584 protein-coding genes, 12 tRNA genes and 1 riboswitch (1 of these 597 running past the window's edge) are annotated in these 702,646 nt (G+C 54.6%); of the genes, 289 read left to right on the top strand and 307 right to left on the bottom strand.

The window, feature by feature from the left end:
• The first annotated feature begins 228 nt into the window (after positions 1–228).
• From ABLQ08_RS16990 to ABLQ08_RS16980, 3 genes are all read left to right on the top strand, one after another.
• Positions 229–2,973, top strand: coding sequence for an EAL domain-containing protein (locus tag ABLQ08_RS16990; RefSeq protein ID WP_352944380.1), 2,745 nt, complete (start codon positions 229–231; stop codon positions 2,971–2,973).
• Positions 2,974–3,072: 99 nt separating this feature from the next.
• Positions 3,073–3,876 carry a DeoR/GlpR family DNA-binding transcription regulator gene (locus ABLQ08_RS16985; RefSeq protein WP_352944378.1) on the top strand — a complete coding sequence of 268 codons (804 nt, stop codon included), beginning with the start codon at positions 3,073–3,075 and terminating at the stop codon, positions 3,874–3,876.
• Complete coding sequence (locus ABLQ08_RS16980; protein WP_352944376.1) at positions 3,873–5,039, top strand: MFS transporter; 1,167 nt, start codon at positions 3,873–3,875, stop codon at positions 5,037–5,039. The genes ABLQ08_RS16985 and ABLQ08_RS16980 overlap by 4 nt, the downstream gene beginning before the upstream one ends.
• A 245-nt stretch (positions 5,040–5,284) precedes the next feature.
• On the opposite strand, the gene ABLQ08_RS16975 is transcribed toward ABLQ08_RS16980, so the two are convergent.
• The 5 genes from ABLQ08_RS16975 to ABLQ08_RS16955 all read right to left on the bottom strand — a co-directional run bounded on the left by ABLQ08_RS16975 (position 5,285) and on the right by ABLQ08_RS16955 (position 14,694).
• The gene (locus tag ABLQ08_RS16975; RefSeq protein ID WP_352944374.1) at positions 5,285–5,638 is read right to left on the bottom strand and encodes a helix-turn-helix domain-containing protein; all 354 of its coding nucleotides are present in this window, start codon (positions 5,636–5,638) and stop codon (positions 5,285–5,287) included.
• 230 nt (positions 5,639–5,868) lie between these two features.
• The gene (locus tag ABLQ08_RS16970; RefSeq protein WP_352944373.1) at positions 5,869–10,212 is read right to left on the bottom strand and encodes a translocation/assembly module TamB domain-containing protein; all 4,344 of its coding nucleotides are present in this window, start codon (positions 10,210–10,212) and stop codon (positions 5,869–5,871) included.
• Positions 10,213–10,217: 5 nt separating this feature from the next.
• Positions 10,218–12,068, bottom strand: a complete 1,851-nt coding sequence (locus ABLQ08_RS16965; RefSeq protein ID WP_352944371.1) for an autotransporter assembly complex protein TamA — start codon at positions 12,066–12,068, stop codon at positions 10,218–10,220.
• 387 nt (positions 12,069–12,455) lie between these two features.
• A complete protein-coding gene (folD, locus tag ABLQ08_RS16960) occupies positions 12,456–13,367 on the bottom strand; it encodes a bifunctional methylenetetrahydrofolate dehydrogenase/methenyltetrahydrofolate cyclohydrolase FolD (protein WP_352944369.1) in 912 nt (303 codons plus the stop codon).
• Positions 13,368–13,509: 142 nt separating this feature from the next.
• On the bottom strand, positions 13,510–14,694 hold the full coding sequence (locus ABLQ08_RS16955) for an AGE family epimerase/isomerase (RefSeq protein WP_352944367.1): 1,185 nt from the start codon (positions 14,692–14,694) through the stop codon (positions 13,510–13,512).
• A 237-nt stretch (positions 14,695–14,931) separates the two neighbouring features.
• Between ABLQ08_RS16955 and ABLQ08_RS16950 the strand changes: the two genes are divergently transcribed.
• The 5 genes from ABLQ08_RS16950 to ABLQ08_RS16930 all read left to right on the top strand — a co-directional run bounded on the left by ABLQ08_RS16950 (position 14,932) and on the right by ABLQ08_RS16930 (position 21,355).
• Positions 14,932–16,062: a polysaccharide biosynthesis/export family protein gene (locus ABLQ08_RS16950; RefSeq protein WP_352944366.1), complete on the top strand. Its 1,131-nt coding sequence runs from the start codon at positions 14,932–14,934 to the stop codon at positions 16,060–16,062.
• Positions 16,063–16,128: 66 nt separating this feature from the next.
• On the top strand, positions 16,129–17,478 hold the full coding sequence (locus tag ABLQ08_RS16945; protein WP_352944365.1) for a capsule biosynthesis protein: 1,350 nt from the start codon (positions 16,129–16,131) through the stop codon (positions 17,476–17,478).
• The gene (locus ABLQ08_RS16940) at positions 17,462–18,784 is read left to right on the top strand and encodes a capsule biosynthesis protein (protein WP_352944363.1); all 1,323 of its coding nucleotides are present in this window, start codon (positions 17,462–17,464) and stop codon (positions 18,782–18,784) included. Before ABLQ08_RS16945 ends, ABLQ08_RS16940 begins: the two co-directional genes overlap by 17 nt.
• Positions 18,781–20,526: a hypothetical protein gene (locus ABLQ08_RS16935; protein WP_352944361.1), complete on the top strand. Its 1,746-nt coding sequence runs from the start codon at positions 18,781–18,783 to the stop codon at positions 20,524–20,526. The genes ABLQ08_RS16940 and ABLQ08_RS16935 overlap by 4 nt, the downstream gene beginning before the upstream one ends.
• 19 nt (positions 20,527–20,545) lie before the next feature.
• The gene (locus ABLQ08_RS16930) at positions 20,546–21,355 is read left to right on the top strand and encodes an SDR family NAD(P)-dependent oxidoreductase (RefSeq protein ID WP_352944359.1); all 810 of its coding nucleotides are present in this window, start codon (positions 20,546–20,548) and stop codon (positions 21,353–21,355) included.
• A gap of 65 nt (positions 21,356–21,420) precedes the next feature.
• On the opposite strand, the gene ABLQ08_RS16925 is transcribed toward ABLQ08_RS16930, so the two are convergent.
• The 3 genes from ABLQ08_RS16925 to ABLQ08_RS16915 form a co-directional block, all read right to left on the bottom strand.
• Positions 21,421–22,779, bottom strand: a complete 1,359-nt coding sequence (locus ABLQ08_RS16925; protein WP_352944357.1) for an aminotransferase class I/II-fold pyridoxal phosphate-dependent enzyme — start codon at positions 22,777–22,779, stop codon at positions 21,421–21,423.
• Between the two features lie 24 nt (positions 22,780–22,803).
• A complete protein-coding gene (locus tag ABLQ08_RS16920) occupies positions 22,804–30,423 on the bottom strand; it encodes an SDR family NAD(P)-dependent oxidoreductase (protein ID WP_352944355.1) in 7,620 nt (2,539 codons plus the stop codon).
• A 353-nt stretch (positions 30,424–30,776) separates the two neighbouring features.
• Entirely contained in the window at positions 30,777–32,315 is a 1,539-nt protein-coding gene (locus tag ABLQ08_RS16915; RefSeq protein ID WP_352944354.1) for a trimethylamine methyltransferase family protein, read from the bottom strand.
• Between the two features lie 416 nt (positions 32,316–32,731).
• Here ABLQ08_RS16915 and ABLQ08_RS16910 point away from each other — a divergent pair, with 416 nt between their 5' ends.
• Both ABLQ08_RS16910 and bmt read left to right on the top strand, forming a co-directional pair.
• Positions 32,732–35,293 carry a GcvT family protein gene (locus tag ABLQ08_RS16910; protein ID WP_352944352.1) on the top strand — a complete coding sequence of 854 codons (2,562 nt, stop codon included), beginning with the start codon at positions 32,732–32,734 and terminating at the stop codon, positions 35,291–35,293.
• Positions 35,294–35,561: 268 nt separating this feature from the next.
• On the top strand, positions 35,562–36,590 hold the full coding sequence (bmt, locus tag ABLQ08_RS16905; RefSeq protein ID WP_352944350.1) for a betaine--homocysteine S-methyltransferase: 1,029 nt from the start codon (positions 35,562–35,564) through the stop codon (positions 36,588–36,590).
• Positions 36,591–36,656: 66 nt separating this feature from the next.
• On the opposite strand, the gene ABLQ08_RS16900 is transcribed toward bmt, so the two are convergent.
• Positions 36,657–37,064 carry a hypothetical protein gene (locus ABLQ08_RS16900; protein ID WP_352944348.1) on the bottom strand — a complete coding sequence of 136 codons (408 nt, stop codon included), beginning with the start codon at positions 37,062–37,064 and terminating at the stop codon, positions 36,657–36,659.
• 186 nt (positions 37,065–37,250) lie between these two features.
• A complete protein-coding gene (locus ABLQ08_RS16895) occupies positions 37,251–37,547 on the bottom strand; it encodes a putative quinol monooxygenase (protein WP_352944346.1) in 297 nt (98 codons plus the stop codon).
• Positions 37,548–37,727: 180 nt separating this feature from the next.
• On the opposite strand from ABLQ08_RS16895, the gene ABLQ08_RS16890 reads away from it, so the two are divergent.
• Together ABLQ08_RS16890 and ABLQ08_RS16885 are read left to right on the top strand one after the other, a co-directional pair.
• Positions 37,728–39,071 carry a ferredoxin reductase family protein gene (locus tag ABLQ08_RS16890; protein WP_352944344.1) on the top strand — a complete coding sequence of 448 codons (1,344 nt, stop codon included), beginning with the start codon at positions 37,728–37,730 and terminating at the stop codon, positions 39,069–39,071.
• 147 nt (positions 39,072–39,218) lie between these two features.
• Positions 39,219–39,644 carry a PaaI family thioesterase gene (locus ABLQ08_RS16885; protein ID WP_352944342.1) on the top strand — a complete coding sequence of 142 codons (426 nt, stop codon included), beginning with the start codon at positions 39,219–39,221 and terminating at the stop codon, positions 39,642–39,644.
• A gap of 9 nt (positions 39,645–39,653) precedes the next feature.
• On the opposite strand, the gene ABLQ08_RS16880 is transcribed toward ABLQ08_RS16885, so the two are convergent.
• A complete protein-coding gene (locus ABLQ08_RS16880) occupies positions 39,654–40,865 on the bottom strand; it encodes a GGDEF domain-containing protein (protein ID WP_352944340.1) in 1,212 nt (403 codons plus the stop codon).
• A gap of 326 nt (positions 40,866–41,191) precedes the next feature.
• On the opposite strand from ABLQ08_RS16880, the gene rplM reads away from it, so the two are divergent.
• From rplM to ABLQ08_RS16865, 3 genes are all read left to right on the top strand, one after another.
• Positions 41,192–41,659: a 50S ribosomal protein L13 gene (gene rplM, locus ABLQ08_RS16875; RefSeq protein ID WP_297586347.1), complete on the top strand. Its 468-nt coding sequence runs from the start codon at positions 41,192–41,194 to the stop codon at positions 41,657–41,659.
• A gap of 2 nt (positions 41,660–41,661) precedes the next feature.
• On the top strand, positions 41,662–42,138 hold the full coding sequence (gene rpsI, locus ABLQ08_RS16870) for a 30S ribosomal protein S9 (RefSeq protein ID WP_352944338.1): 477 nt from the start codon (positions 41,662–41,664) through the stop codon (positions 42,136–42,138).
• 231 nt (positions 42,139–42,369) lie between these two features.
• Positions 42,370–43,767 (top strand): MATE family efflux transporter, encoded by a 1,398-nt coding sequence (locus ABLQ08_RS16865; RefSeq protein ID WP_352944337.1) that lies wholly within the window; start codon positions 42,370–42,372, stop codon positions 43,765–43,767.
• Between the two features lie 10 nt (positions 43,768–43,777).
• Here the strand turns inward: ABLQ08_RS16865 and ABLQ08_RS16860 are convergent, their stop codons facing one another.
• Positions 43,778–44,206, bottom strand: coding sequence for a helix-turn-helix domain-containing protein (locus tag ABLQ08_RS16860; RefSeq protein ID WP_352944334.1), 429 nt, complete (start codon positions 44,204–44,206; stop codon positions 43,778–43,780).
• A gap of 68 nt (positions 44,207–44,274) precedes the next feature.
• Between ABLQ08_RS16860 and ABLQ08_RS16855 the strand changes: the two genes are divergently transcribed.
• Positions 44,275–45,495, top strand: a complete 1,221-nt coding sequence (locus tag ABLQ08_RS16855; protein WP_352944332.1) for an MFS transporter — start codon at positions 44,275–44,277, stop codon at positions 45,493–45,495.
• Between the two features lie 66 nt (positions 45,496–45,561).
• Here ABLQ08_RS16855 and ABLQ08_RS16850 read toward each other — a convergent pair whose 3' ends face one another.
• From ABLQ08_RS16850 to ABLQ08_RS16835, 4 genes are all read right to left on the bottom strand, one after another.
• Positions 45,562–46,791: an HlyD family secretion protein gene (locus ABLQ08_RS16850; RefSeq protein ID WP_352944331.1), complete on the bottom strand. Its 1,230-nt coding sequence runs from the start codon at positions 46,789–46,791 to the stop codon at positions 45,562–45,564.
• A complete protein-coding gene (locus ABLQ08_RS16845) occupies positions 46,784–47,149 on the bottom strand; it encodes a hypothetical protein (RefSeq protein WP_352944330.1) in 366 nt (121 codons plus the stop codon). Before ABLQ08_RS16845 ends, ABLQ08_RS16850 begins: the two co-directional genes overlap by 8 nt.
• Before the next feature lie 122 nt (positions 47,150–47,271).
• Positions 47,272–48,579: a guanine deaminase gene (gene guaD / locus ABLQ08_RS16840; RefSeq protein WP_352944328.1), complete on the bottom strand. Its 1,308-nt coding sequence runs from the start codon at positions 48,577–48,579 to the stop codon at positions 47,272–47,274.
• Positions 48,580–48,740: 161 nt separating this feature from the next.
• Positions 48,741–49,733: a cation diffusion facilitator family transporter gene (locus ABLQ08_RS16835; protein WP_352944327.1), complete on the bottom strand. Its 993-nt coding sequence runs from the start codon at positions 49,731–49,733 to the stop codon at positions 48,741–48,743.
• Positions 49,734–49,981: 248 nt separating this feature from the next.
• On the opposite strand from ABLQ08_RS16835, the gene speB reads away from it, so the two are divergent.
• Positions 49,982–50,944, top strand: coding sequence for an agmatinase (gene speB / locus ABLQ08_RS16830; RefSeq protein ID WP_352944326.1), 963 nt, complete (start codon positions 49,982–49,984; stop codon positions 50,942–50,944).
• Positions 50,945–51,001: 57 nt separating this feature from the next.
• Here the strand turns inward: speB and ABLQ08_RS16825 are convergent, their stop codons facing one another.
• On the bottom strand, positions 51,002–51,598 hold the full coding sequence (locus tag ABLQ08_RS16825; protein WP_352944324.1) for a DUF6653 family protein: 597 nt from the start codon (positions 51,596–51,598) through the stop codon (positions 51,002–51,004).
• Between the two features lie 323 nt (positions 51,599–51,921).
• Between ABLQ08_RS16825 and ABLQ08_RS16820 the strand changes: the two genes are divergently transcribed.
• On the top strand, positions 51,922–54,243 hold the full coding sequence (locus tag ABLQ08_RS16820) for a sensor domain-containing protein (RefSeq protein WP_352944322.1): 2,322 nt from the start codon (positions 51,922–51,924) through the stop codon (positions 54,241–54,243).
• 86 nt (positions 54,244–54,329) lie between these two features.
• Here the strand turns inward: ABLQ08_RS16820 and ABLQ08_RS16815 are convergent, their stop codons facing one another.
• Positions 54,330–56,135 (bottom strand): PHA/PHB synthase family protein, encoded by a 1,806-nt coding sequence (locus tag ABLQ08_RS16815; protein ID WP_352944320.1) that lies wholly within the window; start codon positions 56,133–56,135, stop codon positions 54,330–54,332.
• Positions 56,136–57,023: 888 nt separating this feature from the next.
• Between ABLQ08_RS16815 and ABLQ08_RS16810 the strand changes: the two genes are divergently transcribed.
• The 11 genes from ABLQ08_RS16810 (at position 57,024) to ABLQ08_RS16760 (ending at position 70,406) form a co-directional block, all read left to right on the top strand.
• The gene (locus ABLQ08_RS16810; protein ID WP_352944318.1) at positions 57,024–58,259 is read left to right on the top strand and encodes a GGDEF domain-containing protein; all 1,236 of its coding nucleotides are present in this window, start codon (positions 57,024–57,026) and stop codon (positions 58,257–58,259) included.
• A 94-nt stretch (positions 58,260–58,353) separates the two neighbouring features.
• Entirely contained in the window at positions 58,354–59,586 is a 1,233-nt protein-coding gene (locus ABLQ08_RS16805) for a GGDEF domain-containing protein (protein ID WP_352944317.1), read from the top strand.
• 196 nt (positions 59,587–59,782) lie between these two features.
• Positions 59,783–61,000, top strand: a complete 1,218-nt coding sequence (locus ABLQ08_RS16800; RefSeq protein ID WP_352944315.1) for an LL-diaminopimelate aminotransferase — start codon at positions 59,783–59,785, stop codon at positions 60,998–61,000.
• A gap of 22 nt (positions 61,001–61,022) precedes the next feature.
• A complete protein-coding gene (locus tag ABLQ08_RS16795) occupies positions 61,023–62,345 on the top strand; it encodes a homoserine dehydrogenase (RefSeq protein WP_352944313.1) in 1,323 nt (440 codons plus the stop codon).
• Between the two features lie 48 nt (positions 62,346–62,393).
• Positions 62,394–63,389: a class II fructose-bisphosphatase gene (glpX, locus tag ABLQ08_RS16790; RefSeq protein WP_352944311.1), complete on the top strand. Its 996-nt coding sequence runs from the start codon at positions 62,394–62,396 to the stop codon at positions 63,387–63,389.
• Positions 63,390–63,400: 11 nt separating this feature from the next.
• The gene (gene recJ, locus ABLQ08_RS16785) at positions 63,401–65,218 is read left to right on the top strand and encodes a single-stranded-DNA-specific exonuclease RecJ (RefSeq protein ID WP_352944309.1); all 1,818 of its coding nucleotides are present in this window, start codon (positions 63,401–63,403) and stop codon (positions 65,216–65,218) included.
• Between the two features lie 84 nt (positions 65,219–65,302).
• On the top strand, positions 65,303–65,494 hold the full coding sequence (locus tag ABLQ08_RS16780) for a hypothetical protein (protein ID WP_352944307.1): 192 nt from the start codon (positions 65,303–65,305) through the stop codon (positions 65,492–65,494).
• A gap of 84 nt (positions 65,495–65,578) precedes the next feature.
• Positions 65,579–66,469 carry a nitrilase-related carbon-nitrogen hydrolase gene (locus ABLQ08_RS16775; protein WP_352944305.1) on the top strand — a complete coding sequence of 297 codons (891 nt, stop codon included), beginning with the start codon at positions 65,579–65,581 and terminating at the stop codon, positions 66,467–66,469.
• 113 nt (positions 66,470–66,582) lie between these two features.
• Complete coding sequence (locus ABLQ08_RS16770) at positions 66,583–67,068, top strand: NUDIX hydrolase (protein ID WP_352944304.1); 486 nt, start codon at positions 66,583–66,585, stop codon at positions 67,066–67,068.
• Positions 67,069–67,214: 146 nt separating this feature from the next.
• Complete coding sequence (locus tag ABLQ08_RS16765) at positions 67,215–68,723, top strand: inorganic phosphate transporter (RefSeq protein ID WP_352944302.1); 1,509 nt, start codon at positions 67,215–67,217, stop codon at positions 68,721–68,723.
• A gap of 189 nt (positions 68,724–68,912) precedes the next feature.
• A complete protein-coding gene (locus tag ABLQ08_RS16760) occupies positions 68,913–70,406 on the top strand; it encodes an inorganic phosphate transporter (RefSeq protein WP_352944437.1) in 1,494 nt (497 codons plus the stop codon).
• 20 nt (positions 70,407–70,426) lie between these two features.
• On the opposite strand, the gene ABLQ08_RS16755 is transcribed toward ABLQ08_RS16760, so the two are convergent.
• Positions 70,427–71,143 carry an endonuclease/exonuclease/phosphatase family protein gene (locus ABLQ08_RS16755; RefSeq protein ID WP_352944300.1) on the bottom strand — a complete coding sequence of 239 codons (717 nt, stop codon included), beginning with the start codon at positions 71,141–71,143 and terminating at the stop codon, positions 70,427–70,429.
• 213 nt (positions 71,144–71,356) lie between these two features.
• Between ABLQ08_RS16755 and ABLQ08_RS16750 the strand changes: the two genes are divergently transcribed.
• On the top strand, positions 71,357–72,043 hold the full coding sequence (locus ABLQ08_RS16750; protein WP_352944298.1) for a DUF1194 domain-containing protein: 687 nt from the start codon (positions 71,357–71,359) through the stop codon (positions 72,041–72,043).
• Between the two features lie 122 nt (positions 72,044–72,165).
• Here ABLQ08_RS16750 and ABLQ08_RS16745 read toward each other — a convergent pair whose 3' ends face one another.
• From ABLQ08_RS16745 to ABLQ08_RS16730, 4 genes are read right to left on the bottom strand one after another with little or no spacing between them, the layout of a single operon-like run.
• A complete protein-coding gene (locus ABLQ08_RS16745; RefSeq protein WP_352944296.1) occupies positions 72,166–72,741 on the bottom strand; it encodes a sarcosine oxidase subunit gamma in 576 nt (191 codons plus the stop codon).
• The gene (locus tag ABLQ08_RS16740; protein WP_352944294.1) at positions 72,734–75,736 is read right to left on the bottom strand and encodes a sarcosine oxidase subunit alpha family protein; all 3,003 of its coding nucleotides are present in this window, start codon (positions 75,734–75,736) and stop codon (positions 72,734–72,736) included. Before ABLQ08_RS16740 ends, ABLQ08_RS16745 begins: the two co-directional genes overlap by 8 nt.
• Positions 75,733–76,038 carry a sarcosine oxidase subunit delta gene (locus tag ABLQ08_RS16735; protein ID WP_352944292.1) on the bottom strand — a complete coding sequence of 102 codons (306 nt, stop codon included), beginning with the start codon at positions 76,036–76,038 and terminating at the stop codon, positions 75,733–75,735. The genes ABLQ08_RS16740 and ABLQ08_RS16735 overlap by 4 nt, the downstream gene beginning before the upstream one ends.
• A 14-nt stretch (positions 76,039–76,052) precedes the next feature.
• A complete protein-coding gene (locus ABLQ08_RS16730; protein WP_352944290.1) occupies positions 76,053–77,306 on the bottom strand; it encodes a sarcosine oxidase subunit beta family protein in 1,254 nt (417 codons plus the stop codon).
• A 390-nt stretch (positions 77,307–77,696) separates the two neighbouring features.
• Between ABLQ08_RS16730 and ABLQ08_RS16725 the strand changes: the two genes are divergently transcribed.
• Positions 77,697–78,809: an S-(hydroxymethyl)glutathione dehydrogenase/class III alcohol dehydrogenase gene (locus ABLQ08_RS16725; protein WP_352944289.1), complete on the top strand. Its 1,113-nt coding sequence runs from the start codon at positions 77,697–77,699 to the stop codon at positions 78,807–78,809.
• Between the two features lie 160 nt (positions 78,810–78,969).
• On the top strand, positions 78,970–79,797 hold the full coding sequence (fghA, locus tag ABLQ08_RS16720) for an S-formylglutathione hydrolase (RefSeq protein WP_352944288.1): 828 nt from the start codon (positions 78,970–78,972) through the stop codon (positions 79,795–79,797).
• On the opposite strand, the gene ABLQ08_RS16715 is transcribed toward fghA, so the two are convergent.
• The 5 genes from ABLQ08_RS16715 to ABLQ08_RS16695 form a co-directional block, all read right to left on the bottom strand.
• Positions 79,794–80,885: a lysophospholipid acyltransferase family protein gene (locus ABLQ08_RS16715; protein WP_352944286.1), complete on the bottom strand. Its 1,092-nt coding sequence runs from the start codon at positions 80,883–80,885 to the stop codon at positions 79,794–79,796. The genes fghA and ABLQ08_RS16715 overlap by 4 nt on opposite strands.
• On the bottom strand, positions 80,882–82,210 hold the full coding sequence (locus ABLQ08_RS16710; RefSeq protein WP_352944285.1) for a cytochrome P450: 1,329 nt from the start codon (positions 82,208–82,210) through the stop codon (positions 80,882–80,884). Before ABLQ08_RS16710 ends, ABLQ08_RS16715 begins: the two co-directional genes overlap by 4 nt.
• 164 nt (positions 82,211–82,374) lie before the next feature.
• The gene (locus ABLQ08_RS16705; protein WP_352944283.1) at positions 82,375–82,773 is read right to left on the bottom strand and encodes a DUF423 domain-containing protein; all 399 of its coding nucleotides are present in this window, start codon (positions 82,771–82,773) and stop codon (positions 82,375–82,377) included.
• A 49-nt stretch (positions 82,774–82,822) separates the two neighbouring features.
• Complete coding sequence (locus tag ABLQ08_RS16700; protein ID WP_352944281.1) at positions 82,823–84,865, bottom strand: M3 family metallopeptidase; 2,043 nt, start codon at positions 84,863–84,865, stop codon at positions 82,823–82,825.
• 167 nt (positions 84,866–85,032) lie between these two features.
• Positions 85,033–85,641 carry a pyridoxamine 5'-phosphate oxidase family protein gene (locus ABLQ08_RS16695; protein ID WP_352944279.1) on the bottom strand — a complete coding sequence of 203 codons (609 nt, stop codon included), beginning with the start codon at positions 85,639–85,641 and terminating at the stop codon, positions 85,033–85,035.
• Positions 85,642–86,130: 489 nt separating this feature from the next.
• Here ABLQ08_RS16695 and ABLQ08_RS16690 point away from each other — a divergent pair, with 489 nt between their 5' ends.
• From ABLQ08_RS16690 to ABLQ08_RS16660, 7 genes are all read left to right on the top strand, one after another.
• Positions 86,131–87,477 (top strand): substrate-binding protein, encoded by a 1,347-nt coding sequence (locus ABLQ08_RS16690; RefSeq protein WP_352944277.1) that lies wholly within the window; start codon positions 86,131–86,133, stop codon positions 87,475–87,477.
• An 85-nt stretch (positions 87,478–87,562) separates the two neighbouring features.
• Entirely contained in the window at positions 87,563–88,591 is a 1,029-nt protein-coding gene (locus tag ABLQ08_RS16685) for a branched-chain amino acid ABC transporter permease (protein WP_352944275.1), read from the top strand.
• Between the two features lie 4 nt (positions 88,592–88,595).
• Positions 88,596–89,732 carry a branched-chain amino acid ABC transporter permease gene (locus tag ABLQ08_RS16680; RefSeq protein WP_417714922.1) on the top strand — a complete coding sequence of 379 codons (1,137 nt, stop codon included), beginning with the start codon at positions 88,596–88,598 and terminating at the stop codon, positions 89,730–89,732.
• A gap of 11 nt (positions 89,733–89,743) precedes the next feature.
• The gene (locus tag ABLQ08_RS16675) at positions 89,744–90,499 is read left to right on the top strand and encodes an ABC transporter ATP-binding protein (protein ID WP_352944273.1); all 756 of its coding nucleotides are present in this window, start codon (positions 89,744–89,746) and stop codon (positions 90,497–90,499) included.
• Positions 90,496–91,275: an ABC transporter ATP-binding protein gene (locus tag ABLQ08_RS16670; RefSeq protein WP_352944271.1), complete on the top strand. Its 780-nt coding sequence runs from the start codon at positions 90,496–90,498 to the stop codon at positions 91,273–91,275. Before ABLQ08_RS16675 ends, ABLQ08_RS16670 begins: the two co-directional genes overlap by 4 nt.
• 153 nt (positions 91,276–91,428) lie before the next feature.
• Entirely contained in the window at positions 91,429–92,529 is a 1,101-nt protein-coding gene (locus ABLQ08_RS16665) for a calcium:proton antiporter (protein ID WP_352944270.1), read from the top strand.
• A gap of 104 nt (positions 92,530–92,633) precedes the next feature.
• A complete protein-coding gene (locus tag ABLQ08_RS16660; protein WP_352944268.1) occupies positions 92,634–93,578 on the top strand; it encodes an ornithine cyclodeaminase family protein in 945 nt (314 codons plus the stop codon).
• A gap of 20 nt (positions 93,579–93,598) precedes the next feature.
• Here the strand turns inward: ABLQ08_RS16660 and ABLQ08_RS16655 are convergent, their stop codons facing one another.
• Positions 93,599–94,450, bottom strand: a complete 852-nt coding sequence (locus tag ABLQ08_RS16655) for a GNAT family N-acetyltransferase (protein ID WP_352944266.1) — start codon at positions 94,448–94,450, stop codon at positions 93,599–93,601.
• A 301-nt stretch (positions 94,451–94,751) separates the two neighbouring features.
• Here ABLQ08_RS16655 and ABLQ08_RS16650 point away from each other — a divergent pair, with 301 nt between their 5' ends.
• The 6 genes from ABLQ08_RS16650 to ABLQ08_RS16625 all read left to right on the top strand — a co-directional run bounded on the left by ABLQ08_RS16650 (position 94,752) and on the right by ABLQ08_RS16625 (position 104,315).
• On the top strand, positions 94,752–97,466 hold the full coding sequence (locus ABLQ08_RS16650) for a caspase family protein (RefSeq protein ID WP_352944264.1): 2,715 nt from the start codon (positions 94,752–94,754) through the stop codon (positions 97,464–97,466).
• Between the two features lie 19 nt (positions 97,467–97,485).
• Positions 97,486–97,779, top strand: coding sequence for a hypothetical protein (locus ABLQ08_RS16645; protein ID WP_352944262.1), 294 nt, complete (start codon positions 97,486–97,488; stop codon positions 97,777–97,779).
• A gap of 26 nt (positions 97,780–97,805) precedes the next feature.
• A complete protein-coding gene (locus tag ABLQ08_RS16640; protein WP_352944260.1) occupies positions 97,806–99,428 on the top strand; it encodes a caspase family protein in 1,623 nt (540 codons plus the stop codon).
• Positions 99,429–99,593: 165 nt separating this feature from the next.
• Entirely contained in the window at positions 99,594–100,274 is a 681-nt protein-coding gene (locus tag ABLQ08_RS16635; protein ID WP_352944258.1) for a hypothetical protein, read from the top strand.
• A complete protein-coding gene (locus tag ABLQ08_RS16630; RefSeq protein ID WP_352944256.1) occupies positions 100,271–102,205 on the top strand; it encodes an adenylate/guanylate cyclase domain-containing protein in 1,935 nt (644 codons plus the stop codon). The genes ABLQ08_RS16635 and ABLQ08_RS16630 overlap by 4 nt, the downstream gene beginning before the upstream one ends.
• A gap of 118 nt (positions 102,206–102,323) precedes the next feature.
• Positions 102,324–104,315, top strand: a complete 1,992-nt coding sequence (locus ABLQ08_RS16625; protein WP_352944255.1) for a M23 family metallopeptidase — start codon at positions 102,324–102,326, stop codon at positions 104,313–104,315.
• A gap of 133 nt (positions 104,316–104,448) precedes the next feature.
• On the opposite strand, the gene tssH is transcribed toward ABLQ08_RS16625, so the two are convergent.
• The 9 genes from tssH to ABLQ08_RS16580 form a co-directional block, all read right to left on the bottom strand.
• Positions 104,449–107,256 (bottom strand): type VI secretion system ATPase TssH, encoded by a 2,808-nt coding sequence (gene tssH / locus ABLQ08_RS16620; protein ID WP_352944253.1) that lies wholly within the window; start codon positions 107,254–107,256, stop codon positions 104,449–104,451.
• 25 nt (positions 107,257–107,281) lie between these two features.
• Positions 107,282–108,751 carry a type VI secretion system baseplate subunit TssG gene (gene tssG, locus ABLQ08_RS16615; RefSeq protein WP_352944251.1) on the bottom strand — a complete coding sequence of 490 codons (1,470 nt, stop codon included), beginning with the start codon at positions 108,749–108,751 and terminating at the stop codon, positions 107,282–107,284.
• Positions 108,748–110,745: a type VI secretion system baseplate subunit TssF gene (gene tssF, locus ABLQ08_RS16610; RefSeq protein ID WP_352944250.1), complete on the bottom strand. Its 1,998-nt coding sequence runs from the start codon at positions 110,743–110,745 to the stop codon at positions 108,748–108,750. Before tssF ends, tssG begins: the two co-directional genes overlap by 4 nt.
• Complete coding sequence (tssE, locus tag ABLQ08_RS16605; RefSeq protein WP_352944248.1) at positions 110,742–111,293, bottom strand: type VI secretion system baseplate subunit TssE; 552 nt, start codon at positions 111,291–111,293, stop codon at positions 110,742–110,744. Before tssE ends, tssF begins: the two co-directional genes overlap by 4 nt.
• A gap of 143 nt (positions 111,294–111,436) precedes the next feature.
• Positions 111,437–111,922 (bottom strand): Hcp family type VI secretion system effector, encoded by a 486-nt coding sequence (locus ABLQ08_RS16600; RefSeq protein WP_352944246.1) that lies wholly within the window; start codon positions 111,920–111,922, stop codon positions 111,437–111,439.
• Between the two features lie 203 nt (positions 111,923–112,125).
• Positions 112,126–113,649, bottom strand: a complete 1,524-nt coding sequence (gene tssC / locus ABLQ08_RS16595) for a type VI secretion system contractile sheath large subunit (RefSeq protein WP_352944244.1) — start codon at positions 113,647–113,649, stop codon at positions 112,126–112,128.
• Complete coding sequence (gene tssB / locus ABLQ08_RS16590; protein ID WP_352944242.1) at positions 113,650–114,204, bottom strand: type VI secretion system contractile sheath small subunit; 555 nt, start codon at positions 114,202–114,204, stop codon at positions 113,650–113,652.
• A gap of 277 nt (positions 114,205–114,481) precedes the next feature.
• Positions 114,482–115,765, bottom strand: coding sequence for an ImpA family type VI secretion system protein (locus ABLQ08_RS16585; protein WP_352944240.1), 1,284 nt, complete (start codon positions 115,763–115,765; stop codon positions 114,482–114,484).
• Between the two features lie 67 nt (positions 115,766–115,832).
• Entirely contained in the window at positions 115,833–116,516 is a 684-nt protein-coding gene (locus tag ABLQ08_RS16580; RefSeq protein WP_352944238.1) for an OmpA family protein, read from the bottom strand.
• Between the two features lie 390 nt (positions 116,517–116,906).
• On the opposite strand from ABLQ08_RS16580, the gene ABLQ08_RS16575 reads away from it, so the two are divergent.
• Genes ABLQ08_RS16575 through ABLQ08_RS16525 form a run of 11 tightly spaced genes read left to right on the top strand, consistent with a single transcriptional unit; the run spans position 116,907 to position 133,364 of the window.
• Positions 116,907–118,733 carry a type VI secretion system Vgr family protein gene (locus ABLQ08_RS16575; RefSeq protein WP_352944236.1) on the top strand — a complete coding sequence of 609 codons (1,827 nt, stop codon included), beginning with the start codon at positions 116,907–116,909 and terminating at the stop codon, positions 118,731–118,733.
• 40 nt (positions 118,734–118,773) lie between these two features.
• The gene (locus tag ABLQ08_RS16570; RefSeq protein ID WP_352944234.1) at positions 118,774–119,370 is read left to right on the top strand and encodes a DUF6931 family protein; all 597 of its coding nucleotides are present in this window, start codon (positions 118,774–118,776) and stop codon (positions 119,368–119,370) included.
• Positions 119,371–119,393: 23 nt separating this feature from the next.
• The gene (gene tagH / locus ABLQ08_RS16565; protein ID WP_352944232.1) at positions 119,394–121,100 is read left to right on the top strand and encodes a type VI secretion system-associated FHA domain protein TagH; all 1,707 of its coding nucleotides are present in this window, start codon (positions 119,394–119,396) and stop codon (positions 121,098–121,100) included.
• A gap of 56 nt (positions 121,101–121,156) precedes the next feature.
• Positions 121,157–122,491 (top strand): type VI secretion system baseplate subunit TssK, encoded by a 1,335-nt coding sequence (gene tssK, locus ABLQ08_RS16560; RefSeq protein ID WP_352944230.1) that lies wholly within the window; start codon positions 121,157–121,159, stop codon positions 122,489–122,491.
• Positions 122,491–124,074 (top strand): type IVB secretion system protein IcmH/DotU, encoded by a 1,584-nt coding sequence (gene icmH / locus ABLQ08_RS16555; RefSeq protein ID WP_352944228.1) that lies wholly within the window; start codon positions 122,491–122,493, stop codon positions 124,072–124,074. The genes tssK and icmH overlap by 1 nt, the downstream gene beginning before the upstream one ends.
• A 37-nt stretch (positions 124,075–124,111) precedes the next feature.
• A complete protein-coding gene (gene tssM / locus ABLQ08_RS16550; protein ID WP_352944226.1) occupies positions 124,112–127,765 on the top strand; it encodes a type VI secretion system membrane subunit TssM in 3,654 nt (1,217 codons plus the stop codon).
• Between the two features lies 1 nt (position 127,766).
• Complete coding sequence (gene tagF, locus ABLQ08_RS16545) at positions 127,767–128,444, top strand: type VI secretion system-associated protein TagF (protein ID WP_352944224.1); 678 nt, start codon at positions 127,767–127,769, stop codon at positions 128,442–128,444.
• Complete coding sequence (locus ABLQ08_RS16540; protein ID WP_352944222.1) at positions 128,441–129,208, top strand: PP2C family protein-serine/threonine phosphatase; 768 nt, start codon at positions 128,441–128,443, stop codon at positions 129,206–129,208. Before tagF ends, ABLQ08_RS16540 begins: the two co-directional genes overlap by 4 nt.
• Complete coding sequence (locus tag ABLQ08_RS16535) at positions 129,205–131,085, top strand: serine/threonine protein kinase (protein WP_352944220.1); 1,881 nt, start codon at positions 129,205–129,207, stop codon at positions 131,083–131,085. The genes ABLQ08_RS16540 and ABLQ08_RS16535 overlap by 4 nt, the downstream gene beginning before the upstream one ends.
• A 42-nt stretch (positions 131,086–131,127) precedes the next feature.
• Positions 131,128–131,550, top strand: a complete 423-nt coding sequence (locus tag ABLQ08_RS16530; protein WP_352944218.1) for an ExbD/TolR family protein — start codon at positions 131,128–131,130, stop codon at positions 131,548–131,550.
• Positions 131,547–133,364: a hypothetical protein gene (locus ABLQ08_RS16525; protein WP_352944216.1), complete on the top strand. Its 1,818-nt coding sequence runs from the start codon at positions 131,547–131,549 to the stop codon at positions 133,362–133,364. Before ABLQ08_RS16530 ends, ABLQ08_RS16525 begins: the two co-directional genes overlap by 4 nt.
• On the opposite strand, the gene ABLQ08_RS16520 is transcribed toward ABLQ08_RS16525, so the two are convergent.
• From ABLQ08_RS16520 to ABLQ08_RS16510, 3 genes are all read right to left on the bottom strand, one after another.
• Positions 133,356–134,027, bottom strand: a complete 672-nt coding sequence (locus ABLQ08_RS16520; protein WP_352944214.1) for a MotA/TolQ/ExbB proton channel family protein — start codon at positions 134,025–134,027, stop codon at positions 133,356–133,358. The two genes, ABLQ08_RS16525 and ABLQ08_RS16520, sit on opposite strands and share 9 nt — an antisense overlap.
• A gap of 36 nt (positions 134,028–134,063) precedes the next feature.
• Positions 134,064–134,441 carry a hypothetical protein gene (locus ABLQ08_RS16515; protein WP_352944212.1) on the bottom strand — a complete coding sequence of 126 codons (378 nt, stop codon included), beginning with the start codon at positions 134,439–134,441 and terminating at the stop codon, positions 134,064–134,066.
• A gap of 129 nt (positions 134,442–134,570) precedes the next feature.
• Complete coding sequence (locus ABLQ08_RS16510) at positions 134,571–135,029, bottom strand: DUF1036 domain-containing protein (RefSeq protein ID WP_352944211.1); 459 nt, start codon at positions 135,027–135,029, stop codon at positions 134,571–134,573.
• Positions 135,030–135,174: 145 nt separating this feature from the next.
• Here ABLQ08_RS16510 and ABLQ08_RS16505 point away from each other — a divergent pair, with 145 nt between their 5' ends.
• Positions 135,175–135,600 (top strand): ExbD/TolR family protein, encoded by a 426-nt coding sequence (locus ABLQ08_RS16505; protein WP_352944209.1) that lies wholly within the window; start codon positions 135,175–135,177, stop codon positions 135,598–135,600.
• A 75-nt stretch (positions 135,601–135,675) separates the two neighbouring features.
• Here ABLQ08_RS16505 and ABLQ08_RS16500 read toward each other — a convergent pair whose 3' ends face one another.
• Positions 135,676–137,274: a caspase family protein gene (locus ABLQ08_RS16500; protein WP_352944207.1), complete on the bottom strand. Its 1,599-nt coding sequence runs from the start codon at positions 137,272–137,274 to the stop codon at positions 135,676–135,678.
• Positions 137,275–137,775: 501 nt separating this feature from the next.
• On the opposite strand from ABLQ08_RS16500, the gene ABLQ08_RS16495 reads away from it, so the two are divergent.
• Positions 137,776–138,630, top strand: coding sequence for a hypothetical protein (locus ABLQ08_RS16495; protein WP_352944205.1), 855 nt, complete (start codon positions 137,776–137,778; stop codon positions 138,628–138,630).
• A 62-nt stretch (positions 138,631–138,692) separates the two neighbouring features.
• Here the strand turns inward: ABLQ08_RS16495 and ABLQ08_RS16490 are convergent.
• Positions 138,693–138,768 (bottom strand) — tRNA-Glu (locus ABLQ08_RS16490).
• 124 nt (positions 138,769–138,892) lie between these two features.
• A complete protein-coding gene (locus ABLQ08_RS16485) occupies positions 138,893–139,333 on the bottom strand; it encodes a VOC family protein (protein WP_352944203.1) in 441 nt (146 codons plus the stop codon).
• A 71-nt stretch (positions 139,334–139,404) separates the two neighbouring features.
• Between ABLQ08_RS16485 and ABLQ08_RS16480 the strand changes: the two genes are divergently transcribed.
• From ABLQ08_RS16480 to ABLQ08_RS16450, 7 genes are all read left to right on the top strand, one after another.
• A complete protein-coding gene (locus ABLQ08_RS16480; protein ID WP_417714928.1) occupies positions 139,405–140,166 on the top strand; it encodes an SIR2 family NAD-dependent protein deacylase in 762 nt (253 codons plus the stop codon).
• A gap of 137 nt (positions 140,167–140,303) precedes the next feature.
• The gene (locus ABLQ08_RS16475) at positions 140,304–140,885 is read left to right on the top strand and encodes a cold-shock protein (protein WP_352944199.1); all 582 of its coding nucleotides are present in this window, start codon (positions 140,304–140,306) and stop codon (positions 140,883–140,885) included.
• A 181-nt stretch (positions 140,886–141,066) separates the two neighbouring features.
• Positions 141,067–141,552, top strand: coding sequence for a DUF192 domain-containing protein (locus ABLQ08_RS16470; RefSeq protein WP_352944197.1), 486 nt, complete (start codon positions 141,067–141,069; stop codon positions 141,550–141,552).
• A 140-nt stretch (positions 141,553–141,692) separates the two neighbouring features.
• Positions 141,693–141,769 (top strand) — tRNA-Pro (locus tag ABLQ08_RS16465).
• Positions 141,770–142,093: 324 nt separating this feature from the next.
• Positions 142,094–142,843 (top strand): SDR family NAD(P)-dependent oxidoreductase, encoded by a 750-nt coding sequence (locus ABLQ08_RS16460; RefSeq protein WP_352944195.1) that lies wholly within the window; start codon positions 142,094–142,096, stop codon positions 142,841–142,843.
• A gap of 266 nt (positions 142,844–143,109) precedes the next feature.
• Positions 143,110–144,783, top strand: a complete 1,674-nt coding sequence (locus ABLQ08_RS16455; protein ID WP_352944193.1) for an acyl-CoA dehydrogenase family protein — start codon at positions 143,110–143,112, stop codon at positions 144,781–144,783.
• A 152-nt stretch (positions 144,784–144,935) separates the two neighbouring features.
• Positions 144,936–145,976, top strand: a complete 1,041-nt coding sequence (locus ABLQ08_RS16450) for a PLP-dependent cysteine synthase family protein (protein WP_352944191.1) — start codon at positions 144,936–144,938, stop codon at positions 145,974–145,976.
• Positions 145,977–146,291: 315 nt separating this feature from the next.
• On the opposite strand, the gene ABLQ08_RS16445 is transcribed toward ABLQ08_RS16450, so the two are convergent.
• Entirely contained in the window at positions 146,292–146,525 is a 234-nt protein-coding gene (locus tag ABLQ08_RS16445) for a hypothetical protein (RefSeq protein WP_352944189.1), read from the bottom strand.
• 359 nt (positions 146,526–146,884) lie between these two features.
• Here ABLQ08_RS16445 and ABLQ08_RS16440 point away from each other — a divergent pair, with 359 nt between their 5' ends.
• From ABLQ08_RS16440 to ABLQ08_RS16425, 4 genes are all read left to right on the top strand, one after another.
• On the top strand, positions 146,885–147,190 hold the full coding sequence (locus ABLQ08_RS16440) for an ETC complex I subunit (RefSeq protein WP_352944187.1): 306 nt from the start codon (positions 146,885–146,887) through the stop codon (positions 147,188–147,190).
• A 144-nt stretch (positions 147,191–147,334) separates the two neighbouring features.
• Positions 147,335–147,411 (top strand) — tRNA-Arg (locus ABLQ08_RS16435).
• Positions 147,412–148,097: 686 nt separating this feature from the next.
• Positions 148,098–148,724: a hypothetical protein gene (locus ABLQ08_RS16430; RefSeq protein WP_352944185.1), complete on the top strand. Its 627-nt coding sequence runs from the start codon at positions 148,098–148,100 to the stop codon at positions 148,722–148,724.
• Between the two features lie 19 nt (positions 148,725–148,743).
• Positions 148,744–149,547: a class I SAM-dependent methyltransferase gene (locus tag ABLQ08_RS16425; protein WP_352944183.1), complete on the top strand. Its 804-nt coding sequence runs from the start codon at positions 148,744–148,746 to the stop codon at positions 149,545–149,547.
• A gap of 815 nt (positions 149,548–150,362) precedes the next feature.
• On the opposite strand, the gene ABLQ08_RS16420 is transcribed toward ABLQ08_RS16425, so the two are convergent.
• Positions 150,363–150,620, bottom strand: coding sequence for a hypothetical protein (locus ABLQ08_RS16420; protein ID WP_352944181.1), 258 nt, complete (start codon positions 150,618–150,620; stop codon positions 150,363–150,365).
• A 225-nt stretch (positions 150,621–150,845) separates the two neighbouring features.
• Between ABLQ08_RS16420 and ABLQ08_RS16415 the strand changes: the two genes are divergently transcribed.
• Entirely contained in the window at positions 150,846–152,795 is a 1,950-nt protein-coding gene (locus ABLQ08_RS16415) for a BTAD domain-containing putative transcriptional regulator (protein WP_352944179.1), read from the top strand.
• On the opposite strand, the gene ABLQ08_RS16410 is transcribed toward ABLQ08_RS16415, so the two are convergent.
• Both ABLQ08_RS16410 and ABLQ08_RS16405 read right to left on the bottom strand, forming a co-directional pair.
• A complete protein-coding gene (locus tag ABLQ08_RS16410; protein ID WP_352944178.1) occupies positions 152,787–153,074 on the bottom strand; it encodes a hypothetical protein in 288 nt (95 codons plus the stop codon). The two genes, ABLQ08_RS16415 and ABLQ08_RS16410, sit on opposite strands and share 9 nt — an antisense overlap.
• 83 nt (positions 153,075–153,157) lie before the next feature.
• Positions 153,158–153,448, bottom strand: a complete 291-nt coding sequence (locus ABLQ08_RS16405) for a hypothetical protein (protein WP_352944176.1) — start codon at positions 153,446–153,448, stop codon at positions 153,158–153,160.
• Positions 153,449–153,695: 247 nt separating this feature from the next.
• Here ABLQ08_RS16405 and ABLQ08_RS16400 point away from each other — a divergent pair, with 247 nt between their 5' ends.
• Positions 153,696–155,105, top strand: coding sequence for a YcaO-like family protein (locus ABLQ08_RS16400; protein WP_352944174.1), 1,410 nt, complete (start codon positions 153,696–153,698; stop codon positions 155,103–155,105).
• A 171-nt stretch (positions 155,106–155,276) separates the two neighbouring features.
• On the opposite strand, the gene ABLQ08_RS16395 is transcribed toward ABLQ08_RS16400, so the two are convergent.
• Entirely contained in the window at positions 155,277–155,792 is a 516-nt protein-coding gene (locus ABLQ08_RS16395; protein WP_352944172.1) for a CAP domain-containing protein, read from the bottom strand.
• 32 nt (positions 155,793–155,824) lie between these two features.
• Positions 155,825–156,661, bottom strand: a complete 837-nt coding sequence (locus tag ABLQ08_RS16390) for a phosphodiesterase (RefSeq protein WP_352944171.1) — start codon at positions 156,659–156,661, stop codon at positions 155,825–155,827.
• 177 nt (positions 156,662–156,838) lie between these two features.
• On the opposite strand from ABLQ08_RS16390, the gene ABLQ08_RS16385 reads away from it, so the two are divergent.
• From ABLQ08_RS16385 to ABLQ08_RS16370, 4 genes are read left to right on the top strand one after another with little or no spacing between them, the layout of a single operon-like run.
• Positions 156,839–158,698, top strand: a complete 1,860-nt coding sequence (locus ABLQ08_RS16385) for an ArnT family glycosyltransferase (protein WP_352944169.1) — start codon at positions 156,839–156,841, stop codon at positions 158,696–158,698.
• Positions 158,682–159,593 (top strand): phosphatase PAP2 family protein, encoded by a 912-nt coding sequence (locus ABLQ08_RS16380; RefSeq protein ID WP_352944167.1) that lies wholly within the window; start codon positions 158,682–158,684, stop codon positions 159,591–159,593. The genes ABLQ08_RS16385 and ABLQ08_RS16380 overlap by 17 nt, the downstream gene beginning before the upstream one ends.
• Entirely contained in the window at positions 159,590–160,351 is a 762-nt protein-coding gene (locus ABLQ08_RS16375) for a glycosyltransferase family 2 protein (protein WP_352944165.1), read from the top strand. The genes ABLQ08_RS16380 and ABLQ08_RS16375 overlap by 4 nt, the downstream gene beginning before the upstream one ends.
• 58 nt (positions 160,352–160,409) lie before the next feature.
• A complete protein-coding gene (locus ABLQ08_RS16370; protein ID WP_352944163.1) occupies positions 160,410–160,724 on the top strand; it encodes a lipid-A-disaccharide synthase N-terminal domain-containing protein in 315 nt (104 codons plus the stop codon).
• A 178-nt stretch (positions 160,725–160,902) separates the two neighbouring features.
• On the opposite strand, the gene metC is transcribed toward ABLQ08_RS16370, so the two are convergent.
• Positions 160,903–162,081: a cystathionine beta-lyase gene (metC, locus tag ABLQ08_RS16365; RefSeq protein ID WP_352944161.1), complete on the bottom strand. Its 1,179-nt coding sequence runs from the start codon at positions 162,079–162,081 to the stop codon at positions 160,903–160,905.
• A 465-nt stretch (positions 162,082–162,546) separates the two neighbouring features.
• On the opposite strand from metC, the gene ABLQ08_RS16360 reads away from it, so the two are divergent.
• The 5 genes from ABLQ08_RS16360 to ABLQ08_RS16340 all read left to right on the top strand — a co-directional run bounded on the left by ABLQ08_RS16360 (position 162,547) and on the right by ABLQ08_RS16340 (position 167,777).
• Complete coding sequence (locus ABLQ08_RS16360) at positions 162,547–163,563, top strand: amino acid ABC transporter substrate-binding protein (protein ID WP_352944159.1); 1,017 nt, start codon at positions 162,547–162,549, stop codon at positions 163,561–163,563.
• 238 nt (positions 163,564–163,801) lie between these two features.
• Positions 163,802–165,010, top strand: a complete 1,209-nt coding sequence (locus ABLQ08_RS16355) for an amino acid ABC transporter permease (RefSeq protein ID WP_417714927.1) — start codon at positions 163,802–163,804, stop codon at positions 165,008–165,010.
• A 10-nt stretch (positions 165,011–165,020) separates the two neighbouring features.
• Positions 165,021–166,175 carry an amino acid ABC transporter permease gene (locus ABLQ08_RS16350; protein ID WP_417714921.1) on the top strand — a complete coding sequence of 385 codons (1,155 nt, stop codon included), beginning with the start codon at positions 165,021–165,023 and terminating at the stop codon, positions 166,173–166,175.
• A 72-nt stretch (positions 166,176–166,247) separates the two neighbouring features.
• Entirely contained in the window at positions 166,248–167,051 is an 804-nt protein-coding gene (locus ABLQ08_RS16345; protein WP_352944155.1) for an amino acid ABC transporter ATP-binding protein, read from the top strand.
• 21 nt (positions 167,052–167,072) lie between these two features.
• Entirely contained in the window at positions 167,073–167,777 is a 705-nt protein-coding gene (locus tag ABLQ08_RS16340) for a TIGR02117 family protein (RefSeq protein WP_352944153.1), read from the top strand.
• 1 nt (position 167,778) lies between these two features.
• Here the strand turns inward: ABLQ08_RS16340 and ABLQ08_RS16335 are convergent, their stop codons facing one another.
• Positions 167,779–168,402 (bottom strand): TetR/AcrR family transcriptional regulator, encoded by a 624-nt coding sequence (locus ABLQ08_RS16335; protein ID WP_352944151.1) that lies wholly within the window; start codon positions 168,400–168,402, stop codon positions 167,779–167,781.
• A gap of 89 nt (positions 168,403–168,491) precedes the next feature.
• Here ABLQ08_RS16335 and ABLQ08_RS16330 point away from each other — a divergent pair, with 89 nt between their 5' ends.
• Positions 168,492–169,283 carry an HD domain-containing protein gene (locus tag ABLQ08_RS16330; protein WP_352944149.1) on the top strand — a complete coding sequence of 264 codons (792 nt, stop codon included), beginning with the start codon at positions 168,492–168,494 and terminating at the stop codon, positions 169,281–169,283.
• Between the two features lie 75 nt (positions 169,284–169,358).
• Here the strand turns inward: ABLQ08_RS16330 and sseA are convergent, their stop codons facing one another.
• The 6 genes from sseA to ABLQ08_RS16300 form a co-directional block, all read right to left on the bottom strand.
• On the bottom strand, positions 169,359–170,198 hold the full coding sequence (gene sseA, locus ABLQ08_RS16325; RefSeq protein ID WP_352944147.1) for a 3-mercaptopyruvate sulfurtransferase: 840 nt from the start codon (positions 170,196–170,198) through the stop codon (positions 169,359–169,361).
• 9 nt (positions 170,199–170,207) lie between these two features.
• Entirely contained in the window at positions 170,208–170,681 is a 474-nt protein-coding gene (locus tag ABLQ08_RS16320) for a GFA family protein (protein ID WP_352944145.1), read from the bottom strand.
• A 39-nt stretch (positions 170,682–170,720) separates the two neighbouring features.
• Complete coding sequence (locus tag ABLQ08_RS16315) at positions 170,721–171,437, bottom strand: alanyl-tRNA editing protein (RefSeq protein ID WP_352944143.1); 717 nt, start codon at positions 171,435–171,437, stop codon at positions 170,721–170,723.
• Between the two features lie 124 nt (positions 171,438–171,561).
• A complete protein-coding gene (locus ABLQ08_RS16310; protein ID WP_352944141.1) occupies positions 171,562–172,458 on the bottom strand; it encodes an NAD(P)/FAD-dependent oxidoreductase in 897 nt (298 codons plus the stop codon).
• Between the two features lie 104 nt (positions 172,459–172,562).
• Complete coding sequence (gene cls / locus ABLQ08_RS16305) at positions 172,563–174,026, bottom strand: cardiolipin synthase (RefSeq protein ID WP_352944139.1); 1,464 nt, start codon at positions 174,024–174,026, stop codon at positions 172,563–172,565.
• A gap of 75 nt (positions 174,027–174,101) precedes the next feature.
• On the bottom strand, positions 174,102–175,136 hold the full coding sequence (locus tag ABLQ08_RS16300; protein ID WP_352944137.1) for a cysteine synthase A: 1,035 nt from the start codon (positions 175,134–175,136) through the stop codon (positions 174,102–174,104).
• Positions 175,137–175,451: 315 nt separating this feature from the next.
• Between ABLQ08_RS16300 and ABLQ08_RS16295 the strand changes: the two genes are divergently transcribed.
• Both ABLQ08_RS16295 and ABLQ08_RS16290 read left to right on the top strand, forming a co-directional pair.
• Positions 175,452–176,102: a ChrR family anti-sigma-E factor gene (locus tag ABLQ08_RS16295; RefSeq protein WP_352944135.1), complete on the top strand. Its 651-nt coding sequence runs from the start codon at positions 175,452–175,454 to the stop codon at positions 176,100–176,102.
• Between the two features lie 65 nt (positions 176,103–176,167).
• Positions 176,168–176,968: an SDR family NAD(P)-dependent oxidoreductase gene (locus ABLQ08_RS16290; RefSeq protein ID WP_352944133.1), complete on the top strand. Its 801-nt coding sequence runs from the start codon at positions 176,168–176,170 to the stop codon at positions 176,966–176,968.
• Between the two features lie 38 nt (positions 176,969–177,006).
• Here ABLQ08_RS16290 and ABLQ08_RS16285 read toward each other — a convergent pair whose 3' ends face one another.
• The 9 genes from ABLQ08_RS16285 to ABLQ08_RS16245 form a co-directional block, all read right to left on the bottom strand.
• Entirely contained in the window at positions 177,007–178,236 is a 1,230-nt protein-coding gene (locus ABLQ08_RS16285; protein WP_352944131.1) for a cyclopropane-fatty-acyl-phospholipid synthase family protein, read from the bottom strand.
• A gap of 19 nt (positions 178,237–178,255) precedes the next feature.
• On the bottom strand, positions 178,256–179,107 hold the full coding sequence (locus tag ABLQ08_RS16280; protein ID WP_352944129.1) for a DUF1365 domain-containing protein: 852 nt from the start codon (positions 179,105–179,107) through the stop codon (positions 178,256–178,258).
• Positions 179,104–180,402 (bottom strand): NAD(P)/FAD-dependent oxidoreductase, encoded by a 1,299-nt coding sequence (locus tag ABLQ08_RS16275; RefSeq protein ID WP_352944127.1) that lies wholly within the window; start codon positions 180,400–180,402, stop codon positions 179,104–179,106. The genes ABLQ08_RS16280 and ABLQ08_RS16275 overlap by 4 nt, the downstream gene beginning before the upstream one ends.
• Before the next feature lie 284 nt (positions 180,403–180,686).
• Entirely contained in the window at positions 180,687–181,283 is a 597-nt protein-coding gene (locus ABLQ08_RS16270; protein ID WP_352944125.1) for a hypothetical protein, read from the bottom strand.
• Positions 181,284–182,318: 1,035 nt separating this feature from the next.
• Positions 182,319–183,776 (bottom strand): M81 family metallopeptidase, encoded by a 1,458-nt coding sequence (locus ABLQ08_RS16265; protein ID WP_352944123.1) that lies wholly within the window; start codon positions 183,774–183,776, stop codon positions 182,319–182,321.
• Positions 183,777–183,797: 21 nt separating this feature from the next.
• Positions 183,798–185,708: a beta-N-acetylhexosaminidase gene (locus ABLQ08_RS16260; protein WP_352944121.1), complete on the bottom strand. Its 1,911-nt coding sequence runs from the start codon at positions 185,706–185,708 to the stop codon at positions 183,798–183,800.
• A gap of 3 nt (positions 185,709–185,711) precedes the next feature.
• Positions 185,712–186,512: an SDR family oxidoreductase gene (locus ABLQ08_RS16255; protein ID WP_352944119.1), complete on the bottom strand. Its 801-nt coding sequence runs from the start codon at positions 186,510–186,512 to the stop codon at positions 185,712–185,714.
• On the bottom strand, positions 186,505–187,371 hold the full coding sequence (locus ABLQ08_RS16250) for a MurR/RpiR family transcriptional regulator (RefSeq protein ID WP_352944117.1): 867 nt from the start codon (positions 187,369–187,371) through the stop codon (positions 186,505–186,507). Before ABLQ08_RS16250 ends, ABLQ08_RS16255 begins: the two co-directional genes overlap by 8 nt.
• Before the next feature lie 4 nt (positions 187,372–187,375).
• A complete protein-coding gene (locus tag ABLQ08_RS16245; protein WP_352944115.1) occupies positions 187,376–187,762 on the bottom strand; it encodes a RidA family protein in 387 nt (128 codons plus the stop codon).
• Between the two features lie 87 nt (positions 187,763–187,849).
• On the opposite strand from ABLQ08_RS16245, the gene ABLQ08_RS16240 reads away from it, so the two are divergent.
• The 3 genes from ABLQ08_RS16240 to ABLQ08_RS16230 are packed head-to-tail and all read left to right on the top strand — an operon-like array spanning position 187,850 to position 190,962.
• Positions 187,850–188,371, top strand: coding sequence for a hypothetical protein (locus ABLQ08_RS16240; protein ID WP_352944114.1), 522 nt, complete (start codon positions 187,850–187,852; stop codon positions 188,369–188,371).
• 11 nt (positions 188,372–188,382) lie between these two features.
• Positions 188,383–189,891 carry a M81 family metallopeptidase gene (locus ABLQ08_RS16235; protein ID WP_352944431.1) on the top strand — a complete coding sequence of 503 codons (1,509 nt, stop codon included), beginning with the start codon at positions 188,383–188,385 and terminating at the stop codon, positions 189,889–189,891.
• 3 nt (positions 189,892–189,894) lie between these two features.
• Positions 189,895–190,962 carry a D-TA family PLP-dependent enzyme gene (locus ABLQ08_RS16230; RefSeq protein WP_352944112.1) on the top strand — a complete coding sequence of 356 codons (1,068 nt, stop codon included), beginning with the start codon at positions 189,895–189,897 and terminating at the stop codon, positions 190,960–190,962.
• 88 nt (positions 190,963–191,050) lie between these two features.
• On the opposite strand, the gene ABLQ08_RS16225 is transcribed toward ABLQ08_RS16230, so the two are convergent.
• The 7 genes from ABLQ08_RS16225 to ABLQ08_RS16195 form a co-directional block, all read right to left on the bottom strand.
• Positions 191,051–192,178 carry an ABC transporter ATP-binding protein gene (locus ABLQ08_RS16225; protein ID WP_352944110.1) on the bottom strand — a complete coding sequence of 376 codons (1,128 nt, stop codon included), beginning with the start codon at positions 192,176–192,178 and terminating at the stop codon, positions 191,051–191,053.
• A 73-nt stretch (positions 192,179–192,251) separates the two neighbouring features.
• Complete coding sequence (locus ABLQ08_RS16220; protein ID WP_352944108.1) at positions 192,252–193,463, bottom strand: ABC transporter substrate-binding protein; 1,212 nt, start codon at positions 193,461–193,463, stop codon at positions 192,252–192,254.
• 34 nt (positions 193,464–193,497) lie between these two features.
• Positions 193,498–194,340, bottom strand: coding sequence for a carbohydrate ABC transporter permease (locus tag ABLQ08_RS16215; protein WP_352944106.1), 843 nt, complete (start codon positions 194,338–194,340; stop codon positions 193,498–193,500).
• Entirely contained in the window at positions 194,330–195,226 is an 897-nt protein-coding gene (locus ABLQ08_RS16210) for a carbohydrate ABC transporter permease (protein ID WP_352944104.1), read from the bottom strand. Before ABLQ08_RS16210 ends, ABLQ08_RS16215 begins: the two co-directional genes overlap by 11 nt.
• 9 nt (positions 195,227–195,235) lie before the next feature.
• Positions 195,236–196,402, bottom strand: coding sequence for a Gfo/Idh/MocA family protein (locus ABLQ08_RS16205; protein WP_352944102.1), 1,167 nt, complete (start codon positions 196,400–196,402; stop codon positions 195,236–195,238).
• On the bottom strand, positions 196,399–197,145 hold the full coding sequence (locus ABLQ08_RS16200) for a copper homeostasis protein CutC (protein ID WP_352944100.1): 747 nt from the start codon (positions 197,143–197,145) through the stop codon (positions 196,399–196,401). Before ABLQ08_RS16200 ends, ABLQ08_RS16205 begins: the two co-directional genes overlap by 4 nt.
• On the bottom strand, positions 197,142–198,053 hold the full coding sequence (locus tag ABLQ08_RS16195) for an ROK family protein (protein ID WP_352944098.1): 912 nt from the start codon (positions 198,051–198,053) through the stop codon (positions 197,142–197,144). The genes ABLQ08_RS16200 and ABLQ08_RS16195 overlap by 4 nt, the downstream gene beginning before the upstream one ends.
• Before the next feature lie 686 nt (positions 198,054–198,739).
• Between ABLQ08_RS16195 and ABLQ08_RS16190 the strand changes: the two genes are divergently transcribed.
• From ABLQ08_RS16190 to ABLQ08_RS16170, 5 genes are all read left to right on the top strand, one after another.
• The gene (locus tag ABLQ08_RS16190; RefSeq protein ID WP_352944096.1) at positions 198,740–199,501 is read left to right on the top strand and encodes a GntR family transcriptional regulator; all 762 of its coding nucleotides are present in this window, start codon (positions 198,740–198,742) and stop codon (positions 199,499–199,501) included.
• 4 nt (positions 199,502–199,505) lie between these two features.
• The gene (locus ABLQ08_RS16185; RefSeq protein WP_352944094.1) at positions 199,506–200,546 is read left to right on the top strand and encodes an SIS domain-containing protein; all 1,041 of its coding nucleotides are present in this window, start codon (positions 199,506–199,508) and stop codon (positions 200,544–200,546) included.
• On the top strand, positions 200,543–201,688 hold the full coding sequence (gene nagA, locus ABLQ08_RS16180; protein ID WP_352944092.1) for an N-acetylglucosamine-6-phosphate deacetylase: 1,146 nt from the start codon (positions 200,543–200,545) through the stop codon (positions 201,686–201,688). The genes ABLQ08_RS16185 and nagA overlap by 4 nt, the downstream gene beginning before the upstream one ends.
• Before the next feature lie 300 nt (positions 201,689–201,988).
• A tRNA-Asn gene (locus ABLQ08_RS16175) sits at positions 201,989–202,064 on the top strand.
• Between the two features lie 603 nt (positions 202,065–202,667).
• Complete coding sequence (locus ABLQ08_RS16170; protein ID WP_352944091.1) at positions 202,668–203,018, top strand: 4-fold beta flower protein; 351 nt, start codon at positions 202,668–202,670, stop codon at positions 203,016–203,018.
• A 159-nt stretch (positions 203,019–203,177) separates the two neighbouring features.
• On the opposite strand, the gene ABLQ08_RS16165 is transcribed toward ABLQ08_RS16170, so the two are convergent.
• Positions 203,178–204,047 carry an aminoglycoside phosphotransferase family protein gene (locus ABLQ08_RS16165; RefSeq protein WP_352944089.1) on the bottom strand — a complete coding sequence of 290 codons (870 nt, stop codon included), beginning with the start codon at positions 204,045–204,047 and terminating at the stop codon, positions 203,178–203,180.
• Positions 204,048–204,512: 465 nt separating this feature from the next.
• Here ABLQ08_RS16165 and ABLQ08_RS16160 point away from each other — a divergent pair, with 465 nt between their 5' ends.
• On the top strand, positions 204,513–205,346 hold the full coding sequence (locus tag ABLQ08_RS16160) for a hypothetical protein (RefSeq protein ID WP_352944087.1): 834 nt from the start codon (positions 204,513–204,515) through the stop codon (positions 205,344–205,346).
• 10 nt (positions 205,347–205,356) lie between these two features.
• Here the strand turns inward: ABLQ08_RS16160 and ABLQ08_RS16155 are convergent, their stop codons facing one another.
• Positions 205,357–206,046, bottom strand: coding sequence for an SOS response-associated peptidase (locus ABLQ08_RS16155; RefSeq protein WP_352944085.1), 690 nt, complete (start codon positions 206,044–206,046; stop codon positions 205,357–205,359).
• Positions 206,047–206,291: 245 nt separating this feature from the next.
• Between ABLQ08_RS16155 and ABLQ08_RS16150 the strand changes: the two genes are divergently transcribed.
• The 9 genes from ABLQ08_RS16150 (at position 206,292) to ABLQ08_RS16110 (ending at position 216,839) form a co-directional block, all read left to right on the top strand.
• Positions 206,292–207,635: an FAD-dependent oxidoreductase gene (locus tag ABLQ08_RS16150; RefSeq protein ID WP_352944083.1), complete on the top strand. Its 1,344-nt coding sequence runs from the start codon at positions 206,292–206,294 to the stop codon at positions 207,633–207,635.
• A gap of 51 nt (positions 207,636–207,686) precedes the next feature.
• Positions 207,687–207,899, top strand: a riboswitch (cobalamin riboswitch).
• Positions 207,900–207,932: 33 nt separating this feature from the next.
• The gene (gene cobU, locus ABLQ08_RS16145; RefSeq protein WP_352944081.1) at positions 207,933–208,484 is read left to right on the top strand and encodes a bifunctional adenosylcobinamide kinase/adenosylcobinamide-phosphate guanylyltransferase; all 552 of its coding nucleotides are present in this window, start codon (positions 207,933–207,935) and stop codon (positions 208,482–208,484) included.
• A complete protein-coding gene (gene cobW, locus ABLQ08_RS16140; protein ID WP_352944079.1) occupies positions 208,481–209,590 on the top strand; it encodes a cobalamin biosynthesis protein CobW in 1,110 nt (369 codons plus the stop codon). Before cobU ends, cobW begins: the two co-directional genes overlap by 4 nt.
• 83 nt (positions 209,591–209,673) lie before the next feature.
• Entirely contained in the window at positions 209,674–213,432 is a 3,759-nt protein-coding gene (cobN, locus tag ABLQ08_RS16135; RefSeq protein WP_352944077.1) for a cobaltochelatase subunit CobN, read from the top strand.
• Positions 213,429–214,067 carry a cob(I)yrinic acid a,c-diamide adenosyltransferase gene (gene cobO / locus ABLQ08_RS16130; RefSeq protein WP_352944075.1) on the top strand — a complete coding sequence of 213 codons (639 nt, stop codon included), beginning with the start codon at positions 213,429–213,431 and terminating at the stop codon, positions 214,065–214,067. Before cobN ends, cobO begins: the two co-directional genes overlap by 4 nt.
• Positions 214,068–214,078: 11 nt before the next feature.
• Positions 214,079–214,546 carry a GNAT family N-acetyltransferase gene (locus ABLQ08_RS16125; RefSeq protein WP_352944073.1) on the top strand — a complete coding sequence of 156 codons (468 nt, stop codon included), beginning with the start codon at positions 214,079–214,081 and terminating at the stop codon, positions 214,544–214,546.
• Positions 214,547–214,548: 2 nt separating this feature from the next.
• Positions 214,549–214,857 (top strand): YrhK family protein, encoded by a 309-nt coding sequence (locus tag ABLQ08_RS16120; protein ID WP_352944071.1) that lies wholly within the window; start codon positions 214,549–214,551, stop codon positions 214,855–214,857.
• Positions 214,854–216,332, top strand: coding sequence for a cobyric acid synthase (locus ABLQ08_RS16115; RefSeq protein WP_352944069.1), 1,479 nt, complete (start codon positions 214,854–214,856; stop codon positions 216,330–216,332). The genes ABLQ08_RS16120 and ABLQ08_RS16115 overlap by 4 nt, the downstream gene beginning before the upstream one ends.
• A 24-nt stretch (positions 216,333–216,356) precedes the next feature.
• On the top strand, positions 216,357–216,839 hold the full coding sequence (locus ABLQ08_RS16110) for a protein-tyrosine phosphatase family protein (RefSeq protein WP_352944067.1): 483 nt from the start codon (positions 216,357–216,359) through the stop codon (positions 216,837–216,839).
• A 61-nt stretch (positions 216,840–216,900) separates the two neighbouring features.
• On the opposite strand, the gene cbiB is transcribed toward ABLQ08_RS16110, so the two are convergent.
• Positions 216,901–217,878: an adenosylcobinamide-phosphate synthase CbiB gene (cbiB, locus tag ABLQ08_RS16105; protein ID WP_352944065.1), complete on the bottom strand. Its 978-nt coding sequence runs from the start codon at positions 217,876–217,878 to the stop codon at positions 216,901–216,903.
• 9 nt (positions 217,879–217,887) lie between these two features.
• Positions 217,888–218,889: a threonine-phosphate decarboxylase CobD gene (gene cobD / locus ABLQ08_RS16100; protein ID WP_352944063.1), complete on the bottom strand. Its 1,002-nt coding sequence runs from the start codon at positions 218,887–218,889 to the stop codon at positions 217,888–217,890.
• 214 nt (positions 218,890–219,103) lie between these two features.
• On the opposite strand from cobD, the gene ABLQ08_RS16095 reads away from it, so the two are divergent.
• On the top strand, positions 219,104–219,355 hold the full coding sequence (locus ABLQ08_RS16095; RefSeq protein WP_352944061.1) for a hypothetical protein: 252 nt from the start codon (positions 219,104–219,106) through the stop codon (positions 219,353–219,355).
• A 9-nt stretch (positions 219,356–219,364) separates the two neighbouring features.
• Here ABLQ08_RS16095 and ABLQ08_RS16090 read toward each other — a convergent pair whose 3' ends face one another.
• Positions 219,365–220,495, bottom strand: coding sequence for a carboxylate-amine ligase (locus ABLQ08_RS16090; protein WP_352944059.1), 1,131 nt, complete (start codon positions 220,493–220,495; stop codon positions 219,365–219,367).
• 225 nt (positions 220,496–220,720) lie between these two features.
• Here ABLQ08_RS16090 and ABLQ08_RS16085 point away from each other — a divergent pair.
• From ABLQ08_RS16085 to ABLQ08_RS16070, 4 genes are all read left to right on the top strand, one after another.
• Positions 220,721–220,794, top strand: a tRNA-Cys gene (locus ABLQ08_RS16085).
• Between the two features lie 211 nt (positions 220,795–221,005).
• Positions 221,006–221,668: a protein-L-isoaspartate O-methyltransferase family protein gene (locus tag ABLQ08_RS16080; RefSeq protein WP_352944057.1), complete on the top strand. Its 663-nt coding sequence runs from the start codon at positions 221,006–221,008 to the stop codon at positions 221,666–221,668.
• A 231-nt stretch (positions 221,669–221,899) separates the two neighbouring features.
• The gene (locus ABLQ08_RS16075) at positions 221,900–223,291 is read left to right on the top strand and encodes a TolC family outer membrane protein (protein ID WP_352944055.1); all 1,392 of its coding nucleotides are present in this window, start codon (positions 221,900–221,902) and stop codon (positions 223,289–223,291) included.
• A gap of 282 nt (positions 223,292–223,573) precedes the next feature.
• A complete protein-coding gene (locus tag ABLQ08_RS16070; protein WP_352944053.1) occupies positions 223,574–224,341 on the top strand; it encodes a PopZ family protein in 768 nt (255 codons plus the stop codon).
• A gap of 17 nt (positions 224,342–224,358) precedes the next feature.
• Here ABLQ08_RS16070 and ABLQ08_RS16065 read toward each other — a convergent pair whose 3' ends face one another.
• Entirely contained in the window at positions 224,359–224,790 is a 432-nt protein-coding gene (locus ABLQ08_RS16065) for a DUF1284 domain-containing protein (RefSeq protein ID WP_352944051.1), read from the bottom strand.
• A gap of 173 nt (positions 224,791–224,963) precedes the next feature.
• Here ABLQ08_RS16065 and ABLQ08_RS16060 point away from each other — a divergent pair, with 173 nt between their 5' ends.
• Together ABLQ08_RS16060 and ABLQ08_RS16055 are read left to right on the top strand one after the other, a co-directional pair.
• Positions 224,964–227,894 carry a valine--tRNA ligase gene (locus ABLQ08_RS16060; RefSeq protein ID WP_352944049.1) on the top strand — a complete coding sequence of 977 codons (2,931 nt, stop codon included), beginning with the start codon at positions 224,964–224,966 and terminating at the stop codon, positions 227,892–227,894.
• A 112-nt stretch (positions 227,895–228,006) separates the two neighbouring features.
• Positions 228,007–228,555 (top strand): DUF2155 domain-containing protein, encoded by a 549-nt coding sequence (locus ABLQ08_RS16055; RefSeq protein WP_417714920.1) that lies wholly within the window; start codon positions 228,007–228,009, stop codon positions 228,553–228,555.
• 12 nt (positions 228,556–228,567) lie between these two features.
• Here the strand turns inward: ABLQ08_RS16055 and ABLQ08_RS16050 are convergent, their stop codons facing one another.
• Both ABLQ08_RS16050 and ABLQ08_RS16045 read right to left on the bottom strand, forming a co-directional pair.
• On the bottom strand, positions 228,568–229,038 hold the full coding sequence (locus tag ABLQ08_RS16050) for a GNAT family N-acetyltransferase (RefSeq protein WP_352944048.1): 471 nt from the start codon (positions 229,036–229,038) through the stop codon (positions 228,568–228,570).
• 122 nt (positions 229,039–229,160) lie between these two features.
• Positions 229,161–229,829, bottom strand: a complete 669-nt coding sequence (locus ABLQ08_RS16045) for an alpha/beta hydrolase (RefSeq protein WP_352944047.1) — start codon at positions 229,827–229,829, stop codon at positions 229,161–229,163.
• Positions 229,830–230,125: 296 nt separating this feature from the next.
• On the opposite strand from ABLQ08_RS16045, the gene ABLQ08_RS16040 reads away from it, so the two are divergent.
• From ABLQ08_RS16040 to tenA, 8 genes are all read left to right on the top strand, one after another.
• Positions 230,126–231,295, top strand: coding sequence for a cysteine desulfurase family protein (locus tag ABLQ08_RS16040; protein ID WP_352944045.1), 1,170 nt, complete (start codon positions 230,126–230,128; stop codon positions 231,293–231,295).
• A gap of 101 nt (positions 231,296–231,396) precedes the next feature.
• Positions 231,397–232,869, top strand: coding sequence for a Fe-S cluster assembly protein SufB (gene sufB / locus ABLQ08_RS16035; protein WP_352944043.1), 1,473 nt, complete (start codon positions 231,397–231,399; stop codon positions 232,867–232,869).
• Between the two features lie 64 nt (positions 232,870–232,933).
• On the top strand, positions 232,934–233,689 hold the full coding sequence (gene sufC, locus ABLQ08_RS16030) for a Fe-S cluster assembly ATPase SufC (RefSeq protein WP_352944041.1): 756 nt from the start codon (positions 232,934–232,936) through the stop codon (positions 233,687–233,689).
• Between the two features lie 14 nt (positions 233,690–233,703).
• Positions 233,704–235,023: a Fe-S cluster assembly protein SufD gene (gene sufD, locus ABLQ08_RS16025; protein ID WP_352944038.1), complete on the top strand. Its 1,320-nt coding sequence runs from the start codon at positions 233,704–233,706 to the stop codon at positions 235,021–235,023.
• A 154-nt stretch (positions 235,024–235,177) separates the two neighbouring features.
• A complete protein-coding gene (locus tag ABLQ08_RS16020) occupies positions 235,178–236,434 on the top strand; it encodes a cysteine desulfurase (RefSeq protein WP_352944036.1) in 1,257 nt (418 codons plus the stop codon).
• Positions 236,435–236,446: 12 nt separating this feature from the next.
• On the top strand, positions 236,447–236,842 hold the full coding sequence (locus ABLQ08_RS16015; RefSeq protein ID WP_352944034.1) for an SUF system Fe-S cluster assembly protein: 396 nt from the start codon (positions 236,447–236,449) through the stop codon (positions 236,840–236,842).
• 73 nt (positions 236,843–236,915) lie between these two features.
• On the top strand, positions 236,916–237,293 hold the full coding sequence (gene sufA, locus ABLQ08_RS16010) for a Fe-S cluster assembly scaffold SufA (RefSeq protein WP_352944032.1): 378 nt from the start codon (positions 236,916–236,918) through the stop codon (positions 237,291–237,293).
• 39 nt (positions 237,294–237,332) lie between these two features.
• Entirely contained in the window at positions 237,333–237,995 is a 663-nt protein-coding gene (gene tenA / locus ABLQ08_RS16005; protein WP_352944030.1) for a thiaminase II, read from the top strand.
• Positions 237,996–238,060: 65 nt separating this feature from the next.
• Here tenA and ABLQ08_RS16000 read toward each other — a convergent pair whose 3' ends face one another.
• The 4 genes from ABLQ08_RS16000 to parE all read right to left on the bottom strand — a co-directional run bounded on the left by ABLQ08_RS16000 (position 238,061) and on the right by parE (position 243,855).
• Positions 238,061–239,122, bottom strand: coding sequence for a GGDEF domain-containing protein (locus tag ABLQ08_RS16000; RefSeq protein ID WP_352944028.1), 1,062 nt, complete (start codon positions 239,120–239,122; stop codon positions 238,061–238,063).
• A gap of 122 nt (positions 239,123–239,244) precedes the next feature.
• The gene (locus ABLQ08_RS15995; RefSeq protein WP_352944427.1) at positions 239,245–240,690 is read right to left on the bottom strand and encodes a DEAD/DEAH box helicase; all 1,446 of its coding nucleotides are present in this window, start codon (positions 240,688–240,690) and stop codon (positions 239,245–239,247) included.
• A 290-nt stretch (positions 240,691–240,980) separates the two neighbouring features.
• The gene (locus ABLQ08_RS15990; RefSeq protein WP_352944026.1) at positions 240,981–241,691 is read right to left on the bottom strand and encodes a sulfotransferase family 2 domain-containing protein; all 711 of its coding nucleotides are present in this window, start codon (positions 241,689–241,691) and stop codon (positions 240,981–240,983) included.
• Positions 241,692–241,809: 118 nt separating this feature from the next.
• The gene (gene parE, locus ABLQ08_RS15985) at positions 241,810–243,855 is read right to left on the bottom strand and encodes a DNA topoisomerase IV subunit B (protein WP_352944024.1); all 2,046 of its coding nucleotides are present in this window, start codon (positions 243,853–243,855) and stop codon (positions 241,810–241,812) included.
• A 615-nt stretch (positions 243,856–244,470) separates the two neighbouring features.
• Between parE and ABLQ08_RS15980 the strand changes: the two genes are divergently transcribed.
• Positions 244,471–245,310, top strand: a complete 840-nt coding sequence (locus tag ABLQ08_RS15980; RefSeq protein WP_352944022.1) for a tetratricopeptide repeat protein — start codon at positions 244,471–244,473, stop codon at positions 245,308–245,310.
• A gap of 589 nt (positions 245,311–245,899) precedes the next feature.
• On the opposite strand, the gene xth is transcribed toward ABLQ08_RS15980, so the two are convergent.
• Together xth and ABLQ08_RS15970 are read right to left on the bottom strand one after the other, a co-directional pair.
• Complete coding sequence (xth, locus tag ABLQ08_RS15975) at positions 245,900–246,682, bottom strand: exodeoxyribonuclease III (protein ID WP_352944425.1); 783 nt, start codon at positions 246,680–246,682, stop codon at positions 245,900–245,902.
• A gap of 68 nt (positions 246,683–246,750) precedes the next feature.
• Positions 246,751–247,092, bottom strand: coding sequence for a HesB/IscA family protein (locus ABLQ08_RS15970; RefSeq protein WP_352944020.1), 342 nt, complete (start codon positions 247,090–247,092; stop codon positions 246,751–246,753).
• Positions 247,093–247,246: 154 nt separating this feature from the next.
• Here ABLQ08_RS15970 and ABLQ08_RS15965 point away from each other — a divergent pair, with 154 nt between their 5' ends.
• The 3 genes from ABLQ08_RS15965 to ABLQ08_RS15955 all read left to right on the top strand — a co-directional run bounded on the left by ABLQ08_RS15965 (position 247,247) and on the right by ABLQ08_RS15955 (position 252,972).
• Positions 247,247–248,464 (top strand): deoxyguanosinetriphosphate triphosphohydrolase, encoded by a 1,218-nt coding sequence (locus tag ABLQ08_RS15965; protein WP_352944018.1) that lies wholly within the window; start codon positions 247,247–247,249, stop codon positions 248,462–248,464.
• A gap of 98 nt (positions 248,465–248,562) precedes the next feature.
• On the top strand, positions 248,563–250,332 hold the full coding sequence (gene argS / locus ABLQ08_RS15960) for an arginine--tRNA ligase (protein ID WP_352944016.1): 1,770 nt from the start codon (positions 248,563–248,565) through the stop codon (positions 250,330–250,332).
• 147 nt (positions 250,333–250,479) lie between these two features.
• A complete protein-coding gene (locus tag ABLQ08_RS15955; protein ID WP_352944014.1) occupies positions 250,480–252,972 on the top strand; it encodes an SPOR domain-containing protein in 2,493 nt (830 codons plus the stop codon).
• 55 nt (positions 252,973–253,027) lie between these two features.
• On the opposite strand, the gene ABLQ08_RS15950 is transcribed toward ABLQ08_RS15955, so the two are convergent.
• Positions 253,028–253,945, bottom strand: coding sequence for a LysR family transcriptional regulator (locus tag ABLQ08_RS15950; protein ID WP_352944012.1), 918 nt, complete (start codon positions 253,943–253,945; stop codon positions 253,028–253,030).
• A 134-nt stretch (positions 253,946–254,079) separates the two neighbouring features.
• Between ABLQ08_RS15950 and ABLQ08_RS15945 the strand changes: the two genes are divergently transcribed.
• The gene (locus ABLQ08_RS15945) at positions 254,080–255,003 is read left to right on the top strand and encodes a DMT family transporter (RefSeq protein ID WP_352944010.1); all 924 of its coding nucleotides are present in this window, start codon (positions 254,080–254,082) and stop codon (positions 255,001–255,003) included.
• 17 nt (positions 255,004–255,020) lie between these two features.
• On the opposite strand, the gene ABLQ08_RS15940 is transcribed toward ABLQ08_RS15945, so the two are convergent.
• Positions 255,021–256,037 carry an alpha/beta hydrolase gene (locus tag ABLQ08_RS15940; RefSeq protein WP_352944008.1) on the bottom strand — a complete coding sequence of 339 codons (1,017 nt, stop codon included), beginning with the start codon at positions 256,035–256,037 and terminating at the stop codon, positions 255,021–255,023.
• A 117-nt stretch (positions 256,038–256,154) separates the two neighbouring features.
• On the opposite strand from ABLQ08_RS15940, the gene nagZ reads away from it, so the two are divergent.
• The 11 genes from nagZ (at position 256,155) to ABLQ08_RS15885 (ending at position 266,168) form a co-directional block, all read left to right on the top strand.
• Positions 256,155–257,174 (top strand): beta-N-acetylhexosaminidase, encoded by a 1,020-nt coding sequence (gene nagZ / locus ABLQ08_RS15935; protein ID WP_352944006.1) that lies wholly within the window; start codon positions 256,155–256,157, stop codon positions 257,172–257,174.
• A gap of 11 nt (positions 257,175–257,185) precedes the next feature.
• Positions 257,186–258,025: a segregation and condensation protein A gene (locus tag ABLQ08_RS15930; protein WP_352944005.1), complete on the top strand. Its 840-nt coding sequence runs from the start codon at positions 257,186–257,188 to the stop codon at positions 258,023–258,025.
• 76 nt (positions 258,026–258,101) lie between these two features.
• The gene (gene scpB, locus ABLQ08_RS15925) at positions 258,102–258,722 is read left to right on the top strand and encodes an SMC-Scp complex subunit ScpB (protein WP_352944423.1); all 621 of its coding nucleotides are present in this window, start codon (positions 258,102–258,104) and stop codon (positions 258,720–258,722) included.
• Between the two features lie 11 nt (positions 258,723–258,733).
• Positions 258,734–259,873, top strand: coding sequence for an ABC transporter ATP-binding protein (locus ABLQ08_RS15920; RefSeq protein WP_352944003.1), 1,140 nt, complete (start codon positions 258,734–258,736; stop codon positions 259,871–259,873).
• A gap of 141 nt (positions 259,874–260,014) precedes the next feature.
• Positions 260,015–260,239 (top strand): twin-arginine translocase TatA/TatE family subunit, encoded by a 225-nt coding sequence (locus tag ABLQ08_RS15915; protein ID WP_352944001.1) that lies wholly within the window; start codon positions 260,015–260,017, stop codon positions 260,237–260,239.
• Between the two features lie 41 nt (positions 260,240–260,280).
• On the top strand, positions 260,281–260,724 hold the full coding sequence (gene tatB / locus ABLQ08_RS15910; protein ID WP_352943999.1) for a Sec-independent protein translocase protein TatB: 444 nt from the start codon (positions 260,281–260,283) through the stop codon (positions 260,722–260,724).
• Complete coding sequence (gene tatC / locus ABLQ08_RS15905; protein ID WP_352943997.1) at positions 260,721–261,521, top strand: twin-arginine translocase subunit TatC; 801 nt, start codon at positions 260,721–260,723, stop codon at positions 261,519–261,521. Before tatB ends, tatC begins: the two co-directional genes overlap by 4 nt.
• Positions 261,522–261,595: 74 nt before the next feature.
• Positions 261,596–262,876 carry a serine--tRNA ligase gene (serS, locus tag ABLQ08_RS15900; protein ID WP_352943996.1) on the top strand — a complete coding sequence of 427 codons (1,281 nt, stop codon included), beginning with the start codon at positions 261,596–261,598 and terminating at the stop codon, positions 262,874–262,876.
• A gap of 153 nt (positions 262,877–263,029) precedes the next feature.
• The gene (surE, locus tag ABLQ08_RS15895) at positions 263,030–263,788 is read left to right on the top strand and encodes a 5'/3'-nucleotidase SurE (protein ID WP_352943994.1); all 759 of its coding nucleotides are present in this window, start codon (positions 263,030–263,032) and stop codon (positions 263,786–263,788) included.
• Between the two features lie 21 nt (positions 263,789–263,809).
• Positions 263,810–264,502, top strand: a complete 693-nt coding sequence (locus ABLQ08_RS15890) for a protein-L-isoaspartate(D-aspartate) O-methyltransferase (protein ID WP_352943992.1) — start codon at positions 263,810–263,812, stop codon at positions 264,500–264,502.
• A 223-nt stretch (positions 264,503–264,725) separates the two neighbouring features.
• On the top strand, positions 264,726–266,168 hold the full coding sequence (locus ABLQ08_RS15885) for a peptidoglycan DD-metalloendopeptidase family protein (RefSeq protein ID WP_352943990.1): 1,443 nt from the start codon (positions 264,726–264,728) through the stop codon (positions 266,166–266,168).
• A gap of 60 nt (positions 266,169–266,228) precedes the next feature.
• Here ABLQ08_RS15885 and ABLQ08_RS15880 read toward each other — a convergent pair whose 3' ends face one another.
• Entirely contained in the window at positions 266,229–267,098 is an 870-nt protein-coding gene (locus ABLQ08_RS15880) for an ATP-binding protein (protein WP_352943988.1), read from the bottom strand.
• Positions 267,099–267,338: 240 nt separating this feature from the next.
• Between ABLQ08_RS15880 and yajC the strand changes: the two genes are divergently transcribed.
• The 5 genes from yajC to ABLQ08_RS15855 all read left to right on the top strand — a co-directional run bounded on the left by yajC (position 267,339) and on the right by ABLQ08_RS15855 (position 271,594).
• Positions 267,339–267,671, top strand: coding sequence for a preprotein translocase subunit YajC (gene yajC / locus ABLQ08_RS15875; RefSeq protein ID WP_352943986.1), 333 nt, complete (start codon positions 267,339–267,341; stop codon positions 267,669–267,671).
• 73 nt (positions 267,672–267,744) lie between these two features.
• Positions 267,745–269,355 (top strand): protein translocase subunit SecD, encoded by a 1,611-nt coding sequence (gene secD / locus ABLQ08_RS15870; protein WP_352943985.1) that lies wholly within the window; start codon positions 267,745–267,747, stop codon positions 269,353–269,355.
• Between the two features lie 16 nt (positions 269,356–269,371).
• The gene (secF, locus tag ABLQ08_RS15865) at positions 269,372–270,322 is read left to right on the top strand and encodes a protein translocase subunit SecF (RefSeq protein WP_352943983.1); all 951 of its coding nucleotides are present in this window, start codon (positions 269,372–269,374) and stop codon (positions 270,320–270,322) included.
• 11 nt (positions 270,323–270,333) lie between these two features.
• On the top strand, positions 270,334–270,711 hold the full coding sequence (locus ABLQ08_RS15860; RefSeq protein ID WP_352943981.1) for an Mth938-like domain-containing protein: 378 nt from the start codon (positions 270,334–270,336) through the stop codon (positions 270,709–270,711).
• A 28-nt stretch (positions 270,712–270,739) separates the two neighbouring features.
• Positions 270,740–271,594: a phytoene/squalene synthase family protein gene (locus tag ABLQ08_RS15855; protein ID WP_352943979.1), complete on the top strand. Its 855-nt coding sequence runs from the start codon at positions 270,740–270,742 to the stop codon at positions 271,592–271,594.
• Between the two features lie 54 nt (positions 271,595–271,648).
• On the opposite strand, the gene trmFO is transcribed toward ABLQ08_RS15855, so the two are convergent.
• Positions 271,649–273,070, bottom strand: coding sequence for a methylenetetrahydrofolate--tRNA-(uracil(54)-C(5))-methyltransferase (FADH(2)-oxidizing) TrmFO (trmFO, locus tag ABLQ08_RS15850; RefSeq protein ID WP_352944421.1), 1,422 nt, complete (start codon positions 273,068–273,070; stop codon positions 271,649–271,651).
• Positions 273,071–273,274: 204 nt separating this feature from the next.
• Complete coding sequence (locus ABLQ08_RS15845; protein WP_352943977.1) at positions 273,275–274,054, bottom strand: HalD/BesD family halogenase; 780 nt, start codon at positions 274,052–274,054, stop codon at positions 273,275–273,277.
• A gap of 104 nt (positions 274,055–274,158) precedes the next feature.
• On the opposite strand from ABLQ08_RS15845, the gene ABLQ08_RS15840 reads away from it, so the two are divergent.
• Positions 274,159–275,070: a LysR family transcriptional regulator gene (locus ABLQ08_RS15840; protein ID WP_352943975.1), complete on the top strand. Its 912-nt coding sequence runs from the start codon at positions 274,159–274,161 to the stop codon at positions 275,068–275,070.
• A 173-nt stretch (positions 275,071–275,243) separates the two neighbouring features.
• On the opposite strand, the gene ABLQ08_RS15835 is transcribed toward ABLQ08_RS15840, so the two are convergent.
• The gene (locus ABLQ08_RS15835; RefSeq protein ID WP_297591596.1) at positions 275,244–275,393 is read right to left on the bottom strand and encodes a DUF1127 domain-containing protein; all 150 of its coding nucleotides are present in this window, start codon (positions 275,391–275,393) and stop codon (positions 275,244–275,246) included.
• Between the two features lie 390 nt (positions 275,394–275,783).
• Here ABLQ08_RS15835 and ABLQ08_RS15830 point away from each other — a divergent pair, with 390 nt between their 5' ends.
• Positions 275,784–276,500 (top strand): enoyl-CoA hydratase/isomerase family protein, encoded by a 717-nt coding sequence (locus tag ABLQ08_RS15830; RefSeq protein ID WP_352943973.1) that lies wholly within the window; start codon positions 275,784–275,786, stop codon positions 276,498–276,500.
• 231 nt (positions 276,501–276,731) lie between these two features.
• Here the strand turns inward: ABLQ08_RS15830 and ABLQ08_RS15825 are convergent, their stop codons facing one another.
• A complete protein-coding gene (locus tag ABLQ08_RS15825) occupies positions 276,732–276,878 on the bottom strand; it encodes a DUF1127 domain-containing protein (protein WP_352943971.1) in 147 nt (48 codons plus the stop codon).
• 233 nt (positions 276,879–277,111) lie between these two features.
• Entirely contained in the window at positions 277,112–280,042 is a 2,931-nt protein-coding gene (uvrA, locus tag ABLQ08_RS15820; protein ID WP_352943969.1) for an excinuclease ABC subunit UvrA, read from the bottom strand.
• Between the two features lie 557 nt (positions 280,043–280,599).
• Between uvrA and ABLQ08_RS15815 the strand changes: the two genes are divergently transcribed.
• Complete coding sequence (locus tag ABLQ08_RS15815; RefSeq protein WP_352943968.1) at positions 280,600–281,157, top strand: single-stranded DNA-binding protein; 558 nt, start codon at positions 280,600–280,602, stop codon at positions 281,155–281,157.
• Between the two features lie 52 nt (positions 281,158–281,209).
• Here ABLQ08_RS15815 and ABLQ08_RS15810 read toward each other — a convergent pair whose 3' ends face one another.
• Positions 281,210–281,695: a hypothetical protein gene (locus tag ABLQ08_RS15810; RefSeq protein WP_352943966.1), complete on the bottom strand. Its 486-nt coding sequence runs from the start codon at positions 281,693–281,695 to the stop codon at positions 281,210–281,212.
• Between the two features lie 428 nt (positions 281,696–282,123).
• Between ABLQ08_RS15810 and ABLQ08_RS15805 the strand changes: the two genes are divergently transcribed.
• Positions 282,124–284,118, top strand: a complete 1,995-nt coding sequence (locus ABLQ08_RS15805; protein WP_352943964.1) for a L,D-transpeptidase family protein — start codon at positions 282,124–282,126, stop codon at positions 284,116–284,118.
• Positions 284,119–284,176: 58 nt separating this feature from the next.
• On the opposite strand, the gene ABLQ08_RS15800 is transcribed toward ABLQ08_RS15805, so the two are convergent.
• Positions 284,177–285,358 carry a zinc ABC transporter substrate-binding protein gene (locus ABLQ08_RS15800; protein ID WP_352943962.1) on the bottom strand — a complete coding sequence of 394 codons (1,182 nt, stop codon included), beginning with the start codon at positions 285,356–285,358 and terminating at the stop codon, positions 284,177–284,179.
• A gap of 169 nt (positions 285,359–285,527) precedes the next feature.
• Here ABLQ08_RS15800 and ABLQ08_RS15795 point away from each other — a divergent pair, with 169 nt between their 5' ends.
• The 7 genes from ABLQ08_RS15795 (at position 285,528) to paaZ (ending at position 292,405) form a co-directional block, all read left to right on the top strand.
• A complete protein-coding gene (locus ABLQ08_RS15795; protein WP_352943960.1) occupies positions 285,528–286,382 on the top strand; it encodes a PaaX family transcriptional regulator C-terminal domain-containing protein in 855 nt (284 codons plus the stop codon).
• A 139-nt stretch (positions 286,383–286,521) separates the two neighbouring features.
• Positions 286,522–287,514: a 1,2-phenylacetyl-CoA epoxidase subunit PaaA gene (gene paaA, locus ABLQ08_RS15790; protein ID WP_352943958.1), complete on the top strand. Its 993-nt coding sequence runs from the start codon at positions 286,522–286,524 to the stop codon at positions 287,512–287,514.
• Between the two features lie 94 nt (positions 287,515–287,608).
• The gene (paaB, locus tag ABLQ08_RS15785; protein ID WP_352943956.1) at positions 287,609–287,893 is read left to right on the top strand and encodes a 1,2-phenylacetyl-CoA epoxidase subunit PaaB; all 285 of its coding nucleotides are present in this window, start codon (positions 287,609–287,611) and stop codon (positions 287,891–287,893) included.
• Positions 287,893–288,669 (top strand): 1,2-phenylacetyl-CoA epoxidase subunit PaaC, encoded by a 777-nt coding sequence (gene paaC / locus ABLQ08_RS15780; RefSeq protein WP_352943954.1) that lies wholly within the window; start codon positions 287,893–287,895, stop codon positions 288,667–288,669. Before paaB ends, paaC begins: the two co-directional genes overlap by 1 nt.
• A 4-nt stretch (positions 288,670–288,673) precedes the next feature.
• Entirely contained in the window at positions 288,674–289,183 is a 510-nt protein-coding gene (gene paaD, locus ABLQ08_RS15775) for a 1,2-phenylacetyl-CoA epoxidase subunit PaaD (RefSeq protein WP_352943952.1), read from the top strand.
• A gap of 31 nt (positions 289,184–289,214) precedes the next feature.
• Complete coding sequence (locus ABLQ08_RS15770; RefSeq protein ID WP_352943950.1) at positions 289,215–290,288, top strand: 2Fe-2S iron-sulfur cluster-binding protein; 1,074 nt, start codon at positions 289,215–289,217, stop codon at positions 290,286–290,288.
• A gap of 68 nt (positions 290,289–290,356) precedes the next feature.
• The gene (paaZ, locus tag ABLQ08_RS15765) at positions 290,357–292,405 is read left to right on the top strand and encodes a phenylacetic acid degradation bifunctional protein PaaZ (protein WP_352943948.1); all 2,049 of its coding nucleotides are present in this window, start codon (positions 290,357–290,359) and stop codon (positions 292,403–292,405) included.
• 62 nt (positions 292,406–292,467) lie between these two features.
• On the opposite strand, the gene paaK is transcribed toward paaZ, so the two are convergent.
• The 4 genes from paaK to ABLQ08_RS15745 form a co-directional block, all read right to left on the bottom strand.
• On the bottom strand, positions 292,468–293,778 hold the full coding sequence (gene paaK / locus ABLQ08_RS15760; RefSeq protein ID WP_352943946.1) for a phenylacetate--CoA ligase PaaK: 1,311 nt from the start codon (positions 293,776–293,778) through the stop codon (positions 292,468–292,470).
• 37 nt (positions 293,779–293,815) lie between these two features.
• Positions 293,816–294,241 (bottom strand): hydroxyphenylacetyl-CoA thioesterase PaaI, encoded by a 426-nt coding sequence (gene paaI, locus ABLQ08_RS15755; RefSeq protein WP_352943944.1) that lies wholly within the window; start codon positions 294,239–294,241, stop codon positions 293,816–293,818.
• A 19-nt stretch (positions 294,242–294,260) separates the two neighbouring features.
• Complete coding sequence (paaG, locus tag ABLQ08_RS15750) at positions 294,261–295,055, bottom strand: 2-(1,2-epoxy-1,2-dihydrophenyl)acetyl-CoA isomerase PaaG (RefSeq protein ID WP_352943942.1); 795 nt, start codon at positions 295,053–295,055, stop codon at positions 294,261–294,263.
• Positions 295,056–295,175: 120 nt separating this feature from the next.
• Positions 295,176–296,660 carry a diguanylate cyclase domain-containing protein gene (locus tag ABLQ08_RS15745; protein WP_352943940.1) on the bottom strand — a complete coding sequence of 495 codons (1,485 nt, stop codon included), beginning with the start codon at positions 296,658–296,660 and terminating at the stop codon, positions 295,176–295,178.
• Between the two features lie 292 nt (positions 296,661–296,952).
• On the opposite strand from ABLQ08_RS15745, the gene ABLQ08_RS15740 reads away from it, so the two are divergent.
• Positions 296,953–298,272, top strand: a complete 1,320-nt coding sequence (locus ABLQ08_RS15740) for an HlyD family type I secretion periplasmic adaptor subunit (RefSeq protein WP_352943938.1) — start codon at positions 296,953–296,955, stop codon at positions 298,270–298,272.
• A gap of 94 nt (positions 298,273–298,366) precedes the next feature.
• Here the strand turns inward: ABLQ08_RS15740 and ABLQ08_RS15735 are convergent, their stop codons facing one another.
• Positions 298,367–305,011, bottom strand: a complete 6,645-nt coding sequence (locus ABLQ08_RS15735; RefSeq protein ID WP_352943936.1) for a cadherin domain-containing protein — start codon at positions 305,009–305,011, stop codon at positions 298,367–298,369.
• Between the two features lie 243 nt (positions 305,012–305,254).
• Between ABLQ08_RS15735 and ABLQ08_RS15730 the strand changes: the two genes are divergently transcribed.
• Entirely contained in the window at positions 305,255–306,931 is a 1,677-nt protein-coding gene (locus ABLQ08_RS15730) for a peptidase domain-containing ABC transporter (RefSeq protein WP_352943934.1), read from the top strand.
• Positions 306,928–309,144 (top strand): peptidase domain-containing ABC transporter, encoded by a 2,217-nt coding sequence (locus ABLQ08_RS15725; protein ID WP_352943933.1) that lies wholly within the window; start codon positions 306,928–306,930, stop codon positions 309,142–309,144. Before ABLQ08_RS15730 ends, ABLQ08_RS15725 begins: the two co-directional genes overlap by 4 nt.
• A 100-nt stretch (positions 309,145–309,244) precedes the next feature.
• Here the strand turns inward: ABLQ08_RS15725 and ABLQ08_RS15720 are convergent, their stop codons facing one another.
• The 10 genes from ABLQ08_RS15720 to ABLQ08_RS15675 all read right to left on the bottom strand — a co-directional run bounded on the left by ABLQ08_RS15720 (position 309,245) and on the right by ABLQ08_RS15675 (position 321,569).
• Positions 309,245–309,931 carry a phosphatase PAP2 family protein gene (locus ABLQ08_RS15720; protein WP_352943931.1) on the bottom strand — a complete coding sequence of 229 codons (687 nt, stop codon included), beginning with the start codon at positions 309,929–309,931 and terminating at the stop codon, positions 309,245–309,247.
• 322 nt (positions 309,932–310,253) lie between these two features.
• A complete protein-coding gene (locus ABLQ08_RS15715; protein ID WP_352943930.1) occupies positions 310,254–311,546 on the bottom strand; it encodes a hypothetical protein in 1,293 nt (430 codons plus the stop codon).
• Positions 311,543–313,072: a VWA domain-containing protein gene (locus tag ABLQ08_RS15710; protein ID WP_352943928.1), complete on the bottom strand. Its 1,530-nt coding sequence runs from the start codon at positions 313,070–313,072 to the stop codon at positions 311,543–311,545. The genes ABLQ08_RS15715 and ABLQ08_RS15710 overlap by 4 nt, the downstream gene beginning before the upstream one ends.
• Entirely contained in the window at positions 313,069–313,824 is a 756-nt protein-coding gene (locus ABLQ08_RS15705) for a VWA domain-containing protein (RefSeq protein ID WP_352943927.1), read from the bottom strand. The genes ABLQ08_RS15710 and ABLQ08_RS15705 overlap by 4 nt, the downstream gene beginning before the upstream one ends.
• Before the next feature lie 224 nt (positions 313,825–314,048).
• A complete protein-coding gene (locus ABLQ08_RS15700; RefSeq protein ID WP_352943925.1) occupies positions 314,049–314,519 on the bottom strand; it encodes a DUF4381 domain-containing protein in 471 nt (156 codons plus the stop codon).
• Positions 314,516–315,517 (bottom strand): DUF58 domain-containing protein, encoded by a 1,002-nt coding sequence (locus ABLQ08_RS15695; protein WP_352943923.1) that lies wholly within the window; start codon positions 315,515–315,517, stop codon positions 314,516–314,518. Before ABLQ08_RS15695 ends, ABLQ08_RS15700 begins: the two co-directional genes overlap by 4 nt.
• Before the next feature lie 10 nt (positions 315,518–315,527).
• The gene (locus ABLQ08_RS15690) at positions 315,528–316,538 is read right to left on the bottom strand and encodes an AAA family ATPase (protein WP_352943921.1); all 1,011 of its coding nucleotides are present in this window, start codon (positions 316,536–316,538) and stop codon (positions 315,528–315,530) included.
• 66 nt (positions 316,539–316,604) lie between these two features.
• Positions 316,605–317,582, bottom strand: a complete 978-nt coding sequence (locus ABLQ08_RS15685) for an HAD family hydrolase (RefSeq protein ID WP_352943919.1) — start codon at positions 317,580–317,582, stop codon at positions 316,605–316,607.
• Positions 317,583–317,675: 93 nt separating this feature from the next.
• Entirely contained in the window at positions 317,676–319,262 is a 1,587-nt protein-coding gene (locus ABLQ08_RS15680) for an arylsulfatase (protein ID WP_352943917.1), read from the bottom strand.
• 255 nt (positions 319,263–319,517) lie between these two features.
• On the bottom strand, positions 319,518–321,569 hold the full coding sequence (locus ABLQ08_RS15675) for an alkyl/aryl-sulfatase (protein WP_352943915.1): 2,052 nt from the start codon (positions 321,567–321,569) through the stop codon (positions 319,518–319,520).
• 447 nt (positions 321,570–322,016) lie between these two features.
• Here ABLQ08_RS15675 and ABLQ08_RS15670 point away from each other — a divergent pair, with 447 nt between their 5' ends.
• The 4 genes from ABLQ08_RS15670 to ABLQ08_RS15655 all read left to right on the top strand — a co-directional run bounded on the left by ABLQ08_RS15670 (position 322,017) and on the right by ABLQ08_RS15655 (position 325,609).
• Positions 322,017–323,591, top strand: coding sequence for a hypothetical protein (locus ABLQ08_RS15670; protein ID WP_352943913.1), 1,575 nt, complete (start codon positions 322,017–322,019; stop codon positions 323,589–323,591).
• A 118-nt stretch (positions 323,592–323,709) separates the two neighbouring features.
• A complete protein-coding gene (locus ABLQ08_RS15665; protein WP_352943911.1) occupies positions 323,710–324,063 on the top strand; it encodes a hypothetical protein in 354 nt (117 codons plus the stop codon).
• A gap of 424 nt (positions 324,064–324,487) precedes the next feature.
• Positions 324,488–324,952: a DUF411 domain-containing protein gene (locus tag ABLQ08_RS15660; RefSeq protein WP_352943909.1), complete on the top strand. Its 465-nt coding sequence runs from the start codon at positions 324,488–324,490 to the stop codon at positions 324,950–324,952.
• Between the two features lie 153 nt (positions 324,953–325,105).
• On the top strand, positions 325,106–325,609 hold the full coding sequence (locus tag ABLQ08_RS15655; RefSeq protein WP_352943908.1) for a cytochrome c: 504 nt from the start codon (positions 325,106–325,108) through the stop codon (positions 325,607–325,609).
• A gap of 96 nt (positions 325,610–325,705) precedes the next feature.
• On the opposite strand, the gene ABLQ08_RS15650 is transcribed toward ABLQ08_RS15655, so the two are convergent.
• Positions 325,706–325,779 (bottom strand) — tRNA-Gln (locus ABLQ08_RS15650).
• A 334-nt stretch (positions 325,780–326,113) separates the two neighbouring features.
• On the opposite strand from ABLQ08_RS15650, the gene ABLQ08_RS15645 reads away from it, so the two are divergent.
• From ABLQ08_RS15645 to ABLQ08_RS15625, 5 genes are all read left to right on the top strand, one after another.
• Positions 326,114–326,482 carry a hypothetical protein gene (locus ABLQ08_RS15645; protein WP_352943906.1) on the top strand — a complete coding sequence of 123 codons (369 nt, stop codon included), beginning with the start codon at positions 326,114–326,116 and terminating at the stop codon, positions 326,480–326,482.
• The gene (locus ABLQ08_RS15640) at positions 326,413–327,786 is read left to right on the top strand and encodes a Ppx/GppA phosphatase family protein (protein WP_417714919.1); all 1,374 of its coding nucleotides are present in this window, start codon (positions 326,413–326,415) and stop codon (positions 327,784–327,786) included. The genes ABLQ08_RS15645 and ABLQ08_RS15640 overlap by 70 nt, the downstream gene beginning before the upstream one ends.
• A complete protein-coding gene (locus tag ABLQ08_RS15635) occupies positions 327,783–328,499 on the top strand; it encodes an RlmE family RNA methyltransferase (RefSeq protein WP_352943904.1) in 717 nt (238 codons plus the stop codon). Before ABLQ08_RS15640 ends, ABLQ08_RS15635 begins: the two co-directional genes overlap by 4 nt.
• Positions 328,500–328,710: 211 nt before the next feature.
• The gene (gene guaB / locus ABLQ08_RS15630) at positions 328,711–330,213 is read left to right on the top strand and encodes an IMP dehydrogenase (protein WP_352943902.1); all 1,503 of its coding nucleotides are present in this window, start codon (positions 328,711–328,713) and stop codon (positions 330,211–330,213) included.
• A 48-nt stretch (positions 330,214–330,261) separates the two neighbouring features.
• Entirely contained in the window at positions 330,262–331,554 is a 1,293-nt protein-coding gene (locus ABLQ08_RS15625; RefSeq protein WP_352943900.1) for an RsmB/NOP family class I SAM-dependent RNA methyltransferase, read from the top strand.
• Between the two features lie 16 nt (positions 331,555–331,570).
• Here ABLQ08_RS15625 and ABLQ08_RS15620 read toward each other — a convergent pair whose 3' ends face one another.
• The gene (locus tag ABLQ08_RS15620) at positions 331,571–332,788 is read right to left on the bottom strand and encodes a tetratricopeptide repeat protein (protein WP_352943898.1); all 1,218 of its coding nucleotides are present in this window, start codon (positions 332,786–332,788) and stop codon (positions 331,571–331,573) included.
• 259 nt (positions 332,789–333,047) lie between these two features.
• Here ABLQ08_RS15620 and guaA point away from each other — a divergent pair, with 259 nt between their 5' ends.
• Positions 333,048–334,604 (top strand): glutamine-hydrolyzing GMP synthase, encoded by a 1,557-nt coding sequence (guaA, locus tag ABLQ08_RS15615; RefSeq protein WP_352943896.1) that lies wholly within the window; start codon positions 333,048–333,050, stop codon positions 334,602–334,604.
• 92 nt (positions 334,605–334,696) lie between these two features.
• Positions 334,697–335,212: a hypothetical protein gene (locus tag ABLQ08_RS15610; protein ID WP_352943895.1), complete on the top strand. Its 516-nt coding sequence runs from the start codon at positions 334,697–334,699 to the stop codon at positions 335,210–335,212.
• Positions 335,213–335,214: 2 nt separating this feature from the next.
• Here ABLQ08_RS15610 and ABLQ08_RS15605 read toward each other — a convergent pair whose 3' ends face one another.
• Positions 335,215–335,547 carry a TraR/DksA family transcriptional regulator gene (locus ABLQ08_RS15605; protein WP_352943893.1) on the bottom strand — a complete coding sequence of 111 codons (333 nt, stop codon included), beginning with the start codon at positions 335,545–335,547 and terminating at the stop codon, positions 335,215–335,217.
• Between the two features lie 93 nt (positions 335,548–335,640).
• Positions 335,641–336,603 carry a cation diffusion facilitator family transporter gene (locus ABLQ08_RS15600; RefSeq protein ID WP_352943891.1) on the bottom strand — a complete coding sequence of 321 codons (963 nt, stop codon included), beginning with the start codon at positions 336,601–336,603 and terminating at the stop codon, positions 335,641–335,643.
• A gap of 131 nt (positions 336,604–336,734) precedes the next feature.
• Between ABLQ08_RS15600 and ABLQ08_RS15595 the strand changes: the two genes are divergently transcribed.
• Positions 336,735–337,112, top strand: coding sequence for a hypothetical protein (locus ABLQ08_RS15595; RefSeq protein WP_352943889.1), 378 nt, complete (start codon positions 336,735–336,737; stop codon positions 337,110–337,112).
• Here the strand turns inward: ABLQ08_RS15595 and ABLQ08_RS15590 are convergent.
• The gene (locus ABLQ08_RS15590) at positions 337,109–337,744 is read right to left on the bottom strand and encodes a MarC family protein (protein ID WP_352943887.1); all 636 of its coding nucleotides are present in this window, start codon (positions 337,742–337,744) and stop codon (positions 337,109–337,111) included. The two genes, ABLQ08_RS15595 and ABLQ08_RS15590, sit on opposite strands and share 4 nt — an antisense overlap.
• A 302-nt stretch (positions 337,745–338,046) precedes the next feature.
• Here ABLQ08_RS15590 and gyrA point away from each other — a divergent pair, with 302 nt between their 5' ends.
• On the top strand, positions 338,047–340,779 hold the full coding sequence (gyrA, locus tag ABLQ08_RS15585; protein ID WP_417714926.1) for a DNA gyrase subunit A: 2,733 nt from the start codon (positions 338,047–338,049) through the stop codon (positions 340,777–340,779).
• Between the two features lie 105 nt (positions 340,780–340,884).
• Here the strand turns inward: gyrA and ABLQ08_RS15580 are convergent, their stop codons facing one another.
• The 3 genes from ABLQ08_RS15580 to ABLQ08_RS15570 form a co-directional block, all read right to left on the bottom strand.
• The gene (locus ABLQ08_RS15580; RefSeq protein WP_352943883.1) at positions 340,885–341,349 is read right to left on the bottom strand and encodes a hypothetical protein; all 465 of its coding nucleotides are present in this window, start codon (positions 341,347–341,349) and stop codon (positions 340,885–340,887) included.
• A 135-nt stretch (positions 341,350–341,484) separates the two neighbouring features.
• Positions 341,485–342,729: a cyclopropane-fatty-acyl-phospholipid synthase family protein gene (locus ABLQ08_RS15575; RefSeq protein WP_352943881.1), complete on the bottom strand. Its 1,245-nt coding sequence runs from the start codon at positions 342,727–342,729 to the stop codon at positions 341,485–341,487.
• A 200-nt stretch (positions 342,730–342,929) separates the two neighbouring features.
• Positions 342,930–343,346: a phosphopantetheine adenylyltransferase gene (locus ABLQ08_RS15570; protein ID WP_352943879.1), complete on the bottom strand. Its 417-nt coding sequence runs from the start codon at positions 343,344–343,346 to the stop codon at positions 342,930–342,932.
• Between the two features lie 163 nt (positions 343,347–343,509).
• On the opposite strand from ABLQ08_RS15570, the gene coaD reads away from it, so the two are divergent.
• The 5 genes from coaD (at position 343,510) to tgt (ending at position 347,548) form a co-directional block, all read left to right on the top strand.
• The gene (gene coaD, locus ABLQ08_RS15565; protein WP_352943877.1) at positions 343,510–344,016 is read left to right on the top strand and encodes a pantetheine-phosphate adenylyltransferase; all 507 of its coding nucleotides are present in this window, start codon (positions 343,510–343,512) and stop codon (positions 344,014–344,016) included.
• A 39-nt stretch (positions 344,017–344,055) separates the two neighbouring features.
• Positions 344,056–344,595 (top strand): peptidylprolyl isomerase, encoded by a 540-nt coding sequence (locus tag ABLQ08_RS15560; RefSeq protein ID WP_417714918.1) that lies wholly within the window; start codon positions 344,056–344,058, stop codon positions 344,593–344,595.
• Between the two features lie 41 nt (positions 344,596–344,636).
• Positions 344,637–345,110, top strand: a complete 474-nt coding sequence (locus tag ABLQ08_RS15555; RefSeq protein ID WP_352943875.1) for a peptidylprolyl isomerase — start codon at positions 344,637–344,639, stop codon at positions 345,108–345,110.
• Between the two features lie 203 nt (positions 345,111–345,313).
• Entirely contained in the window at positions 345,314–346,387 is a 1,074-nt protein-coding gene (gene queA / locus ABLQ08_RS15550; RefSeq protein WP_352943874.1) for a tRNA preQ1(34) S-adenosylmethionine ribosyltransferase-isomerase QueA, read from the top strand.
• A gap of 9 nt (positions 346,388–346,396) precedes the next feature.
• Positions 346,397–347,548 carry a tRNA guanosine(34) transglycosylase Tgt gene (gene tgt, locus ABLQ08_RS15545; RefSeq protein ID WP_352943872.1) on the top strand — a complete coding sequence of 384 codons (1,152 nt, stop codon included), beginning with the start codon at positions 346,397–346,399 and terminating at the stop codon, positions 347,546–347,548.
• Positions 347,549–347,575: 27 nt separating this feature from the next.
• Here the strand turns inward: tgt and ABLQ08_RS15540 are convergent, their stop codons facing one another.
• From ABLQ08_RS15540 to galU, 3 genes are all read right to left on the bottom strand, one after another.
• Positions 347,576–347,902: a DUF4864 domain-containing protein gene (locus tag ABLQ08_RS15540; protein ID WP_352943870.1), complete on the bottom strand. Its 327-nt coding sequence runs from the start codon at positions 347,900–347,902 to the stop codon at positions 347,576–347,578.
• Positions 347,903–348,159: 257 nt separating this feature from the next.
• Complete coding sequence (locus ABLQ08_RS15535) at positions 348,160–348,951, bottom strand: class I SAM-dependent methyltransferase (RefSeq protein ID WP_352943868.1); 792 nt, start codon at positions 348,949–348,951, stop codon at positions 348,160–348,162.
• Positions 348,952–349,251: 300 nt separating this feature from the next.
• A complete protein-coding gene (galU, locus tag ABLQ08_RS15530; protein ID WP_352943866.1) occupies positions 349,252–350,145 on the bottom strand; it encodes a UTP--glucose-1-phosphate uridylyltransferase GalU in 894 nt (297 codons plus the stop codon).
• A 352-nt stretch (positions 350,146–350,497) separates the two neighbouring features.
• On the opposite strand from galU, the gene kdsA reads away from it, so the two are divergent.
• On the top strand, positions 350,498–351,343 hold the full coding sequence (gene kdsA / locus ABLQ08_RS15525; RefSeq protein WP_352943864.1) for a 3-deoxy-8-phosphooctulonate synthase: 846 nt from the start codon (positions 350,498–350,500) through the stop codon (positions 351,341–351,343).
• Between the two features lie 139 nt (positions 351,344–351,482).
• Positions 351,483–352,757, top strand: a complete 1,275-nt coding sequence (gene eno, locus ABLQ08_RS15520; RefSeq protein WP_352943863.1) for a phosphopyruvate hydratase — start codon at positions 351,483–351,485, stop codon at positions 352,755–352,757.
• Between the two features lie 92 nt (positions 352,758–352,849).
• Here the strand turns inward: eno and ABLQ08_RS15515 are convergent, their stop codons facing one another.
• From ABLQ08_RS15515 to ABLQ08_RS15500, 4 genes are all read right to left on the bottom strand, one after another.
• Positions 352,850–353,524, bottom strand: coding sequence for a DsbA family oxidoreductase (locus ABLQ08_RS15515; RefSeq protein ID WP_352943861.1), 675 nt, complete (start codon positions 353,522–353,524; stop codon positions 352,850–352,852).
• Positions 353,525–353,619: 95 nt separating this feature from the next.
• Complete coding sequence (locus ABLQ08_RS15510) at positions 353,620–354,801, bottom strand: hypothetical protein (protein WP_352943859.1); 1,182 nt, start codon at positions 354,799–354,801, stop codon at positions 353,620–353,622.
• Positions 354,802–354,826: 25 nt separating this feature from the next.
• Positions 354,827–356,458, bottom strand: coding sequence for a class I adenylate-forming enzyme family protein (locus tag ABLQ08_RS15505; protein WP_352943857.1), 1,632 nt, complete (start codon positions 356,456–356,458; stop codon positions 354,827–354,829).
• A gap of 24 nt (positions 356,459–356,482) precedes the next feature.
• Entirely contained in the window at positions 356,483–358,354 is a 1,872-nt protein-coding gene (locus ABLQ08_RS15500; RefSeq protein WP_417714917.1) for an extracellular solute-binding protein, read from the bottom strand.
• Between the two features lie 265 nt (positions 358,355–358,619).
• Here ABLQ08_RS15500 and ABLQ08_RS15495 point away from each other — a divergent pair, with 265 nt between their 5' ends.
• A complete protein-coding gene (locus tag ABLQ08_RS15495) occupies positions 358,620–359,231 on the top strand; it encodes an invasion associated locus B family protein (protein WP_352943855.1) in 612 nt (203 codons plus the stop codon).
• Between the two features lie 90 nt (positions 359,232–359,321).
• On the opposite strand, the gene hspQ is transcribed toward ABLQ08_RS15495, so the two are convergent.
• From hspQ to ABLQ08_RS15480, 3 genes are all read right to left on the bottom strand, one after another.
• Positions 359,322–359,645: a heat shock protein HspQ gene (gene hspQ / locus ABLQ08_RS15490; protein WP_352943853.1), complete on the bottom strand. Its 324-nt coding sequence runs from the start codon at positions 359,643–359,645 to the stop codon at positions 359,322–359,324.
• 102 nt (positions 359,646–359,747) lie between these two features.
• Positions 359,748–360,788 carry an HpcH/HpaI aldolase/citrate lyase family protein gene (locus tag ABLQ08_RS15485; protein WP_352943851.1) on the bottom strand — a complete coding sequence of 347 codons (1,041 nt, stop codon included), beginning with the start codon at positions 360,786–360,788 and terminating at the stop codon, positions 359,748–359,750.
• Between the two features lie 84 nt (positions 360,789–360,872).
• The gene (locus ABLQ08_RS15480) at positions 360,873–361,850 is read right to left on the bottom strand and encodes a lysophospholipid acyltransferase family protein (RefSeq protein WP_352943849.1); all 978 of its coding nucleotides are present in this window, start codon (positions 361,848–361,850) and stop codon (positions 360,873–360,875) included.
• 226 nt (positions 361,851–362,076) lie between these two features.
• Here ABLQ08_RS15480 and ABLQ08_RS15475 point away from each other — a divergent pair, with 226 nt between their 5' ends.
• Positions 362,077–363,027, top strand: coding sequence for an AEC family transporter (locus tag ABLQ08_RS15475; RefSeq protein WP_352943847.1), 951 nt, complete (start codon positions 362,077–362,079; stop codon positions 363,025–363,027).
• Between the two features lie 69 nt (positions 363,028–363,096).
• Positions 363,097–363,513 carry a DUF1801 domain-containing protein gene (locus tag ABLQ08_RS15470; protein WP_352943845.1) on the top strand — a complete coding sequence of 139 codons (417 nt, stop codon included), beginning with the start codon at positions 363,097–363,099 and terminating at the stop codon, positions 363,511–363,513.
• 13 nt (positions 363,514–363,526) lie between these two features.
• Here ABLQ08_RS15470 and ABLQ08_RS15465 read toward each other — a convergent pair whose 3' ends face one another.
• Positions 363,527–364,729 carry a UbiH/UbiF family hydroxylase gene (locus ABLQ08_RS15465; protein WP_352943843.1) on the bottom strand — a complete coding sequence of 401 codons (1,203 nt, stop codon included), beginning with the start codon at positions 364,727–364,729 and terminating at the stop codon, positions 363,527–363,529.
• 208 nt (positions 364,730–364,937) lie between these two features.
• Between ABLQ08_RS15465 and ABLQ08_RS15460 the strand changes: the two genes are divergently transcribed.
• From ABLQ08_RS15460 to ABLQ08_RS15390, 15 genes are all read left to right on the top strand, one after another.
• Entirely contained in the window at positions 364,938–365,873 is a 936-nt protein-coding gene (locus ABLQ08_RS15460) for a DUF2182 domain-containing protein (protein WP_352943841.1), read from the top strand.
• A 174-nt stretch (positions 365,874–366,047) separates the two neighbouring features.
• Positions 366,048–366,764 (top strand): CDP-alcohol phosphatidyltransferase family protein, encoded by a 717-nt coding sequence (locus ABLQ08_RS15455; protein ID WP_352943839.1) that lies wholly within the window; start codon positions 366,048–366,050, stop codon positions 366,762–366,764.
• Positions 366,765–367,050: 286 nt separating this feature from the next.
• Positions 367,051–368,028 carry a quinone oxidoreductase family protein gene (locus tag ABLQ08_RS15450; RefSeq protein ID WP_352943837.1) on the top strand — a complete coding sequence of 326 codons (978 nt, stop codon included), beginning with the start codon at positions 367,051–367,053 and terminating at the stop codon, positions 368,026–368,028.
• A gap of 65 nt (positions 368,029–368,093) precedes the next feature.
• Positions 368,094–368,993 (top strand): LysR family transcriptional regulator, encoded by a 900-nt coding sequence (locus ABLQ08_RS15445; RefSeq protein WP_352943835.1) that lies wholly within the window; start codon positions 368,094–368,096, stop codon positions 368,991–368,993.
• A 100-nt stretch (positions 368,994–369,093) separates the two neighbouring features.
• Positions 369,094–369,444: a hydroxyisourate hydrolase gene (gene uraH, locus ABLQ08_RS15440; RefSeq protein WP_352943833.1), complete on the top strand. Its 351-nt coding sequence runs from the start codon at positions 369,094–369,096 to the stop codon at positions 369,442–369,444.
• A gap of 3 nt (positions 369,445–369,447) precedes the next feature.
• A complete protein-coding gene (gene xdhA, locus ABLQ08_RS15435; RefSeq protein ID WP_352943831.1) occupies positions 369,448–370,929 on the top strand; it encodes a xanthine dehydrogenase small subunit in 1,482 nt (493 codons plus the stop codon).
• Positions 370,913–373,252, top strand: coding sequence for a xanthine dehydrogenase molybdopterin binding subunit (xdhB, locus tag ABLQ08_RS15430; RefSeq protein WP_352943829.1), 2,340 nt, complete (start codon positions 370,913–370,915; stop codon positions 373,250–373,252). The genes xdhA and xdhB overlap by 17 nt, the downstream gene beginning before the upstream one ends.
• A complete protein-coding gene (gene xdhC, locus ABLQ08_RS15425; protein WP_352943828.1) occupies positions 373,249–374,259 on the top strand; it encodes a xanthine dehydrogenase accessory protein XdhC in 1,011 nt (336 codons plus the stop codon). Before xdhB ends, xdhC begins: the two co-directional genes overlap by 4 nt.
• Positions 374,260–374,319: 60 nt before the next feature.
• Positions 374,320–375,867, top strand: a complete 1,548-nt coding sequence (locus tag ABLQ08_RS15420) for an ABC transporter ATP-binding protein (RefSeq protein WP_352943826.1) — start codon at positions 374,320–374,322, stop codon at positions 375,865–375,867.
• Complete coding sequence (locus ABLQ08_RS15415) at positions 375,867–376,955, top strand: ABC transporter permease (RefSeq protein WP_352943824.1); 1,089 nt, start codon at positions 375,867–375,869, stop codon at positions 376,953–376,955. The genes ABLQ08_RS15420 and ABLQ08_RS15415 overlap by 1 nt, the downstream gene beginning before the upstream one ends.
• Complete coding sequence (locus ABLQ08_RS15410; protein ID WP_352943822.1) at positions 376,948–377,862, top strand: ABC transporter permease; 915 nt, start codon at positions 376,948–376,950, stop codon at positions 377,860–377,862. Before ABLQ08_RS15415 ends, ABLQ08_RS15410 begins: the two co-directional genes overlap by 8 nt.
• 102 nt (positions 377,863–377,964) lie before the next feature.
• Positions 377,965–379,029, top strand: coding sequence for a BMP family ABC transporter substrate-binding protein (locus ABLQ08_RS15405; protein WP_352943821.1), 1,065 nt, complete (start codon positions 377,965–377,967; stop codon positions 379,027–379,029).
• A gap of 306 nt (positions 379,030–379,335) precedes the next feature.
• Complete coding sequence (locus ABLQ08_RS15400; RefSeq protein WP_352943819.1) at positions 379,336–379,824, top strand: molybdopterin-dependent oxidoreductase; 489 nt, start codon at positions 379,336–379,338, stop codon at positions 379,822–379,824.
• A gap of 6 nt (positions 379,825–379,830) precedes the next feature.
• A complete protein-coding gene (locus ABLQ08_RS15395; RefSeq protein ID WP_352943817.1) occupies positions 379,831–381,804 on the top strand; it encodes a putative bifunctional diguanylate cyclase/phosphodiesterase in 1,974 nt (657 codons plus the stop codon).
• Between the two features lie 86 nt (positions 381,805–381,890).
• Positions 381,891–382,832, top strand: a complete 942-nt coding sequence (locus ABLQ08_RS15390) for a patatin-like phospholipase family protein (RefSeq protein ID WP_352943815.1) — start codon at positions 381,891–381,893, stop codon at positions 382,830–382,832.
• 14 nt (positions 382,833–382,846) lie between these two features.
• Here ABLQ08_RS15390 and ABLQ08_RS15385 read toward each other — a convergent pair whose 3' ends face one another.
• Positions 382,847–384,496, bottom strand: coding sequence for an alpha/beta hydrolase (locus ABLQ08_RS15385; protein ID WP_352943813.1), 1,650 nt, complete (start codon positions 384,494–384,496; stop codon positions 382,847–382,849).
• A 249-nt stretch (positions 384,497–384,745) separates the two neighbouring features.
• Here ABLQ08_RS15385 and ABLQ08_RS15380 point away from each other — a divergent pair, with 249 nt between their 5' ends.
• Positions 384,746–385,033: a DUF2312 domain-containing protein gene (locus tag ABLQ08_RS15380; RefSeq protein ID WP_352943811.1), complete on the top strand. Its 288-nt coding sequence runs from the start codon at positions 384,746–384,748 to the stop codon at positions 385,031–385,033.
• Positions 385,034–385,035: 2 nt separating this feature from the next.
• On the opposite strand, the gene ABLQ08_RS15375 is transcribed toward ABLQ08_RS15380, so the two are convergent.
• A complete protein-coding gene (locus tag ABLQ08_RS15375) occupies positions 385,036–385,674 on the bottom strand; it encodes a hypothetical protein (protein WP_352943810.1) in 639 nt (212 codons plus the stop codon).
• Between the two features lie 68 nt (positions 385,675–385,742).
• On the opposite strand from ABLQ08_RS15375, the gene ABLQ08_RS15370 reads away from it, so the two are divergent.
• Positions 385,743–386,081 carry a DUF4326 domain-containing protein gene (locus ABLQ08_RS15370; protein ID WP_352943808.1) on the top strand — a complete coding sequence of 113 codons (339 nt, stop codon included), beginning with the start codon at positions 385,743–385,745 and terminating at the stop codon, positions 386,079–386,081.
• A gap of 2 nt (positions 386,082–386,083) precedes the next feature.
• On the opposite strand, the gene ABLQ08_RS15365 is transcribed toward ABLQ08_RS15370, so the two are convergent.
• The 3 genes from ABLQ08_RS15365 to ABLQ08_RS15355 all read right to left on the bottom strand — a co-directional run bounded on the left by ABLQ08_RS15365 (position 386,084) and on the right by ABLQ08_RS15355 (position 388,871).
• On the bottom strand, positions 386,084–386,947 hold the full coding sequence (locus ABLQ08_RS15365) for a hypothetical protein (protein ID WP_352943807.1): 864 nt from the start codon (positions 386,945–386,947) through the stop codon (positions 386,084–386,086).
• 63 nt (positions 386,948–387,010) lie between these two features.
• Positions 387,011–388,135 carry a DUF6161 domain-containing protein gene (locus ABLQ08_RS15360; protein WP_352943806.1) on the bottom strand — a complete coding sequence of 375 codons (1,125 nt, stop codon included), beginning with the start codon at positions 388,133–388,135 and terminating at the stop codon, positions 387,011–387,013.
• A 646-nt stretch (positions 388,136–388,781) separates the two neighbouring features.
• Positions 388,782–388,871, bottom strand: a tRNA-Ser gene (locus ABLQ08_RS15355).
• Between the two features lie 740 nt (positions 388,872–389,611).
• Here ABLQ08_RS15355 and ABLQ08_RS15350 point away from each other — a divergent pair.
• The 8 genes from ABLQ08_RS15350 to ABLQ08_RS15315 all read left to right on the top strand — a co-directional run bounded on the left by ABLQ08_RS15350 (position 389,612) and on the right by ABLQ08_RS15315 (position 397,795).
• A complete protein-coding gene (locus ABLQ08_RS15350) occupies positions 389,612–390,763 on the top strand; it encodes a septal ring lytic transglycosylase RlpA family protein (RefSeq protein ID WP_352943804.1) in 1,152 nt (383 codons plus the stop codon).
• 72 nt (positions 390,764–390,835) lie between these two features.
• Entirely contained in the window at positions 390,836–392,035 is a 1,200-nt protein-coding gene (locus ABLQ08_RS15345; protein WP_352943802.1) for a D-alanyl-D-alanine carboxypeptidase family protein, read from the top strand.
• Between the two features lie 92 nt (positions 392,036–392,127).
• Complete coding sequence (gene tmk, locus ABLQ08_RS15340; RefSeq protein ID WP_352943800.1) at positions 392,128–392,799, top strand: dTMP kinase; 672 nt, start codon at positions 392,128–392,130, stop codon at positions 392,797–392,799.
• Complete coding sequence (locus ABLQ08_RS15335; protein WP_352943798.1) at positions 392,783–393,844, top strand: DNA polymerase III subunit delta'; 1,062 nt, start codon at positions 392,783–392,785, stop codon at positions 393,842–393,844. The genes tmk and ABLQ08_RS15335 overlap by 17 nt, the downstream gene beginning before the upstream one ends.
• Before the next feature lie 91 nt (positions 393,845–393,935).
• Entirely contained in the window at positions 393,936–394,742 is an 807-nt protein-coding gene (locus tag ABLQ08_RS15330; RefSeq protein ID WP_352943796.1) for a TatD family hydrolase, read from the top strand.
• Complete coding sequence (locus ABLQ08_RS15325; protein ID WP_352943794.1) at positions 394,739–395,581, top strand: MBL fold metallo-hydrolase; 843 nt, start codon at positions 394,739–394,741, stop codon at positions 395,579–395,581. Before ABLQ08_RS15330 ends, ABLQ08_RS15325 begins: the two co-directional genes overlap by 4 nt.
• 106 nt (positions 395,582–395,687) lie before the next feature.
• Positions 395,688–396,116: a regulatory protein RecX gene (locus ABLQ08_RS15320; protein WP_352943792.1), complete on the top strand. Its 429-nt coding sequence runs from the start codon at positions 395,688–395,690 to the stop codon at positions 396,114–396,116.
• Positions 396,117–396,415: 299 nt separating this feature from the next.
• Positions 396,416–397,795 carry an ISNCY family transposase gene (locus ABLQ08_RS15315; RefSeq protein ID WP_352943790.1) on the top strand — a complete coding sequence of 460 codons (1,380 nt, stop codon included), beginning with the start codon at positions 396,416–396,418 and terminating at the stop codon, positions 397,793–397,795.
• 777 nt (positions 397,796–398,572) lie between these two features.
• Here the strand turns inward: ABLQ08_RS15315 and ABLQ08_RS15310 are convergent.
• Both ABLQ08_RS15310 and ABLQ08_RS15305 read right to left on the bottom strand, forming a co-directional pair.
• Positions 398,573–398,974 carry a VOC family protein gene (locus ABLQ08_RS15310; protein ID WP_352943788.1) on the bottom strand — a complete coding sequence of 134 codons (402 nt, stop codon included), beginning with the start codon at positions 398,972–398,974 and terminating at the stop codon, positions 398,573–398,575.
• Entirely contained in the window at positions 398,974–399,282 is a 309-nt protein-coding gene (locus ABLQ08_RS15305; RefSeq protein WP_352943787.1) for an ArsR/SmtB family transcription factor, read from the bottom strand. The genes ABLQ08_RS15310 and ABLQ08_RS15305 overlap by 1 nt, the downstream gene beginning before the upstream one ends.
• 396 nt (positions 399,283–399,678) lie before the next feature.
• Here ABLQ08_RS15305 and ABLQ08_RS15300 point away from each other — a divergent pair, with 396 nt between their 5' ends.
• The 11 genes from ABLQ08_RS15300 (at position 399,679) to ABLQ08_RS15250 (ending at position 414,082) form a co-directional block, all read left to right on the top strand.
• Positions 399,679–400,137 carry a hypothetical protein gene (locus tag ABLQ08_RS15300; RefSeq protein WP_352943785.1) on the top strand — a complete coding sequence of 153 codons (459 nt, stop codon included), beginning with the start codon at positions 399,679–399,681 and terminating at the stop codon, positions 400,135–400,137.
• A complete protein-coding gene (locus tag ABLQ08_RS15295; RefSeq protein WP_352943784.1) occupies positions 400,134–400,667 on the top strand; it encodes a DUF5713 family protein in 534 nt (177 codons plus the stop codon). The genes ABLQ08_RS15300 and ABLQ08_RS15295 overlap by 4 nt, the downstream gene beginning before the upstream one ends.
• Before the next feature lie 108 nt (positions 400,668–400,775).
• Positions 400,776–401,495, top strand: a complete 720-nt coding sequence (locus ABLQ08_RS15290; protein ID WP_352943782.1) for an HAD family hydrolase — start codon at positions 400,776–400,778, stop codon at positions 401,493–401,495.
• Between the two features lie 210 nt (positions 401,496–401,705).
• Positions 401,706–402,497 (top strand): TerC family protein, encoded by a 792-nt coding sequence (locus tag ABLQ08_RS15285; RefSeq protein ID WP_352943781.1) that lies wholly within the window; start codon positions 401,706–401,708, stop codon positions 402,495–402,497.
• Between the two features lie 165 nt (positions 402,498–402,662).
• Positions 402,663–402,974 (top strand): hypothetical protein, encoded by a 312-nt coding sequence (locus ABLQ08_RS15280; RefSeq protein WP_352943779.1) that lies wholly within the window; start codon positions 402,663–402,665, stop codon positions 402,972–402,974.
• A 352-nt stretch (positions 402,975–403,326) separates the two neighbouring features.
• Positions 403,327–405,117: an FAD-dependent oxidoreductase gene (locus ABLQ08_RS15275; protein WP_352943777.1), complete on the top strand. Its 1,791-nt coding sequence runs from the start codon at positions 403,327–403,329 to the stop codon at positions 405,115–405,117.
• Positions 405,114–406,994: a 2-oxoacid:acceptor oxidoreductase subunit alpha gene (locus ABLQ08_RS15270; protein ID WP_352943775.1), complete on the top strand. Its 1,881-nt coding sequence runs from the start codon at positions 405,114–405,116 to the stop codon at positions 406,992–406,994. Before ABLQ08_RS15275 ends, ABLQ08_RS15270 begins: the two co-directional genes overlap by 4 nt.
• The gene (locus ABLQ08_RS15265; RefSeq protein WP_352943773.1) at positions 406,994–408,043 is read left to right on the top strand and encodes a 2-oxoacid:ferredoxin oxidoreductase subunit beta; all 1,050 of its coding nucleotides are present in this window, start codon (positions 406,994–406,996) and stop codon (positions 408,041–408,043) included. Before ABLQ08_RS15270 ends, ABLQ08_RS15265 begins: the two co-directional genes overlap by 1 nt.
• A gap of 529 nt (positions 408,044–408,572) precedes the next feature.
• Positions 408,573–409,481 carry a LysR family transcriptional regulator gene (locus ABLQ08_RS15260; protein ID WP_352943771.1) on the top strand — a complete coding sequence of 303 codons (909 nt, stop codon included), beginning with the start codon at positions 408,573–408,575 and terminating at the stop codon, positions 409,479–409,481.
• A gap of 528 nt (positions 409,482–410,009) precedes the next feature.
• Positions 410,010–410,147, top strand: a complete 138-nt coding sequence (locus ABLQ08_RS15255) for a hypothetical protein (protein ID WP_352943770.1) — start codon at positions 410,010–410,012, stop codon at positions 410,145–410,147.
• A 209-nt stretch (positions 410,148–410,356) separates the two neighbouring features.
• Positions 410,357–414,082 carry an autotransporter domain-containing protein gene (locus ABLQ08_RS15250; protein WP_352943768.1) on the top strand — a complete coding sequence of 1,242 codons (3,726 nt, stop codon included), beginning with the start codon at positions 410,357–410,359 and terminating at the stop codon, positions 414,080–414,082.
• 558 nt (positions 414,083–414,640) lie between these two features.
• On the opposite strand, the gene ABLQ08_RS15245 is transcribed toward ABLQ08_RS15250, so the two are convergent.
• A complete protein-coding gene (locus tag ABLQ08_RS15245) occupies positions 414,641–415,651 on the bottom strand; it encodes a Gfo/Idh/MocA family protein (protein WP_352943766.1) in 1,011 nt (336 codons plus the stop codon).
• 258 nt (positions 415,652–415,909) lie between these two features.
• Between ABLQ08_RS15245 and ABLQ08_RS15240 the strand changes: the two genes are divergently transcribed.
• From ABLQ08_RS15240 to ABLQ08_RS15215, 6 genes are all read left to right on the top strand, one after another.
• Positions 415,910–417,145 carry an ABC transporter substrate-binding protein gene (locus ABLQ08_RS15240; protein ID WP_417714925.1) on the top strand — a complete coding sequence of 412 codons (1,236 nt, stop codon included), beginning with the start codon at positions 415,910–415,912 and terminating at the stop codon, positions 417,143–417,145.
• Between the two features lie 102 nt (positions 417,146–417,247).
• Positions 417,248–418,138, top strand: a complete 891-nt coding sequence (locus ABLQ08_RS15235; protein ID WP_352943762.1) for a carbohydrate ABC transporter permease — start codon at positions 417,248–417,250, stop codon at positions 418,136–418,138.
• Between the two features lie 2 nt (positions 418,139–418,140).
• The gene (locus tag ABLQ08_RS15230) at positions 418,141–419,055 is read left to right on the top strand and encodes a carbohydrate ABC transporter permease (protein ID WP_352943761.1); all 915 of its coding nucleotides are present in this window, start codon (positions 418,141–418,143) and stop codon (positions 419,053–419,055) included.
• 21 nt (positions 419,056–419,076) lie between these two features.
• On the top strand, positions 419,077–420,156 hold the full coding sequence (locus tag ABLQ08_RS15225) for an ABC transporter ATP-binding protein (RefSeq protein ID WP_352943759.1): 1,080 nt from the start codon (positions 419,077–419,079) through the stop codon (positions 420,154–420,156).
• Between the two features lie 23 nt (positions 420,157–420,179).
• Positions 420,180–420,908 carry a ThuA domain-containing protein gene (locus ABLQ08_RS15220; protein ID WP_352943757.1) on the top strand — a complete coding sequence of 243 codons (729 nt, stop codon included), beginning with the start codon at positions 420,180–420,182 and terminating at the stop codon, positions 420,906–420,908.
• 102 nt (positions 420,909–421,010) lie between these two features.
• On the top strand, positions 421,011–422,000 hold the full coding sequence (locus tag ABLQ08_RS15215; RefSeq protein ID WP_352943756.1) for a LacI family DNA-binding transcriptional regulator: 990 nt from the start codon (positions 421,011–421,013) through the stop codon (positions 421,998–422,000).
• Between the two features lie 108 nt (positions 422,001–422,108).
• Here ABLQ08_RS15215 and ABLQ08_RS15210 read toward each other — a convergent pair whose 3' ends face one another.
• From ABLQ08_RS15210 to ABLQ08_RS15185, 6 genes are all read right to left on the bottom strand, one after another.
• Positions 422,109–425,132 (bottom strand): aminotransferase class III-fold pyridoxal phosphate-dependent enzyme, encoded by a 3,024-nt coding sequence (locus ABLQ08_RS15210; protein ID WP_352943754.1) that lies wholly within the window; start codon positions 425,130–425,132, stop codon positions 422,109–422,111.
• A gap of 15 nt (positions 425,133–425,147) precedes the next feature.
• On the bottom strand, positions 425,148–425,858 hold the full coding sequence (locus ABLQ08_RS15205) for an SDR family oxidoreductase (protein WP_352943752.1): 711 nt from the start codon (positions 425,856–425,858) through the stop codon (positions 425,148–425,150).
• Complete coding sequence (locus ABLQ08_RS15200; protein ID WP_352943750.1) at positions 425,859–427,259, bottom strand: GH1 family beta-glucosidase; 1,401 nt, start codon at positions 427,257–427,259, stop codon at positions 425,859–425,861. It lies immediately after the preceding gene.
• On the bottom strand, positions 427,240–428,889 hold the full coding sequence (locus tag ABLQ08_RS15195; RefSeq protein WP_352943748.1) for an amino acid ABC transporter permease: 1,650 nt from the start codon (positions 428,887–428,889) through the stop codon (positions 427,240–427,242). Before ABLQ08_RS15195 ends, ABLQ08_RS15200 begins: the two co-directional genes overlap by 20 nt.
• A gap of 93 nt (positions 428,890–428,982) precedes the next feature.
• Positions 428,983–429,729: a transporter substrate-binding domain-containing protein gene (locus ABLQ08_RS15190; RefSeq protein ID WP_352943746.1), complete on the bottom strand. Its 747-nt coding sequence runs from the start codon at positions 429,727–429,729 to the stop codon at positions 428,983–428,985.
• Between the two features lie 38 nt (positions 429,730–429,767).
• The gene (locus ABLQ08_RS15185) at positions 429,768–430,832 is read right to left on the bottom strand and encodes a LacI family transcriptional regulator (RefSeq protein ID WP_352943744.1); all 1,065 of its coding nucleotides are present in this window, start codon (positions 430,830–430,832) and stop codon (positions 429,768–429,770) included.
• Positions 430,833–431,192: 360 nt separating this feature from the next.
• Here ABLQ08_RS15185 and ABLQ08_RS15180 point away from each other — a divergent pair, with 360 nt between their 5' ends.
• The 4 genes from ABLQ08_RS15180 (at position 431,193) to ABLQ08_RS15165 (ending at position 437,012) form a co-directional block, all read left to right on the top strand.
• Entirely contained in the window at positions 431,193–432,164 is a 972-nt protein-coding gene (locus ABLQ08_RS15180) for a LysR family transcriptional regulator (protein WP_352943743.1), read from the top strand.
• Between the two features lie 147 nt (positions 432,165–432,311).
• A complete protein-coding gene (locus ABLQ08_RS15175) occupies positions 432,312–434,747 on the top strand; it encodes a GcvT family protein (RefSeq protein WP_352943742.1) in 2,436 nt (811 codons plus the stop codon).
• Between the two features lie 245 nt (positions 434,748–434,992).
• Positions 434,993–435,769, top strand: coding sequence for a polysaccharide deacetylase family protein (locus ABLQ08_RS15170; RefSeq protein ID WP_352943740.1), 777 nt, complete (start codon positions 434,993–434,995; stop codon positions 435,767–435,769).
• Between the two features lie 82 nt (positions 435,770–435,851).
• Positions 435,852–437,012 (top strand): GNAT family N-acetyltransferase, encoded by a 1,161-nt coding sequence (locus tag ABLQ08_RS15165; RefSeq protein ID WP_352943738.1) that lies wholly within the window; start codon positions 435,852–435,854, stop codon positions 437,010–437,012.
• Between the two features lies 1 nt (position 437,013).
• Here the strand turns inward: ABLQ08_RS15165 and arfB are convergent, their stop codons facing one another.
• Together arfB and ABLQ08_RS15155 are read right to left on the bottom strand one after the other, a co-directional pair.
• Complete coding sequence (arfB, locus tag ABLQ08_RS15160; protein WP_352943736.1) at positions 437,014–437,478, bottom strand: alternative ribosome rescue aminoacyl-tRNA hydrolase ArfB; 465 nt, start codon at positions 437,476–437,478, stop codon at positions 437,014–437,016.
• A gap of 4 nt (positions 437,479–437,482) precedes the next feature.
• Positions 437,483–438,154: a TetR family transcriptional regulator C-terminal domain-containing protein gene (locus ABLQ08_RS15155; protein ID WP_352943734.1), complete on the bottom strand. Its 672-nt coding sequence runs from the start codon at positions 438,152–438,154 to the stop codon at positions 437,483–437,485.
• A gap of 483 nt (positions 438,155–438,637) precedes the next feature.
• On the opposite strand from ABLQ08_RS15155, the gene ABLQ08_RS15150 reads away from it, so the two are divergent.
• The 10 genes from ABLQ08_RS15150 (at position 438,638) to ABLQ08_RS15105 (ending at position 448,455) form a co-directional block, all read left to right on the top strand.
• Positions 438,638–439,966 (top strand): aspartate aminotransferase family protein, encoded by a 1,329-nt coding sequence (locus tag ABLQ08_RS15150; RefSeq protein WP_352943732.1) that lies wholly within the window; start codon positions 438,638–438,640, stop codon positions 439,964–439,966.
• 64 nt (positions 439,967–440,030) lie between these two features.
• A complete protein-coding gene (locus ABLQ08_RS15145; protein WP_352943730.1) occupies positions 440,031–440,318 on the top strand; it encodes a cupin domain-containing protein in 288 nt (95 codons plus the stop codon).
• A 12-nt stretch (positions 440,319–440,330) separates the two neighbouring features.
• Entirely contained in the window at positions 440,331–441,587 is a 1,257-nt protein-coding gene (locus ABLQ08_RS15140) for a Zn-dependent hydrolase (protein WP_352943728.1), read from the top strand.
• Between the two features lie 104 nt (positions 441,588–441,691).
• Complete coding sequence (gene hydA, locus ABLQ08_RS15135) at positions 441,692–443,149, top strand: dihydropyrimidinase (RefSeq protein ID WP_352943726.1); 1,458 nt, start codon at positions 441,692–441,694, stop codon at positions 443,147–443,149.
• Positions 443,150–443,326: 177 nt separating this feature from the next.
• On the top strand, positions 443,327–444,133 hold the full coding sequence (locus ABLQ08_RS15130) for an ABC transporter ATP-binding protein (RefSeq protein ID WP_352944413.1): 807 nt from the start codon (positions 443,327–443,329) through the stop codon (positions 444,131–444,133).
• The gene (locus ABLQ08_RS15125; RefSeq protein WP_352943724.1) at positions 444,123–444,602 is read left to right on the top strand and encodes a GNAT family N-acetyltransferase; all 480 of its coding nucleotides are present in this window, start codon (positions 444,123–444,125) and stop codon (positions 444,600–444,602) included. Before ABLQ08_RS15130 ends, ABLQ08_RS15125 begins: the two co-directional genes overlap by 11 nt.
• A 50-nt stretch (positions 444,603–444,652) precedes the next feature.
• Positions 444,653–445,522, top strand: coding sequence for an ABC transporter permease (locus ABLQ08_RS15120; RefSeq protein ID WP_352944411.1), 870 nt, complete (start codon positions 444,653–444,655; stop codon positions 445,520–445,522).
• Positions 445,519–446,664 (top strand): ABC transporter permease, encoded by a 1,146-nt coding sequence (locus ABLQ08_RS15115; protein ID WP_352943722.1) that lies wholly within the window; start codon positions 445,519–445,521, stop codon positions 446,662–446,664. The genes ABLQ08_RS15120 and ABLQ08_RS15115 overlap by 4 nt, the downstream gene beginning before the upstream one ends.
• Positions 446,665–446,759: 95 nt before the next feature.
• Positions 446,760–447,587, top strand: a complete 828-nt coding sequence (mazG, locus tag ABLQ08_RS15110) for a nucleoside triphosphate pyrophosphohydrolase (RefSeq protein WP_352943720.1) — start codon at positions 446,760–446,762, stop codon at positions 447,585–447,587.
• Positions 447,588–447,699: 112 nt separating this feature from the next.
• Positions 447,700–448,455, top strand: coding sequence for a hypothetical protein (locus ABLQ08_RS15105; RefSeq protein WP_352943718.1), 756 nt, complete (start codon positions 447,700–447,702; stop codon positions 448,453–448,455).
• On the opposite strand, the gene hflX is transcribed toward ABLQ08_RS15105, so the two are convergent.
• The 6 genes from hflX to ABLQ08_RS15075 all read right to left on the bottom strand — a co-directional run bounded on the left by hflX (position 448,452) and on the right by ABLQ08_RS15075 (position 456,350).
• Positions 448,452–449,768 (bottom strand): GTPase HflX, encoded by a 1,317-nt coding sequence (gene hflX, locus ABLQ08_RS15100; RefSeq protein ID WP_352944409.1) that lies wholly within the window; start codon positions 449,766–449,768, stop codon positions 448,452–448,454. The two genes, ABLQ08_RS15105 and hflX, sit on opposite strands and share 4 nt — an antisense overlap.
• Positions 449,769–449,888: 120 nt before the next feature.
• Positions 449,889–450,146, bottom strand: a complete 258-nt coding sequence (hfq, locus tag ABLQ08_RS15095) for an RNA chaperone Hfq (protein ID WP_173006241.1) — start codon at positions 450,144–450,146, stop codon at positions 449,889–449,891.
• Between the two features lie 190 nt (positions 450,147–450,336).
• Positions 450,337–451,200 carry a D-amino-acid transaminase gene (locus tag ABLQ08_RS15090; protein ID WP_352943717.1) on the bottom strand — a complete coding sequence of 288 codons (864 nt, stop codon included), beginning with the start codon at positions 451,198–451,200 and terminating at the stop codon, positions 450,337–450,339.
• 102 nt (positions 451,201–451,302) lie between these two features.
• The gene (gene trkA / locus ABLQ08_RS15085) at positions 451,303–452,679 is read right to left on the bottom strand and encodes a Trk system potassium transporter TrkA (RefSeq protein WP_352943715.1); all 1,377 of its coding nucleotides are present in this window, start codon (positions 452,677–452,679) and stop codon (positions 451,303–451,305) included.
• A gap of 49 nt (positions 452,680–452,728) precedes the next feature.
• Positions 452,729–454,096: a sigma-54-dependent transcriptional regulator gene (locus ABLQ08_RS15080; protein WP_352943713.1), complete on the bottom strand. Its 1,368-nt coding sequence runs from the start codon at positions 454,094–454,096 to the stop codon at positions 452,729–452,731.
• On the bottom strand, positions 454,086–456,350 hold the full coding sequence (locus ABLQ08_RS15075; protein ID WP_352943711.1) for a sensor histidine kinase NtrY-like: 2,265 nt from the start codon (positions 456,348–456,350) through the stop codon (positions 454,086–454,088). The genes ABLQ08_RS15080 and ABLQ08_RS15075 overlap by 11 nt, the downstream gene beginning before the upstream one ends.
• 356 nt (positions 456,351–456,706) lie before the next feature.
• Here ABLQ08_RS15075 and ABLQ08_RS15070 point away from each other — a divergent pair, with 356 nt between their 5' ends.
• Positions 456,707–457,492 (top strand): ATP-grasp domain-containing protein, encoded by a 786-nt coding sequence (locus ABLQ08_RS15070; RefSeq protein WP_352943709.1) that lies wholly within the window; start codon positions 456,707–456,709, stop codon positions 457,490–457,492.
• 46 nt (positions 457,493–457,538) lie between these two features.
• On the opposite strand, the gene ntrC is transcribed toward ABLQ08_RS15070, so the two are convergent.
• From ntrC to dusB, 3 genes are read right to left on the bottom strand one after another with little or no spacing between them, the layout of a single operon-like run.
• The gene (gene ntrC / locus ABLQ08_RS15065; RefSeq protein WP_352943707.1) at positions 457,539–458,978 is read right to left on the bottom strand and encodes a nitrogen regulation protein NR(I); all 1,440 of its coding nucleotides are present in this window, start codon (positions 458,976–458,978) and stop codon (positions 457,539–457,541) included.
• Between the two features lie 2 nt (positions 458,979–458,980).
• Complete coding sequence (locus tag ABLQ08_RS15060) at positions 458,981–460,165, bottom strand: two-component system sensor histidine kinase NtrB (protein ID WP_352943706.1); 1,185 nt, start codon at positions 460,163–460,165, stop codon at positions 458,981–458,983.
• Positions 460,129–461,136, bottom strand: a complete 1,008-nt coding sequence (gene dusB, locus ABLQ08_RS15055) for a tRNA dihydrouridine synthase DusB (protein ID WP_417714924.1) — start codon at positions 461,134–461,136, stop codon at positions 460,129–460,131. Before dusB ends, ABLQ08_RS15060 begins: the two co-directional genes overlap by 37 nt.
• Positions 461,137–461,305: 169 nt before the next feature.
• Here dusB and ABLQ08_RS15050 point away from each other — a divergent pair, with 169 nt between their 5' ends.
• The 5 genes from ABLQ08_RS15050 to ABLQ08_RS15030 all read left to right on the top strand — a co-directional run bounded on the left by ABLQ08_RS15050 (position 461,306) and on the right by ABLQ08_RS15030 (position 464,823).
• Positions 461,306–462,559 (top strand): bifunctional 2-C-methyl-D-erythritol 4-phosphate cytidylyltransferase/2-C-methyl-D-erythritol 2,4-cyclodiphosphate synthase, encoded by a 1,254-nt coding sequence (locus ABLQ08_RS15050; RefSeq protein WP_352943703.1) that lies wholly within the window; start codon positions 461,306–461,308, stop codon positions 462,557–462,559.
• A gap of 8 nt (positions 462,560–462,567) precedes the next feature.
• Positions 462,568–463,092, top strand: a complete 525-nt coding sequence (locus ABLQ08_RS15045) for a CinA family protein (RefSeq protein WP_352943701.1) — start codon at positions 462,568–462,570, stop codon at positions 463,090–463,092.
• 426 nt (positions 463,093–463,518) lie between these two features.
• On the top strand, positions 463,519–463,647 hold the full coding sequence (locus tag ABLQ08_RS15040; protein ID WP_352943699.1) for a hypothetical protein: 129 nt from the start codon (positions 463,519–463,521) through the stop codon (positions 463,645–463,647).
• Positions 463,648–463,812: 165 nt separating this feature from the next.
• The gene (locus ABLQ08_RS15035) at positions 463,813–464,289 is read left to right on the top strand and encodes a hypothetical protein (RefSeq protein ID WP_352943697.1); all 477 of its coding nucleotides are present in this window, start codon (positions 463,813–463,815) and stop codon (positions 464,287–464,289) included.
• 99 nt (positions 464,290–464,388) lie between these two features.
• The gene (locus ABLQ08_RS15030; protein ID WP_352943695.1) at positions 464,389–464,823 is read left to right on the top strand and encodes a hypothetical protein; all 435 of its coding nucleotides are present in this window, start codon (positions 464,389–464,391) and stop codon (positions 464,821–464,823) included.
• 15 nt (positions 464,824–464,838) lie between these two features.
• On the opposite strand, the gene ABLQ08_RS15025 is transcribed toward ABLQ08_RS15030, so the two are convergent.
• The 10 genes from ABLQ08_RS15025 to ABLQ08_RS14980 all read right to left on the bottom strand — a co-directional run bounded on the left by ABLQ08_RS15025 (position 464,839) and on the right by ABLQ08_RS14980 (position 473,681).
• A complete protein-coding gene (locus ABLQ08_RS15025) occupies positions 464,839–465,291 on the bottom strand; it encodes a type II toxin-antitoxin system RatA family toxin (RefSeq protein ID WP_352943693.1) in 453 nt (150 codons plus the stop codon).
• Positions 465,292–465,331: 40 nt separating this feature from the next.
• Positions 465,332–466,306, bottom strand: coding sequence for a lipoyl synthase (gene lipA / locus ABLQ08_RS15020; RefSeq protein WP_352943691.1), 975 nt, complete (start codon positions 466,304–466,306; stop codon positions 465,332–465,334).
• Between the two features lie 57 nt (positions 466,307–466,363).
• Positions 466,364–466,801, bottom strand: a complete 438-nt coding sequence (locus ABLQ08_RS15015) for an acyl-CoA thioesterase (RefSeq protein ID WP_352943689.1) — start codon at positions 466,799–466,801, stop codon at positions 466,364–466,366.
• The gene (locus ABLQ08_RS15010) at positions 466,798–467,037 is read right to left on the bottom strand and encodes a GlsB/YeaQ/YmgE family stress response membrane protein (protein WP_352943687.1); all 240 of its coding nucleotides are present in this window, start codon (positions 467,035–467,037) and stop codon (positions 466,798–466,800) included. The genes ABLQ08_RS15015 and ABLQ08_RS15010 overlap by 4 nt, the downstream gene beginning before the upstream one ends.
• A 20-nt stretch (positions 467,038–467,057) precedes the next feature.
• Positions 467,058–467,306 carry a GlsB/YeaQ/YmgE family stress response membrane protein gene (locus ABLQ08_RS15005; protein WP_352943685.1) on the bottom strand — a complete coding sequence of 83 codons (249 nt, stop codon included), beginning with the start codon at positions 467,304–467,306 and terminating at the stop codon, positions 467,058–467,060.
• Positions 467,307–467,856: 550 nt separating this feature from the next.
• Positions 467,857–469,299: a dihydrolipoyl dehydrogenase gene (gene lpdA / locus ABLQ08_RS15000; RefSeq protein ID WP_352943684.1), complete on the bottom strand. Its 1,443-nt coding sequence runs from the start codon at positions 469,297–469,299 to the stop codon at positions 467,857–467,859.
• A gap of 71 nt (positions 469,300–469,370) precedes the next feature.
• Positions 469,371–470,699 carry a pyruvate dehydrogenase complex dihydrolipoamide acetyltransferase gene (locus tag ABLQ08_RS14995; protein ID WP_352943682.1) on the bottom strand — a complete coding sequence of 443 codons (1,329 nt, stop codon included), beginning with the start codon at positions 470,697–470,699 and terminating at the stop codon, positions 469,371–469,373.
• A gap of 16 nt (positions 470,700–470,715) precedes the next feature.
• A complete protein-coding gene (locus tag ABLQ08_RS14990; protein ID WP_352943680.1) occupies positions 470,716–472,101 on the bottom strand; it encodes a pyruvate dehydrogenase complex E1 component subunit beta in 1,386 nt (461 codons plus the stop codon).
• Positions 472,102–472,115: 14 nt separating this feature from the next.
• Positions 472,116–473,165: a pyruvate dehydrogenase (acetyl-transferring) E1 component subunit alpha gene (gene pdhA, locus ABLQ08_RS14985; RefSeq protein WP_352943678.1), complete on the bottom strand. Its 1,050-nt coding sequence runs from the start codon at positions 473,163–473,165 to the stop codon at positions 472,116–472,118.
• Positions 473,166–473,339: 174 nt separating this feature from the next.
• Complete coding sequence (locus ABLQ08_RS14980; protein WP_352943676.1) at positions 473,340–473,681, bottom strand: FtsB family cell division protein; 342 nt, start codon at positions 473,679–473,681, stop codon at positions 473,340–473,342.
• Between the two features lie 124 nt (positions 473,682–473,805).
• Here ABLQ08_RS14980 and ABLQ08_RS14975 point away from each other — a divergent pair, with 124 nt between their 5' ends.
• A complete protein-coding gene (locus tag ABLQ08_RS14975) occupies positions 473,806–474,462 on the top strand; it encodes a protein-L-isoaspartate(D-aspartate) O-methyltransferase (protein ID WP_352943675.1) in 657 nt (218 codons plus the stop codon).
• A 24-nt stretch (positions 474,463–474,486) separates the two neighbouring features.
• Here ABLQ08_RS14975 and mfd read toward each other — a convergent pair whose 3' ends face one another.
• Both mfd and ABLQ08_RS14965 read right to left on the bottom strand, forming a co-directional pair.
• Positions 474,487–477,972, bottom strand: a complete 3,486-nt coding sequence (gene mfd, locus ABLQ08_RS14970; protein WP_352943673.1) for a transcription-repair coupling factor — start codon at positions 477,970–477,972, stop codon at positions 474,487–474,489.
• A gap of 20 nt (positions 477,973–477,992) precedes the next feature.
• On the bottom strand, positions 477,993–478,310 hold the full coding sequence (locus tag ABLQ08_RS14965) for a succinate dehydrogenase assembly factor 2 (protein ID WP_352943672.1): 318 nt from the start codon (positions 478,308–478,310) through the stop codon (positions 477,993–477,995).
• A gap of 261 nt (positions 478,311–478,571) precedes the next feature.
• On the opposite strand from ABLQ08_RS14965, the gene recG reads away from it, so the two are divergent.
• Positions 478,572–480,674, top strand: coding sequence for an ATP-dependent DNA helicase RecG (recG, locus tag ABLQ08_RS14960; RefSeq protein WP_352943670.1), 2,103 nt, complete (start codon positions 478,572–478,574; stop codon positions 480,672–480,674).
• Here the strand turns inward: recG and ABLQ08_RS14955 are convergent, their stop codons facing one another.
• Complete coding sequence (locus ABLQ08_RS14955; protein WP_352943668.1) at positions 480,675–481,412, bottom strand: DUF502 domain-containing protein; 738 nt, start codon at positions 481,410–481,412, stop codon at positions 480,675–480,677.
• A gap of 143 nt (positions 481,413–481,555) precedes the next feature.
• On the opposite strand from ABLQ08_RS14955, the gene ABLQ08_RS14950 reads away from it, so the two are divergent.
• Positions 481,556–481,936: a YbaN family protein gene (locus ABLQ08_RS14950; protein WP_352943666.1), complete on the top strand. Its 381-nt coding sequence runs from the start codon at positions 481,556–481,558 to the stop codon at positions 481,934–481,936.
• 109 nt (positions 481,937–482,045) lie between these two features.
• On the opposite strand, the gene ABLQ08_RS14945 is transcribed toward ABLQ08_RS14950, so the two are convergent.
• The 3 genes from ABLQ08_RS14945 to glmU form a co-directional block, all read right to left on the bottom strand.
• The gene (locus ABLQ08_RS14945) at positions 482,046–482,483 is read right to left on the bottom strand and encodes a GNAT family acetyltransferase (protein ID WP_352943664.1); all 438 of its coding nucleotides are present in this window, start codon (positions 482,481–482,483) and stop codon (positions 482,046–482,048) included.
• A 575-nt stretch (positions 482,484–483,058) separates the two neighbouring features.
• Positions 483,059–484,885, bottom strand: a complete 1,827-nt coding sequence (gene glmS, locus ABLQ08_RS14940; RefSeq protein ID WP_352943662.1) for a glutamine--fructose-6-phosphate transaminase (isomerizing) — start codon at positions 484,883–484,885, stop codon at positions 483,059–483,061.
• Positions 484,886–485,002: 117 nt separating this feature from the next.
• Positions 485,003–486,358, bottom strand: a complete 1,356-nt coding sequence (gene glmU / locus ABLQ08_RS14935) for a bifunctional UDP-N-acetylglucosamine diphosphorylase/glucosamine-1-phosphate N-acetyltransferase GlmU (protein WP_352943660.1) — start codon at positions 486,356–486,358, stop codon at positions 485,003–485,005.
• 175 nt (positions 486,359–486,533) lie between these two features.
• Between glmU and ABLQ08_RS14930 the strand changes: the two genes are divergently transcribed.
• Positions 486,534–487,730 (top strand): hypothetical protein, encoded by a 1,197-nt coding sequence (locus tag ABLQ08_RS14930; RefSeq protein WP_352943658.1) that lies wholly within the window; start codon positions 486,534–486,536, stop codon positions 487,728–487,730.
• Between the two features lie 111 nt (positions 487,731–487,841).
• Here ABLQ08_RS14930 and ABLQ08_RS14925 read toward each other — a convergent pair whose 3' ends face one another.
• The 3 genes from ABLQ08_RS14925 to ABLQ08_RS14915 all read right to left on the bottom strand — a co-directional run bounded on the left by ABLQ08_RS14925 (position 487,842) and on the right by ABLQ08_RS14915 (position 490,304).
• A complete protein-coding gene (locus ABLQ08_RS14925) occupies positions 487,842–488,585 on the bottom strand; it encodes a cytochrome c biogenesis CcdA family protein (protein ID WP_352943656.1) in 744 nt (247 codons plus the stop codon).
• A gap of 134 nt (positions 488,586–488,719) precedes the next feature.
• Positions 488,720–489,709 carry a TAXI family TRAP transporter solute-binding subunit gene (locus ABLQ08_RS14920; protein ID WP_352943654.1) on the bottom strand — a complete coding sequence of 330 codons (990 nt, stop codon included), beginning with the start codon at positions 489,707–489,709 and terminating at the stop codon, positions 488,720–488,722.
• Positions 489,710–490,010: 301 nt separating this feature from the next.
• The gene (locus ABLQ08_RS14915) at positions 490,011–490,304 is read right to left on the bottom strand and encodes a hypothetical protein (RefSeq protein WP_352943652.1); all 294 of its coding nucleotides are present in this window, start codon (positions 490,302–490,304) and stop codon (positions 490,011–490,013) included.
• Positions 490,305–490,678: 374 nt separating this feature from the next.
• Here ABLQ08_RS14915 and ABLQ08_RS14910 point away from each other — a divergent pair.
• Positions 490,679–490,754: transfer RNA gene (locus ABLQ08_RS14910), tRNA-Lys, on the top strand.
• A 369-nt stretch (positions 490,755–491,123) separates the two neighbouring features.
• Here the strand turns inward: ABLQ08_RS14910 and ABLQ08_RS14905 are convergent.
• The 7 genes from ABLQ08_RS14905 to tpiA all read right to left on the bottom strand — a co-directional run bounded on the left by ABLQ08_RS14905 (position 491,124) and on the right by tpiA (position 500,405).
• Entirely contained in the window at positions 491,124–491,420 is a 297-nt protein-coding gene (locus tag ABLQ08_RS14905; RefSeq protein ID WP_352943651.1) for a hypothetical protein, read from the bottom strand.
• A gap of 616 nt (positions 491,421–492,036) precedes the next feature.
• Positions 492,037–495,186, bottom strand: coding sequence for an efflux RND transporter permease subunit (locus ABLQ08_RS14900; protein WP_352943649.1), 3,150 nt, complete (start codon positions 495,184–495,186; stop codon positions 492,037–492,039).
• Entirely contained in the window at positions 495,187–496,347 is a 1,161-nt protein-coding gene (locus tag ABLQ08_RS14895) for an efflux RND transporter periplasmic adaptor subunit (RefSeq protein WP_352943647.1), read from the bottom strand.
• 191 nt (positions 496,348–496,538) lie between these two features.
• The gene (locus tag ABLQ08_RS14890; protein ID WP_352943645.1) at positions 496,539–497,363 is read right to left on the bottom strand and encodes a VOC family protein; all 825 of its coding nucleotides are present in this window, start codon (positions 497,361–497,363) and stop codon (positions 496,539–496,541) included.
• 30 nt (positions 497,364–497,393) lie between these two features.
• Complete coding sequence (locus ABLQ08_RS14885; RefSeq protein WP_352943643.1) at positions 497,394–499,022, bottom strand: CTP synthase; 1,629 nt, start codon at positions 499,020–499,022, stop codon at positions 497,394–497,396.
• Positions 499,023–499,155: 133 nt separating this feature from the next.
• The gene (gene secG / locus ABLQ08_RS14880) at positions 499,156–499,536 is read right to left on the bottom strand and encodes a preprotein translocase subunit SecG (protein WP_352943641.1); all 381 of its coding nucleotides are present in this window, start codon (positions 499,534–499,536) and stop codon (positions 499,156–499,158) included.
• 110 nt (positions 499,537–499,646) lie between these two features.
• A complete protein-coding gene (tpiA, locus tag ABLQ08_RS14875; RefSeq protein ID WP_352943639.1) occupies positions 499,647–500,405 on the bottom strand; it encodes a triose-phosphate isomerase in 759 nt (252 codons plus the stop codon).
• A gap of 232 nt (positions 500,406–500,637) precedes the next feature.
• Between tpiA and ABLQ08_RS14870 the strand changes: the two genes are divergently transcribed.
• Genes ABLQ08_RS14870 through glp form a run of 5 tightly spaced genes read left to right on the top strand, consistent with a single transcriptional unit; the run spans position 500,638 to position 506,110 of the window.
• Positions 500,638–502,530, top strand: coding sequence for a SurA N-terminal domain-containing protein (locus tag ABLQ08_RS14870; RefSeq protein WP_352943637.1), 1,893 nt, complete (start codon positions 500,638–500,640; stop codon positions 502,528–502,530).
• Between the two features lie 24 nt (positions 502,531–502,554).
• A complete protein-coding gene (gene trpD / locus ABLQ08_RS14865; protein ID WP_352943635.1) occupies positions 502,555–503,568 on the top strand; it encodes an anthranilate phosphoribosyltransferase in 1,014 nt (337 codons plus the stop codon).
• Positions 503,569–503,572: 4 nt separating this feature from the next.
• Positions 503,573–504,385, top strand: coding sequence for an indole-3-glycerol phosphate synthase TrpC (gene trpC / locus ABLQ08_RS14860; RefSeq protein WP_352943633.1), 813 nt, complete (start codon positions 503,573–503,575; stop codon positions 504,383–504,385).
• Between the two features lie 7 nt (positions 504,386–504,392).
• Entirely contained in the window at positions 504,393–504,905 is a 513-nt protein-coding gene (gene moaC, locus ABLQ08_RS14855) for a cyclic pyranopterin monophosphate synthase MoaC (protein WP_352943631.1), read from the top strand.
• On the top strand, positions 504,905–506,110 hold the full coding sequence (gene glp, locus ABLQ08_RS14850) for a gephyrin-like molybdotransferase Glp (protein WP_352943629.1): 1,206 nt from the start codon (positions 504,905–504,907) through the stop codon (positions 506,108–506,110). The genes moaC and glp overlap by 1 nt, the downstream gene beginning before the upstream one ends.
• Positions 506,111–506,132: 22 nt before the next feature.
• Here the strand turns inward: glp and ABLQ08_RS14845 are convergent, their stop codons facing one another.
• The 14 genes from ABLQ08_RS14845 to ABLQ08_RS14780 all read right to left on the bottom strand — a co-directional run bounded on the left by ABLQ08_RS14845 (position 506,133) and on the right by ABLQ08_RS14780 (position 523,960).
• Positions 506,133–507,440 carry an HlyD family type I secretion periplasmic adaptor subunit gene (locus tag ABLQ08_RS14845; protein WP_352943628.1) on the bottom strand — a complete coding sequence of 436 codons (1,308 nt, stop codon included), beginning with the start codon at positions 507,438–507,440 and terminating at the stop codon, positions 506,133–506,135.
• A gap of 29 nt (positions 507,441–507,469) precedes the next feature.
• Positions 507,470–509,218, bottom strand: a complete 1,749-nt coding sequence (locus ABLQ08_RS14840; RefSeq protein ID WP_352943626.1) for a type I secretion system permease/ATPase — start codon at positions 509,216–509,218, stop codon at positions 507,470–507,472.
• Positions 509,219–509,506: 288 nt separating this feature from the next.
• Positions 509,507–510,307, bottom strand: a complete 801-nt coding sequence (locus tag ABLQ08_RS14835; protein ID WP_352943624.1) for an FAD binding domain-containing protein — start codon at positions 510,305–510,307, stop codon at positions 509,507–509,509.
• 34 nt (positions 510,308–510,341) lie between these two features.
• Positions 510,342–510,824 carry a hypothetical protein gene (locus tag ABLQ08_RS14830; RefSeq protein WP_352943622.1) on the bottom strand — a complete coding sequence of 161 codons (483 nt, stop codon included), beginning with the start codon at positions 510,822–510,824 and terminating at the stop codon, positions 510,342–510,344.
• Positions 510,825–513,185: a xanthine dehydrogenase family protein molybdopterin-binding subunit gene (locus ABLQ08_RS14825; protein ID WP_352944407.1), complete on the bottom strand. Its 2,361-nt coding sequence runs from the start codon at positions 513,183–513,185 to the stop codon at positions 510,825–510,827. It abuts the gene before it with no gap.
• 208 nt (positions 513,186–513,393) lie between these two features.
• Positions 513,394–513,885: a (2Fe-2S)-binding protein gene (locus tag ABLQ08_RS14820; protein WP_352943620.1), complete on the bottom strand. Its 492-nt coding sequence runs from the start codon at positions 513,883–513,885 to the stop codon at positions 513,394–513,396.
• Between the two features lie 133 nt (positions 513,886–514,018).
• Positions 514,019–514,723, bottom strand: coding sequence for an SRPBCC family protein (locus ABLQ08_RS14815; RefSeq protein WP_352943618.1), 705 nt, complete (start codon positions 514,721–514,723; stop codon positions 514,019–514,021).
• Positions 514,724–514,945: 222 nt separating this feature from the next.
• Positions 514,946–517,183, bottom strand: coding sequence for a bifunctional diguanylate cyclase/phosphodiesterase (locus tag ABLQ08_RS14810; protein WP_352943616.1), 2,238 nt, complete (start codon positions 517,181–517,183; stop codon positions 514,946–514,948).
• Positions 517,184–517,190: 7 nt separating this feature from the next.
• Positions 517,191–518,792: a sensor histidine kinase gene (locus ABLQ08_RS14805; RefSeq protein ID WP_352943614.1), complete on the bottom strand. Its 1,602-nt coding sequence runs from the start codon at positions 518,790–518,792 to the stop codon at positions 517,191–517,193.
• A gap of 425 nt (positions 518,793–519,217) precedes the next feature.
• The gene (locus tag ABLQ08_RS14800; RefSeq protein WP_352943613.1) at positions 519,218–520,021 is read right to left on the bottom strand and encodes a response regulator transcription factor; all 804 of its coding nucleotides are present in this window, start codon (positions 520,019–520,021) and stop codon (positions 519,218–519,220) included.
• A gap of 297 nt (positions 520,022–520,318) precedes the next feature.
• Positions 520,319–521,665, bottom strand: coding sequence for a FliI/YscN family ATPase (locus ABLQ08_RS14795; RefSeq protein WP_352943611.1), 1,347 nt, complete (start codon positions 521,663–521,665; stop codon positions 520,319–520,321).
• Positions 521,634–522,440 carry a hypothetical protein gene (locus ABLQ08_RS14790; protein WP_352943609.1) on the bottom strand — a complete coding sequence of 269 codons (807 nt, stop codon included), beginning with the start codon at positions 522,438–522,440 and terminating at the stop codon, positions 521,634–521,636. Before ABLQ08_RS14790 ends, ABLQ08_RS14795 begins: the two co-directional genes overlap by 32 nt.
• A complete protein-coding gene (gene flgF, locus ABLQ08_RS14785) occupies positions 522,437–523,168 on the bottom strand; it encodes a flagellar basal-body rod protein FlgF (RefSeq protein WP_352943607.1) in 732 nt (243 codons plus the stop codon). The genes ABLQ08_RS14790 and flgF overlap by 4 nt, the downstream gene beginning before the upstream one ends.
• A 3-nt stretch (positions 523,169–523,171) precedes the next feature.
• The gene (locus tag ABLQ08_RS14780) at positions 523,172–523,960 is read right to left on the bottom strand and encodes a DUF1217 domain-containing protein (RefSeq protein WP_352943605.1); all 789 of its coding nucleotides are present in this window, start codon (positions 523,958–523,960) and stop codon (positions 523,172–523,174) included.
• 175 nt (positions 523,961–524,135) lie between these two features.
• Between ABLQ08_RS14780 and motA the strand changes: the two genes are divergently transcribed.
• From motA to ABLQ08_RS14745, 7 genes are all read left to right on the top strand, one after another.
• Entirely contained in the window at positions 524,136–525,035 is a 900-nt protein-coding gene (gene motA, locus ABLQ08_RS14775) for a flagellar motor stator protein MotA (RefSeq protein WP_352943603.1), read from the top strand.
• 3 nt (positions 525,036–525,038) lie between these two features.
• Positions 525,039–525,998, top strand: coding sequence for a flagellar motor switch protein FliM (locus ABLQ08_RS14770; protein ID WP_352943601.1), 960 nt, complete (start codon positions 525,039–525,041; stop codon positions 525,996–525,998).
• Positions 525,979–526,545: a hypothetical protein gene (locus tag ABLQ08_RS14765; protein ID WP_352943599.1), complete on the top strand. Its 567-nt coding sequence runs from the start codon at positions 525,979–525,981 to the stop codon at positions 526,543–526,545. The genes ABLQ08_RS14770 and ABLQ08_RS14765 overlap by 20 nt, the downstream gene beginning before the upstream one ends.
• Before the next feature lie 116 nt (positions 526,546–526,661).
• A complete protein-coding gene (fliN, locus tag ABLQ08_RS14760; RefSeq protein WP_352944405.1) occupies positions 526,662–526,937 on the top strand; it encodes a flagellar motor switch protein FliN in 276 nt (91 codons plus the stop codon).
• Positions 526,938–526,991: 54 nt separating this feature from the next.
• Positions 526,992–528,056, top strand: coding sequence for a flagellar motor switch protein FliG (locus ABLQ08_RS14755; RefSeq protein WP_352943597.1), 1,065 nt, complete (start codon positions 526,992–526,994; stop codon positions 528,054–528,056).
• Between the two features lie 51 nt (positions 528,057–528,107).
• Positions 528,108–529,184: a flagellar biosynthesis protein FlhB gene (gene flhB, locus ABLQ08_RS14750; protein WP_352943595.1), complete on the top strand. Its 1,077-nt coding sequence runs from the start codon at positions 528,108–528,110 to the stop codon at positions 529,182–529,184.
• Between the two features lie 24 nt (positions 529,185–529,208).
• Entirely contained in the window at positions 529,209–529,655 is a 447-nt protein-coding gene (locus ABLQ08_RS14745; protein ID WP_352943593.1) for a hypothetical protein, read from the top strand.
• A 124-nt stretch (positions 529,656–529,779) separates the two neighbouring features.
• On the opposite strand, the gene ABLQ08_RS14740 is transcribed toward ABLQ08_RS14745, so the two are convergent.
• The 31 genes from ABLQ08_RS14740 to flgB form a co-directional block, all read right to left on the bottom strand.
• Entirely contained in the window at positions 529,780–530,748 is a 969-nt protein-coding gene (locus tag ABLQ08_RS14740) for an isopenicillin N synthase family dioxygenase (RefSeq protein WP_352943591.1), read from the bottom strand.
• A 317-nt stretch (positions 530,749–531,065) separates the two neighbouring features.
• Positions 531,066–531,524: a hypothetical protein gene (locus ABLQ08_RS14735; protein WP_352943589.1), complete on the bottom strand. Its 459-nt coding sequence runs from the start codon at positions 531,522–531,524 to the stop codon at positions 531,066–531,068.
• Positions 531,521–531,919 (bottom strand): hypothetical protein, encoded by a 399-nt coding sequence (locus ABLQ08_RS14730; protein ID WP_352943587.1) that lies wholly within the window; start codon positions 531,917–531,919, stop codon positions 531,521–531,523. Before ABLQ08_RS14730 ends, ABLQ08_RS14735 begins: the two co-directional genes overlap by 4 nt.
• Positions 531,919–532,344 (bottom strand): rod-binding protein, encoded by a 426-nt coding sequence (locus ABLQ08_RS14725; RefSeq protein ID WP_352943585.1) that lies wholly within the window; start codon positions 532,342–532,344, stop codon positions 531,919–531,921. The genes ABLQ08_RS14730 and ABLQ08_RS14725 overlap by 1 nt, the downstream gene beginning before the upstream one ends.
• 146 nt (positions 532,345–532,490) lie before the next feature.
• A complete protein-coding gene (locus tag ABLQ08_RS14720) occupies positions 532,491–532,871 on the bottom strand; it encodes a flagellar biosynthesis protein R (protein ID WP_352943583.1) in 381 nt (126 codons plus the stop codon).
• A 4-nt stretch (positions 532,872–532,875) separates the two neighbouring features.
• The gene (fliR, locus tag ABLQ08_RS14715) at positions 532,876–533,610 is read right to left on the bottom strand and encodes a flagellar biosynthesis protein FliR (protein ID WP_352944403.1); all 735 of its coding nucleotides are present in this window, start codon (positions 533,608–533,610) and stop codon (positions 532,876–532,878) included.
• A 38-nt stretch (positions 533,611–533,648) separates the two neighbouring features.
• The gene (gene flhA / locus ABLQ08_RS14710) at positions 533,649–535,739 is read right to left on the bottom strand and encodes a flagellar biosynthesis protein FlhA (protein ID WP_352943582.1); all 2,091 of its coding nucleotides are present in this window, start codon (positions 535,737–535,739) and stop codon (positions 533,649–533,651) included.
• A gap of 257 nt (positions 535,740–535,996) precedes the next feature.
• Positions 535,997–536,263 carry a flagellar biosynthesis protein FliQ gene (gene fliQ / locus ABLQ08_RS14705; RefSeq protein WP_352943580.1) on the bottom strand — a complete coding sequence of 89 codons (267 nt, stop codon included), beginning with the start codon at positions 536,261–536,263 and terminating at the stop codon, positions 535,997–535,999.
• A 31-nt stretch (positions 536,264–536,294) separates the two neighbouring features.
• Positions 536,295–536,696: a flagellar hook assembly protein FlgD gene (flgD, locus tag ABLQ08_RS14700; RefSeq protein WP_352943578.1), complete on the bottom strand. Its 402-nt coding sequence runs from the start codon at positions 536,694–536,696 to the stop codon at positions 536,295–536,297.
• A gap of 11 nt (positions 536,697–536,707) precedes the next feature.
• On the bottom strand, positions 536,708–537,178 hold the full coding sequence (gene flbT / locus ABLQ08_RS14695) for a flagellar biosynthesis repressor FlbT (protein WP_352943576.1): 471 nt from the start codon (positions 537,176–537,178) through the stop codon (positions 536,708–536,710).
• 4 nt (positions 537,179–537,182) lie between these two features.
• Positions 537,183–537,533, bottom strand: a complete 351-nt coding sequence (gene flaF, locus ABLQ08_RS14690) for a flagellar biosynthesis regulator FlaF (RefSeq protein WP_352943574.1) — start codon at positions 537,531–537,533, stop codon at positions 537,183–537,185.
• Between the two features lie 48 nt (positions 537,534–537,581).
• Positions 537,582–538,628 carry a flagellar hook-associated family protein gene (locus tag ABLQ08_RS14685; RefSeq protein ID WP_352943573.1) on the bottom strand — a complete coding sequence of 349 codons (1,047 nt, stop codon included), beginning with the start codon at positions 538,626–538,628 and terminating at the stop codon, positions 537,582–537,584.
• 5 nt (positions 538,629–538,633) lie between these two features.
• Positions 538,634–540,124 carry a flagellar hook-associated protein FlgK gene (gene flgK / locus ABLQ08_RS14680; protein ID WP_352943571.1) on the bottom strand — a complete coding sequence of 497 codons (1,491 nt, stop codon included), beginning with the start codon at positions 540,122–540,124 and terminating at the stop codon, positions 538,634–538,636.
• A 33-nt stretch (positions 540,125–540,157) separates the two neighbouring features.
• Positions 540,158–541,432 carry a flagellar hook protein FlgE gene (locus ABLQ08_RS14675; RefSeq protein ID WP_352943569.1) on the bottom strand — a complete coding sequence of 425 codons (1,275 nt, stop codon included), beginning with the start codon at positions 541,430–541,432 and terminating at the stop codon, positions 540,158–540,160.
• A gap of 160 nt (positions 541,433–541,592) precedes the next feature.
• The gene (locus ABLQ08_RS14670; RefSeq protein WP_352943567.1) at positions 541,593–542,180 is read right to left on the bottom strand and encodes a transglycosylase SLT domain-containing protein; all 588 of its coding nucleotides are present in this window, start codon (positions 542,178–542,180) and stop codon (positions 541,593–541,595) included.
• Positions 542,134–543,441, bottom strand: coding sequence for a flagellar hook-length control protein FliK (locus tag ABLQ08_RS14665; RefSeq protein ID WP_352943565.1), 1,308 nt, complete (start codon positions 543,439–543,441; stop codon positions 542,134–542,136). The genes ABLQ08_RS14670 and ABLQ08_RS14665 overlap by 47 nt, the downstream gene beginning before the upstream one ends.
• Positions 543,438–544,667: a chemotaxis protein gene (locus ABLQ08_RS14660; RefSeq protein WP_352944402.1), complete on the bottom strand. Its 1,230-nt coding sequence runs from the start codon at positions 544,665–544,667 to the stop codon at positions 543,438–543,440. Before ABLQ08_RS14660 ends, ABLQ08_RS14665 begins: the two co-directional genes overlap by 4 nt.
• Entirely contained in the window at positions 544,667–546,151 is a 1,485-nt protein-coding gene (locus tag ABLQ08_RS14655) for a MotB family protein (protein WP_352943563.1), read from the bottom strand. The genes ABLQ08_RS14660 and ABLQ08_RS14655 overlap by 1 nt, the downstream gene beginning before the upstream one ends.
• On the bottom strand, positions 546,151–546,789 hold the full coding sequence (locus ABLQ08_RS14650; protein WP_352943561.1) for a hypothetical protein: 639 nt from the start codon (positions 546,787–546,789) through the stop codon (positions 546,151–546,153). Before ABLQ08_RS14650 ends, ABLQ08_RS14655 begins: the two co-directional genes overlap by 1 nt.
• The gene (gene fliF / locus ABLQ08_RS14645) at positions 546,789–548,435 is read right to left on the bottom strand and encodes a flagellar basal-body MS-ring/collar protein FliF (RefSeq protein WP_352943560.1); all 1,647 of its coding nucleotides are present in this window, start codon (positions 548,433–548,435) and stop codon (positions 546,789–546,791) included. Before fliF ends, ABLQ08_RS14650 begins: the two co-directional genes overlap by 1 nt.
• Before the next feature lie 141 nt (positions 548,436–548,576).
• Positions 548,577–549,500 carry a flagellin gene (locus tag ABLQ08_RS14640; RefSeq protein WP_352943558.1) on the bottom strand — a complete coding sequence of 308 codons (924 nt, stop codon included), beginning with the start codon at positions 549,498–549,500 and terminating at the stop codon, positions 548,577–548,579.
• A gap of 295 nt (positions 549,501–549,795) precedes the next feature.
• Positions 549,796–550,539 carry a flagellar type III secretion system pore protein FliP gene (fliP, locus tag ABLQ08_RS14635; RefSeq protein ID WP_352943557.1) on the bottom strand — a complete coding sequence of 248 codons (744 nt, stop codon included), beginning with the start codon at positions 550,537–550,539 and terminating at the stop codon, positions 549,796–549,798.
• A complete protein-coding gene (locus tag ABLQ08_RS14630; RefSeq protein ID WP_352943556.1) occupies positions 550,536–551,036 on the bottom strand; it encodes a flagellar basal body-associated FliL family protein in 501 nt (166 codons plus the stop codon). The genes fliP and ABLQ08_RS14630 overlap by 4 nt, the downstream gene beginning before the upstream one ends.
• Before the next feature lie 30 nt (positions 551,037–551,066).
• Positions 551,067–551,771, bottom strand: coding sequence for a flagellar basal body L-ring protein FlgH (gene flgH / locus ABLQ08_RS14625; protein WP_352943554.1), 705 nt, complete (start codon positions 551,769–551,771; stop codon positions 551,067–551,069).
• Complete coding sequence (locus ABLQ08_RS14620; protein WP_352943553.1) at positions 551,771–552,307, bottom strand: MotE family protein; 537 nt, start codon at positions 552,305–552,307, stop codon at positions 551,771–551,773. The genes flgH and ABLQ08_RS14620 overlap by 1 nt, the downstream gene beginning before the upstream one ends.
• 133 nt (positions 552,308–552,440) lie before the next feature.
• Positions 552,441–553,544 (bottom strand): flagellar basal body P-ring protein FlgI, encoded by a 1,104-nt coding sequence (flgI, locus tag ABLQ08_RS14615; protein ID WP_352943551.1) that lies wholly within the window; start codon positions 553,542–553,544, stop codon positions 552,441–552,443.
• A gap of 3 nt (positions 553,545–553,547) precedes the next feature.
• Positions 553,548–554,006: a flagellar basal body P-ring formation chaperone FlgA gene (gene flgA, locus ABLQ08_RS14610; protein ID WP_352943549.1), complete on the bottom strand. Its 459-nt coding sequence runs from the start codon at positions 554,004–554,006 to the stop codon at positions 553,548–553,550.
• A 16-nt stretch (positions 554,007–554,022) separates the two neighbouring features.
• On the bottom strand, positions 554,023–554,811 hold the full coding sequence (flgG, locus tag ABLQ08_RS14605; protein ID WP_352943547.1) for a flagellar basal-body rod protein FlgG: 789 nt from the start codon (positions 554,809–554,811) through the stop codon (positions 554,023–554,025).
• Positions 554,812–554,864: 53 nt separating this feature from the next.
• The gene (locus ABLQ08_RS14600; RefSeq protein ID WP_352943545.1) at positions 554,865–555,197 is read right to left on the bottom strand and encodes a flagellar hook-basal body complex protein FliE; all 333 of its coding nucleotides are present in this window, start codon (positions 555,195–555,197) and stop codon (positions 554,865–554,867) included.
• A 2-nt stretch (positions 555,198–555,199) separates the two neighbouring features.
• Positions 555,200–555,616 carry a flagellar basal body rod protein FlgC gene (flgC, locus tag ABLQ08_RS14595; RefSeq protein ID WP_352943543.1) on the bottom strand — a complete coding sequence of 139 codons (417 nt, stop codon included), beginning with the start codon at positions 555,614–555,616 and terminating at the stop codon, positions 555,200–555,202.
• Positions 555,617–555,627: 11 nt separating this feature from the next.
• Positions 555,628–556,008: a flagellar basal body rod protein FlgB gene (gene flgB / locus ABLQ08_RS14590; RefSeq protein WP_352943541.1), complete on the bottom strand. Its 381-nt coding sequence runs from the start codon at positions 556,006–556,008 to the stop codon at positions 555,628–555,630.
• Between the two features lie 185 nt (positions 556,009–556,193).
• On the opposite strand from flgB, the gene ABLQ08_RS14585 reads away from it, so the two are divergent.
• From ABLQ08_RS14585 to ABLQ08_RS14570, 4 genes are all read left to right on the top strand, one after another.
• A complete protein-coding gene (locus ABLQ08_RS14585; protein WP_352943539.1) occupies positions 556,194–556,712 on the top strand; it encodes a hypothetical protein in 519 nt (172 codons plus the stop codon).
• Positions 556,713–556,721: 9 nt separating this feature from the next.
• Complete coding sequence (locus ABLQ08_RS14580; RefSeq protein WP_352943537.1) at positions 556,722–557,090, top strand: PilZ domain-containing protein; 369 nt, start codon at positions 556,722–556,724, stop codon at positions 557,088–557,090.
• Between the two features lie 155 nt (positions 557,091–557,245).
• On the top strand, positions 557,246–558,019 hold the full coding sequence (locus ABLQ08_RS14575; protein WP_352943535.1) for a FadR/GntR family transcriptional regulator: 774 nt from the start codon (positions 557,246–557,248) through the stop codon (positions 558,017–558,019).
• A gap of 346 nt (positions 558,020–558,365) precedes the next feature.
• Complete coding sequence (locus ABLQ08_RS14570; protein ID WP_352943533.1) at positions 558,366–559,514, top strand: fumarylacetoacetate hydrolase family protein; 1,149 nt, start codon at positions 558,366–558,368, stop codon at positions 559,512–559,514.
• A gap of 201 nt (positions 559,515–559,715) precedes the next feature.
• Here ABLQ08_RS14570 and ABLQ08_RS14565 read toward each other — a convergent pair whose 3' ends face one another.
• Positions 559,716–560,525 carry an alpha/beta hydrolase gene (locus tag ABLQ08_RS14565; RefSeq protein WP_352943532.1) on the bottom strand — a complete coding sequence of 270 codons (810 nt, stop codon included), beginning with the start codon at positions 560,523–560,525 and terminating at the stop codon, positions 559,716–559,718.
• A 157-nt stretch (positions 560,526–560,682) separates the two neighbouring features.
• On the opposite strand from ABLQ08_RS14565, the gene ABLQ08_RS14560 reads away from it, so the two are divergent.
• The 3 genes from ABLQ08_RS14560 to lexA all read left to right on the top strand — a co-directional run bounded on the left by ABLQ08_RS14560 (position 560,683) and on the right by lexA (position 563,998).
• On the top strand, positions 560,683–562,260 hold the full coding sequence (locus ABLQ08_RS14560; protein WP_352943530.1) for an acyl-CoA synthetase: 1,578 nt from the start codon (positions 560,683–560,685) through the stop codon (positions 562,258–562,260).
• Positions 562,257–563,138 carry a hypothetical protein gene (locus ABLQ08_RS14555; protein WP_352943529.1) on the top strand — a complete coding sequence of 294 codons (882 nt, stop codon included), beginning with the start codon at positions 562,257–562,259 and terminating at the stop codon, positions 563,136–563,138. Before ABLQ08_RS14560 ends, ABLQ08_RS14555 begins: the two co-directional genes overlap by 4 nt.
• Positions 563,139–563,287: 149 nt before the next feature.
• Complete coding sequence (gene lexA, locus ABLQ08_RS14550; RefSeq protein ID WP_352943527.1) at positions 563,288–563,998, top strand: transcriptional repressor LexA; 711 nt, start codon at positions 563,288–563,290, stop codon at positions 563,996–563,998.
• A gap of 82 nt (positions 563,999–564,080) precedes the next feature.
• Here lexA and ABLQ08_RS14545 read toward each other — a convergent pair whose 3' ends face one another.
• Entirely contained in the window at positions 564,081–566,300 is a 2,220-nt protein-coding gene (locus ABLQ08_RS14545; protein ID WP_352943526.1) for a ComEC/Rec2 family competence protein, read from the bottom strand.
• A gap of 306 nt (positions 566,301–566,606) precedes the next feature.
• Between ABLQ08_RS14545 and gltX the strand changes: the two genes are divergently transcribed.
• The 3 genes from gltX (at position 566,607) to ABLQ08_RS14530 (ending at position 572,413) form a co-directional block, all read left to right on the top strand.
• Positions 566,607–568,031: a glutamate--tRNA ligase gene (gene gltX / locus ABLQ08_RS14540; protein ID WP_352943525.1), complete on the top strand. Its 1,425-nt coding sequence runs from the start codon at positions 566,607–566,609 to the stop codon at positions 568,029–568,031.
• Positions 568,032–568,261: 230 nt separating this feature from the next.
• A complete protein-coding gene (gene gltA / locus ABLQ08_RS14535) occupies positions 568,262–569,554 on the top strand; it encodes a citrate synthase (RefSeq protein WP_352943523.1) in 1,293 nt (430 codons plus the stop codon).
• A 432-nt stretch (positions 569,555–569,986) separates the two neighbouring features.
• Positions 569,987–572,413: a methyl-accepting chemotaxis protein gene (locus tag ABLQ08_RS14530; protein ID WP_352943521.1), complete on the top strand. Its 2,427-nt coding sequence runs from the start codon at positions 569,987–569,989 to the stop codon at positions 572,411–572,413.
• 158 nt (positions 572,414–572,571) lie between these two features.
• Here the strand turns inward: ABLQ08_RS14530 and lpxB are convergent, their stop codons facing one another.
• The 14 genes from lpxB to rpsB form a co-directional block, all read right to left on the bottom strand.
• On the bottom strand, positions 572,572–573,759 hold the full coding sequence (gene lpxB / locus ABLQ08_RS14525) for a lipid-A-disaccharide synthase (protein WP_352943520.1): 1,188 nt from the start codon (positions 573,757–573,759) through the stop codon (positions 572,572–572,574).
• Positions 573,756–574,640 carry an LpxI family protein gene (locus ABLQ08_RS14520; protein WP_352943518.1) on the bottom strand — a complete coding sequence of 295 codons (885 nt, stop codon included), beginning with the start codon at positions 574,638–574,640 and terminating at the stop codon, positions 573,756–573,758. Before ABLQ08_RS14520 ends, lpxB begins: the two co-directional genes overlap by 4 nt.
• 4 nt (positions 574,641–574,644) lie before the next feature.
• The gene (gene lpxA / locus ABLQ08_RS14515; RefSeq protein WP_352943516.1) at positions 574,645–575,442 is read right to left on the bottom strand and encodes an acyl-ACP--UDP-N-acetylglucosamine O-acyltransferase; all 798 of its coding nucleotides are present in this window, start codon (positions 575,440–575,442) and stop codon (positions 574,645–574,647) included.
• A gap of 6 nt (positions 575,443–575,448) precedes the next feature.
• Positions 575,449–575,913 carry a 3-hydroxyacyl-ACP dehydratase FabZ gene (gene fabZ, locus ABLQ08_RS14510; RefSeq protein WP_352943514.1) on the bottom strand — a complete coding sequence of 155 codons (465 nt, stop codon included), beginning with the start codon at positions 575,911–575,913 and terminating at the stop codon, positions 575,449–575,451.
• A 50-nt stretch (positions 575,914–575,963) separates the two neighbouring features.
• Positions 575,964–577,001 (bottom strand): UDP-3-O-(3-hydroxymyristoyl)glucosamine N-acyltransferase, encoded by a 1,038-nt coding sequence (lpxD, locus tag ABLQ08_RS14505; RefSeq protein WP_352943512.1) that lies wholly within the window; start codon positions 576,999–577,001, stop codon positions 575,964–575,966.
• 79 nt (positions 577,002–577,080) lie between these two features.
• Positions 577,081–579,363: an outer membrane protein assembly factor BamA gene (bamA, locus tag ABLQ08_RS14500; RefSeq protein WP_417714916.1), complete on the bottom strand. Its 2,283-nt coding sequence runs from the start codon at positions 579,361–579,363 to the stop codon at positions 577,081–577,083.
• A gap of 262 nt (positions 579,364–579,625) precedes the next feature.
• Positions 579,626–580,768 (bottom strand): RIP metalloprotease RseP, encoded by a 1,143-nt coding sequence (gene rseP, locus ABLQ08_RS14495; protein WP_352943510.1) that lies wholly within the window; start codon positions 580,766–580,768, stop codon positions 579,626–579,628.
• Positions 580,769–580,877: 109 nt separating this feature from the next.
• Complete coding sequence (locus ABLQ08_RS14490; RefSeq protein WP_352943508.1) at positions 580,878–582,083, bottom strand: 1-deoxy-D-xylulose-5-phosphate reductoisomerase; 1,206 nt, start codon at positions 582,081–582,083, stop codon at positions 580,878–580,880.
• A gap of 15 nt (positions 582,084–582,098) precedes the next feature.
• Entirely contained in the window at positions 582,099–582,941 is an 843-nt protein-coding gene (locus tag ABLQ08_RS14485) for a phosphatidate cytidylyltransferase (protein ID WP_352943507.1), read from the bottom strand.
• A 15-nt stretch (positions 582,942–582,956) separates the two neighbouring features.
• Positions 582,957–583,724: an isoprenyl transferase gene (locus ABLQ08_RS14480; RefSeq protein WP_352943505.1), complete on the bottom strand. Its 768-nt coding sequence runs from the start codon at positions 583,722–583,724 to the stop codon at positions 582,957–582,959.
• Positions 583,725–583,755: 31 nt separating this feature from the next.
• Positions 583,756–584,319, bottom strand: a complete 564-nt coding sequence (frr, locus tag ABLQ08_RS14475; protein WP_352943503.1) for a ribosome recycling factor — start codon at positions 584,317–584,319, stop codon at positions 583,756–583,758.
• Between the two features lie 110 nt (positions 584,320–584,429).
• Entirely contained in the window at positions 584,430–585,149 is a 720-nt protein-coding gene (pyrH, locus tag ABLQ08_RS14470; RefSeq protein WP_352943501.1) for a UMP kinase, read from the bottom strand.
• 68 nt (positions 585,150–585,217) lie between these two features.
• Positions 585,218–586,135, bottom strand: coding sequence for a translation elongation factor Ts (gene tsf / locus ABLQ08_RS14465; RefSeq protein ID WP_352943499.1), 918 nt, complete (start codon positions 586,133–586,135; stop codon positions 585,218–585,220).
• Positions 586,136–586,280: 145 nt separating this feature from the next.
• Positions 586,281–587,093, bottom strand: coding sequence for a 30S ribosomal protein S2 (rpsB, locus tag ABLQ08_RS14460; protein ID WP_352943497.1), 813 nt, complete (start codon positions 587,091–587,093; stop codon positions 586,281–586,283).
• Positions 587,094–587,414: 321 nt separating this feature from the next.
• Here rpsB and ABLQ08_RS14455 point away from each other — a divergent pair, with 321 nt between their 5' ends.
• Positions 587,415–587,813, top strand: coding sequence for a VOC family protein (locus ABLQ08_RS14455; protein ID WP_352943495.1), 399 nt, complete (start codon positions 587,415–587,417; stop codon positions 587,811–587,813).
• Between the two features lie 18 nt (positions 587,814–587,831).
• Here ABLQ08_RS14455 and dnaE read toward each other — a convergent pair whose 3' ends face one another.
• The 35 genes from dnaE to ABLQ08_RS14280 all read right to left on the bottom strand — a co-directional run bounded on the left by dnaE (position 587,832) and on the right by ABLQ08_RS14280 (position 628,458).
• Complete coding sequence (gene dnaE / locus ABLQ08_RS14450) at positions 587,832–591,320, bottom strand: DNA polymerase III subunit alpha (RefSeq protein WP_352943493.1); 3,489 nt, start codon at positions 591,318–591,320, stop codon at positions 587,832–587,834.
• A gap of 473 nt (positions 591,321–591,793) precedes the next feature.
• Positions 591,794–592,510: an ABC transporter ATP-binding protein gene (locus ABLQ08_RS14445; RefSeq protein WP_352943492.1), complete on the bottom strand. Its 717-nt coding sequence runs from the start codon at positions 592,508–592,510 to the stop codon at positions 591,794–591,796.
• An 11-nt stretch (positions 592,511–592,521) separates the two neighbouring features.
• Positions 592,522–593,826 (bottom strand): lipoprotein-releasing ABC transporter permease subunit, encoded by a 1,305-nt coding sequence (locus tag ABLQ08_RS14440; protein WP_352943490.1) that lies wholly within the window; start codon positions 593,824–593,826, stop codon positions 592,522–592,524.
• Between the two features lie 78 nt (positions 593,827–593,904).
• Positions 593,905–595,236 (bottom strand): proline--tRNA ligase, encoded by a 1,332-nt coding sequence (proS, locus tag ABLQ08_RS14435; RefSeq protein WP_352943488.1) that lies wholly within the window; start codon positions 595,234–595,236, stop codon positions 593,905–593,907.
• 529 nt (positions 595,237–595,765) lie between these two features.
• Entirely contained in the window at positions 595,766–596,056 is a 291-nt protein-coding gene (locus tag ABLQ08_RS14430; RefSeq protein ID WP_352943487.1) for a DUF1467 family protein, read from the bottom strand.
• 6 nt (positions 596,057–596,062) lie between these two features.
• A complete protein-coding gene (mce, locus tag ABLQ08_RS14425) occupies positions 596,063–596,467 on the bottom strand; it encodes a methylmalonyl-CoA epimerase (protein ID WP_352943485.1) in 405 nt (134 codons plus the stop codon).
• A 44-nt stretch (positions 596,468–596,511) separates the two neighbouring features.
• Positions 596,512–598,191 (bottom strand): ribonuclease J, encoded by a 1,680-nt coding sequence (locus ABLQ08_RS14420; RefSeq protein WP_352943483.1) that lies wholly within the window; start codon positions 598,189–598,191, stop codon positions 596,512–596,514.
• A gap of 34 nt (positions 598,192–598,225) precedes the next feature.
• Complete coding sequence (locus ABLQ08_RS14415; RefSeq protein ID WP_352943481.1) at positions 598,226–599,005, bottom strand: biotin--[acetyl-CoA-carboxylase] ligase; 780 nt, start codon at positions 599,003–599,005, stop codon at positions 598,226–598,228.
• Between the two features lie 8 nt (positions 599,006–599,013).
• Entirely contained in the window at positions 599,014–600,453 is a 1,440-nt protein-coding gene (gene nuoN, locus ABLQ08_RS14410; RefSeq protein ID WP_417714915.1) for an NADH-quinone oxidoreductase subunit NuoN, read from the bottom strand.
• A 23-nt stretch (positions 600,454–600,476) separates the two neighbouring features.
• On the bottom strand, positions 600,477–602,003 hold the full coding sequence (locus tag ABLQ08_RS14405; protein WP_352943479.1) for an NADH-quinone oxidoreductase subunit M: 1,527 nt from the start codon (positions 602,001–602,003) through the stop codon (positions 600,477–600,479).
• Positions 602,003–604,012: an NADH-quinone oxidoreductase subunit L gene (nuoL, locus tag ABLQ08_RS14400; protein WP_352943477.1), complete on the bottom strand. Its 2,010-nt coding sequence runs from the start codon at positions 604,010–604,012 to the stop codon at positions 602,003–602,005. The genes ABLQ08_RS14405 and nuoL overlap by 1 nt, the downstream gene beginning before the upstream one ends.
• Before the next feature lie 6 nt (positions 604,013–604,018).
• Positions 604,019–604,327, bottom strand: coding sequence for an NADH-quinone oxidoreductase subunit NuoK (nuoK, locus tag ABLQ08_RS14395; protein WP_006934707.1), 309 nt, complete (start codon positions 604,325–604,327; stop codon positions 604,019–604,021).
• A gap of 100 nt (positions 604,328–604,427) precedes the next feature.
• Complete coding sequence (locus ABLQ08_RS14390) at positions 604,428–605,042, bottom strand: NADH-quinone oxidoreductase subunit J (protein WP_352943475.1); 615 nt, start codon at positions 605,040–605,042, stop codon at positions 604,428–604,430.
• A gap of 91 nt (positions 605,043–605,133) precedes the next feature.
• Entirely contained in the window at positions 605,134–605,622 is a 489-nt protein-coding gene (gene nuoI / locus ABLQ08_RS14385) for an NADH-quinone oxidoreductase subunit NuoI (RefSeq protein WP_006934709.1), read from the bottom strand.
• A gap of 20 nt (positions 605,623–605,642) precedes the next feature.
• Positions 605,643–605,879, bottom strand: coding sequence for a hypothetical protein (locus ABLQ08_RS14380; protein WP_352943473.1), 237 nt, complete (start codon positions 605,877–605,879; stop codon positions 605,643–605,645).
• The gene (gene nuoH / locus ABLQ08_RS14375; protein WP_352943471.1) at positions 605,876–606,937 is read right to left on the bottom strand and encodes an NADH-quinone oxidoreductase subunit NuoH; all 1,062 of its coding nucleotides are present in this window, start codon (positions 606,935–606,937) and stop codon (positions 605,876–605,878) included. The genes ABLQ08_RS14380 and nuoH overlap by 4 nt, the downstream gene beginning before the upstream one ends.
• A gap of 16 nt (positions 606,938–606,953) precedes the next feature.
• The gene (nuoG, locus tag ABLQ08_RS14370) at positions 606,954–609,017 is read right to left on the bottom strand and encodes an NADH-quinone oxidoreductase subunit NuoG (protein WP_352943468.1); all 2,064 of its coding nucleotides are present in this window, start codon (positions 609,015–609,017) and stop codon (positions 606,954–606,956) included.
• A 26-nt stretch (positions 609,018–609,043) separates the two neighbouring features.
• Complete coding sequence (gene nuoF, locus ABLQ08_RS14365) at positions 609,044–610,345, bottom strand: NADH-quinone oxidoreductase subunit NuoF (protein WP_352943465.1); 1,302 nt, start codon at positions 610,343–610,345, stop codon at positions 609,044–609,046.
• A 9-nt stretch (positions 610,346–610,354) separates the two neighbouring features.
• Positions 610,355–611,554 (bottom strand): NADH-quinone oxidoreductase subunit E, encoded by a 1,200-nt coding sequence (locus ABLQ08_RS14360; protein WP_352943463.1) that lies wholly within the window; start codon positions 611,552–611,554, stop codon positions 610,355–610,357.
• Between the two features lie 81 nt (positions 611,555–611,635).
• Entirely contained in the window at positions 611,636–612,820 is a 1,185-nt protein-coding gene (locus ABLQ08_RS14355) for an NADH-quinone oxidoreductase subunit D (RefSeq protein ID WP_352943460.1), read from the bottom strand.
• A gap of 11 nt (positions 612,821–612,831) precedes the next feature.
• Entirely contained in the window at positions 612,832–613,437 is a 606-nt protein-coding gene (locus ABLQ08_RS14350) for an NADH-quinone oxidoreductase subunit C (RefSeq protein ID WP_352943457.1), read from the bottom strand.
• Positions 613,438–613,527: 90 nt separating this feature from the next.
• Positions 613,528–614,106 (bottom strand): NuoB/complex I 20 kDa subunit family protein, encoded by a 579-nt coding sequence (locus tag ABLQ08_RS14345; protein ID WP_094070950.1) that lies wholly within the window; start codon positions 614,104–614,106, stop codon positions 613,528–613,530.
• Positions 614,097–614,462, bottom strand: coding sequence for an NADH-quinone oxidoreductase subunit A (locus ABLQ08_RS14340; RefSeq protein ID WP_352943454.1), 366 nt, complete (start codon positions 614,460–614,462; stop codon positions 614,097–614,099). The genes ABLQ08_RS14345 and ABLQ08_RS14340 overlap by 10 nt, the downstream gene beginning before the upstream one ends.
• Positions 614,463–614,976: 514 nt before the next feature.
• Positions 614,977–615,053: transfer RNA gene (locus ABLQ08_RS14335), tRNA-Asp, on the bottom strand.
• A 55-nt stretch (positions 615,054–615,108) separates the two neighbouring features.
• A tRNA-Asp gene (locus ABLQ08_RS14330) sits at positions 615,109–615,185 on the bottom strand.
• A 286-nt stretch (positions 615,186–615,471) separates the two neighbouring features.
• A complete protein-coding gene (locus tag ABLQ08_RS14325) occupies positions 615,472–617,130 on the bottom strand; it encodes a Na/Pi cotransporter family protein (RefSeq protein ID WP_352943451.1) in 1,659 nt (552 codons plus the stop codon).
• Positions 617,131–617,466: 336 nt separating this feature from the next.
• Positions 617,467–617,542 (bottom strand) — tRNA-Val (locus tag ABLQ08_RS14320).
• 889 nt (positions 617,543–618,431) lie between these two features.
• Positions 618,432–618,707, bottom strand: coding sequence for an HU family DNA-binding protein (locus tag ABLQ08_RS14315; protein ID WP_352943448.1), 276 nt, complete (start codon positions 618,705–618,707; stop codon positions 618,432–618,434).
• Positions 618,708–618,895: 188 nt separating this feature from the next.
• Entirely contained in the window at positions 618,896–621,325 is a 2,430-nt protein-coding gene (lon, locus tag ABLQ08_RS14310) for an endopeptidase La (RefSeq protein ID WP_352943445.1), read from the bottom strand.
• A gap of 333 nt (positions 621,326–621,658) precedes the next feature.
• Complete coding sequence (gene clpX, locus ABLQ08_RS14305; protein ID WP_352943442.1) at positions 621,659–622,924, bottom strand: ATP-dependent Clp protease ATP-binding subunit ClpX; 1,266 nt, start codon at positions 622,922–622,924, stop codon at positions 621,659–621,661.
• 240 nt (positions 622,925–623,164) lie between these two features.
• Positions 623,165–623,800, bottom strand: coding sequence for an ATP-dependent Clp protease proteolytic subunit (locus tag ABLQ08_RS14300; protein ID WP_352943439.1), 636 nt, complete (start codon positions 623,798–623,800; stop codon positions 623,165–623,167).
• Positions 623,801–624,001: 201 nt separating this feature from the next.
• Entirely contained in the window at positions 624,002–625,351 is a 1,350-nt protein-coding gene (tig, locus tag ABLQ08_RS14295) for a trigger factor (protein WP_352943436.1), read from the bottom strand.
• A 367-nt stretch (positions 625,352–625,718) separates the two neighbouring features.
• A complete protein-coding gene (locus ABLQ08_RS14290; RefSeq protein WP_352943433.1) occupies positions 625,719–626,369 on the bottom strand; it encodes a pyridoxamine 5'-phosphate oxidase family protein in 651 nt (216 codons plus the stop codon).
• A gap of 379 nt (positions 626,370–626,748) precedes the next feature.
• Positions 626,749–626,833 (bottom strand) — tRNA-Leu (locus ABLQ08_RS14285).
• Positions 626,834–626,916: 83 nt separating this feature from the next.
• Positions 626,917–628,458 carry an NAD(P)H-hydrate dehydratase gene (locus ABLQ08_RS14280; protein WP_352943430.1) on the bottom strand — a complete coding sequence of 514 codons (1,542 nt, stop codon included), beginning with the start codon at positions 628,456–628,458 and terminating at the stop codon, positions 626,917–626,919.
• A 368-nt stretch (positions 628,459–628,826) separates the two neighbouring features.
• On the opposite strand from ABLQ08_RS14280, the gene ABLQ08_RS14275 reads away from it, so the two are divergent.
• A complete protein-coding gene (locus tag ABLQ08_RS14275) occupies positions 628,827–629,165 on the top strand; it encodes a P-II family nitrogen regulator (RefSeq protein WP_094074571.1) in 339 nt (112 codons plus the stop codon).
• A 124-nt stretch (positions 629,166–629,289) separates the two neighbouring features.
• Positions 629,290–630,699 carry a type I glutamate--ammonia ligase gene (gene glnA, locus ABLQ08_RS14270; protein ID WP_352943427.1) on the top strand — a complete coding sequence of 470 codons (1,410 nt, stop codon included), beginning with the start codon at positions 629,290–629,292 and terminating at the stop codon, positions 630,697–630,699.
• A 102-nt stretch (positions 630,700–630,801) separates the two neighbouring features.
• Here the strand turns inward: glnA and ABLQ08_RS14265 are convergent, their stop codons facing one another.
• Both ABLQ08_RS14265 and ABLQ08_RS14260 read right to left on the bottom strand, forming a co-directional pair.
• Positions 630,802–631,848: a P1 family peptidase gene (locus ABLQ08_RS14265; protein WP_352944398.1), complete on the bottom strand. Its 1,047-nt coding sequence runs from the start codon at positions 631,846–631,848 to the stop codon at positions 630,802–630,804.
• A gap of 111 nt (positions 631,849–631,959) precedes the next feature.
• Entirely contained in the window at positions 631,960–632,229 is a 270-nt protein-coding gene (locus tag ABLQ08_RS14260) for a tyrosyl-tRNA synthetase (protein WP_352943424.1), read from the bottom strand.
• 169 nt (positions 632,230–632,398) lie between these two features.
• On the opposite strand from ABLQ08_RS14260, the gene ABLQ08_RS14255 reads away from it, so the two are divergent.
• The 3 genes from ABLQ08_RS14255 to tyrS all read left to right on the top strand — a co-directional run bounded on the left by ABLQ08_RS14255 (position 632,399) and on the right by tyrS (position 635,073).
• On the top strand, positions 632,399–632,614 hold the full coding sequence (locus ABLQ08_RS14255) for a hypothetical protein (protein ID WP_352943422.1): 216 nt from the start codon (positions 632,399–632,401) through the stop codon (positions 632,612–632,614).
• Between the two features lie 104 nt (positions 632,615–632,718).
• Positions 632,719–633,621, top strand: a complete 903-nt coding sequence (locus tag ABLQ08_RS14250; RefSeq protein ID WP_352943419.1) for a DUF4396 domain-containing protein — start codon at positions 632,719–632,721, stop codon at positions 633,619–633,621.
• Positions 633,622–633,819: 198 nt separating this feature from the next.
• On the top strand, positions 633,820–635,073 hold the full coding sequence (gene tyrS, locus ABLQ08_RS14245) for a tyrosine--tRNA ligase (protein ID WP_352943416.1): 1,254 nt from the start codon (positions 633,820–633,822) through the stop codon (positions 635,071–635,073).
• A 49-nt stretch (positions 635,074–635,122) separates the two neighbouring features.
• On the opposite strand, the gene ABLQ08_RS14240 is transcribed toward tyrS, so the two are convergent.
• Positions 635,123–638,416: an AsmA-like C-terminal domain-containing protein gene (locus tag ABLQ08_RS14240; RefSeq protein ID WP_352943413.1), complete on the bottom strand. Its 3,294-nt coding sequence runs from the start codon at positions 638,414–638,416 to the stop codon at positions 635,123–635,125.
• Positions 638,417–638,623: 207 nt separating this feature from the next.
• Here ABLQ08_RS14240 and bcp point away from each other — a divergent pair, with 207 nt between their 5' ends.
• From bcp to ABLQ08_RS14225, 3 genes are all read left to right on the top strand, one after another.
• Entirely contained in the window at positions 638,624–639,091 is a 468-nt protein-coding gene (bcp, locus tag ABLQ08_RS14235) for a thioredoxin-dependent thiol peroxidase (RefSeq protein WP_352943410.1), read from the top strand.
• 49 nt (positions 639,092–639,140) lie between these two features.
• On the top strand, positions 639,141–639,977 hold the full coding sequence (locus tag ABLQ08_RS14230; protein ID WP_352943407.1) for a ferritin-like domain-containing protein: 837 nt from the start codon (positions 639,141–639,143) through the stop codon (positions 639,975–639,977).
• A 90-nt stretch (positions 639,978–640,067) separates the two neighbouring features.
• Complete coding sequence (locus ABLQ08_RS14225; RefSeq protein WP_352943404.1) at positions 640,068–641,414, top strand: M23 family metallopeptidase; 1,347 nt, start codon at positions 640,068–640,070, stop codon at positions 641,412–641,414.
• Between the two features lie 52 nt (positions 641,415–641,466).
• On the opposite strand, the gene prfB is transcribed toward ABLQ08_RS14225, so the two are convergent.
• The 3 genes from prfB to ABLQ08_RS14210 all read right to left on the bottom strand — a co-directional run bounded on the left by prfB (position 641,467) and on the right by ABLQ08_RS14210 (position 646,691).
• Positions 641,467–642,598, bottom strand: a protein-coding gene (gene prfB, locus ABLQ08_RS14220; RefSeq protein WP_352943402.1) for a peptide chain release factor 2 whose coding sequence is annotated in 2 segments (ribosomal slippage) — positions 641,467–642,528 and positions 642,530–642,598 — 1,131 coding nt in all. Because the reading frame shifts where the segments join, the coding sequence is not laid out codon by codon here.
• 152 nt (positions 642,599–642,750) lie between these two features.
• The gene (locus ABLQ08_RS14215) at positions 642,751–645,204 is read right to left on the bottom strand and encodes a penicillin-binding protein 1A (RefSeq protein ID WP_352943399.1); all 2,454 of its coding nucleotides are present in this window, start codon (positions 645,202–645,204) and stop codon (positions 642,751–642,753) included.
• Between the two features lie 179 nt (positions 645,205–645,383).
• Entirely contained in the window at positions 645,384–646,691 is a 1,308-nt protein-coding gene (locus ABLQ08_RS14210; protein WP_352943396.1) for an N-acetylmuramoyl-L-alanine amidase, read from the bottom strand.
• Positions 646,692–647,348: 657 nt separating this feature from the next.
• Between ABLQ08_RS14210 and ABLQ08_RS14205 the strand changes: the two genes are divergently transcribed.
• Positions 647,349–650,267 carry an Rne/Rng family ribonuclease gene (locus ABLQ08_RS14205; RefSeq protein ID WP_352943393.1) on the top strand — a complete coding sequence of 973 codons (2,919 nt, stop codon included), beginning with the start codon at positions 647,349–647,351 and terminating at the stop codon, positions 650,265–650,267.
• 88 nt (positions 650,268–650,355) lie between these two features.
• On the opposite strand, the gene ABLQ08_RS14200 is transcribed toward ABLQ08_RS14205, so the two are convergent.
• Positions 650,356–651,519 (bottom strand): pyridoxal phosphate-dependent aminotransferase, encoded by a 1,164-nt coding sequence (locus ABLQ08_RS14200; RefSeq protein ID WP_352943390.1) that lies wholly within the window; start codon positions 651,517–651,519, stop codon positions 650,356–650,358.
• 229 nt (positions 651,520–651,748) lie between these two features.
• On the opposite strand from ABLQ08_RS14200, the gene ABLQ08_RS14195 reads away from it, so the two are divergent.
• The 6 genes from ABLQ08_RS14195 (at position 651,749) to ABLQ08_RS14170 (ending at position 658,121) form a co-directional block, all read left to right on the top strand.
• Positions 651,749–653,176 (top strand): M48 family metalloprotease, encoded by a 1,428-nt coding sequence (locus ABLQ08_RS14195; protein ID WP_352943387.1) that lies wholly within the window; start codon positions 651,749–651,751, stop codon positions 653,174–653,176.
• Between the two features lie 63 nt (positions 653,177–653,239).
• Positions 653,240–654,028: a DsbA family protein gene (locus ABLQ08_RS14190; protein ID WP_352943384.1), complete on the top strand. Its 789-nt coding sequence runs from the start codon at positions 653,240–653,242 to the stop codon at positions 654,026–654,028.
• A 296-nt stretch (positions 654,029–654,324) separates the two neighbouring features.
• Complete coding sequence (gene accB / locus ABLQ08_RS14185) at positions 654,325–654,804, top strand: acetyl-CoA carboxylase biotin carboxyl carrier protein (RefSeq protein WP_352944396.1); 480 nt, start codon at positions 654,325–654,327, stop codon at positions 654,802–654,804.
• 15 nt (positions 654,805–654,819) lie between these two features.
• Positions 654,820–656,166, top strand: coding sequence for an acetyl-CoA carboxylase biotin carboxylase subunit (accC, locus tag ABLQ08_RS14180; protein WP_352943381.1), 1,347 nt, complete (start codon positions 654,820–654,822; stop codon positions 656,164–656,166).
• A 51-nt stretch (positions 656,167–656,217) separates the two neighbouring features.
• A complete protein-coding gene (gene aat / locus ABLQ08_RS14175) occupies positions 656,218–656,898 on the top strand; it encodes a leucyl/phenylalanyl-tRNA--protein transferase (RefSeq protein ID WP_352943378.1) in 681 nt (226 codons plus the stop codon).
• 161 nt (positions 656,899–657,059) lie between these two features.
• On the top strand, positions 657,060–658,121 hold the full coding sequence (locus tag ABLQ08_RS14170; protein ID WP_352943375.1) for a hypothetical protein: 1,062 nt from the start codon (positions 657,060–657,062) through the stop codon (positions 658,119–658,121).
• Positions 658,122–658,208: 87 nt separating this feature from the next.
• On the opposite strand, the gene ABLQ08_RS14165 is transcribed toward ABLQ08_RS14170, so the two are convergent.
• Positions 658,209–658,595 carry an NADH:ubiquinone oxidoreductase subunit NDUFA12 gene (locus ABLQ08_RS14165; protein ID WP_352943372.1) on the bottom strand — a complete coding sequence of 129 codons (387 nt, stop codon included), beginning with the start codon at positions 658,593–658,595 and terminating at the stop codon, positions 658,209–658,211.
• Between the two features lie 308 nt (positions 658,596–658,903).
• Positions 658,904–659,608, bottom strand: a complete 705-nt coding sequence (locus tag ABLQ08_RS14160; RefSeq protein WP_352943370.1) for a response regulator — start codon at positions 659,606–659,608, stop codon at positions 658,904–658,906.
• A gap of 641 nt (positions 659,609–660,249) precedes the next feature.
• Between ABLQ08_RS14160 and ABLQ08_RS14155 the strand changes: the two genes are divergently transcribed.
• From ABLQ08_RS14155 to ABLQ08_RS14135, 5 genes are all read left to right on the top strand, one after another.
• On the top strand, positions 660,250–663,930 hold the full coding sequence (locus ABLQ08_RS14155) for a vitamin B12-dependent ribonucleotide reductase (protein ID WP_352943367.1): 3,681 nt from the start codon (positions 660,250–660,252) through the stop codon (positions 663,928–663,930).
• Between the two features lie 250 nt (positions 663,931–664,180).
• Positions 664,181–665,407, top strand: coding sequence for a nucleotidyltransferase domain-containing protein (locus tag ABLQ08_RS14150; protein WP_352943364.1), 1,227 nt, complete (start codon positions 664,181–664,183; stop codon positions 665,405–665,407).
• The gene (locus ABLQ08_RS14145) at positions 665,404–667,119 is read left to right on the top strand and encodes a ThiF family adenylyltransferase (protein ID WP_352943361.1); all 1,716 of its coding nucleotides are present in this window, start codon (positions 665,404–665,406) and stop codon (positions 667,117–667,119) included. The genes ABLQ08_RS14150 and ABLQ08_RS14145 overlap by 4 nt, the downstream gene beginning before the upstream one ends.
• Complete coding sequence (locus ABLQ08_RS14140) at positions 667,116–667,583, top strand: Mov34/MPN/PAD-1 family protein (protein WP_352943358.1); 468 nt, start codon at positions 667,116–667,118, stop codon at positions 667,581–667,583. The genes ABLQ08_RS14145 and ABLQ08_RS14140 overlap by 4 nt, the downstream gene beginning before the upstream one ends.
• Before the next feature lie 421 nt (positions 667,584–668,004).
• Positions 668,005–669,165, top strand: a complete 1,161-nt coding sequence (locus ABLQ08_RS14135) for an SAVED domain-containing protein (protein WP_352943356.1) — start codon at positions 668,005–668,007, stop codon at positions 669,163–669,165.
• A gap of 6 nt (positions 669,166–669,171) precedes the next feature.
• Here the strand turns inward: ABLQ08_RS14135 and ABLQ08_RS14130 are convergent, their stop codons facing one another.
• A complete protein-coding gene (locus tag ABLQ08_RS14130) occupies positions 669,172–670,596 on the bottom strand; it encodes a DUF2779 domain-containing protein (protein WP_352943354.1) in 1,425 nt (474 codons plus the stop codon).
• 121 nt (positions 670,597–670,717) lie between these two features.
• Here ABLQ08_RS14130 and ABLQ08_RS14125 point away from each other — a divergent pair, with 121 nt between their 5' ends.
• From ABLQ08_RS14125 to ABLQ08_RS14115, 3 genes are all read left to right on the top strand, one after another.
• Positions 670,718–671,878: a T6SS phospholipase effector Tle1-like catalytic domain-containing protein gene (locus tag ABLQ08_RS14125; RefSeq protein ID WP_352943351.1), complete on the top strand. Its 1,161-nt coding sequence runs from the start codon at positions 670,718–670,720 to the stop codon at positions 671,876–671,878.
• 306 nt (positions 671,879–672,184) lie between these two features.
• Entirely contained in the window at positions 672,185–673,042 is an 858-nt protein-coding gene (locus ABLQ08_RS14120; RefSeq protein WP_352943348.1) for a hypothetical protein, read from the top strand.
• Complete coding sequence (locus ABLQ08_RS14115) at positions 673,035–676,187, top strand: DEAD/DEAH box helicase (protein WP_352943345.1); 3,153 nt, start codon at positions 673,035–673,037, stop codon at positions 676,185–676,187. Before ABLQ08_RS14120 ends, ABLQ08_RS14115 begins: the two co-directional genes overlap by 8 nt.
• A 35-nt stretch (positions 676,188–676,222) precedes the next feature.
• Here ABLQ08_RS14115 and ABLQ08_RS14110 read toward each other — a convergent pair.
• The 16 genes from ABLQ08_RS14110 to ABLQ08_RS14035 all read right to left on the bottom strand — a co-directional run bounded on the left by ABLQ08_RS14110 (position 676,223) and on the right by ABLQ08_RS14035 (position 695,095).
• Positions 676,223–677,171, bottom strand: a protein-coding gene (locus ABLQ08_RS14110) for an IS630 family transposase (protein WP_352943342.1) whose coding sequence is annotated in 2 segments (ribosomal slippage) — positions 676,223–676,825 and positions 676,827–677,171 — 948 coding nt in all. Because the reading frame shifts where the segments join, the coding sequence is not laid out codon by codon here.
• A 333-nt stretch (positions 677,172–677,504) separates the two neighbouring features.
• Positions 677,505–678,419: a hypothetical protein gene (locus ABLQ08_RS14105; RefSeq protein ID WP_352943339.1), complete on the bottom strand. Its 915-nt coding sequence runs from the start codon at positions 678,417–678,419 to the stop codon at positions 677,505–677,507.
• 455 nt (positions 678,420–678,874) lie between these two features.
• Positions 678,875–680,119, bottom strand: a complete 1,245-nt coding sequence (locus tag ABLQ08_RS14100) for a His-Xaa-Ser system-associated MauG-like protein (protein WP_352943336.1) — start codon at positions 680,117–680,119, stop codon at positions 678,875–678,877.
• Positions 680,103–680,342: a TIGR03982 family His-Xaa-Ser system protein gene (locus tag ABLQ08_RS14095; protein ID WP_352943333.1), complete on the bottom strand. Its 240-nt coding sequence runs from the start codon at positions 680,340–680,342 to the stop codon at positions 680,103–680,105. The genes ABLQ08_RS14100 and ABLQ08_RS14095 overlap by 17 nt, the downstream gene beginning before the upstream one ends.
• Positions 680,343–680,466: 124 nt before the next feature.
• A complete protein-coding gene (gene hxsA / locus ABLQ08_RS14090) occupies positions 680,467–681,012 on the bottom strand; it encodes a His-Xaa-Ser repeat protein HxsA (RefSeq protein WP_352943330.1) in 546 nt (181 codons plus the stop codon).
• Positions 681,009–681,947, bottom strand: coding sequence for a His-Xaa-Ser system radical SAM maturase HxsC (hxsC, locus tag ABLQ08_RS14085; protein ID WP_352943327.1), 939 nt, complete (start codon positions 681,945–681,947; stop codon positions 681,009–681,011). The genes hxsA and hxsC overlap by 4 nt, the downstream gene beginning before the upstream one ends.
• Before the next feature lie 140 nt (positions 681,948–682,087).
• Positions 682,088–683,497, bottom strand: coding sequence for a His-Xaa-Ser system radical SAM maturase HxsB (hxsB, locus tag ABLQ08_RS14080; protein ID WP_352943324.1), 1,410 nt, complete (start codon positions 683,495–683,497; stop codon positions 682,088–682,090).
• Positions 683,494–683,775 (bottom strand): hypothetical protein, encoded by a 282-nt coding sequence (locus ABLQ08_RS14075; protein WP_352943322.1) that lies wholly within the window; start codon positions 683,773–683,775, stop codon positions 683,494–683,496. Before ABLQ08_RS14075 ends, hxsB begins: the two co-directional genes overlap by 4 nt.
• Positions 683,776–684,392: 617 nt before the next feature.
• Positions 684,393–687,011, bottom strand: coding sequence for an AAA family ATPase (locus ABLQ08_RS14070; protein ID WP_352943319.1), 2,619 nt, complete (start codon positions 687,009–687,011; stop codon positions 684,393–684,395).
• Positions 687,008–688,135 carry a metallophosphoesterase family protein gene (locus tag ABLQ08_RS14065; protein ID WP_352943317.1) on the bottom strand — a complete coding sequence of 376 codons (1,128 nt, stop codon included), beginning with the start codon at positions 688,133–688,135 and terminating at the stop codon, positions 687,008–687,010. Before ABLQ08_RS14065 ends, ABLQ08_RS14070 begins: the two co-directional genes overlap by 4 nt.
• 120 nt (positions 688,136–688,255) lie before the next feature.
• The gene (locus tag ABLQ08_RS14060; protein ID WP_352944394.1) at positions 688,256–688,468 is read right to left on the bottom strand and encodes a KTSC domain-containing protein; all 213 of its coding nucleotides are present in this window, start codon (positions 688,466–688,468) and stop codon (positions 688,256–688,258) included.
• Positions 688,468–690,249, bottom strand: coding sequence for an ATP-binding protein (locus ABLQ08_RS14055; RefSeq protein ID WP_352943315.1), 1,782 nt, complete (start codon positions 690,247–690,249; stop codon positions 688,468–688,470). Before ABLQ08_RS14055 ends, ABLQ08_RS14060 begins: the two co-directional genes overlap by 1 nt.
• Positions 690,246–691,478 (bottom strand): SIR2 family NAD-dependent protein deacylase, encoded by a 1,233-nt coding sequence (locus tag ABLQ08_RS14050; protein WP_352943312.1) that lies wholly within the window; start codon positions 691,476–691,478, stop codon positions 690,246–690,248. Before ABLQ08_RS14050 ends, ABLQ08_RS14055 begins: the two co-directional genes overlap by 4 nt.
• 286 nt (positions 691,479–691,764) lie before the next feature.
• Positions 691,765–692,673, bottom strand: a complete 909-nt coding sequence (locus tag ABLQ08_RS14045; protein WP_352943310.1) for a plasmid partitioning protein RepB C-terminal domain-containing protein — start codon at positions 692,671–692,673, stop codon at positions 691,765–691,767.
• Positions 692,670–693,557, bottom strand: a complete 888-nt coding sequence (locus tag ABLQ08_RS14040; RefSeq protein ID WP_352943307.1) for a ParB/RepB/Spo0J family partition protein — start codon at positions 693,555–693,557, stop codon at positions 692,670–692,672. The genes ABLQ08_RS14045 and ABLQ08_RS14040 overlap by 4 nt, the downstream gene beginning before the upstream one ends.
• A complete protein-coding gene (locus tag ABLQ08_RS14035) occupies positions 693,557–695,095 on the bottom strand; it encodes a recombinase family protein (protein ID WP_352943305.1) in 1,539 nt (512 codons plus the stop codon). The genes ABLQ08_RS14040 and ABLQ08_RS14035 overlap by 1 nt, the downstream gene beginning before the upstream one ends.
• 658 nt (positions 695,096–695,753) lie before the next feature.
• Between ABLQ08_RS14035 and ABLQ08_RS14030 the strand changes: the two genes are divergently transcribed.
• Positions 695,754–696,428: a thermonuclease family protein gene (locus ABLQ08_RS14030; RefSeq protein WP_352943302.1), complete on the top strand. Its 675-nt coding sequence runs from the start codon at positions 695,754–695,756 to the stop codon at positions 696,426–696,428.
• Positions 696,429–696,873: 445 nt separating this feature from the next.
• Here ABLQ08_RS14030 and ABLQ08_RS14025 read toward each other — a convergent pair whose 3' ends face one another.
• Positions 696,874–698,421 (bottom strand): Fic family protein, encoded by a 1,548-nt coding sequence (locus ABLQ08_RS14025; RefSeq protein ID WP_352943300.1) that lies wholly within the window; start codon positions 698,419–698,421, stop codon positions 696,874–696,876.
• A 988-nt stretch (positions 698,422–699,409) separates the two neighbouring features.
• On the opposite strand from ABLQ08_RS14025, the gene ABLQ08_RS14020 reads away from it, so the two are divergent.
• Positions 699,410–701,653: a hypothetical protein gene (locus tag ABLQ08_RS14020; protein ID WP_352944393.1), complete on the top strand. Its 2,244-nt coding sequence runs from the start codon at positions 699,410–699,412 to the stop codon at positions 701,651–701,653.
• Between the two features lie 734 nt (positions 701,654–702,387).
• Here ABLQ08_RS14020 and ABLQ08_RS14015 read toward each other — a convergent pair.
• Positions 702,388–702,646, bottom strand: the 3' portion of a protein-coding gene (locus tag ABLQ08_RS14015) for a hypothetical protein (protein WP_352943297.1). Its footprint extends 239 nt past the window's final position; the window shows 259 of its 498 coding nt (coding positions 240–498); its start codon lies beyond the right edge, outside the window — the gene reads right to left on this strand; the stop codon is at positions 702,388–702,390.

Below are 702,646 nucleotides of genomic sequence, written 5' to 3'. Positions count from 1 at the left end.
ATAGCAACGGAAACGGCAATTCCGGCAATAGCAACGGAAACGGCAATTCCGGCAATAGCAACGGAAACGGCAATTCCGGCAATAGCAACGGAAACGGCAATTCCGGCAATAACAACGGGAACGGCAAGAAATAGGTTAAATGCAGCTTGCGCACCTGGGGGCGCGCATTTTAACCGAGAATTCTTGAAGAGTTAATTGGGGTCTCCTATCTGGCAAGCTGTCAACAGAATGCGCCTTTTGAACGCATGTCTACTCGCAATGTTTTTGGTTGCGAGCGTGTTTATTATGCGGTCAGCCGGAATTGCCACTTCTCTTGATCGCTGGCTTTGGGAAGCAAGATTCGGGATCGATCATCGTCCTGTGTCCGGTGAGATTGTTCTCGTCGACATTGATGCTCGCAGTCTCGATAGCCTTGATGTGTGGCCGCTGCCTCGTCGCCTGTATGGTCAACTGACAGACGAGCTGGTGAGTTTCGGCGTTCAGGACATCGTATTCGATGTCGACTTTAGTGCGGCATCCACGCCCGAAGACGATCTCCTGTTCGCAGAGGCAATCGAAAGGGCCGGCAATGTAAGCCTAGCTGCGTTTGTTCAAAAATCCGGAGCAACAGGCAGTTCGGGCGAAGTTGTTAACCTGCCGATCGAGAGGTTTCTTCAGAACGCGTGGCCGGTGGTTGTCATGGTTCCCATGGAGGATGACAGCCGTATCTGGCGCAATCTGTATGGGTTTGAAATTTCAGGAACCTCTGAGCTTTCAGCAGCGGCTTTTCTAGGTAACTACAGCGGTGCAACATCCGGTGCATTTGGCCTTGATTACAGCATTGCGATTGATCAGCTGACACGCGTTTCTCTTGTCGATGTGCTGGAAGGTTCTGCCGATCCTTCTGTATTTGCGGGTAAAAAAGTAATCGTTGGTGCAAGCGCGCTGGAACTGCGTGATCTCTTTCCTGTGCCTGTTTTCGACATTCTTCCGGGAAGCATGATACAGGCGCTGGGAGCTGAAACACTCCTGCAAGACCGGGCAATGTCGGAGCGCGGCGAGTTGATTGCGCTCCTGTTCGCTTCCGCGATTGTTCTGTTGCTGTTGTTGACGAAGGTCGAAGGGTGGTCGATCAAGGTTGGTATTCTGCTTCTTGCAGCAATTTCCCTCGAAACTGTTGCCTTCGGTGTTCAGAATCTGACACCGGTATTGGTTCCGACTGCGAGCGCATACTTTTTGCTGTTTTTCGCGGCCGTCGGAGTGATTTTGCGTGAGCTCGGATTTCACAAGGTTTTGTCGCACATCGCCACGGTCAGACGACGCAATAGCGAACGGATCCTCGGTCAGGTTTTCGATGATAGTTTCGACGCGATTGTTGTTCTCGACAAAGACGGAAAAATTACTGCTGCAAATCAGACCGCAAGAAAGTTGTTTCGGGACGAAACGTTGACTGGAAAGTCTGCACGTTCTGTTTTGCCCGCAGCACTGGTTGAAGAGGCTGAGATCGCTCTTGGCTCTGATCTAAATCGTCAACCTGTGCCGCAAATTCTGACGCTGGCGGACGAAGGAACGAAACGCAAATTCGTCGAGTTTGTGGTAACCCGATCCGATAAAACCGAAGTCAGCACCAGACGCACTGGAGAACTTGAGACCAGAGCCGTCGCCTGTCTGACCTGCCGCGATGTAACGGATGAACGAGAGTCAGCAGAACGGCTGAAATATCTCGCGCAGTTCGATCCGGTAACCAACCTGGCCAACAGAAACGAGCTTGAGCGAGAATTGTCGCGGAAGATGAAATCGGCCAATGACAGTAGCCAGGATCTCTGCCTGGTGCAGTTTGCCGTTTCGAATTTCGATCAAATCGTCGCAACTCTCGGGTTTTCGTATGGAGACCGTGTCCGTCAGGCGATTGCATCTCGGCTGAAGAACCATCTTTCACAACAGATTACCTGGGCGGCCATGTCTGCTGATGTGTTCGCAGGAGTATACCTGTGCGAAGCCGCAGACGAACGGGACCTGTCACTGATTGACGGAATCCGGGAAGTAATTGGTGAAGATTATACAGTCGAAGGCGCGCGCATTTCTGTGCAGCTGAAATTCGGGTGTGCTTTTTCGGAAGGATCGATTGGACCAGAGGATATCCTGAAAAGGTCCGGAAATGCGCTGGCAAAAGTTCGAAGAGATGACCGTAAGCAGATCATTCGTTTTGAACCTGCAATGGACACGGCCCTTCAGCGGCGTAGAAAGCTGGAAACAGAATTGTTCAAGGCCATCGCCCGCGACGAACTGAGTTTGGCCTATCAGCCTTTGATAAACCTCGAAGACGGTTCGACCTTTGGTGCTGAGGCTCTTTTGCGATGGGAAAGCAGGGAATTTGGGACTGTCTCGCCGTTCGAGTTCATACCGCTTGCTGAAGAGAACGGATACATCGTTGAACTTGGTTCCTGGGCGCTTAACAGGGGGATGAAAGAGGCCCGGACATGGCAAAAACGACTGCGATTATCAGTCAATATCTCGCCAGTTCAGTTTTCGCGCGACAATCTTGTGGCCACGGTTCATGAAGCTCTCGAGCGCACGAATTTTCCTGCGGAACTGCTCGATCTTGAGGTCACTGAATCCTTGTTTATCGACGAGAGTGAGGATTTGAACTTCCACATGGAGCAACTGAAGTCACTCGGTTGCAGCTTCTCTCTCGATGATTTTGGCACCGGTTACTCATCTCTGGGATACATTGCCAACTACCCATTCGCGAAAATCAAACTTGATAAGTCGTTTGTTCGCCAATCGCTGGCCAGCAAGAAGGATGTTGCCATAGTCGAGGCGGTTCTGCACCTCGCCAAAGGGTTCGATATGTCTGTACTGGTGGAGGGAATTGAAACTCGGGAACAAGCGCAAAAGTTGAAGGAACTCGGATGCCCGATGGGGCAGGGGTATCTGTTCGGGAAACCAATGAGTTCTGCAGAATTTGACCTTTTGGTTGCCAAGGCCGCCTAGCAACGCAACAAGCAGTCGACCGCAGCAATGCCTATGTTTACACGTTTTTGTCGATTTCGGATCTTGTTTCTCAGGTGAGATGCATGATATTGCACGTTTATGTCCAGTGTTTCTTATTTGCCTGAACAGCGCAGAGCCGAGATCCTTGCGATCCTTTCCAGAGGAGAGCCGGTCTCGGCTGCGGAGCTCGCAAGCAGGTTTTCCGTGTCTGAAGATGCAATTCGACGCGACTTGCGAAAACTTGCGGCAGAAGGGTTATGTGAAAAAGTTTACGGAGGAGCGTTGCCGATTTCCCCCTCCGCTCAACCGTATTCCAGAAGGGCCGGCGAAGACCGGAGCCGGAAAGAGGCTCTGGTTGAAGTTGCCCTGACCTTGCTGAAGCCCAGGCAATGCTTGTTCCTGGATGTAGGCAGTACGAACGCACTGTTGGCGGAAAGGCTCCCGAGCAATCTCGAACTAACGGTCGTTACGAACTCGGTGCCCGCGATGGCCGCTTTGATGGACCGGCCGGGGATCAACCTGTTCGCCTTGGGTGGGCCTGTCAGAGGTCAGGTGGGCGGAATGACCGGTGCGCAGGCCGTGAGGGATCTCGAACGCTACCGGTTCGATCTGACTTTTCTGGGAACGTGCTCCTTATGCCCGGAAACGGGAGTTACCGCTTTTGATGGTGATGATGCCGAGGTCAAACGAACGGCTTCAAGAAACAGCGAGAAGGTTGTCGTTATGGTGACCACCGAAAAACTCGGGAAGCGACTGCCTCACAAGGTTCTTTCGATGGAGCAGATTGATTATCTGGTGTTGGAGGAAACAGCGTCGTCGCATTCTCCTGGCAGCTACCAGACCGATAAAAACCGGATCCTCACGACGAGCTCCTCCCAAATACACAAGGTGACGGAACGATGAACTCTGGCATCGGGGTGTTGCCGACGGATCGGCCGGCAACGCGTTTCGCTACACGGGTGGCGTTTTTTGTTGCTGGTTTCATGCTCGGATGCTGGTCACCTCTGATCCCGTTTGTAAAGCAGCGCCTTGGTCTGGATGAAGCCGGATTAGGACTGCTGCTGTTGTGTCTGGGCATCGGATCCGTCTTGACGATGCCCTTGGCGGGTATTGCATGCACGCGATTTGGCACCCGAAGGGTGATCTTGTGGGGCGGTTTCGGTCTGACTGCGATGTTTCCCGCCGTGGCCTTCGTCAGCTCAATCTGGGTCATGATCGCGGTTGTGTTATGGATCGGCGTCTTTCTCGGTTTTCTGGAAGTCGGCATGAATTCGCATGCCGCCGAAGTGGAAAGCGGTTCGAAGAAACCATTGATGTCGGGTTTTCACGCTCTGTTCAGCGTCGGTGGATTTGCGGGAGCAGGCGGGGCGACTGTGCTGCTATCAGTCGGCGTGACGCCTCTGGTCACCGCAGTTCTTGGAGCGGTCATTGGCTTTGCTGCTATTGGTGCCGCCTGGCCATGTCTGCTGAGAAGGGAAATTGATGCCGAGGCCGGTTCCTTTGCTTTGCCGAAGGGAATCGTCATGATCATTGCGCTCATGACCGCAACGACATTTTTGGTCGAAGGCGCGATTCTGGACTGGGGCGCGCTGCTTGTCAGCAGCCAGGGGCTCGTCGAAATTGCTGTCGGCGGATTTGGCTACATGCTTTTCTCGATTGCGATGACGATTGGGCGGCTGTTTGGCGACAGGTTTGTAGCTGCTGTCGGCAGCAGGCAGTCACTTGTCTGGGGCGGGGTGCTGACGATCATAGGTCTGATAATGGTCACCCTAGCTCCACATGTAACCGTGTCCGGCGTCGGCTTCGTAGCTATTGGCTTTGGCGCTTCAAACATAGTTCCGGTGCTGTTCAGCCTTGCCGGGGCACAACGTGACATGCCTTCCGGCCAGGCTATTGCTGCAGTCGCGACAGCCGGATATGGGGGCATCCTTCTCGGGCCTGCAGGCATAGGATTTGTAGCCGAAGTCTCCAGCCTTCAGGCGTCTTTCCTGTTGCTCGCTGTTTTGATGAGCCTCATTCCGTTGTTTGCTATCCCGGCAACGGCACGTGCTGCAAGGGCAGGGTGAAACCGGTCTGATAGAAAAACGCCGACCACTGCGTTTCGTTTAAAGCGATACATTCCGTGTCGCGGAAACGAGGCGAGTGGGGGTGAAGGAGGAGCAGGTCGGCGACAGAGCCGGTCTGCTCAATTTCTTTACCGGTCAGCCGGAATGACAATCCGGCAACCGATCAAGATGTCGCTCAAGGTCCCGGAGCCGGTGCAAAAAGGTTTTCCGGTCTCCGAGATTATCGCGCGTTTCAGAGGAGGGGCTCAGGAGCCGTTCAAACGTTCTTGCAGAACTGCAATTTCATCGGCCAAAGCCTGTGCGTGACGTTGAACGCGATCAAGCGCTACCCGCATGTTGTCGATGTCGGTTGTTGTCTGTTCATCCGCAACAGGAGGTGTACCCCGGCCAACAAGCAACCAGGTTGGGCTGACATTCAAAACGCCGGCGAGCAGGACCAGCTTGTTGGAGCGGGGTTCGGAGCGATCAGATTCCCAGCTGTGCAGCGTAGCTGTTTTGATGCCGAGCCGACGGGCCAGCTGAGCTGTCGACAGGCCTGCGATGTCACGAGCCTTGCAGATACGTTCTCCAAGCGTGTAGTCGCTGCTGCTTGTGGGCATGGCTGCGCTCCCATCATTGCCGGCTGTCTCTGCCACCAAACGAAGGCCTCCCTCCAGTTGGGACGGAGAATTTGTTTCATATGGATAGGTCATGGCGCGCACACTTGCATGTTCATGCTGTGCACTGCAACAGCTGAACACGGATTTGTCGCTTTGAGATTGCGCAGAGGCGGGTTTGTGTGGACTCACTGTTAAAAATTACGGTGCGTAATTTTAGTTCTCAGCTTGTTCTAATATTCTCGTTCGAAAAAGATACCGGCTTTTGAGGAGCCATCGGCGCCAACTTCTCCGCGTACTTTCAGACCTCGATCCAGATCGATATCGACCTTCACACGGCTGGACCCAGTACCCGTGCCCTGTTCCACGCCCAGATAGATATTGTCATTGATGTACTTTCCGACAGAAACGGACGTACCGCCTTCCTCATCGGTGTTGATGTCGATTGCATCGAGACCGAGCGATTTTCGGATTGTCGCCAGGGGTCCGTTATCGCTACCGCCGGTGAGTGTGGCGATTGCCGCAGCGAGACTGGCCACCTGCGTCGCCGACAGGTTGCCGACGCTCTTGCCGAACAAGAGCAAGGCAAGGACCTCGTCCTGAGGCAGTTCCGGTGAAGATGTAAAGGCAATTTTCGGATCGTCCGCTTCTCCGCTTACTGTCACCGTAATCGTCGTGTCGCTGACGGTTGTGGTTGCGGCGAAATCGATAAGCGGAGTGAGAGAGCCTTCAAACGTTGCGCTGCCGCGGGAAAACACAAGACGCCGCGTCAGGATATCAAGTTGACCTCGCTTGAGTGAAAAGGCGCCAATTGCTTGCGGGTCCGCCGTCGTGCCGACAATTTTCAGATTACCTTGTAGTTCTGCATCAAGGCCGCGACCTCGAATGAAGATCCGGCCAGGTGCGGAGAGCACAAGATCCAGACGTGGGGGAAAGGTTTTTTGCTCCGTTTGATTTTGTCTTTCCCCTCCACCCAATTCTTCAACCTGTCTTTGGATTGCCTTTGAAGCATTCACATGACGAACTTCGACGGGAGGAATGGCGCCTGGCAGATACTCCGGAATGGAAATATCGGCCTTGTTGATCGTGATTGTTCCACCAATTAGCGCGGAATTTGAAGTCGAAGCGAGTGGGCCTGAGATTTTCAGATCAGCATCAACCTCTGCTGTGACCAAACCCGGATCGACATATCTGCCTCTGTTGAGCTTGATGGCGAGATCAGCTTGAAATCCGTCTTTCATTCCGACCGTGCCTGCAGCCGACAAAGTGCCACCCGTGGCGAGCTCCCCGGCAATATTGTTCAAAGAGGCTTGATCCTGCGTGACAGCTGCAGTGCCGGAAATATTTTGGACCGTCAGACCTGTCGACAGGCTGGTGACCTTCAGCCCGGAAGGTGATGCCGTGATCTGATAAGCCGGGGAGGTTGCCGACCCGCTGACCTTGCCTGTCAACGAAACAGCGCCTTCTCCGCGCAAGCCGGCTTCCAGCATGGGACGCCTCAGCGCCGCAACCGGGACTGTTCCGTCCAATGTAATGGACAATGGATTGGGCTGTGCCAGCCCGATCGTCCCGGCAGCGGAAAGGTTCAACCCGTTGGGATCGCTAATCTTGGTTTTTTGCGAGATCTGATTGTCCTTCAACGTGCCGGAAGACTGCAGCCCCAGGACCGCGATGCCGTTGTTTTTCAATTCGGTTGCCGTCAAACCAGAACCTGATATCGTCCAGGTCGCTTCAGGGGAAGTCGAAGTGCCCTTTGCAGAAACGTTGCCTGAAAGGGTGCCCCCAAGGCCAAGCGATGGCACAAAAGCGTTGGCAAGGTTCAAGGGGACGGATTTCAACTCGGCAGACAGATCCAAAGTGGTGCCGGCGGTGCCGGACACGGCCAGAGAGCCGCTGCCCAGTTCCAGTTCGAGAGGTTGGATCCTGGCATCGCCGTTTGCATAAGAGATTGATGTCGGCTGTTTCAGCCGGCTCGCAATCCCCTGGTAGCGCAGGGCAAGTTCTGAGAGCGCAACAACATAGCTGTTGCTTTCCGGTTGCTTGATATGTGCCGCAAGGGTCAGGCCGTCGTTGGTTCCCTTGTCGATTTTCACATCCGCGGAGACGGCCGTACCGCCACCTTCCGGCTTGGCGAGGATCTTGGCCTCGTGAATGGGAGTAGCATCCGTCAAAAAGTCTGAGATTTCGATATCAGCCGTCAACGTTTCGGGGCTGAAGGGCGCGGCGACATTGGCGACCAGTTTCAGGTTGCCGAGGCTTACCGAAGGGACATCGATATCCGTGCCGGTAATGTCCAGGCCCACCGACTTCTTGTCGGGGTCGGCTTTGATTGTGCCTTGCAGGTTGCCGCTGATTTCGGTGAGCAAAAGCGGCGACAGCGAAGCGAGATCGGGGGCGTCGATCGTCAAATCGCCTTTCAGCGTTTCCACGGGTTTGCTCAGATCGCCGACTGACAGTGAGCCCGAAACGGTGTTCCCGGCCAACTTCAGCGAAAGCGGGTTGATGTCGGCACCGCCTTCAGAACTTGTCAGTTCCACATCAATGGCAATCGGTTGACCGTTCAGCGAGGCGGAACTTTTCACCACAGCCGTGGGGGCTTCAAGGTCTGCTGTGGCATCCGCGGAAAACTTCAGGTTGTCCAGCGGAGTTCCGGCGAGCATGATCTGCTTTGAAGAAGCGTCGGCTTTGATTTTGAGAGCATCAATCTTGCCGGAGGTTTCTGCGTTCAGATCAAGGCTTCCTGCAAGTTGAGGATCTGCCTTTGAAAGATCAGCCAGACTTGCGGCAAGGTTCGAAGTCAGGGATGCATCCTGATAATGCGCTTTGCCCGTTGCCTCGATCGCTTCGTTCTTGAGCGCGAAACTCTTCAACGTGACGTCTTGCTGGCCAGCCAAGACAACATTTGCATCAATCTGACTGCTGCCTTCGAGCAATGCATTGGCTTGGGGAACGCCGGTCTTCAGATCCTTCGTAACCAGAGCTGCTGTCACGGACCCGGCGACATTTGCTGGATCCAGATCAGTCGAGAAGGAAGCCGAAATGCTGCCTCCCAGCTCTCGGCCCGCCAAACCATCAAACTTTGCAAGATCTGCCAGCGATGCTCGGCCCTGACCTGACACCTTGTCGGCGGAAAGATCAAAGTCCGTGAGCGCAACAATTGCAGCAGGCGTGTTGAGCGACAGATCGTTGAGACGTATCGACTGCTTGCCACCGTCAGCCGTGCCGGTGCCTTTTAGCGAAAGGTTGCCGGACAGTGGTTCAGTCTGCGGCGTCAAGCCGTCAAGGTTCGCGATGGACAGGTCGATATCGAACGGCGAGACCAAGGCGCCCGGCGTCAGATCAGCTCCATTTCCTGAAGCCTTGAGCGTAATGTTGCCGGTACGCGCTTCAGTGGTCTGGAAAGAGCTCAGATCGATATTAGCCGACCAATCTGCCGCCTTTTGCTCTCCGGTTGCGGAGAACTGAAGTTTAAGAGGTCCAAAGGCGATGCGGCGTTCGCCTATATCCATGCCGACAAGCGCACCACCACCGGCATCCACGCTCAGGAGGCCTTTTGCGTCGATCAATCCGTCGGACAGCGCAGCATTTGCCTGTAGCGAAACGGTTTGTGTTGTCAGCGTCACGTCCGCCGACCGAGGGGCGAACGCGTTTGAGAAAGTGGCGGTTCCGGAGGCATCGGTCGTTCCCAGCAGGAAGACATGTGCAGCTGGAGGAGCCAGAGGTGCCAGGTCCCCATCCAGGTCGAACGTCAGAACCCTCTCTGAGGCTTTTTCCTCGATCTGAGCGGAGCCGGTTACAGTCGTGTGACCATCAAGAGCCAGATTGAGATTTGCAGCCCAGTTGGTCAAAGGCCCATCGCCCTTCAGGCTCAATTGTACGGCTGGAAGGTCTGGAACATCCAGAAGACGTGCCGCTAGACCGCCTCTCGGCTCCTTCACCGCAACGTCAAACGCAAGCGTCTCCGCTGCAGGTTCGAATTCGGCGGCAGCCTTGAGCGATGCGTCAACGCCGTCCACTCTTTCAATGTCCAGCTTGGCCGTGACGAGCGCCGGATCCAGGGCAAACGAACCGGCGCCGGAAGCGGCAAGCGATACGGGTGCGCCCAGCAAGGGTTCGCCAAGATTGACTTCGGTGAGCACAAGGCGTTGAAGGGAAACGCTTACGGGAAGCGAGAGACCGCCGGAACTTTCGCTTTCATCTGACGCTGAAGGTTCGCCTGCAGGCTTTACGGGCAGGCGGACGAGGTCTATCCGTTCGGTCGAGATGGATTTGATGTCGAGATCACCGGAAAAAAGTCTCAACGGGTTCCAATTCACGGCAATACCGTCAGCGGTCAACCAAGTGCCTTCCGGATCCGCGAGAGCGATCTCTTCAACTGCCGCGTCGAGAGTGAAGCTGACAAAAAGCCCCTTTACCTGAATGGTCTGGTTCTCGTTGGACACGAGGGAGCTGACAATGCCGGAGGCAAGGTTGCGGCCGGCAGGAAACTGCAACGCTCCGATGATCAGCACCGGCACGGCAACGGCAAGGACGATCAGGAATCCGAAGATCCTTAAAGTGAGATTCAAAAATCGCATCGGCGTTAAAAAGCCTGGCTCAAACCGACATAAAGGGCAAAATCCGGATCGTTCGGTCCCGGATCAAGCGGGACCGCCGCATCGATGCGAAGCGGTCCTATGGGGGTAAAATAACGCAAGCCGGCGCCGACGCCCACCTTCAGGCTTTCGGAAAAGTCGGGAATGCTATCTTCATAGGCATTGCCGGCATCAACAAAGCCAACAACTCCAATGGTTTCTGTCATTCTGATCCTGACTTCACCGGAAAGTTCCACGAGCGAGCGACCGCCCACAACTTCGCCGTCCACGCGCGGGCCGACGTTCCGGTAGGCGTAACCTCGGATGGAGCCACCGCCGCCTGCAATAAATCGTCTGCTCGCCGGAACCGCTTCAACGGATGGAGCCAATATGGAGCCAGCCGAAGCCTTGCCTGCGAGAATAAAGCGTTTTGCCTCGTCCAGCGCGTAGTAGCTCGAAACCGTTCCCTTCATGAACCCCATGGCGTTGGAATTCAACGTATCGTAAGCAGGTTCCGCAAACAGAGCGGCAAACACACCCTTGGACGGATTGAGCTTGTCATCCCTGTTGTCGAACGTCAGGTCCGCCGGCAGCCCGACAAGCAGATAGTCGTCATTGCCAAATGCGTCTTCTTCGTTGGCGTAAAAGACTTCTGCGCCTGCACGACCTTTCAACTGCTCTGAAAATTGCCGGTTCAGATAGGCATCAAATGTGATCGAGCGGCTCTTGTAGGCATCGGGGTTTTCCTGCCTGGCTCCAAGGCTGGTGGAGAAGCTCGTCAATGGCCCGAATACACCGGGTTTTTCAAACGCGATGCGAGCCGAGTATTCTTGGTTTTCCAGGCTCTCCGTTCCGATTCTGCCGATTGACCCCTCAACGGAAAGCAGCTCGCCACGGCCGAACAGGTTTCGTCTGCGCCAGTAGGCCTCAACGCCGAAGCCCTCGATACTGGACCAGGATGCTCCGGCTCCTATGACATGCCGTTTGCGCTCGCTCACCTCTATCATGATCGGCAATGTGCCGTCGGGACCCGCAATGTCACCTTCGACAAAGCGAATGGACGAGAATATGCCAAGTTCGTTCAAACGTCTGCGAGCTCGGGCTATATCCTCTGGAGAATAAATACCGCCTTGCGGCAGCATGGCCTGTTGAATGACAAAATTCGGGTCCGTCACTTCGGTTCCGCTGACGGAAACCGTTCCGAAGCGTGCCTGAGGTCCGGCATCCGCGACCAGAGCGACATCCAGTTTGTTTACACTGTGATCGGCGGTGATGCGGCGTTCGGCAATTTTCGCTTTCGGATAACCTCTGCCACGCAACACCGACACGATGCGATTTTCAGCAGTTAGTATTTTGCCTGATGCTGCAAGTTCTCCCGGTTCCAATCCCCAGAATGACGGGTCGGTCGACAGGTCTCCTCCATTGGAGGAAATAGTGACTTTCCCGAAGGTGAACTCGGGGCCAGGATTGACAAGGATGGAAACCTTCACCGGTCGCGTGTCGGGCAAGTCACTTTGCTCAAGCGCTGTTTCCAACGGAATGCCGGCGAGCGAAATGTCGACCGTTCCGCCGTAGCGGCCATCGGCATAAAGTTTGGCAACAAGGCGTTCCCTGTCAGACAGAGCTCGGGCAATCAGTCCGGCTTCTCCCGAAGGCGGTTTATCTTGCTGTTGGATCAGAAGCGACGCACTCTTGAGGTCTTTCGAAAGCTCCTCTCCACCGTTCGTGGTGGAGAGTTCAGCTTCATAAGGCGTAGGATCCGGTACGGCTTCGCCTTCTTCTTCCTCGTCGGAAGACCCGAAGGGAGACCAGCCAAAAATTTCGAATGAATGAGCCGGCAGTGTGGTGAACGACAGCAAGCAGCAAAACAGTCCGGTCGCCAAGAAACCTTTGGCAAAACCGATCGCGCCGGAGCTCCATCGAGCAGCCGACGTGTGAAATGCGCAACTATGCTGTTCCGAACCAATGCCGGAAACTGAAGACGGTAGACCCTTCACTTACTGCCGCCTGACGGATTGGCCTGTACGGATTGTTTCTGAAATTCAAACACCCGATCAGGTTGCTTTCAGCCCCTACGTAAACCAGCCTAGAGAGCCGTGGTTAAAGTTCACTAAATCACGATAGACCATGGCGCTGGTTTTTACGCAAGGGCTTAAGTTGTATGCCGGTTTTGTCTCGGCGGCAGCAGAAGTTAGATAAATTCAACTCTGGCAGAGACAGAAACCGGCAGGGTCTTTTCCGTTTGGTTAGAAAAGCGGTTCTTCTTCGGGCAGGCCCATCAATCGTCTTGCAGCGGTGAGGGTGTTCACCATCAGCATTGCGATCGTCATCGGACCAACGCCCCCGGGAACAGGGGTGATGGCGCCTGCGTGCTCGACCGCTTCGTCAAAAGCGACGTCACCGACAAGGCGCGATTTGCCTTCGCCGCGTTCCGGCGCAGGGATGCGATTGATACCGACATCAATGACTGTTGCACCTTCTTTGATCCAGTCACCTTTGATCATTTCAGGGCGGCCTACAGCTGCGACGACGATGTCTGCCGCCCGTACAACGTCAGGCAGATCCTTCGTGCGGCTGTGTGCGATTGTGACAGTGCAGCTTTCCTGAAGAAGCAGGCTTGCCATTGGCTTGCCAACGATGTTCGAACGGCCGACCACGACAGCGTTCTTGCCGGAAAGAGTGTCGCCGAGTGTCCGCTTCAAGAGAACCAGGCTGCCCGCGGGCGTGCAGGGAACCAGCGCACTGTCACGTTCGCCGGTTGTCAGAAGACCGACATTCACCGGGTGGAAGCCGTCAACGTCTTTTTCAGGGCGGATGAGGCGCAACACTTTGCTTTCGTCGATGTGACGGGGCAGGGGAAGCTGCACCAGAATGCCGTGCACGTCCGGATCGTTGTTGAGCTGCTCTACAAGCGCGAGGACATCCTGTTCGCTGGTCTCAGCGTCCAGGGTGTGCTTGACGGAGTGAAAACCACAAGCTTCTGCAGCACGGTCCTTGTTGCGAACATAGACCTGGCTTGCCGGATCTTCACCGACCAGAACAACGGCCAGTCCGGGACGCTTGCCCGTCGCTTCAAGCAATCTGGCAGCGCGGTGAGTAATCTCGTCGCGGACTGATTCTGCAATGGCCTTGCCATCAATGATTTGAGCCTGGGGCATCCCGCCTCCTCGTCAGTAATAGAGTCATCTCGTTTGATTTCGGCGACACGCTATAGAAACATGAACGAGCTTGAAAACACGGTTTGCGTCTTTTCTTGCTCCGGTTTCGCCATCTCAACGAAAGTTGTATCAGTTTCGCTCTTCACAGTGACTTGGCAAAAGCGCTCAATTCCGCAATGGCGCAGGCAATATGATAGAGCGAGCTGGCTGGCGCAGGCTCATCCGTAAATGTACCATCAGGCGCCAATTTGTCGCGCCACAATCCCGCCGGAACGTCTTTGAAGTAGATCTGCAGCGCACGTACCGCGTCAGGAATGTCGGCAAGGTAAGCGTCCCGTTCGACGCCCGTCGAGACTTCGGCAAGTGCGACAGCGGCTTTGATCCATTCTGTTTGTCCCCAGAGTCGAGCAATGGGATCGCGAACCGTGAAATCGTCATTGAGAGACATGAACGCGACACCGCGGCTTTCATCTATGCCGTATGTCCAGCCGATGTCGTAAAGACGGCGAGCGGCAATCAATGCCCCGGCGTCGCCGCGGTCGTGACCCCAGCGTGCCAGAAGCCAAGCCCATTCGAATTGATGGCCGGGTTCTACAACCTTGCCTTTGTCCCCCGGCATCGGAGACCAGTCTAGTGCAAAGAACTCGCGGAGACCGCCGTTCACCGGGTCAATAAATCTGGTTAGAGCCAGTTCGGCCAACTCATCCGCCAGGTCAGACCAAACAGGGTCGTCTGACGTTTCTTCCCAGGCAAGACACGCCTCGAACAGGTGCATGTGCGGGTTGGAGCAAAGTGGAACTTTGTCTGGATTGGCTTCTCGAAAACCGGCTTCCTGATGCCGGTAGTTGTCGAAAAGGTAGGTGCGCAGATTGTCCGCGGATCTGATTGCCTGTTCTCTGCGTTCAGGCAGAAACTTTGCAATTTGAGCGAAGCTGAAAAGCGCGAAAGCCTGATTGTAAAGGTCGAATGTGTCATCAACGACCTTGTTTTCCAGATCGACTGCGGCTGCCAGATAACCTTTAGGAGTCAGATAAGTCTTCAGATACCAGTCAAAAAGGGAAACCGCGATCTCTTTGCCGGGGCCGGTCCAGCCCAGCTTTTCACCTTCCAGGAAGGAATAGATCTGACGAGGAACGACACGTGCGCGCCTTGGGCTCGTTGTGGCTCGTTCTGCGCCAAGGTCAATGGCTTCAAAGCACTCACCCTTTGTAAGGTCCAGTCCATTCGCTTGCCAGGCCGGGAGAGCTCTTTGCGTCAGCCAGCCTGTTAATTCCACCGAAAGAGACTTGATCAGATCGTCTTTGACCTTCGACTGTTTGGTGGGCATTGAATTCCTCATGAAGTTTCGGCCTGGCGCATTGCATGGTGGGCAACATAAAGGTGGTTCTGCGGAAAACTTAAGACGATAAATCGGAAATTAATCAATTGACTAGGAAAAGCGAGTTTACTGTTACTGCAAAGTCACAGCATTGAGCTTTCTCCTGGGGAGAGACACTCTGTACCTTGGACATCAGGTCAAGAGGGTGCTACCTGACTTTCATAGTATGGGGTGGATTGATTTCTTATGCGAATTTTGTCGGTACTGGTAGCAGCAGGGGCCTTGTTCGGATGTGCTGCATTGCCCGGAGACGGACCTTCGGCGATCAATATCACCTCGAAGGATGTTGAAGAAAATGCCGAGACAGGTGACTACACCGTTGTTTCGCTGAACCCCGGCAATATCGAGCTCGTCAGGGCTTACAGGCCCCTGGCGTTTGCCAATCAGTTTCGCGGCGTAGGCGGTGGTGGCTCGCCGACATTGCTTGGCGTTGGCGATACGCTCGTCATCACCATTTGGGAAGCATCCCCTGACGGCTTGTTTTCAAGCGGCGACGATGGCTCAAGCCAGATACCTTCAGTTGTTGACGAAAACGGATATATCTTCGTTCCCTATGCAGGACGTGTGCGGGCCGCCGGACTGAGCGTCGAAGGCCTCCGCCAGTCGATCCAAAAGAAACTCGTCGGCAAGGCGGTGGAACCTCAGGTCCTCGTTTCGCTGAAGGACAAGCTCAGCACGACCGCCGTTGTCGTGGGCGATGTCATGAAACCTGGTGTCTATCCGCTGCCTATTCGCAACACCCGCTTGCTGGATCTGGTCGCACAGGCCGGCGGTTCGCGCGAAGCCACCTACGAAACGGTTGTTACTCTGAAGCGCGGTAATCGATCCGGGACGACCCGTCTGGAAGACTTGATTGACTTCCCGGAAAACAACGTCCTGATTTCTCCAAGCGACAACATCTTGCTTTCACACCGACCGCGAACGTTTTCCGCGTTCGGCGCAGTTAAGACGAACCAGCTGGTACCGTTCAAAACCAAAAGCGTTACATTGGCAGAAGCTTTGGCAACCGTCGGCGGGTTGCGAGATGAGCGCGCTGATGCCAACGGTGTTTTCCTTTTCCGCTATGAAGACGCTGCGCTCGTCCGTCAGCTGAAGCCGGTTGTTGCTGACAGATACGCGGGGCAAGTGTCCGTGCCGCTTGTTTACAAATTGAGCCTGCGCGACCCGAAGGGATTTTTCATGTCCCAGCATTTCGAGATGCGGGACAAGGACATTATCTTCGTTTCGAACCATCCGACAGCGGAACTGGGTAAATTCCTGCAAATCATTGCACCGTTGATCAGTAACTACTCGACGGTCTCCAGGATTACCGACTAAATTTTCCATTTCTACCGGTGCCTTCGGTTCTGTCGAGGGCATCGAGGTTCCGGATTGGTCTGTTCAATGAGTGAAACAAACTCCATGGTGGTCTTGTTCCTGCAAGGACCGCCTGGCGTGTTTGCTCGAACGATTGCTGACAGTCTCGAGGCGAAGGGGGTAAAGACCCTTCGAGTAAACCTTTCTGCAGGCGATTGGCTGGGATGGCATGATCGACGTTGCACATCCTATCGAGGCGGTCTGGAAAATTGGCCGGAGTGGTTGCGAACCTTCATCAAGTCCAACAATGTTACCCACATTGTGTATTACGCCGATCGCGTTCCCTACCATGTCGCTGCTGCTGAAATTGGGGCGGAACTGGGAGCAACCTGCCTAACCTTTGAAAACGGTTATCTGCGGCCTGATTGGATTACCCTCGAACACGATGGAATGTCGTCCCACTCCCGGTTTCCCGAGGATCCTGACCTGATACGCGAAACCGGTTTGCTCCTTCCGGAAATCGACCGCAGGCCGCTCTATAAATATCCCTTCGTCAATGAAGCCGTGAACGAAGTGTCCTACAACATGGCGAATGTAATATTTGCCTTGGCTTTTCCGGGCTACGTCAGAGACAAACTTTACCATCCGCTAATCGATTACCTCAGCAATATCCCGAGACTTGCGCTGGCCTCCAGTCGGAATCGCAGGGCGTATCATGTAATCGACGATATCATCGCGACCGGTTTGCCTTACTACGTGTTTCCGCTCCAGCTTCAGAGCGACTACCAACTTCGTTACAATTCACAATATGATCATATTGGTGATGCTGCGGAAGAGGTCGTCGTGTCTTTCAAGAAAAACGCGCCGTCGGCTGCACGCCTTGTTTTCAAGGTGCACCCCCTCGATAACGGGATAGAACCGTGGTCCCGTATTCTTGGTCAGATTGCCAAGAAACACGGTGTCAAAAACCGTGTCTTGCTCGTTGACGGCGGTAACTTGGAACAGTTGCTCAAGAACGCAGCCGGCGCCTTGACGATCAACAGCACGACCGGTTTGCATGCGCTTCGCGTCGGATGCCCAACGAAGGTTTTGGGCATAGCCTTGTACGATATTGCGGGATTGACCTGCCAGAAGTCCTTGGACGAATTCTGGCGCTCTGGAACCGCGCCGGATCCGGAGCTTCTTGATGCCCTTGAAAGATTGTTGGCAGCCACCATCCAGGTCAAGGGTTGTTTCTATACAAAGGAGGGGAGAGAGGCCGCTGCTAGTCTGATGGCTGAACGCATGATCGCCGACACTGTCAATTTGCCGGGTGCCTTATGCAAGTCTCCGCCCAGATTGGAAAAGGCTCGATCCAGAAACATTGCGACGACTTTTTCAGAACAGCTGAAGTCTCGTGGAAAAACAGAGCAATGGTCTCATGTCTGGCGCGGGTGATCCCACCTTGTCCGGAGAGAATTCCAAGTTGCCCGCACGGCGAATTCTGTTTCTGCAGGGACCGCTGTCGCCTCTCTTCAAGCTGATCGGAGAGTGTCTGAAGAGCCGGGGGCACGATGTCTTCCGGATCAATTTTTGTGCTGGAGACTGGTTGCACTGGCACGGTGAAAACTGCACCAGCTTCAAAGGGACCGTTGGCGAATGGCCAGAATTCCTCCGCGAGTATATTCGGCAAAACGAGATAACTGACTTGGTTCTGCATGGGGACCAACGGCTCTATCATCGTTCTGCCATACAAATAGCACTGCAGAACGATTTATATGTCTCGGTGACCGAGCTGGGCGCACTCCGCCCCGGATGGATGACGTTGGAGCGCAACGGCCTTTCCACTATGAGCCATTTTCCTTCCGATCCTGAATTGATCAAGAAAATAGCTGAACGGGCTGAAGAGATGGACATGTCTCCGAGGTATCCATCATTCTTCTGGCTCCAGACAGCTCCGGACGTTGCCTACAATCTGACAAATGTTTTCTTGAAACCGCTTTTTCCCCACTACGAACGCCACACAATCTACCCACCTCTAGTGGAATATGCGCGAGGTGCCGTTCGACTTCTCCAGGAGACGAAGAGGAATGCGATAGCCGAACGGAAATTGGCTGAGCTCACAAGCTCAGGGGCACGATATTTTGTATTGCCGTTGCAGCTTGAAGGGGACTTTCAATTGAGGCGTCACTCTCCTTACAACAGTTTTGCCGAAGTGCTGGAAACCGTATTCAGGTCACTTGCGCAGGACACCTCACCCGGTACACATCTGGTCCTGAAGAGCCATCCGCTTGATGTTGGGTTTGAGAACTGGCCGGATGTTTCGAAAAAGCTGTCTGAAAAATATGGCGTCGGTCATCAGGTACACTTTCTCGACGGAGGTGGGCTTGCAGGGCCCTTCGAAGCAGCAAGCGGTGTGGTGACGCTCAATTCGACATCCGGTCTGGAAGCTCTTCAAGCAAGGATCCCGGTAAAAACCCTGGTGCCGGCGCACTACGACATTGCTGGTTTGACGCATCAAGGAGACTTGTCCAGTTTCTGGTCAAATCCGAAGAAACCGGATCCGGAGTTGCTGAACTCTTACATTGTCGCGTTGGCTGCGACCACTCAGGTTCGCGGTTCGATACACAACAAGGATGGGGTTCGCGTCGCGGCAAAAAATATTGCAGACAGGATATCCGCACGGCAACTCAATCCGCTGGGAGCATTTGTCGATCCTCCCCCGAGGCTTGAAAGAGCGCGGGAACTCGGAGTGCCATTATGATTGGTTTGAAGAGTTTTGGACCAGGTGCGGTCAAGGTCCTTGACCCTTCACTGAAAGGCTATCGCAACCAGTTCATCAGAGCGGTTGACAGCGGTATCGCTCCAGGTCTGCGACACGACCAGCGGGCAATTTTTGTTCGACCAGACAAGGTTTTGGACGCGTCCGCAAAAACGATGCGTGCAGGCGCGACCATGGTTCTCGTTTTTGATGGTCCGACTTCCATCGCAGCCAAGCGGGTTCCGGCAAGCCTTGCTCTGATCCCGGTTCCGAAAAGTCACGAACGGCAGTGGGAAAATCCGAATGAACTCATTACCGAAGTCGTTCTGAAACTGATCGATCCTGATCGAGAGGAAAGTCAGGAGCGTGTCAGGCTTGATACTTTTCGTTCGCTCAATCTCTCAAGTGTTTCCGCAGGTGAGGGCGTATCCGAGAGCAGGGAATGCACTTTTCTGGAAGCGCTGTTGGGTGGAAAACCGATAAGTGTCGTGCCAGGTCTGTTCTGGCAAGTTGCGCTCAAGGTATGTGCAGGCGATTGTGAGAAATTAGACACGCTGCTTGATCGGTTACTGCGCGATCATGTTGTCTGGTTCTCTCCGTACACTGGTGAAGTGGTGAGCTTTCACGAAGCGGTTCGGATTTTTAAGACTGTACAGGAACACTGGCAGTCAAATGATTGCCCGTCGCATTGTTATGGTGCCCAATATTGGAACCATCCTTCGATCAACGCGACGTTTTCCGGAAAGAGTGGAGAGGTTACCTTTCACGAGACACAGGAAGAGACGGTTGCTGCAGCAGCACAAAGCAACGGAAAAATCCTGTCCTGGGCCGGAAGAACGGACCCATCGCTCGAGGCGGTATGCCGGAAAAGAGACATCGAGCTTGTTCGGATAGAAGATGGATTTCTACGCTCGGTTGGGCTTGGGGCTGGATTGGCTCGGGGGGCGATGCTCGCCGTTGACGATCTAGGTATCTACTATGACCCCTCCCGGCCAAGCCGTTTGGAAATGTTGCTGCGCGACTACGAACTTTCTTCCGACGAGCGTGCGAGAGGTGCGGGCTTGATCGAGTTAATCAGGACGGCTCGTGTCTCGAAGTACAATTTCGGACGATCGCGTTCTTTTGATTTCCCAACCGGTCGCAACAAGGTACTGGTTCCGGGGCAAGTCGCAGATGACGCAGCCATTCGAAAATCAAGATCTGCAACAATTGATTGCGCGAACACTCCTAACGTCAATCATGACCTTTTGAGGCTGGCCCGTGAGCGAAATCCGGATGCCTATCTGGTTTTCAAGCCGCACCCGGACGTTGAAACCGGATTGAGAAAAGGCAAAGTCACGCGAGAAGAAGCATTGCGCTACGCGGATCAGGTTGCTGTTGATGCAAACATCATCGACCTGATCGACGCTGTCGATGAGGTCGAGACGTTTTCCTCCTTATCCGGCTTCGAGACTCTTCTACGCGGTAAAAAAGTGGTCGTGCATGGTGCTCCGTTTTACGCCGGGTGGGGGTTGAGTGAGGACCTGACTGCACTCGATGGTCGGCAAAGAAAGCGATCGCTGGACGAACTCGTTTACCTGGCTCTTGTAAAATACGCTCGCACGATTGATCCGTTGACATTGTTGCCATGCACACCTGAGTTCCTTGTGACCAGGCTGATGCAGCAACGCAATGACCGCAGACATCTTGTCACGACGGCAATCAGAAGACATGCATCCTGGTTAGGCCGCAAGATCGGTCTATGATGGAGGAAAAGGGGAGTCGATGAAGGCGAGTGCCTCGAAAGTTATCGTTCTGACCGGTGCAAGCGGAGGTATTGGCCAGGCGTTGGCAAAGGAGTTCGCCAAGCCAGGCATATTCCTTGCTCTCATTGCACGTGACGAGAATCGGCTGCAGCCATTGCTGAATGACATCCGTGCATTGGGAGCAGAAGGTGAAATCGCGGCGATCGACATTCGGGAGCGAATTGGGCTGCACGCTTATCTTCAGGACCTCGATCAGCGTCATCCCATAGATATCATTGTTGCCAATGCGGGTGTCACTGCGGGCCTGGGGCCGAACCGCTCGCGTGAGAGCGATGAAGACAGCGATCGGCAGATCGACGTCAACTACCGCGGCGTGGTCAATTCGGTGACCGGAGTGACTGACGGAATGCAAAAGCGGCGGCAAGGTCAGGTCGTTCTCATTTCATCATTGGCCGGCATGCGATCCTTGCCCGATATGCCGTCATATAGTGCGACAAAGGCTGCGGTAATAGCCTACGGGCACTCTCTGAGAGGGTGGCTTAAACCTTTTGGAATCTCCGTGACGATTATCTGTCCGGGATTCGTAACCACTCCGATGTCTGCGCGACATCAAGGGGCAAAGCCATTTGAAATGCCCGCAGAAAGAGCCGCCAGGCTGATACGCAAGGCAATCGAAAGAAGGAAGGCCTTTTACGCTTTCCCGTTCCTGCTGGCATTGGGTATTCGTCTGCAAAACATGCTGCCGCCGGTCCTTGGAGATCTTTTCATGAGTGGCTTCGAAGCCGAGATTGAACAGGATCCGCGATACAAAGAACGAGCCGATTCTTGAGAGTTTGTGCAGTTCATGAAGCCGGTGGACCGGGCATTCACCCGGTCGAAGCATGCGAAAAGGATCTATCGCGCGGCTTTGATCAATCGGTCGACGGCAGTGCCATCCGCTCGCATGGCGTCAAGTTCCGCAGCTGTGGTTTCAACCGCACGTTTGATCTGCTCTTCCGTGTGTTCGCTCGTAACGAAAAAGCGAATCCGCGCCGACTTTTCCGGAACAGCTGGAAAAATGATCGGCAAAGCATTGATCCCCTTTGCAAGCAGTCGATTTGAGAGTGTCGCAGCGCCGGCGGAATCGCCGACAATAATCGGCACAACCGCATATCCGGCACTTGGCCCAGTGTTTAGACCGGCTTCCTTTGCCAGTTTCAAAAACAGCGCGCCGTTTTTCTGAAGGCGGCTGACACGCTCAGGTTCGGTTTCAAGCAACTCTGCAGAGGCAATGGCTGCTCCTGCTAAGGCCGCCGACAAACCGACCGAAAAAACAAAGCCAGGCGCGGAAACTTTAAGGTAGTCGCACAGAACCTTGGAACCTGCGATATATCCTCCACAGGATGAAAATGTCTTGCTGAGCGTCCCCATCCACATTTCGACTTCAGTCGGGTCAATGTTAAAATGTTCGGCAATGCCTTTGCCTGTCTTCCCGAGAACGCCAATGGAATGAGCTTCATCAACCATCAGCCAGGCATCATAGGCCTGTTTGAGTTTGATGATCTTCTTGAGGTCCGGGTAATCGCCATCCATCGAATAAAGGCCTTCGACAACGATCAGGACCTTTTCGAATTTGTGGCGATGATCAGCCAGCATTTTCTCAAGGGCGTCGAGATTGTCGTGCGGAAAATTCATCCGCGTAGCACCGGAAAGCCTCACGCCTTCGGCGATGGAATTGTGCACGTAGGAATCGGTAAGGACCAGATCGCCCTTTTGCATCAGATGACCGATAGTGGTTACGTTGGTCGCGTGTCCCGAAACCATCACAATCGCGGCCTCGACACCGTGAATTCGGGCAAGAGCTGTTTCCAGTTCGGCGTGAATTGGACGCTCACCGGCCACAATCCGGCTTGCCGATACACTTGTTCCAAATCGTTCCAATGCAGATTTTGCTGCAGAATTCACCGCCGGATGCCCGTTTAGACCAAGGTAATTGTAAGAAGCAAAATTGTCGTAGTCGCTGCCGTCGATCACGCTTGTTCCGGCTGCCAGCCCGTCATGCGGGCGGAAGAACGGGTTTTCGATACCCATCATGTCGGCTGCCGCACGATGCATTTGCAGCTGCTTGACCTGAGGCAGTTCCTTGAAGTCGTAGACTTTGCGTTTCGGGGCAGGGGCCTGCTGACGGACGTTCGCGCTGGAGTTTCGTCCACGCGCCGACCGGCGCGTGGCTTTGAGGCTGTCCATCAGCTTGGCGCGATCGTCAGCGCCCATTGCAATATTCCTTCATTCTGCCGGTTACAGGAAAGAACCCAATTCGCGGCTTTTGTTCTCAACTTCAGCGGCAACATCGGAAAGATCTTCCGTCTTGGGCCGCTCATCGTTCATATGCAAGCTGGCAAGTTGCTGCGTTTCATCGGAAACACCTGAAACATTTTCTTCGCCCAGTACACGATTGGCGACTCGGCTCGACAGGTCAATCAGGGTCGCTCCATTTGCCAACGACATCAGCGGAATGTCGATACCCAGTTGTCTTTCCGCACTCATGCGTAGCTCCAGTGCCATGAGTGAATCCATACCGATGTCAGACAGTGGCTTATGCGGATCGATTTCTTCCGGCGAGATTCTCAGGATCTTGCCAATTTCTGCGGCCAGAAGCTTCGCAACAGTTTGAGCCGCGGTGACCTGATCCATTCCCTCAAGCATGACGGCGAGGTCAATCATGCCATCCGCATTCGCCTCGTCATCGTCACCAAGTCCCAACAGGCTCACGAAAGGAGTTCCGACAAGAGCCAGTTCCTTTCTTGCTGCTTGCCAATCGATGCGAGCATATCCCAGAGCAGACTGATCTTGAGGCGCAGAATGAGATTGTGCCATCAGCGACATGAGACCATCGAGAGCTTCTTCGGCTGTCAGCGCATGCCTTCCAAGTTTGCGCGACAGCAACTCGTTGACGCCTTCGTTGCGTGCCAGATACCCGGCATCAGATATTGCACCCCAGGCGACCGAAAGACCTGGTCGTCCTTCGGCACGACGTTTGCGTGCAAGTCCTTCAAGATAGCCATTTGCAGCCACATAGTTGGCCTGCCCGGGGTTTCCGACAAGGGTCGTTGCGGAGGAATAAAGAACGAAATGTTCAAGGGGATCTTCGGATGTGTATCGATCAAGCAATTCTGCTCCGCGCACCTTGGGAGCGAGAACTTTTGTCAGTCCTTCGTGATCCATATTGGCAAGCAATACGTCGTTCAAAACCATCGCCGTGTGAAAAACGCCTTTGACCGGCTTGCCATTGGAACGAACGGCGTCCAGAGCTTGTTTGACTGCCTCTTCATCGGTGATGTCACAAGCATGGCCTTCGACCGTAACGTCTCGCTGAGACAGCTGCTTGATGACTGCCTGGGCGTCTTCGCTGGCATCACCGCGGCGACTGAAGACCGCTATGTTGCGCGCTCCGTGGTCGGCGAGGCGGTTCAATAGTGCCGCACCGAAACCACCAAAGCCACCTGCAACGAGATAAGTTGCCTCTGGATCGAACGCGATCGTTTGCGCGACGGGCATTTTTTCCGGAACTTCCGGCGGACGGATCACGATTTTGCCGATGTGTCCTGCCTGCTGCATCAGGCGGAACGCATCAACGACATCGCCTGCTTCGAATACGCGATGCGGCAAGGGGCGAAGAGTTCCTTCCTCGAAGAGCTCGACCAGTTTTACGAAAAGATCGACGGCCAGCTTTGGCTGGCGGGTCAACAACTGATCAGCGTCAATGCCGAAATAGGTCAGATTCTGGCGGAAAGGACGCAGTCCAATACGCGTGTTGCCATAATAGTCGCGCTTGCCCAGTTCCAGGAAGCGTCCGAAGGGCTTCAAGACTTCGATGCTGCGTTCCATCGCTTCACCGAAGAGCGAATTCAGAACCACGTCGACACCTTCTCCGCGTGTTTCTTCCATCACTGCATCGACAAACGCGAGGCTGCGGGAATCAAGCACAAGATCGGCACCGAGAAGCTTAAGCGTGTTGCGCTTGTCCTCCGAGCCAGCTGTCGCAATTATCTTGGCACCGCGCCATTTTGCAATTTGCAACGCCGCGAGACCGACGCCGCCTGCACCGCCGTGGATAAGGACTGTTTCATCTTCGGAAAGAGCAGCCAGATGTACCAGAGCATAATAGGCTGTCAGGAAAGTTACCGGGATCGTGGCTGCTTCTTCTGCGGAAACGGTGCTTGGCATCGGAGCGCAGCCACTTTCGTCAACTGTCACGTGAGATGCGAAACAGGCAGGTGCAAAGGTGATGACTTTGTCTCCCGGGGAGAAGCGGGTGACATCCGGTCCGCATGCGACTACGTGTCCGCAACATTCCATGCCGAGCGTCGGGCCGGCAAAACCGTCTTCAAGTGCTTCTTCCGGCAACAGTCCCAGTGCCCACATGACATCGCGGAAATTGAGGCCGCTTGCCTCCACCGAAATTTCAACGTCTTTGCCTTCAAGTGGCTTGCGTACAACTGCTTGCCAGGACAGCTGGTCCAGAGAACCTTGACGCAGAATATCGAGCCTCAACGCAGGTCTGCTTCCTTCCGGCAGGACATTACCTGAAAGAACTCCACCCTTAACCAGCCGGAGACCAGATCGTGTTTCACTGTCCAGGATTACTTCTCGCTCGCCATTCGAAACGAGGATCTCATCAAATAACCGCGCTGCGGCAATGCCTGGCTCCAGATCTGGCGACACGTCGATCAGTTTCAGATTGGCATCGGGATACTCGTTCATGACCACCCGTCCAAAGGCCCAGATGCCAGCCTGATCGGGCGATGGAGGCTTGCCTCCGGCGATGTCCTGTGCTCCGCCAGGTGCCACAAGAGTTATCTCTCCTGCCTCCAGTCCGAGCGCTCTTAGAAGAGCCATAAGACTGTAAGCGCGCGCGTCAATGGAAGTGAGCGAGTCTTCAGTGGTGGAATACGCACCCTGCAAATGCACAATCCGGCCATCATGATTTGCGACAAGTTGGCTTAATGTCTCATTAGGCGCATCATTGTGTCGGTCAGCATCAAGAACGGCACTCCAGGTACTTTCGCTCAGTTGCTCCGTTGCTTCTCCTGAAACAAGGAGCGTAGCCTTGTGGCCACTGCGCTCCAGGCAGGATTTCAAACCTTCTGCGAGACGCTGCCCCGGACCCTCGGCGTCTGCCAGTAACAGGTAGGATTTCAGCTCCTGTTCGTCTTCGTCTTGTGCAATGTCGTCGTCTTCTTGCGGCGCGTCCTGGGCGACTGCAATGCGAGCGCAAACCAGGTCAGCTTCGATCAGCGTGCTCTTTAGTGGCACAGACTCAACGTCCTTAAACCCAGCCGCTTCCAGGTACTTGGTCCAGTCTGCTTGCTGTTTGGTGACAGGGAATTCAGCTGTTGCGCTCTCATCCCACCAGTTCGCTACAATTCCGAGGATCAAGTCTGTAAGCGGATTTGGCAGTGCTTCTGCCGCGAGGAGAACTCCGCCGGGTACAATCGATCCGGCAAACCGTTTCAATGTGTCAGCATCAATTTCCGAGAGCGAGGTGTCAAACAGAACCAGGTCAAACTCCTGACCCTCTACAAAATCTGACTCGGTCGGTTCGACGAAATTGGTTGAAGAGCTTCCTTGCCACAGGCGCTCGGCGCGGCCAACAGCGGCTGACGTCGTGTCCGATACCGTCAACGCCATGTAGGCCGGGTCCAGGCAGGCGTCGATACTTGCCGAGAGACCACTGGTGGTGCCGATGAGAAGCACACGCAGTACCTGGTCCTTTGGCCATCCATTGATCAGGTCCAGAACGCAATTTTTGAGTGCGAAGGACAGTGCCAGTTTGGTCGGCGAAGAAGACTTGTAGGCTTCGAGCAAGCTGTTGGCATAGACCTTTCCGGGTGTCTCCTCCAGGCCTGACTCGAGCACTTGCGGGAGACCTGTCCAAAGGCGTGCCAACAGCGCAGCTTCGGCAATATGCTCACCGCCGCCATCTGTCAGGGCCTGCAGAAGTTCACGTGCGGACGGGTTGTCTGACGGATCAGTCAGGTGATAGCCATCTTCACTTTCTTCGCATAGGCCACTTTCGCTCAACCAAAGAAGAAGACTGGCAACAAGCGGGGCTGCCGTCTCGTCTATCTGGCCATCTGCGACAAGTGTTTCCAAATGCCTCTTGCGTGCCCCCCAAATATCGAAAAGGGCTCCGTGGGCGATCGTCCGGCCTAATGCTTCGATGAGCAAACGATTATCGTCAAGCTCTTGTTCTTCCGAACCGGCAAGTCCTAGTTCGCTTGCCAGTGCTTCCAGACCCTTGAATTGATCGGCCAAAGGAGAAACACGATTTTTCTCGGGAAGGACTGTCGCAATCTGTCGATAGACAAGGTCATCCGGCTTGGTGTCCTGACCGAGTGTTACCGCCTTAAAGCGAGCCTTGTTCAAACGTGCAATCGTCTGATCATCTGCGTCCAGGAACTCAAAACTGGCTTCGATGGATCTTGGCGAAGCTTTTGTGACCTCAATCCTGACCGATGCAGGGTTGGTTTCTGGAGCGAGCAGGCGCAATGTCCCAAGTCTTATGGGAAGGAAGGAGGTGTTCTTGGGAACGCCGTCAACACCGTCGAGCAAGGCGAAAAGGCCATGGAAGCCGGAATCGACCAGCGTCGGACAAAGCGCGAAGGGACAATCTTGCAGACTGTCATCCTGCGCAAGCAAAGTTACTGTCGCAGTGGTTTTACTGTGCCGGATTACTTCGTCAGCTCGTCGGAACGAAGGCCCATAGTTGAGACCAAACGTCCTCGTTATCTGGTAAAGGTCTTCATGGCCGAGAACGGACACGGCTTCCGTCGCGGATTGTAGCCAGGGTGTTCTGGAACTTGTCGATGGTGTGACGAACGTACCCCGAGCATTGAGCGACCAATCGTTATCGGACAAGCGTGGCCGGGTGAGAACTTCAATTACCTGGTCGTCAGGTGAAATGCGAACCTGCGTTTCCCATACCTCGTCGCCTTCAATCACCAGTGGACGAAGGATATCGAAATCTCTCAACTCGATCTGATCGCCCCTGGTCCATCTCAGTGCTGCTCTGAGGCACATTTCGATGTATCCGGCAGCCGGGAAAACCACGCTGTCTTCAACCTTGTGATCCGTCAGGAACGGCAGTGATCCACTGTCGACATGGTTGAACCATTCGGCAGTATCTTGACGTAGGCGATACCCCAACAGCGGCCAGGTTTGCCCGAACATGAAGTCAACACGTTCGGAGCTGCTTTCAGGACGGAACTCCGAGTTTTGCCAGGCATAGAGTGGAAGTGCAGCCAGATTTGCAGGCTTTGGACCAACAAATTTTTCAAGATCAGTTGTACCGCCATGGGTCAAAATGGAGGCAGCGATCCGCTTCAGCGGATTGTTGGATTTGTGTTTTGTCGTTTCTGCTTTTTGGGCCGGTTCCTTGAGTGTCTCCAAGACCTTGGCCTGCTTGCCCTTTGCGCGGAGGACATCATTGATATAGGTGCCAAGAACAGGCTTTGGACCAATCTCCACCAAAACGCTGAAATCGTCGGCTGCCATGTTTTCAATCGCGGCAGCAAAACGGACCGGTTGCCGAACGTTCTTCCACCAGTAGTCTGCCGGCACATTTACCTTTGGGTCTTCAGGAATGACCGTTGAGTAAAAAGGCAACTCGGCTTCCGTCGGCTCCAGACCTTCCAAGGCTGCAAGTAGCGGTTCTTCAATTGGGTCTACCAGCGCGCTGTGGAATGGGTAAGCCAGATTAAGCTTGCGCATCGCCCACTTTTTCTTGCGTGCGAATTTGGCAAACGCGTCGAGACTTTCACTGTCACCTGAAATGGTGACGCTTCGCGGGCTGTTGTCCGCTGCAAGTTCAAGTCGGGGTAGACCACTTTCCTTGATTCCTGCAATAGCCTGATCTGCCGGCTGAAGGAGAGCTGCCATGGAACCCAGGTCGCGTACCACTTCCTGTTCACTGGATCTTGCACGGATAACCCTGACCGCTTGCTTCAGATCAAGTGCTCCGGCACACCAGGCCGCAGCAACTTCTCCAACCGAGTGGCCTGCGGTTCCACTTGGGGTGATGCCGCGCTGATGCAACGACTCGACCAGGCCGACCTGGATTGCGAACAGCAACGGCTGTGCGATCTCCGACCGTTCAAGATCGGCTTCGAGGTCCTCGGCAAACATCGTTGTAACCAGAGACCATCCACTAAGCCCCATAAAAATCTTGTCGACCTTGTCAAAGGCGTCCCGAAACGCCTTATCGGCCTGGTAGGCCTCCTGGCCCATTCCAGCCCATTGGGAGCCGTTGCCGGAAAAGACGAAGCCGATCTTGGCATCTGGCTTGATGACACTGCCGGAAACGATGCCATCTTTTTCTTCGGCCTCTTCAACGTAGGCTCTCAGTGCCGTCAGCTTTTCGTCTTTCGACCTGCCAAGAACGACGATCCTTTCCGACAGCAAATCTCTGGCATGAGCAGCCGAGGTAACTACGTTGGCGAATTCGGCTTCATTTTCGTTTTCGAGCCTGTGGAGATAGCAGCTTGCGATTTCCTTCAGTGCTTCTTTCGAGCGTGCGCTGAGAACAAGAGGAGCTTCCATCGAAGACACCGTGTCTCCACCCGTAGTTGGGTCCGGGTCGCCGACAACAGCATGCGCATTCGTGCCGCCGAAGCCGAAGGAGTTGATTCCGGCAAGCCTTTGGCCAATGGCCTTTTCAAGTTCTATCGCTTCGCCGGCAACCTTGAGGTTCAACTCTTCGAAGGGAATGTCGGGATTGGGCGTATTGTAATGAAGCGAAGCAGGAAGAGTGTTCTCCTTCAATGCCATCACGGATTTCAGCAGTCCGATCAGGCCAGAAACGGGTTCCAAATGGCCCACATTGGTCTTTACTGAGCCAATTGGAAGAACTTCATCACGTTTTTGCCCGATGACTTTGCCAAGCGCATCAGCTTCAGCCGGATCTCCCACGCGCGTACCTGTCCCGTGCGCTTCGACGAAGGAAAGGCTGGATGGGTCGATTTCAAGCCCTTCGTAGATCTCGCGCAGGAGATCGGCTTGAGCGTAAGGCGAGGGCAGAGAGAGGCCAACCGTGCGCCCATCGGCGTTAATGCCCGTTGCAAGCAACTTGCCGTGACTTCTCGTACCTTCCGGCAGGCCTGCTCTCTTGGCGCGCAGGATCAGAACCGCGCCTCCTTCGGAGCGGACGTAACCGTCACCATTTGCATCGAATGCCTGACACAGACCTGTCGGAGACAACATCGTTGCGCGGGAAAAGCCAACGAAGGCGAACGGGCTTAGCAGAAGACTGACACCACAGACGATTGCTGTGTCGATCTGACCGCTTTCGATGGCTGACACTGCTTCATGCAGTGCAACGATAGAAGACGAGCACGCAGTATCAACGGTGAAACTGGGGCCGCGAAGATCGTAGATGTATGAGATGCGGTTCGAAACGATCGACAGCGTGTTGCCGGTCATAAACTGCATGTCCGCCATCGCCGGATCCACCAGGAAGCGGTGATGATAATCCAAGGAAGATGCGCCGACATATACGCCAGTGTTCGATCCGGCCAAATCACTGGGGCGGATGTTGGCGTGTTCTAGCGCTTCCCAAACCAATTGCAGCAAGAGACGCTGCTGCGGGTCCATTTGCACCGCCTCGCGTGGTGAAATTCCGAAAAAGGTTGGGTCAAATCCCCAAACGTCATCCAGCTGTCCTGCGGCCCAGGTGTAGGTTTTGCCAGAGGTGGATTGTTGTGGATGGCCAAATCGTGCCAATGGCCAACGTTCAGGTGAAACCGAAGTAACTGCGCATTGGCCGTCTCGAAGCAAAGACCAAAATTCGTCTGAGTTATTGGCCCCGGGAAGCCGGGTAGAATATCCAAGAATATCGATGTTTGATGTAAGCGACGCCACAGAACAACCTGAATCTTATGAGTAGAGGTTAGGTTAAATTATTGATTTTTATCATTAAAAAACGATCAGAAACTGTTCATATTCAATTTCCCCCAGCCTGGAAGTCTGCAGTGGCAGGCCTCTCTCGCAAAATCGGCGACCAAGCTTATCCCAAGCACTTTGCCGTTTCCACCTGCCAGAGGCATGTTCCCCTAAGCAAGCATTAGTTCAGGCACATAATTTGTGGAAGATATCGGGCGAAAATTTGCCGATCCCTTTCTTTGTTTCTACAACTAACAATATAAAGCTTTGGTGAAACACACGAAACGAAAAACGCCCGGCTCTCGCCGGGCGTTTTGGTTTCACTCCGAAGATCAAACGTTGCTATCTGGGAACGAAGCCTTGCGTTCCGCGATAAATGCTTGCAGCGCCTCGTCAATTCCTGGATCAAGCTGCGGCCCGGAGTAGGCTCTGAGCTGCTCTTTCCAGCGTGCGTTGGCGCGTTTGGCGGCGTCGAGTTCACCGTCAGCGACCCATTGTTCATAGGAATTGTTGTCCGCAATGGATGAGCGGTAAAAGGCACTTTCGAAGTTTCGCTGTGTATGAGCTGCGCCGAGGAAATGGCCACCCGGGCCGACTTCCTGCATGGCATCCATGGCGAGCATTTCGTCGTTGACGTCGATTCCCTTGGCCAGGACGTGCATCATGCCAAGCTGATCGGCATCCATGATGAACTTCTCGTAGGAGGAGCACAGGCCTCCTTCGAGCCACCCAGCCGAGTGCAGCGCGAAATTGACGCCAGACTGGACCGTCGCGAGGATGGTCTGCGCAGATTCCTGAGCTGACTGCGCGTCCGGCACTTTGGAGGCCGTGAACGAGCCGCCCGAACGGAAAGGGAGATTCAGGCGACGGGCAAGCTTTGCTGCCCCGTTGAGGAGAAGCGAGCCCTCCGGGCTGCCGAAGGTCGGTGCTCCGGACTGCATCGAAATCGAGCTTACGAACGCCCCGAACACAACCGGAGCGCCCGGCCGGATCAACTGCGTCAGTGCGCAACCTGCCATTGCTTCTGCAAGAACCTGCGAGAGTGTTCCCGCCACCGTGACCGGGCTCATCGCGCCGGCAAGAATGAACGGCGAAACAATACAGGCTTGGTTATGACGTGCATAAACCTTCAGGGCCCCGAGCATGGTTGCGTCGAAGACCAGTGGTGAATTGGCATTGATCAGCTGAATCATGACGCAGTTCTGATCGACGAACTCTTCGCCGAAGGCGATTTGCGCCATCTTCACCGAATCTTCCGCTCTCTCGGGAGCGGTTACCGATCCCATGAACGGCTTGTCGGAATACTTGATATGGGAATAGACCATATCGAAGTGCCGCTTGTTCACCGGCAGGTCGACCGGCTCGCACACGGTGCCCCCGGAATGATGCAGCCAGGGCGACATGTAAGCCAGTTTCACGAAATTGCGGAAATCTTCAATCGTGCCGTAGCGACGCCCCTGGTCGAGGTCAGTCACAAAGGGTGGACCGTAGACCGGGGCGAAAACGAGGTTTTTGCCGCCGATCTCCACATTGCGAGCCGGATTGCGGGCGTGCTGCGTAAACTGCGCGGGCGCTGTTTTCAGAATTTCCCGCAGCATTCCTTTCGGGAAGCGGACGCGCTCTCCATCGACTTCGGCACCGGCGGACTTCCAGATCTCAAGGACTTCCGGATCTTCTCTGAATTCCAGACCGATCTCGGCCAGAATTCGATCAGCATTTGCCTCGATTTTCTCGACACCTTCTTCGCTCAGGACGTCGTAGAGCGGGATGTTGCGCGAGATGTAGGGAACGGCCTGGCCTCCCGGGCCTGCTTGCCGCCGTTCACGGCGGGCGGATCTTCCTCGGCGGCCAGAAGTGGCTGCGTCTGACATAATTCAGCTCCCAAGATGGAATGGTTATAGTCGCAAGTCTTAGACGGCTTGGCCAACGGCCTTGGTACAGATGCGTCTTAACCTACTCTAATTCCGGCATGAAGGAACCAGAGTGTTTCGTCAACATCTCGTGCTTGGATCTCCTGACCACGATTTGCTGCAATTGCGAGCCGGCAAACTCGGATCTTGTAACAGCAATTTGGTCTTGAGTGTCGTCGTGATAATGCGCCGTGACGCAATTGAGCTACTTGAATTGATTATCTGTCGCGATACTGCCCGCCAATGAGTTGGTATCCGAAGCAGGCTTGAAAGCAGGAGAGGGGAAACCTGTATCCTGCAGGATGCCCGCGGGTGTACAAGGCCGAAGGAAGCGGAACGTGGCGCTTCGCTTCCGATCTATTGAAGAGGAATGAAACATGTCAGCATTTCCTGACAAGGCAAAGGTCGTCATCGTCGGTTTGGGTGGCATTGTCGGAGCGTCGGTGGCACACCACCTCATCGAACGCGGTTGGGACGATATCGTTGGCATCGACAAGTCCGGTGTTCCGACGGATATCGGTTCGACGGCGCACGCCTCCGACTTCTGTTACACGACAAGCCACGACTACCTGTCTTGCTGGACGACACAATATTCCATCGATTTCTTCGAGAAGATGGGACACTACGCCAGAGTTGGCGGCCTTGAAGTCGCACGTACGGGCGACGATGCCTGGATGGAAGAAATCAAGCGCAAGGTGACCTCCGGCAAGGCGTTCGGTACCCGCATTCATCTGGTCAATCCAGCCGAGATCAAGGAAAAGTTTCCGCTGATCGAGGAGGATATGGTTCAGGGCGGCATGTTCGACCCTGACGCAGGGCTGGTGGTGCCGCGTTCACAGACCGTTGCAGGAAAACTTGTCGATGCGGCTGAAAAGAGCGGAAAGCTGAAGGTCTTCGGCAATACGCCGGCCCAGTCGCTGCTTGTTGAAGATGGTCGGATCAAAGGCGTTGTAACCCATCGTGGCACGATCATGGCCGACCATGTCATCGTTTGTGCAGGTCTTTGGGGACGCTTGATTGCCAACATGGTCGGTGAGGATCTCCCGGTCATGCCTGTCGATCACCCGCTCACCTTTTTCGGTCCCTACAATGAGTTCGAAGGCACCGGCAAGGAGATCGGTTTCCCGCTACTGCGGGACCAGGGCAACTCGGCTTATATGCGCGACACCGGTGACCCGAAAACGACGGAAGGCGGCCAGATCGAGTGGGGTTACTACGAACCGACCACACCGCGTATGTGTCACCCGCGGGATATTCTGGAAAAGGAAGAAGCCCGCCTCTCGCCCTCACAGCGCGACCTTGAAATGGAGCAGGTTATCGAGCCGCTCGAACGCGCGATGGAGCTGACACCGATACTCGGAGAGCTCGGTTACAACGAAAGCCATTCGTTCAACGGTCTTCTGCAAGTGTCCGCCGCTGGCGGACCTTCCTGCGGCGAGAGCCAGAAAGTGCGCGGGCTGTGGTATTGCATTGCCATCTGGGTCAAGGACGGTCCGGGATTCGGCAAGCTTATCGCCGACTGGATCACGGACGGCCGGACTGAAATCGACCATGCCTCGATCGATTACTCCCGCTTTTATCAGCACCAGCTGACCGAAGAGTTCATCGAAGACCGTTGTGGTGAGGCTGCGGAGAAAATCTATTTCCCGGCAATTCACCCGCGTGAGCCCTATGCGACAAGCCGTAACATCAAGCGGTCTCCTTTCTATGAGCGCGAAGTCGAACTTGGCGGCTATTTCATGGAGCTGGGCGGTTGGGAGCGCGCCCACGGGTATGCGGCCAACGAGCACTTGTTGGAAAAGTATGGCGATAAGGTTCCGGCTCGTGAAAACGAATGGGACAGCCGTCATTTCTGGCGCGTCTCGAACGCAGAACATCTGGCATTGAGTGAAGACTGCGGCATCATCAACCTGTCGCACTTCTACATGTTCGATGTCGAAGGTCCCGATCATGTGGAACTGATGGAATGGCTGTGTGCCGCCAAGATCGGTGGTGACAAGAACATCGGCAAAGGGATCTACACCCACTTCCTCGACGACGAAGGCAACGTTCGGGCTGATTTGACCGTGATCCGAATGGCAGATCGTTGCCGCGTGATTGACGGTGCCGATGCCGGTCCGCGTGACTTCCACTATGTGAGGCGCGTTGCAGAGGACAAAGGCTTCGATGTCACCGTCACCGATGTGAACGAAGACTTTACGACAATCGGTATCTGGGGCCCGAACGCCAGGGAGAACCTGAAGAAGGTTGTTTCCGACCCTGCTGCACTGGATCCGGAAAACTTCCCGTTCGCTGCAATCCGGCAAATCGAAATTGCCGGCAAGGAAATTACAGCCCTTCGCCTTTCCTATGTCGGTGAACAGGGTTGGGAACTGCACATGAAGTACGAAGACGGGCTCGCCGTCTGGGATGCTCTTCGTGCAATCGGCGTGATGGCCGTGGGCGTTGAAACTTATGCCAACTCCCGCCGGATGGAAAAGAGCCTGCGATTGCAGAACGCCGATCTGCTCACACAGTACAATCTGTATGAAGCAGATCTCGCGCGGCCAAAAGTGAAGGAAGCCGAATTCCGGGGCAAGGCAAAGCACCTTGAATACAGGGCTCGAGAGCAGCAGCCCGCCATGCTTTGTACTCTGGTGATGACGGAAGATACCGATGCCACTGGCGTTCGGCGCTTTCCGGTCGGCACAATGCCTGTCATGGATCCGGAAACCGGTGAAACGCTGGTCGACAGCCTCGGCCGCATTTCATACACGACCTCGGTCGCTTATGGTCCGACGATCGGCAAGAACATTGCGCTTGCCTACCTGCCGAAAGAGTACTGCCAGGTTGGTCGCAAATTGAATGTCGAGTACTTTACGGAAACGTATCCGGCGGAAGTCGTCGGCGTTGGTTATCAGCCGCTCTACGATCCGGAAAACCTGAAGCCGAGAACGTAATCGGAGAATACTTGGCGGGATTTACCCGCCAAGGTTTTCCTGCAAGGAGAATGTTCTTCCGAGACGGAACCTCAACCAGAAGGCTCACAGCCGGGTCGGCAACCCCGTTCCTGATCGGAGTGAAATGCCAACCTTTTTATGACGTGGATACCGCGTTCCAACTCGTTGAAACGGATAAGACCCGCGTAGACATCTGCGCGGGGTCTGCTATTGCAGGCAAGACACCGGAATCGCGGTGCTGAAGCCTTAGGAAACGAAAGACTGCTGCATGTCCAAACTGGAAGATCTTCTTGCCCGCAAGGGAGCTCTCCTCGCAGATGGAGCAACGGGTACGAACCTGTTCGAAATGGGGCTCGTGTCCGGTGATGCGCCCGAACTGTGGAACACGGACGAGCCGGAAAAGATCAAGGCACTGCATCAGTCTTTTGTTGATGCGGGGTCCGACATCATTCTGACCAATACGTTCGGCTGTAATCGCCACCGTCTGAAGCTCCACAATGCGCAGGACCGGGTCAAGGAACTGAACATGGCCGGCGTAAAGCTTGCTCGTGAGGTCGCCCAGACAGTTGACAGGGAGGTCCTTGTCGCCGGATCTATCGGTCCGACCGGTGAGTTGTTTCAACCACTTGGAGCGTTGAGCTATGAAGATGGCGTTGCTGCCTTCAAGGAACAGATGGAAGGGCTTGTCGATGGCGGTGCCGACATTTTGTGGGTTGAGACCATGTCGGCGGTGGAAGAGATGAAAGCTGCTGCTGAGGCGGCTCAAACTTTTGACCTGCCGCTCGTGATCACCGCCAGCTTCGATACAGCCGGCAAGACCATGATGGGGCTTCCTCCCAAAGGACTTGGTGAGTTGCAATCACAGTTCGCGTGCACTCCGGTAGCCATTGGTTCGAATTGTGGCGTCGGTGCTTCCGATCTGCTTGCCGCAATCATGGACATCACAGAGGCGTTCCCGGACGCAATTGTTGTGGCCAAGGGCAATTGCGGCATACCCCAGATCCGGGGCGATGAAGTGGTCTATACTGGAACGCCGGAACTTATGGCCAAATACGCTCACATGGCGCTCGATGCCGGTGCACGGATCATCGGCGGATGTTGCGGCACGTCTCCGTCTCACCTTGTTGCCATGCGCGGCGCCCTCGATGATCACACTGCTGGGAAACGTCCAACGCTTGAGGAAGTGATTTCCGAAATCGGCCCGCTGGTTTCACCTCCCAACAAGGAGGCGGATGCAGCTCGGTCGGAAGGCGAGGGAAGCAGTTCTGGTCGCCGACGTGGACGCAGGCGCGGCTGATACTGAAGATCAATCAGAAAAGGCTCTCCGATAGCAGGGAGCCTTTTTGATTGGGTTGCGATCTCGTCAGTCAGACGCACACTTTCCAGGAGCCGCCTTGTCGAAAGGTTCTTTTGTTTCTTTCAATGTGGCGGAATTGATCCCCATCGGCTGATAGGGAGGGGCGGTCTGCATGCCGATATTGGTCATGTGGATTTGATAACACCCGACAAAAACCTTTGATGTTCCGTCCACTTGTTCTGCCGAGACAGCAACCGGCAGCGCCCAGTAGATTTGCCCGGCGCCTGGGTTAGGTTCCGTCGGTCCGAATCTGACCGTTACCGTTTTTGTATCCGAATAACCTTTCGCCCATTGCTCGAAGTCCTTTGGGGCGAACTCCTTGGAAAAGTAGCTATACGCCTGAACGTACAACCGATTGCTGATCGCGTAATAATAGCTTTGGAGGAGCTTTTGGGGTGTGGAGCGATCGTCCATGTAGTCCCAATCTCCCGCTATTCCGCTGGATTGCAGAGACAAAACACAGACCAAGACAGCAGTTGCGGTTGAGCGAGAGAACTTGCAGGAAAACATCTTTCGCAAATTCCATCTGCGTGCTCCTGGCACGATACGGTTCTCTTGCCTGCTTTCTTTTCCGATCCGAACTTGTGTTGATGGGGTCATCTAAAGTCCCTCGATCTTTTCCGGTGTAATGATTTGGACGTCTTTTTCCTTGATCAGAGGTCTGGTTGACGCGCGCCAGGTTGCCAGGTGCGGGGTGGCAAAGTGTCTTTCCAGGGCATCACGGTTCTGCCAGCGTTCGACGAAAACAAATGTCAGTGGATCGGTGATGCTTTGATGAAAGTCATAGGAAAGACATCCCGGCTCCTTGCGGGTTTCAGTAATGCAAAGTCGGGTTGCTTCAACAAGGGCGTCGCGATTTTCCTGAGTAGTCTTCATTGTGGCGATGATAAAGATCATAAGAACTTCCGGAGAACGTTTTTCAAGTTGAACGCTGCGAAGACTACACGTTCTACGGCGTGCAGCATCGGATAATTCTGCAAATCTATCGAAAGTTTATTGAATTTACGCACTTTGTTGATAGCCAGCATTGATCGCTCCTATACGGAGCGAAGCTGAGGGACAGTTTTGGAGAGAGCGTTGCGGATTGTCGGACTTGTATTGATCGCGGTTGCCTGCCTGGTACCTGTTTATTGGTTCACCCCTTTGGCTGCGACAAGAGACCCAATCGCAGTCTTTAGCCAGTATCTTGGTTCATCGGCGTTGATATTGATGGGCATCAACCAGTTTATCGCAACGCGCGCGCCGGGACTGGAGACCGTGTTCGGATCTCTGGATCGCATTTATGTGCTGCACAAATGGCTGGGTGTCCTGGCAATGGTTGCCATGGGTTTGCACGATATTGTCGATGCGGAAATGAACGGACTTCGGGGCGGCCCTCTTTCAGGGATCGCTGAAGATATTGGCGAGGTCAGCCTCTATGGCCTTCTCATTCTGGCTTTGGCATCCGTAATCACCTTCATTCCCTATCATTTGTGGAAATGGAGCCACCGGCTCATCGGGATCTTCTTTTTCCTTGGAGCGTTCCACTTCTTCTTTATCGAGAAGCCGTTCTCGAATACAGATCCATTGGGGATTTACATTTCAGCATTCTGTCTCCTCGGGATCGTCAGTTACCTCTGGATGTCGCTGCTGCGACCGATGGCGCCGCGCGGACATCGCTACATCGTTTCATCCGTCAAACACCTTGGTGGTCTGACTGAAGTCGAGTTGGCGCCAAAGGGGCGGGGCTTGAAACACAAGGCCGGTCAGTTTGCGTTTTTGTCTTTCAAGGGAAACGGTCTGACAGAAGAACATCCCTTCACGCTCAGCTGCGCACCGGTGCAAGACAGGACCTTACGGTTTTCCGTCAAGGACCTTGGCGATTATACGCGACGTTTGCGCCAGGGCGTGCAGGTGGGAGCCGAGGCGTTGGTTTCCGGTCCTCATGGGCATTTCTCGATGCCATCCGGGCGTGATCCGCAGGTCTGGGTTGGTGCAGGCGTTGGCATTACCCCTTTTCTAGCCTTTGCAGAGAGCCTTAAGGAGAAGGAAACCGGCCCGGTCAAGCTTTACTATTGCGTCCGCGAACGCGAAGACATTCCCTATGCGGTTGAATTGGAAACGATCGCTGAAGAGGTCGATTGTCTCGAACTGATCATTGTCAACTCTGCAGAAGGGATTCGTCTGACACCAGAGCGCATCGCAGCCGATCTTGGGGGACACCTTTCCCAAGCTCACTTGTTCTTCTGCGGGCCTGTCGCCATGCGCAAATCCTTGAAAAGCGGTCTCGTGCTGAAAGGACTTCGTGCAAGCCGTTTCCACTTTGAAGAATTTCAGATGCGAACCGGGATTGGTTTGGGAGCTCTGGCGGCCTGGCTGTGGGACAGAGGCGTTTACGCGGCTGAAAAGCGCCGGGCTGAGAAGCTGCAAGCTGCCGAGTAATTCCGGCCTGCATGGACTTCTGTTCACTTGTAACAACAAAAAGACGACACCTCGTCAGGAACCGGCTTGCCTTTCAGTGTTATTTGACGTTTACGTAAAAGCGAGCCGAATATGCGGCGCGATTTGAAAGCTATAGGGGGAGCGTTGATGCAGCCGCTAATGACTGGCCGGGAAATAATGGAGCTGCTGGACGAGGAGTTTCCGCAAATCCATGCCGGTGGACGCGTGTACTCCATTGACAGCGTTTCTTCGGGCGAAGCGGTCGTTCGGCTGAGCGCAAACGAGCTTCATCTGCGTCCCGGAGGAACGGTTTCCGGGCCTTCCATGATGGCGTTAGCTGACCTGGCTGCATATGTTGTCATCCTTGCCCATATCGGACCAGTGGCACTGGCGGTGACAACGAATCTAAACATCAATTTTCTTCGCAAGCCCGAGGCAGGTGATCTGTTGGGCACGTGTCGGCTGCTGAAACTCGGCAAGCGACTGGCGGTCGTTGAATGCGGGATTGCTGGAGAAGGGGACGAAGAACTGGTTGCACACGCGACAGCGACCTATTCAGTACCTCCGCGTTAAGAAGATAGCCTAGGCGGGAACCTTTGTTTTCTCCTGACTGAACAAGCCTTCCAGGTCCCTCGAATATTCCACGACCCGATTTCTTCCCTGCCTCTTGGCTGCGTAAACAGCGAGATCAGCACGGTGCAGTGCCGATTGCCGCGTGTCGCCATCAGACGTTACGTAAGCTCCGATGCTCAGGCTGAGAACATAATCCGTGCCTTCACGTTGGCACGGTTTGCTGGCTGCTTCCATGACGCGTCGATACAGTTGACGGATTTCCTGGAGTGTCGTGTTTTGAAACATGATCACGAACTCGTCCCCGCCGAAACGACCAACGACGTCGTCTTTGCTTCTGGTGCTTAGCCGTAGAATGTCGGCGACATGTTTCAGCAACCTGTCGCCGCAGGCATGTCCGAATTGGTCGTTGACTTGTTTGAAGTGGTCGACGTCGACAAAAAGAATGCCGAGATTTCCTCTATCCGTGCTGTCGGCGAATTGCTCGTCCAGAAATTTCGATACGCTGTCGCGGTTCAGAACGCCTGTCAGGTGATCGTAACGGGTCAGTTCAAGCAGTTGCTTGTCCTTTCGCATCAATTGACGGGTTCGTCGAACATAGGCAGAAGCGGGTAAAAGCAGGACGGCCATCGTGCCAATGATCAGGTAGCCGCTCATCCATTGAAACGACTCTTCCAGTGCTTCTTCGAAGTCGCTGACATCAACATATACTTCCAGGGCACCGATCCGCTCACCGGACGGGAGATCCGCGGGTAGGTAAACCTCGACATAGGTGTCGACAGAAACGGCCGACGCCTCTTCATCGTCGTGGTCGTGAAAGAATACCGCGGGCTGGCCGGTCTGAATGACCTCTTGTGCCTTGCCGTTGAAAAGCCTGGTTGGTTCAAGAACGCCGGAATCTGAAAGCAGGGTTTGCATTCCGTCCTTGTTGAACATGACGAAACGAATGACGCCGACCAATGCAAAAGAGTCTTTGAATCGGTTGATTTCCGAGGATGTCGCAACTCCCTTTTCAACCATGCGCCGTGCGGAAGGAGTTGTTTCGAGAAAATTTCTGGCCCAGGACTGCGCGCGAATTTCCGCGCTTTTGCGGAGAGCCATTTGAGCTTGCCAGTCTATCAATGCATCGAAAGCGACGGTGAACAGCAGCACAAGCGCCGCCGCTCCGGCCAGAGCGAGCAGGAGGGGATTCCTGTATTTGGGGCTGAGGCCCGTTAGACCCATGTTTCGCTCCATCGCACTGAAACCATTTGGGAAGCTATCGGTCAGGACTTAAATCTGAGTAAAACAACTTCCCCGGGTTGGTTTGGGTGTATGCAGCTTTGAGGGTGATGAGTTGCGTTCGAAACGCAGGGAAAATTTGTGGTAATATGATACCGTTTTTATAAGTAATTGAAAAATAACGAGAAAAAACATGAGCATTGAAAAATTACTTCTTGACCGGTTTTTTCGGTCGGCGTATAAGCTGCCTCGAACGAATTTGAGGTCCGTTCGCTGGCTTTATCAGCCGCGCGGGCCTTTTCTTTAACGTCCAGAAACGGATCAGTCTCATGAAGACCTTCTCTGCCAAGCCGGCTGAGGTCGAGAAAAAGTGGATCTTGATCGACGCAGAAGGCATGGTTGTCGGCCGTCTCGCCGCATACATTGCCAATCACCTGCGCGGCAAGCATCTGCCGACCTACACGCCTCACATTGACACCGGTGACAACGTCATCGTCATCAATGCTGACAAGGTTGTGCTCACCGGCCGTAAGTACGACAACAAGAAATACTACTGGCACACCGGTCACCCGGGCGGCATCAAGGAGCGTACTGCGCGTGCAATCCTGGAAGGCCGTTTCCCGGAGCGTGTCCTGGAGAAAGCCGTACAGCGTATGATGCCGGGCGGCCCGCTGTCCAACAAGCAGCTGAAGAACCTCAAGGTTTACGCTGGTCCGAACCACCCGCATGAAGCTCAGTCGCCGGAACTCGTCGACGTGAAGGGCCTCAATGCAAAGAATGACGGCAAGAGGGCTTAAGAATGGCTGAGCTGCAATCCCTGGAAGAACTGGGCGGCGCGGTTGAAACCGCAGCCCCTGAAGCTCCGGTCCATGTCCAGAAGCTGGACGCACAGGGCCGTGCATACGCTACGGGTAAACGTAAAGACGCGATCGCTCGCGTCTGGATCAAGCCGGGCACTGGCAAGATCATCGTCAACAAGAAGGACTTCACCGAGTATTTCGCTCGTCCGGTTCTTCAGATGATCCTTCAACAGCCGATCATGCTGACCGACCGTGCCGGCCAGTACGATGTTATCGCAACTGTTACCGGTGGTGGTCTGTCCGGTCAGGCTGGTGCTGTGCGCCACGGCCTGTCCAAGGCTCTGACCCACTACGAGCCGGAGCTGCGCGCCATCCTGAAGAAGAACGGCTTCCTGACCCGCGATAGCCGCGTTGTCGAACGTAAGAAGTTCGGTAAGCGCAAGGCTCGTCGGTCCTTCCAGTTCTCCAAGCGTTAATCGCCGGACCGACTGGAACTTCAAATTCGAAAAACCCGCTGGAGCAATCCGGCGGGTTTTTTGTTGGCGTTGTGTATTTTGCAGCGCAGTTCAAGGCTTCAGTATCGGCAGGAATTCCGCTAGTGGTGAGCGCTTGAGTTTTTGCTTTAGCGGGTCATCTCCAGGCAGGGCAGATTTCACCATCCCGTTGGTCTCGTCCGAGGCGGAACGGCCAAGATCAATCGGATATCAATGAGCCAGGCGAAGTTTCTCGAGGGCAACCTGTTCAAGCATGTCAGCGTGATGTCGCTGACGGCGTCTGTCGGCCTGATGGCGATCTTTGCGGTCGATTTCGTTGATATGATTTTCATATCGATGCTGGGCAAGGATGAGCTGGCAGCCGCAGTGGGCTATGCCGGCGCCATCCTGTTCTTCACCACCTCGTTCAACATCGGTGTCGCGATCGCGGCTGGAGCACTTGTTGCCCAGGCTCTGGGGGCAGGGGACCGATCCAAGGCTCGCAAGAGGGCGTCGAGTGCCCTTGCTGTCGGGATCCTGTTTTCTTCTGTATTTGCACTTTTCGTCTGGCTCGGGCTCGGGCAGCTGGTCACCCTGATCGGAGCACGTGGGGTCACCCATGGTCTAGCTGTCCACTATCTCGCGATCATCGTTCCGACACTGCCTTTGCTTTTGTTGGGAATGGCCGGTGGCGCCATCCTGAGAGCACACGGCGATGCCAGACGCGCCATGATTTCGACGATTGTCGGCGGTGTGGTCAACGCGGTCTTGGATCCGATCCTGATATTCGGCCTCGACCTCGAGCTCACCGGGGCTGCCCTTGCAAGTGCCGCCTCGCGTGTTGCCATCGCGGCCTACGCGCTTCTTCCGATTTTCCGTTACCATGGCGGGCTCAGCCTGCCGCGGCCGAAAGATCTGGCGATCGATCTGCCGCCGATTTCAGCCATTGCTTTTCCCGCCATCCTGACGCAGTTGGCGACACCTGTCGGGCAGGCCTGGGTCACAAGGTCTATGGCAGAATTCGGAGAGGATGCCGTCGCCGGGATGGCCATCGTCGCGCGTATGACACCGCTTGCCTTCGGGACGATCTTTGCGCTTTCCGGAGCGGTCGGGCCGATTATCGGCCAGAATTACGGAGCAGGGCTTTATGACCGGGTCCGGGGGACGCTCCGGGAGGCTTTGCTCTTCACGGCTTTGGTGGTCGGTTTTGCCGCGCTTGTTCTGTTTGTGCTTCGCGAGCCGATTGCACGCCTCTTTGAAGCCGATGGCATGGCCCTGACCTTGATTTACCTGTTCTGCGGGCCTCTGGCCTTGGCGTTCTTCTTCAATGGTATGCTCTTCGTTGCTAACGCCTGTTTCAATAATCTTGGCCGGCCATTTTATTCCACATGGATGAACTGGGGGCGTCACACGCTCGGAACAATCCCTTTTGTCTGGTTGGGCAGCTCGCTCTATGGAGCGCCGGGCGTCCTGATCGGGCAAGCAGCAGGCGGTGTGGTCTTCGGTGTGGCCGCCATTCTGCTGGTTCGGGTGGTGGTCAGGGATGTAGAGGTTCATCACGAGGTGCCGAAGCGTCCCGGACTTTTCCAGCGGCAGGCCCGTCAGGTGATCTTGTTCTTTTCCAGAAGGTGATCGGGTATTGCTACCCAATTGCCTTGCGACCCGATCCAGACTCGTTTCTTAGCCGCCCGCTTATTCGAAGCATCCTTCGAAATTTCGGGCATTCCATATGCGATGGAGCCGGACATTCGGCAACATGATGGATCAGGTCCCGCAGGTGCGAGAGTCGTTCAATCTGACGGTCGAGATCGTCAGCCTTGTCGAAAAGCACTTGTCGGGAGAGGGCGGGGCGGCCGTCTGGTCCGAACATGCCTTTCACTTCCTCAAGCGAAAATCCTGCTGTTCTTCCCAGGGTGATGAGTGCCAGCTGGTCCAGAATTTCCGGCCCGAACAGGCGCTTCAGCCCGCGTCGACCAACAGAGGCGATCAGGCCTTTTTCCTCATAATGTCGAATGGCTGATGCAGCGATACCTGTTTGCTGTGCCACTTCTGAAATATCCAATAATTTCATCTCTTGACCTCAAGTCGACTTGAATTAGTAGGCTGGCCTTCATGGTTCAAAAAGGCAAGGGAAATATCGTGTCAGATAGATCACAAAGACATCGCCCGATCTGGATGGACGTTGCGGCCATCGGTCTGCTCATGACGGCAACGTTGAAGATTATGGCGAATGCCACCATCAGTCCCGCTCTGCCGGCACTGGAAGAGAGTTTCGCCGGCGAACCGGGAGCAGCTTACCTCACGCGGTTTCTGGTTTCGGCTCCCTCCCTGACCGTGGTTCTGGTTGCACCGCTTGCTGGTGTTGCAGCCGACCGCTATGGCCGTGGTCCGCTGCTGATTGCCGGCATTCTCCTGTTCGTATTGGCCGGTACGGCCGGGGCGTATTTGCCCGATCTGATGTCGATACTTGTCAGCCGTCTGGTGCTCGGTGTTGCGGTGGCGCTGACGATGACAGCGCAGGTTGCTCTTGTGGGAGATCTGTTCAGTGGCTCCCGGCGGAGTGCCTTCATGGGATTGCAAACGACCGCAATCAATCTGTGCGGACTATTGTTTATCGGACTGGCCGGATATCTCGCCGGTCTGTCTCCAAGATTGCCATTCTTGGTTTACGCGTTGCCGGTCCTGGCGCTGCCGTTTCTATTGTCGATACATCGGCGGGAGGTTCATTCAGGTCAGCCAGAAGGCGGGAAAGACAATGCAGGTTTGCCGCTCGCCCCAAGCGCGCACTGGTTGTTGCCGGCTCTTCTGGTCGGAAGCCTGACAACGGTTACGGTCATGCTGTTCTTTCTCATGCCAAGCCAGTTGCCATTCTACCTGGATGCAAATGGGTTTGACAGTGCCAGTGCGACAGCGATTGGTCTTGGTACCTTGATGATATGCGGTGCCGGTGTGGCGATGACATTCAAGAGACTAAGCGAAAGTCTCGGACTGGCTTCCACTCTGGCCATCGGCTACGCAATGATGGCGGCGGGATTTGCTATTCTGGCGATCAAGCCAAGCTGGTCTTTCCTGTTGATTGGCGCAGGAGCAATTGGTGCAGGCTACGCGCTTGTTCAACCGGGTTTCCTGTCCCTTGCTCTTCAGGTGGCGCCTGTCGAACGGCGTGGGAGCGTGTCGGGAATCGTGACGACGAGCATGTTCCTTGGACAGGTCATCTCTCCATTTGTGCTGACACCGTTCATTCAGGAGTTCGGATTTGCCTATGTCTATTTCGGCACGTCGTTGTCTTTCGTCTTGTTGGCTCTGGCCGTATTACTGCTGATGCTACCTCGGGTTCTGTCGCAACGGGAGGTTCGTTAGGCGGATTTATCCGGACACTTGACGTATGACGAAGAGAGCAGAACAAGCTCTGCTCCGACCTTTCGTCTAGTTCGGAAACACAAGGAGCTTGACCGGAAGAAGCAGTGACTGCGCCCGGATAACGATGGCATTGGCAATCCCCATGCCATCGACGATCCGGGACAGGAACGCAGAAAATCCGGATATTTCGCCCGCCTTGATTGCCTTTTCGTGACTGGAATAGGCAACGCCGATACATCTGCTGCCGGGTGGCACATAGTCCGCATGTCCCGCGTAAAGGGGCTCGATGACGGTCAGGATCGTTCCCGGCCGGGCGCGGTCCTGAATGTCGATCAACTGGTCGGACGGGCGAAGCTGGCCGGATGCGATGACCGCCTGCACCTCGATGACCTTCATCGGAATGACGTTGAGCGGTTTTGAGGCGCAGGTAATTTCGACGATGGTCCCCGGTTGAAGCACCTGTGCCGATATTTGTCCGAAGCCCGCCTGAAAGCGGCCTCGGCCGGAACCTTCGGGTACGAGAATGCCGGCCGGGCGGAGGATGGGATTGACCAGGTCTCCCGGTTTCAGTTTGAACTGCCTGACGGTTCCATTGGTTCCAGCATAAACCGTTGATTTCTCGATCTCCGTTTGAGCCTGGGCGAGAGCGGCCTCGGCGCTGGCTCTTTGTGCCGGAAGGAGCGTGTCCAGCCTGCCTGCCAAGGCGTCCCTTTGCGCTTTGCTTGCCTGCAAGGTTCCCCGAAGCCCCTCGACGGCAAGACGCAGGCGTTCGATTTCCTGTTCGCTCACGACGTTCCGGTTGCGCTCCGAAAGGCTTTGCCTGCGATTGAGTTCATCCTCCGCCTGTCGCAACTGGCTTTCGGCAGCCGTGATGTTTCCTTCTGCTGCCAGCAACTCAGACCGGGCGACGGTAATCGAGGCATCGACCTCGGCAATGCGTCTGCCGGCCGTTTCGGCAGCGGCGCGCTGGCGCTGCGTGTCGAGACGAAAGATGGCGTCACCTGCTTGTACGAATTCGTTGTCGGAAACATACACCTCCTCAACCCGGCCCGGCCTGTCACTCAGGATCGAGACCGTTCTGAAAAGGGAGGTGACATTTGAAGTGGTTGGATGAAAATAGAAGATGACGGTGAGAAGCGAAATGGCCAGCACTGCGCAGGCCGTGATCCCCCAGCGCAGCTCATACCAGACGGTGAACAGATTGATCTCGTGGCCGAGCCTTTTGCCCTGCTTGTGCCAGCGGTAAAGATAATCCGGCAGGATGGTGACAAGGGCGCTGAAGAAAAGCTCAAGCATCGCTTTGCCCCGGTCGTGCCGGTTTTTTCAAACGCCTGCGAAAGCTCCGGATTTTTACCGGTACAACAATCTTGGAGAGCGGTATGGCTGCCAGCAGCAGTGCCGCGATCCAGAAGGCGTTGTTCATGAAGAACAGCGAGAGAAGCCCCAATATGCCGACAACCTGCAATTGGGTTTTGCCCAATCCGGAAGCCATACGATCCGGAAGAGCCTGAATTGTGAAATAGAGCGCACCAAACCCCAGAAGAATCGCGACCAGGACAATTGCGACGGCGATGAAAAGAAGGTCGGTCGCTCCTGGTCCCGTTACGAAAAAGGGTGCCGGGTCGGGCTGAATATCACTACTTAGCAATTCCATATCGCAGTGCCTCGATATGTTCGAGCATTGCGATAGTAGACAAGGTTGGGAAGTGCGAGACAATTCGCATTTTTTGCGAGCATCTCTTGAAGTTTGCTCGGTCTCGGTGTTTTGAGCGGAGTTTATGTGGTCTTGGAGGCCTTTCCTCCGACATAGGTTTCAACCACCGCCCGGTCGTCACCAAGTGTCTGCAACACGAAAAGTTCCTCGGAAAGCGAGCCGACCGTTTCCATGCGTAGAGCCATTGTCGGGGTTGCCCGGGAGTTCAGAACGACGACGTCGGCGTCGGTTCCGGCGTCGAGCGTACCGATCCGGTCGGAAAGCGAAAGCGCTTTCGCGTTTCCGAGCGTTGCCCAGTAAAAGGTGGTGAGCGGATGCAGTCGCTGACGTTGCATCTGCAGCACTTTGTACCCCTCGTCGAGCGTCCGCAGCATCGAGTAATTGGTACCGCCACCAACATCCGTTGCTATGGCCGTGCGAACGCCGGCACTTTCAAGGCGGGCTTTGTCGAACAGGCCGCTGCCGAGAAAAAGATTTGAGGTCGGGCAGAAAACCGCGACTGATCCCGTTTCCTCCATGATGCCAAGTTCACGCTCATTCATGTGAAGGCAGTGCCCCAGCAATGTCTTGTGGCCAAGCAGACCGAAGGTCTCGTAAACACCCAGATAGTCTGCTGCCTCCGGAAAGAGCTCCCTGGTGAAGGCGATCTCGTTGTGGTTTTCATTGATATGTGTTTGCAGGTGGCAGTCAGGATATTCCTTCAAAAGCGTTCCTGCGGCTTCCAGCTGAGCAGACGTCGACGTGATGGCAAAACGTGGTGTGACGACATAGTGCGCACGGCCTCTGCCTTGCCATTTTTCCAGAAGGGCTTTGCTTTCGTCGTAAGAGCTCTGTGCTGTATCGCACAGGCCTGCCGGTGCGTTCCGGTCCATCATTGTCTTGCCGCCCAGCATCAACATGCCGCGCAGTTCGGCTTCTTCGAAATAGCTGTCGACGGAATTCGGATGGCTGGAACAGTATGCACTTGCCGTTGTTGTGCCGTGGGCGAGCAGGGCATCGTAGAACTCCCCGGCGATCCGCTTGCCATGATCTTTGTCGGCAAACTTCATTTCTTCCGGGAATGTGTAGTCGTTCAACCAATCCAGGAGTTGATCCGCCCAGGAGGCGATGACTTGAGCCTGCGGAAAATGAATATGCGTGTCGATGAAGCCGGGTAAAAGCAGATGCGGCCGGTGATCGATGACGTCAGTACCTTCCGGCGCCGCCGCCGCGATGTCGGCAAAGGAACCTCTATTGGCGACCTGCCCATGCGAAAGCAGCAGCGCTCCGTCTTCCTCGTAAGTGTAGGCAGCCGTGTCTTCGGGACCTTCAGGAGCCGACGCGAAGGTGAGCAGCCTGCCTCGCAGGATTTTCGTGTTCCTGTCTGCCAAAGATCGAAGTCCTTATGTTGAATTCAGTGCGTGCCGTGAAGGCGGGTCACATTTGGCCCTTTGCTTCGGCAAACTCAAGCCCGGAGTCAGAATCGATCGCGGGCGAAAGCCCATCGGGAAACGCAATTGTGGGAGTGTTACCGATAGATGGGCATACTGCCTCAGCCGGTATCCGACACAGTGGAACTCGCATCAAGTGGAGTAGAAACCGGCTCGGAATGGGATGACAGTTCGATCGTCACATGCCCGATTCCATGGACCGCTTTCAAGCGTGTACGCATCTTTTGCACGACCACCGAAGAGTTGTCTTCAGCTGAAACCGCCGCGTGCATCGTTGCATTGACCTTTCCTTCCGCCAGAGACCACAGGTGAATGTGATAGACGTCCCGAAGTTCGGGAATTTCGGCCAGCAGATCTTTCCGTATCACTTCACGATCAATTTGCGCCGGCGCTCCTTCCAGTAGAATGTGGGCGGACTGACGCATCACGGTGACGGCTGAACGGACAATGAGAAGCGCGACAAATACCGAAAGGATCGGGTCAATCGGATACCATCCGGTGAAGTAAATTATCACCGCTGCCGCGATCGCGGCGACGGAACCGAGCAGATCTCCCAGAACATGCAGGATCGCCGACCTCATGTTAAGCGAGCCGTCACCTCCATGTTGCAGGATCAAGAAGGCGCCGATGTTCACAAGGAGACCCAGAACCGCGATGATGAACATCGGTCCGGCCAGAACGGTCTGCGGTTCCATAAGACGCCCGACTGCCTCCACGCAGATCCAGATGGTCACCACGAGCAGAAATATCGCATTTGCAAATGCAATCAGAACGGGGAGCCGGTCACGGCCATAGGTGAGGCGGGCATCTGCGGGTTTCTTGGATTGCTGAAAGGCCCACCAGGCAAGGCCGAGCGAGGCGGCATCGGTAACCATGTGAATGGCATCGGCCATAAGGGCCAGCGAGCCGGCCAGCCAGCCACCAATGAGCTCGGCAAACATGAACCCGGCAATCAACAGCCCTGCCCATGCAACCGCACGCGCGTTTTTGTCAGTCACTTCGAGCGAATGGTCGTGGCTATGTTCGCCTTCATGATCGTGCGGAGAATTGGAGCCGCTGGTTCCCGATGAAGAGTGATGTTCTGTATGGGACATTGATCAACTCGATTTCCTGAGCTTGGTGTGAGCGTGGGGCTCGTGATCCAGGCGGCTTTATGTGTTCAACAAAGAGCAATCGGCAAACAATGTGTCTCGCGACACGCTTAAGAACTGACAGCAGTTCACTTCCTCTGATAAGACCAACTCCGTTTTAACATTTGGTGTTTGACCTTGTGGTCGGAACCCGCTGCAACTCGGAGAGCTTGCAGTCGAAAGGCAGACCAAACGAAACCGGGGAACAGTTGATGTCAGCAGACTTACCGCGCCCGACCGACAACGCGTTTTTGGGGACATCCGTCAAAGGCGGTTCGCACGAACCGACATATGCGGGCGCACTATCCTTCATGCGCCGTAGATACAGCCGCGATCTTGAGGGGGTGGATCTTGCAGTCTGGGGTATTCCGTTTGATGCTTCCGTGTCCAACCGGCCCGGGGCCAGGTTCGGCCCGCAGGGGGTGAGGCGGGCATCCGCGATTTTTGATGGGGATCCGCAGTATCCCTTTCACATGGATCCGTTTGAGACCCTTGCCTGTGTGGACTATGGCGACTGCGTTTTCGACTACGGGCGAAATTCGGATATTCCCGGACATGTCGAAGCTCAGGCGGCGGACATTCTGGCTGCTGACACGCATCTGTTTTCAATCGGCGGCGACCATTTTGTCACCTATCCGTTGTTGAAGGCGCATGTTGCCAAACACGGGCCAGTGGCTCTCGTCCAATTCGATGCGCATCAGGATACCTGGTCCGACGAAGGAGACCGGATTGATCATGGTACCTTCACCGGACGGGCAGTTCGTGAGGGTTTGATCGATCCCGATAGATCCATTCAGGTCGGAATACGCACCCATGCACCGGAGACCTGCGGTCTGGAGATCATTTACGGTCATGAGATGGACAATCTCGGAATTGGGGGCGTAGTTGAACGCGTCAAACAGCGTGTCGGAACAGGACCCGCTTACATGACATTCGATATCGATTGTCTCGATCCCGCATTTGCACCCGGCACGGGTACGCCGGTTTCCGGAGGACTGTCGTCACGAGAGGCGCTCTCGATACTGCGGGATCTCGGAGACCTTGATTTTGTTGGCGGAGATGTCGTTGAAGTGGCTCCCGCCTATGATCACGCCGACATCACATCCATTGCCGGTGCAAGTGTGGCGCTGACCTATATCGGACTTCTGGCCGAACGGCGGCGGCAGGGACGGTAGTTTCACCGCGTTGCCGTGTGTGCAAATGATCTGCTCCGTCTGAATAGGGGCAGATCTTCACGCCTTCCTTGTGCGGACCGATTTGTTGTCGTTGACCGGTCTTACAGCCCAGAAACGATAGAGAGGGGTCTTTTCCTTCATCTCATTGTAGAGGCCAATGAGTTTTCCAAGACAGACGCCCTGCGCAGCATAGGCTACCAGCAGACCCGTCGCCGACAGCAGCAGCGACGATGATACGGCTCCCAGAATCGCAATAAGAGTACCTGTCCAGAACACGAGATACAGGATCGTGATCCTCTGATTCACATCCGCCGGAATCGGGATGAGTATCCTGTTCAGCCAGATCCGTTCTCCGAAGCTCGCCCTTTGAGCCCAGTTATCCTTCTGATTTCTGCCGGAAAATATGCTTGGCAGTTTGAAAAGAAACAGCAGGACGCTTGCAAGCAGGATCATCGAAAAGACGCCGCCAACGACAAGCTTGGCCCAGATCGCTGCCGACAACAGGGCTGGTGCGAAAATTTTCGCGTAAGTCGATACGGATCCGACCGGACCGGCTGCACGACTTTTCAACAGCAGCAAAGGCGTATTGACACCTGACGCGTCGTTTTGCGTGACATGAGCTTTGGGCAGGTGGTGTCGTTGTGTGATTTGCATGATCAGGTTTGCGCTAACGGGTATCGTTCGATCATACCCGTGCAGGGCAGACATTGGCAAATGTATACTGCTGATCTGGCCGGTAAGAAATATTTGAATCAACCTACGGGAAGTGTCGGAGGGATCAGTAATTAGATTGGCGTAATTCAGTACTTTTAGAACTTTGGCGGAGATTGACGGGGTCCAAAACTGAGTCGCCCTTGAATATAGAAAAATAAATGTGAACTCGACGTAATTTCGAGTTGTATTAAGGGTTGATTAGCTTGAGATTGGCCAAAATAGATTGTTTTTCGTTGATCGTTTGAAGAAAATCGAGTCGGGGCATGATCTCAAAATGGGGCGGGGCTGCTGGGGATGACCGCAAGGTTGAAAATGAATCGTCCCTGGCTGAAGAGCTTGCCCGCCTGAACAAGTCGAAAAACCTTCAAAAGGACGACGAACTTTCAATCAGCAGTGAGTGGCTGCAGACCTTGGTGAATCAGGTCTCGGACTTCATTTTCGTGAAAGACAGGCAGTTTCGCTTCGTGATGGCGAACCGGCAGGTTGCCCGGGAATTCGGAATTGAGGATCCGGCCGAACTTATCGGCAAAACCGATATCGATTTGCACCCGTTGAAGGCCGGAATGAGATTTCAGGCTGTCGAGGCGGAGATCATTGCCACGGGTGAACCAAAGATCGATTTTGAGGAGTTTTCCTTTCTGTCGAACGGAAAGCGAAGATGGGTGTCCTCCTCGAAATATCCGGTACTGGGGCAGCAAAACGAAGTTGTCGGGATTGTCGGCATTTCCCGTGACATTACGGAACGCAAGAAAGCCGAGCTTCTCCAGGAAGGACAGAACAAGGTCCTGCAGGAGATCGTTACGGGAAAATCATTAAACGACGTTCTGGAAACGCTTGTTCTAACGATTGAAAATCAGCTCGACGGAGTGATGGGGTCGGTCATGCTGGTCGATGAGGTCGGCGCCTGCTTGAGATCCGCGGTTGCTCCTAATTTGCCCAAGGACTTTTTCGAAGGGGCTGACGGGATACCCATCGGACCGAAAGTCGGATCTTGCGGTACAGCGGTCTTCAGACGTGAAAATGTCTTTGTTGACAATATTCTGGAAGACGAACTCTGGGAGGACTATCGGGAATTCGTTGCACAGTTTGACATGCGCTCTTGCTGGTCGGTTCCGTTTTTCGGCAAGGACGGGAAGGTTCTTGGGACCTTCGGGCTATACACAATGGAAGTTCGTGAGCCGACGGAGCATGAGCGAAATCTGGCAATGGAAGCCGCGCGCCTTGCTTCAATTGCCGTCGAACGGGACAGGGCAGAAAGCCGGATTAGATATCTCGCTCATCATGACGTGCTGACAGGTTTGCCGAACCGACAGGAATTTAAGTCCAAACTGGAGGAAAAGGTTGAGATCTGCAGGCAGACAGGTGATCCGGTCGCGGTGGTGTTTGTCGATCTGGACAATTTCAAGTTCGTCAATGACAGCTTCGGTCATGCAATCGGCGATCGGGTCCTGACCATCGTTGCAGAACGTCTCATGACTGTTCACGACGGCGACCATCTGGCAATTCGCTTCGGAGGAGACGAGTTTGTTCTGATCGTTGACGGCGAAGCCGCTTGCGAGGCGAATCTCGCGAAATTCATGACGCGCGTGCGTGAAGAAATCACCCAGACAATTCACATTGGTGATTTTTGCTTTCACGTCACGTGCAGCATCGGGGCCGCGCGTTTTCCCGAAGATGCAACAGACGCAGGTCAGCTTTTGAAGAATGCTGACAAGGCCATGTTTGAAGCCAAATCCTCGGGCAGGGACGGTTTCAAGGTTTTTGACCAGGCAAGGCCGGAAAGGTCCGTCAACAAACTGACCCTTCTGGAGGAAATGCGGTCGGGTATCGAAAATGGCGAGTTTTTCCTCGAGTACCAGCCGCAGTACAATCTTGTAAGTGGCCGCATTATTGGCGCCGAGGCGCTGGCACGCTGGAACCATCCTGTTCTTGGAAGAATGATGCCGGGAGAGTTCATCACGCTCGCGGAGGAAAGCGGCCTGATCGTACCACTCGGTCGTTGGGTTGTTCACGAAGCATGCCGGCAAAACAAGGAATGGCAGGATGCCGGACTTTCCCCCGTTACCATTGGCGTCAATGTTTCCGCCAGGCAGTTCAGGGACACGACGCTGGTCACGGATGTTCGCGGTGCGCTCCAGCAGACCGGTCTTCCTGCAAACTTTCTGGAGCTGGAGCTGACCGAAAGCCTGTTGATCCAAAATGCCGATCAGGCTGTTGAGCTGATGGATGAATTCCGCCGGATCGGTGTAAAGCTGGCCATAGATGATTTTGGAACAGGGTATTCCAGTCTGGCTGCCCTAAAGAATTTCCCTTTGACGCGCCTGAAGATTGATCAGAGCTTCATCCGCGATCTGGATTTTGGCGAAAGTGATCGATCAATCGCGCGCGCCATCATTTCGCTTGGCCGTGAGCTTGGCTTGAACGTGGTGGCTGAGGGAGTGGAGACTGCAAAGCAACAGGCGTTTCTGGCCAGTTGTCGGTGCGAGACGGTTCAGGGATTTCATTTCGGCCGTCCGATGAAGGCTGAAAAACTCGGAAAACTCCTGGGAATGACGCTCACGCCGCTGGCGGCTCATTTCGGGTAGCCGATACTGGCAGCACTTCTTGAAACTCGATGCTCACCGAACGGTCTTGGTCGACTGCCCGGTGAGTAGCACGGACGTCTGATTTCCTAGACTTTCTTCATCACATAGGAACCTGGAGCGTCTTCCAGAATTTTCACGCGATTGGCCCCGGGCTTGCGCGCCTTGGCCATCGAGCCATCCTGGGAGCGGATCCATTGATCCCAGTAGGGCCACCAGGAACCAGGATGCTCTTCAGCCTTCTTCAGCCAGTTCTCAAGTGAGCCTTTTGGCTCTCCGCCGGTCCAGAACTGATATTTGTTCCTCGCTGGCGGATTTACGACGCCTGCAATATGACCTGATCCGGCCAACACATATTCGACCAGTCCGCCAAAACATCCAGACCCGAGAAAGACCGACTTCGGCGGAGCAATATGGTCTTCACGCGTCGCCAGATTGAAAATGGGGATGGTGGATTCGGAAAGGTCGAGCGTCTCTCCGGCAATTTCCATTTCGCCTTTGGAGAGCTTGTTGTCGAGGTAGCAATTCCGCAAATAGAAAGAATGGTTTGCAGCCGGCATGCGGGTGGAATCGGAATTCCAGTAAAGCAGATCGAACGGGAAGGGGTCCTGGCCCTTGAGGTAATTGTTGACCACGTAAGACCAGATCAGATCGTTCGACCGTAGCATGTTGAACGCGGAGGACATCTTCGAGCCGTCCAGATATCCGTGCTCGGCCATGCGCTTTTCGAGAGTGGAAATCTGCTCTTCGTCGACGAAAACCTTCAGGTCGCCGGCGAAGGTGAAGTCGACCTGTGTGGTGAAAAACGTGGCCGACTTGATGCGATCGTCGCCCATACGGGCCATATAGGCGAGCGTAACCGCCAGAAGTGTGCCACCGACACAATAGCCGATGGCGTTGACCTCGCTCTGCCGGGTGGCGCGCTTGATCACATCGAGGGTGTTGAGAATGCCCTCTTTCATATAATGCTCGAAGCTCTTCTGGGCCTGCCTTTCATCCGGATTGACCCAGGAGATCACGAAGACCGTGTGCCCCTGGTCAACGCACCATTTGATGAAGGATTTCTCCGGATTGAGGTCCAGGATGTAGAATTTGTTGATCCAGGGCGGGACGATCAGGAGCGGCCTTTTGAGAACTTCGGTCGTGGTCGGCGTATATTGAATGACCTGACAGACATCATTCTGCGCAATCACCTTGCCGGGTGTGTTGCCAAGATTTTCACCGAGCTTGAATTTCGAGGGATCCGTTTGCCGGATCTTGAGTTCGCCCTTACCGGTTTTCAGGTCTTCGACAAGATGCTGCATGCCCTTGACGAGATTCTCGCCGTTGCTTTCCATTGTCAGGCGCAGCAGTTCAGGATTGGTCAGAACGAAATTGGACGGTGAAACGGCATTGGAAATCTGGGTGACGTAAAATTCGGCCTTGTGACGGGTATGTTCATCCAGCCCCTGAGCATCGTGGACCATATCTTCGGCCCATTTGCTGGTGATCAGGTAAAGTTGCTTGATGAAGTCGAAGAACTGATTGTCTTCCCAATCCGGGTCGGCGAAACGCTTGTCTCGTGGCGGTGTTTCGACCGCTGGCTCTGCATGCTCGCCCATCATGCGCTTCAGCGACGAGTTCCACAGGTCGATATATCCGCTCCACAATCTGGACTGAGCCTCGACGGCTCGCTGGGGATCGGAGGCCCAGTATTCGCCGACTTGCGCGAGTGTCTTTACCACACCGGTGAGTTCGTCGGTGGTGTCGTCCTTGATCTTGCCCTGTTCGCGCGGCTCGATATAGGCAGCCATCGCCTTGCCAGCTTGTTCCAGGGTTTTTGCCAGGTTCTGGGCAAAAGCCTCCGGATTGTTGATTATGTACTGCAACATCGGATGCTGGCGGTCATCAGCCATAGGCGGGCGTCCCTCCGGTTTCTAGCCCCTTCCGGCCCGAGCGAGGCCTGAAAGTGTCAGTCTTTCAACAGCGTTATCTTGTTCTATTTTCGCTGCTATTTTGAACTACCAGCTATTTATGACACAACGTTCAAGCTCCGTCGATTGGCATTTAGGCAAGGCTGATATGCACTGACGGAAGTTTCTTTGAGATCTGTTGAAACCTGATTGCAGGCTTCCGTTCCGATGCCAATTCCCACCAATTGATCGTTCGGCAAAAGGTCGGTCCAAACTTGAAGCAGTGTAACCTTGTGGTTGAAGATGGATGCAGTCGCAAGTCTCTGCCGTGCTGTCACGTTCGGCAAAGCAACGTTCAACATGCGTGAATGAACTTTTGAGACAAATCCCGATTAAACGTGTTGTACTGAAGAGCGGAAAAGGAATCAGTTTCGAGCAATCTTGATCAGATTGTCTGCCGGAGCGAAATGAACAAGCTGGGGAAGGGCTGTTTGAGCGTCATGGGCAAAGTAAAGGCAATATTGAGTGCCGTCGTTCTTGCATCAGGTTTGGCAGCATGTGCCGTTGGTCCCGGAACACCGCTTGTCGATGCCCTGAAGTCAGACCGCGGTCCAAACAGCGGGAACGTTCCGGCACCCAAGGGATATGGTGCTTATATTAACGCAGGGGAATCAAGTGGTTTGGTCAATCCAGACGAACGTGAGGCAACCGAAAAGTACCTGGAATCTTTGACGCAGCAGTAATTTCGGCGGCGAAATTTGAAAATGATTTCGACAGTATCATAGGGCGAACAATAGCTATCAACTGAAAATAGCAACCGTTGAAGTATAAGTATTCTTTTACGTCTCAACCCTTATCTTTGTATGGGTAAGGGGCTGGGTTCTATATTTTATGACACTTGATACTCCGACGTTGTTTACATGTCTGATGATCGCAGAGCTCGCTGGAAGCGCCGTGCTGCTGTTGTTCTTCCTGTTCTGGAAACCGCGTGGGGGAGCGTGCTCGCAAAGTTTGCTGCTATGGGCCTCCGGTCTGTTTTGCATTGGTTGTGGGACAGCCTTGCTGGCCATGCGCGGCGAGATCTCCGATACTCTCAGCATCATTGTGGCGAACGTCTTCGTAGTTGCTGGCGTGGGGCTTCGACGTAGCGGTTTGGCAACGTTCTTGAAGACGCCGAGTTATCCGTGGTTGATTGTCATTCCAGCAGCAGCCTGGACCGTTCTTTGTTTCTATTCTCCGTTTCGCGAAAGCCTGATCGCTCGGGTCAATTACCTTTATTTCTTCTTCTTGTTGAACGGTCTCTGGATTGTTTGGATGGCCTTTCGCGAGAATCGCGAAAAACTTCTGTCCGTGAAATTGCTCGGACTATCGATGTTGCTCGAATGCTGCGCCTTCGTCTGGTTTACGCTCAATCAGAACCTGCATGACTTCCCGACATTTCTTTCTGCCTTCCCGGAAAATTTCATGACCATCTATCTGGTCACACTTTTGTTTTCCAACATCATGACCATCGTTCTGCCGGCCTGCATGGTCATTGAACGGAATCTGCAGCGTTTCAAGGAGCAGGCTTTGCAGGACCCGCTGACCGGTTTGCCAAACCGGCGAGCGTTTCTGGATGATGCGGAAGCCTGGGTTTCCCGGAATAGTGCCGAGAAGAAAACTTACAGTATCATTGCTCTGGAGCTGGATGGCTTTGACACGGTCAGAGACACTTTCGGCAATGCGATGGGCGATGCGGTGTTGCAACTCTTCGGTCGCGTTCTCAAAGACAGCGTTGGTGAAACGGCCGTTCTGGGGCGAATTGTAGGTGAACAGTTTGTGGTGTTTTTGCCGAAGAGCGATAGGGAATTTGCCGCCCTGACAGCTCAACGGATTTGCAGGAAGTTTGGTGTTGCCTGTCAGGAAGCATCGGAAGGCAAGCTGCTGGTTACTGCCAGTGTGGGGCTCTTGACAACGCACACAGGCGTTGGACTGGACAGAGCCGTAGAAGTTGCAGACCGCGGTCTCTCGCAGGCAAAGCAACAAGGACGTGCGCAAGTCGTTGCTATGGATCTGTCGCCGGGAGGCGGGGCAGTCAAAAATCCGGGCAAGGCAGGATTTTCTTTCCTTAGAAAGAAAGTTGCCTAAGCTGATGCGCGCTTACTTGTTTGCGTGTGAGGCGGTATACAAAGTCATCTGAGAGTATTAGAGCAAAACGAAAGCTCTTTGAGGGGGAGGCAAATTGCTCGACGCAAAAACACTATTTGCGTGTTTGATGGTTGCCGAACTGGCGGGTGGCGCAATTCTCGCCTTTTTGTTCCTTTTCTGGAAGCACCCGAATGCCGGAACAAGATGGTCGACCGGTCTTTGGAGTATGGCTTACATAATCGGGGGGACAGGAACCTTCCTCCTGGGGCTTCGCGGAACTTTGCCTGACGAGGTCACGCTTGTACTCGCCAATTTTCTGATTTTGTTCGGAACCGGGCTTCGCCGTAGCGCAATTGCTTCTTTCTTTGACGCTCCAAGGCGGATTTGGATCGCGGTAGCCGTTGGCGGGCTCTGGCTTTTGCTGTGTCTGGTTCCGCAATTCAGGAACAGCCTCATCGCGCGTGTGAATTTCAATGAGGCGATGATGGTGCTGCTGGTTGCCTGGACCATATGGCTTTCCATCAGGCTGAATGGCGAAAAGCTATACACACCCGTTATTTACACGATCAGTTCAGCTTTCGAGTGCTGTGCATATGCTGGTATGGCGCTCTATTTCAGTGTTTCGTCTTATCCGGACTATCTGACTTCGTTTCGGTCTTTTGGCCTGCCGTATCTTCTGCTTGCGGTTCTCGTTTCGATGGTTCTTTCGATGATCAGTGTCGTTGCGATGATTATCGAGCGATCACTGCTAAAATATCAGCAACAGGCACTGGAAGACGCTTTAACCGGTTTGCCAAATAGACGAGCATTCCTTCAACAATCGGAAACAATGAAAGGCAAGTTGGCCAACGGGGCGCAGTTTGCGGTCATCGTCTTCGACCTTGAAGAGGTGAAGTCGATCAAGCAGACATTCGGCCGCGCCATGGGCGATGCGATTTTGAAACTCTTTGGCTCTGTTTGCCGTGAAGCAGCAACACCAAACAGGATCCCGGGCCGGTTAAGCGATGAAGAGTATGCCTTGTTCTGTTGCGGGGCCGAAGCTGAGGAAATGGAAACCCTGGCCAACCGCCTGATGCGCCGATTCTCCGTGAGCTGTCACGAGGCCGCGGGTGGAAAACTCAAACCCGAAGTCAGTACGGGCATTGTCTTGGCGAACTCAGAACATACCGTGGAAAGGGTTTTGGAGATCGCGGATCGGGCGGTACGCCATGCCAAGAACGATGCAAATACCAAGGTCAAAATTTTCAGGCTGGATGAAAATGACCGGGCGCAACCAACCGAGATCAGAGGGTATGCGCGTCTGACGCCTGGCCACGTCTCGGTATAAATCGATTGAATTGCGGGACCTTCAAGCCTCTCGGCTTTCCCCTGGAAACTTGTTCTAAAAAACTTCCCATTTTTAGGTGGCTAGTGACGTAAAGACGGGTGTGCATTTTTTTCGTTGCTGCTAAAAGGACCCCGCCGCGCTCGCTTCGCCTGGTGAGAATTGCGGCAGGTTTTGTCAATTCACAAGGATCCGCGCCATGGAGGAATTCCATAAGATCAAACGGCTGCCGCCGTATGTGTTTGAACAAGTGAACCGCCTGAAGGCGAAGGCGCGCGCGGCCGGGGCGGACATTATTGATCTGGGGATGGGCAATCCCGACCTTCCGACGCCAAAGCACATTGTCGATAAGCTGACGGAAGTGGTTCAGGATCCTCGTACGCACAGGTATTCGGCTTCAAAGGGAATTCAGGGCCTTCGCAAGGCGCAAGCCGCATACTACGGGCGCCGGTTCGGTGTGAAGCTTGACCCTGACACGCAGGTGATCGCCACCCTTGGTTCCAAGGAAGGCTTTGCCAACATGGCCCAGGCAATTTCAGCGCCTGGTGATGTCATCCTGAGCCCAAATCCGAGCTATCCGATCCACACCTTCGGTTTTCTGATGGCCGGTGCTTCGATCCGGAACATTCCGGCAGAGCCTGGGACTGCCTTCTTCGATGCGCTGGAAAGGGCGGTGATCCATTCCGTACCGAAACCGATTGCCATCATCTTGTGCTATCCGGCGAACCCTACCGCCTATTGCGCCGACCTTGATTTCTACAAGGACGTCGTCGCATTTGCGCGCAAGCACAACATCTTCATCCTTTCCGATCTTGCTTATTCCGAGATCTATTTTGGTGACACGCCGCCACCTTCCGTTCTGCAGGTTCCCGGTGCGATGGGCGTCACGGTTGAGTTCACGTCTTTGTCCAAGACGTTTTCAATGCCGGGGTGGCGCATGGGATTTGCGGTCGGCAACGAGCGACTTGTCTCGGCGCTTTCAAGGGTCAAGTCATATCTGGATTATGGAGCCTTCACGCCCATTCAGGTTGCCGCAACCGCTGCATTGAACGGACCGGAAGACTGCATTGCCGAAACCCGCGACGTTTACAAGAAACGTCGGGACGTCGTCGTGGACAGTTTTGGTCGGGCCGGTTGGGAGATTCCTGCTCCGGACGCCAGCATGTTCTGCTGGGCGCCTATTCCTGAAAAATTCCGGTCTCTGGGCAGCCTTGAATATTCAAAGTTGCTGCTTGAGCGGGCAGAAGTCGCGGTTGCACCCGGGATCGGGTTTGGTGAGCACGGCGACGAGTATGTGCGCATCGGGCTGGTGGAAAATGAACAAAGACTTCGGCAGGCAGCGAGAAATATCCGCCGCTTCCTTGAAACTGCAGATCAAAAGCTGCACAACGTCATCCCGCTCGAGAAATCTGGCTGAATAGAACTGGACCTTATTCCCAATGTCTGAAGCATTGAAAGTTGGCATCGCTGGACTGGGCACCGTTGGTGCATCGGTTGTGCAGCTTTTGGCGAAACACGGCGAGCAGATTGCTCGGAAATCCGGACGTGCTGTCACGGTGACAGCCGTCAGTGCGCGCGATCAATCCAGGGATCGTGGTTTCGACGTTGCAGCTTTTGATTGGTACACGGATCCGGTTGAACTGGCTGAAAAGGCTGATATCGACATCTTTGTCGAACTGATCGGTGGAGACAACGGTGCTGCTGAAGACAGCGTGAGAGCTGCACTGGCGCGCGGCGTACACGTTGTCACGGCGAACAAGGCCTTGTTGGCCAAACATGGTGTTGATCTGGCAGGGTTGGCGGAAGCAAACAACGCTTGCCTGAATTACGAAGCTGCGGTCGCGGGCGGAATTCCAATCGTCAAGACATTGCGGGAATCCATGGCTGGCAACGATATCAGCCGCGTCTATGGCATCCTCAATGGAACCTGCAATTATATCCTGACACGCATGGAAGCAGACGGCATCGGCTTCGAGGAGTGCCTTGCTGATGCACAGCGCCTCGGCTATGCCGAAGCCGATCCGACTTTCGATATCGAAGGAAACGATACAGCCCACAAACTTGCCATTTTGACGAGCCTTGCCTTCGGCACGAAGATCTCGAGCGACGATATCTATATGGAAGGCATTACTTCCATTACGACAGCCGACATTCAGGCAGCTGACGAACTCGGCTTCCGGCTCAAGCTGCTGGGCGTTGCGCAGCGCACTGAAACTGGCATCGAGCAGCGCGTGCATCCCACGATGGTCCCGAAAACCTCGGCGATTGCCCGGATAGACGGTGTGCTTAATGCCGTAGCGGTCGATGGCGACTATGTTGGCGAAGTGGTTCTGGTTGGCCCTGGAGCCGGAGGGGATGCAACGGCTTCCTCCGTCGTTGCCGATATTGCCGACATTGCACGAGGCGACGAAACCCCGGTTCTGGGAATGCCGGCGGCAGACCTCAAGGACTACCAGCGTGCCCGTATGCGGTTGCATGAAGGCGGCTATTACATTCGCCTTTCCGTTTACGACCGGCCGGGCGCCTTCGCGGAAATCGCACACTGCATGGGTGAAGCCGGAATTTCGTTGGAATCGATCGTTCAGAAACGGCATGCAGATGGTGAAGCCCCGACCCGGTATGACGAGGCCGTTCCCCAACCTGTCATCTTGATCACCTACGAAACCACCGAGGTTGCGATCAAGGAAGCACTTGAAGTGATCATGTCCAAAGGCGTTGTCTCCGAACAACCGCAAATGATCCGGATTGAAAAACTGAATTGACGAACAATTACCCGCCGAGGCCTCTTGCGGGAGAGACTGGAGATGTTGATGTCCGAAACTGAAAATCAGCCGGCAAGCGGCTTGGACCGCATTCTGACGCTCGAGCTGGCCCGTGTCGCCGAAAGAGCTGCGGTTTCTGCCGCACGGCTGCGCGGCCACGGTGATGAAATGGCGGCGGATCAGGCAGCTGTGGACGCAATGCGGCGCGAGTTGAACCGCTTGCCGATTGACGGAACGGTTGTGATCGGTGAAGGCGAGCGCGACGAGGCGCCGATGCTTTACATCGGCGAAAACGTCGGCACCAAGCAGGGACCGAAGGTCGACATTGCGCTCGATCCCCTTGAAGGCACTACCATCTGCGCCAAGAACCTGCCTAACTCGCTTGCGGTTATTGCCTTGGCGCCCGAAGGAGATCTTCTGAACGCACCCGACAGCTACATGGACAAGATCGCCATTGGTCCGGGTTATCCGGCAGGTTTGATCGATCTGGACGCGCCGATTGCCGATAACATTGCGGCCGTCGCCAAGGAAAAAGGCGTGAAGGTGCACGAAGTCACGGCTTGTGTGCTGGACCGTCCGCGTCACGCCCGTCTGATCGAAGACATCCGTGCAACGGGGGCTGCCATCCGTCTCATCGGCGACGGTGACGTTGCAGGTGTCATTCACACGACCGACCCGGACGAAACCGGAATCGATATTTATGCCGGTATCGGCGGCGCGCCTGAAGGCGTTCTTGCAGCTGCCGCACTGCGTTGCATCGGTGGACAGATGCAGTCTCGTCTCGTGATCACCCGCGATGAGCAGGTCGATCGAGCGCATCGCATGGGCATTGAGGACATCAAGAAGAAATACACACTTGAGGAAATGGCCGGACCGGACGTACTGTTTGCGGCAACCGGTGTTACCGATGGCAACTTCCTGCAAGGTGTCCGCTTCGGACGCAATCATATCACAACGCATACCGTGGTCATGCGTTCCTCCACCGGAACGGTCCGTTACATCAAGGCCCAGCACACGGATCTTGAAAAATTCCATCTCGACTAAGACGGGACTGAATGCTCGGGACCTCAGACGAAGAAGAGAGGCGGCTCGTACTGGGAGTCGCCCGTTCCGCAAACGACAATGCCTGGCGGGAACGCCTGAGTGCAGCCGACGCGCGCGCTGCATTGGCTATTTCCCAATCGCACGGCCTGCCCGACGTCCTTGCAAGGGTGATGGCCGCACGCGGTGTTGCGCCCGATCTGGCCCAGGAGTTCCTGGAGCCTTCCCTCAAGACCCTGATGCCGGATCCCTCCGGTCTGGTCGACATGGATGCAGCAGTCAGCCGTATTGCCGATGCTGTTCAAGCCGGCAGGAAGATTGCGATCTTCGGTGACTATGATGTCGACGGCGCGACGTCTTCAGCCGTATTGGCTAAATATCTTCAGTGGCTTGGCCTCGATCCTGTTATCCATATTCCTGATCGGATCATTGAAGGATATGGTCCCAACGGACCGGCGATAGAACATCTCCGGCATGGTGGGGCGGACCTTCTCGTCACGCTCGACTGCGGCAGCACATCGTTCGAAGCATTCGAAACAGCCAGGCGCCTCGACCTTGATGTGGTTGTCATAGATCACCACCAGGTTGGCGAAACGCTTCCCGAAGTATGTGCTCTGGTGAACCCCAATCGTCAGGACGACCTGTCCGGTCAGGGGCACCTGGCGGCGGTCGGTGTAACTTTCCTGTTTCTTGTCGGTTTGAACAGGGAGTTGCGGCGAAGGGGACACTTTCAGGCCGGAAAACAACCGGATCTGATGGCCTTACTCGATCTGGTGGCACTTGGGACCGTGTGCGACGTCGTCCCGTTGCAGGGGCTCAATCGTGCGTATGTCACGCGCGGTCTGGTTGTAATGCATCAGCGGCGAAACTACGGATTGACCGCCCTGGCGGATGTGGCAAGGGTGAGTGGAAAACCGGTTCCTTATCATCTGGGGTTTCTGATCGGACCGCGTATCAATGCCGGCGGTAGGATTGGGGACGCAGCTCTTGGCGCTCGACTACTGACAACCGAAGATCCGTTTGAAGCCCGGTCGATTGCGGAACGGCTCGACCAGCTGAATGCGGAACGTCAGGCAATGGAAGCGGCTATGCTGGAACAGGCGGGCGCGGAGGCTGTCATTGCTTTGGAAGTCCGGGACCCGGCGGTACTTCTTACAGGATCGGATGATTGGCACCCTGGCATTGTCGGTCTTATCGCCTCACGGCTGAAGGATGCCCATCGGCGCCCGGCGTTCGCGATTGCCTATGACCAGAACGGCAAGGGAACAGGTTCCGGCCGCTCGATTTCAGGTGTCGACCTAGGTAAAGCTGTGCGTCAGGCTGTCGAAAACGGTCTTCTTGAAAAAGGTGGTGGTCATGCCATGGCGGCAGGCCTAACCGTGCAGCGAGAGAAGGCGGCTGATCTGGAGGTCTTCTTCAACGAAACTCTCAAAGAAGACGTGGAAACGGCGACAGCTCATAGGGAATTGAAAATAGATGCTGCGTTGACGGCGACCGGTGCGACGCTTGATCTGCTTGAACGTCTGGAAAAGGCGGGGCCATATGGCGCCGGACATTCCGAGCCGGTATTTGCCTTTCCTGCGCACAGGGTCTCCTTTGCGGATGTGGTTGGAAAAGGCCATGTGCGCGCAACACTGGCATCCGGTGATGGCACGACCCTGAAAGCCATTTGTTTCAAGGGCGATGACAAGCCCCATGGGCAAATGCTTCTCGAGGGGCGGGGACGAAACTTGCATGTTGCCGGATCGCTCTCCATCGATACCTGGCAGGGAACACCCAAGGTTCAGTTGCGTATTCTGGATGTTGCCGACCCGCAAAAGACCAAGCTGTAGGTCCCGGCTGCCACACTCGATTAACCAAACTCTAATCGTCTTCATCTAGCCTTTGTCCGATCGAAGGAATCGTGAGGGATTGGAATGCGTGCTCAGAATGAGCTCTCGCCATATTTTGCGGAAATTGAACGCAGGACCGACAATGCGTTGAAGGGAATCCGTGAAGTTCGTCGTTCAGCAAAGATGACCGCACTACCCAAAGAACCGAAAACCGAAGCTGTCGGGACTGCCTTTTTGGTGGTTTTGGCTGCTTTTGTCGGACTGTTCATCGATTGATCTGACGGCTCCTTTCGGGCTTGATCTTTTCTGAAAATCTCATTTATGTCTTGCGCTTACCTTTGCTGAAACTGGCGTGGCGCAATGACGGATTATCAAATCGCTCTCTGGTCTTTCAATCTCGGACGCGCACCGGTTTCGGTGACCGCTCTTGCTGATCAGATTGAAGAGGGCATAAAAAGCGCTGCCAATCGCGGTGCAAGACTTCTGCAGCTTCCAGAATACCTGATTGAATGTTGTCTTGCCTTCAAACCGGAGGGTTTGCAACCTGATCAGGAAATGAGTTTTCTTGCCGACGTCGGTCGGGACCTGCTTGAACGACTGGCGCCCTTGCCGGAAAAATATGGTGTCTCTCTGCTCGCCGGTACGATGCCGGTCAGGACGGATATTGGCATTACCAATACAGCCGTCCTGCTGACGGCCGATGGGCGTGACATTCGCCAGGACAAACTCAGCCTGACCCCCTTTGAACAGAGCGCTGACACTTGGCGGCTGACACCGGGCGACAAGCTTCGTGTCTTTGAACTCGATGGCCTGAAGATGGCGATCCTGATCTGTCTTGACGTGGAGATGCCCGCGCTGAGCAGCTTATTGGCCAGGCAGGACGTCGACTTGCTGCTTGTACCTTCGATGACTGAAAAGCTCTCCGGATATCATCGCGTTTACGGATGCGCGAAAGCCAGAGCGGTCGAGTTGATGTGCGCGGTTGCAGTTTGTGGAACGGTTGGGACCTCGAAGGGAACAACACAGAACGATACCAACGTTTCCGGAGCCGCGCTTTATCTGCCGTGCGAAGAGGAGTTCGGGTTTACCGGAGTGGGAGCGGATCTTCTACCGACCGACGGATCAAATCGTGAGGAACCGTTTTTGTTTGCTTCTGTTCCGTTGCTGCAATTGAGGAAACTCAAGGAAGGAAATGCAGAAGTCTGGCCAGGTGCCTGGACGGCGGATCACGTCTCCATAGCCGTGGAATAAGAACATTGTGATGTCTTTAAATCATACATAAATGTGCACAAAGTGCACTTTTTACTGGACGGTGTTCCTAGAACCTCTTATATAGCCGCCTAACTAAAGTATTAGGTGTGGAGATGGGATTCGCTAGGTCGGTACACTTTCAGGATGTCTCGTGGTTGCGGGGACTGGGTGGCTTGTTTATCAAGCCGGCCAGACTGCAAATTGCGGCGTTGTGTTATCGGCCTGGTAAGAACGAGCCTGAGATACTTCTGGTGTCCACCCGTGATACGGGACGCTGGATTCTCCCCAAAGGATGGCCGGAAAAGGACAAGCCCGCATTCGAAACGGCGTCCATCGAGGCTTATGAAGAAGCAGGCGTTGTTGGCGAAACTGATCCCAAGGCAATCGGAAGCTTCCGATCTTTCAAGGGATTGTCCAATGGTTTGAAAATTCGAACCAAGGTGGTCGTCTTCAAGATCAGCTTTGAGAAGCAATTGAAGAAGTTTCCGGAAATGGGTCAGAGGAAATGTGCATGGCTGCCCTTGTCCGAAGCCGCAGAACTTGTGGATGAAAACACGTTGAGGCGCTTCCTGCATCGTCATCGCTCAAGTCTCGTATAAGCCAGCCTGACAAAGGTTGAACATGAATCGACACTGACGCGTCAGTGTCGTTCGCTTGTGCGATCCATTGTTAATAGTCATCAACCCAGGTTCTTCGATACTGCTGACGGGTGCAGCAAACCCGAGGAACGAAAGAGGCAAGCTGCGTGCTGACAAACAAGGACTTGAAATCCAAGGCCCTGGACAAGGATCTCGACAAAATCGGGTTCGTCAGCGATGCAGCCGAAGCCATGGGCCGCAGACTGAGCGGACCCGGGCTTGCGATCATTTTTCTTGTGCTTTGCGCGGCGGTGGCTGCGACCCAGGTAATGTCCTCGGGCATTTCCGATGCACTCCTGTTGATCGCGGCCGGTGTGATTGCAGGCTACATGGCCCTGAACATTGGTGCGAATGACGTCGCCAACAATGTCAGCCCGGCTGTTGGTGCACGGGTCGTCAGCCTGACCGGGGCGCTGATCATCGCCGCAATTTGCGAAAGTGCGGGCGCACTGCTTGCCGGCAGGGACGTCGTGACGACCATATCCGGCAATATTCTCAGTCCCAGCGACGTTCCTGACAATTTTTCCTTCATGCTGGCCATGATTACGGCAATGGCCGCCTCTGCGCTCTGGATCAATTTTGCGACGATCGTCGGGGCTCCGGTTTCAACCACGCATTCCATCATCGGTGGGGTTGTTGGCGCGGGTATAGCGGTGAGTGGTTTTTCGGCAATCAACTGGACGACAATCTCCACGATTGCGGCAACCTGGGTTGTCTCTCCCGTCCTGGGGGGATTGGTGGCAGCCATGGTGATGGCCTTCATCAATGCCAGACTGATCTACACAAAGAACAAGTTGGATGCCGCCCGGTTCTGGCTTCCCGTGCTCCTGGGAGTTTTGGCGGCGACCTTCACCGCTTACGTGCTGATCAAGACTAGTGACCTGTTCTGGGATCTTCCCGGTTGGGCGGCTTTGCTCGTGTCTCTGGCGACAGGTGTCTTGGTCTGGTGGATCTACGGAAACGTTGTGTCAGCTCAGACCGTTGTACTGGAGAACAATTCCAGATCGCTTCGGCAACTGTTTGCCATTCCGCTCATGGTGAGCGCGGCATTTCTGTCGTTTGCCCATGGTGCGAATGATGTCGCAAATGCAATCGGCCCCCTTGCGGCAATCGTGCTCAGCCAATCAAACGACATTACCGACCTCAGTTTCTGGTTCATGGGAAGTCTGAACCCGGAGGTGCCGATCTGGGTGAGTGCAGTGGGAGCATTTGGCATTTCGGCGGGATTGTTGTTGTTTGGGCGTCGTCTCGTGACCGTTGTCGGCAAACAGATCACAAAACTGAGCCCGGTCCGCGCGTTTTGTATCACCCTTGCAACAGCTGCAACGGTGTTGACGGCATCCGGGTTCGGATTGCCGGTTTCTTCCACTCACATCGCAGTCGGGGCTGTCTTTGGTGTCGGATTTTACCGGGAATGGCACCGCAACCGCTTTGTCTCCGAAGGTGGGCAGCTCAAACCACGAAAGATGCTCAGAAATCGTGAAGAACGCAGACGGCGTTTGCTCGTGCGGCGTGCGAACTTTGTGACCATTATTGCCGCATGGGTCGTCACCGTTCCGGCGAGCGCACTCTTTGCGGCACTCATTTACAACATCCTCAGTATCGTTCTTTCCTGAGGTGAGCAAAGAGTGCAACGGTTCGATTGTTAGATTTGCCGAGGCTGGAAACATAGCCGGAAAATATTTTTGGCTATTTTGACCAGCGCGGTTGACCTTTCAGGTCGATGATATATGGCAGGCGCCGTCAAGTACCTGCCATTCCTTGCAGCCAGGTCTGCAAGTCGAATGCTGACCAGCGAAACAGCAATGCAAAATCTCAAGAAACCTACCCTCGACAAGGACCTCATCAAGTTCAGTTCGATGGAAGAGGCCGCAGGCTCGATAAGCCGTGGCTTAATCGCTCCGGGTATCGCTCTCATATTTATAGTGATCTGCGCAGTGGCAGCCGGCGCTTCCATGTCGGGCACGCCGGGCGGTGTCCTGATCGTCGCCGCAGCTGCAATCGGCGCCTATATGGCGCTGAACATCGGTGCCAACGATGTCGCCAATAATGTTGGACCCGCAGTCGGATCGCGGGCCATGACCCTGGTGACAGCTCTTATCATCGCCGCAGTGTTCGAGAGTGCAGGAGCGTTGATCGCCGGTGGTGATGTCGTTGGAACGATCTCCAAAGGTATTATCGACCCGGCGGCGGTTTCCAATGCCAATGTGTTCATGTCCGCGATGATGGCGGCGCTTGTCGCTTCGGCTCTCTGGATCAATCTTGCAACGTGGATCGGCGCTCCGGTTTCAACGACCCATTCGATCGTGGGCGGCGTCATGGGTGCGGGCATCGCTGCTGCAGGATTTAATGCCGTCAGCTGGACGACGATGGGCAGCATTGCGGCAAGCTGGGTCATTTCCCCATTTCTCGGCGGGATCATAGCGGCAGTCTTTCTTGCCTTCATCAAGGTCTTCATCATCTACCAGGACGACAAGATCGCAGCGGCCCGCCGGTGGGTTCCGGTTCTTATCGGGGTCATGGCGGGAGCTTTTTCCAGCTATCTTGCCCTCAAGGGGCTGAAAAAGATCATGAAAATCGACATGCCACTCTCGTTGCTGATTGGCGCGGCAGTGGGGTTTGTTGTCTGGTTTCTTGTTCGCCCCGTCATCCGGCGCCAGTCGGAAGGTCTGGAGAACCGAAACCAGTCCCTGCGTATCCTGTTTTCGGTTCCGCTTGTTTGTTCGGCTGCCTTGCTCTCATTTGCTCACGGAGCGAACGATGTCGCCAATGCCGTTGGGCCTCTGGCGGCAATCGTGCATACTGCCGAGCTCGGAGATGTTGCAGCAAAGGTCAGCATCCCGCTTTGGGTCATGGCGGTCGGTGCCTTTGGTATCTCATTCGGCCTCCTGCTCTTTGGCCCCAAGCTTATCAACATGGTCGGTCAGCAGATCACGAAACTCAATCCGATGCGTGCATACTGTGTATCACTGTCAGCGGCGATTACCGTTATCATTGCGTCTGGACTGGGACTACCGGTCAGCTCAACGCATATTGCGGTTGGAGCCGTGTTCGGCGTCGGGTTTTTCCGTGAGTGGTATACCGAGCATTCGTCCCGCCGGCTGGATTACGTGAACAAGCGCCAGGCGAGCGGCCAAACGAAGCTCCGTCCGGTGAAAAACAGGGAAGAGCAGGCACGCCGTCACCTCGTACGCAGAGCCCACTTCATGACAATCATCGCGGCCTGGATCATCACTGTTCCGGCTGCAGCGGTGCTCTCGGCTGCCCTTTTCTTCGTGATTTCGAAAATGATCTTCTGATCTGATACAAGCAAGGACGCTCAGCCCGGAAGGTGACCGGACGGGTCGAGCGTCAAATGCGCCCAGACAGGCAGGTGGTCGGACGCCACCCGGGCTGTCTTGGATTTATGGACACCGGCCTGCCGAACGGTGAATTCAGGGCTTGTGATGATCCTGTCCAGACTGCCGACGGGCAGGGGGCTTGGAAAGCTGCGGCCTGGCGTGGTCACCTCATAGCGTTCCTCGAACAGCTTCAGGCTGTCAGCAGAATTTCGCCACTCGTTAAGGTCTCCGATCAGAACCGTTGGCAGATAATCAAGATGTTCATGCAGTTGATGCATGAGGGATGAAATCTGCTTTTTGCGGAAATGACCGACAAGGCTGAGATGCATCGCTGCAACGCGTATCTTTTCGCCTGCAATTGAAAGATCCACTGCAACGGCCCCGCGTGGCTCGAGGGTTGGCAGGTCAATCCGTCGATGACTGAGGATCTCGATGTCACTGCGAACCAGGATTGCGTTGCCATGCCAGCCCAGGCTTCTCTCGCGCGTGGCGAACGGAACCGGCCTATAGTCGGTCTGAGACAAGATGCTTTCGCGGTTCAAGGAGCTTTCCCGAGGACCGAATCTTCTGTCCGCCTCTTGCAGTGCCAGCACATCGCAATTGAGCTCCTGGATCACTTTCAAGGTCCGGTCGGGGCGGCGGCGTGCGTCAACGCCAATTGCCTTCTGAATGTTGTAAGAACCGATTTTTAGCATAATCAGGAAATTGTCGTGGTTTGGCGTGGTTTTGCAAGAGCGAGAGCAGCGCGCGCAAAAAATTGATCTATCGCCAGCCTCAATCGCGCAAAGAAACGCAGATGCAGGATGACTTGCACTGCTTAGCGTAACTGCCATAATTCCATAAGCGAAAGAGGAAGCAATCCAATGGTAATCGCTTGCTCAATGCAGATCCTGGGCAAGTGCCGGTCCATGATGCCGGCAATGATACAGTTTGTGCTCGCGGTTGCTGCTGTTGCCTTGACTATGCAGTCACCCGCTAGAGCCTGCTCTCTCGCGCTCGTGCTTGCTGTAGATGTCTCGGCCAGCATCAGCGAGGACGAATACGATTTGCAGCAACGCGGCATCGCGACGGCGCTGCAAGATGAAGATGTTGTACAAGCAATTGAGACTGTTGGCGGTATTTGGCTTCACAGTTTTGAATGGAGCGGCAGATATCAGCAGAACACTTTGCTGAATTGGCGCTTTCTCTCGGACGAGAAAAGCATCAGAGCAGCGGCAGATGAAATTTCAGGAAATACTCGCGACAGCAGGGAATTTCTGACTGCGCTGGGTCACGCGCTTGCCCACGCCTCCAAGGTGCTCGATGGTGCTCCGGCGGTATGCGACAGGCAGGTTATCGATGTTTCGGCAGACGGTATTAACAACGAAGGCTATGACCCTCACGCTGCATACTTTGCCAATGATTTTGCGGATGTGACCGTGAACGCACTGGTCATCCGCAAAGAAGAGCGGACCTATACTTACTTTGAAAACAAGGTCATCAGGGGGCCTGGCGCTTTCATCCAGGCGATGAACAGCTACGAGGACTACACCGAGGCGATGATCCGCAAACTCCTGCGGGAAATTCTTGGGCTACGATATGCTGAGCACCGGTAGTGACCACGTCCGAACCAGGTTTGAAATCCCGATGAAAGGTGATCGGTAGCGGAATGACTTTGCAGGGTGTTGTCTCCCTGCAAAGTCGTGAGCGTGTCCGAAGCGGATTGGCCAGAGCGACCTCAGGCAGCTTCCAGTTCTCGAGCCGATTGCACCAGCAGACCTGCAACATAATCCATGAAGGAAACCCAGGCCTCGACCACAAAAGTGTCAGGTCCTGTACGCCAGATCATGACCGGAGACTTGTGAAACACCGTACGCGTAACATTTCCGACCGGAAATGCCTCGACGGAGAGGTCGATGAAGATACCGGTGTTGAGCAGCCAGACAGCCTTTTCCCCGCTGACGATGATCGCTTCCGAGCGCTCCGAAACGTCAACAAGTGCGTGCGGGGTCTCGGAAAGTTTGTTTTCGATGCCGTCAAAGACGGATTTGAGCTCGTCCTCGGGGGCCAACAGTGTCCACTCATCAGGCCCCATCCACAGAGCGGCGCGCTTGTCGGCAGTCTCTGATGCCAGCGGTATTACCGGAAGAGCAGCGCCAAATGCGGCGCCCGCATCCTTGAGCGCAACTTCGCGCGCTCTGAAGGACAAGCGAGTAATTGGTGTTGCCTTCAGGATCGAGACGTTGCTGAGGTTCAGGAGGGGGTTCTCGCCCGCATCCGGAGTAATCAGGTCGCTTGCCAGAAGATCAGACATTGATCCGCGCTCCTTCCTTGTCATAGAACACCGTACCGGTCACTTCGACCGGAATGCTGCCATCTGGCATGGGGACGTAAAGTGTCTTGCCTTCCAGCGCGTGGCCGTTCTTCACCATTGCCAGCGCTATGGTCCGGTCCAGCGCGGGGCTGTAATAAGACGACGTCACATGCCCTTCTGCAGGCGTACCTGTTGCCGGGTTTTGAGCAGTCGTGATCTGTGCGCCTTCCTCAAGTTTGACTTTCGGATCCTTGGTCAGCAGACCGACGAACTGCGGACGGTTGTCTGCTTTCAGGTCGGACCGTTCCAGACCGCGTTTGCCGACGAAGTCGAGCTTCTTCTTGCCGATCGCCCATGTCATGCCTGCGTCCTGAGGTGTCACGGTACCATCGGTGTCTTGGCCGACGATGATGTAACCCTTCTCGGCACGCAGCACGTGCATGGACTCGGTGCCGTAGGTGGTGCCGTTGTGTTTCTCGATTTCCTTTGCCAGCGTCTCCCACATCATCTTGCCGTGGCGACGGGGGACGTTGATTTCGAAACCGAGTTCCCCGGTAAAGGAGATCCGGAACAAGCGGCATGGAACACCGCAGAAGGTGCCTTCCTTGACGCTCATGTGCGGGAAGGCATCAGCGGAAAGGTCGATACCCTCGATGAACGGAGCGATTACTTCCCGCGCCTTGGGTCCTTGTACGGCAGCAACAGCATACTGTTCGGTGGTGGAGGTGATCCACACATCAAGATCCGGCCATTCCGTCTGCAGGTAGTCTTCCATTGTGGAGAAGACACTCGGCGCGCCACCTGTTGTTGTTGTCACGTGGAAGCGGTCTTCCGCAAGGCGGCCGATGACCCCATCATCGGTGATGTAGCCGGCATCATTGAGCAGCAAGCCGTAGCGGCAGCGACCCGGCGCCAGTTTCTTCCAGGGGTTGGTGTACATCCGCTCCAGAAACTCGGCTGCATCCGGTCCGACAACCTCGATTTTGCCGAGAGTGGAGGCGTCGAAGAGACCGACACTTTCGCGTACCACTTTGCACTCGCGTGCGACCGCAGCATGCATGTCTTCACCGTCCTTGGGGAAGTACCATGTGCGTTTCCACTGGCCGACATCTTCAAAAACGCCGCCCTGTTCAACGACCCAGTCATGCGAAGGTGTCTTGCGGACGGGGTCGAAAAAGTCACCACGCGAAATGCCCGCAAAGAGGCCGAACGTTGTCGGGGTATAGGGCAGGCGGAAGGTGGTCAGACCAACATCGACCATCGGCCGTTCAAGCGCGCCAGATGCAATCTGCAACGCGTTCATGTTCGACAGGCGGCCCTGATCGGTTGCCATGCCTGTTGTCGTGTAGCGCTTGATGTGTTCGATAGACTGCATGCCTTCGCGAACCGCCAGCTTGACGTCTTTCGCGGTGACATCGTTCTGATAGTCAACCCAGGCTCTGACCTTGGATGCGTTGCGGTCGTGAGGGATCGCTCCGAGCGTTCCGCCATTTCCGGCCTCGCCGCCAGTTGCCTGCGCGTATGTGACCTTTGCGGACTTTCCTGTCGCCGCTTTTGCAGCTTCTTCGCCAGCTGCATAGCCGTTCTCCAGGCTTGCCTGAAGACCGTAAAGGCCCTTCGCCGCACCGACAGACCGTTCGTTCTGAACGGACTTGCCAGGTACATAGGCACCTTTTTCTGCGTCCCAGACCACTTTGCCGCGAGACTGCGAATAGAGACTGACGGTTGGGGTCCAACCACCTGACATCAGCAGTGCATCACAGGCGATCTGGCCGGCCGAGGCGACCTGTCCGGAGGTCATCATACGGCCGAGAAGGGCTGCCTTGACGCGCTTGCGTCCCAAGGTGCCGGTGACAACACAACCGGTTTCCACCCGGATACCGCGAGCCTTGGCGATCGAGATCAGGCTTTCAGGCGGATTCTCGCGCATATCTGCGATAGCAGCGACTTCAACACCATGATCGGCGAGGTCGAAGGCGACTTGCCAGGCGGTATCGCAGGCCGTCGCCACAAGAACCTTGTGACCCACCTTGACGCCATATCGATTGAGGTAGGTGCGCCCCGCTTCGGCAAGCATGATGCCAGGGCGATCGTTTTCAGGGAACACCATCGGGCGTTCGATCGCGCCGGTCGCAATCACCACTTCCTTGGCGCGTACCTGCCAAAGACGTTCACGCGGCAGCTTCGGATCAGGATTGGAGACGTGTTCCGTAACCCGTTCGGCGAGCGCGATAAAGTTGTGCGCGAAGTAACCGAATGCTGTCGTGCGGTTCAGCAGGGTGACATTGTCCATCGCACGGAGCTTGGCGATGCCTTCCGCCGCCCAGTCTGCTGGATCCTTGCCGTCGATGCTGGCGCTTGTTTCGCTCAGCAGCGAGCCGCCGAACTCGGCTTGCTCGTCACACAAGATGACCTTCGCACCTGTTTCGGCCGCGGCAAGAGCGGCAGCCAGGCCGGACGGACCGGAACCGGCAACCAGAACATCACACAACGTGTAGATGTTGCCGTAGTGGTCATGGTCCGGGTTCTTTGGAGGCTTGCCAAGACCTGCAGCTGCACGGATGACCGGTTCGTAAACCTTGTCCCAGAAGGATTTCGGCCACATGAAGGTCTTGTAATAGAACCCAGCCGGGAAAAACGGCGAGAGCCAGTCATTGACTGCACCTACATCGAAGCCAAGCGATGGAAACCGGTTCTGCGAGATGGACTGCAGTCCCTGGTACAGTTCGACCTGGGTCGCGCGAAGGTTCGGGGTCTGGTCACCGTTTCGATAGATTCCGACGAGTGCGTTCGGCTCTTCGGAACCCGCGGTGACAATGCCGCGCGGACGGTGATACTTGAACGAGCGTCCAACGAGATGCACGCCGTTGGCAAGAAGCGCAGAGGCGAGGGTATCGCCCTTGTGGCCCTGCATTTGCTCCCCGTCGAAGGTGAAGGAAAGCTGTTGACCGCGGTCGATCCGGCCGCCTTTTTCAGTACGGAATGGCTGGCTCATTTGCCGGCCTCCTTAGCAATCGCTTCAAGATCCGGCATAGGTTCTCCGGCCTTGTAGAATTTCAGGAATTTGTCGCTCACGGTATCGCGCACTGCATTGAAGAAACGTCCACAGCCGTTGTTGTGGCGCCAGCGTTCCGCCGTGAGGCCTTTCGGATTGTTGCGCATGTAGAGGAATTCCACCCAATCCTCGTCGCTGGCCTTGCTTGGGTCGGCCGGGCGCGCGATGTGGGCTTCGCCTCCGCAGTGAAATTCGGTTTCTGCCCGCTCAACCTGGCAGTAAGGGCAATAAATCAGCAGCATGTCGATGATCTCCCTTAGTGCGCCACGGCGGCAGCTGCCGCTTCGTCGATGAGACGTCCGGTGCGGAAACGGTCGATGGTGAAAGGTGCGTTGATTGGATGAGGTTCGTCTTTTGCGATCGTGTGTGCAAATACGTGTCCGGATCCCGGCGTCGCCTTGAAGCCGCCCGTTCCCCAGCCACAGTTGACGTAAAGTCCCTGCACCGGTGTCTTGGAGAGGATCGGCGAGCGATCCGGTGTGGTGTCCACGATGCCACCCCAGTTTCTCAGCATCCGCATGCGGCGGAAATGCGGGAAAAGTTCGCAGATTGCATCGATCGTGTGATTGGTGATGTGGATGCCACCGGCCTGAGAATAGGAAACGAACTGATCCGTTCCCGCGCCGATAACGAGTTCGCCCTTGTCGGATTGCGAGATATAGGCGTGGATCGTGTTGGACATCACCACGCATGGGAAAGCCGGCTTGACCGGCTCGGAAACGAGCGCTTGAAGCGGGAAGGATTCCAGCGGCAGGCGCACACCAGCCATGTCCATGACGACAGAGGTATGTCCTGCAGCAACGACGCCAACCTTCTTCGCCTTGATGAAGCCCTTGGCTGTCTCGACGCCCTCGACAGCACCATTCTGACTCCGGCGGATACCGGTAACGGCACAGTTCTGAATGATGTCGACACCAAGGTTGTCCGCACCACGTGCGTAACCCCAGGCCACAGCATCGTGCCGGGCCGTTCCGCCAACGCGTTGAAGCGCGGCACCCATGACCGGATAGCGGATATTCTTTTCGATGTTGAGCGGCGGGCAATATTCCTTCGCCTGCTCGGGCGTCAGCCATTCGTTCTGCACACCGGCGAGGCGGTTTGCGTGAATGTGCCGTTGAGCCACCTGAACGTCATGAACCGTATGGGCCAGCATCATAACACCGCGGGCCGAATACATGACGTTGTAGTTCAGCTCCTGCGACAAACCTTGCCACAGACCGATCGCGTGATTGTAGAGGCCCGCACTCTCTTCCCAGAGGTAGTTTGACCGCACGATCGTCGTATTCCGGCCCGTGTTTCCGCCACCGAGCCAGCCTTTTTCAAGCACGGCTACGTTGCGGATGCCGTGCTCTTTGGCAAGGTAATAGGCTGTTGCCAGGCCATGACCACCGGCACCGACGATGACCACGTCGTACTCGGCCTTGGGCTCGGGAGCACGCCATTGGCGACCCCAGTTCTGGTGCGCGGAAAAGGCGTTTTTCGCCAATTCCAGGAAGGAATAACGCTTCATAAATCAGCGGCTCCGCACGTTTCAGGCTTCTCCATCACAATGATCGAGAATGATCCTGATTTGTTGAATAGTTCAGGGCGGGACCTTAGCGAATTAAATCAGCGCCCGTCCATTTCCGGCATAATCCCGATTGCGCGCTAGCTTGCGTATAAGGTTTCAGTCGCTTGTTTGTCAGAATACGACATAGGTGTCGGACAGGGAGTGTCCAGACACATTACTGAGCCATTAAGAGCGGGAAATCACAAGGTTCTTTCCATTGGCGCCGGCAACCTTTTGGGTGGATTTTTTCGTTCGATTGCGCAAACCCGACACCAGATGCCGTTTCGGTTCTTGCAATTGGCGCGGGGCGCGGTAACTCTCCATCAAACACTAGAATTGGGAGATCCATCCATGGAAGTTCGTGCAGCTGTGGCCGTTGGTGCCGGAAAACCGCTCGAAGTCACCACCGTGAACCTGGAAGGTCCGCGTGCGTTCGAAGTATTGGTGGAAATCAAAGCCACCGGCATTTGCCATACGGATGAATTCACCCTGTCGGGAGCGGATCCCGAGGGACTGTTTCCTGCAATTCTCGGGCATGAAGGGGCAGGTGTCGTGGTGGAAGTCGGGCCGGGCGTGACGACATTGAAGCCCGGCGATCACGTCATTCCGCTTTACACTCCCGAGTGCCGCAATTGCGAGTACTGCCTGAATCCCAAGACCAATCTCTGTCAGGCGATTCGATCAACCCAGGGCCAGGGCTTGATGCCCGATGGCTCCTCGCGCTTCACCACACTCGATGGCGATCCGATTCTGCACTACATGGGCACTTCAACCTTTGCCAATTACACCGTGGTTCCTGAAATCGCGTTGGCCAAAATTCGCCCGGATGCTCCATTCGACAAGGTCTGCTACATCGGTTGTGGTGTCACGACCGGTATCGGGGCAGTAATCAACACGGCCAAGGTCGAAGAAGGTTCACGGGCAATCGTGTTCGGGTTGGGCGGAATCGGCCTCAACGTGATTCAGGGCCTGCGTCTTGCCGGTGCCGACCAGATTGTCGGTGTGGACCTCAATCCGGCGAAAGTCGAAATGGCAACCCGTTTCGGCATGACCGATTTCGTCAATCCGAGCGAAGTCGATGGCGACCTGGTGCCATATCTTGTGAACCTCACCAAGGGGGGCGCCGACTACACTTTCGATGCGACCGGAAACGTGAATGTCATGCGGACCGCGCTGGAATCGGCTCACAAGGGCTGGGGTGAGAGCATTATCATCGGTGTTGCCCCTGCAGGCGCGGAAATCGCGACCCGTCCGTTCCAACTGGTGACCGGACGTGTCTGGAAGGGCACTGCATTTGGCGGCGCAAGAGGCCGGACAGACGTTCCGAAGATCGTTGACTGGTATATGGACGGCAAGATCGAAATCGATCCGATGATCACCCATACGATGCCGCTTGAAGACATCAACAAGGGTTTCGATTTGATGCATGCAGGTGAGTCGATCCGCTCGGTCGTCGTCTACTAAGTCCTGAGAAGGCGATCGATAGTCTTATCCTTGATGGTGCGGCCGCAGGCCTCTTCCGCCCCGACTTCGCTCAAATGAAGAAGGGCAGCTGAGGCCTCGGCCAATTACGTTCCAGGTGAGCGGCATCTGGGGCAAGGGAAACTCAAAAGGGCTTATGCCGATGAAAATTATTTCAGAAAACAAGGCGTTCGGCGGAGTGCAAGGTGTTTACAGCCATGCATCGGAAGCCTGCGCTTGCGAGATGACATTTGCGGTCTACATGCCGCCGCAGGCCGAAAACGGGCCAGTGCCGGTTCTTTGGTATCTTTCCGGGCTGACATGCACCCACGAAAACGCGATGACAAAAGCAGGTTTGCAGGCTCACGCTGCTGAGTTTGGCATTGCAATCGTTCTGCCCGACACCAGCCCACGGGGAGAAAGTGTTGCAAATGACGATGCTTACGATCTGGGGCAGGGAGCCGGGTTCTATGTGAACGCGACACAGGCGCCCTGGAGCCCAAATTTTCAGATGGAAACATATGTCGCAAGCGAATTGCGTGATCTTGTAACTGAAAAATTCGCGGTATCCGTTCATCATGGTATTACCGGTCATTCCATGGGCGGCCATGGTGCCATGACCTTGGCAATGAAGTATCCCGGGCACTATCAATCACTGAGCGCCTTTGCACCGATTGCGAACCCGACACAATCCGATTGGGGCAGAAAGCAGTTGGGCGCTTATCTTGGATCTGCCGAGGAAAGTTGGTCGGCGAACGACGCGTCACTGTTGTTAAAGGAAAGAGGCTGGAGCGGAGACATTCTGATCGATCAGGGTGCCGATGATCAGTTTTACGACCTTCTGAAGCCGGAATCTCTGGTGACTGCGCTGGTAGAGACCAAAACTGCGCACAGCTACCGACTGCAGAAGGGGTACGACCACTCCTACTACTTCGTGTCCACTTTTGCGCGTGATCATGTTGCCTGGCATGCAGAGCGGTTGAAAGGTTAGGGGGTACTGGCTTCTTTTAGCCGCCTTTCGGTATTCTTCGCAGCAAGGGATTTTGCATAAGTCCCTTGCTCGAAGTTTTTGGGCAAGCGCAGCTCTCCCAGCATGTACCATTCGTCTATATGGTTCAGCACGATTGGCTCAAAGACGTCATTCAGTGCCATTACCGTTTTGCTGACATCGTAACTCGCAGTCGCGTCCTGGCCTTGAATGGGGGGAAGGACGACCATCTTGAAACGCGCCGGTCCGGTGCGCTTCAAATATGTCGGCACAAGAACACCATCGCAGGCATTGGCAATTTTTGTTGCAACAACTGCATTGCCTCTGTCTGGCGCTTTTCTGCCGAAAAGAGGCAGGTGCACCTGCTTGTTTCGAACCTCGTCGATGAAGATGGTCATGGAATAGCGGCCAGTCTTCATCAGCCTGTGAAGCCGGTAGGCCGAGCGTTGCCCGGGAGGGAACAAATACTGTTCGCGCTTTCTCCGGATGGCGTGAACGATGCGGTTCTTGAAACGGTTCGGTTCTGGTTGAAAAGGCCCGATGCTCGGTCTCGCGAGACCGTCGTGAATTGCTACGAACAGAGCTTCCCAGGTGCCAAGATGCATCGACGTAAATATTAGCGGCCTTCCGGACCGTCGGGCAGATTCAATATTTTCAATTCCCTCAACTGAAATACGAGATTTTCTCCATAAATCATTGACGACGCAGAATTCTGATATGGTTCGACCGATGTTTTGCCACCACCGGTTCAATCCGTGTTGCTCCTGAATTCTGTGTTGCCAGGAGCCTTGAGTAAGAGCGGCAAAATTTCGCTCGATCCGCGAGGGAAAAATCTTGTTTCGATAAGACCAGCGGGCGAGGGGAACGAGCGCGCGCCCGAATTCGGATACAAACCAGTCGGGGCAATATCTGAGGCCAGTGTGAAAGATGGTATTGAGAACCCCGTCTATCGTGTGCCGAAACCAATGGATGTAAGCTGTTTTGCGAGACGAGGGGTCGCGCGCGAGAATATCACGAATTGGCGGAAGTTCAGGTTCTTCCGCCAAGGTTTCCTCAAACGGAATATCTTCTAGCTTGAAGGGTTTGTTCATGAAGCTCGGGAGTGCAGGGTCATCGGCAGACTGTCGCCAGGGCGCAGCGTAAGACGGGCAACAGGCTGGACGTCAGTGCCTTCCTTGAGTCTCAGGTCGAATTTCTGAGCAAGTATCGCAAGGCTCAGGATAGATTCGGTCATTCCGAACTGTAACCCTGCACAGATACGCGGTCCAATGCTGAAAGGAACGTACCCGTATTTGTTTGGTTTCTTGGCTTTCGGATTGGTGAACCGCTCGGGCAAAAACGCATCAGGCTTCGACCAGAGCGCCGGGTTGCGGTGCATGAGCCACGGTACAACCATCACCAGCGAGCCCTTTGGAATGGACTTGCCGCCGATTGTCGTGTCCGACATTGCCTCACGCGCCAGGATTGGGACAGGCGGATAAAGACGCAGGGTTTCTTCTATGATTGCCTTTGTGTAGGGCAACTTGGCGACATCTTCGAAGCCCGGTGTACGGCCGGCAAGAACAGTGTCCAGCTCCTTTTGAAGCTTTTTGCGGCACCGTTTGCTTTGCGACAACAGGAACCATGCCCATGCGAGCGTATTCGCGGTGGTTTCATGGCCTGCCATGAATATGACGGCAGCTTCGCTTCGGATCGCTTCCCTACTGAGTGGATTGCCTTCATCGTCACGCGCTTCCAGAAGACCTCCGATAACCGATGCTTCGCCCTTCTGTTTTTGGGATTCATAGCTGTCGATGATCTCATCAAGGACGCTCATGATGCGGTTGACCGGTTTCTTGATGGCTCGCCCGCGGAAGCGGGGCAGCCATTCTGGAAGCCCGAGAAGTGACAGTATGTCGATTTGGTCGATATGACGCTGGTAGTCGGAAAAACCTTGCACGACTTCAGAGGCGTAGTCTTTGCCCAGTTCGCGTCCGAATATGGTCCTGCAGATAATTTCGGCCGTAAGGTGCGCCATTTCGGCCAGGGTGTCGATCTCGGCGCCGTTGCCTAATGCGGACCATTCATCGCGCTTTTCTTCGATCGTATCGGTCATGATCGGCGCGAATCCCCTGACGCGCGATCCATGGATGATCGGAGCGACGATTTTGCGCCGCTTTACCCAGGTTTCAGTGTCGCTAATAAACAGTCCATCCCCAAGCAGGGGCTCCAATGCGTGACGCATTTGCGGGCTCTTGCGCTGGAGCACTTCGTGATTGGTCTGAAACGCTTCGCGGACAACATCAGGTCGATTGCAGATGACCAGTTCTCGGGTGAAAACCTTTTTGCTTCTCAGTCTGCTTTGAAAATCGTCCAACCCCCAGATTGACAGAAAATTCCGTTTCGCCATGCCGATCAGAGACCAGACTGGCGGCATCTTTTCGTACCGGAAAGGGTAGGGAGGAACGAAATCCTCCGGCGGAGACGATTGGGACTGCCCGGAGTTTCGTAATTCCGTAGGCCGTTGAAGGGAAGCGGTCACAAAATCAATCCAAATTCACGAGGTTTACAACTCGGAATAACCCAGTGAGTGACTATTAGTCACTTGGGCTTAACACGTAAAGCGCTCAGAGCCAGTCCGACCCAACTCACAATTATCAGCATCCCGCCTATCGGGGCCGACATGGGAAACAATCGCTGACCGGTCAGGATCCTGCTGAAAAGGTCGCCGCAAAAAAGAAGAAGCCCGAGTCCTAGAAAAATCGCAACGAAGGGAAGAAGGGGAACTTGCCGTATCTGGGCAAGAACACCAATCCCCAAAAAGAGCGGCGCGTGAAACAACAGCATTTGAGCAGCTGTGCCCAATCGGGGCGGCGCCGACGAATGCGCAGACAATGCAAGGCTGATAACGCCAAGAGCGCCTGTCAGGCCGGCAAGCACAAGGCCAATCCGCAGAAGCTGTACCGTCTGTTTGACTGGCGGAGACATCGGTTTGATCATGACTTCCTCAGGCAATGAGAGCAGCCGGCTTTAACCGGCCGCATGATCTTCAGGCTGCAAACCCGCGTTTTTCAAGAAGCGCATCAATCTTTGGAGCACGTCCGCGAAAAGAAACATATGTCTCTTCCGGGTCCGGCCGGCCTCCTGCCGAGTAGATGAACTTCAGAAGTTTCTCCGCTGTCTCAGGGTCGAAAACATCGCCTGCCTCCTTGAAAGCCTCAAAAGCATCAGCGTCCATCACTTCCGACCACATGTAGCTGTAGTATCCGGCCGAATAGCCGTCTCCGGAAAAGACGTGCTGAAAATGAGGAACGCGATGCCGCATTGTGATGGCGTGCGGCATTCCGATCTTGTCCAGCTCACGCTTTTCGAAATCGGCGATATCGATGTCTTTCGGATCATCAAGAAGATGCAGCTCCAGGTCGACCAGTGCCGACGCAGTGTATTCGACCGTCGCAAATCCTTGGTTGAAGTTTGCCGCGGCAAGCAACTTTTTCAGAAGTGCTTGAGGCATCGGCTCTCCGGTCTTGTAATGGACTGCAAATTTGGACAGCACTTCCGGTTCGGACAGCCAGTGTTCATAAAGCTGGGAGGGGAGCTCGACAAAATCGCGCGCGACACTTGTGCCGGAAATCATCGGGTAGGTCACGTTGGACAAGAGTCCATGCAACGCGTGACCGAACTCGTGAAACAGCGTCCTGGCGTCGTCGAAGGTCAATAGTGACGCTTCTCCTGGAGCTCCTTTTGAGAAGTTCATGACGTTGACGATGATTGGTGTCACGTCTCCATCTGTTTTGTGCTGGGAACGGAAACCGCTCATCCAGGCGCCCGAACGTTTTGAAGACCTCGCGAAGTAGTCGCCCAGGAACAACCCGACATGGTTGCCATGCCGGTCATTGACCTCAAAAACACGGACGTCGGGATGATAGACCGGCAGGCCCTCAAGTTCCTTGAAGGAAAGACCGAACAGCCGGCTGGCTGTATCGAAAGCCGCTTGAATGATGTTGTCGAGTTGCAGGTAGGGCTTTAGCTCGGCTTCATCGAGATCGTGTTCCGCCTTACGGACCCTTTCCGAATAGAAACGCCAGTCCCATGCCTCGATTACGTGATTGTCGCCATCTGATTGCGCCATCTCCGCCAGCTTGGCTTCCTCGTCGCGCGCCTGCGTGACCGCCGGTTGCCAGACTTTCGTCAGCAGCTCGCGCACGTTCTCCGGAGCTTTCGCCATTGTGTCATCCAGCTTGAAGGACGCAAAATCGGCAAACCCCAGCATCTTCGCCTTTTCGGAGCGCAGCAGCAGCGTTTCTTTGATTATATCCTGATTGTCGGTGTCCCCACCGTTTTCGCCTCGGGCGGACCAGGCCTTGAACGCTTCTTCACGCAGTCTGCGGTTGGTGGAGAATTGCAGAAACGGCTCAATGGAAGAGCGGGAAAGCGTAATGACGTGCTTGCCGTCCAGATCTCGTTCCTTCGCAGCTTCTGCGGCGGCGGTCAGTAGAAAGTCCGGCAATCCGGCCCGGTCTTTGTCACTCTCGAGAACCAGTTGATAGGTGGCTTCATCTTTCAGGACGTTCTGCGAAAAACTGGTTCCGAGGGTCGCCAGGCGCTGTGAGAGCTCTGCCATGCGGGTCTTTCCGCTTTCGTCCAGGCCGGCGCCTGCTCGCTGAAACATCTTGTAATAGCGTTCCAGTACCTTTTCTTCCTCTTCACCGAGGTCAAGCGCTTCACGTTGATCCCAAAGGGCTGAAATTCTGGCAAACAGTTTTGCGTTCAGCAGCATGTCGGAGGAATGCTTGGCGAGCTTGGGGGCAATGTCCCTTTCAATTTTCTGGATCGCTTCGTTGGTGTCCGCTCCTGTCAGATTGAAAAACGTACGGGCAACCCTTGTCAGTTGCTTTCCGGATTTTTCCAGTGCCGCGATTGTGTTTTCAAAAGTCGGCGTAGCCTCTTGATCCGCGATCGCATCGCTCTCCTGCCGCGCTTCTTTCATACTGATATCGAACGCTTCCTCGAAATGCGCAGGTTCGATCGCATCGAATGGTGGCAATTCAAACGGGGTGGTCCAGTCGGCAAGCAGCGGATTGGCGGTCATGAGTGTCCTCGGTTGAGAAATTCTGTGTTCGTCAGATATGGCGTCGAAGTTTGGCGGTTCAAAGAAAAATGCGTTGAATGCGTCAATTGAAATCAGTCATTCGTAGTCGGTTTGTGATCTTTGAACGGTTTGAGCTGGGGACTGCGTCCGAGTTACCGCTGTTCAGGTCACCACATGCTCTTGGCTGCACGCTGTGGCCATTCCCGATCATAGGTCTCCCCATCAAAGCACTCCTTTATTTCCTGCATGATCATTCCAGGAGACGGCAATTCGCCTTGCGAGACTTGCTTTTCGGGATTCCAGACATCCGCACGAATGATCGCGCGGGCGCACTGAAAATAAACGGAATCGATTTGAACAACGATAACAGACCTCGGTTGCTTGCCTTCCTTTTCAAATGACAGAAGGAGATCAGGGTCGATTGACAGCAGTGCTCTTCCGTTGATTCTCAAGACATTGTTCCACCCCGGAACCATGAACATCAGAGAAACGCGAGGGTCGCGAATGATGTTGCGTAGGGAATCAAGCCTGTTGTTTCCTCGTCTGTCAGGCATCAGCAAGGTTCTGTCATCCTGGATGCGGACGACAGGCTCATCATCTCCGCGCGGTGAACAATCTGTTCCCTCGGGACCGCAAGTAGACAAGGCGCAAAATTTCGAAGCTTCGACGATCTTTCTGTAGGCCGGACAAAGATAGTCGATTTCTTTGATCAACGAAGCCTCGCCTGCGGTGCCGTAATGGGCGTGAAGTTCGTCCAATGACGCCAAAATGGTCATGAATCAGTTTCCTGGTGTTCTGATTGGGCAGGGTGTCGAAGGCAAATGGACCATATATTTCGTGGCGGGGAGCCGTCAAACTCGCTTTGGCGGTATTGAGGGCGGACTCTGTATGCAACTTTCGTATAAGTGTTTGATAATTGTATCGTTTTCTGACCATTACGTTCACGGAACTTTGCGGCGCAGAAATGATAAATATTAATCGGTTGGATTTGCAGAAGATTTTTGATGGTGCGATGCGAGATAATATTCAGTTATATGTAGAAAATTAGCCATGAATACTTCGAAAGTATAATAAGCGTTCTCAAGTGGGCGCGCCGATAGTCGTATTGCTGTTTTGTAATTGCTCTTTTTACAGTCGATGTAGCTTGCAGTTTTGGCAATGAGGAACCGGGTATCCGGTCGGGGAACAGGTCAGTGCTGCTTGCGGCTGTACAGCTACTGCAGGCGTGTCCGAGGTGGACCGCCATGCCTTTCTGGGAGGAAAGTATGAGCTTAATTCGTAAACCCCTTAACCGCCGTTCGATTCTTCGCGCCGGTGCGATGGGCGGGGCAGCTCTTGCCACGCCGACGATCTTTACCAGCAAAGCCTGGTCCGCAGGTTATCTGAACGAGCCGACAGGGGCTGAAGTCATTCTGGGCTTCAATGTTCCGCAAACAGGCGCATATGCCGATGAAGGCGCCGACGAACTGCGCGCCTATCAGCTTGCGGTCAAGCACCTCAACGGTGAAGGTGACGGCGGCATGCTGAACACGTTTTCGTCCAAGGCCCTTGAGGGCAACGGCGTGAACGGCAAGAAAGTCGCGTATGTGACCGGTGACACCCAGACCAAATCCGATGCTGCGCGCGCGTCTGCGAAGCGTATGATCGAAAAAGACGGTGCAGTGATGATCACCGGCGGTTCGTCGTCAGGTGTGGCCATTGCGGTTCAGTCTCTTTGTCAGGAAGCCGGCGTTATCTTCATGGCCGGTCTGACACACTCCAACGACACGACCGGCAAGGATAAGCGCAAGAACGGTTTCCGCCATTTCTTCAACACCGAAATGTCCGGCGCTGCATTGGCTCCGGTTCTCAAGAATGCGTTTGGTACCGACCGGACCGCTTATCACCTGACCGCAGACTACACCTGGGGCTGGTCGCAGGAAGGTTCGATCAAGAAATACACCGAAGGCTTGGGCTGGAACACAGCAGCTGCCGTTCGCACGCCCCTGGGTGCGGGTGACTTCTCGCAGTACATCACACCGGTTCTGAACTCCGGGGCTGACGTGTTGGTCCTGAACCACTACGGCAAGGACATGGTGAACTCCCTGACACAGGCGGTTCAGTTCGGGCTTCGTGATAAACAGGTCAACGGTAAGGACTTCGCGATTGTCGTGCCGCTGTACTCCCGCTTGATGGCGCAAGGTGCAGGTGAAAACGTCAAGGGCATTTTTGGTTCCACAAACTGGCATTGGTCGCTGCAGGACGAAGGCTCCAAGGCGTTCGTTAAGTCTTTCGGTCAGGAATACGGTTTCCCGCCGAGCCAGGCTGCGCACACCTGCTACGTTCAGGCCCTGCTTTATGCTGATGCAGCTCAGCGTGCCGGAACGTTCGAGCCTTGCGCCATTGCAGCTGCGCTCGAAGGCTTCGAGTTCGACGGCATGGGCAACGGTCCGACCCTCTACCGTGCGGAAGACCACCAGTGCTTCAAGGACGTTCTCGTTGTGAAGGGTAAGGAAAACCCAAGCTCGCAGTTCGACGTTCTGGAAGTTGTGGAAGTGACCCCGCGTTCGCAGGTTGAATATCCTGCAGACATGCTCGGCGGCGAGCTGGGTGCTTGTAACAACGGCGCTTAAAGTCTTGTGAAAAGCAGCCGCCGGAGGCCCGGCCACCGGCGGCTGTCGTTTTTTGGGGGAAGGCTCAGCAGCTGGCGGCAAAACCATGGATGTGATTCTACTTCAATTGCTCAATGGGTTGGACAAGGGCGGCGCCTATGCGTTGATCGCTCTCGGACTGACCCTGATTTTCGGGACCCTTGGGGTCGTCAACTTCGCCCATGGGGCGCTTTTCATGCTCGGCGCCTTTTGTGCGGTGTCTTTCAACGCATTGCTCAGTCTCGAATTGGTCACGGTTGATCCGACGCAGACAACTGCCTGGGGCACGCCTCTTGAAGTCCGCACCCCGTATGTCGAAGCGTATCTGGGTGATTTCGGAGCCTGGGTCCTCAACTACTCGGTACCAGTTTCCATTCTCATCGCCATTCCCGTGATGTTGCTTGTCGGTTTCATCATGGAACGCGGACTGATCAAGCATTTCTACAACCGGCCACATGCCGATCAGATCCTTGTGACGTTCGGGCTGGCGATTGTTCTGCAGGAAATCATCAAATCGATCTTCGGTGCGAACCCCATTCCCCAGGCCGCTCCAGGTGCCGTGCGAGGCGCCGCCGATATTGGCGCGGCATTGGGCTTCGACCCCGGTGTGATCGTCTATCCCTATTGGCGAATGGTCTATCTCGGCTTTGCCGCGGCCGTGATTGCCGCCGTCTTCGCGTTCCTTCAATTCACGACATTCGGCATGGTGGTAAGAGCCGGGATGGCGGATCGCGACACGGTCGGTCTTCTGGGCATCAACATTCAACGACGTTTCACCATCGTTTTCGCGATTGCAGCCGTGGTCGCAGGTCTTGCCGGCGTCATGTACACGCCGATCCTGCCACCGGACTATCATATGGGCATGGACTTCCTCGTCCTCAGCTTCGTTGTGGTCGTCGTCGGTGGAATGGGATCTTTGCCCGGCGCTGTCGCTGCAGGTTTCCTGCTTGGCATTCTCCAGTCGTTCGCCTCCATGAACGAAGTGAAAGCGATTTTCCCGGGTATCGACCAAATCATCATTTATCTCGTAGCAGTGGTTATCCTGCTCGTGCGGCCGCGCGGGTTGATGGGCCGCAAAGGCGTCATGGAGAGCTAAGAACATGACAATGACTTCTTCTCCTGCGCGTGACGCTATCTATTTCGTGATTTTCGCAGCCGCGGTTCTGACGATGCCGATCTGGCTGGCGCCGATCGGCGCCGGGTATCCGGACTTGTTGCAGAAGTTTGCCATCTTTGGTCTTTTTGCAACCGGGTTCAATCTGCTCTTCGGTCTGACGGGATATCTGTCCTTCGGGCATGCGGCATTCCTGGGCGTCGGTTCCTACACCGCGGTCTGGTCGTTCAAGCTGCTTGGCATGAACCCGATCCCGGCGGCTGTTCTTGCTGTCGTCACCTCCGGTGTTTTCGCGCTGGCAATCGGCTATGTGTCCCTGCGTCGTTCAGGGATCTATTTCTCGATCCTCACGCTAGCTTTTGCGCAGATGTCTTACAATCTGGCTTATTCGGTTCTGACGCCGATTACCAACGGCGAGACCGGACTTCGCGTTCTGGAAAGCGATCCACGTATCTTTGATGGTTCTTCGGCAACAGACGGACCGCTGATTTCGTCACTGTTCGGGATCGAGATGACGGGGTATGCGGGTTTCTACTTCTGTGCGGTCGTGCTTCTGATTGGCTTCTTCGTTGCACAAAGGATCTTCAGGTCTCCCTTCGGCATCATGTTGCGCGCTGTGAAGACCAACCAGAACCGGATGAACTACACGGGACTTAACCCACGTCCTTACACGCTCGCAGCCTTTGTGATTTCGGGCATGTATGCAGGTCTCGCCGGTGCGCTGATGTGTATCACGGACCCCCTGGCCGGAGCTGAACGCATGCAATGGACTGCATCCGGCGAGGTGGTTCTCATGACCATTCTGGGCGGAGCCGGTACGTTGCTCGGACCGATCCTCGGTGCCGCGCTGATCAAGTATTTCGAGAACATTTTCTCGGCATTCAACGAACAGACCTTGCATCAGATCTTTGGTTTCCTGCCCGATTTCCTGGAATACCCGGTCGTTGCCGTTACCGGTCTGTTTGTTGGTGAAGGCTGGCATTTGACGCTCGGTGTGCTCTTCATGCTGATCGTGATCTTCCTGCCGGGAGGGCTCATGGAAGGCATCTCCAGGATTACGCGTCTGTTCAGTCGTTCTTCACGCAAATCCGCGCCAACGGGCGCAACCGCCCCAGCTGAGTAAGGATGTACGAAATGGAAATCTTACGCGTAGAGGGCGTGAACAAGTCGTTCGGTGGATTGAGAGCCCTCAACAATGTGAATTTCTCTGTAGAGGAAGGGACGGTTCACGCCATCATCGGTCCGAACGGGGCTGGAAAATCGACCTTTCTAAACTGCATGATCGGCCGTCTTGCTCCAGATACCGGTACCGTGATGTTCGGTGACATTTCGCTCACCGGCATGAAGCCCTATGAAATCAACCAGGCAGGTGTTTCCCGCGTGTTTCAGACGCCGGAAATCTTCGCCGAGTTGACTTTGCTGGAAAATGTCATGATCCCGACAATGGCGAAGCGTGACGGTGAGTTCGCTCTGCATGCTTTCAAGCGCCTGGATCGTGATGCGGAAATCCGGGACAAGGCACTTCACATGCTGGAAGATGTCGGGCTTGCGGAGAAAAGAGAGATTGTTGCCGGATCTCTGTCGCGTGGCGACAAGCGACGACTTGAGCTTGCCATGTGCCTGTCTCAGGATCCCAAACTTCTGCTCTTGGACGAGCCGACTGCGGGCATGTCCCGCGCGGACACCAACAACACAATCGATCTGCTGAAGAGGATCAGCGATCGCGGCATAACAAAAGTCGTGATCGAACACGACATGCACGTGGTGTTTTCGCTGGCGGAGAAAGTGACGGTCCTGGCTCAGGGAGCGATCATTGCGGAAGGCAGGCCGGAAGATATCAAGGGCGATCCTCGTGTGCAGGAAGCCTATCTTGGAGGAGCGCACCTGTGACCATTCTTGAAGATCAGTTTGCCGGCAAGACCGCGCCGTCCATCAAGCCGCAAAAGGCGCGCGGTACTGCGCCGGCTTTTTTCTCCGCATGGGATATCCATTCCTACTACGGTGAGAGTTACATCGTTCAAGGTGTCAGCTTCGATGTCCGTGAAGGGGAAATTCTCGCGCTTCTGGGTCGCAATGGTGCTGGCAAAACATCGACTTTGCGGACAATCGCCCGCATGGATGATCCCAATCTCACGCGTGGTGAGATCTGGCTGGATCACAAGCCTCTGCATGAGATGAAAAGCTATCAGGCAGCGCGCGTTGGCGTGGGTCTGGTTCCCGAAGATCGCCGCATTATTCCCGGTCTGACGGTCCAGGAAAACCTGGAACTTTCACAGATCGCGGAACCCAAGGGGTGGTCGATCGAGCGAATCTATGATCACTTCCCGCGCCTGGCTGAGCGCAGGTCTCAGGAAGCCGTGACCATGTCCGGCGGTGAGCAGCAAATGCTGGCGGTTGCCCGAATCCTGGCTCGGGACATCAAACTGCTGCTGCTAGACGAACCATATGAAGGCCTTGCACCTGTCATCGTTCAGGAAATCGAACGCATTCTGGAAGGTGTCAAGGATCTGGGGATCACAACGATCATCGTTGAGCAGAACGCAATTGCAGCTCTTCACCTTGCTGACCGTGCCGTCATCCTCGATATGGGCGAAGTGGTCTTCGACGGCGTTGCGCAGGAAGTGCTCGACAACGCGGAATTGCGTCAGGAATATCTGGCCATCTAGGTTCCCTCTGCCACCGCAGTGAGAACAGCCGGTGCTCTGCGCCGGCTTTTTTCATGTGCAACCTGAAGTGAATCTTCGTGTTGCGGGAGCCCTTTGCAGCAGCCTATAGTTTCGACGCAATATCGTTCTCTTCTTTTGCTTCAGTGGTGTCTTGTGTCCGTTATAAGATCTGAATTGCCCAGCCTTGTCGGCTTTCTTGTATTCGCGGTTTTCACCGTCGCCGGAGATGCTCTGAAGCCGGAAACCATGGGCGTCGGCGTGTCTTTAGGGTTGCTGGCAGTCATCTTTCTGACTGTAATGTGGTGCGCGTTTGCTGTCGTAAGGCACGCCGAATGCCTGGCGACAATTCTGGGAGAACCATTCGGAACACTTATTCTCACCCTGGCTGTCATAGGCATAGAAGTCGCACTGATCGTCGCGATCATGCTTTCTGGAGAAGCGGCACCTGCCATGGCTCGCGACACGATGTTTTCCGTCGTCATGATCGTATTGAACGGTTTGGTCGGGCTATGCCTGCTGGCAGGAGGACTACGTCACCGGAACCAGACCTACAACCTGCAAGGCGCCAACGCTTTCATGTCGATTCTTGTTCCCCTCGCTGTTTTTGCACTTGTTTTGCCCAGAGTGACGCACTCTGCGCCGGGAGGGGAACTGTCACCTCTGCAGGCCACGTTTGAAGTCATAATGTCGATACTGCTCTACGGCGTATTTCTGGCGATCCAGACCGTCACGCACAGTGACATTTTCCGGCAACCGGACGGCGCCGACGATGATCACGATCATCACAATGTGGTGGTCAGATCAATACCGTTTCATGTGGTCGGACTGTTCATGGCGTTGCTGCCGATCATCCTTCTTTCCAAGAAGCTGGCGCTTTATGTTGAATTCGGCATCGCCGGTCTCGGAGCCCCACTGGCGCTGAGCGGCTTCATTGTGGCAGCTCTCGTGCTGATGCCCGAAGGGTTGAGCGCACTTCAGGCTGCGCGGGAAAACAAACTCCAACGTGCCGTGAATATCTGCCTGGGTTCGGCCGTTGCGACCATTGGTCTGACAGTACCCGCGGTCCTTCTTGTTGGTTGGGTAACAGGACATACGATCGAGCTCGGGCTGAAATTCGCGGATATCATCATGCTCGTCCTGACGCTTTTCGTCAGTCTCATTACATTCGGCTCAAGAACGACCAGTTACCTTCAGGGAGCTGTTCACCTGGCGCTGTTCGCGGCCTATGTCATGATGATTTTCGATTTGTCCTGAAGAATCCAAAAAGTATCTCGTACTCGGGCTCTCAATCACTTGGTACGCCAAGACGAATGTGCTTTGGTCCGTTTCACAAAATTCCCAATCAAAAAAGGTGGCAAATGCTGCTCCTGTCTGAAGAACAAACTCGTGACGCACTGCCGTTTTCCGATCTGATCGACTCGCTGGCAGATATGTTCCGTTCCGGCTGCGTGATGCCAACGCGCCATCATCACGATGTGGAAATTCCAGGAGAGGCGGATGGAACCATGTTGCTGATGCCGGCTTGGTTGCCTGGGGAGTACTCGGGAGTAAAGGTTGCCAACGTCGTGCCGGGAAACTCCGGTCGAGGTCTGCCAGCGGTCTCGGCCCAGTATCTCTTGTCGAACGCAGGCACCGGGGAAATGCTGGCAATGATCGACGGCGGTGAACTCACCGCACGCCGGACCGCGGCAGCTTCCGCACTGGCCGCAAGGTATCTGTCGCGGGCCGATGCCAGAAATCTTCTGATCGTTGGTACGGGTCGTCTGGCGCCCAGCCTGGTAGCCGCCCACATGGCCGTCCGTCCGATTGAAAAGGTTACCGTTTGGGGGCGGTCCAAGGAGAAGGCTGGAGCATTGGCCGATGAGCTGGTGGCGGAGTTTTCAGCCGAGATTGAAGTTGCGGAAGAGCTTTCCAGTGCACTTGGCAATGCCGATATAGTCAGCGCGGCGACCTTGTCCACGGAACCTCTGGTATTGGGACGCTACTTGAAGCCCGGTACACATGTGGATCTGGTTGGCGCTTTCAAGCCGAACATGCGGGAAAGCGATGATGATGTGATCAGACGAGCCGACGTTTTTGTCGATACGCGCGATGGCTGTCTTTCCGAAGGCGGCGACATTGTACAGCCGCTTCAGTCAGGGTTGATTACGGCACAGGATATCAAGGCAGATCTGTATGAGCTTTGCAGGGGAGACCATCCCGGTCGCGAGTCCGATGATGCCATTACGATGTTCAAGTCGGTCGGTGCGGCGTTGGAGGACCTCGCCGGGGCGATACTTGCCTATCGCAATGCTGAACAATAGCGATTGACCGGCAACGCCGGTCAACCCAGTTCAAATGTGGTGATGCCGTACATCTGGTCCAATGGAAGGTCGGGCACCGATCCCCGGTACATCCGGAATGTTTCAAACTCCGGGGACAATTCGTATTTCTCCGCCAGAAGCAACGCGGCCGCATTGGGTTCGGGCGTATCAAGCATGATGTACTGGCCTCTGACCGGTCCGGCGAGCGCACGGAAGAGGGTGTCGGCAATCTCCGGGGTATCGGCGAACAAAGGACCGATCTTGTAGCCTTCGTAGCACTGCCGGATGACGCCATAGCCTTTCACTTCACCGTCTTCGACAAAGACAAATCCTCGACGTGTTTCCAGCATCGGCGCTGTCCAGAGTTGCAGGAACTCCGTGCGGGCTGCAGGAAAGAAGCGTCTGTCATAGTCTCTCACGGATGGGAAGATGCCCTGACCGAGCGGTGCAACACGGGAATCCATCGGAGTATCGCAGATAGAGACACCGTATTGGCGGATGTTGCGATAGATCTTTTTGAAACCGTGCTCACCGTAGCTCGCGGTTTGCTCGTTCACGGCGTCAAGACCGCACACCCGGGAACCAAGATATTTCATGGCGTGATCCCAGATCTGGTGACCAAAGCCCCTTGTCCGGTATTCCCGCTTGCAGATGTACAGGCCAATGAAACCGAATTCGTCTCCATACCGGACCGCGGATATCACATTGATGAGCTGTCCGTCGATTTCCCCTGCGAAATAGCCGTTCGGATCAGCTGCGTGAAAGGGCGGGCCATCGTCCACACCGGGATTCCAGCCTTCCTGCATCGCCATTTCCAAGGGAATGTGCATTTCGACATCCTGAAGGCGGCGGATTTTTAAAATTTCCGACATCTGATTTCCAGCTGCTGCAATCCTGTCATAACATTCTGCAGCCTAAAATGACTCGTTGGAAATAGAAATCCGACCGTCCAATTTTTAAGTTCCAGCGTCAGGTTCGAAAAAAACACAAACCGGTTTTGTCGAAGCGCGGCTTGCGTCTAGTCGACAAGTATGCATCACTTTACTTAACGTTATTTTTAGATATTGAACGCTGCGCCGGTTCCATTCGAAGCAGCTATCATGTGTGTTTCGTCACAGACACAAGATTGTTCCAGAGCAAGACTGCAGTGCGAGCTAAGGCGCTGAGGACGCTATGAAGAAACGGAATTATTTATCAACTGTCTTGCGCTCGGCAAGGCATACTGTTTCCGCACCGGCATCAGGTTTTTGTCGGGCAGTTCATGTCGGCCTTGTCAGCCTGCCGCTGAGCTTCATCCTGACGCCTTCGGACGTGTTGGGTTCGACGCCTGACGAGACGGGACGGCGTGTTGCGCTGGTCATCGGCAACCAGGATTATCAATATGTAGAGCCGCTCGAAAATCCCCTGAACGATACCAAGGAAATTTCGAGAGTATTGCGGGAAGCGGATTTCGAAGTCACCATCGGCACCAACCTGAGCAAGAAGGAACTTGAAAAGGTTGTTCGCAGGTTTCTTCGCGAACTCAGCGATGGCGATACTGCGCTGTTCTATTATTCGGGGCACGCATTGCAGGTCGGCGAATCCAATTTCATTCTGCCGGTCGATGCTCAGCTTTCATCGCAATATGACCTCGAATTCGAGAGTCTGAAGGTTTCACATCTGCTGGACTACATGAAGGCTGCCTCGAGCCTGCAAATCGTGATGCTGGACGCCTGCCGCGACAACCCCTTTGAGATTGGCAGCCTGTTTTGGGGCGAGCAGGAATACGCGCTTGGCAAGACCCGCGGACTGCGGCGGATACCGAACAAGCTTGGGTCCTTCATTTCGTATGCGACGCGTCCCGGCCAGGTGGCCTATGACGGACAGGGGCCGATGAGCCCTTTCACGACGTCGGTCGTCAACAATGCCCTGGATCCTGCGCTGGAGATCAAGGATCTGATGACCAAGGTCCGCGACGAAGTGGTTCGTCAGACCGGCGGCCAGCAGATCCCTTATGAAGATTCCACCCTGGTAACCAGTTTCTACTTCGTTCCTCCGAAACCGGAGCCAATCGTGATGGCGCATCATCGCGTCAGCGTTCCGGCGGGCCAGGATGTTTTTGCGCTCGCTATTCCCGAGCCGGTACAGCCGGAGGGGGGAAGCCTGAGAGCAACACTGACCTTGTCTCCCGAGAAAGGAAAGCTGCGAACCTCAAACGGCAAGGAAGTTTTCGAGGGCGACGTGCTAAGCGCCGCGGAGCTCGCTTCCCTGGAGTTTGTTCCGGGAGAAGCAGATGCTGGCGATGTCGAACTGATCGGTTATCAGGTTGAGGATGAATGGGGCGGAACCGCCTCCGCGATCGCGTCCATTACGTTGGTACAGGCAGATACCCCTGTTGCCGACAAGGCTTCGGAAGCAGACAAACAGGAAAAGCTAACGACGCTGCTGGCCTGGTTGATCGACTTGTCGACAAAGGGAGCGGTCGAAGCAGATATCGGTGTCGGACCCGTGTCGATCTATCCGGAGGCCCCCGTGTCGGGTCTGCCCGCGACCAGCGATTGGCTCAAGGTTGTCTCGGTTGATCCGGACCTGCAACTGTCGTCAGAAGGACGTTTGTTGCAAACCGGTGATCGACTCCCAGTCTCTTCTTTGGCCTCTCTCACTGTGCGGCCGCAGATCGGCAGCGAGACTGAAGCACGTCGTTTCCAACTCGAGCTGCCGGCTCAGTCGGGTCAGACACCGGAGACCATCACGCAGATTGTGCAACCTCGGGTCAATCAATGCGATCAGCTGGCAACGCAGCCATTCGATTTGCAGGCAGTGACAGAAGGACGGCTGGCGAACGAGCTTGATCCGCAAACCGTCGACAAGGCGTGTGCTGAAGCCATGGCTGCACACCCGGAAATAGGTCGGTTTGTGTTCCAGCGCGGTCGCGGAGCGTTTGCAGGTGGAGACCTCGATAGCGCCATTTCTTATTTCGAGCGGGCTTACCAGATGGGGCATGTGAGAGCCGGGCAGGTTCTGGGCCGCATGTATTACCTGGGAGCAGGTGTTGACCGCGATCGGAAGAAAGCCGTCGAGCTTTATCGCAAAGGGGCTGAAAGGGGAGATGCCTATGCGCTTCATTCTCTGGGCATGGCGGAAATAAAGGGTGAAGGTACAAACCAGGACGAAAAAGCGGGATTGGAGAAACTGCTGCAATCCGTAGAGGCGGGGCATACCTTTTCCTACAATGCCATCGGCGGTTTTTATCTGAGCGGGCAGCATGTCTCGGAGAACGTTGATCGAGCGGTCTACTATTACAATCGGTCTGCTGCTCGAGAAGACATCTATGGCTTCCTCAACATGGGGACGCTTTACCGCGACGGCAGAGGCATCCCGGTCGATTACGATGCTGCGCTGGGCTGGTTCAAGAAGGCGCACGAAGGCGGCCACCCTGCGGCAGGGACTGCAATAGGCTTGCTCTACTTCAACGGTCAGGGCGTGGAAAAAAGTCCTGATGAAGCCACAAGGTGGTTCCGTGAAAGCGCCGAGCGAGGAGATCCCTGGGGAGCTTACAACACCGCTTTCATGCTCGGAAAACAATCAGGTGAGAATGCCCAGCGCGATCGAATCCGCATGTTGGCCATGTCTGTCGCAGTGGATCCGTCTTCTCCCGCAGCCGAGAAAGGTAAGGAGGGATTGGCAAAAGCATCTTCCTTGCTCAAGGCAAAGGTGCTGCAACAGGCTTTGACCGATCTCGGATTTGAACCGGGGCCCGTAGATGGACAGCCCGGACGCAAAACACGTGAAGCCCTGACAAGATTTTTTAATTCGTCGGACCGTGCCCCGGAAAAGGGGGACGAGGCTTTGATAGCCCTGGTAAAATTTCAATGGGAACAGAGCCGGCCCCGTTACGATTTATTCTAGGATTTTAAGGAGAAGTAAGATGAAACCAGATTTGAAGATGCTGCCGGTGGCAGGTGCCTTGGCGTTGTTGATTGCAGGTTGCCAGGCGCAATACAAACCCGGCGTGACGCAGGCGCCGCTGGCAAGCACTCCTCCGGCACCTGCGGTTTCGTCTCCTCAGGTTGCCTCAGCCTCTCAAGCCGCACCAGCCGTTATTGACCCGATCAATGATCCGAGCCTTCGCGACAACAACAATGACAGTGGTGGCGGAGGAGGCGGCGGTGGCGGCGGCAATGATAGCCCCGGGGGCGGTGGCGGTGGCTCCTGGAACTAGGCGCTAGCGCGCTGCCGAGGCTCCTGATGAGTTTTCATAAAGAGTTTGTCTCTCTGCGATTCTTCGCTCGAGGTTTGACCATCGCTCTTGGCCTGCACTTGCTCACAGCAAATGCTACAGCAGGGGAATGGCGCGCGCTGGTTATCGGGATTGACGCCTATCAGAATGTTTCCAGATTGAATGGCGCGGTAAACGACGCACGGGACATTGCCGGCACACTTAAAGCAGCCGGCGTCCAGGACCTGACGACCCTTTATGATCAACATGCCACTCGAAAGGGAATACTGGATGCGTGGCAGGCTCTTGTAGCCAGGTCGAATGCTGACGATGTTCTTGTTTTGTCCTATGCGGGTCACGGGGCGCAGGAAGAGGAATGGATCAAGGGTTCGGAAGAAGACGGATACGACGAAGTCTTTCTGCTGGCGGGGTTTGACACGTCCGCTCCGGGGAATGCAGAGCGACTTCGAGACGACGATGTCGCGGCTATGTTGCATGCCGCGGGGGAGAGGAACGTGCTGGTACTGGCAGACAGCTGTCATTCCGGGACCATGACGCGATCAATTGATCCTCGCGTCAAGAAGCTGGGAACGCGTCTGGTGGGGCTCCCGCCATTGGAAAACGACGTCTTGCGCAATCAGTCGAAGCACCCGGTTCTTGCCGGTACTGGCATTACGCAACCGGGTGAAGAGCAGCTTCCAAACGTCATCTATGTCGGAGCAACGGTCGATGGGCAGGTGATTCCGGAACTCATCATCGCCGGAGAGCCTCGCGGTGCATTGAGTTGGTCCTTTGCGCGCGGTGTGGAAGGGCGCGCAGACCTGAACAGGGACGGCGGGATCTCCATGGAGGAGCTGACATTGTTCCTCCAGGAAACCGTTCGAGTTGCAACAGAAGGAAGGCAAACACCGAGTCTGCGTATCGGTGGCAGTTCAAGATCTGCAGTTTTGCCGCGCGTGAACGACAACATTCTCAGCCAGACGAATACAGGCTTGACCATTTCAGCAAGCACGGAAACTGCAACTCCTTTGCTCAATATCCTTTCGGAGCAGCATCAGGGACGCCTGAAAATCGTCGAGCAGGAAAGCGCTGATCTCTACTGGGACGTGGAAAACGGTGATGTTCTGACCAAGTTTGGCGATGTCGTACTTCGCAAGAATGCTGCGAACGCGGACAGCTTTGCAGACGTGGTGACCAAATGGATGTTTCTTGCCGATCTCTATGCGCTTTCAAGAGACCGTCAGCCAATCGAAGGAACGTTGCACCCTGCCGTTGGACATATTCCTGAGGGCTCTGCCTTCAAAGTAGGGCTCAAGTCCGATCAGAGTGGCTACATGGCCGTATTTGCGTTGGAAGCTGACGGGACTTTGCGCTTGCTCGCCCCCGACAAGACTTCCGACCCTCTGGGTCAGGATACCTCCCTGAATGCCAACGATCCCTATGTTCTAAACCTGCGGGCAGCGCTTCCCTTCGGAGCCGATCACATTGTCATGGTACGGGGCAGGGAACCCATGCCGCAGCTTGTGGGTGTCCTCTCTGCGTTGGACGGACAACAACCCGGGGCCAAGCTTGCCGCTAAACTGGTGGAGCTGATCGCCAAATCCGGTGATGCTATTGGTGTTACCGGTGTCTATACGGAACCGGCCGGATAGTTTTTTCTCCGGGGTGAGTGCCAGGTATCCTGTTGCGGTATAAAGCTCTTTTATGTGACCATAGCCACATTCAAATCGACTTCGTTCGATAATAATCATGTTTGAACAGGAGCGCTGGGCTCGTTGGAGTACGTGGCGCAATGACCAAAGAATTGGGAGATCGTCATGTCTTTTTTGTTTAATCGTGCCTGCGTCTACCGATGTATGCAGAAAACCGGTACCGCAGCGGTTTTCGCACTCGGCCTCTCGACCGGGGCTGCCATAGCAGAGCCGATCGCACTGGTGCTCGACAAATCGGAGGGGGTGGACGTTCCCGCTTTCTCGGAACTGATGCCAGGTGATGTGGTAGAGCTTGGCTCTTCCGGGCATATTGATCTGCTTGACTATGCTGCTTGTCAGGAGGTGCGGATCAAGGCCGGCACCGTTGCGGTGTCGTCAAATGGTTTCAGCCTCGAAGGTGGCCAGGAAAAAGTTCTGCGGGCGGGAAATTGCCTGCAGGCAGATAGTGGAACCGGGGCTGAGAAAGCTGATAAGGGACTGACGGTCACTTTGCGCGGTCTGACACTGGAGAACAAGAAAGCGGCATCGCTTATGCTTCGGTTTGATGATGCTGTCCGTGACCAATACGGATCGGTGTTTGTATCCTTTGGCGGTGGAGAGCCAAAGCGTTTCGATTTGCTGGATCATGTTGTGACGGATATGCCGGACCGGGAAACAGACGGAGAAGCTGTTGAAGTTGAACTGTTCTTGCAAGGAAAAGCTCCGGATTTCGGCGTTGAAATGAGAAAGATAGTCATTGATCCATCCAAGGTCGGCCGGAAAACAGCAGTTGTCGTTGTGAAATGAACTCAGGCGGCCGGATTGCGGAAACAGCGCTGGGCCGGAAGAAGCTGATTGCACTCATCGCAATCGTTGCCGTTTGCGCCGGAATTGCCGCGGGCTACTCCGCGAAAAAGGCGATATGGGAAGGGTGGGTCACTGACCGGCTGTTCCAGCTCCGGGCCAGTTTTGGACCTGCGCTACCGCAGGAAAGGTCTCCCGTTGCGGTAATCGGGCTCGACCAGACGGCTCTGGATTCTGATAAGCTGTCTCCAATTCCTCGTGTGTTGATGACACCGGTACTTGCCGAGGCCGGACAAGGGTTGATTGATGCCGGTGCTCTCGCACTCGGTTATGATTTTGTATTCGCCTATAGTGCCGATGCCTTCGTCGACCCGATTACCGGTGAGGCCAGACTTCGCGGATTCGATGCGCCATTTCAGAAGTTTATGTTCAGGAACCGGGAAAGGGTTTTCATTTCCCACACAGAAATAGGTGTCCCGCACAGAAAGTTCTCTGCCGCAGCCGGAACAGGCGGTGTTCGCTCTGTCGTGATATCAACCGATAACGATGGTGTTGTGCGGCAACACAAGCCAAATTTGCCGCTTTCGGAATCGCCTTATCTTATCGATGCGCTGCTGAGCGTGGCCAGCGCAGATATCTCCGAACAGTATACCGCTCTTCCCGTTTCAAGGCTTGCAAGCTCCATCCCTTATTTGTCTCTCATTGATGTCTTGAGAATGCTGGAAAGCGAGAGCGGCAGACATGAATTGAGGAAATTCGCGGATGGTCGGATCATTCTTTTCGGCGGTTTGCTGCCATATGAGGACGAGCATCTTTATTCCGACCGTTTCCTGCCGGTCATGTCTTCAGACGAGGCGGAAACCGGAGAGAGCGGGCGTCCTCGCGTTCAGCAGCAGACTGCCGGTGTTCTGATCCTGGCCGACCTGATCGGTTCTGTAATGTCGGGCCGGATTGCCGTTTCACCTCCGCCAGGTTTCTTGCCCGGTGTGACGGTCCTTTTTGCTGTTGCGGGCGCGCTGGCAGGACTTTTTCTGCCCATGATGCTGTTGCCCCTCGTAGCGATAAGCGGCGTTGTGTTGGGACTTGTCCTCAGTCTGATCGGGCTTGAATTCGGATTAATAGTGGCGCCTGGTATGGCGCCCGTCGCTTGTGTCAGCGCTATTGTGGTTTCGGCGGTCGGTAAGATCGGTATTCTTCAAAGAAGGCAACGGTCGCTTGTGAGATTGTTTGGACATTATCTTGCTCCGGATGTGATCAAGCAAATGGCACAATCCGAGCAGTTGCCAGAACTGGGCGGTGAAACCCGGCATGTGGTCGTTGCATTCATAGACATTGTCGGGTTCACCAAGATGTCTGAGAAGCTTGCTGACAGGGATGTGGTTCGTGTCGTCAATTCCTGCTTCGACGCCATAGGTCAGGTCATCACCGCGCATCAGGGATACATCGACAAGTATATAGGTGACGCGATCATGGCCGTCTGGAACGCCCCGAATACCGTCGACTATCCGGAAAAAGCAGCCGTGGATGCTGCTGAAAAGATTATCGGTCTTCTCGACAAGATGCGTAGCTTGACCGGTCAGCCGGCTCTGGATCTTCGGATCGCCCTGAATGCAGGGCCGGTCCTCGTGGGGGACATTGGCGGGGAACATCGTCGCTCCTTCACTGTCATGGGAACGACAGTCAACACCGCCAGCCGGATCGAGTCCGTTGCCAAGGACAAGAAAGTCCGTCTGGCGATCAGTCAGTCGGTAGGCGATAACCTGCCGCGCTCCTACCCGGTCAAGGAAATCTGGAAAGGTCAGCTTCGCGGGCTCAGTACCGATATGACCGTCTACACGCTGGATGTACCGCAGATGTACATGGAAAACGTGGTTGCCGTTCCTCACGACAAGCGGAAGCGCGGCATTACCAATCTGCTGAAGTTTCCGCGTTGAACGGGCAGGACCACCTTTCCTCCAAGCGATTTTGCAACTTTCGGATCACTCCGGCATGATCAGAGAAAGCATGCCACGGAGAACTTTGTAACAGCGGGTGCACCAGCAAGGTGTCAGAATGAACAGCGGGTCTGACAGGGATAAATCAGGAGCGCGTCAGCCGGAATTTGACCGGACTGTCATACGCGCCAGTGGTCCCGCTGCAGACAGCTCCGCTCAGGCTCAGGGAAACAGTCCAGTACGTGTCAAAGAGGAGGGGGAGCGGAACCCTGCGCGCTTTCCTGTCCTGGCCTATGCGTCGCTCGCACTCGGGTTCCTTGTTGTTGGAGGCGGAATAGGCGGACTGGTGCACCTCATCAATTCCGGAGCGATTTCCTTTTCCGCGCCAAGCCCTGCAGATGGTGAAGCGGGTAGAACCGGCACGGCTGAAACGATTGATTCAGAGGCGCCGTCGCATGATCTTGACAGGCAAAGCCCAACTCAATCGACTGCGGATTTCCAATCAGTCGATAACGCGGAAAATGATCCGATCGGTGACGATGAAATCGATGTGCCTGCCGACCCGTTTTACGACATGGCGGTATCGCCGGTCATTCCGCTGGCGGGAGACCCGGTCTTGCTGAGTAGCGCAGCAGCGGGAAACCGAATCGACCTCAGCGAACGTTCGATCCCGGAAAAAAACGTCTCTGGCGATGTCACAAGTATACCTGGATCGACCGCGTTCGTTCTGGACAGCGAAATGCTGAACCTGGACGGTGAACTAGTGATCCGGGCGCCCGGTAGCGAGGCCGATTTTCAGTTCGGCAATTTTGGCGGCGGCGAAGATGAGGAACGCCTGGATGTCGAGGAGGAACAACCTACATCCGGCAGTTCAAAATCGAAGTTGCCGACCTTTCTGAAACCTCCAACGGATACTCTGAACCTGTTCCTGACGGAGCGGCCCATTGGGCAGGGGCCCAACCGGTTGGAAATTAGAACTGAGTTGTCCAGCGCAGTCTCCATTGAGCAGTTTCTGAAGGAAAGCGGATTTGACGAAGATGCATCCAGACCGTTTTTGAAGTTTGTAAAAGAAGAGCTTGAGAAGAGCGATTTTGTCGCTGGCGACAAGATCGCAATAAGAGGGGTTAGGTTACCGAACAAATTGGGTCGGGTTGGAGATTATTATCGCCCCGTCCAGGCATCTTTCTATTCGGAAGAGGGGTATGTCGGAACTGCCGCGTTTGCCCCGCAATCGGGTGAAGAAAACTACGTGCAAGGCGCAGATCCATGGTTTGGTATTTCGATCGGGCAGGATAAGATCGCAAACGATAAATCCGGAGATGGTGAGAAGAAACACCGGTTGATTGATGGTCTCTACGCGACCGCGATCAGGAACGCCGTGCCAGCTTCAATAGTCGGGGAAGCGATTGCCTATCTGGCGCCGACGACCGATCTGAAACGTGCTGTCGAACCTGGTGAGCGTTTCACACTGATCTTCACAGACAAGTCTCGAGATGAAAAACGCGGCGCCGGTAAAGTGTTGTTTGCAGGCGTGCGCAAGGGAGACGATTGGTCGGTCCGGTGTTATGTCTTGAAGGCGCCCGGAAATCGTGGATTTGCATGTGTCAGCGAAGGTGGGAAAGTCAGCCTTTCCGGCGCGATGCTTGTGCCGGTGAAAGGCGTTCTGACTTCCAAGTTCGGTATGCGATTTCATCCAATCAAGAAGACCGAACGTCTTCATGCCGGCGTCGATTGGGCGGCACCTACAGGCTCCCCGATCAGGGCGGCATTTTCCGGGAAAGTCAGCTATCGGGATGTTCGCGGCGGGTATGGCAATTTCATCGAACTGACGCACAAGGGCGGAATTACAAGCCGCTACGCACACATGCATGAGTATGCGGACGGCATTGAAGTTGGCTCTGTCGTCCAGGCCGGGGATTTGATTGGCTATGTCGGAACGACCGGTCTTTCCACCGGACCGCATCTTCATTTCGAAATCCGGCAGCGGGGCGAGCCGACGGACCCTCTGGCGTTTGAAATGGAAACGGGCACCGACGCACCAAAGTCAGTCGCCGGCAAGGACTTGCAAGATTATCGTGGCACTATCAGCGAAATCCTCACTGTTCATTAGTGCCTGGGATCTCTTCAAGAAAAGCATCGCATGCGATTTTGGGGCGTTCTCAAAAGCGATGAACATCCAGGTGAGGTTTCGCAGGCGGTGCTGCGAAACCTTATGTTTCATTCAACCAACGGGCCGGGGCCTGCTACTTCGCAGAGATCTCAAGTCCTTCGTCCGTTGTCACGATCGACGCTGTATCGATTTCCTCTGCGTTCATTTGTGCTGTCAGGAACACGCGAGAGAGTTTGGGCAACAGATCGTTTGTCAGGATATTGTCGATCATGCGGCCACCGCTATCTGGGTCTCTGCACAGGGAAACGATGTGCGCAACCACGTCGTCACCGAACGCAAGGTCTGCGTTCTTGTTCTGCTTCACACGTTTCACGATCCTGTTGAGCTGCAGTCGAACAATGAAGCCAAGCATGGATGGTGAAAGCGGGTAGTAGGGAATGGTGACGATCCGGCCGAGCAGAGCGGGCGGAAATACATCCAGCAGGGACGGTCGAAGGGCTTCAGCAAGTTTTTCCGGATCGGGCGCGTTCGGATCGGTTGCCGCTAGATTGGCATCGCTGGAAACAGGCGTATCCAGCATTTTACTGGCGGCGTTCATAATGATTTCGGTGCCGACATTGGAGGTCAGTAGAATCAGCGTGTTTCGAAAGTCGATTTTTCGACCCATTCCATCTTCCATCCAGCCCTTGTCAAACACCTGGAAAAAAATTTCGTGCACATCCGGATGAGCCTTTTCCACTTCATCCAGCAGAACGACTGAATAGGGCTTGCGGCGAACCGCTTCGGTCAGGCGTCCACCTTCGCCATAACCGACATAACCGGGTGGCGCGCCTTTCAGACCGGAAACCGAATGGGCTTCCTGAAACTCCGACATGTTGATGGTGATGAGGCTTTCTTCGCCTCCGTAGAGCGTTTCTGCGAGCGCCAGTGCGGTTTCGGTTTTGCCGACGCCGGACGGGCCGCAAAGCATGAAAACCCCGATCGGTTTGTCGGGATTGCCGAGTTGAGCGCGGCTGGTCTCGATCCGCTTTGCAATCATTGCCAATCCGTGAGCCTGACCGATGACGCGCGCATTGAGGTTGTCGGTCAGATTGAGAATGGTCTCCATTTCATCCTGCACCATGCGGCCGACCGGAATGCCGGTCCAGTCCGAGATGATGCTGGCCACCGCTTCATCGTCCACATAGGCATAGACCATGCGTTCATCTTCGGGAATTTGGGACAGCTCGGCGCGCATATCGTGCAAGGCCGCGTGGACTGCCGCCTCGTCCTTGAGGTCGATTTCAAGGTCCAGGTCCATGTCGTCGATAGGGGCAAGAGCAGTTGCGTCGGCGCCCGCGTCATCGATGTTTCCGGTGTCTGGATGAGGGGCGGGCGTGCCGCCTTTCAGCTCGGCAAGCGCCGCATTCAATCGCCTGATACCTGCAACGAGTTTGCGCTCATTTTCCCACTCCTCACGAGTTCTCTCGATCTCTTTCTCGGCGTCATCGATGGCCTTGTCGAGAACATCCAGCTGCTCCTTGTTCTCCATGCCAAGATCGCTGTCATTCGTCAGGGCCTGCCGTTCCGTTTCAAGAAAGCTCTTTCTGGCAACCAGATCCGAAAGTCTTGCCGGCTGTGCCGCCTGAGAAATGTTTACCCGCGCGGAAGCGGTATCGAGAATGCTGACGGCCTTGTCCGGCAGCTGGCGTGCAGGAATGTAGCGATGTGAAAGCGACACGGCTGAGGTGACGGCACTGTCCAGAATGCGAACCTGATGGTGATCCTCCATTGGCTCAAGCAGGCCTCTGACCATGGCAAAGCATTTTTCCTCGTCCGGTTCGTCAACCTGGACAGGTTGGAAGCGGCGCGTCAGGGCAGGGTCTTTTTCGAAGTGCTGTCGATACTCAGACCAGGTTGTCGCTGCCACGGTCCGCAGCGTTCCTCTCGCGAGTGCGGGCTTTAAAAGGTTGGCGGCATCGCCAGTTCCTGCCGCGCCGCCTGCTCCTATGAGCGTGTGGGCTTCATCGATGAACAGGATGGTGGGAACGATGGATGCGTGAACAGCGTCGATCACCGCGCGCAGCCGTTTTTCAAACTCGCCCTTCATCGAGGCGCCAGCCTGCAAGAGTCCGAGATCGAGAGCGCACAAACGCGTGCCTAGCAGCGCGGGCGGAACGTCACCGGCCACTATTTTTTGAGCAAAACCCTCGACAATGGCGGTTTTCCCGACGCCGGCTTCGCCGGTCAGTATCGGGTTGTTCTGCCGTCGGCGCATCAGAACGTCGATGACCTGCCGGATCTCTTCATCCCGGCCAACGATGGGGTCGAACTCCTCAGCGCGTGCTCTTGCCGTGAAATCAACGGTGAATTGAGACAGGGCATCTTCGCCAACACCGCTTCCAGGTTGGGTGCCTTGTGCTTCGCCGGCCGCAGCGCCGGGAGCGGATTTCGAACCCGAGCCGTCAATCGGCCGCGCGCCAGTCTCTGCGGAGGTGCCGGCAATTCCATCCAGGTCTCGTACAAGCACATCCCGGTTCAGTTTGCTCAAGGCGGACGAGTAACCGAGGAACTGGCGCCAGGTCGTTCTGTCGCCCATGGCGGCGATCAAGACGTAGGCCGAGCGGATCTTGTAGTCGCCGTATCTGAGGGTGCCTTCAAACCAGGCACGTTCCAGTGCTTCCTGGAACGGGGCTGCCATGGAAGGCAATTCAGTCTGATTGATCTTCAGCGCGGCGATTGCCTGTTGAAGGTCTTCGTGGACCGTTCCGACGTCAACGCCGAAATGACGCAGAATATGAACGAAATCCGTGCTGTCATCACGGGCCAGATAATAGAGCCAGTGCAGGATCTCCAGGTTCCGATGTCCGGAGCTTTTGGTCAGTCGCATGGCCTTTTCGAGGCAGTCATAGCTCACTGTGGTCAGCTTATTGGCAACTGTTTCAACGAGGATGTCACTCATGGGTTCGGCCTTTCAAACTGGAGACCTATTGGTAAACGGTTGTATGACGGCGCAGCGGCCGGAAACGCGTGTCCGTCAGCATCTCTTCGTCTTCGGTTTCAGCGTCTTGCTGAGAAGCATCGGTGGCGGGTTTCAGCCAACCGATGTGGCCAAGGGTGGCTGAGTTGCTTGAGTTCAAATTGATTGCCGAAGCACATCTCTTTGGAAGAGCAAGTTCGATTTCATATTCAATCTCCAGACCCAGATAGAACTCGATCAGGTCGAACAGCCTTTCGGTCCGGGGATTTGGTTTGGTCCGGGTCGGTGGCAGGAACTTACGGTATTCCTCCAGCGAGCGCGTAAAGATCCTAATTCGGATCTTGTCGCTTACGCTGTAGACCTTTGCTCCGACGATGGTGTCCAGGCCGAGTTGGCCTGCACCACCCGGGCCAAGACTTCCAAGACTCAACTGGTCGTCCGGTTCGAGATGCAGCCATGTGCCGATGCATTGATCGATTTCGACCTTTACTTCAAACACGCCTGTGATGAGTGCCTTGAGCCGGGATGCGCTTTTGGCCTTCGCAGATATCAATCCTGCGTAGAGAAGCTTCAATCTGTCATCGATCAGATCGAGATCTCGATAAATCGGGCTTCCGGTACCGATGGACGAACCGACATAATCCATGAACCTGTCGTCATCCGGTCTGTCGTGCTGGACTATCGGGCGAGCGTCTGCCCAGGCCCGGTAAAAAAGTTGAACGAAGCGATTGTTGAAGACATCAAGAAATCTTGGAAAGCTGTCATCGCCGCGCAATCCGCGCATGATCGCTTCGTCGGTCATCGCGGCGGGCAAGGCTCCTTGTGGTCCCAAAAGTCCTAGAAAACGCTCGAGCAGAACAAGCCCGTCTTTCTTGTCGCGCATCGCGCGTTCAACCGTCGATGTGGCGAACTCGCTTGAGGGGTCCTGGCCGAAGCGAACGATATCCTCGATCAGTCTGCGACTTTTTCCGATGCGTGGTGGAGTTTGCTTGTCCGTTTCACCGTCCGGTCCATGACTTGCGATTGGTGCCGTTTGCCCTTCCAGCATACGCAGGACCGCCAGCAAATCGTGACCGCCTGGATGGTCCTGAATGCGTTTGCTCAGTTCCGTGAACAGCGGGACGTATTGTTGCTGAACCGGGACTTCAATCCGGGCCTCCTGAGTTTTGGTATCTTCTTTTTCGGTCTCGGTTGGCGGCGTGCCTTCAGGCCATGACTCCTGGTGCTCCTGGAGAGACTGCGATTTGATCCCGGACGATGTTATCGCGACATCTGCTGGGCCCTTGGTCTCGTTGTCGACGATATGACCCTCGGTCTCCAACTCGTTTGTCTGACCCATGGGCTCAATTGTCGGGGTTGTTGAAGACCAGGGAGTTGGGGGCGGAGCCGCGACACGCACAATTGTCTTGTCACCCGCATTGGAAGTATCCCGTGCGACTTTCCTGGGGGCGACCTTGTTGTCCTCCGTCTCGCTCATAGGATTCCTTTTGCACCGATCCTCGGCGGCCATTTCATGATTGCTCCGCGTTCGGTGGTCGCAATTACACATTGGGTAAAATGGTTGATCGAGGCATATTCGGCCAGGAAACGGTCGAGAACCGCCCCCATCAGAAATGCACTCGCTCCCTCAAAAGCCTTGTCGTCGAGTGTGATGGTAACTTCCAGCCCGCGCGCCACTCCGGTTCCGGACTTCTGCTGAAGTCTGCGCACGACGGGGCGTGTCGAAACAGAGCGCACGGACTGTGCCTGACGGTCGGCGGCATTATCCGACAAGGGCGCGAATACACTCAATATGTCTCGGAACGAGCGCCCATCCTCGCCAGCGGCGTCATGGATTAGTCCGGTATGGTTGAGTGCAAGGATGTTAATCAGCCGCCACGCGATGGCCCCGGTATGTCCTTCCTCGCCAAGGCGCTCGTTGTAGGACAGAAGCGGGGGTCTTGGCGATGTCGGCCCTGCTACGCAATCGACCTTCAATCCAACATCCTCTAGGAGCCGAAAGTCTCCAACAGTGGTCTGGTCCTGATTGGAGCCGACAGGCAGGTCGGCAGCCAGGGCTCTGTTGGACGCCATGACTTTCAACGAGAGTTCGGAAAGTTTCTTGTCTCCGCTTTGAAGAAGGGCCGCGGCTTGCGCTCCGCTGGAAACTGTAATGAAGGTTTCTGTGCCGATGTAGGGACTTGGCTGCATGCGCCGAAGTTCGGATGAAGACTGGCGGCGGGGTAGGCGCCGCACTGTGTAAAACCACTCGTGACCGGCTTTTTCCGTATCCGGTGCGACGCTATAGAGAGGTTCGACGGCACGTTTTTCGCCACCGGAAAAATGTGCGTTCACTTCAGTAACCGAGTGGACTTCATAATCCAGAGGCCGCGTTCTGTCGGTGATCACCGGGAACTCGTGCTGTCCCTTTTTAATGGGAACCCTGTCCGTCTGGCGCTCGAACAGGTTGACGGCGGGCGCACAATGCAGGGCAAAGATTTTTTGGTCGACATGTGCGGGCAGGCGCGTGTCTGTTTCGTCGAACACAAAAACCAGTTCACAGGATTTGGTGTTTACGCGATCCAGATACCGTCTGAGACCTGTCAGTCGAAAACCGAGGAAACTACGTGGGAAATTGAAATAGTCCCGCAGGTAATCAAAGCCGATGAACAGTCTGCGGTCGTTTCGCAAAAGCGCGTCATCCTCCTCGAAACCGAGCTGCTCGACAGCGCTGACCGGCAGCTGCTGTAAGGAAACCTGACCGAATGCGTCTTCGGTTCTGAGATAGAGCGAAATCGTGTGGCCGAATATCTGTTCATAGATCTTGGCGGCAAGGTCCAGCGGACCGATCAATCGGACCGGCAGGTCATCGACCTTGCATCCGGCGATCTGGAGTTCCGGTTTCTTCAGGACTTCTTCCGCTGATGCCTCGTTTTCCGGGTCTTCCGCCATCCGGTGCGTGAGCTTGATGGCGAGGCCGGCTCTTGTCCTTCGGTCTTCAGCCATTTCGGCTCCAAGTCCGGAGACTTGAGCGGCGGAGCTCAAATAGCGGGCTTCGGTCAGTTCGAGCGGCGTCAACGTAATGGGGGCCGTCAACGTGAAACGGCACCTGACTTCTCCTCTTCGCTCTCGAAACACCGCTTCAAGGGGCGCGTGTCGGTTGATCCTGATGCCTGCGCGAAGGTTTGCATCGCCATATTTGGGAGAAATGCGCGCCAGTACCATGGAAGGAATTGGAGCCAGAGCTGTCGGATAGAGTTGTTCAAGCAGGCTGGACGTGAACTCAGAGAATTCGTGCTTCATCTTGAGTTGAACGCGTGCGGCCAGAAAAGCTGTCCCTTCCAGGAGGCCCGATAACATCGGGTCCGACCTATCTTCCAAAAGTCCGCCCAGGCGTTCGGCAACCGCGGGATAGGCTTCTGCGAACGCAGCGCCTTGCTCACGCAGGTAGATAAGTTCCTGATTGTACAGATCCAGAAATTCTCGGTTCATGCGGATGCCCCGATTATCTTTATTCGGCCGAAGGAAGGATCGACGTCAGCAATGAACTCACTGCCGACCCTGACCGGGTCACAGCGAATTTCAGCCTTGATCAGAAAGCGGACCTTGAAGGTTTCATCGCTTGTGCTTTCATCGCGCGCGACCTGAAGGGTTCGAGGGTCCATTCTAGGTTCGAAGCGTATGAGAGCCTGCCGGATATCCTCAGCAAGCTGGTCGATGCGAATGGTATCGACGACATGGACGGACAGGTCTGGCAATCCGTAATTCAGAATGGAGTTTTCTACATCCGGGTAGTCGGAAAGCGACTGCGTGGAGTTGAAGTTCACGGTGTTCAGAAGAGCTTGCAGGTCCCGGCGAACTTCAGCGATCAAGGTATGTTCTGAAATCCCGTGCGCGCGCGACAATCTACGACCCGATTTGAGCTTCTCTCCATCTGCTGTTTCGTTTTGGCGGGACTGAGCGGCCTTGTAGTCCGGGTCATCCAGCGCCCGGAATGCCCACATCAGCGGAGATTGCATTTTGACTTTTGATCTGGCCATCGGCTAAGCCCCACCTGGTGCAGAGTAGTCCGGAAACGAGGGGGACGCAGTCAGGTTGCGATTGCGCTCTTGCAGCGCGCCTCGGGCATCCGGAGAAGGAGTTGCCGCCGCGCTGAGCGCGGCGGCCGGAACCAGGGGTGTTCCTACTTCTTCTCGTTTGCCGCGATGTCCCAGGCAAACTCGGGCGCTGCGCCTTTGGAGCCATCCGGTTTCTGTTCCGTATAGATATATTTGTACTCACCGAAGTTCAGCGTCAGGTTTTCGGTGATACGGTCTTCGGAGCCTGCACCGCCACTCGAGATGCTTGTGACAATGATGTCCTTCATCTCGATCTTGATGTACTCAAGCGGGCTGTCGCCAGCCGCCTTGCGAACGAAAAGCGTGCATTTGTTGATGTGCTTCCCGGTGGACAGATGTTGCAGAAGAGCCGGCGTCGACTTGTCGACGTATTTTGTGAGGCTCAAGTCCTGAAAATGTGCCTTGCCGGAGCCGGAGCCGCTGCCCATGTGCGTTGTGCCGGACTGCGATGCTCCCCAGGACCAGGCCAGAACGTCGATCTCGTCCTTGTGGGTTTTGTCCTGAGCTTCACCCGGAATGCCTTCAATTTTCAGAAAATAATCTACAGCCATTGTAATAGATCCTTATGGTTGCGTCTGGCCAAGGATGCACTCTTGGCGGTCTTCAGTTGTGTTTTGACAACTAACTCGGACCCTTCGGTCCAACCCTTTGGACGTATTTGCGTCTCGTTAGAACCTCCACCCGGAGAACCCGGGTTGCATCTCGACAGATGCCTGCCGGTGGGCGAGGACCGCCCGACCGGCAATTCTCACACTCAGTTACCGTCTTGCGGGATTCTGGAGGCCAGGCTCATGCCAATATCCATGCCTTCCAGCTGGTAATGGGGGCGAAGGAAAAACTGGGCTCTGTAGTAACCGGGGTTTTCCTCGTCCTCGACAATCGTAACCTTTGCTTCCCGCAACGGTTTGCGCGCCTTGGTTTCCTCGGTGGAGTTGTCCGGATCACCGTCGACGTAGTCCATGATCCAGTCGTTGAGCCACCTTTGCAGCTGAGCAGTTTCCTTGGTCGAACCGATCTTGTTGCGGACCATGACTTTCAGGTAGTGCGCGAAACGCGTGGTAGCGAACATGTACGGAAGGCGCGCGGACAGGTTGTCTGAAGCTGTTGCGTCTTTTCCGTCCGGTCCCGAGAACTGCCGCGGTTTGAAAACCGATTGCGCTCCGAGGAAAGCCGCCTGATCCGTGTTCTTGCGATGAATGAGCGGGATCAGTCCGAGACGGGATATTTCATGTTCCCGACGATCGGAGATCGCAATTTCGGCCGGGCACTTCTGGTCTACGCCACCGTCATCGGTCTCAAAGACATGCGTCGGCAAATCTTCGACCAGGCCACCGCTTTCAACACCACGGATTCGAACGGTCCAGCCATATTCCTTGTATGCCCGGTTAATGTTTGCGGCCATGGCATAGGCGGAGTTCATCCAGGAATAATTGTCGTGATTGTCCTCACTGAATTCTTCTTCAAAGGAAAACTCCTCGACCGGGTCGGATTTCGCGCCGTACGGTTGGCGGGCCAGGACGCGCGGCAACGACAGGCCTAGGTACCGGGCGTCTTCGGATTCCCGCAAGGTGCGCCACTGAGCATGGATCTCAGTGTCGAAGATCTTGGACAAGTCGCGCTTGGCGGGTAGTTCTGTCCAGCTCTCCATCTGCATCAGTTGCGGGTTTGCCGCCGCCAGGAACGGAGCGTGTGCAGCCGCGGCGATTTTCGCCATGCCGCGCAAGACGGTGATGTCCTGAGGCTCATAGGAAAACTCATAGTCGCCAACAAGACAGCCGTAGGGTTGGCCGCCGAGCTGGCCGAACTCCGCCTCGTAGATCTGCTTGAACAGGGGGCTTTGGTCCCACTTTGCGCCTCGGTAGCTCTTGAACACGCCGGCCAGTTCGGACTTTGAAATGTTCAGAAACTGAAGTTTCAAGGTTGCGTCCGTTTCAGACTGGTGAACCAGGTAGTCCAGCCCGCGCCAGGCGCTTTCCAGTTTCTGAAAGGCCGGTGCGTGAATGATTTCATTCACCTGGGAAGTCAGTTTTTCATCAAGCTTGGCGATCATCTCGTCGATGGTGTCGTAAACATCGTCCTTGATCAGCGCCTGATCGGACAAAGCTTCTTCCAGGAAGGTCGACATGGCATTGTCGACAAGCTGGTTAGCCGTCTCATTTTCGCTCTTGATCCTGAAATTCTGCTTCAGGATGGATGCGAATTCCTCGGGACTTTTTTCCGTTGCTTCCGCGCCGGCTGCTTCACTGCTTTTTTGGGCGTTGGTGTCTGTGTTGCTCATTTACGCCTCCTGCGTGTCGCCATCAGCCTCGGCGCCATCACCGGACTGCGCTTTGTCAGTATCCATTTTCTGCGCAAGCGCCTGCATCAGGGCCGGATCTCTTGTCAGCTCTTCAAGCTGGCTGATCGCCTGAACGCGGCCGTCCATCATGGTGCGAAGGGCTGCAAGGCTTTTGCGAGCGTCCAGGAGTTTCTTCAGGGCAGGTACCTGTTCAGCGACTTTGCCCGGGGTGAAGTCATCCATGCTCTTGAAGCGGAGCTGGACACTCAGCTTGGTATTGTCTTCGCCGGACAGAGTGTCCTTGACGGTGAAGGATGTACCGGGTTCGATGGCCTCCATCCGCTTGGTGAAGTTGTCCATATCGATATCCAGTAGCTTGCGCTCGTCGATATCTGATTTTTCAACGCCGGGATTGTCACCGGACAAGTCCGCCATAATGCCCATGACAAAAGGCAGCTCGACCTTCTGTTCCGCATCAAACGGATCTTCATAGAAAATGTGGACCCTGGGTGGTCTATTGCGCTTGATGAAGCTTTGCCCGCTATTCGATGCCATTGTACTTGCCTTTCGTGTTTTTGACCTTGGAATAAACACGGTCAAACTCAGTCAAATACTCGCGCAAGTCGCTATGCTTGTTGTTTATATTTTGAATCTGCGCTTTGTTTTGTTGTTAAATATGTACTTCTAAAATTCGTGATGAGAAGTGATCGCAGTCACACGATCGTTGGTTTGAAAAAATCTTTAATTATTGAGGACCTGTTGAGCGATTATGTCAAGGAGGAAGCAGGGAACTCTAGGTTAGGTTTTTCTTTTTGTTGTTCCAGTATTTACGCTAATCCTCCTCAGCTCTCAAAAAGAGGTTCAGGAGGCCGGTAAACGATCCGGAGCTCATGTTTTGAGCTTCATCCAGTAAAAGTGGGATCGGGCTCGTTGGCTCGTTTGAGGAAAAATAGCCTTTCACGGAAGCTATGCCCTTCATTGCATCGGATCGGCTCTCGATCACCATGACCGAAAAGTCATCGATGTCGCCCAGATCGCTGCCGGCGCTGTCATTCAGGTCTACGAGGCGGTCGTTGGATAGCTGCAGGCCGCTTGTGCCCAGCAGAAGCGCGACCTCGTCGAAACGTCTCGGCATCAGGATCTTCAGCGCGTCCAGATAGGATTTGCCGACAAGGCCGCGTGCCTCTCTCACCAGAAACAGGGCAGGGTGAGAGGGTTCCCGCGATGCGAAGTAGTCTTCAACAGCCTCGAGGATGAGTTTTGCCTGTGCGGCATTGCGAATGTCGGCCGGTGTTGCAGTTTCAGGTTCCGTGTCTTGACCTGCGCTATCGCCTGGCGCGTCTGCGCCATCTTCAGCACTTTCACCGGTTTGGCGGCCCAGCCGTGTCTTCAATTCACCGCCCATCTCCTGAACGAGAATTCGGATCTTCTCGTAATCCGGTGCAGTTGCCTTCGCATCTGCTTCCTTGAGCTTCAGGGCGCAAATGTCGGAAATGGTGTTGAGCTCCGCCTCAAGGTCCGCGAGGTCGGTCAGTACTTCGTCGATGATGTCCTGTTCCAGTTCTCCGGAGGTGAGGGCAGCTTCAATCGCTCCGAGCGAAATAGTGGTTTCGTCGTCGCGCGGAGTGATGGCGCCTGTGGCAATCTGCAGGTTTCTGTAGCTTATGGGCCCACTTCGCCGCGTCTTGAGGAGCGGCGCGGCTTCCAGGGGAAGGACCACCGTTGGCCTGTTGTTCAAGGCTTCCAATGCTCCCATCCTCTCCATATGCCCGAAATCGGCATCAACCGGATGGACGTCGTCCCAGTGGTTTTCCAGCAGTTGACGGATAATTCTGACTGCGTCTGCGAACAGGTGAAGTTGACCGCTCAGAATGCCGAACTGCGCGAGCATGACGAGCAGGCGCAAATCCCTGGATTGCTGCAAAAAGCCATCCATTTGCTGAAAAATGTCGGTGAAATCGATTTCGGATCGATCGAACTCGCTGAAACGTTCCGGGAGTGTTTCCTCACATGAGTCGAGCAGAGCGGCAAATGCAGGTTCCGTGTCATACAGATCGGGTCCGCAACCGCCGCCCGGAGAGATTTCGGTGCCGAATTTTTCAGGATCGAATTTCATTCCTGCCCCCAACCAGCAATATGTTTCAACCAGCTCAGTTCAGCCGTGTTGTGCCCGATCCTGTCTCCTATTCAAGAACCAGCTTGCTTTCGACGCGACGGTTCGACGGATCGTTGATGTCGGCGACTTTGGGGCGTGTTTTGCCATAGCCCACGGTCTTCAGCCGGTTTCTTTCAACACCCAGGCCGACAAGGAACTCGGTAACCGCTTGCGCGCGGTCTTCGGAAAGACGCTGGTTATAGGAAAGGGAGCCGATGCCGTCGGTATGGCCTTCGATGACGAACGTGGCGTTGTTCAGATCCGGATCGGCGATACCCTTGGCGAATTCCCGGAGATTGGCTTTCGCAACAGGGCTGAGGCGTGCGGATGCATAGTCGAATGAAACCAAGAGATTGAAGCCTTCATCAATCGCTTTGGTTTCCGGGTCGACAACCAGTGTTTCGGATCCGGGCTGTGTCGGTGTTACGGCCACTTGGCCGCCGGAATTCCCGGCTTCCTTGGCGTTGCATTCGTCACGTGTTCCGATGCAAAGGGCGCGGGTTGTGCCGGCCGGTTTCAAGGACCGGGTCTTGAGTTGCTTGAAGTGCTTGCTGACTTCATCCGCGGAGTAGGTCGCATCCTGGGCAATGGCCGTATTCAGCCCGGTCGGAAAGGCAACAAGGGCGAGCGAAAGCGCGGTTGTCACAGTTCCCGTCCAGAGCGCAGACCGGCGCGAACAGGTCTTTTCGGATCGGTGAAAAATTCGGGTCACGATTCAGTTCCTCCTGTCTGGAGTTGCGAAAATGGTTTCGCATCAAGCTTCAAAAATCATCGTGCCATATCTAGAAAATATTTATGTGGCGAAAGTCACTAAAGTGCGTTTTGATATCAGTATGGCTTGTTCAATGGAATTGGCAAGTGAATATGGATTTTATGACTATAATAAGCAGGTTAAATAGTTAAGGTTGAAGATATAAATTAACTATACAATTGCGGAAAGGTGATTTCTACGCTTGGTTAAGAGTGTGGGTGGTGTTTAAAGTATTTGCAACAATTGTGTTGTTGAGCACATTATTTTTTGCGGAGACGCCTTAGGAACTGTCTTGAGAACGCAGTTTTATCGTTCCCGGACAGAAACCGCCGTACTTCCGAGGAGAGCTTCGTGGCCCTAGGACAACTCAGACAAGCAAACCGGATGGCCGAACTGAACTCGGTCTTTGGCAAGGATGAGCTTTCGCTGGTCACGGTGGAGTGCGACGAAGGTCTGAGCGATGATTTTGAAGTCCGTCTGGAAGTCGTCAGCCAGCAGGAGGATCTGGATTTTGATCGTGCGATTGCGACGCACATGACTGTAAAGGTGGCGACCAACAAAGGGGACATCCGCTACTTCGATGGTCTATTGACCGACGCTAGGTGGATGGGGCACCGGGGGGCATACTACGTATACAAGCTGACCTTGCGTCCCTGGTTCTGGTTGTTGACGAAAAACGCCAATTGCCGGATTTTCAAAGACAAGTCTGCTCCCGATATTATCTCGGAAGTTTTAGGCGCACACGACTTTGCCGATCATCGCAAAAAACTCACGGAAAGCTACGATCCGATCCACTATTGTGTGCAGTACAGGGAGTCGGACTACGACTTTTGCCGGCGCTTGATGGAGGAATTCGGGATCTCGTATTTCTTCGAGCACAAGGATGGCAAGCACACGATGATCCTTGCCGATGCCAAATCATCCTACAGCGCGATTGAAGGCGATCCGTCAATTCCGTTCATCCCGATCGGCGGTGACAGTCAGAGGGATGAGGAGCATCTCTACCACTGGATCCCGAGCCGCAAATTTCGTACCGGCAAGTTTGCCGTCAATGACTATGACTTTGAAAAGCCGAGCGCGTCCCTGGAAGCCGACAAGGATGCCGGTTCAGCCTACAGGGCCGGATCGCTGGAGCATTATGACTATCCCGGCCGGTACACGGAAAAAGACAAAGGCTCGAAATACAGCAACATCCGACTGGAAGCGGAACAGGCAGCTGACAGGCGCGTCGAATCGGCCGGCGAAGTTCCAAGACTATATGCCGGTGGGTTGTTCACGCTGAAAGACCATCCCCATGGTCCGCAAAACAAGGAACATCTTGTCGTGCGGGCAAGCCACCAGATTATTGCCGAACAATACAGGACCGGAAGCGGTGGTGCCCAGGGTGAAGCTTATACCGGGACATATGACGTTCTTTCAGTCGATATTCCGTTCAGGACCCCGGCGACGACGAGGAAACCGTATATTCCCGGTCCGCAAACGGCAAAAGTCGTTGGTCAGGGGGAGATCGACGTCGACGAATTCGGTCAGATCATGGTCGAATTCCACTGGGACCGAGACAAGACGCAATCCCGCCGTGTACGCGTTGCACAGGTTTGGTCGGGTAAGAACTGGGGTGGCATCTACATTCCACGTGTCGGTCAGGAGGTGATCGTCCAGTTCCTGGAAGGTGACCCGGACCAGCCGATTGTGATCGGTACGGTCTATAATGCGGAAAACATGCCGCCTTACTCCCTTCCGGGAGAGAAGAACAAGGCTGGAATAAAGTCAGACTCAACGGTCGGCGGCGGTGGATACAACGAGTTGGTTCTTGATGACTCAAAAGGTCAGGAACAGATCGGCATTCATGCTCAAAAGGACATGGATACGGTTATCGAAAACAACGAAACGCTGCACGTCAAGAATTGTCGCGATACGAAGATCGATGTGGATCGAACCGAAAAGGTCGGCAAGAACACCACCGAGAAAATCGGCATGAACTGGAAAGTGACAGCCGGAACAAAGATCGAGTTCATTTGTGGCGCCAGCAAGATCGTCATGACACCTTACTCGATCAAGATCTCTTCTCCGATGATTGATGTCGCTGCCTCGGGTAAACTGACGGCCAAAGGCACAATGACCGATGTGAAAGGCAGTGCGCTTTTGAAACTGAATGGTGGAATAGTTCTGATCAACTAACGCGTTGGCTGTGCTCAAGTGAAGGCGAGGGAATGATCTGATGGGATCTCGTATCCGCTTTACCAAGGCAAAACAGGTTTTCGAAGCCTATCCGGACCTGAACGAAACGGTGCTTGAACCGTCTGAACTCGCGGGGCCGGAAGATTATGTCGTTGAGTTGCAACAGAGCGATGCCCCGTTAACGGCGCTTGCCTATTTCGCCCATGCTCTGCCAAAGCGCGAAGCCGTCTGGTGGGGAATGAAATGTGTTTCCGGACTTGATCGGAACCAGAGTGAAAACGACAGGAAACTCCTGGCCCTTGCAGAAAACTGGGTTCGGGAAGGAGACGAGGAAGCCCGGGCCAAGGTGCATGCGGCCGCGGAGGCAACCAAGGCAGACAGCGCTTCGGTCTGGATCGGCCGGGCAGCCGGCTGGTCGGGCGGTTCCCTGTCACCCCTTCCGGACCAAAGGGTTGAAATGCCAGAAGGCCTGACGGCAAAGGCCGTGAATGCCGCAGTGTTGATTGCTCTTGGTGAGCTCATGCCCGAAGAGCGCGACAAAGCGTTCGGAAATTGTCTTTCAGCGGGTCTGTCCTTCGCTGGTGGCGGGAACATGCCGTCTGTCAGTGTTTCTGGACAGCCTTCGGCTCAGTCCTAGATATTTGGGGGGGAACTGCGGGAATGCGCATCACACTCCAGATAGAAAACGTGGACCGGTTGGAGACCGGTGGTCAGGTGTCCTACAGCTGCACCGACCGAGGTTTCGATATTGGCCGGCATGAGCATCTCGACTGGAGCTTGCCCGATCCTCAAAGAATAATCTCGGGCAAGCACTGCGAAGTCCGTTTCGAAGACGGCCAGTTTGTCCTCTATGACATCTCAACAAACGGTACTTTCCTGAACGGCAGCCCGAACCGTCTGGACAGAGCTCATGTGTTACGCCCGGGCGACCGGCTCATGATTGGCGACTATGTCATCGCGGTCTCCCTGGAAAATGAGGAAAGTGCAGGCGCTGGTTCCATCGCCGGTCATGCAGCATTGCATCAACCTCAGTCACAGCCCTGGGACACTCCGTCCGGTGCAGCCCCGGCGCCATCAATGGAACCATCGTGGCCCGAACCGTCGTCATCACCACCGCCGGGTGAAGGAAACCCTTGGGGTGCACCTACCGTCGGTATGGAGGGGCGTCATGCGCCCCCTTCGTCCGCTCCAGGTATCGGCACTCCTGCTGATGACGTGTGGGGCTCTCAGGGACATGGTTGGGGCCATTCCGATCCGTCGCTTTATGACCGGCAGTCTCCGCCTGCCTCTGACGGTGGACCGCGACCTGCACAGGCAGATCCTCTCGATCACCTCGCGCAGCAACCACTTTTGCATGAACCTGCCGTCGTTACACATAGTCCATTGCCTCAGCACGGAAATGCGGCATCAGCAGCTCATCCATCTCCCGAAGCTCAAGACGGAGAAGCCAAAGCACCGGAACCACTGTTCAAGATGCCGGACCTGGCTGACGATACTCCTGCGACCAAGGAAGCTTTGGCTGATGTCGAGAGTGCCGGGTCTCCAGAGCGAGAGGCCGCATCACCGTTTCCGGAAGCTCCTGGCTGGTCACGACCGGAGAGTGCGGAACTTTCTTCCGTCGAAGAAAACCATGCTGCATCTGCTGGAACAGGGCGTGCGCCGCAAAATGCTTCCTTGAAGCCGGAGATCTCCATACCGCCCGCGGAGGTTCCGCAACCGATAACCGAAGACGAAACACCACCCGCGCGTGTATCGGCGGGCGATATCGACATCTTGAAGGCATTTGCGGATGGAGCTGGAATACCGGTCGGCGTTCTGGAAGGGCGGGAGCCTGAGGAATTCGCTCGTGAGCTTGGCGGCATACTTCAAGAGGTGACCTCGGATCTGATGGGGCTCTTGCAGGCGCGCAGTCAGGTCAAGGCAATGACACGAAATGCCAACCGCACGCTGATCAGTCGAAGTGGCAACAATGCCTTGAAGTTCTCGCCAACGCCTCAGATGGCGCTCCAGACAATGCTCGGCCAGAACGCAGAAGAAAACGGTTACCTGCCATTGGCCAAAGCAATGACGCTGGCCTTCAAGGACATAAAGAAGCATCACGTATGGACCTACGCGGCCATGCAGAAGGCCGCCGCCCGTTTTGATGCGACTTTGTCCCCAAGCGCGGTCGAAGGCGAAGGGCAGGTTTCAAAAAGTGCATTCGGCAACCAGAAAGCCAAGCTCTGGGATCGGATGCAGGAGCGTTGGACCTCTCTGTCGGGGGCTTATGACGACGGGGTCGTCGGCGTGTTCACGCAGTACTTTACGGAAAGCTATGAGGAATTGAGCAGCGACGGTTCGGAACAGGCCGGCGGCGAAATTGATTAAAGACGTTTGAACTGAAACCGCGCGAATGCGCGGCATGAATAAGGAGCAGTGCCTTTATGTCGTGGTATAGCAAGGTTGCATGGACCGAAGGCCTGTTTTTACGGCCGCATCATCTTCAGCAGAGTGACCGCTATGTGGAACACCTGCTGGATGAGAGGGTTCGGTTTGCTTCTCCTTATCCCTGGGGATTTTCCGATATCGAAATTGATCAGGACGTCGGGCAGCAATGCCGGTTCGCTCTTCGCCATGGCCGAGGGGTCTTTGCGGATGGGACGGTGTTCAATTTCCCGGCGGACGGCACGCCGCCCCCTGCAATCGATGTTCCCGAAGATGCCGCCGGGCAGATCGTCTGGCTTGGCATTCCCGAGACGACGGTCAATGCGGTTGAAGTTGCCAACGGTCGAGATGATGCAGCAACCCGATATGTTCAGGGGAGGGAAACGATCATCGATTCCACGTCTGCGATCAGGCAGGAAGAGGAAATCGATGTTGCCCATCCGCGGCTGACCTATTCCATTCGTTCAACACCGCATCCCGGCCAGGTGTGCCTTCCGGTTGCCCGGATCACTGAAATCAAGGACCGCATCGTCATAACAGACGGAACCTTTGCGCCTCCGGTTCTGGCGTGTCACGTCCATCCCGTCGTAACCGGATGGATTGATTCCGTGATCGGTTGGGTCGAACGGAAACTGAGCGAACTTGCGCGATACGCAGCCGACACATCAGCAGGTGGCGGACTGCAGAATTTTGACTATCTGACATTGCAGATGCTGAACCGGATACATCCTCAACTGATGCATTTGCGAAAGTCGGGATATGTGCATCCGGAGAAGCTCTATTCGGAGTTTCTCCAGCTGGCCGGTGAGCTCGCCACATTCGCGACGGAAGAGCGCCGGGCCAGAAACTATCCCATCTACGACCACGACAAGCTGCACGAGGTTTTCAAACCGGTCCTGGCCGACATTCAGGCATTCCTTTCAGCCGGTTATGATCGCAGGGCAATACGCCTGCCGCTGGAACAGCTCGCACCGAATGCTTTCAAGTCGACGATCGTGGATCGCAACCTGTTCTCACAGGCAAGCTTCGTTCTGGAAGTCGCGGCCCGGCGTCCGCTCACGGAAATTCAGAACGAATTTCCACGGTTGTTCAAGGTCGGACCATTCGGTCAGATGCGCCAGATCGTTTATTCGAACCTGCCCGGAATTCCATTGATCCATATGCCGGTTCCTCCTGCGCAAATTCGCGCGTTGACCGACCGAGTCTATTTCAGGCTCGACAAGACGACGCCGCTCTGGCGCGAGTTCAGTCAGGATTCTGCAGTCGGCTTGCAGTTCTCCGGCAACTGGCCGGACCTGCAGCTCGAGTTTTATGCCATTCGGGAGGGGCGCTGATGTCGGACAACGACGACCCCTTTGGTGTTTCGAAGCGAAAGGGCAAGACAATCGTCCGACCCAATCCCGGTGGGCGGTGGAGCGAGACGCAGCCCTCAGATGCGCCTCAGCAACCGCAGCAATCTCCCGTCCCGCCAGGTCAGACTGCTCCTGGACCTGCAGCGCCGGGACAACCACCACCTCAGGGCTCAACGCCTGATCCTTGGCAGGGCGGCGGCAATGCCGGGCAGGACCCGTATGCTCCGACCCCGACCGGTTATGAGTACGGGCAGCAAAAAGCACCGGACTTGAGAACGCCGCCGGAAAGCGGACAGCAGCAACCACCACCAGCCGCATCCGGGAACGCCGGTCAACTGGCGCAAACTCCCGATATCAACCAGATCCGCGTAGCAAACAGGAACCCGGTCTCCCGCGCAGCTGCACCGCTTCTCCTTCTGCTTGGCAGATTGCACCTGACCATGACGGATGCGCAGTTCGATGCTCTGATGCGCGACGTCTACAACGCCATCAAGACGTTCGAAAAGGAACTGCGCAGTGCCGGGATCACTGATGACCAGATCCGGTCAGCCGCCTACGCCCTTTGTGCGACCTCAGACGATATTGTTCAGAACCTGCCGTCGGCCGGGCGACATCAATGGACGCAGTATTCGATGCTGACGCAGTTTTTCGGTCAGGCGACTGGAGGCGTCGAGTTTTTTCAATTGCTGGATAAGGCAAAGCAGGATCCGGGTAGAAATTACGGCGTACTGGAAGTCATGCATGCCTGCCTGTCTCTGGGCTTCTATGGCAAGTACAGGGCCATTCAGGGAGGACAGCAGGGACTGGAGAGAGAGCGCAGGGATCTTCATGAAATTCTGCGACGCGTACGTCCCCGGCCAGGCGATGATCTGTCCCCACACTGGCGCGGACTTGAGCTGCTGCAAAAGCGGACTGGGTTTTCCGTTCCAATCTGGTCGGTGGCTGCGATTGCGGCGGCGCTGCTGCTTGGCGGTTACGTGACCTTGATGCTCTTGCTGGCCAGCGGCAGCGAGGTTGTTGCCAGCCGGGCCGCCGCGCTCTATCCCACCGGCCCGGTCGAACTGGCGCGCGAAGGCTATCAGCCAAAGCCACCTCCGCCTCTGCCGCCAGCAGACGAGGCGCCGATAGATACGCTTTCCGCACAGCTCGCGGGGCTGGAAGGACTGGAGATCGCGCAGGCGGGGCCGGCGATCATGTTGCGCATGCGTGCGCAGTTTGATGTCGCTGCGGCAACGCTGCGTCCCGAATTCCAGTTGCTGGTCGAGCAAGTCGGCAAAACCCTCGATGACGTCGATGGTGAAATACTCATCGTTGGTCATACGGACAGTGACCCGATCCGCAACAATCCTCGGTTTCCTTCTAACTGGCATCTTTCTGTTGAACGAGCGAAGTCGGTCGCTGCCGTGATGCAGTCCATTCTGCAGACACCTGAGCGCGTTCAGGTCGAGGGCCGGGGGGCTGATGAACCGATCGCTCCCAATACAAACCGGGAAGGCAAAGCGCTCAATCGCCGTGTTGAAGTTTTTTTGAAACCGCCGCCCAAGGGGCTGGTGATCGATAACTGAAGCAAGTCCGGGGCAACCGAGGAATAAGGCAATATCCATGAAATTCTGGCTCGGAAATACGGCGGTTTTGATCGGCATTCTTGCCCTGGTTGCATTGGTGTGGTTCGGAGGACCATTCCTTGCGATCGCCGGCGTGCGCCCGTTTGAACCTTTGTGGGTGCGTCTGCTTCTGATCTTTCTCCTTGTAGCGACAATCGGCGGGTGGACTGCCTATCGCATCTACAAACGAGTTGCCGCCAATCGCGCACTGGAGCGTGAAATTCTTGAACCTAAGGCAAGCGAGGAAGACCTTCAGATCCTTTCTGAACGAATGAAGGACGCTCTGAAGACGCTCAAGACCGCAAGCGGCAATTCAAGAACGTACCTCTACGATCTGCCCTGGTATCTGATGATCGGACCACCAGGGGCGGGCAAAACAACAGCACTGATGCATTCCGGTCTTAAGTTTGCGAACGCCAGAGGCAAGGGTGAAGCCCAGAAACTGGAAGGTCTCGGCGGTACGCGCTTTTGCGATTGGTGGTTTGCGGAAAATGCGGTTCTGATCGATACGGCCGGACGCTACACCACTCAGGATTCCGACGAAGAACATGATCGCGAAGCCTGGCTTGGTTTTCTCAACATTCTTCGAAAAGCCCGCCCGCGCCAGCCGGTCAATGGCGTGATGGTTTCAATCAGTCTGGAAGACCTGATGACGCTGTCGGATGCTGAGTTGAAGCAGCACACCGACGCCATTCGGTCACGTCTGATTGAGCTCTACAAGACGTTGAAAATCGATTTCCCGGTTTATGTCATCTTCACAAAGGCGGACACGGTCGCCGGGTTTATGGAGTTCTTCGGATCTTATCCCGAAAGCCGCCGGAATCTCGTCTGGGGAGCAACGTTCCAGACGCGTGAAAAGACAAAGAACATGGTCGCCGATACGCCGGCAGAATTTGATCTTCTTGTCGAACGATTGAATGAGGAAATGGCGGACAGGCTTCAAGAGGAACCCGATCCGCGAGCACGTCTGATGCTGTTCGGTTTTCCGACCCAGATCGCCGCATTGAAGGACCGCGTCTCGGGTTTTCTGAATGCGGTTTTCGAGCCAAGCAGGTACTATCCCAACGCCGTTCTTCGAGGATTTTACTTTACTTCGGGCACGCAGACGGGAACCGCAATCGACCGGGTTATTGGCTCGATGAGCCAGGCATTTGGGACTGCCTACCAGGCGGCAGCCTTGTCAGGGCAGGGCAAGAGCTATTTCCTTCGTGACCTGCTGAACAAGGTGATCATCGGTGAAGCAGGTTGGGTAACACACAACCGTCAGGCGGTACGAATGGCGACGGCAGCGCGAATTGCGGCATATGCGGCGATTGTGCTGGTAACCGTCGGTCTCGGCAGCCTCTGGGGGATCAGTTATCTCAACAACCGGGCTTTGATCGATGAAACCGCGAAGGCGGTGGCTGCGGTCAGTGCGGAGGGGGAAGGTGTTCTGGATCAGAGGGTCGTGCGCGATGACAGCCTGCGCGATACAGCCTACATCCTGTCTCTCCTGCGCAGCCTGCCTGCCGGTTACGATAGTCGTAACGATCCGATACCCTTGACGGAACAGTTTGGTCTCAGCCAAAGAGAACGGTTGGAAGCTGCAGGCGTCACCTCCTACCGAAGCGGATTGGAGCGGCTGCTGCGCCCACGCTTGCTGCTCAGGATCGAAGAGCAGATGACTGAAGTGCTCGACAATCGGACCGGCCCGGGCGGTCAGGATATCGACACCCTCTACAACCTTGCCAAGCTTTACAGAATGGTCGCTGGTGACGCTCCTGAGATTGACAAGGATCAGATCAGGAATTCGTTCCGCGCCGATTTTCTGCAAAGTTTCCCGAGCGCACAGGGGGAGGTGCTGCGGAATGAACTCAACACCCATGTCTCGGCGATGCTGGACATGGACTTTGGCGGAAATGTTCTGACCGATCAGCTGGACGGGGTGCTCGTTGCTGAAGTCCAGCGGGAACTTGCCCGGGTCAGTCTGTCCGAGAGAGGTTATGCGTTGCTGAAATCCCGGGCGAAAGGGCTCGCCAGCGAGGATTGGATTGCCGAGCAACGCGGCGGGCCGGACATGGAGACCGTGTTTGAAACCGAAAATGGCGACACGCTCGATACCGTCGTGGTCGACAAGTTTTTTACCTATCCCGGTTTCCACTTGTCTGTTCTTCCCAACCTTGCAGGTATTCGAGAAGAGCTGGAACGTGACCAATGGGTCTTCGGCGACATAGGTCAGGCAGATGCCTTTGCCGACCAGTATCAGTCGCTGCCTGCAGAGATATTGACGCTCTATACGAGAGACTTCATTGCCGCATGGGAGCAGGCACTTGGAAACCTGAAATTCAAGTCGATGCGCAATGACAAACCACTTTACACAACGTTACAGGCGGTTTCGGCGCCGACATCTCCTGTCGTCCAGCTTCTTGAAAGCATTCGAGGAGAAACGCTCCTGACCCAGGATATGTCTGCCGAAGGGCTTGCCGGATCTCTGTCAGGAAACAGTGCCAAGGAAGCCGGCACCGAGGCAGCCCAGAAGGTCTTTCAAAGATATGTTCTGGATACTTCCGGTGGCCTGAAGCGGATTGGCCTGGAAGCGGGGTTGAAGGCCTTGGCGCCGGACGGGGTTTCAGGTGCGTTGGGAGCCGCAACCGGTACCGGCGGTCCGGGCATCATTCCCGGCAAATCGATCGAAGATCACTTCCGGCCCTATCACGTGCTGGTCGAGGGAGAGAACAGCCGCAAGATCGATGCTCTGCTGCTCAACTTCAAGAATATCCTGGACAACCTTCTGATCGTTGCCAACAACCCGCTGCAGAGCGAAACTGCAAACTCGAACGTGCAGATCCAGGCATCGCTGCTGAGAAGCAATGCGACACGTTTCCCGCAGCCGTTCGACAAGCTCCTGCTTCGAGCATCCAAAGAATTCGATGAGGAGTACAAGGAAACGTCGATTACCCAGCTGAACGAAAAACTGAAGTCGCAGGTTGTTGACGCCTGTCGAAGCATTGTTGGCCGGAATTATCCGTTCACCAACGGCCGGTCCGAAGTCGCGATGACGGAGTTCGCCAAGCTGTTTTCGCCAGCAGGAATCATGCAACAGTTCTTCGACCAGAACTTGAAGGGATTGGTTGATACGTCGACCCGGCCATGGAGCTGGAAACCTGAAGTAACCCAGGCGGATCGACTTTCAAACGCAACATTGAGACAATTTGAAAGAGCCGACCTGATCAAACAGGCGTTCTTTCCAACGGGGAACGCATTTCCCTCTATTGGACTGCAAGTCGTACCTCGGGCGTTGTCCCAACAGGCGGATGCGGCCAGTCTCGAGGTGAACGGCAATCTGGTGCTCGTAACGCGCGGTCCGGGTTTCAATGCGGAAATCGAACCGTTGCCTGCAAGTTTCGATTGGCCGAGCAACACGGCAACGCCACGCGTCGTTCTGGTGATACAGCCGGAAGTGCCGGGTTATCGTTCCCGGCAGGAAATTCACGGAGACTGGGCGTTTTATCGGTTTGTTCGTGCCAACAGGGTCAGTTCCGGCCAGAACAAGTTTGTCGTTCGAAAGACGCTGGGTGGGCGGCAGGTCGCATTCACCGTGACGCTCCGCACGAAACCCAATCCGTTCTTCTTGTCCGCGGTTGGCGATTTCAGCTGTCCAACGAGTTTCTGAGATGACTGTTGGGTACTTTGGCAAATTACCGGCGCGTGCTGATTTTGTGACCAATAGGTGTCCAAATGGGTTTTTAAAAGTATGGGAACCGTTCCTGAACGAGGGAATCGCGCGCTCAAGGCTTGATCTGAAAGAAGCCTGGCAGGAGGCATATATGACCATGCCGGTCTGGAGGTTCTGGCTCTCGTCTTGCGTGAGCGGTGGCTCCTTTGAAGGAATGGTGACCGGTGCCGTTATGCCGAGCGTGGACAAGGTCGGCCGCGAATTTCCCCTTACGATCGTTGTGCGGATGGCGGAAGATAAAACCCAAATGGTCGCATCGGAAGACTGGTATTGCGATGTTGAGGCCATTCTTCTCCAAACCCTGGAAGACGGCGCTGAACTTTCCGACTTTCAAAGTGCGGTTGCGCGGCTTGTTGCTCCGGATATCGCTGCAAGACCTTTGATTGCGAAACATTCAACGAAGCTTGCTCCCAGGCTAGACGAGGAGCACAATTTGCAATGCGTATTTTGGTGCGCAGCTGCCGGTTCTCAGGTCGTGTTCGAGTGCGCAGGTCTGCCTCATGCTGAGGAACTCCGATGGTTGTTGTTACCCGAAGATCATCCAGAAACCAGAATGCAATCAGGGAAAGCAGGGAATAACCACGGGCGATTTCAGTCGGAGGACCAGCGGACATGAACCAGGCGGCGAGTGAACTGCTTCGTGGATACGCCGTGGGGCTCACCCATGTCGGGCGGGTGCGCGAGGAGAACCAGGACGCATATTTCATCGATGAGAGCAAAGGTGTCTTCGCGGTCATGGATGGGGCAGGAGGGCTGCAGGACGGTGCAATCGCTTCCGGTCTGGTGAAAAATGCGCTCAATACGATCCATGTCCCCAGAAGCGCGGAAGATCTTCTTGAGCAGTTCGAAGGTCGGGTGATCCTGGCCAAGGAGCAGATAGAGCACGCGTCGCAAAGGGCAAACGGTGCTGCCATGGGAACAACAATTGCCGCGCTTTTGACGTTTGGTGGCAATTTTGCCTGTCTGTGGGCAGGGGACAGCCGCGTTTACCGTCTGCGCAACGGCCAGCTTGAACAGCTGACGACCGATCACACCGAAGCACAGGAGCTTGTGGACCAGAACGTTCTGACGATCGAAGAAGCAAGAACTTATGCGCGTCGTCACATCATAACGCGGGCGATCGGGTCAGGAATCGATCTGGAGCTGGAGCTGGTCTCAGGCAACCTGCGTCCGGGCGATCGTTTTCTATTGTGCTCTGATGGTCTGACGGGACACCTGGATGATACGACGATAGGAACATTTCTCATGAATGCTGCGCCGAATTCGAGCGCAAGAGACCTGTTGAATGGCGCCCTGGAGTGCGGCGGGTCGGATAACGTAACCGTGGTCATTGTCGATATCGATGGCGTTGCTGCAGGAGAAGGAGCCACTCGTAGATGAATGCTTCTGACAATCTCCTTCCACCCGGTACCCGCCTGAACAATCTGTACGAAATCGTCGAGCACATCGCCGACGGCGGCATCGGGACGGTGTACAGGGCCAGAGACATCGAAAGCGGAGATCCGGTTGCGATCAAGGTTCTTCTTGCCACCTTCGCGAAGGATACGATGATCCTGGATCTGTTCAAGCGCGAAGCCAAGATCTTGCGCAAGCTGAAGCATGATGCACTGACGCAGTATTTTGTTTTCGCAAAAGAACCTGATCTGGGAATTTATTATCTGGCGATGGAGTTTGTTGAAGGTCCGTCGCTCAGTACGCGGCTTGAATCCGGCCCTCTGGAACCGGAGGCGGTTTATCGGCTCCTCAAGCGTCTTGGGTCCGCGTTGCAGGCGGTCCACGACCGGGAAGTGATCCACCGGGATCTGTCTCCTGACAACATCATTTTGCAGAATGGCGATGTCGGTCAGGCGAAGATAATTGATTTTGGCATTTCTCGCGCGAATACGGGCGGTCCGACGATTATCGGTGATGGATTTGCCGGCAAGGTCAATTACGTTTCTCCGGAACAGGTCGGCATATTCGACGGAAAGGTCACACCGCGAAGCGACATCTATTCGCTTGGTTTGGTCATTGCCGAAGCCCTGACGGGCAAGCAGATCGACATGGGTGGAACACAGGCGCAGATCGTTGAAAAGCGACGCATGGTTCCCCCTTTGGAAGGCATAGACAATCGCTTCCGGCCACTCTTGGAAGCGATGCTGCAACCGGACCCTGCCAACCGCCCCGCATCGATGTCCGCAATCGCGGAATGGACTCTTGGCGCCCCCATGAACAGTGGCATCACGGACCGGACGATCGTAAAGGCCCCTGTACCCGCGGAAGAGAAGACGGCGACGGATCAGGTGGAGCCTCCGGTCAGATGGGGGCGCCGAGTTCTCGTCGCAATGTCATTGATGGGGTTTGCGGGGCTCGGTGCGGGAGGGGTCTATTTCCTGGCAGGGCAGACCATTCCGGAACAAGACACCAAGCCCGTTCTTGTGGCGGAACCGCGCAAAAACGCGCCATCTATGCCGAAAGTACCTGCGAATGAAAAACAGGTGCAGGGCGCCGGGGGCACAACAGAGCCCGTGGTCACGCCGTCTGAACCTTCCACCACCGATCAATCCGGTGGAAACACACAGCTCGCTGCGAAAAGCGAGCAAGACGAATCGGCCCCCCCGGCGATCACTCCGAATGAAATCAAAGTGGAAGAACCGCTTTCTTCAGAAGATCGAATTCGAAAATTTATCAGCAGTTACCAAGCGGGAGATTGCATGTATCTGCAGCCGATCCAGATTGCCAGTCGCTCGGCCGAAATCGAGGGCTTTGCCTCTCGAACACCTCCCTTTATCGCGTTCGATAGTGATTTTACTCAGTCGCAGGGCTTTGAAGCCAAGATACAGGTCAATCTGGTGACAGACGCACAGTGCCCGGCCATCGCCTTTTTACGGGCGACGCCGCAGGGAAGCGGCAAGACGAAGCTGCTTTTGGATATGCAACGCACCGTTGTTCCAAATGGCAGCAATATGGCCGGTCGAATTTCGGGTTTCAAACCGGAAGCAGGGGAGTTGGGCCTGCTGTTTGTCGGCAGCAAGGGGGAGGTCGTAAACCTGTCACCTTTCCTGCAGACGGATAATGGCGGGGCAGGGTTCGTCGTACCCTTGAACCTCACGACGCCGGTAGAAGAAACTGGTCTTGTCGTTGCGCTGGTTGGCCCGGATGTTGCCTCGCAGATCGCCAGAAGGAAGGACAAACAGGCAAAAGCCTTCTTCACCGACTTGATGCAGGGCGCTACGGTCTTGCGGGCAACTGCAACGACAGTCAAAGTAACCCCTTGATCAACTTGAATTGCGAAGTCGGCTTGAAACGACGAACAAGGCATGAAGCGCTACACGAAACCGATACACCTGCCGAAACCGCTGGTCCATCGACCTGCCGACAGTTCGCTGGCGTTGATAAACGTGGTGTTTCTGCTGCTCCTGTTCCTGCTGGTCGCCGGAACGTTGCGGCCGCCATTGCCGGAGGATTTCGAGTGGGCGGAAACAACGGTCGAAGAAGGCAGTGGCGACATTCAGCGCGCCCTGGTTCTGACAAAGGACGGTGAACTTTGGTTCGAGGGCGAGCCCCTGGATCGCCAGGGCGTCGCGGATTTTCTCAAGAACCTGGGGAACAATGCGGGCCACCTTTCGATCCAGGTCGACAAACGCGCGAAAATGGCGGAAATCGCAAGCCTTGCCGATCTTTTTCAGGCAAACGGTGTCAGGCGACTAACGCTCGTGACCGTCGAAAAGGAACAGCCGTGACTGCGGCAATCTACAACCAAGGCAGTAGTTGGGCGATTCCGACTTACATCTGGCCGGCGGTTCTGGGAGTTTCTGTCGGTGTTCACCTGGCTTTGCTGTTGTATGGACTGCCGGACCTGTCAACGTCAGTCGATGAGCGACAAGATCAGCCAGAGACTGAAGTTGTCATAGAGAGTGGTGGTCTTGAGTTTGACCAGATTACGGTTGTTGAAAGCGTTGCGACCGAAGAACTGAAACCGGAGGTCGCTTCCGTCGTTCCGCAGGCGAGCACCAGTTTGCCGGCACAATCTCAAACAACTGCAGCTCCCGTCAGTCCCGGAAGCATACAAACGGTCCAGCCCGAAAAACCGCAATCTGAACTCTCGAACGTCGTTCAACCTTCCACTGTCGACAGCGTTTCGTCCGCCGAAATTGCCCCTGTACCGGCAGAAAACGTCACGACGCAGAAAGCTGTCGCAGCACCGCAAAGCGTTGTGAGTGTCACGGTGTCACAGTCGGTTGAAGCAACGACGCAAACCGTGTTGCCGTCAACATCAACGCAAGCGGTTTCAGTCATTGAGGCCGTTCCGGTCGAAGTTGACGGGCGCGAAGTGGCAGACGTTTCCGAAACTGAAGTCGTGACTGCCATCACCTCAGTCGGCGAGAGCCTGCAGTCACAGCAGCTACGGCCTGCTTCCAATTCCGAGCAGGTTGTTGGCGTCCCCGTCGCAAGCGCGATCGATCAAGCACAACCTGATGAAACACAGCCTGTGTTGACGACAGCTGTCCCGACAAGCTCGAGCAATACAGCGCCGATCCAATCCATAAACACAAACGTTGCGCCAATGGCTGTTGCACCGATTGCCCCGACCATTCAATCAACAAGTGTTCCGCAGCCGATTTCCGCGCCCTCGGCACAGGTGGTACAGAGTGTGCCGGGCGTATCGGCTTCGATCTCAAGTCCAGATGCCGACGGGGTTTCTGTTCAGTCGGGAGCCGATGCCGTAGAAGCGATACAGCCTCTGCAGCAACAACTAGCCGCCGTAGCACCGTCCGATATCGAAGCCTCGTCATTGGCGCCATCGGAGCCTGAAACGTCAAACGTGCCCTCCGCGCCCATAGCAGGTGAACCAACACTAAATGTCGGACCGGTCGAAGTTGCCAGCATTGATCCGCTTGCCAAGGTGACTGCCTATGTAGCCGGCTACAATGCTGGCGAGTGCTCGCATTTGACGGTTATGGCGGCAGGACCGGACAGTGCGGCGGTGACTGCATTTGGTACCTCGATCCCGGCGTTCATGCAGTTCGACAGGAGATTTGCTGCCGATCAGGGATATGAGGCCGATATCGAAGTAAGGCTGGTGACGCGCCAGCAATGTGCATTGCTTGATGCACCTGGTTTGCTTGCCGGTGTTGAAGCTCCAGGGCTGGTGAACCTTGATGCAACGGTCGTGACAAGCGGGACTCGTGTTTCAGGTGTCATCCAACGGGATCTTCCACTTGGCAGAATCGCGAATGCTGAGCAAGTCGGACTTGAGCTGAATGGCAAAGGACCACCTGAGCTTTATGTGATTGACGACGCGGGTCAAATTCATGATGGACGCAGATATATTCTACCGGAATCCAACGCCGTAACAGCTGGCGGTTGGCGTTTCTCCGTTCCCGTAACGCTGATTTCGTCCGAGCGGCAGGAAACTGCGCTGGTTTTGGCAATATGGAACCGGCCGCATGAAAATCAGCCTCCGCGCTTCGGATCGCTGCCTTCCGGCCACATTTCCGATGTTCTTCAGAAGCCTGGTGTCTATTCGCTGACGGCGTTCAAGGTGTCACGATAGCGCCTGTTGCGGGGCGGCATCCGCCGTGAAAACACCCGTCAAGAGAACTTCAAGTGCTGCGCGTTCCTTTTCCAGCCTGGTTTCGAACCAGGTAACGGCAACGGAGACCGGAATAGCCACGGCAAGCCCGCTTGCAGTAGTCAAAAGAGCAACCCAGATGCCGCCGGCCAGTGTGCTCGGATTTGCGGTAGCACCCGATTCCTGCAAGGCCTGAAAAGTTTCGATCATACCGAGCACCGTGCCGAAAAGACCAAGCAACGGAGCGATCTGTGTTACGAGATCCAACGCTTTCAGCCAGCTGGCCAATGCGAAAAGCCGGTCTGCAGCCCTCGCGGAAATTTCTTCGCGCAAGCGTTCCTCCCGGATGTCGCGGTCCTGAATGGCAAGGGGCTGTTGGTCGAGCCGCTGAATGGCGTCCATGGCGCTACGCACCAGGGCGCCGCAGAGAGACCGGTCTTTCAGCAAGACCTGGGTGGCCTTGGCACGATCACCTGTTCTCCAAAGGGTGACTGCCTGCCTGACCAGGCCATGTCGCCCAACGCGCGCGCTGGAAAACTGGAAAGTCTTGGCGAGTATGACGGCTAACGCTGCGATGGAAATACCCAGGAGGACCAGGACGACCGGCCCGCCCAACTGAAGCAGGGAAGAAGACGACTCAACCATTCAGGTTCTGTTCCTTCATGCTTATTAGGACAATCTTCAGTCGCCAAATTGAATTGAAGTGCGGTTCTTGATCTCAAGCAGGTCCGGGCAGTAGACATCCGTGATGCTTGGTGGCACGCAGTTCAGAACATCGTTTATGTGAAGCCTCGATATGCTGTCGCAGGCCTTCCCAGCCAGGTCGAATTGCAGAACCTTCGTTTTTCCGGCAGAGATCCTGGAGAAGTCCAGCCTAAGGAACTGATCGACCAGTCCCTCGGAATTGAAGGCAACCATTTCGAGGCCAAGCTGGTTCATCGGACGTTCCAGCCCATTCGTTGCAATGACTGAAAGGCGGCAGCCGCCGTCCTGTGTTGGCTGAACGTGATTGAGTTCCAGCCCGATTTTTCCCGAAATTTCCTGCGCTTGAACAGACACTGTCGACGCGGCGAATAAGCAACCAATGACTAAATTACGAACCGAAAAACGCATTAAACTCCCCCAATATGACGTCAGTTGCTTGGGCAGAACGGGGTGGCAGACTGTTGCGCCACAAAGCGCTTCAACTCAGTCATAAGACAGCAATACGGTCCAGTCTTCTGCTCCGTCTGTCTCAATCTGAAAAAAATCCGCTTCTATCAATCCTCGTTGCCAGCACTGATCTCCATCATACAAAACGAATTTTTCTTCGCGAATGCAAAGGGTAATGTCACCGGCGAGGCGGCTTTCGCCAAATCCGTCAGCGACATGAAGGTAGTAACGGGTATTTTTGAGCGGCTCCTGAAGGATCTGGCTGCACGCATTTGACGTGATCGTCCACCATCCTTCTGTGCGCAATCCATCTTCGGTTTCGTAGCCGATCGCAATATTCACCAGATCAACGGAACCGTTGCACACCCTCAAGCCTGCATGTGCAAGAGTTGGACTTATCAAACTGAATGCGAACACCATGAAACCGGCGATTGAAGTCCAGTGTGTTTGCCTTTTGGGTTTGACCTTTGCGTTGAGAAGGCGCGCTTGCTCCATCAATCGGCTTTCTTTCAGACATTGCCGGAGATCACGCTAAGGAAATGTTGGCTGGCGGTCAATTTGCCATACAGGATTGAGGTTTAGCCAATTCTGGGTGACATTGAACGGCGACGATGCGTTCTGGCAAGTGAAGACACGACGAATGATCCTAATTCAAAACCCGATCGGAAAACGCCGGCGAATACCGCTGATGCCCCTGATCGATGTTATCTTCATTCTAGTCATGTTTTTTCTGCTTTCTTCCACCTTCGGTGTCTGGCGGCCACTCGAGGTCTCACTCGGCGAAGACGGAAGTTCAAGCCGCAAGACAGACCTGTCGAATGCAAGTGTGCCTTCAATCCTGATCGCCTTCCGGCCGGCATCTGAACATTCGCAGGAAATGCTGACCGTGAATGGCCTAAATCTATCCCTGCAGGAGTTGACCATAGAATTGGATCGCCTGGCGTCCCTTGGCGCAGAGAGCGCGATCCTTGTTCCAGCCGACGGGACAGAATTTCAACAGGTGATCAACATTCTCGATGAGGCAAGGTCTTCGAGGCTCAAGAAAGTGAGTTTGAAGCTCGAGTAGTATGTCAGGATGGTTTACGAATGCAAAAAAGGCCCGGCGAATGCCGGGCCTTTTGTCATTGGTTTTCGCTTCCGATCAGCGTCCGATTGCACCACCCAGAATGCCACCGACAACGCCACCGATGAAGGCTGCGCCTGCGGGATTGATGCCGCCGCCGGTGTTGTTGTTAGCGGGCGCACGCTGCGGTGCTGTGCCAGCTGCGGCCGGTTGCCTGGAGGCTGTGGTGCTGCGAGAGGCCTGCTGGCGGCGCTTGGCAGCAGCTGCTGCAGCCTGCTTACGCTTCACTTCCGCTTCGTATGCCGTGTACTGAACCGCTGTTTGGGTCGTGAGGAGGGCATATTGTGCAGCGGTGAAATATCCCGTCGGAACGATACCGTTTGCCGTCTGCCAGGCTGAAATACCTGCTCTGGTTTTCGGACCGAATGCCCCGTCAGCGCGGCCGACATTCTGACCGGAGAGGTTCAGGCGGGTCTGGACCTGTTTACGAGCGGTGCGGTTCCATCCAAGTGCGGCTTCAGTTTCAGGTGTACCCGGAATTGCTTTTTGCGGGTCCGGCAGCGTGGCAACTACGCCGGTCGAAGAACCAGTCTGAGCGCCTGTCTGTGAAGATGAGGGCGGCGTGACGGTGGGGTCTACCGAAGCCACCTGGCTATTTGCTTCCAGGCGTTTGATGGAGTTGCGCGCGAAATCCGCAAAGGTGCCGGTCGGATATGCGTTCAGGTAAGCCTGGTAGTCGGCAACCGTGTTGCTTGACTTCGCCGTTTCCCAGATCAGCTTTTCCCGTTCCCAGGCGATGTTGGACTGGGTTGTCGTATTAATTGCAGCAGTGCTTGCAGCCGGTTGCTGCGGAACAGATGTGGCGGCGTTGCCAAGAGCGGCAACTTCCGTACCTGTTTCGGTTGCACGCTTGTTGAGGAACACCTCACCGATCAGCGAAGCGTTGACCCAGGGACGCTGACGTTTTTCAGTTGCGTCATAGACGTCACCGGTTACACGGGTCATCACTGTCTGGATCGACGCGTTCGGCGTGTCGATATGACGGATGAGAGCGGAGGTGAACGGTGAGTTGCTGCCATCGCCGTCAAGCGCGACGTCGCCGGGGCTGGTCGCGAATGCAATGACGGAACCCTCACCACCGGTTTCTTCGATCTTGATTTCGGCAAGGCCGGAACCGAGGCTGCCCGAACGGCTTGGGCCCATGCGGCGAGCAAGCGTGCGCGCCAGCGGATTATCGCGGCAAGCATCGAGAAACACCATCTGCACTTTCACGTCCTTGGACATCTGGCGCATGATGAAATCGACAGAGATGGTTTCGAAATCGAGAGAAGTTTCATCCTCGATTTTCGCGTCGATCGGAACGAGAAGGTTCTGTCCGCCCACCTGCATGCCATGTCCTGCATAGAACAATAGGGCAATCTCGGCGCCATAGGCCTTTTTGGCGAACTCCATGACCGAGCGCCGCATGTCATTATAGCTCTGGTCCTGTCCCGCGACGACATCGAAGCCGAGGCTGCGAAGCTTGGCAGCCATGAGAGTTGCGTCATTCGCCGGATTGGGAAGTGGCACTGTATGTTCGTAAGAACCATTTCCAATCACCAGCGCAACCCGCTTGGCCAATGCCGGGACTGTCCCGGCGATAAGAATTGCCAGCACGGCGATCATTCGTTTGAACATTCTCTGTCCTCTCGTCGATCATTTTTGCCTGTCGGTTGGCCCGATCTTGGTTCGAGGTCCAACTCCTCTTGTCAAAAGGAGTACCTCGAACGGCCGTATGCATCTGTAATACGCGTCACAGGAAGGATAATTCGGTGAAATCAGCCCCATGACCACCGGAGCCGGTCGTGGAACGGACCGGCATACGCACCCCTAGAATCTGCCCAGCACTATAGCCAAACGTGTTCTGGAACACCATGAAAAGTCGCGAGAATCCGCACTTAAATTGAAACGATGGTTTAGAGGAGATTGATACTGGATAGAACTGACCTGGAACTTCGAAACGCCCAACGCCGATCCTGAGGATCTCGTCGGGCTCCCCTGGTTCCGGCGTGCAGCTGTGATGATAATCACGCGCGCTCCGTGGGGCTTCTGTTAGCATAGAAGTGTCGCGTGTTAGCATAGAAGTGTCGCGGGTCGGATGAAGGCAGACCATCAAAGTTGCCTTCCGGGAGATCTTTCATGGCTGGAAAAGCAGACATACTGAAACATATGCGCCCCGAGCATCTTGGCGTTTTTCAGTCCGCGGCAAGACTTTACAACGTCGCCATTTTGGTTAGGCGAACAAACACGGCGTCGCTCCAACACATTGGTGAAAGTTATGCGTCGCCGAAGCGGTTGGATTGCAAGGCAAAGACCGCAGACTTCGATGTGACGCCCCGAGGATGCCGTCTCGCACCGGCCAAAAGAGGATGCATCGCAGGGCTTGTCGTTGATCCTGCGATGGTAGGAGAACAGGCCTATAGCTACGGAAAATATCCAAAGGCAGTCAAGGCATGGGCCGACTTTTCCGGACAATTGCGGCCCGAAATGTCGTCGCATGAACAGCAGAAACGGTACACCTACATTCCCAACGGAAGTCTTTACTTCGTCGAACGTGACCCCGAAAATCCTTATTTCGGCTGCGTGAAGTTTTCATCGAGTTCGCTGATTACGGCGGGAAAATGCGTTCACGGTGATTTCGACCTTTACGGGATTGTCGACATGGAATCGCCGAGCGAAGTTGTCCGGGTGAAGGAAGAGCGCCTGGGCCAAACGCATGTACGGTCACCAAAATTCTTCGATGTGCAGAACTTCGTGAACAGCAGGATTGGCGTCCCGATGATCCTGCATGGGTCGCAGGAGACATATGCCTCAAGGCACGAAGACGATGATCTGGATGTGTTTTTCCCGGACGGCAGAGTTGAATTTGCAGGTCCGAGCGCGGCGAAGATCGTGGAATTTTACGAGCGAAATTTTCCGGGAAGAACACTGTTCAAGAAGGATGATCCGGCTCAAAGGATCAAGGGGCGGTACGTATCGTCAAATTCCAATTGACCGGCACAGGCACTAAAGCGCTGCCTTGGTGATCAAAAAATCGAAAAAGTGCCAAGGAAAAATGGCACGCCCAACGGGACTCGAACCCGTGTTTCCGCCGTGAAAGGGCGGCGTCCTAGACCGCTAGACGATGGGCGCGCGGTCGACGCGGCTGCGTCGTGGGAGGCTTATAGGCGGGAATGGACTTGCCCGCAAGAGCCTTTGCGACAATTTTTTGCAAGCCCGGTTTTCCGGGCCTGCGCTTGTTGAAAACTTGCCTGTCCTACCACTCGCCGACATTCGGCATGGAAGCCCAAGGTTCTTTGATTTCAAGAGCTTCACCCTTTTGCAGAAACTCAAAGGAAATGTTGTCCGGCGAACGAACAAATGCCATTCTGCCATCGCGAGGCGGGCGATTGATCGTCACGCCTTTCTTCTGAAGGTTCTCGCATAACTCGTAGATGTCATCGACTTCATAGGCCAGATGACCGAAGTTACGGCCACCGGAATATTCCTCCGGATCCCAGTTGTAGGTGAGCTCGAGCAGGGGAGCCATGTTTTCCTTGCCAGCTTCCAGATCGTGGGCGCCGGCCAGGAATATCAGCGTGAACCGGCCTTTCTCGCTCTCGTGACGGCGGATTTCCGTCATGCCCATCTTGTTGCAATAGAAATCCAGAGAGTCTTCAATGCTGGTTACGCGAACCATCGTGTGCAAATAACGCATTTCTTGTCCTTTTCCTCGATCGAGGGATATTCCGGAAGGCGCCCGATCGGACCATGACTATTATCACCTGCTTGTCCGAAGCACGAGACTTTGTCCAACAATTCAACAAAGAGTCGGAGCTACGGATCGTAGCGCTGACCGGGGCGGGAATTTCGACTGATTCCGGGATACCGGATTTCCGGTCTCCGGGAGGGATATGGACGAAACGGCAACCGATTCAATACCAGGACTTCGTATCCGTGGAAGAAAGTCGTCTTGAGGACTGGGACAGACGGTTTGAGATGCTGGAGTTCTTCGCAAAGGCAAAGCCAAATGCCGCTCATCTGGCGCTGACGTCGTTAGCACGTTCCGGACAATTGGACATGCTTGTGACCCAGAATGTCGACGGCCTGCATCAGCTTGCCGGCTTTCCCGAAGATCGCTTGATCGAAATCCACGGCAACTCGACATTTGCAAGTTGCCTGTCCTGCGGTGAGCGAGCCGAACTTGAGGATCAGCGTGCGTATGTCGAAGCCGGTCGCAGTCCTGTTTGTCTCAATTGCGGAGGATTGTTGAAGGCGGCAGTGGTCAGTTTTGGACAGCAAATGAATGAAGCGGACCTGATCAGGGCAGCCGAGTCTGCTCGGGACTGCGGTCTCTTTCTCGTTCTCGGGTCGTCGCTTGTGGTTCACCCGGCTGCTCAGTTGCCGGCCATCGCTGTGCAAGGTGGAGCCGAGTTGGTGATTCTGAACGGCGAAGAAACACCGCTGGATTCGATTGCATCCACAGTTATCAGAACGCCATTGGCGCAAACTTTTTCAGGATTTCTGCAAGATATCGCACAAAATCCCTAAATGGTCTGTGGTTAGTTAAAGAATTTCGCTTCTCGCTTTAGTGCGCAATGTTATCCTTTTGTTAGGAATCGGTTGAAAGGTGAGTCGCAAACTTCCTTCAGCCGGGTGATGCGGACCAGAGACGGGACAAAAAGGCTATGGGGGTTAAGACCGCACGGGAGCCCCGCGCGCTCGACACATTGACTGACGACGTTGCCGTTGATGTTTTCGAGGTTGCCGGAACGATAAAGTGGTTCGATGTCGGCAAGGGCTACGGCTTCATAGTGCCGGACAACGGCGAAGACGACATCCTGCTTCATGTGACCTGCCTCAGGCGGGACGGCTACCAGACAGCTTATGAAGGCGCGCGCGTCGTATGCGAGGTGCTGGACCGGCCACGTGGCTTGCAGGCGTTCCGTATTCTTTCGATGGACGAGTCCACCGCGACCCATCCTTCCCAGTTACCACCCTCCAGAACACATGTTCAGGTCGTGCCGGAAAGCGGATTTGAAAAAGCCACAGTCAAGTGGTTCAACCGCGTGAAAGGCTTTGGTTTTCTGACACAGGGCGAGGGAACGGAAGATATCTTTATTCACATGGAAACGCTGCGCCGGTTCGGTATAACCGAACTGCGTCCGGGCCAGGATGTGATGGTTCGCTTCGGTCAGGGACCCAAGGGGCGGATGGCAGCGGAGATCCGGCCGGTCGGGTCGGGAACGCACATTCCCGCATCTCACTGATCGCAAATCATATCTTTTTGATGAAGTTGGAAATGGCCGGACTTGCTCCGGCCATTTTGTTTGTTATGGAATTGACCAACGAAATTTGCCGGGGACACAGAATAGCTGGTGTATCCAGATGTTTCTGCAAAACTTGATGTTTTACCCTTGAGGCCAAAAGTTTGCATTTAGGTTTGTCACAATGATTTCACGCTTGGTTCCCGGTACATTTTTTGGTGTCACGCTTGCGTTTTCCCTATTGATGACAGCTGTTTTTGCGTTCGCAGCCAACGGTCAGGAGCCGCTTCCTCAAGAAACCCTTCTGATCAGGAGCGGTGAAGCCGAGCATCGTTTTTTGGTTGAAGTTGCGGCGACCGACATCGAACGGGCCCGCGGTCTCATGTTCCGGGAAGAAATGGCGGCTGATCACGGCATGCTTTTCATCTTTGAAGGTGAGGGAGAGCGTTTCTTCTGGATGAAGAACACACCGCTTCCGCTGGATATCATCTATATCGACAATGCAGGGCATATCGTCAGCATTGCGGCAGACACGACCCCGTTTTCCGAAACAGTCATACCGTCCGGAAAACCGGCCCGATTTGTTCTTGAGGTGAACGCCGGGATCGCGGAAAAACTTGAAATCAAGGTCGGTGACCAGATTTCGAGCCCATCCATGCATGCTGAATAGGCAAGCCGGATTGATTGCAGTTGACGATCGCAGTCCTTTTTGCCCGATGAAGCCGGTTTCCACAAAAAGCGAAAGAAACACATTTCGATCGCTCTTGACGCACGTCTCGAACGCGGATAAACCGCAACCCATCAACGGCTCGGGGTATAGCGCAGCCTGGTAGCGCATCTGGTTTGGGACCAGAGGGTCGCAAGTTCGAATCTTGCTGCCCCGACCACTTTCTCTCTTCATAGCTTCTAAGATTGGCACTGCAGTCAGCATCCGTTGCAGGTTGATTTTTGCGTCGGGAAGTCTGCGCACCAGCCTTAATTCCGATCCGCATTGCACGCTCGCTGGCAAAACCTGGCGACGAATTGGGAGAAGTAGTGCCTGTTTTCTTTCCGGTTTTAAGATACGTCGCTATCGCATGAAGGTCAGGCAAACTCGGATGTCTGGCCCTGTTCAACATTTTTTGTCGTGAATTCCGAGAAACTTGTTTTCTGGTGAACCCAAGCGATGACACCATAGAATAACAGGAACCGTATTTCTTCAGGAGGCCGCGATGGATGAAAGATGTCTGATTATTACCGGAGCATCTTCTGGTATCGGGGCAGCCTTGGCAAAACGATTTGCAGGCGAAGTGGCAGGTCTAGTGATTCATGCCAGGCAGTCGAAGGCGCAACTGGAGGGAGTTGCAGAATTCATAGAGCGTAATGGCACCAAGACCGAGCTGGTTTTGGGAGATCTTGCGATTGAGGGAACTGCGAGCGAACTGGTGAAGGCAGCCGAAAAGCGTTTTGGCAGGCTGGACGGTATTGCTGCCAATGCCGGGTTCCCGGTCTTGAAATCATTGTCTGAAGGGTCCCCAGAGGACATTGAATATGCATTCAAAGGCAACCTTTTCAGTTTCTTTGAGCTGGCAAAATCCGCCGTGCCACTTTTGAAGAAGGTGCCGGATCCCCGGATAGTAGCGGTTGGCAGTTTTACCTCACACGTTTTCAGAACTGACATCAGGCAATTTCCGATCTCGGCTGCGTCCAAGGGCGGGCTGGAAACGGCCGTGCGCAGCCTTGCTGCCTCTCTGAGCAGTGATGGCATCACGGTCAACTGTGTCGTTCCCGGTTTTGTCCGCAAGGATGAAGGAACACGCGACGGCGTTCCGCAAAAGGAACTCGTTGAGATGATGCGCCAGATACCGCTTGGGCGTGTTGGTGAACCCAGCGAGGTTGCGGCTGCAATTCGGTTCCTCATGTCAGCGGAAGCCGCTTACATCACTGGGCAGTGCCTGCATGTGAATGGCGGGCTGATCTGAAACGCTTGAACCAGAACTGTCAAATCAGGATCTGATGTCTGGTCTTGCGCTCGATATTCGAACGTGGAGGCTAATTTCTGTGTGAATTGACGGTCATCAGTGGGGCGACTGAGGACAGGAATTACAGCGCTGTGTGCACAGATCGGCAAATTCTGAAATTTTCCGGCCGACCGTAGTGCCGAATGGTTCTTTAGGGCTTCAACAATCTGCGCACTTTCCCTTAAGGTAAAGGCAGGTCAGGGGCGAGTAGTGGATTGGAACCCGGGATGCAGCCAAGACAACCGATCAGTGAACTGGCGACGCACCAGGTCACGAACATGCCGCCTTACATCGGAGATCAAGATCTCTGGCTGGACGACAGTGCGCTGCGCGATTGGGTGTGCCTGTTCGGTGGTGCCTGGGCCAGGGAACAGCTGGCACGCGCCGGGGCCGATGCCGGGGCTGCTCTGACATTCGAGAAAGCCGATGCGGCAAATCGGTACCCGCCAGAACTAAAAGCCTTTGACCGATACGGGATGCGTATCAACCAGGTGGAATTTCATCCGGCCTATCATGACCTGATGAAGCTCGCCATCCGCTATGAAGTTCCGAACTTTGCCTGGAACCATAAAGGCCCCGGTGCGCAGGTGGCGCATATGGCACTGACCTACATGTTCTCGCAGCCCGAGGGCGGTGTCATGTGCCCAATGGCTATGACTTATGCGATCGTTCCGGTGCTTGAGGCCAACAAGGGACCAGGGAATGCCTGGGTAACAAAGCTTCTTTCCACCAACTACGACAATCGAGATATCCCGGTAGATGAAAAAGCCGGTGCAACAGTCGGCATGTTCATGACTGAAAAACAGGGAGGATCAGACGTACGGTCCAATTCCACACGGGCCCAACCGCTGGGAAAAGAGAGCGGGCCAAACTCGGCCTACCTTCTGAGCGGTCACAAATTCTTCTGTTCCGCTCCGATGTCCGATGCATTCCTGACACTCGCTTACACCGATATCGGCCTTTCGTGCTTTCTTGTGCCACGCTGGAAACCTGACGGTGAGCGCAACAACCTGGCAATACAACGGTTGAAGGACAAGCTCGGCAACCGGTCAAACGCTTCATCGGAAATGGAGTTTCAGGACACCTGGAGCATCATGATTGGTGAGGAAGGGCGGGGCATTCCGACAATCATCGAAATGGTGAAAGGAACACGGATCTACTGTGCCGCGAGTTCAGCGGCAATGATGCGGCAGGGACTTGTGCAGGCACTTCATCACACAGGTCACCGCTCAGCGTTTCAGAAGCGCCTGATACAACAACCGTTGATGCGAAATGTTCTCGCCGACCTGGCAATTGAAGCCGAAGCAGCCGTTGCTCTGGTAATGCGCGTTGCGCATGCGCTGGACCAATCGGAAGAGAATGAAGATGAAGCAGTCTTTGCGCGCATTGGAACCGCGATTGCGAAATACTGGATCTGCAAACGAGCGCCGGCTCACCTGTTCGAGGCAATGGAATGTCACGGCGGTGCCGGTTACATCGAAGAATCGATATTGCCGAGGCTTTATCGCGAAGCGCCGGTCAACAGCATCTGGGAGGGATCGGGAAACGTGATTTGCCTGGATGTCTTACGCGCGATGCACCGTGAACCGACAGCGATTCCAGTTATTTTGAGGGAGCTGGAAGCTGCAAAGGGCAAAAACTTTCTGTTTGATCAGGCGGTAGGAGACCTGAAAGATGAATTGTCAAACACGGACGATCTGGAACTTCGCGCAAGAAGTCTGACCGAACGTCTGGCTGTTCTCCTGCAGGCATGCCTGTTGCTGAAACACGGTGCTGCGGCAACGGCTGAAGCTTTCTGCTGCACACGGCTCGGGTCCAGATGGACGGGCAGCTACGGTGTTCTGCCGGCGACAGCTGATATCGACGCAATTCTCGAAAGGGCAATTCCGACAGCCTCATAACCTGAACGCTGTATCGCGGGTTGAACCGACGCTGGTTTGCCAGTCCTGGTGTGATACGATCAAAGCTCGGGAGATTGAAATCACGAGTTGATCGTTTCTGTTCGTCTCGTGATCCTGTGAAATGTGCCGTGACCGCAGGTTAGGGGGAGAACATGGACACTTGGGTAGCTCAGGCTGTCAGCAAAATCAGCGCAGATTCCCATCGTTCGGCGGACACGCATCTTTTCAAACTGACGGTCCCGCGACTTGATGGTGTCGACATTTACCTGAAGGACGAAAGTACGCATCCAACTGGAAGCCTGAAACATCGCCTGGCACGCTCGCTTTTTCTTTATGCGCTTTGCAACGGCAAGATCAAAGAAGGCACGACAATCGTTGAAGCGTCCTCCGGCAGCACTGCGGTCTCCGAAGCTTACTTCGCCAGAATGATTGGTGTTCCCTTCATAGCCGTCATTCCAAAAAGCACAGCGCAAAGCAAGATCGAGCAAATCGAGCTTTATGGCGGACAGACCCATTTCGTCGACAGTGCGCCGCAGATGCACACAGCCTCGGTTGAGCTGGCAAACTCCATCGGCGGATACTTCATGGACCAGTTCACCTATGCTGAAAGAGCAACGGACTGGCGCGGCAACAACAACATTGCCGAGAGCATCTTCAGGCAGATGGAATACGAGCCTCACCCGATCCCGAAAATGCTTGTGATGAGTGCCGGAACGGGTGGAACATCCGCGACGCTCGGAAGGTACATCCGGTACAAGGGACACAACACGTCCTTGACGGTCGTTGACCCGGAGAACTCCGTTTTCTACGACAGTTTTGTTTCCGGAGACACTTCGCTGACGTCGGATAAGTCCAGCCGGATTGAAGGAATCGGCAGGCCCGAGGTGGAGCACTCTTTCCAGCCGGACGTCATCGATCAAATGATCAAGGTTCCTGACGCGGCAAGTATCGCGACGATACTGTGGTTGGAAGGACTGATTGGACGAAAGGCGGGCGCTTCTACAGGTACCAATCTCTGGGGCACTTTGAGCATCGCCAGAAGTATGATGGAAAACGGAGAGCGGGGTTCAATCGTCACCTTGATGTGTGACAGCGGACAGAGGTACCTGGATACCTATTACCGGCCTGACTGGGTGAGCGAACATATCGGCGACATCAGCGCGTATGAGGCCGAGCTGATCGAATGGCTTTAGTGATTGTTCGTATGTGTTTACGCGTTCAAAGACGGTAGGTCAGCTCCGCTATCTGAGATTTTTCGGTAAGGGGTAGGTTTTACAAAAAGTCCTGCGGACTGGTTCGGCCTGTCTAGCAAAGCCGGCGATCTTGCCTGTCCAGTTCAGCTAGTGGTGGCTCCCTGGAGGTCTGTCAAACCCGGCTTTTCTGGCAACCAAAGCCTTTGAAACTGGTTCAATAATCAAAAGAAGGTCGAGCGCGATGACTGCATGCGAAAAGGTCATGGGAATATCGCCAATGGCGTTGCAAAGAAGTTCTGCGTTTCCGAATCCGGCTTATCTGTCGATTGCCTTCAGCAGCAGGGACATGACATTCAGGAATTCATCCTGCTTTTCGGGCGACAGGCTTTCCACATCGGATGTTCCATAGTCCAGGTTTAGAATCATGTCCCAGATCTGGGTCAGGTTTGCTGCGTCAATCGCCGATTTGAGACTGGATGGATCCGGGGAAGACGGTTGCACATGTTCCGGTAGATATTCACCCATACCCTTGTGAATGTTGTGGTACATGCGTTGTGCCTTGTTGTTCTATCAAGAGATAGCGGGGCTTAACCCGGCATCCCTGTGCAACTGACTTTTCCAATTTCCGCACATCCAAGAGCGGTTACCGATCAGCTGTGGTTGTCCAAATCACTTTCGTCCCGAATTAGTAGCATAGGACACGGAGATCTGTCAGGTCACCAATTTGTAATGCAAGACTTGTTGGAAAACACTGTTAATGCCGCCTGAGCGCGGACTTTAAAGGCTTTGGGAATTGTGTAACGGTAGAAACATATTCAAGAACGGTGTTGACTTCGCAGGAAAAGACGGGAAAAAGCTCCTTTGATCGCGAAGCGAAACTTTGCAGTTTGATTTAGAGGCACTTTCATATGGTTGCGCGCATTTACCGTCCGGCAAAGACCGCCATGCAATCGGGAAAAGCCAAGACCCAGCGTTGGGTTCTGGACTATGAGCCGGAAGTCGCGAAATCTGTTGAGCCGCTGATGGGTTACACCTCGTCTTCCGACATGAAGCAGCAGGTTCGTCTGTACTTCGAAACGCAGGAAGAAGCCGTTGCCTACGCAAGGCGTCATGGCATCGCGCACAGGGTTGAAAAAGCGCACGAAAGAAAGGTGCGTGGTTCAGCCTATGCGGATAACTTCAGGTTCAACCGCGTCGCTCCTTGGACCCACTGACCTGTAAGATTAGCTACTCGCGAACAGAGCGTGTGAATTTAGCTGGATTGCTTGTTGAAACCCGGAATTGCGGATCGACACAGTGGGTGATTTCAGCGCATTTATGACGAGCGGGCATAATGAACGGCCCGCTACCAAACAAACGGCCCCGTAGCTCAGCTGGATAGAGCACTCGCCTTCTAAGCGAATGGTCGCAGGTTCGAATCCTGCCGGGGTCGCCAACTTCCATTTTTGTTGAAAAAACATTTCAAAACAATAAGTTATAGAGGTTTGGGTGCTGGGGAAATTTTGGGGTGCGGGGAAATTGGCGTAAAAAAGCTTAACTAATTCAATTATTTGATTAACCCAGAGTGGATTCGAACTCAACTACAACCGGGCTTGTTGGCTCATTCGTCACCGGTTAAAGTTCCGTAGTTTGCCGGTAAAGTACCGTAGTTTGGATGATCCAAATGCAATTGATCCTTGGACCACGACTGTACTTTCTACTTCAGATCGAGAGATAATCTTACGGCTGGAGGGCAATGGTGTGACTTCGTTTGAGATTTTTGATCCGATTTCTGGGCAGCGCCGAGTCGGCTACCAGCGGGATGACGGCTCCATCGTTTCACATAAGATTGAGAAGAATGATATGTTGGCAACGAATTGCAAGGCTCTGAACCAGACCGCTTTTTGAAGTTTGGATTATTGCGCTTGAAGCTCCCCCTAGGATCACAAGGGTATTGAATCTCTCAAAACAAAACTGTGACTCAAAGGAGCTGAGACGGTGATTGAATTGGAGAGTGTCAACGTCGTCTACGACCTAAGAGGCACGCAATTTACTCGCCTGCTACTGTTGGCCAACAGAAAGTTCTAGATTGGTTACAAGACGTGGAAACATGTGCACTTGGAGCCTGATAGATACTCATTCGTGTTTTTGGGTGAGAATGCGTTGAAAAATTTAGTGGAATTTATGATCGATGCCGAGTTGACGTTAAGTATTGCACCTCATCATGCGGAGAAAGTTCGCCTAAGGCCGATTGTCGAACTTGTCCAGGCAACCTTGGCTCCAGAGGGGCAATCTGCGGTCGCAAGAAAAACATTTGAAATTACTTCATCCGTTCATTTTTTATCCGCATTGTTTGAAGTTGTTAGCGAATTTGAGAACGAACCTGCTTCAAGTCGTAAGGCGATTACCGCATGCTTGTTCGCCTATCATCTCAGAGAATGGATTTGGAAAGAGCACAGGTCCTTAATCGAGAAAGCTCTTGGGTTAAAAGACCAAGAGGCCTTCTACAAATACGTGAATAACTGCTTCCCAGATTTTCCGCTCATTCGCGAAGTTTGTCTTGGCACAAAACACTTTGAAACCAACCATAATCAGGTTTTGAATACTGGTCTTTCAGGGGGAGATTTCTCACCCGACGATTTTAGTTCTGCGGACTTTTATGTCGGTGACCTTATAGTCGAAACAGGCATAGGAAACAAAAATGCGCTGGAGATGTTGAAAAGCGTACTCCGGTTCTATGAAAAACTATTCTCAGTTTTGGGTATTTGACTCATAAGGAGCCGCTGTTTTGGAAAATAGCAAAAAAGATAACCCGTCATACGGCGAGGTCTGGGATCTCTATCTGACCAATAGATATGAGCAGATCAGACAAAAAAGAAATCGGTTGCCCGAGAACCGGAACTCGAAGATCAACTTCCCAGGTGATGAGTGGGGAGGCGTTTCTAAAGTTAATACCATTCTTGATGAAACTTTTCCTGACCTGTCGCAAGTAGATGAATTAAATTTTGTTGAAATCGGTTCAGGTGGAGGTCGATATACAGTTCAAATCATTGATCGTTACCCGAAGGCCACAGTGCATGCATTCGATGTTTCATCAAGATATTTGGACGTCCTGGGGCGACGCCTGATTGAAAATTCTATGGACGATCGCGTGCGACTAACGCAACTGAACGAGAATCCGGATTTCATTATTGATTGTTTGGATAATCTGGGACTGAAGCGCCAAATTGATGTTTTCTACTCATTTGATGCAATGGTGCATGTCGACCTTCAGACACTTACTACATATTTTATGACCGCTGCTTTGACCTTGTCCAAAGGTGGCGCAATCGTGATGAACGTTGCAGATGCAACAAGTGACAAGGGCCTTGAAAAACTATTTGTTTCTTCTCGTCGAGTATTTGCCGAGCAGGGACGGTGTTCTGCCAAATTTCTTTGGTACTCACCTGACATTGTTTCTTCAATTCTGGAACATCTGGGTTTTTGTGTAGTGTTCTTAAACGAGGGCAGCAGAGATTGTTACTTCAAAGCGACACTGGTCGATCCCCAAAAAGCTGAAGTCATCGCTGGTAGAGCAGGGTTTAAAACTTGATTTTGAAGGAGGGAGTTCACAGGACCGTTTGGATATAGAGATTCTGAAGGATTGGAGGCAGTCGTCGATTTTCTATATTTTGCGTGACTCTTAGGGGGCGGCTAAACCTCGCTGCGTTTCTTTAAACCCGGAAACTCTCGGCGTTCACTGCGATAAGGTATTGTGGCCGGGTTTCGACGTTGGTTCCGTTGCAGCGCTTGCACCTGAACGGACGTCTCTTCGGCAAATCCATCACGAATTCGTCGTCGCTAAGTTGTTCAAATCCGATTTCGGTCATGTTGCAGCAACGCAGACAATGGGCCTCAATGCACACGCAATTGGCTTTTGCAAAGGCGATCGTTGTTGGGTTGATGGGGCGTTTCATCAGGTGCTGGCCAGTGAAAAACTTAACGTATGTTCTAAGTTTGTTCACATAAGATCAGAACGCGAACGCGGCAAGCAGGTTCTTGATGTTGAAGGCGCAAATAGGGTGCGGGGAACACAGGAATTTGTTTTGATGTTTCAATGCCCCTAAAGCGGCTTTGTTGCCGGGTGGGGGGAAAGTCAACAAAAACGAGGCGCTAATTTACCCTGCCGGGGTCGCCAATTCCAAAAAAACTGATTGCTGCGCTCTCCGTCACCTATTGGCTGGTATTTTGGAGCAGGGACCTAGACTGCGTGGTCCTCGTGCTTCGGGCTATGATCCCTCATGAACGACGTCTGCGCCTACGAAAGAATTGGCGGCGGCGGATTGCTCCACCACCACCATCGTGTCTCGCAGTTTTGCCCTGCTTCATTTCAGAAGCAGAAATCTTCTGTGCAAAAAGGTGTTTTTGTCAGACAGTCTCAGCCTTGGCGGCTTCGGCAACCGGCTGACCGACCATGAGCGGTGTGATTTTCGTTCTCAGAATCATGTCGAGATCTTCTGAGCCGTCTTCCAGAGACTGCAGTGCCATGTCGAGGCAGTACGAGCAGAACGTGCGACCGTCCTTGTCGGCTTCCTTCTTTGTGTAGCGGATCATGCGCTTGATCGCTTCGACCGCAGGCTCTTGCTCGACTACCTTGCGATCAGGTTTGCTAACTGTCTTAGACATATTACTACCCACCAGTATTCTAATTGCCGTTTGCAGCTGCGCTGCCGTAACCATCCACAACAAGCATGCTGTTGCAGCGTGAAATGAGCGTGATAAGGTGTTGTTGTGTTACAGGTTGTATGGCATTCGCGGTTGCGAAAACCCACGCCTGAATATGTGTGTTTCGATTACGGGGAATTGATGGCAAACGCTTCCTGCTTTGCGTGTTTGGGGAGGCCCTTGCTCTTGAGTAAATCTCAAGAACCTGTGGCGGTAAAGACCCGAAAGGCGTTGGCCATCATGGGGTATTTGAGCCGCATGGGGGGCATGAATGCTCCAAGGGAAACGCTGGCTGACCTGCTGTGGAGCAGCAAGGACAGAACAAAGGCCATGCAGTCCCTGCGTCAGGCATTGCGTCAGTTGAAGACGGCCGAGCAAGAGGCCGGTTTCGACGTTGTTTTGTCGTCCAGTGGACATGTGCAACTCGACCAGAATGTTTTTGCCTCGGATTACATGCAAATCATGGCCTTGCTTGAAAAAGGGCGGGCGGATGATTTCCGGGAGGCGGAAGAACTCTGGCGGGGAGACTTTCTGACCGGATACGAAGATGTTGATTCGGAGTTTTCGGACTGGCTCAGGGTAGAACGCGAGCGCGTCCGCTCGGAAGTAACTGGCGCGGCGCTGCGTCATCTGAATCAGGTTTCGATTGAAGACGGAGGAGTTCGGGCGGAAGCTGGCGGCCGGTTCCTGCTCAAAGTGGACCCTGCGCTTGAAGCAGCCCACCGGGTCTTGATTCGGCTCTACTTGAATTTGGGGCAAAAGGAACGCGCGGAGCAGCAGCTCAAGGCGTGCGAGCGCGAGATGCGTCTGCTTCTGGACGCCGTGCCGGACCAGGAAACCAGAAACCTTCTCAGACAGGATGAGCCGGCTTCACAACCCGAAAACGTCTTTCGAAGCCCGGGAGAATCGAGCGTATCGTCTAATCTTCTTCCCAACAGCGAAGATGTCGTTCTGCTCCCTGAAATCTCGATCATCTCATCGTCCCTATTGAAAAAGGGCCTCAACGATGCAGTTCACCTTCGGGAAGAAATCGTTTCTGGTCTGTCATCCTTTCGATCCTTCGATCTGTACGAATCCGAGTATTTTGGTGACGCTGACATGCCAAAGCCAATGCGCGTCGAGGGGCATGAGCTGGGAAGTTATCTGCTGCGGTTTCGTCATGACGAGCGATCCGGCAAGATCGTTGTTCAGTTTGAAGATCGGGCGATAGGGCAGATTGTCTTCAACGAAATTGTCGATCTGAGGCTCTGGGACGGCCTTACGCCCGCAGCAAGTCAGATCGTAAGTCGCGTTTATGGCCACGTGATTGGCAAGTTGAGGAACCCTGCGAACAATAATATTTTTGCGCGCTGGTGCCAGGCCGACGCACTTATGTGGGATTTCACGCCACAGTCTGATGATAAGGCCCTGCGTCTTCTGGACGAGATCGAGCGGACAAATCGCTCATTCTCTAAGATCTATTCCGCTCGAGCCTCCATCATTATGAAGAGGGAACTGCATTTTCCTCTTCATGAGACGAATTCGGCGGACGGCATGAGCAACCTTTTGAGTCTTGCTGAAAAGTCCATCATGCTTGACCCTTGGCAGGCAATGAACCAACGCATCTATGGCTGGGCATTGATTCTTTCGAACTTGCCGGAAGACGCGCGCCGCGCTTTTCAGAACGCAGGTAGGCTAAGTTCCTCGGACCCGGCAAATCTCATGTCGGTGGCTGAAGGGCTCGCGTTTTCGGGAGACGTTTCCGAAGCGCTCGCGACTGCAGAAAGAGCTTTTTCTCTCTTTGCTTTCGTGCCACGTGTTTTTTACGAGTATCTCGCAAACATCTACTTCGCTGCCGAGGATTACGAAGCCGCGATCTCACAGATCGAACGGGGAGCCGGAGTGGGTGTCAGCGGCTTGACTACTCGCGTGGCGGCCTTGCTTTGTGCTGGACGCGAAACAGAGGCGTTGCAAACGCTTCAACGGTTCAGCGAGCAAATGCCAAACGGCCTGAGCGATGCTCCCGAAGTGGGGGACAATCCTGAAAAATGGCGAAAAAAGATAAACTTCTTTCAAGATGAGAAAGTTCGGCAACAGTTCGACAAGGGGGCCGCGATGGTTCAACGTTTCCTCTTTGAAGGATTGGGCTCAATTTAATCCAAAAGACTGCGATAGTTCGCGTAGATATGCCCTGTCGCCGGACCTAAGCTTTCTTGTGTTCAGGCGATACGGCAGAGCCTTCGCATTCGGGTGCTGTTTTTGATCGATAACATTGAATGTCATCAGTTTTGTGGTTTGAGCGGGAAGACCGATCTGTTCCAGGCACGAGGCAGGGTCGTTCTGCAACGAGGCCATGATCTTTTCATCGAGGGATGCTTTGGCCAGGAGGCGGCCAAGTTCCCTTATGTTGCTCTTGTGAAAGGGAAATCTTGCCATTGTTCAGGTTTCCTGGAAATTCGCCCGAATTCGTGGCCGTTGCTTGGGTGAATTCGGGCGCATAGACTATCGGTTGCGTTCGATTATTCCGGCAGGTCTTCGTAGTAGCAATTGCCAAGCGCAGCACGGCCTAGCTCTTCGAAATAGGCATCATCACTTGCTGCTACACGATCAGCGTCGACATTGGCCGGAACGATCAGATGCACAAGATCTGCCGTGTCCGCGAAAATCGTCACCTCGGAATTGACGCCGATGCCGCTCAGAACTTCGGTTGGATTTTCGATCAATTGGGAGCGAGATTTGGTGTCCTGGATGATCGCACCAAGTTTTGCGCCGATTTCCAATTCAGTTTTTGAAGTTGTGCTGGCGTGCATAATGAGCCTCCAGAAGTTAAAGTTGCGAGAAAATTTAGCTGGTGGTGGGATGGTCACGCGGCTAAACTGAAATAAGTCAAACTTTAGTAAAAGTATTTCTATAAATGAGAATTACTATTGTTTGACTGCTTTCGAAGAAGAGCATAGGTCGATCAATCGACTATTCTCAATAGTAGTTGTGAAAATCTACGTTGGTTGCAATTGTTGGGTGTGTCTAAGTATTTTGAGGATACTTGGGTGGGGATTCATGAGTGGTGACAATGAATTGGGTCCGGTGACGGCCGGAAATGAGCGGGCTGTGCTGCCCGAACAGATTGTTTGTGACTTGCAGCGCGTCGGGCTTTTGAACCGCGCCGAAAACGGGGGCGAATCCGGTTTGAGAATGGTCGAAGCCGACCTTTCTCTATTCTTGCCGCTATTTCATTCGTTCGACATCAGGCTCGTGCCAATGACACGTGATGCCTGTCCCTTGTATTTTTGTACCGGCATTTTGACGTTTGAAACCTCTCTCGTGCGGCATGAGAAGGGTGAGCAGGCGTCTGTCCCGGGCGGTGGGCAGGCAACGACAGCAGCGCGTGCAGCTCTTGGTTGTCTGGGGGAACTTGCAGAACGTATAAGTCTTTGGACACTAGCCGAGCAGGATACGCGTGTGTTCTTGAAACAGGATATACTACCGGAGGTAGAGTTGGGGCGTGTGCTTGGTCTTAGTTCCACGCAGGAGCTGTCCGTGGCAAAGCGACTCGATTTAACCCCCGAACCTTCGATGGAAGATCGCCCCAATTGGAACGTTGTTACAAATAGACGTTTGAAAGTGCGGTCTTTGACGGACGACAAATTTTTTCAACTGCCGAGTATCGGAGTCCTGTTTCACGAGTTGGAGCGAGAGGCGGGGTATAGTCTGTCGTTCGCGTCCAGTACGGGCTGCGCGGTTTGGAAGGAACTGGCCGGGGCGAGAGAGAGGGCATTGCAGGAGCTCGCAGAGCGAGACGCAGTGGCGCAATGCTGGTACAACCGCCTGGGGATAACTGAAGTTGAAAAGGGTTTCGTTCGGGAAATTTTGCCCGAAAATCTGATGAGGTTTCTCGACGATCGGAAGCGGCGATGGGGGATCTATTCCGTGGATACGGATCTGGACGTTCATGTTGTGATGGCTGTTTCCTTCGAAGACGGAGGACGCAGGGCTGCGTTCGGGTCTTCAGCAGGCTGGAACATCGTCTCTGCATGCGACAGTGCACTTCAGGAGTTACTACAGGCAGAGAACTCCCTGGAACTGATGGAAAGGGCGCACCCGACTGACAAGTCAGGCAATCCTGTTGCCGGGATGGAGCCCAGACAACTTGCCTATTCCCGTCACAGGTCGATTCTCGAGGACCTTCCGCTTCAGTCCGCGCCTTTGGTAAATGAAGCGGAGTTGAAGAAGGAGTTCGATTTCACGGGGCTCTTGACGAGCTGCATTGATCGGCAGATTGAAATCTTGGAATTCAACGCAACGCGGCCGGACCTCGGAATTCCCTGCATTAAGTTGCTTTCTCCGGATCTGTGCAGTTGGGAGCCACGCTTCGGAAAGAAAAGACTTTACCAGGGCGTGGTAGAGCGTGGGCTTCGCGATAGACCGGCTACGGAGGCTGAATTCAAGGCGCGTCCGTTTCCTTTTTAGGTTTTGATATCAATTGAGAATTTGACAGGCCGGGTATGTCACGATAGAAAAATATGACTCTTGCATTCAGGTTTATTGAGTGTCGGGTGTCCGGATGATGACTGGGTCATCCGATCTCTGGAAGAAACTTGGGGCGGGGCAAGACCCCGCCCATTTTTCATCTTTCGTGGATCACTGAATGACCGGGCGTCCGTCTGCATGCGGGCGCGAAAGAGTCATGACCCAGAAATTGCGCCATTTGCCGGTGTTTCGATTTGTCCGAGCGATGCCGACACGGGTCACATACGGATTGAGAAGGTTCTTATTGTGGCCTGAAGAGCCTTGCCATCCACGAAATGCCGCAGGCAGATCGGCATATCCGGCGCCGAGGTTTTCAGCTCCGGCATAATTTGTGTAACCGGCCTTGTCCAGGCGTTGAGAAAGACCGAACGCACTGTGTGCCCAGGTATCCATGCTGTCGCGCTCGGCGATGTGCCTCGCCATCTTTTGAGAAACTGCATCAAGCTCCGGATCGTGTTTTAGCGCCGGCAGGCCGTTTTGCTTGCGGTATGCGTTGATCATTGACAGCATCTGGTTCTTGTCGACGTTCTGATCGGTCAGGACAGTGGCCTCTTCAAGGTCGCTGCCGCCCGGCAACGCTCCACAAGCCGTCAAAACCCAGGCAATCAAGGCGAATACCAAAGCCATTCGCAGCTTTCCCGGATTGGCGACACATTTCATCAGGCTTCATCTCCTGGCCAGACAACGCCTTCATCGGCGAAAAAATGGTGCGGCCCGGGAAAATTCTCAACATAGGCCATGTGTGTAACCACTCCTGTCTTTTCCGAATGGTAGTGGAGGAAGTACGCGGCGGGTTCGAAGTTGAACATGGCCGGACCGTTTTCAGTAAGGTCCAGGACCACCTGATGCCCGGTGCTTGGAGCCAAAGTCATGACCTTGCCGGCAAAACTTGCAATGATCGGCCGGTGCAGATGGCCGCAGATCAGACGTTCAACATGCTCATATGGCGCAACAACCTCCGCCAACGCGTCAGCGTCGAGAAGCCCCATATTGTCCATGTGGACGATTCCTGACAGGGCAGGCGGGTGATGAAGCGCAATCAGGGTGGGGCGGGTGTTTTTGTCCAGCGCGTCCTGCAGCCATTGCAGTTGTTGGTCTCCAACTTCACCTTGAGGGCGTCCCGGGAGGTGGGTATCGAGCGCAAGCAGCTGCACTCCTCCGATATCGGCTGCGTAATGGATCTTTCCGTTTGTAGTCTCCCTTATGCCCGGAAAATCGTACATTTCACGACGCATGCCTTCGCTGCTGTCATGATTTCCCGGCACCAGAAAAACAGGCATGTCCATCTGAGAAAGGAGTTCTCTTGCAACCGCATATTCGCGTGGGTCGCTGCGGTCCGTAAGGTCGCCGGTTATGACGATTGCGTCGGGCTTCGGTTTCTGGGAGCTTACCGCGCGCACGGCGCGTTCCGCGAACATGTTTGTATCGGAAACCCGATAACATGCGAGACCTCTTGGTCTCAGGTGCAAATCTGTGATTTGAGCAATTAAGGTCATTGGATTTCCTGAATGGAACGTCAGTTTCAACGCGGGTTTCAGAAGACAGGACGATAACCGAGCGCCAGAAGAGGGCAAGCACTTGTTTCCCTTTTTGAAAAGCTCATGTAGAGAAACCATCCAGGTTTACAGGATCGCCAGGGGCAACCCTGCAGCAGGCACCGGATACGAGAGTTGATGTCAGAGAGAAGCAACGATCAGACTGTTCACGCCTCGCCAGAGGCAGCGCAATCGGCAGAGACTTCCGCCGAAACAAAAGCTGGTCAGGTTGGTGATAATCTCAATGAGACGCCGGAAAAAGCCGCCACGAAATCTGCAATGCGCAGGCCGATCTGGCTGAAGGTTTTCGGACACGACTTGACTGCACCCCTGTTGCTTCTGCTGCTTTCTCTGGTGCTGTTCGTACCCGGACAATGGACTGTTCCGCCACTAGACAGGGACGAGCCCAGGTTCACACAGGCCACCAAGCAGATGCTTGAAACGGATGACTATATCGATATCCGTTTTCAGGACCAGGCGCGGCATAAAAAACCGGTCGGGATCTACTGGTTACAGGCAGCAGCCGCGAAGCTGACGGGCGACGGTGCCGATGCGCCACTTTGGGTCTACCGGCTGCCGTCTGTCATCGGTTCCATTGTTGGCGTCCTGGCGACTTTCTGGATGGCAAGGGCCTTTATGGGCCCTGCTGGAGCGCTGCTGGTAAGTGGATTTGTTGCATTGGCAATTATCGTTGGGGTTGAAGCCCGATTGGCCAAAACGGATGCGGTACTCTTTGCAACAATCGTTATCGCGCAGGGGGCACTGGCGCGCATCTGGCTCAAGAACCAGGGCGAACGAATGTGGGGCATGGGGCTGCTCTTCTGGACGGCCTTGGCAGGCAGTGTCCTTATAAAGGGACCCGTCGGTCCAATGGTCGTTGGATTGACCGTTGTAGGTCTGATGCTATTGAGAAAAAGGGTTGCGTGGTTCAAGGCTGCATCCCCAATTCTCGGATTTGTCTGGTTCTTGCTGTTGGTGTCACCCTGGTTTGTTGCGATCTGGATCGCAACCGATGGAACCTTTTTCACCGAGGCGATTGGCAGGGACCTTCTCGGTAAGGTCGGGCAGGGCCAAGAAGGACATGGCGCCCCGCCTTTGACCCATCTTGGGGCGATGTTCGGAGTGTTCTGGCCTTTGCCTGCTTTCTTCTTGATTGCGCTGCCCTTGATCTGGCGCGAACGGAAAAGTCCACTCGTCGTATTCGCGATTGCCTGGTTCGTTCCCAGTTGGATCGTGTTCGAACTGGTAACGACGAAGCTGCCGCACTACACAATGCCACTGCTGCCGGCACTTGCGCTTCCGGTCGCCGCCGCGCTGATGGAAGGGGCCGGGACAAGTACCAGGAACTGGGTTCGCTGGGTCGCCGCCATATTACTTGCCGTACCGGCAATCGGCGTTGCAGCTGCCGCCTTTGCGGGACCTTTTGTCCTTGGTGTTTGGCCATCCCCACCCGGAGCTGTCCTGGTTGCTCTCGGCGCCGTTTTTGCCGTTGCTGCCGCAGCCAGGCTTTTGCGCGGCCCGGCGCTTTATGCCTTGCCGGCAGCCACCATGACTGCGATCTGCGTAGCGATAGGATTCTGGGGCTTTGTCGGACCGGCGCTCTCGCCGATCTGGATCAGTCCGAGGCTTGTTGAGGCACTGGACGAAATTCCCGGTTGCGACGATCGTTCGACACGCAAGGTGGTCACTTCGGGATTTCATGAACCCAGTTTCATTTTCCTGGAAGGTACGCAAACACGGATCATCTCGCCGAAGGGAGCTGCTGAGTTTTTGGCGCAGGATGACAGCTCCGATCCCGGAGTTTGCCGGGTTGCAGCGATAGAAAGCCGGGAAGAACAGCCATTTTTGGCCGCAGCAAAAGAGATTGGTCTTGTGCCAGAGGCTCGAAAGAGGGTAGACGGCCTCAATATCAATGGCGGTGACGATGTCGACATCGCGCTTTATCAGAACGCCAAATCAGTCACAGGTTCAGAAAACAGCAATGACGAACAGCAATAAAAAGGTCTGGCGGGTCCTTGCGCGAATGCGCGGGAATGTTCGGCGGGCCGCGATGCTGTATGCCGGTCGAAAGGAGAGGACCACACACAACGTGGATCCACTTCCTCCAGGGCAACGGCCGCAAGACATTCTTGCTATATTGCTGTTGACCGTGGGCATCGCCGTTGTCGCATTCGATGTGCCCACCTATCCCTGGCTGAGGTCTCTTCCTGGCGAATACCGCTCCGCCTTCAGGGCATTCACGGATTTTGGCAAGGCGGACTGGATACTGCTTTCGACAGGTGTCACCTGTCTTGCTTTACTTGCGCTTGATGCAGGTCGATATGCTTTCCGGCTGCGAATGGCGATCGGTGCTGTCTTTACCTACGCGGCCTTTATTTTCTATTCGGTTGCAGCAACAGGACTTTTGGCCATCGCGTTCAAATGGACGCTTGGTCGGGCAAGGCCTAAGCTTTATGAAGAAGTCGGTCCGGTGCGGTTCGACTTTTTCGCTTTCGATGGCACCTATACGAGTTTTCCGTCCGGTCATTCCACCACGGTGGCTGCTTTGGCGACGGCGCTCGCATTCATTTTTCCAACATACCGATGGCTGATCATCGTTGCGGCGTTCTGGTTGGCTTTCAGTCGGGTGATGGTCGGCGCTCACTATCCGAGCGATGTTATTGCCGGAACTTTACTTGGAATGGCTTTCACATTTTTTACGGTCAGATCCATGGCACACCGGCGCATTGGCTTTCATATTTCTTCTTCCGGAAAAATCGAACCGAATATGAACGTGCGATCGGCAAAAGCGTGCGTGCGTGCGGTTTGGCAGGTTCTGCGCGGGCAACGTGGTGCTGACCTTGTGCGTCAGGAGAGCCGGGCGACGGAAGAAACGGAACGGACGGGTTCATGACACAAAGTTATCTGGAAGGCTTGGTGGCCAGCAAAGGAACACTGGCTGTAACCGTTGTGGTTCCGGCAAAGGACGAGGCGCAAAATCTTCCGATTTTGCTGGACGAGATTGAGGCCGCCCTGGAAGGACGCAGTTTCGAAGTCATCGTGATCGACGATGGATCTTCGGACGGTACCGACATCGTGCTCCAGGACTATGCGGCGACACACGACTGGCTGCGACCCGTGCGTCACGAAAAATCCTGTGGTCAGAGCTGTGCGGTTCGTACCGGCGTACAGCATGCCCGGGGAGATGTCGTGGCAACCATCGATGGGGATGGTGAAAACAACCCGGCTTACATCCCCAAGCTCCTTGACGCGCTCGAAACTGCCGGACCGTCGGCGGCACTTGCCGCCGGTCAGAGGCTCGGCCGGAAAGCCAGTGTTGCGAAACGTTATGCCTCGAAATTTGCCAACAAACTTCGAGGTGCGATCCTGAAGGACAACACCAGAGACAGCGGTTGCGGGCTCAAGGCCTTGCGGCGCGAGGTGTTTCTCCAATTGCCGTACTTCGACAGCTGGCACCGTTTTCTACCTGCGTTGGTGATCCGCGAAGGATATGGCGTTGTCCACATCGACGTTCAGGATCGCCAGCGGCGTCACGGCACGTCAAAATACGGTATCTTCGACCGGGCACTGGTCGGCGTTCTCGATCTCTTCGGGGTTTGGTGGCTGCGCCGGCGCCGCAAGAAAATTCCGACAGTAAGGCCGCTGACCTGAAAATTGCCTGAGTTGAATAAGGGGCGCCGAGCCCGCAGTAAGCAATTGGACACGCGCGATGCAAGCTCTCTATAATTGGCTATATACCGTCTTCATTGAACAATTCGATTTCTGGATCATTCTGGGTTTCTTCGCCCAGGGCATGTTCATGATGCGGTTCGTGATTCAGTGGATTGCTTCCGAACGGGTCGGTCGTTCCATCGTGCCGGTCGCCTTCTGGTTTTTTTCCATCGCCGGCGGCTCGCTGTTGCTGATTTATGCCATTCAGCGGCAGGATCCCGTATTTATTGCGGGGCAGGGGCTGGGGTTGCTGATCTATTTCCGGAACCTGTGGCTGATTCATAAGGAAAAACGGCAAGATCCGACAATTTGAGGCTGTTTGAAACGTTGGCTGATGGTCCAGCGATTTCTCCGTGAAACAGATAGGACAAACACTTGTTTTTACGAGGGGGCGAGAGCTGAAGGTACGGGCCACAAGAGTATTCAAGCCCTGCTACAGCTCCGTCGGTGTGAATGGTTTGCAGCCGGACTAACCGGCTGCATCTTTTCTTCTAACCAAATGTTTTCTTGAGCGCCTGGTCCAGATCCTTGATCAGGTCTTCCGGGTCTTCAAGGCCGATGTGTAGCCGGACCGTCTGGAGATTTTCGTCAACCGGCAATGCGCTACGCATACCCTTGAGCTTTACAGGAATTGCAAGGCTTTCGAAGCCGCCCCAAGAATATCCAAGTCCAAACAGGTTTAGTGCATCGAGAAATGCAAAGGACTGTTGTTTGGTCGTCCCGTCGACAAAATCAAAACCGAACAGACCGCAACTTCCCGAGAAGTCCCGTTTCCAGATCTGATAACCCGGATCGGTTTCAAGCGCCGGATACCGAAGGTTTCCGATCTGTGGCTGATCCTTCAACCAGTCAAGCACAGCAAAAGTGTTCCGCTGATGTCTTTCAAGGCGGACGGAAAGAGTGCGTAGTCCTCTCAGGCCCAGATACACATCGTCAGGTGCAACGTGACTGCCCATGGCGCCACAAATCGCATCAAGCTTCTCCCAGGCATTTTCGCTCGCCGCTATCGTGCCAAGCATCGCATCAGAGTGACCGACGAGGTATTTGGTGCCGGCCTGAATGGACAGGTCGACACCCATGGCGATCGGTTGACAGTAAAGTGGGCTTGCCCAGGTGTTGTCCATCAGCACCGTTGCGCCGATCTCGTGTGCAGCCGTTGCGATTGCCGGAACATCCTGCATTTCAAAAGTCAGCGACCCGGGAGCTTCGGTGAACACGGCAGTCGTTTCCGGCCTGAACAGTTTTTTGATTTCGGCGCCCAGGCTCGGATCGTAATACTCAACCGAAACACCGTAATTCGGCAGCACAGTGTCGGCAAAGTATCTGGTCGGCCCATACGCTGTATCCACGATCAGAATGTGATCGCCGGACTTGACGCAGGACAAAATCGCCAGTGCGATCGCATTCAGACCGGAATTGGCAAGTTTCGCGCCGGCGGCTCCCTCCATCTCACAGATTGCCGCTTCCAGGGAATCGGTCGTGGGATTGCCGCGCCGGGCATATGAATACGTCTGGCCTCCTTTTACCATCGTTTCGATATCGGGATAGAGAACCGTCGAGGCGTGAACAACAGGCGGGTTGACGAAACCATGAAAAGCACGCGAATCCCGCCCCGCGTGGGCAAGTTTTGTATCTGGCTTAAGCGGCAGATTTTTATCTGAACTGGACATTGAAGCTCATTGCTGTGGGTATGAGGAACGTTCCGGGGCAGTGGACCCGAAATTTGGCACACTTTAGCTGATCGCTATTTGCCTGCAACAAGGATCTGAACGGGTCTGTTCAGGTTCAATTTCTCGAGAAAAATTAGTTTATCGTTAACGCTGTTTCTTGCGGGACTAAATGGATTGAAGCCTTTTAAGGCATTGAATGATTTCGATTTGGGCATGTTTGCGGATTGCACCTCAAAATTGGTAGTAACCGGCCGCGAACTAGAGAATTTTGACAAGATAACGGCAGCAAGTACTTGACCCGAACGGTTAAATGCAATCGTATGGGGTCGTTGGGTGGGACTGAAGTTATCTGGAGGAAGCAGCCGCCAAGGCTGGCAATCGTCCGATACGTGAGACGAAGAAGATTTCTTCCGGTCTATCCCGACATAAAAATAAAGTATGGGTAACAAAAAAGGCTGCATATCCATGTCCAATAAATTCCTTCCGCTCGTACTCGGCGCTGCTATGGGAGTCGCCGCGACGGCTGCCGGTGCAACGACGCTGGAAGACGTCAAAGCAAAGGGCTTCATCCAATGTGGCGTGAGTCAGGGTCTCCCGGGCTTCTCCAATCCGGATGCTCAGGGGAACTGGACCGGTCTCGACGTTGATCTCTGCCGTGCAATGGCAGCAGCAGTGTTCGGCGATGCGTCCGCTGTAAAATTCACTCCGCTGTCCGCAAAAGAGCGTTTCACCGCTCTGCAGTCCGGCGAAGTTGACGTTCTGTCTCGTAACACCACGTGGACGATGTCCCGTGACACTCAGCTGGGTCTGAACTTTGCTGGCGTGAACTACTACGACGGTCAGGGCTTCATGGTTCGCAAGGACCTCGGTGTCACTTCTGCTCTGGAACTGTCCGGCGCATCTGTTTGCACCAACACCGGTACAACCACCGAGCTGAACGTTGCTGACTACTTCCGTGCCAACAACATGCCGTACGAAATCGTTGCTTTCGAAAAAGCTGACGAAGTTGTTGCTGCATACGACGCTGGCCGTTGTGACGTTTACACCACTGACGCCTCCGGCCTGTACGCTCAGCGCCTGAAGCTGACCAACCCGGGCGACCACATGGTTCTGCCGGAAATCATTTCCAAGGAGCCGCTTGGCCCGGTTGTCCGTCAGGGTGATGATGAGTGGTTCAACATCGCTCGTTGGACGCTGAACGCCATGATCAACGCTGAAGAACTCGGCGTTACCTCCGAAAACGTTGACGAGATGAAGTCTTCCGACAATCCGTCCGTCAAGCGTCTTCTGGGTGTTGAAGGTGCATTTGGTGAAGCCATCGGCGTCTCCAATGACTGGGCTTACAACATCATCAAGAGCGTTGGTAACTACGAAGAAACCTTCAATGCCAACGTTGGTCCGGACACTCCGCTCGGCATCTCCCGCGGCGTGAACGCACTGTGGAACAAAGGCGGCTTCCTGTACGCTCCGCCGGTTCGCTAATCCTCGTTTAGCTTGAGGATTTAAGGGGTTCCGGCGGCTTGCACTGCCGGAACCCTCAATAAATTCCACGCATGAAAAATCGGAAAATACCGATATAGGCGTGGGGGGAACAACTGCTTCAATTGCCGATAGGGGAGCGCGCGCAAGCGTGCAGCAGAAGCAGTTAAAGACGCGAAAGAGGAGAGGCTTCGGGCCGGGCTCTTTCCGTAAAAAACCTGGGCGAGGTTCTATGTCAGTAATGGAGCAGGATTCGGCGGGGGCGCCGGCGCGTGCTTCGCTGGTGAATGATCCCAAAGTGCGCGGGCTGTTCTATCAGCTCGTCTTGATCGGGGCGCTGGTCTCCTTTGGGTATTTTATCGTTACGAACACGATCGACAACCTGGAACGGCAAAACATTGCGTCCGGTTGGTCCTTTCTAGATAACACTGCCGGCTTCGGCATTATTCAGTCGCTTGCGCCATATTCGGAAACTTCGAGCTATGGCCAAGCGATTTTTGTCGGCTTTCTGAACACCGTCCTGGTGGCAGTTGTCGGCATCTTCCTGGCAACCATCATTGGGTTCGTTGTCGGTATCGCGCGGCTATCCAATAACTGGGTGATCAGCAGACTGGCCTATTGCTATGTTGAACTGATCCGCAACGTGCCGCTGCTTCTGCAGATTTTCTTCTGGTATTTCGCGGTGCTCCGCGCTGTTCCGGGGAAACGGGATAAGTGGTCGTTCTTCTTCGACAATTTCCATCTCAACATCGCAGGATTGCGTGGTCCTAAACCAATCTGGGAACCGGGCGCCGAGTTCATCGGTTTTGCCTTGATCCTTGGTATTGTTCTGACTTATCTGGTCAGCCGATGGGCGCACAAGCGTCAGGACGCAACCGGTCAGCAGTTCCCGATGTTCTGGACGGCTCTTGGTCTTATCATCGGACTCCCGGTGATCACGTATTTCGTGACCGGCATGCCGATGTATCTGGAACACCCGAACTTTGTTGAAACCGGCCCGATTCTGCGGCGCGGGTTTGAGCTGAATGTCGGTTTCAATCTGATTCCGGAATTCCTGGCTCTGACATTGGCGTTGTCGATTTACACGGCCGCGTTCATTGCCGAAATTGTGCGAGCCGGTATTCAGGCCGTCAGCCACGGCCAGACCGAGGCCGCGCATGCCCTGGGGCTGCGTCAGGGGCCGACCTTGCGTCTGGTGATCATTCCGCAGGCAATGCGCGTGATCATTCCGCCGCTCACCAGTCAGTATTTGAATCTGACCAAAAACTCGTCGCTTGCTGTTGCGATTGCCTTCCCGGATCTCGTGTCCGTTGGCGGGACCGTTCTCAACCAGACCGGTCAGGCCATCGAAATTATCGCAATCTGGATGGCAGTCTATCTGTCGCTCAGTTTGATCACTTCGGCATTCATGAACTGGTACAACCAGCGCATGGCGCTCGTGGAACGGTAAGGAGCGCAACATGTCGACGAATAACAATACGTTTCAAATAAGAACCGAGGAGGCACCGCTTCTGCCGGCGCCGGTCTCGACCACCGGTGTCATTGGCTGGATGCGGAAGAACCTTTTCTCATCCATCTCCAACGCCGTTCTTACCTTCATCGGTATCCTGATCGCCTATTCGATCATAGCTCCTTTCATCCAGTTCGCATTTGTTGATGCGGTCTGGACGGGTGATAATCGTGAGGCGTGCCTGCCGCAGGACGGTGGTCACAGCGGTGCTTGCTGGGCCTATGTGGAGGCATATTTCCCGCAGTTCATTTACGGACGCTACCCGACCGATGAGATCTGGCGGGTAAACATCGTCTATGCGCTGTTTGCACTTCTACTGGTGCCGCTTGCCATGCCGAGCGCTCCTTACAAAAGAACAAACGCAATTTTGTTCCTGATCGTTTTCCCGATCGTTGCCTACTTCCTGCTGACCGGCCTGGTCATCGGCGGTGCGGTAATTCTTCCGATCGTTGAAACGGCTGTTTGGGGTGGTCTGCTGGTCACGTTGGTCATTGCCGTAACCGGTATTGTTGCCTCGCTGCCGCTCGGTGTTGCCCTGGCACTTGGACGCCGTTCGCAAATGCCGATCATCAAGCTGGTTTCGATTATCTTCATCGAATTCTGGCGGGGTGTTCCGCTGATCACGGTTCTGTTCATGTCTTCCGTGATGCTGCCGCTCTTCCTTCCCGAAGGCGTTACCTTCGACAAGCTTCTGCGCGTCCTTATCGGAGTGACGCTGTTCTCCGCCGCGTATATGGCGGAAGTGGTGCGCGGTGGCCTGCAGGCAATTCCCAAGGGGCAATATGAAGGTGCAATGGCTCTGGGCCTGCGGTTCTGGCCGATGATGTATCTCATCATCCTGCCCCAGGCGCTCAAGCTCGTGATCCCGGGTATCGTCAACACCTTTATTGGTCTTTTCAAGGACACGACACTGGTCCTGATCGTCGGCATGTTCGACCTTCTCGGTCAGATTCAGTCCTCGTTCACCGACCCGACCTGGTCGACGCCAAGCCAAGGACACACAGGCTATCTGTTTGCCGCCATCGTGTTCTTCGTCTTCTGCTTCGGCATGTCACGGTACTCCATCTTCATGGAGAAACGGCTGCATACGGGACACAAACGCTAGGGACATACCCCCGGGGCGCGCGGGTATTAACGCAGCGCCCCGGACAACAGAATTTCTGGAGTAAATAAACTCATGACTGAGAATGCTGTAAACGCGGAAGAGCTTGCCGCCGATCGTTCGAAGATGAAGATCTCCGACACTGACGTCGCGATTGAAATCAAGACCATGAACAAGTGGTACGGCGATTTCCATGTGCTTCGCGACATCAATCTGAAAGTTATGCGCGGCGAGCGTATCGTTATTTGCGGGCCTTCCGGTTCGGGCAAATCCACCATGATCCGTTGCATCAATCGCCTGGAGGAACACCAGGCAGGCCAGATTATGGTTGACGGGATTGAGCTGACAAACGACCTGAAAAAGATCGATGAAATCCGCCGTGAAGTCGGCATGTGCTTCCAGCACTTCAACCTGTTTCCGCATCTGACAATCCTGGAAAACTGCACGCTGGCTCCGATCTGGGTTCGCAAGATGCCGAAAAAGGAAGCCGAAGAGATTGCGATGCACTACCTGGAGCGCGTCAAGATTCCTGAGCAGGCACTAAAGTATCCCGGTCAGCTTTCCGGTGGACAGCAGCAGCGTGTGGCGATTGCCCGGTCGCTGTGCATGAACCCGAAGATCATGCTGTTCGATGAGCCGACTTCGGCGCTCGATCCGGAAATGATCAAGGAAGTTCTCGACGTTATGGTCGGTCTCGCTGAAGAAGGCATGACCATGCTCTGCGTGACCCACGAAATGGGTTTTGCGCGCAAGGTTGCAAACCGCGTTATCTTCATGGATGCCGGACAGATTGTTGAACAGAACGAGCCGGAGCCGTTCTTCACCAATCCGCAGCATGAGCGTACGAAGCTGTTCCTCAGCCAGATCCTGCATCACTGATCCAGGGTGAAGGACAAATTCGTGATCAAGTTGACCCGTAAGGTTTTTCTCGGAGTTTTCTTGATTGCGATGGTCGTTGTAGTTGGCATGGGCCTCGGCACATTGGTGCCGAGGCCCATTGCATTTTCTGCAAAGGCAGACGACCAGGATCGGCCGTCAAGTGAGAAACGGCGGATATTGGTGCTTTCAAATCCCATCCACACCGACATCGCCTTGCCCGCTGATCCCGACGTCTTGAAGGCAATGAACTTTGTTTCGGACGCCGGGTTGGAGCTGGATTACCCCGGCGTTTTCTGGATTGTCTTTGGGTGGGGAAGCCGGTCCTTTTACGTCGAAACTCCGACCTGGGCAGACTTGAAGGTAAAACCGGTACTTGATGCGTTTACGTGGGACCGATCGGTCATGCATGTCCGCAGGGCAGGTGCCATTTCATCCGATATGCCGGACGTTCGCGCAGTTGAACTGACCGAAGAGGATTTTTCGATACTGCTTCAGGAGATCCGAGGCAGTTTTCAGTCTGAAGACGGCTTGCCTCCTCAAGAGATACCAGGCGCAGCCTATGATGCGCATGACATGTTTTTCCCGGCCGTTGGTGGCTTCAATGCGTTGATGGGCTGTAACACCTGGACAGCGCGAATGTTGCGCCTGGCGGGCCTCAAGACAGGCTTCTGGACACCCTTGCCTCTAACGCTTGACCTGTCCTTGGATCTGCACAATTCCCTATAGGTCAGTTGCCGGTCGAAGCCGGGACGATCTTGTCGACTGCGCTTTCCGCCAGAGCCTTCAAAACGCCTGGAGCTTCGCCGGCGCGGGCGCGGATGGACAGACCGTGCAGGATCAGAGCCAGGTGTTGCGCCGCCTCCTTTATGTCCGTTTCGGCCATGGAACCCTGGGTTTCGTGGCGGATAAGGCTTGCAATGCCTTTGTCCATGCGCGTAATAACTGCGTCAAGCGCTTCGCGGAACTCGGCATCCTGTACGGCCTCCGTCTGCAAGGTTGAGATTGCGAGACAGCCGTAAGGAGCGCCATTCAGTTCGGTTTGCCCGGTATAGAGATCTATTGCAGCTGCAAGAATGGCCTTGAGGCGTGGCCTCACGCCAGTGGCTTTTCCTCCTGCCTCTCTCAGGTAGATATGCATCCGGTCGGCAAATCGGTCGACGATTGTCAGGTACATGTCTTTCTTGCTGCCAAAGGCCGAATAGAGACTGGGTCTGTTTAGTCCGGTCACTTCAGCAATCTGATCCAGACTTGTCGCCGCGTACCCGTTTTTCCAGAACACCTGCATGATCTGATCAAGGGTTTCATCTTCATCAAATTTGCGAGGCCTGCCTCGCTTCGTTCCCGTTTTCATTTTTTACCAACTCGCACAAAAAGATCGACCTGTCTATTTTTATGCGATACGGTACAAAAATGGAGATAATTATGGAGGCTTTTTGTGTGATGTCTGAAAATGATGCGCCCTTGGGGACGGTGAAGTGGGGACGGCGCACCGGGTCTTTCAGCAAGGGGCGGTTGACGCGTTCAGAAAAGGTCAAGGTGTTGATGAACCTCGCTCGGATCTCTTCGCTTGAAGCGAGGGACGTTATCCTCGATCGTCTTGGGTTGATAAAAGCCTATGGAACCGATCTGGAAGGATTGCAGCCGCCTGACACAACGCTTGTGCGTGACGCATTCGACTTTGCCGACGATGTCCAGGGAATTGAGCTCATGCGCCACAGTTGGCGGACCTATTACTGGGCAATGCTGTTGGCGGGTTATCGGAAACTCGATGTAGACCGGGAATTGCTCTTCGCCGCTGCGATTCTTCATGATGTGGGGCTGGCTCGAGGAAGAGCCTCAGAACCGAAGGATTGTTGTTTTGTCGTCTATGGAGCCGAACGCTGCAAGCATCATCTTGTGGGGCAGGGACATGACAGGCAGAAAGTTGGAAAAATTGCAGATGCAATCGGGCTGCATTTGAACGGATACGTCTCAAGCCGGGTTTATGGTGCAGAAGCACACCTTCTGTCCCGTGGTGCCATGTGCGACGTGTTTGGAATGGGCCGGCGCCGGATCGACAAGTCTTTGCGACGCCGGGTACTGGAAGAACATCCCAAGGGGGACTTGCGGCAGGAACTTGAAATATGGCCCGGCCACCATCTTGCCGGATCCAGAGGAGATTTTCTTATCCGCCTTGGGGATAGAAGCAAGCCGTCGACCGATGTGGCAGGTGTGCCGCAGACGGGTGACTAGCCTTTGCCGGTATTGTGTGAAAGGCCGGTCCGAACTTGCTGAACGGACCGGCCGCCTCATTTGGCGAGTCGCGGTCTAGCCTATGACCACTTCAGTGTCCTCCCTGGCACCCCACTCAGACCATGAACCATCGTAAAGGGCGAGATCTCGTGCGCCCAAAACGGTCAGTCCAAGTGTCAGAATTGCCGCGGTTACCCCTGAGCCGCATGTCGTGGTGACTGGTTTTTCCAGGTCCACACCGGCTTCCTTGTAGATTGCCAGCAACTCATCCTTGGAGCGGAAAGTTCCGTTTTCGGTGATCAGTTGAGTGAATGGCAGGTTCAGTGCAGTTGGCATGTGTCCCGCGCGAAGTCCTGCGCGGGGCTCTGGTGCATCTCCTGAGAAACGGTCTGCGGATCTGGCGTCAAGGATCTGTCTGGAGCCTGATGCAATCACATTCCGAACATGATTTATGTCTGCCACAGCGCCATGGTTGAGCCGGGAGGTGAAGTGGCTTTGCACGCGGCGTGGCGCTTGATCCTCGACCTCTCGATTTTCCGCACGCCATTTGGGGAATCCGCCATCAAGAACGAACACACGTTCTGCTCCCATGCTACGTAAGGTCCACCAGACGCGCGGTGCGGAATAGAATCCGAAGTCATCATAGACGACGAGCGTCTGACCGTCCCCGATCCCGAGCTTTCGCATCGCTGATGAAAATACGTGCGGTGCCGGAAGCATGTGCGGGAGGTCGGTGTCTTTCTCGCAGATTTCGTTTACGTCGAAAAACACGGCGCCAGGAATATGGGCATGGGGATAAACCGGTGGAGCATCAGGGTGCGTGACCGGCGGCATCCAGGCATTGATGACGACCAGGTCCGGAGACGAAAGGTGTTCGGCCAGCCATTGGGTGGATACGAGTGGATGATCGGACATTACCTCTCCTTAGTCTTCATAAAGGCCCTTGGACTTGTGCCAATCTTCAATGGACAAGTCCGGGTATTTCGAAAAATGAATGTGACCGGGACCCTCGGGCACATCGATCCAATCCGGTTTGTAGTCAAGCATGATATGGACGGTCTCGGGTGGCTTTGGCAATACGGTATCGATTGCGCCGGCATGAGGATGGATCAACCCCGGCCAACGTGGGTCCCAGACCCAAACGTGCGAGCCGCAGAACTTGCAGAAATGCCGCTCCGCCTGACTGACCTTGCCGTCTATGACCGCATTGTAGGTTTCTTTTGCTTCTGCACCTTGAATCTTGAGACTGCCGGCATCCGCCATCAGGTTTATGGCATACCCTCCGCTGCCACCGATCTTTCGGCAGATGGAGCAGTAACATCGCATATAGGGGTAGGGGGTTTTGCTTTCCATCTCGAATTCAATGGCACGGCAATGACAACTTCCTGATAGTTTCATTTCCCCCTCCCGGCATCAAGCGCCTGTTGGTATGGCTTGTCAGTCCGTCAACCTTATGCGCACACGTCTGTTCTGTTTGCCTTTCTTCTCGGTTTTTCCGAGAGAAAGAGGCCCGATCTCGGATGTCTGTGAAACATGCGTTCCGCCACAAGGTTGCAAGTCGACGTCGGTGCCGATTCGAACCAGCCTGACTCGACCGGAGCCACGCGGCGGTTTTACCGACATGGTCTTGACCAGGCCCGGATTGGCGTCGAGTTCTTCATCAGTGATCCATTCCGACCTGACTTCATGATCTCCTGCAGCAAGTGCATTCAGCTTTTCAAGCAGCGCTTCCTTGTCGACCGTTTCATCGCCCATGTCGAAATCCAACCGACCCTCAGTTTCCCCGATCTGGCCACCGGTAACTGGAAACGGAAGAGCAACGGACAGAAGATGCAATGCGGTGTGAACCCGCATCAAACGGTAGCGGCGGGCCCAGTCGATATGGGCTGTCAGATTTGTTCCCGGTGCGGGAAGTGTCTGACCTTCAGCCGGAACATGAACGATTGTGGTTTTGTCGTCATCGTAGACCGTCGTTGCTATCTCGATCCTGTTCCCGTCTTCAAACTCAAGGTAGCCGCTATCTCCCGGCTGACCGCCACCCATTGCATAAAATACGGTCCTGTCGAGTATGATGCCGCCCCGATCGTTCACGCCCAACATTTCAGCTTCGCAAGTTCGGAGATAGGTGTCGTCGCGAAACAATGGGGTGGTCATTAGTGTCTCCTTCCAAAATAGAAAGTTATGAAGAGCAGATCAGCCCACATCCCGCAATCGCACAAACACCCGAAGGAGTACTCTCGCTGAAAGAAGGGACAGCTCCTGAAGAACGCATTTGAAGCTAGGACCGGAAACAGGCGTCCATGACGATGGTTGCTGCTGCCATGTTACCCATGTGAATGGCCGTCGGTGTGTTTTGATGTCCGCCATAGGTCATGTCACCGGCAGCATAGATCCCTGGAACTGTTGTCCTGAAACCTTCGTCAATCGCAATGTAACCCGTTTCGGTGAGTGAAACATCGAGCCTTGAAACAAGATCGACCTGTTTCTGATGAGGGAAAATCAGCATGCACTCCAGATCGAACCGGTTTCCGTCGGGCAACTCGACACCGGACAACGTCTCGTTTTCGATCAAAACCTTGGTCGGCAAGTCGGATACGAGCGTCATGCCCATGCCGGAAAGTTGCTGACGGCGTTCCTCATGCACCGAAATCGATGGATCAAGAAAGTAGGTAATGTCGGACGTCCAGTTTCGATAGATTTCCGCAGCATCAATGACTTCAGGGCGATGGGCATAAATGCCCCACTTCTGGTCCTTCCACTCATAGCCGTGGCAGAAAGGGCAATTGATGATGCTTCGCCCCCAACACTCTTCAAGACCAACCAGAGAAGGAAGGGTATCTTGCATGCCCGTCGCCAGCAAAACGACCTGAGCCGTCAATTGACTGCCGTCGCCGAGCCGAACAATGAAGTCGCCGCCTCGTTGCTGAACATCTATGACATCTTCATCGAGAAAACGGGCAAAGGGGTAGGAAAGTATATCCCGGCGCATTTCGGCGCGTACTTCCGCGGGCACTCTGTGGTCCAGAGCAGGCAGTGCGGCGACAATGGGAGAAGCTGCGTTTCTTGGAGGTTTGACTGTGTTCAACACAGTCGTTTTGAACATGGAGCGGGAAAGTGTCAAAGCCGCCGCTAGCCCCGAAGGGCCGCCACCAATGATAGCAACCTGTGTGTCCATTGACTTACCTCCACTCTCGCACGGCACTTCGTTCGACGACAGAAAGGAGCGCCAGTTCAAACAGCAAACCCCGGAATGCTTAACTGGTCAAAGAAAACTGCAATTTAGAGTATCGGAGACAGCAGTCTTGCACCCTGAGCAAGCACTCGAAACAGATAGCTTTGCGACTGAAACGCATCCGGCCAGGTGAGTTTCGTATTCTGAAAATCGGTTTCCAGCATTTTTTCAACGTTGCGGATCATGCGTTCATGCGTGAACCAGAGCGTAAGCTCGAAATTGATTTGAAAGGATCTGTTGTCGAAGTTGACTGTGCCGATCGAGACAAGGTCATCATCAAGTAGCGTGACTTTCTGGTGCAGGAAGCCATCCGTGTAGCGATAGACCTTCACGCCTCTTTGAACGAGAGTGTCCTCGTAGGCGTGACTGGCGAGCCAGACCGTCCAATGATCACGTTTTTCCGGCAACATGATACGAACATCCACGCCGCGCATCGCCGCAGAACAGAGTGCAGTCTGAACATCCAGCGAGGGCACCAGGTAAGGGGTGGTGATCCAGAAACGTCTCTTCGCCTGCGCAGCAGCCTCAACGAACGCGATCGCGCATTCCTCCAGCTTGTCCGCAGGACCCGTCGGCATCACCAGAACAGCCTCGTCGCCCGGCATCGGAATTTCGTTGACCTGTGGAAGCTCGATCCGCTCCCCGCTTGCCCATAGCCAGTCCTCGACAAAGGAAAGGGCGCAGGCAACAGCCGCAGGTCCTTCGACCCTCACATGCGTGTCCCGCCAGCGGCCAAACCATTTGTCACGTCCGACATATTGGTCGGCTACGTTGTGGCCCCCGACAAATGCTTCACGGTAGTCTGTAACCACAAGTTTGCGATGGTTGCGGTAATTCAACCGCATGGGACCAAGCAGACGCAGAAATTTGTGGTTCTCGTTGAAACCGCAGACTTCGACACCCGCTCGTTTCAACCTGTCGAGAAACGCGTGAGGCAGTGAATGACTTCCCACATCATCGTAGAGGAGACAGACACGCACGCCGTCTTTCGCGCGAGCGATAAGTGCGTCTGCCATTTCCCGTCCGAGCTTGTCGTCGTGAATGGTGAAGAACTGGAAGAAAATGACGTGGCGCGCACGTGCGATTGCTTCCTTGATTGCGGTGAATGTGGCATCTCCGTCAATGAACAGATCAGCCTTGTTGCCGGCAAGAAACGGTACGCCCGCAACTCGCGACAGGACCGGCCATTCCCGGGTTTCCTCGTGATCCGTCAACCCGAGTTCATCCGCTCTTCTTGCTCTTTCGGTACGACCCAGGGTGGCCTGGATCTTTGCGTAGTCCGAAAACGAGCGCCACCCGAAGACAAAATAGAGCGGGACTGTCAGATAGGGCAGGAAGAACAACGAGAGAAGCCAGGCGACCGAACCTTGCGACGTGCGCGAGTTCATTACCTCTCTGACCGCACAGATCCCCGCCGTGATGTACATGGCCGCGACAAAGGCCGCGACCAGTCCGAGATTGTTGGCCATGATGTCCAGTATGCCGACATCGGCCACAGCGTCCTGGATCACCGCTTTCGCTGCGGCGTCGTCTTTGGCTAGCGTTGGATCACCGGGCTCCATATGGCAATGGTCTGTTCAGCCTGATCAGGCGAAGGGTGGTTCGATGGTTACGGGCCGCTCCAGCCACTCCGGAATCGGGAGATTTTTGGAACGCAGGAATTCCGGATTATAGAGCTTCGACTGCGAGCGCGTACCGTGATCGCACAAGATCGTGACAATGGTCTTGCCGGGACCCACTTCTTTTGCGAGACGCAAGGCACCGGCAAGATTGATCGCGGTTGATCCTCCAAGCAGGAGGCCTTCGTTCTGCGCAACGTCGAAAACGAGCGGCAGAGCTTCTTCGTCGGAAATTGTCCAGGCGTGGTCGACTTTTACATCGTGCACGATCGGAGTGCTGCGGCCTAGGCCGATACCTTCAGAGATCGATCCGCCTTCAGACGCCTTGGCTTCTCCGGTTGTGAAGAGCGACTGCATTGCCGCACCACGTGGGTCGGCGCAACCGATAACGATGCCGGGTTTCTTTTCCTGAAGGTAAGTGGAAACGCCGGCGAGCGTGCCGCCGGAACCAACGGCACAGATAAAGCCGTCTACCTTGCCGCCGGTCTGTTCGAATATTTCAGGTCCGGTTGTGAGATAGTGAGCCTTCCGGTTGTCCAGATTGTTCCACTGGTCAGCAAAAATGGCGCCATTCGGTTCTGTCTTGGCTATTTCCTCAGCGAGGCGGCGGGCGACGTGCTGATAGTTGTTCGGGTCCTTGAATGGCTTTGCGGGAACCTCGATCAATTCGGCGCCGCACAGGCGCAGCATATCTTTCTTTTCCTGGGTCTGGGTCTCAGGAATGACAATCACCGTCCTGTAGCCACGTGCGCTTGCGACAAGAGCAAGCCCGATACCGGTGTTTCCGGCGGTACCTTCCACGATGACTCCCCCAGGTCTGAGGTCGCCTCTTGCCTCGGCTTCGAGGATCATTTGCCGGGCAGGGCGATCCTTGACGGATTGTCCGGGATTCATGAATTCGGCTTTGCCAAGAATCTCGCAGCCCGTTTCTTCTGACAGGGCTTTCAATCGGATCAGGGGCGTGTTGCCGATCGCGTCGACAACGGAAGCGGACACAGACATGTAATCATTCCTGGCTGATCCGGTCTGTTTCTACGGCAGACCGGATAAAATCTGATGAGGACTGGACGCTAATGGTCCAGTCCAAAGGGATCAAGCTTGCAATGTAAGGCATCACCGCCGGAATACCAGCGTCTGAGACCCAGGAGCGTTTGTTTTCCCGTACGTTGATTGAAAGTTGTCGCTGAGTTGTTCTGCAGGAGACCTAGATCAAAATTCAAAAACCAATATTTATGGTGTAAGAGTTGATCTACAGGCTGCTGTGTAACGTATCGGCGTTAGAGCAACCTGGACACCCGGAGATTGATGAGAGCGGTAATGGAAAAGAATGTGACTGGCATGGATGAGTTACTGGCCGGATACGCGGCTGGAACATTGTCCTTTCCGGCACAAGCGCTTGTCGGAGCACATCTGGAACTGAGCGATCAGAACCGAGGCTACGTATCTTCCCTGGAAGCAATGGCCGGTGCCGGCCTGGACGAAGTCGAACCGGTCGCTCTGTCGGACCGCGATGCAACGCTTTCAGCTATCTTCAATTCCAATGCTCCAATCCTCAACGAAATCGTGACGGCGAATGAGACCGCGGGACAAGGAGAAGTTCCTGAGTCCTTGCATTCCATTGTTGGTTCTTCATTGGCAGAATTGCCCTGGAAAACACTTCTTCCAGGTGTCAAGGAATGCAAATTCGGTGAAATAGACGGCTGTTCGAGCAGCTTGTTGTGGGTGAGGGCTGGCCGTGCAATGCCGTCGCATACCCACCACGGGACCGAATTGACGCTTGTCCTCAAAGGCGGGTTCCGTGACGAGGATGGCCACTTTGTCGTGGGCGATGTTGCTTATGCCGACGGTGAGGTGGACCACAAGCCCATTGCGGACGATGGCGAAGACTGCATCTGTTTCGCAGTTACGGCCGGGCGCTTGCAATTGACCGGGCCTGTCGGCCGCTGGTTTGCACCTTTTATCAGATAAGCACAAATCCGGCTCACGGCCTTGATGCGTAAACAACGCATCGGGTTAAGGAGACTGGTTTGCATATGAACACGTTTGCGGCACAGCCAGAAGACGGCAGCGCCTGGGTGACAGGGGCAAGTTCCGGAATTGGAAGAGCTCTTGCGCTTGATCTGGCGAGGTTCGGATGGGTCGTTGCGGTCACTGCGAGATCTGCTGATGCGCTTTTTGCTCTCCAGCACGAGGCACGGGATCTTCCGGGGGCAATCGAACCTTTTCCGGGAGACGTATCCGACACTGAAGCCATGGCCGGCTGTGCCGGGATGATTCATGAAAGGCTCGGCCAAATTGCGCTTCTTGTCGCCAATGCAGGCGTGTACTTGCCTCAAGACGGTCTGAATGCAGATGCCGATGCATTCCGCACGAGTTTCGAAGTCAATCTGATGGGAACGGTCAACGTTCTGTTGCCGGCGATTGCTTCGATGAAGAAAGCGGGCAAAGGACAGATTGCGATCGTTTCATCGGTCGCAGGATATACAGGATTGCCGACTTCCTCGGCGTATGGAGCAACCAAGGCAGGCTTGATCAATCTGGCCGAATCTTTGAAGTTTGACCTGGATAGAAGCGGAATTCGCCTTCAGGTTATCAACCCGGGCTTCGTCGACACGCCGGCCACGAGCAGCAATCCGTTTCCCATGCCTCAATTGCTCTCCGTGGAAGACGCGGTTCGGGAGATCCGCAAAGGGTTGGAACGGCAAAGGAAGTTCGAAATTGCCTTCCCGCGCGCATTTGTCTGGAAATTGAAGCTGCTTAAACTGCTTCCGTACGAACTCTATTTTCCCTTGATCGCGAAGGTGACGGGGTGGAACAAAAAACAGGCCGATTAACGGCCTGTCCATTGCGTGCCCGAAATGCTGGTCAAGACTCAAGGCTCTTTCACATAGACCATTTGACGGACGTCGATGTTTCCTGAGCGAAAACCAGCTTCGCAATAGTGCAGGTAAAATTCCCACAGTCTCTTGAACCGATCGTCAAACCCAAGTGGGCTGATTTGCGGCCAGGCTTGTCTGAACCGTTGACGCCATTCTGCCAGTGTACGCGCGTAGTCCTGACCGAAAATCTTCTGATCAGTGAGGTTCAAGCCGAGGGATTTGCCGATTTCCCGCAGACGGCCTGGCGGCGGCAGCATCCCTCCGGGAAAAATGTAGCGCTGAATAAAGTCGGTACCGCGGCGATAGTCGTCAAACATCCGGTCCTGAATGGTGATGATCTGAAGCCCCGCTTTTCCACCGGGTTTAAGGCACCTTGAAAGCTGCTTGAAATAGGTTGGCCAGTATTTTTCGCCTACGGCTTCAAACATCTCGATGGAAGCTATCCGGTCGAAGACGCCTTTTTCATCGCGGTAGTCTTGAAAAACCACGTCGACTTTTTCCGTCAACCCGGCCTTGAAAATGCGTTCGCGGGCATAGTCAAACTGCTCTTTGGAAATGGTCAGGGCGCGGACATGGGCGCCGACTGTTTTGGCAACATGTTCCGCAAAGCCCCCCCAACCGCATCCGATTTCCAAAACAGTGTGGTTTTCCTCAATGCCGGTCTGACGAACAAGAGATGCATATTTTTCTGCCTGAGCCTGTTCAAGGTTGCTTGCTTCACCGCTGTAAATCGCCGAAGAGTAGGTCATCGACGGATCAAGCCATTCCTTATAGAACTCATTGCCGAGGTCGTAATGCGCTGAAATGTTGCGCTTGGAACCGCGTTTGGTGTTTGAATTGAGCCAGTGGCGAAGCGACATCAGAAGGCGCGTGAAGGGGCGTCCTTGAAGAGCTTCAAGCGTTGATTCCTGGTTGATGCAGAACAGCTCCAGAAAGGTGGTTACATCAGGAGACGACCAGTATCCGGCCATGAACGCTTCGCCGACACCGACATCGCCAGCCTGAACGACCATGCGAAAAAACCGCCAGTCATGAATCTTGAGGACGCCGCTGGGGCCGTTTTCTCGGCCGTGAATGAGGAACGTCCGTCCGTTGGGGAAAGTTATCTGCAGTGATCCGTAACGGATCTTTAGCGCAAGGTTCGCCGCCATTCGTGCAAGCCGGGGGAACCCTTTCATTTCATGGCCGAAATTGTCACTTGTCAGAACAATAGGCTCATTCATCGCAGAACCTCTTGAAATGTCATCTGTTTGACGCCAGCGATATCCAGCGGTTTCTCTTTTCCGGTCCCTTGTTCGTTGCATCTATTGCGGGCCGGGAATGAAATGGTACACGCTTCCGCCAGATTTTAAAGGCTTCCCAATGAATTGCGGCAATAACCTTGAAAGTAAGAAGAGGAACGCGCAGACACTCTTTTAGAATATTTGCCGTCGTTGCTTGCCTGCGTTCTCCGGAAAAAGTCGCTGAAAGCAGTGGTCCGTCGGGGTCCTTTTCCAGGATTCTTACCCTGACAGACTGCCCCGGAGGCAGCATGCGGAAATAGTAGTGCTGCTTCATGCCGATAAAGGGAGAGACGTAAAACGACTTGATGTGATCCTGACGTACACCTGCGTCACTTACCTGATGGGGCTCGAGGGGAACAGTGTAAGTGTGAATGCCCCCGAACGTATTTCGGACCTCGTAAACGATGGCCGAAAGAGCATTACCCGCATCGAATGCGTAGTAGACGCTCAGCGGATTAAAGCCGTATCCAAGAATTCTTGGATATGCCAGCAGCAGGATGCGGGTCGGTGCGGACAGGCCCTTTTGCGTCAGTTGCTCTTCGACATGGCGACGGATGTCGGAGCCGTCTCGTTTGCCGTGGTCTTGCTCATGAAATGACAGCAGATTGAATTTGTTGATCGAAAACAAACCACTGACCTTGTCTGCTTCTCCCAGCCGGTCCAGATCCAGAAGCACCGAGAAGACCGAATAGCTGAAGCGATGTTGTTTCGGCTTCATGCGGTGATGCATCACCGACCCGGTGTAAATCGTGACCGGTGTATCCGGCGCCGGACCATTGTCGCGAACACGGTTGGCGAATGTCCTGCTCATTCTGCGGCTTCCAGAAACTGATGTTGCAATTGTGAAGTTTCCCAGGGCAGGTGCGCGCCCAGGGCCTTCGCGACCTTCAGGCCTGACACCAAGCCGTCCTCGTGAAAACCATGCCCGCCCCAGGCACCGCAGAACCAGGTCCTGTTGACACCCTGAATTTCCTGAAGTCGGTTTTTGCCGGCAAGGGAAGGGGCATCGAATTGCGGATGGTCATAGACATATCTTGCGAAAGTTTTCTCTGCGCAAGGAGCTTGATATGGGTTCAAAGTTACGAAAACCGGTTTGCTGTGATCAAGGTTCTGCAGCCGGTTCATCCAGTAGCTCACGGTGACATCCCGTGTTTCACCGGCGTCCCGATCGGACATGTAGTTCCACGATGCCCAGACACGTTTGCGTTTGGGCATCAGGTTTTCGTCCCGATGAAGATAGACTTCATTGGGCCGGTATCGGATGGACCCGAGGATCTCACGTTCCTGCGCACTTGGGTCTCCCAGCATCGCCAGACTTTGATCCGTGTGGCTGGCGAGGATCACCTGATCGAACACATCCGTGTTGCCGGTAACGTCTTTTACCTGGACACTGCTGTCGTGGCGAAGGATCTCGACCACCCCAGATCCGAGGCGGATTTGGCCTGAGAGAGGCTCCAGCAGCTTTGAAACGTAGTTCTTGCTGCCGCCGGAAATCGTGCGCCACAATGGGCGGTCAAAACCGAGCAATCGATGGTTATCGAAAAAAGCGACGAAACTCTCTGCAGGATAGTCCCGCATTTCGTTTATCGGCGTCGACCAGATAGCTGCTCCCATTGCCAGGAGATAGTCATTTACAAAGCCCGTTGAATAGCCTTCTCGGTCAAGGTAGCCGCCGAGCGTTTCTCCGGCTAACAATCCGGCCTGGAGATCCTTCACCGCTTGTTTGTTGAACCGGAAAATATCGCGCAGCATGAATAGAAATCGGGGCGAGACAAGGTTCTTTCGTTGCGCAAACAGTGCATTCAATGTGTGTCCGGACCATTCGAGCAGACCGTTGTCGGCGGAAAGCGCGAAACTCATGTCGCTGACTTCGCTGGCAACGCCAAGATGGTCCAAAAGAGCAGTAAAGTTCGGATAGTTCATTTCATTATAGACAATGAACCCAGTGTCGACCGACATGGGCGTGCCGTCATAATCGATGTCCGCGGTTGCGCTGTGACCACCAGGTCGTGCTCTCTTTTCATACAGAACCACATCGTGGCTTTTGCTGAGCGCCCAGGCAGCGCTGTTGCCAGAAATGCCGGAACCGATGACAGCAATCCGCATTTTCAATCCTTCAAATTGATCTCATCGACTCCAAGGGGACGGAGACGCGACAAGTGGGGACAGGTTATGTTCTGGATTGCTTACGGTGATCGGAATGGGGTGGATCACGCAGGTTTATGAAATCAAAAAATAAATTGGCCGAGAGGCTCATTTCATCCGCTTCTGAGGGGAGGAACGGCCAGATGTTCATCTGGGCAATCTAACGTAATGGCTTCGACTTTGAACCGAGTCACACAAAAGGCGGCCCGCATGCAGCGGGCCACGTTCTGCAACATCTTTGGTTCTTATGCCTGGATGGTATCCACCAGCCAATTCCAAGCGACTTCCACACGCGTCCTTGCAGCGTCGAAAAAGGCAACAATCTTATCCCAAACCAATTGCCCGAAATCAGCGACTTGGAGCATGGTTCCACGCTTGACCGGTTCCTCTCCGGTCTCAATGAGTTCGACAGTTGTCGCTTCGGAACCCTCATTGACCACCCGACGCGTGACCATCAGGGCACCTTCACTCACAAGTCTGGATTCATCCTTGCCGGCGACGACGGTGTCCGTGTCCATGGAACGCACAACAACAGCGCGTCCATCTGGAAGCAAATGCGTTTCGTTGGTGCTTACTTCGGAATCATAAATGACTTCACCGTATGAATCGATCAACTCGACCCAAACGGTCTTGCGTCCTTCAATCTCGATTTCACCGACCCAAATTGTCAGTTCGCTCTCAAGCGGATCCTTCTGGTCGAGGGATGCTGACGCGACGGTTACTGCAAGCCTGTCCTCAGGCAAGGTAATTGTTTCCTGTGGCAATGGGGATGCTGCAGCGCTGCCCGCCAAGGCGAGGATGAGGCCAAGCGCAAAAGTTCCTACTCTGGTATTCCGTTGCATGTACGCCTCCCAAGGCTAATACAACTAACTTTACCGCGTTGGGGCTTTTTCGCTTTTGGTCCTTTTGGACTCTGGTTCACCGTTCTCGTTTGTCTTTTTCAGCGCCCCTTAGCGCAGTCACGATTTTGCCATTATTGCACCATGATCTCCCGATCGGGTGTAATAAAAATCACAAAATGAAGTGATTTTGGTTACTTTTCGATAATAAGTGTGGTCGATGGTCGAAGAATCAAGGTTAATCACCCCGACGTGAACGTTTTTTCATTGTTAAAAGTGCTTAAAGTTGATGTTAATCATTGGATCGATAGTCAAATTGACTATGTGATGAATTGAGTTCGGGTGACATTTCGTTTGGTTTCAATTTGTGGTGTTTGTTTGTGGTTTTTGAGTGCTTTGTAGCTTACCGAAAGGAAGGGTAGGATTATTTGAGTTTCCTTTTCGCGCACTCAGTTCAAGAAAACTGGCAATTCAACAGACAAAAAATAGCGCTCCGCCGATAGAACAAGGACGGAGCGCGGACTTGAAAACCAAGTAGTCGATGGGGCAGGTGACTGGAATTCTTGAGAAATTTCCTCATCATCTGGTCAGGGAACTTGCGCCGGGCTTTAGAACAACGCAGCGTATCTGACACAATTTCTGTGGGCAGAAAAACAAGACTGGCAGTTGTTTTCAGAAATTCGCGTCAAATTCTTTTGCAAGTTGCCTACAAGCCAACTGAAAACGACGCGAAAGCGTTACTCAACCCTGACAAAAATGACAATTCTGTTTGAAATGTGGCAATTTGGCGATTGGTACGCGTCAGTAACGTGCAGAAAAGAAAAGGCAATTTCTGCACGTTCATCGAGACCTGCCTAATTTTGATTACTTAAATAAATAAGGCCAAATATTGAGCTGCCACCGCATTCATCGATGTGTTGGAGAAGTGGCTTGTACTCACCGGAGAGTTTTGTTCAAAACGCACGGTTAGCGGGAGAAAGCATTCGACCCGAAATTACGTTTGTTAGGCGGAGAAGTGTTGTGCGTTCCCTCCTGCAGCTACTCGGCTGGTTTGGAGGGAAACATGTAAGCCCGTCGGGAAACCCGCGCCACGGGCGTCCAGTCGAAATCATCATGAAACGGAAAGCAGGGAACGGCACGATAAACGTTTTTCAGCGAGGGAATATTCTGATTAACCGCCCCGTCGGTAAGCGCCATTCTGGCAGGATTTGCCAGTGGGGCGAGTTCTGGAGACAGATAGCCTGATTTGACCACGAGATACCGGGCTTCAGCGGGCTCAATTCCAAATCGTCTAAAATCATTCAGATTGTGAAACGGACGGCGGCGTTCTGTCAGTATCACCAGGTTCCCGGATATATGAACAAGAACCTCTCGGTTCCTATCACTCGCACTGCCTGCTTTGCTGCCGACAACCGCCCCGGCGACTACAGGCGGGCAGGTGCTGCCGAACCCACCCCCAATCGAAAGGTCGACTGTTTCTCCTACCGGGGTGTCCCAGGCCTTTTGCGCAGATTTCGGATCTGCGATGCCGGCGAAGATCCCTCCTTCCAAACCACGTTCGAGCCAGGCATGGAGAACGTCGCTTCGATCGCCGACACCGCCGCCGGTTGGATTGTCGCCGCTATCAGCCAGAATTACGGGAAATGAGGCTGTGTTCGACACGTCTTCCAGACATGCCGCCAGAGATTTTGTCTCTACTCCGAAATCAAATGCGGTTCGTGCTGCCCAATAAGTACCTGCGATCTCTTTTGCTGTTGAAACTGCGTCATCGATGTCCGTTCCGGTTACCACAGCGGCGGCGGTGGCTCTTTCAGTATCTGCCCATACGTAACCGACCATCAGGTTCGCATCGGAGATGCCTGACCTTTGATTGTAGTTTGGAAGGGAAAGATAGAGAGACCTTGCTGGTTCATCTTCCGTGCTGGTCTTTTCTCCAGGTAATAGAACCGGAATTGGAGCCCAGGCAACAAATCGCCTGGGGCCACCGCAAAGTTGATCGATCAGGATTTCTGCGGCCCGTTGATGGGTTTCCAGGACGTCTATGTGTGGCGCGGTCCGGTAGGCGCAAAAGACATCGATTTGATCGACGATCTTTTGGGTGACGTTACCGTGCAAATCATAGCTGACAGCAATTGGCACCTCAGACCCAACGACCTCTCGAACAGCAGCGATCCAATCGCCTTCGGCGTCATTCAGCCCTTCAACGTGCATCGCTCCGTGCATGATAAGCAGTACGCCGTCGACAGGTAGGTTATCTTGAAGTGCTGTCAGAAACTGAGATTTGAACTCCTGATAGCAGGAGGTGGAAACAGGTCCACCTGGCACAGATCGGGCGTGAAACAGGGGCTGGAACACGGCGTTCGTGAACCGGGTGTCGGTGAGACCGGTCTGTTTCAACAGATCTGAACCGCGGGTGACGGTGAAATCATCAGTGGTTTGCAGCAACGGTGAATAAGTGCTGCATTCAGTGTGGATGCCGCCAACCGCGATTTTCATGCGTCAATCTCCCAAAGTTTCTCAAAGCGTTGGAAAAAGTGGGGCTCGATAGGAAAAACGTTGCCAGTCCTTGTTTCCTGGTGGTGTCCAGCCGGTTTCGGCGACGGCATAAAGCCTCGGGAAGACCATATGGTTGAAAATCTCGTTGTTGGTCATGTGCTCGCACCAGATGCAAGCCTGAACGCCGCGCAGAAGTTTCAGGCTGTTTTCCGCAAGACCTTCTGAGGGTTCGTATTGATAGCTTGCCTCCGGTGTCGCAATGCCGGCCCAGCTTGCTCCCGGCTCCAGCCAGCAAGAACCTTGAACCATGTCCATGTAGAACTTCTGACCTGGCGTGCAGATGACTTCATAACCCTCGTCAATGAGTTCTCTGGTCACCTCCTGTTTTTGCCACGCCATAAGCAATACGCCGTCCGGATCGATGCCGCCGCCGTGCGAGACTTCGTCCCAGCCGGCAAGCTTCTTCCCGAGTGTCTTCAGCATTCCCCGGATGCGGGACATGAAGTAGGCCTGCACCTCCATTGTGTCTTTGAGGTTTTCAGTTTCCATCAGACGCTGGGTTTTGGGTGAGGCCAACCAGGATCTGGTGTCCACTTCATCTCCCCCGATATGAATGTAATCGAACGGAAACAGCTCCGCGACTTCGGTGAAGACCTTCTTCAGGAAGTCATATGTTCCCTCCAGCGCGGGATTGAGTGCGTTGTTCGGATAACCCTGGATCGAATGATAGCTTTCCGGCGGTTCGGCCTGGTCTGCCATGTGCGGGTAAGTTTTCAGGACCGCTGTGCAATGGCCCGGAATGTCGATTTCAGGCAGGATGTCTATGTTCAGACTGGCTGCGTGCGCTACGATTTCTCGTACCTCTTCCTGGGTATAAAACCCTTCATGCACTTCCGAGGCAAAGCCGAGCTGAGGAACCTGCCGACATCCCGGTCCCCGTCTTGCTCCGTTTTGGATCAATTCCGGGAAGGCCTTGATTTCCAGTCGCCAACCCTCATCGTCAGTCAGGTGCCATTGAAAGATATTCATCCGGGCCCAGGCAAGGATATCGAGCAAGCGCAGAATATCGCTGACGCCCCTGAAATGTCGGGACACATCCAGATGTGTTCCACGCCAGGAGAAACGGGGAGCATCGCTAATGACACCAGCTGAAGGAAATTTGTAGCTTTCCGGAGCGCTGTAGACGCCATATGCAATTTGCGCCAGTGCCGTCAGCCCATAGTCGCGCCCGGTCGCGCTGCCATAGCGAAGCGTTACACCATCCAGCGACCAACTAAGTTGATAGCCTTCCCTGGCCATGCCGCCGCTCTTTTCAAATCGCAACTGTTGCAGATCTGGTGATTGTGAGAACTGAAACGGGTAGGGGGCTTTGGGGAATAGGCGATTGGAAAGCGCATTGATCTTGGCTGCGGCGCTCTGGTCTTCCTGCTCGGCATTTGTCAGCACGAACGCGTGGGTGTCTTCACTGTATCCAGTGATCTGCACAGACTGCGGCCAAGGGCTCAAATAAAGTGGTTCCCGCAGCTCTCCTTCCGGAACGGTTTTTCGCTCGCCGGTGGTCAGGTCGTCAGGAGCTCGAAGGTCGGTACATTGAACGTCGAGAACTTTGCCCTCCGTCGAAACATAACCGGACTTTGGGCCATCAAGTCTATGCTTTGCGGAATTGACCAGTCCTTTGATCGCGAAATTCCAGGTCTCTCCAGGCCGCAGTTCCGCATTGTCCAGCGGTTTTATTTCGTGGAAATTCGCTATTCGGGTGAAGCTTTCCGCGTTCTCCAAAACCGCATCGGAGCTGGCACGCGTTACGGATGTGAAGGCAATGATGAAGTTCTTGAGGGGTTTTGTGCCGAGATTGGTAAGTGCGAGTTCGAGACGAGAATCTTCAGGTTTTTCAGACGGTAAGTAGTAGCTGTCGAGAACAAAACTGGTCATGATTCATGTTCCGTCAAAGTCGGATGATTGAGTGAAGGTTCGGGGAAGCGCCGTTGATCCGGCTGTAAGTCCACTGTCGACAGGAATGCAAATTCCGGTAATGCAGCGGGCTGCCTGACTGGTCAGAAATGCAACGGTTGCGGCAATATCCTCAGGTTCCGGCAAAAGCTTGTAGGGATACCAGGCCAGAGCTTCGTCAAAGACGCCAGGGTTATCGGCTTCACGGGCCTTCCAGGCTTGCGTTTTGACTGTTCCGGGAGCAACCGCATTGGCTCTGACACCATATTTGCCATATTCGACGGCAATCGCTTTTGTAGCATGTATCAACCCGGCCTTTGCGGCGCTGTAAGCCGGGTGACCGAATGTACCGAGACCATTGACCGACGCGATGTTGACCACATTTCCAGAGCGGCTCTCGATCAAGGCATCTTCCAGAGCCTTGAAGCAGTTCAGCGCCGCAGCCAGGTTCAGGGAAAGATCATGAGAGAGGTTTTCCGCGGTCATGGAGTGCAGTGAAAGCGCGCTGGCTGCACCTGCATTGTTAATCAGAACATTGACAGGCCCTGGACGCATTGCGGTTTCAGCCATGTGCGCAAGATCTTCCGGATTTGTCAGATCACACTGAATGGCCAATGCCTTTGCGCCACTTTGCTGAAGGCGTTTGACAGTTGCTGCCGCCGCGTCGCCGTCAATATCAACGGCAGCAATTTGGTGGGTAGCCGCAAGCCGCGATGCAATCGCGAACCCGATGTCGCCCGCCGCGCCCGTGACCACGGCAACCGGTTCTAGGATTTTTTCAGTCACCGAGTGCTTCCTTGTCGTCTTCATCGCGTGAATTGCTGAGCTGGTGTTTGACGCGCCTCAGACTTTCCCTGGATTCCTCGCCGCGCTTCATGGCGACGAATGTTGCAAGGAGATCTGTCACGTAAAGATAGGCGTACCGGCTGGTGCTCGGGCGGAGGATGTTTTCGCCTTCCGGGAGATCGATGGCGATGGTGATGTCAGCCATGGAAGAAACAGGTCGGTCGGGACGGGTGAGGGCGATAACCGTGGCGCCATAGGTCTTGCCTGCCTCGAGAGCGCGTACCAATTGCTGGTTCAGACCGGACACCGAAGAGGCAACGATGACATCACCGTGGCTGAGCGTGGCTGCCTGCATCAGCTGCATGGCGTGGTCTGTAACACTGATGGAACGCAGCCCGAGACGGAACAACCGGTTCTGCATTTCATCAGCGATCATTGACGACGTTCCACCAGCCCCGAATGCTGCCACGAGCCCTGCATTGCTGATGACATCCGCTGCGCGCGAGGCAGCATCAATGTCCAGGGTCTCCCGCGTCTTGGTCGCAGCTTCCTGCAACTGGATCAGTAAACTGTCGGCGACATCCCGTGGGGCTACGGAAGTCGCATTTGCCTGCAGGTAGCGGGTTCCGGCGAAGGCGACCTGTGCGACCTGAACCTTGAAGGAGGTAAAGCTATCGCAGCCCAGTCGTCGGCAAAACCGTGTCACAGTGGGAGGGGAAACTCCAGCTCGTTCGGCGACATCGGTAATGCCTGCATTGACGATGAAATCTGCTTCTCCGCGCAAAAGCGTCGCCAGAATTCGTTCCGACTTTGAAAGGTCAGGCTCAACGTCCTGCAAAACCGACAGGATGTCTCGCATTTGCTTAATCCGGCTTCTTGTAAGCGATGCAGTCGATTTCAACTTTGCAATCGACCATCATCGACGCCTGGACGCAGGCGCGGGCTGGCGGATGTTCACCGAAATAGCTCTTATAAACGCCGTTGAACGACCAGAAGTCGCGCGGGTCATCAAGCCACACACCAACGCGAACCACGTGCTCCAGTCCGTATCCCGCCTCTTCAAGAATCGCGATGACATTCTTGATGGTCAGATGTGTCTGCTCGACAATGCCCCCACTGATTATTTCGCCGTCCTTCATGGCGACCTGACCGGAAACATGCAGCCAGCCGTCAGCTTCCACCGCACGGGCAAAAGGCAGGTTCTGTCCGCCAGCTCCAGACTTATCTGCACCATAACGCTTAATGGTCATTCTGATCTCCAATTTGAAAATGATTTACATAGTGGTTTGACATTGGTTTTATTTCACTCCTATATTTTTGAAAAAGCAACCATCAAAATGAAAATGGTTTCCGCAATGCGAAATGAAGTCGATAGTCAACTCAATCCCTTTACAGGCAAGGATGCTGATCGTGCCGAGATCTGGGACATGCTGGTTCAGCGTGATATCGACGCGTTTGTGACAAGAGACTGGTCGATGGTGGCTAACGACTTCGACGAAAGTGCTTTTTTCGGGATCGACGCCTGCAAGATCCCTAATCCTGATGACTGGCAGCTCGGTTTTCCTGATCTGGAAACGTACAGGAAAGAATGGCTTCGCCAGGCAGGAGAATTTGCTGAAACCGAATTTGCCGAGGACGCCAGGTCAGCCATCTTCAATGCGACGCGTTTGACCGAGATCGAGATCAATGGCGATCGCGCAATCGCTCGGAAGAAATTCGACGGCGAGATCAGAAAATCCGATGGAGGTGTAGATCGCCTTCTTTGGCAAACACTCTATTATTGTGTTCGCAAGGAAGGCCGTTGGCTGATTTGCAGTTTCACAGGATATTTGCCCAATCCTCTTGGCGTCGGGAACTGATCATGGCCCGAGTGCGCGCATTTACGGCGGTCCTTGCAACGGAAACCAACACGTTCTCTCCAATCCGGATTGATCTGAACGCGTTCAAGGCATCTCTCCTGGCGCGTCCGGGCGAGCATCCCGACACGCCGACCTTGTGCTCAGCTGTGATAACCGAGGGCAGGCGGTTTGCGCACCAGAACGATTGGGAGCTGGTGGAAGGAACTGCTGCCTGGGCAGACCCTGCAGGTCTCGTTGCAAGGTCCACCTATGAAAGTTTGCGCGATGAGATCCTTTCTCAGCTAGAGGCTGGCAAGCCCTTTGACGTGATCATGCTCGGATTGCATGGCGCGATGGTGGCAGACGGGTATGACGACCCGGAAGGCGACCTTCTGGCACGAGTTCGCCGGATCGTTGGTCCGGAAACGCCAATCATCGCAACAATAGACCCCCACAGCCATCTGACACGCAAGAGACTGGAAGCAGCGAATGTCCTGATCGCCTTCAAGGAATTTCCACACTCTGATTTTGTCGAGCGTGCCACCGACGCCTGGAGGATTGCCGGTCAAACCGTCTCCGGTGAGGTGAAGCCGGTCATGAGTGTCTACGATCCCAAAATGATAGAGGTCTTTCCTACCTCCACCGAACCGATGCGCAGCTTTGTGGATGATATGATCAAACGGGAGAAGAACACGCCCGGTGTCTTGTCGCTTTCGATCATTCACGGGTTCATGGCAGGCGATGTTCCTGAAATGGGAACCAAGGTTCTTGCCGTCACCGACAATGATGAAAATCTCGGCTCGACCGTTTCACAGGATCTCGGTGAAGCGCTCTATACGTTGCGCGGCCGGGTCAGAAGCACTGAACTAAGTCCATCGGAAGCTTATGACCGAGCGCTTGCGTTCCAGGAAACGCCAGTAACCATTGCGGATATGTGGGACAATCCCGGTGGTGGCACTGCTGGTGATGCAACCGTTATGCTGCAGGAGGCTATCGAACGTGGATTGTCCGACATCGCGTTCGGCACCATCTGGGACCCGATTGCGGTTCAGCTTTGTCACGCTGCAGGTGAGAGGGCACGGATGCAACTGCGCTTCGGGGCAAAGTCGGCGCCTGAGACAGGGATGCCGATCGACGCTGAAATTGAAGTGATCCGCAACATCAGAAATGCCGAACAGTGGTTCGGTGAAAGTCGAGTGCCTATTGGAGATGCGAGCCTGATCAAGGTGGGGGATATCGAGGTGATCCTCAATTCGACGAGGGCGCAGTGTTTCGACACGAGCCTGTTTTCCAATTTCGGGATCGAGCCGAAGGACCGTAGAATACTGGTGGTCAAGTCCACAAACCACTTTCACCAGTCCTTCTCCCGGGTAAGCCCGTTGATCCTTTATTGTGCTGCAGGTCGACCATATCCGAATGATCCGAAGACAACGCCCTACCGGAAAGCGCCACGAGATATCTGGCCGATCTGCGAAGAGGCACCAGACTTGGCGCAGATACCGGACGCTGAAGTGAAAATTGCTGTTAGGCAGGGAGGCTGAGCAATGACCATTGGACTTTCCATTCATGACCTGCTCACGCCGGTGGCCGTAATCGATGAAAAGATTATGGAAACAAACATTTCGGTCGCGCAGGAATACTTCGACCGGATCGGCAGGAATTTTCGACCGCATATCAAAACGCACAAGATACCTGCCTTGGCCGCTCAACAGATCGCCTCAGGAGCCAAAGGCATAAACTGCCAGAAGGTGAGTGAAGCAGAAGTGTTCGCTGATGCTGGATTTACCGACATCCTTATCACGTTCAACATGCTCGGAAATGCGCGATTGGAGCGGCTCAAGGCGCTTCAAGCCCGTGTAAATCTGCAAGTTGTTGCCGACAATGAGGTTGTCGTTGAGGCTCTCGCACAGGCTTTCGGCGATGATCTTCCCTTGAAAGTACTTGTGGAATGCGACACCGGTGCTGGGAGAAACGGGGTGCAATCGCCTGCGGCAGCACTGGACCTTGCGAAGAAGATTGCCGGATCTCCGGGGTTGGAGTTTCATGGCCTTTTGACCTATCCGAAACCGTCTTCCGAGGCTGCGGTCGAAACATTCTTCTCCGAGGCCATCGGCCTGTTGAAGCAGGCCGGACTTGAATGCGCCGTGGTTTCCCACGCAGGTTCGCCGAGCCTTTACGATTCTGACCTGGTACCAAGCGCGACGGAACACCGTGCCGGCACTTATATCTTCAATGACAGGTCCATGGTGCGGGCTGGAATGTGCGACTTTGACGATTGCGCGATGCATATCATCGCGACGGTCGTATCGCGTCCGACGGAAACACGTGCCGTTCTCGATGCGGGATCGAAAGCACTTACTTCGGATCTTTTGGGTTTCAGCGATCACGGACTGATCGTTGAATATCCGGATGCATCGATTGCCGCCCTGAGCGAAGAACATGCCGTTGTCGATCTGAGCAAATCCGGAGCAAAGCCGGAAATCGGCGAGCGGATCAGAGTTATCCCGAACCACACCTGCGTGGTGTCGAACTTGTTCGACAGACTGGTGTTTCACAGGGACGGCGTGGTGACACGAATTGAAAACGTCGCCGCCCGTGGGCAAGTCGTCTAGTCCTCCAGAGGGCTTGCCCGCCTATTTGCAGTCCAACTGAAACGGCCGCTCTCAAAGCGGCCGTATTTTTTTGAAGATGTGTCTGATCTCAAAGATGCATTTCAGCCGGATCGAGCGCAGAGACTGACAGCAGCCGGTCGTATGCCATTCCCTGTTCATCGAACAGATGGCATTCCGTACCGTTGAGCCCCATGGATATCGGGGTGCCAACCTTCGCGGGCGCAGATCCTGGCAGCAAGGCGCAGAAAATGTTGCTTGCTCCGTCAACCGAGCTGTAGGTCACTGTATGGATGCCAAGGTGTTCCACAACGTTTGGGATGATTTCTATGGCCGCATCGGACGGTTTCAGTGTCAGGTCCTCCGGCCGGATCCCCAGGGTGAGAGTGCGGCCGGCGACGTCACTCGTTGCAGCAACTTTTACCTTCAGGTCTTGTCCGGAAGGCAGCGTGACCACGACACCTCCTTCATCAGAGTGCTTGCCGAGGACGCGCAGGAAATTCATCTTCGGATTACCTATGAAGCCTGCGACAAAGAGGTTCTGAGGCTTGTGATAGAGCTCCAGCGGTGTCCCTACCTGAGAAATGACGCCATGATCCAGCACAACGATCCGATCGGCCATAGTCATGGCCTCGACCTGATCGTGCGTGACATAAATCATCGTCGCATCCAGATCGTTATGCAGCTTTGCCAGTTCGACGCGCATTTCCGCGCGCAGTGCCGCATCAAGATTGGAAAGTGGTTCGTCGAACAAGAAGACCGATGGTTCGCGGACGATCGCACGACCGATGGCAACGCGCTGCCGCTGTCCTCCGGATAGCTCCCCTGGCTTATGTTGCAAACGTTCGGTTAGCTGAAGGATGCCAGCTGCGTTTTGAACCTTTTCCTCCACCTTGTCATTGGAGAGGCGTTCCACGCGAAGTGGAAAGGCGATGTTCTCATACACCGACATATGCGGATAGAGCGCATAGGACTGAAACACCATGGCGATGCCGCGTTTGACCGGTGGTAGGTCGTTCACGACCTTTGTGTCGATCGTTATGTCACCGCCTGTAATTTCCTCCAGCCCGGCAATCATGCGCAACAATGTTGATTTGCCACATCCCGATGGGCCGACAAAGACAATGAACTCGCCATGTTCGACTTCAAGGTCAACGCCTTTGATGACTTCCATCAGGCCATAGCTTTTGCGTACGTCGCGCAGCAGCAACTCACCCATGGTCATTCCTTCTGATAAGAGTTGGCCGGGCCCCCGGCGTGGGATGCCGAGGGTCCGGTCAGTGCCCAAGGTCTTACTTGAATTCCTCAAGTTGCTCGGCGGCGATTTCAACGGCTTCAGCCGCTTCTACTTCACCCAGAACGACACCTTGAACAGCCTCGTTGATCGTGTCCTGAAGACCGACATAATCGGTTACGAACGGTTCCGGACCACCGGTCGGGATCGCATCGAGGAAGGCTTTCCAGGTCGGATCTTCCTTCACGATTTCCTGCACCTGCGGCATGTCGCGCAGCGGCGTGTAACCTTCGGCAATCTCAAACGCCATCTGGTTTTCCGGGTTGGTCAGGAGTTTTGCCAGAGAAAGAGCCTGCTCTTCCACTCCGGAGCCTTTGAATACGGCGAGGGAGTCGGTGATCAGCAGGGTTCCGGCACCACCGTTCGGACCATGCGGGAGAGGGGCTACGCCCCAGTTGACGTCCTTGACGCGAACACGCTCCCAGGGACCGGAAATAAACATGCCGATCTTGCCTTCGGAGAACAAAGGACGAAGTTTCGCTCGGTCGTAGGCAACCGGGCCTGGCTGCGAGACTTCGGCCATTTTTCCGTAGAAGGCGAGAGCTTCGACGTTGTTTGGCGAGTTGAAGACGATCTCACCGTCTGCATTGATGACTTCACCACCGTTCGTGTACACGTAGTTCATGAACTGGTGCATCGTGTTGTCGAAGGACGCGGCCGCAAGTCCGAAACCATCGGCATCGGTTTTGTCCTTGACTGCCTTGGCTGCGTTGTACATCTCGTCCCAGGTCTTGGGCGGTGCTTCAGGATCGAGACCGGCTTCCTTGAATAGGTCTTTGTTCCAGTAAAGCGCCTTGGTCGAGAATGCGCGCGGCAGGCCCCATTGCTGGCCATTCGCCGTGATCGTGCCGAGGATCGGCGCGGCGTAAGTGGCTTTTTCTTCCTCGGTCATGTCGACTGGGATGATGAGATCGTTGGCTGCAAGCTGTTTTAGCGTCCGGGAACCCATGTAGGCGACGGCGGGCGGGTTGCCTGCGCTGGCGAGGGTCGTGGATTTCTCCTGGCATTGTCCCCAGGGCACAAATTCGACTTCAACCTTGTAACCGGGATTTGAGGCTTCCCAGTCCTTGATCAGTTTTTCTTGGATCGGAATTCCGGCACCGGTGTTGTCGCCGCAATTGATCATGTGAATCGTCTTGTCTTCCGCCTGAACGGCAGTGACGAAGGTCATGGCGAATGCGCCACCCAAGAGCATTGATTTCAATGTCATCTGTTTCCCTTTCTGGTTGGATTTTTCATTATTGTTATTCTTTGACAGCGCCAGCGGTGAGCCCGGCGACGATGTAGCGTTGCAAGAACACATAGACGAACAGAACGGGGAGGATCCCCACAAGGCTGGCGGCCATGAGTTCGTTCCAGACGACCGATTGCCGTCCGAAGAATTGGAACAAGCCCACCGGAAGCGGATTGAGCTCGTTCACGGAGTTGAAGGTCAGTGCATAGATAAATTGTTGTGCGTAGGCCGTGATGAACGCGGTGATGGTGACGACGACGATCCCCGGCAGAGCCACGGGAATGATCACGCGAACGAGCGTGTAGATCTTTCCCGCACCATCAACCCAGGCAGCTTCTTCCAGCTCCTTCGGTATGCGGACCAGATAAGAACGCAGCAGCCAGATGCCGGTCGGAATGACAAATGCAGTGCCGGGCGCAATCATTGCAAAATATGTGTTCAACAATCCGTATTGCTGCATCAGCTTGAACAAGGGAATGATCAGAACGGCGCCGGAAAACATGTTCACCGCGATGAAAATCCCGAGCAGGGAGTTTCGGGCAGGAAATTCAAACCGGGCAAACGCATAGGCCGCCGGAATGATGCACAGCAAACCAAGTGCGGTCACAACCGTCGCAATGAAGAAGGAGTTGAGCATGTATCGCCAGAGCAGCGGCACGTTCTTCCACATGGAGAAGTAGGCATCGAAACTCATCTCGTCCGTAATGAACTTGTACGGGATGGAAAAGAGGCCGCTCAGTGGGCGAAGCGAAACGACAAAGGCTTCCACGAAGGGGGCAAGCACGAAGGTCAGGAAAACCGCAACCCCGCAATAGATCAGGACATATTCGTACCAGCGATACTTATGCAGCATTGTTCGGGCTCCTTTTGGCAAGGCGCGAGAGCAGCACGAAATAGATGAATGTGAAGGAGCCGAGGAACAACACGATCATGACGGTTCGCGCAGCGCCTTCGCCGTATTTGAACCGGCTGATGGCCGTCTTGTAGGTATCGATGATCATTGTTGTCGTGGCGCCGCGCGGGCCGCCTTCGGTCAGGATCCAGATGATGTCGAACGAATTGAAGGTCGCGATTGCCGATAGCAGGGCCATCGTCGCAATTGACGGGAAAATCAGCGGCAAAGTGATCCTGCGGAAGCGATAGAAGCGGGACGCGCCGTCAACCCAGGCTGCCTCATAGAGGTCCTTGGAAATGGACTGCATGGCTGCCAGGAGATAGAGCGTGACCATCGGAACACCGATCCAGACGTCGGTAACGATGGTCGCCATGAAGGCCGAGTTCTTGTAGGCCAGAAACTCGAACGGACCGCTCAAAATGCCCAGGCGTTGAGCCATCCCAGAGAGCATGCCGAACTGGCCATTGTACATCCAACCCCAAATGAACACACCGATCGCGATCGGAATGACCCAGGGCGGCATCACGAGGATCCGGAACAGAGCTCTTCCGGGAACCATTGCGTTCAAGAGAACGGCGCCAAGCGTGCCGATCAGCATTTTCAGGGCGACCGAAAGACCCATCCAATAAAAGGTGCGGGCGATCACTTCCGGAAAACGGCGGGACATGATTTTTTCGTAGTTCGCCAGCCCGACATACTCGAATTTCGGGCTCATGCTGGTGTTGGTAAAGGACAGCCGGAAGGTCTCAAACAGCGGATACGCAACGATTGAAACCATCACGACCGTCGCCGGCACCAGCAACAGATATGGGAAATAGTCTTTTTGTTTCGCCGTATGCGCCATGGTCCCCCCTTAAGCCACGCCGTAGCTGTCAAATTGCTGCCATGTGTCCGCGAGGTCGAGCACGGTTCGTGCGCGTCGGGCCTCATCGAGCTTGATCGCAGTCAGCCCAGCTTCGAGAGCGTCCATGACGCCTACCGGCAGTCTTCCACCGTGTGTGAAGTAATGATTGACGTCTCTGGCCATGGCATCGTCGGCGCCGTAGTGTCCGTCCCGCTCGCCGGGAAGCGCCTTGATGTCAACAAGGCAGTTTGAGGTCAGAGCGTCGTGGACCTTGAAGAAGTTGCGAATAAAATCGCCTTCCGCCATGCCTCTGGTACCCATGACGGCGAACCGGCGGAACTCGTCCGGCACATACATGTTTGTATGAAAACAAAGATTTGCACCGTCTTCGTATTCGATCAGCGCAGTTTGGTAGTCGATCAGGTCGCCATCTGAATCAAAGTCCGCATTTGCACCACCCCATCTGGGTGTGAAGGGATCGACACGGTCCGGATAGTGCGGTTTGGGAAAGCTGTGATCCTGATCCGGCCTGTTTTCCGGCACAAAGCTCTTTCGTCCGCCAAAACTGGAAACGTATCTCGGACGCGAGCCGACAACACCTTGGTAAAGGTCGAGATCGTGGCAACATTTTTCCAGCATGAAACCGCCGGAATTCTTCTCATAGCGGCGCCAGTCTCGCATGAAGAACGAACCGTGATACGGCGCGATATGTTCGGCCGCTTCAATAGAGACAACCTTGCCAATCTGACCGGCGGCAAGGCTCTTTTGCAGCTCGACATATAGTGGGGAGTAACGCAGTACCAGGCCGACAATCACGCGTTCAGCACCATTGTGCTGTTTCATCAATTCCAGCAGCTCAAATGTTTCCGCTTCGCTGGTGACGATCGGTTTTTCGCAGAAGATGTACCGGACATCTGACTGCAGCGCGGTTCGCAGATGCTCCATATGCATGAAGTTCGGAGATCCGATCATGAGCAGATCGAGTTTTTCCGCGTCCAGCATGCCTTGAAGGTCATCATAGGCAGTCAGCTTGTTGCCGCTCTTCGTTTCAACGTGCTTCAGGCCCGCGGGGGTCGGGTCGACATATGCGCTCGGATCGACTGCGGTCGATACGTTCTGTAAACAGCTGCTGACATTGGCAATGCGTGCACCCAGGCCGACATAACCTGTCTTCATTCTGCGGTCTCCAAATACTGATCTATTGCCATTTTAAGGGCCTGAACCCTGCTTGCGTCGGTGAGCCTTGCGCCTTGGGAGGGTGTGAAGCCCAGCTGAACTTCCGGTGTTGTTGCGGGAAGGGGTTCATATGAACTGGAACAGGAGGCGTGCAGTTCGTTGACTGCGGAAAACCGGAGGATCCGAGCGGCGTTTGTCTCGGTCACACCGGACCCGGCCATGATCGAAATTCTTCCGGCAGCGCGTGAGACGACTGCTTCAAGCACGTCGAGGCCTTGTTCCGCCCTTTGGGCCTGACCCGAAGTGAGAATGCGTTCGAAACCGAGAGAAATAGCTTCTTCGACCCCTTCCGAGGGATCCTGAAGGGTGTCAAAGGCCCGGTGTAGCGTTGCCGGAAGATTTGTGCCTTCAAGCGCTGTTGACAGGAAGTTGCCGTCAAGCTTTCGTTGTTCTGTGGTTGCTCCGATGACAAGGCCTGCAAGTCCGGCTTGTTCCGCCGTTTGAATGTCGCGCAACATCAATGCTTTTTCGGCGTCGGAATATTGAAAGTCACCGGAACGCGGCCGGATCATTGCAAAAACTGGGATCGGAAGCCTGGAGGCTGCGGTCATGAAGCCGGCTGACGGCGTGAGACCGCCTTCGGAAAGAGCAGCGCAGAGTTCTATCCGGTTCGCGCCGTTTTCAGCAGCAATCCATGCTCCTTCTATCGTATCGACACATACTTCCAGACGGACAGCGGTCATGCCTTCTCCCTCCGGAATTTGGTTCGGGCGACGATACCGGCACCGTGAAGCCCCCCGTTCTCAGCGAATTGTCCTTTCACGACCAGCGGGGAGGCGTAGTCTGCCAGGACCAGCGCTCGTGTTTTCCGATCGATCAGATCAAGCAGGATCGCATCATTTGACAAGCCACCGCTTACAGGAATGACGTCTGGTCCGAGCGTGTTCACGAGTACAGAAAGCGCTCTGGCCAAGAGCGTGGTAAAGGCCTCGATCGTTTCGGCGGCCTGTGTTTCGCCGTCGTGCCAGGTGGCGGTAATATCTCTGCTTGCGAGCTGGGCACCATGCAAGGAAGCGTGAATGCGTTCCATGCCCCGGGCGGAACATGTCGCATCGATGCACCCGACCTGACCGCAGCCGCAAGGATAATGCTCCAATCCGGTGATCTGCCCGCCAGCGGTCGGATCCATGACCGGGCCGTGCCCCCATTCACCCGCCATTCCACCCACGCCAGTGACGAGAGAACCGTTCACGACCAGTCCACCGCCAACACCGGAACCCAGAATGATGCCGAACACGACGGGTTTCCCGCGCCCCGTTCCATCGATAGCCTCAGCCAGCGCAAAGGCATTTGCGTCATTGGTGATAACGACCGGACGACCAAGAGCTGCTTCGAGGTCCATTTGAACGTGACGCTTGTGCAGGCAGGGGATGTTGGCCACATCCGCAATTCCGCTGCGCTCGTCATAGGCGCCCGCGAGAGAAATTGAGATGGGTTCCTGGCTTTTCTTGGAGCATTTGTCGATTGCCTGGACGAAGGCATGCCAGTCAGCACCGGGCGTTGCAACACGGCCGGTTTCGGAAACCGTGCCGTCTTGGCGGAGTTCACCATGGCGGATAAAAGATCCGCCAATGTCGAAACAGGAGATCATCGCCTGTTTAATGCCTCTGGTTCTAATTATTCAATTTTTCTTGTAATACCAAAATGCAACCAATGAGGCTGTTAGTAAACCAAAAAATTAATTGGCATGGCTTTTTTAACGAACTGGGCGCCTGTTGCTGGCGCCACAAACAGCTGGAAAGCTGGAGGAAAACGGTTCCCTCTCCAGAGGAGGAATTGAGGGAAGTTTTTTCAGTGAAGTGGGACGAAGAGTGAAATCGACTGGAATTCAATTTCGCGATCGATTGGTTGAATGCGATTGTGATCGGGACAAGACGAAAGCCATTTGATGCCATTTGATCGCTAGTCCAATCTTGTCGCTCCGTCAGCGCTGCAACTTGGTACAATCCCGCAATAGCGCCAAAAGCCCTCGTTCAGCGATTGGAATAGGGTTCAAGTATTTATGTGAGGTGTGAGCGGTGAGGAGGCCGGATTAGTGACATTTTCGTATCACCATTCGCCGGTTGTCATGACCGATAGATCACACTGTATTTTGATTGGTCGCGAAGGGGGGCATCTATTGCCGATGTGCGGAAAAGGCTACCAATTCAGATTTTTCAGGCCATACGGAGCGTCGAAATGAAAAAGCTGGTGGTTTTTACCACTTGATTTTCGTAATTGGGCGCGTTTAAATTGGTATCTGAAAGGTATTATATTCACCCTGAGGCGCCATACCCTATGACAGACTTCATTTCCATGCTGGAAAACGGTGACTGGCTCGCAGGCTCCAGCGGACCTCGATACCTGCAATTGCGGCGGTGCATTCAGCAGGCGATTGACGAAGGGGTGTTGAAAGAAAACGAGTCTCTGCCGTCTGAGAGAGAAATTGCAGCGATCACCGATCTTTCCAGGGTGACTGTCCGTAAAGCTGTCGCCGGGCTGGTGGAGGACCAGATTGTCGTTCAAAAGCGCGGCAGCGGTTCATTCGTCGCTCCCAAGGTACAGAAGGTTGAGCAGCGCCTGTCGAGCCTGACCTCATTCAGTGAGGACATGACGCGGCGGGGGCTTGTGGCAAGCAGCGAGTGGTTGCGACGCGGTCTGTTTCCCGCTTCTCCGGAAGAGATATTTGCCCTCGGCTTGAGCGCCGGGCAGAAAGTTGCCCGCGTTGACCGTCTGCGCAAGGCAGACGATGTTCCAATGGCGATCGAAAGAGCCTCGCTTTCTGAAACGGTGTTGCCGAACCCGGAACGAGTGTCGTCTTCACTCTATGCCGTCTTGCGATCCACCGGAATGCAGCCTGTACGCGCGATCCAGCGAATTTCGTCGCGTATCCTTGAAGCTGTCGATGCTGAGCTTCTGAACGTTCCGGTCGGGTCCGCCGGGTTGAAAATTGAACGGGTATCCTATCACGCGTCCGGAAACGTCGTTGAGTTTACCCGATCCGTTTATCGCGGCGATGCATATGATTTCGTCGCCGAACTCCAAATCTCGAAAGATTAACTGGATGACCGATACTACGGGAGCTGTCGCTCCGACACACATGCGGCGGGAAATCGAAGAGATACCCGACGCAGCCAGAAGGTTGCTTGCAGAGGCAAAGCCGCTGATCAACGATATAGCAGGCAAAGCCGGCACACCGGTGTTTCTGGCAAGCGTTGCCAGAGGGTCCTCCGACCACGCGGCAACTTTTCTGAAATATGCATCGGAGATCTATCTCGGACTGGCAATGGCTTCACTTGGTCCATCGGTGTCCTCCGTTTACGGAGGCAAGGTGAAGCTTGACCGTGCACTTGTAATCGCGATCTCTCAATCCGGCGCGAGTCCTGATATCCTGTCCGTGGTCGAAAACGCAGTTGAGCAAGGGGCATTTGCCGTCGGGCTGACCAACACTGCCGATAGCCCGCTTGCGAAATTGTCGAAAGCAACGATCAATATCTGCGCGGGACCGGAGCTCAGTGTTGCCGCGACGAAAACCTTTGTAAATTCGGTACTGGCCGGTCTGCTTCTATTGGCACAGGTCGCGGACGACGATGATCTTGATCGTGCTTTGCAAGAGTTGCCGGATCACTTCGAAAACGCGATCGGTAAAGATTGGGGTGTACTCGCCGAGCCGATTGAGAAGCGTGGCTCACTTTATGTGATCGGACGAGGACCGGGCCTCGCTATCGCGAATGAAGCCGCGCTGAAGTTCAAGGAAACCTGTCAGGTACATGCGGAGGCATATTCTTCTGCGGAGGTAATGCACGGTCCTGTTTCAATCGTCGAAAATGGCTATCCGATCCTGGCGCTTGGTGTCCGGGATGCCGCCGAAGAAGGGTTGGCACAGGCTGCGGACCGGATGGCGGACCAGGGAGGCAGCGTCTTTGCGACAACAAACATGGTAAAACGGGCTGACAATTTGCCGTTTGAAGATACTGGACATCCCTTGACCGATGCCCTTGTCCAGATCGTGTCGTTCTATGCATTTATCGAGTGGTTCGCGCGCAAGCGTGGCTTCAATCCGGATGTGCCGAAACATCTTAAGAAAGTAACGCAGACCGTATGACTGACAGAACCGCCTACATCTGCCACAGGATTTTCGACGGCGAACAGATCCACTCCAACGCGGCGTTACTCGTTGAAGACGGACGTGTTTCAAGAGTGGTATCGCCATTGGATATCCCGGAGGAGTTCATCCAGGTCTCTTTGGATGAAGGCTTCCTCTCTCCGGGATTGGTCGACCTGCAGGTAAACGGAGGCGGCGGCTTGATGTTGGGGGACGCTGAGAGCGTCGCCGACGTTGAGCGGATTTGCAGCGCGCATGTTCGCCTGGGGACAACAGCACTTACACCGACCTTGATCACCGACACTCCGGAAGTGACCCGCAAGGTGGTGGAGTTGGGGATAGCGGCCTGGAATGAACGTGTCCCGGGATTTCATGGCCTGCACCTGGAAGGACCACATCTCTTTGCCGGTCGCAAGGGGGCGCATGACGCCGATCTGATCAGACCCATGACGGATGAGGATATCGAGCTTTACCTTAAAGCTGCAGATCAGCTGCCGAGCCTGATCATCACGCTTGCGGCCGAAACGGTAAGTGCGGACCAGATATCGACACTCTCAAAGGCAGGCGTTCGCGTAAGCCTGGGCCACAGCGGGGCTTCCTACGAGGAATGCCGATCAGCAGTTGACGCCGGAGCATCCTGCGTCACTCATTTGTATAACGCCATGAGCCCGTTGCAACATCGCGAACCGGGAATGGTCGGCGCGGCGCTGGATCTGGGGGGCTTGAGCGCAGGGCTTATAGCAGACGGTGTCCACGTGGATCCGGTTGCGATCAAGATCGCACTGAAGTCCAAATCCGGACCCGGAAGGATCTTTCTGGTCACTGACGCGATGTCACAAACCGGCACGGACGTGACAACCTTCTTTCTGGGGGGGAGGGAAATTTTCCGCAGCGGCGGAATGCTGAAACTGGCAGACGGTACACTCGCAGGTGCCGACATCGATTTGCCGTCCTCCCTGAAATATCTGACCGGCGTCGTTGGACTGAAGCTTGAAACGGCACTTGCAATGGCAACCGCTTATCCAGCGGATTACCTGGGGCGCCCAATGGGGCGGTTTGTGGAAGGTCGACCTGCCGATTTTGTTCATCTCGGTGACGACTTCGCGGTAAAGTCTGTCTGGATGAATGGCAGCGCAGTCTGATTTTACGCCGACCAACGCCGCTTTCCGGGTTCTGACATCTCTGCCTCGTTCAGTGCAAACGCGCCAATAAAGGGCTTGGAAGTTTGCGAAATTGCTGGAAAAGGCCAGCATTTCTGCGTTGTTTTCCAATTCAATGCGCACCTCTAGCTGTATGAAAAATAAAGAGTTTTCCACATGGTCGACAAAAAAATGACGACTGAAGGAAAAAAACGCAGCTAGGGGCTTGGCAAACGGATCATGCCTTTGTTATACGCATCTTCATCGACGGGGGCGGTGACGCACCGACCTCCAACGTGGTGATCCCCAGTAGCTCAGTTGGTAGAGCAAGCGACTGTTAATCGCTGGGTCGCTGGTTCGAGTCCGGCCTGGGGAGCCATCACCACCCTTTCTTTTCAGTGAAAATTTGTTGCCTCTGTTGCATCCTCGGTGTTCGTGGTGCGTGTTGACCCCGTACTCGATTTCATCTGTGGGCAGGTTATGCTCTAACGATTGATGGGGCTCGCTGGTTACGGTCTTTCGGCAAAGAATCACATTCGTCATGGATTTCACCAAGGGGTGCGATCTGAAGTCTGTTCTCGGACGGTTCGGAAATCCCTGACCTCGTGCAACCCGCCTTAAATGTTTGCAACTACCAAATCATCGAGACCTGCGCGCAAATGTGAGCTTTAACCGGCCCCCGAGAGATAACTCGACGGCGCGCGCGGACGGCAAGTTGCAATTCAAACTTTCGCCATTGAGAATCCGCAACCGGCAATCGGAGCTAAGATGAGGTGTTGAGGAGAGACGGATCGAGTCTACTGCAGCTCAATCGGGTACGGCACTCGGTCGAAAACTTGAAGAAAAATCCGGGAGCCTGAATGCACGTCTGGCATTGTTCACGAGCTGAAAGCTGCTTTTCCTCGGCAAGAGCAGAGGCGTATGCTCTTCTAGGCGTCGTTGAGAACTTCACGCAACTTCAATTGCTGACACGGGGGAGGCGATGGACGTTTACGACAGGGAGGGGAAAGCTGTCGGCTACATCCTCGATGGTTATCTACTGAACTGGAACGGTAGTCCGGCTGCCTACATTCAGAATGGTGCGATCTACGACCTCAAGAAGCGCCACGTCGGCCACGTGGGAGATGGCTGGATCAGAGATCGGAAAGGGCATGCCGTTGCTTTCTTCGGTGAACCTTCCGGCGGGCCGATGCCCCCGATGAAAATACGTCCCCCGCTGAAACCGGTCGCCCCCAGGCCTTCGTTGCCACCTCTGCTGCCAATCCCACCGCTGGCACCCATCCCTACATCCCGGTGGTCACCCTTTTCTTTGACGGATTTTTTGAACTCGTAGAAGCCTGGCTCGGTATCTGGACGCCGTGTGGGTATTGATCGCCTCAACGACCACCAGTGTCGGGTTGGTGATCGATTCAAGAAGAAATTGGAAATGTCATGCTTGGAAGCTTGCTTCCAGTTTCTGGCTTTTAATCAGTGAAATCGGCTTTGGCGCCGGCTAGGCTTCTTCATCACAGATTTGCTGGAGAGCTCGGGCTTGCACACCGTCGACGTCGGGGCTCGAAAGACCCGACAAACAGACGAGTGCTTTCCACAAAGCCCAGCCACGTGCTCTTTGCCAAGTATCTTCATCAACGGCGCAAGCCGATCGAAAGACATTACGGCTTTCGACGTCAAAAAATGTCCAAGCCATGGTGCAATCGCATGCAGGGTCGCCGATCCCGCATATCCCGAAATCGATCAGTGCTTTCACGGCGTCGTTCTCAACGATGATGTTGCCAGCTGCAACATCGCCATGAAACCAAACTGGTTTGTCTCTCCACGCCGAGGTTATGCTGCGTTGCCAAATGTCGAGGCAAAGAGCGCTATCTATTTTTCCTTCAAGAATTTCCAGGCTCTTTTGCACTTCATCGCCGTAGACGCTCAGATGGCAGCCTCGATAAAAGGAGTGTTTTCCGGCAATGGGGGCGCCGTTGGTTGGGATGGTTCTCATATCAGAGAGAATTTTGCCGAGCGAACTTGCAAACTCGTCCTGATTTACTTCTGAGGAATGCTCCAAGGTGTCGCCCTCAATCCAGTGTCGTATGGACCACGGCAATGGAAATTCGACATCCGGTTCACCAATCGCGACCACATCAGGCACCTCAACAGACAAGTGATTGCCGAGCGCCGCCAGTACATTTGCTTCTTTCATCACTGCGTCAGCGTATGACGCATTGCTCGGCAGGCGAACGGATAGAGCATCGCCAAGCCTGAAGGTTCTGTTGTCCCAGCCTTGCTTCCTGACCGGAGCAACCGGTAAGTGATTTAGGTTCGGAAATTGTCGCTCGATGAGATGTGCCACCAGGTCTTCATCGATGTGCCTCATGCTACAATCTCCGGTAGATATTTTCACTTCGGATGAAACCTAGTCCGTTCTGCGTTGTTTGTCATTTTCGCGTTCATCTGGCAGCCAAGCACCATTCACGCTCTATTGTCGAATAGCACCAAGCCTGGCCTGGTCCTCGAGCCTGCAATTCAGCTTCAGCAGCTCTACCGCCGTGCTCAACCAGACTGGAAAATGAAGTATCTGCTTTTCTGGCCCTCTTGTGATTTTCTAGCTGATTTGCAGAGCCTGAGAGTTCCTGCCCTTAGTTTGTGGCTGGAATCGATGCGACTGTGACAACAGTCACAGTAGTAACGGCGGTCCACTGTCAATATTTTCAAATGATTCATTCAAATAACTGTCTTCAATTATATTGTTGGGGGTAGGATGTATATTAGTGAGTGAAAGTAATTATCGAGAAAATGAAACCGAAGAATAGGTTAATCAAGTTACTCAAAGGGCGAAACCATGCAACAGTTTTGGACGCATCCGGCACTGTCCTATTTGCAATCTACCTATTTCCAGCATAGCCCGAACATGTATCCAGCGGACTATGGCCGCCACTACAACTCGCTTCCTGTGCCGACAGAAAGTGGCGTTGTGCATGTGACCGTAGATGGGTATCGCTCCAATTACACCGCTGAGCGCAGAAAGGAATGCAATGCATTTCTCAGAACAGCGCGGAAATTCTGCGACCAGCCAGGAAGCCGTTACCAGCAGGCAGGCGAGTGGACCCGAACCTGTCAGTCACGTGTTGTCTCTTGTTTCGCAGGGCAAGGGATGCCGGAGGAGATTTCGTTGATCTGTTGTCTGGCGGTTGAGAGCAAATACAAGACGATCGCCGAGTTGCCCCAGTGGGCCTGGGTCAATTTCGGCATGGACTGTGTGGGCTTCGTCAGCACCTATCTCATAGCTCTCGGTCAATTTAAGAAGATGTTGAAATACATACCGAAATATAAGGTCGTTGCCGATGTTGCGACGTCGATTGATGACATCTATTACGACAACGCGATCTTGTGGGCGAATGTCGATGGCGGCAATGCAAAGGTTCGGCCCAATCCAGGCAACAAGTCTCACATCGCAATCATAGAATGCTGGGAGCAGTACGGATCGTCGTTCTATGTGGCCCAGTCGGCCGGGTCCAAAAAGGGTGTCGACTATGATCGCGTCTACGAGATCGTCCAGGAGCCGAAATCGACCAAGCGGGACAGAGCTTATTGGAAAATACGCCAAAAAGGCACCTACACGACAAGCAAGGTCGTGATTACCAAGAGCGTTCCTCTTTTTGCAGCGGGTGATTGAGCGGGTTGCTTCAATCTGATCCTGGCTGCTTTGTCAAAGGTTCAATCAGACTCGGATCGTTTACGGTCTTTGAAGAATTCACCGCGCGCCCAACTCTATGGAAAGAAAACTCAGGTCCAAGATTGTGGCTGAGCAGGGCCTTGGCATCGATGACTGGCGTCTCTGGATCCAGCCAGGCGTCATATTCGGAATGCTCAAGCGCGATGGGCATGCGGTTGTGGATCCGGTTGATCGGTGCGACCGCGGCGGCGGTCAGGATCGCACAGGACGTGACTTCGAGCGTGCTGTTGTAGGCCCACAGCCCGGCAAAGGAGAATGGTGCCAAATCGGAAAGGTGGACAAACCAGGGATCCCGACCACCGTCTTCACCTTTCGTCCACTCGTACCAGCCATCGGCAGGTAAAAGGCAGCGCCCTGATTTGTAGGCATCTCGGAACGACGGCTTTTTCTCTGCGTCTTCAGAACGTGCATTGAACATCGGGTACTTGGATTGCACTTCCTTGGCCCAATGCGGAACCAGCCACCAGCGTCCGCCCGACACGGTCTGATTGCCGTCCCTGTCGAGGTTGATGAACAGCACTTCCTGTGTCGGAGCGATATTGTAGCGTGCGGCTGTATTTCGTTCCTTGAACTTGTCCGTCAGCCTGTACAATCTGACGATCTCCCGCCAGGGTCTGATCTGTGTGTAACGGCCGCACATGCTCGTCGTGCTCCCTGCTGCCAAACCAGATTAAAGGACAAACCGGGTTTCAATGAAAGTCTGTCTCAACCGGGTTTTGCGCGGAAGATCGAAGCTCGCTGAAGGGCAGTTAGGGGCGCACAGATTTCTCTCGGCCTTTGAACTGCTTCGGATTTTTCCGTTCCGTGGGCAGATCATCCTTGCGAGGTGGTCCGTGGCTTGACTGGTGCGGAAATGATAAGCTCCACCCAGAGTAGGAGGTCACGATGTCTTTGCAGCATGATGTTGTCATTGCCGGAAGCGGCCCTCTTGGAATTGCCACTGCACGCAGATTGGCCGAAAGAGGGGCAAAGGTTCTTGTACTTGAACAGGGAGAACCGATTTCGGAGCCGCCGGGATCGCATTACCGCAACTCGGAACGGTTCATCAGGCAACCGGACAGCTACCTCCCGGCTGCTACGCAATACCTGGAGTTTTTCGACGACAGCGTACCCCGCGACGCACTTCCCGGGGCCGCGGTCACGCGCACCGTCGGTGGCCAGGGAGTGATTTGGACGAACCTGTGCCCGCGCGGGGACGCGCTATGGCCCTTGATGAGCGAAGAGGTGTGGTCAGAGCGCTACCTGCTGGCGGAGAAGTATCTCGGTGTACAGGCCGACACTCTCGATCGTTCAGTCCGTCAGCAACGCATCGCGGCGGCGCTCAAACCTCGCGCCGAAGCCTCGGGTCGTGTTGTCTCAGCACTTCCTGTAGCCGGGCACTATCGGGATGACGGAAAGCTGCGATACACCGGATCAATCGACATTCTGGATGCAGATGCAGCGGCTGGTAAGAATGTGTCGATACGACGGGACCGGGTGGTTCGTGTTGTGCATGAGGGTCACAGGGTCAAGTGGCTGGAGACGGCATCCGGACGCATCGAGGCGGCGAGTTACGTGATTGCAGGTGGCGCAATCGCCACGCCCCAATTGTTGTTCCTGTCGGGCATTCGGCCAAAAGCACTGGGTCGGTATCTTTCCTATCATCCCTTGGCTGTGTGTCAGGTTGTTCTTGATCCCGAGTTCTGCCGTGCAGACGGTCAGACGGATATCGATCCGCGCATACAGGTTCGGCCAAGCGAAACCGCGCCCTGGTACACGCTGATCCTGCATGATGTTTCGCCATTCACCCCCGCCGGTGACGATGTCGAGATCGGATCAAACCGTCTGGTTGAGATCCAGTCAATCTGCCCGGTCGACAATGAAGAACACAAGCGGGCGATCTTCCACGAGGATGGACGCGTGACCTTCGATGTTCCGTTGTCGGCCGCTGATCTTGCCAGAATGACCGACGCGGAAAAGGAGGCTGAAGAACTAACGGATCTGATCGGACGCACCCGGGACGGGTGTTCGCTGACCTGGATGCCTTTTGGTTTTGCACACATGACGGGAACGACCCGCATGTCGAAAGATGACAACGGCACCGGTGTCAGCGATTACCAGGGTCGTGTGTGGGGCTATGACAACTTGTACCTTGCCACCAACGGACTGATACCGACGAGAATGGCCGTCAATCCGACACTGACAGGTGTCAGCCTCGCTATCCATGTCGCAGACCGGATCCAGGTTTAGTTTCCTTATAGATGAGCTGCTTCTGCCTTCTTGTTTCATCGCCACAATCCGGTTAGGAAGGGATTTGACGGTTCTGGAGACGGCTTTGCCGAATCCGGATGAAACGGGAATCCGGTAAGGGCATCGAGACCCTGATCCGGAGCTGCCCCCGCAACTGTGAGCGGTGAGCGCCTGCATAAGAGCCACTGGCCCTGTCCGGCCGGGAAGGAGTGCAGAACGCGATGAGCCGCGAGCCAGGAGACCGGCCGTCGCTGAAGCAACCTCAAGCGCTGTCGGGTGGACGGTCGGGAGAACAAGGTGACGGATAAGAACAGCCCGCGAGCAACGCTCGTTTTTGGCGGAGCCCGCTCCGGAAAAAGCCGTTTTGCAGAAACCCTTGCAGTTCGATCGGGCCTTGAAAAGGTCTATGTGGCAACCGGGGCCGCATTCGATGCTGAAATGGCTGAGCGGATCACGGCCCACAGGCAACAACGAGGCCCTGGCTGGGTAACCGTCGAAGAACAAATGGATCTCACTGCGGCGTTGGAGCGTGAATGTGCCCCTCAGCGGGTCGTTCTTGTGGATTGCCTGACGCTCTGGCTCTCGAACCTGACCTTCTCCGGAGGAGACATCGGCTTGGAAACGGACCGGCTCTGCGAAGCAATCCGGAACTTGCCAGGATCTTGTATCTTCGTTTCGAACGAGGTCGGGATGGGCATCGTGCCGGAGAACCGACTTTCCAGGTCGTTTCGCGATGCGCAGGGCCGACTTAATCAGGATATTGCGGAGGTTTGCAGTCAGGTGGTGTTTGTCGCCGCCGGGCAACCGCTGCTTTTGAAACCCAATACTCAACCGGAAATCAGATTATGACCACTTCTACCTTGCAGCCGGGCCAGAAAATTCCGGCAACGATCGTCACCGGGTTTCTGGGAGCAGGCAAGACGACACTCATTCGGAACCTTCTCCAGAACGCAAACGGCAAGCGTATTGCTCTGATCGTCAATGAGTTCGGTGACATGGGGTTCGACGGATCGCTTGTGAACGGCTGCGCGGATCCGGATTGCTCGGCTGAAGAAGTGGTGGAGCTGACCAATGGCTGCATCTGCTGCACGGTGGCTGACGATTTTCTGCCGACCATGGAAATGCTGCTCGCTCGCGATACGCCACCTGAGCATATTGTCATCGAGACTTCCGGTCTCGCATTGCCGCAACCGCTGGTTCGGGCGTTTTCCTGGCCGAGTGTAAAGCCGAAGGTCACCGTGGATGGGGTGGTGACTGTTCTGGACGCTGCTGCACTTGCCGAAGGCCGGATTGCACTGGACGAGGAGGCTCTCGAGGCGCAACGCGCTGCAGATGAAGCGCTGGATCACGAAAGTCCCGTAGAAGAACTGTTCCACGACCAGCTTCGCTGTGCCGATCTTGTTGTGTTGAACAAGGCCGACCTGGTGTCTTCAGATGCCTTGAGCGCCGTTCAGAGGAAAGTTTCGGAAGACGTCAGGCCAACAGTACATATCGTCTCGTCGGAAAAGGGAACGTTGCCGATTGAAGTTCTGCTTGGTCGGGAGGCCGCCGCAGAGGATGACATGGCGTCTCGCCATGAGCATCACCATCATCATCATGATGATGACCACGAGCACGAACATGAAGATGGCAATCATCACGAACATCACCACGACCATCATCATCACGACGATTTTGAAAGTCACGTCCTGGAAATTCCGGCTTTCGAAAGCATGAAAGCGGTTGAGCAAAAGGTTCTCCAAGCCATGGGCCTGAAGGGAGTTTTGCGCATCAAGGGCGCGGTGAACATTGATGGGAAGGCAGCGCCGGCGATGGTACAGGCAGTCGGACCGCGCGTGGAATCATGGTTTGCTGTAGGGGCGGAAAGCGCGGGACGGCTCGTGGTCATCGGCCTCAAGGGAATGGACCTGGCTACCGTGCGCTCCGCTCTCGGCTGTGTAAAAGCCGCAGCCTGATACATACTTGATCTTTCCAGATTAAATTCGCTTTCCGGGATTTACACGCCCGGAAAGCCCGTAGATTCAAAGCGATACGCTAAATGCACATTCTTGCCAGTCAAACGCGCCGGATCGATGATGGCGGTGATGCGGTGGATCTGGGGCAGTCACCTGCCGACATCCTCTTTCTGTCTGCAGCCGACACGGAACTCGGCAGCTTTGCTGCGGCGCATGCAGGCTTGGACTTCAATCGGAAAAGCCTGCGGCTGGCCAATCTGATGGCATTGTCACATCCTTATTCGGTCGACCTCTATGCCGAGCAAACCGTAAGCGGTTCCAAGCTGGTGATCCTTCGCATCCTGGGCGGCGTGGAATACTGGCGCTATGGCTTGGAACGCTTTGAAGAGGAAGTTCGCGCTTCAGGCGTTGATCTGATTGTAATTCCGGGAGACGACAAATGGGACGACGACCTGACCGGACGTTCAACCAGGTCGAAAGAAGAGGTGCACAGGTTCTGGCGCTATTGCGTTGAAGGTGGAGCGGAAAATTATGCCAATGCTCTGCGTTATGCGTCTTTCCTGATCGGAAGCGAGGAAGAACCGGCGCACCCGGTGCCGCTTCCACGGGCAGGGATCCATCTGAAAGGGCACTCCGCTCCGGATCTGACCACCTTGAAACAGACCTGGACAGATCCTTTGCGACCGGTCGCCGCGATCACCTTCTATCGGGCACTGGTTCAGGGTGCACAGACCGCACCCGTCGATGCCCTCATAGATGCACTCGATCAGGCTGGTGTGAACGCGTTGCCGATCTTTGTCTCCAGCCTGAAGGAAACCGAGTCCGTAGCCGTGCTGGAAAGCCTCTTTCAGAACGCAAAGCCGGATGTCGTGCTGAACGGAACTGCATTCGCGGTTTCAAAGGCAGGTGTGGCGCATCAATCGACCCCGCTGGATCGCCCGGGCAGGCCTGTGCTCCAGGTGGTCTTTTCCTCATCTTCCCGTGAAGGATGGGAGGAAAGCGATCAGGGTCTTTCGATTCGGGATCTGGCCATGCACGTTGTATTGCCGGAGATTGATGGCCGTATCCTCACGCGGGCCGTGTCCTTCAAGGAAGAGGGAACGTTTGATGAGGCGACGCAATCGACACCAGTGCGCTTCACGCCTCTTGCGGACCGCATCCGGTTGGTCGCAGAACTTGCCGCCAACTGGGCAATGCTTGGCCATATAAGGCCTGAAGACAAGAAAACAGCGCTGATCCTGGCAAATTATCCGAACAAGGACGGTCGCCTGGCGAACGGCGTCGGGTTGGACACGCCAGCATCCTGCATCACGCTCCTGGCAGCAATGAAGGCGGCGGGCTACGAAACAGGAGGCGCACCGACAACGTCTGCCGGATTGATGGAAATCCTGACGTCAGGTGTGACGAACGCACTGGATGGCCGGGAAGAAAGAAATGGTTTTGAGACGCTTACGCTAGAAACCTACCTGCGTTCGTTCGAAAGACTCCCGGAGGCAGTAAAAAATGCAGTCTGCGAGCGTTGGGGAAAGCCTGAAGACGATCCCCACATTGCTGATGGTTGCTTCAGATTGGCTTTGCATCGGTTTGGCAATCAGGTCGTTGGAATACAGCCTGCGCGCGGATACAATATCGATCCGAAAGAGACCTACCACGACCCGGATCTCGTTCCGCCGCATCACTATTTTGCGTTTTACCTCTGGCTTCGAGAGAAATTCGGGGCGGATGCCGTAATCCATCTGGGCAAGCACGGAAATCTGGAATGGCTGCCTGGCAAGGCGCTTGCCCTGTCAAAGGAGTGTATTCCTGAAGCGGTGCTCGGTTCCCTGCCGAACATTTATCCTTTTATCGTCAATGATCCGGGGGAGGGAGCTCAGGCAAAGCGCAGAACCTCGGCCGTGATCGTGGACCACCTGACGCCTCCCTTGACGCGCGCAGAAAGCCATGGCGTGGCCGAAGAGTTGGAAACGCTTCTGGACGAGTACTATCTTGCCGCCGGTGTTGATCCACGCCGCCTGAAAGCGCTTACCCGTGATATTCTGGACGCCGCTGCGCGACATGGGCTCGACAAGGATATCGGCATTTCGGAAGACATTGACGAGGAAACGCGTCTGGCGCGTCTCGATGCCCATCTGTGTGACCTGAAAGAACTGCAGATCAGGGATGGTCTCCATGTCCTGGGGGAGAGCCCGACAGGGGATCAGCTTACCGACCTTCTGGTTGCGCTGGCGCGTGTCCCGCGCGGAAACCTGCCGGAACAGGAAAGCCTGCAGCGGGCAATTTCCCAAGATCTTGGTTTGGAAAATTTCGATCCGCTCGACTGCGACTTTTCACTGCCCTGGACAATTGATCAGCCAGAAGCTCTGCTGAGCGTTTCCGACGATACGTGGCGATCCAATGGAGACACGGTCGAACGGATCGAATGTTTGGCGCGCGGTCTTGTCGCGCGCGACAAGGTTGCTGACGAGAGATGGTCATCGGTGCGCGCGGTCTTGGGTGAAATCGAAGATCGTTTACGACCTGCGGTCACAACCTCCGGAGTTGCGGAAACACAGGCAGTGTTAACAGCGCTCAATGGTGGTTTTGTTGTGCCTGGTCCTTCAGGGGCACCGTCCCGTGGACGTCCGGATGTCCTGCCAACGGGCAAGAACTTCTATTCCGTCGACGTTCGCGCGGTACCAACGGAAACCGCATGGCGCCTTGGTTGGCAGTCTGCGGGACTGGTCGCTGAACGTTACTTCCAGGAAGAAGGTGAGTGGCCCAAGTCTCTGGTTCTCACCTGTTGGGGAACGGCCAATATGCGGACCGGTGGAGACGATATCGCGCAAGCAATGGCTCTGATTGGTGCAAGGCCGGTTTGGGAGCAAGGATCAGGCCGTGTGACCGGGTTTGAAGTCCTGAAACTCTCCGAACTCGGACGGCCGCGTATCGACGTTACACTGCGTGTCTCCGGCTTTTTTCGGGATGCATTTCCTCATCAGATGGACCTTTTCGACAGTGCCGTCCGGGCTGTGGGAGCGCTGGAGGAACCGGAAGCCGCCAATCCTGTTGCGGCGCGAATGAAAGCCGAAACTGCAAAGTTGCAAGCTGAAGGGATTGGCGCTGCAGACGCCTCTCGCAGGGCGGGGTACAGGGTATTTGGCTCAAAACCGGGTGCCTACGGCGCGGGGCTCCAGGCCCTGATCGACGAGGGAATCTGGGAAGAGCGCGGTGATTTCGCCGAAGCTTTCCTCACTTGGGGCGGTTATGCATATGGAGGCGGAACGTCGGGAGAAGGAGCACAAGGTGAGCTGAAAACACGCCTGAGCTCGGTTAATGCGGTGTTGCACAATCAGGACAACCGCGAACATGATTTGCTAGACAGCGATGACTATTACCAGTTTGAAGGTGGATTGGCTGCTACTGTCGAAGCTCTCAAAGGCGATGCACCGAAGGTCTATCACAACGACCATTCGCGTCCCGAGCGCCCGGTGGTACGATCGTTGTCGGAAGAGATCGGTCGGGTCGTGCGTGGCCGGGCTGCGAATCCCAAATGGATCAACGGGGTCATGCGGCATGGTTATAAGGGTGCCTTTGAGATGGTCGCGACCCTGGACTATCTCTTTGCGTTTGCCGCAACCACACGTGCGGTGGGAGATCACCATTTCGATCAGCTCTACGATGCCTATCTGGGTAACGATGACGTGCGTGAGTTTCTTCAACAGGCAAATCCGGCCGGGCTGAACGAAATGCTCGCGCGGTTTATGGAGGCAATTGACAGAGGCCTCTGGACGCCGAGGCGTAATTCGACCCATTCTGCACTTAACGAACTTAAATTGACACTCGAGGGGAGTGAGAGACCGTGACCGCCGAAAGCGAAAAGCCGGAACTGTCCGAAGAAGAATTGAATGAGCGCCATGCTGAGAAAATGCGCAAGAAAAAGGCCGCGCGCGACAAGATCATGGCGACCAAGACCATCGAAAAGGGGTTGTTGATCGTTCACACCGGAAAAGGCAAGGGCAAATCCACGGCTGGATTCGGCATGGTGTTCCGGTCGCTTGGACATGGCCACAAGGTAGGTGTGGTTCAATTCGTCAAAGGGCGAATCGAAACCGGCGAGCGTATGGCACTCGATCGCTTCTCCGATCTGGTGACCATCAAGCGCATGGGAGAAGGCTTCACCTGGGAAACGCAGGACCGTCAGCGCGACATCGAAGCGGCGCGTGAGGCCTGGGATGCCGCCAAGGAGATGATTACCTCCGGCGAATACCAGCTTATCCTGTGCGATGAGCTGAATATCGTTCTACGCTATGACTATCTCGACATTGCGGAAGTGGTCGACTTCCTCAAGAACGAAAAACCGGAAGATGTGCACGTCATCATTACCGGTCGCAATGCCAAGGATGATCTCATTGAAATCGCCGATCTGGTGACGGACATGACCCAGGTGAAACACCCGTTCCGCTCAGGTGTGAAGCCACAGGAAGGCATTGAGTTCTAAGCCGGATCCGAATGCCTTTTACGATCGTTCCCGCAAATTGCACTGATGCAGAAGAGATCGCAGTTCTTTTGCGTAGATCGATCATTGAACTGTGTCAGAACGATCACGGCAACTCTCCTGAGAGATATGAACCCTGGCTGAAGAACAAAACGGCTGAAAACGTCGAGCGCTGGATTCGTGGGCCGGGTCGCGTTTTCAGCGCAGTCGATCAGAACAGACGAGTTGTCGGCATCAGTATGGGAACACCGGACGGTGAAGTGGTGCTGAACTATGTTCTTCCCGAAGCACGCTATTGCGGTGTCAGCAAAATGCTGATGAACGCAATTGAAGACTATTTTCGCGATCGGGGGCTGTCATCATCGATATTGAACAGCACTTGCACGGCCGAGAATTTCTACCGTTCCATCGGATATTCGGAGACGGGACGGGTTGAACTGCACCGTGAAATGATGTGTCGGCAATTTAGAAAGGCGTTGTAATCATGAGCAAGCTCTTTGATCACAGCATTCGAACGGCGTCACCAGCACATGCTGAAATGGTTCGGAAATACGAGTTGTATCGCACGATGGTTGAATTTATGGCCGCGGCGCTGTTCGTCGTCGGTAGCATCTTTTTCTTTTATCCCAACCTTGTTTTCGCGGGCACCTGGCTGTTCTTGATCGGTTCAATCCTCTTTGCCGTTCGACCGAGCATTCGGCTGTTGCTCGAACTCCGCCTTGCAAATCTTCCGGTGCCACAAGAGTTTCGCCCGTACGGCGCTGCGCCGTTGAAACAAGAAATGCCTTCATGACAAAAGGTTTTGAGCGCAAATCCACTCCAGCATTAATGATCCAGGGAACGGGGTCGAATGTCGGAAAAAGTCTGATCGTTGCCGGGTTGTGCCGGCTGTTCACCAATCGTGGTTTGTCGGTTCGACCCTTCAAACCGCAGAACATGTCGAACAACGCTGCCGTAACCGCTGACGGAGGCGAAATCGGCCGCGCCCAGGCATTGCAGGCGATGGGCTGCAAGGTGCCGCTTTCCGTTCACATGAATCCGGTGCTCCTGAAACCGGAAACGGATACCGGTGCGCAAGTCATCGTCCAGGGAAAACGTTTTGGGACTATGCGTGCGCGCGAGTATGGAAAGCAAAAAGCAGAATTGCTTCCGAAGGTAATGGAAAGTTTTTCAAAAATTGCTTCAGAAGCGGATCTTGTTATCGTGGAAGGTGCCGGCAGTCCGGCGGAAATCAATCTGCGCGCGGGAGACATTGCCAATATGGGCTTTGCGGAAGCGGCGGGTCTCCCTGTTGTTCTTTGTGCCGATATCGACCGGGGTGGTGTTATCGCATCCGTCGTCGGCACTCATGCAGTGCTGGAGCCTCATGAGCAGCAGCGGATCAAGGGCTTTTTCATCAACCGATTTCGAGGAGATCCGAGCCTTTTCGACGAAGGTGTGCGTGAAATTTCCAATCGTACGGGCTGGCATGGGTTTGGAGTTGTGCCCTGGCTTGGCGATGCGGCAAAACTGCCTGCAGAAGATGCCCTGGGATTGGCGGATGGTTTCGGGAGCGGCGGATTGAAAGTCGTTGTACCGGTGATTTCGAGAATCGCCAATTTCGATGATCTGGATCCGTTGCGTCTGGAGCAAGGGGTCACCCTTGAACTTGTTCAACCTGGGCATCCTTTACCCGGTGATGCCGATGTCGTTCTCTTGCCAGGATCAAAATCCACCGTCGGTGATCTTGCCTTCTTTCGGGCGCAAGGGTGGGACATTGATCTCAAAGCTCACCATCGGCGTGGCGGGCATGTCCTCGGCGTTTGTGGTGGCTATCAGATGCTGGGCAGAACAATTTCAGATCCGGAAGGCATCGAGGGAGCGCCAGGAACCGTTGAGGGACTGGGTTTTCTGGATGTTGATACGGTGCTCACCTCGGAAAAGTCGACTGTTCCGGCGGAAGGAGTTCACGTTGCCAGCGGCGCAGTTATTTCAGGGTACGAAATTCATATTGGCCACACGACCGGCACTGATTGCGATAATCCCATGATGCGATTGTCCGGCAACCGACCTGACGGCGCGGTATCGACTGACGGGCGTGTTTATGGAACCTATGTTCACGGACTGTTTTCAAAGGATGCCTTTCGTTCTGCATATCTTGGGAGTTTCGGCGTAAATTCCGAATTGGCATATGACCGGAGCATCGACAAGATCCTGGACGACCTGGCCGTGCATCTGGAAGACACAATGGATGTCTCAGCGTTGTTTGAGATCGCCCGCAATCGTTGAAACAAACAGCGTGAGGCTCTCAACATGACGCCGTCGCTGTACATCGTTCCAACCAGAACTGACGGCAACTTGTTCATCATGCCGAAGCCGTCCGGAGAGTGGTTGCGAAACGACTTGCAAAAGTTAAAGCAGCTGGATGTTGATCATATCGTGTCAATGCTGGAACCTGACGAAGCTGCGAGCCTCGGGCTGACGGAAGAGGCAAGACTATGCCGCGAGTTTGATATTAGGTTCACGAGCGTTCCCGTTCGTGACAGAGGTTTGCCCGGTGTTGAAACTGCCTCAATTATTGTTCAAACCATCCACCAAAACTTGAATGCAGCCAAGAACGTTGCAGTACATTGCCGCGCAGGAATTGGACGTTCCGGTCTTATCGTTTGTTGCGCCCTGATCGCAGACGGAGAAACACCGGGTGCAGCAATCGAAAAGGTGTCGCAGGCGCGTGGCGTAGCGGTGCCTGACACGATCGAGCAAAAGGAGTTCATTCACGCCTTTCGGATTTGTTGATTGCCGATTTCTGTTGTGGTTGTGCTGATGTACCCAGCTGGGTCAGCTCAAGCGCGTCGGATCAGAATAGTGTTGCGATTGCAGTGACAGCAATCAGTGCGCCCTGGATCGCGGACGCAGTGACCATCACAGCCAAGGCACGGGCAATGTCACGCGCGGATGCATCTTTCCTACCTGAAGCGTTCATGTAAGGATCTTCCACGGTATATCCCGGATAGACCCGCGGTCCTGCGAGAGCGAGGTTCAAGGCACCGGCCATTGCCGCTTCCGGCCATCCGGCATTGGGTGAGCGATGTTGAGCTGAATCCTTCAAGATGCAGGAAAAGCTATTTTTGATCGAGCCGCCGGCCATTGGGGCACTCAATGCGATGAACAGCCCGGAAAGTCTTGACGCCGGCAGGTTGATCAAGTCGTCAAATCGAGCTGCAGCCCAGCCGAAATCGGAATATCTCTCATTCTTGTGCCCGATCATGCTGTCGGCCGTGTTCACGGCCTTATAGGCGAGAAGTCCCGGCAGCCCTAGTACCGCGAACCAGAAAACCGGCGCGACGACACCGTCGGAAAAGTTTTCGGAGCAAGATTCGATTGCAGCGCGCGAAATACCAGCTTCGTCAAGCCGGTCCGGGTCACGGCCGACAATCATCGAGACAGCCTTTCGCCCCCCTTCGAGGCCTCCCGAGTTCAACCCATCGCGAACTGCAGCCACATGCTGATAGAGACTTTTCTGGGCAATGAATACAGCTGCAATGATCACGACAACTATGTCGCCATGGGGAATGCGCCCGGAAATGGCATGCAATCCAGCGCCTGCAAGCAATCCACCGATCACCAGAAACATCAAGGTCAGAAAGCCGCCGAGCTTCCGTTGCTGTGACGACAAGGCGGACTTGTTCAGGTGCGTGTCAAACCATGAGATCGTCCGACCGATCCAGACAACAGGATGCGGCAGGCGGCGCCACAGCCAATCCGGATCTCCGACGATCGCGTCAAGCAACAGGGCTGCCAGGAGCAGCCACAAGGCATGGTCGTAAATCAGCATTCGAGCTCGTTAGAGCTCTTTCTTTGCATCCGCAAGTGCATCAGAAAGGCGTTCTAGGTTTTCCGGGCTTCCGGGAAGTCCGAAACGTATCCATGTGGGAGCATAATCGAAGATGCGCGTCCAGATGTGTCGACGGGCAAGAGCTTCGTGCAGGCCCTTGGCGTTGCGCAACCCTGCCAGCGCGTAAAGGGGAGTGCCGCCGAAAACGCTCAACTCACGTTGAGACAAAAGAACCGTGAGATCTGCCATTTCCTCGATCAGTTGACGGGTCATCTGGTCCTGCCAGTTTTTGTCACGCAGAGCCCTGGTGCCGATTTCCAGTGCCAGGCCGCTTAGACACCAGCATTCCAACAGATCGGAAACACGCCTGGTAATGGCGTGGGGACCTGCAAGGAACCCGAGGCGAAGACCGGCAAGGCCGAAATACTTGCCGAATGATCTGAGCACCAGGACGTTTTCGTTGCTGATATGCGACAACAAGCTTGCGCCGGGAATGACGTCTGCGAAGGCTTCGTCGACGACCAGATACCCTCCGCGCTCGGTCAGTGTCCGTGCAATTTCCAGAAGACTTTTGACATCAATGAGCTGACCGTCCGGATTGTTCGGATTGACGAGCAAAACCACCTTGGCATCGGCGGGAAGCGCATAGATGCTTGAAAGCTCCACTGGCGCACGGCCTTCGCGTGTCCAGGCAGCCTTATGGCTGCTGTAGGTTGGTGAGGTGAGGGCGACGGGCCCTTCAGGCAGTATCAGCGGCAGAAGTGACAGGAGAAGTTGGGTGCCGGGCGCAGCCACGAGACCCAGATTGTCCGGGACGCGGTAGACGTGGCGCGCTGCAGAGATAAGTCTTTCCTCCGCTCCCTTCGTGGGGAGTGCTGTCCAGGACTTCAGGGAGATGTCCTGTGGGATCGGATAACTGTGCGGGTTGATCCCGGTTGAGAGGTCCAGCCAGCTGTCCTGCATGCCACCGAAGCGCTCGATCGCAAGTGTGAGGTCTCCACCGTGTTCCACGAAATGCTCCTTTTCGCAGTTGGACAAGCTGAAATATGCCATTCAATTCAATGGCAGGTTACGGATTTTAGCCAGAACTATCTCATTTGGCCGAAGAGATCATTGCCGGAAGCGACACCTCATTGTCAGAAACGCAAATTGACAGAGAATCTTTCAATCAGATAACGGAACAAAATAAGAACATTCAAGTTTGCGATTGAAGAGGGATCAAGAAATGGGAGCCAGCCGACGTAGCCGGGAATTGAAGGATATCGAACGGCAGGAGGTCTTGCTCGCATTGTCTGTAGCTCGGGCGGCACTGATCGAAGCCAGGCGAAACATGAGACCCAGATCAGGGCTCTCCCGCTCGGCGGAAGCCGTAATTTCGGAGATTGACGATTTTGTCTATGTTCTGACCGGGACCACGGATCACTTTCACCTGAAGGCCCACGGAACACCGGCCAGAATCGGCCGGAAGTCGGACTGACACCATTTGTCAGAGACCGGCTTGGGTCTCGCCAATCAGGTGGTCGACGATTTCGTTGAGTGTGTCTTGAGGTAACAAACCTTCTGGAGCAGCTGTTTTTGCGATTGTCAGCTGCTGCTCCGCAGAAGTCCCGCGCTGCGCAATGACACGGACATGTTCAAGATCAGCCTCGCAGCCAAAGAAGCTAGCGTCGGGTCTGACCAGTTCAATCATCTCCTCGACCAGATCCATAAACGCTACGGGTTCGTTGCGGCCGAAATCTATCAGTTTGGCTTCCGTTCCGTGCCTTTGTGCCTGCCATCTGTTTTCCGCCAGCAGGAAGCGTGAATACCGGCGCCAGCTTTGATTTGCGCAGCGCAGCCGGAAGAGCATGCGGCAAAGGCACCGGTAAAGGGCGGCGATGGCTATTGCGTCATCAAGCCGGGTGCAGACGTCAGTAACTCGCATCTCCAATGTGGGAAAGCGGTCCGAGGGGCGCAGATCCCACCAGATCTTGGTGGCATCCTCGATCACTCCCGCTCGTGTCAGTATGTCGACAGTGTTCTGATATTCATAATGACTCTCGAACCTTGGAGGCAGTCCTGTCCGCGGCAATTCGTTAAAAACCGACAGGCGATAGGATTTCAGCCCGGTTCGCCGACCTCGCCAGAATGGGGACGAGGTGCTCAGCGCAAGCAAATGCGGGAGAAAATAAGCCATCTGATTGAAGAGCTCGATCCGCAATTCTTCATCTTCAATACCAACGTGAACATGCATGCCGCAGATGACCATGCGCTTGACCACCACCTGCATGCTGCGGGCGATTTCATTGTAGCGCTGCTTGTCGGTATGCGGCTGGTCCGTCCATTCCGCAAACGGGTGCGTTGAAGACGCGATCGGCGCAAGATTGTAGGCTGCAGCTTCCCGGGCGATGGTCTTTCTGAAGTAGCCGAGTTCCGCGCGGACTTCCGACAGCGTCATGCATACAGGTGTGCCAACCTCAATCTGGCAACGAAGAAACTCGGGACTGACCCTTCCTTCCAGTGCGCTTTCGCAAGTTGAGAACAGCTCCTGAGGCGGGGAGCTCGCCAATTTCCTGGTTGTCTTGTCGACAAGAAGATACTCTTCTTCAACGCCGATACTGAAACTGGGCTCTTTCATCGCAACAGCATCGGCAATTTTTTTACCCGAGGTCAAGAAAAAGGTGATGTTTCACTTCGGTTGAGATCTGCAAATGTGGTGAAGTCATTAGCGATTGTCCGGTCAAAAATTCCACAGGTAGAAACCCGTGAGTTCCGGACTGTCTTTGGAAAATCAGCTTTCAAATGAAATCGGCTCTTGACCTTCCCTCATAACTGATTGATAAGGCGCGGCACACCATCGAGGGGCCCTGTGGCGGAGTGGTGACGCAGCGGATTGCAAATCCGTGTACACCGGTTCGATTCCGGTCGGGGCCTCCACTTTCCAGACATTCAGTTACAGCTATTTCTTCGCTGCGAAAGCAGGCCTTGAATTGTTTTGCCTGCATCAATACAACGCGGCCAGTTTCCCCCAATTGCCATCGGTTTTGCGAGAAACTGTTGTGCCGACAGCTTGTCAGGCCGACTTTGCCTCGTTAATGAACGGTCTCAAGAGGCGCCGGGTAACCGGCATGTCAAAGTGAGGGCCGATATGACGGACTTTAGCCAGTCCCGCCGCAAGATGGTGGATAACCAGTTGCGAACCAACGATGTGACCGACCACCGGATTCTCGACGCGATGGAACTGGTGCCGCGGGAGCGTTTCGTGCCTGCTTCAAAAAAGGCTATTGCTTACATCGACGAAGATCTTCCGATTGGTCCGGCTGAATCCGGACGGGTGCTGATGAAGCCCCATATTTTCGGCAAGCTTGTCCAGCTTGCTGAAATTAAAGAAGACGACGTGGTTCTGATCGTCGGCGCCGGTACCGGTTACAGCTCTGCAGTCGTTTCAAAACTGGCGGCCTCCGTCGTTGCATTGGAGGAAAACGAGGATCTCGCAAAAGCCGCCACCGAAGTCCTTGTTGATCTGGGTATTGAAAATGCAGTTGTCGTCGAAGGTCCGCTTCTGAAGGGGTACGCCGCTGAGGGGCCATACGATGTAATCCTTGTCGATGGTGCGGTCGAAGTCCTTCCCGATACCTTTACCGAGCAATTGAAAGATGACGGTCGGCTTGCTGTCATTGAGGGACGTGGAGGCGCAGGTGCAGCGCGGCTCTACCAAAAGTCCGGTGACGTTGCGAGCAGTCGATTCGGATTTAACGCCTCTGTGGCAATTCTTCCCGGATTTGCGAAGGAAGCCGAGTTCGAGTTCTAAGCCTGAAGCGCTTTGTTGAGTTGGTGAACGCCCGCCGGTCCCGGTGGGCGTTTCTTGTTAAAATTGGCAGGAAATCAGCGAATTGGTTAACGGATTTGTTGCCATTTGGCCGCACTTTCTGAAAATCCGACAATCTTGTGATCAACGAGCTCGCAAACGGTTGAACAATGAGAGCTGTCAGTTTACTCAACATGTTCAAGTAGGTTGACGTTGACCCGGAAGGAGTGTGGGGTGTCTGGCCGTTCAACACCAAAAGCATTGGTTGTAACGTTGGGGCTCATGGGTGGGGTAGCCGCCAGCGTTTTGACAGGTGCATCCTTTTCCGCTGCCAAAGCGGAAACGATCTGGGAATCTCTGGCGCTTGCGTATGCCAATAATCCCACTTTGAATGCGGCGCGTGCACAATTGCGCGGCGTCGATGAAAATGTTCCGCAGGCTCTCGCCGGATGGCGGCCGACGGTAACGGCAGGCGCGTCTGCCGGTCGAATCCGTCAGGGAATCGATGACTTTGTTGACTATCGCAACAATGCGTCGATCTCGATGACGATCAGCCAAACCATTTTCCGCGGTTTCCGTACGATCAACTCCACACGTCAGGCAGAGGCAGTTGTTCGGGCTCAGCGCGAAAGCCTGAACTCGACCGAGCAGGACACTCTTCTGGACGCAGCCACGTCCTATGTGGACGTGATTCGGGATACGGCGCTTGTTTCCCTGCAGCGCAGTGACCTTGCCTTCCTTCAGGAGCAGGTGAGGGCAGCGCGTGACCGGTTTGACGTCGGTGAAGGTACGCGGACTGATGTCAGTCAGGCAGAGGCCCGTGCAGCTGAAGCAAGGGCGAGCCTGAACACAGCTCTCGCCAACTTGAATACGAGCCGAGCCATTTACCGGCAGGTCGTTGGCGTTGAAGCGAAAAATCTTTCGGCGGATACGAGAATCAGCCGTTACGTTCCAAAGTCGGTCAACGAAGCTCTTCAGCTCAGCGAGACCAATCAACCTCTGATACGCCAGGCAGAGCATCAGGTGGATGCAGCCATCTTCAATATCAAGGCTATCGAAGGTGAGCTTCTGCCGACCGTAACCTTGGATGGCAGCATCTCCCGCAGTTGGGGGTCTTCTGCCAGCGTCGATATCACGGACAATGCCCAGATATTCGGTAATGTCAGCATCCCCCTTTATCAGGGTGGTGGCGTTTCATCGCGCGTCCGGCAGGCGAAGGAGTCTCTGGGTCAAACGCGCTTGCAGCTCGATGTGGCACGGGATCAGGTCCGGGCAAACGTTATCTCCGCCTGGGGGAATTATCAGGCTGCTGAAGCATCGATCATCGCTGCACAGGCTGCCGTGGAAGCGCAGAAACTGGCACTGGAAGGTGTTATCGAGGAGCAGCGTGTCGGACAAAGGACGACGTTGGATGTTCTCGATGCACAACGGGAGCTGGTCACGCAGCAATCCAATTTGGTAACCGCGCAGCGTAATCGTATCGTTGGTGGCTATCAGCTGGTTGCTTCTGTTGGACAGCTCGATGCAGGATCACTCGGCCTGAACGTGGCACGATATGAGCCGAAACAGCATTACCAGGCTGTTCGCGATCAGTGGTTCGGTCTGCGGACACCTGACGGCCGGTAACTCGGCAAATTTCAGAAATTTACAAAAAGCGGCTGAAACGAGATGCGTTTCAGCCGCTTTTTTGTTTGATGCAACGTGTGTTGTGCGAGTTTGCGGTTTGCAGCCTTGCGTAGTCGGTTCCTGTTGCAGGTCGTAGCAATTGAAGACTTAAAAGGGGAAAAGGCATTGTTAACGAATGTGCTCGCTTTGCGGGCTTGGCATTGAACCGCATAATTTCGGTTAACGAATCATTCAGGTGCGACAGGGTGTTGCGTAGAGTGGCCGCGAAGTACGGGGGAAGTCATGGCAGAGGCGAAGAAGGCTGAAGAGCCGTCGATGGAGGAAATCCTCGCATCGATACGCCGGATCATCTCCGATGAGGACGCCCAGGGAGCGGAGACTGAAGAGGCCAAAGCAAGCGAAGAAACCGAAACTCCAGCAGAAGAGGCGGCAGACGATATGGACGGTGCCTCCGAAATGTCTCAGGACGATCTGGACAAGCTGTTCGATATGGACACTGATTCCGGTGACGATCCTGTTGAGGACGATTCTGACGACGCGGACGATATGGCTGCGGCCATGGAAGCGGATGCCGCTGAAGATGAAGCAGAAGACGACGTTCTCGAACTGACCGAAGAACTGGCTGTATCAGAAGACGACACCATGGAAATGGTCGAGGGTCTGGCAGAGGACTTTGACAGTCCGGAAGGAGACCTGTCCTTTGCAGAGCCTCCTGCGCCGGAACCTGAAACAGAGCCGGCATTTGAAGCCGAGCCGGAATTTGATCCAGCGCCCGAGCCTGTGTCGACAATGGCGACCATGCCGGTTCCTGAAGAATTGCCGAACGTAGCTGACGATGCACCGCTCACCTCCAACAACACCGGTGAAGCTGTGCATGCGGCATTTGACAATCTTGCAAACATGTTTGTCGGCTCCCAGGCACAGACCGTGGAGGAGTTGGTCAAGGAAATGCTGCGCCCGATGCTGAAAGCCTGGTTGGATCAGAACCTGCCCGGAATGGTGGAGCAAATGGTTCAAAAGGAAATTCAGCGAGTTACGCGGCGCCGGTAAGTAAGCCGAACGTGGAATTATTGCAGGGGCAGTCGGAGACGACAGCCCTTGAAGTCATTTTGGGCAATCTCGCTGCACAGCTCGTACCACTCACAGCCATTGCAAGCGCCTCGCAACGAACCGCGGGAAAATTTATTCCTGAGCTGTTCCAGTTCTTTTGGTGTGAGAAGAAAAACCTCTCCGGGTTTTAAACACCTGCCCAGATTTTGCCCGATATCTGCCAATGCTTGATCGTCCCGATCTCGAATGCTTTGGTTGAAACAATGGCATTCCGGTTCCTCGAGCATTGGCTTGCAGATTTCGTCCGGGCCGTTGACCAGTGCAATATTTTCACCAGCGTTCAGACGATTGACAACGCGATTGTAGTTGTCGACGAAGGCAGGCGTGTATCCCTTGCCGAGATAGGTCAGCATACAAAGCAGATGATGAGCGCGGATTGAAACGGTCATGCCGCGTTTATGGCAGGAATCGGCGGGCAACCCAAGTCCACTCGCTGACCGCTAGGGTATTCTCAAATCAAAAGCATGAATTTGGGTGCCTTAGGCTGTTGACTTGAGCGGACGCTTCCGATTTACACGGGAACTCACGATTTTCTGGAAACTTTCCCCTTTGAGTGACCCAAATGCTGGATAAGACCTACGATGCGGCCAGCGTTGAGCCGCGGATTTACGAAACCTGGGAAAAAGCGGAGGCCTTCAAGGCCGGTGCCGGCGCCAAGGATGGCGCGCCTTCCTTTTCCATCGTAATTCCGCCTCCGAACGTGACAGGCTCACTGCATATGGGCCATGCGTTGAACAACACGCTGCAGGACGTTTTGATCCGCTGGAAGCGCATGCAGGGTTTTGACGTTCTCTGGCAACCTGGGACCGATCACGCTGGTATTGCCACCCAAATGGTCGTCGAGCGCGAGCTGATGGAATCTCAGCAACCGGGACGCCGCGAAATGGGGCGCGAAGCTTTTGTCGAGCGCGTCTGGGAGCAAAAGCGCAAATCCGAAGGCACTATTCTCGGTCAGCTGAAAAGGCTTGGCGCATCGTGTGACTGGAGCCGGACCGAGTTCACCATGTCGCCCAATCTCTCTGCGGCCGTTCTGAAGGTCTTTGTCGATCTTTACAACGAGGGGCTGATCTACAAGTCCAAGCGCCTTGTGAACTGGGACCCGAAATTCGAAACCGCAATTTCGGATCTTGAAGTTGAGAACATCGAATCTGACGGCCACATGTGGCACTTCAAGTACCCATTGGCCGGCGGCGAAACATATGAGTATGTCGAGAAGGACGAAGAGGGGAACATCACCCTCCGTGAGACCCGCGACTATATCTCCATCGCCACCACGCGTCCGGAAACGATGCTCGGCGACGGCGCGGTTGCCGTTCATCCCGATGACGAGCGCTACAAGCCTATTGTCGGCAAGCTTTGCGAAATTCCCGTTGGCCCGAAGGAACGTCGTCGCCTGATTCCGATCATCACCGACGAGTATCCCGACCCGGATTTCGGTTCCGGAGCGGTCAAAATTACCGGTGCGCATGACTTCAACGACTATGGCGTCGCGCAACGAAACAAGATCCCGATGTATCGTCTGATGGATACCAAGGGAGCCATGCGTTCCGATGGTGCCCCATATGCGGAAGAGGCGGCAAAGGCACAGGCTATCATTGACGGCGCCGAGATGACGATCAACGAGATCGATCTCATCAACATCGTTCCTGATGACCTGCGCGGTCTCGATCGCTTCGAAGCGCGTAAGCGCGTCATCGATCAGATAACAGCGGAAGGCCTTGCAGTCACGGTCCCTGCCGACCATCCCGAGGTTGCCTGGATGAAGGGGCAGGCGCCTGAGTGGCACCCACTTGGACGTGCAATCATCCGCCCGCTTGAAGAAGATGCCGATGCTCCAGCCGAACTTCCGCTGGTCGAGGCAAAGAAGATTATGCAGCCGTATGGCGACCGGTCGAAAGTTGTCATTGAACCTATGCTGACCGACCAGTGGTTCGTTGACGCCAAGAAACTGACCGAACCTGCCTTGCAGGCGGTCAAGGACGGCTCGACAAAACTGATCCCTGGAAACGCCGACAAGATCTATTTCAACTGGCTCGATGACATTCAACCCTGGTGTATCTCGCGCCAGCTGTGGTGGGGACATCAGATCCCGGTCTGGTACGACGAAGAAGGCAACGAATACTGCGCCGAGACAGAAGAACAGGCCGTTGAAATGTCAGGCGGCAAAGCTCTGACAAGGGACGAAGATGTCCTTGATACGTGGTTCTCTTCAGCCCTTTGGCCGTTTTCGACTTTGGGCTGGCCGAATGAAACACCCGAACTCGAACGCTACTACAAAACCGATGTCTTGATTACGGGCCTCGATATCATTTTCTTCTGGGTTGCCAGGATGATGATGCAAGGCATCCATTTCATGGGTGAAGTTCCGTTCCACACGGTCTATTTCAATTCGATCGTTGTCGATGGCAAGGGCAAGAAGATGTCCAAGTCGACCGGTAATGTCATCGACCCACTCGACCTGATCGACCGCTTCGGCGCGGATGCGACCCGCTTTGCCCTTGCAAGCCAGGAGGTGCAAGCACGTAGAATGCTGCGCATGTCCGACCAGGCGGCCGAAGGCGGTCAGCGGTTTGCAACCAAGCTTTGGAATGCGTCGCGATTTGCGGAGATGAACGGTTGCGCACGTGTTGTCGGGTTTGACCCAGCAGCAACGCGGCACACGCTGAACCGCTGGATTGCAACAGAGATGGGGCGCTGCATCACCGAAGTTACCGCCGCGCTTGAAGATTACCGGTTCAATGACGCTGCGGGTGCAGTCTACCGCTTCACCTGGAACACATTCTGTGATTGGTACCTGGAACTGGCAAAGCCGATCTTCAACGGAGATGATGAAGCGGCCAAGGCCGAAACCCGAGCAACAACGGCGTGGGCAATCGACGAGATTCTGAAGGTTCTGCATCCGTTCATGCCGTTCCTCACAGAAGAGCTTTGGGAACGTCTTGGCGACGAAGGCGTGAAGGCAGAAGATCTGCTGATGCTGACCGCCTGGCCGGAAGCTCGTGTATCCGATGAGGCAGCAGCTGCTGAGATCAACTGGCTGGTTTCGCTGATATCCGAAATTCGCTCGGTTCGCGCAGAAATGAATGTTCCGGCCGGGGCGAAGGTCGCGGTTGTCATCACCGGAGCCAACGACGAGACAAAAGCGCGCCTGAAGACTCATGAATCCGCGATCTTGCGTCTGGCACGTGCAGAAACAGTAAGTCTTGCAGACACCGCACCGTCAGGTTCCGCGCAGATAATCGTCGGCGAAGCCACCATTTGCTTGCCTCTGGCCGGTGTCATCGATCTGAACGCTGAAAAGGCCCGGCTTGCGAAAGAGGTTGGCAAGCTCGAGGGAGAGATCTCCAAGGTCGAGAAAAAACTCGCAAATCCGAAATTCGTCGAGAAGGCACCGGACGAGGTGGTTCAAGGCGAACGTGAGAAAGTCGCCGAATCGAAAGAGAAACTCGAAAAGGTTCAGGTCGCGCTCAACCGTCTGGCTGAGATCGGCTAACTGTCCGTGCAGGCCCGGAAATGGTGATTGTCTTTTCCGGGCCGCAATTAGGTGCTAGCGCGTCGGCAAAGAACTTAAGTATGCTTGGTACCAGAGAATCTTTCGAGAATTCATGGCTGATTTGTCTGACACTATGAAAACAGCGAAACGAATTTGGGCAGGAACAGCGATTGCTGTCTCCATGGCTCTCGGACTTACAGGTCCTGCTTCGGCTGAAAAGATCGAGAATCCGGTCGCTGTCTTCTCCGGTCTCGACAAGATTACCGGCCGTATCATTTCTTTCGATGTCTACATTGGAGAAACGGTTCAATTCGGAGCGCTGCAGGTTACGCCGAGGGTCTGCCACACACGCCCGCAAACAGAATCACCGCTGACGACAGGGTTCGTCCAAGTCGACGAAATTACGCTAAATAATGAAGTCCGCAGGATTTTCTCAGGCTGGATGTATGCGGCTAGTCCCGGCCTTCATGCCGTTGAGCATGCGGTTTATGACATCTGGCTGACCAACTGCAAACTGGCGTCGACTGTACCGCCGCCGGAAGACTATGCCGGACCGCCAATACAGGGTGTTGTCGCCGAAGGGGAAGATCCTCTTGCCGGTCCGGACGATGGTGTCAACGGTGGCCCGGGCGTGCCTCGAAAGAAACCATTCCAGGGATAGCGGCCACGCAACTCATTCTGGCTTGCGGCTCGGATACTCGGATCGTCTTAGTTCAAACCCGGTCTTGCTTCTCTGAAAGCCTGCGCACTCATAAAACGCGTGGGCTTTTGCATTTTGCGCACCAGACATCAACATGATCTTGTAACAACCTGCCTGCCAGGCGAGCTCTTGAGCAGCTTCAATCAGTTTTGCTCCAATGCCCAGGCCCCGAAATTCCGTTCGGGTTACGACATTTTCGATCAGTGAATAAGGCGCACAGCCTCGGGTCAGGTTGGGAATCACGACCAGGGTTAGAGTTGCTACGAGTTTTCCATTCTGCACGCCCACCAGGATCGTCAACCCCGGATGCGCGAGTATTCGCTCAAATGTGCATTTCCGATGCTCTGGATCGGCAGCGTGGTCATCGGAGCTGAGATGGTGGTAAAGCTCCAGGAGTTCATCAAAATCCTCGAGCCTGGCTGGGCGGATCTCTGGATTGTCCATTGGCCGGTTCGTATGAAGTTCACGGGGAAGTAAGTTGGCGTGGCTCAGCCGCGCGGATCAGATCGGCGAAAAGCAGAACAAAGAAAAACCCGCCAATTGGCGGGTTTTCCTGAACGCTGATGTTAATCGACGTCGATGTAATCCTCTGGCGTTAGCCCGAGCCGACCGTCGACATAATTTCCACAACGCCCCAGGAGATCATCCATATCGTTCTCGAAGAAGTGATTGGCACCCGGAATGATCTCGTGGTCGATCACAATGCCTTTTTGGGTCTTCAGCTTGTCGACAAGCGTCTGGACGTCTTTTTGCGGCACGACCTTGTCGTTGTCGCCATGAACGATCAGACCTGAAGAAGGGCAAGGTGCCAGGAATGAGAAATCGTGCAGGTTTGCCGGCGGGGCAACGGAAATGAAGCCTTCAACTTCAGGACGGCGCATCAACAGCTGCATCCCGATCCATGCGCCGAAAGAGAAGCCGGCAATCCAGCAGGCTCTTGCATCAGGATGTACCGTCTGAACCCAGTCGAGCGCTGCCGCCGCATCGGACAACTCTCCCTGGCCATGATCGAAAGTGCCTTGTGAGCGCCCGACACCGCGGAAATTGAACCGGAGCACAGCAAAGCCGCGCCGCGCGAACATGTAGTACATCTGATAAACAATCTGATTGTTCATTGTTCCGCCGAATTGCGGGTGCAGATGCAATACGAGTGCGATGGGGGCGTTGCGTTTTTTTGCGGGGTGGAACCGGCCCTCAAGCCGGCCCGCGGGACCGTTAAAGATCACCTCAGGCATGAAGCGCTATGTCCTTGTCATTTTGTCGCGCCGGGAAGTGGGGCGCGGGAAATCGGGTTCAGGATACGTGGTTTCCCGTAAGTCTAAACTTGACTCTTAGCCTCCAAGTTTCTAGAACCCTGTTTAGAATTATTCGAAAGTTCGCATCATCCCCCGAAGGCAGACGACACTCGGTTCGACCGGTTGGGGGTGTTATCGTCATCACAGCGGAAAATTTCAAGTTTTTCGAACATGTGTTTGGCATTTCAGCAAATTTTCGACCTGAACTCAATGTCGATCTAAGGTTTCGAGGTGTCATGCCGCGTCGTTTCGCTCCGATCTATCTTGACCACAACGCTGGCGCTCCTTTGCGCGACAGTGTCCGGGAGACCATGATCGAAGTTCTGAATGACACCGGAAATGCTTCTTCTGTGCATTCTCACGGCCGCAGGGCGAGGGGACGTTTGGAAGCCGCAAGGGAGAATGTTGGACTTCTTTGCGGCGCAAAAAGCCGCGCTGTAACCTTCGTCTCCGGAGGCACCGAGGCCAACATGACGGCTCTGACGCCGGCATGGCGGGATCAGGGGGCACCGGTTTACCTGGACAAATTGTATCGCAGTGCAGTTGAACATCCCTCGGTGGTGACCGGAGGCCGCTTTCCCGCTGCCGATCAGGTTGTTGTTCCCGTGAACAGCGACGGAATCGTCCAGGTGGACACGTTGAATGAACTCGTCAGGGGAATGGAGCCGGGTCTTGTTTCCGTCATGGCAGCCAACAATGAGACCGGCGTGGTTCAACCTTTGAAGGAAATAGGCGCCGTCGCCAAAGAAAACGGCCATTTCTTCCATGTGGATGCCGTTCAGGCCGCAGGCAGAATGAAGATTGATCTGGACGATTGGCAAGCAGACGTCATCACCCTATCTGCCCACAAGTTCGGTGGCCCCCAGGGAATTGGCGCTGTTGTCGCCAGAAGTACTGCGCGCGTTCCAGCGCCCTTGATGATTGGCGGCGGACAAGAAAACTGGCATCGCGGAGGAACGGAAAACGTCGCTGCGATCAGCGGGTTCGGCACTGCTGCACAGGCTGCTCTTGAAGAAGCGTCCGACACAAGCCATTTGGCAGATATGAAGGCCAAACTGGAAGATGGTCTGCGTGCTGTTTGCCCCTCGACAGTCATCTTTGGAGAAACAGCGGAACGACTGGCAAATACCAGCTGTTTCGCTGTCCCTGGAATTCCGGCTGAAACGGCATTGATCGCTTTTGACCTGGAACGCGTATCGGTGTCATCCGGTTCGGCTTGTTCCTCCGGCAAAGTGTCGGTGTCGCACGTGTTGACGGCAATGAATGTTGATGAAGAGCTCGCACGTTGTGCATTGCGGATCAGCATGGGGTGGGATACGTCGGCGTCGGACATCGACCGATTTTTGGAGATCTGGCCGCAGATCGTTGATCGCCTCAATCCGGATGCACGGCACAAGGCTGCATAGGTAAGGGTTCGGCGAAAACTCGCCATTGAATGAGCAGGTTGGAAAATCCACTTGCGGAAATAGAAGGAGCGGACGCGGGGTCCGCTGAATGGAGGCAAAACATGCCAGCTGTACAGGAAACCATCGATCAGGTGAAAGCCATCGATGTTGACCAGTATAAATACGGCTTTGTAACGGATATCGAGTCGGAGAAAGGTGCCAAGGGCCTATCCGAGGAGACCGTGCGGTTTCTTTCTGCCAAGAAGAACGAACCGGAATGGATGACGGAATGGCGCCTGGACGCCTTGCGCCGGTTCAAGCAGATGGAAGAGCCCACATGGGCGCGCGTCTCATATCCGAAGATCGATTTTGACGACCTCTACTATTGGGCGGCTCCCAAGTCGGTCGAAGGCCCGAAAAGTCTGGATGAAGTCGATCCCGAATTGTTGGCGACCTATGAAAAACTCGGCATTCCGCTCGCTGAGCAGGAAATTCTTGCAGGTGTTGAGCCGAAGAACCGGGTCGCGGTCGATGCGGTTTTCGATTCCGTTTCCGTGGTCACTACTTTCAAGGACGAACTGAAAAAGGCCGGTGTCATTTTCTGTTCTATCTCCGAGGCAGTGCGCGAATACCCGGATCTGGTAAAGAAGTATCTGGGATCGGTTGTTCCGGTAACGGATAACTTCTACGCGACTTTGAACTCTGCGGTCTTCTCCGACGGCTCCTTTGTCTACATCCCCGAGGGCGTACGCTGCCCGATGGAGCTGTCGACGTATTTCCGCATCAATGAGCAGAACACCGGGCAGTTCGAACGCACTCTGATCATTGCCGACAAAGGCTCCTATGTGTCCTATCTTGAAGGGTGCACGGCGCCTCAGCGCGATGAAAACCAGCTGCACGCTGCAGTGGTTGAGCTCGTCGCGCTCGATGATGCTGAAATCAAGTATTCCACGGTGCAGAATTGGTTCCCGGGCGACAAGGACGGCAAGGGCGGAATCTACAATTTCGTCACCAAGCGTGGCGACTGCCGGGGCAGAAATTCCAAGATTTCCTGGACCCAGGTTGAAACGGGATCCGCGATCACCTGGAAATATCCGTCTTGCATCTTGCGCGGGGAGAATTCGCGTGGCGAGTTCTATTCGATTGCAGTGTCCAACGGTCATCAGCAGATCGACAGCGGCACCAAGATGATCCACCTGGGTAAGAACACATCCAGCCGTGTGATTTCCAAGGGCATATCGGCAGGCAAATCGGAAAACACTTATCGTGGTTTGATTTCCGCCCACCGCAAGGCTTCAAACGCGCGCAACTTCACCCAGTGTGACTCGCTGTTGATTGGTCAGGAATGTGGGGCCCATACGGTGCCTTACATTGAGAGCAAGAACGCTTCTGCGCAATTCGAGCACGAGGCGACCACCTCGAAGATCTCGGACGACCAGATGTTCTACTGCCTGCAGCGCGGTCTGTCGGAAGAAGAAGCCGTTGCCCTTATTGTCAACGGCTTCGTCAAGGACGTGATTCAGCAACTGCCGATGGAATTTGCCGTCGAGGCTCAGAAGTTGATCTCGATCAGTCTGGAAGGATCCGTGGGCTAAAGCCTGCTTTCAAATTTTGTGATTGGGGCTGAGCACGCCCGAAGATTTACAAGGAAAAATCTCAATGCTTGAGATCAAAAACCTGCATGCGCGCATTGCGGAAGACGAAACTGAAATTCTGCGCGGCATCGACCTGACCGTCAATCCTGGTGAGACCCATGCGATCATGGGCCCCAATGGCTCCGGCAAGTCGACCTTGTCCTACATTCTGGCGGGCAAGGACGATTACGAAGTCACCGAAGGCGAGATCCTCTTCAACGGCGAAAACATGTTGGAGATGGAGCCGGACGAGCGCGCGGCTGCTGGTATGTTCCTGGCGTTTCAGTACCCGATCGAAATTCCGGGTGTGGCAACCATGGAATTCCTGAAGACAGCCATGAATGCGCAGCGCAAGGCACGTGGCGAAGATCCGCTTTCCATTCCCGATTTCATGAAACGCGTCAAGGCTGCTGCGGCTCATCTGAATGTGTCGATGGAAATGCTGAAACGCCCGTTGAACGTCGGATTTTCAGGCGGTGAAAAGAAACGCGCCGAAATCCTGCAAATGTCGCTGCTGGAGCCCAAGCTTTGCGTGCTCGATGAAACTGATTCCGGTCTCGACATCGACGCGCTACGGATCGTCTCTGAAGGTGTCAACAAGCTGCGGTCACCGGAGCGGGCCATGGTTGTGATCACGCACTATCAGCGTCTGCTCGATCACATTGTGCCGGACGTTGTGCACGTTCTGTCCAAGGGCAGAATCGTCAAGACGGGCGACAAGGACCTGGCACTTGAGCTGGAGAAAAATGGTTACGCCGATTACGTCGATACGGCTGCCTGAGGGAGCAACGGGACATGAACGTTAGCATACCCATCAATCATACGAAGGCTGAAAGCGATCTTCTCGATCGCTTTGACGATGTGAAGGAGGCGTTGCCCGGATCGGTTGCCGTGGCTGCGTTGCGCGAAGCTGCAATTGATCAGATTCGGGAAAAGGGTCTGCCGCATCGACGTGTCGAGGAGTACAAGTATTCCGACTTGCGTGCCTTTCTGAAATCGGCGGCGCCAATGGCGGCAGCTTCCGAGATGAACGCTGTAACAGCGCTCATGAATGCGGAAGACAGCTACGGTGATTTGGACCGGTATCGGGTCGTGATCGCAAACGGCCGGTTCATTGCCGAACTCTCGGATGTGGACGCGTTGGCCGCCGAAGGTGCGTCCCTCGCGAACATTGCTGAAGCCTTGTCCGGAGAAAATGGCGCTCAGTTGATCGCGCCACCGAAATCGGGACCCAATGATGGCATCATTGCGCTCAACACTGCATTTTTGCAGGGTGGTGTCATAATCTCCGTCAACGACGGCGTGGAGCTTTCAAAACCCGTTGAGCTCGTCCAGGTCGCCACAGGTGCTGGAGGCCAGGCGACGAGAAACAGGATTTCTGTTGGAAATGGAGCAAAGCTTCGTCTGCTGGAAACATTCCTTGGTGATACCGGGGCAGGTGAGCTCAACACGGTGTTCGACTATGACGTTGCCGACACAGCCTTTCTGGCAACGACGCGTTTGATCACCGGCAAGACAGAAGCCGCGCGTCTCTTCACTTCGGTCGCTACGATCGGTGCGGAAGCTGAATTCAAGTCGCTTGGTTTCATTGCCGGTCCGAAATTCGCGCGGAATCAGCAGTTCGTAAACTTCACCGGCGAGAATTCCGAAGCGAAGATCTACGGTGTTTCCATGGCAGGTGGTGATGATCTCGCGGATCAGACGCTGATCGTCGATCATGCAGTACCTCACTGCAACAGCCGCGAATTCTTCAAGACCGTGCTCGACGGCCGCTCGAAGGGGGTCTACCAGGGCCGCATTAACGTGGCACCACACGCTCAAAAGACCGACGGCGAAATGATGACCCAGGCTCTGCTTCTTTCCGAAGAAGCAGAGATGGCCAACAAGCCTGAACTTGAGATTTTCGCGGATGACGTCATTTGTGCCCACGGTGCGACAAGTGGTCAGATCGATGAAGATCTGCTGTTCTATCTACGTGCCCGCGGTATTCCCGAGGATGAAGCCAAAACGTTGCTGGTTCTGGCATTCCTTTCCGAGGCGATTGAGGAATACGGTGAAGAGGACGTGACAGACAGGCTGGAAGAGCGCGTACGCGACTGGCTTGCAGGACACTGACAGGCGACTTGCGCCAGGTCATTGCCGAAGGAGATTCGGCTTTGCATATATCAGCCGTTTCCGGACTTCGGTTCGGAACGGCAGGAATTGGTCAAGTGCCACCGGAGAACCGTGGCACGGCTTCAAGGTTAGATTTACGAAGGAGTAGCGCCGGATGACCGTCGCGACTGCAGAACAGGCAACACAGGTAAGCGGCTACGACGTTGAAGCCATCCGCAAGGACTTTCCGATCCTTTCGCGAGAGGTTTATGGCAAGCCGCTTGTTTATCTGGACAATGGCGCATCTGCACAAAAACCGCAGGCGGTCATTGATGCAGTGACGAAGGCGTATTCGCACGAGTATGCCAACGTTCATCGAGGCCTTCATTACCTTTCCAATACAGCAACCGATAACTACGAAGCTGCCCGGGAAAAAGTACGCCGCTTCTTGAATGCGAAATCCGTTGACGAGATAGTTTTCACGAAATCGACCACGGAAGCGATCAACCTGGTCTCCTACGGCTTGGGCCCTGACTACTTCCAGGAAGGTGACGAGATCGTTCTGTCGATCATGGAGCATCATTCCAACATTGTGCCGTGGCATTTCCACCGCGAACGCAATGGCGCGAAGCTGAAGTGGGTTTATGTAAAAGAAGACGGGTCATTCGACCTGGATGCTTTCCAGGATTCATTGAGCGACAGAACCAAGCTCGTTGCGATGACCCAGATGTCGAATGTCCTGGGGACGGTGGTTCCGATCAAGGAAGTCTGCAGGATTGCGCATGAGCGTGGTGTTCCGGTCCTGGTGGACGGAAGTCAGGCTGCAGTCCACCTGCCTGTGGATGTACAGGACCTGGACTGTGACTACTATGTATTTACAGGACACAAGGTCTATGGCCCTTCCGGCATCGGTGTCCTTTGGGGCAAGCCTGAAAGGTTGAATGCACTTCGTCCTTTCAACGGCGGTGGTGAAATGATTTTGGACGTGACCGAGGACGTCGTCACCTACAACGATCCACCCCACCGGTTTGAAGCCGGCACGCCCCCGATCGTTCAGGCGATTGGTCTGGGTGCCGCGCTTGACTATATGGATGCCCTCGGACGTGACAATATTGCTCGTCATGAGGCTGACCTCAGAGCATATGCTCACCAGAAGCTCAAAGAGATCAATTCGCTCCGCATTTTTGGGGATGCTCCGGACAAGGGCGCAATTGTTTCCTTCGAAATCCAGGGCGCACATGCACATGACGTCGCGACGATCATCGACCGTGCAGGAGTTGCTGTCAGGGCAGGGACACATTGTGCGCAGCCACTCTTGGCAAGATACGGTGTAACCTCTACATGTCGGGCAAGTTTCGGGCTCTACAACACGCGAGATGAAGTCGATGCGTTGTATGAGGCCCTTTTGAAAGCTCAGAGCTTTTTCGGGTAAGGACGAACCCCTATGGAAAATGCTACCACCATTGACACGAATGCGAATGGCGAAGAGTTGCAGGCTGAAGTCTCTGCCAAAAGCGCAATTCCCGCAGACGAACTGGACAGGCTGACAACCGATATCATCGGCGCTCTGAAGTCTGTTTACGATCCGGAAATTCCTTGCGATATCTACGAGTTGGGTTTGATCTACAAGGTTGATATCGATGACGACCGGTCCATCAATATTGATATGACACTTACCGCGCCCGGTTGTCCTGTTGCAGGAGAAATGCCTGGTTGGGTGGAAAACGCCGTGTCGGCGGTCGCCGGTGTGGGACCTGTGAATGTCGACATGGTCTTTGATCCGCCTTGGACACCGGACCGCATGTCCGATGAAGCCAAGGTCGCGCTCAACTGGTATTGAGTAGTCGACCTTTATTCCGATAAGCTGAAACCCTATATCAGGTTTTGGAGCGCACGGACCAAACGAGGAAAGCATGGCTGCTGCCGGAAAATTTCAGGTCATGACATTGACCGACACTGCTGCTGAACGCGTATGCGAGCTTGTCGAAAATTCGGACAAGAGCGTTGTTGGATTGCGCGTCGGTATCAAGAAAGGTGGCTGTGCGGGCATGGAATACACCATGGACATGGTCGAAGAGGCCAAGCCGGGTGATGATGTGGTCGAAGACAAAGGCGCAAGGCTTTTCATAGACCCGTCCGCAGTCCTGTTCCTCCTCGGAACGGAAATGGACTACGAAGTCACAAAGTTTCGCTCCGGATTTGTATTCAAGAATCCGAACGAAGTTTCTGCCTGCGGTTGCGGGGAATCCGTCTCACTCCAGGCTGCGGACTTAAGCGCTTTCGCGCGCTGATACGCCCGTAACCTGGCTGTTTCTTTCCAGAGGAACCTTATGAAACTCTTCGAACGGCTGAAAGCCGACGCGGCGCCGCAATGGGTGAACTACACTCAGCATGAGTTCGTCCGACAGCTCGGTGAAGGTTCGTTGCCTCTGGAATGTTTCAAGCACTATCTGGTTCAGGATTACCTGTTTCTGATCCAGTTTGCCCGGGCATATGCTCTGGGTGTTTACAAGAGTCCGTCCGTTTCCGATATGCGGCAGTCTCTTGAAGGAGTGAAAGCGATTCTCGATATCGAGCTGGACCTCCATATCGAGCTCTGTGGTAAATGGGGAATGTCGCGAGAGGAGATCGAGAATGCTCCGGAAGACACTCCCACAATGGCGTATACCCGCTTTGTCCTCGATGCCGGCATGTCTGGTGACCTGTTGGACCTGCAGGCAGCGCTGGCGCCGTGCATTATCGGATATGCAGAGATCGGTTCCAGATTGACCGGCCAAGGGGCTGACCGGGAAGGCAATGCATACCGACGCTGGATCCAGGAATATGCAGGCGAAGGATACCAGGACCTCGCGAGAGGATTTGCCAGCTGGTTTGACGAAACCGCTGAACAGGTACTCACAGAAAGCCGCTATCCGAGGGTGTTGTCACTGTTCGAAAAGGCTTCTCGGCTCGAAAGTGATTTCTGGCAAATGGGATTGAACGCTCAGCGCTAGGCAAAGGCTCGCCCGGCTTAGATCCAAGGTCTGGAACTGCAAAGTTGCCGGGCAACCTCCTGTTTTTAAGCGACGTTTTCTCGACTTGATGATGGATCCAGGTCTTGTTCCGTCCTGACCAGATTGCGGCCGGCATTCTTGGCTGAATAGAGTGCCTCGTCCGCGCGCGACAGAATGGAATGCGGGGTATCCATATTTTGATAGCAGGCGATCCCCACAGAGATGGTGACACGACCGAGGTTTTCACCTGTTGAGCGCTTCACCAGTTCCTTCGACATTACGGCGGTGCGGATACTTTCGCCGATCTTCTTCGCTTCCTCCAGGTCGGTATGTGGAAGAATTATCGCGAATTCTTCTCCGCCATACCTGCATGCGACATCCTGAGTCTTGATGTTTTGCTTCACGGCCAGTGCGACAAGTCGAAGAACCTGATCACCAGTCTGATGACCGTAAGTGTCATTAAACTTCTTGAAGTGATCGATGTCGGTCATCAGCAATGCAAAGCCGCGACCGCTCTCGTTCGATTGATCGGTGATCTTTTCAATCGAATTTTCAAAGTGCTTGCGATTATTGAGGGTTGTCAATTCGTCAGTGAGTGACTCATATCGAATTGCTTCAAGCGCGGATTGCAGGCTTTCAATATGCTTTTTCGACTCCAGAAGCTGACTTTCCAGTTTCCGATTGGAAGACACCGCATTCTGCGTCGACTTCACGAGATGCGTTACATAAATCTGAAGCTTTTCAGGGTCGGCAACGCTTTTGATTTTTTCGCCCGCCTGCTCAAGAGCAGCACCATAATCGGATGTGGCGTCGGTACATAATTTGATCGAATCGACGAGCTCCTCGACTTCCCGGGAAACTTTGGTTCCAACCTCATCCAGACGATCTCCCAAGCGAGTAGGGGACAAAAAGCGTCCGTAAAGTGTCAGCATCTCGTCGGTGCTGATCCGGCCGTTTTGTTTGACCGTGTCGTTGATCGCGCGGTTCAGGCCCTGATTGAAGCCAGCAGCGTAGGTGTACCAGAGTTCATAAGAACGCGGATATGCTGGCAGCGTATTCTTCTTGATATAACTAATAGCGGACTCACCGTACTTGATGGTCCGCTTATGGTCGTCTTCGTCCGCCATAAAAATCTCTCACTTAAGCTCCGCGAATCCGCCCCACACGGTCGCAAAGTCTAAGTTTAAAATGCTGATGTAACGCTTAAGGAGCCGTTAAGCTTAAGGCGGAACCTTGATAAAAATTGCAGTTATGAAGCCTTTTTCGGCCGAGGCTCACGTAGAAGGAATGCAGGAATATGGACGCCGGGACTGAATGCCGGTTCCATTTTTTCATTTCTTGATTTTTTGCCGGAAGACTTTTGCGGAAGGCTGGAAACTGGGGCCGGGGTCAAGGCGTCCTTTTGCTCCTCAATGACGTTCTTGGAAGTGTCGCGTGATTTCGATTGCGAACGGCGACGCCCTGCGGGTTTCGCCTGTTCTGCGTCGTTGTCGTTGCTGGTGGTGTTGCTTTTCGCCGATTTGCCGGCTTTCCGTCTGGCTTTCCGCTCCTTGGCAGCAGCTTCGAAGTCGATCGCATCGCCTTGCCAGTCGATAGACTTCTTGATGAGCGCTTCGATTGCTTCCAAATACTTCTGGTCTTCGCCTGTCACCAGCGTGAATGCAGATCCGGTTCTTCCCGCGCGACCCGTTCGGCCGATTCTATGAACATAGTCCTCGGCATTGCTGGGAACGTCAAAGTTGAATACGTGACTGACTTCCGGAATGTCCAAACCACGGGCGGCAACGTCACTGGCAACGAGAAGTTTGATATTTCCCTTTCGGAAATTGTCCAGCATCATCATGCGAGTGCGTTGATCCATGTCACCATGCAGCGCACCGACATTGTATTCATGTCGCTCCAGAGATCTGAAGAGCGTCGAGACGTCTCGTTTTCGATTGCAGAAAACGATCGCGTTCTTGAGATCTTCGGCACCTTCCAGGAGCTCTCGCAAAGCAGCCCGCTTTTCATAGTCTTTCGAAGGTGAGGCTTTGAGCCTTTGGGTCACGTTGTCAGAAGTAGACGACGTCGGCGCGACTTCGATTCGCGCAGGGTTCTGCAGAAACGTTTCCGTAAGACGCTGAATTTCTGGCGGCATGGTCGCCGAGAAAAACAGGGTTTGGCGGGTGAAGGGGATCAGTTTGCAGATTCGCTCGATATCGGGGATGAAGCCCATGTCCAACATGCGATCTGCTTCATCAATCACCAGGATTTCGACACCCTGTAGGAGGAGCTTGCCACGCTCGAAATGGTCGAGAAGGCGGCCGGGCGTGGCAATCAGAACATCTGTACCACGGTCAAGCTTTTTGTCCTGTTCGGCAAATGAGACACCACCGATCAGCAATGCCACATTCAGCTTGTGATTGGTGCCATACTTTTCGAAGTTTTCTTCCACCTGAGCCGCGAGTTCTCGTGTCGGTTCGAGAATGAGCGTTCTCGGCATTCTTGCCCGCGCCCGGCCTTTTTCCAGCAGGGTCAACATCGGCAACGTAAAACTTGCGGTCTTGCCGGTTCCGGTCTGTGCGATGCCGAGTATATCACGGCGCTCCAGCACCTGCGGGATCGCCCCGGCCTGAATTGCGGTGGGTTCTTTATAACCTGCTGCTTCGACTGCAGCGAGGACCTTCTCGCTAAGACCGAGAGTATCAAATGCCATGGAGCGCTTTGCCCAGATGTTGTGATTGTAATCTGTAAGCACCTTGGAAACCGTCGGCGCCAACGTGCGCACACCCTACATTCATGTGCACAGGTGTCAATGCGCCGTTGAGGTAAAATATCAAGAAAATCGAGTATTTCTGTTCTGAATTTGCCAACTCAGTTAATAGAGCAACTTGGTTGCATTATGAAATCCGTACGGAACATTACTAAATGAGGGATGAAAGACGAGCACGATCCGACGGGTTAGCTTGGTCTGCAAAGCATCATCCGGTGAAATTTGAGTTCTTGTCAGGCCGACAGCGCCGGTTGGGAGTAGAACAGGTTGTAGTCCTGCTTGTAGCGCCTATGAAGCATTTTTCCCAAGGCTTCATCTGCGAAAGAACTCAAGGTATCCGCAGAAACATAGTCCGATATTCGATAGCTAGTTGATGAGGTCGGGCGTTGTTCAAGTAAGCTTACAGACAAAAACCGTTCGAGTGAATCCTCAAACTGTTCAAGCTTCAAAACAATATCGGCTGTCAAAGCACCTTTGTAAGTCAGCGTCGCCTTTTGACTACGAAACAGGTTATCTGCATCCAGATCCGAGATACCGGAGACATGCGTCACGAAGTCCACCGGTGACATCGTTTTATCGAAATAGCGCTCGTTGTAATAAGAGGGCAAGGCCTCCTCGGTGAGGATAATTTTCTCGTAACAATACGCAAGTCGATGAAGCGGGTCCTGCACCCAGGCGACAATTTTCATTTCCGGGTAGCGGCGTTTCAGTTCTCGTGCCGTTAGCAACTCGACATTTCCGTGAAACACCAGACGCTCAAGCTTACACCGCTCCAGTGAGACGTCGCTCCCTGGCGTTGTTACGTTGTAATTTCCGGCGAGACAATTCAGGACAGGAGCCAGGACTTGAAACGCTGGTTCGGTTGCACGGGCATAAGCAATGTCATGATCCGGAAAGGCCAGATAAACATGGTTTCTAAGCGGTCGCCGCCGCTTGTCAAACATCGCATAAACCCTGTTCAACATAGTACAGGCCCGGTGGCTAAAATGAGAAGCGGCCCCGATTGAAAACGACCGCTTCCATCTGAAAATCAAATTTCAAACAAATTACGCTTGGTCGCTATTAGATATCAAGGTCCTCAGCGAATTCTGCGTTCTCCTGTATAAAGCGGAACCGCGCTTCAGGCTTGTTGCCCATGAGTCTTTCAACCGTATCGTTGGTGACTGCAATAGCCTCCTCGTCCACGTCGACTTTCAGCATCGATCGCTTCGCAGGATCCATGGTGGTTTCTTTCAGCTGCGCAGGCAACATCTCGCCGAGGCCTTTGAAACGGCCGATTTCTACCTTGGATTTTCCTTTGAAGACCGTCCCCAGCAATTCGTCCTTGTGTGCATCATCACGGGCATAGAGCGTCTTCCCACCCTGGCTCAGGCGGTAGAGTGGGGGAACCGCGAGATAAAGGTGTCCGCCGCGAATGAGCTCCGGCATTTCCCGGTAAAAGAAGGTAATCAGAAGTGATGCAATATGGGCGCCGTCAACGTCCGCATCCGTCATGATGACGATCTTCTCGTATCGCAGATCAGTTTCCCGGTACTGTGAACGCGTGCCGCACCCGAGAGCCTGAATAAGGTCTGCAAGCTGCTGGTTTGCAACAAGTTTGTCGCGTCCTGCATTCGCAACGTTCAGGATCTTGCCGCGCAAGGGGAGCACTGCCTGATTGGACCGGTTTCTTGCCTGCTTTGCAGATCCGCCCGCCGAGTCGCCCTCCACAATGAAGAGCTCGGTTCCGTCAGATTGATTGGCGGAGCAATCAGCAAGTTTGCCGGGTAGGCGGAGTTTTCGCACCGCCGTTTTGCGGGCAACGTCTTTTTCCTGACGGCGTCGGAGGCGCTCTTCGGCCCGATCGATCACCCATTCCAGAAGTTTGTTGGCCTGGTTCGGCGATGCGGTCAGCCAGTGATCGAACGCATCGCGGACTGCTGCTTCGGTAATCCTCGTGGCTTCATTCGTCGCAAGCTTGTCCTTGGTCTGACCGACGAATTCGGGCTCGCGAATAAAGACCGACAACATGCCGCCGGCTGACGTCATCACGTCATCACCGGTAATGATGCTGGCTTTCTTGTTATTCGTAAGCTCGCCATACGCCTTCAATCCACGCAGCAGAGCGTAGCGGAAACCAGCTTCGTGGGTTCCTCCTTCCGGCGTCGGGACGGTGTTACAGTAGGAATTGACAAAACCGTCACCTGCGAACCAGTTGACTGCCCATTCCACGGATCCGTGTTTTCCGGTTTTGTCGGTCCGGCCTGCAAAGACCTCGTCAACGACACGGCGTTCCTTTGTCAGACGTTCTTCCAGGAAATCCTTCAAACCGCCAGGAAAGTGAAAAACGGCCTCCGTGGGCGTTTCGTCTTTTTCCGAAACAAGGTCCGGCGAACAACGCCAGCGAATCTCGACGCCGCCAAAGAGATAGGCTTTGGAACGTGCCATCTTGAGCAGACGTGCTGGTAGGAAGCGGGCTCCCTTGCCGAAAATCTGCTCATCAGGTTTGAAGCGAACCTGCGTTCCCCGGCGGTTCTGGGTGTCACCGACCAGCTCGAGCGCACCTTGAGGATGACCGCGCCTGAAAGTCTGCCGATAGAGCTTGCGGCTTCGGGCGACCTCGACGACAAGTTCTTCTGAAAGGGCATTTACGACGGAAACGCCGACGCCGTGCAGACCGCCGGAGGTCTCGTACACCTTGCTGTCGAACTTGCCGCCTGCATGGAGCGTCGTCATGATGACCTCAAGGGCGGACTTGTCCTTGAACTTCGGATGCGGATCCACCGGTATGCCGCGGCCGTTATCGGTAATCGTCAGATAGCCATCAGATGACAAATTGACATCGATCCAGGTTGCATGACCGGCAACAGCTTCGTCCATCGAGTTGTCGATGACTTCCGCGAACAGGTGATGCAGCGCCTTTTCATCAGTGCCGCCGATATACATGCCCGGCCGGCGCCGGACCGGTTCAAGGCCTTCCAGGACCTCAATGTCCGCTGCTGAATACTCATCCGGGACCGGAACGGCTGTCACTGGACGCGATTTCTGCGGCGCAGGAGCAGTTACCTCCTGCGTCATAGGGGCCGAGACCGCTGCATTGCCAGCAAATAGATCGTCTTTTGCGCTCATTCCAAATCGCCTGATGGGGTTTGTAATTCTGGTTCCCGAAGTTTCAGCGCCGATACCTACACCGAATCACACTCAAGTTTGAAGGACAAACATAGAACGAGAAAGGAATTTGGCCAAAACCCCTCGTTTTCAACAACGAACTTGTCAAAATCGTCCTGGAAACCGATCGTCAACCTGATTGTGTTTGGATGAAGCAAATGCCGCAAGTAGGGCCAGGGGCTAAAGTTGTGCTAATTCGGCAACACCTGAAAACAGAGTCGTGCTGGAGCAGTCCGAAACAGCGGGCTGCCCATGTTCGGCCATGTTTGACCATCACCCGTTGCGTTATGATCTGATCCACCGGCCACGTTTCAAATGTGGCGATGACTGAAATGGATCGGGCCAAGGAAACAGTAAATGGTCTCATTTGGGCCCAGAATGGCCCAACTTAGGCCGAATTGATTGGCCATTTTAGGCCTTGTGATCAAGTGGTTCGCTTACGAGCAGCTATTTGTACCAACGAGATGACAAATGCGCTTGGCGCGGACAAAGAACAAGATCGTAAAGATCGTCCGTCGCACCGAAGATATTCGGCCGATGGTGAATAATGTAACAGGGATGCAAAAGAAGAGTTCAATGCTTCAACGCCTCGGAAAATCTGGAGCTTTGCTTAGCGCGTTGATCGTTGTTGGTCTCGCAGGCCCTGCGTTGGCATTTGATGGGCAGCCTGCGATTGACAGCTCGATTGGTCCAGGAGACTTGTCTCCAACCGAAGCGCTCCGCGCTGGTGTGCGGCAGTACAATGAAGGCCGGAAAACCGAAGCATTGACCACTTTGCGCTATGCTGCTGAAAACGGGCAGCCCAGCGCGGCTTGGAAACTCGGCGAGATGTATGCGACCGGCGACGGCGTCCAGGAAGACGATCTCAAGGCTTTTCAGTACTATAGCCAGATTGTTCGCGAGCACGGTGAGGATCGTCCGGACGCCCCGGATGCCCCCTTTGTCTCAAGTGCCTTTGTTGCCCTCGGTTCCTATTATCTGAATGGTATCGACGGCGCCGTGCCGAAAAACGAAGCGCGCGCGCGCCATATTTTCACGCATGCAGCATCCTATTTTGGCGATGCCGAAGCTCAATATGAACTTGGGCGCATGTACCAGGACAGCAACAGCCGTATGGCGGTTCGCTGGTATAATCTTGCCGCCTTGAAGGGGCATGTGGGCGCCCAGGCCCGGCTCGGTGAAACCCTTTATACGCTCGGTTCTTCGGAAAAGAAAAAGGCCAGAGGACTGATGTGGATGACCGTCGCGCGTGAACAGGCAACAGGTTCCGAAGCGGGATGGATTCACGATATGCATGAACAGTATTTCGCGGTGTCCCCCGAACCCGTTCGTGAAAAGGCCCGTTCGCTCGCTGATGGTTGGATCGAGCAAAATCGACCGGATATGCTGACCGCACAGCAACTTACCACTCAGTAAGACGTGCCCAAGCAATTTCTTCTATGAGTTTTCAGCAGCTGCTAATTCAGGCAGATGGTTTAGCCTGCCTTCATACTGTCCGGTGTCTCCGGGGCAGTGCGGAGGGGAATGGCATCTTTTGTGCCCTTAAGGGGCGTGTCCCTGAGATCAGTGACCGGGCATGGAGCGTTGCTTATTTGCCACGAGGTGTTGTTCAAAACCATCTCGCAAGTCGCCATCTTTAGACCGTTCGAACTCTTCAGGCAGATCGACTCGCCGAGACCATAGTCCTCACCCTGGTATCTGCACGTGCAGGAAACGTTCTGAGCATGCGCCATCGGGGAGAAGAAGAATGTTGCAGCGGCAAAAGCTAATTTGCACCATGCTGTGACACCGACCAAGTTGCTCCGTCCGGCCCGCTGAAGTGCTGCCGGGGGTACAGTTTTTCCGCATGCTGCAGGTGCGGATTTGGAGTGGTCGTGCGTTATCCCATGATCCGGAAAGAGTACCATGGTGACCGGTCACTGCAAGTCCACACCGCAAATGCTGGCTTTTCCGCTTACAATTTCACGAGTGAGAGCGTGGCAATGTCTGCAGAGCAGGAATCGGATTATTCGGCTAGCGTGACCCAGACTGGAACGTGATCCGAAGGCTTCTCCCAACCTCGAACATGTTTGTCGATACCGCAACCCGTCATGCGATCGGTTGCCTGCGGAGACATCAGGATGTGGTCGATTCTGATGCCGTTGTTTTTCTGCCAGGCGCCAGCCTGATAGTCCCAAAAAGTGAAAGTTTCGGCAGCTTCAGTGCAGGACCGTACCGCTTCTGTCAGTCCGAGGTTGGTCAGCGTTCGAAACCGCTGGCGGCTTTCGGGTTGGAAGAGAGCATCGTCGAGCCAGTTTTTCGGGTTTTTTGCGTCGATCGGGTCTGGAATGACATTATAGTCGCCCAGTAACAGAAACGCGGTTTCGTCCTTGAGCCTCGCTTCGGCGTGAGCAATCAGTCGATCCATCCATTCCAGCTTGTAGGGAAACTTTTCGGTTCCAAGCGGGTTGCCATTGGGAAGGTACAAACACCCAAACCGGATGGCGCCTTGTTCGGTTGAAACGCTGGCTTCGATATAGCGCGCCTGTTCGTCTTCATCGTTTCCCGGAAGACGGCGTTGGACATCCTCCAGTGGTACCTTCGAGAGGAGAGCCACACCGTTGAAGCCTTTCTGGCCGTGCGTTTCAACGTTGTAGCCGAGATCTTCGAAGGGTTGCCGAGGAAAGTTCTCATCAACCGACTTGATCTCCTGAAGACAGGCGATGTCGGGTGAAGTTTCTTTCAGCCACTCCAGAACAGTGTCGATCCGTGCCTTGACGCCATTGATATTCCAGGTCGCGATTTTCATAAGCAAGGTAGCCTCGAGTTTCAGCGAGCCGGGGCTACCGGCCTTGTCGGGTGAGCGTGCAATATGTGTCAGATGGTGAAACTCGTTCCACAGCCGCACCCAGCGACTGCGTTCGGATTGTTGATCTGAAACGACTGGCCGATCAGATCATCGACGAAGTCGATTTCCGAGCCACCCATATATTGCAGGGAAATGGCATCGATCAGGACGGTCGCATCAGTTGTTTCTATGACAAAATCGTCATCTTCACTGTTGGTGACAACGTCATATTTGTACTGCAGCCCAGAACATCCACCGCCTTCGACGCTGACACGCAGCATGCTGCCGGAAGGTTCTTTGGACAAAATTGCTGCAATCCGCTTGGCAGCCCGGTCGCTGACTGTTACTCGATTTTCAAGTGTTTCGGTCATCTTCTACCGACTCGCTAAGCTCCTTCATAACGAAAGAGCGGTAAATCTGATTTACGCAGATAAGTAAGTTTTGGGATCGCCCACGTCAATGTACTGAGTTTGGCTGTGATAGTTTAAAACACGGGGAATGGCTGTGAACGATGGCTGGAAACAAATGAAAACGGACATTGGATTTGGTGCGCAATCCCGTGCGATTTATGCGGAAAATCCATTTGAAAGCCGTGGGCGTCTTTATCCGGAACCTGAAAGTCCCACAAGAACACCGTTTCAACGCGACCGCGACCGGATCATTCATTCGTCTGCATTCCGACGCCTGAAACACAAGACCCAGGTTTTCGTCTATCACGAAGGCGATCACTTCCGAACCAGGCTGACTCATACGATCGAAGTCTCGCAAATCGCCAGATCGCTGGCGAGGGCATTGCGACTGGATGAGGATCTTGCTGAATGCTTGGCGCTTTCTCATGATCTCGGCCACACGCCCTTCGGGCATGAGGGAGAAGACGTGATGCATGAGTGCATGGCGCCCTTCGGAGGATTTGATCACAATGCCCAGTCCCTGCGCGTCGTGACCCATCTTGAACAGCGTTATGCGGAGTTCGATGGGCTGAACCTTGCCTGGGAGACACTGGAAGGTTTGGTCAAGCACAACGGACCCCTGGTGGATGAAAGCGGTGCGCCGCTCGGGAAGTTCAAAGATGGCGAGCTGCCATTCGCCATTCGTGACTATGCCGAAAAACAGGACCTTCTTTTGCACACTTGGCCAGGAGCCGAAGCCCAGGCGGCGGCAATCGCCGATGACATTGCATATGACGCCCACGATCTTGACGACGGGCTGAGAGCTGGCCTTTTTGCCATCGAGGACATGCGTGAGGTTCCCTATCTTGCGCAGATCTTGTCGGAGGTCGATCGGAAGTATCCTCGACTGGAGGAAAGCCGAAGGATCCATGAAATCGTCCGGCGTTCGATCACAAAAATGGTGGAAGACGTCATCGGGGAAGGGATGCGGAACATTTCAGCGCTCGATCCGCAAAGCGCACAAGACATCCGGTTGGCTGGCCGCTGCCTCGTCAAATTTTCCGACGAAATGGCAGCTGCGGAAAAGGAGGTGAAGCGGTTTCTGTTTGCGCGGGTCTATCGTCATGAGGATGTTCTTGCAGTGCGAAAACTGGTTGCTCGGGTCGTGAGAGACTTGTTCGAGAAGTTCCAAACCGATCCAGATCAGATGCCGGAACCCTGGAACATTGGCCTGTCCAGCCTGAGCGAAAACGAAGTCGCGCGGAGGGTCTGCGATTACATAGCCGGAATGACGGACAGGTATGCAATTGAAGAACATCGCAGATTGTTTGACGACACCCCGGATTTAGGGTAGGCGCTTGAGCGAAATGACCTCCCCGTAACGCCGCAGACTGCGTGTTCTGCTGCGCACGGGGAATTTGTGTTTGTAATACCAAAGCCGATCGGTGCTCTATGAATATCTTCGCGGACTTCACTCAACGTGTTAAAAAGTCTCTTCAAGAACTTGATTTGAAAGACTCTGGCGGAAACACGCCGGACCTGTCACGTGTTGTGGTTGAAGCTCCTCGCGATCCCGCTCATGGGGATTTTGCCACCAATGCGGCCATGGTGCTTGCCAAGCCGATAGGCATGAAGCCGCGAGATCTTGCAGAAAAGCTCGTCGAAAAACTGAACGAAGACCCAGACGTGACCGAGGCGACCGTGGCTGGGCCTGGATTTATCAACCTCCGTGTCGCACCGGTGGTATGGCAGCGAGTTCTTGGAAGCATTCTGGATCTAGGGCAGCAGTTCGGTTCCGTTGAAAAGCTATCTGCTCCGAAAGTGAATGTCGAATATGTTTCGGCCAACCCGACAGGGCCGATGCATGTCGGCCATATCCGGGGCGCGGTCGTCGGTGACGCATTGGCCAATCTCCTGTCCTTTGCAGGAGCCGATGTGGTCAAGGAGTACTATATCAACGACGCCGGCTCCCAGATTGATACGCTGGCTCGCAGCGCCTTCCTGCGATACCGCGAGGCACTAGGTGAGGATATTGGTGAGATTCCGTCAGGACTTTACCCGGGAGACTATCTGATCCCCGTTGGGGATAAGCTCAAGCAGGAATTTGGCGATACACTCGTAAAAAAAGAAGAAGCCGAATGGCTGCCCCTCGTGAAAGAGAGGGCAATGGCTGCAATGCTGGATCTGATCCGTGAAGACCTTTCCGCGCTCGGCGTAGAGCATGAGATCTTTTTCTCCGAAAAGTCCCTTCACGCACGCGAAAACGGCAATGGTTCGAAGATCGACCACATGTTGGACGGCCTGCGCCAGAAAGGGCTGGTTTACGAAGGAACGCTCCCGCCGCCGAAAGGACAGGTGCCGGAAGACTGGGAAGACAGGGAACAAACGCTCTTCCGAGCCAGCGACTTTGGTGACGATACGGACAGAGCGCTCAAGAAGTCGGACGGTTCCTATACGTATTTTGCAGCTGATGTTGCTTACTTCCAGGACAAGTTTGAACGTGATTTCCAGGAAGCCATCTACATTCTCGGTGCTGACCACGGCGGCTATGCAAAACGCTTGCAAGCAGTTGGCAAGGCCGTTTCGGATGGCAAGACCGACGTAATCGTTCGTTTCTGTCAGCTTGTGAAGCTGATGCGCGACGGTGAGCCGGTCAAAATGTCGAAGCGTTCCGGTGATTTCATCACTCTGCGGGAAGTGGTGGACGAAGTCGGCCCCGATCCGGTCCGGTTCATGATGCTGTTCCGCAAGAATGACGCGCCGCTCGATTTCGATTTCAAGAAAGTCACCGAGCAGTCGAAAGACAATCCGGTTTTCTACGTTCAGTACGGATACGCTCGATGCCGCTCTGTCATGAGGCAGGCTGCAGAGGAGCTTCCAGGTGCGGACTTGAGTGAGGTAAATCTGTCGGCGGCTGACTTTACTCTGCTGGAAGATAGCGGTGAACTTGAACTGATCTCGAAGATGGCAGAATGGCCCAAAGTGGTCGGAGCTGCAGCAGAAACACACGAGCCGCACAGAATCGCTTTTTATCTGCATGAACTGGCAAGTTCTTTGCATGGACACTGGAATCGTGGCAAGGAAATGCCGCATTTACGATTTATTGACGCCGGTAACTCGAAATTAACCCTGGCACGTCTTGCATTGGTTCGTGCAATATCTCTGGTGCTTGCTTCAGGTCTTGCGATTCTCGGCGTTAATGCTCCTGAAGAAATGCGCTAGATTTAAACATAGTCTTGCGTGCCCAGGAACCAAAGGCACAATGACTGAACTGGACCGGTTTTCGTAAAGCCTATGTCGGAAGACAACGAAACTAAGCGACCTGACTTGCATGCACCCGAAAACAAACCGGGTGGAGATCGACCGGTTGTGGAAGATCCGCTGGTGGAACTGGCTCGGATTGTCCATAAAAACAAGCAATCGGGGGCTGATGTGAACAGTGGCCGCGTAGGCAACACGGATTACTTTGCAGATCTGGATGATTTTGCAGGTGACGACGATAACGCATCTGGCGGCACTACTGCACGCGTAGAACCGACATTCACGAAGGCGGCTGATCAGCCAGATGTGGATGATCAAAGTGTCGTAAGCGCATCGGAGCCGACAGCTGAAGCCGTTCTCCCGGAAACCGAAGAAACCGCGCAGATTCAGCCTTTTCTTCGGTCCGAAACGCCCCCTGCAACCATACCTGAGCCAATAGAAGTTGAGCCGGAAACCACAAATGTTTCGCCGCTATGGCCGAAAGCGCCTGAACCGCAAAACCTGAGTGGTGCAGTTTCGTCTGCTGCGCAGGTGAACATCCAGCCAGACTTCGGCTCATCGGCACATGCTTATCAGGTTAATACAGAGCAGCCGGATGCGGCTGCCTCGACTCAGGGGACCGATCTCGCTCCGGACGTTTCGCTGGATCTTGAACAAAGCCTGACTGCAGAGCTCGAGGATGAACTTGTTGGTGCTTTCCGTCAGACAACCGATGACGAAACAGCTGATGACGAGCAAAACTGGACTCCGCATATTCCGCAGACCGGCGATACAGTCGAAAGTTACCCGGTCGCCGCTTCCGAGTTGAAGGGGCAACTTCCGGAGTTTGCTCAACAGTCATCACTACGGTCGACTGTTGAGATTTCTGAAGAAGAAGAAATCAACCTGAATGCAGTGACCACTGATGCGTTTCCTCAATCGGTGGTTCCACCGGTGCAGCACGATGTGCCTGGAGGGGAAGAGGCAGCGCCGTCAACTGACATTCCAGTCATCAACTTGAACCCTCAGAATTTTGGCACCTCAGCGCCAATCGAAGAGCCAAAACGACCAACCATCGACGAGAATGATCTGTTTGCCGCATTGAACCCGGCGCCGGTTCAATTTGAGGCGGACGAGCAGGTAACGTCCGCAACAGCTGAAGTGGAATCGCAAAAAACCACAGGTATAGACGCACTTTTCGCTGACCTTGAGTTTCCCGATCCGGCAGACAGAAAAACTGCTCCAACTGAAACTCATGAACCTGAAGCTGTTTCCGAAGCATCGGCTGCGGAAATAGACGACATGACGTGGCCCGCCGCAGTGGAAGCTGTGCCGCAGACAGAAGATGATGAAACGCCGCCGCCGCCCGAAGGGTATGATTTGGATGCCGTTGCACGTGCCATGCAGGAGAGCGATCCAAGCCTGACGGGGGCAGGGGTGTTGCCTCCGCATCCGAGCGCTGAAGAGGCCGTCGTGCCGCAGGCCAAGGAAAAGTCACGGCGAGGCATGTTTGTGGCTGCCGGTGTCTTGGGCGTCGCTGCTCTCGGTGGTGCTGGATTTTTCCTTTATGATGGCGGTTCCGTCCAGGTGCCAAGCGGACCTCCGCCGATCATCAGTGGTTTGCAAGAACCATTGAAAGTCTATCCTGAGAAATCCCAGGCTCAGGCGACCGATGGTGCATCCAAGCTTATTTACGATCGAGTTGATGGTACGAGTGAAGTTATTCCGGACGAGCTGATACTGGCGGAATCTCCTCAGCCCGCTGAACTGCCGCCTGCACCGGCAGGAAGCAATGGAAGTGCCGACCTTGTACCAGGGGCGCCGAAGCGGGTGACGACCTACAAGGTTCTGCCGGACGGAACGATTGTTTCGGAAAGTGAAGCGGCAGCACCTGCTACCGTGACACCGACAATAACTCCAACCCCAACCCCGGTGACAGCCACGCCAACTACCGAAGCGGGAACGCCGAGAGTGGTTGCGACGACACCATTGGTTGCAGGACCTGCCGCGCAGGAGCCTGAAGTTTCCAGTCCAGAACCAGTCGTCTCATCACCTGCTGAGCCTGTTGTTTCAGGAGCACAAGCCGAGCCCGCACCAACCTTGCCCGTAACTACGGAAACGCCTGCTATTGTTGCGGATGAAACACCGGTTGAACCTGTTGTGACCGAACCGGCTGCTCCAGTGCCGTCTGTTTTACCGCGCAAGAAACCCGCAGCGCCGGTTCAGGTGGCGAGTGCACCTGTGGCGCAGACCTCTCCGGCTCAAACTGTTCAGAATGATGGGCCGCTCAATTTGTCGCAATCGGCAAGTGCGCCGGCTCCGGTGCCAGCTGCTACGAACAGCGCGGTGTCATCTTCGGCAAGCATTCCGTCTGGAACCTACATCGTTCAGGTTACGTCGCAACGTTCAGCCGCCGCAGCAACTGATGCATATGCAGGCCTGCAACGTCGGTACCCCTCGATTCTGGGAAGCCGAAACGCGGTCATTGTGCCGGCGGATCTCGGTGACCGGGGCGTCTTTTACCGGGCACGTATTCCAACTGGGTCGCGCGACGAAGCCAATTCCCTTTGCCAAAGCCTCCAGGGAGCCGGTGGGGATTGCTTTGTTCGCCGCCAACCGTAACGGGTCTTCATCCGATTTCTTGAACCGTTGAGTGGTCGAGACATGTTTCGAGCGCTTACTCGGCTGCGATCGGTGTCGATTTGCTGAGACGCCCTGTAAGAGCCGGGCTCAGATCCTTGTAGATATGTGCGATCGCGTCGATCGACTTGCGAACTGCCGGTTCCCGGCGCACATCCCTGTGAACGATGATGTGTTCTGCGTAGGTGAGTTCGGCAAGTGGACCGGTCAGGGCAACGAGCTCCGGTTGTGCATCCGCCATGAAGACGGGTAGCAGCGAAAGACCGGCTCCGGACACGGTCATGTTCATCAAGGTGGTCATCGTGTTGGTGCGAAGATGCGGACGAGAAACTCCGTGAGCTTCCATCCAGCGTACGTGCGACGGATACCAGAGATCATCAGGTGTAAATCCGAGCCAATTGCACTCCAGATACCTTGCTTCAGTTCTGGCGGCAGGGTGGCGGTTCACGAATGTTTCTGAGCCGTAAACACCATAGGCCAGTTCACCTAGCTTTCGGGCGATCAGCGTATCCGTTTCAGGCAGGCAATTGCGGATCTGAAGCTCGATACCCCTTGTCTGGTGGTCCGCATGAAGGTGGCTTGAAATGATCTCCAGTTCCACACCGTCAAGCATCCGGGTCAGGTCTTGAAATCGGTCGGTGAGAACTCTGGCGCGCACTTCATCGACCGCCACTCGAACGACCTTGAGAGCGGCGCCTGAAAGATCCGGAAGAACCCTGCAAGCCGCGTCTGCTTTCTGACGCATTTCTGCGGCCAACGGGATAAGCCGCAAACCGGCCTCCGTTGGTTTCAGACCCGTTGGTGTCCTGTCAAAGAGCCGGGCACCCACCCGTTCCTCGAAACTTTTCAATCGGCGGCTCAACTGTGGCTGGCTCAGTTCCAGGGCTTTCGCCGCGCCGGAAAGTGAGCGCATCCGAGCTGCCGCATCTACGAGTTTTAGGTCATCCCAATTCATGATCGACTTATACCGATATGCAGAGATAGGTGCAATGAGATGCGAAAATGCATACCCGGCATAGCAATCTGACCTCTAATTCAAATGAGACCTTCCTGCTAGAAAAAGGAATTCGTTTGGAGGTCATCTATTTCATGCAGCCGCATCTCGCATATTTCCGTCCGGAGAACACCATCGCAGCGATCGGTCTTGCCATCGCAGGCGTGGCTGCATTTACGCCGATTTTTGCCGTGGGAAAAATCTCGGATGGCGTGTTGCCCGTCGTTGTGCTGGTGTGGCTTCGTTTTCTTGGCGGCGCGATTACGATCGGAACAATTGCCGTTGTGAAAAAGGTTCCATTGCACAATAGATTGAGCGACTTGTGGAAACTCCATTTGATGCGTGCCGTATGCGCAGTCAGTGGCCTGGGGTGCTCGATATATGCTTCAAGCGTCCTGCCGCTCGCTGACGCGACGGCGATAAGTCTTACCAAGGGCGTTGTCGCGATTGCTCTTGCGGGACTGATACTCAAGGAGGTGATATCGCGCAGGCATTGGATTGCCGGCGCAATATGCATCATCGGGGCGTTGATGGTTGTGCGGTCAACGGAAACGGTTGGTGAGTTTTCCGAGCTTGCTCTTTCGGGCGTGATCTCCGCGCTCATGGCAGCGGTATTCATGGCCTGTGAGTCATTGATCATCCGCTATATCGCCCAGCGTGAGGATACTGTGACAATTTTGGCTTATGTCAACGTCTTTGCCGCTATTTTGTTGGCTGGGCCGGTTCTTTGGCTGATCGTCACTTACGAGATTTCCTGGCATGCCTTGTTCACGTTCGCCTGGATCGGGCCGCTCGCAATTTTCGGTCAAGCCATGAACATATCAGCCTACCGGCGTGCAGGCGCAGCGACCCTTGCCCCCGTCTATTACAGCTCCGTGGTTATGTCTGCCGTGGTCGGGTACATCTTCTGGACAGAAATTCCGACATTTCTCGCTGCGCTTGGCGCATTGCTGATTATTGTCGGTGGACTGGTTCTGATGCTGCCTGTTTCTTCGCAAAAAACTGCGCAGACCCTGTAGCCAGGGCCTGTCAGAGGCTACTCACCAAGCAGCTTTTTTGCCAGGAACGGCAGGCTTTCATCAAGACGATAGTCGATCGATGAATGATTGTCGGGAAACTCCTGATAGACATGTTCAACACCAGCGGCTTCCAGTTTGTTGTGGAGACGGCGGGCACCATAAACCAGATTGTACTGATCGACATCGCCACACTCGATCCAGAGACCTTTCAGTGACTTGAGCGCGTCGATATGTTCTTCGACAATGTGAACCGGGTCCCATTGGAGCCACGCATCCCATCGATCTTCGATGATTTCGCACGTTTCAAGGTCGACCGGCAGACGAACGCCGCAGAAAACGTCCGGATCCGGGTCGGGGTCATACGTCGCGGCCATTGCAAAAGTCATCAGGTCATGAAGGGAGTTGCCCGGAAACTTCGGCCCCTTTTCGAAGTCCTTGACAAAGGCTTCGATTGAGCCGGCTTTGGCGATTGCACGAAGGGCGCTCGGCATTTCCGGCAGATAGCAAAGTTCGAATGCCATGTCCCCGGAATGACAAGCCGCGGCGGACCAGACGTCTGCGTATTTCATTGCATGAATGATGGATCCATAGCCGCCGGATGATTTTCCGAAAATGCCACGCTTTCCCGTACCGCCGCATTTGAAACGTCCTTCGACTTCCTCCAGCATTTCTGTGGTCAGCCAGGTCGCCCACGGTCCCATGGCATCACTGTCGATGTACTGATTGCCGCCGAGACGGGTAAAACAATCTGGAAAGGCAACGACCACTGGTGGCAGTTCACCGTCGTGAATGAGGCGGTCGAGGCGTTCTGGAACATTTTCACCGAAGTTTTTCCAGTTGACGTGGGCCGGACCGCCAGCGGTGAAGCCGACTATATCCACCAAAAGCGGCAATCCGCTGCCGTCATGTCCATGCGGCGTATAAACGACAATTTCTCGTGTTGCCGTATCTCCGAGCCGGTTGCTGCCAAGGATTTCCGACCTGTGGGAAATTCGGTGAAGGGTACCAGCCGGGATATTTAGACGCGCGCGCATGGAAGGCTCCGATCGTGGCATTGATAGAATGCATCTAGATTGCAAGTTCGATCATGTCGCGCAAGAGGCAGATCAGCCTTTGTTGACGAGGGCAGGAGGGGCGTTTAATCCGAAGTCATGACCAAAGCCTTTGTTTCCGGCTGTGCCGGTTTGAACCTAACCGCGGATGAAGTCGCATTCTTCAGGGAAGAAAATCCGTGGGGTTTGATCCTGTTCGCGCGTAATATCGAGACGCCAGAGCAGGTAAGGAACCTGACGGAGAGTTTTCGAACAGCTGTGGGTCGCGCGGATGCCCCTGTCCTTGTGGATCAGGAAGGTGGCCGGGTACAGAGGTTGAAGCCGCCGAATTGGCGGAAGTACCCAGCCCCAAAGCTTTACGGCGATCTCTATGAAACAAACGCAGAAAAAGCGCTTCGAACAGCGTGGCTTGGTGCACGCTTGATTGCTGCGGATCTTTTCAATGTTGGTATCAGTATCGATTGCCTGCCATGTCTTGATGTTCGGTTTCCAGACACCGTTGATGCAATAGGCGACAGGGCGTTTTCATCGGATCCAGAGGTGGTTTCGCAGTTGGGCAGCGCAATGGTTGATGGTGCGATTGCCGGCGGTGTCTTGCCTGTGATCAAGCATATTCCCGGACATGGTCGCGCGCGTGTCGACAGTCATTTGCAGCTCCCTAAGGTCGAAGCCGATCATTCCTCCTTAAAAAACGTGGATTTCCGGCCTTTTCAGGCACTTTCCCACGTGTCATTGGGCATGACTGCCCATATTGTATACGCAGGGATCGATGCGGATTCGGCTGGTACGCAAAGTGCAAGGATTGTGCAGGACGTTATCAGAGGCGAGATCGGATTCGATGGCTGTCTCATGAGCGATGACATCTCCATGCACGCTCTTGGCGGCGACTTCGACGACCGGTCGCGCAAGATTATCGACGCCGGCTGTGACATTGTTCTGCATTGTAACGGCGACATGGAGGAGATGCGCGCAGTTGCCTCGGTCGTGCCGGAACTGACTGGCGATGCGAAACGGCGATGCGAAACGGCGCTCATGGGTTTGAAATCGCCCGATCCAGGTTTTCAGGTGTCCGAAGCCTGGGAAGAATTTCAGGAACTCACTGGCTGGCAAGGGGATTGACCGGAGCGGAAATGACAGAATTGGAGAACAACAGACAGATTGCAGAAGATGGGTCCTACGATCTTCTGAGTACTGTCAATTCTGTCGAGAGCCGGGCGACATCGGATCCCCAGCTTGTGGTTGATGTCGATGGTTTCGAGGGGCCGCTTGATCTGTTGCTTGGTCTCGCACGCACTCAGAAGGTTGATCTGGCACGAATTTCAATTCTGGGACTTGTCGAGCAGTACCTGGAGTTTGTGGCTGAAGCCCGCAGAATGCGTTTGGAACTGGCCGCAGACTACCTTGTCATGGCCGCTTGGTTGGCGTTTTTGAAATCAAAGCTGCTTTTGCCGGAGCAAAAGGACGAGGATGAACCCACCGGTGAGGAACTGGCAGCTGCGCTCGCCTTCAGGCTTCGCCGGCTGGAAGCCATGCGAGATGTCTCTGAAAGGCTGATGGTCCGGAGCCGGCAGGGCAAAGAAGTCTTCCACCGCGGCGCTCCGGAAACAATGTCGGTTGAGCACAAGAGTATCTGGGACGCGTCGATATATGACTTGTTGTCAGCCTATGCGACCCAACGACAGCGACAATCGGTGACGTCGGTGCGGGTTTTGAAACGGACTGTATGGTCACTGCAGGAAGCCCGGGAGCTCCTCACCAAACTGGTTGGCCGTGTAAGCGAATGGGCACCATTGAACGCCTATCTTCGCGAATACCTCTACGACAACAAGGATTGGGCAACAATTGTTGCAAGCACATTTTCCGCGAGCCTTGAAATGGTTCGCGAAGGCCAGGTGGAGATCAGGCAGGGAGAACCGTTTTCGCCAGTCTACATCCGCTCCATCGTGAAGGAGCAGGATCATGGCGTCTGATCCAGAGTTCCCGGAACTGGAAGACAACGGCAATCAAATTCGGACCGACGCCGGTGACGACCTCTCGGGTCAGCGAATGGCGGAGGCATTGCTGTTTGCGTCCTCGGAGCCCCTGTCCCTTGAAGAACTGACGCTCAGATTGCCTGATGGCGTCGATGTTTTGGGAGTGCTGGAGACGCTGCAGAAGATTTACGCCACTCGTGGCGTCAATCTTGTCAGGCTCGCGGGTAAATGGTGCTTTCGCACGGCCGATGATCTTGCCTACCTGATGCACAGGAATGTTGAGGAGCAGAGGAAACTCTCGCGAGCTGCGCTGGAGACATTGGCAATCATCGCCTATCACCAACCGGTAACCCGTGCAGAAATTGAAGAGATTCGCGGTGTTTCGACATCCAAGGGCACATTGGACGTTCTACTGGAAACGACATGGATCCGCATGCGCGGGCGTCGCAGAACCCCGGGCCGTCCTGTGACATATGGCACCACGGACCAGTTTCTGATCTACTTCGGGCTTGAAAGCGTTAAAGATCTGCCTGGTCTGGAAGAGCTAAAGGGAGCGGGGCTTCTGGACAGCGCGGTTCCTGCTTCTTTCCTCGTGCCAACGCCAAATGATGAAGACGCTTTGACCGAAGATGAAGATCCATTAGAAGACGGTTCGCTATTTGATGAACCCGCGGACGAGCCCGCGAGAAATTAGGTCACGGCTTCATGTCCAAGAAAGACAAGTCGTCATTTTCCAACGGGAATGGCCAACAGTTGAGCTGGGGTGCACCGGGCACCGCCGGGGCTACGATTGCTGCTGGCCTCGTTTTTGAAAATGTGTCGCACGATTACGATGGTGTTTCGTCCGTCAAGGAAATGAACCTCGCAATCGCACCGGGCGAAATCCTTTGCCTTCTGGGACATTCTGGATGCGGCAAGACAACGTTGATGAGAATTGCGGCCGGTGTCGAGCGTCAAAATCGGGGAAAGGTGCTGATCAACGGACGCGTTGTGGCAGACGAAGAGGTCTTTCTCCCGCCGGAGAAGCGCGGCGTCGGGCTCATGTTTCAGGACTATGCTCTTTTTCCGCATATGAGCATTTTGAGCAACGTCATGTTCGGATTGACGAATCTGCCGAAGAAGGAAGCACAGACCGCGGCCATGGGGGCACTCGGCCGGGTAGGGTTGACGGATTACGCAGACGACTATCCACATGCTTTGTCAGGCGGCGAACAGCAGCGCGTCGCTCTGGCTCGTGCCCTTGTCCCGCGACCCGGCATACTTTTGATGGACGAGCCGTTTTCCGGCCTCGATAAACGTTTGCGAGACAGTGTTCGAGACGAAACTCTGGCTGTTATCCGTGAAACACGGGCAACCTGTATCATCGTGACTCATGATCCGGAAGAAGCCATGCGCATGGGTGACAAGATTGCGTTGATGCGGCGTGGCCGCCTGGTGCAGCATGGAACGGCAGCAGATCTCTACAAGTGCCCTGCGGACCTGTTTGCCGCGCGATTCTTCTCTGAACTCAACCAGTTGGAAGGGCAGGTGACCTCTGCTGGTGTAGAGACGCCTGTCGGTGTGCTGGCGGCAAGCGGTCTGACGGCAGGCGAAACCGTCGATGTCTGCGTTCGTCCGCAAGGCGTACTGGTCAATGAGGCTGGTCTTTGTGGTGTTCGCGGACGAGTTCGGGACAAGAGATTCGTCGGTGAGGTGGATCTTTTGACCATTGTCATTGAAGGAACGGACCAATCGTTGCAAGCAAGGGTCCGAGCAGGCAGTCCCTGGGAAACCGGAATGGATGTCGCGGTAACAACAGATCCCAAGGATGTGCTTGTTTTTCCACGCCACCAGTCCCAAATCTAGGGCATGAGCTGAATCAGTGCGATCCCGGCTAGTTATTCCGTATAAGAGCAGAAATTGTTCTTAAGGTGTATATTGCAGGGGCGCGGCCGTTTTTGTACAAGGGCCTAAGGGCTTTCAAGCCAATTATCAGGAGTTTGGCGTATGGGCATTAGTATCTGGCAGATCTTGATCATCGCAGTGGTGGTGGTTCTGCTGTTCGGACGTGGCAAGATTTCCGAGCTTATGGGCGATGTTGCCAAGGGAATCAAAAGCTTCAAGAAGGGCATGGCCGAAGACGACGTAGCCGACTCTCCGAAGACTATCGATCACCAGTCCAGCGAAGCAGCACCGACTGCAAAAGCTGAAGATCAGACCAAAGCGAGCTGATCTTAATCTGCATCGCGTCTCCTTAAGGGACGAGTATTCTCATGTTCGATATCGGGTGGACCGAGCTCTTGGTGATCGCCTGCGTGGCGATCATCGTTGTGGGGCCAAAAGACCTGCCGCGCATGTTGCGCACACTTGGGCAAACGATCGGAAAAATGCGAAAGCTTTCGCGCGAATTCCAGTCGACGTTCAACGATGCGCTGCGTGAAGCTGAGCAGCAGGCCGATATTGCCGATATGAAAAAGCAGGTCGAAGAGGTCGCGAACTTCAATCCGTTGGGCGACATCAAGAAGTCCATTGAAGAAGATGCGGCCAAGAAGGCAGCAAAGCCGAAGGCCGCATCGGTTGAGACGCCAAGTTCGGATTCAGAACCGGATCCAGTAGCTCCGGAGAAGCCCGCTGTTTCCCAGACCGAACCTGCAACACCGGTTGAAGCAGCTGCAAAATCGGTGGAAAAACCGGTCACGGAAGATGTGAAGGCATGAGCCAGGAAGATATCGACGCCTCAAAGGCGCCTCTTATCGAACACCTGATTGAATTGCGCCAACGATTGATGTGGTCAATCGGTGCGATCCTGGTGATGTTTGTGGTCTGCTTCTATTTTGCGACCGATATTTACAACATTCTGACCGTGCCTTATCTGCGCGCCGCAGGAGAGGGGCAGCCGGTGGAGATGATCTTCACCGCACCGCAGGAATGGTTCTTCACGCAGCTGAAACTGGCGCTCTTTGGTGCTCTGTTTCTGGCATTCCCCGTCGTTGCCAGCCAGATCTACATGTTTGTTGCTCCGGGCCTCTACAAACATGAACGCGGTGCATTTGTGCCGTTTCTGATTGCAACGCCGATACTTTTCCTGATCGGTGCGTGTCTTGTCTATTTTCTCGTGATGCCGATGGCGATGGGTTTCTTCCTTTCGCAGGAACAGGCAGCGAGTGCAGGCACGGTGGCGATTCAGCACCTTGCCAAGGTCAGTGAATATCTAGGGCTGATCATGGTCCTGATTTTTGCGTTCGGTCTGGTGTTCCAGTTGCCGGTCGTACTTACCTTGCTCGGACGTGCAGGTCTGGTCAGCTCCGATACTCTGAAATCAAAGCGCAAATATGCCATTGTCGGAGCCTTCGCAGCTGCTGCAATTTTGACACCACCAGACCCTATCTCGCAGATCGGTCTTGCGCTGCCCACTTTGCTTCTCTACGAAGTCTCCATTCTGTCTGTCAGAATGGTGGAGCGCCAACGTGCGGAACGTGAAGCCAAGCGCGAAGCAGAGGACGCAGCAGCTTAACATCAAGCTGGTTCGAGCTTTCCTTCTTGACGGACGGAACATGAGTAGAAACGACCGTCGTTCGGGAAGCGAAGATGTTTGATATTAAGTGGATTCGGGAAAACGCAGACGCCTTTGATCAGGCACTGGCAAAAAGGGGCTATGAAGCTTCCTCCGCCAAACTGATTGCGCTGGACGACTCCCGTCGCTCCCATATCACCAAGCTTCAGGAAGCCCAGGAACGGCGCAATGCCGCTTCAAAGGAAATCGGCAAAGCCAAAGGGTCGGGCGATGAGGCCCGGGCGCAGGAGCTGATTGACGAAGTGGCGCAGATCAAGACGTTCATTCAGTCCGGCGAGGAAGAAGAACGCAAACTGGTTGCCGGCCTGGAAGAGGCTATGGCCGTTATTCCGAACCTGCCGCACGGCGATGTGCCGGTCGGTGAGGATGAAAACGACAATGTGCTGCTGAAGACGCATGGTGAGAAACCGGTATTTACCTTCAACGAAGCACCGAAGGAACACTATGAGCTCGGTGAAGAGCTGGGCGACATGGATTTCGCCACAGCGGCCAAGTTGTCCGGTTCCAGGTTCGTCGTGTTGAAAGGACAGATCGCGAGACTGGAGCGTGCGCTTGGTCAGTTCATGATTGATCTGCATACGTCGGAGCACGGCTACACGGAAGTGTCTCCGCCTCTGCTTGTCACCAGCGAACCGCTCTTCGGTACCAGCCAGTTGCCCAAGTTCGAAGAGGATCAGTTCAAGACCACGACAGGTCACTATCTTATTCCGACAGCGGAAGTTCCATTGACCAATCTGGTCGCCGGCGAAATTCTGGCGGAAGATCAACTGCCGTTGCGCGTGACTGCGTTGACCTATTGCTTCCGTTCGGAAGCAGGTTCCGCCGGGCGAGACACGCGTGGGATGCTTCGACAGCACCAGTTCCAGAAATGCGAACTCGTTTCGGTAACCAAGCCGGAAGAGTCGCTCAACGAATTGGAACGCATGCTTGGCTGTGCCGAGAAGATCCTGCAGAAGCTGGGACTGCACTATCGAGTCATGACACTGTGTACCGGAGATATGGGTTTCGGTGCACGCAAGACCTATGACATTGAGGTCTGGTTGCCGGGGCAGGACACCTATCGGGAAATCTCGTCCTGTTCCGTCTGCGGTGACTTCCAGGCCCGGCGCATGAACGCGCGGTTCCGTCCGGCTGAGTCCAAGCAGCTAGGACATGTTCACACATTGAACGGTTCCGGTATCGCCGTTGGACGTGCGCTGATCGCGGTGATGGAGAACTATCAGAACGCTGATGGTTCGGTCACGGTCCCGGACGTTCTGCGTCCTTACATGGGCGGGTTGGAAAAAATCGGGTAGGGCTGGCCGCTCTTTCCGTGAGGTGCCGCCCAATAGACGGTGCCTTTGATCTTTTTGCCTGGCGGCAGAGTTCTCTGCCGTCAGGAGATTTTCGTTTTGCCGCTCTATCGAGTGACAGCCATTCCCTTGATTTCGGACAGGAGCAGTCAGTTCATGCGAATCCTGATTACCAATGATGACGGAATTCAGTCACCGGGACTGAAGAGCCTTGAGAAAATTGCGCGGACGCTATCCGATGATGTTTGGGTCATTGCTCCGGAAACCGATCAAAGCGGTGTTTCGCATTCATTGACACTGAGTGATCCGCTCCGGCTCAGGCAGATTGACGAACGCCATTACGCATTGAAGGGAACTCCGACCGATTGCGTCATCATGGGTGTTCGCAAAGTGCTTCCGGCAATGCCTGATCTTGTGCTGTCCGGCATCAACAGAGGTCAGAACCTCGCGGAGGATGTTACTTATTCGGGCACTGTTGCCGGTGCCATGGAAGGTGCGATCCTGGGAATTCGGTCGATCGCTGTTTCCCAGGCTTATAGCTGGGACAATGATGTCGGTCCCGATTATTCAATCGCGGAAGCCCATGCACCGGAACTGTTTCGCAAACTGATTGGCTATGACCTGCCGCCCTACACACTTTTGAACGTCAACTTTCCCGCTTGCCCGGCCGATGCCGTAAAGGGGGTGAAAGTGACCGTTCAAGGGCATCATGAGCAAAGCGGTTTGTCGATCGACGAGCGCAGGGACGGGAGAGGAGATCCCTATTACTGGCTTCGTTTTCAGGATCGCGGTAAATCCGTTCTTGATAATTCCGATCTTCAGGCAATTGCGGATGGATATGTTTCCATTTCGCCGTTACGGATAGACCTGACAGCCCATGATTTGGTGAGTCACCTGGCAGGGGCTCTTCAGTAGACCCGCATTTGGGAGTTTTCAATGGCCGGCCACACGCCCGGCAAACAGCAGGCAACCAGCTCAACCGCGCTTCCCGATGAAGCGGAGGCCCGGGCAGCGCTTGTTTTGGCGTTGCGCCAGCGCGGTGTGGGAGCTCGAGACGTACTTGCGGCGATCGAGCGCGTGCCCCGGCGCCTGTTTCTTTCCGCAAGGCATCACGGTCTCGCTTATGAAGACGCAGTCTTGCCGATCGAATGCGGACAAACTGTTTCCGCGCCTTCCATTGTTGCCTTCACAGTACAGGCGCTCAACCTCGAGGCTGGCCACGCTGTTCTGGAGATCGGGACCGGGTCCGGCTACCAGGCAGCGGTTCTGGCTCATGTTGCAGAGCGTGTGGAAACGCTTGATCGCTTCGCAACGTTAACGGACCTGGCGACCCGTCGCTTTGCCGCCCTCAAGCTTGAAAACGTGAAGGCCTGGCAAACAGATGGATTTGAAGGGCTCAAGCAAAAAGGGCTCTATGACAGAATCGTTGTAAACGCTGCAGTAGATGCGATTCCCGATGTCTGGGTGCAGCAGCTGAAGCCAGGTGGATACTTGATTGCACCTGTCGGAAAAGCAAATGAAGTGCAGTCGCTGATTCGATTCCAGAAAACGGAAAACGTGATGACGGCAGAAACCCTGCTGACTGTCCGCACTGTCATGCTGAGACCCGGTATTGCGCTGAAACTCTAGGCGTAGAGTACTTTCACGGGCGTTGGAACAGCCGGCAAACGGTCATCGCTCCGTTTACTATGAACTTTGGTCTCCTCTCATTTCCAATCGGTATTGTTGCCCGGAAAACCGGGACTTTCTTCAAATCACTGGCCTGTCTTTAGTCTTTATAAACCTTACTGGCTTCTAATCTTAACCATAACAGTCATTGTTAGCGGTTTGAGTTGAGGCAATGAAGAAGCGGATGCGTACCCTCCGCAGGGATCTGATGGGCAAGGTTGCAACTATTTCCATGGTTGCAGTGTTTCTTGCGGGATGTTCCAGCGCTGTTGAGCGATTTGGCGAACCTCCCTATTACACAGGCAACACCCAGAACCAGCGGGAAATACTGAACGGCGCTCCCAAGCAGCCGACATATCAGGATATTGTCAACGGGCCCGGGGGGACTGCAGCTGGATTGCCGCCGGCGTCGTCGCAACCCGTTACGACCGGATCCATTCCGCAAAAGGCTCCGGAGATAAAATCCGCACCATTACCGGCTCCGGTGCAGACCGCTTCTTCGAGGGCACCGGCACCAGTCAGTGTAACTCCGGTTTCAACGCTGCCGGCGCCGGAAGTCGCCCGCGCAAGCAATGTCTCTGCTGCCAATGCCAAAAGCTGGAAGGGCTGGACATCTGCCGGAGGAACGAGGGTACAAGTTCGACAGGGAGATGATCTCAACTCCATGGCCCGCAGATACGGCGTTCCCATTCAAGCCTTGGTCGCCGTCAACGGCATAGAGGACCCGAAGAAGGTTCGTCCTGGGCAGAGCATCGTCATTCCAACATATGTTTATTCCGACCGGAATGGTCTGGCGAGCGCAACTGAGGGTGAAACGGGGCCGGTCAAGCTTCCCAAGGCCAGCAGGGAAGACCGGATTGTTACGGCATCGGTGCCGGTGTCAAACGGTTCCTTGCCTCGTCCGGAGCGCAAACCGTACAGCCAACCCAGCTTCAAGCAGATCAGCGGAAGCGCGACTGTTGTTGAAGACGTTGAGGTCATTCGCGAAAGCACTTTACCCAAACGCAAGCCGGCAGGCGTTAGCCGTCCGATCACGACCGCTTCCATTTCCAACGGAACACCTGCGGTCAGCGCGCCGGCGCCGCGCAGGCAGAGCCCTTCCGCTCAACCTGTCGCCGCCGCACCATCTGGAAGCGTGGAAAAGTCTGCATTGCCTCAACCAGCCGTGGTCAAAGAGGGGCGCCCGACCAAGCCTATCGAAACGCCAGTTGTTGTCGCCAGTGTTCAAGAGGAAGCGGATGTCACCTCTGCACAATTCCGCTGGCCGGTACGTGGCCGGATTATCTCCGATTTCGGCGCGAAGCCGGGTGGCGGCAAGAATGAAGGTGTGAACCTTGCAGTACCCGAGGGAACACCGGTCAAGGCTGCAGACGACGGTACCGTGATTTACTCCGGAAACGAATTGAAGGGCTATGGCAATCTGGTGCTCTTGCGGCACAGCGATGGCTGGGTCTCTGCATACGCCCATAACAGCGAGTTGAAGGTGAAACGCGGCGACACGATCAGGCGCGGTGATACCGTCGGACTAGCCGGTGCTACCGGGTCGGTCAGTCAGCCGCAGGTTCATTTCGAACTGCGCAAAGGCAACAAGCCCGTTGATCCGCTAAAACATCTGCCACAGCGGTGACACGACCAATGATCAGAAAAAGGGCCCGGCATTTGCCGGGCCTTTTGCTTTACTGACTTGCTAGAGCGTGTTCCCGAGACGTCCTGCGAGATCCTGTATGAACTGAAATGCGACACGGCCAGAGCGGCTGCCCCTTGTGGTGGACCATTCAAGGGCCTGCGAGCGCAAATCATCATCGCCTATCTTCAGCTCGAAATGCACGGCGTAGCCACGCACCATATCGAGATAATCGTCCTGGCTGCATTTGTGGAAACCGAGCCAGAGCCCGAACCTGTCTGACAATGAAACCTTTTCTTCGACGGCTTCAGCCGGATTGATCGCGGTCGAGCGTTCGTTTTCGATCATGTCGCGCGGCAGCAGGTGACGGCGGTTTGAGGTTGCGTAGAAAATGACGTTCTCCGGCCGACCCTCGATACCTCCTTCCAGTACCGCTTTCAGAGACTTATAGGAGGTGTCGTCATTGTCGAAGCTGAGGTCATCGCAAAAGACAATGAAGCGATGACCGGCGGAGCCGATCTGTGACATAAGCCTGGGGAGGGACTCTATGTCCTCACGGTGAATTTCGATCAACTTGAGATCGGAGGATCCGTTTTCCAGATTGATTGCGGCATGCGCAGCTTTGACCAGCGACGATTTGCCCATTCCCCGGGCGCCCCAAAGCAGGGCGTTGTTTGCCGGAAGTCCCCTGGAAAAGCGTCTTGTATTGTCGAGAAGCAAGTCGCGCACGTGAGAGACAGCGCAAAGAAGTTCAATATCTACACGGTTTACCTTTGATACCGGGTGAAGTTCACCCGGTTCCGGTGCCCAGATAAAGGCGTCTGCCGCAGACCAGTCTGGAGCGACAGGTGATGCGGGCACCGCACGACTGATCAAGTCGATAAGAGAATCGAGTTTTGCGTTCAGTGCGGCAAGATCGTTTTGCGGACTCATTATTCTTGCAACCCTTGTCAAAAAGGCCCATTTGAGGCCCTGAAGTAAGTTGCTGGTGGAGTAACATGGACAAACCAGACGGAAAACGCCAGTTATTCCCATACCGGTACGCCGGAAGTGCTTGCAAAGCTTGAAATGACACGCGCCGCCGTTATAGTCCGCGCCACCAGAATTAGAGCGTTTTTTGTTCTCAAGGCTCCATGCCTCAAGGGCAACAAGAGCGCCCCTTAGGAGAGTTGAATGTTGATCACCCCAGCCTATGCGCAATCTGCCGGTGCGGCAGGTCCGGACTTCCTCATGTCCTTGCTGCCTTTCGTCGCCATTTTTGCGATCATGTACTTCCTGATCATCCGCCCGCAGCGTCAGCGCATGAAGAAGCATCAGGAACTGGTTTCCAACCTGCGCCGTGGTGACATCATTGTGACCACCGGCGGCCTTATCGGCAAGGTTGCCAAAGTGGTAGACGACGGTGAGCTCCAGGTGGAACTTTCTGAAGGCGTCAAGGTTCGCGTCGTTCGTTCCATGGTACAGGAAGTACGTTCCAAGACCGAGCCTGCAAAAGACAACGCGTAAGCATTTGTTGCGCCGTTTGGATGAATACGCCGGGCCGGTTCTTGATCGGCCTGGCAGCTTTTAAGGCTTTACCATGCTTCATTTCGCCCGCTGGAAAATCGCGCTGATCGTGCTTGTGGTTGCTGCCGGCATCCTCATGACTTTGCCGAATTTCTTTTCCACCAAACAGCTCGAAAGCTGGCCCGACTTTTTGCCGAAAAACCAGATGGTACTCGGCCTTGACCTTCAAGGCGGCGCGTATCTTCTCTATGAAGTCGACAAAGAGGACTACATTGAAAAACGCATGCAGGGGCTGGTCAGCGATATCCGCACCACACTGCGTGAAGATCCTCGCATCGGCTATACCGGTCTAGGCGTCCAAGGCGATTCTGCTCAGGTTCGCATTCGTGACCTGACGAGGCTGGATGAGGCTGAGGAGCGTTTGCAGCCTTTGGTCAATCCGCTGGTTTCCAATCTTTTCGGCGGTCAGCCGGTCAATGAATTCGACCTGACCGTCAATGACGATGGGCTCATTCGGTTCACCTATTCCGAAGAAGGGTTGGACAACAGGCTTACCTACATTGTTCAGCAGGCTATCGAAGTTATCCGAAACCGTCTCGATGAACTTGGCACTACGGAGCCGAATATTCAGCGGCAGGGCACCGACCGGATCCTCGTGGAAGCACCTGGTGAAGGTGATCCGGAACGTCTGAAGGACATCATCGGCGAAACGGCACAGTTGACGTTCCACATGGTCGATCAGTCCATGTCCGGCGAGCAGGCACTGCAGTCCCGGCCTCCGGTCGGAACGGTCGTGAAAATGTCGGTGGACGATCCTCCGTTCCCATATCTGCTTGAGGAAGCCCCGTTGCTTTCCGGCGAAGATCTCGTAGATGCACAGGTCAGCTTTGACCAGCGGAACAACGAACCGGTCGTCAATTTCCGGTTCAATCAGTCCGGTGCCCGCAAGTTCGCTTTGATCACCCAGCAGAACGTGAACCGTCCGTTTGCGATCGTTCTTGATGATGAAGTGATTTCCGCGCCGGTGATCCGCGAACCCATTACAGGTGGTTCAGGGCAGATTTCGGGGAACTTCACCGTTGAAGGCGCCAACGATCTTGCAATCCTTCTGCGTGCGGGTGCGCTTCCCGCAAAACTGACAGTACTTGAAGAGCGATCCATTGGACCGGGGCTTGGAGCTGACTCGATCGAGGCGGGCAAGCTTGCATCCATCATCGCCGGCACGGCCGTGATCGTGTTCATGATCCTGGCATATGGCCGATTTGGCATCATCGCCGACCTTGCCTTGCTCTCGAACATCTTCCTGATCTTCGGTGCACTCACGGTCCTGCAGGCGACCCTGACCTTGCCGGGTATTGCCGGTATTGTCCTGACCATTGGTATGGCGGTCGATGCGAACGTTCTTATCTTTGAGCGTATCCGGGAAGAATCGCGAGCTGGCCGATCGGTCATCTCTGCGATCGATGCCGGGTACAGCCGCGCGCTCGGCACCATTCTTGACGCCAACATCACCACGCTGATCGCGGCCGTCATCCTGTTCCAGCTTGGCTCCGGACCTGTTCGAGGCTTCGCCGTGACGCTGGCGATCGGTATCTTCACGACCGTTTTCTCAGCATTCACGTTCAGCCGGTTGCTGGTGGCTCTTTGGATCCGCCGCCGTCGTCCGTCCAAGTTGCCGATTTGATCCGGGAGAAAAACAAATGTTGCTGAGACTTGTTCCGGACAACACACACATCAAGTTCATGTGGCTGCGGAAGGTAAGCTTTCCGCTGTCCATTGTCCTCGTCATTGCGTCATTGGCCGGTTTCTTCACAATCGGCATGAACTACGGCATTGACTTCAAGGGCGGCACGATCATTGAAATCAAAACAGATGGTCCTGCTGATATCGGCGCAATACGTTCCGAACTGGGAGCACTCAATCTTGGAGATGTACAGGTTCAGGAATTCGGTGGCTCCGATGACATCCTGATCCGTGTCGAAGAACAGCCGGGCGGTGAACTTGCCCAGCAATCCGTGGTGTCACGAATCCGGACCATCTTTGAAGATGACAATGTCGACTTCCGCCGGGTTGAGGTTGTTGGACCGCGTGTGTCGGGCGAGCTGGCCCAAGCCGGAGCCATCGCCGTTGGTGCGTCGCTCCTCGCGATCCTGTTCTACATCTGGTTCCGCTTTGAGTGGCAATTCGCAGTTGGGGCCATCCTGACGACCGCAAACGATGTGATCATCACGATCGGTCTCTTCGTTTTGCTTCAGCTGGACTTTTCGCTTTCCAGCATCGCTGCGGTTCTTACCATCATCGGTTACTCGCTGAACGATACCGTGGTTGTTTACGACCGCATCAGGGAAAACCTGAGGAAGTACAAGAAGAAGTCGTTGACGGAGCTGCTGGACCAGTCGATCAACGAAACCCTGTCCAGAACGACCATGACGTCCGTGACGACGTTGTTGGCCCTGATCGCACTTTATGTCTTCGGTGGTGAGGTCATCCAGTCGTTCACGCTGGCCATGATCTTCGGTATTGTGATCGGTACCTATTCTTCGATCTTCCTTGCTGCGCCGTTCCTGATCCTTCTCAATCTGCGCGCCGATGCGCTGTCATCAAAGGATGATGACGAAGAGAAGGGCCCGAACGCCAAGGCGACGGTCTGAGGATCCGATTGATGGAAATCCGGGATGCGCATTTTCCGGGCCGGGCGCCGCTGGATGCTTATGGCAACGGTGGCTTCCGGTTTGCCGATATGTCGCATCGAGGGTCGCTGCTTTGCATACCGAGCGGGATTTACGGCTGGAACCTGAAAGATCCAACCGAATTCTCCAAGGAAGCATTTCAGCGGGTCCTGGATGAACAGGACGGCATAGAAGTGCTTCTCGTCGGAACCGGTTTGGATCTTCGGCCATTGCCCGGCGAGTTGAAGGAATTGTTCCGCGAAGCGAACATCCTGGCCGATCCGATGTCGACCGGCGCGGCAGTGCGCACCTACAACGTTCTGCTATCGGAAAACCGAGCGGTGGCTGCGGCACTGTTGGCCGTAGACTGAAGCACGTATTCGGTCCATACGGGCACACATGACCACTGACTTCGACCATGCCGCTGATGTTGCGCGTCAATTCGACAGAGATCGCTATCTAAGCGCGCTTCTTGCTCCGGAGCCGCATCGTGACGGATTGATGGCGCTTTACGCCTTTAGTGCCGAAATCGGCCGCATTCGGGAAATTGTTTCCGAACCGTTGCCCGGTGAAGTCAGGCTGCAGTGGTGGCGGGATTTGCTGGAAGGCACTGAGCACGGTGCGGTTGCCTCAAATCCGGTTGCGAACGCACTTCTTCAAACGATTGAGCGATACAAGCTTCCGCGGCAAGGGCTTGTCGCCATGACCGAAGCCCGTGTTTTCGACCTCTATAACGACCCGATGCCGACGTTGAACGACTTGGAGGGCTACGCTGGAGAGACGGTTTCCGGTCTCATTCAGTTGGCCTGCCTGATCCTGAACGATGGCGAAGACCCCGGCACAGCAACAGTTTCGGGACATGCGGGTGTCGCCTATGGCATGACCGGGCTGATGCGAGCCTTGCCCTGGCACGCTGCGCGTCATCAGATGTATGTGCCGAAAGATGTCCTGGATCGGCATAACGTCGATACGGCAACGGTATTCAGAGGTGAGACAACCCCTGAACTGAGAGCGGCGCTGAAGGAAATGCAGGAGCATGTGCACCATCATCTGGGGCGTGTCCGGCAGGCGGCTGACGATGTGCCTGCAAGATGTCTCCCTGCGTTTCTCCCTGTATTCCTGATCAAGTCCTTTCTGGAAAAACTTGGAGATGAAGGCTTCGATCCTTTGAAACAGGTTGCGGAGATTTCACAGTTAAGACGCCAATGGATACTCTGGCGTGCATCCGGCAAGACCTTGGACAAGATCAAATAAAAATCGCGATGCTTTCGCACCGCGGCTGTTGCGGCTGAAACTGTCGGAAAAAGGCTATTCAGCTGCAGCTTTTGGCAACTCGAATTTTGCCTGCCATTCCTTGAAATCCGATTTGGCGCGGTTGGTCATCGCAAGTTTCTTCGCCTTGGCTTTTTCCTTGCCTTTCAGGCGCTTGCCTTCCTCGTCTTTCGTGGGAGTTTCGACGGGCGGAAACAGACCAAAATTGACGTTCATGGGCTGGAAGGAACCCGGTTTGCCGGCACCTTCTTCCCGGAAAATATGCCCGCCTGTAATATGGCCGAGAAGGGCACCCATTGCAGTCGTTTCCGGCGGAGCGGAGAAGGTCTGGCCACGAGCTTCCATAACCGAAAACAGGCCGGCCATGCAGCCGACACTTGCGGACTCCACATATCCTTCGCAGCCGGTGATCTGACCTGCAAAACGAAGGCGCGGATCCGACTTCAGCCGCAGGGAACTGTCGAGAACTTTCGGAGAGTTGAGGAACGTGTTGCGATGCAGGCCGCCCAATCGCGCGAACTGGGCATTCTCAAGTCCCGGGATCATCCTGAAGATGTCCGCCTGAGCGCCATATTTCAGTTTCGTCTGGAAACCGACCATGTTGTAGAGCGTACCGAGCGCATTGTCCTGCCGAAGCTGGACGACCGCGTAAGCCTTGACATCCGGGTTGTGAGCGTTCGTCAGACCCATCGGTTTCATCGGACCGTGACGCAGCGTTTCGCGTCCACGTGCTGCCATGACCTCGATCGGCAGACAGCCATCAAAATAGGGGGTGTTGGCTTCCCATTCCTTGAAGTCGGCAGATTCGCCAGCAAGAAGTGCATCGATAAAGGCTTCATACTGCTCCCTGTCGAGCGGGCAGTTGAGATAATCCTTGCCGGTGCCACCCGGACCCACCTTGTCGTAACGCGACTGGAACCAGGCTTTGGAAAGATCAACGGAATCGAAGTGCACGATCGGAGCAATGGCATCGAAGAACGCCAATGCGTCTTCGCCGCTCTTCTCCAACACAGCCTGAGAAAGAGCAGGAGAGGTCAGGGGACCCGTCGCAACGATAACATTTTTCCAATCCTCAGGAGGGAGTCCGGAGACTTCCTCGCGCTCGATCCTGATATTAGGATGATTTTCAAGAGCTTGTGTAACCGCGTCGGAGAATCCCTCACGATCGACGGCAAGTGCGCTTCCGGCCGGCACCTGATGCGCATCTGCGGCCGACATGATCAGCGAACCGAGCTGACGCAGTTCATGGTGAATCAGGCCAACGGCATTGTGTTCGGAATCGTCGGAGCGAAAGGAATTCGAACATACGAGCTCTGCCAAACCGTCGGTCTGATGAGCATCGGTTTTGCGAACTGGACGCATCTCGTGCAGAACAACGTCCAATCCGGCTTGTGCGATCTGCCAAGCGGCCTCAGATCCGGCAAGACCGCCGCCGATAACGTGAATAGGGGGCATGATGTTTCCCTGAGGTATGGGCCGGTCGCTTGATGCATCTGATTTGCCGCGAACATCGGCCAAATTCATGTTTGCCCCGTAATACTGCCTTCACCTCACTGCTGCAATGCCTGTTCCCGGTTCACGAAGGCCCGGTTATTGAAGCTTGTCATTGTTGCTTTCAGAAGAAGGACTTCCGGATCCGGTTTGGTACATGGTTCCCGGGCTTCAGGCCGTCCGTCCGTAAAAGGTCAATTGTGCCTCTTTGGAAAGTGCGATTCCAGGCTCGGTATTGTAGGCCAGAACCGCAAGTATCCGAGTCCGATCGCCAAGGTTGGGAGCGACACGGTGAATGGAATTTCTCCCGCGGAAAAACACAAGGGTACCGGCTTCTACGGAGAGTTCGCTGACCTTTGTTTGTCCATCCAGAACATCCGCAACTCCCTCGTAGTTCATGTCGCCGGAATCCGCGTCGCGCAGCCGTGTCACGTATTCGAACTGTCCGCCAGCTTCCGGGGGTTGAACCATCAGCGTGATCGAGAAGGAAGAGTTGTCGAAGTGCCAACCCAGTTCCTGTCCCTTTTCGGCAAAATGCAGGTTGAGTGATGAAAGAGGGTCCGCATATTCGTAAAGCGCCTGTTCGCCAAGCACTTCGCACAAGAAATCCCGGAAGAGCTCTGAATCATAAAGAGCGCGTAGAGCCGAATTTTCCGGCATCAGATCGTCCGTAATACATCCCTTGGATGAAGTGACCATCCGATTACGTGGGTGGTCGTCATCGAAGCCAGGATCCTTTGCACTGAGATAAACCGTGTGCTGCTCGGTCTTTGCGTAAACCTTGTCTCGGTTGGCAAGGCCTTCGTCACGAATTCCCTCGATTGTCGAAGCGGGCACAAATCCGGGTAGAACAAGCACGCCGGTCCTTTCAAACTCCAACCGGCACTTCGTTCGAAAATTTATGTTTGCAATCGGATAGGCGTTTAGGTCGATGACGTTTTCCATTTCCATCTTTCCCCTCCATGACAAGTCGGGGAAAGGCTAACGGCATTTTTGAAATTGAAAAAACTGTTTTATCATTGCATTAAGAAAAGAAAAACTTATGCAGTGGCAGCATGAACCGCATAACAATCAGACAATGTGAGTATTTTCAAACGGTTGCCAGAAGCGGCGGGATTACCATCGCGGCAAAGTCCATCGGTGTTTCCCAGCCGGCAATTGCTCAGGCAATCACCAAGTTGGAAGAAACGACAGGCCTCGTCTTGTTCAAACGACATCATGCCCGCGGAATGGAACTGACACCTCATGGGGTGGAGTTTTTGAAGTATGCGGACGAGCTTGTGGCATGCGCAACACGGGCAGGCGACGTTGCCGAGGAGATTGCTTCGAATCGTTGCGGCAAGATCAAACTGGGTTGTTTCCAATCCATCGCTCCCTTCTTTCTCGCACAGCTTGTTTGTGGCTATAGGGAAGAAGAACCGGGAGTGAAGCTGGAAGTATCGGAAATGCTTCACAGTGAACTCGAAACCGCGATCCTGAAGAAGGAAGTCGATCTTGCAGTGATGTACGATCTTGGTCTGGATCCAGCGACGACTGCCTGGCAGGAACTGGCTTCGGCTAAACCCTATCTGGTGGTTCCTCAAAATCATCGGCTTGCCGGAAATAGGTCGGCTTCAATCCAGGAGATCGCATCTGAGGATTACATCCTGTTCGACGCGCCAGGAAGCAGTGAGTATTTTTTCAGAATTTTCGCCCGCTACGGCATTGGACCGAAAATCGCCTTTCGGTCGACTTCGATTGAATCGGTCAGATGCAGCGTCGCCAATGGGCTTGGTGTTTCGATCCTGGCCATGCGTCCAGCTTCCAACCAGACGTATGGAGGCAATGAAGTGGTGCCAATTGAGCTTTTGGAGGATTTGCCGAACACGCCCATTGTCATGGCTCATCGCCGGGACAGAGACCTTGATGAATTGAGTGAGAAATTCATTTCGTTTTGCAAGGGTGTCTTTGCACAGGGCGCAGACTGACGATTGCAAGCCGGGATCTGCATGTATTCGGAACTGCAGTTTGCCTAGCCAAAAATAAAAACGCCTGCCGGTGGGAGGAGGATCCGGCAAGCGTTTCTAATATGCTCCACGCTAGAAGCGTGGAGATTTGCAGCCCGAAGTTTGGGAGGAGGAGTACTCCAGGCCGCGAATTTTTACTTTGCAGACATACGAGCGTAACGAGCGATGTCGGAGCGGGCAATGCCCAGGTCGTTCAGCTCACGATTGCTCAGGTTGGACAGTTCGTCGTAGGTCTGACGGAAGCGTTTCCAGTTGTTGAATTTGCGAACAACGGTGTCGATCATGGTTTAGGCCTTTCGCTATCTCAGTGGCCATGGCACCGCGGATCGGCGTCTGGCCCGTTCATCTCTTACAATTTGGAAGATAGAGAATTTGTGCGTTGCGAGGTAGTAGCAAAATCGCGAAGCAGATATGCAAAAAGTGCAAGTCACCAAAGGGTTAACGATCAGTAGTTGTCATCCTTGGTTGCTGGAATTACTTCCTGTTGTAGGACCACTTCGCACCTGCGATGCCTGGTTGCCGACGATCCACAAAACTGCCTCGCAGCATCTCGGTAAGTGCCGGTATTCCATTTCCGCGAGGTTTCCATCTACATATGCAACAAGCTTCGCAGAATTCGGGAGCTTGGTTAGACTGCCGTCGAGAACAGACACCGATACAACGGGGAAAAGAGCATGATCGTGACCGCTCAGGAACGTTTCATGGTTTGGGAGTTCGATCGTCCCGGTGCGGATAACGGCGTGGACGAGGCCACGATGTCGGCAATGGAAGTGGCCCTTGAGCAGCTGGAGACGCGACCTGATGATCTGGGCTGTCTCGTAATTCGAGGAAGCAAGAGGGTATTTTCTACGGGATTGGACGCAGCAATGCTCGAAGTCTGTTTCAAGGACAGAGCAAAGTTCTCCGGCGCCATTTATCGCATGAGCGAAATCCTGGAAAGGATAGCCGCGCTCCCTCAAATCTCGATTGCCTGTGTGGATGGTGACTGCCGGCTTGGAGGTGTTGAGTTAGCGCTTGCCTGTGACTTGATCCTGGCAAGCGACAGTGCCCGATTTACGGATGGTCACCTGTCCTTTGACGCCATGCCAGGTGGCGGAGCAACCAAACGACTTCCGTCACGGCTTGGTTACGGCAGAACATTGCTGTTTCTGCTCGAGTCGCCGGTGCTCAGCGCCAGTGAAGCTTTCACGGCGGGATTGATTGATGAAGTGGTGGAAGCCGGATTTGCTTTTGAAAGAGGGGCGGCATTGGCCCGTACGATCACCAGGCGGGACATCGCCTTGGTGCAGGATATCAAGGCAAGCGTTCGTTCCGCGGCACCGGCGCCTTCTGACAAATCGTTTTTGAGAGCGTTTCAACGATCCGTAATAGATCGGCTCGTGGCTGATTGAAGTCACGGCTCCAAAAGACACCGCACATGATAGGTAATTGGGAAAGAGGGCTGACCCTGGCGATCTTGTGCAGAAAACCGGATACCAGACAAACGAACGCCCGCCAGTGGGAGGAGGTACTGGCGGGCGTCGTTTCGACGTGGCAGGGCTGGGAGGAGGATGCCCCGCGTGTCACACGCCCGTCGGCTGGGAGGAGGGTGCCTAGGGACGCGATTTCTAGTTTTTTGTCAGCTAAATTCCGCGGCGGGCAACAAATTTGATATCGCCACGGCAAATGCCGAGATCTTGCAGTTCACGGGTGGACAGGCGGGACAATTCGTCAACCGCACGGCGGTAGTTTACCCAGTTGCTGTACTTCTGACGCACAGTGTCAAACATCTTCTTATTCCTTAATCAGCGGATCGTCCTTGCGTTCCGCGTCGTCGTTGAACAAGGATATAATTCACCAGCTGAATTAAAAGAAGCGCGATCTGCGCATGTCAGACATGCATTTGGTGCAATGCAAAAAAGCTGTTGAATGACTGAGATTTTTTGGTGGAAAAAGTTAACAAAAACAGATCGATACGAATCTGTGTGCGGTGCACACAGATTCTCTGCGGTTGCGGAAGCGACTATTCCGCTGCGTCAGGTGTGCGTTGAGGCCTTCGTTGCAGAAGTTCCTGCAGAAATTGCCCGGTATAGCTTTCCCTTACGTCAGCAACTTCTTCCGGACGTCCCGTGGCGACAATCGTGCCTCCGCCATCACCACCTTCCGGTCCGAGGTCGATAATCCAGTCGGCCGTTTTGATGACTTCGAGATTGTGTTCGATCACCAGCACAGTGTTGCCCTGATCGACCAGCTCGTGAAGCACGTCGAGCAGTTTGGCGACATCATGAAAGTGCAGTCCCGTGGTCGGCTCGTCCAGAATGTAGAGCGTGCGTCCGGTAGAGCGTTTGGATAACTCCTTCGCCAGCTTTACCCTCTGCGCCTCGCCGCCCGACAGCGTTGTGGCCTGCTGTCCTACCTTTATGTAGCCAAGACCGACACGTGCAAGAGTGTCCATCTTGTCGCGGACCGCGGGAACGGCTGAAAAGAATTCGGCAGCTTCTTCGACGGTCATGTCGAGCACGTCGGCGATGGACTTGCCCTTGAATTCGACTTCCAGAGTTTCCCGGTTGTATCGCTTTCCCTTGCAAACGTCGCAGGTGACATAGACATCCGGAAGAAAGTGCATCTCGATCTTGATGACGCCGTCACCCTGGCAGGCTTCACACCGTCCGCCTTTGACGTTGAAGGAGAAACGCCCCGGTTGATAGCCACGCGCTTTTGCCTCTGGCATTCCGGCAAACCATTCGCGGATCGGCGTAAAGGCTCCAGTGTAGGTTGCCGGGTTCGAGCGGGGTGTTCGTCCGATCGGGGACTGGTCGATATCGATGACCTTGTCGAGGACTTCAAGCCCTTCGATCCGGTCATGAGGAGCCGGATTGTCCCTGGCACCGTTGAGCCTGCGTGCCGCGGCTTTGTAAAGCGTGTCGATCAGGAAAGTGGATTTTCCGCCGCCTGAAACGCCCGTGACACAGGTGAAGGTGCTGAGTGGAACGTCAACATCAACGTCTTTCAGATTGTTGCCGCGCGCGCCACGTACGGAAATCTGGCGTTTCTTGGTGATCTTGCGGCGCTCGTCGGTGCGCGCAATCATCTTGGTGCCGGACAGGTATTCGCCCGTCAGGGAGGCCGGATTGGCCATGATCTCTGAAGGCGTGCCCTTAGCGACGACCTGGCCGCCGTGGACACCGGCACCGGGCCCCACATCGACTACATAGTCGGCTGTCAACACGGCATCTTCATCATGTTCCACGACGATAACCGTGTTTCCGAGGTCACGCAGATGCTTGAGCGTTTCAAGGAGGCGCGCATTGTCCCGCTGATGAAGTCCGATTGACGGTTCGTCAAGGACGTAAAGGACACCCGTCAGACCTGAACCAATTTGGGAAGCCAGTCGAATTCGCTGGCTTTCACCTCCGGAAAGCGTTCCAGAGGACCGCGACAGCGTCAGATATTCAAGGCCGACATCGTTCAGGAACTTCAGGCGCTCGCGAATTTCCTTCAGGATACGACCGGCAATTTCCGTCTGTTTGTCATTGAGCTTCGCCGGCAGAGCCTCGAACCAGTCACTTGCCTGCCTTATAGAGCATTCGGTGATCTGACCAATGTGTCTGTCAGCGATCTTGACCGCGAGCGCCTCCGGCTTCAGGCGGAACCCACTGCAGGCGGGACAGGCGTGATCCGACTGGAACCGGGCCAGTTCCTCGCGAACCCATGAGGACTCGGTTTCACGCCACCGGCGTTCGATATTGCCGATAACACCTTCGAATGTCTTTTCCGTCCGATAGCTGCGTACCCCGTCGTCATATACGAACTCGACGGCAGTTTTGCCGGTGCCGTGAAGAATGGCGTCTTGTACCTCAACCGGAAGATCCTTCCAGGGGGTCGCCATTGACACCTTGAAGTGGCTGCACAGTGCTTCCAGTGTTTGTGCATAGTAAGGAGACGTCGACCCGGTTTTGGCCCAAGGCAATACGGCCCCTTCGCGCAACGATAGGGAATGGTCGGGCACAACCAGATCTTCTTCGAACGCTAGGGTCGTCCCCAGGCCGTCACAGGTCGGACATGCGCCAAACGGATTGTTGAATGAAAACAGACGTGGCTCAATCTCCGGAATGGTGAAACCGGAAACGGGACAGGCGAACTTTTCCGAGAAAATCAGACGTTTCGGATCGCCGTTCTCTTCGGTCTTGTCCGCAAATTCCGCAATCGCAATTCCGTCGGCCAGCTTCAGAGCTGTTTCAAGGGAGTCTGCCAGCCTTCCCGCGATATCATCGCGCACGACCAGCCGGTCCACGACAACATCGATATCGTGCTTGTATTTCTTGTCCAGGGCAGGGGCGTCGGCAATTTCGTAGAAGGTTCCGTCGATCTTGACCCTCTGGAACCCCTTTTTCATGAGTTCCGCCAATTCCTTGCGGTACTCTCCCTTGCGGCCGCGAACCATCGGTGCGAGCAGGTAGAGGCGTGATCCTTCTTCCAGGTCCAGAACGCGGTCGACCATCTGGCTCACGGTCTGGCTTTCGATCGGTAATCCGGTGGCCGGAGAATAAGGAATGCCGACGCGGGCAAACAGCAACCGCATGTAGTCGTATATTTCGGTCACCGTTCCAACGGTGGAGCGCGGATTGCGTGACGTTGTCTTCTGCTCGATCGAGATTGCCGGTGACAGACCGTCAATCTGGTCTACATCCGGCTTCTGCATCATTTCCAGGAACTGGCGGGCATATGCGGACAAGCTTTCGACATACCTGCGCTGGCCTTCCGCGTAGATCGTGTCGAAGGCGAGAGAAGATTTGCCCGAGCCGGAAAGGCCTGTCATCACGATCAGTCTGTCGCGAGGCAGATCGAGGTCCACACCCTTCAGATTATGTTCCCTGGCCCCTTTGACACTGATGACCTTGGTTGGATCACTTTTCCAGCTTTCATCCGCCTTGAGGCTCTTGGATGTTGTCATTCTCTCTCTTCCTGACCTCGCGCGCCGGTTACATTCAGCGCTCGTGCACGTGTGGATATATTCGAAGGGGCTCGTTTCCCGCTTTGTCTTTGTCCCGATATAGCAGTTTAACGCGGCGCTTCCAGTGGGGGGTTCACTGCGGCAGGAGGAGAATTTCAGGATACGAAGTCCGATTGAATCGTTTTTACAGAAGTGATAAGAACAAAACAAGTACATTGAAGCGTGGGGCGTCAGGAAGTTTCAATTGTTCTGGTCGGCTCACCAGCGGTGGGCTTGAAATTCATCCTGACAGGAAACAGGAACCACAAAGGAACAAAACGGGATAGATTGCAGCGGCCGTCAATCCCGCGGGTTCTCAGGGGGGGATAGTCGGAAAGTCTTGTTTTCCGCAAAAGGTGGGCTTGCCTTGTGGAAAATGCTGGCCGTGAAGCAAAAAAGAAGACAGAGCGGTTGGCGGATCGTTAGGGTTCTGGTTTCTAGCGGCGATGGTTGCGGCGCGGTCTGCTGATAGAAGCAAATAATTCAGAGCGGATCGCGCAAACAAACAGGAGTTCACAATGGCGGGCAGCGTCAATAAAGTAATTTTGGTCGGCAATCTGGGAGCCGATCCGGAAATCCGCCGGACGCAGGATGGCCGTCCTATCGCCAATTTGCGTATTGCAACCTCGGAAACCTGGCGGGACCGCAATTCCGGTGAGCGTCGCGAGAAGACCGAATGGCACCGTGTCGTGATTTTCAATGAAGGACTTTGCAAGGTCGCTGAAAATTACCTGCGCAAAGGCTCGAAGGTCTATCTCGAAGGGCAGTTGCAGACACGGAAGTGGCAGGATCAATCCGGGCAGGATCGGTATTCTACCGAAATTGTTCTGCAGGGCTTCAATTCCAATCTGACGATGCTTGATGGGCGCGGTGAAGGTGGCGGTCAGTCGGGTGGCCTGCCTGACTACGGCAACGATCCTCAGGGCGGTGGCGGCTTCGGCGGTGGCTCTGGCGGCTCAGGAGGGAACTTCGGCGGTAGCGGCGGCGGTGGTTACGGCGGCGGTTCCAGTGGCGGTGGCTTTGGAGGTCCTTCCGGCGGTGGTGCGGGCCCGATGGACGACGAAATTCCGTTTTAAGTCATGTTGTTTGCGGGGGTGATCCGATCGGGTTGCTCCCGTTTTCTTTGGATTACCCGCCTACATTCGGGTCGTATGGCGTTCGTGGGTCGTCCACGCCGTCATAATATTCTTTCGCGGTCCCAAGACCGCAATGATAGACAGCTTCTTCCGCACGGGTGTCTCCTCCTGTGATAGGAGCGCCGTTATGATGTGCAAGCTCATGGATAAGCGTTGCCAGTACCATCCACCTTCCCATGTTGAATGCGCGATCGCCGACGGCAATTTCTCCCGTCGGAGTATGAATTTCCCCGTGCAGGGGAGAAATTGTCGGACCGTAATTTACCCAGATGCTGCTGTCGCCGATCATGTTGGTCAACGTTCTTCGGCCCGGAAGGGACCTGAAATAGGCATCGCAGCCGGGATTGTTCTTGACCATCCTGAAGAGCTTGTTTCGAGCCCATTTCAGTTTGCTGTATTGAGACGAATTGAAACTGGTGTATTTCGATATCGGCGACGCATGGTCTCCTATGTTGAACTGGAATGGCATCGCTCTCATCGATCTCCGTCGGTTGGGTCTTCCTGCCAAGAATAGTGAAAACCGACATTGATTACCGTGACGGAGGTCACGAAGCGTCGCCTTGAGGCATTCCCTTCAGTGCATCGTGCAATAGGTGTTGGGGTGGTGCGCGATAAATTCGTCACAGTGATGTGAATTCACAATCTGTGTATGGGGGAAACTCTTAACCATATCAACAGGCCTGATATAGTATCAGTCTGTTCACCATGCGTGTCATTCGCCGGAATTGAGCGAGAATCGCCATTTTGAAACGGCAGAATGCGCGCTGAACATAATCGCTCGGGTATGTCTGCAATCCCGGCGGTCTCTTCCTAGGCAGGGGAATTAAACGTCCGGTTCGAAAAAGGGCGCGGTGCCGGAAACGACACTAGTTAATAAATTTTCGGGTTTAGATGATGCGAGCAAACATGACGGAACGCGAAATGCCGAAGAGCGGCGACGAGGGAGCATTGATGAAACGCTCCAGGGCAGTACTGGGAAATTCAATCAAGGCCGGCCTTATGGTCACGGTGCTTGCATCCGGTTTTTCCGCGATGACATACGAACCGGCATCAGCCCAAGGTCTGTTCCAACGGCTTTTCAATCCGGAGAACCATCGCAAGCAGCGAGAGCGGGAACGTCAGGATCAGCTTCGTGAGCAGGCGGCCAAGGTCAAGGTGTCCGCGCCGCGGTATCTGAATTATTCGCCTGATACCTTGAAGAAAGTGTCGCTCACGCCGCTCTCCGAAGTGAAGCCGGCTGAGATTGAGCCTGCGGACGCGGAAGCTACAAATCGGCAACAGGAAGCTGAGACCGTTGTCGTGGACAGTGAGACGACCAGCCAGGAGCCTGTCGTCTTGAGCGAATTCGACAAAGCTCGGCCTGCGCTGAAGGGCATGTCGGTGATGGCATTGCCTGAAATCGGCGACGCTCTCATAGCCTATTACGGGGAACATTCGCAGTTTGTCTGGATTGAAGATGGCAAGGTAAGCTCCAAGGCAAAAAGCATGCGCAATGCGCTTGCTCGGGCAGACAAGTTCGCGTTGAATCCGCAAGATTACTTCGTTTCATTGCCGGAGACAGACGGGCTCGATGAAGCGGCTCGCAATGAAGCCCTGATGCGCTTCGAAATGAAATTGAGCGCGGCGGCGCTTTCCTATGTACTTGATGCAACGCGCGGCCGCGTCGATCCGAACCGAATCTCCCAGTACCACGACTTGCCCCGCCACAAGGTCGATCTTGCGGCCGCTTTGGCTGAGTTCACGTCTAGCTCGGATATGGGCGGGAAACTTGAAGCCCACCAGCCACAGAACGAGCACTTCAAGAAGCTGACTGGGGAACTGGCTCGCTTGAAAGCGGAAGACGAGGAAGCGGACCAGATCGTTATCGCACCGGGAACCTTCCTGAAGGCGGGAAAATCCAGTCCCGAAATGAAAAACATTGTGGCTGCGGTGCAGAAGAACGGTTCCGATGAATTAAGGGCCGCACATGCGGAAACGCTCGCTGCCTATGATGGCGCAGAGCTTTATTCTCCGGAGCTCGTCGATCTGGTCAAAACCTTTCAGAAGGAAGCCAAGCTGACACCGGATGGAATTGTCGGCAAGAACACCATCAAGGCTATGGTCGGTGAAACCAATGCGGCCAAGATCGCCAAAGTCGAACTTGCGATGGAGCGGAGCCGCTGGATCCCTGAGGAGCTTGGTGACCGGAAGGTGTTCATCAACCAGGCGGCCTTTACAGCGACCTATACCTCTCCGGGTGAAGTGCCGCTGTCCATGCGGGTTGTCGTCGGCAAGAAGTCCAATCAGACAAATTTCTTCTACGACAAGATCGAAATCGTCGAATACAACCCATATTGGGGGGTGCCGTATTCGATCATCGTCAATGAGATGCTTCCCAAGCTGGCGCAAGACCCGAGCTATCTCGATCGCGCAGGCTATGAGGTCACCACACCAGGAGGGCGTCAGATCTCCTCCACGGCAGTCGACTGGTACGCAGTGGCTTCCAAGCAGCAGTCGATCAATGTCCGTCAGTATCCAGGCAGGTCGAATGCGTTGGGCGAAGTGAAGATACTGTTCCCCAACAAGCATCACATCTACATGCATGACACGCCAGCCAAGAGCCTCTTCAAAAAGGACATGCGTGCCTACAGTCACGGCTGCATCCGGCTGCATGATCCGAAGGCAATGGCGGCTGCCGTGCTTGGGAAGTCCAAGGATTATGTCACGTCCAGAATTTCGGAAGGCCGGAACGAGCAGGAGAAGGTGGCCGGAGACATCCCGGTTTACGTGTCCTATTTCACGGCCTGGCCGGAGATGGACGGCAGCATTGCCTATTATTCCGATGTGTATGACCGGGACCGCTATCTCCTGAAAGCGCTCGAAAAGACGGAGGCTGCACGCGCAAAGGCCAGAGCCTCTTGAGTGGAAAGCTGGTTCAAAAGAACGCCGGGAATAGTTTCCCGGCGTTCTTTTTGTGTTGTCAGGATTGCCCGGAAAGGCATTCGACGAGCGAGTCTGCAAGTCCCTCAATCAGTTGCGGATAGAGATCGGCTCCATTGGCAAGTTCGGTGCCGAGCGGATCCAGAGTGCCCTTGCGCGCGTCGCTCCCTTCAAGAACAACATTGACCAGTTTTGCGTCGAATTGCGGTTCCTGGAAAACGCAGGTCACGTTCAGTTCCTTGATCTGGTTCTGAACTTCGGCAACACGGTCTGCGCTGGAAAGCGCTTCCGGCGACAGCGTTATGGCGCCACTGGCCTCAAAATCGAAATGGTGCTCAAAGTGATGGTAGGCGTCGTGGAACACGACAAATTTCTTGCCCGCCACAGGCTCTAGCTTTGAAGAGATCGATTGTTCAAGCTTCTCGATCCGGGTTTCAAAGTTCGCGGCGTTTTTCTGGTAGGTTTCCGCATTGTCCGGATCAAGCTGGGACAACGTGTCGGCCATTACATGCGCAATTGCAATTCCATTGTCCGGATTGAGCCAGAAATGAGCGTCATTTGCGCCTTCATGAGCATGTTCATCTGAGTGATCGCCATCCGCGTGTTCCGCGTGATCGCCTTTTTCGTCTCCATGGTCGTGGTCATCATGATCAGCATGCTCATGTTCTTCATGGTCCCCATGCTTTTCAGTATGTTCGTCATGTTCGTGATCATGGTCGTCGTGCTTCTCGGCGTGCTCGTCATGATCATCGTGACCGTTGTGATCATCGGCGGAAACATGATCTTCGTGATCACCATGATCGTGAGCGTCGAAATTCGCACCTTCTCGAATTGCAAGATGCTGAATACCTGCTGCGTCCATCAGCTCAACGGTCGTGGCGTCTCCGGCCATGGACCCGATCGGCTTTTCAAGTGACGGTGCGAGTTCGGGGCCGATCCAGAAAACTGCATCAGCGCCCTGTAGCAAAAAGGCTTGAGAAGGTTTGAGAGCAAATCCGTGGGGGGAGGACGCTCCGTCAATGAGGATATGCGGTGTTCCGACGCCCTCCATGACAGCGGATGCAATGGAATGCAGAGGTTTGATCGTCGTTACCACTGAAGGTGAGGCGGCAATGGCCGGTGTCACTGCAAGGGAAAGGACAAAGGTGCCGGTCAGCGCAGTAGAGAAGGCAAGGCCATGAGCTCGACGAGTGAAGGAACTGGAACGGGAGGGAACTGTCATTCGAGATATTTCCGCACTGATGTAATGTTGTAACGCGTTACTCTATAACGTTTGTCTAAATGGTGCGCAAGGAAGGAATGGAGAGTTTGTCCTGACCAATGCCACCTGAGAGCTTGGTTTGCTGATGTGCCGAGGCTAAGCTCACCAAAAAAGACGGATCAATTGCTTCATGTCCTTTCGCGCAGATGCGACCGTAAACCGGTTGCTGGAACCATACCCACCCAAGGCAGCCCAGCTGATCGTGACAATCTACGGCGATATCGTGGAACCTCGGGGCGGGGTCCTTTGGATGGGGGATCTCATTGGACTTTGTGCCGGATTTGGCGTGAACGAGTCCCTGGTCCGGACAGCGGTCTCCCGTCTTGTCTCAAAAGGGCAGCTTGAAGGGCAAAGGGAAGGGCGACGCAGCTTTTACGCCCTGACCACGCCTGCGCGTGAGGAATATCATCTTGCCGCTGATCTGTTCTTCGGTGCTCCTGACGAGGATTGTGACTGGATTTTTTCCTATTGCCCGCGTGTGGCCGACCAGTCGGAATTGAAAAAGCAGGGCTTTGTCTCGCTTGGCGGTCATGTGTTTGCGGGTGCCGAGCGGCCTGGGCGTACGTATCCCGGCGTCGCTTTCAGGTCTCGGGCAGTAACGCCGGAAAGTGACGAGCTCAAACAGCTGGTTAACAGCTCTTTTGAGCTTGCTCCTCTGGCTGCCGAGTATCGCGGATTTCTACAGAAGTTTGAGCCACTTGCGGAAGAGATTCAGTTGGTGAATGCGGGGCAATCCGCTTTGCTGTTTCGTATCGCGCTTGTTCATGCTTACCGCCACATCCGGCTGCGAGACCCGCGATTGCCGAAGTCCGTCCTGCCCCAGGATTGGCCCGGTTTCGCGGCGAGGCATCTGTTTGCGGAACTCTACATCGCCTTGTCGAAACTGGCAGATACTCACATTGGCCAAAGCTTCCTGAACCAGGCGGGGCCCTTGCCTGCACGTCCGCAATCCGTTGTCGAACGATTGAGTTCACTGGCCGCATAAAGTCATTTGGGCTGCTTCAATTGCACGGAAATCCGGGATGCAATTTCAAGCATCACAAGAATGTATAAAAATACACTTTTTCTGTGATGCTTTGTGCGTTATCTTCCCATTGAGTTCAACATGACGGGGAGGAGGCGTCATGTATGCCCAGATGGTGAAAACCGATTCCAAGAAAGTGCGCGACATTTCCGAAATGTCCGACGAGGAGCGCGCATTTCAGGAGCGTATTGATTGCGGCGAAAAGATAGAACCGACCGACTGGATGCCTGAAGGCTACAGAAAGACCCTGATCCGGCAGATCGGTCAGCACGCCCACTCGGAAATCGTTGGGCAGCTGCCGGAGGGGAACTGGATTACCAGGGCACCGACTTTGGAGCGCAAGGCAATCCTTCTGGCCAAGGTTCAGGACGAGGCCGGACACGGTCTCTACCTCTACTGCGCCGCCGAAACACTGGGTGTTAGCCGTGACGAGCTTATCGAGCTGCTTCACGCCGGCAAGATGAAATATTCTTCCATCTTCAACTATCCGACGCTTACCTGGGCAGACATCGGGGCGGTCGGGTGGTTGGTGGACGGTGCCGCCATCATGAATCAGGTGCCGCTGCAAAGAACGTCCTTCGGACCTTATTCCCGCGCGATGATCCGCATCTGCAAGGAAGAAAGCTTTCATCAGCGGCAGGGCTACGACATCATGATGAAGATGGCGAACGGTACGCCCGCTCAACGCCACATGGCTCAAGATGCGCTCAATCGCTTCTGGTATCCCTCTTTGATGATGTTCGGGCCTTCGGACAAGGACTCCGTTCACTCCGCCCAGTCGATGGCTTGGAAGATCAAGATCAACACCAATGATGAGTTGCGGCAGAAATTTGTCGACCAGACTGTGCCGCAGGCGGAATATCTTGGTCTGAAAGTGCCCGACGAAAACCTTAAGTGGAATGAGAAAAAGGGTGGCTACGATTTCTCGGAGCCTGACTGGACCGAGTTCTTCGAAGTGCTGAAAGGCAATGGTCCATGTAATCGGGAGCGCATGGAAGCGCGCGTGAAAGCGTGGGACGACGGTGCCTGGGTCAGGGACGCGCTGATGGCGCATGCAGACAAAAGGGAAGCTGCCAGATCGGCAGCAGAATAGCACTGTCGGAAATATGTTTTGCGAACAACCGAATTGAAACGAACTTGGGCGGTGTGCGCTCAATGACGTGTCTGACTTTTACGCGGAGGATGAAATGAAAAAAGAGTGGCCTTTGTGGGAGGTATTTATCCGCGGGCAACATGGCCTGAACCACAGACACGTCGGGTCGCTTCATGCTCCAGATGCTGAAATGGCGATCAAGAACGCCCGCGATGTTTATACCCGCCGCCGTGAAGGCGTTTCCATTTGGGTGGTTCCATCGGCACAGATCACAGCATCGGATCCAGGCTCGAAGGATGCGTTGTTCGAGCCGTCGGCGGACAAGATCTATCGGCACCCGAGCTTCTACGACATTCCCGATGAAGTTGGGAAAATGTGATGACCGGCAAAAACGATATTGTCGCAAGCGATTTATTGTTCGAGTGGCTCCTGAGAAGAGGAGACACCGCTCTCATTCTCGGTCACCGCGTGTCCGAGTGGTGCGGTCATTCTCCTGTTCTTGAGGAGGATATCGCACTCGCTAATGTCGCTCTCGACTTAATCGGGCAGGCGCGACTGTGGCTTTCGTACGCGGGTGAAGTGGAAGGAAAAGGTCGCGGCGAGAACGAATTGGCGTTTTTGCGCGATGCCTGGGACTTCCGCAACTATCTTCTTGCCGAGCAACCGAATGGTGACTTCGGAAAAACCCTGATGCGTCAATTTCTTATTGATGCACACCAGGTATTGCTTCTGGAGGCCCTGGAGCGTTCTGCAGACGAGCGTGTCGCGGAAATCGCCGCGAAAGCCGGTAAAGAAGTTGCCTATCATCTGGATCGTTCGGCCGACCTTGTCATTCGCCTCGGAGATGGCACACCGGAGAGCCGGAAACGAATGCAGGCGTCTCTCGATACGCTTTGGCCCTATGCCGGTGAGATGTTTGTCGGCGATCGGGTCGATGAAGCACTCTCTGATGTCGGAATAGCCCCGGCACCTGAGAGCTTGCGGTCGCAGTGGCAGGAAGCGGTAGAGAACGTGATGGCTCAGGCGACGCTGGACTTGCCGCAGACAGAATTCGCGCATTCCGGTGGTACGGCCGGTCGCCACAGCGAGCATCTTGGGCATTTGCTGGCCGAAATGCAGTTCTTGCAGCGGGCCTATCCTGGGGCAACCTGGTAAGCACATGCAGGTTTCAACGGACACTGTTTGGAAATGGTTGGCTGAAGTGCCGGACCCTGAAATCCCGGTGCTGTCATTGATCGACCTGGGCGTAATCCGGGGGGTTGAATGGCAGGGGGACACGCTGGTCGTCACCGTAACCCCGACTTATACCGGTTGCCCGGCCACCGGGATCATAAATCTCGACATAGAAACCAAGCTGCGGTCCTGCGGAATTGAGAACCTGCGTTTGGAGCAAAAGCTTAGTCCGCCTTGGACGACCGACTGGTTAAGCCAGGCGGGTCGGGAAAAACTGCGCCAATACGGAATTGCACCACCGGTTCGCGATACGGAAACAGAAAGCGTTTCAGGGCGGCTAGCCCGTCTGGGCAAGGGGAGCGGCCTCGTTGTCGCTTGCCCACGTTGTAGCTCTGAAAACACGGAAAAGGTCAGTCAATTCGGTTCCACACCCTGCAAGGCTGCCTATCGGTGCAAGGCGTGTCTGGAGCCGTTCGATTACTTCAAATGTCACTGACGGGCATTTGGAAGGGAAAAGGGAGGAGTAGATGTCAAGGTTCCATGCCCTGACTGTCACGGAGGTCGCACCCGACACCAGGGACTCTGTTGTCGTGACATTGAAACCGCAGCCGGAAGAAACGGAGCTGTTCCGCTTCACGCAAGGACAATATCTCACGTTCCGTCGCGATTTCGATGGGCATGAGGTTCGGCGGTGCTATTCCATTTGTGCCGGGACCGAGGATGGAGATCTCAAGGTCGGCATCAAGCGCGTTGATGGTGGCGCTTTCTCCTGTTGGGCCAATGAAAACCTGAAGCCGGGGGACACGGTCGAGGCGATGCCTCCGGTCGGCAGCTTCAATGCGCCGATAGAACCTGAAAGTGCCCGATTTTATGTCGGGTTTGCGGGCGGGTCGGGCATCACGCCTATTCTTTCCATCTTGAAAACCGTATTGGCGCGCGAGCCTCAGTCCAGCTTCACTTTGGTCTATGCCAACCGGCAGGTTTCCTCGATCATGTTCCGGGAAGAACTTGAGGATCTGAAAAACCGGTTTATCGGCCGGCTGCAGATCATTCACATCCTGAAGAGCGATGCGCAGGATACGGAATTGTTTTCCGGTCGCGTGGACGCTGAAAAGCTTGATGAGCTTCTGGAGACACTGATTGACCCGGAGGATATCGACCTGGCTTTCCTGTGTGGTCCTCACGGTATGATGGAAACTGTTCAAGATAGCCTGGCAAGGCACAATGTTGAGCCGGGTAAGATCAAACATGAACTCTTCAAGTCGGATCAGCCGGGAAGATTGCCTGCGAAGGATCGGCCGCGAGTGGCCGGTGACAAGGACAAGGAGGCAGACCTCAAACTGACGATTGATGGTACGACACGCGATATTCATATGGAAGCAGGCGAGACCATACTGGAGGCCGCGCATCGGCACAGCATAGATGCGCCGTATTCCTGTTGCGCCGGGGTCTGCTCGACTTGCCGAGGCAAACTGCTCGAGGGTGAAGTTGAAATGGCAGCGAACCACGCGCTCGAAGATGATGAAATCCGGGACGGCTACATATTGACCTGCCAATCCAGGCCAATTTCCAAGCGACTCGTGCTGACCTACGACGCCTGAAATCGTCAACCACACTCCATTGAGGCCTGAGTACAATCAGGCCAAATCGAAAATCTGGAATCAATTCAATGACCGTAGTTCCGCAAAAGTTCCGCGTTCTGGAGAGCTATCTTGCCGGCAGTTGGCGAAAAGGGCACGGTGAAGGTGCGGACCTTCTGGATGCAGCCACAGGCTCGCCGGTTGCGCGGATTGACGCCACCGGCCTGGATCTTGGTGAGGCGCTCGCCTATGGACGTGACAAGGGCGGCGATGCATTACGCAAGATGACCTATCACGAACGCGCACTTATGCTGAAAACGCTCGCGCAGTCGCTGATGGAGAATAAAGAAATCTTCTATCAGGAGAGTTTTGCGACAGGAGCCACCCGCAAGGACAGTTGGATAGATATTGAGGGCGGCATCGGAACGCTGTTCGCCTTTTCCTCAAAAGCACGGCGGGAAATGCCCAACACCCGGGTGTTTGTCGAAGGGGCGGTTGAGCCTCTATCCAGGGATAACACCTTCTCGGGCCAGCATATTCTGTCACCACTCCAGGGAACTGCAGTTCATATTAATGCGTTCAACTTTCCCTGTTGGGGCATGTTGGAAAAGATCGCACCGGCGTTGATCGCTGGTATGCCTTGCCTGGTCAAACCGGCCAGTCAAACGGCCTATCTGACAGAACTGGTGGTCCGGCATATTCTGGAAACCGGCATATTGCCTGAAGGTTCGCTGCAACTTCTTTGCGGGTCTGCCGGTGACCTGATCGACCACGTCGGTGGTCAGGATGTGGTGACTTTCACAGGTTCGGCAGCAACTGGACAAATGCTCCGTGGACATCCGGCGGTTGTGCAGAACTCGGTCCGCTTCTCAATGGAGGCCGACAGCCTGAATGCAGCCGTTCTGGGGCCTGATGCATCTCCGGGTGAGCCGGAATTCGATCTGTTCATCCGGGAAGTCGCACGAGAAATGACCGCCAAGGCCGGGCAGAAGTGTACCGCGATCCGCCGGGTAATTGTTCCAAAAAATCAGGTGGATGCAGTCGCAGACGCTCTCGGTAAACGATTGTCCCGTCAGGTGGTTGGAGATCCAAGGCAGGAAGATGTCACCATGGGGCCATTGGCTTCGCTGGGACAGCGTGACGAGGTGCACGCAAGGATCGCGGAACTCAAAGAGGACGCTGAAATCATTTCTGCATCTTCAGACAAGGTCTTGGAAAATGGCGCATTTGAAGCACCCGTCCTTCTGCATTGCGCCGCGCCGTTGACGTCAGAAAAAGTACACTCGGTCGAAGCATTTGGCCCGGTCGCCACGGTCATGCCATATGATGACATTGGTGAAGCGGTCGAACTGACGCACAAGGGAAAGGGATCCCTCGTCGCATCAGTCTTCACGAACGATCCCGTTGTTGCCGAAGAGATGGTTTTGGGAATGGCGCCGTTCCATGGGCGTTTGATGATCGGCAACCGGCAAAGTGCCAAAACGTCCACCGGGCATGGATCTCCATTGCCGATGCTCGTTCACGGCGGTCCGGGGCGGGCAGGAGGCGGCGAGGAGTTGGGTGGTCTGCGTTCCATCAAGCATTACATGCAACGAACCGCTGTGCAGGGCACACCGCAAATGCTTGGAGCCGTTACGGGACGCTGGGTGGCCGATGCCGAAGGAAAAGCCGGTGAACGTCATCCGTTCCGCAAATCATTGGCAGATCTCAGGATTGGTGATCAGCTGACGACGAAATCCAGGACAGTGTCGCTAGAAGACATTGAGCATTTTGCCGAGTTCACCGGTGACACGTTCTACGCTCATATGGATGAGGCCGCGGCAAAAAGAAATCCGTTCTTCGAAGGGCGAGTGGCACACGGATATCTGATCGTGTCATTTGCTGCGGGGCTGTTTGTCGACCCGGACGAGGGGCCGGTGCTCGCCAATTACGGCGTAGACAACCTACGCTTCATGACCCCGGTCAATGCCGGTGACAGCTTGAAGGTTCAGCTCACTGCCAAGGAAGTTTCTCCAAGGATTACGGCAGATTATGGAGAAGTTCGCTGGGATTGCCTGGTCACCAACCAGAATGATGAACCGGTCGCTCAGTATGATGTACTGACCCTCGTCGCCAAGGAATGGCCTCAACACGGTTGAGGCTTCGGTCCGAAAGTCAGGTCTTCCCCAGTGATCCGGGGAGGACCTGAAAAGCGTGTGCCTTAGTCTTTCATGCGATTGTCGACGACCCGCTTGGCCTTGCCGGCCGATCGTTCAACATGACCTGGTTCGGTCACATCGATGACCGCTGAAATTCCGACGACACTTTTGATGTGATGTGCAAGTTCCTTTGCAGATGCCTTGCGCGCGTCGATCGTCGATGATCCTGGCAGAGCCTCGACGTGAACGGTCATGACATCCAACCGGTTGGATTTTGACAGTTCGATCTGGAAGTGAGGCGAGAGGCCATCGCATTTCAGGATCTGTTCTTCCACTTGCGTCGGGAACACGTTGACGCCTCGCAGGATGATCATGTCGTCGGAGCGGCCGGTGATTTTTTCCATGCGTCGCATGGATCGGGCAGTACCGGGCAGCAGCCGGGTCAGGTCTCGCGTCCGATAACGGATCATGGGCAACCCTTCCTTGGTCAGGGTCGTGAAGACCAGCTCACCGATTTCGCCGTCGGGAAGGACTTCTCCCGTCTCCGGGTCGATGATTTCCGGGTAGAAGTGATCTTCCCAGATATGCAGGCCATCCTTTGTTTCTACGCATTCATTGGCAACGCCCGGGCCAAGAATTTCCGAAAGCCCGTAAATATCTACCGCGTGCATGTCGAACGCTTCCTCGATCTCCAGCCGCATGGAGTTGGTCCACGGTTCCGCGCCGAAAATGCCTGTTGCGAGACTGGTTTCGCGCGGGTCGATGCCCTGACGGCGGAATTCATCGAGAATGGAAAGAAGATAAGAGGGCGTCACCATGATGATGCGCGGTTTGAAGTCCTGAATGAGCGTGACCTGGCGCTCGGTCATTCCCCCGGAAACGGGCACAACGGTGCAACCCATTTTCTCTGCGCCGTAATGGGCACCAAGGCCTCCGGTGAAAAGTCCATACCCATAGGCAATGTGGATGATATCGCCCGGACGGCCACCCGATGCCCGGATCGACCGGGCAACAAGATGCGCCCACATGTCGATGTCCCTGGCCGTATATCCGACCACGGTCGGCTTTCCGGTCGTGCCCGATGAAGCATGAACCCGGACGATCTTGTCTCGCGGAACCGCGAACAGACCGAATGGGTAGTGATCTCTCAAGTCGCTCTTGGTTGTGAACGGGAATTTCGATAGATCCGCCAGAGACTTGAGATCGCCCGGATGAACGCCTTTTTCGTCAAACTTGGCTCTGAAAAAAGGAACGTTTTCATAAGCGTGATTGAGCGACCATTTCAGGCGCTCAAGTTGCAGGGATGAAATTTCGTCGCGCGACGCGGTTTCAATCGGTTCCAGGTCACCTGGATGCGGTGCCAGATCTTCCATTGTGTCCTCCCAGGAAACGCTCTGCCGAACGTTTCACTCACTCTGGCAGAATTGTGCCTTTGGTTGTTCTCGAATTGCCGCGAAACTCGGCGATTACTTTTCCGTCCTGATTTTTGACTGTTACGTCGTAAAGCCCCGATCGTCCCTGACGAGACCGCTCCTGGGCTGTGGCCGTCAGCATGTCTCCCAGTTGTGCCGGCGCCAGAAACGTCACGGAGCAATGCTGGGCAACCGTGACTTGATTGTATGTATTGCAGGCGAATGCGAAGGCGCTGTCCGCGAGTGTGAAAATGTATCCGCCGTGACAGATGCCGTGTCCGTTGGTCATGGTATCAACCACGGCCATGGTGATGATGGAGCGGCCGGATTCCACGAGATCCAGTCGCATTCCAAGTTTCTGCGACGCGGTATCCTGCGACCACATACGCTGCGCGCAAGCGTTGGCGAGTTCGTTCGGTGTCATGAAGTACCCCGTGCTGCCGTCAGGAACCGGTAAATCGGGCAAGGCGTTTTTCCAGAAAAGCGGTAACGCCTTCCCGGTAGTCATCTGTTTTTCCGGCTTGCCGCTGTGCATCGCGCTCGGCATCCAGATGCTCATCAAGTGACTGATCAGAGGCTTTCTGAATGAGCTGTTTCGTCAGAGCCAGACCGGTTGTCGGTCCGCCGGCCATCTTCATCGCCAGAGACATCGCTTCATTTTGCAACTCGTCATCCGGAACAGATTTCCATATCAGTCCCCAATCAGAGGCGGTGTTGGCATCAAGAGGTTCGGCAGTCATTGCAAGTGCCTTGGCACGCGCTTCTCCGATGAGCCGCGGAAGAAACCACGTGCCGCCGGAATCCGGAATGAGACCGATTCTGGAAAAAGCCTGAATGAACTTTGCCGACTGGGCTGCAAGCACTATGTCGCAGGCGAGTGCGATATTCGCGCCTGCACCGGCGGCGACACCGTTCACCGCGCAAACCACAGGCATCTGAAGCGACCTGATCTGGCGAACCAGCGGATTGTAGAGAGTCTCCAGGGTGTTTCCGAGATCAGGAGCCTTTCCTCCCGAGCGCATATCCCTGTCTGACAGGTCCTGACCGGCGCAAAAGGCACGGCCTGCACCCGTCAGTAGAACAGCGCGAATCTCCAGATTGTTTTCTGCTTCCGAAAGTCGCTCGCGAAGCACATGGTGCATTGCCTCATTGAAGGCATTCAATTTGTCCGGCCGATTTAGCGTCAAACAAAGAACTCCGTCTCTGATTTCCGCCTTAACCGGAATTGTATCAGCCATGCATCCTCCCAAAGCATCACGTGATTTGGCTAATCGTCCAAATATCTGTGACATTAATGCACGTCACAACAGACGGGTCAAAGCCAGTTTGTCAAAAAAATTGGGTGGAAAAACGTTGGATCAGCCCGAGTGGCCTGGGCTGGGATTCTGAGCCGGTATCGCAGAAAGAAACAGTTCCCGGTGCGCCGGCTGATAGATTTCGACACCGCCCCTGCCACGCCTCTTGACCGAGTAGAGGGCAAAATCCGCAAATTTCAACAGGTCTTCCGGTGTGTTTGCGTTCTCTGGCAAGACTGCAATTCCGATGGAACAGTCGACAGGAATGGAGTTGCCGCAAGCCTGGATCGGTAGACTGAATTTGGCTTGAAAGTCTTCGGCAACTGAGACGAGTGCGATCCGGTCTCCGTTATAGGGAGTCAGGACGGCAAACTCATCGCCGCCGAGGCGCGCGCAGAATGCCTCGGAGTTGAAATGCTCTGCAATACGTACGCCTGCTGCTCGCACGACTTCATCTCCGGCCAGATGGCCAAAAGTGTCGTTGATGTATTTGAAGTAGTCGACGTCGATCAGCAGCAATGCGAGGCCGGATCCGGTGCCGAGGGCCTTTCCCGTCTGCTCCTTCAGTTCCGCATTGAAGTACTTTCGGTTTGCCAACCCCGACAAGCTGTCGAAATGCGCGGCAGTCCAAAGCTCACTTTCAATTTCATACTGCTCGGTAATGTCCTGTGCGATTCCCAGAAGTTCCTGGGTGCCATCTGCCGCCTTCTGAGCCTCACCCATGATCCTGAGGCGTCTTACAACACCGTCCTGCCGGGTCAAAAATACATCGAGCGATTGCCGAATCTGGGTTTCAACGAGGAGGTCCATATACTCAACGAGCTTCGCTCGCTCTTCTTCCGGATAGCTGTCCAATAGCACCGAAAGGCACGGTTCCTCGTCAATTGGTGCCCCGTACATTCGGTAAATCTGGTCTGACCATTCCAGTTTCTGAGTGTGAAGATTGGACTTCCAGGCACCTATTTGTGCGATGTCCTCCATTTGCTCCAGGAGCTTTTGCCGGGTTTCGGCCGCACGTTGCAATTCGCGGGCTTCCACGGCCGCTTCTGCAGCCAGGTGTACCGTCCTGTAATTTTGAACAAGTGCTACAACGGCTTCCGCCAGTCGCTCGAGCTGTTTGATCTGATCTTCAGTAAGACAACGAGCCACGACGTCAAGAACACAAAGGCTCCCGAGAGCAAGGTCTCCATCCAGTACCAGCGGGCAGCCGGCATAGAACCTGATCTTGGGAGCATTAACGACGAGGGCGCTACGACTAAACCTCGGGTCGGCAAGAGCGTCTTCTATGACAAGGGTCTGCTGATCCACAATAGTTTGTGCACAAAAGGCATCTTGTCGATGGACGGTTCCTAGTTCTGCGCCGGAGGAAGATTTTAGCCATTGCTCGTGCTCTTCCATGAAGGTGATTGCGGCAAATGGCGTGCCGCAGATCGTCCGCGCCAGGTCTGCGAGAGCGTCAAACCCCGGTTCTCTTTCCGTGTCGAGAATGCGCAGGTCCCTTAGAAACTGGAGCCTTCTTTTTTCATTCTCTGGGACAGGTAGACTCATACTTGCGCATTCATGGCTGTTTTGAAGCAGACCTTGAATTTTATCCCGATCGGTTTTTCGCAGGACAAAAAATGCAAGTTATGCTCAGTTTGTTTTATGACGGTTCTCCTGCGGTAGCGACTCAACAGAATCGAACCATTCAGCAGGAAAATACGCAGCGCCATAAAATCCAACCACCAACCAAAACGCTCTCCTTCCGGTTTTTCGACCTTTGGTTAAGTGTACGATTCAGCAGATGTTTACTTTAATTCCCCATAGGTAGTTGAGTAGTATTCGCCAGCGTCAGGGCATCATGTTTTCTCGCAAGTCTCCTTCCGACGACCAATCACTTGACATGCCTTTGGAGCTCGAAGAGGGGCCGCCGCCGGTCGCCTATCGCAGGGTTCTTCAAGTATTGTCCCTTGGCGCTGCAGCATTTCTTGGCTGGGCGGCGATCGGGCAGGTTCGCGAAGTCGCGAAAGCTGCTGGTGAAATTGCTCCTGCCGGCAAAGTTCAGACCGTTGGCCACCTTGAAGGTGGCATCGTTGCTGAAGTTTTGGTCCAGGAAGGTCAATTGGTTGAAGAGGGGACGCCGCTCGTCCGTCTACAGGAAACAGCAACGTCAAGTGATCTGGAACGGGTGAGGACACGCCTGCAATTCCTTGCACGGGAGGAGCAGAGACTGGCAGTTGATCCCAACAACGTTGACCCGAAAAACCTGCGTCTGGGCTCTGATCTGAAGTTCAGCGAGGCTCAATTGGCCGCGCATGAGGCGCAGCGGAAAGCCTTGGCTCAGGAGCAGCAGGCCCTGAAGGCGCGGATCAGCGAAAAGGAAGCTGAACTGGCAAGCATCGTGGAACGGATTGGGCTGCAGGAAACGCAAATTGAAATCGAGCAGGAAAAGTTTTCCATACAACAGACGCTGTTCGATCAAGGATACACATCCAGAAGACGCTTTCTGGATGCCAAGTCTTCCCTTCAGATAGCTCAAAGCGGACTGAGTGAACTTGTCGGTCAAAAGGGGCGCGCCGAGGCTCAGCTGACCGAAGCAAAAGCGAGCCTGGAACGGTCAATTGCAGTTGCTGAGGAAGAAATTGCCGAAGAGCGCAGCCGGGTTGTTCAGGAGCGTAGTGAACTGGCTTTTGAGGCCGAAAAACAACGTGATCGATTTGATCGTCTGTTCGTCCGGGCACCCGCAAGCGGACACATCAAAGCTCTCTATCTCAAGGGTCCTGGAAGTGTGCTTGCACCCGGCGATGTTGTTGCAGAAATAGTTCCCAGCGACAGCGATCTTGTCGCTGACGTTCGCATCTCGCCGCGCGATATCGGCCATGTCGAAATTGGTGACCAGGCCGAAATCGCAATCACCACATTCGACCCGAACATTCAGGGTACTCTGAAGGGGGAGGTCTCGGTCATCTCGGCATCCAGCTTCCGGGACGAATATGGAAACTACTTTTTCAAGGCGACCATACCCCTGACCTCAAATCAGATAGGCCGTGGAAGCCAGGCAGAAACGATCTCTCCCGGAATGGTGGTAGATGCAAAAATCGTGACCGGATCGAAATCTGTTCTGCAATACATGCTGAAACCCGTCACCCGGGCGATCGGAGATCCGTTGAGCGAGCGCTAATTTTCCGGAAATACCAGCAGCAACGAGAAGACATGCAAAGGCCCCGCCGTCGCCGGAGGGGCCTTTTTCAGTTTCCGCTGTCCGGTGACATCAGCTACCAGCGAATTTCCTCGATCTGGGCGAAATCAATCTTGCTTCCGTCCGCAAATTCGATGGTCCCATAGGCATCATCCGTCAGCTCAAGACGACCATTTTCGCTATCGGTGTTGGTGATAGATCCTTCGGTAATAGTTACGGTCCAGTCAGTGCCGTAGTCACCAGCTGCTGTGACACCCGGTCCTCCGCCAAGGTCGATGACGTCTGTCCACGCAGAACCGGTGCCGCCGGTTATGCTGTCGTTGCCATCGCCCAGCCCGTACATGAACAGGTCGGAACCATCACCGCCGACAAGGTTGTCAGCGTCGGCGCCACCTACAATGACATCATCTCCGGCACCGCCGACGATCACATCCTGACCACCTTCACCGAACAGAAGGTCTCGGCCACCATTGCCGGAAATCACATCAGAGCCGGCAATCGAACCACCTTCGATGCGGTCACTAAAATCACCGGTCGAGATGTTGTCGCTGCCGCCGACGCCATCCACCGAGTAGGACTGACCCGAACCGCTGAATGTTCCGCTCCCGGTGCCACCGGTGAACTGATAGTCGTAGTCGCCGGTGACATCGATGTTGAAGGTTTCCGATGATTCGGAACCGTCAGCGGATTTTGCTGTTACTGTCAGGTCGATTGAGTTTTCGACCTGGCTATCGAAGAAGGCGTGATCCGCAACGGTGACCACGCCATCCGCATCGATCTCGAACCGGTCATCACTCAACTGATAAGTGACCACATCTCCGTCCGGATCACTTGCGGAGGCTGTGATGCCGACCTGAGTCCCAGCTCCATCCGTTTCATGAATGGTGTTCGCAGACGAATTGCTGTCAGAGACAGGGCCAACAGCAGCCGCAGCCTCTATCAACTCATCCGCGGCCTTGTCACCATCCGCAAAGCTGAAGGTTTCAACGTTTGAAACCGTATCACTGCCATCCGGGCTGTCGGTACGCGTGTCGGTTATAGTGTAGCTGCCATCATCGTTTTCGGTGATGTCGTAGTCTGCCCAGTTGCCGGAATACAGCGCTATATCGGAGCCCGAACCGCCGTCAAGCGTGTCATTGCCGGTGCCGCCGAACAGATTGTCGTTTCCTTCGCCTCCCTTCAGCGTGTCATCGCCGTCACCGGTCCAGATGACATCGTTCCCGGTTCCGCCATCCACCGTCATGTCTGTGGTGTAGGTGTGGGTGTCGCTGGTCATGTCCAACAGATCGTTCCCAGCTCCCAGCTCGACAGTCTCTATGCTGTCGAGACGAGGTCCTGAAGCGTCCGTATGCCGGCTGGTGAAACTGTCATCCAGGAAAATTGCGTCTGCCTGATCGGTTCCTACCAGCGTGTCGTTTCCTTCACCGCCTTGGAAAACGTCCGAATTGCGGGTTTTTCCGCTTAAGGAAACGAGGTCACCGGTTTCGGTGTTCCGCGCTGCGTAACCACTCCAGGTCGTTTCTCCCGACATTTTGAGAGTGTCGTTGCCAGCTCCTCCCTGCAACAGGTCAGCACCTCCGGAGCCGGCAATCGTGTCATCGCCGTCACCACCTACGAGATGATCCGAACCGGCCCCCCCGTCGAGGCTGCTGCCATCATCATGACCGGTGATCGTGTCATTGCCGGAGCCGCCAGTGATGGATAACTCCGCCGTCCCGATATCCGTGAAACTGATCCCACCATCCGAGAGTTGAAGATCTTCTGCAACGTCGGAAACTGCAATCGAGAAGGTCTGACTTGAAGTGGAGCCATCCGTCGATGTGGCGGTGATCGTCAGGTCAACCGTGCTTTCAGTCTCGAAATCGAAGCTGGCACCAGGGGCAACGGTAACGACACCATCAGCATCGACACTGAACCGGTCGTCGGACAGGGCGTAGGAAACAGAATCGGAGGCATTTCCATCTTCTGCGAAGGCTGTGATGCCAACCGATGAGCCCTCGGCGACGTTCTCTGCGATTGTATTTGCCGACCCGTCGGTGTCGGTTACGTCACCCACGTCTTGTGGAAACAAGTCGTCCACGCTCAGATCGCCATCCGAAAACCTAAGAGATTCTACATCATAGACCTTGTCGGTTCCATCCGGCGACCCAGCTCGAGTATCGGCAATCGTCAGCGAACCGTCGGCGTTTTGCGTTATGTCGTAATCGGCAAAGTTTCCGGAAAAGACGGCAGTATCGGCTCCGGAACCACCGTGCAGAGCGTCACTTCCGGAACCGCCTTCCAGCGTGTCATCGCCGTCACCGCCGTAAAGCGTGTCGTTGCCGGTGCCGCCGCGGATCGTGTCGTCCTGGTCCGTGCCGGTGATGGTGTCGTTGCCACCTTCGCCGTCGATTGCATCGATATCGGTGAGGGTGGTGCCGGAGAAGTCGAGGGTGTTGTTCTGCCAGTTGCCGTGGACCTCGACATTGTCGTGACCATTGCCGCTGATCTCTTCGACAGCGCCTGCTGCGAAGTTGTCGGCGAGGCCGATTTCGACATCGTCTTCGGTCGCGATTATGCGGTCCGTTCCGGCTCCGCCGTCAAAGGTGTCGTCGCCGTGGTCCTTGCCGACCTCGAACGTGTCGTCGCCATCGGCTCCATGGAGCGTGTCGTTGCCGGTGCCGCCGCGGATCGTGTCGTCCTGATCGGTGCCGATGATGGTGTCGTTGCCACCTTCGCCGTCGATTGCATTGATATCGGTGAGGGTGGTGCCGGAGAAGTCGAGGGTGTTGTTCTGCCAGTTGCCATGGACCTCGACATTGCCGTGACCGTTGCCGCTGATTTCCTCGACAGCGCCTGTGGTGAAGTTACCGGCCAGGCCAATCTCGACATCATCTTCGGTCGCGATTATGCGGTCGGTTCCGGCGCCGCCATCATAGGTGTCGTCACCGTGATCCTTACCGACCTCGAACGTGTCGTCACCGTCAGCACCATAGAGTGTATCGTTGCCGGTGCCGCCGCGGATCGTGTCGTCCTGGTCCGTGCCAATGATGGTGTCGTTGCCACCTTCGCCGTCGATTGCATCGATATCGGTGAGGGTGGTTCCCGAGAAGTCGAGGGTGTTGTTCTGCCAGTTGCCATGGACCTCGACATTGTCATGTCCGTTGCCGCTGATCTCTTCGACAGCGCCTGCGGTGAAGTTACCGGCCAGGCCAATCTCGACATCATCTTCGGTCGCGATTATGCGGTCGGTTCCGGCTCCGCCATCAAAAGTATCGTCGCCGTGGCCCTTGCCGACCTCAAACGTGTCGTCACCGTCAGCACCATAGAGTATATCGTTGCCGGTGCCGCCGCGGATCGTGTCGTCCTGATCCGTACCGATGATGGTGTCGTTGCCACCTTCGCCGTCGATTGCATCGATATCGGTGAGGGTGGTGCCGGAGAAGTCGAGGGTGTTGTTCTGCCAGTTGCCATGGACCTCGGCATTGTCATGTCCGTTGCCGCTGATTTCCTCGACAGCGCCTGCTGCGAAGTTGCCGGCGAGGCCGATTTCGACATCATCTTCGGTCGCGATTATGCGGTCGGTTCCGGCGCCGCCATCATAGGTGTCGTCGCCATGGCCCTTGCCGACCTTGAACGTGTCGTCTCCGCCACCGCCCTGGATATTGTCGTTTCCAGCGCCTCCGGTAATGATATCGATTCCGTCGCCACCATAAATCGTGTCGTTGCCGGAACCACCGTCGATCATGCTGCCGTCGTCATGTGCCGTTATCGTGTCTGAAGTGTAATTGCCAGTGATGGACGTCTCTGCAACGCCTTCATCTACGAATGTCGTCGTGCCGGATGGCAGGCGATATACTTCTGACACGTCGGCAACGTCGATCTCAAAGCTCTCGCTTGATTGCGAGCCATCGGAGGATGACGCGGTAACAGTCAGCGATATCGACGGTTCACTTTCAAAGTCAAACTTTGCGCCAGAAGCTACGGTGATGCGGCCGTCTGCTTCCACCTGGAAGCGTGGATCTGAAACCGAGTAGGTAACCGTATCGGATGCATTGCCGTCTTCCGCATGCACCGTAATGCCGACAGCTGTACCTTCGGTCGCGTCTTCTGCGATCGAGTTAGCCGCATTGTCCGTATCGGAGACGTCGCTGACCTCTTTTTCGGAAAAGTCAGCTACCGAGATGACAAATTCTTCGGAGTAACTATGACCACCTTCATCTGTCGTCGTGATTGTTACTTCGATGTCGCCGGCATTTTCCTCATCCAGACTTACCGAGTCCTTCAACTTCAAAACCGCGTTGCCGTCACCATCGGTCACAATCTCGAAGCGTGGATCCGAAACCATATAGGTGTGACTGTCAGTTGCATCGGCATCGGTGGTGGTTACGGTTCCGACCACCGCGCCCGGGACACCTTCACTGATGGTCAGCGGAACTTCTGTCAGCGACACGTTGTCCAGCAGGGCGCCGTAACTGTCGTTGTCTTCGCTCGTTTCGCGTATTTCCAGTACATCGCTGCCACCTGTGCCAACAACCTGGAAATCAAACGTCGACCAGTCACCGGTTTCTGGATCGAAAGTAGATACAAGTTCGCCGTTCCAATACACCTCTACAGTGCTCGTGGCTGAACTGGTGCGCGCTTTTGCGTCCATGGAAAGGTCGTAAACACGCCCGACGGTCGTTTCCACCGTCTGCGAGATTGAGTTTACGCCATGATCGGAATCGAGCTCGATATGTTGGTCACCTTCAGTGGCATTCACACCACCGTAACTGTCCCAGACTTCGACAGGGCCTTCAGAAGACCAGGCGCCGGAAGGATCCGATCCTGCATGCGTCCAAGAGCCATGAGCAACGTCAAAAGCTTCAAAACTTCCGTTTTGAATGAGGTTGCCGGTCTGGCCGTGGATTTGAATATCAGTCGGAGCATTGTCGCTGACATCTGACACCTGAATGGTAAAGGTCTCTTCAGAGGTAGAACCATCAATGGATGTTGCCGAGATCGTCAGGTCGATGCTGTTTTCGGTTTCCGCATCAAAGCTCGCACCTGCTGCAACCGTTACTGTCCCATCATCGGCAATTTCAAAGCGGTCGTCAGATACGGAGTAGGTGACGCTGTCGGATATATCAGGGTCCGTCGCATGCGCGGTTATGCCGACCTGCGTTCCTGCGGACGCGTTTTCTGCAATCGTGTTGGCCGACCCATCCGTATCTGTGACAGCGGAGACATCATATTCATCAATGTCTGACACGGAGATTGTAAAAGTCGTCTCTGACGTCGAGCCATCGGTGGATGTAGCAGTAACGGTCAGGTCGATGCTGTTTTCGGTTTCCGCATCAAAGCTCGCACCCGATGCAACCGTTACGGTCCCGTCATCTGCAATTGTGAAACGATCATCGGAAACAGAGTAGGAGACGGTGTCTGAAACATCTGCGTCGGACGCATGTGCCGTGATGCCGATTTGAGCACCGGCGGCGGCGTTCTCTTCAATTGAGTTTGCTGCGCTATTCGTATCAATGACTTCAGACGTGGCATCTTCGTTCACATCTGAAATCTTGAGATCAAATTGCTGGGTCGTTTCAGACCCATCTGACGATGTCGCAGTAACAGTAAGCGAGACGCTGCCTTCCGTCTCAGCGTCAAAAATTGCGTCTTCCGCAATCGTCACGACACCGTTGGCATCTATATCAAAACGGGGATCGTCAATGGAATATGTAACTGTATCAGACACATCGCGATCTTCTGCCAATACAGAAATACCGGTTGAGGATCCTCCGGGAACGTTTTCCGGGATCTGACCGCCACTTGTATCAGTGGTCGCAACCAGAGAAACATCGTACTCATCAACATCACGGATCTTGATGGTGAAACTTTCGGTTTCTGTTGCACCGTCGGACGCCGTCGCAAGTACAACTATCTCGTGGCTGCCCGCTGTCTCCGCGTCCAGCTCGCCTGCAACGGTTACAATGCCGGTGTCCGGGTCGATCGCAAACAGTCCGCCGGCATCATTGACCAAGCTGTATTGAACCGACGATCCGGCAGCCACGTCTGCTGATGCCTGGATGCCGGTGACCGTTCCGGTTTCCGCGTTTTCCGAAACTGCGTTTTCTTGTGTATCGACATCAGTGACGCCGGAGAGGTTCGACGCGGTGGCTTCGACTTCAGTTTCAGGCAATGTTGCGTCGGTCTCTGGGCCGGACTGCGCATCGTTGCCGGACTGAGAGGTGTCTGATTGCAGGCCGGTTCCTTGACGGGACCCTTCAGTGGTGCCTGTAGTGTCTATCTGGTCCCTGAACCCAGTGATTGTCTGAGCGTGACTGGAACCGCCGCCAAAGACGGCTTCGTTCGTCGGATGGGCGCTTGTCTGAGGTTCGGAGGAAAGAGGTGAGGAGGGGGGGGCGGTAGAAAGATCGGTCGACACACTCGGTTCCAGCGCCGCCATCTCAATCGCCGGATCTGATTCCGCGCTTTGTTGCTCGGCCTCATAGTGCTGCGTTTCAGGCGGGCTGTCCGGGGTGTTCTGCTCATGGCGTAAATGCAAATTGGCATTCACCTGCTCGGCAGAATCGCCCATATCCTGATCAAGGTGATAATCATGCGCCTTGTCGAGGTGCCGGTCGCGAGCATCCAGGATACCTGACTGAAGATAGCTATCTGAGGTCAGCGTGGTTCTGCTTTCAGAACTTTCGCTGCCAGTCTGGGATTTGTTTTGCTGGTCCCGATTTTCTGTATCGTTTGCCATCCGGTCGCAAGTCCGCACAATTTCCGTTCATTGCACTCAACCCGTCCCGGCTTAATAAAGCGGAAAAACCGACAAAGATTCTGATGCTTAGGGTCGGGATATTTTTGAAATCGCCTCTTAAGGTAAACGGTTTTTAAACCCGAACCGTCGAGTTTGAATGAGCAAATTCACGACTCTGGCGCAAACATGTTGAAATCGGCGTTTTCATCATTCTTTTTACCCCGTTTGAGGGTGAGGCATTCCGTGACCGGAGGTTGGATCGCATCGCCTCGTCTGCCCCGGGATGTCGTTGTCGCCTCTGTCTTTGCCAATGTATTGGGTTTGGCAATGCCGCTTGCGATCCTGCAGGTCTATGACCGGGTGCTTCCGAATTCGTCTACCGACACATTGCTGGTCCTGATGGGCGGGGTGATCTGCGTTCTCGTTGCCGACGCCGCAATCAAGATTGCGCGTACAGCCGTGGTCGGACGGCTGGGTGCAGGCTTCAATCATCAGGCGCACAAGGAGCTGTTTCGGCGCGTTCTCGTTGCCAAGCCCGCACGGTTTGCCAAGACACCCGTATCCGTGCAGGTACATCAGCTAAGAGCCTTGCAGTCCGTGTCCGATCACTATGGCGATCAGGGTAGATTGCTGGCGATTGACCTGCCGGCCGGCGGGATTTACCTGGCCGTCCTGATCTTCATTGCCGGACCTCTCGCAATCGTGCCTGTGTGTTTGCTTGGGCTGTTTCTTCTGTTTGCAGTGAACCGCAACCGTTCTCTTCAGAAGGTGGTTGCGGATCGTGCGGATCAGGACGATCGCAAATCTGATTTCATCCTCGAGGTTTTGTCCGGCGCTAAAACCGTCAAGTCTCAGGCTATGGAAGCCTTGATCATGCGTCGCTTTGAAAGACTGCAGCGGGTGACGGCCAAACTCAGCGCGAAATATATGCGATTGTCTGGCCAAGCCCGGGACGCCTCTTCAATGTTCGGAACACTGACGACGGTTTTCGTCGTTTTGTTCGGGGCGCTGATGGTCATCAACGGCAATTTCAGCATTGGTGGTGTCGCAGCCAGCACGTTGCTGTCGGGGCAGTTCGTCCAGCCGTTTCTGCGTGCGATCAATCAGTTGACCGATATGCAGCGGTTGAAACACGACTACAGCCAGGTGCAAAACCTGTTTGAACTGCCCGAAATCGAAAAACGGGAAGACATGAACCTCGACGTCGACGGATCCATCGAGCTTGTTGATGTTTCCGCCGAAGTAGCGGAAGGCAAGCGACAGGTATTCTCCAACGTCAATTTCAAAATTGAACCGGGGCAGTTTATCGGATTTCAGGGTGTGGACGGGAGTGGCAAGTCCATCTTGATGAAACTGCTGACGGGAGAAATGTCGCCGAAATCCGGAAAGGTTTTGATTGGAGGTCAGATCTTTGACGGGCCGGCGAAGTACGCGCTCATGCGATCGATTGCCTATGTTGATGCTCAATCGGCGATCTTCAACGGCACGATACTAGAAAACATTACCATGTTCGGCGCGGTCTCCGACATCGCGCATGCCAGAATGGCCTCGAAACTGATCGGCCTTGAAAAAGAGATCCATCTGCTGCCGAAGGGATATGAGACCCAGATGGGCGCTGATCTTGGCGGCAAGGTTCCTGCCTCGACGCTGCAAAGGATCGGTATCGCCAGAGCTCTGGCGGGTGAGCCGAAGATCCTGATTCTGGATGAGGCAAACGCACAACTTGACCAGCAGGCGGACAGGGGGCTCATGGAGGCCTTGAAGCGTCTAAAAGGGCATTTGACGGTGGTCATTGTGAGTCACCGCCCGTCGATGCTGGCGCTTTCCGATCGGCAGTTTGAAATTCGTGACGGTCAGGTTCGTGGGACGGGGGGGCGAGGTCAGTGTGACCTGCCTCAGAAAATGGGAATACCGGCGTGAGCAAAGCCCTCTTTGACCTAGAAGATCTTCATTCCGTGGACAATCCGGTACATCGGCAATGGAACGACATCTCGGAAGGGTTGAACGCCGACACCCCTCAGGATTCGGCCTTCAAGAAACTCAAACTGGATGCGACCCCGGCAGAGAAATGTCTCATCCCGCTTCTTCGCGAAATGCGGTGGCAAGGGAATGATCGGCTCTTGTTCGAGGCTTTACCGCATTTCGATCGCATCGAAACGTTTCAGGAGTTGCGAACGGTCCTCAATCGGCTGCACGTTAAGACCACTTCGTTCCGCGGAAGCGCTGCCGAGTTTACGGAAGCGCAAATGCCGTGCCTTCGGGTGTCTGCCGGCGATGTTCAAGTATTGGTCAGCAGGACGGAATCAGGAGAATTCAGGGCATATTCCGGTCACGACGGCGAAGCCGTAATATTGTCCGCGAAGGAAGTCGCAAGGTCTGAAATCTATCTGGTCTTTGAGGAAAAAGAGGAAGAAAGCCAGGTTCGGAACAACCGGAGCTGGTCATCCGCTGCTTCCAAACAATTCCGTAGCAGCATTCTGTCAATTTTGGCGCTCGGCTTTGTTCTGAACGTTTTTGCTCTCGGCCCGCCATTGTTCATCATGGCCATCTACGACAAGGCAATGGGAGCGAAATCCATTGACGTATTGCTCACCATGGCGGTTGGAATTGCGATCATTCTGGTCTGCGAACTGGCACTGAGAAAGGCAAAGAACCGACTTCAATCTTATCTTGGCGGGCGTATTGACGCGATCGTCGGCAACAAGACCTTCGAACGTATTTTGCATTTGCCCTATTCAATGCTGTCGGAAGCTCCGATCGGTACCCAGGTCATGCGACTTCGATATTTCGACAGTGTGCGCGACATTTTTCAAAGCTCGCTGTTCAACGCGATCATAGACATTCCGTTTTCGCTGATCTTCATCACCGCGATTTTCCTGATCGGAGGACCCGTTGCGTTGCCTCCGCTGGCACTTCTTGTCGTCTATTCCCTGATTGCCGTCTATGTTCTGCCAAAGGTTCAGCGGGAAGTGGCCGCCGTCGGCGAGCAAAAATCCAAGCTCAACAGCTTCATGATCGAGACATTCCGCAATCAGCGAGCCTTGAGAAACCTCTCGGTCGAAGATATCTGGCTGGACCGGTTCTCAGCGCTCTCTGTTAACTTCAACAAGATGAACGTACACGCACGTCACCTGACACATGTTCTTCAGACGGTCTCGCAGACCTTGATGACAATATGCGGCGTGCTCGTCCTCGGCATTGGTGCCATGCAGGTCATGGGCGGAGAGATGAGCCTTGGCGCGCTGATCGCGACCATGGCACTGTCCTGGCGTGTTCTCAATCCGATGAATCAGGCATTCCTGAGCATTACGCAACTTGCTCAAAGCAGGACCGTCATCGATCAGATCAATAACCTGATGAAGGTTCCGCTTGAAAGAGAGCCTGGTCACCTGCCGCGCATTACCCGTGATATCCAGGGAGACTTGAAAATTTCCTCGCTGGTACTCCGCTATCCCGGATCGACCGAAGCTTCCCTGAAAGGTATCGAGTTAAGCGTCAAGGAAGGCGAAATGATTGCCATAACCGGACCGAGCGGTTCCGGAAAAACAGCCCTTTTTCAGGCAATGACAGGACTATTTCAGCCGCAGGTTGGTTCCATCTTGTTTGATGGCCTCGATGTTCGTCAATTGGATGCCGGCGAATGGAGATCGAAGATCGGTTACGCTCCGGACGATCTTGATTTCTTTTACGGTACGGTAAAGCAGAACCTTCTGTTGTCCGACCCGGGTGCCAGCGATGAACGTCTTTTTGAGACGACCACCCAACTTGGGCTTCTACCTTATCTTGAGGAAAACTTCGAAGGACTTGAGACCAGGTTGAATGGTGAGGTTCTCAAGCAAATCCCCGACGACATGAAGCAGCGCATTGTTCTTGCCCGGGCGTTTATCAAGACGGTGCCTCTCTATCTGTTCGATAACCCTGGAACGCACCTCGACTTCGAAGGCGACAAGAAATTCATGGAAATGGTTCGCGCATTGCGCGGTAAGGCGACTATTCTCATCAACACGCAAAGACCAAGTCACATGAAGATGGCGGACCGTGTTGTCGTGCTGAACTCGGGGCAGATCGCCATGATGGGCCCGCCGGAAAAAGTGGTTCCGGCGTTGATGGGACAGGCAGCCAAGGCGAGCTGATACCTCACATTCCTACCGTGCGTGTCTTTTTTGTTCGTCGGCGAAAATCCAAAAAACTTTTTGGTGCACTGATCACGGAACCAGTGCACCAGGTTAACCATCAGGACCGGTCAGCCTTCCGGATATCGGCTATGGCTTCCTGAAAAGCCGGATTTGCCAAAATTGCCTCTGCATAGGCATGGCCAAGAACCTGACCGGATGAGACATCCATCGGATAATGGACACCGGCGATGACCCGGCCGTGGCCGATCCGGTTCGCAAGATCCATCAATTCGTCATTCTTTTCCGGAAAGACTTCCGCCAATAAACGGGCATAGACGATGGCACGAATTGAGTGTCCGCTTGGATAAGAGGCCACGGCACGCGCGTCTCCAACGGCTTCTACCGCGGCACTGATTTCAAACGGCCGGGGATAGTCGTAGATTGCCTTGACGGCATCATAATCGTTACGAACTTCATCAATGGCATTGTCTAGCAAAGCCCTCAGGGCAGGACCATCAACTTTGAAGATCTCATCGCCAACGATTGGGGCGAAGCGGTCAAGGTTGAGAGGCGTTTCCACGAAAAGAACCTGCTTGGGTGTCCGGGTTTCCTGAAGCCAGAGAACAGTGGACATTTCTTCGTGGAACTTTGGCGTTCCCAACGAGGGAGGTGGAGAAATCTTGTTTTGCGCTTCGATGCTTTCAGGTGGCAACAGCGGTGCCGATGGCGTCGATGCCAGTGAAGTTGCTGTCGAAGCTGCAAATATGATTGCCACGGCGGCAAGTGAGCCTGTCATTCTTCTCATTTCAATTTTCCTCCGCTTAGTCTAGTTCAAGTGCAGGTCAGATGTTTTACCTGTACTTAGAAGTGATGGTGCGGAGTTGTGGTTCAAATTAAGGATTGGTAACGCAGCGAAAAGAATAGGATTGAGCAATTTTGAGGATATTCTATCTTCCTGAAGGGTAAAGAGAATTTTAGTTGCAAACGAAGAATATATAAATGAAGATTATTCAATAGTATTAGTCTATTGGGTGCTGTAGAAAGAAATTCAATCGAGTAGCTTCCTGGGAAGATATACTAGGATTTTCAGAATATTTTTCTCTGATTGCTATAAGTCCAGTGCCCATTCATGACGGATTGAGTGTTGGCAAACTGTTTTGTCGCTGCTGACGCGACCTGTTTAAGCGGGTCTTTCTAAGATTGCGGATTGCCGTCACCAGTTTCTTCCAGCCGGTATTCGAGCTCGCTTGATCATCGGGAGCTATTTTTCTGTAGCGTTTTTTTCCCAACTCAATCAGTGCGGCTTCATAGTCCGTCCAATCCAACGCAGCATCCAGCTTGCTCAGCCGTGTGCGCCATTCATTTCCACTTTTATAGACTTCATGAAGATTGCGCCGACGAACTTGGCGTTTTAGTTCCTGATAGGCGTAGGCTTCTGAACCTTTGAAAGTCCTCCAGCGTTGTCTTGCTACGCCAGCCAGTTTGGGGCCTAGCCAACGGACGAGAAAAAACAGAATACCGATGACAATCAAGGCAGTGCTGGCGGTCGTGAGCAGTGATCGCAGGTTCAGATCCCTTGTCTCTGGTGCAGCTGCATCGGCACTTCCGATTACGGTCAGGTGTATGGACGAGACCTGGGCCGTTTCGATCTCCCCGGTCTTGAGGTTGTACCAGGACAGAGAATACGCGGGAGTTTCGTATTTTCCGGCGCTTTCAGCGACAATCGTGAACGCTTGCTCACGAGTTCCGGACAGCAGACCACGATCTTCCTTTTCCTCGATCACCGGTTCGTTCGGATAAAACGAAACTCCATCGTACTCTGCTGAGTTCGCGAGTGATGGAAGGACCATCGGCGGTGCGCCTGAGATTGTGGCTTTGGTGGTAACTTTCAACGAGGCACCGGGTTGAAGTGTGGTCGGGTCACCTTCAACCTGTCTGTCCAGCGTTATCTTGTTCGCGGCAAGAAACGGCACCAGGTCTTCTGCGCCGACCGGCAGAGTTCCGATAATCTCGAAGGGCTCGATAGCAACTTCGGTCTCGATCGGTTGGCGGGTTTCCGGATCCGCAAACACGACTTTGATCGTACCTCCCGGTATCTGAAAGCGCCCCGGAACAAGCGGGTAAAGCCTGTAAGAGCGTGTCACCCCGGACCATGTTTCTCCATCAATGGTTTCGCTCGTTGGCCCCGAGGCCCGTGAGGGCAGCCTGACCATGACGTTTGGAACTTCGATGTTCGGAAAGATCGGTGGCGTCGGCATCCAGGTAGGAACGAGCAGGGATATCCGATAGATCAGCGGCTGTCCCGGAATGGCCGCGTTCTCTTCAAGAGCCGTTTTCAATTTCGGTGTGACGGTTGCTTGAGCTTCTACCGGCTGCACAGCCGTAATTGACAACATCAGAGCAAATACGAGGCGGATCATTGTGATTGCTCCACAGCTTCCAGTGCAAACCTGATCCTGAGAAAATCACCGGTTCTTGTATCGACTGTCCGCATCCATTGTTCCGCGGATTCAGGTAACGTTTCGCCGGATTGTTGCTGCATGCTTTCTGTTCCGCGGGCGGATTCATTGTCGAAAACAACGTCGTCTGCGCCGATGCCTCGTTCTTCTCCGGTATCGGACTGTTCTCGTGTTGTTTCGAGATACTCAAGAATATAGCGCGTGAGTTCGAGATTGTTTCTGGCCGCCTTGTTGTCCGGGTCTCGTTCGACGGCCTTTTCGAAAGCGGCAATCGCCTGCCGGTAGGACCGCGACCTTATGAGCGCCATACCTTCACCCATGGCAGCTTCGAAACTTTCCTGAAAGGAATAGAGTTCCGCAGCTTCCTCGTAGTTGCCAAGGCGGTAGAGCGAGTAGGCCTTCCACATCGGATCTTCAAATAGATCGACGGAGCTTTGGTAGTCCCCGGCCTCAAATGCCAGGCGTCCCTGCTGGTCCGGTGTCAGGAACCAGTCCCGCCAACCCTCGGCACGCACCTGCGGCGTGGACAGGAGGCAACTTGAGGCAAACACAAGAACGACCCAGTTCATTGTCCAACCTCTGCGAAACCAGAAAAGCAATATCAGTGCTGCAGGCCAGGCGAAAACATAACCCTGATCACGCCATTTCAGTCGTTCGTCGCGGGTGAGCGCCGACTGATAGGCGGAAACGATGCTTCGCGACACCTGGACGACATCGCTTGAGTCAACCGTTACGCCAACAACAAGGGTCTGCGGCAAAGTCTCAATCGATGTGAGGTTGGTTTGATCCCTGCTGAACGTCCAGAAAATCAGGGAGGTACCCGTATCTTCGATGAATTTTTGAAACGCAGGGACATCTGCATCCGACAACCGGTCAAGCAGAAATATGATGGTGCCGGGTTCGCTTTGCGATTCAAGTATTTCTTGGGCCATTTGCAGCGCGTCTCGACCGGTTTCGCCGTCTTTGGGCATCACGTCCGGTTCCAACCCCTCAAGAAAGGGTTTCAGTACTTCCGGGTCTTCCGTCAACGGCACAACCTGATGAGGCGTGCCTGCATAGGCGACAAGTGCTGTCTTGGCGCCACTTCTTTCTTCGATAAGATCCAGGACCTTGTGTTTCGCACGCTCAAGGCGGCTCGGTGGGATATCCGTCTGCATCATCGACTTGGATACTTTGAGAACCACGACCAGTGGTGACGCATTGGCAAGAAGAGGGTTGGGAACACGGGACCACGTTGGGCCCGCAGCCCCTAGGGCCATGAGGACAAGTAAGATGCATACCCAATCAATGGGACGTAAGCGGTAGGCTTCATTTTTTCCCACCGTAAGGGCCTTGGCCAGGTGTGGAGCGATAACATTGGGAAGTTCGGCTTTCCTGGACAAGGTTCTGCGGATCAGCAGCCAAATGAGGAAGATGGCGGGAAGGGCGCTTAACCACCAGGGGCGGATGAAATGAAAGACAGATAGATCCGGAATATCCCAATTCATGCTGGCCTCCGCCGCTCACGAAAGATCAGAAGAACAAACAGCGTCGACCAGCCAAGGGCGACAGCCAGACCCAGGAAGTAATGGCTCAGTTGATCACGCGGGCGATAACTGGTTGTTTCAACTTCCCGCGGTTTCAACGCGTTAATCCGCGCATAGATGTCAGACAGCGACGCTTCATCAGCAGCAAAAAAATACTGGCCGTCGGCTGCAGCTGCGATGTCTTTGAGAGCCTGTTCGTCCAGCCGTTGTTCTCCCGAGCCGTCGGGGTCGCCGACACCGACCGTAATGATCTCAATACCCTCGCCAGCAGCGATGCCGGCGGCATTGACGGGGGACATACGGCTGCCCGTGTCTCCTCCATCGCTCAACAGAATTAGAAGTCGTTCTTCAGTCTGGCTTGCCTGAAATGTCTTGATCGAAAGCCCGATTGCGTCGCCGATGACTGTATGGGGGCCGGCCATGCCCACCTGCGTCTGCTCAAGGAGGGAACGAACAGAAACGAGATCTTCGGTGAACGGGGCCTGCACGAATGCCTTGGCGCCGAAAATTATTAGAGCAACACGGTCACCGTCGCGGGCACTGATGAAGTCGCCCACGACTTTCTTGACTGCATCAAGTCGTTGAACACGCCCGCCGTCGGATGACGCGAAATCGATTTGGTCCATCGAACCGGAAATATCGATTGCGAGCATGACATCTCGTGCCGCATTTTCCGTTACGATCGGTTCACCGATGCGTTCCGGTTGGGCCAAGGCTGTGACCAAAAGGCACCAAACCAATGCAGCCACAAGCTCCTGGGTTAGGGACCGTCTTGAAACGACCGAACCAGGTGCGGGATCTTTGCTCGCCGCTTCTGCCAATCTGCGAAAAAAAGGAAATCGCAAGGCAGACACCTGTTGCTTGTGAGCAGGAACAAGAAAATAGACCAATAATGGTAGTGGCAGCAGCAGAAATGCCAGTGGCTGACTGAACTCGATCACTTGAGGTCTCTCCGATGTGATTTGATCCAGTCCTTGACCAACGGCTTCAGGCCTTGAGAACCAGAACTTTCCCGGTAAGGCGCAGATGCCAACGCCTGACCAGCGCCGTTGGTGAATTCCTTGCCGCCGTAAGTCTTGTCCAAAAATTCCAGCCAGTCGCTGCCGTGAAGGGATGCCACCGAAGAACGCGGATAGGCCGTCAGAGCCGTGCGTCTGATCAGGTTGGAAAGAACAGACGGATCATCGGGGCTTCGTGTAAGTTCGCTCAGCGCTTGTTTGCGATATGCGTTGCTTTTCCTGTGTTTAACAAGTTGATTGCCAAGGGTGACGGTGAGGGCGATAAGGACCAGCAGGAGCCAGATCCAACCGGCGGTCTGCGGAAACATTGAGACTGGTTCGGGTTCAGGAACCGGTTCCAGCAAATCCAGCAGATCCACGAGATTGAGACCCTTCCATTCGTCTTTCATCGTGGCCCTCCACCGGGCTTCCGGCGCCCCGTCAATCTGCTCAACTGCAAAACCGTGTCTTCGCCTGCGTTCAACGGAAAGATGGGCACGCCAAACTTGCGGCTCCAGGACAGGACTTCCGTCAGTCGACCTTTTGTGAACTCTTCAAGGCGCCGATAGGTTTCCCCGGCAGTGGTATCAACTTCCACCTGCAGTTCGCCGTCGGAAACAACAAGTGTCGTGCCTTCCGGGACTTCGTCTGAAATCGGATCTGTGACCGGACACAGTATTAGATCGTTGTGCCGTGCCAGGTTGGCCACCAGCTTTTCAGTTGTTTCATCAAGCCCGTCGAAATCACTGATGACGACAACCAGATGGTCACGTTTTGCCAGGCGGGCGACAGCAGCAAGAGGAAGGTTTAAAAGCATAGGAGCCTCGACGACAGGTGCATCCGCCCTCAGAAGGTTGTTCGCGCGCGTCAGTGCCGTCAGAAAACGCTCCATGGCGACTTTGCTGCGTTTGGGCCTAATCTCGCAGAGAATTTCGTCTCCGAAGACGATGCCACCAAGCCGGTCTCCATGGTCCAGAATTCGATAGGCCGCAAGTGCTGCTGCTTCTGCAGCAGTTACGGATTTCATGTTGTGTCTGGTTCCAAAGAACATGGACATCCGCTGGTCAACAACCAGCAGGGCTGGCTTGTCCCGTTCTTCGCTGTAGACCCGCACATGAGGTTCACCGGTTCGTGCGGTGACTTTCCAATCGATTGTTCTTGGGTCATCGCCGGCAAGATATCCGCGGAGCTCTTCAAAATTCAGCCCGCGCCCTCGCAATCGAGAAGCATGGCGTCCGTTGAGGACACTGTTCGCAGGTTGTCGTGGCAGAAACGTCAAGCTTCTGACCCGGTTTTCCATTGACCTCAAATGGTTGAGGTCAACTTGTATCCGGACATCCTGTTGTCCTTCATCCAACTGATAACTTGGGTGAAGGCCTGCTCTGAGACGTGCGTTGCGGTCGCGCATTCTTTTCTCCTCACGGCAAAGCGACCTGAGTGACGATTTCATCGACCACCTTATCCGGTGAAATTCCGTCTCCATCTGCTTCAAAGCTTAAGGTGAGGCGATGACGAAAAACGTCATTGGCGATTGCCTGAACATCCATCGGGTCGACATAGTCGCGGCCGGCCAGCCAGGCGTGCGTGCGGCTGCATTTGTCGAGAGCTATCGATGCGCGCGGGCTTGCGCCCACTTCTATCCAGCGCCTCAGATCTTCTGAGTACAGTTCCGGCGTTCTTGTGGCATAGACAAGGTCCGCCATGTATCGCTCGATCGGTTCTGAGACATGAATGTCGGCTATTTCACACCTTGCCGAGAAGACCGTTTCCTGAGTAACTCGCGCCGAATTGTTGTTCTCTTCACCCTCGTTCAAGTCGCTTTTTTGTTCAGCCGGACGAAGCGCGGAACCCTCTTCTCCACGCACAAGGCGAATGACCTGAACTTCGTCCTCCACCGGGGGATAACTGATAAGCACATGCATCAGAAATCGATCCATCTGTGCTTCCGGCAGCGGGTAGGTTCCTTCCTGTTCCACAGGGTTCTGGGTCGCCATGACCATGAACAGAGGTTCCATCTTGTGCGTCGTGCCAGACACCGTCACCTGGCGTTCTTCCATGGCCTCGAGCAGGGCCGCCTGTACCTTCGCCGGTGCCCGATTGATCTCGTCCGCCAGTACGATATTGGCAAATATGGGGCCTGGTTCGAAACGGAAGGTCCCGCTACCACCTGACTGGTGGTAGACGTCCGTTCCCGTAACGTCTGAAGGCAGCAGGTCAGGGGTGAATTGGATACGGCTGAAGTCAGCCTGAAGGTTATTTGCCAGCGCCTTGATCGCACGTGTTTTGGCTAACCCGGGCAAACCCTCAACCAGAAGATTGCCGTTTGCCAGAAGCCCTATGATCAATCGATCTATGACGTCTTCCTGACCGATGATTGATTGCTGCATGCGCAGCTTGAGATCCTTTATCCTTGGAAGCACATCTGACATTGAAAACAAATCCCACGAAAGCAATAGAAACGCGTCAGGCCGCCAATCGGCCTGAGTATCGGTCGGTTAGTTTGTCGATCCGGACCAGATCCGGCCCCAGTCCCTGGCCATGTCGATGAGTATCCATCCTCGGCCGGGACCTTCGTCCAGTCCTCGCTGCAGCTTGCCGACATGGCTGTCGCGATCATAGGCCCATTCACGTTGCTCGTCGGTGTGGTGAATTAGGACTCCCAGGCGAGGACCATCGCCAGATGTCGCCCATTCAAGCATCTGAAAGTCGCCGTCTGAATTGCCGCCAACGAAGATAGGCAATCGTCCGACCCTGCTGTCAATCGCCACCGGTTTGCCAGCCTTGTCGTCAATGAAGGCGATACCCGGATCCTTCAAGATTGTCGGTTCGCCATTCAGGACTTCATATCTTGTATTGCCGGTGCTGCCGATGACCTGTTCCGGGGGAATGCCATAGGCTTCTTCAGCAAACGCCCGCATGAAGTGAAGCCCGCCGCCTGACACGATGTAAGTAGTGAAACCGTTGTCCCGAAGATGACGCAACAATTCGAGCATCGGCTGGTAGGTCATGTCCGTATATGCCATCTGCTTTGTGGGGTGCCTGGCCGTTCCCAACCAATCGGCAACGTCTTTCTGAAATTCGTCAACCGAAAGCCCGGAGTGCGAGACCATGACGATTTCGAGCAAGCCTTCTTCACCGCTCTCGGCGACTTTCTCAAGGTCTCCGGCCGCCGCGGCCTTGAGGACATCGCTCGTCAGGATCGAGGGGTCTGCTGCTGCTTTTTCCTTAAGACGGTCCAGGGCGTAAAGCAACTGAAAATAAACGGGTTTTTCGGCCCAGAGCGTCCCGTCATTGTCAAATACTGCGATCCTTTCAGCCGGGGTCACATAATCTTCGGATTTCGGGTCGGTAACCGCGTCGACAAATGCAAGTATCCGAGCTTTTGCCTCACCTGCGTTCCATGAGGGCAGGGAGTCGGAGAACGCGGCACCGGTTGATAGCACCAGAACAACAATCAAAGAAATTAAACGCATTTGCTCCTCCCGCAGTCGTCTGCGCTGAACAGCTTGCCAAATGACAATAGCGGCGGACCGTAGCCCGCCGCAGCTAACAGGAATGTCTGTTTCTTATTGTGCGCCGCCTGGGTCGGATAGTTTCTCCATCACTTGATCAAGCGAGAAACTTGCCGCCTTTTGGCGAGGCGGAAACTCCTGGAAGGTTTCAAGGAAGTTTCCGACATATTGCTGCGCAGGCACCAGGAGATATGCCCTGTCCAGCAGCCAGTCGTAATAGGTGTTGGAGGTTCTATAGGACCGTTCGTAGGGGTCACGGCGCAAATTGAAGACAAGCGGAATACGCAAAGGAGTGAATGGCTCAATCCAGGCACGCAGCGTCTGGTAAGCTTTCTGCTCAAGGAACACCAGTTTCCAGTCGTTCCAACGCAATGCGGTCAAGTCGCCATCATCGGAGAAATAGAAGATTTCCGCCCGTGGGCCTTTTTCCTCTTCACCGAGCAGGAACGGCAGAAAGTTATAGCCATCCAGGTGAACCTTGTACTCGCGGCCAATTGCCTGAACGCCGCCATCCTTCAATTGATCCTTGATGTCGGGGACACCAGCCGCAGCCAGATAAGTAGGCAGCCAGTCCATGTGATGCATGATGTCATTGGACACGGCACCAGCTTCGATCTTGCCGGGCCAGCGAACCATCGACGGTACACGCCATCCGCCTTCCCAGTTGGTGTTTTTCTCGCCGAAGAAGGGTGTCGAAGCTGCGTCGGGCCAGGTGTTGTAGTGCGGACCGTTATCGGTCGAGTAATGCACAATCGTGTTGTCGGCGATGCCGAGTTCATCGAGGACATTCAGCAACTGTCCGACATGCATGTCATGTTCAACCATACCGTCCGAATATTCATCCTGACCGGAAATGCCGTCCAGTTCGTCCTTCACATGGGTCCGGAAATGCATCCGCGTTCCGTTCCACCAGACATAAAATGGTTTGCCCTGATCGTGAGCCCGTTTGATGAAGTCGATTGCGGCGACAACTGTCTCGTCGTCAACTGTTTCCATCCGCTTCTTTGTCAGTGGGCCTGTATCCTCAATGGTTCCATCAGCTGCAGATTTGATGACACCACGCGGGCCGTACGCTTCACGGAACGTTCTACCGTCGGCCAGCACCATATCGCCGGGGTAGTCTTCGTTTTCAGGCTCTTCTTCGGCATTCAAGTGATAGAGATTGCCGAAAAATTCATCGAAACCATGGTTTGTCGGGAGATGTTCGTCCTTGTCGCCCAGGTGATTTTTACCGAATTGTCCGGTCACATAACCTTGCGCCTTGAGGAGGCCTGCAATCGTTGGATCTTCTTCCTGCATGCCGAGCTCAGCTCCCGGCAATCCGACTTTTGAGAGGCCCGTGCGATATACGCTCTGTCCCATGATGTAGGAGGATCGCCCTGCCGTGCACGACTGCTCACCGTAATAGTCGGTGAACATCATGCCTTCCTTGGCAACCCGATCAATATTGGGTGTTTTGTAGCCCATGAGGCCAAACGTGTAGGCAGAAATATTGGACTGGCCAATATCGTCTCCCCAGATGACCAGTATGTTCGGCTTGTCAGCATCTTGCGCCAGAACCGGCGCAACCTCCGAAAGGGCAAACACCCCAACGGCGCAAATGGCCAGTTTCGTGGCCAACAAATTTATTCGAAATTGCATGGCTCAATCCTTCCCATGTGCATTGGTGTCGAATTGGAAAAAATGAAATGCACCAATGCCTTGGTTGTCGGCAAATCAATCAGAGGCTGAAACTGCCGTAACGTCAATATTGAAGATCAAATTTAATCTTTTCCCATTACCTCTATCCAGGGTTTTGCTTGGTGGCGGATACGTGTTTCATGGTGGAAACGCCCCTTCGCGACACATTGCGAAGGAGCGTTGCATCAGGCGAGATTGCGGAGACTGCCGATAAGCTCACCCGCCGTTCGAGTTCGCGAGCGCGGGCTGCGCAAAATTGTTTGCCGGTTTTGTCAGGTCTTGAGCGCCCGTTCCAGGCATCAGTTCAAATCCCAGATCGAATTGATCGAGAGTTGAGGCCAGTTGACCGATCACTTTAGTGTCCCCTTCGGACTTCACAGTGCCTTCCGCGATGAGATCAACGAGCTTCTGCTCGCCCGTCATGACAGATTCCAGGTCAGCCCTGTTTATGGCAAGGCTCAAATCAGCCTCGTCAGCTTTGTGACCGACGATGTGTGTCAGTGTTGCGTTGCTCATTTCGATTACGATTTTCTCGTCACGATCAGCAATATCGAGATTGATCGTGAACTCCATGCCAGCCGCTTTTGCGCTATTCACGCGGATTCCCAGAAAATCCAACCACATAGAAACCGGCATGGCCTTGATGGTGTCCGGGCCGGTCGTCTCGATCGTCGCACCTTCCGGAATACCATTGCGTAGTTCATAGGCTGCGCCGAGGAACGAATTGCGCACCGACGGGCTTTCCTTCTGATATCCGATTTGCTCGAAGGCATCTGCGAGCAGGTCCTTTGCATCCTGGTTCTGCGGTTCGGCGTAGACCAGCTTGTTCAGGATCTCGGTGGCGGCGAAATACTCGCCGTTTCCGATGAGTTCCTGACCTTTTGCAAGAATGGGTTGGGCTCCACCCATCATTTCGACATAGAGCGGAGCACTGTCTTCCGGTGAAAGAGGCGTCAGTGTTGTCGGATTGGCGTCCCAGTAGCCCAGATAGCGGTTGATGACGGCACGACTGTTATGTTCAACCGAACCATGGTAGCTGCGCGCCGCCCACTGGTTTTGCAGGCTTTCCGGTACGTCATAGACGTTATGAACCTGATTGATGGTCACCCCTTTGTTGGCAAGGTTCAGAACACCGTTGTTCAGGTTGGCATAAGTGTCACGCTGAGCACGCATGACCTCCTGAATGCGGTCATTGCCGAACCGAGGCCAGGAATGTGACGCGAACATCAGTTCCGCATCCTGGCCGAACTCATAAAGAGCATCGTTTATGTGTTTCGACCAACTCAATGCGTCCCGAACAAGAGCGCCGCGCAACGTATAGATGTTGTGGATCGTGCCAGTGATGTTTTCAGCCGCCCAGAAGGCCTTGAGGTCCGGGAAATAGGTGTTCATTTCAGCAGGTGCCTCAGTCCCCGGCGTGTTCTGGAAGATCATTCGCACACCGTCGATTGTGATCTCCTCGTAGTCTTCAGACACGTATTTCGTCGGTTCGATCAAACCGGTCGTGCCGGCGGAGATATTCTTGCCGATGGATTGATCCACGTGCCCATAGGGACTGCGCGGCAGCAGCACGCCATACTGGAAGAACAGACGGCGGTTCATGACATTGCCGGCATAGACGTTTTCTGAAACGGCGTGTTCCATGAAGCCTTCCGGAGCGATGACCTCAACACCATTGGCAACGTCTTCGTCTGTAATGACACCCCTGACGCCGCCATAGTGGTCGGCGTGCGAATGCGAATAGACAACGGCCTTGACCGGCAATTCGCCAACCGTATCGTTCAGCAACTTCAGCGCGGCAGCTGCCGTTTCCTTGGACGCAAGGGGATCAAAGATGATCCATCCGCTATCGCCCCGAATGAAGGAAATGTTGGACAGGTCAAACCCGCGCACCTGGTAGATCTTGCCTTCAAGAATTTCGTAGAGGCCATAGTTCATGTTCAGGATGGCCTGGCGCTGCAGCGAAGGATGGATTGAATCGAAATCCTTGCCCTCAAGGAGATACTCATAGCTGCCGATGTCCCACGCAACCGTGCCGTTCTCGGTCTTGATCTGCTTGTAATCCGGGGTTGCGATGAGACCCTTCCGGCTTTCCTCGAAGTCCCTTTCATCTTCGAAGGGGAGGGCGTTGCGCATTTCTCCCTGAAATTCGACAGTGAATTCAGATGGCAACTTTCCTTTGGCGTCAAAATGTTCCTGTGCGGCCCCTGTACCCGCAGTCAGAGTTAAAAGTGCAGTTGTAAGAACAAGGGCATTGCGGCGTACCATGTTGGAACGACTCCTATAAATTTGAATAACAACAAGCGCCAAGGTGTGCGGTCGAACCAGCAAAGTGGTTGGGTCCGCAACGCGACTGAGTTGGAAAAATCAAAGAAGGATGGCCTCCTCGAAACCTCGGCGCTCGCCTGAAAGCTGAGATGCGTGGTCATCGTATGCACCACTCGAGGAACGTGAAGTACGAACATGTTGCTACATGGGCGAGTGAACGTGTTACAAAGGGATGTTTTTTGAAAAAAATTCTGATTTGTTAGGAATTTATCCGTGCCAGCTGAAACCGGACCGACAACGTCGGAGCACTCGATACGTATGCAATTGCAGCGTATGCTGAATCACCCGGAGTTCCCAGCGACACCTCAGCGCAAAGCGTTCTTGACCTATGTTGTTGAGGAAACGCTGGCAGGACGGGCCGACCAGATCAAGGGTGTGGCGATTGCCATGTCGGTCTTTGGTCGAGACGACACTTTCGACCAGCAAACCGATCCGATTGTTCGACTCGAAGCGCGCAGACTTCGCAGAGATATCGATAGCTACTATGCCGGACCGGGTCGCGATGAACCGATCCGGATTTCAATCCCCAAAGGAACCTATGTTCCCCGCTTTGAAGAGATTACCGATGGCTCTGAAGCCGAGCCTGAAAAACCTGCTGAGAAACGGTCAGGATTACCGAGTTCAGTTCGGCGGTGGCAATTGGCGCTGAGTGTGGCTGCAGTTGCGGTCTGTGCGGTGTTAATCGGCGTTTTCGCCCTGTTGCCGGAGTACGAGCTTATCGGATCAGATAACGAGGACTTACCCAAAGGGCCGGTTATTGCCGTGTTGCCATTTACACCTTTGGGGGAGGGGCCCGATTATGTTGCAGATGGCATAACACAGCAATTGACCACGGAACTGGTGCGCTTTCGAGACCTATGGGTGTTACCGTTGGGGAGTGTCGCACGCTTTCGGCATGGCAAATCCGATCTCAGTGAATTGAGATCTGAATTCGGTGCCGATTATGTTCTAGAGGGAAGCGTCTCAGCCGCAGTCGGTACCTTGAATATAACTGCCCGTCTGGTGGACCTGGAAACAGACCGATACATTTGGGTTCATAGTTACGACACCGTCAGCAGTCCGAAGGAAATATATGAAGCCCAGAACCTGATCACCCGGGAAGTAATCGGTAATCTGGCGGGAAAATACGGCATCCTTGCCAAGGAAGCTATGAATGAAGCCGCGCGCCGCCCGCCCGAAACCCGAAGTGCTTATGATTGCGTACTGGAATACTACAGTTATCAAATCACGATAAACCTTGAACGTCATGGCGAGGTAAAGACCTGCGTTGAAAGAGCTATCGCGCTGGAACCAGACTATGCGGAAGCCTGGGCCGTGCTGTCGAACCTCCATTTGCAGCAGATCCGTTTTGCACTGGGAGGCAACAGGCAGGAGCTCTTCGCGCATGCGGAAGAGGCAGCTCGCCGTGCTGTTGAACTGGATCCGCATTCTGCCTCCGCGCATCTCATGCAGGCAAATGTGCGGTTTGTGGCCGGTGACCTAGAAGGCTTTCGAAAATCAGGTGGTAAAGCCACATCCTTGAACCCTAACGACAATGCAATTCTCGCGCATTTTGCCCTGAGACTTGCACTCAGCGGATCCTGGCAAGAGGGGCTTGCGATCATGGACAGGGCTATTGCGCTCAATCCCGTCCATCCGCACTGGTATCATTTTCCATGGGTTTTCTACCACTACGAACGACAGGAGTATCGCGAGGCGCTTTCCACGCTCGACAAGATCAAGATGCCTGACTTTTTCTGGACGCATCTTTGGCGGACTGTGCTGAACGCGGAGTTGGGAAATGACGCTTCCGCTCAAGAAGCGTTAGCGGAACTGATTGCGCAACAGCCGGAATTGGAAACTGATATTCACGACATGCTTTCTGTCTGGCTGTTGAATGAGAATTTCAAGGAAAGACTGGTCTTGAGTTTGGAGAAAGCGGGGCTGAAGAACAAAGAGATATCCGAAGAAAGTAGTCTATAGCATTGGATTGAAGACTGAAAAATAGAACTTCTATCGCGGCGATGGATCTTTGTTGTTGAGTTCAACTGCGCCAATCTGGCCCATGTAAATCCATTCAAGAACAATCTATATGATGCCTATGCGTAGCTTGCTGATTGCATTTCTGATCACAATTTTTGCTGGGGTCCACACGGCCGCTGCTTTGAGTGCCGGGCAAGCAGACGTTTCAGGAATCACTTCCCAACAACAACTCGACACTATGGTGATTGACACCGTCGAGATGGGAATGGCGCACCACACCCAATGTTGTAGCGATGCAGACACCTCGGGCGGCGCGGGCTCCTTAGCAAGCTGCAGTGTTGACTGTGGTACCTTCTATCTTGTCGATTTTTCGTCCGAGTTTGTATCAGAAGCAACTGTCGAGATCGTTCCGCTCGCCAGCTTCCTGTCTGTAATATTGCGTCAGCCGGACCATCCTCCCAAACAGCGTTGACCTGCCGCTGTGGGCGCAAATGTCCGCCCATCGATATCCTTCTTGGAAACACAGGTGAACACTATCCTTTTGTGACTCATCAGCTTCTGATGATTGGTGTTCGCCAGACAAACAGGTAAACGCAAATGGAAAACGAGACGATTGACGCTCGTAGTCTGTCTACGGATGCGAAGACAAAATCGACATCAAACTCAAGATCGGAAAATCTGAAACTGCTCTCCGGACACAATCTGTTCATGGCTGCCTGTTGTGCCGCCATGATTGCGGGGACCGGCATTTACGTTGCATTCGCACCGGCTGACCAGTCATTCGCCCAGAAAATGCTGCTTGCAGCTCCCCTGCTGGGGTGCGTTGGTATGCACTTTGTTCTGCATCGCCTCATGGGCAAACCTTGCCACAGTTCCTCAAACGCAGGAGGTTCAAAATGACCAGACGTATCACCGCATGTTTCGCGCTTGCAGGATTGGTGACACTGGTGACACCAACGTTGGCCGATGAAGAAAAAACCATGACCGTGTACAAGTCGCCATGGTGTGGATGTTGTGAGATCTGGACGGAAGCAGTTGAAGCTGCGGGCTACAAGGTTGTTGTTGAAGACATGGAGGATCTGTCCTCCATCAAGCAACAAGCCGGCATTCCAGACGACATGCAAGCCTGTCATACCGCAGTGATCGGCATGAACCGGAAATACATCATCGAAGGACATGTTCCGTTGGAAGCAATCGACAAGATGATGAGCGAACGTCCGGATATCCGTGGCATTGCCGTTCCTGGCATGCCTCAGGGATCTTTGGGCATGGGATATGATCCGAGTGCCGAATACACCGTTTATTCCCTCGGTGAGACCCGTTCTCAGACGCCAGAACCTTTCTTGACGACGGGTCGATGATCGTTCTTGGGACAGGGTTCAAAACCTGAATAACAAAGAAAAAGAGGGCGGTTCGTGCCGGTTTCGCCCTCGTTCTTGTCAACGGCATGCCGAAAGGGTTGGCATGCGTTATTCTCTTCTCTCGTTGACCAAAAACTTGGTTCTAATGGAACAATGAAAAGAGCGCTGATTCTCTGGTCTTTCTTAGTAAGTTTCTTGATTTTCGTTGCGATCCTGACGGGCTATCTGGCCAACCAAAGTGACGATGGTGCAGGTTTAGTGAACAACGCGACCCTTGTTCTGCAGCCGGACAATCCGGTTCTCGTGCGCCAAGGAGCGGAAATCTATGAAAATTACTGCTCCACTTGTCACGGTTCCGACCGTCGGGGCGAACCAGACTGGCAGGCGCCCAATCCGGACGGTTCTTTGCGGGCGCCACCGCATGACGAAACCGGACACACCTGGCATCACGCTGACGAATTGCTGTTCAATATCACGAAATTCGGCACGGCCCAGGTTCTGGAAATAGAAGATCTGAACTCCCCAATGCAGGGCTTCGCAGAAACGTTGTCGGATGAGGAAATAGTCGCCGTTCTTTCGTGGATCAAATCCACCTGGCCGGAAAATATCAAGGAGCAACACGACACGCTGAATAGACGCGTTCAAGAAGCTCAATAGCGAAACCAACAGCCTGGAATGACAATCGGGTCGTTTAGCTTCTCACGCGCGAGCCAGATCGCTGCCTTCAAAACACAACAATTTTCAGAAAAGAGTTGGCTGGGGAACCTGGATTCGAACCAGGACTAACGGAGTCAGAGTCCGCGGGTCTACCGTTAACCTATTCCCCAACAATGCTCGGGATTCCGAGGCAACGACCAAGTATGTTGCCACTCAATTGAGGGCCGCTTAGTCGGTGAAGGGCATATACATCTATCATAATCCGGAATGCAAGAGCCGATTTTGACTTTTTTGTGAAATCTGCCCCCACGCAGGTGATGCGAAACACGCATGTGTTTTGTGTCAACGAGTGCTTTCCCGGCAGCGGTCAACCTGATAGAGTTTTCGCAACGACAGATATGGCCCTGGCTACGCCGCATAAAATGGCAGGCGCACCGGGCCTGAAAGGCAATAGCGTGACTGAATCAGGTCAGGAACCGCCCGATCACGGGCGTCGTACCGCTGATGTGTCCGGAGACAGCAGAACTCGATCCGAGTTCAAGGGCCAGAACAGACGGCGCAGAAAGCGTCGTTCGGGGAAAAGCCCGAAAGGCAATGTTGCTGGGCAGGAGACTGTCACTGCAACTGATGGACCTGAAGGATCAGGGCAAGCTCCGATCCCTGCTGGTACCGGATCCGTCGATAATGCGACGCTTGCGCAAGATTTCCGTGCGCAAGACGGGAAAGGTGCATCTGCACCGGATAGAAAACGGAAAAAACGCCGACGTGGAAGTTCAAAACAATCCACTGCGCAGCAAACCGGCGTGGTGGAAACAGGAGCTTCCGAAACCTCGCCAAACGGTCAGCAAGCCGGCGAAGCCGCTACGAGCCTGAAAGGGAAGAAGGCCGCGCGCAGGCGTGGGCGTCGACGGTGGCAGGCGTCGAAAAAGGCGACAAACGGTCAACCGGGCAAAGCCGAGGCCGGCGGAACGCAAGTCGAGCAAGAATCGTCCGCGCGCGGACCTTCCCAGCCAAGCCAGCGTAAGCCGGCTGAACGCCAGAAGCGGGATGCCGATATTCGTCTCCCGAAAAACCGCGGGGACGCGGCTCGACCCCGGCGACCAGGTCAGCACAAGGATCGGCCAAGGAACGTAAGGAACAACTCTCCGCTTTACGCCGCCCTTGATCTTGGAACGAACAATTGCCGACTGCTGATCGCGCGTCCCGAGGAGCGCGGTTTCAGGGTCGTTGATGCCTATTCCAGGATCGTCAGACTTGGCGAAGGTGTCGGTTCCAACCGGCGCTTGAGCAATGCCGCCATGGACCGGGCGATTGAAGCTCTGGCCAATTGTCATCGCAAACTCGCCGACCGTGGCGTCGCCCGCTCGCGGTTGATTGCTACAGAAGCCTGCCGCGCTGCGGAAAATGGCGACGAGTTCATCGAACGGGTGAAAACGGAGACCGGTCTGGCGCTCGAGGTGGTGAATCGGGAAACAGAGGCGCGCCTGGCGGTGGCAGGCTGTGCGTCCCTGGTCGATCATGAAGCCGACGGTGTCATTCTGTTCGACATCGGTGGCGGTTCCTCAGAAATTGTCTGGCTTGACCTAAGAAACCGCTGCGGGGCCAGAGGATATGCTCTGACCCGGTTCATTCGATCCTGGATTTCGCTCCCGGTAGGTGTGGTTAATCTTGCAGAGCGTCATGGCGGTGTGCATGTCACACCCGACGTGTTTGAAGCGATGGTGGAAGACGCCGCCGAGCATCTTTCGGCATTCAGCCTGTCCGATACACTTTCCGAAGCAATTGCTTCCGGGCGGGTACATATGCTCGGCACTTCCGGCACCGTGACAACGCTTGCCGGCGTTCACCTAGGCTTGAAACGCTACGATCGCAGGCGCGTCGACGGCACCTGGCTCGATGACCATGATGTTTCAAGAATGATTGATCAGCTGCGAGACATGCCGTATGAGGCGCGCGTGGAAAATCCGTGCATCGGGGCTGATCGCGCGGACCTTGTCCTTGCCGGATGTGCCATTTTGGAGGCGATCAGAAGGCGGTGGACTTGTTCGCGTCTGCGGGTCGCAGACCGCGGACTTCGTGAAGGTATCTTAACTGAATTGATGGCAGCCGATGGCGTTTGGTCTCGCAGGAACTCCGGCCAACGTTACGACCGCAGGCGCCAAAGGAACAGAACATGAGCCGTTCAAAAAAAGGATCGGGTGATCGCGGCCTGCACGTAAAGGTCAAAACGGCGGCAGGCCGTCGGGAATCATCAACACGTTGGCTGCAGCGGCAGTTGAACGATCCTTACGTTCGCCGTGCGAAGATGGACGGGTATCGTTCCAGAGCGGCTTACAAGCTGATTGAGATTGACGACAAGCATAAGCTGCTGAAACCGGGCTACAGGGTCGTGGACCTCGGGTGTGCTCCCGGCGGCTGGTGCCAGGTGGCAGTCGAAAGAGTTCAGTCAAGCGTCGAAACTCCGAAAGTGGTCGGGATCGACTACCTGGAAATGGATCACGTACGTGGTGCGACTTTCCTGCAAAAGGATTTTTTGGATGACGATGCGCCGGCGGCACTGATGACGGCGCTCGGCGGTCACAGACCCGATGTGGTCTTGTCGGACATGGCTGCCCCGACAACAGGGCACAAGCAGACCGATCACCTGCGGACCACGCATCTTTTCGAAATCGCCATTGACTTCGCGCGCCGCAATCTCGTTCCTGGCGGGTCGTTTCTGGCGAAAGTGTTCAGAGGCGGTACTGAAAATTCTCTGCTGCAGGACCTCAAGCGCGAGTTCAAGACGGTTGCGCATTTGAAACCACCGGCAAGCCGAAAGGAAAGTCCGGAGCTTTATGTAATCGCAAAGGGCTTTCGCGGAAGCGATCTGGAGCCTGATCAGCCTGCATAATCTTCTTTGCGTCAGTATGCGATCAGGTGCTTCGATTGACCTGTTGAGTTTTCTTGTAAACGGGCAAGTGAAATTCCAAGGCTCTTTTCTTTCTGTCACCCGCGTGTTATTGACCCGCGCCAACTTCTCCGGCACAGCCGAAGCGACTCGAAAGATGCAGGCGATGGAAATCGAGCCTGCGTCTCAGCTATTCTATTAAGGGGAATTGGCCATGGCGTCTTTCTTTGTCCCATCAACCGGGCAGCAAGCTCTGACCTTTGATGATGTACTGCTAATTCCCGGTCACTCGGAAGTAATGCCGGGCGATGTGGATCTGAGCACGAAGGTAACCAGGGATCTGGAGCTCAATATTCCGATCCTTTCTTCCGCGATGGACACGGTCACGGAAGGCCGTCTTGCCATCGCGATGGCCCAGGCAGGTGGTATTGGCGTTGTTCACAGAAACCTGTCGTTAGACCAGCAGGCTGAAGAAGTCCGAATGGTCAAAAAGTTTGAGTCCGGAATGGTGGTCAATCCATTGGTTATCGGCCCGGATGCGACGCTTAAGGAAGCACTCGACCTCATGAAACAGTTCGGCATCTCCGGGGTGCCCGTTGTTCAAAATGGCGGTGCAGGTGGACAGGTTACAGGAAAGCTTGTTGGCATACTGACCAACCGAGACGTACGATTTGCTTCCAATCCTGATCAGAAAATTCACGAACTGATGACCAGCGAAAATCTGGTGACGGTGAACGACAACGTCAGCCAGGAAGACGCAAAACGTCTTCTGCACCAGAATCGCATCGAAAAGCTTCTGGTTGTTGATGAAGGCCAGAACTGCATCGGCCTCATCACGGTCAAGGACATGGAGAAGGCGCAGCTCAACCCGAACGCCTCAAAGGATAGTCAGGGTCGCCTGCGCGTTGCTGCTGCGACCAGTGTCGGTGAGGAAGGCTTTTCCCGAGCTGAACGGCTGATCGATGCAGGTGTCGACCTATTGGTTGTCGATACCGCCCATGGCCATTCTCAGAAGGTGCTGGATATGGTGGGAAGGGTGAAAAAGCTCTCCAATTCTGTCCAGGTTCTTGCCGGCAACGTAGCAACTTCAGAGGCAACAAAGGCGTTGATTGACGCAGGTGCGGATGCCGTAAAGGTAGGCATCGGTCCTGGGTCGATCTGCACGACCCGTATCGTTGCGGGTGTCGGGGTTCCGCAGCTCACGGCAATCATGGAATCGGTCAACGAAGCCAACAAGCAAGGTGTGCCTGTCGTCGCGGACGGCGGCATCAAGTATTCGGGTGACCTGGCCAAGGCCATTGCTGCCGGAGCTGCCTCGGTGATGGTTGGTTCCCTGCTGGCAGGCACCGAAGAAAGCCCGGGAGAGGTCTATCTGCACCAGGGGCGGTCCTATAAATCCTATCGCGGGATGGGATCCGTTGGTGCAATGGCACGCGGCTCTGCTGATCGTTATTTCCAGGCAGAAGTTCGCGACAGCCTGAAACTCGTGCCGGAAGGTATCGAAGGCCAGGTTCCCTATAAGGGAGCTCTTGGAAGTGTGCTTCACCAATTGGCTGGCGGATTGCGGGCTGCAATGGGATACGTCGGCGGCAAAAACATCCAGGACTTCCAGGAAAAAGCACGCTTTGTCCGGATTTCCGGCGCCGGACTTAGGGAAAGTCACGCTCATGACGTGACGATTACCCGGGAAAGTCCGAATTATCCTTCCAACGTTTAAGTAGTTTGAGGGAGCGGGCAGCTACTTGACCCGCTCCAGAGGATTGACATGAAAGATGGCGGACGCCTTGCGGCGGCAATAGAAGTCCTGACAGATATCGAGAACCGCCATCGTCCGGTTCAAGTCGCACTCCGAGACTGGGGGGCGGCACACAGATTTGCAGGTTCGGGCGATCGAACCGTCATCGGCAACCTCGTTTTTGATGCGCTGAGAAACAAGGTGTCGTTAGCAGCGCGCATGAAAAGTGCCACACCGCGCGCGCTCGTGTTGGGTACCTATGCGCTCACCTGGGAAAAAGGCCTCGAAGCGCTTTCTGGTGCGCTGTCGCAAGACAGGCATGCGCCTGAGTCGTTGACCGATGAAGAGGTTTCTATTCTTGGCGATGATATGCAGCCCGAGATGAAAGACTTCGAAGCTGCCGATGTTCCAAGTTGGATCTGGCCGGAACTTCAGTCGATTTTTGGCGATAGTGCAGTAGACGAAGGACAGGCTCTGGCGAAACGGGCGCCGGTCGATCTTCGTACCAACACACTGAAATCTGACCGTGACAAGGTCCTCAAGCGTCTTGCACATACTGGCGCGATTCGGTCACAAATCTCACCACTTGGCGTTCGCATTGAAGCCAAGCCGGGTCTCGGACGGATGCCTCATGTTCAGGCTGAGGAGGGGTACCGCAAGGGCTGGTTCGAGCTGCAAGATGAAGCCAGTCAGCTGGCTGCCCACCTTGCACAGGCAAAGCCCGGCGAACAGGTGCTGGACTATTGTGCAGGTGGCGGTGGCAAAACCCTTGCGCTGGCCGCATCCATGCAAAACAAGGGGCAGCTCTACGCTTATGACGCGGACCGGTTGCGTCTTGCTCCCATCCACGAACGTTTGCAGCGGGCCGGTGTTCGCAACATTCAGGTCAGAGATCCCGCAAGTTCCTCACTTGAGGATCTGCAGCGGCAAATGGACCTGGTTTTCATCGACGCACCTTGCACAGGCACAGGCGTATGGAGACGCAGGCCGGATTCAAAATGGCGTCTTTCTGAAAAAGCGCTTGAAGATCGGATTGAAGATCAGCGCCATGTTCTGGATCACGCAAGTCAGTATGTGAAGCCGGGTGGACGCCTTGTTTATGCTACGTGCTCGGTATTGCCTCAGGAAAACCAGGATCAGGCTGCTCGTTTCTTGAACAGGAACCCCGATTTCAGTTCAAAATCTGCGCTTGATATCTGGAGGCAAACCCTTTCAGGCCTGCCTGAACCCAAATATGTCAACGAACGCGGAGAACTCCTTCTGACACCCGCATCCACTGGAACAGACGGATTTTTCATCGCAATTTTTGAGCGCAGGTCCTAAGTCCGGTTTTGCGGAACTAAGTCCGGTCCCGCCGCTGAAGCCCCAGTACATTGGGTAGGGGATCATCATCTGCGAGCTGGACACCGAGCGGCTTGTCTGCTGCCGGCGTTTGAGTGATTTCCTGGACTTTTGCACGGCCGACATTCGGTTCCGGTCGGTCTGACCCCGGTGTTTGCACTTCGACATTGACTGTAGCCTCAGTCGCAGCAATTTCTTCAACACGATTCTTCGTTTCGCCAACGGGATCCGATATCCTGCTCGGATTGGAGGCGATCAGGTCTTCAGCGAGCTTTCGTATGTCCGTATCGAGACCGCGACCTGATGTCAGTCCGGTGAGGACAGCGCGGGCTTGCGGGGCAAACTTGAGTGCAGCCAGTGCGGCACCAAGCGCGTTCAGAGGTTCGGACGCGGATTCGGTCAGGTCGTGCGCTTTCAACGCGTATTCGAGAGCCGTATCGTGCTTGCCGAGTTTCCGAGAAAGTACACTCAGCCGTACCAGGTTGGTTTGTGAACGCCCGTTGAGCTTCAGCGCAGCGTCTGCCGCCTCGAACGCGTCTTCCAGTTCGCCTTTTCCCGATAAAGCATCAGCCAGGATTTCCAATGTCAGCGGATCGGTCGGCGTTAGCTGGTTGGCTCGAATTGTAAGTTCTATGACTTCGTCAAATCTTTTCCTGAGCAGAAGGAGATTGGCCAGTCCAAGAAGAGCAGGGGGGAAATCCGGGTGGATTTTGAGTGCCTTGCGATAGGCAGCGACAGCGGCAGAAATCTGGGTTCCATTGGCGTGTGTATCCGCAAACAATGTGAGAACTTCAGGAGACTCCGGCAATAACTCCAGAAGGCGCTTGGCCGGCACCGCAGCTTTCGAGGGTTCTCCCATCTTCATATTTACGCTGGCAAGCCCGTAAAGCGCGTTGAGATTGTCTGGCGTCGCGGCGAGGACTTCGTCGAAGTTCTGCTTTGCATTCTCGAAATCGTTCATCAATAACTGGCAGTTACCCAGGCTTGCCCTCGCTTTCAGATTTTCAGGTTCCGCGAATACGACCCGACGCAATTGAGATTGCGCTTCGTCCAGATAACCGGCCTGAAGCAGCGCGGTTGCCGTCCGATAAGCAATTTCGGTGTCCTGTGGAGCAAGTTCCAACGCCTTGAGAAAATAAACGAGTGCGTTGTCGAGATCTCCGGAGCCTTCCAGGGAAATGGCTTCTTCATACGCTTTGCGGGCAGCGGCGGTCATCTGATTTCCGGTATCTTCAAGACCTTCTCGTTTCGTCGGCCTTCGATTTCATGAACAAGGAACCCCATAAAGGTAAATGACCACGAGACCGGCGGTCAAAACGAAATTGCGCCTGAGGCAGCTTGTCCGCTGATAATTTGGCCCATGTGGTAACCGCTTCTTCTCTGGGGAGGGAATTCGGCAATAAAATCCTGTGAGACGAAGTTATTCGTGCGAAAATCGGGTTCAATTTGCGCAAAAGACCGGGTAGAAGCTGGCCATGACCCAGCACGACCGCTTACTAATCATTGACTTCGGCTCTCAGGTGACCCAGCTCATCGCCCGGCGCCTGCGTGAGTTGAACGTATACTGCGAAATTCACCCGTTTCAGAATGTCACCGACGCTTTTCTGGCCGAGTTTAAGCCGAAAGCCGTGATTTTCTCCGGAGGCCCGTCGTCGGTATTTGCTGACGGGGCACCAATGCCGCCCAAGACCGTGTTTGATCTAGGAGTTCCGATCCTGGGGATCTGCTATGGTCAGCAGGTCATGATGCATTGTCTCGGTGGCAAGGTAGAACGTGGGCACGGTACGGCCGAATTTGGCCGGGCTTACGTCACGCCTGGAGAGCACAAGCTTTCCCTCCTGGATGGGTGGTTTGAGGACGCTCGTGAGCAGGTCTGGATGAGCCACGGCGATCATGTGAGTGAAATTGCGCCTGGCTTTGAAGTTTACGGAACATCTCCGAATGCTCCGTTTGCCATCACGGCAGATACTTCCCGTCAGTTCTACGCCGTTCAGTTCCATCCTGAAGTCCATCACACACCGAATGGAAAGAAGCTTTACGAGAACTTCGTGCGTCTTGCAGGGTTCACCGGTGACTGGACCATGGGCGCTTACAGGGACGATGCGATCGCCAAGATCCGGGAACAGGTTGGCGACAAGAAAGTAATCTGCGGCCTGTCCGGTGGCGTGGACAGTTCCGTTGCCGCGGTTCTGATACACGAAGCAATCGGTGACCAGCTGACCTGTGTCTTCGTCGACCACGGTTTATTGCGACTCAATGAGGCGGATGAAGTCGTCTCCATGTTCCGGGACCACTACAACATTCCGCTAATCCATGCAGACGAGTCGGACTTGTTCCTCGGCGCCCTGGAAGGTGTGTCCGACCCGGAAACAAAGCGTAAGACCATTGGCAAGCTGTTCATTGACGTGTTCCAGAAATACGCCAATGAGATCGAGGGGGCGGAGTTCCTGGCTCAAGGTACGCTCTATCCGGATGTCATCGAGAGCGTCAGCTTTTCCGGTGGACCTTCGGTAACGATCAAGTCGCACCACAATGTCGGCGGCCTGCCGGAAAAGATGGGCTTGAAGCTGGTTGAGCCGCTGCGCGAGTTGTTCAAGGACGAGGTGAGGGCACTCGGCCGGGAACTCGGTCTGCCGAACAGCTTCATCGGCCGTCACCCGTTCCCCGGACCGGGCCTTGCGATCCGTTGCCCAGGCGAAATCACACGGGACAAGTTGGAAATTCTCCGCAAGGCGGATGCCGTCTATATCGACCAGATCAGAAAACACGGTCTTTACGACGATATCTGGCAGGCGTTTGTTGCCATATTGCCGGTGCGTACGGTCGGTGTCATGGGGGACTATCGAACATACGACTACGCCTGCGCCCTGAGGGCCGTGACTTCGGTCGATGGCATGACTGCCGACTATTATCCGTTCAGTCATGAGTTTCTTGGTGAAACGGCAACTCGCATCATCAATGAGGTGCAGGGCATCAACAGGGTAACTTACGACATTACCTCAAAGCCACCGGGTACTATCGAGTGGGAATAATAACGAAGGGCCGCGGGGTGCGAGAAACTGCAACCTGCGGCCATTTTGTTTGAAGCGATACCTTTCGCGCCAGGATCCTTGAAGCGAGAACTATGGATAGCTCAATCGATTTGACACCGGATTGTTCCGCATGCGCGGCGTTATGTTGTGTCGTGTTTGCGTTCGACAAATCAGAGTCCTTTGCCATAGACAAAGCTGCTGGCGAAGTCTGTCCGAATCTCAATGACCACATGGAATGCCGTGTCTTTAAGGACAGGGAAAGGTTGGGGTTTAGAGGCTGCATCACCTACAACTGCTACGGTGCAGGCCAGCGTGTCACTCAGGATATTTTCAAAGGCAAGACCTGGCGTCAGAATCCTGCAATCAAAAATCGGATGGGCGAGGCATTGTCGGTCTTGCGCCGGATACACGAACAACTGTCACTGCTGTCGATGGCCAGCAAGATGCCTTTGAAAGCGAATGAACGCAGTACCCTGCAGACGTTGGAGAAGAACCTGATGCCAGTACCCAACTGGACAGAGGATGAGTTGGCGAACTATCCGATTGATCGAATGACAAAAGACGTCTCGGCATTTCTGCTAGGTCTTCGTCGCCTGGTGGTACGCTGATATCAACTGGCGCAATTGATGCAGAATGCCGCGGCCGGATCCACTTCAAGCCGTTTGTCGGCAATCTCATCACCGCATTCAACGCAATATCCGTATTCTCCATCATCAAGGCGCTGCAAGGCGGCCGAGATTTTTTGAATATCCGCGCGCCGTTGCCGCTCTGCTGCTTGTGCCATGGCCTGCCCCTGTAGAGCGTCCATGCGCGATAGCCTGCCAACCGATTGCTGGTCCAAGGTAACTGTTGCCCTGGCATCCTCTGAAATCTCGCTGAGTTCCTCCAGCTCCTGCTTCAGATCCAACAGTGTTTTCCTGATCGCGTCATTGCTTTGCGGCATCGTCAACCTCCGGTTACGAGAATGACGAAGCCGGAACCGTTCCGCAAGTCACCCCAAAAGCGAGGCAGCGTTTCGGCCAGACCTAATCGAGGTTTAGTTGTCTGGGGGGCTTAGCGCAGCCTTTTCTTGCGCCAGCATTTCCTCGTGATGTTTTTGGGCCTGCACTTCGATAAACAGGCGGGTGATTTCGGGAATTTGCATCTTGATCGTGCGTTCCAGGGAATAGATTGTTTCTTCAACAGTTCCCGCCACAACTTCATCGATGAAGTCGACAGACAATGCGAGCAAGACGTCCCTGGGACCACGGTGCAATGTCCGGATCTCGTTGAGATTATCGATTGCCGGCGTCGCATCGATGATCGCCTCGATCTTCGCCAGAACTTCCGGTGAAGCGCCTTCGCCGATCAACAAGCCCTTGGTTTCAAACGCAAGCAGAGCTGCAGTACCCGCAAGAATAACGCCGATCAGGATCGAAGCAGCGCCATCAAGCCAGGCAAGTCCAAGGTATTGGACACCTAATAGTCCGAAAAATGCGACTATGAGACCAAGCATGGCTGCGCTGTCCTCAAAGAGAACAGTGAACACAGTAGGGTCCTTGCTGTCGCGCACAGCTGAAAAAATCGTCTTTTTGCCGCGCAATTGATTGAATTCCTTGTAGGCAATCCACCACGCAACCGATTCGAAAATCATCGCAAGGCCGAGAACGACATACGCGACGTAAGGGTTTGAGACAGGGTGCGGATGCAGGACTTTCTGGATTCCCTCGTAGAGTGACACGCCTGCACCTACGGCAAATATCAAAATCGCCACCACAAAGGACCAGAAGTAGAGCTCCGCGCCGTAGCCGAACGGATGACGCTGATCGGCCGGTTGCTTGGACTTTTTCAGTCCGTAGAGCAGTAGGCCCTGGTTGCCGGTATCCACGAGTGAATGGATGCCTTCAGACAACATGGCCGACGAACCGGTGTAGACGGCGGCGGCAAACTTTGTAATTGCGATTAACGAGTTTCCGGCAAGCGCTGCAAATATGACCCTTTTGGACCCATGTCCTGCCATATCACCTCCCTCGAAAGTCTAAAGAATGCGAATTGTTGTCTTGCGCCGGAGCCTATGACGTATTCGTGACTTTTATCAACTTTCACGCTCCTGCATGGTTGCGCGAAAGATTCTATATTGAGGCAGTTGCAATGAAGATTTCGTCAAAAATCTCCTTATTGACAACATTGACCTGGATGACGCTCTGGCCGGTTCCCGGACAAGCAAACGACGTTGAAATTGTCGATGCGACCGCCAGGAAGTCCGGCGGCAGCTGGACGTTTTCCGTAACGTTGCGGCATGAAGATACCGGATGGGACCACTATGCCGATCTCTGGCAGGTTTATACTCCTGAGGGTGAACTGTTGGGAGAACGCGTGCTGCTTCATCCTCACGTGGATGAGCAGCCATTCACAAGATCGCTATCCGGAGTGGAAATCCCGGATGATGTCTCCGAGGTCGTCATCAAGTCACGTGACAGCGTTCACGGAATGTCTCCGCAGGAATTCAGGTTGTCGCTTCCACGCTAGGAGTTAATGAAAGCCAGAACACCGTCCGCGACGAACTGAACAGACAGAGCAGCAAGCAGAACGCCAAGAAGGCGTGTAATCACGAGCTGAGCCGTGTCTCCAAGCAGCCGTTCCAATTTGTCTGCCAGCAGGAATGCTCCCATGCAACTGAGCAGAATCACCGCGATGACTCCACCCAACCCCGCGTAGTGGATCGTGTCGGGAGCCTGACTGGACAGAAGTATGATGGCGGAGATCGTTGCTGGCCCCGAAATTAGGGGAATGGCGAGCGGGAAGATTGCGAGTTCGTTGACCGTGCCGTGATGTGCCTCGGATTCAATCGCCTTTTCGGCAGTTTCAGCTTTTCGTTCCTGCCTTTTTCCGAAAATCATTTCAATCGCGATCAGAAACAACAAGATACCGCCGGCTACCCTGAAGGCTGAAACGGAAATGCCGAGAACATTCAGAACTGTCTGCCCTGAAGCATAAAAGATCAGAAGAATTCCCGCCGCGGTGAGCGTTGCCCGCACAGCCACCTGGCGCCTGTCTGCCTGACTCATGCCCGCAGTCACGGCAAGAAACATCGGTGCCAATCCAACAGGGTCGATCGTGACGAAAAGCGTCGCAAAGGCATTGATAAAATAGTCCAGCATTTCTCATTCCCGAAGCGGTTTTTCCGGTGCGAAAGCGGTCTTACTATAGGGGTTTGGGCGATACAGCGACCCGGTTTGCGTAAATCATTTTATCGCCCTGTGTATACTCTCTGTAGGTCATTGAAACTAAAGTGTTATTCGTTAGGCGGAAAACAGCCTGCGATTTGGTGCGGTGACTTGAATCGGATATAAAAGAGCCAGCAATAACAATCAAATGAGTGTCTTCCTTGGCTGACCAGGACAACAGCACGCCTTCCGACGGATTGCCGTCGGATATCAAACCGGTCTCCATTGTCGATGAAATGAAGCGCAGCTATCTCGATTACGCCATGAGTGTGATCGTATCGCGCGCATTGCCCGACGTGAGAGACGGACTGAAGCCGGTTCATCGCCGCATCCTCTATTCGATGCACGAAAACGGTTATGAGTGGAACAAGCCCTATCGTAAGTCGGCCCGTGTGGTCGGTGACGTCATGGGTAAGTACCACCCGCACGGCGATAGTGCCATTTACGATGCGCTCGTGCGCATGGCGCAGAATTTCTCGCTGCGACTGCCGCTGATCGACGGACAGGGGAACTTCGGCTCCATCGACGGCGACCCCGCCGCGGCGATGCGTTACACCGAGTGCCGTCTGGAAAAGGTTGCACACAAACTCCTGGATGACATCGACAAGGAAACCGTCGATTTCCAGGAGAACTACGACAACTCCGAAAGCGAACCGGTTGTCCTGCCGGCGAAGTTTCCAAATCTGCTGGTCAACGGCGCCGGCGGCATTGCCGTGGGTATGGCGACCAACATACCGCCGCATAACCTCGGCGAAGTGATCGACGCGGCTATTGCCATCATGGAAAACCCGGCAATGCCGCTGGAAGAACTGATGCAGATCGTGCCGGGGCCGGATTTCCCGACAGGTGGCATGATCCTCGGTAGAGCCGGAATCCGCAACGCATATGAGAGCGGTCGTGGCTCCGTTGTCATGCGGGCCAAGGTTGATGTCGAAGAAGTTCGCAAGGATCGCAATGCGCTGATCGTTACGGAGATCCCGTATCAGGTCAACAAGTCGACCATGATCGAAAAGATCGCGGAACTCGTACGCGACAAACGTATCGAAGGTATCTCCGATATCCGCGATGAGAGTGACCGGTCCGGAATGCGGGTGGTCATCGAGCTCAAGCGTGACGCGGTTCCGGACGTCGTGCTCAATCAGCTTTACCGTTTCAGTCAGCTTCAGACGTCCTTCGGCGCCAATATGGTTGCGTTGAATGGCGGCAAACCGGAGCAGATGAACCTTTCAGACATGCTGAGAGCGTTTGTTGCATTCCGCGAAGAGGTCGTTCAAAGGCGAACCCGGTACCTTCTCAAGAAGGCGCGTGACAGAGCTCACATCCTGGTTGGTCTCGGCATTGCGGTTGCCAATATCGATGAAGTCATTCACCTGATCCGAACGGCTCCGGACCCGGCGACCGCACGCGCCCAATTGATGGAGCGTGACTGGCCCGCGCATGACGTGGAGCCTTTGATCCGCCTGATCGATGACCCACGTCATCAGGTTCAGGAGGACGGCACATACAAGCTGTCTGAAGAACAGGCGCGTGCCATTCTGGATCTGCGTCTGCAGCGCCTCACGGCCCTGGGTCGCGATGAGATTGACGACGAACTGAAAAAGATCGGCGCCGAAATTTCGGACTATCTCGATATTCTTCGCTCAAGAGCACGAATACAGGAAATCGTGCGCAACGAGATGCTGGAAATCAAGGAAGAGTTTGCAACACCGAGACGGACCGAAATTGTCGAAGGTGGTGCGGACTTTGACGAAGAGGACCTGATCCAGCGTGAAGACATGGTCGTGACCGTATCCCATACCGGCTACATCAAACGTGTTCCGCTCGCCACGTATCGCGCACAGCGCAGAGGTGGCAAGGGACGATCGGGCATGTCGACCAAGGACGAGGATTTCGTCACGCGCCTGTTTGTCGCCAATACGCACACTCCGGTCTTGTTCTTCTCGTCCCGGGGTATCTGCTACAAGATGAAAGTATGGAGGCTGCCACTTGGCGGTCCCACCTCGCGTGGCAAGGCCCTGGTCAACATGCTGCCCCTGGAACAGGGCGAACAGATCACCTCCATCCTTCCGCTGCCGGAAGACGAAGACAGCTGGGCAAATCTCGACGTGATGTTCGCAACCGTTCGCGGAACGGTACGCCGGAACAAGCTTTCCGATTTCGTGAATATCAACCGAAACGGCAAGATTGCCATGAAGCTTGAGGATGGCGACGGCATTGTCGGAGTAGATACCTGCTCCGAACATGCTGATGTCATGCTGACTACGAATTTCGGTCAGTGCATCCGCTTCCCGGTCACAGATGTCCGTGTCTTTGCGGGACGTAACTCCGTCGGTGTGCGCGGCATCAGATTGGCCGATGATGACCGTGTCATCTCAATGCAAATCCTCCACCACATCGACGTCGATGCGGAAGAAAGAGCTGCGTATCTGAAGCTATCCCGCGCAATGCGCGGCGAAGCTGAAGAAAACGGCAATGGAGGCGATGAAGAAGGCGTTGTGGCAGGTGATCTTCCTCAGGAACGATACGCTCAAATGAGTGCTGCTGAACAGATCATTTTGACCATTTCCGAGAACGGTTACGGTAAACGGACGTCTTCCTTTGAATATCGTGTCACCGGCCGCGGCGGTAAGGGCATCACAGCCATGGCGGTCAATGATCGTAACGGTGGACTGATTTCTTCGTTCCCGGTTGAGGACAGTCATCAGATCATGCTTGTCACTGATGGTGGACAACTCATTCGTTGTCCTGTCGACGGCATCCGTATTGCCGGACGGGCGACGCAGGGCGTCATTGTCTTCAAAACGGCCAAGGACGAGAAGGTTGTCGCGGTGGAAGGCATCTCTGAAGTCGATGACGAGGACGTTGATGACGAAACAACGGGCGACGCAGACGCATCAGGCGAACAGGGGGGTGCTCCAACAAATGGAAATGAACCTGGCGAACCGGAAGGTGACAGCTCTGCCGAGTAGTGGTTCCACGCAACCGCAAGCTCTGAACAATCGAGCATTCGCATGAAGTAGACAAGAGGCGGTCAATTGGACCGCCTTTTTTTATGCCCTTCGGATTGAAAGCAATTAATCCGAGTGGCCGTCTGGAAGAACATGAATCGCGATGAAGGTCAGAAGTTGAAAACCTGCTTGAACCATATGATTTTGCTCGAGACTGAATTTCATCACGATCTGGTCGGCAATAAAAAACGCCAGCCATAGCCCCAGCGAGACGATGTAAGCAGTGTTTACCCGCGACATCCAGCGCTCTCGCGGAGTTGTGGGAGTGAATGCCGCCGCGACAAAGAATATTGTCGATAGAAAAGACCAGCAGATTATCCCGGCAAACAGGAACGGGGGCAGGGACGCCGGCGGGTGATAAATGGCAAGTGACTTGACGAGATATGGATAGTTTGAATGTGGAAGCCAACCTCCGTCAACCAGTCCAAGTTGAACCATAGCCCCGGCAAAGTCGGTCAAGAAGGCAATCAACCACCAAAGCATCCAGAAATAGATCAGGATCTTCTTGAAAGATAAAGGCGAGATCGTCATAGACCGCTCCTGGCAATGTGTCAGCCGGTATTTCCTTCAATGAACTTCAAAAGATCTTGGCCGGAATTTAATACACCTCAGTGTGTCACCGGTTTCTCGCAATCGAATTTGCTGGCTCGGCACACTATTGTCGGATCATTCGGCCGCGTCCGAGAGCAGACGACCTTCGATCGACCTGAGACGACTTTCTTCATGAACCATGTAATCACGCGTAAGGGGGAGAGCCTCCTGATCCTTGACGAATTGAATCTGGAAATTGTTCATTCCGCCAAAACGGAAAGCGCATTCCGAAGCTGCCAGATAGAACTCCCACATTCGACAAAATCGCTCATCATAGATTGCTTTTGCCTCATCTCGATTAGCGTTGAAAAGAGAGGCCCAGTGTTTAAGGGTCTCCGCATAGTGCAGTCTCAGAATTTCAACGTCTGTAACACAAAGCCCCAATTGCTCCAGATGGGGAACGACTTCCGAAAGAGCCGGAATGTACCCTCCTGGAAAAATATACTTCTTGATCCAGGCATTGGTTGCTCCTGGGCCATCAGAACGATTGATTGAGTGAAGAAGGGCCACGCCCTGTTCATCAAGCAACATGCTTACCTTTTGAAAAAACTCCCGGTAATGACCAACACCGACATGCTCAAACATTCCGACTGAAACGATCCTGTCGAAATTGCTGTTCAGCGTTCTGTAGTCCCGCAGCAGTAGCGATACCTTGTTGGACAATCCGCGTTCTTCAACTCGCTTGCGAGAAAGCGCGAGCTGTTCTTCAGAGAGGGTAACGCCGACTACATCGGCACCGCATACCTCGGCGAGGTAGATTGCCAATCCGCCCCAACCCGAACCGATGTCCAGAACCCGCATGCCCGGCTGAATCATCAGTTTTGATGCAATGTGTCTTTTCTTTGCCAGTTGTGCCCGTTCCAGAGAGCCGTCATCTCCTTCGAAATAGGCGCAGGAATATTGACGGTCAGAATCGAGAAAGAGATCGTAGAGACTTCTCGATAGATCATAATGATGTGAGACATTCGCCTTGGACCGACTGACCGGATTGTATTGATCCAATCGTCTGATAGCACGTCGAATACCATGCATCATCTTGGATGAAGCCGTTGTGCTGGAGTTGCCGGTGTTCTGCAAGAACACTGACAGCACGTCATAAATGGTTCCCTCGGTCATCACGAGGTCACCATTGACATAGCACTCGCCGAAATAAAGGTCTGGATCCGCAACGATTTTGACCGCTGCCGTCGCGTTTATTTTTATTCCGACAGAAACTCCGGACCCATCGCCATAACGATGAACCACGCCTGCCGGATCGGTTACGTTCAGATCACCCCTTTTAACAATCGACGAGACCGCAGAATCGAAAATCCGATACATTTGGTCTACCTAAGTAATTTCTACATGTTTCACGAAAGAACAAATTTCATCATGCACCGACGAGAATTTCAAGTTGCAGTTTCCTCAGGTGCACGTTCACGCCTGTTGTTCCGTTTACAGACAATAACTTAGGACAAACAAAAACAGCGACCAGGGGAAGCCGGGCCGCCGTTTCAAAGATGAATTTCGGAACTGCTAGATCAGTTTGAAGTCGGGTATCTTGCCAAAATTGTTTCGTTTACGCTCGGCGATGCCCTTTGGACGGTGACAAAAGAAACGTTCCGAACCTTGCGCGCACCTGTCAGAGCGGCTGCACAATCATCGCTCCAGGCCCCCCAAGCTTGCGAATTACACGTTTCACTGGAAGGGACCTTGGTTGCGCGATCCGACTTGGTTGCGGTCAAACCTTGAGTTGCCAGGTTGTTTAAATCCTGTGCCTGAGAAGCTTTGCTGGGATGCATCGTCATCACGCCTGCTGCGATCATGGTCAACAGGGCCAGGACGAAAATGGCTGCCATTTTGAAATGCATTGCCGGATCCGTTGCCTTGGCCTGAATCGCAAAGGGCTTTGCCGCTTTGCTGCTGGCGGTCCGGGTGGTTTCGTTGTAGCTCCTCATTGCACTGGCTCCTGCTCACGCCATCCAAATTTGATGAAGCCACTTTGCCTCAACCCGGAAAAGACTTATGTGATTGCCATCACAAAATGTCAGTTGATGACAAAGTCCTTTCAAATCAGCTGTTTTCCTTGTGACCAGACAATAGTCAGAGTATTGAAGAGCCATGAAACGCATTGCACTTTATCCAGGGTCATTCGATCCGGTTACCAACGGCCATATGGATATTCTGCGTCAATCTCTGGCTCTGGCAGACAGAGTCGTGGTTGCAATCGGAATTCATCCCGGCAAGTCACCGCTGTTCTCATTTGAAGAGCGTGTAGACCTCATTCATGCTTCGGCGCGTGCTGAGTTCAGCCCGGAAGAAGCAAATCGCATCGACGTCATTGCTTTTTCCAACCTCGTCATCGATACCGCCAAGGAACAGGAAGCTGCCTATCTCGTGCGTGGATTGCGGGATGGAACAGATCTGGATTACGAAATGCAGATGGCAGGCATGAACGGCACGCTGGCCCCTGAAATCCGGACTGTTTTTCTGCCCGCGTCTCCAAACGTGCGTCACATCACGGCTACCTTGGTAAGGCAAATCGCCAAAATGGGCGGGGAAATCGCGGCGTTTGTACCCGAACCGGTTGCGCAACCACTACGTCTGCGGGCAAGACCAGACGCATGATTCAACAACATTCTTTGACCTGAACGTTAGGAGTTCCCAGTGTCAAAATTATTCGCAGTTTTCGCTGTTCTGGCATCACTGATTGCCATTCCTGCGACCGCTTTCGCTCAGGACAATGACCCTGAGAACACGCTCTATCTGGATTTGAAGGACGGGCGTGTCGTTATTCAACTGCGTCCAGACCTTGCGCCTCAGCACGTCGAACGCATCAAGAAACTGACCCGCGAGGGTTTTTACGACGGAATTGTCTTTCACCGTGTGATCGATGGTTTTATGGCACAGACCGGGGATCCGACAGGTACAGGCATGGGGGGATCTGAAGAATCCGACTTGGCCGCAGAATTTACTGACACACCATTTGTTCGAGGTACCCTTGGAATGGCGCGCACGAACGATCCGAACAGCGCGAATTCCCAATTTTTCATCACTTTCGGTAAAGCCGACTGGCTGGATGGCAAATACACGGTCTTCGGCCAGGTTGTTGAAGGAATGGAGCACGTCGACAAGATCACGCGCGGCGAACCTCCTGCGAACCCGGACAAGATCATCAAGATGCAGATCGCGGCTGACGCCAGCTGAGGCAGAACTGCAAAGAACGGAATAAACTCAAGGAGATAAAAATGGCTGAGATAAAAGACGCCGAAAACACGTTGGTCATGGAAACGAGCCAGGGACCGGTGTTTATCGAAATGAAACCCGACCTTGCACCAACGCATGTTGCGCGCATCAAGGAACTTGTTCGCGATGGTTTTTATGACGGGATCGTCTTTCACCGTGTAATCGACGGTTTCATGGCGCAGACCGGCTGCCCGCAGGGAACTGGCACTGGCGGTTCGGGACAAAAACTGAAGGCAGAGTTCAGCAAGGAAAAACACGTACGCGGAACTTGTTCCATGGCACGTGCCATGGATCCGAACTCCGGCGACAGCCAGTTCTTCATCTGTTTCACCGACGCACCGTGGCTCGATGGCCAATACACCGTTTGGGGTGAGGTCATCGAAGGCATGGACAATGTCGACAAGATCAAGCGCGGCGAACCGGTAGTTGATCCGGACAACATAGTGTCACTGAAGGTCGCCGCTGACGCTGCCTGATTGGTTCTATTACGGTAGAGTTCAACAGCGTGGGCCTCTGTCCGCGCTGTTTTTTTGACTTCGGAATAATTGCGGTGTCGAGAGTTGACCTCGCATTGCTCGCCAGCTAAGAGCCGCTGACTGAGCAGCCGATTTTGGACCAAAAATCTAGAAAAGTATCCAACCGGCAAGCCCCACTTTGAAACGGACCAGACTGCTACCCCATGCGAGTGGATCAATTTGACTTCGAGCTTCCGAATGAACGAATTGCGCTGAGGCCCGCAAGGCCGCGAGACTCTGCGCGTATGCTTGTCGTGCGTCCGGATCACGACGAAGTCCTAGGCGATAGGGGCGTAAGGGACCTGGCTGAAATTCTGGATCCGGGAGACGCATTGGTCTTTAACGACACCAAAGTCATTCCGGCGCAGCTGGAAGGAAAGCGTAGTCGAGGCGACGCTGTTGCCGGTGTCAGTGCAACATTGCACTTGCGTTCCGCGCCGGACCAATGGCACGCCTTCGTAAGGCCTGCCAAAAAACTCCAACTGGATGATGTCGTTGTCTTTTCGAACGACGACGCGACGCTAACTGCAAAAGTCATCAAAAAATCCGAGGGTGGGGAGGTTCTGCTGGCGTTTGAGAAGTCCGGTCCCGAGCTCGACATTGCAATCGCGTCAGTGGGGCACATTCCATTGCCTCCATATATTGCTCAAAAGCGCGGAGAGGACGAGCAGGACCGCAAGGACTATCAGACCATCTTTGCCGAGAGAGATGGAGCAGTAGCCGCGCCTACAGCGGGACTGCACTTCACGGATGATCTTCTCAAAAGTCTGACGGACAGGGGGATTGAGCAACATCGTGTGACACTGCACGTCGGAGCCGGAACGTTCCTGCCGGTCAAGGCGGACGACACGGATGACCACAAGATGCATGCTGAATGGGGCGAAGTTTCGGAAGAGACCGCACGTGCGTTGCTGAAGGTGCGGGCGAGGGGAAACAGGGTCGTCAGCGTGGGAACCACGTCTCTCCGCATCCTTGAAAGTTCTGCGCAGAAAACAGGCACGATTGCTCCTTTTGCTGACAAGACATCGATTTTCATTACGCCGGGATACAGGTTCAAGGCGATCGATGCTCTGATGACTAATTTCCATTTGCCACGTTCAACGTTGTTTATGCTGGTTTCTGCGTTTTCGGGGCTGGAAACCATGCAGAATGCGTACAAGCACGCCATTTCCAGCGAATACCGTTTCTACAGCTATGGAGACGCTTCGCTTCTGTTTCCGCAAAGAAATGCGATCTGAGGAAAGTCCATGTCGGAGAACAAAAAGAAATTCGGTTTCAAACTGATCGCCACCGACGGCATGGCCCGGCGCGGGGAAATAACCACGCCGCACGGCGTCGTTCGTACGCCGGCCTTCATGCCGGTGGGCACGCAAGCAACCGTGAAAGCGATGTATCCTGAACAGGTTCGACAGACTGGTGCGGATGTGGTGCTCGGGAACACCTACCACCTGATGTTGCGTCCAACAGCTGAACGTGTCGACCGACTTGGTGGATTGCACAAATTCATGAACTGGCCGCACACGATCCTTACCGACAGCGGCGGCTTTCAGGTCATGTCTTTGGCACAGCTCAGAAAACTGGATGAAGAAGGTGTCCGGTTTCAAAGTCATATCGATGGGAGCAAATACCATCTGACGCCGGAACGGTCGATCGAAATTCAGGGATTGCTCGGTTCAGATATCCAGATGCAGCTGGATGAATGCATCAAGTTGCCCAGTCCGAAAGAGGAAGTCCAACGGGCAATGGAGCTGTCGTTGCGGTGGGCCGAGCGCTCCAGGACACAGTTCGAGGAAATGGGTGGCCCCGAAAAGGGGCAGGGGCTTTACGGGATCGTTCAGGGGGGGGATCAGCCTGACCTGCGCATAAGATCAGCTGAAGAACTCGGAAAACTGCCATTCGAGGGATACTCTGTCGGTGGCCTCGCAGTCGGCGAACCTCAGGACGTGATGTTGAAAATGCTCGATATCACCACGCCCGTGATGCCGGCGGACAAACCCCGGTACCTGATGGGTGTCGGTACCCCTGATGATCTTCTTGAAAGCGTGAAACGCGGCATTGATCAGTTCGACTGCGTTATGCCGACCCGCGCCGGACGGCACGGTCTTGCGTACACCCGGTTTGGAAAAGTGAACCTCAAAAATGCCCGGCATCAGGACGATCCCCGTCCACTGGACGAAGGAAGCGTATGCCCGGCATCGAGTACTTACAGCCGCGCATACCTGCATCACTTGGTCAGGGCAGGTGAGGGACTGGCTGGAATGCTGCTCACCTGGAACAACATTGCCTACTATCAGGAGCTCATGCAGGGCATGCGAGATGCCATCGAAGAAGGCAGGTTTGAGGACTTCTACGCCAGGACAAAGGAAGACTGGGCGCGCGGCGATATACCGGAACTTTGAAAGAACTCGGCGGTTTACGCGTTCTCGTTATGCTGAAATGTCATCGAGTTTTCTCAAGTAACAACCAGATATCCGCCAACTTCCGTCTGCTTGTTGTTCAAAACTGTAAAGGGCGAGCCAGTTTTCGCCCTTGGGCCCCGTGACAAAAACTTCCTGCGTCGGGCCGTAGCGGGTCATTTTGGACTTACCGAAGGCGACGCTTCTGGGCCGATAGACCGGTTTGTATCCCTGGCGGACCATTTGCATGAAGAACTCCGGGGTCTGGAAGCGTTGCTGAAGGCTCCTGGTCGCAAATGAGAATGCTTTCTCTGCATTGCCGGACGCAAAAGCATTCATCTGATTTTTGATGATCATTTGAAATGCATCACCATCCAGATTGTTTTCAGCTTTTCCAGCACCCACACTGAGGAACCAAGCCAAACTGGCCACGAGCAAAAATTTGCCGAAACGAGCCCTCGACATAATCGGTACCTCCTCTTTCGATCCCGATCATAATACGCCATCCGGGCTGTTTCGGATCATTTCAAAACAGATTGGAACGGTCGCGATTCAAGAGGCTTGGCGGACCAAACAACTCGAGCAGACATTGCGAGGGTGGCCGAGGAGATCCCTCAAGCGCTGTTGGAACTTGGCTTGCGTGCATGGGTGGCGAAAAAGCAGAAGCTCATCAGCCAGACGTTTGGATTATCGAGAAGCGCACCTACTTCCTCTCGGTCTGCATTGGACAGGTATCCCTGCTTGACCAGATCGGGCAGCACGATATCAAACGTCATTCGATACACGGCGTGGGCGGGATCGCCAGTGTTCCGGCTATTGAACAGAGCCGTTTCACCGCGGACTGAAATCACATCCAATCCGATTTCGGCGAGCTTCTGCGGCACTCTCCTTCCAGTGAAGTAGTCGATATCGCGGCGTGCGCCCCATTGAAAAAGCGCCTGCCAGAGGCGTTTCCAGACCGGGTGATCATCACTGAAGGCGGGATGTATGTCGGGTTCGATATACAGAATATGTCCACCCGGACGCACCATCTTGGCCAGATTGCGGGCAGCCGAATCGTGATCGGCCAGGTGTTGATGCACCGTTCTGACCACTGCGAGATCGAAACACTCGCTGTAGGTCGGTGAAAGCGTGATGTCCAGTTTCTCGGTTCGAATTTTCGGATGGTCGATCTCGTCGATAAATTTCGTCTGCAGATCGGTGCACAGGATGTTGCCCGCTTCTTCCAGTTGATCGGCAATCCATTTCGAAACGGAGCCAATGCCGGCTCCGATCTCCAGACACTGCCAATCAGGTCGAATACCTACCTGTTCAAGGATGTGGAATGTGTAAGGGTCAAGCAGGGCTGCCAAAGCCTCAAGACGGTGATACTCAGACTCATCATAGTCTGTAATGACATATCGCATTGTGCCCTCCAGCAGTTTGCTGGCAATCGACCAGGAAACGTGTGTTCTACAGAAACTGTGTGTAAGCCAATTCTGCAACCGAAAGAGGTGGCTAGGCAATCCATCACATATCTGTTTGTGACGAGAGCGGCACGCAACAACCGGAACCAAACCAATTTTCTCGCATTCGTTCAAAACGAGTGCTCTCGTTTTTTCGCTAACATGCTTATGCGGTTGCAAAAAAGCCGGACGCTCCATGCCTCCGGCCTGATTGAGAAAGTTGTTTGGCGTTCACTTGGCTGACGGGCCTGTCCGTAGTTCCTATTCGGCGGCTACAGGCTTCTGGATCATCTCTTGCATGAAGGGGACCAGGTCCTGGGCAAGCTTGGGATCGTCCATACCGAATGCGATATTTGCGCTCAGGAAACCTGACTTGCTGCCGCAGTCATAGCTGCGTCCCTCGAACTTGATCGACGAAAACGGCTGCTCTTTCATCAGCGTCAACATGCTATCAGTCAGCTGAATCTCGCCGCCGGCTCCTTGTTTCTGGTTAGACAGAAGATCAAAGATTTCAGCCTGAAGAATATAGCGGCCGGTGATCATCAGATTGGAAGGGGCTGTGCCAGGAGCCGGCTTCTCAACCATATTGGAAATGCGGCTGGCGTTGGCGTTGATGCCCTCGGCCAATTCGACAATGCCGTAATTATGTGTCTGGTCTTCAGGCACTTCTTCCACCGCGATGATGTTGCCACCTGTCTGGTCGTAAAGGTCGACCATCTGTTTCAGGCAGCTGACTTTCGACTTGATAATCACGTCGGGCAGGAGGATGGCAAACGGTTCATCACCGATGATGTCGCGGGCACACCAGATAGCATGCCCGAGCCCCAATGGTGCCTGTTGACGGGTAAAGCTAGTCGAACCCGGTTGCGGACGATGTTTTTCCAACAGCTCCAGGGCTGCAGCCTTGTTTCTTGCCTTCAGGGTATCTTCAAGCTCGTACGCCATATCGAAATGGTCTTCGATAACCTGCTTGTTCCGGCCGGTCACAAAGACAATATGCTCAATACCCGCAGCTCGCGCTTCATCGACAACGTATTGAATGATTGGCCGATCAACGATCGTCAGCATTTCCTTGGGCACAGCCTTTGTAGCCGGCAGAAAGCGTGTACCAAGCCCTGCGACGGGCAACACGGCTTTTCGAATGGGTTTATTCATAAGAAAACTTCCATTTAACGTCTTTTGTGAACCCTATTAGCATCTGTCACCGGTTACTCAAACAACCATCGAAGATCCAATCATGCTAGCCGCAAGACCTCCCAAATGTATTACCAGAAAGAAAAAAAGACCCGCAATGGATCGAATGAACTCATTTTCTGACCAGCCTGGAAGGGCTTGCTCTTCGGCGAGAAGATTGTGCTGATATTCGGCAAAATCGAGGCATGGCACTACTAAATCGATTTAAGGTTCTCAAATTCTCACAATCGCCGATATTGCGGTGCGATCAAAAGGGCGCTATGGAACACGCAAATTTCTGTCGGTAACGACGACCTACTGAAAATGGTGAGTGATGACGCAGGCTAACCGCGAAGTAGCTGTTGGAAATGTAACGTTTAGCAATAGTGCAGCTTTCAGCCTGATGGCAGGGCCATGTGCTCTTGAAAGCCGCGACCACGCACTTGAATGTGCTGCTGCCATCAAGGAAATCACAGACAAGCTCGGGATTGCGACCGTCTATAAGTCGTCTTTCGACAAAGCGAACAGAACGTCGTTGTCTGGAGGACGCGGTGTAGGCTTGAAAGACGCCTTGCCGATTTTTGCCGAGATCAAAGAAAAATTCGGCATGCCTGTTGTTACGGACGTTCACGCTGCGGACCAATGTGCACCGGTTGGCGAGATCGTGGATATCCTGCAGATCCCGGCCTTTTTGTGCCGCCAGACAGACCTGCTTGTTGCGGCAGCACAGACCGGTAAAACGGTTAATGTGAAAAAAGGACAGTTCCTTGCTCCCTGGGACATGAAGAATGTCCTCGGCAAGGTCACCGGTTCGGGCAATCCGAACGTTCTTTTGACCGAGCGCGGCGCGAGTTTTGGTTACAACACGCTGGTTAGCGACATGCGTGCGCTGCCAATCATGGCACAGACCGGCGCACCGGTAGTGTTTGACGCCACGCACTCGGTTCAGCAGCCGGGGGGGCAGGGTGCGTCTACTGGCGGTGACCGTACGATGGTTCCGGTACTCGCGCGTGCTGCTGTTGCCGTCGGTGTCGCTGGCCTCTTCATCGAAACACATCCTGATCCGGACAATGCACCGTCTGATGGACCAAACATGGTTCCCATGAAAGACCTTGAATCGCTGCTGCGCCAGTTGAAGGCGCTTGATGAAGTCGTCAAATCACCCGGTGGTGCCGTCTAGTTGTGAAGCCGCATGTTTGATGCGGCTTTTTCTTGCTGAGCTTTGCTCGCGAAATCAGGCCGTTGAAACGGCTGTCGAAGTAGCCGGACCTTCCACCGGCTAAACGTATGTTCTGGACCATGTGACAAGGAGTCCTTCCATGACCGCTATTATCGATGTTGTCGGCCGTCAAATTTTTGACAGTCGCGGAAACCCGACCGTTGAAGTTGACGTATTCCTGGAAGATGGCTCCTTCGGGCGCGCGGCTGTTCCCTCCGGTGCATCGACAGGTGCACATGAGGCGGTCGAACTGCGCGACGGCGGTGACCGCTTTATGGGCAAGGGCGTGCAGCAAGCCGTGGATGCGGTAAACGGTGAAATTTTCGAGACGATTGGTGGCCTCGAGGCAGAAGACCAACTGCAAATTGACCAGGCAATGATCGACCTGGACGGCACCGGCAACAAGGCCCGACTTGGCGCAAATGCCATTCTTGGTGTTTCTCTTGCAGTTGCACGTGCTGCCGCACAAGCTTCAGGCCTTCCGCTTTACCGGTATGTAGGGGGGACGTCCGCACGCACGCTTCCGGTTCCGATGATGAACATCATCAACGGTGGGGCGCATGCCGACAATCCGATTGATTTCCAGGAATTCATGATCATGCCGGTCGGCGCGGACTCGCTGAGCGACGCAGTCCGCATGGGTTCTGAAATCTTCCACACACTGAAGAAAGCGTTGAACGCTGCGGGTCACAACACCAATGTAGGTGACGAAGGTGGATTCGCGCCGAACCTGGAATCAACGGACGCTGCAATCGGTTTCGTCATGAAAGCGATCGAAACCGCCGGTTACAAACCGGGCGACGATGTCTTCCTGGCACTAGATGCAGCATCCACTGAGTTCTTCAAGGACGGCAAGTATGTCCTGGAAGGTGAAGGAAAGTCCCTGGCTCCGGAAGAAATGGCGAAATACCTGGCCGACCTGGTATCCCGCTATCCGATTATCTCTATCGAAGACGGCCTCGCCGAAGATGATTGGGACGGTTGGAAAGCCACGACCGACTTGATCGGCAACAAGTGTCAGCTCGTTGGTGACGATCTGTTCGTGACCAACTCGGAACGCCTGCGCAAAGGCATCGACATGGGTGTCGCCAACTCCATCCTTATCAAGGTAAACCAGATCGGAACGCTGTCTGAGACCCTTGATGCGGTCGAAACTGCACATAAGGCGGCTTACACTGCTGTCATGTCGCACCGTTCCGGTGAAACCGAAGATTCGACCATTGCCGACCTGGCTGTAGCAACCAACTGCGGTCAGATCAAAACCGGCTCTCTTGCACGTTCCGACCGGTTGGCAAAATACAATCAGCTGATCCGTATCGAAGAAGAACTCGGACCGCAGGCCATCTACGCCGGACGCTCAATCCTTCGTGGCTGATCAATCATTGCCCGGTTGATTCAATCAATGACATTCAAAACAAAGGCCCCGCCGAACGGCGGGGCTTTTTTGTGAGCAAAGACAGTTGAAATTTACCCCGAGAACTCCGCTTCGGGGTTCGTACGGGTTTCTTCGGCGTGCAATAGCGCCGCCGCGATAGTTTCAGCCTTTTCCGCACCCGCCAGGACAAACCGGCCATCTATGATGAAACAGGGTACTCCGGAAACCCCGGACTCCTGAGCCTTAGCGATTTGAGCCTGAACCTTGTCGAGATCGGTTTCGGTTTCAAGCAACTGCTCAACGAGATCCGACTGCATTCCCGCCTCGGCTGATATACGGACCAGGGTTTCTGGTCTGGTCAAGTCTTCTCCCTGCAGGAAATAGGCGCGGAAGAGAAGTTCCACGACTTCATCCTGCAGATTGTCGGACCGTGACCACAGGATCAATCGATGACAATCCAGCGTGTTGGGAGACAGCTTGATCGCATCGAAAGCAAAATCGATTTGCTCGTCCTGTCCCGCCGCTTCGATTTGGCTGTAGAAGGCCTTGGCGCGCTCAAGGCCACCGAACTTGTCACTGAGGTACTGTTGCCGGTCTTTGCCGGTTTTTGGAAGTGTTGAATCGAGTTGAAACGGATGCCACCGGACCAGGACCGGCAATTGAGGCAAAGATCGCAGAGCGGCTTCCAACCGTCTTTTGCCGATGAAGCACCAGGGGCACATGACATCCGAAACGACATCGACGGTAATGGGAGAAGCTTCGCTCATTGAGGTTCCATATGTTGAACTGGCAAATTAAGAGCCTACTGAATTCTTGAGATATTCCAATCTCATATTCAGGGCACAATTAGGGCTAATTGCCGCTAAAGCTGTGTATGGCTCAAAATGGAGTTGATCCGTTTTTGCAGACGGCTGGTTCCGGCTTCGTTTTTCAAGACGGCGACCGGTCCAAGTCCACGCACAAGGCATACGAGGTCTTCATCTCGACTGGTCGCATCGGCGATGGAAATCAACGTGTTGTAGATCTCTTCCAGATCATCGGGCGTCCTGATTTCCAAACCGAAATTTTCAGGTTGCAAACGCATTTCCCAAAGGTCCAACCCCTTGACCGCCAGTGCGTTGCTGCAGGTTTCCAGGTAGTTTGTATAGTGTTCTACGTCCAGCCCGCCATGATTGATCTGCTGACGCAGCCAGACATGACTCTCGGCTAGAATGCGATCTGCCAAGCGTCGTCTCTTTCCGAAACGTATCGCTGAAACGAGCCTCGCCGTCAGGGTTTCCCGCCGATTTTCACCGACCAGAACATCAGATGCACCGTTTCGAAACAGCAGGATTGAATCTTCTTCGTGTTCACAAACGGCCAAAACGGGGAGACCGGCAAATCGAGCGTCTCTGCGTATTTGCTGCATATAGTCAATAGCGTCATCGAAAGGAGCGTCGACCACAACGGCATCAAAGGCTCGTTGAGACATGAATTCGACGGCCATGTTGCCGTCGAAAGCACCTACCACTTCGACCTTTTGCTCGCTCGCATCCTGCCATTCCAGATAACGACCGCTCAGGCCGACAACCAACAGGCTGCTTGAGCCTGAATGATGCGGCGCAGAACCAAAACCGGGAATCCGGCCGAACACCCGTCGTCGCAGTTGAGCTTCTTCGGATCGCAAGAGCGCTCGCTGGTGAATACAAATCAGCATGAGCAAGACATCGTCGGGCACGACCTTGTCGATGATCGCTGTTGCCTGAACGCCCTCCGGCAACTCGTCTTTGCTACCTGTCAGGACATAAAAGGGAACATCACAAGGCAGATCCTTGACCTGAGGAGCAAGCCAGTCAAAAAAGTCACCAAGCTGAGATAGATTGATTGCGGTCACGTCAACAACAACAGCAGCCGGCAACGCCCTCGGTAGAACGCTTCCGCGTTCAAACATTTTTACCAGAGAAATATCCAGATCTTCCGGTGCATCGACATTGCCGCTGCGTCTGGGACGTCTTCCGGCATACCAATAAGGCCCTCGCCAGGAGAGCGATGTTTCAACATCCATGCTCTTTTCCCGTTTGGGTCACGATTTACGCCACTGCCGCTGGCAGTCGCTGTGTGCGCATCGTCAATCGCTCTCGGCAAATTGTTCCGTCAGCGTTCCTCGGCAGCGACTGCAAAATCAGCACCCTGTGCGGTATCTTGGCCAGATCAACGCCCTCGGCATCCAGATAGGCAAAAAACGAACCCGCATCCGGAACGTTTCCTGCATCGGGAACGAGCGCGGCATACATTCTGGCTCCCAGGATCGGATCCTCTACAACAAACGCGGCTGCTTCCCGAATGCCCGGGTAGCCGGCGTAGATCACGTCGACTGTTTCAAGGTTGCCCGTTCCAAGGGCATACAAACCGGGAATGCCGAAGCCGGAAATTCCGTCTTCCACCAATTCAACCTTGATATTGGTGTTCAGAAAGCCCGTTCCTTCCCAGCGCACCCGGCGCTGATCACCATTGATCGTCCGCCAACCGATATCGGGTACCATTGGACCTTTGACCAACAAAGTAGGAGTTTGCTCCTCTACTTCATCCGTCACTGCAATTTCCAGAAGGGCTGGCCCGCTCTCGCACCCGTTCGGCCCGCTATGCTTTCCCAGGGCAGTTGCCTTCATTTTTGCAGAAGGTCCTCTCGCCTTTGCCAGAAGTGCGAATTCGTCTGCCACGTGCACATCCACCAACCGACGTCTTGCCACGAAAGTGGACGGATGCGGCGCCGAGATGTTCCAGGCTGCAAGTATCGTTGTGTTGGAACTCTCTAACTTTCTGTCGAGCGTCTGCGCCAGAGGCCCTGGCGTGATGACAACGTCAGCATTTACCTCGTTTGCATGCGCTGCAAGATTTGCAAGCGAGGTCGGATGATGGAGATGGAGTGTGCTTCCTGTGAGAAGACAAGGCACGAGACCCGCGCCCAAACCGGTCAATCCGCTGAGGGAGTAGGGAGCAACGATGGCACTGCCATCTTTGATATGTGCTTCCTGTACCACCATTTGGGCAGCTGAAATCCAATGGTTGTGACATCGGCTGACCGGAACGTTTTCTTCGCCGCTTCTGCTCCAGCAGATGGTAGCGGTGTGGTCCGCTGGCTCGGGTCGTTCGGTCGGTGAAAACTGGAGATCGTCCCCCATTTCCTCAAGCATCGGAGCGAGTTCAATCAGTCCGTCCGGTATGTCCTTGCCAAGACCGAATACGAAGCGCAGGGAAAAGAGGTCTGCGGCGACATCTCGCGCGGCGGAGCCGACGTCTCTCGTCTCGACACGATCTGCGGCAATAAAGCCTTTGGCCCCAATCGAGTTCAACGCCTCAAGTACGTTTTTCTGGCGCCAATGCAGGGGCAGGGGAGAAATGATCAGGTCGGCACGCAGGGCCGCAAGCAAAGCAATTACGGTATCGACCGTATTCGGCGCCTGTATGCCGATCACATGATCAGCTGACAATCCAACGGTGCTGAAGAATGCCGCCAGACGGTCAATTTCCCGGTCAGCTTCGGCATAGGTAAGGCTTCGGGGCGTTCCCCCGGTCCACGTGACGCGGTCGGACGCATCCACCAGAGCCAATCGATCCGGGTGATCGGCAGCCGTCTGGCGGAACAACTCATCAAGCGGTACATCGGACCAAACTCCGCTTTCATGATACTCCTTGGTCAGGCTCTCAAGCGTGGCTTTCATATTATCTTTCGTCCATTGGTCCGATTATTGGGCGTCTGCCGACCACCAGGTGTCAAATTCGTGCCCGTAAAGAGAATGATGTTGTGGTGGCACCACCTGCTTCCAATGCGCGACCCAATCTGCTGAGACGTGATAAAGGGGAACGGCGTAGGCGCCGGAAATGAGCACACGATCAAATGCACGCACCGCGTCGACGAAATTCTCTCGGCTACGAGCTCCAACCAGTTCGTCAATCAGTGCGTCGATTGCTGGCTCTCTTGCTCCAACGAAGTTGAATGATCCTTCGGTCTCCGCAGCTTTCGACGACCAGCGGCCGTATTGCTCTGCCCCTGGGGAAAGGGATGCGTACCAGGTGTTGAACACCATGTCGAAGTCCCGTTTGGTTCTTCTGTCCTCAAACTGCGACGGATCTACACTGCGCACTGAGGCGTTTATCCCGAGCAGCTCGAGCGTGCGGATATAGGCGAGCGCCAGCTTCTCTTCGTCTTCGTTCTTTGCGAGGATTTCGAAGGACAGCTGATTGCCGGTCTTTTCATCTACAAGCTTCCGATCCTTGAGGCTGTATCCCGCCTTTGCAAACTCTGCCAGAGCTGCCCGAAGAACCTTTCTGTCACGGCCCGATCCATCGGCGTCTGCCGGCCGCCATGTTCCTTCCATAACCTCCGGATCGACAGCGTCGGGAAACGGCGCCAGAAGCTCGCGTTCCCGATCACTCGCAGGTCTCCCGATCGATGACAGTTCGGAATTGTCCCAATATCCGGCAGTTCTTTTGTAGAGGCCGTAATAAAGGTTGCGATTTACCCACTCGAAGTCAAAGAGCATTCTGAGTGCTTTGCGAACTGTACGATCGGAAAATTGTTCTCGGCGAGTGTTGATCGCTATGCCCTGCATGGGAGCAGGCACACCACGAGGAATTTCGAGCTGTATGACGTCGCCGTTTTTGGCTGCTGGGAAATCAAAACCCGTCGCCCAACGGGCAGGGTCTCTGAACTGCAGAGCCTGCACCAACCCTTTCTTGAAGGCTTCCTGCAACGTTGTCTCGTCCCGGAAGTACTCGACGCGAATTTCGTCGAAATTGTCAAACCCGGCCTTTACCGCTAGGTCCTTCGCCCAGTAGTCGGGATTTTTCTCATAAACGACCAGACGTCCGGGTTCGATTGTCTTGAATTTGTAGGGACCGGAACCGACAGGTGGGTTCAGCGACGATTTGTCGAAATTTTCAGCATCCGTGTTCTTTTTGGAAAAGATCGGAGCGAGCGCGATCAAAAGTGGAAGCTCCCGGTTGTCTCCGTTCTCAAAAACCAGTTTGAGGCGGTTTGGAGCGGTAACTTCCTTTTCCTTGATCGCGGCATACCAGTTCCGGTAAGGCGGGCGACCTTTGTCTCTTATGATCTCAAGTGAAAAGATAATGTCATCGACGGTAACGGGGCTGCCGTCGGAAAACTTCGCATCTGGATTGAGTTCAAACTCGATCCATTCCCGGCTGTCGGGCATCCGAACGCGCTGTGCGATGAGCCCATAGAGCGAGAATGGCTCTGCGTAGGAGCGGACGAGCAGGCTTTCCAGAATGTTGTTGCCGAACTGGCGTTCACGCATACCGCGCGCGGAAGTCCAGCCTCCCTGAACGATAAAGGAATTCAGGCTGTCGAAAGTCCCCTGAACGCCCAATGTAATCGTTCCACCCTTCGGAGCCTCCGGATTGGCATAGGGAAAAGGTTCGTCTGGACCTAGCGCAGGCGAACCGTGCATGGAAATGGCATGCGTCCAGGGAACGGACTCGTCGTCGGCCAAGAGCGTAGCCGAGCTTCCGGCTGCAACGAGAAATGTCAGTGCGGCAGCAAGTCGCCCGACATTTTTGCATTCAAAAGAAAAGTCGATATCTTTCAAGAAACGCATAACCACCGCCTGAGATTCCGTTGATTCTCAACTCTGAGAATATCACATGGTTAATTGAGGTGCGCCTCGTACAAGTCATAAAGACCAAGATATACAGATTTGAATCTTTTGAAGGGTCTGCGTTGCAAATCGGTCACCCTATCGCCCAAATTAGGTGCCTTACCATGTTTTCACGGTTCGAATGTTCTGACAGGCCTTGCGGTTGTATCCGGAATGCCTCAGAACAACGCGAAAGTTTCGCACACGCACGATTGAGGACGTTTCGATGAAGAGTGTTTTGAAAAGAGGATTATTCGGATGCGCAACGGCTGCATTCGTGGCCTTGTCTTCTTTTGCAGGTGCTCCAGCAATTGCCCAGGAAGAAAAAAGCCCTTGGACGAAGGCATGCAACACCAATCCGAATACGAAGAAGGAAATCTGCTTCATTTCGATTGAGCTACGCACCAATACCGGCCAGTTCTTGAGCAACATCGCCATTCAGGAAACTGAAGGCGAAGCTCGCAAGAAGTTGCTTGTGGCCGTTCCGACCGGTGTTCTGATCCAGCCGGGTCTGCGTATTCAGATCGACGACAGCAAACCTGTTCAGGCCAAGTACAGCATTTGTGCGCCAAACGCCTGTTATGCCGAGCTGGCAATTGATGACACCTTCATCAATGCCATGAAGCAAGGCGGTGAAATGCGGGTTGCTCCGTACAACCAGCAAGCCAAGGAAATCGTCTTCAAGATGACGTTGATCGGCTTCACAAAGGTTTATGACGGCGAACCGATGAACCTGGCAGAGCTGCAGAAGCGTCAGGAAGAACTGCAGAGCGAATTGCAGAAACGTGCTGACGAAGCTCGCCAGAAGCTCATCGACGCGCAACAGGAAAGCCAGTAGGTTTCGGCGCAAGCAAAAATCAAAAGGCCGGCGCAAAATTGCGCCGGCCTTTTTTTGTTCTATTCGATTTTAAATCGAGGAACGCGCGTTCTAGTGCATTTCGACACTGCGTGGCACGTAAGAGCCGTCGTTCTGTTCCTCGAAAATCTCTTCTACTTGCGGATGCCGGACCGGTTCACCGGTCAAATCCGGTTCCAGGTTCTGCTCACTGACATAGGCAACGTACTCCGTCTCCTCGTTTTCAGCGAGAAGGTGATAGAAAGGCTGGTCACGGCGGGGGCGAACATCTTCCGGTATCGCGTTCCACCATTCTTCCGTGTTGCTGAATGTCGGGTCGACATCGAAGATTACGCCCCGAAAGGGGTAAATCCGGTGCCGGACGACCTGACCTATTCTAAATTTTGCCGTTCGCATGGTTACTCGTCCGCCTACTGCATGCAATGCCGGGATACCGTGTCGGCAACCTGCTTGCAAGCGTTGTAATATTAAACATTACGCGACGAGGCTTGCGATTTCCTAAAGACCATAAACCTCAGCCAGTTCAGAATCTTTCGTGGCAACCAGTTTTGCCAGGTCCACGATCACCTTGGCCTGCTTCCAGGTCGCGTCGTCCTGCATCTTGCCATCAATCATCACCGCACCGGTTCCGTCGGGCATTGCCTCGAGAATTTTTCGTGCGAATGCGACTTCACCCGGATCCGGCGAGAAGACCTTCTTTGCAATGTCGATTTGTGTCGGGTGAAGGGACCATGCGCCGAGACATCCCATCAGAAATGCATTGCGGAACTGGCTTTCGCAGGCTTGCGGATCAGAAAAATCACCGAATGGTCCATAATAGGGCTTCAGACCGTATGAAAGACACGCATCAACCATCTTGCCGACTGTGTAGTGCCAAAGATCCTGCTGATAGGCCGTTCTCTGAGCGCCATCAGCGGTATCGGAAAGCACAGCATAGTCCGGATGACCACCACCAACACGCGTGGTTTTCATACCCCTTGAGGCCGCCAGGTCAGCTGGACCAAGGCTCATGCCATGCATCCGGGGGCTGGCCGCAGCAATCTGTTCCACGTTCTTGACGCCTTCCGCGGTCTCCAGAATCGCGTGGATCATGATCGGTTGGGAAAGGCCTGCTCTGGCTTCAAGTTGTGCCAGAAGCTGATCGAGATAATGAATGTCCCACGCACCTTCGACCTTCGGCAGCATGATGACGTCGAGCTTTTCTCCGACAGTGGGCACGATCTCCAGCAAATCATCGAGAAACCATGGGCTGTTCAGGCAGTTAACCCGGGTCCACAAGCCGGTTGCCCCGAAGTCGTTTTCCTGCGCCATCTGGATGAAACCGCGCCTGGCGTCGGTTTTCGCATCGGCAGGGATCGCGTCTTCAAGATTGCCAAGCACCACATCCACTTTACGAATCAGATCCGGCACCTTGGCCCGCATTTTTTCAATATGCGGTGGCACAAAATGGATCATGCGCTCCAGAGAAACTGGCCGGTCGCGAAAAGGGGGCGGGGCTCCGATGGCGAGCGGCTTGTAAAATGCGCTTGGGGTCTTCATGAAACAGCTATCCTCCTCCTGACTGTCACAATAGCTATAGCGCCTATGTTGCGCTGCAACCATCCCCCGAAAGGAGAAGTCAAGTCACGGGCTGTCCACTTTGGGGGCATTGACTTTGGCGGCAGCACGTCTGGCATGTTTGTCCGCCGCATTCTTACCGGGGGGCGCCCATTTCTTATGGATCCACATCCACTGCTCGGGATGTTCGCGGATCCATGCTTCGAAGACCGCATGGATTTCAGCGGTCGCTCTTTCAATATCGTCCTGGCGATCATTGGTTTCAGGAACTGAAATTGCACGACCTTCTATGTGAAAGTGCACGCCTTTCTTTCGAACAACGCGCCCAAGCACAATTGGCACATTGCAGGACCGGGCGAGGGAAGCAGGAACAGGATTTGCGTAGGCCGGGTGACCAAAGAAGGGAACCTGAACGCCCCTTGCTTCGCGGAGGTCGCCCATCATTGCGACAACACCGCCACTCTTGAGTGTGCTGAGGATCTTTCGTGCCGTCTGGTGTCCCTTTGACAAAAGTCCGCCTTTGTAAAGATCCTGGCGGAGCGACCTCAGCGCCTTGTCGGCTTTTGGATTTCGAAGCGCTTGGTAAACACCGGTTATTTCAACACCTTGGCGAACGGCAGGTTGAACGCAAAGCTCCCAATTTGCGCTGTGAAACGAAACGAACAGGCAACCTGTTTCACCGTTAAGCACCGACTGGGTCATTTCATCAGCATCGATATCAAAGCGAAAGTCCTGCTTAAGAAGGCGATCGATATGAAACGTTTCTGCGGCAACCCTTCCAAGGTTGTCCCACATGCCTCGAACAATCTGTTCGCGTTCCTTTTTGCTCATCTCCGGGAACGCCATCTCAAGATGGTGAAGTGCGCGCTTGTGGCGCGAGTTGAGAGGAGCCAGTCGCCGCCAGAACGATCCCATCACGTAAGACGCAATATCCACCGGAATAAGTCTGAACAGCCGTATTGCAGCTTTGAGAGCTATCCCTTCCACACGGTTCTGAAAGACCGTGAGTTTGGGATGGTTACGCTGTCTTAGTTTTCGCGACATAAACGTGGTGTGCTCTCAGTTTTCAACGCCTTCCCTCAGGAAAAGCAATCTCCGACCGGGTCTTGATGAAAGGGCCCTTGCGATGTGGCTTCAGAACTGCTTGGAATGCAGTTCAACATGCTGACCTCAGTGTCACGCGTCCTTAGCCAAGCAAGGCGCAAGATGCAAGCGCCTTGAGCACATCGCACCGTTCACGCTTGTCGTCACTATAAATATCGGGAATCGAATGCAGGACGTCATTACTCTGGCACTACCGTTTTTCGGCCTGATCCTTCTGGGATTCGGGGCCGGAAAACTGAAAAATCTGCCGGAGGCAGGCCTGAGTTGGATGAACTTCTTCGTTATCTACCTGGCATTGCCTGCATTGTTTTTCCGACTTCTTTCAGAAACGCCCTTTGAGCAACTTGCGAATGTCTCTTTTGTAGCGGCCACAACATTCACAACATACATTGTGTTCGCGATTTCGTTCTGCATCGGTGTGGTGGCAACGAAGGGTAGCATTGGCGAATCCACGATACTGGGCATCGCCGGAGCGTATTCGAACGTCGGATACATGGGGCCCGGACTCACCCTTGCAGTTCTGGGAGAGCAGGCCACCGTTCCAACAGCACTTATTCTGGCCTTTGACAACGCTCTCATGTTCATTCTTGCTCCGCTGTTAATGGCGTTAGCGGGAACCGAGAACGACACAATTGCCGGCACGCTGAAACAGATCGGCTTTCGAATATTTACGCACCCCTTCATTCTGGCGACAATCGCCGGTGTCCTTGCGGCTGCTTTGGAGTTTCGCCCACCTCAAGCAATCGACACTCTGTTGCTCTACCTCAGCAATGCCGCTGCACCATGTGCCCTGTTCGCGATGGGAGTTAGTATCGCGTTGCGGCCTATTGGTCGCTTTTCCGCGGAATTGCCGCTTGTTTTGATGGTGAAGCTTGTCGTTCACCCACTGCTTATTTTTTCGCTTTTGATGTGGCTTGGCGGCTTTGATCCAAGTTGGGTGGCAACAGCGGTTCTCATGTCGTGTTTGCCGCCGGCAACAAACGTGTTTGTCATTGCTCAACAATACGGAACTTATGTCCAAAGAGCTTCGAGTTTCGTTCTTGTTGGAACTGCTGTCTCAATCGTGACTGTCACAGCATTCATCTGGGCACTGACCACAGGGTACCTGCCGACTTGACAGGTCGGGCGCTGAAACTGCCCGTTCGCGGTCGGAATATGGTACTCAACAGCTGGAGGGCAAAAAGCGATGAAAGGAAATCCGGCGGTTCTCGCCCTGCTGGACAGCTATCCTGAGGCACTGAGAAGCGCCCTGGCGACTTTACGGCAGATCATCCTTGAAACGGCGGAGGAAAACGCCGAAGTCGGTGAGCTTGAAGAGACCTTGAAATGGGGGCAACCAAGCTACCTGACGGTTCGACCAAAATCCGGAACGACAGTTCGCATAGACAGGGACAAGTCGGCCCTAGGAGATTACGCGCTCTATGTGAACTGTCAGTCTTCCCTGGTGTCGGACTGGAGGACACTATTCCCCGAACTGGCCTTTGGAGGTGACAGAAGTGTCCACTTCAAATTGGAAGAACCGTTTCCCGAGCAAGCGGTTCGGCACATGATCGCCATGGCGCTGACCTACCACTCCAGAAAACGCAAACCTCAATCAAAATAGGCCTGTTGGGGTTCTATTTGTGCAGCTGAAAGCCGCTTCCGGGCGCCATGCCTTCGCGCATCAGCAATCTGCGGAACGGTCCGACCTTTCCGGCCAGATACATGCCGGTGCTGCGCACCATCTGGACCGGCAGGAAACCGGTCAGCAACGATCTGTTCAAGGCATCGACAGCATTTGTTCGGGATCGAATGTCTTTGTAACGTTTGGTTTCATAGGGTGCCAATGCCGCTTGGCTACCAATATCGAGCTGCTTCGCTTTTGCCTTCGCCACAAGGTTTACAAGATCGGATATGTCTCTCAACGACAGATTGAGGCCTTGTGCGCCGATGGGTGGAAACACATGCGCCGTTTCCCCGACAAGTGCCAAACGTGGTGCCACCAGATTCTTGGCTGTCATGCCCGAAAGTGGAAAACTCTGGACCTTAGATGCGATCTTGAAGGGCCCCAGGATCGAGTGGGCCCGGCGCTCCAGTTCACTTTCCAATTCCTTGGTTGCCATTGCGAGGAGACCTTGCGCGCCGTCCTTGGTTTCAACGCACACAAGTGAAGACTGTCGGCCTGGCAGGGGAACAAGCGTGAACGGTCCGGTCGGTGTATGAAATTCCGTTGAAACATTCTGGTGAGGCAGCCGGTGATCAAGATTGAGCACAACCGCTACCTGAGGGTACGTCCAGGTATTGACGTCTATCTCCGCACTTTCTCGAACAAGAGAATTGCGCCCGTCAGCGGCGACAACCAGTCGCGAGTTAACACTTTTTCCTTCGCTGGTTTCAAGCACGGCTTGCTCAGATCCGAAGTTCACTGCACTTACGCTTTGCTCGACCACTTCGAGGTTTGGCTGTGAACTGCATTTTTCTTCAAGAACAACATTAAGTTCACTGTTCAAGATATTGAAACCAAACTCCTCAAGTCCAAGTTCTGCACTGTCAAAAACAACCTCGGGGGCACGGATCAGACGACCGGTGTCGTCAATCATGCGCATTTTTCGCAAAGGTGCCGCGTTACCCTTAATGTCCTGCCAGACACCGAGATCCTCTAGCTGAGAAAGTGACTGTTGCCACAAGGCCGTGGTCCTGCCGTCAATTCTTGAAGCAGCGGGGGCCAGAAGAACCGTCCTCAGTCCTTGCTGGGCAAATGAAAGTGCCGCTATACGACCAGAAGGACCGCCTCCAACAACGGCGACATCAAATAATTCGGTCTTTTTCGATTTAGGCATGTGACTGACCTGGATGGATTTCTCTCTAATAGAGAAATTGTTCGAATGATCTCGGAATTCAACGGGACGAAACCACGCAGCTGCTTCCTGCTCACCTTTCATATATATTTGATCGCAAACCAAAACATGCGGGAAATCAAACTCTCCAACGACAAGTTCGATTAGGTTGTCGTAGTAGATGACCCAGACGGTTTAACATTCTTTGGACATGACAACGGTAACAAACACAAATCCATCAGCAGGCTCCTCGAAAACCGAAGCGGCACGCACGAGCGGCTGGCCGCTGGTCCTCGTGACAATTGCACTCCTGAGCCTTGCCGGATGGGCATATCTGGCCGCGATGGTTGCGGACATGATACCGGCAATGGATATGACCGAAGCCGGCCCGGGAATGGGAATATTCAATCAGTTCAATATCTTCAAAGGGCTCTCTGCTGAAGCCAGGGCTGCATTGGCAGCGTTGTGCCTCCCTGCGGGGTCCACATTTGGCATGCCCGGCCCGGAAATGACCATTCCGGATCTCCCGAAGATTTTTCTGATGTGGGCGATGATGGCATTGGCAATGATGCTTCCGAGCGCATCACCGATGCTGCGTGCATACACTTTGCAAATCAGTGCGCCTGAGCGCTCCCGAATGGAAATGGCCCTGCCGGCAATCATGGTGGCCTTCGGTTATCTTCTTGTCTGGCTTGGCTATGCTCTGGTTGCAACGCTGTTTCAATGGTTGCTTTCCAGGATAGGCGGGTTGAACGACATGATGGCACCGGTCAGCCTGGCACTGACGACCTCTGTCCTTTTTGCCGCAGGTCTTTACCAGTTTACTCCTGCCAAACGTGCCTGTTTGCAGCGATGCTGGTACCCTCGGTGGTCTTTTTCCGTCGATACCGGTTCCAATCGCATGACAAACGGGCTGCGCGAAGGTCTGGTGCAGGGATGGGCGTGCCTGGGCTGCTGTTGGGCAGTTATGACCGTCATGTTCGCTGTCGGACTGATGAACATCGTCTGGATTGCGCTGCTGGGTGCTGTGATGGCCCTTGAAAAGACATTTCCCAGCAGAATCTTTCCCGTAGCCATAGGTGTTTTTCTGATTTCATGGGCAGCATTTCTGACAACAGTCATCCTGTTCAATGGCGCTGCTTTGTGAGAAACTTACAGAATCGCGACAAGGACTGTTTTTTCGGTTCACACTGTCATACGATTGCAATAATAGTCAGCGCCATCGCCGAAGAGGTCTTTGGCAAGGGATGGGTAGATTTTCACCCATGCGATAACGCGGCATTACTATCGCGCCCCGATCTATCAGTTGTGAGGAAATCCCGTGACGGACATAACGCCAGGCAAAGAGGCGCCGGAACCCGCTCTATTCCTGATCCATGTGTTGACTGCGTTCGGAGCACCGATCGCATTGGTCGCGCTTTTGGCAGGTGCGCAGGGGAACTGGGCCGAGATGTTCGCCTGGCTGGGCCTGGCTTTCTTCGTCGACGGTATTGATGGGCCACTTGCACGCCGTTTCAATGTAGCCGAACGCCTGCCTCGATGGTCAGGTGCCTCGCTTGATTTCGTCATCGACTACGCAACTTACGTGTTCCTGCCAGCATTTGCGCTTTCCTGGAGCCTGATGCTGTCTCAACCGTGGAACTGGATCTGCGGTGGTCTCGTTGTATTCACTGGCGCACTCTACTTTGCTGATAACGGCATGAAGACGCCTGATGGTTCCTTCAAGGGATTCCCCGCCGGGTGGAACATGGTTGTCTTCGGATTGATGGTCCTGTCACCGTCTGAACTCTTCACGATCATCACGGTGCTACTGTGCTGCGCGCTGACTTTTGCACCAATCAGGTTCGTTCACCCGGTAAGGGTTCGTCGGTGGCGTGCAATCACGTTGCCCATTACGCTTTTGTGGATGGGGATGGCCGCCTATGCCATTTTGGACGAAATGTCATTGAACGGTCTTTCCGCGATCGTGTTCACGGGAGCAAGTCTCTACCTGTTCTCCGTGTCTGCCGTGCAGCAGCTTCTGGACCGGGTCGACTGACTGGAGCAGCGTTTTCTCAACGTCGCTTCGACTTCGCTGCACCACACAGTATTGTTCTTCTGTTTCGAACTTGCCTGAAGCGTCCGGTTTCGACGGCTTCAGGTGCGACAACCGCTGCCTCATCTGACCTACAGCATCGATATCAGACTTGAGACGAACGTCTCCGGTTCGGATTTCTATTTCGCTGTGGTCTTTTCGGCAGGCGTTGAAATCATTACTGTTCTTGCCAGGGCCGACCGCCACAACGCAGATTCGACAAACATTCAATCACCTCGGGGAGGAAATAATGGTTCAGGCAATTCGTGTGCACGAGACCGGTGGACCGGAGGTGATGCGCTGGGAACATGTCGAAGTCGGCGAGCCCGGACCGGGAGAAGCTCGGATCCGGCACACGGCTATCGGCCTGAACTTCATCGATACCTATTTCAGATCCGGACTTTATCCGGCCCCGGATGGACTGCCGTTTTCCCCGGGAAATGAAGGTGCCGGGATTGTTCAGACTGTCGGAGAAGGTGTGACGCATGTCAGCCCCGGCGACCGTGTTGCTTATGTGGGGCCGCTCGGCGCTTACGCGCAGGAAAGAATTGTTCCAGCCGACAAACTGGTCGTGATACCTGAAGGGGTTGATGACAAGACGGCCGCAGCCATGATGCTGAAGGGCATGACCGCGCAATACCTGCTGCGCCAGACCTTCAGGGTCGGACCGGAAACAACGCTGCTCTTCCATGCTGCTGCTGGCGGTGTCGGCCTGATTGCCGGCCAGTGGGCAGCCCACTTGGGTGCAACGGTGATCGGCACTGCCGGTTCGGATGAAAAGATCGAACTTGCAAAGGCTCACGGTTATCAGCACGTGATCAACTACAGGACCGAAAACTTTGCCGAAAAGGTGAAGGAGATTACCGACGGCAAGGGCTGCGATGTCGTTTACGATTCCGTCGGACAGGATACTTATCCCGGCTCGCTGGATTGCTTGAAACCACTCGGCATGTGGGTCAGCTTCGGACAGTCATCCGGCCCGATCACCGATTTCAACTTGGGTCTTTTGGCTCAAAAGGGATCGCTGTTTGCCACACGGCCAACGCTCTTCACCTATGTCGCCACCCGGGAAGCGCTGGAAAAGACCGCCGGAGATCTGTTCGACGTTGTCCGCAGCGGAGCCGTCAAGATCGAGATCAATCAGGAATATCGGCTCGCCGATGCAGTTCAGGCTCATCAGGACTTGGAAGGTAGAAAGACCACCGGCGCAACCATTCTGATCCCGTAGGGTGTCGCTAGAAGATGCTTTCAAGCCGGGTACAGGAACTGTCTCGAAATCTTTACAGCCCAGCCATGCGCTATTTTTTGGCTGCGGCTGAAGCTGGATCCATTCGGGCGGCTTCGCGTGAGCTGAATGTTGCCTCATCTGCCGTCAATCGCCAGATCCTTTGGCTGGAAGAAGCACTGGGTATGCAGCTCTTCGACCGGGTGGGCAGACGCATTCGGCTGTCGCAAGCAGGAGAATTGCTGCTTGCTCATATCCGACGGACTTATTCGGATTTCGAGGGCACAGTTGCCGAGCTGGATGCGCTTAAAGGCTTGCGCAGAGGTACCGTTTCCATCGCCTCGGTGGAAAGCGTAGCCGAAAAGCTTCTGCCTGCTGTCATCAGCAGTTTTCGCCGCAGTTATCCCGGCATTCATGTGAACGTTTCGATTTCCTCCTCACAGGAAGCAGCCAGAAAAGTCGAGGCAGCCGAAGCGGACGTCGGCTTCACCTTCGACCCGCCTGAAACGTCGGCGCTGACAATCGCATTCCACCATGATCTGGTTATCGGTGCCCTCATGACGCCAGATCACCCGCTTGCCGGGGAGAGGAAACTGAGCCTCCAGGACTGTTTGAAGTTCCCGGTTGCTCTGCCTGCCGAAGGCCTGTCTCTGCGTACGAGGATCGACTTGGTGCGAGCACATATTCCCGGAGCCTCCAGAACTTATGTCGAAGCGAACTCGCTGCGCCTGATGCGAGCACTGGCAAGGGAGGAGAAGGTTATCGGTTTTCAAACGTTGATCGGCTGCGAAGAGGATCTGGCTTCAGGCGCGCTGGTCTTCAAACCACTTTCGGATGCACCACTTCAGGCTGACAGATTATGTGTGGTAACCTCTTCCTTGCGCGCTCTTGCACTTGCTCCTGGAATGTTTTTCGACCATGCAGTGCTCGCCCTGAAGGATCATCTTCCTTCACTTGATGCCAAATAGGCATCATTGAGTTCTCAAATGAGCGCTTTGGATCCAGACTTTTTTAAGGCACATTTTTCGTAACGGTTTGCGGCACTTTGCCGCGCGAGGGAGAAAACAGATGGGGCGTTTAACAACGCACGTACTCGACACCGCTCTTGGCAAGCCTGCTGAAGGCTTGAAAATCGAACTTTGGTCTCAGGGCAAAAACCCCGAGCACATTTCCTCGCACGAAACCAATGATGACGGTCGGGTCGAGGCACCGATCCTTGCCGGTCCGGACTTTCGAACTGGAACCTACGAATTGAGGTTCCACGCGGGCGACTACCTGAAGGGCACCGGTCAAGAACTCCCCGAACCGCTTTTTCTGGACGTTATTCCGATCCGCTTTGGAATGGCAGAGCCTGACGGTCATTATCACGTACCGTTGCTCCTTTCGCCCTTTGGGTATTCGACCTACAGGGGGAGCTGAGCAATGCGGGACACAATTCGATTTCTCAAAAACGGTGAAGTTGTCGAGCTGGAAAACGTCGGCCCGACCGAAACGGTTCTCGATTACCTGAGGCTTCGCCGTCGGGAAGTTGGCACCAAGGAAGGCTGCGGTGAGGGGGATTGCGGAGCCTGCACTGTTGCCATCGGACGGCTGGTAGACGGCAAGCTTACTTATCAGCCTATCAACAGCTGTATTCAATTGCTTGGGATGATCGATGGTGCCGAACTCGTAACCGTCGAAGACCTGACGCAAGATGAAAAGCTTCATCCGGTGCAAAATGCCCTTGTCGAGTTTCACGGATCTCAGTGTGGCTTCTGCACGCCGGGTTTCGTGATGACGTTGTTCACGCTCTACCATGCAGACTCGAAAGAGAAATCTCGCAAGACCGTGATTGAGTGGCTCGCTGGAAACCTTTGTCGCTGTACAGGCTACAGACCAATCGTGGAAGCTGCTTTGGACGCCTGTTTCGAGACCGTGGACGATGTGTTTTCATGGCGCGCGAACCAGACCCGGGAAAGGTTGCAAGAGCTCGCTGATAGCCGAGACATTTTCATCGGCGACAGCAGCATGTTCTTTTCTGCACCGGCGACACTGGATGGATTGGCTGCCTTTTACGGCCAGCACCCCGACGCAACGCTTGTTGCAGGGGCTACAGACGTCGGACTTTGGATCACCAAGCACTTGCGTGAACTTCCAAAGATGATCTGGCTGGGCCGCATTCAGGGGCTGGATCGCGTAGAAGAAAGTCCGAGTGGCGTTCTTATCGGCGCAACGGCGACCTTCGAGGCTACGGAAGCTGCCATGACAAGGTTGTCTCCCGATCTCGGCGAATTGTGGAAGCGCATCGGATCGAAGCAGGTTCGTGCTTCCGGAACGGTAGGAGGCAACATTGCCAATGGCTCTCCGATCGGAGATTCACCCCCGGCGCTGATAGCGCTCGGCGCGACACTCGAATTGCAGTCAGCCGAAGGCTCGCGAGCGCTTCCCCTGGAAGATTTTTTCATCGACTACGGCAAACAGGACCGGGGAGAGGACGAATTCGTAACCGGCCTTTTCGTACCCCGCCTTACCGGCAGTCAGGTGTTTCGCTGCTACAAGATTTCGAAGAGATTCGATCAGGATATTTCGTCGGTGATGGGAGCGTTCCGTTTCACGGTCGATGACAACATCATTACCGATGCCCGCATCGTATATGGCGGAATGGCAGGCACTCCGAAAAGGGCGAATGGGTCCGAGGCTGCGTTGAAAGGGGCCTCGTTGGAGGACCCGGCAACGTGGGGAGCCGCAATGCAGTCGCTCCTTACGGATTTCACTCCAATGACCGATATGCGTGCCAGCGCGGAGTACCGCATGGAAACGGCTCGCGCCCTTCTTGCCAAGGCGCTCATGGAGGTCAGCGGGACACCGGCAGAAGACCTGCGGGTGCTTGCAAAGCGGGAGGCTGACCATGACCGCGCCGCTTGATCAGAAAAACATGGACATGTCTCTGAAACATGTCCGCAAGCCCTTGGCCCATGACAGTGCCGAAAAACACGTCCGCGGTACGGCCACCTATATCGACGACATCGTCGAGCCGATGGGAACTCTTCATGTCGTGCCGGGATGGTCCAGGCAGGCTGTTCGTGGGCGAATTCAGTCAGTGAATCTTGAAGACGTCGAAAAGGCACCTGGCGTCGTCGCAGTACTGACTGCAGATGATATCAAAGGAATCAACGACTGTTCGTCGGCATTCGGCGGAGATCCGGTTCTTGCTGAGGAAGAAATCCTGTTTTTCGGCCAGGTTGTCTTTGCGATTGTCGGAGAAACACGGGAAGCTGCCCGAAAGGCCGCACTCAAGGCAAAAATTGACGTCACGCCGATCACGCCCATCCTGACACCTGAAGACGCGGTTGACGCTGACACCACGGTTTTGCCTGACTACCAGTTTCGCAGAGGGTCGCCTGAAACCGGTATGCAGGCTTCGGAGGAAGTACTTTCCGGGTCGATGTTCATTGGCGGCCAGGAGCACTTCTACCTCGAAGGGCAAATCGCAATGGCGTTGCCTCAGGAAGACGGCGGCATGCTGGTTCATACATCCACGCAGCACCCGACCGAGGTTCAACATACGGTAGCCAAGGTTCTTGGCGTTCCGGACGCAACGATCACAGCGGAAATCCGCCGCATGGGCGGTGGTTTCGGCGGCAAGGAATCGCAAGCAAACCAATGGGCAAGCCTGGCAGCGCTTGCGGCGCAGAAGACCGGCAGAACCTGCAAGCTTCGCCTGGACCGCGATGACGACATGATCATGACCGGCAAGCGGCATGACTTTAAAGTCGACTGGAAAGTCGGTTACGACACATCCGGCAAGATCAGAGCCGTCGACATGGAGTTCCTTGCGCGTTGCGGTTATTCGGCTGACCTTTCCCTAGGTGTCAATGACAGGACGTTGTTTCACTCCGATTCCAGCTATTTCTACCCGGACGCTCTGATCCGCTCGCGCAGGTTGCGCACGGACACTTGCTCAAACACGGCATTCAGGGGGTTTGGCGGCCCTCAGGGTATGCTCGCGGCCGAACGATTGATCGATGCCATCGCGATCAAACTCGGCAAAGACCCGCTCGAGGTGCGCAAACTCAATTTCTACGACGGCGAGCGGAACCTGACACCGTATGGAATGCCGGTCGAAGAATGGGAGGTGATGCACGACCTCATTTCGCAACTGGAAGAAAGTTCAGGCTATTGGCGACGGCGTGAGGAGATCAGAGAGTTCAATGAAAACAACGCCGTTTTGAAAAAGGGACTGGCTTTGACCCCGGTTAAGTTCGGGATTTCGTTTACTCTCAAACATCTGAACCAGGCCGGTGCGCTGGTGCATCTGTACACCGATGGTTCTGTTCACCTGAACCACGGTGGCACGGAAATGGGGCAGGGCCTTTATCAGAAGGTTGCACAGGTTGTGGCCGAAGAATTCGGAGTGTCCCTGGACAAGGTTGTGATCACAGCGACCAACACGTCGAAGGTACCGAACACCGGTCCGACCGCAGCCTCCTCCGGAACCGATCTGAACGCAATGGCTGCCAAAAACGCTGCGCAAGTCATCAAGGGCAGGTTGATCGAGTTCCTTTGCGAACAGCATCAATGTGGTCCCGAGGCGGTGCATTTCGGCGACAACAAGGTCATTGTCGGCGATCAGAGCTTTGCCTTGTCCGAAATTGCCAAGCACGCCCATATGGCACGCATTCAGATGTCCCATGCAGGTTTTTACGCGACGCCTGGCATTACATGGGATCGGGAAAGTGTCACCGGACGACCGTTTTATTACTTCGCCTTCGGCGGAGCCTGTGCGGAAGTAACCATCGACACCATGACCGGCGAGATGACTGTCGACCGCGTGGACATACTTCATGACGTCGGTCATTCGCTGAACCCTGCAATCGATATGGGTCAAATCGAGGGGGGCTTTGTACAGGGTATGGGCTGGCTGACGACCGAGGAACTGGTATGGGACGAACAGGGGCGGCTGCGCACACATGCTCCGTCAACATACAAGATACCGACGGCGTCCGATCTGCCGGAAGACTTCAGCGTCAAGCTCTATGAAAGTTCCGGTAACCCGAAGGAAACGGTCTACCGGTCAAAGGCAGTCGGGGAACCGCCGGTCATGCTGGCCAATGCGGTCTTCTGCGCGATCACAGATGCGGTTGCTTCGTTGAACCCGGGTGAAGTGCCGGACCTTCACGCGCCTGCAACACCCGAATCCATTATGCGCGCCGTTCAGGACCTGCGCAGGAGAAAGGCCGGGTCATGAGGGTCTGGGGGCACATAGTTGACTGTCTGAAGAGCAGCGGCGCCTGTGCCCTCGTAACTGTGGCTCGCGCCGAAGGGTCCACCCCCAGAGAACTCGGTGCTCGCATGGTTGTCGACGGGGATATGCGTTTCCACGGAACCATCGGAGGCGGTACTCTGGAACTTGAGGCCATACGACAGGCCGCTGCTGCGGCAAATGCAGCCGAACCGACTTTTTTCCTTCGTTCTGTCTCTCTCGGGCCGGATCTCGGCCAGTGCTGCGGCGGACGGGTGGAGTTGGCAATCGAGGTCTTAACTCAAGAAGCATTGAATGAAGCTTGCCGACTTTCTGAACTGGAAGCGTCAGGTACTCCCTTCTCGACAGTGTCTGAACTCAGCGATGGGAAGATCGGCAAACGCCGAATCCATACGAAGCTGCCGTCGCAACGATTTGCCATCGAAAGGAACAGCGACACGAATTCCACGCTCGTGATCGAGCAATTTGGTGCCGCTCACCGCCCTCTTTACGTGTTCGGAGCCGGACATGTTGGCAAAGCGCTGATTCTCGCGCTTGCTCCATTGCCTTTCAAGGTGACCTGGATTGACAGCAGGGCGGACCAGTTTCCCGGACCGGTGCCGGGCAACGTCACAAAAATATGTGTCGAAGAGCCGACGGTTGTCCTGGCTGATGCTCCGGAAGGTGCCTTCGTTCTGGCCATGACCCACTCACACGCGCTCGATGAAGAAATAATGGCACGAGCCTTGCTTCTGCAAAGGTTCGCCTATTGCGGGGTCATCGGCTCCAAGACCAAACGAACCCGGTTCCAGAAACGACTGAAATCAAGGGGACTAAGCGACAGTCTAATTTCAACAATGGCCTGTCCTGTCGGGATCTCGCAGATACGATCGAAGCAACCGGCCGCAATTGCAGCTGGAATCGCGGTCGATCTGTTGCAGAGAGACGAGGCCAATCATCAACAGACCGCTGCAGGCGAGGGGCTTGCACAAATTGTACCACATGGTCAATAAAGCGGCATTCGCTCGGGGGACGGCGTGGCAGAAACAATCCATTCAGAGGTGGAAAGCAATATGGTTCAGCAAGATAGATCCGGAAAGGACACACTGCTGGACGCAAGAGGACTGACCAAACGGTTCGGTGACATTCTTGCCAATGACAAGGTCGACCTGATCATCAACAAAGGCGAAATCCATGCGCTTTTGGGGGAGAACGGTGCGGGAAAATCCACCTTGGTCAAAATGTTCTACGGCTCGCTCGAACCGGATGGCGGGGAAATCGTCTGGGACGGTGCGAAGGTAGACATCGGAAACCCGGCGGCTGCCCGAGAACTCGGCATCGGCATGGTTTTTCAGCATTTCTCGCTTTTCGAAGCCTTGAATGTGGTCGAAAACATTGCGCTTGCGCTGCCAAATCCCGGGAAAATGACAGACCTTGCAAGCCGGATTGAAACGGTGTCGCGGGACTACGGTCTGCCGCTTAACCCGACCGACATTGTCGCCGATCTTCCGGTCGGTATCCGACAGCGGATCGAGATCGTTCGTTGTCTTCTTCAGGAACCGCAACTGATCATCATGGACGAACCGACCTCCGTCCTGACCCCTCAGGAGGCCGATCAGTTGTTCCTGACGCTGCAACGGCTCGCAGAAGAAGGCTGTGCGGTGCTCTACATCAGTCACCGTCTGGAAGAGGTAAAGCGGATCTGCCATCACGCAACGATCCTTAGACATGGCCAGGTGGTGCGCGAATGCGACCCGACGAAGGAAACACCCGCTTCACTGGCGAGCATGATGGTGGGTGCAGATGTCGCTTCAGTCAGCGCGAGCGAACAAAAACCGCAAATCGGCGAAGTTCGGCTGGGACTGCAGGAATTGTCAGCCCCTGCTTCCACCCCCTTTGCCACGGCGCTCAACAACATTTCCCTGGACCTTCGGGCCGGCGAGGTTGTCGCCATAGCGGGGGTTGCCGGCAATGGACAGGGAGAACTGTTCGATGCGATTTCCGGCGAGATGCCGGTTACGCCTCAGATGGTTCAGATTGACGGAACGCCGTGTGGGTCCAGAAACATCACTTGGCGTCGTAAGCGGAACGCAGCATTCGTACCGGAGGAACGTCTCGGACACGGTGCAGTGCCGGGCATGAAACTGTCGCAGAACATAGTACTGACGCGCCATAGCACTGGAGACAAGCTCGTCGGTGGCGGATTTGTTTCAAATGCCCGGGCCGGCACCATGGAGCAACGCATCAAGCAGACATATGACGTGCGCATGTCGCACGACGACCCGGAGGCGAGGTCGCTTTCAGGCGGCAATCTGCAGAAATTCGTCGTCGGACGCGAGCTCGACCGAAAGCCGGGTGTATTGGTCGTCAACCAACCGACATGGGGCGTTGATGCGGGAGCTGCAGCTCTTATTCGCCAGGCCTTGATTGACCTTGCCCGCTCCGGCTCCGCGGTTCTTGTCATCAGTCAGGATCTGGACGAGATCTTCGAGATCGCTGACAGGATCGCGGTTATCTCCAGGGGTTATCTGTCAGCTGCGGAACCCGCAGCTGAAATGACCCGAGAGCGGGTTGGCCTCCTGATGGCAGGTGGCGCGGAAACGCAAGAGGAGGTGGCCTGATGCGCATTGAACTGGTCAAAAGAAAAGAACACAGTCAGACCATGGCGCTGTTGTCACCGCTGATCGCGGTTGGATTGACTGCCCTGACGGCCGGAATTATTTTCTCAATAACTGGCCATAACCCTCTGATTGGATTGTATAAATTCTTCATTGAACCACTTACTCAACAGTGGTCTCTCGAGGCGACGATCGACAAGGCAACACCGTTGATCCTGATCGGGTGCGGTCTGGCGGTTTGCTATCTTTCAAACAACTGGAACATTGGGGCGGAAGGTCAGTTTGTAATCGGAGCCCTGTTCGGCTCTGTGCTGCCTGTTCTGTTCCCGGAGTTTGAAAACGGGGCAACGTTACCGCTCATGTTGGTATTCGGTGCCATTGGCGGTGCTCTTTGGGCACTGATCCCGGCGCTCCTGAAAACCCGGTTCAACACAAACGAGATCCTGACAAGCCTGATGCTGGTCTATGTCGCCGCCCTGATTCTCGACTACCTGGTACGTGGTCCCTGGCGCGATCCGGGCGGGTACAATTTCCCGGAATCAAGAATTTTCTCGGACGCGGCGACCTTGCCGGAGATTTTTGACGGTACGATGAGCATGTCCGCACCGATCACGGTTGTCATCGCGATCATACTGGCAGTCGTGCTTGCAAAAACCCTCAAGGGTTTCGAGATCCGCGTCATGGGTGAGAGCCCGCGTGCCGGAAGTTTTGCAGGTTTTTCTGCAAAGCGCCTCACACTGTTTTCGTTCGCCCTGGCAGGTGCTCTCGCCGGTCTCGCCGGAACCATGGAAGTTTCCGGTGCGCTTAATCAGCTTCTTCCATCGATATCTCCCGGCTACGGCTTTACCGCCATCATCGTCGCATTTCTTGGCCGACTGAATCCGATCGGCATCATCATCGCCGGTTTCGTTCTGGCCCTGTCCTATATCGGCGGCGAGGGCGTGCAGTCTTCGATGGGCGTTTCCAACGAAATCGCCAGCGTAATCCAGGGGATGCTCCTCTTTTTCGTCCTGGCCTGTGACACATTGATCTTGTACCGAATTCGCATGGTCTCCCGCCGTGCACCTGCCGGGGAGGCGTCTCATGTTTGAAGCTGTTCTGCTTACGGTCATCACCGCGGCAACACCTCTATTGATCGCCGCTATCGGTGAATTGGTGGTCGAACGGTCCGGCGTCCTGAACCTCGGGGTCGAAGGAATGATGATCATGGGCGCGGTGATAGGATTTGCCGTGGCCAATCAGACAGGATCCGGAACGCTCGGCGTCATCGCGGCGATCATCGCTGGAATGGCCATGTCATCCCTGTTCGCGTTCCTCGTCCTGGTGCTGGTGACCAACCAGGTCGCAACGGGACTGGCGCTCACCATCCTGGGGATCGGTCTGTCCGGAATGATCGGCGAGGCATATATCGGCGTGCCGGGTCTGGACCTTCCCGAACTCTACATTCCAGGACTGTCCGAGATTCCGTTCATCGGTCCCGTCTTCTTCCAGCAGGACGCCATCGTCTACCTGAGTTTCATTCTTGTGGCTGTGGTCGCCTATGGCCTGTTTCGCACGAGACTGGGCCTGGTCCTGCGTGCCGTTGGAGACAATCACGGCTCGGCCCATGCGCTCGGTTACTCGGTGATCAGAATCCGCTTTGCGGCCGTAATGTTCGGTGGAGCATGCGCAGGGCTGGCAGGGGCATACATGTCTCTGGCCTATACGCCGCAATGGGTTGAAAACATGACTGCCGGGCGTGGCTGGATTGCGCTGGCTCTGGTGGTGTTTTCGTCCTGGTTGCCTTTGCGCGTTGTGGTCGGTGCGTATCTTTTTGGTGCCGTCAGCGTCCTGAACCTTCACGCTCAGGCGGTTGAACTGGACATACCGTCCCAGCTGCTGTCCAGTTTGCCCTACCTTGCGACTATTTTGGTGCTTGTGCTCATCTCCGCAAACCGCAGACTGACGCTCGTCAATACGCCCGCCTGCCTGGGCAAACCTTTCGTACCCGACCGGTAACGCCTGCGCCAACCGGTCTTGTCCGCTCCCGACAGCGATCACGGGACGGATCTATCAATAACGATCGCAACAGAGAGATCGAACCAGAGGGGAATGGAACACATGAAATCTCTTTTGAAAGCCACGGTTGCCGCCGCTGCTTTTGCCGCTGCCGGATCTGCGGCAAATGCCGCCGATGTCAAGGCATGCTTCGTCTATGTCGGTCCGGTTGGCGACTTCGGTTGGTCCTACCAGCATGACCAGGGGCGCCTGGCCGTTGAGGAAAAGTTCGGCGACAAGGTCGAAACCGCATACCTTGAAAGCGTGCCGGAAGGTCCGGATGCGGAGCGCGCGATTGAACGTTTCGCCCGTGAAGGCTGCAACATCATCTTCACCACGTCCTTTGGCTACATGAACCCGACCATCAAGGTGGCCAAGAAGTTCCCGGATGTGAAGTTCGAGCACGCAACTGGCTACAAGACGGCTGACAACGTTTCGACCTACAACTCCAAATTCCATGAAGGCCGCTACATCATCGGTCAGATCGCGGCGAAGCAGTCGAAATCCGGCGTTGCCGGTTACATCGCGTCCTTCCCGATCCCGGAAGTTGTTGCAGGTATCAATGCGTTCCTGCTTGGCGCGCAGTCCGTCAATCCGGATTTCAAGCTGAAGGTCGTCTGGGTCAACAGCTGGTTCGACCCGGGTAAGGAAGCTGATGCTGCAAAAGCCCTGATCGACCAGGGTGCCGACATCATCACCCAGCACACCGATTCCACTGCACCTCTGCAGGTTGCTCAGGAACGCGGCGCGCATGGTTTCGGCCAGGCCTCCGACATGATCAACTTCGCCAAGGACGCCCAGTACACAGCCATCATTGATGAATGGGCGCCTTACTATATCGAACGCGTCCAGGCTGTCATGGATGGCAACTGGCATGCGGAAAGCACCTGGGACGGATTGGCGGAAGGCCACGTCGTGATGGCGCCGTACACCAACCTGCCGGACGATGTTGTTGAAATGGCGAAAGCCACGGAAGCGAAGATCAAGGACGGTTGGGAGCCGTTCACCGGACCGATCACCAAGCAGGACGGATCTGTTGGCGCGGAAGATGGCGTCCAGCTCGATGACGGTGCGATCCTCGGCATGAACTGGTATGTCCAGGGCGTCGACGACAAGCTGCCGCAGTAACAAGACCAAGCTGGTCCGGAGCCACCTCCGGACCAGTACCCGCCGGACCTGCTGATCAGTTTCCCCTGGAATGTTTCAACGTGGCTGACAATCCGATTACGACGACCGGCGCTGTTGTCCGAATGTTCATCATGCTTGTTGCGAGTAGTGACGAACGTATTTCTTCCTTTCGACAAGTAGAAATTGAACTGTCTGAATTTGGCACAAAAACTTTTTGATAAAGTTCGGTTCGCCAAAGGAACCGAAATCGAATCCTTGGCCCCTTTCCGAAATGGAATTAAAGCCTTCATATAGGAGGGCAGGGCCATGATCCGCAAAATTGCCAAGTTACTCTTCGTCATACCTTTTGTGTTCATCAACACGACTGTGTTTGCGCAGGATCTCGAAAAACAGGTCTTGACGGTATCCGGCGGAACAGCCGCCGGCGATCCGGTCCAGTTGTCCATTCAGGACCTCGAGGCGTTGCCGCAGATCGAATACGTAACCGCGACGCCATGGCACGACGGCAGGGTCACGTTCAAGGGAACTCTGCTCAGCGACCTGATGGATCACCTGGGCGCAAAGGGAGAAAACGCGGAAATCATCGCGCTGAACGACTACCGGGCCGTATTGCCTGTCTCCGATTTTGCGGAACATGCGCCGATACTGGCCTATCAGCTCAACGGCAAATACATGAGAATTCGGGACAAGGGGCCTTTGTTTGTCATCTACCCGTTTGACGACAAGCCGGAACTCAAGACGGAAGTTCACTATTCCCGCTCGGTCTGGCAGGTCCGTAGCATCGTTGTCGAATAGTTCGTCATGAAGACACGCATAAATCCGTGGCACGTCAGCATTCTGTGCGGCTTCCTGATCACGATCTTCCTGTTCTGGACCTATTTCTACGTTTCCTACAACCTGAAGCAGGAACAGGTTCTTTCGCTGGAATACGATACGGTCTGGTCCGCAACGAACGGACGCATTGAATTTTACAAGTATTCTTCGAGTGTCTCGCGCTATCTCAATACCGGCAACCCGGCCGACCTTGAAGACGCTCAGGTGCGTTATGAGATTCTCCTCGGCCGAATGGAAACCTGGAATTCCGGAAACTTCAGCACGTTCCTCAAATCCGCCGCAGGCCTGACGTCGGACTACAAACAACTTTCAGAAAAACTGGAAGCTCTATCGCCTCTGATGCAAGGACTTCAGCGCAGCGATGCGGATGACCTTCAGCGCGCTTTGGAAGATATCGCGCCGATCATCGAACTGATTTCGAGCAAGTCCTACCAATCAAGCATCAAGCGGTTTTCCGGCGAGAGGCTGGAGTTTCGGCAGCGGCTTCTAACCGAAAGAAGAATTGTCATCGGCTTGCTTGTGCTGGCAACGCTGTTGATGGCTTTTGTCATGCGTCAGAACTGGACGTTGACGCAGGCAAACTCGAAGATAGCCGGCGATGCCGACAAGTTGGCCTATATGGCCAAACATGACGGACTGACGAAACTGCCGAACCGCACATTGCTGGATGAGCACCTGACCAGGGCCAGGACGCGTCTCAAGGCCGGGGAGGCGGTGCACGCCATTGCATTGGATCTGGATGGCTTCAAGGCTGTAAACGACACTCTAGGACATGGCGGCGGGGATGCCCTGCTTGCAGCAGTGGCCAGGCGCTTGAACAGTTTCGTGAGCGGTCTGCCCGGTGACGGCCTGGCGGCGCGGATAGGCGGTGATGAGTTTCTTGTCTTCCTGTGGTGCCGGTCTGATGAAATCGACATCGAGGCATCGGTTCAATCCCTGGTCACAGCTTTCACCACTCCACTGGAAACATCGATAGGCAGCCTGCTTGTCGGAACGTCAATCGGCTACGCTGTCGCCTCTGAAACGGATGAAGTCGACTATGTCGTTCTGAACGCCGACCTGGCGCTCACGGAAGCCAAAGCAGCCGGGAGAGGGACAGCCACTCGTTTTGCACCGTCGATGCGTGCACAGCTTGAACGCCGGCTTCAGATCGAGCGTGAGCTGCCGAACGCCCTGAAAAACCAGCTGATCACACCGCACTATCAACTTCAGTTCAATCTGTTCACCAGCGAACCTGTCGGTATGGAAGCGCTCGCGCGATGGAACCACGGTGACATCGGATTTGTCTCCCCCGCCGAATTCATTCCGATCGCGGAAGCTACTGGAGACATCGTTACTCTCGGAAGCATGATGCTGCGGGCCGCATGCGAAGACGTCCAAAGACTGCCGGAGACAATCAAGGTATCGGTCAATCTGTCCATGATCCAGTTGTTGAACGATGATCTCCTCGGTCTGGTTGCGGCCACATTGCGCGAAACGGGATTGTCACCTGCAAGACTGAAGCTGGAAGTTACCGAAAGCGTCGTCATGCACAACGTCGATGCGGTCGCAAAGCTGCTTGGCGAACTGCAGGAGCTTGGTGTCACGATTTCTCTCGACGACTTTGGAACCGGATACTCGGCTCTCAGTTATCTCAACAATTTCAGGTGGGATGAACTGAAGATCGACAGATCCTTCGTAACGGCCTGCGAAACGTCACCAAAGGCGTTGAACACCGTCAATGTCATCAAGTCCCTGGCGGACAAGATGAACGCCGACCTGCTGATCGAGGGGCTCGAAACCCAGGCGCAGGTCGAAACCTTCCAAAGCCTCGGATGTGTGTACGGTCAGGGCTTTTTCTACAACAGGCCAGCTCCGATCGAGCAGGTTCTGAAGTATTTTGACAGGCACGGCTATCAACGGGAGCCGGAGACGGCGGTGAACGCGGGCGCCCACATTTAGGCTTGCTTTACCGCAGGTTGATGAACACATAATCGGTACCCTTGCAACACTTGGGACCTGTTCATCATTTCCGGCGGAAAAGCAAAATGATCAAGCGGCGCGAACTCCTCATCGGTGCGGCATCAGCAAGCGCCGCGGCCTTTCCTGTCCTGCCAAATGCAACTGCCCAGGCGTCTGCCTCTGAAACTGCGCCAAAAACAGGTGCAAGAGACGGGTTTGCGATCGCATTGGGTGGTGGGGCTGCCAAGGCCTTCGCCCACATTCCGATCCTGGAAGCAATGGATGAAATGGGTGTTCAACCGGCGGAAATTGCCGGCACATCCATGGGAGCCATTCTCGGCGGGCTCTATGCCAGCGGCATGTCCGGCAAGGACATTCGCGAATATGCCGTCGAGCTCCTGACCCAGAAGACCGAGCTCTTTCAGAAACTTTTCCTGTCCGACGGCAAGACATGGTCGTCACTTCTCAACCTCGTCCGCCCCGCAATCATCGAGCCGGTGGTGCTGTTTGAAACCGTCTTTCCGCCAACGCTGGCAGAGACTTTTTCGGACCTGCGCATTCCGATGAAGATCATCGCGACCGATTTCTACAATCAGTCACAGGTCACGTTGACCGAAGGGCCGCTCCTTCCGGCAATCGCAGCGTCTTCGGCCTTGCCCATGCTGCTGACACCGGTGGAAATCGACGGCACCGTTCTGATCGACGGTGGCTTCGTCAATCCGACGCCATTCGACGTCTTTGAAGGCAGCAGCTACTACACGGTCGGTGTCGATGTGACCGGGACCGACTACACGGACCAGCAGGGGCTGCCGGGCGGACTGGAAACCTGGATCGGCTCCTTCTCGATCACCTTGCATTCTCTCGTGTCGGCAAAACTTGCGGTTTCGCAGCCCGATCTCCTGATCGAGCCCCCCATCGGCAGTTTCAACACGATGGACTTCTTCAAGATCGAGGACATCCTGGAAGCGGCCGAACCGGCACGCGAGGAGTTCAAACGCGGTCTAGATCTGTTGCTGGAAGCCCGGTAATCCGAGTATCCCGATCAGAGCGGAGGTCCGCGCCGTTCGAAGATCTCCTTGAGGTCATCGGCTCTTGCCTTTGACCACCCTTCGGGCGCGACGACGGCTGCCCAGCCGTCGATGTAATCCGGCGCGATGTAGTAGTGGCCGAACCGGGGAACGTCGAGCGCGAACATGGAATCCAGCGCAAGCTGCAGCATGGTCACCACCGGAAACCACGAGAGTTTGTCGGATACGTCCGGCGCACGCGGCTCGTTCAGCCAGGCAGGAGGGCGAATACCGCTGTCGAAGGTGAAATTGACGATCGGGTCGCTGCCGTAATTCAGGAAGACCGCCCGGATCGGTCCCCATGGCCGGAATTTGCCTTCAAGGCCTCCATACTGGTCCATCACCCGGATCAGCGACCCGTTGCCGTATTTCGGCCGCCAGGCCGGGCTGTCCGGGTTGCGGTTGTCCCTGACCTCGGACCAGTATCTGGAAAAGAAGGGCGACCCAGCCCAGAGCGCCCCCTGAATGGGATCGCCCAGCATATCCAGGAGCGGCAAGCTGGACTGCGAATTGAAGGCGCCCTGGCTCAGTCCGAAGACATAAAGCTTCGGCCGGTCGTCATGGGGCAGGGTTGTCCAGTGGTCATAAACCTCATTGAACAGCTCACGGGCCTGTTCAACGCCATACGCGGGATTGGAAGCAAGGGAAAGAATGCTGGTCAGGTAGGAATATTGCACGGCGACCGTGGCAACATCCCCGCCAAGCATGAAATCGAGCGTGTCATGCGCTCCCGGATCCATCCAGCCCGTTCCGGGAGGAACCACGACAACCAGCGCCGAGCGTTCGAACCCACCGACCCGGATCAGCTCGTCAAGCGCCAGTTCGGCCCGTTCCCTGGAGGTCTCGGCGGATCTGCGGCCGACATAGACCCGAACCGGATCCATCACGTTGCCATCATGGAACTCGGCGATTTCATCCCTGGTCGGAGCCGTGGCGACAAATTCACGTCCTCTGCGGCCCATCTCCTCCCAAACGACGAGGGACTCCGGGCTGCCGGTTTTCATCGGATCCTTCGGTTGGGTGATATCCGGCTCGATCAGCAGATCGGCAGCCAGAAAGGACGCATCGGCCGTCCGGAAGGCCGTGCGGATCAACGCACCATCAACCAGCGCCCAGAACAGCCACCCGACCAGGGCGACCGAAAGCACCACACCAACGCGGCGCGGAACCACCCGGTCCAGCTGCCTGGCGACAATGCGCCTGACGATGCCGACGATCCTCAGAACCAGCCACAGAACAAAGGCGATGACTGCCCCGACCAGGAAGATGAAGATCGGTGCATCGGTTTCAAGCGGGGGCAGGTCGACAGCGGCGCGCGTCGCGTTTTGCCAGCTTGCGGATTTTGAAAGCGAATAGATCAGAATGCCGAGGCTGATGACCAGGGCGCTCACCCCCCAGAATTTCAGCAGCCGCCCCCTGGGTTCCGGCAGTTCCATATACCGCCACAACGCCCGCACGAGCAGCGTCATTTCATAGCCTGCAATCGCCGCCACACCGGAAAGGGCCGCTTGGACCAGCGGGTCACGCGGCATCAGAGACGGCGTCAGCGCAGCGCCGAAAAAACTGACCGCGGTTATCAGCGCCGTCGGCGACAGGCCACTTCTGAATGCACTCAAAATCCTCATGATTTCATCATGCTAAAGCAGGACTGGATTTCAAGGCGGATAACACGCGGAGATAGAAAAACTGAGGAGGGATTGGGTTGGGTAGGTGGACACCTCGAACCAATCAAGCGTTCTAAACTCGCTGTGGGACCGGTATCAAACGGATGTGTTCCAGAAATTCTATTGTGGCAAACCGGCCTTGAAGCCCCGCGGCTACTGCATGGACTGTGCAGGGTTGATCTACGCGTAGGCGCAGGCGGAGGAAGACGAATGACCGACCCGGGTGAGATTGCGGCTGTTCAGTTGAGGGCGTTTGTCGAGCGTATAGAGCGTGTGAACGAGCAGGTCGCCGAGTGGAAAGACGAAAAGAAGCTGATCTACGCCGAGGCCAAGTGTGGCGGTTTTGATCCGAAGTTCCTCAAGAAGGTGATCGCCTGGCGGAAGAAAGATCCGCATGTGCACGAAGAGGAAGAGGCTGTTTTCGATCTCTACCTGCACGCGCTTGGGATGCTTGGCCCGGACGCCGATCCGGGCGCGGGGCCGGGAAGTGAGGCGTGATATCAGCTCAACTCATTTCCAAGCTCAGCATGTGTTTGTGTTCTCGGGATAATGACGTTGGTGTGCAAGTTGCCGCAAGCATTCATAAGCGCTGCATAAACATCCATAAGGGCGAGCTGATCGGCTGGAGTCAGATGCTGTTGTGCTACCTGTTCTTGCTCCTCATAGGAGTTGAATCTAGGCGTTTCACAAATAGCAAGAGCCGCAACCCAAGCCTTAGCGATCTCCCTGTAAACGTCATAGTTCATAGGCTCCAAGATGTTCTTTTCGGATGGGACTATTTTCCAAAGCTCGCCTTGTGGTGGCGCCATTTCAACGGAGTCGTCTGGCTTTGCGAGAGCTCGAAATTGTTGCGCACAAACGACAAGGTCCTCTGCAACCAAGTGAGCAAGTGTCAGTTCACCGCACAGCTTCTCAACTTTGGGACCGACAATCGCATCGCGTTGAATCTTGTTCGCTTGGTGCATGTAAATGATAGCAGTAGCAGCCGCCAATGTGGCGGCCCATCCGCTCGCGGCGCCGAACCACTCCCGCACATTGCCGTAACCGCCAATCCAGGCTCCAACGACAATTCCGATCAAAAGCATACCGAGAAGCATGGCTCCGTATGCGAACTGGTTGGCTGTCAGTGTCTTGATCATCTAGTTGTCCTTCATGCTGAGCGCAACTTTACGAGATTCCGGCCTGCTCACAAGAGGAGGTTCGTCGCATGAGTCCTGCGCGGATTCAGATGACGCGGAAGCGGCCTTGGCGGGCGGAAAACCCGGATGCTGTGAAGGTGGATTGGTCAACCAAGTGGGGCAATCCGTTCCGGATCGGTGACGAAATGCCGGGAATGCTGGGCCAGCCGATGGACGCGGAAGACGCCTGCCAGTGCTTCGAGCTGTTCGCCATTCCGAACCTGCCGGTGCATGAGCTGAAGGGCAAGGACCTAGCGTGCTGGTGCCCGCTGGACGCGCCCTGTCATGCCGATGTGCTGCTCAAATACGCCAACCGCTGCGTGCCGACGGACCAAGGTCAGGGGCAGCCTGGGCAGGGGGAGAGGTGATGTTAATTCAATTGAGGTTCGGCCCGGTATTTGGAGAGCTTGTAAAGGGTCTCCACAAGAAGGCGGTCAAGCGCCTGACTGAGGTTAATGTCTGCATCAGAGAGTTTTCCTCGTTGCTCGATTCCACCGAACTTGCATTCGTCAAATTGCTTTTCAAGCATAAGTTTAAAATGCCGGCCTTCAGTTACCAAAACCCGTTCCCAGCTTTCGGCTTTGTGACTAGACAAAAAACGGCTGACAGTGACGCCGGCCAAAGGGCCGGTTTGCTCGTCAAGAACTGCGGCCAAATTCCGTATGGCGAAAAGACATTCATCGTTCAGCGGGGTCGCGGCGAGTGTGCGAACTTCAGTCGCAAGTTCTGCGTACTTGCACCTCGTCTGTTCATGAAAATCTTCATATCGCTGTGCAAGCCCAATGGGCAGGGGGCTGCGGTCGATTTCAGAGATCTTTCTGAAATTGTAATTCCCTTCAAATTGATTGATCTCGCCAAAAATCTGCACCAATTCATTCCGCGCGCGCAGGGCGGCGTTTTGGGTGCGGACAACACCGCTGAAAAGGTTGACAAGGTGATCTCTGCTGATCGCCTTCATCTGCGCAAGGTGCTGCGTTTCGCTTGCGTTGATCTGTTTTTGGATAGCTCGGACAGTGAGCCATGCGCCGCCGAGCGCAATGATTGCAGCTATCACAGTTTGCCAAGTGTGAATGTGGCACCAGAAGCCTGGAGCGCTGTGTTGATCGAAGGTTTTGCATGTCTCTGTGTTGACAAACGGGACCCCATTGGTCGCAACCCAGCCAGCAACAAACACCGCAACAAGCGCGACGATCAGAGACAGATAGGCAATCCGATCGTTTTCCTTAAGCTTCATCTAGTTGTCCCCCAATCCCGGTACAACTTGGACGGATTCCCCCCGTTCAGCAAGGGGAGGGAACTAGGGCTTGGCTTTGAGAAAATCCGTCAGGTTCGGTGGTTGGATGTCGGGTTCGGAGGACCCGGGGAGAGGGCGGAACAAGGCGCTGAGCATGATGGTTCGGTCGTGTTTTTCGTCGACTTGTCCCTGTCCAACAAGGCGAATGAATGTGCGGGCCATTACGCTCCTTTGCATAGCGTCATCAGCCAGCGCCATGTTTTGAAGTGTGAACCTACTGATCAGGCGCAGCACCCATGCATAACCAAGAACTGGGACCGTGACCGCAACAAGATTTCCGAGCGCGAAAGACTGGCCGTTGGGCGTCAGTGTTTTGATGGCACTGGTTATCGACCCCCAGTTCCAAAGCACGCAAAAAACGGGCACCAAGACCGCACCTGTGAAGACCCCCGCGCCAATGCGGAAGTATTTGGTGTGCTGTTCTGCTTTCGATTCCCAAAGCTGCATTGCGTCTTCGTTGATGATGGTCTCGACAAGCTCATTCTTCTTATTTTCGAGCATATCAGTGCCCGCGGTTTCAAGCCTGTCCAAAGCGCCCTTCATCCTGGAATCGATTTCATCCAACGCAATGCTTTTTTGTGCTTCCACATGGCCAGTAAGGTTCTTGGTGAGCGATGCATTCTGCTGCACAGCCATTGCATCGAGCTTCGAAAAAAATCTCTCAGCACCAGCGGCGAGATCAGGTTCGTACTGCAAAGATGCTGCATCGAGATTGAGGCGTATGACCGGATAATACGACCCATATTTGATCAGCTCGCTGCTGAATTCGATGGTCTGCGAACTGAGGTTTATGTCTCTAGGAAAGTCGGTGATCCCCATTGTCTCAAAGACAATAGCCGCGAGGTCAAACCAATTGGATTCGAGATTGCTCGCAGCAAATTCTTGTTTCGCACGCGAAGCCAAGTCTTTGGGGTAAACCGAGATCTTTTCGAAACCTGGAAACCTCTTCTGCCCGAAAAGTGCCTGCAATTCTTTAGCCGGTACTTCGCCGAAGAACTCGCGAATGAGGAGTGTCGCCGCAGTTGCTCCAATATTTTGGCCCTCAGAACTCAGTGGCTCATGTCTTGTGTTGTCATTGCGAATTCGGAGGAAAAAGTCGCGCCAAAAGACGGCATGTTCGACGATCATTGCGGTGTACCAAGTAGTGAAAATCTGAGTTGCGAGAATTTTACTCGCAACTTGACGAGATTCACGAATTAGCGCAAGGTAGCAGGTTCCACGCGAAAACGGTGTGGATCGGGGGTGAGAGCCCGACTGTCCAAAGACGCTCAGCGCGCCACGCTCCATAGCGGGCGCGTTTTCTATTGCGCGTCCGTGTATAATGGGCGTGCGCATCTATGGTCGGGCGCAACAGGGAGCCGAGAGGCTCGCCGATACCATTGGGCCGGTCTTCCAACCAGTTGTTGCCAGGTCGCCTTTTTGGAAGGGGGCGGACGGGTTCATTCGAACCAAAGGAATCCGGCCATGTCCAAGACAGGCAACGGGAGACGTGCATCCGCGCGCACCCGCGATACCCCCGAAACATCTGAAATTCCATTCGATATCGTTCTACAGCTTCAGTGTGAGCACTACCACATGGAAAGCTTGCTGCGGGCGCTTTCCTGCATCGTCACTGAACTGGTCGTAAGCCCCGTTATCAACCAACACTCCTGCAGTGCCTGCAAGTTAGCGCGAGTGGGGGCGGTACCTTGGGAATGAATGCGAAAAAGAGTGCGCTGAAACGCAAGAGTTTCAGAAGAATTTCAGGTGATTTGAAAAGAGCGGAAAGGGGAAATGGCGGTGAGGGTGGGATTCGAACCCACGGTACGCTCTCACGCACGGCGGTTTTCAAGACCGCTGCCTTAAACCACTCGGCCACCTCACCAAAGCAGCGAAAAGCGCGTGCGCCTTGCTGCTGTTCCCTCCCTTTCCTTCGTCTGGCACAGAAAGTCAAGAGCGGGAATTCAACTGACTGTAGAAACTTTGAAAATGGTGTGGAAGGAGGCCTGGAGGAGAACCTTTGCCATGTTCCGGCTCACCGAGCGCTAAGGGGTAGGGGCAGGACGTGCACAGCAACGCCGGAACATGGTCAAAGATAGGGGGCCGCCGGTCCGGTGTCGTGGGCAGGGTTTTGAACCGACGGCCAAAGCTGGAGGTGGGGTCCAGCATTGCTGTGACAGGGCGGTCATCAGCAATGGGTTCACTCTAGGCAGATCCGGCAGGTACAGATGTGACCTACATCACAACCGGATCGTTTGACGATTTTTACCCGACTGTGCCCCACCGGCAACAGAAGGGTAAAGACTGCTGACCATCGCTTTTATCGCGAAAAAACAACCGCTTACCCGGCATGCAAGAGAAGCCCTGGCAGGGTGGAAGAAGAAAACTGTGCAACTGTTGAAAACAGGTATCATTGCCATCTCGACACCCGGTTTACCTTCGAGTAAGAAAATTTCGTTTAAACAGGCAGGTAAGTGCGTGGGACGCTTTGCGGGGGCGATGTGTCTTCACCAAAGGTGACCGATTGGGTCAGCTGAATGCCTGAAAACCGGCGGGTTGAAAAACGCCGGAATTGTCGCGTGAGCTGCGGGGCCGCCAAACGCGTAAGTGAGTAGGACGGCAGAAATGCAAGGGATAGGCGGGCAATCTTGCCTGATGGCAGGCAATGAGCCGGAAACGTCTTTTGGGGATCAGGCAGGACAGGGCGAAACCGTTCTGAAATCCGGTCGCAGTGTCTGGAGCCAGGTTCGCACCGGGCTCATCACCGTTGCTGCTGTGGCCGCGGTCGCTGCCTGCAGCTCTGCCCCCCAGGAAAAAGCCAAGTTCAGCCCGAAGAAATACGGTGTCAAAGGCAGCCCGCGCGTCGTCGCAGCAGGCAAGCCTGTGCCGAAAGGCGGTGGGCGCTACGTTGTCGGCAAGAAATACAAGATTGCCGGCAAATGGTACTATCCGAAACATGAGCCGAACTACAAGAAGACGGGCCTTGCCTCCTGGTATGGTCCGACCTTCCATGGCCGCAAGACCGCCAATGGCGAGATTTTCGACCGCAACGCTCTGACGGCCGCCCATACCACCATGCCGCTTCCCTCTTACGCCCGTGTGACCAACGTTGCCAACGGCCGCTCCATGATCGTTCGTGTCAATGACCGCGGTCCGTTCCACGGCAATCGCGTAATCGACCTGTCGGAACGTGTTGCCGGCATGCTTGGAACCAAGTCGGCCGGTGTCGGCAAGGTGAAGGTCGAATATATCGGCCGGGCACCTCTTCATGGTCAGGACGAAGGCTATCTGATGGCCTCCTACCGTGGTCCGGGTGCGGTCGAGCCGGGTGCGACCCGCCCTGGCACACTCATCGCCCGCGCCGAGCAGCCCGCACCGCAGATCGTGTTCGGCAAGGTGCCGGCGCCTGGTCCGCGTCCGTATCTGACAGCAAGCTCCACAGTTGCCGCTTATCAGCCTGCGCCAGGCAATGTCGCAGTTGCATTCGATCCGGCAATTGCGTTTGAAGCCGGCAATCCGACCATCAAGGTCGCCTCCAACAACAGCTTCCAGACAGCACCGGCTGCCTATTCATCCGACCTGGCACCGGCGGAAGGAACTCTCGGCACCTTGGGCGTTCCGGCGCCGGGCACACCGTCCAAGCTTGCCAGCGGCAGTGCGGTTTCCTCCTATTCCGCCAACAGGCGGATTTCGGACGCTCACGCCGTTCTGTCCACAGTCTCCGCAAGCGGACTTTCCATGCGACAGCTGACTGCTAATATCCAGGCGGGCAGTTAACCGGAAGACCTGAACACAGTTCGGAGCGAAGCTGCCTGATCGGACGACAACTGTTTCGGGGCGAGCGGACGAATGTGTGTAACGAGTATCCAGGGCCGGGCCAAACGGTTTGCCAGAATTGGTTTGAGCGGATTGGCAATAGCAGTTGCAAGCGCTCTTGGAACCGTAGGCAACGCAATCGCTGCCGAGACCATCGTTACAAAGGCGCCAATGGCCTTTTTGTACGAACCTTCTTCCGGCACGATTCTCTTTTCAAAGGCTCCCGACCAGACCTTTGCACCGGGCTCGCTGACCAAGGTCATGACCGCCGCGACCGTTTTCCGGTTGCTCGACGAAGGTGAGCTCCGGCTCGATCAGACCTGCAAGGTGAGCGAACATGCCTGGCGCACAGGAGGCGCACCGTCGCGCCGCTCGACGATGTTCGCCGCCATCAAGTCCGAGATCGCGGTGGAAGATCTGCTGAAGGGGCTTTTGGTGCACAACGCCAATGACGCAGCGATCGTGCTTGCCGAGTGTGTCGATGGATCGGAGGAAGCCTTTGCCGAACGCATGACGGCACTCGCCCGGGAAATCGGCATGGAAAACAGCCGTTTCGCCAATCCCACCGGGTTCGAGGAGAAGCCGAGCGTCACCACGGTGCAGGATCAGGCAAGGCTGGCAGAATACATTCTGGAAAATCACCAGGATTACTACGGGCTGTTTTCCCTGCCCGAATTCACCTGGAACAAGATCTTTCAACGCAACAAGAACCCGCTTCTGGGTGAAATCCGGAACCTGGACGGCCTGGGAGGCGGCAATGATCCGAATGACGGGTATTCCGGTCTTGGATCGGTCGACCGGAACGGCCGTCGCGTCATCGCGGTTGTGGCAGGTCTGACGTCGGACAAGCACCGTCTGCAAACGCTGAAAGAGGTGTTCACGGGTGCCTGGGAGTTCTATTCCATCCAGACGATTTTCGCCGCGGGTCACACCGTGGCCGACGGACGGGTCTTCGGCGGAACGCAGAGCACGGTTCCACTCGTGTCCAAATCGGATGTCGATGTCCTTCTGGCACGTGGCGGCAATCTCGATTACCGCATTCGCGTTGTTTACAAGGGTCCGTTGAAGGCGCCGGTCAAGAAGGGCATGCCAGCGGGCGAAATCCAGGTGATCGGCAAGGAGGGAACCGTCTATCGGGCACCGCTCGTGACCGGTGCAGCCGTCGCGCAAGGCACCATGATTGGCCGCGCGCTTGACGGATTGCAGGAATTGCTGTTCGGCTGGATCGGATAGCGCGATCAAATCATCTACATTCCGGTCAAGACCTGATAAAAGCCTTTCCAACAACCTCAGGAATAGATTCTGTAAGCGGAGCCACGAACCGGTTGCCTGGACATTTTATAACCTTTGAAGGCGGAGAGGGTGCCGGAAAGTCCACCCAGATCGCCCATCTGAAAACCTATCTGGAAAGCCTGGGAAAGTCGGTCATTGTCACTCGGGAACCGGGCGGCTCTCCCGGGGCTGAAAAGATACGTTCCATGCTCCTGTCCGGCGAGGCAAGAGATCTCGGCCCGAGGGGCGAAGCCATGCTGTTCGCCGCCGCACGCGCCGACCATGTCGATTCCACAATCAAACCGGCACTCGAGCGAGGCGACTGGGTGCTGTGTGACCGGTACGCCGATTCAACGCGGGTCTATCAGGGCGAGGCTGGCGTCGACCTCGATTACCTCAAGCTGCTTGAAACAGCGGCTGTGGCCGGTGTCCGCCCGGAACTGACGATCCTGATCGATGTTCCGCCCAAAGTCGGCTTGAGCCGGGTTGCACAACGGTCTCAAGTCGATAACAGCGGTGGACCCGACCGGTTCGAGGGAGAGGCGCTAAACGTTCATGAGCGCCGACGCCAGATGTTTCTAAATCTCGCGCAGGAGGAAGCCTATCGCTTTACGGTCATAGATGGCAGTCAGGACCAGGAACGCGTCACAAGAGCCGTCCGGGACGCCGTCAGCCAGACCTTTGCCGACGATTTGAAGGAAAAAGCTGATGGCGCGCAGGGCTGAACCGGTTGAAATTCCAGAAGTGGATGCCTTGCCCGGCTACCCCTTGCCGCACGAACGCAATCGGTTGATCGGGCATGCCAACACGGAGCAATCCCTGCTTGAAGCCTACCGTTCCGAACGCCTGCACCACGCCTGGATCCTTGGTGGTCCGAAGGGTATCGGCAAGGCGACACTTGCCTTTCGTTTCGCCCGGTTTGTAATCGCCAATCCGGATCGCTTCGGGCCCGCGGTTGCGGCTGCCGGAAATCTTGATTTGCCGGACGAACACCCTGTCACCAGGCAGCTGAAGGCCGGCGGGCATCCCAACATCTTGCACTTGCGCCGCCCGTGGGACGAAAAGTCGAAGCGGTTCAAGGCAGATCTGCCGGTAGATGAGGTCCGTCGAACCGTTTCCTTTTTCGGAACAACGGCGTCCACGAAGGCGTGGCGTATCTGCATTGTCGATGCAGCGGACGACATGAATATCAGCTCCGCCAATGCGCTTTTGAAGATTCTCGAGGAACCGCCGGAACAATGTCTGTTTCTGGTGCTGAGTCACGCTCCCGGCCGCCTGTTGCCGACCATAAGATCCCGTTGCCGCCGACTGGACCTAGAGCCGCTTGGTGCGAACCTGATCAGCCAGGGCTTGAAAGAACTTGCACCCGAGGCCGCATCGTCGGACGAAGATCTGCTTGAAATCTCTCAAACGGCCGATGGCAGCCTGCGCTCCGCCATTACGTTGTTGTCCGGAGACGGTCTTGCCATTTCACGGGGGGTGAGACAACTCGCGAACTCAGCAGACCGGCTTGATCTGGCCGCAGTTCATGCCTTGGCGGACCTTGTGTCCGCGCGCGGTCAGACCGACAATTGGGAAAGCTTTCAGCACATCCTGCAGATCTGGCTCCACGAACGCATGCGCCAGGATCTTCAAGGCGGCGTACGCAATGCCTACTCTTATGTTGAACTATGGGAAAAGACCAATCAGGCCATCAGGGATGCAGAAGCGCTCAACCTGGACCGCAAACAGGTCGTTCTGGACTTCTTTTTCGCCCTACGGGCACTTTGAACAGCCTTGGGCTTTTTTCGATTTCCCTGTATCAAGGCGCGCTGAAGCGGCTTCGCGCCACCAACACTGATCTTCACTCATTGGACCATTCATGCTCGTTGACAGCCACTGCCACCTCGACTTTCCCGATTTCGACGGCGAACGCACCGAACTGATTGAGCGCGCCAGAGACGCGGGCGTGGAACTGATGGTGACGATCTGCACGCATATCCGCAAGTTCGACCAGGTCCGCGCCATCGCCGAACAGCATCCCGAAGTCTATTGCTCCGTCGGCACACACCCGCACAACGCCGGCACCGAGCGCGGTATCCCGGCTGAAGAAATCATACGTCTTGCCGATCATCCCAAGGTCGTTGCCATCGGCGAAGCCGGTCTCGACTATTTTTACGACAAGGCACCCCGCGAAGCGCAGGCCGAAGGATTGCGTATCCACATTGAAGCCGCCCGGCAAACAGGCCTTCCGCTGGTTATCCATTCTCGTGACGCCGACGAAGACATGGCGTCGATCTTGCGCGAAGAAATGGGGAAGGGGGCCTTTCCGGCCCTCCTGCACTGCTTCTCCTCCGGCCGAGAGCTTGCTCTCACCGGCATTGAACTGGGTCTGTATGTTTCCTTCTCCGGAATTCTCACTTTCAAACGATCAGAGGAACTGCGAGAAATTGCGCGGGAATTGCCTGCAGATCGCCTTCTTGTCGAAACAGATGCACCATATCTGGCACCTCAGGCGCGCCGCGGCAAACGCAACGAACCTGCCTACACAGCGATGACCGCGGCGGTTCTGGCAGAAACACGTGGCGTTTCGGAAAAGGAAATCGCGCGGCAGACGACTGAAAACTTCTTCCGACTGTTTACGAAAGTTCCACGGCCGAAAACTGTCTCAGGAGCGATCACGCAATGACCGTTACGCTCACTCTTCTTGGAACCGGATCTTCCGGTGGTGTTCCGCGCGTTGGAAACGATTGGGGACTATGTGATCCAAATGAGCCGAGGAACAAGCGCTCCCGCTGTGCGTTACTTGTGGAAAAGTCCGGGGAAAACGGGTGCACAACCGTGTTGATTGACACCGGCCCTGATATTCGGGAACAGCTGAATTCCGCCAATGTGACCCATGTCGACGCTGTCTTGTTCACGCACGCTCATGCAGACCATCTTCATGGCATCGATGACCTGCGTGGTTTCTGGGTGCAAACGCATAAGAAAGTGCCTGTTTTCATGGACGCGCCAACGTTTGAGCGCGCCGACGCCGCCTTTGGATATTGCTTCGCGACACCGGAGGGGTCCAATTACCCACCGATCCTGGAGCATCACCTGATTGAACCCGGTACAAATATTGGAATCGATGGCGCCGGTGGAAAGATCTGCTTCGACGCGTTTGAAGTCGTTCACGGTGAAATCAACGCGCTTGGCTTCAAGACCGAAGGTGCCGCCTATATTCCGGACGTTTCTGATATTCCCGACAAGAGTTTGAAATACCTGAAAAATCTCGACCTTTTGATCCTGGACTGTCTGCGCCGCAGACCACATCCAAGCCATATCTGCCTCGACGAAGCACTGGACTGGACGAAAACACTTTCTCCCGAAAGAGCTATTTTCACCAATCTTTTCAGTGATTTGGACTACAAAACGCTTCGAAATGAACTGCCTGACGGCATTGAACCGGCCTATGACGGCATGCAGGTAGACCTTGCTGAAAAGTCGGCGAAACCTGCGCTGTCCGCATATGCCGAACAAGCCTAAATACAAGCTTCCTACAGAAGAACGACTAAAGAGGTCTGCGGTCCATTATCTGGAGCGATATGCATCTTCCTCTGCCAATCTGCGGCGGGTTCTGGAGAGAAAAGTCTTGAAGGCTTGCCAGAGCCACGACCGTGATCCGGCCGAGTATGCCGGAATGATCGACGAGGTCATCAAAAAATGTGTCGATACAGGCCTTGTGAACGATCAGACTTATGCGGAAACCAAAACGGCGAGCCTGCGCCGCCGCGGAGCTTCCAGGCGCAAGATAGAGGCACAGCTTGCGGCAAAGGGTGTTGATCGGAAAACCATCGACGGCGTCGTCCAGGATGATCCCGAGGCCGAACTCATTGCGGCTTTCAAGTACGCGCGTCGCCGGCGTCTTGGACCATTTCGAAGCACGCTTGGTTCCAGGCACGATCCTCAGGTTCTGCGAGACAGAGATCTGGCGGCCTTGTGCCGCGCCGGATTTTCCTTCGAGCTTGCACGCCGCGTTGTCGAAGCCGACGAGGACAACGACGCAGAACATTTGGTGTAACCGAGGCCATCCAGTTTGGTCCCGTTAATATGAGGTCGTTCAGTGACAGCCGCTTTCAACCTGGCAGAAACTTTTCGACCGTACTTTGCGTGCCAAACTGCTGAAATCACGCAGAAACTCGCTCATCTACAAATGTTCCATAATATTGATTATGCGTATTAGGTGTATAGCAGCCATTTAGTAATGCGACACTTGGGCCAGTTAGAGATGCGACACCTCCCGTCCGTCTGACACTGGTCGATGTCAACGTTGGAAGGAAGACTGGCTTTTCGACACGCCTGAGCGCTGACGGAGCCGCAATGTCTTTGATCACCATGTCGCAGAAAGAATTGAACCGGCTGGAAGCCATCCAGAATATTAGAGATCAACGCTTGAGCGTTGTGCAGGCTGCCGAGCTCTTGGGTCTCAGCCGCAGTCAGGTCCACCGCCTTTTACAGGCGTACGATCGCGAAGGTCCTGCGGGTCTCGTTTCAAAGAAGCGTGGCCAGCCCAGCAACCGGCGTCACAGTGATGAGTTCCGCAACATCGTTCTGGACCTGGTACGTGAACATTATCACGACTTTGGTCCGACCTTGGCACGAGAGAAGCTGATTGAGCTTCACCAGATTTCTGTCGGCAAAGAGACCTTACGGCAATGGATGACAGATGCCGGTCTCTGGACATCGCGCCGCGAACGCAGGCAGCGGATTTATCAGCCACGAGGCCGACGAGATTGTTTCGGTGAACTCGTCCAGATCGATGGTTCCCATCACTGGTGGTTCGAGAACCGGGGTCCCAAATGCGCCTTGCTCGTTTACATCGACGACGCGACCGGCAAGCTGCTTCATCTACGGTTTGCGATGTCAGAGAACACGTTCGACTACCTGCAAGCCACCAAGGATTATCTAGCGCAATGGGGCAAGCCGATCGCATTTTACAGCGACAAACATGGTGTGTTTCGCACAAGTCATGCCTCAAGTAAGGACCGAACCAGCGGCCTGACCCAATTCGGTCGCGCGCTATATGAAGTCAACATCGATATTATCTGTGCCAACACGCCTCAGGCCAAAGGCCGTGTCGAGCGCGCCAACCGCACGCTTCAGGACCGTTTGGTGAAGGCTCTGAGGCTCAAAAACATCAGCACGATCGAAGACGCGAACGTCTTCCTGCCGGAGTTCATGGAGTATTACAACGCGCAGTTTTCCAAGGTTCCGGCACGGTCTGACAACCTTCACCGGGCGCTGAATGTGGAACCGGACCGGCTCCAGGAGATCCTGTGCTGGAAGGAAAAACGTTATGTGACGGCACAACTTGCGGTTTCCTATGAGCGCAAGCGGCTGATCCTGGACGAGAGTGAGGTGACACGCGCCCTGCCCGGCAAATATGTCGAGACCCGGGAGTTTGCCAACGGCCGCCTTGAAGTGCTTTGGAATGGTGTTCCTCTGCCGTTCCGCATCTTCGACAAGGATAAGCGCGTGTCGCATACGGCGGTCACCGAGAACAAGCGTCTGTGCGATGTTCTGGCCTGGGTGAAGGAACAGCAGGAGGCCAATCTGCCGGTACCGAAGATCAAATCAAACAGCGAGAAAGGCGGATACAAGCGGCGCGGTCGCACGCCGGGACGAAGAAGCTTCCTTGACGATCCGGATTATATTGCTAGAAAGCAGAAAGAATATCTGCAGTTGGAAGAGTCGAAATAACAGTGCAAAAAATAGATCCTAGAATTCGAATACTAGCGGCAATAATGCTATTTTTAATGTTATCTTTTTTCTTTCTGATCATCTACAACGAAGAAATATTTTTCCGGAAAGAGATTAGTTTCAAAGTTGAAGAAAATTCAGTCGCACATTCCTGTGTTAGTACCTATGCGCGTGGAATTAGTAGACTGTTTGCGCACGATCGTCACAGGAAACCGGTCCCTCAGGGACAAGGGAGTTTCTTACACTGGTGCGGTGCAGTATTAACCAATAAAGGAAGCTATATTCTTCCAGAAACAAGCGCTATCAATCTCCTGTCCGCCCCCCGGGCCTCTTTAGTGGCAGAACTAAAAGAAGGCTGCACTGTAGAGGCAACGATCACTAGCACTTCTGGAATGCCGCAAATGAACGAAAGATCGAGAGCACCAACACGGCGGAAAATTCTAAAAGTTCATCGTGTCTTTGATTGCGGCGGTGCGAGCTGAATCCAGCTGTAAAATACCCCAACCCGCAAGGCTTCCCTGCCCTTCGATATGTGGGGTCTTCCGGCGCTCAGCCTTGCTCTATCCTGCCCATTCCGCGACCATTCTCTCTAGTGACGACAACGCATGGCAACCATTTAGTAGTGCGACACTTACCGTCCGTCTGAAGCCCGTCAATGTCAACGTTGCCAGGAAGACTGTTTTCGACACGCCTGAGCGCAGTCGGAGCCGCTGTGTCTTTGATCACCATGTTGCTGAGAATACCGAACCGGCCGAAAGTCCTCCGAACGACTTGAGATCAATCTTCAGGCACCGTCCTCTTTTGCACAAGTTGAATGAGGTTTCCGCACGTGTCGTTTAGGATTGCCATCCTGACGTTACCCATGTCCGTGACGCCTTGTGCAAACTCGACGCCTGCACTTGCCAGGCGTCTGTGTTCCGCATCCAGATTATCGACGAGAAACGATGCCAACGGTATCCCGTCAGCCATCAACGCGTCACGGTAAGGGCCCACAGCCGGATGCGCGCTCGGTTCAAGCAGGAGTTCGGTTTCGCCTTCAGCGCCGGTTTGGGAAACCGTGAGCCAGCGAAAGTCCCCCATTGGAATGTCGTCTTTGATCTTGAAACCAAGGATGTCGCAATAGAACTTTTCTGCTTTCGCCTGGTCATCTACAAAGACGCTGGTGATGTAGATCTTCATTATTTTGGTTTTCCTTTGTCTTGATAGGCTGAGAGCCAAGCTGTTGCTTTCATATGACGTTGTTCGATGTTCAAGGAATGAGCCTTGGTCCGGCCCTTCCGTGATGTTTTGATCAGTCCCGCCGCTTCCAGCACTTCAAGATGTTGAGAGACAGTCTGTCGCGCGAGCGCCCTGCCGTCTTCAGCCACCGCAGCGCTGCAAACCTCAAACAGTGATTGGTCCTGACGTTTGCTGAGATAGTGAATAATGCGCCGTCGGGTCCGATCGGAAAGTGCTTTGAAAATCAGATCAAGTTCTTCATCGTCCATAACCCGATATGCAGTAATTTTACTGCATATTCAAGTGCGCCACAACTTGATTGGCGCGACAGCGCGGATTTTGGAATATTGCCAGCCTTGTTCCGCACCGCTGACAAATTGAATTTCTCCCTGCCCCATAACCACCATCGTTACACCCAGCCCGGTCGGCTGGATCGTGTGCTGGTTGGTTCATTGAGTGGCGCTGTCAGACTTTGGCATTTCCACGCAGACTCAAATGCCACCTGATTGCCAGCGACCCATCGTGCGGCAAGATCGCAAAGACCGAATAGACCCAGATATTCCGTTGCGCTTCAAATCCTACGCACAACAGCAAATTGACAAATATGCCACGCGAGAACAAAGCAAGAACCAACCAAACCAAACGTGAGCGGAGCAACTGGAAAGATGACCGATCTCAGCCAGTACAGGGCAAAATCTGGTTCATTGAAACCTGTCTGGACGATCGAGGTCCAAACCTTGCCAGACGATACGGACCGCATTCTTGATGAGGTCATGAAAGTTCATTCGCTCGGCTATGGACGCTATCAACGTAATGCGAGCATTTCTGCAGTCGGGTTGGAAACTTCTCGACCGGAGCAGAATTCGACGACCACAACTCATGTTGAAGGGTTCGAAGCAGGTGGAACCGAAACCTATCCGATGGTCGAGCTAAAGATCTCCATAGATCGAGATCCTGGAATCCTCGAGAAGGTCATGGATGCAATTATCCATGCGCATCACTACGAGGAACCAGTAATTTTCTTGCGGGAAGATTGGGTAAGCAGGGCTGCCTACAATCCTAAAAGTGACAATCCAAACCGATGGTGGAACAATGGGCGCGGACTGCCTGACCGTGTTGAATGAACAGGCATCTGGCCTACCAGTACTTGCAACCTCCCTACCCGACATCTAACTTCCTTTTGAAAATACGCCAGTCCTCAACACCCAGCCTCCTTGCCCTTATGACCACCTTTTCAAAATCCGTAATTGTTGCCGCCATCATGATGGTTACAACTTCAAGCTTTGCAGGGAGTTCAAAACTCGCAGAAAGAATTGAGGCTCTGAATAACAGTCAATTGAAGACCTATTCATTTCTAGAAGTCATGTATGACGACGGCTATTTCCCGAAACCCCTGGTAGAACAGAGTGAGGAAATCCTCGTCACATTGTGCGAGCAGATTGAAACGCACAAGCCGAAAGACCTGCAACAACTCTATGAGCTGACCCGCGCGGCGACCGCCAGGTTCAACGACCTCCAGGTAGATTTTTTGGCGATGGGAAGCGAAATCGAGACTGTTGCGCGAGAGAACATCGCAATGGACTTCGAGGCCATATCCAGGTTTTACGGGTTTCAGGCAGACTCAGAAGAACTGATCGGAAACCGTGAGTGGTGAGAGATTGTCGTTGCTCCGGCTGGATGGAACCGACCGTCAGATACCGTCCGAGTTCTCAAAATATGCCGTAACTGAATTGTGCTCCGTCGCGTCTCAAGGCAAAAGGCAATGACATTGACAACAAGATCAGACAAGACGGCGGTAATTTTCGATATGGACGGTCTGTTGCTGGACACGGAAAAGATCTGCCTGGACTGCTTCGTCGAGACCAGAAGAAGTTTCGGCCTGTCCGACAGTCCCGATGTCTTTCTTCAGTGTATCGGGCTGCGGGGAAAAAAGGCAAAGTCGATCATTTTCGAAAGCCTGGACAATGGCGTCACAATTGAAGAATTCAGCCGGGTCTGGAATATAACTCTGACAAATCGACTCGATGGAGACATTCCGATCAAGAATGGAGTTGAACCGTTGATAAAGGCACTTCGCGCGAAAAACATCCCTATCGCGGTAGCAACCTCAACCGACTTCAGACACGCTCAAGATCAACTAAGGCGCACCGGGTTACTGCCCCATTTTCAGTGTGTCATTGGTGGCGATATGGTTCAGAACCACAAGCCTGACCCTGAAATCTATTTGCGGACCGCCAAAGAGCTGAATTGTGAAATTCGTGATTGTTTCGCGTTCGAAGACAGCGACGCCGGCACACGCGCTGCATTCACCTCCGGAGCGACGACAATTCAGGTTCCGGATCTGACCACGCCGTCAGATGAAGTGAGAAACCTGGGCCATCTGATAGCACCGGATGTCTTGTCCGGAGCGATTAAGGCAGGTTTGATCTCCAGGCTGGACTTATCTGAATCACAATTGAAAATTGATTCACACTCTACATGAAGACATTTCTATAATATACTGTTTTTACTTTTTTTAATAACCTGAAACACAAATCAAATTGCAAGTTAACACAGCTACTGAACATACGTCGAGACGCGTTGGGGTATTGCGCGATACGAAGCGTCTCCCCACATACCCCATCGTTCAAGTCCGTGGTGCCAGACATCAATCGCACCGGACGACTGATTGCGCCTGGATGCGCAGAAAGCAATGGAAGAACTCACCTCGATATTTCAAGATCCAGTGTCCTGGGCTGCCCTCGCGACACTGGTCGCCATGGAAGTTGTCCTCGGTATAGACAACCTCGTCTTCATCGCCATTCTGACCAATAAATTGCCGCTTGAGCTCCGCTCACAAGCGCGTCGGATAGGTATTGCGCTTGCCCTGGTCTTCAGGCTGGCGCTCTTGAGCGTCGTCGCTGCGATAATGCGGTTGACACAGACTGTCTTTGAAGTCGGAGGCATGGCTCTTTCCTGGCGAGATCTCATCATGATTTCAGGTGGCCTGTTTCTTGTCTGGAAGGCGACCCGGGAGATCCATCATCTTGTGGACCCTGCGCCAGATAACGTTGCCACGACCGGATCAACTGCTGGTCTCAGTTTCGCAGTCGCGATCGTGCAGATCGTCTCGCTCGATGTCGTCTTTTCAGTCGACAGCATCATCACGGCGGTCGGAATGACGCCACACCTGCCAATTGTCATGATTGCAGTCGTCATTGCGGTGATGGCCATGTTCGTTGCAGCGGACCCGTTGTCGAATTTCGTGCAGCGCAACCCCACACTGGTCATGCTCGCGCTCGGCTTTCTGCTTCTGATCGGCACTGCTCTAATCGCCGACGGTTTTGGTGTGCACATTCCACGCGGATATGTCTATGCCGCTATGGGATTTTCCGCTCTCGTTGAAGCTCTCAACCTCGCAGCACGGAGAGCGCGGCAAAAACGTGCAACCGCCTGCAGAAGGCAACGACTGATTTCTCCTTCAAGGTCCCGGAAATTGACCTAACCGGAGTAACACCCGAGCTCTGATTGAGCGATGAGCACCCTTGATGGGGAAACGAGGAGGCGAATGAAGCCGCCTCCCGCTCCCCACTTGTCAGGTTGTCCTTTGTGAGCAAGACTAGGATTGCGTGTCTTGTCCCATTGCCATTTCGATCGGTTAGGAAAACTCATGAGACTTGTCTTACCCGCACTCGCAGCAACTCTTGCCTTTGGCATCGCAGGAACCGGTTTCGCTCAATCGGATCCGGCAGAACAACCGATCAACTGTTCGACAGCCGAGGGGGACATTCGGGCTCTAAATTCCGAGAAGGAATATGCCCGCGAACAGCAGGTGCGCGATGTCACCGCGATCATCCCCGCAGGCGCGCTGCTTGGGATCGTTACAGGAACAGAGCGCAAGAAGCTGCAGATGTTATCTGGCGAATATGTTCGGCAAATCGACAAACGTATTGCAGAGATAAAACGTCAATGCGGAGTTTAGAGACGCCGGCCCGCCGGCGAATCTGGAGCATCCGCTCCCCCGCTCTGCCGTCTTGTCCGAAGGCTTAATCGCAGAGAAAACTCCATGCGCAGGTAACTTCAAGCAAGGTCGAGCTTCGTCAAGACCTTGCCAGGAAGCATTGTTTCGGCATGTCCTTCGCGCAGCAGCAGCCCGAATTGCCTGCATGACGTGCCTTCGTTCTTGTTGCTCGTTCAAAATCGGGTGAAGGCTCTTGCCGCAAGCATCTTGCAAAAATTAACATTTTTCCAATTCAAGGCTTTACAAGAGACCACTTCTTAAAATTCAATGTATGCAGTCGTACACTGTTCTACCGGCTTGAGAGGAGGCTGGTTTGAAACCGACAAATACCAGCGACCCGGAATATTTTCACCGGGTGGTCGACTGCCAATTTGCATGCCCGGCGCACACGCCTGTTCCGGAGTATATCCGTCTGATTGCACAACAGCGCTACACGGACGCCTACATGATCAACTGGGAAAGCAATGTCTTTCCCGGCGTGCTCGGGCGGACATGCGACCGGCCCTGTGAGCCGGCCTGCAGGCGGGGAAGGGTTGAGGAGGAACCTGTCGCAATTTGCCGCCTCAAACGTGTCGCTGCCGACCACAAGGACGACATCAGTGAACGGTTGCCTGCCGCAGGAAAACCAAACGGAAAAAAGGTCGCCCTCATAGGAGGCGGCCCCGCTTCGCTGACCGTGGCGCGTGACCTTGCTCCGCTTGGATACGAACTGCATCTCTTCGATGCCCAGGCAAAGGGCGGCGGTTTCATGCGCTCGGAAATACCATCCTTCCGCCTGCCGGAAACCGTTCTGGACGAGGAAGTGGGTTACGTCCTTGATCTCGGCATCAAGGCGACTTTCGACACTTTCGTCGACAGCCTGCAGAGCATTCTCGACCAAAACTATGACGCCGTCTTTGTCGGCACAGGCGCCCCACGCGGTCGGGACTTGCCTGACCTGCCTGGCCGAGCAGAAGCAGATGCCAATATCCATATCGGCATCGACTGGCTTGCGAATGTCGCATTCGAACATGTCAAAAAGATCGGCAATCGCGTGATCGTGCTGGGTGGCGGCAACACCGCGATGGATTGCTGCCGTACCTCACGCCGTCTTGGCGGAAGTGACGTCAAGGTCATTGTTCGCTCCCCCTTCGCAGACATGAAAGCATCGGACTGGGAAAAGGAAGACGCCATTCACGAAGGCATACCGATTCTGGACAATCATGTGCCAAAGGAATTTGTCGTCGAGAACGGCAAGCTGGCGGGAATGCTGTTTGAGAAGGTCACTGCGGTCTACCATGAAGATGGTCGGCGTGAACTTGTGCCAACCGGAGAGGAACCGGAACTCGTCCCCTGTGACGATGTACTGATCGCCATCGGACAGGAAAACGCTTTTCCCTGGATCGAGGCCTCCACCGGTGTTCACTTCACCAGCCGCGGATTGCCGGTCCTTGACCCCATTACGTTCCAGTCGACCCGCCCGGACGTTTTCTTTGGAGGTGATGCGGCCTTTGGCCCTGAAAACATTATCACCGCTGTTGCGCACGGGCATCAGGCGGCAATCTCGATAGACCTGTTCTGCCACGGCAAGGACCTGAAGGAGCGCCCGTCACCGCACGTGAACCTGGTCAGTCAGAAAATGGGCATTCACGAGTGGAGTTACGACAGCGAGCCGGTTGATGACAAGCGGGAGGCCGTACCGCTCGTCGAACTGGACAAAGCGCTGAAGAACCGGGCTCTTGAGGTCGAATTGGGCTTCGATCTGGAAACGGCATTCCACCAGGCCGAAAGATGCCTGAACTGTGATGCCCAGACTGTCTTCACACCGGGCAATTGCATAGAATGCGACGCCTGCACGGATATCTGCCCGACAACCTGCATCAGTTTCGTTGAGAATGCGCCGGAGCCTGAGCTGCGAAACAAACTGCTCGTCCCGGCGACAAACGAAGAGCAGCCGATTTACGTATCCGAAACGCTGCCGACCGGAAAGGTTCTCGTGAAGGACGAAGACGTTTGCCTTCATTGCGGACTATGCGCCGAGCGTTGCCCGACTGCAGCCTGGGATATGCAGATGTTCTTCTACAACACGGCCAAGGCGGCCCCCGATCTTGGAGGCGCGAGATGAAGCGGATCAAGGGCGTCAACGATTTCGTCGTCAAGTTCGCCAATGTCAACGGCACCGGATCTGCATCGGCCAACCATCTGTTTGCCAAAGCCATCTTCAGGATGGGCATACCTGTCAGTCCGAGGAACATTTTTCCGTCAAACATTCAGGGGCTGCCGACCTGGTATGAAGTAAGGGTCAGTGCACGCGGCTATCTGGGGCGTCGCGGCGGCGTGGACCTGATGGTCTGCGTCAATCCCCAAAGCATGGAAAAAGACATCCAGAGCATCGAACCCGGCGGATACTTTGTTTATGACAACACCAAGCCGCTGGCGCCTCATCTCAAGCGAGACGACATTCACTATTTCGGCGTTCCCTTCACCGAAATGTGCCGGAAAGAGTTCTCTCCGCCACGATTGCAACAGCTATTGAAGAATGTCGTCTATGTCGGAACGCTCTCGGCTTTGCTCGACATGGATTTCGCTGTCTTGAAAGGGCTGGTGCATGACCAGTTCAAGGGCAAGGAAAAGCTTGTATCATCCAACATTCACGCGTTGGAAATGGGCTACCAATACGCAATGGACCATTTCGAGTGTCCATTGCCGATCCGGCTGAAGAAGAACGGCAACATCGCCGAGCACATTCTTGCGGCTCCGCACATCCTCATGAACGGCAACACGGCGACCGCGCTCGGTGCCATTTATGGCGGCGCAACGGTGGCCGCCTGGTATCCCATCACCCCCTCGACTTCCGTTGTGGACGCGTTTTCCAAATACGCCAAGCGCATGCGGATCGATCCCGGCAGTGGCAAGAAGAATTATGCAATCGTGCAGGCCGAGGATGAATTGGCAGCCATGGGAGTTGTCGTCGGCGCCGGCTGGAACGGTGCTCGCGCCTTCACGGCGACTTCCGGTCCCGGCCTGTCACTGATGAGTGAATTTCTCGGCCTCGCCTATTTCGCGGAGATTCCGGTCGTTCTGATAGACGTGCAGCGCTCGGGCCCATCCACCGGCATGCCGACAAGAAGTCAGCAATCCGATATTCTGGCGGCAGCTTATGCAAGCCATGGCGACACCAAGCAGATCCTGCTTTTTCCTGCCACGCCACGCGAATGTTTCGACATGACTGTTGAAGCCTTTGATCTTGCAGAGCGGTTTCAGACCCCTGTCATCATGATGTCCGATCTGGATCTCGGCATGAATGACTGGATGTCACCTCCCCTGGAGTGGGACGACAATTACCAGATGGACAGAGGCAAGGTCCTGGATGCCGAAGCTCTCGACAAGATTGAGGACTGGGGCCGCTACAAGGATATTGACGGCGACGGCATTTGCTACCGGACATTGCCCGGCACCCATCCTGACAAGGGAGCATTTTTCACGCGTGGTTCCTCGAAAAACGAATCTGCCATCTATTCCGAAAGCGGCGAGGATTACGTAAGGAACGTGGACCGTCTCCTGCGGAAATTCGAAACCGCCAAGGAATGGGTCCCACGACCGAAAACGCATCCGCCGATCGAAGTCAAGAATCCGAAAACAAAGCTCAAGCTGGGCGCGCTGTTTTTCGGTACCAGCGCTTCACCGAGTTACGAAGCTGTAGAGATGCTGGCCGATGAAGGCTACCTCATCAACACGATGCGAATTCGGGCATTTCCCTTCCATGAAAGCCTCGATCAATTCATCGAAGACCACGATCTCCTGTTTGTTATCGAGCAGAACCGCGATGGGCAGATGCGTCAGCTCATCATGAACGAATGCGAGGTAGCCGGAAGCAAGCTGATTTCGGTTTTGAACTACTCCGGCACGCCAATCACGGCCCGGACCATTGCTGACCAGATTCGACAGACACTGAACACCAAGAGCGCCGATGTGGTGCAACTGCATCCGGAGACTGCCTGATGTCATATATCAAGCCGAATTTCCGCCACCCACGGCTTCCTGAAAATGCGCTTGGATACACGGTTGCCGACTATGAAGGCGCAATTTCAACCCTTTGCGCTGGTTGTGGACATGACAGTATCTCGGCTGCGATACTGAACGCCTGCTTCCTGTCCTCTATCCCCCCTCACCGCATTGCCAAGATTTCCGGCATCGGCTGTTCGTCGAAAATGCCGACCTATTTTCTGGGTAAGTCGCACGGATTCAACTCGGTGCACGGACGCATGCCCTCCGTTGCAACCGGAGCCAGCCTGGCCAATCGCAGTCTGACCTATATCGGTGTTTCTGGAGACGGCGACACAGCATCCATTGGCATGGGGCAGTTCGTTCATCTCGTCCGGCGTAACGTCAACATGACCTATATCGTTGCAAACAATGGTTGCTATGGCCTCACAAAAGGACAGGACAGCGCGACGGCCGATCTCGGATCGATCAGCAAATATGGCGACGTCAACCCGTTTGACGGTATCGACCTTGCCAGTCTGGCCTTGCTGCAGGGAGCAAGTTTTGTTGCGCGTAGTTTTTCAGGCGACAAGGAGCAGTTGATCCCGCTTGTTCGGGCAGCCATGGCTCACAATGGATTTGCGTTCATTGATGTCGTTTCGCCCTGCGTAACGTTCAACAACCATACCGGCTCAACCAAAAGCTACGAAGCAACGCGCGATCATCTGGACATGATGCCATTGGACTTTGTTCCCATGCGCGAGGAGATTCGCACCCAATATTCTGAAGGAACCAGCAAGAGCGTGACCCTGCACGATGGATCCGTCATCTACTTGCACAAGGCTGACGCCGACTTTGCCACGGACAGCCGAATAGAGTCGCTAAACGCGATCCACAAGGCAAAGGATGAAGGCAGGATATTGACAGGACTGTTGTTCCTCGACCCGGACACGAGGGACCTGAACAACAATCTTGATATTGCGTCCCGCCCGTTGAATGAATTGGGCAAAAACGAACTTTGCCCGGGAAGCAAAGTCCTCGACAGTATCAATGAGGGGCTTCGATGACGCATGTGCCCTCGCTGGTATTCAGCCTCGAAACCAGGCACCGCCAACGGGTCGAAGCACAAGAAACACGAACGAAAGCGGTGGTGCACGCTTCTTGGCGTCACCACGCGAAGTGACCGGTCTGTCCAACTTTTGGGAACATATAGTGATCACGCTGCAAGGATGGACGTTTCCTGTCGCAGCGGCCTTAGATCGACTCCATCCGTAGGTGTCCAGATGTAATCGCCGGTGAGACTGATGTGCTGCCAAGTTTATGTGACAATTCCCACAATCTTCCAGACTGGTAACTCATTGATTTCAAACTGAAATCACACTTGAGAATATTGCACACCCTCTTACATACAATGTTGTCACTGGCGAAAATAGTCACGATTTGAGCCAGACAGAAAGTTCACAAACAGAGGCGACAGAGCAAGGCGGCCAGCGCCCGTCAGGCCGGCTGAACCAAAGGTTGCAAGTGTCCTGAACAATTTGACAATCCCCTGCCGGTGATATTGCGCTAGGTGAAATCATAACGTAAGCAATTCAAATGCGTAGTATTACTTTGTTGCGTCTGGAAGTCTTCCGAGCAGTCTTTGAAACCGAAAGCATTACCGATGCTGCCCGCCGGCTTGGCGTGTCGCAACCAACCGTCAGTCGGCAGTTGAAAGATTTTCAGGCGGCCACTGAATGCGAGTTCTTCCAATATGTTGGGGGGCGAATGCAACCCACATTGGCGGGAAGAGAGCTTTATGAGGAAAGCCGCTTAGCCCGTGATGGAATTACCAAGGTTGCAGCTGCACTTGAGGCATTGAAATCTGGTGGTCAGCGTTCAATCAATATTCGAAGTGTTTCCGCCCTTTGTGAGACAATTCTGCCTTCTGTTGTTTGTCAGCGGCTCAAGAAAAACCCTCAAGAAAGTTTTGACATCGAGATTGCATCTGTCTCAGAACAGATGAGTGCTATCCGGGAAGGTTCGGCCCACATCGGGTTTCAGTTGGGAGATTTTCGCTGCAATGACTTGATAAAGTCATTAATGGGGCACGGTCAGGTTGTTCTTATGACACCCAAAGACCATGCTTTGGCACAAAAGCCTGAAATCACGTGGGAGGATGTGTCCTTGCTTGGTTCCAACACGATTGCCGTGCCACCAGCGTGCCCCATATTCCAGCCAATATTGCAGGCCATGCCTGAGTTCCGGAGCATTGGAGAGCGGCGAGCAATGCTGCGTAGTGTTCAGCTTGCATCGGGTTTTGCAGCCGAAATGGGCATCTGTTACTTACAAGATAGCTTCACCGCAAGCAGGCAATGCCCAGCTGACTTTAAAGCTCTTCCGGTTTTCCCTGAGGTATCTCTCCCGGTTTATGCGATCTTCGACCCCCTCGAGATAAACAACGCGAAAATAAAGTCAATTCTTAAGGATGTATCTCACGCGATTGGAAAGATTTCGCGCCAGTAAGTTATGATGCGAGCCCTCAGGGATCGTTGGAAGTTCGGTTCCAAATCGATTTTGCGCGCCGCGGTGCTTGCAGTTTCACTGGATATTCCGATCTCGCTGTCTTGACTGTCCGTTCGTAATCCTCCGCTGAGAACCACTGCACCACGTGTCAGCCGGGCAAAATCGTCCAGCCGGCTGAACCCGAAATCTTCCCCTTGTCCACATTATGGCCCATGCCGTTCGGGTAAACCAGTTTGCAAGTGCGGCACTATAGAGTTTTGCTATCACATTCTAAAATATCTTCTGTTCAATATTATTGCCACCTCAATTAGGAACCACTCCTACAGGCTCTGTTGCAAATACTGTTCTGCTTTGCACTGAGATCGGGTTCCCTAGAGGTTGGGTGATTTTATGAGCGTGTTCAAGGATCGGCATTTCAACGTCGAGGTCGTATCGTTTGGATTGCGTTGGTATTGCAGAAGCTACCGGTCAAAATCGAAGTCTATCCAAAGCAGTTTTTGCAACAGAGCCATAAATTAGAAGATGATTTTGAATACGCGATTTTCCGGCCTTCGCATCGCGTTGCTGACCTCTTCCGCATTGATATCCTCCGCTCATGCCGACCCCGGTGACGGTGGTCTTGGCGGCTATCGCGGTCAACTGATGTGGTCGGCGCTGCATCTCTAACAGGCGCTGATGGACCGGGCCACACGCCCAGCCATCCACTATCCGGCGCCGGTGGCGGTGGTGCAGGTGTCACAGGTTGTGCCGGCGGAAACGGCGGGTCTGTGGAGATGGGATTTCCATTGCCGGCGAACTGAGGACACCACATTGACACATCAAGCATTTCGAAACCCAATTCACCTGGCCGGATCCAACGGTTGCGAGGCAAGATCATGAACAAGAGGTCCGGCGCGGCACCGCATTGCACAGCCCATCTTGCAGCAATGCTAATTTCCACGGTGCCTATGATCGTGTCCGGAACGACTGCAGCCATCGGGCAGGAGTGGACAGGGAGTGCTTCAACCGATTGGTTTGACGGCAACAATTGGAATGGCAGCGCAGTCCCAGATGGGTCAGTTGATGCCATCATCGACACGACCACGCCCAATTCGACCAGCGTAACGGATCAATCCGCCAACGGCACCGCAAATGCTTCGGATCTTTTTGTTGGCAACGTTGGCAATGGCACGCTGACAGTATCAAATGGCGGAGCGGTAAGTAACACTTACGGTTACATCGGCCGTAACAGCGGTTCCGTCGGCACTGCCGAGGTGAGCGGAGCAGGGTCCACCTGGATCAATTCAGGTGATCTTTTTGTCGGCACTGATGGCCACGGCACACTGACAGTGGCAGATGGCGGGGCAGTCAGTAACGCTTACGGTACCATCGGCTTTAGCAGCAGTTCCGTTGGCACTGCGAATGTGAGGGGAGCAGGGTCAACCTGGACCAACTCAATTAATCTTTATGTCGGCTATAGTGGCAATGGCGCTCTGACCGTGGCAGCTGGCGGCGCAGTCAGTAACTTAAGAGGTTTTATCGGCCGTTTGAGCAGTTCCGTCGGCACTGTCGAGGTGAGTGGTGTAGGGTCCACCTGGACCAATTCAGATTCTCTTACCGTCGGTCATGATGGCGACGGCACGCTGACGATATCCGATGGCGGCGCGGTTAGTAACACCACCGGTTACATCGGCCGTAACAGCGGCTCTGTCGGTGCTGCGGAAGTGAGCGGGGCAGGATCCACCTGGATCAATTCAGGTGATCTTTTTGTCGGCACTGATGGCCACGGCACACTGACAGTGGCAGATGGCGGGGCAGTCAGTAACGCTTACGGTACCATCGGCTTTAGCAGCAGTTCCGTTGGCACTGCGAATGTGAGGGGAGCAGGGTCAACCTGGACCAATTCAGCCTTTCTTACTGTCGGTGAAGATGGCGACGGCACGCTGAAAGTATCAAATGGCGGGGCGGTCAGTAACACTCATGGTTCCATAGGCGATAACATCGGTTCCGTCGGCACTGCGGAAGTGAGCGGATCAGGGTCCACTTGGACCAACTCATACGATCTTTATGTCGGCAATGGTGGCCAGGGCACACTGACGGTGGCAGATGGTGGGGCGGTAAATGTAGCCGGAATTACCTATCTAGCTAGAAATTCAAACGCCAAAGGCCGAGTGAATATCGGTGCGGCCACGGGGGAGACAGCCAGGGCCGCAGGCACTCTCAACACGTCAAGGATTGAGTTCGGTGACGGTGAGGCGACGCTGGTCTTCAACCATACGGGCCAGACAGGTAGCTATCAGTTCAATGCCGATCTCGTCAGCTCCGGCACCGGCACCCACGCAATCGTGCACGAAGCCGGCTGGACAAGCCTTACCGGCGATAACTCAGGTTACACCGGCACAACGGATATTAACGGCGGCACCCTGTCTGTCGATGGAAACCTGGGCGGTACGGTGAATGTCAAGACAGGCGGAACCCTCGCCGGGTCAGGAACGCTTTCGGGACAGATGGCCGTCAATGCGGGGGCCACGCTCGCCCCTGGCAATTCCATCGGTACGATCGCGACGGGCAATCTGACCCTGGCCGGAACATATGAGGTCGAGTTCGACAATGACGGCAACGCGGACCTGATCGATGTGACCGGAACCGTGGACATCACCGGTTCGACACTGAAGCTTGTTGCACTCGGCGACACGGGCGCTCTTCCGATCCACACCAGCCACACGATTATCAGGAATGATGGCACAGATGCGGTGACGGGTACCTTCGCCTCCGGCACTGGCCTCAACACAACAGGCGATCTGTTCTCTGCCGCCAACACGGCAGGCGGCGACGGCAACGATGTCGACATCGATATCTATCGTACATCCATCACTTTGGCGGACGGTGCCACCAACACCGAGACCGTTGCTTTCCCGGGCAGTTTTCCGGACTTTACCTTCAATGTGGCGAGCAGTGACAGTGCCACTTTTTCCGGGTCGCTTTCGGAAGGTTCCTCCTCCGTCAATGTGACCAAGTCAGGAGGTGGCACACTGACAATGACCGGGAACAACAGTGTCTCCGGCACGATGACCATCGGAGGCGGCGCGCTGGTCAACAACGGCACGCTTGCAGGCGGAGTGGTTGTTGAGAACGGCGCGGTTTACGGTGGCACCGGCACATCCAGAACGCTGACTGTCAAAGCGGGGGGCACGCTCGCCCCCGGCAACTCCATCGGTACGATCAGGGCAACTGACACCGTTACCTTCAATACCGGGTCAACCTACGAGGTGGAGATCGACACGGCTGGCAACAGCGATCGGATCGCGACAACCGGCACAGCCACCATCAATGGCGGCACGGTGACTGTTTCCGGCGTTTCCGGCACCAACACGACGTATGCGATCCTGACGGCGGACGGTGGTGTGACGGGAAAGTTCGATGCCCTCACCGGCCTGACCGACACGCTGTTCGTAACCAACACACTCTCCTATGACACCAACGCTGTCTATCTGCACGCGTCGCAGGCAGCCTTTTGCGATTTTGCCGGTACGGGCAACCAGTCGGCAGTCGCCTGTGGTGGCTTGGACAGTCTGGCCTCATCCAGCGATCTGGCGCAGGCAGTCATGGCACTGGCCACGGCAGACGAGGTGCGGGCGGCCTATGACGCTCTCTCCGGCCAGGTCCATTCTTCGCTCAAGGGCGTTCTCACAGAGAACAGCCAGCACAATGTCACAGCCGTTAACAACCGCCTCCACACAATCTTAGCCAATACCGATGGACAAGCCTCAACGGCAACACATGGCAATGTCTCGTCCCTTGCCGCCGACCCCAACGGCTTCTGGACGACAGGGTACGGGTCGTGGAGCAACGGCGGGGCGACAGGCAACACGGCAAAGATCGAAAGCAGTCTTGGCGGTTGGGTGATCGGCTTCGACCGGCAGGTGGGCGACATCTGGCTTCTCGGCACTCTCGGCGGCTACAGCCACACGGAAGCAAAGCAAAAGACTTTGTCATCTTCCGGATCGGCCGATACCTGGTCGCTGGGTCTATATGGCGGGCTCGAAACCGGGGCATCGACTGTGAGTTTTGGTGGACTCCATAACTGGCATTCGATCGAGACGACGCGCACGGCGAGCTTCACCGGGTTTTCGGAAAATCTTGCTGCCAGTTATGATGCCCGGAGCTGGCAACTCTTTGCCGAGGCAGGTCACAAGGTACAGATTGACAGTCTGATGCTAAAGCCGTTTGCAGGCGTCTCTCACATTAATCTTCAGACCGATGGTTATAGCGAGACCGGTGGCTCGGCGGCTCTGTCAGCGTCTTCCGATACCCAACACACCACCTTCACGACACTGGGCGTACGCTCCGCATATCAACTGTTGAACAGGTTCCAGGCGCAAGGCATGGTTGGCTGGCGCCATGCCTTCGGCGATACCGATCCGACATCTGTGTTGGCATTTTCCGGCAGCGATCCGTTCACGGTCACCGGCGCTCCCATCGCCGATGACGCTTTTGTTGGAAAGCTGGGCCTGGAGGGCAGTTTGTCCGACACCGCCTTCATCAACGCTTCCTACAATGGGCAGTACGGCGACAACACAACCGAACATGGATTCAATCTGAACTTCACCGTGAAGTTCTGATCACGGAAGCGGACCTGGCCGAGTCGCAAAAACAGAATTGACAAAAAGCTCTGTGAACTTGCCGCTCATTCAAGCGGCTTTGACGAGTATGAGGGCATAGCGTTATTTGGCGGGAAACAAACGCTATGCGCTGGTTACGAACTGACACTTTCGTCGGATGTGAGCACAGAATTCTCATCCCTCAAATGTCTTTCTGAAATCTGTTCAAGGCAAAGATTTTAAGTATCAACCAGAAGATCACGTACTCCTAAAGGGGTGACGCAAAGATTACGATCCAGAACAGGGTCTCGTTCAATGGTTTCTCTCTCCGAACAATCCAGCAGAAAAAGCACGGCATGATTCTGACACCCTGCTGGCACCATCTCCATGTTCAGCATGAGTTCTCAAAGGCCGGACAAACTCACCACTTTCGTGTTGCGCGGCCCTCTTGAGATGCTCGGCGTTCTTTTCAGGTGTGTGGCTTGAAACTCTCGGGCTCAATCAGGCCCCTTCCCTGTCCACCAGTCCGCTTCCGGCTACCAAACACCAGCCAACACGCCGTTTTCCGGTGTTGAAAATTTATTCTGAACCGGAAATTGATACCGGAATACCATCCTGAGCTGCAGATGCCTTGATCGCGTCCCACAGCTTGGCAAGCCGCATCCCATTATCAACCGGCGAATGGTTCTGCATTTTCCCTTCTCGAATGGCAAGGAACATCAGAAGTGGATTGTCGACGATCTCCTCCTCTTCCCGGTCGACGGCCCCGTCCGGCCTCACGATTTCCCGCCACTGGCCCCAAGCGTCAACCCGTACCGTCGCCTCGGTAAAGTAAAGCGTGATATGGGACTCACATCTGGAGGGAGTATCACCAACCGCATTCAACGTAACGAGCGCCCCATTCCTGAGCCGAGCAGCAACGGCCGTGACGATATCGACGGCCTTGCCCCGATTGTTCATGAAGGCCGATACCCTGGCAAAGTCGCTGTTGGCCAGCGTGCAGACGGTATTCATCATGTGGGCACCGGTGTCGAACATGAACCCGCCACCTGAAATTTCAGGTCGCTGCTTCCACTGTCCACTATATTGCTTGCTCCAGTTCTCCCAGATGTTACCGGATATGCTGATAAGTTCGCCAAACTCGCCCCTGGCAACCTTGGAACCAAGGTCACAGACCAGCGGTGACAACCCACCCTGATAGGCAACGACAACGGTCACATTGGTCTTGCTGCAGGCGTTGATCAGAGAATGTGCCTCTTCCTGTGTCGTTACCATCGGTTTTTCGAGCAGGAGATCCAATCCGGTCTCGACGACCGCAAGCGCACCTTCTGCGTGAAACGCGTGAGGTGTGGACAGATAGACTGCGTCGATCCTGTCACGGCAATCGGCCAAAAGCGAATGCACGTCTTCAAACAGGTCCGGTAAAGTTTCGCCTGCGTCTCGGCACAGATTTGCGAAACGGTCCCTCGCCTCGACGCTGGTATCGGCAACCGCAACGATCGAGATGCCAGGCATACGAAGCCAGCTTTGCGCGTATTCAACAGCCTTCAGGCCAGCTCCAACGATCGCCAATCGCACACACGCAGACATGACATCTCCTTTCTGCTTGACATTGTACACGTTTACAATTCTGCAAATGCAACAAAAAACTGGAGAGTACAACTAATTTCTCGAGTTGATTGTTCACTCAGTTTTTCACATTTGCCAATTTTGTGTAAACGTGTACACTGCGTATCGCAAACAGATTGCAACGTCAAATTTCCGAAACGAGCTCTTAGGGAGGAGACCATGTTTCAGAGACTGAATTTGGCCGGCACTTGCCTCGCAGGCCTTTTGGCTTTCACGGCAATGGCATCGGCAGAAACGATTAGAATCGCCGAGCACCGACAGGCGCGGATCGACGCATTAATGGAAAGCGTCCCGGCAATTGAGGACAAATACGGCGTCACAATTGAAGTCGTGGAATACCCCGCCCCCGAAAAGGATTACCTGACGAAAATTCTGACCGAGCTTCGCGCGGGAAATGCACCTGATCTCTTCACGGCACCTCGTGGTCAGGATGTCGCCGATATGGTGGCGGCCGGATACCTCGCACCTGTCGGCGATGAATTGAAGGCATGGGATGGCTATGCCGACCTTTTCGATGTCGCCAAGGCTCTGGTGACGACGCAGGACGGCAACATCTATGTTCTGCCGGCAATGCTGAACGTACAGCAGATTTACTTCCGCCGGGATCTTCTCGAAAAGGCCGGCATCTCCACAGACCAGCCGAAAAACTGGGCTGAATTGCTGGATCGCGCCAAGGAGATCAAGGAAAAGACCGGTGCATACGGTCTGATGTTCCCGGCCGGCGTGACGTGGGGAGGCGGCGCATTCGGCGAAGGTTTCACATATTTGATCATGGGCAGTTCAACGCCGCAAATCGCCAATGACGACGGCACGCTCAATCTGACCGGTGAAGGCATCAAGGACGTATTCGGATTTTACGCCGACCTGATCAACAACGACCTCATGCCGGTCGATCCTCTACTGGGGCCTGAACCCTGGATCATTCCCAAATATGAGATGTTCCCGGCCGGTGACCTTGCCACGACCACATGCGGTACCTGGTGCTACATCTACGACTGGGGGCCGGAGTCCCGCAATCCGATCCCGGATGTCACAAGCGCAGTCGGCACCTGGGCGGTCCCGGGACAAAATGAAGGCCAATACGTGCTTGTGGATGTCGACAGCCCCTGGGCGGTCAATGCCAAGGCAGCAAACCCGGACCTTGCCAAGAAGGTACTGCTTGAACTTGGCGCGGTGGACGCAACTGTCGCTTATGCGGAAAGGATTGGAAACATTCCCGGACGCAAAGGGGCTGCGGAAAACGCAGACTTCCAGAAACTCAAGGCACTCGTCCCCATTCACGGAAACGTGGACAATGGGGTCTTCCTGAAGACGGCGACCGGCTTCTCTGTCGTGTCTGAAGGTGTTGCTCGAGCAACCGAAGCCCTGCTTCGCAAGGAAACCGACGCCGCCGGTGCGCAGGAAATCCTTGTCGAATACAGCCGCAACCTTCTTGGCGACGAAGCGATCAAATAGGTGAGTTCAGGGATGTCCTCCCCCTGAACCATCTCAACGGCGAAGCCGCATTCGTGCGGCTTCGCGCGCAGCATCGCACTCGACCACCTGCGGAATTCAAAAATGACCACGCTCGCAAGTTACGAGAAACACGCAGCTTGGCGTCTCAAGCTGCTGCTGGTGCCGTCCGTGCTTCTTCTTGGCGCACTGGTAATATACCCGGCCTTCTATTCGATCTATCTCAGCCTTACCAACGAGGCCCTGTCAGGGCCTGGAGCGCTCAATCCGCGTTTCGTAGGCGCCCGCAACTATATTCGCCTGTTTTCCGACAGTGGCTTTTGGAATTCCTTGTTCGTGACGTTCTGGTTCGTCCTTGGCTCAGCCATAATCGGCCAATTCGTACTCGGACTGATTTCGGCCGTTTTGTTACGCCGACCGTTCCGGCTTCGTACGCTGGTCAATGCAATCATCCTGATGCCAAACGCCGTTCCGGAAGTTGTTGCCGGTTTCATGTGGGTTGGCATGCTTGCCGGCGGAGAAAACGCCACACTCAACCAGATTGTTTCCTGGTTCGGAGTGCCTCCGCAAAACTGGCTCTCGACGTTTCCCCTGACCATGATCATCGTTGTGAACACCTGGCGCGGCATCGCCTTCGCGATGATCCTGCTCACCTCCGGCATCAGCTCCATATCGAGCGAGCTTTACGAAGCTGCCCGCATGGATGGAGCAACGCCCCGCCAGATCTTCTTTCGGCTGACGCTACCGCTGCTGATGCCGACGATCTTCCTCTACATGCTGGTGTCGACGGTTACGACGATCTCGATTTTCGGCCTTGTCTACGCCCTGACAAGAGGGGGGCCGGGCGGTGCCACTGAAATCATCGGCATCTACATATTCAATCAGTCCTTCACGGCATTCCAACTCGGCTTCGGCTCTGCCGTCGCCGTGGTGATGCTGGTGATCTCCGTCATCATCGGGATTGCATATGTCCGCGTGCTGAAAGTGCAGGTGTAATCATGGCAATTGCCGAAACCCAGAACACAAAACCCATCAAGCCTGCAGACGTTGCGTCCTACGGCGTCCTCACCCTCATCAGTCTCTACTGTGCCATACCTTTTCTATGGGTTTTCGTGGCATCACTGGACCCTGAACCCGGGCAATTTCTTGCCTGGCCGAAGGAATGGACCTTCGCCAACTACATCAACATTTTCAGCCAGCATGACGGGTTCAGGTGGATCGGCAATTCGCTGGCAATCGTTGGCAGTGCGACCCTGATTGTCATCGTTCTTGGAGGCTTGGGCGGTTATGCGCTTTCCAGAAGCCGGGGCTGGTGGCGCCAGCCGTTTCTGTACACGATCATTCTCATTCGCGTTGTACCTCCAACAGCCTTGATTGTTCCACTCTACAAGGTCCTTCTGACAGCGAACGATGCCGTCGGAGCGGTTGTCCGGGCGATCGTGCCCTCTGACTGGGTTCGCCCGACCATGCACATCGTCGGTTTCGTCGACGGCTACCTCGGCATCACTCTTGTCCTGGCCGCAACACAGTTGCCGCTTGCGCTTTGGATCATGAAGACCTTCTTCGACACCATTCCTAGAGACTACGAGGAAGCCGCCCTCATGGATGGTGCAACACAAATGCAACGCATCAGGCGGGTGCTCATTCCCCTCGCCCTGCCCGGACTGGGAGCCGCCGGTTTGTTTGCGTTTATCACGGCCTGGGGAGATTTCCTGATGCCCCTGATCTTCCTCTCTTCCAACGAATTGCAAACGCTGCCGCTCGGGTTGTTCCGCGCCTACATGCGCGTCAATCAGCTCGATTACGGTTTCATGACCGCGCTTGCCGTTATCTACACCCTGCCCGCCGTAATCGCCTTCGGTTTCGCAAGAAGGTTTCTCGTCCAGACGTTCAGTGGCGGCGTCAAGGGATAATCGACAGGAAAGGAACGTCTTGTGGCGACAATTGAACTTAAGAACATCAGAAAGTCGTTTGGCCCTGTCGACGTAATCAAGGGCGTCGACATTCACATCGATGACGGCGAGTTTGCTGTCTTCGTAGGCCCCAGCGGTTGTGGCAAGTCAACTTTGCTTCGGTTAATCGCCGGACTTGAATCCATCAATTCCGGCGAGTTCCTTCTCGACGGCAAGACCATGAACGAAATCGCCCCCGACAAACGCGGGATCGCGATGGTTTTCCAGTCTTACGCTCTCTATCCGCACATGACGGTTGCTCAGAATATCGGCTTTTCCCTCGAGCTGAAAAAGGTCCCCAAGGAAACGATACGCCGTGAAGTGGAAGAAGTGGCGGAGAAACTGCAACTATCCGACCTGCTTGACCGCCGCCCCGCGGCCTTGTCGGGTGGTCAGCGCCAGCGGGTCGCGATCGGTCGGGCAATCATCAAGAAACCGTCGGTCATTTTGTTTGACGAGCCCCTCAGCAACCTTGACGCCTCGCTCCGCGTCCAGATGCGGGCCGAGCTGCAACGCCTCCATCAGGAGCTGTCGGCAACGGTGATCTACGTGACACACGATCAGGTGGAGGCGATGACGATGGCAGACAGAATTGTCGTCTTGAAAGACGGAGAAGTCGCCCAGTGCGCGCCACCGATCGAACTCTACAAGAAACCCGCCAACACCTTTGTCGGGACCTTTATCGGCTCTCCACGCATGAACCTGCTGCCGGCAACTATCAATCGCTCCAGCGGGTCTGCGGTTGAAGCAAGGGTCGATAACGGCTGGGTGTTCAAACTTCCGGAAAACCTGACAGCGGCCGACGGCGACAGGGTCCAGGTGGGCGTCAGACCGGAACATCTTCGGCTCAGTGATCAGCCTGGAGCCATCACGACGGATGTCTCGGTTGTCGAGCGTCTTGGTGTCGAAACCTACCTGACACTCGGCAGCTCAGAAGAACCGATCATCGCCCGAGTCGATGGAGATGTTACAGCGCGTATCGGAGACCAGGTTCACCTGAGCGTCGACGAAAGGGCCTGTCACCTCTTCGACGCCACAGGCAAATCCATCAACTACAACTAACCGTCAAACACAGGGAACTGCCAATGACAATTCGCGTTTCGATATGGAACGAAGGGCGCCACGAAAAAGAACATCCCGAAGTTGCAGCAATCTATCCGGAGGGCATCGATGGAGCGATTGTCGCCGGACTGGAGGGTGAGGATTTTGAAATTCGCACCGGACGTCTGGACGATCCGGATCAGGGACTGTCGGAAGAAATGCTCAATTCAACAGATGTCCTGTTGTGGTGGGGGCACATGGCTCATGAAGAAGTGAGTGATGAGCTTGTCGATAGAATTCAGCAACGCGTCCTTGCCGGAATGGGCCTGGTGGTTCTGCACTCAGGACACCATTCCAAACTCTTCAGGCGGCTGATGGGGACGAACTGCAATCTGGCTTGGCGCGAACGTCCTGAGGGCGACCTGGAACGGGTCTGGGTCGTAGCGCCCTCTCATCCGATCGCCGAAGGTCTGCCCCCTTACTTCGAAGTTCCCCAATCCGAAATGTATGGTGAACCGTTTGACATCCCGGAGCCTGATGAACTCCTGTTCCTGTCATGGTTCAGCGGCGGCGAAGTGTTTCGCAGCGGTTGCACCTTCCGTCGCGGGAGGGGCAGGATCTTCTATTTCGGACCGGGTCACGAAACATTTCCCATCTACCACAACAAATTCGTCCATCGTGTCATAGCCAATGGAATTCACTGGGTGAAACAAAGGCATACGGACGGCCGCATTCTTGAGAATTGGCACCGTCCGGAACCGCTTCACACCTGAGGAAATGCTGCTTCAGGGCGCAAAAGACGTTTGGAACTCCGACGGTTAACAGGATAGTCTTCTGCCGCCCTGAAGCCAGCTATTGGACAGAACAACAAGTCAATGAACAAAAAACGGATCACCTCCAAGGAACTCGCCAAACTCGCGGGTGTTTCCTCTGCCACCGTGTCCCGCGCCTTCTCACCGACAGCGCGTATCAACAAGGCAACCCGGGAGATGATCCTGTCCATCGCTCGTGAACATAACTACCAGCCAAGCGCCATTGCCAGAACGCTTCATGGACAAGGCTCGCGGCTGGTCGCCGTTGTAGTCAACACGATTGCCAATCCTTGCGAGTCGGAGGAGCTGGACACACTCGTCCATCGTCTCCAGGACTGCCAGCTCATGCCGATAATCCTGTGCTGTGCCGCGATCGAAGACAGGTTGCCCCTGATGCGGCTTGCCTCGACCTATCAGGTTGACCATGTCGTCGTCTTCTCCGACATGTTTTCAGCTGATGACGCGTTGGAAATCTTTGCGGGGATCCGACCGATCATGGTGACGCTCGAGCCGCATCATCATCCGGATGTTTCGACCATCGAGATCGATGGTTCTGCTGCTGCCGAAGAGATCATCAACAAGGTGGTTGATGATGGCCGCAAACACTTTGCCTATCTCGCAGGGCGGGAATCCAGCTGGATCGACCAAAAGAGAAAAGGTTGGTTTGAGAACGCGCTCAACGCCCGCGGGCTTTCCTTTGAGGCCTTTGGTCGAGGCGACTACACCTATGATGCAGGCTTCAAGGAAGCCATCATGCTTTTGCGCCGAAATAAGATCGACGCCCTGATCTGCGGCAACGACGTCATGGCAATCGGTGCGTGCGACGCCGCCCGCAGAGTGCTCAATCGTAACGTTCCCGAGGACCTCGCCGTCATCGGGCAGGACGGCATCGCCATGGCGGCATGGGAGTGTCACGACCTGACCACACTGGCACAAGACCACGTCAAATTCATTGACACCGTTATCGACCTGATCCAGCAGGCATCCGACAATCAGGAACCTGCCCAGAGAGTCAAACTGACCTGTTCGGCTCGCTGGGGAACAACGGCTTGATCAATTAATTTTACGATTTAACTAACTAATTCAACATACTGTTTTCGAATTATTTTAATGGATTATACTTGAAGTCGAAAAGGCGCCTCCAACGGCGCCCTTGCATATTCAGTTTGACAGAACTTCATCTAGTGAGGCGAGGAAATAGTCACAGTCCTCGAAGCTGAACTGAGCGGGAGGCTTGATCTTCAGCACATTGTGGTGCGGACCTTCACTGGAAAGAAGAATTCCATGCCGGGTCTTCATTTTCCGAATGATCTCATCCAGCTCATCAGCCGCCGGTTCAAGCGTTTCCCGGTCGCGTACCAATTCGATGCCGATAAACAGTCCATGGCCGCGAACGTCACCGATGACAGTGTGCTTTTCCGCCAGAGCCCTCGCTCCCGCCATCATGCGTTCACCGGTCACCTGGCAATGATGCTTCAGTCGCTCGTCACGAATGACATCGAGAACCGCAAGGCCAATCGAGGCCGAAACCGGATTGCCACCGAACGTGTTGAAATACTCCATCCCGTTGGCAAAGGCTGCGGCAACCTTCTCGCTTGTGATTACTGCCGCCATCGGATGCCCATTTCCAATCGGCTTTCCGAGCGTGACAATATCGGGCACCACCCCCTGGGTTTCAAATGCCCACATATGAGAACCCACACGTCCGAACCCGACCTGTACTTCGTCGGCAAGACACAATCCACCAGCTTCGCGCACGTGCTCATAAGCATGCTGCAAGTATCCTTTCGGCAGAACAAGCTGGCCACCGGTGCCTAGAATGCCTTCGCTGAAGAAGAGTGCCGGGCTCTTTCCTTCTTTTTTCAGATCCTCGATCTTGCGCCGGACATCTTCTGCATAGTTCCTGCCTGCGTCCTCATCGCCATACCGCCATTGCCCTCTGTACAGATCCGGCATCTGAACGACGCGGACATGCGACGGGCGCCCCTCGCCTCCTTTTCCGGCAAACTTGTAGGGACTTACTTCGATCAGGCTTGAAAGATGCCCATGATAGGCGTGATCGACCGTTAGCAGATCCCGGTTGCCGGTGTATGTGCGCGCCAGCCTGATAGCCAGATCGTTTGCCTCGCTGCCTGAATTCACAAAGAAGCAGACATTGAGCGGATCCGGAAAGAGGTCAGTCAGGCGATGGGAATACTCAACCAGGGTGTCGTGCAAATAGCGCGAATTGGTGTTCAGTTGCCCCATTTGGGTTTTGGCGGCCTCGACCACACGAGGATGGCAATGCCCGACGTGGCAAACGTTATTGACCATGTCGAGCCAGCGCTTGCCGCTCTCGTCAACCAGATAGCAACCGTCCCCCCCGACAATCTTCAAGGGAGCATCGGAATAAGCGATGCTGAGAGATCTGCCGATCCGCAAGGACCGCTCTTGTACAAGGGCCGTCTTGTCCTGGGCGACGATGGCAGAAGCTGAAACGGGTAGCCCCAGGATCACGCTCGGATCGGGACTGATCTCGCGCCAGACCGGCCATTGCTGACGTACACCGACACCGTGCATCCTGGCTTCAAGTCCGAGGTGATCCGTCACGATCTGGAAGTGAAGGTGTGGCGGCCATTCGCCATTTTCTTCTCTGGGACCGAATTCGGCAAAGGCTTCCCCCTTCTCGATCTTCTGTCCGATTTTCAGATTTTCACAGCCGCGCCGGGAAAGGTGCCCGTACAAGGTCCAGAACTTGTCACCTTCACTGGCTTCGTGTTCCAGCAGAACGGTTGGTCCGAATCCGTTGTATACGGCGTCGTCATGATAGAACGCCACCGTACCGGCCATAGGCGCATGCACGGGCTCAAAATCCGGTGCAAAGATATCAATGCCAAGATGAACGGAACGGCGAACTTCAGGGCTCCCCATTTCAAAGGCGTCGCTCTTGTATACCGTTCTGTCTTCGCCATAAATTCCAATGCCGTAGTCGGCACCAGCTTCACGGATCTGGTCTTCGCAGAAGGCATCGAATTCAGCCCCGCTGAACCCCGCCAGTTGCGCCGCATATGTTGCCGTGTGAGTGAAATCGAACACTATGGTTTTGGGCGTCGCGAGTTCCGGTCTGATGACCGGAGAAAACGCGTGAGCATTCATCTCAAGCCAGCGAATGACGCGCTTTGCGTGCGGTACTGGTGCAAAACCGCAGGCGGAACGTATCCGCATGTTTGCAAGTCTTGCGTTTTCCGCGTTAAGCCGCTGCATCTCACGCCAGACATCCTCCTGACTGACCAAGAGATACTGGTTTTCGGGATTTTCCCTTATCTGCTTCGCAGCCATGCACATGGAAACCGCATAACGGGTTTTGACCAGACCGAAGATCAGGTCGGCTTCCTGCTCAGTGATCTGATTTTTGAGGTGGTAGGCTCCGGCGATGGTCGCCGCGACCCCGACCGGATCGCTCGCACCGATCAAGGCATAAGCTGCGGCAACCGCAATCTCGACCACTCGACAACTCTCGACCATGTCGCCAAAATCAAGCAAACCGCTGACCTGACCATTTTCGTCCAGAAGCACGTTGTAGTCATTGGCATCGTTGTGGATGACCTGACGGGAGCAGTCTTGCAGCCGAGGCAGCAGGTCGTCGGCAAACTGCTGGAGGATTTCGCCTACTGCTTGCCGCTTGGTTTCGTCCTCGATGTAATGAAGGTTCTCAAGATGACGGACCGCACGCGCAATGTCCCAGTTGTAGATGCGTTTCGTCCCTTGATGTTCGAAAGTCGCGAGAGATCGATCGAGCTCAGCAAGCAGATATCCGAGTGACTGTGCCGCGGGTTCTCCTCTGCGTTCCGCTTTTGCCCAGACATTGCCGTCAAGCCAGGTCAGGAGACGGGCCTTGCGCGGTCCCAGATATGTGACATCCGTCAAGGTGGCGCCGTAACGGTCAGGAACCGCCTTGGATACCGGCAATTGAGGTGCATGAGCTGCCAAATGCTCCAGAACTGAAACTTGCATATCAAGTTCAGCGTCATTTCCCGGAGCGTGCAGCTTCAGGAGAAAGTTGCGTTCGTCACTGGTGCGGACATGAAAGTTCAGGTCGTGTTCACCGGGAAGCTTTTTGACAGTCCCCTCAAGACCATAGATCTCTGCCAGAATATTGTGAACTCCGGCCAGGGAGTTTGCATCCATTGCTGAGTTGCTCGTCATGTGCCCGATTTTTCCTCACCACGCGACTGTTGAACCGTCATAGGCCTTGAAGCTTCCTGTTTCCGATAACTCGATATCATCAAGTATCTTCATCAATCCGGTTGCGCTCTCGAACGCCGGAACCTCGGCGTGAATCCCTCCCATATCGGTCTTGATCCAACCCGGGTGCAGGGAAATTACCGTGATTCCGTTTGCCTTTAGATCATGCGCCAGCTTGCACGTCACCATGTTTAATGCTGCTTTTGAACATCGATAGGCATAGTCGCCATCATCATCGTCGATTGTTCCTTCAACCATCGATCCCGAGCGGCTGCTGATGTTTGCAACCACCTTCCTGCGTCCCGACCGGAGAGCAGGAAGCAATGCCCTTGTCACCAGCAAGGCGCTCAGAGCATTGACCCGCATCACTTCGAGAAACTCCTCACCGTCAAGCGTGTCCAATCCGCCATCGTCTCCACGAACGGCTGCATTGTTGACGACAACATCGATGGCAACTCCTTCGAAAACGCGGTTGAGATTTTCTATGGAATTGCCATCTGTGACGTCCAACTTGAAATAGTCGACACCTTCCAGTCTGTCGCCGAGATTGGTGTCCCGCACACCGGCCAGAACATGTGCACCTCTTGCGGCGTACCGGCCAGCCAGCTCACGCCCGAGCCCCCGAGAGGCTCCGGTGATCAGAACTCTTTCCTGTTCGCTTCCGAGTTGCACTGGCCAATCGGTCATTTAGTCGCTTCCAGACTGCGTCTTTGAAAGGCGGGCCATTGATCCGTAAAGTTCGCCGCTGAACTTTATCGTTCGTTTCTGGGTCTCGAAATCTACATGCGTGATACCAAACGGCGTCGTGTACCCGTATGCCCATTCGAAATTGTCGGTCAGGGTCCAGGCAAAATACCCTTTTACAGGCACGCCCTCAGACGCTGCTTTGACGACAAAATCGAGGTGATCGACATAGTATTTCGCTCTTAAATCATCCCAGACACGTCCGTCTTCCGAAACGGTTTCGGGCTTTGTCGCTACTCCATTTTCCGTGATGTAAATTTCCTTTGGACCATAGTTCTCATGAACGTAGCTCAAAATGTCATAGATGCATCGCGGCCAGATTTCATACTCAACCTCTGAATAGATACCCTCAGGCTGTACCCTGGCGAAGTTCAGCGGTGCCCATTCCTCGCCGTCTTCAATGACCGAACGCCGATAAATATTCACACCGAGATAATCGATCGGAGCTGCGATGATCTTGTTGTCTTTTTGTTTGATCTCGGGCAACAAATCGGCGAGCAATTCGAGCATGTCTTGCGGGTATTTTCCTTTGAACACTGCATCCAGGAACCAGCGGTTTTGTGCGCCCTCGAAATGGCTGGCTGCCCTTTTGTCAGCAGGAGAATCCGATGCAGGTTCGACCACGTTCAGATCGAACACAATACCGACAGAAGCATCTGGAACCGCTTCGCGAATTCTGGGAACCGCAAGGCCGTGGGCCAGCAAAGCATGATGGGCGGCTGTCGCGCCCCCCTTTGCACCGTCCTTGAAACCTGGGGCATCTTCACCGCTGGCATGACCTGACCAACAAAAGGTCCAGGGTTCATTGAGTGTAGTCCAGGATTTCACCCGATCACCAAACGCTGCTGCGGCAACCTCCGCATAGTGGGCAAAATGTTGTGCCGTCTCACGATTGTACCACCCGCCCCTGTCCTGAAGTGCTTGCGGCAAATCCCAATGATAGAGCGTTGCGAAGGGTGTTATTCCCGCTTCCAGCAGCCCGTCGATCAATCGGTCATAAAAGGCTATGCCTTTCTGGTTTACTGACCCGTGTCCTTCCGGCAACAGGCGGGTCCAGGCAATCGAAAAACGATAGGCATCCAGTCCCATATCCCGCATCAGGGCGATGTCTTGCTGCCACAAATGGTAGTGGTCACAGGCGACGTCACCGGTGGTCTTGTCAATGATCGCACCTGGCTGGCGACAAAACCTGTCCCAGATGCTTTCACCTTTGCCATCCTCGTTGTGAGCACCCTCGAACTGATAGGCCGAGGTTGCAGCACCAAATACAAAGCCTTTCGGAAAGACAATCGACTCCGCGCGGGCGCGCACCTGCGCTCTCTCTCTATCGATGCTTGATGTCATATTTTCTTTCAATCGTGTTGATGAGGCTCGCCGCTGCAAGCGTCAGGAAAATGTAGAAGATGGCCGCTGAGTTGTAGGGAGCAAAAGGCAGGAAGCTCGCTGCCTGAAACTCACGCATACGCTGGGTGATGTCACGTATCGACAGAATGGACAGCAATGAAGTGTCCTTGAGGATCGCGATCAGTTCGTTGCCGAGCGGCGGGATGATGATCCGGAAAGCCTGAGGCAAAATGACAAGACGTGCTGTCTGCCAGCGATTGAGACCAATGCTGTAGGCCGCCTCTATCTGGCCTTTCGGGATGGCGTTGATACCTGAGCGGAAGATCTCGGCTAGATAGGCCGAATAAGCCAGTCCCATCGCAAAAATGCCGCGCACCAGATTTGGTGGATCGAGCACACCCTGTGTCGCGTCCTTGAGTGCGCCGCTGAGCGGCAGCCCCACATAGAGGACGATCACCAGCATTGGTATCCCTCGGATCGTGTCGACGACAAATTCCGAACCGATGGCCAATGGGTGCCGTTTGTGCAAGAAGCCACCAAAAGTCAGCAGTCCAAGGACTATGCTCAGGACAACAAGTGTTACGCCGGCTGACCGGTCCCGATCGTTGAGCGCCTCAGTGCTCCAGATAATTGGCCATCCTTCCGGAACGTCGGCTTGCGGTATCATCGCCGCACTTACTCCGGGCCCCTTCTCAATCGCGGCGAGCGCAAGATTGGCATCTCGGTAGGTGCGAAGCGAAACCTCCTTTTCAGGAGCCCCGGGAAACTCGCCGTACCTCACGGCTCCAATCACGGAGGATGGGGTGCCTGCGATGACTGCGACACGTCCGTCGAGCGTACCTGTTAGAACATAGGTGTCTTTGGGCTGTGTCAGGAACCACGTGGATACCGCGATCAATAGAACGGTTGCGGCTGAAAAGATCGCCGTTGTCCGCCTTGTGTAATGAAGTTGCAGAAGCCCTACCCAGACCAACCCCAGAATGGCAGCCAGCATATAGGCGATAATCGCAGCGCGGATCGTTGTCGCAACGCCCGCTGCAAATGCGATGTGGGCATAAAAGAACAGAAACGAGAAACCGAACCCGTTGATCAACAACAGGAGCCAGAAACCGCTCTTCCTTAGCCGGACGTTTTGTAAAACAAACCGCCCCGGCAACATCAGGCCCAACCCAATAACCGTTGCGACGAGATAGATGCCGTTAAGGGTCCTTTCGACGTTACCAACCATCCCTTCTGCGGCTTCGGTCAATTGTCTGGGAGTAACGCCCCGCACGACAAGGTCCGAGGTGAAGGGATCGACACCGTTTGCCACCACCGAAGTTGCAAAGGGATGAACGATATCGCCGAGCAGGATCACGACCGCAGCCCCGAAATTCACGATCGCGGAAACGATCGCCAACTGAGGCCACCTGGCGGTGTCGCGCGAAAAAATCAGCACCGCCAATCCGCTGATAAACGCAAGTGTGAGCAAAAGAAAGCCGGGCACAAAAGTCCCCGAACCATCTTCAATCCCCACAATGGCTCTCAAGGAACGCTGGTAATTTGCCGATGAGGCGAAAAGGTAGATGATGAAAGGCAATGCGGCGAGAATGATAAGGTTGCTCGGCCGCACCCGTTTCAGGAATGACATTCATGCCTCCGGCATGTCTGGTTTCGACAGGGCACTCATGCTTTTCCGGCGCGACAAAACCTGTCTGCAGCGCCGGAAGTGCAAGTCTAATGATCAATTGATGCCGAAATACTTGTCGACCAACTGATCCAGAGTTCCGTCTTCCTTGATTGCTGCGAGCCCCTCATTGAAGGCGTCTACTGTTGGGTCACCCTTGCGGAACACAAGACCGAGCGGATCGGATTCCAGTTCCTGAATGCCCACAACCAGCTCACCGGCAAATTCTCTTTCATAGGCTGCGGAGTTGGCACCGTTGATGACCACGCCATCAACATCCTTGTTTCTGAGTGCAATGACAGAGGCACTGAATGTGTCATAGGCAATTACATTGTCTTTGCCGACAGCGTCCGCGGCGACCATTGCATCTGTCGTGTTGGCCTGTGCCGAAAGCTTTTTCCCCTGCGCCTTGAAATCCTCAATCGTCATTCCCTGATCCTCGACCCGCATCAGGACTGCCTGCCCTGTCACGATGTAAGGACTGGTGAAGTCCATGGACTTCTTGCGTTCATCGGTGATCGAAACACCGGATGCGACCAGATCGAACTCTCCCTGCTGCAATGCCGCAAAGATGCCGTCCCATCCGGTGGTGACGAACTCGGCTGTACAATTGATCTTGCCGCAAATCGCGTTTACCACATCAACATCGAAACCCACGATCTTTCCGGTTGCCGGATCAACACTTTCCATCGGCGGGCTCGTCGTGTCGGAACCGACTTTCAAATGAGCACCTCCGAGATCGGCGGCAACGGCCGTGCCGGACGCAAGAACAGTCACTGCGACAGCTGTGAGAAAACGCTTCATGTTATTCCTCCTCTGCAAGTTGGGTTGGCCCCGTTTGTTCAGACCCTCTTCTTCCCGAGATCATCCGGTTGGCGTGCAACCAGTTTTGGCCTGAAAACCTGCTTCAGCGTGTCCGGCTCCTCTCCGGCCATTCGCTTCAGCAGAAATTGTCCGAGGGTGCGTCCAAGCACCTCGATCGGCTGATAAAATGTCGTGATTGGCGGTGTGAAATAAGCGCTGACGTTTATGTCGTCATAGGCAATGACATCAACATCCGTTCCGATTGTCATTCCCGCGTCGCGCAATCCGGACAAAACGCCGAGCGTGGTCGACTCGTTGACGCAAACAAAAGCTGTGGGCGGATCACTCCGCTTGCTTAGTTCAATTGCACTTTCTCGACCAAAGCGGGTGGACAGATCTCCCCCCACAATCAAATCGGTGGAAGCGATCATCCTTGCTTCGTCGAAGGCACGAGTGAAACCATCGATACGATCCGCGGCATAGCAAAGTTCGGCCCTTGGATTGATCAGCGCAATTCTGCGATGACCGCCGGAAATCAGCCTTTGCGTCGCGGCATGAGAAGCCCACTCGTTATCAACGTCCACATGCGCGTAATCCAGCTCTCTTCTGCAACGCCCGAGAGACACAAAAGGAAAGCCGGCGTCCACGAGAAAATTGATCCTCGGGTCGTCCTGAAGAATTCCGGAAAAAATCAGTCCATCGGCCAACCCAAGGTCAACAACTCTGCGTGCCGCTTCCAAACCGTCATCTGCATCCCGGATTGTTAGAACGGACATCCGGTATTCACTGCCTTCAAGCGCCTGACTGAGACCACTCAGGATCTGGGTATATTCGACACCGTCCCATTCGTAGTCGGATACCGCGGTGACAGGCATCAAAACTGCGGCCTGGTAGGTTTTGCCCGTACGCAGCGCCATGCCCCTCGCATTGGCCTGGTACCCCACTTCCTCAGCGATCTTCAGAATAGTTTCCTTGGTGGCCGGAGCCACAACGGGCGATCCCCGCAGGGCCTTGGAAATGGTCCCGATGGAATAGCCACTAAGATCCGCCAGCGTCTTGATCGTTGGTGGAGTGCGACGGCTGTGTCGTGATCGGTCAGACATATATCCCCCGGCTGGAAAGAAACTACTAGATCGTTAACATCAAATAAAAACGTTTTCAAACAAAATAAAAACGTTTTTATTGACGATTTTGGTTGATCAACAATCTCATGTGTATTTGTCGATTGAACTGAAACGGAGGGACGCAAGCTACTTTCTGGAGGGCAGAACCTCCAACTCCACCTGCTCTCTTCGGCATATCTTCCGATCGGCTCCGGATCAAATTCCTTGGACATTCAGGAACAGCCGGCTCTAACTTTCTCGAAGCACAGGCAATGACCGTAGGACCATCTCTTCATCGATGCTTGAATGGCAAACGGTTTCAAACAGACTTGCTGAAGCGGCACGAGAACAGGAGTTTTGATGACCAAGGCCGAGCGCAAGGATCTCAGCCTGAAAGGGCTCGAGCTATTTCAAGCCGTAGCGCGTAACGGATCTCTACTTGAGGCAGCAGAAGAAACAGGGTTATCGACCAGCACCATCTCTCACCACTTGCGTGCACTCGAGGCAAGCCTGGGAATCGAGCTTTTCAACCACAAACGCCGTCCAATGGTGCTGACGCCCAAGGGACAGGCATTTCTCAGAAACATCGACAATGCCCTTCATTCAATTCGAAAGGCAAAAGCCGAAGCCGCAGCGGGCGACATAACCGACGCAAGTTATCTCAGGCTCGGTACAATCGAGGATCTGGACAGCGACATCATTCCAGACCTTGCAGTCCACTTGTCATCAAGCATGCCGCGTTGCGACTTTCTTTACATCACAGATTTCAGCCACACGGTCCTTGAGATGTTGCACAACCGGCAGCTCGACCTGGGCATCACAAGCACACCGGCAGACCGTCCGCACGAACTGGTTGACCGACCCTTTTTGCGAGATCCCTTCGTGATGGTCGCACCTAATTCCACCGAACATCATACCTCTGACATTCTGGCAGGAAAAACCGACCTTCCCTTCCTTCGATTTTCCAAGAACCTGATGGTTGCGAGGCAAATTGAATCACAGCTCAACCGACTCGGCCTTTCGCTGCCTAATCGCTTCGAATGTGGAAATAACCAGACCCTCATGGCTATGGTAGCTTCCGGTGCCGGATGGACAATCACGACTCCGCTCATGTTTTCTCGAGCTAAGCGATTTCAAGACCAGCTAAAACTCAGCAAGTTTCCCGGCAAGAGCTTCTCCCGCACTTTGTCAATCGTCACCACACCGGATTGCGCGCATTCCATTGTTGATCTTGTCGACTACAAATTACGTGAATTGGTTTCGAGACACGCAATCTCTCCGCTTCATAGAGCCACATCCTGGTTGAGCGACAGTTTTAAGCTGATCTCGTAATCGCGCCCTGGGCAGACAAGTATGTAAGCCGCAATTTTGGAATATTTCGCAGCATAATTTCGATTTTTTCGAACAGGTCACTCTTTCGATTGCCAACATTCACCAGTTGGGCTTCATCAAAGGCATCCATGATCGGAGGTCCTGCGCATGAAGTCGCGAACCAAAGTTGTTGTAGTCGGTGGCGGGATTGCCGGCTGCTCGACCCTTTATCACCTCACCCGCGAAGGTTGGACTGATGTTGTCCTGCTTGAACGGAACGAACTGACCAGCGGAACGACCTGGCATTCCGCAGCACAGGTTACAAATTTCGGCGTCAACCAAACGATGGTCGGTCTCAAGTCGCACTCGATCAAGCTTTACAAGGAACTGGCAGAAGACCCGGATTACCCGATCAACTACCATTATGGTGATGGCGGCATACGCCTTGCCAACGCCGAAGAACAGATGAAGGGTTACCGGCATTTCACCTCGATGGCACGTGGAGTGGACGTGCATTTTGAAGTAATCGACGCCGAGGAATGCGCACGCCGTCATCCCTTGATTTCTACCGACAACCTGATTGGCGGCTTATGGGATCCTCTGGATGGAGACATCGATCCCGCACAATTGTGCCAGGCCCTCGCACGCCGTGCACGGAAAGCTGGTGCCGTTATTTACCGCAACACGCCGGTCATCGGGTTAAAACAACATGAGGACGGCACCTGGACCGTCGAGACTGATCACGGTGACATTGACTGTGACATCATCGTCAACGCTGGCGGTTACAGGGTCAACGAAATCGGTGCCATGATGGGTGTGCACCACCCGGTCGCATCGATGGAACATCAATACTTCCTGACGGAGGAAATCCCTTTGATCCGAGAAGCAGATCACCGAATGCCTCTGATCCGCTGCCCGATCAGCGACTATTACTGCCGTCAGGAAAAGAATGGTTTGCTTGTCGGCTTCTACGAGCAGGAGTGCAAGCTGTGGGGAATGGACGGCATTTCCCCACACTTCGTCAACGCCCTTTGTCCCGACGATCTTGACCGAGTTACCGATGTCCTTGAAGGCGCTTTCGCACGCATGCCTTCATTGATGGAAGTTGGAATTCATTCGATTGTAAATGGTCCAATCACATATACCATTGATGGTGCTCCGCTCGTCGGCCCAATACCAGGCAAACGCAATGCATTCTGTATCATCGGATTGCGGGCAGGATTAGGCGAAGGCGGTGGGTTGGGATGGTTGCTCGCACAGCAGATCGTTCACGGCGAGTCATGCTACGACACCTGGTGTATCGACCCGCGCCGGTTCACGGGCCATGCCAATGCCGAACTGACCTCCTTGAAGGCCATAGAGGACTATCAGAACGAATTCCGTTTTCACTTTCCCCATGAGCACCGCCCCGCCGGCCGGCCTGCGAAAACGACACCACTTACTGCTGCGCTGGCCGCCGAAGGGGCCGAGTTCACGGTCGTCAATGGATGGGAACGGGCAGACTACTTCAAGCCGTCTGTGGACTTCAAACCAAGCTTGACTTTCGATTTCGATGAAGCGTTCGAAGTGATTGCTGCCGAAGTCAGGAATGTACAGGACAATGTCGGGCTTTGCGAGGTGAACGGCTTCAATCGCCTGGAGATCACGGGAGCGGATCGTCTCACGTTTCTGGATCGATTGGTCTGCGGCAACGTCACAAGACGAACCGGTCGAGTCGGACTTGCTTATCTCTTAAACCATCAGGGCATGATCAAATCAGAAGCAACACTCGCACACTTGCCAGCAACCGACCGTGGACCGGAACGCATCTGGTATGGCTCTGCCGCTGTGAGCGAATTCCACGATATGGACTGGCTTCAACAACACCTGCGCCCTGGTGAAGATGTTCATATCCGGTCCCTTACCAACGACCAGACCATCCTGGTGCTCGCCGGACCCAGGGCTCGAGACGTTCTTGGTGCCTGCGCTCGTGGAAACTGGTCGCCAGAAGTTTTTCCCTGGCTCTCCGTCCGTGAAACTTTCATTGGTTTTGCTCCGGCTACTGTGATGAGCGTCAGTTATTGCGGCGAACTGGCCTACGAAATCCACGTCCCAAATGCATCGCTCTACGCTGCCTATCTGACGTTACGTGAGGCTGGCAAGGCTCACGATCTTTCGATGTTTGGGGCACGCGCCGTGGAATCCATGCGTATGGAAAAAGGCTTCCTACACTGGAAGGCGGACCTCATCACCGAGTTTGATCCCTATGAGACTTCGTTGGCCCGATTTGTGAAACTCGATAAGGGAGAATTTGTCGGCAAAGCCGCCCTACTAAAACGCAAGGAGAATGGCGCGCGCAGAAAACTGGTCACCCTGCATGTCGCAAGCTCGAAAACCCCAGCTCACAAGGGAAGCTCCCTGATGGACGGTGAGCAGGTCGTTGGAACCGTCACGTCCGGAGACTGGGGACACCGGGTCGAAAAAAACCTGGCCTATGCATTTGTCGATCCGGCTTTTGCTGAGAACGGAACGTTGCTGCAACTGGATCTTTGCGGATATTCGACAAGTACAAAAGTCATTCCGTTTTCACCCTACGATCCGACCTTCATGCGCGTTCGCGGATAGGTCAAAATACCGGAAGGAGAATGCGTTCGCACGTTGCTTTCTATGGATGGTTTTATGTTCCAATTTCCGCACATTCCCTTATTTCAAGCTTTGTTTTGCTTTGATTTTCCAGCCACGACGCTCCGCATGGCAAGACTTCCTCGACAAATCGAGCGGGATTAAATCGGCGTTTATCTGTACGTATTATTTCTGATTTAAGAATTTGGCGTTCTAATGAGCGAAATAGATCTTGCAGAAATGGTATTATGAGCGAACGCCCTCCACTATTGGATCGTATTGGCAATCGGCTTACTCGACATTTTCCTGCGGAACGAGTCAAAATTGCCGAAGACAAAAGCGTGGTTACCTTCACATTCGATGATGTGCCAGCATCCGCGCAAGAAGATGGTGCGCGCATCCTTTCCTCTCATGGTGTCAAAGGTACATTTTACATTGCCGGAGGATTGACCGGCACATCCGATGAAGAGCAGACTTTCATTTCGAAAGACGGACAACGCAGTCTTGTGTCAGATGGCCACGAAATCGGTTGCCATACTTACACCCATGCTAATGTCCGCACGCTGAACGTTCAGTCTCTCAGGTCCGAGATTGTACGCAATGACGGTCATCAGCTTGAAATTCAGCCAGGACTTAGAACCGAGAACTTCGCTTATCCATACACCAACGCGACTCCCCGTGCCCGCAAGGAATTGCTGAGGCGCTTCAAGACATGTCGGGGTGGGCAACTTGGAATAAACAGAGGTCTTATAGATCCTGGTTATTTGCATACCGTTGAGATCAGACCCGACTATTCCGAAGAATGGTTGTTGAGCTGGATTGACGATGTTCGAAAACAGCCAGGCTGGCTTATTTTCTTTACGCATGACGTTGCTGAGGCTCCAAGCCAGTACGGTTGTTACACACACGTTCTGAAAAACCTTGTCGAGCACGCCTTGGAGTTGGAATTGGATGTGCTCCCAGTGAGGGACGCGCTGCAAAAGCTGAACCTTTCCGAGCAGATCGACAACAGATTTACACGCTGAATAAACCGATTTGTGCTACCCGGAGGTCGAACGATCCTCCTGCAAGACACGCCAGATACTCATTAGGAAAGCACGGAAAAGAATGGCCATAGCCGAGCAAACAAGAGAGACGGGGTTTCAGGTCAAATCGCATTCTTCATTGCCCGGAAACTGGCCGAGCGGAAAAGATGAGACTGATGTCCATTGCCATATCTTCCAGACCCGGGAGTTCGTTCAATCCTGGGAAGAAAGTTATGGCAAAACCGGCAAACATAAGGCCATGTTCGTTGAAGTGCTCGGCGAGGATGGCAGCCTATGGCTTCAGATCCCGTTTTGCATTGAGACCCGCGGCAGGTTGCGCGTCCTGACATTTCTTGACCAGGGTCACGCCGACTACAACTGCCCGATTTTTTACCCGACCGCACCCGTTTGGACGAATGACAGCGCAGCTGAGTTGTGGTTGCAAATTATGGAAATCCTTCCTGGTTTCGACATTGCTCATCTGGAAAAAATCGCACCTGGCTACAAGGAATTCGAAAACCCGCTTTTCCTGATTTCAGATGTCAACTCTGCTGAATTCTGTCACGGAAACGACCTGAAGAAATCCTGGCAGGAGATCGAAGCCACTCAGTTCAATCTGAAAACGCTGAAACGATACGGACGACGCCTGCAGGAACTTGGCGAAACGCGTTTGGAAATTGCAAGGACCCAACCGGAAGGCCAGGAGATGCTCGAGCGTCTCATCATTCAGAAGCAGCGCCGGTTTGAGGAGACCCTCGTCCCGACGTTCAAGGAAAACCCTACAGCGTTGGTATTCCTTGACCAGGCGACCCGTAACTTCGGCAATTCCGGAAACCTCTTTCTGGTGTCACTTTTTGTGGGAGACACCCAGGCTGCTTCAACCTGGTCGTTGAGCCACCGCGGCTGCCTCTACTCACTCATTATGGGCTTTGAAGATGGCGTCTACAGAAAGTACTCGAGTGGCAGAATTCTAAATCTCAAGCTGTTGCAGTGGCTTAAAGACAATGGGTATGAGTACCTTGATCATGGTTTTGGTGACGAAGACTACAAGGTCAAAAGTTGCGATACAACCATCCAGTTGAAAGAAGCGCTTATTCCGATCACCAACTCCGGAAAGCTGTTCTTGTTCAAGAAAAACGTAATGGCGCGGCTCCGGTCTACCGGGATCTGGCAGAAATTCCGTCCTTACAAATGGAAGGTCATAAACAAATTGCGCGAAATCTCCTCCAAACGCGCAAACTGATTCAATCGCTGAACCCGCCCGAACGCGACCGCAATTTTTTGATTTGCCCACGTTGTTTCTTGGCATCAAGACGTCGACGTTTGGAACCAAGTGTCGGTTTTGTCGCCTTGCGGGGTTTGGGTTTTTCGGTTGCTTTGCGCAAAAGCCCCAACAACCGCTCCAGGGCATCTTCCCGATTGCGCTCTCTGGTTCTGAACCTGTCCGCCTGAAAGATAATCTGACCGTTCTGCGTAAGACGGCTTCCGGCCAGCCTGGCTGCGCGTGCTTTGACTTCCTGGGGAAGCGTCTCATTGCCGGTCAGGTTAAATCGCAATTGGACCGCTGTCGAAACCTTGTTGACGTTCTGACCGCCGGGACCGGACGCTCTGATAAAATCCTCAGAAAGATCGTCCTTAAGGATAAAAAGTTTCCCGATCACCTGTATCCGTGAGGAAGCCGGATAACCTTCCAGCGGATCTTCGGACATCTGGTCACCCACCTTCCGGAGGCCAGGTCAATCCCACGCCATTCAGAATAAGCGCTGTAACCGACGTTTCGGTTTCCTGCAGGAAATCCGGATCGCTCAAGTCACGCCCGGTCAAGGCTTTGATCTGAACCGAGAAATCCGCGTAATGCTGCGTCGTGGCCCAGATCGTAAAGATCAAATGCACTGGATCTACCCTGCGCATTTTCCCCGCCTCGATCCAGGTTTCGATCACAAGACTCTTTTCCGCAACAAGGCGCTTGAGGTCAGTCTGGAGAATGGGAAGAATTTGCGGCGCGCCCTGCATCACCTCGTTGGCGAACAGGCGGGATGCTTCAGGAAAATTGGCCGACATTTCCATTTTCTGGCAGATGTAAGCTGCCAGTTCCTGTGCCGGGTCGCCATCTTGGTTCAACGTTTTTAGTGGTGCCAACCAGACTTCAAGAATATGTGCCAGCGTCGCGTTGTAGATCGCCTCTTTTGAAGAGAAATAGTAAAGCAGGTTGGACTTCGACATTCCTGCTTCGGCTGCGATCCGCTCTACCGTTGCCCCCGAAAAACCCTTTCTTGAAAATTCGCTCAAAGCCGCATCCAGGATGAGATTGCGATTTTTTTCCTGGATTCGGCTCAACCCGCCCGGTCTTGAATTTTCTGGTGTTTGCCCACTCAAGCTCGTCATCAAATAAATCCGCTCCCGGCCGCCATAACCGACCTTCCCTGTGCGCTACCAACGCAGCCGTATCCCTCCGATTCCGGCCTGCATTGACCAATCTCAGCACATCCACCGATTGAATGACCGGAAATTAGTCTTATCGGGCGGATTTGCATCTTGACCATTTGGTCAAATCACTCCTAGGGTAAATTGACCAGATGGTCAGAAGGCTAGTCGATCAGGTTCGGCCCTGCAATGGGAATAGCTTGAAGCGTCTCTTTGATGTGACCATCATAACCAGAACCGGACAAACCGGACCCGGCCAAAAGGCCACCAGAGATATAAGGCATGATTGGAAGAGGCAAAACAGCCCGCCGGTTATGCCTGGAACAGCGTGGGGAGAGGACCAGAGCTGACGGCGCTGCCTGGAACGGCAGACAATGTGCCGTGCGTCCCTTTCCTCCACTAACCAGCAGTCGACCTTATTGATGAAGGTCGCAAGGAGGACGTATGTCAGCACCTAACCAGTCTGCCACAAACAATCTTGAAGCATTCTGGATGCCGTTTACGGCGAACCGTCAATTCAAGCAGACGCCCCGCATGTTCGTTTCGGCAAAGGACATGCACTACACCACCTCAGACGGTCGTCAGGTGCTGGACGGAACCGCAGGACTGTGGTGCTGCAACGCCGGCCATTCCCGCCCTAAGGTGGTTGAAGCCGTGCAAAACCAGATCGCTGAACTGGATTATGCTCCGGCATTCCAAATGGGGCACCCCAAGGCGTTTGAACTCGCAGCTCGCCTTGCTGCAATGATGCCCTCCCCGCTGGATCATGTCTTCTTCACAAACTCCGGTTCCGAAAGCGTCGACACAGCTCTCAAAATCGCGCTGGCCTATCAACGCGCAATTGGCCAAGGAACACGAACACGTCTGATCGGCCGGGAGCGTGGCTATCACGGCGTTGGTTTCGGCGGCATTTCCGTTGGCGGAATTGTTGCCAACCGCAAGACATTCGGCACGCTGCTGACAGGCGTCGACCATATGCGCCACACGCATGATCCGGAACGCAACGCTTTTTCCCGTGGCATTCCCGAAAGCGGTGCTGAATACGCCGAAGACCTGATCCGCATCATCCAACTTCACGACCCATCCACGATTGCTGCGGTGATCGTTGAACCGGTTGCCGGTTCCACGGGTGTTCTCATCCCGCCGAAGGGGTATCTGGAGCGTATTCGGGAAATCTGCACACAAAACGGAATTCTCCTGATTTTCGATGAGGTCATCACAGGCTTCGGTAGATTGGGCTCTCCTTTTGCAACCGACTTCTTCGGCGTGACGCCCGACCTCGTTACGACCGCGAAAGGCCTGACATCGGGTGTGATCCCCATGGGCGCGGTATTCTGCAGCTCCGACATCTACAACACCTTCATGACTGGGCCGGAACACATGATCGAGTTGTTCCACGGTTACACCTACTCGGCCCACCCGGTCGCCTGCGCGGCGGCTCTGGCAACGCTCGACACCTATGAGGATGAAGGTCTGCTAACCCGGGCTGCAGATCTTGCCCAGCACTGGGAAGACGGTCTGCATTCGCTCAAGGATTGTCCGAATGTCATCGACATCCGAAATCTCGGCCTGATCGGAGCAATTGAGCTGGAGCCGATCGCTGGAGAACCGACCAAACGTGCTTTCTCGGCATTCTTGAAGGCCTATGACGACGGACTTCTGATCCGGACAACCGGTGACATCATCGCCCTTTCTCCGCCTCTCATCATAACGAAGGAACAGATTGATGAGTTGTTCGGAAAACTCCGGGCGGTTTTGATGACCATCGATTGATGTTGCACACGGCGGTGGCCCCTGGCTGCCGCCGAATTTGCATTTCCCGGGGGATTGGCAAGCGATGACAAGACAACAGGCAAGTGCCAGCCAGCTTATTGACGACGATAAAGTCAGAGTGACCAGGTTCGATTTTGCACCGGGCGCGGAAACCGGCTGGCATCGTCATGAGATGGACTACGTCATTACGGCGTTGACCGATTGCCAGATGCTTCTTGAGGAGCCGAATGGCGAGACCCGTGAGGTGTTGATACCGGCCGGAACCGTCTATCGTCGTGACCAAGGCGTGGAACACAATGTGATCAACGGCGGAGACAAGCCCATGTCCTTCGTCGAAACCGAATTGAAGTAGGAGGGTTAGCGTATGGCAGCTCCGGGCGAAAATCTTAGGATCAACGCGGACCGTCTCTGGGACAGCCTGATGGAAATGGCCAAGATCGGCCCAGGCGTTGCCGGCGGCAACAACCGTCAGACGGTAACCGACGAAGACGCGGAAGGCCGCAAACTGTTCCAGAAGTGGTGTGAAGAAGCTGGCATGACCATGGCCGTCGATACGATGGGCAACATGTTCATGACCAGGCCCGGCACCGACCCTGACGCCCCGCCCGTTTATGTTGGCTCTCACCTCGATACCCAGCCGACAGGCGGCAAATATGATGGTGTCCTGGGTGTTCTTGGCGGCCTGGAAGTCGTCCGGACGATGAACGACCTCGGTATCAAGACCAAACATCCGATCGTGGTGACCAACTGGACAAATGAAGAAGGCACCCGATTTGCGCCTGCCATGCTGGCATCCGGTGTTTTCGCAGGCATGCACACACAGGACTGGGCATATGACCGGGAAGACGCTGAAGGCAAGAAATTCGGCGACGAGTTGAAACGCATCGACTGGGTCGGCGATGAGGAAGTCGGCGCGCGCAAGGACAAGATGCACGCCATGTTCGAGCTGCACATCGAACAGGGACCAATTCTGGAAGCTGAAGACAAGGATATCGGTGTTGTCACTCACGGCCAGGGTCTATCCTGGACGCAGGTGACCGTGACAGGCAAGGACAGCCATACCGGTTCCACACCGATGCCGATGCGCAAGAACGCCGGTCTCGCCATGGCGCGCATTCTGGAACTGGTGGATGAAATCGCCTGGTCGCATGCCCCGCATGCGGTCGGTGCGGCAGGCCACATCGACGTTTATCCTAATTCACGCAACGTAATCCCCGGCAAAGCCGTATTCACCGTTGATTTCCGCTCGCCTGACCTTGCCGTCATCAAGGACATGGAAGACCGGCTAAAGATCGGCGGGAAAAAGATCTGCGACGAGATGGGACTTGAAGTGGAGTTCGAGAAAGTCGGCGGCTTCGACCCGGTCGAATTCGACAAGACATGTGTCGAAGCAGTCCGGAACGCCGCCGAGCGTCTGGGCTACACGCACCAAAACATCATTTCCGGCGCTGGGCACGACGCCTGCTGGATCAACCGCGTTGCCCCGACGGCGATGATCATGTGCCCTTGCGTCGACGGTCTTTCACACAACGAGGCAGAAGAGATCTCCAAGGATTGGGCGAAAGCGGGAACAGACGTTCTGTTCCACGCGGTGGTCGAGACAGCGGAAATTGTGGAGTAACGAAAAAGGATCTCTGTTTCGGGGGCACCCACCGGAGACAGACTTCGGAATCTACACCGGCCCGGTACCGATCCGGGTCCGGTGACAAAAGAAGGGGAACAACAATGGCTAGCAAAGTGATCAAGGGAGGCACGATCGTAACCGCCGACCTTTCCTACGAGGCGGACGTGAAGATCGAAGACGGCAAGATCGTCGAAATCGGTCCGAACCTTTCCGGTGACGAAACGCTCGACGCCACAGGTTGCTACATCATGCCAGGCGGTATTGACCCGCATACGCACCTGGAAATGCCCTTCATGGGCACGTTCTCATCCGACAACTTCGACAGCGGCACACGTGCGGCCCTTGCAGGCGGCACCACCATGGTCGTCGACTTTGCCCTGCCCTCACCGGGCCAGTCGTTGCTCGAGGCGCTGCAGATGTGGGACAACAAGTCCACGATGGCGCATTGCGACTACTCCTTCCACATGGCAATCACCTGGTGGGGCGAGCAGGTCTTCAACGACATGCAGACCGTGGTGCAGGAAAAGGGCATCAACACCTTCAAGCACTTCATGGCCTATAAAGGCGCGCTGATGGTGAATGACGACGAGATGTTCGCGTCTTTCCAGAGGTGTGCAGAGCTGGGCGCGCTGCCACTGGTTCACGCGGAGAACGGTGACGTCGTCGCAACCCTGCAACAGAAACTGCTAGCAGAAGGCAACAACGGGCCGGAAGCCCATGCCTATTCACGCCCACCGGAAGTCGAAGGCGAAGCCACCAACCGGGCCATCATGATCGCCGACATGGCCGGTGTTCCGATCTATATCGTGCACACCTCGTCCGAACAGGCTCATGAAGCGATCCGCCGGGCCCGTCAGAACGGCATTCGTGCCTATGGCGAACCACTGATCCAGCACCTGACGCTCGATGACAGCGAGTACCATCACCAGGACTGGGATCATGCGGCCCGCCGGGTGATGTCGCCGCCATTCCGAGACAAGAAACACCAGGATTCTCTGTGGCACGGGCTTGCATCCGGGTCCCTGCAGGTGGTTGCAACCGATCACTGCGCATTCACCACCGAGCAAAAACGGACAGGTATCAACGACTTCACCCAGATCCCGAACGGCACAGGTGGTCTTGAAGACCGGATGCCGATGCTCTGGACATATGGTGTCAACACGGGCCGGCTGACGCCAAACGAATTCGTTGCCGTGACTTCGACCAATATCGCAAAGATCCTGAATATCTACCCGAAAAAAGGTGCAGTTCTGGTTGGAGCCGATGCTGATCTTGTGGTCTGGGATCCGGAAAAGGAAAAGACCATTTCCGCCTCGAACCAGCAATCCGCAATCGACTACAACGTCTTTGAAGGCAAGAAGATAAAGGGCCTGCCGCGTTACACGCTCACCCGTGGCCGCGTCGCGGTGGAGGACGGTACAGTCAACCACAAGCAGGGTCATGGCGAGTTCGTGAAACGTGAACCTTATCACGCGGTCAACAAGGCCCTTTCCACCTGGAAAGAACTGACTGCACCGAGAAAGGTTGAACGGACCGGCATTCCGGCCAGCGGCGTTTAAGACCAACGGAGTTCCCCTCCGTTTCCGGAGCGGGAACCTCCCGGCGCGAAATCAATCGGCAGAGGTCTTTACGTACAAAAGACCTCTCCCGTGACTGTTTCCGGCACTGTTTTACAGCAGCCGACTCGTGTAGCGAGGAACTTCATGACTGCTCTTGCCAGCGCAAAGGACACCGAAATGGTGGAAAATACAATTGGCGCCAGCCAGAACCGCGTGATCGATATCGAGAACCTCTCCCTGACCTTCGAAACCAACGACGGTCCGGTGCATGCTCTTTCCGACATCGATCTGAAAATCGAGGAAGGCGACTTCGTTTCCTTTATCGGTCCTTCCGGCTGCGGCAAGACAACTTTGCTTCGGGTCATCGCTGATCTGGAAAAACCAACGGCCGGCGCGATCACCGTCAATGGTGTTTCTCCGGAAGAGGCAAGACTGAAACGCGCCTATGGCTATGTATTCCAGGCGGCAGCTCTCTATCCCTGGCGCACCATTGCCAAGAACATTGCTCTCCCCCTTGAAATCATGGGTCTGTCGGGTGCGGAACAACAGCAACGCATCGCCAAGAATCTCGAACTTGTGAACCTTACCGGTTTCGAAAAGAAATATCCGTGGCAGCTTTCCGGAGGCATGCAGCAACGTGCATCCATTGCGCGTGCGCTTGCCGTTGAACCCGACCTGCTCTTGATGGACGAACCTTTCGGTGCTTTGGACGAAATCGTCCGAGATCATTTGAACGAGCAGTTGCTTCAGCTTTGGGCAAAGACCAACAAGACGGTCGTTTTCGTGACGCACTCCATTCCTGAAGCCGTTTTTCTCTCCAGCAAGATCGTTGTGCTTTGCCCACGTCCTGGTCGGATCTACGACGTCATCGAGAGCGATCTCCCTCGCGACAGAAATCTTGATATTCGGGAAACGCCCGAGTTCCTCAAGATCGCCCACCGAGTACGCGACGGCCTGAGGGCGGGGCATTCCTATGAGGACTGATCCCGGTCATAACCACCATTTGCGCGTTGCACAGGCAGAAGATATGCCAGCCTGTGCAACGATCTTGAACGACTGGATAGACGAAACACCGTGGATGCCGCGTGTTCATCCCCATGAAGACGTTATTCGACATCATCGCGGTTTCGTATTTGAGAATAGAACCGTTTTGGTTTCAGAGAATAGCACGCGCAACATCACAGGCTTCCTCGCCTGCAGCGACGATCAATTCATCACTGGTTTCTATCTGTCACCGCAAGCTCGCGGGATGGGAGTGGGTGCTGCAATGCTGAAACACTCCAAAGCCCGAAATCCGAAGGGGCTGAAACTCTGGACATTTGTCGCCAATAGCGGCGCACAGAAATTCTACCTTCGGGAAGGATTCCGAGAAATTCGCCGTACAGATGGAGACAATGAGGAAGGCCTGCCTGATATCCTTTATTCCTGGAAGCCGGAAGGAGTGGCCTCATGACAGACGCAACCCTTTCAAACAACCGCAGCCTAAGCCCATTTGCCGGTCTGATGTCCGGCACAGTCGGCCCGGTGATTGTCGTTGTCCTCGCGATCATCAGTCTCTGGTACATTGCGGCAGTTCTGCTCAATGCACCATTCCAGCAGGAGCTTTATGAGCGCGCCAAGCGGACGGAAGTGCCGGTCACACTGTTCATCACCGACACCCTGGCGCAGGAGCGACCGGTTTTGCCGGCACCCCATCAGGTGATCATCGAAATCTGGGAAACGACCGTTGAAAAGAAAATCACTTCCAAACGGTCTCTGATCTTTCACACAGGCATCACGCTTTCATCCACCCTTCTCGGCTTCCTGATCGGTACGACGCTCGGCATCCTCCTGGCAATCGGCATCGTTCATTCACGGGTCCTCGACAAATCACTGATGCCATGGGTTATTTCCTCCCAGACGATCCCCATTCTGGCAATCGCGCCGATGATCATCGTGGTCCTCAATGCGATCGGTGTCTCCGGACTTTTGCCGAAGGCGATGATCTCGACTTATCTCTCGTTTTTCCCGGTAACCGTCGGCATGGTGAAGGGGCTGCGCTCGCCGGAAGTCATCCATATGGATCTGATGCACACCTATTCGGCCACCAGACTTCAGGCCTTCTGGAAGCTCCGCCTTCCTTATGCCGTTCCGTATCTCTTCACATCCATGAAGATCGGTATGGCAGCATCGTTGGTGGGAGCAATCGTCGGTGAATTGCCGACGGGAGCAGTGGCCGGATTGGGTGCCCGTCTCTTGGCAGGTTCCTACTACGGTCAAACCGTGCAAATCTGGTCTGCGCTTCTCATGGCAGCATTTCTTGCTGGCTCTCTCGTGGCCTTGATCGGCGTACTGGAAAAAATCACGCTGAAACGCATGGGGATGGCACGATGACAACCACTACCGTTTCCAAACGTCGCCTGGACATGCCGGCCATGCTTGCCTGGTTTGTTGTTGCCATGGTCGTTGTCGGCCTGTTCAGCCCAATTTTCAGCCCCGACATCGGCGTGATGGATGTTCCCCGGCTCTCCATCTGTCTTGTCATCCTGGCAATCGCCGGCGTGCGTTACGAACTCGGCTTCATGCGCAACTGGATCGGGGACCTTATCCTCGGATTGGTGACAGCAATAGCCGCCTGGCTTCTCGTGAGTACCGTATCGAACCATGTCGGTCAGGCCACGCTCGGATTCTGGGCACTAGTCGCGGCCACCTGGGCCGCGTCCTGGCTCTTCGTGGAACGACTCGCAATCTGGAAGAGCAAGTCGCTGCTTGCCATGCGGATCATTAACCTGGTCATCCCGGCCCTCTTCGGTGTAACGCTCCTCGTACTGTGGCAGATCGTCGTGACCGGCGCCGGCGTTCCCAAGGTTCTGTTACCGGCACCATCCGAGATCTGGATACGCCTTACCACGTCCGTGCCGACTCTATGGGCCGACTTTCAGCAAACGTTTATGAAGGCGGTCCTTGCCGGTTACGTCATTGGGTGCGGCTCGGCCTTCCTCACGGCGATCCTTGTCGACAGGATACCTTTCCTGCGTAGAGGGTTGCTGCCTATCGGTAATCTGGTCTCTGCGCTGCCAATCATCGGTGTCGCCCCGATCATGGTCATGTGGTTCGGTTTCGATTGGCCATCCAAGGCTGCCGTCGTCATCATCATGACTTTCTTTCCGATGCTGGTGAACACGGTTTCAGGTCTTGCCGCTTCCGATTCCATGCAGCGGGATCTGATGCGAACATACGCTTCCAGTTACTGGCAAACCCTCTTCAAACTGCGTCTGCCAATGGCAATGCCCTTCATCTTCAACGCCTTGAAAATCAACTCCACCCTTGCACTGATCGGAGCAATCGTAGCGGAGTTCTTTGGCACCCCGATTGTCGGAATGGGTTTCCGGATCTCCACTGAGGTCGGTCGTATGAATGTGGACATGGTCTGGGCGGAAATCGCCATTGCTGCCCTGGCCGGTTCCTTGTTCTATGGGGCAATTGCCTTGCTGGAGCGTGCAGTTACCTTCTGGCACCCTTCTGTCAGAGGCTGACCACAGGGCGTAATTACGACCTTGTGACAAGCTCATGATCATGCAATTTAGAGGCATCCCGATGGGGTGCCTCTTTCCATTTGACAGGACGTTCCATGAAACCTAGCCGCGATATTTCCCGCCTAATCGAGATCATGGCGGCCTTGAGAACGCCGGTAACGGGCTGTCCCTGGGACCTGGAACAGAACTTCGAGACAATCGCGCCCTATACGCTGGAAGAAGCCTACGAAGTTGCCGATGCAATTGCTCAGAAGGACCTCGTGAACCTCCGAGAGGAACTCGGCGATCTGTTGCTGCAGGTGGTGTATCACGCACGAATGGCCGAGGAAGAAGCGGCCTTCGACTTTGGCGATATCGTTGAAGGCATCACCAAAAAAATGATCCGTCGGCATCCGCATGTCTTCGGCGATGAGAACGGCGAAAAGGCGGAACACGTCAAAGGCATCTGGGAACGGATCAAGGCGGAGGAAAAAGCTGAAAGGAAGGCGGAGAGAGATGCACTCGGCATCGCGGAACGCAAAAAGGGCTATCTGGATGAAGTCCCGTTCGCCTTCCCTGCCCTGCAGGAAGCCGACAAGTTGCAACGTCGGGCTTCCAAAGTCGGCTTTGACTGGAACGATGCCCGGCTGGTGCTGGACAAGATACGCGAAGAAACGCACGAGCTTGACGAAGAACTGTCGAAAAGCAGCCCTGACAAGGGCAGGATCTCGGATGAACTCGGCGACACTCTTTTCGCCCTCGCCAACCTTGCCCGCCATCTCGACATCGATCCGGAGGAAGCCTTGCGTCGTACCAATCGCAAGTTTCGTCGTCGTTTTTCAGCAATCGAGGAACATGCGGAGCGGACGGAAACCACACTGGAAGCAATGAACCTGGATGAAATGGAAAACGCCTGGCAAGCCGCAAAATCCACCAAAGGTTGAAAAGGCGATTGAATACATAAGGTACTGTATTCTTATCTCTTTTCAAAATTTGCAATAAGCTGAAACTTCAATCACCATGGAGTAAGTTGTATTCCCGTGAAAGGGAGCATGAATGGTGTTGTTTCGAACATTTGCAAGCCTGATCACGTTGACCGGCGTCTCGCTTTTGCCAGCAAATGCCGAAACTTGGCGAATTGCAGCGCCGGAATGGCCACCCTACGCAAGCTCGACTTTGACTGGGAACGGCAAAGCAATCTCTGCACTGAAAAATGTACTTGCTCCAGCAGGCATTGACCTGAAGGTGGAGTTCATGCCGTGGACGCGAGCACAAGCCGTTGCAGCTTCAGCTGACTTTACGGGCTATTTTCCGGCCTGGCCGGAAGAGGTGTTGGATGGCTTTGCCCCGTCCGATCCAGTCGCCTGGTCGATGGTCGGAGTAGCGCAGCGGTCTAACATCAAATTGGAATGGTCGACGCTTGAAGACTTGTTTCTCAACTACCGCGTCGGCTTCGTCAGAACATATGTGTACCCAACTGAACTGCAGCGCCAGATCTACAGGTATTATGACCCTGACCACGGCTCAGAAAATGAAAAGGATCTTGCTCGTGTTCTCGCGGCAGGGCGTGTCGATATTGCACTGACAGATCCGATCGTCATGTTGCATACCGCGCGGGAACTGTCTTTGGACGGCATAGATGAGACGGTGACTATCCTGCAGAAAAATCCACTCGTTCTGGCATTCGCGAAACACGAAGGCTACGCAGGCAAACTTCGCCTTTTGAATGACCTGCTTGCAGATCGCTCGAGCATCGAAACCGGCTGTTGTCAGCTCGATCAGCCGAGGTCAGAAACCCGCCCATCAGATTAGTCAGGCACATCCTCAGTATTTGCTTCGTCAGACAGGATGAAGTCTGAAAACACCTTCCTGAACGGGCCACGCTGCTTATCCGATACGCGCACTTCAGCAGTTACAAAGTCTTCGGCATCAACCCGCTCCAGAACTTCAGACAGCTGGTAGAGCTTCGCGAGCAATGCTCCCTCGTGAACGGGCACGCGCACGCTCAAAATATCGTCGTGTTGAGCAATAAACGCATCGATCCTGGAGGACAATTGCTCAATACCAGCCCCAGTCAGCGCAGACAGGGCGATCGGCCCCTCTCCGTCTGCTTCAGCAAGTAATTTGTCCCGATAGGCTGGATCAAGACAATCGATCTTGTTCCACACTTCGATGACCGGTGCACCTGTCTGTGCATCAACACCGAGATCATCCAGTGTCTTCTTGACATCTTCGGCCTGCGCATCCGAATCCGGGTGCGAGATATCGCGAACGTGCAGGATGAGGTCCGCTTCCAGAACTTCTTCGAGCGTTGCTCGGAAAGCAGCAACAAGATGCGTTGGCAGGTCGGAAATGAAACCCACCGTGTCGGACAGAATTACTTCTTTGCCGTGAGGCAGCGTTACCTTCCGCAGGGTCGGGTCCAGCGTTGCGAACAGAAGATCCTTCGCAAAGACGTCGGACTCTGTCAACCGATTGAAAAGAGTAGACTTTCCGGCATTGGTATAACCAACAAGAGCAACGACTGGCTGCGGAATTTTCTTGCGTTTCTTCCGATGCAGGTCGCGCGTACGCCGCACGCTTTCCAATTGCTTTTGAAGCGCAATGATACGGTCCTGGATCTGACGGCGGTCTGCCTCGATCTGGGTTTCGCCGGGGCCTCCCATGAAGCCCGCACCACCACGTTGCCTCTCAAGGTGCGTCCACGAACGCACCAACCGGCTCTTCTGCCAGGTAAGGTGCGCGAGATCGACCTGCAGTCGACCTTCCTTGGTTCTGGCCCTATCACCGAAAATCTCGAGAATGAGACCGGTTCGGTCGATCACCTTGGTCTTTAGGCGCCGTTCCAGGTTTCTTTGCTGAACAGGGGTTAGTGGATGATCGATCACCACCAGGTCGAGGTCTTCGCTGGCGACAATGCCAGCAATCTCGGAAACCTTGCCATCTCCAAACAACGTCGCGGGTTTGGGATTGTTTACCCGCACAACGCCTGAGTTGACAATATTCAGGTTAATGGCTGCGCTGAGACCGATGGCTTCTTCCAGGCGCGCCTCAGGACTTCGGTTGCCGCGCAGATCCTGCTGGCCACCTTCTCCACGAAGCTGGAGCACCGGCTCTAATATCATCGAACGGAAGCGCTGAGGCTGACGGTCGACCCCAGTGTCCTTTATTCGAAGCGTTTTCTGACCTGGCTCTTCAGCACCGTTTGATTTTGAAAAGTCGTCCGCGCGAGACTTCGGTTTCAATCAGCTAGCCTTTTCCGCGTTTTCCTCAGCCTGATCGAACAGTTGAACAGGTCCGTTTGGCATAATTGTGGAAATCGCATGCTTGTAAACGAGCTGGGAATGACCGTCGCGCCGCAGCAGGACACAAAAATTGTCAAACCAGGTCACGACACCCTGCAATTTCACACCGTTGATGAGGAAAATCGTCAGGGGGGTTTTTTGTTTGCGAACGTGATTAAGGAAAGTGTCTTGGAGATTTTGTGCGCGCTCAGCCATCAGTTTTTTTATCCTATTTGTTCCGGATGCGGCCGAGCATCCGGCGTTTCAGCAGTCTACCGTCAAAAGCCGTTCTATTTCAAACGCTAAGCATTGACGTTCTGCTCGCTCTTTATATTGCCCACCAAAAAAGAGCTGTCTGCCCCAGCTCCACATATTGTCTCATTATTCTGGCCAGACAAGGCCAATCGAATCATACCGCACGCAAATCAGTAGCAGTATGGAACAATTCACGCAATCGGGTAGCAACCGAACCCGGATGCCCGTTACCGATTGTCTTACCGTCAACACGTGTCACCGGCATCACAAGCGTCGAAGCTGCCGTTACGAATGCCTCCTTGGCGTCGAAGGCCTCTTCCAGACTAAACGGCCTTTCTTCAAAGGTCAGCCCTTCCTTTTGGACCAGATCGAGTACAGCTGCACGCGTGATGCCGCGCAAGATGCCGCTTTCGGCCGGACGCGTCACCAGAACGCCGTCTTTTGTAACGATCCAGGCATTGGTAGAGCCGCCCTCAGTGACGTTTCCATCCCCATCCAGATACCATGCTTCCTTGCCGCCCTGCTCCTTGGCATTTTGCTTGGCAAGAACATTCGGAAGCAGCGCGATCGTCTTGATATCAACCCGCGGCCAGCGGTTTTCCGGATAGCTGACAACGGCGATGCCTTTGCCTGCCTGTGCCTCAGCGGCTTTGGGACTGGTTGAACGGGCCGTCACAACAATTGACGGCGCGACGTCTTCCGGGGGAAAGAAATGATCCCTTCGCGAAACGCCCCGTGTAACCTGAACGTAAACCAGACCATCCCGGACCCTGTTTCGCCGGATCACTTCACGCAACACGAATTCAACGGCGGACCTTGTCATCGGCCAGTCAATTCGCAGTTCATTGAGAGACCGGTCAAGACGGTCAAGGTGCCGAGGCATGTCAACGATCTTGTTCTGCCAGACCTCGCAGACCTCATAGACACCGTCAGCAAACTGATAACCCCGGTCCTCGATATGCACCGCAGCTTCCGCATGACGTACGTACTGGCCGTTTACATATGCAATCCGGCTCATGGCCCCTCCAGAACAAGCAAGACAGAATTAAACCGATTGGTTCGCGGGCAGTTTTGACCTTTCGGTCTGGCAATTGCAAGGCCTGAAAATGCTCCAGCAGCCTCAAAAGAAGTCGAGACTGACCCGGAACATCTGTTCTACCTGGCGCACCCTGTTTGCCACCGCAAAAATGACAATCCGGTCCTGCGCCTGGATCTGCAAGTCACCATTTGGCGTCAGGACTTCACCGTTCCGGAAGACGGCGCCAACACGGATACCCGACGGCAAATCGATCACGCGAAGCGGCTTTCCGACCAGCGGTGAAGTATCAAGAGCCTCTGCTTCCACGATTTCAGCCGCGCCGTTCTGAAGCGAATGTACGCCGCGTATGCGGCCTCGGCGCACATGTTGCAGGATCCTTGAAATCGTCACGGCCCGTGGATTGATGAATGCATCGATCCCGAGAGCGTTTGCAAAAGCCGGATAGCTTGGATTGTTAAGCAGAGACAGTGAGCGTCTGCAGCCGAGTTTCTTGGCCATGACGGAAGACAGGATGTTCACCTCGTCTTCGTTGGTAAGTGCCACCATCGTGTCGGCATCACCCGCATCGGCCTCGTTCAGAATGATCTGGTCAAGCGCGCTACCATGCAGAATGACCGATCTTTTCAAATCGTCTGCAACGGCCATGGCCCGCTCCCGCGAGGCTTCGATCAGCTTGATCTTGGTGCCGGCCTGCCGTTTTTCCAGTGCTTTTGCAACGTAAAGGCCAATGTTCCCACCTCCGGCAATCACCACCTTGGCGGCTTCCGGTTCTTCATGTCCGAAGATACCCAGCGTCCTGCGCACCTGGTCGCGACGTGCAACGACATAGGCGAGATCACCCGTCAGGATCGTGTCACTGCTTTTGGGAACGAAAAGCGTGTTGTTCCGGTAAAGACCGACAACAACTGCGCCGAGGTCCGGAAACAGTTCCGTCAACTGACGCAGCGGGGTGTCGACAACAGGGCAGTCTTCCTCGCACATGATACCGACAACAACCACATGATCATCGGCGAAACGAACCGTTTCGACGGCGCCCGGCAAGGCCAAACGACGCAACACCATTTCCCCGACCTCAATTTCCGGAGAAATGATCACGTCAATCGGCATGTTTTCGCGTGAGAACAGATTGCGCCAATGCCCCTGAAGGTAGGACTGCGCGCGAATACGGGCAACCTTTGTCGGGACATTGAACAGCGAGTGCGCGACCTGACACGCCACCATGTTCACCTCGTCATAGAGGGTCACGGCTACGATCATATCCGCTTCTTCCGCCCCAGCCTGCGCAAGAACATCCGGATGGGCTCCATGCCCGACGAACCCTCGAACGTCCAGCTGATCACCAATGGCGTTGATCAGCTGTGGAGAGGAATCGATTACGGAAACATCGTTCTGTTCCGCGGCGAGGCGTTCGGCGATACCGTATCCCACCTGACCGGCGCCACAAATGACGATTTTCATGGAAAGGCCCCTTTACCGCTTCCCTTTTAAGTCCCTGCCCGCATCAACCTCAGGTCATTCCCAGTGTTTTTAGTTTGCGGTGCAGCGCAGACCTTTCCATACCGACAAATTCGGCGGTTCGCGAGATGTTGCCATCAAATCTTTTGATCTGAGCCTGAAGATATTCACGCTCAAAAATCTCCCTTGCCTCACGCAATGGCACCGACATTAAATGTTCTCCGGTCCCGGAAGTCGGCAGGTTTGGCAGGGTTTCACCAATTTCAGCAGGCAGCAAATCCGCGGTAATGGTGCTTTCCGGATCACCCCGACTGAGGATCAGAAGTCTTTCCACGTTGTTCCTCAACTGCCGCACATTGCCGGGCCAGTCGTGTGTCTGCAGGACCGCCATGGCATCATCTCCGATGGGACGCAACGGAATTCCGGAAGCTGCCGAAATCTGCTCCATGAAATGGTGTACCAGAACCGGTATGTCTTCGCGTCGCTCGGCAAGGCCCGGAACCCTAAGCGGAACGACACTCAGCCGATGATAGAGATCTTGCCTGAACAGACCGGAGGCAATGTGCTCCTCAAGATTTTTCGAGGTTGAAGACAAGATACGGATATCCACCTGGACCTTTTGCGTGCCACCGACGCGGGAGAAACTCTGTTCCACCAGCACCCGCAGGATCTTGCCCTGTGTCTCCGCCGGCATATCGGCGACTTCATCGAGATAGAGCGTGCCACCATGGGCTTCCTCAAGAGCACCGATCTTCCGCAGATTGCCATTCTCATCTTCGATGCCGAAGAGTTCCTCTTCCATGCGTGACGGTGTAATCGTCGCCGCGTTCAGGACAACAAACGGGCTCTTCGCACGCGGAGACATATCGTGGATCATCCTGGCGGCGCGTTCCTTGCCCGCACCGGACGGACCCGCAATAAGTATCCGACTGTTCGTACCCGAAATCTTCTGGATTGTTTGCCGCAGATTATGGGCCGCAGACGACCCTCCGATGATGTCGCTGGTTTCACCACTGCGTTGCTTGAGATCCCGGATCTCCCGCTTGAGACTTGAAGCTTCCAGTGCCCGCTCAACAATCAGGATCAGTCGGTCCGCCTTGAACGGCTTTTCGATGTAGTCATAGGCGCCGCGCTTGATGGCAGAGACCGCTGTTTCAATGTTGCCGTGACCGGAGATGATCACAACCGGCAAGTCCGGATCTGTTTCCTTGAGAACATCCAGAAGCGCGAGGCCGTCAAGTCGACTGCCCTGGAGCCAGATATCAAGAACGACAAGAGACGGCTTGCGTTCTTTCACAGCGGCGAGTGCGCTGTCGGAATCATGAGCTGTTCTGGTTCCGTAACCATCGTCATCCAGAATACCAGCGATCATCTCGCGAATATCGGTTTCGTCATCTACGACAAGAATGTCATGCGCCATGGCCAGTCACTGCTTGGTCTTGCTGATCGGTATCCTCTTCGGCATCGGCATGGGCAGCCAATGTCAATCGAACCAGGGTTCCCGTATCATCAGGGTTTGATTTAGGGGCGTCGAGCAATTCAATGCCGCCCCCGTGGTCTTCCAGGATTTTGCGAACAATTGCGAGACCGAGGCCTGTCCCCTTCTCTCGCGTCGTCATGTAAGGTTCCAGCAATCGGCTGCGATTTTCCTCCGGTAGACCGATGCCGTTATCAATCACATCAATCACGACAAGTCCTGTGCCGTCTTCAATTTCGTTGTGCAGATGCACTGTGACCTTGCCCTTCGGCAGATCGTCTCCGGTTCTTGCCGTCACGGCCTCGGTTGCGTTCTTGACCACATTGGTCAATGCTTGACCAACCAACCGGGCGTCAAACACCGCCTTGACCGCCGCTTCAGGCACGTCCGCCGTAACGCTGATTTCAGGATTGGCGACCGACTGCATGAAGGCGGCATCGCGGACCGCTTCACGCAAATCGCCAAGAGACTTCGTCGGCTTTCTCATACGCGCGAAGGAGGAGAATTCATCCACCATCTGACCGATATCGCCAACCTGGCGGACAATAGTGTCGATACATTGGTCAAACACCTCTCGGTCTTCCTGGATCCGCTTTCCATATCTGCGGCGGATACGTTCTGCAGAAAGCTGAATTGGTGTCAGCGGGTTCTTGATCTCATGTGCAATTCTGCGTGCGACATCAGCCCAGGCCGAGTTACGTTGAGCCGATACAAGGTCGGTAATGTCATCGAGCGTCACCACGAACCCATGTTCCCGGCGGGTCGACTGCTCGCTCGTAATGCGAACATTGATTGTACGCAACCGGCCACCGCGAGTGATTTCGATTTGAGATTCCGGCAGCCGCTCGGTGTCGTTCTTGAGTGCGTCCGCAATACATTCTTCCAGCTCCGGGACGACTTCTACCAAAGGTTTGTTCAGGATCTGGACTTCATCGAGCTGCAGCAATTCGAGCGCCGACAGGTTGATCAGCATGATCGACGCTTCGTCGTCCACACCAATCACACCGGTGGAAACCCCTGACAAGACGGCTTCATTGAAACGTCGACGCCGATCGATCTGCTCGTTGGCCGCAAGCAAGGCGTCCCGCTGACCAAGCAACTGACCTGTCATCTTGTTGAAGGTAATTCCCAGATTGGCGAGATCGCCTCCAGACTTTTCGGTTCTAACCTTCACCGCAAGATTGCCCTTTGCAACTTCGTCAGCTGCGGAAATCAGGGTCCGGATTGGAGACACCAGCCGGTTCGCAAAACCGAAGCCGATCCAGATGGCCGACAAAAGCAGGACAAGCGCAACCCCGAGATAAACGAGCGCAAATGCCACCTGCACGCCGAAACGGCTGTTTTCCATCTGCTGGTACTGTGAGGCCCCGGTTTCCGCCAAACGCAGATATTCGACCACTCTCGGATCAATGGCTCGCACGGCATAGAGATAGAAATCATCATATGCCGACAGTTTCATGACACCGCCGACAATGTTCGAGCTACCCGGTGCAATCAGGATCGGGTCGCCGGACTTGGCTTTGAAAAAACTGTCTGCCGGCGGAAGCGGTATTTCCGCGTTCGGGTCCAATATGACGCGGGTTACCACGTCTCCATTGCCATTGAGAATGAACGCCCCGAGGATACCGCGCAGCGAGACCTGTGTCGCGAAAAACTGGTCAAACCTCGAAGGTTCGAATTCATAGACAGCTTTGGCACGATCGATATCGTTTGTCATCGCGATCAAATCGCCACGCAAAACCCTCGCATGCTCCTGTAGATAGGCCTGAGCCACGGTCAATGCATTGTCGATAATCTGTCTCGTGCGGTCTTCGAACCACCGGTCCAGTCCGCGATCGAGCGTCACGGCGGCCAGGACAGCCATCAATACGGCCGGCACTGCTGCAACCAGACTGAACAGGGCGACAACACGTACATGAAGACGTGCAGCAGCGCGTCCTCTCCGTCTCGCCTGCCAAAGCTTATAGATCTCGAGTGAAATGACGCCGAGAAGGACAGCTGCAAGAGCGCCGTTGATCGTCATCGCGGTCATGATGACCTCGCGTGTCGGATCAATGGATGTCAAACCCATAAGGATGGCAAAAGTCACTGCAATCGAGACCAGCGCGACGACCATGATCGCCAGCCCCACCCTGCGCCATAGCCGACCGGAGGAACTCGATTGCGCAGCGGATTGCTGTACAGTTTCCAGTATCATTCAACCTCAAAATGCCAGCGGCTCATTATTCGTGCTGGCCTATCACAAAGCTTGAGGCAGACTTATCACACAATGTTGCGAAATTGCGACAGACTTCAGATCAAACAGAAATTTGTGGTGGAAGAGCAGAAAGAGTCAACTAAGTCCACGTATTTCCTAAAGAAACCGCTTTTGCGGTCAGGGTGGAATAATCGCACATACGGAACCGTTTTGACCATAGCGCGCGAATCGATCAAAAACACTCTTATTGCGCGCGTACGAGCCGGAGGTTAGTCCAGTTGCTTGACGCAAGACGCATCAAACGGCGCAGGCTGCTATTCGCTCAAAATTTGATATCGAACCAGACTCACTAGAAAATGCAATGGATTCTGCAGGAATTTGAAGACACTGCCAAACTAGCCAATGTGCTTGAACAGCTCGAGATCTCTTTTACCTTTCACAAGGTTGTTCCCTTTGTGGGAGACCTTGTGCCCGCGCCCGACGTAGCGGGCTCCAACTCAGTTGTATTGTTCGGCGCTTATACTCTTTGGAGATACGCAGCAGAAAAGAAGCTTCACCCGGGCGTTTTCAAAATTTCTCCATTCATCAATGAAAAGGTCTGGCACCCTTACCTTCTTAACGGCCCAGGGGCGCTCATTGTTTCGCTGCGCGATATCCCTTCAACGCTCGAAAACAATGCAAAGGAATGGTTTCTCCGTCCGGTGGACGACAGCAAGGAAGAACCCGGCAATGTCAAAACGGCAAGTGACATCGTCAGGATGGCAGAGCGTGTCGTTGCTCTTGAGGAGGAGGACCTTCCCAGAGGATCGCTTCGTCACGACACGCTGCTGATGTTGACCGAACCAGTGCATATTTTGAAAGAATGGCGGACCTGGGTTGTCGACCGGAAAGTCGTTACCTATTCCCTGTACAAGGAAAATGGTCGCGTTATCTACCGAGCGGAAATCGATAAGGACGCGCTCGAATTCGCGCAACAGATGGTCCGTCTGAACCCTGGCTATTCACCGGCATATGTAATGGACATTTGCAGAACTGCCGACGGTTTGAAACTGCTGGAGACCAACTGCATCAACGCCGCGGGGTTTTATGCCGCCGACCTGACGAGGCTTGTGACGGCCATCGAGGCTCTGGGAGCAGACTAGCCTGTCGTCGTCACACCCAATAGAAACCGCTTTGCGATAAGGGACCCTATCTGGCCGAACGCATCACCTGGATATCCAGGTCCCTTATCTTCTTGCGCAGTGTATTACGATTTACGCCCAGAAGTTCCGCAGCCTTGATCTGGTTTCCACGCGTTGCCGCCAAGGCAGCGCTGATCAGCGGATATTCCACTTCCCGCAAAATACGATGATAGAGCCCGGGCGGCGGCAGAGCTTCGCCAAAGGTATCGAAATATCCGGAGAGATAACGCTCCACTGATCCACCAAGATTTATGTTTTCGGCAGCCTCTTCCTCTATCTGTGCAACAGTCGGCTGACTGAGCTCGTTTTCAAGAAGGAGTTCTGTAATGACATCCTGCGGATAAAGCGCGGCAAGACGGCGAACAAGGTTCTCAAGTTCCCTGACATTCCCGGGCCAGCGGTATCGCCGCAACAGGTTCAGGGCCCCTTGGTCGATCTGCTTGGCCGGCAACCCTTCCTTCTCGACCATCGAAAAGAAGTGTCGCACGAGGTCAGGGATGTCCTCTACGCGCTCGCGCAGTGGCGGCAAGCGGATCGGCACCACATTCAGGCGAAAATACAGGTCCTCGCGAAAAAGTCCCTGGTTGATCAGGTGGCGCAGATCCTTGTTGGTTGCAGCAATGATGCGCACATCCGTCTTGATCGGTGTGCGTCCGCCGACGGTCGTGTATTCTCCCTGCTGAAGGACACGAAGCAAACGCGTCTGAGCTTCCATCGGCATGTCGCCGATTTCATCCAGGAAAAGCGTTCCTCCATCAGCCTGCTCGAAGCGGCCGGAACTTCTGTTCTGCGCACCTGTAAAGGCGCCTTTCTCATGGCCAAATAACTCCGCTTCGATCAGATCACGGGGGATCGCCGCCATGTTGATAGCGACAAACGGTCCGTTCCGCCGTTTTCCGTAATCGTGAAGCGCTCGCGCGACCAATTCCTTACCCGTGCCAGACTCACCATTGATCATGACCGTGAGGTCTGTCTGCATCAACCTGGCAAGAACGCGATAGATTTCCTGCATGGCGGGCGAGCGCCCTACCAGAGGCATCCCCTCACCAGCATCATCAAGATCGAGCGCTGGGCGTTTCTTCGGCTCCTCCAGCGCACGCTGCACAATGCTCGTCAACTCCTTCAAGTCGAACGGTTTCGGCAGATACTCATAAGCCCCCTTCTCCGAAGCCTTGATTGCCGTCATGAACGTGTTCTGCGCGCTCATGACAAGGACTGGAAGATCCGGCCGCATCTTTTTCATGCGCGGTAACACGTCGAAAATGTTTTCGTCCGGCATCACCACGTCGGTGATCACCAGATCGCCGTCCCCAGACGACACCCAACGCCAAAGAGTGGAAGCATTCGATGTTAAGCGGACTGTATATCCAGCCCTTGAAAGTGCCTGGTTGAGAACGGTACGGATCGCTGCATCATCGTCCGCTACGAGAATTGTACCTGTCGGCATAGTCAATCGGTTCCCTTTCTCGTCACGTCGAATTGCGCATCGTCACCACCTGTAAAAGCGGGCATCAAGATGCGGAAAACAGTCTTCTGACGCTGACTGTCACATTCGATGACGCCGCCATGATCGCCAATGATTTTTGCTACAAGCGCCAATCCCAGTCCTGAGCCGTTGGTCTTGGTTGTGATGAAAGGCTCAAACAAGTGCGGCATGAGATCGTCATGCACACCCGGGCCGTTGTCTTCCACGCAGAATTCAAGTGGCAGGCTGACCCGCTCATCCGTCCCCGGCACGGACAATCTCACACCAGGCCTGAATGCCGTCGAAATGCGGATCTCGCCATCCGGGTCGCCTCCGATTGCCTCACTGGCATTCTTGACCAGGTTCAGGAACACCTGAATAAGCTGATCCTTGTTGGCAAAGACCGGAGGCAATGATGGATCGTAGACCTCGACAATGCGTTTGCCTCGGGCAAAGCCGGTGTCGGACAAACGCTTCACGTGATCCAGAACAATGTGAATGTTCACGGGTTCACGTTCGATCGGCCGTTCATCGGAGAACACTTCCATACGGTCGACCAGTTTCACGATCCGGTCGGTTTCGTCCATGATCAGACGGGTCAAGGCCCGGTCTTCGCTCGGCACGGATTGTTCCAGCAGTTGCCCCGCACCTCGAATACCCGAGAGAGGATTCTTGATTTCGTGAGCCAGCATGGCAGCAAGCCCGGTAACCGTGCGCGCCGCCCCCCTGGAAGTCAGTTGGCGATCGATCTTCTCCGCCATCGTGCGTTCCTGGAACATCAGCACGACGGCACCCGGCCTGTCTGAGACCGGGGCGGCATTGATATCAACCACCCGAGGCGCACCTATCCTTGGAGAACCGATGTCCACCTTGTATTCGTTTACCGGCGCAGCCCGTTCGCGCACTTGTTCGATCAAGGTAAGAAGCGGACTGCCAAATGGCACAAAATCGCTGATCGGATGACGACGAAGAACAGACACGCTGGAGCGCATGAAGATCTCGGCGGCCATGTTCGCAGATTCGATCACGCCGTCGTGGGCAACAAGAAGCACGGGGTGCGGGAGTGCATCCAGTATCGCCGGGCCGTCACTGGCAAGCGCGGCCGTACGGCCTGTTGCGGAATCCTGGTCCGTCACGCAGCTGTCCGTTCGTTTGAAGAAGAAAACCATTCCGTCGCCAGACGAAGAACCTCCGACGGATTTTTTGATGTCATGAGCGTCTTTTTGATCGCCCCGGAAAACTCGGGCTCAACACCTGCACCGGCCTCGTCCATATACCAGCCCAGGTGTTTGCGCGCGATCCGTACTCCTGCAATCTCACCATAGTGGCTGAGAATGGCTTCATAATGCTCGGCAACGAGCTCGGCCAGCTCTCCACCATAAGGCGCTTTTAGAATCTCCCCGGTGGCCAGAAAATGTCCAACATGACCAGGCAGCCAGGGCCTTCCATATGCCCCTCTCCCGATCATCACACCATCAGCGCCAGACGCTTCCAGCATCCCCTGAGCGTCCTTAACACCCTTGCAATCACCGTTGGCGATCAATGGCAACGATATGACTTCTTTGACACGGGAAATCGCTGACCAATCAGCCGTTCCCTTGTAGAACTGGCAACGGGTGCGGCCATGCACCGTGATCAACTGCACGCCGGCATCTTCCGCCCTGCTGGCCAGTTCCGGTGCATTCAGGGAATTGTCATCCCAACCAAGACGCATTTTCAAGGTCACCGGCACATCAACAGCGGCAACGGTTGCTTCGATCAGGGTGAGCGCATGATCGAGGTCCCGCATCAGGGCTGACCCTGAGTAGCCAGACGTGACCTTCTTTGCCGGGCAACCCATGTTGATATCGATGATGTCCGCCCCGAGACCGGCAATCACCTTTGCCGCCTCGCCCATCCATCGCGCTTCACGTCCCGCGAGTTGCACAACGTGTAGCCCATCGTCCTGAGCTTCGGCACGCATCTGGGTTTCAGCGTCTCCTTTGACGAAGGATTCGCTGGCAACCATCTCGCTGACGACCATTCCCGCGCCATAACGCGCGGCGAGCCGTCGAAATGGCAGGTCGGTGACGCCGGACATCGGCGCCAGGACCGCCGGATTGCTCAGGGCATGCCGCCCGATTGAAATTTTGTTTTTCAGCTGAGACACAAGACTCTCTTGTCTGCTCAATGGATGTGCATTTTCTAATATGCCTATATTGTAGACATATTCCGCAATGCAACAAGTCTAAATTTGCGGTCTGGACAACTTCTTCGCTAAAGACCAACAGCAAAGTAAACTGACGCGGAAATCTAGGAGAACAATGTTCATGGCGAAAACAGCGGCAGCCCTGGTTGTTGCAGCGGGTCGCGGCACGCGCCTGGCGGCTCCTGACAACAACCAACCCAAGCAATACCGCTTGCTTGCCGGGCTACCGGTGTTGACACATACACTGAATGCCCTTGCGAAGCATCCAAGGATTTCCCGCATTGTTACCGTGATTCATCCAGACGACGAGGGTCTCTATCACGAGGCGGTTGCCGGTCTTCCTCGTGACCGCTCGAAGAAGCTGCTCACCGAAGTCTTCGGCGGAGATACGCGCCAGAAATCGGTCGTTGAAGGATTACGTGCACTGTCCGGTGAAAACTGCGATTACGTGCTCATTCACGATGCAGCACGTCCTTTCGTCACCACCGACATCGTCGACAGATTGTTGTCTTCGCTTGAATCCGGCGCCGACGGAGCCCTTGCGGCATCTCAGGTAGCCGACACACTGAAAAAGTCACTGGGTGACGGCAAACCACTGACAACGATCGACAGAACCGGCCTTTGGGCTGCGCAAACTCCTCAAGCATTTCCGTTTGATCGCATACTCGATGCACACGAAAGAGCCGCAAGCCAGCAAAGGCACGACTTCACGGATGATACGAGCCTCGCCGAATGGGACAACATGACCATTCGGCTGTGCGAAGGGGATCCGGGAAACTTCAAAATCACCACAATGGCCGACCTGAAACGGGCAGAACAACAGGCTAAGATACAAGGCATGTCCGATCACACTTCTGTTAAAACGCGCCTGTCTGAACTCCAAGACATCAGAAACGGCATCGGTTACGACGTTCATGCCTTCGATGAAGGTGAAGCGGTCATCCTGGGCGGCGCCGAGATCCCACACACCAGAAAGCTGAAAGGACACTCGGACGCCGACGTTGTCCTTCACGCCATTACAGATGCAACTCTCGGCGCGATCGGCGACGGGGACATAGGCCAGCACTTCCCCCCCAGCGACCAGCAATGGAAAGGCGCCTCGTCTGACCGGTTCCAACATGACGCAATACGTAGAGTGTCGGACCTGGGCGGACGTATCGCTCATATCGACGTTACCATCGTGTGCGAGGAGCCCAAGATTGGTCCGCACCGCGACCGAATTCGAAAATCAATATCTCGAATTTGCGATATTCCGGCCTCCAGGGTTTCCGTTAAAGCAACAACGTCGGAAAAACTTGGTTTCACCGGCCGCAAGGAAGGAATTGCCACCCTTGCCAGTGTAACTGTGCGCCTGCCGCTTCCAGAAGACGAATGAGCCGATCCATGAACGACAAGCCCCCACAAAGTTTCGACGATTTTACGCCCTTGGCAGCACTCGTTGTCGAAAACCTTAAGTCCAAGGGAATGATGGTTGCCACGGCTGAATCCTGCACAGGGGGCCTGATCTGCGGCGCGTTGACTGAGATCGCCGGATCCTCAGCAGTGGTTGACCGTGGCTTTGTCACTTATTCCAACGAAGCCAAGTCGGAGCTTCTTGGTGTGTCGCCGGAATTGATACGAAGCGTCGGCGCGGTCAGCGGAGAGGTTGCGATCGCAATGGCGGAAGGAGCGCTTTCGCATTCCAACGCTGACATTGCAATATCCGTCACCGGAATTGCCGGTCCTGGTGGAGGAAGTGTTGAAAAACCGGTGGGCACTGTTCATTTGGCTGTCGCCTGTGCGGACCGGGAAACCGAACACATTCATTGCAGTTTCGGTGACCGAAGTCGGCAAGCCATCCGATTGGAAACCGTCCAGACTGCGTTCACCTCAATTCTAAATGCACTTTCAAAAGTAAGTGGTCGTTAACGCTCCCCCGACTTCTAACTGGGTTTCACGTTTGGTCGACAGTATAGAGGAGATACATTGACCTAAACGGAATGCCAGTACCTACACATGAAGACATTCTCGGCACTTCTGACCGCCCTGATACTAACGAGCGGGCCAGCAAATGCGGGCGCGATTCCTCAGCCCGGAGATTTTTATCTTATTTCCCGCGACAATACCGGCGTCTTTGTCGGTAGCCACAAATTGTTCGTGGACCAAGCCAGCGGGCTGACAAAAGTCGCTTATTGTGATCGCATCTACTTCGTTCGACCCCAATCAGTTGCATGGACGCAGTTGGAAAGCGAACGCGGCAACACCGTACGCATTGAGTACAATTTCGGTCGTGGCTGGCGTCCGATTTGCCTGGAACCAGAAGTCCAAGTCACGTTAATGGATCTGGGAATTTCAATGAGCGCTGAAGACGTTCTGTCCGGGGTTGAGGAAGAGGATGCACCCAAGAGCCGTTTGTCGGCAATCGGAGCAGTTTTTCAGGCTCGAGGCAGCAATAACGGCAACAGCAGTTTCCATACTCGATGATGGAGAAAAGGGTTGGAACAGTTGCTAATCTTGCATCGAATTTCAAAAGCGTAAGTTTTTACTAAAACACCGGCGCCAGCAAAAACACATTCTACAAGATCATGCGATAAGACTTCAGCTGGCCAGATAAAACCGTGAAATGACTTCACGGCCGGGAACCAGGATATGTCAGTCCAAAACTTGCTCGTTATTGCGAGCACTATCTCTCTTGCATCTACAAGCGCCTTGGCGGGAAGTGAGCTCCCGCAAGCAGGCGACACCTACATCATCTCACGAGATGACAACCGGATGTTCAGAGGGTCACACAAGATCTACAACCGGAGATCCGAGGGTCTCGTGGAAGTACAGTATTGCGGACGGTCCTATTGGGTTCGATATGCGACGGTCGCCTGGACGCAGCTTGAAGTCGAACAGGATTACGCAGTCCGGGTTGAATACAATTGGGGCAAAGGTTGGCGACCAATCTGCAACCACCCTGAGGAACAGGTCACGTTGAAAGACCTTGGTGTAGCGGAAGACCCAAGGGTTGTCGTCCAGAACGACGGCGCTTCGGTTCAAAGGGTCAACCGATTTGCGGCAATTCGCGATTCCTTCCGACCCAACAGCGGAGATGATGCTGCCAAGTCCTTCCATTCAAAGTGATAATAATAGCTTAAGTCGCGGTAAGGCTTGGGTAAGCAAGGCAATGTAACTTCAAACAGAGGCTGGGTAGCTAGAACGCAAAGCAAAAGGAATACGGACATGAAACGCTCTTTGTCGTGCCTCGCGGCATCAGCGATCGGCGTCTTTGCTCTGCCAGGCGCGTCCTTCGCCCAGGGTGACTTCTACATCCGCTCCCAGTACTCAAACGGCAGCTTTACCGGCTTCCACGAAATCCTGACTTCTCCCAAGGAAGGCTATTACGAAGCCCGCTATTGTGATCGGACATTCTTTGTTTCTTCAACCACAGTCGTCTGGACTGAAGAACAGAATGCCGCCGGTCGAACACTGATATTGGAAGAGAACAAGGGCGCGAGCCGCAAGGTGGTGTGTGCGGACAACACCGCGTTTGCCACTCTTGATGATCTGGGCTTGCAGCCGAAGGAAGTTGAAAAAATCAGGCGCCGTAATGAGCCGCTCGACATGAAGTCCAGTCGCATCCGAACCATTCGCGACGCATTCAAGCAGTTCAAGTAAAGAGATAATTGGCGTTCAGGTGCCGTAGACCTGATCGGCCCGTGCTTCAAACGCGCTTGAAAACTTCCGGAACGCTTTGTCGAACATGACGCCCATCAGGGACCCGAGTGTGCGGCTGCGGAACTCGTAGGAAATGTAAAACCCGACCGAACAGGAGCTCTCGTTCACCTCTTCAAATGTCCACTTGTTTTCAAGATGTTTGAACGGTCCGTCGAGATATTCAACCAGTATGGTTCGCTCGTCAGGCCGCAATTCGACCCTGCTGGTGAACGTTTCCTTGAAAAGTTTGTAGGCGACAGTCATATCGGCAACGAGAACCGTTCGCCCGTCTTCCAGCTCCTTGCAGCCGCGCACATGAAGGTCCTGGCAAAGCGGTACGAACTTTGGATACTGCTCGACGTCGGCAACAAGGCGGAACATGTCGTCCGCATTGTGCTTGACTTCATGGACAGAGGAAAAACTGGGCATGCAGTTAATCTGGTCCTGTTCCCGTTAGATATTGTTCTCGTCAGTGACCAAGTCTGGCTTTCCTGGCCGCCTTCAGATCCGCAAAATCCTCACCCGCATGGTGAGACGAGCGTGTCAACGGGCTCGCTGAGACTTTCAGAAACCCTTTGGCATAGGCAATGCGCTCATATCCCTTGAACTCTTCCGGCGTGACAAACGACATGACCGGATGGTGCTTCTTGGACGGTTGCAAATATTGGCCGACTGTCAGGAAATCGACATCCGCGGCCCTCAGGTCATCCATCAGCTGAAGCACTTCGTTGCGCACTTCGCCCAAGCCAACCATGATACCGGATTTTGTGAACATTTCCGGATCAAGCTCTTTCACCTTCTGCAGAAGGCGAATCGAGTGGAAGTAACGAGCCCCCGGTCGAACGGTCAGATACTTGGACGGCACCGTTTCCAGGTTGTGGTTGAAGACGTCGGGTCTGGCATCGACCACGATTTCCAATGCACCATCCTTGCGAAGAAAATCCGGTGTCAGAACTTCGATGGTAGTCGTCGGCGACGTTGCTCTGATTGCGCTGATGACATCGGCAAAGTGACGGGCACCGCCATCGTCAAGATCGTCGCGATCGACGGACGTGATAACCACGTGCTCAAGCCCCATGGCAGCGACGGCATCCGCCACCCCCTGAGCTTCCTTGGGATCGATTGGACCCGGCATGCCGGTACGCACATTGCAGAAGGCACAGGCGCGCGTGCAAGTGTCTCCGAGAATCATGAAGCTGGCATGCTTCTTGGACCAGCATTCCCCGATATTCGGACAACCGGCTTCTTCGCAAACGGTCACCAGGTTCTTGTCGCGCACCAGTTCCTTGGTTTCGCGATAAACCGGCGACGTCGGAGCCTTGACGCGAATCCATTTCGGCTTGCGCTGGATCGGATTATCGGGACGATGAGCCTTTTCCGGATGGCGCGGGCGCGCGTCGGATTCTTGCTGCGGGCGATTTAACGTGTCGACGATCGTAACCATGGGCCCTTAACTGTCGTTATTCCCTTTAAAGGTCAAGCCATAAAGCGCAAGGTGCAGCTATGTGTCCAGCGCAGGCCTGACCAGCTCGGAAAGCCGGTTTCTTGCTTTTTCACTCAACGGTTGTGATTTTCTGGTCTCTTCGTTCATCTGAACAATGACCGTGACGGCTTTCGCAACAACAACGCGATCTTGATAAACCTTCTGAACGAGCTTGAATGAACTTCTGCCGACTTCAAGAACTGCCGTACCGATTTCCACATTTCCCGGCCAATTCACTTCAGACAGAAAATCAAGCTCCAGCCGCGCGATGACGAATGCTGCCCCGTGCTCGGCCAACTCTTCCTGATAAAGAATTTCGACGCGTCCGGATTCCAGAAAAGTTGCGAATACTGCGTTGTTGACGTGCCCCTGCCGGTCAGTATCGGCATAGCGCAGTTTGTCCGAGGTTTTCAACGGAAAGGCTTCGATACCTTGATCTGTGTCCGCTCCGCTCAATTCCGGATCTTCCGCCACAAGAACAAAAACAAGATTGCACCAACAGTGGCCAGAACAAGTTGATCCAGGATTCCGCCGGTAACCTGGAGCCGGAACATTTCGGCTAATTTGCCGCCGATCAATGCCCCAATCAGGCCAACAACCAGATTGCCTAAAAACCCACCCCGGCTGTTAAGCACCCGGTGGGCAACTGCGCCCGCGATAAGACCGATAATTATGGAAATGATCAAACCCACCGCGGGCTCCCTTCGATTTTTCAGGCCAGCACTCTGGCAATCAACACGACAACAACAGCACCAATGGCTGCGACAACAATTTCGTTCACATAGGCATTGCCGAGATTGAGTTCGATCCCTGCCAGCTTGAAAATGAAACCGCCGACAAAGGCACCAAGCAATCCGGTAAGCAGATAGCGGATCAGGCCGCCGCCGCCGGTAATGACACTTGCCAGCCAACCGGCGATGATGCCGATGGCAATCCAAATCAGTATTGATTTTGCATCCATGAAATTTTCCCCCTTTGAAATCAACCCTCCCCGCCAGGACCGTATTCGGCGTTTTCGGGATCCTCAGTGTAACCAATGGTAGAATCTGCACAACTCACCAAGGCCACATCCTTGGTTGCATTGTTGCAAAAACGTTCGGCTTGGGAATTTCACCCCGACAACAGCCCCTCTTGCCAGAGGGGTTTCGGGGCCAGTTTTCGGTCTTAGATATTCAGCCAAACGTCGGTGAATTGGGCACCCCAGAGGGGAACCTTCCGCGGAAATACCGGGATAGGTCCATGCGTTATTAACGAAAACAGGAAATGCGGCCGCAGGACATGCTCTTCATGAAACCAGGTTGATCGAACTGAATTTTTGCGAGGTCCGCCATATCAGCCAACAAACAGTCCGATGCTGCCTCAAGTGTCATTGCGTCGTGCGGCTTGAGCAACCAGTTTCCCTCGAAGCTAAAATTCCGGTTCATCGAAGAGGGTTGGAAAGCACACTTTCATCTCCGGTCAGAACCGAAACCGCCCCGGCGAAGCTATTGCCGGGGCGGAAAACTGTCGGATTACATGTTCAAGGCGCGGCCATAGGCGTCCAGAACCGACTCTTTCATCATTTCGGAAAGCGTCGGATGCGGGAAGACCGTATGCATCAGGTCTTCCTCTGTTGTCTCCAGATTCATGGCCACCACGTAGCCCTGGATGAGTTCCGTCACTTCAGCACCGACCATATGCGCACCAAGCAATTGTCCGGTCTTGGCGTCGAAGATCGTCTTGATCATGCCATCAGGCTCACCAAGCGCGATGGCCTTGCCATTGCCGATGAACGGGAAGCGGCCGACTTTGACGTCATATCCGGCTTCCTTTGCCTTCGGTTCGGTAAGACCGACCGAAGCGACTTGCGGATTACAATAGGTACATCCCGGGATCATGGACTTGTCCATTGGATGGACCTCCTTGCCCGCGATTTTTTCAACGCAGATCACACCCTCATGCTCAGCCTTGTGCGCCAGCATTGGAGGACCGGCAACATCGCCGATGGCGTAGATGCCCGGAACATTGGTCCTACCGTAACCGTCGATCACAACGCACCCGCGGTCGGTTTTTACGCCGAGCGCTTCGAGGCCGAGACTTTCGATGTTGCCGACGACACCAACGGCCGAAATCAGCTTTTCTGCCGTCAGATCCTGTTTCTTGCCGTCCTTGGTTTCAACCGTTGCGGTAACACCGCCTGGACCTTTCTTGACTTGGGAGACCTTGGCATCAAGCAGGAATTTCATTCCCTGCTTTTCCATCATCTTCTTGGCCATACCGGAAATCTCCGGATCTTCGACCGGCATGATGTTCGGCATCATTTCAATGACAGTCACGTCGGCGCCCATCGTCTTGTAGAAAGACGCGAACTCGATGCCGATTGCGCCCGACCCCATCACGATCAGGGATTTCGGCATGGTTGGAGGGACCATGGCTTCGAAATATGTCCAGATGTCCTTGCCATCCGGCTCGATGCCCGGGATGACGCGCGGACGCGCACCGGTCGCCAGAATGATGTGCTTGGCCTTGTAGACGCCCTCGCCCTTGGTTCCCTTCGGAACCGGATGCTGAGGCTCCATGGCCTTTTTGGCAGTCTTCGAGACGGTGACTTCACCCACTTTGGTGACCTTGCCTTCACCCCAGATGACGTCGACCTTGTTCTTTTTCATCAGGAAGCCGATACCGGCATTCAACTGACCGGAAACGCCCCGAGAACGCTTGACCACGGCAGCGGGATCGAATGAGATTTTCTCCGCTGACAGACCATAGTCTTTGGCGTGCTGCATGTAGTGGTAGATCTCGGCGGAACGCAAAAGCGCCTTTGTCGGAATACAGCCCCAGTTGAGGCAAATACCGCCCATATGTTCGCGCTCGACAATAGCCGTTTTCAGGCCAAGCTGTGCGGCGCGGATTGCGGTAACGTAACCACCCGGCCCCGAGCCGATAATGATTACGTCGTAATTGGTGTCAGCCATGGTTTTTCCCCGGCGAAAGAAGTCATCAGTCGAAAACGGCGCGGCGTTGCCACCGCGCCGGAGAGCCTGCCTTAAACAAGCATGCTCATCGGGTTTTCGATGTAGCCCTTGAAGGCAGCGAGCAGTTCCGCGCCAAGCGCACCGTCCACACAGCGGTGGTCGGTGGAAAGCGTCACGGTCATGACCGTAGCAACCGCCAGTTCGCCATCCTTGACGACAGGCCGCTTTTCGCCTGCACCAACCGCCAGAATGGTCGCGTGCGGCGGGTTCACGACGGCAGAGAAACTCTTCACGCCCATCATGCCCATGTTGGAGACCGCGGTGGTTCCGCCCTGATACTCTTCAGGCTTCAGCTTGCGCTCTTTCGCGCGCTTGCCGTAATCCTTCATTTCGTTGGAGATGACAGAGAGAGACTTTTCCTCAGCACGGCGAATGATCGGCGTGATCAGACCACCGGGGATCGACACGGCGACACCAACATCGGCATGCTTGTGCATGACCATGTTCTCGTCCGTCCAGGATACGTTTGCATCCGGAACATCACGCAGTGCCAGAGCCAGTGCCTTGATCGTCATGTCATTGACCGACAGTTTGTAAGCCGGCTTGCCGTCCTTGTCCGTGGCAGCCGCCCCATTCAGCTGAGCACGCAACGCCAGAAGCGCGTCGAGTTCGCAATCCACGGAAACGTAGAAATGCGGGATGGTCTGCTTGGACTCGGTCAGACGCTTGGCGATGGTCTTGCGCATTCCGTCATGCGGCACGAGCTCGTAGCTGTCTTCGTCGAAGAGCTTGAGAACCTGATCCGAAGCAGGTCCCGTTGCCGGCGCAGCGGCAGCTTTCGGAGCTTCGGCCGCAGCCGGAGCTGCTTTTCCTGTTCCCGCAGCAAGCGCGCTCTCAATGTCACGCTTGACGATACGGCCGTGTGGTCCGGTGCCGGTAAGGGCTTTCAAGTCCAGACCATTCAACTGAGCCAGGCGACGCGCCAGCGGCGACGCGAATATGCGCGCCCCGTCAGCGGAAACCGGAGCCGGACCGGCAGGAGCCGGGGCTGCCGGTGCAGGTACCGAAGCGACTGCCTCAGCAGCAGGTGCCGCGGCTGCAGGTGCTGCGGCTGCAGGAGCAGCACCGGCACTGGTGTCGATCGCGCTCGCGTCTTCACCGTCTTCCAGAAGTACAGCAATCAGCTCGTTGACCTTGACACCTTCGGTGCCGGCAGGAACGACAATCTTGCCGACCTTACCTTCGTCAACTGCTTCAACTTCCATCGTTGCCTTGTCGGTTTCAATCTCGGCAATCACATCGCCAGCTGAAACCTGATCGCCTTCCTTGACCAGCCATTTGGCAAGGTTGCCCTCTTCCATGGTCGGGGAAAGGGCCGGCATGGTGATATTGATTGGCATGTCCGTCTCCCTCGCCTCAGGCTGTGTAGGTCACTGCTTTGACAGCTTCGATGACCTCCGGAACGCTCGGCAGAGCGAGTTTCTCCAGATTTGCAGCGTATGGCATCGGAACGTCCTTGCCCGTTACGCGCAGGATCGGGGCATCGAGATAATCAAAGGCCTGTTCCTGTACCTGGAAGGCAATCTCGGACGAGACCGAACACGTCGGGAAAGCTTCCTCAACCGTAACAACACGACCGGTCTTGCGTACGGACGCCAGAATCGTCTCGATGTCGAGCGGACGGATCGTGCGCAGATTGATGACCTCAGCAGAAATGCCCATCGCGGCCAGTTCTTCGGCAGCTTTCATCGTATAGGTCATGCCAATGCCCCAGGACACCAGAGTGACGTCAGTTCCGCCGCGCTCCACTTTCGCCTTGCCGATCGGCAGAACGAAATCGTCCATGTCCGGAATTTCGAACGAGTGCCCATAGAGGATCTCGTTTTCCAGGAAGATGACCGGGTTCGGGTCACGAATTGCAGCCTTCAGAAGACCTTTTGCGTCCGCAGCAGAATAAGGCTGGATCACCTTCAGACCCGGCACATGCGCAAACCAGGAGGCATAATCCTGCGAATGCTGAGCCGCCACGCGAGCCGCAGCACCGTTCGGACCGCGGAACACGATCGGAGCGCCCATCTGACCGCCGGACATGTAAAGCGTCTTGGCGGCGGAGTTGATGATATGATCCATCGCCTGCATGGCGAAGTTGAAGGTCATGAATTCAACGATCGGCTTGAGACCGGCCATTGCGGCACCAACACCGAGACCGGCAAAACCGTGTTCGGTGATCGGCGTATCGATGACGCGCTTGGCGCTGAATTCATCCAGAAGACCCTGGGTGATCTTGTAGGCACCCTGGTACTCGGCAACTTCCTCGCCCATGACGAAGACGTCGGCGTCACGGCGCATTTCTTCAGCCATGGCGTCGCGAAGTGCTTCGCGCACCGTCGAAGACTTCATGGCAGTGCCTGCCGGCACTTCAGGGTCCTCGACCGGTTCGGCAACGACAGGTGCAGCCGGTGCGGCAGGTGCCACCGGAGCGCTTGGCGCTTCGGCAACGGCCGGAGCCGGAGCAACAGCAGGCGCAGAGGCAGCTGCATTGATTGCGCTGGCATCTTCTCCATCGGCCAGAAGAACGGCAATCTTCTCGTTGACCTTGACGTTGTCGGTGCCTTCGGGAACCAGGATCTTGCCGAGCGTGCCCTCGTCGACAGCTTCGACTTCCATGGTTGCCTTGTCAGTTTCAATTTCGGCGATCACATCGCCAGCGGAAACGGTATCGCCTTCGGCTTTCACCCATTTAGAAAGCTTACCTTCTTCCATTGTCGGCGAGAGCGCCGGCATCAAAATGTCGATCGGCATGATATCCCCCGGCGTTAAAGCAAAATATCGGTGTAGAGTTCAGACGCATCCGGTTCCGGATCGGTCTGAGCAAATTCCGCCGCTTCCGCGACTTTGGCGCGAACGTCCTTGTCGATGGCCTTCAGGTCATCTTCAGACGCCCAGCCGTTGTCCAATAGACGCTTGCGGACCTGCTCGATCGGATCGTGCTCGGTGCGCATCTTCTGAACTTCGTCCTTGGAGCGGTATTTTGCCGGGTCGGACATGGAGTGACCGCGATAGCGGTAGGTGATCATTTCAAGGATGTAAGGGCCCTTGCCGTCACGGCACCATTTCAGCGCCTTTTCGGAAGCAGCCTTGACGGCGCGCACATCCATGCCGTCAACCTGCTCGCCCGGGATGCCGAACGAAGCACCGCGCTGGGAAAGATCAGTGGTCGCGGATGCGCGGGCGATGCTGGTGCCCATGCCGTATTTGTTGTTTTCGATCACGTATACGACCGGAAGCTTCCACAGCTCGGCCATGTTGAAGCTCTCGTAAACCTGGCCCTGGTTGGAAGCACCATCACCGAAGAAGGCCATCGCGACGTTTCCGTTCTCGCGGTACTTGTTGGCAAAACCCAGGCCGGTTCCGAGAGAAACCTGAGCACCCACGATACCGTGGCCACCATAGAAATGTTTCTCCTTGGAGAACATATGCATGGAACCGCCCTTACCTTTCGACAGGCCGCCGCGGCGCCCGGTGAGCTCCGCCATCACGCCCTTGGGGTCGAGATCCATAGCCAGCATATGGCCGTGATCGCGGTAGCCGGTGATCATCTGATCGCCGTCCTTCTTCGCCATCTGCATACCGACAACGACAGCTTCCTGCCCGATATACAAATGACAGAACCCGCCGATGAAGCCCATGCCGTACAATTGTCCGGCTTTTTCCTCAAATCGGCGGATCAGAAGCATTTCGCGGTATGCGTGAAATTCTTGGTCCTTGTTGAACTTGGCGATCGCAGGCCCGGCCTTCTTGGCGGAGCTGCGGGTCCGGCTGGTGCTCTTCGAGCTAGCGGAAGTGGTCTTTCTTGCTGCGGCCATAACCCTCTTCTCAGCGTGACGTTTCCCCTAAGACAGGTAGGAGCAACTTATCCTGTCGCCCCTGTCAATCCAATCCATGTATTTCGCATAGCAGAACTGCAATAAGCTCATAAACCTACAGGTAAATTTAGTTTTTAACTTAAATATTGTTAATTTGACGAAATGAACTGAAAATCAGTTCACGTCATAACGGTGCCCAGGGCGAAGCACCACCAGTTCATTGGAGTGAACCAGATTGAGATTGAGCCTTGCGCGCTCATCAAGCATGTCAGGGTCGAGGCTTTCGGGACGCAACAAACTGACACGGCCAACCAGCTCCTGACGTTCAGCCACCAGTTGTTCCAGCTCTGTTTCGAGCTCGGAAACCTGCCGCTCAATCATGGCGCGCCCCACCAAGCCGAGCTCACCGCTCATGGCATGAAACCCGAAGTAACCAAGCGCGGCAATGGCAATTGCCGGCGTGATCAGACGACGGAGAAAGGATTGCTTTCGCTGACGGGTAGCTGCTCGTGGCACTTTAGGACCTTAACACTGAACTCTTGGCCTCTTTATCGCAATACTATGAGGCCTTAGGTTTAATAGAGTCTTGAGAATGTCTCTCAAATGCGCGCAAATAGTGTCAACAACCGGAGTTCCACAGATGGACCGGTATGCTGCCGAGCGCGAGGAAATGGTCCAGCGGCAACTGCAAAGCCGCGGGATAAAAGACGGTCGTGTGCTCGACGCGATGCGCAAGGTTCCAAGGCATCTATTCGTTTCCAGAAACCAGGAGATCCGATCCTATTGGGATTGCCCGCTTGGCATTGGGTTGGGTCAAACGATTTCCCAGCCCTACATTGTCGCTCTGATGTGTGAAGCGCTGGAGCTGTCCGAAAACAGCGAGTGTCTGGAGATCGGCAGCGGCTCCGGCTACGCGGCGGCCGTGATGTCGGAGCTCTGCCGCCATGTCATCACCATTGAACGAATACCGGAACTGGCGGAACTTGCGAAAGCCAATCTGAAAAACGCAGGCTACTCGAATGTCGAAGTTCATTGCTCGGACGGCAGCCTCGGCCATTCACGCAAGGCACCCTATGACGCCATCGCTGTGGCAGCCGGAGCCCCTGCAATGCCGAAATCCCTCAAAGCTCAACTCAGGACAGGCGGCAGGTTGATCGTTCCTGTCGGCCGCAGTCATAACTATCAGGACCTGCTCCGAATCCGGCGATTATCAGACGATGATTTCCTGACCGAAAACCTCGGTGGTGTCGCCTTTGTTCCGCTAGTCGGCGAGGAAGGTTGGGTTGACCCAACTTGAGATGACACAAGAGGCAAACTCACTTCAAGCCGCAGCAAGCCGCGCCAATTTTGTCAGGATCGTCGCCGTTCCCTTCAGTCGCGAATCCGTCCTCTCCCAGTCACGCGTCAACACGACCCGCTGATCAGGGCGAATCTTGGCGAGCACGCCCTGTTCCGCAATGTAGGAAACCAGTCCCGCCGGATTAGAAAACTCGCTGTTGCGGAAACTGACGACCATGCCTTTCGGACCTGCATCCACCTTCTCAACGTTCGCCTTGCGGCAAAGTCCCTTGATGTAGACGATCTTGAGAAGGTGCTGGACTTCCTCCGGCAATGGTCCGAAACGGTCGATCAACTCCGCACCGAATGCATCGATTTCCTCTGCCTCGGTGACATCTCCCAAACGGCGGTAAAGCTGCAGTCGCAACTGAAGATCCGCGACGTAGTCTTCGGGGATCAGAACCGGTGTGCCGATGTTGATTTGCGGCGACCACTGTTCTTCGCCGAAATCGGCACCGCCATCCTTCAATTGCGCAACGGCTTCTTCCAGCATCTGCTGGTAGAGCTCGAACCCGACTTCCTTGATGTGACCGGATTGCTCCTCACCAAGCAGGTTCCCTGCCCCGCGAATATCAAGATCGTGGCTGGCCAGTTGGAAACCGGCACCAAGCGTCTCCAGGGATTGAAGCACCTTCAACCGCCGCTCCGCAGTTTGCGTCAACGTCTTGTTGGCCGGCACCGTGAACAACGCATAGGCGCGGGTTTTCGACCGGCCGACACGACCGCGGAGCTGATAGAGCTGTGCCAGGCCGAACATGTCCGCCCGGTGCACAATCAGGGTGTTCGCTGTGGGAATATCAAGGCCCGATTCGACGATCGTGGTTGAAAGCAAAACGTTGTATTTGCCTTCATAGAAAGCGTTCATCACGTCTTCCAGCTCGCTTGGAGGCATTTGCCCGTGAGCAACGGCAACTTTCAGTTCCGGGACGCTCTCTTCGAGGAATTCCTTTCGTTCCGCCAGATCCGAAAGACGCGGACAGACATAAAAACTCTGACCACCGCGATAGTGCTCGCGAAGCAGTGCTTCGCGCACGACCAGCGGATCAAATGGCGAAACGAAAGTACGCACCGCCAAACGGTCCACCGGAGGCGTTGCAATCAATGACAGTTCACGAACACCGGTCAACGCCAGCTGCAAAGTCCGCGGGATCGGCGTCGCCGACAGCGTGAGCACATGTACATCCGACTTAAGCTCCTTCAGACGCTCCTTGTGCTTGACGCCGAAATGCTGCTCCTCATCGATGATAAGCAGACCAAGGTCTCTGAACTGGATCGATTTGCCGAGCAGAGCGTGTGTTCCCACGACAATATCCACCGAGCCGTCCGCAACGCCCTTCTTTGTCTGGGTCAGCTCGCGCGTGGGCACGAGCCTGGAAGCATGCGCCACATTGATGGGCAGCCCGTGAAAACGCTCGGAAAAAGTCTTGAAATGCTGACGCGCCAGCAACGTTGTCGGAACGACAACAGCCACCTGGCGACCTGACATGGCAGCAATAAACGCTGCCCGCAATGCCACTTCGGTTTTGCCGAAACCGACGTCGCCACACACCAGACGATCCATCGGACGTCCCGAGGACAGATCTTCAAAGACGGAATCGATCGCGGTCAGCTGATCATCCGTTTCTTCATAAGGGAAACGTGTGGCGAACTCGTCATAGACCCCGTCCGGCGTATCCACGACTGGAGCAGTCTTGAGCGCTCGTTCCGCGGCTGTCTTGATCAGGCCGTCGGCAATCTCCAGAATGCGCTTCTTGAGCTTTGCCTTCCTTGCCTGCCATGCGCCACCGCCAAGTTTGTCGAGCTGCGCTTCCTGATCCTCAGATCCGTAGCGTGACAGCAGCTCGATGTTTTCCACCGGTAGATAGAGCTTGTCACCGCCAGCGTATTGCAGCTCAAGACAATCATGCGGAGCCCCAACGGCTTCGATGGTCTTCAGGCCGATGAAACGCCCGATCCCGTGTTCGACATGAACGACCAGGTCTCCCTCGGAAAGCCCCGTCGCCTCGGTGATGACATTGGCGCCTTTGGCCTTTCGCCGGGATTTGCGAACCAGACGATCGCCGAGAATGTCCTGTTCGCCAATAAAAGCGAGATCTCCGACCTCAAACCCGTGTTCTATGCCCAGCACGCAAAGCGCAGATGTCTTGGCCGGCAGGGTTTCGACATCCTTCAAGGTGTTGACTTCCTGGGTCGCCCCAAGCCCGTGATCGCTGATAATTTGTCCCAGACGGTCACGCGAACCGTCGGACCAGCATGCGATCACCGTCCGCTTTCCGTCTTTTTGAAGCTCGCGCACATGTGTCGTCAGCGCATCAAAGATATTGACGTCACCCGCCGCACGTTCTGCTGCAAAGCTTCGGCCTTGCTTTCCTGCCAGCTCAATAACCGTTTTGCCGGATCCCGGCGGCGGCGTGAAGGCATCCAGAGATGCACTCGCCCTGTCGGCTATTGCTGCGGTCCATTCATTTTCGGAGAAATAGAGCTTTTCCGGCTCTACGGGCATGTAGGGGACTGTGCCAGCGGTTGTTCCCATTTCCCGCGCATCCTGGCGGGCCTTGTAATGTTCGTTGACCTGGTCGATCCGCTCACGCACAGCATCCGCCGCACTGGTATCCAGTACCAGAGGCGTCTCGCCGATATAGTCGAAGAGCGTCTCGAGCCGCTCGTGAAACAATGGCAGCCAATGTTCCATTCCGGCATAGCGCCGGCCGTCACTGATCGACTGATAGAGCACATCTTCCCTGCTGGCGGCTCCAAAGGTTGCAAGATAGGACCTGCGGAAACGGGAAATTGCCTCTTCGGACAGAACGACTTCGCTCATGGGCACGAGATCAAGCCGTTTCAACTGCTTGGAAGTCCGCTGCGTTTCAGCATTGAAAGAACGGATCGATTCCAGGGTGTCACCGAAAAAATCCAGTCTCACCGGCTCGTCGGCCCCTGGGGCATAAAGGTCGACGATCCCGCCCCTGACCGCATATTCTCCGGTTTCCCGAACGGTTGGAGTGCGGGAAAAACCATTCATTTCCAGCCAGTTGGAAATAGCGGCCATATCCACCTGATTACCCGGTGCCATGGAAAAGGTCTGCTCGGCCATGAATGACCGTTCCGGAACGCGTTGAACCGCTGCATTCAAAGTGGTCAGCAGAACTGTTTTCCTGCCTTCCTGGATGCCGCGCGCAAGCTGGCCGAGCGCAAGCAAACGACGCGCGCTTATCGCAGAATTTGGAGACACACGGTCATATGGAAGACAGTCCCAGGCGGGCAGCTGCAGGATTTCGATGTCCGGATCAAAAAACGCAAGCGCTTCGCTGACCATGGCCATGCGCGTCGCGTCTCTGGCAACAAACACCAGCGCAAGACCCGGCGCATCACTTTCATCCAGTATCTTGGCAAGAGCATAGCTCTCGGCACCGTCAGGTACTCCGGCCAGCGTAACATTGGCCCGGTCATTCAGCAGGCTGTCAAACACAGCGACCCGTCCTTATAGAATTATTTGGCAAATCCGGCCGGGCCGGACGCTTCGTGATAGGCGATAATCTTTCGGTAAAGCGGTCCGTCCCACTCTTCAGGCAACGGCTTCCGACCGGTCATCCAGGCATACAAGTCCTGATCATGGGCAGTCAGAAGATGCTCAAGTTCCAAAAGCTCTTCTTCCGAAAGGCGGTCGATTTGCGCATTCGCAAAGCCGCCTAAAAGAAGATCCATCTCCTTCATGCCACGGTGCCAGCACCGGAACAGGATCTTCTTCAACCGGGGATCTCTGTGGTCTTCTGACAAGTCGGGATTGGTCTCGGAACTTTCTGACATGGAAGGCCTATACGCATGCGTTTTAGCCGACTGTGCACGGGAGACGTTTTTATCTCGACAGGCAAGTCGGCTCTTGATGATTTCGGAAATCTATATAACGCCCCGTTGCTTTCTTGTCAGCGCCTCTCGGCACATTCATGTCAATTCAAACAGAAATTTGTTCACTAATTGTTCCCCATGTTGCGTATACGCTGAAATTCATGGCAAAACTGTTTTGTTCTTCGTTCTCTATCCGGCAAAAATAGGTTTCATAAAGCAGATATGCGCCCCCCGGTCCTTGATCCCCTGTTTGCTCCCGTTTCCACTCTGCCCGGGATTGGACCGAAAATAGCTAAACTGGTCGCAGGATTGGTCGGTGGCCAGCCCAACAGGGAGGCAACCGTTGCCGATCTGTTGTTTCATATTCCACATAGCCTCATAGACCGTCGGCACAAGCCCGGCATCGCCTATTCGGAAAATGGCGACATCGTTACACTGGATGTCATCATTGGACGGCATATGGCGCCTCCCCGGCACTCAAAGGCGCCCTATAAAATTATGGCGCACGACGATACCGGTCAGATCACATTCGTGTTTTTCCACGCCCGCCGCGACTGGCTTGAAAAAACGTTTCCGGAAGGCGAACGGCGCATCGTCTCAGGCAAGGTGGAGTGGTTCAACGACCGCCCGCAGATGGTCCATCCGGACTATTCCCTGAAGCCGGAAGAAGCAGCTCAGATGCCGGCCATCGAGCCTGTATACCCGTTGACCGCCGGGCTCGCCTCCAAAACCTTGCAAAAGGCGATGAAGGCAGCGCTGGAAAAACTGCCGGTGTTTCCCGAATGGCTGAATGAAGCGTACTTACAGAAAACCGGATGGCCGGACTTTTCCGAAGCGCTACGAACTCTGCACGCACCCAGGGAAAGAGAGGACCTCGAGCCTCAATCGCCCTACATGCAACGCCTCGCCTATGACGAACTGCTTGCCAGCCAGCTAGCCCTTGCCATGGTACGTGCAAACATGCGCACTCTGGGCGGTATCTCCCGAACCCCAAGCGGCACCTTGCAGAAGGCTGTGATCAACGCCCTCCCCTTTGAATTGACCGCCAGTCAGGCAACTGCGATCAAGGAAATCAACGAGGATCTCGCGGAACCCACTCGCATGCTACGTCTTTTGCAGGGCGATGTTGGCGCGGGCAAAACTGTTGTCGCCCTCGCGACACTCGCACAGGTCATTGAAACGGGTGCTCAGGGAGCTCTGATGGCACCGACTGAAATTCTTGCTCGCCAGCACTATGCTTCCATACTTCCGCTTTGCGAAAAGGCCGGCATTCGCCTCGCGCTTATGACAGGCAAAGATACCCAAAAGGAAAGGCGTGCTCGCCAGGAACAACTGGATGCCGGAGAGATCGATCTTGTGGTCGGTACACACGCCCTCTTTCAAGGATCCGTGACGTTCAAGAACCTCGGCATGGTCGTGGTCGATGAACAACACAGGTTCGGGGTTCACCAGCGTCTGGCTTTGTCGGGCAAGGGACAGGGCGTCGACGTACTTGTCATGACGGCAACCCCCATTCCACGAACACTGGTGCTGACCTGCTTTGGAGACATGGACGTGTCACGCCTGACAGATAAGCCCGCTGGCAGGAAACCGATCAAGACCGTTTCTGTTTCACTCGACCGACTGGACGAAATCATTGGCCGGGTCGGCTCTGCAATTGCTAATGGGCAGAAGGTCTATTGGGTTTGTCCGCTGGTGGAAGAATCTGAAAAAATAGATCTGGCTGCGGTCGAGGACCGGCATCGGGTTCTCGAACACGCGCTTCGTCAACGTGTTTCCCTCGTTCACGGACGCATGAGCGCAGAGGAAAAAGACGCGGCCATGTCGGATTTCAAGTCGGGACTGACGAAAGTGCTTGTCGCCACCACGGTCATCGAAGTTGGTGTCGACGTGCCCGACGCAACGATCATCGTGATCGAGCATGCCGAGCGTTTCGGACTGGCGCAACTCCATCAGCTCAGAGGCCGTGTCGGGCGTGGCGACAAACCCTCTTCTTGCGTTCTGCTCTACAAGGGACCTTTGGGAGAGACCGCAGGTGCGCGGCTCAACATCATGCGTGAAACCAATGACGGCTTCCTGATCGCCGAAGAAGACCTGAAACTGCGCGGTGGCGGCGAAATTCTCGGAACCCGTCAGTCCGGTACACCCGGTTTCCGGATCGCTCGCGCAGATGAACACGCCGATCTGATGGAAGTGGCCCGAGATGACGCCCGCTTGATTCTGGAAACGGACCCCGAACTCAAATCCAAACGCGGCGAAGCCCTGCGCTGTCTGCTGTATCTGTTCGGCAGAGACGCCGCGATCCGGTTGCTGCGTGCCGGTTGATCAGGCCTGTTCCCGCTTCCGGATACGCTCCAGCTTCTCCGGTTCGGCAATCACGTCTTCCAGAATGTCCGGAAGATCCGGACTGACGAGTCCGGCCGAAATGACAAGCTTCGCTGCCTCTTCAACGGTCATTGAGAGTTCGACAATATCTTCTTTCGGCACGAAAAGCAGGAATCCCGAGGTCGGATTAGGAGTCGTGGGCAGAAAGACGGAGACCGTCTGAGCCGTATCTTTCAAACGCTTTGCAACCTCGCCTTTGGTTTCCGTCGAAATAAAAACGATCGCCCAAAGACCGCGGCGCGGGTATTCAACAAGGGCAGCTTTGGTGAAACTGTTTCCTCGTTCATCAAGCACTGTCTCAAATATTTGCTTCAAGCCACTGTAAATATTACGAACAAGCGGCATTCGACCAACAATATTTTCTCCCACCGAAATCAGACTGCGGCCAAGAAAGTTCGCAGCCAGAAAACCGACGATCGTCAAAACGAAGATAGCGACAATCAACCCGAAACCAGGAATCGGAAACGGCAGATACGTGTCCGGGTTGTACACTTTGGGAACAAACGGCTTCACCCACCCATCGACCCACTTGATAAAAGTCCAGGTCAGCCAAAGAGTGATACCGATCGGCCCGGTAATCACCAGGCCGGTCAAAAAGTAGTTTCGCAAACGCGTTGCCGCACCAGGCCTATGGCCTATGATGTGCGTGTCTTCTGATTTATGTTTATGCCGGCTCATGGGCGAAATCTGCTCGAAGTCCCTATGTGTGCTTGTCTTTCACGTAACCCGTACTTAGATAGTCATCTTTATCGCAGCACGGTATCCTTCGTGTGAACTATTTTCAGCGGTATACCCGAAAAATGCCGGATTCGGAGGCAGTTTTGCGGCGGACCACATTCAAAATTCTGGGAACCGGCTGTGTTGGAGTTGGAATAGTCGGCGCTTTCCTGCCGCTTCTCCCCAGTACTATTTTCTTCATTATGGCAGCAGCTTGCTTTGCCAGGTCGTCACCGGCTCTCGAAGCCAGAATTCTGAGCCACCCTGTTTTCGGACCGCCGGTGATTGCCTGGCGTGAACACGGCGCCATCTCGCCTAGGTCCAAGATGATCGCACTTGCGGGCATGGCACTTGGCTACGGCCTGTTCCTCTATTCCGCTGATCCGGACTTATGGCTGGCGATTGTCGTTGCCGCCGTCATGATGGGATGCGCAACCTACGTTGTGACCCGACCATCAGGAGCTGCCAAAAATCTGGCTGAATGATAGCAATTAGTCTCGATGACCAACGTGCATCGAACGCAGCAACGGGTTCTCGAACGACTTTTTTGGGGACCGGAAGGCGAAGCTGTTCCTGGGAGTCTCGGAGTTCTCTTCAAGTATCAGGGATCAGTCTCTTGCCCAGTGGCACTGCCGCTTCGGGAGAAAATCCGAGCTGCTGGTAAAACTCCATCACGGCTTCATTACCCTGCCGGACGAACAGGTTGATCTTGGGGCAGCCTAGTTCAAGAAGAAACTCTTCACAATGTTTCATCAGGAACTTGCCCAGACCCTTGCCTTGGCAATTCGGATCGATACTCAGGTAATAAATCGAGCCGCGATGCCCATCATAGCTCACCATGACCGAACCAATGACGGTTTCGTTTTCCAGCAAAACGAAAAACCCACCATTCCTGTCGGTCAGTTTTCGATCGATATCCTTGTCAGGATCGTTCCAGGGTCTCGTCATACCGCACCTTTCCCAGAGCGAAATGACACCGTTCCGGTGGGTTTCTTCGAACTCACTGATCGTTGGGTTTTCTATGCCGGTCAAACTTGCTCTACCTGTTTCCAAATTCCGCCTCGCTCTCAAGCTGCGGTGAACCGATACCTTCCACTACATTTCACTGAGAATATGGCTTCTTCGTTTCGCTGGTTTACCGCAGATAGTCCGTTTTCAACAATGCTTCTTGCATGGATTGGATCAGAACCGAAAACCCAGTCAACCCATCCACCACATCTGCGGGATCAAACGAAGCTACGGGTTGGGTGTACCTGATCTTGCGAAAACAACCATGCAACACACCTATACTGGCAGTCGTGACCGTATGTGCGGTTTCTTTTGAAGTTACGAAATACACTGCGCTGTCGGCGAAACCGGAACTGTCGTAATACGCGCGAGGAACCAGATTGGCGTCATCGAAATGAAGCGGATCGCCGGCCTTTCATCGCGAAGGTTCAAAGGACTTGAAGTCCGGAATCTTACATTCGGCAATTGCGGGCACAGCAGAGACCATCACCAGCAAAGCCAGCACACACGCGCTCAATGAGATTCTCAAAGCGGCCTCCTCTGCAGTCAATCCTTCCACCAGCGGTGAAAGAACAGACCATGTTGCGAGAAGAAAGACCTTATTCCACCGTTACGGACTTCGCCAGATTGCGCGGCTGATCAACATCCGTCCCCATGAACACTGCCGTGTGATACGCAATCATCTGCACCGGAAGTGCATAGATGATCGGGGCAACCATGTCGGACATTTCCGGCAGAATAACCGTGTTCTGCGCAGCACCACCGCTTTCAGCAGCGCCTCGTTCATCGGTGATGAGAACAATTCTTCCGCCGCGTGCCGCAACTTCCTGCATGTTCGAGACGGTTTTTTCGTAGATTGCATCGAAAGGTGCAATCACGAACACCGGCATGTTTTCATCCACAAGAGCAATCGGGCCGTGCTTCAGTTCACCAGCCGCATAGCCTTCGGCGTGGATGTATGAGAGTTCCTTGAGTTTCAAGGCTCCTTCCAAAGCGAGCGGAAAACTTGTCGACCGCCCGAGATAAAGCGCGTTGTTTGCCTTTGAAAGAGGCTGGGAAAGCTTTTCGATTTCGCTTTCAGCGGCAAGCGCTTTGAGAGCAAGACTGGGCACCTCAGTCAACTCGGAAACCAGCTGCTGTTCGCGTTCGGCGCTCAACACACCTCTTTCACGGCCGGCCTGAAGAGCAAGCGCTGCCAGTACCGCCAATTGGCACGTAAAGGCCTTCGTGGACGCCACGCCGATTTCCGGACCGGCAATCGTCGGAAAGATTATGTCGGCTTCACGCGCAATCGTGCTTTCCGGCACGTTGACTATTGCTCCGATAGCGGCGCCGTGTTCCTTGCAGTAGCGCAAGGAAGCGAGCGTATCCGCCGTTTCTCCGGACTGGGAAATGAAGAGCGCTGCATCGCGGTCGCTGACCGGTGTTTCCCGATAGCGAAATTCGCTTGCAATATCGATTTCAACCGGCAACCGCGCATATTTTTCGAACCAGTACTTGGACACCAGACCGGCTAGATAGGCAGTTCCACATGCCGTGATGATCAGCCTCGACAAGTCCTTGAATTTCAGCTGCTCGGAACCAGCCACTTTGGCCTGGTTGCTGCCGTAATCGAAATATCTTGAAAGTGTATGGCCAAGGACTTCTGGCTGTTCGTGAATTTCCTTTGCCATGAAGTGCTTGTAATTGCCCTTGTCCATCAGACTTGAGGTCACCGAAGACTTGGCCTCCGGACGGGTCACCGGTTCATTGTCGAGATCATAGACCTGGACGCTCGAACGGGTCAGAACGGCCCAGTCCCCCTCTTCCAGGTAGGTGATCCGGTCGGTAAACGGTGACAGTGCAATGGCGTCCGAGCCAAAGAACATCTCCCCTTCACCATGACCGATCGCCAGGGGCGACCCTTTTCTGGCACCTATAAGGAGGTCCTCTTCCCCTTCAAAAAGAAGCGCCAGGGCAAAAGCCCCCTTCAGTCGCGGAAGCACTTCAGAAACAGCATCTCGAGGTGAGCGGCCATTGGACAGCGCCAGGTTCACCAGATGAGCAACCACCTCGGTATCGGTTTCCGTATCCAGAACCGCGCCCGTTGAAACAATCTCGTCTCGCAGCTCGAGGTAATTTTCAATGATGCCGTTGTGAACAACAGCTACGGAACCGGCAACATGGGGATGAGCATTGGCAACCGTTGGAGCTCCATGGGTCGCCCATCTCGTATGTCCGATACCGCTCGTGCCAGCCAGTGGAGACTTCTCCAGCGCAGCTTCAAGATTTCGAAGTTTACCCTCGGCTCTACGCCTGAGGAGCGAACCGTTGGAAAGCGTCGCTACGCCAGCGGAATCGTAGCCGCGATATTCAAGCCGCTTGAGAGAATCCACGATACGTGGTGCAGCCTGTACTCGCCCCAAGACCCCAACAATTCCGCACATAGAAAATGCCCTTTAGAGAATAACCCATTAGACGCCCTGCTTTAGACGACAGTGGCCTATCAACTGAAATCAATCCCTGTTTCAGAAAATAACAAGGGACAGAAGACCTAGCTGGTCTCAGGATTTGGCATCCTTGGCCGCCTGCAGTTTTTCTCGCAACTGCTTGGCTTTGCCATTTTTCACAACCTGCCTGCTTCGCCCGAACGCCATCGAATCTCGTTGCACATCGTCGGTGATTGTGCTGCCCGCAGCCACAAAAGCACCATTACCGAGCTTGACCGGTGCAACGAGCGTAGAGTTCGACCCGACGAAACTGCCCGCACCGATTTCCGTGCGATGTTTCAGATAACCATCATAGTTGCAGGTAATGGTCCCGGCACCGATGTTGGACTTTGACCCGACGCTGGCATCACCGATGTAACTCAGGTGATTGGCCTTGGCTCCTGCCCCGAATGTCGCATTTTTCACTTCGACAAAATTGCCGACACGCGTGTCCGCGCCTAGAACAGCTCCGGGGCGAAGTCTGGCATAAGGTCCTACGACGCTTCCAACGCCGACAGTCGCACCTTCGAGATGGCTGAACGCTCGAATTTTTGCCCGTTGAGAAACCTTCACTCCAAGCCCGAACACGACATTCTGCTCAACAACGACATCTGACTCGAGCTCAGTGTCATGGGAGAAGAAAACCGTTTGGGGAGCCAACAGAGAACAACCTTTTTCCAGGGCTGTAATCCGCATACGATTTTGAAAATCGGCTTCACAGGATGCGAGTTGAGCCCGCGTGTTGACGCCTTGTGTCTCAACCTCGCTACCCGCCACCGCAATAACTTTCAGACCGCGTTCATTCGCGATTTCCACGGCATCTGTGAGGTAGTATTCTCCCTTGGCATTGTCGTTCCCAATTGCCTCGAACAGCGAAAGAGCGTGCTTGCCGGAAAATCCCATGATGCCTGAGTTGCAAAGTCTTATCTTCCGTTCTTCATCGGAAGCATCCCGCTCTTCGCGGATCGCGACGAGACGCCCATTTTCAATGAGCAATCGGCCATAACCGAACGGCTTCTCGGTTTCGAACCCGAGCACGACCAGATCTGCACCGTTTTGCAGGCCTTGTCGCACCTTGCTGATGGTCTGAGGTGTCACCAACGGAGTATCGCCAAACAGCACGAGAACATCGTCAGCTTCGAACTCAAGCGCTGGTTTGGCAGCCAAGGCTGCATGCGCGGTGCCCAATCGATCATGTTGAACATAACAGCGAGCATGCGAAGCAAGTTTGTAGACCAAAGCTTCAAGCTCCGGCATTTCGGGACCTGTCACGACAGAAACCCGCTCGGAGCCGGCCTCCCGCAGTGCCTTCAACACGTGCCCTACCAAAGGAAGTCCTCCGACTTCATGCATAACCTTCGGCAAGTCCGATTTCATTCGGGTACCAAGACCTGCGGCGAGTATGATGGATAGGCAAGAACGCGATGTCATGAAGTGTCCGTTTAGTCCGGGAAAGCGTGCGTGAACGCCCTCTATATGCCCCGATCCACAGAACATTGAAAGATCTGACTGCTGGAGCCCTCAAGTTTCTGTTTCGTTAACCATAATTGGCAATTCATAGGCTATCGTTTTGAAGATTCGCCCACTGGATCCGGAAACTGAACTCTTGTTTGAGCCACAGGCCCCAAAGAAAGACCTTCGGGAAACCGTCCGCGACACGTTTACACCGTCGCGCGTCGGCCTGTTGTCCTGGGCTTTTGCGGCTGTCATCATGGGCACAGTCGGATTGGCATCCTACCAGTTCGGAACGCAGCCTCTCACTCAGAATTCGGCAAGATTGATTCCTTCCGGCCTTCCGCTGCCGCCTGCCGGCGACATCGAAACGACGGCTTCCATAGGTCGGGAAACGCCTGTGGAGATCTATCAGATTCAGGACAACGAAATCCGATACCCGTCTAAGGATCTTGAGCAGAGCCAGATTGAAGTGTTGCAGCGGGAGATAGCTGGACTTCGCCGTCGCTTGATCGCTCTTTCCGAGCAGAACATCAGTTACTCCCGCCGGATTTCGGAACTCGAGAAGCAGGTTTCCATCACTGGGCCAGCTCAAACTGAGAGCCTCACCGAAAGTGTCGATCCGACGATTGAGCCGGTTCCCGGAGTGATCAAAACCGAAATTCAACCACCGTCCCGGCCACAAAGCGAATTGGTGATTGACCCCGCCCCGAGCGGTTCACCTACCGCAGAGAACGCGAAAAAGGTTTCAGACACGATCGCCGAAATGTCGGAACCGGACTTGCAAACCAGGTCACACCCTCCTCGTGTGGTCGCGCTGGATCAGAAAGCTGAAGTTTCCACGCCAACCGAACCACCTTTCCAGGCGTCGCGCGAACCGGTTCGTATCGTGACACTGCCGCAAGGGACGGATGAGCCGGTAACGACAGGGTCTATTCCAGCTCCAACTCAAGCCCCCACTTTGGAAGGCTTTGACCAGGCTCCGACCCAAACCGTTCTAGCTCCAACGGTTGTAACGCCTTCCGAACCATCCGGCCGGGTAAACGGTCAAATCAAGCGAAGCGATTTCGGTGCGGTCATAGGTCACTTCAGCACGACCGCGGGAGCTGCAAAAGCATGGGCGGATTTCAAAAGCCAAAACGAGGAGCGCATGCGTGACCTTCGTCCGCTGTTGCTTGAAAGACAGGTCGCCGAGGGCGGGGTTTCGCTCCTGATTGGACCGTTCGGCAATGCGGCAGATGCCGCGATTGCCTGTTTTCAACTGTTGGAGACAACAGAGCTTTGCCACCCGGCCGTCTATGCAGGGGATTCGCTGGTAACAGCAGCCGAATTCAGGGACACCGCATTGTAAGCGAATTGTTTGAGAGCACAGAAAAAATTGCTCCGCACCGATAAATGAAAGCCCCGATGCAACGACGCACCGGGGCTGTTTTGTTTTCAGTTTCTTAGGCTTCTAATTGCCTCAGCCGATCACCTGAAGCGCCGGGAATGTTTCCAGAAGCCAATATGAGAATACCGCCATCTGGCCGGTTAGAAACATCACTCCGGTCAAGACGAGAACGCCGCCCATGGTCTTTTCGACAGCGCCCATATGTTTACGAAACCGTTTCATGAAATTCAGGAATGGTCCCGCAAACAGCGCGGCCAACAGGAACGGTATCCCCAAGCCGATGGCGTAAGCACTCAGAAGCAACGCCCCCTGCCCCACGGTATCTTCCGTCCCGGCAACAAAGAGAATGGCTGCAAGGATCGGGCCGACGCAGGGTGTCCAGCCAAAGCCGAACGCCAGACCGATCAGGTAGGCGCCAAGCGGCCCCGCAGGCTTCTTGTCGACATGCACTCTGGCTTCTCTGTACAGCAAACCAATTCTGAACACGCCCAGGAAATGAAGCCCCATGACGATGACGACCGCACCGGCGATATAGCCAAGATAGTCAAGATATGACCTGATGAACTGCCCTAGAAAACTTGCCGTTGCCCCAAGGAGTACGAAAACGGTCGAGAACCCCAGCACAAATACCAAAGCGCTGAAAAAGACGCTTCTGGTAGCCGATTGCTTGTCATCGTCTCGTTCTCCGGTGAGCTGTTCAAGCGACACCCCGGCGAGAAAGCCAAGATACGGCGGAACGAGTGGAAGGACACAAGGGGATACGAAGGACAAGACCCCGGCCAAAACGGCGCCAATAATCGTCACATCCTGAATCATCTGAATTTCCGGTCTATTAAAAGGTACCTCCGGTCGAAGCCGGTCCGATTAGAGGTACACTGATTTAGTCCCGTGAAGCTTTGACACAAATACAAAAGCCACTCACCTTTTGGAGAGCAATGCGTATTTTGGGTCTAGTCCGTCTTCTCGGAGCCACTTTCCGGCAATAGGCCCTGTTCCTGGTAAAACTTCAATGCGCCACGATGTAGCGGCACCGAATTTCCATTCGCAACCAAATCACCCGGTTCCAACTGCGAAAGTGCCGGGTGCAGCTTCTTTAGGTCGTCAAAATTGTTGTAGATCGTTTCGACCACTGTGCGGACGATCTCATCCGGCATCATTGCAGACGTCACAAGCGAAGCGGCACCTCCGAATGAGGAAACGGCCTCTCTTTGGCCGTAGAGGCCGGCCGGAATTTTCGCCTCCAGGTAATATGGGACATCCTTGGTGAGAAGCTGCACTGTCTCGTGATCAAATCCGATTAGCCGGATGTCGCATTGAAAATTCGTCTCTTCAATCAATGCAGCCGGATGACCGATGAGCGCGAAATAAGCGTCAATCTCCCCTGCGCACAAAGCGTCGGCCAGTTCGGAGGACCCCAGATGAGTCAGATTTTCCTTGTCAGCTTCCGTCCAACCGATCGTATCGACCAGTACGTTCCAGGACGCCTCGGACCCTGAACCCTTGCCGCCAATGTTTACCTTGGCAGATTTCAGGTCATCGAGCGTCTGAAACTCTTCATCAGCTCTAACTACAAGCGTGGCAACTTCGGGATGCAGATAGAAAACCGAACGCAGTTCCTCAAACGGCCCATCCTCTTCAAATCTTGCGGTCCCGTAAAATGCATGATGCAGCCAATCGGACTGGACATATCCGAAATCAATATCGGCCGATCGAAGTTTCCTGATATTGGAGATCGAGCCCAGGGTTGATTCTGCGGAGCAACGCGCACCGTGCTCTTGCCGGCTCAGGTTAAGGAGCTTGCAGGTGGCTCCACCGGCCGGATAGTAGACACCGGTCACGCCACCGGTCCCGATTGTAACGAAATGTTGGTCAGAGGCGTGGGCGTGCATGAAAGCCGACGCCAGAGAAAAGGCCAAACCGCTCACCACCACACCAGACATTCGCAAGATCCAGGATCTCAAATGCTGGAGTTTGCATGCACTGAATATGTTGGAAACCATCGAAATTCGCATAAGTTCTCACAGCCCGTATTCGTGCCGACAACCAGCACTCCACCGTGGCGCAGCAATAGCAAACCAGCCTTTGTCTGGCCAGTTCAGGTTGAGCGAACCACATTCCTCGTGACGGGACCCCGTGTCATTTTGCGTACCGGCAACAAAAAAGGCGCCAACGCGCCTCACAAATAATCGGATTTCGAAAATGCTCCGGCCCCACCCCTTGGCCGGTCATTTCTTTGCAACGCTATTTTGTCCGACCACCATGGATGACTTCGAAGAGTTTTCCTTTTAACGCCTCTTCCGTCTCCCCTTCCTGCAGGCCCTGACGCCATTGATCAAGAATGAGCCTTAGCCCGAATGTCTCACGGCTGTGTGGAAGATCACCAAGGAAAGAAGCGAAAAACGAATCCAGATGATGACGGTCGATCAGGCCCTGATCAATAAGACCGTGAATCAGGGTCATCGTCGCCGCAATGTGACCTTTCACAAAATCGAACTCCACGGAGCTCGTGTGATTGTCTAAGGGTGTTGTTTGCATGTAACCTCTCATGTGCCCGATGACGTTACCGTACAAAACTATATTGCGCCACCTGACAGTTTTCGCAAGAGAACGGTCATTATTAAACTAATTCCGAATATAGTTAACTATTAACAATTTCCGCCAGCAGACTTAATTTTCATTTTTCTACCGATCAGTTTGAATAAATTAAAGTTTTACTCCAAACGACACATTGTGCATACAAATCTTGTCATTTTTTGCGATCCAAAATTTTAAATCACAGAGTTTTCCGCATGCCTGTTGAAAAAATCAAAATTGCCTCTTGCAATGTCCTCTATGTCGGCATAAACACACGCCACCAACGCGGTGGAGCAACGAACCAACGACGCACCAACCGCCCCGGAAATTGGTGAGAGCCGATAGCTCAGCTGGTAGAGCAACTGACTTTTAATCAGTAGGTCCAGGGTTCGAACCCCTGTCGGCTCACCAAATTTCCCAACGAAATCAATCCCCTAAGTTGCAGATTTTACCGAAGCGCTGGCGAAACGGTCAGGTCATGTTCCACATGATTTTCACCTGTACCCCCGAAATCAAATGTCCGTAGACTGCCCCCTTAGGCCTGCCCTTTTCCGGCATGAGTATGCAAGCAGCATCCCCTCGCTCTTCGTTCGCGCATCGACGCAATATCAAAAGCGTGACCGGTTCTGGTGCGCTCTCCGGCTAATCGCAAACGAATACCAATTGGCAATGTTCGGCGATCACTTTCAAGGGCGCACGAGAACGCGCTGACATTGATCGGGAATAACTCGTTGCTCACCCCAGGTAGTTCCGATTGATGAAGGTGAACCGGCTTACAGATCAATCGTCCAGAATTTCGGTCAGCATCTTGTTGATGAGATCTCTGATCGACTTTTCCTGAAGATCGTTCGGCTGCAATTCTTTCTTGCTCAATCCTTCAGCGTCTTTGGCAGTCATCTCACGAAGAAGTTTCTTGGCTGCATCCGGGTCATCCTGTTTCTCCAGATGCTCCTTGGCGAGATACTTCAACAGCGACATGGTCACATGCTGCCTCACCAGTGCATCGGCAAGCCCATTGCTGAGCGCACCGATGGAGTTGCTCACCTGTTGCCGTTCAAGTTCACTCATTCCAGCCATTTTTCAATCTCCTAAATGCAGTTATGGGTTTGACGGGCAATCGACCGCTTCGAAGGCGTATCCACACGTTCCGCGTCAAAACCTGCGAAAGACTCACCATCTCCAGATGCCGACAAAGTGCAATGCGAGTTGCCGACCTTTCCCCAGATACACTGTCGAGAGACACGTACATGATCTGAAGCATCCAAACAGCAAGGTCGCATCTTTTGCCTGTTGCTGATGCGCGAAACTTAAGAGACGAACCACATGGATCTGCCGGTGGATTGGAAGCTGTTTCACATTCATCGAGCTCTCATCAACTGTCTCTTCTGGAAATCCTTTTCTTTCGTTCGAAACAGACAACAACTACGCCAAGCAAGCGATGGAATTTGCGCAATGGAACCGTGCTGAACTCGAAAAAACGTTCAATTCATTCCCGAAAGCCAACCAGTCAATCCAGAACGACCAAACCGTGCTCTCCGACAATCATTGTCTTTAACGTTGCAGCTTCGTCTGAACTCAGTCCAGCCGCCAAAAAGAAAGCGGACGAGGAGGTCTGCTCCGCGCCCGCTGTACACATTTTGCAATTGATCGTGCCCCATCCACATCTGCGGAATGGGACTTATCGCTACCTGCCTCAGGAAGCTGGCGCGCTGCGGCTTGTATGTCCCTCCCCGCCAAACATCTTCTTGACCCGTTCGCGCATGCCCTGAAGGCTGACATAGAGGATCGGGATCAACAGAACCCCAATCGACGTTGCGAAGAGCATTCCGCCAAAGACGGCAAACCCGATGGCCTTCTGACTGGCGGCACCAGCACTTGAAGCCGTCATCAGGGGTACGACACCCAGCAAGAACGACAATGCGGTCATCATCACCGCCCTGAAGCGCAGATGTGCCGCCTCGACTGCCGCATCACGGATCGATTTGCCGCTGTCACGCTGTTCCATTGCAAATTCGACAATCAGAATCGCGTTCTTCGCCCCCATGCCCACAAGCATGATCATGCCAATCTGCGTATAGAGATTGACGTCCCCGCCTGTCACGAACACAGCGGTCAGGGCACCGAAAATTGCAAAGGAGACCGACATCAGGATCGCCACCGGCATCGTCCAGCTCTCATACTGTGCCACCAGGAACAGATAGGTGAACAGAATGGAGAGAAGCAGGATGAAGATCACGATATTGCCGGATTCGAGCTGCTGTTGCGCTGTGCCTGTCCACTCATAGGTATAACCTGGCGGCAGGGCCTCTTGCGCAGCCTTTTCGACCTCGTTGATCACAACGCCTGTGGATGCTCCCGGCGCCGGGTCGGCCATGACGGCAGCGGCACGGAAGAGATTGTACCGTGTCAAAATTTGCGGCCCGAGCACATTCTCGGTCGTCAGCAGCGTGCGCAAGGGCACCATGGTGCCGTCATTGGAACGGACATAGAGCCGGCCAATGTCTTCAATCTTGTCGCGATACTGTCCTTCCGCCTGGATCATGACTTTGTAGACCCTGCCGAAGATGTTGAAGTCGTTGATATAATACGACCCGAGATAGGCCTGCAACGTCGTGAACACATTTGACACGTCGATGCCGAGCGTTTTGGCCTTCTGCCGGTCCAGATCGACAAAAACCTGAGGAACGTTCGACCTGAACGTTGAATAAGCGCGGGCAATGTCAGGGCTCTGATTTGCGGAATAAACCATCGAACCGACCGCGGAGGCGAGATCCTGAGGTGTCCCGCCGGCGGTTTGCTGAAGCATCATCTGAACACCACCGGTCGTCCCGAGCCCTGGAATCGGCGGCGGGTTGAAAGCAATGATATTCGCGCCGGGTATGGTCGAGAACTCCGCCCAGAACTTTCCGAGAATCGCGTTGATCCGCAGATCAGGTTCCTGACGGTCTTCCCAATTACTCATGGTGGCAATCACGAGCGCAGCATTCGAGGACGTCGCGCCGTTCAGGATTGAGAACCCGTTCACGATCACCACATTTTCGACACCAGCCGTGTTTCTGGCGAGTTCGACAACCCGTTCGGTTACAACTTCCGTACGCCCGAGCGCCGCCCCGTCCGGAAGTTGCACGTCGACCATCAGATAACCCTGATCTTCCGAAGGCAGGAAGCCCTGAGGCAAGGTGCCCCCGAGCGTGACGATCAGCGCCACGACCCCGACGACGATAACGACACCGATGAATGCCACGCGAACGAGCCGGCGTACGATTGCCGTATATCCGTTGCGGACATTCGTGATGCCTCGGTCAAACAAACCCATGATACCGCGCGGCGGTCCCGAACGGGCTTTCAGGATCAATCCGCACAGTGCAGGCGACAACGTCAAGGCGTTGATGGACGAGATGACCACCGAAACGGAAATCGTCACCGCAAACTGCGAATACAGCCGCCCGGTGATCCCCGGCATGAAGATTGTCGGCACGAACACCGCGAGCAGCACAAGCGTAGTCGCAATAACCGGGCTTGTGATCTGCTCCATCGCCTTGGCGGTTGCCTCCTGAGGCGCCAGCCCCTCTTCGGCAATGATGCGCTCCACGTTTTCGACAACCACGATGGCGTCATCGACAACAATTCCGATCGCCAGAACAAGTGCGAACAGGGAAACCGTATTGAGCGACATGCCAAGAACAAGCAGCGCCGCAAAAGTACCGATCAGCGAGACCGGGATCGCGACGGTCGGAATGATGGTTGCGCGCCAGTTGCCAAGGAAGATGAACACGACCGAGACCACAAGCAGGAAGGTCAGGAACAACGTGGCAATCACGTCATTCAGCGAGGCCTCCACAAAGTCGGTGGTGTTGAACGGAACGGCATATTCCATATCATCCGGGAATGCGCGCGACAGAGTTTCCAATCGCGCAAGAACCGATTCCGCCACCTGCAAGGCGTTCGCTCCGGGCGCCTGGTAAATTGCAAGAACGGTGGAAGGTTGACCGTTGAATTCCCCCGACGCGTTGTAGAACTGGGCCCCAAGCTCAACACGGGCAACGTCGCCAATCGTAACGATCGCACCGTCCTCCCCGGTTCTCAGAACGATTTGCTCGAACTCTTCCGCCGTCGACAGCCGGCCCTTTGCCTTGATCGTGTACTGGAATTGCTGGCCATCGGGGACCGGCGGCGCACCGATCTGGCCGGCGGCAACCTGAATATTCTGGTCCTGGACCGCCGAAATGAAATCGCTCGGCGTCATGCCGAGACTGGTCAGTTTGTCCGGGTCGAGCCAGATGCGCATGCCGTATGCAAAATCGGTCATGACGTCGGCGCGGCCGACGCCCTGTACGCGGGCCAATGCATCTTTCAGGTTGATCGAGGCGTAGTTGGAAAGAAACACCTCGTCATAGGTGCCATTCGGCGAATACAGCGTGACAACCAGCAGCATGTTGGTGCTGGACTTTTGCACCGTCACGCCGTTTGCAGTCACTTCACTGGGCAACTGGCTCGTTGCCTGGCTGACCCTGTTTTGCGTATTGACTGTCGCAATATCAGGGTCCGTTCCAACCGCGAACGTCACATTAAGCGAATAGTTGCCACTGTCGTTGCTCGTCGACTGCATGTAAATCATGTCGTCGACACCGTTCACTTGCGCCTCGATGGGCGCGGCAACCGTTTCTTCAAGCACCTCGGCGTTGGCACCTGTGTAGGTCGCCGAGACGTTTACGACCGGTGGTGTGATATCGGGAAATTGCTCAACCGGCAGTGCCAGATATCCCAGGATACCGGCAATCGTAATAACAATTGAAATGACCAGCGCGAATTTCGGCCGGTAGATAAAAAAGCGTGAAAACATTTAGCTTTGCTCCACCGGCTTGGCTTCAAGAACAGGGTCGACCTCGACACCGGGGCGCACTTTCTGCAAGCCTTCGGTGATGACTTCGTCGCCGTCCTTCAGCCCTTTGGTGACGACAAAGTTGGTTTCCACCTGCTGACCGAGTTCCACGTATCGCTGCTCAACCTTTTTGTCCGGTGTAATCACAAGAGCAAAAGGTCCTTGCTGGTCCCGCTGGATGGCGGCCTGGGGCACGACCAGTTCGGTCTCTGCTTTCGGGGCTTCCAGAACAACTGTTACGTAGGTCCCGGCCAGAAGACGGATATCCTTGTTCTTGAACTGCCCGCGTAGGGAAATCGTGCCGGTGGTGGGGTCGACCTGATTGTCGATATAAACAATTTTTCCTGTTTCGTCGTAGGATTCGCCATTTGGCAAAACCAGGCTGATCGTCGGCGCAACGTCCGGAGAAAGATCCGACGGATTGATGTTGTGGGTGTGAACGGCATTCATGTATTCCGCTTCACTGACCGAAAAGTTCACGTAAACAGGCGCAAGCCGGATCAACCTGGCAAGCGATTCCGTATTCGGTCCGACCACTTCTCCGACGCTGTAGGTGGTTTTGCCGATCTGCCCCGGGAACGGTGCGGAAATATCGGTGTAGCTCAAATTGAGTTCAGCCTGTTCCAAGGCAGATTGGGCTGCTTCAACGGAAGCATCCGCCTGTTGCAATTGCGCCAGCGTCGCATCATACGCAGCTTCGGAAACATGTCCCTTCTGAAACAGGTCCTTGTCTCGCTTTTCATCGGCGGACTTCAGCGCGGCATCCGCCTTCGCACTGGCCAAATCCGCCTTGGCCTTGGTCAGGGCTGCTTCGTACTCCGCCTTCTCAATGGTGAAGAGGTGCTCGTTTTCCTTGACGAAAGCCCCATCCGGGACCGATTTCTTTTCAAGAAACCCGCTTACACGCGCAACCAGGTCGACCTGGTCAACGGCCGCAATCTGGCCGACGAATTTCTGGCTTTCCCGGACATCCTGTGTGGTGACCTTAGCCACCGTCACCGAGGGAGGTGGCGCTGCAGGAGCCGCCTGCTGGGAATTGTCGGTACAGGCCACAAGCAGCGCCGAAGCCGTTGCAGCAAGTACGAGAGGGCGGGAAAAAGTGGTAAAACGCAGAAAGGTCATTCGTGAAGCTCCGCTGTCTGGCCGGTCTGGCCAAGCGCATAATCGAAGTTCACTATAAAAGGACTGGTTGATTCAACAAGCGAATTTTGTCGGAAGGATTACCCCTCAACTGCAAAAGTTACGCCGCGTTTTCAATTCCTATAGCACTGCTGGAATAGAATTTGGTCGCAACCGTAAGATGCCTGTGGTTGTCAGCTTGCGGGTGACAGGATCAACGTCAAACCAGACAGCTCGTTTGCAGGAACCGTTTTGGGTTCGGTGACAGAAGAGCATGAAATTTCGAGTGCAGCGATCGACGGAGTATTGCCAGGAACATGGCTTGCAGCCGTTTCTCCGACAAGGAAGCGATAGGCTGCCGGGTTCAGGACCGAAATGCGTCCGCGTGGCGTTTCCAGTTCCAGTCCGAGGCTGGTCGCACGCATCTCCCGCTGACCTGTAAATCCGCCAAGAAACTCGTGATGATCCGACGGGTCGCCGGCAACGAGGTAAGCGGCCTTGACTCTCTGCGCACCGTTTGCGTGGCTCTGAAACGCAGGTTTCCAGAAATTTTCGGGATACCTGTTGTGACAGGTGAAATAGCCGATTTCGGGACTTAGCGGATCGCGCAGGAAAGTAAGGTCGAACGCGACCTTTGCCGTCGTCCCATCCGCCAGGTGAGCAATCCGTTCAAATGAGAAAGGATCGAAAACGTCAAGTCCGACCCTCTCGAAGTCACTTCGATCTTTATCCGGGTCCTTGCTTTCAAGCACCAGCATGCTGGCGCCTTCCCGGCACTTGAGAAAGTCGCGATTGAAGGCACCGAAGGAAAACGCGCTTCCTTCCGACTCCGGAATAAGATCTGGTTCCGCGATTGTCAGAAGTTCGATGAAGAAGCCATCCAGTTGCACCAGTCGATTTGCCGTCCCCCATGGGTGCCGGTTTTCCGGCGTCACGGTAAACCCGAGTTTCTCGTAGGCTTGGCCCACAGCCTCGAGATCCTTCACCGCAACAACGAGATGATCTAGACCACGCACCATGACTTCTTCCTCAAACGTAACTTTGAACGATCAGACCAGACGGCTTTGCTGAATCGCAGCTCCGATAAAGGAGGCAAACAACGGATGCGGTTCGAACGGACGTGACTTCAGTTCCGGATGGTATTGCACGCCGATGAACCAGGGGTGGTCATCGATTTCGACAGTCTCGGGAAGAACGCCATCCGGAGAGGTGCCGGCAAAATTCAGCCCACACTTTTCCAGTTGATCCCGGTATCCGATATTCACCTCATAGCGATGCCGGTGACGCTCCGAAACACTTGTGGACCCGTAAATATCGGCGATCTTGGACCCGGGTTTCAGCGCTGCCGGATAGGCTCCGAGACGCATGGTGCCTCCAAGGTCGCCATCGACATTGCGCAGTTCTTTCTCATTACCCTTGGTCCATTCGGTCATCAGGCCAACTACGGGTTCCTTGCACGGACCGAATTCGGTGGAATTGGCATTGCTGATTCCGGCGAGGTTTCGCGCGGCTTCCAGAACTGCCATCTGCATACCGAAGCAGATGCCGAAATACGGAATTTTTCGTGTGCGGGCGAAATGAGCCGCGGCAATCTTTCCTTCAGCGCCGCGCTCTCCGAAGCCGCCAGGAACGAGAATGCCATGGACACCCTCTAGATAGGGGCTCGGATCTTCCTTTTCGAACGTTTCCGATTCGATCCATTCCAGATTGACCTTGACCCTGTTGGCGATGCCCCCGTGAACGAGTGCTTCGATCAGGGACTTATACGCGTCCTTCAGGACCGTGTACTTCCCGACGATCGCGATTTTCACCTCGCCTTCGGGGTTCGCAACCGCGTTTGAAATTCCTTCCCAGCGATCAAGCACGGGAGCCGGAGCCCCTTTGATGCCAAAGGCAGCAAGAACTTCGTCATCCAGCCCTTCTGCATGGTAAGCGATCGGCACGTCATAGATCGATTTGACATCGTATGCCGGAATGACCGCGCTTTCGCGAACGTTACAGAACAACGAGAGTTTGCGCTTTTCGTTCTCGGGGATGAGGCGATCGCAGCGGATCATCAGAATATCCGGCTGAATACCGATGGAGCGCAGTTCTTTGACCGAGTGCTGTGTCGGTTTCGTCTTCATCTCACCGGCGCTCGGAATATAGGGCATGAGCGTCAGGTGAACATAAACGGCGTCGCCGCGTGGCAGGTCGTTGCCAAGCTGGCGGATTGCCTCGAAGAAAGGCAACCCCTCTATGTCACCGACCGTTCCGCCGATTTCGACCAGAACAAAGTCATAGTCTTCGTTGCCGGTTACGACGAAGTTTTTGATCGCATCCGTGACGTGGGGAATGACCTGGACTGTACCGCCCAGATAATCGCCACGCCGTTCCTTTGCGATGATATCCTGGTAAATGCGGCCCGTCGTGATGTTGTCCTGTTGGTTGGCTGGACGACCCGTAAATCGTTCGTAGTGACCAAGATCGAGATCGGTCTCTGCCCCGTCATCAGTCACGAAACATTCGCCGTGCTGATAAGGGCTCATGGTGCCCGGGTCCACGTTCAGGTAGGGATCAAGCTTGCGCAAACGCACCTTGTAGCCGCGCGCCTGAAGCAACGCGCCCAGTGCTGCGGAAGCAAGACCTTTTCCAAGCGAGGAGACCACGCCGCCAGTGATGAAAATGTATCGCGCCATGGACCAATACCATATCCTTGCCGAGGGCCGTTTGGCCACTCGGGAGTTGCGTTCTTAACACATAAAAATGCCCCGCGAATTCAGCCGCAGGGCATATGCCAGGCGAAAAGGCCGGACGGCCGCCGCGGCCGCGTTACTGCGCGGCCGGGACCTGCGGTCCGGAAGGTTCGCTTTGCTGCTTGAGCGAATCAAGGATGCCGCCGGAACCACCTTCTGCTCCGCCGTCCGTCGTTGCGGGTGCACCATCGGTCGCAGCAGGAGTTGCATCGAGAATGGAAGCCGGTCTTTCCTGATTCTGAGCAATCAAGCTAAGCGTCAGCGAAGTGGCAAAAAAGGCCACTGCCAGGATCGCGGTTGCCCGGGTCAGGATGTTTGCCGTGCCTCGGCTGGACATCAGTCCGCCACCGCCGCCGCCTCCAATGCCGAGCGCACCGCCTTCGGAACGCTGCAGGAGGACAACAAGCACCAGGGCCAAGACGACCATCAAGTGGATTACGATGACTACGGTTTCCATCGAATGCCATTCTGTATTGAATTCAAGATTGGCGGCCTTCTACACCAGACGCCGCCAGCTTTCCACCCTTCAATTGCGCCTTGATCACAGAAGCTTCAAGAGCTTGCGGATCACGAATACGCAGAAAGGATACCTAAAAAGTCGTCAGCTTTGAGGCTCGCCCCTCCGACAAGTGCGCCGTTCACGTTGGCAACAGCCATCAGTTCTCCTGCATTTCCCGGCTTCACCGAGCCGCCGTAAAGCAAGCGCATTGCAGCACCTTCTTCGCCAAGCCGGTCTTTCAGGTTGTTGCGAACAGCCTTGTGAATTTCTTCAACATCTGTGGCTGTCGGGGTCAATCCGGTGCCGATTGCCCAAACGGGCTCATAGGCAACAACAGTGTTTTCGGCAGTAGCGCCATCGGGAATGGACCCGTTCAGCTGACGTTCGACAACCTCAACCGCCTGCCCGGCCTTCCGTTCAGTTTCGGTTTCTCCAACGCAAACAATCGCGACCAAACCGGCGCGCCAGGCTGCCTCAGCCTTGGCATTGACGTCTGAATCGCTCTCGCCATGATCCGTCCGGCGCTCGGAATGCCCGACAATTACGGCTGTCGCTCCAGCGTCCCGCAACATTTCTGCGGAGACATCACCTGTATGAGCACCGGATTTCTCGGCATGACAGTCCTGACCGCCAACGGCGATGGCGGAGCCATCGGCTTTGACCGCAAGCAAAGAAATCAACGTGGCCGGGGCGCAAATCATGGAATCAACCGTTTCAGCCAGATCATCGGAAATTCCGGCAATCATCTTGTAGAATTCTGCCTGACTGGACTTCAGGCCATTCATTTTCCAGTTTCCGGCCACAAGTGGTTTGATTTTTGCGCTCATAATCGTGTCATCTCCCGCAGAGAGGGCGTTCTTTTGCCGCCTATAGAGCAGAAGCGATGGTCTGTTGCAATGATCTTGGGGACAGTAATTTGTTTTCCTTTCCGAAGTTTATCCAAGGCTGCCTTGCAGCGGCGGCAACAGCTCATTATGATCCGCCCGCTCCGGCCTGGACCGGTCCACCATCCGGGCAGAAAATCCGGCCGTTTGAAAAACAAGAATTACGGGAGTCGTCATGCTTGACGCGCTGCGCAAGGGCGCTGGCACCTGGGTTGCCAAACTGTTTATCGCCCTGCTTATCTTCAGTTTCGCCGTTTGGGGCGTAACGGATTTTCTACAGGGCTTTGGCCTGAACACGGCAGCGAAAGTTGGCGATACGGAAGTCTCCCTTCTCGATTTTGATCGTACTTACCGCCAGGATCTTAACCGGCTCGGTCAGCAACTCGGCCGTCCGCTGACGCCATCTGAAGGAGCTGCACTTGGTATACCGCAGCAATCTCTCGGAAAACTGATCGCCGAAGCAGCGATGAACAACGCCGCCCAGAACCTGAAACTGGGCGTTTCCGATGAACGGCTGGCAACCATCATTCAATCCGACCCCGCATTTCGGGGACTCAATGGAAGATATGACCGCACCCGCCTGCAACAGGTTCTGCAAGCGAATGGCTACCGAGAGGACGAATATGTCGTTCAAAGGCGGCATGTTGCGGAAAGAGGACAGCTGGCGGAAGGCATCGCCGGTGGCCTGAAGGCACCGGTCAGCTATCTGGAAGCACTTGACGCTTACCAACATGAAACCCGCAATGCGGAATACCTCCTGATCACGGCTGAAGCTATCGGTGAGATTGAAGAACCGTCGGCAGAAGCTCTGGGCACTTTCTTTGAAGAAAAGAAAGCCGACTTCCGCGCACCGGAATACCGCGAAATCAAGTATGTCGCACTTACACCCGATACTCTCGCCCGTCCGGACGACGTGAACGAAGAAGACGCCCGAGCCGAGTATGATCGCCGGTCTGCAGACTTTTTCCAGCCCGAACGGCGTAAAGTGCGGCAAATGTCGTTCCCATCCAAGGAAGCGGCGGAAGAAGCTGCGGCTGAACTCCACGATGGCAAGACTTTTGAGCAACTCATGAGCGAACGCAATCTGGGCGACAACGACGTTGCTTTGGGCGTGATGTCCAAGAGCGATTTTCTCGACGAAACTCTCGGAGAGGCCGCCTTCTCGCTGAATGAGGGCGAATCCAGTGATGCTGTCGAGGGACGTTTCTCAACCGTAATCTTGAATGTCGAGGAAGTTCTGCCGGAAAGCACCCAACCGTTTGAAGAGGTCAAAGCCGGTATTGTGGAAGAACTGGCAAAAGAGCAGGCTGAGCGCGAAATCCTGGATCTTCTTGACGAGATCGAAGATGCCCGTGCCGGCGGAGCTCTTCTTGACGAGGTCGGCGAACGTTTTTCGTTGCCGGTCGAAGCACCACAAGCTTTTGACGCCTCCGGCAAGTCCATGGCTGGTTCCGATGTTGACCTCCCGGCTGCGGAGGGAATCGTCGCCGGTACCTTCGATAGTGATGTTGGAATTGAAAACGACGTCCTTCAACTTGGGGACCAGGGCTTTGTCTGGTACGACGTCGCAAAGGTAATCCCCTCGCGTGACCGCGAACTCTCCGAAGTCAAGGAAGCAGTTGTTGAAGCATGGAAAGCCGACCAGCTGTCCAATCGTCTCAATGACACCGCAGAAGAACTGCTTGCCAAGGCACAGAGCGGAACACCGTTCATAGCGCTTGCAGCGGAAAAGGGCCTGGAAGTTCAAAACGTGGAAGGGCTTAGAAGAAACACACCTTCCGGAGACTTTGGCAACGCGGCCGTTTCTGCAGCATTCACCGGGCCGGTCGGAACCAGTGCCACGACCGAGGCAGCCGACAGCAGCAATCGCATCGTCTTCAAGGTTACCTCAGGTTCAACCCCGGAGTTCGACCTATCCGCCCCGGAAGTCTCTGCGCTCGGCGATCAGCTGTCGCAACAGATTCAGGATTCGCTGCTTGGTCAGTTCATTACGGATCGCGAAGCCAAGGCCGGAGTTGAAATCAATCAGGCCGGAATCGCTCAGGTCATTGGTTTGAACCAGAATTGATACGAAAGCGGATGGAAGACTGAAATGACCACGTTCAAGGACATCATCGCCAAAGTGGCCGATGGTCACGCGCTGAGCCCGGCGGAAGCACGAGAAGCCTTTGACGTGATCCTCTCAGGGTCTGCAACACCGTCGCAGCTGGGAGGCTTTCTGATGGCCCTGCGCGTCCGTGGTGAAAGCATTGCTGAAGTCACGGGTGCCGTTGCCACCATGCGATCCAAAATGCTTCCGGTCGATGCTCCTGCAGACGCAATCGATATTGTCGGAACGGGGGGTGACAACTCCGGCAGCTACAACATCTCGACTTGCACCGCGCTTGTGGTCGCTGGATGTGGAGTTCCGGTTGCAAAACACGGCAACAGGTCGCTGTCATCAAAATCCGGTGCGGCCGAAGCTCTTGCCCAGCTTGGCGTCGACATCGACATAGCTCCTGAAAAAATCTCCAACTGCATTACCAGTGCCGGTATCGGTTTCATGTTCGCACCGCTTCACCACGCGGCGATGAAACATGTCGGACCGACACGGATGGAGCTGGGCACGCGGACCATCTTCAATCTGCTTGGGCCACTGTCGAACCCCGCCGGTGTCAAACGTCAGATGGTCGGCGTTTTCGCGCGCAGATGGGTTGAACCCGTTGCCCATTCGCTCAAGGAACTTGGATCTGAAAAAGCATGGGTTGCCCATGGTTCGGACGGCATGGACGAAATCACGACAACCGGTTCGACATACATCAGCGAACTGAAAGACGGCAAGGTACGATCATTTGAGATCTCACCGGCCGACGTAGGTCTTCCTATTGCAAAAGCTGAAGATCTCAAGGGTGGACAGCCTTCGGAAAACGCAAAGGCGCTTCGGGAAGTTCTCGCTGGCGCCCAAAACGCCTATCGCGATATCGTGCTGTTCAACTCCGCTGCTTCCCTGCTGGTCGCAGACAAGGTGTCCAACCTGAAGGACGGCGTTGAAATGGCAGCTGATTCGATTGACAACGGATCCGCGGCCGACACTCTCGAAAAGCTGGTTGCGGCATCAAACGGATAGTCACATGGCCGATATCTTACAGAAAATCGAAGCCTACAAGCGCGAAGAAATCGCTGCGGCAAAATCGAAAGTTTCGCTGGAGGAACTGAAGGCGCAGATCGCCGACGTATCAGAGCCTCGCGGTTTCCTGAAAGCCATCGAGGCAAAGCACTCGACTGGTGATTACGCTCTGATCGCGGAGATCAAGAAAGCCAGCCCGTCAAAAGGCCTTATTCGGGAAGATTTCAATCCACCTTTGCTTGCGAAATCATACGAAGAGGGTGGAGCCGCATGTTTGTCTGTTTTGACGGATGCCCCGTCTTTTCAAGGCAAGCCGGAGTTTCTGACAGCCGCGCGTGGTGAAGTTTCGCTGCCTGCTTTGCGCAAGGACTTCCTCTATGACACCTACCAGGTCTATGAAGCCAGAGCCTGGGGCGGCGACTGCATTTTGATAATTCTCGCTGCAGTCGACGACGATACCGCCAGGGCCCTTGAGGACACCGCCTTTGAACTCGGCATGGACGTTCTGCTTGAAGTGCATGACGATGCAGAACTCGAGCGTGCACTGAAACTGTCTTCTCGGCTGATGGGTATCAACAACCGAAATCTGAAAACCTTCGAGACGAAACTCGAAACCAGCGAGGAACTGGCACCCAAGGTACCTGCTGACCGAATTGTCGTTGGCGAGTCCGGCTTGTTCACACCAGATGATCTTGCGCGCATGAACAAGGTTGGAATTTCGACGTTCCTGATCGGTGAGAGCCTCATGCGTCAGGATGACGTGGCGGCTGCCACCAAAGCCTTGCTCGCTCGCCCTTCTCTTTCGAAAGCTGTTTAGGCGGTCAATGTCCGACCAAGATACAAAACTCACTCACCTGGATGAGGCCGGCGCGGCCAATATGGTGGATGTCTCGAACAAAGATGCCACCCACCGTATTGCAGTGGCCCGCGGCACCATCACGATGCGACAGGAAACGTTGGACCTGATTCGTTCGGGAAATGCCAAAAAAGGCGATGTTATCGGCACGGCGCGCATCGCCGGTATTCTTGCCGCCAAAAAGACCCATGAACTTATTCCACTTTGTCATCCCCTGATGCTTTCAAAGGTGACGATCGACATTGACGTTGATGAAAGCCTGCCGGGTCTTGCTGTTACCGCGACCACCAAAGTTAGCGGTCAAACCGGTGTCGAGATGGAAGCCCTCACGGCATGCTCCCTCACCTGCCTGACAATTTACGACATGGCCAAGGCCGTTGATCGCGGCATGGTGATCGGAGACATTCGCCTGGTGGAAAAAGCCGGCGGTAAATCAGGACACTGGTCCTTGGAAAAAGACGGCAGCGAAGGCGGAACCTGATGAGCCTGATGCCGGTCGCAGAAGCGCTTGAAAAACTCCTTTCAGGCGTTTCCCCACTTGAGAGCGAAACCGTTTCGCTGGACCTGGCCAATGGCCGCTATTTGGCAGAACCGTTGGCCTCCACGCGTACGCAGCCACCGTTCGCGGCGTCTGCAATGGACGGATACGCAATCCGCCATGAAGACCTGGCGCAAGGAAACACAACACTTACCGTCATTGGCGAAGCACCGGCGGGGCACAGCTATTCCGGTGAAGTAAAAGCCGGCGAGACCGTTCGGATTTTCACAGGTGCTCCGGTACCGGCAGGTGCGGACACGATCCTCATTCAGGAAAACGCAGAGCGAACCGGAGACGAGATAAGTGTTCTGCATGCACCCGAGCAAGGTGCGTTCGTGCGTCCCGCCGGCCTCGATTTCTCAAGGGGCGAAGAACTTCTTTCACCACCGCTGAAGCTGACATACCGGCACCTGGCGCTTGCGGCCGCGATGAACCACCCGACCTTGCCTGTCATCCGGCAACCCAAGGTAGCCATACTGGCAACGGGAGACGAACTCGTTCGACCTGGTGTCGAACCCGGCCCGGATCAGATCATCGCGTCAAATCACGCCGGTATTGCAGCACTTGTTGAAGATTGTGGCGGCATACCGCTGGATCTGGGTATCTCAAGAGACGACCCCGTGGAACTTGCCAATCACGTCCAACAGGCGATTTCGGCAAAGGCAGATGTCCTAGTGACATTAGGCGGCGCATCGGTAGGAGATCACGATCTGGTTCAGGATGTCCTGGGCCAGGAGGGAATGGATCTCGCCTTCTGGCGAATTGCGATGCGACCGGGCAAGCCACTCATGGCCGGACGTCTCGGCAAGACAAAAGTCCTGGGACTGCCGGGAAATCCGGTTTCAAGCCTTGTCTGCGGATTGCTTTTCCTGAAACCACTGTTGAAGGCGATGCTTGGACAAAAGACCGGCGACACCGAGTCAAAGTCTGCCATTCTCGGTGCAGGCATTCCGGAAAACGACCGTCGACAGGATTATGTCCGGGCCACACTGGCTGAAGACACTGACGGCCGTCTGATCGCGACGCCGTTTTCCAAGCAGGACAGCTCCATGCTCGGTCTATTGGCAAAGTCCGGTGCGCTGATCGTTCGGCCGCCACATGCTCCGGCTCAGGAAGCCGGGACAAATGTTCCCGTCATGGTGCTCTAGCACAGCCTGAACAACGTCAGCGTCAGCGCTCTCGCAGCGCGTGAGCGATCTGATCCGTGATCGGCTTGACCAGGTAGCTCAAGACGGTACGGTCACCCGTCGTCAGAAAGGTCTCAACCGGCATCCCCGGGACAAGGGTTTGTGTCCCGAGTTTGTCCAGTTCATCTTCATCTATCACCAACCGGGCGACGTAATAGCTTGTGCCAGTGCGTTCATCCTGAGTCAGGTCAGCCGACACTGTCAGCAGTTCCGCACTCAATTCCGGTGTTGTTCTCTGATCGAAGCTTGGGAACCGAACCCTGGCCTGCTGCCCTGGGGCCATCTGATCAATGTCAATTGGACGAACCTGCGCTTCGACAATGAGCTGGTCTTCACGCGGTACGATCTGCATAACTGTTTCGCCAGGGGCGACCACACCACCGATTGTGTGAACCGACAGCTGGTGAATGTATCCATTCTGCGGCGCAAGAATTTCTACCCGTGTCAGTTCGTCCTCAGCCGCAATTTTCTGTTCTTCGAGCTGCGCTATGCGTGACCGTACTTCCTGCAGCTGCTCAAGAACTTCTGCACGATAGGATTCTTCGATCTGCAGTATCTGGATCCGCCGTTCGCTGATCGCTTCCCTGGTTCTGGCGATTTGCGCAATCAGGTCGCCATGCTCACCTTCCAAACGGGCCTTTTCGCGCCGCAGAGACGTGACCCGGCTCTTTGAAACAAGCTGCTTGTTCAGTAGGCCATCAAGATCTGAGAGCTCCTCGTCGATCAACTCGATTTCGGAGACTTTAGCTGTTACCTGAGCTTCCAGTCCCAAGGTCTGCTTGTTGAACTGACGTATCTGTTCTTCCAGCTGATTCTTGCGTCCATCCTTGGAATTCTGGCGTGCCTCCAGAAGCAATTGCTGCCCCCGTTCAATGTCGGTCAGTTCCCGTTGGTCAGAACCAGGCCACTCAATCGAGCGAATATCATCCCGTTCCGCCTCAAGACGGCGTTCCTGAGCAGTCATTTCAGTAAGTTGTTTGGTGATGACTGCCAGATTGGCTCGCGTAACCGTGTCGTCCAGACTGATCAGCAGTTCCCCTGCTTCCACGACATCACCATTCTTGACCCTGATATCACGAACAATGCCACCTTCACGATGTTGAACCTGCTTGATGTTGGTTTCAACAACCACGGTTCCGGATGAGACAACGGCCCCGGAAATTTCGGTAAACGTTGCCCAGCCTCCTATGCCTGCAACGACAAATATCGCAATAAAGAGTGCAAACAGGAGATGGTTGCGCACAGTCTTGCGCAGCATGTCATCCGCGTTTCCAGACGTTTGATTGGTCATTTCTCTGGCACTATTCCCTGTTCAAGCCCTTACCGCCCAGGCCCTGCTCCAGCGCGCACACGCTGGACCGGCTGAACGACCTGTTTCAAGACTTCTTCCTTCGGACCGAACCCGGCCATCTTGCCTTCCTTGAGGCAAAGGATCTTGTCCACCGTCGCAATCGCGCTCGGACGGTGGGCAATCACGACAACGATCGATCCCTTCTCCCGCATTGCCTTGATTGCGCCGGTCAAGGCACTTTCGCCTTCCGCATCCAGATTTGAGTTTGGTTCATCAAGCACAACCAGGAACGGATTGCCGTAAAGAGCCCGTGCAAGCGCGACACGCTGCCGCTGTCCGGCAGACAAAAGCCTGCCGGTGCGACCGATGACCGTATTGTACCCCTCAGGTAGCGAAACAATCATATCATGAACATCAGCAAGTTTGGCCGCTTCGATGACCTTGTCCGGTGACGCATCTTCGTTGAAGCGGGCAATGTTCTCCGCAATCGTTCCATCGAAAAGCTGCAGGTCCTGCGGCAAGTAACCGATAAACTGACCGCGCTTAGTGCTTGGCCATTGGCCAAGTTCAGCTCCGTCATAGCGAATGACGCCCTTGAGAGCAGGTGTCGCGCCAACCAAAGCCCGGGCAAATGTCGATTTCCCGGATCCCGAAGGCCCGATCACGCCCAGACCATCTCCGGATTGGAGCTGAAGCGTTACATTTTGAACATAGGGCATGGCCTCGCCGAACGGTCCGCAGAAGACCTGTTCGACACTGATCTTGTTGGCCGGCAGAGGCAGGTCCATTTTTTCCGGTTCATCATCTGCGACAACCAGCACTTCCCGCAAACGCTTCAGCGCCTGCCGGCTGGCGACAAAACCTCTCCATTGCGCGACCGCTTGCTCGATCGGCGCAAGTGCCCTGGAGGTCATGATCGAAGCTGCAATCATGACACCCGGCGTAATTTCCTGCTGAATTGCAAGCCAGGCGCCGACACCGAGAATGGCAGACTGAAGCACAAACCGGATCGTCTTGATGGCTGTGCCGAAAATTCCGGTGCGGTCGGACGCCCGACGTTGCGTGGCAAGATATTCGCCGTTTTGCGCATCCCACCTTGTGGCAAGCGCGCTCTGCATACCCATCGCCGTTACGACTTCGGAGTTCCGCTGTCCGCTTTCAACGACGGAGGCACGGCGCCCAGCCTGCCCTGCCGCTTCTTCAGACGGGCTACGCGACATCGCTTCGTTGACGCCGATCAGAATCGTAATGACGACGGCTCCAGCCAGCCCCACGATCCCAAGAAGTGGATGAAACAGAAACACGATGCCGAGATAGAGCGGCAACCAGGGAATATCGAATATGGCGGCCGGTCCCGGACCGGACAGAAACTGACGGATCGTGTCAAGGTCCTGCACCGGGCGCAGCTTGGCCGCCTGCCGCCCGAGACGGACCGGCAAACTGTTGGAAACCTTGTAAACTATGCCCGAAAGACGGGCATCTACCCGTTGGCCCAAACGGGACAGGATACGGCCACGAACGCCCTCCAGAATTCCGTAGAATATGTAAAGCACCATGGCCAGAATGCCGATCACGACAAGTGTCGGCACAGAGCCGCTGGCAAGCACCCTGTCATAAACCTGCAACATGAACACAGGGCCAGTCAGCATCAGAATATTGATTACAAAACTGACGACGGCAACGCCCCAGAACGCACTCCGGATTGGACGGAACGCCTTGGCAACAGGATTGTCTCGTCCGGTATGTGGTTTTGCGGCTCTTTGCCTTGCTCCAACCATGAAGTCCTCTGAATCTTGCTTTCAGTTTTGTCGCTTCCGAACAACCTGGTCTGCGGAACCGATCAAAGTAGCTGTAACGTGTTCAAACTCGTTTCCGATCGAACCGCTCACAGTCCAAGTCATACGTAATTTGCAGGCGACCGGTTCAAACACAAACTTGCAATCCGAACAAGACACAGCTTCGCTTGCAGTCAGTAAACCTTGACGACGCGTGCAGCTAAAACACCTAAAATTTGTCAAAAACCCGGCCGCATCGGACCGGGTTCTTCATTCGGGTAAAATTTTGCACTAGCTTGCAGCTGAAACTGCGCGCTTGGCCATCACGGTAACGAGATTTGCCCGATAGGCCGATGATCCGTGGAGATCGTGAAGCATGCTGCCGGCATCGACCTTGATGCCAGCCACTGCATCCGGCGACCAATTTGAGGCCAGAGCGGCTTCCATACCACTTACACGGAAGACACCGTAATGCCCTGCCCCGGTGACTGCGACGCGTACGCTTCCGTCCCCGTGCCGTGCCACAAACACACCGGCCATTGCGTAACGGGAAGCCGGGTTCGGGTACTTGGCATAGGCTCCTTTTTCCACAACCGGGAACGACACCGAGACAACAATCTCGTCTTCATCAAGGGCGGTGTCGAACATTCCGATGAAGAAATCTTCCGCCGACAATTCACGCTTGCTGGTGACAACAGTCGCTCCAAGGGCCACCAACGCAGCCGGGTAGTCCGCTGCAGGATCGTTGTTCGCAATCGATCCGCCGAGAGTGCCCATGTGCCGTACCGCCGGATCACCGATCCCGTTGGCGAGCCCTGCAAGGCTCGGCAATTTCTGCTTGACGAGTTCGGATGAAGCCACTTCGGCGTGCGTCGTTGCCGCACCGATCGAGATACTGCCACTTCCTTCCGAAATTCCGTTCAAATCGGCTATTTTCGTCACATCGACCAGATCGCTCGGTGCCGCCAACCTTTGCTTCATTGTCGGAAGAAGAGTCTGACCTCCTCCCAGGATCTTTCCATCATCCGACTTCGAGACCAGATCTGCCGCTTCAGAAACAGAACCGGCCCTGTGATAATTTGTTTCGTACATTTCGCGTCTCCCCAAAAGATGGGTTCAAGTGTCATCAAATTGCGTTGGCATCGCAGACGGGCACAAAAGGTATGGCCCTCAGGTCTCCCTGGAAGATCTCCCGATCCTCGACGCCTTGAATTTCGGCACCAAGGTTTCCGGCACGCTCCCACATATCAAGCGCCTTGCCGTGGTCCCCGCTCAGAAGCAGGGCGCGAGCCATGAGCTCATAGGCATAGGCATGATCGAAATCTTGCAATTCAGCGGAATGGCGTTCGGTCAGGTCGAAAGTTCGCTCGGCGTGCCGCAGGGCCGCTTCCGCGATCCCCAGCACGACATAGACCCTGCCGATCAACCATTCGCCTCTTTGCTGCTGAACGGGACCGCCTACCTGCAACCAATGCCATAAACTGGCATGCGCGACGTGAACCATCTCTTCGCATTCCTCAGCCGTCCGGTCCTTCTTTTCGAGAAGGAACCAGATCCGCTGGTTCAGCGAGATCGCCAAGGCTTTATGGTCCACGTCAGCCAACGTCATTTACTCGGCTGCCTGTTTTGCGGTTGATTGGCAAAGTGCCCAGACCTTTTCCGGTGCCGCCGGCATCGTCAGGTCGTTGCTTCCGATCGCATCCGTAATCGCGTTGATTACAGCAGGTGGCGAGCCAATTGCCCCAGCTTCACCGCACCCTTTCATGCCAAGCGGGTTGCCCGGGCACAGCGTTTCATGCGTGGAGAGGTTGAACGAGGGAACATCGTCCGCTCGTGGCATGGTGTAGTCCATGTAGGATGCGGTCAGCAGCTGACCGTTTTCATCATACGCGGCGTTTTCCAGTAGCGCCTGGCCAATGCCCTGCACCAGACCGCCATGAACCTGACCTTCGACGATCATCGGGTTGATGACCTTGCCGAAGTCATCCGCGGCAACGAAGTTGACGATGTCGGTCTTGCCTGTCTCCGGGTCAACTTCCACCTCACACACATATGTCCCTGCGGGGAATGTGAAGTTTGTCGGATCGTAGAACGCCCCTTCCTTCAGGCCTGGCTCCATGCCCTCTGGCAGATTGTGCCCCGTGTAGGCAGCCAGAGCGACTTCGGTGAAGGTCAGTTTCTTGTCGGTGCCGGCGACTTTCAGTTCGCCGCCTTCAATCTGGATGTCTCCTTCCGAAGCTTCCATCAGGTGAGCCGCGATTTTCTTCGCCTTTGCCTCGACCTTGTCGAGGGCCTTGACGATCGCCGACATACCAACCGCACCGGAACGGGACCCGTAAGTCCCCATTCCGAACTGGACCTTGTCCGTATCGCCATGAACAATCGAAACGGAATCGGTGTCCAGGCCGAAACGCTCGCTCACCAATTGTGCGAAGGTTGTTTCGTGTCCCTGACCGTGACTATGCGATCCGGTCAATACTTCCACCGTTCCGATGGGATTCACGCGAACTTCGGCAGATTCCCAGAGCCCGACGCCTGCACCGAGCGAACCGACGGCTGCAGACGGAGCAATACCGCAGGCTTCGATGTAGCAGGAGAGCCCCATTCCGCGAAGCTTGCCGCGAGTGGCTGCTTCTGCCTTTCGTGCTGCAAAACCGTCATAATCCGCAGCTTTCAAAGCTGCATCCAGTGTCGTGTCATAGTTGCCTGCGTCGTAACACATGATGACAGGTGTCTGGTGCGGGAAACTTCTGATGAAGTTCTTTCGGCGGAAGTCAGCCGGCGACAAACCAACTTCCCGGGCAGCCGTTTCAACAATCCTTTCAAGGAGGTAAGTTGCTTCCGGGCGTCCTGCCCCACGGTACGCGTCCACCGGAGTGGTATTGGTGTAGACCGCTTTCACATTGGCGTGGATTGCCGGAATGTTATACTGACCCGAAAGCAAAGTCGCGTAGAGATACGTTGGAACCGAAGAAGAGAACAAAGACATGTAGGCGCCGAGATTGGCGATGGTCTTCACCCTCAAGCCAATGATCTTGTTGTCCGCATCGAGAGCGAGTTCTGCCTCGGAGGCGTGGTCTCGTCCGTGCGCATCCGTCAGAAAGGCTTCTGTTCGATCGGATACCCATTTCACCGGCCGACCAATGCGCTTTGACGCCCAAAGACAAGCGATCTCTTCCGGATAAATGAAGATCTTTGACCCGAAGCCGCCCCCAACATCAGGCGCGATCACGCGCAGTTTGTGTTCAGGAGCAACGTTGTAGAAAGCAGACAGGACAAGCCGAGCCACATGCGGGTTCTGAGAGGTTGTATAAAGCGTATGATGCTCTTCAGCTTCGTTGTAACTCGCAAGCGCCGCGCGTGGTTCCATCGGATTGGGAACAAGTCTGTTGTTCCTGATTTCCATTCTTGTGACGTGAGCTGCTTTTTCAAAGGCGGCGTTGACAGCAGCTTCATCCCCGATTTCCCAATCGTAAATCAGGTTGCCTGCTGCTTCCGGATGAATTTGCTGCGCTGACTCATGAATTGCGGCAACCGGATCGACGACCGCGGGAAGCTCCTCGTAGTCAACAACCACAGCATCCGCAGCATCCCGAGCTTGTGCCTGCGTATCCGCAACAACCACGGCAACAGCCTGACCGACGTGCCGGACAATTTCCGGTTCCAGAGCGCGCCAGCCACCCATATTCATCGGTGAACCATCCTTGGAATGGATCATCCAGCCGCAAATCAGGTTTCCAATCCCGTCTCCGACAAGTTGCTCACCTGTAAGAACCGCATCGACACCAGGCATCAAAAGAGCCTCGCTGGCGTCAATTCCCTTGACCTTCGCATGCGCATGTGGCGAGCGCACGAATGCTGCAAAGCCCATGCGCGGCAAAACCATATCATCTGTATATTGGCCCTTGCCGGTGAGGAACCTCTTGTCCTCCTTGCGCAATGCGCGGGCACCAATCCCCTCAACTGCCATCATCTCTCTCCCAAAAACAGTTCAATCCGGTTCCGCCATCGCCGGGAAATTTTCATTGCCGGCCTTGCCGGCAGTCACCCGCTTATCGCGTTTTCCTCCAAAATCAGGCGGACAACCCAACGTGCCTTTTCCTCCCGGCAGTCGATTGAGTTGATTGATTCTGGGGTGTGAAGCTCAGTTCACTCGCGCATTCAACAGGTGCTGGGTATCACTCCGCAGCGTGAGCCATGCCGGCCATCTGATCGGAAGCGGCTTTGATAGACTTGACGATGTTGTGGTAGCCGGTACAACGGCAGATGTTGCCTTCCAGCTCATGTCGGATGGTGGCTTCATCGAGGTTGCCCGCGCCATAGCGATTGATCATGTCGATTGCACTCATGATCATTCCCGGCGTACAGAAGCCACATTGCAGTCCATGGTTTTCCTTGAAAGCGGCCTGCACCGGATGCAACTCACCGTTTGAAGCAAGACCTTCTACAGTTACAACTTCAGCGCCATCCGCCTGCGCAGCCAACATGGTACAGGACTTGACCGATTTCCCGTCGACGTGAACAACGCAGGCACCGCATTGCGACGTATCGCATCCCACATGTGTACCGGTTAGCCCACGCACCTCCCGGATGAACGATACGAGCAGCGTCCGGTCTTCGACATCCGCCGAAACCGTCTTGCCGTTCAATACCATCGATACTTTCGACATCAATTTCTCTCCCTCATGAAATTCTTTGAGCAATTGCTCGAAAACAGCCCGGCTTTTCACCGTGTTATTTTCCAAGGTCCCGGCGAGCAATTTTTCGTCAGGACCAAATCTTGTCCAACTCGGCAGCGCCCAATCAACTTGCTATTGCAAGAACGACGATCAGCGCCGCCAGCAGGATCAAACCCCAAACCATCGGTCCACCAAACGCGTTCCTTCCGGCAGCTGCTTCAAGGTTTTCTTCCGCCTTGTGGAAGGTTTCTTCGACCACGTGTTCCGCTTCTTCTATGGCATGCATGACTTCGCCAGGCGCTTCTTCGATTGCGATGCGCTTGGCTTCCTCCGCAACCCCGGCATCAAGCTCGTCTGTGACCGGTTCAGCAGCCGCCGCTGGTTCAATTTCCCCGCCGACCATTTCCGTAAACTTTGTAAAAAAGTCTTCAGCCATCTTCTTGGCAGTGGAATCGATCAACCGGCTGCCCAACTGAGCGAGTTTGCCACCGACCTGGGCCTTGGCTTCATATGTCAGAACCGTTTCATTGCCGTCTTCGGTCAACTTGACATCTGCCGAACCTTTGGCAAACCCGGCTACTCCGCCCTTGCCTTCCCCACTGATAGTATAGCTCTCTGGCGGATTGATGTTCTCCAGGGTAACGGACCCCTTAAACTTCGCCTTGACGGGTCCGATCTTGGACGTGACCGCCGCAGTCATTTCTGTTTCGGAAGTCTTGTCGAGGCTTTCGCAGCCAGGAATACAGGCTTGCAGAATTTCCGGATTGTTCAGCGCGTCCCAAACAGTTTCCCTCTTGGCCGGTATCCGGTGGGAGCCGTTCATGTCCATTTGTTTTCTCCCCAAGTCATCCTTCACCACAATCCGGCGAATTGTCAGACGACGCTCTCCTCTAAAGCGCGCGCATACAAATCACGTTCCCGCTATGAGAGCGTGGTTCGTACAAAATTTCAATCGCTTAAATTGCTTCGACCTAAGAATAGAGCTTCGCATCGCCACTTGCTGTGTCAAGCGCCGAGCGTTCGCTTAGTGGGAAACATGCGGTCAGCAGACTCAGCCGGGGCGTTCACCCGACTTGTTGGCAATTTGGATAAAGCCCTGTATCTCAGCACTGCTGAGTGGCTTGGCATAGTGGTATCCCTGCAGGTAATCACACTGAAGTTCCCGCATGATGTTTTTCTGGGCTTCAGTTTCCACACCTTCAGCCGTGATGCTGAGGTCCAATGCTTGTGCCACCGCGATGATTGACTTCACGACCGCGAGCGCATCACTGTCCTGATCCATATTCATGATGAAGCTGCGATCAATCTTGATTCCGTCGACCGGCAATTTCCGCAGATAGCTGAAAGAAGAATATCCGGTACCGAAGTCGTCGATAACCACTTTAGCACCCTTGCTGCGAAGCCAGCTCAACAATGATACTGTAATCTGATCATTGCTGATGAAAAGCCCTTCCGTGACTTCAAAGACCAGGCGGCTCAACGGCAGATTTGCGGTAGAGACCGCCTCTTCGATATCCTTGTAAATTCGGTTGGACTGAACCTGTCTGGGTGAAAGATTGACGTTCAGACGGGCGTTTTCCGCAAGTCCTTGCATTTGTACAAATTCGGAAAAGGCGGACTTGAACATCCAGGCCCCAATCTCCGAGATCAATCCACTTGCTTCCGCAGCCTCGATCATGCGTGCAGTATTCAGATAGCTACCGCCCGGGGTTCTAAACCGCATAAGAGCTTCAAAAGAGGCGATACTCTCGTCCCGGGCCTTCATGATAGGCTGGTAGTGAACGGAAAATTCGGTTTGATTGGTCGTGCCAGTGAGCAGAGACGCCAGACGCAACCGCTCGAACGCTGCTTCCTGCATCAGGGGATGGAAGACCGCGTGATTGGTCAAACCTTTCTGTCTGACATCGTTCAAAGCGATGGACGCAAACCTGATGGTCTCTTCAGCCCCCTGCTTGTCGTTCTCTCGCGTGGAGAAACCGAGCCTCAGCCGCAAAGTGATCTGATTGTCGTCAATCGTAATCGGGTCGTGAAACGCTTCCTCGACCCGCGTAACGACATCCTGAATATTGTTTTCTTCACCGCCCTTCAGAAGAATGAGGAACTCGTCCTTTTCTTTTCTCGCAATGGTCAGCGCATCGGGAAATGTCTGCGACAGGCGGTGCCCCGTCTTGCGAAGGACGGCACCAGCTTTTTCGTCTCCGATGCCATCAACGATAACCCTGAAGCGTTGAATTTCCGAATGAACGACCAGAAGCGACGTGTGCTGGGAAGAATTGCGCTGAAAGGACTCGATGAAGCCGGAAAAGGTTGAAAGGCCGGTTACACGATCAACATAAGCCAGATTGCGAATGTGCTCGAGCAGACCTGTTTTTTCATACCCCAGCGCAACGTTTGAAACGAATAACTGCACCACCTCGGATCCGATGAGTTCTTCAAGTGTCTTTTCCGGAATCCCGAGATATAGGGCGCCAGCCATTCCATTCCGCGTGATAAGCGGCAAGGCAACACCGTGAGTTGTCGAACAGGTCTCATGACTTTCGATGCATTCATTGATCGATTTGCGAATGACATCATCACCCACGAGATCGATCGGAAGATCTATCTTGTCCTCAAAATTTCCGGTTGCGGCCAGCACTCTTATCTTGGACCTGTCGATACTTCCGTATTCCGGCAGGGATTCAAGTCCACACAACAGGCAGTCGACCGGATGGCCAACAAGATCATCAAAATGCTTCAGTACGGTCGAAGCAAATTCGCTCAAGGCATTTTTTTCAACAATCGCTGCAAAATGTGTGTTCAGTTGCTGCAGTTTCCGACGGTTTGTCTCCAAGGACATGACCAGCTTGTATCCGCGCAACGCAGTCACGATGGCTGTGATCAGTTTCGTTCGCGATAATTCGGCTTTCTCAGTGTAGCCGTCGATGTCAAACTTCATGATGACATCGGTCTGGGGCGCGTAACCGGGTTGCCCGGTCCTCAAGATCAGACGCGTGAAATGATTGCCCAGTTCCGATCTGATCCATCTCACCAGCCCTAGCCCGGCAGTGTCACTCTCCATGACCACGTCGACCAGAGCAACTGCAATGTCATCAGTTTCGCTCAGAATCTGCCGCGCTTCTTGTGCAGAAAGAGCATGGACAAGTTCGAACGCGCGATCTTCGAACTGGCAGCCGGCAACAGCTATCTTGGTGACGTCGTGAACGTCCGGATCATCATCAACGACGAGAATTTTCCAGGGAGCTTTCGTGCTCTTTTTCACCTCGGCATGAGAGGGGGCAAGAAAGTCCATTACCATCTCAATGCGCCTTCTTTCTGATCGCAGCTTCGGCCTTTACCGGAGTTTCCATGGGAATCTCGATCGTAAACTCGGTTCCGGAGCCAACCTTGGATGTGACGGAGATCGAGCCGTTCAGGGCCTCTGTGACCAATTGGTAGCAAATTGCCATCCCCAGACCCGATCCACCTTTTCCAAACTTCGTTGTGAAGAAAGGTTCAAAGACCTTCTTCAAATTCTTTTCCGGAATTCCAACCCCGTAGTCTCTGCAGCTGAATACGATTTTGGTATTCGCTGCTCCAGACGGGTCTCGCTCTGCTGATTCCACCACGCGCGACGAGAGCCGTATCTTGCCTTCACTTCGCCCTTCGTAACCATGCTTCATTGCATTTTCCACGAAATTCGAAACCAATTGGCTTAAGGCGCCCGGATAGCTGTCCACAACCTCGTCGGCGTTCAGGTCCAACTCCACATCAAACGAAGTTTTCTTCAAGGTTGGCTGCAAGGTGGCCAGCGTTTCGCGGATAATATGATCGAAATTGAACGAGCGCTTTTTTTCGCTCTGACGGTCAACCGCAACCTGACGGAAGTTTCCGACAAGATCCCTTGCCCTTCCGAGCGTCTTCTCGATGATATTCGCAGTGTCCGTAATGCGTTGAACTTCATTCTCCAGAGCTTCTTTGCTCAGGCTCTGCTGTTCCAGTTCGGTTTGCAGATATTCCGTAGAATCCTTGATGGTCGTCGCAGCCATCAACGCGTTCCCGAGCGGCGTGTTCAATTCGTGTGAAACGCCCGCAACAAGCGCCCCGAGAGCTGCAAGATTATCTGCCTGAATAAGTTCCTCCTGAACCAGTTTCAGCTGCTCGGTGCGATGCGCAACCAGATCCTCCAGGTTCGTCTGGTATTCCTGGATCTTCTGCAAATCCAGATGCCGTCGCTGAACCATCGACTGCAAGCTCGCAGACAGAATTCCGATTTCGTCTACACGCCCCGGCATAAGCTCTGCCTTTGGAGGATCTTCGATAAGCCTGGGCGTGGACAGGTAATTCACAATCGTCGAAAGAGGACGGCCTATCAGCCGCTTGAACACGGCTCTGATAACAATCGCCAGCAAGAGCAAATAGATGATGATTGCAGTGACGATGAACCCGACAGTCGAAGCGATCTCATACGAAATGGTGTTCCGGTCGATCAAGATATAGACCTGACCGATAGCATCCTTATGCAGAACAGCACTCGGAGAATTCAGTGAGTAGGTAAGCGCTTCTGATTGACGCGGACCTGTAATCGGCTCACCGAAGTTTCCGGTATCAGGCGTTTCAACCCAGACGCGCTCCACGACCTCCAGACTCTCCAGCCCTCGAATAAGTTGCAGAGTGGCATCCGCATTCACGGTCCAGATCGCTCTTTCAAAGGGACGTTTGGTCGCCTGAAAAAATGCTTCTGTTACTCGGATCGCACGGGCATGCGAGGCGTCCCAGGTTATCTTTGTAAGAATCCCAATAAAGATCAGCCCAAGAAGAGCAAACAAACCAAGCGTATAGAGAATGAAGGTTCGTGACAGGCTGGCCCGGCCCATCTCTTTCGGAGTATATGGCAACGACGCACTGCCGCTTAGACTCAAGATACCCACCTCTACCTACGAGAACGATCCCGTTTCCGGTAATAATGCAAATCCGCAGAATCTTCGCCTGCTCACCTTAAGGCAAATATCCGCGGTCAACCACAACCTGTGCCCTGAACAATCAGTTCAAGGACGTTTGAAGGTCCTTGGCATGCGCGGTTTACAGCTCGTGATATTCAGCCGAATCCCGCCCCAAGGATCAGGAGCGGATTGTGAGGGAGTTTTCTAAATATTTCATAAAAATCAATTGTAAATTGAGCCGGTCGAAAAGCAGTTGCATTAGCAACTTCAGTTGAATTGTTCCTGGTGATGACGGGCGGCTTTGCCTCATGCAAATATCCCTGGTGATAATCCATTCCAGTCCGCTCCGCCGAACCTTCAAAAGGTACTTAACCGGCACAAACATTCATTTCTCGAAGTAACACTCAGGCACCGACGACCGAAAGATAAGGCTTCTTGTTGTCAACACAGCCTGTTCCGAGTTCGATCGGCTGCTGCTTAGCCTGTGATGCCTGTACGGGTCGACGAGTGTCGGTTGACTTCTGTTTTGGCATCGAACCGTCTTTCAGCATGTAACCGATGTACCTGGTCGACTCGATCACATCGAAACCCAATCTGTTTCGCAGTTTCTTGCGCAGCTTTGAAATATGACTCTCGACAACACATTCATCGACGCCATCGTTCATCACGCCATACACTGCGTTGAAAATCTGCGTCTTGGTCACCCGGCGTCCTTTATTCTTGACAAGATATTCGAGAATCCGGCGTTCGCGGCGAGGCAACTCCATAACATCTCCGCCGATCATCGGATCACGCCCATCAAAGAACACTTCAATCTCTCCGGTTCCGGCCGAAGTGTTCCTCGCCGAGATCCGACGTCTGAATGCGCCTACTCTCGCGATAATTTCACGAACATGGATCGGCTTCTTCAAAACATCATCCACGCCGGCGGAAAACAGACCGAGCGTGCTATCCAGGCTGGAGTTGTCTTCCAAAGCTACAATCTGCGCTTCCGGACAACGGCTTCGTATGGGAGCAACAAAACCAATGCGCTCCTCGCATTCGCCGAGCAGGATCGCATCAACCGATCCCAAATCCTGCGCGCAGGTTATTTCCAGCCAATCCTTGAGTTCGGACGGGTGAAGTTCAAGTGAAGCATATCCTTCACGCTCAAATGCCGAGGCATAGCCCGCGGTCACTATTTCCCTTGTGTCTACGATGATAAACATATTAGCCCCTTGGATTTATCAATGATCAATCCGTAGAATTGCTGGAGCTTTAGGTCAATATTTCTTCCCTGATCTGAAATCTATTTTGAGATTTAAAGTATCGATAATTCATATATCCACACTTCAATCTAAATAAAAAAACAATGTTATTGAGAATAAACTGAGAGAAAAATTTATTAAAATTTCGAATTCGGCTGATTTCTGCTAATTCCGAGATATTGAAAACGAGGTATATACGAAAAACATCGCTTGAAAAAGCGATATTTGTACACTTTTACTAAGAAATCTTTGAATGGTTTACGAAGAATAGGAAAGCGCTTGCGCCAATTCCGCAAAAGGATCAGCTGGTTGAACCTGATCAGCACGCTGGCGCATGGCTTCATAAATTCTGGGAACCAAAAGACAGGCTTTTTCCAGTTGCTCGTCCCCAGAAGTCTGAAAGCCCCCCATCATCCTGAGGTCCTTGGTATCTTCAAACTGGGAAATCAAACCTTTGATCCTGTGTATCAACTCCTGCTGCTCTGCAGTCCAGGCACGGTTCGCAAGTCGAGACGTTGACCTCAGAACATTTACGGGTGGATAGCGTCCCGCTTCGGCAATCTGCCGGTCCAGCACGACATGGCCATCAAGAAGCCCTCTGATTGTGTCTGAGACGGGATCGTTGTGATCGTCTCCGTCGACAAGAACGGAAAAGATGCCGGTGATCGAACCTTCACCGGCACATCCTGGCCCAGCTCGTTCAATCAGCCGTGCAAGATCCGCGAAAACACTCGGCGGATACCCACGGGCAACAGGAGGCTCCCCTGCCGCAAGAGCAACGTCACGGGCGGCATGAGCAAAGCGGGTCGCGGAATCCAGTATCAGCAATACGCTATGCCCATGAGCGCGAAAATACTCGGCAACACTCATCGCGGTTTTCGGAGCCAAACGCCGCTGCATGGCGCTTTCGTCCCCGGTCGAAGCAACGACGACGGAGTTCGACAAGGTTTCTCCAAGAATATCGTCAATGAATTCACGAACTTCGCGTCCGCGTTCTCCAACCAGGCCCACAACGACCGTGTCAAAGTCCCCAAACCCCGCCAGCATACCGAGCAATGTAGACTTGCCCACGCCGGAACCCGCAAAAACTCCAACGCGTTGACCGACGCAAAGGGGTGTAAACAGATCAATGACCTTCACCCCGGTCCTTACACCTTCTGAAATCTTCTCACGGTTCATTGCAGGAGGCGGCGCTCGATCGAGCAGAAAGGCTTCTACGCCATGATTGAGCGGCCCCAGCTCATCAATCGGCTCGCCCAACGCATTGACGATCCTGCCGCGCCAACTCATGTCGGGATGAATAGCAAGACCGCCCGTTACTGACGCGATGCTTCCTATTCCAATATCCGTGACACGTTCGAGCGGTTTAATGACCACATCTTTCTGATCCAGGCGGATAATTTCACCTTGCCGGATCCCCGCCTTGCCCTCGAACTCGACCAGATCGCCAAGGCAGACAACACGAGACAATCCGGAAACTCTGATCGACTCGGCCGAAACCTGAGTCACGCGTCCACTGAGTTTTACCGGACCAGTTTCCGTTTCCAGCGCTGTTAGCGCCGCCGAAATTTGATCAAGTGCGTTTAGATGCGGTACGTTCGGCATGGCGTTCCTGCAAAGCCTTCAAGACATCCAGAGGAAGGTGATTTGATTTGTGACCGGCAAGACGGCTGAGATCTTCATCGTCCGGAATTGACATCGCAGAAGCTTCGCTCTGCAAAGTTTCGTCAACATACGAAATCGACGAGGACCTTTGCCGAGCATCTTCTGAAATACTGCTTACTCGCGAAGGCGGACCTTCCCTATCTTGGGAACCTGTCCCCGTCAGAATCTCATGAAGAACAAGAGGTGCGCTTCTGGTACCTGCTGAAGCAATTGTTTCGCCCAGAACCGTTGTCGTTCCGACCGACTTTTCAGACATACTTTCGTCACGAGTTTCAAACCCATGGGTTCCCGGTTTGGGTTCCGGGACAGGTATCTTTCCAGCCCCGTCGGAGGCTGAAGGCCCTTCGGACGCCGCCAATACTGTTTCTGATTGCGTCTTGTCACCGGAGGAACCGTAGTAATGGTCGCCGAGCGCGTTGTAGGCCATCATTGCACCGAGCCCTATCGGTCCGCCGAGCGCAAATCCATAAATTGCGTTCCCTGATTTTCGAATCTGATCCGATATCTGATCGTTCGTAATCGACCGGTATACTTCTGCAACACCAGGGATGTGCTGAAGTGGATTGATCAGATCTATGAAATCACCGAGCTCAAAGCCCGAGTTCCCCCGTCCCGAAGGTGCACTGATGGCTGCATTCTCCCTCGAGGAAACTTCAGAAGTCGGCAGATGAGAACCCGGTGGTGCCGACACACCGGTCGCCTCAACCGGGGTCATGAGGTGGCTCCGAGTTCGCGAATGGCCTTTTCCTGGCTTTCATTGCTGGTGTCGATCATCTTTGTCGCGCTTTCGAAAGCGCGCGAAATCATGATCATTTTGGTCATTTCCCGGACAGGGTTGATGTTCGCTCCCTCGACATATCCCTGCCGAACGCCGTTCTTGTCGAACACCTGAACCGGAATTGCGGGCAAATCAGAAACGACTGCCGAATTTTCTTTTCTTGTGAGTTTGGCTTCGTTCGGGATCAAGAACAGACCGATCTGCCCGACAACCCCATTTTCACCCTGAATGATGTCACCGGATTGCGAAATCAATGGAGAGCCGGCTTCAGGATCAAGTGCGATCGGCTGTCCGCCCGTACCGAGAATTTGCTGTCCGGTCAGAGTTTGAAGGGCTCCCTCTTCGGAGATCTTCAGTCTGCCGTCTCTGGTGTAGGAAAGATTTCCGTTTGCGTCACGGATGGCGAACCAGGCCTCACCCTCAATTGCCAGATCAAGCGGATTGTCGGTCTTGTTCAGGCTCCCTCCCTGACGCGAGATGTACATCTCGCCGCCAGTCGCAAAACTCACCTGATCCTGCCCGGCTTTCGAGATCAGTTCAGCAAACTTGACCTCGTCGGCCCTGTAGCCGGCTGTATTCATGTTCGCAACGTTGCGCGCGACAGTTTCAAGTCGGTTTGAAAGTGCCACCTGGGCAGACAACGCGACATATAAAGCGGATTGCATGGTTCAAAAGCCTCCGAGGCGAAAATTCTGGATGCTGGAAAGAAGACCTTCGCCCATCTGGACAATGCCGTTGCCATTGCCGAAGACGGCAAGCGTCGGGGAGGTTCCCGCCTGCGGACCTTGAGAAAGGTCGTAGAGCGCTGAAAACCTGTTCAAGAATTCGGACAGGTATTCAGCATCACCGAACTTGTCGAACTCAAGATGCTCCTCCAGATAGGTGGCCTGCTTGTCGATATCCGACATGGCAAATGCCTGCGGCAATCCGAGAGCCGTATAGACTGTTTCAGCAAGCGCTCTGTCTGCAAGAACGTCATAGGCATTGGTGATATCGGGCGCTCTTCTTTCAAAATAGAGCGCAAGTCGCACACCCTGGTTCTGTTCACCCTCACGCACTTCCAGCGTCTGCCGGTGAAACTTCTGGACAATCTCTTCCTGGGTTCTCGAGAACGACGTTGTTGTTGAGCCGTATCTTTCGAAATTGAAGACCTCGGCAAAATTCCTGTATTTCGTATCCGCAAGCTGATTGGCAAACGAGGTGTTTTCGGAAACACCTTCCTCCAGCACTTTGCGCATGAAGGCCTTGGCATAGATCATGTCTTCCAGGCCCATCGCCGTCATCGCGTAATTGTAGATCCGATCGTCTGCCAGAAAGTCGTCTGTCGACTTGATATTGCGAATGTTATCTCTGTAATACTCTGTCTGGCGCTCAATCATCGGATCGGCTTCGACGGTCTTCAAAGACCGTTCCATATTGGTCCTGACAAGCTGTACCTGGGTCAATGTGTTGATCATGTCCTGAGCCCCGTTCGGGTGAATCCGTTTCAGGAACTTTCAGGCTTAAAGCTTACGTCAGGCTGACCCGCAGAACGGCTTCCGCCGATGCGCTTCCGGGTCAGCTTCAGACAAGTCTCGCGCTCTAGCGTTTTCCCAATCGCAGTTGAATTCATCACCAGTCGGGAGCTGTTAGGTGACTATTCTTATTGGCCTGATAATCGCGGGCGCATCCCTCATCGGCGGCTTCGCCGCACTTGGAGGCAAGGTCTCCGTACTTTGGCAACCCTGGGAACTTCTTATCATTCTTGGTGTTGCAATCGGCGCATTCGTCGTCGCCAATCCGATGAAAACAATCAAGGGAACCGTCATTGCCGTCTCAGATGCTCTGCGCAATGCGGTACCGAACAAACGGGAATACCTGGACGTTCTGGCGCTTCTTTATGGTTTGATGCGTGAGCTGAGGGCGAAGGGTCGCAACCAGGTTGAACCGCATATCGAAGATCCCAATACCTCGCCGATTTTTCAGAAGTATCCGTCGGTGCTTCGCAACGCCAGCCTGACGACTTTCATCTGCGACTACTTCCGCCTGATCATCGTCGGCAATGCCCGTGCACATGAAATCGAAGCCCTGGTGGATGAAGAGCTTCACACGATACACCGGGACCAGATGAAACCGTATCATGCGATGAGCAGCGTCGCAGACGCCTTGCCGGCAATCGGCATCATTGCCGCCGTCCTCGGCGTGATCAAGGCAATGGGAGCGATCGACCAGTCACCTCAACTGCTCGGCAGTTTGATCGGTGCAGCTCTCGTGGGCACTTTTGTCGGGATCTTTTTCTCGTACTCTCTGTTTGGACCGATCGCCGCAAAGATCAAGAGTGTCCGCGAGACCCGGCTGCGGACCTACATCGTCGTCAAGCAAACCCTGCTGGCCTTCATGAACGGTGCCGATCCCCAAATCGCACTGGAACATGGCCGGAAAACAATTTCCGACTACGACCGGCCGACCATCGATGAAGTCGAGAACGAAACCATGAGTGTCGGAGCCGGCGCAAGTGCGGACAACGTTCAAGACCTGCAGGGAGCCGCCTAAGTCATGATCGAAGCAGCAACTGCCAGCTCCAACGCATCAAACTCCGAACGGGCGATGATCGCCGACCGGCTGCTCGATGCGGCAGGGATTTCAGTCGACCGTCTACCGATGCTTCCGGTGGTGTTCGACCGCATGGCGCGCCTGATGGCGGACGCGATGCGTCAGAAGTCTCCTTCGCCTTCCTACATCTCTGTCAGTTATGTGGAGAACAACCGGATAGGCGACGTACTCGACGAGTTTGAATCCAACGCCCTCGTTGCCGTTCTCTATTCTCCAGAGTGGGACGCCCGCGTACTCGTCGGTTTCGACCGAGACTTCATTTTCACTCTTGTCGATGTGCTTTTCGGAGCGGACGGCACCGAACCGCCAATCGATGAAGAACGTCCGTTCTCCAATATCGAAACGCGCATCGCGCGAACGATGTTCGAACTTGCAGCGAAGTCACTGGCCGAATCCTTCGCCCCCATTGCGGAAACCACTTTGAAGATCGAACGGATCGAAAGCCGCATGGATTTCGCGGTTGTGGGTCGTCGGAACAATCCTGCGGTTGTTGCCAGGTTGCTGCAGCAGGCCATAGGACGTGGCGGTGAAGTTTTCGTAGTAATGCCGCATTCGACTCTCAATCCTCTCAGGCAACGCCTGTCCCAAGTTCTGTCGGGCGAAATGTCTGGCCGTGACAAACAATGGACCCAACACTTCCACAATGAGATCCAGCGAACCGAAGTAAAGCTGGAAGCCATTTTGGAAGAACGAGAGATGTCGCTCGGAGATCTTTCGGACTTGCAGGTTGGCCAGATCATTGAGCTGCAAGCAACAGCCCGTTCGCCAGTCACCCTCGCCTGCAACGAACAGCCCGTATTCACCTGTCAGCTCGGACAGCTCGACGGTTCCTACACGTTACAGATCGACGAACTCATCCACGAAGAAGAAAAGGATCTATTCGATGATCTCCGCAATCGTTGATGGTGTCCTGCTGGTTGCCCTCGTTGCTACCACGGTCCGAATGGTCTCCATGCACCGCGAGTTGCGGCGGCTCGGAACCTATCACGAAGACTACCAACGCATATTCGACCAGACCGCCCTGGCGCTCGATGGCATCGAGGTTTCCATTCAGGAGATCAATGTCAAGGGCGCCCAGATCCTCAATGCTCTTGGCAGCCGCATGGACGATGCCAGGGACCTGATCGCCGAAATAGATGGTCTGACAAGGGAAGCCAAGCGACAACAATCTGTGCTTCGCGCCGAACTGAAGGAGCTGTCGAAAGCGACTGCGCTTCTTGAGAGTTCAAAACGCTTCACGCCTATACGCGACGATTTCGAGATCTTTGCGGAAGATACACAGTCAGACAGCCCGAAGCCAGCTCTGGTCCGGTCGAAAACAAAGACTGACACGACGGTCATCCACCACGGTCAGCAAGCAGAACCAACCCCTACTCGCATCCACCGCATCGAAGATTCACTTGCAAGCCCGTTTCGTACGGTCTCCATGAACCAGAAGGATAGCATGTAATGTCGGACACAATTATCGATCACGTTGCAGCTGAAACCGGGCCAAAGGCCAAGCCAGCTGATGCCACCAACTTTGCCAAGGTTGAGGCACCAGACAAAGACCAGTCCGACGGAACAATGGGGGATGACAAGAACCTCGACACCATCCTCGGGATTCCGGTCAATATTCAGGTTGTACTCGGCTCGGCCACAATGCTGGTTTCCAATCTTCTCAAATTGGGGCGTGGAGCAGTCATTCCGCTCAACCACAGAGTTGGTGAGCCTATCGACATTGTTGTCAATGGACGTGTGATTGCCCGTGGCGAGGTCGTTGTCGTTGAAGACGACAATTCACGATTTGGCGTCTCTCTCACCGAGATCATCAGTGCCCAGCCAGGTGCCGTTGAAGCCTGACTTCAACCGCATCCCAATCCATCGATACTCCGGCATTCTTAGGACCGCGCGACAATGACGAGTTCAGCCGCTGCAACAGTTGCACCCGCAGCCAATTTGCCTCAACCACCGGCGCCCCCTGCCCGCCGTTTGAACGGCGTTCAAAGAGTGGCTGCGCTTCTGCTTTCTCTTGGAAAGACCAGTTCACAGCGCCTGTTGCAACATTTCGACCAGGAAGAAATACGTCTGATCACTGTTTCCGCTGCACAATTGGGCACAGTGGCATCGGAAGAGCTGGATCTTCTGGCTGAAGAGTTCATACACCAGTTTTCAACTGGCACAACGCTCTACGGTTCTGCCAACGAAGTTGAAAAAATGCTGGAAGGCGTCCTGCCGGACGACCAGCTTGCCGACATCATGTCCGATGTTCTGGGCAATTCAAACCGATCCATCTGGGATCGATTGACCACGGTCTCCGAAACGGTCTTTGCCAACTACCTTCTCAAGGAACATCCGCAAACGGCTGCCTTGATCCTTACAAAGATCAAACCGAGTGCAGCGGCAAAGGTTCTGGGTCAGATCAATGCCAAGACACGCAATCAACTGGTCAGGCGAATGTTATCGATAAAGGCAGTCGTTCCGGAAATCATGCGGGATGTTGAAAAGACAATGCATGAAGACTTCATGCTGAATCTTTCCGGCACCTTGGAGGCGGACTCCCATGCTCGTATGGCGGACATCCTCAACAAGATGGACCGCGAGCACATGGAAGATGCCCTGGAGAACCTGAACGAGGTCAAGCCGAAAACAGCCGAACTTCTGAAAGGCCTTCTGTTTACGTTTGACGACATCATCAATCTCAATGCACGCACACGGATGGCGATTTTCGATCAGATCCCGACTGATCGGATTGTTCTTGCTCTGAAAGGGACCAATGCACAGTTCCGTGAAGTCATCCTGTCCTCACTAACCTCTCGCGCACGACGAATTGCCGAACATGAGCTGGCCGCAGGTGAGCCGGCGGCTCAAAGAGATGTACTTGATGCTCGAAGTGCGATCACCAACCTTGCGCTGGAAATGGCGGGCCGCGGCGAAATCGAACTGAATCCAAAGCAGGATGAAGGAGCATTTTTTGCCTGATCGATGTCGCTTTGATCCGGCGGTTTATTAAGCCACATCTCGGGTGAGCCGATGGCAGAAGAAACAGACAAGGACTCAAAAACAGAAGAACCCACCGAAAAGAAAATTCGGGATGCGATCGAGAAAGGCAATACACCGGTTTCGCGAGAAGCACCGGTACTTGCAACCTTCATCGCATCACTTCTCATAAGTGGTTTTGTTTTAACTTCAGGAGTGCGTCAGCTGGTAGGCACGCTGACCCATCTTCTCGACATCTCGGGTGGAGTAGATCTTGGAACAAACGCTGACGCCTTGCTCCTTTCACATGCGGTTTCGTTGGAAATCGCCAGGTTTATGGCTCCCGTCGTCGCCCTTCTCTCGGTCGCCGGACTTGTGTCCGCGTTTCTTCAGAACACACCAAGTATTGTTCTACACCGGATCAAACCAGACTTTTCAAAACTGTCTCTCGCCAAGGGCTGGAACAGGATTTTCGGCGCCCAGGGGCTGGTGGAATTTCTCAAGGCGGTATTCAAGTTCGGTACGGTCAGTGCGATCGTCTATGGCCAGTTCCGGGCGAACGAGGCGGAAGTGATCAACGCCATGTTTACTGACCCGAGTGCACTTCCCGAAGCCATTCTTCAAATCTCCATGAGACTGATAGCGGGTGTCTGCATCGTCACGATCCTGCTGGTCACAGTTGACGTGCTCTGGTCCAGATCTCACTGGCGCAGAAATCTGCGAATGAGCAAGCAGGAGATCAAGGACGAGCACAAGCAGATGGAAGGTGACCCGATCGTCAAGGCGCGTCAAAAGTCACTTGCCCGCGATCGAGCTCGCAACCGCATGATTTCGGCGGTGCCGCAGGCAACCCTGGTTGTCGCCAACCCGACACACTTTGCCGTTGCGCTGCGCTATGACGGTGACAACAGTCCTGCTCCGGTTGTAGTGGCGAAAGGACAGGACCTGATTGCGCTCAAGATCAGGGAAGTAGCGGAAAACAATGGAATTCCAGTCATCGAGGACCGGCAGTTGGCACGTTCCCTTTACGCGGCAACCGAGTTGGAGCGAATGATACCACCAGAATTTTACAGGGCGGTTGCAGAAATCATTTGCTACGTGTACTCACGCCAAGCCAAAACTACTGCATAATTTAATGCATTGGAGGTCCGAGGAGTGCACGATTTGCCTGAAGAACGTGGAAACAGACCATCCTCGATAGACAGTGACCGGCAGCGCCAGCACGCGATTGCTGCTGCGTTAACAGATTTTATTGAAGATCTGAAACTGGTGGATGTAGTCGATTTCGTCGCCTACATTCGCACTGATCAACACGGAAACATCGAAGAACTGATCAAGACCTCGGCCGAACTTTTCTTCAAGGAAGGCAGCCTGAGATACTCCATGGCGGCTAGTGCCGAGCTGGAATGGGACACAACACCAAAGGTGTCACTGGACCTGGAATTCTTCAACAAGGGTGCCTGGATCTATTTCACTCTCGTCCTGGCCTGGCCGGACAACGCGGTCAACGTTTCCTATGTCGAAGTCCCGGACGCCGATGGCGACAAGGAAAAGGAAACCGAACTGTTGCTCGCTGCACTGAAGGACGCACGCCTGAAATAGGTTGTCGGCAATTCACCTTCGTGCCCCCGCGATCCACGAATCTTCTGTTTCCGTGCCATACACTTAGTCAGATATGGCAACTTTCCCGGAACATTACCGGTCTGGCGGAAACCGGGATCTGGTTTCAACCAGTTTTCGCCCGTGGTTTTGCGTAGCTCGCGTCAAGTCTGGATTTCAAATAGTCTGCCCCGGAAACAGGCGGGTACTTGGGAGAGCCTCCCCCAGCCAAACAGCCGCGCAGACAGGAAACGATGGCATCCGGGTTGGGATCCAGGAAAAAGGCAATCGAATACCGCTCCAGGCCGCTGGAATTGATTACGCGGTGGGGCGTAGATACGTAAACGTCGTTCGACCAACGCATCAGACAATCGCCGATGTTGCAGACGAATGTGCCGTCGATCTTGGGTGCCTTCAGCCAAACGCCATCTCTGCGGCGAACTTCCAACCCTCCGACCGAATCCGATAGCAGGATCGTGATGTTTCCATAATCTGTATGCTCGCCGGCGCCAATCTGCCCTGACTTGGCATTTTCGGGTTGAGGCGGATAGTGCAGCAGTCTGAGCGTTGCCAATGGCGCATCGAGTTTGTCTTCAAAAAAGTCCGGCGCTTCGCCCAAGTCAACGGCGATTGCCTTGTGCATCTTGCACCCGAGATCCCAGGCCGAGTCAAAATACTCAAGCACACCTTCCCGCCAGCCATGCAATGCAGGCCATTGATTGACTGCGCGGAACGATTCCCCATTCAAGATCCGCGGATCGTCTGCAGCCAAGTCGAGACCTATGTTAAAGGCTTCCTTCAGGTCTGACGGTTTGGTCGGATCCAGATTCTCTCCTTCCATTGGTACGTAACCGCGATTGGTTTCGAAGAAGCCCTTCGTCAGGTCCATCTTGAAGTCGTCAGATTGCGAAAAGAGGTCACGCGCGGCAGCGAAGGTTCTCTTGATCAGTTCGTCATCGATGCCATGGTTCTTCACATAGAAAAACCCGATCTCTCTGGCCGCATGTCCGATGTCCTCCGCAACCGCTTCAAGACCTCCGGGGGCATTCGAGATAAGCGGATCCAGATCAATTACAGGGATTCCCTTGCCAGACATGTTCCTTTTTCCTGATACTTAAGTTATTCACCAGAATTTGTTGATTAAATCGAAACAAAGAATAGAATATCAGTCAAATGTATTCGAGTTAATGTTTCTCCTGCCTGATTATGTTCTTGATTGGAAAATATTAATCCGCTCGCCTACACAATATCAAGCTTTCCGAATTACTGATTGTTATTTGATACACTTGAAATTCTGCAAGTCGGATTTGGTTCGAAGCTTTATTCAACAATCTCTCGAGAAACAAAAAAAGGGCGCTTGCGGGAGCAAGCGCCAGGGCCTGGGAGGCAGAGGGATATTTCCAGGGACTCTGACTAATGCGTAATCACATCGTCCTTGTCGAAATAGTTGAACTCCTCAACAAGTACATCGTGCACGACAATCTGTCCGATGCGCGCATTTGTTCGATCCTTCAGGTGCTTGGTAAACGCATCCAGGTCGTAGCGCTCCAGATTGGTGAAATCGAGAGTGTCATCGGAATAGAGCCGCCTGAAGGCTTCATCGACGAGGAACGGATGGGGAGGAACCGGAAGACGGCGCAGGACATCGCTGTCGGCAGTAAACACCAGTTTGGCGACGACATACCCTTGCAATGTCCCTTCAAACAACATTGGCACATTCACTGGTTTGACGGTCTCATAGTCCAGCCCGACAAACGCTGGTTCGTTCGCGTCTCCAACCCGCTTTTGCGCAGCGATATACTGGGTTGTTCCATAACCCGAAGCCAGCATGGTTGCTGACATCCAGATGCCGGCTACCAGGATCTTCATCATCGTGACGGCTCCGGAAACGGCGCCTGATAGGTTCCGTCACTGTCGAAGTCGATCATTGTCCGGGACAGCATCTCGACCACCTCTGAAACCGCATTCATGTGGAGACTCAAGAGGTCGATGTTTTCCTGAAGTACGCCCTTGAATTCCGCCAGGTCTTCTTTGAGCTGCTCCGGCATCAAACCCGACGGAACCATCGCCCGGGCTCGGGTCAGGTCGAGCAGCGCCCGGCTCTTTCCATATTCAAAAACCTTCAGATCCGCTGTCGGATTTGCACGCAGCGCCTGCGTCTCTTCCCGTATCGCATCGGTGGCGCGCCGAACGGCAAGCGTCAGCGGAGCGGAGACTTGCGGATCAGGCTTGTTCACTACCAGTTCAAGGTCGTTTCGCGTTTCCATTACGCTTTCGCTCGCTCGTTCAGTGTTCCGGAAATCAGTTCTGCAATGCCGACGCCACCACTTGCCGCAAGTTGTCCGGCAACCTGTTCTGCCATCATGGACTTCCAGATTTCTCCGGTTGCCCCTTCCCCGAATACCGCTTCTGCATCGTCAGGCAGCATGGTTTCGACAAACTGGCTCAGGATCATCGCCTCGAATTTTTCGGCTGGCGACTTTTTGATTTCAACGTCGCTCGTTGCCGTTTCCCTGAAGCTGTCAAAGGCCTTGTCGGCCTGGCCTGAGGCCCCGGCATATGCAAGATCAAAGCGCTCTCCCGTTGCTGTGCCGGCAATTGACCGCAAGCGGCTGGTCGCCTGCTGAAGACTCGCCGGATCGGCAGCCTTGGCCACATCCAGGATCAGATCGGAAGGAGGCGCAATTGCCATGACTCAGTTCCTTGGTTGAAAGTTGTGTGCAAACAAGGCCCGACAGACGACAGGGCAAGGCAAGCAGGGAAGCTTTTGCCGGACCTTGTTTGCAGTACTGGTTCTAACCGCCTCAGCTTGCGGGAGGCTTGCGAGATCGATCGCTTTTAGCCGTATCGCCGTTCAAGAAGGTCCAGAAGGTCGCGTTCCTCTTCGGCACGCTGTTCCTCACCTCGCATTTTGGAAAGACGCTCCGCCATCAGTTTCAGCATCATTCGCTGTCTGTCGTGTTCTGAGTTCACTCTGGCGCGCGCCTCGCTGAGGCGCGCCATTTCTTCGATGATCCGCCTCAGTCTCTCGGCTGCATTCGCAATGAACCGGTCATGCTGAGCCAGATCTCCGCTCGACAAGGCGAGCAGAATACGCCGCTCTTTCTCGTTGAGCTGGTAAACCTGAGCATCGAGCTTTTGCAGAAGCCACGATGAAAACAGAAAAATCTGCTTCTGCATCCGAAACAGACGTTCGATTTCCTGACTGTTGCGTGCCATCGAACTAACCTACCTGAAGCCAAGTGAAATACCCGTCCAGGAAGATCATGATCGCTTCCGCAATGACGAGGTAAAGGAAGTAGAGACCGCCTGCGATCACAAACGGCAACGAGATGAAATAGACAGGAATCTGAGGTGTCAGCTTGTTGACAAGCCCCACGGCCAAATTGATGACAATCGTGTAGACGACGAAGGGGCTGCACACCCGCAGTGCCAGAACGAACGTCTGCGCCATCTGGCTCGCAAACTGCTCAAGACTGCTGACTGCGGCCAGTGGGTGACCCGCCGGTATCGCTTCATACGAGGCAACAAGACCACGCAGGATTTCCCAATGCTGATTGGTAATGAACACCATCGCTGTCGCTGTCACCGTAAACAGGTTCGCCACCGGCGGTAGCGAGTCCGTGCCGTCTATGGGCATGCCGGGCATGTTCGACATACCGATTGCCATGGAAACAAGCGTGGTCAATGTTTCCAGCGCGGCAAGAAAGGCGCGGCCAAGAAAACCAATGAAAGCTCCCGTCAGAAGTTCGGCACCGATAAACCGGAAAACGGTCGCAAGCTGCTCATCGGGCAATGACCGCTGAACCTCGCTCGCCAACAACGGAGATAGGGCGAGAGATACTGCCAAAGCTATGAACAATCGGACCCGGACCGGAACCCTGTTACTTCCGAAACCCGGAATTATCATCAGGCAGGCGCCGATCCTGCAGAAAAGAAGAAATACGGCCAGAAGCACCGACGCGCTGTACGTGCTGAAAAACAACCCGCCTGTAATCACGAGACACTTCCCAGGGCTGCAACATCCACGCCTCTGGCTATTTCAAGATGCGACAGGACCGGCAGTGTCGGGAACATGCGTTCCACGATCATTCGAACGTAAGGTCGAGCATCGGGAGCAGCCACCATCGCAAACCGGCTTCCCTCCTTCATGTGTTTTTTCACCGCTTCGGACATCTGTGTGCCGAAATCCTCGACCAGTTGCGGCTCGATATCGAACTCGATCACCTCGCCCTTTGCATCCCGTTTCAATGCATTATGGAAGGCCAGGTCCCAGCGATTGCCCAGACGCAAAACCTTGAGGGGACCTCCCTCTGCCAGATCGCCACAAATCTGCTGCGCGATACGCATACGCACATGTTCGACCACCTGTTCGGACCGGCGAACATGGGGGACGATCTCCGCAACGGCTTCCAGAATAAGGTTCAGATTACGGATGGAGACCCTTTCCGCCAGCAACAGCTTGAGCACAGCCTGCAACCCCGAGAATGACGTATGTGCCGGGCAGATATCGTCGAGAAGCTTCTGGTACTCGTTGTCCAGCCGATTGAAGAGGATCCGCATGTCCTTGTAAGACAGCAGTTGCGGCAGGTTGTTCCGGATCACTTCGCTGAGATGCGTCAGGATCACCGTGATGTTCTCCGCCGGAGACAAACCACGCCGCTTCAGCTCATCCTTGTACGCAGGTGCGACCCAGAAAGCTGGCATGCCGAAGGCTGGTTCCCTGGTTTCGTCTGCGGGCACCGGCAACGCATCGTCTGTTGTCGGAATGACCAGCAGCTCACCGACTTTCAATTGCTGGGCAGCTACAATGGTTCCATGGATCTTGATCTGGTAACTTTTTGGGTCGAGCGTCAAACTATCGGTCACGCGTATATCGGGCACGACGAATCCGAACTGTTCAGCGAACTTCCTGCGCATCTTTGCAACCCTGCGGGAGAGCTCGCCATGTTTGGTCAACAATTCGGCGGAGAGTTGCTTGCCAAGAACCAACTCCACTTCGGAAGACTTCAATGTCTCCTTGACTGAATCCTTCTCTTCCAGCTTGGCCTGGTCTTCCGCTTCCTTGCGCTTTTCTTCCTCGGCCTTCTTTTGTGCAGCAAGCCGTCTGGGAATGGTGTAACCGATAAACCCCATCAGGCCGGCAAGAAGCATGAAGGGCAGCATCGGAAGACCAGGCATCAGCGCGAACACTGCCATGAGAATAGCCGCGACAAACAGCGCACGCGGGTAACCACCCAGTTGCCCAAGAACAGCCTTGTCAGCAGATCCCCTCGTTCCGCCTTTGGAAACCAGCAAGCCTGCTGCGAGTGAAACGATGAGCGCAGGAATCTGCGAAACCAGGCCGTCGCCTACGGAGAGCTTGGTGAATACATCGGCAGCATCGGCAACACTCATATCGTATCGTGTTACACCAATGATGATACCACCTAGAATATTGACGGCGGTGATGATCAGACCCGCGACTGCATCTCCGCGCACGAATTTCGAAGCACCATCCATGGCGCCGAAGAAGGAACTTTCCTCTTCCAGCTCCTTGCGTCGGCTTTGGGCTTGCTTCTCATCAATCAAGCCTGCCGAGAGATCGGCATCGATTGCCATCTGTTTGCCCGGTATGGCGTCAAGCGTGAAGCGCGCGCCGACTTCAGCAATACGTGTCGCACCCTTCGTGATCACCATGAAGTTCACGGTTATCAGGATCGCGAACACGATCAGACCGATAACGAAGTCACCGCTCATCACGAATTGCGAGAAACCGTTGATGACATAACCGGCTGCGTTCAGGCCTTCATAACCGTTGGCCAGAATGACACGCGTCGTCGCGATGTTGAGCGACAACCGCAACATGGTCGCAATCAGCAGAACCGTCGGAAAGGAGGAAAAATCCAAGGGACGCTGAATCCACAGCGCGACCATCAGGATCAAGACCGACAGGGCGATCGACATGGCGAGGCCGATATCGATCAGGAAGGTCGGAATTGGCAGGAACAAGACTGCCAGGATGACAACGATACCAAGTGCAAAACCGACATCGCGGCGGCTTTCGGGCGTTCCGGTAGCGATCGGTGAAATGGAGGTGTCTGACATGCCTTCCCTCTGCGGCGTGATCGATGTTCGGCAAGTTCGCTGTTCAAGCTTGCGCGAAGCTTTTTGCGACTGACCGAACGACATCTTCAGCTCGGAAAATGAGGCGTTCCGTTCTGCAGTTGCAAAAAACCAGGTCGAGAGCAGCAGAAAGACACAGTTTCGCGAATGCACTCACGTAGGCGAAAACTCAGGAGGGCGGGTTTTCAATTCAATGAAAAACCCCGCCCGAACAGCACTTGTCTGTTTCTGGAATGGAACTAGAAACCCGTCTCGATCCGATTGTAGATCAAGGAGGTAAGAGTGTAGATCTGGCCGCCGATAAAGGGACCGGCGATAACGATCATCACCAGGATTGCAACGATTTTCGGAATGAAAGTCAGCGTGATTTCCTGGACCTGCGTCAGAGCCTGTAGCAGGGCAATTCCTATACCGACAACCATCGCCGGCACGATTGCCGGAGCCGAACCGACCAGGATTGTCCAGATTGCAGACCTGACAAGGTCCAGGGCATCAACTTCATTCATGGAATGCTTGTCCGCATTAGTCCGGTTGGCTCTATGAAATCTTCACGCCAGGGCCGAGCAGAATTCCCTTGCCGTTATCCAGACCCAGGATCGTGCCGTCCGAATAGATCTCGACATGCTCAACCTTACCGGTTGTGCCGTTCATGTCGGTCACCGTTCTTCCGATGAGATCGTCAACCTGGCTGAAGGACATGTTGGTCAACATTGTCTCCAGTTTCGCGTTGGTCTGAATAGCCTGCTCAACTTGGCTGAAGCTTGCGAGCTGAGACAGCTGCTCCGAGGCATCCATCGGATTGGTGGGGTCCTGATTTTGCATCTGCGCCATCATGAGCTGCAGGAACGTATCGTAATCAACGGTCAGCTGCTGCTGTGCGCTGGAAGCATTTCCAGCTCCCTGAGATTGCGCGGCGCCGACACCTTCAACACTCGTCATCGGTTTACTCCTTATACGACGGCCAATTGCGGGCGTTGAGAAAATTCATCACCTGCAGGGAATGCGGATACTGCTGGACTGGCAGTGTTTTCCTCGTTCTGCTGAGCGTCCATCACGACAGCTTCGACCGGGTAGAGTCCCCGGACGACCTTCATTGCTTCAAACCATCGCTGGGTCTTGGCGAGTTCTTCCACATCATCCAGCCGCTTGAGGATTTCTTCGTTTGAGAATGCGGCCTTGATCGATCCCAGAACGAGATGAAACATGTCCTGCGCGGCCCTGGCTGAAACTGGATCAATGATCATTGTCTGCAGAATGAAATAAAGTTGACGCAGGGGAGTCGTTGCCTCTTCGGGCTGAAGAACGTGCGCCTCCAGCAGAAACACCGCATCGTTCAAAAGTTCGATGTTTGTCTTGCGTTCGGCTCGGATTACCGCACCGTTGATGAACAGGCGCTCGCCTGCTTTCAAACCGATTTTCATATGTTTAACCGTCCAGGCTGTCGCGGATGATTGCATTGATCTGAATGATGTCTGAGAAGTCTTGCTGCTCCCACTGACGCAAGGCCTCGACTTCCTTCAGAACCCATATGCCGACCGAGATCAGGTTTGCTCTTGTTTCAATCGGCAACTCGTTGGCATCGTCGGCAAGGTGTTCGAGGAAATAGCTCCACAGTCGACGGGTGTAGAACAACGCGTCCACGGCTTCAGGCGATTTGACCCCCGTCTCTTTCGCCACTGTCAGTTTGTCGAGAACAATCGACATCGCCTCATGCTCATTGAGCCGCTGATCGCTGCAAAGATCGTCCATAACCTCTGCGTATGACAGGTTGTACATGGGCCCTCCAGGGTTCGTTTTACGTGGAAAATCTGACGCTTATGGTCTTCAGATGTAGTTGAGAATGCTGAGCCCCTGCATACGGGCGGTCACCGCATACGTAGTCTCCAGCTGGGTCAAAGCGGTGTTCAGACGAACCGAGGTTTCTTCGAGATTGACGCTCTCAAGGTCATTGACCCGCTGGTTGAGAATGTCGGTCTGCACCTTCAGCCGGTCGCTCGCCAGTTTGACCTGTTCCTGAACATTGCCGAGCTTGCCCATTTCGCTGGTGATACCGGCGATGCCGGTTCCCAGCTTTTCGATCGCCTTGTCGATAACGACTTTGTATGTGCCCGGATCGAGATTTTCGTTTCCAAGATCGGACATCAGCGTGTAGGCCTGCGCCAGGTCTCGGAAGGCCTGTTCGTTGGCACTCACGGAACTCGTCACCGTCTCACTTGCCGAAATCCGGCTAACCATGGCGTTGTCTGAGGCTGATGACCAGTTCGTCCCCCAGGCAGGGTCCGCGAACATGGCATCGAAAGCACCGTTCAGATAAGTGTCCATGGCGGCCGGCGTGATCGTGGAAACGGCCGGATTGGTTTGCGTCATGCCAAATTCGGCCAGAAATGCGGCGTCCGCGGCAACCTTGTTGGGAGATGCGGGGTCCGAATAGTCGGCCATCGGTTCCTGGTCGGAGTTGATCCCGGCGAAAACGAAGCTCCCGTTCAGCTGGGTGTTCAAGCGCGACGTTAGCAATTCCATATTGCCGATCGCATCGGCTTTCACGATGTCCGAGCTGGTATCGTTCTCCCGAAGAGCGACAAGCGTTTTCAAAAAATCCTGCGCGTCAGCAAGAACATCACCCATCGCTGCCTGACTGACATCCAGCCGGGAGGTTGTCAGGGCATTGGTGTCGATAATGCCGTTCAGGAAATGAAACTCCGCACGCAGAGAAACGCTTTCGCCGGTCTTGGTCCCGAGGTCCAACCCGATGTCGTATTTGCGGCCGGAAGCCAGTTCGACACTGAGTTTGTTAACCTGGCTGGCCTGGCTCATGATTTGTCGACGGGATGCGTCCGCAAGTGAGATCGTTGAGATGTAGGTGGTTTTCATGCCGGTTACCTCGCTGCGGCCAGTAGGTCTTCAAGCATTGAATCGACAGCAGTAATCAGACGCGTCGCGGCTGAATAGGAGCGTTCGATTTCAAGAAGAAGCGTCATTTCTTCGTCGATATTGACGCCGGTTTTGTTATTGAGATTTTCCGCCGTCCTGCCGATCAGAACCGACTGGACTTCAACATTGCTGGTCATGGTCTTTCGACCGCTCTCCAGCCAGCTGACGGATGATGAAGCAAAGCCACTCAGTGAATCCGACGGATCAAGCTCGACACCGGCGTCGAAGACGGTGTCTGCATCAAAGGCCGAGACAAGCTCCTGCAAGCGATCGGAAAAGCCTGCTGCCCCCGAAGGGTTGTAATCATAGTTTGGGTTCAGGGGATCCGAGATACCACCGTCACGTATGAGGTCAAGGTTGCCTCCCTGGTCGGGATCAGCATTGGCATTGACCACAATCTCCGAGGCAAGACCCGGAACGAGTGTACCTGCTGCCGGAACCGCCGGCGCTCCGGACCAGGTAAACAGACCTGCCTGATCCGGGCCACCGCCACCCAGCTGATCACTTTCGGCGAAGGCTTCAATCAGACCGCGCGCGATCTCGTCCAACTGGTTCTGATAAGTCACCGACACTTCGTCACGCAACTGGGCCAGACCATGCAGACGTCCGGATTTGACCGGCATGACCGCTCCCGGCCCCGCGACAGGCACACCATCGACAAGAACATTGTTGCCGACGGTTGTTGCGTCGTAGACCACTGTCGGCTCAAAAGTCACCGCTCGGGCCTTGGTTTCAAACAGGGTTACACCGCTGTCTGTATAGACCACAATGTCCCCATCGCTGCGATTGAGCGTGGTGATGCCGATTTCCTCAGAGAGTTTCAGCAGAACCTGATCACGCGAGTCCAGCGCATCGGTGACATCCGCACCCGATTGCGTGCCCTTCACGACCAACGCATTCAGATCTTCCAGCTGTCCGAGGAGATTGTTGATCTCTCGCACCGACGTCGCCATGTCGGTGTCGGCATTCGCACGAACTTCCTGAACAAGATCGGAGCTCGATTGCAGAGTTTGCGCCATATCCTTGGCGGACTGCAGAACATCCTGTGCCTGGATGGCATTGTTCGGATCCGATGCCAGGTTCTGAATCGAGAGCTTCAGCTCACCCAGTTTCGCGGCGGGAGACATCATGAGTTCGGTGTCTCCGGTTGTCTCCGAAAGCCGGGTCAGCCCTGCAAGCACAGCTTCCTGGGAAGTTCCCGCGGACGTTGTTTGCAGGAGCGAGGCATAAAGCGCGCTGTCTGTAACGCGGGCAATACCGTCAACACGGAGCCCACCTGCCTGTCCTGAGTCTGTATAGGACTGGGACAAGAGAACCGACTTACGTGAATATCCAGGATCCTGCGCACCCGAGATGTTTCGGGCAACGACAGAAGATTCTGTTTGCCGGGCGGCCAGCGCGGACTGCGCGACCTGCAACGCTACAGACAAACTCATGACGACTACTTTCAGGTTTGAGAGATTTCCGCGTTAACGAACCAGATTCACCAGCTGCTCAAGCAGGTCGGAACCGGCCTTGAAAACTTGCGAATTTGCGGTGTAGGTGCGTTGGGACTCGATCATGGAAGTCAGCTCGTTACCGAGATCCACGTTGGAGTCCTCAAGCCCGCCAACCTTGATGTTGCCCATGCCGCCTTCTCCGGCGAAACCGACACGGACATCGCCTGAATCAACCGATGGGCTGTAGACGTTGCCGGATTTCGGATCCAGCTTGTCGGGACTTGGAACGTTGGCTAGCGGGATCTGATAGATGGCTCTGCGATCACCGTTGGTGTAAATCGCGTAAAGTGTTCCATCGGTGTCAAACTCGACATTCTTCACGGAGCTCGGCGCGTTGCCGTCAGCATCGACGTTTGTGACCGTAAAATCAGCGTTCAGGTAAGTCGATTGCGCAAGATCGATGTCGAATGTGCTGCCGTTCGGGACGGTAATGTTGATATCCGTCGGGCTGGCACCGGTGAGATTCCCGTTGGTTACGTCAAATGTCAGCGTTTGTGTGTTTAACGCCGGCGAGGAATAGGGAAAGCCACCACCTGGTGCGGCATCCGCCGCGTTGTAAACTGCAACTTCCCAGTCAGAATCTGCTGCTGTCTCCGTGACCTTGGAATAATAGACGTCCAGTTTCACTTCGTTGCCGAGATTGTCGTAAACGATCATCGAGGTCTTGTGTGAGAAGCTTGACGTTGCGACGTTTGCAGACGGTAGATCCGCCGCCGGCACAATTGCCGCGTCTTCGCTCACATTGACCCTGAGAAACGCATTGCTCGTTGGTGTAGCTTCAAGCTGGTTCTGCGTTGTGTTGATCCGCTCCAGGCCCCCAAGGCCATTTGCCACGGTCGTTGGTGCCGTACCATCGGTCACAGGATATCCTTGAAGGTAGTAACCTGCGGTGTTGACCAGATAACCGTCGCCATCTGGTACGAAATGGCCCGCCCGGGTCAGGTAGTTTTCACCAGCCTCGTTCGCCACGACAAAGAAGCCATTGCCATCAACCGCAAGGTCGGTCTTGGAAGTGGTGAAACTGATATTGCCCTGCTTGGTCACCTGATATTGTGTATGAGCCTCAACACCGCCGGAATTGAACGTTCCGGAGCCCTGCGAAACCACGAGTGAGGAAAATGCAGACTCAGCTCTCTTGTAGCCGGTCGTGCTCGAGTTCATGATGTTCTCAGCAACTGTTCCAAGTTTGCTGGATTGTGCGTTCATGCCTGAAACGCCGCTGCGCATCACTCCGAAAAGGCCCATGACAGGTCTCCTGTGTCCAAATCAACTGATCACAGTCAAACCGACCTAACTTGCGTGAAGCTGTTCCTTCGAAAGAATTTATTGTTTATATTCAGATACTTAATTATCTAAAATTTTATCCATCAGGTAAAAGGAAACAAGTTTTAAGTTAGTTCCATGATTACGCTTTGCCGGAAGAACAGAACTTCTTGGAGTTCTTTGTCCATTTACCAAATCCGGCAGAGACCATGTTCCGGATCACGGTGCAAACATACCGTTTCTGTGCCGGGTTGTTATTGGGGCCGGCATGATATCTGGCCACCGCCATAGTCCACGACCCTTGTCGAGTGCGGAGCTCTTTTAAGAACCTGGCTGCGTACTGAACGTTTGCACGTGGTTCGAGCATATGATCGACAGACCGGAACTGGTCACCGTGATAGTGGTGGTTGATCTGCATGCACCCGATATCGATAAGCTTCTTGCCGTGCTTGCGCGCATTGGTCACGTCGCGTTTGGCGGCCTGTCTGCTTGGCGGAAAAACAGATTTCCCTTCAATATTCAGTGCGTAGGGATAAAGAGAGTTTCTCCGTCCGGTTTCCGTCAGTCCAACGGCATAAAGAACACCCAATGGAACGCCATACTTCTGCGCGGCTGCAACCATTTCCCGCTCACAGATATTTTGCACTTCAGCGTGAGCCGGAACCGCGCAGAGCGCGATGAGACTAAAGATAGATGCCTTCCGAGAGATCGGGCCCAGGACGTTCTTCATCGCTCGTTCCTTTCAGGTTCTCATCTGAATAGACAGGGTCTTCACCGTGACGGTCTGCCCGCTCATTCCGGTGGTCCGAATTGCCATCATTGAAGTTTTGCGCCTGACCGTTTCCATTCGTGTCCCCGTTTGCGCCAGGTTGACCTGACGTGGAGCTGCCGGTCGAAGTGTTCCCGGCCTGAACCGAGAGGCGGTCGTCTGCCGCCTGGACGGCAATCGTCTCGGCCTTGAAACCGGTCGCCCTCAACATCTGATCGAGGAGTTGTCGATCCTGCTTGAGAAGCTCCGCCGTTTGCGCTTTGCTTGTCAGGAGGGTCACCTCGACATCGTCACCGACCATCCTGAGGGACACTTTCACGGTGCCCAGCTCATGAGGCGTCAATTGAATGTCCAGCGTTTTCAAGACAGGTCCCTCAGCCTTGGCGTTAAGACCGGGATGAAGACGTCCGCTGTCCCTCGGAATGTCTTCCAGAAGGTTGGCGATTTGATCTCCCACCTGTTGAGCAGGAGACAAGCGCATGTTGGGAGCAAAATGGGTTTCCTGCCGCAGAACCTTCACTGTGCCCGAAGCTTCTTCCGGCAGAACGCCTTTCCCTGTTAGAGATTCCGGGGCTTTCTCTGGTTCTACGCCAAACTGGGCAAACAGCGAAGACGTGCCGGTCTTTGCGGTCTCTGTCGCATCCGTCCTACCTGTTGGGCGCGCATTGTCACCGGGCTTTCCCGCTGCATCACCAATGGGGCGGCTCAACGCATTGAGATCGATAATTGACGCCCGTTCGCCCTTTCCAGCGGCGATGAGTGCGCCAACCCCAAGCCCAGTCGAAGCGACGGCCCCGTCTGAAGTCTCTTTCGGTCCGGGGAGATCAGTTGCGGGAGTCTCTGGTTCCAGAGAGCGTTGTTCAGTGTCTTTTTGTGAAAGAACGTTCTGGGAGGCCTGACGCAAGGCGTCAGCAAGATTGCTGGTTGAAAACGAAACACGTTCACCAGGTATTCCTGCCTTGTCCTGCTTGCCATCCGATGCCACTGGGGATGTGCCCTCGACTGTCCCCCCATCGGATGCGCCTGAACGCTCGCCGGGGAAACCGGACATGTCCCTTGCGTTTGACCCGCGCTGCCCCCTGTCCTTCATGCCCTCTATGACGGATTGAAATCCGGCGACCGTTTCACCTGAAGACTTTTGCCCTCGCTCTGCCATTTTTCCGTCCGCCGACTTGGCTTGAGAAGGAGGAGCCTGGATCATTGCAGGAGTGTTCACACTCATTGTTTTTCTCCAAGTAGTGCAAGTGAACGACCTGTTCGACGAAGAAGTTTTTCGGCGATTTCCATATCCGCGGTGAGCCAGGACCTTTCGTCCGGCGCGCTGATTCCACTGGCCACGTTGAATTCTCCGATGACATTTTCGGGCGGTTCGGGAAAATGCCGAACGGAATTCAAGACCGTATAAACACCATCCAGAAGTTCCAGATCTTCCTTTGCAAGCATCGCCTTGTTGATTGACCAAAGGAGGTCCCGGTTTGCGGACATGTCTTCCGGATCAAGTCTGGTGGCCGACAGGTAGACCTTCAAGATCTCCTTTTCCTTGGTTCCATCAACCGCAAGAAAAAGAGCTTCGTCTGTCGATTTGCGCGCTACATTCAAATGTCCGGCCAATAGGGCTGACCGTGCTAGCCGCAAATAGAGCCCTCTCCTGGAATCAGCGTCGAACTCACGGAGTACGTCATCGAGCAAGGCAAACTTGTCTTCACTTTGAACGAAACCAAGAGTGTCGAGGGCAAGCGCAAACCGGCGGCGAAAATCGCCTGCGTAAACAGATGATCTGAAACGACGCAAATAGCGAATACTTAGAACCCGGAACCTCGCGACATCACCCATCATTCCTGCAACAAAAACTTCTCTTCGAAGAGCGGCCTCTTCGACCAGTGTTCCCGGCATCAGCAGGCTGGCGACCTGAAGCAATTCCATCGCCTTGGCCGGTTCTGAGCGTATGAATGGGGCCGCCTTGACCAGAGCAACGTGCCCGCCCAGGGAAGAAGGCAAGTCTAACGGATCAATTTCGCTGAGCAGCTCCTGCATGTCCTCTTCACGGCCTTCCACATAGGCAAGCGAAGCTTCCATCAGTCTTCTGTCTATTGCCGGCAACGGATCGATGGACAGCAGATGCTTCATGACCCCCGGGTGCCCGCCACTGAGCAAGTGGATAACGGCCGCTCTAGCGTTTCGAGGATCCTGCCAGACTTCAACAGCAACCTTGAGATACGCCTCGTCCATTTTTGCCAGCAACGTTCGTTGGGCTTGCAGGGCATGGGTGTTTCCCTGAGCAATCTGCTCCTGAAGTCCCTGCAGCGATCTGGTCATCTTGAAAGGGGCGGCGTCATTCGGCTCATCTCGCAGACCTTCTGCCCGGCTGCCATTCGCAACGCACACCGCGATGCCAATAGTCGCGATCACACCAAGAAATCCGCTAATCTTCATCGAAAGGACACGCATCACTCAGCGCCCTCCAGAAGATAGATCTCAATTCTCCTGTTGCTTGCGGCAAACGGATCTTTCGAATTGTTCAAGTGCCGGTCTGCGTATCCTTCGACGCGATCGAACCGGTTCTTGTCCACGCCACCTCGCACGAGCATATAAAGCGCCATGTGAGCCCTTGCTGACGACAGGCGCCAATTGTCGTAGGTCTTACTGCGGAACGGTCGGGCATCCGTATGCCCTTTGATGACAATCTGGCCGGGCGTTTCTGCAACGACCTTGCCGATACGCTTGAGCAGTTTCACCAATTCCGGCCTAGGTTCAGCAGACCCTATGGCAAACATACCGAAGTTCTGATCATCGGTCAGGCTTATGAGGGTCCCTTCGCTCTCGCGCGTCACGGTGATCTTTTCTGCGGTTTCTTCCAAGACAGTCCCCCGGGTGTCACCAAGGACACCCGTAAGTCTCGCAACCAAAACCTCCGCGGTTCCCTGCCCCTCCGGCACGGTTGGACGAACCTGTTCGCTCTCCGTACCGTCCACAAGCATCGAATCGACAACACGGTCTTTCGCAACACCGTTGCGGCCAGTCACATGTGCTACCACCGGGTCCAGTTTTCCTGCATTGACTTTGCGTGCTGGCACCAGGTCCTGGCCCTCGACAATTGTCGCGACCGAAGCAAGCGTTTCGCTCTGTCTGTCTGTGCCTGAGAACTCCTGAAGATCCTGCACCAGCTTGCTGCCACTGACGGTTTGTTGGTCGACTTCAACCGAATGTGCTGCATCGGCAACATCCAGCATACCGATTCCAGGCCCGGCGCCTCCGAGATCCCCAGCAGTTTGCGCCTGCACCGGCGTTTCCACCCCCTCGACACCTCGGCCAGGCCGGAATTGCCAGTACATCGGATCGAACGGATCACGGTAAGCCTGACCTCCCTGGGAGCCTTCTCGCTTCTGCAAACCCGAACCAATGCCTTTCGGATTGGCTTCAAGAGTTTCCTCTACACGTATCTTTTCCGAAAGCGTGTCCAACACTGCATAAGGATCGGAAAACAGGATCGATTCTGAATGAATTTGCGTAAATTGACCTGAGGCGGGCGCCCCACCCTGCTCCGGCTTTTCTTCCGTCTCTTCAATCCGGTGACCAGACTCAAGGCCTTGACCGAAATTTTCGTCCTGATCGACCGGTTCCTCGGATCCGCCAAGTTTGCCCATGAACAGTTTCGCACCGTTCTCGTTGGTGTCTCCATTGATTTGCGGGTCGTTCAGTCCCTTTCGGTTGGGTGCAGTCGAAGCAAGTTTGACTGGATTGAAATACTGGGCGACGCCGCGACGCACGCTGTCATCGGTGACATTGATCAGCCACATCACCAGGAAGAACGCCATCAACGCAGTCATGAAATCCGCGTAGGCGATCTTCCAGACGCCATGGGGCAGGTCTTCGTCTTCCCAACTGTTCTTGCGCCGGACAATGACGATTTCGTTTCCAACACCATCCAGCATCAGTCGGCCTCCCGAAGCAGATTTTCCAATTGACCTACCCATTGGCCCAATCGGGTTTCGATCATGGTTTCGTCAAGCAAGGCGACGAGTTCCAACTCATCCGCAATCTGGACCTCGATCCGGTCCTGAAGGGCTGGAAGTTGTGCAGCGACCTGTTCGACAAGACTTTTCGGACCTCGCAATCGGATCAGCTTGTCGCTGCTGTCCTGGGTCAGCTGACGAAGATTTTCAGCAAAGGCCGACACAAGCTGTGTGGTGACCTGTTCCTTCAGGAAAGACTGCAGCAGTCTGGAGAGCGAATAGGAAATGCGTTGCTCCATGACATCCAGAAAACGCTCGATGGCCGCACTGACATTCGCCGCTTCGCGCATATCGAATTTGATCTGCTCTTCTTCCAAAGATTTTTCATGCGCCTCGCGGGCACTTTCCAGAAGCGTTTCATAGTGCGCGCGAGTTCGCTCTTCCCCTTCACAGCGTCCACGCTCGAATTCTGCTTGCAGCCTGTCTTCTTCGCTCGGCTGAGAGACAGGACCTTCGTCCGGCTCAAGCACGTCCACCAACGCCGGATCGTACGCTCCGAGGGCCTTGAACTTCGGTATGGAAAGTACCGGTATGTGAGAAGCAGCAGAGGTCGACATTAGACACGCTCCGATTCATAGAGCCATTGACGCAGGATCGCTGCAGATTGCTCTTCGTTGAATTCCAGCAACGATTCCAGTTTTTTCAGAGCGGATTGGTTGCGCTTGCTGTTCAGGTCCTGAAGCAGATCGGAATGATCAGGCGGCACCAGGTAGGTCTGTTCGCCTTCCATCGCCTCGGTGTCGACTTCGACGCCTTCAGGCAGCATGCCGAGTTCAGCAATTTCCGCTTGAGGCTTGGCGACCTGAGGCACCAGGGCAGCAACAGCCGGGCGCAAACCGAACCAGATCACCAGCATGGAAACCGTCAGTATGGCCAGAGCATTGATGATGTTGCCGGACTGGCGCAGCAGATACTCCGAAATGCTGATCGGCGGGATCGGCTCCATCGCACGGCCGCCGTCAACAAAATCAACGACCGCCACTTTGACGTGGTCCCCACGTGCTTCCTCAATGCCGGCCGAAGAGGCCACAAGCGCTTCAATTTCCGTCAGCTGCTCATCGAGCTGCGCCTGGGTCGGATCGCCACCAAGAGACTGAGCAAGCCGGGTCTGGTCGACGAGAACTGCGATCGAAAGTTTTGCAACCCGATAGCCGTCTTGTGACGTTTCGATCCGTTTCGAGGAGATTTCGTAGTTGACCGTTTCCTCGCGGCGTTCGTTCTCTTCGGTCGACCTTTCACCGTTTTCTGCCGCCACGTCTTCTTCGGGCAAGTTCTGTTCCACGGTTGTCGGAGCAGACGTACTGGAATTCTGCGCGTTTTCATTTTCCCGGATCGTTCGAACCGACCGCTCAATCCGGGAATCCGGGTCGTAGATCGTTTCCGCGATCATTTTCCGGTCTGTATTGAGCTCCGCGGCAACGCTAACCTGAAAATTGTCCAGTCCGAGATACGGCGTCAGTGTCTTCCGGATATTCTCCTGGATCCGGTTACTGACCGCGGTTTCAAGGCTTGCCATTTGACCGGCTGAAGCCTTGGTTGGGTCTTTGCCCGCGGCAAGAATTCCGCCGGATGTATCAAGAACCGTAACCTTGTTCGCCTCCATTCCAGGAACGCCGGCAGCGACCAGGTGCCGAATGGCGTCGGCGGTCCGAACATCGTCAGGGACATCGGATCTGATCACGACCGAGGCAGACGGGGGCTGCTGATCGCGCCGGAAAGATCCTTTTTCCGGCAGCACGATGTGAACACGCGCTGCGCGGATGCCTTTCATCAACTGGATGGTCCGGGCAAGCTCGCCTTCAAGCGCCCGGACACGCGTGACTTCCTGCATGAAGGATGTCAGCCCCAGAGATCCCAGCTCATCAAACAACTCGTATCCGGAGTTTGCTCCACGCGGCAGTCCTTTTTCGGCGAGCAACATGCGCGCCTTGGCAGTTTGGGCGTGACTCACCATGACCGCGCTTCCGTCCGAACTGATGTCGAACGGGATACCTGCGTCCCGCAAGGCCGCGCCTATGCGGGTTACATCTTCTCCATCAAGACCGGTATAGAGAGCTGCCTGTTCGGGACGGCTCAGATAGTAGGCGCCGGCACCAACGGTTGCGATTGTAGCGAGACCGATCAAAGCGAGCGCGACCAGTCTACGCACTCCCAGCTCCATCAGGTTTGCCCAAAGTTTTTCGGCGTGTTCACGGCCCGGCATGCATCACCCTTTCATGCACGTATGTTCTGGTTTCCGCCACTATGGGAAATGGACCTTGCGCGAGCCTGTCATCTACCTGGCGAAACAAAAAAAGACCGCGCCCCGAAAGGCGCGGTCCTCTTTTCCGAATAACCGCTTGGATTAACGGAACAGGGACAGAATGTTCTGAGAGCCCTGGTTTGCGATCGACAGAGCCTGGATACCAAGCTGCTGCTGTGTCTGCAGAGCCTGAAGACGTGTCGATTCCTTGTTCATGTCAGCATCAACCAGCTGTCCGACACCACGGTCGATGGCATCACGCAGCGCAGACACGAAGTCTGTCTGAAGGTCTACGCGGCTCTTCACTGAACCAAGGGTGGTTGCAGCGTCAGTGATGTCGCCGAGGGCGGCATCAATGCCGGCGATCACAGTATCCAGACCAGCAAGGTCAGCGTCGGTCACAGCGGAGATATCAAGATCCGCAATACCGTCACCGGTGATGTTGGTCAGGGCTGCGAAGCCACGGTCCTGATCGAGGATGCCGGATTGGTCGGCAGCATCGTAAAGTTCAGTTCCGGTGGTGTCGACGGTGACGGTCTGAATGGTGATTGCACCACCAGCACGTGAGAAGGATGCCACGATATCCTTGTTGGCAGCATAGCCTGCTGCACCGGAGTCGACAGACAACCAGTTTTCACCGTTGAAGACAGCCGAGTCAGCCGTATTTTTCAGCTGGTTCTGCAGCTCGTTGATGTCAGACTGGATCTTGCCGCGGTCAACACCCGGAGTACGAGCAGCAACGACTTTGGCTTTGATTTCGTTCATGACATCAACGGTGCTGTCCATGGCAGTGTACATAACGTCGACGGTCGCAGCACCCAGACCCAGAGAGTCTTCAACGGCGCCAAGAGCCATGTTATCGGAACGCATGGTTGTTGCGATGGACCAGTAAGCTGCGTTGTCTTCCGCGCCGGAAACACGATAACCCGTGGAGATGCGGTTCTGCGTCTCGGCCAGGTTTGCGTTCGTGCTCCGCAGGGTCTGCAGAGCGGTCATTGCGGAAGCGTTCGTCATCAAGCTAGACATGATATGTCCCTTTCAATGTTTCAGTAGGTACTGGAATTGGCATGGGACATGCCGGGTTCTCACCGGCACAACAGGAGCAGCTTCATGCTTTTGAACCGAGAGCAATACGGTTCAACCTGCTGTGAAAATGACACTAGCGGTCCAATCTTGCGCGAACCTTACGCAGATCACTTGAATTCGATCTTTTTGAACTTCAATCCCATTAATCGACAAAGTCGCTGAAATTTAAATCGTGAGCGATAAAAAAGCGGGGCCGCAGGGCCCCGCTCATTTCATATTCGTTTTCATAGACTTTTTAGAAGAAGGAACGAACCAGGCTGCCCACTAATAGGTTCCAACCATCGATCAGAACAAAGAACAGGGCTTTGAACGGTAGAGAAATGACCGTGGGCGGCAGCATCATCATGCCCATGGACATCGTAATCGTGGCCACAATCATGTCGATCACGAGAAAGGGCAGCGCGATCAAAAAGCCGATTTCAAATCCTCGGCGAAGTTCAGAGATCATGAATGCCGGAATGAGAACTCGCAGCTCAACGTCTTCAGCACTTGCCGCTTCCGTTTCCGTCACTCGGCCGGCTGCAAGATCGTCAAAAAGAACGAGGTCCTCCTCCCTCACCTGGCTCAACATGAATTCCCTGAACGGAGTTGAAATCCGAACATAAGCTTCCTGCTCCGAAATCTCGTTGTTCATGAGCGGCTGCACGCCTTCTTCCCATGCTTTGTCGAAGGTCGGGCCCATAACATAGAAAGTCATGAAAAGAGCGAGCGATATGAGGATCAGATTTCCCGGTGTCGTCTGCAATCCGATGCCGGACCGCAAAAAGGAGAACGCGATGACAAACCGGGTAAAGCTGGTCACCATGATCAAAATGCCGGGCGCCAGTGAAAGCACCGTCAGAAGTGCGATGACCTGAATGATCCGGCCACTTGCACTCCCTTCGCCTTCCGGCAGCAGAGACGACAAATCGGGAACCTGTGCGAGAGCGCCGTTCGTCAGGAACAGAACAAGGACACCTGAAAGGAGCAGCCGGATCATTGAACAACCACCGACTCCAGAATGACTTCGCTGACCTGCCCTTTGGTACGTGTTTTCGCCCTCTCAGTCAGATCTTCGCGCAAATGCTGCAGGCCAACCCCGCCTTCCAGATGGCTCAATGTGAGCGTGCGCATGTAACTGAGGAAGTCGTCCTCAACCTTCTTCCGCAAGACACCGACATCCCGGTCTTCTTCATCTACCAACAGGATAGAAGCCTTCACTCGGATCCAGGCTTCCTGGGGGGACGCCAGGTTGGTCACCAGCGGATCCAGTTTCTGAAGCCGTGTCGAAGCGGCAAAGGGAAGAGTGTCTGCGAAGGATTGCTGCTGGCGGAGCCGCCCATGGACCTCCTGCTCCGTATAACTGGAAACGTAAGCAGCCAGCCCAGCGCCCGCGCCGCCCCCAATCAACGTCAACAAGATCAAAGCAGCGACGAAACCGCCATTGCGTGCAGGTTGAGACGCTCCATCCAGCGGAGCTTCAAGTAAGTTGGACATATACGTTTCCCGTTGGTTCCGGTCTGCGGATTAGAAAGGCGTGATGATGTCGTAGATCTGCTGCCCCCAGGCGGGTTGCTGCACCTCGGTTATGCGACCACGCCCACCATAGGAAACCCGAGCTTCCGCAATCTTGTCGTAGGGAATGGTGTTGTTGCTCTGGATATCCCGCGGTCTGACAATTCCCGCGATCTGCAGAATGCGCATTTCATAGTTCACCCGCACTTCCTGCGATCCGGAAATGACAAGATTTCCGTTCGGCAAACGGTCCGTTACAACCGCTGCGACAGACAGCTGAATCTCTTCAGAGCGATCGATGGATCCTGAGCCTGCAGAACCGGAACCTGAATCAATATCCAGATTGGCCTCACCGTTGCTTGTATTGCCATCCCACGTCGCACCTACAGAACCACCGATCCCGATATCGGATGTCCGACGCCGATCGGAACTGTTGTCCAGATTTGCCTTGTCGTTGATATGGATGGTCACCGTGAGAACATCGCCGACCTTCTTTGCTCGCGGATCCGAGAAGAAGTTGTCACGCCCATTCATCCAGAGAGAGTTGTAATCCTTGATACCGCCTGGCCCGAAGGTGCTGAGTGGATAGACCGCCGTCGATTGCGTTGCCAGCCCGTATCCGACAGGCGACATCTCCGGCGCCTTGCCGATATCTTCCAATTGACCGGCACACCCGGAAAGCAGCATCGCTCCAAGGGAAATGAAAATCGCTCGCATCAGAAACTCCGTTGTGCTTCCGGGTAGGTCAGACCCATCATCGATTGGGTCAGTTGTGCGGCCCTGGAGGGCTCCATTTCATCGAGAATGCTGCTGGCGACGCGGGCCTTCAGTTTCAAGAGAACACCAACAGCCGCCTCTTCATCCGTCGTCGACAGTTGTGCCGCAGCAGCTTCCGGGCGCATGCGTCCAATGATCGTGACGACCTGATCTTCCACTTCGTTGAGCAGATCTTCCCGTCGTTTGACCCAGGTTTCGAACTCGCGCTCTTTACGCTGCAGCTCCGCGATCCTGTCACGCAGGCGGGCTTCCAGACTGATCAGTTTCCAGGTCTGCCACCTGATGCGAGCCTCCGAAGCAGCTTCTGCAATGTTTTGACAATAAAGCTCACTATCTCCCGGAGGGACGATCGTCTCTGCCTTTGGCTTTCCGCGTGGCGACTGCGCGTTCGCCGCTATCGGCCCCACCAAAGCAATCGAAAATGCCAGAGCTGCCAGAAGGCCTGTCCTTCGGCAGGTGTCCAAATTGAAAGGCATAGAGCGCCGTCCTTCATACTGAACCCATTGGCAAGCACATTCGGCGATCGAGCTTGTGCGAGGCTGGCTCTCAAAACAAAAAACGCCGCGTTGACAGCGGCGTTTCAAGGATCACGTTAAGATGTCTCGATGGCTATTGAACGACAAGCTCTGCCTGGAGGGCTCCAGCAGTCTTGATTGCCTGCAGGATCGCAATAATTCCTGTCGGTCGAAGTCCGATCCGGTTGAGACCCCGCACAAGTGTCGGCAAATCAGTTCCACCGACCACAGCCAACTGTCCACCACTCTCCTGCGCATCCACGTAAGTCCTTGGCACAACAACTGTCTGACCATTCTGGGAAAACGGCGACGGCTGAGAAACTTCAGGGGCCTCGGAAATACGGACTGTGAGATTGCCGTGGGTAATCGCTACAGTGGAAATCTGAACATCTTTGCCAATAACAACTGTCCCGGTCCGCTCGTCGATCACCACCTTCGCGGTCTGGTCAGGGCGTACACGAATGGCTTCGATTTCCGAAATGAACCTGGTGATACTCACATGCTTGGGCGGGGCCAGGTGGATGGAACGGTAGTCGCGTTCCTTTGCTACGCGAACACCATATCGCTCCTTGGTGTAGCGATTGATAGCGTCGGTAATACGGACAGCCGTTCTGAAATCGGGATTGCTGAGTTCCAGCACCAGAGCCGGTATTTGTGAAAATTTAGCCGGCAAATCCCGTTCGATCAGACCTCCATTCGGAACTCGCCCAACTGTCGGAATACCCTGGGTCAGACTTTCCGCCTGCCCCAACTCGGCAAAACCCGAAACAGCAACGGGGCCTTGCGCGACCGCGTAGATGTGTCCATCCGCCCCCAACAGCGGTGTAGCCACCAATGTTCCACCTGCGAGCGAAGTCGCATCGCCAAGGGACGAGACGCTGACGTCGATTGTCGAACCCTTTCCAATGAAGGACGGCATTTCCGCTGTGACGACAACGGCTGCAACGTTGCGCGTTCTGAGCCGGGCATCCCGGACGTTCACACCGAGACTGTCAAGCATCGACTGGAGTGACTGCTCGGTGAATGGGGAGTTTCGAAGGCTGTCTCCGGATCCCTTCAGGCCGATCACCAGTCCATACCCGACAAGCTGATTATCCCTAACGCCCTGCAGGCTGGCAATGTCCTTGATCCGCACCATGGCCGAAACCGGAGCAACCGCCATGACCATGGCCAGAAGACCACACACAAACCTGAGCATCGATCAATTCTCCACCCGGATAGTTCCGTCTTCCTGAACCCGGCCAGACACAACCAATCCACTATCAATATTGCGCACCCGCACAAAACTTCCCGCGCCACCATTTTGCAGGGCTTCCACCTGCATGATGATCATGAGCCCATGTTCCCTGAATACGAGCCGGGCGGGTTCTCCACGGTGGACAAGCACCTGCTTTTCAATCGCGTTGAGCGGCACCGGCTGCCCCGGAAGCAACGTTCGGCGCGCGATCATACCAACGAGCTGGCCGCGATGCGTCGACACTGCAAACTGCTGGGCTGTCCGGCTCGGAAACTTTCGCTCAATCAAGTCCTGATGAGAGATCTCGTCTCCGGGATGAATTGTCTGACGCGGAACGGGGAGCTCCACTCCGGCCGCACTAGCAATCTGGCCGAAAGCCGATATGAAAACTGAGAAAAGCAGCAGCCTGACTATCGTGACCATTACACCTGCCCCCTTATCAGCGGATACCATTGGTCACTGTTCCGGCCATCTCGTCCGCAGCCTTCATGACCTTCGAGTTCATCTCGTAACCACGCTGCGCATTGATCAACGCCGTGATTTCCTTCACGGGATCAACATTGGAGCTTTCCAGGTATCCTTGACGGATAACACCAAAACCCGGATCTCCCGGCACACCTGCAACTGGTGTTCCCGAGGCTTCTGTTTCCCTGAAGAGATTTCCGCCTACCGGCTCAAGACCCACATCATTGGCGAAATTGGCAAGTGTTAACTGGCCAAGTTCACGCGGCGCGAGCTCACCATCTACCTTGGCAAACACCTGCCCGGACTCGTTGATCGCAACCTCGATGGTTTCCTCTGGCACGATAATGGCCGGTTCAACCGGGTAACCGTCGATGGTGACAAGTCTGCCATCCGCATTCTTGTTGAAGGAACCCGCACGGGTGTAGAGGGTTTCGTCATCCGGTCCGGTAATCTCGAACCACCCACGCCCGTCCAGAGCAACATCAAACTGGTTCCCGGTGTTCGTCAACGACCCTTGAGCATGAAGCTTGCGAATTCCGGCTGTCTTTACACCAAGGCCGAGTTGCGCACCTTCAGGAACCGGATCTTCACCACCTCTGTTCGGAACTCCCTGAAGTCTTTCCGCCTGATAAAGAAGGTCGGAAAACTCTGCCTGAGAACGCTTGAACGACGTTGTGTTCATATTCGCAATATTGTTGGCAACGACTTCAACGTTCAGCTGCTGAGCGCTCATGCCGGTCGCGGCGATAGCTAGGGCTTTCATCAGGTACTCTCCTAAAACTGAGCCGGATTATCCGGCAGATCCGGAATCACGGATCAGATCGACATGCGGCTGACTTCCTGGTAGGCGGACACCACCTTGTCGCGAATGGCGATAGCTGTCTGCAGGGTCGATTCAGCGGCCATCACCGCTTCAACCACCTGCTGAACCGACGCCTGACCATCAACACCTGATATGGCGGTGGCCTCGCCTTGCTTGATCTTGTCGATTGCGCCTTGCGATACCTGCGCTATCGCATCGCTGAAGCTGCTTTCAGCTACATTTTCCGTTCCGCCAAGGTTCGGGGTGCCAACGGAATATCTTGTCGTGGACGATGTTTTCAGAACACCGTCTGTCGATGATGTAAGAGCGGCAATTTCATTGATCATGATCAGTTCCTCAGCAGGTCGATGTGGCGCATAACCATCTCACGGGCCTGCGTCATGACTTTCAGGTTGGCTTCATAGGAGCGATTGGTCTCGCGCATATCCGCGAGTTCCAGCAGCGTGTTGACGTTCGGCATCTTTACGTAGCCATTCTCGTCCGCGGCCGGGTGTCCTGGATCATATTCAACAGTGAAGGGTGCCTTGTCGGCGCCAACCCCTTTCACGGACACGAGGTTGGCCTGCGTAGCCCTGTTGAATTCACTTTCGAAGGTAATCGTTTTCCGGCGGTAAGGGTCATCGCCCGAGGTTTCGCCGGTCGACCGTGCATTGGCCAGGTTCTCCGAAACGACCCGAAGCCGTTCGGATTGTGCCCTCAAACCCGAACCGGATATCTGAAGCGTTGCTGCAAGCGGATCTGACATGAGAATTTTCCTTATGGCTTCACGGCGGCGAGGTACATGCGATGAAAGGACTTCGCGATACTGGCGTTCAAGGCATGATCGCGCGCGACCTCACCTGCTTTGACCATTTCCTGTTCAAGGCTGACCGAGTTGCCTGAATGGTTCACTGTCCAGCTGTCCGCCTTTTCGACATCGGAAGTTCGTGAGACTTCCATCAGTTGTCCGAGATGACTGTCATGCGTTGCGGTCATCGCAAGTTGCGTTTTGCTGACGACGGACGTGAACGGCTCGAGGTCCTTTGCGCGAAACCCGGGAGTGTTCGCGTTGGCAATGTTTTCGGCAATCGTTGCCTGGCGCACGGACAGCCAGTCATTGTTATGAGAAACAAGTTTGGTCAGGAACACCGGCTCCATCGAGAACCTCCTATCAGTTCAGGTCATCCACTTGGTAAGCAGGCAACCTTGCCCGAGGCTGTTCCGCGCGTGCCCCCCCCTGAACGCCAACACCACAAGCTTCACGCAACCTTCACTGTGCATGCATTGTTGACACGGGATCACCCCGTTCTGGACCGAAACTGCTTGTGAAGAAGAGGAACCGGATGGATTGGCTGACGCATGGCCGTTTTCAAATCCCGGCAAAGTCAAAACTCTGTTCCGGAAAGACCCATCGATCAGCTGCAAGGCTGGTTTTCGTGTCACTGTCGGCGATCTCGACAATTTCATCCGCCTCTTCAGGTGGGCTCCCCATAGACTGTGAGAGTTATGCCCGCGCCTACGCGGACGCCCATACCACCGGCGACCCTTCCGATCTGACGATTGTCGATGGCGCAATGCGCGGCGCTGTCATAGGCGGCGGCTGGAGAGGTCCAGGCGGAGCCCGTCGGGGAGCACTGGCGGGCGGAGCTCTTTCAGTGCTGGATTCGATCGGAAACTATCCAGGAGGATGGCAGGGTATGTATGACCTTGCATACAGGATGTGCCGAAACGGCCAGTCCGGCGTAACCCACAAGCCGATGACTCTCGGTGATCCGTCGTATCGTCCGCGCCCTTCCAGCCCCCAAGAACTTGTCCCTCCACTGCCGCCCCAAAGGCAGTTGCCGCCGATACAAAGTCGCTGAGGAACCACCATGCTCAATTTCCTGAACGCAAAAAAAGAGTCCCTGACGAAAGCCATTCAAAGACGCCTTCATCCCCGTCAGCGAACGAGATTGCGTCCGGCCAAACTCGCCAGCCTCGACAACGAATTCATCTGTGATTGTACAATACGGGACATGTCCGAGGGCGGCGTCAGGCTGGTGTTGAACGAAGACACCGATCTCCCGGAGGAATTCTATGTCTTCGACGCCGTTCCAAGAACAGTAGCGGAAGTCCAGCTACGTTGGCGAAACGGGTTGGCAGCAGGCGTTGTCTACATGGTACCGCCAGCCAGCATCAAACACTTCAGCAACACCGGTGTACGCAAACTCGCACAAAGGCTCTACGCGCTGGAAGGCTAATGCCAGCAACCCAGGCAGCCACAATCTCGGGCGATCGGCGGGTCTTCTCAATTCTAGTTTTCACAATGAATACACTGTAAAACGGGAAAGGAGATTCCCCTGGGGGCATGCGTTCAGATATAGGGCGATTGTTCCCAATCACCTGAGCACGCGGAATGAGCAAAGCACACCCATTTTCCTTCGAGCTACCGGACAAGGTCCTGACGTCTCTGCCAACGGGTGCCGTGAAGGACACAGTGGAGCATCTGGGACAGCGCATTGCCCGCGGTTATTACAAGATGGGCGCAATCCTGCCCAAGGAAGATGAGCTGGTTGACGCGCTTGGTGTATCGCGCACGGTCGTCCGTGAAGCTATCAAGGTCCTATGCGGAAAGGGACTTGTCCGAACCGCCCGGCGATATGGTTCACGAGTTTGCCATTTCGACGACTGGAACCTCCTCGACCCGGATGTCATCCGCTGGCACGATCCTGACAGTCCCCTGACTGCAAGGATCTACTCCGAGGCGACGCACCTGCGTTTCATCTTTGAGCCTGAAGCAGCTGCCCTTGCAGCCCAGAACGCCACTGAAGAGCAGCGAGAAACGATTTTAGCCGCTGCAAAAAGCATTCATCCGGACAACAGCGAGCCCGAAATGATCGGTGCTGACTACGCCTTTCACTCTACGATCCTTCAGGCCAGTGGCAATCTCATGCTCTCCCAGTTGCAAAACCTTATTTATGCGGTGCTGATCTTTTCCTATTCAGCGGATCGGAAAAGAGTTCCGGATGAACAGGTTTCACGCCAATGCCACCTGGAAGTCGCCGAAGCGATCTTATCCGGCGATGCCGAACTTGCCCGCCGGTGCATGCGAGATATGCTGATGCAAAACAAGCTTGTCGCAGAAAAGATTGCCACTTCAACTTCGACAGGACGAGCAACAGATTTCTGAAGTGTTAGCGTTACGCGACTTATCTCTTCACCCAATCAGGTCAAGCCGGACGACAGAACCTGTCCAGGACCTCTAAACCCAAAAAAGGGGTGCGTTGGCCGGCAGATACGTGTCACTCCTGTCTCGCGCATTTCAATCGCCGGAACACCTAGCTGGTGCTTTTCAACACAATCAAACAAGACACTGGTTCAGGACCCGGATTTCATCATTGATCTGCTGAATGCTGCCTTGCGATCAATGGCAACCGTCAAATCAGCCGCGCCGACTACATAGAAGCATTTGTCCAGTTGTAGGACAAATTAGAATACGTTAAGTCAGGGGAAGCTAATATCACCGGGACGAAATCATGAGCTTCATCAATTCCAGCGATCTCGAAGGTACTTTTCTTGGCCGTGTTTGGAGGCCGGAAATGTCAGGACCGTCTGTTGTCACAATACGGGAAGGAAATGTCATCGACATTACTTCCAAGGCAGCGCCGACGGTGCGGGACATTTGTGAAATGGACGACCCGGCCGCTTATGTCGGCTCGGTTGATGGAGAAATTCTCGGCTCTCTCGCTGAGATCGCTGAAGTATCCCCCGGAAACCCGTCAAAGGTCCATTTCCTGGCTCCTTGCGACCTCCAATCGGTAAAAGCCTGCGGCGTGACATTTGCAAGCTCCATGGTTGAAAGGGTGATTGAGGAACAAGCAGCCGGCGACCCGCAAAAGGCAGACGACATCAGATCCCGGGTCGGCGCAGCCATCGGAAAGAGCCTCCGCAATGTCAAGGCAGGTTCGGATGAAGCGGCGAAGGTGAAGGACGCGCTCATCGCTGAAGGCTTGTGGAGCCAGTATCTTGAAGTCGGAATAGGCCCCGATGCCGAGGTCTTCTCCAAGGCGCAGGTTCTGTCCTCGGTCGGTCCCGGAGCAGAAGTTGGCCTGCATCCGATTTCGAACTGGAACAATCCCGAACCCGAAGTTGTTCTGGCTGTTTCGTCGAAGGGAACAATCGTGGGTGCAACCCTTGGCAACGACGTCAATCTGCGTGACGTCGAAGGCAGGTCGGCGCTACTGCTTTCAAAGGCAAAGGACAACAACGCTTCCTGCTCCATCGGTCCGATGATACGCCTGTTCGACGCGACATTCTCGCTCGATGACGCCCGCTCGGCGGAATTGGACCTCGAAGTTCAGGGCCTTGATGGATTTGTGCTGAAAGGCCATTCCTCGATGAAGGAGATTAGCCGGGATCCGGAAGATCTTGTCCGGCAGACAATCGGGCGGCACCACCAGTATCCCGATGGTCTCGTTCTGTTTCTGGGGACCCTTTTTGCACCGACACAGGACCGGGAGGTTCAAGGTGAAGGTTTCACCCATAAAATTGGAGACATCGTCACGATATCTGCACCCGGTTTCGGGTATCTGCGAAACACGGTGAAGCTATCGACAGAATGCCGGGAGTGGACCTTCGGCGTCAGTCATTTAATGCGCAATCTCGCCCAGCGCGACCTGATCTGACTTTTGTTGAGCGGCCACGTTTCGCTGCGACTTCTCCATTTGCAAAGCCATTTGCTGCACCAAAAGCCGGTTGAAGGGAAAAACCAGGAAGGGAGCGCTGCCTATGCGCTCCCTGACGCATATCACCCACCTCTTTGTGGTCACTATTACACTCAGAGTTTCACATGCGACAAAGTTCTGCGCGGGCAATTTTTCCCTGGCTCAGTTTTGCAACAAGGTGGAACAAAGAGCGCTCTTTTGATCCTTCAGGCCGTCAATGACGTCGAAGTGGTGCAGCCCCGCATCTTCATGGTAGGACGCGTTTTGCCAGACTTCCGATAACAATCTGGACTGTCGCAGAAATTCAGGACGTTCCTGACCACCGACCCAGGCAACCACCGGGCATTCGCCGACAGGGTCCATCAACGCTGCGCTTTCGGATGCTGCGTCTTCTTCACTCATCTTGAAAGCGTCGTTCATCTGGGTCTTGCACAGCGGGCGAAGGTCATGCAGTCCACTGATGGAAACAACCTTTACGACCCTCTGCAATGTGTCTGCATTCAGCGGGCTGTCGTCGCTTACCATTCGCGTAACGAGATGGCCTCCGGCTGAGTGGCCGCTCAATCTCACAGGCCCCTCGACACGGCTCGCCGCCAGGTTGATGGCTGAGCCGATCTGTTGAGTAATGTCGGCAATTCGAACATGAGGCGCCAAATCATAACTTGGCAAACAAACCGCCCAACCGTCAGTCAGAGCTCCCTGTGCGAAGTGAGACCAATAGGACTTGTCGAAACGAAGCCAATACCCCCCGTGAACGAAAACGACCAACCCTTTTGCTGTCCCTTCAGGACGAAAGATGTCCAGCTTCTCGCGCTCACCAACTCCATAGGCAATATCGAGTTCTTTCGCACCCCACGCGTTTCTGAATGCTCTGGCATCCTCCTCCCAACGTGAAGCGTAGTCTCCAGCGCCTGGAATATAGGCAGCGTTTGCGTATGCATCATCCCAATCGGTAATTGTATTCTCTGTCATCAATATTTTCCCACCCAAGAAACGTCGAGCAGCCAGGTGCATTTTGCACGCGGCCAGCATCAAATATGGAGTGAACGTGCTCCACACCCTGCTTGTCAAATCAGCCGGGTCCGTCCTAACGTCCCATCAACTAAAAATTTAGGGAGGACCCGGGCGAATGATGGAGCGCTGTTCCAACCGTGTCGCCAATCTGGCACATTTCTTGACGAAAAACGCAACGCGTTGGCCGTCGAGACCGGCAATTATCTGGGAAAACAACACCTGGAGCTGGGCTGATCTCGATGCGCGTGTCAGTGCACTTGCTTCCGCTCTTCAATCAGACTTTGGAGTATCCAAGGGCGACTCACTGCTAGTTCAAGCTCAGAATTCCAACCAGATGGCCGAGATCATGCTCGCCTCATTTCGGTTGGGAGCCATATGGGTTCCCTGTAATTTCCGCCAGGCTCCAGGCGAAACCGCCTATGCAGCTCAAAAAGCCAGGGCGAAAGTGTTCCTGTGCGACGCAGAATTCGAGCTGCAAGCAGAAGCAGTTCAGGAAGCGCAGCCGGATCTGAAGGGTATCATCACTGTAGGAGATAGCTCCTATGGAACGTCCTATGAACACCTGATTTCAAGGTTTGCGGGCTCAAACTTTGCCAACACCCCGGTCAATTACAACGATCCGTGCTGGCTGTTCTTCACATCGGGTTCCACTGGACGACCCAAGGCTGTCGTCCTTACCCATGGTCAGATCGGCTTTGTCACCGTGAATTATATGGCCGATCTTCTTCCCGGCACGACAGAGCAAGATGCTTCCCTTGTCATAGCTCCGCTCTCCCACGGCGCCGGCTTGCAACTCATTGCGCAACTTTCCAGCGGCACCGCTCATGTTTTGATGCCGCAAGGCGGATTTGACCCAAAGGCTGCCTTCGAACTGATCGAAAGGCACAAGGTCAGCAACTTGTTCACCGTGCCGACAATCGTCAAACGGCTTGTCGAGGATACCTCTATCGACCACTTCGACCATTCCAGCCTGCGGCATGTCATTTATGCAGGTGCACCTATGTATCGCGAGGATCAGAAACGCGCGCTGGAGAAGCTTGGACAGGTGCTGGTTCAATACTATGGATTGGGTGAAGTGACCGGCAACATCACGGTGCTGCGAACACAGGATCATTCGCTTGAAGACACTGAAACCCGAGTTGGAACCTGTGGCACAGAACGAACGGGCATTGAGATCAGCATCCAGGACGAGGCCGGAAACATCCTTGGACCGCACGAAACCGGAGAAGTCTGCGTAGTGGGCCCCGCGGTTTGCGCCGGTTACCTTGAAGATGATGGTGCCAATGTAAAATCCTTCCGCAATGGCTGGTTCCGTACGGGAGATATCGGCCACATGGACGAACAGCGATATCTCTACCTCACCGGGCGCGCATCCGACATGTACATATCCGGAGGCTCCAACGTGTACCCGAAGGAAATCGAGGAGGTTCTTCTGACCCATCCCGACATTTCCGAAGTCGCGATCATTGGAATTCCGGATCGCAAATGGGGTGAAGTCGGTCTCGCCGTGTGCGTCGCAGAGACGGGAACAGCACCGGAAGACGCCCATCTTGCTGACTTCCTCTCCGGAAAGGTCGCCAAGTACAAGATGCCTGCCCGCTATCTCTTCATCGAGCAAATGCCGACCAGCGCGTATGGCAAGATCACGAAGAAAATTGTGAGGGAACACTTGGAAGAGAAAGGCCTCCTGTGAGACGACCGGCTCCACGAAACCGCTCGGACATCCGGCATCCCGGCCCCCTGGCTGAAGACCGCCGCCCCCATGCCACCTGCCACGCCGACCCCATAAGTCTCGAGTTATCGGATGGGCAGTGGTTGCTTGCGGCTTTGGGCAACTGGGCAGATCGGGAAGGTTATGGCTCGGCTGTTCTTGATCTCAGTGGTCTGAACTTGCGCTCCTTCGATTATGTCATGCCGGACAGGGCAATCGATGATCGCCACGCCGCCTGGTACAGCGATACTCATTCATCAGGTGGAGCGACCCTAGAGGAAGCTGTTGCTATTCTGGGATGGCGGGACGGAACCTGGTTTGCCCATATCCACGCTTATTGGCATGAGGACGGAAAGGCGAGGCTTGGGCATCTGTTGCCCGAGACACTCGTCTTGAACGGATTGGCACAGTCGAAGGGATTTGGACTGACTGGAGCGCGTTTCGTGTCGGAACCTGATCCGGAAACCGAGTTCACACTTTTCCGCGTGAAACAGGATCAACCCAACCCATCAAACCAAAACCACAACGCGGTCATCGCCACGCTAGCCCCTTTTGAAGACTTCCACCAGGGCGTAGCGGCTCTGGCAGATCGATTTTCCGGGCCGACCTACGAGGTTCATGGTCTTGGCAGCTTCGCCGGAGCGGAATTTACCGATGGCCGGATGATGCCGGGTCTGATTTCAGAAATCCTCATTAGGTCCGGGGCCGGTCGGAGACAAGACCAGAAACTGATGTTACCCGTACGATGCGTTGACCTGACCGGACAGCTGTATGAAGGCATGGTCAAACCCGGGGGCGCTCCAACTTTGGTGACATGCGAACTGTTGCTGACTTCTCAAACTACCGTGTCTTCACGCTAGCATTCGACGCTCGCAATCAGGTAGCGGAGCCGCTGATTTCCACGCCCAAAGGAACAGTAAGAGAACATTTACCCTTGCAGAACACAATAGGAACAGGTAGTGTGTTCTTGATTTGTACCACTTGATTCTCGCGGTCAGGGGAAGCCGATATGCTCACGCGCAAGCAGTATGAACTGCTCATGTTCATTCATGAAAGACTGAAGGAAACAGGTGTCCCACCTTCATTCGACGAAATGAAAGATGCCTTGGACCTTCGATCCAAGTCCGGCATTCATCGCCTGATTACGGCACTCGAGGAACGAGGCTTCATCCGTCGCCTTCCGAACCGCGCACGCGCAATGGAAGTTGTCCGCCTGCCCGACTCGATCGCTCCCGGCCTCAGCTCCCCGCGTCCACGAGGCAGCTTCTCACCTGAAGTGATCGAAGGCTCACTGGGCAAGCAGGAGGCGCCTCCTCCGGCACCGGTTGTTGAAACAGCCGGTGCGGAAATTCCGGTCATGGGGCGAATTGCGGCAGGTGTGCCGATCGAGGCTATCCAGACCCACAGCCACTCCATCACCGTTCCGCAGGAGCTACTCGGCAAAGGTGAACATTACGCCTTGGAAGTGCGGGGCGACTCCATGATCGAGGCCGGCATTCTGGACGGTGACACGGTGCTGATCCGCCGGACAGACAGCGCCGATAGCGGTGACATTGTCGTTGCGCTCGTGGATGATGAGGAAGCAACTTTGAAGCGCTTGCGCAAGAAAGGTGCCTCCATAGCTCTCGAAGCAGCGAACCCAGCTTACGAAACCAGGATCTTTGGACCAGGCCGCGTTCGCGTGCAGGGCCGGCTGGTCGCCTTGTTCCGGCAATACTGATCAGGACTGAGCCTGCCAGGCATCATGCACGGCAGGCTTCCGGAGACGCGGGGCGATCACGCCTTGCAGCAACACTTGTGTGCTAGTTTTCTCTTTGAACCTGCTTGAGTTTTTCGCGGGTAAAGGTACCGGGCATGTGCCAAGGTCGCGGATTGGCAGAAACTGCGAATTTGATCTTTGATATTTTCACGCCTGATTGACTGTCGACTTCAGGTTGGTCCGTCTGCGTTGCGTAAGCCATTTTCTCCCTCGACAACCAAATGGATACAGCACCGCGCTCTTCGCGGACCGCTCCGCCTATTGAGGTCGCAGTTCGGCAAGTTTCAGGAATGATTAGGTCGGACACGACAATGTCTGCATGTTCGCAATCCAGACGAAATGCATCTGCAGTTCTTGGAAGCGCAACTTTCAAGGGTGTGTTCAGGGCCGTGTTTAAATCGCCCTCGGAACTTGCGGGATAAGCCAGTACGACGCAGCCACTCGCATCACACCTTACTTGAGGCGATTTCATCTTGCGCGATTTTATCGCTGAACTGACAACACCTTCGCTTGCGAACCAGATATCGGTGGCAAATGACTGCCGTCTTCCGGTCCATCTAAGGAACCCCTGTTCATCTCGTGCAGCCACTCTAACTCCGGAGGATGCAATTTGAATATCTGGCGGTCGCTGCGAGATTAAAAGCAGCGCACCGGCAACCATCGGCATGATCGCCCAAATACGTTGACGACCAGGCAAGAGCAGAACGGCAAAAAAGGAGGAGGTAAACAGCAGAGCCGCCGGTGCGCTCAACTTTCCAACCGCGCCGGCACCGGCATCCAGCTGCGCGGTAAATTCGGCGATTTTCAACAGCCAGGAGATGCCCATCGACATGACCGTCAACGGGAACGATGCGAGACCAAGCGGCATCAGCACCAGCGCCAACACCCCAAGCGGCATGATCACGAGAGAAAACACCGGCATTCCAAGTAGGTTTCCTACGACACCAAACGGCGCAACCTGACCGAAATGATGCGCCCCGATGATACCGGTTGCCAGACCTGCAACACTCGCTGTCACGACAAGTCCTGCACTCCAGCGAAAAGCATTTCGCAACAACAGAGAAATTGGACCGGCTTCTGCCGGCACTCCTCTACCGATCGAAAGCTCTCGGTTTCGCCAAATCTCATAAACTGCGATCAAACAGATGACAGCAGCAAAAGACATCTGAAAACCAGGAAAAAACAGGCGCTCGGGTGCCAGAAGCAACAAAGCCAGTCCGGCGATTGCAACACTGCGCAGCGTTAATCCCCTCCTGCCGACAAGAACACCAAGAAACACCAGCCCGATCATGAGAAAAGACCGTTGCGTCGCAACGGAGGCACCGGAAAGAAGCAAATACACAAACGCTGCGACCAACGCAGCGACGGCAGCCCATTTGTGTGTCGGCCAGCGGAGTGGCAGCGCCGGGATGACTGCGAGTATCAACAGGACAATCGCGTACGCCCCACCAGCAAACAGCGCCATATGCAAACCGGATATCGCCAGGATATGAGCAAGTCCTGCCGCTCTGAGATCCTCCTCCTGTTCTTTGGCAATACCACTGCGATCACCGACAAGAAGCGCGACAGCGAGACTTGCTTCCGGTGTATCTCTAAGTGCCGCCTTTATCTTCGCCCCAATGGTGTCCCGAAAACCCTGCAAAACCGAGCGCAATTGTACATCCAGAGGCGTCTCGTCGTAAGGCACCACCACCGGCGGACCAAAGCTAAATCCAGTTGCACCTATCTGGGAAAAGAAAGCCCGAAAGGAAAAATCATAGTCTCCTGGAGCAACCGGTCCAGCAGGTGGAAACAATCTGGCCCGCACTTCGATCTTGTCGCCGACATTGACGAGAGGCTCAGCAGGAACACGCAGACGAACAAGTTTCGGAAAACCGAGCGCCTCTCGAGATCGGCCTTCCACATTCAATACCTTCACCAGAAGACGGGTACCAGACGCATTGCTCCTCCGTTCAAGCGCATAACCAGAGAGGTTCACGTTCATCTCTTCGCCCAACTTCGGAGCGTCGACAAATGCAGTTCTCATCGAGCCGATCACCACGCCCCCCAGGCAAGCCAACGCCAGTAGAACGAACTTTCCGCGCGCTCCTGAAACTCCAAAGCGGACTGCCACCCCACACGCCAAAGCGAAAAGCATCGCCAACAACAGCCAGTGGGGCTCACCGGGAAGGATCAGATAGCAGGCGATACCGGCGGCGAATGCGAAACCGATCCAAAGAAGACCTTGTTCCTCCCAGAAAAGGCCACCTCTTGCCTTGCGCAACCTGCTCTTCTGGTTTTGAGAAAAAAACGGCTCAAATCGACCACCGTTTTGGGTTCTGGTCCAGCTTTCAGAACTACGATCAGAGAAAAGCATTTTCTGATCTGTACGCCGCGTCGACTCCGCGTCGCGTCGGCTTTTATCTTTGGAAGGTATTTGAGCCCCGTACACCACCTGTCGCTTGCTGGCCTCCTTGATGGAAGAAACCGTGAAGGCCCTATTTTGCCGGAACAAAGCCTGTGCTAATACCGGCGCCACCTAAAAGCGCAATCAGCGCAGATATTCTGACAGAGACTTTCAGAAAGTACCATGGCACAAAAAATCGTCACGCGCTTCGCGCCATCTCCGACCGGTTTCCTGCATATTGGCGGCGCCCGTACAGCCCTCTTCAACTGGCTCTTTGCCAAGCACCATGACGGGAAAATGCTGCTGCGTATTGAAGACACCGATCGCGCGCGCTCAACCCAGGAAGCCGTGGATGCCCTGCTGGACGGTTTGACATGGCTTGGCCTCGATTGGGAAGGTGATCCTATTTCCCAGTTCTCACGCGTCGATCGGCACAAAGAAGCCGTTGAGCAAATGCTTGCGGATGGCTCGGCTTATCGGTGCTACTGTTCGCCGGAAGAAGTCGACGCCATGCGCGAAAAAGCGCGGGCTGAAGGCCGTCCGCCGCGTTACGACGGCACCTGGAGGGACCGTGATCCGTCCGAAGCGCCGGAAGGTGTTTCTCCGGTCATCCGACTGAAGGCTCCCAATGAAGGTGAAACCGTTGTCGATGACATGGTTCAGGGGCGCGTTGTCATTCCGAACAAGGACCTGGACGACTTTGTTCTGATGCGCTCCGACGGCACACCAACTTACATGCTGGCCGTGGTTGTTGACGACCATGACATGGGCATCACTCACATCATTCGCGGTGTCGACCACCTGACCAATGCAGCCCGGCAGACGCTTATTTTCCAGTCCCTCGACTGGGAAGTGCCTGCGATGGCGCATATTCCTCTTATTCACGGTCCGGACGGCGCGAAGCTTTCAAAGCGTCACGGAGCCACCGGTGCTGAAGCCTATCGTGAAATGGGCTACCTGCCGCAAGCGATGCGCAACTACCTGGCGCGTCTCGGTTGGAGCCATGGCGACGAGGAAATCATGTCGCTTGAGGACATGATCAAATGGTTCGGCATGGATGCCGTCGGTCAGTCAGCTGCCAGATTCGACTTCAAGAAGCTGGAAAACCTGAACGGCCATTACATGCGCGCAACGGACGATGCGGAACTTTTAAAACACTGGAAAGTCTATCTCAGCCATGTGGAAAACGGCGAAGAGGTTCTGGCGTGGCTATCAGACGCAGGCAACGAGCAGACAGCGCTCATGGCTTTGCCGGGGCTGAAAGAGCGCGCCAAAACTCTCGTCGAACTGACCGAAAGCGCCTCCTATCTCTGGCGCCAACGCCCCCTTGATACAGATGAGAAGGCTCAAAAGATTCTTACGGATGAGGCAAGGTCCATTTTGAAGGATCTTCATATTGTCTTGTCCAATACCTCTGACTGGGCCGCAGAACCGCTGGAAACAGCCGTAAAAGCCTACGCAGAACAAAAAGAACTCAAGCTTGGCAAAGTGGCTCAGCCTCTTCGCGCTGCCCTTACCGGTCGTGGCACCTCTCCGGGGATTTACGACGTGTTGATCGCCTTGGACCGTGAAGAATCACTTGCAAGGATCAAAGACCAGGAAGCCTGAGAACAACAATGAAAGCGCCCGTTTGATCCTGACGACAATCGGGTGGCTTTGACCAATGGTCATACGGGCCTTTGACCAAAGCGTTATACCGGCCAGCTTGCGGCACTGCAGTAAATGGGCTAGGCAAGAGCCGAAAATTTATCCAGTGCCGTCTGTTGCCTTTGTTGAGATCCTCTCATTCGGGCAGGTCATCAGACTGGCGCGCCAGGTTAACGCAAAGGGGTTTCTGTATGGCCGACAACAACGCCAAGCTCAACGTCGGTGGCACCGACCACGACTTCGACGTACTTGACGGGTCCATCGGACCGTCAGTTGTGAACATTTCGTCCCTGTACAAGGACTCCGGGATGTTCACGTATGACCCGGGCTTTACCTCAACCGCATCCTGCGAATCCAAAATCACCTACATCGATGGTGACGAAGGAACACTGCTTTACCGCGGCTACCCGATCGAACAGCTTGCCGACCACGGTGACTTCCTCGAATCCTGCTATCTGCTTCTTTACGGTGAACTTCCGACCAAGCCGCAAAAGGACGACTTCGTTCAGCGTGTGACGTACCACACGATGATCCATGAGCAGATGAACCGCTTCTATTCCGGTTTCCGCCGTGATGCTCACCCGATGGCGATCATGGTTGGTACCGTTGGTGCTCTGTCGGCGTTCTATCACGACTCCACGGACATTACTGATCCGCATCAACGGATGGTCGCTTCTCTGCGCATGATCGCAAAAATGCCGACAATGGCCGCAATGGCATATAAGTACCATGTTGGCCAGCCATTTGTTTATCCACGCAATGACCTTGGATATGCAGCCAACTTCCTGCACATGTGTTTTGCGGTACCGTGCGAAGAGTACAAGGTGAACCCTGTTCTTGCTCGCGCGATGGATCGCATCTTCATCCTGCATGCCGATCACGAGCAGAACGCTTCAACTTCGACAGTTCGCCTGGCAGGGTCTTCCGGCGCCAATCCGTTCGCGTGTATTGCGGCAGGTATTGCCTGTCTGTGGGGCCCCGCTCACGGCGGTGCAAACGAAGCTGCGCTGAACATGTTGTCCGAAATCGGCTCGGTCGATCGCATTCCGGAGTTTGTTGCACGCGCGAAAGACAAGAACGATCCTTTCCGCCTGATGGGCTTTGGTCACCGGGTCTACAAGAACTACGACCCGCGTGCACGGATCATGCAGAAAACGACGCATGAAGTGCTGGGTGAACTCGGCATCAAGGACGATCCGCTTCTGGATGTCGCGATGGAGCTGGAAAAAATCGCCCTCAATGATGACTATTTCATTGAGAAGAAGCTGTATCCGAACATCGACTTCTATTCCGGCATCACCCTGCGCGCACTTGGTTTCCCGACCACCATGTTCACGGTACTGTTCGCACTTGCGCGTACCGTTGGCTGGATTGCTCAGTGGAAAGAAATGGTGGAAGATCCGTCTCAGCGCATCGGTCGTCCGCGCCAGCTCTACACCGGTGCGACACAACGCGACTATGTGCCGATTGATCAACGCCGATAAGCCAGATGGTGCTGGACCCATTGAAAGGTCCTTCAACTTCAGCTTGGTGAAAATTGAGATGCCGTCAGACTTCTGGCGGCATCTTTTTTTTTGCTGCTCCCTAGGGGAAACCTTGGATTGAACAGAAACAAAATTTCTACCCGCATACATCTGGCGGAACAAAGACTGCAAGTCGAGGTTTTAACTGAAAATCTTCTGACTTCTTTACTCGCACAAAGAAGCAATAGAATCAAAAGGAAGCACATAAACAAATAATATTTCCAGTTTTGTATTTAAAAAAGGCAGGAACATTCATGTATTCATTCTGGTCAAAATGGAATTTTTCCTAACCTGTCAAATTTCTCCAACTCTTTTACAAATAATAAGGAATCACTGCTTACCCTGATTGAAAATAAGCTGCGTAATACACGCTGGGGCTTTCGAGGGGTTGATATGAAGTTCCTGAAATTCGCATCTGATCTGAAGTTTGGTGTAAAAGTTGGCGGTAGCTTTGCTGCGGTTGTAGCGCTCACCGGAATTGTAGGTGGTGTCGGTGCCTACAGCGTGATGACGCTTTCTGAAAGAATGGAAGTCGCAAAGCAATCAACCTCCACGATCGCACAGCTTCAAAACCTTGCCAGCAAGCGTGAAGACTTTCTGTCTTCTCAGGACCTGCAGGCTGCGGAGGCTGCTCTTGTCGACATTGACGGCCTCACAAACGAACTGAAGGTTCTCGAGGACCAGCTGAAAGGCGAACCACAGGCACAGATTCCGGTAGCAGAAGCCGCCTCCGCGGTATCTCAGTTCCATTCCGCCTTTGAAAACGTCGTGGATTTGACTCAAGCCCAATCGGAAAAGCGTCTTGAGCTTGAAAGCGCCGTCCAGGAACTGGAAACTGTTGCTTCCGATATCCTCGGCAAAGCCTTTCTCGCAAGAGACGGCATCGGAGCTGAAGACACAAACGCCCGGAAGACGCTTGTGCTCGCCAACAAGGTGGGACAGGCAGCTGCAAAGTTTCAGGAAGAGGCGCTAACTCTTCAAAATCTATTCAGTGCGGCGGCCAACAATGCCAAGCAGATCGCCGACATCAGACAGCGGATCGACGCCCTAGCGCCTTCGGCGAAAAAAATGGCGGCCAACACATTTGAAGGTATCGATCCTGCAACAGTCCGGAAACTGGCAGCAAAAACAGATGAAATTGCGCAGACGCTGGAAAAACTTTCCACCACAAAGGACTATATACAGATCTTTGACTTGACGGACTCGGCGAAAGCCGGATTTGAAGAGTTGGTTGCGAGCTCGAAAAAAATCAGCTCCGATGCAACTACGGCAATCGACAACGTCTACAAACAGGCGGACGAAATCAAACAACGTTTCTACGCGGCTGATAACGTCTCCGGAACGGTTATGCAGCTGGAAGCAGATGCAATGGCCGTAAAGGCCGCTGCGTTCTATTTCATGGTTGCTCCTTCAGAGACAAACCAGCAAGCCGTTCTGGAAGGGTTGTCCGGACTGACCAAGCTTGCAGGTCGCCTGGAAAAGAGTGCCAAAGACTTCCCCGCGATCCTGGAAAAGGTGCCGGAAGTTGTCGCTTCGCTCGGAAGCTTCGGCTCAACCTTCGATGAACTCGCCGCAAACCAGTTCCAGCTCGAAGGCCAGATCGCCAACATGAAAGATCTGTCTCAAACAGTTCAGGCTCAGATCTCGACAATTTCCTCCGATCAAAGTGCAGCTGCGCAGGCATCCAGCACGAACGCCCTCAGCGTCATCAGCCTCGCGCTTCTCGCTGCAGTTCTGGCAGGTGTCGGCATGGCTATTGCGTTGAACTTTGCTGTCACGCGTCCCTTGCGCCGTACGACTGAAACCATGTCTCAGCTGGCCGACGGAAACACCAATGTCGACATTGATGGCGTTGAACGGGGTGATGAAATCGGCGACATGAGCCGCACCATTCAGGTCTTCAAGGACAATGCGGTCGAACGTATTCGCCTGCAATCGGAAACCGAACAGGAGCAACATCTGCGGGCCGAGCGTCAGGCTCGTATCGAAGAGATGATTACGGGCTTCCGTGAAAAGGCGTCCGAAGTCCTGAGTTCTGTCGGCGAAACGGCACACACGCTGGATGGTACCGCACAGGACCTGAGCGACATCGCAGGTCAGAATTCCAGTCTGGCGGACAGCACCTTCTCGGTTACCGACGAAGCGACACAGAACGTTCAGACAGTAGCCAGTGCTGCGGAAGAACTTGCGGCTTCGATTGCCGAGATTTCCAGGCAGGTCAATCAGACGACCCAGGTTGTTGATCGGGCGACTGAAGGAACTCGCGTTACGAACGAAAAGGTCATGAGCCTGTCCACCGCTGCCACAAAAATCGGTGAAGTGGTCAGCTTGATCCAGGCAATCGCGGAGCAGACAAACCTGCTCGCACTCAACGCCACAATTGAGGCAGCCCGCGCCGGTGAAGCCGGAAAGGGTTTTGCAGTCGTCGCGGCCGAGGTGAAGGAGCTCGCAACGCAGACGTCCAAGGCGACAGAAGAAATCGGCTCGCAGATTACCGAAATCCAGGACGCCACCAAGGATGCGGTTTCCGCTATTCAGGAAATCACTGAAACCATGGAAGAGGTCAACGAATACACCTCAACCATCGCGGCGGCCGTTGAGCAGCAGGGTTCTGCAACGAACGAGATCTCTGTAAACGTTCAGCGCGCAGCGGAAGGCACCGGTTCGGTTAAGAACAACATGTCCGACCTGTCGCAAGCTGTTGCGCAAACCAGTCAATCCGCGAACCTCGTGCTTGGCGCCTCCGGTGAATTGTCGCAAAAGACGGACATGCTGAGCCATGAAGTCAGCCAGTTCCTGGACAATGTTGCGAACGCTTAGTCGACCTGAAAAATCCAATTCCGGGAAACCGGATTGAAATCCCATAATCCCGGGGCTGCTGCAGCGCCGGGATTTTTCCCTTGTCGGATTTGACCAAAAACCAAGTACGAAGAAGGTTCTAACAACGAAACCGAACCGTCGGCAGGTTGCACCTCGAGCTACGAGAGACGAGCTTTCAAGCTTTTCAGCACCACGTCTGCTGCAGCACTGCTTTGACTGTAACCTTCGGGCAAACGCATAACACTCTCAAGACGCGTAAATTCGTCCAGCTGTGCTCGTCGCTCCGGCCCTTCGTTCAGCAAGCCTTTCAATAGTCCGGCGAGCACTTCAGGCCTCACTTCTCCGTCCAGAAACTCCGGAATAGCTTTGGTATCAAGGATGATGTTCGGCAACACAAAGGAGTCCACGCTGGAAAACTTGAAAACCTTATTGAGATCCTTGATCCTGCGAAAGAACCAGTCAACCTTGTAGGCGACGACCATGGGTACGCCGGACAGCGCCAATTCCAGCGATACCGTTCCGGATGCAGCGAGCGCGGCGTGAGCGCTCCTGAAGGCAGCCTTTTTCGCCTCCAACCCTGTCACAATTCGAGGTTTCACCTTCCAGTTCTGTGTGCCCTGCCGGATTTTTGCCTCAAGGTGGTTTACCGCTGGAAGCACCACATCAATTTCCGGCATGTCGCGCTTGACCAGGGCAACAGTTTCGCCGAAATCTTCAAGCAGGCGGTCAATTTCACTACGCCGGCTGCCGGGCAACACCAGCAGCACCTTTTCATCGACACTCACAGGCAGCCGTTCATCGCGACCGGGACGCAAATCTTCGACGTGTTCGCTCAGCGGATGTCCGACATAGTGAGTACGCGGCCCCCCCAACCTCTTGTGAATATCAGGTTCAAAGGGAAGAAGCGCCAGCAACTCATCGACATAGACGCTCATCTTCTTTGCTCGTCCGGGCCGCCAAGCCCAAACGGATGGGGATACATAACCGACAACCGGAATATGCGGCGCACGTTTGCGGACGCGTTTGGCAACGCTGTGGGTGAAATCCGGGCTGTCGATAATAACAAGCACATCCGGATCAGCAGCAATTACGTCATCTACCGTTTGGTAGACCCGCCTCACGATAAGCGGCAGGCGCGCCAAAACAGCGCTCAAGCCCATCACGGATACATCGGAGATGTCGAAGAAACTCGTGAAGCCAAGCGAGGTCATGCGCTCGCCACCAACACCGCAATAGCGCACGCCCTGCCCCAACCGGTCGTTGAGTGCCTTCATGAGCTCTGAACCTAGCTGGTCACCGGATTCCTCACCGGCAACAAGACAAATGGTCGGAGCCTTTCCGGTCATGCTTCTGGCGCTCCATCATCTGCGGATTTGTCCACGCCCACGACGAACAATCCGGAACTATCGGCACGTCGAAGAGTTTCTTCTTTCTCGGCAATCAGCGCCCCATGCGCTTCTACGGCAATTCCGGCCAACCCGGCAGCAAGGGCAAGCTCAATAGTTCTGGGTCCAACTGCGGGCAGATCAACCCGCAAATCCTGCTCCGGCTTTGCTGTTTTGACGAGCACGCCTGTTCGACCCTTTGCCCGAATGCGTCCGATGCTTTTCAGTTCGGCACAGCGCTCTATCATGGCGTCCGTGCCTTCAGCCCCTTCAAGAGCCACAACCCGGCCGCCGACTGCGATCGCCGCCTGCCCAATGTCGAGCTCACCCAGTTTCCTCGTTGCTTGCAGTGCCAGCTCCAGATCACGCCAGTCGTTGTCTTTCGGCTGGATCTTTCCCAGCACACCACTAGCCGCCAGGAGCTGCGGTGCGACATCCTTTATTCCCACAACACGGTACCCCTCGTCTTCGAACAGGCGGATCACTTTGGTCAGCAAGCTATCGTCACCACCAGCAAGTGCGCGAATTATGGTCGGAAGTCGCTTGAGCGTACCGAAGTCTCCAAGTATTGAAGTAAAGTCAGGCCGCTTCGATACACCGCCTATGAGAAGAACATCCTGACAGTCGGTTTTCTTCAGAAACTTGTAAAGTCGGCCGATCTCTCCCCAGCCGAGCTCTGTGCTGGCCAGGGCTCTTGTACGCTCATCGGCCTCACCCTTGATGGCCACGATCCGAAAATCCCTGCCGGCACGGGAAAGCGCATCGGCTATCTGGCAAGGCAGACTGCCATTGCCGGCGATCAGCGCGATACGCCTTTCCTGGGCCTGAGCCGAAACGGGCATGACTTTAGTCTTCACTGCGCGGCGTACAGAAACGCCGGTCTTCCTTTTCAAGGATAAAGTCGGTGACGGTCTTCACCAGCGGCTGGTCTGCGGCATCTTTGGCAACAGCTTCAGCGCGGCTTCGAAGAGTTCCTTCATCACTCTCAAACAGAGCTCTATAAGCCGCCCTGAGCGCATGAATCTGCTCTCGTGGGACACCCTTGCGCTTCAAACCAATGAGATTGAGGCCCGCCAGGCGAGCTCTGTCACCAATCACCGAGCCGAATGGAATAACGTCAAACTCAACGCCAGTCATACCGCCGACAATCGCACCCGTGCCAATCCTGGACCATTGCCGAACGGCGCTGAGCCCGCCGAGAATGACAAAGTCATCCAGTTCCACATGTCCGGCAAGAGTAGCGTTGTTCGCCAGGATAGCGTGGTTGCCAACGATACAGTCATGCCCGACATGAGATCCCACCATGAAAAGGCAGTTGTCGCCGACCCTGGTAATGCCGCCACCACCTTCGGTACCGGGATTCATCGTGACATGTTCGCGGATCTGGTTGTTGGCACCAATTTCAAGATGCGACACTTCTCCGGCGAACTTCAGGTCCTGCGGCTTGTGACCGATGCTTGCGAACGGAAAAATATGCGTGCCCGGACCAATACTCGTATGTCCGGCAACAGCCACATGAGCTTCCAGAACGACGCCGTCAGCGAGTTTTACGTTCGGGCCAACAATCGAATAGGGCCCAATGCGTGCACCTTCGCCTACTACAGCCCCGTCTTCGACTATGGCCGTTGGATGAATTTCAGTCATGTATCCTCACGCATCTACCAACATAGCGCTGACTTCAGCTTCCGCAACCTTGGTCCCTTCGACCATGGCCACCGCATCAAACTTCCAGATATTGGAACGTTGCTTGATTTTCTTGACATGAAAACGTACCTGGTCACCCGGTTCGACCGGCTTGCGGAACTTGGCCTTGTCGATGGTCATGAAATAGACCAGCTGTGGCGGCGCGTCATCTCCTCGCGCATGGACGCATAGTGCACCAGCCGTCTGTGCCATCGCCTCAATAAGAAGAACGCCAGGAAATACCGGGCGTTCCGGAAAGTGGCCGGTAAACTGCGGTTCGTTGATGGTGACGTTCTTGATGCCGATACAGCTGTTGTCGCCGTCCATTTCGATGATCTTGTCGATCAGAAGAAACGGGTAGCGGTGCGGCAGAAGTTTCATGATTTTCATGATGTCTGCGCTGGCAAGTGTCTTGTTTTCTGCGTCTTCCATGAAATGCCCCTTGGCGGATGACCCGCAAAGTTCTTTGTTTGATTATTCGTTTACGATCCGTCGCCGCGCTCTGCAAGCTTTCTGAGCGCAGCTACCTCTCGGAACCACTGTTTCACCGGCTTGGCCGGCGTACCGCCGTAGCGCCCTCCGGCAGGTAGATCATCGTTGACAACGCTCACCGCCGCCACCTGGGCGCCCATACCGATGGTCACGTGTCCGCGAACACCCGTTTGCCCGCCAATTGCGACGAAATCTTCCAGTGTGCAGCTTCCGGACAGGCCGACTTGAGACACCAGCACGCAATGCCGTCCCACGACCACGTTGTGCCCGATTTGAACCTGGTTATCGATCTTAGTGCCTTCACCAATGATCGTATCGCGATTTGCCCCACGGTCTATGGTTGTGTTCGCACCAACCTCGACATCATCCTGAATGATGACGCGACCAACCTGGGGAACCTTCAAGTGCCCTTGTGGGCCCATGGAGTAGCCGAAACCGTCTTGCCCGCAGCAGACGCCAGGATGCAGATAGACCCGGTTTCCAAGCACCGAGTGCTGGACCGTGGAATTGGAGCCAACGACACAATCCCGGCCGATCTTGACGCCTCGGCCGATGACAGCATTTGCGCGGATGACGGTCCCTGAACCAATCTCCGCCTCAGCACCAATGACAGCTCCGGGTTCAACGCCAACATTGTCTTCGAGCACCGCCGTGGCATCAACCACGGCATGATCGGACACCAAGTTCGACGTCGGATCCTTTGGAACCATGGCGTCTGGGTAAAGTTTCGCAAGAACCTTCGCCCAGGAGCGATATGCATCTGAGCAAACCAGAACCGCAACACCATCCGGCACCTTGTCCTTGTGCCGCTTGCCTACCAGACAAGCAGCCGCAGTCGTTTCCTCAAGCTTGTCAAGGTAGGCGGTGTTGTCGAAAAAAACCAAGGTTCCCTGCCCTGCATCTTCGAGGGGCGCAACCCCCAAGATTGTCAGGTCTTCGTCGCCCCGAACGATCTCGGCATCCGCCCAGGCAGCAATGTCGCGAAGCGCGACTGGTGCAGGAATTCCAAAGAAATTTGGCTCGGACATGATTTTATCCTTGTTGCCAGCCAACAAAAACGGCCGCCGAATAGATCGGCGGCCGATTTCTAACCCATATGACCGCAGTTTAGAAGCGGGTACCGCCACTCAACCGGAAGACTTGTGTCTTATCCGAGTCTTCCTTTGCAATCGGATACGCGAAGTCTGCGCGAAGCGGACCGAATGGTGAGTTCCAGCGAATGCCTGCACCAAGCGACGCGCGGATGGCGAAATCGTTCGAGTCGATCCGGCCACCGTTGTTCTCAACCAGGCTTACAAGATCGCTATCTGCATCCCAGAGAGAGCCGGCATCCGCAAAAACCGCACCGCTAAGACCGAATTCTTTCGGCAGGATCGGGAACGGGAACCGGGTTTCTGCGGTCGCTGCAAAGTAGAACCGGCCACCGATCGCATCGTCGGTCGTCGCATCGCGGGGACCAATACCCTGGTTTTCGAAACCACGAACAAGGTTGCCGCCAAGCATGAACTGCTCGGACACACGCAGACGCTCGTCACCGATGGCCGTGATGTTGCCACCACGGATCGAAAGGCTTCCGACCAGACCGTAGTCAGCAAGGATTTCCTTGTAGGCACGAGCTTCAGCTTCGGTCTTGATGTAGTAGCTGTCGCCACCGACGCCTGCAAACTCCTGTCCAAAGGACGCATAGAAGCCATCGGACGGATCAATGTTCCGGTCCAGGGTATTGTAGCGCAGCTCGTATCCGACCAGGGACGTCAGGTAGGTACCCAGAGAGTCACACACAGCAAGTGACAGATCTGCAGTGTTACAGTTGTTGATGTTTGTGGACTTGTTGTTCGGATCCGAGTTGTCTTCCTGGAAGATGTTGTAGAACAGACGCAGTGTCAGCTCTTCTTCCCGGAGCGGCAACGTGAAGCCAAATCCACCGCCGGTCTTCTTCTGATCGAAGGACCGGTAGTCGTTTGCATCGTCGATCTTCCGGTAAACATCCAGGTCAAGCGCAACGCGGCGCCCCATGAAGAACGGCTCGATAAACCGGAACTCATAAGACTGCGTGTCCGTACCGCCGCCTACGGCGATCTTTACGAACTGACCGCGGCCAAGGAAGTTTTTCTCCGTCAGTGAGATGTCCCCGATCACACCGTCAACCGTCGAATAGCCAACACCGAAGGAAATTTCACCTGTCGGTTTTTCTTCAACGCGAACGTTGACGATAACACGGTCAGCTGCACTTCCCTGCTGGGTCGTGATGGACACTTTCTCGAAGAACCCGAGATTGCGTAGACGGCGCTCAGCCTTATCAACCAGAGCACGGTTGAAGGCATCACCTTCAGCAATATCAAACTCCCGGCGAATAACGTACTCACGCGTACGATCGTTGCCGATGACATTGATACGCTCGATGTAGGCCCGCGGGCCTTCTTCAATGTAGTAGATCAGAGAAATCGTGTTGTTCTCGTAGTCACGAGCACCACGCGGACGCACTCGGGCAAAGGCATAGCCTTCTTCAGAGACACGCAGGGTAATATCTTCCACCGTCTGCTCGACGCGGAGAGAGTTGAAGGTCTGACCGCTGCGGGTCCGGATCAACCGGCGCAGTTCTTCTGGATCGACTTCATCGATGGTGGAGACGATTTCTACATCACCGACTTCATATTTCTCGCCTTCATCCACAGTGAACGTGACGTAGAAAATGTTCTGCTCACGGTCGAGATCCGCGCTGACGGACACGATACGGAAGTCGGCATAGCCCTTCTTGTTGTAGTACTGGCGCAGCAGTTCCTCATCGGCCGCAAGGCGATCCGGATCATAGGTATCGGTGCTGCGGAGCCAGCTCAGAAGGCCACTTTCGCGCGTACGGATAACGTCGCGGAGACGTCCATCACTGAAGGCACTGTTCCCGATGAAGCTGATACGCTCAACACCAGTCTTGTCACCCTCGTTGATTTCAAAGACGAGATCGACGCGATTCTGACCACGATCAATGATCTGCGGCTCAACAGAAGCCCCATACCGGCCAGACCGGCGGTAGGCCTCCAGAATATTCTGAACGTCGGCCTGAACCTTTGCGCGAGACAGCATCGAACGCGGCTGTGAGCGCACCGCCGTTTCAAGCGCATTGTCCTTGATCTTCTTGTTACCTTCAAAGGAAACCCGATTAATGATCGGATTTTCGGTAACAGTGACGACCACCGTGTTGCCGCGCGGGGTGATATCAACCGTGGCAAACAATCCGGTCGCATAAAGCGCCTTCAAGGACTCATCGACATCAAACGCACTGTAGGAACGCCCGGGAACGATCGTCATGTAACTGATGACGGTTTCGTCTTCCACACGGGTGTTGCCATTGACCTGGATGCTTCTGGCAACCGCTGCTTCAGCCTCTGTCACTATGGACAATGGCCCAAAGGCCTGTGGCAAAGCCGACCCAATCGAAAATACGGCTACCGCCAAAAAAACGGCCCGTGTAAGTTTCTGCAATCGCTGCATTATTGCGCTATGCCTTTGTTTTAATACCCCTCCCGACAACCTGCACTCACCCCAGCAGATTCTCGGAACCGACGAACGTTTTATAGGTTTTTGCCGATAACGCAACCGCCGTTCCGGGCTGAAAGCGATTTAGTCTGAAGACGTTGCGTCAATGTCACGGCAATCAGGAATTGGGACTCACCAGTCTGACAATATCCTTCCAGGTAACGAACACCATAAGCATAAGTACCAAGCCTAAACCAATCCTGAATCCGACATCCTGAACCCGCTCGCTAAGAGGCTTTCCTCTCAGAGCTTCGAAGAAATAGAAAACCAGGTGACCACCATCAAGGATCGGCACGGGTGCAAGGTTAATAAGGCCGATGCTTACAGAAAGGACCGCGGTTAGCGAAATAAGAGGCAAGAACCCATGTTCAGCAACCTTGCCAGAGACCTGCGCGACGCGAATAGGACCACCTAACTGATCGGCTGACTGGCGCTGCGTGATGACGCCCCAGACGTAGCTGACCGTACCCTCCATGATCCGATAGGTTTCCTTGACACCTTCGTCGAAGGCGCCAAACAAGCTGTATTTGATACGCACATAATTTTGTGGATCACCGCTTCCGCGAACACCTATGTCACCAGCCATCTGTCGCTCCCCGGCGAAAACTTCCTTGAGTTTCGCCGAAGGTGTCACAGTCAGGTGGACAAGCTTGCCATCGCGGTCGACCTCGAAAACAAGTGGGACATTCGCATTCATCAGTACAACTTGACGCATATCGCCAAAGGTCTGAATGTTGCGCCCGTCTATTTCCTTGACGACGTCACCGGCCTGAAGTCCGCCCTGGGCGGCAGCACCGTTCGCGAAAACTTCTTCGATAACCGGAAGGACACCCTGCTTGCCTGCGGATACGAACAACGCAGTAAAAATGACGATCGCCAAAATGAAATTGGCAATCGGACCGGCGGCGACGACAGCCGCGCGTTGCCAGACGGGTTTGGCAACAAACGCGGTTTTCCGCTCTTCGTCGCTCATATTGGCAATCATCTCGCGGCTCGGAACGCTGGCTGCGTTCTCGTCGCCGGCAAATTTCACATAGCCACCAAGAGGGATCAGGCATAGTTTCCAACGCGTTCCCTTCCTGTCTGTAAAGCCAAACAACTCCCGCCCAAAACCAACGGAAAACGCATCAACTTTGATGTTGCACCAACGTGCAACTGCGAAGTGTCCTAACTCGTGAAAAAACACGACGACCGTCAAGATAAACAGAAACGGGATAATTGTGCCCACGACTAGGGAGTACGCAGAAATGAAGAAATCCATGAAGGGTCCGTTCCAACACAAGCTTGGTAGGTTTCGTACGTAACACTCTATTAAAAAGAAAATTACGGCGTGTTAATGGTCCGAGAGGAATTTTCCTGCCGCATCAACACTATGCACACCGCGAATTGATCCATTCAGACGCTTTTCGACGCGCTTCTGAATCCAGATCAAGAACTTCCTCGACGTCTGTAAATGAACTCAGCGAACCAGACGACGTCAAGTTTTCCAACACCGCTTCTATTGCAGCGGAAATATCCAGAAATCCGATGCGACCGCGCAGAAACGCCTCAACCGCGACTTCGTCCGCAGCATTCAGCGCTGCTGACGCCCGATCGCCCGACTTCATCGCCTCCAGGGCTAAACGCAATGCCGGAAAGCGTTTCAAATCCGGTGCTTCAAAGGTCAATGTGCCTAGTTCGGCAAGATTCAACCTCTTGACGGGCACTTCCATGCGCTCGGGAAACGACAGACAGTGCGCGATGGGTGTCCTCATGTCCGGACTACCCATTTGGGCCAGCAAGGATCCGTCCTTGTACTGCACCAATCCGTGGATCGTCGATTGAGGATGCACAAGGACTTCCAGCTGGTGGTGCTCGACCGGGAACAGATGTGAAGCCTCGATGACTTCAAATCCCTTATTCATCATCGTGGCGCTGTCTATGGTGATGCGGGACCCCATTTCCCAGTTGGGATGTTTCAACGCCTGTTGAGGCGTCACATTTTCCATTTCCTCAACCGAGAACGTCCTGAATGGTCCACCAGAAGCCGTCAAGATGACCTTCTCGATCTGATGGGCCTGATCCGCTTCAAACACCTGGAAGATTGCGTTGTGCTCACTGTCCATTGGCAGGAGTTCTGCCCCGGTCTGACGGATCCGTTCCATGAAAAGATCGCCCGCACAGACAAGACACTCCTTGTTCGCCAATGCGATCCTGCGCCCAGGTTTGATCGCAGCCATGGTTGGTTTGAGACCGGCAGCACCGACGATGGCCCCGACAACCAGATCAGCTTCTTGTTCAACGGCTTCCATGACGGCCGCATCACCAGATGACACCTTGATAGAGCTGCTGTGAAGCCGCTCCTCAAGTTCGCGGTGCTTATCCGGGCTTGCGAGCACGGCTGCAGAAGCATTCAACCTGAGCGCCATTTCAGCCAGTGCAGCTGCGTTCTGGTTGGCGACCAGCGCAACAACATCAAACTTTTCCGGATTTCTTTCTATCAGATCCGCCAGGCTCTGGCCGATTGACCCTGTGGCCCCTAGAACAATGATCCGAACTGGTACACGATCACTTTCAACACTTACACCGCCCGTCACGAGCACTCTCCAAACCTAGCCCAGACCCAAACCGGCAATCGGGTCTGTAAATGTTCCACCGGAGATCAATCCGATAATAACGGCAAAGATGGCTGCGGCGACCAGACCATCGATGCGATCCATGATTCCACCATGCCCGGGTATCAGGCGGCTTGAGTCCTTGACGTCGAAGCGGCGTTTGATGGCAGACTCCAGCAAGTCGCCGGCTTGAGACACTATTGACAACGCTGCTGCGAGGATTGCCCACGGGAACAAGCTCTGGGCTCCCGCTACATACGCAATGCCAACACCAAGCAGGGATGAAACGACGAGCCCGCCAATGGCCCCGGACCACGTTTTCTTGGGCGAAACCTTCTTCCAAAGCTTCGGTCCGCCGAGCGCCCGTCCGGTGAAGTAGGCAAAGATATCCGTTGCCCAGATAACGATAAGCAAGAAGAAGCTGAAGACCAGCCCCCCTGCTCCGTCGCGCACCGAAAGCAAGGCATACAAGGCAAGCCCGCTATAAAGGACACCTTCGGCAGCCCAACGTCCGGTTCTCGAAAAACCACCTAGTGCAAATGTGCCAATCGCGCCGAGAACCAATATCCCGAGCCCGCTCAGCGGCATGTCGGCATATTCAAGTACGGAGAGAAGGATCAGTGAAACAAAACCTGCGGAAGCCGTAGGCGATTTTTCCGGAGTGCCGGTAATCGTGAACCATTCCCAAAGGAATAGAATAGCCGCCACCAAAACAAGCAGCTTGTAGGGGAAACCACCCCAATAAGTGATAAACAGGACAAGCGGCCCAAGAATGACTGCTGAAATCAGTCTTAATCCAAGGTCCGAGAGTTTTTTCGGAGTTTCTTCTGAGTTTGCCATCATGGGAGCCGGAGGTTAAATGGCCTTGGCGTCAAGGCCACCATACCGTCGCTCTCGATTTCCAAAACAGCTGATTGCCTTGTCAAAAGCAGCCTCGTCGAAATCCGGCCAATGCTCGTCGCAGAAATAGAATTCCGAGTAGGCAGCCTGCCAGAGCAGGAAATTCGACAGCCGCATTTCGCCGCTTGTTCGTATGATCAGATCCGGGTCCGGCAGTCCGCTTGTGTCCAATTCCCCGGACATAGCCTCTTCAGAAATGGCTTCCGGTGACAATTCGCCGGCAAGAACCTTCCGAGCCAGGTTTTGAGCCGCCCTCGCCATCTCCGCCCGGGCTCCATAGTTGAACGCGACGACTAGGGTCAGACCCGTATTGTTTTTGGTCAGATCTTCCGCTTCCGCAAGCAGCGCAAGTATACCGGGCTCCAGATCACTCCGGCCGCCGATGATACGGATACGAACGTTTGCTTCGTGAAGCTCACTTAAGTCGCGTTGAACGAATCGCCGGAGCAACCCCATCAGAAACGAAACTTCCGTCTTTGGACGGTTCCAGTTTTCAGAGGAGAAACTGTATATCGTTACGACTTCAATGCCGATCCGGCCCGCGTGCCGGATCGTTCGGCGCAACGCTTCCAACCCTTTTCGATGACCTTCCGTACGCGCAAGACCGCGAGCTGTTGCCCAACGTCCGTTGCCATCCATGATGAAAGCAACATGACGAGGCAATTTAGAAGTGGAACCTTTCCCGGCAGACGTTTGCAGGTTCTGGCTCGGGTTGACGCTCATGGGCTCCCCCAAACGCAATGGCATTGACAGCTTAAACTTGCGAAATTTCCTGTTCTTTCTTCTCAAGCATGCTGTCCACCTCACCAATCATCTGGTCGGTGAGTTTCTGAACTTCATCAGAGGCCACGCGGCTGTCATCCTGAGAAATTTCGCTGTCTTTCTCGGCTTTTTTCACATGGTCCATGCCATCGCGACGAACGTGACGGATCGCAACCTTGGCCTGTTCGGCGTATTTGTGGGCGACCTTAATCAGTTCCTGACGGCGCTCCTGGTTGAGTTCCGGAATTGGCAACCGGAGAAGCTGGCCATCGACAACCGGATTGAGACCGAGGTTTGATTCGCGGATCGCCTTTTCGACAGCGGCCACCATTCCCTTGTCCCAGACCTGAACAGCAAGCATGCGCGGCTCGGGTACGGAAACGGTTGCAACCTGATTGATCGGCATGGCCTGACCATAGGCATCAACGGAAATAGGATCCATCATTGAAGCGGAGGCACGGCCAGTGCGCAGGCCGGCGAATTCGGTCTTCAGAACAGAAAGAGCCCCTTGCATACGGCGCTTCAAGTCATCAAGATCGACACCTTCAACCGACATTTTGTCCTCACTATTGTTCTTTGCTTCGCCAATTAGAGTCTCGGCGCGCGCCAACATGGCATAAACGTGCTGAAACACAAGAGCTTGAAGGGAGATCCGGCTTAAAACTTTCAGTCACCCACGACTGTATAGGTGCCTGTTTCCTGCAACACGCTCACCAGAGCTCCCGGAGAGTGAATCGAGAATACGATAACAGGAATGGAATTGTCGCGTGCCAGCGCGATCGCTGTCGTATCCATGACCTTGAGGTTTCGTTTGATGACTTCTTCATAGCCGAGCGTCTCGTAGCGTTCGGCGTCCGGATTGACCTTCGGATCCTCCGAATAGACACCGTCCACCTGAGTGCCCTTCAAAAACGCATCGCATTTCATTTCCGCAGCACGCAATGCTGCGCCACTGTCGGTTGTGAAGAACGGATTGCCTGTTCCGCCGGCAAACACAATGACATCACCATCTTCCATGTAGCGGTCGGCTACACGTTGCGAGAAGGTTTCGCAAATCGAAGGCACCGCAACGGCGGACAGAACACGCGCATTCACCTTGAGGCGGCGCAAGGCATCGGCAAGGGTCAGGCTGTTCATGATGGTTGCCAGCATACCCATGTGGTCACCGGTCACCCGGTTGCCGCCCTTGGCTGCAACGGCCACACCGCGGAAGATGTTACCGCCGCCGACCACGACACCGACCTGGGCACCGAGTGCAACAGCGTCAGCAATCTCCTTGGCGATTCTTTGCACTATGGCCGGATCGATCCCGAAGGCCTGTGAGCCCATAAGGGCCTCGCCGGAAAGTTTCAGAAGAACTCGTTTCCAACGCAAAGAATTCGTCATGGGTGCACCCTTGTTAAAATTGTCTTTCTAAAAAAAAAGCGCCGGACTTGCCGGCGCTTTCTTAGAGCTTACTGCCCGGTGGCTGCTGCCACCTCTGCGGCGAAGTCTTGCTCCTCCTTTTCGATCCCCTCGCCTAGTGCGAAGCGGACGAAGCCAGAGAGCTTGACGTCGGTGCCGAGATCTTTTGCAAGCGCCTCTACAGCCTGCTCAACCGTCTGATCCGGGTTGATGACGAAGGCTTGTTTCACGAGGGTAACTTCCTCGTAGAATTTGCGCAAACGGCCTTCCACCATTTTTTCAATGATGTTGTCCGGCTTGCCCGATTCACGAGCCTGTTCGGAGAAAACCGTCTTTTCGCGTTCAACAACAGCCGGGTCCAGCTCTTCCGTATTCAGAGCGAGCGGGCTCGTGGCTGCAACGTGCATGGCGATCTGACGGCCAAGGGCGTCCAGCTTGTCCTTGTCGCCGGAAGATTCCAGCGCGACCAGAACACCGATCTTGCCAAGACCGTCAACAACCTTGCCGTGGACATAGGTGGAGACGATGCCTTCGTTCACACCCAGGACCGCGGAACGGCGCAGGGTCATGTTTTCACCGATGGTCGCGATCGCATCGGTGATGGCTTCGGAAACCGGTTTGCCGTCGAGATCGGCAGCGGCCAGGGCTTCGACGGAACCGTCGGTGCCAACGGCAATCTTGGTCACCTTGGCGACCAGTTCCTGGAAACCTTCGTTGCGCGCAACGAAGTCGGTTTCGGAGTTCAACTCGACTACCGCAGCCTTGTTGCCTTCAGAAGCAACACCAACCAGACCTTCAGCGGCAACGCGGCCAGCCTTTTTGGCTGCCTTTGCCAGGCCCTTGGTGCGCAGCCAGTCAACTGCCGCTTCCATATCACCGCCAGATTCGTTCAGAGCGGTTTTGCAGTCCATCATGCCAGCGCCGGATTTCTCACGGAGCTCTTTTACCATCGCAGCGGTAATGCTCATCGATTGCCTCGTGGATGGGGGGTTTCAGATAAAACACGGTTTAGCCGAAAGCTATCCGCGTCTTTATGACGGGACTGCAATAAATTGCAGCCCGTCTTGCGAATTCAACATGAAACTGCCGCGACATGATCGCGGCAGAGAAGTTTTAGGCTTCAGCCGCTGCCGGAGCTGCTTCAGCTTCAGCAGGTGCTTCTTCGGAAGCTTCAGCCAGAGCTTCTTCAACCGGAGCTTCTTCCGACTCACCGATATCCATGCCAGCAGCGCCCTGTGCACGGGAGATGCCGTCGATGGCTGCACGTGCAATCAGATCGCAGTAGAGCGAGATTGCGCGACCTGCATCGTCGTTGCCCGGCACCGGATAGGTGATGCCTTCCGGATTGGAATTGGAGTCGAGAATCGCAGCGACCGGAATGCCCAGACGACGCGCTTCCTGAATTGCAATTGCTTCACGGTTGGTATCGATCACGAAGATCAGATCCGGAATACCACCCATGTCCTTGATGCCGCCAAGGTTCCGCTCAAGCTTCTCGCGCTCGCGGTCCATGAACAGGCGTTCTTTTTTCGTCAGCGCATTGGCTGCATCGGAAGAAAGAGTTTCTTCCAGTTTGCGAAGACGCTGAATGGACTGGGAGATGGTCTTCCAGTTGGTCAGCATGCCGCCGAGCCAGCGTGCGTTGACGAAATACTGTGCGGAGTTGCGAGCAGACGTCGCAACAGCTTCCTGAGCCTGACGTTTGGTACCGACGATCAGAACACGGCCACCACCGGCAACAGTGTCGGATACTGCCTTGAGAGCCTGGTGCAGAAGCGGAACGGTCTGGGACAGGTCCATGATGTGAACATCGTTGCGTACACCAAAGATGTACTGACCCATACGCGGGTTCCAACGGTGTTTCTGGTGACCAAAGTGGACGCCAGCTTCCAGCAGCTGACGCATGGTGAAATCGGGCAATGCCATACCCTTAATCTCCTGATTTTTCCGGTTTAACCTCCGCAAGAGGATGTCGGCCGGAGGATTTCTCCCATCGGCCACCGGATGGACCCCGATAAACTCGGTTTCCGCCCCTTGCGTGTGGAATGGGCGCCTTATAGTTGGGAAGAAATTTTATTTCAAGACCTGAACACCTGATTTCTTTGGTGCCCTTCACATGTTTCGGCAGTTTTTTTCGGCTCGAAACGTCAGCCCGAAACGCCAGTGGCCTGCAACCTGATCCGCTTGACCTCTTCTACAGGTGTTTTTACCAAGGATCCAGCCAATGCCAGATTCAGGAGACATACATTGACAACTCTCGGAATAAACCATCTCGGGCTGACGGTACGGGATCTCGACAAGACGACCGCGTTCTTTACTGATCTGCTCGGATGGTCGCTCCTTGCAAGGGACGACAGCTATCCACGCACAACCGTTTCAGACGATACATGCCGCTTGACACTCTGGCAGGCAGATCAATCTCAGCCCTTCACCAGCTTCGACCGCAAGACAAATGTCGGCTTGCATCACGTTGCCTTTGAAGTCGCCTCAAAAGAAGAGTTGTTTGAATTGGCGGGCAAATTACGGAACTGGCCCGGGGTAACTGTGGAGTTCGAACCGGAATTTCTTTCAGGCGGACCGCGCATGCACATGATGTGCTCTGAACCAGGCGGCATTCGCGTGGAATTCATCTGGCCGGCCAGCTGAGCGTGGTCCATTTCACGCTCAAGCCGTCTGCACATCCGTCACACCCGGCACAGCCTTGAGAGCACCTGCTATTTCAGGCGACAGACGGAAGCGGCCCGGCAATTTTATCTCCACTTCGCGAGCGCCGTTTTCGAGCAGGACAATCACTGTTACATCGCCCTCCCCCCTGACCTGGAGGTGTTTGGCCAGACTCTGGATCGGCCGCTCGTCGCGCACGAAAACGCGCATGCTCTTTTGCAGTCGAGCAGCGACCTTGTCGATCGGATCGACCTGCTCGATCCGCAAGGATGGTTCATCGTCACGCATGTCCGCACCGACGAGCACAACGACAGATCGACCCGTCTGAAGAACGTCACGGAACTGTTCGAGTTTTTCCCGGAAGAGCAACGCCTCATACTGACCGGTGGCATCCGACAACCGAGCGATCCCCATGCGTGTCCCCGTCTTGGTCTTGCGCTCTTGCATGGAAACCACGGTTCCAGCCAATCGGCCGTGAGACGCACCTTTCTTGACTGCCTCGGAAAACTGGGCCCAGGGTTGCGCGCGCATCTTTTCCAGAACACCGGCATATTCGTCGATCGGATGCGCCGACAAATAGAACCCGATAGCCGAATGTTCGCGCTGCAGTTTCTCTTCCGTTGTCCAGCCGTGCACTTCTTCCAGCTGGAGTGGTTCTTCGCTATCGCTGCCACCGAAGAGCTCATCCTGACCGAGCGTCCGGTTTTCTTCCGTGCGTTGCGCCAGTCCCATGACACGATCGAGCCCCTCAAAGACACGTGCTCTGTCGGGTTCGAGTTCATCGAACGCACCGGCCGCCACGAGATTTTCGAGTGTCCGCTTGTTGAGCGCCTTTGGTGAAATACGGCGTGCGAAATCGCCAAGGCTGGCGAACGGTGTATCGCCGCGCACTTCGACGATATGTTCAACTGCCTGCTCGCCAACGCCTTTGATCGCGCCCATCGCGTAAAGGATTTCACCTTCCGAGACGTCAAAATAGACCTGGGAGCGATTAATTGACGGGGGAACGATTTCAATACCCATTCGCCGGGCTTCCTGCCGGAAATCACCCAGTTTTTCGGTATTTCCAAGGTCGAGCGTCATGGATGCAGCCATAAACTCAACCGGATGGTTCGCCTTGAGCCAAGCCGTGTGGTAGGAGACCAGCGCATAGGCTGCAGCGTGAGATTTGTTGAAGCCATAGTTGGCGAATTTCGCCACAAGATCGAAGATTGTTCCGGCATGGGATTTGCTGATGCCGCGCTCGACGGCGCCATCAACAAAGCGCGCCCGCTGTATCTCCATTTCAGCGGCGATCTTCTTACCCATTGCGCGGCGCAAAAGATCAGCTTCACCGAGCGAGTAGCCTGACAACACCTGAGCGATCTGCATCACCTGTTCCTGGTAGACGATGATGCCGTTCGTCTCCATCAGGATGGGTTCCAACAGCGGATGCAGGCAGTCGGGATCCTGTTCGCCGTGCTTGACCGCGTTGTAGACCGGAATGTTCTCCATCGGTCCGGGGCGGTAGAGCGCCACCAGCGCGATGATGTCTTCGAACCGGTCCGGTTTCATTCCGGCAATGGCCCGTCTCATCCCCTGACTTTCAAGCTGGAACACGCCGAATGTCTCGCCGCGGGCCAGAAGCTCATAGGTTATCTTGTCATCGATCGGCAACGCGGCGACATCAACATTGACCCCACGGCGCTCAATCAGTTTCACAGCCGTGTCAATGACCGTCAGCGTCTTCAGACCCAGGAAGTCAAATTTTACCAGCCCGGCATCTTCAACCATCTTCATGTTGAACTGGGCGACCGGCATGTCCGACCGAGGGTCCCGATAAAGCGGTACCAATTGCTCAAGGGGCCGGTCGCCGATGACGACACCGGCTGCGTGGGTGGATGCGTGGCGGTATAGGCCTTCTAGTTTTTGTGCCATGCCGAGCAGGCGCTCGACGATTTCCTCTTCCTTGGCGGCTTCCCGCAGACGGGGTTCATCCTCGATTGCCTGCGCGAGCGTTACCGGATTGGCAGGGTTGGCAGGCACCAGTTTGCAAAGCCGGTCCACCTGGCCATACGGCATTTGCAGCACACGGCCTGTATCGCGCAGAACAGCCCGCGCCTGCAACGATCCGAAAGTGATGATCTGCGCAACCTGCTGGCGTCCGTATTTTTCCTGAACGTAACGGATAACTTCTTCACGTCGGCTCTGGCAGAAATCGATATCGAAATCCGGCATCGATACGCGCTCTGGATTGAGAAAGCGCTCGAACAGAAGCGAGAACCGCATTGGGTCAAGATCGGTGATCGTCAGGGCCCAGGCGACAAGCGAGCCCGCCCCCGAACCACGCCCCGGTCCAACGGGGATATCCTGATTCTTGGCCCATTTGATAAAGTCGGCAACGATGAGGAAGTAACCGGGAAATTTCATCCGTTCGATGATGCCGGTTTCGTAGTCAAGCCGTTCCCAATAATCTTTCTCTTCCAGACCAGGAGCCAGGCCATGCGCGTCGAGACGGGCTTGCAAGCCCTCCCTCGCCTGGCGCTTCAGCTCATTGGCCTCTGCCTCTTCCGCTTCTTCCGGGTCAGCATCCGCTCCCGCGAATCTCGGCAGGATCGGGTCCCGGCGCATTGGACGGAAACTGCAGCGCTTGGCAATCTCAATTGTAGAGGCCAGGGCTTCCGGCAAGTCCGAAAACAGCGAACACATCTCTGCACGGCTCTTGAAATAGTGCTCGGGTGTCAGTCGTCGCCGATCGTCCTCAATCAGCACGCGACCTTCAGAGATACAGATCAGCGCATCATGCGCTTCATAATCGTCGCGTTTTGGGAAAAATGCTTCGTTGGTCGCAACAATCGGCAAATCCATCAAATAGGCAAAGTTCAGGAAGTCAGCTTCGGTTTTTCGCTCGCCTTCCATCCCATGACGCTGCAATTCGACGTAGCAGCGACCGGGGAAGCCATTTGCGAGTTTCTGCAGGCGCTCTCTTGCCAACTCCTTTTGCCCCGCAAGCAGAGCCGCACCAACCGGACCGAGAAAGCCCCCGGTCAGAACAACAACATCTTCGCTTCTAGACAGGAGATATTCGGCCGTGACGTGTGGCCTGAGTCCGGTTTCCGTATCGAGAAACGCGCGCGACGTCAGTTCCATGAGATTGCCGTAGCCGACCTCGGTCATGGCGATAAGAACCACATCCGCGAGCGCAGGTTCTCCGCGCCGCCCACTCTCCAGGCCATCATCAAAGAATACCGAGAGTTGGCAAGCTGTGATCGGTTGAATACCGGAACCCCAGGCTTTGCCGGAAAACTCCTGCGCACCGAACAAATTGTTGGTGTCCGCGATGGCAAGCGCAGGCTGATCGTCGGCCTTTGCCAGATCAAGAAGTTTCTTGATCGGCAAAGCTCCTTCCAGGAGCGAAAGTGCGGAATGAACCCTGAGATGAACGAAACCCGGTCCGGCCACGCCGGCTGCCCCGGAAGTCTCGTTAGCAGAAGTATCGGAACCAGTCATGTCGGCGCTCTTAGCATCTTCCAGAATCAACGCTCAAGTGAAGCGCCTCAGAAAAGCTGTGTCGAGCCGTCAGCGACTTTGTCACCGCTGTTCTTTTCAATCGGCATGTCTCAGTGCATCACGGGCAAGACGACCCAACTGTACCGACGAGAACTCTTTGGGAACGTCCACTGCTGCAGGCTTAGCCTGCTGCAAAGAGAACATCACCCCAAACGGCAAGTGTGGTGCAGAAGCAGACTAAAGAACCGAATGCAGCAAAATCACGAGCGATGTGAAACATGTCACCCTCCAACCTTTGACCGTTGTGCAAAAAGAATATGTTCTAATTTTGTTCTCTTTGCAAGCTCTTTTTGTTCCCCTTGTCATGAGGCTAATCAAAATTAGAGAAAACTTGTAGTTTTTGCTTTGTTCCCGAAGTCAATCAGTGAGCTGATCCGCCGCCTTATCCGCCGCAACCGCTACGAGTTAGACACCTAAAGGTCTTGAACCAAACCGTCCTGAAGCGTGATTGCGCGATCCATCCGTCCGGCAAGTTCCAGGTTATGCGTGGCAAACAACGTGGCAACACCCGAGGCACGAACCAGAGCCGACAAAGCGTCAAAGACATAGTTCGCTGTGTTCGGGTCGAGATTTCCTGTAGGTTCATCCAGCAGCAGTATCCGAGGGGCATTTGCGACCGCCCGAGCAACCGCGACCCGTTGTTGTTCCCCGCCTGAAAGTTCCGAGGGCCGGTGTTTACCGCGTTCTCCTAGCCGCATGTAATTCAACAGCTCATCCGCCCGTTCTGCTGCAACCTTGCGCGGCAGACCTCGGATCATCTGCGGCATCATGATGTTTTCCTGCGCAGTGAACTCTGGCAGCAGATGATGAAACTGGTAGACGAATCCAATGTCATTGCGCCGGATGGCCGTGCGCTCGTCGTCAGACAACTCCGCGCAATTGATGGGTCCAAGAAAGACATTGCCATCGTCCGGGCGCTCCAGGAGACCTGCAATATGCAGTAACGTCGATTTGCCTGTGCCTGAAGGCGCTACCAGGGCGACCATTTCACCGGCTTCTATTCGAAGATTTGCCCCCTTCAGGATATGCAGCTGGCGCTCGCCTTCATCGAAGCTGCGAACGATTCCGGAAAGTTCCAGAGCAGCAGGAGCAAGACCGGGTGTGCGGCGCGGATCAACAGCCATGTTCATCTCAAGCCTCCCTATTCGTACCGGAGCGCTTCTACCGGATCGAGCCGCGCCGCGCGCCAAGCCGGGTAGAGGGTCGCCAAAAGAGACAGCGCCAGGGCCATGACCAGGACCGTAATGGTTTCTCCGCTGTCGATTTCAGCTGGAAGCTTCGACAGAAAATATAGTGTGGGATCGAACAGCTGAGTGGAAGTGAGCCAGGACACGAATTGGCGGATGCTTTCGATATTCAGGCAAACGATCAGGCCGAGAACAAAACCTGCCAGCGTCCCGACGCAGCCGATACTCGCACCCGTGATCAGAAAGATCCGCATGACCGACCCCCGGGTCGCGCCCATCGTCCTCAAGATGGCAATGTCCCGCCCCTTGTCCTTCACAAGCATGATCAGTCCGGAAATGATGTTCAGCGCCGCGACGAGAACAATCAGCGTCAGAATGATAAACATCACGTTCCGTTCCACTTCCAGCGCTGAAAAGAAGGTGACGTTCCTCTGGCGCCAGTCGGTCACGAAAGTTGGTCTTTCCGCCGCTTCTTCAAGAGCTTTGGTCATGACACCGACATTGTCCGGATCAACGACATAGACTTCGATTCCGGTCGCCTTGGTGTCCATGTTGAAATAAGCCTGCGCTTCTTCCAAAGGCATGAACAGGAAGGTGGAATCATATTCGCTCATGCCGATCTCAAAGATCGCGGTGACCGGATAGGCCTTGAGACGTGGAGTGACCCCCATCGGCGTAACGCTGCCGCGAGGGGAAATGATGGTGATGTTGTCACCGGTGGTGATACCGAGCTGCTGCGCCATCCGCGATCCGATCGCTACACCTTCTCCGGCATCAAACCCGTCCAGCGAGCCCGATCTGACGTTGTTGGCAATCAGGGGAATGCGTCGCAGGTCGCTTTCATAGACGCCCCGGACCAGCGCGCCGAGGTTGCCGGCAGGTCCAGACACAAGCGCCTGGCCTTCAATGAATGGTATCGCGCTGACGACATCCGGAACGCCTTCGAGCCTGGCCGACACAGCATCATAATCCGTCAGCGGCATGTCGATCGGCTGCACCAGCATGTGACCGTTGATACCGAGGATTTTGCCGAGCAGTTCGGAACGAAAACCGTTCATCACCGCCATCACGATGATAAGCGTCGCAACACCCAGCATGATACCGGCGAAAGAGAAGCCTGCGATCACGGAAATGAAGGTTTCACGCCGCCGGGATCTCAGATACCGACCGGCAATCATCCATTCGAAGGCGGAAAAAGGGCGTGTAGGCGCCGCGGGCTTCTGACCATCGTCAACGTCTACAGTGTTTGCCGCTGTCATTGTCCATCCACTTCAGCAATGCCCAATCGGTCGCAGTGTCCGCGACCGAATCCCCGCCCCGAGGATCACCGGACTTGATTAGTCCGTCAATGCCGTCGTCAGTTTGTTCAAGGTGGCTTCCGGAGAAAGCATTTCCTTTTCCCCAGTTGCTCGATCCTTGACCTCCAGGACGCCGTCTTTCAGCCCACGCGGCCCGGCAACAACCTGGAACGGCAGACCGATCAGATCCATGGTGGCAAACTTGGCCCCTGCCCGAGTGTCCGTATCGTCGTAGAGAACTTCGATTCCGGCTGCTTCCAGCTTGGCATACAGATCCTCGCACGCCGTGTCCGTCAGATCATCACCTGGCTTCAAGTTGACGAGACCAACATGGAACGGAGCAACCGACTTCGGCCAGATGATTCCATTTTCATCATGATTGGCTTCGATCAAGGCACCAAGAAGGCGGGAAACACCCACACCGTAAGATCCCATGTGGACCGGAACTTCCGTGCCTTCGGCAGTCGCCACTTTCGCACCCATCGGCTCCGAATATTTCGTGCCGAAGTAGAATGTCTGGCCCACTTCGATCCCGCGAGCGACAATCCGCTTGTCCTCAGGTACAGACGCCTCGAAAGCAGCCTTGTCGACAACGTCTTCGGTCGCCGCGTAGTGAGAGGTCCAGTCCTTGACGATCGGGCTGAGGTCGCTGTTGAAGTCGACGTCTTCGCCAGGGGTCTCCTTGCTCAGGTAATCGGCGTGGCAATAGACTTCGCTCTCCCCGGTGTCCGCCAGAACGATGAACTCGTGGCTGAGATCGCCCCCGATTGGACCGGTTTCCGCCCGCATGGGAATAGCCGTCAGGCCCATTCGCTTGTACGTGCGCAGGTAGGCGACAAACATCCGGTTATAGGACTCAACAGCGCTCTCCTGGTCCAGGTCGAAGGAATATGCGTCCTTCATCAGGAATTCGCGGCCACGCATGACTCCGAAGCGCGGACGAACCTCGTCGCGGAACTTCCACTGAATGTGATAGAGGTTCAGCGGCAGATCCTTGTAAGACCGCACATAGCCGCGGAAGATATCCGTAATCATCTCTTCGTTGGTGGGACCGTAAAGCATATCGCGCTCGTGGCGATCGGTGATGCGAAGCATCTCCTTGCCATAAGCGTCGTAACGGCCGCTTTCGCGCCACAGGTCAGCGGACTGAATGGTCGGCATGAGAAGCTGAATCGCCCCTGCGCGCGCCTGCTCTTCTTCGACGATACGTTCGATCTTGCGCAGAACCTTGTGACCAAGCGGCAGCCAGGAGTAGATCCCCGCCGATTGCTGCCGGATCATTCCGGCGCGCAACATCAACCGGTGTGAAACAATCTCTGCCTCTTTGGGGGTTTCCTTAAGAATGGGCAGAAAATATCTGGAAAGACGCATGAATATTCTCTCAATTTGCGCGAAACCTGTTTGGTGCGCAGTCAAAGCGCAAGCTGAAGCCAAAAACAACCCCTTTGCGCATCAGGCGTGGTCTTTTGCAGAATTAGCCGGAAAATGCGACTGAATCGAGGGAAATTCAACGTTTCAACACCCGACGTTTCAACCGGCAAAAGGTCATTGGTTGTACCTATCAAATGTCAAAAAAATTGGGCATGCAAAAAAAATCAAGTCGGGTGCGACAAATAGGTGACAAGTGCAAAACAATCAGCTAGGTTTCGTCCTCATAACAAAAAGATGCCTTGGCAGAAATGCCAAGTAGCTCAAGAACATCGCGGTCTGAGTCTTGGGAGGAAGGACCCTCTGGCGCACCTTCGGTTCGCAGCCGCCCAACCAGGTTGTAACACCAACCGGTAAGGGATTGGGGTCAGTTTAGACGCGGAACTTTTTAAAGGCAGAGCTTGGCTCTGCCTTTTTTGTTTTCAGGCAAATAAACACTACGTTGCAAACTCCGGCTTTTCCCGGCCCGAAACTATCCGTTCGGCTGGCTGTAACTGTCGCTTGGCGGATTGAAGAACGGGATGTCATCCAGACCATATCCCGACTGACGCAACAACAGAAACGCTGAAAACACGATCGTTGTCACGATAGTGGTAATGACAACAACCTTCAGAAATCGGGGACGCTCCGGTGCGCTCGGCTCGGATCCGGGAATCACGTCTCCCGCTTCCTCCTGAGTACGACGCATACCGAAAGGCAGTATCGCAAACAGAATGATCCACCAGAGCATGAAATAAACGGCCAGGCCGAACGCCACGGACATGCTTTCTTACGCCTCTTCCAACTCGGTCAGTGTGCCCAGGAAGTCTTTGGGATGCAAAAACAGGACTGGTTTGCCATGGGCACCGATCTTGGGCTCTCCATCTCCCAGCACACGCGCTCCATCGGCTAGAAGCTTGTCGCGTGCCGCAATGATGTCGTCCACTTCATAGCAAACGTGATGGATACCACCCGAGGGGTTTTTCTCCAGGAACTTCAAGATGGGAGAATTGTCGCCAAGGGGTTCAAGCAGTTCGATCTTGGTGTTCGGCAAGGTGATGAAAACCGTGCTGACCCCGTGATCCGGCTGTTCTTCCTTGGCAGACACTTCGGCACCGAGAGTGTCGCGATAAACGGCAGTCGCAGCTTCAATGTCCGAAACCGCAATCGCGACGTGGTTAAGCCTTCCGATCATCAAAATTCCTCCGCATGGGACGGTCGTTCCAACCGTCCGGCTGACTATATCTGGGTCACCATCACCTTGCAGAGCGTCTTCTTGCCCCAGACGTCCAGGATCTCTGAACGCGCTGCCCGCCGGGCCGCCTCACCGACAAGGTCCTTGTCCTTGCGCCTTGCCTTGGGAATGCTTGTCACGGCTCCGATGACTGCCTTGATGACAATGTCTTCCATCGGTTCGCCCTCGTCATCCGTGTCAGGAAGCCCCAGCAGCGTGACTTCAGGATCCGACAGCAACTCCCCTGCCCGGTTGACCACAAGCGCAACAACAGTTGCGCCCGCGAATGACAGTTTGCGCCGTTCCTTGACACCGGTCACTTCCGGATCATCAAGAATTTCGCCATCTTTTACCAGAATGCCGAAAGGTGCTTCGTCGATGATGCCGGCTTTGCCCGCTGTCAGGTTGATGATGTCCCCGTTCTTGCCGCGTACCACCTCAGGAACACCCTGCTCCTTCGCAAACGCAGCATGAGCGGCAAGATGCAACGGTTCTCCATGCACGGGAAGCACGACTTTCGGCTTTGCCACTTTGTATAACTGTTCAAGCTCACCGCGACGTGGATGGCCCGACACATGCACGAGTGCATCACGGTCCGTTACGATGTTCACATCCTTGTCGGCAAGATTGTTCAGGACTTCGCCAACTGCCTTTTCATTGCCGGGAATGGTCCTGGACGAGAAGATAACCATGTCGCCTTTGGACAGGCCGATGTTCCGATGATCGCCCGCTGCAATTCTTGCAAGCGCAGCCCTGTTTTCACCCTGAGACCCCGTACAAAGAAGAACTGCCTTTTCGCGCGGAAGGTAACCGAAGGCCTCTTCATCGTGAAACGGGCGCAGTCCTTCCAGATAACCGAGTTCCCCGGCCACATCGATCACGCGGTGCATCGACCGTCCGACAACCACCACGTCGCGATCATTGGCGGCAGCCGCCTCGGCGATGGCTCGAATGCGCGCCACATTCGATGCAAATGTCGTTACAGCGATCCGGTGCTTGGCAGAGGCCATCACTTTCTTCAACTCTTCGGCGACATCTGCTTCGCTCGGGCTGACGCCGTCCCTGACGGCATTGGTGCTGTCGCACACAAGCGCCATCACACCTTCACGGCCCAGTTCTGCAAGCCTATCCATATCGATCGGCAGGCCGACGCCCGGCGTCGGATCGATCTTCCAGTCGCCCGTATGCAGCACAAGTCCTGCAGGGGTCCTGATCGCAAGCGCACAAGGTTCCGGAATCGAGTGCGCCATTGCGACGAACTCGATGTCGAAGGGACCGATCTGGTGCCGTTCGCCCTGATTGACGATCGTAACCGGTACCTCTTCCGCCCCAGGTTCGCTCTCGGTTTTCGCCGCCAGCAGTCCTGCCGTGAAAGCCGTCGCATAGACCGGCACCTTCAGATAGGGCCATAGGTGCAGAATGCCGCCATAATGATCTTCATGGGCATGGGTGATCACCATGCCGACGATGTTGTCGACTTCCTCTTCCAGAAACTTGATGTCCGGCACGACGACGTCGATGCCAGGTAGTTCCGGGCCAGCAAAGCTCACGCCGCAATCGACAATCAGCCAGCTTCGATCATCTTCCGGCCCAAAGCCGTAGAGACCGAGATTCATGCCGATTTCACCGACGCCGCCAAGCGGCAGGAACACTATGTCGTTCTTATCTGTATTGGCCGAAGCCATGGATTACTCCTTGAAATCTCTTTCAAGCGAGTGTCTAGCCGTGATTGTCCGACAGAAACACATCGCCCGCATAAATGGTGCGCTGGCGGCCGTCATCCTGCTTGAGGACCAGATGGCCGCGCGCATCCAGATCGGCAAATATGCCGCTAATTTCTCCTTGAGCGGTCTTGACCTTGATCTCCTTGCCAAGGTGAGCCGCCCTTTTCAGCCATTGTTTTCGGATGGACTGAAATCCACCCGGCTGACACCAGTGAGCAAGCTGCTCCGCCACGGATGCAGCCAGGGCCTCAAACAACCTTCCAGCCGTCACCTGAAAGCCGAGGCTCCTGAGATCAGTTGCCTGATAGAGTGTGAGAGGCGGATGAGATACGCAATTCACGCCAAATCCGATGACCACGGCCTGGCGGCCATCATCCAGCACTTCCGCTTCCAGAAGAATTCCGGAGAGCTTGGCACCATTGACCAGAAGGTCGTTGGGCCATTTCAGGTCCACCAATTGGAGCGTCCCGGCTGCTTTGTCAACGGCATTGGCAAGCGCAACGGCTGCCGCGAGAGGCAGCTCTCCGATCCTTTCCGCCGGTTGAGGGTCGATCAGCAGGAGGCTGGTGAAGAGGTTCCCCGTGGGCGACGACCAGTCCCGTCCCCGCCTGCCACGTCCTTCCGTCTGCAGGTCAGCGCGGATCCAAAGCTGCCCGGGATGACCTGCGCGGGCGCGATCAAAGCAAAGCGTATTGGTTGAACCAACGCTCTCATGCTCTTCATAGCGAAAATCCGGCGCACCAGGCGCCGGACGTTCCAGGTTTCTATCTGTCATACGATCGATCAGAACAACGACTGGGCCGCTGCACTTGCAGCATTTATCACCTGTCCGGGCGCCAACCAGAAGAAAATCACGAAGACGCTCGACAGGCCGAGAACCACCTTCAGCTCCATCGGCATGGCTTCAAAACCCTCGACCGGTTCGTCGAAGAACATGACCTTGACGATCCTCAGGTAATAGTAAGCGCCGACAACCGACATCAGCACACCGATGATCGCCAACGGGTAAAGCCCGGCTTCAACGGCAGCCACAAAGACGTACCACTTGCCGAAGAAACCGACCAATGGCGGAATACCGGCGAGCGAGAACATCAGCAAGGCAAGGAGGATAGCCATCGGCAAGTTGGTCTGAGAAAGACCCGCCAGATCGTCAATCTCCTCAAACATGCCGTCCTTGCGACGCATGGACAAAATGCAGGCAAACACTCCGAGAGTCATGCTGAGGTATGCAGCCATGTAAAAGATGACGCCCTCGACACCTGTCTGTGTGCCCGCCGCAAGTCCCACCAGTGCGTAGCCCATATGACCGATGGAAGAATAGGCCATCAGCCGTTTCAGGTTGCGCTGCCCGATCGCAGCAAAGGCACCGAGTGCCATGGAGGCGATCGAGACGAATACGATAACCTGCTGCCAATCACTCGTGACCGGCTGGAAGGCTTCAATGACAATCCGAACCAACATGCCCATTGCGGCAACTTTGGGAGCCGCTGCCAGGAAAGCGGTAACCGGCGTCGGCGCGCCCTCATAAACGTCAGGGGTCCACATGTGGAACGGGACAGCCGAAATCTTGAAGGCGAGACCGGCCAGAATAAAGGTAAGGCCGATGATCAGTCCGATGGAGGCACCTTCCACTGTCAGTGCATTCGCGATGCCCGCGAAGGAGACCTGCCCGGTGAAGCCGTATACCAGCGACATGCCGTAAAGCAGCATGCCGGAAGACAGTGCACCAAGCACGAAATACTTCAGGCCGGCTTCCGTTGACCGGACGCTGTCACGGTTGATCGCGGCAACGACGTAAAGCGACAGGCTCTGCAGTTCCAAACCGAGATACAATGCGATCATGTCGTTCGCAGACAGCATCAGCATCATGCCGAGGGTCGCCAGGACAATCAGGATCGGATACTCGAAATGATCGAATGACTGGCTCTTGGCATATGCCCAGGACATCGCGATCGCGAAGAACGAACCGACCAGAACGAGCAGCTTCAACAGATAGGCAAACTCGTCCAGCACGAAGGACCCGCCGAACGTATCTCCGTAAGCCGGAACGAAAAGCAGAACCAGGAAGGTGCCGCCAAGAAGCCCCATGGCACCGCCGAAGACGGCATAGCTGACACCCTTGCCGCCAAAGGCGCCAACCATCAAAAGGACCATTGCTCCGAGGGCCAGGATGATCTCCGGAAGGACCGGCATGAGATCTGGCAATTGGGTCATGTCTGACATAGCTCTGTCTCGTCCTCGAAACCTTAGTGAGATGCGGCAGCTGCTGCTGCGTGCTGGGTGACCCCGGCCGCGTCAAGCGCTGCAACATAGTGATTGATGAGATTGTCCACCGCGCCCTGCGTCACATCCAGGATCGCCATCGGGTAGAAACCGAAGAAAATCGTCAGGACGATCATCGGGATCAGGATCACCTTTTCCCGCAGGTTCAGGTCGAGGATCGACTTGAGGCTCTCCTTCTCCAGCGCACCGAAGACCACGCGGCGATAGAGGTAAAGCGCGTAGGCCGCCGACAGGATGACACCGGAGGTCGCAAAGAACGCCACCCATGTGTTGACCTGGAACGCTCCCATCAGTGTCAGGATTTCCCCGACAAATCCGGACGTTCCCGGCAGGCCGACATTGGCCATAGTCAGGATCAGGAACACCACCGCGTATTTCGGCATTCTGCTGACCAGACCGCCATAAGCGGCAATCTCGCGCGTATGCATCCGGTCATAGATTACTCCAACGCACAGGAAGAGCGCGCCGGAGACAATACCGTGGGAAAGCATCTGGAAGATACCGCCCTGCACACCCTGGTGGGTCATCGTGAAGATACCCATCGTCACATAACCCATGTGTGCGACGGAGGAATAGGCAATCAGCTTCTTGATATCTTCCTGAGCAAGCGCCACGAGCGAGGTGTAGATGATCGCCACCACGGAAAGGGTGTAGATCATCGGCGCGAACAGGTCCGATGCAATCGGGAACATCGGCAGCGAGAACCGCAGAAAGCCGTATCCGCCAAGCTTCAGGAGAACACCCGCCAGGATCACGGAACCTGCCGTTGGCGCCTCAACGTGCGCATCCGGCAACCAGGTGTGTACGGGCCACATCGGCATCTTCACTGCAAAGGAAGCGAAGAAGGCCAGCCATAACCACGTCTGCATACCGGATGGGAACGAATGAGCGAGCAGCTTCTCGATGTCGGTCGTGCCGGCATTCCAGTACATCGCCATGATCGCAATCAGCATCAAAACCGAGCCGAGCAGCGTATAGAGGAAGAACTTGTAGGATGCGTAGACGCGGCGCGCGCCTCCCCACACACCGATGATCAGGAACATCGGGATCAGGCCGGCTTCGAAGAAGACGTAGAACACGACCAGATCGAGAGCACAGAAGACACCGATCATCAGCGTTTCAAGCACAAGAAACGCGATCATGTATTCCTTGACGCGCTTCTGAACGCTTTCCCAGGAGGCAAGCACGCAGAAGGGCATCAGGAACGTCGTCAGGATAACGAACAGCACCGAAATGCCGTCCACACCCATACGGTAGCTGATGTTCCCGCCGAGCCAATCGCGGTTTTCCACGAACTGGAACCCGGGATTGGCGTAGTCGAAGGCCCACCAGATAACCAGCGACAGCAGGAAGGTGAACGCGGTAGTCACCAGCGCGACCATCCGGATGTTTTTCTTGCTGCCCTCGTCATCTCCCGGAACAAGGAGGATGAACAGCACGCCGATGAGCGGCATGAAGGTTGTGAGTGACAGAATTGGCCAGGCAATCATTAGTGTGCACCCCCGCCGGTGCCGGCACCGGTGAACATCGACCAGGTGATGAGCGCAGCCACACCGATCAGCATCGCAAATGCGTAGTGATAGAGATATCCGGTCTGCAGTTTTACAACCCAGGTCGTGACGTTCTGGACGCGGGTCGCAACACCGTTCGGCCCGAAGCCGTCAATCACGGTGCCATCACCCTTCTTCCAAAGAACTCGGCCAAGCCACATTGCAGGACGGACAAAGAGGAAGTCGTAGATCTCGTCGAAATACCACTTGTTGAGCAGGAACTGATAGAGACCGTGATGGCGCTCCGCCAGCCGCTTCGGCATTTCTGGTGAGCGAATGTAGAACACATATGCAACCAGAAAGCCGACAACCATCATGACGAAAGGCGAGACCCTCACCCAGGCAGGCACTTCATGCATGGCATGCAGTACATGCAGGTCAGCGAAGGCCGGCAGAGATTCGCGCCAGAAGGCGTTATACGCTTCTTCCGAGTAGAAGAACGAATTGTAGAACACCATGCCGGCGAGCACAGCGCCAACCGAAAGGATGATGAGCGGCACGGTCATGACAAGTGGTGATTCATGGACATGTTTCATGACATCCACCGGTGCGCGCGGCTTGCCGTGGAAGGTCATGAAAGTCAGACGCCAGGAATAGAAGGACGTCAGCGCCGCCGCGATCACGGTCAGCCAGAAGCCGTAGAGCGCCATTGGATTGGCGTGCTCAATCATTGAACTGCCAAAAGCTGCTTCGATGATGCCATCCTTGGAAACAAACCCGGCAAATCCGAGATGGGTGAACGGAATACCGACACCGGTCAGCGCAAGCGTGCCAATCATCATTGTCCAATAGGTGATCGGGATGTGCTTGCGAAGGCCACCCATCTTGCGCATGTCCTGCTCGTCAGAAACGGCGTGGATTACCGATCCCGCGCACAGGAACAAGAGCGCCTTGAAGAAGGCGTGCGTGAACAGGTGGAAAATACCGATGGAATAGGCACCAACTCCGAGCGCGACGAACATGTAGCCGAGCTGAGAACAGGTCGAATAGGCGATCACGCGCTTGATATCGTTCTGTACCAGACCGACCGTCGCAGCAAAAAACGCGGTTGTTGCACCGAAGAACACGATCACGGCCAGCGCGGTGTGGGAAAGCTCCATCAGCGGCGACAGGCGCGCCACCATGAAAACACCTGCGGTCACCATGGTCGCCGCATGGATGAGTGCGGACACCGGGGTCGGGCCTTCCATCGCATCCGGCAGCCAGGTGTGCAGCAGGAACTGCGCAGACTTGCCCATCGCTCCCATGAAGAGCAGCAGGCAGATCACGGTCATCGCCGTATGCGAATCAAGCTGATAACCGAGGAACGTCAGTGCATCGCCGTGACCTTCCACGAAGGACGGGGCATCGTTAAAGATCGTGGTAAATTCGATGCTCTGGAAAACATAGAAGACACCGAAGATGCCGAGCGCAAATCCGAAGTCACCGACACGGTTGACGACGAATGCCTTGATTGCCGCCGCGTTTGCAGATGGTTTCTGGTACCAGAAACCGATCAGAAGATAGGAAGCTAGACCAACCCCTTCCCAGCCGAAGAACATCTGCAGCAGGTTGTCGGCCGTCACCAACGACAACATCGCAAAGGTGAACAGAGAAAGATAGGCAAAGAAGCGCGGCCGGTGCGGATCGTGATGCATGTAGCCGATCGAATAGACATGTACCAGCGCGGAAACGGTGTTGACCACGACCAGCATGACAACAGTCAACGTGTCTATTCTCAGTGACCAGGAGACCTTCAGGTCACCGACATTCATCCACTGGAAGAGATCGTATGTTCCGGCCTGCGAACCGCCGAGCCAGAAGCCCAAGAATGCGACCCAGGACAGCAGCGCGCCAAGGATCACCAGTCCGCTGGTGATGTACTCACACGCCTTGTCACCAATGGCACGGCCGAACAGGCCGGCAATCAGGAAGCCGATAAGCGGCAGGAACAGGATTGCGGAATACATCAGTCCCTACCCTTTCATCACGTTGACGTCTTCCACGGCAATGGAGCCGCGGTTCCGGTGGAACACCACCAGGATCGCCAGACCAATCGCCGCTTCAGCTGCGGCCACGGTGAGAACCAGCATTGTGAAGATCTGCCCCATCATGTCGCCGAGGAACGACGAAAAGGCGACAAAGTTGATGTTCACCGAAAGCAGAAGCAATTCGATAGACATCAAGATAACAATCACGTTCTTCCTGTTCAGAAAGATCCCGAAGATCCCGATTGTGAACAGGATCGCCGCGACCGACAGATAGTGCGACAGACCGATTTCCATGGGCGCCTCGCCGTGCTCCCCTCGTTAACCCCAACCGGAAACAGCACGGAGGAGCGTGCCGGTTCCCGGACTTTACTTATGAAACGCAAACGTATTTGCGTCAGATCCCTTTGCCCGTTTCCACCTTCCGGACTTCGATCGCCGCTTCGCGTGTGCGGCCAACCTGCTCCGGAATGCTTTGACGTTTGACATTCGGCTTGTGGCGCAGCGTCAGGACGATCGCCCCGATCATAGCCACCAGCAACACCAGGCCAGCGACCTGGAAGAAATAGATGTATTTTGTGTAAAGCACCGAGCCGAGAGCCTGAATGTTGCTCGTTTCAGTCAGTGCAGGCATCGGCTCTGCACCATGCTGGAGAACCTCGGGTGCAATGATCCAGGCACCAAGTCCCATCAGCAGCTCGACCATCAAGATGAGCCCAACGAGAGCACCAATCGGGAGATACTGCAGAAAACCTTGACGAAGCTCGACGAAATCCACATCCAGCATCATGACGACGAACAGGAAGAGGACCGCCACGGCGCCGACATAGACGACAACCAGCAACAGTGCCAGGTACTCAGCGCCGAGAAGAATGAACAAGCCGGCGGAGTTCACAAAGGCCAGGATCAGGAACAGGACCGACGTCACCGGATTGCGGGACGCGATCACCATGAAGCCTGACGCCAGGGTTACCCCGGCAAACAGGTAGAAAAAGAGGGCTTTCAGGATCATTTTAAAGACCTGCCTGTCGTGTGGCCTTGTCGGGCCGGAATTGCGGAGCCCGGCCGGATTACCGGGCTGAAATCGAAGTTGTGGTTAGCTCCTAGCGGTAAGGAGCGTCCATTTCAATGTTGCGGGCGATTTCGCGCTCCCACCGGTCCCCATTCGCGAGCAGCTTTTCCTTGTCGTAGTAAAGCTCTTCGCGGGTTTCCGTTGCGAATTCGAAATTCGGCCCTTCAACGATGGCATCCACCGGACAGGCTTCCTGACAGAAGCCGCAGTAGATGCACTTGACCATGTCGATGTCGTAGCGGGTGGTCCGACGGGTTCCGTCATTACGGCGCGGACCAGCTTCGATGGTGATCGCCTGTGCCGGGCAGATTGCCTCGCACAGCTTGCAGGCGATGCAGCGTTCTTCACCGTTCGGATAGCGGCGCAATGCATGCTCGCCGCGGAAGCGCGGACTTACCGGGCCTTTCTCGAACGGATAATTGACCGTTGGTTTCGGCTTGAAGAAGTAGCGCATCGCCAAAACGAAGGCCGATACGAACTCCTGCAGAAACAGCGATTTGACGGCTTGACTAAGTCCCATCGCTTTTAGCCTCTCTTTCCTCAACCAGCCAGCTGACTGGCGGCCCAATAACCAATGATCGGAAAGCCGATCACCGGAACTCCAAAAATCAGTGCGCTCAGAGGCGCTTTGTATTTGGCCGCGGCGCCACCGTCGCCGCCAGCCTGCCTGTTCTTCATCTCAGCCGCCTGAAGCATTCCCTTCAGGATCTTGTAATCGAGCCAGCCGACATAAAACCCGACTGCGGCCCCCACTACCCCGGCAAGCGAGATACTCACGCTGCGCCCGGCGCCCAGCCCATTACCATCAGCACCGCGGCAACAACGACGACCATGCCCAGGGACAGCGGCAGGAAAACTTTCCAGCCAAGGCGCATCAGCTGGTCGTAGCGATAGCGCGGAACCATTGCCTTCACCATGGCAAACATGAAGAAGCCGAGGAAGCACTTGAGAACGAACCAGACGACGCCCGGAACCCAGGTGAACGGCGCAAAATCAAACGGCGGCAACCAGCCCCCCATGAAGAAGATGGTCATGAGAGCGCACATCAGGCAGATCGCCACATACTCGCCAAGCATGAACATCATGTACGGGGTGGAGCCGTATTCGACCATGAAGCCGGCAACCAGTTCCGATTCCGCTTCCGCCAGATCGAACGGAGGACGGTTGGTTTCAGCAAGCGCCGATACGAAGAACACGACGAACATCGGGAACAGCGGCAGCCAGTACCAGTTCAGGAACGACAGCCACGGCACACCGAGCATGTTGGCAAGACCCGTTTCCTGTGAATGCACAATGCCGGAAAGGTTCAGGGTTCCTGCACAAAGCAGAACCGTAACGATCACAAATCCGATGGAGACTTCATAAGACACCATCTGTGCGGCCGACCGAAGTGCGGACAGGAATGGATATTTCGAATTCGATGCCCACCCACCGATAATCACGCCGTAGACTTCAAGCGAAGACACCGCAAAGACAAAGAGAACGCCTACGTTGATGTTGGCGATCACCCAGCCGTCTGCGACCGGAATGACCGACCAGGCGGCCAGCGCCAGCAACACGGAAACCAGCGGAGCCAGCAGGAACAGGACCTTGTTCGACCCTGCCGGAATCACCGGTTCCTTCAAGACGAATTTCAAAAGGTCGGCAAAACTCTGTAGCAGTCCCCAGGGACCGACGACATTCGGACCGCGGCGGATCTGAACAGCCGCCCAGATCTTGCGGTCGGCATAGAGAATGTAAGCGACAATCACCAGAAGCACGACCATCAGCAGAAGGCTCTGCAGTGCCATCAGGAGGAATTGCCCCAAGTAGGTCGTCGTAAAGAACTCAACCATTTCGGTCCCCTACCCCTTATTCAGCAGCTTCTGCCGCCCGCGTTTTCGCGAGCGCCGAACACTCGGCCATCACCTTGGACGCACGAGCAATCGGGTTGGTCAGATAAAAATCGCGGATTGCATTGGCAAACCCGGCAGTGTTCATTTCAGCCGAAGCATTGGCTAGCCTGTCGATATCGGCGCCTTCGCCGGCTTCGATTGCATCCACGCTCAACATATGCGGCACAGCTTCGTAAAGCTTTGCCCGAAGTTCGCGAAGTGAATCGAATTCAAGGGTCTTGTCCAGGTTTGCGGAAAGTGCGCGCAGGATCGCCCAGTCTTCGCGGGCATCGCCCGGAGGAAACGCAGCGCGGTCACCCATCTGGACGCGCCCCTCGGTGTTGACATAGATCGCCGATTTTTCCGTGTAGGCGGCGCCAGGCAGGATTACATCGGCGCGGTGGGCACCGCGGTCACCATGTGTCCCTTGATAGACAACAAATGCACCTTCCGGGACATCAACCTCATCGACACCAAGCAGGAACAGAACGTCTAGGGCGTCCGGCTCAAGCATTGACCCGGTATCCAGACCGCCCTCACCCGGCACAAAGCCGATATCCAGGGCACCGACCTGCGAGGCCTCGGTATGCAGAATGTTGAAGCCGTTCCAGCCATCCTTGATGACACCCAGAGACTTCGCAGCGGCTGCAAGCGTCGCCAGAACCTCGGCCCCATCGGGACGGTTCAGCGCGCCTTGGCCGATGATGAACATCGGGCGCTCAGCCTTGGCCGGGGCGTGTTCGACAAATTGCTTCAGACTATCCGGTCCCGCACCGAGGTATGTGACCGGATAGGTCAGGTCGGCATTCTCGCCAATCAGACCGATATGAACATTGCCGCGTGTCCAGCGCTTGCGGATACGGGCGTTCAGCACCGGCGCTTCCTGACGCGGGTTGGTGCCGATCAGCATGATCGCATCGGCATCTTCAATTCCCTGTATGGTGGAATTGAAGAGATAACTTGCACGGCCATTTTTCGGATGCAGCGGCGACCCCGGGAAGCGGCTGTCGATGTTTGCGACACCCAGTTTCTCCATCAGGCTCTTCAGCGCGAACATCTCTTCAACGCCTGCCATCTGACCCGCCAGAGCGCCAATCCTGTCGGCAGCCGTTCCCTTGACCTTGTCAGCGATGATCTGGAAAGCCTCGGTCCAGGAAACCGGTTGAAGCTTGCCGTCCTTCTTCGCATACGGGCGATCAAGGCGCTGTGTCTTCAATCCATCCCAGATGTAACGGGACTTGTCGGAGATCCACTCTTCGTTGACGTCTTCATTGAGACGCGGCATGACCCGCATCACTTCCTTGCCGCGCGTGTCGACACGGATCGAAGACCCGACAGCATCCATTACATCGATGCTCTCGGTTTTGGTCAGCTCCCACGGACGGGCGTGGAACTCGTACGGCTTGTGCGTCAGCGCGCCAACCGGGCAGAGATCCGCGACGTTGCCCTGCATTTCAGAGGACAAGGCAGCTTCGAGGTAAGTGGTGATTTCAGCGTCTTCGCCGCGGCCGATCAGGCCCATGTCGGTGACGCCACAAACTTCGGTGGTAAAGCGAACGCAACGGGTGCAATGAATGCATCGGGTCATGATCGTCTTGATCAGGGGCCCGATTTCCTTGTTTTCAACGGCACGCTTGTTTTCATGAAAGCGAGAACCGTCAACACCATAGGCCATTGCCTGGTCCTGCAGGTCGCATTCACCGCCCTGATCGCAGATCGGACAATCCAACGGATGGTTGATGAGCAGGAACTCCATCACCCCTTCGCGGGCTTTCTTGACCATCTCGGACTTGGTTTCGACAACCGGCGGCTCGCCGTTCGGTCCCGGACGAAGATCCTTCACACCCATGGCACAGGAAGCAGTCGGCTTGGGCGGCCCGCCCTTCACTTCCACCAGACACATGCGGCAGTTGCCGGCAATCGACAACCGGTCGTGGTAACAAAAGCGCGGAACCTCGGCACCCGCCTCTTCACAGGCCTGAAGCAATGTGTAGTCCGCCGGGACTTCCACTTCCTTGCCGTCGATGATGAGCTTCGTCATCCGTTGCTCTCCAAATCCCGTTCCGCTTACTCAGCCGCGACCAATGTCGAAGCGGACTTCGACTTGGCTACATAGTCATCAATACGTTGCTCGATGACCGGCCGGAAATTCTTGATCAAACCCTGGATCGGCCAGGCAGCCGCATCCCCGAGGGCACAAATTGTGTGCCCTTCAACCTGTTTGGTGACCTTGAACAGCATGTCGATTTCCTCATAGGAGGATTCACCCTTGACCATGCGTTCCATCACACGCCACATCCAGCCGGTACCTTCGCGGCAGGGTGTGCACTGTCCGCAGCTCTCGTGCTTGTAGAAGTAGCTGAGGCGGGCAATTGCCTTGATGATGTCCGTGGACTTGTCCATGACGATCACTGCGGCGGTGCCGAGGCCGGACCCCATTCCGCGCAGCGTGTCGAAGTCCATTGGCGCGTCCTTGATCTGCTCGGCCGTGCAGCATGGAACGGAAGATCCACCTGGAATTACGGCCAGCAGGTTGTCCCAGCCTCCACGGATGCCGCCGCAATGCTTGTCGATCATCTCGGAGAAAGGAACACCGAGCTCCTCTTCGAAAGTCGCCGGCTGATTGACATGGCCGGAAACGCAGAAAAGCTTGGTTCCGGTGTTGTTCGGACGTCCCAGTGACGAGAACCAGGCAGCCCCCCGGCGCAAAATCGTCGGTGCAACCGCAATAGACTCAACGTTGTTCACGGTCGTCGGACAACCGTAAAGACCGACATTCGCCGGAAATGGCGGTTTCAGGCGTGGTTGGCCTTTCTTGCCTTCCAGGCTCTCCAGCAATGCGGTTTCCTCACCGCAGATATATGCGCCTGCTCCGTGGTGGACATAGATGTCGAAATCGTAGCCGTTCTTGTTGTTCTTGCCGATCAGTCCGGCATCGTATGCCTGGTCGATCGCGGCCTGCAGGCGTTCGCGTTCGCGAATGAACTCGCCGCGCACATAGATGTAAGCAGCGACCGCCCCCATGGCGAAACCGGCAACAAGACATCCTTCAACCAGCGTATGCGGGTCGTGACGCAGAATTTCGCGGTCCTTGCAGGTTCCCGGCTCGGATTCGTCGGCATTGACCACAAGGTAAGCCGGACGACCGTCAGATTCCTTGGGCATGAACGACCATTTGAGGCCGGTCGGGAAGCCTGCACCGCCACGGCCGCGCAGGCCGGAATCTTTCATCTCCCGGATGATCCAGTCGCGTCCCTTGTCGAGCAGTCCCTTGGTGTTGTCCCACTGGCCGCGCTTCTTCGCGCCGTCCAGACCCCAGTCATGCAGACCGTAGATATTGGTGAAGATCCGATCCTGATCCTTCAGCATCTCTTCCCCCTAGTCTTCGCTCTTGGAGGAAGCCACTTCACCGGCTTCCACGCGCTTGGAAAATTCAGTTTCATCGCCAGAAGCGAGGATCCGTGCCTGTTCGATCCAACCGTCCCGTTCGATGCGGCCTTTGAACTTCAGGCGGCTATCAACCCAGGCGATTTCTTCAACACCCCAGCCTGCAACCTGATCGAAGTGGAAAAAGCCGAGCTCATTCAGCGTCGCTTCCAGCTTCGGACCGACGCCTTTGAGTTTCTTCAGATCATCAGGCTTGCCTTTGCGGGCTTCCTTGAGAATTTCGGGCTCTTTTTCAGCCACGGATGACGCTTCGGCTTTGGTCTTAGCCGGTTTATCAGCCTTGGGCTCATCCTTCTTGGCTGTTGTTTCTGCCTTCTTCTCTGCGGGAGCAGCAGCCGGTGCTTCGGCGGTTTTCACCGCTTTCGCCGCATGGTCTGCCCTTACTTTGGCGACCGCATCTTCGGCAGGTGTCGGTACGCCATCAAAATCATTGCCACCAGCATTGATAGACGCCCCGGCAAAAGCATGAGACGCCCTTTCCGAGCCATCCACGAGATGGGCTCTCGGCATCTCACCGACTGTGCCATCTTCAATTTCAGAAAGGCTCGTCTGACCGCCTTCCGCCATGGCGAACCGGCGTCCGTTCTGCGGACCCGGCGTGACTTCATTGCCGGCGGAAATATCATCGATCAGCTTGTTGAAGCTGTCCGGGGTCAGATCCTCGTAGGTGTCCTTGAAAATCTGCACCATCGGCGCGTTGACACAGGCCCCAAGGCACTCGACCTCTTCCCAGGAGAACATGCCGTCCTCTGAAATCTCGTGCATATGCTTGGCGATCCGGGACTTGCAGATCTTGATCAGGTCTTCCGAGCCGCGAAGCTGGCAGGGTGTCGTGCCGCAAACCTGAATGTGCGCTTTTTTGCCGACCGGCTGCAGCTGGAACATCGTGTAGAAAGTCGCCACTTCCAGCACGCGGATTTTCGGCATGTCGAGCAGATTGGCGACGTAACGGATCGCGGGTTCGCTCACCCAGCCGTCATTCTGCTCCTGCGCACGCCACAAAAGCGGAATGACCGCGGAGGCCTGACGGCCAGCCGGATAACGGTCGATCAGCTTCTGTGCCCAGGCGAGATTGTTCTCGGTGAACTCAAAGCTTTCTGGTTGTTCCGCGGCAAGTCGGCGAACTGCCATGGTGTTATCCCCGTTTTGTCACACTGACCGGAGCCGGACGAACGGCTGCCAGGGTCGAAAATTTGTGGCGGGTCGCCCGCATCAGCGGTCGACCTCACCGAACACGATATCCATGGAACCCAGCACCGCCGAGACATCGGCGAGCAGGTGGCCACGGCAAAGGAAGTCCATGGCCTGAAGGTGAGCATATCCCGGCGCCTTGATCTTGCAGCGATAAGGCTTGTTGGTTCCGTCAGCGACCAGATATACGCCGAACTCGCCTTTGGGCGCCTCGACAGCCGCGTATACTTCACCAGCCGGGACGTGATAGCCCTCGGTGTAAAGTTTGAAGTGGTGGATCAGCGCTTCCATGGACCGCTTCATCTCTCCACGCTTCGGCGGCACGATCTTGCCGTCGACGGAGGAAATCGGGCCCGTTTCCACGGTCAGCTTTTCCAGACACTGTTTCATGATCCGGACTGACTGGCGCATTTCTTCCATGCGGATCAGGTACCGGTCATAACAGTCGCCGTTCTTGCCGATCGGAATATCGAAATCCAGTTCGGAGTAACACTCATACGGCTGTGACTTGCGCAGATCCCAGGCGGCGCCGGAACCGCGAACCATGACGCCGGAGAAGCCCCACGCCCAAGCGTCATCCAGATCGACAACACCGATGTCAACGTTGCGTTGCTTGAAAATGCGGTTGTCTGTCAGCAGGCCTTCGATGTCGTCGAGCGTCTGCAGGAAAGGGTCGCAGAAGTCCCAGATATCATCGAGAAGATCGCGCGGCAGGTCCTGGTGAACGCCTCCCGGGCGAACAAAGGCAGCGTGCATGCGGGCGCCGCAGGCGCGCTCGTAGAACACCATGAGTTCTTCACGCGGCTCAAAGCCCCAAAGTGGCGGCGTAAGGGCACCAACGTCCATCGCCTGCGTCGTCACGTTCAGCAAGTGCGACAGCAGACGGCCGATCTCGGAATAAAGCACACGGATCAATTGCCCGCGCTTCGGAACTTCGATGCCGAGCAGCCGCTCAACGGCAAGGGCGTAGGCATGTTCCTGGTTCATCGGCGCCACGTAATCGAGGCGATCGAAATACGGAACAGCCTGCAAGTAGGTTTTCTGTTCGATCAGCTTTTCGGTACCACGGTGCAGCAGCCCGATATGCGGGTCCACACGGGTGACCACTTCGCCATCCAGCTCCAGCACGAGACGCAGAACGCCGTGCGCCGCAGGGTGCTGCGGACCGAAGTTGATGTTGAAGTTTCGAACTTGAGCTTCAGCCATCGGGACCAGCCTTAATTCGTCGTTGCTTTTTCATCGCCCGGTAGCACGTAGTCCGTGCCTTCCCATGGCGAGAGGAAATCGAAGGACCGCATTTCCTGGTTCAGGCGGACCGGCTCATAGACGACGCGCTTCTTCTCGTCGTCGTAGCGAACTTCAACAAAGCCCGTTACCGGGAAGTCCTTGCGGAGCGGATGACCATCAAACCCGTAGTCGGTCAGGATGCGACGCAGATCCGGGTGCCCCGAAAACAGGATGCCGTACATGTCATATGCTTCGCGTTCGAACCACTCAGCACCGGGAAACAATGGCGTCAGAGAAGCGACCGGAGTTGTCTCGTCGGTCATTGTCTTTACGCGGATGCGCTGGTTCTGCACTGGAGACAGGAAATGATAGACAACATCGAAACGCTTTTCGCGAGACGGGTAGTCAACTCCGCAAATATCCGTCAGGTTGACGAACTTGCATGAGCTGTTGTCGCGCAAAAAGCGGATCACATCGAGAATATTGGTCGCGCTCACGATCAGCGTCAGCTCACCGTATTCGACCTTCCAGGACTCAAGGGACTCACCCAAGCCGAGCTCAATGTGCTCAGCGAGTTCCTTCAAAGTCTCGTCCATCGTTTTCGACCTCACTCCCCAGGAGTCTCAAATCGCGGCGTAAAACGCCAATTCTTTAAAAATCCGCCGCCCTTGTGGGCGGCAAATTCATTATCTTTCGATCGTACCGGTACGGCGGATCTTTTTTTGCAACATCAGAACGCCGTAGAGCAGAGCTTCTGCTGTCGGAGGACAGCCGGGCACATAGATATCAACCGGAACAACCCGGTCGCAGCCGCGCACTACCGAATAGGAATAGTGGTAATAACCACCGCCATTGGCGCATGATCCCATTGAGATGACATAGCGCGGTTCTGGCATCTGGTCGTAAACCTTGCGCAAGGCCGGTGCCATCTTGTTGGTCAGCGTACCTGCAACGATCATGACATCCGACTGACGCGGAGATGCGCGCGGTGCGAAACCGAAACGTTCAGCGTCATAACGCGGCATGGACATCTGCATCATTTCAACGGCGCAGCAAGCCAGGCCGAACGTCATCCACATCAAGGAGCCAGTACGGGCCCATTGGATAAGGTTGTCGGTCGAAGTAACGAGAAAGCCCTTGTCGGCAAGTTCATTGTTCACTTCGAGGAAAAAGGCGTCATCTGCCCCCACCGGATTTCCGGTATTCGGGTCAATGATCCCCTTCGGTTTCGGAGCAACGAGCGGCTCGGTCGTGGTCAATCCCATTCCAGCGCTCCTTTTTTCCATTCGTAGATAAAGCCAACGGTTAGAACGCCGAGGAAGATCATCATGGACCAGAACCCGTACCAACCGAGTTCGCCGAATACCGTTGCCCAGGGGAACAGGAAGGCGACCTCAAGGTCGAAAATGATGAACAGGATCGAGACCAGGTAAAAGCGCACATCGAACTTCATGCGCGCATCGTCGAAGGCGTTGAAGCCGCATTCATAGGCCGACAGCTTTTCCGGGTCCGGATTCTTGTAGGCCAACAAGAAAGGTGAAATCAGCAGCGCAAGGCCGATCACCAGCGCAATGCCGATGAACACGACGATCGGGACGTATTCCCGCAAGAGTTCTTCCATGTTTTTCGCGTCCTTGCATATGGAGGCGGATCGGGAGGTGATCCGGAGCCTGGGCCTTGCACCCTCTTGCCTCATTTAACTGGCAGGTCGTGCTACGCCCGTCGGCCAAATGAAACCAACATGCGAGCGCACGCTTATAATACGACTTGGTGCAACGCAAGACCCCCTACCGGTCAAACTCTTGCCACACTTGGCACAAATTCCAATCGACCGCCTGCAATTCCCTTGTTTCAGCCAATTTGCATCATTCCAATTTCTTTGCACATGCTAATGGGAATAGTGCCGCACCCTCAAGGGTTTTCCACCTTTGGCGCAGAATCAGCGCGGATTTGCTGGTGTTTGCAAAAGTGAAGCAAACTGAAGGAATTGTACGTAGTTCCCCTAGGATGAGACAAGGGGTCGCTACAGCCAATCAAACATGTGCATGACAAGACCACGCACAACGCTTTTCAGCGTTGATGCAATGTATCAATTCTTTGAGAGAAACGCCTGAGGCGATAAGGGAAACCGTGAGTGGCGCGAGTGACGGGGCTCGAACCCGCGACCTCCGGCGTGACAGGCCGGCACTCTAACCAACTGAGCTACACCCGCACATTCACGGTATATTGCGCCACTTTAAAGCAAGCCGAACCGGCTAACAATTAAGTGGCGCGAGTGACGGGGCTCGAACCCGCGACCTCCGGCGTGACAGGCCGGCACTCTAACCAACTGAGCTACACCCGCTTCGCGCGGCGACGTGATGTCGTCGCGAAGTGGCGCTGATGTACGGCGGCTGGATGGGGAAGTCAAGCTCCCTATTGCATTCAAATTGCCGTTTTTTGACAAAGCCGCAGACAACCCGGTTTTTCCACTCGAAAGTCGTCGCTTTTCAATGTGGATAACTTATTCTCCCAACACCGGATTTTTCAAAAAAATATCTGCCCGGATCTTTTTTTGCTCAAGACAAATCAAATCCTTTGAACACTGAAAAGTGCTTCGCGAGTTTCGACCTTTTCAAACGTCTCAAAACTCATTCAGCCGGAACCAAACGGCTTTCCATAAGCTGCCCTTCCCGTGCGAGGATCGGCACGGCAACTGTTGCGAAAAGCGAATTGATCTCCTTCAGGCTTCTGACAACTTCCATATGGGCGTTGCTTGATTCAATGCTCTCAGGCGTACGGGACTTCAGCCTGTTGAGGTGTCGGTCGTGGCATTCCTTTTCAAGCAGGCGCATCCTGTCTTTCTCGGCTATCAGTTCGCGGGCAGAAGCAACATCGCCTGATACGAGCACATTTAGTGCCAGCTGCATGTTTGCCAGGACACGGTCATGCATGCTTTCCAGTTCTCTCTGGCCCTCTTTTGAAAAGCTGATCTTGTTCTCCCGCAATTCCCGGGCACGCTCCAGAAGGTTCTTCGACACAAGGTCGCCGGCACGTTCCAGATTGATCGCAAAACTCGCCAATTCCAGACTTCGCTCTGCTTCTTCGGATGTCAGCTCCCCACGATTCACCTCTGCGATGTAAAGTTTGACCTCCGAATGAATGGTATTGACGCTTGCGTCCATTTGCTGGAGCCGGTGAATTTCTTCAAAGCTGCCGTTCTCCAACATCATCATGACGGGTCGTGCCATGATCTCGACCTCTTCCCCCATGCGCAGCAGCTCTCGGGTGGCGCTGGCAAGCGCCAGCCGGGGAACGTGTACAACCCGCTGATCTAGCGCACTCTTGGGGGTAGTCTGCTCCCCTTCCACCGAAGCCCCTTTGTCCGGCATGAGTATCTCGACCAGTCTTGCCATTGGCCCGGTGAGCGGCAAGCAAACGGTTACCAAAGCCAGATTGAACAGAATATGAACCGAGACCAATTGCTGCGCCGGAACATTGCCCAAACTTTCAAACGGCAACTGAATGGACGTCACAAGCAAAAGGGCAACAGCAGCACCAGCGGTTCGGAAGATGAAGTTTCCAAGCGGCAGAAGTCTGGCTTTGTGCTCCATTCCTCGTGTCAGCCACAAGGCAACAGCCCCTGCTCCTATGTTGGCACCGAGCACCAGGGGCACGGCGGCCTCGAGCGGAAGACCAGCCTTTTGAACAAAGGCAGCAATCATCAGCACGGCTGCCACGCTTGAATGGATCAGGAAAGCGAGCAACGCCCCTACAGCGAGGGCGGTCGGCGCGTCAGCGGCCAGATAAGACGCGATCAGAGGCATGAATTGCGCCTCTTTCAAGGGTACTGTCGATTCCCCGATCATCTGAAGCGAGATCAGGACGAGTGCAATCCCAATCAGAATGCGTCCGGCCTGTTTTACCGTCCGGTTTTCAACTTTCAAAAACAGCCAGGCTCCCACCGCGAGTAAAAGCGGTACCAGCCAGCTGAGATCGAAAACCAGGAACTGCACTACAAGCGAAGAACCGAGATCTGCACCCAGAAGAACCGCCAATCCCGCTGCAGTGGTCAAAATACCGGACGTGGCAAAACCCGCCGCCAGAACGGCAACCGCGGTCGCGCTTTGAAGAAGAATGGCAACCACCATGCCTGAAAAGGCGCCCGTTACCCGACCCGAAGCCGCCTTGCTGATCGTACGCCGCAACGCAGGGCCCGACGCTCTCTCAAATCCGGTCCGCACCATACGAACCGCATATAGGAGCAGCATCACCGCACCAAGCATCTTGATCAAAATGAGAATCGCCATTTCGGATAAACTTCTATTTCTGTGTCGTTTTTTATTTAGCCGGTGAAACTTATAAACGCGAAAGCAGCTATAAAACAAGCAGAAAGACGCACTCAGTGCATAACTTCAATTTTACGGACTCGCTGCAGGGTCTGTCTGCTGGGCAATCAACTAATTGGCGATTGAATCAGCGACCGTCGAAGGTGACCGCAAAACCGTTGGTGAGATGCAAAACCGAGATACGGCTTTTTGGCTTTCGCCAACAAGAAACACAAAAAAGAAAAAGAAAGATCGCAAAGAAACCCAACCGCGGTGCAGAATACCGAGGCGTTTCAAGACGTTCAAAAGAAGGGAGAATGGTGGGCGATGAGAGACTCGAACTCCCGACATCTTCGGTGTAAACGAAGCGCTCTACCAACTGAGCTAATCGCCCTCAACGAGGTGAGACGCCTTTTAGGAGGTCCCATTCCGCTTGGCAAGAGCAAATTGAAAGAAAATGATTTCTCATTGATCCGCCTGTGGATGACAGTCAGAAAAAAGTCCGGACACACGAGAAATCTTACCACCAATTGGCTACCCATGGCTCCGAAGGTTCGAGTGGCGCTTTTGAAAAATGTCGGACAAAAAGAAGTGCCTGGAAGTAGCTCTCTCCTCCCTTCCCCACTCGCGTGACAGATTCGGAATTGTGAATCGAAACTGCCGTGAACTGGTAGGAGATACCGCACTCTGACTGTTCTTCTCTTCTCGCGATTCGAAGTACCAAATCACTTCCAACCAAAATCCGATCTCGAATTCGCCAGCGAATATTGTTGAGCTGAAGAGCCTTCGCCAAGCTTCAGCCTTAGCCAAGTCTTCTCTTCGAAGTCAGACCCTGAATCGGTTTCAAAAATTCGCGTTACTGACCAGTGAACGGAAACAAATTTGGTAGACAAGATGAAGGTTCGCTTTGATCGTCTGCAATTGACCAACCTGCTTCTTTGCAACTGGCAATACAAATCCCTGTGCTCGGCTGTTTGGTCGAACCTGAGCCCCAAAAAGCTCGTCTTCGCCCAAAGCGCGACAACAAGGTATCGATAGCGTCTTTTACGATGAGGCGAAACTATCGGTCGTAACCGCGTCTCTACGGGGACGAGGCCACATTTCAAAAATGAAATTTATGGAAACTCAACGAGCTCCTTAAAACCAAAACAGACGCTTTCAATGTCTTGATACATCTGACTTTCAAATTTTCATCAACCTAGTCTTGAACCTCCTTAAAACGAAAAACCCCGTGCCGAATAACTCGGGCACGGGGTAATTCAAGACAAACAGTCTTTGAACGATTAGCCGTTCACTGCGTCCTTCAGGCCTTTACCAGCCTTGAACTTCGGCGTCTTAGAAGCCGGGATCTGGATCGTTTCGCCAGTCCGCGGGTTACGGCCTTCGGTTGCTGCACGCTCGGAAACCGTGAAGTTACCAAAACCGATGATGCGGACTTCGTCGCCGCCTTTCAGCGTCTGAGTGACTGCATCAAAAGTTGCGTCAACTGCTTCGCCTGCCTGCGCCTTTGTCAGGCCGGTCTTTTCTGCAACAGCTGCGATCAGATCGTTCTTATTCATAGCAGATACCTTTCTAAGAAACGGCAGAGTGCCGACGATTCCTGTCAGCGCCGTTAGCGCGAAATTCGGGCGAAATGAAACGAAACGCAAGTGGTTTTTTCGCAGAAAACAGCCATTTTGCCCGATTATTCAAAGGAAAAGCCCCGGTTGAGCCGGGGCTTGCCATTTTGTGCACTGCAATTTTGCCTTTAGTGAGCCAAAACGCCGGACTTGTCCTTTTCCGACTCACCCGCTTTTGCAGCCGCTTCAGCAGCGTTTTCGTCCCACTCGATCGGCTCCGGAAGGCGGACAAGAGCGTTTTTCAGAACCTCTTCCATGCCGGAAACCGGGATGATCTCAAGCGAGTTTTTGACCGAATCCGGAATGTCAGCCAGATCTTTGGCATTGTCTTCCGGGATCATCACCAACTTGATTCCACCGCGCAGTGCGGCGAGCAGTTTTTCCTTCAGACCACCGATCGGCAGCACACGACCACGCAGGGTAATCTCACCGGTCATGGCCACATCGCGCCGAACCGGAATTCCGGTCATGGTCGAGATGACCGCCGTTGCCATTGCGATACCTGCGGACGGACCATCCTTGGGGGTTGCCCCTTCAGGAACGTGCACGTGGATATCAGTCTTGTCGAACTTGGGCGGCTCAATACCGAAGTCAACTGAACGAGAGCGAACGTAGGAAGCAGCCGCGGAAATCGACTCCTTCATCACGTCCTTCAGGTTACCGGTGACGGTCATCTTGCCTTTACCCGGCATCATGACGCCTTCGATTGTCAGCAACTCGCCGCCAACTTCGGTCCATGCCAGTCCGGTTACGACACCAACCTGATCTTCAAGCTCAGCTTCACCATAGCGGTACCGCGGCACACCGAGATAGTCTTCAACCACTTCCGGCGTCACCGTGATGCTTTCCTTGTCGCTCATCAGGATCTCCTTGACTGCCTTACGGGCCAAGGTTGCCATTTCACGTTCAAGGTTACGCACACCGGCTTCGCGCGTATAGCGGCGGACGACGAACTGCAAAGCATCGTCTTCGATCTTGAACTCGCCATCGCGCAGTCCGTGATCTTTCTCCGCCTTCGGAATGAGGTGACGGCGGCAGATTTCCACCTTTTCCTCTTCCGTGTAACCGGCAATCCGAATGATTTCCATACGATCCATCAGGGGACCTGGAATATTCAGCGTATTGGCCGTGGTCACGAACATCACATCCGAAAGGTCGTACTCGACCTCAAGATAGTGATCCATGAAGGAGGAGTTCTGTTCCGGATCGAGTACCTCGAGCAGAGCTGAAGACGGATCACCGCGGAAGTCCATGCCCATCTTGTCGATTTCATCGAGCAGGAAGAGCGGATTGGACTTCTTGGCTTTCTTCATCGACTGAATGACCTTGCCGGGCATTGAGCCGATGTAAGTGCGGCGGTGACCGCGGATTTCAGCTTCATCGCGCACGCCACCAAGCGACATGCGCACAAACTCGCGTCCGGTTGCTTTCGCAATGGATTTACCGAGCGATGTCTTGCCGACGCCAGGAGGCCCGACGAGGCAGAGAATCGGACCGCGCAGCTTGTTCGCCCGGCTCTGAACCGCCAGGTACTCGACAATGCGTTCCTTGACCTTATCGAGACCGTAGTGGTCGGTGTCGAGAACCTTCTCGGCAAACGCCAGGTCATGCTTGACCTTGGACTTCTTGCTCCACGGAATACCGATCAGCCAATCGAGGTAGTTGCGTACAACCGTTGCTTCTGCGGACATCGGGCTCATCTGCTTGAGCTTCTTGATCTCCGCGGCCGCACGTTCGCGCGCTTCCTTGGTCAGCTTGGTCTTCTTGATCTTCTCTTCCAGCTCCGCGATTTCATCGCGGCCGTCTTCGCTGTCGCCAAGTTCCTTCTGAATGGCTTTCATCTGCTCATTCAGGTAGTACTCGCGCTGTGTCTTCTCCATCTGCCGCTTGACACGGGAGCGGATGCGCTTTTCGACCTGCAGGACGGAGATTTCACTCTCCATCATGCCGAGAACGCGTTCCAGACGCTCAGCAACGGAGACAACGCCAAGAATCTCCTGCTTTTCAGGAATCTTGATAGCGAGGTGAGACGCAATCGTGTCGGCGAGCTTCGAGTAATCATCGATCTGGTTGACCGCGCCGAGAACTTCCGGAGAAACCTTCTTGTTGAGCTTCACATAATTCTCGAACTCCGAGACGACGGAGCGCGCCAAGGCTTCCACCTCGATGTTTTCACCATCGCGTTCCGGCAGAACGGTAGCAGAAGCTTCGAAATAGTCGCTACGGTCGCTGTACTCGCCGATCTGCGCACGAGCGCCGCCTTCGACCAGCACCTTCACGGTGTTGTCTGGCAGTTTCAACAGCTGCAATACGGTGGCAAGGGTACCGACCTTGTAGATCTGGTCCGGGTTGGGATCGTCATCAGCAGCATTCACCTGGGTTGCCAGGAGAATATGCTTGTCAGTGGTCATGACCTCTTCCAGCGCCTTGATTGATTTCTCACGGCCGACAAACAGCGGCACAATCATGTGCGGGAAGACAACAATGTCGCGCAGGGGCAATACGGGGTAAACAGCGGTGCCGTCAGGCTCGGTGGCGCGGGTTTCTGCGTCGCTCATTTTTTATCCTTTCTCAGCGTGCTCTGGCCCCACTCAGCAAAAGGCAGCCAAAACACTGGAAAACGGCTTTCGGGTCGACATCCCGACAGGCCTAACCGCAGCACCCCAACTGGGCGCGCCAACGGTTCGCACGAGCCGTTCTTTAGCCCTATTAGGTGGACACCTGACCAGCCGGTGTCAAGGCGGGGCTGCGTTGCAAATGGGTCTTGTCTGTTGACGACTCACACCACCGGTGGAAAACGCACACCGTCCCGGCGAAAATGCGCCAAAAAGCAAAATGCCGCTCAGTTTGAGCGGCATTGTTTTCCTTGCATATCAACAGGCCTGAGAACCTCAGGCGCTGGTTGCAGACGTCTCTTCCCGATCCTCGTAAATGTAAAGCGGACGCGCCTCGCCTTTCACGACTTCAGGCGAGATCACAACTTCCTTCACACCTTTGAGACCAGGCAATTCGTACATCGTGTCCAGGAGGATCGATTCCAGAATGGACCGAAGTCCACGGGCACCGGTCTTGCGCTCGATCGCCTTGCGGGCAATTGCCTTCAGTGCCTCGTCGTGGAACGCCAGTTCGACCTGTTCCATTTCAAAGAGACGCTGATACTGCTTGACGAGCGCGTTCTTAGGTTCGGTCAGGATCGTTACCAGGGCGTCCTCATCGAGATCCTCGAGCGTCGCGATAACGGGCAAACGCCCCACGAACTCCGGTATCAGACCGAACTTCAGCAGATCTTCCGGTTCCAGTTCGGAGAACAGTTCGCCGATGCGGCGGTCTTCAGGTGCATGAACCTGGGCCTGGAAACCGATGGAAGTCTGGGTACCGCGATCGGAAATGATCTTGTCGAGACCAGCGAATGCACCACCGCAAATGAACAGGATGTTGGTCGTGTCCACCTGCAGGAATTCCTGCTGCGGATGCTTGCGACCTCCCTGAGGCGGAACGGAAGCAACCGTGCCTTCCATGATCTTCAGCAATGCCTGCTGCACGCCTTCACCCGAAACATCGCGCGTGATCGACGGGTTATCGGCCTTGCGGCTGATCTTGTCGACCTCATCGATGTAGACGATGCCGCGCTGCGCGCGCTCGACATTATAGTCGGCGGACTGGAGCAACTTCAGAATGATGTTCTCGACATCTTCACCGACGTAACCTGCCTCGGTCAGCGTGGTGGCGTCAGCCATAGTGAACGGCACATCCAGAATACGGGCAAGGGTTTGCGCCAGAAGCGTCTTGCCGCAACCGGTCGGACCGACCAGCAGAATGTTGGATTTTGCCAGTTCCACATCGTTGTTCTTCGATGCGTGGTTGAGGCGTTTGTAGTGGTTGTGAACGGCGACCGACAGAACTTTCTTCGCACTGCCCTGACCGATGACATAATCGTCCAGAACGTCACGAATTTCCTGAGGGGTCGGGATTCCGTCCCGTGACTTCACCAGCGAGGATTTGTTTTCCTCACGGATGATATCCATGCACAGCTCGACACATTCATCGCAAATGAAAACAGTCGGGCCGGCGATCAGCTTGCGAACTTCGTGCTGGCTCTTGCCGCAGAAGGAGCAGTAAAGCGTATTCTTGGAATCGCTGCCGCTGGCCTTGGTCATGTAGTCAACCTCGCGTTTGTGGGGAGTATCTCCCCTTATCTGCCCGGTTGCGGCCAAATTATGACCTAACCGGTTTTGAAGGGACGCCTCGCGTACGCCTCTTCCAAGAGTGATGTCATCATGCTTCGCCCGTAAAAATCAATATAGGTTTAAAGCGAAGATGAAAACCCGGCATCCTTCCGGGATTTTCCGGCCTTATTCATGGAATTTCAATCCATGCTTAAGGCCGGGTTAGTCCGATCAGTCGCCGCTCTCGCCGCCGAGGGTTGAGCGATCGGTGATCACATTGTCTACGATACCGAATTCCTTAGCCTTTTCAGCAGTCATGAAGTTATCGCGCTCGAGCGCTTCTTCAACCTGATCGAGGCTTTGCCCGGTGTGCTTCACGTAGATTTCATTGAGCCGGCGCTTCATCGCCAGGATTTCCTGTGCATGAAGCATGATATCGGCCGCCTGACCACGGAATCCACCGGACGGCTGGTGAACCATCACACGCGCATTCGGAAGGATGAATCGCATATCCTTTTCACCGGCGCCCAGCAAAAGCGAGCCCATGGACGCGGCCTGACCGATACACAAGGTGGACACCGCAGGGCGGATGAACTGCATCGTGTCGTAAATCGCAAGACCGGAAGTAACGAGACCTCCAGGTGAGTTGATATAGATTGCGATTTCCTTGGTCGGGTTTTCCGCTTCCAGGTAGAGCAACTGTGCGCTCACCAGGGTTGCCATGTGATCCTCAACCGGACCGGTGAGGAAGATGATGCGCTCCTTCAGCAAGCGCGAGTAGATATCGAAGGCCCGCTCGCCCCGGTTCGTCTGTTCGACGACCATCGGCACGAGAGTGTTCATGTAGATATCGACAGGATCCTTCATACCTCATCCATATGCTTGAGATGATGCCCGGAGAAGCCCAGGCAAAACACAGACCCTTGAAGCGCATCGATCAGGGGCCTGACTCGAAAAAAGCGACATCCCGTATATATGAGATGTCGCTCCATTCGCAAAGTCATGACAGATGCGGCGTGAAGGCAAGGTTAAAGTTCACTCCGCACCTGGGGATTTTTTGGAAAACGCTTATGCGTCTTCCTCATCTTCAGCGACCAGCTTTTCAAGCTCTTCCTTGGTCACGGTCTTGTCGGAGACCTTTGCAAGTTCCAGCATGAAATCGACGACTTTTTCTTCGTAGATAGGCGCACGCAGGGAAGCGAGAGCCTGCTGGTTGTTCTTGTAGAATTCGAACACCTGCTGCTCCTGACCCGGGAACTGGCGGACACGGTCGTAAAGAGCGCGCTGCAGTTCTTCGTCGGTGACCTGGATTTCGTTCTTTTCGCCGATTTCGGAAAGAACCAGGCCGAGACGGACACGGCGCTCAGCGATCTTGCGGTATTCCGCTTTCGCCTCTTCTTCCGTGGTGTCTTCGTCTTCGAAGGTCTTTTCGTTGCGCTTCATGTCTTCTTCGACCTGACGCCAGACAACGTCGAACTCGGAGTTCAGCAGTTTTTCAGGCAGTTCGAAGGAGTAGTGCTCGTCGAGCTTGTCGAGCAGCTGACGCTTCACGCGTTGACGGGTCATCGCACCGAACTGACTTTCGATCTGGCCGCGAACGATTTCCTTCAGCTTGTCGAGAGACTCAAGGCCGAGCCCCTTCGCAAATTCATCGTCGATCGTAGCTTCGCCAGGAGCGGCAACTTCCTTGACCTCAACGTCAAAAGTAGCTGCCTTGCCTGCCAGATGAGCTGCCGGATAGTCTTCCGGGAAAGTCACTTCCACGACCTTCTCATCACCAGCCTTGGCGCCGATCAGCTGATCTTCGAAGCCCGGGATGAACTGGCCGGAACCGAGCACGAGCTGGCCGTTCTCGTCAGCACCACCTTCAAACGGCTCACCGTCGATCTTGCCGAGGTAAGACATGGTGACGCGGTCGCCGTCTTCGGCAGCACCGTCCTTGGTGTCGAACGGGGTGTTGTTCTTGGCGATGTCGGCAACCTGGGTGTCGACTTCCTCGTCGGCAATTTCAACGACCGGACGCTCGATTTCGATTCCAGCGAAATCAACGATCTCGAATTCCGGCAGAATGTCGTAGGTCATCTTGAAGGAAAGATCGGCATCGCCTGCCATGATCTTTTCTGCTTCTTCTTCCGGCAGGTCGATTTCCGGTGTCAGAGCCGGGCGCTCGGAGCGCTCTTCAACGGCTTTCTGAGTGGTTTCCTGGATGGTATTCGACAGGATCTCGGCCATTGCCTGGCGACCGTACATCTTTTTCAGGTGCGCGACCGGCACTTTGCCCGGACGGAAGCCCTTGATGTTGGCCTTGCCTTTCAGGTCGGCCATGTAATCTTCGAGCTTGGCAGCGAGATCGCCGGCCGGAATGTCGATTTTGAGCTCTCGCTTGAGGCCCTCGGCGAGGGTTTCAGTTACCTGCATGGGTTTTGCATCCTCGATCCGCAGCGGCAATCCGCCCCGGAGGTTCTGTTTTTAAAATCCCGTGTGCCGCACCGCCCGCACTCCCCTTTTCTCAGGAGCGTTCAAATAGCAATGCATCGTCCCGGATAGAGTCCGAGACGCACGATGGGAGCGCGATAAAGCTTGGACCCGAAAGTGTCAAGGGGAGACGCCGGAATTGAGACGAAATGGGCGCCAGAAAACTCGTTTCACGCATATCGATCAACACCGCGGACATATTGTAAAAATACCAGACAGGATTTTGGATCATGCTTGATCCGGCTACATTCCGACTAAACTGGAACGCAAATAGAGTTTCAAAGCCTTGCCTTTGCGCTTTGGCCTCTCATCAATACATCGTCTTCCCATACTCATTCTCAAGTTCTTCATCGATTCTGCGCATCTCATCCGCGCTAGTCGGCACTCCCGTTGTCTGATCCAGAATGATCTTTGAAAGCGATGGCATTTCATTGCGGTCCTGATACTGATCCGGGTTCCACAATTGTGAACGCCGAAACGCCTTGGCGCAGTGCATGAAGACCTCGGTCACTTTCACGATGATCGCGAGTTTGGGAATGCGGTCTTTCACACTCATCCCCTCAAGAACATCAGGATCATTGACCAGAAAAGCTCGCCCATTTACGCGCAGGGTGTCGTCAAACCCCGGAACGATGAACAATAATCCAACACTTGGGTTGGAAAGAATGTTGATCAGTGAATCGAGGCGGTTGTTGCCTGGCCTGTCAGGTATGGCCAACGTATTTCGATCAAGAATTTTAACAAAACCGGCAGGATCGCCACGAGGACTGACATCAGCGTTTGCACTCAGGTCCTGCGTGCCGATGCAGACGAAGGGCGACCGCCTGATGAAGTTCTGTGCGTGTTCGTCGAGAGCCTGCAGACACTTCCTGGCGGCAAGAGAATTTACGGCGGGAAAAAGACTTCTAAGTGCCTGTTCGTCGGATATGACGAAGTCCGGATTTGCCTCGAACTCTTCCATGAAATCCCCCCCAATACTCTTCTCGTTCAAACTCTCATCGACAGAAACTGCTGACCAATTCTTCGGCCAGCCTGTGTCCATTACCAGGATTGCAAGAGCCGCCAAACACAGCCACTCATACCCCCCCCCCTAATGAAACAGATGCACTGAGCCACATAGAGGTGCGCTCGTCACGTATTGATCATCTATCGGCTCCAAGAGCTACGCTCCCGACACAAGCCACCGAAAATGAGTGAATTGTGAAAACAGCGTCGAAGCACGCAACCACACGAGTGCATTTGCCTTGAACGCGACGATTTATCGTTACGCCAACACCCTAAGACATTCTTATGATCGAGGAACACTCACGCAAACCGAGGTCCGGTACCGGAGAAAAGCTTGGTGCGGATGGAGGGACTTGAACCCCCACGCCTTGCGGCACCAGAACCTAAATCTGGCGTGTCTACCAATTTCACCACATCCGCGACGCTGGAGCTTTGGGCGCTCCGCGTTTGAAGCGGGGCCTCTATAGCACCACAGATTTTTCCGTCAAAGAAAAAAGGTGCGCTCAGCTTCCCTCCTCCCCCTGTTTGTCCACAAGCGAGGCAATAACGGGCCGGAGCGCCGGCGCGAGGTCTTCTGCCGTCAAGCCCGGACCGACGATTTTCCCGGCTTCGCCGTGCAGCCAGACTGCCTGACAGGCAGCTTCAAAGCCCGGAACATGCTGCGCCAGCAGACCGACGGCAATTCCCGCAAGAACGTCGCCGGAACCGGCAGTCGCCAACCAGGGCGACGCATTTGAATTGATTGCTGCACGTCCATCAGGGGCTGCGATAACTGTGTCTGGGCCTTTCAGTATGACAACTGCACCAGACCTTTCCGCCGCCTGCCTGGCCTTTTTGAGCCTGTCACCCTCAAGGTCCGGAAACAGCCGTTCGAATTCTCGTCCATGCGGCGTAAGAATAACCGGACCACCGGTGAACTTGATTAGCTCGTAGAGGTGCTCCGGATCATCGGCGATACTGGTCAGCGCATCAGCGTCCAGCACCGCTTTCCGCCCAACTTCCAGAACGACCCGTACAGCCTTTGCTGTTTGCTCACCGACACCGTAACCGGGACCGATCAAGACCGTATTCAAGCGCCAATCCGTCAACAGCTCGGCAATCGCTTCGACGGATTTCACCTTTTTCAGCATCACCGCAGTGAGATGGCACGCATTGACCATCAATGCATCGGGAGGAGATGCCAGAGTAACCAACCCCGCCCCTGCCCGAAGTGCGGCATCTGCGGATAGTCTGGCAGCGCCAGTCGCACTCACCGGCCCACCGAGGACCAGCGCATGGCCTCTGTTATATTTGTGGCCCCGAGGGTTCGGAATCGGCCACTCCGACAACCAGAGCTCCGGTGTATTTTCGAAGACAGTGGGCACGATCTCATCGAGAACGCTTGCACAAATTCCGATGTCCGCAATTGTCACAGAGCCACAACATCCCCTCCCCGGATATAGTAAATGCCCTGGCTTTTTCCTGAAGAAGGTGACTGTCGCGCGCGATTGGATCGCATCACCTAAAATCTCACCATTGACCCCATTGATCCCGGATGGAAGGTCAACGGCGACAACGGGCACTCCAGACCCATTGATCTCTCGCACCAGCTGCAGAACAGCACCTGACAGTGGACGATCAAGGCCGGCTCCAAACATGGCATCTATCACTACATCTGCCGCCCCAAGATCCTTCATAAAATCGCATGCGACTTGATCGTCTTCCACCGACACTTCGTAAGACGACCCCATACGCTCAAAGGCGACCAGAGCATCTCCCTTGAGAGCACCAGGATCTTTCAACAGCCGGACATGAACCGCGTACCCAGCCGCCTTCAGGCAACGCGCCGCAACAAAACCGTCCCCACCATTGTTTCCCGGCCCACATGCAATCAAAATATCACCACCTGGAGGCGCGTACTTCATAGCAGCCCGGGCCACCGCTTGCCCCGCCTGCTCCATCAGGTCTATGCCAGGCACGCCCCTTTCAATTGTCAACCGGTCCGCTCGCCCCATTTCTTCAGGCGTTAACATCACGGATCTTGACTGAAGTGGTTCGGACATCATTCGAAACAGGCCTCCATACTCATGAGCGGCACGTTGCATGCGATGCGCAACTTTGTCGAGCTTCATGGCCGTGATGACTTAAACATCACAATTTGAGCTTATTTATTAGGCAGTTTGCACACAAAATATGCAATGTTTTCGCATCGCAAAAATCGAAAGGGATGGCACAAGGAAAGTTCTGCCACTTTTTTTGGCGGATTTCCCCGATTTGCAAAAAAATACTCGTCTGCAATCCAGATTGGCACGCATCATGCTAACGAAATTGCAACGGTCCCTGCCGGGTGACTTTTCTGCTTGCCCGGACCTTCCGACATATAAAGAGCCAGCCGAGACTTCCGGCCCGAAATTGTGGAGAGAGAAACAAGGTGATGAAAAAGATCGAAGCGATCATCAAACCCTTCAAACTTGATGAGGTTAAGGAAGCTCTGCAAGAAGTCGGCCTTCAGGGCATCACAGTAACAGAGGCGAAGGGCTTTGGCCGCCAGAAGGGCCACACCGAACTTTATCGCGGTGCGGAATATGTCGTCGACTTTCTGCCAAAAGTGAAAGTCGAGATCGTTCTCGGAGACGACATGGTCGAAAAGGCCGTTGAGGCGATCCGCTCCGCCGCGCAGACTGGCCGGATCGGCGACGGCAAGATATTCGTTTCCAATATCGAGGAAGCCGTCCGCATCCGTACCGGCGAGTCCGGTATCGACGCCATCTGATCAGCTATTCCGGCGCCTGCCGGCACACCGAATTCCGGTCCGACAAACCAGAGTAACCCAAGATCCTCTGCAGGACCGGAACAAAACCCAACTGTTCAAACGAAAAACTAAAGGGATGGACATAATGACCACCGCTGCTGACGTCCTGAAGGAAATTCAGGAAAAGGACGTTAAATTCGTCGATCTGCGCTTTACCGACCCGAAGGGTAAGATGCAGCACGTCACCATGGACGTTGCACTTGTCGATGAAGACATGTTTGCTGAAGGCGTCGCTTTCGACGGCTCCTCCATCGCAGGCTGGAAGGCCATCAACGAATCCGACATGATGCTGATCCTGGATCCGGAAACCGCTCATATGGATCCGTTCTTCGCTCAGTCCACCATGTCCATCTTCTGTGACATTGTCGATCCGGTCACCGGCGAAGGCTACAACCGCGACCCGCGTATGACCGCAAAGAAGGCTGAAGCCTACGTCAAGTCCGGCGGCTTCGGCGACACCGTATTCGTCGGCCCGGAAGCAGAGTTCTTCATGTTCGACGACGTTCGCTTCAACGCCGACCCGTACAACACCGGCTTCATTCTGGACAGCTCCGAACTGCCGTCCAACATGGGCTCCGAGTACGAAACCGGCAACCTCGGTCACCGTCCGCGCACCAAGGGCGGCTACTTCCCGGTACCGCCGGTCGACAGCGCACAGGACATCCGCTCCGAAATGCTGTCCGTCATGGCCGAAATGGGCGTTCCGACCGAAAAGCATCACCACGAAGTGGCTGCTGCACAGCACGAACTCGGCATGAAGTTCGATCACCTGACCCGCTGCGCTGACAACATGCAGGTCTACAAGTACGTTGTTCACCAGGTCGCACACGCCTATGGCAAAACCTCGACCTTCATGCCGAAGCCGGTCTTCGGCGACAACGGCACAGGCATGCACTGCCACCTGTCCATCTGGAACAACGGCGAGCCGACCTTTGCTGGCAACCAGTACGCTGATCTTTCGGAAAGCTGCCTGTACTTCATCGGTGGTATCCTGAAGCACGCAAAGGCTCTGAACGCCTTCACCAACCCGTCCACCAACTCCTACAAGCGTCTGGTGCCGGGTTACGAAGCTCCGGTTCTGCTGGCTTACTCCTCACGTAACCGCTCCGCGTCCTGCCGCATTCCGTTCACGTCTTCTCCGAAGGCGAAACGCGTTGAAGTTCGCTTCCCGGATCCGACAGCGAACCCGTACCTCTGCTTCTCTGCTCTGCTGATGGCCGGCCTTGACGGCATCAAGAACAAGATCCATCCGGGCGACGCGATGGACAAGAACCTCTACGATCTGCCACCGGAAGAGCTGGCTGAAATCCCGACGGTTTGCGGTTCCCTGCGTGAAGCTCTGGAAGCTGTCGACGCCGACCGTGAATTCCTGAAAGCCGGCGGCGTCTTCGATGACGACCAGATCGACGCTTACATCGAACTAAAGATGGAAGAAGTCGAGCGTTTCGAAATGACCCCGCATCCGGTCGAATTCGACATGTACTACTCCGTCTAAGAGGTCTCCTCTTTCGGAAACGGAAAACCCCGGCTCATCGGCCGGGGTTTTTTGTTGTCCAGTTCGGGAAGGAAATGCAGCTGATCGGCTCAAGCCACTCAATCAAGCTTCGTTGGCAGTGCACCAATCTGCCAGGGAAGGCCTTTTATTGCGTGCCCTACCCCGCATGGCCGGTGAAGCGATCATCGCATTCAGCACTGCCTCCTGGGTGGTTTCCGCCGCCGCCCTAAACAGGAGGTCGATTTTATCCTCCGCAATAATATCGCGAGCGATAACATCACACTCTTCGAAGTGCATGATCCGCTGGGCAGTTGAAAACGCTAACGCAATGTCGCCACTGCCATTGCCGTAAAAAGCTCCAAGTCGCGCAAGACCTGCGCCTGCACGTTTCGCAACCCGCTTCAACTGGCGGCTCTCCAGTGGGGCGTCCGTTGCAAGAACAATGATGACCGAACCCCGTTCTTCACTTTGCCTAAAGTCCTTCGGATGGGGCATGCGCCCATCAGGCAAAACCAGATCTCCGGGGCGTCCGAAGTTGGCCAGGACAAGCGCACCAAGTGTGTAACCTTGCCCGGCAAGTTCGAACACGCGTGACGCCGACCCTATCCCACCCTTGAACCCGAAAGCGCTCATTCCGGTTCCTGCACCAACGCTGCCCTGTTCGAAATCCTCGGAAGCGGCTTCAACGGCTGCACAAGCGTCTGTTTCGGTCAAAGCCATGGCCTGAATGTCGCTGAGATACCCGTCGTTGCATTCCATTACCAGCGGGTTGACCGTTCCGGTCGACCGTCCGATTTCAGGGTTTTCCGAGACGGCACGACGGATCAGGTAATTGACGCCGGTGCCAACACCGAACGTGTTGGTCAACAGGATGGGGGTTTCGAGTGAGCCAAGCTCGTCCACTTGCACCAGTCCTGCGCTCTTGCCGAACCCGTTGATGACTTCGACCGCAGCTGGAAGCTTTTCTCGAAAAAGATTGTCCTGATGAGGCAGAACGGCTGTGAAACCGGTTCTTTGGTCACCATCAATCAGGGTGAAGTGTCCAACGGTCACGTCTGAAACGTCCGTAATTCGGTTGTTCGGACCAACAGGCATGGAACCGCAGATAAGCCCGAGCGAACGGGATGGAGAAACGAGTTCTGAGGACATGTAGCACCGGAAAAAGATATCAATCGGCTGCATTGATAATGAATTCAGGTCATCTCTCAAAACGAAAAAGCCTCCCGAAGGAGGCCATTCGCAATTCCGAACGGGTTGGCGTTAGTGGCAAACCTGCCGATAGCCGACAACAATGTACTGGCGATAGTAAGGGCTCCAGCGCTGGATCGGCTTGTTGTAGCAGCGGACCGGCGCATAGTAGCGCGGCTGAGCCTGAGACGCGATGATCGCACCGGCAGCGAGACCGATAATGGCACCGGCGGCCACGGCACCTGCCCGGTTTTTGGCCTGAGCTTCGCCAGGAGTGACGGTGACGGCTGCGGTTGCTATGGAAGCTACGGTTACGGCTGCGATTGCGAACTTGCGAAACATGACGATCCTCTCTGCTTTCTTCAGCGGCGTTTCCATCGCCGGTAAGTAGATCCTGGACTTTGGAAGAAGCAAACGCTGTGATTGCCGTCACGTCAGGGCATGCTAGGCTGCTCCTGGCGCATAAACCGCAAAAAATGTTGCAAAAATCACATTTTCATTGGAGCAACCCATGTGGGCAATACTTGCAGTTTCCATCCAATTACTGAATGGCCCGAATGTCTGGCCTGTCACGGACGAAGGAACATTTGAAAACGAGACAGATTGTCAGGCAGCGCTCGATGAAGCTGTGCCGCGAACACTTTCCGAGGACATGCGTGTCGCCTGGGAACAGGGTGAACTCAAGTTTATTTGCCTGAAAGTTCGAGGCACTGGAACAACCGGCTAAAAGGCTTTTCCCGTGAGTGCGTTGGCAGAGCTCTCTCCAACAGCCCTGCGATCACGTCATGCACTCACGCCTGAATTCTCCAGATCAGCACAAAAGGTTCAACCATGCTTCAAGGAGCCATGATCGTCTGGTTTGTCCTGACCATCGCCAGCCTGGCGTTCGTTGTCTGGGATTCCATCTTTAACGGCGTAACCAGTTGGGTTCAGAGGCTCGCCTGGGTCCTGGTGGTTGCCTATACCGGACCAGTCGGATGTTTTCTTTATTTCATGACCTGCCGCAGGCCGTTTCCCGGTGGACATGATGCCTTCACCAACAAAACATGGAAGCAGGCAGTGAACAGCGAAATGCACTGCCTTGCGGGCGATGCAACTGGAATTGTCATCGCAGCTGCGATCGTTCCCGCTTTAGGGCTCACAAACGGTTGGGACAGCGTGTTCGAATATATGGCCGGCTTTATCTGCGGCCTCTTCATATTCCAGGCGCTGATGATGCGGGGAATGTTCGACGGCGACTATTGGAAAGCCGTTCAAAAGACTTTCTTCGCAGAAACAGTCTCGATGAATTGCGTCATGGCCGGGATGCTGCCCACGATGATCGTTCTTGCCAGCTTCTGGCCAGGTTCCGTGGAACCGTCAGCGCCGGAATTCTGGTTCCGGATGAGCATCGCTTCCATCGTCGGCTTGGTTGCCGCCTATCCGGTGAATTACTGGCTTGTCGCCTCCCACCTGAAACACGGGTGTATGACCCTGCCCGGAAAGGACACGTCGTCTCTCGGGCACCGCTCGCCCGAGAGACCAATGGCAAACGCAATGAATGGCACGATAGATGGAATGTCCGGCCACAATCACAGCGGAGAAGACCATCATGCGGGGCATGGCAAAATGCAGATGGCAACGCTGCCACTCGCCACGCAATGCATGCTCATTGGCGCTTCATTTGCCTTGTTGATCGGCGCAGGATTCGTAACCGACCTGTTTGTACCGATCACTTTCGGTTTGATGAACTGAAACGGCTCTACCAAACCGCTGCCAACCAACTACCTGAATGTCCTGCAGCAAGCGACACGAAGCTGATCAAGCTCCTGATTAACAAGCTTTCAGGGCCTTTTACCGTTGCCTGCAATTTACAACGCCTCCGGCACGCGTTAGAGCACGTCCCAAGGTATGCCATTCGGCAGGAAACTATTCACGGACGGACAAGCAGGCATGAGCGAGTTCAAATCGGACTTTCTAAACGTTCTTTCAGAGCGTGGTTTCATTCATCAGATTTCCGACCCGAAGGGTCTCGACGAGCTGTGTGCCAAGGAAACCGTAACGGCCTATATCGGTTTTGACTGCACAGCCCCGAGCCTTCATGCCGGTTCTCTCGTGCCGATCATGATGCTGCACTGGTTTCAGAAAACCGGACACCGGCCGATTGCTCTCATGGGCGGCGGCACAACGCGCGTCGGTGACCCTTCCGGAAAGGACGAGAGCCGGAAGATCCTTACCGAGGAAGCAATTGAGGAAAACAAGGCCGGCATCAGGAAAGTTTTCGAAAAACTGCTCACCTTCGGCGACGGCCCTACCGATGCGCTCATGCTCGACAATGCCGACTGGCTGTTGAAGCTGAACTATGTCGATTTTCTGAGAGACATCGGCCGGCACTTCTCTGTCAATCAGATGATCCAGAGGGATTCGGTTCGCCTGCGCCTGGAGCGCGAACAGCATCTTTCCTTCCTTGAATTCAACTACATGCTGCTGCAGGGCTATGACTACCTGGAACTCCACCGTCAAACCGGATGCCGCCTGCAGATGGGCGGATCAGATCAGTGGGGCAACATTCTGTCCGGCACCGACCTTGTACGTAGACTTGCGGAAACGGAGGCATTTGCGCTTACCTCCCCGCTACTGACCACTGCATCGGGTGCCAAGATGGGGAAGACCGCGGCTGGTGCCGTCTGGCTCAACGAAGAGCAACTCTCTGCCTATGACTACTGGCAATACTGGCGCAACACCGAAGACGCGGACGTTGAGCGCTTCCTGAAACTGTTCACCGTGTTGCCGATGGACGAGGTCGCACGGCTGGCCGCACTGCAGGGTTCGGAAATTAACGACGCCAAGAAGATCCTGGCCACCGAAGCAACCGCACTGATCCATGGCCGGGATAATGCTGAAGCTGCGGCTGAAACCGCGCGCAAAGCATTCGAGGAAGGTCAATCCGCGGAAGGTCTGCCGACCGTCGAGATTGCCAGGGCGGAGCTTGAAGCAGGTCTCGGCGTTCTGTCCGCTTTCGTAACAGCTGGCCTGTGCGGATCAAACGGTGACGTTCGCCGCAACATCAAAGGCGGTGCAGTGAAAATCAATGACAAGGGAGAACAGAACGACAAACGTCAGCTTTCCCTTGGAGATGTCACCGAAGACGGTATCATCAAGCTGTCACTCGGCAAGAAGAAGCACGTACTGCTGAAGCCGGTCTGATCGGGACCCAACAGACATTCAAAAAAGGCCGGGCATTTCCCGGCCTTTTTTAATTCGCCTGGAACTCGAACATCTTTCTGAAAATGCCGGGCGCGATCGCCGAGATCGGATTGACTGTCAGAACAGGATCGGAAACCGATCCGGACAGGCGATAGGTCACGCCAATGAGCCCCTCGCCCGAACTTCCTCCGAGAGCAAAGCCAAGCAGCGGAATTTTGGCAAAGAAGTTGTTGAGCGCGTAAATCGGTACAAATGTACCCGTGAGGTTCAATGTCTGTTGATCCAGGTTTACCGTTCCACTGACCGTGCCTCCTAGGGCGTTGCCTCGCAGCGCTCCACGGCTGATCGTCAGAACATCTCCTTCACGGGTAAAATTCAGATCGAGCGTGTCGAAACTTGCAGACCCGTTGACTTGCGCTGCAGGCGTGATCGGATCTCCGGGCCTCGGATTCTGCCGGTTGCGCTCGCGAATACGCTTGATCGCCGGATCTTCGGCAATCTGCAAGGAGCGTACCTTGAATTCGCCTACCCAGCTATCCTCATCCGCCATGGCGACATTCAAAGACCCGCTGCCGCCTCGCATCCGTTCATAAACATCAAGGAACAGGAGCGTAGCACCGGTGTCCGCGAAATTGCCGATCGCCTGCTGGCTATTTTGCTGGTTGACGATCTTGAATTCGAAGTCCGACCGACCGTCAATCAGGCCCTGAAGGTCTGCAGATATCAAACCTTTCTTTCCAGTCTCGATTTTGCCCGAAAAATTGCTGAGACTCTTGTTGTTGAAGCCGATGACGCGATCGATCGAAGCAGAAATCCTGGTGCCATCGGAAAAGTCACCCTCGCCTTTGCTGCCGCCCGGACTGCTGATACTTCGAATCAATCCCCTCCCATCAAATGAAGCCCCGGAAAAGATTATGTTGTAACGACCATCTGAGGCTCTCTGGATATCGACTTCAACATTGTCCTCGGGCCGCAACTTGAATGTGTCAAAAGATGCACTGACCAGATCCCCCTTCGGGCTCAGTCGCATCGCTCCTGAGACGTCTGCTCCTTCCGATACTAGATTGAAATCCTCTATTCGGTTTTCATCTTCGGTCTCGATGAGCTGAAACGTTGCTCTTGCAGGAACGCCCTTGGCCTTTTGCCATCCAAGCGCCTCCAGCCGGATCTGCGTCTGCTTGAGATCGATCGAAAATGCCTGCCCTTCACCTTCTTTCGCAACCGATAGCGTCATTGGCCCCTTCAAAAAGGCGGTCAGGTCGATACCTTTCTCTTTCAACTGCGCCGCGGTGACAGCAACAACGACATCCTGCTTTGCTTCGACACTCGAACCACCCAAGGGTACAACGAGATCAATATCGGCCTGCAGACCATCAAGAATTCCGTTGCCCGTGATCGTCACTTGCTCGCGGTTGGCATCCAACGAGATATCGGCGCTTTTGATCGTGTGACCCATGATCGGATTTTCATCCGAAAAATTTGTCATTTGTCCGGTGGCATGCCAATCGATTTCCGTGACGTCGATTTTCTTGCCAAGCGGGAACATTGCATCAATGTCCAGGTTTCCTGTACCGCTGACACCATCGTTTTTCAGGTTTGCACGATCAAGGACGCTGAATGGAGCACTGTTGACCACGGCCCCAAGGTCTTTGGTCTCACCTTCTGCCTTGATGGCAACTTTGGCCATTTTTCCATGCCTCAGCGGCAGGTTGAGTATCTCGAACATCCCCTCTGGCAAAACGATTTCGCCGCCATTGGAAGCCGTCGCCGAACCGTCCTTGGCCAAAACGGTCAGAGTTTCATCCTTGATGGTCAGCGTTCCGTTCAGACCACGTATCTCGGGAACGTCTCCAACCGGTGTAACCGCGCCATCGGAAAATGTCATATCGAGCCGTAAATCATCTCCAGACCAGCCCGGATCCGGATCGCGGTAGTTGAAACCAGGCGGACGTATGGCGCCAGTAAACGAGACGGTCTCGAGAAGACCGCCTTTGATATTGTCTATCACCCACCGACGTGCAGGCGGAACCAGTGTGATCGGCCAAAGCTGCTTGGCGGCCGCCACCGGGATCTTTTCCCCGTCCGCTGCCAGCGCAAGATAAGGACCCTCGGGAGTGATCTGTACAGAAGCAACGCCATGGACCACAGCTTTCCCGGATCTGGCAGTGAACCTGTTGATGGAAAGCAGACGCTTTGTCGGGTCAAACCGGGCACGCACCGAAACACCGTCAAGCATATGCGTTGCTTCAGGAACATCAGAGGAGCCGAATTGGGGATGCTTCGTATCCAGCCATATCGACCAGTCCGGCGATCCCTCGCCAACGGGCTTCAACCCGCCTGTGAAAAAAATTTTGGTATTGCCCCGAATAACATGAGAAGTGGTGATCTCAATTGTGCTTTGCCCCGCCTTGAACAGAAGCGACAGGGCTGCATCATCAAATGCAACAAGGGTTCTGCCAAGTTGAAACCACCCGTCCCGCATGAGTGCCACTGCATTCGCAGATATGAACTTGCCGTTGCCGTCCAGCTTGCTTTCGATCTTCGCTGAAGCAGGTAGCCCGAGACCTTTACCCTGTTTGCCGACTGCGTTCGGGCCCAGCAATTCGGCAAGCGTAATGCCGTTGACCACTACTCCAATGCTTTTCTCATCACCGCCCTGGGGCGCGCGTCTTGCAAGTTCCAGACGCCAGGTCGAAATGTTACCGGTCACTCTCGCCAGAGCTCTGATAGTTCGATTGTCACTGCGCAGGATGTCGGAATCGATACCTTCAAATCTCCGGGGAAAAGCCCCTTTGATCTCGATGGACCCTTCACGAATTTTGACGAAACGAAGTCCCCGGCGAGCAAACTGATCGTCAACGACATCGCTCACGCGATCGACTGCTTCCATCAACGGTCCCATTTCAGGCACCTTTGCCGGTCCTCCCTTGAGGGAAACAGTCACATGAGGTTTTTGCAGGTTAAGCGAAGAGAAGTGTACTTTTCCCGACAAAAGGGCATCAGGATCTAGTGGAGCAATCAGCTTGGGCAAAACGATGCTTACCGGAGAATTCCCGGCGATCTCGGCCCGTGCGTCTTCCAGAATGATATCGATCCCGGTGGGTGCAGTGAAGTCTACACTTGCCTTAGCAACTGAAAGCTGCACCGGCCCTCTTGTCCCCTGATAGGCCAACATACTGCCGAGCATGGGGATTCGGACCGGACCGCTGGAAAAAAGAATGACGAGACCCGAGACGGCGCACACAACAAGGGCCAGCAAAATGTAACGCAGGCGGAAGCGCTTGCGCCAAGGCTTGGCATTCTTGGTTTCTGTCGGTCCTTCAGATCCACCAGGTTTGTGCAACTAAGTCAGTCCATTCTTCCGCCTGAATGTTTAAAACAGGCATCCTGTGTAATCCGGGGCAAGGCACCTGGGTTATCGTACGCAGCGTTGATCGAGTCGCTATACGACCTATGATACGTCGAAAGCTGCGATAAAAGCGACAGCTGCATTTTGATAGACAGCCGGCTAACGGCATTAACGCACAAACTATGACAGAAGGAAGGCAGAATGGGCGAATTGGCCATAGGGGATACGGCACCGGAATTTGACCTTGAAAGTGACGGTGGAAAAAGAATTTCTCTTGGGGCACTGAAGGGAAATCCCGTCGTTGTGTATTTCTATCCGAAAGACAACACACCGGGCTGCACGAAGGAGGCAATTGCCTTTTCTGAAATGATCGGAGAGTTCGACAAACTGGGTGCAACCATTGTCGGTCTTTCACCAGATACAGCACGGAAACACGATAACTTTATTGCCAAACACAATCTGGCGGTCAGGCTTGGTGCCGACACCGAAAAACAGACCGCTGAGGCTTATGGGGTCTGGGTGGAGAAATCCATGTACGGGAAAAAGTATATGGGCGTGGAGCGTTCAACATTTCTGGTGGACGCCGCCGGCAAAATCGCTCAGATCTGGCGAAAGGTCAAAGTTCCGGGACACGCGCAGGCAGTGCTCGAAGCCACCCGAGAACTCTAAAATTGCCAGGCCTCAAAAACCGGCGACAAGGAATTGAGCTTTCTAGAGAATGACAGACACTTTCACGTCCGATCTGCCCTCCAGCCTCGTAGCAGGCGCAAGAGCCATCGTCACTAACTCGGACACCACTGAAAAGGTTCGATTGGCATTTGCCGTATCAAAAGCCTGGTTCCAGAGAAGTCTGGCTTTGGGAACTCTATCAAAGGACGGCCCGATGCCGGACCGTCCGGGCAGACCTGACAAGCCGGTTTTGCTAGCGCCGAGAGACATGCCCAAGCGCAACCTCACCGGCAAGACCGGTCGACTTGCTCTCATTCATTCTCTTGCTCATATCGAACTGAATGCGGTGGATCTGACCTGGGACCTGATTGGCCGCTTCGCAGACATTCGCCTGCCCCGCTCCTACTATGATGACTGGGTCAGGGTCGGGCTTGAAGAAGCCAAGCACTTTTCCATGCTTCAGGACCGCTTGGCCAAATTGAACGCCACCTATGGCGACCTGCCAGCTCACGACGGCCTTTGGCAAGCAGCTCAGGATACGGGTCATGACCTCGCAGCCCGGCTCGCCATTATTCCACTCGTTCTGGAAGCACGTGGGCTGGATATTACCCCTCCCATGATTGAAAAAGCACGCAAGATCGGTGACGAGGAAACCGCAAGGTGCCTCGATATCATCTATCGGGATGAAAAGTTCCACGTCGCTTTTGGTGCGAAGTGGTTCCGATTCTTGTGTGATCGGCAGGGAATCAGACCGGAACCGGCGTTTCATACATTCGTTCGCCGTCATTTCAGGGGATCCCTGAAGCCCCCCTTCAATGATCGCGCGCGCTCCGAAGCCGGCTTAACCCCCGGTTTTTACAAGCCTCTCGCACGTCTCGCTGGGTAATTTCAACCCTGATGAAGACGAAATATTAACCTTACCAAATTCTAATCAGACTCAGTTCTTTTGCAGAATGCAGGCAGTGACTGAGTGACAATGCAACAGCGCCAAGAATCGACGCAGAGCTTCCGATCGCCTAAAGAGCCGACGCATCATTCGGCGCTGGGCAGAAATGCCCAGACGACCGCTTACAGCGTCCGGCCGCTACACCTGATTTGCGGTGCGCTAGCCTGCATTTCAGCAACCTTGGCGGTCTCTGGTACAATCGGATACTACTTTCTTCGCAACGATATGATCGCTGAAGCCAGCGCGGAACGTACCGAGCTGGTTCTGGAGTACCAGGATCATATAGACCGGCTCAGAACTGAAATTGAAAACCTGACAAGCCGTCAGATGGTTGATCGCGAGTCGGTCGAAATTCAGGTGATGGACGTTCTTCGCAGACAACAGAGCCTGAATCAGCGGCACGCCATTGTCGCGGATCTGGTTGCGCGTGCTGAAAGCGTTGGCATCTATCTCAACAATGACAAACCGATGCCGCCACAAAAGCCCGCTATTGATGAGCGGAGCCTCGCGTCAATCGGATCCGATGACAAGTCCGCTATTGGAGGTGAAAGCGAGCTGATCGATGAGCCGGTCAAGGCCTTGGGCTTGCGAGACGGAACAAGTAAGAGTTTTGATCCACTCTCGGTTCTTCAACTACCGGTACAAGAATCAGACTCCGCGGATGTAAAAAAAAACACTGAAAAACAGGCCGCACTAGATGCCGTTAAGGCTCACATCAGTGAAATGGATGTCGAAAGCACAGTTGCGATTGATGCAATAACCGTTGCAACGGAAAGCCGGATAGAAGACATCCTCGGCATTACGCTCAAAATCACTCCCAGAATAAACGCGGCTTTGCGCAAGAACGCGGCCATCGGAGGACCTTTTCAGCCCATTTCTTCCAATACTTTTCCGGACCGGCTCAAACGAGCGGATACAGCCTTGCAAACCCTGAGAAGGGTCAAATTCACGGCCCTTCGCTTGCCGATCAAGCGTCCGTTACGCAATGGCAGAGTGTCCAGTAGCTATGGACCTCGGGTCGACCCATTTCTCGGCCGATTGGCCATGCATACCGGTATTGATTTCAAGGCCCCCTATGGCGCACGTGTCTACGCAACGGCTCCAGGCACCGTCATCACGGCAAAGCGAAAAGGGGGATACGGGAAGATGGTGGAAATCCGGCATGCCAACGGATTCGTTACACGCTATGCCCATATGAGCCGAATTCAGATCGCTGCGGGAGATCATGTGCTGGCTGGAGATCTGATCGGAAACGTCGGCTCTACCGGCCGCTCTACCGGCCCTCACCTTCACTATGAAATTCGTCGTCACGACAAACCAAGGAACCCAGCGGCTTTTCTTTCAGCCGGCGAACTGTTGTCGGAACTTTCCCTTTAATGCAAAACGGGGCCACCCGGCCCCGTTTGTTTGTTCAGGCGTACGCGACGACCTACTCGATATCTTCAACTTCAACCGGATCACCGCCAAATACCCGTTGGGCAAGGGCTGCTTCCATGAACTTGTCGAGATCACCATCGAGAACATCGCCCGGCGACGTACTTTCCACACCGGTCCTGAGATCCTTCACCAACTGATAGGGCTGAAGAACATACGATCGGATCTGGTGTCCCCAGCCGATGTCAGTCTTTGAGGCTGCCTCCGCATTCGCAGCTTCTTCGCGCTTCTTGAGTTCAGCCTCGTAAAGACGCGCCTTCAACATGCCCCAGGCTGTTGCCCGGTTTTTGTGCTGCGAGCGCTCGGACTGGCACTGCACGACGATACCAGTCGGCTGGTGCGTGATGCGAACTGCCGAATCGGTGGTGTTGACGTGCTGCCCACCCGCACCGGAGGCGCGGTAGGTATCGATGCGGCAATCGCTTTCGTTGATATCGATCTCGATCGAATCGTCGATCACCGGGTAAACCCAGGCACTCGAGAAGCTGGTATGACGGCGGGCGTTGCTGTCATAGGGCGAAATCCGGACCAGACGGTGAACGCCCGACTCGGTCTTCATCCAGCCATAGGCATTTTCACCCTTGATCAGCAGGGTCGCCGATTTGATTCCGGCTTCTTCGCCATCGTGATATTCGAGAATTTCCACCTTGAAGCCACGTTTTTCGGCCCAACGCCTGTACATGCGCAGAAGCATGGAAGCCCAATCCTGGCTCTCCGTGCCGCCTGCACCTGAATTGATCTCAAGATAGGTGTCATTGCCGTCGGCTTCACCGGATAGCAGCGAATTGAGCTGCAGTTGGTCGACCGTCGTCTTTAGTCCGCGCAAAGCTTCTTCCGCATCGGCCACGACGGAAGCATCGTCTTCCATCTCGCCGAGCTCAATCAGCTCTATGTTGTCGGACACATCCTGTTCCAGTCCCTTGACGCCATTGATGCCGTCATCAAGTTGCTGGCGCTCGCGCATCAGTTTCTGAGCTTTGGACGGATCGTTCCACAGCTCCGGATCTTCAGAAAGGGCGTTCAGTTCTTCCAGACGGACAAGAGCCTGATCCCAGTCAAAGATGCCTCCTCAGCAGGCTTATGGCCTGCTTGATTTCATCGACGATCGCTTCCATCTCGGCGCGCATCGGATACCTCTCTCAGATTAAGCGAAACGGCCCGGTCTCGCATTCGAGCAACCGGGCCGAGAATTGGAGCCGGACCTTAGCCGGGCCGGCAACCGGTGTAAACCACGTAAATCGCAGTGGATTACAATCCTGCTTGTAGGCATGAAGCGGCCTTAGTAGAGGCCGCCGGTGCCTTGGGTGACAGCGTCCTGAGCCTCTGGAGACACGGCATGGGAAACGCCGAGTGAGCTCTGGAAATCGATAATCGCATAGCTGTCATTCGGTGCCATCCCGGGCTTGAATGCTTCCAGGATCGCCCCGGGTGTGCCGGGAGCCGCCCGCAGTCCAGTCCGCCGGTTGATTGCGATCAGTTGCAGACCGCGCGGAACGCGGAACTCGACCGGAGGCTTGTCTGCCAAAGCCTTTTTGACGAAGTCCGTGAAGATCGGCGCAGCCACCTGACCACCTGTCGCGCCACGCCCCATGGGCTTGGGGTTGTCGTAACCGACAAACACACCGACCGCGAGATCTGGTGTGAAGCCCATGAACCAGGCATCCTTTTCGTCGTTCGTCGTACCGGTTTTGCCGGCAACGGGACGGCCTACGGCGCGAACGGAGGTCGCGGTACCACGCTGAACGACACCTTCCATCATCGAGGTAATCTGGTAGGCGGTCATTGGATCGAGAACTTGTTCCCGGTCATCGATCAGGCTCGGCTCATCCTGATCTTCCCAGACATCCTGGGTACAGCCATCGCAAATACGACTGTCATGCTTGTAGATAGTGCGACCGTAGCGGTCCTGAATTCTGTCGATCAGTGTCGGACGAACTTTCCTGCCGCCATTTGCAATAGTCGCATACGCAGTCGTCATGCGCAGGACAGTTGTCTCACCAGCTCCGAGCGACATGGAAAGCACAGGCAGCATATTGTCGTAAATGCCGAACCGCTTGGAATATTCGGCCACCAGAGGCATGCCCATGTCCTGCGCCAGGCGCACGGTCATCACGTTTCGCGAAAGCTCGATACCGGTACGCAGCGTTGAAGGACCGTAGAACTTTCCGCCGTAGTTCTGGGGACGCCAGGTTCCGAGCCCCGGTCCCTGGCTGATTTCAAGCGGCGCATCCATCACGACCGAGGACGGCGTGTAGCCGTTGTCGAGTGCAGCGGCATAAAGGAACGGTTTGAAAGACGACCCTGGCTGACGATAAGCCTGAGTTGCACGGTTGAACTCGCTCTGAGCGAAGCTGAATCCGCCCACCAGTGCAAGCACCCGGCCCGTATAGGGGTCCATTGCGACAATCGCACCGGATACTTTCGGGATCTGTCGAAGTTCGAATGTTCCGGGAGCGACGTCGCTTTCCTGGACATAGACGACATCACCAGGAGCAAGAACATCGGAGACGGATCCCGGTGCGCGCCCCTTGACCCTCGCCCACTTCATGGTGTCGAGAAACAATGGTCCGGTCTTGCGTTCGTCAGACAGTTTCCCGCTCACAAGCGTGTCCGGCTGCACACCGACCTTTGCCTCGGAAGAGCCACTCTCAAGAACCACTGCCAGCTTCCATTCCGGAATATCGCTGAGGGCTTCGATCTTCGCCAGATCGACACCCCAATCAGCGCCGATGGTGATCCGGTCGACCGGTCCGTTCCAGCTTCCGCGCTTGTGGTCGAAATTGATCAGCCCCTCCATAAGCGACTCGCGCGCCATTTTCTGGAGCTCCGGATCAAGTGTCGAACGCACGGAAAGGCCACCTTCGTAGAGACGCTTGTCTCCGAAGATATCCGCGACTTCGCGCCGGACTTCTTCGGTGAAATATTCGGCGGCAATCAGGCGGGAGCCGGTCTCGCGAGGCTTGACCGTGATCGGCTTTTCCTTCGCTTCCTGCCCCTCTTCAACACTGACATACCCATCGGCAACCATACGATCGATCACATAGTTGCGGCGAGCAACCGCACGCTCAGTGTGTCGGAAGGGATGGTAGTTGTTGGGAGCCTTGGGAAGGGCAGCCAGATAGGCGACTTCCTCGAGTGTCAGCTCATGGACCGACTTGTCGTAATAGATAAGTGCCGCAGCGGCTATGCCGTGCGCGCCAAGTCCGAAATAGATTTCATTGACGTAAAGTTCGAGAATCTCGTCCTTGGTATAGGCCTGCTCGATGCGCAACGCGAGAATCGCTTCCTTGATCTTTCTTACGATTGAAAGGTCGTTGGTAAGGAGAAAGTTCTTCGCGACCTGCTGCGTGATCGTGGAGGCGCCTTCCGGGCGCCTACCCGATCCATAGTTCTGAATGAAGCGCACCGCCGCACGCGCAATGCCTTCCGGGTCGACGCCAATATGTGAATAGAAATTCTTGTCTTCCGCTGCAATGAACGCCTGTTTCACGCGCTCCGGAATGGCCTGGATTGGCAGAAACATGCGCCTTTGGGTCGCATATTCAGCCATCAGACTGCCGTCGGCGGCGTGAACACGCGTCATAACCGGCGGTTCATAATTCTTCAGAGCTGTGTAGTCTGGCAGGCTTTCATCGAGGTGCTGCAAGTACATCCAGACCCCTGCGGCGATCAGCAAAGCCAACGCAGCGCCGATTCCGAAGAGATAGCCAAAAAATTTCACCAAAAATTTCATACCGCGGGCTCGTCTTTCCCCGTCTTTAGCGCTTCCTGTTTTCTAACATGGAAACTTTGTTTCGGCACCCTTTGGTGCCTCTAAGCACAGTTGATTGCCTGCCTTCCTCAGCCACCAATATGGCGATGCTGAGGCAATTGCCAGCCAAGACCTGCAAATTCTCAAACAATTCAAGCTTTTTACTGAGATGGCCCCGCCTGCTGACGAGCAAGTCGAGGTCGGAAGAATCCATGAATCGCTTCGGTCATGGCACTTGCCATTCTGTCGCGCCATTCTTCCGAAATCAGCAGTTTCTCATCGTGTTCATTTGACAAGTACCCCAGTTCGACCAAAACAGAGGGAACATCATGTGCCTTCAACACCTTAAAGCCCGCAGATCTGTGCGGATTATTGATGAGACGCACTGCACTCTTCATTTCACTGACAAGTGTTCTTGCAAAATAGACCGAAAAGGATCGTGTCTCCCTGCGGGCCAGATCAAGCAGGATATCGGTAACATCCGTCGGCTCCTCATCGAGAACCACACCGGCGATGACATCTGACATGTTTTCCGTCTCTGCCAATTCCTCCGCCAATTGATCGGATGCCCTGTCCGACAGCGTGTACACTGTGGCACCGCGGACAATCTTTCGCCCCCGGCGCACAGAATCAGCATGGATGGAAATAAACAGATCCGCTGCAAGTTCATGGCCGATCTCAACGCGTCGTGACAGCGGAATGAACGTGTCGTCGTCTCGTGTCAGACGAACGTCGTAACGATCACCTTCGTCGAGCTTTTCCTTCAACAGCCTCGCAAAGTCGAGAACGATGGCCTTTTCCAAAGTTCCGGCGACACCCGTTGCTCCGGTGTCGATGCCGCCATGCCCCGGATCGAGAAGGATCAACGGCTTGTCCTTGGACTTCTGTGCTGTCAGCCGGTCACTCTTTGACGATTTTTTTTCAATTCTTGCCGTATCTCTGGAGCGAGAAGATATCACAAACTCAGCAAATTCATCGGGTGTGGAGCGCACAAGGTCCACCACCAGCCGCGCAGGCTGATCGTCCACCGCAGGCAGGAAGAATGTCTTGTCGACACTGACAGGATCGGTCAGATCCATCACCACGCGTGATTTTCCAAGGGCAAAGAGACCAAACCGCCAGTCCGAAATCAGACCACGGCCGGTCTGTCCCACCCCTTCAGGCAATTCGAATGTCACCTCCGGCAAATCGACTATCAGCCTGTAAGGATTTGTCAGACCGGAGATCACTGGTACGACTTGCGCGTTCAGGTCCAGAACGAATCGCGTTCTGTCCTCATCGCCGGCCACCCTCGCCCCGGTTATCACCGGCTTGACTGATTGAGCCAGAGAAATACCTGACTGACCAGACAGATATGGCAAACAGATTGCAAACAGGCTGGCCAGCAGCGTCACAACCAGAAAATTGGCACTCAACGCCCCACCAACCTGAGATTTTATCCAGTTTTTATTCACAATCTCACCGGTCATGATACTCGCGAATTGCCCGTGACATTCCCCCTGTTGCCTTTGTCATACGCGATCTGCTCTTTCAGGAAAATGCTTTATGCAGTTCACATTGCTTGCAAAGCTGATCGCCGGAACGTAAAAGTACCTTACGGATTTCGGTTCGAGACCGATACCTTCCCGAGTGACGATTTGGAGTAACTATCCACAACGTCATCACATTTCCGGGCCCAAAAACGACGGAACAGAGGCCTTTTCGTCGAGTGTGGAAGAGCCTGGATATCGCGGAAGTCAAGTGTCGGAATCTCCTAAAAACCGCACCGCTTCGCACTGTCGTGCCCGTATTCGGAGCCGATTTTTCAGCGAGGAACGTGGCGGCGGCAGGAGCGAACCTTTCCGAAACCGGATGCGGATGAAGCGGCTGACGCCAGCTCGCATTCCGGCGAAAGTACAACGACTTAACTCAAGGGCCTGCGTTGCCCCGAAGGACCCGCGCGATGCATGTGGAGATCAACATAAAGCAAGGAACCGCTCCAGCGGCCGCTTTCGTTGATCATTCAACCGCGCCGGGCGCAGACGCCCTTTCCTATCTTAGCAAAACAAATACGGCAGCCTTCCTCCTTTCGGGCGATGCGCGTTTTGGATACGCGCCAAGCAGCGCTGCCGTGGAGACCTTCAAGAATGGCAAACAAAATGCTGATCGACGCGGGCCACCCGGAAGAGACCCGGGTCGTCGTCGTGCGTGGCAATCGGGTTGAAGAATTCGACTTTGAAGCGGCAAACAGAAAGCAGCTTCGCGGGAATATTTATCTGGCGAAAGTCACTCGGGTAGAACCTTCGCTTCAGGCAGCGTTTGTGGAATATGGCGGAAACCGTCACGGATTTCTCGCCTTCAGTGAAATTCATCCTGACTATTATCAGATCCCGGTCGCGGATCGTGAAGCATTGCTCGCGGCTGAAGCCGCGGAACGCAACAACGATGAGCCTGAGGCGGAAGAAAAGCCGAAGCGCCGTCGCCGGTCCCGTGCGGCCAAGAACGAGGCTGCGGAAACAGTTGCCAGCGAAAAGGTAGAAGCTGCCGAAACGCCTGCCTCCGATTCTGCCGAAGACAATCAGGACGAAGCAGCCGGCACCACAACCGAGAACTCAAATGATGACTCCGATAGTGCCGATGAAGCTGTAGTTGCTTCCAAAACGGAAAGCAATTCGGCGGAAGCAGCTGACGCCGACGCTGCCGACAACTCCGAAACGACCGCCTCAGAAACGACTGAAGCAGCCGAATCCTCTGCCGACCAGGACGGTCAGGAACAGGAAGCTGAAGGCGACGACAACGCGGAAGAAGCTGAAACCGTTGAAGCAACCTCGGAAGAGGAAGAAGAAGCTCCGGTAAAGGCACGCGGTCGCCGCAGGCGTCGCAATCGCGACGAGGATGAAGACACCGACAACGACGAAGACGCAGTCGAATCGGTTGGCGCCGAAGACGCAATGGAAGAAGTTCCCGAGCGACCAGTTCCACTGCGCAAGCAGTACAAGATCCAGGAAGTCATCAAGCGCCGCCAGATCATCCTGGTTCAGGTCGTCAAGGAAGAGCGTGGCAACAAGGGTGCTGCACTGACCACCTACCTGTCGCTGGCGGGCCGCTATTCCGTATTGATGCCGAACACCGCTCGTGGCGGCGGCATCTCCCGGAAGATCACCCAACCGACTGATCGCAAACGCCTGAAGAAGATCGCTTCCGAGCTGGATGTGCCGGAGGGCATGGGCGTTATTCTCCGCACCGCAGGTGCCAGCCGCACGAAGGCCGAGATCAAACGTGATTTCGAGTACTTGATGAGGCTGTGGGAAAATGTCCGGGAACTGACGCTGAAATCCAGCGCTCCGAGCCTCGTTTACGAGGAAGGCAGCCTGGTCAAGCGATCAATCAGGGATCTCTATAACAAGGACATCAACGAGGTACTTGTCTCAGGTGACGAAGGTTACCGCGAGGCAAAGGACTTCATGCGCATGCTCATGCCGAGCCATGCCAAGAACGTTCAACCCTACAGGGACCCCTCGCCGCTCTTTATCCGCTATGGCGTCGAGCCGCAGCTGGACGCGATGTTCTCGCCGCAGGTGACATTGAAATCCGGAGGATACATCGTCATCAACCAGACCGAAGCTCTGGTTTCGATCGACGTCAACTCCGGCAAGTCGACCCGCGAGCACAATATTGAAGACACGGCTCTCCAGACCAACCTGGAAGCAGCCGAAGAAGTCACGCGTCAACTGCGTTTGCGTGATCTGGCCGGCCTTGTCGTGATCGACTTCATCGACATGGAAGAGTCGAAGAACAACCGGGCTGTCGAGCGCAAGCTGAAGGAATGCCTCAAGAGCGACCGCGCACGCATTCAGGTCGGTCGTATTTCCCATTTCGGCTTGCTCGAAATGTCGAGGCAGCGCATCCGCACCGGCGTTCTGGAAAGCTCCACCACACCGTGCCCGCATTGCCAGGGCACCGGTATGATCCGGTCCGTGGAATCGGTCGCGCTTCATGTACTGCGGTCGATTGAAGACAATCTGCTGAAAGGTGCTTCCCACAATCTGATTATTCGCACCACCACCCAGGTAGCTCTTTACATTCTCAATCAGAAACGATCGAATCTGTTCGACCTCGAGACCAGATTTGCGATTGAGATCGAAGTTCACGCCGATGACACTGTTAACGGTCAGCTTTATGTTCTGGAACGTGGTGCACCTGTCGATCGCGACCGCATTCCCGCCCCCGCTCCGATCATACAGCCGGATACGATTGAAATCATCGACGAGAACACCGAACAGCCGGTCATCGAAGAGCAGGCACAAGACGATGACGGTGGTGATCGCCGCCGCAGACGCCGCCGCAAACGTCGTCGGGGAGGATCCGACAACCAGCAGGATGCGTCTGATAATCGTCAGGTAGCCGAGGAAGGTGACGAAGCAGAGGCCGAAGAGGGACAACTGCAGGAATCCCGGTCCGGCGAAGAAGAAGGCGGTGAGGACGAACCTCGTCGCAAGCGTCGTCGGGGTCGCCGCGGAGGGCGCCGCGGGCGCCGCAACGGTGAAGGCATGGACGCCCAGACAGAAGACGGTGACGAAGTCGATGTCGATGCGGAGAACTCCGCCGAAAATTCTTCTGACGAAGCAGCTACTTCGACTGACCAGACACAAGACGGTCAAGAAAACGGCGAGCCGGAAGAAATCGCTGTAGCAACTGATAACGACACAGAAACGCAGATTTCAGCTGAAGACCAGTCCATCAACGGAGAAACCAGCGAAGCGGTATCTGCAGAAGAAGTCGCAAGCTCCGAAGAACCGGTTGAAGCGAATGACGAGACCACGACGGAAGCAAGCAAAGACCCCGCTCCTGCAGCGGACGAGGTTGCTGTTGAAGACACCATCGTTGTTGAGACACCAACCTCCGAGCAACCTGTGATGAACGAAGCCTCTGAGGAAGAAGAAGCAGCGGAAGAAATTCCGTCAGCTCCGGCAGAACCGGTCGTTACCAGCGAAACAACAGGGGAAGACAAGGAGGACAAGCCGAAGCGTGTCGGTTGGTGGCAACGCGGTCGCTCGTTCTTCTGAGGATTTTATCCCGAGACGCAATAAAGGCGGCCATTGGCCGCCTTTTTCATGCAATCGGGTCTTTGATTTCCAGTGGAAGCTAAACCGACTACCTCAGAAAGCCCTGCAATCGTGTAAGAGCTTCCTGCATGTCGTCGTGGGCCCCCGCGAAAGAAAATCGCAAAAACTCGTGACCGTGGACAGGATCGAAGTCGACACCCGGAGTGGCTGCAACACCGACCTCGTGCAGAATCCGCTTTGCAAAATCGAGACTGTCAGCGCTGAATTTGCTGATATCGGCGTAGATGTAAAAAGCACCATCGACGGGCAGCAATTTGTCCAAGCCGATCTTTGGCAGTCCTTCGATCAGCAATGAACGGTTTGCGGAGTACCCTGCCTTGACCCCTTCAAGTTCCTGCACGGCATCCAGCGCCGCTGTTGCAGCAATTTGAGAGAGTTCGGGCGGTGAGATGTAAAGGCTTTGGGCGATACGTTCAGCAGGTCGCACAAGTTGCTCAGGCAGCACCATCCAGCCAATGCGCCAACCTGTCATGCAATAATACTTCGAGAAACTGTTGATGACGATTGCCTTCTGTGTCGTCTTTAGAGCGGTGACCTGCTCTCCGGTGTAATCGAGACCATGGTAGATCTCATCGGAGATGAACCAGATATCCTCGTCCTCACAAAACCGAAGCAGAGCGTCCAGGGCTTCCGGAGCCATCATTGTTCCGGTCGGATTGGCGGGACTTGCAACCAGAACGCCTTTTACCGGCCCTTCCCTTTGAGCTTCAATCAAGTGCTCCGGGGTCAGGCTCCATCTCGTGTCTTCGCCAACTTCAATCTCAACCGGCACAAGCCCGAGTGTCTTGAGAATGTTTCTATAGGCGGGATATCCGGGCGCCGTCAGGACAACTCGGTCCCCGGGGTCGAATGCCGACAGGAATGCCAGGTTGAAACCCGCCGAAGACCCGGTCGTCACCATGATCCGCTCCGCAGGAACCTCAACCCCGTATGTCTTCCTGTAATGCGTGGAAAGTGCTTCGCGCAACGGCCTGATGCCAAGCGCTTCTGTGTATCCCAAGCGACCGTGTTTCAGGGCTTCCTGAGCGGCAGCAAGCGCCGATTTCGGTGCTGGCGCCGAGGGCTGCCCAACTTCCATGTGAATGATCTTTCTGCCCGTGGCTTCCAGTTTTGCCGCTTCCGACAACACATCCATGGCAATAAAGGGCGAGACGTCGCTTCGCGCAGACGGCAGAAAGGCATTCTTTGTCATCTTGTTCCGAATTTCCGGCTCTGAGATTTTCTCTGTTTCGTATTGCGGATTTTTTGCCGGGGTGCAATCGGCCCGTTCCCTTCTTTTGGACATGTCAGGCAAAGCTCGAAGTTGAACCTTTCCGAATTGTCATTTGGCTATTCTTGACCGGAACCCGCAGTCTCCATAACTTCGGCCAAGATTCATATGCATGGATATTGATCCATAGTTTCCGGATTGGAGTTACGATTTGCTGCGTAAAAATTCTGTTCTTGCCCGCAAATCTGCAAGGACCTACGGCCATTTCATCAAAAGAACGGTGGCCATGGCATGTTCCGCAGCAATTGTTCTGCCGATGGTCGTCACCCCGGCAAATGCGCAACGCGGAAGACTGCCGCTTATACGGGATGCGGAAACCGAGTCTCTTTTGAAGGACTACGCAAAACCGATTTTCAAGGTTGCAGGCATCTCGAACTCCGAACCGGAAATCATTCTGGTCAACGACAAGAGCTTCAACGCGTTTGTTCCTGATTCTCGGCGTATGTTCATCAACATCGGCGTTTTGATGGAGGCAGAGACACCTGGCGAAGTTATTGGTGTGATTGCCCATGAAACAGGCCACATCGCCGGTCGACACCTGGTGCGCCTGCGTTCAGCTGCGGCCAATGCTCAGATCGTTTCCGTGATTGGCATGATCCTTGGCGCCGGCGCGGCTGCAGCGGGTGCCGCCGCCGGCTCAAGCCAGGCGGCCTCTGGCGGTGCCGCCGCGGCGCTCGGTGCCGGTTCCGTCGGCAAGCGCTCTCTCCTATCTTACCAAAGGGGTGAAGAAGCGGCAGCTGACCGTGCCGCTCTCAGGTATCTCAACGCAACGGGCCAGAGTGCACGCGGCATGTTGAAGACATTTGAGCGCATGTCGGAGCAGCAGATGTTTACCCGCAAATTTGCCGACCCGTACGCACAAAGCCACCCGATGGCTCAGGAGCGCTACAACGGATTGCTGAACGAAGCCCAAAAGTCCAAGTACTTCGATCAACCGGATGACTATGTCCTTCAATACCGGCATGACCTGGTGCGTGCAAAGCTCTTCGCCTATACGAGCCATCCTTCCGCAACTTTGAGGGCCTACCCACGCAGTGACAAGAGCCCGGCGGCACAATATGCCCGCGCCATTGCGGCAATGAAAAGCCGCGGCAAGGGAGCTGTGAAGGAAATAGACGCCCTCATCCGTACGCAGCCCAACAATCCCTATTACTACGAACTCAAGGGTCAGGCCCTGCTCGAGGGTGGAGACCCGAAGGGCGCTATTGCACCTTTCAGAAAGGCACTTTCCATCAAACCAAATGAGCCGCAATTCATGGTCTGGCTCGGATATGCATTGGTTGGCGCCAACAATCCTTCCTATCTGCCTGAGGCTGAAAAGGTGCTGAAACGCGCTATTCAACGAGACCCGAACTCCGGTGTGGCTTACAGCCAGCTCGCAATTGCCCATGGTCGGCAGGGTGAGCGCGCTGAAGCGGACTTGGCGACGGCAAAAGGCCTGATGGTGAGTGGTGAATTCCAGTCTGCAAAGCGTTACGCAGCCCGTGCTCAAAAAAGTTTGAAGCGAGGATCGCCCGCATGGCTTCAAGCGGACGACATTGTAGCGTACAAACCTCCCAATCTGCCGAATCGCCGGTAACCTAAGCAATACGCAAGGCGGCATGGTCCGGTGTTTCAAGATCAGCCGCCCAAGGAGCCCTGAATGACCCAATATTTTGTCTTTTCCCGGCGCATTTGCCCGCCTGCATTGCTGCGCGTTCTTTCCGCCTGCGCACTTGCCATGTCTCTGGTCGCCGGCACGGCGACAGCGCAGGATATTGATCGCAGCGAGATCGAGAAGATCGTGCGCGAGTACCTTATTCAGAATCCGGAAGTGATTGCGGAAGCCCTGACCGAACTTGATCGAAGGGAAAAGGAAGCTGCCGAAGCTGCCCGCCTGCAGGCCCTGACCGACAGTGCCGACATTCTCTTCAATTCAACGCGTCAGGTGGTTCTCGGCAATCCGGAAGGCTCCGTAACCCTGGTCGAGTTTTTTGATTACAATTGCGGTTACTGCAAGCGCGCTTATGGCGACATGGTCAGACTGATTGAAGAGGAGCCGGACCTCAAAGTCGTACTGAAGGAGTTTCCGGTTCTCGGACAAGGATCGATTGAAGCTGCACAGGTCGCGGTCGCCGTCAATTCTGTCGCGCCGGAAAAATACGGTGAATTCCATGAAGCGCTGCTTCTGAGACGCGGACAGGCCAACCTTGCCAGCGCTCTCGCTGCGGCAACCGGCACCGGCATCCCGGAAGAAGACTTGAAAAAAGCAATGGAAACCGACGAAGCCGGCGCAACTTTCGAGGAAGTCTACACGATCGCAAACCGTCTCGGCCTGACCGGCACGCCTTCCTATGTCGTTGGAAATGAGGTTGTCCAGGGAGCCGTTGGTTACGATCAGCTGCGTGCAAAAATCGATGCAGTGAAGAATTGCGGCGAGGCCAGCTGCTAAACAAGCCTGTTGGAAAAAGCACTTCCTCGATATCAATGAAAAATCGGGGGTTTTCCTGCTACAATTGAATCCCTATAAGAAGCGAGGCTCGTATCCTGACAGGATACGGGCCAAAGATCTGTATCCGCTTATTTTTGGCGGGACAAAGAACGCAAGGCAAACCGGTTTCCGATGGGGAGATCCCCAACTCGACAACCGGATATTACCGATCTGACCCCACTTTTGTTGGAGAGGTCGATCCGGCTGATATTCAGGCTGCGCTCTTTGAAGACCGAGTGTGAGAGCCAAACGACATGATGCGTAATGATAACAAGAAATTCGACACGGCCCTGATCCGGGATCTCGCCGTCCTGTTGGATGAGACAAATCTTTCTGAGATTGAACTGGAACAGGGTGACACGCGCATTCGCGTTGCACGGCAGATGTCGATCAGCGCTCCGGTCAGCGTCGCAGCTGCTCCTGCAGTCGCTGCTGCTCCCGCTGCAAATGCTGCGCCGGCAGCAGCCGAAGTTGCTCCTGCGGTGGAAGCCGCTGTTCAGTCCGGTGCCACTGTAACGTCTCCAATGGTCGGCACGGCTTATCTTGCCGCCGAGCCGGGTGCAGCGCCGTTCATCCAGGTGGGCGACAAAGTCGCCGAAGGTCAGACGATCCTGATCGTTGAGGCCATGAAGACCATGAACCACATCCCGTCCACAAAATCCGGCACCGTCAAGCAGATCCTTGTTGAAGACGCTCAGCCGGTTGAATTCGGCGAACCGCTCATTATCGTCGAATAAGGAGCCGCTGCGGCCATGTTCTCCAAGATTCTCATTGCCAACCGTGGCGAGATCGCCCTGCGCATTCTGCGCGCCTGTAAAGAGCTCGGCATCTCGACGGTTGCAGTCCATTCAACAGCAGATGCCGATGCCATGCATGTGCGCCTTGCAGATGAAAGTGTTTGCATTGGGCCTCCTGCAGCCCGCGACAGCTACCTGAATATCCCGCAGCTTCTGGCTGCCTGTGAAATCACGGGTGCCGATGCGGTCCATCCGGGCTATGGCTTTCTTTCCGAAAATGCCCGTTTCGCGGAAATTCTTGAAGCTCACAACATTGAGTTCATCGGCCCGACCGCCGAACACATCCGCATCATGGGCGACAAGATCCAGGCAAAACAAACCGCCAAGGATCTCGGCATACCGGTCGTTCCAGGTTCCGATGGAGCCGTCACCCCGGATGACGATGCACATGCAATTGCCCGTGAAATCGGCTACCCGGTTCTGGTCAAGGCAGCTTCCGGCGGCGGTGGTCGTGGCATGAAGGTTGCGGAAACCGAAGCCGATCTCGATACGGCCCTTTCGACCGCCCGGTCGGAAGCAAAGGCTGCCTTCGGTGATGATGCTCTCTACATGGAAAAGTATCTCGGCAAGCCGCGCCACATCGAGATTCAGGTTCTCGGTGACGGCAAGGGCAATGCCGTGCACCTGGGCGAGCGTGACTGTTCCCTGCAGCGTCGGCACCAAAAGGTACTGGAAGAAGCCCCTTCCCCATGCCTCAATGCCGAGCAGCGTGAAGAGATTGGCGAAATCGTCGCCAATGCCATGCGTAAGTTGAAATATCGCGGCGTTGGTACGGTCGAGTTCCTCTACGAGAACGGCGAGTTCTATTTCATTGAAATGAACACCCGTCTGCAGGTGGAGCATCCTGTTACGGAAATGATCACCGGCATTGACCTTGTCAATGAACAGATCCGCATTGCGGCTGGCGGCTCCCTCGACATTACCCAGGACGACATCAAGTTCGACGGTCATGCCATTGAGTGCCGAATCAACGCCGAGGATCCGGTTACTTTTACGCCCTCACCTGGTACAATTACCTATTATCACCCACCCGGTGGCCTGGGTGTGCGTGTCGATTCAGGCGTTTATCAGGGCTACAAAATTCCGCCATATTATGACAGTCTGATCGGCAAGCTGATCGTTCATGGCCGAAATCGCGTTGAGTGCATGATGCGCCTTCGCCGTTGTCTGGACGAATTTGTCGTTGACGAGATAAAGTCAACTATTCCGCTTTTCCGTGATTTGGTGGACAATCAGGATATAGCGAACGGTCAGTACGACATTCACTGGTTGGAAAAGTACCTGGCTGACAAGTCGAACTGACCGCAATGGGCAAAGGGGCATTGCCCCTTGTCGCTTGGGCAGTGAGACCATATGGCAGGCTACAAAGACGACATCGTCATGGAAATCACTCCGCAGGTGCTGCTGAAGGCATACGCCTGCGGACTGTTCCCGATGGCAGAATCCGCGGACGATCCCGGACTTTTCTGGCTGGAGCCGGAACAGCGCGGAATTCTCCCCTTCGAAAATTTCCACATTCCCCGTCGCTTGAGACGAACCATTCGCAACGACGTGTTTGAAATTCGTGTCAGCACGGATTTTCAAGGCATAATCGACGGATGCGCCGAACCAATGCCGGGACGGCAAAAAACCTGGATCAATCGCGAAATCAGACGCCTTTACGGCGAGCTGTTCGAAATGGGCTATTGCCACACTGTCGAGGCCTGGCGGAATGGCAACCTTGTTGGCGGTCTATATGGTGTCAGTCTGAATGGCGCCTTCTTTGGTGAAAGCATGTTCACCTTCGAAACGGATGCGTCAAAGGTTTGTCTCGCACATCTGGTCGCCCGTCTTGCCGTCGGTGGCTACTCCCTGCTCGACACGCAGTTTGTTACTGATCATCTGAGCAAATTCGGCACGATGGAAGTCCTGCAAGCCGACTACAACAAGCGACTTGCCGAAGCCTTGAAACTCGAGACGGACTATTACGCTTTGTCCGCCCAGGCAAACGGCGAAGATGTGTTGAAGGTTCTGGATCTTCTGCAACCTGACTGACCGATTTTTCGTCAGACGGAAGCAAGGTCTGTCGCCCAAAAGCACAAGTTTGGAGACGCCGAAGGCGTCGCGAAACCCTGATCGTAATGCGGTTGCATTTGCCGCAAAAATCGATTTTTGGTAGCATTCCCTTACGTAATTCCTAATGATCAGGAAATAGCATGGCTGAGGACGTAAAGGAATCTGCCGCGGATAAGGTCACTCAGGAAACGGATTTGGATGCTCGCCAACCGGGAGCATCTAACCCAGATACCAAATCCACGTCTTCAAATAACAATCCTGAAACAGATCCACCGGAGCTGGAAATTCCCTCAACTCCGGAAGAAAGGTCAGGATTTGGCGAAGAATTCAGGCAGGCAACTGGCAAAATCACAAGCATGGCCACATCTGTTTTCGGCAGCACCTCCTCTCCCCCAAACCCTGAAAACTTCATCAAGGACGCGAAATTCAACGAAGATTTGGAAACTCTTCGAAATCTTCACACGTTCCTGAACAAGGAAGCCGTGCCGCTTCCCGATGGCTTCCGGCTCGGCGCGCTTAACAGTCTTAAGGCTGCGGGACAGAACCAGATGGGGCGCCCGCCGACACAGGAAGAATGGGTGGCGGTAGAAGACAAGACGCAAGCCTTGTTCGCACAGTTAACCGATGCAGATCGGAAAAGTTACCTGGCATCCCAGATGCCCAACTTCCTGCCCAAGCTTGCCGTTTGGCTGGTAATAATTTCGATCGGCTCCATGATCCTGTCCGTTTTCATGGCCGAGGTAACACTCCTCAGCAAGGGTCTCGACGGTGCGCTCATGGTGTTGTTCTTTCTGCTCTGGCTCATGTCGCTTGGAGCAATAGGTGCAGCCGCATTCATCGGTTTCAATGCGATCAGCGTGACGAGCGACATTACCTTCGACATTTCGGATTCCCGGCTCATCGTGCAAAGGATCGTCCTTGGCGCCTTGTTTGCGCTCTTTTTCACGCTCCCCTTCGGTTTCCATGAATTTCTGGCCTTCGTTAAGAGCCTCAGCGCCGCTGCATTGAACAAGGCAACGGTGCCCACCAAGTCGGAACTTGCATTTACCAACCAGTCTTTGCTGCTGATCATGCCGTTTGTCCTCGGTTACAGCACGTCGTTGGTGATCTTGATACTGAACCGACTGATCTCGTCGGCAAGCACGCTTTTCGGTGCGCACGAGGCTCCGGCAAAGGGCAAGTCGAGAAACAAGTCCGTATAACGGCCACAGCCGCCTTCAAGACCAGTTCACCTCGGACACAAAAAAGCCCCGCTGTGCGGGGCTTGCTCAACTAAAAACCGGAAGATCTCAGTTTCCAGGCGTCCAGGCTTCATAATCACCGGTAACTTCAGGACGCTTTTCCGGAGTCAGAATGGAGCCATGCGGACGATAGGCTTCCGGCGTCCCGGTCTTGTTCGTCTGGTGCTTCTGCTGCCAGTGTTTCGGATGGTAGGTTTCCTCGGACGGCGGCGTATCGACCCGATGATGCATCCAGCCATGCCAACCCGGAGGGATCGATGAAGCTTCCGCAAGACCGTTATAGATCACCCATCGCTTGGTGCCAGCACGTTCCTTGTAGTATTTGTTGCCGAACTCGTCCTCTCCGACAAACTCACCCTTGCGCCAAGTGAAAAACCGGGTACCCATGGTTTGGCTGTTCCACCAGGTGAAGATTTCAAGCAGCAGAGTTTTCATGGCCCTCAAAAGGTCCTTCAATTGCAGATCTTTTTGCCCAAGGCGAGTGGCCTCGGAGGAATTTCGCGGAATATGGCTGGAACTGCCGCTTCTGTCCAGTGTCGCACTGCCGCACTGACGCAATAATCGACCGGTTTTGGCCTGCTGGCACTCTCTTGAAGGAAAATGCGCAAACACCGGCGAATTTCAACGCCTCCCCAAACCCTGGACCGGTCAAGATCAAGAGCTAATCCCGACCCGAAATCAGAACGCTTGCACGGCCTGACCAACGCGACAAGTCGCGATCCGAGATTGCAGACCCCACTTTGCTAGTGAAGCTTGACGCCTTTGATCGTGGAAAATTCGGCATCCCGAATATGTTTGGCGGCGGCCGACTGTTTTTTTGCACCGCCCTTCTTCACGCCGGCGAAGATGGGTCCTGAAGACGATTTCTTCTCGAATGTCTCTTCCACCACTTCTTCCACCTTGGCCCGCTTTTCGACCGCGATTCGATGATGCAGACGTGCACCTGCCAGCGACTGCATCTTCTCCGCCTGCTCGTCCATCGCCTTGCCGATGCCATAGATGTTGTAGAAACCGGAATGCTCCAGGGTCATCGGGCGATCGTCGGTCAGCAGCCAGCTGAGGCGCTTGTAAAGCGTCGATGGCGACACCGGTTTGACCAACACATGATGTGCACCGGCCCTCAGGGCCTTGTCGACCAACGGTCTGGTACCGTGTGCTGTAATGAAAATGATCGGCACGTAGCACAGCGGCTCCATGTGCCGATGGCGAACGAGACGCAGGAACTGGTAGCCGGTTGTCGGCTCCATGCGCCAATCGGTAAGAATCACATTGGGAGGTTCTGCAAGGCTGGATTCCAATGCGTCGTCGACCGAATCAAAAGTCCTCACGCGGGCGACCTTGAAGCTGAGCAGAATCGAACGGAGTATGGTTTGCATCGGCTTGCTGTCTTCGACAACAACAACGTCGATATCTTCCATCGACACCCCGAAAGCGGCGTGATGTTTCATGAAATGCGGACCCTTTTCCCTATCTGATCCGCAGTAGAACAGCCCCGGCTTAAACCCTGTTGAAATCGGCAGCAGCCATTTTCTTCAAATTTTCATAAAACCCGCTCGATAATCATCCACAGAAGGATTTGATCGCGGAAACGGCACTCCCTCTGCGAGAATGCAAGGGTAAAATTCCCAGCGATTGCGCTCTCCCCACTCCCCTCCCCATTATCCACATCGCCACACAATATTTTGCGTTTGCCCACAATCTAGGCACTACCTGTTGTCACTCGAACCTTGACCTTAAGATTTCGTTTACATTAGTTTCCTAATCATTGCGATGTGCGTAATCGGAGGCCTCTCCAGGCGCTCTGGTCATCCAAAACAGTCAAGTAACCGCGTTCCGCTTCCGTCATTCTTGATCGAATCCGGGGGACGGGATTTTGTGTGCCGGACAGAATGGTGCATGTCGTGACAAACCTGTTGAGAACCACTATATATAGTGGACCCACAAAATTGATACGCTACATACAGGTAACAGACCTGTGAGCTACGGGGCGGCATTCGGCAAAGAGGCAGGCGGAAACGCCAAGCCGGATGTGATGCGGATTTAGTCTGGTTCTGCAGGAACCGACCGGGGATACAAGGGGACTTAGAGAATGCGGATCGAGCGGCGCTATACCAAGGAAGGTCAATCGCCTTACGCAGGTATTGAATTTCGGACAGCAACAAGCGAGATCCGGAACCCGGACGGGTCTGTCGTGTTTCGGCTGGAGAACATTCAGGTTCCGGCGCAATTCTCTCAGGTTGCTTCTGACATTCTGGCGCAGAAGTATTTCCGCAAGGCTGGCGTTCCGGCCAAGCTGAAGGCTGTCGAAGAAAACACCGTCCCCTCCTGGTTGTGGCGTCATGAAGCCGATGAGGAAGCCCTTAAGGACCTGGCTGAAGACGAGCGCTTTGGCTCCGAAATTGACGGCCGTCAGGTCTTTGACCGTCTCGCCGGCACCTGGACCTACTGGGGCTGGAAGGGCGGCTACTTCGATCAGGAAGCCGACGCACATGCGTTCTATGACGAGTTACGCTACATGCTGGCGACGCAGAAGGTGGCGCCGAACTCTCCGCAGTGGTTCAACACCGGCCTGCATTGGGCCTATGGCATCGACGGCCCCAGCCAGGGTCACTTCTATGTCGATTTCCAGACCGGAAAACTGACCAAATCCAAAACCGCATACGAGCATCCGCAGCCGCATGCATGCTTCATCCAGTCCGTTGGCGACGATCTGGTGAATGAAGGCGGCATCATGGATCTTTGGGTCCGTGAAGCGCGTCTGTTCAAGTACGGTTCAGGCACGGGTTCCAACTTCTCCCATGTTCGCGCCGAAGGTGAAAAACTTTCCGGCGGTGGCAAGTCTTCCGGCCTCATGAGTTTCCTCAAGATCGGCGACCGGGCAGCCGGGGCGATCAAATCCGGCGGCACTACCCGTCGCGCGGCAAAGATGGTCGTGGTCGATGTCGACCATCCGGATATCGAGGAATACATCAACTGGAAGGTCAAGGAAGAACAGAAGGTCGCAGCCCTGGTGACCGGTTCCAAGATCTGCCAGAAGCACCTGAGCGCGATCATGCGCGCCTGCGTCAACTGCGAGGCGGACAATGGTGATTGCTTCGATCCGGCCAAGAACCCGGCGCTGAAGCGCGAAATCCGTGCCGCCAAGAAAATGATGGTGCCGGAAAACTACATCCAGCGCGTCATTCAGTTCGCCAAGCAGGGTTTCACCAAGATCGAGTTCCCGACCTTCAACACGGACTGGGATTCCGAAGCCTACCTGACCGTTGCCGGCCAGAACTCCAACAACTCCGTCCGTGTCACCGACGGTTTCCTGCAGGCGGTTCTTGAAGACAGCACCTGGGACCTGAAGGCACGCCGCTCCGACGACACGCTAAAGACCGTCAAGGCAAAGGAGCTTTGGGAGCAGATCGGCTATGCCGCGTGGGCGTCCGCCGACCCGGGCCTGCAGTACCACACCACCATCAACGACTGGCATACCTGCCTGGCCGATGGCGAAATCCGCGCGTCCAACCCGTGCTCGGAATACATGTTCCTGGACGATACCGCATGTAACCTTGCGTCCCTGAACCTGATGCAGTTCCGCAAGGAAGATCGCTCTTTCGACATCGACAATTACGAACATGCCGTCCGCCTGTGGACCATCGTTCTGGAAATTTCGGTCCTGATGGCGCAGTTCCCGTCCAAGGAAATTGCAGAACTCAGCTACAAATTCCGTACGCTCGGTCTCGGCTACGCCAATATCGGCGGACTGCTGATGACCTCCGGCATTTCCTATGACTCTCCGGAAGGCCGTGCTCTCTGTGGTGCTCTCACCGCTGTCATGACCGGTGTTTCCTACGCAACTTCGGCGGAAATGGCGGGCGAACTCGGCTCCTTCCCGGGCTACAAGAAGAACGCCAAGCACATGCTGCGGGTGATCCGCAATCATCGCCGCGCTGCCCACGGTGAGACCCACGGTTACGAGGGGCTGAACACCAATCCGGTGGCACTCGACCATGCGACCTGCCCGGATCAGGAAATCGTGGAACGGGCCAAGAAAGCCTGGGATCGTGCCCTGGAACTCGGAGAGAAAAACGGCTTCCGCAATGCGCAGTCTACGGTGATTGCCCCGACCGGCACCATCGGTCTCGTAATGGACTGCGACACCACCGGTATCGAACCTGACTTTGCTCTGGTGAAGTTCAAGAAACTCGCAGGCGGCGGATATTTCAAGATCATCAACCGCGCTGTTCCGGAAGCACTTCGTGTGCTCGGTTATTCGGAAAGTGAAATCGGCGAGATCGAAGCCTATGCGGTTGGCCATGGTTCCATCGACCAGGCCCCGGGCATCAACCCGTCCGCACTGAAATCCAAGGGCTTCACCGACGAAAGCCTCGGCAAGCTGAAAGACGGCATGAAGTCGGCCTTCGACATCAAGTTCGTCTTCAATCGCTGGACGCTTGGTGACGATCAGCTCAAGGCACTCGGAGTTTCCGAGGAGCAGTTGGAAGATGCCGAATTCGATCTGCTGTCGTTCCTAGGTTTCTCCAAGGCCGACATTGAAGCCGCCAACACGCACGTCTGCGGTGCCATGACCCTGGAAGGCGCACCCTTCCTGAAGACCGAACACTACCCGGTCTTCGACTGCGCCAATCCATGTGGCCGCATCGGCAAGCGGTTCCTCTCGGTGGAAAGCCACATCCGCATGATGGCTGCAGCACAGCCGTTCATCTCCGGTGCGATCTCCAAGACGATCAACATGCCGAACGATGCGACCGTTGAGGACTGCAAGGAAGCCTACATGCTGTCCTGGAAGCTGGCACTGAAAGCCAATGCGCTTTACCGCGACGGCTCGAAACTGTCCCAGCCGCTCAACGCCCAGCTTCTGGCTGACGACGAGGACGACCAGGACGAGGCAGCGGAAGAACTGGCAGCCAAGCCACAGGCCGCAAAAGCTGAAGTTGTCGCCGAGCGCATCGTGGAACGCATCGTGGAACGCGTTGTTCGCGAACAGGAAAAACTGCCGGCACGCCGCAAGGGCTACACCCAGAAGGCCAAGATCGGTGGCCACACCGTGTTCCTGCGGACCGGCGAGTACGATGACGGCCGCCTCGGCGAAATCTTCCTTGATATGAACAAGGAAGGCTCCGCGCTGCGCGCCTTCATCAACAACTTCGCCATCTCCGTATCGCTCGGCTTGCAATACGGTGTGCCGCTTGAGGAATATGTCGACGCGTTCACCTTCACCAAGTTCGAACCGGCCGGCATGGTTCAGGGCAACGATGCGATCAAGAACGCAACGTCGATCCTCGACTACGTGTTCCGTGAGCTTGCGGTCTCCTATCTCGGTCGTCACGATCTTGCCCACGTACCGCCGGAAGTCTTCGGCAATTCGGGAGTAAGCGCATCTTCTTCTGAAGATCGCGGCCAGGGTGGTCAGATTGTCTCCCACGGTCTTGTGCGTGGCCAGACCGAACGTTTCCGCATCGTACCGGGTTCCGAACCGGCTGGAGAAACCACCGAGGCAATCTCCGTTCAGACGGCGAGCACTCCGGCAGCCCAGGTCTCCGCAGTGGCCACGGCCTTTGCACGGGGAGCTGAAACGGCTGCTGCAGTGGAAGTTACCTCCGCCCCTGCCCCGCAAGTTTCAACGGCTGCTCAGCAAATCGCTCAGGCACGCATGAAAGGATATGAAGGCGAAAGCTGCGCCGAATGCGGCAACTTCACCATGGTCCGAAACGGCACCTGCCTGAAATGCGACACCTGCGGCTCCACAAGCGGCTGCAGCTGATCCAGGGCATTGGTTTAGCTGTCCCGAGTCGCAAAGGATTGACTAATTGGGTCAATAAACAGCTCAAAACGGAATAACGGACGAACTTGGGTTTCCTGAGAAGCCAAACCCGGTTGGGCCAAAACCACAATCAACCAATTCCGGGCACCAAGAGGTGCCCGGAATACACCTCTCAAGAACAAAGCATGAAACAAACGTCAAAGATGTAAACAAAATGCCAGTTCCCGCGTAACCATGAGGTATCCCAATCATGAACGTGCACGTGAATTCCATCGAGAACTTCCTTAAAGCTCTGGTGAAAGAGCTTGAGGTTCCTGACAACAGATATGATCAGGCCCAGACGAGTTACACTTCACTTGGGGAATGGCTTCATCGCCCTGAAAGCACGGTCCGTAAGTACGATCCTCAGGTCTACTGCCAAGGTTCGTTCCGGTTGGGTACTGCGATCCGTCCACATACGGACGAAGAAGAGTATGACGTCGACTCTGTCGTAGAGCTTCGCACTCTGACCAAGCGCGACAAGACCCAGCAAGAACTGAAGGCGATGCTCGGCGTCGAGATCAGGGCCTATCACGATGCCAAGGGCATGGTCAAACCTGTCCGGGAAGGTAATCGCTGCTGGGTTCTGGACTATGCCGACGGTGCCCAGTTCCACATGGATGTGGTGCCAGCTGTTCCAAACACCGAGCAACAGAGAACCCTTCTCGAAGCCAAGATGCTTGACACGAGTTGGGTATCGACTGCGATTTCCATCACGGACAAGCGGGAGCCAAACTATTGGATAATCTCGGAGGACTGGCCCAGATCCAATCCGAAAGGCTATTCTTATTGGTTCGCATCCAGACAAGCGGTAGTGTTCGAACGCCGCAAGCGGGCGGTACTGGAGGAAATGCAGAAGCAAGGCTTCCGCGCAAGTGTGGAGGATTTGCCGGACTTCAAAGTCAAGACGCCGCTTCAATCTGCAATCATGATCCTCAAAAGGCACCGGGACAACATGTTTGCCCGGAACCTGGATCTGGGTCCAATTTCCATCATTATCACCACACTCTCGGCTCATGCGTATGAGAACCAGGACACGATCTCTGGCGCACTGTTCACGATCCTTGATCGAATGGATCAGTTCATCGTCCATGACGGCGAGAAATACATCATCGCAAACCCTACCGACCCGTTCGAAAACTTCGCTGACAAGTGGGAACATGAACCGCAGAAGGCCGACGCGTTTTTCCAATGGCTGCGCCAGGCTCGTGCCGACTTCGGGGCAGCAGCACAGGCAACGAACTACAAGGGCATGGCCGATGCCGTCTATCAAAGGATGGGATACCGAGCCGCAACCAGCGCGGTTGACCGGCTCACCGGAGGATCACGCCTGCTGCGTGCAGCAACTGGTGTATCTGCGGCAGGCGCAGGCACCGTTGGAGCCCCTAGTTTCGCTAATGCCGACCGTCGACCAACGAAGCCTCAGGGCTATGCATGATCTGGTGGTTGGAGAATCGGGATAGGGCAAGGGCGGAGAAGGCTGCATTCACCGCCCTACAGGAAGAGCATGATTGGCTGAAGAACGTGCGCGTCAAGCACCTCGACAACTTACAGCTCTGTGTGGACGTGGAGATCCTGCATGGCGGGGAAAAATTTGCACTAGCGGTGATATACCCAATTACGTTTCCTGACACCCCGCCTATCGTTTTACCCCATGGCGAAATTCAGCTTTCCGCCCACCAATATGGCCCTGGTGGGGAACTTTGTCTCCAGTGGCGTCCGGACAATTGGGATCCCGCTGTCACTGGGGCAATGATGGTCGAAAGCGCTCACGGTCTGATTGCTGCTGAGCGCAGTGCCGAAGGAGAGGCCACTGCCGTTCCTTCTGAGCATCGCTCATCGCTTGGAGCGGAGTTACGCTTCGAGACCTGGCGGCTTATGGTTCCGGAAGGTGCGTGGTCTTCACTTGAAGGACAGCTCCCTGAGGCCGTGTTCGAAATTTCCCTTACGATTACTGCACGTAGGACACACCGGGTGGCTCATCTGAGATCAATCGGAGCACAAGGCAACGAGGTTTGGATATCGCCTCAGCCCGCGCCTAATGCACCCAGAGGACGAACCGGCTACTTGTTGCGGACGGCGCAAGACATGAGCGTGTTAGCACTGTATGAAGGCGGCGAATTCGAAGACCTTGCCAAACGCATCCCCGAAATCTCCTCTCTTCTTGAAACGCAGGAGTGGCCTTTCATTATCGTTCTCGAAAAGAGCGGACGTAAGACCGCCTTTGATATAGTTCGTAGCGAGAACGATCTTCCGTTATTGATTCCTTATCGGATCGTTGAGGAGGAGGTGCTCGCGCAACGTTCTGCCTCGAATCGAGAGGCAATCTCCCAAAATCGTGTCGCCATTGTGGGTTGCGGTTCGATTGGTTCGAAGATCGCAGCGTCTCTTGCTCGCGCTGGTGTCAGGAAATTCCTCCTCGTAGACGAAGACATATTGCTGACAGGGAATCTGGTAAGGAACGAACTCGACGCGTGGGCAATTGGTTGGCACAAGGTCGATGCTTTAGCCGACAGGATCGGCCAGATCGTCACCGACATCGATATCGACACGAGGCGGGTCGCACTCGGCAGTCAGACCTCCGCACTTGCGATGGATTCCACACTTGAATCGATCGGCGAATGCGACCTCATCGTCGATGCGACGGCGACTCCGACTTCGTTCAATTTGTGCGCTGGTGCTGCAAAGCGAAACAGGAAGCCGATGATTTGGGCGGAGGTTTTCGGTGGTGGGATCGGCGGGATCATCGCAAGAGCGCGGCCTAACACTGATCCCTACCCGTTAGCGGCAAGGAATCAGATTACAACGTGGTGCGACGATCATGGAATTCCTTGGCAGACCGAAACCGGAAACCCGTACGAGATTAACGGAGACGACAAGCCGCCCTTCATCGCTGACGACGCCGATGTCTCTATTATTGCCGCCCATGCAACGCGACTTGCCCTCGACATCCTTCAAGGCGAAGAAACGTCATTTCCCAATTCCGCCTATGCGATCGGCTTAAAGAAAGCTTGGATCTTCGAAGCACCCTTCGACACTTGGCCGATCGACCTGCAACCAACGGGGCCCTGGGAGGAACCGATTGCTGCGCAAAGCGAAGAAGATATCAGAACACTTATGTCAGATCTCATCGACGAGGAAACTTCGTGACCGTGCAGTTGGTCCTTCCTCGGGCGATCGTGGATAGGATGAAGAACATGCTAGCTTGTGCCGCCGACAAAGAAATTGGAGGTATCTTGATGGCACGACAAATCACGCCTGGACAATTCGAGATCGTCGACTTCTCCGTCGATGAACTGACGGGCAAACGGGCACAATTCGTCAGGGACCATGTCTTTCACAACACGTTCCTAGATGCGTTCTTCGAAAAGACCGGTTACGACTACGAGAAATACAACTATATCGGCGAATGGCACTCGCATCCCAAGCTTCCAATTTATCCAAGCCTCACCGACCTGAAATCCATGGAGGATCTCGTGAATGGAGAGCGCCAGATCCCGTTCGCTGTCCTGCTCATCGTCAGGTCTGACACGCCACGGGAGTTCCTCGCGATCGCAACTTTCCACCAAAATGGAGCAATTCCCGAGCCGGTACGGATCAAATCAGAGTTCTAAAAGTCGGCTTGCTTCGACAAACGAATGTCTCGGCGTTTCTGCGTCATCACCAAAATCCTACGCAGACCAAGAGGGGCGGTGGAGGAACTCGCCTAGGACTTGCCGCTCTCATCACCGAACTCAGTGGAAAATTGATCATCGGAGCAATTAACCGTGGCAACTACTTGTTCAAACTGGATCATCGACATGACTGTCTTGAAATATAACGCGCAATTTCCATCGAGGTCAGCGAACAGTCTATCTGAACCGGATACCGACGAACGGGACAACGGCATGTGGATTGTGGACTGGACAGTACCATGGACATTCGTGTGCCTGCGCAATCGCAAGTTTTCTCACATTTGCAGTTTTGGACGCATTAAAAGTGCGACTGAGTCAAATTTTTCTAGAGAGGCAACTCCGCGGAGTATGGAGATGCCGAATGCCTAAACGCAGAGGGAACACGCGAGACACCACGAAGATGGTCGTGTGGGGTCGCGCCGGCGGTCGCTGCCAATACAGAAACTGTAATGAGCGGCTGGATGGAGACCTTGTTTCGGGAAATCTTGCACGAAACAAAAGTTATGTGGCGCATATTGTTGCCGCTGATCCTGGTGGGGAACGCGGCGATCCGGTACTCTCCTTTGAATTGGCTGATGATCCGGAAAACCTGATGCTAATGTGCGATGCCCATCATCGCGAAATTGATGATACAGAAAAACTCAGCATCTACACGGTCGAAGTACTGAGAGAAATGAAGCGCGAGCATGAGATGCGCGTGGATCAACTTCTTTCAATTAGGACGGCAAAGAAGTCTAAGATTCTCCAAGTCAGCGCACCAATCGGTGAAAATGAGACGGCAGTATCCTTCGACGATTGCACTTATGCCGTCACGTCGGAGTCGATCCTTGCCGACCGCGTTCCGGTTGAAATCAAGATCCGTGGCATGCGCCACAAGGATACCGATCCAGATTACTATAATACTGAAATAAGCAATCTGAGATCTCGCTTTGACCGAGAAATCCGGGGGCAATATGAGGACGGATTGATTGAACACCTCTCTGTTTTTGGGCTAGCTCCGATCCCAATTCTTATGGAACTGGGTCGCTTGATCTCGGACATTTCTGATGCAACCGTTTTCATGCGTCACCGGGAACCGAAACCTCAGTGGGCGTGGCCCAATGACGGGCCTGGCCTATCGTTCTCAAGGTCCAAGGGACCGGCAGGAAGCAATACGGTGGCTTTAAAACTCTCGGTATCCGCCGCAATTAAAGATGAGCGTGTCAAACAGGTGCTCGGCGACGATATTTCCATCTGGGAAATTCGAAGCGACCGGTTTGGTACGGGAGTACTTCGCCACCAGAGTAATTTGACTGGGTATCGTCTGCTGGTTGGTCGCGTATTCGATGAAATTAGGGAACAACATGGGAAAGAGGTCGAACTTTCAGTTTTTCCGGCCATACCGATAGCTTGCGCCATCGAATTTGGACGCGTTTGGCAACCAAAGGCGCATCCTGGTTTTCGAATTTTTGACGAAACCCAGGCTGAGGGTTTTATCAAAAGGCATCAGATTGGCATCATTTCGTCGAAAACTACTAGATAATCCCTTTCAACGATCTCGTACCAACGTCTGAGCAAACTGAAAAATTCGGACCATCGCAAGCGTATCTAGTTCACAGTAAGCCAGAAGCGCCGTTCGCAGTTGCGCCCGCTTTTCCGAATCTTCTTCGTTGATCATCTTGTTCCAGCCGTCCATTGCCGCGGTTCCGTCAGCAATCTCCATCCCTTCATAACTCAAATCCGGAACGACAACTGGAAGGACCTTCTTGATGGATGTCGATCCATTGAAACGGATGTCGACATACCCCGTCTTGAACACATCCATCAGATCTACAGTTCGATCGACCAGGCCAAGGAGGAAGTCCCGCTGGTTCGGGAAGGCGTTCGCCATCTCCTTGTTACGCGTGTTTTCGAACGCCTTGTTCCAGGTGACAACTGATCCAGTCGCGCCAATTGCTCCTTGTAGGGTTTCCACCAATTGACGCGGCGACTCCGGTTGATCGGCTAGATACTCAAAGTGATCAATCCCTCCATGTTCATGCAGAACATGGAGGGAAAACTGAAAGGGCAGCTGCTCTTGTGGCCCTGTCCCATCAACGATGGGGATTGCAGAAGCGTAGGTTTCGTAGTCGAGAAAATAGAGTGGGTACTCCAATACGCTGATGAAGTTTTCGATATCGGCGACATCTACAAAGGGGTTCTTGACATTGTGAGCCTGAATGATCGGCCGCTGGAGACGCGTAACCTCATTGAGTTCAATCTGATCCAAGCCAAACCGCCCCTCCGAAACGAAGTTCTCAAGCTTCCTGCCAGACAACCTCGGAAGCGAATAAATCGAATATTTAGGGATCCCCGGATTGAAGTAGCCGAAGCTGTCGCAGTGATGAGAACGACTGAGGGTCAGGCATCTACACGAACTCTCATCAATCGCCGCTTCGTTGAGAAGCGCTAGGGCGTCTGTAATCTGCTGTTCTGTCTCCGCAAGAAGGCCCTTAACCCGGGTCGTCTCATCAGCGAAGGTCAGTAGGCCTGCCGGATCAATTTCGCCGTTACGGACGTAGTCCTTGTTCAAATGCACGATGAAAATATTTCTGACTTTGCGACCCGTTTTCACGGCAACGATTGTCTGGAAAGCCGCGTCCTTCAGTTGGTTATGAGGGTTGCTATCCTTCACGCTCGTCGAGGACTTGATCTCGAAAATATCGACTGTCCCATCTTCGTTTGCTCGAAGCATATCCGCCCGCGCATGGAGCCCCTCACCCGTCTCGAAAACATCCTGAAAGGAACATGCCTCAGCATCCGGCCAGCCTTGGACCAACTGGCGCACATAATTTTCGACCAGGTAACCCTCTGCGGCCAACTTTTTCGCATACTCGGAAAATTCGCCCTCAGGATAGACTTCCGGTTTTCGCTGCTTGAGCCAAAGCGACTTTGGACAACTAAGATACTGAATAAAATCGGTTTTCGTAAGCATTACGATCCCTCACACTTTGCCGGAACTATTATTCCGAGAAATTGCCTGGATTTTCAATTCCTGATTTAATTGAAAAATCGTAAGTCGATTCTGACTTCTAAGGACCTAGGGTTGAGATCGTATGGGGAAGAACATTGTCGTATGCTGTGACGGCACCGGAAACCAGATCGAGATAAATCTATCGAATGTTCTAAAATTATTCAGAGTTTCCAGGAAAAATGAAGAGCAACGCGTCTATTACAACGCAGGCATCGGGACAATCGGCTCAAGCGATGCCTGGGCCCGCTACCGCCAAAACGCAAAAGCCATATTTGAGCTGGCCACAGGGTATGGCCTAGATGACGATATCCTTGCCCCATATGAATTCATATGTCGCAACTATGACGACGGCGATCAGATATATCTGTTCGGTTTCAGCCGCGGAGCTTATACAGCTCGCGCCCTCGCAGGCCTGATCCATATGATCGGCCTCATTCCTATCGACCAACAGAATATCGCGAGCTACGCCCTTCGCGCCTACAAACAAGCAAGTTTTGACGGCGACTTCACCATTCCTTGGCACTTCTCAAAAGTGTCTGGAGCGAAACCGGTACGGATCAAATTCCTTGGAGTTTGGGACACAGTCGCATCTGTCATTGTACCGCGCCCAGACCGTCTGATTCCCCAACTTCTTACCCTCCCATACACGCGAAAGAACCCAAGCGTCGAAGTATTCCGTCACGCGATGGCAATCGACGAAAGGCGGCGAATGTTTCGGCTCAATCGCTGGGAAGAACCACAGCCTTTTGTAAAAAATCCCTTCGACAAGAAGGCTGAACCGATTGCCCAGGATATAAAACAAGTTTGGTTTTCGGGATGCCACTCTGATATTGGCGGAGGCTATCCAGAAGAAGAGAGCGGATTGGCAAAATATCCCCTTGATTGGATGCTCCGAGAGGCGATTACCCATGGCTTGAAGGTCAATCAGGCAATGCGAAACTATATCGTGCTCGGCAGAGCGCGTATGGGCTCAAAGGTGCGCTTTACCAAACCAGATCATACGGCAGATGCGCATGACTCGCTCACCAGAGGATGGCGTCCCCTCGAGTATCTCCCAAGGTCCGTGAAATGGATGGAATGGCCACGACGAAAATTCGCGGGAATGTACTTGCCGCTAGCTGAGCCGCGGGTAATCGAAGATCCAGAAAGAAAACCATTGGTTCACAAGTCCGCTGTCGACCGGAGGAATGAAACGGACTACGGACCGGATAACTTCCCAGCGGACTTTGAAATCGAGCAATGATTTCGAAGCGTAACTTGAGGCCGGGCATTCCGTGTTTGTGCACGATCTAGAGCTGGTTTACGGAAATAAATGGATTCAATTTTGGCCAAAGTCATAGGGACAGTCACCTACTTCCCTTCATACTCGCGCATGTTCATTCACAGTCGCACTGTGTTGCAATCGGCTGCCACCACCAAACTTCTCCATTTCAATTGTACTAGCAGCGATTAAAACTGATCCTTTGAAATAGAAATATCGAACGTGTGGATTCTTGACCGTAAATCCCGACTATGCAACCCCTGGTACATTCGCAGGGGAAATGATTCTTTGTTCTATTCGAACCACACGTTGACGAGGGATTTTGGTGATCACCACTGGGCGGTCGTCAAGGAAATCTGCAACCTCAAGAATGCCGACGATGCGTTTATCCTCCATGCCGTTGACGTAATACGCCAAGCCTACGGTGAAGAAGAAGTCCGCAGGATCGCGGAAGGAGCAAGTCTGACTGTGCCAGAACCAGCTGAAGGAATTGGCGAGTCCTTCGACCTTTCCGCGGTAATGAGTGCCTTCCGCAAGGCTCTTCCCGATCCCGAGGCAGAGGGTAATAAACCTTCACAACTCACTAACTATCGATCTGAAACCGCCGAGCTTATCGCACGGGCCGCATTGGCTCGCGTCTACGGTTTCGAGCTTCCGCCGGCACTACACGCGACTAAGGGTAATCGGGCGCAGCCCATCCTTGGCCTCGACGGCTGGACAGTAATACGAACCAATCCTGAGGGATTGTCGTTAGCACTCATTCAAGTGAAAGCCACTGATGATAACAGGCGCCCACCTGGCGAGGCGGCCAAGTTGGTAAGTGAATGCGGCAAAGCAGTCACAGACAAGGCAAAGTTAAGCAGTTACCTAATGGCCTGTACGGTACGATGCAGGGGGACAGAATACGCGGCCATGATCCTCGGCATGGTTCAGGAACTAGAGAAAAACGGCCAGATTAAAAATTTAATATTGTCGCCGGTGATTATTCGTGGCGAAGTAGAGGCAGACTTGGAAGATTTGAGGTCGCTGCGTGACGCGACAGTATCCTATTTGCATGCTAAAGCCCGCGGCATGACCCTCTCACTGGGGGCTGAGCTCACGGCTTTAGGTCGTACAGCAATGGCGAAAGCTCGAGCAGATGACTGATGTGACACCAATCTTCGATGGGGAGTACTTGGACAAACTGGTATCCCGGTTCGATGACGATGTCTTCCAGTCGTCATTTAATGTAACACAAGACCCTGACCTAACCCAGCTCATCCAGCTAAAGCTAGGTTCTATGCTCGGATACGAGGAATGGATAGCTGACACCGAAGTAGGCTATTCGACCGTAGCAAATTTAGATGACAGCAAGTCGGCCAGTCGTGTGTTCGACCGCTGGTTAGCCTATATCATTACGGCATATCCCCACAGACCCATTGATCTGAACGATCTGTTCCTGATGTCGACCTCCGCATTACTGGCGCGGCGACCGACAGAACTGAGACACGTTCTCAGATTGAGCCCGATATCAGCTGTCATCGAAGCCGCAAGCTCTGAAGAGCACGGCTGGCCTAGCCAACTCAGAGAAACGGTTTCGCGAGCGTTGATGTTAGTGGCACGGCAATCCGGCCGAGTTGATGTCCAGGAGGCGCGTAATCGGATCGATGAATTGCGTGCATTGCAAAAAGCCGTTGAAGGAGATTGGCTAGTCGAAGCGGAGCGCCCGCAACAGTCTGCGTTAGAATTACTCGCGCTCTACCATTGCGCGCAGGCAGCCATCGTCCTTGCCGACTACGTGCTCGACGGTACTTATGTCGGGAGTCGAGGCCGGGCGGTTAATGTGGGAACTGAGCTGCGCACCTTGTTGCGCAAATCAGGCGAATACGCCGACATGAGCTCGGAACCAGGTTTGATGACTTGGACAAAGTCAGTGTCTCTCATAATCGAGAAATTGCGTTCGGATTCCATCTGGACAAACGGATTGAACATCAATTCGAAGATCGACCAGCTAGTAAAATCTTTCAGTCGGCGGGATGGTGCGATCTTAAGTATGTTACCATCTCAGCAAGAAGCTCTCGGCCAAAACCTGCTCGATGCGCAGCGTGAGGCCCTAGTGCTTCAAATGCCCACAAGTTCTGGCAAAACTCTGATGGCCGAACTGTCAATCCTCCAGACTCTATCGAGTTACGGCCCTGCAAAGGTGGTGTACCTCACACCTACCCGTGCCCTGGCCACACAGGTCAAGCGCACCCTTAGCTCCGACTTTGCCGACCTTGATATCGATGTGACTGCGGCGGGCAGTGCATTCGAAGAGGATCCATTTGAGTTGGCACTTCTTCAGGCCGCAAGTGGAGTAGTAGTTTCAACACCAGAGAAACTTGACCTTTTGCTGAGATCTCATCCGGATTGGTTCGAAAACGTTCGGCTCGTAATCGTGGATGAAGCCCATCTTTTGAAAGACGGTGAGCGCGGTGCCCGGCTTGAACTACTGCTAGCAAATCTTCGGCGAGAGCATATACATGTGAGGTTGCTTCTACTGACACCCTTTGTCGAAAACGCTGAGGAAGTGGCAGCTTGGCTAAGTGAAGATCGCGGTAGCGATGTAGATGTTAGCTGGCGCCCTGCTCGGTTGATCGTAGGGTTAGCCTCTGTAAAAGGTAGGCTCTCGACAAAACGTTGGGAAGTCGAGTGGAAGGAACCTCATCGAGCCTCCTCATTGACCAACACTGTCATGTACTTTCGAGAAGACGAACGTGAGGCATTTCGCGAAAGTACCTCAGCCCGGACAAAAGCAATTTGCCTGAGCAAGCGCCTAAGGTCTATAGGCCCATCCCTCGCTATGTTCCCCTCATCGCGTATCTCAGCTGAACAGTCAGCCCTGCAAATGGCGACCGACAAATCAGAGATTGATATTGAAAGAGCACCACCCGAACTGCGTGTAGCGCTTGCCTTGGCGTTGGAGGAATATGGCTCGGATAGCGATCTAGCAAAATGTCTACGCAAAGGCGTCGCGTTCCATCATTCTGCGCTAAGCAGCGAGCTTCGCTATCTGGTCGAGCGCCTTGCTGGTGATGGGACACTGGATTTCATCGCTGCCACCACAACTTTAGCACAGGGTATGAATTTCCCAGTTTCAAGCGTCGTAATCCACTCTGTTCATAAACCCAGGGCAGGCCCACTCAGCCCTGCGGAGTTCTGGAACATAGCAGGACGCGCGGGTCGCGTGGGACTGTCAGAACGAGGTGTCGTTGTTTTTGCTAACTCTGATCACAGAGATAAGTGGGAGAGCTATACCCAATACCTTTCCGAAAAGATGGAATCTGCGATGGCCGAGGCCGTCTTCAAAGTTCGTGAAGCAGATCCCGTTAAATGGTCATATAAACAACACGAAGGCATACGCCCTTTCATCCAATACATTGGCCATTCAGTAGCGAGGCAAGGTGCGAATGCTACCGCAAGCGAGCTTGAAAGACTGGTCACTGCCAGCTTTGCAGGAAAGTCTCGAAAGGTTCGAGCAGCCTTATTACGTTTAGCACGACAGTACCTCACAGAGATCGCCAACAAGTCACGCAGTTTCATGAAGGTAGCCGATCAGACCGGCTTAGCTTCATTCAGCTTTGATGAACTCTATGCAAATATCTCGAACAATCCTGTTTTGGCTACGGCAGGAGCCGCGGAGTTGGGGCGCCCTGATGGAATGCAGCACTTGATCGACGCATTAGCGAAGTTGCCTGAGCTCTCGCTTGCATTGGAAAAAGGTCATGGCGACATTGATACCGCAGCAGTTGCCAAAGTCGTTCACCGCTGGATCAACGGCGCGAGCATAAAGGAAATTTCTACATCTTTCCCAGGTGCTACAGAAGCGGAAAAAGTTCGGGAGGCTGGAAAGTACGTGTTCGCAAAGGTGTCGCAAACTGTCTCTTGGGGTACACATGCGTACCTTCGAGGGCGCGCGATGCTATCGGGTAACGAGCAACTGCTGACAGAAGAACATCGTATGCTTCCGGCATACATCCAGTATGGTGTGAACAATCCCGCCTCGGTTCTCGCCTCGGTTCTCGGCATCCCCAGACAGCTTGCACCACGTTTCGCCGATCTATACAGTGAGCGTAACGGCGAACTCCAGCCGGAAGATGGTGATAGATTCAAGAACTTTCTACAGCAGGGGTCCGTCGAACTCTGGCGAGATGCAATTTCAGGCAGTACGCTTGCGGACCGTGTATCTGCATCAGACTTGCGAAGTGTCTGGCGCGACGCCCAGGGTCTCAAGAGCAATTCCCCGCTCAGCAGGCCTAGACCCCAACCCTAACATCAAAAAGAAACGTGAACGGATCCTAGAGCGTTTCACGTTTTGACGGAAGCGTATCCTGCATTTTGAAAGTAGTTTGCGCATTCTGTTGCGCCGATTGTTGAAACGAGTGTTCCAACGTGCCGCCATGTCTCCTCGATTGTGCGTTTCTGAGCGGCCCGCATCCAGTGCTTTATTTTGGCGACGGCCTGCTCGATTGGATTGAGGTCTGGTGAGTATGGCGGCAGGAACCATAGTTTCGCGCCAGCGGCCTTAATCATCTGGCGAATGCCGGCCGCCTTATGGGAACCGAGGTCGTCCATGACAACGATATCGCCAGGTTTGAGCACTGGCACGAGAAGTTGCTCGACATAGGCGCGGAAACATTGGCCGTTAATGGGACCGTCGAAGACGCAAGGCGCGGTCAGGCCTTCCCAACGCAGCGCGCCGAGGAAGGTCAGTGTGCGCCAGTGGCCATGCGGGGCAAAGCCGCGCTGCCGCTTGCCCTTCTTCCCCCAGCCGCGCAACGGGGCCATGTTGGTCTTTATCCATGTTTCGTCAATGAAGACCAACCGTTCGGGATCGAGACGGGGCTGAAAGGACTTCCACCGTCGCCGCCGCCGTGCGACATCCGCGCGGGCCTGCTCAAGGGCGAACAGCGGTTTTTTTGAACCGTAATCCTTCGCGTCGCAGAAACAGCCGGACTGCGTTGTGCGAGACCTTCACGCCACGCGCGGCAAGCTCGTCCTTCAGTCCATGAAGGGTTAAATCCGGTGTCTGCTCGATCCGCTCGATGATGAAGTCACGATGGGCCTCCAGAACCGACTTGCGGTGACCGCCCAGCTTGCCAGGCGCGACAGATCCGGTCGTTCGATAACGTTGCGACCACTTAACAACCGAAGAAACCGCAACGCCGAAACGCGCCGATACGGAGCGGCAGCTCTCACCCGACAAAACAGCCGCAACAACCCGTTCTCGAAGATCTTTGGAAAGAGGTGCTGTCATTCGATGCTGGCCTCCTGTTCTAGCCAGCATCTTGAATCACAAATCCCAACCAAAGGGAATCCCAAACGATTCTGTGAAAACGTGAAACGCTCTAGCTTGAACAGTCCGGATCAGGGGGCTGGGTCATGACATCTGCTAGCCGAGATTCGCATAACGTGCCATATGAAATGCTTTTCAGTGTTACGGAAGTCGCTCCTTCCCTGCCATGAAAGACGTCGCGGAATTCTCTAACTCAAAACGGTGGCATTTGTCGGGAGCACATCACCCCTAAAACTCGCGCGCAACCAACGGCACATCATTTACATTGCACGATTGTGAGCCGAGTTGGGCGCGCTAATCGAAGCCAAAAAAAACTGCACGATCCTCGGCCGCGTGCAAATTATGCACTGCCATCACGCTTTTCTGGGAGGGACTTTTCTCTGATTTGAAGACGATGGGCATGTTGTCGAAGCAGACTTCCGCAATCACCGCCGAAAAGTCCTTCTCATAGCAATCCTGGAGCACTTTCAGGTTCGTCGATGGAAAACTGTCTTTGAACGACTTGTTATACTTTGGCTCAAAATGGCGGATGAGCGAGGCCTCGTACAGCGTTGTTCTTTCCGCTTCATCGGTATTGAACAGCTTGTCTAGACCTAATTTAATTCGCCCGTCTCCTTGTGATATGTCTTTCGCACGGGGATTGAACATAGTCAGCATCCTTGTGGTGGGAACGACCTTGAGCATGACAACTTGCAGCGAATGACCTTCCGGCACTCCCTGCACGGCAATTTTCTGAACGGTTTCGTGCTTACGCAACCGGTCGAGGGCGTTCCTAGAGCCTGATTTTCCATAAGCCTGACCGATATACTGGACTTCGAAGTAAACCTTTCCCGTCAACGAAAGACGGGTCTGAATTTGATCTTCGCTTGGAAAAAATCTCCTCCCCGCCTGATCTTCCAGGCGCCAGTAATCCCGGCCATCTACATTTTCTATGTGCAAATCGGCTCCCTCCGGCAAGGGGAAGCGTACATCGTGAGTGTCACCAAGCATCTTAAGGTGACACACCAACTCCCGGCCGTCCTGACTTGCGCCTTCGAAATCCACGCGGGGTGAAAAACCCACCATGTAGATGTGGCACTTGCGAATTCGATCGATCAGCCCCGCCAGCGCCTTGTCGTCATAGATGCCAGCTGCTGGCAAATAGACGTAGTCTTCTGCGTACATAATCAAAGCGTGTTCAACGTCGAAGGCCTTATCTGAACCAAACACGAAGCCACTCTCCTATTTCTAAAGACATTGCGGCATACACCCCGACTTGGACGTTTAGATACCAAATTTTCACCCCTCTCGGCGCCGAAGATACATCCCGGTACGCTTTTCCCAGCATTTTGTTTGGTCAGTGCAAACTCTGTTCGATCTGGGTTTAATGGTCGGCCTCTATGGAGGGTTCAAACGGCACGCTGAAATACACACAGTTTACAGTTAAGCGAACTAGCCGCTTTCAACCCGTCATTGAGCATCCACTACTCGACATAGAGAAGCCGCAATACAAATCGGGCGGGAAAATACGCCTGTGACTTCTAATGTAAATGCTACAATGGCTCAGTGTCCTTGTTGCACTTCGATGTAGAGTTTACCGTCCTCCACTCCGGGTTCGCATGACGTGCCTAATGGAAGCTGAATGAATGCCGACATAAACTCCCATTCCGCGGTGACGCAGAAACTCAGTCAACGACTTCAATAGGTTGATCACTCTCGTAGTTCAGCGTCGTCAGGAAACGCAGAACAGCGGTGATCTCATCATCGTCAAGAACAATGCCACTTATCGACTCTTGCGACCAAGCCTTCAATCGGTCGTAAAAGTCGACACGCTCCAAACTGGTCATTCCTTCTGGATTTGTAAACAAAAGCGGATCGTAGTGAGTCCGGATGGCGTCCTCGAGATCAGGTAACGACCCAGAATGCATGTAAGGCGCGGTCTTCGCGACGTTGTACAAAGGAGGTGTCCGAAACAGATATCTATCGCTCACGTCGAGCGTCACGTTAAACCGGCCGTAATCGACACCAAAGCCATTCTTTCCGAACCCTATCTGCGGGCTTGCGATGGCGTGAAATTCCATATCTGAAAAGTACGGACCGTTGTGGCAGGCGACACAGTTCCCTTTTCCGTAAAATATCAGCCCACCTTTGATTGCTTGAGGTGTCAGAACACCATCGCGAAAAACAAAATCATGAAGCCGCGTCGGCTTCACCCTGAAATTCGTTCGAATAAAGGCCGCGATTGCTTCTGCTGCGTGGGAAAACTCGAGCTTCGCCACCGAAACCTCTTGGGCCGTTGCCAAGGCCACACCGAGTTCCGGATCTTCCCGAACGCGCTCAATCAGAACCTCATACACCGAATTCGCAGTTTCTACGGTTTCTGTTTGGAGTTCCAGGGTACTCTTGTTGTCGATCAGCATTTCGCCGATTTCGACGGGCGGCAAATGCACAGCAACCGTGAGAGGATCCTCGGATGGAGCTTCATCACCGAATTGGCTGTGTATTGAGCTGTCAGTTTGCTTCACCTTTCCGTCCCAGAAAAGGACGTCAAAACCTTTGCTTCCGCGCCCCCAGAGGGGAAGAACGTTGCGCGGAATGATATCGCCGCCCCGGATTACACGCTCAGCACCTATGCCCTCACCCTCGGTTCCGATCGCTATTGGCAAACCATCCGCGGACCCAAATTTATCAAGGTGACAAGACGCGCAAGCCGTATCCTCGGCCAGTGAAAGTAGCCTACTCTCAAAGAGCTTCTTTCCGACCTGAATAAGCGGCTCAGGAGCCGAAACATGTGTTCCCTCCGCTGGGATAAGTCCATTCGTTATTGCAGCGTTACGGAGCGTGCGACTTCTCAAATCGTCCGCTCCGGCAGAGCAAATTGATCCACCAACTAAACACAGCGAAAAAACGGCTCTAGTAGCGAATTTCATGGATGCGAACGACCTCTCTCAGGTCTTCCCCTTTTTCTTCAATCGCAACCAGAGCCATTTCGCTCAGTTCGTTTTCCGTCAAGCCCCATCGGATGAGAGACTTTCGCATCATGTCGTAGTCCTGGCAGTCGATGAGCCCAATCTCGGCAGACTTCAGGTCCATCACGTTGGCCTTCGTGGGGATTGCAGCAAGCCTTTGTTTGGCGAGCAGATGATTGCGCATCGCGTTATCACACTTGAACGTAAGTTCGGAAAATTCGGCCTGATTCAGTTTTTCTATCGCTAGCTTCCACATGGGTTGGCCGGCGAAAGCCAAAGTCAGCCCCAAAAGACATCCCGCAAAAAAACTAATTGGCCGTGATCCCAAACGCATTGAGCACCTCCGGCGTTATCGTGCCTGTTACCCTGAGACCGAAATCACTTTGAAATTTGGAAAGCGCCGCCTTAGATTCCGGACCAATAATCCCGTCGATGGCACCGTTGTAATAGCCATAAGCCATTAATCCGGATTGCACCCTTCTCGCGATCGCTTTGAATTTTTCCGAGTTCCCGGGAAGAGCTTTTGGAGCGGAGGCTGACGGACTAGGCAAGACGGACGTAGGTGGCGTGCTTGTTGTATTTCGGTTTGTCGCCGGTGGATTGTATATCGGCGACCCAGACGATCGCGGTACTGAATACCCCCCTCCAGAGGACGACCGATGGCTCGAATGAGACCGATGGCTCGAATGGGACCGATGGCCCGCCAGCGTATACGTGTGCTGGGACTTGAGACTATCGAATACACTATTTTTCTTGGTGATATCGGACACAGAATCTGACGGCGTGTTTGCCGCAGTGTCGCCTCCCCAAAATCCCGCCGCCAAAAGCGATGGGATAACGAACTTCCTTTTCATAGTGCCCTCACACTCGAAAATCCCCGGCCTTCCGGATACCATTCAAAAAAACCGGTACACTTATTAATAGCAGAACAAACACTACAAGTCGGTAAATACTTCTGTTTCCAATCAGAAATTGAATTTGCGCAAAACCGCCTGTATTGCGCCGGGACAGTGCATAACGGGAAATTGTATAGAACTGTCTCCAGTCCTCGAGTGCTGGCTATGTCTATGCCAGCCGCGATCGGGTCGAAGATCCGGGAACTGTCGAAAAACTCTCGCCTCCAATTCTGTCTGCCGTAACCGATCGGTTCCAGCTGCATGATCGCCCAGAACGCGATGTGAGGATGGTGTGTGGTTACATACAAAGACAGGTCAACCAGCCCAGTAGCGTTAGAATTGAGAACCACCGTCCTCAATTCAATTCGATGACCGTTCCTTCCTAGAAGGGCAAGGTTCCGTTCAAGCACTTCGAACGCACCATGTTTGGCGACAATTTCGTCATGGATTTCAGGTGATGCCGAATAGCATGGAACGCCCCAGAGGACGCGAGTGCGATCCAAGCTTTGTAGAGCCGACGTATCGCCTTCGTCGAAGTGCTGTCCGTTGGTGAGGATGTGAAACTCGATATCCGGCCTCCGCTCCTGCACCCGGAGCAGAAACTCAAACAACCTGTTTTTGTGGAGCGTTGGTTCACCGCCGGAAATCCCGATCGTCGCGTTGAATGGCGCCAACAAAGCGGCTTCATAAAACGGGTCGAACAAATCCACGTGGTGCGCCTTGGGAGGCTGTGAACACATTACACATTTCTGATCGCATTGCTCGGTCACAAGAAACGTGTTGTGAAGTGAGCGGTTTCTTATGAGCCTATGGAGCGACCGTTGACCGGGCAATATCATGACGACGTCGCCATCTAGGGAGTCCGGCTCTGGAGTTCTTACTGTCAGGGACATTCCGCAAACGTCGTACTCGACAAAATCCTGACCACGGTGGATGGCGTTCGCAGTTCCCTCCTCCGAAGATCCGTTGTTTTGGAGCCGGACTACAAGCGGTTCCGAAATGGGAAAGGGGTCAATTTTGACCCTTAAGGGGATCATTTCAACCTCGCCGCCAGTTCGGTCCGGTAGTTCGGAACCTCTAGCCAGTGCCCCAGCGAATATTGCACCTTTGGGTCGTCGGAATAGATCAATTCAAATACAAGATCGAAAAGCGCCATGTGATGTTGGCAGTGAGCTGTTTCATGGCGCGGAATATCGATGCGGCCATATCTGGAAAGGTCGTCAATGACATCGGGCGCGCAAAAAGCCTGGTAGACACAATGAACGCAATCCGGATCATCAAAGTTTGAAGCCGCGCTGTTGAGAACATTGCGCTTCTTCTCATCTATCCCGGTGTTGAGATTGCCAATGGAGAGGTCCAAGCGACCTACTCTGGAGATCATTCTTGCCTCGTCAGTGGGGTAATACTTTCCATCGAAATCCACGACGAGATAGTCATATCCCAGCCAATTCGGGTTTCGGAGATCCATATGATTTTGGATGCCTGTTCTGAATATCCGCCGTAGTAAATGGCTTAGATAGTACTCTTCGACGGCTTCGTCAGCCTCCCAGTTGTGCTCGATCATATGGTCGACGAATCGTCTGTAAAACTGCATCCAAGTGTCTTGTGTATCCTTGAAATCGTACCGCTTACGCGCAAACCCTTGGTAATTTACTCGGCGGAGGTAAATTGACCGGAGACCAAGCTTAACGAAGCTCCACATCACACCCTCCGGTTCCGGCAGATTGTGTACGTCGAGCGTCGGGAGCGCTGAAACCTTTGCCGTGCCGAATTGTGAAAACGCTCTCTGGAGATTGGCCCGAAATTCGTCGTGAAGGACGGGATCCTTTGTTCGCTGTGAGCGATGAACCTCCTCCATGCCGTCGAACGATGTGCTGACGAAAGTGTCGTTTGCACCGAGGAAGTTCCAAGCCTCCTCGGAAACGGACTGAAGATTGGTGCACACGACGAACTCAGTTTGCCGGAAATTATTGCGGCAAAAGTCCCGGATCTCTTCAAGTATATCCAAGCGGAGCAAGGGCTCTCCGCCTTGGAATTCGATCTTCATGGTCTCGGTGTCCAGCTTTGAAAGCGATTCCAAAAACTGTCGCCGGATCTCGTCATTCCAATCGAACCCGGATGCCGACTCCCGCGCACGAGATACCTGGCAGTAGTCGCAGCTCAGGTTGCATCTCAGCGTAGGGATCAGAATGAAGTAGTTAAGCTCCGAAACTGGATTTATCCGCCTTGCCCATCGACCGCAAAAGCCATCGAAGGCGGCGTCGATCTTGTCGCGAAAAGCGTGACCTTGTCGCCGCAAAAACTCATCATCCTTGGTGGTTAGAACTCGCTCGACATACCTTTGCAAAAAGCTCTGGTCGCTCTTGAAGAAACCGCCAGCGTCGTCGGCAAATAGAAACTCTCCGTCCGCACGCTCGCGGAACTTAAGTGGCCAGACGTTCATCGGCCAAATACCGCGACACTGAGAGCTTGTCTGCTGTCCTTACCTTCTTCGCGGATCTTCTCTCGATAAATCGTATAAAGGAGCTGCTTTTTCAGACTCTCAAAATCAATCTGCGCCGGAAGTGCAATATCCAAATGTGACTCGCGTGGATTGATCTGTGCTGCTGGAAACAGGTAGCCGATCCGGGTGATCGCCGAATTTAGAAAGGGTCTCAGTTCGACGGATATTTCTAGCCGATACTTCGAGAGGAGATCGACTTTGTCGCTCGGTTCGTTCACTTGAATTGGCTTTCGGAGGACAAGTTGGGCACTCTGAACCAATCAATCGACTCAGATGTATCCATAGATACCAAAACCCTGAATTGAAGTGAAGTTGAGAGCGGTTAAGCCAATTGACCATACGTCTCTTCGCGCTCGCAACTCCAATCAAAACCATAGGTACAGAAGTGAAACGAAGCAATCCCAAGATTCTGTTGAGGACTGTTTTTCGCATGGGACAAAACATGGTGCACCATGCCCATGACATTGTCTCCCTACTAATCACCGACTTAGACTGCCGCAGAGGCGAAGTGCAGAGAGTCGATATGCAACCATTAGAGGACAACAAATTGCGAGGGGCAAACTCGCTGGACTGATCCTCAGTCTTCTTTGATACCGATATCGAAGTGTTTCGTTTTCAGGCGGCTCCCCACGAAACATAATTCTGTCCGACATCTCTGGCCCTGCACGGGTCGCCTCTGCGGCAGTAGGGATCGTGATAGGCGATCCACCATCTCTGCACACCAGATCTTTGTGCGAGTATTCTATGGGCTGATTTCCAAGTTTGCCCTGGTCAACAGAAAGTATTTGTTAATGAGGAAAGGCCCAGAAAGCCGCGGGAGTGGTAACAGCTCAAGTCAGCGCTTTGTTGTTTCGACCTCGATGCGCGGGCGATGCCCGCCAAGCTCCTCAAACGCGCGGTTGCGGCAAGTGAAGACAATGATTTGCTGGTCGCGCGAGATTCGGGTGAGAGCCGTGAACATCCGGACGATCCGATCGTCATCCGAATGTACCAAGGCGTCGTCAAGGATCACTGGTACCTGCCTACCCTGTCGGGCATAGAGCCTTGCAAACGCCAGCCGGGTCAGAATCGCGATCTGCTCAATCGCCCCACCGCTGAGAACATCGATTTCCTCGACAACGAGGCCGCGTCGAATACGCGCCGGCAACATGGTTTCTGGGTCCATCTCCAATTCGGCGCCTTCGTGCAGCATGGCAATCAAGGGTATGAGTTCACGTTTGACCGGCTCGAAATAGGCATCCCGCGCCTCGCTACGCGCACGATCGAGTTCATCGCGGAGCGTTGCAAGGATCTTCACTTCGAAGGCGTAACGGGCTTCCCGTGCAACAGCCTCCTGAAGTTCACCTCGAACTTCCTCGAGACGGACCTCGACTCCATCATCAGCCCGGGCTCCGATCTCGCCGTCGAGTTGACTGAGTTCTTCCCGGGCGCTGCTCCGCTCTTCCTGTGCGACCCGAAGCGCTGATGACAGCCGGTCACGATCCGCTTCGAGTGCCTCGACGTCTGGCGCAGCCGACACCAGGGCGGCACGTGTTTCTTCCGCCCTCGCGACTTTCACCTCGGCGTCTTTCAGCGGAGTTTCAAGATCTTCTTTGGGCGCTGACTGGGCATCTTTGTCGAATTGCGCAAGAGCGTCGTGTGCAAGCCGATGGGTTGTCTTGGCCTCGAGTAGGTCATTGGCGCTTTCGTCCCGCGTTGCTCGCGCATCCCGAAGGGCACGACGTGTTTCCTCCTCCGCAGCCTCAGCCTCAGAGACCGAAGGCAGGTCTAGATTTTCTTTCGGGAGTTCCTGCACCTCTCCTCGCTTGGGCAAATCGGCGAGCTCGCGGCGAATTTCGTCCGTTCCGTCGGGAACGAGGGCATTGAGCGCGGCAAGCGCTGAGGCTTCTTTGCTTTTCGCCTCGGAATTGGCGCGCACCATGGCCCGGGCTGCGGTGGTATCCACACAGCCAACCTTACGGAGCATGTCGTCGAGCTGCGCGCGAAGTGTATCGGTATCGATTTGATCCCCTCCCTCCACAGCAGGCGAGAGGGTCATGCATCCAATATCAGGCAGGTCAATCAAGGTTTCTACATAAACAGGAATAGTGCGATCCCCTTCGATATCAGCACCAGAGATAGAAGCCCGCGCGGAACCGGCGTATGACATCTGAAGGGTCGTGGCACCAGCATCACGGCGAGCCTGCACTTTTGAGATCTCGCGCTCGTGGTGCTCAATCTCAGCGAAGGCGGCTGCGGTCAGTGGGTTGGCTTTTAGAGCCTCGCGGGCTTCCTTTAGTTCGACTTCAACGCTGGCGACGCGCTCCAGAAGCCGACTGATTTCTTCGCGTCGGCGAAGATTGGCAGAGATCTCGCGCGCGCGAGCCGCCTTGCGCTCCACGTCGCGAGCGCGACGCAATACATCTGCCGTCGCTTCATGATACCTTTCGGCCTTACCAAAGGACTCTTGGGTGGAAGCCGCTGCGGCTTTGAGTTCTTCAAGCATTTTAGCAGCTTTTTCGGCATCTTCGACCAGGCGCTGGCGGCGTGCTACGTGCCGGCTACGCTCAGCAATCTTGTCCTTGATGGATTTAAGCATCAGTTCGGTGAACGTCAGGTCGCGTTCAGCGTCGGAGACCAACTTGGCGTGCTGCTGGGCCTTCTCTAGTTGTTCATTGAGGTGTGCAAGTTCCGCCTTTCGGGCCGCTTGAGTTTCTACAGCGCTCTGATCGTCGAGCTTACGTCGAATTTCACTCCGTCGACGCAGTGCCTTAGACAACGCTGTGACCTGAGATTCCAATTGATCATGCTCGGCCGATAGGTCTTCGGCAAGACGCTTCGCTTTGCCCCATTCGCCGTTGCTCTTGGCGCTGAGGTTTTTCGTTGCAAGATTGTCGAGATCCTCAGAGACCGCTTTCATGATCTCGTCCATGCGGCGACCACCGGTCACGCTGTCGATCTGGCCAGCGACGGTGGACATCAGACTTTGGCGCGCCTCGCGAAGGCGTTCGCGTTCACGCTTTTCGGTCTGTCCGGTACCGTTGGGCCCAAACCCGGTTACGCCTTGTCTGACCCAGAGAAGGCCTGCCGGACCAGACATTTCAGCGCCTATCGTCTTGGAGATCCAGGCCTCGGCCTCACCTTCCTGAGCGATGATGGCTTCGCTCGCAAGGTTGGTCACTACGGCAGACTTTGAAGAAAGGAATTTCTTCTCAATTCGAAACCTTCCTCCTTCAGTCTCGATCTCGACAGCGATTTCGACAGGGCCCTTCGAATACGGTTGTAGAGTACGAAGTTCGGCGGTATTGGCCTTATGGTCGATGAAGAAGAGCGCGTGAAGTGCGTCGAAGAAGGTAGACTTACCGGTCTCGTTAGGCTCGCAAATGGTGGTTACACCGTCCGATATTCCGGAAAGCCGTGCAGTCTGTGCGGCGAAACGGCGAACGTTGTGCAGAGTGATTGCGCGGATCTTCATTGTCGCACCTCCAATGCATACCCATAGAGGCGGGCCAGCGCAGCTCGCTTCACACGACGTTCCTCCGCATCGATCTCATTATCCTCTGCCCCGGCTCGTAAGCGATCCGCTGCGGTACGAAGCGCGCCAGATTCTGGATCGATTTCGTCAAGGTCCGCAGTCTCGTGATCCAGGTCGAGCCGACCGAGATCAGCCTCGAAGCTCCCGAAGTCGTCAGAGAGGTCTGAGATGGCATGGTCGAGGCGCGCTCTTTCAGACAAAGACAGTCTTCCGAGCGCTATCAGTTCGACAAGGGTGTCACGCCTGTGTTCCGGAGGCGGCAAGACGCGTTCGAGCCGCCTCTTCGCGTCATCTCCGGGTCTAAAGTCGAGTTCGAGACCGAGCCAACGCATGTCACCGGTTTCAACCTCGTTCACTTTCGGTACCGCACCGGGTGACTCTATCTCGACTTGTAATGCGCAACTTGTCTGGTCATGCCTAAAACTGTCTGCCTCGGGGGCGCCGGGGTAATGGCAATTAGGACCGACCGCCAATCGCCCATGCCAGTCGCCAAGCGCGAGATAATCGAGTCGGGCGCGGCGGGCGCGATCGGGGGCGATGATATCAAGGGGAGCATCCTCCTCACTGAAACCCTGGATTGGCCCGTGTGCCAATCCAATGCGCAGCGCCCCTGGTTTGGTTTCGGCTGCATCCATCCATTCCGTTAGATCGCGGCCCGCGTGTCTTACGGGACAGGGAGCGACGAGAAGTTCGACCCCCTGTTCGAGGTTGAGCACGCCTTCTTGTAGAGCGAGGATAACATTCTCGGGGCATTCTTTTCTGAACCGTGCCCAGAGTTCCGTCGCGAGCAAGCTGTCGTGGTTTCCAGGAAGGATGACCCAGGTGATTTTCTTTTCCCGAGCGAAGGCGCGAATGGCCTGGCGGACGATCTGGGGTGAAGGGGTTTCGGCATCGAACGTGTCGCCGGCCAGTAGGACATGCCGCGCACCTGCATCGCGAGCCACCGCTGCGAGGCGGGCGATTTTCTGATGCCGCGCCTCCCGCAAACGGGCGCGAAGATCCTCCCCAAACCGACCGAAAGGCTTTCCGAGGTGGAGGTCAGACGAGTGAATAAAGCTGAACAAGGGTTGTACCGGCGAGCATTGGGACATTCGCTAGGAAGCGTAGCGGCGGTGAATTTCGAAGGAAAGCGCGAAATCTTAGATCCAGCATTGAGTATTCACTACCTAGGTCATCAGAATCGACTAGCATATTCGCTCATACGCGAATTGGCCCTTGATGTTTGCGTTAAGAAAAACGCCATGTGAAGGAGCGGCCATTATTGCTTCATAAATATTCGCTGGAACGTTGAAATACTGATAGACACTGTTATCGAGAAACTCGATCTCAAGAGTCTGCGTCGCCTCATCATATCCAATGGAAGCGATATTGCTTGAACTGACGGGTTGACGATACATCATTTCTTCTCCTGTCCCCATTTCGGATCCTGGGATCGCCATGCGGCCACGAGCCGTTCATAGTCCTCCTCTGCTCGAATCTTAGCCCAGGCAGCGCTCACCTTGGGATCCTCGCTCGATGGCCGCTCCCCCTCGGGTGGCAAGTTAATCCTGCAACGGATAGGTAACCTAGCGGCTTCGCCCATTATGATCGCCTCGCCCGTCCGTAGCACGGGAAGGGTATCTACAAGCCCGTTCAGACTATCCGGCAACGCTGCCTTTACTTTCCCCTGGTCCGCGCTGTTCGAAAGGCGCAGGGCAAACAAAGTGCCGCATTGAGATAGAATGGTTTCATCAATCTCCGAGGGTCGCTGACTCACGATCATGGCGCCGACACCGAACTTGCGCCCCTCCTTGACAATGCGTTGAACCATATCGCGTGCCGGGTTCTCGGTATCTTTACCCAGAAAGCGGTGCGCTTCCTCCATTACCACAAGCTCTGGTCGGCTGCGGCCGCCCTCCGGAAAGTTGCGTCCCCAGAACATCGCTTCATAGGTGATGTTCAGTATGCCCCCGATGAGCCTCAACAGAACCTGACTCGGAACGCCGGACAAATCGAGCACCGTGATCGGTTTGTCATGTCCGAACCAAGCTTCTAGCAGTTCCGGCAAATCCATCACTGACTTACCTGCAAGATTCGGTTCCCAGTCGCCGGGATGAAGCATGAAGTCATATTGCCGATCGAGCAATCGAGACCGCATCTGCGTCAATTGCCGTTTTATGCCAAGGACATTGGTCTGGTTAATGTCCGGCAAAGCGCTGCCCGGCCCCGGTGCCTGATAACGTGGCAACTTCAGAGTCTCAGCGTCTCCTTCTTCTTCAATCGCTCGCTCTGTCCTCTCCTTATTGGCCCACGTCTTGTATTCTGGGTCGACCAGATCGGCCCAGAGTTGCTTTAGGCTATATGGCAGCGGTGTATTGATCGTAAGCGCGTTGACATCGACGCCTGCGACACCAGCAGCTACCCTGAGCTTTGCTGCTTGGATTCTGTCTAGCACTCCGGTGAAAGCTGTTTCGCTCATAGGACCCATCAGGAAGTCCAGCAAGACTTGAGTATCGAGCGCCCAATAGGGAACGTGGAGCGGCTGCTCGTCATCGGAGGGATTCACTCGGAACACCTGCGCTACAGCTTTCAGCGCATCGCCATATTCTCCGTGGATATCAATTAGCAGGATGCGTGCACCGGAGCTGCGTTGTCCCCCATCCGAGAGGCAAATCGATCGCAAAAGACTGGAGATGGTCGTCGACTTGCCTGAACCAGTAGAGCCGAGCACGGCACAATGACGTGTGACCAGTCGGTCGAGGTCGATGCGGACCGGAATGCTCTCGGCCCCTGCTAACCTCCCTATAGTGATCTGACCATCCTCACTCGCGCCATAAATGCGACCAAGATCTTCTTCAGTTACGAGATGAACCTCGTCATTGATACCGGGATACTGACTGATCCCCCGTTCGAAGCTGGTTTCGACGATCTCGCCAACCAGTTGGACAGTCATCCAACTCTCGCCCCTTTGACGCGCATCAACGAATGCTTCGGGCGTGGCTTGCGCCCCCACCTCTGAGATGACACCGTAAAGGTCATGATAACCTTGCGGAATGCGAACGAAACTTCCCACCTGACCAACCCTATAGCTACGACCATCAATGATGGCGATACCCGAAGCGACCGACTCGGCCTGCCGCACGCTCAAGGCTGAGCCAGCGACACTCCCGACACGGCCAAGGAACGTAGGAATGGTCATGTGCTTTCAGCAGGTTCAGCACCAACGGCCGTTGGCGCGGGTGGTATGTCAAACGCTTGAGGCGTTTGTGAATTAGCAAAGAAGCGAGCGAACTCTTCGATCGCACCGAGTTTGAACTCGGGATCACCTCCGGCTTTAGCCGCAGCCCAGTAACTATTGCGAATCGGCCCCCAATCCTTTGTGGGAAGTTCGCCGGGTGCTTGCCATTTAGCCGCGACGCCATTTATGACTGCCTTGTCACGCGCGTAGACGCTAAAATTTGGTCGCCGCGCCGCTAGTTCGACCGCACTAACCTCCTTGTCGAGCGTCTGAAACTGGAACGCGAACAAGCTTGCGGCCGGGTTCGCGGCCAGTGCCTCGTCGATCCGTGCTGCGATGTGCGCGTCAGCGTAAGAGAATCCGATGGACACCAAGAGCGTGTCTTCAGTTGCGAGGAAGCTACGCAGACGGTCGAGTAGCGCCGCATAAGGTGCCTTTTGCGTCTGATCGTATTTCAAATGTTCTGGAAAAATCAGGTGAGTGACGTCTGTCTGGCCTGTGCGAACCACTTCGCCGTGAGCATTTGCTTTCCAACCAAGAGAGCCATGGATCTTCCATAGACGCGTCCAGCGAGCTGAAAGTTGGTCGCCAGACACCGATGCCGGATCAAAAAATGCCTCGCGTGCACCGGTGAAGCCATCGAAGTAAGGCGCACGGACTCGTTCGAATGCTTCCTCGAACAGAAGATCATAGTTAGTTGTGAATATCTCAACGGGATGTATCCGAGGCGCGCCGGTAATCCAGCTGACGAGCTCACCGTATGCGGTTGGACCGCTCGGAAGACGCACCTGAACGATTTCACCGATTTGGGCGCAAATTGCCTCAGCCATTTGCCGATAGCCTTCACCGTCGAGGCCGTGGACCTTAGTTTTACCGATAACGCTGCTGAGGGAGCGAATGCGAGAGAGCAACGTCTCGATATCGTGTTTGACGAGATCCGCTTGGAGCCCTTTGATTTGGGGCCCATAAGTCGGTTCAATTTCCTTCAGCACCAATTCGGTTAACCCGGCAACCGCCGGAATCAGCGGGCGTGTACCGTCAGCATTTGCGATACCCGCCGGAGCTCCGGCGCCAACCAAGAGGCCGACGCGCTTTCGTCCCTGCGCTATGATTGTGCGCAGTGATGCCATGTACTGATCCGGATTGTGAAAACTTACGCTCAAGTGTCCCCCACAATATTGCAACCCCATGTTCCTTGTGCCGTGTTGCGATGGGGCGGTCAAGAGGACGCGATCTGAAGTGAGCCCCGGGGCCTTGGAAAAGTCTGTTCAGCGAACCGCCAGTCACTATTTGACGAACTTAACGGCGGAGTGCACTTCAGTCATTTCTCGCTGAGTTAGGAAGGTCTGCTAACGGGGACGCATTGAGAGGTGACAACGATCGATATGGGCGCGCAAGCCCGCTCCCCGGGCCTCGTCATAATATAAGGACCGATCTAGGTAAGAATTTGCGGTCACCTACAGGCGCAATTCGACCTCACCGTCTAGCCTCTTTGGCGCTTTCCCCAAGTTCCGTTATTTTTTGAAACTCTGTCAGAAGTTCAGGGAAGTTTTGCGCGAGGTATCGGACGACGCGCGCGTTCTCGATCAATCGCTTCACGTAACCGGTGGCAATCACGAGGTCGAGATGGTCTTGACCGTAAGTTTCCTCGAGCAGGTGAAACTCCCGGTCAAGCTGAGCGGACTCCTGCTCCATGAGCGCAATCTGTTCCTCAGATAGCCCGTTTATCTTCTTCGGATTAGTTTCATCGGATAGCTGGGAAGGCGGTGTCGCTCCGACTAAGGATTTTGCGTATGTGTAGGAAAACTTATTCATCGCTATCATGAGCTGGGCTGCCTCGATCTGACGAAGCGACTTCATTTTCCTTAGCTCCCTGAAGGTGTTAATCGGGACATGTTTGTCCTTCAGGAGTTCCACAACTTCGGAACAGATTCCTCGAAGGAGACGACGCTTCGTTTTGATGTTCTGAATATTGACGTTCAACACCCGCGCTAAAACCTCCTCTGCAACCCCCTTCTCGATTGCCTTGAGGATCATCTGATGTTCCTGAATGATTGCCAGGCGGTTCACGCGCTTGTTGTACGTGTACGCTTCGTCATCAGTTGCAATTAGACAGGTAACTTCTTCAATTCCAAGATCTTGCAGGACGGCTATCCGAATGTGGCCGTCCAACAACAAAAACTTGCCGGCGTCACTCTTGTCGGGTGCAACGACAGGAGGCTCTGCCAGACCTGAATAGAAAACCGAAGATTTTATCTGGGCGTATTTCGCGGTCTTTTTCACACTCTCCGCGACAATCCGAAGCGGTGTAATTTTGGAGATCGTAAGCGTAACTGGCTCTTTCTCGAAGGCATAACGTACCTGTCGAGTTGCACTTTTGCTCATCGTGTTAGCCCCTGCCGCTCCATGCGAGCGGCTAGCTTTTTGGGCACGGTGTCAAGTTTTTCCATTTTGAGCACCTCCACAAACTCCTCGTCCAGAAGGAGTTCGCGGATAGCATGAGCTATAAATATCAAGCGATTGCGCGTTGCGTCTGCTTTTCGAATGAGGAGTTTTTTTCTGTCCGTGTCCTCTTGGTAGGCTCGAACCAGGGTTTCAGAGGTCACATCTTTCTTTTTCTTGTTGCTGCCTAGCATCCCCTTCCCTCGACGATGACGGCTTTCGACCACCTTCTTTGCAATGAGCAACTTCCGTCCCCTGAGGATGTTCTTTTCATAGGCGTTCTGAAGCGCATTCTGGATGCCATCGTCATCCGCATCGGCAATTTCGACTGCTACACTGATGGGAATATGTCCGGCTTCGACGGACCGCAGTAGTCGTTGCTCTCCTTGCTGTAAAAGCTTCCCTATTCCTTTGACGTATTCGACTGATAAGCCTGTTTTTCGACCAATTTCGACTTCAGAGTACCCCCGCACCTTCATTCCCTCGATATCACGGACCAAATCGATAGCCTGGTGCTGACGGCGCGCACAATTCTCGACCAGACTTTTGACAAGGCTTGTCTGTGTATCCGCTTCGATGATGATCGCCGGGATCTCAGACTGGCCCAGTTCCAGAAAGGCCTCCAGGCGCCCTTGCCCGCAAACCAGCTCGAATCCCGGACCTTCCGCCCCGTCCCGCCTGGTGACGGTGATTGGGCGTTTAAGCCCCACTTCTTGGATGCTGGAAACAATCTCGCGAAAAATCTTTTTGTTGCGAGCCCTTGGGTTCAGGATCGAGACTCGATCAATCGGAATGAGTTCGATTTGGGGGACAGACGTATCAGACATTAGGCAGCCTCCAGAATTGAGAGGCGTTCAGCCATTTCAAAAAGGGGCCCTAAACTTTCAAACTGATAGGCGTCGAACCAAATGCCGTTGTGTTCTCCAAGTCTCAAAACTTCAACATCCATATCGAACGTTGGCAGGATCAGATAATCTCGAGCGCTGGTATTGTCCGCGTTCATACGGATCGCGATTGTCAGATCCGGAAGCAATCCGCGATCAAGACGCACCTTCCAACGCAGTGAACCCGCACTCGTTTGAAAACAGCGATTAATTGTCACCGAGACCGTGAACTCTTCATTTATCGTAAGAATGTCGGTGATTTCATCACGTCGGACCCAGCCGCCCGCGTCCTCAATCCCATTAATTGCCTCTGAAATAGCTTCGGGATAACGACGCCTCAAGGCTCTATTTATTTCGATGTAACGGTAGTCTCGACCGGGGTTGTACCCAATGAGCTTGTAAGCCCTCAACAATCCACCAAATCGATGCCGGTACGCCTTGCTGGAAGGGCATTCTTCGGTCTCGTCGATAATGAGGCCGGATAAAACACCTGTTCGTTCGTAAACCCTTTTCAAGAGCTCCAGCATTTCTTCGTTTGACAGATGGTGCGAACGCGCTTCGATAATTGCACGTGCGGCGTCAAAGCGTGTGGGCTCAACGATGGCTTCGAAGGCACCATCGGCACGAACCCACATGGAAGGATCGTTTGCCACTCGATGCTGTTTTAACTTGAACGAAAAATGGTTCCAGACGTTATTTCCGATGTATTTTTCGTTGATGAGGATTTGGTGGACAGTGCCTTTCGTCCAGGCTCTTCCCAAATCGGTCAACACACCGCGCTGGTTGAGTTCGTGTGCAATTGAAGCTTCGTCCTGACCTCCTTCAACAAATCGGTTGTAAATCCAGCGAACGATGGCAACTTCTTCGGATGGTCCTGGCACCAGCACAACCCTGTCGGTCTGAATGCTCTTCTGCTCACCGCGTGTAAGTATCCCTTTGGGTCGACCTTGTTCGTCGCGCAGCTCACGTCTGAGGCCGAATCCCGCCATTCCCCCTTGCCGATATCCCATTTCAATCAGGCGACATTGCCCGGCAAAGACTTTGACGGAGAGCTCCCTGCTGTATTCAGCGGCCATACGGCGCTTTACGACCTTCTGAACATCAGACCCTATGCTGCCATCATTTTCGAATTGCTCTGCGCAATATTCGACCTTCACCCCTGCGCGGCGACAACGGTACTCGTAAAATGCACTTTCATCGGCGTCCTGAAAACGACCCCAGCGACTGACGTCATAAACCAGGACGACCGAAAAGTCGGCGTTTCCACTTTCGATATCGGCAATCAATTGCCTTAAGCCGGACCGACCTTCGATGTTAAGTCCGCTTCGCCCAGCATCCGTGTAGGTCCGAATGATGCTTAAGCGCCGCTTCGCGGCATAACGTCGGATAACTTCCGATTGGTTTTCGGTTGAATAGCGCTGATGCTCAGTCGACATGCGCACATATTCGACAGCGCGAGTGCTTTCTGCATCGCGTTCCATGTCAGTTTGCCAATCAGAATATCTTCGAGACACCATTCTTCGGCCGTTTGCTGAACGTACTCAAAATGGTCGAGCCTGCTTCGACGTTTACCCTGAGCAGGCCGTTTGCCACGTAAATTATAACGGTAGAATGGGTGCAACATGTCGCCGAAAACACGCAACTCTTTGCAAGAAAATCAGATCGCTCAGTACGACTCTGCGGCCTATGCCGCGGTCGTTGCTACTGCGTTAAGGCGTGAACTTGGAGGAACCCACCGGGCTGTAAAAACAGTTCGCAGATGGACTGGAGCTGGTGAGCGAACCGTCACGAACTGGTTGACCGCTGAACACGGACCAAGTGGCCCACACCTGGCGATGTTGTCGCAACACTCAGACGCCGTTCTTGAAGCGTTTTTAATTATGTCCGGGAGAGAGAGCGTAATTGTTGAGCTAAGGACAGCTCAGGTCAGGGAGGTGCTCTCGACCGCACTGGAACAGATTGACAGAATAATTTCGAGCTAACGTGTGAGTTTGTGGATTAGTCAACAATTTCGATTACGCGTTCTTCTCCTCATGATCGTGGCCGACGTTGATACACGGAAATCCAAGCCGACGTCCTGAAATACAAAATTTAGATTTGAAACCGCATTAAAAGTTCCAGAACCATAGAGCGTTGTCCATGACCGTATTTGTCCGAACCACACTGTTTCTACTCGCAGCTTCTCTGACAACAATGCTCACGCCAGACGCCAGCGCTGCTTCGGTCAACGTAGTCGATGGCGATACTATTGATATCGACGGTCAAAGGCTCCGGCTTTACGGAATAGATGCTCCGGAAGCAGGTCAATCTTGCAAAAATCCAGGTGGTGGCACGTGGCCGTGCGGCCGCCGGGCAATCGAAGCGTTGGAGAAATTGGTTGGCAGCGGAAACGTCAACTGTAACAACCTAGGCACCGACGGATACGGACGAACGCTGAGCATCTGTTCTACCGGATCGGTCGACATCAATGAGGCCATGGTTCGCCAGGGACACGCGTGGTCCTTCAGACTGTACTCTGACGACTACAACGACGCCGAGGATGCGGCACGTTCTGAACGTGCGGGAATCTGGCAGACGGAGACGCAAACACCTTGGGACTATCGTGCAAATCGTTGGGCAGCGGCCGAACAAAAGGCGCCGGAAGGATGTCCTATCAAAGGCAACATTTCCCGAAACGGCCGCATTTATCATGCGCCCTGGTCCCCCTGGTATTCGAGAACCAAAATAAACACATCGAATGGAGAGCGCTGGTTCTGTAATGAGGCGGAAGCGATCAAGGCAGGATGGCGCGCGCCTTTGTGGGGCAACAGATAGCTTATTTTCCAGTCGAAATATTGTGCCCCAGTGTCCCGTACGAGATCTTCAGAGTATTTCAAGACAAGGAACTCAATATCAAAAACTTCGAGGAAGTCGATTTTAGATGCCTAGCTCCTGACAAGACGCATCTCAACCCCGCGTTCAATTGGAGTTACGGCAACATACCTTTCAACACCGAAATACTCGGCATTCGGCAGCAACTGCCACCAGATGCAGCTGACCTAATTTACTATCCAGGATGGATTGCATCCCAAGGGAAGTGCGTGAACGTGCTCGAGGGGTTGCAGCGCAAGCGGACAAAATTGGGAATCCCAGCCGAGGCCGCCTACGCGCTTGTCTTCCGGCCTAAATGCGCTGGAAATATTAGCTGAGTGCCCAGTCGTCGCCTATTCTGAGAAGTTGCATTTGCTGGAAATCAGCGTCTTCGAACGATGATCCAAAGCTACCCTTTAGTACCAGGGCCCCCTGCCATCCCGCCTCCAGCGCCGTCACCACCGTCGTATTCGTCTTCGTAGTCGGATGCTGTTGGCAACCGTAGACGGATACCGATGCTATCGCCAACTTCGGGCAGTACGAAAGCATTTGTCTTATTCAGCAAGGATATTGCACGAGGAATTGTCGACCACTCTATGGCTTGCGCATAACGCTGTGCGAAGTCGAGCGTCTTGATAAGCGTGTATGGCACACCCTGATTGCTCATCAATCGAAGTCCTTCGAGATAGTTGGAGCGAAAGACTGTGGGAATGATGATTCTGGTTTCATTCGCGGCCGACAATTCAGCGTTCATCATGATACGCGCTGCGCGGCCATTTCCATCAGCGAACGGATGGACCTCAGCGACGAGGAACATCATGAATATCGCCTTATCCAAAGGCGCATCGAGCCGCTGGTAAGCTTCGAAGCCGCGCTGAAGTGTGCCGACCACCTCTTCCGGACGAACGAAAGTCGTCGCACCCGCCCTGTTCCCCGCTACTTTGAATTTGCCCGGCCGCTTGTCTGGTCTGCCTTCCATGACACGTGTGTGACGCCGCTTCAGGAGCGCGACAAAATCATCGAAGTCCTCAGGAGTTCGTCTCATATCCTCTAGGTGGGAAACGACTGCGAAAGTACCAAGGATGTCATGGGCGTCCGCTGGGCGTTCTGCTGGAATGGCACCGTTGAAGACGATGTCTTCAGCTTCTTCGACCTCGAATTCTGTACCTTCGATGAAGTTTGAAAAATAGGACTCAAAGAAGGCGAAGTTAGCGACCTCGGATTGGTCGATACGCGATGTTCTGGACAACTGTGGTGCCTGCGAACGGAGTGCATCATGCATCGCGTTGAATAGATCTACCCGCATCGAATCAAATGGCATACCAGACAGATGCGCGATCGCGGACGGTGCGGTAAGCTTTGCATCGTGGGTACCAAGCAAAGTGCCGATCATTGCGTCAAGTTCTTTGGCTTCGTCCTCTAGTGCGAGAGTTTCGCCAACGGTCCTGATCTGGTCGCGTAGGTGGTTGAGTCCGTCCTCTCCGTTGTTTCTGAGATACTTGGTGAGGTGTTCTTCGATCTCAATCTTGGACGCCGTTCGCGCAATGCCAGAACGGGCGCGGGATGGGATCATATTCTCTACAAAGGCTCGTGCTCGAGATGAGCAATAAAGTCCCTCTCGCCACGGGTAGTCGCCCTCGATGGGCCCCACGCCGCTCCTCGCCCGGAGAGTGATGCCAGGTAAATCGATGTCGCGTTTTGAACCGGCCACTAGGAATACTGTGCCGTCGTTCGCAGGCTTCATTTCCAACGCAGTTCGATCAGCGATCACTGCCCCGGGAAAATAAAGCGGTGCGATTGTCCAAACGTTCCGTCTCACAAGTTCTCCAGCATCGCCCGAGAGATGCGTTGTATGGAGACGGCTTCCGAGCGGACGAAGCTTTCGGGATTGTACGGCTCGTGACACGCGCTGCGAATTTTCCTTGGTGGACAGAACGAACTCAGAGAAATCGGGCACTTTCACTCCTTAGAGGTCACGAAGCCAGAAGGTCCGGTGACTTTTGCAAGTTAAGCTAGTGTGGATGTGAATTTTTCAAACTTAACCTCCGCGTAAAATACGGTGACCGGCGAAACTTAACAAGCGAGCATGGCTGGATGTGGGGACTTTCGTCACTTAACCGACCGAGTATGTTAACATTTCCTACTTAACAATCTAATTGCACTCGGATCAATAGACCCCACCCGTTCCAGATCCTAAAACCTCGCTCCAATCACTTCACGGGAAATGTCGATTTCGCCCCAAGCACGCCGATTCCTTGTCGATCAGCAACAAGCCTTAATCTTCAGGTATCAATCCTACCGAGACTCGCAGTCACTGTAATGCATTGAGCGCCTGCGGTTGTTGGGCAAACCGGGCTTGGTGGCAGTTGCTACCGAATTCCAGAAATACTGTTGTCGGTGGGCGACGAGATCGTTCATTCGTCGTCCATTGAGAGCGGCTCTTCGAGAACAACATCAATGTTGCAGACAAGTACCTTTTGCTTTTTCGAAGGAGGTCATAAATCTCGCAGTCGTTCGCACCTCCTCCGCAATATCCGCAACTGACTTTTTCGAGAACTGCCCAGCCGTGACGTCGTCGAGGCCTTTCTGAATTCTGTGTCGAAGTCGATTGTCGCTTTCAAAATTGAGAACGAAATCCTCCAGATTCCATTCCGCAACAAGCTTGTTCATTCCGTCTTCGATATCGTCCGTCATGTTTCCTCATAGTCCCGGCACTTGCAGCCGATGGCCACAAAAGACGGAGAAGGTGCTTAGATCCACTTCGCGGGCAATCGCAAGTCGTCGTGTGGTTTCGGTCTGAAGCGGGCCAATCTTTGAAACGAATTGTTATTCACAGAGTTCCCCTCCACCCCACTTCCTTTGTGTTTCGTCTTCTTGTAGCTCGTCCTCCTTTTGACAGCCGGAAGATATAAATGAAATCAACACGTTCCGCCCTGACTTCCCATATGATCGCAAACTACTGCGAAAAGCGCCTTGTGCCTGTATTCACGTCTGAGGAAGTACATGTGCTTCGCGGACATCTAGTCGATCTCTTGGAGCAAAATGAGTATCCGGTGTACCGGGGTAGTCGATTGGATGTCAGGAGTCTGGCAGATCGGTTAGGACTGGACCCCGACCGGTTGAAGACGGAAAGGTCAAGTCTTCAACCAATATTCGACGCTGTAGCCAGGTCAGTCACCGAAAACGCGCTCCATTTGGGCACAAGTCGCAAGCCGGGAACATTAGAGGGAATGAGTGAATGTGCCTTGCGTCGCAATGGAGAACTACACCGACGACCGTCCTCTTCCCGCTCCAATGACAATAAGAGTCGAGGTAAGCCACCACGACCAGTTGTAGAATTTCCGGAGCCGCTGGAGACAGCGTGGGATGAGCCATCGAACTTCGGTTCTGCACTTCGCTTGCATACCAAGCGCCACGGGGAAACCGTCTACCATCTTTATAATTCTGTGGTCAGGACCAGCGACGGCATCAAACGCAGCACCTTCGTCGGATGGGGACGCAGAAATACAGTACCGACCTCAAAAATCAGCCGGGATATCCTGAGCCGTATCGAACGTCGATATCGCCTCCCTGAGGGATACTTTTCCAAAATTGCCAGAGCTACCGCTGCACCAACAACCAACTGTGAGTTGGACGAAATGACCCCAGCTGAACGCCGTCGACTGGTTTGGCATCTGCCGGATGATTTCAGACGAAGACCACGTTCCGAACAAACGGAAATTCTCTCTTGGGTGCGAACAGTGATCATCAGCGGCTCGACGGAATATCGTCGTTTTCAGGCAGCAGCCATTCGACAGCGATACGCGGTGCGTTTCAACTGTGTTGCAGGTCCGCAGCGAAAAGTGTCGGGTAACCGCTCTTCGGACGCTTCAGATATTGTGGATGCTCCGAAACGCCTGAACGATGAAATGGCGGAAATTCTGCGCTTCAAGACGGCAACTTTCGCGGCGTTTGGCCAGCAGCGAAATGGTGTATGGGGCGCTGAGACCGCTTCACAAAAGGTCGAACACTTCGGATTATTCTTCGGAGCTTTCACTGCTTCCGCCGAGGGCGAGGTTCAAGGCTTCGGTGTCGATCCGGAAGTTCTGACTTTCGCGTTAATGGTCTTCCCTCAAGTGTGGGACTGGTATCTGCATTGGCGCGAACGACGCCGAGGTTTTTTCACCTCCTGGGAAATCGATATGCTGTCAATCGCCGCCGCTCTATGTCGAGAAGAAACCGGATGGTTGCGACAAACGCCGCGCATTGCAGCCAACCTTCAAGTGATCGAAGGTTTAATTTCGGCACCAGATATTGCCGAAGTGCAAGCTGACTGGTCAGCCGCCTGTGACCGAATGTTCACGCATGCACGTCGACGAAAGAAGGAAATCGAACGCGTCGCGAAAATCCACCGCGACCCTTTTGAACCAATCATGCCAGTTTTAGAAGCTCCGAGCCCAGTTGGAGAATACAGGAAGATCACGGAAGAAATCCTGCTCCGAATGCCAGATGAGAAACGTCACCCCCGGGCGGCAGCAGAAGCAGTGAGAGCCTTCCTCCTCTTGCGCGTTGGCTTGCATACGGGGTTGCGTCAGAAAAACTTGAGAGAACTCTTGCTTTGCAAGCCTGGCAGCCAACCAACCTCGGAAAGAAAACTGGAAAACGCAAAACGAGGCGAACTCCGTTGGAGCGCTCACGACGGAGGGTGGGAAATCCTAATTCCTTCTGTTGCCTTTAAGAATGCGCACTCTTCTTTCTTTGGGTCGAAGCCATTCCGATTAATCCTGCCTGATCTTGGTCAGCTCTACGAGTTGATCGATGCCTGGATCGACAGACACCGCTCGCGCCTTATTGGCCCCGCGACGGACCCTGACACGTTTTTTGTCAAGACGGCGAAAATCACTAGCACCAATGCCGCTTACTCTCAGAACACCTTTTTCGAGGCTTGGCGAACGGCTATCCAGCGTTATGGCATATACAATCCGTGGACAGGGCGAGGCGCGATCAAAGGTTTGTTGCCTCACGGGCCGCATAACATCCGTGACGTTCTTGCGACACACATTCTCAAGCAGACCGGATCGTACGAGCAGGCAAGTTACGCGATACAGGACACGCCGGAAATGGTAGCGAAACATTACGGGCGTTTTTTACCGCAAGATAAAGCAGAAATCGCGGCAAGGATTCTAAATCAAGTATGGGATGTGGCGTGAAGGGTTTTACGACATCTCGATTGCTCCTGGATTCGCATATCGTGCCATATGGTACGATCTATGATGCGTAGCCTAGTTGGTTTTATTCCGTACACAAATGGACCTGTACCCCCAAAGACTCCAAGCAACCACCGCAAAAACGACAGACACCAGAAGTACGACGTCGGACAAAACGAACCACTGAAACGCAAAAGGAGGTACGCTATCCTTCGGGGATATTCTGAAGCAGGGCTGGCTGTCACAGTTTGTTTGTATTGCAGTCAACCTACTGCCGATAAAGCCGTCAGACAGCGGAGTCGTCGCATCCCAATCCGCTATCTCACTTTTACTGACGTAGACGACCAGTGAAGCAGTCAAAGACCCAACCGGAACAATGATCGTGAGTGCGAGAGCGATTGCGGCTACAAGCGCATTGCGTTTTTTACTTTCAACCTTTTCCAGACGAGGCCATGGGAACGTACGGCTGGACTCTGTAGATTTCACGAACGACCCAAGGATCAATCCTAGGGCAGCAAGTCCAATGGAGCTTCCAAGTGCCCCGATGAGCCCAGCAGACGCCTTCACATCGTCTTGATTAAGAGAGTTCTCATCAGGGAAAATCGAACGACTTCCAGTCGCAAGGAAAACAATCACCAGGCATCCGAAAGCGATAAGAGACCAGGCGATCCAACTCCAAAGCGTGTCATATGACGTTTCCTCGTATACTGGCCCAGGTTTGGGCGTCGTTCCATTTTTCACTGCCTTGCCCCGATCGACGCGTTTGAAATGTCTTCACAGGAATTAACGGCCGCTTTTCTGACTTCATTCGCAATGGTTTGTTCAATCTGATCGGAAAACGCGCTTATAGCTTCACCAAAAGTGCCACCAAAATTACCTAGGCGTACACGCAGTGTCTGAATGCTGCATTTGGAGAGATCTGCTACAATCTCTAACTCGATTTGCGCCGAAGCATCGCCCTTTACAACCCCCTTGTCAGAGGTTCTGCACGCGAGT

Source organism: Roseibium sp. SCP14 (assembly GCF_040329475.1).
In the GTDB taxonomy this organism is placed as follows: Bacteria; Pseudomonadota; Alphaproteobacteria; order Rhizobiales; family Stappiaceae; genus Roseibium.
Note: the sequence above shows the minus strand (reverse complement) of the source record. Positions and strands in the feature narration are given on the sequence as shown.

Excerpts from the sequence above, each read along its gene's own strand:
- ABLQ08_RS15040 (WP_352943699.1), top strand. The coding sequence starts at position 463,519 with ATGAGCGCTGAAGACGTTCTGTCCGGGGTTGAGGAAGAGGATGCACCC.
- ABLQ08_RS15235 (WP_352943762.1), top strand. The coding sequence starts at position 417,248 with ATGACCACGCTCGCAAGTTACGAGAAACACGCAGCTTGGCGTCTCAAG.
- ABLQ08_RS16245 (WP_352944115.1), bottom strand. The coding sequence starts at position 187,762 with ATGACCATTAAGCGTTATGGTGCAGATAAGTCTGGAGCTGGCGGACAG.
- nuoG (WP_352943468.1), bottom strand. The coding sequence starts at position 609,017 with ATGACGAAGCTCATCATCGACGGCAAGGAAGTGGAAGTCCCGGCGGAC.
- ABLQ08_RS16535 (WP_352944220.1), top strand. The coding sequence starts at position 129,205 with ATGAATGCTTCTGACAATCTCCTTCCACCCGGTACCCGCCTGAACAAT.
- pyrH (WP_352943501.1), bottom strand. The coding sequence starts at position 585,149 with ATGACGAATTCTTTGCGTTGGAAACGAGTTCTTCTGAAACTTTCCGGC.
- tatB (WP_352943999.1), top strand. The coding sequence starts at position 260,281 with ATGTTCGATATCGGGTGGACCGAGCTCTTGGTGATCGCCTGCGTGGCG.
- flgG (WP_352943547.1), bottom strand. The coding sequence starts at position 554,811 with ATGAAAGCCCTAGCTATCGCCGCGACCGGCATGAGCGCTCAGCAGCTG.
- ABLQ08_RS14740 (WP_352943591.1), bottom strand. The coding sequence starts at position 530,748 with ATGTCTGGCAAGGGAATCCCTGTAATTGATCTGGATCCGCTTATCTCG.
- ABLQ08_RS15290 (WP_352943782.1), top strand. The coding sequence starts at position 400,776 with ATGACATTGACAACAAGATCAGACAAGACGGCGGTAATTTTCGATATG.
- ABLQ08_RS14205 (WP_352943393.1), top strand. The coding sequence starts at position 647,349 with ATGGCAAACAAAATGCTGATCGACGCGGGCCACCCGGAAGAGACCCGG.
- ABLQ08_RS16455 (WP_352944193.1), top strand. The coding sequence starts at position 143,110 with ATGCAGCCAAGACAACCGATCAGTGAACTGGCGACGCACCAGGTCACG.
- ABLQ08_RS14655 (WP_352943563.1), bottom strand. The coding sequence starts at position 546,151 with ATGCTGGATGGTGTTGGAAACGAAATCGTCATTGTCCGGCGCAAGAAC.
- argS (WP_352944016.1), top strand. The coding sequence starts at position 248,563 with ATGAATATCTTCGCGGACTTCACTCAACGTGTTAAAAAGTCTCTTCAA.
- recG (WP_352943670.1), top strand. The coding sequence starts at position 478,572 with ATGCGCCCCCCGGTCCTTGATCCCCTGTTTGCTCCCGTTTCCACTCTG.
- flgH (WP_352943554.1), bottom strand. The coding sequence starts at position 551,771 with ATGCGAGCGATTTTCATTTCCCTTGGAGCGATGCTGCTTTCCGGGTGT.
- ABLQ08_RS14735 (WP_352943589.1), bottom strand. The coding sequence starts at position 531,524 with ATGATGAAGATCCTGGTAGCCGGCATCTGGATGTCAGCAACCATGCTG.
- ABLQ08_RS15735 (WP_352943936.1), bottom strand. The coding sequence starts at position 305,011 with ATGGCAAACGATACAGAAAATCGGGACCAGCAAAACAAATCCCAGACT.
- ABLQ08_RS15825 (WP_352943971.1), bottom strand. The coding sequence starts at position 276,878 with ATGTTTGACACTGTGCGTCAGAAGTACAGCAACTGGGTAAACTACCGC.
- ABLQ08_RS16915 (WP_352944354.1), bottom strand. The coding sequence starts at position 32,315 with ATGTCAGACGCAGCCACTTCTGGCCGCCGAGGAAGATCCGCCCGCCGT.
- lpxD (WP_352943512.1), bottom strand. The coding sequence starts at position 577,001 with ATGTCCGAGCCAAATTTCTTTGGAATTCCTGCACCAGTCGCGCTTCGC.
- ABLQ08_RS15470 (WP_352943845.1), top strand. The coding sequence starts at position 363,097 with ATGAAAGGAAATCCGGCGGTTCTCGCCCTGCTGGACAGCTATCCTGAG.
- ABLQ08_RS14835 (WP_352943624.1), bottom strand. The coding sequence starts at position 510,307 with ATGTACGAAACAAATTATCACAGGGCCGGTTCTGTTTCTGAAGCGGCA.
- ABLQ08_RS14820 (WP_352943620.1), bottom strand. The coding sequence starts at position 513,885 with ATGTCGAAAGTATCGATGGTATTGAACGGCAAGACGGTTTCGGCGGAT.
- flgD (WP_352943578.1), bottom strand. The coding sequence starts at position 536,696 with ATGACGAGTGTTGAAGGTGTCGGCGCCGCGCAATCTCAGGGAGCTGGA.
- ABLQ08_RS16775 (WP_352944305.1), top strand. The coding sequence starts at position 65,579 with ATGACGGATTATCAAATCGCTCTCTGGTCTTTCAATCTCGGACGCGCA.
- ABLQ08_RS15580 (WP_352943883.1), bottom strand. The coding sequence starts at position 341,349 with ATGACGATCTCGCCTTTATCTTTCAAGAAGATCCTGATCTATTTCTGG.
- ABLQ08_RS14770 (WP_352943601.1), top strand. The coding sequence starts at position 525,039 with ATGATCGAAGCAGCAACTGCCAGCTCCAACGCATCAAACTCCGAACGG.
- ABLQ08_RS16000 (WP_352944028.1), bottom strand. The coding sequence starts at position 239,122 with ATGGCGGACGAAGACGACCATAAGCGGACCATCAAGTACGGTGAGTCC.
- ABLQ08_RS15060 (WP_352943706.1), bottom strand. The coding sequence starts at position 460,165 with ATGGTTTTCTTCTTCAAACGAACGGACAGCTGCGTGACGGACCAGGAT.
- ABLQ08_RS15415 (WP_352943824.1), top strand. The coding sequence starts at position 375,867 with ATGCGCATTGAACTGGTCAAAAGAAAAGAACACAGTCAGACCATGGCG.
- ABLQ08_RS16640 (WP_352944260.1), top strand. The coding sequence starts at position 97,806 with ATGAGTTTTCATAAAGAGTTTGTCTCTCTGCGATTCTTCGCTCGAGGT.
- ABLQ08_RS14975 (WP_352943675.1), top strand. The coding sequence starts at position 473,806 with ATGGACCGGTATGCTGCCGAGCGCGAGGAAATGGTCCAGCGGCAACTG.
- ABLQ08_RS14905 (WP_352943651.1), bottom strand. The coding sequence starts at position 491,420 with ATGGCTGGAATGAGTGAACTTGAACGGCAACAGGTGAGCAACTCCATC.
- ABLQ08_RS14275 (WP_094074571.1), top strand. The coding sequence starts at position 628,827 with ATGAAAAAGATCGAAGCGATCATCAAACCCTTCAAACTTGATGAGGTT.
- ABLQ08_RS14955 (WP_352943668.1), bottom strand. The coding sequence starts at position 481,412 with ATGAGCCGGCATAAACATAAATCAGAAGACACGCACATCATAGGCCAT.
- ABLQ08_RS16260 (WP_352944121.1), bottom strand. The coding sequence starts at position 185,708 with ATGACCAGTTTTGTTCTCGACAGCTACTACTTACCGTCTGAAAAACCT.
- sufC (WP_352944041.1), top strand. The coding sequence starts at position 232,934 with ATGCTTGAGATCAAAAACCTGCATGCGCGCATTGCGGAAGACGAAACT.
- surE (WP_352943994.1), top strand. The coding sequence starts at position 263,030 with ATGCGAATCCTGATTACCAATGATGACGGAATTCAGTCACCGGGACTG.
- tenA (WP_352944030.1), top strand. The coding sequence starts at position 237,333 with ATGAAACTCTTCGAACGGCTGAAAGCCGACGCGGCGCCGCAATGGGTG.
- ABLQ08_RS14420 (WP_352943483.1), bottom strand. The coding sequence starts at position 598,191 with ATGGCTTCGGCCAATACAGATAAGAACGACATAGTGTTCCTGCCGCTT.
- ABLQ08_RS15805 (WP_352943964.1), top strand. The coding sequence starts at position 282,124 with ATGACGGAACGCGAAATGCCGAAGAGCGGCGACGAGGGAGCATTGATG.
- ABLQ08_RS16570 (WP_352944234.1), top strand. The coding sequence starts at position 118,774 with ATGGGATCTCGTATCCGCTTTACCAAGGCAAAACAGGTTTTCGAAGCC.
- ABLQ08_RS15515 (WP_352943861.1), bottom strand. The coding sequence starts at position 353,524 with ATGAGCGAAGCTTCTCCCATTACCGTCGATGTCGTTTCGGATGTCATG.
- ABLQ08_RS14780 (WP_352943605.1), bottom strand. The coding sequence starts at position 523,960 with ATGATCAACACATTGACCCAGGTACAGCTTGTCAGGACCAATATGGAA.
- ABLQ08_RS16930 (WP_352944359.1), top strand. The coding sequence starts at position 20,546 with ATGAAGGCGAGTGCCTCGAAAGTTATCGTTCTGACCGGTGCAAGCGGA.
- ABLQ08_RS14815 (WP_352943618.1), bottom strand. The coding sequence starts at position 514,723 with ATGGACATGAACGGCTCCCACCGGATACCGGCCAAGAGGGAAACTGTT.
- ABLQ08_RS16780 (WP_352944307.1), top strand. The coding sequence starts at position 65,303 with ATGCGTGCTCAGAATGAGCTCTCGCCATATTTTGCGGAAATTGAACGC.
- ABLQ08_RS15880 (WP_352943988.1), bottom strand. The coding sequence starts at position 267,098 with ATGAGTCCGCAAAACGATCTTGCCGCACTGAACGCAAAACTCGATTCT.
- accC (WP_352943381.1), top strand. The coding sequence starts at position 654,820 with ATGTTCTCCAAGATTCTCATTGCCAACCGTGGCGAGATCGCCCTGCGC.
- ABLQ08_RS14640 (WP_352943558.1), bottom strand. The coding sequence starts at position 549,500 with ATGTCTAGCTTGATGACGAACGCTTCCGCAATGACCGCTCTGCAGACC.
- ABLQ08_RS15370 (WP_352943808.1), top strand. The coding sequence starts at position 385,743 with ATGAGTCCTGCGCGGATTCAGATGACGCGGAAGCGGCCTTGGCGGGCG.
- hflX (WP_352944409.1), bottom strand. The coding sequence starts at position 449,768 with ATGATATTAGAGCCGGTGCTCCAGCTTCGTGGAGAAGGTGGCCAGCAG.
- tssC (WP_352944244.1), bottom strand. The coding sequence starts at position 113,649 with ATGAGCAACACAGACACCAACGCCCAAAAAAGCAGTGAAGCAGCCGGC.
- tyrS (WP_352943416.1), top strand. The coding sequence starts at position 633,820 with ATGAGCGAGTTCAAATCGGACTTTCTAAACGTTCTTTCAGAGCGTGGT.
- ABLQ08_RS16675 (WP_352944273.1), top strand. The coding sequence starts at position 89,744 with ATGGAAATCTTACGCGTAGAGGGCGTGAACAAGTCGTTCGGTGGATTG.
- ABLQ08_RS16240 (WP_352944114.1), top strand. The coding sequence starts at position 187,850 with ATGAAAATGGTTTCCGCAATGCGAAATGAAGTCGATAGTCAACTCAAT.
- ABLQ08_RS14265 (WP_352944398.1), bottom strand. The coding sequence starts at position 631,848 with ATGTCCTCAGAACTCGTTTCTCCATCCCGTTCGCTCGGGCTTATCTGC.
- ABLQ08_RS16975 (WP_352944374.1), bottom strand. The coding sequence starts at position 5,638 with ATGCCCACAAGCAGCAGCGACTACACGCTTGGAGAACGTATCTGCAAG.
- ABLQ08_RS16970 (WP_352944373.1), bottom strand. The coding sequence starts at position 10,212 with ATGCGATTTTTGAATCTCACTTTAAGGATCTTCGGATTCCTGATCGTC.
- ABLQ08_RS14170 (WP_352943375.1), top strand. The coding sequence starts at position 657,060 with ATGGCTGAGGACGTAAAGGAATCTGCCGCGGATAAGGTCACTCAGGAA.
- ABLQ08_RS15475 (WP_352943847.1), top strand. The coding sequence starts at position 362,077 with ATGCAGGACGTCATTACTCTGGCACTACCGTTTTTCGGCCTGATCCTT.
- ABLQ08_RS14210 (WP_352943396.1), bottom strand. The coding sequence starts at position 646,691 with ATGACCGGTGAGATTGTGAATAAAAACTGGATAAAATCTCAGGTTGGT.
- ABLQ08_RS16195 (WP_352944098.1), bottom strand. The coding sequence starts at position 198,053 with ATGATCTCCTGTTTCGACATTGGCGGATCTTTTATCCGCCATGGTGAA.
- ABLQ08_RS15620 (WP_352943898.1), bottom strand. The coding sequence starts at position 332,788 with ATGACCGCCGCTGCCCGCAAAGCGTATGAAGAAGCCATTTCCCTGGAA.
- ABLQ08_RS14325 (WP_352943451.1), bottom strand. The coding sequence starts at position 617,130 with ATGGCGATTCTCATTTTGATCAAGATGCTTGGTGCGGTGATGCTGCTC.
- ABLQ08_RS16945 (WP_352944365.1), top strand. The coding sequence starts at position 16,129 with ATGAGTGAAACAAACTCCATGGTGGTCTTGTTCCTGCAAGGACCGCCT.
- ABLQ08_RS15535 (WP_352943868.1), bottom strand. The coding sequence starts at position 348,951 with ATGCGATATGTCATTACAGACTATGATGAGTCTGAGTATCACCGTCTT.
- ABLQ08_RS14340 (WP_352943454.1), bottom strand. The coding sequence starts at position 614,462 with ATGGAAGAACTCTTGCGGGAATACGTCCCGATCGTCGTGTTCATCGGC.
- ABLQ08_RS16275 (WP_352944127.1), bottom strand. The coding sequence starts at position 180,402 with ATGCGGATTGCTGTCATCGGTTCCGGCATTTCTGGCAACAGCGCTGCC.
- ABLQ08_RS14840 (WP_352943626.1), bottom strand. The coding sequence starts at position 509,218 with ATGGTTGGAGCAAGGCAAAGAGCCGCAAAACCACATACCGGACGAGAC.
- nagA (WP_352944092.1), top strand. The coding sequence starts at position 200,543 with ATGACTGACAGAACCGCCTACATCTGCCACAGGATTTTCGACGGCGAA.
- ABLQ08_RS16940 (WP_352944363.1), top strand. The coding sequence starts at position 17,462 with ATGTCTGGCGCGGGTGATCCCACCTTGTCCGGAGAGAATTCCAAGTTG.
- ABLQ08_RS14570 (WP_352943533.1), top strand. The coding sequence starts at position 558,366 with ATGAGCTTCATCAATTCCAGCGATCTCGAAGGTACTTTTCTTGGCCGT.
- ABLQ08_RS15195 (WP_352943748.1), bottom strand. The coding sequence starts at position 428,889 with ATGTCATTCCTGAAACGGGTGCGGCCGAGCAACCTTATCATTCTCGCC.
- kdsA (WP_352943864.1), top strand. The coding sequence starts at position 350,498 with ATGACGCAGGCTAACCGCGAAGTAGCTGTTGGAAATGTAACGTTTAGC.
- nuoN (WP_417714915.1), bottom strand. The coding sequence starts at position 600,453 with ATGTCAGACATGACCCAATTGCCAGATCTCATGCCGGTCCTTCCGGAG.
- ABLQ08_RS15695 (WP_352943923.1), bottom strand. The coding sequence starts at position 315,517 with ATGCGCGACCGCAACGCACGTCTCAGAGCAGGCCTTCACCCAAGTTAT.
- ABLQ08_RS14520 (WP_352943518.1), bottom strand. The coding sequence starts at position 574,640 with ATGCCCGTTTCGGCTCAGGCCCAGGAAAGGCGTATCGCGCTGATCGCC.
- ABLQ08_RS14415 (WP_352943481.1), bottom strand. The coding sequence starts at position 599,005 with ATGACAGATAGAAACCTGGAACGTCCGGCGCCTGGTGCGCCGGATTTT.
- ABLQ08_RS14445 (WP_352943492.1), bottom strand. The coding sequence starts at position 592,510 with ATGAACATGGCTGTTGATCCGCGCCGCACACCCGGTCTTGCTCCTGCT.
- ABLQ08_RS16705 (WP_352944283.1), bottom strand. The coding sequence starts at position 82,773 with ATGATCAAACCGATGTCTCCGCCAGTCAAACAGACGGTACAGCTTCTG.
- ABLQ08_RS14660 (WP_352944402.1), bottom strand. The coding sequence starts at position 544,667 with ATGCGTGTCCTTTCGATGAAGATTAGCGGATTTCTTGGTGTGATCGCG.
- ABLQ08_RS16625 (WP_352944255.1), top strand. The coding sequence starts at position 102,324 with ATGAACAGCGGGTCTGACAGGGATAAATCAGGAGCGCGTCAGCCGGAA.
- ABLQ08_RS15855 (WP_352943979.1), top strand. The coding sequence starts at position 270,740 with ATGACCACTGACTTCGACCATGCCGCTGATGTTGCGCGTCAATTCGAC.
- secG (WP_352943641.1), bottom strand. The coding sequence starts at position 499,536 with ATGGAAACCGTAGTCATCGTAATCCACTTGATGGTCGTCTTGGCCCTG.
- ABLQ08_RS16040 (WP_352944045.1), top strand. The coding sequence starts at position 230,126 with ATGCCGCGTCGTTTCGCTCCGATCTATCTTGACCACAACGCTGGCGCT.
- ABLQ08_RS15980 (WP_352944022.1), top strand. The coding sequence starts at position 244,471 with ATGCTTCAACGCCTCGGAAAATCTGGAGCTTTGCTTAGCGCGTTGATC.
- ABLQ08_RS16825 (WP_352944324.1), bottom strand. The coding sequence starts at position 51,598 with ATGCAAATCACACAACGACACCACCTGCCCAAAGCTCATGTCACGCAA.
- ABLQ08_RS14895 (WP_352943647.1), bottom strand. The coding sequence starts at position 496,347 with ATGACCTTTCTGCGTTTTACCACTTTTTCCCGCCCTCTCGTACTTGCT.
- ABLQ08_RS16125 (WP_352944073.1), top strand. The coding sequence starts at position 214,079 with ATGCCTTTTACGATCGTTCCCGCAAATTGCACTGATGCAGAAGAGATC.
- ABLQ08_RS15485 (WP_352943851.1), bottom strand. The coding sequence starts at position 360,788 with ATGAAGACCCCAAGCGCATTTTACAAGCCGCTCGCCATCGGAGCCCCG.
- ABLQ08_RS16680 (WP_417714922.1), top strand. The coding sequence starts at position 88,596 with ATGACAATGACTTCTTCTCCTGCGCGTGACGCTATCTATTTCGTGATT.
- fliP (WP_352943557.1), bottom strand. The coding sequence starts at position 550,539 with ATGATCCGGCTGCTCCTTTCAGGTGTCCTTGTTCTGTTCCTGACGAAC.
- ABLQ08_RS15205 (WP_352943752.1), bottom strand. The coding sequence starts at position 425,858 with ATGACCGATTGGCCAGTGCAACTCGGAAGCGAACAGGAAAGAGTTCTG.
- ABLQ08_RS15655 (WP_352943908.1), top strand. The coding sequence starts at position 325,106 with ATGAAAAGAGCGCTGATTCTCTGGTCTTTCTTAGTAAGTTTCTTGATT.
- flgC (WP_352943543.1), bottom strand. The coding sequence starts at position 555,616 with ATGTCAGATCCGCTTGCAGCAACGCTTCAGATATCCGGTTCGGGTTTG.
- ABLQ08_RS15130 (WP_352944413.1), top strand. The coding sequence starts at position 443,327 with ATGGTGGAAAATACAATTGGCGCCAGCCAGAACCGCGTGATCGATATC.
- parE (WP_352944024.1), bottom strand. The coding sequence starts at position 243,855 with ATGAGCGCAAAAGACGATCTATTTGCTGGCAATGCAGCGGTCTCGGCC.
- ABLQ08_RS16440 (WP_352944187.1), top strand. The coding sequence starts at position 146,885 with ATGGTTGCGCGCATTTACCGTCCGGCAAAGACCGCCATGCAATCGGGA.
- ABLQ08_RS15600 (WP_352943891.1), bottom strand. The coding sequence starts at position 336,603 with ATGGCAGGACATGGGTCCAAAAGGGTCATATTTGCAGCGCTTGCCGGA.
- ABLQ08_RS14035 (WP_352943305.1), bottom strand. The coding sequence starts at position 695,095 with ATGGAACGCGATGCAGAAAGCACTCGCGCTGTCGAATATGTGCGCATG.
- ABLQ08_RS15405 (WP_352943821.1), top strand. The coding sequence starts at position 377,965 with ATGAAATCTCTTTTGAAAGCCACGGTTGCCGCCGCTGCTTTTGCCGCT.
- ABLQ08_RS16265 (WP_352944123.1), bottom strand. The coding sequence starts at position 183,776 with ATGAAAATCGCGGTTGGCGGCATCCACACTGAATGCAGCACTTATTCA.
- lpxB (WP_352943520.1), bottom strand. The coding sequence starts at position 573,759 with ATGACCGGAAAGGCTCCGACCATTTGTCTTGTTGCCGGTGAGGAATCC.
- ABLQ08_RS14900 (WP_352943649.1), bottom strand. The coding sequence starts at position 495,186 with ATGTTTTCACGCTTTTTTATCTACCGGCCGAAATTCGCGCTGGTCATT.
- ABLQ08_RS15495 (WP_352943855.1), top strand. The coding sequence starts at position 358,620 with ATGAAGAGTGTTTTGAAAAGAGGATTATTCGGATGCGCAACGGCTGCA.
- ABLQ08_RS14765 (WP_352943599.1), top strand. The coding sequence starts at position 525,979 with ATGATCTCCGCAATCGTTGATGGTGTCCTGCTGGTTGCCCTCGTTGCT.
- ABLQ08_RS15180 (WP_352943743.1), top strand. The coding sequence starts at position 431,193 with ATGACCAAGGCCGAGCGCAAGGATCTCAGCCTGAAAGGGCTCGAGCTA.
- ABLQ08_RS16120 (WP_352944071.1), top strand. The coding sequence starts at position 214,549 with ATGAGCAAGCTCTTTGATCACAGCATTCGAACGGCGTCACCAGCACAT.
- ABLQ08_RS16020 (WP_352944036.1), top strand. The coding sequence starts at position 235,178 with ATGACCGTCGCGACTGCAGAACAGGCAACACAGGTAAGCGGCTACGAC.
- ABLQ08_RS16015 (WP_352944034.1), top strand. The coding sequence starts at position 236,447 with ATGGAAAATGCTACCACCATTGACACGAATGCGAATGGCGAAGAGTTG.
- paaD (WP_352943952.1), top strand. The coding sequence starts at position 288,674 with ATGCAGGTTTCAACGGACACTGTTTGGAAATGGTTGGCTGAAGTGCCG.
- gltX (WP_352943525.1), top strand. The coding sequence starts at position 566,607 with ATGGCACAAAAAATCGTCACGCGCTTCGCGCCATCTCCGACCGGTTTC.
- ABLQ08_RS16155 (WP_352944085.1), bottom strand. The coding sequence starts at position 206,046 with ATGTGCGGCCGTTACACACAGATCAGACCCTGGCGGGAGATCGTCAGA.
- ABLQ08_RS16350 (WP_417714921.1), top strand. The coding sequence starts at position 165,021 with ATGTCGACGAATAACAATACGTTTCAAATAAGAACCGAGGAGGCACCG.
- ABLQ08_RS14825 (WP_352944407.1), bottom strand. The coding sequence starts at position 513,185 with ATGGCAGTTGAGGGGATTGGTGCCCGCGCATTGCGCAAGGAGGACAAG.
- ABLQ08_RS14675 (WP_352943569.1), bottom strand. The coding sequence starts at position 541,432 with ATGGGCCTTTTCGGAGTGATGCGCAGCGGCGTTTCAGGCATGAACGCA.
- ABLQ08_RS14885 (WP_352943643.1), bottom strand. The coding sequence starts at position 499,022 with ATGGCGCGATACATTTTCATCACTGGCGGCGTGGTCTCCTCGCTTGGA.
- ABLQ08_RS15460 (WP_352943841.1), top strand. The coding sequence starts at position 364,938 with ATGACAACGGTAACAAACACAAATCCATCAGCAGGCTCCTCGAAAACC.
- ABLQ08_RS16500 (WP_352944207.1), bottom strand. The coding sequence starts at position 137,274 with ATGTTCAAACGAATGATCGCCGTGCTGGCAATTCTTATCGCCGGGACA.
- ABLQ08_RS14055 (WP_352943315.1), bottom strand. The coding sequence starts at position 690,249 with ATGACCATTCCTACGTTCCTTGGCCGTGTCGGGAGTGTCGCTGGCTCA.
- ABLQ08_RS14150 (WP_352943364.1), top strand. The coding sequence starts at position 664,181 with ATGAACGTGCACGTGAATTCCATCGAGAACTTCCTTAAAGCTCTGGTG.
- ABLQ08_RS14280 (WP_352943430.1), bottom strand. The coding sequence starts at position 628,458 with ATGATGTCCGAACCACTTCAGTCAAGATCCGTGATGTTAACGCCTGAA.
- sseA (WP_352944147.1), bottom strand. The coding sequence starts at position 170,198 with ATGTCCGATCATCCACTCGTATCCACCCAATGGCTGGCCGAACACCTT.
- ABLQ08_RS16405 (WP_352944176.1), bottom strand. The coding sequence starts at position 153,448 with ATGCACGCCAGCACAACTTCAAAAACTGAATTGGAAATCGGCGCAAAA.
- ABLQ08_RS15145 (WP_352943730.1), top strand. The coding sequence starts at position 440,031 with ATGACAAGACAACAGGCAAGTGCCAGCCAGCTTATTGACGACGATAAA.
- ABLQ08_RS14965 (WP_352943672.1), bottom strand. The coding sequence starts at position 478,310 with ATGTCAGAAAGTTCCGAGACCAATCCCGACTTGTCAGAAGACCACAGA.
- ABLQ08_RS16220 (WP_352944108.1), bottom strand. The coding sequence starts at position 193,463 with ATGACATTGAAATCAATGCTCTTGGGTGGCGCATTCGCCATGACCTTC.
- tssM (WP_352944226.1), top strand. The coding sequence starts at position 124,112 with ATGAAATTCTGGCTCGGAAATACGGCGGTTTTGATCGGCATTCTTGCC.
- ABLQ08_RS15800 (WP_352943962.1), bottom strand. The coding sequence starts at position 285,358 with ATGACAGTTCCCTCCCGTTCCAGTTCCTTCACTCGTCGAGCTCATGGC.
- ABLQ08_RS16335 (WP_352944151.1), bottom strand. The coding sequence starts at position 168,402 with ATGAAAACGGGAACGAAGCGAGGCAGGCCTCGCAAATTTGATGAAGAT.
- ABLQ08_RS16285 (WP_352944131.1), bottom strand. The coding sequence starts at position 178,236 with ATGAATGAGCCTATTGTTCTGACAAGTGACAATTTCGGCCATGAAATG.
- ABLQ08_RS14560 (WP_352943530.1), top strand. The coding sequence starts at position 560,683 with ATGATGGAGCGCTGTTCCAACCGTGTCGCCAATCTGGCACATTTCTTG.
- cobW (WP_352944079.1), top strand. The coding sequence starts at position 208,481 with ATGACCACTTCTACCTTGCAGCCGGGCCAGAAAATTCCGGCAACGATC.
- frr (WP_352943503.1), bottom strand. The coding sequence starts at position 584,319 with ATGTCGGTTGAAGGTGTCGATCTTGATGACTTGAAGCGCCGTATGCAA.
- ABLQ08_RS14480 (WP_352943505.1), bottom strand. The coding sequence starts at position 583,724 with ATGAGCGTCAACCCGAGCCAGAACCTGCAAACGTCTGCCGGGAAAGGT.
- ABLQ08_RS15025 (WP_352943693.1), bottom strand. The coding sequence starts at position 465,291 with ATGCCCAGTTTTTCCTCTGTCCATGAAGTCAAGCACAATGCGGACGAC.
- ABLQ08_RS15890 (WP_352943992.1), top strand. The coding sequence starts at position 263,810 with ATGGCCGGCCACACGCCCGGCAAACAGCAGGCAACCAGCTCAACCGCG.
- ABLQ08_RS14580 (WP_352943537.1), top strand. The coding sequence starts at position 556,722 with ATGCTCAATTTCCTGAACGCAAAAAAAGAGTCCCTGACGAAAGCCATT.
- ABLQ08_RS16370 (WP_352944163.1), top strand. The coding sequence starts at position 160,410 with ATGCAAGCTCTCTATAATTGGCTATATACCGTCTTCATTGAACAATTC.
- ABLQ08_RS16310 (WP_352944141.1), bottom strand. The coding sequence starts at position 172,458 with ATGGACACACAGGTTGCTATCATTGGTGGCGGCCCTTCGGGGCTAGCG.
- ABLQ08_RS16315 (WP_352944143.1), bottom strand. The coding sequence starts at position 171,437 with ATGACCACCCCATTGTTTCGCGACGACACCTATCTCCGAACTTGCGAA.
- ABLQ08_RS14915 (WP_352943652.1), bottom strand. The coding sequence starts at position 490,304 with ATGCAAACAACACCCTTAGACAATCACACGAGCTCCGTGGAGTTCGAT.
- ABLQ08_RS14795 (WP_352943611.1), bottom strand. The coding sequence starts at position 521,665 with ATGCCGAACGTACCGCATCTAAACGCACTTGATCAAATTTCGGCGGCG.
- ABLQ08_RS16470 (WP_352944197.1), top strand. The coding sequence starts at position 141,067 with ATGATTTCACGCTTGGTTCCCGGTACATTTTTTGGTGTCACGCTTGCG.
- yajC (WP_352943986.1), top strand. The coding sequence starts at position 267,339 with ATGTTGATCACCCCAGCCTATGCGCAATCTGCCGGTGCGGCAGGTCCG.
- ABLQ08_RS15590 (WP_352943887.1), bottom strand. The coding sequence starts at position 337,744 with ATGCTGGACTATTTTATCAATGCCTTTGCGACGCTTTTCGTCACGATC.
- ABLQ08_RS16095 (WP_352944061.1), top strand. The coding sequence starts at position 219,104 with ATGGGAGCCAGCCGACGTAGCCGGGAATTGAAGGATATCGAACGGCAG.
- ABLQ08_RS15940 (WP_352944008.1), bottom strand. The coding sequence starts at position 256,037 with ATGCGCGCGCGTCTAAATATCCCGGCTGGTACCCTTCACCGAATTTCC.
- ABLQ08_RS16655 (WP_352944266.1), bottom strand. The coding sequence starts at position 94,450 with ATGTCGGAAATTTTAAAAATCCGCCGCCTTCAGGATGTCGAAATGCAC.
- ABLQ08_RS14060 (WP_352944394.1), bottom strand. The coding sequence starts at position 688,468 with ATGTATCGTCAACCCGTCAGTTCAAGCAATATCGCTTCCATTGGATAT.
- ABLQ08_RS16955 (WP_352944367.1), bottom strand. The coding sequence starts at position 14,694 with ATGCCCACCAAACAGTCGAAGGTCAAAGACGATCTGATCAAGTCTCTT.
- ABLQ08_RS16850 (WP_352944331.1), bottom strand. The coding sequence starts at position 46,791 with ATGCTTGAGCTTTTCTTCAGCGCCCTTGTCACCATCCTGCCGGATTAT.
- ABLQ08_RS15325 (WP_352943794.1), top strand. The coding sequence starts at position 394,739 with ATGACCGTTACGCTCACTCTTCTTGGAACCGGATCTTCCGGTGGTGTT.
- ABLQ08_RS14575 (WP_352943535.1), top strand. The coding sequence starts at position 557,246 with ATGAGCAAAGCACACCCATTTTCCTTCGAGCTACCGGACAAGGTCCTG.
- ABLQ08_RS16250 (WP_352944117.1), bottom strand. The coding sequence starts at position 187,371 with ATGCGAGACATCCTGTCGGTTTTGCAGGACGTTGAGCCTGACCTTTCA.
- recJ (WP_352944309.1), top strand. The coding sequence starts at position 63,401 with ATGCTCGGGACCTCAGACGAAGAAGAGAGGCGGCTCGTACTGGGAGTC.
- ABLQ08_RS15080 (WP_352943713.1), bottom strand. The coding sequence starts at position 454,096 with ATGGCGCATGACATTCTTGTCGTAGATGACGAAACCGATATTCGCGAG.
- ABLQ08_RS15635 (WP_352943904.1), top strand. The coding sequence starts at position 327,783 with ATGAGCCGTTCAAAAAAAGGATCGGGTGATCGCGGCCTGCACGTAAAG.
- ABLQ08_RS14870 (WP_352943637.1), top strand. The coding sequence starts at position 500,638 with ATGCTTGACGCGCTGCGCAAGGGCGCTGGCACCTGGGTTGCCAAACTG.
- ABLQ08_RS16210 (WP_352944104.1), bottom strand. The coding sequence starts at position 195,226 with ATGGCGCATACGGCGAAACAAAAAGACTATTTCCCATATCTGTTGCTG.
- ABLQ08_RS15675 (WP_352943915.1), bottom strand. The coding sequence starts at position 321,569 with ATGGTACGCCGCAATGCCCTTGTTCTTACAACTGCACTTTTAACTCTG.
- ABLQ08_RS16660 (WP_352944268.1), top strand. The coding sequence starts at position 92,634 with ATGCTGCTCCTGTCTGAAGAACAAACTCGTGACGCACTGCCGTTTTCC.
- ABLQ08_RS14225 (WP_352943404.1), top strand. The coding sequence starts at position 640,068 with ATGCAACAGCGCCAAGAATCGACGCAGAGCTTCCGATCGCCTAAAGAG.
- rplM (WP_297586347.1), top strand. The coding sequence starts at position 41,192 with ATGAAGACCTTCTCTGCCAAGCCGGCTGAGGTCGAGAAAAAGTGGATC.
- ABLQ08_RS16395 (WP_352944172.1), bottom strand. The coding sequence starts at position 155,792 with ATGGCTTTGGTATTCGCCTTGATTGCCTGGGTTTTGACGGCTTGTGGA.
- ABLQ08_RS14390 (WP_352943475.1), bottom strand. The coding sequence starts at position 605,042 with ATGATCCTGAAAGCCCTCTTTTTCTACCTGTTTGCCGGGGTAACCCTG.
- sufB (WP_352944043.1), top strand. The coding sequence starts at position 231,397 with ATGCCAGCTGTACAGGAAACCATCGATCAGGTGAAAGCCATCGATGTT.
- trpC (WP_352943633.1), top strand. The coding sequence starts at position 503,573 with ATGGCCGATATCTTACAGAAAATCGAAGCCTACAAGCGCGAAGAAATC.
- paaB (WP_352943956.1), top strand. The coding sequence starts at position 287,609 with ATGAAAAAAGAGTGGCCTTTGTGGGAGGTATTTATCCGCGGGCAACAT.
- ABLQ08_RS14355 (WP_352943460.1), bottom strand. The coding sequence starts at position 612,820 with ATGGCTGAAGCTCAAGTTCGAAACTTCAACATCAACTTCGGTCCGCAG.
- paaA (WP_352943958.1), top strand. The coding sequence starts at position 286,522 with ATGTATGCCCAGATGGTGAAAACCGATTCCAAGAAAGTGCGCGACATT.
- ABLQ08_RS16160 (WP_352944087.1), top strand. The coding sequence starts at position 204,513 with ATGCAACAGTTTTGGACGCATCCGGCACTGTCCTATTTGCAATCTACC.
- ABLQ08_RS16645 (WP_352944262.1), top strand. The coding sequence starts at position 97,486 with ATGAAACCAGATTTGAAGATGCTGCCGGTGGCAGGTGCCTTGGCGTTG.
- sufD (WP_352944038.1), top strand. The coding sequence starts at position 233,704 with ATGAACGTTAGCATACCCATCAATCATACGAAGGCTGAAAGCGATCTT.
- proS (WP_352943488.1), bottom strand. The coding sequence starts at position 595,236 with ATGCGTCTTTCCAGATATTTTCTGCCCATTCTTAAGGAAACCCCCAAA.
- ABLQ08_RS15465 (WP_352943843.1), bottom strand. The coding sequence starts at position 364,729 with ATGCCTAAATCGAAAAAGACCGAATTATTTGATGTCGCCGTTGTTGGA.
- ABLQ08_RS16320 (WP_352944145.1), bottom strand. The coding sequence starts at position 170,681 with ATGAAACTATCAGGAAGTTGTCATTGCCGTGCCATTGAATTCGAGATG.
- ABLQ08_RS16925 (WP_352944357.1), bottom strand. The coding sequence starts at position 22,779 with ATGGGCGCTGACGATCGCGCCAAGCTGATGGACAGCCTCAAAGCCACG.
- ABLQ08_RS16110 (WP_352944067.1), top strand. The coding sequence starts at position 216,357 with ATGACGCCGTCGCTGTACATCGTTCCAACCAGAACTGACGGCAACTTG.
- ABLQ08_RS14650 (WP_352943561.1), bottom strand. The coding sequence starts at position 546,789 with ATGTCGACCTCTGCTGCTTCTCACATACCGGTACTTTCCATACCGAAG.
- ABLQ08_RS14430 (WP_352943487.1), bottom strand. The coding sequence starts at position 596,056 with ATGTCCGTGGCGTTCGGCCTGGCCGTTTATTTCATGCTCTGGTGGATC.
- ABLQ08_RS15300 (WP_352943785.1), top strand. The coding sequence starts at position 399,679 with ATGACCGATCTCAGCCAGTACAGGGCAAAATCTGGTTCATTGAAACCT.
- ABLQ08_RS15345 (WP_352943802.1), top strand. The coding sequence starts at position 390,836 with ATGTGTGTAACGAGTATCCAGGGCCGGGCCAAACGGTTTGCCAGAATT.
- ABLQ08_RS16745 (WP_352944296.1), bottom strand. The coding sequence starts at position 72,741 with ATGTCTGATCTTCTGGCAAGCGACCTGATTACTCCGGATGCGGGCGAG.
- nuoK (WP_006934707.1), bottom strand. The coding sequence starts at position 604,327 with ATGGAAATCGGTCTGTCGCACTATCTGTCGGTCGCGGCGATCCTGTTC.
- ABLQ08_RS16185 (WP_352944094.1), top strand. The coding sequence starts at position 199,506 with ATGACCGATACTACGGGAGCTGTCGCTCCGACACACATGCGGCGGGAA.
- ABLQ08_RS16755 (WP_352944300.1), bottom strand. The coding sequence starts at position 71,143 with ATGCTAAAAATCGGTTCTTACAACATTCAGAAGGCAATTGGCGTTGAC.
- ABLQ08_RS15035 (WP_352943697.1), top strand. The coding sequence starts at position 463,813 with ATGTCAGTCCAAAACTTGCTCGTTATTGCGAGCACTATCTCTCTTGCA.
- ABLQ08_RS16060 (WP_352944049.1), top strand. The coding sequence starts at position 224,964 with ATGCTGGATAAGACCTACGATGCGGCCAGCGTTGAGCCGCGGATTTAC.
- glp (WP_352943629.1), top strand. The coding sequence starts at position 504,905 with ATGAGCCTGATGCCGGTCGCAGAAGCGCTTGAAAAACTCCTTTCAGGC.
- trkA (WP_352943715.1), bottom strand. The coding sequence starts at position 452,679 with ATGAAAATCGTCATTTGTGGCGCCGGTCAGGTGGGATACGGTATCGCC.
- nuoF (WP_352943465.1), bottom strand. The coding sequence starts at position 610,345 with ATGCTGAAGGATCAGGATCGGATCTTCACCAATATCTACGGTCTGCAT.
- ABLQ08_RS15950 (WP_352944012.1), bottom strand. The coding sequence starts at position 253,945 with ATGAATTGGGATGACCTAAAACTCGTAGATGCGGCAGCTCGGATGCGC.
- accB (WP_352944396.1), top strand. The coding sequence starts at position 654,325 with ATGCGTAATGATAACAAGAAATTCGACACGGCCCTGATCCGGGATCTC.
- xdhA (WP_352943831.1), top strand. The coding sequence starts at position 369,448 with ATGCGGGACACAATTCGATTTCTCAAAAACGGTGAAGTTGTCGAGCTG.
- ABLQ08_RS14070 (WP_352943319.1), bottom strand. The coding sequence starts at position 687,011 with ATGAAGATCCGCGCAATCACTCTGCACAACGTTCGCCGTTTCGCCGCA.
- ABLQ08_RS14095 (WP_352943333.1), bottom strand. The coding sequence starts at position 680,342 with ATGCGCAATCATCTGCTCGCCAAACAAAGGCTTGCTGCAATCCCCACG.
- flgA (WP_352943549.1), bottom strand. The coding sequence starts at position 554,006 with ATGGTCACGATAGTCAGGCTGCTGCTTTTCTCAGTTTTCATATCGGCT.
- ABLQ08_RS15480 (WP_352943849.1), bottom strand. The coding sequence starts at position 361,850 with ATGTCGCGAAAACTAAGACAGCGTAACCATCCCAAACTCACGGTCTTT.
- ABLQ08_RS15555 (WP_352943875.1), top strand. The coding sequence starts at position 344,637 with ATGGCTGAGATAAAAGACGCCGAAAACACGTTGGTCATGGAAACGAGC.
- ABLQ08_RS15410 (WP_352943822.1), top strand. The coding sequence starts at position 376,948 with ATGTTTGAAGCTGTTCTGCTTACGGTCATCACCGCGGCAACACCTCTA.
- glmS (WP_352943662.1), bottom strand. The coding sequence starts at position 484,885 with ATGTGCGGAATTGTTGGGGTCTTGGGGCGAGTACAGGCTGCACCACGT.
- tssG (WP_352944251.1), bottom strand. The coding sequence starts at position 108,751 with ATGAGCGAGACGGAGGACAACAAGGTCGCCCCCAGGAAAGTCGCACGG.
- ABLQ08_RS15090 (WP_352943717.1), bottom strand. The coding sequence starts at position 451,200 with ATGAGCCGGATTGCATATGTAAACGGCCAGTACGTACGTCATGCGGAA.
- ABLQ08_RS14345 (WP_094070950.1), bottom strand. The coding sequence starts at position 614,106 with ATGGGATTGACCACGACCGAGCCGCTCGTTGCTCCGAAACCGAAGGGG.
- metC (WP_352944161.1), bottom strand. The coding sequence starts at position 162,081 with ATGTCCAGTTCAGATAAAAATCTGCCGCTTAAGCCAGATACAAAACTT.
- ABLQ08_RS14600 (WP_352943545.1), bottom strand. The coding sequence starts at position 555,197 with ATGATCAATGAAATTGCCGCTCTTACATCATCGACAGACGGTGTTCTG.
- ABLQ08_RS16985 (WP_352944378.1), top strand. The coding sequence starts at position 3,073 with ATGTCCAGTGTTTCTTATTTGCCTGAACAGCGCAGAGCCGAGATCCTT.
- ABLQ08_RS15270 (WP_352943775.1), top strand. The coding sequence starts at position 405,114 with ATGAAGCGGATCAAGGGCGTCAACGATTTCGTCGTCAAGTTCGCCAAT.
- guaB (WP_352943902.1), top strand. The coding sequence starts at position 328,711 with ATGGCGTCTTTCTTTGTCCCATCAACCGGGCAGCAAGCTCTGACCTTT.
- ABLQ08_RS16725 (WP_352944289.1), top strand. The coding sequence starts at position 77,697 with ATGGAAGTTCGTGCAGCTGTGGCCGTTGGTGCCGGAAAACCGCTCGAA.
- ABLQ08_RS15835 (WP_297591596.1), bottom strand. The coding sequence starts at position 275,393 with ATGATCGACACCGTTGTTCGCAAATTCAACAACTGGAAACGCTTCCGT.
- ABLQ08_RS15115 (WP_352943722.1), top strand. The coding sequence starts at position 445,519 with ATGACAACCACTACCGTTTCCAAACGTCGCCTGGACATGCCGGCCATG.
- ABLQ08_RS15845 (WP_352943977.1), bottom strand. The coding sequence starts at position 274,054 with ATGGAAATGGAAAACGTCATCGACCTAAACGCCTATCCGATTGCAAAC.
- glnA (WP_352943427.1), top strand. The coding sequence starts at position 629,290 with ATGACCACCGCTGCTGACGTCCTGAAGGAAATTCAGGAAAAGGACGTT.
- ABLQ08_RS14685 (WP_352943573.1), bottom strand. The coding sequence starts at position 538,628 with ATGAAAACCACCTACATCTCAACGATCTCACTTGCGGACGCATCCCGT.
- ABLQ08_RS15400 (WP_352943819.1), top strand. The coding sequence starts at position 379,336 with ATGATCCGCAAAATTGCCAAGTTACTCTTCGTCATACCTTTTGTGTTC.
- arfB (WP_352943736.1), bottom strand. The coding sequence starts at position 437,478 with ATGTCCGAAGATCCGCTGGAAGGTTATCCGGCTTCCTCACGGATACAG.
- tagF (WP_352944224.1), top strand. The coding sequence starts at position 127,767 with ATGACTGTTGGGTACTTTGGCAAATTACCGGCGCGTGCTGATTTTGTG.
- ABLQ08_RS16820 (WP_352944322.1), top strand. The coding sequence starts at position 51,922 with ATGATCTCAAAATGGGGCGGGGCTGCTGGGGATGACCGCAAGGTTGAA.
- ABLQ08_RS15335 (WP_352943798.1), top strand. The coding sequence starts at position 392,783 with ATGGCGCGCAGGGCTGAACCGGTTGAAATTCCAGAAGTGGATGCCTTG.
- ABLQ08_RS15200 (WP_352943750.1), bottom strand. The coding sequence starts at position 427,259 with ATGACATCAAGCATCGATAGAGAGAGAGCGCAGGTGCGCGCCCGCGCG.
- ABLQ08_RS14530 (WP_352943521.1), top strand. The coding sequence starts at position 569,987 with ATGAAGTTCCTGAAATTCGCATCTGATCTGAAGTTTGGTGTAAAAGTT.
- tpiA (WP_352943639.1), bottom strand. The coding sequence starts at position 500,405 with ATGAGCGCAAAAATCAAACCACTTGTGGCCGGAAACTGGAAAATGAAT.
- ABLQ08_RS14670 (WP_352943567.1), bottom strand. The coding sequence starts at position 542,180 with ATGAAGAACGTCCTGGGCCCGATCTCTCGGAAGGCATCTATCTTTAGT.
- flgK (WP_352943571.1), bottom strand. The coding sequence starts at position 540,124 with ATGAGTTTGTCTGTAGCGTTGCAGGTCGCGCAGTCCGCGCTGGCCGCC.
- ABLQ08_RS16795 (WP_352944313.1), top strand. The coding sequence starts at position 61,023 with ATGTCTGAAGCATTGAAAGTTGGCATCGCTGGACTGGGCACCGTTGGT.
- ABLQ08_RS16360 (WP_352944159.1), top strand. The coding sequence starts at position 162,547 with ATGTCCAATAAATTCCTTCCGCTCGTACTCGGCGCTGCTATGGGAGTC.
- ABLQ08_RS15660 (WP_352943909.1), top strand. The coding sequence starts at position 324,488 with ATGACCAGACGTATCACCGCATGTTTCGCGCTTGCAGGATTGGTGACA.
- xdhC (WP_352943828.1), top strand. The coding sequence starts at position 373,249 with ATGAGGGTCTGGGGGCACATAGTTGACTGTCTGAAGAGCAGCGGCGCC.
- uraH (WP_352943833.1), top strand. The coding sequence starts at position 369,094 with ATGGGGCGTTTAACAACGCACGTACTCGACACCGCTCTTGGCAAGCCT.
- folD (WP_352944369.1), bottom strand. The coding sequence starts at position 13,367 with ATGCCCCAGGCTCAAATCATTGATGGCAAGGCCATTGCAGAATCAGTC.
- ABLQ08_RS15260 (WP_352943771.1), top strand. The coding sequence starts at position 408,573 with ATGCGTAGTATTACTTTGTTGCGTCTGGAAGTCTTCCGAGCAGTCTTT.
- ABLQ08_RS16990 (WP_352944380.1), top strand. The coding sequence starts at position 229 with ATGCGCCTTTTGAACGCATGTCTACTCGCAATGTTTTTGGTTGCGAGC.
- ABLQ08_RS15390 (WP_352943815.1), top strand. The coding sequence starts at position 381,891 with ATGATCAAGCGGCGCGAACTCCTCATCGGTGCGGCATCAGCAAGCGCC.
- ABLQ08_RS14620 (WP_352943553.1), bottom strand. The coding sequence starts at position 552,307 with ATGCCTTTCAATTTGGACACCTGCCGAAGGACAGGCCTTCTGGCAGCT.
- queA (WP_352943874.1), top strand. The coding sequence starts at position 345,314 with ATGCGAGTGGATCAATTTGACTTCGAGCTTCCGAATGAACGAATTGCG.
- ABLQ08_RS15315 (WP_352943790.1), top strand. The coding sequence starts at position 396,416 with ATGTCTTTGATCACCATGTCGCAGAAAGAATTGAACCGGCTGGAAGCC.
- ABLQ08_RS15230 (WP_352943761.1), top strand. The coding sequence starts at position 418,141 with ATGGCAATTGCCGAAACCCAGAACACAAAACCCATCAAGCCTGCAGAC.
- galU (WP_352943866.1), bottom strand. The coding sequence starts at position 350,145 with ATGAATAAACCCATTCGAAAAGCCGTGTTGCCCGTCGCAGGGCTTGGT.
- ABLQ08_RS14030 (WP_352943302.1), top strand. The coding sequence starts at position 695,754 with ATGACCGTATTTGTCCGAACCACACTGTTTCTACTCGCAGCTTCTCTG.
- ABLQ08_RS15075 (WP_352943711.1), bottom strand. The coding sequence starts at position 456,350 with ATGATACTGGAAACTGTACAGCAATCCGCTGCGCAATCGAGTTCCTCC.
- ABLQ08_RS16810 (WP_352944318.1), top strand. The coding sequence starts at position 57,024 with ATGACACTTGATACTCCGACGTTGTTTACATGTCTGATGATCGCAGAG.
- ABLQ08_RS14405 (WP_352943479.1), bottom strand. The coding sequence starts at position 602,003 with ATGATTGCCTGGCCAATTCTGTCACTCACAACCTTCATGCCGCTCATC.
- eno (WP_352943863.1), top strand. The coding sequence starts at position 351,483 with ATGACCGCTATTATCGATGTTGTCGGCCGTCAAATTTTTGACAGTCGC.
- ABLQ08_RS15770 (WP_352943950.1), top strand. The coding sequence starts at position 289,215 with ATGTCAAGGTTCCATGCCCTGACTGTCACGGAGGTCGCACCCGACACC.
- ABLQ08_RS14260 (WP_352943424.1), bottom strand. The coding sequence starts at position 632,229 with ATGTTTCGCAAGTTCGCAATCGCAGCCGTAACCGTAGCTTCCATAGCA.
- paaI (WP_352943944.1), bottom strand. The coding sequence starts at position 294,241 with ATGACACCGAACGAACTCGCCAACGCTTGCGCGCAGCGTATGTGGTCG.
- ABLQ08_RS16230 (WP_352944112.1), top strand. The coding sequence starts at position 189,895 with ATGACCATTGGACTTTCCATTCATGACCTGCTCACGCCGGTGGCCGTA.
- ABLQ08_RS16355 (WP_417714927.1), top strand. The coding sequence starts at position 163,802 with ATGGAGCAGGATTCGGCGGGGGCGCCGGCGCGTGCTTCGCTGGTGAAT.
- ABLQ08_RS16895 (WP_352944346.1), bottom strand. The coding sequence starts at position 37,547 with ATGATCTTTATCATCGCCACAATGAAGACTACTCAGGAAAATCGCGAC.
- nuoL (WP_352943477.1), bottom strand. The coding sequence starts at position 604,012 with ATGTATTCCGCAATCCTGTTCCTGCCGCTTATCGGCTTCCTGATTGCC.
- ABLQ08_RS16900 (WP_352944348.1), bottom strand. The coding sequence starts at position 37,064 with ATGGACGATCGCTCCACACCCCAAAAGCTCCTCCAAAGCTATTATTAC.
- ABLQ08_RS16200 (WP_352944100.1), bottom strand. The coding sequence starts at position 197,145 with ATGACCGCTGTCCGTCTGGAAGTATGTGTCGATACGATAGAAGGAGCA.
- ABLQ08_RS15795 (WP_352943960.1), top strand. The coding sequence starts at position 285,528 with ATGTCCTTTCGCGCAGATGCGACCGTAAACCGGTTGCTGGAACCATAC.
- ABLQ08_RS16090 (WP_352944059.1), bottom strand. The coding sequence starts at position 220,495 with ATGAAAGAGCCCAGTTTCAGTATCGGCGTTGAAGAAGAGTATCTTCTT.
- ABLQ08_RS15930 (WP_352944005.1), top strand. The coding sequence starts at position 257,186 with ATGACAGAATTGGAGAACAACAGACAGATTGCAGAAGATGGGTCCTAC.
- ABLQ08_RS15175 (WP_352943742.1), top strand. The coding sequence starts at position 432,312 with ATGAAGTCGCGAACCAAAGTTGTTGTAGTCGGTGGCGGGATTGCCGGC.
- bcp (WP_352943410.1), top strand. The coding sequence starts at position 638,624 with ATGGGCGAATTGGCCATAGGGGATACGGCACCGGAATTTGACCTTGAA.
- ABLQ08_RS15715 (WP_352943930.1), bottom strand. The coding sequence starts at position 311,546 with ATGATCCGCCTCGTATTTGCTCTGATGTTGTCAATTACGGCTGTGCAG.
- speB (WP_352944326.1), top strand. The coding sequence starts at position 49,982 with ATGTCAGCAGACTTACCGCGCCCGACCGACAACGCGTTTTTGGGGACA.
- ABLQ08_RS16080 (WP_352944057.1), top strand. The coding sequence starts at position 221,006 with ATGACGGACTTTAGCCAGTCCCGCCGCAAGATGGTGGATAACCAGTTG.
- ABLQ08_RS16290 (WP_352944133.1), top strand. The coding sequence starts at position 176,168 with ATGAACACGTTTGCGGCACAGCCAGAAGACGGCAGCGCCTGGGTGACA.
- ABLQ08_RS14230 (WP_352943407.1), top strand. The coding sequence starts at position 639,141 with ATGACAGACACTTTCACGTCCGATCTGCCCTCCAGCCTCGTAGCAGGC.
- ABLQ08_RS16510 (WP_352944211.1), bottom strand. The coding sequence starts at position 135,029 with ATGGAGCAAGCGCGCCTTCTCAACGCAAAGGTCAAACCCAAAAGGCAA.
- ABLQ08_RS15285 (WP_352943781.1), top strand. The coding sequence starts at position 401,706 with ATGGAAGAACTCACCTCGATATTTCAAGATCCAGTGTCCTGGGCTGCC.
- ABLQ08_RS16295 (WP_352944135.1), top strand. The coding sequence starts at position 175,452 with ATGGAAAAGAATGTGACTGGCATGGATGAGTTACTGGCCGGATACGCG.
- lipA (WP_352943691.1), bottom strand. The coding sequence starts at position 466,306 with ATGGTTACGATCGTCGACACGTTAAATCGCCCGCAGCAAGAATCCGAC.
- tssK (WP_352944230.1), top strand. The coding sequence starts at position 121,157 with ATGTCGTGGTATAGCAAGGTTGCATGGACCGAAGGCCTGTTTTTACGG.
- ABLQ08_RS16150 (WP_352944083.1), top strand. The coding sequence starts at position 206,292 with ATGTCTTTGCAGCATGATGTTGTCATTGCCGGAAGCGGCCCTCTTGGA.
- ABLQ08_RS16345 (WP_352944155.1), top strand. The coding sequence starts at position 166,248 with ATGACTGAGAATGCTGTAAACGCGGAAGAGCTTGCCGCCGATCGTTCG.
- ABLQ08_RS14155 (WP_352943367.1), top strand. The coding sequence starts at position 660,250 with ATGCGGATCGAGCGGCGCTATACCAAGGAAGGTCAATCGCCTTACGCA.
- ABLQ08_RS15815 (WP_352943968.1), top strand. The coding sequence starts at position 280,600 with ATGGCGGGCAGCGTCAATAAAGTAATTTTGGTCGGCAATCTGGGAGCC.
- ABLQ08_RS14360 (WP_352943463.1), bottom strand. The coding sequence starts at position 611,554 with ATGGCAGTTCGCCGACTTGCCGCGGAACAACCAGAAAGCTTTGAGTTC.
- ABLQ08_RS15970 (WP_352944020.1), bottom strand. The coding sequence starts at position 247,092 with ATGACCGAAACACTTGAAAATCGAGTAACAGTCAGCGACCGGGCTGCC.
- ABLQ08_RS16880 (WP_352944340.1), bottom strand. The coding sequence starts at position 40,865 with ATGGGTCTAACGGGCCTCAGCCCCAAATACAGGAATCCCCTCCTGCTC.
- ABLQ08_RS15540 (WP_352943870.1), bottom strand. The coding sequence starts at position 347,902 with ATGATCATCAAAAATCAGATGAATGCTTTTGCGTCCGGCAATGCAGAG.
- ABLQ08_RS14125 (WP_352943351.1), top strand. The coding sequence starts at position 670,718 with ATGGGGAAGAACATTGTCGTATGCTGTGACGGCACCGGAAACCAGATC.
- ABLQ08_RS15245 (WP_352943766.1), bottom strand. The coding sequence starts at position 415,651 with ATGTCTGCGTGTGTGCGATTGGCGATCGTTGGAGCTGGCCTGAAGGCT.
- ABLQ08_RS15330 (WP_352943796.1), top strand. The coding sequence starts at position 393,936 with ATGCTCGTTGACAGCCACTGCCACCTCGACTTTCCCGATTTCGACGGC.
- ABLQ08_RS14315 (WP_352943448.1), bottom strand. The coding sequence starts at position 618,707 with ATGAATAAGAACGATCTGATCGCAGCTGTTGCAGAAAAGACCGGCCTG.
- ABLQ08_RS16540 (WP_352944222.1), top strand. The coding sequence starts at position 128,441 with ATGAACCAGGCGGCGAGTGAACTGCTTCGTGGATACGCCGTGGGGCTC.
- ABLQ08_RS15710 (WP_352943928.1), bottom strand. The coding sequence starts at position 313,072 with ATGAATTGGGATATTCCGGATCTATCTGTCTTTCATTTCATCCGCCCC.
- ABLQ08_RS14255 (WP_352943422.1), top strand. The coding sequence starts at position 632,399 with ATGTGGGCAATACTTGCAGTTTCCATCCAATTACTGAATGGCCCGAAT.
- glmU (WP_352943660.1), bottom strand. The coding sequence starts at position 486,358 with ATGACATCGCGTTCTTGCCTATCCATCATACTCGCCGCAGGTCTTGGT.
- ABLQ08_RS16980 (WP_352944376.1), top strand. The coding sequence starts at position 3,873 with ATGAACTCTGGCATCGGGGTGTTGCCGACGGATCGGCCGGCAACGCGT.
- ABLQ08_RS15510 (WP_352943859.1), bottom strand. The coding sequence starts at position 354,801 with ATGGATGTTGAAACATCGCTCTCCTGGCGAGGGCCTTATTGGTATGCC.
- ABLQ08_RS15645 (WP_352943906.1), top strand. The coding sequence starts at position 326,114 with ATGTGTCCGGAGACAGCAGAACTCGATCCGAGTTCAAGGGCCAGAACA.
- ABLQ08_RS16400 (WP_352944174.1), top strand. The coding sequence starts at position 153,696 with ATGAGTGGTGACAATGAATTGGGTCCGGTGACGGCCGGAAATGAGCGG.
- ABLQ08_RS15995 (WP_352944427.1), bottom strand. The coding sequence starts at position 240,690 with ATGGCATTTGATACTCTCGGTCTTAGCGAGAAGGTCCTCGCTGCAGTC.
- ABLQ08_RS15810 (WP_352943966.1), bottom strand. The coding sequence starts at position 281,695 with ATGAGAGCGATGCCATTCCAGTTCAACATAGGAGACCATGCGTCGCCG.
- gltA (WP_352943523.1), top strand. The coding sequence starts at position 568,262 with ATGGCCGACAACAACGCCAAGCTCAACGTCGGTGGCACCGACCACGAC.
- ABLQ08_RS14440 (WP_352943490.1), bottom strand. The coding sequence starts at position 593,826 with ATGACAGCGGCAAACACTGTAGACGTTGACGATGGTCAGAAGCCCGCG.
- ABLQ08_RS15005 (WP_352943685.1), bottom strand. The coding sequence starts at position 467,306 with ATGGATGCAAAATCAATACTGATTTGGATTGCCATCGGCATCATCGCC.
- ABLQ08_RS15915 (WP_352944001.1), top strand. The coding sequence starts at position 260,015 with ATGGGCATTAGTATCTGGCAGATCTTGATCATCGCAGTGGTGGTGGTT.
- hxsC (WP_352943327.1), bottom strand. The coding sequence starts at position 681,947 with ATGTCCCTGACAGTAAGAACTCCAGAGCCGGACTCCCTAGATGGCGAC.
- ABLQ08_RS16885 (WP_352944342.1), top strand. The coding sequence starts at position 39,219 with ATGCAGCCGCTAATGACTGGCCGGGAAATAATGGAGCTGCTGGACGAG.
- ABLQ08_RS15500 (WP_417714917.1), bottom strand. The coding sequence starts at position 358,354 with ATGCGTTTCTTGAAAGATATCGACTTTTCTTTTGAATGCAAAAATGTC.
- moaC (WP_352943631.1), top strand. The coding sequence starts at position 504,393 with ATGTCCGACCAAGATACAAAACTCACTCACCTGGATGAGGCCGGCGCG.
- nuoH (WP_352943471.1), bottom strand. The coding sequence starts at position 606,937 with ATGGTTGAGTTCTTTACGACGACCTACTTGGGGCAATTCCTCCTGATG.
- paaG (WP_352943942.1), bottom strand. The coding sequence starts at position 295,055 with ATGGCTGATACAATTCCGGTTAAGGCGGAAATCAGAGACGGAGTTCTT.
- ABLQ08_RS14720 (WP_352943583.1), bottom strand. The coding sequence starts at position 532,871 with ATGGCACGCAACAGTCAGGAAATCGAACGTCTGTTTCGGATGCAGAAG.
- ABLQ08_RS16770 (WP_352944304.1), top strand. The coding sequence starts at position 66,583 with ATGGGATTCGCTAGGTCGGTACACTTTCAGGATGTCTCGTGGTTGCGG.
- ABLQ08_RS14755 (WP_352943597.1), top strand. The coding sequence starts at position 526,992 with ATGACGAGTTCAGCCGCTGCAACAGTTGCACCCGCAGCCAATTTGCCT.
- ABLQ08_RS15420 (WP_352943826.1), top strand. The coding sequence starts at position 374,320 with ATGGTTCAGCAAGATAGATCCGGAAAGGACACACTGCTGGACGCAAGA.
- xth (WP_352944425.1), bottom strand. The coding sequence starts at position 246,682 with ATGAAAATCGCGACCTGGAATATCAATGGCGTCAAGGCACGGATCGAC.
- ABLQ08_RS15575 (WP_352943881.1), bottom strand. The coding sequence starts at position 342,729 with ATGTATCGGATTTTCGATTCTGCGGTCTCGTCGATTGTTAAAAGGGGT.
- ABLQ08_RS16205 (WP_352944102.1), bottom strand. The coding sequence starts at position 196,402 with ATGAAGACAGGTTATGTCGGCCTGGGTGCACGCATTGCCAATGTCAGC.
- ABLQ08_RS14100 (WP_352943336.1), bottom strand. The coding sequence starts at position 680,119 with ATGAAATTCGCTACTAGAGCCGTTTTTTCGCTGTGTTTAGTTGGTGGA.
- ABLQ08_RS15365 (WP_352943807.1), bottom strand. The coding sequence starts at position 386,947 with ATGAAGCTTAAGGAAAACGATCGGATTGCCTATCTGTCTCTGATCGTC.
- gyrA (WP_417714926.1), top strand. The coding sequence starts at position 338,047 with ATGAAGCGCAGCTATCTCGATTACGCCATGAGTGTGATCGTATCGCGC.
- ABLQ08_RS15625 (WP_352943900.1), top strand. The coding sequence starts at position 330,262 with ATGAAAGATGGCGGACGCCTTGCGGCGGCAATAGAAGTCCTGACAGAT.
- ABLQ08_RS15860 (WP_352943981.1), top strand. The coding sequence starts at position 270,334 with ATGGAAATCCGGGATGCGCATTTTCCGGGCCGGGCGCCGCTGGATGCT.
- ABLQ08_RS16190 (WP_352944096.1), top strand. The coding sequence starts at position 198,740 with ATGACAGACTTCATTTCCATGCTGGAAAACGGTGACTGGCTCGCAGGC.
- lexA (WP_352943527.1), top strand. The coding sequence starts at position 563,288 with ATGCTCACGCGCAAGCAGTATGAACTGCTCATGTTCATTCATGAAAGA.
- ABLQ08_RS15265 (WP_352943773.1), top strand. The coding sequence starts at position 406,994 with ATGTCATATATCAAGCCGAATTTCCGCCACCCACGGCTTCCTGAAAAT.
- ABLQ08_RS16630 (WP_352944256.1), top strand. The coding sequence starts at position 100,271 with ATGAACTCAGGCGGCCGGATTGCGGAAACAGCGCTGGGCCGGAAGAAG.
- ABLQ08_RS16935 (WP_352944361.1), top strand. The coding sequence starts at position 18,781 with ATGATTGGTTTGAAGAGTTTTGGACCAGGTGCGGTCAAGGTCCTTGAC.
- ABLQ08_RS15445 (WP_352943835.1), top strand. The coding sequence starts at position 368,094 with ATGCGCTATTTTTTGGCTGCGGCTGAAGCTGGATCCATTCGGGCGGCT.
- ABLQ08_RS16715 (WP_352944286.1), bottom strand. The coding sequence starts at position 80,885 with ATGAACAAACCCTTCAAGCTAGAAGATATTCCGTTTGAGGAAACCTTG.
- ABLQ08_RS15070 (WP_352943709.1), top strand. The coding sequence starts at position 456,707 with ATGCAATGGATTCTGCAGGAATTTGAAGACACTGCCAAACTAGCCAAT.
- ABLQ08_RS15375 (WP_352943810.1), bottom strand. The coding sequence starts at position 385,674 with ATGATCAAGACACTGACAGCCAACCAGTTCGCATACGGAGCCATGCTT.
- ABLQ08_RS15385 (WP_352943813.1), bottom strand. The coding sequence starts at position 384,496 with ATGAGGATTTTGAGTGCATTCAGAAGTGGCCTGTCGCCGACGGCGCTG.
- ABLQ08_RS15610 (WP_352943895.1), top strand. The coding sequence starts at position 334,697 with ATGGATAGCTCAATCGATTTGACACCGGATTGTTCCGCATGCGCGGCG.
- ABLQ08_RS16700 (WP_352944281.1), bottom strand. The coding sequence starts at position 84,865 with ATGACCGCCAATCCGCTGCTTGCCGACTGGACCACCCCGTTTGAATTG.
- rpsI (WP_352944338.1), top strand. The coding sequence starts at position 41,662 with ATGGCTGAGCTGCAATCCCTGGAAGAACTGGGCGGCGCGGTTGAAACC.
- tssB (WP_352944242.1), bottom strand. The coding sequence starts at position 114,204 with ATGGCATCGAATAGCGGGCAAAGCTTCATCAAGCGCAATAGACCACCC.
- ABLQ08_RS15885 (WP_352943990.1), top strand. The coding sequence starts at position 264,726 with ATGCGTACCCTCCGCAGGGATCTGATGGGCAAGGTTGCAACTATTTCC.
- mce (WP_352943485.1), bottom strand. The coding sequence starts at position 596,467 with ATGATCGGAAGGCTTAACCACGTCGCGATTGCGGTTTCGGACATTGAA.
- nagZ (WP_352944006.1), top strand. The coding sequence starts at position 256,155 with ATGACCAAAGCCTTTGTTTCCGGCTGTGCCGGTTTGAACCTAACCGCG.
- ABLQ08_RS16690 (WP_352944277.1), top strand. The coding sequence starts at position 86,131 with ATGAGCTTAATTCGTAAACCCCTTAACCGCCGTTCGATTCTTCGCGCC.
- ABLQ08_RS15295 (WP_352943784.1), top strand. The coding sequence starts at position 400,134 with ATGAACAGGCATCTGGCCTACCAGTACTTGCAACCTCCCTACCCGACA.
- ABLQ08_RS15170 (WP_352943740.1), top strand. The coding sequence starts at position 434,993 with ATGAGCGAACGCCCTCCACTATTGGATCGTATTGGCAATCGGCTTACT.
- ABLQ08_RS15670 (WP_352943913.1), top strand. The coding sequence starts at position 322,017 with ATGTCGGTCTTTGGTCGAGACGACACTTTCGACCAGCAAACCGATCCG.
- ABLQ08_RS15450 (WP_352943837.1), top strand. The coding sequence starts at position 367,051 with ATGGTTCAGGCAATTCGTGTGCACGAGACCGGTGGACCGGAGGTGATG.
- icmH (WP_352944228.1), top strand. The coding sequence starts at position 122,491 with ATGTCGGACAACGACGACCCCTTTGGTGTTTCGAAGCGAAAGGGCAAG.
- ABLQ08_RS16835 (WP_352944327.1), bottom strand. The coding sequence starts at position 49,733 with ATGTCCCATACAGAACATCACTCTTCATCGGGAACCAGCGGCTCCAAT.
- flhA (WP_352943582.1), bottom strand. The coding sequence starts at position 535,739 with ATGTCAGACACCTCCATTTCACCGATCGCTACCGGAACGCCCGAAAGC.
- tssF (WP_352944250.1), bottom strand. The coding sequence starts at position 110,745 with ATGAACCGAGAATTTCTGGATCTGTACAATCAGGAACTTATCTACCTG.
- ABLQ08_RS16635 (WP_352944258.1), top strand. The coding sequence starts at position 99,594 with ATGTCTTTTTTGTTTAATCGTGCCTGCGTCTACCGATGTATGCAGAAA.
- flgI (WP_352943551.1), bottom strand. The coding sequence starts at position 553,544 with ATGCTCAGGTTTGTGTGTGGTCTTCTGGCCATGGTCATGGCGGTTGCT.
- ABLQ08_RS16695 (WP_352944279.1), bottom strand. The coding sequence starts at position 85,641 with ATGACCATTTTGGCGTCATTGGACGAACTTCACGCCCATTACGGCACC.
- ABLQ08_RS14890 (WP_352943645.1), bottom strand. The coding sequence starts at position 497,363 with ATGGTGCGTGGTCTAGATCATCTCGTTGTTGCGGTGAAGGATCTCGAG.
- ABLQ08_RS15505 (WP_352943857.1), bottom strand. The coding sequence starts at position 356,458 with ATGAAAGCCACGCTTGAGAGCCTGACCAAGGAGTATCATGAAAGCGGA.
- trpD (WP_352943635.1), top strand. The coding sequence starts at position 502,555 with ATGACCACGTTCAAGGACATCATCGCCAAAGTGGCCGATGGTCACGCG.
- ABLQ08_RS14990 (WP_352943680.1), bottom strand. The coding sequence starts at position 472,101 with ATGCCGATCGACATTTTGATGCCGGCGCTCTCGCCGACAATGGAAGAA.
- ABLQ08_RS15215 (WP_352943756.1), top strand. The coding sequence starts at position 421,011 with ATGAACAAAAAACGGATCACCTCCAAGGAACTCGCCAAACTCGCGGGT.
- ABLQ08_RS14115 (WP_352943345.1), top strand. The coding sequence starts at position 673,035 with ATGACTGATGTGACACCAATCTTCGATGGGGAGTACTTGGACAAACTG.
- ABLQ08_RS14995 (WP_352943682.1), bottom strand. The coding sequence starts at position 470,699 with ATGCCAATCAATATCACCATGCCGGCCCTTTCCCCGACCATGGAAGAG.
- ABLQ08_RS14810 (WP_352943616.1), bottom strand. The coding sequence starts at position 517,183 with ATGGACTTTCTTGCCCCCTCTCATGCCGAGGTGAAAAAGAGCACGAAA.
- ntrC (WP_352943707.1), bottom strand. The coding sequence starts at position 458,978 with ATGCCGACAGGTACAATTCTCGTAGCGGACGATGATGCAGCGATCCGT.
- ABLQ08_RS15380 (WP_352943811.1), top strand. The coding sequence starts at position 384,746 with ATGACCGACCCGGGTGAGATTGCGGCTGTTCAGTTGAGGGCGTTTGTC.
- paaK (WP_352943946.1), bottom strand. The coding sequence starts at position 293,778 with ATGGAAGATCTGGCACCGCATCCAGGTGACCTGGAACCGATTGAAACC.
- ABLQ08_RS14045 (WP_352943310.1), bottom strand. The coding sequence starts at position 692,673 with ATGAGCAAAAGTGCAACTCGACAGGTACGTTATGCCTTCGAGAAAGAG.
- dnaE (WP_352943493.1), bottom strand. The coding sequence starts at position 591,320 with ATGACTGGTTCCGATACTTCTGCTAACGAGACTTCCGGGGCAGCCGGC.
- ABLQ08_RS15125 (WP_352943724.1), top strand. The coding sequence starts at position 444,123 with ATGAGGACTGATCCCGGTCATAACCACCATTTGCGCGTTGCACAGGCA.
- aat (WP_352943378.1), top strand. The coding sequence starts at position 656,218 with ATGGCAGGCTACAAAGACGACATCGTCATGGAAATCACTCCGCAGGTG.
- mazG (WP_352943720.1), top strand. The coding sequence starts at position 446,760 with ATGAAACCTAGCCGCGATATTTCCCGCCTAATCGAGATCATGGCGGCC.
- serS (WP_352943996.1), top strand. The coding sequence starts at position 261,596 with ATGTTTGATATTAAGTGGATTCGGGAAAACGCAGACGCCTTTGATCAG.
- ABLQ08_RS15690 (WP_352943921.1), bottom strand. The coding sequence starts at position 316,538 with ATGTCAGATGTGCTTCCAAGGATAAAGGATCTCAAGCTGCGCATGCAG.
- ABLQ08_RS15120 (WP_352944411.1), top strand. The coding sequence starts at position 444,653 with ATGTCCGGCACAGTCGGCCCGGTGATTGTCGTTGTCCTCGCGATCATC.
- ABLQ08_RS14200 (WP_352943390.1), bottom strand. The coding sequence starts at position 651,519 with ATGACAAAGAATGCCTTTCTGCCGTCTGCGCGAAGCGACGTCTCGCCC.
- ABLQ08_RS16600 (WP_352944246.1), bottom strand. The coding sequence starts at position 111,922 with ATGGCTGTAGATTATTTTCTGAAAATTGAAGGCATTCCGGGTGAAGCT.
- ABLQ08_RS16760 (WP_352944437.1), top strand. The coding sequence starts at position 68,913 with ATGCAAAATCTCAAGAAACCTACCCTCGACAAGGACCTCATCAAGTTC.
- fliQ (WP_352943580.1), bottom strand. The coding sequence starts at position 536,263 with ATGAATGAAGTTGATGCCCTGGACCTTGTCAGGTCTGCAATCTGGACA.
- ABLQ08_RS16055 (WP_417714920.1), top strand. The coding sequence starts at position 228,007 with ATGGCTGATTTGTCTGACACTATGAAAACAGCGAAACGAATTTGGGCA.
- ABLQ08_RS16520 (WP_352944214.1), bottom strand. The coding sequence starts at position 134,027 with ATGGTTGAGTCGTCTTCTTCCCTGCTTCAGTTGGGCGGGCCGGTCGTC.
- flhB (WP_352943595.1), top strand. The coding sequence starts at position 528,108 with ATGGCAGAAGAAACAGACAAGGACTCAAAAACAGAAGAACCCACCGAA.
- flgF (WP_352943607.1), bottom strand. The coding sequence starts at position 523,168 with ATGCAATCCGCTTTATATGTCGCGTTGTCTGCCCAGGTGGCACTTTCA.
- ABLQ08_RS16860 (WP_352944334.1), bottom strand. The coding sequence starts at position 44,206 with ATGAAATTATTGGATATTTCAGAAGTGGCACAGCAAACAGGTATCGCT.
- ABLQ08_RS16910 (WP_352944352.1), top strand. The coding sequence starts at position 32,732 with ATGTCAGCATTTCCTGACAAGGCAAAGGTCGTCATCGTCGGTTTGGGT.
- ABLQ08_RS14300 (WP_352943439.1), bottom strand. The coding sequence starts at position 623,800 with ATGAAGGATCCTGTCGATATCTACATGAACACTCTCGTGCCGATGGTC.
- fliF (WP_352943560.1), bottom strand. The coding sequence starts at position 548,435 with ATGCCGGGCCGTGAACACGCCGAAAAACTTTGGGCAAACCTGATGGAG.
- ABLQ08_RS16845 (WP_352944330.1), bottom strand. The coding sequence starts at position 47,149 with ATGGAATTGCTAAGTAGTGATATTCAGCCCGACCCGGCACCCTTTTTC.
- ABLQ08_RS14145 (WP_352943361.1), top strand. The coding sequence starts at position 665,404 with ATGATCTGGTGGTTGGAGAATCGGGATAGGGCAAGGGCGGAGAAGGCT.
- ABLQ08_RS15595 (WP_352943889.1), top strand. The coding sequence starts at position 336,735 with ATGAAGATTTCGTCAAAAATCTCCTTATTGACAACATTGACCTGGATG.
- bmt (WP_352944350.1), top strand. The coding sequence starts at position 35,562 with ATGTCCAAACTGGAAGATCTTCTTGCCCGCAAGGGAGCTCTCCTCGCA.
- ABLQ08_RS16115 (WP_352944069.1), top strand. The coding sequence starts at position 214,854 with ATGACAAAAGGTTTTGAGCGCAAATCCACTCCAGCATTAATGATCCAG.
- ABLQ08_RS15280 (WP_352943779.1), top strand. The coding sequence starts at position 402,663 with ATGAGACTTGTCTTACCCGCACTCGCAGCAACTCTTGCCTTTGGCATC.
- ABLQ08_RS16800 (WP_352944315.1), top strand. The coding sequence starts at position 59,783 with ATGGAGGAATTCCATAAGATCAAACGGCTGCCGCCGTATGTGTTTGAA.
- ABLQ08_RS15105 (WP_352943718.1), top strand. The coding sequence starts at position 447,700 with ATGGTGTTGTTTCGAACATTTGCAAGCCTGATCACGTTGACCGGCGTC.
- ABLQ08_RS14585 (WP_352943539.1), top strand. The coding sequence starts at position 556,194 with ATGGATTGGCTGACGCATGGCCGTTTTCAAATCCCGGCAAAGTCAAAA.
- ABLQ08_RS15350 (WP_352943804.1), top strand. The coding sequence starts at position 389,612 with ATGCAAGGGATAGGCGGGCAATCTTGCCTGATGGCAGGCAATGAGCCG.
- ABLQ08_RS14350 (WP_352943457.1), bottom strand. The coding sequence starts at position 613,437 with ATGGACGAGACTTTGAAGGAACTCGCTGAGCACATTGAGCTCGGCTTG.
- secD (WP_352943985.1), top strand. The coding sequence starts at position 267,745 with ATGCTTCATTTCGCCCGCTGGAAAATCGCGCTGATCGTGCTTGTGGTT.
- ABLQ08_RS16165 (WP_352944089.1), bottom strand. The coding sequence starts at position 204,047 with ATGAGGCACATCGATGAAGACCTGGTGGCACATCTCATCGAGCGACAA.
- glpX (WP_352944311.1), top strand. The coding sequence starts at position 62,394 with ATGTCCGAAACTGAAAATCAGCCGGCAAGCGGCTTGGACCGCATTCTG.
- ABLQ08_RS15220 (WP_352943757.1), top strand. The coding sequence starts at position 420,180 with ATGACAATTCGCGTTTCGATATGGAACGAAGGGCGCCACGAAAAAGAA.
- ABLQ08_RS16730 (WP_352944290.1), bottom strand. The coding sequence starts at position 77,306 with ATGAAGCGTTATTCCTTCCTGGAATTGGCGAAAAACGCCTTTTCCGCG.
- ABLQ08_RS14730 (WP_352943587.1), bottom strand. The coding sequence starts at position 531,919 with ATGGAAACGCGAAACGACCTTGAACTGGTAGTGAACAAGCCTGATCCG.
- lpdA (WP_352943684.1), bottom strand. The coding sequence starts at position 469,299 with ATGGCTGACACCAATTACGACGTAATCATTATCGGCTCGGGGCCGGGT.
- ABLQ08_RS14160 (WP_352943370.1), bottom strand. The coding sequence starts at position 659,608 with ATGAAACATCACGCCGCTTTCGGGGTGTCGATGGAAGATATCGACGTT.
- ABLQ08_RS16280 (WP_352944129.1), bottom strand. The coding sequence starts at position 179,107 with ATGAGCAGGACATTCGCCAACCGTGTTCGCGACAATGGTCCGGCGCCG.
- ABLQ08_RS14215 (WP_352943399.1), bottom strand. The coding sequence starts at position 645,204 with ATGAAATTTTTGGTGAAATTTTTTGGCTATCTCTTCGGAATCGGCGCT.
- ABLQ08_RS14190 (WP_352943384.1), top strand. The coding sequence starts at position 653,240 with ATGACCCAATATTTTGTCTTTTCCCGGCGCATTTGCCCGCCTGCATTG.
- ABLQ08_RS16865 (WP_352944337.1), top strand. The coding sequence starts at position 42,370 with ATGAGCCAGGCGAAGTTTCTCGAGGGCAACCTGTTCAAGCATGTCAGC.
- ABLQ08_RS15050 (WP_352943703.1), top strand. The coding sequence starts at position 461,306 with ATGGCGAAAACAGCGGCAGCCCTGGTTGTTGCAGCGGGTCGCGGCACG.
- ABLQ08_RS14630 (WP_352943556.1), bottom strand. The coding sequence starts at position 551,036 with ATGTCCAACTTACTTGAAGCTCCGCTGGATGGAGCGTCTCAACCTGCA.
- ABLQ08_RS15605 (WP_352943893.1), bottom strand. The coding sequence starts at position 335,547 with ATGCCGCAAAGCAATGACGCGATCAGGAAAACACTGTTGGATCTGAAG.
- ABLQ08_RS16070 (WP_352944053.1), top strand. The coding sequence starts at position 223,574 with ATGGCAGAGGCGAAGAAGGCTGAAGAGCCGTCGATGGAGGAAATCCTC.
- paaC (WP_352943954.1), top strand. The coding sequence starts at position 287,893 with ATGACCGGCAAAAACGATATTGTCGCAAGCGATTTATTGTTCGAGTGG.
- ABLQ08_RS16585 (WP_352944240.1), bottom strand. The coding sequence starts at position 115,765 with ATGAAATTCGATCCTGAAAAATTCGGCACCGAAATCTCTCCGGGCGGC.
- tatC (WP_352943997.1), top strand. The coding sequence starts at position 260,721 with ATGAGCCAGGAAGATATCGACGCCTCAAAGGCGCCTCTTATCGAACAC.
- sufA (WP_352944032.1), top strand. The coding sequence starts at position 236,916 with ATGGCTGCTGCCGGAAAATTTCAGGTCATGACATTGACCGACACTGCT.
- ABLQ08_RS16170 (WP_352944091.1), top strand. The coding sequence starts at position 202,668 with ATGGACGTTTACGACAGGGAGGGGAAAGCTGTCGGCTACATCCTCGAT.
- ABLQ08_RS14800 (WP_352943613.1), bottom strand. The coding sequence starts at position 520,021 with ATGTTTATCATCGTAGACACAAGGGAAATAGTGACCGCGGGCTATGCC.
- ABLQ08_RS16530 (WP_352944218.1), top strand. The coding sequence starts at position 131,128 with ATGAAGCGCTACACGAAACCGATACACCTGCCGAAACCGCTGGTCCAT.
- ABLQ08_RS14830 (WP_352943622.1), bottom strand. The coding sequence starts at position 510,824 with ATGACGTTGGCTGACGTGGACCATAAAGCCTTGGCGATCTCGCTGAAC.
- ABLQ08_RS16050 (WP_352944048.1), bottom strand. The coding sequence starts at position 229,038 with ATGGACAATCCAGAGATCCGCCCAGCCAGGCTCGAGGATTTTGATGAA.
- hydA (WP_352943726.1), top strand. The coding sequence starts at position 441,692 with ATGGCTAGCAAAGTGATCAAGGGAGGCACGATCGTAACCGCCGACCTT.
- ABLQ08_RS15720 (WP_352943931.1), bottom strand. The coding sequence starts at position 309,931 with ATGAGAAGAATGACAGGCTCACTTGCCGCCGTGGCAATCATATTTGCA.
- ABLQ08_RS15190 (WP_352943746.1), bottom strand. The coding sequence starts at position 429,729 with ATGAAGCGTTTTCTCACAGCTGTCGCAGTGACTGTTCTTGCGTCCGGC.
- ABLQ08_RS16065 (WP_352944051.1), bottom strand. The coding sequence starts at position 224,790 with ATGACCGTTTCAATCCGCGCTCATCATCTGCTTTGTATGCTGACCTAT.
- tsf (WP_352943499.1), bottom strand. The coding sequence starts at position 586,135 with ATGAGCATTACCGCTGCGATGGTAAAAGAGCTCCGTGAGAAATCCGGC.
- ABLQ08_RS14790 (WP_352943609.1), bottom strand. The coding sequence starts at position 522,440 with ATGACCCCGGTTGAGGCGACCGGTGTGTCGGCACCACCGGGTTCTCAT.
- flgB (WP_352943541.1), bottom strand. The coding sequence starts at position 556,008 with ATGGAGCCGGTGTTCCTGACCAAACTTGTTTCTCATAACAATGACTGG.
- ABLQ08_RS15920 (WP_352944003.1), top strand. The coding sequence starts at position 258,734 with ATGTCCAAGAAAGACAAGTCGTCATTTTCCAACGGGAATGGCCAACAG.
- ABLQ08_RS16475 (WP_352944199.1), top strand. The coding sequence starts at position 140,304 with ATGGGGGTTAAGACCGCACGGGAGCCCCGCGCGCTCGACACATTGACT.
- ABLQ08_RS15305 (WP_352943787.1), bottom strand. The coding sequence starts at position 399,282 with ATGGACGATGAAGAACTTGATCTGATTTTCAAAGCACTTTCCGATCGG.
- ABLQ08_RS16495 (WP_352944205.1), top strand. The coding sequence starts at position 137,776 with ATGGCTGGAAAAGCAGACATACTGAAACATATGCGCCCCGAGCATCTT.
- ABLQ08_RS16270 (WP_352944125.1), bottom strand. The coding sequence starts at position 181,283 with ATGCAACGGAATACCAGAGTAGGAACTTTTGCGCTTGGCCTCATCCTC.
- scpB (WP_352944423.1), top strand. The coding sequence starts at position 258,102 with ATGGCGGAGGCATTGCTGTTTGCGTCCTCGGAGCCCCTGTCCCTTGAA.
- secF (WP_352943983.1), top strand. The coding sequence starts at position 269,372 with ATGTTGCTGAGACTTGTTCCGGACAACACACACATCAAGTTCATGTGG.
- ABLQ08_RS16410 (WP_352944178.1), bottom strand. The coding sequence starts at position 153,074 with ATGGCAAGATTTCCCTTTCACAAGAGCAACATAAGGGAACTTGGCCGC.
- ABLQ08_RS14925 (WP_352943656.1), bottom strand. The coding sequence starts at position 488,585 with ATGATTCAGGATGTGACGATTATTGGCGCCGTTTTGGCCGGGGTCTTG.
- ABLQ08_RS14040 (WP_352943307.1), bottom strand. The coding sequence starts at position 693,557 with ATGTCTGATACGTCTGTCCCCCAAATCGAACTCATTCCGATTGATCGA.
- ABLQ08_RS16460 (WP_352944195.1), top strand. The coding sequence starts at position 142,094 with ATGGATGAAAGATGTCTGATTATTACCGGAGCATCTTCTGGTATCGGG.
- ABLQ08_RS16815 (WP_352944320.1), bottom strand. The coding sequence starts at position 56,135 with ATGGCTGATGACCGCCAGCATCCGATGTTGCAGTACATAATCAACAAT.
- ABLQ08_RS15140 (WP_352943728.1), top strand. The coding sequence starts at position 440,331 with ATGGCAGCTCCGGGCGAAAATCTTAGGATCAACGCGGACCGTCTCTGG.
- ABLQ08_RS14565 (WP_352943532.1), bottom strand. The coding sequence starts at position 560,525 with ATGACAGAGAATACAATTACCGATTGGGATGATGCATACGCAAACGCT.
- ABLQ08_RS15045 (WP_352943701.1), top strand. The coding sequence starts at position 462,568 with ATGAACGACAAGCCCCCACAAAGTTTCGACGATTTTACGCCCTTGGCA.
- lpxA (WP_352943516.1), bottom strand. The coding sequence starts at position 575,442 with ATGACTGAAATTCATCCAACGGCCATAGTCGAAGACGGGGCTGTAGTA.
- ABLQ08_RS16045 (WP_352944047.1), bottom strand. The coding sequence starts at position 229,829 with ATGCCTGAGGTGATCTTTAACGGTCCCGCGGGCCGGCTTGAGGGCCGG.
- ABLQ08_RS16385 (WP_352944169.1), top strand. The coding sequence starts at position 156,839 with ATGTCAGAGAGAAGCAACGATCAGACTGTTCACGCCTCGCCAGAGGCA.
- nuoI (WP_006934709.1), bottom strand. The coding sequence starts at position 605,622 with ATGGGACTTAGTCAAGCCGTCAAATCGCTGTTTCTGCAGGAGTTCGTA.
- rseP (WP_352943510.1), bottom strand. The coding sequence starts at position 580,768 with ATGGATTTCTTCATTTCTGCGTACTCCCTAGTCGTGGGCACAATTATC.
- xdhB (WP_352943829.1), top strand. The coding sequence starts at position 370,913 with ATGACCGCGCCGCTTGATCAGAAAAACATGGACATGTCTCTGAAACAT.
- ABLQ08_RS14020 (WP_352944393.1), top strand. The coding sequence starts at position 699,410 with ATGATCGCAAACTACTGCGAAAAGCGCCTTGTGCCTGTATTCACGTCT.
- ABLQ08_RS16225 (WP_352944110.1), bottom strand. The coding sequence starts at position 192,178 with ATGGGTGAGTTGCTGCTGCGCGACGTACGCAAAAGCTATGGCCTGATG.
- ABLQ08_RS15185 (WP_352943744.1), bottom strand. The coding sequence starts at position 430,832 with ATGTCTGACCGATCACGACACAGCCGTCGCACTCCACCAACGATCAAG.
- ABLQ08_RS15965 (WP_352944018.1), top strand. The coding sequence starts at position 247,247 with ATGAAAACGGACATTGGATTTGGTGCGCAATCCCGTGCGATTTATGCG.
- fghA (WP_352944288.1), top strand. The coding sequence starts at position 78,970 with ATGAAAATTATTTCAGAAAACAAGGCGTTCGGCGGAGTGCAAGGTGTT.
- ABLQ08_RS16445 (WP_352944189.1), bottom strand. The coding sequence starts at position 146,525 with ATGTACCACAACATTCACAAGGGTATGGGTGAATATCTACCGGAACAT.
- ABLQ08_RS16685 (WP_352944275.1), top strand. The coding sequence starts at position 87,563 with ATGGATGTGATTCTACTTCAATTGCTCAATGGGTTGGACAAGGGCGGC.
- ABLQ08_RS15250 (WP_352943768.1), top strand. The coding sequence starts at position 410,357 with ATGAACAAGAGGTCCGGCGCGGCACCGCATTGCACAGCCCATCTTGCA.
- tagH (WP_352944232.1), top strand. The coding sequence starts at position 119,394 with ATGCGCATCACACTCCAGATAGAAAACGTGGACCGGTTGGAGACCGGT.
- ABLQ08_RS16390 (WP_352944171.1), bottom strand. The coding sequence starts at position 156,661 with ATGACCTTAATTGCTCAAATCACAGATTTGCACCTGAGACCAAGAGGT.
- ABLQ08_RS15740 (WP_352943938.1), top strand. The coding sequence starts at position 296,953 with ATGTTTTCTCGCAAGTCTCCTTCCGACGACCAATCACTTGACATGCCT.
- tgt (WP_352943872.1), top strand. The coding sequence starts at position 346,397 with ATGTCGGAGAACAAAAAGAAATTCGGTTTCAAACTGATCGCCACCGAC.
- ABLQ08_RS15680 (WP_352943917.1), bottom strand. The coding sequence starts at position 319,262 with ATGCAATTTCGAATAAATTTGTTGGCCACGAAACTGGCCATTTGCGCC.
- ABLQ08_RS14665 (WP_352943565.1), bottom strand. The coding sequence starts at position 543,441 with ATGAGTGTGAACACTCCTGCAATGATCCAGGCTCCTCCTTCTCAAGCC.
- ABLQ08_RS15945 (WP_352944010.1), top strand. The coding sequence starts at position 254,080 with ATGCAGCCGCATCTCGCATATTTCCGTCCGGAGAACACCATCGCAGCG.
- guaA (WP_352943896.1), top strand. The coding sequence starts at position 333,048 with ATGACCCAGCACGACCGCTTACTAATCATTGACTTCGGCTCTCAGGTG.
- ABLQ08_RS16375 (WP_352944165.1), top strand. The coding sequence starts at position 159,590 with ATGACACAAAGTTATCTGGAAGGCTTGGTGGCCAGCAAAGGAACACTG.
- ABLQ08_RS14845 (WP_352943628.1), bottom strand. The coding sequence starts at position 507,440 with ATGACCAATCAAACGTCTGGAAACGCGGATGACATGCTGCGCAAGACT.
- ABLQ08_RS14135 (WP_352943356.1), top strand. The coding sequence starts at position 668,005 with ATGCCTAAACGCAGAGGGAACACGCGAGACACCACGAAGATGGTCGTG.
- coaD (WP_352943877.1), top strand. The coding sequence starts at position 343,510 with ATGAAACGCATTGCACTTTATCCAGGGTCATTCGATCCGGTTACCAAC.
- ABLQ08_RS15745 (WP_352943940.1), bottom strand. The coding sequence starts at position 296,660 with ATGAGTCTACCTGTCCCAGAGAATGAAAAAAGAAGGCTCCAGTTTCTA.
- ABLQ08_RS16505 (WP_352944209.1), top strand. The coding sequence starts at position 135,175 with ATGATCCTAATTCAAAACCCGATCGGAAAACGCCGGCGAATACCGCTG.
- hspQ (WP_352943853.1), bottom strand. The coding sequence starts at position 359,645 with ATGCGAACGGCAAAATTTAGAATAGGTCAGGTCGTCCGGCACCGGATT.
- ABLQ08_RS16300 (WP_352944137.1), bottom strand. The coding sequence starts at position 175,136 with ATGTCTGTGTCCGCTTCCGTTGTCGACGCGATCGGCAACACGCCCCTG.
- ABLQ08_RS16450 (WP_352944191.1), top strand. The coding sequence starts at position 144,936 with ATGGACACTTGGGTAGCTCAGGCTGTCAGCAAAATCAGCGCAGATTCC.
- tig (WP_352943436.1), bottom strand. The coding sequence starts at position 625,351 with ATGCAGGTAACTGAAACCCTCGCCGAGGGCCTCAAGCGAGAGCTCAAA.
- ABLQ08_RS15310 (WP_352943788.1), bottom strand. The coding sequence starts at position 398,974 with ATGAAGATCTACATCACCAGCGTCTTTGTAGATGACCAGGCGAAAGCA.
- ABLQ08_RS15395 (WP_352943817.1), top strand. The coding sequence starts at position 379,831 with ATGAAGACACGCATAAATCCGTGGCACGTCAGCATTCTGTGCGGCTTC.
- ABLQ08_RS14485 (WP_352943507.1), bottom strand. The coding sequence starts at position 582,941 with ATGGCAAACTCAGAAGAAACTCCGAAAAAACTCTCGGACCTTGGATTA.
- flbT (WP_352943576.1), bottom strand. The coding sequence starts at position 537,178 with ATGAAAATCGGTTTGAAAGCAGGCGAGCGCCTGTTCATCAACGGTGCG.
- ABLQ08_RS16735 (WP_352944292.1), bottom strand. The coding sequence starts at position 76,038 with ATGCTGCTGATTTATTGCCCTTACTGCCAGGTTGAGCGGGCAGAAACC.
- ABLQ08_RS16710 (WP_352944285.1), bottom strand. The coding sequence starts at position 82,210 with ATGCCGCCAGTCTGGTCTCTGATCGGCATGGCGAAACGGAATTTTCTG.
- tssE (WP_352944248.1), bottom strand. The coding sequence starts at position 111,293 with ATGGCCAGATCAAAAGTCAAAATGCAATCTCCGCTGATGTGGGCATTC.
- ABLQ08_RS16485 (WP_352944203.1), bottom strand. The coding sequence starts at position 139,333 with ATGCGTTATTTGCACACGATGGTTCGCGTAACCAGCATTGAAGACTCT.
- ABLQ08_RS15840 (WP_352943975.1), top strand. The coding sequence starts at position 274,159 with ATGAACCGCATAACAATCAGACAATGTGAGTATTTTCAAACGGTTGCC.
- ABLQ08_RS16215 (WP_352944106.1), bottom strand. The coding sequence starts at position 194,340 with ATGCTGCATAAGTATCGCTGGTACGAATATGTCCTGATCTATTGCGGG.
- ABLQ08_RS16330 (WP_352944149.1), top strand. The coding sequence starts at position 168,492 with ATGTCTGAAAATGATGCGCCCTTGGGGACGGTGAAGTGGGGACGGCGC.
- tssH (WP_352944253.1), bottom strand. The coding sequence starts at position 107,256 with ATGAGTGACATCCTCGTTGAAACAGTTGCCAATAAGCTGACCACAGTG.
- ABLQ08_RS16420 (WP_352944181.1), bottom strand. The coding sequence starts at position 150,620 with ATGTCTAAGACAGTTAGCAAACCTGATCGCAAGGTAGTCGAGCAAGAG.
- ABLQ08_RS15155 (WP_352943734.1), bottom strand. The coding sequence starts at position 438,154 with ATGACGAGCTTGAGTGGGCAAACACCAGAAAATTCAAGACCGGGCGGG.
- ABLQ08_RS15990 (WP_352944026.1), bottom strand. The coding sequence starts at position 241,691 with ATGTTTGACAAGCGGCGGCGACCGCTTAGAAACCATGTTTATCTGGCC.
- ABLQ08_RS14050 (WP_352943312.1), bottom strand. The coding sequence starts at position 691,478 with ATGGGGTTGCAATATTGTGGGGGACACTTGAGCGTAAGTTTTCACAAT.
- ABLQ08_RS16650 (WP_352944264.1), top strand. The coding sequence starts at position 94,752 with ATGAAGAAACGGAATTATTTATCAACTGTCTTGCGCTCGGCAAGGCAT.
- ABLQ08_RS15240 (WP_417714925.1), top strand. The coding sequence starts at position 415,910 with ATGGCATCGGCAGAAACGATTAGAATCGCCGAGCACCGACAGGCGCGG.
- pdhA (WP_352943678.1), bottom strand. The coding sequence starts at position 473,165 with ATGGCCGCAGCAAGAAAGACCACTTCCGCTAGCTCGAAGAGCACCAGC.
- ABLQ08_RS15665 (WP_352943911.1), top strand. The coding sequence starts at position 323,710 with ATGCGTAGCTTGCTGATTGCATTTCTGATCACAATTTTTGCTGGGGTC.
- ABLQ08_RS15150 (WP_352943732.1), top strand. The coding sequence starts at position 438,638 with ATGTCAGCACCTAACCAGTCTGCCACAAACAATCTTGAAGCATTCTGG.
- fabZ (WP_352943514.1), bottom strand. The coding sequence starts at position 575,913 with ATGGAAGACGCAGAAAACAAGACACTTGCCAGCGCAGACATCATGAAA.
- ABLQ08_RS15030 (WP_352943695.1), top strand. The coding sequence starts at position 464,389 with ATGAAACGCTCTTTGTCGTGCCTCGCGGCATCAGCGATCGGCGTCTTT.
- ABLQ08_RS14920 (WP_352943654.1), bottom strand. The coding sequence starts at position 489,709 with ATGTCTGGTGTGGTGGTGAGCGGTTTGGCCTTTTCTCTGGCGTCGGCT.
- rpsB (WP_352943497.1), bottom strand. The coding sequence starts at position 587,093 with ATGGCATTGCCCGATTTCACCATGCGTCAGCTGCTGGAAGCTGGCGTC.
- ABLQ08_RS14725 (WP_352943585.1), bottom strand. The coding sequence starts at position 532,344 with ATGGCAATTGCGCCTCCTTCCGATCTGATCCTGGATGTGGCCAAGGCT.
- ABLQ08_RS15830 (WP_352943973.1), top strand. The coding sequence starts at position 275,784 with ATGATCGTGACCGCTCAGGAACGTTTCATGGTTTGGGAGTTCGATCGT.
- flaF (WP_352943574.1), bottom strand. The coding sequence starts at position 537,533 with ATGTACAACCTGTCATACGCAGAGGTTATGGACGATCTTTGCAGCGAT.
- hxsB (WP_352943324.1), bottom strand. The coding sequence starts at position 683,497 with ATGAACGTCTGGCCACTTAAGTTCCGCGAGCGTGCGGACGGAGAGTTT.
- ABLQ08_RS14250 (WP_352943419.1), top strand. The coding sequence starts at position 632,719 with ATGCTTCAAGGAGCCATGATCGTCTGGTTTGTCCTGACCATCGCCAGC.
- ABLQ08_RS15685 (WP_352943919.1), bottom strand. The coding sequence starts at position 317,582 with ATGCGTTTAATTTCTTTGATTGTTGTTCTGGTGCTATCAACCGGTGCC.
- cbiB (WP_352944065.1), bottom strand. The coding sequence starts at position 217,878 with ATGCTGATTTACGACCATGCCTTGTGGCTGCTCCTGGCAGCCCTGTTG.
- ABLQ08_RS16750 (WP_352944298.1), top strand. The coding sequence starts at position 71,357 with ATGATGCCGGCAATGATACAGTTTGTGCTCGCGGTTGCTGCTGTTGCC.
- ABLQ08_RS16740 (WP_352944294.1), bottom strand. The coding sequence starts at position 75,736 with ATGAGCCAGCCATTCCGTACTGAAAAAGGCGGCCGGATCGACCGCGGT.
- ABLQ08_RS14290 (WP_352943433.1), bottom strand. The coding sequence starts at position 626,369 with ATGGAAGAGTTCGAGGCAAATCCGGACTTCGTCATATCCGACGAACAG.
- clpX (WP_352943442.1), bottom strand. The coding sequence starts at position 622,924 with ATGACCAAGGCCAGCGGCAGCGATTCCAAGAATACGCTTTACTGCTCC.
- ABLQ08_RS15570 (WP_352943879.1), bottom strand. The coding sequence starts at position 343,346 with ATGAGGAGCTACAACGAAACCACCCGGACCGCCAGCAGCAAAGCGGCA.
- ABLQ08_RS15360 (WP_352943806.1), bottom strand. The coding sequence starts at position 388,135 with ATGATCGTCGAACATGCCGTCTTTTGGCGCGACTTTTTCCTCCGAATT.
- lon (WP_352943445.1), bottom strand. The coding sequence starts at position 621,325 with ATGAGCGACGCAGAAACCCGCGCCACCGAGCCTGACGGCACCGCTGTT.
- uvrA (WP_352943969.1), bottom strand. The coding sequence starts at position 280,042 with ATGACAACATCCAAGAGCCTCAAGGCGGATGAAAGCTGGAAAAGTGAT.
- ABLQ08_RS14130 (WP_352943354.1), bottom strand. The coding sequence starts at position 670,596 with ATGCTTACGAAAACCGATTTTATTCAGTATCTTAGTTGTCCAAAGTCG.
- ABLQ08_RS16950 (WP_352944366.1), top strand. The coding sequence starts at position 14,932 with ATGCGAATTTTGTCGGTACTGGTAGCAGCAGGGGCCTTGTTCGGATGT.
- ABLQ08_RS15210 (WP_352943754.1), bottom strand. The coding sequence starts at position 425,132 with ATGACGAGCAACTCAGCAATGGATGCAAACTCCCTGGCCGGAGTTCAC.
- ABLQ08_RS15700 (WP_352943925.1), bottom strand. The coding sequence starts at position 314,519 with ATGAAAGACGAATGGAAGGGTCTCAATCTCGTGGATCTGCTGGATTTG.
- paaZ (WP_352943948.1), top strand. The coding sequence starts at position 290,357 with ATGACCGTAGTTCCGCAAAAGTTCCGCGTTCTGGAGAGCTATCTTGCC.
- ABLQ08_RS14165 (WP_352943372.1), bottom strand. The coding sequence starts at position 658,595 with ATGAAAACTCTGCTGCTTGAAATCTTCACCTGGTGGAACAGCCAAACC.
- ABLQ08_RS16380 (WP_352944167.1), top strand. The coding sequence starts at position 158,682 with ATGACGAACAGCAATAAAAAGGTCTGGCGGGTCCTTGCGCGAATGCGC.
- cobN (WP_352944077.1), top strand. The coding sequence starts at position 209,674 with ATGCACATTCTTGCCAGTCAAACGCGCCGGATCGATGATGGCGGTGAT.
- ABLQ08_RS15165 (WP_352943738.1), top strand. The coding sequence starts at position 435,852 with ATGGCCATAGCCGAGCAAACAAGAGAGACGGGGTTTCAGGTCAAATCG.
- fliN (WP_352944405.1), top strand. The coding sequence starts at position 526,662 with ATGGGGGATGACAAGAACCTCGACACCATCCTCGGGATTCCGGTCAAT.
- hxsA (WP_352943330.1), bottom strand. The coding sequence starts at position 681,012 with ATGAAAAGGAAGTTCGTTATCCCATCGCTTTTGGCGGCGGGATTTTGG.